General features: G+C 59.8%; 881 protein-coding genes, 16 tRNA genes, 2 other RNA genes and 2 riboswitches. Of the genes, 493 read left to right on the top strand and 406 right to left on the bottom strand.

The annotated features are described in order from the left end of the window. Positions 1-81: 81 nt before the first annotated feature. Complete coding sequence (gene rimO / locus ACR0NT_RS04495) at positions 82-1,470, bottom strand: 30S ribosomal protein S12 methylthiotransferase RimO (RefSeq protein ID WP_170670575.1); 1,389 nt, start codon at positions 1,468-1,470, stop codon at positions 82-84. Between the two features lie 96 nt (positions 1,471-1,566). On the opposite strand from rimO, the gene ACR0NT_RS04490 reads away from it, so the two are divergent. After that, a complete protein-coding gene (locus ACR0NT_RS04490; RefSeq protein WP_170440893.1) occupies positions 1,567-3,525 on the top strand; it encodes an AsmA family protein in 1,959 nt (652 codons plus the stop codon). A 36-nt stretch (positions 3,526-3,561) separates the two neighbouring features. Here the strand turns inward: ACR0NT_RS04490 and ACR0NT_RS04485 are convergent, their stop codons facing one another. Genes ACR0NT_RS04485 through ACR0NT_RS04470 form a run of 4 tightly spaced genes read right to left on the bottom strand, consistent with a single transcriptional unit; the run spans position 3,562 to position 8,123 of the window. Further along, on the bottom strand, positions 3,562-5,058 hold the full coding sequence (locus tag ACR0NT_RS04485; RefSeq protein WP_170670576.1) for a phosphomannomutase/phosphoglucomutase: 1,497 nt from the start codon (positions 5,056-5,058) through the stop codon (positions 3,562-3,564). Between the two features lie 14 nt (positions 5,059-5,072). Continuing rightward, positions 5,073-5,906: a 3-deoxy-8-phosphooctulonate synthase gene (kdsA, locus tag ACR0NT_RS04480; protein ID WP_170670578.1), complete on the bottom strand. Its 834-nt coding sequence runs from the start codon at positions 5,904-5,906 to the stop codon at positions 5,073-5,075. Positions 5,907-5,911: 5 nt separating this feature from the next. Further along, positions 5,912-7,486 carry a capsule biosynthesis protein gene (locus tag ACR0NT_RS04475; protein WP_170440899.1) on the bottom strand — a complete coding sequence of 525 codons (1,575 nt, stop codon included), beginning with the start codon at positions 7,484-7,486 and terminating at the stop codon, positions 5,912-5,914. Next, positions 7,464-8,123 (bottom strand): ATP-binding cassette domain-containing protein, encoded by a 660-nt coding sequence (locus ACR0NT_RS04470; protein WP_170440901.1) that lies wholly within the window; start codon positions 8,121-8,123, stop codon positions 7,464-7,466. Before ACR0NT_RS04470 ends, ACR0NT_RS04475 begins: the two co-directional genes overlap by 23 nt. Before the next feature lie 228 nt (positions 8,124-8,351). Here ACR0NT_RS04470 and ACR0NT_RS04465 point away from each other — a divergent pair, with 228 nt between their 5' ends. Together ACR0NT_RS04465 and ACR0NT_RS04460 are read left to right on the top strand one after the other, a co-directional pair. After that, on the top strand, positions 8,352-8,939 hold the full coding sequence (locus ACR0NT_RS04465; protein ID WP_170440903.1) for a uracil-DNA glycosylase family protein: 588 nt from the start codon (positions 8,352-8,354) through the stop codon (positions 8,937-8,939). Next, positions 8,932-9,720, top strand: a complete 789-nt coding sequence (locus ACR0NT_RS04460) for an SseB family protein (protein ID WP_170440906.1) — start codon at positions 8,932-8,934, stop codon at positions 9,718-9,720. The genes ACR0NT_RS04465 and ACR0NT_RS04460 overlap by 8 nt, the downstream gene beginning before the upstream one ends. A 40-nt stretch (positions 9,721-9,760) precedes the next feature. Here ACR0NT_RS04460 and yghU read toward each other — a convergent pair whose 3' ends face one another. Then, entirely contained in the window at positions 9,761-10,639 is an 879-nt protein-coding gene (gene yghU, locus ACR0NT_RS04455) for a glutathione-dependent disulfide-bond oxidoreductase (protein WP_170440908.1), read from the bottom strand. Positions 10,640-10,869: 230 nt separating this feature from the next. Between yghU and ACR0NT_RS04450 the strand changes: the two genes are divergently transcribed. Further along, positions 10,870-11,388, top strand: coding sequence for a YHS domain-containing (seleno)protein (locus ACR0NT_RS04450; protein WP_170440909.1), 519 nt, complete (start codon positions 10,870-10,872; stop codon positions 11,386-11,388). 54 nt (positions 11,389-11,442) lie between these two features. Here the strand turns inward: ACR0NT_RS04450 and ACR0NT_RS04445 are convergent, their stop codons facing one another. Further along, the gene (locus ACR0NT_RS04445) at positions 11,443-12,096 is read right to left on the bottom strand and encodes a DnaJ domain-containing protein (RefSeq protein WP_170440911.1); all 654 of its coding nucleotides are present in this window, start codon (positions 12,094-12,096) and stop codon (positions 11,443-11,445) included. A 217-nt stretch (positions 12,097-12,313) separates the two neighbouring features. After that, a complete protein-coding gene (gene metF, locus ACR0NT_RS04440) occupies positions 12,314-13,180 on the bottom strand; it encodes a methylenetetrahydrofolate reductase [NAD(P)H] (protein WP_170440913.1) in 867 nt (288 codons plus the stop codon). Positions 13,181-13,274: 94 nt separating this feature from the next. Here metF and ACR0NT_RS04435 point away from each other — a divergent pair, with 94 nt between their 5' ends. Together ACR0NT_RS04435 and ACR0NT_RS04430 are read left to right on the top strand one after the other, a co-directional pair. After that, positions 13,275-14,180, top strand: a complete 906-nt coding sequence (locus ACR0NT_RS04435; protein WP_170440916.1) for a LysR family transcriptional regulator — start codon at positions 13,275-13,277, stop codon at positions 14,178-14,180. 96 nt (positions 14,181-14,276) lie between these two features. Next, positions 14,277-15,062: an inositol monophosphatase family protein gene (locus ACR0NT_RS04430; RefSeq protein WP_170440918.1), complete on the top strand. Its 786-nt coding sequence runs from the start codon at positions 14,277-14,279 to the stop codon at positions 15,060-15,062. Between the two features lie 55 nt (positions 15,063-15,117). Here the strand turns inward: ACR0NT_RS04430 and bhcD are convergent, their stop codons facing one another. From bhcD to bhcA, 4 genes are read right to left on the bottom strand one after another with little or no spacing between them, the layout of a single operon-like run. Continuing rightward, positions 15,118-16,083, bottom strand: coding sequence for an iminosuccinate reductase BhcD (gene bhcD, locus ACR0NT_RS04425; protein ID WP_480442675.1), 966 nt, complete (start codon positions 16,081-16,083; stop codon positions 15,118-15,120). A gap of 39 nt (positions 16,084-16,122) precedes the next feature. After that, the gene (gene bhcC / locus ACR0NT_RS04420; RefSeq protein ID WP_170440922.1) at positions 16,123-17,286 is read right to left on the bottom strand and encodes a 3-hydroxy-D-aspartate aldolase BhcC; all 1,164 of its coding nucleotides are present in this window, start codon (positions 17,284-17,286) and stop codon (positions 16,123-16,125) included. A gap of 10 nt (positions 17,287-17,296) precedes the next feature. Next, positions 17,297-18,271, bottom strand: a complete 975-nt coding sequence (gene bhcB, locus ACR0NT_RS04415) for a beta-hydroxyaspartate dehydratase BhcB (RefSeq protein WP_170670580.1) — start codon at positions 18,269-18,271, stop codon at positions 17,297-17,299. Between the two features lie 10 nt (positions 18,272-18,281). Next, positions 18,282-19,472, bottom strand: a complete 1,191-nt coding sequence (bhcA, locus tag ACR0NT_RS04410; protein WP_170670583.1) for an L-aspartate--glyoxylate aminotransferase BhcA — start codon at positions 19,470-19,472, stop codon at positions 18,282-18,284. Between the two features lie 192 nt (positions 19,473-19,664). Between bhcA and ACR0NT_RS04405 the strand changes: the two genes are divergently transcribed. Next, a complete protein-coding gene (locus tag ACR0NT_RS04405) occupies positions 19,665-20,495 on the top strand; it encodes an IclR family transcriptional regulator (protein ID WP_170670585.1) in 831 nt (276 codons plus the stop codon). Positions 20,496-20,498: 3 nt separating this feature from the next. Here the strand turns inward: ACR0NT_RS04405 and ACR0NT_RS04400 are convergent, their stop codons facing one another. Both ACR0NT_RS04400 and putA read right to left on the bottom strand, forming a co-directional pair. Further along, positions 20,499-21,242 carry a rhomboid family intramembrane serine protease gene (locus tag ACR0NT_RS04400; protein ID WP_170670587.1) on the bottom strand — a complete coding sequence of 248 codons (744 nt, stop codon included), beginning with the start codon at positions 21,240-21,242 and terminating at the stop codon, positions 20,499-20,501. Between the two features lie 42 nt (positions 21,243-21,284). Further along, a complete protein-coding gene (gene putA / locus ACR0NT_RS04395; RefSeq protein WP_170440932.1) occupies positions 21,285-24,686 on the bottom strand; it encodes a bifunctional proline dehydrogenase/L-glutamate gamma-semialdehyde dehydrogenase PutA in 3,402 nt (1,133 codons plus the stop codon). Between the two features lie 102 nt (positions 24,687-24,788). Here putA and ACR0NT_RS04390 point away from each other — a divergent pair, with 102 nt between their 5' ends. Beyond that, positions 24,789-25,277 carry a winged helix-turn-helix transcriptional regulator gene (locus tag ACR0NT_RS04390; protein WP_170670590.1) on the top strand — a complete coding sequence of 163 codons (489 nt, stop codon included), beginning with the start codon at positions 24,789-24,791 and terminating at the stop codon, positions 25,275-25,277. Positions 25,278-25,307: 30 nt separating this feature from the next. Further along, positions 25,308-25,871 carry a tetratricopeptide repeat protein gene (locus ACR0NT_RS04385; protein ID WP_170670592.1) on the top strand — a complete coding sequence of 188 codons (564 nt, stop codon included), beginning with the start codon at positions 25,308-25,310 and terminating at the stop codon, positions 25,869-25,871. Positions 25,872-25,915: 44 nt separating this feature from the next. Here the strand turns inward: ACR0NT_RS04385 and ACR0NT_RS04380 are convergent, their stop codons facing one another. The 7 genes from ACR0NT_RS04380 to ACR0NT_RS04350 all read right to left on the bottom strand — a co-directional run bounded on the left by ACR0NT_RS04380 (position 25,916) and on the right by ACR0NT_RS04350 (position 34,018). Further along, positions 25,916-27,805: a PhoX family protein gene (locus ACR0NT_RS04380; RefSeq protein ID WP_170670594.1), complete on the bottom strand. Its 1,890-nt coding sequence runs from the start codon at positions 27,803-27,805 to the stop codon at positions 25,916-25,918. A 198-nt stretch (positions 27,806-28,003) separates the two neighbouring features. Beyond that, positions 28,004-28,996: an ABC transporter ATP-binding protein gene (locus ACR0NT_RS04375; protein WP_170670596.1), complete on the bottom strand. Its 993-nt coding sequence runs from the start codon at positions 28,994-28,996 to the stop codon at positions 28,004-28,006. Continuing rightward, positions 28,993-30,027 (bottom strand): Gfo/Idh/MocA family protein, encoded by a 1,035-nt coding sequence (locus tag ACR0NT_RS04370; RefSeq protein ID WP_170440942.1) that lies wholly within the window; start codon positions 30,025-30,027, stop codon positions 28,993-28,995. The genes ACR0NT_RS04375 and ACR0NT_RS04370 overlap by 4 nt, the downstream gene beginning before the upstream one ends. Further along, entirely contained in the window at positions 30,024-30,863 is an 840-nt protein-coding gene (locus tag ACR0NT_RS04365; protein ID WP_170440944.1) for a carbohydrate ABC transporter permease, read from the bottom strand. Before ACR0NT_RS04365 ends, ACR0NT_RS04370 begins: the two co-directional genes overlap by 4 nt. Positions 30,864-30,873: 10 nt before the next feature. Further along, positions 30,874-31,788, bottom strand: coding sequence for a carbohydrate ABC transporter permease (locus ACR0NT_RS04360; RefSeq protein WP_170670598.1), 915 nt, complete (start codon positions 31,786-31,788; stop codon positions 30,874-30,876). Positions 31,789-31,853: 65 nt separating this feature from the next. After that, positions 31,854-33,107 (bottom strand): ABC transporter substrate-binding protein, encoded by a 1,254-nt coding sequence (locus ACR0NT_RS04355; protein WP_170440948.1) that lies wholly within the window; start codon positions 33,105-33,107, stop codon positions 31,854-31,856. Positions 33,108-33,133: 26 nt separating this feature from the next. Then, the gene (locus tag ACR0NT_RS04350; protein WP_170670600.1) at positions 33,134-34,018 is read right to left on the bottom strand and encodes an N-acetylmuramic acid 6-phosphate etherase; all 885 of its coding nucleotides are present in this window, start codon (positions 34,016-34,018) and stop codon (positions 33,134-33,136) included. A gap of 171 nt (positions 34,019-34,189) precedes the next feature. Between ACR0NT_RS04350 and ACR0NT_RS04345 the strand changes: the two genes are divergently transcribed. The 8 genes from ACR0NT_RS04345 to ACR0NT_RS04310 all read left to right on the top strand — a co-directional run bounded on the left by ACR0NT_RS04345 (position 34,190) and on the right by ACR0NT_RS04310 (position 43,086). Further along, the gene (locus ACR0NT_RS04345; RefSeq protein WP_170440951.1) at positions 34,190-35,065 is read left to right on the top strand and encodes a BadF/BadG/BcrA/BcrD ATPase family protein; all 876 of its coding nucleotides are present in this window, start codon (positions 34,190-34,192) and stop codon (positions 35,063-35,065) included. After that, entirely contained in the window at positions 35,052-35,801 is a 750-nt protein-coding gene (locus ACR0NT_RS04340; protein ID WP_170440953.1) for a GntR family transcriptional regulator, read from the top strand. Before ACR0NT_RS04345 ends, ACR0NT_RS04340 begins: the two co-directional genes overlap by 14 nt. Positions 35,802-35,820: 19 nt before the next feature. Then, positions 35,821-36,849, top strand: coding sequence for an SIS domain-containing protein (locus ACR0NT_RS04335; protein ID WP_170440955.1), 1,029 nt, complete (start codon positions 35,821-35,823; stop codon positions 36,847-36,849). After that, positions 36,846-37,982, top strand: coding sequence for an N-acetylglucosamine-6-phosphate deacetylase (gene nagA, locus ACR0NT_RS04330; RefSeq protein WP_170440957.1), 1,137 nt, complete (start codon positions 36,846-36,848; stop codon positions 37,980-37,982). Before ACR0NT_RS04335 ends, nagA begins: the two co-directional genes overlap by 4 nt. Positions 37,983-38,078: 96 nt before the next feature. Further along, positions 38,079-38,153 (top strand) — tRNA-Gly (locus ACR0NT_RS04325). A 128-nt stretch (positions 38,154-38,281) separates the two neighbouring features. Continuing rightward, positions 38,282-40,102: an ABC transporter transmembrane domain-containing protein gene (locus ACR0NT_RS04320; protein ID WP_170670610.1), complete on the top strand. Its 1,821-nt coding sequence runs from the start codon at positions 38,282-38,284 to the stop codon at positions 40,100-40,102. A 157-nt stretch (positions 40,103-40,259) separates the two neighbouring features. Then, on the top strand, positions 40,260-42,149 hold the full coding sequence (locus ACR0NT_RS04315) for an acyl-CoA synthetase (protein WP_170440961.1): 1,890 nt from the start codon (positions 40,260-40,262) through the stop codon (positions 42,147-42,149). 13 nt (positions 42,150-42,162) lie between these two features. Then, positions 42,163-43,086 carry an alpha/beta hydrolase gene (locus ACR0NT_RS04310; RefSeq protein ID WP_170670612.1) on the top strand — a complete coding sequence of 308 codons (924 nt, stop codon included), beginning with the start codon at positions 42,163-42,165 and terminating at the stop codon, positions 43,084-43,086. A 4-nt stretch (positions 43,087-43,090) separates the two neighbouring features. On the opposite strand, the gene ACR0NT_RS04305 is transcribed toward ACR0NT_RS04310, so the two are convergent. From ACR0NT_RS04305 to ACR0NT_RS04235, 15 genes are all read right to left on the bottom strand, one after another. Continuing rightward, positions 43,091-43,927 carry an alkaline phosphatase family protein gene (locus ACR0NT_RS04305; protein ID WP_170670620.1) on the bottom strand — a complete coding sequence of 279 codons (837 nt, stop codon included), beginning with the start codon at positions 43,925-43,927 and terminating at the stop codon, positions 43,091-43,093. A 140-nt stretch (positions 43,928-44,067) separates the two neighbouring features. Next, on the bottom strand, positions 44,068-45,705 hold the full coding sequence (locus ACR0NT_RS04300; RefSeq protein ID WP_170440967.1) for an ABC transporter ATP-binding protein: 1,638 nt from the start codon (positions 45,703-45,705) through the stop codon (positions 44,068-44,070). Continuing rightward, positions 45,702-46,517: an ABC transporter permease gene (locus ACR0NT_RS04295; RefSeq protein ID WP_170671558.1), complete on the bottom strand. Its 816-nt coding sequence runs from the start codon at positions 46,515-46,517 to the stop codon at positions 45,702-45,704. The genes ACR0NT_RS04300 and ACR0NT_RS04295 overlap by 4 nt, the downstream gene beginning before the upstream one ends. Then, on the bottom strand, positions 46,517-47,473 hold the full coding sequence (locus ACR0NT_RS04290) for an ABC transporter permease (protein ID WP_170670622.1): 957 nt from the start codon (positions 47,471-47,473) through the stop codon (positions 46,517-46,519). Before ACR0NT_RS04290 ends, ACR0NT_RS04295 begins: the two co-directional genes overlap by 1 nt. 15 nt (positions 47,474-47,488) lie before the next feature. Continuing rightward, positions 47,489-49,072 carry an ABC transporter substrate-binding protein gene (locus ACR0NT_RS04285; protein WP_170670624.1) on the bottom strand — a complete coding sequence of 528 codons (1,584 nt, stop codon included), beginning with the start codon at positions 49,070-49,072 and terminating at the stop codon, positions 47,489-47,491. Positions 49,073-49,192: 120 nt separating this feature from the next. After that, on the bottom strand, positions 49,193-51,184 hold the full coding sequence (locus ACR0NT_RS04280) for a CocE/NonD family hydrolase (protein ID WP_170670626.1): 1,992 nt from the start codon (positions 51,182-51,184) through the stop codon (positions 49,193-49,195). Between the two features lie 51 nt (positions 51,185-51,235). Next, complete coding sequence (locus ACR0NT_RS04275; protein WP_170440977.1) at positions 51,236-52,339, bottom strand: DUF4147 domain-containing protein; 1,104 nt, start codon at positions 52,337-52,339, stop codon at positions 51,236-51,238. Further along, positions 52,339-52,776, bottom strand: a complete 438-nt coding sequence (gene dtd / locus ACR0NT_RS04270; RefSeq protein ID WP_170670628.1) for a D-aminoacyl-tRNA deacylase — start codon at positions 52,774-52,776, stop codon at positions 52,339-52,341. Before dtd ends, ACR0NT_RS04275 begins: the two co-directional genes overlap by 1 nt. Before the next feature lie 25 nt (positions 52,777-52,801). Continuing rightward, positions 52,802-53,470, bottom strand: a complete 669-nt coding sequence (locus ACR0NT_RS04265) for a nitroreductase (protein ID WP_170440981.1) — start codon at positions 53,468-53,470, stop codon at positions 52,802-52,804. A 91-nt stretch (positions 53,471-53,561) separates the two neighbouring features. Then, positions 53,562-54,653: a TFIIB-type zinc finger domain-containing protein gene (locus ACR0NT_RS04260; RefSeq protein ID WP_170670630.1), complete on the bottom strand. Its 1,092-nt coding sequence runs from the start codon at positions 54,651-54,653 to the stop codon at positions 53,562-53,564. Positions 54,654-54,688: 35 nt separating this feature from the next. Then, complete coding sequence (locus ACR0NT_RS04255; protein ID WP_170670632.1) at positions 54,689-55,834, bottom strand: SPFH domain-containing protein; 1,146 nt, start codon at positions 55,832-55,834, stop codon at positions 54,689-54,691. Positions 55,835-55,855: 21 nt separating this feature from the next. Beyond that, on the bottom strand, positions 55,856-56,866 hold the full coding sequence (locus tag ACR0NT_RS04250) for a DUF2927 domain-containing protein (protein WP_480442640.1): 1,011 nt from the start codon (positions 56,864-56,866) through the stop codon (positions 55,856-55,858). Beyond that, the gene (locus ACR0NT_RS04245) at positions 56,826-58,016 is read right to left on the bottom strand and encodes a toxic anion resistance protein (RefSeq protein WP_170670634.1); all 1,191 of its coding nucleotides are present in this window, start codon (positions 58,014-58,016) and stop codon (positions 56,826-56,828) included. The genes ACR0NT_RS04250 and ACR0NT_RS04245 overlap by 41 nt, the downstream gene beginning before the upstream one ends. Before the next feature lie 30 nt (positions 58,017-58,046). Beyond that, entirely contained in the window at positions 58,047-58,961 is a 915-nt protein-coding gene (locus ACR0NT_RS04240) for a 5-bromo-4-chloroindolyl phosphate hydrolysis family protein (protein ID WP_170670636.1), read from the bottom strand. A 174-nt stretch (positions 58,962-59,135) separates the two neighbouring features. Beyond that, positions 59,136-59,945, bottom strand: coding sequence for a pseudouridine synthase (locus tag ACR0NT_RS04235; protein ID WP_480442639.1), 810 nt, complete (start codon positions 59,943-59,945; stop codon positions 59,136-59,138). Positions 59,946-60,006: 61 nt separating this feature from the next. On the opposite strand from ACR0NT_RS04235, the gene ACR0NT_RS04230 reads away from it, so the two are divergent. Continuing rightward, positions 60,007-60,468 carry a nucleoside deaminase gene (locus tag ACR0NT_RS04230; RefSeq protein WP_170670639.1) on the top strand — a complete coding sequence of 154 codons (462 nt, stop codon included), beginning with the start codon at positions 60,007-60,009 and terminating at the stop codon, positions 60,466-60,468. On the opposite strand, the gene ACR0NT_RS04225 is transcribed toward ACR0NT_RS04230, so the two are convergent. Beyond that, positions 60,458-61,150, bottom strand: coding sequence for a metal-dependent hydrolase (locus tag ACR0NT_RS04225; protein ID WP_170670641.1), 693 nt, complete (start codon positions 61,148-61,150; stop codon positions 60,458-60,460). The genes ACR0NT_RS04230 and ACR0NT_RS04225 overlap by 11 nt on opposite strands. A gap of 60 nt (positions 61,151-61,210) precedes the next feature. On the opposite strand from ACR0NT_RS04225, the gene ACR0NT_RS04220 reads away from it, so the two are divergent. Next, positions 61,211-61,867: a ceramidase domain-containing protein gene (locus tag ACR0NT_RS04220; RefSeq protein WP_170670643.1), complete on the top strand. Its 657-nt coding sequence runs from the start codon at positions 61,211-61,213 to the stop codon at positions 61,865-61,867. 3 nt (positions 61,868-61,870) lie between these two features. Here ACR0NT_RS04220 and ACR0NT_RS04215 read toward each other — a convergent pair whose 3' ends face one another. Together ACR0NT_RS04215 and ACR0NT_RS04210 are read right to left on the bottom strand one after the other, a co-directional pair. Further along, on the bottom strand, positions 61,871-62,434 hold the full coding sequence (locus ACR0NT_RS04215; protein ID WP_170670645.1) for a DUF4202 domain-containing protein: 564 nt from the start codon (positions 62,432-62,434) through the stop codon (positions 61,871-61,873). Between the two features lie 144 nt (positions 62,435-62,578). Then, positions 62,579-62,737 carry a hypothetical protein gene (locus tag ACR0NT_RS04210; RefSeq protein ID WP_170670647.1) on the bottom strand — a complete coding sequence of 53 codons (159 nt, stop codon included), beginning with the start codon at positions 62,735-62,737 and terminating at the stop codon, positions 62,579-62,581. Positions 62,738-62,965: 228 nt separating this feature from the next. On the opposite strand from ACR0NT_RS04210, the gene gatC reads away from it, so the two are divergent. From gatC to rnpB, 5 genes are all read left to right on the top strand, one after another. Beyond that, positions 62,966-63,253, top strand: a complete 288-nt coding sequence (gene gatC / locus ACR0NT_RS04205) for an Asp-tRNA(Asn)/Glu-tRNA(Gln) amidotransferase subunit GatC (protein ID WP_170325838.1) — start codon at positions 62,966-62,968, stop codon at positions 63,251-63,253. A gap of 3 nt (positions 63,254-63,256) precedes the next feature. Next, positions 63,257-64,744: an Asp-tRNA(Asn)/Glu-tRNA(Gln) amidotransferase subunit GatA gene (gene gatA / locus ACR0NT_RS04200; protein WP_170670649.1), complete on the top strand. Its 1,488-nt coding sequence runs from the start codon at positions 63,257-63,259 to the stop codon at positions 64,742-64,744. A gap of 40 nt (positions 64,745-64,784) precedes the next feature. Continuing rightward, positions 64,785-65,498 (top strand): hypothetical protein, encoded by a 714-nt coding sequence (locus ACR0NT_RS04195; RefSeq protein ID WP_170670651.1) that lies wholly within the window; start codon positions 64,785-64,787, stop codon positions 65,496-65,498. Next, positions 65,482-66,168 carry an N-acetylmuramoyl-L-alanine amidase gene (locus tag ACR0NT_RS04190; protein ID WP_480442637.1) on the top strand — a complete coding sequence of 229 codons (687 nt, stop codon included), beginning with the start codon at positions 65,482-65,484 and terminating at the stop codon, positions 66,166-66,168. The genes ACR0NT_RS04195 and ACR0NT_RS04190 overlap by 17 nt, the downstream gene beginning before the upstream one ends. Positions 66,169-66,294: 126 nt before the next feature. After that, positions 66,295-66,692, top strand: an RNA gene (gene rnpB / locus ACR0NT_RS04185) — RNase P RNA component class A. Positions 66,693-66,700: 8 nt separating this feature from the next. On the opposite strand, the gene ACR0NT_RS04180 is transcribed toward rnpB, so the two are convergent. Then, complete coding sequence (locus tag ACR0NT_RS04180; RefSeq protein ID WP_170441009.1) at positions 66,701-67,033, bottom strand: GYD domain-containing protein; 333 nt, start codon at positions 67,031-67,033, stop codon at positions 66,701-66,703. Positions 67,034-67,678: 645 nt separating this feature from the next. On the opposite strand from ACR0NT_RS04180, the gene rpmG reads away from it, so the two are divergent. Both rpmG and ACR0NT_RS04170 read left to right on the top strand, forming a co-directional pair. Continuing rightward, positions 67,679-67,846, top strand: coding sequence for a 50S ribosomal protein L33 (rpmG, locus tag ACR0NT_RS04175; protein ID WP_005630270.1), 168 nt, complete (start codon positions 67,679-67,681; stop codon positions 67,844-67,846). A gap of 206 nt (positions 67,847-68,052) precedes the next feature. Beyond that, positions 68,053-68,559: a hypothetical protein gene (locus ACR0NT_RS04170; RefSeq protein ID WP_170441011.1), complete on the top strand. Its 507-nt coding sequence runs from the start codon at positions 68,053-68,055 to the stop codon at positions 68,557-68,559. Positions 68,560-68,706: 147 nt separating this feature from the next. On the opposite strand, the gene ACR0NT_RS04165 is transcribed toward ACR0NT_RS04170, so the two are convergent. Together ACR0NT_RS04165 and ACR0NT_RS04160 are read right to left on the bottom strand one after the other, a co-directional pair. Beyond that, positions 68,707-69,444, bottom strand: coding sequence for a Bax inhibitor-1/YccA family protein (locus ACR0NT_RS04165; RefSeq protein ID WP_170441013.1), 738 nt, complete (start codon positions 69,442-69,444; stop codon positions 68,707-68,709). Positions 69,445-69,627: 183 nt separating this feature from the next. Beyond that, on the bottom strand, positions 69,628-69,837 hold the full coding sequence (locus ACR0NT_RS04160) for a YjiS-like domain-containing protein (protein ID WP_170670657.1): 210 nt from the start codon (positions 69,835-69,837) through the stop codon (positions 69,628-69,630). Between the two features lie 127 nt (positions 69,838-69,964). Here ACR0NT_RS04160 and ACR0NT_RS04155 point away from each other — a divergent pair, with 127 nt between their 5' ends. After that, positions 69,965-70,846, top strand: a complete 882-nt coding sequence (locus ACR0NT_RS04155; RefSeq protein WP_170441017.1) for a LysR family transcriptional regulator — start codon at positions 69,965-69,967, stop codon at positions 70,844-70,846. Here the strand turns inward: ACR0NT_RS04155 and ACR0NT_RS04150 are convergent. After that, on the bottom strand, positions 70,843-71,799 hold the full coding sequence (locus tag ACR0NT_RS04150; protein ID WP_170441019.1) for an NADPH:quinone oxidoreductase family protein: 957 nt from the start codon (positions 71,797-71,799) through the stop codon (positions 70,843-70,845). The genes ACR0NT_RS04155 and ACR0NT_RS04150 overlap by 4 nt on opposite strands. A gap of 328 nt (positions 71,800-72,127) precedes the next feature. Between ACR0NT_RS04150 and ACR0NT_RS04145 the strand changes: the two genes are divergently transcribed. The 3 genes from ACR0NT_RS04145 to ACR0NT_RS04135 all read left to right on the top strand — a co-directional run bounded on the left by ACR0NT_RS04145 (position 72,128) and on the right by ACR0NT_RS04135 (position 74,786). Then, the gene (locus tag ACR0NT_RS04145; protein WP_058280151.1) at positions 72,128-72,499 is read left to right on the top strand and encodes a helix-turn-helix domain-containing protein; all 372 of its coding nucleotides are present in this window, start codon (positions 72,128-72,130) and stop codon (positions 72,497-72,499) included. A gap of 45 nt (positions 72,500-72,544) precedes the next feature. After that, entirely contained in the window at positions 72,545-73,336 is a 792-nt protein-coding gene (hisN, locus tag ACR0NT_RS04140) for a histidinol-phosphatase (RefSeq protein WP_170670659.1), read from the top strand. Positions 73,337-73,451: 115 nt separating this feature from the next. Further along, entirely contained in the window at positions 73,452-74,786 is a 1,335-nt protein-coding gene (locus ACR0NT_RS04135; RefSeq protein WP_170670661.1) for an 8-oxoguanine deaminase, read from the top strand. On the opposite strand, the gene guaD is transcribed toward ACR0NT_RS04135, so the two are convergent. Then, positions 74,783-76,072 carry a guanine deaminase gene (gene guaD / locus ACR0NT_RS04130; RefSeq protein WP_170670663.1) on the bottom strand — a complete coding sequence of 430 codons (1,290 nt, stop codon included), beginning with the start codon at positions 76,070-76,072 and terminating at the stop codon, positions 74,783-74,785. The genes ACR0NT_RS04135 and guaD overlap by 4 nt on opposite strands. 139 nt (positions 76,073-76,211) lie before the next feature. On the opposite strand from guaD, the gene mgtE reads away from it, so the two are divergent. Continuing rightward, positions 76,212-77,606 carry a magnesium transporter gene (gene mgtE, locus ACR0NT_RS04125; protein ID WP_170441028.1) on the top strand — a complete coding sequence of 465 codons (1,395 nt, stop codon included), beginning with the start codon at positions 76,212-76,214 and terminating at the stop codon, positions 77,604-77,606. Then, positions 77,603-78,166: a 5-formyltetrahydrofolate cyclo-ligase gene (locus ACR0NT_RS04120; RefSeq protein ID WP_170670665.1), complete on the top strand. Its 564-nt coding sequence runs from the start codon at positions 77,603-77,605 to the stop codon at positions 78,164-78,166. Before mgtE ends, ACR0NT_RS04120 begins: the two co-directional genes overlap by 4 nt. 5 nt (positions 78,167-78,171) lie before the next feature. Here the strand turns inward: ACR0NT_RS04120 and ACR0NT_RS04115 are convergent, their stop codons facing one another. Beyond that, positions 78,172-78,405 carry a DUF333 domain-containing protein gene (locus ACR0NT_RS04115; RefSeq protein ID WP_170441032.1) on the bottom strand — a complete coding sequence of 78 codons (234 nt, stop codon included), beginning with the start codon at positions 78,403-78,405 and terminating at the stop codon, positions 78,172-78,174. Positions 78,406-78,494: 89 nt separating this feature from the next. Here ACR0NT_RS04115 and ACR0NT_RS04110 point away from each other — a divergent pair, with 89 nt between their 5' ends. The 3 genes from ACR0NT_RS04110 (at position 78,495) to ACR0NT_RS04100 (ending at position 82,012) form a co-directional block, all read left to right on the top strand. Next, entirely contained in the window at positions 78,495-79,310 is an 816-nt protein-coding gene (locus ACR0NT_RS04110) for a TIGR00282 family metallophosphoesterase (protein ID WP_170670667.1), read from the top strand. Positions 79,311-79,390: 80 nt separating this feature from the next. Then, positions 79,391-81,169 carry an SLC13 family permease gene (locus ACR0NT_RS04105; RefSeq protein WP_170441036.1) on the top strand — a complete coding sequence of 593 codons (1,779 nt, stop codon included), beginning with the start codon at positions 79,391-79,393 and terminating at the stop codon, positions 81,167-81,169. A gap of 96 nt (positions 81,170-81,265) precedes the next feature. Then, on the top strand, positions 81,266-82,012 hold the full coding sequence (locus tag ACR0NT_RS04100; protein ID WP_170670669.1) for a YbaY family lipoprotein: 747 nt from the start codon (positions 81,266-81,268) through the stop codon (positions 82,010-82,012). On the opposite strand, the gene ACR0NT_RS04095 is transcribed toward ACR0NT_RS04100, so the two are convergent. The 4 genes from ACR0NT_RS04095 to ACR0NT_RS04080 form a co-directional block, all read right to left on the bottom strand. Beyond that, on the bottom strand, positions 82,013-83,674 hold the full coding sequence (locus ACR0NT_RS04095) for an FAD-binding dehydrogenase (RefSeq protein WP_170441040.1): 1,662 nt from the start codon (positions 83,672-83,674) through the stop codon (positions 82,013-82,015). 11 nt (positions 83,675-83,685) lie between these two features. Then, positions 83,686-84,543: a bile acid:sodium symporter family protein gene (locus ACR0NT_RS04090; protein ID WP_170441042.1), complete on the bottom strand. Its 858-nt coding sequence runs from the start codon at positions 84,541-84,543 to the stop codon at positions 83,686-83,688. Between the two features lie 72 nt (positions 84,544-84,615). Beyond that, positions 84,616-85,350: a glutamine amidotransferase gene (locus ACR0NT_RS04085; protein WP_170441044.1), complete on the bottom strand. Its 735-nt coding sequence runs from the start codon at positions 85,348-85,350 to the stop codon at positions 84,616-84,618. A gap of 16 nt (positions 85,351-85,366) precedes the next feature. After that, positions 85,367-87,139: an SLC13 family permease gene (locus ACR0NT_RS04080; protein ID WP_170441046.1), complete on the bottom strand. Its 1,773-nt coding sequence runs from the start codon at positions 87,137-87,139 to the stop codon at positions 85,367-85,369. Positions 87,140-87,249: 110 nt separating this feature from the next. On the opposite strand from ACR0NT_RS04080, the gene ACR0NT_RS04075 reads away from it, so the two are divergent. Both ACR0NT_RS04075 and ACR0NT_RS04070 read left to right on the top strand, forming a co-directional pair. Beyond that, on the top strand, positions 87,250-87,990 hold the full coding sequence (locus ACR0NT_RS04075; RefSeq protein ID WP_170670671.1) for a YebC/PmpR family DNA-binding transcriptional regulator: 741 nt from the start codon (positions 87,250-87,252) through the stop codon (positions 87,988-87,990). A 142-nt stretch (positions 87,991-88,132) separates the two neighbouring features. Beyond that, positions 88,133-89,398: a permease gene (locus ACR0NT_RS04070; RefSeq protein WP_170670673.1), complete on the top strand. Its 1,266-nt coding sequence runs from the start codon at positions 88,133-88,135 to the stop codon at positions 89,396-89,398. 9 nt (positions 89,399-89,407) lie between these two features. On the opposite strand, the gene ACR0NT_RS04065 is transcribed toward ACR0NT_RS04070, so the two are convergent. Further along, on the bottom strand, positions 89,408-90,298 hold the full coding sequence (locus ACR0NT_RS04065; RefSeq protein ID WP_170670675.1) for a LysR family transcriptional regulator ArgP: 891 nt from the start codon (positions 90,296-90,298) through the stop codon (positions 89,408-89,410). 87 nt (positions 90,299-90,385) lie between these two features. On the opposite strand from ACR0NT_RS04065, the gene ACR0NT_RS04060 reads away from it, so the two are divergent. The 6 genes from ACR0NT_RS04060 to ACR0NT_RS04035 all read left to right on the top strand — a co-directional run bounded on the left by ACR0NT_RS04060 (position 90,386) and on the right by ACR0NT_RS04035 (position 96,150). Continuing rightward, positions 90,386-90,985 (top strand): LysE/ArgO family amino acid transporter, encoded by a 600-nt coding sequence (locus tag ACR0NT_RS04060; protein WP_170670677.1) that lies wholly within the window; start codon positions 90,386-90,388, stop codon positions 90,983-90,985. 40 nt (positions 90,986-91,025) lie between these two features. Further along, the gene (locus ACR0NT_RS04055) at positions 91,026-91,934 is read left to right on the top strand and encodes a DMT family transporter (protein WP_170670679.1); all 909 of its coding nucleotides are present in this window, start codon (positions 91,026-91,028) and stop codon (positions 91,932-91,934) included. Between the two features lie 89 nt (positions 91,935-92,023). Then, positions 92,024-92,596: a choline-binding transcriptional repressor BetI gene (betI, locus tag ACR0NT_RS04050; RefSeq protein ID WP_170441058.1), complete on the top strand. Its 573-nt coding sequence runs from the start codon at positions 92,024-92,026 to the stop codon at positions 92,594-92,596. Continuing rightward, on the top strand, positions 92,593-94,101 hold the full coding sequence (betC, locus tag ACR0NT_RS04045) for a choline-sulfatase (RefSeq protein WP_170670681.1): 1,509 nt from the start codon (positions 92,593-92,595) through the stop codon (positions 94,099-94,101). Before betI ends, betC begins: the two co-directional genes overlap by 4 nt. 73 nt (positions 94,102-94,174) lie before the next feature. Continuing rightward, positions 94,175-95,833, top strand: a complete 1,659-nt coding sequence (betA, locus tag ACR0NT_RS04040) for a choline dehydrogenase (protein WP_170670690.1) — start codon at positions 94,175-94,177, stop codon at positions 95,831-95,833. 77 nt (positions 95,834-95,910) lie between these two features. Further along, positions 95,911-96,150 carry an HP1242/YdcH family protein gene (locus ACR0NT_RS04035; RefSeq protein ID WP_170441064.1) on the top strand — a complete coding sequence of 80 codons (240 nt, stop codon included), beginning with the start codon at positions 95,911-95,913 and terminating at the stop codon, positions 96,148-96,150. Between the two features lie 75 nt (positions 96,151-96,225). On the opposite strand, the gene ACR0NT_RS04030 is transcribed toward ACR0NT_RS04035, so the two are convergent. Together ACR0NT_RS04030 and ACR0NT_RS04025 are read right to left on the bottom strand one after the other, a co-directional pair. Further along, the gene (locus ACR0NT_RS04030; RefSeq protein ID WP_170670693.1) at positions 96,226-97,623 is read right to left on the bottom strand and encodes a helix-turn-helix transcriptional regulator; all 1,398 of its coding nucleotides are present in this window, start codon (positions 97,621-97,623) and stop codon (positions 96,226-96,228) included. Positions 97,624-97,688: 65 nt separating this feature from the next. Beyond that, on the bottom strand, positions 97,689-98,894 hold the full coding sequence (locus tag ACR0NT_RS04025) for a multidrug effflux MFS transporter (RefSeq protein ID WP_170670695.1): 1,206 nt from the start codon (positions 98,892-98,894) through the stop codon (positions 97,689-97,691). A 183-nt stretch (positions 98,895-99,077) separates the two neighbouring features. On the opposite strand from ACR0NT_RS04025, the gene ACR0NT_RS04020 reads away from it, so the two are divergent. The 3 genes from ACR0NT_RS04020 (at position 99,078) to ACR0NT_RS04010 (ending at position 101,680) form a co-directional block, all read left to right on the top strand. After that, a complete protein-coding gene (locus ACR0NT_RS04020; RefSeq protein WP_170441070.1) occupies positions 99,078-100,610 on the top strand; it encodes an acyl-CoA carboxylase subunit beta in 1,533 nt (510 codons plus the stop codon). A 97-nt stretch (positions 100,611-100,707) separates the two neighbouring features. After that, positions 100,708-101,193, top strand: coding sequence for a DUF6497 family protein (locus tag ACR0NT_RS04015; RefSeq protein ID WP_480442630.1), 486 nt, complete (start codon positions 100,708-100,710; stop codon positions 101,191-101,193). 133 nt (positions 101,194-101,326) lie between these two features. Further along, the gene (locus ACR0NT_RS04010) at positions 101,327-101,680 is read left to right on the top strand and encodes a hypothetical protein (RefSeq protein ID WP_170441073.1); all 354 of its coding nucleotides are present in this window, start codon (positions 101,327-101,329) and stop codon (positions 101,678-101,680) included. Between the two features lie 87 nt (positions 101,681-101,767). Here ACR0NT_RS04010 and ACR0NT_RS04005 read toward each other — a convergent pair whose 3' ends face one another. After that, positions 101,768-102,919: a DcaP family trimeric outer membrane transporter gene (locus tag ACR0NT_RS04005; RefSeq protein ID WP_170441075.1), complete on the bottom strand. Its 1,152-nt coding sequence runs from the start codon at positions 102,917-102,919 to the stop codon at positions 101,768-101,770. Positions 102,920-103,569: 650 nt separating this feature from the next. Here ACR0NT_RS04005 and ACR0NT_RS04000 point away from each other — a divergent pair. Both ACR0NT_RS04000 and ACR0NT_RS03995 read left to right on the top strand, forming a co-directional pair. After that, positions 103,570-103,773: a hypothetical protein gene (locus ACR0NT_RS04000; protein ID WP_170441077.1), complete on the top strand. Its 204-nt coding sequence runs from the start codon at positions 103,570-103,572 to the stop codon at positions 103,771-103,773. 114 nt (positions 103,774-103,887) lie between these two features. Continuing rightward, entirely contained in the window at positions 103,888-105,933 is a 2,046-nt protein-coding gene (locus ACR0NT_RS03995; protein ID WP_170670697.1) for an acetyl-CoA carboxylase biotin carboxylase subunit, read from the top strand. Between the two features lie 76 nt (positions 105,934-106,009). On the opposite strand, the gene ACR0NT_RS03990 is transcribed toward ACR0NT_RS03995, so the two are convergent. Next, complete coding sequence (locus tag ACR0NT_RS03990; protein ID WP_170670699.1) at positions 106,010-106,456, bottom strand: DUF4174 domain-containing protein; 447 nt, start codon at positions 106,454-106,456, stop codon at positions 106,010-106,012. Between the two features lie 168 nt (positions 106,457-106,624). Between ACR0NT_RS03990 and scpA the strand changes: the two genes are divergently transcribed. The 6 genes from scpA to ACR0NT_RS03960 all read left to right on the top strand — a co-directional run bounded on the left by scpA (position 106,625) and on the right by ACR0NT_RS03960 (position 112,065). Beyond that, a complete protein-coding gene (gene scpA, locus ACR0NT_RS03985; RefSeq protein WP_170670701.1) occupies positions 106,625-108,751 on the top strand; it encodes a methylmalonyl-CoA mutase in 2,127 nt (708 codons plus the stop codon). Positions 108,752-108,856: 105 nt separating this feature from the next. Continuing rightward, entirely contained in the window at positions 108,857-109,459 is a 603-nt protein-coding gene (locus ACR0NT_RS03980) for a VOC family protein (protein WP_170670703.1), read from the top strand. Then, a complete protein-coding gene (locus tag ACR0NT_RS03975; protein WP_170441088.1) occupies positions 109,456-109,947 on the top strand; it encodes a GNAT family N-acetyltransferase in 492 nt (163 codons plus the stop codon). Before ACR0NT_RS03980 ends, ACR0NT_RS03975 begins: the two co-directional genes overlap by 4 nt. A 42-nt stretch (positions 109,948-109,989) precedes the next feature. Continuing rightward, complete coding sequence (locus ACR0NT_RS03970; RefSeq protein WP_170441090.1) at positions 109,990-110,670, top strand: TerB family tellurite resistance protein; 681 nt, start codon at positions 109,990-109,992, stop codon at positions 110,668-110,670. A gap of 4 nt (positions 110,671-110,674) precedes the next feature. Next, positions 110,675-111,652 carry an endonuclease/exonuclease/phosphatase family protein gene (locus tag ACR0NT_RS03965; protein WP_170670705.1) on the top strand — a complete coding sequence of 326 codons (978 nt, stop codon included), beginning with the start codon at positions 110,675-110,677 and terminating at the stop codon, positions 111,650-111,652. Between the two features lie 38 nt (positions 111,653-111,690). Then, complete coding sequence (locus ACR0NT_RS03960) at positions 111,691-112,065, top strand: hypothetical protein (RefSeq protein WP_170670707.1); 375 nt, start codon at positions 111,691-111,693, stop codon at positions 112,063-112,065. A gap of 3 nt (positions 112,066-112,068) precedes the next feature. Here ACR0NT_RS03960 and ACR0NT_RS03955 read toward each other — a convergent pair whose 3' ends face one another. The 5 genes from ACR0NT_RS03955 to ACR0NT_RS03935 form a co-directional block, all read right to left on the bottom strand. Further along, on the bottom strand, positions 112,069-113,613 hold the full coding sequence (locus ACR0NT_RS03955) for a Ppx/GppA family phosphatase (RefSeq protein ID WP_170671563.1): 1,545 nt from the start codon (positions 113,611-113,613) through the stop codon (positions 112,069-112,071). Positions 113,614-113,662: 49 nt separating this feature from the next. Next, the gene (locus ACR0NT_RS03950; RefSeq protein WP_170441096.1) at positions 113,663-114,352 is read right to left on the bottom strand and encodes an HdaA/DnaA family protein; all 690 of its coding nucleotides are present in this window, start codon (positions 114,350-114,352) and stop codon (positions 113,663-113,665) included. Next, a complete protein-coding gene (locus ACR0NT_RS03945; protein WP_170670710.1) occupies positions 114,353-115,426 on the bottom strand; it encodes an AI-2E family transporter in 1,074 nt (357 codons plus the stop codon). Between the two features lie 90 nt (positions 115,427-115,516). Further along, positions 115,517-116,491 carry an isopenicillin N synthase family oxygenase gene (locus ACR0NT_RS03940; protein WP_170670712.1) on the bottom strand — a complete coding sequence of 325 codons (975 nt, stop codon included), beginning with the start codon at positions 116,489-116,491 and terminating at the stop codon, positions 115,517-115,519. Next, positions 116,491-117,855 (bottom strand): FAD-dependent oxidoreductase, encoded by a 1,365-nt coding sequence (locus ACR0NT_RS03935; protein ID WP_170670714.1) that lies wholly within the window; start codon positions 117,853-117,855, stop codon positions 116,491-116,493. Before ACR0NT_RS03935 ends, ACR0NT_RS03940 begins: the two co-directional genes overlap by 1 nt. A 167-nt stretch (positions 117,856-118,022) precedes the next feature. Here ACR0NT_RS03935 and proS point away from each other — a divergent pair, with 167 nt between their 5' ends. Together proS and ACR0NT_RS03925 are read left to right on the top strand one after the other, a co-directional pair. After that, positions 118,023-119,369 (top strand): proline--tRNA ligase, encoded by a 1,347-nt coding sequence (gene proS / locus ACR0NT_RS03930; RefSeq protein WP_170670715.1) that lies wholly within the window; start codon positions 118,023-118,025, stop codon positions 119,367-119,369. A gap of 1 nt (position 119,370) precedes the next feature. Next, on the top strand, positions 119,371-120,291 hold the full coding sequence (locus ACR0NT_RS03925) for a glycosyltransferase family 2 protein (protein WP_170670717.1): 921 nt from the start codon (positions 119,371-119,373) through the stop codon (positions 120,289-120,291). A gap of 108 nt (positions 120,292-120,399) precedes the next feature. On the opposite strand, the gene ACR0NT_RS03920 is transcribed toward ACR0NT_RS03925, so the two are convergent. Further along, entirely contained in the window at positions 120,400-120,759 is a 360-nt protein-coding gene (locus tag ACR0NT_RS03920; RefSeq protein WP_170670719.1) for a hypothetical protein, read from the bottom strand. Positions 120,760-121,136: 377 nt separating this feature from the next. On the opposite strand from ACR0NT_RS03920, the gene ACR0NT_RS03915 reads away from it, so the two are divergent. After that, positions 121,137-122,432: a lipoprotein-releasing ABC transporter permease subunit gene (locus tag ACR0NT_RS03915; protein ID WP_170670721.1), complete on the top strand. Its 1,296-nt coding sequence runs from the start codon at positions 121,137-121,139 to the stop codon at positions 122,430-122,432. After that, on the top strand, positions 122,425-123,111 hold the full coding sequence (locus tag ACR0NT_RS03910) for an ABC transporter ATP-binding protein (RefSeq protein ID WP_170670723.1): 687 nt from the start codon (positions 122,425-122,427) through the stop codon (positions 123,109-123,111). The genes ACR0NT_RS03915 and ACR0NT_RS03910 overlap by 8 nt, the downstream gene beginning before the upstream one ends. Here ACR0NT_RS03910 and ACR0NT_RS03905 read toward each other — a convergent pair. Continuing rightward, on the bottom strand, positions 123,095-123,532 hold the full coding sequence (locus ACR0NT_RS03905) for a DMT family transporter (RefSeq protein WP_170441113.1): 438 nt from the start codon (positions 123,530-123,532) through the stop codon (positions 123,095-123,097). The genes ACR0NT_RS03910 and ACR0NT_RS03905 overlap by 17 nt on opposite strands. A gap of 92 nt (positions 123,533-123,624) precedes the next feature. Between ACR0NT_RS03905 and ACR0NT_RS03900 the strand changes: the two genes are divergently transcribed. Further along, on the top strand, positions 123,625-124,029 hold the full coding sequence (locus ACR0NT_RS03900; RefSeq protein ID WP_170441115.1) for a c-type cytochrome: 405 nt from the start codon (positions 123,625-123,627) through the stop codon (positions 124,027-124,029). Positions 124,030-124,032: 3 nt separating this feature from the next. Here the strand turns inward: ACR0NT_RS03900 and ACR0NT_RS03895 are convergent, their stop codons facing one another. After that, the gene (locus ACR0NT_RS03895; protein ID WP_480442627.1) at positions 124,033-124,701 is read right to left on the bottom strand and encodes a hypothetical protein; all 669 of its coding nucleotides are present in this window, start codon (positions 124,699-124,701) and stop codon (positions 124,033-124,035) included. 59 nt (positions 124,702-124,760) lie between these two features. Next, positions 124,761-125,423, bottom strand: a complete 663-nt coding sequence (locus tag ACR0NT_RS03890) for a DNA-3-methyladenine glycosylase I (protein ID WP_170670727.1) — start codon at positions 125,421-125,423, stop codon at positions 124,761-124,763. A 150-nt stretch (positions 125,424-125,573) separates the two neighbouring features. Here ACR0NT_RS03890 and ACR0NT_RS03885 point away from each other — a divergent pair, with 150 nt between their 5' ends. The 4 genes from ACR0NT_RS03885 (at position 125,574) to ACR0NT_RS03870 (ending at position 129,281) form a co-directional block, all read left to right on the top strand. Beyond that, the gene (locus ACR0NT_RS03885) at positions 125,574-126,239 is read left to right on the top strand and encodes an NnrU family protein (RefSeq protein ID WP_170670729.1); all 666 of its coding nucleotides are present in this window, start codon (positions 125,574-125,576) and stop codon (positions 126,237-126,239) included. A 70-nt stretch (positions 126,240-126,309) separates the two neighbouring features. Then, positions 126,310-126,831: a DUF2478 domain-containing protein gene (locus tag ACR0NT_RS03880; RefSeq protein ID WP_170671565.1), complete on the top strand. Its 522-nt coding sequence runs from the start codon at positions 126,310-126,312 to the stop codon at positions 126,829-126,831. A gap of 87 nt (positions 126,832-126,918) precedes the next feature. Further along, positions 126,919-128,166, top strand: a complete 1,248-nt coding sequence (locus ACR0NT_RS03875) for a D-arabinono-1,4-lactone oxidase (RefSeq protein WP_170670738.1) — start codon at positions 126,919-126,921, stop codon at positions 128,164-128,166. Then, positions 128,163-129,281, top strand: coding sequence for an alanine racemase (locus tag ACR0NT_RS03870; protein ID WP_170670741.1), 1,119 nt, complete (start codon positions 128,163-128,165; stop codon positions 129,279-129,281). Before ACR0NT_RS03875 ends, ACR0NT_RS03870 begins: the two co-directional genes overlap by 4 nt. 34 nt (positions 129,282-129,315) lie before the next feature. On the opposite strand, the gene ACR0NT_RS03865 is transcribed toward ACR0NT_RS03870, so the two are convergent. Further along, positions 129,316-129,399: transfer RNA gene (locus ACR0NT_RS03865), tRNA-Tyr, on the bottom strand. 116 nt (positions 129,400-129,515) lie between these two features. Between ACR0NT_RS03865 and rlmB the strand changes: the two genes are divergently transcribed. The 4 genes from rlmB to ACR0NT_RS03845 all read left to right on the top strand — a co-directional run bounded on the left by rlmB (position 129,516) and on the right by ACR0NT_RS03845 (position 131,812). Beyond that, positions 129,516-130,289 (top strand): 23S rRNA (guanosine(2251)-2'-O)-methyltransferase RlmB, encoded by a 774-nt coding sequence (rlmB, locus tag ACR0NT_RS03860; protein WP_170670743.1) that lies wholly within the window; start codon positions 129,516-129,518, stop codon positions 130,287-130,289. Beyond that, positions 130,270-130,584 (top strand): hypothetical protein, encoded by a 315-nt coding sequence (locus ACR0NT_RS03855; protein WP_170670745.1) that lies wholly within the window; start codon positions 130,270-130,272, stop codon positions 130,582-130,584. Before rlmB ends, ACR0NT_RS03855 begins: the two co-directional genes overlap by 20 nt. A gap of 106 nt (positions 130,585-130,690) precedes the next feature. Next, complete coding sequence (locus ACR0NT_RS03850) at positions 130,691-131,143, top strand: YHS domain-containing (seleno)protein (RefSeq protein ID WP_170670747.1); 453 nt, start codon at positions 130,691-130,693, stop codon at positions 131,141-131,143. A 198-nt stretch (positions 131,144-131,341) separates the two neighbouring features. Then, on the top strand, positions 131,342-131,812 hold the full coding sequence (locus tag ACR0NT_RS03845; protein ID WP_170670749.1) for a CoA-binding protein: 471 nt from the start codon (positions 131,342-131,344) through the stop codon (positions 131,810-131,812). Here the strand turns inward: ACR0NT_RS03845 and ACR0NT_RS03840 are convergent. The 4 genes from ACR0NT_RS03840 to ACR0NT_RS03825 all read right to left on the bottom strand — a co-directional run bounded on the left by ACR0NT_RS03840 (position 131,809) and on the right by ACR0NT_RS03825 (position 135,844). After that, on the bottom strand, positions 131,809-132,375 hold the full coding sequence (locus tag ACR0NT_RS03840; protein WP_170670750.1) for a hypothetical protein: 567 nt from the start codon (positions 132,373-132,375) through the stop codon (positions 131,809-131,811). The two genes, ACR0NT_RS03845 and ACR0NT_RS03840, sit on opposite strands and share 4 nt — an antisense overlap. 72 nt (positions 132,376-132,447) lie before the next feature. After that, positions 132,448-132,765, bottom strand: coding sequence for a phosphoribosyl-ATP diphosphatase (locus ACR0NT_RS03835; protein ID WP_170441136.1), 318 nt, complete (start codon positions 132,763-132,765; stop codon positions 132,448-132,450). Then, complete coding sequence (gene hisF, locus ACR0NT_RS03830) at positions 132,762-133,523, bottom strand: imidazole glycerol phosphate synthase subunit HisF (protein WP_170441138.1); 762 nt, start codon at positions 133,521-133,523, stop codon at positions 132,762-132,764. Before hisF ends, ACR0NT_RS03835 begins: the two co-directional genes overlap by 4 nt. Positions 133,524-133,627: 104 nt before the next feature. After that, entirely contained in the window at positions 133,628-135,844 is a 2,217-nt protein-coding gene (locus ACR0NT_RS03825) for a fused MFS/spermidine synthase (RefSeq protein ID WP_170670752.1), read from the bottom strand. A 304-nt stretch (positions 135,845-136,148) separates the two neighbouring features. Between ACR0NT_RS03825 and ACR0NT_RS03820 the strand changes: the two genes are divergently transcribed. Both ACR0NT_RS03820 and ACR0NT_RS03815 read left to right on the top strand, forming a co-directional pair. Continuing rightward, the gene (locus ACR0NT_RS03820; RefSeq protein WP_170441142.1) at positions 136,149-136,541 is read left to right on the top strand and encodes a DUF302 domain-containing protein; all 393 of its coding nucleotides are present in this window, start codon (positions 136,149-136,151) and stop codon (positions 136,539-136,541) included. A gap of 115 nt (positions 136,542-136,656) precedes the next feature. Continuing rightward, on the top strand, positions 136,657-137,028 hold the full coding sequence (locus ACR0NT_RS03815) for a hypothetical protein (protein ID WP_170670754.1): 372 nt from the start codon (positions 136,657-136,659) through the stop codon (positions 137,026-137,028). A 17-nt stretch (positions 137,029-137,045) separates the two neighbouring features. Here the strand turns inward: ACR0NT_RS03815 and hisA are convergent, their stop codons facing one another. Beyond that, positions 137,046-137,768, bottom strand: a complete 723-nt coding sequence (gene hisA, locus ACR0NT_RS03810) for a 1-(5-phosphoribosyl)-5-[(5-phosphoribosylamino)methylideneamino]imidazole-4-carboxamide isomerase (RefSeq protein WP_170670756.1) — start codon at positions 137,766-137,768, stop codon at positions 137,046-137,048. Between the two features lie 134 nt (positions 137,769-137,902). On the opposite strand from hisA, the gene ACR0NT_RS03805 reads away from it, so the two are divergent. Then, positions 137,903-138,301, top strand: a complete 399-nt coding sequence (locus tag ACR0NT_RS03805) for a DUF2147 domain-containing protein (protein WP_170441147.1) — start codon at positions 137,903-137,905, stop codon at positions 138,299-138,301. Between the two features lie 3 nt (positions 138,302-138,304). Here ACR0NT_RS03805 and hisH read toward each other — a convergent pair whose 3' ends face one another. Both hisH and hisB read right to left on the bottom strand, forming a co-directional pair. Then, positions 138,305-138,943, bottom strand: coding sequence for an imidazole glycerol phosphate synthase subunit HisH (gene hisH / locus ACR0NT_RS03800; RefSeq protein ID WP_170670759.1), 639 nt, complete (start codon positions 138,941-138,943; stop codon positions 138,305-138,307). Then, positions 138,944-139,531, bottom strand: a complete 588-nt coding sequence (hisB, locus tag ACR0NT_RS03795; RefSeq protein ID WP_170670761.1) for an imidazoleglycerol-phosphate dehydratase HisB — start codon at positions 139,529-139,531, stop codon at positions 138,944-138,946. A gap of 154 nt (positions 139,532-139,685) precedes the next feature. On the opposite strand from hisB, the gene ACR0NT_RS03790 reads away from it, so the two are divergent. Continuing rightward, positions 139,686-139,925 (top strand): Lrp/AsnC family transcriptional regulator, encoded by a 240-nt coding sequence (locus tag ACR0NT_RS03790; protein WP_074735480.1) that lies wholly within the window; start codon positions 139,686-139,688, stop codon positions 139,923-139,925. Here the strand turns inward: ACR0NT_RS03790 and ACR0NT_RS03785 are convergent. From ACR0NT_RS03785 to ACR0NT_RS03775, 3 genes are all read right to left on the bottom strand, one after another. Next, entirely contained in the window at positions 139,922-140,788 is an 867-nt protein-coding gene (locus ACR0NT_RS03785) for a GNAT family N-acetyltransferase (protein ID WP_170670763.1), read from the bottom strand. The two genes, ACR0NT_RS03790 and ACR0NT_RS03785, sit on opposite strands and share 4 nt — an antisense overlap. An 85-nt stretch (positions 140,789-140,873) precedes the next feature. Further along, positions 140,874-140,948 (bottom strand) — tRNA-Gly (locus ACR0NT_RS03780). A 34-nt stretch (positions 140,949-140,982) separates the two neighbouring features. Next, positions 140,983-141,057, bottom strand: a tRNA-Gly gene (locus ACR0NT_RS03775). Positions 141,058-141,205: 148 nt separating this feature from the next. Here ACR0NT_RS03775 and ACR0NT_RS03770 point away from each other — a divergent pair. Further along, positions 141,206-141,358 carry a hypothetical protein gene (locus tag ACR0NT_RS03770; RefSeq protein ID WP_170670765.1) on the top strand — a complete coding sequence of 51 codons (153 nt, stop codon included), beginning with the start codon at positions 141,206-141,208 and terminating at the stop codon, positions 141,356-141,358. Positions 141,359-141,373: 15 nt separating this feature from the next. Here the strand turns inward: ACR0NT_RS03770 and ACR0NT_RS03765 are convergent, their stop codons facing one another. From ACR0NT_RS03765 to ACR0NT_RS03750, 4 genes are all read right to left on the bottom strand, one after another. Then, positions 141,374-141,757, bottom strand: a complete 384-nt coding sequence (locus ACR0NT_RS03765; RefSeq protein WP_170441157.1) for an MAPEG family protein — start codon at positions 141,755-141,757, stop codon at positions 141,374-141,376. A 79-nt stretch (positions 141,758-141,836) separates the two neighbouring features. Continuing rightward, complete coding sequence (locus ACR0NT_RS03760) at positions 141,837-145,274, bottom strand: pyruvate carboxylase (RefSeq protein WP_170670767.1); 3,438 nt, start codon at positions 145,272-145,274, stop codon at positions 141,837-141,839. A 124-nt stretch (positions 145,275-145,398) separates the two neighbouring features. After that, positions 145,399-146,556 (bottom strand): alpha-hydroxy acid oxidase, encoded by a 1,158-nt coding sequence (locus ACR0NT_RS03755; RefSeq protein WP_170670769.1) that lies wholly within the window; start codon positions 146,554-146,556, stop codon positions 145,399-145,401. 39 nt (positions 146,557-146,595) lie between these two features. Next, the gene (locus tag ACR0NT_RS03750) at positions 146,596-148,389 is read right to left on the bottom strand and encodes a sensor domain-containing diguanylate cyclase (protein WP_480442623.1); all 1,794 of its coding nucleotides are present in this window, start codon (positions 148,387-148,389) and stop codon (positions 146,596-146,598) included. A 179-nt stretch (positions 148,390-148,568) separates the two neighbouring features. Between ACR0NT_RS03750 and ACR0NT_RS03745 the strand changes: the two genes are divergently transcribed. Then, on the top strand, positions 148,569-150,965 hold the full coding sequence (locus tag ACR0NT_RS03745; protein WP_170670771.1) for a UvrD-helicase domain-containing protein: 2,397 nt from the start codon (positions 148,569-148,571) through the stop codon (positions 150,963-150,965). A gap of 408 nt (positions 150,966-151,373) precedes the next feature. On the opposite strand, the gene ACR0NT_RS03740 is transcribed toward ACR0NT_RS03745, so the two are convergent. Next, positions 151,374-151,598, bottom strand: coding sequence for a DUF1127 domain-containing protein (locus ACR0NT_RS03740; RefSeq protein ID WP_170441165.1), 225 nt, complete (start codon positions 151,596-151,598; stop codon positions 151,374-151,376). A gap of 906 nt (positions 151,599-152,504) precedes the next feature. Between ACR0NT_RS03740 and mraZ the strand changes: the two genes are divergently transcribed. The 9 genes from mraZ (at position 152,505) to ACR0NT_RS03695 (ending at position 162,186) form a co-directional block, all read left to right on the top strand. Then, on the top strand, positions 152,505-153,008 hold the full coding sequence (gene mraZ, locus ACR0NT_RS03735) for a division/cell wall cluster transcriptional repressor MraZ (RefSeq protein WP_170441167.1): 504 nt from the start codon (positions 152,505-152,507) through the stop codon (positions 153,006-153,008). Positions 153,009-153,012: 4 nt separating this feature from the next. After that, positions 153,013-154,005, top strand: a complete 993-nt coding sequence (rsmH, locus tag ACR0NT_RS03730) for a 16S rRNA (cytosine(1402)-N(4))-methyltransferase RsmH (RefSeq protein WP_170441169.1) — start codon at positions 153,013-153,015, stop codon at positions 154,003-154,005. Further along, positions 154,002-154,370, top strand: coding sequence for a cell division protein FtsL (gene ftsL / locus ACR0NT_RS03725; protein ID WP_170441172.1), 369 nt, complete (start codon positions 154,002-154,004; stop codon positions 154,368-154,370). Before rsmH ends, ftsL begins: the two co-directional genes overlap by 4 nt. Next, the gene (locus ACR0NT_RS03720; RefSeq protein WP_170441173.1) at positions 154,367-156,154 is read left to right on the top strand and encodes a peptidoglycan D,D-transpeptidase FtsI family protein; all 1,788 of its coding nucleotides are present in this window, start codon (positions 154,367-154,369) and stop codon (positions 156,152-156,154) included. Before ftsL ends, ACR0NT_RS03720 begins: the two co-directional genes overlap by 4 nt. Before the next feature lie 22 nt (positions 156,155-156,176). Continuing rightward, positions 156,177-157,658, top strand: a complete 1,482-nt coding sequence (locus ACR0NT_RS03715) for a UDP-N-acetylmuramoyl-L-alanyl-D-glutamate--2,6-diaminopimelate ligase (RefSeq protein ID WP_170670773.1) — start codon at positions 156,177-156,179, stop codon at positions 157,656-157,658. Further along, positions 157,655-159,049 (top strand): UDP-N-acetylmuramoyl-tripeptide--D-alanyl-D-alanine ligase, encoded by a 1,395-nt coding sequence (locus tag ACR0NT_RS03710; protein WP_170441179.1) that lies wholly within the window; start codon positions 157,655-157,657, stop codon positions 159,047-159,049. Before ACR0NT_RS03715 ends, ACR0NT_RS03710 begins: the two co-directional genes overlap by 4 nt. Positions 159,050-159,073: 24 nt before the next feature. Further along, the gene (mraY, locus tag ACR0NT_RS03705) at positions 159,074-160,156 is read left to right on the top strand and encodes a phospho-N-acetylmuramoyl-pentapeptide-transferase (RefSeq protein ID WP_170441181.1); all 1,083 of its coding nucleotides are present in this window, start codon (positions 159,074-159,076) and stop codon (positions 160,154-160,156) included. A gap of 149 nt (positions 160,157-160,305) precedes the next feature. Next, positions 160,306-161,706, top strand: coding sequence for a UDP-N-acetylmuramoyl-L-alanine--D-glutamate ligase (gene murD / locus ACR0NT_RS03700; protein WP_170670775.1), 1,401 nt, complete (start codon positions 160,306-160,308; stop codon positions 161,704-161,706). A gap of 105 nt (positions 161,707-161,811) precedes the next feature. After that, complete coding sequence (locus ACR0NT_RS03695; protein ID WP_480442620.1) at positions 161,812-162,186, top strand: glycine zipper family protein; 375 nt, start codon at positions 161,812-161,814, stop codon at positions 162,184-162,186. On the opposite strand, the gene ACR0NT_RS03690 is transcribed toward ACR0NT_RS03695, so the two are convergent. Next, the gene (locus tag ACR0NT_RS03690) at positions 162,183-163,361 is read right to left on the bottom strand and encodes a BaiN/RdsA family NAD(P)/FAD-dependent oxidoreductase (RefSeq protein ID WP_170441186.1); all 1,179 of its coding nucleotides are present in this window, start codon (positions 163,359-163,361) and stop codon (positions 162,183-162,185) included. The genes ACR0NT_RS03695 and ACR0NT_RS03690 overlap by 4 nt on opposite strands. A gap of 126 nt (positions 163,362-163,487) precedes the next feature. Between ACR0NT_RS03690 and ACR0NT_RS03685 the strand changes: the two genes are divergently transcribed. The 17 genes from ACR0NT_RS03685 (at position 163,488) to ACR0NT_RS03605 (ending at position 180,740) form a co-directional block, all read left to right on the top strand. Next, positions 163,488-163,781, top strand: coding sequence for an antibiotic biosynthesis monooxygenase (locus tag ACR0NT_RS03685; protein ID WP_170442922.1), 294 nt, complete (start codon positions 163,488-163,490; stop codon positions 163,779-163,781). 168 nt (positions 163,782-163,949) lie between these two features. After that, positions 163,950-165,113, top strand: a complete 1,164-nt coding sequence (gene ftsW, locus ACR0NT_RS03680; protein ID WP_170325742.1) for a putative lipid II flippase FtsW — start codon at positions 163,950-163,952, stop codon at positions 165,111-165,113. Further along, positions 165,113-166,210: a UDP-N-acetylglucosamine--N-acetylmuramyl-(pentapeptide) pyrophosphoryl-undecaprenol N-acetylglucosamine transferase gene (locus ACR0NT_RS03675; RefSeq protein ID WP_170670777.1), complete on the top strand. Its 1,098-nt coding sequence runs from the start codon at positions 165,113-165,115 to the stop codon at positions 166,208-166,210. Before ftsW ends, ACR0NT_RS03675 begins: the two co-directional genes overlap by 1 nt. Continuing rightward, complete coding sequence (gene murC, locus ACR0NT_RS03670) at positions 166,207-167,616, top strand: UDP-N-acetylmuramate--L-alanine ligase (RefSeq protein WP_170670779.1); 1,410 nt, start codon at positions 166,207-166,209, stop codon at positions 167,614-167,616. The genes ACR0NT_RS03675 and murC overlap by 4 nt, the downstream gene beginning before the upstream one ends. Positions 167,617-167,694: 78 nt before the next feature. After that, positions 167,695-167,928: a DUF2484 family protein gene (locus ACR0NT_RS03665; RefSeq protein ID WP_480442618.1), complete on the top strand. Its 234-nt coding sequence runs from the start codon at positions 167,695-167,697 to the stop codon at positions 167,926-167,928. Further along, complete coding sequence (locus ACR0NT_RS03660) at positions 167,925-168,191, top strand: DUF2484 family protein (RefSeq protein ID WP_170441196.1); 267 nt, start codon at positions 167,925-167,927, stop codon at positions 168,189-168,191. Before ACR0NT_RS03665 ends, ACR0NT_RS03660 begins: the two co-directional genes overlap by 4 nt. A 24-nt stretch (positions 168,192-168,215) precedes the next feature. Then, the gene (locus ACR0NT_RS03655; RefSeq protein WP_170441198.1) at positions 168,216-168,509 is read left to right on the top strand and encodes a hypothetical protein; all 294 of its coding nucleotides are present in this window, start codon (positions 168,216-168,218) and stop codon (positions 168,507-168,509) included. Then, positions 168,506-169,432 carry a UDP-N-acetylmuramate dehydrogenase gene (gene murB / locus ACR0NT_RS03650; RefSeq protein WP_170441200.1) on the top strand — a complete coding sequence of 309 codons (927 nt, stop codon included), beginning with the start codon at positions 168,506-168,508 and terminating at the stop codon, positions 169,430-169,432. Before ACR0NT_RS03655 ends, murB begins: the two co-directional genes overlap by 4 nt. A 108-nt stretch (positions 169,433-169,540) precedes the next feature. After that, the gene (locus ACR0NT_RS03645; RefSeq protein WP_480442616.1) at positions 169,541-170,458 is read left to right on the top strand and encodes a D-alanine--D-alanine ligase; all 918 of its coding nucleotides are present in this window, start codon (positions 169,541-169,543) and stop codon (positions 170,456-170,458) included. Beyond that, positions 170,446-171,447 carry a cell division protein FtsQ/DivIB gene (locus ACR0NT_RS03640; protein WP_170441204.1) on the top strand — a complete coding sequence of 334 codons (1,002 nt, stop codon included), beginning with the start codon at positions 170,446-170,448 and terminating at the stop codon, positions 171,445-171,447. Before ACR0NT_RS03645 ends, ACR0NT_RS03640 begins: the two co-directional genes overlap by 13 nt. Positions 171,448-171,455: 8 nt before the next feature. Continuing rightward, positions 171,456-172,790, top strand: a complete 1,335-nt coding sequence (gene ftsA / locus ACR0NT_RS03635; RefSeq protein ID WP_170326016.1) for a cell division protein FtsA — start codon at positions 171,456-171,458, stop codon at positions 172,788-172,790. Continuing rightward, on the top strand, positions 172,777-173,193 hold the full coding sequence (locus ACR0NT_RS03630) for a hypothetical protein (RefSeq protein ID WP_480442614.1): 417 nt from the start codon (positions 172,777-172,779) through the stop codon (positions 173,191-173,193). Before ftsA ends, ACR0NT_RS03630 begins: the two co-directional genes overlap by 14 nt. Before the next feature lie 349 nt (positions 173,194-173,542). Continuing rightward, on the top strand, positions 173,543-175,165 hold the full coding sequence (ftsZ, locus tag ACR0NT_RS03625; RefSeq protein ID WP_170670783.1) for a cell division protein FtsZ: 1,623 nt from the start codon (positions 173,543-173,545) through the stop codon (positions 175,163-175,165). A 213-nt stretch (positions 175,166-175,378) separates the two neighbouring features. Then, a complete protein-coding gene (gene lpxC, locus ACR0NT_RS03620) occupies positions 175,379-176,299 on the top strand; it encodes a UDP-3-O-acyl-N-acetylglucosamine deacetylase (RefSeq protein ID WP_170441210.1) in 921 nt (306 codons plus the stop codon). 127 nt (positions 176,300-176,426) lie between these two features. Further along, a complete protein-coding gene (locus ACR0NT_RS03615) occupies positions 176,427-177,269 on the top strand; it encodes an outer membrane protein assembly factor BamD (RefSeq protein ID WP_170441212.1) in 843 nt (280 codons plus the stop codon). A gap of 35 nt (positions 177,270-177,304) precedes the next feature. After that, the gene (gene recN / locus ACR0NT_RS03610; RefSeq protein ID WP_170441214.1) at positions 177,305-178,954 is read left to right on the top strand and encodes a DNA repair protein RecN; all 1,650 of its coding nucleotides are present in this window, start codon (positions 177,305-177,307) and stop codon (positions 178,952-178,954) included. A 100-nt stretch (positions 178,955-179,054) separates the two neighbouring features. Next, positions 179,055-180,740, top strand: a complete 1,686-nt coding sequence (locus ACR0NT_RS03605; protein ID WP_170670785.1) for a chloride channel protein — start codon at positions 179,055-179,057, stop codon at positions 180,738-180,740. Here ACR0NT_RS03605 and ACR0NT_RS03600 read toward each other — a convergent pair. Then, a complete protein-coding gene (locus tag ACR0NT_RS03600) occupies positions 180,737-182,101 on the bottom strand; it encodes a DUF3179 domain-containing protein (protein ID WP_170441218.1) in 1,365 nt (454 codons plus the stop codon). The two genes, ACR0NT_RS03605 and ACR0NT_RS03600, sit on opposite strands and share 4 nt — an antisense overlap. 247 nt (positions 182,102-182,348) lie before the next feature. Here ACR0NT_RS03600 and ACR0NT_RS03595 point away from each other — a divergent pair, with 247 nt between their 5' ends. Further along, on the top strand, positions 182,349-183,974 hold the full coding sequence (locus ACR0NT_RS03595) for a PQQ-dependent sugar dehydrogenase (protein WP_170670787.1): 1,626 nt from the start codon (positions 182,349-182,351) through the stop codon (positions 183,972-183,974). A gap of 97 nt (positions 183,975-184,071) precedes the next feature. On the opposite strand, the gene ACR0NT_RS03590 is transcribed toward ACR0NT_RS03595, so the two are convergent. The 7 genes from ACR0NT_RS03590 to ACR0NT_RS03560 form a co-directional block, all read right to left on the bottom strand. Further along, the gene (locus ACR0NT_RS03590) at positions 184,072-184,413 is read right to left on the bottom strand and encodes a DUF427 domain-containing protein (protein ID WP_170670789.1); all 342 of its coding nucleotides are present in this window, start codon (positions 184,411-184,413) and stop codon (positions 184,072-184,074) included. 59 nt (positions 184,414-184,472) lie between these two features. Beyond that, on the bottom strand, positions 184,473-186,254 hold the full coding sequence (locus ACR0NT_RS03585) for an aminopeptidase P family protein (RefSeq protein WP_170670791.1): 1,782 nt from the start codon (positions 186,252-186,254) through the stop codon (positions 184,473-184,475). A 73-nt stretch (positions 186,255-186,327) separates the two neighbouring features. Then, a complete protein-coding gene (gene cobT, locus ACR0NT_RS03580) occupies positions 186,328-188,205 on the bottom strand; it encodes a cobaltochelatase subunit CobT (RefSeq protein WP_170670793.1) in 1,878 nt (625 codons plus the stop codon). Between the two features lie 194 nt (positions 188,206-188,399). Continuing rightward, entirely contained in the window at positions 188,400-189,104 is a 705-nt protein-coding gene (locus ACR0NT_RS03575) for a sulfotransferase family 2 domain-containing protein (RefSeq protein ID WP_170670795.1), read from the bottom strand. Between the two features lie 27 nt (positions 189,105-189,131). Then, on the bottom strand, positions 189,132-190,118 hold the full coding sequence (gene cobS / locus ACR0NT_RS03570) for a cobaltochelatase subunit CobS (RefSeq protein ID WP_170325720.1): 987 nt from the start codon (positions 190,116-190,118) through the stop codon (positions 189,132-189,134). A gap of 185 nt (positions 190,119-190,303) precedes the next feature. Further along, positions 190,304-190,846, bottom strand: coding sequence for an NYN domain-containing protein (locus ACR0NT_RS03565; protein ID WP_480442672.1), 543 nt, complete (start codon positions 190,844-190,846; stop codon positions 190,304-190,306). 133 nt (positions 190,847-190,979) lie between these two features. Then, positions 190,980-191,606, bottom strand: coding sequence for a J domain-containing protein (locus tag ACR0NT_RS03560; RefSeq protein WP_170441240.1), 627 nt, complete (start codon positions 191,604-191,606; stop codon positions 190,980-190,982). A 108-nt stretch (positions 191,607-191,714) separates the two neighbouring features. Here ACR0NT_RS03560 and ACR0NT_RS03555 point away from each other — a divergent pair, with 108 nt between their 5' ends. Both ACR0NT_RS03555 and ACR0NT_RS03550 read left to right on the top strand, forming a co-directional pair. Continuing rightward, complete coding sequence (locus ACR0NT_RS03555) at positions 191,715-191,969, top strand: BolA family protein (RefSeq protein ID WP_170441242.1); 255 nt, start codon at positions 191,715-191,717, stop codon at positions 191,967-191,969. A gap of 85 nt (positions 191,970-192,054) precedes the next feature. Next, on the top strand, positions 192,055-192,738 hold the full coding sequence (locus ACR0NT_RS03550; RefSeq protein WP_170441244.1) for a M23 family metallopeptidase: 684 nt from the start codon (positions 192,055-192,057) through the stop codon (positions 192,736-192,738). 6 nt (positions 192,739-192,744) lie between these two features. Here ACR0NT_RS03550 and ACR0NT_RS03545 read toward each other — a convergent pair whose 3' ends face one another. The 5 genes from ACR0NT_RS03545 to pepN form a co-directional block, all read right to left on the bottom strand. Continuing rightward, entirely contained in the window at positions 192,745-193,161 is a 417-nt protein-coding gene (locus ACR0NT_RS03545) for a DUF4177 domain-containing protein (protein WP_170441247.1), read from the bottom strand. Positions 193,162-193,302: 141 nt separating this feature from the next. Continuing rightward, complete coding sequence (gene gatB / locus ACR0NT_RS03540) at positions 193,303-194,814, bottom strand: Asp-tRNA(Asn)/Glu-tRNA(Gln) amidotransferase subunit GatB (protein WP_170441250.1); 1,512 nt, start codon at positions 194,812-194,814, stop codon at positions 193,303-193,305. Positions 194,815-194,884: 70 nt separating this feature from the next. Beyond that, entirely contained in the window at positions 194,885-196,078 is a 1,194-nt protein-coding gene (locus ACR0NT_RS03535) for a hypothetical protein (protein ID WP_480442610.1), read from the bottom strand. A 197-nt stretch (positions 196,079-196,275) separates the two neighbouring features. Continuing rightward, positions 196,276-196,704 (bottom strand): hypothetical protein, encoded by a 429-nt coding sequence (locus ACR0NT_RS03530; protein WP_170441256.1) that lies wholly within the window; start codon positions 196,702-196,704, stop codon positions 196,276-196,278. Then, complete coding sequence (gene pepN, locus ACR0NT_RS03525) at positions 196,701-199,253, bottom strand: aminopeptidase N (RefSeq protein ID WP_170670799.1); 2,553 nt, start codon at positions 199,251-199,253, stop codon at positions 196,701-196,703. Before pepN ends, ACR0NT_RS03530 begins: the two co-directional genes overlap by 4 nt. 204 nt (positions 199,254-199,457) lie before the next feature. Between pepN and ACR0NT_RS03520 the strand changes: the two genes are divergently transcribed. The 3 genes from ACR0NT_RS03520 (at position 199,458) to ACR0NT_RS03510 (ending at position 203,068) form a co-directional block, all read left to right on the top strand. Continuing rightward, the gene (locus ACR0NT_RS03520; protein WP_170441262.1) at positions 199,458-201,629 is read left to right on the top strand and encodes a malate synthase G; all 2,172 of its coding nucleotides are present in this window, start codon (positions 199,458-199,460) and stop codon (positions 201,627-201,629) included. A gap of 24 nt (positions 201,630-201,653) precedes the next feature. Then, complete coding sequence (locus ACR0NT_RS03515; protein WP_170441265.1) at positions 201,654-202,079, top strand: heme-binding protein; 426 nt, start codon at positions 201,654-201,656, stop codon at positions 202,077-202,079. A 209-nt stretch (positions 202,080-202,288) separates the two neighbouring features. Continuing rightward, complete coding sequence (locus ACR0NT_RS03510) at positions 202,289-203,068, top strand: gamma-glutamyl-gamma-aminobutyrate hydrolase family protein (RefSeq protein WP_170441268.1); 780 nt, start codon at positions 202,289-202,291, stop codon at positions 203,066-203,068. Between the two features lie 46 nt (positions 203,069-203,114). Here the strand turns inward: ACR0NT_RS03510 and ACR0NT_RS03505 are convergent, their stop codons facing one another. Continuing rightward, on the bottom strand, positions 203,115-205,355 hold the full coding sequence (locus ACR0NT_RS03505) for a molybdopterin cofactor-binding domain-containing protein (RefSeq protein WP_170441272.1): 2,241 nt from the start codon (positions 205,353-205,355) through the stop codon (positions 203,115-203,117). Between the two features lie 3 nt (positions 205,356-205,358). Then, the gene (locus ACR0NT_RS03500) at positions 205,359-205,823 is read right to left on the bottom strand and encodes a (2Fe-2S)-binding protein (RefSeq protein WP_170441275.1); all 465 of its coding nucleotides are present in this window, start codon (positions 205,821-205,823) and stop codon (positions 205,359-205,361) included. A gap of 100 nt (positions 205,824-205,923) precedes the next feature. On the opposite strand from ACR0NT_RS03500, the gene ACR0NT_RS03495 reads away from it, so the two are divergent. Continuing rightward, on the top strand, positions 205,924-206,502 hold the full coding sequence (locus ACR0NT_RS03495; RefSeq protein ID WP_170441279.1) for a TetR/AcrR family transcriptional regulator: 579 nt from the start codon (positions 205,924-205,926) through the stop codon (positions 206,500-206,502). On the opposite strand, the gene kynU is transcribed toward ACR0NT_RS03495, so the two are convergent. After that, positions 206,495-207,688 (bottom strand): kynureninase, encoded by a 1,194-nt coding sequence (gene kynU, locus ACR0NT_RS03490; protein ID WP_170441282.1) that lies wholly within the window; start codon positions 207,686-207,688, stop codon positions 206,495-206,497. The genes ACR0NT_RS03495 and kynU overlap by 8 nt on opposite strands. 172 nt (positions 207,689-207,860) lie before the next feature. On the opposite strand from kynU, the gene ACR0NT_RS03485 reads away from it, so the two are divergent. The 7 genes from ACR0NT_RS03485 to ACR0NT_RS03455 all read left to right on the top strand — a co-directional run bounded on the left by ACR0NT_RS03485 (position 207,861) and on the right by ACR0NT_RS03455 (position 215,846). Beyond that, positions 207,861-208,310 carry a methyltransferase family protein gene (locus tag ACR0NT_RS03485; protein ID WP_170441286.1) on the top strand — a complete coding sequence of 150 codons (450 nt, stop codon included), beginning with the start codon at positions 207,861-207,863 and terminating at the stop codon, positions 208,308-208,310. Between the two features lie 129 nt (positions 208,311-208,439). After that, positions 208,440-210,011 (top strand): Re/Si-specific NAD(P)(+) transhydrogenase subunit alpha, encoded by a 1,572-nt coding sequence (locus ACR0NT_RS03480; protein WP_170441289.1) that lies wholly within the window; start codon positions 208,440-208,442, stop codon positions 210,009-210,011. A 13-nt stretch (positions 210,012-210,024) separates the two neighbouring features. Further along, positions 210,025-211,479, top strand: coding sequence for an NAD(P)(+) transhydrogenase (Re/Si-specific) subunit beta (locus tag ACR0NT_RS03475; RefSeq protein ID WP_170441292.1), 1,455 nt, complete (start codon positions 210,025-210,027; stop codon positions 211,477-211,479). 193 nt (positions 211,480-211,672) lie between these two features. Then, positions 211,673-212,029: a VOC family protein gene (locus ACR0NT_RS03470; RefSeq protein ID WP_170670801.1), complete on the top strand. Its 357-nt coding sequence runs from the start codon at positions 211,673-211,675 to the stop codon at positions 212,027-212,029. Positions 212,030-212,136: 107 nt separating this feature from the next. Next, positions 212,137-213,414, top strand: a complete 1,278-nt coding sequence (locus ACR0NT_RS03465; RefSeq protein ID WP_170670803.1) for a DUF3422 domain-containing protein — start codon at positions 212,137-212,139, stop codon at positions 213,412-213,414. Between the two features lie 69 nt (positions 213,415-213,483). After that, a complete protein-coding gene (locus ACR0NT_RS03460) occupies positions 213,484-214,626 on the top strand; it encodes an MFS transporter (protein WP_480442607.1) in 1,143 nt (380 codons plus the stop codon). A 56-nt stretch (positions 214,627-214,682) separates the two neighbouring features. After that, entirely contained in the window at positions 214,683-215,846 is a 1,164-nt protein-coding gene (locus ACR0NT_RS03455) for a M20 aminoacylase family protein (RefSeq protein ID WP_170441299.1), read from the top strand. Positions 215,847-215,888: 42 nt separating this feature from the next. Here ACR0NT_RS03455 and ACR0NT_RS03450 read toward each other — a convergent pair whose 3' ends face one another. Together ACR0NT_RS03450 and moaA are read right to left on the bottom strand one after the other, a co-directional pair. Then, positions 215,889-217,211, bottom strand: coding sequence for a 3-deoxy-D-manno-octulosonic acid transferase (locus tag ACR0NT_RS03450; RefSeq protein WP_170441301.1), 1,323 nt, complete (start codon positions 217,209-217,211; stop codon positions 215,889-215,891). A gap of 1 nt (position 217,212) precedes the next feature. Next, complete coding sequence (gene moaA / locus ACR0NT_RS03445; RefSeq protein ID WP_170670805.1) at positions 217,213-218,220, bottom strand: GTP 3',8-cyclase MoaA; 1,008 nt, start codon at positions 218,218-218,220, stop codon at positions 217,213-217,215. Between the two features lie 90 nt (positions 218,221-218,310). Between moaA and ACR0NT_RS03440 the strand changes: the two genes are divergently transcribed. Continuing rightward, complete coding sequence (locus ACR0NT_RS03440; RefSeq protein ID WP_170670807.1) at positions 218,311-218,727, top strand: hypothetical protein; 417 nt, start codon at positions 218,311-218,313, stop codon at positions 218,725-218,727. On the opposite strand, the gene ACR0NT_RS03435 is transcribed toward ACR0NT_RS03440, so the two are convergent. Genes ACR0NT_RS03435 through glmU form a run of 4 tightly spaced genes read right to left on the bottom strand, consistent with a single transcriptional unit; the run spans position 218,715 to position 223,125 of the window. Then, on the bottom strand, positions 218,715-219,401 hold the full coding sequence (locus tag ACR0NT_RS03435) for a DNA alkylation repair protein (RefSeq protein ID WP_170670809.1): 687 nt from the start codon (positions 219,399-219,401) through the stop codon (positions 218,715-218,717). The two genes, ACR0NT_RS03440 and ACR0NT_RS03435, sit on opposite strands and share 13 nt — an antisense overlap. A gap of 4 nt (positions 219,402-219,405) precedes the next feature. Further along, positions 219,406-219,945: a pyridoxamine 5'-phosphate oxidase family protein gene (locus tag ACR0NT_RS03430; protein WP_170441309.1), complete on the bottom strand. Its 540-nt coding sequence runs from the start codon at positions 219,943-219,945 to the stop codon at positions 219,406-219,408. A gap of 3 nt (positions 219,946-219,948) precedes the next feature. After that, on the bottom strand, positions 219,949-221,769 hold the full coding sequence (gene glmS / locus ACR0NT_RS03425) for a glutamine--fructose-6-phosphate transaminase (isomerizing) (protein WP_170670811.1): 1,821 nt from the start codon (positions 221,767-221,769) through the stop codon (positions 219,949-219,951). 3 nt (positions 221,770-221,772) lie between these two features. Continuing rightward, positions 221,773-223,125 (bottom strand): bifunctional UDP-N-acetylglucosamine diphosphorylase/glucosamine-1-phosphate N-acetyltransferase GlmU, encoded by a 1,353-nt coding sequence (gene glmU, locus ACR0NT_RS03420; RefSeq protein ID WP_170670813.1) that lies wholly within the window; start codon positions 223,123-223,125, stop codon positions 221,773-221,775. A 134-nt stretch (positions 223,126-223,259) separates the two neighbouring features. Between glmU and ACR0NT_RS03415 the strand changes: the two genes are divergently transcribed. The 3 genes from ACR0NT_RS03415 (at position 223,260) to ACR0NT_RS03405 (ending at position 226,489) form a co-directional block, all read left to right on the top strand. Further along, positions 223,260-223,931: an HAD-IA family hydrolase gene (locus ACR0NT_RS03415; protein ID WP_170670815.1), complete on the top strand. Its 672-nt coding sequence runs from the start codon at positions 223,260-223,262 to the stop codon at positions 223,929-223,931. Between the two features lie 39 nt (positions 223,932-223,970). Continuing rightward, positions 223,971-225,161 carry an aminotransferase class I/II-fold pyridoxal phosphate-dependent enzyme gene (locus tag ACR0NT_RS03410; RefSeq protein ID WP_170670817.1) on the top strand — a complete coding sequence of 397 codons (1,191 nt, stop codon included), beginning with the start codon at positions 223,971-223,973 and terminating at the stop codon, positions 225,159-225,161. Between the two features lie 164 nt (positions 225,162-225,325). Further along, positions 225,326-226,489 carry an isovaleryl-CoA dehydrogenase gene (locus ACR0NT_RS03405; RefSeq protein ID WP_170670819.1) on the top strand — a complete coding sequence of 388 codons (1,164 nt, stop codon included), beginning with the start codon at positions 225,326-225,328 and terminating at the stop codon, positions 226,487-226,489. Positions 226,490-226,539: 50 nt separating this feature from the next. Here the strand turns inward: ACR0NT_RS03405 and ACR0NT_RS03400 are convergent, their stop codons facing one another. Further along, positions 226,540-227,142, bottom strand: coding sequence for an OmpW family outer membrane protein (locus ACR0NT_RS03400; RefSeq protein WP_170441329.1), 603 nt, complete (start codon positions 227,140-227,142; stop codon positions 226,540-226,542). 136 nt (positions 227,143-227,278) lie between these two features. Here ACR0NT_RS03400 and ACR0NT_RS03395 point away from each other — a divergent pair, with 136 nt between their 5' ends. From ACR0NT_RS03395 to ACR0NT_RS03230, 34 genes are all read left to right on the top strand, one after another. Further along, positions 227,279-228,805: an AMP-binding protein gene (locus tag ACR0NT_RS03395; protein WP_170670821.1), complete on the top strand. Its 1,527-nt coding sequence runs from the start codon at positions 227,279-227,281 to the stop codon at positions 228,803-228,805. After that, positions 228,802-229,380, top strand: coding sequence for a hypothetical protein (locus tag ACR0NT_RS03390; RefSeq protein WP_170670822.1), 579 nt, complete (start codon positions 228,802-228,804; stop codon positions 229,378-229,380). The genes ACR0NT_RS03395 and ACR0NT_RS03390 overlap by 4 nt, the downstream gene beginning before the upstream one ends. Then, on the top strand, positions 229,377-230,981 hold the full coding sequence (locus tag ACR0NT_RS03385) for a carboxyl transferase domain-containing protein (protein WP_170670824.1): 1,605 nt from the start codon (positions 229,377-229,379) through the stop codon (positions 230,979-230,981). The genes ACR0NT_RS03390 and ACR0NT_RS03385 overlap by 4 nt, the downstream gene beginning before the upstream one ends. 7 nt (positions 230,982-230,988) lie before the next feature. Then, a complete protein-coding gene (locus ACR0NT_RS03380; protein WP_170441341.1) occupies positions 230,989-231,435 on the top strand; it encodes a hypothetical protein in 447 nt (148 codons plus the stop codon). Position 231,436: 1 nt separating this feature from the next. After that, positions 231,437-233,365: an acetyl-CoA carboxylase biotin carboxylase subunit gene (locus ACR0NT_RS03375; RefSeq protein WP_170670826.1), complete on the top strand. Its 1,929-nt coding sequence runs from the start codon at positions 231,437-231,439 to the stop codon at positions 233,363-233,365. A gap of 72 nt (positions 233,366-233,437) precedes the next feature. Then, the gene (locus ACR0NT_RS03370; RefSeq protein WP_170670828.1) at positions 233,438-234,292 is read left to right on the top strand and encodes a hydroxymethylglutaryl-CoA lyase; all 855 of its coding nucleotides are present in this window, start codon (positions 233,438-233,440) and stop codon (positions 234,290-234,292) included. A gap of 6 nt (positions 234,293-234,298) precedes the next feature. Further along, positions 234,299-235,087 carry a crotonase/enoyl-CoA hydratase family protein gene (locus ACR0NT_RS03365; RefSeq protein ID WP_170670830.1) on the top strand — a complete coding sequence of 263 codons (789 nt, stop codon included), beginning with the start codon at positions 234,299-234,301 and terminating at the stop codon, positions 235,085-235,087. 188 nt (positions 235,088-235,275) lie between these two features. Continuing rightward, positions 235,276-235,641: an NADH-quinone oxidoreductase subunit A gene (locus ACR0NT_RS03360; RefSeq protein ID WP_170325678.1), complete on the top strand. Its 366-nt coding sequence runs from the start codon at positions 235,276-235,278 to the stop codon at positions 235,639-235,641. Further along, a complete protein-coding gene (locus tag ACR0NT_RS03355; protein ID WP_010442777.1) occupies positions 235,632-236,165 on the top strand; it encodes a NuoB/complex I 20 kDa subunit family protein in 534 nt (177 codons plus the stop codon). Before ACR0NT_RS03360 ends, ACR0NT_RS03355 begins: the two co-directional genes overlap by 10 nt. Before the next feature lie 11 nt (positions 236,166-236,176). Beyond that, entirely contained in the window at positions 236,177-236,782 is a 606-nt protein-coding gene (locus ACR0NT_RS03350; protein WP_170441356.1) for an NADH-quinone oxidoreductase subunit C, read from the top strand. Then, a complete protein-coding gene (locus tag ACR0NT_RS03345) occupies positions 236,782-236,955 on the top strand; it encodes a hypothetical protein (protein ID WP_170433422.1) in 174 nt (57 codons plus the stop codon). The genes ACR0NT_RS03350 and ACR0NT_RS03345 overlap by 1 nt, the downstream gene beginning before the upstream one ends. Before the next feature lies 1 nt (position 236,956). Then, positions 236,957-237,085: a hypothetical protein gene (locus ACR0NT_RS03340; RefSeq protein ID WP_480442603.1), complete on the top strand. Its 129-nt coding sequence runs from the start codon at positions 236,957-236,959 to the stop codon at positions 237,083-237,085. Continuing rightward, entirely contained in the window at positions 237,085-238,308 is a 1,224-nt protein-coding gene (locus ACR0NT_RS03335) for an NADH-quinone oxidoreductase subunit D (RefSeq protein WP_170670832.1), read from the top strand. The genes ACR0NT_RS03340 and ACR0NT_RS03335 overlap by 1 nt, the downstream gene beginning before the upstream one ends. After that, positions 238,305-238,592 (top strand): hypothetical protein, encoded by a 288-nt coding sequence (locus tag ACR0NT_RS03330; protein ID WP_170670834.1) that lies wholly within the window; start codon positions 238,305-238,307, stop codon positions 238,590-238,592. Before ACR0NT_RS03335 ends, ACR0NT_RS03330 begins: the two co-directional genes overlap by 4 nt. Next, complete coding sequence (nuoE, locus tag ACR0NT_RS03325; protein ID WP_170670836.1) at positions 238,592-239,710, top strand: NADH-quinone oxidoreductase subunit NuoE; 1,119 nt, start codon at positions 238,592-238,594, stop codon at positions 239,708-239,710. The genes ACR0NT_RS03330 and nuoE overlap by 1 nt, the downstream gene beginning before the upstream one ends. Positions 239,711-239,743: 33 nt before the next feature. Then, a complete protein-coding gene (locus ACR0NT_RS03320; RefSeq protein WP_170441366.1) occupies positions 239,744-239,965 on the top strand; it encodes a DUF5337 domain-containing protein in 222 nt (73 codons plus the stop codon). A gap of 9 nt (positions 239,966-239,974) precedes the next feature. Then, complete coding sequence (gene nuoF, locus ACR0NT_RS03315; protein ID WP_170670838.1) at positions 239,975-241,273, top strand: NADH-quinone oxidoreductase subunit NuoF; 1,299 nt, start codon at positions 239,975-239,977, stop codon at positions 241,271-241,273. A gap of 5 nt (positions 241,274-241,278) precedes the next feature. Then, positions 241,279-241,695: an MAPEG family protein gene (locus ACR0NT_RS03310; RefSeq protein ID WP_170670840.1), complete on the top strand. Its 417-nt coding sequence runs from the start codon at positions 241,279-241,281 to the stop codon at positions 241,693-241,695. Further along, on the top strand, positions 241,695-242,090 hold the full coding sequence (locus ACR0NT_RS03305) for a hypothetical protein (protein WP_480442601.1): 396 nt from the start codon (positions 241,695-241,697) through the stop codon (positions 242,088-242,090). Before ACR0NT_RS03310 ends, ACR0NT_RS03305 begins: the two co-directional genes overlap by 1 nt. Positions 242,091-242,188: 98 nt before the next feature. Next, entirely contained in the window at positions 242,189-242,593 is a 405-nt protein-coding gene (locus tag ACR0NT_RS03300; protein ID WP_480442600.1) for a DUF5333 domain-containing protein, read from the top strand. Positions 242,594-242,596: 3 nt separating this feature from the next. Continuing rightward, positions 242,597-243,034: a DUF5333 family protein gene (locus ACR0NT_RS03295; RefSeq protein ID WP_170670850.1), complete on the top strand. Its 438-nt coding sequence runs from the start codon at positions 242,597-242,599 to the stop codon at positions 243,032-243,034. 7 nt (positions 243,035-243,041) lie between these two features. Then, a complete protein-coding gene (nuoG, locus tag ACR0NT_RS03290) occupies positions 243,042-245,063 on the top strand; it encodes an NADH-quinone oxidoreductase subunit NuoG (protein WP_170670852.1) in 2,022 nt (673 codons plus the stop codon). A 204-nt stretch (positions 245,064-245,267) separates the two neighbouring features. Next, complete coding sequence (nuoH, locus tag ACR0NT_RS03285; RefSeq protein ID WP_170441380.1) at positions 245,268-246,305, top strand: NADH-quinone oxidoreductase subunit NuoH; 1,038 nt, start codon at positions 245,268-245,270, stop codon at positions 246,303-246,305. A 2-nt stretch (positions 246,306-246,307) separates the two neighbouring features. Then, positions 246,308-246,802, top strand: a complete 495-nt coding sequence (gene nuoI / locus ACR0NT_RS03280; protein WP_170400323.1) for an NADH-quinone oxidoreductase subunit NuoI — start codon at positions 246,308-246,310, stop codon at positions 246,800-246,802. Then, a complete protein-coding gene (locus ACR0NT_RS03275; protein WP_170441383.1) occupies positions 246,799-247,209 on the top strand; it encodes a carboxymuconolactone decarboxylase family protein in 411 nt (136 codons plus the stop codon). Before nuoI ends, ACR0NT_RS03275 begins: the two co-directional genes overlap by 4 nt. Next, the gene (locus ACR0NT_RS03270; RefSeq protein WP_170441385.1) at positions 247,206-247,808 is read left to right on the top strand and encodes an NADH-quinone oxidoreductase subunit J; all 603 of its coding nucleotides are present in this window, start codon (positions 247,206-247,208) and stop codon (positions 247,806-247,808) included. The genes ACR0NT_RS03275 and ACR0NT_RS03270 overlap by 4 nt, the downstream gene beginning before the upstream one ends. Before the next feature lie 80 nt (positions 247,809-247,888). Beyond that, complete coding sequence (locus tag ACR0NT_RS03265) at positions 247,889-248,416, top strand: hypothetical protein (RefSeq protein WP_170441388.1); 528 nt, start codon at positions 247,889-247,891, stop codon at positions 248,414-248,416. Next, positions 248,413-248,718: an NADH-quinone oxidoreductase subunit NuoK gene (gene nuoK, locus ACR0NT_RS03260; RefSeq protein ID WP_005984024.1), complete on the top strand. Its 306-nt coding sequence runs from the start codon at positions 248,413-248,415 to the stop codon at positions 248,716-248,718. Before ACR0NT_RS03265 ends, nuoK begins: the two co-directional genes overlap by 4 nt. A gap of 6 nt (positions 248,719-248,724) precedes the next feature. After that, complete coding sequence (nuoL, locus tag ACR0NT_RS03255; protein WP_170441390.1) at positions 248,725-250,905, top strand: NADH-quinone oxidoreductase subunit L; 2,181 nt, start codon at positions 248,725-248,727, stop codon at positions 250,903-250,905. Beyond that, positions 250,905-252,449 (top strand): NADH-quinone oxidoreductase subunit M, encoded by a 1,545-nt coding sequence (locus tag ACR0NT_RS03250; RefSeq protein WP_170441394.1) that lies wholly within the window; start codon positions 250,905-250,907, stop codon positions 252,447-252,449. Before nuoL ends, ACR0NT_RS03250 begins: the two co-directional genes overlap by 1 nt. Before the next feature lie 15 nt (positions 252,450-252,464). Further along, a complete protein-coding gene (gene nuoN, locus ACR0NT_RS03245; RefSeq protein ID WP_170441396.1) occupies positions 252,465-253,907 on the top strand; it encodes an NADH-quinone oxidoreductase subunit NuoN in 1,443 nt (480 codons plus the stop codon). A 54-nt stretch (positions 253,908-253,961) separates the two neighbouring features. Beyond that, positions 253,962-254,711 (top strand): biotin--[acetyl-CoA-carboxylase] ligase, encoded by a 750-nt coding sequence (locus tag ACR0NT_RS03240; protein WP_170670854.1) that lies wholly within the window; start codon positions 253,962-253,964, stop codon positions 254,709-254,711. Positions 254,712-254,722: 11 nt separating this feature from the next. Continuing rightward, a complete protein-coding gene (locus ACR0NT_RS03235; protein WP_170441402.1) occupies positions 254,723-255,502 on the top strand; it encodes a type III pantothenate kinase in 780 nt (259 codons plus the stop codon). Further along, positions 255,499-257,166 carry a ribonuclease J gene (locus ACR0NT_RS03230; RefSeq protein ID WP_170441405.1) on the top strand — a complete coding sequence of 556 codons (1,668 nt, stop codon included), beginning with the start codon at positions 255,499-255,501 and terminating at the stop codon, positions 257,164-257,166. Before ACR0NT_RS03235 ends, ACR0NT_RS03230 begins: the two co-directional genes overlap by 4 nt. A gap of 3 nt (positions 257,167-257,169) precedes the next feature. Here the strand turns inward: ACR0NT_RS03230 and ACR0NT_RS03225 are convergent, their stop codons facing one another. Further along, the gene (locus ACR0NT_RS03225; RefSeq protein WP_170442931.1) at positions 257,170-257,871 is read right to left on the bottom strand and encodes an NUDIX hydrolase; all 702 of its coding nucleotides are present in this window, start codon (positions 257,869-257,871) and stop codon (positions 257,170-257,172) included. A 28-nt stretch (positions 257,872-257,899) separates the two neighbouring features. After that, positions 257,900-258,295: a DUF983 domain-containing protein gene (locus ACR0NT_RS03220; RefSeq protein ID WP_170441408.1), complete on the bottom strand. Its 396-nt coding sequence runs from the start codon at positions 258,293-258,295 to the stop codon at positions 257,900-257,902. Between the two features lie 200 nt (positions 258,296-258,495). On the opposite strand from ACR0NT_RS03220, the gene ACR0NT_RS03215 reads away from it, so the two are divergent. Genes ACR0NT_RS03215 through ACR0NT_RS03200 form a run of 4 tightly spaced genes read left to right on the top strand, consistent with a single transcriptional unit; the run spans position 258,496 to position 260,394 of the window. Beyond that, on the top strand, positions 258,496-258,963 hold the full coding sequence (locus tag ACR0NT_RS03215) for an EF-hand domain-containing protein (protein WP_170441411.1): 468 nt from the start codon (positions 258,496-258,498) through the stop codon (positions 258,961-258,963). A 6-nt stretch (positions 258,964-258,969) separates the two neighbouring features. After that, positions 258,970-259,581 (top strand): RNA polymerase sigma factor, encoded by a 612-nt coding sequence (locus ACR0NT_RS03210; RefSeq protein ID WP_170670856.1) that lies wholly within the window; start codon positions 258,970-258,972, stop codon positions 259,579-259,581. Further along, positions 259,574-259,924 carry a hypothetical protein gene (locus tag ACR0NT_RS03205; protein WP_170441418.1) on the top strand — a complete coding sequence of 117 codons (351 nt, stop codon included), beginning with the start codon at positions 259,574-259,576 and terminating at the stop codon, positions 259,922-259,924. The genes ACR0NT_RS03210 and ACR0NT_RS03205 overlap by 8 nt, the downstream gene beginning before the upstream one ends. Continuing rightward, positions 259,921-260,394 carry a periplasmic heavy metal sensor gene (locus ACR0NT_RS03200; protein ID WP_170441421.1) on the top strand — a complete coding sequence of 158 codons (474 nt, stop codon included), beginning with the start codon at positions 259,921-259,923 and terminating at the stop codon, positions 260,392-260,394. The genes ACR0NT_RS03205 and ACR0NT_RS03200 overlap by 4 nt, the downstream gene beginning before the upstream one ends. Positions 260,395-260,399: 5 nt before the next feature. Here ACR0NT_RS03200 and ACR0NT_RS03195 read toward each other — a convergent pair whose 3' ends face one another. After that, a complete protein-coding gene (locus ACR0NT_RS03195; RefSeq protein ID WP_170441424.1) occupies positions 260,400-261,800 on the bottom strand; it encodes a diguanylate cyclase in 1,401 nt (466 codons plus the stop codon). An 87-nt stretch (positions 261,801-261,887) separates the two neighbouring features. On the opposite strand from ACR0NT_RS03195, the gene ACR0NT_RS03190 reads away from it, so the two are divergent. The 5 genes from ACR0NT_RS03190 (at position 261,888) to ACR0NT_RS03170 (ending at position 266,265) form a co-directional block, all read left to right on the top strand. Then, on the top strand, positions 261,888-262,172 hold the full coding sequence (locus ACR0NT_RS03190) for a DUF3572 domain-containing protein (RefSeq protein WP_170441429.1): 285 nt from the start codon (positions 261,888-261,890) through the stop codon (positions 262,170-262,172). Positions 262,173-262,197: 25 nt separating this feature from the next. Then, positions 262,198-262,890 (top strand): HAD family hydrolase, encoded by a 693-nt coding sequence (locus tag ACR0NT_RS03185; RefSeq protein ID WP_170441432.1) that lies wholly within the window; start codon positions 262,198-262,200, stop codon positions 262,888-262,890. 120 nt (positions 262,891-263,010) lie between these two features. After that, positions 263,011-264,570 (top strand): trimethylamine methyltransferase family protein, encoded by a 1,560-nt coding sequence (locus ACR0NT_RS03180; protein ID WP_170441435.1) that lies wholly within the window; start codon positions 263,011-263,013, stop codon positions 264,568-264,570. Between the two features lie 121 nt (positions 264,571-264,691). Beyond that, the gene (locus tag ACR0NT_RS03175) at positions 264,692-265,279 is read left to right on the top strand and encodes a heme NO-binding domain-containing protein (RefSeq protein WP_170441438.1); all 588 of its coding nucleotides are present in this window, start codon (positions 264,692-264,694) and stop codon (positions 265,277-265,279) included. Further along, positions 265,276-266,265, top strand: a complete 990-nt coding sequence (locus ACR0NT_RS03170) for a diguanylate cyclase domain-containing protein (RefSeq protein ID WP_170441453.1) — start codon at positions 265,276-265,278, stop codon at positions 266,263-266,265. The genes ACR0NT_RS03175 and ACR0NT_RS03170 overlap by 4 nt, the downstream gene beginning before the upstream one ends. Positions 266,266-266,320: 55 nt before the next feature. Here ACR0NT_RS03170 and ACR0NT_RS03165 read toward each other — a convergent pair whose 3' ends face one another. The 8 genes from ACR0NT_RS03165 to ACR0NT_RS03130 all read right to left on the bottom strand — a co-directional run bounded on the left by ACR0NT_RS03165 (position 266,321) and on the right by ACR0NT_RS03130 (position 273,782). Next, a complete protein-coding gene (locus tag ACR0NT_RS03165) occupies positions 266,321-267,019 on the bottom strand; it encodes a CbiX/SirB N-terminal domain-containing protein (protein WP_170441456.1) in 699 nt (232 codons plus the stop codon). 71 nt (positions 267,020-267,090) lie between these two features. Then, positions 267,091-268,023: an AEC family transporter gene (locus ACR0NT_RS03160; protein WP_170441459.1), complete on the bottom strand. Its 933-nt coding sequence runs from the start codon at positions 268,021-268,023 to the stop codon at positions 267,091-267,093. A gap of 42 nt (positions 268,024-268,065) precedes the next feature. After that, on the bottom strand, positions 268,066-268,863 hold the full coding sequence (locus tag ACR0NT_RS03155; RefSeq protein WP_170441462.1) for an MBL fold metallo-hydrolase: 798 nt from the start codon (positions 268,861-268,863) through the stop codon (positions 268,066-268,068). Next, a complete protein-coding gene (locus tag ACR0NT_RS03150) occupies positions 268,860-269,666 on the bottom strand; it encodes a TatD family hydrolase (RefSeq protein ID WP_170441465.1) in 807 nt (268 codons plus the stop codon). The genes ACR0NT_RS03155 and ACR0NT_RS03150 overlap by 4 nt, the downstream gene beginning before the upstream one ends. After that, the gene (locus ACR0NT_RS03145) at positions 269,663-270,781 is read right to left on the bottom strand and encodes a DNA polymerase III subunit delta' (RefSeq protein ID WP_170441468.1); all 1,119 of its coding nucleotides are present in this window, start codon (positions 270,779-270,781) and stop codon (positions 269,663-269,665) included. Before ACR0NT_RS03145 ends, ACR0NT_RS03150 begins: the two co-directional genes overlap by 4 nt. Before the next feature lie 10 nt (positions 270,782-270,791). Continuing rightward, positions 270,792-271,415, bottom strand: a complete 624-nt coding sequence (tmk, locus tag ACR0NT_RS03140) for a dTMP kinase (protein ID WP_170441472.1) — start codon at positions 271,413-271,415, stop codon at positions 270,792-270,794. Beyond that, positions 271,412-272,578: a D-alanyl-D-alanine carboxypeptidase family protein gene (locus ACR0NT_RS03135; protein WP_480442596.1), complete on the bottom strand. Its 1,167-nt coding sequence runs from the start codon at positions 272,576-272,578 to the stop codon at positions 271,412-271,414. The genes tmk and ACR0NT_RS03135 overlap by 4 nt, the downstream gene beginning before the upstream one ends. 16 nt (positions 272,579-272,594) lie before the next feature. Beyond that, complete coding sequence (locus ACR0NT_RS03130; protein ID WP_170670860.1) at positions 272,595-273,782, bottom strand: SPOR domain-containing protein; 1,188 nt, start codon at positions 273,780-273,782, stop codon at positions 272,595-272,597. Between the two features lie 202 nt (positions 273,783-273,984). Between ACR0NT_RS03130 and ACR0NT_RS03125 the strand changes: the two genes are divergently transcribed. Beyond that, a tRNA-Ser gene (locus tag ACR0NT_RS03125) sits at positions 273,985-274,074 on the top strand. Between the two features lie 514 nt (positions 274,075-274,588). Next, positions 274,589-276,001: an SPASM domain-containing protein gene (locus ACR0NT_RS03120; protein WP_170670862.1), complete on the top strand. Its 1,413-nt coding sequence runs from the start codon at positions 274,589-274,591 to the stop codon at positions 275,999-276,001. A 20-nt stretch (positions 276,002-276,021) separates the two neighbouring features. On the opposite strand, the gene ACR0NT_RS03115 is transcribed toward ACR0NT_RS03120, so the two are convergent. Then, on the bottom strand, positions 276,022-276,981 hold the full coding sequence (locus tag ACR0NT_RS03115; protein WP_170441484.1) for a radical SAM protein: 960 nt from the start codon (positions 276,979-276,981) through the stop codon (positions 276,022-276,024). A gap of 341 nt (positions 276,982-277,322) precedes the next feature. Here ACR0NT_RS03115 and ACR0NT_RS03110 point away from each other — a divergent pair, with 341 nt between their 5' ends. The 5 genes from ACR0NT_RS03110 (at position 277,323) to ACR0NT_RS03090 (ending at position 283,119) form a co-directional block, all read left to right on the top strand. Then, entirely contained in the window at positions 277,323-279,128 is a 1,806-nt protein-coding gene (locus tag ACR0NT_RS03110) for a hypothetical protein (protein WP_170670864.1), read from the top strand. 82 nt (positions 279,129-279,210) lie between these two features. Further along, entirely contained in the window at positions 279,211-279,522 is a 312-nt protein-coding gene (locus ACR0NT_RS03105) for a hypothetical protein (protein WP_170441490.1), read from the top strand. Positions 279,523-279,527: 5 nt separating this feature from the next. Next, positions 279,528-280,610, top strand: coding sequence for a glycosyltransferase family protein (locus tag ACR0NT_RS03100; RefSeq protein ID WP_170670866.1), 1,083 nt, complete (start codon positions 279,528-279,530; stop codon positions 280,608-280,610). Further along, positions 280,607-282,670, top strand: coding sequence for a glycosyltransferase (locus ACR0NT_RS03095; protein ID WP_170670868.1), 2,064 nt, complete (start codon positions 280,607-280,609; stop codon positions 282,668-282,670). Before ACR0NT_RS03100 ends, ACR0NT_RS03095 begins: the two co-directional genes overlap by 4 nt. Next, positions 282,667-283,119 (top strand): hypothetical protein, encoded by a 453-nt coding sequence (locus ACR0NT_RS03090; RefSeq protein WP_170670871.1) that lies wholly within the window; start codon positions 282,667-282,669, stop codon positions 283,117-283,119. The genes ACR0NT_RS03095 and ACR0NT_RS03090 overlap by 4 nt, the downstream gene beginning before the upstream one ends. A 139-nt stretch (positions 283,120-283,258) precedes the next feature. Here ACR0NT_RS03090 and ACR0NT_RS03085 read toward each other — a convergent pair whose 3' ends face one another. After that, a complete protein-coding gene (locus tag ACR0NT_RS03085) occupies positions 283,259-283,723 on the bottom strand; it encodes a putative molybdenum carrier protein (RefSeq protein WP_170670873.1) in 465 nt (154 codons plus the stop codon). 226 nt (positions 283,724-283,949) lie between these two features. Here ACR0NT_RS03085 and ACR0NT_RS03080 point away from each other — a divergent pair, with 226 nt between their 5' ends. From ACR0NT_RS03080 to ACR0NT_RS03060, 5 genes are read left to right on the top strand one after another with little or no spacing between them, the layout of a single operon-like run. Next, positions 283,950-284,873, top strand: a complete 924-nt coding sequence (locus tag ACR0NT_RS03080; protein WP_170670875.1) for a hypothetical protein — start codon at positions 283,950-283,952, stop codon at positions 284,871-284,873. Further along, a complete protein-coding gene (locus ACR0NT_RS03075) occupies positions 284,870-285,745 on the top strand; it encodes a ThiF family adenylyltransferase (protein WP_170670877.1) in 876 nt (291 codons plus the stop codon). The genes ACR0NT_RS03080 and ACR0NT_RS03075 overlap by 4 nt, the downstream gene beginning before the upstream one ends. Continuing rightward, positions 285,742-286,926, top strand: a complete 1,185-nt coding sequence (locus ACR0NT_RS03070; RefSeq protein WP_170670879.1) for a hypothetical protein — start codon at positions 285,742-285,744, stop codon at positions 286,924-286,926. The genes ACR0NT_RS03075 and ACR0NT_RS03070 overlap by 4 nt, the downstream gene beginning before the upstream one ends. After that, on the top strand, positions 286,923-288,029 hold the full coding sequence (locus ACR0NT_RS03065) for a GNAT family N-acetyltransferase (RefSeq protein ID WP_170670881.1): 1,107 nt from the start codon (positions 286,923-286,925) through the stop codon (positions 288,027-288,029). Before ACR0NT_RS03070 ends, ACR0NT_RS03065 begins: the two co-directional genes overlap by 4 nt. Then, entirely contained in the window at positions 288,029-289,003 is a 975-nt protein-coding gene (locus ACR0NT_RS03060) for a nitroreductase family protein (protein ID WP_170670883.1), read from the top strand. Before ACR0NT_RS03065 ends, ACR0NT_RS03060 begins: the two co-directional genes overlap by 1 nt. On the opposite strand, the gene ACR0NT_RS03055 is transcribed toward ACR0NT_RS03060, so the two are convergent. Together ACR0NT_RS03055 and ACR0NT_RS03050 are read right to left on the bottom strand one after the other, a co-directional pair. Next, positions 289,000-289,290 (bottom strand): YiaA/YiaB family inner membrane protein, encoded by a 291-nt coding sequence (locus ACR0NT_RS03055; protein WP_170441520.1) that lies wholly within the window; start codon positions 289,288-289,290, stop codon positions 289,000-289,002. The two genes, ACR0NT_RS03060 and ACR0NT_RS03055, sit on opposite strands and share 4 nt — an antisense overlap. A 48-nt stretch (positions 289,291-289,338) precedes the next feature. Further along, positions 289,339-290,040 (bottom strand): PspA/IM30 family protein, encoded by a 702-nt coding sequence (locus tag ACR0NT_RS03050; RefSeq protein ID WP_170441523.1) that lies wholly within the window; start codon positions 290,038-290,040, stop codon positions 289,339-289,341. A 112-nt stretch (positions 290,041-290,152) separates the two neighbouring features. Here ACR0NT_RS03050 and ACR0NT_RS03045 point away from each other — a divergent pair, with 112 nt between their 5' ends. Beyond that, positions 290,153-290,755, top strand: coding sequence for a TetR/AcrR family transcriptional regulator (locus tag ACR0NT_RS03045; RefSeq protein WP_170670885.1), 603 nt, complete (start codon positions 290,153-290,155; stop codon positions 290,753-290,755). 97 nt (positions 290,756-290,852) lie between these two features. Continuing rightward, on the top strand, positions 290,853-292,256 hold the full coding sequence (locus ACR0NT_RS03040; protein ID WP_480442592.1) for an MATE family efflux transporter: 1,404 nt from the start codon (positions 290,853-290,855) through the stop codon (positions 292,254-292,256). A 5-nt stretch (positions 292,257-292,261) separates the two neighbouring features. Here ACR0NT_RS03040 and ACR0NT_RS03035 read toward each other — a convergent pair whose 3' ends face one another. The 8 genes from ACR0NT_RS03035 to ACR0NT_RS03000 all read right to left on the bottom strand — a co-directional run bounded on the left by ACR0NT_RS03035 (position 292,262) and on the right by ACR0NT_RS03000 (position 299,826). Next, on the bottom strand, positions 292,262-293,359 hold the full coding sequence (locus tag ACR0NT_RS03035) for a M56 family metallopeptidase (RefSeq protein WP_170670887.1): 1,098 nt from the start codon (positions 293,357-293,359) through the stop codon (positions 292,262-292,264). Beyond that, positions 293,346-293,741 (bottom strand): BlaI/MecI/CopY family transcriptional regulator, encoded by a 396-nt coding sequence (locus ACR0NT_RS03030; protein WP_170324448.1) that lies wholly within the window; start codon positions 293,739-293,741, stop codon positions 293,346-293,348. Before ACR0NT_RS03030 ends, ACR0NT_RS03035 begins: the two co-directional genes overlap by 14 nt. A 66-nt stretch (positions 293,742-293,807) precedes the next feature. Beyond that, a complete protein-coding gene (locus ACR0NT_RS03025; protein ID WP_170670889.1) occupies positions 293,808-294,212 on the bottom strand; it encodes a DUF2160 domain-containing protein in 405 nt (134 codons plus the stop codon). Positions 294,213-294,220: 8 nt separating this feature from the next. After that, complete coding sequence (locus ACR0NT_RS03020) at positions 294,221-295,018, bottom strand: carbohydrate ABC transporter permease (protein ID WP_170346512.1); 798 nt, start codon at positions 295,016-295,018, stop codon at positions 294,221-294,223. Beyond that, positions 295,015-295,878: a carbohydrate ABC transporter permease gene (locus ACR0NT_RS03015; RefSeq protein ID WP_170670891.1), complete on the bottom strand. Its 864-nt coding sequence runs from the start codon at positions 295,876-295,878 to the stop codon at positions 295,015-295,017. Before ACR0NT_RS03015 ends, ACR0NT_RS03020 begins: the two co-directional genes overlap by 4 nt. Beyond that, a complete protein-coding gene (locus ACR0NT_RS03010) occupies positions 295,878-296,951 on the bottom strand; it encodes an ABC transporter ATP-binding protein (protein ID WP_170670893.1) in 1,074 nt (357 codons plus the stop codon). The genes ACR0NT_RS03015 and ACR0NT_RS03010 overlap by 1 nt, the downstream gene beginning before the upstream one ends. Position 296,952: 1 nt before the next feature. Continuing rightward, a complete protein-coding gene (locus ACR0NT_RS03005; protein ID WP_170441541.1) occupies positions 296,953-298,002 on the bottom strand; it encodes an ABC transporter ATP-binding protein in 1,050 nt (349 codons plus the stop codon). A gap of 84 nt (positions 298,003-298,086) precedes the next feature. Beyond that, the gene (locus ACR0NT_RS03000; protein WP_170441544.1) at positions 298,087-299,826 is read right to left on the bottom strand and encodes an ABC transporter substrate-binding protein; all 1,740 of its coding nucleotides are present in this window, start codon (positions 299,824-299,826) and stop codon (positions 298,087-298,089) included. A gap of 243 nt (positions 299,827-300,069) precedes the next feature. Here ACR0NT_RS03000 and ACR0NT_RS02995 point away from each other — a divergent pair, with 243 nt between their 5' ends. From ACR0NT_RS02995 to ACR0NT_RS02965, 7 genes are read left to right on the top strand one after another with little or no spacing between them, the layout of a single operon-like run. Further along, entirely contained in the window at positions 300,070-301,431 is a 1,362-nt protein-coding gene (locus tag ACR0NT_RS02995) for a V-type ATP synthase subunit B (RefSeq protein WP_170670895.1), read from the top strand. Continuing rightward, positions 301,409-302,014 carry a V-type ATP synthase subunit D gene (locus ACR0NT_RS02990; protein ID WP_170670897.1) on the top strand — a complete coding sequence of 202 codons (606 nt, stop codon included), beginning with the start codon at positions 301,409-301,411 and terminating at the stop codon, positions 302,012-302,014. The genes ACR0NT_RS02995 and ACR0NT_RS02990 overlap by 23 nt, the downstream gene beginning before the upstream one ends. Further along, a complete protein-coding gene (locus tag ACR0NT_RS02985; protein WP_170670899.1) occupies positions 302,011-303,807 on the top strand; it encodes a V-type ATP synthase subunit I domain-containing protein in 1,797 nt (598 codons plus the stop codon). The genes ACR0NT_RS02990 and ACR0NT_RS02985 overlap by 4 nt, the downstream gene beginning before the upstream one ends. Then, positions 303,804-304,247 carry an ATP synthase subunit C gene (locus ACR0NT_RS02980; protein ID WP_170441555.1) on the top strand — a complete coding sequence of 148 codons (444 nt, stop codon included), beginning with the start codon at positions 303,804-303,806 and terminating at the stop codon, positions 304,245-304,247. Before ACR0NT_RS02985 ends, ACR0NT_RS02980 begins: the two co-directional genes overlap by 4 nt. Next, complete coding sequence (locus tag ACR0NT_RS02975; RefSeq protein ID WP_170441558.1) at positions 304,247-304,924, top strand: hypothetical protein; 678 nt, start codon at positions 304,247-304,249, stop codon at positions 304,922-304,924. The genes ACR0NT_RS02980 and ACR0NT_RS02975 overlap by 1 nt, the downstream gene beginning before the upstream one ends. A 1-nt stretch (position 304,925) precedes the next feature. Then, on the top strand, positions 304,926-305,618 hold the full coding sequence (locus ACR0NT_RS02970) for a hypothetical protein (protein WP_170441561.1): 693 nt from the start codon (positions 304,926-304,928) through the stop codon (positions 305,616-305,618). Next, positions 305,615-307,456 (top strand): V-type ATP synthase subunit A, encoded by a 1,842-nt coding sequence (locus ACR0NT_RS02965; RefSeq protein ID WP_170670901.1) that lies wholly within the window; start codon positions 305,615-305,617, stop codon positions 307,454-307,456. Before ACR0NT_RS02970 ends, ACR0NT_RS02965 begins: the two co-directional genes overlap by 4 nt. Before the next feature lie 7 nt (positions 307,457-307,463). Here ACR0NT_RS02965 and ACR0NT_RS02960 read toward each other — a convergent pair. The 6 genes from ACR0NT_RS02960 to ACR0NT_RS02935 form a co-directional block, all read right to left on the bottom strand. Then, positions 307,464-307,538 (bottom strand) — tRNA-Glu (locus ACR0NT_RS02960). A 22-nt stretch (positions 307,539-307,560) separates the two neighbouring features. Then, positions 307,561-307,635 (bottom strand) — tRNA-Glu (locus tag ACR0NT_RS02955). Between the two features lie 98 nt (positions 307,636-307,733). Then, the gene (gene recJ / locus ACR0NT_RS02950) at positions 307,734-309,476 is read right to left on the bottom strand and encodes a single-stranded-DNA-specific exonuclease RecJ (protein WP_170670903.1); all 1,743 of its coding nucleotides are present in this window, start codon (positions 309,474-309,476) and stop codon (positions 307,734-307,736) included. Between the two features lie 94 nt (positions 309,477-309,570). Further along, the gene (glpX, locus tag ACR0NT_RS02945; protein ID WP_170441569.1) at positions 309,571-310,554 is read right to left on the bottom strand and encodes a class II fructose-bisphosphatase; all 984 of its coding nucleotides are present in this window, start codon (positions 310,552-310,554) and stop codon (positions 309,571-309,573) included. 69 nt (positions 310,555-310,623) lie between these two features. Then, on the bottom strand, positions 310,624-311,910 hold the full coding sequence (locus tag ACR0NT_RS02940; RefSeq protein WP_170441572.1) for a homoserine dehydrogenase: 1,287 nt from the start codon (positions 311,908-311,910) through the stop codon (positions 310,624-310,626). Between the two features lie 128 nt (positions 311,911-312,038). Beyond that, a complete protein-coding gene (locus ACR0NT_RS02935) occupies positions 312,039-312,287 on the bottom strand; it encodes a hypothetical protein (protein ID WP_170441576.1) in 249 nt (82 codons plus the stop codon). 99 nt (positions 312,288-312,386) lie between these two features. Here ACR0NT_RS02935 and ACR0NT_RS02930 point away from each other — a divergent pair, with 99 nt between their 5' ends. Further along, complete coding sequence (locus tag ACR0NT_RS02930; protein ID WP_170670905.1) at positions 312,387-312,974, top strand: TetR/AcrR family transcriptional regulator; 588 nt, start codon at positions 312,387-312,389, stop codon at positions 312,972-312,974. Positions 312,975-312,979: 5 nt separating this feature from the next. Here the strand turns inward: ACR0NT_RS02930 and ACR0NT_RS02925 are convergent, their stop codons facing one another. After that, positions 312,980-313,891, bottom strand: a complete 912-nt coding sequence (locus tag ACR0NT_RS02925; RefSeq protein ID WP_170670907.1) for a pirin family protein — start codon at positions 313,889-313,891, stop codon at positions 312,980-312,982. A gap of 156 nt (positions 313,892-314,047) precedes the next feature. Between ACR0NT_RS02925 and ACR0NT_RS02920 the strand changes: the two genes are divergently transcribed. Next, positions 314,048-314,542 carry a hypothetical protein gene (locus tag ACR0NT_RS02920; protein WP_170441585.1) on the top strand — a complete coding sequence of 165 codons (495 nt, stop codon included), beginning with the start codon at positions 314,048-314,050 and terminating at the stop codon, positions 314,540-314,542. On the opposite strand, the gene ACR0NT_RS02915 is transcribed toward ACR0NT_RS02920, so the two are convergent. From ACR0NT_RS02915 to ACR0NT_RS02905, 3 genes are read right to left on the bottom strand one after another with little or no spacing between them, the layout of a single operon-like run. Then, the gene (locus ACR0NT_RS02915; RefSeq protein ID WP_170441588.1) at positions 314,490-315,110 is read right to left on the bottom strand and encodes a hypothetical protein; all 621 of its coding nucleotides are present in this window, start codon (positions 315,108-315,110) and stop codon (positions 314,490-314,492) included. The genes ACR0NT_RS02920 and ACR0NT_RS02915 overlap by 53 nt on opposite strands. Next, positions 315,111-315,641, bottom strand: a complete 531-nt coding sequence (locus ACR0NT_RS02910; RefSeq protein WP_170441591.1) for a TadE family protein — start codon at positions 315,639-315,641, stop codon at positions 315,111-315,113. It lies immediately after the preceding gene. Next, positions 315,638-317,290, bottom strand: a complete 1,653-nt coding sequence (locus ACR0NT_RS02905) for a Tad domain-containing protein (RefSeq protein WP_170670910.1) — start codon at positions 317,288-317,290, stop codon at positions 315,638-315,640. Before ACR0NT_RS02905 ends, ACR0NT_RS02910 begins: the two co-directional genes overlap by 4 nt. Positions 317,291-317,708: 418 nt before the next feature. On the opposite strand from ACR0NT_RS02905, the gene ACR0NT_RS02900 reads away from it, so the two are divergent. The 4 genes from ACR0NT_RS02900 to rpoD all read left to right on the top strand — a co-directional run bounded on the left by ACR0NT_RS02900 (position 317,709) and on the right by rpoD (position 323,701). Next, positions 317,709-319,139, top strand: a complete 1,431-nt coding sequence (locus ACR0NT_RS02900) for a Glu/Leu/Phe/Val family dehydrogenase (RefSeq protein ID WP_170670912.1) — start codon at positions 317,709-317,711, stop codon at positions 319,137-319,139. A gap of 132 nt (positions 319,140-319,271) precedes the next feature. Next, entirely contained in the window at positions 319,272-319,568 is a 297-nt protein-coding gene (locus ACR0NT_RS02895) for a hypothetical protein (protein WP_170670914.1), read from the top strand. An 80-nt stretch (positions 319,569-319,648) separates the two neighbouring features. Beyond that, positions 319,649-321,598 (top strand): DNA primase, encoded by a 1,950-nt coding sequence (gene dnaG, locus ACR0NT_RS02890; RefSeq protein WP_170670916.1) that lies wholly within the window; start codon positions 319,649-319,651, stop codon positions 321,596-321,598. A gap of 114 nt (positions 321,599-321,712) precedes the next feature. Then, positions 321,713-323,701: an RNA polymerase sigma factor RpoD gene (gene rpoD / locus ACR0NT_RS02885; protein WP_170441606.1), complete on the top strand. Its 1,989-nt coding sequence runs from the start codon at positions 321,713-321,715 to the stop codon at positions 323,699-323,701. A gap of 185 nt (positions 323,702-323,886) precedes the next feature. On the opposite strand, the gene ACR0NT_RS02880 is transcribed toward rpoD, so the two are convergent. Further along, on the bottom strand, positions 323,887-324,906 hold the full coding sequence (locus ACR0NT_RS02880; RefSeq protein ID WP_170670918.1) for an AraC family transcriptional regulator: 1,020 nt from the start codon (positions 324,904-324,906) through the stop codon (positions 323,887-323,889). 324 nt (positions 324,907-325,230) lie between these two features. Between ACR0NT_RS02880 and ACR0NT_RS02875 the strand changes: the two genes are divergently transcribed. From ACR0NT_RS02875 to ribD, 6 genes are all read left to right on the top strand, one after another. Continuing rightward, positions 325,231-325,668 (top strand): DCC1-like thiol-disulfide oxidoreductase family protein, encoded by a 438-nt coding sequence (locus tag ACR0NT_RS02875; protein WP_170670920.1) that lies wholly within the window; start codon positions 325,231-325,233, stop codon positions 325,666-325,668. Continuing rightward, positions 325,669-326,217, top strand: coding sequence for a DUF4166 domain-containing protein (locus tag ACR0NT_RS02870; protein ID WP_170670922.1), 549 nt, complete (start codon positions 325,669-325,671; stop codon positions 326,215-326,217). A 90-nt stretch (positions 326,218-326,307) separates the two neighbouring features. Then, a complete protein-coding gene (locus ACR0NT_RS02865) occupies positions 326,308-326,697 on the top strand; it encodes a hypothetical protein (RefSeq protein ID WP_480442588.1) in 390 nt (129 codons plus the stop codon). A gap of 18 nt (positions 326,698-326,715) precedes the next feature. Next, positions 326,716-327,129 (top strand): secondary thiamine-phosphate synthase enzyme YjbQ, encoded by a 414-nt coding sequence (locus ACR0NT_RS02860; protein WP_170670924.1) that lies wholly within the window; start codon positions 326,716-326,718, stop codon positions 327,127-327,129. A 121-nt stretch (positions 327,130-327,250) separates the two neighbouring features. After that, positions 327,251-327,721 carry a transcriptional regulator NrdR gene (gene nrdR / locus ACR0NT_RS02855; RefSeq protein ID WP_170324479.1) on the top strand — a complete coding sequence of 157 codons (471 nt, stop codon included), beginning with the start codon at positions 327,251-327,253 and terminating at the stop codon, positions 327,719-327,721. Then, complete coding sequence (gene ribD, locus ACR0NT_RS02850; protein ID WP_170441620.1) at positions 327,718-328,818, top strand: bifunctional diaminohydroxyphosphoribosylaminopyrimidine deaminase/5-amino-6-(5-phosphoribosylamino)uracil reductase RibD; 1,101 nt, start codon at positions 327,718-327,720, stop codon at positions 328,816-328,818. The genes nrdR and ribD overlap by 4 nt, the downstream gene beginning before the upstream one ends. Here the strand turns inward: ribD and ACR0NT_RS02845 are convergent. From ACR0NT_RS02845 to ACR0NT_RS02835, 3 genes are all read right to left on the bottom strand, one after another. After that, positions 328,815-330,815: a capsular polysaccharide biosynthesis protein gene (locus ACR0NT_RS02845; RefSeq protein WP_170441625.1), complete on the bottom strand. Its 2,001-nt coding sequence runs from the start codon at positions 330,813-330,815 to the stop codon at positions 328,815-328,817. The genes ribD and ACR0NT_RS02845 overlap by 4 nt on opposite strands. Next, entirely contained in the window at positions 330,815-331,912 is a 1,098-nt protein-coding gene (locus ACR0NT_RS02840; protein ID WP_170670926.1) for a polysaccharide biosynthesis/export family protein, read from the bottom strand. The genes ACR0NT_RS02845 and ACR0NT_RS02840 overlap by 1 nt, the downstream gene beginning before the upstream one ends. Positions 331,913-332,036: 124 nt before the next feature. Then, positions 332,037-333,335 carry a capsular biosynthesis protein gene (locus ACR0NT_RS02835; protein ID WP_170670928.1) on the bottom strand — a complete coding sequence of 433 codons (1,299 nt, stop codon included), beginning with the start codon at positions 333,333-333,335 and terminating at the stop codon, positions 332,037-332,039. A gap of 137 nt (positions 333,336-333,472) precedes the next feature. On the opposite strand from ACR0NT_RS02835, the gene ACR0NT_RS02830 reads away from it, so the two are divergent. The 6 genes from ACR0NT_RS02830 to ACR0NT_RS02805 all read left to right on the top strand — a co-directional run bounded on the left by ACR0NT_RS02830 (position 333,473) and on the right by ACR0NT_RS02805 (position 338,251). Further along, entirely contained in the window at positions 333,473-334,060 is a 588-nt protein-coding gene (locus ACR0NT_RS02830) for a riboflavin synthase (protein WP_170441635.1), read from the top strand. A 110-nt stretch (positions 334,061-334,170) separates the two neighbouring features. Beyond that, complete coding sequence (gene ribB / locus ACR0NT_RS02825) at positions 334,171-335,292, top strand: 3,4-dihydroxy-2-butanone-4-phosphate synthase (protein ID WP_170670930.1); 1,122 nt, start codon at positions 334,171-334,173, stop codon at positions 335,290-335,292. Positions 335,293-335,294: 2 nt separating this feature from the next. Next, positions 335,295-335,846: a 6,7-dimethyl-8-ribityllumazine synthase gene (locus ACR0NT_RS02820; protein WP_170670932.1), complete on the top strand. Its 552-nt coding sequence runs from the start codon at positions 335,295-335,297 to the stop codon at positions 335,844-335,846. Next, the gene (gene nusB, locus ACR0NT_RS02815; protein WP_170670934.1) at positions 335,843-336,325 is read left to right on the top strand and encodes a transcription antitermination factor NusB; all 483 of its coding nucleotides are present in this window, start codon (positions 335,843-335,845) and stop codon (positions 336,323-336,325) included. The genes ACR0NT_RS02820 and nusB overlap by 4 nt, the downstream gene beginning before the upstream one ends. Before the next feature lie 59 nt (positions 336,326-336,384). Beyond that, on the top strand, positions 336,385-336,681 hold the full coding sequence (locus ACR0NT_RS02810) for a hypothetical protein (protein WP_170670936.1): 297 nt from the start codon (positions 336,385-336,387) through the stop codon (positions 336,679-336,681). A gap of 145 nt (positions 336,682-336,826) precedes the next feature. Next, on the top strand, positions 336,827-338,251 hold the full coding sequence (locus tag ACR0NT_RS02805) for a PIG-L family deacetylase (RefSeq protein ID WP_170670937.1): 1,425 nt from the start codon (positions 336,827-336,829) through the stop codon (positions 338,249-338,251). Positions 338,252-338,417: 166 nt separating this feature from the next. On the opposite strand, the gene ACR0NT_RS02800 is transcribed toward ACR0NT_RS02805, so the two are convergent. After that, positions 338,418-338,843: an SRPBCC family protein gene (locus ACR0NT_RS02800; RefSeq protein ID WP_170670939.1), complete on the bottom strand. Its 426-nt coding sequence runs from the start codon at positions 338,841-338,843 to the stop codon at positions 338,418-338,420. Continuing rightward, a complete protein-coding gene (locus ACR0NT_RS02795; RefSeq protein WP_170670941.1) occupies positions 338,840-339,160 on the bottom strand; it encodes a metalloregulator ArsR/SmtB family transcription factor in 321 nt (106 codons plus the stop codon). Before ACR0NT_RS02795 ends, ACR0NT_RS02800 begins: the two co-directional genes overlap by 4 nt. A gap of 113 nt (positions 339,161-339,273) precedes the next feature. Between ACR0NT_RS02795 and ACR0NT_RS02790 the strand changes: the two genes are divergently transcribed. Continuing rightward, positions 339,274-339,705: an MmcB family DNA repair protein gene (locus ACR0NT_RS02790; RefSeq protein ID WP_170670943.1), complete on the top strand. Its 432-nt coding sequence runs from the start codon at positions 339,274-339,276 to the stop codon at positions 339,703-339,705. Positions 339,706-339,709: 4 nt separating this feature from the next. On the opposite strand, the gene ACR0NT_RS02785 is transcribed toward ACR0NT_RS02790, so the two are convergent. Beyond that, complete coding sequence (locus ACR0NT_RS02785) at positions 339,710-339,898, bottom strand: DUF6324 family protein (protein WP_170670945.1); 189 nt, start codon at positions 339,896-339,898, stop codon at positions 339,710-339,712. A gap of 77 nt (positions 339,899-339,975) precedes the next feature. Between ACR0NT_RS02785 and ACR0NT_RS02780 the strand changes: the two genes are divergently transcribed. After that, a complete protein-coding gene (locus ACR0NT_RS02780; protein ID WP_170670947.1) occupies positions 339,976-340,458 on the top strand; it encodes a GNAT family N-acetyltransferase in 483 nt (160 codons plus the stop codon). A gap of 47 nt (positions 340,459-340,505) precedes the next feature. After that, positions 340,506-340,582 (top strand) — tRNA-His (locus ACR0NT_RS02775). Between the two features lie 102 nt (positions 340,583-340,684). Here the strand turns inward: ACR0NT_RS02775 and ACR0NT_RS02770 are convergent. From ACR0NT_RS02770 to secG, 10 genes are all read right to left on the bottom strand, one after another. Further along, positions 340,685-341,491: an ABC transporter permease subunit gene (locus ACR0NT_RS02770; protein WP_170670949.1), complete on the bottom strand. Its 807-nt coding sequence runs from the start codon at positions 341,489-341,491 to the stop codon at positions 340,685-340,687. Continuing rightward, positions 341,488-342,375, bottom strand: a complete 888-nt coding sequence (locus ACR0NT_RS02765; RefSeq protein ID WP_170442937.1) for an ABC transporter permease — start codon at positions 342,373-342,375, stop codon at positions 341,488-341,490. The genes ACR0NT_RS02770 and ACR0NT_RS02765 overlap by 4 nt, the downstream gene beginning before the upstream one ends. A 70-nt stretch (positions 342,376-342,445) precedes the next feature. Further along, positions 342,446-343,159 carry a transporter substrate-binding domain-containing protein gene (locus ACR0NT_RS02760; protein ID WP_170670951.1) on the bottom strand — a complete coding sequence of 238 codons (714 nt, stop codon included), beginning with the start codon at positions 343,157-343,159 and terminating at the stop codon, positions 342,446-342,448. Between the two features lie 33 nt (positions 343,160-343,192). Continuing rightward, the gene (locus ACR0NT_RS02755) at positions 343,193-343,969 is read right to left on the bottom strand and encodes an ATP-binding cassette domain-containing protein (RefSeq protein ID WP_170441672.1); all 777 of its coding nucleotides are present in this window, start codon (positions 343,967-343,969) and stop codon (positions 343,193-343,195) included. Positions 343,970-344,115: 146 nt separating this feature from the next. Then, on the bottom strand, positions 344,116-344,838 hold the full coding sequence (locus tag ACR0NT_RS02750; protein WP_480442670.1) for a phosphate/phosphite/phosphonate ABC transporter substrate-binding protein: 723 nt from the start codon (positions 344,836-344,838) through the stop codon (positions 344,116-344,118). Positions 344,839-344,843: 5 nt separating this feature from the next. After that, complete coding sequence (locus ACR0NT_RS02745; protein ID WP_170441677.1) at positions 344,844-345,281, bottom strand: tellurite resistance TerB family protein; 438 nt, start codon at positions 345,279-345,281, stop codon at positions 344,844-344,846. Between the two features lie 20 nt (positions 345,282-345,301). Next, positions 345,302-345,751: a tellurite resistance TerB family protein gene (locus ACR0NT_RS02740; RefSeq protein WP_170442938.1), complete on the bottom strand. Its 450-nt coding sequence runs from the start codon at positions 345,749-345,751 to the stop codon at positions 345,302-345,304. A 122-nt stretch (positions 345,752-345,873) separates the two neighbouring features. Next, complete coding sequence (locus ACR0NT_RS02735) at positions 345,874-346,647, bottom strand: isocitrate lyase/PEP mutase family protein (protein ID WP_170670953.1); 774 nt, start codon at positions 346,645-346,647, stop codon at positions 345,874-345,876. A 103-nt stretch (positions 346,648-346,750) separates the two neighbouring features. Then, positions 346,751-348,394, bottom strand: a complete 1,644-nt coding sequence (locus tag ACR0NT_RS02730; RefSeq protein WP_170670955.1) for a CTP synthase — start codon at positions 348,392-348,394, stop codon at positions 346,751-346,753. Positions 348,395-348,553: 159 nt separating this feature from the next. Further along, positions 348,554-348,919: a preprotein translocase subunit SecG gene (gene secG, locus ACR0NT_RS02725; RefSeq protein WP_170325501.1), complete on the bottom strand. Its 366-nt coding sequence runs from the start codon at positions 348,917-348,919 to the stop codon at positions 348,554-348,556. A 151-nt stretch (positions 348,920-349,070) separates the two neighbouring features. Here secG and nthA point away from each other — a divergent pair, with 151 nt between their 5' ends. The 5 genes from nthA (at position 349,071) to ACR0NT_RS02700 (ending at position 352,445) form a co-directional block, all read left to right on the top strand. Beyond that, positions 349,071-349,685: a nitrile hydratase subunit alpha gene (gene nthA / locus ACR0NT_RS02720; protein WP_170441687.1), complete on the top strand. Its 615-nt coding sequence runs from the start codon at positions 349,071-349,073 to the stop codon at positions 349,683-349,685. Further along, on the top strand, positions 349,682-350,359 hold the full coding sequence (nthB, locus tag ACR0NT_RS02715; RefSeq protein ID WP_170441691.1) for a nitrile hydratase subunit beta: 678 nt from the start codon (positions 349,682-349,684) through the stop codon (positions 350,357-350,359). The genes nthA and nthB overlap by 4 nt, the downstream gene beginning before the upstream one ends. Then, the gene (locus ACR0NT_RS02710; protein ID WP_170670957.1) at positions 350,356-350,694 is read left to right on the top strand and encodes a nitrile hydratase accessory protein; all 339 of its coding nucleotides are present in this window, start codon (positions 350,356-350,358) and stop codon (positions 350,692-350,694) included. Before nthB ends, ACR0NT_RS02710 begins: the two co-directional genes overlap by 4 nt. Positions 350,695-350,907: 213 nt before the next feature. Continuing rightward, positions 350,908-352,203, top strand: coding sequence for an adenylosuccinate synthase (locus ACR0NT_RS02705; RefSeq protein WP_170670959.1), 1,296 nt, complete (start codon positions 350,908-350,910; stop codon positions 352,201-352,203). After that, the gene (locus tag ACR0NT_RS02700; RefSeq protein WP_170397687.1) at positions 352,203-352,445 is read left to right on the top strand and encodes a DUF2842 domain-containing protein; all 243 of its coding nucleotides are present in this window, start codon (positions 352,203-352,205) and stop codon (positions 352,443-352,445) included. The genes ACR0NT_RS02705 and ACR0NT_RS02700 overlap by 1 nt, the downstream gene beginning before the upstream one ends. 27 nt (positions 352,446-352,472) lie before the next feature. Here the strand turns inward: ACR0NT_RS02700 and ACR0NT_RS02695 are convergent, their stop codons facing one another. Both ACR0NT_RS02695 and ACR0NT_RS02690 read right to left on the bottom strand, forming a co-directional pair. Then, positions 352,473-353,033: a GNAT family N-acetyltransferase gene (locus tag ACR0NT_RS02695; RefSeq protein ID WP_170670961.1), complete on the bottom strand. Its 561-nt coding sequence runs from the start codon at positions 353,031-353,033 to the stop codon at positions 352,473-352,475. Positions 353,034-353,210: 177 nt separating this feature from the next. Further along, on the bottom strand, positions 353,211-354,647 hold the full coding sequence (locus ACR0NT_RS02690; RefSeq protein WP_480442582.1) for a hypothetical protein: 1,437 nt from the start codon (positions 354,645-354,647) through the stop codon (positions 353,211-353,213). 268 nt (positions 354,648-354,915) lie between these two features. On the opposite strand from ACR0NT_RS02690, the gene ACR0NT_RS02685 reads away from it, so the two are divergent. Continuing rightward, the gene (locus ACR0NT_RS02685; RefSeq protein WP_480442581.1) at positions 354,916-355,641 is read left to right on the top strand and encodes a thiamine diphosphokinase; all 726 of its coding nucleotides are present in this window, start codon (positions 354,916-354,918) and stop codon (positions 355,639-355,641) included. Here the strand turns inward: ACR0NT_RS02685 and ACR0NT_RS02680 are convergent. From ACR0NT_RS02680 to ACR0NT_RS02670, 3 genes are read right to left on the bottom strand one after another with little or no spacing between them, the layout of a single operon-like run. After that, complete coding sequence (locus ACR0NT_RS02680) at positions 355,638-356,048, bottom strand: GFA family protein (RefSeq protein WP_170670967.1); 411 nt, start codon at positions 356,046-356,048, stop codon at positions 355,638-355,640. The genes ACR0NT_RS02685 and ACR0NT_RS02680 overlap by 4 nt on opposite strands. Positions 356,049-356,070: 22 nt before the next feature. After that, on the bottom strand, positions 356,071-357,444 hold the full coding sequence (locus ACR0NT_RS02675; RefSeq protein ID WP_170670969.1) for an L-serine ammonia-lyase: 1,374 nt from the start codon (positions 357,442-357,444) through the stop codon (positions 356,071-356,073). Position 357,445: 1 nt separating this feature from the next. Then, the gene (locus ACR0NT_RS02670; protein WP_170671585.1) at positions 357,446-358,147 is read right to left on the bottom strand and encodes a glutathione S-transferase family protein; all 702 of its coding nucleotides are present in this window, start codon (positions 358,145-358,147) and stop codon (positions 357,446-357,448) included. A 167-nt stretch (positions 358,148-358,314) separates the two neighbouring features. Here ACR0NT_RS02670 and rpiA point away from each other — a divergent pair, with 167 nt between their 5' ends. From rpiA to ACR0NT_RS02640, 6 genes are all read left to right on the top strand, one after another. Next, positions 358,315-359,100 carry a ribose-5-phosphate isomerase RpiA gene (rpiA, locus tag ACR0NT_RS02665; protein WP_170670971.1) on the top strand — a complete coding sequence of 262 codons (786 nt, stop codon included), beginning with the start codon at positions 358,315-358,317 and terminating at the stop codon, positions 359,098-359,100. A 141-nt stretch (positions 359,101-359,241) separates the two neighbouring features. Beyond that, on the top strand, positions 359,242-360,600 hold the full coding sequence (gene gor, locus ACR0NT_RS02660; protein ID WP_170670973.1) for a glutathione-disulfide reductase: 1,359 nt from the start codon (positions 359,242-359,244) through the stop codon (positions 360,598-360,600). Between the two features lie 72 nt (positions 360,601-360,672). After that, positions 360,673-361,815, top strand: coding sequence for an FtsH protease activity modulator HflK (hflK, locus tag ACR0NT_RS02655; RefSeq protein ID WP_170670975.1), 1,143 nt, complete (start codon positions 360,673-360,675; stop codon positions 361,813-361,815). After that, positions 361,815-362,711 carry a protease modulator HflC gene (gene hflC, locus ACR0NT_RS02650; protein ID WP_170441724.1) on the top strand — a complete coding sequence of 299 codons (897 nt, stop codon included), beginning with the start codon at positions 361,815-361,817 and terminating at the stop codon, positions 362,709-362,711. The genes hflK and hflC overlap by 1 nt, the downstream gene beginning before the upstream one ends. Next, a complete protein-coding gene (locus tag ACR0NT_RS02645) occupies positions 362,711-362,905 on the top strand; it encodes a DUF2065 domain-containing protein (protein WP_170441727.1) in 195 nt (64 codons plus the stop codon). The genes hflC and ACR0NT_RS02645 overlap by 1 nt, the downstream gene beginning before the upstream one ends. Before the next feature lie 185 nt (positions 362,906-363,090). Further along, positions 363,091-364,527: a DegQ family serine endoprotease gene (locus ACR0NT_RS02640; protein ID WP_480442668.1), complete on the top strand. Its 1,437-nt coding sequence runs from the start codon at positions 363,091-363,093 to the stop codon at positions 364,525-364,527. Positions 364,528-364,739: 212 nt separating this feature from the next. Here the strand turns inward: ACR0NT_RS02640 and ACR0NT_RS02635 are convergent, their stop codons facing one another. The 5 genes from ACR0NT_RS02635 to ACR0NT_RS02615 all read right to left on the bottom strand — a co-directional run bounded on the left by ACR0NT_RS02635 (position 364,740) and on the right by ACR0NT_RS02615 (position 369,033). Continuing rightward, positions 364,740-365,408, bottom strand: a complete 669-nt coding sequence (locus tag ACR0NT_RS02635) for a Crp/Fnr family transcriptional regulator (protein ID WP_170670979.1) — start codon at positions 365,406-365,408, stop codon at positions 364,740-364,742. A gap of 153 nt (positions 365,409-365,561) precedes the next feature. Continuing rightward, positions 365,562-366,167, bottom strand: a complete 606-nt coding sequence (locus ACR0NT_RS02630) for an inner membrane-spanning protein YciB (protein ID WP_170670981.1) — start codon at positions 366,165-366,167, stop codon at positions 365,562-365,564. A 17-nt stretch (positions 366,168-366,184) separates the two neighbouring features. After that, a complete protein-coding gene (locus ACR0NT_RS02625; protein ID WP_170397723.1) occupies positions 366,185-367,087 on the bottom strand; it encodes an EamA family transporter in 903 nt (300 codons plus the stop codon). Positions 367,088-367,175: 88 nt separating this feature from the next. Beyond that, a complete protein-coding gene (gene ftsY, locus ACR0NT_RS02620) occupies positions 367,176-368,336 on the bottom strand; it encodes a signal recognition particle-docking protein FtsY (RefSeq protein ID WP_170670983.1) in 1,161 nt (386 codons plus the stop codon). A 58-nt stretch (positions 368,337-368,394) separates the two neighbouring features. Next, positions 368,395-369,033 (bottom strand): lysoplasmalogenase, encoded by a 639-nt coding sequence (locus tag ACR0NT_RS02615; protein ID WP_170670985.1) that lies wholly within the window; start codon positions 369,031-369,033, stop codon positions 368,395-368,397. Between the two features lie 127 nt (positions 369,034-369,160). Here ACR0NT_RS02615 and ACR0NT_RS02610 point away from each other — a divergent pair, with 127 nt between their 5' ends. Further along, positions 369,161-369,556, top strand: coding sequence for a hypothetical protein (locus tag ACR0NT_RS02610; protein ID WP_170441748.1), 396 nt, complete (start codon positions 369,161-369,163; stop codon positions 369,554-369,556). 7 nt (positions 369,557-369,563) lie between these two features. On the opposite strand, the gene xseA is transcribed toward ACR0NT_RS02610, so the two are convergent. Then, positions 369,564-371,057 (bottom strand): exodeoxyribonuclease VII large subunit, encoded by a 1,494-nt coding sequence (gene xseA / locus ACR0NT_RS02605; RefSeq protein WP_170670987.1) that lies wholly within the window; start codon positions 371,055-371,057, stop codon positions 369,564-369,566. A 75-nt stretch (positions 371,058-371,132) separates the two neighbouring features. Between xseA and purD the strand changes: the two genes are divergently transcribed. Beyond that, entirely contained in the window at positions 371,133-372,395 is a 1,263-nt protein-coding gene (gene purD / locus ACR0NT_RS02600; RefSeq protein WP_170670989.1) for a phosphoribosylamine--glycine ligase, read from the top strand. 91 nt (positions 372,396-372,486) lie between these two features. Here the strand turns inward: purD and ACR0NT_RS02595 are convergent, their stop codons facing one another. Together ACR0NT_RS02595 and ACR0NT_RS02590 are read right to left on the bottom strand one after the other, a co-directional pair. After that, the gene (locus tag ACR0NT_RS02595; RefSeq protein WP_170670991.1) at positions 372,487-373,233 is read right to left on the bottom strand and encodes an FG-GAP repeat domain-containing protein; all 747 of its coding nucleotides are present in this window, start codon (positions 373,231-373,233) and stop codon (positions 372,487-372,489) included. After that, positions 373,233-373,556, bottom strand: a complete 324-nt coding sequence (locus tag ACR0NT_RS02590; protein WP_170324526.1) for a 2Fe-2S iron-sulfur cluster-binding protein — start codon at positions 373,554-373,556, stop codon at positions 373,233-373,235. Before ACR0NT_RS02590 ends, ACR0NT_RS02595 begins: the two co-directional genes overlap by 1 nt. 127 nt (positions 373,557-373,683) lie before the next feature. Between ACR0NT_RS02590 and ACR0NT_RS02585 the strand changes: the two genes are divergently transcribed. Beyond that, positions 373,684-374,055: an OB-fold nucleic acid binding domain-containing protein gene (locus ACR0NT_RS02585; RefSeq protein WP_170441757.1), complete on the top strand. Its 372-nt coding sequence runs from the start codon at positions 373,684-373,686 to the stop codon at positions 374,053-374,055. Positions 374,056-374,114: 59 nt separating this feature from the next. On the opposite strand, the gene ACR0NT_RS02580 is transcribed toward ACR0NT_RS02585, so the two are convergent. The 4 genes from ACR0NT_RS02580 to ACR0NT_RS02565 all read right to left on the bottom strand — a co-directional run bounded on the left by ACR0NT_RS02580 (position 374,115) and on the right by ACR0NT_RS02565 (position 376,121). Next, positions 374,115-374,429: a monooxygenase gene (locus ACR0NT_RS02580; protein WP_170441760.1), complete on the bottom strand. Its 315-nt coding sequence runs from the start codon at positions 374,427-374,429 to the stop codon at positions 374,115-374,117. 45 nt (positions 374,430-374,474) lie between these two features. After that, positions 374,475-374,852: a hypothetical protein gene (locus ACR0NT_RS02575; RefSeq protein WP_170441763.1), complete on the bottom strand. Its 378-nt coding sequence runs from the start codon at positions 374,850-374,852 to the stop codon at positions 374,475-374,477. A gap of 2 nt (positions 374,853-374,854) precedes the next feature. Next, positions 374,855-375,316: a MarR family winged helix-turn-helix transcriptional regulator gene (locus tag ACR0NT_RS02570; RefSeq protein ID WP_170670993.1), complete on the bottom strand. Its 462-nt coding sequence runs from the start codon at positions 375,314-375,316 to the stop codon at positions 374,855-374,857. Positions 375,317-375,431: 115 nt separating this feature from the next. Further along, the gene (locus ACR0NT_RS02565) at positions 375,432-376,121 is read right to left on the bottom strand and encodes a glutathione S-transferase N-terminal domain-containing protein (protein WP_170441770.1); all 690 of its coding nucleotides are present in this window, start codon (positions 376,119-376,121) and stop codon (positions 375,432-375,434) included. Between the two features lie 402 nt (positions 376,122-376,523). Next, positions 376,524-376,601, top strand: a riboswitch (SAM riboswitch). 65 nt (positions 376,602-376,666) lie between these two features. Between ACR0NT_RS02565 and metZ the strand changes: the two genes are divergently transcribed. The 5 genes from metZ to ACR0NT_RS02540 all read left to right on the top strand — a co-directional run bounded on the left by metZ (position 376,667) and on the right by ACR0NT_RS02540 (position 383,351). After that, positions 376,667-377,857 (top strand): O-succinylhomoserine sulfhydrylase, encoded by a 1,191-nt coding sequence (metZ, locus tag ACR0NT_RS02560; RefSeq protein ID WP_170441773.1) that lies wholly within the window; start codon positions 376,667-376,669, stop codon positions 377,855-377,857. A gap of 170 nt (positions 377,858-378,027) precedes the next feature. After that, positions 378,028-379,131, top strand: a complete 1,104-nt coding sequence (gene folE2 / locus ACR0NT_RS02555; protein WP_170670995.1) for a GTP cyclohydrolase FolE2 — start codon at positions 378,028-378,030, stop codon at positions 379,129-379,131. Positions 379,132-379,408: 277 nt separating this feature from the next. Further along, complete coding sequence (locus ACR0NT_RS02550; protein ID WP_170670997.1) at positions 379,409-380,278, top strand: hypothetical protein; 870 nt, start codon at positions 379,409-379,411, stop codon at positions 380,276-380,278. A gap of 50 nt (positions 380,279-380,328) precedes the next feature. Beyond that, on the top strand, positions 380,329-381,777 hold the full coding sequence (locus ACR0NT_RS02545; RefSeq protein ID WP_170441781.1) for a TrkH family potassium uptake protein: 1,449 nt from the start codon (positions 380,329-380,331) through the stop codon (positions 381,775-381,777). Then, positions 381,777-383,351 carry a thiamine pyrophosphate-binding protein gene (locus tag ACR0NT_RS02540; protein ID WP_170670999.1) on the top strand — a complete coding sequence of 525 codons (1,575 nt, stop codon included), beginning with the start codon at positions 381,777-381,779 and terminating at the stop codon, positions 383,349-383,351. Before ACR0NT_RS02545 ends, ACR0NT_RS02540 begins: the two co-directional genes overlap by 1 nt. A gap of 51 nt (positions 383,352-383,402) precedes the next feature. On the opposite strand, the gene ACR0NT_RS02535 is transcribed toward ACR0NT_RS02540, so the two are convergent. Beyond that, positions 383,403-385,142: a serine protease gene (locus ACR0NT_RS02535; protein ID WP_170671001.1), complete on the bottom strand. Its 1,740-nt coding sequence runs from the start codon at positions 385,140-385,142 to the stop codon at positions 383,403-383,405. 205 nt (positions 385,143-385,347) lie between these two features. Between ACR0NT_RS02535 and ACR0NT_RS02530 the strand changes: the two genes are divergently transcribed. Continuing rightward, on the top strand, positions 385,348-386,277 hold the full coding sequence (locus ACR0NT_RS02530) for a glycine--tRNA ligase subunit alpha (protein WP_170671003.1): 930 nt from the start codon (positions 385,348-385,350) through the stop codon (positions 386,275-386,277). 8 nt (positions 386,278-386,285) lie between these two features. On the opposite strand, the gene ACR0NT_RS02525 is transcribed toward ACR0NT_RS02530, so the two are convergent. After that, positions 386,286-386,918, bottom strand: a complete 633-nt coding sequence (locus tag ACR0NT_RS02525; RefSeq protein WP_170671005.1) for a MarC family protein — start codon at positions 386,916-386,918, stop codon at positions 386,286-386,288. Positions 386,919-387,009: 91 nt separating this feature from the next. On the opposite strand from ACR0NT_RS02525, the gene ACR0NT_RS02520 reads away from it, so the two are divergent. The 8 genes from ACR0NT_RS02520 (at position 387,010) to glmM (ending at position 398,069) form a co-directional block, all read left to right on the top strand. Continuing rightward, positions 387,010-387,531, top strand: coding sequence for a DUF6446 family protein (locus tag ACR0NT_RS02520; protein WP_170671006.1), 522 nt, complete (start codon positions 387,010-387,012; stop codon positions 387,529-387,531). 7 nt (positions 387,532-387,538) lie between these two features. Beyond that, positions 387,539-388,753, top strand: coding sequence for a sodium/glutamate symporter (gltS, locus tag ACR0NT_RS02515; protein WP_170671009.1), 1,215 nt, complete (start codon positions 387,539-387,541; stop codon positions 388,751-388,753). Between the two features lie 9 nt (positions 388,754-388,762). Next, complete coding sequence (gene glyS / locus ACR0NT_RS02510; protein WP_170671011.1) at positions 388,763-391,084, top strand: glycine--tRNA ligase subunit beta; 2,322 nt, start codon at positions 388,763-388,765, stop codon at positions 391,082-391,084. A 64-nt stretch (positions 391,085-391,148) separates the two neighbouring features. Next, a complete protein-coding gene (locus ACR0NT_RS02505; RefSeq protein ID WP_170441804.1) occupies positions 391,149-393,689 on the top strand; it encodes a pyruvate, phosphate dikinase in 2,541 nt (846 codons plus the stop codon). Positions 393,690-393,875: 186 nt separating this feature from the next. After that, positions 393,876-394,517 carry a cell wall hydrolase gene (locus ACR0NT_RS02500; protein ID WP_480442577.1) on the top strand — a complete coding sequence of 214 codons (642 nt, stop codon included), beginning with the start codon at positions 393,876-393,878 and terminating at the stop codon, positions 394,515-394,517. A gap of 258 nt (positions 394,518-394,775) precedes the next feature. Then, positions 394,776-395,696 carry a dihydroneopterin aldolase gene (locus tag ACR0NT_RS02495; protein WP_170441807.1) on the top strand — a complete coding sequence of 307 codons (921 nt, stop codon included), beginning with the start codon at positions 394,776-394,778 and terminating at the stop codon, positions 395,694-395,696. After that, entirely contained in the window at positions 395,693-396,691 is a 999-nt protein-coding gene (folP, locus tag ACR0NT_RS02490; protein ID WP_170441811.1) for a dihydropteroate synthase, read from the top strand. The genes ACR0NT_RS02495 and folP overlap by 4 nt, the downstream gene beginning before the upstream one ends. A gap of 34 nt (positions 396,692-396,725) precedes the next feature. After that, complete coding sequence (gene glmM / locus ACR0NT_RS02485) at positions 396,726-398,069, top strand: phosphoglucosamine mutase (RefSeq protein WP_170441814.1); 1,344 nt, start codon at positions 396,726-396,728, stop codon at positions 398,067-398,069. Here glmM and ACR0NT_RS02480 read toward each other — a convergent pair. Then, positions 398,066-398,968, bottom strand: coding sequence for a DMT family transporter (locus tag ACR0NT_RS02480; RefSeq protein WP_170671013.1), 903 nt, complete (start codon positions 398,966-398,968; stop codon positions 398,066-398,068). The genes glmM and ACR0NT_RS02480 overlap by 4 nt on opposite strands. 78 nt (positions 398,969-399,046) lie before the next feature. Beyond that, complete coding sequence (gene ilvC, locus ACR0NT_RS02475; RefSeq protein WP_170441820.1) at positions 399,047-400,069, bottom strand: ketol-acid reductoisomerase; 1,023 nt, start codon at positions 400,067-400,069, stop codon at positions 399,047-399,049. 131 nt (positions 400,070-400,200) lie between these two features. Here ilvC and ACR0NT_RS02470 point away from each other — a divergent pair, with 131 nt between their 5' ends. Then, positions 400,201-400,656 (top strand): Lrp/AsnC family transcriptional regulator, encoded by a 456-nt coding sequence (locus ACR0NT_RS02470; RefSeq protein ID WP_170671015.1) that lies wholly within the window; start codon positions 400,201-400,203, stop codon positions 400,654-400,656. Further along, entirely contained in the window at positions 400,653-401,111 is a 459-nt protein-coding gene (locus ACR0NT_RS02465; protein WP_170397816.1) for an Lrp/AsnC family transcriptional regulator, read from the top strand. The genes ACR0NT_RS02470 and ACR0NT_RS02465 overlap by 4 nt, the downstream gene beginning before the upstream one ends. A gap of 6 nt (positions 401,112-401,117) precedes the next feature. On the opposite strand, the gene ACR0NT_RS02460 is transcribed toward ACR0NT_RS02465, so the two are convergent. Then, complete coding sequence (locus tag ACR0NT_RS02460; protein WP_170441825.1) at positions 401,118-401,819, bottom strand: GntR family transcriptional regulator; 702 nt, start codon at positions 401,817-401,819, stop codon at positions 401,118-401,120. 233 nt (positions 401,820-402,052) lie between these two features. On the opposite strand from ACR0NT_RS02460, the gene ACR0NT_RS02455 reads away from it, so the two are divergent. Beyond that, positions 402,053-403,180, top strand: a complete 1,128-nt coding sequence (locus ACR0NT_RS02455; RefSeq protein ID WP_170671017.1) for an aminotransferase class V-fold PLP-dependent enzyme — start codon at positions 402,053-402,055, stop codon at positions 403,178-403,180. Between the two features lie 22 nt (positions 403,181-403,202). Here the strand turns inward: ACR0NT_RS02455 and ACR0NT_RS02450 are convergent, their stop codons facing one another. The 3 genes from ACR0NT_RS02450 to ACR0NT_RS02440 all read right to left on the bottom strand — a co-directional run bounded on the left by ACR0NT_RS02450 (position 403,203) and on the right by ACR0NT_RS02440 (position 405,457). Then, a complete protein-coding gene (locus ACR0NT_RS02450) occupies positions 403,203-404,399 on the bottom strand; it encodes a UbiH/UbiF family hydroxylase (protein ID WP_170441831.1) in 1,197 nt (398 codons plus the stop codon). Positions 404,400-404,475: 76 nt separating this feature from the next. Next, complete coding sequence (locus tag ACR0NT_RS02445; protein ID WP_170441834.1) at positions 404,476-404,724, bottom strand: hypothetical protein; 249 nt, start codon at positions 404,722-404,724, stop codon at positions 404,476-404,478. 88 nt (positions 404,725-404,812) lie between these two features. Then, the gene (locus ACR0NT_RS02440; protein ID WP_170441837.1) at positions 404,813-405,457 is read right to left on the bottom strand and encodes a pyrimidine 5'-nucleotidase; all 645 of its coding nucleotides are present in this window, start codon (positions 405,455-405,457) and stop codon (positions 404,813-404,815) included. A 100-nt stretch (positions 405,458-405,557) separates the two neighbouring features. Between ACR0NT_RS02440 and ACR0NT_RS02435 the strand changes: the two genes are divergently transcribed. Continuing rightward, positions 405,558-406,205 (top strand): GntR family transcriptional regulator, encoded by a 648-nt coding sequence (locus ACR0NT_RS02435; protein WP_170441840.1) that lies wholly within the window; start codon positions 405,558-405,560, stop codon positions 406,203-406,205. A 3-nt stretch (positions 406,206-406,208) separates the two neighbouring features. On the opposite strand, the gene ACR0NT_RS02430 is transcribed toward ACR0NT_RS02435, so the two are convergent. The 3 genes from ACR0NT_RS02430 to carA form a co-directional block, all read right to left on the bottom strand. Then, on the bottom strand, positions 406,209-407,240 hold the full coding sequence (locus ACR0NT_RS02430; RefSeq protein ID WP_480442573.1) for a glycosyltransferase family 2 protein: 1,032 nt from the start codon (positions 407,238-407,240) through the stop codon (positions 406,209-406,211). Positions 407,241-407,275: 35 nt separating this feature from the next. After that, on the bottom strand, positions 407,276-408,085 hold the full coding sequence (locus ACR0NT_RS02425) for a cyclic di-GMP-binding domain-containing protein, MshE-related (RefSeq protein ID WP_480442571.1): 810 nt from the start codon (positions 408,083-408,085) through the stop codon (positions 407,276-407,278). An 84-nt stretch (positions 408,086-408,169) separates the two neighbouring features. Beyond that, positions 408,170-409,336 (bottom strand): glutamine-hydrolyzing carbamoyl-phosphate synthase small subunit, encoded by a 1,167-nt coding sequence (carA, locus tag ACR0NT_RS02420; RefSeq protein ID WP_170671026.1) that lies wholly within the window; start codon positions 409,334-409,336, stop codon positions 408,170-408,172. A gap of 183 nt (positions 409,337-409,519) precedes the next feature. Here carA and ACR0NT_RS02415 point away from each other — a divergent pair, with 183 nt between their 5' ends. Further along, positions 409,520-410,005 carry a GatB/YqeY domain-containing protein gene (locus ACR0NT_RS02415; protein WP_170441849.1) on the top strand — a complete coding sequence of 162 codons (486 nt, stop codon included), beginning with the start codon at positions 409,520-409,522 and terminating at the stop codon, positions 410,003-410,005. A 25-nt stretch (positions 410,006-410,030) separates the two neighbouring features. Here ACR0NT_RS02415 and ACR0NT_RS02410 read toward each other — a convergent pair whose 3' ends face one another. From ACR0NT_RS02410 to ctaD, 3 genes are all read right to left on the bottom strand, one after another. Then, positions 410,031-410,522 (bottom strand): DUF2244 domain-containing protein, encoded by a 492-nt coding sequence (locus ACR0NT_RS02410; RefSeq protein WP_170441852.1) that lies wholly within the window; start codon positions 410,520-410,522, stop codon positions 410,031-410,033. A 44-nt stretch (positions 410,523-410,566) separates the two neighbouring features. Further along, positions 410,567-411,166, bottom strand: coding sequence for a DsbA family protein (locus tag ACR0NT_RS02405; RefSeq protein WP_170671032.1), 600 nt, complete (start codon positions 411,164-411,166; stop codon positions 410,567-410,569). A 142-nt stretch (positions 411,167-411,308) separates the two neighbouring features. Beyond that, positions 411,309-412,967: a cytochrome c oxidase subunit I gene (gene ctaD / locus ACR0NT_RS02400; RefSeq protein ID WP_170441858.1), complete on the bottom strand. Its 1,659-nt coding sequence runs from the start codon at positions 412,965-412,967 to the stop codon at positions 411,309-411,311. Positions 412,968-413,271: 304 nt separating this feature from the next. On the opposite strand from ctaD, the gene ACR0NT_RS02395 reads away from it, so the two are divergent. Further along, a complete protein-coding gene (locus ACR0NT_RS02395; RefSeq protein ID WP_170441861.1) occupies positions 413,272-413,691 on the top strand; it encodes an HIT family protein in 420 nt (139 codons plus the stop codon). Here ACR0NT_RS02395 and ACR0NT_RS02390 read toward each other — a convergent pair whose 3' ends face one another. Then, the gene (locus ACR0NT_RS02390; protein ID WP_170441864.1) at positions 413,692-414,117 is read right to left on the bottom strand and encodes a MerR family transcriptional regulator; all 426 of its coding nucleotides are present in this window, start codon (positions 414,115-414,117) and stop codon (positions 413,692-413,694) included. It lies immediately after the preceding gene. 81 nt (positions 414,118-414,198) lie between these two features. Here ACR0NT_RS02390 and ACR0NT_RS02385 point away from each other — a divergent pair, with 81 nt between their 5' ends. Then, the gene (locus tag ACR0NT_RS02385) at positions 414,199-415,131 is read left to right on the top strand and encodes a cation diffusion facilitator family transporter (RefSeq protein WP_170441867.1); all 933 of its coding nucleotides are present in this window, start codon (positions 414,199-414,201) and stop codon (positions 415,129-415,131) included. A 288-nt stretch (positions 415,132-415,419) separates the two neighbouring features. On the opposite strand, the gene lipB is transcribed toward ACR0NT_RS02385, so the two are convergent. Both lipB and ACR0NT_RS02375 read right to left on the bottom strand, forming a co-directional pair. After that, complete coding sequence (lipB, locus tag ACR0NT_RS02380) at positions 415,420-416,076, bottom strand: lipoyl(octanoyl) transferase LipB (RefSeq protein WP_170671034.1); 657 nt, start codon at positions 416,074-416,076, stop codon at positions 415,420-415,422. 39 nt (positions 416,077-416,115) lie between these two features. Continuing rightward, positions 416,116-416,775: a DsbA family oxidoreductase gene (locus tag ACR0NT_RS02375; RefSeq protein ID WP_170671036.1), complete on the bottom strand. Its 660-nt coding sequence runs from the start codon at positions 416,773-416,775 to the stop codon at positions 416,116-416,118. Positions 416,776-416,917: 142 nt separating this feature from the next. On the opposite strand from ACR0NT_RS02375, the gene ACR0NT_RS02370 reads away from it, so the two are divergent. Next, positions 416,918-417,004, top strand: a tRNA-Leu gene (locus tag ACR0NT_RS02370). Between the two features lie 253 nt (positions 417,005-417,257). On the opposite strand, the gene ACR0NT_RS02365 is transcribed toward ACR0NT_RS02370, so the two are convergent. Together ACR0NT_RS02365 and ACR0NT_RS02360 are read right to left on the bottom strand one after the other, a co-directional pair. Beyond that, positions 417,258-417,758: a hypothetical protein gene (locus tag ACR0NT_RS02365; RefSeq protein WP_170671038.1), complete on the bottom strand. Its 501-nt coding sequence runs from the start codon at positions 417,756-417,758 to the stop codon at positions 417,258-417,260. 138 nt (positions 417,759-417,896) lie between these two features. After that, entirely contained in the window at positions 417,897-418,568 is a 672-nt protein-coding gene (locus tag ACR0NT_RS02360) for a hypothetical protein (protein ID WP_170671040.1), read from the bottom strand. A gap of 485 nt (positions 418,569-419,053) precedes the next feature. Here ACR0NT_RS02360 and ACR0NT_RS02355 point away from each other — a divergent pair, with 485 nt between their 5' ends. The 5 genes from ACR0NT_RS02355 to ACR0NT_RS02335 all read left to right on the top strand — a co-directional run bounded on the left by ACR0NT_RS02355 (position 419,054) and on the right by ACR0NT_RS02335 (position 425,114). After that, positions 419,054-420,037, top strand: coding sequence for a glycosyltransferase family 2 protein (locus tag ACR0NT_RS02355; RefSeq protein WP_170441880.1), 984 nt, complete (start codon positions 419,054-419,056; stop codon positions 420,035-420,037). 5 nt (positions 420,038-420,042) lie between these two features. Beyond that, positions 420,043-420,978, top strand: a complete 936-nt coding sequence (locus ACR0NT_RS02350; RefSeq protein ID WP_170441883.1) for a hypothetical protein — start codon at positions 420,043-420,045, stop codon at positions 420,976-420,978. Then, complete coding sequence (locus ACR0NT_RS02345) at positions 420,975-422,963, top strand: tetratricopeptide repeat protein (protein WP_170671043.1); 1,989 nt, start codon at positions 420,975-420,977, stop codon at positions 422,961-422,963. Before ACR0NT_RS02350 ends, ACR0NT_RS02345 begins: the two co-directional genes overlap by 4 nt. A 137-nt stretch (positions 422,964-423,100) precedes the next feature. Continuing rightward, a complete protein-coding gene (locus tag ACR0NT_RS02340) occupies positions 423,101-424,099 on the top strand; it encodes a glycosyltransferase family 2 protein (RefSeq protein WP_480442567.1) in 999 nt (332 codons plus the stop codon). 31 nt (positions 424,100-424,130) lie between these two features. Beyond that, the gene (locus ACR0NT_RS02335; RefSeq protein WP_170671045.1) at positions 424,131-425,114 is read left to right on the top strand and encodes a hypothetical protein; all 984 of its coding nucleotides are present in this window, start codon (positions 424,131-424,133) and stop codon (positions 425,112-425,114) included. Positions 425,115-425,117: 3 nt separating this feature from the next. Here the strand turns inward: ACR0NT_RS02335 and ACR0NT_RS02330 are convergent, their stop codons facing one another. Continuing rightward, a complete protein-coding gene (locus ACR0NT_RS02330) occupies positions 425,118-425,423 on the bottom strand; it encodes a DUF6476 family protein (protein WP_170671047.1) in 306 nt (101 codons plus the stop codon). Between ACR0NT_RS02330 and ACR0NT_RS02325 the strand changes: the two genes are divergently transcribed. Both ACR0NT_RS02325 and rpoH read left to right on the top strand, forming a co-directional pair. Then, positions 425,422-426,456, top strand: coding sequence for an RluA family pseudouridine synthase (locus tag ACR0NT_RS02325; protein ID WP_170671050.1), 1,035 nt, complete (start codon positions 425,422-425,424; stop codon positions 426,454-426,456). The two genes, ACR0NT_RS02330 and ACR0NT_RS02325, sit on opposite strands and share 2 nt — an antisense overlap. Before the next feature lie 146 nt (positions 426,457-426,602). After that, positions 426,603-427,499, top strand: coding sequence for an RNA polymerase sigma factor RpoH (gene rpoH, locus ACR0NT_RS02320; RefSeq protein ID WP_170441897.1), 897 nt, complete (start codon positions 426,603-426,605; stop codon positions 427,497-427,499). A gap of 48 nt (positions 427,500-427,547) precedes the next feature. Here the strand turns inward: rpoH and ACR0NT_RS02315 are convergent, their stop codons facing one another. Both ACR0NT_RS02315 and ACR0NT_RS02310 read right to left on the bottom strand, forming a co-directional pair. Further along, positions 427,548-428,627 carry a fasciclin domain-containing protein gene (locus ACR0NT_RS02315; protein ID WP_170671051.1) on the bottom strand — a complete coding sequence of 360 codons (1,080 nt, stop codon included), beginning with the start codon at positions 428,625-428,627 and terminating at the stop codon, positions 427,548-427,550. 206 nt (positions 428,628-428,833) lie between these two features. Then, on the bottom strand, positions 428,834-430,012 hold the full coding sequence (locus tag ACR0NT_RS02310; protein WP_170671053.1) for a membrane dipeptidase: 1,179 nt from the start codon (positions 430,010-430,012) through the stop codon (positions 428,834-428,836). Between the two features lie 152 nt (positions 430,013-430,164). Between ACR0NT_RS02310 and ACR0NT_RS02305 the strand changes: the two genes are divergently transcribed. From ACR0NT_RS02305 to ACR0NT_RS02290, 4 genes are all read left to right on the top strand, one after another. Next, the gene (locus ACR0NT_RS02305) at positions 430,165-431,139 is read left to right on the top strand and encodes a Gfo/Idh/MocA family protein (RefSeq protein WP_170671055.1); all 975 of its coding nucleotides are present in this window, start codon (positions 430,165-430,167) and stop codon (positions 431,137-431,139) included. A gap of 59 nt (positions 431,140-431,198) precedes the next feature. After that, entirely contained in the window at positions 431,199-431,468 is a 270-nt protein-coding gene (locus ACR0NT_RS02300; protein WP_170441909.1) for a DksA/TraR family C4-type zinc finger protein, read from the top strand. A gap of 13 nt (positions 431,469-431,481) precedes the next feature. Further along, positions 431,482-432,357 carry a DMT family transporter gene (locus ACR0NT_RS02295; protein ID WP_170671057.1) on the top strand — a complete coding sequence of 292 codons (876 nt, stop codon included), beginning with the start codon at positions 431,482-431,484 and terminating at the stop codon, positions 432,355-432,357. Between the two features lie 552 nt (positions 432,358-432,909). Beyond that, positions 432,910-433,581 carry a Crp/Fnr family transcriptional regulator gene (locus tag ACR0NT_RS02290; RefSeq protein WP_170701528.1) on the top strand — a complete coding sequence of 224 codons (672 nt, stop codon included), beginning with the start codon at positions 432,910-432,912 and terminating at the stop codon, positions 433,579-433,581. 57 nt (positions 433,582-433,638) lie between these two features. On the opposite strand, the gene ACR0NT_RS02285 is transcribed toward ACR0NT_RS02290, so the two are convergent. From ACR0NT_RS02285 to ACR0NT_RS02275, 3 genes are all read right to left on the bottom strand, one after another. Further along, complete coding sequence (locus tag ACR0NT_RS02285; protein ID WP_170671061.1) at positions 433,639-435,459, bottom strand: M3 family oligoendopeptidase; 1,821 nt, start codon at positions 435,457-435,459, stop codon at positions 433,639-433,641. Between the two features lie 82 nt (positions 435,460-435,541). Continuing rightward, on the bottom strand, positions 435,542-436,519 hold the full coding sequence (locus ACR0NT_RS02280) for an alpha/beta hydrolase (protein WP_170671063.1): 978 nt from the start codon (positions 436,517-436,519) through the stop codon (positions 435,542-435,544). Beyond that, entirely contained in the window at positions 436,519-436,809 is a 291-nt protein-coding gene (locus ACR0NT_RS02275; protein ID WP_170441922.1) for an SCP2 sterol-binding domain-containing protein, read from the bottom strand. The genes ACR0NT_RS02280 and ACR0NT_RS02275 overlap by 1 nt, the downstream gene beginning before the upstream one ends. 69 nt (positions 436,810-436,878) lie before the next feature. Between ACR0NT_RS02275 and ACR0NT_RS02270 the strand changes: the two genes are divergently transcribed. The 6 genes from ACR0NT_RS02270 (at position 436,879) to ACR0NT_RS02245 (ending at position 442,702) form a co-directional block, all read left to right on the top strand. Continuing rightward, positions 436,879-437,448, top strand: coding sequence for a tetratricopeptide repeat protein (locus tag ACR0NT_RS02270; RefSeq protein WP_480442566.1), 570 nt, complete (start codon positions 436,879-436,881; stop codon positions 437,446-437,448). Positions 437,449-437,470: 22 nt separating this feature from the next. Beyond that, the gene (locus tag ACR0NT_RS02265; protein WP_170671065.1) at positions 437,471-440,248 is read left to right on the top strand and encodes a DEAD/DEAH box helicase; all 2,778 of its coding nucleotides are present in this window, start codon (positions 437,471-437,473) and stop codon (positions 440,246-440,248) included. A 6-nt stretch (positions 440,249-440,254) separates the two neighbouring features. Continuing rightward, a complete protein-coding gene (locus tag ACR0NT_RS02260; protein ID WP_170671067.1) occupies positions 440,255-440,620 on the top strand; it encodes an RNA-binding S4 domain-containing protein in 366 nt (121 codons plus the stop codon). A 66-nt stretch (positions 440,621-440,686) separates the two neighbouring features. Further along, positions 440,687-441,025 (top strand): ferredoxin FdxA, encoded by a 339-nt coding sequence (gene fdxA / locus ACR0NT_RS02255; protein WP_170324594.1) that lies wholly within the window; start codon positions 440,687-440,689, stop codon positions 441,023-441,025. Between the two features lie 284 nt (positions 441,026-441,309). Beyond that, on the top strand, positions 441,310-441,819 hold the full coding sequence (locus ACR0NT_RS02250) for a CarD family transcriptional regulator (RefSeq protein WP_170381457.1): 510 nt from the start codon (positions 441,310-441,312) through the stop codon (positions 441,817-441,819). Positions 441,820-441,931: 112 nt separating this feature from the next. Continuing rightward, positions 441,932-442,702, top strand: coding sequence for an ion channel (locus tag ACR0NT_RS02245; protein ID WP_170441934.1), 771 nt, complete (start codon positions 441,932-441,934; stop codon positions 442,700-442,702). Here the strand turns inward: ACR0NT_RS02245 and cobS (ACR0NT_RS02240) are convergent. Further along, on the bottom strand, positions 442,699-443,463 hold the full coding sequence (cobS, locus tag ACR0NT_RS02240) for an adenosylcobinamide-GDP ribazoletransferase (RefSeq protein ID WP_170671069.1): 765 nt from the start codon (positions 443,461-443,463) through the stop codon (positions 442,699-442,701). The genes ACR0NT_RS02245 and cobS (ACR0NT_RS02240) overlap by 4 nt on opposite strands. A gap of 79 nt (positions 443,464-443,542) precedes the next feature. Here cobS (ACR0NT_RS02240) and cobT (ACR0NT_RS02235) point away from each other — a divergent pair, with 79 nt between their 5' ends. Continuing rightward, positions 443,543-444,556, top strand: coding sequence for a nicotinate-nucleotide--dimethylbenzimidazole phosphoribosyltransferase (gene cobT / locus ACR0NT_RS02235; protein WP_170671071.1), 1,014 nt, complete (start codon positions 443,543-443,545; stop codon positions 444,554-444,556). Between the two features lie 28 nt (positions 444,557-444,584). Here the strand turns inward: cobT (ACR0NT_RS02235) and ACR0NT_RS02230 are convergent, their stop codons facing one another. Together ACR0NT_RS02230 and ACR0NT_RS02225 are read right to left on the bottom strand one after the other, a co-directional pair. Next, a complete protein-coding gene (locus ACR0NT_RS02230) occupies positions 444,585-446,465 on the bottom strand; it encodes a monovalent cation:proton antiporter-2 (CPA2) family protein (RefSeq protein ID WP_170441943.1) in 1,881 nt (626 codons plus the stop codon). Positions 446,466-446,484: 19 nt separating this feature from the next. Next, positions 446,485-446,940 carry an Lrp/AsnC family transcriptional regulator gene (locus ACR0NT_RS02225; RefSeq protein WP_170441945.1) on the bottom strand — a complete coding sequence of 152 codons (456 nt, stop codon included), beginning with the start codon at positions 446,938-446,940 and terminating at the stop codon, positions 446,485-446,487. A gap of 145 nt (positions 446,941-447,085) precedes the next feature. On the opposite strand from ACR0NT_RS02225, the gene hppD reads away from it, so the two are divergent. Further along, positions 447,086-448,183, top strand: coding sequence for a 4-hydroxyphenylpyruvate dioxygenase (gene hppD, locus ACR0NT_RS02220; RefSeq protein ID WP_170441948.1), 1,098 nt, complete (start codon positions 447,086-447,088; stop codon positions 448,181-448,183). Between the two features lie 33 nt (positions 448,184-448,216). Here hppD and ACR0NT_RS02215 read toward each other — a convergent pair whose 3' ends face one another. Then, positions 448,217-450,052: a hypothetical protein gene (locus tag ACR0NT_RS02215; RefSeq protein WP_170671073.1), complete on the bottom strand. Its 1,836-nt coding sequence runs from the start codon at positions 450,050-450,052 to the stop codon at positions 448,217-448,219. Positions 450,053-450,216: 164 nt separating this feature from the next. Here ACR0NT_RS02215 and ACR0NT_RS02210 point away from each other — a divergent pair, with 164 nt between their 5' ends. Next, entirely contained in the window at positions 450,217-450,912 is a 696-nt protein-coding gene (locus tag ACR0NT_RS02210) for an SIMPL domain-containing protein (protein WP_170441957.1), read from the top strand. On the opposite strand, the gene ACR0NT_RS02205 is transcribed toward ACR0NT_RS02210, so the two are convergent. From ACR0NT_RS02205 to ACR0NT_RS02195, 3 genes are all read right to left on the bottom strand, one after another. Next, complete coding sequence (locus ACR0NT_RS02205) at positions 450,868-451,626, bottom strand: GNAT family N-acetyltransferase (protein ID WP_170441960.1); 759 nt, start codon at positions 451,624-451,626, stop codon at positions 450,868-450,870. The genes ACR0NT_RS02210 and ACR0NT_RS02205 overlap by 45 nt on opposite strands. A gap of 3 nt (positions 451,627-451,629) precedes the next feature. Continuing rightward, positions 451,630-452,922 (bottom strand): O-acetylhomoserine aminocarboxypropyltransferase/cysteine synthase family protein, encoded by a 1,293-nt coding sequence (locus tag ACR0NT_RS02200; protein WP_170441963.1) that lies wholly within the window; start codon positions 452,920-452,922, stop codon positions 451,630-451,632. A gap of 72 nt (positions 452,923-452,994) precedes the next feature. Beyond that, entirely contained in the window at positions 452,995-453,990 is a 996-nt protein-coding gene (locus tag ACR0NT_RS02195) for a hypothetical protein (RefSeq protein WP_170441966.1), read from the bottom strand. Positions 453,991-454,299: 309 nt separating this feature from the next. Here ACR0NT_RS02195 and ACR0NT_RS02190 point away from each other — a divergent pair, with 309 nt between their 5' ends. Together ACR0NT_RS02190 and preA are read left to right on the top strand one after the other, a co-directional pair. After that, positions 454,300-455,634, top strand: coding sequence for an NAD(P)-dependent oxidoreductase (locus ACR0NT_RS02190; RefSeq protein ID WP_170441968.1), 1,335 nt, complete (start codon positions 454,300-454,302; stop codon positions 455,632-455,634). A 45-nt stretch (positions 455,635-455,679) separates the two neighbouring features. Further along, positions 455,680-456,984 (top strand): NAD-dependent dihydropyrimidine dehydrogenase subunit PreA, encoded by a 1,305-nt coding sequence (gene preA / locus ACR0NT_RS02185; protein ID WP_170441971.1) that lies wholly within the window; start codon positions 455,680-455,682, stop codon positions 456,982-456,984. 45 nt (positions 456,985-457,029) lie between these two features. Here the strand turns inward: preA and ACR0NT_RS02180 are convergent, their stop codons facing one another. Further along, positions 457,030-457,638 carry a TetR family transcriptional regulator C-terminal domain-containing protein gene (locus ACR0NT_RS02180; RefSeq protein ID WP_170441974.1) on the bottom strand — a complete coding sequence of 203 codons (609 nt, stop codon included), beginning with the start codon at positions 457,636-457,638 and terminating at the stop codon, positions 457,030-457,032. A gap of 171 nt (positions 457,639-457,809) precedes the next feature. Between ACR0NT_RS02180 and ACR0NT_RS02175 the strand changes: the two genes are divergently transcribed. From ACR0NT_RS02175 to ACR0NT_RS02135, 9 genes are all read left to right on the top strand, one after another. After that, positions 457,810-459,060 carry a Zn-dependent hydrolase gene (locus ACR0NT_RS02175; RefSeq protein WP_170671076.1) on the top strand — a complete coding sequence of 417 codons (1,251 nt, stop codon included), beginning with the start codon at positions 457,810-457,812 and terminating at the stop codon, positions 459,058-459,060. Positions 459,061-459,152: 92 nt separating this feature from the next. Next, the gene (gene hydA, locus ACR0NT_RS02170; protein WP_170671078.1) at positions 459,153-460,607 is read left to right on the top strand and encodes a dihydropyrimidinase; all 1,455 of its coding nucleotides are present in this window, start codon (positions 459,153-459,155) and stop codon (positions 460,605-460,607) included. Between the two features lie 56 nt (positions 460,608-460,663). Then, the gene (locus ACR0NT_RS02165) at positions 460,664-461,458 is read left to right on the top strand and encodes an ABC transporter ATP-binding protein (RefSeq protein ID WP_170671080.1); all 795 of its coding nucleotides are present in this window, start codon (positions 460,664-460,666) and stop codon (positions 461,456-461,458) included. Further along, the gene (locus tag ACR0NT_RS02160; RefSeq protein ID WP_480442563.1) at positions 461,451-462,383 is read left to right on the top strand and encodes an ABC transporter permease; all 933 of its coding nucleotides are present in this window, start codon (positions 461,451-461,453) and stop codon (positions 462,381-462,383) included. Before ACR0NT_RS02165 ends, ACR0NT_RS02160 begins: the two co-directional genes overlap by 8 nt. Then, entirely contained in the window at positions 462,380-463,225 is an 846-nt protein-coding gene (locus ACR0NT_RS02155; RefSeq protein WP_170671082.1) for an ABC transporter permease, read from the top strand. The genes ACR0NT_RS02160 and ACR0NT_RS02155 overlap by 4 nt, the downstream gene beginning before the upstream one ends. Before the next feature lie 55 nt (positions 463,226-463,280). Further along, entirely contained in the window at positions 463,281-464,270 is a 990-nt protein-coding gene (locus ACR0NT_RS02150) for an ABC transporter substrate-binding protein (RefSeq protein WP_170441991.1), read from the top strand. 153 nt (positions 464,271-464,423) lie between these two features. Further along, entirely contained in the window at positions 464,424-465,137 is a 714-nt protein-coding gene (locus ACR0NT_RS02145) for an ABC transporter permease (RefSeq protein WP_170441995.1), read from the top strand. After that, positions 465,130-465,864: an ATP-binding cassette domain-containing protein gene (locus tag ACR0NT_RS02140; RefSeq protein ID WP_170441997.1), complete on the top strand. Its 735-nt coding sequence runs from the start codon at positions 465,130-465,132 to the stop codon at positions 465,862-465,864. Before ACR0NT_RS02145 ends, ACR0NT_RS02140 begins: the two co-directional genes overlap by 8 nt. Before the next feature lie 21 nt (positions 465,865-465,885). Continuing rightward, on the top strand, positions 465,886-466,701 hold the full coding sequence (locus tag ACR0NT_RS02135; RefSeq protein WP_170671084.1) for a substrate-binding domain-containing protein: 816 nt from the start codon (positions 465,886-465,888) through the stop codon (positions 466,699-466,701). A 65-nt stretch (positions 466,702-466,766) separates the two neighbouring features. Here ACR0NT_RS02135 and ACR0NT_RS02130 read toward each other — a convergent pair whose 3' ends face one another. From ACR0NT_RS02130 to ACR0NT_RS02085, 10 genes are all read right to left on the bottom strand, one after another. Further along, entirely contained in the window at positions 466,767-467,639 is an 873-nt protein-coding gene (locus tag ACR0NT_RS02130; protein ID WP_170671086.1) for a helix-turn-helix transcriptional regulator, read from the bottom strand. Further along, complete coding sequence (locus ACR0NT_RS02125) at positions 467,640-467,765, bottom strand: hypothetical protein (protein WP_480442560.1); 126 nt, start codon at positions 467,763-467,765, stop codon at positions 467,640-467,642. Beyond that, entirely contained in the window at positions 467,762-469,039 is a 1,278-nt protein-coding gene (locus tag ACR0NT_RS02120; RefSeq protein WP_170671088.1) for a c-type cytochrome, read from the bottom strand. Before ACR0NT_RS02120 ends, ACR0NT_RS02125 begins: the two co-directional genes overlap by 4 nt. Continuing rightward, positions 469,040-470,242 carry a formate dehydrogenase subunit gamma gene (locus tag ACR0NT_RS02115; RefSeq protein WP_170671090.1) on the bottom strand — a complete coding sequence of 401 codons (1,203 nt, stop codon included), beginning with the start codon at positions 470,240-470,242 and terminating at the stop codon, positions 469,040-469,042. A 69-nt stretch (positions 470,243-470,311) separates the two neighbouring features. Further along, positions 470,312-470,905 carry a formate dehydrogenase FDH3 subunit beta gene (gene fdh3B / locus ACR0NT_RS02110; protein WP_170324620.1) on the bottom strand — a complete coding sequence of 198 codons (594 nt, stop codon included), beginning with the start codon at positions 470,903-470,905 and terminating at the stop codon, positions 470,312-470,314. An 11-nt stretch (positions 470,906-470,916) separates the two neighbouring features. Then, on the bottom strand, positions 470,917-473,811 hold the full coding sequence (locus tag ACR0NT_RS02105) for a formate dehydrogenase subunit alpha (protein ID WP_170671092.1): 2,895 nt from the start codon (positions 473,809-473,811) through the stop codon (positions 470,917-470,919). A 129-nt stretch (positions 473,812-473,940) separates the two neighbouring features. Next, complete coding sequence (locus ACR0NT_RS02100) at positions 473,941-474,129, bottom strand: ubiquinol-cytochrome c reductase iron-sulfur subunit N-terminal domain-containing protein (RefSeq protein ID WP_039535039.1); 189 nt, start codon at positions 474,127-474,129, stop codon at positions 473,941-473,943. A gap of 57 nt (positions 474,130-474,186) precedes the next feature. Beyond that, positions 474,187-474,795: a molecular chaperone TorD family protein gene (locus tag ACR0NT_RS02095; protein WP_170671094.1), complete on the bottom strand. Its 609-nt coding sequence runs from the start codon at positions 474,793-474,795 to the stop codon at positions 474,187-474,189. A 4-nt stretch (positions 474,796-474,799) separates the two neighbouring features. Then, positions 474,800-475,360, bottom strand: coding sequence for a DUF3306 domain-containing protein (locus tag ACR0NT_RS02090; protein ID WP_170671096.1), 561 nt, complete (start codon positions 475,358-475,360; stop codon positions 474,800-474,802). Then, positions 475,357-475,911, bottom strand: a complete 555-nt coding sequence (locus tag ACR0NT_RS02085; RefSeq protein ID WP_170671098.1) for a DUF3305 domain-containing protein — start codon at positions 475,909-475,911, stop codon at positions 475,357-475,359. Before ACR0NT_RS02085 ends, ACR0NT_RS02090 begins: the two co-directional genes overlap by 4 nt. Before the next feature lie 231 nt (positions 475,912-476,142). On the opposite strand from ACR0NT_RS02085, the gene ACR0NT_RS02080 reads away from it, so the two are divergent. Continuing rightward, positions 476,143-478,095, top strand: coding sequence for a 4Fe-4S binding protein (locus ACR0NT_RS02080; protein WP_170671101.1), 1,953 nt, complete (start codon positions 476,143-476,145; stop codon positions 478,093-478,095). Here ACR0NT_RS02080 and ACR0NT_RS02075 read toward each other — a convergent pair. Then, positions 478,089-478,817, bottom strand: coding sequence for a c-type cytochrome (locus ACR0NT_RS02075; RefSeq protein WP_170671103.1), 729 nt, complete (start codon positions 478,815-478,817; stop codon positions 478,089-478,091). The genes ACR0NT_RS02080 and ACR0NT_RS02075 overlap by 7 nt on opposite strands. Before the next feature lie 108 nt (positions 478,818-478,925). Here ACR0NT_RS02075 and ACR0NT_RS02070 point away from each other — a divergent pair, with 108 nt between their 5' ends. Genes ACR0NT_RS02070 through ACR0NT_RS02060 form a run of 3 tightly spaced genes read left to right on the top strand, consistent with a single transcriptional unit; the run spans position 478,926 to position 481,155 of the window. Beyond that, positions 478,926-479,987 carry an Mrp/NBP35 family ATP-binding protein gene (locus ACR0NT_RS02070; RefSeq protein WP_170442032.1) on the top strand — a complete coding sequence of 354 codons (1,062 nt, stop codon included), beginning with the start codon at positions 478,926-478,928 and terminating at the stop codon, positions 479,985-479,987. Next, the gene (locus tag ACR0NT_RS02065) at positions 479,984-480,676 is read left to right on the top strand and encodes a biotin/lipoate--protein ligase family protein (RefSeq protein ID WP_170671105.1); all 693 of its coding nucleotides are present in this window, start codon (positions 479,984-479,986) and stop codon (positions 480,674-480,676) included. Before ACR0NT_RS02070 ends, ACR0NT_RS02065 begins: the two co-directional genes overlap by 4 nt. Then, entirely contained in the window at positions 480,676-481,155 is a 480-nt protein-coding gene (locus tag ACR0NT_RS02060; protein ID WP_170671591.1) for a DUF6505 family protein, read from the top strand. Before ACR0NT_RS02065 ends, ACR0NT_RS02060 begins: the two co-directional genes overlap by 1 nt. Here ACR0NT_RS02060 and ACR0NT_RS02055 read toward each other — a convergent pair. The 8 genes from ACR0NT_RS02055 to acs all read right to left on the bottom strand — a co-directional run bounded on the left by ACR0NT_RS02055 (position 481,152) and on the right by acs (position 490,580). Next, the gene (locus ACR0NT_RS02055) at positions 481,152-481,652 is read right to left on the bottom strand and encodes a flavin reductase family protein (RefSeq protein ID WP_170671107.1); all 501 of its coding nucleotides are present in this window, start codon (positions 481,650-481,652) and stop codon (positions 481,152-481,154) included. The genes ACR0NT_RS02060 and ACR0NT_RS02055 overlap by 4 nt on opposite strands. Positions 481,653-481,740: 88 nt before the next feature. Continuing rightward, on the bottom strand, positions 481,741-483,153 hold the full coding sequence (locus tag ACR0NT_RS02050) for a 3'-5' exonuclease (protein ID WP_170671109.1): 1,413 nt from the start codon (positions 483,151-483,153) through the stop codon (positions 481,741-481,743). Position 483,154: 1 nt separating this feature from the next. Next, a complete protein-coding gene (locus tag ACR0NT_RS02045) occupies positions 483,155-483,673 on the bottom strand; it encodes a hypothetical protein (protein ID WP_170671111.1) in 519 nt (172 codons plus the stop codon). Positions 483,674-483,722: 49 nt separating this feature from the next. After that, on the bottom strand, positions 483,723-485,546 hold the full coding sequence (locus tag ACR0NT_RS02040) for a DUF294 nucleotidyltransferase-like domain-containing protein (RefSeq protein WP_170671593.1): 1,824 nt from the start codon (positions 485,544-485,546) through the stop codon (positions 483,723-483,725). A gap of 109 nt (positions 485,547-485,655) precedes the next feature. Continuing rightward, a complete protein-coding gene (locus ACR0NT_RS02035; RefSeq protein WP_170671113.1) occupies positions 485,656-487,440 on the bottom strand; it encodes a sodium:solute symporter family protein in 1,785 nt (594 codons plus the stop codon). Positions 487,441-487,455: 15 nt separating this feature from the next. After that, the gene (locus ACR0NT_RS02030) at positions 487,456-487,740 is read right to left on the bottom strand and encodes a DUF4212 domain-containing protein (RefSeq protein ID WP_170331222.1); all 285 of its coding nucleotides are present in this window, start codon (positions 487,738-487,740) and stop codon (positions 487,456-487,458) included. 184 nt (positions 487,741-487,924) lie between these two features. Continuing rightward, positions 487,925-488,608 (bottom strand): adenylate kinase, encoded by a 684-nt coding sequence (locus ACR0NT_RS02025; RefSeq protein WP_170671115.1) that lies wholly within the window; start codon positions 488,606-488,608, stop codon positions 487,925-487,927. Between the two features lie 7 nt (positions 488,609-488,615). Next, complete coding sequence (gene acs, locus ACR0NT_RS02020; protein ID WP_170671117.1) at positions 488,616-490,580, bottom strand: acetate--CoA ligase; 1,965 nt, start codon at positions 490,578-490,580, stop codon at positions 488,616-488,618. Between the two features lie 416 nt (positions 490,581-490,996). Here acs and dctP point away from each other — a divergent pair, with 416 nt between their 5' ends. The 3 genes from dctP to ACR0NT_RS02005 all read left to right on the top strand — a co-directional run bounded on the left by dctP (position 490,997) and on the right by ACR0NT_RS02005 (position 494,113). After that, entirely contained in the window at positions 490,997-492,013 is a 1,017-nt protein-coding gene (gene dctP, locus ACR0NT_RS02015) for a TRAP transporter substrate-binding protein DctP (protein ID WP_170442058.1), read from the top strand. A gap of 63 nt (positions 492,014-492,076) precedes the next feature. Continuing rightward, positions 492,077-492,706, top strand: a complete 630-nt coding sequence (locus ACR0NT_RS02010) for a TRAP transporter small permease (RefSeq protein WP_170442061.1) — start codon at positions 492,077-492,079, stop codon at positions 492,704-492,706. A gap of 3 nt (positions 492,707-492,709) precedes the next feature. After that, positions 492,710-494,113 carry a TRAP transporter large permease gene (locus ACR0NT_RS02005; protein WP_170442064.1) on the top strand — a complete coding sequence of 468 codons (1,404 nt, stop codon included), beginning with the start codon at positions 492,710-492,712 and terminating at the stop codon, positions 494,111-494,113. 51 nt (positions 494,114-494,164) lie between these two features. Here ACR0NT_RS02005 and ACR0NT_RS02000 read toward each other — a convergent pair whose 3' ends face one another. From ACR0NT_RS02000 to rocF, 3 genes are read right to left on the bottom strand one after another with little or no spacing between them, the layout of a single operon-like run. Further along, positions 494,165-495,205, bottom strand: a complete 1,041-nt coding sequence (locus ACR0NT_RS02000) for an ornithine cyclodeaminase (protein ID WP_170671119.1) — start codon at positions 495,203-495,205, stop codon at positions 494,165-494,167. A 9-nt stretch (positions 495,206-495,214) separates the two neighbouring features. Further along, positions 495,215-496,132, bottom strand: coding sequence for a citrulline utilization hydrolase CtlX (ctlX, locus tag ACR0NT_RS01995; protein ID WP_170671121.1), 918 nt, complete (start codon positions 496,130-496,132; stop codon positions 495,215-495,217). Next, a complete protein-coding gene (gene rocF, locus ACR0NT_RS01990) occupies positions 496,132-497,052 on the bottom strand; it encodes an arginase (protein WP_170442073.1) in 921 nt (306 codons plus the stop codon). The genes ctlX and rocF overlap by 1 nt, the downstream gene beginning before the upstream one ends. Positions 497,053-497,138: 86 nt before the next feature. Between rocF and ACR0NT_RS01985 the strand changes: the two genes are divergently transcribed. Both ACR0NT_RS01985 and mprF read left to right on the top strand, forming a co-directional pair. Beyond that, a complete protein-coding gene (locus tag ACR0NT_RS01985; protein ID WP_170671123.1) occupies positions 497,139-497,567 on the top strand; it encodes an Lrp/AsnC family transcriptional regulator in 429 nt (142 codons plus the stop codon). A 103-nt stretch (positions 497,568-497,670) separates the two neighbouring features. Further along, positions 497,671-500,280: a bifunctional lysylphosphatidylglycerol flippase/synthetase MprF gene (mprF, locus tag ACR0NT_RS01980; protein ID WP_170671126.1), complete on the top strand. Its 2,610-nt coding sequence runs from the start codon at positions 497,671-497,673 to the stop codon at positions 500,278-500,280. Between the two features lies 1 nt (position 500,281). On the opposite strand, the gene ACR0NT_RS01975 is transcribed toward mprF, so the two are convergent. The 6 genes from ACR0NT_RS01975 to ACR0NT_RS01950 all read right to left on the bottom strand — a co-directional run bounded on the left by ACR0NT_RS01975 (position 500,282) and on the right by ACR0NT_RS01950 (position 505,025). Then, positions 500,282-501,844 (bottom strand): efflux transporter outer membrane subunit, encoded by a 1,563-nt coding sequence (locus ACR0NT_RS01975; RefSeq protein WP_170671128.1) that lies wholly within the window; start codon positions 501,842-501,844, stop codon positions 500,282-500,284. Positions 501,845-501,855: 11 nt separating this feature from the next. After that, the gene (locus ACR0NT_RS01970; RefSeq protein ID WP_170671129.1) at positions 501,856-503,001 is read right to left on the bottom strand and encodes an HlyD family secretion protein; all 1,146 of its coding nucleotides are present in this window, start codon (positions 502,999-503,001) and stop codon (positions 501,856-501,858) included. A 21-nt stretch (positions 503,002-503,022) separates the two neighbouring features. After that, entirely contained in the window at positions 503,023-503,385 is a 363-nt protein-coding gene (locus ACR0NT_RS01965; RefSeq protein ID WP_170442085.1) for a DUF3302 domain-containing protein, read from the bottom strand. A gap of 34 nt (positions 503,386-503,419) precedes the next feature. After that, positions 503,420-503,983 carry a disulfide bond formation protein B gene (locus ACR0NT_RS01960; protein ID WP_170671130.1) on the bottom strand — a complete coding sequence of 188 codons (564 nt, stop codon included), beginning with the start codon at positions 503,981-503,983 and terminating at the stop codon, positions 503,420-503,422. A gap of 10 nt (positions 503,984-503,993) precedes the next feature. Further along, positions 503,994-504,149 carry a DUF5993 family protein gene (locus ACR0NT_RS01955; RefSeq protein ID WP_170442091.1) on the bottom strand — a complete coding sequence of 52 codons (156 nt, stop codon included), beginning with the start codon at positions 504,147-504,149 and terminating at the stop codon, positions 503,994-503,996. 114 nt (positions 504,150-504,263) lie between these two features. After that, on the bottom strand, positions 504,264-505,025 hold the full coding sequence (locus tag ACR0NT_RS01950) for a DeoR/GlpR family DNA-binding transcription regulator (protein ID WP_170671131.1): 762 nt from the start codon (positions 505,023-505,025) through the stop codon (positions 504,264-504,266). A 189-nt stretch (positions 505,026-505,214) separates the two neighbouring features. On the opposite strand from ACR0NT_RS01950, the gene glpD reads away from it, so the two are divergent. Continuing rightward, positions 505,215-506,801, top strand: a complete 1,587-nt coding sequence (gene glpD, locus ACR0NT_RS01945) for a glycerol-3-phosphate dehydrogenase (RefSeq protein WP_170442097.1) — start codon at positions 505,215-505,217, stop codon at positions 506,799-506,801. A 39-nt stretch (positions 506,802-506,840) separates the two neighbouring features. Here the strand turns inward: glpD and ACR0NT_RS01940 are convergent, their stop codons facing one another. From ACR0NT_RS01940 to metG, 3 genes are all read right to left on the bottom strand, one after another. After that, complete coding sequence (locus ACR0NT_RS01940; protein ID WP_170442100.1) at positions 506,841-509,978, bottom strand: efflux RND transporter permease subunit; 3,138 nt, start codon at positions 509,976-509,978, stop codon at positions 506,841-506,843. A gap of 3 nt (positions 509,979-509,981) precedes the next feature. After that, a complete protein-coding gene (locus ACR0NT_RS01935; RefSeq protein WP_170442103.1) occupies positions 509,982-511,142 on the bottom strand; it encodes an efflux RND transporter periplasmic adaptor subunit in 1,161 nt (386 codons plus the stop codon). Positions 511,143-511,411: 269 nt separating this feature from the next. Then, positions 511,412-513,130 (bottom strand): methionine--tRNA ligase, encoded by a 1,719-nt coding sequence (gene metG, locus ACR0NT_RS01930; RefSeq protein ID WP_170442106.1) that lies wholly within the window; start codon positions 513,128-513,130, stop codon positions 511,412-511,414. Positions 513,131-513,305: 175 nt separating this feature from the next. Here metG and ACR0NT_RS01925 point away from each other — a divergent pair, with 175 nt between their 5' ends. Further along, on the top strand, positions 513,306-514,241 hold the full coding sequence (locus tag ACR0NT_RS01925; RefSeq protein ID WP_170671134.1) for a hypothetical protein: 936 nt from the start codon (positions 513,306-513,308) through the stop codon (positions 514,239-514,241). A gap of 11 nt (positions 514,242-514,252) precedes the next feature. Here ACR0NT_RS01925 and ACR0NT_RS01920 read toward each other — a convergent pair whose 3' ends face one another. The 7 genes from ACR0NT_RS01920 to ACR0NT_RS01890 form a co-directional block, all read right to left on the bottom strand. Then, complete coding sequence (locus tag ACR0NT_RS01920) at positions 514,253-515,473, bottom strand: MFS transporter (protein WP_170442112.1); 1,221 nt, start codon at positions 515,471-515,473, stop codon at positions 514,253-514,255. A 70-nt stretch (positions 515,474-515,543) separates the two neighbouring features. Continuing rightward, on the bottom strand, positions 515,544-516,140 hold the full coding sequence (locus tag ACR0NT_RS01915; protein WP_170671136.1) for a YceI family protein: 597 nt from the start codon (positions 516,138-516,140) through the stop codon (positions 515,544-515,546). After that, entirely contained in the window at positions 516,137-517,351 is a 1,215-nt protein-coding gene (locus ACR0NT_RS01910; RefSeq protein ID WP_170671138.1) for an MFS transporter, read from the bottom strand. Before ACR0NT_RS01910 ends, ACR0NT_RS01915 begins: the two co-directional genes overlap by 4 nt. A gap of 64 nt (positions 517,352-517,415) precedes the next feature. Then, the gene (locus ACR0NT_RS01905) at positions 517,416-518,036 is read right to left on the bottom strand and encodes a hypothetical protein (RefSeq protein ID WP_170442121.1); all 621 of its coding nucleotides are present in this window, start codon (positions 518,034-518,036) and stop codon (positions 517,416-517,418) included. Positions 518,037-518,095: 59 nt separating this feature from the next. Then, the gene (locus ACR0NT_RS01900) at positions 518,096-518,677 is read right to left on the bottom strand and encodes a TIGR02281 family clan AA aspartic protease (protein ID WP_170442124.1); all 582 of its coding nucleotides are present in this window, start codon (positions 518,675-518,677) and stop codon (positions 518,096-518,098) included. A gap of 41 nt (positions 518,678-518,718) precedes the next feature. Next, positions 518,719-519,342 carry a MarC family protein gene (locus tag ACR0NT_RS01895; protein WP_170442126.1) on the bottom strand — a complete coding sequence of 208 codons (624 nt, stop codon included), beginning with the start codon at positions 519,340-519,342 and terminating at the stop codon, positions 518,719-518,721. Next, positions 519,339-521,192 (bottom strand): ABC-F family ATP-binding cassette domain-containing protein, encoded by a 1,854-nt coding sequence (locus ACR0NT_RS01890; protein ID WP_170671140.1) that lies wholly within the window; start codon positions 521,190-521,192, stop codon positions 519,339-519,341. Before ACR0NT_RS01890 ends, ACR0NT_RS01895 begins: the two co-directional genes overlap by 4 nt. A gap of 105 nt (positions 521,193-521,297) precedes the next feature. On the opposite strand from ACR0NT_RS01890, the gene ACR0NT_RS01885 reads away from it, so the two are divergent. Further along, positions 521,298-522,500, top strand: coding sequence for a multidrug effflux MFS transporter (locus ACR0NT_RS01885; protein ID WP_170671142.1), 1,203 nt, complete (start codon positions 521,298-521,300; stop codon positions 522,498-522,500). A gap of 102 nt (positions 522,501-522,602) precedes the next feature. Further along, positions 522,603-523,025 (top strand): nucleoside-diphosphate kinase, encoded by a 423-nt coding sequence (ndk, locus tag ACR0NT_RS01880; protein ID WP_170442135.1) that lies wholly within the window; start codon positions 522,603-522,605, stop codon positions 523,023-523,025. Between the two features lie 53 nt (positions 523,026-523,078). On the opposite strand, the gene ACR0NT_RS01875 is transcribed toward ndk, so the two are convergent. Further along, positions 523,079-523,426 carry a TfoX/Sxy family protein gene (locus ACR0NT_RS01875; protein ID WP_170442138.1) on the bottom strand — a complete coding sequence of 116 codons (348 nt, stop codon included), beginning with the start codon at positions 523,424-523,426 and terminating at the stop codon, positions 523,079-523,081. 120 nt (positions 523,427-523,546) lie between these two features. Between ACR0NT_RS01875 and ACR0NT_RS01870 the strand changes: the two genes are divergently transcribed. From ACR0NT_RS01870 to ACR0NT_RS01855, 4 genes are read left to right on the top strand one after another with little or no spacing between them, the layout of a single operon-like run. Next, positions 523,547-523,732: a hypothetical protein gene (locus tag ACR0NT_RS01870; RefSeq protein WP_170671144.1), complete on the top strand. Its 186-nt coding sequence runs from the start codon at positions 523,547-523,549 to the stop codon at positions 523,730-523,732. Further along, positions 523,732-525,243, top strand: coding sequence for a CHAD domain-containing protein (locus ACR0NT_RS01865; RefSeq protein WP_170671146.1), 1,512 nt, complete (start codon positions 523,732-523,734; stop codon positions 525,241-525,243). The genes ACR0NT_RS01870 and ACR0NT_RS01865 overlap by 1 nt, the downstream gene beginning before the upstream one ends. A gap of 3 nt (positions 525,244-525,246) precedes the next feature. Beyond that, on the top strand, positions 525,247-526,002 hold the full coding sequence (locus ACR0NT_RS01860) for an AAA family ATPase (protein ID WP_170442148.1): 756 nt from the start codon (positions 525,247-525,249) through the stop codon (positions 526,000-526,002). Then, positions 525,999-526,466: a CYTH domain-containing protein gene (locus tag ACR0NT_RS01855; protein WP_170671148.1), complete on the top strand. Its 468-nt coding sequence runs from the start codon at positions 525,999-526,001 to the stop codon at positions 526,464-526,466. Before ACR0NT_RS01860 ends, ACR0NT_RS01855 begins: the two co-directional genes overlap by 4 nt. On the opposite strand, the gene ACR0NT_RS01850 is transcribed toward ACR0NT_RS01855, so the two are convergent. The 9 genes from ACR0NT_RS01850 to ACR0NT_RS01810 all read right to left on the bottom strand — a co-directional run bounded on the left by ACR0NT_RS01850 (position 526,463) and on the right by ACR0NT_RS01810 (position 538,001). Then, positions 526,463-527,833: a sensor histidine kinase gene (locus ACR0NT_RS01850; RefSeq protein WP_170671150.1), complete on the bottom strand. Its 1,371-nt coding sequence runs from the start codon at positions 527,831-527,833 to the stop codon at positions 526,463-526,465. The genes ACR0NT_RS01855 and ACR0NT_RS01850 overlap by 4 nt on opposite strands. Then, complete coding sequence (locus tag ACR0NT_RS01845; protein ID WP_170671152.1) at positions 527,826-528,506, bottom strand: response regulator transcription factor; 681 nt, start codon at positions 528,504-528,506, stop codon at positions 527,826-527,828. The genes ACR0NT_RS01850 and ACR0NT_RS01845 overlap by 8 nt, the downstream gene beginning before the upstream one ends. Positions 528,507-528,687: 181 nt before the next feature. Continuing rightward, positions 528,688-530,124, bottom strand: coding sequence for a Do family serine endopeptidase (locus tag ACR0NT_RS01840; protein WP_170442159.1), 1,437 nt, complete (start codon positions 530,122-530,124; stop codon positions 528,688-528,690). A gap of 753 nt (positions 530,125-530,877) precedes the next feature. After that, complete coding sequence (locus ACR0NT_RS01835) at positions 530,878-531,477, bottom strand: nucleotidyltransferase family protein (RefSeq protein WP_170442162.1); 600 nt, start codon at positions 531,475-531,477, stop codon at positions 530,878-530,880. A gap of 31 nt (positions 531,478-531,508) precedes the next feature. Further along, positions 531,509-533,926, bottom strand: coding sequence for a GcvT family protein (locus ACR0NT_RS01830; protein WP_170671154.1), 2,418 nt, complete (start codon positions 533,924-533,926; stop codon positions 531,509-531,511). Positions 533,927-534,011: 85 nt separating this feature from the next. Next, positions 534,012-535,319 (bottom strand): HlyC/CorC family transporter, encoded by a 1,308-nt coding sequence (locus tag ACR0NT_RS01825; protein ID WP_170671156.1) that lies wholly within the window; start codon positions 535,317-535,319, stop codon positions 534,012-534,014. 63 nt (positions 535,320-535,382) lie between these two features. Continuing rightward, positions 535,383-536,336 (bottom strand): site-specific tyrosine recombinase XerD, encoded by a 954-nt coding sequence (locus ACR0NT_RS01820; RefSeq protein WP_170671158.1) that lies wholly within the window; start codon positions 536,334-536,336, stop codon positions 535,383-535,385. A gap of 2 nt (positions 536,337-536,338) precedes the next feature. Continuing rightward, positions 536,339-537,862 (bottom strand): hypothetical protein, encoded by a 1,524-nt coding sequence (locus ACR0NT_RS01815; RefSeq protein ID WP_170442174.1) that lies wholly within the window; start codon positions 537,860-537,862, stop codon positions 536,339-536,341. After that, the gene (locus ACR0NT_RS01810) at positions 537,852-538,001 is read right to left on the bottom strand and encodes a hypothetical protein (protein WP_170671160.1); all 150 of its coding nucleotides are present in this window, start codon (positions 537,999-538,001) and stop codon (positions 537,852-537,854) included. Before ACR0NT_RS01810 ends, ACR0NT_RS01815 begins: the two co-directional genes overlap by 11 nt. Positions 538,002-538,080: 79 nt before the next feature. Here ACR0NT_RS01810 and ACR0NT_RS01805 point away from each other — a divergent pair, with 79 nt between their 5' ends. Both ACR0NT_RS01805 and aroB read left to right on the top strand, forming a co-directional pair. Further along, positions 538,081-538,668 carry a shikimate kinase gene (locus tag ACR0NT_RS01805; RefSeq protein WP_170442177.1) on the top strand — a complete coding sequence of 196 codons (588 nt, stop codon included), beginning with the start codon at positions 538,081-538,083 and terminating at the stop codon, positions 538,666-538,668. After that, positions 538,668-539,780, top strand: a complete 1,113-nt coding sequence (gene aroB / locus ACR0NT_RS01800) for a 3-dehydroquinate synthase (RefSeq protein WP_170442180.1) — start codon at positions 538,668-538,670, stop codon at positions 539,778-539,780. The genes ACR0NT_RS01805 and aroB overlap by 1 nt, the downstream gene beginning before the upstream one ends. Here the strand turns inward: aroB and ACR0NT_RS01795 are convergent, their stop codons facing one another. Both ACR0NT_RS01795 and ssb read right to left on the bottom strand, forming a co-directional pair. Then, complete coding sequence (locus ACR0NT_RS01795; RefSeq protein ID WP_170671162.1) at positions 539,781-540,851, bottom strand: site-2 protease family protein; 1,071 nt, start codon at positions 540,849-540,851, stop codon at positions 539,781-539,783. An 18-nt stretch (positions 540,852-540,869) separates the two neighbouring features. Beyond that, a complete protein-coding gene (gene ssb, locus ACR0NT_RS01790) occupies positions 540,870-541,370 on the bottom strand; it encodes a single-stranded DNA-binding protein (protein ID WP_170671164.1) in 501 nt (166 codons plus the stop codon). A 207-nt stretch (positions 541,371-541,577) separates the two neighbouring features. Between ssb and ACR0NT_RS01785 the strand changes: the two genes are divergently transcribed. Next, the gene (locus tag ACR0NT_RS01785) at positions 541,578-542,162 is read left to right on the top strand and encodes a lytic transglycosylase domain-containing protein (RefSeq protein ID WP_170442190.1); all 585 of its coding nucleotides are present in this window, start codon (positions 541,578-541,580) and stop codon (positions 542,160-542,162) included. A 448-nt stretch (positions 542,163-542,610) separates the two neighbouring features. Here ACR0NT_RS01785 and ACR0NT_RS01780 read toward each other — a convergent pair whose 3' ends face one another. The 5 genes from ACR0NT_RS01780 to miaA all read right to left on the bottom strand — a co-directional run bounded on the left by ACR0NT_RS01780 (position 542,611) and on the right by miaA (position 550,308). Continuing rightward, positions 542,611-544,698: an ABC transporter ATP-binding protein gene (locus tag ACR0NT_RS01780; protein WP_170442193.1), complete on the bottom strand. Its 2,088-nt coding sequence runs from the start codon at positions 544,696-544,698 to the stop codon at positions 542,611-542,613. Positions 544,699-544,789: 91 nt separating this feature from the next. Then, positions 544,790-546,253 (bottom strand): ABC transporter permease, encoded by a 1,464-nt coding sequence (locus ACR0NT_RS01775; protein WP_170442196.1) that lies wholly within the window; start codon positions 546,251-546,253, stop codon positions 544,790-544,792. A 13-nt stretch (positions 546,254-546,266) separates the two neighbouring features. After that, positions 546,267-547,313 carry an ABC transporter permease gene (locus tag ACR0NT_RS01770; RefSeq protein WP_170442199.1) on the bottom strand — a complete coding sequence of 349 codons (1,047 nt, stop codon included), beginning with the start codon at positions 547,311-547,313 and terminating at the stop codon, positions 546,267-546,269. Between the two features lie 121 nt (positions 547,314-547,434). Further along, positions 547,435-549,105: an ABC transporter substrate-binding protein gene (locus ACR0NT_RS01765; protein ID WP_170442202.1), complete on the bottom strand. Its 1,671-nt coding sequence runs from the start codon at positions 549,103-549,105 to the stop codon at positions 547,435-547,437. A 309-nt stretch (positions 549,106-549,414) separates the two neighbouring features. Continuing rightward, positions 549,415-550,308, bottom strand: coding sequence for a tRNA (adenosine(37)-N6)-dimethylallyltransferase MiaA (miaA, locus tag ACR0NT_RS01760; protein ID WP_170671166.1), 894 nt, complete (start codon positions 550,306-550,308; stop codon positions 549,415-549,417). A 97-nt stretch (positions 550,309-550,405) separates the two neighbouring features. On the opposite strand from miaA, the gene pyrH reads away from it, so the two are divergent. From pyrH to ACR0NT_RS01710, 10 genes are all read left to right on the top strand, one after another. Further along, positions 550,406-551,158, top strand: coding sequence for a UMP kinase (gene pyrH, locus ACR0NT_RS01755; protein ID WP_170671168.1), 753 nt, complete (start codon positions 550,406-550,408; stop codon positions 551,156-551,158). 209 nt (positions 551,159-551,367) lie between these two features. Continuing rightward, positions 551,368-552,954, top strand: a complete 1,587-nt coding sequence (locus tag ACR0NT_RS01750; RefSeq protein WP_170671170.1) for a BCCT family transporter — start codon at positions 551,368-551,370, stop codon at positions 552,952-552,954. Between the two features lie 253 nt (positions 552,955-553,207). Next, positions 553,208-554,434 (top strand): aminotransferase class V-fold PLP-dependent enzyme, encoded by a 1,227-nt coding sequence (locus tag ACR0NT_RS01745; RefSeq protein ID WP_170671172.1) that lies wholly within the window; start codon positions 553,208-553,210, stop codon positions 554,432-554,434. A 48-nt stretch (positions 554,435-554,482) separates the two neighbouring features. Next, complete coding sequence (locus ACR0NT_RS01740) at positions 554,483-555,907, top strand: cryptochrome/photolyase family protein (RefSeq protein ID WP_170671174.1); 1,425 nt, start codon at positions 554,483-554,485, stop codon at positions 555,905-555,907. Between the two features lie 69 nt (positions 555,908-555,976). Next, complete coding sequence (locus ACR0NT_RS01735; RefSeq protein ID WP_170442221.1) at positions 555,977-557,185, top strand: SAM-dependent methyltransferase; 1,209 nt, start codon at positions 555,977-555,979, stop codon at positions 557,183-557,185. A gap of 16 nt (positions 557,186-557,201) precedes the next feature. Beyond that, positions 557,202-557,642: a TrgA family protein gene (locus ACR0NT_RS01730; RefSeq protein WP_170442224.1), complete on the top strand. Its 441-nt coding sequence runs from the start codon at positions 557,202-557,204 to the stop codon at positions 557,640-557,642. 31 nt (positions 557,643-557,673) lie between these two features. Further along, positions 557,674-558,789 (top strand): NUDIX domain-containing protein, encoded by a 1,116-nt coding sequence (locus ACR0NT_RS01725; protein WP_170442227.1) that lies wholly within the window; start codon positions 557,674-557,676, stop codon positions 558,787-558,789. Positions 558,790-558,858: 69 nt separating this feature from the next. Next, on the top strand, positions 558,859-559,893 hold the full coding sequence (locus ACR0NT_RS01720) for a cysteine synthase A (protein WP_170442230.1): 1,035 nt from the start codon (positions 558,859-558,861) through the stop codon (positions 559,891-559,893). After that, on the top strand, positions 559,893-562,334 hold the full coding sequence (locus ACR0NT_RS01715) for a DUF3772 domain-containing protein (protein ID WP_170671176.1): 2,442 nt from the start codon (positions 559,893-559,895) through the stop codon (positions 562,332-562,334). The genes ACR0NT_RS01720 and ACR0NT_RS01715 overlap by 1 nt, the downstream gene beginning before the upstream one ends. 90 nt (positions 562,335-562,424) lie before the next feature. Continuing rightward, positions 562,425-562,514 (top strand) — tRNA-Ser (locus ACR0NT_RS01710). Between the two features lie 34 nt (positions 562,515-562,548). On the opposite strand, the gene ACR0NT_RS01705 is transcribed toward ACR0NT_RS01710, so the two are convergent. Continuing rightward, positions 562,549-563,256, bottom strand: coding sequence for an SDR family oxidoreductase (locus ACR0NT_RS01705; RefSeq protein WP_170442237.1), 708 nt, complete (start codon positions 563,254-563,256; stop codon positions 562,549-562,551). A gap of 122 nt (positions 563,257-563,378) precedes the next feature. Here ACR0NT_RS01705 and ACR0NT_RS01700 point away from each other — a divergent pair, with 122 nt between their 5' ends. The 6 genes from ACR0NT_RS01700 (at position 563,379) to ACR0NT_RS01675 (ending at position 568,815) form a co-directional block, all read left to right on the top strand. Beyond that, positions 563,379-564,248 (top strand): LysR substrate-binding domain-containing protein, encoded by an 870-nt coding sequence (locus ACR0NT_RS01700; protein ID WP_170671178.1) that lies wholly within the window; start codon positions 563,379-563,381, stop codon positions 564,246-564,248. Positions 564,249-564,553: 305 nt separating this feature from the next. Beyond that, a complete protein-coding gene (locus ACR0NT_RS01695) occupies positions 564,554-565,513 on the top strand; it encodes a glycosyltransferase family 2 protein (protein ID WP_170671180.1) in 960 nt (319 codons plus the stop codon). Continuing rightward, positions 565,510-565,896, top strand: coding sequence for a GtrA family protein (locus tag ACR0NT_RS01690; protein WP_170671182.1), 387 nt, complete (start codon positions 565,510-565,512; stop codon positions 565,894-565,896). The genes ACR0NT_RS01695 and ACR0NT_RS01690 overlap by 4 nt, the downstream gene beginning before the upstream one ends. Before the next feature lie 9 nt (positions 565,897-565,905). Then, positions 565,906-566,652, top strand: coding sequence for a methyltransferase domain-containing protein (locus tag ACR0NT_RS01685; protein ID WP_170671184.1), 747 nt, complete (start codon positions 565,906-565,908; stop codon positions 566,650-566,652). Further along, positions 566,649-568,058 (top strand): protein-tyrosine phosphatase family protein, encoded by a 1,410-nt coding sequence (locus tag ACR0NT_RS01680; RefSeq protein WP_170671186.1) that lies wholly within the window; start codon positions 566,649-566,651, stop codon positions 568,056-568,058. Before ACR0NT_RS01685 ends, ACR0NT_RS01680 begins: the two co-directional genes overlap by 4 nt. A gap of 145 nt (positions 568,059-568,203) precedes the next feature. After that, a complete protein-coding gene (locus tag ACR0NT_RS01675; protein ID WP_170442254.1) occupies positions 568,204-568,815 on the top strand; it encodes a YrbL family protein in 612 nt (203 codons plus the stop codon). A 13-nt stretch (positions 568,816-568,828) separates the two neighbouring features. Here the strand turns inward: ACR0NT_RS01675 and ACR0NT_RS01670 are convergent, their stop codons facing one another. Continuing rightward, positions 568,829-569,698, bottom strand: a complete 870-nt coding sequence (locus tag ACR0NT_RS01670; protein ID WP_170671188.1) for a LysR family transcriptional regulator — start codon at positions 569,696-569,698, stop codon at positions 568,829-568,831. 104 nt (positions 569,699-569,802) lie between these two features. Here ACR0NT_RS01670 and ACR0NT_RS01665 point away from each other — a divergent pair, with 104 nt between their 5' ends. Genes ACR0NT_RS01665 through ACR0NT_RS01655 form a run of 3 tightly spaced genes read left to right on the top strand, consistent with a single transcriptional unit; the run spans position 569,803 to position 571,945 of the window. Beyond that, entirely contained in the window at positions 569,803-570,645 is an 843-nt protein-coding gene (locus ACR0NT_RS01665; RefSeq protein WP_170671190.1) for an alpha/beta fold hydrolase, read from the top strand. Between the two features lie 3 nt (positions 570,646-570,648). Beyond that, positions 570,649-570,897, top strand: coding sequence for a hypothetical protein (locus ACR0NT_RS01660; protein ID WP_170671193.1), 249 nt, complete (start codon positions 570,649-570,651; stop codon positions 570,895-570,897). A 49-nt stretch (positions 570,898-570,946) separates the two neighbouring features. Beyond that, a complete protein-coding gene (locus tag ACR0NT_RS01655; protein ID WP_170671195.1) occupies positions 570,947-571,945 on the top strand; it encodes a GlxA family transcriptional regulator in 999 nt (332 codons plus the stop codon). 8 nt (positions 571,946-571,953) lie between these two features. Here the strand turns inward: ACR0NT_RS01655 and ACR0NT_RS01650 are convergent, their stop codons facing one another. From ACR0NT_RS01650 to ACR0NT_RS01630, 5 genes are all read right to left on the bottom strand, one after another. Further along, entirely contained in the window at positions 571,954-572,514 is a 561-nt protein-coding gene (locus ACR0NT_RS01650) for an aminomethyltransferase family protein (protein ID WP_170671197.1), read from the bottom strand. Continuing rightward, positions 572,507-575,452 (bottom strand): sarcosine oxidase subunit alpha family protein, encoded by a 2,946-nt coding sequence (locus tag ACR0NT_RS01645; protein WP_170671199.1) that lies wholly within the window; start codon positions 575,450-575,452, stop codon positions 572,507-572,509. The genes ACR0NT_RS01650 and ACR0NT_RS01645 overlap by 8 nt, the downstream gene beginning before the upstream one ends. Continuing rightward, a complete protein-coding gene (locus ACR0NT_RS01640; protein WP_170671201.1) occupies positions 575,449-575,736 on the bottom strand; it encodes a sarcosine oxidase subunit delta in 288 nt (95 codons plus the stop codon). The genes ACR0NT_RS01645 and ACR0NT_RS01640 overlap by 4 nt, the downstream gene beginning before the upstream one ends. Positions 575,737-575,748: 12 nt before the next feature. Continuing rightward, positions 575,749-576,999, bottom strand: a complete 1,251-nt coding sequence (locus ACR0NT_RS01635) for a sarcosine oxidase subunit beta family protein (protein WP_170671203.1) — start codon at positions 576,997-576,999, stop codon at positions 575,749-575,751. A gap of 77 nt (positions 577,000-577,076) precedes the next feature. Continuing rightward, positions 577,077-577,940 carry a LysR family transcriptional regulator gene (locus ACR0NT_RS01630; protein ID WP_170442279.1) on the bottom strand — a complete coding sequence of 288 codons (864 nt, stop codon included), beginning with the start codon at positions 577,938-577,940 and terminating at the stop codon, positions 577,077-577,079. A gap of 108 nt (positions 577,941-578,048) precedes the next feature. Between ACR0NT_RS01630 and ACR0NT_RS01625 the strand changes: the two genes are divergently transcribed. The 6 genes from ACR0NT_RS01625 to ACR0NT_RS01600 are packed head-to-tail and all read left to right on the top strand — an operon-like array spanning position 578,049 to position 583,733. Next, positions 578,049-578,648, top strand: a complete 600-nt coding sequence (locus ACR0NT_RS01625) for an amino acid synthesis family protein (protein ID WP_170671205.1) — start codon at positions 578,049-578,051, stop codon at positions 578,646-578,648. Further along, the gene (locus tag ACR0NT_RS01620; protein ID WP_170671207.1) at positions 578,620-579,399 is read left to right on the top strand and encodes an alpha/beta fold hydrolase; all 780 of its coding nucleotides are present in this window, start codon (positions 578,620-578,622) and stop codon (positions 579,397-579,399) included. The genes ACR0NT_RS01625 and ACR0NT_RS01620 overlap by 29 nt, the downstream gene beginning before the upstream one ends. Continuing rightward, complete coding sequence (locus ACR0NT_RS01615) at positions 579,396-580,304, top strand: flavin reductase family protein (protein WP_170671210.1); 909 nt, start codon at positions 579,396-579,398, stop codon at positions 580,302-580,304. The genes ACR0NT_RS01620 and ACR0NT_RS01615 overlap by 4 nt, the downstream gene beginning before the upstream one ends. Before the next feature lie 12 nt (positions 580,305-580,316). After that, positions 580,317-581,351 (top strand): LLM class flavin-dependent oxidoreductase, encoded by a 1,035-nt coding sequence (locus ACR0NT_RS01610; RefSeq protein WP_170671211.1) that lies wholly within the window; start codon positions 580,317-580,319, stop codon positions 581,349-581,351. Positions 581,352-581,359: 8 nt separating this feature from the next. Next, entirely contained in the window at positions 581,360-582,838 is a 1,479-nt protein-coding gene (locus ACR0NT_RS01605; RefSeq protein WP_170442292.1) for an aldehyde dehydrogenase, read from the top strand. 28 nt (positions 582,839-582,866) lie between these two features. Beyond that, positions 582,867-583,733, top strand: a complete 867-nt coding sequence (locus tag ACR0NT_RS01600; protein WP_170442295.1) for a DUF1989 domain-containing protein — start codon at positions 582,867-582,869, stop codon at positions 583,731-583,733. Here ACR0NT_RS01600 and argE read toward each other — a convergent pair. Both argE and ACR0NT_RS01590 read right to left on the bottom strand, forming a co-directional pair. Next, positions 583,730-584,887: an acetylornithine deacetylase gene (gene argE / locus ACR0NT_RS01595; protein WP_170671213.1), complete on the bottom strand. Its 1,158-nt coding sequence runs from the start codon at positions 584,885-584,887 to the stop codon at positions 583,730-583,732. The genes ACR0NT_RS01600 and argE overlap by 4 nt on opposite strands. Continuing rightward, positions 584,884-586,068: a M24 family metallopeptidase gene (locus tag ACR0NT_RS01590; RefSeq protein WP_170442301.1), complete on the bottom strand. Its 1,185-nt coding sequence runs from the start codon at positions 586,066-586,068 to the stop codon at positions 584,884-584,886. Before ACR0NT_RS01590 ends, argE begins: the two co-directional genes overlap by 4 nt. 86 nt (positions 586,069-586,154) lie before the next feature. On the opposite strand from ACR0NT_RS01590, the gene ACR0NT_RS01585 reads away from it, so the two are divergent. From ACR0NT_RS01585 to ACR0NT_RS01535, 11 genes are all read left to right on the top strand, one after another. Continuing rightward, complete coding sequence (locus ACR0NT_RS01585) at positions 586,155-587,198, top strand: pyridoxal-phosphate dependent enzyme (protein ID WP_170442304.1); 1,044 nt, start codon at positions 586,155-586,157, stop codon at positions 587,196-587,198. After that, positions 587,195-588,340: a M24 family metallopeptidase gene (locus ACR0NT_RS01580; RefSeq protein ID WP_170442307.1), complete on the top strand. Its 1,146-nt coding sequence runs from the start codon at positions 587,195-587,197 to the stop codon at positions 588,338-588,340. Before ACR0NT_RS01585 ends, ACR0NT_RS01580 begins: the two co-directional genes overlap by 4 nt. Beyond that, positions 588,337-589,044 (top strand): aspartate racemase/maleate isomerase family protein, encoded by a 708-nt coding sequence (locus ACR0NT_RS01575; RefSeq protein WP_170442310.1) that lies wholly within the window; start codon positions 588,337-588,339, stop codon positions 589,042-589,044. The genes ACR0NT_RS01580 and ACR0NT_RS01575 overlap by 4 nt, the downstream gene beginning before the upstream one ends. 149 nt (positions 589,045-589,193) lie before the next feature. Then, positions 589,194-590,285 (top strand): ABC transporter ATP-binding protein, encoded by a 1,092-nt coding sequence (locus ACR0NT_RS01570; protein WP_170442313.1) that lies wholly within the window; start codon positions 589,194-589,196, stop codon positions 590,283-590,285. A gap of 111 nt (positions 590,286-590,396) precedes the next feature. Beyond that, entirely contained in the window at positions 590,397-591,488 is a 1,092-nt protein-coding gene (locus tag ACR0NT_RS01565; protein ID WP_170442316.1) for an extracellular solute-binding protein, read from the top strand. A 66-nt stretch (positions 591,489-591,554) separates the two neighbouring features. After that, the gene (locus ACR0NT_RS01560) at positions 591,555-592,826 is read left to right on the top strand and encodes an ABC transporter permease (RefSeq protein ID WP_170442319.1); all 1,272 of its coding nucleotides are present in this window, start codon (positions 591,555-591,557) and stop codon (positions 592,824-592,826) included. A gap of 5 nt (positions 592,827-592,831) precedes the next feature. Beyond that, positions 592,832-594,043, top strand: coding sequence for an ABC transporter permease (locus ACR0NT_RS01555; RefSeq protein ID WP_170442322.1), 1,212 nt, complete (start codon positions 592,832-592,834; stop codon positions 594,041-594,043). A 160-nt stretch (positions 594,044-594,203) separates the two neighbouring features. After that, positions 594,204-595,424, top strand: coding sequence for an aminopeptidase P family protein (locus ACR0NT_RS01550; protein ID WP_170671215.1), 1,221 nt, complete (start codon positions 594,204-594,206; stop codon positions 595,422-595,424). Between the two features lie 110 nt (positions 595,425-595,534). Beyond that, positions 595,535-596,377, top strand: coding sequence for a glycosyltransferase family 25 protein (locus tag ACR0NT_RS01545; RefSeq protein WP_480442548.1), 843 nt, complete (start codon positions 595,535-595,537; stop codon positions 596,375-596,377). A gap of 85 nt (positions 596,378-596,462) precedes the next feature. Continuing rightward, positions 596,463-596,864 carry a group I truncated hemoglobin gene (locus ACR0NT_RS01540; RefSeq protein ID WP_480442547.1) on the top strand — a complete coding sequence of 134 codons (402 nt, stop codon included), beginning with the start codon at positions 596,463-596,465 and terminating at the stop codon, positions 596,862-596,864. Further along, the gene (locus ACR0NT_RS01535) at positions 596,861-597,919 is read left to right on the top strand and encodes an adenylate/guanylate cyclase domain-containing protein (protein ID WP_170671219.1); all 1,059 of its coding nucleotides are present in this window, start codon (positions 596,861-596,863) and stop codon (positions 597,917-597,919) included. Before ACR0NT_RS01540 ends, ACR0NT_RS01535 begins: the two co-directional genes overlap by 4 nt. Before the next feature lie 3 nt (positions 597,920-597,922). Here the strand turns inward: ACR0NT_RS01535 and ACR0NT_RS01530 are convergent, their stop codons facing one another. The 9 genes from ACR0NT_RS01530 to guaA all read right to left on the bottom strand — a co-directional run bounded on the left by ACR0NT_RS01530 (position 597,923) and on the right by guaA (position 607,222). Beyond that, positions 597,923-598,537: a TetR/AcrR family transcriptional regulator gene (locus ACR0NT_RS01530; protein WP_170324732.1), complete on the bottom strand. Its 615-nt coding sequence runs from the start codon at positions 598,535-598,537 to the stop codon at positions 597,923-597,925. 79 nt (positions 598,538-598,616) lie between these two features. Then, complete coding sequence (gene ppk2, locus ACR0NT_RS01525) at positions 598,617-599,486, bottom strand: polyphosphate kinase 2 (RefSeq protein ID WP_170671221.1); 870 nt, start codon at positions 599,484-599,486, stop codon at positions 598,617-598,619. Positions 599,487-599,535: 49 nt separating this feature from the next. Beyond that, positions 599,536-600,486, bottom strand: a complete 951-nt coding sequence (locus tag ACR0NT_RS01520; RefSeq protein WP_170671223.1) for an alpha/beta fold hydrolase — start codon at positions 600,484-600,486, stop codon at positions 599,536-599,538. A gap of 4 nt (positions 600,487-600,490) precedes the next feature. Continuing rightward, positions 600,491-601,429, bottom strand: a complete 939-nt coding sequence (metA, locus tag ACR0NT_RS01515; protein WP_170442343.1) for a homoserine O-acetyltransferase MetA — start codon at positions 601,427-601,429, stop codon at positions 600,491-600,493. A 39-nt stretch (positions 601,430-601,468) separates the two neighbouring features. Beyond that, a complete protein-coding gene (locus tag ACR0NT_RS01510) occupies positions 601,469-602,341 on the bottom strand; it encodes an ATPase (protein ID WP_170671225.1) in 873 nt (290 codons plus the stop codon). A 47-nt stretch (positions 602,342-602,388) separates the two neighbouring features. Continuing rightward, on the bottom strand, positions 602,389-603,285 hold the full coding sequence (locus tag ACR0NT_RS01505) for a DMT family transporter (protein ID WP_170671227.1): 897 nt from the start codon (positions 603,283-603,285) through the stop codon (positions 602,389-602,391). A gap of 100 nt (positions 603,286-603,385) precedes the next feature. After that, on the bottom strand, positions 603,386-604,561 hold the full coding sequence (locus tag ACR0NT_RS01500; protein WP_170671229.1) for an outer membrane protein transport protein: 1,176 nt from the start codon (positions 604,559-604,561) through the stop codon (positions 603,386-603,388). 125 nt (positions 604,562-604,686) lie between these two features. Next, a complete protein-coding gene (locus tag ACR0NT_RS01495) occupies positions 604,687-605,589 on the bottom strand; it encodes a DMT family transporter (RefSeq protein WP_170671231.1) in 903 nt (300 codons plus the stop codon). 73 nt (positions 605,590-605,662) lie between these two features. Then, entirely contained in the window at positions 605,663-607,222 is a 1,560-nt protein-coding gene (gene guaA / locus ACR0NT_RS01490) for a glutamine-hydrolyzing GMP synthase (RefSeq protein ID WP_170671233.1), read from the bottom strand. 81 nt (positions 607,223-607,303) lie between these two features. On the opposite strand from guaA, the gene ACR0NT_RS01485 reads away from it, so the two are divergent. After that, positions 607,304-607,741, top strand: coding sequence for a GNAT family N-acetyltransferase (locus ACR0NT_RS01485; protein WP_170671234.1), 438 nt, complete (start codon positions 607,304-607,306; stop codon positions 607,739-607,741). Between the two features lie 5 nt (positions 607,742-607,746). Here ACR0NT_RS01485 and ACR0NT_RS01480 read toward each other — a convergent pair whose 3' ends face one another. Beyond that, positions 607,747-608,448, bottom strand: coding sequence for a DUF2270 domain-containing protein (locus ACR0NT_RS01480; protein ID WP_170671236.1), 702 nt, complete (start codon positions 608,446-608,448; stop codon positions 607,747-607,749). A gap of 154 nt (positions 608,449-608,602) precedes the next feature. Between ACR0NT_RS01480 and ACR0NT_RS01475 the strand changes: the two genes are divergently transcribed. Further along, the gene (locus ACR0NT_RS01475; RefSeq protein ID WP_170442367.1) at positions 608,603-610,147 is read left to right on the top strand and encodes a trimethylamine methyltransferase family protein; all 1,545 of its coding nucleotides are present in this window, start codon (positions 608,603-608,605) and stop codon (positions 610,145-610,147) included. Here ACR0NT_RS01475 and ACR0NT_RS01470 read toward each other — a convergent pair whose 3' ends face one another. After that, positions 610,148-610,447, bottom strand: coding sequence for a DUF6477 family protein (locus ACR0NT_RS01470; RefSeq protein WP_170442370.1), 300 nt, complete (start codon positions 610,445-610,447; stop codon positions 610,148-610,150). It lies immediately after the preceding gene. A 241-nt stretch (positions 610,448-610,688) separates the two neighbouring features. Between ACR0NT_RS01470 and ACR0NT_RS01465 the strand changes: the two genes are divergently transcribed. Beyond that, positions 610,689-611,798, top strand: a complete 1,110-nt coding sequence (locus tag ACR0NT_RS01465; RefSeq protein ID WP_170671238.1) for a DUF6456 domain-containing protein — start codon at positions 610,689-610,691, stop codon at positions 611,796-611,798. A gap of 44 nt (positions 611,799-611,842) precedes the next feature. Further along, positions 611,843-612,766 carry a hydrogen peroxide-inducible genes activator gene (locus tag ACR0NT_RS01460; protein ID WP_170671240.1) on the top strand — a complete coding sequence of 308 codons (924 nt, stop codon included), beginning with the start codon at positions 611,843-611,845 and terminating at the stop codon, positions 612,764-612,766. 52 nt (positions 612,767-612,818) lie between these two features. Here ACR0NT_RS01460 and ACR0NT_RS01455 read toward each other — a convergent pair whose 3' ends face one another. After that, positions 612,819-613,367: a peroxiredoxin gene (locus ACR0NT_RS01455; RefSeq protein ID WP_170442379.1), complete on the bottom strand. Its 549-nt coding sequence runs from the start codon at positions 613,365-613,367 to the stop codon at positions 612,819-612,821. 264 nt (positions 613,368-613,631) lie between these two features. On the opposite strand from ACR0NT_RS01455, the gene lipA reads away from it, so the two are divergent. Together lipA and ACR0NT_RS01445 are read left to right on the top strand one after the other, a co-directional pair. After that, complete coding sequence (gene lipA, locus ACR0NT_RS01450; RefSeq protein WP_170671242.1) at positions 613,632-614,582, top strand: lipoyl synthase; 951 nt, start codon at positions 613,632-613,634, stop codon at positions 614,580-614,582. Further along, positions 614,579-615,736, top strand: coding sequence for an amidohydrolase (locus ACR0NT_RS01445; RefSeq protein ID WP_170442384.1), 1,158 nt, complete (start codon positions 614,579-614,581; stop codon positions 615,734-615,736). Before lipA ends, ACR0NT_RS01445 begins: the two co-directional genes overlap by 4 nt. On the opposite strand, the gene hpt is transcribed toward ACR0NT_RS01445, so the two are convergent. Continuing rightward, positions 615,723-616,265 carry a hypoxanthine phosphoribosyltransferase gene (gene hpt / locus ACR0NT_RS01440; protein WP_170442387.1) on the bottom strand — a complete coding sequence of 181 codons (543 nt, stop codon included), beginning with the start codon at positions 616,263-616,265 and terminating at the stop codon, positions 615,723-615,725. The two genes, ACR0NT_RS01445 and hpt, sit on opposite strands and share 14 nt — an antisense overlap. 72 nt (positions 616,266-616,337) lie before the next feature. On the opposite strand from hpt, the gene ACR0NT_RS01435 reads away from it, so the two are divergent. Together ACR0NT_RS01435 and ACR0NT_RS01430 are read left to right on the top strand one after the other, a co-directional pair. Further along, positions 616,338-616,784, top strand: a complete 447-nt coding sequence (locus ACR0NT_RS01435) for a type II toxin-antitoxin system RatA family toxin (RefSeq protein ID WP_170442391.1) — start codon at positions 616,338-616,340, stop codon at positions 616,782-616,784. A gap of 37 nt (positions 616,785-616,821) precedes the next feature. Beyond that, positions 616,822-618,117 (top strand): MmgE/PrpD family protein, encoded by a 1,296-nt coding sequence (locus tag ACR0NT_RS01430; RefSeq protein WP_170671244.1) that lies wholly within the window; start codon positions 616,822-616,824, stop codon positions 618,115-618,117. Here ACR0NT_RS01430 and pyrC read toward each other — a convergent pair. Beyond that, complete coding sequence (gene pyrC, locus ACR0NT_RS01425) at positions 618,114-619,151, bottom strand: dihydroorotase (RefSeq protein ID WP_170671246.1); 1,038 nt, start codon at positions 619,149-619,151, stop codon at positions 618,114-618,116. The genes ACR0NT_RS01430 and pyrC overlap by 4 nt on opposite strands. Before the next feature lie 135 nt (positions 619,152-619,286). On the opposite strand from pyrC, the gene ACR0NT_RS01420 reads away from it, so the two are divergent. Further along, positions 619,287-620,195 (top strand): AAA family ATPase, encoded by a 909-nt coding sequence (locus ACR0NT_RS01420; RefSeq protein ID WP_170671248.1) that lies wholly within the window; start codon positions 619,287-619,289, stop codon positions 620,193-620,195. 58 nt (positions 620,196-620,253) lie between these two features. Continuing rightward, the gene (locus ACR0NT_RS01415; RefSeq protein ID WP_170671250.1) at positions 620,254-621,510 is read left to right on the top strand and encodes a vWA domain-containing protein; all 1,257 of its coding nucleotides are present in this window, start codon (positions 620,254-620,256) and stop codon (positions 621,508-621,510) included. On the opposite strand, the gene ACR0NT_RS01410 is transcribed toward ACR0NT_RS01415, so the two are convergent. Then, a complete protein-coding gene (locus ACR0NT_RS01410) occupies positions 621,511-622,014 on the bottom strand; it encodes a hypothetical protein (protein ID WP_170671252.1) in 504 nt (167 codons plus the stop codon). It lies immediately after the preceding gene. Between the two features lie 234 nt (positions 622,015-622,248). Between ACR0NT_RS01410 and ACR0NT_RS01405 the strand changes: the two genes are divergently transcribed. From ACR0NT_RS01405 to ACR0NT_RS01385, 5 genes are all read left to right on the top strand, one after another. Further along, on the top strand, positions 622,249-623,217 hold the full coding sequence (locus tag ACR0NT_RS01405) for an XdhC family protein (protein ID WP_170671254.1): 969 nt from the start codon (positions 622,249-622,251) through the stop codon (positions 623,215-623,217). Next, positions 623,214-624,212: a molybdopterin-binding protein gene (locus tag ACR0NT_RS01400; RefSeq protein ID WP_170671256.1), complete on the top strand. Its 999-nt coding sequence runs from the start codon at positions 623,214-623,216 to the stop codon at positions 624,210-624,212. The genes ACR0NT_RS01405 and ACR0NT_RS01400 overlap by 4 nt, the downstream gene beginning before the upstream one ends. A 139-nt stretch (positions 624,213-624,351) precedes the next feature. Continuing rightward, positions 624,352-624,837, top strand: coding sequence for a (2Fe-2S)-binding protein (locus ACR0NT_RS01395; protein WP_170671258.1), 486 nt, complete (start codon positions 624,352-624,354; stop codon positions 624,835-624,837). An 80-nt stretch (positions 624,838-624,917) separates the two neighbouring features. Next, complete coding sequence (locus tag ACR0NT_RS01390) at positions 624,918-627,278, top strand: xanthine dehydrogenase family protein molybdopterin-binding subunit (RefSeq protein ID WP_170671260.1); 2,361 nt, start codon at positions 624,918-624,920, stop codon at positions 627,276-627,278. A 94-nt stretch (positions 627,279-627,372) separates the two neighbouring features. Continuing rightward, positions 627,373-628,164: an FAD binding domain-containing protein gene (locus ACR0NT_RS01385; protein WP_170671262.1), complete on the top strand. Its 792-nt coding sequence runs from the start codon at positions 627,373-627,375 to the stop codon at positions 628,162-628,164. 43 nt (positions 628,165-628,207) lie between these two features. Here ACR0NT_RS01385 and ACR0NT_RS01380 read toward each other — a convergent pair whose 3' ends face one another. Further along, a complete protein-coding gene (locus ACR0NT_RS01380; RefSeq protein ID WP_170671264.1) occupies positions 628,208-629,107 on the bottom strand; it encodes a MurR/RpiR family transcriptional regulator in 900 nt (299 codons plus the stop codon). A gap of 87 nt (positions 629,108-629,194) precedes the next feature. Here ACR0NT_RS01380 and ACR0NT_RS01375 point away from each other — a divergent pair, with 87 nt between their 5' ends. Continuing rightward, positions 629,195-629,974, top strand: a complete 780-nt coding sequence (locus tag ACR0NT_RS01375) for a beta-keto acid cleavage family enzyme (RefSeq protein ID WP_480442542.1) — start codon at positions 629,195-629,197, stop codon at positions 629,972-629,974. Further along, complete coding sequence (locus tag ACR0NT_RS01370) at positions 629,971-631,287, top strand: aspartate aminotransferase family protein (RefSeq protein WP_170671269.1); 1,317 nt, start codon at positions 629,971-629,973, stop codon at positions 631,285-631,287. Before ACR0NT_RS01375 ends, ACR0NT_RS01370 begins: the two co-directional genes overlap by 4 nt. Positions 631,288-631,350: 63 nt before the next feature. Here ACR0NT_RS01370 and infC read toward each other — a convergent pair whose 3' ends face one another. The 7 genes from infC to cobA all read right to left on the bottom strand — a co-directional run bounded on the left by infC (position 631,351) and on the right by cobA (position 636,976). Beyond that, positions 631,351-631,812 carry a translation initiation factor IF-3 gene (gene infC / locus ACR0NT_RS01365; RefSeq protein WP_480442666.1) on the bottom strand — a complete coding sequence of 154 codons (462 nt, stop codon included), beginning with the start codon at positions 631,810-631,812 and terminating at the stop codon, positions 631,351-631,353. A gap of 246 nt (positions 631,813-632,058) precedes the next feature. Then, positions 632,059-632,892: a ferredoxin--NADP reductase gene (locus ACR0NT_RS01360; RefSeq protein ID WP_170442956.1), complete on the bottom strand. Its 834-nt coding sequence runs from the start codon at positions 632,890-632,892 to the stop codon at positions 632,059-632,061. Between the two features lie 108 nt (positions 632,893-633,000). Further along, complete coding sequence (locus ACR0NT_RS01355) at positions 633,001-633,408, bottom strand: DUF934 domain-containing protein (RefSeq protein ID WP_170671270.1); 408 nt, start codon at positions 633,406-633,408, stop codon at positions 633,001-633,003. Then, the gene (locus ACR0NT_RS01350; RefSeq protein WP_170671272.1) at positions 633,405-634,166 is read right to left on the bottom strand and encodes a phosphoadenylyl-sulfate reductase; all 762 of its coding nucleotides are present in this window, start codon (positions 634,164-634,166) and stop codon (positions 633,405-633,407) included. The genes ACR0NT_RS01355 and ACR0NT_RS01350 overlap by 4 nt, the downstream gene beginning before the upstream one ends. Next, entirely contained in the window at positions 634,156-635,820 is a 1,665-nt protein-coding gene (locus ACR0NT_RS01345; protein ID WP_170671274.1) for a nitrite/sulfite reductase, read from the bottom strand. Before ACR0NT_RS01345 ends, ACR0NT_RS01350 begins: the two co-directional genes overlap by 11 nt. A 65-nt stretch (positions 635,821-635,885) precedes the next feature. Continuing rightward, positions 635,886-636,200: a DUF2849 domain-containing protein gene (locus tag ACR0NT_RS01340; protein WP_170442440.1), complete on the bottom strand. Its 315-nt coding sequence runs from the start codon at positions 636,198-636,200 to the stop codon at positions 635,886-635,888. Further along, on the bottom strand, positions 636,200-636,976 hold the full coding sequence (gene cobA / locus ACR0NT_RS01335; RefSeq protein ID WP_170671276.1) for a uroporphyrinogen-III C-methyltransferase: 777 nt from the start codon (positions 636,974-636,976) through the stop codon (positions 636,200-636,202). Before cobA ends, ACR0NT_RS01340 begins: the two co-directional genes overlap by 1 nt. Before the next feature lie 141 nt (positions 636,977-637,117). Between cobA and ACR0NT_RS01330 the strand changes: the two genes are divergently transcribed. Next, the gene (locus ACR0NT_RS01330) at positions 637,118-637,597 is read left to right on the top strand and encodes an Lrp/AsnC family transcriptional regulator (RefSeq protein WP_170442447.1); all 480 of its coding nucleotides are present in this window, start codon (positions 637,118-637,120) and stop codon (positions 637,595-637,597) included. 6 nt (positions 637,598-637,603) lie between these two features. On the opposite strand, the gene ACR0NT_RS01325 is transcribed toward ACR0NT_RS01330, so the two are convergent. Continuing rightward, positions 637,604-638,776 carry a cytochrome P450 gene (locus ACR0NT_RS01325; protein ID WP_170671595.1) on the bottom strand — a complete coding sequence of 391 codons (1,173 nt, stop codon included), beginning with the start codon at positions 638,774-638,776 and terminating at the stop codon, positions 637,604-637,606. Positions 638,777-638,823: 47 nt separating this feature from the next. Between ACR0NT_RS01325 and ACR0NT_RS01320 the strand changes: the two genes are divergently transcribed. The 6 genes from ACR0NT_RS01320 to ACR0NT_RS01295 all read left to right on the top strand — a co-directional run bounded on the left by ACR0NT_RS01320 (position 638,824) and on the right by ACR0NT_RS01295 (position 645,906). Next, entirely contained in the window at positions 638,824-640,557 is a 1,734-nt protein-coding gene (locus ACR0NT_RS01320) for an ATP-binding protein (RefSeq protein ID WP_170671278.1), read from the top strand. After that, positions 640,554-641,783, top strand: a complete 1,230-nt coding sequence (locus ACR0NT_RS01315; protein ID WP_170671280.1) for a sigma-54-dependent transcriptional regulator — start codon at positions 640,554-640,556, stop codon at positions 641,781-641,783. The genes ACR0NT_RS01320 and ACR0NT_RS01315 overlap by 4 nt, the downstream gene beginning before the upstream one ends. A 372-nt stretch (positions 641,784-642,155) precedes the next feature. After that, positions 642,156-643,157 (top strand): DctP family TRAP transporter solute-binding subunit, encoded by a 1,002-nt coding sequence (locus ACR0NT_RS01310; protein WP_480442541.1) that lies wholly within the window; start codon positions 642,156-642,158, stop codon positions 643,155-643,157. A gap of 112 nt (positions 643,158-643,269) precedes the next feature. Beyond that, positions 643,270-643,947: a TRAP transporter small permease gene (locus ACR0NT_RS01305; protein WP_170442456.1), complete on the top strand. Its 678-nt coding sequence runs from the start codon at positions 643,270-643,272 to the stop codon at positions 643,945-643,947. After that, positions 643,947-645,323, top strand: a complete 1,377-nt coding sequence (locus ACR0NT_RS01300) for a TRAP transporter large permease (RefSeq protein ID WP_170442459.1) — start codon at positions 643,947-643,949, stop codon at positions 645,321-645,323. The genes ACR0NT_RS01305 and ACR0NT_RS01300 overlap by 1 nt, the downstream gene beginning before the upstream one ends. Before the next feature lie 271 nt (positions 645,324-645,594). Beyond that, positions 645,595-645,906 carry a DMT family transporter gene (locus ACR0NT_RS01295; RefSeq protein WP_170671282.1) on the top strand — a complete coding sequence of 104 codons (312 nt, stop codon included), beginning with the start codon at positions 645,595-645,597 and terminating at the stop codon, positions 645,904-645,906. Positions 645,907-645,935: 29 nt separating this feature from the next. Here ACR0NT_RS01295 and ACR0NT_RS01290 read toward each other — a convergent pair whose 3' ends face one another. Together ACR0NT_RS01290 and tpiA are read right to left on the bottom strand one after the other, a co-directional pair. Further along, positions 645,936-646,751 carry an FkbM family methyltransferase gene (locus tag ACR0NT_RS01290; protein ID WP_170671284.1) on the bottom strand — a complete coding sequence of 272 codons (816 nt, stop codon included), beginning with the start codon at positions 646,749-646,751 and terminating at the stop codon, positions 645,936-645,938. Between the two features lie 175 nt (positions 646,752-646,926). Beyond that, the gene (tpiA, locus tag ACR0NT_RS01285; protein WP_170671286.1) at positions 646,927-647,676 is read right to left on the bottom strand and encodes a triose-phosphate isomerase; all 750 of its coding nucleotides are present in this window, start codon (positions 647,674-647,676) and stop codon (positions 646,927-646,929) included. Positions 647,677-647,800: 124 nt separating this feature from the next. On the opposite strand from tpiA, the gene ACR0NT_RS01280 reads away from it, so the two are divergent. Then, entirely contained in the window at positions 647,801-648,712 is a 912-nt protein-coding gene (locus tag ACR0NT_RS01280; protein ID WP_170671289.1) for an isopenicillin N synthase family oxygenase, read from the top strand. On the opposite strand, the gene ACR0NT_RS01275 is transcribed toward ACR0NT_RS01280, so the two are convergent. Continuing rightward, positions 648,709-649,074: a HesB/IscA family protein gene (locus tag ACR0NT_RS01275; RefSeq protein ID WP_170442473.1), complete on the bottom strand. Its 366-nt coding sequence runs from the start codon at positions 649,072-649,074 to the stop codon at positions 648,709-648,711. The genes ACR0NT_RS01280 and ACR0NT_RS01275 overlap by 4 nt on opposite strands. A gap of 242 nt (positions 649,075-649,316) precedes the next feature. Here ACR0NT_RS01275 and ACR0NT_RS01270 point away from each other — a divergent pair, with 242 nt between their 5' ends. After that, positions 649,317-649,571 (top strand): hypothetical protein, encoded by a 255-nt coding sequence (locus ACR0NT_RS01270; protein WP_480442539.1) that lies wholly within the window; start codon positions 649,317-649,319, stop codon positions 649,569-649,571. A 228-nt stretch (positions 649,572-649,799) separates the two neighbouring features. On the opposite strand, the gene ACR0NT_RS01265 is transcribed toward ACR0NT_RS01270, so the two are convergent. The 3 genes from ACR0NT_RS01265 to ACR0NT_RS01255 form a co-directional block, all read right to left on the bottom strand. Next, positions 649,800-650,162 (bottom strand): SUF system Fe-S cluster assembly protein, encoded by a 363-nt coding sequence (locus ACR0NT_RS01265; protein ID WP_170324781.1) that lies wholly within the window; start codon positions 650,160-650,162, stop codon positions 649,800-649,802. 96 nt (positions 650,163-650,258) lie between these two features. Further along, the gene (locus ACR0NT_RS01260; RefSeq protein ID WP_170442477.1) at positions 650,259-650,537 is read right to left on the bottom strand and encodes a hypothetical protein; all 279 of its coding nucleotides are present in this window, start codon (positions 650,535-650,537) and stop codon (positions 650,259-650,261) included. Continuing rightward, positions 650,537-651,427, bottom strand: a complete 891-nt coding sequence (locus ACR0NT_RS01255) for an SPFH domain-containing protein (protein WP_170671597.1) — start codon at positions 651,425-651,427, stop codon at positions 650,537-650,539. The genes ACR0NT_RS01260 and ACR0NT_RS01255 overlap by 1 nt, the downstream gene beginning before the upstream one ends. A 184-nt stretch (positions 651,428-651,611) precedes the next feature. Between ACR0NT_RS01255 and ACR0NT_RS01250 the strand changes: the two genes are divergently transcribed. The 3 genes from ACR0NT_RS01250 to lon all read left to right on the top strand — a co-directional run bounded on the left by ACR0NT_RS01250 (position 651,612) and on the right by lon (position 656,340). After that, complete coding sequence (locus ACR0NT_RS01250; RefSeq protein WP_170671291.1) at positions 651,612-652,523, top strand: nucleoside hydrolase; 912 nt, start codon at positions 651,612-651,614, stop codon at positions 652,521-652,523. 64 nt (positions 652,524-652,587) lie between these two features. Beyond that, on the top strand, positions 652,588-653,718 hold the full coding sequence (gene tgt, locus ACR0NT_RS01245) for a tRNA guanosine(34) transglycosylase Tgt (protein ID WP_170671293.1): 1,131 nt from the start codon (positions 652,588-652,590) through the stop codon (positions 653,716-653,718). 213 nt (positions 653,719-653,931) lie between these two features. Then, a complete protein-coding gene (lon, locus tag ACR0NT_RS01240) occupies positions 653,932-656,340 on the top strand; it encodes an endopeptidase La (protein ID WP_170442483.1) in 2,409 nt (802 codons plus the stop codon). Positions 656,341-656,372: 32 nt separating this feature from the next. Here lon and ACR0NT_RS01235 read toward each other — a convergent pair whose 3' ends face one another. Further along, on the bottom strand, positions 656,373-657,959 hold the full coding sequence (locus ACR0NT_RS01235) for an APC family permease (RefSeq protein WP_170442485.1): 1,587 nt from the start codon (positions 657,957-657,959) through the stop codon (positions 656,373-656,375). Between the two features lie 267 nt (positions 657,960-658,226). Between ACR0NT_RS01235 and ACR0NT_RS01230 the strand changes: the two genes are divergently transcribed. From ACR0NT_RS01230 to ACR0NT_RS01195, 8 genes are all read left to right on the top strand, one after another. Continuing rightward, positions 658,227-659,768, top strand: coding sequence for a site-specific integrase (locus ACR0NT_RS01230; protein WP_170671295.1), 1,542 nt, complete (start codon positions 658,227-658,229; stop codon positions 659,766-659,768). A gap of 64 nt (positions 659,769-659,832) precedes the next feature. Then, positions 659,833-660,822, top strand: coding sequence for a hypothetical protein (locus ACR0NT_RS01225; protein ID WP_170671297.1), 990 nt, complete (start codon positions 659,833-659,835; stop codon positions 660,820-660,822). Between the two features lie 258 nt (positions 660,823-661,080). Continuing rightward, on the top strand, positions 661,081-661,602 hold the full coding sequence (locus tag ACR0NT_RS01220) for a hypothetical protein (RefSeq protein WP_170671299.1): 522 nt from the start codon (positions 661,081-661,083) through the stop codon (positions 661,600-661,602). Beyond that, complete coding sequence (locus tag ACR0NT_RS01215; protein WP_170671302.1) at positions 661,599-662,096, top strand: hypothetical protein; 498 nt, start codon at positions 661,599-661,601, stop codon at positions 662,094-662,096. Before ACR0NT_RS01220 ends, ACR0NT_RS01215 begins: the two co-directional genes overlap by 4 nt. A gap of 2 nt (positions 662,097-662,098) precedes the next feature. Continuing rightward, the gene (locus ACR0NT_RS01210) at positions 662,099-662,464 is read left to right on the top strand and encodes a hypothetical protein (RefSeq protein ID WP_170671304.1); all 366 of its coding nucleotides are present in this window, start codon (positions 662,099-662,101) and stop codon (positions 662,462-662,464) included. Then, complete coding sequence (locus ACR0NT_RS01205) at positions 662,461-662,832, top strand: hypothetical protein (RefSeq protein ID WP_170671306.1); 372 nt, start codon at positions 662,461-662,463, stop codon at positions 662,830-662,832. The genes ACR0NT_RS01210 and ACR0NT_RS01205 overlap by 4 nt, the downstream gene beginning before the upstream one ends. 81 nt (positions 662,833-662,913) lie before the next feature. Continuing rightward, entirely contained in the window at positions 662,914-663,303 is a 390-nt protein-coding gene (locus ACR0NT_RS01200; protein ID WP_170671308.1) for a hypothetical protein, read from the top strand. A 406-nt stretch (positions 663,304-663,709) separates the two neighbouring features. After that, positions 663,710-666,559 (top strand): bifunctional DNA primase/polymerase, encoded by a 2,850-nt coding sequence (locus ACR0NT_RS01195; RefSeq protein WP_170671310.1) that lies wholly within the window; start codon positions 663,710-663,712, stop codon positions 666,557-666,559. 347 nt (positions 666,560-666,906) lie between these two features. Here ACR0NT_RS01195 and ACR0NT_RS01190 read toward each other — a convergent pair whose 3' ends face one another. Next, positions 666,907-667,866, bottom strand: a complete 960-nt coding sequence (locus ACR0NT_RS01190) for a three-Cys-motif partner protein TcmP (protein ID WP_170671312.1) — start codon at positions 667,864-667,866, stop codon at positions 666,907-666,909. Next, entirely contained in the window at positions 667,809-668,564 is a 756-nt protein-coding gene (locus tag ACR0NT_RS01185) for a phage Gp37/Gp68 family protein (RefSeq protein WP_170671314.1), read from the bottom strand. Before ACR0NT_RS01185 ends, ACR0NT_RS01190 begins: the two co-directional genes overlap by 58 nt. Before the next feature lie 232 nt (positions 668,565-668,796). Here ACR0NT_RS01185 and ACR0NT_RS01180 point away from each other — a divergent pair, with 232 nt between their 5' ends. The 3 genes from ACR0NT_RS01180 (at position 668,797) to ACR0NT_RS01170 (ending at position 672,714) form a co-directional block, all read left to right on the top strand. Beyond that, positions 668,797-669,462 (top strand): recombinase family protein, encoded by a 666-nt coding sequence (locus ACR0NT_RS01180; RefSeq protein WP_170671316.1) that lies wholly within the window; start codon positions 668,797-668,799, stop codon positions 669,460-669,462. 1,014 nt (positions 669,463-670,476) lie between these two features. After that, on the top strand, positions 670,477-671,451 hold the full coding sequence (locus ACR0NT_RS01175; RefSeq protein WP_170671318.1) for a DNA-processing protein DprA: 975 nt from the start codon (positions 670,477-670,479) through the stop codon (positions 671,449-671,451). A 9-nt stretch (positions 671,452-671,460) separates the two neighbouring features. Next, entirely contained in the window at positions 671,461-672,714 is a 1,254-nt protein-coding gene (locus ACR0NT_RS01170) for a phosphoribosyltransferase family protein (RefSeq protein WP_170671320.1), read from the top strand. 384 nt (positions 672,715-673,098) lie between these two features. Here ACR0NT_RS01170 and ACR0NT_RS01165 read toward each other — a convergent pair. Both ACR0NT_RS01165 and ACR0NT_RS01160 read right to left on the bottom strand, forming a co-directional pair. Next, a tRNA-Val gene (locus ACR0NT_RS01165) sits at positions 673,099-673,173 on the bottom strand. Between the two features lie 125 nt (positions 673,174-673,298). Continuing rightward, positions 673,299-675,014, bottom strand: a complete 1,716-nt coding sequence (locus ACR0NT_RS01160) for a M10 family metallopeptidase C-terminal domain-containing protein (protein WP_170671322.1) — start codon at positions 675,012-675,014, stop codon at positions 673,299-673,301. A gap of 722 nt (positions 675,015-675,736) precedes the next feature. Between ACR0NT_RS01160 and ACR0NT_RS01155 the strand changes: the two genes are divergently transcribed. The 3 genes from ACR0NT_RS01155 to uvrA all read left to right on the top strand — a co-directional run bounded on the left by ACR0NT_RS01155 (position 675,737) and on the right by uvrA (position 678,970). Continuing rightward, positions 675,737-675,813 (top strand) — tRNA-Asp (locus tag ACR0NT_RS01155). Positions 675,814-675,858: 45 nt separating this feature from the next. Continuing rightward, positions 675,859-675,935: transfer RNA gene (locus ACR0NT_RS01150), tRNA-Asp, on the top strand. Positions 675,936-676,111: 176 nt separating this feature from the next. Then, positions 676,112-678,970: an excinuclease ABC subunit UvrA gene (gene uvrA, locus ACR0NT_RS01145; protein ID WP_170671324.1), complete on the top strand. Its 2,859-nt coding sequence runs from the start codon at positions 676,112-676,114 to the stop codon at positions 678,968-678,970. Positions 678,971-678,982: 12 nt separating this feature from the next. On the opposite strand, the gene ACR0NT_RS01140 is transcribed toward uvrA, so the two are convergent. The 5 genes from ACR0NT_RS01140 to ACR0NT_RS01120 all read right to left on the bottom strand — a co-directional run bounded on the left by ACR0NT_RS01140 (position 678,983) and on the right by ACR0NT_RS01120 (position 683,688). Beyond that, the gene (locus tag ACR0NT_RS01140) at positions 678,983-679,312 is read right to left on the bottom strand and encodes a hypothetical protein (protein WP_170671325.1); all 330 of its coding nucleotides are present in this window, start codon (positions 679,310-679,312) and stop codon (positions 678,983-678,985) included. A gap of 99 nt (positions 679,313-679,411) precedes the next feature. Further along, on the bottom strand, positions 679,412-680,284 hold the full coding sequence (gene mmsB / locus ACR0NT_RS01135; RefSeq protein WP_170442491.1) for a 3-hydroxyisobutyrate dehydrogenase: 873 nt from the start codon (positions 680,282-680,284) through the stop codon (positions 679,412-679,414). 3 nt (positions 680,285-680,287) lie between these two features. Continuing rightward, the gene (locus tag ACR0NT_RS01130) at positions 680,288-681,328 is read right to left on the bottom strand and encodes an enoyl-CoA hydratase/isomerase family protein (RefSeq protein ID WP_170442493.1); all 1,041 of its coding nucleotides are present in this window, start codon (positions 681,326-681,328) and stop codon (positions 680,288-680,290) included. A 7-nt stretch (positions 681,329-681,335) separates the two neighbouring features. Continuing rightward, a complete protein-coding gene (locus ACR0NT_RS01125) occupies positions 681,336-682,478 on the bottom strand; it encodes an acyl-CoA dehydrogenase family protein (RefSeq protein ID WP_170671327.1) in 1,143 nt (380 codons plus the stop codon). Positions 682,479-682,572: 94 nt separating this feature from the next. Continuing rightward, positions 682,573-683,688, bottom strand: a complete 1,116-nt coding sequence (locus ACR0NT_RS01120; protein ID WP_170442497.1) for a carboxylate-amine ligase — start codon at positions 683,686-683,688, stop codon at positions 682,573-682,575. Between the two features lie 132 nt (positions 683,689-683,820). On the opposite strand from ACR0NT_RS01120, the gene ACR0NT_RS01115 reads away from it, so the two are divergent. Continuing rightward, positions 683,821-684,672 (top strand): class I SAM-dependent methyltransferase, encoded by an 852-nt coding sequence (locus tag ACR0NT_RS01115; protein ID WP_170671329.1) that lies wholly within the window; start codon positions 683,821-683,823, stop codon positions 684,670-684,672. A gap of 60 nt (positions 684,673-684,732) precedes the next feature. Then, positions 684,733-685,209: a fasciclin domain-containing protein gene (locus ACR0NT_RS01110; protein WP_170442501.1), complete on the top strand. Its 477-nt coding sequence runs from the start codon at positions 684,733-684,735 to the stop codon at positions 685,207-685,209. 52 nt (positions 685,210-685,261) lie between these two features. Here ACR0NT_RS01110 and ACR0NT_RS01105 read toward each other — a convergent pair whose 3' ends face one another. Then, complete coding sequence (locus tag ACR0NT_RS01105; protein WP_170442503.1) at positions 685,262-685,846, bottom strand: L,D-transpeptidase; 585 nt, start codon at positions 685,844-685,846, stop codon at positions 685,262-685,264. A gap of 196 nt (positions 685,847-686,042) precedes the next feature. Then, positions 686,043-687,542, bottom strand: a complete 1,500-nt coding sequence (locus tag ACR0NT_RS01100; protein WP_170671331.1) for a CoA-acylating methylmalonate-semialdehyde dehydrogenase — start codon at positions 687,540-687,542, stop codon at positions 686,043-686,045. A gap of 103 nt (positions 687,543-687,645) precedes the next feature. Here ACR0NT_RS01100 and ACR0NT_RS01095 point away from each other — a divergent pair, with 103 nt between their 5' ends. The 3 genes from ACR0NT_RS01095 (at position 687,646) to coaD (ending at position 689,622) form a co-directional block, all read left to right on the top strand. Continuing rightward, positions 687,646-688,548: a LysR family transcriptional regulator gene (locus ACR0NT_RS01095; RefSeq protein WP_170442507.1), complete on the top strand. Its 903-nt coding sequence runs from the start codon at positions 687,646-687,648 to the stop codon at positions 688,546-688,548. 59 nt (positions 688,549-688,607) lie between these two features. Then, entirely contained in the window at positions 688,608-689,045 is a 438-nt protein-coding gene (locus ACR0NT_RS01090; RefSeq protein WP_170442509.1) for a CBS domain-containing protein, read from the top strand. 85 nt (positions 689,046-689,130) lie between these two features. Then, positions 689,131-689,622, top strand: coding sequence for a pantetheine-phosphate adenylyltransferase (coaD, locus tag ACR0NT_RS01085; protein ID WP_170671333.1), 492 nt, complete (start codon positions 689,131-689,133; stop codon positions 689,620-689,622). On the opposite strand, the gene gap (ACR0NT_RS01080) is transcribed toward coaD, so the two are convergent. The 3 genes from gap (ACR0NT_RS01080) to gap (ACR0NT_RS01070) form a co-directional block, all read right to left on the bottom strand. Next, positions 689,614-690,618 carry a type I glyceraldehyde-3-phosphate dehydrogenase gene (gene gap / locus ACR0NT_RS01080; protein WP_170442513.1) on the bottom strand — a complete coding sequence of 335 codons (1,005 nt, stop codon included), beginning with the start codon at positions 690,616-690,618 and terminating at the stop codon, positions 689,614-689,616. The genes coaD and gap (ACR0NT_RS01080) overlap by 9 nt on opposite strands. Positions 690,619-690,699: 81 nt before the next feature. Then, positions 690,700-690,843: a hypothetical protein gene (locus ACR0NT_RS01075; protein WP_170442516.1), complete on the bottom strand. Its 144-nt coding sequence runs from the start codon at positions 690,841-690,843 to the stop codon at positions 690,700-690,702. Between the two features lie 71 nt (positions 690,844-690,914). Beyond that, on the bottom strand, positions 690,915-691,916 hold the full coding sequence (gap, locus tag ACR0NT_RS01070) for a type I glyceraldehyde-3-phosphate dehydrogenase (RefSeq protein ID WP_170671334.1): 1,002 nt from the start codon (positions 691,914-691,916) through the stop codon (positions 690,915-690,917). Positions 691,917-692,097: 181 nt separating this feature from the next. Here gap (ACR0NT_RS01070) and ACR0NT_RS01065 point away from each other — a divergent pair, with 181 nt between their 5' ends. Both ACR0NT_RS01065 and ACR0NT_RS01060 read left to right on the top strand, forming a co-directional pair. Next, positions 692,098-693,057, top strand: a complete 960-nt coding sequence (locus tag ACR0NT_RS01065) for a DUF808 domain-containing protein (RefSeq protein ID WP_170671336.1) — start codon at positions 692,098-692,100, stop codon at positions 693,055-693,057. Between the two features lies 1 nt (position 693,058). After that, positions 693,059-693,472 carry a hypothetical protein gene (locus ACR0NT_RS01060; protein ID WP_170671338.1) on the top strand — a complete coding sequence of 138 codons (414 nt, stop codon included), beginning with the start codon at positions 693,059-693,061 and terminating at the stop codon, positions 693,470-693,472. A gap of 45 nt (positions 693,473-693,517) precedes the next feature. Here the strand turns inward: ACR0NT_RS01060 and tkt are convergent, their stop codons facing one another. Next, positions 693,518-695,542, bottom strand: coding sequence for a transketolase (gene tkt / locus ACR0NT_RS01055; RefSeq protein ID WP_170671340.1), 2,025 nt, complete (start codon positions 695,540-695,542; stop codon positions 693,518-693,520). A gap of 234 nt (positions 695,543-695,776) precedes the next feature. Here tkt and ACR0NT_RS01050 point away from each other — a divergent pair, with 234 nt between their 5' ends. The 3 genes from ACR0NT_RS01050 to ACR0NT_RS01040 are packed head-to-tail and all read left to right on the top strand — an operon-like array spanning position 695,777 to position 697,322. Then, positions 695,777-696,574 carry a coiled-coil domain-containing protein gene (locus tag ACR0NT_RS01050; RefSeq protein WP_170442525.1) on the top strand — a complete coding sequence of 266 codons (798 nt, stop codon included), beginning with the start codon at positions 695,777-695,779 and terminating at the stop codon, positions 696,572-696,574. Beyond that, positions 696,574-696,969, top strand: coding sequence for a cell division protein ZapA (locus ACR0NT_RS01045; protein ID WP_170671342.1), 396 nt, complete (start codon positions 696,574-696,576; stop codon positions 696,967-696,969). Before ACR0NT_RS01050 ends, ACR0NT_RS01045 begins: the two co-directional genes overlap by 1 nt. Continuing rightward, positions 696,966-697,322 (top strand): MliC family protein, encoded by a 357-nt coding sequence (locus ACR0NT_RS01040; RefSeq protein ID WP_170671344.1) that lies wholly within the window; start codon positions 696,966-696,968, stop codon positions 697,320-697,322. Before ACR0NT_RS01045 ends, ACR0NT_RS01040 begins: the two co-directional genes overlap by 4 nt. Here ACR0NT_RS01040 and grxD read toward each other — a convergent pair whose 3' ends face one another. The 7 genes from grxD to ACR0NT_RS01005 form a co-directional block, all read right to left on the bottom strand. Further along, a complete protein-coding gene (gene grxD / locus ACR0NT_RS01035; protein ID WP_170442531.1) occupies positions 697,323-697,685 on the bottom strand; it encodes a Grx4 family monothiol glutaredoxin in 363 nt (120 codons plus the stop codon). Beyond that, positions 697,672-697,962 carry a hypothetical protein gene (locus tag ACR0NT_RS01030; protein WP_170671346.1) on the bottom strand — a complete coding sequence of 97 codons (291 nt, stop codon included), beginning with the start codon at positions 697,960-697,962 and terminating at the stop codon, positions 697,672-697,674. Before ACR0NT_RS01030 ends, grxD begins: the two co-directional genes overlap by 14 nt. Then, positions 697,959-698,198 (bottom strand): hypothetical protein, encoded by a 240-nt coding sequence (locus ACR0NT_RS01025; protein WP_170671348.1) that lies wholly within the window; start codon positions 698,196-698,198, stop codon positions 697,959-697,961. Before ACR0NT_RS01025 ends, ACR0NT_RS01030 begins: the two co-directional genes overlap by 4 nt. Continuing rightward, the gene (locus ACR0NT_RS01020) at positions 698,195-698,431 is read right to left on the bottom strand and encodes a BolA/IbaG family iron-sulfur metabolism protein (RefSeq protein WP_170671349.1); all 237 of its coding nucleotides are present in this window, start codon (positions 698,429-698,431) and stop codon (positions 698,195-698,197) included. Before ACR0NT_RS01020 ends, ACR0NT_RS01025 begins: the two co-directional genes overlap by 4 nt. Positions 698,432-698,565: 134 nt before the next feature. Next, entirely contained in the window at positions 698,566-700,725 is a 2,160-nt protein-coding gene (gene purL, locus ACR0NT_RS01015) for a phosphoribosylformylglycinamidine synthase subunit PurL (RefSeq protein ID WP_170671351.1), read from the bottom strand. Between the two features lie 170 nt (positions 700,726-700,895). Further along, complete coding sequence (locus tag ACR0NT_RS01010; RefSeq protein WP_480442532.1) at positions 700,896-703,118, bottom strand: mechanosensitive ion channel family protein; 2,223 nt, start codon at positions 703,116-703,118, stop codon at positions 700,896-700,898. 341 nt (positions 703,119-703,459) lie between these two features. Beyond that, the gene (locus tag ACR0NT_RS01005; protein WP_170671355.1) at positions 703,460-704,368 is read right to left on the bottom strand and encodes a LysR family transcriptional regulator; all 909 of its coding nucleotides are present in this window, start codon (positions 704,366-704,368) and stop codon (positions 703,460-703,462) included. A 169-nt stretch (positions 704,369-704,537) separates the two neighbouring features. Between ACR0NT_RS01005 and ACR0NT_RS01000 the strand changes: the two genes are divergently transcribed. The 10 genes from ACR0NT_RS01000 (at position 704,538) to ACR0NT_RS00955 (ending at position 715,981) form a co-directional block, all read left to right on the top strand. Further along, on the top strand, positions 704,538-707,957 hold the full coding sequence (locus tag ACR0NT_RS01000; protein ID WP_170671357.1) for an indolepyruvate ferredoxin oxidoreductase family protein: 3,420 nt from the start codon (positions 704,538-704,540) through the stop codon (positions 707,955-707,957). Between the two features lie 80 nt (positions 707,958-708,037). Then, on the top strand, positions 708,038-708,916 hold the full coding sequence (locus ACR0NT_RS00995; RefSeq protein WP_170671359.1) for a lysophospholipid acyltransferase family protein: 879 nt from the start codon (positions 708,038-708,040) through the stop codon (positions 708,914-708,916). Between the two features lie 8 nt (positions 708,917-708,924). Beyond that, positions 708,925-709,734 carry an aspartate/glutamate racemase family protein gene (locus ACR0NT_RS00990; protein WP_170442548.1) on the top strand — a complete coding sequence of 270 codons (810 nt, stop codon included), beginning with the start codon at positions 708,925-708,927 and terminating at the stop codon, positions 709,732-709,734. A gap of 94 nt (positions 709,735-709,828) precedes the next feature. Continuing rightward, the gene (gene argC, locus ACR0NT_RS00985) at positions 709,829-710,857 is read left to right on the top strand and encodes an N-acetyl-gamma-glutamyl-phosphate reductase (RefSeq protein ID WP_170442550.1); all 1,029 of its coding nucleotides are present in this window, start codon (positions 709,829-709,831) and stop codon (positions 710,855-710,857) included. A gap of 7 nt (positions 710,858-710,864) precedes the next feature. Then, complete coding sequence (gene ccmE, locus ACR0NT_RS00980) at positions 710,865-711,311, top strand: cytochrome c maturation protein CcmE (protein WP_170329995.1); 447 nt, start codon at positions 710,865-710,867, stop codon at positions 711,309-711,311. Positions 711,312-711,458: 147 nt separating this feature from the next. Then, positions 711,459-712,070 (top strand): holin-associated N-acetylmuramidase, encoded by a 612-nt coding sequence (locus ACR0NT_RS00975; RefSeq protein ID WP_170442552.1) that lies wholly within the window; start codon positions 711,459-711,461, stop codon positions 712,068-712,070. Then, entirely contained in the window at positions 712,061-712,639 is a 579-nt protein-coding gene (locus tag ACR0NT_RS00970; RefSeq protein WP_170671361.1) for a holin family protein, read from the top strand. Before ACR0NT_RS00975 ends, ACR0NT_RS00970 begins: the two co-directional genes overlap by 10 nt. A gap of 75 nt (positions 712,640-712,714) precedes the next feature. Continuing rightward, a complete protein-coding gene (locus tag ACR0NT_RS00965; protein WP_170671363.1) occupies positions 712,715-714,679 on the top strand; it encodes a heme lyase CcmF/NrfE family subunit in 1,965 nt (654 codons plus the stop codon). Next, entirely contained in the window at positions 714,676-715,131 is a 456-nt protein-coding gene (locus ACR0NT_RS00960; protein WP_170442559.1) for a cytochrome c-type biogenesis protein, read from the top strand. Before ACR0NT_RS00965 ends, ACR0NT_RS00960 begins: the two co-directional genes overlap by 4 nt. A 73-nt stretch (positions 715,132-715,204) precedes the next feature. Continuing rightward, positions 715,205-715,981, top strand: coding sequence for an enoyl-CoA hydratase-related protein (locus tag ACR0NT_RS00955; RefSeq protein ID WP_170442560.1), 777 nt, complete (start codon positions 715,205-715,207; stop codon positions 715,979-715,981). Between the two features lie 3 nt (positions 715,982-715,984). Here ACR0NT_RS00955 and bmt read toward each other — a convergent pair whose 3' ends face one another. Continuing rightward, a complete protein-coding gene (gene bmt, locus ACR0NT_RS00950) occupies positions 715,985-716,998 on the bottom strand; it encodes a betaine--homocysteine S-methyltransferase (RefSeq protein ID WP_170442562.1) in 1,014 nt (337 codons plus the stop codon). A gap of 123 nt (positions 716,999-717,121) precedes the next feature. Then, entirely contained in the window at positions 717,122-717,442 is a 321-nt protein-coding gene (locus tag ACR0NT_RS00945) for a DUF1476 domain-containing protein (protein ID WP_170671365.1), read from the bottom strand. A gap of 187 nt (positions 717,443-717,629) precedes the next feature. Between ACR0NT_RS00945 and purC the strand changes: the two genes are divergently transcribed. From purC to ACR0NT_RS00905, 8 genes are all read left to right on the top strand, one after another. Then, positions 717,630-718,385: a phosphoribosylaminoimidazolesuccinocarboxamide synthase gene (gene purC, locus ACR0NT_RS00940; RefSeq protein ID WP_170324827.1), complete on the top strand. Its 756-nt coding sequence runs from the start codon at positions 717,630-717,632 to the stop codon at positions 718,383-718,385. 130 nt (positions 718,386-718,515) lie between these two features. Continuing rightward, entirely contained in the window at positions 718,516-719,178 is a 663-nt protein-coding gene (locus tag ACR0NT_RS00935; RefSeq protein ID WP_170671367.1) for a MarC family protein, read from the top strand. Positions 719,179-719,294: 116 nt separating this feature from the next. Continuing rightward, on the top strand, positions 719,295-719,525 hold the full coding sequence (gene purS / locus ACR0NT_RS00930) for a phosphoribosylformylglycinamidine synthase subunit PurS (protein ID WP_109311572.1): 231 nt from the start codon (positions 719,295-719,297) through the stop codon (positions 719,523-719,525). Between the two features lie 4 nt (positions 719,526-719,529). Further along, on the top strand, positions 719,530-720,573 hold the full coding sequence (locus tag ACR0NT_RS00925; protein WP_170671369.1) for a zinc-dependent alcohol dehydrogenase family protein: 1,044 nt from the start codon (positions 719,530-719,532) through the stop codon (positions 720,571-720,573). Between the two features lie 11 nt (positions 720,574-720,584). Further along, a complete protein-coding gene (gene purQ / locus ACR0NT_RS00920; RefSeq protein ID WP_170671371.1) occupies positions 720,585-721,253 on the top strand; it encodes a phosphoribosylformylglycinamidine synthase subunit PurQ in 669 nt (222 codons plus the stop codon). Between the two features lie 36 nt (positions 721,254-721,289). After that, a complete protein-coding gene (locus ACR0NT_RS00915) occupies positions 721,290-723,056 on the top strand; it encodes an ATP-binding protein (RefSeq protein ID WP_170671373.1) in 1,767 nt (588 codons plus the stop codon). 13 nt (positions 723,057-723,069) lie between these two features. Continuing rightward, positions 723,070-724,404 (top strand): sigma-54-dependent transcriptional regulator, encoded by a 1,335-nt coding sequence (locus tag ACR0NT_RS00910; protein ID WP_170324832.1) that lies wholly within the window; start codon positions 723,070-723,072, stop codon positions 724,402-724,404. A gap of 503 nt (positions 724,405-724,907) precedes the next feature. Next, the gene (locus tag ACR0NT_RS00905; RefSeq protein ID WP_170671375.1) at positions 724,908-727,700 is read left to right on the top strand and encodes a ribonuclease E/G; all 2,793 of its coding nucleotides are present in this window, start codon (positions 724,908-724,910) and stop codon (positions 727,698-727,700) included. A gap of 53 nt (positions 727,701-727,753) precedes the next feature. Here ACR0NT_RS00905 and ACR0NT_RS00900 read toward each other — a convergent pair whose 3' ends face one another. Then, positions 727,754-727,987 carry a sulfurtransferase TusA family protein gene (locus tag ACR0NT_RS00900; protein WP_170442575.1) on the bottom strand — a complete coding sequence of 78 codons (234 nt, stop codon included), beginning with the start codon at positions 727,985-727,987 and terminating at the stop codon, positions 727,754-727,756. Between the two features lie 105 nt (positions 727,988-728,092). Between ACR0NT_RS00900 and ACR0NT_RS00895 the strand changes: the two genes are divergently transcribed. From ACR0NT_RS00895 to ACR0NT_RS00880, 4 genes are all read left to right on the top strand, one after another. Then, positions 728,093-728,845 (top strand): cytochrome c biogenesis CcdA family protein, encoded by a 753-nt coding sequence (locus tag ACR0NT_RS00895; protein WP_170442577.1) that lies wholly within the window; start codon positions 728,093-728,095, stop codon positions 728,843-728,845. Between the two features lie 63 nt (positions 728,846-728,908). Beyond that, positions 728,909-730,123, top strand: a complete 1,215-nt coding sequence (locus tag ACR0NT_RS00890; protein WP_170442579.1) for a hypothetical protein — start codon at positions 728,909-728,911, stop codon at positions 730,121-730,123. Then, positions 730,120-731,469 carry a cytochrome P450 gene (locus ACR0NT_RS00885; RefSeq protein ID WP_170442581.1) on the top strand — a complete coding sequence of 450 codons (1,350 nt, stop codon included), beginning with the start codon at positions 730,120-730,122 and terminating at the stop codon, positions 731,467-731,469. Before ACR0NT_RS00890 ends, ACR0NT_RS00885 begins: the two co-directional genes overlap by 4 nt. A gap of 73 nt (positions 731,470-731,542) precedes the next feature. Continuing rightward, entirely contained in the window at positions 731,543-732,424 is an 882-nt protein-coding gene (locus ACR0NT_RS00880; protein ID WP_170442583.1) for a fructose bisphosphate aldolase, read from the top strand. A 6-nt stretch (positions 732,425-732,430) separates the two neighbouring features. Here ACR0NT_RS00880 and ACR0NT_RS00875 read toward each other — a convergent pair whose 3' ends face one another. From ACR0NT_RS00875 to fumC, 4 genes are read right to left on the bottom strand one after another with little or no spacing between them, the layout of a single operon-like run. Further along, positions 732,431-733,033: a DNA-3-methyladenine glycosylase I gene (locus ACR0NT_RS00875; protein ID WP_170442585.1), complete on the bottom strand. Its 603-nt coding sequence runs from the start codon at positions 733,031-733,033 to the stop codon at positions 732,431-732,433. A gap of 58 nt (positions 733,034-733,091) precedes the next feature. Next, a complete protein-coding gene (locus tag ACR0NT_RS00870; RefSeq protein WP_170442587.1) occupies positions 733,092-733,307 on the bottom strand; it encodes a ribbon-helix-helix domain-containing protein in 216 nt (71 codons plus the stop codon). Then, positions 733,304-733,480: a DUF4169 family protein gene (locus tag ACR0NT_RS00865; protein WP_170442589.1), complete on the bottom strand. Its 177-nt coding sequence runs from the start codon at positions 733,478-733,480 to the stop codon at positions 733,304-733,306. Before ACR0NT_RS00865 ends, ACR0NT_RS00870 begins: the two co-directional genes overlap by 4 nt. After that, positions 733,477-734,874: a class II fumarate hydratase gene (gene fumC, locus ACR0NT_RS00860; RefSeq protein ID WP_170671377.1), complete on the bottom strand. Its 1,398-nt coding sequence runs from the start codon at positions 734,872-734,874 to the stop codon at positions 733,477-733,479. The genes ACR0NT_RS00865 and fumC overlap by 4 nt, the downstream gene beginning before the upstream one ends. Positions 734,875-735,102: 228 nt before the next feature. On the opposite strand from fumC, the gene ACR0NT_RS00855 reads away from it, so the two are divergent. Then, on the top strand, positions 735,103-735,633 hold the full coding sequence (locus ACR0NT_RS00855) for a hypothetical protein (protein ID WP_480442664.1): 531 nt from the start codon (positions 735,103-735,105) through the stop codon (positions 735,631-735,633). Between the two features lie 10 nt (positions 735,634-735,643). On the opposite strand, the gene ACR0NT_RS00850 is transcribed toward ACR0NT_RS00855, so the two are convergent. The 7 genes from ACR0NT_RS00850 to ACR0NT_RS00820 form a co-directional block, all read right to left on the bottom strand. Next, positions 735,644-736,102 carry a ClpXP protease specificity-enhancing factor SspB gene (locus ACR0NT_RS00850; protein ID WP_170442595.1) on the bottom strand — a complete coding sequence of 153 codons (459 nt, stop codon included), beginning with the start codon at positions 736,100-736,102 and terminating at the stop codon, positions 735,644-735,646. A gap of 76 nt (positions 736,103-736,178) precedes the next feature. After that, complete coding sequence (chrA, locus tag ACR0NT_RS00845; protein WP_170671379.1) at positions 736,179-737,432, bottom strand: chromate efflux transporter; 1,254 nt, start codon at positions 737,430-737,432, stop codon at positions 736,179-736,181. Further along, positions 737,429-738,244 (bottom strand): sulfurtransferase/chromate resistance protein, encoded by an 816-nt coding sequence (locus tag ACR0NT_RS00840; protein ID WP_170671381.1) that lies wholly within the window; start codon positions 738,242-738,244, stop codon positions 737,429-737,431. Before ACR0NT_RS00840 ends, chrA begins: the two co-directional genes overlap by 4 nt. A 128-nt stretch (positions 738,245-738,372) precedes the next feature. Further along, complete coding sequence (locus tag ACR0NT_RS00835) at positions 738,373-738,804, bottom strand: ester cyclase (RefSeq protein WP_170671383.1); 432 nt, start codon at positions 738,802-738,804, stop codon at positions 738,373-738,375. Positions 738,805-738,904: 100 nt separating this feature from the next. Continuing rightward, positions 738,905-739,252, bottom strand: a transfer-messenger RNA (tmRNA) gene (gene ssrA, locus ACR0NT_RS00830). A 36-nt stretch (positions 739,253-739,288) separates the two neighbouring features. Continuing rightward, positions 739,289-739,651: a DUF4345 family protein gene (locus ACR0NT_RS00825; RefSeq protein ID WP_170671599.1), complete on the bottom strand. Its 363-nt coding sequence runs from the start codon at positions 739,649-739,651 to the stop codon at positions 739,289-739,291. After that, positions 739,651-740,394: a FadR/GntR family transcriptional regulator gene (locus ACR0NT_RS00820; protein WP_170671385.1), complete on the bottom strand. Its 744-nt coding sequence runs from the start codon at positions 740,392-740,394 to the stop codon at positions 739,651-739,653. Before ACR0NT_RS00820 ends, ACR0NT_RS00825 begins: the two co-directional genes overlap by 1 nt. A gap of 87 nt (positions 740,395-740,481) precedes the next feature. Here ACR0NT_RS00820 and ACR0NT_RS00815 point away from each other — a divergent pair, with 87 nt between their 5' ends. From ACR0NT_RS00815 to ACR0NT_RS00730, 18 genes are all read left to right on the top strand, one after another. Beyond that, positions 740,482-741,273, top strand: coding sequence for a DUF2182 domain-containing protein (locus ACR0NT_RS00815; RefSeq protein WP_480442531.1), 792 nt, complete (start codon positions 740,482-740,484; stop codon positions 741,271-741,273). A 4-nt stretch (positions 741,274-741,277) separates the two neighbouring features. Next, positions 741,278-741,982 carry a DUF1326 domain-containing protein gene (locus tag ACR0NT_RS00810; RefSeq protein WP_170671387.1) on the top strand — a complete coding sequence of 235 codons (705 nt, stop codon included), beginning with the start codon at positions 741,278-741,280 and terminating at the stop codon, positions 741,980-741,982. Continuing rightward, entirely contained in the window at positions 741,982-742,488 is a 507-nt protein-coding gene (locus ACR0NT_RS00805) for a DinB family protein (protein ID WP_170442970.1), read from the top strand. The genes ACR0NT_RS00810 and ACR0NT_RS00805 overlap by 1 nt, the downstream gene beginning before the upstream one ends. Continuing rightward, the gene (locus tag ACR0NT_RS00800) at positions 742,489-743,592 is read left to right on the top strand and encodes a dimethylsulfoniopropionate demethylase (RefSeq protein ID WP_170671389.1); all 1,104 of its coding nucleotides are present in this window, start codon (positions 742,489-742,491) and stop codon (positions 743,590-743,592) included. A gap of 99 nt (positions 743,593-743,691) precedes the next feature. Beyond that, positions 743,692-744,687 carry an acryloyl-CoA reductase gene (acuI, locus tag ACR0NT_RS00795; protein ID WP_170671391.1) on the top strand — a complete coding sequence of 332 codons (996 nt, stop codon included), beginning with the start codon at positions 743,692-743,694 and terminating at the stop codon, positions 744,685-744,687. Between the two features lie 186 nt (positions 744,688-744,873). Next, positions 744,874-745,437: a ribosome recycling factor gene (frr, locus tag ACR0NT_RS00790; protein ID WP_170442610.1), complete on the top strand. Its 564-nt coding sequence runs from the start codon at positions 744,874-744,876 to the stop codon at positions 745,435-745,437. A gap of 9 nt (positions 745,438-745,446) precedes the next feature. Next, entirely contained in the window at positions 745,447-746,178 is a 732-nt protein-coding gene (locus ACR0NT_RS00785) for an isoprenyl transferase (RefSeq protein WP_170671393.1), read from the top strand. Beyond that, the gene (locus ACR0NT_RS00780; RefSeq protein ID WP_170671395.1) at positions 746,175-746,957 is read left to right on the top strand and encodes a phosphatidate cytidylyltransferase; all 783 of its coding nucleotides are present in this window, start codon (positions 746,175-746,177) and stop codon (positions 746,955-746,957) included. Before ACR0NT_RS00785 ends, ACR0NT_RS00780 begins: the two co-directional genes overlap by 4 nt. Then, the gene (gene dxr, locus ACR0NT_RS00775) at positions 746,957-748,129 is read left to right on the top strand and encodes a 1-deoxy-D-xylulose-5-phosphate reductoisomerase (protein ID WP_170671397.1); all 1,173 of its coding nucleotides are present in this window, start codon (positions 746,957-746,959) and stop codon (positions 748,127-748,129) included. The genes ACR0NT_RS00780 and dxr overlap by 1 nt, the downstream gene beginning before the upstream one ends. Before the next feature lie 4 nt (positions 748,130-748,133). Beyond that, the gene (rseP, locus tag ACR0NT_RS00770; protein ID WP_170671398.1) at positions 748,134-749,486 is read left to right on the top strand and encodes an RIP metalloprotease RseP; all 1,353 of its coding nucleotides are present in this window, start codon (positions 748,134-748,136) and stop codon (positions 749,484-749,486) included. A 90-nt stretch (positions 749,487-749,576) separates the two neighbouring features. Next, positions 749,577-749,705: a hypothetical protein gene (locus ACR0NT_RS00765; RefSeq protein ID WP_480442530.1), complete on the top strand. Its 129-nt coding sequence runs from the start codon at positions 749,577-749,579 to the stop codon at positions 749,703-749,705. Between the two features lie 128 nt (positions 749,706-749,833). After that, positions 749,834-752,194 (top strand): outer membrane protein assembly factor BamA, encoded by a 2,361-nt coding sequence (gene bamA, locus ACR0NT_RS00760; RefSeq protein ID WP_170442620.1) that lies wholly within the window; start codon positions 749,834-749,836, stop codon positions 752,192-752,194. 6 nt (positions 752,195-752,200) lie between these two features. After that, positions 752,201-752,785, top strand: coding sequence for an OmpH family outer membrane protein (locus ACR0NT_RS00755; RefSeq protein ID WP_170442622.1), 585 nt, complete (start codon positions 752,201-752,203; stop codon positions 752,783-752,785). Positions 752,786-752,856: 71 nt separating this feature from the next. Next, positions 752,857-753,330 (top strand): 3-hydroxyacyl-ACP dehydratase FabZ, encoded by a 474-nt coding sequence (fabZ, locus tag ACR0NT_RS00750; protein ID WP_170398715.1) that lies wholly within the window; start codon positions 752,857-752,859, stop codon positions 753,328-753,330. Next, complete coding sequence (gene lpxA, locus ACR0NT_RS00745) at positions 753,327-754,112, top strand: acyl-ACP--UDP-N-acetylglucosamine O-acyltransferase (RefSeq protein ID WP_170671400.1); 786 nt, start codon at positions 753,327-753,329, stop codon at positions 754,110-754,112. The genes fabZ and lpxA overlap by 4 nt, the downstream gene beginning before the upstream one ends. A gap of 4 nt (positions 754,113-754,116) precedes the next feature. Then, positions 754,117-754,911: a UDP-2,3-diacylglucosamine diphosphatase LpxI domain-containing protein gene (locus ACR0NT_RS00740; protein ID WP_170671402.1), complete on the top strand. Its 795-nt coding sequence runs from the start codon at positions 754,117-754,119 to the stop codon at positions 754,909-754,911. Beyond that, positions 754,911-756,068 carry a lipid-A-disaccharide synthase gene (lpxB, locus tag ACR0NT_RS00735; RefSeq protein ID WP_170671404.1) on the top strand — a complete coding sequence of 386 codons (1,158 nt, stop codon included), beginning with the start codon at positions 754,911-754,913 and terminating at the stop codon, positions 756,066-756,068. The genes ACR0NT_RS00740 and lpxB overlap by 1 nt, the downstream gene beginning before the upstream one ends. Next, positions 756,068-756,649: a cadmium resistance transporter gene (locus ACR0NT_RS00730; protein ID WP_170671406.1), complete on the top strand. Its 582-nt coding sequence runs from the start codon at positions 756,068-756,070 to the stop codon at positions 756,647-756,649. Before lpxB ends, ACR0NT_RS00730 begins: the two co-directional genes overlap by 1 nt. On the opposite strand, the gene mnmA is transcribed toward ACR0NT_RS00730, so the two are convergent. Next, positions 756,646-757,791, bottom strand: a complete 1,146-nt coding sequence (gene mnmA / locus ACR0NT_RS00725) for a tRNA 2-thiouridine(34) synthase MnmA (RefSeq protein WP_170671408.1) — start codon at positions 757,789-757,791, stop codon at positions 756,646-756,648. The genes ACR0NT_RS00730 and mnmA overlap by 4 nt on opposite strands. A 129-nt stretch (positions 757,792-757,920) precedes the next feature. Between mnmA and sciP the strand changes: the two genes are divergently transcribed. The 5 genes from sciP to ACR0NT_RS00700 all read left to right on the top strand — a co-directional run bounded on the left by sciP (position 757,921) and on the right by ACR0NT_RS00700 (position 763,581). Beyond that, positions 757,921-758,214, top strand: a complete 294-nt coding sequence (gene sciP / locus ACR0NT_RS00720) for a CtrA inhibitor SciP (RefSeq protein ID WP_170442651.1) — start codon at positions 757,921-757,923, stop codon at positions 758,212-758,214. A gap of 83 nt (positions 758,215-758,297) precedes the next feature. Continuing rightward, positions 758,298-759,014, top strand: coding sequence for a response regulator transcription factor CtrA (gene ctrA / locus ACR0NT_RS00715; RefSeq protein ID WP_170671410.1), 717 nt, complete (start codon positions 758,298-758,300; stop codon positions 759,012-759,014). A 119-nt stretch (positions 759,015-759,133) separates the two neighbouring features. Beyond that, positions 759,134-761,260, top strand: coding sequence for an NAD-dependent DNA ligase LigA (gene ligA / locus ACR0NT_RS00710; RefSeq protein ID WP_170671412.1), 2,127 nt, complete (start codon positions 759,134-759,136; stop codon positions 761,258-761,260). Continuing rightward, complete coding sequence (recG, locus tag ACR0NT_RS00705) at positions 761,257-763,347, top strand: ATP-dependent DNA helicase RecG (RefSeq protein WP_170671414.1); 2,091 nt, start codon at positions 761,257-761,259, stop codon at positions 763,345-763,347. Before ligA ends, recG begins: the two co-directional genes overlap by 4 nt. Positions 763,348-763,458: 111 nt before the next feature. Continuing rightward, positions 763,459-763,581, top strand: coding sequence for a hypothetical protein (locus ACR0NT_RS00700; RefSeq protein ID WP_302478167.1), 123 nt, complete (start codon positions 763,459-763,461; stop codon positions 763,579-763,581). Positions 763,582-763,766: 185 nt separating this feature from the next. Here ACR0NT_RS00700 and ACR0NT_RS00695 read toward each other — a convergent pair whose 3' ends face one another. Together ACR0NT_RS00695 and ACR0NT_RS00690 are read right to left on the bottom strand one after the other, a co-directional pair. Further along, complete coding sequence (locus ACR0NT_RS00695) at positions 763,767-764,405, bottom strand: MarC family protein (protein WP_170442659.1); 639 nt, start codon at positions 764,403-764,405, stop codon at positions 763,767-763,769. 59 nt (positions 764,406-764,464) lie between these two features. Then, a complete protein-coding gene (locus tag ACR0NT_RS00690) occupies positions 764,465-764,917 on the bottom strand; it encodes an iron-sulfur cluster assembly scaffold protein (RefSeq protein WP_170442661.1) in 453 nt (150 codons plus the stop codon). A 48-nt stretch (positions 764,918-764,965) separates the two neighbouring features. Here ACR0NT_RS00690 and hisI point away from each other — a divergent pair, with 48 nt between their 5' ends. Then, positions 764,966-765,355: a phosphoribosyl-AMP cyclohydrolase gene (hisI, locus tag ACR0NT_RS00685; protein ID WP_170442663.1), complete on the top strand. Its 390-nt coding sequence runs from the start codon at positions 764,966-764,968 to the stop codon at positions 765,353-765,355. Between the two features lie 5 nt (positions 765,356-765,360). On the opposite strand, the gene gluQRS is transcribed toward hisI, so the two are convergent. The 4 genes from gluQRS to ACR0NT_RS00665 form a co-directional block, all read right to left on the bottom strand. Beyond that, positions 765,361-766,254, bottom strand: a complete 894-nt coding sequence (gene gluQRS / locus ACR0NT_RS00680) for a tRNA glutamyl-Q(34) synthetase GluQRS (RefSeq protein ID WP_170671416.1) — start codon at positions 766,252-766,254, stop codon at positions 765,361-765,363. Further along, positions 766,251-766,865 carry a methyltransferase domain-containing protein gene (locus tag ACR0NT_RS00675; RefSeq protein WP_170671418.1) on the bottom strand — a complete coding sequence of 205 codons (615 nt, stop codon included), beginning with the start codon at positions 766,863-766,865 and terminating at the stop codon, positions 766,251-766,253. Before ACR0NT_RS00675 ends, gluQRS begins: the two co-directional genes overlap by 4 nt. Positions 766,866-766,874: 9 nt before the next feature. After that, complete coding sequence (gene trmFO, locus ACR0NT_RS00670) at positions 766,875-768,242, bottom strand: methylenetetrahydrofolate--tRNA-(uracil(54)-C(5))-methyltransferase (FADH(2)-oxidizing) TrmFO (RefSeq protein WP_170671420.1); 1,368 nt, start codon at positions 768,240-768,242, stop codon at positions 766,875-766,877. Between the two features lie 251 nt (positions 768,243-768,493). Further along, positions 768,494-769,279 (bottom strand): enoyl-CoA hydratase, encoded by a 786-nt coding sequence (locus ACR0NT_RS00665; RefSeq protein WP_170671422.1) that lies wholly within the window; start codon positions 769,277-769,279, stop codon positions 768,494-768,496. Between the two features lie 58 nt (positions 769,280-769,337). Between ACR0NT_RS00665 and ACR0NT_RS00660 the strand changes: the two genes are divergently transcribed. Beyond that, positions 769,338-769,781: a PaaI family thioesterase gene (locus ACR0NT_RS00660; protein ID WP_170442674.1), complete on the top strand. Its 444-nt coding sequence runs from the start codon at positions 769,338-769,340 to the stop codon at positions 769,779-769,781. Positions 769,782-769,837: 56 nt separating this feature from the next. Here the strand turns inward: ACR0NT_RS00660 and ACR0NT_RS00655 are convergent, their stop codons facing one another. Beyond that, positions 769,838-770,065, bottom strand: coding sequence for a YjiS-like domain-containing protein (locus ACR0NT_RS00655; RefSeq protein WP_170442675.1), 228 nt, complete (start codon positions 770,063-770,065; stop codon positions 769,838-769,840). 99 nt (positions 770,066-770,164) lie between these two features. On the opposite strand from ACR0NT_RS00655, the gene ACR0NT_RS00650 reads away from it, so the two are divergent. From ACR0NT_RS00650 to rpsI, 3 genes are all read left to right on the top strand, one after another. Continuing rightward, the gene (locus ACR0NT_RS00650) at positions 770,165-771,568 is read left to right on the top strand and encodes an aminotransferase-like domain-containing protein (RefSeq protein WP_170442678.1); all 1,404 of its coding nucleotides are present in this window, start codon (positions 770,165-770,167) and stop codon (positions 771,566-771,568) included. A 164-nt stretch (positions 771,569-771,732) separates the two neighbouring features. Next, positions 771,733-772,191 carry a 50S ribosomal protein L13 gene (gene rplM / locus ACR0NT_RS00645; protein ID WP_170324880.1) on the top strand — a complete coding sequence of 153 codons (459 nt, stop codon included), beginning with the start codon at positions 771,733-771,735 and terminating at the stop codon, positions 772,189-772,191. A gap of 6 nt (positions 772,192-772,197) precedes the next feature. Continuing rightward, on the top strand, positions 772,198-772,683 hold the full coding sequence (gene rpsI / locus ACR0NT_RS00640) for a 30S ribosomal protein S9 (protein WP_039535473.1): 486 nt from the start codon (positions 772,198-772,200) through the stop codon (positions 772,681-772,683). A 57-nt stretch (positions 772,684-772,740) separates the two neighbouring features. Here rpsI and ACR0NT_RS00635 read toward each other — a convergent pair whose 3' ends face one another. From ACR0NT_RS00635 to ACR0NT_RS00600, 8 genes are all read right to left on the bottom strand, one after another. Next, positions 772,741-773,901 (bottom strand): ABC transporter substrate-binding protein, encoded by a 1,161-nt coding sequence (locus ACR0NT_RS00635; RefSeq protein WP_170442679.1) that lies wholly within the window; start codon positions 773,899-773,901, stop codon positions 772,741-772,743. A gap of 23 nt (positions 773,902-773,924) precedes the next feature. Then, positions 773,925-775,811: an AMP-dependent synthetase/ligase gene (locus ACR0NT_RS00630; protein ID WP_170442681.1), complete on the bottom strand. Its 1,887-nt coding sequence runs from the start codon at positions 775,809-775,811 to the stop codon at positions 773,925-773,927. A gap of 4 nt (positions 775,812-775,815) precedes the next feature. Beyond that, on the bottom strand, positions 775,816-776,589 hold the full coding sequence (locus ACR0NT_RS00625) for an ABC transporter ATP-binding protein (RefSeq protein WP_170442683.1): 774 nt from the start codon (positions 776,587-776,589) through the stop codon (positions 775,816-775,818). Further along, positions 776,586-777,350 (bottom strand): ABC transporter ATP-binding protein, encoded by a 765-nt coding sequence (locus tag ACR0NT_RS00620; RefSeq protein WP_170442685.1) that lies wholly within the window; start codon positions 777,348-777,350, stop codon positions 776,586-776,588. The genes ACR0NT_RS00625 and ACR0NT_RS00620 overlap by 4 nt, the downstream gene beginning before the upstream one ends. After that, positions 777,347-778,444 (bottom strand): branched-chain amino acid ABC transporter permease, encoded by a 1,098-nt coding sequence (locus ACR0NT_RS00615; protein WP_170671424.1) that lies wholly within the window; start codon positions 778,442-778,444, stop codon positions 777,347-777,349. The genes ACR0NT_RS00620 and ACR0NT_RS00615 overlap by 4 nt, the downstream gene beginning before the upstream one ends. Before the next feature lie 4 nt (positions 778,445-778,448). Next, positions 778,449-779,324 carry a branched-chain amino acid ABC transporter permease gene (locus ACR0NT_RS00610; protein ID WP_170671426.1) on the bottom strand — a complete coding sequence of 292 codons (876 nt, stop codon included), beginning with the start codon at positions 779,322-779,324 and terminating at the stop codon, positions 778,449-778,451. A 74-nt stretch (positions 779,325-779,398) separates the two neighbouring features. Then, positions 779,399-780,427 (bottom strand): alcohol dehydrogenase catalytic domain-containing protein, encoded by a 1,029-nt coding sequence (locus tag ACR0NT_RS00605; protein WP_170671428.1) that lies wholly within the window; start codon positions 780,425-780,427, stop codon positions 779,399-779,401. Positions 780,428-780,646: 219 nt separating this feature from the next. Continuing rightward, positions 780,647-781,171 carry a hypothetical protein gene (locus ACR0NT_RS00600; protein ID WP_170671430.1) on the bottom strand — a complete coding sequence of 175 codons (525 nt, stop codon included), beginning with the start codon at positions 781,169-781,171 and terminating at the stop codon, positions 780,647-780,649. Between the two features lie 217 nt (positions 781,172-781,388). Between ACR0NT_RS00600 and ACR0NT_RS00595 the strand changes: the two genes are divergently transcribed. From ACR0NT_RS00595 to ACR0NT_RS00575, 5 genes are all read left to right on the top strand, one after another. Continuing rightward, on the top strand, positions 781,389-781,934 hold the full coding sequence (locus ACR0NT_RS00595) for a hypothetical protein (protein ID WP_170671433.1): 546 nt from the start codon (positions 781,389-781,391) through the stop codon (positions 781,932-781,934). A gap of 112 nt (positions 781,935-782,046) precedes the next feature. Then, positions 782,047-782,255, top strand: a riboswitch (cobalamin riboswitch). A gap of 203 nt (positions 782,256-782,458) precedes the next feature. After that, positions 782,459-782,593: a hypothetical protein gene (locus ACR0NT_RS00590; RefSeq protein ID WP_480442529.1), complete on the top strand. Its 135-nt coding sequence runs from the start codon at positions 782,459-782,461 to the stop codon at positions 782,591-782,593. Continuing rightward, positions 782,593-783,351 (top strand): metal ABC transporter ATP-binding protein, encoded by a 759-nt coding sequence (locus ACR0NT_RS00585; RefSeq protein ID WP_170671435.1) that lies wholly within the window; start codon positions 782,593-782,595, stop codon positions 783,349-783,351. The genes ACR0NT_RS00590 and ACR0NT_RS00585 overlap by 1 nt, the downstream gene beginning before the upstream one ends. Beyond that, positions 783,344-784,246 (top strand): metal ABC transporter permease, encoded by a 903-nt coding sequence (locus ACR0NT_RS00580; RefSeq protein ID WP_480442528.1) that lies wholly within the window; start codon positions 783,344-783,346, stop codon positions 784,244-784,246. The genes ACR0NT_RS00585 and ACR0NT_RS00580 overlap by 8 nt, the downstream gene beginning before the upstream one ends. Continuing rightward, a complete protein-coding gene (locus ACR0NT_RS00575; RefSeq protein ID WP_170671437.1) occupies positions 784,243-785,139 on the top strand; it encodes a metal ABC transporter solute-binding protein, Zn/Mn family in 897 nt (298 codons plus the stop codon). The genes ACR0NT_RS00580 and ACR0NT_RS00575 overlap by 4 nt, the downstream gene beginning before the upstream one ends. A gap of 468 nt (positions 785,140-785,607) precedes the next feature. Here the strand turns inward: ACR0NT_RS00575 and ACR0NT_RS00570 are convergent, their stop codons facing one another. After that, positions 785,608-786,498 (bottom strand): haloalkane dehalogenase, encoded by an 891-nt coding sequence (locus tag ACR0NT_RS00570; protein WP_170671438.1) that lies wholly within the window; start codon positions 786,496-786,498, stop codon positions 785,608-785,610. A 79-nt stretch (positions 786,499-786,577) separates the two neighbouring features. Then, a complete protein-coding gene (locus tag ACR0NT_RS00565) occupies positions 786,578-786,955 on the bottom strand; it encodes a hypothetical protein (RefSeq protein WP_170671440.1) in 378 nt (125 codons plus the stop codon). A gap of 125 nt (positions 786,956-787,080) precedes the next feature. Here ACR0NT_RS00565 and ACR0NT_RS00560 point away from each other — a divergent pair, with 125 nt between their 5' ends. After that, the gene (locus ACR0NT_RS00560; RefSeq protein WP_170671442.1) at positions 787,081-787,674 is read left to right on the top strand and encodes a TetR family transcriptional regulator C-terminal domain-containing protein; all 594 of its coding nucleotides are present in this window, start codon (positions 787,081-787,083) and stop codon (positions 787,672-787,674) included. 60 nt (positions 787,675-787,734) lie between these two features. On the opposite strand, the gene ACR0NT_RS00555 is transcribed toward ACR0NT_RS00560, so the two are convergent. Together ACR0NT_RS00555 and ACR0NT_RS00550 are read right to left on the bottom strand one after the other, a co-directional pair. Next, complete coding sequence (locus tag ACR0NT_RS00555) at positions 787,735-788,124, bottom strand: ectoine synthase (RefSeq protein ID WP_170671444.1); 390 nt, start codon at positions 788,122-788,124, stop codon at positions 787,735-787,737. Between the two features lie 17 nt (positions 788,125-788,141). Continuing rightward, on the bottom strand, positions 788,142-788,891 hold the full coding sequence (locus ACR0NT_RS00550) for an SDR family oxidoreductase (RefSeq protein ID WP_170671447.1): 750 nt from the start codon (positions 788,889-788,891) through the stop codon (positions 788,142-788,144). A gap of 118 nt (positions 788,892-789,009) precedes the next feature. Between ACR0NT_RS00550 and ACR0NT_RS00545 the strand changes: the two genes are divergently transcribed. The 3 genes from ACR0NT_RS00545 to ACR0NT_RS00535 all read left to right on the top strand — a co-directional run bounded on the left by ACR0NT_RS00545 (position 789,010) and on the right by ACR0NT_RS00535 (position 791,095). After that, complete coding sequence (locus ACR0NT_RS00545) at positions 789,010-789,888, top strand: LysR substrate-binding domain-containing protein (RefSeq protein WP_170671449.1); 879 nt, start codon at positions 789,010-789,012, stop codon at positions 789,886-789,888. Further along, positions 789,870-790,136, top strand: a complete 267-nt coding sequence (locus tag ACR0NT_RS00540; RefSeq protein ID WP_480442527.1) for a hypothetical protein — start codon at positions 789,870-789,872, stop codon at positions 790,134-790,136. The genes ACR0NT_RS00545 and ACR0NT_RS00540 overlap by 19 nt, the downstream gene beginning before the upstream one ends. Positions 790,137-790,618: 482 nt before the next feature. Beyond that, the gene (locus ACR0NT_RS00535) at positions 790,619-791,095 is read left to right on the top strand and encodes a DUF411 domain-containing protein (RefSeq protein WP_170671451.1); all 477 of its coding nucleotides are present in this window, start codon (positions 790,619-790,621) and stop codon (positions 791,093-791,095) included. Positions 791,096-791,377: 282 nt separating this feature from the next. On the opposite strand, the gene ACR0NT_RS00530 is transcribed toward ACR0NT_RS00535, so the two are convergent. After that, positions 791,378-791,467 (bottom strand) — tRNA-Ser (locus ACR0NT_RS00530). Between the two features lie 183 nt (positions 791,468-791,650). On the opposite strand from ACR0NT_RS00530, the gene ACR0NT_RS00525 reads away from it, so the two are divergent. From ACR0NT_RS00525 to ACR0NT_RS00490, 8 genes are all read left to right on the top strand, one after another. Continuing rightward, positions 791,651-792,433, top strand: coding sequence for a DUF2059 domain-containing protein (locus ACR0NT_RS00525; protein WP_480442526.1), 783 nt, complete (start codon positions 791,651-791,653; stop codon positions 792,431-792,433). Beyond that, the gene (locus tag ACR0NT_RS00520) at positions 792,433-793,233 is read left to right on the top strand and encodes a DUF2059 domain-containing protein (RefSeq protein ID WP_170671453.1); all 801 of its coding nucleotides are present in this window, start codon (positions 792,433-792,435) and stop codon (positions 793,231-793,233) included. Before ACR0NT_RS00525 ends, ACR0NT_RS00520 begins: the two co-directional genes overlap by 1 nt. A gap of 220 nt (positions 793,234-793,453) precedes the next feature. Then, entirely contained in the window at positions 793,454-794,068 is a 615-nt protein-coding gene (locus tag ACR0NT_RS00515) for a 50S ribosomal protein L21 (RefSeq protein ID WP_170671605.1), read from the top strand. Between the two features lie 11 nt (positions 794,069-794,079). Next, positions 794,080-794,349: a 50S ribosomal protein L27 gene (gene rpmA / locus ACR0NT_RS00510; RefSeq protein ID WP_010440093.1), complete on the top strand. Its 270-nt coding sequence runs from the start codon at positions 794,080-794,082 to the stop codon at positions 794,347-794,349. A 249-nt stretch (positions 794,350-794,598) separates the two neighbouring features. Beyond that, entirely contained in the window at positions 794,599-795,135 is a 537-nt protein-coding gene (locus tag ACR0NT_RS00505; protein WP_170442718.1) for a GNAT family N-acetyltransferase, read from the top strand. A gap of 37 nt (positions 795,136-795,172) precedes the next feature. Then, the gene (gene obgE / locus ACR0NT_RS00500; RefSeq protein ID WP_170671455.1) at positions 795,173-796,207 is read left to right on the top strand and encodes a GTPase ObgE; all 1,035 of its coding nucleotides are present in this window, start codon (positions 795,173-795,175) and stop codon (positions 796,205-796,207) included. Then, complete coding sequence (gene proB, locus ACR0NT_RS00495) at positions 796,195-797,301, top strand: glutamate 5-kinase (RefSeq protein WP_170671457.1); 1,107 nt, start codon at positions 796,195-796,197, stop codon at positions 797,299-797,301. The genes obgE and proB overlap by 13 nt, the downstream gene beginning before the upstream one ends. A gap of 46 nt (positions 797,302-797,347) precedes the next feature. Then, positions 797,348-798,610 carry a glutamate-5-semialdehyde dehydrogenase gene (locus ACR0NT_RS00490; RefSeq protein WP_170671459.1) on the top strand — a complete coding sequence of 421 codons (1,263 nt, stop codon included), beginning with the start codon at positions 797,348-797,350 and terminating at the stop codon, positions 798,608-798,610. On the opposite strand, the gene ACR0NT_RS00485 is transcribed toward ACR0NT_RS00490, so the two are convergent. Then, positions 798,607-799,203: a histidine phosphotransferase family protein gene (locus ACR0NT_RS00485; RefSeq protein ID WP_480442525.1), complete on the bottom strand. Its 597-nt coding sequence runs from the start codon at positions 799,201-799,203 to the stop codon at positions 798,607-798,609. The two genes, ACR0NT_RS00490 and ACR0NT_RS00485, sit on opposite strands and share 4 nt — an antisense overlap. 42 nt (positions 799,204-799,245) lie before the next feature. Between ACR0NT_RS00485 and ACR0NT_RS00480 the strand changes: the two genes are divergently transcribed. The 5 genes from ACR0NT_RS00480 (at position 799,246) to tsf (ending at position 803,034) form a co-directional block, all read left to right on the top strand. Next, complete coding sequence (locus ACR0NT_RS00480; protein ID WP_170324899.1) at positions 799,246-799,428, top strand: DUF3553 domain-containing protein; 183 nt, start codon at positions 799,246-799,248, stop codon at positions 799,426-799,428. A gap of 98 nt (positions 799,429-799,526) precedes the next feature. Further along, on the top strand, positions 799,527-800,282 hold the full coding sequence (olsB, locus tag ACR0NT_RS00475) for an L-ornithine N(alpha)-acyltransferase (RefSeq protein WP_170671463.1): 756 nt from the start codon (positions 799,527-799,529) through the stop codon (positions 800,280-800,282). Continuing rightward, positions 800,269-801,123, top strand: a complete 855-nt coding sequence (olsA, locus tag ACR0NT_RS00470; protein WP_170671465.1) for a lyso-ornithine lipid O-acyltransferase — start codon at positions 800,269-800,271, stop codon at positions 801,121-801,123. The genes olsB and olsA overlap by 14 nt, the downstream gene beginning before the upstream one ends. A gap of 166 nt (positions 801,124-801,289) precedes the next feature. Continuing rightward, on the top strand, positions 801,290-802,081 hold the full coding sequence (rpsB, locus tag ACR0NT_RS00465) for a 30S ribosomal protein S2 (RefSeq protein WP_170442731.1): 792 nt from the start codon (positions 801,290-801,292) through the stop codon (positions 802,079-802,081). A 77-nt stretch (positions 802,082-802,158) separates the two neighbouring features. Continuing rightward, positions 802,159-803,034 (top strand): translation elongation factor Ts, encoded by an 876-nt coding sequence (gene tsf, locus ACR0NT_RS00460; RefSeq protein ID WP_170442733.1) that lies wholly within the window; start codon positions 802,159-802,161, stop codon positions 803,032-803,034. A 376-nt stretch (positions 803,035-803,410) separates the two neighbouring features. Here tsf and ACR0NT_RS00455 read toward each other — a convergent pair whose 3' ends face one another. The 3 genes from ACR0NT_RS00455 to ACR0NT_RS00445 all read right to left on the bottom strand — a co-directional run bounded on the left by ACR0NT_RS00455 (position 803,411) and on the right by ACR0NT_RS00445 (position 805,718). Further along, a complete protein-coding gene (locus ACR0NT_RS00455; protein ID WP_170442735.1) occupies positions 803,411-804,166 on the bottom strand; it encodes a helix-turn-helix transcriptional regulator in 756 nt (251 codons plus the stop codon). After that, on the bottom strand, positions 804,163-804,612 hold the full coding sequence (gene aroQ / locus ACR0NT_RS00450) for a type II 3-dehydroquinate dehydratase (RefSeq protein WP_170442737.1): 450 nt from the start codon (positions 804,610-804,612) through the stop codon (positions 804,163-804,165). The genes ACR0NT_RS00455 and aroQ overlap by 4 nt, the downstream gene beginning before the upstream one ends. Before the next feature lie 92 nt (positions 804,613-804,704). After that, the gene (locus ACR0NT_RS00445; RefSeq protein WP_170671467.1) at positions 804,705-805,718 is read right to left on the bottom strand and encodes an NADPH:quinone oxidoreductase family protein; all 1,014 of its coding nucleotides are present in this window, start codon (positions 805,716-805,718) and stop codon (positions 804,705-804,707) included. Positions 805,719-805,852: 134 nt separating this feature from the next. Here ACR0NT_RS00445 and ACR0NT_RS00440 point away from each other — a divergent pair, with 134 nt between their 5' ends. Continuing rightward, on the top strand, positions 805,853-806,671 hold the full coding sequence (locus ACR0NT_RS00440; protein WP_170671469.1) for an SDR family NAD(P)-dependent oxidoreductase: 819 nt from the start codon (positions 805,853-805,855) through the stop codon (positions 806,669-806,671). 21 nt (positions 806,672-806,692) lie between these two features. Beyond that, positions 806,693-807,715: a phosphotransferase family protein gene (locus tag ACR0NT_RS00435; protein ID WP_170671471.1), complete on the top strand. Its 1,023-nt coding sequence runs from the start codon at positions 806,693-806,695 to the stop codon at positions 807,713-807,715. Here the strand turns inward: ACR0NT_RS00435 and ACR0NT_RS00430 are convergent. Beyond that, positions 807,712-808,317, bottom strand: a complete 606-nt coding sequence (locus ACR0NT_RS00430; protein WP_170671473.1) for a 2-hydroxychromene-2-carboxylate isomerase — start codon at positions 808,315-808,317, stop codon at positions 807,712-807,714. The genes ACR0NT_RS00435 and ACR0NT_RS00430 overlap by 4 nt on opposite strands. A 173-nt stretch (positions 808,318-808,490) precedes the next feature. Here ACR0NT_RS00430 and ACR0NT_RS00425 point away from each other — a divergent pair, with 173 nt between their 5' ends. Together ACR0NT_RS00425 and ACR0NT_RS00420 are read left to right on the top strand one after the other, a co-directional pair. Next, complete coding sequence (locus ACR0NT_RS00425) at positions 808,491-809,711, top strand: serine hydrolase domain-containing protein (RefSeq protein WP_170671475.1); 1,221 nt, start codon at positions 808,491-808,493, stop codon at positions 809,709-809,711. A 51-nt stretch (positions 809,712-809,762) separates the two neighbouring features. Continuing rightward, complete coding sequence (locus tag ACR0NT_RS00420) at positions 809,763-810,632, top strand: acyl-CoA thioesterase (protein ID WP_170442750.1); 870 nt, start codon at positions 809,763-809,765, stop codon at positions 810,630-810,632. Here the strand turns inward: ACR0NT_RS00420 and ACR0NT_RS00415 are convergent. The 12 genes from ACR0NT_RS00415 to ACR0NT_RS00360 form a co-directional block, all read right to left on the bottom strand. Further along, complete coding sequence (locus ACR0NT_RS00415) at positions 810,629-811,396, bottom strand: SDR family oxidoreductase (RefSeq protein ID WP_170442752.1); 768 nt, start codon at positions 811,394-811,396, stop codon at positions 810,629-810,631. The genes ACR0NT_RS00420 and ACR0NT_RS00415 overlap by 4 nt on opposite strands. Positions 811,397-811,508: 112 nt before the next feature. After that, complete coding sequence (locus ACR0NT_RS00410; RefSeq protein WP_170442754.1) at positions 811,509-812,738, bottom strand: acyl-CoA dehydrogenase; 1,230 nt, start codon at positions 812,736-812,738, stop codon at positions 811,509-811,511. 110 nt (positions 812,739-812,848) lie between these two features. Further along, on the bottom strand, positions 812,849-813,538 hold the full coding sequence (phoB, locus tag ACR0NT_RS00405) for a phosphate regulon transcriptional regulator PhoB (protein WP_170442756.1): 690 nt from the start codon (positions 813,536-813,538) through the stop codon (positions 812,849-812,851). A 3-nt stretch (positions 813,539-813,541) separates the two neighbouring features. Next, positions 813,542-814,252 carry a phosphate signaling complex protein PhoU gene (gene phoU, locus ACR0NT_RS00400; RefSeq protein ID WP_170671477.1) on the bottom strand — a complete coding sequence of 237 codons (711 nt, stop codon included), beginning with the start codon at positions 814,250-814,252 and terminating at the stop codon, positions 813,542-813,544. A gap of 16 nt (positions 814,253-814,268) precedes the next feature. Beyond that, complete coding sequence (gene pstB, locus ACR0NT_RS00395) at positions 814,269-815,066, bottom strand: phosphate ABC transporter ATP-binding protein PstB (RefSeq protein WP_170671479.1); 798 nt, start codon at positions 815,064-815,066, stop codon at positions 814,269-814,271. Positions 815,067-815,077: 11 nt separating this feature from the next. Then, positions 815,078-816,439, bottom strand: coding sequence for a phosphate ABC transporter permease PstA (gene pstA / locus ACR0NT_RS00390; RefSeq protein ID WP_170442762.1), 1,362 nt, complete (start codon positions 816,437-816,439; stop codon positions 815,078-815,080). Next, positions 816,436-817,908 (bottom strand): phosphate ABC transporter permease subunit PstC, encoded by a 1,473-nt coding sequence (gene pstC, locus ACR0NT_RS00385; protein ID WP_170442765.1) that lies wholly within the window; start codon positions 817,906-817,908, stop codon positions 816,436-816,438. The genes pstA and pstC overlap by 4 nt, the downstream gene beginning before the upstream one ends. A gap of 83 nt (positions 817,909-817,991) precedes the next feature. Continuing rightward, positions 817,992-819,047, bottom strand: a complete 1,056-nt coding sequence (locus tag ACR0NT_RS00380; RefSeq protein WP_170671481.1) for a substrate-binding domain-containing protein — start codon at positions 819,045-819,047, stop codon at positions 817,992-817,994. 203 nt (positions 819,048-819,250) lie between these two features. Beyond that, complete coding sequence (locus tag ACR0NT_RS00375; protein ID WP_170671483.1) at positions 819,251-820,297, bottom strand: ATP-binding protein; 1,047 nt, start codon at positions 820,295-820,297, stop codon at positions 819,251-819,253. A gap of 18 nt (positions 820,298-820,315) precedes the next feature. Continuing rightward, complete coding sequence (locus ACR0NT_RS00370) at positions 820,316-820,840, bottom strand: gamma carbonic anhydrase family protein (RefSeq protein WP_170671486.1); 525 nt, start codon at positions 820,838-820,840, stop codon at positions 820,316-820,318. Further along, positions 820,837-821,478 carry a guanylate kinase gene (gmk, locus tag ACR0NT_RS00365; protein ID WP_170671488.1) on the bottom strand — a complete coding sequence of 214 codons (642 nt, stop codon included), beginning with the start codon at positions 821,476-821,478 and terminating at the stop codon, positions 820,837-820,839. The genes ACR0NT_RS00370 and gmk overlap by 4 nt, the downstream gene beginning before the upstream one ends. Before the next feature lie 17 nt (positions 821,479-821,495). Beyond that, entirely contained in the window at positions 821,496-822,386 is an 891-nt protein-coding gene (locus tag ACR0NT_RS00360) for a YicC/YloC family endoribonuclease (RefSeq protein WP_170671490.1), read from the bottom strand. Positions 822,387-822,671: 285 nt separating this feature from the next. Here ACR0NT_RS00360 and ACR0NT_RS00355 point away from each other — a divergent pair, with 285 nt between their 5' ends. Further along, positions 822,672-823,292: a PAS domain-containing protein gene (locus tag ACR0NT_RS00355; protein WP_480442524.1), complete on the top strand. Its 621-nt coding sequence runs from the start codon at positions 822,672-822,674 to the stop codon at positions 823,290-823,292. A gap of 58 nt (positions 823,293-823,350) precedes the next feature. On the opposite strand, the gene ACR0NT_RS00350 is transcribed toward ACR0NT_RS00355, so the two are convergent. Beyond that, a complete protein-coding gene (locus tag ACR0NT_RS00350) occupies positions 823,351-824,721 on the bottom strand; it encodes a class II 3-deoxy-7-phosphoheptulonate synthase (protein ID WP_170442778.1) in 1,371 nt (456 codons plus the stop codon). A 169-nt stretch (positions 824,722-824,890) separates the two neighbouring features. Here ACR0NT_RS00350 and ACR0NT_RS00345 point away from each other — a divergent pair, with 169 nt between their 5' ends. Further along, positions 824,891-825,895 (top strand): GlxA family transcriptional regulator, encoded by a 1,005-nt coding sequence (locus ACR0NT_RS00345; protein WP_170442780.1) that lies wholly within the window; start codon positions 824,891-824,893, stop codon positions 825,893-825,895. 7 nt (positions 825,896-825,902) lie between these two features. On the opposite strand, the gene ACR0NT_RS00340 is transcribed toward ACR0NT_RS00345, so the two are convergent. Further along, positions 825,903-827,000, bottom strand: a complete 1,098-nt coding sequence (locus ACR0NT_RS00340; protein WP_170442782.1) for a PQQ-dependent sugar dehydrogenase — start codon at positions 826,998-827,000, stop codon at positions 825,903-825,905. A 167-nt stretch (positions 827,001-827,167) separates the two neighbouring features. Between ACR0NT_RS00340 and ACR0NT_RS00335 the strand changes: the two genes are divergently transcribed. From ACR0NT_RS00335 to ACR0NT_RS00305, 7 genes are all read left to right on the top strand, one after another. Beyond that, positions 827,168-828,349 carry an ABC transporter substrate-binding protein gene (locus ACR0NT_RS00335; RefSeq protein ID WP_170442784.1) on the top strand — a complete coding sequence of 394 codons (1,182 nt, stop codon included), beginning with the start codon at positions 827,168-827,170 and terminating at the stop codon, positions 828,347-828,349. 106 nt (positions 828,350-828,455) lie between these two features. Beyond that, positions 828,456-829,244 (top strand): ABC transporter ATP-binding protein, encoded by a 789-nt coding sequence (locus ACR0NT_RS00330; RefSeq protein WP_170671492.1) that lies wholly within the window; start codon positions 828,456-828,458, stop codon positions 829,242-829,244. Continuing rightward, positions 829,241-830,071 carry an ABC transporter ATP-binding protein gene (locus tag ACR0NT_RS00325; RefSeq protein ID WP_170671494.1) on the top strand — a complete coding sequence of 277 codons (831 nt, stop codon included), beginning with the start codon at positions 829,241-829,243 and terminating at the stop codon, positions 830,069-830,071. Before ACR0NT_RS00330 ends, ACR0NT_RS00325 begins: the two co-directional genes overlap by 4 nt. A 2-nt stretch (positions 830,072-830,073) precedes the next feature. Further along, positions 830,074-830,550 carry a hypothetical protein gene (locus tag ACR0NT_RS00320; RefSeq protein ID WP_170671496.1) on the top strand — a complete coding sequence of 159 codons (477 nt, stop codon included), beginning with the start codon at positions 830,074-830,076 and terminating at the stop codon, positions 830,548-830,550. Next, positions 830,550-831,560, top strand: a complete 1,011-nt coding sequence (locus tag ACR0NT_RS00315) for a branched-chain amino acid ABC transporter permease (RefSeq protein WP_170442791.1) — start codon at positions 830,550-830,552, stop codon at positions 831,558-831,560. The genes ACR0NT_RS00320 and ACR0NT_RS00315 overlap by 1 nt, the downstream gene beginning before the upstream one ends. Next, a complete protein-coding gene (locus ACR0NT_RS00310; RefSeq protein WP_170671498.1) occupies positions 831,557-832,870 on the top strand; it encodes a branched-chain amino acid ABC transporter permease in 1,314 nt (437 codons plus the stop codon). Before ACR0NT_RS00315 ends, ACR0NT_RS00310 begins: the two co-directional genes overlap by 4 nt. 187 nt (positions 832,871-833,057) lie before the next feature. Further along, positions 833,058-833,309: a hypothetical protein gene (locus tag ACR0NT_RS00305; protein WP_170442796.1), complete on the top strand. Its 252-nt coding sequence runs from the start codon at positions 833,058-833,060 to the stop codon at positions 833,307-833,309. Positions 833,310-833,354: 45 nt separating this feature from the next. Here the strand turns inward: ACR0NT_RS00305 and ACR0NT_RS00300 are convergent, their stop codons facing one another. After that, positions 833,355-834,896 carry a helicase HerA-like domain-containing protein gene (locus ACR0NT_RS00300; RefSeq protein WP_170671500.1) on the bottom strand — a complete coding sequence of 514 codons (1,542 nt, stop codon included), beginning with the start codon at positions 834,894-834,896 and terminating at the stop codon, positions 833,355-833,357. A 426-nt stretch (positions 834,897-835,322) separates the two neighbouring features. On the opposite strand from ACR0NT_RS00300, the gene ACR0NT_RS00295 reads away from it, so the two are divergent. After that, positions 835,323-835,931 carry an invasion associated locus B family protein gene (locus tag ACR0NT_RS00295; RefSeq protein WP_170671502.1) on the top strand — a complete coding sequence of 203 codons (609 nt, stop codon included), beginning with the start codon at positions 835,323-835,325 and terminating at the stop codon, positions 835,929-835,931. 60 nt (positions 835,932-835,991) lie between these two features. Here the strand turns inward: ACR0NT_RS00295 and ACR0NT_RS00290 are convergent, their stop codons facing one another. Genes ACR0NT_RS00290 through ACR0NT_RS00275 form a run of 4 tightly spaced genes read right to left on the bottom strand, consistent with a single transcriptional unit; the run spans position 835,992 to position 840,231 of the window. Then, positions 835,992-837,200 (bottom strand): beta-ketoacyl-[acyl-carrier-protein] synthase family protein, encoded by a 1,209-nt coding sequence (locus ACR0NT_RS00290; protein ID WP_170671504.1) that lies wholly within the window; start codon positions 837,198-837,200, stop codon positions 835,992-835,994. Between the two features lie 9 nt (positions 837,201-837,209). Next, complete coding sequence (locus ACR0NT_RS00285) at positions 837,210-837,467, bottom strand: acyl carrier protein (RefSeq protein WP_170324939.1); 258 nt, start codon at positions 837,465-837,467, stop codon at positions 837,210-837,212. 32 nt (positions 837,468-837,499) lie between these two features. Further along, positions 837,500-838,591, bottom strand: coding sequence for a UDP-3-O-(3-hydroxymyristoyl)glucosamine N-acyltransferase (gene lpxD, locus ACR0NT_RS00280; RefSeq protein ID WP_170442805.1), 1,092 nt, complete (start codon positions 838,589-838,591; stop codon positions 837,500-837,502). A gap of 35 nt (positions 838,592-838,626) precedes the next feature. Then, positions 838,627-840,231, bottom strand: coding sequence for a L,D-transpeptidase scaffold domain-containing protein (locus tag ACR0NT_RS00275; RefSeq protein WP_170671506.1), 1,605 nt, complete (start codon positions 840,229-840,231; stop codon positions 838,627-838,629). Positions 840,232-840,586: 355 nt separating this feature from the next. On the opposite strand from ACR0NT_RS00275, the gene mepK reads away from it, so the two are divergent. Then, a complete protein-coding gene (mepK, locus tag ACR0NT_RS00270) occupies positions 840,587-841,156 on the top strand; it encodes a peptidoglycan L,D-endopeptidase MepK (RefSeq protein ID WP_170671508.1) in 570 nt (189 codons plus the stop codon). Positions 841,157-841,642: 486 nt separating this feature from the next. Next, the gene (locus ACR0NT_RS00265; RefSeq protein WP_170442811.1) at positions 841,643-842,644 is read left to right on the top strand and encodes a hypothetical protein; all 1,002 of its coding nucleotides are present in this window, start codon (positions 841,643-841,645) and stop codon (positions 842,642-842,644) included. A gap of 25 nt (positions 842,645-842,669) precedes the next feature. On the opposite strand, the gene ACR0NT_RS00260 is transcribed toward ACR0NT_RS00265, so the two are convergent. The 10 genes from ACR0NT_RS00260 to iscR all read right to left on the bottom strand — a co-directional run bounded on the left by ACR0NT_RS00260 (position 842,670) and on the right by iscR (position 850,920). Continuing rightward, positions 842,670-842,746, bottom strand: a tRNA-Arg gene (locus tag ACR0NT_RS00260). 515 nt (positions 842,747-843,261) lie between these two features. Next, on the bottom strand, positions 843,262-844,482 hold the full coding sequence (locus tag ACR0NT_RS00255; RefSeq protein ID WP_170442814.1) for a cysteine desulfurase: 1,221 nt from the start codon (positions 844,480-844,482) through the stop codon (positions 843,262-843,264). A gap of 12 nt (positions 844,483-844,494) precedes the next feature. After that, positions 844,495-845,052, bottom strand: coding sequence for a Yip1 family protein (locus ACR0NT_RS00250; RefSeq protein WP_170442816.1), 558 nt, complete (start codon positions 845,050-845,052; stop codon positions 844,495-844,497). Next, positions 845,049-845,534, bottom strand: a complete 486-nt coding sequence (locus ACR0NT_RS00245) for a YIP1 family protein (RefSeq protein ID WP_170442818.1) — start codon at positions 845,532-845,534, stop codon at positions 845,049-845,051. Before ACR0NT_RS00245 ends, ACR0NT_RS00250 begins: the two co-directional genes overlap by 4 nt. Then, positions 845,534-846,814: a Fe-S cluster assembly protein SufD gene (gene sufD / locus ACR0NT_RS00240; protein ID WP_170671510.1), complete on the bottom strand. Its 1,281-nt coding sequence runs from the start codon at positions 846,812-846,814 to the stop codon at positions 845,534-845,536. The genes ACR0NT_RS00245 and sufD overlap by 1 nt, the downstream gene beginning before the upstream one ends. Then, positions 846,814-847,569 (bottom strand): Fe-S cluster assembly ATPase SufC, encoded by a 756-nt coding sequence (gene sufC / locus ACR0NT_RS00235; RefSeq protein WP_170671512.1) that lies wholly within the window; start codon positions 847,567-847,569, stop codon positions 846,814-846,816. The genes sufD and sufC overlap by 1 nt, the downstream gene beginning before the upstream one ends. A gap of 49 nt (positions 847,570-847,618) precedes the next feature. Beyond that, positions 847,619-847,822, bottom strand: a complete 204-nt coding sequence (locus ACR0NT_RS00230) for a hypothetical protein (protein WP_170671514.1) — start codon at positions 847,820-847,822, stop codon at positions 847,619-847,621. Continuing rightward, positions 847,822-849,342: a Fe-S cluster assembly protein SufB gene (sufB, locus tag ACR0NT_RS00225; protein ID WP_170671516.1), complete on the bottom strand. Its 1,521-nt coding sequence runs from the start codon at positions 849,340-849,342 to the stop codon at positions 847,822-847,824. The genes ACR0NT_RS00230 and sufB overlap by 1 nt, the downstream gene beginning before the upstream one ends. An 18-nt stretch (positions 849,343-849,360) precedes the next feature. Further along, complete coding sequence (locus tag ACR0NT_RS00220; RefSeq protein WP_170671518.1) at positions 849,361-850,404, bottom strand: cysteine desulfurase family protein; 1,044 nt, start codon at positions 850,402-850,404, stop codon at positions 849,361-849,363. Between the two features lie 57 nt (positions 850,405-850,461). Next, positions 850,462-850,920 carry a Fe-S cluster assembly transcriptional regulator IscR gene (iscR, locus tag ACR0NT_RS00215; protein ID WP_170442830.1) on the bottom strand — a complete coding sequence of 153 codons (459 nt, stop codon included), beginning with the start codon at positions 850,918-850,920 and terminating at the stop codon, positions 850,462-850,464. A gap of 177 nt (positions 850,921-851,097) precedes the next feature. Between iscR and ACR0NT_RS00210 the strand changes: the two genes are divergently transcribed. The 6 genes from ACR0NT_RS00210 to ACR0NT_RS00185 all read left to right on the top strand — a co-directional run bounded on the left by ACR0NT_RS00210 (position 851,098) and on the right by ACR0NT_RS00185 (position 857,027). Continuing rightward, entirely contained in the window at positions 851,098-851,751 is a 654-nt protein-coding gene (locus tag ACR0NT_RS00210; RefSeq protein ID WP_170442832.1) for an alpha/beta hydrolase, read from the top strand. Continuing rightward, on the top strand, positions 851,751-851,996 hold the full coding sequence (locus ACR0NT_RS00205; protein ID WP_170442834.1) for a hypothetical protein: 246 nt from the start codon (positions 851,751-851,753) through the stop codon (positions 851,994-851,996). The genes ACR0NT_RS00210 and ACR0NT_RS00205 overlap by 1 nt, the downstream gene beginning before the upstream one ends. After that, positions 851,993-853,150, top strand: a complete 1,158-nt coding sequence (locus tag ACR0NT_RS00200) for an HD domain-containing protein (protein ID WP_170671520.1) — start codon at positions 851,993-851,995, stop codon at positions 853,148-853,150. Before ACR0NT_RS00205 ends, ACR0NT_RS00200 begins: the two co-directional genes overlap by 4 nt. 391 nt (positions 853,151-853,541) lie before the next feature. Continuing rightward, a complete protein-coding gene (locus tag ACR0NT_RS00195; RefSeq protein WP_170442838.1) occupies positions 853,542-853,877 on the top strand; it encodes an SMR family transporter in 336 nt (111 codons plus the stop codon). Positions 853,878-853,953: 76 nt separating this feature from the next. Beyond that, positions 853,954-855,771: a translational GTPase TypA gene (gene typA / locus ACR0NT_RS00190; protein WP_170671522.1), complete on the top strand. Its 1,818-nt coding sequence runs from the start codon at positions 853,954-853,956 to the stop codon at positions 855,769-855,771. 299 nt (positions 855,772-856,070) lie between these two features. After that, positions 856,071-857,027 carry a hypothetical protein gene (locus ACR0NT_RS00185; RefSeq protein WP_480442523.1) on the top strand — a complete coding sequence of 319 codons (957 nt, stop codon included), beginning with the start codon at positions 856,071-856,073 and terminating at the stop codon, positions 857,025-857,027. Between the two features lie 140 nt (positions 857,028-857,167). Here the strand turns inward: ACR0NT_RS00185 and ACR0NT_RS00180 are convergent, their stop codons facing one another. From ACR0NT_RS00180 to recA, 4 genes are all read right to left on the bottom strand, one after another. Next, a complete protein-coding gene (locus tag ACR0NT_RS00180; protein WP_170671525.1) occupies positions 857,168-857,791 on the bottom strand; it encodes a transglutaminase-like cysteine peptidase in 624 nt (207 codons plus the stop codon). 355 nt (positions 857,792-858,146) lie between these two features. Beyond that, the gene (locus ACR0NT_RS00175) at positions 858,147-858,434 is read right to left on the bottom strand and encodes a DUF1330 domain-containing protein (RefSeq protein ID WP_170442844.1); all 288 of its coding nucleotides are present in this window, start codon (positions 858,432-858,434) and stop codon (positions 858,147-858,149) included. A gap of 1 nt (position 858,435) precedes the next feature. Then, positions 858,436-861,105 (bottom strand): alanine--tRNA ligase, encoded by a 2,670-nt coding sequence (gene alaS / locus ACR0NT_RS00170; protein WP_170442846.1) that lies wholly within the window; start codon positions 861,103-861,105, stop codon positions 858,436-858,438. Positions 861,106-861,328: 223 nt separating this feature from the next. Then, entirely contained in the window at positions 861,329-862,396 is a 1,068-nt protein-coding gene (gene recA / locus ACR0NT_RS00165) for a recombinase RecA (RefSeq protein ID WP_170671527.1), read from the bottom strand. Positions 862,397-862,588: 192 nt separating this feature from the next. Between recA and ACR0NT_RS00160 the strand changes: the two genes are divergently transcribed. Continuing rightward, the gene (locus ACR0NT_RS00160) at positions 862,589-863,182 is read left to right on the top strand and encodes a sulfotransferase family 2 domain-containing protein (RefSeq protein WP_170671529.1); all 594 of its coding nucleotides are present in this window, start codon (positions 862,589-862,591) and stop codon (positions 863,180-863,182) included. Here ACR0NT_RS00160 and ACR0NT_RS00155 read toward each other — a convergent pair. The 3 genes from ACR0NT_RS00155 to guaB all read right to left on the bottom strand — a co-directional run bounded on the left by ACR0NT_RS00155 (position 863,179) and on the right by guaB (position 868,274). Continuing rightward, positions 863,179-865,470, bottom strand: a complete 2,292-nt coding sequence (locus tag ACR0NT_RS00155; RefSeq protein ID WP_170671531.1) for a hybrid sensor histidine kinase/response regulator — start codon at positions 865,468-865,470, stop codon at positions 863,179-863,181. The genes ACR0NT_RS00160 and ACR0NT_RS00155 overlap by 4 nt on opposite strands. Positions 865,471-865,574: 104 nt before the next feature. After that, entirely contained in the window at positions 865,575-866,732 is a 1,158-nt protein-coding gene (locus ACR0NT_RS00150; protein ID WP_170671533.1) for an RsmB/NOP family class I SAM-dependent RNA methyltransferase, read from the bottom strand. Positions 866,733-866,825: 93 nt separating this feature from the next. Further along, positions 866,826-868,274, bottom strand: a complete 1,449-nt coding sequence (guaB, locus tag ACR0NT_RS00145) for an IMP dehydrogenase (protein ID WP_170442855.1) — start codon at positions 868,272-868,274, stop codon at positions 866,826-866,828. 217 nt (positions 868,275-868,491) lie between these two features. Here guaB and ACR0NT_RS00140 point away from each other — a divergent pair, with 217 nt between their 5' ends. Both ACR0NT_RS00140 and ACR0NT_RS00135 read left to right on the top strand, forming a co-directional pair. Next, positions 868,492-870,534, top strand: coding sequence for an ASKHA domain-containing protein (locus ACR0NT_RS00140; protein WP_170442856.1), 2,043 nt, complete (start codon positions 868,492-868,494; stop codon positions 870,532-870,534). Positions 870,535-870,557: 23 nt separating this feature from the next. Further along, a complete protein-coding gene (locus tag ACR0NT_RS00135; protein WP_170442858.1) occupies positions 870,558-871,415 on the top strand; it encodes a class I SAM-dependent methyltransferase in 858 nt (285 codons plus the stop codon). 1 nt (position 871,416) lies between these two features. On the opposite strand, the gene ACR0NT_RS00130 is transcribed toward ACR0NT_RS00135, so the two are convergent. The 5 genes from ACR0NT_RS00130 to ACR0NT_RS00110 all read right to left on the bottom strand — a co-directional run bounded on the left by ACR0NT_RS00130 (position 871,417) and on the right by ACR0NT_RS00110 (position 874,829). Then, positions 871,417-871,490 (bottom strand) — tRNA-Gly (locus ACR0NT_RS00130). Between the two features lie 64 nt (positions 871,491-871,554). Then, positions 871,555-872,382: a polyphosphate kinase gene (locus tag ACR0NT_RS00125; RefSeq protein WP_170442860.1), complete on the bottom strand. Its 828-nt coding sequence runs from the start codon at positions 872,380-872,382 to the stop codon at positions 871,555-871,557. 126 nt (positions 872,383-872,508) lie between these two features. Beyond that, complete coding sequence (locus tag ACR0NT_RS00120; protein ID WP_170671535.1) at positions 872,509-873,570, bottom strand: methyltetrahydrofolate cobalamin methyltransferase; 1,062 nt, start codon at positions 873,568-873,570, stop codon at positions 872,509-872,511. 9 nt (positions 873,571-873,579) lie between these two features. After that, positions 873,580-874,506 carry a methylenetetrahydrofolate reductase gene (locus ACR0NT_RS00115; RefSeq protein ID WP_170442863.1) on the bottom strand — a complete coding sequence of 309 codons (927 nt, stop codon included), beginning with the start codon at positions 874,504-874,506 and terminating at the stop codon, positions 873,580-873,582. Between the two features lie 26 nt (positions 874,507-874,532). Then, the gene (locus ACR0NT_RS00110) at positions 874,533-874,829 is read right to left on the bottom strand and encodes a virulence factor (RefSeq protein ID WP_170324990.1); all 297 of its coding nucleotides are present in this window, start codon (positions 874,827-874,829) and stop codon (positions 874,533-874,535) included. A 241-nt stretch (positions 874,830-875,070) separates the two neighbouring features. On the opposite strand from ACR0NT_RS00110, the gene ACR0NT_RS00105 reads away from it, so the two are divergent. Together ACR0NT_RS00105 and ACR0NT_RS00100 are read left to right on the top strand one after the other, a co-directional pair. Further along, positions 875,071-876,183, top strand: a complete 1,113-nt coding sequence (locus tag ACR0NT_RS00105; protein ID WP_170442864.1) for a Ppx/GppA phosphatase family protein — start codon at positions 875,071-875,073, stop codon at positions 876,181-876,183. Continuing rightward, positions 876,183-876,899, top strand: a complete 717-nt coding sequence (locus tag ACR0NT_RS00100) for an RlmE family RNA methyltransferase (RefSeq protein ID WP_170671537.1) — start codon at positions 876,183-876,185, stop codon at positions 876,897-876,899. Before ACR0NT_RS00105 ends, ACR0NT_RS00100 begins: the two co-directional genes overlap by 1 nt. A 286-nt stretch (positions 876,900-877,185) precedes the next feature. Here ACR0NT_RS00100 and ACR0NT_RS00095 read toward each other — a convergent pair whose 3' ends face one another. Beyond that, positions 877,186-879,084: a multiheme c-type cytochrome gene (locus tag ACR0NT_RS00095; protein ID WP_480442522.1), complete on the bottom strand. Its 1,899-nt coding sequence runs from the start codon at positions 879,082-879,084 to the stop codon at positions 877,186-877,188. Further along, the gene (locus ACR0NT_RS00090; RefSeq protein WP_170442867.1) at positions 879,081-879,947 is read right to left on the bottom strand and encodes a YihY/virulence factor BrkB family protein; all 867 of its coding nucleotides are present in this window, start codon (positions 879,945-879,947) and stop codon (positions 879,081-879,083) included. The genes ACR0NT_RS00095 and ACR0NT_RS00090 overlap by 4 nt, the downstream gene beginning before the upstream one ends. Before the next feature lie 150 nt (positions 879,948-880,097). On the opposite strand from ACR0NT_RS00090, the gene ACR0NT_RS00085 reads away from it, so the two are divergent. From ACR0NT_RS00085 to ACR0NT_RS00050, 8 genes are all read left to right on the top strand, one after another. Then, positions 880,098-881,183 (top strand): AI-2E family transporter, encoded by a 1,086-nt coding sequence (locus ACR0NT_RS00085; protein WP_170442869.1) that lies wholly within the window; start codon positions 880,098-880,100, stop codon positions 881,181-881,183. A 3-nt stretch (positions 881,184-881,186) separates the two neighbouring features. Beyond that, positions 881,187-882,296 carry an acetoin utilization protein AcuC gene (locus ACR0NT_RS00080; protein ID WP_170671539.1) on the top strand — a complete coding sequence of 370 codons (1,110 nt, stop codon included), beginning with the start codon at positions 881,187-881,189 and terminating at the stop codon, positions 882,294-882,296. Between the two features lie 117 nt (positions 882,297-882,413). Next, positions 882,414-883,391 (top strand): AAA family ATPase, encoded by a 978-nt coding sequence (locus ACR0NT_RS00075; RefSeq protein WP_170671542.1) that lies wholly within the window; start codon positions 882,414-882,416, stop codon positions 883,389-883,391. A 20-nt stretch (positions 883,392-883,411) separates the two neighbouring features. Continuing rightward, complete coding sequence (locus ACR0NT_RS00070) at positions 883,412-884,350, top strand: DUF58 domain-containing protein (protein ID WP_170671544.1); 939 nt, start codon at positions 883,412-883,414, stop codon at positions 884,348-884,350. A gap of 2 nt (positions 884,351-884,352) precedes the next feature. Then, entirely contained in the window at positions 884,353-884,826 is a 474-nt protein-coding gene (locus ACR0NT_RS00065) for a DUF4381 domain-containing protein (protein WP_170442877.1), read from the top strand. Continuing rightward, complete coding sequence (locus ACR0NT_RS00060) at positions 884,826-885,809, top strand: vWA domain-containing protein (protein ID WP_170442984.1); 984 nt, start codon at positions 884,826-884,828, stop codon at positions 885,807-885,809. Before ACR0NT_RS00065 ends, ACR0NT_RS00060 begins: the two co-directional genes overlap by 1 nt. Beyond that, positions 885,806-887,311 carry a VWA domain-containing protein gene (locus tag ACR0NT_RS00055; RefSeq protein WP_170442879.1) on the top strand — a complete coding sequence of 502 codons (1,506 nt, stop codon included), beginning with the start codon at positions 885,806-885,808 and terminating at the stop codon, positions 887,309-887,311. Before ACR0NT_RS00060 ends, ACR0NT_RS00055 begins: the two co-directional genes overlap by 4 nt. Next, on the top strand, positions 887,308-888,540 hold the full coding sequence (locus tag ACR0NT_RS00050; protein ID WP_170671546.1) for a BatD family protein: 1,233 nt from the start codon (positions 887,308-887,310) through the stop codon (positions 888,538-888,540). The genes ACR0NT_RS00055 and ACR0NT_RS00050 overlap by 4 nt, the downstream gene beginning before the upstream one ends. A 3-nt stretch (positions 888,541-888,543) precedes the next feature. Here the strand turns inward: ACR0NT_RS00050 and ACR0NT_RS00045 are convergent, their stop codons facing one another. Further along, positions 888,544-889,224: a Crp/Fnr family transcriptional regulator gene (locus ACR0NT_RS00045; protein ID WP_170442883.1), complete on the bottom strand. Its 681-nt coding sequence runs from the start codon at positions 889,222-889,224 to the stop codon at positions 888,544-888,546. 198 nt (positions 889,225-889,422) lie between these two features. On the opposite strand from ACR0NT_RS00045, the gene ACR0NT_RS00040 reads away from it, so the two are divergent. The 3 genes from ACR0NT_RS00040 (at position 889,423) to cls (ending at position 893,513) form a co-directional block, all read left to right on the top strand. Beyond that, the gene (locus ACR0NT_RS00040; protein WP_480442521.1) at positions 889,423-891,033 is read left to right on the top strand and encodes an arylsulfatase; all 1,611 of its coding nucleotides are present in this window, start codon (positions 889,423-889,425) and stop codon (positions 891,031-891,033) included. 69 nt (positions 891,034-891,102) lie between these two features. Beyond that, positions 891,103-892,077: an HAD family hydrolase gene (locus tag ACR0NT_RS00035; RefSeq protein ID WP_170671548.1), complete on the top strand. Its 975-nt coding sequence runs from the start codon at positions 891,103-891,105 to the stop codon at positions 892,075-892,077. A gap of 23 nt (positions 892,078-892,100) precedes the next feature. After that, positions 892,101-893,513 carry a cardiolipin synthase gene (gene cls / locus ACR0NT_RS00030; RefSeq protein WP_170671550.1) on the top strand — a complete coding sequence of 471 codons (1,413 nt, stop codon included), beginning with the start codon at positions 892,101-892,103 and terminating at the stop codon, positions 893,511-893,513. Here cls and ACR0NT_RS00025 read toward each other — a convergent pair. Beyond that, complete coding sequence (locus tag ACR0NT_RS00025) at positions 893,510-893,944, bottom strand: ion channel (protein WP_170442889.1); 435 nt, start codon at positions 893,942-893,944, stop codon at positions 893,510-893,512. The genes cls and ACR0NT_RS00025 overlap by 4 nt on opposite strands. Positions 893,945-894,103: 159 nt before the next feature. On the opposite strand from ACR0NT_RS00025, the gene ACR0NT_RS00020 reads away from it, so the two are divergent. Genes ACR0NT_RS00020 through ACR0NT_RS00010 form a run of 3 tightly spaced genes read left to right on the top strand, consistent with a single transcriptional unit; the run spans position 894,104 to position 898,192 of the window. After that, entirely contained in the window at positions 894,104-894,751 is a 648-nt protein-coding gene (locus ACR0NT_RS00020) for an ABC transporter ATP-binding protein (RefSeq protein ID WP_170671552.1), read from the top strand. Continuing rightward, the gene (locus tag ACR0NT_RS00015) at positions 894,748-897,162 is read left to right on the top strand and encodes an FtsX-like permease family protein (RefSeq protein WP_170671554.1); all 2,415 of its coding nucleotides are present in this window, start codon (positions 894,748-894,750) and stop codon (positions 897,160-897,162) included. The genes ACR0NT_RS00020 and ACR0NT_RS00015 overlap by 4 nt, the downstream gene beginning before the upstream one ends. Beyond that, the gene (locus ACR0NT_RS00010; protein ID WP_170671556.1) at positions 897,152-898,192 is read left to right on the top strand and encodes a lipocalin-like domain-containing protein; all 1,041 of its coding nucleotides are present in this window, start codon (positions 897,152-897,154) and stop codon (positions 898,190-898,192) included. The genes ACR0NT_RS00015 and ACR0NT_RS00010 overlap by 11 nt, the downstream gene beginning before the upstream one ends. Positions 898,193-898,194: 2 nt before the next feature. On the opposite strand, the gene ACR0NT_RS00005 is transcribed toward ACR0NT_RS00010, so the two are convergent. Next, the coding region (locus tag ACR0NT_RS00005) for a universal stress protein (RefSeq protein ID WP_480442520.1) at positions 898,195-898,475 on the bottom strand (281 nt) is incomplete at its 5' end.

The raw sequence follows: 898,475 nt of genomic DNA, 5'->3' as shown, positions 1-898,475 counted from the left end.
GAATGTCCTGTCATGATTCACGAATCGCGCGGCAAAGGCCAATAAACTCGGCTCACGCTTTGCCGAGATCGGGTGACCGGGTCAGACCAGCTTACCCCACAGATCGTATTCGCCAGCCTCGTCGACCTCGACCCGGACGATGTCGCCGGGATTGAGGGCCTCAAAACCTTCGTCGATGAACAGGTTGCCGTCGATCTCGGGGGCGTCCGCCTTGGTACGGCAGGTGGCGGCCTCGTCATCAACCTCGTCTACGATCACGTCGACCGTCTGGCCGACCTTGGCGGCCAGTTTGGCCTCAGAGATCGCCTGCGCCTTTTCCATGAACCGTTCCCAGCGCTCTTGTTTCACTTCCGCCGGAACGTGATCCGGCAGGTCGTTCGACCGCGCACCATCCACGTTTTCGTACTGGAAGCAACCGACGCGATCCAGCCGCGCCTCGTCCATCCAATCCAGCAGGGTCTGGAATTCAGCCTCGGTCTCGCCGGGATAGCCGACGATGAAGGTCGACCGCAGGGTGATGTCGGGGCAGGTCGCACGCCACGCGGCGATCTCGTCCAGAGTTTTGGCAGCCGCAGCCGGGCGGGCCATGCGTTTCAGAACGTCCGGGTGGGCGTGTTGGAACGGGATGTCCAGATAGGGCAGGACATTGCAGCCCGCATCTGCCATCAGCGGGATTAACTCACGCACATGCGGATAGGGATAGACGTAGTGCATGCGCACCCAGGCATCGAGCTGCCCCAGCTCACGCGCCAGATCGGTGATATGGCTGCGCACCTCGCGGTCTTTCCACGGGTTCAGGTCGTATTTGCGATCCAGCCCATAGGCCGAGGTGTCCTGCGAGATCACCAGCAATTCGCGCACACCATTGTCGACCAGCTTTTCGGCTTCACGCAGCACCGCATGGGCGGGACGGCTGGCCAGTTTTCCGCGCATGTCGGGGATGATGCAGAACTTGCACTTGTGGTTACAGCCCTCGGAAATCTTGAGGTAACTGTAGTGACGCGGGGTCAGTTGCACGCTGGCGGCGGGCAGCAGGTCCACAAACGGATCCGGGTCGGGGGGAACGGCGGTGTGTACCGCATCCAGCACCTGCTCGTATTGATGTGGACCCGTGACCGCCATGATGCGCGGATGATGCTCGCGAATGTAATCCGGTTCCGCCCCCAAACAGCCGGTCACGATGACCTTGCCGTTTTCCACCAGCGCCTCTCCGATGGCATCCAAAGATTCAGCCTTGGCGCTGTCGAGGAACCCGCAGGTATTCACAATCACGGCATCGGCCCCGGAATAGTCCGGTGAAATGCCGTACCCTTCAGCCCGCAGGCGGGTCAGAATCCGTTCGCTGTCAACCAGCGCCTTCGGGCAGCCCAATGACACCATCCCAATGGTGGGCTGGTTCGGACGCGGCGTGTCGGTGATCCGGGCAGCGGGTGCCAGGTCGGGGCGGAGGTTTGGCGGGTTCGTGCTCATGGCGCGGCATATAGTGGGGAACGCTTCCCCTTGCAAATGGCGGTCAGGCTTTGAATGATCTTTTCAACGCATGCCCAATAAGCGGAGAGCAGAAAAATGAAGTGGCTGTTGCGCATACTCTTCCTTTTCGTGGTCGCTTTCGGCCTTGTCATCGGCGCGTTGTTGCTGATGCCGGGCGATAAGCTGGCCGCGATCCTGGCCGAACAGGTCAAAAGCGAGACCGGTCGCGAGCTGACCTTGTCCGGAGACGTGAACCTGTCCTTCTGGCCTGTTCTGGGGGTCGAGACTGGTCCGGTCACCTTTGGCAATGCATCTTGGGCGGGCTCAGAACCGATGCTGAGTGCCGAAAGCCTGGCCGTTGGGGTGGATGCCGCAGCTTTGTGGAATGGCGATTTTCGGATACGGCGCGTGGTCGCTGACAAGCCGGTCTTGCGGCTGGAGCTGTCAGACGGGCGTGGGAACTGGGAATTGAGCGCCGCTGACCCTCAGCCGACCTCTGGCGGCGGCACACCTGCCGAGGCGTCGCCGCAGGGGGCGGTGACACTGGATCGTCTGGAGCTGACCAACGCGCGGCTGATCTATATCGAGAATGGCACAACGACCTATGACTTCTCGGATGTCGATCTTTCCGCCAGTTGGCCTGGGCCGACCTCGCCAATGGTGATGCAGGCGCAGATGACGGTTCCTGGTGGCAAGGTGAACGTGGACCTGAAAATCCCGGACCTGCCTGCCTATGCCTCGGGCGCTGTGACGCCGCTGCAACTGGCGCTGACCGCGCCGGGTGGAGAGGTCGGGTTCGAGGGCCGCGTCAACCTTGCGGGTGAGATGGACGGCAATCTGGAGGTTAAGACCAAAAGTACGGAAAAGATGCTGGCCGCATTCGGGCAGGCCGGTGTCGGGGTGCCGCTGGGGCTGGGGCGTGCCGCAGATGTGTCGGGGCATATGACCTATACAAGTGAGGGCCGGATATCTTTGCGCAATCTGGTGGCGCAGCTGGATCACAACCGGTTCACCGGCGAGGCCGATATCGAGATTTCGGACCCGCCCAAAATCACCGCGCGGCTGAAGGGCGGGGATATCGACCTATCCCGCTACAACGATGCGCCCGCCTCGTCCGGGGGTGGTTCCGACACGGCCTCCGCGTCGGCACCTGACAGCGGATGGTCGACAGATCCGATCGATGCTTCGGCCCTTGCATTGGCGAACGGAGAGATCCGTCTGACGGCCTCGTCCATTGCCGTCCCCGAGCTTACACTGGGGCCCAGCGATCTGACGCTCAGCCTTGACCGGTCCCGTGCCGTTTTGCGGATGGACCCCGCCACATTGTTTGCAGGTCAGGTGAACGGGCAGGTGGTTGCCAATAACAGAAACGGCCTGTCCGTTGGCGGTAAGCTGAACGCACAGGGCATTGATCTGCAGCAAGCCCTGTCAACCATGGCCGGGATCAATCGTCTGACAGGTGCCGCTTCGGGCGAGTTCGAGTTTCTGGGTGTCGGCCAGACCGAGGACCAGATCATGCGATCCCTCAGCGGCAAGGGTAATCTGAATGTTGGGCAGGGCGTCATCGCCGGCTTTGACCTCGACCGTCTGATGGGGCGGGGCAAGGGCGCTGGAGGGACGACCGTGTTCAACAGTCTGACGGCCAGTTTCAACATCGACCAGGGGGTTCTGACCAATAGCGACCTGCTGATGTCGCTGGATAATTTCCGTGCGGACGGAACCGGGCAGGTCAACATCGGGGCGCAAACGATTGACTATCTGTTCACGCCCGTCGCGCTGCGTGCCAATTCCGGTCAGGGGCTGTCGGTGCCAGTTCGGATTGTCGGGCCGTGGAGCGATCCGTCTATCAAGCCAGACCTGAGTAAGGTGATCGAAGCCGCTGCCGAAGGGAAGCTCAAAGACTTGGAAGATGACGCCAAGCAAAAGGTTCTGGATAAGGTCAGCGATGAGCTGGGAACTGCGGTAACCGACACTGAAAGCGCTGAGGACGCTTTGAAAAACAAGCTGGAAGAAGAAGCCAAAAAAGGCCTGCTCAAACTGTTGGGCGCAGACTGAAACGGGGCGCCTTAGGCGCCCCAATTTCTAGGCAGATCAGATCGTCTGGTCGTAGTCGCCAACGCCGGGTTCGGTCCGGATCACGGCGTCGATATCCGCGAAAATGGCCCGCATTTCGTCTTCGCTATCGCTGCTTTCGCAAACCACAACAAGGTTCGGCGTGTTCGAGGACGCACGCACCAGGCCCCAGCTGCCATTGTCCAGAATGACCCGCGCGCCGTTGACGGTGACCACCTCTTTGATCGCGCGACCGGCGAACGCCTCGCCCGCATCGGCCTTGGCGACCAGCTTGTCGACCAGACGTTTGAGAATGTCGTATTTCTCGGTGTCGGCGGCATAGGGCGACATGGTCGGGGTCGACCATGTTTTCGGCAGAGCCTTGCGCAGGTCCGACATGCTCTTGTCCGGATTGCGGTCCATCAGTTTGCAGATTTCAACCGCCACCCGCATGCCGCAGTCATAGCCGCGCCCAATCGGTTCAGCCAGAAAGTAGTGGCCCGATTTTTCGAACCCGGCCAGCGCGTTGATCTCTTTGACCCGGCGCTTCATGTGGCTGTGGCCGGTTTTCCAGTAATCCGCCTTGACGCCGTGGGCCTTCAACTCGGGGTCGCTGGCGAACAGGCCGGTCGATTTTACATCGGCCACAAAGGTCGCGTTTGGGTACAGCTTGGCCAGATCGCGGGCCATGATCACACCGACCTTGTCTGCGAAAATCTCCTCACCTTCGTCATCAACAACACCGCAACGGTCGCCGTCACCATCAAACCCCAACGCCATATCCGCACCGCTGGATTTCACGGTGTCGGCCATGTCGTGCAACATTTCCATGGCTTCGGGGTTTGGGTTGTAGTTGGGGAAGGTGTAGTCCAGCCGGTTGTGGCTGGGCACAACTTCCACGCCCATGCGTTCGAAAATCTCGGGCGCAAAGGCCGAGGCCGTGCCATTGCCGGTTGCGCAGACGACCTTGAGCGGACGGGACATTTTGAAGTCGCCGACCAGATCGTCGATATAGGCCTCTTTTACACCATCGACGAACTCGTACGAGCCGCCGTCGTGCGGAACACCTTCGCCGTTCAGAACGATATCGCGCAACTCCGACATCTCGTCCGGGCCGTGGGTCAGCGGGCGGTCAAAGCCCATCTTCACGCCGGTCCAGCCGTTCGGGTTGTGGCTGGCCGTGACCATCGCCACTGCAGGCACGTCCAGATGGAACTGGGCGAAATAGGCCATCGGGCTGAGCGCCGGGCCGATATCCTTGACCTGAATACCTGCCTGCATCAGCCCCAGGATGAGCGCATTTTTGATCGCCAGCGAATAGTCGCGATAGTCGTTGCCGACCGCGATCACAGGCTCGATCCCGCGTTTGCGCATCTGGGTGCCCAGACCCAGACCCAAGGCCGTCATACCGGGCAGGTTGATCTCTTCGGGGTATTTCCAGCGGGCGTCGTATTCGCGAAACCCGGTGGGTTTGATCATCGCGTCGCGCAGAAAGCTCCAGGTGTTCGGGGTCACCTCGGGGATGGGTTTGGTCATACTATCGCTCTTGACTAAATCTGGATGGGATTGGCTTTGGCCAATGCATCAAAGCGCATCAATGTGTCAATCAATTGAGACATTTGATCGAGAGGGATCATGTTTGGCCCGTCAGATGGCGCCGAGTCCGGGTCCTGATGCGTTTCGATGAATACAGCGCCGACACCCAGTGATACTGCGGCACGGGCCATGACCGGAGCAAACTCACGCTGGCCACCAGATGAGCCCCCTTTGCCCCCGGGTTGCTGCACCGAATGGGTCGCGTCCATCACGACAGGGTAGCCCGTTTTTGCCATTTGAGGCAGACCGCGCATATCGGCCACAAGCGTATTGTAACCGAAGGATGTTCCACGTTCGGTCAGCAGGATGTTCTGGTTTCCGGTGCTTTCGATTTTGTCAACGATATTGCCCATTTCCCAAGGGGCAAGAAACTGGCCCTTCTTGACGTTGACGGCTGTACCGGTGTTACCCGCAGCCAGCAGCATGTCGGTCTGGCGGCACAGGAAAGCCGGGATTTGCAACACATCCACCGCATCGGCGGCGACGGCGCATTGCGCTTCGGTGTGCACGTCGGTCAGAACCGGAATGCCCATCGTCTTGCGGATGTCGTCCAGAACCTTCAGCCCGGCGTCTATCCCCATGCCCCTTTTGCCAGACAGGGACGTCCGGTTCGCCTTGTCATACGAGGCCTTGAAGACATACTGCGCACCGGCGGCATCGCAGGCCTCTTTCATTTTTCCGGCGATCATCTGGGCATGATCTGCGGTTTCAAGCTGGCAGGGGCCTGCAATGACCGTCAGAGGCAGATCATTGCCGACCGTGAGATCGGAGATTTTTACATGTTTCATGTGTCTTACGAGGATACCTGTTCACGAAGGACCGACGCGGTAAGCGAGATCATCAGGTAGATACCAGCAAACAACAGGAAAGCCAAAATCGTATTTTCGAACTTGCGCGGATAGGTCGGATCTTCGCTGGCGACCGGGTTCACCGATACCGTCAGATAACGCACTTTGCGGTTGGCCTCGGTCCGCGTGGTTTCCATCTGCTCCATCGCGGTTTGCAGCATCAAATCCCGCGCCACTAGGTCGGCCTGCGCCATCTGAATCCGCACGCTCAACCTTGCCAGCGAGTTTTCGCCCGCCGAGACATCCAGCATTTCTTCGTTCAGCTCTGCCAGTACCACTTCGAGCCTTTGGATGTCAGCGCGCACACCGTCCACCTTGGCCTGGTTCGGGCGCAGGTTGTCCAACAGCGCCGCCAGTTGCAGTTCCTTTTCCTGCAGCTCGATTTCGATTGCGTTGATCCGCGCCCGCAGACCGGCAAGGACGTTCTCGGGATCCAGTACCGCGCCCTGCAATTGCAGTTCGATCAATTCTTCCTGCGCTTTTCTGCGTTCTTCCTGCGCCAGTTCAAACCCGGCCCGGGCATCGCGCATCTGGTCTTCGCGCTTCAGTTCCGTCAGACCGTTGATTGTTTCCTCGGCATAGGAAAGCAGAAGGGTCGACAGCTCGACCGATATTTCCGGGCTTGGGGCCGCAACTTCCATACGAATGATCCCATCACTTGGGTCATACCCGATGGTGATCATCCGCTTGAACAGCTTATGGGTATCCTCAAGGGTCGCGTCCTGAGGCAGGCGCTGGATCGGGTCTATCCACTCCTGCTTGAAGATTTCCGAGAAATTGGTGTCGTTCTCAAGCCGGACCAGTGCGTCTTTCGATTCCAGAAATTCCTGCGTGGCGACCGAATCCTGCGCAGTGGCGTATTGAGTGCCTGCCAGGAACCCGCCAAAGGACGCGCCACCCCCATCTGCCTGCAGGATCGAAAAGGCCGAGTCGCTTGCGTACATCGGTGTCGCAATCCGATAGAAATAAATGCCGACGATCACGGTCGGAAGCAGAACAAACACAGCCAGCCGCGCGAACAGCGCGAACAGTTTGCGCCTGCGACGGCGCGCGATGTTCTTTTGGATTTCACCGATTTCCAGATTGCGCCGCTCCGCAGGGCTCAACTCGGGGCCGGGCAGGGTTTGGGGCGTTTCCTTGACCGTCTGCGGCAGTTGGATGGTGATTTTGTCCTTGGCCTTGTCTTCCGCGTCTTTCTTTTCGGCCGCCAGATCCAGCAGATTGGCTCGCTCAAAGGGATCAATGCCTTTTTGACGCAACAACCGCACAGCATCGTAATCCGATGTCGCAGCCAGACCGTTCTTCTGCGCCAGGCGCCGCGCCATGCGCAGTTGCCGCCCGGTCAGCCCTTCACGTTTGATCGCATCGATATCGGTCGCGGGCTGCGCGTCATTTGCGGCCTCGGACGGTTGCGTTGCCTTTCTGATGCGCGAAATGGCATCGGCCCGTGCGTCTGCCGAGTCCGCGCCCTGACGATTACGTCGCCAGCGATACTTCTTAGCCTTGGGTTTGGTAGTCATATAGCTGTCGTGCCTCTTCCAAGGTGTCGAACATGTAAAGCTGACCGTCCAGAAGAACGGCGGCCTGCTGCGCAAATTTCTCAAGAACGGCGGGGCTGTGCGATACGATGACCAGGGTCGTGGTGCGCAACCGCTCTTTCAGGATGTCGCCCGCCTTCCTGTTGAACTCGACATCCGTTGTCGCCGGCATCCCTTCGTCAATCAGGTACATGTCGAAATCCAGCGCCAACATCAAAGCAAAGGTAAAGCGTGCCCGCATACCGGATGAATAAGTTCCAAGCGGTTGGTCGAAATACTCACCCAAACCACACAGCCATTTGCAATACGCCTCGATATAATCGGGGTCCATGCCATAGATTTTCGCAATGTAGCGGGCGTTTTCCAGTGCGGAAAGCTTCTTTGCCACGCCGCCTGCAAAGCCCATCGGGAACGAGACCCGGCAGGATTTGCGGATCGCACCTTCGTCGGGTTTTTCCAGCCCGGCCATCATGTTGATCAGAGTCGTCTTGCCGGTGCCATTGGGGGCCAGAATGCCGATCGACCGGCCAAGTTCGATCCGGAACGAGACCCGGTCCAGGATCACCTTGCGGCGGGTCCCGGTCCAGAAGGACTTGCTGACATTCTCGAACTCAAGCATTCAAGGCCTGCTGCTCTTGCGTTTGTTGCACCGACCGGGCCGGTGAAGGAACGGAAAACTTACCGGTCCATGTTGGCTACATTATGTCGAATTATGAAACAAATGATCAATGCGCGTGAAAGCGACCATTCGGCATTGTGACTAATGCATCGGTTGGACTGCGGCAACGCGTTGACTATCTTTCACTTCGACCGTCAACCAGTTTGATGCAGGAAACCTTGCGATCTGATGAATTCGCTGCAGAATGAGATTGAAACCTGCCGCATTTGCGCGGACAGATTTCGGGCCACGCATACGGCGCATCAGCCGCGCCCGGTGGTCTGGTTCCGGCAGGGCACACCTCTGCTGATTGCAGGGCAGGCGCCGGGTGCGCGGGTTCATGCCTCGGGCCGTCCCTTCACTGACCCGTCCGGTGACCGTTTGCGCGACTGGCTGGGGATCGATGAAACCGTGTTCTACGACCGCGCGCGTGTGTCGATTGTGCCGATGGCGTTCTGTTTTCCGGGGTATAACGAACGCAAGGCCGACCTGCCGCCGCCGCCGGTCTGCGGGCAGACATGGCACAACAGGGTGATGGACGAACTGGGGCAGGTGCCGCTGACCGTTCTGGTCGGCGGCCATGCGCATAAGTACCACCTTGGCGCGCGCGGTGCGGTCACGGATACGGTGCGGGGTTGGCAAGACCATGCGCCGCAGGTCTTTCCCTTGCCTCATCCGTCCTGGCGCAATACGGCATGGTTGAAGAAAAACCCGTGGTTCGAGGCCGAGCTGCTGCCGGTTCTGCGCGCGCGGGTGCAAGAGGTTCTGAATGACTGACGCAACTGCTCTTGATGCCGCCCATGCCGCGATGGAGGCCAGCCCGCAGGACGATGCGGCGCGGCTACGGTTCTTTGAACGGCTCGCTGACAGCGAGTTGTTCCTGCTGCTGGCCGAAGAGGCACAGGATGAAAACATCACGCCGGAACTGTTCGATGTTGCCGATGGCCGGTTCGTTCTGGCTTTTGACCGTGAGGATCGGCTGGCCCGCTTTGCCGAACGCCCGGTACCCTATGTCGCGCTTTCGGGGCGGGTGCTGTCCGGGATGCTGGCGGGGCAGGGGATCGGTCTGGGGCTGAACCTTGAGGTCGCGTCGTCCTCGATGCTGATCCCGGCCGAGGCGCTGGGCTGGTTGGCCGCCACTTTGGAGCACGCACCGGAAGAGGTGCAGCAACGCTTGGCCGAGTTCCTGCCTCCGACCGGCCTGCCGGATGACTTGCTGAAGGCGTTGGATGCAAAGCTGGCCACAGCCGTAGGCCTAGCCGAGGCCGCGTTTCTGGTCGGAACCAAATCAGAGGATGGGGGCGCGGGGCATCTGCTGGGCTTTGTCGGCGCGGTTGAGGGGGCTGAGCCTGCACTGGCCAAAGCGGCTTCTGAGGCGCTGACCTTTTCCGGTATTGAGGCTGGGGCGATGGATGTCGGTTTTTTCAACCCACATGATGCTGCTGCAGCCGCCTTGGCGCGGGTTGGTCTGAAGTTCGATCTGCCGCAGCCCGAACAAAAGGTTGTTCAACACATCACACCGGGCAGTGACCCGGATAAGCCGCCGGTGCTGAAATAAGCAGACCCCGCAAACCGTCAAGTCGCGGGGCCATGCGTTGCTATTCCGCTGCAGCTTCCAACTTGTCCTGCGTGCGGGTTTCAAAGTCGCTGGCGTCGTGGCGCTCGTGCAGTTGGGTGTGCGGCTCACCAAATGCGCGGTTGACCATGCGACCGCGCTGAACGGCAGGGCGCGCATCGACGGCCTTGGCCCAACGCATCACGTTTTCATAGGATTCGACATCCAGGAACTCGGCCGCGCTGTAGAGACGCCCCAGAACCAACTGACCGTACCAGGGCCAGATTGCCATGTCGGCGATAGTATAGTCCTCACCCGCGACATAGGTGTTCTCGGCCAGTTGGCGGTCCAGTACGTCCAGCTGGCGCTTGGCCTCCATGGCGAAACGGTTGATCGGGTATTCCCATTTCTCGGGCGCGTAAGCATAGAAATGGCCGAACCCGCCTCCCAGATACGGCGCGCTGCCCATCTGCCAAAAGACCCAGTTCATCACCTCGGTCCGCTCGGGGCCGGATTGCGGTAGGAAGGCGTCGAACTTCTCGGCCAGATGGAACAGGATCGAGGCGCTTTCGAACACGCGCACAGGCGCGCCGCCCGAGCGATCCCAAAGCGCGGGGATTTTCGAGTTCGGGTTCGCCTCGACAAAGCCCGAGCCGAACTGGTCACCGTCGCCGATATTGATCAGCCAGGCATTGTATTCGGCGCCCTCGTGACCCAGCGCCAGCAGTTCCTCGAGCATCACGGTGACTTTGACGCCATTGGGGGTCGCCAGCGAATACAGTTGCAGGGGATGGCGGCCGACCGGCAGGTCCTTGTCATGGGTGGCGCCTGCGATGGGGCGGTTGATGTTGGCAAACTGGCCGCCGCTTTCGCTGTCCCAGGTCCAGACTTTGGGGGGCGTGTATGGGGATTGCTCGGTCATCTGTTGTCTTTCTCAGCAAAGTTCGGGTGAATTGTCCGTCCGCCACAACAGCTAATGTTGCAAAGCCCCGAGTCCAACCCCGGATGTCAAAGAGGTTTTGTAACAAACGGGGTCGAACCTCTCACGTTTCTTCATCCGACCTCACAGCGGCGCGAGCGGGACTGCCCATCGGGGCGAAAATACCTATTCTTTCAGCAACGCCAAACCCAAAGGACAAAAGGATTGACCATATGAAACGCTTTGCCCTGACTCTTGTGACTGCTCTGACCCTTGCCGTTCCCGCTTTTGCCGGGGATCAGTATGTGGACGGCACCGGGTTTGCCGTGTCGGGTTATGACGTGGTTGCCTATCGCAATCTGGATCAGGCACCGGTCGGCCAGTCCCAGCCCGAGGCGGTGCGGGGTCATGCGGATATCACGGCAGACTATAACGGCGCGACCTGGGCGTTCTCGACCGAAGAAAACCGCGACAAGTTCCTTGAAAACCCGGCTTACTACGCACCCGCCTATGACGGGCACTGCGCCTACGGTGTGTCGCGGGGCGGCAAGGTTCCGGCGAACCCGAACCTGTGGCGCATCGTTGACGACAAGCTGTATCTGAACATCACCGATGTTGTTGTTGGTTTCTTCGAAGAGGATATCCCCGGCAACATAAATCTGGCCGAAGGTAACTGGCCGGGAATCGAGGCCGATGCCGCATCGACCAGCGTGATCCCCAAATTTACCTCGGAAGGCCCGGTCGCGAACTAAACCGCTACGCGGCAAGAACAAACCCGGCTCTTACCAGGCCGGGTTTTTTCACTGTCAGCCCGCCAGCCAGAAATCGTCGCGCATCTGCTGATCTGCGTCGAACTTGATGCGCACGCTTTTGGCACCGGGGAATTTGCGAGCCGTGATCGTTTCCGGGATCACAACCTCGCCTGCACCGGTATCCTTGGATTGAAAGCTCAGCACTTCAGTTTCCATTCGTCGGGCCGAAGCCAGGAACGAGGTCGGCAGCGCCACCCGGTTTGATCCTTCCTGAACCGGGGTCGGAACGAAATAGGTCAGGTGGCGGCCATAAAACCCAACCGCATCGGGGACATGGTCCGCATCGGAATTGCCCTGAGAATCTGGGTTTGGTCCGTCACCGTCCGGACTGTGCGCCAGTGCGGTGTTCAGCAACATGCGGCAGGCGTCGATATCGTTGGTTTCCAGCTCGATCACACGTCTGCGCAGCTTCGGTCGCCGGGGCGTGCCAGCAGTTTTCCCTTTGGTGGTCAGACCCTCGCGGCGCAAAAAGTCGTATGCCTCTTTGGCGCGGGCAAAATGGGTGCAGTCGCCGTTTCTGTGATCGGGATGAGCATGAAATGCAATGTGGCGCCAGGCATCCCGAATATCGTCGGACCTTGCTGTCTGGTCTAATCCCAGAGCCGCCAGCGCGTCAGCGCGTGCATTTATCTTTTCGACAGGCTCCATTCCCAAATCAACTCATTAAACAAACACAACAACCTCAGTTTGAAGAGGCGCGGGGTTTTGTCAAATTTTAGCGGAAATTTATTGCAGATCAGGGGACAGTTGACCCAAGGGAAGATTATTGTCCACACATATGCTGTGGCCACCAAAACACGCGTCAAACAAACGAAAAAGCCCGGAGCCTTTGCAGGCTCCGGGCGAAAGTGACCAACGGGAAGGTTCAGGCGACGTTCTGCAACTCGGCCCGCGGTGTGATGCCCAGTGCAAAGCACACATCGCGGGTCAGTTCGGGCCGGTTCAGCGTGTAGAAATGCAGCTTGTCCACGCCGCCCTCAATCAGGTCGGAACACAGCTCGGTGCACAGAGCGGTGGCCAGCAGATCCTCCCGATCATCGCGAATCGCCTTTTCAAAGGCGTGTTCGATCCAGTCAGGGATATGTGTCCCGCAGCGGCGGGCGAATTTGCGGGCGCCTTTCCAGTTCTCGATCGGCAGGATGCCGGGCACGATGGGCTTGTCGATACCGGCCTTTTCACAAGCATCGCGGAAGCGGAAAAACGTTTCGGCCTCAAAGAAGAACTGGGTCAGCGCTTCGTCCGCGCCGGCGTCCAGCTTGGCCTTGAGCCAGTCCACATCCGCCGAGAAATCCTGTGCTTCTGGGTGCTTGTCGGGATAAGCGCCGACGCGGATGCTGAACATTTCGGTTTCGGACAAGGCTTCGATCAGTTCGACTGAATTGGCAAACCCGTCGGGGTGGGGCGTGAAGCGGTCGTGACCTTTGGGCGGGTCGCCACGCAAGGCGACGATGTTTTCAACCCCGGCACGTGCGAAAGTGTCGGCGATTTCCAGCGTTTCCTGACGCGAGGCGTCAACGCAGGTCAGATGCGCGGCGACCGGCAGGCCGGACGATTTGTGCAGCGTCGTCACCGCATCGCGCGTCAACTCGCGCGTGGTGCCGCCAGCGCCATAGGTGACTGATACAAAGCGTGGCTCAAGCGGCGCCAGGGTCTGAACCGTATCCCAAAGGCGGAACGACGCCTCGAGCGTTTGCGGCGGGAAGAACTCGAATGAAATCTCAGGTGTCGTCATATCTGCCTCACAGGTCCAATCTGAGCCCCTTGTGCCAGTTCCCGCATTGTGAGACAAACTCATATTACTCAAGAACAACATGAGTCTCATTTCAATGCACATCGAATTCCGGCACCTGCGTACGATCAAGGCCATCCATGAATGCGGCGGGCTGGCCCGTGCGGCGGATCAGCTGAACATCACACAGTCGGCCTTAAGCCATCAGATCAAGGGTTTGGAGGATCAGGCCGGGGTCGAACTGTTCCTGCGCCGGTCCAAGCCGATGAAGCTGTCGGCAGCAGGGCTGCGCCTGTTGCGGTTGGCGGAACAGATCCTGCCGCAGGTCGAGGCGACGCAACAGGAGTTTTCGTCCCTGCGTGACGGGCGCACGGGCCGGATGCATATCGCCATCGAATGCCATGCCTGTTTCGAATGGTTGTTCCCGGTGTTGGAATCGTTCCGCAAATCCTGGGGGGATGTGGATGTCGATATTCGTCCGGGTCTGGCGTTCGACGCCTTGCCCGCGTTGCAGAAGGAAGAGGTCGATCTGGTCGTCTCATCCGACCCTGAGGATCTGCCGGGCGTCGAGTTCATCGAGCTGTTCGACTATGACGCGGTTTTCGTCGCGGCCTCTGCACACCCTTTGGCGCAGAAAGAGTTCATCGAGGCCGAGGATTTCCGGGGCCAGACGCTGATCACCTATCCGGTCGAACGCACCCGTCTGGATATCTTCAGCCAGTTGCTGATCCCTGCACGTGTCGAACCCGCTGCGATCCGGCAGGTCGAACTGACCGCTGTGATCCTTCTGCTGGTGGCGTCGAACCGCGGTGTGTCTGTGTTGCCCGATTGGGTCGTGCGTGAGGTGAAGTATAACTCGGACTACGTCACCCGCCCGCTGACCAAGGATGGGATCACCCGCAGGCTTTACGCTGCTGTCCGCACCGAAGACCTGGAAAAACCCTATGTGCAGGAACTGATCGAACTGGCCGGAACCGAGGCGCGCAAGCTGCAGTCACAATAAGCGCGAAACGCGGGTCTGTTATGCGCATCATTCCTCTTGGCAAGGACGCGTTGCCCCAGTATACGCGCGGTTTGACCGGACAGGAGCCTTTGGACAATGGTTGGCAGTGCAAACCTCAACATCATGATCAAGGCCGCGCGCAAAGCGGGGCGTTCATTGGTCAAGGATTTTCGTGAAGTCGAGAACCTTCAGGTGTCGATGAAAGGCGCGGGCGACTTTGTCTCCAAGGCCGATATTGCAGCCGAGGAGATCCTGAAAGAGGAGCTGCTGGGCGCGCGTCCGACCTATGGCTGGTTGGCCGAAGAGGGCGGCACCATCGCCGGCGAGGACCCGACCCGCCGCTGGATCGTGGACCCGCTGGACGGTACCACCAACTTCCTGCACGGCCTGCCGCACTGGGCAATCTCGATCGCGCTGGAGCACAAGGGCAAGATCGTCGCCGGTGTTATCTATGACGCCGCCAAGGACGAGATGTTCTTTGCCGAAAAGGGCGAAGGCGCGTGGATGAACGATACCCGCATCCGTGTCTCGGGCCGTCACCGCATGATCGAGTCGATCTTTTCGACCGGGCTGCCCTTTGGTGGTCGTTCTGATCTGCCTGCAACGCTGCAGGATTTGGCCCGTCTGATGCCTGCCTGCGCTGGCGTGCGCCGCTGGGGCGCAGCAGCGCTGGACATGGCTTATGTGGCTGCTGGCCGCTACGAAGGGTTCTGGGAACGTCGTTTGAACGCCTGGGATGTGGCTGCCGGGATTATCATCGTGAAAGAGGCGGGTGGCTTTGTGCAGGCCCTGAATCCCGAAGGCAGCGTGCTGGAGGATGGTGAGGTGATCTGTTCGAACGAACCGATCTTTGACCAGTTTGCCAAGGTGATCCGGGGCTAATCACCTGATATACCGATTAAGCAAGCGCGCCCCGTTCGAGGCGCGCTTTTTCGTTTCAGAGGGCGGCGCGTTCAGCCAGGCCGGCTTCGTCCGCGAGTTTCGCGGCGACAGATGCAACGGCGAGGTCTTGCAGGCCAACGCCCGTTCCGTCGAAGAGGGTGATTTCTTCGTCTGATCTCCGCCCCGGATGGTCGCGGTTGATGACGGCGCCGATGGGGGTGATCTGATCTTCGGTCAACCTCCCGTTAGCAACCGCGTGCTGCGCCTCGCCGAGAGAGATGGACTGGGCGACCTCGTCGGTGAAGACAGTCGCGTGGGCCACCAGTGCCGCCTCGACCTCTTGCTTGCCCTTGGTGTCGGTACCCATGCAGGCCAGATGGGTGCCGGGTCTGATCCAATCCTTCATCAGCAGCGGTTCGAAGGCTGAGGTGATGGTGATGATGACATCGGCCTGTGCGCCCAGTTCCTCCTGTGTGACGGCCTCGAAGTCCAGGCCCAGCTCGGCCGCGACCGCGCCCAGACGGGGCAGCATCTCGGGGTGGGGGTTCCAGGCTACCACCTTCTCGAAATCGCGCTGCTCGGCAGCGGCGCGCAGCTGGAAAGTGGATTGATGACCCGCGCCAACCATGCCCAGCACCTTGGCGTCCTTGCGCGCCAGATGGGCGATCGACACCGCCGAGGACGCAGCCGTGCGCACGGCGGTCAGGTAGTTGCCGCCGACCAGCGCCGACAGCCGCCCGGTATCGGGGTCGAACAGAAAAACGGTGGATTGGTGATTGGTCAGCCCTTTCTCTGTGTTCCCCGGCCAGTAACCGCCGGACTTGACGCCCAGCACCTGACCCGCGCGGTCAAAGCCGGACTTGAAGCCGTAAAGCGCATCAGCATAGCCAATGGCTTCGCGGATGACCGGGAAGTTATAGGCGTCGCCGCGCGCCATGGCGGCAAAGACGTCCTGTACCGCGTCGAATGCTTCGGCACGGCCGACCAGTTTCTGGCACAGCTCCTCTCCGACGATCAGCAAAGGTTTGTCCGTCATATCTTTCATGATCCTTTCCCCCGCTCAGAACGCCTTGCCGCGCGCGGAGACGGGCCAGAGAGTTTCAACCTTGCCGTTGCGCACGCCTACATACCAGTCATGCACATTGGCGGTCGGGTCACAGTGGCCGGGCACCAGATGCAGCTTGTCATTGACCTTGAGAGCGCCATCCGGGTCGGCCACGACGCCATGCTCATCCGAACATTTGATATATTCCACATCCGACCGCCCGAAGATCACTGGCAACCCACTATCCACCGACTGCGCCTTAAGACCCGCATCTACAATGGCCTTGTCCGCCTTGGCATGGCTCATGACGCTGGTGAGGATGAAAAAGGCGTTCTCCCACTCACCCCGGTCTATTCGGTTGCCGTTTTCATCAAGGATGCGGCCATAATCGGCATCCATGAAAGCGTAAGAGCCGCATTGCAGTTCGTTATACACGCCCGAGGTGCTTTCGAAGTAATAAGACCCGGTGCCGCCACCGCCGACAATATCACAGACCAGCCCTTCAGCCTTCAAGCCGTCCACGGCGTCTTTCACCTGCGCCACGGCGATGTCGATCTTGGCCTTTCGATCCTCGTACAGGTCCATGTGCTGCATCGCGCCCTGATAGGCCTGGATGCCTGCAAACTTCAGCCCCGGGGCGGCGTCGATGGCCTTGGCGATGGCGATCACTTCGGGGGTGGTGGTCACGCCGCAGCGGCCCGCACCACAATCGATTTCGACCAGACATTCGATCTGGGTGCCGTGGCGTTGTGCGGCCTCGGACAGATCGGCCACATTGTCGATGTCATCGACACAGCAGATCGTCCGTGCGCCCAGCTTGGGCATGCGCGCCAGCCGGTCTATCTTGGCGGGATCGCGCACCTGATTGGATACAAGCACATCCTTGATGCCGCCACGCGCAAAGACCTCGGCCTCAGAGACTTTCTGGCAGCAGATGCCGCATGCTCCACCCTGTTCGACCTGCAGCTTGGCCACATCGACGGATTTGTGCATCTTGCCATGCACCCGGTGGCGCATGCCGTGGGCCTTGGCGTAATCGCCCATCTTCTTGATGTTGCGCTCCAGCGCATCCAGATCCAGCACCAGAGCCGGTGTCTGTATCTCGGACGCGTCCATGCCGATGGCGGCGGGGATGTCGAAGCCGACCTCAAGCTGGTTGATGTTTGCGGGCTTGTTCATGTTTTCCTCCTCAACCCAAAGTCCAGGGCAGTTTGTCCAGATCCACATTGCCGCCGGTGATGATCACGCCGACGCGCTTTCCACTGAACACCTCGGGGTGTTTCAGGATCGTCGCCAGCGGCACCGCGCTGCTGGGTTCCATCACGATGCGTAGGTGCTTCCAGATGGTTTTCATCGCGGCGATGATCTCGTCTTCGCTGGCGGTGTGGATGTCGCTCACGAAGTTTGAGACAAAGTGCCAGGTGTTCTCTTTCAGCGGCACTTTCAGCCCGTCGGCGATGGTGACCGGGGCGTCATCGGCGATGATATGACCGGCCTTGAAGCTGCGATAGGCATCGTCGGCCTGTTCCGGTTCGGCGGCATGGATCTGCACCTCGGGCGCCAGGTTCGACAGGGTCAGGCAGGTGCCCGAGATCATGCCACCGCCGCCGATGGGGGCGACCACCGCGTCCAACCCGCTGGTCTGTTCCAACAGTTCCGCCGAGCAAGTCGCTTGCCCCGCGATCACGCGCGGGTCGTTATAGGGATGCACGAACTCGCCGCCCGTGCTTTCCTGCACCTCGGCAAACACCGCCTCGCGCGAGGTGGTCGAGGGCTCGCATTCTGTGATGATCCCGCCATAGCGGCGCACCGCGTCTTTCTTGGCCTGCGGGGCCGTGCGCGGCATCACCACATTGCAGGGAATGCCCCGGCGACCGGCCGCATACGACAGGCTGAGCGCATGATTGCCACTGGAATGAGTGCAGACCCCGCGCTCGGCGGCCTCGTCATTCAGGCCGAACACAGCGTTGCACGCGCCGCGGACCTTGAAAGCTCCGGCCTCCTGAAAGTTCTCGCATTTGAAGAAAAGCTGCGCGCCGGCCAGATCATCCAGATAATCCGACCGCAGCACCGGGGTACGGTTGATATGCGGTTTGATTCGCTCATGCGCCTCGCGCATGTCGGCAAGGGTCAGGCAATCGGCTGTGATCATGTCGTCAAGCATATTGGCCTCCTTACGCCGCGGATTGCATCGGGTTGGCGTGGCCTGCGCGAAAGTACTCCTGCGCCGCGGCGACACCGCTGCCCAGCTCGATCGGGTAATCCAAGTCGGCCATTGCCATTTCGATCGTGGCGAGGCCGGACAGCACCATGACATCCGTCAGGCTGCCCAGATGGCCGATGCGGAAGGCCTTGCCGTTCATCTCGCCCAGCCCGATGCCAAAGCTGACGCCATAGGCGTTGAAGGCATGATCGGTCAGCGCATTGCTGTCGAAGCCTTCGGGCACATAGATCGCGCTGACCGTATCCGAGTAGAGATCGGGCGACTGCGCCACCAGATCCAACCCCCAGGCGGCGGTGGCTTTGCGCACGCCTTCGGCCAGCCGGAAATGGCGGGCGTAGACATTGTCCAGCCCTTCCTCGAACAGCATCTTAAGGCTTTCGCGCATCCCGTAGATCAGCTGTAGCGGCGGGGTGTAGGGAAAGCCGCCCGAGGCGTTGGCATTCATCATGTCGCGGAAGTCGAAGAAAGTGCGCGGCAGTTTGGCCGCCTCCATCGCCGCCAGCGCCTTGGGACTGACGCACAGGATCGCCATGCCGGTCGCCAGCATGAAGCCCTTTTGCGAGCCCGACACGGCGATATCAACGCCCCAAACATCGAACTCGAACGGCATCGAGGCCAGAGAGCTGACGCAATCCACGAACAGCATCGCCGGGTGGGCGCTGGCATCCATAGCCTTGCGCACCGCCCCAATGTCTGAACGCACCCCGGTGGCCGTCTCGTTGTGAGTGACCAGAACCGCCTTGATCTCGTGGCTTTTGTCAGCGTCCAACGCCTCGGCGAACTTGTCCGCTGGGGCGCCGCTGCCCCACGGGCATTCGATGATACGCACGTCCAGCCCATGCCGCTGACACAGGTCGATCCAGCGATGGCTGAACATGCCATAGCGTGCCACCAGAACCGCATCACCGGGGCTGAGCGTATTGGTCACTGCCGCTTCCCACCCGCCGGTTCCACTGGCGGGAAAGGTGATCACCTGACCCGATGCTGTCCCGAACACCTTTTTGGACTCGTCGAGTACCGGGGCAAAAGTCTCGACAAAATCCGGCGCGCGGTGGTCCTGTGTCTGAACCTGCATCGCCAGTCGCAGGCGATCCGGGATGTTTGTCGGGCCGGGTATGAAAACGGGGTTCTGAGTGGACATCACTAAATTCCTCCAAGATGGAAATCAGTGTCGGGGAAACGGCCTTCATGTGCAATTTTCTTGAAAAATGTTTTCATTATTGCGATTAAATATCTAAGACGCTGAAAAAGTGCGTTTTTCCGTTTTTCATTTTTAAAGCCTGAAAGTGGTGATTTCGAAAAGATCACGCTGGGCAAAAGAAGAGGGCCAGAAATGGACACTCAGAAGAGGCCACGCGGCAGGCCGAAATCGCTGTTCAAAGAAAGCTCGGCCGGGACCATGCAGTCACTGGATCGGGCGCTGGGCGTTCTGACCACGGTGGCGCGGATGGAACGCGCAGCGCTCAGCGATCTGGCGCGCGAAGTGGGCGTGCCGACGGCGACCACGCACCGAATTCTGGCCACCTTGCAGAAGCACGGGTTTGCCACCTTCGACGACGAGAGGCAGGAATGGATGATCGGGATCGAGGCCTACCGGACCGGAGCCTCTTTTCTGCGTCGTAACAGTGTGATTGAGATCGGGCGGCCGATCCTGCGGCGTCTGATGCAGGAGAGTGGCGAGACCGCCAATCTGGCGGTGCCGGATGGCGCCGAGGTGGTTTTTGTCGGTCAGGTCGAAACGCTGAACCCGATCCGGGCCTTCTTTCCGCCCGGTGCGCGCACGCCGATGTATGCGTCCGGCACGGGCAAGGCGATACTGGCTGCGATGAACCCGGATGCGGCCAGAAAAGCCCTCGGTTCTGTCGATCCGGAACGTTTTACGGACCACACGCTGACGCCCGGACCGGACCTGATGGCGGATTTGGACAAGACCCGCGCCCGAGGTTGGTCTTATGACCACGAGGAACGGTACGAAGGCATGTCCTGCATTGGCGCCGCCATCTACAACGACCGCGCCGAACCCTGTGCGGGGGTATCCGTCTCGGGTCCGTCTGTCCGTTTCCACGCGGACAGGGCACGGGCGCTTGGTGCTCTGGTCAGAGATGCCGCGCAGGAAATCACGCGCCTCAGTGGCGGTCGGATGCCGGATCAGACTGAGGGTTGACCTCTATTTGCGCGGGACGCGTGGAATGCGGGATTGCGACAGCTTGTATTTGTGCTCGGGATGGGGCGGATGGCCGTGGGTACGGTTCCAATATGCTGTCCCGCCGCGTTTCAGCCAAAGCGGGATGCACAGGATCAGGCCGACAAGGAACCCGCCCGTATGTGCCCAATAGGCAACGCCACCTTCGTCCGGGTTGCTGGCGAGGCTGCCCATGAACTGTAAGCCCAGCCAGATGCCCAGCATGATGAAGGCCGGAATCGTGAAGACCCGAAAATAGACGATCAGGATCAACAGGACATCCACACGGGCCTTGGGGAACAACAGAAGGTAGCCCCCCATGACCCCGGCGATTGCACCGGATGCACCGATGGTCGGCACAACCGAGTCCGGGGCGGTGACGACATGGATCAGGCCCGCGCCCACGCCAGCGACCAGATAGAACAGCAGGAAGGGCAGGTGGCCCATCTCGTCTTCGAGGTTGTCTCCGAATATCCACAGAAACAGCATGTTGCCCGCCAGATGCATCCAGCCGCCATGCAGGAACATCGAGGTTACAAGCGTTTCCAGCGCAAACCCGTCGGTGATCCGCGCCGGGATGACCGCGTAGTCGAAATAGAACCGGTTCATGAGCTGATCGTTACTCATGATCCCCACATAGCTGAGGAAAATCAGGATATTGGCTGCCATCAGAAGGTAGACGACATATGGCGTGCGCCCCGAGGGGTTATGGTCACGGATCGGAAACATGTGGCGACGCTGGGCTTTTCCAGGCCCAGCGTCAAGGTCCGGTTACGCCGCACCTCCCAACAACGCCGCGTTGCCGCCTGCAGCGGTGGTGTCGACGCAGACGTGACGCTCGCCCAACACGCGCGCGCGGTCTGGCTGGCCGGGGATCAGCGGCAGAATCGGGCCATCGCGGCGGGCCAGGTGGCGTTCGATCTCGCGTGCGGTGTCATCGTTCCCCCACCAGAGCACGCCCGAGAATCCGGCAGCATTTTCCAGCCGGTGCAGGTCAACCATTCCGGTTGCGCAGATAGCCATGCCACCCAGAGCTTTGACAGCCTCGGCCTGTGCTTGCGCCGCGTCCGCCCCTGGCCCCATGCACAGCAGGGGCGCACGAGGAGTTTCGCTCAGCCGGTTGGATTCTCCGGTTGGGCCAGGCAGGGATTGGGTGCGGGTGGCGGCGGGCTGGCCCTGCGGGGTGGGCAGGTCGCCCATAGTGTTGTCCCATTCGGCTTCGCTGGTTTGACGATCCGGCGCACAGAACCGCGCCATATAGTTCGGCCCGCCCGCCTTTGGGCCGGTGCCCGACAGACCTTCGCCACCGAAGGGCTGAGAGCCGACGATGGCTCCGATCTGGTTGCGGTTGACGTAGATGTTGCCCGCATGGACGGCTTCGGTGATGTGCTGCACCCGGTCGTCGATGCGGGTGTGCAGGCCAAAGGTCAGCCCATAGCCGGTTGCGTTGATATCTGCGATGACCTGATCAATCTCGGATGCTTTGAAGCGGGCCACATGCAACACGGGGCCAAAGACCTCGCGTTCCAGCGCCGCAATGCCCGGCAGTTCGATCAGGGTGGGGGCAATGAAGGTGCCCTCGGGCGGTGTGGTCAGTTCCTTCAGAACCCGCCCCTCGCTGCGCGCCTGCGCGACGTGACCCGCAATGCCTTGCCGTGCGTCCTGATCAATCACCGGGCCGCAATCGGTGGTCAGCATCCATGGGTCCCCGACCTGCAACGCCTCCATCGCGCCGGTCAGCATGGTCAGCAGATCGTCGGCGATGTCTTCCTGCACGTATAGGCAGCGCAGGGCAGAACACCGCTGCCCCGCCGACTGAAACGCGCTTTCGATAATGGATTGAACGGCCTGTTCGGGCAGAGCGGTGCTGTCCACGATCATCGCATTCAGCCCGCCGGTTTCCGCGATCAGGGGCGTGCCCGGCCGCAGGTTGTCTGCCATGGCTGCACGGATTTTCAACGCTGTCGCGGTCGAGCCTGTGAAAGCCACCCCCGATACCCGCGGATCCGAGGTCAGCGCGGCCCCAACGGCTGGCCCGCCCGGTAGCAATTGCAGCACGCCGCGGGGTACGCCGGCCTCGTGCAGCAATTGCACGGCCCGATGTGCGATCAGAGGGGTCTGCGGCGCGGGCTTGGCCAGAACGGCGTTGCCGGTGGCCAGGGCCGCGGAAATCTGGCCGGTGAAGATTGCCAGCGGAAAGTTCCACGGGCTGATGCAGGTGAACGTTCCGGCTGGTTCTGCCTGTGGGATGTTGGCCGCATAGTAGCGCAGGAAATCGACCGCCTCGCGCAGCTCGGCCACTGCGTCGGGTATGGACTTGCCAGCCTCGCGGGCCAGCAGGGCGAACAGTTCGCCGAAATGCGCCTCGTACAAATCAGCGGCGGCGTTCAGGATGCGCGCTCGATCTTCAGCGTTTGCCTGCCACGGGCAGGCCGAGGCCAAGGCCAGTTCCACATCCCGCGCGCTTGCTTGGGCAACCGAACCGGGCCGGTCTTGTGGTTGGGCGGGGTTGATGACGGGCTGATCCTCATCCGGCTGTGCCTCTTCGGACAACAGCGGTTGCGCATACCAGTGATGGGCGCGGAATGCGTCCCGGGCCGCGTCGATCTGGTCGAGCGTCGGCGTGTGCTGCAGATCGAATCCTTTCGAATTCGGACGTTCCGGCTGAAACAACTCGGGACCGGTTGGCAGAGGGGATTTCGGCTCGTGAATGGTGGCGAAGGGGTCAGTGGCCACCTCTTCCGGTGGCACGGCTTCATCCACGATCTGGTTCACGAACGAAGAGTTCGCGCCGTTTTCCAGCAGGCGCCGTACGAGATAGGCCAGAAGGTCCCGGTGTGCGCCCACCGGTGCGTAGATTCGGCAGCGCGTCTTGTTTTGATCCTTGACGATCTGGTGCAGGGTTTCGCCCATGCCGTGCAGGCGTTGGAATTCGAACAGCTGATCATCGGCCATATGCAGGATCGCACTGACCGTATGGGCGTTGTGGGTGGCGAATTGCGGGTAAATCCGGTCGGTCATGCCCAGCAGTTTGCGGGCATTGGCGATGTACGAGATATCGGTTGCCGCCTTGCGGGTGAACACGGGAAAGCCATCGACGCCCTCGACCTGCGCGCGCTTGATTTCGGTATCCCAATAAGCCCCCTTGACCAGCCGCACCATCAGCTTCCGATCGTGGCGTTCGGCCATCTCATAGAGCGTATCCAGCACGATCCCGGCGCGCGGGCCGTAAGCCTGCACCACGATCCCGAAACCGTCCCACCCGGCCAGAGCGGGCTCGGCCATCACCTCTTCGATCACTTGTAGGGACAGCGACAGACGGTCGGCTTCTTCGGCGTCCACGTTCAGCCCCATTCCGGCGGCCTTGGCCAGCAGGCACAGGGCGCGCAAGCGGGGCGTAAGTTCCTCCATCACCCGCTGTTCCTGCGCGATTTCATAGCGCGGATGAAGCGCCGACAATTTCACGGAAATTCCGGGATTCGCACGGATGTCGTCATGGGGGCAGGCGTCCGCAATGGCTGCAATGGCGCGGGAATAGGACAGGTGATAGCGCGCGGCGTCGGCTTCGGTGCGGGCGGCCTCACCCAGCATGTCGTAGGAATAGGTGTACCCCTTGGCCTCCATCCCGCTGGCGCGGTCCATGGCGGATTGGATGGTTTCGCCCAGAACGAACTGCCGCCCCATCTCTTTCATCGCGCGGCCCACGGCGGTGCGGATCACCGGCTCACCCAGACGTTTGATCGCGCCACGCAGGGCGCTGACCGGAGAGGTTTTGCCCTCGTCCAGAACCTTGCCCGTCAGCATCAGCGCCCAGGTCGAGGCGTTCACCAGCGACGAGGACGACTGGCCCAGATGTTTGCCCCAATCTGACGGTGCGATCTTGTCCTCGATCAGTGCGTCGATGGTTTCGGCGTCGGGCACCCGCAACAGCGCCTCGGCCAGACACATCAGCGCGACGCCTTCATCGGTGGACAGGCCGTACTCGGCAAGGAAGACTTCCATCATCCCGGGCGAGGTGCTTGATCGGATGTCGCGCACCAACTGAGCCGCAGCGGCGCAGATCGCTGCGCGGTCGGGTTCGCTCAGCTTTGCCTGTGCGATCAGGGTATCCAGAATTTCAGACTGATCGGCATAGGTTTGGCCGTCAATATGGGTGCGCAGGCTGTGTGTCATGTATCCTCCGGGCTTTTGGAGAGTATAACGGCGATTTTTCGGGACAATCGCCTTAATTTGTGATTTCAGAGGGTAAATGATCTGAATTTCAGAGGGATCACGATGCAAACGAACCGCCCTGATCTGGACCGGTTTGACCGGTCGATCCTGACGATTCTGGCCGAGGACGGGCGTATCTCGGTCGCTGACTTGGCGCGGCGCATCGGGCTGTCAAAGTCCCCGACGCAATCCCGTGTGAAAAGGCTTGAGGCCGAAGGGATCATCACCGGATACCGCGCCCTGCTGAATCCGATCCGCCTTGGGCTGGATCATGTCGCCTTTGTCGAAGTGCGTCTGACCGACACGCGCGAGAAGGCCCTGGCCGAGTTCAACGCGGCAGTCCGCAAGGTGGCTGAGATCGAGCAAGCCCATATGATCGCGTCAAATTTCGACTATCTTCTGAAAATCCGCACGGGCTCGATGTCGGAATACCGCGCGGTTCTGGCCGAGAAAATCTCGTCCCTGCCGCATGTGGCGAATACCTCGACCTTCGTTGCGATGGAGGCGGTGAAAGAGACCGGCGTTTCCGGGGCCATCGAAGGGATGGGTTGACGAACGGTCCGGTGGCCTCACCATTGGGTCATGAACCAGATCGCTATTGCTTGCCTCGTACTATTCACGTCCACGGCCGTTCAGGCGGCGGACTGCCCCGTTGCACCGGATCACAGCGCCGATGTCAGCGGGGTGATTGCGCAAATCCAGCTGGCCGAGACCGAACAGGCCGCCCGTGCTTTATCAGGCCAGTTGTGGGAGTTCTGGACAGACGCGCCGGACCAAAGCGCGCAAGCCACGCTGGATCGGGGAATGGCGCGTCTCAGGGCCTCGGATTTGTTGGGTGCGATTGAGGAGTTTGACAAGCTGATTGCTTACTGCCCGTCTTATGCCGAGGGGTACAACCAGCGCGCCTTTGCGTTTTATCTTGGGCAGGATTTCGAAGCCGCCTTGCCCGATCTGGACAGGGCGATAGAGCTGTCGCCAAACCATGTGGCCGCGATCAGCGGGCGCGCATTGACGTTGTTGGGATTGCAAAGATTGGATGAGGCGCGGGAGGCTTTAAATCAAGCCCTGGACCTGAACCCCTGGTTGTCGGAGCGTCATCTTTTGGCTTCGGGAGGGCCACTGGAGCCGCCGGGTCAGGATATCTGACGCAAAACGCCCCCCCGCACCGGCAAGGCCGGGGGGCTTGTGACTTAGCCGATCAGCCCGTTGTCGGCGCGCTTGATCGTGATCACCGAAGACCGTGGCGTTCCGCCATCAGGCCAGTTTCTGCCCGGGTGCTGAATGCCGACAAACATGGTGCGCAGGTCGCTGGACCAGGCCAGACCGGTGACCTCACAGCCGTTCGGGCCGGTCATGAAGCGTGCTATTTCACCAGTAGCCGGGTCACCAACCAACATCTGGTTGTTGCCGTGACCTGCGAAATCTTCCTCGTTGTTGTCATTGCCGTCGGTTTGAATCCAGATCAGACCGGTCGAGTCGGTGACCATGCCGTCGGGCGAGTTGAACAGGTTGCCCGCGTTCACATTCGGCGAACCTGCATAAGCGTCCGTATGCACGGTCGGGTTCCCGGCCATGACATACAAATCCCAGTCGAAGGCTTCGGCGGCGTGGTCGTCATTGGCCGGACGCCAGCGCACGATCTGGCCGTATTTGTTGGCCTCGCGCGGGTTTGGTCCGTTGAGCGAAGTATCGTCACCACCGGCATTCGGCTTGACGCCGCGGTTCTTGTTGTTGGTCAGGCAGCAATAGGCCTCGACCGCGACCGGGCTGGAGGCAACCCATTCCGGGCGATCCATGGTGGTGCCGCCCGCCTTGGACGCCGCCATACGGGTGAAGATGCAGATCTCGGGCTCGTCCATGCCGGTGGTTTCCGGCGTCAGCGGCAGCCATTCACCGGTTGTGTCCTCGTTGAACTTGGCAACAAAAAGCGTGCCGTCATTCAACAGGCTCTCGGTTTCGCCGCCTGGCTGGTAAGTGCCGTTCGAGACGAACTTGTAAAGGTACTCGCCCCGCTCATCATCGCCCATATAGACGACCACGCGACCATCGGGGGCCAGCGTTACTTCGGCGTTTTCGTGCTTGAAGCGGCCCAGACCGGTGTGCTTGACTGGTGTGCTGTCGGGTTTGGTCGGGTCGATTTCCACGATCCAGCCCGCGCGGTGCGGCTCGTTCGGGTTTTTCGAGGTGTCGAAACGTGGATCGAAGAACTCGTAGCCGTTCCAGCTTGCTGTCGAGATGCCATACCGGGCCATGCCATCCGCGACCTTCTGGTCATAGGTCGCGTTTTCGTCGGACGAGCCGAAATAACCGTTAAAGTTTTCCTCGCAGGTCAGGTAAGTGCCCCACGGCGTCTTGCCCGCACCACAGTTGTTCATGGTCCCCAGCGAGGCGGTGCCGGTCGGGTCGGCCCCGGTCTTCAGGAGGTCATGACCGGCTGCGGGGCCGACGATCTTGATGGGCGTATTGTGGTGGATGCGGCGGTTGAAGGGGCTGTCTTTGACAACTGACCAGCCGTCCGGACCTTCGGTGATTTCCATCACGGTGACGCCCTGCAGGTTCTGCATCTTCAGAACGTCGCCGGCATTGACCGGAACGCCGTTCTGCGCGGCGGGCAGGTTGATCCTTCGGTTCGGGAATTCGTGGTTGATCGCGATCAGCTCGTGACCCTGGAACGAAAAGGTCTCCATCCCGTCGGTGTTTTCACCAAACACGCGGTCCGATTTCTCGACCGCTCCACCGTCGGTCAGGTCATAGCCGTCCGCGTCGGAAAACAGCGGGTCGCCCCAGCGCATCAGCATCTTCCATTCATACCCTTCCGGTACGTGCACGGTGCCATCGGTCTGCGCGGCAATCGGAGTGAACACAAAGCGCGAGGCGGTTTGTGCCTGCGCCGAAGTGGACCCCATCAGGCCCGCGCCCATGGCCGCAGCGCCCGAACCAAAAGCCAGCACACCGCCCATGAAACCACGCCGTGAAATGGCGCGTTCGACAATGCGGTCAAAATCGTTTTCCTCGGGGCGGGGGAAGTGCAACTCGTCCCAATCGTCGGCAGACAGAGTGGTAGGGTCAGCGTTTTTCATGAATAGCTCCTGGCCGTCAGAAAAAGTGGATGAAACGCATTTAGAGCTTCATTGTGACAGGGTGCTAACAACAAAGATAAGCTCGATTTCCGAAATTTCACGGTTTTGGACAAGGTGAAAGGCCCCACCGTCAGAAAGTAGGGGAATCCGTGCAGCGATTCAAAGCGACGCGGGCAAAAACCCGGACGCCCGCGACCTTTAACGCAAACGCCGACCGGCCGGGTCGAACCGATAGGCCTTTTCAGTGGCATAGGCAAAGCGCAGCTCCTGCCCCTCGGAAATCGCGTGCTGGCCGAACAGCCGTGCCGTTACCACGTGGTCGTGTATTTTTGCGATGACATTGGTATCTCCGCCCAGTTTTTCCACGTGACTGACCTGTGCGGCCAGTGGGCCGTCATCGGACAGGAACAGGTCTTCGGGGCGGATGCCGATCGTGTTCTGACCATCCCCCAGCAATTTTTCGGGCAGGAAATTCATCGACGGCGATCCAAGGAAGCCCGCAACGAACTGGTTGGCGGGGTTGTTATACAACTCCATCGGTGTGCCGGTCTGTTCCACCCGCCCGTCGCGCAGCACCACGATCTTGTCGGCCAGCGTCATCGCCTCGGTCTGGTCATGGGTGACATAGATCATCGAGGCATCCAGCGCGCGGTGCAGGTTGGCGATTTCGATCCGCGTGTTCATCCGCAAGGCGGCGTCGAGGTTCGAAAGGGGCTCGTCAAACAGGAACAGTTTCGGTTCGCGCACGATGGCCCGCCCGATGGCAACGCGCTGGCGCTGGCCGCCGGACAGCTCGGACGGGTAGCGGTCCAGATAGTCCTCAAGGTTCAACATCCGGCTGGCGGTGGCGACGCGGTCTTCGATCACCGCCTTGGGTTGCTTTTCCTGTTTCAGCGCCAGCGTCATGTTCCCGCGCACGTTCAGATGGGGGTAGAGCGCATAGCTTTGGAACACCATCGCAATCCCGCGTTTCGACGGCGGCACCAGATTGACCTGTTGGCCGTCGATATTGATCTCGCCCGAGGACGCATCCTCCAACCCCGCAATCACGCGCAGCAGGGTGGACTTGCCACAGCCCGAGGGGCCGACGAAGACGACGAACTCACCTTCTTCAACTTCAAGCGTGATGTCTTTCAGGACATGCACATCGCCAAAGGACTTGTTCACATTGGTCAGGGTCAGAGCGGTCATGATGCGGGTTCCTGCAGGGAAACGGGCTGGCCGGAGCGGATGCTTTCATCGGCGGCCAGACAAATGGCAAGGGATTGAACAGCGTCATTCATATGACGCGTCAGGTCGATATCGTCCGCGATGGCGCGCAGCATATAGGCCTGCTCGGCATCACAGAGTTCCTGATGGCCAGGCTCATCGGGCATCACGACCGTGCGGTCGCCGCCCGGCGTGTGGATCAGCAAGCCGCCCACCTTGGTATGCCCGTCAATATCTGCCGACGCGCCCTTGTTGCCGTCCGTGATCGAGACCGAGCCGTTGGGCGAGACGATGTCTTTCACGAAAAACGCGGTCTCGGACATCATCGGGCCCCATCCGGCCTCATACCAGCCGACCGAGCCGTCCTCGAAGATCACCTGAAACTGGCCGTAATTATACATGTCCTCGGCAATTTCATCGGACAGGCGCAGGCCCATGCCATGCACGCGGACGGGCTGCGCGTCGGTGATCTGGCACATCACATCCACATAATGCACGCCGCAATCCACGATGGGGGAGGTGGTCTGCATCAGCGCCTTATGTGTCTCCCACTCAGCGCCTGAGGATTGCTGGTTCAGGTTCAGGCGGAACACGTAAGGCCCGCCCAGATCACGCGCCTCGGCAATCAGGCGCATCCACGAGGGGTGGTGGCGCAGGATATAGCCCACGACCAGTTTGCAGTTCAGGCGGGTGGCGGTTTCCACGACACGCCGCGCGTCTGTCACGTTGGTGGCCAGCGGCTTTTCGACAAAGACATGCGCGCCTGTCTCCATCGCGGCGCAGGCGTAATCGGCGTGGCTGTCGGAATAGGTGGCGACGACCACCAGATCGGGTTTGGTTTCGGCCAAAGCGGTGTGGAAATCCGAATAGGCAGGATATTGGCTCAGCTCGGGGTGGTCTACGCGGCCCGATCGATTCACCAGCCCCACGATCTGTGCATCGGTGTGGTTGTGATGGGCCAGCGCGTGGCTGAGGCCCATGTTCCCAAGGCCAGCGATCAGAACTTTGGTCATTTGACAGCTCCGGATGTAATGCCGCGGATCAGTTGGCGTGAGAAGATGATATACAGCACCAACACCGGCAGGATCGCCATCGACAGTGCCGACAGAACCGCGTTCCAGTCGGTGACGAACTGCCCGATAAAGACCTGACTGCCCAGCGTGAGGGTCTTGGTCTCTTCCGCGGGCGCAAGGATCAGCGGGAACCACAGGTCATTCCAGATCGGGATCATGTTGAACACCGCCACGGTCGCCATCGCGGGCCGGACCAGAGGCAGCACCAGCCGGAAAAAGATCGTGTATTCCGACAGCCCGTCGATGCGGCCTGCGTTTTTCAGATCATCGCTGACCTGCCGCATAAACTCGGACAAGATGAACACCGCCAGCGGCAGCCCTTGCGCCGTGTAGACCAGTATCAGCGCCCATAGCGTGTTCACCAGCCCGGTGGCCACCATCATCTCAAGGATCGCCACGGTGCCAATACGGATCGGGATCATGATCCCCAGCGCCAGATACAGCCCCATCAGCAGGTTGCCCTTGAACTGATATTCCGACAGCGCATAGGCCGCCATGGCTCCGAACAGCAGGATGAAGAACAGCGACGCAACGGTGACGATCATCGAGTTCTGGAAGTAGAGGAAGAAATCCCCCTGCTTCATCACCGTCTCGTAGCCAATCATGGAGAAACTGTCGGCATTTGGCAGGGCCAGCGGCTCGCGAAAGATCGCCCTGCGGGATTTGAAACTGTTGATCAGGATCACAAAGACCGGGAACAGGGCGATCAGCGTGTAAAGGATCAGCGCCCCGTGCATCGCGGCGGTATTCAGCGGGTTTCGGCGTGCCTTGTTCATCGCTGGCCCCTCACAGTTGATACCGGCGCATCCGGGTCTGGATGCCGAACAGGTAAATACAGACGCCCACAAGGATAATCGCGAACATGGCGCCTGCGATGGCTGACCCCATATGCGGGTCGCCCAGTTGCAACTGGAAACCAAAGAAGGTGCGGTACATGAACGTGCCCAGAATGTCGGTCGAGAAATCCGGCCCCGCCAGCGCGCCTTGGGCGGCATAGATCAGGTCGAACGCGTTGAAATTGCCCACGAAGGTCAGGATCGAGATGATCCCGATTGAGGGCAGGATCAGCGGCAGCTTGATCTTCCAGAAGGCCGAGGCACCGGTGATGCCGTCAATCTCTCCGGCCTCAAGGATTTCTTCGGGGATGGTCAGCAGGGCGGCATAGATCAGCATCATCGGGATGCCCACGAACTGCCAGACCGAGATCAGTGCCAGCGCGGTGAGCGCGTATTCCTCTTTCCCCAGCCAGGGTGCGAACAGGGATTTCAATCCGATGGCGTCCAGCATCGAAGGCGCGATGCCCCAGATCGGCGACAGGATCAGCTTCCACGCGAAACCCACGATCACAAAGCTTAGGATCGTTGGAATGAAAATCGCCGAGCGATACAGCGCAGCGAAGCGAAGGCGCGGATGGCTCAGTAGCGCGGCCAAGGCAATGCCGATGGGGTTCTGCACCAGCATGTGGATCAGGAAGAACCAGAAGTTGTTGCCCAGGGCGTTCCAGAACTGCTCGGACCAGATGGGGTCGAAAAACAGGGTTCGAAAGTTCTGCAACCCGACGAACACGCGGCTTTGATCCACCTCGGAATACAGTGCCAGACGCAGTGTATTGAACAGCGGAAAGATCATCACCGCCGTATAGACAAGTACGGCCGGTGCCAGAAACACGACGATATGCCAGCGGAAGCGGGGGCGGTTCATTGGACTGCTTTCAACGGAGTGTCGGGTGTACCCGGGCGGGTGTTGCCGCCCGGGTAGGGATCAGGTTACTGGTGCGGAGCGTACCAGCTGGACAGACCTTCCTGCAGGCGCTGACCGGCGTCGGCAGGGCTCTCGGCGCCCCGAACCACATTGGCCGAAGCGTTCCACGTCTCAAGTTCCAGATTGGGCTCGCCGCGCGACAGGATTTGGTAGGTCGAGCGGATGGTCGATTCACAATCGTCCCGCCAACCTACAAATTCCTTCGCCAGCGGGTCCTGCAATTCGACCGGCGCATTTGACAGCGGGAAGAAGCCGGGCAGAGCATTGCCGAAAATTTCGGCAAATTCAGGGCTTGCGACCCATGAGAGGAATGTGGCTGCGGCGTCTGGGTGAGCCGTTGCTGCGTTCATGCCGATTCCGATATCGGTGTGGTCCGAGATATAACAGGTGTCACCCGCGTTGCGGACCGGAGGCTTGAAAGCGCCCATTTCAAAGTCGGCCAAGTTGTTAAATCCTGAGATCTCCCAACTGCCCGCAGGGTAGATGGCCGCACGGCCAAGGGTGAACAGGTTCTGACTGTCAGGATAGGTCTGCGCCTCGAAACCGTCGCCCAAATAGTCTTTCCACCTCCCCAGCGTTTCATAGGGTTCAACCCATTGGGGGTCGGTCAATTTTTGCGAGCCCTCGATCAGCGCAAGACGACCTTCTTCGCCTTTCCAGTAGTTCGGGCCGATATTGTTATATCCCATGGTGGCCGCTTCCCACTGATCGGTGGTGCCCATCGCCATGGGAATGTAAGTTCCGTCTTCCTTGAACGCATCGAGCGCGGCAAAGAACTCGTCCTCGGTCGTTGGGACGGCAACTCCCAGCTCATCGAAGGCGTCTTTGTTGTAGATGAACCCGTGGATCACCGACGCCATCGGAACGCAGAACGTAGCGGATCCATCATCCGTCTGCCAGGCCGATTTGGCGACGTCCGAGAAGTTCGACATGGCCTCTAGGCCGGACAAGTCGGACAAATGCCCGGCGTCATAGAGCCCAAGTGAGCGATCAAAGGGCCGGCATGTGATGATGTCCCCTGCCGAACCAGCTTCGAGCTTGGCGTTCAGAGCCGCGTCGTATTCTGTTGGAGCAAACGGAGAGAACACCAGTTTGATGCCGGGATGAGCGGCCTCAAATGCCGGAATGATCTGGTCCTGCCACAGGGTCAGGTCGTCGTTACGCCAGCTTTCGATGGTCAGCGTCACGTCCTCGGCAAGGGCGCTTGTGGCCATCAGGGTCGTACCCAGCAAGGCCAGCTTCAGGCTTTTGTGTGTCATTGTTTTCTCCCGTTTGTTTGTCGTTGTCAGTTTTGCGCCAGTGCGGCGGTCAGAATCCCCTTGCAGGCCTGCAACCGCGTGAGGGCCTGCGTCAGAGCCAGGCCCTGCGCGGCGATCAGGATGGCGGGTTTTACCTCGCCGTTTGCTGCATCCAGCGCCTGCTGTGCAGTAATGGCATCCACATCCGCGATCCGGGCGACGATCCCGGTTGCCCGCGCCCGCAGCTTGTCATTGTCGGCGTGCAAATTGACCATCATCCCGGCGTGCACATGGCCTAACTCGACCGCCATCAGCGACGAAAGCATGTTCAGCGCGATCTTCTGAGCCGTTCCCGCACCCATGCGGGTCGAGCCCGAGATCAGCTCGGGCGGTGTGGCCAGAAGGATCGGAATGTCTGCATCCTGCAACAGTGGACTGCCTGCGTTGTTGGCGATGCCGATCACCGTGGCGTTGCGCACGCGGGCGACCTTCACGGCTGCCACCGTGTAAGGCGTGGAGCCGCTGGCCGACACTGCGATCACCGTGTCGCGAGCGGTCACTTCTCCCATCGCCTTCTCCAGACCGTCTGTCGCGTCTTCGGCTCCGCCCGGCATCTGGACGCCGGTCGGCAAGCCTCCGGCCATGTGAATGCGCAGGCGGGCAGGGGGGATTGAGAATGTACCGCCCAACTCTTGTGCGTCGGCCGCTGCCATCAGGCCTGACGATCCGGCAGCCACGAAATGCAGAACCCCGTCGGCGCGGATCGTCGCCGCCATGGCCTCGGCGCCGCGGGCGATGTTGTCCAGTGCGTCCCGGACGGCGGTGGCCGCCGCGATCTGCCCCTCGGCCAGTGCGCGTACGGCACTGACCAGGTTGCCTTGGGTCAGCTGTAAGGCGTCAGGGTGCAATTGTTCGGTCGGCGGCAGCGTCAAGAGAATCCCCTCGTGTGTTCGCTATACGATACCTATCTAATACCACCTGTCCATATTTTTCTTTTGCCGTGAGGAAAATTGGGTGTTTTCAATAAAAAACAGGGCGGGAATTCAAGATTACCGCGGAATTTAGGCTTTTCCAATTTCAAAAGGTATTATAATGGTATTGCTATGACCGAGTCTCGAAATAGCGCCGTGTTGGCGGTGGATGGTGGCGGAACGCGTTGTCGTGTGGCCTGTGAGGTCAATGGCGTGATGCATTGCGTTGAGACGGGTTCCGCCAATGTTTCGACCAATTTTGACGCGGCGCTGGCCCAGATTCGGGCTGGGCTTGAAGCCTTGTCCCGGCGGGCCTGTGTGGAGGTCGCGGACCTGCGCGACTGGCCTGCATTCATCGGTCTTGCGGGCGTTACCGATGCCGTGATTGCGGGGCGCTTGCGCGATGCGCTGGGTTTGACCTGCGCGCGAATCGAGGATGACCGCCCCGCCGCCGTGCGCGGTGCGTTGGGCGCGCAGGATGGTTTGATCGCACATTGCGGCACCGGGTCGTTCCTTGCGGTTCAGGTGGAAGGTGCGATGCGGTTTGCCGGGGGCTGGGGAGCGGTTCTGGGGGATGAGGCCTCGGCCCAGTGGGTCGGGCGCCGGGCCTTGTCTGAGGCACTGTGCGCCTATGACGGCACACAGGTTCAGACCGGCTTGACGCAAAAGCTGCTGGCCGATCTGAACGGTCCGGCGGGCATCGTGGCTTTCGCCGGGGCTGCGACGCCCGCGCAGTTTGGCGCGCTTGCACCTGCGGTGACGTCTGCCGCGCAGGCGGGCGACTCTGTTGCCGCGCAAATCCTGCAGGCCGGGGCGGGCTACATCGCTGAGACCGCGAAGCGGCTGGGCTGGCAGTCGGGCAGGGCGATCTGTCTGACTGGCGGGATCGCGGGGCATTATGCGGCCTACCTTCCGAAAGCGATGCAATCCGCCATTCGCGCCCCGCAAGGCGAACCCCTGGCTGGCGCATTGGCCATGGCGAAGGAGATACGCCATGAGCATCTCTGACTTTCTGCGCGCCGACCGTTGGCTGAGCCCCGAAAAAGGGCCGCGCTATGTCCAATTGCGGCGCAGGCTGCAAGAGGGGATCGACACTGGCGTGCTGGCCCCGAACGCGTCACTGCCCTCGGAACGGGAACTGGTCGAGATCACCGATCTGTCGCGGGTCACCGTGCGCAAGGCGATTCAGGAACTGGTTCAGGAGGGCGTGATCGAACAGCGGCAGGGATCGGGTTCGTTCATTCGCGAACGTGTGCCGAGGGTTGAACAATCGCTGACGCATCTGACATCCTTCACCGAGGACATGTCCAGCCGGGGAATGCGGACGACCTCGAAATGGCTGGAGCGCGGCGTTTTTGCGCCAACCCCGGAAGAGGTCGAAGCGCTGAGCCTGAAAGACGGAGAACAGATTTCCCGCATCTACCGCCTGCGCGAGGCGGATGGTCGCCCGCTGGCGCTGGAACGCGCCGCGTTGCCGCTGGATATCCTGCCGAACCCGATCGAGGTGACGACCTCACTCTATGAAGTGCTGGACAGTCTGGGCCGGCGGCCGGTGCGTGCGGTGCAGAAAATCTCGGCGCTCAATCTGGCGGCGCGTGAGGCCGAGTTGCTGGACGTGCCCGAAGGGGCTGCCGGGTTGAATATCGAACGCATTTCATTCCTCAAGAATGGTCGGGTCGCGGAATTGACCCGGTCGCTTTATCGCGGTGACGCCTATGACTTTGTCGCCGAGTTGCGGTTATAGTTGGAAAGGCCGGAAAAACATGTCTGAACACAGCTCGAAAATGCGTCAGGAGATTCTGGAAATCCCCGATGCGGTTGACCGGCTGCTGAGCCAGGGCGCTACCAACATTAAGGGTGCGGCAGCGCTGGTCAGAGACGCCGATCCCCGCTTCCTGATCACGGTGGCGCGGGGGTCGTCCGATCATGCCTGCCTGTATCTGAAATACGCCGCCGAATTGCTGCTGAACCTGCCTGCGGCGTCGGTCGGGCCGTCGGTCAATTCAATCTATGGTGTGGATCTGCGGGCCAAGGGGGCGTTGTGCGTGTCGGTGTCGCAGTCCGGTCAAAGCCCGGATATCGTTGGAATGACACGGTCGCTGAAATCCGGAGGCGGGGTGACTGTGGCCATCACCAATGACGAAAGTTCGCGATTGGCCGGGGTAACGGATGCGGTGCTGCCCCTTCACGCGGGGCCGGAATTGAGTGTGGCAGCGACCAAGACCTTTGTCACTTCGCTTGTAACCGGGTTGTGGCTGCTGGCAGAGATCAAGGGCGACAGCGAGTTGTCCGGCGCGATCCGATCCCTGCCGCGCCAACTGGCGCAGGCCGCGCACTGCGACTGGTCGGTGGTGGCCGAGGCGATCACCGGCCGGTCGCTGTTCACGCTGGGCCGCGGTCCGTCCTTTGCCATGTCCAATGAGGCCGCGCTGAAGATCAAGGAAACCTGTCAGATTCACGCCGAAAGCTATTCGGCGGCCGAGGTTCTGCATGGACCGGTCTCGATCGTGGAAGAGGGCTTCTCCACCATCGTCTTCGCCGCAGCGGACGCGGCGGAACAGACAACAGCCGAAGCCGCCGATGCTCTGGCTGTCAAAGGGGCTGTGGTGTTCGCGGCGACCGATAAGGTAACCCGCGCACAGAGCCTGCCGGTGACAAGAACCGATCACTGGCTGACCGACCCTATTGCAACCATCACCTCGTTCTACAGTATGGTCGAAGCCCTGGCCTGCGCCCGCGGAATCGACCCGGACGCACCGCGCCATCTGAGAAAGGTGACAGAGACGGTATGACCTCAGGTTCAGTGACATTTCGCAACGGGGCTCTGTTCGATGGTGGGCGCCTGCATTTCGGTCAGGCGGTGGTTTTTCATGATGGCGCGCTGGCCGCGCTTGAGCCTGAAGAGCAGTCGAAAAACCAAGGTCAGATCATCGACCTGAACGGAGATATCCTGTGCCCCGGATATGTTGATCTGCAGGTCAATGGCGGCGATGGGGTGATGTTCAACGATGATCCGTCGGTTGAAACGATCCGACGAATTGCCGATGCGCATCGCCGTTTGGGCGTGGCATCTTTGCTGCCGACCCTGATCACCGACACGCCCGAGAAAACGCAGGCCGCCATTGAGGCCGCAATACAGGCCGTACGCGCCGGTATTCCGGGCGTGGCCGGGCTGCATCTAGAGGGGCCGCACCTGTCCGTTGCCCGCAAGGGGGCCCATGACGGGGCGTTGGTCCGTCCGATGGAGGAGGCTGATCTGACGGCTCTGATCGCGGCGGCGAGTGAATTGCCGTGCCTAAAGGTGACCCTCGCGCCCGAATCTGTTTCCGAGCAACAAGTGAAGGCTTTGTTCGACGCTGGTATTCTGGTGTCACTGGGCCATACCAATGCGGATTTTGCGACGTGCCAGCGCTATGCCGCCGCGGGTGCGCGCTGTGTGACGCATCTGTTCAACGCCATGAGCCAGTTGGGCAGCCGCGAGCCGGGTCTGGTTGGGGCGGCGTTGGCCAATGGTGGTTTGTCAGCGGGGCTGATCGCCGATGGTATCCATGTTCACCCCGAGGTGATGCGCGCCGCATGGGCCGCCAAAACCGCGCCCGGTCAGGTCTTTCTGGTTAGCGATGCCATGGCCGTCGCAGGAACCGACCAGACTGCGTTCGAGCTGGAGGGCCGCCGGATCGCGCGCACCGACGGGCGCCTGACGCTTGCGGATGGAACCCTTGCCGGGGCTGATCTGGACCTGACCACGGCCATCCACAATCTGGTCACTCAGGTCGGTGTGCCGTTGCACGAGGCGCTTGCAGCCGCAACAACCTATCCGGCGTCCTTGATCGGCCAAACAGCCGCGCAGCCGTTGCAATATGCGTCGACGATCCGGATTTCGTCCAGTCTCGACTCATGTAATTGGCTTCCCGCGCAAGGCTAGCGGAGCGGTCACTTGTGGTCGTGGGCAGAAATCGGAATCTACCGCCGAACGGCGCTTGACGGCGTCAGGCGCATCGCTTAAACCGACCTGCGCTGAGCGGGCGTCGTATACTGGCTATTACCTCAGCCTTCCAAGCTGATGAAGCGGGTTCGATTCCCGCCGCCCGCTCCAAGTCAGCCCCGAATTTCTGCGTCAAATGGCCCTGAGAAGGGATCAATTCGCGTTGCGAAGCTTGACCCGGCGGTGCACTGCCGCCAAGAAGCGGGCGAATGAATGCGAACATGAGTTAAGGACCAAGCATGGCAAGAAGAGCCTCAGCCAGTCCGGCACAGCAATCTGCACCCGGTGCCAGCGAAGAGCGCGCCGGATCCAAGAAGATTGGCGTTCTGGCGTCACTCTGGCCGTTCATGCTGCCGTACCGGTTGCTGATGATCGGTGCGACGCTGGCGCTGGTTCTGACCGCCAGCATGACCCTGACGCTGCCGCTGGCCGTGCGCCGCGTGGTCGACAATTTCCGCATTGAAGATGGCGAGTTGCTGGATTGGTACTTTCTGGCCGCGCTGGGCATTGCCGCGGTTTTGGCCGTGGGCACCGGCCTGCGCTATGCGCTGGTGACCCGTCTGGGCGAACGCGTGGTGGCTGATATCCGCAAGGCGGTGTTCGATCGCGTCATCGGCATGAGCCCCGAGTTCTACGAACGCATCATGACCGGAGAGGTCCTGAGCCGGATCACCACCGACACGACATTGATCCAGTCGGTTCTGGGCTCGTCCGTCTCTATCGCCCTGCGCAACGTGCTGTTGTTCCTGGGCGGTTTGGTATTGATGCTGCTGACCTCGGCCAAGCTGACCGGGATGGTAATGTTGCTGATCCCGATCGTGGTGGTGCCGATTCTGCTGTTGGGACGGCGTCTGCGCGTGATCAGTCGTGAAAATCAGGACTGGATCGCGGCGTCGTCCGGTAACGCGGGCGAGGCGCTGAGTGCGGTGCAAACGGTGCAGGCGTTCACCCATGAACAGGCCAGCCGCAAGCAGTTCGATGACATGACCGAGACCTCCTATGTGGTGTCGTTGCGTCGCATTCAGACCCGCGCAGTTCTGACGGTCATCGTGATTTTCCTGGTTTTCACCGGCATTGTCGGCGTGCTGTGGATGGGTGCGAATGACGTCCGCAACGGAGTGATGACCGAAGGTGTGCTGATCCAGTTCGTGATCTATTCGATCATCATGGCGGGATCGGTCGCGGCCCTGTCGGAAATCTGGAGCGAGCTGCAGCGCGCCGCTGGCGCGACCGAGCGTCTGGTCGAGCTGCTGAACGCGCAGGACACAGTCAACGATCCGGCCAAACCGGTCGCGCTGCCGTCATCCGTGCGCGGTGAGATTCGTTTTGACGACGTGACCTTCCGCTATCCCTCGCGCCCTGATGTGGTGGCGCTGGAACACCTGTCGCTGCAGGTCAATCCGGGTGAGACGGTGGCATTTGTCGGTCCTTCTGGGGCGGGCAAGACAACCGTCATCCAGATGATCCAGCGGTTCTATGACCCGGCCTCGGGGCAGGTCATGTTGGACGGCGTTGATTTGCGTGACATCGACCGGGCCGACTTCCGCCGCCACATGGCGTTGGTGCCGCAGGATCCGATCATCTTTGCCACGTCGGCCCGTGAGAACATTCGCTTTGGCCGTCTGGACGCCTCGGATGCCGAAGTTGAGGCCGCCGCCCGGGCCGCTGCTGCACATGATTTCATTTCGGCCTTGCCCGAGGGCTATGACAGTTTCGTCGGCGAGCGCGGCGTGATGCTGTCAGGTGGCCAGAAACAGCGCATCGCCATCGCCCGCGCGATCCTGCGCGACGCGCCGGTTCTGTTGCTGGACGAGGCGACCTCGGCGCTGGATGCGGAAAGCGAACGGGCGGTGCAGGGGGCTGTTGATCAGATGCGCGCTGGCCGTACCACGCTGATCGTGGCGCACCGTTTGGCGACGGTAAAAAAGGCCGACCGGATCGTGGTGATGGAGGCCGGACGCATCGTGGCGCAGGGCACCCATGACGATCTGGTGGCGCAGGACGGCCTCTATGCCCGCCTCGCGCGTCTGCAATTCACCGACGGTATGGCCGCCGAATAAGGTGACGCTGGGGCATTACAACTAAGTCCGCAGCGTCATTCTACCCCTTTGATGCCTTCACAGCTAAGGCCTTTCTTGAACCTGCGCGGTTTTGCTTCCATCTTGGCGGTGGATACAAAACCCGTGCCGGACACGGGAGAGATAAGGGAGGAACCGCATGGCCTTTGTGGGTTTGGAAGACAAGGCAAGGATGGAGCAGGAAATGTCGTGGGAGGACCGCGATGTTCCGGTCACCTTTCACCAGTTGCTGTCACGTACCGCAGAGAAATTCCCCAACAGCAATGCGATGAGCTTTCAGCTGTTGTCCGGGCCGACCGACAAGGCCGAGACGCTGACCTGGTCCGAACTGTTGGGCAAGGTCAATCAGGCCGCCAACCTGTTCCGGTCGCTGGGTATCGGCGAAAAGGACGTGGTGGCCTATGTGCTGCCCAACTGTAACGAGACACTGGTTACCATGATGGGCGGCGCGGTGGCCGGGATCGTCAACCCGATCAACCCGTTGCTGGAGCCCGAACAGATCGCCGCGATCCTGCGCGAAACCGGGGCCAAGGTGGTGGTGACGCTGAAGTCTTTCCCCAAGACCGACGTTGCGCAAAAGGTCGAAGAGGCGGTGCGCCACGCGCCCAAAGTCAACACCATTCTGGAGATTGACCTCAACCGCTATCTGACGCCGCCGAAATCCTGGCTGGTGCCGTTCCTGCGCCCCAAGATGGGGGACAAGGAGCATCTGGCCCACGCAGATTACAAGAACTTCAATCAGGAACTGGCCAAGCAGCCCGCAACCCTGACCTTCGAGGACAGCAAGGAAGATCGCGTCGCCTGCTATTTCCATACCGGCGGCACCACGGGTATGCCCAAGGTGGCACAGCACAAGTATTCCGGCCTGATCTACAACGGCTGGCTGGGCAATACGCTGCTGTTCTCGGATGAAGACGTCATCATGTGCCCGCTGCCGATGTTCCACGTATTCGCTGTGCATGTGATCGTGATGGCCGCCGTGTCGTCCGGCGCGCATGTGGTGTTCCCGACGCCTGCGGGGTATCGCGGCGACGGCGTGTTCGACAATTTCTGGAAGCTGATCGAACGCTGGAAAGTGTCCTTCATCATCACCGTGCCCACCGCCATTGCTGCCAAGATGCAGCGCCCGGTGGACGCGGACATCTCGACAGTGAAAACAGCGTTTTCCGGCTCGGCCCCTCTGCCGGTTGAGCTGTTCCGCCGTTTTGAAGAAGCGACCGGCGTGACCATCGTCGAAGGCTATGGCCTGACCGAAGCGACCTGTCTGGTCTCGTGCAACCCGGTGGATGGCGAAAAGAAAATCGGCTCGATCGGGATTCCGTTCCCCTATACGGATGTGAAAATCCTGCAGGACGGACCGGATGGCCCCAAGGAATGCGGCGCGGATGAGATTGGCGAAATCTGTATCTCGAACCCCGGTGTCTATGCAGGCAACACCTATACCGAGGCTGACAAGAACGTCGATCTTTACCACTTCGACAAGTACCTGCGCACCGGCGATCTGGGGCGGTTTGACGAGGATGGCTATCTGTGGATCACTGGCCGCGCCAAGGACCTGATTATCCGAGGTGGTCACAATATCGACCCGGCCGAGATCGAAGAGGCTCTGCTGGGGCATGACGCCGTCGCTTTTGCCGGCGCTATTGGTCAGCCCGATGCCTATTCGGGCGAGGTGCCTTGCGCCTTTGTCGAACTGGTCGATGGCGCCAGCGTAACCGAGAAAGAGCTGATGGAGTATTGCGGTGTGCATGTTCATGAGCGCGCGGCACAGCCCAAGCACATGACCATTCTGGATGAGCTGCCGAAAACCGCCGTGGGCAAGGTGTTCAAGCCTGAGCTTCGCAAACAGGCGATCACCCGCATCTATAATGGCGCGCTTGAAAAGGCCGGGTTGGATGCACGCGTCGTCTCGGTGATAGACGACAAGAAGCGCGGGCTTGTTGCGCAGCTTGACGCCAACGGTTCCTCGGACGACGATGTCGGTAAGGTGCTGGGATCGTTTACCCGGCCATGGGAGTGGGCTGCCTGACCGCGGAGGGACAATGGATTATGAACGTCTGATCGATGAAGAAACCTGGGCGTTCATAAGAAGAACGGCTGAAAGCTATCCTGACGACGCGGTCGATCTGTCAACCGAGGACCAGCGTCGCGTCTACAACGAGATGTGTCAGGACTTTCGCCAACCCCGGCCTCCGGGTCTGGATGTGCAGGACAGGTCCGCCGATGGCGTGCCTGTCCGCGTTTACACCGCCGGAGATCCAACGCGAACCGTCGTCTATTTTCACGGCGGCGGTTTTGTCGTCGGCGGGCTGGACAGCCACGACGACGTCTGCGCCGAGATTTGCGCACAGACCGGGTATCGGGTGGTTGCCGTGGATTACCGCCTGTGCCCTGAGAAAGTGCATCCCGCGCAGTTCGAGGACAGCTGGACTGCCACCAACTGGGCAGCAACAGAATTCAGCGACCCACTGGTTCTAGCCGGGGACAGCGCGGGGGGGAACCTCGCCGCCGCGGTCGCGCATTATGGCCGTGGGCGGCTTGCGGATGTGCTGGGGCAGGTCCTGGTCTATCCCGGATTGGGCGGAGACATATCAGTTGGCTCCTACATCGAACACGCACATGCGCCGCTTTTGACGCTGGACGAAATCAAGTTCTACGAGAAAGTCCGCTGTGGCGGCACGGTTCCGCAAAACGACCCGACATTTGCACCTCTGCACGATACCGATTTCTCGGGCTTGCCGCCGACCGTGGTCGTGACGGCTGATTGCGATCCGTTGCGCGATGATGGGGCGATCTATTGCGAGCAGATCGCAGCAGCCGGAGGGCGGGCGTATTGGATCAACGAACCCGGTCTTGTGCATGGTTATCTGCGGGCGCGAACCTCGGTAAAGCGCGCCGCAGACAGTTTCGAGCGGATTTCGATCGCCATCGAGGCACTGGGCCAAGAGGTTTGGCCTTACGACTGATCCGCTATTTCAGGAACGGCGCGGCCTTCATCGTTTCCGCAACCGGTGCGCCCATGCGGTTCAGGATCGTGGGGGCCAGCTGTAGCTGGTCGATCACAGCGTCCGCCTCGGGGCCTTCGGCGTCGCCGAAATAATACAGCGCGGTTTCCTGCTGTAACGGACTGCGTCCACCGTGGTGCCCGCGCTCATCCTGGCCGTGGTCGGCGGTGACGATAACCTCGTAGCCCAACTGCCGCCAACGGGGGATGAAGGGCGCCAGCATCTCGTCCATCACGAAACAGGCGTGGTCCATTTCCTCGCAATCGTGGAAGAACCGGTGGCCCATGCTGTCCAGCGTGCAGGTGTGAAGGATACCGTAATCCAGCCCGAACCGCAGGCACAGATTGGTCAGCGAGGCAAACAGGTCTACGTCACATGGCGTCATCTGGTTGGCTTTGCTATAGCCGGTCATGGTGTGAAAGCGACCGTGGTTGATCGTCTTGCTGTCGGGCTCGTCATATTCGACATCGCGGACGTAATCGAACGGGTGGCGGTTGAAGAACTGCGACCAATAGCTGTGGGTGACCGCGCCGGTTACGCCGCCTGCCTCACGTATCTGGCTGAACACGTCCTTGTGGCTCAGGCGGAAGACATTGCCGTTGCCGGTGCAACCATGTTCCTGCGGTGTGACGCCGGTATGGATCGAGGCATAGCAACTGGCCGAGATCGATGGTAGCACCGAACGCAGCTTCCAGACCTGCGCCTCGCCCCTGTCGACCCAGCCTTCGAGGTTGCCGAACAACCGGCGAAAGTTGCGCCATGGGACGCCGTCCAGAATGATGAGAAGGATTTTGCGGTCCATAGTCTGACCCTTTTCTTTAACACTTCAGGCGAGCCTAGGGGATTCGCCGCGCATGGGCCGCCAATTCGCGCCCCGAATAGCAAAATCCCGACACCTGTTTGTAACAAGCGCCGGGATTTCGAAGTTTCTTATGGCAGGGATCAGTTCCCTGCGCTTTCCATTTTGCGATGGGCGACAACCTCTTCCAGCCAGCCCAGATGCATCTCGGGCACCGAGCTGAGCAGCAAGTCGGTATAGTCGTCGAACGGTGGGCTCAGCACCTCGCTCTTCGACCCGTACCGCGCCACACGTCCCTGATACATCACCGCGATGCTGTCGCTGATCGCGCGGACCGTCGCCAGATCGTGAGTGATGAACAGATAGGCCACATCCTCGATCTGTTGCAGATCCAGCAGCAGTTTCAGAATGCCGTCCGCAACCAGCGGGTCCAGCGCCGAGGTGACCTCATCACAGATGATCATCTTGGGCTTTGCCGCCAGCGACCGCGCGATACAGACACGCTGTTTCTGACCACCGGACAGCTCTGCCGGATAGCGGTCGATGAACTTTTCGCCCAGCTCGATCTCATCCAGCAACTCGATGACACGTTTGCGTTTTTCGGACCCTCGCATGTTGAAGTAGAACTCCAACGGACGGCCGATGATCGTGCCAACAGTCTGACGCGGGTTCATTGCCGTGTCAGCCATCTGATAGATCATTTGAAGCTCACGCAGGTCTTCCAGCGAACGGCCTTTCAGATCAGGGCTCAGCTTGCGACCGTTAAAGGTGATCTCACCATCGCGCGGCGGCAGCAGGCCGGTGATCACCCGCGCTAGCGTCGACTTGCCCGAGCCGGACTCACCCACAACCGCCAGTGTCTGCCCCGGATGAAGCTCGACATTGACGTTGTGCAGCACGTCGAAGTTCAGACCCTTGTAGCGCGCGGTGATGCCGTCAACACTCAACACCGGTTCCGGCGTGGGCTTTTTTTCTTCGTGCTCGATCGACCGTACCGAGACCAGCGCCTTGGTGTAGTCTTCCTGCGGGTTGTTGATGATCTGATCGGTGTTGCCGTATTCGACCGTGTTCCCCATCCGCAGAACCATGATGTCGTCGCTCACCTGCGCCACAACCGCCAGGTCGTGGGTGATGTAGAGCGCGGCAACGCCGGTCGCTGCGATGGCTTCCTTGATGGCCATCAGAACATCGATCTGAGTGGTCACGTCCAAGGCCGTCGTGGGTTCGTCAAACACCACCAGATCAGGCTCGGGACACAGCGCCAGCGCTGTCATGCAACGCTGTAGCTGACCGCCGGAAACCTGGTGCGGGTAGCGGCTGCCGATATTGTCGGGGTCAGGCAGACCCAGCTTAGCGAACAGTTCACGCGCGCGGGCTTCGGCCTCTTTGCGGGTGAATTTCTTCTGTTCGACAGCCGCTTCGACCACCTGATCCATGATCTTCTTGGCAGGGTTGAACGACGCGGCGGCGGATTGGGACACATAAGTGACCTCACCCCCGCGCAGCTTGCGGATATCCCCATGAGATGTCTTGAGGATATCGCGCCCGTTGACCCAGACCTCGCCGCCGGTGATTTTCACGCCACCCCGGCCATAGGCCATCGAGGCCAGACCGATTGTGGATTTACCGGCACCGGATTCGCCGATCAGCCCCAGCACCTTGCCGCGTTCGAGGTCAAAGCTGACCCCGTGCACGATTTCGATGTCATGGGGCTTTTCGCCCGGCGGATAGACGGTCGCGCCGATCTTGAGGTCGCGGACCTTGAGAAGGGTATCAGTCATCCCCGGCCTCCTTTCAGCGATGTGGTACGGTTCAAGACCCAGTCAGCCACAAGGTTGACCGAGATGGCCAGCGTAGCGATGGCCACAGCGGGGTACAGCGCCGCGCCGATGCCATAGACGATGCCGTCCTTGTTTTCCTTCACGATGCCACCCCAGTCGGCCAGCGGAGGCTGAACGCCCAGACCAAGGAAGGACAGGGTCGAGATGAACAGAACCATGAAGATGAACCGCAGCCCGAACTCAGCCACCAGCGGTGACAGGGCATTGGGCAGGATTTCCCGGAAGATGATCCATGTCCGACCTTCACCGCGCAGCTTTGCGGCCTCGACATAGTCCATCACGTTGATGTCCACGGCCACCGACCGCGACAGGCGATAGGGGCGCGTGGCGTCCAGCAGGCCCATCACCAGGATCAGGATCGGAACGGTCACCGGAACAATCGCCAGGATAACCAGCGCCAGGATCAGAGTCGGGATCGACATGATCAGGTCAACCGTCCTGCTGAGAACCTGATCGGCCCAACCACCCAGCACGGCTGCCAGCAGGCCCAGCGAGGTGCCGGTGACAAAGCTGAGGATCGTGGCCGCTGCGGCGATGAAGATCGTTGTGCGGCCGCCATAGATCATACGGGTCAACAGATCGCGCCCGATATTGTCAGTGCCCAGCAGATGCTCGGCGCTGGACGGTTCCCACACATCGCCGACCACTTCGGCCATACCGTAGGGGGCGATCAATGGCGCCGCGAACGCGATGAAAAAGTACAGCCCGGTGAAAAACAGACCGATCATTGCCGAAATAGGAATATTCTTCATCATTTCGGATGCCTCAGTCTTGGGTTGGCAAGGATGGACACGATGTCGGCAACCATGTTGAGCCCGATATAGACGGCGGCAAAGACGACGCCGCAGGCCAGAACGACCGGCACGTCACGTTTGGTCACCGAGTCCACCAGATACTGCCCCATGCCGGGGTACACGAACACCACCTCGACAACGACGACGCCCACCACCAGATAGGCCAGGTTCAGCATCACGACGTTGACGATGGGCGAGATTGCGTTGGGAAACGCATGGCGTGCAATGACCTGAAAGTTCGACAGGCCCTTCAGCTCGGCCGTTTCGATATAGGCCGACTGCATCAGGTTCAGGATCGCCGCGCGGGTCATCCGCATCATTTGCGCCAGAACCACCAGCGTCAGCACGAAGGCGGGCAGGGCGATGGTATAGAGCTTTTCTCCGAAAGACATTGAATCATTGATCATAGCGAGCGAAGAAAACCAGCCCAGTTTCACCGAGATGAAGTAGATCACCAGGTAGCCGATCAGGAATTCGGGGATCGAAACAGTTGTAAGCGTGACAGCAGAGATTAATTTATCGGGCCAGCGGTCGCGGTACCGGACGGCCAGCAAACCCAGAAAGATGGCAAGTGGAACCGATACGATGGCTGCAACACAGGCCAGAAACAGTGTGTTCCCCAGCCGTTTTCCAATGCTCTCCGCGATATCGAGTTTGTTGGTCAGGGACTGACCCAGATCACCCTGAAGAATGCCGCCCAGCCACTCGAAGTAACGGGTCAGGGCAGGGCGGTTGAGGCCCATCTCTTCGCGCAGGTTGGCCAAAGATTCGGGGGTTGCGGATTGACCAAGGACAGCTTGGGCAGCGTCCCCGGGAAGAGCTTCGGTGAGGCCGAAAATCAGAGCCGATGCACCAAAGAGCAAGAGGATTCCCAGCGCAAGGCGCTGGGAAACCAGTTTGATGATGGGATGCATTATCCTGGGCCCGTATCAGGCGAACCACATTTTGCGTGAGGCCTGGCCCCCCATCAGTTCATCATACGGATCCGGCTCCCAACCAGCCAGTTGGTCGCTGACACCGTCAATGAACTGGTTGAACATCGGGCAAATCAGGCCGCCTTCTTCGTTAAGCAGTCGACCCATCTGAGAGTAAATCTCTTTCCGCTTGGCGGTGTCGAGCTCACCTTTTGCCTGATTCAGCATATCGTCGAACTCGGGCCGTTTCCAACGTGTGTCGTTCCAGTCGGCGGTCGAGAGGTACGCGGTGGTGTACATCTGATCCTGTACCGGACGGCCCGTCCAGTAAGAGGCGCAGAACGGTTGGACATTCCAGACCTCGGACCAGTAGCCATCACCCGGAACACGTTCGATGACGAGTGGGATACCGGCCTGATTTGCCGTTTGCTGGAAGAGCGCCGCGGCGTCCACCGCACCCGGGAATGCAACATCCGAGGTACGCAGAACGATCGGTGATCCGTCGTGGCCGGACTTCTTGTAGTGCTCGGCTGCCTTTTCAAGATCAAACGGGCGCTGTGGGATTGTATCGTCAAACAGCGGATAGGCCGCATTGACCGGCATGTCGTTGCCAACAGACCCATAACCCTGCAGGATTTTTTCAACCAGCTCTTCGCGGTTGATCGCATATTTCAGAGCCAGCCGCAGATCGAGATTGTCGAACGGGGCGGTATCCGAATGCATGATGAATACGTAGTGCCCGCGACCTGTCGTGGGCTGCACGCTCAGACCCGGCGCGCGGCCCAGAAGATTGGCCACCTTGGGCTCAACCCGGTTGATAAGGTGAACCTGACCGGACTGAAGCGCCGCGGTACGTGCGGTTGCATCGTTGATGGCAATAATTTCGACACTGTCAAAATGGCCGTCATCTGCCCAGTAATTGTCGAACTTCGTGTAAACGTGACGCACGCCCGGCTCGTTTACTTCCATCTTGTATGGCCCTGTGCCGATGCCCGCGCCCGGATTATCGAGGCCACCGTCCGGCTGAATGATCAGGTGATAGTCTGCCATGAGGTAAGGCAAATCGGCATTCGGGCTGTTCAGCGTGACTGAGAACACGTCGCCGTCTGTCTTCATCGACTCGATCTCTTTCATGATGCCCAGGGCACCGGATTTCGAGTTCTCGTCCGAATGGCGCTGCATGGTTTTCAGCACGTCTTCGCTGGTCAGTGTCTTGCCGTTGTGGAATTCGACACCAGGGCGGATTTTAAAGTTCCACACCTTGGCGTCAGCGCTGGCTTCCACGCTTTCGGCCAGACGTGATTCAATCGAGCCGTCCGGCGCTACGACCACCAGGGTGTCACCAAACTGGCGACCGTTGAGAGCAGGCACCTGGCTGGCGTAGGTCGCCGGGTCCAGAGAGTTCGTCGATTCGCCACCGACCGAGCCGATCTTCAGGTCGCCGCCCTTTTTCGGGCCAGCCGCGCGTGCGGCATCTGCAAACATGGTGCTGGCCATGGCCGCAGAAACACCCAAAGCCGCGGCTTTCCCCATGAATTCGCGGCGGGTGAGCTTGCCGGCTGTGACCTGTTTGGTCATGTGAGTGATTTGTTCGTTCATCATGGTCTCCCGGTTGATTGGATTGTTGCCCTTTTGGGCTTTTTATTGACGCGTGAGTCAAGGTAGGCGGAATTCGGTCGGGCGGGCAAGAACAAATGTCTGACACTTGAGCGTCCCGCATCACATTTGATCACGCGGTATGGCATCCTCCAGTTGCTTGGTTGATACCAGTTTGTCGTCTTCAAAGGCATCTATACGAGCCCTGAGGAAAAAGGAATTCTGATCCGCCCACATCTCGCATGAGGTTTCTGTGCGCAGGTCGATACCGTTCCGGCTGATTTCTTGCATCCATTTGCAATATCCCCGGGCCGAGAGGGGATCATCCGGGTGGATCGTCCAGCGTTCATGCGCCATTCCGCCGTGGATCAGGCCGTGGTCATTGTTGGTAACCAGACCAAAGTCATCCTCGATGATCAGGTGGGTTTCGCCCGAGTTCATGTCCGTTTCCACCCGCCGCGAATTGTGCGGTGCGCGCAAGGAGGTCTGCCCCAGCGGCGGGGCCGACTCGGGCGGTGGAAACGCATATTCGTCATCACCGGACGGGCGTTGCGGTATGGTGATGTCACCTTGCGTCAGGTGCAGTTCGGTGCATTCGGGCGACGGCCAGATCAGCGGCCAATAGGCGCTGGAGATTGCGACCCGCAGTCTGTGCCCCTTGGGGACGCGGTAGGCGATGTGGTCCAGATCCAGCGAAACCTCATAAGCGGCGCCCGGCGTCAGCGGTGTTGGCTCGGCGTGGCTGTCGCGATGCGTCAGGTTCAGCACGCCATAGGTAATGCGTGTCGAGGCCCCATCCGGGTGCACATGGTTCAGCCGAACGGCAATCTGCGCCTGCGGGCGGTCGGCACTCAGGCGCAGGCGAATGCGTGGCGCGCCGACGATATCCATGTTCTCAGCCAGCGGTACGCCATCGAAACAGGCCGAAAGTGCATCATCAGTGCGCTGATCTCCGGGCATGTCGGGACCCAGCCAGATGGCGCAGTATTCTCCGCTTTCCATGCCGCAGGTCTGCGGTGACCTCACCCGAACGTCCAGTGTTCCGTTCTGTCCAAGGCCCTCATTCGACAGGCCCAGTGTCAGGGCGGGCAGATGAGACGTGGCCCGCTCGGCCTCGGCAATCCAGCGCCCCGGCCGTTCATTGTACCGGCGCTGTGGTCGCACACCATCCATCAGATAGGCCCGGTAGGCCGGATCTTTGTCTACGCCCGTATCGATGCCTTTCAGCCAGTGATCCCACCAGCGCAGAGCTTCTTGCAAGAATCCGATTCTTGGTTCGGGTACTGCGAAATGAGGGTACTTGTGCACCCAAGGCCCCACGATCCCTTTGACTGGGGCTGTCAGTTGCTCAACCAGCAAAGGAACGGTGTTCTTGTAGGCATCCCCCCAGCCGCCGATCGCCAGAGTCGCCGCCTGAATCGCGTTGAAATCCTCACAAACCGAGCCGTGCTGCCAATACGCGTCCCGCCGCTGATGACGCAGCCAGACCGAGGGCAAAAACGGCTCATGCTCCAGCCGCTCCAGCCACAGTTCGCGCCAGTTCGGACGCAGATCCGGGTCCGGAGGACGGGAGGAGTACGACCATATCGTCGCGCCCCAGCCCAAGTTCTCGTTCAGTAGGCAGCCACCTTTATAGTGGATGTCGTCCGCATAGCGGTCGGCGGTGGAACATAGGGTGATGATCGCCTTCAATGGATCGGGTTGCAGCGCTGCCACTTGCAGCGCGTTGAACCCACCCCAGCTGATCCCCATCATCCCGACCATGCCGGTACACCAGGGTTGCTGCACCAGCCAATGGATCGTCGCGACGGCATCGTCCAGCTCTTGCCGGGTATATTCGTCCTCCATCAGCCCTTCGCTGTCGCCATTGCCGCGCATGTCGACACGAATGCAGGCATAGCCCCGTTCCGCAAACCAAGGGTGGGTCAGCGCATCGCGCACGGTCGTTCCGTCACGCTTGCGATAGGGCAGAAATTCCAGAATGGCAGGGACAGGGTGTTCCGTTGCATCCGTCGGACGCCAGATGCGTGCAGACAAGCGGCAGCCATCGGGCATCTCGATGCCGACGTCGGGGGTGTCTTCGATTGCGCGTAGAGCGTTGGCAGGCGGTGTCATCCGCACACTGTCGGCGGGGACTGCAAACCAATTTCGGTCAAAATCGTCAGATCATTCGCGGATTGCGACAAGCAGATCCATTACATTCGTTCCCGTCGGCCCTGTCACCAGCAATGCACCGACGCGATCAAGATAACTGCCGCTATCCGCCTGCTGCAACGCATGTTCTGCGCCTTCGCCCCAGGTGGTGCCGTCGATGACAGCGCCGGCCGCATCGGTTGGACCGTCCGTGCCATCGGTTCCGCCGACAACAACGGTAATTCCCTCGGATCCCGCAATCTCGCGAGCCAGGGCCAGCGCCAACCCCTGATTACGCCCCCCGCGTCCCGGGTTTTCGGGCAGAACAACCGTAGGCTCTCCGCCGAAAACCATGACGCCGCTGGGCATGGCGCGGATACGTTGGCCCAGCGCTTCGGCGACGTTCAAAAAGTCATCGTGCAGACATTCTTCGTTGGTGAGAACCGTCAGGCCTTCGCCTTTTGCCAAATCCGCAGCGGCCGCGCGGGCATGAGCATTCGAGGCCACGATCTGCGTGCTTGCCTCAAAGCCATAGCTTTCCGGCAGTGCCCCGATCCCCGATCCCACAACATTCAGGTCATCCCCGGGCACATCCGAGATCGCCAGTACGGTCGCCTTTTTTCCTTGAAAATGAGACAGAAGCCCGCCGCCTTTGATCCGCGACAGCTTGCGGCGCTCGGCGTTCATGGCCGTTATGTCCAGCCCCTCGGCCAACAGCTGTTTGTTTAACTGCTCCAGATCGGACAGCGTTTTGCCCGGTAGCAAATCCTCGGCCAGCGAAGACGCCCCGCCGGACACCAGCAACAGCAGATGCGAGCCGGGCTGCATTGCTTCGACCGCTTCGCGCAGGGCCTGACCGCCCTGAAGGCTGCGGCTGTCGGGAACCGGATGAGAGGCCTCGATCACTGTCACATGATCCGGCAGGTCGCGTCCGTGGTCGTCCTTGGTGACAACCAACGTCGGGCGTGGGCCAAAATGCTCCAAAGCGGCGAGGGCCATCGCGGCAGCGGGTTTGCCCACGGCCAGGATTTGATCGGGTGCGGGGATATCGTGCAGCACTTTGCTGGTCGCGGCGTGGCCGCCCACGGCATCAACACCGGCCTGCCAGATACGAATTGCCTGTTCTTTTCTGTCCATCAGCTTTCCACCCAAATCGTTACCGGCCCGTCATTGACCAGTTCTACCGCCATATCCGCCCCGAACTCACCGGTCTCGACCGGCACGCCATGCGCCGCAAGCCGCTGGGCGAACACCTCATACAGATGCTTGCCAAGATCCGGCGCCGCCGCTTCGGAAAAGCCGGGCCTGTTTCCGCGCGACGTATCAGCAGCCAGCGTGAACTGGCTGATCACCAGCGCCGAGCCTTCGATATCCTTCACCGACCGGTTCATTTTCCCGGCGTCATCCTTGAAAATCCGCAGTTTCGAGACCTTGGCGGCCAGTTGATCCGCCTTTGCCTCATCATCGCCCTGCATTGCGCAGACCAGGATCATCAGCCCCGGTCCGGTCTGGCCGATGACCTGACCGCCGACCGATACGCTGGCGCGTGAAACTCGTTGTAGGACTGCGCGCAAATTTACTCTCCGCCTGGTGCGTCTGTTACCCGAGCCATTCGACAATCTCGCTCAGACCGGCGCGGTCGGTTCGAAAGCCATTGGCGGGGTGATCTTTATCCGCATAGCCAAAGGAAATCGCGCATAAAATCATTCGGTCGTCCGGGATGTCGAAATAGCGGCGCAGAAACGGGCTGTACGTGGCGACCGCCGCTTGTGGGATCGTGGCCACGCCAAGTGCTTGTGCGGCCAGTGAAAATGCGGTAACGAACCCGCCGCAATCCAGCGCGCCATAGGCCCCAAGTTCCTTCGGGCTGGTGATGATCGCGCAATGCGGTGCGCCGAACAGTGTGAAATTCTCCATCATCTGCCGGGCCGAGGCTGCGCGGTCGCCGCGTTCCACGCCCACCGCCTCATACAAGGCCCAGCCGCAAGTCCGGCGGCGGTCCTGATAGACCCCGGAATACGAGGTCGGAAAGGGCAGGTCCGGGGCAGGGGTGCCGGTCATGGCCTCATTCTGCAGCGCTTCTCGAAATCGGTCGGTTTCTTCGCCGCTGGTGAGGATCACGTGCCAGGGTTGGGCATTGCACCAACTGGGAACACGGGTGGCACTGGTCAGGATTTTTTCGATCTGCCGCTTCGGCACCGGATCGGGAAGGAAGGCCCTGCAGGAATGCCGTGCTGTCAGTAGTTGAGTCAGATCGGATAGTGTCACACAGGCCTCCCCGCTCGGCGTTGACGCGGCGCAGAATGGCGTCTGATCGCGCGAAGTTCAAGCGCTAACAATTGCGGGCTTGGTAACCGCTTCAGCCCTGCTGTCCGGTCGCCATCAAATACCCGACACCAGCGGCCACAAGCAGGCCCAGAACAACGGCTATGGTGATCTTGATGGCGGACCATGGGCGCTCACCCTGAACGCGGCCGGTACGGCCGTTCACGACAAAGCGATAGGTCTGGCCGCGATATTTGTAGGCCGCCATCCAAACGGGCAGAAGGATATGCTTGAAAGTCACATCCCGCACATCCGTATCGATCGCGTGTATCCGCTGGCGGTCACCGCCGATGTCAAAGCGCACATCCCGCTCAATCACCCGCGCCATGTAACCGCGCGCCTCGGTATAGCCGTCCTGCAATTCGACCGTGTAGGCCTCGGCCCGGAAGCCCGCCAGATATTCGGGCCGATAAGGCTCCAGCGCCGGCAGGTCCCAGGGCTCCAGCGCCTCGGTATAGCTTTTGGGCAAGGACCGCGACGCCAATACTAGCACGTCGTCAAAGAACCGCTTTACCCGCCCGGATTTCGGAGACCACCGCACCTTGGGCACTTGCTGCTGCACACGCTTGCCGTCGCGCATGACGGTCCGGGTTTCATAGTAGACGGTGCCACGCTCGCCGCGATAGCTGGATTGCGTATCCGCATCAAACGTCCAGTACGGCACGTAAATGCCCTGCATCTTGCGACCTTTGCGGGCGTATTCCTGCAACCCGTTCGGCGCAAACCACAGCCGCCCCAGCCAGTCCCCCATCGCCTTGTGCGCGGCTCGTTCGTCTATGGCAAAGGGCAGCACCCCCCGCGGTTTTATATGCCGATTGACACCGGTATCCGTAACCACTGGCGTTGCGCAAAACGGGCATTCAGCGGCGTGGGTGGCGGGGTCGAACTCGACCTGAGCCGCGCAGTTTGGGCAGGACAGAACACGCGTTTCCTCGATCTCGCTGTCGGGCAGGCGGTCCGCAATGGCCGCATCGAAATCCAGCTCCTTCAGGTTGGCACCGCCCCAGGGGCCAGCGCCAATTGCCTCGGAATGCCCGCAATGGTCGCAGGTCAGGCTGCCATCACCTGGGTTGAACCGGTAATCTGCACCACATTGCTCGCAGGGAAATCGATGTTCTTCGGTCATCGTGCGGCCTTATTCTTGCGCGGACGTGTGAAAGGTCAGGCGCCGGGCGGCGGCGGCGGCAGAATGGTGAACAACTGCGCCAGTTCCTGCACGTCTCCGGCCTTTTTCCAGCCGTCTTGACCGGCGGTCCAGACATGGGTGTCGCGGGTAATTTCCCCGTCTGTCGCCATCCGTCCCATCTTGGCCTTCGAAAACGGCCCGCTGGTCTGACCATCCACCGCGATATGCCACACATGCTCGACCGGAGGCGGCGGCGGTGCCGCATGCGCTGCCGGTTGCGGGGCAGCGGGGGCGGAACTGCCCCACGGGCCGCTCGGTTGACCCGCTGCCATGTTCGACATCTGCTGTGCCATCGCCATTCCCATGCCCATGCCAAGACCCGCGCCCATGCCGCCACCCTGACCGGGGTTGTTGGCGGCGGCGGTCATTGCTTCGGCTGCGGAATACTGGGTGAATTTGCCCAGATCTCCCGCCAGCCCCATCGAGGTGCGCTTGTCCAGCGCGGCCTCAACCGCGGGCGGCAGCGAGATATTTTCGATGTAAAACTCGGGCATCTCCAGCCCGTAGCCGTCCAAAACCGGAGACACCTCGGCTGCGATCAGTTTGCCCAGGTCAGCGGTATTGGCAGCCATGTCCAGAACCGGGATACCCGACCCGGCGATCACGCGGCTGAATTCCTGCACGATGATGTTGCGGATCTGAAAGCTGATCTCGTCCATGGTGAACTCACCATCGGTGCCCACGATCTCAACCAGGAATTTCGCCGGGTCCTTCACACGCACAGTATAAGTTCCGAAAGCCCGGATACGGGTCGGGCCGAACTCGGGATCGCGCAGCATGATCGGGTTCTTGGTGCCCCATTTCAGGTCATTGAACCGGGTCGTGTTGACGAAGTAGATCTCGGACTTGAACGGAGACTGAAAGCCGTGATCCCAGTGCTGCAGGGTCGTCATGATCGGCATATTGTTGGTCTCGAGCATATAGAGACCCGGCGTGAACACATCCGCCAGTTGCCCCTCATGCACGAACACGGCCGCCTGGCCTTCGCGCACGGTCAGCTTGGCGCCGTATTTGATCTCGTGCCCCTCACGTTCGAACCGCCAAACCATGGTGTCGCGGGTGTCATCGACCCAGTGAATGACGTCGATAAATTCTCCGGTCAGAAAATCGAAAATACCCATCGGGGTCTCCTTTCCTTGGGCTCAGAGCTGCTGGCCCATCAATTCACGCGCAATGATCCGCACCACAGGGCGGGCGCCCTCGGCCGTCACGCCGGGTGTCAGACGCGGATCATAAAGCATTGTCAGTAGTTTTTCGTCATGGCTGGTCAGCAGCGCAAACTCGTCATCGTCGTTGAAGATCGAGGGCCGCGCGGCAGGGCTGTCATTGGACAGTCCAAGGCCCTGTGCAATCTCTTCGTGGATACAACTGCGGCGCAACAGATCGGGTAGTTCGGTCCGGATCAGTGTCACCGCCCGCACATATCGGTTCGGAGCATTGCTTGTGGCCGAGGCAAACACGAAACAGTCGATATTGGCGCGCGGGTTCGCGACCAGATCCAGCGAGGCCTGGCTGATATTCGGGATCAACTGCTTGAGGCGCATCACCACATAGCTGCTGTCATCCTTGCCCGCAAAGAACACGTGGAAATTGGCCTTGCGATTGACGACCGAGATCGGATGATCGGTCAGCTTGGCCAACCGAGCCGTGAAGGCTTCGACCTGCGCGGCATCCTGTTTGCGCGCTTCGGGCGGAACGGACGGGGCGAATTCGGTCTGCACACGCACTGGACCTGTCCATCGGCTGAGCTGCCCGTCCGTCTTGCGCGAAGATGCAGTCACCGCGTGATCGGGATATTCGCTGTAGAAGGCAATAGCCTCAAAATTGCGCGCCAGATCGTCAGCGTCGTAAGGCGTATCGGGGCCGCCCCCGTCTATGCGCAACAAACCACGGGTCAGCAGATCGCGCTCGACCCGCTTATAGAACCGGGCCAGATCCTGACTGGCCGCGGACGGCGGGACATAGGCATTGGGTGCAGGCGCGGGCGCCGCGGGGCGCGGTTGCGGGACAACAGAAGACGTCAAAGTTTCATCGCAATTGGCCAAAACCAAAAGCGTGACAAAACCCAAAAGGGGCTTCAGATATCCCGATACCCGCACGCGCAGCCCGCCGTCAGCCCGGAACCGCCGTTCCGGCATTGTCGCCGATACCATCCTGCCGCGCCTTGGCCGAGGCCAGCGTGTCGCGCAGTTCGGCTTCCATCTTCTGCAGTTCCTGCTCGGCGGCAGCGCGTTTGGCTTTGCCCTCATCCGCGATGGCAAGGCTTTCGTTGATGGTGCCGATCAGGTCAGCATTGGCCTGTTTGACCGCTTCGATATCGAACACGCCGCGCTCCATCTCTTCGCGGATCATCTTGTTCGACTCGCGCAGGTTCGCCGCGTTCGAGGTCAGCAACTCATTGGTCAGGTCATTGGCATCGCGTACGGCGGCGGCGGCCTCGGCGCTGCGCTGAATGGTAACGGCCTGCGCCAGTTGGGTTTCCCAAAGTGGTACGGTGTTCACCAAGGTCGAGTTGATCTTGGTCACCAGAGACTTGTCATTCTCCTGCACCAGACGGATCGAGGGCAGCGATTGCATCGTCACCTGACGGGTCAGTTTCAGGTCATGGACCCGACGTTCCAGATCGTCGCGCGCGGCGCGCATGTCGCGCAGTTCCTGCGCTTTCATGACCTGCTGGTCCTCGGGCGCGGCCTGAACCTCAGCCTCTTTTTCGGGGATGTCGTGGCTGTCCAACTCGGTCAGCTTTTCCTCGCCCGCCGCGATGTAAAGCGCCAGTTCGTCATAGAACCCCAGCGTCTTTTCATAGAGCAGGTCCAGCGATTTGATGTCTTTCAACAGCGTGTGTTCATGGCCCAGCAGGTCATCGGTGATGCGGTCAATCTGGCCCTGAACATCTTCGTATTGCGCGGTGAACTTGGCAAAAGGCGCGGCGCGGCCCAGCAGTTTCTCCCACCAGCTGCGTTCGCGGCGCACGTCCAACTCGCTGACCGAGAAACCACGGATCGTGGTCACGATGTTGCGCAGGCTGTCCCCGGCGGGTCCCACATCCTTGTTGCGCACATCCGCCAGCATGGCCTGGCTGATTTCCTGCAGTTCGGCCTGCGCGGACGAGCCGAAAGATACGATCGAGTTGGTGTTTTCCATGTCGATCTCGTCCATCCGCTTGCGGATCTCGGCGCTGACGGGTTCGTCGGCCTCTTCCAGCGAAACAACTTCGGCCGTAGGTTCGGGCAGGGCGACGGCGGTGACTTCCTGCACCAGTGTTTCGGCCTCGACCGCCTTGTTCTTGATCGCATCGGACATGGGGTAATCCTTTCTCAAATAACTGTCCGGTCAGTCCAACCGGACGCCTTCGCGTTGCAGACGTTCGCGCAACACGTCAATTTCAACCGTCAGATCACTGCGGTCATCCAAAAGCATCTTGCGGGTGCGGGCCGCGAAATTCTGTTCCAGATCGTCCAGCAGGGCGGTGTAGTCGGCCAGCGCCTGCGCGTCGCGCGTGCGAGCAAAGACGTCGGCGAACTTCACTGTCGCGTCGCGCGCACCCTGCAGATAGACGGTCAGGTATTTACGGGCGCCTGCCAGATCGCGCGGGTCTTCCTCGACCGTGCGGAACAGATCGCGGGCGGTGTCCTGAAACCGTTCGACCCGCGCTTCGACTCGGCGGTCGCCGGCGCGTTTGATGGCATCGGTCATCTCGGACAGATGGGTTTCGGCGTCCTCGACCACCCGGGCCACACGGTCCTGCTGAAAGGTGTCGACCCCCTCCATGCCCTTGTCTTTCATCGGGTCCAGCCCGAACGACACCGAATGCAGCACCGTGGCCACCGCGCCAAACAGGATCGGAGCCACCAGACTGGCCTGCGCGGCAGTCTCGGCGTCCAGATATTCGGACCGATATGCGGCCAACGCGGTACCCAGCCCGGTCAGTACACTTGCGAAAATCTTGCGGGGAAAGGCCGGGCGGCGGGCGGTGCGGCGCGCGTTAAAGGCGGCCTCGGCGCGCAAGCCCTCGCGCAGAAGAAAGGCGGCACCGGTCAGAAGGCCTGCTGCGATCAGCCCGATCGTCATCCCGATCGCACCGTCGTTCAGCGACAGAAACACCAGTGGTATGGCGGGCAAGAACAGAATATTTACCCGCGCGCCTGCCGGTTCGACCCTTGCGCCGTGGAATTGCCCGCGCGGCGGTTTGTCGTCGTCGGACCCACCGCCTTGAGGGCTGAATTTTCCGCCATACCGCTGTGACATGCGCTAAAGGCCCCCCAGTACGCCGGTGCAGACACCGAACAACAGCACCAACAAGGCCGCATAGGCCAGTTTTTGCACTCCGGTCCCTGACATGACGCCCCCCATAAGCAACGCTCACGGAAAATTTAGGCGATACGAGGGCTTGGCGCTAGGGGGAAGGTTGGCAAACCCGCGTCACTTGCGAGTTTTCTTGCCGATTGGCGCCCGTTTTCGTTGCGGTCGTGCGGGGCGTTTCGGCTTGGCTTCGGGTTCCGCATCCAGCCCCAGTTGATCGCGCATCACGCGGCGGCGGATTTCCTCGACCTCGCCTTGTTTCAGGCTGCCCAGTTGGAATGGTCCATAGGACACACGCAGCAGGCGGTTCACGGCATAGCCGATATCTTCCATCGCGCGGCGAATTTCGCGGTTCTTGCCTTCGCGCAGGCCGATGGTCAGCCAGGCATTCGCGCCCTGCTGGCGGTCCAGCGAGACGTCCATGGGCAAAAACCGCTCGCCATCGACCACAAGGCCCTTGCGCAGAGGGGCAAAATCCTCGTCCTTGGGCCGCCCGTTCACACGCACGCGGTATTTCCGCAACCATCCGGTCGAGGGCAATTCGAGCTTGCGCTTGATGCCGCCATCATTGGTCAGCAGCAGCAACCCTTCGGAATTGAGGTCGAGCCGACCAACGCTCATGACGCGGGGCATGTCTTCGGGCAGATTGTCGAAGATGGTCGCGCGGCCCTTTTCGTCGCGCGTCGTCGTCACCAGGCCGGGCGGCTTGTGATACAGCCACAGGCGCGAGGGTTCAGGTTCGGACACCGGCTTGCCGTCAACGGTGATCTTGTCTTTGCCGGTGACGTTCAGGGCAGGGCTATCGATGGTCTTGCCATTCACGGCCACACGGCCAGCTTCGATCATGCGTTCCGCTTCACGGCGCGAGGCAACACCTGCGCGGGCAAGCACTTTGGCGATCCGATCGCCGGGAGGAGGGGTTTTGGTCATCCGCAGCCCATAGCGCATCCCGCCCGCTTGCGAAAGACAGGTTTCTGATGCAGTCAGAGGCATGGAGTTCAGATCGCATATGGACAAGGCGCTGGCCGAGGCGCGCGCAGCGGCAGATCGCGGAGAGGTTCCGGTGGGCGCTGTCATCGTCGCGCCTGACGGTCGCGTTGTAGCCACAGCTGGAAACCGGACGCGTGAGTTGAACGATCCCACGGCACATGCAGAGATTCTGGCCCTGCGCGCCGCCTGCGCCGCGGCCGGGTCTGAACGGTTGCCTGACCATGACCTCTATGTGACGCTGGAACCCTGCGCAATGTGTGCGGCGGCATTGGCCGCGGCGCGTATCCGACGCATTTATTATGGCGCCGCCGATCCGAAATCCGGCGGCGTGACTCACGGCGCGCGGGTGTTCACCCATAAACAGGCACACCATGTCCCCGAGATCTATGACGGCATCGCAGGACAGGAGGCCGCCGACCTGCTGAAAGCCTTCTTTGCCGCGCGGCGTGATCCTAGAGAGTGATCGGTTTCATCAGTTCGGGCTCGATCACATCCACACCCGGTAGCCCGTCGATCAACGCCTGAGCGGACTGTTCCAGAATCGGGAAGGTTTTGTAGTGGCAGGGAATTACGGTCTTGAAGTTGAAGTACCGCTTGGCCGCATAGGCCGTTGCTTTCATGTCCATAGTGAAATGGCCACCCGCTGACAGAATGCCGATATCGGGTTTGTAATAGTCTCCCATCCAGTCCATATCGGCCATGATGTCTGTGTCGCCCGAGACATAGAGCATATGCCCCTCGGACGCGATCATGAACCCGACCTCGCTGCCGCCCGTGCGCAGGCCATCAGGGGTTGAGAAGGTTGAGCTGTGCGAGGCGGGCACCATCGACACCATCACCCCGTTCAGGTTCACCGTGCCACCCTTATTGAAGCCGATGGTTTCGATGCTTTCCGCCTCTGCCCAATACCCCATCAGATCGTATTGGCCGACCACGGGCACTTTCAGGTGCTTGGCCAGCGAAACAACATCAGCCACATGGTCGAAATGCGTGTGGGTCAGCAGAATATGCGTCGCCCCGTTCAACGCAGTGTCGTGATGTTGGTCCTCCAGCACCGGGTTGCCGGTCAGCCAGGGGTCGATCAGCAGAACCTGCCCTTCGGTTTCGATGCGGAAACTGCCGTGCCCCAGCCAAATGATGTTCATGAAAACGTCCTCCCAAAACAAGCTCTTGGCATCAACCTAGCATCGGTTATGTAAAAGTTCATGGACTGGTTTCAGGAAATTGACGGCTATTGCGAGCGCCTGTCGCCCGCCTATTGGGCCGAGCCGATCAACGCCGTGACAAACGCGGCGTTTCTGATCGCGGCTTTTGTCATGTGGCGGCGTGTGCGCGGGCAGGGGATGCCTCTGGCAATGGGCCTGGTGATCATCCTCGCGGTGATCGGAGTGGGCAGTTACCTGTTCCACACCCATGCGCAGGTCTGGGCCGCGATGGCCGATGTCGCGCCGATTCTGCTGTATATTCTGGTCTATATCTTCGCCATCAATCGGGATGTCTGGCACATGCGGCCAGGCTATGCCCTGATCGTCACCCTTCTGTTCGTGCCCTATGCCGCAGCGACGATCCCACTGTTCCAGTTCATTCCGGGTCTGGGTGGATCGTCGGCATATGCTCCGGTGCCGCTGCTGATTCTGATCTACGCATTTTTGCTGCGCAATCGCGTCCCCGAAACAGCGCGTGGCTTGGCGATCGGGGCGGGCATCCTGATCGCCTCGATCATCATCCGGGCTCTGGACGAACCCCTTTGCGCCCAGCTTCCACTGGGCACACATTTCATGTGGCATATCCTGAACGCCACCATGCTGGGCTGGATGATCGAGATCTATCGCAGGCACATGGCCCGCGCGTCTCAGACCTGAAACTCAGGTTTGAAACGCAGCGGCCAGATGTTCGGGCAGGTCAAATTCGGACAGGACCCGCGCCCGACCCTCGGCCGACATCTTGCGGGCAGTCTTTTCAACGATGCTCTGAATCTTCTCGGCTGAGTGCTTCTCGGCGAAGGGCGCGAAGTACCACTTGAGGAAAACGAAGCAGATCACATCTTCCAGCGCCTGCACCTCGTCGTCGCGCTTGATGCCCTGTTTGCGCAGCATCCGTCCAGCGGCTTCGATGTCATCCGCGCCGTAACCGGCCTGTTCCATCATCGCCATGACAGCCTCGGCGTGATGGACGCCCTGCGCCTTGCGCCAGGCCAGATATCCGGCGCGGCCCTCGGGGTATTCGCTGCGTGCCAGTTTCCAGCGCTCGACATGCTGACCCCGAGCCGCAATTTGCAGCACATCTGAGGCGTCCGGGAAAAGCCGGTCCAGCTCAGCGCTCATGCGCTGGCCGTACAGCAGCTCGACCGGCTGGCCGCCATCTAGGTTGGGGTCTTGGGTGTTGGCCGCATCAATTGCGTCCAGAACTGCTTGTTTGCGCGCGCTCATCTACTGCTCCGTTGGCTTGCCGGCCCAGATGTTTGGTCCGGCGGATCACTTTGATCACCCTAGCGGTTGGACGCAATAAGCGCAGCAGTCAATTGCAGTTTTTCCGGGCCAGGCGTCGGATACCCGACCCGGAGAGGGGGGATGTCATTTGCTCAGCTTGGTCTGATCCTGCGTGACGGGCTGCGAGACGGTTTCCGGGAAGGTCAGGTCGCGCGTCAGGGTGTTCATGGTGGGGCCAAAGGCCTGCGCCTGAGCTGCAAGAACAGTGGTCGCCAATACGAATGCGGTCATGAACGTTTTCATTGTCTTTCTCCGGTTAGTGGCTGTGCCATACATCATGAAATGAACCGTTCAGTATAGTTTTTCAATGCCGAAAATGAACTATTCGGTTTACTTTTGCGTATAGGGGATATGCAAAATTGAATGGCAGTAGCCATGCGCAGGCCGAAACGCGGCTGATCGACCCCTCGGCGGTCTTGCGACCCGGCCCCCAGACAGGTAAATGCCCCCTAACGCATATGAGGTTTTCCGATGTCGATTGACCAAAGCACCGCCGCCAAGGTGGCCAAACTGGCCCGGATCAAGGTCGAGGATGACGCGCTGCCCGCGCTGGCGTCCGAGTTCAACACCATCCTTGGGTTCATCGAGCAACTGAACGAAGTGGATGTCGAAGGTGTCGAGCCGATGGTCTCGGTCGAGCCGATGCGCCTGAAGCGGCGCGAGGATGTGGTCACCGACGGCAACCAGCAGGACAAGGTTCTGGCCAACGCCCCCGACGCGCGCGAGGGCTTTTTCGCAGTCCCCAAAGTGGTGGAGTAAGACATGAGCGATCTGAACAAACTGGGCCTGGCCGAGGCCCGCGACGCGCTGCGCAAGGGTGACGTGACCTCGGTCGAGCTGACCGAATCCTGCCTGAAGGCCATCGATGACGCCGATGCGCTGAACGCTTTTGTCCACAAGACGCCCGAGATCGCGCTGGAACGTGCCAAGGCTGCGGATGAGCGGATCAAGGGTGGCGACGCGCCTGCCATGTGTGGTCTGCCGATCGGCATCAAGGATCTGTTCTGCACCAAGGGCGTGCCGTCGCAGGCGGCCTCGAAGATTCTGGAAGGCTTCAAGCCGGAATACGAGTCCACCGTGTCGCAGCAACTGGCCGATGCCGGGGCCGTCATGCTAGGCAAGCTGAACATGGACGAATTCGCCATGGGCTCGTCCAACGAAACCTCCGTTTACGGCAATGCCGTCAGCCCATGGCGTCGCGGTAATGACGATGCGCAGCTGACCCCGGGCGGCTCGTCCGGTGGCTCGGCTTCGGCCGTGGCTGCGGACCTGTGCCTGGCCGCGACCGGCACCGACACCGGCGGCTCGATCCGCCAGCCCGCCGCCTTCACCGGCATCACCGGCATCAAGCCGACCTATGGTCGCTGCTCGCGCTGGGGCATCGTGGCCTTTGCGTCCTCGCTGGATCAGGCCGGTCCGATGACCAAGAATGTGCGCGATGCGGCGATCATGCTGGAAACCATGTGCGGTCACGACCCCAAGGATTCCACCAGCGCCGAGCTGGCCGTGCCGAATTTCGAAGCGATGCTGACTGGCGACATCAAGGGCAAGAAAATTGGTATCCCCAAGGAATACCGCATGGACGGTATGCCCGCCGAGATTGAAAAGCTCTGGGCCGATGGTGCCGAGATGCTGAAAGCCGCGGGTGCCGAGATCGTCGATATCTCGCTGCCGCACACCAAATACGCGCTGCCTGCGTATTACGTGATTGCCCCGGCCGAGGCGTCCTCGAACCTGGCCCGCTATGACGGTGTCCGCTATGGCCGCCGCGCCACGCTGGCGCAGGGGGACGGCATCACCGAGATGTACGAGAAAACCCGCGCCGAGGGCTTCGGTCACGAGGTTCAGCGCCGTGTCATGATCGGCACTTATGTGCTGTCTGCGGGCTTCTACGACGCCTATTACAACCGCGCACGCCGCGTTCGCACGCTGATCAAGAAAGACTTTGAGGATGTCTTCGCCGCAGGAGTTGACGCGATTCTGACCCCGGCCACACCGTCGGCGTCCTTTGCTCTGGGCGAGATGACCGAGGCTGATCCGGTTCAGATGTACCTCAACGACGTCTTCACCGTGACGGTGAACCTTGCCGGCCTGCCGGGTGTTTCGGTGCCTGCCGGTCTGGACAAGCAGGGCCTGCCGCTTGGTCTGCAGCTGATTGGACGTCCGTGGGAAGAGGGCGATCTGCTCAACACGGCTTACGCGCTTGAGAACGCGGCCGGGTTTGTGGCCAAGCCGGGTAAATGGTGGTAAGCCTCGGGTCAGGCAAGACAATACAAGACGGAGCAGCTGGATGCGCTTTACGCTTCTGATCCCCGCAATCGGGTTGGTGGCCGCCTGTGATACGGTGGCACCAGTGGGTGGCCCGGATTTCAACACGCCCACCTACCAGGCGCAGCGCGAGGCGCAGTTGGCAGGGCAGGGATACACTGGAAATCCTCTGCTTGGCCCCGCCGAGGTGACCGAGCAACAATTGGGCGCGCCCGGCGCTGACGCTCCTCTGCCAACCGGCGAAAACGCTGACCTTGCCTCGGCAACCGCAGCTGCCTTGGCCAGCACGTCGGGGCAACCCACATATGTACCGCCCGCGTCACCGGTCGAAGATCCCATCAACAACGGGATCTCGGACGAACAGGACTTCGACGCGGTTTCGGATCGCCGAACCATCGAATCCGATGCAGCGCGGATCGAACAGAACCGTCAGACCTATGAGGTTGTTGCACCAACAGCCGTTCCGGCCCGTGGTTCGGACGGTCAGCCCAATATCGTGCAATACGCGCTGAACACCTCGAACCCGGTGGGAACCCAGCTCTACAGCCGTGCCGGGTTCAACCTGCAGGCCAAGGCACAGCGCAACTGCGCCCGCTACCCGTCGGCCGATCAGGCGCAGATCGATTTCCTGTCCAACGGCGGACCGCAGAAGGATCGCAAAGGCCTGGACCCTGATGGCGACGGTTTCGCCTGCGGTTGGGACCCAAGCACGTTCCGCAGTGCCGTCAACAACTGAACCACAGACACCCATCTGGCACCCGTCCCCGAATTTTGGTGAGCGCAGGGACGGGCTGACTCCGTCTTTGGTGGTCATCCACTATACCGCGATGGACAGCGCGCAGGCGGCGCTGGATCGTTTGTGCAATCCCGAACACGAGGTCTCGGCCCATTACCTGATCGGCAGGGATGGCACGCTTTGGCAGATGGTACACGAGGAACACCGCGCCTGGCATGCGGGGGCAGGGGCATGGCACGGGCAGAAGGATATCAATTCGCGCTCCATCGGGATTGAGCTGGACAATACCGGTACGCACCCTTTCTCAGAACCTCAGATGGCGTTGCTCGAACGGCTGCTGCGTCAGATCATGAAGCGCTGGGCCATAAAGCCAAGCGGTGTGATCGGGCATTCCGACATGGCGCCCGGCCGCAAATACGATCCCGGCCCCCGTTTTGATTGGCTTCGGTTAGAGCGAAACGGATTGGCCGCCCGACGCGGAATTGACGACGGCCCGCAAGACGCGTCGCCTGACCTGTTCCGAACCGTGGCATGCGCGGCAGGGTTCAGCGCTGATGTGGACGATGACACCCTGCTGGCGGCTGTTCGCCTTCGGTATCGTCCCTGGGGCAACGGACCGCTACAGCCTGCTGATTTCACTCCACTTGGTCATTCTGCCCTCTGGACCTGATCCGCAGCTTCATCTGGCCAAAAATATCCCGGGGATGAATTGGCCGCAGGCCAAGAAGGGGCTGGCCCCTTGTCCACCCTCTCCACCCTTGACGCCGCCAGACACAAAGCATACCCACCGCACTGCGCGGAGGACCGGATGGCCGCTGGGGTGCAAGCCCGAGAGGAAAGTCCGGACTCCACAAGACAACGGTGCCGGGTAACGCCCGGGCGGGGCAACCCGACGGAAAGCGCCACAGAAATCAGACCGCCCGCGACTTCGGTCAACGGTAAGGGTGAAACGGTGGGGTAAGAGCCCACCGCGCCGCTGGCAACAGCGGCGGCACGGCAAGCCCCACCGGGAGCAATGCCAAATAGGGTCCCCGCGCGGACAGGTCGGCGTCAGCCGATACCGCCGCTAAGCGTGTCTTGGCCGAGAGGGACCGGGTTGGCAGCTTGAGCCGCGCAGCAATGCACGGCCTAGAGGAATGGTCATCGAAGGGGGCAACCCCGGAACAAGATCCGGCTTACAGGCCCTCCGCGCGTTTTTTCAATCACTTGCCCGGTGGTGCATAGGCGCCGGTCAGTTTCGCGGCTTTCTTGGTGACCGAGACAAAATCCTTCGCCTTCCAAGCGCGTACCGTATGAACTTTTGACACCGCGCCTGATGCCGCAACCGCCATTCCAACTGCCACGGCATCAGTGCCGTCCGGGGCTTCGCTGATGACCACCACATCATTTTCGCCCGTCGTCATATAGAAACCCAAAAGCTTGCCGCCGACCTTTTTCAGCAAAGCCCTGACAGGTGCCGTACGGTCCACAGGCTTTTTCAGCATCCCCTTGACTCCATCCTGTGAATAGGACGCGTAGGTAATGAAAATAGGCATGTCTAACTCCTGTAAAAGTTGATGCAGGACCTTTAATCAGGCTGGTCCTTTAGCCCTCTTGCAAGTATCAGCCGGTCGCGATCTGCTGCGGTCGCGATCAGTCAAGCGTCCGTGGCGTCAGATGCCGATCCGGTACCGGAAGCACGCCATGCTGTTTGGGGGCAAAGGACGGGCTGGCTGTTCTGCCGCCCTTTTCCGCGCGATAGCCTTCAAACGTGTTTGGCAGGAGAAAAGATGTTCGGTGGGCTGCCACGGAAGCGATAGTCGGGACCGGGCACGTTCTGCATGTTCTTCCCGGTTCCAATTCCAACCCATCGGGGAAACCGAAGACATGCCACCTCGCCATCTCGCCGATGCCTTCACCTGTCATGCCCCCCAAGTGATCATAAAAACTCTGCTGGCAGAGCGTCTCGCCTGGACGTGGCGCCTCGGGGTCCGAGCCTGTTATCGGCTTCTTTTGTCGGGTGTAATCGCGCGACCATATCACAGAACCGTGAACCAGCCAAACCAGCCTGTACCCCGACCTCATGATTTATGAGCTTTACGGACGGATTCCGGTTGACTCAGCCGCGCGACCGGGTAAAAGCGCACGCTCATAGGAATTCAACCGAAAGGCCCCTGCCTTTTCGGACGCAGGAGATAACCATGGCGAAGCCGACGACAATCAAGATCCGTCTGAACTCGACCGCGGGCACGGGCCACTTCTACGTGACCAAGAAAAACGCACGCACCATGACCGAGAAAATGACCGTTCGTAAATACGATCCGGTCGCTCGGAAACATGTCGAGTACAAGGAAGGCAAGATCAAGTAATCTGCCGTCCAGCTTGGACAGTTTCAAAGGGTTCTGCCACGGCAGGGCCCTTTTTCTTTGCGGGTCATTCCGGGGGCAGGGCTTCATGGCCCCTCGCGCCGTTGCAACGAAGCATCAGCGGGCAGGGCAATCGGGTCCGCAGTGGGTTGCTTTTTGTCGGGGCTTGCCTCTACGCTTCAACAAATCGTTCCAAAATGTTGGCCGTCATGAAAAAAATCTTGTTATCCACAATGACTGTGCTGGCCCTTGCGGCCTGCGAAGACCCCTATAACCGCGAAGGCGTCGGGTTCACGGGGATCGATGGTGAACCCCGCTCGATCTCGGATGTGCCGGGTGCGGCTGCCTTCCTGCCGCCTGCGACGAATGTACCGGCTGAACTGGCTGTGCTGCCCGCTGTTCCCGTGGTGACCGACCAAACCGAAGCAGAGAAAGTCGCACGTGTCGCAATCGACAACGGTGGACGCAGCGACACCGACTCGGTGGTTCTGACCGGGTCCGACACCAACCTGTTCCTGAGCACGGTCAACGTGAACGGTACTCTGTACGGTGTGCTGCGCACCGCGAACAACAGCACCCGCGTCGATAACAAGGTCGGTGCAACGTTTGGCCGTGATGCCGAGCAGTTCACCGGCTGCCTGCCAGCGGGTGAAGTGTATCGCAAGGGCTCTTCCGAGCGTAGTTCGGGTTTTGCCGTGGCGCTAAACTGTAGCTAAAACCGCTTCACGCGAATTCTGAAATAGCCTCTGCCGAAGTCGGCGGAGGCTTTTCTTTTGCGCGGCCCGTTCGTTGAGAAACACACGCGCAAAGAAAAGGGGCGGAGCCTTTCGGACCCGCCCCAGACGTAAAAGTTCTGAGCGCTGTTATTCGCGGTTACCCAGCAGCTGCAGCAGGAACATGAACATGTTGATGAAGTCCAGATACAGGCTCAGCGCACCCATGATTGCCGCTTTTCCAAGCCATTCCTGATCGCCGGCATGGGCCATCTGCAGGTAGGTTGTCTTGATGTTCTGCGTGTCATATGCGGTCAGGCCAGCAAAGATCAGAACGCCAATGAACGGAATCACAGCACCCAGGCCCGGAATCGGCCAGATCATCTGGATGATGGACGCCACGATCAGGCCGATCACACCCATGATCAGGAACGAGCCCCAACCGGAAATGTCTTTCTTTGTGGTGTAGCCCCACAGTGAGAGCCCGGCAAAGGCGATCGCAGTTACCAGAAAGACCTGAGCGATGGAAAAGCCGGTAAAGGCGGCAAAAATCCAGCTGATCGAAAGTCCCATGACTGCGGCAAAGCCGTAGAAAAAGGTTTGAGCCCCCGCAGCGGACAGCCGGTTGATCATGCCGCTAAACAGAAACACCATTCCCAGCGGCGCGAACATCACGATCCAGCCGAGGATGTTCGGGCTCAATGTAACCGGGTCACGGAACACCGACAGCAGTTGCGGGTTCGAGCCGACGGCCCATGCCACTGCAAATGTAATCAGCATGCCTACGGACATCGTGCCGTAGACTTTGTTCATGTGGGCGCGCAGGCCCTCGTCAATCTGGGCAGCGCGCGCGCCGGCCGCCGTCCGGATCGTGTCAAATTGTGCCATTAAAGGGTCTCCCTTCACATCATCCTTGTCGTGGTCCGAAAAGCGGACCCCGTTCCTCGCAAATATCGGCAACTGCGGGTCACGTTTCAAGGGTTTAGAGGCGGAATCCGGCTAAAACACGAAACAAAAATGGCGACCTGCGGGTACGGGTCGCCATTCATTGCGAAAAGATGAGTGTCGGAGTCATTTTTGCCAGAATTCCGGCGCATCCCAGATTGGGCGGGCCGCCTCGGCCTGGGCCTGCTCGCGCGTGATCCCGATATCTTCCAAAGTCCGGGCGTCCAGCCTTGCCAGGGTGCATCGCTGGCGGCGCAGGGAAAGCGCATCCCACAGCAGGGTCAGGCCAAAGCGGCGGCGGGGCGGGCAGTGTCTGTTAATCGCAATTTGGGTCATGATTGTTGTCCTTTCCGTGATCCTCGATGAGTTTCTGCGGTATCATCAAGTTCCTTGATTTATATGGCGCGATAAGGCACATTTTGAAAATGAATGTTTATGAAGTGACACATAAGGATTCGTGAACATGCGAAATCTGGACATTACGACCTTGCGGTCATTCGTGGCGGTGGCGGATCAGGGCGGCGTGACACGCGCTGCCGGGTTCCTGCACCTGACGCAATCTGCGGTATCGATGCAGCTGAAACGGCTGGAAGAGCTGCTGGGCCTTGAACTGCTGGACCGCAGCGGTCGGACAATCGCGCTGACCGCGTCCGGCGAGCAGCTGTTGGCCTATGCCCGCCGCATGATCGCGCTGAATGATGAGGTGATCTCGAAACTCACCGATCAGGCGTTCGAGGGTGAGGTGGTGCTGGGCGTGCCGCATGACATTGTTTACCCGGCGATTCCCCGGGTGTTGCAGCGGTTCAATGCGGATTTTCCACGGGTGCGGGTGCAGTTGGTGTCTTCCTACTCGCTGCAACTGAAAGACATGCTCAAGCGTGGCGAGTGCGACCTGATTCTGACGACCGAAGCAAACAGGGGTGATGGTGCTGAAACCGTCGCGGAATTGCCGCTGCGCTGGATTGGCGCGCCCGGCGGGTCGGCCTGGCGCAAACGGCCGATTCCCATTGCGGTGGGTCGTCGGTGCATGTTCCGGCCGCAAATGATCGCAGCGCTGGATGAGGCAGGCCTACCGTGGGAGCTGTCGGTGGAAACCGAAAACGACCGCACCATCGAGGCCACCGTGTCCGCCGATCTGGCGATTCACGCCATGCTGGACGGCACCGAGGCGGCGCATCTGGTGCAGATCGACGATGGCGGTGTGCTGCCCGATCTGCCTGCGCATATGATCAACCTGTACGGCGGAGAGCCCGGACGTGGCCCCGTGGTCGAGGCGTTGACCGATCTCGTTCGGCAAAATTTCCGTATGCTCGGCAGTAGCCCCCTGAAGGCGGTTGTCGGCTAAGGGGTGACCACGACCTTGCCGGTCGCCGTACGGTCTCGCAGCAGTTGCAGGCCTTTCTCGGCGTCCGTCAAGGGCAGCAGGTGGCTGATATGGGGTTTGATTTTCCCCTCGGCGTGCCAGCGAAACAGGGTTTCAAAGCTGTTCCGTACGATCTGAGGCCGGAAGGTCAGGTACCCCCCGATATAAAACCCGATCACCGTCAGGTTCTTGATCAGCAGGTGGTTGGCCGGAATCTGCGGAACCTCTCCACCCGCAAAACCGATGGGCAGCAGACGCCCTTCGGGGTTGGTGGCGCGAAAGGCGGCCTTGAACACGTCGCCGCCTATTGCGTCATACACGACATCTGCGCCGCCAAGCTGTTTGACCCGCGTGCGCAGATCCTCGGATGCGTCGATCAGGTGGTCCGCCCCGGCGGCCTGCGCCACGGCCAGCTTGTCCGCGCCCCGGGCCTGAGCGATCACGGTCGCGCCCATCAGTTTGCCGATCTCGACCGCTGTCAGGCCAACACCACCCGCCGCGCCCGTGACCAAAAGGGTCTCGCCGGGTTGCAGGCGGGCGCGGTGGTCCAGTGCGATGTGGCTGGTGCCATAGGCGATCTGAATGGCCGCGGCGTCTTCGAAGCTCATCGAATCGGGCAGGGGAATCGCGCGGTCCGCGTCGAACACTCCGAATTCGGCCAAACCGCCCTGACCGGAATAGACCGCGATCCGGTCTCCCGCTTTCAGATGTGACACACCGGGACCGACTGCATCGACCACTCCGGCGATTTCCATGCCCTGTGTGAAGGGGGCGGGCGGCGTGTCCTGATACGTACCCTTCTGCATCAGCAGGTCGGCAAAGTTCAGACCGCAGGCCTTGATGGCGACCCGCACCTGCCCTTCCAGAGGCTGCGGGATGTCAATATCGCAAAGCCGGGCGGCCGCGCCCTGGGTTGGAATTCGATAGGCCAGCATGAGTGTGCTCCTGTGGTTAGGCGCATAGGTTCGTGCTGTTTGGGGTTTGTCAATCTCTTAGCCGGGAATTGAGTGTGGCAGCCGCGTCAGACTTACCCTGCGGCAGGGACGTGTGCCGGGCTGGCGCGGCACAACTTTAAACATCTGCTCTGCGAAACAGATTCAACCTTCTTGAAAAAATACCGAAAAAGCGCAATATTGTCTGAGGTGCTGATTTGGGGGCATGTTCCTGATTAGGAAGTGGTTAAGGGCGGCTCGCTAGTGTTGCGTTAAAAAGGCATGTCGCGCACTCAAATCGGTTGTGTGTGTAGTTTAGAGGAGAATACCAATGACCCATCACGTCGATGTCCATGTGGGCAAGCGCGTCCGGCATCGCCGCTGGCTGATTGGCATGACCCAGCAGCAGTTGGCGCAGCAAGTTGGTATTAAGTTTCAACAAATTCAGAAATATGAAACGGGTGCCAACCGGATCAGCGCATCCCGCCTGTGGGACATCGCCGAGGCATTGGATGTGCCTGTCAGCTTTTTCTTTGAAGGTTTGGAAGAGGCCGAAAAAGAAGCAACCGGCAAAAAATCGGTTCCGGCTGATCTGATGGGGGACAAGGAAGCTCTGGATTTGGTGCGTTCCTACTATGCGATCCCTGAAAATCAACGCCGGCGTCTGTTTGAACTGGCCCGGGTGCTGAGCGACGTCGCCTGAGCGAACGGGCTTGACTCTGGCACGCGCGGGCCGCACGGGTAGCGCATGCAAGAGACCATTTTGAGCGATCTGGATGTTGCCGAGGAAATGGCCGACGCCGCGCGCGCGGCCATTCTTCCGTTTTTCAGGCAATCCAATCTTGAGACCGACAACAAACTGGCCGAGGGCTTTGATCCGGTAACGGTTGCCGATCGGGCTGCCGAGCAGGCCATGCGCGCGGTTCTGGCAAAACACCGGCCCGATGACGGTATCTTTGGGGAAGAGTTCGGCCAAGTTCAGGGCATCAGCGGCCGGACTTGGGTGCTGGACCCGATCGACGGTACGCGCGGTTTCATCTGCGGAACACCCACTTGGGGCGTGCTGATCGCGCTGAGCACACCGGACGGTCCGGTTCTGGGGGTTATCGACCAGCCCTATATTGGCGAGCGTTTTGTGGGGTCGGCCGATATCGCGCGGATGACCGGCCCAACCGGCACGGTCCCATTGAAGACCCGCCTGACCCCCGGCCTGGACCAGGCGGTACTGTTCACCACATTCCCCGAGGTCGGAACCCCCGAAGACCGCGCTGGGTTCGAGGCCGTGGCGCAACAGGTGCGTCTGACGCGCTATGGCATGGATTGTTATGCCTATGCTCTGCTGGCTGCGGGGCAGGTCGATCTGGTGATCGAGGCTGGCCTGAATGCCTATGACATTCAGGCGCCGATTGCGGTGATCGAAGCGGCTGGCGGTGTTGTCACTGATTGGCAGGGTGGCCCGGTGCATGAGGGCGGGCGCGTGCTGGCGGCCGCGAATGCCACGTTGCACGCGGCGGCGCTGGAGATCTTGCGCCAACACTGAAAGTGATTGCCGGGTCTGAAACGGTCGGCTAGGGTTTGCCCGGCTGGTTCTTGTACCCGTTTTCCGCCAGCCAACGCTCTTCTTGCACGAAACGGGTGTAAAGCAAGGGGGCGGAATGACCGAAATCCTGATCAAGAATGCAGACACCATCCTGACGATGGACGACACGCGCCGTGAGCTTTCTGGCGCGGATATACTGATCCGTGGCGGGCAGATCGAACAGATTGGCCGCGGCCTGAAAACCATCGGTGAGGTTCACGATGCCGCCGGGTGTGTCGTGACACCGGGCTTGGTGAACACCCATCACCACCTTTACCAGACCCTGACCCGCGCGGTGCCCGGCGGGCAGGATGCGCTGCTGTTTGGCTGGTTGAAGACGCTCTATCCCATCTGGTCCCGCTTTGGGCCGGAAGAGATGTTTGTTTCGGCCCAGATCGGCCTGGCCGAACTGGCCTTGTCCGGATGCACGCTCAGTTCTGACCACCTTTATCTGTACCCGAACGGTGCGCGACTGGATGACACGATTGCGGCAGCGGCCGAGATCGGCCTGCGGTTTCACCCCACCCGCGGCGCCATGAGCATTGGCGAAAGCGATGGTGGCCTGCCGCCGGATTCGCTGGTCGAAGCCGAGGCCGCGATTCTCGAGGACATGATCCGGGTCGTAGATGCGTTTCACGACCCTTCCGAGGGCGCGATGTGTCGTGTCGGGCTGGCGCCGTGTTCCCCGTTCTCGGTCAGCCGTGATCTGATGCGGGATGCGGCGATTCTGGCGCGGGACAAGGGCGTGATGCTGCACACCCATCTGGCCGAGAATGACGAAGATATCGCCTATTCACAGGCGCAGTTCGGCTGTCGTCCGGGGCAATATGCCGAGGACCTGGGCTGGACCGGTGCGGATGTCTGGCACGCCCATTGCGTCAAGCTGGACGGGGCAGAGATTGATCTGTTCGCCAGAACCGGGACCGGTGTCGCGCATTGTCCCTGTTCCAATTGCCGTCTGGGTTCGGGCATCGCACCGGTTCGTGCGATGCGTGATCGGGGTGTGTCGGTTGGACTGGGGGCGGATGGGTCAGCCAGCAACGACAATGGCAACCTGATCCTCGAGGCGCGTCAGGCCATGCTGATGCAACGGGTCGCGAACGGTGCGGATGCATTGTCTTCCCGCGAGGCGCTGGAGATCGCGACGCGTGGCGGCGCCGACGTTCTGAACCGCCCCGATTGCGGACGGCTGGAGCCCGGCAAGCGCGCGGACATTGCCATCTGGGACACGCGTGGCATCGAGAGCGCAGGCAGTTGGGACCCGGCGGCGTTGCTGCTGGCCGGGCCGATGAATGTGAAACATCTGTTTGTTGAAGGTCGTCAGATCGTACGCGACGGGCATGTCACCACATTGGACATGCCCCGTGTGATCGCGCGGCAGAACCAGTTGGCGTGCGCGCTGCGGCCCTAGTGGCTGACGCGTTCACCGGCGATCCAGACCTCGGAAATCGCCCGGTCATCGCCCATCATGATGGTGGGGAAGATGGCCTCCCATAGGTCGTCGGCACAGGCTTCGCGCTGGGCGATGGCCGGGGTCGATGCGAGATCAAGGACGATCAGATCGGCCTCCATCCCCGGTGCGACATTGCCGATGCAATCGTCCATCCGTAATGTGCGCGCCGATCCCACGGTGCCCAGCCACAGCAGTTGCGCGGCGTGCAGGGGTGCGCCCCGCAGCTGCCCGATCTCATAGGCGGCGGCCATCGTGCGTAGCATCGAGAAACTGGACCCGCCACCGGTATCCGTCGCAAGCCCGACGCGGTGGCCGTCCCGCATCAGCCCGGTCATGTCGAACAGGCCCGAGCCGATGAACGTGTTCGAGGTCGGGCAATGGATAAGCGCCGCGTCGACCTCGCGCAGCCGGTCGCGTTCGCGCGATTCCAGGTGGATGACGTGGCCGTAGACACCGTGCGCGCCCAGCAGGCCGAACTTCTCATAGGTGTCCAGATAATCGCGCGCCTCGGGGAACAGCTCGCGGACCCAGGCGATCTCGTCGGTCTGTTCGCTCAGGTGGGTTTGCATCAGGCAATGCGGATGCTCGGCCCAAAGAGCGCCCATCGCCTCAAGCTGTTCGGGCGTGGAGGTGGGGGAAAAGCGCGGAGTGATGGCGTAAGACAGCCGGTCGATCCCGTGCCATTTTGCAAGCAGCGCTTCGGACTGGTCATATGCTGTCCGGGCCGTGTCCCGCAGCCTCTCGGGCGCGTTACGGTCCATGCAGGTTTTACCGGCGACCACACGCTGATTGCGCGCTTGCGCGGCGGTAAAGAAGGCATCGACGCTTTCGGGGTGGATGGTGCAGAAACTGCACATCGTCGTGGTGCCGTGCGCGGCGGTCAGGTCCAGATACCGGTTGGCGATCTCGGATGCATAGGCCGGGTCGCTGAACTTCATCTCTTCGGGGAACGTATAGGTGTTCAGCCAGTCGATCAGGCGCTTGCCCCAACTGGCGATCATGGCGGTCTGCGGATAGTGCACATGCGCATCAACGAAACCTGCCATGACGACGCGCTGACCGTAGTCGACTACGGCAGCGTCTGGATGGGCGGCGCGCAGGCTGTCAGCATCCGCCACGGCGGCAATGCGGCCGTCTTCGACCAGAACCGCCTCGCTGATTTTGACGGCGTCGACCGGCTCACCCTCGAACGGGGTGCCGGTGAAACTCAGGACACGTCCTTTCAGCAGCGTTTTTTGCGCCATTTTCCTTCATCTCCGCCTGTATGGGACTGCGAAACAGCATAGGCGGGCGAAACTTGTCGGTAAATCGCCGCATTGTCATTGTTTTCCGGTAGCAGCTTCTTCTAATTAGGGGCCAATGACCGAATGATACGGGGCAGACATGACAACAGGCTTTGATGAACCCGTAAATGACGCGCACAGCGATGAGGATGTCTATGCGCTGGATCGCAAGACCGTAGCGGCCATTTTGTACGCGGTTGATGTGGAAGACCGCGACAAGCTGGTCGAGCTGATGGAGCCGCTGCACCCGGCCGACATCGCCGACCTTCTGGAGCAGATCAATCCGTATGACCGTGCCCGCCTGATCCGTCTGTATGACAAGGAGTTTGACGGCGACATCCTGTCAGAACTCGATGAGGCGGTGCGCGAAGAGATCATCGGCATCCTGAAGCCCGATGTTCTGGCCGACGCCGTGCGCGAGATGGAAAGCGACGACGTTGTCGACCTGCTGGAAGACCTTGAAGAGCCCCAGCAGGAGGCGATCCTTGATGCGCTTGAGGATTCCGAGCGGATCGCGGCGGAACAGGCGCTGTCCTACCCCGAGAACTCGGCCGGTCGTCTCATGCAGCGCGAGGTGGTCATGGCGCCCGAGCATTGGGCAGTGGGGCAAGCAATCGACTTCATGCGCGCCAATGATGATCTGCCCGAGCAGTTCTATCACGTTGTTCTGGTCGATCCGCGGCTGAAGCCCGTGGCGCAGGTCACGCTGGGCAAGTTGATGGCAACCCGGCGCGAGGTGCCGCTGCACGACATCGCTGAGGAAGAGTTTCACACCATCCCCGTTGATCAGGACGAGGAAGACGTGGCCTATGCCTTCAATCAGTACCACCTGATCTCGGCCCCGGTGGTCGATGCGGATGGGCGGCTGGTTGGTGTGATCACCATCGACGACGCCATGGTCGTTCTGGATGAAGAACACGAGGAAGATATCCTGCGTCTGGCAGGGGTTAGCGACGAAAGCTCAATCTCGGACAGCGTGGCGGCGACCAGCCGGCGACGTCTGCCGTGGCTGGCGGTGAACCTGTGTACGGCGATCTGTGCCTCGCTGGTGATTTCACAGTTCGAGGCGGCGATTGATCAGCTGGTGGCGCTGGCGATTCTGATGCCGATCGTGGCGTCTATGGGCGGCAATGCGGGGACGCAATCGCTGACAGTGGCGGTACGGGCGCTGGCAACGCGCGACCTGACCAACGCAAACGTGATGCGTGTGATCCGGCGGGAACTGCTGGTGGGGATGTTGAACGGGCTGTGTTTTGCCATCGTGCTGGGGACGGTGGGGATGATGTGGTTCGATTCTCCGATGTTGGGTGTCGTGATCGGATCGGCCTTGGTCGTGAACATGGTCATCGCGGGCTTTGCAGGTACGGTAGTACCGGTGGTGCTGGACCGCATGGGTGTTGACCCGGCGCTGGCGTCAGGGACCTTTGTGACAACCACAACGGATGTCATGGGGTTCTTTATCTTTCTTGGGCTTGCCAGCGTGGTGCTACTGTGACCGATCTGACTGACATCAAAGCCGCCGCGCGCAAGGCGGCTTTTGCGCGCCGCAAGGCTGCGTTTGACACCCGTCTGCCCGGAGCCGCCGGGCGCCTGTCCGAGGTGCTGGCCGGACACCGGGGCGTGCCTCTGTCGGGTTACATGCCGATCCGCACCGAGATTGATCCGCTGGCTGCAATGGCCGAGGCCTCGGCCTATGGCCCTGTCGGTGTGCCGGTGATTCAGGCTGCCGGGCAACCGCTGAAGTTTTCGCGCTGGACGCCCGAGGGGGCGCTGAAAGACGGACCTTTCGGTGCCAAAGTGCCCGAGCTTGATGATTATTTCGACCCCGAGATTCTGATCGTTCCGCTGGTCGCCTTCGATGCGCAGGGCGGGCGATTGGGCTATGGCGGCGGGTTCTATGACCGCACGTTGGAAGGGTTGCGTGCCAAACGCCCGACGTTGGCCATCGGTTTTGCCTTTGACGCGCAAGAGGCCGAAGGGCTGCCGCTGGAGCCCACCGATCAGCCGCTGGACATGGTGATCACCGAAAGCCGGGTACTGACGTTTCCGGCCTGAGTGTCTCAGGTCGGGCTGTTCTCGCGGAAATATTCCCAGGCATCCACTTCGCGCCCGTCCGGCAGAATGCAGACGCCCGATTGCCCGTTGTCACCGTCGCGGATTTCGTATTTCGCACCGCTTTCCACGCAGAACGTGGCCGCGGGGTTGGCCAGTTCGGTAGAGGAATCCGGTGTAGGCACATCATCACAAGCGGCAAGTGCGATCAGGCCAAGAGCGGCAATAAGGGGGCGAGTCATCACGAATCTCCTGTTGAAAGGGCTTTGGCGGATTATGCAGGCAGCTTAACCACTTGTGCTTGGCCATTACCACACTTAGGACAGGTTGGATGAGGATACTTTTTCTGGGTGACGTCATGGGCCGCGCGGGACGCACGGCCGTACAGCAACATCTGCCACGTCTGCGCGACGAATGGCGGCTGGATTTTGTTGTTGTCAATGGCGAGAACGCCTCGAACGGGATGGGTCTGACCGGGGATCACGCCAAGCTGCTGCTGGACGCGGGTGCGGATTGTCTGACGCTGGGCGACCATGCGTTCGACCAGAAAGACATGCTGCAATTCATTGGAAAAGAGTCGCGCATCGTACGCCCGGTGAACTTTGCCAAAGGCGCGCCGGGGCGGGGGCATCGCCTGTTCAACGCACCCGGAGGCCGCAAGGTGCTGGTCGTGCAGGTGCTGGGGCAGGTGTTCATGAAACGGCCCTTCGATGATCCGTTCTCGGCCGTTGAACCGATCCTGAAATCGCACCCGCGCGGCGGGCAGGCGCAGGCCATCATCGTTGATATGCACTGCGAGGCGACGTCCGAGAAGATGGCAATGGGGCATTACTGCGACAAACGCGCCAGCCTTGTGGTGGGGACGCATACCCATGTGCCCACGGCAGACGCGCAGATTTTGCCGGGTGGCACAGCTTACCTGACCGATGCTGGGATGTGCGGGGACTATGACTCGGTGATCGGCATGGACAAGGTCGAACCGATGCGCCGTTTCATCACCGGGATGCCCAAGGCGCGGTTTACCCCTGCGAATGGCGAGGCAACTCTGAGCGGTGTGTTCGTCGAGACTGATGACCGCGACGGGCACGCAAAATCTGTGCAGATGGTCCGCGTTGGCGGGCGCTTGCAGCAGGCTGGGCCGCAGTAAGGCTTGCTCTGCCGCGCGCAATGCGTGAAACTGCCCGACGGGCGCGCAAGCCAGGCCAAGGTTCGGACACAAAACCAAGAATGCAATTCCTTCAACTGACAGAAACGGGCAGCGCGATATTGGCGCTGATGGTCGTTGCGGGCATGTTCGTCATGTTCCTGCGCGAGGTTTACCCGACCGAAGTGGTCGCCATCGGTGGCGTGGCCATCATGCTGGTCACGGGCATCCTGCCGTATCAGAGCGCGCTGGCCGTGCTGTCCAACCCTGCACCGTGGACGATCGCGGCAATGTTCATCATCATGGGCGCCCTCGTGCGGACGGGGGCGCTGGATGCGTTTACCTCGACCGCGCAAAAGCAGGCGCAGGTGAACCCGCGATTTGCCATCGGTCTGTTGATGGCGTTTGTCGTACTGGCCTCAGCGGTGGTGTCGAACACGCCGGTCGTTGTGGTGATGATCCCGGTCTTTGTGCAGATTGCGCGCACGCTGAATGTTCCGGCCTCGAAACTGCTGATCCCGCTGAGTTACGCGGCAATTCTGGGCGGAACGCTGACCCTGATCGGGACCTCGACCAACTTGCTGGTGGATGGTGTTGCACGGGCGCAGGGGATGAAGGCGTTTTCGATCCTCGAGGTCACGCCGCTGGGCATCGCTCTGGTGATCTATGGCATGGTCTATCTGCGTTTCGTCGCGCCGCGCCTGTTGCCGGACCGCGACAGCATGGCAACGCTGCTGTCCGACCGGTCCAAGATGAAGTTTTTCACCGAAGCCGTCATCCCTCCCGAAAGCAACCTGATCGGGCGCGAAGTGACGGGGGTGCAGCTGTTCAAACGCCCCGGCGTGCGCCTGATCGACGTGATCCGGGGTGACGAGTCGCTGCGGCGCAACCTGAAAGGGGTTGAGCTGAAGCTTGGCGACCGCGTTGTTCTGCGCACCGAGATGACCGAGTTGCTGAGCCTGCAAAGCAACAAGGAACTCAAACGTGTCGATCAGGTTTCGGCGGTTGAGACCAAGACCGTTGAGGTGCTGATCACACCGGGTTGCCGCATGGTCGGCCGAACGCTTGGCGCGCTGCGTCTGCGCCGCCGGTATGGTGTTTATGTGCTGGCAGTGCATCGGCGGAACCAGAACATCGGGCGTCAGTTGGATGATCTGGTGGTGCGGGTCGGCGATACGCTGCTGCTTGAAGGGTCCCCTGCAGATATCCAAAAGCTGGCATCTGACATGGACATGGTCGACGTCACCCAGCCCTCGGCCCGTGCGTTCCGGCGCAGCCATGCGCCGATTGCCATTGGTGCGCTGGTGGGGATCGTCGTTCTAGCCGCGCTGGGTGTGGCACCGATCCTGCTGCTATCGGTTCTGGCCGTCGCGGTGGTGCTGCTGACCCGCTGCATCGACGCCGATGAGGCGTTTTCCTTTGTCGAGGGCCGTCTGCTGGCGCTGATCTTTTCGATGCTGGCCATCGGTGCGGCGCTGGACAAATCCGGGGCCGTTTCGCTGATTGTCGAAGCGATCGCTCCGGGCCTGAGCGTGCTGCCGCCCTTCCTGATCATCTGGGCCGTCTATCTGCTGACCTCGGTGCTGACTGAACTGGTGTCGAACAATGCGGTGGCCGTGGTGGTGACGCCGATTGCCATCGGTCTGGCGCAGGCGGTCGGGATCGACCCGCGTCCGCTGGTGGTGGCGGTCATGGTGGCGGCGTCGGCCTCGTTCGCAACGCCCATCGGATACCAGACCAACATGATGGTCTACGGGCCGGGGGGCTACCGGTTTACCGATTTCCTGAAAGTCGGAGTGCCGCTGAACCTGACGGTCGGATTGCTGGCATCTTTGCTGATCCCATTCATCTGGCCATTGTAAAGGCGGCGCGGAATCGCCGATCTGCGCTTGCTGCTCTTGTAAATGCTGATCCGGCCACGATCTTTTCAACAAAGAAGAATGTGAAAGGATTGGATCATGCCTTTTCCAAAGCTCGGCCAGGCCATTGTCGCCGTCGCAATCGCGCTGACCATTATCGGCGGCCAAAGCCATGCCGGAACGGTCACGGGAACGGCGACCTATCGCGAGCGGATCGCGGTGCCCGAAGATGCAACATTGTATGTCGAGTTGCAGGACATCTCACTGGCCGATGCGCCCGCTGTCACGCTGGCCGCCCAACGATACGCGCTGACCGGTGTGCCGGCCGCGTTCGAACTGACCTTTGACGACGCGCTGATCCGCGACGGGATGACCTATGCGGTTCAAGCCTCGATTCATCGCGACGGGCAATTGTTGTTCACCACCGATACGGTGCATCCGGTGCTGACCAACGGGGGCGGGGAGACGACCGACCTTGTTCTGGTGCAGGTGGGCGGCCAGGGCGCTGCCACGATTGAGAACTCTAACTGGACCGCGATTGGTATCAACGGCGACGTGCTGAACACCGAACGCCCGCCACAGCTTGATTTTGCCCAAGGCGGCGCGTTCAGCGGCACGGGCGGGTGCAACCGTTTTACGGGGCAAGCCGAATTGTCGGGCAACGCGCTTGAGTTTCCGGACAACATTGCTGCCACGCTGATGGCCTGCCCACCCGAACTGGAGTCGGTCGAAGACCAGTTCTTTGCCGCCCTGCAAAGCGTATCCAGCTATGCGATGGCGGGGGACAGCCTGGTACTGTTGGATGCGGCAGGCGAGCCGGTGCTCAAGTTCATGCGCACGCCGTAATCACGCAACGGCCCGTGACCGCCCCGCATTGCGGCCCGAGAAGATGCAGCCGCCCAGGAAGGACCCTTCGAGCGCGTTGTAGCCATGATAGCCACCGCCGCCGAATCCTGCGACCTCTCCGGCCGCGAACAGGCCGGGAACGACCTGACCGTCTGCGCCGATCATCTGGCTGTCGAGATTGGTTTGCAGCCCGCCCAGCGTCTTGCGGGTGAGCACGTGCAGCTTTACCGCGATCAGCGGGCCGTTGGCCGGATCAAGGAATTTGTGCGGCTTGGCGGTGCGGATCAGCTTGTCGCCGCGATAGTTGCGCGCAGCCAGAATGGCCGCCATCTGCGCGTCTTTGGTAAAGGGGTTGTCGACCTGGCTATCCCGCGCCTCGATCTGGGCGCGCAGATGAGATTCTTCGATCAGACCGCCGCCTAACTGGTTCATCCCGCTGACGAGTTCGGTCAGCGTATTGGCGACGATGAAATCCTCACCGTGGTCCTTGAACGCCTCAACCGGCGCGGTGGCCTTTGATCCGGTCAGGACGCGTTGAAACAGCACTTCACGCCAGCCACCATCGGTCATATCGGGGTTCTGTTCCGAGCCGGACAGGGCGAATTCCTTCTTGATCACCTTCTGAGTCAGCACAAACCAGCTGTATTCATACCCAGTTTTCAGGATTTCCTTCAGCGTACCCAGCGTGTCGAACCCCGGCATACAGGGCGGCTTCAGCCGGTTGCCACGCGCGTCGAACCACATGGAGCTTGGGCCGGGCAGGATACGGATACCATGCGAGGGCCAGATCGGGTTCCAGTTGCGCACACCTTCGGTGTAGTGCCACATCCGGTCGCCGTTGATGACGTGGCCGCCGGCCTTTTCGCTGATGCCGATCATGCGGCCATCGACGTGGAACGGGACGCCGGCCACCATGTCCTTAGGCGGATCGCCCAGCCGGTCGCGGGGCCAGTTCTTGCGCACCATCTCGAAGTTTCCACCGATCCCCCCCGAAGTGACGATAACCGAAGGCGCATAGACCTCGAACTCGCCGACCTCATCGCGGTTGGTCTTGGCACCATGAGGGGCCGTGTCATCGGCCAGAACTTCGCCTGACACGCCTTTGGTGCCGCCGTTCTGCATGATGATATGGCTGACCTGATGGCGGAATTTCAGCTCGATCAGCCCGGCGCTGACATGGTCCTGCACACGGCGGACAAAGTGTTTCAGGACGCCCGGACCAGTGCCCCAGGTGATGTGAAACCGGGGAACCGAGTTGCCGTGACCGTCTGCATACGACCCGCCGCGTTCAGCCCAGCCGACGATGGGGAACCAGCGCAGGCCCATCTCGTGCAGCCAGGGGCGCATCTCTCCGGCGGCGAATTCCACATAGGCTTCGGCCCATTTGCGGGGCCAGACGTCTTCGTCGCGGTCGAACTGCGCGCTGCCCATCCAGTCGCGCAAGGCCAGATCGTGGCTGTCTTTGATCCCCATGCGCCGCTGTTCCGGAGTGTCGACCATGAACAGCCCGCCGAGGCTCCAGAACGCTTGCCCGCCCAGAAAATGCCGGGGTTCCTGATCCAGCACGATCACCTTCTTGCCGCGATCCCCCAACTCGGCCGCGGCGGCCAGACCGGCCAGCCCGGCCCCCACGACGATGGCATCAGCAGTGTTGTTGGTCATGTCTTGTCCTTTCAGCGGCTGCGGAGCCAGCCGATATACGGCAGCGCCACGACATACATCATGATACCGTAAACGGCCGAGGGCAGGGCAAGCGGGCTGAACCCGCTATCTGTTCCCGTGATCAGCGCCGCCAGAGTGATCCCCAGTGTCGAGTTCTGGATGCCGGTTTCGATTGAGACCGTCTTGCTTTCATTCCACGACAGTTTCGCGGCACGCGCCAACCCCAGCCCGATGGCCAGCAGAGCGATGTTCAAAGTGACCAGCCCGGCGCCCATGATCTCAAGGTTGTCGATGAACAGCTGCCAGTTCCCGGCCAGCGCTGCGAGGACGATCAGGACAAAAAGGACGGTGGCCACTTTGGACAAGGGGGCGTCAATCCGTTCTGCAAAGGCGGGCGCGAAGTGGCGCAGGCTAACGCCGATGGCTACGGGCAGGGTTGTGATCAGAAACAGGGCAACGGCCAGACCGGTGATCGAAACCTCGGGTGCATCTTCACCCATGAAATGGGCGATCGACCATGCCGCGAGAATTGGAACCGTCACCATCGACAAAAGACTTATAACCGCAGTCAGACTGACCGACAGCGCAACATCGCCTTTTGCCAATTTGGTCAGGATGTTGCTGGTTACACCTCCGGGGCAAAAGCTAAGCAGCATGAAACCCACCGCGATCTCGGGCGGCAGGGCAAACAGTTTGACGGTGATGAAGGCCGCAATCGGCAGCAGTACCACCTGACTCAGCGCACCGATGGCGAACGGGTAGCCCCGGGTCAGAACGCGGCGGAAATCGGCGACGTGCAGCCCAACGCCCAGAGACAGCATGATAATGGCCAGCGACAGTGGCAGGCCGACATTGATAAGCAGATCCAAGAACAACTCCTCCCAAAGCCGTTCCGGGCAGCCTATGCGAGGGTCTAAGTTTCAGGCAACCGCGCCGTTGGGTCACATATAGCGCTGGGCAAAACGGCGCAGGATTTCGCCGGGTTGGGTGACGTCGGCGGCGTGGCAGATATCGATCAGGCGTTGGGCATCTTCGGGCGGGAAATAGCCGTGATGCTTGTAGATATTGATACGCTCTTCAAAGTCCCGCGCGTTGGCCTCGGGGTGGAATTGCGTGGCATAGACGTTTTGGCCCCAGCGGATCATCTGAAACGGGCAGGGGTCCGAGGCCACAAGGTGAACGCACCCGTCGGGCAGGGTCTGCACGGCCTCTTTATGGCCGACGAACGCGTCGAAGGTCTGCTCCAGCCCGGCGGTCAGCGGGTCGCGCGCCCCGTCCTCGGTCAGATGACAGGTCGAGGGGCCGACGGGTTCTCCGTACTGGTTCTTGCTGACATCTCCATCCAGATGCGCGGCCAGGATGCCGAGGCCGTAGCAGCAGCCCATGAATGGATGATCCTTCGCGGTGATCTGCGGCATCAGGCCCATGATGGCCGCTTCGATACGGGCATCCATCGGGGATTTCGTGGCCGGATCGTCACTTACGCAACCGGGGCCGCCGCCAACGATCACTCCGGCATAGTCGGAGACATTCAGCCCTGCGGGCAGGTCCTCGCAGTCCAGACGGATGCGGCGGGTCTGGTTCGGCGGCAGGCCGGTCTTGTCAAGGATCGAGGCGTATTCGGCGTCCGACGCTTCGGTTTCGGGGCGCAGCTGCAGGATCAGAAATCGTTTCATGGCACGCCTTTACCCGTCAAAGCGGCCAGAAGACAAGAATGGCGGGGATGGAAACCGCGACGATGAGGATTTCCAGCGGCAGCCCCATGCGCCAGTAGTCGCCAAAACGATAGCCGCCGGGGCCAAGGACCAGCGTATTGTTCTTGTGCCCGATGGGGGTGAGGAACGCGGCCGAGGCCGCAACGGCGACCGTCATCAGGAACGGGTCGGGCGACACCTCCAGCGTGCGGGCCATCTGGATACCCACTGGGGCCGCAACAATGGCAGTGGCGGTGTTGTTCAGCACATCGGACAGGGTCATGGTGACGATCATCAGCACCGTCAGAATGGCCCAGGCGGGCAGGCCGTCGGTCAGCTGCACCAGAGCGTTGGCAATCAGCTCGGTACCGCCCGAGGTCTCCAACGCGCTGCCCAGCGGGATCATTGACCCCAGAAGAACGACCACCGGCCATTCGATATGATTGTAGAGATCGGCAATCGGCATGATCTTGGTCAGCACATAGGCCACCACGACCAGCCCCAGCGCGATTGGCAGGTAGATCAGCCCGACACTGGCCGCCAGCACGGCGGCGGCGAACAGGCCAATGGCCAGCCATGCCTTGTCATTTGCGGTGACATTCAGCCCCCGCTGCGCCAGCGGCAGACAGTCCAGCCATTCGGTCACATCCGCGCTGCGGTCGCGGGGGCACAGCAGCAGCAGGATGTCGCCCGCCTCAACCTCGGTCTTGCGGACCTGTTCGGTGATGCGGCGGCCTTGGCGCGAAATACCCATCAGCACGGTGCTTTGCCGCCACGCCAGACCCAGCCCTTGCGCGGTGCGCCCGGTAATGCGGGCGCTTTCAGTTGCAACGACTTCGATCACCTCCAGCCCGTCACCTTCGGCGGTCAGCAACTCCTGCCGCCGTGTGTCCGAGAAGTCGAGGTTCAGCGCGGCGCGAAACTCGTCCAGTGCCTCGGGCCGTGCCTCAAGCACCAGCGCGTCGCCCTGTTTCAACGTGGCATGAGCCGAGCGGCCATAGCGCCGCTTGCCGTCCCGGATCAGGCCGATGATGGCGACGTCGGACTTCTCGGCGGCCTCATAAAGCTCACTGACCCGTTTGCCGATATGCGGCGATTCCGGGGGGACGGTCAGTTCGGCGATGTACTCGGCCAGCGCCTCGGACGTTTCTTCCTGCGGGCCCCGGTTCGGGATCAAACGCCACCCGACCAGCGAGACGAAAGCCAGCCCGGCAATGGCCGCCAGCCCTCCGACCGGGGCGAAATCGAACATCTTGAACGGCTCGCCCAAGGTCTCTTGCCGGATTGATGCGATGATGATGTTCGGAGGCGTGCCGATCAGCGTCGCCATGCCGCCCAGAATGGTGGCAAAGCTCAGCGGCATCAGGGTCAGGCCGACCGAGCGCCCCGCCTTGCGTGCGGTCTGGATATCGACCGGCATCAGCAGCGCCAGGGCGGCGACGTTGTTCATGAACGCCGACAGAACGGCGCCGATCCCGCCCATCAGTGCAATATGCGCGCCCAGCCCCCGCGAGGCATCGACCAGAGTGCGGGTGATCAGGAACACAGCGCCGGATCGGACCAACCCGGCCGAGACCACAAGCACCAGCGCCACGATTATGGTTGCGGGGTGCCCGAACCCGGCAAAAGCGTCATCCACCGGGACCACCCCCAGAACAACACCAATCAGCAGCGCGGAAAAGGCCACAAGATCATAGCGGAAGCGCCCCCACAGAAGCATTCCGAATACAGTGGCGAAAAGGGCAAAAAGAATGATCTGGTCTGTCGTCATGCCGTCACCATACCCGCAAGACGGTCTTGGACAAGCCGCTCTCTTGATCCCATGCCCTGCAAACGTCTATATGAGCGCCGAACACGCAATTACTATCATGAGGACGCACCATGGCAGGCCATTCCAAATGGGCCAACATCCAGCACCGCAAGGGACGTCAGGACGCCGCGCGGTCCAAACTGTTTTCCAAGCTGTCGAAAGAGATCACCGTCGCCGCCAAGATGGGCGACCCCGATCCCGACAAGAACCCGCGCCTGCGTCTGGCGGTGAAAGAGGCCAAGTCGAACTCGGTCCCCAAGGACGTGATCGACCGCGCGATCAAGAAATCGGTCGCTGGCGAAGGCGATGAATATGAAGAAATCCGGTATGAGGGCTATGGCCCCAATGGTGTCGCCGTGATCGTTGAGACGATGACTGACAACCGCAACCGGACGGCCTCGACCGTGCGCTCGACCTTTTCCAAGAACGGCGGCAACCTGGGCGAGACCGGCTCGGTCGGGTTCATGTTCGAACGCAAAGGTGAGGTGGTCTACACCGCCGCTGCCGGCGATGCCGACACCGTTTTCGAAGCGGCCATCGAAGCGGGTGCCGAAGACGTCGAAAGCTCGGACGAAGGGCATATCATCTGGTGTGCCGACACCGATCTGAACGACGTGTCGAACGCGCTGGAAGCCGCGCTGGGCGAGACCGAGTCGACCAAGCTGGTCTGGAAACCCACCACCACGACCGAGCTGGGTCTGGACGACATGCAAAAGCTGATGAAGCTGGTCGATGCGCTGGAAGACGACGATGACGTACAGCGCGTCACCACCAATTTCGAAGCCACGGACGAGGTCATGGCACAGCTCTGACCTGTGTCAAACAGCCGCCTTTGAAAACCCGGCCCTTTGGTCGGGTTTTTCTTTTTCCGTTCATGTGCTTCTTGGCCGGTTGCCCGGAACACTATAGGCTGGCAGGCAGTTTTCCCGTGGGGCAGATGAAGCAAGTGATCGTATGACCGACGCCATACCCAATCGGAACATTTCGGTTCTTGCCGGGCAGAGCATTCTGTCTCAGGTCGCGTGGACGCTGGGCAGCCCGTCCGTGGTGCTGCCGTTTTTGGCGGTGTCGCTGGAACTGCCGATGTTCATTGCCGGGGCATTGGTATCGGTCCGGATGGTGGGCAGCATGATCTCGGACGTTTTTCTGGCGCAACCGATTGCGGCCCGCCAGCAGAAGAAACGCGGGATTGCCCTGACTGAAATCGCCATCGGCGCCTGCCTTGTCATGGCGGTGGTCGTCGCGTCGACCGGAGTGGTTCCCGCCATCGGCATGGCCTTTGTCGCGGCGTTTTTCCTGATTGGCCTGATCGAAGAGATCCAGTCATTGATGTATACCGATCTGATCGGCGACCACGTGCAATCCAAGTCGCGGATGGTGTTGCATTACCTGCAGCTTGGCATTGGCGGGTTGGGCGCCATCGGGCTGGCCGTGCTGCTGCATGAGATCACCAAGGAAAACCCGCCCTTTTCGCGCCATACCGCAGTGATTGCTGTTTCGGTCACATTCTTCGTTCTGTCAGGCCTGTGCATTCTGGCCATGTCCGAGATCTCGGGGAAGACAGAGGTCAAGGGGGACGCCCCGCCTGCGCGGAAACGGAAATTCTCGGAAAACTTCACCGACATCATCGCCATGTTCGATCAGGCCTGGTTTCGCCGCTACATGGTCATGCGCATTCCGTTGGTCGTGGTGTCACTGTCGGTGCCGTTCTTTGCCCTGATCGCGGCCGAGGCACATCACGCGTCGGCCAAGGGTCTGACCGCCATGATCATCTCATCGGCGTCGGGGTATCTGGTCTCGGCCCCCTTGTGGCAGTTGGTCAATATGAAATCACACCGGGCCGTGATGGTGGTTGGCAACCTGATGGTGGCCCTGACCGGAGGCGCGCTTTTGGCGGTGCATTTTCTGGGGGTGGATCACGCAGTACATCTTCATGCGGTGGCCTTGTTCATCGTGACTGTGGCCGTGACGGGCATCAGCGGGGCGCGAAAGCTGTACTTCCTCGACGTGGCCCCCAAGGATCAGCGCGTCAAAGGGGCGGCTGCGATCAAGAGTATCTGTCGGATCACAGCGGTCATCCTGTCAGCCGCACTGGCAGCCATCGCGCATATGCACGAGGTCGCTTGGGCCGTTTTCTTCATCGTTCTTGTCAGCCTGTTTGCCGCCATCACCTGCTATCGGGTGGTTTTGCCAAACACAAAGAAGTCCGAGGCGGCATGACACGGCCCATCAGCGCCGAGTGGACAGCAACGCCCGGGCCGCAACCCGTTTGACCGCACCGGTCAGAGGCGCCAGCGCAGGGGACAAGACGCGGCCCACCTGCCATGTCAGCGGTACGTCCAGCGGTGCATCAGGCAGCAACGGAACCAACCGACCGTCCTCCAACGCCTGCCGTGCCAGCCCGATCGGGTTCATGCCCCAGCCCATCCCGGCAATCGCCGCGTCCACGAACCCTTGCGGTGAGGGCAGGAAATGCGAGGGCGGTGCAATCCTCTGGCCGGTCTGTTCGGTGATCCAAGACTTCTGCAGGCCATCCTTGCGGTTGAAGGTCAAGCAGGGTGCCCGGGTCAGCGTGCGCGCGTTCACCCCATCGGCAAACCATTGGCGCACATAGCCTGGGCTTGCGGTTGCAATGTAACGCAGCGCCCCCAGGTCCGAGGCATCGCAGCCCGCCACCAGTTGGCTGCCCACCGTGATGGCAGCGCTGACCTCTCCGCGTCGCAGCCACTCCGCCGAGTGGTCCTGATCATCGACCACCAGATCGAACAGCAACCCATCGGCCTGTGCCATCGCATCGATGAACCACGTCGCCAGAACGTCGGCAGGAACCGCCACCCGAACGCGGGCCGGGCCGCTGGCTTGATCCAGGGTCAGTTCCCGGGCCAGCCTCGCCTCAAGCAGCCCGATATCCTCGGCATGTTGCGCAATCCGCAACCCGGCCGGGGTGCCCGTGCAGGGTGTGCCGCGTTGGATCAGGGCCGCGCCGACGCGATCCTCCAGCGCCTTGATCCGTTGCGATATGGCCGAAGGTGTCACGGCTAGCTCGGCAGCGGCGGCTTCAAAGCTGCCATGGCGCAAAATGGAAGACAGCGCCGATAGGTGATTGGGATCAAGTAGCATTAGACATACTTAATTAGGATCAACATCTTTAATTTGATAGAAGGCGGCAATACCCGTAGTCAATGCCTCGGAACCACAGGAGGTCACATGTCTACATCCCTGATTGCGGGCTTTGCACTGGGCTTCAGCCTGATCCTTGCCATCGGAGCACAGAACGCCTTTGTGCTGCGTCAGGGGCTGCGGCGTGAACATGTGCTGCCCTTGTGCCTGACCTGTGCGGTCTCGGATGCCCTCCTGATCGCCGCCGGTGTTGCAGGCTTCGGCGCGCTGGCCTCGGCAGCGCCCTGGTTCGAAACGGTCATGCGCTATGGCGGGGCGATCTTCCTGACATGGTACGGGCTGCGCAGCCTGCAATCGGCCTGGCGCGGAGGCGCGGTGATGGATGTGTCCGAGGGGCAGCGCGCCAGCTTGAAGTCGGTTCTGCTGACGGTTCTGGCCTTCACCTGGCTGAACCCGCATGTCTATCTGGATACGGTGGTGCTGATCGGGTCGATCTCGGCCCAGTATGACGACCGCCTGGCCTTTGCGCTGGGGGCGATGCTGTCCAGCTTTGTGTTCTTCTTTTCACTGGGGTACGGGGCAGGCATCTTGTCCCCTGTCTTTGCCAGACCACGGGCCTGGCAGGTTCTGGACGTGGTGATTGGCGTGGTCATGCTGGGGATCGCTTACAAACTTGTGGTTATGTGAAGGGTTGCCCCAACCGGGGTTTCGGTGTTCTACCGTTAACATGACAACTCTTGCGCCCACATATCGCCCGTTGGTGGGCATGTTCTGGATGTTCGCCGCCGGGGTGTCCTTTGTGGTCATGACCGCGCTGGTCAAGTCGCTGGGCTCGACGATGGACCCGATTCAGGCGGCGTTTTTTCGGTTTGTCTTTGGTCTGGTCTTTCTGTTGCCGGCCCTGAAACTCGTCCTGACAACGCACCTGACACGGCGGCATCTGACCCTGTTCGGAGTGCGCGGAATCGTACACGCCGTGGCGGTGATGCTGTGGTTTTTCTCGATGACGCAAATTCCCTTGGCCGAGGTTACGGCGATGAACTACATGACGCCCGTCTACGTTACCTTGGGTGCGGCGCTGTTTCTGGGTGAGAAGCTGGCCTTTCGCCGGATTGCCGCGATCTGTGTGGCGGTGATTGGTGTCATCATCATTTTGCGCCCCGGATTTCGCGAGGTTTCTGCAGGCCATCTGACGATGCTGGGCACGTCCCTGGCGCTTGGTGCGTCTTACCTGATTGCCAAAGCGCTTGTGCGGGACCTGCCGCCTTCGGTTGTCGTGGCGCATATGTCTATCTGGGTGACGATTGCCCTGATCCCCTTTGCGGTGGCCGTCTGGACGCCGCCCAGCCTGCGCGATCTGGGCGTTCTGTTTCTGGTCGCCAGCTTTGCCACCGCCGGTCACTATTTCATGACGATTGCGCTGAAAGCCGCGCCGGTGGCTGTGACGCAGCCGGTCACATTCCTGCAGCTGATCTGGGCCACATTGGTCGGCGCGCTGGTCTTTCATGAAAGCGTCGACATCTGGGTTGTCGCGGGTGGTACATTGATCCTGTCAGCGGTCAGCTTCATCGCCTGGCGCGAGGCGGTTCTGAACCGCAGCAACCTGACGACCCCCAGTATTGCGCCAAAGATTTAGCCCAATTCAGCACATGAAATTGGTTATTAATTGACGAGTCAATAAAAACCTCGTAGCGTTTTCCCATGTAACGTTGGGAGGGGACAGCTATGCCAAAACTCGGAATGGAGCCAATCCGTCGCGACGCGATCGTTCGTGCGACAATTGCCGAACTTGGATCGAAAAAGTCCCTTGATGTGACCGTCAGCCAAATCGCCAAGCGGGCCGGGATGTCCAGCGCGCTGGCGCATCACTATTTCGGCGGCAAGGATCAGATATTTCTGGCGGCCATGCGACGCATCCTGTCCGATTTTGGTGCCGAGGCGCGGGGCGAGCTGAAAACAGCCGCGCCGCAGGAGCGGGCGCAGGCTATCATCCGCGCCTGCTTTGCACCTTCGTGCTTTACACCTGACGTCATCGCCGCGTGGATGACGTTTTATGTTCTGGCCCAGACCAACGAAGACGCCCTGCGTCTGTGGCAGATCTATCAGTCGCGCCTTCGGTCCAACCTGATCGAAGCCCTGCGTCCCTTGATAAGCGACCCGGTCGAAGCGGCCGGGAATATGATCGCCCTGATCGATGGGCTGTATATCCACGCTGCGCTCAGCGCGCCGGAAGAACCCCAACTGGCCGTGAACCATGCGATGCGGGTTCTCAATATTCTGCTTGAGGCTGAAAAATGACAAAACCCAACATTCTGATCCTGATGGTGGATCAGCTCAACGGTACCCTCTTTCCCGACGGTCCCGCAGATTGGCTGCATGCTCCGAACCTGAAGAAACTGGCAAAGCGGTCTACGCGGTTTGCCAATGCCTACACGGCCTCGCCGTTATGCGCGCCGGGGCGGGCCAGTTTCATGTCCGGCCAGTTGCCCTCGCGCACCGGGGTCTATGACAACGCGGCCGAGTTCAACAGCGATATCCCCACCTATGCGCACCATCTGCGCCGTGCCGGGTACTACACCTGCCTGTCAGGCAAGATGCATTTTGTCGGCCCGGATCAGTTGCACGGGTTCGAGGATCGCCTGACCACCGACATCTATCCCGCCGATTTCGGCTGGACGCCCGACTACCGCAAGCCGGGTGAGCGCATCGATTGGTGGTATCACAACATGGGGTCGGTGACCGGCGCCGGCGTGGCCGAGATTTCCAACCAGATGGAATACGACGATGAGGTCGCCTACAACGCCAAGGCCAAGCTGTACGATCTGGCGCGTGGCAAGGATGACCGTCCGTGGTGCGTGACCGTCAGCTTTACCCACCCGCACGATCCCTATGTGGCCCGCAGGAAATACTGGGACCTCTACGAGGATTGTGAACACCTGCTGCCCGAGGTCTCTGACCTGGGCTATGACAATCAGGACCCGCATTCCAAGCGTATCTTCGACGCCAACGACTGGCGCAGCTTTGACATCTCCGAGGAAGATATCCGCCGGTCCCGCCGCGCGTATTTCGCCAACATCTCGTATTTGGACGACAAGATCGGTGAGATTCTCGAGGTTCTGGAAACCACGCGGCAAGAGGCGATCATCCTCTTTGTCTCGGACCATGGCGATATGCTGGGTGAACGCGGCCTGTGGTTCAAGATGAACTTCTACGAAGGTTCAGCCCGCGTGCCGCTGATGATCTCAGCGCCGGACATGCCTGCCGGACGGATCGACACGCCGGTTTCGACCATCGACGTCACACCGACTTTGGGCACGTTAGCGGGCGTAGATATGGCCGAGATTGCGTCATGGACTGATGGCGAAGACCTCGTGCCATTGGCACAAGGGACTGAGCGGACCGCGCCGGTAGCAATGGAATACGCAGCCGAGGCGTCCTATGCCCCGCTGGTCTCGCTGCGCTATGGTAAGTGGAAATACAACCGCTGCGCGCTGGACCCCGATCAGCTTTTTGATCTTGAGTCTGACCCGCAGGAGCAGGTCAACCTTGCCGAAGATCCCGCCCATGCCGGAACGCTGGAAACGCTGCGCGCGAAATCCGAGGCGCGCTGGGACCTGGATCAGTTCGACGCTGATGTGCGCGCCAGCCAGGCTCGCCGCTGGGTCGTGTACGAGGCGCTTCGGCAGGGTGGTTACTACCCGTGGGACTACCAGCCGCTGCAGAAAGCGTCCGAACGCTACATGCGCAACCACATGGACCTGAACACCGTCGAGGACAGCCAGCGTTTCCCACGCGGCGAATAACCTCTTCACCTTTTGAAAAATACTCCTGCCGAACGGTTCCAAACGCGGTTCGGCAGATTATGGAGACCTGAATATGGAAGCAGATTTCGTCATCGTTGGCGCAGGGTCCGCAGGCTGCGCGATGGCATATCGTCTGAGCAAGGCCGGGGCTTCGGTTCTGGTGATCGAACATGGCGGAACCGATGCCGGGCCGTTCATCCAGATGCCAGCCGCGCTGAGCTATCCGATGAACATGGCGCGCTATGACTGGGGCTATCAGTCCGAACCCGAGAAACATCTGAACAACCGCCGTCTGGCCTGTCCGCGTGGCAAGGTGATTGGTGGGTCGTCCTCGATCAACGGGATGGTTTATGTGCGTGGCCACGCGTGCGATTTTGACACGTGGTCCGACATGGGTGCGGATGGCTGGTCCTATGCGGATGTGCTGCCCTACTTCAAGCGCATGGAAACATGGCACGACGGCGGCCACGGCGGCGATCCCGAATGGCGGGGCAAGGATGGCCCGCTGCATGTTTCGCGCGGCCCGCGTGAGAACCCTCTGTTCCAGGCCTTTGTCGATGCGGGCCAGCAGGCGGGTTATGAGGTTACCGGCGATTATAACGGAGAGAAACAGGAGGGCTTTGGCCCGATGGAGCAGACCGTCTGGAAGGGACGGCGCTGGTCTGCGGCGAATGCCTATCTGAAACCTGCCCTCAAGGGGGGCAATTGCGAAGTCGTGCGTGGATTGGCGTCGCGCGTGGTCATGGAAAACGGCCGCGCGACCGGCGTTGAGCTGATCCGCGGCGGCAATAAGGACATCATCCGCGCCCGGCGCGAGGTGGTTCTGGCCGCGTCCTCGATCAACTCACCCAAGCTGCTGATGCTGTCGGGGATCGGTCCGGCGGCGCATCTGGCCGAACACGGGATCGAAGTTGTGGCCGACCGGCCCGGTGTGGGCGCGAACCTGCAGGACCATCTGGAGCTGTACATCCAGCAGGCCTCGCTGCAGCCGATCACGCTGTATAAGCACTGGAATCTGGTCAGCAAAGGCCTGATCGGGGCGCAGTGGCTGTTCACGAAAACCGGCCTCGGGGCGTCGAACCAGTTCGAAAGCGCGGCCTTCATCCGTTCGAATCCGGGGGTCGAGTACCCGGACATCCAGTACCACTTCCTGCCCATGGCTGTGCGTTACGATGGGCAGGCCGCGGCGGAAGGGCACGGGTTCCAGGCCCATGTGGGACCGATGCGTTCGCCCTCGCGCGGGGCGGTCACGCTGCGTTCGGACAAACCCGAGGACGCACCGGTGATCCGGTTCAACTACATGAGCCACGAAAAGGACTGGGAGGACTTCCGCAAGTGTATCCGCCTGACACGCGAAATATTCGGGCAGGACGCGTTCAAACCCTTTGCGGGCAAGGAAATCCAGCCGGGTGCGGATGTGCAAAGCGATGAAGAATTGAACGGCTTCATCGCTGAACATGCCGAAAGCGCCTATCACCCCTGTGGCACTTGCCGGATGGGCCGGGCGGACGACAAGAACGCGGTTGTTGACCCCGAAGGGCGTGTCATCGGTGTGGACGGGCTGCGGGTCGCCGATAGTTCGATCTTTCCGCAGATCACCAACGGCAACCTCAACGCGCCGTCGATCATGGTGGGTGAGAAGATGTCCGATCACTTGCTGGGCAAAGAGGCCTTGCCAAAGGCCAATGACCGCCCGTGGATTCACCCGGCATGGGCAACCGCGCAGCGGTGATTTGATCCGCGTCAAAGCGGGGTGTGCGAAATATCTATAGACCTGAATCGTAACAACATGTTTAGGAGCGAACAGGAATGTCCCACACCCCGCATGAACTGGCCGAAGAGTTTCCGGACAAAGTCGAACTGATGAGCCAGCTCAAGCAATCTGATGCGCATTTCGCCCGGCTGGCGGATGAATATCACGAGGTCAACCGCGTCGTACACCGCGCGGAAACCAATATCGAGCCGATGGAAGATCTGGCCGAAGGCGAGTTGCGCAAGAAGCGCGCTGTCCTGAAAGATGAGATCTGGTCGATCTTATCGAAGGCATAAGGCTTAAGGGCGGGGGCTCTGCCCCCGTCGCGGCAGGCCGCGACTCCCCCGAGGTATTTTCAGGCCAGGTGAAGATCAGGTGACTTCATAAGGCAGGGTGCCGCGGGTATGGGCGTCGATGGCTAGGCGACGTTCCAAAGGTGGAACTGACCGCTGGTGGCAGTTTTGCCGCTCGCAGATACGGCAGGAAATGCCGATGGGTTCGTAGGCGCTTGCGTTGTTGATATCGAGGTTGTCGGCATAGACCAACGCCTCGGCATGGCGGACCTCGCACCCAAGGGCGATGGCATAGCGGCGCACAGGCGCACCGAAGGAGCCGCCCGATTTCGATACATCCCGTGCCAGCGAGATATAGCGGACACCATCCGGTGTTTCCGCCAATTGCCGCAGGAAATGGCCGGGGGTTTCAAAGGCGCGGTGAACGTTCCACAGGGGGCAGGCGCCGCCGAACCGGGCGAATTGCAGGCGCGTGGCCGAGTGGCGTTTGGTGATGGTACCAGCCTGATCGACGCGTACGAAGAAAAACGGGATACCCTTGGCACCGGGACGTTGCAGGGTCGAAAGTCTGTGTGCCACCTGTTCGATCGACGCGCCAAACCGGTTGCTGAGCAGTTCCAGATCGTGGCGGTATTCCTGCGCGGCGCCCAAAAAAGCGTCATACGGCATCAGTGAGGCGCCCGCGAAATAGTTGGCCAGACCGATCTTGGCGATGGCGCGGGCCTCTTCGCTTTGGAACTTGGCGAAGTCCAGCGTCGCGTCGAGCAGCTTGTCCTGGCTGATCAGCGCCACCTGCAGCAGCAGTTGAAACACCTGTGTCTGCGGGGCCGTGCGCGACGAGAGTTTCAGCGTTTTGCTGTCGGCGTCGTATTTCCTGGTTTCGGGAATGTCGACGAACTGCACCCGAATGCCGCGCTCGCCCAGGCTGTTGATCGCCGCGGCGCGAATGCCGCCGGCCTCTTCGGCGCGGGGCGAGAAGCGCTCGGCAGCGCGGTCGACCGCGTCGATGTAATTGTCGCAGTAGTGGAAGAAATCCCGCACTTCCTCCCATGGGCTGGCCTGAATCTGCGCGTCTTCACGGCCCAGGGCCTCGTCCAGTGAGGCCAGTCGTTCGTGCGTTTGGCGGTACGTGCGGTGTAATGCAATGAACGCGCGGGCCAGCGCGGGGGCGTTCGAGGCCGTCAGGCGCAGGTCGGCCAGCGGTGGCATGTCGTCGAACACCGGGTCCGCCAGTGCCTCGCGCATGTCCGAGACTAGGCGTTCGCTGTCGCCAGTGCTCAGTTCGGTCACGTCCATGCCGAATTCCTGCGCCAACGCCAGAACAACCGTGGTCGAGATCGGCCGGTTGTTGTTCTCCATCTGGTTCAGGTAGGGCAGCGAAACCCCCAGTTTCGTGGCGAATTCCTTTTGCGTCAGGGTCAGGCGCGTGCGCATTTCGCGCAGTTTCGCACCGGCATAAAGCTTTTGGGTGGCCATGGTGTGCCTTTGCAACTTTTCTATTGTTGCAGGCTAACTTTGCAAACCATCCGGTGCAAGCCGTGTTACAGGCCCAATTGCCGTTCGCGCCGGATTACCGAAGCGATGGCGCAGATTGCCAAGGCTGATGTGGCCAGCATAAGCCATAGCAGTGGCATCGCGCCGGTTTCGCGGGTCAGTAAGGCTCCGGCAAGGGCGCTGAGGCCAGCGCCGCCGCCCAGCATGATTGCACCGCTCAGGCCCGAGGCGGTGGCGGCCAGATGAGGGCGTACGGACAACGCGCCTGAAGTGGCGTTGGGGATCGTCATGCCGTTGCCGATGCCCACGAAGGTCATGAAGCCGAAAAAGCTGAGCGCGGTGCCAAAGCCTGCCAGAAACAGAAGGGCCGAAAGGGCGACGCCGATTGCGTTCAGCCAGCAGCCCCAGAACACCATTCGGTTCACGCCAAACCGGACCGAATAACGCCCGCTGAAGAAATTGCCGAAAAAGTACCCAACGGCTGGCGCGCCGAAATAGATGCCGACCTGCGCCGCGCTGAGGCCAAAGAGTTCGGTGCCGATAAAGGGTGCACCGCCCAGATAGGCGAAGAAGGCTCCCGAGGACAATGCGGAGGACAGCGAATAGCCCCAGAACCGGGGTGAGCGCAGCAGTTCCGGGTATTCGCGGAATTGCTGTATCAGCGTCTTGCCGCTTTTTGCCGAGGTCTCGCCAAAGTCGACATAGGTCAGTGCCAGTGTCATCGCACCCAATGCGAAGGGCAGCCAGAAATTGGCTTTCCAGCCAAAGCTCTCTTCCAGCACGCCGCCTATGGCCGGGCCGATCATGGGGACAACTGCCATGCCCATCGTGACATAGCCGATCATCGAGGCCGCCCGATCCTGATCATACAGATCGCGCACCGCTGCTCGGCTGAGCACCATGCCCACGACCACGATGGCCTGACACATCCGAAAGGCCAGAAACACCTCGATGTTCGGAGCGTAGACACAACCCAGCGTGGCGATCAGGAACAGCGCCAGCCCCCACAGCATGACCGGTCGACGCCCGGCCTTGTCGGCAATCGGGCCGATCAGGATCTGCAGCACTGCATTGACCAGAAGGTACAGCGCAATCGACAACTGCATCACCTTATAGTCGGTCTGAAAATGCAGCGCCATGTTCGGCAGGCTGGGCAAGAACAAGTTCAGGCTGAGCGCGGACAGCCCAGAAAGTAAAACCAACGTGGATATCGTGGGGGGCGAGCGATGCGCCCGGGATGAACTGAACTGCATGGTTCACAGGTATAGTGACCGTTTCAGGGAATGCTATCCAAGACTGCGTCTCACTGTGAATCTTAGCAGATTTACAGTTTTCCATAAGTTTGTTGCGGTAAGTTTGCAAATTTGCCGAAAGATGCTTTGGACCTGAAGCGTATGCGTATAGTGTCGCGCGAAATCTCACAGGGAATGAGCGCCATGAAAGATATCCTTACCGAGCTTGAAGATCGCCGCAACGATGCCCGGCTGGGCGGTGGGCAAAAGCGTATCGACGCGCAGCACGGGCGTGGCAAGCTGACCGCGCGCGAGCGGATCGAGCTGCTGCTGGACGAAGGCAGCTTTGAAGAGTTCGACATGTTCGTCAGCCACCGTTGTACCGATTTCGGGATGGAAAAACAAAAGACTGCGGGCGATGGCGTGGTTACCGGCTGGGGTACGATCAATGGCCGGATGGTCTATGTGTTCAGTCAGGATTTCACCGTGTTTGGTGGTTCGCTGTCAGAAACCCATGCGCAGAAAATCTGCAAGATCATGGATATGGCGATCCAGAACGGCGCGCCGGTGATTGGAATCAACGACTCGGGCGGGGCGCGAATCCAGGAAGGTGTTGCCTCGTTGGCGGGGTATGCCGAAGTGTTCCAGCGCAACATCATGGCCTCGGGCGTGGTGCCGCAGATCAGTGTGATCATGGGGCCTTGTGCTGGTGGCGCTGTTTACAGCCCGGCGATGACCGACTTTATCTTCATGGTCAAAGACACGTCCTACATGTTCGTGACCGGCCCCGACGTTGTGAAAACCGTCACCAACGAGGTTGTCACCGCCGAGGAATTGGGCGGCGCCTCGACCCATACCAAGAAATCCTCGGTCGCGGATGGCGCGTTCGAAAACGATGTTGAGGCGATGGCCGAGGTGCGTCGCCTGGTCGATTTCCTGCCGCTCAACAACCGCGAGAAACCGCCTGTACGCCCGTTTTTTGATGAAACGGACCGGGTGGAGACTTCGCTGGATACATTGATCCCGGACAACCCGAACACGCCCTACGACATGAAGGAACTCATCACCAAAGTGGCGGATGAGGGCGACTTCTACGAAATTCAGGAAGACTACGCCAAGAACATCATCACCGGTTTCATCCGTCTGGAAGGGCAGACCGTGGGCGTTGTGGCCAACCAGCCGATGGTTCTGGCCGGGTGTCTGGACATCGACAGCTCGCGCAAGGCGGCGCGGTTCGTGCGTTTCTGTGACTGTTTCGAGATTCCGATCCTGACGTTGGTCGACGTGCCGGGCTTCCTGCCGGGAACTTCGCAGGAATATGGCGGCGTGATCAAGCATGGCGCAAAGCTGCTGTTCGCATATGGCGAAGCCACCGTTCCGAAAGTCACCGTGATCACCCGCAAGGCCTATGGCGGTGCATATGACGTTATGGCCTCCAAGCACCTGCGCGGCGATTTCAACTATGCGTGGCCAACCGCCGAGATTGCGGTGATGGGCGCCAAGGGCGCAACCGAGATCATCCACCGCGCCGACCTGGGCGATGCGGAAAAGATCGCGCAGCATACGCAGGATTACGAGGACCGGTTTGCCAACCCCTTTGTCGCCGCTGAACGTGGCTTCATCGACGAGGTGATCATGCCGCAATCCACTCGCCGCCGTGTGTCCCGCGCGTTTGCCAGCCTGCGTAACAAGCAGCTGAAAAACCCGTGGAAAAAGCACGACAATATCCCGCTGTAAGGGGTGTCTGAATGACCCGCCCGCCAGGGATTCCCCGGTCGGCGGATCATGGCGCAATTGCCGGATCGAAGTTTGACTTTGAGACTAAAGCTGATAGATGACTGACCGTATCAGAGATAGAAAAGCGCGGGCCACAAGCCATGCGCGCGCGACCCCGGAGAGAGGAGCCCGCGTCAATCGGGGCTGGGGTCGCGCCTTTATTCTGTTGCTTCTGGGATGGTCATCCGCCGCTGTTGCGCAAGCCGAAAACCTGTTGCCGGTTCCGTCGGGACAGCCCGTGCATTTAAGCGACGTGCTGCTGGACAACAACCCGGGCGAGCTGTGGGTCAGGTTCCGTTTTGTCGCGCCCAAGATCGGCTACACTGCTGGCCGCATCGGTTATGACGTCGCCTCGAACGACATGGAACACCTGTGCCAGACCCTCGCGGTTGCCTATGTGGTGCGTCACGAGCTTGATCCGGCGCGTGTCGTGATCTCGCTGTCTGACCGGCCTGTCGAGTTTGGACGATCGGCGCCTGACGCCACGCAGTTTTTTGAAGCCTATCGGCTGGAGCAATCCCAATGTATCTGGGAGGGGCTCTGACCATGAAACCCCGTTTTCACCACCTCAGAGCGTTTCTGAACACCAATGCGGCTTTGGAGGTGCGCGATATGATCCCGTCTGCTTTGAGGGGCGATTCTGTTTCCCCGATACCTGTGAACAGCGAGGTGCCGACATGCTGAAGCACCGCGGATTTCCCGGACGTCTTGCGGGGACGGATTTTCAGTTCACCATTCGCCGGGCCAACCCGAAGGGCGTCACGCCGATTACGCGGCGCGAGCGGTTCCGCGATCGCAAACCGGCCGACCGTCGTGCGGACGCCGCGTTCATGGAAGCGCTGTGGCAGAACTTTGGTGATCAGCCGTTCGAGCGTGGCAATCTGGATGCCGGCCGCCTGAGCTGGCTGTTCGAGCGCGAAGTCATCCCGGCCGAAGACCCGTTTGATCCGGCCAGCTATGACGCATTGCTGGTGATCGATGTGGATGCAGCGCGGGTGTCGTTCCCCGATATCTTCGACGGGGTGCGCTGAACCGTGCAGGCCGTTGTCGCACATATCAATCCGGGGAAAGCTTCGGAAAAAACCCTGCCCGGTCGCGGGCAGGGCGGTTCTGTGCGTTCAGAAATTAAGCTGCGCGGCGACCTGAACACGGTTGCCGTCAAAGGTCCGGCCCGTGGGTTCGTCATTCCGCTCACCATAGATGTACTCGGCGCTCAGCGTCAGGTTCTCGGTGGCCTGATAGAAGGCATTGACGTGGATCGTCTCCAACTCGGTAAAGGACAATGTGCCGGTCGAGGTGGGCAGGTCATAGTCTTCCTTGCCGTAGGCGATGCCGACATTCCACTTTTCCCCAAGGTCCTGCCGGAATTCGATGGTGTAGCCGTCCACGTCGTTGGCCCGACCGCCGACAACCGGATCACCAAGGCCGATCAGGTAGGGGCCAAGGGCCTCGCCGTTGACATAGTTGACCTGAAACAGCCCGCCTTGCCACGGGCGCACCGATCCGGACAGGGTAAAGCCGGTCTGATCCACCTCGACTCCGCCACCTTCGGCCTTGCCATAGAGGGCCGCCGCGCGGGCGATATAGGTGCCGTCATTGTATTCCGCCGAGGCGGTCAGCACCGGGTCATCCGAGTTCGACCCGCTGACGTTTTCTTCGACCGAAACGGCGAAGGACGTGTTGGCCCCGAAACTGTTGGAGTAGCGGACCTGCGGAACACGGGCGAAAGCGATGCCAACGGGGCCGTTGAATTCGACCGAGGTCGGATAGGTGTCCAGCGGCTGGAAGTTGGTCCAGTACTGGCCGATCAGCCAATTGTCTCCGATTCGGATATTGGCATGACGCAGTCGAAATTCGGCAGTGCCGTTCGACGCAAAAAGGTCAACTTCCAGTTGACCGCCGATGTCGCCAATAGCGCTGGGTGTGGTGGTCAGCAAACCGACGCGAGACTGTCGTACGGTGGCGCCGAAGGTACCGTCGGTGGCAGCCGAGGGTTCACCGATGACGTTCACGAAGGCGGTGTCGCCCTGGTCGAAATCGAAGTCGTAGAAGAAGTCGGCTTTGACATAGCCATAGACGTCCAGAGTGGTATTGCCGATTCTGAATTCCCCGGGTGTGGTACCTGGCCCTGTGGATTCCAGCGCCTCGATGCGGGCGCGCAGCGCATCCAGCTCTGCCTGGGTCTCGGCGTCCTGGGCAACGGCCAGCGTGCTGGTCACGCTCAACGCAGAGGCAACAAGCAGAGGTGCCTTTTTTCTCTTTATAATCATGCGGATGATTCCTTGTGTGCAGAAGTGCACGGGCAAGGTTTCACGCAAAATCCAGTGTGGGAAATCACGAGAACGGGACGAAACCGGCCCGATTTCTCAAGCAAAATTGTGCGAAAGCGTCGGAATTTTCACAGTATGGTGAACAGATCGGTTAACTATACGTCTGTGAACGGAGATTCGCAGCGACGGATTGTGTCCCGCCGTGATGATGCACGTGCAGAAATACCCCCCAATAGCGAGCGTTGTAACGTCAATGTGATTGTGCAGACGGATGGAAACGCGCGCCTGATGGGGCAGGGTGTCGGCGCAATTCTGCGCGAGAATTCGCCGTATGGGCGAATTCCAGCCGGAATCTCGCTTGGAAACAATACTTTGTTTGCGACCCTTATTGTGGCGTGCAATGTGAACGGGCCGTGCGGCTCTACTTTGCCTGCGCCGCACAAGCACCTACTATTCCGTACCCCTTCCTTCCGCGGGCAGGTTTGTGAAACTCACAATACCTCGCCCGCGTTTTTCTTTGAGCGATCGTTGCGCTTAAAGCGGCATAATTCTGCGCAAAATGCAGATTTGCGGGGCCTGTTATTGAATAACAGCCCCCGCATACGCCATCTGCGCCCCGACGCATCAAGAAACCAAAAGGGGCAGAGCGTATGCGAATCTCAAAATTCTTCCTTGTCGTGGCTACCTGCGCGGGCTTGGCCGCCTGTGGTGATTCCACTGGTGAACAGGCGCTGCTTGGCGGTGGTGCAGGGGCCGTGGGTGCGGCAGTCGTCAGTGCCGACCCGCTGCTTGGCGCTGTGGTTGGCGCAGCAGGCAACGTGCTTTACTGCAAGACGCAGGGGAACTGCTACTAACGTATACTACGGGGCGCCCGTCGCCCCGACCGCCATCGCGCAACACGCCGTCGTGGGGTTTAAGCCCCGCGGCGGCGTTTTGCGTTTCCAGAACACTAAGACAAAGGACGTTCCATGTTCAACAAGATTCTGATCGCCAACCGGGGCGAGATCGCCTGCCGGGTCATCAAGACCGCCCGCAAAATGGGTATCGGCACCGTTGCCATTTATTCGGATGCGGACAGAAACGCGTTGCACGTGTCGATGGCGGATGAGGCGGTGCACATCGGCCCGCCGCCTGCGAACCAGTCTTACATCGTGATCGACAAGGTGATGGATGCCATCCGTCAAAGCGGCGCGCAGGCGGTGCATCCGGGCTATGGTTTCCTGTCCGAAAACTCGAAATTCGCCGAGGCGCTTGAGGCCGAAGGCGTGGCGTTCGTCGGCCCCCCGGTTGGTGCGATTGAAAGCATGGGTGACAAGATCACCTCGAAGAAGATCGCACAGGATGCGGGCGTTTCGACGGTGCCCGGCTACATGGGGCTGATCGAAGACGCAGACGAGGCGGTCAAGATCAGTCAGCAGATCGGCTATCCCGTCATGATCAAGGCCAGCGCCGGCGGCGGCGGCAAAGGCATGCGGATCGCGTGGAACGACGAAGAAGCGCGCGAGGGCTTCCAGTCCTCGAAAAACGAGGCCGCGAATTCCTTTGGTGATGACCGGATCTTTATCGAGAAATTCGTGACCCAGCCGCGCCATATCGAAATTCAGGTTCTGTGCGACAGCCACGGCAATGGCATCTATCTGGGTGAGCGCGAATGCTCGATCCAGCGCCGCAATCAGAAGGTGGTGGAAGAGGCCCCGTCGCCGTTCCTTGACCCCGAGACCCGCAAGGCGATGGGCGAACAGGCAGTCGCCTTGGCCAAGGCGGTGAACTATGCCAGCGCCGGGACGGTCGAGTTCATCGTGGATGGAGAGAAGAACTTCTACTTCCTCGAAATGAACACCCGCCTGCAGGTGGAGCACCCTGTGACCGAGTTGATCACCGGCGTCGATCTGGTGGAACAGATGATCCGCGTCGCCGCTGGTGAAAAGCTGACCATCACCCAGGACGATGTGACATTGACCGGCTGGGCCATCGAAAACCGCCTATATGCTGAGGACCCGTATCGCGGCTTCCTGCCTTCGATTGGCCGCCTGACCCGCTATCGCCCGCCGCAGGAAACGGCGGCCGGCCCGATGCTGGTCAATGGCAAATGGCAAGGCGATGCGCCCGAAGGGCCTGCGGCCGTGCGCAATGATACCGGCGTCTACGAGGGCGGCGAGATCAGCATGTATTACGACCCGATGATCGCCAAGCTGTGCACCTGGGCCCCGACCCGTGAACAGGCGATCGAGGCGATGCGCGTGGCGCTGGACAGTTTCGAGGTCGAAGGCATCGGACATAACCTGCCCTTCCTGTCGGCAGTGATGGATCACCCCATTTTCATCAAGGGCGACATGACCACCGCCTTCATCGCCGAGGAATACCCGGACGGGTTCGAAGGTGTGGAATTGCCTGAGGGTGACCTGCGCCGCATCGCGGCCTCATGCGCGGCCATGCATCGAGTTGCCGAGATTCGCCGCACCCGCGTATCGGGTCGGATGGACAATCATGAACGCAAGGTTGGCACGGATTGGGTTGTGACCGTGCAGGGGCAGGAGTTCGCCGTTGCCATCGACGCGGACAAGGATGGTTCGACCGTGACCTTCGCGGATGGCACCACCTCGCGCATCGCGTCCGACTGGACACCGGGTGATCAACTGGCTGTTCTGGATGTCGATGGCAGCCCGCTTGTCCTGAAGGTTGGCAAGGTTTCGGGCGGGTTCCGCATCCGCAACCGTGGCGCGGATATCAAGGTGCATGTGCGCACTCCGCGTCAGGCCGAACTGGCCCGCATGATGCCCGAGAAACTGCCGCCCGATACTTCGAAAATGCTGCTTTGCCCGATGCCGGGTCTGATCGTGAAGGTCGACGTCGAAGTGGGTCAGGAAGTGCAGGAAGGGCAGGCGCTGTGCACCATCGAGGCGATGAAGATGGAAAACATCCTGCGCGCCGAGAAGAAGGGCAAGGTCGCCAAGATCAACGCAGGTGCGGGCGACAGCCTTGCCGTTGACGACGTGATCATCGAGTTCGAGTGATCATGGCTGCGCTTTTGTCATATATCCAGTGCTCTCCGGCGCATCGCGCCGGGGGGCGGGGATGTGCCGAAAGCCTTCAGCCGCCCTCGCGCCGTTCGCGGATCTCGCGTTGGCGCAGGGGGGTCTTGTCGATGGACCGGCCGATCTCGCGCACACTCCATGGCGACGGTTTGCGCAGTTTGACGACGCCGTCCTTGTCGACAAACACCATCTGGAACCCACGTGGCCGCAATTGCGACCGGATCGGTGATCGCGCCGCCGGATCGGTGTCGATCAATACAACCACGTCACGGTCGCGCATGGCTGCTTCGCCTTCGACCAGCATGTCGATCTGTTGCTGGAAACGCGGGTCGGCGGGCGTGTCGGCAAAGACAACGATGGGCCGGTTGACCCAGAGAAACTCGGTGAGTTCGCTGTCGCCTGCAGGGCGGACAAATTCGTCCTCTGCCGGTGCAGACCCGTCGGCGGCCATCGCTGCCAGCGGGAATAGTGCCGAGAAAACAAGGGCAAGCGTTCGTGTCATGGGGCCTCCTGTTGAATTGAATATAGCCCCTGTGCCCACGAATGCGACCGGTGAAATGCGCCAGACGTTCAAAATATCGCGTCTGATTGCGCCCGGATCGGCCGCCCGGAACATCACATCGCAGACGGGATGCCCTGTCGCGACCCGAATTGAGAAAAGGAAATCGCTATGACCGATACGAAAGGCTGGCAGGCGCTGGCCGAAAAAGAGCTGCGCGGTCGTCCGCTGGAAGACCTGACCCGTGAAACGCTGGAAGGCATCGACGTCAAACCGCTTTATACGCAGGACGATACCGCCGACCTGCCGCATATGGGCTCTCTGCCCGGGTTCGGACCGTTCACGCGCGGGGTGAAAGCGACGATGTATGCCGGGCGTCCCTGGACGATCCGCCAGTATGCGGGCTTTTCGACGGCTGAGGAATCGAACGCCTTTTACCGCCGCAATCTGGCTGCCGGTCAGCAAGGGGTTTCCGTGGCTTTCGATCTGGCCACGCACCGGGGCTATGACAGCGACCACCCGCGTGTTGTGGGCGATGTGGGCAAGGCCGGTGTGGCCATCGACAGTGTCGAGGATATGAAAATCCTGTTCGACGGTATCCCGCTGGACAAGGTCTCGGTCTCGATGACGATGAACGGCGCGGTGATCCCGATTCTGGCGAATTTCATAGTGGCGGGCGAAGAGCAGGGACATGACAAATCGGTGCTGTCCGGCACCATTCAGAATGACATTCTGAAAGAATTCATGGTGCGCAACACCTATATCTACCCGCCGGAACCATCGATGAAGATCATCTCGGACATCATCGAATACACGTCGAACGAGATGCCCAAGTTCAACTCGATCTCGATCTCGGGCTACCACATGCAAGAGGCCGGGGCGAATCTGGTGCAGGAGTTGGCATATACGCTGGCCGACGGCCGCGAATATGTCCGCGCCGCGACGCAGGCCGGGATGGACGTGGACAAGTTTGCCGGTCGCCTGTCGTTCTTCTTTGCCATCGGGATGAACTTCTTCATGGAGATCGCCAAACTGCGCGCCGCGCGCACGCTGTGGCACCGGGTGATGACGGATTTCGGGGCGAAATCCGAACGGTCGAAGATGCTGCGCACCCACTGCCAGACGTCCGGCGTGTCGCTGCAGGAGCAGGACCCCTATAACAACGTGATCCGCACCGCCTATGAGGCGATGAGCGCGGTTCTGGGCGGCACGCAAAGCCTGCACACCAACGCTCTGGACGAGGCGATTGCGCTGCCCACCGATTTCTCGGCCCGTATCGCGCGGAACACGCAGTTGGTGCTGCAGGAGGAAACCGGCGTGACCGATGTGGTCGATCCGCTGGCGGGATCCTACTATGTCGAGAGCCTGACCAGTGAGTTGATCGAAAAAGCCTGGGCCTTGATGGAAGAGGTCGAGGAGATGGGCGGTATGACCAAGGCCGTGGCCAGCGGAATGCCCAAGCTGCGGATTGAGGAAAGCGCTGCCCGCCGTCAGGCCATGATCGACCGGGGTGACGAGGTGATCGTCGGCGTCAACAAATACCGCAAGGAACAGGAAGACCCGATCGATATTCTGGACGTCGACAACGTCGCCGTGCGCGAGGCTCAGGTTGCGCGACTGGAACGTATCCGCGCCACTCGTGATGAGGCTGCATGCCAACAGGCGCTGGACGCCTTGACCAAAACCGCCCAAGAGGGCGGAAACCTGCTGGCTGCTGCGGTCGAGGCCGCCCGTGCCCGCGCATCCGTAGGAGAGATCAGCATGGCAATGGAAAAAGAGTTCGGCCGTCACCGCGCCGAGGTAAAGACACTGGCTGGTGTCTATGGTGCAGCCTATGAGGGCGATGAAGGGTTTGCCGCCATCCAGAAATCCATCGAAGAATTTGCCGAGGCCGAGGGTCGCCGCCCCCGACTGCTGGTCGTCAAGATGGGCCAGGATGGGCATGACCGGGGCGCCAAGGTGATCGCCACCGCCTTTGCCGATATCGGGTTTGACGTGGACGTTGGCCCTCTGTTCCAGACCCCGGCCGAGGCCGCTCAGGATGCGGTGGATAACGATGTGCACGTGATCGGAATCTCGTCGCAGGCAGCGGGGCACAAGACGCTGGCACCGCAGCTTGTCGAGGAGCTCAAGAAGGCCGGGGCCGAGGATATTATCGTGATCTGTGGTGGGGTGATCCCGCAGCAGGATTACCAGTTCCTCTATGATCACGGCGTCAAGGCAATCTTTGGACCGGGCACCAATATCCCCGAGGCCGCGCAGGATATTCTGCGTCTGATCGGCAAAGCCAAGGGCTGAGCCTGCGGCGATTTTTCGTCGAAAAATCTTGTGATCCAGCGCCTTTGACGGAAACATGCGGCCAGGCCCCTTACGGGTCTGGTCGCAATTCGTAGGAGGCTGAGCATGTTACTGGATCATCTGGCCGTCGCGGGCGAAACGCTCGAGGACGCCTCGGCCCATGTTGAGCAAGCCCTGGGTGTGTCACTGCAGGATGGCGGCAAACACGACGTCTTTGGCACCCATAACCGTCTGCTGGGCCTGCGGGACGGTTTGTATCTGGAGGCCATCGCAATTGATCCTCAGGCCCCGAGGGTGGAGCGCACAAGGTGGTTTGATCTGGATCGCTTCGCTGGCGCGCCGCGCCTGACCAACTGGATTTGCCGGGTTCCGGATATCGAGGCCTCGTTGGCCATGTTCCCCGATGGCGTGGGCCACCCTATCGACCTGACCCGCGGCGCATTGCGGTGGCAAATGGCGGTGCCGCCCAACGGGCGGCTGCCATTCGACAACCTGTTTCCCGCCCTTATCCAATGGCACGGCGATCTGCATCCGGCGCAAATGTTGCAGGATAGCGGGTGCCGCCTGCGGCGTCTTGTGGTTTTCCACCCCGATGCTTTGGATCTGGCCCGGCTGCTGGGCGATTTGGAAACCGTAGTGTTTGACACCGGGCCAGCCGCACTGCGGGCCGAGTTCGAAACACCGCATGGCCCGCGTGTGTTGGAATGATCGTAAGGCGGGCGCGGGCTTCAGACGCCGCTTCAATCGCTGAAATCACCAACGCGATCATTCGCGATACGCTGGTGACCTTCACCACCGATGAACGCAGCGTGGATGCCATTGCTACGGACATTGAAATCCGCGATCCTGCCTATCTGGTGGCCGAAAGGGATGGTCAGGTTCAGGGCTTTGCCACTTACGCCCCATTTCGCAACGGTCCGGGCTATGCCCATTGCCGCGAGCATACCATCCAACTGGCCCCAGAGGCGCGCGGGCAGGGCGCCGGGCGGGCCTTGATGTCCGCGCTTGAAGGCGTGGCGCGGGCAGAGGGCGTGCATGTACTGGTCGCCGGTATTTCCTCGGCCAATCCGGGGGCGGTCGCATTTCACGCTGCGCTTGGGTACACGCAGGTCGGGGTCATGCCAGAGGTCGGGTTCAAATGGGGCAAGCGGCTGGATCTTGTGCTGATGCAGAAAATTCTTGCGTCTGACGAATAGGTTGCACCTGACAGTTTCGATTTGGGGCGCTAGGGTGCGCTCATGTCGATCTGGACCCGCATATCCGACGCGCTGAGCGCACTTGCCCAAGGCGAAAGCCTGACGGCCGTTTTTGAGAAACTGCGCACACCGCCCGAACGCTCGGTCGCGTTTGCGATTGCCGTGGTCGCGCTGGGCGCGAAGATGGCCAAGGCCGACGGGCAGGTGACGCGGGACGAGGTGACAGCCTTTCGCGACGTTTTCCAGATCGCGCGCGAGGATGAGGCCGGCGCGGCCCGTGTGTTCGACATGGCCCGGACGGATGTTGCCGGCTATCAGGATTATGCCCGCAAGATTGCCCGCATGTTTGCCGATGACAGCACCACGCTCTGCGACCTGATGGAGGGGCTGTTTCACATCGCCATGGCCGACGGGTTCTATCACCCCAACGAAAACGAGTTCCTGGAAGAAGTCAGCCGCATTTTCGGCCAGTCCGAGGCGCAGTTTCTGGCGTTGAGGGCGCGCTTTGTGCCCGACGCGCCCAAGGATCCATACACGGTTCTGGGCGTGCCCCGTGATATGCCGCTGCCTGATATCCGCAAGGTCTGGCGGCAACTGGTGCGCGACACGCACCCCGATGCGATGATGGCCCGTGGCGTGCCCGAAGAGGCCATTCGTCTGGCCGAAAAGAAGATGATCGACATCAATCGCGCATGGGATGAGATCAACGGCGCGCGGGCCTGAACCGATGCGACTGGCGACCTACAACATCGAATGGTTCGCCAACCTGTTCGACCGCAACGACAAACTGATCGTGAATGACAGCTGGTCCGGCCGCCACAACGTCACCAAAGCGCAGCAGGTCGAGGCCATTGCCAAGGTTCTGACCGCAATTGACGCGGACGCGATCCTGATTGTCGAGGCGCCGAACTCGGGCAAGTCACAGGACACCATCCGCGCGTTGCAGAGTTTTGCCGAAGCCTTCGATCTGCGCACCTCGCACGCGGTGATGGGATTTGCCAACGACACTCATCAGGAACTTGCCCTGCTTTATGACCCCAAAGCGCTAACCGTGCAGCACGACCCGGTTCCGGGTGACCGGGCGGCGCCGCGTTTTGACGGGGTGTTTCATATCGACCTTGATATCGACGCGACCGAAGATCATGTGCGATTTTCCAAACCTCCGATGGAACTGGCGATGCAAACCAAGGCCGGGGCACAAGTCCGGCTGATCGGAGCGCATCTGAAATCCAAGGCCCCGCACGGCGCCGGGTCGCGGGATGAGGCGATCCGCATTTCGATCGCGAACCGGCGCAAACAATTGGCACAGGCCGTCTGGCTGTCCCGTCGGGTCCGGACACATATCGCGGACGCCGAGCAGGTCATTCTTCTGGGTGATCTGAACGACGGGCCGGGGCTGGATGAGTTCGAGCACCTGTTCGGGCGCTCATCGGTCGAGATTTTGCTGCAGGCCGGGTTGTTCGATCCGCACGCGAAAGGGGCCGACCCGACCCCGTCCACCGCCCGGTTTGTCCGTCAGGGCGGGCGCCACCTTGAGGCGTTGCTGGACTACATCATGATCAGTGAGAACTTGCGCACCCGGCGTCCTGCCTGGCGAATCTGGCACCCGCTCAGGGATACCGGCCTGCGGGCCTTGCCGGACCTGCAACAGGCGCTGCTGACGGCGTCCGATCATTTCCCGGTCACGCTGGATATCGACCTCTGACCTTTCATCATGGGGCGACACCGCCTATAATTTGGGTCATGAAACATCTTTTTCCGATCTGTGCGGTAACAGCGGTTCTGGCGTTGCCTGCCCATGCCGAGGAAGACACGGGAAAATCCCTGATTGAGCAGGGTGCCGAGTTGTTCTTTGAGGGGTTGCGCCAGGAAATGGAGCCCGCGCTTGAGGATCTGCAGGGCCTGGTCACCCAGTTCGGTCCGGCGATGCAGTCGTTCTTTGAACAGATGGGGCCCGCTCTGGCGGATCTGGCAGGCGAGATCGAGGATTGGAGCGCTTATGAACCGCCCGAGATTCTGCCCAACGGGGATATCATCATCCGCAAAAAGCCCCAGCAGGACCAACCCGACACCCCGGAAAACACCGAAGAGGAAATGGACGAGGGAACAGAAATCTGACCCTTAGTCCCGGATGATGATGCGGGTGTCCGAACTCAGTGCATTTGCCAGAGACGTCAGTCGCGCTTCGGCCACTTCGTTGAACAGGGGGCCTGCCGATTTCGGCAGCAGCAGGTCAAGCTGGTGTTTTTTGGGGTAGAGGCGCAGGGTGCCCATGGGGGCGTCATTCTGCATCCAGAGCATGGCGCCAAAGCGCATGGCCTTGCCCAGAATCTCTGCCTGTTTCTGATCCTTCTCGTCCAGCAGCTTGTAAAGCGGCTCGAACCTGTTGCCCTCGCGCTTGTTGCGATACCGGTGCTGCAGGGCGAGACCGATAAAGACCCGTTCCGAGTGCTTCAGCCCACCCAGATTGGCGCGGGTGACATAGTCAAAGCAGACCTCGGCCCGATAATCGGGATGGGCGCGCCAGCTGACGTCATGCAACAGGCAGGCGGCCTTGACCAGACGCACGCGGGCCTCGGGGGCTGATTTGAACAGCGGCATCACAAAGTCATAAAGGTGTTTGCCAAACCCCGGCAGGCGGGCGTCCTTGGCCTCGGAAAACCGGCTGGCCTCGATCAGTGGGTCGCGGTCGCGCAGGGCTTGCGGCATCTGTTCATACAGCAACCCTTCGCGGATGCCATAGCTTGAGATCGCAATGTCCTTGGGTTTGAACGTTCGGATCAGGCGCGCCAGCACATCCATCGCATAGGGGATCAGCGCCATACGGGAACTGGAAACGCCAGCCAGGCTGCGCATTTCGTCCGGATCGCCCTTTTCAATGAACTTGATGGTCTGATGAACCTGCTTGGTGGTCATGCGGTATTCATGCAGAACGTTCAGCGGGTAACCCCGGCGCAGCATATCCAGCCGTGCAAAGGCGCGCCAACTGCCGCCGACAAGGAACAGACGGTCACGTTGCTTGCCCATCTGGTCGCGAAGCTCTTCTATGGTGGCCTTGATATGGGCCTTGCGCGCCCGACGTCCGCCCTTGATGTCACGCAGTTTCAGCGGGCCTAGGGGCGATGTCACACGGCGTCCCACGTCACCATCACCGATCTCGGCCAGTTCCATGGAGGAGCCACCGATATCGCAGATCAGACCATAGGCGCCGGGCCAGCCCAGCAGCACACCCTGCGCGGACAGCCGCGCCTCTTCCCCGCCATCAATGACCGCAACGGTCAAGCCGGTTTCGGATTTGACCTCATCGCAGAAGTCCGGCCCGTCTTTCGCCTCACGCACGGCGGCAGTGGCGACGACATGTAGACCCGGCAGCCCCAGATCATCGGCCAGACGCCGGAACCGGCGCAGCGCGGCCAACGCGCGCACCCTTCCGCGCGGGTTCAGACGACCGGTCTCGGACAGACCCGCCCCCAATTCGCACATGACCTTTTCGTTGTAGAAATAGGCCGGAGACCGCGCGGCCCCGTCAAAAATCACCATCCGGACCGAGTTCGACCCAACATCGACAACACCCACACGCGACAGGGCGCGGGCCTCGGGGTTGTCAAACAATGGCTTTCCGAAAGGCCCCCAGTCCGGAATGTCGGTTTCGACGGTCTGATCCATGTCTGTTCCAGATGCTCCGGTCACAGTTTGCGAAATCACCGGGTGTGGGTCAATTGTCTGGTTCGACATCGTTTCCGTCCGAATTCAATACTCTGACTGCCAGAGTGCGCGTTATTTCGCGCTTTTCCGAGAGGGCAATTTGATCCAGTCGCGCCACAACCTCGGCGGCTGTTTCAAAGCGACGGTCCATGTGTTTGACCAGATAGGCGATGACCTCGGGGCCGGGGTTCAGCTGCCGATCAATGAACAGCTTGGCAAGAACGGCCCCCAGCAGCGCATCGTCGGGCGGGTCAAGCGCGACGTGATGCGCGCCTTCGATGCGGCTTTGCAGATCGGGCAGCGGTAATTGCCACAGTTTTGGGGGCAGCCGCCCGGTCATCAGCAGGGCATGGCCCTCGGCCAGAACCAGATTGTGCAGGTGGAACAGGGTCTTTTGTTGCTCGGGATCATCCGCGATCATCGGCACGTCTTCGACCGCAACCGGGGTTTGGGCTAGGGCAGGCACGTCGTCATACCGCAAGTCACGGGCGTGAATGATCCGGCCCCCGGTTTCGGCCGCCCAGACATGGGCCAGATGGGTCTTGCCAGCCCCGGCCGGGCCGCTGAGTACCAGCTTGTTTCCGGGCCAGGACGTCGCCGAAATCATCGCAACGGCCAGCGCATTGGCGGGCGAGACAAAGAAATCCTCGCGGCCCAAGGCAGTTTTGGCCGGTAGATCAAAGCTCAGTTGTCGGGGCATTTATTCGTCTTCCTGCTTCAGCCCTTCAAGGCCGGTATACAAGCGGCTTTCCAGATAGAGCGAGGTCAGGAACCGGGCCACGACCCCCAGCGCCGCAGCGACCGGTACTGCGACCAGCATGCCCACAAAGCCGAACAGGGCGCCAAACACCGACAAGGCCAGCAGCAGCCAGACGGGATGCAGACCCACCGAGCTGCCGACCAGTTTGGGGGTCAGGAAGTTGCCTTCGGTCACCTGGCCCAAGGCAAATATTCCAGCGACCAGCCCGATATGGACCCAATCCCCCCAGAACTGGAACAGCGCGAGGCCAATGGCCAGCGTGCCGCCGATCAGGGCGCCCAAATAAGGGATGAAGGTGACCAGCCCGGCAATGAAGCCAACGATCAGGCCGAATTGCAGGCCTACGATCATCAGTGCCACCGCGTAATAGGTTCCAAGGATCAGGCAGACGGTCCCCATGCCGCGCACGAAAGACGCCAGCACGGCGTCGATTTCACCGGCCAGACGTTTGATCGTGGGGGCGTGATCGCGGGGCAGCAGCTCTCCGATGCGGGCGATCATACGGTCCCAGTCCATCAGCAGGTAAACCGCCACAACAGGCGCGATCACCAGCAGGACGGCGACGTTGATGGCAGAGCCAAGCGATGCGACGACCGATTGCAGCAAATCACCGGTTTTCGACTGCAGGGTTTCACCCAGCGAGACCAGTGCCTGATGCGAGCTGGAATTGCTGTCCAGCAGAGACGGGAAGCGTTTTTCGATAAAGCCGCGCAGCTCTTTGAACAGGCTGGGCAGGACTTCGACCAGATCGATCAACTGAGTGATCAAAGCCGGGACCACCATCAGGATCATCAGGACAAAGCCCAGAACGCCGACAATGGTGATGATCCCGGTGGCCGCCATGCGCGACAGGCCCAGGTTTTCCAGCCGGTCCGCGATCGGATCAAGGAAATAGGCAATCGCTCCACCGATGACGAAGGGCAGCAAGACGTCGCCAAGTGCCCACATCAGCAGCACAAAAACCGCGGCCGCAATCCCCCAATACCTGAGCTGATCCTTCACCGGCAAAGCCATGGCTGTCCCCTTGTTGTCGGCTCTTGCTGGTGTTCTTCGCTTATGCAGCGTCTTGATGCAAGCGCTTCATGCCTCGGGGAAACCGGCGTTTCAATCGCTGAGCGTACCCAGCTCCGGAGTTGCCTCGTCTGCCGTTTCGTCGGGCCAGTTGGTGCGCCAGATTTCGGCCGACCAGTGACCGCAATGCACAGGCGGGCGGTCAAAGCCGGGCAGAGGGGGCAGCAATGGCGCAACCACCACATCATGACGGGGCACGGCGAAATAGGGAAAGGAATAACGTTCCCGGCCCGAGCGGTTGACCACCCGATGTGGCGTGGATTTCAAACGGCCACCCGACCATAGTTCCAGCATGTCGCCGATATTGACGATGAACCCGCCCGGCGGGCAGGCGGGGGTTATCCAGCCTCCGCTGCGGGTCTGAACCTCAAGCCCGCCCACGGGATCAGGGGCAATGATGGTCAGCGCGTCGGTGTCCTTGTGCGGATGGATACCGTATCCGCCTTCATCCGGTGCCTGCGGCGGGTAGTGCAGCAACGTCATGTTGGTCATCGGATCACGGAACGCATCGCGCAACTGGCCGGAAGGCAGGCTCAACCCGACTTCCAGTGCGCCCAACAGCATGTCCGCCACGCGATCCAGCTGTGCCCAATAGTCAAGGATCACGGCGCCAGCTTCGGGCATCTCGCGCGGCCAGATATTCGGACCGTAGAGCGCGCAATCCTCACGAATGGCCGCGTCTGCGGCGGTCTCGCAGTGCAGCTTATAGCCTTCGTATTTGTCGGCCTTGCCCGAGCCGTCATTGGGCGTGAAGAACCCCATTGGGATATACCCGCGATAGTTTTCGCGGGTGATCGCCTGATCCCATTTGGCGCTTTTGTCGATCCCAAAGATAGCCTGCACGCAGTTGCGGACCTCAGTGACCGTTTCCTGGGGAATGCCTGTCCCGGTGATCGATAGAAAGCCGATCTCGGTGCAGGCCTCCATCACCTGCTGAACGGTCCGGTCATAGTCGACATGAGCAGGATCATGCAGCGGGGCGATGTCGATTGTGGGGATGTGGTCCATCAGTGAATCCTCACACCCTGACGGTCCAATTCGGCGTGAACCGGGGCAAGGTTCAACTCGTGCACATCCTGATTGCTTTTCAGCGACAGTGCCGCCGCGATCCCGGCGCCCTGACCCATGACCGCACAGCACGCCATGTTGCGGGTCGCGGCATGGGCCACCTTGTCCGCCCCGTGTGACCGCCCGGCGACCAGCAGCCCTTTGATCCCTTTGGGCAGCATTGAGCGGTAGGGCACCTGCATATACCGTCCGGTTGTGGGCAGGATCAGGATGCCATAGCCGTCGATGAACTCGGGGTAGATGCCGATCGTATCCTCGAACCGGCCCTGATGGCGGGCGTCGTTCTCGGACATGTTATACACCGCGTCGATCTTGCGGGTGTCGCGGATACCGATGGTCATGCCAAAATTCCGCAGTCGGGCGTTTTCGCAACCGGGCATGAAGCGACGCAGCGCCTCGATGGCCAGCATGGTCTGACGGCGGCCCTCGATCTCACCCATCGTCAGGCTGTCGGGGTCGGTGCCGTCGATCTCGGCCAGATGGATGAGGTTCAGATAGGTCAGTTCACCCGTGTCATGCATCGCCCCCCATGTGCCCGCGATTGTGTTCAGATGCGGCGGGATCAGGCCCTGATCGATGGCCTGCTGGAACGGCTTGTGTACGAAGGGCGAGAACATGTCGTCCTCTTTGCCCGAGGTCTCGATGTTCCATTCGCCACCACCTCCCCAGTCCTTGTAGGTCTGCGGGTCAGCCTTAACGCCTTCCATAAAGGCGCGCTTGTCGACACCGGCCAGATGGAACATGACAGAGGCGGCCATCATATCCTCGCGAGCGGTTTTGTGGGTTGGTGCGCCCGCGCGATGGGCCACATCTGCATCACCGGTGGCGTCGATCACGACCTTGGCCAGGATTGCCTCGCGTCCGGCTTTCGACTCGGTAATGATGCCGGTGATCCGGTCGCCCTCCATGATCGGAGCGACGAACTGACGGTGCAGCATGGGATGCACACCGGCCTCTTCGACCAGCTTGTCGGCCACCAGCTTGAACCCTTCGCTATCCAGCTCATAACTCAGCGACTGGCTTTCCGGCACCGCCGCGCCCATGTCCTTGGCGCGGGTCTCGAACTCCAAGCCGATGCCGCCTGCCTCGACCGTCTGTTCGTGGCGGTACCAAGCGAAACCCTCGACGCCCACGGCGGTGATGTTGCCGCCCATACAGCCGAAGCGGTCGACCAGAGATACCTCGGCCCCGGCACGCGCTGCGGCCAAGGCGGCGGCCAGCCCGGCGGGGCCAGAGCCAACGACCAGAACGTCAGTCTGGTGGACAACGGGGATCTGACGGGCGGGTTCCTGAATGGTCTGCATCGGCACCTCGTGGATTTTACCTTCCTGTCACAATTGAAAACGCCAACTGGCGGGTCAATCAGAAAACAGCAGATCCGGATTGGCCGATTGTCTAATAGTTTGATTGCTCGTGGCTCAGGATTGGCATAATAGCCAATTGTCGAATTCACACCTTTAAAGGTTCACCAATGCGCCTCAGCCGTTACTTTCTGCCCGTTCTCAAGGAAAACCCGTCCGAGGCTCAGATCGTCAGCCACCGGCTGATGCTGCGCGCCGGGATGATCAAACAGGCGTCTGCCGGGATTTATTCGTGGCTGCCGCTGGGCTTCAAAGTCCTGCGCAAGCTGGAAAACATCATCCATGAGGAGCAAGCGCGCGCTGGCCATATTGCGATTCAGATGCCGATCATCCAATCGGCGGACCTGTGGCGCGAATCCGGGCGCTATGATGATTACGGTCAGGAAATGCTGCGCATGAAAGACCGGCACGACCGGGATATGCTGTTTACACCGACCGCCGAAGAACTGGTCACCGACATCTTCCGCGGTCACGTCAACAGCTACAAAGACCTGCCGCTGACGCTCTATCAAATACAGTGGAAGTTCCGCGACGAAATCCGCCCGCGTTTCGGCGTGATGCGGGGGCGCGAGTTCTACATGAAGGACGGCTACAATTTCGACCTGACCAAAGAGGACGCGCTGCACGCCTACAACCGCCATCTTGTCACCTATCTGCGCACCTATGAGCGGATGGGCCTGCAGGCGATTCCGATGCGCGCCGATTCCGGCCCCATCGGCGGCGATAACACGCATGAATTCCTGGTGCTGGCCGATACCGGTGAATCCGAGGTTTTCTATGACAGCGCCGTCACCGATCTGACCTTTGGTGACCGTCAGATCGACTATGACAACCGCGAACAGTGTCAGGCCATTCTGGAAGAGTTCACTTCGAAATACGCCCGCACGGACGAGACCCATGATGAGGCGCTGTTCAACCAAATCCCCGAAGAGCGCCGCCGCGTGGCCCGCGGGATCGAGGTCGGCCAGATATTCTACTTTGGCACCAAGTATTCCGAGGCAATGGGCGCGACCGTGCAAGGCCCCGATGGCAAGCCGACGCCGGTCCACATGGGCAGCCACGGCATCGGCGTCAGCCGCCTGATCGGCGCCATCATCGAGGCCAGCCATGACGACAAGGGCATCATCTGGCCCGAAGGCGTGACGCCGTTCCATTGCGGTATCGTCAACCTCAAGCAAGGCGACGACGAAGCGGATGCGGCGTGCGAGAAACTCTATGGCGCGCTGACCGCGCTGGGGCTGGAGCCGCTGTATGACGACCGCAACGAACGGGCAGGGGGCAAGTTCGCCACCATGGACCTGATCGGCCTGCCATGGCGCATCACCGTCGGTCCACGCGGTCTGAAAAACGGCGTGGTCGAACTGACCAGCCGTCGCACCGGAGAAAGCGAAGAGCTGAGCCCCGAGGCCGCAGTGAACAAGATCGCTGAAATCTACCAGCTGGCACACAGCGCCTGATATGGCTGGGTCGGACACAGCTCTGCCTACGGTTTCCGTCATTACCGTAACGCGCAACCTCATTGATGAGGGGCGCGTCGAGGCGATACGAGCGGCGCTGGAGGCCGCCCAGGATCAGGGCGACGCGATTGTCGAGCATGTCATTTGGGACGGCGCGTCCACCGATGGAACGGTTGACCTGTTGAAAGAGTTGATCGCCGAGATCGAGGCGCGCCCAAGCTTTGTCCCCATCCGCTTTCAAAGCTTGCCGGATAAAAGTCTCTACGACGCCATGAATCGGGCGGTTGAGATTGCCCAGGGCGAGTACGTGGTGTTCCTCAATTCAGATGATCTGCTGACCGCGCCGGATTGTCTGCAAAAGGCGCGCGAAGAGATTGGTTCGGGGCGTCCCGACTTCTGTTTTGGACGAACCATCTTTGTCGAAAAGGATGGAAGCAAGCGTCTGTCGCGAGAGCGCAAGGTCCATTCGATTTTGCAACGCATTCCGTTTTGCCACAATTCCATGCTGATCCGGCGCGACGTGTTTGAGCGTTTCGGCGGTCACGATCTGGATCTTAGAATTGTGGCTGACTATGACCTCGTGCTTCGCATGTTGTTTGCCGGGTGCGAATACCAGATGCTGTCGGTTCCAATCGCGGTTTTCCATCCCGGCGGCGTTTCTGCGGATCAGATGAAAACGGCGCTGGAAATGACAAAGAGCTGGCGCAAGAACTACGCTCCGTTCTTTGGCGGGCGGACGTATTCCGAAGACGAAATGCTGAATTGGTTCCGGATCGGCCAGTTGCCGCTTGGGTTCTGCGTGAACCTGCTGCGCCAGTCCCGGAACCGGCCGCAATTGCGCGATGCTGCACTGCATAGTCTGAAAGTGACGTTGAGGCGCAGACTTCAGCCATGGCGCAAATGGGACTACTTTGCGGACTGATCCCGAGGGACGTCCGTAGACATCCGCGTCAAGGATTGCGCAATAGGCATGGACGTAAAACCGCTGGGCACCCGGGCTGTGAAAACCCTTGTGCCGCCCGGTCGGGTTCTAGGTGCGTTGCGGTCCCGGCCGTTCGGCCAGAACGTCTCCGTCCGCGCTGTTGCCGCGTGGCACAACGATCGGACGGCCCAGACGTCTTACCAGGTCCCTGAAATCAAAGCCAAGAAAGTTCAGCCCGCAGACCTTTTCGTCGGTAGTGCTATCCGTGATGCACAAGCGCCCTTGACGAAATACCAGGCGATAGCCTTTGTTTTTCAGGATATCCGTCAGACTTGCCCAACTTGGTGCAGTATCGAATAGTGGGCGCATCGTGGCGCGCAACAGCGCCGCGGTTTCACAATCCAGTTCTGATGATGCGTTTCGGACCAAAATAGGGTCCAACAATTCCGCGTTACTCTTTACAAACATGAGCGACCCCCGCTCTTTAAAATGGTATCCCCGTACTCTCAGGGTGACAAAGTTTCTCAAAATAAGCAAAAGACGAAATAATATTGCTTAATAAATGTTGCATTTTGAGATCAGTAACTCACGCAACAGTCGTATTGACTTCATATCTGAAACAATCAGGGTTTGTCTGTGAACGGCGTCACAACCAAGGGTGTAGCCTTCGGCGCTGCCATCTCCTTTTGCCAGAGCAGGCGATCCGGTTTCAGAGATGATTCGCCCCGCGCCTCGGTCCGAATTGGTCGCAAGGCCGCCCATCCCGATGTAGGGCGCGCATAACCAGCTTGACCATCCGGTGAAATGCCGAAAGGGTCGCGCCGAGCAATAAAACCGGAGCAGACATGGCCAAGACGCCCCCGCCCTTTGCCCCATTCGAATGGAAGATCGCCTGGCGGTACCTGCGCGCGCGCAAGGCCGAGGGCGGCGTCAGCGTGATGACGTGGATCTCGCTGATCGGGATCACTCTGGCCGTGTTCGCTCTGATCGCCACGCTCGCCGTGCGGTCGGGCTTCCGGTCCGAATTCGTGGGCACCATTCTGGGGGCCAACGCTCATGTCACGGTCTATTCGGCAGGCAGCCTGGATGCGCAGGGGCGGCTGGATCGCACGATCGAGGATTTTGATGGGGTCGCCGACCGCATCGCGCAGGTGCCGGGTGTGGTGCGTGCGGCGCCGCTGGTCAAAGGCCAGGTGCTGATCACCAATCGCGAGCGCAGCAGCGGGGTCGAGGTATTCGGCATCCAGCCTGACGATCTGTTGGACCTGCCGGGCATCGCGGAAAGCGAGCAGGCGACGGGTGATCTGTCCGAGTTCCGCAATGACGAGTTTGTCGTTGCCATCGGTTCCGGCGTGGCGCGCAGCATTGGCGCAACGGTAGGGGATACCGTCAAGCTGACCTCGCCCAATGGGGTAAAGACCGCCTTTGGCACCTCGCCGCGCATCAGTACCTATCGGGTGGTCTATGTGTTCTCAGCCGGGCGCTATGACATCGACCGCACGCGGGTCTACATGCCGTTCGAGCAGGCGCAGAGTTTTTTCAACCGCGAAGGCGTCGCCGATGAGATCGAAGTGATGGTCGAACGCCCCGAAGAACTGACCCCGATCCTGGTCCCGATCCTTGAGGCGGCGGGCGAGCGCAGCCAGATCTGGACATGGCAGGATGCCTCGGGCGGGTTCCTGCGCGCGCTGGAGGTCGAAGACAACGTGATGTTCATTATCCTGTCGATCCTCGTGCTTATAGCGGCGATGAATATCGTCTCGGGCCTGATCATGCTGGTGAAGAACAAGGGCCGCGATATCGGCATCCTGCGCACTATTGGTCTGAGCGAAGGGTCCATCCTGCGGGTTTTCTTCATCTGCGGTGCGTTCACCGGGATCATCGGTACCGTCTTGGGGGTCATTCTGGGGTGTCTGTTTGCGATCTATATCGATCCGATTTTCAGCTTTGTGAACTTCGTCATGGGCGGCGGTGTCTGGGACCCGTCCATTCGCGGTATCTATTCCCTGCCGGCCGAGCTGCACCTGTCGGATGTGCTCAAGGCCATCGGGCTGTCGCTGGGCCTGTCCTTCCTTGTCACCTATTTTCCCGCCCGCCGCGCGGCGCGGCTGAACCCGGTTGAGGCGCTGCGCTATGAATGATGTGACGATGCGGCTGAGCGGTCTGACCAAGACCTATCTGAAGGGCACGCCGGGCGAGGTTCAGGTGCTGCGCGGTGCCGATCTGGAATTGCGCGCGGGTGAGGCGGTGGCGCTGGTTGCGCCCTCTGGCGCGGGTAAGTCGACCCTGCTGCATATCGCTGGTCTGCTGGACACGCCCGATGAGGGCTCGGTCGAGATCGCTGGCCAGAGCGCAACGGGCAAGGGCGACCGGACCCGCACTGCTCTGCGGCGTCGGGATGTGGGCTTTGTCTATCAGTTCCACCATCTGCTGCCGGAATTCACCGCGCTGGAGAACATTACCCTGCCGCAACTGGCCAACGGTGTGTCCGAAAAGGCGGCGCAGGACAGGGCGATTTCGCTGCTGGACCGCGTCGGCGTCGCGCCGCGCGCGGATCACCGCCCGGCCGCGCTGTCGGGGGGGGAGCAGCAGCGCGTGGCTTTCTGCCGGGCGCTGGCCAACAAACCGCGCGTCCTGCTGGCGGATGAGCCGACAGGCAATCTGGACCCCGAGACCTCGGATCAGGTGTTCGACGCGCTGATGGCGCTGGTCCGGGACGAGGGGCTCTCGGCGCTGATCGCAACGCACAACATGGACCTTGCTGCGCGGATGGATCGCAAGCTGCGGCTGGACGGGGGCGTGCTTAAGCCAGTTGAGTGATGGCGACCCCTGCAGCCATCACGGCGATCCCGCCTGCGCGTATCCATGTCAGCGGAGTGACCTGTGCCCCGAACAGGCCGTAGTGATCGATGGCGGCGGTGCTGATCAACTGCCCCAGCAGCACGAAAAACACCGCGTTACCGACGCCGAAATGCGGCGCGACATGGGTGATGGACAGCACGTAGAAGGCAATCAAGACGCCAGCCAGCAACAGGTGTTTCGGCGCCTGCGCAACTTTGGACAGCGCTCCGAACCCCGGAAACAGCAGCATCAACACCGCGGATGCGCCGAAGGCGATGGCAAACAGGACCACGGCGGCGGTGGTTGGTGACCCGATGATACGACCCAAGGCCGCGTTCAATGCCGCAAGGATCGGCACGCCAATCCCGGCGGCCAGCATGATGGCTGCGTATTGTGTCATTGCCCGTATCCTCTTGCTGCGTTGATCTGGATCATTGCGGCAAGCCGACCATCGGGCAAGCCTGTAAATGTCAATCGGGGCAGGAGGATGCGATGATCGGACCGATACGGAATGCAGTTTCAATAGGCCTGCTGGCACTGGCAACACAAGCTGGCGCTCAGGATGCCGAGATGGGGGCCGAGCTTTATCAGCATTACTGCGCGACGTGTCATGGGATCGACGCCACCGGACACGGCCCAATGGCCGGGGTGCTGGTCATTCAACCGGCCGACCTGACCAAACTGGCCGGAGAAGACGGCGTGTTTCCAACCGCCCGCGTCGTGGCGCGGATCGACGGGCGCGACCCGCTGGTCAGCCATGGCAGCCCGATGCCGGTCTACGGGCCTTATTTCGATGGTCAGGACACCTCGATGAAAACGCCCGAGGGGCAACCGATCCTGACCAGCCAGCCGATTGTGGATCTGGTCGCCTATCTGCAGACTTTGCAGGGTCAATAGGCGCTACCGGCAGATACCTTCGATTTTGGCACCGCCCCAGGGGATTACGATATCGCGCTCGCGCGGTTGGTCCGGCAAGGGTGACAGATCGAAATGCACCCCAAGCATGTCGTGCAGGCGCTCGGTGCGGGGCGCCATCGGGTCCAGCGCCCGGCAGCAGACATATTCTTCGACAATCGCGCCCTGTTGTTCAAACCCGTAGGATAGGAAATCGGACGAGGTTTCGATATCGAACAGGTACGGGTCGCTATTGCCGCCATGTTCGGCCGCGGCCCGCAGCGGATGATAGCCGGTGGTTTCCCGGTTCTGCCATTGCCAGACATGGGTAAGCTCATGCGCCAGCAGCATCGCCGCGATCAGGTTCATCTGTTCGGGAAAGTCGGACATATAGTCCTCAAGATACCAGTCGCGCGTGAAGTAGACCTTGTTGAAAATGGCCACCGCGGCGGGTTTGGCGGTCACGATACCTTCGGCCGGGGGCGGCAGGATACGTTCGCGGCAGGCGAGGCGCGGGCGTTCCTTGCGGTAGAAGGTGATCGGCGCGACGGGGGCGCCTTCGACCAGACGCACGCGGTCCAGATTCAATGTCTCGCCCTGAACGGCACCGGCGAATGCGCGCTCCTGATCCGTCAGCGGGCGACCGCAGGAGGCGAGCAGAAAGAGAAACGTCATCAAAATGCGCCAGGCCATATTCAAAGCCTAATGTGAAGCGCCCTCGCTGCAACCGGTTTTCACAGGCTCATCGCCAATACGCGGCTTATTTCCGTCAGTGACCGTCCGGATTGGTCCATCCATGTGTTGAAGGCGTCCTGCACGGCCACCATTGCCTTTTTCGATCCGGGGGCTTTGTCGACCACGCCTTCGGCAATCAACCGTGCGGTGACATCGCGCGACAGGATGAAACTGTCCCGCCCGGCAAAGCGCATGGCGTATTGGGCCGAGGCCCCGCCAAGCCGTGATCCGCGTTTGCCCAGCATCGCCAGCAGGCCGATATAGTCGGTCGAGGGCCAGCCGCCCAGAACCTGACCGACCCCGCCTTCCTGCCGCAGTTCCAGCAGAAAAGCCGCGTTGTCCCGGACGGTGGCAATCTTGGTGCCATTGCGCACGATGCGGGTGTCCTGCAGCAGGGCGTCGAACTTCTCATCATCCATGAAAGCGCAGCGGCCCACATCGAAGCCGTCAAAGGCGGTCTCGAACCCGTCCCACTTGTTTTCGATGACCTTCCAGTTGAACCCAGCCTGAAAGATGCATTTGGTGATGATCGAAAGCCAGCGGTCATCCGGCAGGGCGGCCAATTCGGCCAAGCTTTTGGGTTTGCTCAGTTTCGCCTCTAAGGCGTCAGGCCCGCCGTGGCGGTCGGCGGCCATGGAGTATATGTCGTCGAAATCGTGCATCGGGGTCCTCCGACGGCAGGGTCGCGTGTTCGCTGCCGGGTTGCAAGTACTGGTTCTGAGTGGAGTGGCGCTTGTGCGTTCAACTTGACTTCGGACAAAGACCGCCGTGCAGCCGGGGCCTAAACCGGGGCACCACTTACGGAGACTACAATGCTGGGTTGGGGCTTTTTCCTTGCTGCACTTGTCACATTTCTGCTGACGCACATGATTCCGGCGCGGCCCGCAATGCGCGGCCGGTTGATCGAGGTGATGGGGCGCAGGACGTATTTCGCCGCCTATTCGGTTCTGTCCTTATTGGTCCTCGGCTGGCTGATCGTCGCTGCCGCGCAGGCACCCTATGTCGAGGTTATCCCGCCGTTCCCCGTTCTGCGCTGGGTGCCGCTGCTGGTGATGCCGATGGTGTGCTGGCTGGCCTTGGCCGGCATGTCGATCCAGAACCCGTTTTCATTCGGGGGCTTGGGGCACCGCCCGTTCGATCCGGAAAATCCCGGCATTCTGCGCACAACGCGTCATCCTTTGCTGGCGGCGCTGATGCTTTGGGCACTGGCGCATTTGCTGGCCAATGGCAGCCTGTCCCATGTCATCCTGTTTGGTCTGTTCGCGGGATTTGCCGCGCTGGGCATGGCCCTGATCGACCGCCGCAAGACGCGTGAGATGGGGATCGAATGGACACGCCTGTCCCGCAATACAGCGCGGTTTTCGCTGCGGGCTCCGCGCCCCTGGCCCAGCCTGTGGGTTGGGCTGGTTTCACTTGCCGCCTTTGCGGTTCTTCTTCACCTGCACGCACCTGTGATCGGCCTGTCTCCGCTACCGTAACGCGGGGAGTGGCCGGGCAGGGTCATGCGTGCTATCTGGAATGTCACAGTTTAAATACGAGGGTCTCAGAATGTATCTGGCCTATGTCACCACCACTGAACGCGGCGCCACCGACCGCCTGCTAAGCGCCGTTGCCGAGCATCTGCAGGCCGCTGGAGCCCATCTGGCCGGTGTGGTTCAAACCAACACCGAGTGCGCCGACAGCAGCAAATGCGACATGGACGTGCGCGTGCTGCCGGACGGAGAGGTCATACGTATCTCGCAGTCCTTGGGTGAACACGCGCGCGGCTGCCGGTTGGACCCGGCGGCGCTGGAACAGGCGGTGGGATATGTCACCAACTCGCTTGAAGACGCGCCGCAACTGCTGATCATCAACAAGTTCGGCAAGCACGAGGCTGATGGGCGCGGTTTCCGCCCGGTGATCGCCGAGGCGCTGGCGCAGGAAATTCCGGTTCTGGTGGGTGTGAACGGTCTGAACACTGAAAAGTTCCAGGAATTCACTGGGGATGCGGCCGAACAAATTGCCCCCAGCGTCGAGGCCGTTACCGAATGGTTCGACCGCGTCACAGCGCAGCGCGCGACCGCAGCCTGACGTAAGTTTCGTTGGGTAACACGCTGTAAACCTGACTTGTTTCGACCTGCATGTGCTGCAATCCTCCGACCCAGGAGGAGACAGTACATGTGGACCAACTGGGCCGGAAACCAACGCGCAGAGACAGCGATCACGCGCCCCAGCACGATTGCCGAACTGCAGCAGGTGATGGCGGAATCGTCCAGCCTGCGCGTTGTGGGGGCAGGGCATTCGTTTACGCCCATCGTTGCGGGTGGGGACCGGATTCTGGACCTGTCCGAACTGGACGTGCCGACACTGGGCGACAGGGAAGGTAACCGGATTTGGGTAAGCGCAAATGCGCGTTTGCGGGATCTGTCTCCGGCGCTGGCCGCGCAGGGGCTGGCTTTTCGCAATCTCGGCGACATTGATGCGCAATCGCTGGCCGGGGCGGCCTCGACCGCGACACATGGGACCGGGCGCACGCTGCCATGTCTTGCCGCTGAAATCACTGCCGCGAAACTGGTCACCGCGGGCGGAAACGTCCTGTCCACCGACGACATCCCGGTTGAGATGGCGCAGGTCACGCTGGGGATGCTGGGTGTTCTGACCGAGGCGCAAATCTCAGGCGTGCCGAAATACAATCTGCGCCGCCGGGTGCGATTGGCCGATCTGCAATACAGCCTCGCCAACATGCACCGGAACTGGGCCGAGAACCGGAATTTCGAGTTCTTTTATATTCCCTTCACCGGCAAAGCCGTCGAAATCCGCCATGACCTGTCCGACGCCCCCGAAGGGACGGCGCCGCGTGATCTGGACATGATCGCCGTCAAGGTTCTGAAGCTCGCTCGGAATGCCGGCAAGTTGAGTGGCGGGTTGCGCAGTATGCTGCTGAAGCTACTGACCTTGGCGCAATCGGACGAAGACTATGTGGGCGAAAGCTGGCGGGTGTTATGCAGCGACCGGCATATTCGCTTCAACGAGATGGAGTATCACCTGCCGCCCGATGTGGCCGGAGACGTGCTGCAAGAGGTCATCACCCGCCTGCACCGCGATCACAAGGATATCTATTTCCCGATCGAGGTGCGCCAGACCGCAGGGGACACGGCCTGCCTGTCTCCGTTTCAGGGTGGGCCGCGGATTTCGATTGCTGTGCACTCGGATGCGAATGAAGACCATCGCCGGTACTTCGACGCGCTGGAGCCTGTGTTCGTCGAAGCTGGAGGGCGCCCGCACTGGGGCAAGATGCACAGTCTGACCTACAAGGAACTGTCGGGCATGTACCCGGATTTCGACCGCTTCTGTGCGCTACGGGAACAGCTTGATCCCGGCGGCAAGTTCCTGACACCCGCTTTGGCCAAACTGTTTCGGCCATGACTGAATACCTGCAAACCCTGTCCGACACGCTGCGGGCCTACGGTGTGGACAAACCTGTCACCGTGGTCGATCTGGATCGTTTGGAGGCGAACTGCGCCCATGCCGTCAGCGGGGTCGATGCCGGGTTGGATCGCCGGCTGGTCGCCAAGTCTCTGCCCTGTCTGCCGCTGCTGGACCACATACGGGGGCGGATTTCGACCTCGGGCCTGATGACTTTTTCCGAGCCGATGCTGTTGGCACTATTGCGGACCGAGCCCAAGACGGACCACCTGATCGGTAAGCCGCTGCCTGTCAGTTCGGCCGCGCGGGTTCTGGCTGCGTGCCCGGATGCCGCAGCGCGCGTTCAGTGGCTGATCGACACGCCGGAGCGGTTGCGGGACTATATGGCGCTTGCAGCGGATAGGCAGTCCGCCCTCCGCTTGGCGCTTGAGGTGGATATAGGCCTGCATCGCGGAGGGTTTCAGCCGGGACACATCGCGGACATTGCGCGGGAAATCGACGCCAACCCCAGCGCGCGCCTGTCGGGCATGATGGGGTACGAGGCGCATCTGGCCAAGCTGCCGGGATTTTTGAGAAAACGCGCGGCTCGATCCAGCGCGGGTGCTTTCCGGCGCGCGGTTTCCAGCTTGCCCAAGGGTGGGGAAAGGCTGTGCCTGAACATCGGCGGCAGCCTGACCTTTCAGTCTTATACGGCTAACAGCGGCGCCACCGAGGTTGCCTTTGGATCGGTTCTGGTCAAGCCAAGCGATTTCGATCACCCCACAACACATGAGTTCCAGCCTGCGGCTTTCATTGCCACGCCGGTTCTTAAGGCGATGCCGGGTAATCCGCTGCCCGGTTTGGATTTTCTAGGGCGAACCAAAACGGATATCGCCGTGTTCGGCGGGCACTTTCTGGCACAACCCGTCTTTCCCAAGGGGTTCCACTATTCCACCATCTTCGGCCGCTCCAGCAATCAGGAAGTCTGGACCGGACCTCGTTCGGCCACAATCGCGCCCGGCGAAATTGCCCTGCTGCGCCCGACGCAAAGCGAGGCGGTGCTGAACCAGTTCGGAACCATGCTGGCGGTTCGGGGCAATCACGTGGTTGATGAATGGGAATGCCTGCCGAATTAACGACCCGTTGCACTTTGTCACCATCTGAGGAAGATGGTGGGCGACCCTGGAATCGAACCAGGCGTGCGTCTCCGCGAGGGAGTTACAGTCCCCTGCCACACCTTGCGGCCTGTCGCCCACTGTCAGGCGTTGCACCTGACGTGGAGGCGTGATTACTAGCGCCTTAAAGGAGCGTCAACAGGAAAATACCGCTTTGACGCAGGAAACCGAATTCCCGGCCCGGAGGCCCAAGAAATGAAGAAACCCAAGTGGGTCGTTGAAAAAGAACAGGCGCGCAAAGCCGCCGCTGCGGAAACCGTCTGGCTGTTCGGTCTGCACGCCGTGCGTGATGCGCTGATGAACCCCAAACGGCAGAAACTGCGCCTGATCGTAACGCGAAATGCACAAGATAAACTGGCCGAAGCGATTGAATTTGCAGGGATCGAGGCCGAAATGGTCGACCCGCGCAAATTCTCGGCCCCCATTGATCCGGGGTCCGTCCATCAGGGTGCGGCACTTGAGGTCAAGCCGCTGGACTGGGGCGGTCTGGCCGAGAATTGCATCGGGCGCGAACATCCCCGCGTGATTCTTCTGGATCGCGTGACCGACCCGCACAATGTCGGGGCGATTCTGCGCTCGGCCGAGGTTCTTGGGGCGAGTGCGGTGATCGGCACGCGGCACCACTCGGCTCCGGAAACCGGTGCGTTGGCCAAGACAGCCAGCGGTGCGCTGGAACGGCAACCCTATCTGCGGGTTCGTAACCTGGCGGACGCGATTGTCGAATTGCAGAATATGGGTTTTCTGGTGCTGGGCTTGGATGGTGAGGCCGACGACACCATCGAAGCGGCTTTGGGTGGAAAACTGGACCAGCCTGTTGCGTTGGTCTTGGGGGCCGAGGGGCCGGGTTTGCGGCAGAAAACCAAGGAAACCGTTGACCGGTTGGTGAAAATCGACGCAGCGGGCGGATTTGGTTCGCTCAACGTCTCAAATGCGGCGGCAATCGCCCTATATGCCTCAAGGCACAGATAGACAGGAGAGTCCCATTTCCGGCCCGTCCAAAATCGCCACCTGCTGCTATTGCGGGACCCGCGCCGCGCTGGTTCTGAAGGGCAAGCAGCGTCACGAGCTGAGCTGCTCAAGCTGCGGTGCGCCGTTGCATGACCTCAAAATGGTGCCCAAGCGCAAACTGTCCGAGGGCAAGGCAAAGCGCGACGCCGCACACGCGGCGGGATACCACAGAAAAAAGAAGCCGAAAAAGAAGAAGACTATGTTCTCGCGCGTGTTCGATGAGGCATGGGACGTCATCGAGGATATCTTCGACTGACGTGACGTGTGGGCGACACAGGTGATCACAACCCCGTTAAATGGGGTTTCACTGGGCCGTAAAAATTGCATCTTGAGACCCTGATGTCTGAAATCCGAATACCGCTATGCTGACCCGACGTTTCCTTTTTGGCGCGATGACCGCCGCTATGATTGCTCCTGCTGCGATGGCGCAAGAGATGCCCGTGTACTATGAGGCCAATGGTGCGGCCATGGCTGGATATGATCCGGTGTCCTATTTCGCAGGCGGCACTCCGGTTCGCGGTCAGCCGGAATACGCGGTGATGTGGAAAGGGGCCGAATGGCACTTTGCCTCGGATGAGAACCGTGAGGCATTCGAACGTGATCCGCGCGCCTTTGCCCCTCAGTTTGGGGGCTATTGTGCATATGCCATGGCCAATGGGGCACTGGTCGGTACGGACCCGATGGCTTGGCAGGTGGTTGATGGCCGTCTGTACCTGACCCACTCGCCTAAGATCGAAGAGATGTGGCGTGAAGCGACGGCCGAATACATCCGCATGGCCGAGGCGCACTGGCCCGTTGTTCTGTACGAGCAATAGGCGGAGTTCCGCTTTTTGTGACGTGTCATCACAAAAATGCGCGCACCCTCTTTTTTTCTCTCAACTTATGCCTAAATGTCACAGTGACCGCGGAACGGAACTGCCGCGGGTCATTTCACTGTCCCTCGTTCCAACAACTGGCGCTCAGGTTCGACCTGGGCGCTTTTTTCTTTGCGGCACCCGGATTAGGGTGCCCGCATGAGCGACCATTCCGACGATTTTCTGAAAGACATCCTGCAGCGTACAAAGGTGATCGCTGTTGTCGGCGTTTCCATGAATCCGGTGCGGCCCAGCTATTACGTGGCGCGGTATCTGTCGTTGAAGGGATACACGGTCATTCCGGTCAATCCGGGCCATGCCGGGGCCGAACTGTTTGGTCAGACCGTCCGGGCCGCATTGTCTGAGATTTCCGAGCCGGTGGACATGGTCGATATCTTCCGCCGCTCCGAAGCGGTACCGCCGATTGTCGATGAGGCACTGGCCGCGCTTCCGAACCTGCGCACGGTCTGGATGCAAATCGGGGTCCAGCATCCAGACGCCGCCGCCAAAGCGCAGGCGCGCGGCGTGGATGTGATCATGAACCGCTGCCCCAAGATCGAATATCAGCGCCTGTTCGGAGAGCTGCGCATGGGCGGGTTCGCTACCGGCGTGATCTCGTCCAAAATCTAGCCGCCGGCATAGGGTAAAAGCTCACCGTATTGTTCCACCCGGCGCTTTTCCAGAACGACCTCGCGCGGCACCCATTCGTATTTCGTGTCTTCAACCAAGGGTGACCAGAACAACACCCCGCCATAGCGCCACGGGTCCAGCACCACGCCGTCATACATCGTCTCACCCTTGCGGCTGATGATGGCGGTGCTGTGGTCGATTCTGAACGGGTTGTCCGCATTGGCAATGGCGCGATGCAGGTCCAGCGTCTGGAAGTTTTCTTGCTTCAACCGGCGCTCGATATCCTCGGCCCAGTGCCAGCACAGCCCGCGCGGGCGCAGGCCCTTGTTGACCTTGGCGTTATGGATCAGCGGAGGGTCGGTGATTTCATATTCCTGCACCAGCTGCGCGGTATAAGAATAGGCGATACGGGCGGCGCGGTCGGCCTCTTCCGGGTCGATATCTGGGCCCAGACTGCGGATTTCAGTCGCCAACCGCTGCACCTCATCCCCGGTGGAGGGCGGAGGCGTCGAACACGCGCCCAGCGTCACAAAAGCCAGAACAATGGCCAAAGCTCGGATCATCATTTGCCCTTCGATCTGTGGACCGTGAGGCCCGATCATAAAGGGTAGGGCGGGGGGACGAAACCCCGTGGCTTACCCCTTGGGGCGCGCGGCTTTTTCAGCAATGCCGCTGATGCCCTGGCGGCGTGCCAGTTCGGTCAGAACATCGTCCAGCGCCACGTCCCGTGCGGCCAGCATCACCAGCAGGTGATAGAGCACATCCGCAGCCTCGGACGTCAGCCCGTCCTTGTCGTTCTTGACGGCTTCGATGATGGCTTCAACGGCCTCTTCGCCGAATTTCTCGGCGCATTTCTCGGGGCCTTTGGCCAGCAGCTTGGCGGTCCAACTTGAATCCGGATCAACTCCCTTGCGAGCCTCGATGGTGGCGGCCAGATCGTGCAGAATGCTCATGTCAGCCTCATAGGGATGCCTGCGGCGGCCATATGTTCCTTGGCCTCGCGGATGGTGTATTCGCCGAAATGGAAGATCGAGGCGGCAAGCACCGCGCTGGCGCCGCCTTCGGTCACGCCCTCGACCAGATGGTCCAGGTTGCCGACGCCGCCCGAGGCGATGACCGGCACGTCCACCGCATCGGAAATCGCACGAGTCAGAGGCAGGTTGAACCCCGCCTTGGTGCCGTCGCGATCCATCGAGGTCAGCAGAATTTCTCCCGCGCCTTTGGCGACAACGGTTTTGGCGAACTCCACCGCGTCGATGCCGGTGGGTTTGCGGCCGCCATGGGTGAAAATCTCCCACTTGCCCGGGCTGACGGTTTTGGCGTCGATGGCGCAGACGATGCACTGGCTGCCGAACTGATCTGCCGAGTCCGCAATCACATCCGGGTTGGCCACGGCGGCCGAGTTGAAGCTGACCTTGTCGGCGCCCGCCAGCAGCAGGGCGCGCACGTCGTCCTTGGTGCGCACGCCGCCACCGACCGTCAGGGGGACAAAACACTGCTCGGCCGTGCGCTGGACCACATCGAACATGGTGCCGCGGTTTTCATGGGTGGCGTGGATGTCGAGAAAGCAAATCTCATCAGCACCGGCGGCGTCATAGGCCTTGGCCGATTCCACCGGGTCGCCCGCATCGCGCAGGCCAACGAAATTCACGCCCTTGACCACGCGGCCATCGGCGACATCCAGACAGGGAATGATGCGGGTTTTCAGCATGTCGGCGTCCTTTGTTGCCGCACCTCTACCGGCAAAGCCCCGCCGATGCCAGTGCCGAGGGATTTGAATTTGCCACGCCACAACGCCTGTGGCGCAGCCTGCCCCTAGTTCTGAGCCAACATCCTGAGCGCCGACAGCAGATTGGCCTTGTCGTCAGTCCAGGCGTTCTGACCATCAGCGATCATGGGATGCCAGGTTCCGGTGTCGGTGAACCCAGCGATGCGGTTTTCATCACGGCTCAGGATGGCGACAAGCGAGTTTGCGGCACCCTGTTTCTGGGCCTCTTCGTTGACCGTACCCCACTTGATCGCCGCGTGCAGACCAAGCGTTTCAGAGGCCCGTGCAAGTTGTGGGGCCAGATCGTAGTATTTGTTGGAGATGTGGAAGACCAAAGTTCCGTCCGGGTTCAACTGGCTCATGTAGGTCTGGATCGCTTCCAGAGTGATCAGGTGCAGGGGAATCGCGTCCGAACTATAGGCGTCCAGCACCATGATATCGAAGGCAAATTTCTGATGTGCCAATACGATCCGCGCATCCCCCAAATGGGTGGTCGACCCCGGGGCGCAGTCTGACATGTAGGTGAACAACTCCGGATCGCGGGCGATCCGATCGACGGTCTCATCGATCTCGAAGAATTCCCATGTTTGGTGTGGCTGTCGATAACAAGCCAGCGCACCGGTCCCGAGGCCGACGATGCCAACCTTGTCGGCGGTCCGCCCGTATTCCGAGGTCAGAACTTCGGCCATCGGCCCGTCCGGATGATAGTAAGATGACCCAACAGGGCGGATACCGGGGGCGGTCAGCCTTTGCCCGCCATGAATCGTAGTGCCGTTCTTGTAGACCCGAAAACCGTCACGATCATAAACCGCGTGTGTTCCGAAAAAGCTGCGGTCGCGGAAGTGCACATCGGTCGTGGGCATCAAGGTCGGGGCCAGGAAGATCAGAAGAGCCGCTGCCATCTGCGCCGGTCTTTTTCTGAAGCAAAGCAGCACTCCAGCGACCAAAATAGCTGAAATAGCCGTGGGCAGCGTATTTGCGCCCGTCGCGTCACCTTGGTTCAGTTTCCAGATCACGAAAGCAAGCGGAGCGACCGCCGCAGCGCCAAGCAGAGCCTGACGAAGGTTGAAACTGCCGGACTGGATCAGGAACAGCCCCCCGGCGGCAAGCAGGGTCAGGGCGAACTCGATCTCTCGGTCAAACACGGCGGGCGCGATGATCGAGTTGAACAACCCGCCACAGGCACCGCCGACCGAGAGGGCAAGGTAGAACGTCGTCAGGTGCTCGGCTGGTGGCCGCATTTCATAGAGCAGCCGGTGTGCAAACATTGCGACCAGATAAAGAAGCGGTATATAGACCAGCATCGCAGCCAGAGGCAGTTGTGCGGACCCTAGCCTGAATAGCAGGGCCACACCGATTGCCATGGCGAACAGAACCGGGATTTTCAGGCTCTCCAACGTGTTCGGTTGCCGTTTTGCGAAGGCCAGAATGAAGGTCAGGATATAGGTGGCCAGCGGCACGACCCAGATCAAAGGGATGGACCCCAGGTCAATGCTGAGCTTGGTTGTGGTGGCCAGCATCAGCGACGATGGGACAAAGGCAATGAAAACCCAGGTGGCAATTGTCTTTGCGTTGAGATAGCCGCTGATCCCGCGTGGTTCTTGCGGAAGGACGGTGCATGACGGGCCGCGCAGCGCAATCGCTCCACTGATGGCCAGCAGAACGCCAAAAACGACAAAGCCTGCGGACCAGAACAGGCTGATATCCCGCGCGCCATAAAAAGGATCGGCAATCAGCGGAAAGGCCAACAGGGCCAATAGCGAGCCGACATTGCTGGCCGCATAAAGGAAATAGGGGTCATTGGCTGATGGCCCGCCGGACCGGGAATACCACGCCTGCAGCAATGGAGCGTTTGCGGACAGCACCGCAAATGGAACCCCAACGCCCGCCGCAAACAGCAATAGCGTTTGCAGTGCAATGGATTGCGAGGAATCGAACCTCCAGCCTTCTTGTGTGGCTAGGGGCAGAAAGCCAAGCGCCAGCAGCCACAGGGCCAGATGTGTCACAAGTTGCCACCGCAGGGTAAACCAGCGGGTCAGCATATGGGCATACAGATATCCGAGGATCAGCATCAGCTGGAAAAACAGCATGGCGGTGGTCCAGACCGCCGGAGTCCCGCCGATTTTGGGTAACACAAGCTTGGCAAACAGCGGTTGAACAAAGAACAGCAAGCTGGCGCTGACGAAAATTGACGCGCAAAAACTGATGACCGGAGCGTAATAGCGCCAATTCTCTGTCGGCTGCGATGCGTTCGAAAAGGACACAGGGGAGACTCCGGTATAAGATAGCGGTCCAGCCGTATTGACTAATCTTGACCATTTTGCGGCTGATCAGTGCAAACTCGCCGCGTTTGTGTGGAATTGTTCACGATTTGAGATCGATTGACGGGTGCGCAGGCTGCGGCAGTTATGGCGAAGGCCGGAACCGGCAAAGCCCCGCCGATGCCGGAGATGTGATTGCCACATCTCTCAAACCTGTGGACACTGTCCCCAAATTCATCAGGAGATCAATGAGATGCGCAAACTCTTTTTGACAACCGTTTTTGTAATTGGAGGAACTGTCACCGCAATGGCAGACGACATCATCAAGGTAAACACCGCCAAATCGGTGTCCGAGGCGTTGGACGCGCTTGAGGCCGCCGTTGGCAATGCGGGCGCAACGGTCTTTGCGCGTATCGACCACGCGGCGGGGGCCGAGAAGGTCGGGCTGACCATTCCGGCCAATCAGGTTCTGATTTTCGGCAACCCGGCGCTGGGCACACCGGCCATGCAGATCGACCCGCGTGCCGGCCTGTTCCTGCCGCTGAAAGTGCAAGCCTACGAGGATGAGAACGGTCAGGTCTGGCTGGCTTACGAGGACCCGAAAGAGACGATGGACGAGCTGGACGCCGTCGAAAACTCCCCCGTCATCGAAAAGATGCGCGGTGCGTTGGCCAAGCTGACTGCGGTTGCGGCCGAGTAGGCACCGGTGCGTCGCCGGAACGGATTACCGAAGCACCAACTCCTTCAAAATTTGTTTGATCGGGGGGATTATGGTAAATACCCCCATTTCAAACAGTATTTGGGAGGAGTTTTCCATGAAATCGTCATTGAAAACGATAGGGATTGCTGGTGCTGCTTTTCTGGCCCTGACCGGCGCAGCGCAAGCTCAGGATTTCATGACACAAAAAGAAATATTGGCGACCATTCCGGGTTCGACGATTTACGGTATTTCGAACCAGGATAACAAAACCCAATGGGCGCAAGCCTACAGCAAAGGCCGTAAAAAGGGAAAGCTTGCCGGTAACTCTGGTGGCAATAAGTATGAAGGCAAATGGTATGTCGATGGCGACATGTGGTGTGAAGAGACCGGCGATTGGGTGGGGTGCTTTCAATTCGTTCGCATAAGCGAAAAGGAACTGCAGCCGTACAAAGACGGGCAGCCCAGGAACAAATGGACAATACAGTAACCCGCTGCTGAGCGGCTCTATTTGCTCAGAGTGGACAAGGCCTCTTTCAGGTCAATCGCGCCATCATACAGCGCCCGACCGGAAATCGCGCCGTTCAGGTCCACACCGCAATCGCGCAGCGCTATCAGATCGTCCAATGAGCTGACGCCACCCGAAGCGATCACCGGGATCGATACGGCGCGGGCCAGGTCGGCGGTGGCTTCTATATTCGGACCCTGCATCGCGCCGTCGCGGTTGATGTCGGTATAGATGATGGCGGCAACGCCTGCATCCTCGAAGCTGCGGGCCAGATCGGTGACCTGCACATCGGTTTCCTCGGCCCAGCCCTTGGTGGCGACCATACCGTTACGGGCGTCGATGCCCACCGCGACCTTGCCGGGGAATTCTCGCGCGGCCTCGCGCACCAGATCGGGGTTTTCCACCGCGACGGTGCCCAGAATCACGCGGGCCAGTCCCTTGCCGATCCAGGTCTCGATCGTGGCCATATCGCGGATTCCGCCACCCAACTGGGCGGGGACGTCGCAGACTTTCAGGATGGCTTCGACCGGGGCTGCGTTCACCGGCTCACCCGCGAAAGCTCCATTCAGGTCGACAAGGTGCAGCCATTCGCAGCCCGCCTCGACGAATGCGCGAGCTTGCGCGGTAGGGTCTTCGTTGAACACGGTTGCCTTGTCCATTTCTCCGCGCAGCAGGCGCACGGCCTGGCCGTCTTTGAGGTCGATGGCGGGGTAAAGGATCATGATCGGCGGCCCTATATCAGTGTTACACGCGCGGGATATCGCACAGGCGGGGCAGGGGATGCAACGCGACGCTAAGTCATTCTTGCCCAGTTGGGTTCCGCCCGTCAGACTGACGGCAAAACAGGGAGGAAATCATGAAGAAAATTACTCTTGCGGCAGGCTTTGCAGTACTGGCAACGGCGTCTTTCGCTGATCCGGTCGATGGCCTGTGGAAGACGCAGCCGGGCGACGAAGGCGGTTACCTGCATGTCACGATTGCTCCGTGCGGCAGCGCGATCTGTGGCACCATCGACAGCGCCTTTGACAAATCCGGCAATCAGCAGCTGGCCTATGAGAATCTTGGCAAGCAGATCATCTGGGACATGGAGCCCGAGGGTGACGGCAGCTATGCCAATGGCAAGATCTGGGCGCCGGACCGGGACAAGACCTACAACTCGAAAATGACCCTCGACAGCCAGAACGAGCTGACCGTCAAGGGGTGTGTCGCGGGTGGTCTGGTCTGTCGCGGACAGACCTGGACGCGCATTCAGTAGGCTTTACGGAGCCCAGGTCAGGAAGTTCCCGATCATGCGCAGGCCCACGTCCTGGCTTTTTTCCGGGTGGAACTGCATCCCAACCATCGTGTCGCGGCCGATCACGGCCGTGACCTCTTGCCCATAATCCACATAGGCCAGCCGCTGCGCAGGATCGCTGACGCGGAAATGGTAGGAGTGGACGAAATAGGTGTGGTCACCCGATTTCACCCCGTCGAAAACGGGATGCTCGCATTCCAAAACCAGATCGTTCCAGCCCATATGCGGGACTTTCAGCGCCCGGTCCGAAGGTTCGATCCGCACCACGTCACCCGCAATCCAGCCCAGACCGTCCGTGTCGGTATATTCGTGACCCTTTGAGGCCATCAGCTGCATCCCGACGCAGATACCCAGAAACGGCCGGCCTTTCTGTTCGACCGCCTCGACCATCGCGTCATAGATGCCTTTGTGGCCACGTAGCTCGGCGGCGCAGGCCGGAAAGGCACCGTCGCCGGGCAGCACCAACCGGTCCGCCCGTGCGACGACATCTGCGTCCGAGGTCACGACAACCTCGCCCGTGCCCACCTCGCGCGCCATGCGTTGAAATGCCTTTTCGGCCGAGTGCAGGTTACCGCTCTCGTAATCAATGATGGCGGTCAGCATTTACAGCGCGCCTTTGGTCGACGGAATCGCATCCGCCTTGCGCGGGTCGGTTTCGACCGCCAGCCGCAGGGCGCGGGCGACGGCCTTGAAGGCAGCCTCGGCAATGTGGTGGCTGTTGAAGCCGTGCAGCTGGTCGATATGCAGGGTGATGCCGCCATGGGTGGACAGCGCCTGAAAGAACTCGCGCACCAGTTCGGTGTCGAATGTGCCGATCTTCTGGGTCGGCAGGTCCACGTTCCAGATCAGGAACGGGCGCGCCGACAGATCCAGAGCACAACGCACCTGCGCGTCGTCCATGGGCAGGTGGCATTCGCCATAGCGACGGATGCCTTTCTTGTCGCCCAGGGCCTGCGTCAGCGCCTGACCCAGCGCAATCCCCGTATCCTCGACGGTGTGGTGGTCGTCGATGTGATAATCGCCCTTGGCGCTGATCGTCATGTCGATCAGCGAATGGCGCGCAAGCTGGTCCAGCATGTGGTCAAAGAAGCCAACGCCGGTCTGGTTGTCATAGGTGCCGGTGCCGTCCAGATTGACCTCGACCGAGATCTCGGTCTCGGCGGTCTGACGGCTGATCTTTGCGCTGCGCATGGGCGAATTCCTTTTGCTACAGGCGCGCTTATAGACGGGGAAGGGCGGGGTTTTCCAGACCGCCCGTCGCATTCGCCGCAAACTGTTGCAGGGGATTGCGCCCGGTCGCGGCCCGTGCCAGCCTGCAGGCAACTCAATCAACAAGGCCCGGCCCATGTCCACCTGCGTTTTCATCCAAATCCGCTGCAAACCCGGCACCACCTACAAGGTAGCCGAGGAAATCGCCCTGCGCGAAATCCATTCCGAACTGTATTCGACCAGTGGTGAATATGACCTGCTGCTGAAGCTCTACATCCCCGAAACCGATGATGTTGGGCATTTCATCAACGAAAACCTGCTGGTGATTCCCAATATCGAGCGGTCGCTGACCACGATGACGTTCAAGGCGTTCTAACCCAGTTCAAACGTCGTGACGCCGAAAATACGGTTCAGGTCGATGTCCGGCTCGTGATCGGAATACATCCGCGCCGTTTCAAACACCTTGTCCAGCCCCAGCTCCTTGGCCAATGCGAAGGCCGCGGGGTTGGGTTGCGGCATGTCCACAAAAATCTCGTGTTCGTTGTGATCCTCGGGGATCGCAGCCAAAAGCGCGCCCAGCAAAGCCCGCGCAATATCTGGCGTATCGGCGAACAGCGGCCCAACCTTGTACCCGGTGAGGCAGGGGCGCAGGGTTGCATATCCCCGGATCCTGCCGTTTTCGGTATAGAGCTTTGACACATGGCTATAGGCGCTCAGCCAGCTGTCCAGAAACAGATCACGCGGCGCAGGAAACAGGTGGCGGTCGTAGGCCTTCAAATCGTCTGACGCGTTGGTCAAATCGGTAACGTGATCGTTTTGTCCAGTGTCTAACTTGGCCAGCATCCGGGTTTTCGTTCCCGCAAAGCGATAATTGTTATAGGCAAAGGTAAAGCCGGACTTTCGGTAATTGTCCTGCTGCTCGACCACGCCATCCAGCCCCATGTTGCGCCCCGTGCAATGGGCCAGCGCGTGGCCCGCGATCTCAAGCCCGTGGCCGTGGTGCCGAAACTCGGGCTTCACGATGTAGAACCCCAGGAATGAAAACGCGTCGTCGTAGTTCACCGCTGAAACAGACGCGATCATCTCACCATCCAGAAACCCGCCCAGAAACCCATCCGGGTCCGTCGGGCGGAAGCACGCGGCGTCATGTACGCCCGGATTCCACCCCTCGCGGCCCGCCCAGTCCACGGCGTGTTCAACCTCGGCGGCGGTGAGGGGGCGAATGACATAGTCCGACATGGGCCAATTCCGTGCATGATTGAAATCACGGCCAGAATGGCGCAACGGTGGCAAAAGAACCAGAGTGTTGAGGGAGGTTGGTATCTGGAGCGGGCGAGGCGATTCGAACGCCCGACCCTAACCTTGGCAAGGTTATGCTCTACCCCTGAGCTACGCCCGCATCAGATACATATGCTGGTCCGAAGACCTCTCAATGGAGCGGGCGAGGCGATTCGAACGCCCGACCCTAACCTTGGCAAGGTTATGCTCTACCCCTGAGCTACGCCCGCGCCGTTGAGTGAGGAGGGATGTATAAATTCCCACGCGGGGCTGCAAGCGGAAAAACACAAAAAGGCGGAAAAATCTTTCGACGGAATCCCGCGCGCGCGCCGTTCAACACTTAGAGCAGCATAAAACAAGAGGGTTCGAGGAGAGGACATGACACGGATAGCAGATATGAAGATGGCCCTGCTGGCGGCACTAATCGTGCTGACATCGGCGCTTTGTATACCGGAGAAGGACAGGCTGGGTGAGGTTGAGCCTGTCCTGAGGGATGCGCCGCAGGTCGAAACGCGGGTACTGGCGGGGTAGACCCCGCCGACCAGATCACAGCGCCAGAACGATATTCGCGATAGCGGCCACCAGAATCGCTGTGAAAGTCAGGAGCATCCCGATCTGGCGCAGAATGACGATCTGCGGGCTGCGTCCGAATCCATAGGCGTGCAACAGGCGGCCGCTCAGCAATGTCAGGCCTAGCAAGTTCAGCAGCAGCCCACCTGCGCCTTGTAGTTCGACCATCGCGATCAACAGCAGGGCAAAGGGGGTGTATTCGACAAAGTTGGAATGCGTTCGCATCACCTTGAGCATCGCTGTATTCCCGCCGTCGCCGTAGGAAATCTTGTCGCTGCGCCGCTGGCTGATGACCTTGACGCTGAGCGCGACAAACAAGATTGCCAGCAATGCGGCATAGACAGGTGTGATTGACAGCATGAGCGTTTATCCTTCTCGGGTCGAAAAAAGGCCGCCCGGTTCCCCGAGCGGCCCCTGTTAGCCCAGAAAGCTAAACCGGTTATTCCAGTTCGACCAGCAGGTCCTTTGCGTCAATCTGCCCACCGGGTTGAATGTGAACAGCTTTGACCGTGGCATCGCGTTCCGCGTGGATGCCGGTTTCCATCTTCATCGCTTCGATGGTCAGCAGCAGATCGCCCTCTTTGACCTCTTGACCCGCCGCGACAGCGACCGTCGCGACTACACCGGGCATGGGCGCGCCAACGTGGTTGGGGTTGCCCGCCTCGGCCTTGGGCCGGGCCTGCGTGGACGATGTCACCAAGCGGTTCGGCACCCGGATCACGCGCGGTTGGCCGTTGAGTTCAAAGAACACTTTGACCTCGCCCTTTTCATCGGTCTCACCGATGGCCTGGCAGCGGATTTCCAGCGTCTTGCCTGGATCGATCTCGGCGGTGATCTCTTCGCCCGGCTCCATCCCGTAGAAGAAGGTGCGGGTGGGCAGGGTGCGAACCGGACCATAGGTGCGGTGGCGGCCCATGTAATCCAGAAACACCTTGGGATACATGAGGTAGCCGTTCAGGTCCTCGTCATCGACCTCTTTGCCTTCCAACTGCTTGGACAGGTCGGCGCGGGTGGCCTCCAGGTCGACCGCAGGAACATCCTTGCCGGGGCGTTCGGTGTTGGGCGCTTCGTCTTTCAACACCTTCTTGATGATGGTGTCTGGGAAGCCGCCCGGAGGCTGACCCAGGTTGCCGCGCATCATATCGACCACCGAGTCGGGGAAGGCCACATCGGTCGAGGGGCTTTCCACGTCTTCGCGGGTCAGGCCCTGGCTGACCATCATCAGCGCCATGTCACCGACCACTTTGGACGACGGCGTCACCTTGACGATGTCACCGAACATCTGGTTCACGTCGGCATACATCTGCGCGACCTCGTGCCAGCGTTCCTCCAAACCCAAGGAACGCGCCTGCGCCTTGAGGTTGGTGAACTGACCGCCGGGCATCTCGTGCAAGTAAACCTCGGACGCCGGAGCTTGCAGGCTGGATTCGAAGGCCGCGTACTGTCCGCGGACGGCCTCGAAGTAATCGCTGATCTCGCGGATCGCCTTGATGTCCAGACCGGTATCACGCTCGGTATGGCGCAGGGCCTCGACCACGGTGCCCAGCGTCGCCTGCGAGGTGTTGCCCGAGAAGCTGTCCATCGCGCAGTCCACTGCGTCCACGCCCGCCTCGGATGCGGCCAGAATGGTGGCGCTGGCGATGCCGGCGGTGTCGTGGGTGTGGAAATGGATCGGCAGGCCAACCTCTTCCTTCAGCGCCCGGATCAGGATGCGGGCCGAGGCCGGTTTCAGCAGGCCCGCCATATCTTTCAGGCCCAGCACATGGGCGCCTGCGTCGCGCAGCTCTTTCGCCATGCCGACATAATACTTCAGGTCATATTTAGAGCGATCCGGGTCCAGAATGTCGCCGGTATAGCAGACGGTGCCCTCACAGATCTTGCCGTTTTCAACAACCGCATCCATGGCCACGCGCATGTTTTCAACCCAGTTCAACGAGTCGAACACGCGGAACACGTCGATGTTTTGCGATGCCTGACGCACGAATTCACGCACCACGTTGTCGGGGTAGTTGGTATAGCCAACGCCGTTTGCCCCGCGCAGCAGCATCTGGGTCATCAGGTTCGGCATCGCTTCGCGCAGGTCGCGCAGACGCTGCCACGGGCATTCCTGCAAGAAGCGATAGGCCACGTCGAAAGTCGCACCGCCCCAGCATTCGACCGAGAACAGCTGCGGCAGGTTGGCCGCATAGCTGGGCGCCACTTTGATCATGTCGATCGAACGCATCCGGGTCGCCAGCAACGACTGGTGCCCGTCGCGCATGGTGGTGTCGGTGATCAGCAACTGCCGCTGGGCTTTCATCCAGTCTGCGACAGCCTGCGGGCCTTTCTGCTCCAGCAGGTTGCGAGTACCCATTTTGGGTTCACCCTTCAGTGCGGGGGGCTTGGCCTCTTTCAGATCGGCGCGCGGTTCCGGGCGGTCCTTGGTTTCAGGGTGACCGTTCACGGTGATATCCGCGATATAGGTCAGAACCTTGGTACCCCGGTCGCGGCGGCGCTTGAAGGTGAACAGGTCCGGTGTCGTGTCGATGAACTTGGTTGTGTATTCGTTCGACAGGAAGGTCGGGTGCTTCAGCAAATTAATGACAAAGTCGATATTGGTGCTGACGCCGCGAATACGGAACTCGCGCAGGGCGCGGTCCATCCGGGCAATCGCCGCATCGGGCGTTGGCGCTTTGGCGGTCACTTTGGTCAGCAACGAGTCATAATACCGCGTGATCACCCCGCCCGCATAGGCCGTGCCGCCATCCAGACGGATGCCCATGCCGGTGGCCGAGCGATAGGCGGTGATGCGGCCATAGTCGGGGATGAAGTTGTTCTGCGGGTCCTCGGTGGTGATCCGGGTCTGCAGGGCGTGGCCGTTCAGGCGCACATCGGCCTGGCTCGCGGCACCGGTGGCCTCTGCCAGCGTTTTGCCCTCGGCGATCAGGATCTGCGCCTGAACGATGTCGATGCCGGTGACCTCTTCGGTGACGGTGTGTTCCACCTGTACGCGGGGGTTCACCTCAATGAAGTAGAACTTTCCGGTCTCCATATCCATCAGGAACTCGACGGTACCGGCGCATTCATAGTTCACGTGGGCGCAGATTTTGCGGCCCAACTCACAAATCTCGGCGCGCTGTTCTTCGGACAGATACGGGGCAGGCGCGCGCTCGACGACCTTCTGGTTCCGGCGCTGGACCGAGCAGTCGCGTTCAAAGAGGTGATAGATCTCACCATGCTTGTCGCCGAGGATCTGAACCTCAACGTGGCGGGCACGGGTGATCATCTTTTCCAGATAGCCCTCGCCGTTGCCGAATGCGGCCTCGGCCTCGCGGCGGCCTTCCAGAACCTTTTCTTCCAGCTCATCTTCCGAGTGGATCGGGCGCATACCGCGCCCGCCGCCGCCCCAACTGGCCTTCAGCATCAGCGGATAGCCGATCTCTTTGGCTTCGGCCCGGATCGCGTCCATGTCATCGCCCAGCACTTCGGTCGCCGGGATGACCGGCACGTCTGCCTGAACGGCGACGCGGCGTGCACTGGCTTTGTCGCCCAGGGCGCGCATGGTTTCCGCCTTGGGGCCGATGAAAGTGATGCCGTTCTGCACACAGGCATCGACGAAATCGGGGTTTTCGGACAGCAGGCCATAGCCGGGGTGGATCGCATCCGCACCGCATTCCTTGGCCACGCGGATGATTTCATCAATGCTGAGATATGCCGCAACCGGGCCCATGCCTTCGCCAATGCGATATGCCTCATCCGCCTTGAAACGATGCAAGCCCAGCTTGTCTTCTTCGGCGAACACAGCGACGGTGCGTTTGCCCATCTCATTGGCTGCACGCATCACGCGAATGGCAATCTCGCCCCTGTTGGCGATCAGGATCTTTTTGAAGTCGGTCATTTTCGGTCCCGGTCTTTATGGTTTGGCCGTGTTAGTAGGCGGACAATACGCGCTCGTATATCAGTCCTTCTGGGTAGAACCGGCATGTTATCGCTCGCAAACGCCGCCTTTTGGCGTGATTGTCTTACACTCGCTGCACTGCAGCATCAATGTTTGCGATTGCCGTCGGGATTTCCTGCAGGTTTGAAAGACCCATTTGGCCCATATTGGCGAGCATGTCCTGACGCAGGATGTCGATGACATGCGCGGGCCCTTTTGCGCCCAAGGCGCTGATACCATACAGGAATCCGCGCCCGAGCATGACAAAGTCCGCGCCCAGTGCCAGCGCGCGCAGAATGTCCAGGCCGCCTTCGACACCGCTGTCGAAGATCAGGGGCAGGTTTGTCGCCTCACGGATCAAAGGTAGCACATTGATACTTGCAGGCGCTCCGTCAAACTGCCGTCCACCGTGATTCGAGACCCAAATGGCATCAACACCGGCCTTTTGCAGCCGTTCGGCATCTTCGGGGCGCATCACGCCCTTTATGATGAACGGTCCGTCCCATGCGTCCCGCAACCAATTGACATACTCCATGTCTGGTGAAGTGCGCAGCAGGTAGCCAGCATGGGCGGTCGGCGGCAGGGCACTGTCTCCGTCGATATACTTGTCCAGTGTCCGCATCCGGGGCATCCCGTTTTGCGCCATGCCCAAGGCCCAGGCCGGACGCAGGGCGATCTGGGCCAGCAGGCGCGGGCTCAGTCGCGGAGGATTGGTCAGACCGGACCGCGTTTGCCGTTCCCGCCGCGAGGCGACCGGGACGTCGACAGTCAGCACAAGGTTCGAGAACCCGGCGGATCTGGCGCGATTCAGCATGTCGGTGCGAATGTCCGGGTCTTTCGGCGGGTACAGCTGAAACCAGGCGTGCCGCCCAAGATGAGGGGCCAGATCCTCGGGGCTCTGGCTGGCGACCGTCGAGAGCGTGTAGGGCAGTCCCGCCTCGGCGGCGGCACGTGCCAGCAGCCCTTCCGCGTCCGGCCAGATCAGACCGGCCATTCCGATGGGTGCGATGCCGAAGGGCAGGGGAAAATCCTGCCCCAGAAAACGCGTGCCGGTATTAAATTCGATGGGGCCATGCAGGATCGAGGGCAGAAACTGCACCTGATCCAGCGCGGCCCGGTTGCGGTGCAATGTGGTCTCGGAACCTGTGCCGCTTGCCAGATATTCCCAGACGAAGAAAGGAATCCTGCGCTTTGCGTGGCGCTTCAGGTCGGCAAGGCCGGGGAATGAGCTGTGCAGGTCCATATGAATTGATCCAACCTGCGCAGCGATTCTGCAAGGTTTTCAAGCGGCTGAGGACGGTGGCGCGGATTTGGACGCCCGTTTGTGCATTGCATCTGCCACCGGCGAAGGGACCGAGGCTGCACCTTTGGCGACCTGCACCTGATTCCGGCCCTTGTCTTTGGCCATATACAGCGCGTCATCCGCTGCACGCATCAGGTCCTGTGGCATGGTGCCATGCGCCGGGTAGTGGGCGACGCCCACGGAAATCGTTATGCGCGGCAGGGATTTCTCCCCATACCGGACCGAGACAGCTTCGACAGCCTGCCGCAATTGTTCGGCGCGGGTGATGGCATCGTCGGGCGTGTTGTCCGGCAGGATCAGCATGAACTCCTCTCCGCCGATGCGGCAGGCGACCTCATCCCGGTCGCAGCCCTGTTCCAGGGCCGACCCCACCGCGCGCAGCACCATGTCGCCCGCATCATGCCCATGGGTGTCGTTGAACTTTTTGAAATGGTCGACATCCACCGCAATCAGGCTCAGCGAGGCCCCTGTCTGTTGGCTGCGGCTGATGGATTTGCGCAGCGTTTCGGTCATGTGCCGACGGTTGAACAATCCGGTTAGCGGGTCGCGCACCGACTGGTCATGCAGTTGATCGCGCATCCGGACATTCGCGATCGCCATGCTGATCTGTTCGGCGCAAAGCTGGGCCAGCTTCTTGCTGGAATGAAAAACCTCATCGCAGCCCTCATGTGCCCGCAGATGTAAAAGACCAACCGTTTCCCCGTGGGCCAGAATGGGAAAGCAGAAATAGGGCCGACCATCATGCGGTTCGGCATGTTCGCAGACAAAGTCGATCTCGGACGCGCCATATTCATAGGTGCGCCCCCGCCGCAGACCCCAGCACCCTTCCGGATGGATATGCGATTTGTGAGTGCCGCCATTCCAGCTGGCACAGCCATCCAGCACATCGCGCGAATTGGAATAGACATACACACTGCCCTCGGCCTCGGGCAGGATATGGGTCATGAAACGCGACACCATGTCGAACAGCTCATCTAGCGAGCGGCTGGATTGCAGCCATTCGTTCAACTCGCCCAGCAAGCGGACCTCGCGCGCAAGGCGCAGTTGGTCGTCCATCAGTTCACGCTCTTTTGCGGCGCGGCCCCGCAGGCTGCGCACCTGCCGCCGGTTGGCGCGGAAAATGACCAGTGTCACCGCCGACAGGGCAAGCAGGGCAATGCCGCTGAGCACGGTCAGCAACAGGCGAACCCGATTGATGAACAGATTCCGCACCTGCGTGATGTCCGAATAAAACTCGATTGCACCGACAAAGCGGCCTTCGCGGATGACGGGGGTATAGATTTCGGCCACGTGGCGGGTCTGCGGCCCGGTGAACTCCAGCAGGTTGCCGTCGAAATCGTCGACTTCGGTCAGGGGTTTTTCTTCATGTTTGTATACGATGTTTCCCCGGCCCAGCACGTCGCTGAAATAGGAGTCGCTGTTGACCGAACCCACGTCCGTGGCGCGGGTCGACCAGATCACCCGCCCTGCGTCGTTGAAGAGTTTGAAGCGGTAGATGTCCGAGGTTGCGGGCAGCAATTCCAGAAACTCTTCATCATGGGCGTCCAGCTTGCCGGTGCGAAAGGTGGCGTCAACATCCTCGAGATGAGAAACCACTTGCCGGTTCATCTGCGCTGCGGCGTGGCGCAGGTCGGATTCCAGCATCCGGTCGACCACCGGCGCGGGAATCGCGTAAATTCCCCAACCTGACAGGGCCGTGAGGCCTCCCATCGTCAGAATGATGCCAGCAAGTTTCAGACGGGACACCATGCCCGATCCGTCAGTGTTTTTCATGATCCGCGCTCCCACAGCTTTGACCTCAGCATCGGATGCAAGCTTTGACAGTGGGTTAACGCGAGCGTGGCGCAGCGAAGCGTATTGGTTAGAATTGGTGGTAAAGGAGGTGAAAAACTGTGCGAACAAGGGGTGAACAAACTCTTTCCCTCGGCGCGCATCCGGCGTAGTTTGGGGGGATGAGCAGTAACGACGAAATGGACGCCTTTGAGGGCGCATCACTGTCCGCGCGGGCTATGGCCACGCGTCCGAAGGATCATTTGAAGTGGTTGAACGATCCACAGATGAAAGCAGCCACTACTCTTGATGGTCCATTATTGGTTTTAGCCGGAGCTGGAACAGGTAAAACTAGGTGTTTGATTTCTCGCATTGCAGAAATCTTGGATGACGGCCGCGCCAGATCGGATCAGATCCTCGCTGTTACGTTTACGAACAAAGCGGCAAAGGAGATGAAAAAACGTGTAGAACAATATCCCGTCAACGTTAGCAGCGGATTGCAATGGATGGGGACTTTCCACGCCATCTGTGTCAAGCTCTTGCGTCGCCACGCGGAACTGGTCGATCTGAAATCGAACTTCACCATTCTGGATACGGACGATCAATTGCGTCTGCTCAAGCAAGTGATTCAGGCGGCGAATATCGATGAAAAGCGATGGCCCCCTCGGATGCTGGCAGGGATCATTGACGACTGGAAAAACCGGGCATTGACACCGGATAAGGTGCCTGCTGCTGATGCGGGCGCATACAATAACAAGGGTATTGAGCTTTATTCCCAATACCAAACCCGCCTGCGCGAACTGAACGCGGTGGATTTCGGTGACCTGCTGCTGCACATGGTCACGATTTTCCAGACCCGTCCGGGCGTTCTGGAAAATTACCAGCACCGCTTCCGCTACATTCTCGTCGACGAGTATCAGGATACCAACGTTGCCCAATATCTCTGGTTGCGCCTGCTGGCCGGAGGGCACAAGAATATCTGCTGCGTCGGAGACGACGACCAGTCGATCTATGGCTGGCGCGGGGCCGAGGTGGGCAACATCCTGCGGTTCGAAAAGGATTTTCCCGGTGCATATGTGGTGCGGCTGGAGCAGAACTATCGCTCGACCCCGCATATTCTGGCTGCCGCGTCGAATGTGATCCGCGGCAATGAAAGCCGTTTGGGCAAAGAGCTGTGGACCGACGCGAAAGAGGGCGAAAAGGTTCGGCTGATCGGCCATTGGGATGGCGAGGAAGAGGCCCGCTGGATCGGTGAGGAAATTGACGCGATGCAGGGCGGCACGCGCGGCGCGAGGCCGATGAACCTCGATGAGATTGCGATTCTGGTCCGTGCCTCGCATCAGATGCGGGCGTTTGAGGATCGGTTTCTGACCATCGGTCTACCTTACAAGGTGATCGGCGGACCTCGGTTCTATGAGCGGATGGAGATTCGCGATGCCATGGCCTATTTCCGGCTGGTGGTCAGCCCCGAGGATGATCTGGCCTTCGAGCGGATCGTGAACACGCCAAAACGCGGCCTTGGAGACAAGGCGCAGCAAACGATTCAGGTGGTGGCGCGGGAAAACGGCGTGTCTCTGGTCGAGGGTGCGCGGATTGCGGTTGAGAATGGGCTGATCAAGGGCAAGGGCGGCAAGGCGCTGCGCGAGTTGATCGACGGGCTGGCACGTTGGAATGCGATGACGCGGGGACCTCGGATCGAGGTGGATGATGACACGGTGATCGATGATGGGGTCTCGCCCATCCGCTATGGTGCGCCGGAACACACCCATATCGAACTGGCGCAGATCGTTTTGGACGAATCCGGCTACACCGGCCATTGGCAGAACGAAAAGACGCCCGAAGCGCCGGGGCGGCTGGAAAACCTCAAGGAATTGGTCAATCAGCTGGACAATTTCGAGAACCTTCAAGGGTTTCTGGAACATGTCAGCCTGGTGATGGACAACGAGCAGGACGGCGACGGGGCCAAGGTCTCGATCATGACCCTGCATGCGGCGAAGGGGCTGGAGTTTCCAGCTGTATTCCTGCCGGGGTGGGAGGATGGCTTGTTCCCCTCACAGCGGTCAATGGACGAGCAGGGGATCAAGGGCCTCGAAGAGGAACGGCGGCTGGCTTATGTGGGAATCACCCGCGCAGAAGAGGTCTGTACGATTTCCTTTGCCGCCAACCGGCGGGTGTTCGGGCAGTGGCAGAATTCCATGCCGTCGCGATTCATCGACGAATTGCCCGAGGATCATGTGGAGGTGCTGACGCCTCCGGGTCTCTATGGAGGAGGTCAGCCGACGGCCAGCATCGAAACGCGCGCGGCTGAGGCGAATGTCTACAACTCACCCGGCTGGAAGCGGATGCAGGCGCGGCAGGGGCAATATGGTACATCGCAACCGCGGGAGAGCCGAAACACGGTGATCGACGCCACGGCGGTGGCCAGTTTCACTTTGGGTGAGCGCGTGTTTCACCAGAAATTTGGCTATGGCGCGGTGATCGGCATCGAAGGGGACAAGGTCGAAGTTGATTTCGACAAGGCGGGCACAAAAAAGGTGGTCTCGCGATTCCTGTCGGCCAAGGACGACGTGCCGTTTTAGCCAAATGGAATGTGCCTGACGGCACATGCTCGATTCTTTTGAGGGGCGCCCGGCTTTGGCCGTGGCGTCTTTTCCTGTCTGAAAACGTAAAAACGGCGGTTCCCAGGGAGGAGGAGGGGAACCGCCGTTCTTTTCAACATCAGGGCAGGGAGGAGGAGAGCCCCGATGTATCCGAACCCGGGTTTGATCCCGGTATGAGGAAGACGCGGCGACGTCAGGGAGGAGGAGAGACGTCGCCGCGCGCTTTCAACACCGGGAAAGGGAGGAGGAATACCCGGTGTGTCAGTTTCCGGCGTTCAGGGCCGGTATAGGGTGCGGCGACATCAGGGAGGAGGAGAGATGTCGCCGCTGTAATACAGGTCCTAAAGGGAGGAGGAAGGACCTGATCCTGGTTATTTCGGTGCGCGCTTAATGCGCGACGTGTTCTTCGGCCGCTTGCAGTGCCAGGCGGCGGATCATCGAACGGTGCAGGCCCAGATCGGCCAGTTCGCGATTTGACAGCTCGGACAGTTCGTTAACTGTCTGGCGGTACACGCGATACCGGACGAACCGGGTCTTTGCAGCCTCGACCAATGAAGCCAGGCCAGTTGCTGGTGCGCCTTTCAGCGCGGTCTGATGTGTTACTGCGGCCATTTGCGTACCCGATAGTTCTTGTCATTGCCGGTGTGTCCCGGCGCTTGCTTGAGACTGAAAATAGGCAAATGCTGCAATTGCACAATAGCTCACGTCGTCAATGCTGCTATGCGGCAATTGCATAGATATCAACGTGTTGGGCGTTGGGATGCCTAAAGAGCTTTAAAGTAAGGGTTTTACCATCGCGTCAACGGCCTTCGCTTGGGTCTGAACGGTGGGGTGGGTTTGCGGCTGCTGCTTCTTTGTGCGCCCTCTTGTGAAATTTGTGCGTTCTGAAATCGCTATGTGACGGCAAGCCCTTTCGGTGGATGTCGCGGGCCTATGGGAATTCATGGGCGGAGATCGAGAGGCTTTGGGTCAGACGTCGGATAGTGCGTTGTCCTGGGTGATTCGCGGAGAGATTGGCGTTTGGGCCGGTGGTCGGATGCGAGAGCCTCAAGAACTTTGAAAATTTCTGGGAAAGCATGGGACAAAATGGGCGCTAGTCTGATTGTACCATATGTAGTGTTTAATCTTTGCGTAGCGCGTATTTGTGGTGCAAGTTGCATGGTTTTCATTTGATTTCAGCTTGGCTATGTTGTGAGTTCGTCGGTGAATCGATGAATTTTGTTGTTGCTTTCCATGAATTCCCATGTCATCCCTTGTATATCCGATGAGGACGAGGCACATGGGGCGCCAAACGACCCCGAACCAACAAAAACAGGTTTCATACAGGCATCTCGCTTTCATCAATCAAGAGATCCGGCGCGCGGGCGAGCAGACATCCCCCCCAGGTGGCGCGCGCAGCTGGACATCCCGCAAAGCGGGTCAATGCGGCGGGTTGATCAGTGGCAGCAGATCAACCCGCCGTTTTACATCCGGGGGGCGTGAAATTTAGGTGGGGCGCAAGCGAAAGGGACAGTCGTCTTGGCGCGCAGGTTTAGAGGCGAAAGCCAGCATAAGGTTGATACGAAGGGCAGGGTCTCAATCCCGGCCTCGTTTCGCCGTGTGCTTGAGGCCTCTGACCCCAATTGGCAGCCCGGAGACACGCCTGAACTGGTGATTGTCTACGGTGACCACCGCCGCAAGTTCCTTGAATGCTATACCATGCAGGCAATCGAAGAGGTCGACGACAAGATTGACGCTTTGCCGCGTGGCTCGATGCAGCGGAAGATGCTGCAGCGCATGTTCCACGGTCAGTCCTTCCCGACCACGGTGGACGAAACCGGGCGCTTGGTGCTGCCCGCCAAGCTGCGCAACAAGATCGGGCTTGAGGGTGAGGCGTTCTTTATCGCCGCCGGCGACACGTTCCAGATCTGGAAGCCAGAGACATACGAATCCGAAGAGTTGGCAGCCGCCGAGGATTGGCTGGACGAACAGCCCGAGGACTTTGATCCTCTGGTGTATCTAGATGGCGTCGGGGACGCGTAGCGGCATGGCCGGCGCTGAAACCCCTTCCGACAAACCTCATATCCCTGTTCTGTTGCGCCCGTTGCTGGCCGCCGTGGCACCGGTCACGGGTGTCTGGCTGGACGGGACGTTTGGGGCGGGCGGTTACACCCGAGGCTTGTTGGACGCCGGTGCCGACAAGGTCATCGGCGTGGATCGTGATCCGCTGGCATTTGAGATGGTTTCAGAATGGGCTGGTGACTATGGTGACCGGCTGGTGATGCAGCCGGGTGTGTTCTCGCGCATGGATGAATATGCGCAGGGCTTGGACGGGGTGGTGCTGGACCTCGGTGTATCGTCGATGCAGTTGGATCAGGCCGAACGCGGGTTTTCCTTTATGAAGGACGGCCCGCTGGACATGCGGATGAGCCAGGAGGGGGAAAGTGCCGCCGATCTGGTCAACACCGCGACCGAGACACAGTTGGCCGATATCCTGTTTCATTACGGTGAGGAACGCGCCAGCCGCCGCATCGCCAAGGCCATCGTGAAGGCGCGGACTGAAGAGCCGATCACCACGACTCTGCGGCTGGTCGAGATCATCGAATCCTGCCTGCCGCGTCCAAAGCCGGGGCAGTCGCACCCCGCAACGCGCAGCTTTCAGGGGCTGCGGATCGCGGTGAATGCGGAATATGAAGAGCTTTTCCAGGGGCTTATGGCCGCCGAGCGGGCACTGAAGCCAGGCGGTCAGCTGGCGGTTGTGACGTTCCATTCCATCGAAGACCGCATGGTCAAACGGTTCTTTCAGTCCCGTGCGGGTAAAACTGGGCGTGCCAACCGTTACGCGCCCGAAATGGAACAGGAACTGCCGCAATTCACGCTCAAGACCCGCAAGGCCGTGGGTCCGGACGAACAGGAATTGCAGGAAAACCCGCGCGCGCGCTCGGCCAAGCTGCGCGTGGCGGTACGGACCGAGGCTCCGGCGGGGGAAATTGAATCTCGCGCCATTGGGATGCCGCAACTTGGGGGAAGGGCGAAATGAAGAGTGTTTTGTATGTGTTGACCGCTCTGGCCGTGTTTGGACTGGCGCTTTGGGCGTATCAGGAGAACTACCGGACCCAGCAGGTTGTAAAGGAAACGCAGAAGCTGCAGCGCCAGATTGGCATGGCGCAGGTGCGGCTGGCCGTGCTGAACGCGGAATGGGCTTATCTGAACCGCCCCGACCGGCTGCGTGAATTGGCCGACCTGAACTTTGAGCGTCTCGGCCTGTTGCCGTTGCGGGCCGAGCAATTCGGCCGCGCCGATCAGATTTCTTACGCCGAAGACCCGGATCTGCCGATCGTTGACCCGATCGAGCTGCAGGCCATCACCAACATTCAGGCGCTGGGCGAGGTGCAGATTCCATGACCCGCACGCCCCTGCGCCCTCTGGCCCGAATCCTCGACGCCCGCGCCCGGGGCGAGAACCCCAAGGCGATTGAGCGCGAAAATATCCGGCAACGCCACGAAGACATGAAAGACCGCGCCCGCGCCCGCGCCGAAGGGCGTTTGCTGGTGCTGGGGCTGTTCTTCTTCTGCGCTTTCTCAGTAGTGGGTTTCCGCATGGGCATGCTGGCCACGTCTGAGGCGCAGGAGCCGCTGGCCAGCGCGCCCGGAGCCGCGATTGCGATGCAGCGGGCCAATATTGTCGACCGGGAAGGGCGCATTCTGGCGACCAATCTGGACACATATTCGGTCTACGCGCAGCCGCCTTTGATGATTGATCCGGTCGCCGCTGCCGAACAACTGGTGGCGATTTTCCCTGATCTGGAGAAAGAACGTCTGGTCAAGGACTTCACCGGCAATCGCAAGTTCCTGTGGATCAAGAAACGCATCTCGCCGGAACAAAAGCAGGCCGTGCATGACATCGGCGATCCGGGCATTCTGTTTGGCCCGCGTGAGATGCGGTTGTACCCGAATGGCCGTCTGGCTGCGCATATTCTGGGTGGCTCGGGGTTCGGTCGTGAGGGTGTCAGTGCCGCCGAGGTGATCGGCGTGGCTGGTGTTGAAAAACAGTTCGATGACTATCTGCGTGATCCGGCCAATGGCAACAAGCCCCTGCAACTTTCGCTGGACCTGACTGTTCAGGCGGCGGTCGAGCAGGTTCTGTATGGCGGCATGAAGATCATGAACGCCAAGGGGGCCTCGGCGGTACTGATGAACGCGCATACGGGCGAGGTGGTCTCGGCCGCATCGCTGCCGTCTTTTGATCCGAATGATCGCCCGCGTCCGCCGACTTCGGGGTTTGATCCGTCGGACAGCCCGCTGTTCAACCGCTATGTGCAGGGTGTGTACGAGCTGGGCTCGGTGTTCAAAATCTTCACCGCCGCGCAGGCCGTGCAGCTGGGATTGGTGAATTCCGAGACGATTATCGACACCTCCGGCCCGATGCGGATCGGGCGGTTCCCGATTGGTGAGTTCAATGGCAAGAACTACGGCAAGATCAGCGTGGCGGACGTGATCGTCCACAGCTCGAACCGGGGCACCGGCCGGCTGGCGCTGCAGATCGGTGCGAAACGGCAGCAGAACTTCCTGAAATCGCTGGGCATGTTCGACCCGACGCCGTTCGAGATTGTCGAAGCCGCGGGCGGTGAACCGCTCAAGCCCAAGAAATGGGGTGAGCTCAGCACAGTGACCATTTCCTATGGCCACGGGCTGTCGACCAGCCCGATGCATCTGGCTGCTGGATATGCGGCGATTGCCAATGGCGGGCACTATGTCAGCCCGACTATCCTGCGCAAGAATGGCCCCCAGTACGGCCCGCGCGTCTTGTCGGACAGCGCAGCCACACAGGCGCAAAAAATGCTGCGCAAAGTGGTCACGGACGGCACGGCCAGCTTTGGCGATGTCGCGGGCTATGATGTGGCTGGCAAGACCGGCACGGCGGATAAGCCAAAGCCGCGCGGAGGCTATTACGACGACAAGGTGATCGCGACCTTTGCGACGATCTTCCCGGCTTATGATCCCAAATATGTGCTGATCGTCACGCTGGATGAACCCTCTATCGTAGCCTACGGCGAAAAACGCCGCACGGCGGGGTGGACGGCGGTTCCTGTAGCCGCGGAACTGATCGGTCGCATTGCCCCTTTGCTGGGCCTGCGACCCCGGCTTGAGCCTGAGGCACGCGCTGCTATAACCCTGACCTCAAATTAGGCTATCCAACAAAAGGTGGGTCATGGGCACAAGGACGAAAGCACTCAGCCAACTGGCCCTGACCGCACGGGGTGGTGCAAACCCCGAGATCACCGGGCTGGCCGTCGACAGCCGTGAGGTCAAGGACGGTTACCTCTTTGCAGCCCTTCCCGGCACCCGCGTTCATGGCGCAGAGTTCATCCAGTTCGCCCTGCGTATGGGCGCTGCGGCGATTCTGACCGATGCCGAGGGGGCCGAGATCGCCGCCGAAGAATTGGCGGCGTCGGACGCGGCATTGATCGTGGTTGAAGACCCGCGTCAGGCATTGGCGGGATGCGCTGCGCTGTGGTTCGGCGCTCAGCCGCAGACGATTGTGGCTGTAACCGGAACCAACGGAAAAACCTCGGTCTCGACCTTCGTGCGCCAGATCTGGATGGAGCTTGGGCACGCGGCGGTAAACCTCGGTACCACAGGTGTTGAGGGCGCATGGACCGCACCGCTGGCACACACCACGCCCGAGCCGATCACCTTACACCGCTGCCTGGCCGAAGCGGCTGAGAACGGCGTGACGCATGCAGCGATGGAGGCGTCCTCGCACGGTTTGGAACAGCGCCGCTTGGATGGTGTGCATCTGGCCGCCGCGGGGTTTTCGAACTTCACGCAGGATCATCTGGATTACCACGAAACCTTCGAGGCCTATTTCGCCGCCAAGGCCGGGCTGTTCGATCGAGTTCTGCCGCAGGACGGGACCGTGGTCATCAACATGGACGACCCCAAGGGCGCTGAGGTCCGCAAGATCGCCGAGGCGCGCGGTCAGTCGGTTCTGACCGTCGGATCGGGTGATGTTGACTTGTGTCTGATGAACCAGCGTTTCGACTCGACCGGACAGGACTTGCGCTTTTCATGGCAGGGCAAGGTGTTCCAGAGCCGTCTGAATCTGATCGGAGGGTTTCAGGCCGAGAATATTCTGCTGGCCTGTGGTCTGGTCATCGCTGCCGGTGAGGAACCCGAGCGGGTGTTCGAAACTCTGCCGCATCTGACAACTGTGCGGGGGCGTATGCAACTGGCCGCCACGCGTGAAAATGGTGCGGCGGTGTTTGTCGATTACGCCCATACCCCGGATGCGGTGGCGACGGCGCTCAACGCGATGCGGCCGCATGTCATGGGCCGCCTGATTGCCATCGTCGGTGCGGGCGGGGATCGGGACGCAACCAAGCGCCCGTTGATGGGTCAGGCCGCCGCTGAAAATGCAGACGTTGTATTCGTCACAGATGACAACCCGCGCAGCGAAGATCCAGCCTCCATCCGCGCCGCTGTTTTGCTGGGCGCGCCCGAGGCCACCGAGGTCGGTGACCGGGCCGAGGCCATCTTGCGCGGCATTGATGCTTTGCAGCCGGGCGATGCCTTGTTGATCGCAGGGAAAGGGCATGAGACCGGCCAGATTGTCGGTGATCAGGTTCTGCCCTTCGATGACGTGGAGCAGGCCAGCATCAGCGTTGCGGCGCTGGATGGGAGGGTGGCATGACGCTTTGGACTGCGGCCGAGGCCGCCGAGGCCACCGGTGGACACGCTACCACCGATTGGGCGGTGAACGGCGTGTCAATCGACACCAGAACCCTCCAGCCCGGAGACCTGTTCGTGGCGCTCACGGCCGCGCGGGACGGACACGACTTTGTGGCGCAGGCCTTGGAAAAGGGCGCGGGCGCAGCACTGGTGTCCCGTATCCCTGAGGGCGTATCTGAAGACGCGCCTTTGCTGATCGTCGATGACGTGCAGACCGGGCTTGAGGCGCTTGGACAGGCGGGTCGCGCCCGTACGGACGCGCGCGTGATCGGTGTGACCGGCAGTGTTGGCAAAACCTCGACCAAGGAAATGCTGGCCTGCATTCTGGAGGCGCAGGGAAAAACCCATGCCAGCGTGGCCAGCTACAACAATCATTGGGGTGTGCCCCTGACGCTGGCGCGGATGCCGCGGGACACCGAATTCGCGGTGATCGAGATCGGCATGAACCATCCGGGCGAGATTGCCCCGCTGGCGCGGCAGGCTCGCCCGCATGTGGCATTGGTGACGACCGTTGCGGCGGTGCATCTTGAGGCTTTCGAGTCGGTTGCCGGCATCGCCCATGAAAAGGCCGCGATCTTCGAAGGGCTTGAGGCCGGCGGCGCGGCCATCGTGAATGCCGATATTAATCACGCCGACATCCTGCGCCAGACCGCGCAGGAACATGGGGCCGGGATCGTGGATTTTGGCCGCAAAGCTGCGGACTACAATCTGACAGAGGTGACGCAAAGTGCGGACTCGGTCCATGCCGGGGCGGCTGTCGGCGACACGGTCATCGCCTATGACGTGCAATCCGCTGGCACGCATTTTGCCATGAACGCGCTGGGGGCTTTGGCGGCCTGTGTTGAGATGGGCGTCGATCTGGACGACGCCATAGCCGGGTTGCGCCAATGGTCTCCGGTCAAAGGGCGGGGCGTGCGGGAAACGCTGCCTTTGGCAAGCGGTGGGAAGATCGAGCTGCTGGACGACAGCTACAATGCCAATCCCACCTCGATGGAGGCCGCGCTGGATGTGCTGGCGGCATCGCACGGCGTGCGCCGGATCGCGTTTCTGGGTGATATGAAAGAGTTGGGTGCGCAGGAAGTTCCCATGCATGCCGGAATGGCCGATGTCGCGGCGATGATGCATGTGGATCAGGTTCACTGCATCGGCCCCTTGATGAGGGCACTTCACGACGCCTTGCCCCAGGAAAAACGCGGGCTCTGGTTCGAAACCAGCGCCGAGATGGCCGAACGCCTGCCGGATTTGATCCGTGCGGGGGATACGGTGCTGGCCAAGGGGTCGCTCAGCATGGCTCTGGCCCAGATTGTTGACGGTTTGCGGAAAATGGGGCAAGGGAGCGCGCTTGAACCATGATTGCCGCCTAGGAAAGGTATTGTAATGCTCTATTGGTTGACCGCCCTGTCGGATGGAGGGGATTTCTTTAACCTCTTCCGCTATATCACCTTCCGTGCGGGCGGAGCCTTTTTGACGGCGCTGATCTTCGGGTTCATCTTCGGCAAGCCGCTGATCAACGTGCTGCGCCGCAAGCAGGGTAAGGGACAGCCGATCCGGGATGACGGTCCCGAGGGGCATTTCTCGAAAGCGGGCACGCCGACCATGGGCGGTTTGTTGATCGTGGGGGCGCTGGTGACATCGACGCTGATCTGGGCACGGTGGGACAATCCCTATGTCTGGATGGTGCTGTTCGTGACGCTGGCCTATGCGGCGATTGGCTTTGCGGACGATTACGCCAAGGTCTCGAAACAGAATACCAAGGGGGTGTCCGGCAAAATGCGGCTGGCGCTGGGGGTAATTATTGCGGTTCTGGCCTCGCTCTGGGCGACATTGCACCATCCCGAGGCGCTGCAGTACCAGTTGGCCGTGCCGGTGCTCAAGGATACGCTGGTCAATCTGGGTGTGTTCTACATTCCGTTTGCGATTGTTGTAATCGTTGGGGCGGCCAATGCGGTGAACCTGACCGATGGTCTGGATGGGCTGGCAATCATGCCAGCGATGATCGCGGCCTCGACCCTTGGGGTGATCGCATATGCGGTTGGCCGGGTCGACTTTACCGAGTATCTGGACGTGCACTATGTGCCGGGAACCGGAGAAATCCTGATCTTTACTGCGGCGTTGTTCGGGGGCGGGTTGGGCTTTCTGTGGTACAATGCTCCGCCTGCCGCCGTGTTCATGGGCGATACCGGATCGCTGGCCCTGGGCGGTGCGCTGGGCGCGATTGCGGTGGCCACCAAGCACGAGCTGGTTCTGGCCGTTGTCGGTGGTCTGTTTGTGGTTGAGGCGCTGAGTGTGATCATTCAGGTGCTCTATTTCAAACGTACCGGACGCCGGGTGTTCCTGATGGCGCCGATCCATCACCATTATGAGAAAAAGGGTTGGGCCGAGCCGACCATCGTGATCCGGTTCTGGATCATCTCGCTGATCCTCGCGATGATCGGTTTGGCGACTTTGAAGGTCCGGTAACGCTCCCGCCAGGTTCGGCGGACCTGCGGTCCACCTGCCACCTGTTGGGCCCGGCTCGCGCTGACGCGCGAGCCTTTTGCCGCTCTTGCCATCGGTGATTTCTTCTGCGCAGTGTGACGCCAATTGGACGTCAGAAGAAGGTACGCGGAATGATCCCGGTCAAAGGGTTTTCAGGGCAGAGGGTTGCGGTTCTGGGGCTTGGCCGGTCGGGTCTGGCCACAGCGCGTGCGTTGCGGGCGGGCAAGGTCGAACCCGTCTGTTGGGATGACAACCCGGCGGCGCGTGAAACGGCCGAGGCCGAGGGGTTTACCTGCCTTGATCTGCATCGGCACGGGGCGTTTGACGATATCGCGTCGCTGATCGTTTCGCCGGGAATCCCGCATCTCTATCCCGAGCCGAACCCGGTTGTTGCCGCAGCGCTTGCGGCGGGGGTGCCGGTGGACAATGATATCGGGCTGTTCTTCCGGTCCTTTGCCGGCCCGGAATGGAGCAACTATGACACCCCGCCGCGCGTGATCGCGGTGACCGGTTCGAACGGCAAGTCGACCACTGCTGCCTTGATCCACCATATCTTGACTGAAGCCGGGCGCGAGGCGCAGTTGGCGGGGAATATCGGGCGTGGCGTGCTGGATATCGATCCGGGTGGCGATGGCTCGGTCGTGGTGCTGGAGTTGAGCAGCTATCAGACCGAATTGGCCCGGTCGCTGACGCCCGATGTGGCGGTGTTCACCAACCTGTCGCCGGATCATCTGGACCGACATGGCGGAATGGGTGGCTATTTCGCGGCTAAACGCCGCCTGTTCGCCGAGGGTGGTCCGGACCGCGCGGTAGTCGGTATAGACGAAATCGAAGGCGCGTTTCTGGCAGGGCAACTGTCCGAGGGGCCGGCGGATGACCGGGTGATCCGTGTCTCGGTGGCGCGCAAACTGACCGGGCCGGGTTGGCAGGTCTTTGCGCGCAAGGGGTTTCTATCGGAATATCGCAAGGGGCGGCAGGCCGGATCGATCGACCTGCGCCAGATCAAGGGGCTGCCCGGCACGCATAACCATCAGAACGCCTGTGCGGCCTACGCCGCCTGTCGTGCGCTTGGTCTGGCGCCGCGGGTGATAGCGGATGCGCTGCACAGTTATCCCGGACTGCCGCACCGCAGCCAGATCATCGCCGAAGCTGATGGTGTGACCTATGTGAACGATTCCAAGGCCACCAACGTGGATAGCGCGCTGAAGGCGCTGACGGCGTTCGACAAGATCCGCTGGATTTGCGGAGGGCTTGAGAAAGAAGGAGGTCTGGCTGCACTGAACGGCGCGGCGGATCAGGTGCTCAAGGCCTATGTGATCGGGCGCGAAGCCGCGAATTTCGCGCTGCAACTTGAGGCCGAGGCGCAAGTTTGCACCACAATGGCAGAGGCCGTCACGCAGGCGATGGCAGATGCACAGCCGGGTGAGACCGTATTGTTGGCTCCGGCTGCGGCCAGTTTCGACCAGTACGACAACTTTGAACAGCGCGGAGACGATTTCACGCAAGAGGTTCTGACGCGGCTCGCGGGGTAGTCATTTGCAATAGACCGCCGGTTGGGCCAAGCTGCGGTGCTATCAGCTTGACGCGCCATGACAATTACGTTTGGCTCCGGGCAAATTCAACACGAGGTCATGACTATGCCATTTCGTAAGTTTTCTCTGATCCTGCCTGCTGTTTTGGTTGCGGGTGCCTGCACCAATACCGGCGCCAATTATCAGCCGGTTGTCGACGGTCCGGTCGGTCCGAACTACAACTTTGATCTGCAGCAATGTCAGCAGCTTGCTGCGTCACAGGCCAGCGTGGATGGAACCACTGCCGGCAATGCGGCAATTGGTGCTGCGGGTGCTGCTGCGACAACGGCGATTATTCAGGACAGCAGTGACAATCTGGGCCGCGCGGCGGCGGCAGGTGCGCTTATCGGCGCTGGTGCAGATGTCTATGCGAAGAACCAGAACAAAGAAGTCATCGTGCGCAACTGTATGCGCGGCCGTGGCTATAACGTCGTAGGCTAACGGGTCGCGATGGCCGTTCCGGCGGCGTGGCCCGAGGACCACGCCCACTGGAAATTGTAGCCGCCCAGCCAGCCGGTGACATCCACCGCTTCACCAATCGCATAGAGGCCGGGGACATCCCTGGCCTCCATCGTTTTTGACGACAGGCCATCCGTGTCGATCCCGCCCAGCGTGACCTCGGCGGTGCGATAGCCTTCGGTGCCCGAGGGCGTCAGCTGCCAGTTGGACAGCGCCGAGATCAGCTCGGTCAGCGCGGTGTCGGACTGGTCGGCCAGATTTCCCTGCATCGGGAAGTGTTCGCTCAGATAGTCCACCAGCCGCGCGGGCAGGTGGCGAGAGAGTTCGGTGGTCAACGCTTTGCGACCGCTGCTTTGCCGCTGATCGCGCAGCAGATCGAACAGGGGCAGTTCGGGGATCAGGTTGACGCGGATCGCTTCGCCCTCATGCCAGTAGGACGAGAGTTGCAGCGCCGACGGCCCGCTGAGGCCGCGATGGGTGAACAGCAGCGCCTCGTCAAAGCTGGTGTGGTCGTTCGACAGGCGCGCAGGCAGGGAGACGCCGGAGAGGTCCTTGAACTTCCCATCTGAAAAGGTGAACGGTACCAGCGCCGCGCGTGTCCGGGTCATTCGCAGGCCAAATTGTTTTGCGATATCATAAGCCAGCCCGGTTGCGCCCATCTTTGGGATCGACTTACCACCCGTGGCCAGAACCAGATTGGCGCAGGTCAGGCTGAAGCGTTGGCCTTCGCGGTCAACGTCCAGCGCGAAACCCACTTCGGTCTTTCGCAGGTCCTTAATTGCGGTCCGCACCCACAGCTCGGACCCGGCGCGTTCCATCTCGTCCAGCAGCATCTGGATGATCTGTTTCGAGGACCCATCGCAGAACAACTGCCCTAGCGTTTTCTCATGCCACGCGATGCCGTGGCGCCCGACCAGATCGACGAAATCCCATTGCGTGTAGCGTGCCAGCGCGGATTTGCAGAAATGCGGGTTTTGCGACAGGAAGTTGCCCGGACCTGCATACATGTTGGTGAAATTGCAGCGCCCACCGCCTGAGATGCGGATTTTCTCACCCGCAGCCTTGGCGTGGTCGATCACCAAAACGCGCCCGCCGCAATGGGCGGCGCACATCATGCCGGCCGCACCGGCGCCAAGGATGATCGTGTCGTAGGTCATGGGCAGCGCATGGCGTGAAATGGCGAGGATGGCAAGTGGAAGCCTGCTCAAAGGACGTTTGAGCTATGTGGTAAACTCCTATCGTCAAAGAACCGAAATATGCCCATTGCAGAGGAGGGCGCCCCGATGATCATGCGCATATTCCAAGTCACCGTTCGGCCCGGCAAAGAGGCTGAATTCTCGAAGTTCTTCCACGAAACCGCGATCCCATTGATGCAAAACACCGATGGCATTGTTCAGGTTCTGCCGGGTGCCGCGCGGCCCGACACCCCGCGCGAGTTTAGCTTTGTAATGATTTGGCGCAGTTTGGATGCGCTGAAGGCCTTCGTTGGTGATGACTATGAAAGCCCGCACATAGATCCAGCTGAGGCTGAATTGGTCGAATCAAGAACGATCAAACACTATGATCTTGTTGCCTAGGCGATCTGAAAACGCGCGAGCGGGACCTCGAGTCCAAGCCGTTGCCCGCAGGGCGCTAATTTCCGCAACCGGCCCGTCATTCTGCTAGCCCAATCGCCAAAATGCCTGTAGAGTCTCAATCAGACCCCGAAAACGGGGCGTTAACGAGGCAGAGAGTGGCGGTATCTCATGACTGAGATGGTGTATGGCGCGGTCCAGGACCAGCGCGGCGAACCGATTCTACCAAAGTGGTGGCGGACAATTGATCGCTGGACGATGTCCTGCGTGCTGATCCTGTTTGTCATCGGGCTGTTGCTGGGGCTGGCCTCATCGCCGCCGCTGGCAGGTCGCAACGGGTTCGATCCGTTCCACTATGTCGAGCGTCAGGCGCTGTTCGGCGGGCTGGCGTTGATTGCGATGCTGCTGACCTCGATGATGTCGCCGACGCTGGTGCGGCGTCTGGCGGTGCTGGGCTTTCTGGGTGCCTTCGTGGCGCTGGCCTTTCTGCCGGTCTTCGGCACCGATTTCGGCAAGGGTGCGGTGCGCTGGTACTCGCTGGGCTTTGCATCGCTGCAGCCGTCCGAGTTTCTGAAGCCCGGCTTTGTGGTCGTGGCCGCATGGCTGCTGGCCGCGTCGCAAGAGATCAATGGTCCTCCGGGGCGGTTGTGGTCCTTTGCGCTGTGTATGGCTATCGTAGGGATGCTGGTGCTGCAGCCCGATTTCGGTCAGGCTTGTCTGATCCTGTTCGGCTGGGGCGTGATGTATTTCGTCGCCGGCGCGCCGATGCTGCTGCTGGTGGGCATGGCCGGTGCGGTGGTGCTGGGCGGTATGTTTGCCTATTCCAATTCGGAACACTTCGCTCGCCGGATTGATGGGTTCCTGAACCAGGAGGTCGATCCGACGACACAGATCGGTTACGCGACGAACGCCATCCGCGAGGGTGGCCTGTTCGGCGTTGGCGTGGGTGAAGGGCAGGTCAAGTGGTCTCTGCCCGATGCGCATACGGATTTCATCATCGCCGTCGCGGCCGAGGAGTTCGGCCTGATCCTGGTGCTGATCATCATCGCGCTGTATTCGATCATCGTGGTACGCTCTTTGCTGCGGCTGATGAAGGAACGTGACATGTTCATCCGTCTGGCGGGCACCGGTCTGGCCTGTATGTTCGGCGTTCAGGCGATGATCAACATGGGCGTCGCCGTGCGCCTGCTGCCCGCCAAGGGCATGACGCTGCCGTTCGTCAGCTATGGTGGCTCGTCACTGATTGCGGGCGGTATTGCGGTTGGGATGCTATTGGCGTTTACCCGCACCCGCCCACAGGGCGAGCTTGGCGATATTCTGCGCGGACGAGGTTGATGACCAAACCCTATCTACTGATTGCGGCGGGCGGCACCGGGGGCCACATGTTCCCGGCGCAAGCCCTGACCGAGGCAATGCTGCAAAAAGGTTGGCGTGTGCGCCTGTCCACTGACGCGCGCGGTGCGCGTTATACCAGCGGCTTTCCGCATTCGACCGAGATTGTCGAGGCCTCGTCGGCCACTTTTGCCCGCGGCGGTTTGGCGGCAAAAGCTCTGGTTGGGCCGAAGATTGCCGCGGGTGTGACTGGCATGGCCGTCCAGATGATGCGCGACCGCCCGGATGTGGTGGTGGGCTTTGGCGGCTACCCCTCGATCCCGGCGCTGGGCGCGGCGACGATGCTGAAAATCCCGCGCATGATCCACGAGCAGAACGGCATTCTGGGTCGGGTGAACCAGCTGTTCGCAACCCGCGTGTCACAGGTGGCCTGCGGTATCTGGCCGACTGACCTGCCCGAGGGGGCCAAGGGCGTCCATACCGGCAACCCCGTTCGCGCGGCAGTGTTGGAACGTGCGGCGGCCGGGTATATCCCGCCCGGCGACTACCCGATGTCGATCCTGGTGATGGGCGGCTCGCAAGGTGCGCGCATTCTCAGCGATATGGTGCCGGGTGCGATTGCTGCCTTGCCCGAAGCGCTGCGCGATCATATCCGTGTCGCCCATCAGGCCCGCGACGAGGACGGAGAGCGGGTCACCGCCTTTTACGCCGATCACGGCATCCGGGCCGAGGTCAAACCGTTCTTTCAGGACGTTCCCCGGCGCATGTCCGACGCGCAGCTGGTCATTTCACGTTCGGGTGCGTCCAGCGTGGCCGATATCTCGGTGATCGGGCGTCCGTCGATCCTGATCCCGTTTGCCGCCGCTGCTGGCGACCACCAAACCGCCAACGCGCGTGGGCTGGTGCAGGCCGGTGGGGCGATCATGATCCCGGAAAACCTGCTTGACGTTTCCGCGCTGACCGAGCAAATCACCGCAGTTCTGACAAACCCCGAAGCCGCGCAAAAGATGGCCCATGCCGCCCTCTCGACCGGCGCGCCGGATGCGACCGAGCGTCTGGTGCACCTTGTCGAAGACCTGGCGCAGAAGGAGACCGCATGAATCCCGCAACCAAACTGCCGCAAGACGTAGGGCCGATCCATTTTGTCGGGATCGGTGGGATCGGGATGTCCGGGATTGCCGAGGTGCTTTTGAACCTGGGTTACCGGGTGCAGGGGTCTGACTTGAAGGCCTCGAAGATCACTGATCGTCTGGCTGGTTTGGGCGCCGAAACTTTTGTTGGTCAGCGGGCCGAAAATCTGGAAAACGCCGCCGTTGTTGTGGTGTCGACCGCGATCAAGCCAGGCAACCCGGAACTGGACGGCGCCCGCGCGCAAGGCCTGCCGGTGGTGCGCCGTGCCGACATGCTGGCGGAACTGATGCGCCTGAAATCCAACATCGCCATCGCCGGAACCCACGGTAAGACCACCACCACCACGATGATGGCCGAGCTGATGGTGGCGGGCGATTTCGACCCGACCGTGATCAACGGCGGTATCATTCACGCCTATGGTTCGAACGCGCGGATGGGGCAGGGCGAATGGATGGTGGTCGAGGCCGACGAATCCGATGGCTCATTCAACCGCCTGCCCGCGACGATTGCTATCGTCACCAACATCGACCCCGAGCATATGGAGCATTGGGGCGATTTCGACAAACTGCGGGACGGGTTCTTTGAGTTCCTCTCGAATCTGCCTTTTTATGGTCTGGCCGTGTGCTGCACCGACCATGCCGAAGTGCAGACGCTGGTGGGCCGCATCACCGACCGCCGTGTGCGCACTTATGGTTTCAACGCACAGGCCGATGTGCGGGCGGTGAACCTGACCTACAAGGGCGGCGTTGCGCATTTCGACATTCACCTGCAATACGAAGACACGGTGATCGAGGGCTGTACCCTGCCGATGCCAGGGGATCACAACGTCTCGAACGCGCTGTCGGCCGCAGCCGTGGCCCGTCATCTGGGCATGAAAGCCTCGGAAATTCGCGATGCGCTGGCCAATTTCGGCGGCGTCAATCGCCGGTTTACCAAGGTGGGCGAAGTCGATGGTGTCACCATCATCGACGATTACGGCCACCACCCGGTTGAAATCAACGCTGTGCTAAAAGCCGCGCGTCAGGCGACCGAGGGTCGCGTCATCGCGGTGCACCAGCCGCACCGTTACTCTCGCCTGTCCAATTTGTTTGACGACTTCTGCACCTGTTTTAACGATGCAGATGTTGTGGCCATCGCCGACATCTTCGCCGCCGGGGAAGACCCGATCGAGGGCGCATCCCGCGATGATCTGGTGCAGGGCCTGATCCGCCACGGCCACCGCCACGCCCGCGCGCTGTTGGACGAGAACGATCTTGAGCGCCTGGTGCGCGAACAGGCCCGCCCCGGCGACATGGTCGTGTGCCTAGGCGCTGGCACGATCAGCACCTGGGCCAATGGTTTGCCGGCGCGGTTGCAGCAAAAACAGGCCGTGTGACGTAATGGACTTTCGGGCGGCGCAACTTTAAAGTGTAGCGTCGCAACGTCCTCGGAGGGCCAACAGGTGTATTCAGTTGTGTTCGCATCCCTATGGGTCGTGGCTGCGACAGCCGTGGCCATGCTGCCGATGCGATTGCAATTTCCTCCGGGCATCGTGCTTCTGATCTCTGCGCCCGTGCTGATTGTCTGGTTGGGCCATGATTACGGCTGGCACCTCTCGGTACTGGCGTTCGCCGGTTTTGCGTCTATGTTCCGCAAACCGATCCAATACTACTGGCGTCGCTGGACGGGTAGGGAGGCGCAGGAATGAACTGGTCCATTGCTCTTGCCGCGCTGTGGGGGATTGCCGCGAATGTGCTGGCGATGCTGCCCAGCAAAGACAATCACTGGACGCGCGCCTATATCCTGATTGCGGTCGGTATCCCGATATTGGGCTATGTCACCTTGCAGAATGGCCCGTGGATCGGGTTGCTGGTTCTGGCAATGGGCATGTCGGTGCTGCGCTGGCCGATAATTTACCTGACCCGTTGGACAAAGGCGAAAATGCAGGGCATGAAGGCGGCCAACAAGTAACGACCGCATTCAGGAGTCTTCGCCATGGTCGACGTCGCCACATTCGCTTATTTGCCGCTGATCGCGCTGGTCCTCGGGGCCGCGGCGGGCTTTGTTGCCGGGCGCTGGATTGGCCTCAAGGGGCTACTGTGGCTGATCGGGCTGACCGCTGCTGTCTCGCTGGGTCTGATCGTGATGCTGGCAGGCGTCAACACCGGCGAAGAGGAACGGGCCTTTGGCCCCTTCATCTGGTTGACCGGAGCGGTCCTGCCGTTCCTTTTGGCGGTCATAATGGGCGGCGTCGGAGGGCGCAGCCTGGCGGCACGGGCAAACACATGATCAATCTGACTGACGTCCGGGGGCGTCTGACGCAGGCCCGACCGTTGAACGACCTGACCTGGCTGCGTGTCGGCGGTCCGGCGGATTACCTGTTTCAGCCAGCCGATATTGAAGACCTGCAAGGTTTTCTACGCGACCTGCCTGCAGAGGTTCCGGTCTTCCCCATGGGCGTTGGATCGAACCTGATCGTACGCGATGGCGGTCTGCGCGCTGTGGTGATCCGGCTGGGGCGCGGGTTCAACGGAATCTCGGTCGAGGGCAACACCGTCACCGCTGGTGCCGCCGCGCTGGACGCGCATGTGGCGCGCAAGGCGGCGGATGCAGGTGTGGACCTGACTTTTCTGCGCACCATTCCCGGCTCGGTCGGTGGCGCGGTGCGGATGAACGCAGGCTGTTACGGCAGCTACACCGCAGACGTGCTGCGCAAGGCCACCATTGTCACCCGGCAGGGAGAGGTCGTGGACCTGACGCCCGAGGACCTGAATTTTCACTACCGTCAATCCGATCTGCCCGAAGGCGCTGTGCTGGTTTCGGCCACGTTCGAAGGCCGCTCGGGTGATCCGCAGGACCTGCACGACCGCATGGCGGCGCAATTGCAGAAGCGTGACGAAACCCAGCCCACCAAGGACCGCAGCGCCGGGTCGACCTTTCGCAACCCCGCCGGGTTTTCGTCGACCGGCAGGGCGGACGATGTGCATGACCTCAAGGCGTGGAAGGTGATCGACGACGCCGGGATGCGCGGTGCCACGCGCGGTGGCGCGCAGATGAGCCCCAAGCACTCGAATTTCCTGATCAATACCGGCACCGCCACGGCCGCCGACCTCGAGGGTCTGGGTGAAGAGGTGCGAAAAAAGGTTTACGAAACAAGCGGCATAACGTTAGAGTGGGAAATCATGCGGGTCGGTGATCCGCTGAAAGAATAAAGCCACATCCGTCAGACCATAACAGGCAATTTCAGGCGACGGATCAAAGGCATAAACGCAGTACGGACCACTACATAAGGTCCGGGGACATTGAGGCGCACATTGGGTATGTCGAGCAGGACAAACCCCAAAGTGGCGGTATTGATGGGCGGCCCCTCGGCGGAGCGCGAGGTGTCTCTCAGCAGCGGGCGCGAATGCGCAGCCGCCCTACGGGGAGAAGGCTTTGAAGTGGTCGAGCTGGACGCAGGTCCCGACCTCTATGCGCGCCTTTTGGACATCAAACCGGATGTGGTTTTCAACGCCCTGCATGGCCGCTGGGGCGAAGACGGCTGCGTGCAGGGCCTGCTGGAATGGATGCGCATTCCGTACACGCATTCCGGCGTGCTGGCCTCGGCTTTGGCGATGGACAAGCAGCGCAGCAAAGAGATTTACCAGACCGAGGGTCTGCCCATCGTGCCCAGCGTGATCGTGCCCAAGGTCGAGGTGGTCGAGGTTCACGTGATGGAGCCGCCCTATGTGGCCAAGCCGAACAACGAAGGCTCCAGTGTCGGCATCTATATCGTGCATGAGGGCGCCAACGGCCCGCCGAAACTGTCCGAGGACATGCCCGACCAAATCATGGTCGAGAAATATGTCGCAGGCCGCGAACTGACCGTGACCGTGATGGCCGACCGCGCCCTGACCGTGACCGAGATCATGACCGATGGCGGATGGTACGATTACGACGCCAAGTACAAGCCCGGCGGCTCGTGGCATGTTCTGCCTGCTGATATCCCGCAGGACATCTTTGATCTGTGTATGGACTATGCGCTGCGCGCCCATGATGCGCTGGGGTGCAAGGGCGTTTCCCGCACAGATTTCCGCTGGGATGACAGCATGGGCGCCGAAGGGCTGTTCCTGCTGGAAACCAATACGCAGCCCGGCATGACGCCGACCTCGCTGGTGCCGGAACAGGCCGAGCATCGCGGTATGACGTTTGGCCAGCTCTGCGCGTGGATGGTGGAGGACGCCTCATGCAACCGCTGAGAGCCACCCGCGCGCCGGTGATCCACCGCTCGAAACCTCTGGCCGGGCCGGATGCCGATTTCGCGTCGGGTGACCGCCACGAGGCAGAGCCGAAACTGCGCTTGCGCGGTGCAAAGCTGTTCGGGCGCAAATCACAGCGGTTCGATCCGGCCCCGTCGCGGATGAGCTATCGCCTGCAGCGCTGGATGCTGACGCCGGGCGTTCGGCGCGGGCTGAAGGTCGGGCTGCCGATTGCGGCGGTCTGCGCTGCCGTCGGGCTGTACTTCAGCGCCGAAGACCGGCGCGAGGCCGTGGTGGCCTATGTCAACGACATCAAGACCTCGATCCAGCAGCGCCCTGAATTCATGGTCAACCTGATGGCCATTGATGGCGCAGGAACCAACCTGTCTGAAGATATCCGCGAGGTTGTGCCGCTGGATTTCCCGATGAGTTCCTGGGATCTGGATGTCGAGCAAATCCGGGACACGATCACCGGATTGGATCCGGTCAAGTCCGCCTCGGTCCGTGTTCGCCCCGGCGGCATCCTGCAGGTCGATGTGGTGGAACGGAAACCGGTCATCGTCTGGCGCACACGCAGCGGGATCGAATTGCTGGATGAAACCGGCGCGCATGTTGAGCGGATCGCGTCGCGCAAGGATCACTCTCACCTGCCGCTGATCGCGGGCAAGGGGGCCGATGCGCATGTGGGCGAAGCGCTGCAACTGGTGACAACCGCGCGCAGTCTGGGCACCCGGGTGCGTGGCCTGGTGCGGATCGGTGAGCGCCGCTGGGACCTGGTTCTGGATCGCGGTCAGCGCATCATGCTGCCGACCGAACGCCCCGTACGGGCGCTTGAACGCGTGCTGGCGGTGAACGAGGTGCAGGATTTGTTGGAGCGCGACGTGGCGGTGGTGGACATGCGTCTGGGCCAGCGTCCGACCATCAGAATGACCAAAGCCGCCAGCGAAGACTGGTGGAATGCAAAAGTGACAGTGGGTAACGGGCAGTAACGACCATGATGACCGATCTTTATCAGTCCCAACGGGCCATGCGACAGATGCGCAGACAGGCGATGCAACGCGGTGTTGTCGCCATTCTGGATGTCGGCAGTTCCAAGATTGCCTGCCTGGTGCTGCGGTTCGACGGCACCGGTCGGCTGAGCGAAGATAACAGCATCGGGTCCCTGGCAGGGCAAACCGGGTTCCGGGTGATCGGCGCAGCGACCACGCGGTCGCGCGGCGTACAGTTTGGCGAAGTCACCGCCATGCAAGAGACCGAACGCGCGATCCGAACAGCTCTGCAAGCGGCGCAGAAGATGGCTGATATCCGGGTGGACCACGTGATTGCCAGCTTCTCAGGCGCGAACCCGCGTTCGTACGGTCTGGATGCGCAGGTCGATCTGGAAGGCCAGGTGGTTTCCGAGGCCGAGGTCGGCCGGGTGCTGAATGCCTGCGACGTGCCGGACTATGGGGTCGGGCGCGAGGTGCTGCACGCCCAGCCGGTGAATTTTGCGCTGGACAACCGCTCGGGCCTGATCGATCCGCGCGGGCAGATGGGGCAGAGCCTTGCGGTCGATATGCACATGCTGACCGTCGATGCGGTCGCGATCCAGAACATCGTGCGCTGCATCAAACGGTGTGATCTGGAATTGGCGGGGATTGCAAACTCGGCTTACGTGTCCGGGATTTCTGCGCTGGTTGAGGATGAGCAGGAGCTGGGCGCGGCTTGTATCGATATGGGCGGCGGCACGACCAGCGTGTCGATCTTCATGAAGAAACACATGATCTACGCCGATTGCGTCCGTATGGGTGGGGATCACGTGACCGCTGATATCTCGATGGGGCTGGGCGTTCCGGCTGCGGTGGCCGAGCGGATCAAGACTTTCAACGGCGGTGTTCACGCCACGGGTGCCGATGACCGCGACCTGATCGACATTGGTGGCGATACCGGCGATTGGGAACATGACCGCCGTACCGTCAGCCGGGCCGAGCTGATCGGCATCATGCGCCCGCGTGTGGAAGAAATTCTCGAAGAGGTGCGCGTGCGCCTGGATGCCGCCGGGTTCGAGCATATGCCCAGCCAGCAGATCGTACTGACCGGTGGCGGCAGTCAGATCATGGGGCTGGACGGCCTCGCGACCCGTATTCTGGGCCAACGGGTCCGTCTGGGCCGTCCGCTACGCGTTCACGGCCTGCCGCAATCGGCGACCGGGCCGGGATTCTCGTCTGCCGTGGGGCTCAGCCTGTTTGCGGCGCATCCGCAGGACGAATGGTGGGATTTCGAAATTCCGGTCGATACCTATGCCGCACGGCCCTTCAAACGCGCGATGCGCTGGTTCCGTGACAATTGGTAAGCAGGCAGGGGTTGCGGCGCTGGTCGCTTTGGCCCCGTTTGCCGCGCACGCCCAGACCTGGATCACACCCGAAGCTTTTCTGACCGCAGTGCAAGGCAAGACGGTCACATTCCATGACTACCCCAGCGGCTTTCTGGTGGGCACCGAGGAATTCCTGAGCCCCACTTTGTCCGTTTGGCGGATGGAGGGGCGGGGCTGCGTTTATGGGCAAATTACTACGCCGAATGGCCAGATTTGCTTTTTGTACGATGACGATCCGGATGGCGTGCCGGTTTGCTGGTGGCCCTTTTTGCACGAAGACCGCCTGATGGTGCGCCTGGCCAGTTTCAGCCGCCGTGAAATTCAAGAGGTGCGCAGCATCACCGAGGACGGTCTGAATTGCCCAAGTACCCCAATTAGCTAAAGAAATGGGTTGCGGCCCGGTGTTTTATCCCGCAAGATATCCACAAGGCCCGTCAGAGGCCCTGCGGCAGGACCTGAGCAGTTTTCCGCATCTTGAAAACCGGTAGAAACCCCAAGTGACGTGCATGTCGGCTGCGGCGCATGTGTTGCTTGCTTTGTGGTGGATTGAGTTCATTCCGCAACATCTGGCGTTCAATGCGAAATACCGCTGATAGCTGCCTTATTTCCTCCATATTTTGTGGAATTTGACGATTTTTGGCGTGACCTTTGCGGTTTGGGTCGATAGAATTGTAAGCGGATAGGTAAGAAAAACACCGCTTTGGCGGGTCAATAAAACAGGCGGACAGAGCATGACATTGAATCTTTCGATGCCCGGGCACGACGAACTGAAGCCTCGGATTACAGTATTTGGCGTTGGCGGTGCAGGCGGCAACGCTGTCAACAACATGATTGAAAAACAGCTGGACGGCGTCGATTTCGTGGTCGCGAACACCGACGCGCAGGCGCTACAGCAAAGCCAGTCCTCGGCGCGGGTGCAACTGGGCGTGAAGGTCACCGAAGGTCTGGGTGCCGGTGCACGGCCCGCCGTGGGGGCTGCTGCCGCCGAAGAAAGCATCGAGCAGATTGTCGATCATCTGGCCGGCGCACATATGTGCTTTATCACCGCCGGCATGGGCGGCGGCACCGGTACCGGTGCGGCTCCGATCATCGCTCAGGCGGCCCGTGAGTTGGGCGTGCTGACCGTTGGTGTTGTCACCAAGCCCTTCCAGTTCGAAGGTGCCAAGCGGATGCGTCAGGCCGAAGACGGCGTTGAATCGCTGCAAAAGGTCGTTGACACGCTGATCATCATCCCGAACCAGAACCTGTTCCGTCTGGCCAATGAGAAAACCACGTTCACCGAGGCGTTCTCGATGGCAGATGACGTTCTGTATCAGGGCGTTAAAGGCGTGACCGACCTGATGGTTCGTCCGGGCCTGATCAACCTCGACTTTGCCGACGTTCGCGCCGTGATGGACGAGATGGGCAAGGCGATGATGGGTACCGGTGAGGCCACCGGTGAGGATCGCGCGGTCCAGGCCGCCGAGAAGGCAATTGCAAACCCGCTGCTGGACGAAATCAGCCTCAAGGGCGCCAAGGGCGTGCTGATCAACATCACCGGTTCGCACGATCTGACCCTGTTCGAACTGGACGAAGCCGCCAACCGCATCCGCGAGGAAGTGGACCCCGAGGCCAACATCATCGTTGGTTCGACCCTGGATACGGCAATGGAAGGTGGTATGCGCGTGTCGGTGGTGGCCACCGGCATCGACGCCAGCGAAAAAACCGAAGACGTACCGGTTGCGCGCCGGTCCATGTCGACGCCGCTGACCCGCACCGTTTCAGCAGAAGAGCCGCTGCAGGAAGAGACCCCCGCTGCAGCGGCTGAGGTGGCCGAGCCCGCGCCGCAGCCCGAAGTGAACCGCGAACCCTCGCTGTTCGAAACTGCCGAGGAACCGGTTCAGCCGCAATTCCAGCCGCGCGCAGAGCGGGACGATGACGGCCTGCCGCCCCCGGCCTATCAGCCGCGTGTAGCCGAATTCGAGCCGACCCCGGAACCGGTTGAACCCGCGCCCGAGAGCTTTGTTGCGCCGCAACCTCAGGCCGCAGCAGGCACACCGTCGCCCGAGGCGCTGCAGCGTCTGCAGGCTGCGGTTCAGAACATCCCGGCAGCTGAACGTGGCCATCCCGCGCCCCGTCCGCAGGCCCAGCAACCGGCCTCGGCGCCGCAGGCAGATGCGCAGGATCGTCCCCGGTTTGGCTTTAACCGCCTGATCGACCGGATGACCGGCCACGCCGCAGATACCCCGGCCCAGCCGATGCGTCAGCAGCCTCCGATGCGCCAAGCTGACGCTACGGCACCTGCGCATGACGAGGCCGACCCCGAGCAGGACCGGATCGAAATCCCCGCCTTCCTGCGCCGTCAGGCCAACTGAAGTCGGTAACAAAATAACTAAAAAGGGTCGCCATTTGGCGGCCCTTTTCTTTTTGAATACATGGGTTTGACCATATGTAAGCAGGCTTTTGCCGATCTGTTACATTCATGTTTCATTCAGTTGCAAAGAGTGAGTTGAGCCTTGACGCGACCTTCCTTAGTTGAGTGTCCAACACGGACCGAAAAGGCCGGAAACCACTCACCGAGGTTCACCTTGCAACATACGCTCAAATCTCCGATCACGTTTACAGGCGTCGGGCTGCACAGCGGCAAGCCTGCGACGATGGTCCTGAAACCGGCAGCCGCCGGTCACGGCATCTGGTTCAAACGGACGGATATCGAGCTGGGCAATGCGCTGATCCCCGCGATCTATGACGTGGTCGAGCGGACGCCGCTCTGCACCCGTCTGGTGAACGAGGCCAGCGTCTCGGTGTCGACTGTCGAGCATATCATGGCTGCGCTGGCCGGATGTGGCGTGCATAACGCGCTGATCGAGATTGATGGCCCCGAGGTTCCGATCATGGACGGCTCGTCGATCGATTTCGTGCGCGGCATCATGGCCAAGGGCGTGCGCCGTCAGGCCAGCCCGGTTCTGGCGTTTGAAGTTCTCAAACCTGTGACCGCGTCGCGCGAAGGCGCCAGCGCGTCGATTGCACCGGCGGACGGGCTGATTATCGACTTTCACATCGATTTCGAAGACGGCGCGATTGGCAGCCAGGCCAAGCGACTGGACATGCGCAACGGTTCGTTCGCGCGTGAGCTCAGCGATTGCCGCACCTTCTGCCGTCGTACCGATGTTGAAGCGATGCGTGAAAATGGCCTTGCCTTGGGCGGAACGCTGGAAAACGCCGTTGTCGTACAGGGTGACGAAGTGTTGACCCCGGGCGGGTTCCGCCACGCGGATGAGGCGGTGCGTCACAAGATGCTGGACGCTCTGGGTGACCTCTATCTGGCGGGCGGTCCGATTCTGGGCCATTTCACCGGTGATAAATCCGGCCATGCCATGACCAACACACTGTTGCGCAAACTGTTCGAAACACCCGGCGCGGTGCGCCCGGTGCTGTGCACCCCGGAACAGGCCGCGCGCTTGCCGGGGCAGGGCCTTGTCTGGGATGAAATCCCCGAAGTTGCCTGATTAATTCACCTCGGTCGACAATTCCGCCAGCGGGCGTACTAAGGCGTTTTGCCCCGGAATTATATGTGCTAAACCGAAGCCCAATCCGGGGCTTACCCCGATAAGCAATACGACAAGGATAGGCGGAATGGTTGGCACCAAAGCGGCAGTCAGAATCGCGGGCGCGATACTTCTGACAGCAGTTTTGACGGCTTGCGGCGACACCGGCGCAGACCGCAATCAGAACCTGGAAGGCTTTACGCCGGAACAGATTTTCACGCGTGGCGAATATGAGCTGTCGCAGAATCGCTCGGATGATGCGGCATGGTATTTTTCGGAAGTGGAGCGCCTGTATCCTTATTCCGATTGGGCAAAACGCGCGCTGATTATGCAGGCGTTTTCGTTCCACACGGATAAGAATTACGAAGAGAGCCGTGCTGCCGCGCAGCGCTATATCGACTTCTACCCGACGGACGAAGACGCAGCTTACGCACAGTATCTTCTGGCGCTCAGCTACTATGACCAGATCGATGAAGTGGGCCGCGATCAGGGCCTGACCTTTCAGGCGCTGCAATCGCTGCGGACGGTGATCGAGGTTTATCCTGACAGTGAATACGCCACCTCGGCGGTTCTGAAATTCGATCTGGCCTTTGACCATCTGGCGGGCAAAGAGATGGAGATCGGGCGTTATTACCTGCGTCAGGATCACTATACGGCGGCCATCAACCGGTTCCGCGTCGTGGTCGAGGATTTCCAGACCACCACCCACACTGCCGAGGCACTATATCGTCTGATCGAAGCGTATCTGTCGCTGGGTCTGGTGGACGAGGCACAGTCGGCCGGTGCAATTCTGGGTTACAACTATCAGTCGTCCGAGTGGTACGATGCGGGCTACAAGCTGCTGACCTCGCGCGGGTTGGAACTGAAGAGCCGTGGCAACAACTGGCTCAGCCAGATCTACCGCCAGACGATCAAAGGTGAGTGGTTGTAATCGCCATGGCTACAGGCGTGGGACGCTGAGACCCGATGCTGCGCGCCCTTGATATCCGCGATATGCTGATCATTGACCGGCTGGAACTGACGTTTCAGCCGGGCCTGAATGCGTTGACGGGGGAAACCGGTGCGGGCAAATCGATCCTGCTGGATTCGTTGGGTTTCGTGCTGGGGTGGCGCGGGCGGGCCGAACTGGTCCGTCAGGGGGCGGCCCAGGGCGAGGTGGTCGCCGAGTTCGAACTCGGTCCCGATCACGCCGCCCATGCGGTTCTGGCCGAAGCTGGCCTGCCCGGCGGCGAGGAACTGATCCTGCGCCGTGTCAACACGGCCGAGGGGCGCAAGACCGCTTGGGTCAACGACCGGCGGTGTTCCGGCGAGGTGCTGCGGGCGCTGTCCGAAACTTTGATCGAACTGCACGGCCAGCATGATGATCGTGGGTTGCTGAACCCGCGCGGCCACCGGGCGATGCTGGATGATTTTGCCGGAGTAGGGGATCATCTTGCCGCTGTACGTGCTGCGTGGACCGAGATGTCCCGCCTACGCAAGTCTCTGGCCGAGACCGAGGCGACGCTCGCTGCCATGCGCGCCGAAGAGGAATTCCTGCGTCACGCTGTTGCGGAACTGGACAAGCTGGACCCGCAGCCGGGCGAGGATGCCGAATTGGACGCCCGCCGCCGGATGATGCAGGGGGCTGAGCGCATCCGTGATGACGTGGCCCGTGCTTTTGATCTGCTGGGCGGGGACGGAGCCGAAGGGTCGATGTCCGACGCCGTGCGTTGGTTGGAAGGTGTGTCGGACAATGCGGGCGGGCGGCTTGAGGAGCCCATCGCCGCGCTTGGCCGTGCCCTGATCGAGTTAGGTGAGGCGCAGGACGGCGTGAATTCTTGCCTTCAGGCGCTGGATTTCAACCCGGCAGAGCTTGAGGCCGCTGAAGAGCGCCTGTTCGCCATCCGCGCGCTGGCGCGGAAGCATGATGTGGCCCCGGACGATCTGGGGGCGTTTGCCGATACTCTGCGTGACCGGTTGAACCGGCTGGACGCGGGCGATGCGGATCTGGCGGATCAACGGGCCGCGGTTGAGGCCACTCAGGCCGCTTATGACAGCGCCGCCGCCACGCTCCGCGCCACGCGGCAGCAGGCTGCCGGGCAGTTGGACGCTGCGGTGATGGCGGAACTCGCACCGTTGAAAATGGAACGCGCGGTGTTTCAGACCGAAATCACTGCCGCTGATCCCGGCCCTGAAGGCACCGACGCGGTGGCCTTTACCGTCGCCACCAACCCCGGCGCACCGTCCGGGCCGCTTAACAAGATCGCCTCGGGCGGTGAACTCAGCCGGTTCCTGCTGGCGCTCAAGGTCTGTCTGACCGGCGACGACAGCGCCCGGACGATGATCTTTGACGAAATTGACCGCGGCGTTGGCGGCGCCACCGCTGATGCGGTGGGGCGCCGTCTGGCGTCTTTGGCGCAAGGCGGGCAGGTGCTGGTGGTGACGCACTCGCCACAGGTTGCGGCCCGCGCGGCGCATCACTGGCGGGTGCAGAAACAGGTCGCCAATGGGCAGACATTGTCCACCGTGATCCCGCTGGCCGATCCCGACCGTGTGGACGAAATCGCCCGCATGGTGGCAGGCGATACCATCACGGATGAGGCCCGCGCCGCCGCCCGCGCCCTGCTGGACGCCTGAGACAATTCTGCCGCTTTCCGGTTCCCAAACCGTCGCGATCCCACTTTTATCAAAACGCTCCGTGGCTTAGTAAGGGATAAGACTTGATCCCCGAGGGCCAATGACCCAATCGACCCGCACCGTTCTGCGCAACCAGCTCAATCAGGCCTTGGCCGCGATGAAGGATGCGTGGCGGGTGATGCGGCGGCGCGGCCCCAGCCAGATCCAGTTCTGGTTCATTGCGCTGGCCATCGGGGTCGCAGCAGGGTTCATGGCGCTGGGATTCCGCAAGGCGATCCGGGCGCTGCAGGCCTATGTCTATGATACCGAAGACATCCTGCTGCTGCACAGCCATGCCGAGAAACTGCCCTGGTTTCTGATCCTGATCATCCCGATCATAGGCGGCCTGATTGTGGGGGTAATCCTGCACAAATTCACGGATGACGGGCGCGTGCGCTCGGTCGCGGACGTGATCGAGGGCGCCGCACTGACAAATGGCCGGGTCGAGGGCAAGGCGGGGATTGCCTCGTTCTTTGCCTCGCTGATCACGCTCAGCACCGGCGGGTCGTCTGGCCGAGAGGGGCCGGTGGTGCATATGGCCGGGGTGATCTCGACCTGGGTCAGCGACCGTATCCACGCCGACGGCATCACTGGGCGGGATTTGCTGGGCTGTGCGGTGGCAGCTGCGGTTTCGGCCAGCTTCAACTCTCCCATCGCAGGCGCATTGTTCGCGCTTGAGGTCGTGCTGCGCCATTTTGCCGTGCATGCCTTTGCGCCCATTGTCATCGCCTCGGTCGCGGGCACGGTGATCAACCGGCTGGAATACGGCGACGTGACCGAGTTCATTCTGGAGACGCCCGGATCACTGCAGTTCTATGTGGAACTGCCCGCGTTCCTGATCCTGGGCCTGATCTGTGGGCTGGTGTCACTGTTGTTGATGCGCTCGATCTTCTTTGCCGAGGATATCGGCAGCCATATCCAAAGCCGCCTGTCCCTGCCGCGCTGGCTGCGTCCGGCAGTGTCCGGCGCGATGCTGGGCCTGCTGGCGATCTGGTTCCCCCACATCATCGGCGTCGGGTACGAAACCACCATCCGGGCTTTGACCGGCGACCTGACCCTGACGGTCGCGATCCTGTTTGCGGTGATCAAGACTGTGGCGCTGGCAATCACCATGGGTGGACGTATGGGGGGCGGTGTGTTTTCGCCTTCGCTGATGATCGGGGCGCTGACCGGGTTGGCCTTTGGCCTGATCGCCACCGGGCTGCTGCCGGATGTGTCAGGGACACATACGCTGTATGCGTTTGCCGGGATGGGTGCCGTGGCCGCCGCCGTGCTGGGCGCGCCTATATCAACCACAATGATCGTCTTTGAACTGACCGGAGACTGGCAAATCGGTCTCGCCGTGATGGTCTCGGTCTCGATGTCCACGGCGCTGGCCTCGCGCCTTGTTGACCGGTCATTCTTCCTGACCCAGCTGGAACGCCGCGATGTGCATCTGGCCGCCGGGCCGCAAGCCTATCTGCTGGCGATGCTGCGCGCCGGGGCGGTGATGCGGCCCATTGGAGATGCGACGTCAATTACCAGGGAAAAGGCGCTGGAGCTGATCGACCAGGGTCTTTGCGTACAGGCCAATGCCACGCTGGAGGCGGCAATGCCCTATTTCGACCGCGACGACGTTCCCTGCATTCCGGTTGTGACCGTGGAAGAGGATGGCAGTGAAAACCCGGTGGGGGCGCTCTATCATATTGATGCGCTGAAGGCCTATAACCGCGCGTTGGCGGCCACGGCGGCCGAAGAGCATTCCTAGCCGCGATACACGCTTGCCGCATCGCCCAGGTAATTGTCCCAGGCGAACCAGTACGACACATGCCCTGCGACACGCGGCAGCCGGGTGTCGTCCGGTCCGATCAGGGCCTCTTCGGTCAGGGTCCACTTCTGGCCATTCTGATCCACAAGCCCGCCATCCGAGGCTTTGAACTGGTGCGATTTCCGCTCATAGGCGCGGACGGTGCGCTTGTCGGAATTGCCGATCAGAACCAGAGGCCGGTTGCCAATTGCGTCATTGATCACGCGGGTTCTACTGAACGCCTGCAGCGGCCAGGCCCGCGCTGCGCCAAACTGGCGGATGGCAAAGACGTAGTCCTTCTGCCGATGCGCGGATTGATCAACCAGCGCGGGGAACATCAGCTCGGGTGAGGCGAAATACTCGCGATACACCACCCCCGAGCCATAGTTGCGCCGATGCCCGGTGTTCAGCGACAGGACTTGCGTACCGGGGTGCGAGGCTTTCCAGCTTTGCCATGTGGTGATCACCACCGGGCGCTGTTTCAGTTCTATCCCGCTGCCCACCAGCGGCCCCACGACAGGTTTGCCGGTATACTGGTTCCACAGCGAATGCGTCTCGCGGTCAAACATCAGCTTGTTTGACCGATACAGGAACCCTGATGAGCCGAAGATCAACGGTTTGCGCCGCCCTGCGACCTGCGTTTCGAACAGAATGCCCGAGCCGCACAGCGTGCAATAGGCCAGCGCCACCGGCACGCCGCCGATCACTTCGTTGAACATCTCGTGCCAGCCCATGATGCGCAGCGGATAGGCGCGCTCATCCCCGTTGATCGAGACGCCAAAGACCAGATCGTCCTCTTTCAGGTAATCGGCCTGCGCGGCCGGTATCAGCGTCGGGTTGTCCAGTGACGGGATGCCGTCCTTACGCACGCCACCCCAGGCGATCTCTTCCAGCCGGATTTTCATCTTGTCCCGCTGCAGGTATTCCGGGCGCAAGAAGTCGTCGAAATTCGGGTCGATGCCTAGCAGCACCTCGCGTTTGAACGGGATAAGAGAGGGGTGGGGGACCAGTTGCGGATTTTGTTCCTGCCACAACATCCAGTCGAACCAGTCGATGCCGATGCTTTCGCCAGTCAGGGTTTGCATGACCTTGGCGATCTCGTCACTGCGTCGCCGGCCAAAGCGCATCCCGGTCATCAGGGCGGGAACAACGTCGGGGTTGCCACGTTGCACCAGAAAGGCCATGCCTTGTTCGAATTCCGCGTTGCTGCCGAAAAGCGTGGTCCTGACGGCCCCTAGCACCGGGTCCTGCTGGGCCCAAAGCGCGCTGGGCAACGCGGCAGCTCCTAACAATCCTGCGAAATGGCGGCGTGTGATCGACATGGCATCCTCCGGCGGTGGCTGCGCGTATTCTGCACGGTCCGCTGCTCACATGCACTCAACAGCCGCGTGAGCTGGCATGACCATTTCCGGCATCTGCAGTTGCCAAAAGGACCCGTGAACCACATTCGCCGATCTCGGCAGTTGGAAACGGTCAGCCGGGTTGATACTGCCTGAAAATCCAGTTTCTATGTGCAAGAGCAGCACCTTTTCGCGCATCAGCCAACGAAAAAAAACATGAGGTCAGGGAATGAAATTTGTGAAACGGCTTATGACCAGCCCGGTCCTCATGGTGGCCTTGGCTGCAGCGGTTGTCCTGCTGGTTCTTGAGGTTGAGAAGCTGCGCAAACGCCCCGTGGGCGTGACCCATACCGCGCCAGTCTGGTCCGACGATCAGACCACCCAGGTCGAGACCATTTTCACCGCGCTGAATATGCGCGCGCTGGACGTTCCGGTGGAACGCGCCGGAGGTGGAGGCGCCCTGGCCAGCCTGGGCAACGACTTGCTTTTGATGACGCATGAAGGCAGTTTTTTCGAAGTAGGCGGGGATGAGGCCCGCAAACTGGACATTGCCCCTCCGCCCAACGGGTGGAAGGCCATGCTGGATTTCGAGGCCGCGAATCCGAACTACAACTTCGCCCATTTTTTCTTTCGCTATAACGATGTGGACGTTGTGGACGATGAGTTGCTCGTTTCGTTCACCGAATGGGTCGAGGGTGAAAACTGCTATCGCACCTCGATCGCACGGGCGGATCTGGATGGCGCTGCCGCAGCGGATGCGTCGATCGGCGCGGATGACTGGAGCCTTGTGTTTTCAACTGAGCCTTGCCTAGCGCCCAACCCGAACGGTCGCGCCATTCAGGGACACATGGCCGGGGGACGTTTTCGTGTAGATGCAGACGGTACGCTTTATCTTGCGGCCGGTGACTATGCGCAGGATGGGATTTATGCGCCGGTGCCACTGTCTCAGGACCCCGAGCAGATGTATGGCAAGGTGATCGCGATTGACCTTGAAACCGGCGAGAACCGCATTGTCAGCCAGGGGCATTCGAACATGCAGGGCATCGCATTTGACGCCGAGGGTAAGCTGTGGGCGGTTGAACATGGCCGGCGCGGCGGGGATGAGTTGAACCTTATCCGCGAAGGCAATGATTACGGCTGGCCGAAGGTGTCGCTGGGCACACGGTATAACCGGCTGCCGCTGCCCGACACTCTGGACTACGGGCGCCACCCTGAGTTCGAATTGCCAGCTTATTCCTGGTTGCCATCGGTCGCCATCAGCTCGCTGGCCCCAATTGACGATTTCCATCCCGCCTGGGATGGCGATCTGATCGCCGGTTCACTGGCAGGCAACAGCCTATTCCGCATCCGCACGAAAGGCGACAGCATCCTGTTTAACGAACACATCCCGCTGGGTTTTCGTATTCGATATGTGCATCAACATGGTGACGCGATGGTTCTGTGGACGGATCAGAAAAAGGTACTGCGCCTGACTGTTGGCGAGTTTGATCCCAGCTATCAGTTCGCCGTTTCGAAAATCGGGAACCTCGACCTGTCCAAACACACGGCCGAGGCGGTCGAAACTGCGCTGGAAGGCTGCGCTGAATGCCATGGTTTCGGTGTGCTGCCCAGTGCCGGAGCCCCGTCTTTGGGTGAAGTCTATGGGCGCAAGGTCGCGGGTCTGGCGGATTTCGACTACTCGCAATCTCTTTCTGCCGTCGGCGGAGAGTGGGACCGCAGCCAGCTTGTTGCCTTCCTCGGCAATCCGCAATCCGTGGCGGGGGAAACGTCCATGCCGGACCCAGCCTTGGATGACTCCGAGGTGATCGACGCGATCGTGGACATCCTGATCTCGCTGCGTCGGCAGGCCGAGTGAAAAGCGGGTTCCATATCCGGAAACAAAAAAAGCACAGGCGTCCGGGCCTGTGCTTTTTTGCTTTTGGAAGCAGGCTGTGTGGCCAGAACCGGATGACCTAAATTTGCTCAACCTTCACCGACTCGACCGGATAAAAGGCGACATAGCCCTTGATTTCGGCCATGGCAGGCAGCGGGTTCTCATAGCTCCACGCCGCGTTCTCGGTCACCGAGGATTTGTTGACGATCGAGAAATGCGTCGCATCGCCTTTATGCGGGCAATGCGCGATCTTGTCGGTCATATCCAGAAACGCCATCGCGATGTCCGAGCGGGGAAAATAGATCACCGGGGTCAGGTCCCCCTCCGACAATTCCAGGGCACCAGTGCTTTCACCCAGTACAGCGCCGCCCGAACGAACGCTCCATTTGCCCGGTGCCTTGCGGATCGTGATCTCAACCATTTTGCATTCCTCGTCTCTTCTGGGCCACTCCTCTGCCCGGTATATGTAACAGTCCGGTGTCAAACCGGCGCGGTTGCGGCATCCAACCACAGTTGAGCGTCATCGCCCAGCCTTGGCCGGATCTTTTCCGCAACGTCGCGGTGATAGGCGTTCAGCCAGTCGCGCTCTGCCGTTGTCAGCATGTCGACCACAATCAGCCGCCTGTCGATGGGCACATAGGTCAACGTACGCCAGTTCAGCATGGCGCGTTCGTCGTCTCCACCGGGGAGGGCCGGGGCCTCTTGCACGACGACAAGGTTTTCGATGCGGATGCCGAAGGCGCCTTCACGGTAATATCCCGGCTCATTCGACAGGATCATGCCCGGTTGCAGCGGAACATGGCTGACCTTCGACAGGCGCTGAGGGCCCTCGTGAACGCTCAGATACGCGCCAACGCCATGGCCGACACCGTGGTTGAAATCTTGCCCCGCAGCCCAAAGCGGTGCACGCGCGATGCCTTCGATGTCGCGCCCGGCCAGCCCAACGGGCCAGCGCAGCATGGACAGATTAATCATGCCCTTCAACACGCGGGTGAAACAGGATTTCTCCTCGTCGCCCGCATCACCGATGGCGATGGTGCGGGTGATGTCCGTGGTGCCGTCCAGATATTGCCCGCCGCTGTCGAGAACCAGTATCTGCCCGTCTTCAAGGCGGCTGTCGGTCTCTTCGGTCACGCGGTAATGCATGATCGCGCCATTGGGTCCGGTGCCCGCGATGGTATCGAATGAGATATCCTGTAGCGCATTATCCTTGCGGCGGTTTTCCTCAAGCCGCGTGACGACCTGAGTTTCGGTCAGCGTGCCCGGGGGCTGGGCATCCAGCCAGCACAGAGTTTCGATCACCGCCACCGCGTCCCGCAAGTGCGCCTCGGCGCTGCCAGCGATTTCGGCGGTGTTCTTGCAGGCCTTGGGCAGAGCGCAAGGATCGCCGTTATCCACCATCCGCTCCTGCAACACATCCGCAACCGCCTGAGGCAAAGTACCCAAGTCGACCTGAACCTGCCCGTCCAGCGCTTTGATAGCGCTCAGAAACCTGTCCGGCGCATGAATCCGCACCTGTTCGCCCAAAGCCACCGTCAACTTCTTGTCGGCCATGAACAGATCCACCATCCCGTCGGCGTTCAAAATGGCAAAGCCGTGCGCCACCGGGTTATACCCGATATCCGAGCCGCGAATGTTCAGCAGCCACATGATCGAATCCGGCAATGTGATTACAGCCGCGGTGCAGTCGGCGTCGCGCAGCGCTTCGGCCAGGCGGGTGATCTTGCTGTTCGCCGATTCACCGGCAAACTCAATCGGGTGCGCCTTGACTGGGTTCATCGGCGGGGCGGGTTGATTGTCCCACACCCGGTCCACCAGATTGTCACACCGCAGCAGTTCGATCCCGGTGCCTGCCAGTTCTTTCTGGGCGCTCTCGATCTGACCAGCGGCATGAAGCCAGGGATCAAAGCCCACCTTGCCGCCGTCTGGCAACTGCTCTTTCAGCCACGCGCTGAGACTGACTTCGGGCCACGGCACGGGCGTATATTCCGCGGCAACCTGCGCCTTCACCTGCGTCCGATAGCGACCATCCACGAATACACCCGCGATGTCGGTCAAAACGGCGCAAAACCCCGCCGATCCGGTGAAGCCGGTCAGCCAGGCCAGCCGCTCGTCCCGAGGGGCCACATATTCGCCCTGATGCGCATCCGCGCGTGGGATCAGGAACCCGTCCAGCCCCTCTCGCGCAATCTCTTGGCGCAGCGCAGCCAACCGTGGCGGCCCCTGTTCCGGACGCGCGGTCACCTCAAAGGACTGAAACATGTCATAAATCTCCCAAACAGGGCTTGCCCCTTCATCTTTTTGGAAAATACTCCCGCCGGAGGCAAGGCCAGCCTCAGCTGGCCTTCTTCATTCCCATCACCCGCGCCCGTGCCCGCGGGTCGCTGTCAAACAGTGCCGCCAGCTGCTCGGTCATCGCGCCTGCCAACTGTTCCACATCCGTGATCGTCACCGCACGGTCATAATAGCGAGTCACATCGTGGCCGATCCCAATAGCCAGCAGTTCAACCATCTTACGCTTTTCGACCATGGCAATCACATCGCGCAGGTGTTTCTCAAGATAATTCGCGGGGTTGACGCTGAGCGTTGAATCGTCAACTGGAGCGCCGTCCGAGATCACCATCAGGATTTTGCGTTGTTCGCGCCGGGCCAGCATTCTGCGATGCGCCCATTCCAGGGCCTCACCGTCAATATTTTCCTTCAGCAGGCCCTCTTTCATCATCAAGCCCAGATTGGGCCGCGCCCGCCGCCACGGAGCATCCGCGCCCTTATAGATAATGTGCCGCAGATCGTTCAGACGTCCGGGCTGCTGCGGGCGGCCATCGTTCAGCCACGCCTCACGCGCCTGACCGCCTTTCCACGCGCGGGTGGTAAAGCCCAGAATCTCGACTTTCACATTGCAGCGTTCCAGCGTCCGCGCCAGAACGTCGGCACAGATTGCCGCGATCGAGATCGGACGACCCCGCATCGACCCCGAGTTGTCCAGCAGAAGCGTCACCACGGTATCGCGGAACTCGGTGTCCTTCTCGACCTTGAAGCTCAGCGGAGTGGTCGGGTTCGCCACCACACGTGCCAGACGGCCGGCATCCAGAATACCTTCCTCGCGGTCGAACTCCCAACTGCGGTTCTGTTGCGCCTGCAGGCGGCGCTGCAGCTTGTTGGCCAAGCGGCTGACCGCACCCTTCAGTGGCTCCAGCTGCTGATCCAGATAAGCGCGCAACCGTTCCAACTCGGCCGGTTCGGCCAGATCCTCGGCGGCGATTTCTTCGTCATAGGCGTTCAGGTACACCTTGTATTCCGGATCGGCCTCGGACGCGGGGGCCGGGGCAGGCGGCTCCAGCGGTGCTTCGCCTTCGGGCATCTCGGCCTCTTCGCCCATCTCTTCATCGGCCATCTCGTCCATCGAGACCTGAGCCTGAGACTGGTCCTGCTGTTCTTCCTGCGTCTGTTCCGGGTTGGCGTCAGCGTCCTGTTCGTCCTGATCGTCCTGACCGGTGCTGTCGGGATCGGGCTGTTCTTCGGCGTCGTCCTCGGCCTGATCTTCCTGCTCGTCGTCCAGCTCATCGGGGTCGTCGCCCAACTGGTCGCCATAGCCCAGATCCTTGATCATCTGCCGCGCGAACTTGGCAAATTCGGCCTGGTCCGCGAGGATGTCATCCAGGTTTTCCAGCGTCCCGCCGGCCTGTTCCTCGATAAACCCGCGCCACAGATTCATGATGTTCTCGGCGGCAGGCGGCAGGTCACGTCCGGTGGCCAGATGGCGGATCAGATAGCCCGCCGCAACCGCCAGCGGTGCATCCGCAGGCTGTTTGCACTGATCATAGCCCCGGCGCAGCGCCTCATGCCCGATCTTGACGTCAATATTGCTGGCCGTGCCGGGCATGTCCCGCGCGCCCATCGCCTCGCACCGGGCAACCTCCATCGCTTCATAGAGGTCCCGCGCCATATCGCCCGGGGGCGCATAGCGCGCATGGGTCGCGTCATCATGATACCGGCGCTGCAACGCCAGCGCATCCGCCGTCCCGCGCGCCAGCAGAACCTCTTCGCGGGTCATCCGGCGGCTGACCTGTGGCAGGCGCATTGACTCACCCGTCAGTCCCGACGGATCGACCGTATAAGAGACGTTCAGTTCCGGGTCGTCGGCCATCACCTTGGTGGCCTCGGCCAGGGCCTTCTTGAACGGATCGGCGGGGTTGTCGTTGGGTTTGCTCATCGGCGGCAGGTCCGGACTTGTTCTGTTCGGGCAACCTAGAGCCATTCCGGGGCCTTGGCCATAGGTCCACCCCCGTTTTCCCATGAAACCAGCGCGGTGCTTACGGCAGAACCTCGGTGCATTCGGAAATCCAGCGCGCAAGCCGCCGTTCCGTCCCGGCGGCGGCCCGTTCGTTCATCTGAACGCGTTTGCGCCTACGCGTACAGGTTGAACCACCTGGAAACCCCGTCCAACGCACCTTTCAGACCCGTCGCAGGAAAGAACTCCTGATCCTTGCCGTGGTGCGAATCCAGAACGGTTTCCGCCAAACGGTCCATTTGTCCGGCATTCAGTGCAACCGGATTGTTGACGGCGCTGGAGTTTACCTTTTTGGCGGGTATGTCGGACAGATCGAACCCGTTTTTCCGCCCAAACTTTTTCAACCCGCTTTGCAGTTTCGCAAAATCCAGCAGTGAAACACGGGCTCCGGACGCATGCAGGGCGCTGGTGTTGAGCATCAATCGGGCGGGGATATTCTGGGTGTCCAGCAGATTCGAGATGGAATGGTTGGTCGACACAAGCGCCTCGAATTCCTGCAAGTCGATGGGTTCGTTGCGGGCGTCTAGGCCAAAGCCTCCGTCTTCCTGTTCACGCATCCAGCGGTGGGGCGAGTAGTACAGTGAGATCATCCGCTCGATCGGAGGGCGGGCAAAAGCATAAGCTGTATAGCCGGAAAAGGCCGAGCCAATCAGGTCGCTGTATTCTGCCAGGGTCTGGTGCTTGGACTTGGTCGCTTCGCCATTCAGTTCAAACCGGTCGGTGCCGTCCTGATGCCCGCTGGTTACGATCGCGTCGTCGGAAAACCGAAGGAAGCATCGGGTAAAGAAGTTCCCTCCGGTTTTCGGAACGTGAATGAACACGCACTTTTGCTTGGCGAAATGCACGTCTTAGCCCAGACTTGCACTTGCTGCGCTTTCGGGCAGTTCCTCGTCAAAGCAACGCTGGTAGAACTCAGCTACCGTCTGGCGCTCCAGCTCATCACATTTGTTCAGGAAGGACAGGCGGAAGGCGTAACCCACGTCGCGGAAAATCTCGGCGTTTTGGGCCCAGTTGATCACGGTCCGGGGGCTCATCACCGTGGACAAGTCACCATTCATGAAGGCGGTCCGGGTCAGGTCTGCAACGGTGACCATCTGGCTGACGGTCTTGCGGCCCTTTTCGGTGTTGTAGTGCGGCGCCTTGGACAGAACGATCATCGTCTCGGCATCATGGCTGAGGTAGTTCAGCGTCGAGACCAGCGACCACCGGTCCATCTGTGCCTGGTTGATCTGTTGCGTGCCGTGATATAGGCCGGTCGTGTCACCCAGACCCACGGTGTTTGCGGTGGCGAACAGGCGGAAGTTCGGGTTCGGCGTGATGATCTCGTTCTGGTCAAGCAGGGTCAGCTTGCCGTCATGCTCCAGCACGCGCTGGATCACGAACATCACGTCGGCGCGGCCCGCGTCATATTCGTCGAATACGATGGCGACAGGGTTGCGCAGCGCCCAGGGCAGGATGCCTTCGTGGAATTCGGTGACCTGCTTGCCGTCGCGCAGCTTGATGGCGTCCTTGCCAATCAGGTCAATCCGGCTGATGTGGCTGTCCAGGTTCACGCGGACGGCAGGCCAGTTCAGACGGGCGGCAACCTGTTCGATATGGGTCGATTTACCGGTGCCGTGATACCCCTGAATCATCACACGACGGTTGTGGGCAAAGCCCGCCAGAATCGCCAGCGTGGTTTCGGGGTCGAACTTGTAGGTGTGGTCGATGGCGGGAACGCGATCGCTTGCTTCGGCAAAGCCTTTGACCGCCATGTCGGTATCAATGCCGAACACGTCACGAACCGAGATGTCCTCGGTGGGTTTTGCGTTGATGTCGATCGATCCGTCAGCCATTCGCCTGGTCCTTATCCTTTGGCCCGTATTGCCGGGTTTGAACCCGTGTGTGGTGCAACATATTGCGGGCAAGGGCAAGGGAAAGAGACGCAGGCTAGAAGCGGATCAGATGTTTCATTGAAACTAAATCTGAGATGACATCGGTTCGAATGACTTCAGCCTTTAACCAGACCAACAACCGCCCCTTACAGTGACAACCACAGTTCACCCCTTTCAAAGCCACCCTGGATCAGACTATCTTGCTTTAATTCGGCACGGTCAGTGGCCCAATCCCGATAGCGATCATTTGTGACCACACGTGCGTTGAGATCCACCGCTGCACGCAAGATCAAAGGATCGGCCGGGGAGTCCTTTGGCGCAATCATTACGCGATTGACCGGCAGGTCGAGTGATCGGGCGAAATCGCGATCACTCATATAGCGATTTGCGATCTTGTACCCTGCGTTGGCGTCAAATACGACCGCAGGCCGCAAGCCAGCGGTTTTCAATGTCGAAAGAACCTCGCGCAGCGTTTCAAGACTGGGCTCGCCATTTCTCCAGTGCATCACATTAGAGCCGTCAAGGATGATCCAGTCGCCGGTATCGCGAGACTCCCACCAACTCCGCAGCAGCAATATCAGACTTGCAAACGCACAGGATGAGGCCAGCAAAAGCCACTCAGGCCGCGTGGGGTGGACAATGGCGGCGGCCAATCCGCAGAGCGAAAGCACAAACAGGCTAAGGGGCACGCGCAAGGTCGGACCTCGGTGAATTCAGATATCCAATCGCCGCAAATATGGATGACCCTTTCCGGGGATTCCAGGCAGAACTCATCGCAGGATATTGAATTTGCAGGTGGTTCTGAGCTGAAAGGCCGAAACCTTATTTGAAATTCCGGCTGTCCTTGATCTGATCCCAGGCCCAGACGACCTCTTGCAGCTGTTCTTCCTGAGACCGGTCGCCGCCGTTCATGTCCGGATGCAGCACCTTAATCAGCTTTTTGTAGGCCTTGCGCACTTCGGCTTTGGTCCAGCTGTCATTGGCCTCGAGAATTTCGATCGCGCGGCGTTCGGTAGGGGGCAGGCGGCGGCCGCCGCCACCCGAGGTGCGCCCCTTGTTCTGCGTGCTGTTTGCACCCAGCACCTGATGCGGGTCCTCGATGCCCAGGCGTGCCCAGGCGCGCGCCTCGGGGTCACCCATGGGTTTGGTCTCACGCTCCCACACTTTGTCCTTGGAACGCTGCGCGTTCAACTCGGCCTCGGTGGTGCCGTCAAAGAAGTTCCATTTCTGGTTATATTCACGCACGTGCTGCTGGCAGAACCAGAAGAAATCATCCAGAACATCCGGTGCTTTGGGCGCGCGGAACTTGCCCGCCTCTTCGCAGCCTTCATGGTCGCAGATACGCACCGAGGTCTCAGACGCACCCGACATCCCCCGACGCCCGCGCGGGTTCTTTTTCTTGGCGCTGGAGACGGACATATCGAATCCGAAAGGGTCTGATTTCGTCATGCTGTGATCCTTAAGAACGCATCTTCTCGACTCGGAGGCAGCAGTTTAATCTAAGCAGCCGAAAGTAGAAGAGGGGGGGCGGTAAAATTTTTACCGCTGAGCGAAAAAATGACTGTGACCGACGAAATCCGAGCCCGCCTGCAGGCGGCATTTGATCCGCGTGAGCTTGAAGTCATCGACGACAGCGAAAGCCACCGCGGCCATGCGGGGTATCAGGATGGCGGTGAAAGCCATTTCAACGTCCGCATCCGCGCCAGCGCGTTCGCAGGCCAATCCCGCGTTGTCCGCCACCGCGCGGTCCACAAGGCGTTGGGCGATATCGTGCCGCGTATTCACGCCTTGGCGCTGGATATCGGGGAATAAGCTACAGAAATTCGTTGGTTTATGCTGCGAAGCACCAAATCAGAAAACCGTTGACAGAAGACTGCGTCGCTTTTCAAGTTAAGGAATGCGACGTTTTGTAGAAAGATCTTTTGCGTTCAGGGTTCTGCTGGCAGTTTGCCTATTGCTTCAGCTTCCATCTTCGTCTGCATCGCAGGAGCTTGTTCTGGTCTCACCGGATGGCAAACCGGTCGTTCACGGCGTGTCCAGCCGATTTCGGCGGACGGGGGGGCTGTGCCTGGACTATGGTAAGACGCGTTTGCGCAATGGGCAAAAATACAAGGTCGTCGAGCCCAGCCGCACAATTACCAGTCATGAGGGGATGGATTTTTGCAAACGTGCCGGCTCACCGGTGATTTCGCCCGTCAACGGGCGGATCAAGTATATCGAGCAAGACAACGCGGTATATGGCGGAGTTGTTGGGATTAGCATGGATGTCTCGGTTCGGCCCAGACCGGGGCAGGCCAAACAGAAAATGTTCCTTGAGATGGTTCATGTGGTGCCGGTCTCTGGGCTAAGGCGCGGCCAGCGCGTCCAGGCGGGCCAAGTGGTGGCTTACGTCCAGAAGGCGAACCGTCCAAGCATCGGAAAAACGCCCCACGTTCACTTCGCGGTCAGGCGTTGCGATCACTGGCCAACGTGCCACGTAGATCCGAACCTGTTCTGGCGAGACGGGCCGGGGCGCTTGTCCTGCTACGACCCCGCAAAGCCGCTTCCAAAGGGGCGGATTGTTGCGCCGGTCCCGTGTTGACGCCAGTTAGCTCTGAGGTTCTTCCCCGGATTCCGTCTTTCTCTCGGCCCCTTTCAGCGATAACGGGGGTTCCTTGGCCTCTTCCGCAATAGGGGCGGGGGCCTCAACGGCATCTGGTCCTGGAATTGGCTTTGCTTGCGACACGCTTTCATCGGCCTCGGGCGGGATCCGGGATGATGCATTAGTGTCCTCGGCCTCCCGGCGGAAAACCAGAACATTGCGCCAGTTCACGGTCGAACCGGTCAGGCCCACGCGTTCCTCACTGGGCAGCAATTCGGCGCGCTGGTACTCCCAGCCGTCCTGACCCATCTGGTTCAGCACCTGTTCGACCGATGCGGCAAACCGGCCTTCTGCGGTTTTCTCACCTTTGGCCTTGATGCCTTTTTGCGGGGCGGGGACAACTTTGTATTCGTAGCGCTGCATCGGATTTTCCTGCTGTCGGGTCCCGGCAATCTAACATGCTGGAGATTTTGGGAAAGTCATCATCGTGCGGAAAGAGGCGGAAAAGAAAAACGGCGGGGTTTTGCGCAAACCCCGCCGCCAACAATTCAATCTCTGATCGGTTTACGAACCCAGCTTTTGGCTGACCAGTTCGTTGACCGCCTTGGGGTTGGCCTTGCCGCCGGTGGCTTTCATCACCTGACCAACGAACCAGCCGGCCAGTTTCGGGTTCACCTTGGCTTTTTCGACCTGTGCCGGGTTGGCGGCGATGATCTGGTCCAGGGCGGCCTCAATGGCGCCGGTGTCGGTGACCTGCTTCATACCGCGCTCTTCAACGATCTGTGCCGGGTCACCGCCTTCGGTGTAGACGATCTCGAACAGGTCCTTGGCGATTTTGCCCGAGATGGCGTCCGAGGAAATCAGATCGATGATCCCGCCCAACTGCGCCGGAGACACTGGGCTGTCGGTGATGTCGTGGTCTTCTTTCTTCAGGCGGCCGAACAGTTCGTTGATCACCCAGTTCGCGGCCAGTTTGCCGTTGCGGCCCTTGGCAACCTCTTCGAAGTACGCAGCCGATTCCACCTCGGCAGTCAGCACCGAGGCATCATAATCGGTCAGACCGAATTCGCTGATGAACCGCGCCTTCTTGTCGTCGGGCAGTTCGGGCAGCTTGGCGGCGATGTCATCCACCCATGCCTGTTCGATTTCCAGCGGCAGCAGGTCGGGGTCGGGGAAGTAGCGGTAGTCATGCGCCTCTTCCTTGGACCGCATCGAGCGGGTCTCACCCTTGTCCGGGTCATACAGGCGGGTTTCCTGATCGACCTTGCCGCCACCTTCGACGATGGCGATCTGGCGACGGGCTTCGACTTCGATCGCTTGCTGGATGAACCGCATCGAGTTCATGTTCTTGATCTCGCAGCGGGTGCCCAGGTGCGAGAAGTCCTGCGTTTCCTGGTATTTCTCATACGCGCCCGGCAAGCAGATCGAGACGTTCACGTCCGCCCGCAGGTTGCCGTTCTGCATGTTGCCGTCGCAGGTGCCCAGATAACGCATGATCTGACGCAGTTTTGCGATATAGGCGGCAGCCTCTTCCGGGCCACGGATATCGGGGCGGCTGACGATCTCCATCAGGCAGACGCCGGTCCGGTTCAGGTCGACGAAGGACATATGCGGGTCCATGTCGTGAATCGATTTGCCCGCGTCCTGCTCCATGTGGATGCGTTCAATGCGGACCATGCGCGCGGTACCATCGCCCATCTCGACCAGCACTTCGCCTTCGCCCACGATGGGGTGATACAGCTGGGAAATCTGATAGCCCTGCGGCAGGTCAGGGTAGAAGTAGTTCTTGCGGTCAAAGGCCGATTTCAGGTTGATATCCGCCTTCAGGCCCAGCCCGGTGCGCACCGCCTGTTCCACGCAGTATTCGTTGATCACCGGCAGCATGCCTGGCATCGCCGCGTCCACAAAGGCCACGTTCGAGTTCGGCTCGGCCCCGAATTTGGTCGACGCACCGGAAAACAGCTTGGCGTTGGATGAGACCTGAGCGTGCACCTCCATCCCGATTACCAGTTCCCAATCGTGCTTGGCCCCGGCAATGGTTTTGGGTTTGGGCATTTCGTATGTCAGGTCGAGCATGGCGCGCCTCATTTCCGCAGAAGTCTAAGCCTGCGTATTAGGCCCGGCAGGGGCTAGGGGCAAGGGGGAATCAGTGCTGAGACAGGCGCAGACCCGACGGTGTAAAGGTCACGTCCATGCCGCTGCGCAGTTCCTCGCGGAACAGATCGCCAATGGCACGCAGGGCCTGACGCTGGCCGCGGGCTGCAAACCGTTCCGCCGAGTTGATACGGACCGAGTTGTTGAACCCGCTCGCGGCATGCGCCCAGATCAGCGGGTGCAGTTCGGTCATGTGGTCGCGGATCAGCCAGTTGGCGGCCTCGTGAATCTGCGCGCGCACCAGATCGGCCTTGTCGTTAAGGCCCAGCCCGCCCTGGATCGTGGTGGCGCAATAGGCCGACAGCATGTTCACGGTTTGCTGATCCGGGCGGCGATGCAGAATGTCGTGCAGGCCTTCCAGGAAATACTCGACGTCCAGCCGTGCGCAGGCCTCTGCGTCCAGTGCGATGGCGTCAAACTGTACCCATGTGTACCCGCCAGCGCCCCAGATATCGCAGGTGCGGGCCGCGTTGCGCAGGGCCTGGATTTCAAGCTCTTCGTAGCTGCCGAACCAGCGCGGCAGAAGATGGGTACCCATTGCCCGCATGTGGCGTTGGTTGTGTGGGTCCAGCGTGATCAGCCGTTCGTATTCTTCGGCTACGCGCAGGTCGGTTTTCCGCTGACCGGCCATCAGGGCGCAACCGGCTGCGGCCACCAATGGGCTGTCCGGCGCCGCTGCGCGGCATGTCGGCAAAAGGGCCGCGGCGCGGTCGAAATGCGCGGCACAGCGCGACTGGTGCAGCGGAGGCAACGTGGCATCCGTCGCCGTCCCGCGCCAAGCCCAGGCCAGGTCGATATGCGCCAGGGCGACCACCAGAATGATCATCGGATCATCGGGATGCGCGCGCATTTCGTCTTCCAGTTCAGAGATACCGCCCAGCAGGTCATACTCGGACAGGGCGGCCCCGTCGGACAGGGCGTGTTCGACTGCCAGAACCACGTCGGACCGGGCGCCAAAGGCCAGCAAATCTGCAATCGGCATTCCGTCGGGCGCGGTGTCGCGGGAGTCGTCTGCGGCGCGCATCTGTCGGGACAGTTCGGCCCAGCGGTCCTGTCTGGCCAGCGTGCGCCCAAGTTCAATGGTTTCGCGACCGATCAGGTCCTCGGCGCGGGCGCGTGCCAGCGGAATATTCAGTTGGCCCGTGTCCGGCAGACCAGCCGTTTCGGCGCAATCTGCCACGCGCATGTCCTGTGTGATATGACGGGAAGGTAAAGAAGAACGGGCCTGACGTGCCCTGAAAAACCGAAACATGGTAAAACTCGAAACCAAAACAAAAAGGGTAGGCTGGCTTGAAATTTTGACTGAAATTCACCTCAAATTCAAGCTTTTTGCGGGGCGTGGGGTCTGCCCCGGTGGAATGGTTCCCTTTAGGGCACAATGTTTCAGAAAACGTTGAAATGATGCCGCACGACCCGGAAACCGGCCTGTTGCAGGGTGATTTCGAGGTCTTTGTGGGGCGGTGTGGATTCGTCGGGCAGCCGAATCCGCTTGCCCGATGCCAAAACCAGAGAGACACGAACCGAGAAATCCCATCGGGTGTCGAACCGGATATGATCGATATCCGCCAGAAGGGCCTCGCCCTCGCGGTTGCCCGTGAACCACTTTATCCGGTCGCGATCCAGCGTCATGCCTGCGCGTGTACCCCGCACGACGTCCCAAACGGCGGGCAGGGTGGACAGGGCCAGTAACCCGACCAGCCACCATGCCGCATCGAACAGGATCAGCAAGGCTGCCAGCGCCGCGTAGACGCAGATCAGGATCAAAGTCGTACGCGGCGTCCGGTTGTGGCGCGTGAAGGTAAACGGAGTCATGCGCCGAGGATACGGGTCACCATTTCCGTCGTATCCCGCGACAGGTCCGGCGTGTCGGCGATACGGGTCAGCTGGGCTCGGATCAGGGTCTGACGGTCGGCATCATAGCGTTTCCAAGTCTGGAAAGCCGTGCACATCCGCGCCGTAGTTTGCGGGTTCACCGGGTCGAGCCGGATCAACCAGTCCGCCAGCAACGCATACCCGGCCCCGTCTGAATAGTGGAAACCGGCGTGGTTCATGGCCAATGCCCCCATGACCGCGCGGAAGCGGTTGGGGTTCTTCCAGTTGAAATCGGCGTGCTCGGTCAGCGCGCGCGCAATGCCGGCTGTGGTCTCGGGGGCGGCTGTGGTCACCTGAAGGCCGAACCACTTGTCCATCACCAGCCGATCATGCTGCCACTGGTCATAGAACGCCGCCAGCTCCTGCTGGCCCGTTCCGGCCCGCAACAGGCACGACAGGGCGGTCAACTGGTACGTCATGTTGTTGGCGGTGGCATATTCCTCGGTGGCTTTTGCGCCACCATCCAGCCGCGATGTCAGATACAGTGCAGCCCCACCAAGCGCGCGTTTGCCTGCCTGATCGGCGTCGGGGCTGAACGGCGCGTCGATCAGGGTTTCGCTGTGCAGCCGGGGCAGCAGGTCCTGCACATGTTGCGCTGTCGCCTGCCGCAGGGTTTCCACGGCCCGCCAGATTGCCATCGGGTCGGGGGTTTCTCCGGCTTCGAACAGCGCCGCGGCCAGTTCGGATTGTGTTGGCAAGCCCAGCATCAGCGCGCGATAGGCCGGTTCCAGATCACCGTCGCGCAGCACGGCCAGAATGCCGTCCAGATAGTCGGTGCCGGGCGCGCTGTCTTCGCGGATCATGCGCAGCAGCGTGTCCTCTGCCAGCGACCGTCCGGCCTGCCAGCGGTTGAACGGGTCGGTGTCGTGGGCCAGCAGAAAGGCGCGCTCGGCATCCGTGTGGTCGTGCTCCAGAATAACCGGCGCGGAAAAATCGCGCAGGATCGACGCCACCGGCATGGCGGCCAGACCGGAGAACTCAAAGCTCTGTTCGGCCTCGGTCAGTTCCAGAACCTCGGTCGCGCGGACCTCATCCCCGTTGGGGCCCAGCAGGCCGACGGCGACCGGAATCACTTGCGGCAGTTTTTCGGACTGACCGGGGGTCGGCTCGGTGCGCTGCGACAGGGTCAGGGTGTAAGTGCCGTCCGCGTACTCCTCGGCCACGGCCACGCGCGGCGTGCCTGACTGACTGTACCATCGTTTGAACTGAGTCAGATCGCGGCCCGTCGTATCCTCGAACACCTTGATCCAGTCTTCGATGGTGCAGGCCTGCCCGTCATGGCGGTCGAAGTAAAGGTCCAGTGCCTGCGCATAGGCCGCATCCCCCACCAACCGTTTCAGCATCCCGATCAACTCGGCGCCTTTTTCATATACGGTGGCGGTATAGAAGTTGTTGATCTCCTGAAAGCTTTCCGGTCGAACAGGATGAGAGAGCGGCCCGTTATCCTCGGGGAATTGCCGGGCGCGCAGGTCGATGGCGTCCTGGATGCGTTTCACCGAGGCCGAGCGCATGTCGGATGTAAACTGCGCGTCGCGGAACACGGTCAGGCCCTCTTTCAGGCACAGCTGGAACCAGTCGCGGCAGGTGATACGGTTGCCGGTCCAGTTGTGGAAATACTCATGCGCGATGATTGCCTCGATCCGTTCGAAATTGGCATCGGTCGAGGTCTCGGGGCTGGCCAGCACGGCGGAGGAGTTGAAGATGTTCAGCCCCTTATTCTCCATCGCGCCCATATTGAAATCGTCCACGGCCACGATGTTGAACACGTCCAGATCGTACTCACGGCCATAAACGTCCTCATCCCATTTCATAGACTTCTTCAGGGCTTCCATGCCAAAGGCGCATTTGTCCTCGTCACCGGGGCGAACCCAGAGGTTCAGCTCCACGTCACGGCCGGACATGGTGGTGAACCGGCCGGGGTGGGCGATGAGGTCTCCGGCGACCAGCGCAAACAGATAGGCCGGTTTGGGCCACGGGTCTGTCCATTCGGCCCATCCTTCGCCCCTGCCCGTGGGGTTGCCGTTGGACAGCAGCACCGGAAGGTCCCCATTGATGCGCACTGTGAAGGTCGACATCACATCAGGGCGGTCGGGGTAATAGGTGATCTTGCGGAATCCCTCGGCCTCACACTGGGTGCAATACATGCCGTTCGACATATACAGCCCCTCAAGCGCAGTGTTGTTGGCGGGATCGATCTCGACCACGGCCTCCCAGACAAAGGGCGCGTCGGGGGCGTTTGCTGTCAGGCCCTTGTCGGTGACCTCGGGCGAGATTTCTTTACCGTCAATGGCCGCGCGGATCAGGGTCACGTCTTCGCCATGCAGGAAAAAGGTACGGTCGGTCGCCTCGGGGTTCGGCCGGAAGGCAATGCGCGAGGTGACACGGGTGGCGTTTGCGGCCAGATCGAAGGTCAGGTGTACGCTGTCCACCAGATAGCCGAACGGCGTGTAGTCTTTCAGGTAGATCGTCGTGGGGGCAGCGTCGCGCATTGGGGGCCTCGCATCAGTTGGTTCGGGCGCGACGTTAGGGGCTTCGCCATTGGGCTGCAACCGCGGCTTCACTGCCTTGTCGTTTTTGAAGCACCTTCGCGCAGGGCCGAAGGGTTCGAACGTGGCGTCGAAAGTTGCCTGTCGGGAACATTCGGCTTAAATGCAGGCGGCATACAATGGCGCACAATGGCGGAGAGACACCAAATGAGCAGCAGACAGGCACGCAGCGGACTTCAGGTTGATACGGTTCTGGCCGAGTTTATCGAAGGCAAGGCCCTGCCGGGAACCGGTGTCACGGCTGAAACGTTCTGGGATGGTCTGTCGCGGATGGTCGCCGAGTTGGGCCCCAAGAACCGCGCCTTGCTGGCCAAGCGGGAAAAGATCCAGGGGCAGGTCGATGGCTGGCATCTGGGACGCAAGGGGCAGGCGCATGACCCCGCCGCCTATCAGGCTTTCCTGCGCGAAATCGGGTACCTGGTCGATGAGGGCGCGGATTTTCAGATCGAGACCTCCGGCGTCGACCCCGAGATTGCATTGATCCCCGGTCCGCAATTGGTTGTGCCGATCACCAACGCCCGTTTCGCCCTGAACGCAGCCAACGCGCGCTGGGGCAGCCTATATGATGCGCTTTACGGTACCGATGCGATGGGCGACCTGCCCGCCAGCAAAGGCTATGACGCAGAACGTGGCGCACGCGTGATTGCGTGGGCCAAACACCATCTTGGCTTCTTCTGCACACCAGCGATTGACGATTGGACAAGTGTTGTAGGTTTTTCCGTCGAGAAGGGGAACCTGGTCGTCACAATGGACGATGGTGAAAGAGCGTACATATATGGATCGCAAATGCATGGGGCGGGGCGTTTTGTAGGTTATAAAGGCGATCCGGCTTCGCCGTCTTCGATCTTGTTAGAGAAGAATGGCCTTCATGCTGAAATTGTGATCGACAGATCGACACCCATCGGTGCGACCGACCCGGCGGGAATCGCAGATGTCAGACTGGAGTCGGCCCTGTCCACAATTATGGATTGCGAGGATTCGGTCGCCTGTGTCGATGCCGAGGACAAGGTTGTGGCCTATGGCAACTGGCTGGGGTTGATGAAGGGCGATTTGACCGAAGAGGTCACCAAGGGCGGCAACACCTTCACCCGCAAATTGGCGGGCGATGTGGGCTACACAACTCCCAGCGGCGACCAGGCCGTGCTGAAAGGCCGCTCGCTGATGCTGGTGCGGAATGTGGGTCACCTCATGACCAACCCGGCCGTTCTGGATGTCGATGGCATTGAGATCGGTGAGGGCTTGATGGATGCGCTTTGCACCACGCTGATCGCCATGCACGATCTGCAGCGCGAGGGTGGCAATTCGGTCACCGGTTCGGTCTATGTGGTGAAGCCCAAGATGCACGGCCCGGAAGAAGTGGCGTTCTCGGTCGAGATTTTCGACATTGTCGAAGACATCCTCGGCCTGCCGCGTAACACTGTTAAGCTCGGCATCATGGATGAGGAGCGCCGCACTTCGGTCAACCTCAAAGAATGTATCCGCGCCGCAAAATCCCGCGTGGCCTTCATCAACACAGGTTTCCTTGATCGGACGGGGGATGAGATTCATACCTCGATGGAAGCAGGCCCGATGCTGCCCAAGGGCGATATCAAGAACACGCCGTGGATTGCGTCTTATGAGGATCGTAACGTCGATATCGGTCTGGCCTGCGGTCTGAAAGGCAAGGCGCAGATCGGCAAAGGCATGTGGGCAATGCCCGACCGGATGGGGGATATGCTGGACGCCAAGATCGGCCACCCGCAATCGGGTGCCACCTGCGCCTGGGTGCCGTCGCCGACCGCCGCGACTCTGCACGCGACGCACTACCACAAGGTCGACGTTCTGGCCCGTCAGGACGAATTGGCCGCCGGTGGTGCCCGTGGCACGCTGGAGGACCTGCTGACGATACCGCTGCTGGGCGGACGCAACCTTGGCGATGATGAGATCACGCGGGAGATCGAGAACAACGCGCAAGGCATTCTTGGCTATGTCGTGCGGTGGGTCGATCAGGGGGTGGGGTGTTCGAAAGTGCCTGATATCAATGATATCGGCCTGATGGAAGACCGCGCGACCTGCCGGATTTCGTCTCAGGCGCTGGCCAACTGGTTGCATCATGATGTTGTCTCGGAAGAACAGGTCATGGCTGCAATGCGCAAAATGGCCGTTGTGGTGGATCGCCAGAATGAAAACGATTCCGACTATTCTCCGATGGCACCCGGCTTCGACGGCATCGCCTTTCAGGCCGCCTGCGATCTGGTGTTCAAGGGCCGTATCCAGCCCTCGGGTTATACCGAGCCGGTCCTGCATGCCCGCCGTCTGGAGCTGAAAGCCAGCCTTTAATCTCAACGAACGAGAGGACACATCATGGCAATTTCTTTGCGCAAAGCCCGCACGATCATTCGAAAAACACTGGAAAAAGGCCGCGAGATGGAATTGAAACCTCTGTCCGTCGTCGTTCTGGACGCAGGCGGCCACGTCATCGCGTTTGAGCGCGAAGACGGCGCGGCCCCCGGCCGGTTCTCGATCGCTCATGGTAAGGCCTATGGCTCGGTCATGCTGGGCATGGCGGGTACGGCGCAAATGCAGCGGGCCGAGGCGCAGGCCTATTTCATGGCCGCTGTGAACGGCGTTTACGGCGGCCAGGTCGTGCCGGTTCCGGGCGGTATTCTTCTGCGGGATCGCAAAGGCGCAATCGTCGGTGCGGTCGGCGTGACAGGCGATACCTCGGACAATGATGCGACCGCAGGAATGACCGGAATTGAGGCAGCGGGTCTGATCGGAGAAATCTGATCTCGACCGCTGGTCGCTGGCGGTTTGCGTAAAAACTCCCCGTAAAGCCATCAAAAGCACAGCTGTGGGCTGAACTTACTGTATCAATCAGAACACTGCGTGCGTGATTGAACACGTCCTTGCGCTGTCATGCAGGGCGTGTTCTGTTGCACGATTTCATTGCTGCGGATAGCTTTCCTGTTAATCAAATAAACAGCAAGGAATACGGAATGTCTCGGCCTGTCGTCGGTATCATCGGCAACTCTTACCTCATGAACGATGAATACCCGACACACGCGGGCGGAACGATGAATTCCGAAGCCGTGGCCAACGTTTCGCACTGCTTGCCGCTGCTGATCCCGTCTGATCCGCGATATGTCACGGTCGAGGAACTGCTTGAGGTCTGCGACGGTTTTCTGCTGACCGGCGGGCGGCCGAATGTGCATCCCGAGGAGTATGGCGAAGACGCCACCGACGCGCATGGTGAGTTCGACCGGGCGCGGGACGCGATCACCTTGCCATTGGTCCGGGCCTGCGTGGAACGTGGCCAGCCTTTCATGGGCATCTGCCGGGGCTTTCAAGAGGTTAACGTGGCGATGGGCGGCACGCTCTACCCCGAAATCCGCGACCTACCGGGCCGTATGAACCACCGGATGCCGCCGGACGGGACGCTGGAGGAAAAATTCGCCCTGCGCCATGTGGTGTCCTTGAACGACGGTGGCGTGTTTCACCAACTGTTCGGCGCCCCCGAGGTGATGACCAACACGCTGCACGGTCAGGGCATCAAAACCGTCGGGCAGCGCGTCGTGATCGACGGGCACGCGCCTGATGGCACGCCCGAGGCGATCTATATCAAGGATGCGCCCGGGTTTACCCTATCGGTACAATGGCACCCTGAATGGGATGCCATCAACGATCCGGTTTCCCGCCCCCTGTTCGAGGCGTTCGGTGCAGCCGTACGTGCCTGGGCAACGGGATCGGACGCTGGGTTGATGCAGCAAACGGCGTGAATTTCGCGCCGGCCCGTAAGAGAGGGACCGGACCGGCGCAGCGTGATCAGACCAGCAGGTTGAACTGATTGATCAGCGGTAAGGTGCGGGCGCGTTTCCCTGTCAGGTCGAACAGAGCATTGCCAAGGGCAGGCATGGACGGTGGTGTACCCGGCTCACCCGCGCCACCCATGTGGCGGTTTGTTTCCAGTAAACGCACTTCGACCTGTGGCGCGGTGTGCATACGCAGCGCGTCATAGTCGGGGAAGTTGAATTGCTCGACCTCGCCCTCGGCAAAGGTGATCTCGCCGTAGCAGGCCGCAGACAGACCGTACATCATGCCGCCGAACATCTGCGCCTGGACGTTTTCGGGATCCAGAGCCAGCCCCATGTCACAGGCAATCCACGCCTTGTTGATACGGATGGTGCCGTCTTCGTCGACCACTTCGATCACCTGAGCGACCGGGGTGCCGAAGCTGTAGGTGAAGGCCACGCCGCGCCCGACGCCATCTGGTGTCTGACCCGTCCAGCCCGACATCTCTTTGACAGCTTGCAAGCAGCCGGCCGAAGGCGCGTGCTCGGATTTCATCAGTTCCAGCCGAAATTCCAGCGGGTCCTGACCGGCGGCATGGGCCATCTCGTCCATGAAGGTTTCATGGAAGAACCCGTTGTGGCTGTTTCCGACCGAACGCCAGAACCCGACGGGCACGTCCAGCTTGGCGATGTGACCGCTCATCCGGTAATTCGGCACGGCGTAGGGTTGGTTGAAAAAGCCTTCGACCAGCACCTTGTCCGGGCCCGCGCCGGGCATGCCGGTGTACCGCGTCACCGCTTGCTGGGTGCAGGATTGCGCCGCCACCTTGCCGTCGATCAGAACCGCCTTGCCGTCCTGCACCGCGCCGCGCATCCGGGCGATGGCGCCGGGGCGGAAATAGTCGTGGCGCATGTCCTCTTCGCGGCTCCATGTGGTCTGGACCGGAGTGCCGGGCATTGCCATGGCGACCTTGGTGGCGATCTCGCCAAAGTCCAACTCACCCCGGCGACCAAAGCCGCCACCCAGATAGGTGGTGTGGATTTGAACGGCTTCGGTGTCGAGGCCAGCAGTATTGGCAACGCGAAAGCGGATCAGGGTCGGGGCCTGGTTGCCGCACCAAAGTTCCAGCGCGTTGCCGGTGTAAAGCGCGGTGGCGTTCATCGGCTCCATCGTGGCATGGGCCAGATAGGGCAGACGATACTCTGCCGTGATTTCGGTCGCGCCTTCGGGCGTCACGTCGACATCGCCGTCATCGCGCATGGTCGAGTTCGGGGCGTCGTCAAACGCTTCGGCAATCTTGGCAAAGATACCGTCCGTGTCGGGCGGGTAGGAGGCGTCACCCCAATCCACGTCGATGGCTTCAACCGCCTGATTGGCCAGCCATGTGTTGTTGGCGATCACCGCAACGCCGGTGCCCAGATCGACAATCTTCTCGACCCCCGGCATGGACTGTGCAGTGCTGTCGTCGAAACCGTTCATTGCGCCGCCCAGCTTGGGGTTCATGCGGACGGCGGCGAATTTCATGCCGGGCAGGCGGACATCGACGCCGAACTCAGCCGTCCCGGTCACCTTTTCGACCATATCCAGACGCGGCTGGGTCTGGCCCAGATAGCGCCACTCGGACGGATCACGCAGAGGCGCTTCGATCGGCTCAAGCTTTGCAACGTCAATGGCCAGCTCGGTATAGGGAATCTGGTCCCCGTTCGGTGCAATGACGCGGCCCGAGGCGGTTTTCAGCTCACTGCGGTCAACACCCAACCGGTCTGCCGCGGCCTGTTTCAGCGTCTCGCGGGCCGAAGCTCCGGCTTGGCGCATCCGCTCGAACCCGTCTTTCATCGAGGTCGATCCACCGGTGACCTGAAGGCTCAGCGCTTTGCCGAGCACACCCAGCGCCTCGCCCAGATTGTGCTGGAAGTCCGAGATGTCATACCCTTTGTTGGGCAGGCTTTCCCCCATCAGGGCCGAGTTGTAGTAGGCCGCTGCCGCCGGGCCGTGCAGAACGGTGATCTGGTCCAGATCGACGTCCAGTTCCTCGGCAATCAGCGCGGCCCATGTGGTTTTGACGCCCTGGCCCATCTCGGCGCGGGGGGCAAAGAGCGTCACGCCGTTCTGGTCTATCAGGACAAACGGGCTCAGCGCCGCCTGACCTTCACCGGGTTTCAACGGGTTTGCAGCGGGGCGGCTGACGTAATAGGCGCCGAACGCCACGCCGCCGACAATCGCGGCGGACCCTATCAGGAAGGTGCGACGCAGGATTTTTCCAACAGAAGCCATCGGTTACGCCTCCTTCAACTTGCCGGCCGCGTCATGGATCGCGGCGCGGATACGGGGGTAGGTGCCACAGCGGCACAGATTGCCTTGCATGGCTTCGTCAATCTCGCCATCCGAGGGGGCAGGGTTTTCCGCCAACAGCGCGGCGGCCTGCATGATCTGGCCTGACTGGCAGTAGCCGCATTGTGCCACCTGATGATCGACCCAGGCTTGTTGGAGCGTGGTCATCGCGTCGGGCGAACCAATCCCCTCAATGGTGGTCACATCGCCCCAGACATCCGACAGCGTCACCTGGCAGGACCGTACGGCCTCGCCATCGATATGTACGGTGCAAGCCCCGCAGGCGGCCACGCCGCAGCCAAACTTGGTTCCGGTCAGGCCGACCTCATCCCGCAGCACCCAAAGCAGGGGGACGTCATCGGGCAGGTCAACCTGATGTTGCTTTCCGTTGATTTTTAGCGCGGTCGCCATGGCGCACCTCATCTAGCTGTTGCTGGTTCCATGACATAATTGGCGTAAAGTGTCAGTGTGTCAATTGACAAAATGAATAAAAAGTGTCACCAGTTCATACATGACGGAAACAGTTGACGATTCACGGCAAAAGGCGATCCTGAATTCTGCTTTTCAGGCCTTTGCCACTTATGGGTTTCGAAAAACCTCGATGGATGACATAGCGCGTGGCGCGGGAATGTCCCGACCAGCCGTGTATCTGCACTTCAAGAACAAAGAGGCAATCGTCAGCAAATTGACCGAGGTTTACTATGCCGAGAAAAGCGCGGCGGTGGCCGAGGCTCTGGCGACTCCGGGGGCGGTGCCGGATGTCCTGACACGGGCGATACGCGCGCAGACTGCCGGGATGGCGGCGATACTGGCGTCGCCTCACGGGCTTGAGATGCTGGACAATACCAAATCCATGGCGGCCGAGGTCATCTCGGAAGGAGAGGCTAGGATGGCGGGCCTTTACGCCGAATGGTTGACGCAACAGGCGCAAGCCGGGCGGGTGCGCCTGCTGACCGATGCGGCCGAGACTGGCAGGACGATTGCCGCAACGCTCAAGGGGCTCAAGCTGATCGGGGCCGGGGCCGAGGTCTATGAACAGCAGGTGGCGCAGGTTGCGGCGCTGATCGGCGCGGGGCTTGAGGTCAGGTAACCCGCTGCCGTACCTTGTACTCCGGGGTATCCCACAAACGGTTCTGCATGATGTCGGTCAGGATTTCGACCGCACCTTCCACATCCTGTTCGTCGATGTAAAGCGGCGTGAAGCCGAACCGCATGATATCGGGCGAACGGAAATCTCCGATCACGCCGCGGGCGATCAGGGCCTGCATCGCGGCATATCCGTCGGAAAACCGGAACGAGACCTGACTGCCGCGCTGGTTCGGATCACGCGGGCTGGCCAGTTGCAGCTCGGGGCAGGTGGCCTCGACGCGGGCGATGAACAGCTCGGTCAGGTCGATAGACTTGGCGCGCACATCCGCCATGTCTGCCATGTCCCAGATATCCATCGCTGCCGACAAAGCGGTCATCTGGATGATCGGAGGGGTTCCGACCCGCATCCTCTCGATTCCGCTGCCGGGGCGGTAGTCCAGATCAAAGGCAAAGGGGGCTTCATGCCCCAGCCAGCCGGACAGGGCAGGGCGCACGAGGTCGGCCAGACGAGGCGCGACATAGATGAAGGCAGGCGCGCCGGGGCCGCCATTGAGGTACTTGTACGTGCAGCCCACCGCGAAATCGGCATTGCAACCGGACAGGTCCACCGGGATAGCGCCTGCGGAATGGGCCAGATCCCAGACAGTCACCGCCCCATTGGCATGGGCCAGTTCGGTCAGCGCCTTCATGTCGTGCATCCGTCCGCTGCGGTAGTCGACCTCGGTCAGCATCAGAGCGGCGACGTCTTCGGTGATGTGGGCGGCCACGTCCTCGGGCGCGACAACACGCAAGTCGTAATCCGGCCCAAGCGAGCGCAACAGGCCATCCACCATATACAGGTCCGAGGGGAAGTTGCCGCTGTCCGACAGCACAACCTTGCGGTCCGGGCTCAGTTCAAGGGCCGAGGCTACGGCCTGATACACCTTGATCGACAGCGTGTCGCCGGTCACCACCGTGCCGGGTTCGGCGCCGATCAACCGACCGATGCGGTCGCCCAGCCCGGTCGGCAGCGCCATCCACCCGGCCTTGTTCCAGCCGGTGATCAGCATCTGACCCCATTCGTTGACCAGCATGTCATTCACCCGATCGCTGGCGGCACGCGGCAGCGGACCCAGCGAGTTGCCGTCAAGGTAAATGACGCCCTCGGGCAGATCGAACATGGCTTTGGTCGCGGCGAAATCTGTCATTTGAGGCTCATCATTTTGTGTCACGGTTCGGCAGTTGTCTTCGGCCTATCCGATCCGCAATTGCCTGTCCATTGATGCGACATACTGAGCTTTTGCCAATCTGTTCCGAAAGCGATAGGAAAGCGCTCAGAAGCGACACATCTTTACGCTTCGTCAATTGCGGGGAATGAACATGCGCCGGATCGACATACCGCCTGTCTGGCTTGTTGGGTTTGCTGTGCTGGCCTGGCTGCAGGCGCGCCATTTGTCGCTGGGGCTGTCCCTGGACAGCGGCCTGACAGACCTGCTGAGCGGCATCCTGATCGGAGGCGGTATCCTGTTCGCGGTTCTGGCAATTGTCGAATTCCGCCGACACAAGACAACGGTCATTCCGCATGAAACGCCCTCGTCTTTGGTGCAAACGGGCATCTACACCCGCAGCCGCAATCCGATCTACGTGGGTGATGTCCTGATCCTTGCCGGTCTGGTTCTGCGGTTCGATGCGGTGCTGTCTCTGGTTTTGGTTCCTGTCTTCGTATGGGTGCTGGAACGCCGCTTTATACTGCCTGAAGAAGATCGCCTGCGCCGTACGTTTCGCGCGGACTTCGCCCGGTATGAACGTAAGACCCGCCGGTGGATTTAGAATGACCAGGGTCATGACACCACGTAACGATTGCTGCGCTTGCGAAACAATGTTGCGCAAGATACATGTTTGCTTAACAAACATAACCGACCACACGCTCGGATCGAGTGAGAATTAGGGGGACTGCCAGTGAAAATAGGCACACCAAAAGAAATACTGGACGGTGAAAACCGGGTTGCGATGACCCCGGATTCTGCTGTGCAGTTGCAGAAACTGGGCTATGACTGCGCCATCGAAAAAGGGGCGGGTGCCGCTGCCGGTTTTTCGGATGAGGCCTATGAGGCCGCAGGCGTCGAGATCGTAAAAACCGCCGCTTCGCTGTGGAAAAACTCTGACATTATCGCCAAAGTTCGGATCCCGACTGAGACCGAGCTAAAGCGTCTGACCAAAGGCAAGACGCTGATTTCCTTCTTCAACCCGGCGGGGAACGAAGAAGGGATGGAACTGGCCAAGTCCAAAGGCGCCAACGTGATCGCGATGGAGATGGTGCCGCGTATTTCTCGCGCCCAGAAGATGGACGCGCTGTCTTCGATGGCCAATATCGCCGGTTACCGCGCGGTGATCGAGGCGGGCAACAACTTTGGCCGTTTCTTTACCGGTCAGGTCACGGCGGCCGGCAAGGTGCCGCCTGCGAAGGTTCTGATTGTTGGCGCGGGTGTGGCCGGTCTGGCGGCCATCGGGACGTCGACCTCGCTGGGTGCAATCACCTACGCGTTTGACGTGCGTCCGGAGGTGGCCGAGCAGGTCGAATCCATGGGGGCCGAGTTCGTCTATCTGGATTTCGAAGAAGAACAGCAGGACGGTGCGGCCACCGGCGGTTATGCCTCGGTCCAGTCCGAGGAATTCCGCGAGGCACAGCTTGCCAAGTTCCGCGAACTGGCGCCCGAGATGGACATCGTCATCACCACTGCCCTGATCCCCAACCGCCCGGCGCCGAAGCTGTGGCTTGAGGATATGGTCAAGGCGATGAAGCCGGGCTCGGTCATCGTTGACTTGGCCGCCGAACGCGGCGGCAACGTCGAAGGCACCGTGCCGGACGAAAAGGTCGTCACCGACAATGGCGTGACCATCATCGGCTATACCGATTTCCCCAGCCGGATGGCGGCGCAGTCTTCGTCTTTGTACGCGACCAATATCCGTCACATGATGACAGATCTGACGCCCGAGAAGGACGGTCAGATCAACCACGACATGGAAGATGACGTGATCCGCGGCTCGACCGTGACCCATGAGGGCGAGATCACCTTCCCGCCGCCACCGCCCAAGGTGCAGGCGATTGCGGCGCAGCCCAAGGCCGAGGTCAAGGAACTTACCCCGGAAGAGAAAAAGGCGCAGGAGATCGCGGCCTTCAAGGCGCAGACCAAGCAGCAGTTCACGCTGCTGGGGGTTGGCGGTGCGCTGATGCTGCTGGTGGGGCTGGTTGCTCCGGCCAGCTTCATGCAGCATTTCATCGTCTTCGTGCTGGCGATCTTTGTGGGCTTCCAGGTGATCTGGAACGTCTCGCATTCGCTGCATACACCGCTGATGGCGATCACCAACGCGATCTCGTCGATCATCATTGTTGGGGCGCTGATGCAGATCGGATCGGGCTCGTTCCTGGTTATTCTGCTGGCGGCGCTGTCCGTCTTCATGGCCGGGATCAACATCTTCGGCGGCTTCCTCGTAACCCGGCGCATGCTTGCCATGTTCCAGAAATCTTAAGGAGGCCGGGCACATGGAATTTGGCTTCACTACTGCCGCCTATGTCGTTGCGGCTGTTCTGTTCATCCTTTCGCTCGGCGGTCTGTCGAACCAGGAAAGCGCCAAGCGCGCGGTCTGGTACGGCATTGTCGGCATGGCGCTGGCGGTCTTTGCCACGCTGGTCGGTCCGGGTTCGGGCCTGTGGCTGCTGTCACTGCTGCTGATCGCTGGCGGTGGCTTTATCGGTCAATATGTGGCGCAGCGCGTCCAGATGACCGAGATGCCGCAGCTGGTGGCCGCGATGCACTCGCTGGTCGGTCTGGCGGCTGTGTTTGTTGGCTACAACGCGCATTTCGAAGTTCTGAACGTCGCCGAAGTGATGGCGGTCGACGATGCATCGAAAGAGGTGCTGTACACCGGTCTTGGAGGGTTTGCCCAACTGATTGCCAAGAAAACCCCTGCGGAACTCTCGATCCTGCATGTCGAACTGTTCCTGGGCGTCTTCATCGGTGCGATCACCTTTACTGGCTCGGTCGTGGCCTACGGCAAGTTGGCGGGCAAGGTGACCTCGGCGGCGACCAAGCTGCCCGGCGGTCATGCGTTGAACGCGGCGGCGGCGGGTCTCTCGCTGATCTGTCTGATCTGGTACACCGCATCGGGTGGCTTCTTCCCGCTGTTCCTGATGACGCTGGCGGCGCTGTTCATCGGCTATCACCTGATCATGGGCATCGGCGGCGCCGACATGCCGGTGGTTGTGTCGATGCTGAACTCGTATTCGGGTTGGGCTGCTGCCGCTATCGGCTTCTCGCTGGGCAACGACCTGTTGATCGTGGTTGGTGCGCTGGTGGGTTCGTCGGGTGCGATCCTGTCCTACATCATGTGTAAGGCGATGAACCGTCACTTTGTCAGCGTGATCCTTGGCGGCTTTGGCGGCCCACAGGGAGAGCAGATGGCGGTTGAGGGTGAGCAGGTGGCCATCGATGCCGATGGTGTTGCGGCTGCCTTGAACGACGCCGACAGCGTGATCATCATCCCCGGCTACGGCATGGCGGTGGCGCAGGCGCAGCAATCGGTCAGCGAACTGGTCCGTAAGCTGCGCGCCAAGGGCAAAGAGGTGCGCTTTGCCATCCACCCTGTCGCCGGTCGTCTGCCAGGTCACATGAACGTGCTGCTGGCCGAGGCGAAGGTGCCGTATGACATCGTGCTTGAGATGGATGAGATCAACGACGACTTCCCGGACACGGATGTGGCCATCGTGATCGGTTCGAATGACATCGTGAACCCTGCGGCGCAGGAAGACCCCAACAGCCCCATCGCCGGCATGCCGGTTCTGGAATGCTGGAAGGCCAAGCAGGTCTTCGTGTCGAAACGCGGTCAGGGCACCGGATATTCGGGCATCGAAAATCCGCTGTTCTTCAAGGAAAACACCCGCATGTTCTACGGTGACGCCAAGCAGTCGCTGGACAAACTGCTGCCGATGATCGACTGATCAACAGGGTTAACCAAATTGCAAAGGGCGCCTGCGGGCGCCCTTTTCTGTTTTCTTATGCAGGGGGGCTTTGCCCCCCGCCGCCATTGGATGCTCGAACCAATGGCGCAACCAAAGGCGGCCCCCCAGGATATTTTTGGCCAGATGAAGCAAGCGGGGTATTATTGGGAAACGCAATCCACGGAGGCTGGTGATGCAGAAGGTGAATGGAATAGGCGGCGTGTTCTTTCGCGCGCGTGATCCCGAAGCCCTGAGTGCCTGGTACGAAAAGCACCTTGGCGTCAATCACTACGATCCGGTGCCCTGGAAGCAGCGCGAGGGCTACACGGTGTTTGCCCCTTTCGCGCAGGATACCGAGTATTTCGGGCGGGCCGAACAGCAATGGATGATCAATTTCCGTGTCGATGATCTGGCTGCGATGATCACGCAGTTGCAAGCCGCCGGGATCACGGTTGAAACCCGTGCCGAGTGGGACAGCGAGGTCGGAAAGTTTGCCCGCATTCATGACCCTGAGGGCAATTCGATCGAGCTGTGGCAGCCAAATCAATGACATAGCGGGATATGTATACTGTCGTATCCATGTAAGTGCATGAAATAAAAAGAGAATTGATGTATTTTCGATGTCTCGTATAGTGCCCGGATGAATCGGAGCCCTGTATGACGCCCATCGACGACCATCCGCTGCGCTATGCGCTGGCCAATGAGCTGCACGCGCGCCCTTTTCCGGTCGCGGGGACGCCGTGCACCGTGGCTTTTCTTGCGATCAAAAAGCCCGAGGCTGCGGCAGCGCGGGATCGGGATGAGGATCTGGCCCATCTGATCAACCTGTTGGATCGGCATGGCGCACAGCACCCGCAGCCGCAGGCCACCCATTATGCGGGGCAGATCGGTCGTCACTGGCTGAAGTGGGAACAGCATACCGAGTTCGTCACCTATACCGCGATCACGCAGAACGTCAGTGACCGCGCCTTTAACCCGGCTGATTTTGAGGTCTTCCCGCCTGATTGGTTGATGGCCAGCCCGGGACAGCGGGTGACTTCGGCGATGATCCGGGTGGTCGGACGGCAGCAGGATGAAGCGGTTCAGGCGGCTCTGGCGGATTGGTTCGAGCCCGAAAGCCTGGCCGTGGCGCGGGTGCTGGATGATGCTGCCATTTGTGCCAGCGATTTTCGTATCGACCCGGCCGGTCACATGCGCTTTGCGCTGTTTGTGACCAAGGGCACCGGGCGGCGCAGGACCGGTCGTATCATCCAGCGCCTGTGTGAGATCGAGACCTACAAAGCGATGTCGATGCTGGGTTTCGCCCGGGTCAAACAACTGACGCACCGTATCGGCGAGTTGGACAGCAGGCTGACCGGGTTGATGGGGCAGATGACCGACAACTCGGCCCATCCCGACGAATTGCTGCCTGATCTGCTGTCTACCTCGACCGAGCTTGAAACCCTCTCGGCCCAGTGTTCGTTCCGGTTCGGGGCAACGGGCGCTTATGAGGCGATCGTGAACCAGCGGATTGAAGTTCTGCGGGAAGAGCGGTTCGAGGGCCGCCAGAGCTTTGCCGATTTCATGATGCGTCGCTACGACCCTGCCATACGTACCGTGAAGTCCACGGAACGTCGTTTGCAGGCGCTGTCCGACCGGGCTATTCGGGCCGGGGAACTGTTGCGCACGCGGGTGGATGTGGAGCGCAGTGCGCAGAACCAGGCGCTGTTGGAAAGCATGGATCGCCGCGCCGATCTGGCCCTGCGGCTGCAGCACACGGTCGAGGGGCTCTCGGTCGTGGCCATCAGCTACTACGCCGTCTCGCTGGTCAGCTATGTGCTGTACCCGTTGACCAAGGCGGGGATGAGCAAGGGGATGCTGACAGCAGCCGTGACGATCCCGGTGGTGCTGGCGGTCTGGTTCTTTATCCGGCGGGTTCGCAAGCGGCTGGAATGAACGGCATTTGCCAATCCGCCCTCAGCCTGTAGAACAGGGGCGAGTGACGCTGTCTGCGAAGGAAACCCGGTGATCGGACTTGTGGCCGCGTGGCGGGCCGTGGCTGCCATGTTCATCCTGAACGGTGCGCTGTTCGGCATCTGGGCGTCTCGTATCCCCGCCGTACGCGATCGGCTCGACCTGACGCATGAGGCGCTGGGCTATGGCCTTTTGTTCATGGCGGCGGGGGCGGTGTGTTCCTTTCCGGTGACCGGACGATTGACCGACCGGTTCGGAGCGGTGGCCCTGACGCGGATTGTCGCGGTTCTCTACACGCTGTCACTGATCCTGCTGGCTATGGCGGGTGGTTTCTGGGCGCTGGCGGCGTTCCTGTTTGTGTTCGGGGCCTTCCACGGCTCGATGGATGTGGCGATGAACGCTTGGGCGGCCGAGGTGGAACAGGCTTATCGCAAGCCAGTCATGTCCTCGTTTCACGCGATGTGGAGTCTTGGGGCCGGGCTGGGTGCGCTCAGCGGGTATGGGGCAGTGCAGATGGGGCTGACGGTGATGCAGCATTTTTTGCTGGCCGGCGGTGTCGTTGTGGCGCTGGCACTGGCTTTGTCCTGGGTGCACTGGTCGTCCCGCAAGGCCGCGGCGCATGGAGGGGCGGTTTTTGCATTACCCTCGGGCGCGCTGATCCTCGTGGGTTTCACCGCCCTGTGCGGTGCATTGGGCGAAGGTGCCGTAGCGGACTGGAGCGCGATATTCCTGCGCGACGTGACCGGAGCGGCAGAAAGCATCGCGGCCCTCGGCTACGCCGTGTTTTCGGTGACAATGGTCGCTATCCGGTTGGCCGGCGGCTTTGTAATTGCGCGCTTTGGCCCCGTTGCCACTGCCCGTTTCGGCGGCGTTTGCGCGGCGTTGGGCGTGCTGGGTGTTGTCTCGGCAGGCGAGGCTGGGTTGGCGCTGGCAGGCTTTGCCTTGATGGGGGTCGGCTATGCCGTGATCATGCCGTTGGCCTTCAGCCGGGCCGCCAATGATCCGCACGTCCCACCGGGGCGGGCCATCGCAAGTGTGGCGACGCTCGGCTATGGAGGGCTGTTGATCGGCCCGCCGCTTATTGGGTTTCTGGCCGAGATGCTTACATTACGACTGGCGTTCACGGCCTTGCTGCCTTTGGCCGTTCTGATTGCCCTGTTGTCCGGCGCGCTGCGGCCTGCGCCTTTGGATTGACGCCACGATTAAACCGGGATGTACCCCGGTCAAAAAAAACAAGTTGGGAGATGACCATGCCGATCAAGAACCGCTTTGCCGAACTGCAGGGGGAAATCACCGAATGGCGCCGCGACATTCATGAACATCCCGAGATCCTGTTTGAAACCCATCGCACCAGCGCCCTGGTCGCGGACAAGCTGAAAGAGTTCGGCTGTGATGAGGTCGTGACCGGCATTGGCCGCACAGGGGTTGTCGGTGTCATCAAGGGGAAGGTCGATACCGGCGGCAAGGTCATCGGCCTGCGGGCGGATATGGATGCGCTGCCCATCCTTGAGGCAACAGGGCTGGACTATGCCTCCAAAACCGAGGGGGCGATGCACGCTTGTGGCCATGATGGGCACACGGCGATGTTGCTGGGGGCGGCGAAATACCTGTCGGAAACCCGGAACTTCGACGGCACTGTTGTTGTGATCTTTCAGCCGGCGGAAGAGGGCGGCGGTGGCGGCCGCGAGATGTGCGAAGACGGTATGATGGACCGCTGGGGCATTCAGGAGGTTTACGGGATGCACAATTGGCCCGGCCGCCCCGTGGGCAGCTTTGCCATTCGTCCCGGCGCGTTTTTTGCGGCCACCGATCAGTTCGACATCACATTCGAAGGCAAGGGCGGACACGCCGCCAAACCGCATGAGACGATCGATAGCACCGTGATGGCCGCGCAGGCGGTGCTGGCCTTGCAGACGGTCGCCGCGCGCAATGCCGATCCGGTGGATCAGGTGGTGGTTTCGGTGACATCATTTGAGACCTCGTCCACGGCCTTCAACGTGATCCCGCAGACTGTTCAATTGAAAGGGACCGTTCGCACGATGAGTTCGGAGATGCGGGATATGGCAGAGAAACGTATAAAGGAAATCTGCAGCGGTGTGGCCGCGACCTTTGGCGGGGTCGCCGAAGTGACGTATTACCGGGGCTATCCGGTGATGGTGAACAGCGACGAGCAGACCGGTTTCGCCGCAGATGTCGCACGATCCATTTCCGGCAGCTGTGACGAGGCGCCGTTGATCATGGGCGGCGAGGATTTTGCCTTCATGCTCGAGGAACGTCCGGGCGCGTATATTCTGGTCGGCAATGGCGATACGGCGGCGGTGCACCATCCCGAATACAATTTCAATGATGAGGCCATCCCTGCCGGGTGCAGTTGGTGGGCCGGAATCGTGGAACAGCGAATGCCTGCGGCCTGAGGGTCAGCGCGGGGGCTCTGCCCCCGCACCCCCGGGATATTTTTAGACAGATGAAGATGGATCCCGGTCAGACAGGCTGAGTTGGGTGCAGAGCGTTTCGACGATGGCATCCAGCGCGGTTTTTTGGGTGTTCACACAGGATTTTGCAGCCTCGCGCGCCGTGTCCAGAGCGTTTTGATCCGACAGCCAGGTTGCGACGGCTGCGGCTAGGTCGGTGGCGGATTGGACTTGCAGCGCTCCACCTGTTGCGATCAGCGGGGCAAAGGTTTCGGCAAAGTTGAAATAGCCCGGACCGGTGATCACGGCGGCTCCGGCCTGTGCGGGTTCGAACGGGTTGTGGCCGCCGATCTCTTTCAGGGACCCGCCCAGAAACACGATGGGGCAGAGGGCGTACCATGTGCCGGTCTCACCCAGAGTGTCCGCCACGTAGATTTGTGTTTCCTCGGTGATCTGATCTCCGGCTGACCGGAGTGCCGCGTTTTGCCCAGCTTGCTCAATCAGCGTGGCGACTTCGTTGCGGCGCTCGGGGTGGCGGGGGATCAGAAACAAAAGCAGATCGGGCCAGCGTTCGAGCAGCGCCGCATGGGCGGCCAGAACGATTTCCTCTTCGCCCGCATGGGTGGAACTGGCGATCCAGACGGGGCGGTTTCCGATCTGGGTGCGAATGTCGGACAGCGTGGTTTGGTCCACGGGCAGCGGGTCGGACATCGCCTTGAGGTTCGTACCGGGCTGTACGCGTTCCGCGCGTGCGCCCATGTCGATCAGGTTTGCCGCCGTCTTGTCGTTCTGCGTCAGGAACAGGCGGAAGTGGTCGAGAATGAAGCGTGCCGTTTCGGTGCGTTTTTTCCAGCCTTTGACGGATTTATCCGACAGGCGGGCGTTGAGCAGCGCCAGAGGGATGCCACGGGCCGCGCCTTCGACAATAAGGCGGGGCCAGATTTCGCTTTCGACAAAGATACCGGCGTCGGGGCGCCAGTGATCCAGAAAGCGTCGGACGGGGCCGGGTATGTCGAGGGGGGGGTATTGGTGGCGCGTGCGTGGTGGCATGCGTTTCTCGATCAGCGCAGCCGAGGTGGGGGTGCCCGAGGTGATCAGAAACGCGGCATCGGGTAGACGCTCGCCCAGCCGTTTGATCAGGCTGATCACCGACAGGGTTTCACCGACGCTGGCCGCGTGGAACCAGATCAGGCGCCCGTCGGGGCGGAGCTGACCGGCATGGCCCAGACGTTCTTGTTGGCGGACTACGGGAACGTCGGCCGCCTGTAGCTTTTTCCGCACCGTGCGCCAGACCAGAGGGCCTGCAACTGAGGTCAGGCCGCAATACAGGTGATAGAGCAGCGTCGGCCGACCCGGTTGATCCGGCATGTCAGCCGCCCGTGTGGCTCATGTGACGGCTCATCTGGCCGTCAATCGCCTGACGGGAATAGTCGAAATCATGCCCCTTGGGCTTGAGGTTGATCGCGGCGCGGATCGCATCCTCGAGCGGTTGCTCGGTGTCGGGATGGTCGCGCAGGGCGCCGTGCAGATCGGCCATGTCCTCTTGGCCGAGGCACATGAAAAGCTCACCGGTGCAGGTCAGGCGCACGCGGTTGCAGCTTTCGCAGAAGTTATGCGACAGCGGCGTGATGAAGCCGATCTTTTGCCCGGTCTCCTCCAGCCGTACATAGCGCGCAGGCCCACCGGTCCGTTCGGCCAGATCGGTCACCGAATAGTGGTTTTCATATTCCTTGCGCACGTCCTTCAGCGACCAGTACTGGTCCAGTCGATCCTCGTTTCCGATGTCGCCCATGGGCATGACCTCGATCCAGGTCAGGTCCATGTCGCGCTCGGCACACCATTTCGTGATGGTGGGCAGTTCTTCTTCGTTGAAGCCTTTCAGGGCCACCGCGTTGATCTTGATCCGCAGTCCAGCCTTTTGCGCCGCGTCGATGCCGTTCAGCACCTGCTTCAGGCGGCCCCAGCGCGTGATCTGCGCGAACTTGTCCTCGTCCAGCGTATCCAGCGAGATATTCACCCGCCGCACGCCCGCCGCATAAAGGTCATCCGCAAAGCGATGCAGCTGAGACCCATTGGTGGTCAGCGTCAGCTCTTTCAACGCGCCGCTGTCCAGATGCCGGGTCATGCTGTTGAAAAACGTCATGATATTGCGGCGCACAAGCGGTTCACCGCCGGTGATGCGCAGTTTCTCGACCCCCATCTTCACGAAGGTGGTGCACATCCGGTCCAGCTCTTCCAGCGTCAGCAGGTCTTTCTTCGGCAGGAACTTCATGTCCTCGGACATGCAGTACACGCAGCGGAAATCGCAGCGGTCCGTGACGGAGACGCGGAGGTAAGTAATCGCGCGTGCGAACGGGTCGATAAGCGGAGCAGTCATGCGACATAGGTAAAGCCGGGACATGCCTGCGACAAGGGCGAAGTTTCCTTTGCGCTGGTACAGATGCGCGCAGGGCGGTAGGCTGTTGGTATGAGATATACGCTTTTGACTTTGTGCGTTCTGGTTGCGGGATGCGACACCGTGCGATCAACAACAGACCGCGTTTTCGGGGGTGATGAAAAGCCCGCCGAGGTCGAAGAGGTTGTGGTCGAAACGCCGGTTGAGCCGGAGCCCTTGCCAGCCACTGCCGCCGGCTGGGTCGGGGCAAAGACCACCATTGCCGGGCTGGGCGACCCGACGACGCCGGGCCGTTGGCTGCAGACGCCGCTGGTCGATACCGAATTCACCGGTCGCGTGGTTGTGCCGAAAACCGGATCGCAGGCCTATATCACTCTGGTTCCGGCACCAGGGCCCGAGGGTGGCGGAAGCCGATTGTCGTTGGATGCAATGCGAGCCTTGTTGTTGCCGTTCGACGAGTTGGTTGAGCTTGAGGTCTATTCCAACTGATCTTTCAGGAACTTTCCGGCCTCGCGGCGGGCAAAGGGTTTCATTGCCTCGCCATGTGAGACCAGAAAGGCAATCACGCGGTCCGGGTCGTGTTTCGACAGATCACGCAGCCACCAGGCGATGGCCTTCTGGATGAACCAGTCGCGGTCAGGGACGTAACTCGCCGCCCAGCCGAGGATACGGTCGCGCCGCGCCAGATCGTCGGGTTTGGGGTGGTTCTGTTTGGTCCAGGGCAGCGTCGCCACCAGCGCCGCGCGCCGGGTCCACATGTGATCGGACGTCGTCCAGTCTTCGACCTGATCCAACCGGGACGGGTCGGCCGACAAGCGTTTTTGCATTGCCATGCAGGCGTGATCTGCCACTGCCCAGGCATCGAAATCGGGCAGCCAGCTTTGCAAAAGCTCCCAGACCGCGTCATCGGGGCGAATGCGCGCCTGCGTCAGCAGTTTGGCGGCGGCCAGACGGCCTTCGTGGATGTTGGTCTGCCAGAGCGCATCTGCCAGTTCGACGCGCGCGGGCACGTCCAGTTCCTGACGCCATGCCTTTGTCAGGTCATTCAGCACCGGGTTTCCGACGCCCAGATAAGGACGATCGGCCTTGTGATAAGACGCCATCTGCTCGGCGCGTTCGGCATCCGCATGGGCTTTGATCTGATCCAGATAGGTGTCCAGCATCGGATCAGTCGGCGCGGGTTGGTTTGCCGTCGATGGTCTGCTGGTTCTTTTCCACCCAATAGGCGCGGATGTCGTCGTCGGACTTGCCGTCCACCCATTTCTGCATGGTGTCCCGGTCGGACTGATACTCCATGAACGGCACCGCATAGCCGCAGGAGGTCTGAACCAGATCGATATCGAGATCATAAATCTGCCGCGCGCTGCGGTGATCGGGGAACAGGCCGGCCAGTTCGTCCCAGCCAGCGTCGCCTACATGCAAGGTGCGCGCGGTCCCATAGGTGCGCAGGATCAGAGGGCGGGTGGTGAAGGAACACCACATCAGCGTCATGCGATTGGTTTCCAGCAAATGCCCGGCGGTTTCATTGCCGCTGCCTGTCAGGTTCATCCAGACAATCCGGTTCGGCCCCAGAACGCGCAGCGAGTCCATCCCCTTGGGCGAGATATTCACCCGCCCGTCAGGCGCAGCGGTGCCGACGAAAAAGAGGTGCTGATCTGCGATGAACTTCTGCTGGGCGTCGTCCAGCTCCGGAAATTTTTTGGCCATGTTTCACTCCACCGTGACGGATTTCGCCAGATTGCGCGGCTGGTCCACGTCCGTGCCTTTTGCCACCGCCGTATGATAGGCCAGCAGCTGCGCCGGAACCGAATACAGGATCGGGGCGAGGCTGGTGTGGATGTGGGGCATGCGAATGGTGCTCCAGACGCCGTCCTTGGCCTCGGCAATGCCGTCATCGTCCGAGACCAGAATGACCTTGCCCTTGCGCGCCATCACCTCTTGCATGTTCGAGACGGTCTTGTCGAACACCGCATCGCGCGGGGCCATGACGACCACCGGCATGTGTTTGTCGATCAGGGCGATGGGGCCGTGTTTCAGTTCGCCTGACGCATAACCTTCGGCGTGGATATAGCTGATTTCCTTGAGCTTCAGCGCGCCTTCCATCGCCAGCGGATACATCAGGCCACGGCCCAGAAACAGCACGTCGCGGGCCTCGGAAAGACGCTGAGCGGATTTCCTGATGGCCTGGTTCTGATCCAGCGCGGTGTTGAGCGCCGTGGGCAGCCCGCGCAGTGCGGCGGCGTGATCGGCCAGTTCCTCGTCGCTCAGCGTTCCCCGGTCTGCAGCGGCCTTCAGCGCCAGCATCAGCAACACGCTGAGCTGACAGGTGAACGCCTTGGTCGAGGCCACACCAATCTCGACCCCCGCGTGGATGGGCAGGGCAAGATCGCTTTCCCGCGCGATCGAGCTTTCGGGAACATTGACCACCGACACGATCTTGTCGGCCTTGCCCTCGCAATAGCGCAGCGCGGCCAGCGTGTCGGCGGTTTCCCCCGACTGGCTGACGAACAGTGCCGCAGTCCGGCCAGGGATCGGCGGTTCGCGATAGCGGAACTCGCTGGCGATATCGACCTCGACCGGCATCTTGGCCAGTTGTTCGAACCAGTATTTCGCAGTCAGACAGGCATAGAAGGCGGTGCCGCAGGCGACCATGGTCAGGCGGTCGAGCTTGGTGAAGTCCAGATCACCCGGCAGAACGACCTCATTCCCGCCGGTGGGCAGGTATGACCGGATCGCTTCGGCCACCACCACGGGTTGCTCGGCGATTTCCTTGGCCATAAAGTGCTTGTGACCCGCCTTATCGGCCCGCGTCTGGTCCAGTTTGATCTGGCGGGTTTCGCGGTTTGCCAGCTCTCCGGCCTCGTTGCGGATCTCAAGCGAGGTGCGGGTCAGGACCGCGCGGTCGCCTTCCTCAAGATAGGTGATGCGGTCGGTCAGCGGTGCCAGCGCAATCGCGTCCGAGCCCACGAACATCTCACCAACTCCATGCCCGATGGCCAGAGGTGAGCCCTTGCGGGCCGCAACGATCAGGTCGTCCTGTCCGTCGAACAGGAAGGCCAGCGCAAAAGCGCCCTTGAGGCGGTTGATGGTCTTGAAAGCAGCCTCAACCGGGGGCAGGCCGGTGTTCAGGTAATGCTCTGCCATCAGGGCCACGGTTTCGGTGTCGGTTTCGGTCACGAAATCCACGCCATGTTCGGCCAGTTCCGCTCGTAGCTCGCGATAGTTTTCGACGATGCCGTTGTGTACCACGGCGACCGGACCGGCCTTGTGGGGGTGCGCGTTGGTAACCGAGGGCGCGCCGTGCGTGGCCCAGCGGGTATGCCCGATGCCGGATTTGCCCGGCAACGGGTCGTGCACCAGCAGATCGCTGAGATTGACCAGCTTGCCCACCGCACGGCGTCGCCCAAGCACGCCATTATTGACCGTGGCGATGCCCGCACTGTCATAGCCGCGATATTCCAGCCGCTTCAGGGCTTCGACCAGAATGGGGGCGGCTTCGTGTTCGCCCAGAACACCTACGATTCCACACATGGATCAGGCTCCTTTGTCGCGGCGAGCCTTCTTCGCCTTCAACATGTCAAACAATTTACGTGCATAACCCGGCTTGTTGTCCTGCTTGGCGCGGGCCACGGCCAGCGCGTCGGGTTCTACGTCGCGGGTTACCACGGTTCCGGTTGCCGTCATCGCGCCATCCCCCAGCGTGACCGGGGCCACCAGCATGGTGTTCGAGCCGATAAAGACATTCTCGCCAATCGTGGTGCGGTGCTTCATCACACCGTCATAGTTGCAGGTGATTGTGCCTGCGCCGATATTGGTTACCGCCCCAACCAAGGCGTCGCCGATATAGCTGAGGTGGTTGACCTTGGCGCCTTCCGCGATTTCAGCGTTCTTGATCTCGACAAAATTGCCGATGCGGGTGTTTTCCGCCAGTTCCGCGCCGGGGCGCAGGCGGGCATAGGGGCCGACGACGGCGCCACGGCTGACATGGCAGCCTTCCAGATGTGAAAACGCCCGGATCGTTGCGCCGCTTTCGACGGTGACTCCGGGGCCGAAGACCACGTTTGGTTCGATCACCGTATCGCGGCCGATGATGGTGTCGGCGGCCAGATAGACGGTTTCGGGGGCCATCAGGGTGACGCCCAATTCCGACAGGGTGGTACGGGCATTGGCCTGAAACACAGCATCCGCAGCGGCCAGGTCAACGCGCGAATTCACGCCCAGCGTCTGCGCCTCGTCACAGGCGACGGCCGTGACCTTCAGGCCGCGATTGCGGGCGATTTCAACCACGTCGGGCAGATAGTATTCACCTGCTGCGTTGTCATTGCCCACCGCGTCGATCAGGGAAAACAGTGTCTCGGCGTCACACGCCAAAAGGCCTGAGTTACACAAGGTTATGGCGCGTTCCTGATCTGAGGCGTCTTTGAATTCGACGATCCGTTCCAGGCTGTCGCCCTTCATCACCAGACGGCCATAGCGCGCCGGATCGGCGGCCTCGAACCCCAGAATGACCAGATCATTATCCGCCCGCGCCGCGATCATGCGTTCCAGCGTGTCGGGCTGCAGGAACGGCGTGTCGCCATACAGAACCACCACATCGCCCTCGAACTCCTGCAGCGCGTCGCGAGCCTGTGCGACGGCATGGGCGGTACCCAATTGTTCTTCCTGTACCGCGATCTGCGCGGTGTCGTCCTCGTTCGCGGCGACCTTTGCCACGGCCTCGGCTCCATGGCCGGTGACGATCACGGTGCGCTCGGGCGAAAGCACTGCACCGGCGCGCATGGCGTGGACCAGCATCGGGACTTGGGCGATGGGGTGCAGAACTTTGGGGATATCCGAATGCATCCTGGTGCCTTTTCCGGCGGCAAGGATGACAAGGGCAGTGCTCATGAAATCGATTTCTCTTTGTGTTTTGTTGCCGTCCGTTTTATCCGCTGAGGTCAAAGGCGCAAGCGGTTCAGCCATCAAACAAGATTGCCGTTTGCAACACGACACGGCAAAAACCCGCCGAGGCAGGAGGCACAATGCGCACAGTTATCTTCGATCTGGACGGAACTCTGGCCGATACATCCGGTGATTTGCTGGCCGCGGCGAACCACTGTTTCCGACAGATGGGGCATGGCGATGTGCTGGTGCACGGACAGGACGCGGCGGTTGCGTTGCGGGGTGGGCGGATGATGCTGACGCATGGGCTCAAGCGGGTCGGGGCCTATGACGAAGATACGGTTCACGCCTATTACCCAACGTTGCTCGAGGCGTATTCGCAGGCCATCGACACCCACACCCAGTTCTATCCCGGTGCGCTGGACGCGGTCGAGGTTTTGCGGTCCGCCGGTTATGGCGTGGGCATCTGCACCAACAAGCCCGAGGCTTTGGCGCATCAGTTGCTGACCCAGATGGGCGTGCGGGATGCGTTTGCCTCTTTGGTCGGCGCGGACACGTTGCCGGTGCGCAAGCCGGACCCGGAACCCCTGCGCGAGGCCGCGCGTCGGGCCGGCGGGCACCCGGATCTGTGTGTGCTGATCGGAGATTCCGATACCGACCGCAACACCGCACGTGCTGCTGGTGTGCCCTCGGTTCTTGTCACGTTCGGCCCGTCCGGCGATGACATGGCTGCGCTGGAGCCCGAAGCCTTGCTGCATCACTTCGACGATCTGCATGCGGTGGTCGAAGGGCTGATCGGTGCGGCGGCGTGATCTCTTGACCCTCAGCCCGTGCGGCATCAGAAAAAGCCTATGACTGAGATTTTCACTGGCAGCTTTACCCAGCAGGAACCCATCCCCGAAGAGGCGATCGAGGCCGCGATGACCGTCCTGCGCCACGGACGCCTGCACCGTTACAACGTCGTGCCCGGAGAACTGGGCGAGACCGCCCTGCTGGAGCAGGAATTCGCGGCGCAAATGGGGGCGAAGTACTGTCTGGCGGTGTCCTCGGGCGGCTATGCTCTGGCGACGGCGCTGCGGGCAGTTGGCGTTCAGCCCGGTGATCCGGTTCTGACCAATGCCTTTACGCTGGCGCCGGTGCCGGGGGCGATTGCCTCGGTCGGGGCGCGGCCGGTCTTTGTGGGCGTGACTGAGAGCCTGACCATTGATCTGGATGACCTTGAGGCAAAGCTGGATCAGGCGAAGGTCCTGATGCTCAGCCATATGCGCGGGCATTTGTGCGACATGGATCGGCTGATGCAGATCTGCGATGCGGCTGGCGTTATCGTGATCGAGGATTGCGCCCACACGATGGGTGCGGCGTGGCGCCGGCAGCTTTCGGGTCGCCAGGGGGCAATCGGGTGCTATTCCTGCCAGACCTATAAGCATGTCAATTCCGGTGAAGGCGGGTTGCTGATCACCGATGACGAAGAGCTGGCGGCCAAGGCGACGATGCTGTCGGGGTCCTATATGCTCTATGAACGCCACCTGGCCGCGCCGGGGCCGGAGGTGTTTGAGCGGATCAAGTACACCACGCCGAATGTATCCGGCCGTATGGACAACCTGCGTGCCGCCATTCTGCGCCCGCAGCTGCGGGATCTGGGCCGTCAGGTGCAGCGTTGGAATGAACGGTATGACGAGATCGCGGCGGGGCTGCGCGGAACGCCGGGCCTGACCATCGTCGAGCGTCCCGAAGAGGAAGCATATGTCGGGTCGTCGATCCAGTTCCTGTTGCTCGACTGGTCGCCGGAGCGCATTGCCGAGGTGATCCGGCGCTGTGCCACGCGTGGGGTGGAGCTTAAGTGGTTCGGCGGGGCGGAGCCGGCGGGGTTTACGTCCCGCTATGACAGCTGGCGGTATGCGGACAGCGTGCCTTTGCCGGCGAGTGACCGCATTCTGGCAGGCATCATGGACATGCGTGTGCCACTGACCTTTTCGCTGGAGGATTGTCGTTTGATCGCGCGCATCATCCGATCCGAGGTTGGTGCGGTCCACCAATCCTGATCCAATCGAGTGCACCTGCGGTGCACGCTCTTTTTGGCAGCCGCCTTTTGGGGCGGCTGTCTGCGTTTTGGGGATCGCGCCGATCAGGGTCGTTGACCAGATGCAATTCGGCTGCTATCAGTTTATTGAACATGTGTTCATTTGTGCGAAGGAGGAGATCGCGTATGTTCTCGGCCACAATGCAATTTGATCTGGGTGAAGACGTGAATGCCCTGCGCGAGATGGTGCATCGCTGGGCGCAGGATCGGGTTAAGCCGATCGCGGCTGAGGTCGACAAATCCAATGCTTTTCCCAACGAGTTGTGGAAAGAGATGGGCGATTTGGGGATGCTCGGGATCACGGTCCCCGAAGAGTATGGCGGGGCAGGGATGTCGTACCTGGCCCATACCGTTGCGGTGGAGGAAGTCGCGCGGGCCTCGGCCTCGGTTTCGCTGTCTTACGGGGCGCATTCAAATCTGTGCGTCAACCAGATCAAGCTGAATGGAACCGACGAGCAGAAGGCGAAGTATCTGCCGCGTCTGATTTCAGGAGAGCATGTGGGCGCATTGGCGATGTCCGAGGCCTCGGCAGGGTCTGACGTGGTGTCGATGAAACTGCGTGCGGAAAAGCGCAACGATCATTACCGGCTGAACGGCACCAAGTATTGGATCACCAACGGGCCGGACGCGGATACTCTGGTCGTCTATGCCAAGACGGACCCGGAGGCGGGATCAAAGGGGATCACGGCCTTTCTGATCGAGAAAGAGATGAAGGGGTTTTCGACCTCACCCCATTTCGACAAGCTGGGGATGCGCGGTTCGAACACGGCTGAATTGATTTTCGAAGATGTCGAAGTGCCGTTCGAAAACGTTCTGGGCGAAGAGGGCAAAGGGGTCGCGGTGCTGATGTCGGGGCTGGATTACGAACGCGTGGTTCTGGCTGGGATCGGTACGGGTATCATGGCAGCCTGTCTGGACGAGATCATGCCCTATCTGGCCGAGCGCAAGCAGTTCGGCAAACCGATCGGCAGCTTTCAACTGATGCAGGGCAAGATCGCCGACATGTATACTGCGATGAATTCGGCGCGGGCCTATGTCTATGAGGTTGCGAAGGCTTGTGACCGGGGCGACGTGACCCGTCAGGACGCGGCGGCGTGCTGCCTCTATGCCTCGGAGCAGGCGATGGTACAGGCGCATCAGGCGGTGCAGGCGATGGGTGGGGCCGGGTTTCTGGCGGATTCGGCGGTCAGCCGGATTTTCCGCGACGCCAAGCTGATGGAGATCGGCGCAGGGACCAGTGAAATCCGCCGGATGCTGATCGGGCGGGAATTGATGAGCGAAATGCTGTGATGGAAAAACGCCCCGCAGACGAGGGAGCTGCGGGGCGTTCTTTCAAAGGATCAGAAGCTATGGACGTAGGATACGCCGACCAGCCAGGGATCGATTTCGGCGGTGCCGATGTCGGTGCCACCCAGCGAGACATCCGAGTCAATGTCGAACCAGCGGACGTTCAGGCGTACGGCACCCTTTTCGGTGACCATGTAGTCCAGACCGGCCTGCAGTGCGATGCCAAAGGAGTTGTCAAGCTCGAGCCCGGGCAGTTCTTCGTCGAAGAAGATCGTGTAGTTCAGACCTGCGCCGACATAGGGTTTCCAAACGCTGTTGGTCGGGAAGTGGTAGTTCAGCGACAGGGTGGGCGGCAGGTGCTTGACGCTGCCTGCATCGATGCTGCCGTTCAGAGTGATGTCGTGTTTGAACGGAGTGGCAGCCAGAAGTTCGATACCCAAATTGTCGCGGACGAAGTATTCCACGGTGAAGATCGGGCGCGTGTCCGAATCTACTTCGACGTCGAGGCCACCGGACAGGGTGCCGTTGTCGGATTTCGGGTCAAGGTAGCCAACACCGACACCAACGGTCCAGTCACCTTGGTTCTGGGCCATTGCGGGGGCGGCAAGCGCGACAAGCGCGGTGGAGAGTGTCAAAGCGGCGAGTGTTTTGGTCATTTTATGGCCTTTGGATTTGCTGATGGATCGGTTTTGCCGGACAACGACACCGCCAACTCTGATCTGCATCAAATTACTGAGAGCCTGACACAGTGCGGGTGGTCGAAAAATGTCATGAAAACAACGGGTTTTATGCATGTGTCCCGCTAGCGTCATACCGGGTATGCGGCAATCGGGGGGCTGGGAGATTCCCGCCAGCCTCAATATGGCGCGGCAATGTCTGGCGCATCCCGGCGACAGTGTCGCCATCCTTGATCTGACGGCGGGTGGGTGCGTCGCCGTCTCTTATGGTCAGCTCGGGCGCATGACCGACGGGATCGCAGGGGTGTTGCGGAACCAGGTGCAGCCCGGTGACCGCGTGGGCGTGCTGCTCAGCCAGTCGCCTTGGTGCGCTGCGGCCCATCTGGCGATCTGGAAGCTCGGGGCGATTTCGGTGCCTCTGTTCAAGCTGTTCAAGCATGACGCACTGGCCTCTCGTGTTGGGGATGCAGGGGCGCAGGTGGTGCTGACAGATGAGGACGGCGCCGCATTGCTGGGCGATCTGGCGCAGCCAATCCGGGTTGATCAGATTGCGCCGTCCGATGATCCGCTGCCCTTTGCCGAGACCGGCCCCGAGGACCCGGCGGTGTTGATCTATACCTCAGGTACCACCGGCAGCCCGAAGGGGGCACTGCACGGGCATCGGGTTCTGACCGGTCACCTGCCGGGCGTTTCGATCAGCCACAACCACCTACGCGAGGGCGACTGTCTTTGGACGCCCGCCGACTGGGCCTGGATCGGAGGGCTGTTCGACGTGCTGATGCCCGGGTTGGCGCTGGGCATCCCGGTGGTCGCGGCGCGGCTTGAGAAATTCACCCCTGAAGCCTGCGCCGATGTGATTGCGCGCGGCGGCGTGCGCAACGTGTTCTTTCCGCCCACGGCTCTGCGGATGCTGAAGGCGGCGGATCAGAGCATACCCGGCCTGCGCTCGGTTGCGTCGGGTGGTGAACCACTGGGGGCCGAAATGCTGACCTGGGGGCAAAAGGCGTTTGGTTTGACGATCAACGAATTCTACGGCCAGACCGAATGCAACATGGTCGTGTCCTCCTGCGCCGAGGATTTCCCGGTGCGGCCCGGCTGCATCGGCAAGCCGGTGCCGGGGCACGTCGTTGCGGTGATTGATGAAAGCGGCCAGCCAACCGACGAAGAGGGCGACGTCGCCATCCGGCGCGGCTCGGCCTCGATGCTGTTGGAATACTGGAACCAGCCTGATGCGACCGCTAAAAAGTTCCACGGCGATTGGCTGATCACCGGCGACCGCGGCGTGTGGGAGGGCGACTATCTGCGGTTCGTCGGTCGCGATGACGACGTGATTACCTCGGCCGGCTACCGCATCGGCCCCGCCGAGATCGAGGATTGCCTGCTGACCCACCCTGCAGTGGCGACGGTCGGCGTGGTCGGCAAGCCCGACCCGCTGCGGACCGAGATCGTGAAGGCCTATGTGGTGTTAAAACCGGGGGCCGAGGCGACGGGCGCGGAACTGCAGGATTGGGTCAAGGACCGTCTGGCGCAGTATTCCTATCCGCGCGAGGTGGCGTTTTTGGAGGAGTTGCCGATGACGGTGACGGGCAAGGTGATCCGCAAGGAATTGAAGGCGCGGGCGGCGGGGGAGGTGGGACAATGATATCCTCCTTTGATTTCGAATGCGATACTGCAAACTTCCCAAAGACCGTGGCAATCGAATGCCCGAACTGCCAACAGCCTGCGCGATTTGTACCTGCACAGTTAGAAGTCAGGGCAAAGAACTCTGTTGGCGAAACGCTTGGGAAGGACGTAATGGTTGTAAAATCTGACCAGCCCAAGCGTAACTATTCGAACTGGCATCGTGAACACACCTTGGCCTATATCGGCCTCGGTGGTTCGGATATTCATTCGTCGAATGCTCTGTATCCGATAGGCATGTATCGGAATCTCCTCAATTCTTTGTTTGGAACGTCTATCTGCGACAACTGCCATACGCCTCGAAAAACCAAGATCCGTTGGCCTCAGGACGCATATTTCCAACTAAGTTATTCTGGGCGCCTGCTATGGTTTTATGACCGAGAACATGTTGCTGCGATGCTTGAGCTTCTGGGCGAAAAGACCCCAGTAAACCACCCTTGGCGCTATTGGTTCGACAGAAAGCTGCCGACGATCTTCAAAACCGGTCGAGCACGCCGACAATTGCCCGCGAAACTAAAAAGGATGCTGCGCGCATGAAACTCACATCCAAAGCCATGCCCGCCTCTGAGGGCTTCAAAGCAAATCGAACCGCCCATCTGGACGCGCTGGCGCAAATCTCTGCCGCTGCAGAGGCGGCCCGTATGGGCGGGGGTGAGAAATCCCGCGCGCGGCATGAATCTCGGGGCAAGATGCTGCCGCGTCGGCGGGTGGCGAACCTGCTAGATTCGGGGTCTCCGTTCCTTGAGATTGGCGCGACGGCGGCGCATGGAATGTATGGCGATGCGGCCCCGGCGGCGGGAGTGATCGCGGGCATTGGCCGGGTGCAGGGACGCGAGGTCATGGTGGTGTGCAACGACGCCACCGTGAAGGGCGGCACCTATTATCCGATGACCGTCAAGAAACACCTCCGCGCGCAGGAGATCGCCGAGGAAAACCATCTGCCCTGCATCTATCTGGTCGATAGCGGCGGTGCGAACCTGCCCAACCAGGATGAGGTGTTCCCCGACCGCGACCACTTTGGCCGCATCTTCTATAACCAAGCGCGGATGAGCGCGAAGGGCATCCCTCAGATCGCGGTGGTCATGGGGTCGTGCACCGCGGGCGGGGCCTATGTGCCTGCGATGTCCGATGTGACCATTATCGTGAAGGAACAGGGCACGATCTTTCTGGCCGGGCCGCCCTTGGTCAAGGCCGCGACCGGAGAGGTTGTCAGCGCCGAGGACTTGGGCGGTGGCGACGTCCATACCCGCCTGTCCGGCGTGGCGGATTACCTGGCCGAGGATGATGCCCATGCGCTCGCCTTGGCCCGTCGCGCCGTCGGGTCGCTGAACCTGCGCCAGCCACAGACCGTGGATTGGGCCAGCCCCGAAGACCCGGCCTATGACCCCGAGGAAATCCTCGGAGTGGTCCCGGCTGATCTGCGCACGCCGTATGACATTCGTGAGGTGATTGCGCGGCTCGTCGATGGCTCTCGGTTCGACGAATTCAAGCCCCGGTTCGGTGAGACGCTGGTGACCGGCTTCGCCCATGTCAAAGGCTGCCCCGTCGGGATCATCGCCAATAACGGCGTGCTGTTTTCCGAGTCGGCGCAGAAGGGCGCGCATTTCGTGGAACTTTGTTCTCAGCGCCGCATCCCGCTGGTCTTTTTGCAGAACATCACCGGTTTCATGGTGGGCCGGAAATATGAAAACGAAGGCATCGCGCGGCATGGGGCCAAGATGGTGACTGCGGTTGCCACGACGAATGTACCGAAAATCACCATGCTGGTTGGCGGGTCCTTCGGGGCTGGCAACTATGGCATGGCCGGTCGCGCCTATCAGCCCCGGTTCCTGTGGACATGGCCAAACTCTCGGATATCGGTGATGGGCGGTGAGCAGGCGGCGGGCGTGTTGGCCACCGTCAAGCGCGACGGGATCGAACGGCAGGGCGGCACCTGGTCGGCCACCGAAGAGGCCGAGTTCAAGCGCCCGACGCTGGATATGTTCGAGGAACAATCCCATCCGCTCTATGCTTCGGCCCGGTTGTGGGATGACGGTATCATCGATCCGCGCAAAAGCCGCGATGTGCTGGCACTGTCGCTGAACGCCGCGCTGAACGCCCCGATTGAGGAGACACGTTTCGGCGTGTTCAGAATGTGATCGCCCAATGGATACGCATTTCACCAAACTGAATGAGGATTGGAACGCCGATCCAAATGCGCCAATGCCTGCCACGGCGCAGGAAGGCGATGACCTTTGGCTGCGTTTTCGCCCAAACGAGTGGTTGAACCCATCACATTTGGCGCAAGGTCACCTGTTTATGAGGTTCGTTGGGTGCCAGCGGTTTCGCTTCACAAGGATCAATGATCATGGGTGGTACGGTGGGCAGTGCCGCTTCAGCAAGTTGGCCCCAGCTTGGGGGGAGTTTTACGAAGTGGATGGCGATTTTCTGGAAGGTGGAGACACGACACCTTGGAATTCAGTTTCGGCCGGGGCCGATTCCGCCAGTAACTTTCTATTCTATTTCCGCGATGAAGCTTTCGAGTGCACTGCGTTGTCTTGGAGCCTAAGCGCCGAATGTTCGTCTGGTTTGACCTTCGAGGGGGCGATTTGACATGTTTAATAAAATTCTGATTGCCAACCGGGGTGAGATCGCCTGCCGCGTGATGGAAACCGCCCAGAAAATGGGGGTGTCCTGCGTCGCGGTCTATTCGGACGCAGATGCCTCGGCCAAACATGTGCAGATGGCGGATGAGGCGGTGCAAATTGGTGGCGCCGCTCCGGCGGAGAGTTACCTGAAAGGTGATGTGATCATTCAGGCTGCCTTGGATACCGGCGCGCAGGCGATCCATCCGGGGTATGGGTTTCTCTCAGAGAACCCTGAATTTGTGGATGCGGTTGATGCTGCAGGGCTGGTCTTTATCGGCCCCTCGGCGGATGCGATCCGGAAGATGGGTCTGAAAGACGCCGCGAAAGTGCTGATGGAGCAAGCGGGCGTGCCCGCCGTTCCCGGTTATCACGGAGATAATCAAGACCCCGAGCATCTGGCCGGGGCAGCGGACACCATTGGCTATCCGGTGCTGATCAAGGCCGTGGCCGGTGGCGGTGGCAAGGGGATGCGGCTGGTCGAACGCCCCGAGGACTTTGCGTCGGCATTGGACAGCGCACGCGGCGAGGCGCGCACTGCCTTTGGCAATGACGCCGTGCTGGTCGAGAAATTCGTCGCCAAACCCCGCCATATCGAAGTGCAGGTGTTCGGAGACGGCACCCATGCCGTGCATCTGTTTGAACGCGACTGCTCACTGCAACGGCGGCACCAGAAAGTGATCGAAGAGGCTCCGGCCCCCGGCATGACGGCTGAGATGCGCGAGGCGATGGGGCAGGCGGGTGTCCGCGCCGCTGAGGCTATTGGCTACAAGGGCGCAGGGACGGTTGAGTTCATCGTCGATGCCTCGGACGGGCTGCGCCCGGATCGGTTCTGGTTCATGGAAATGAACACCCGCCTGCAGGTCGAACATCCGGTGACCGAGGCAATCACCGGAGTCGATCTGGTCGAATGGCAGTTGCGGGTCGCCTCGGGTGAGACACTGCCCAAGCAGCAGGACGACTTGTCCATCAATGGCCATGCCTTCGAAGCGCGGCTGTACGCCGAAGACGTGCCGAAAGGGTTCCTGCCCGCAACCGGCACCCTGACGCATCTGCAATTCCCCACCGCCTGTCGGGCCGACAGCGGCGTGCGTACGGGTGACACGATCAGCCCGTGGTATGACCCGATGATCGCAAAAGTCATCGTTCACGGCCCAACCCGCGCGGTCGCGTTGGAGCAACTTCATCGTGCCCTGCAGCAGACCGAAGTGGCCGGGACCGTGACCAATCTGGCCTTTCTGGGCGCGCTGACCCGGCATCAGGGATTTGCCGAGGGCGATGTGGATACTGGGTTGATCGGTCGGGACTTGCAAGCGTTAACGCAGGATGCACCGGCCACTGCAGCGACATGTGTAGCCGCTGCGATGACGGCGCTGGGGTTGGCCGAGACCTCTGATGAGACTGGATTTTCCCTGTGGGCACCGTTGCATCGTGCCGTGCAGTTGATGGCCGACGAGCTGATTGATCTGGATGTTCAGGTCGAAGGTCCAAACCGTCAGATATGGCAGGTGGATGAGGAAACCCTCATCGTGGAACGCAGCGGTGAGGGTTGGTCGATTGGCGGTGCGTCCATGCCGCGCGTGTCGGTGTCGGGATCACGGATCACCGTGTTTGAAAACTATGGGCGGGCTTTTGAAATCGTCGACCCGCTGGACCGTGACAGCAGCGCTGCTGGCGATACCAATGTGATTGAGGCCCCGATGCCCGGGTTGGTGAAAGCCGTGTTTGCCTCGGTCGGGCAGGCGGTGAAAGAAGGGGATCGGCTGGCCATTCTGGAGGCCATGAAGATGGAGCATTCGCTGCTGGCCGCTCGGGATGGGATCGTTGCCGAAGTGCTGGCCGAAGACGGTTCGCAGGTTGAGGCCGGAGCCGCCCTGGTCCGGTTGGAAGAGGAGTAGCCTGTTCCTGCGCCGCATCGCGTGGCACAGTCAGGTCAACATGTTGGAAACGAAACCGGGAGGAGCGCTGCAATGGATGAGCGGGTCGAGATTTTCGAGGTAGGTCCACGCGATGGTCTGCAAAACGAACAGCGTGAAATTCCTGTGGCCGATAAGGTGGCCTTGATCGACAGCCTCAGCCGCGCCGGGTTCAATCGGATCGAAGTGGCCAGTTTCGTCTCGCCCAAATGGGTGCCGCAGATGGCGGGCAGTGCCGATGTGCTGGCCGGTATCCAACGGGCGGACGGGGTGCGCTATGCCGCGCTGACGCCGAATATGCGTGGCTACGAGGACGCGTTGGCGGCCAAGGCGGATGAGATCGCGGTGTTTGCCTCGGCCTCCGAGGGATTCTCGAAAGCCAACATTAATGCCACGATTGCCGAGTCCATTGAACGGTTCACTCCGATCCTCGAGGCTGCGCGTCACATTGATCTGCCGGTGCGCGGGTATGTGTCGTGCGTGACCGACTGCCCCTATGACGGGCCAACCCCGCCCGAGAAGGTGGCCGAGGTCGCGGATCGGCTGTTCGCGCTGGGCTGTTATGAGGTCTCGTTGGGCGACACGATCGGGCAGGGGACGCCGGATACCATCGCGCATATGCTGCTGGCCGTGCGCGAGCGGGTGCCGGTCACCCGGTTGGCGGGCCATTTTCATGACACCAATGGACGCGCAATCGACAATATCGACGCCGCGCTGGCGCTGGGCGTTCGAACCTTCGACTCGGCAGTTGGTGGGTTGGGCGGGTGCCCCTATGCGCCGGGTGCGTCCGGCAACGTCGCGACCGAAGCCGTCGTCGCGCATCTGGAGCGGCTGGGATATCAGGCCGGGATTGATCAGGCTGCAGTCGAAGAGGCTGCCCAGATGGCCCGAGCAATGCGAGCGGAGTAAAGGGTGATGTTCGAAACGATCTCGGTCACGCAGGACGCGCGGGGGGTAGCGACTCTGACGCTCGACCGTCCGGAAAAGCACAACGCGATGTCGGCGCTGATGATTTCCGAGCTGACGCAGGCGGCGGCGCAGTTGGGGGCGGACGACACGGTACGGGTCGTGGTCCTGACCGGCGCAGGGAAAAGCTTTTGTGCCGGTGGGGATCTGGGTTGGATGCAGGACCAGATGGCCGCCGACCCCGAGACGCGCTTTGCCGAGGCGCGTAAGCTGGCCGAGATGCTGCAGGCGCTGAACACGATGCCCAAACCTCTGATCGGGGCGCTTCAGGGCAACGCTTTTGGTGGTGGCATCGGACTGGCTGCGGTTTGTGACGTGGCCGTGGGTGTGGACGGGACAAAGATGGCGTTGACCGAAACCCGGCTGGGCCTGATCCCGGCAACCATTGGCCCCTATGTCATCGCTCGCATGGGCGCGGCTCGGGCGCGGCGCGTGTTCATGTCGGCCCGGGTGTTCGACGCGGCTGAGGCCGTGGATCTTGGCCTTTTGGCCAAAATCGTTCCCGCCGCCGATCTTGGTGATGCCGTTGAGGCCGAAGTTCAGCCCTACCTGTCCTGCGCGCCGGGGGCCGTGGCCTCGGCCAAGGATCTTGTGCAAGCGCTGGGTCCACGCATCGACGACGACGTGATCGATCAGACGATCCGGTCGCTGGTCGAACGGTGGGAAACCGACGAGGCGCGCGAAGGCATCAGCGCCTTTTTCGACAAACGGAAACCTGCATGGAATACTCAGGTTTAGCGCCCCGTCAGTGCAAAAACGGATTCGCTTAAAGGCCGGGTTTTCCAATTGTGAGGGCAAGTGGAATATTAGGCCCCTGCGCGTTTCTGTTCGGTTGACCCTCTGACCCCACAGGGATAGAGAATGTCCAGTCAACACGCCAATTGACGGCGCGTCCCTGGGGGGTATGCGCAGGAAAGGAGCTATTCGTGGAAGACCTGCTGCGGGAGTACCTCCCGATTCTGGTGTTTCTGGCCGTTGCCGTGGGCCTTGGAATCGTACTGATTCTGGCCGCTGTGGTACTGGCCGTCCGCAATCCCGACCCCGAAAAGGTCAGCGCATATGAGTGCGGTTTCAACGCCTTCGACGATGCGCGGATGAAATTCGACGTCCGATTCTATCTGGTTTCGATTCTCTTCATCATCTTCGATCTGGAAATCGCCTTCCTGTTCCCGTGGGCCGTGGGCTTCAAGGACATCAGCGATGTGGGCTTCTGGTCCATGATGGTGTTCCTGGCGGTGCTGACCATCGGCTTTGCCTATGAATGGAAGAAAGGGGCCCTGGAATGGGAGTGATGACGGGTGCAAACACCGCTGGCGTCGATAAAGAAGTCGCCACCCAGGCCCTGAATGCCGAGCTGCAGGACAAAGGGTTTCTGCTGACCTCGACCGAGGACATCATCAACTGGGCGCGCACCGGCTCGCTGCACTGGATGACATTCGGTCTGGCCTGCTGCGCGGTTGAGATGATGCACACCTCGATGCCGCGTTATGATGCGGAACGGTTTGGTATCGCGCCGCGCGCCTCTCCGCGTCAGTCGGACGTGATGATCGTGGCCGGCACTCTGACAAACAAGATGGCCCCGGCGCTGCGCAAGGTCTATGACCAGATGCCCGAGCCGCGCTATGTGATCTCGATGGGATCCTGTGCGAATGGCGGTGGCTATTACCACTATTCTTATTCTGTCGTGCGCGGCTGTGACCGGGTTGTTCCGGTGGACATCTACGTACCCGGCTGCCCCCCGACGGCTGAGGCACTGCTGTACGGTCTGATGCAGCTGCAACGCAAAATCCGCCGCACCGGCACCATCGTACGCTGAGGAGAGGGCAGATGAGCGAAGCACTCAAGGAACTCGGCGCCCAGCTGGAACTGAAACGGGCTGATTGCGTTCTGTCCTGGGATGTGACCTATGGTGAGCTGAACGTCGATGTGGCTCCGTCGAATATCGTGGAGTTCGTGGAATTCCTGCGGTCCGACCAGAATTGCAAGTTCTCGACCCTGGTGGATATCACCGGTGTCGACTACCCCGAACGTGCCAAGCGGTTCGACGTGGTTTACCACTTCCTGTCGATGTACCAGAACCAGCGTATCCGCCTGCGGGTCTCGATCCGCGAGGAAGACATGGTGCCGTCGATCGTGGATGTTCACCCCTCGGCCAACTGGTTCGAGCGTGAGGTGTTCGACATGTTCGGCATCCTGTTCTCGGGTCACCCGGACCTGCGGCGTATCCTGACCGACTATGGTTTCCGCGGTCATCCGCTGCGCAAGGATTTCCCGACCACTGGTTACACCGAAGTGCGTTATGACGAGGCGCAGAAACGCGTGGTCTACGAACCGGTCAGCCTAGTGCAGGAATACCGGCAATTCGATTTCATGTCCCCATGGGAAGGCGCGAATTACATTCTGCCGGGGGATGAGAAACAGGAGAGTGAGTAATGGGTGGCATCTGGTGGTTGATCCTTTCGGCACTAACCATCATCCCGATGGTGAAGATTTTGCCGTTTTTCGGGATCAACAAATACTGGTGCCTTCTTTGTCTGATCCCTTTCGGCACGATTGCGTTGCTTTGGTGGGTTGGGCTGAAATTACAGGAACTGGAGCGCCGCTGAGATGATGCTGCTGGGGGAACTGATCGCGTTGGGTGCGTTGGGGGTCCTGCTGGCGGGGGCCGCAGTCAAGGCGGCCGAGGCGGAAAAGGTCCGGGTTCGGGCCGAAGCGAAGAAGAAACGAGGGCGTTGATGGACGGCTCAAGATACGATGACGGCAGCACGGACGCGCTGAGCGGAGAACAGAAGATCCGCAATTTCAACATCAACTTCGGCCCGCAACACCCTGCGGCGCACGGCGTTTTGCGTCTTGTGCTTGAGTTGGACGGCGAGATTGTCGAGCGTTGCGACCCGCATATCGGCCTGCTGCACCGTGGCACCGAAAAGCTGATGGAAAGCCGGACGTACCTGCAGAATCTTCCGTATTTCGACCGTCTGGATTACGTGGCGCCGATGAACCAGGAACATGCCTGGTGTCTGGCCATCGAAAAGCTGACCGGGGTCGAGGTGCCGCGCCGGGGCTCTCTGATCCGGGTTCTGTATTCCGAGATCGGCCGCATCCTGAACCACCTGCTGAACGTGACCACACAGGCGATGGACGTTGGCGCTCTGACCCCGCCGCTCTGGGGCTTTGAAGAACGCGAAAAGCTGATGGTGTTCTATGAGCGTGCCTGCGGTGCCCGCCTGCACGCCGCCTATTTCCGCCCCGGTGGTGTGCATCAGGACCTGCCGCCAGAACTGCTGGACGATATCGAGGCGTGGAGCCACGAGTTCCCCGCCGTTCTGGATGATATCGACGGCCTGCTGACCGAAAACCGCATCTTCAAACAGCGTAACGCCGATATTGGCATCGTGACCGAGGATGACATCCAGAAATACGGATTCTCGGGCGTGATGGTGCGCGGATCGGGTCTGGCCTGGGATTTGCGGCGCGCGCAGCCCTATGAATGCTATGACGAGTTCGACTTCCAGATCCCCGTTGGCAAGAACGGCGACTGCTACGACCGTTATCTGGTGCGGATGGAAGAGATGCGCCAATCGCTGCTGATCATCCGTCAGGCCATCGCCAAAATCCGCGAATGCCCCGGCGACGTTCTGGCCCGCGGTAAGATCACCCCGCCGAAACGCTCGGACATGAAAACCTCGATGGAAAGTCTGATCCATCACTTCAAGCTGTACACCGAAGGCTTCCACGTCCCCGCAGGCGAAGTTTACGCCGCCGTCGAGGCCCCCAAGGGCGAGTTCGGCGTCTATCTGGTCGCCGACGGCACCAACAAACCCTACCGCGCCAAACTACGCGCGCCGGGTTTCCTGCACCTGCAAGCCATGGACCACGTTGCCGGAGGGCACCAACTGGCCGACGTCGCCGCCATCATCGGCACCATGGACGTCGTGTTCGGGGAGATTGACAGGTGAGCGTCTCGAAAACCGTCGAATGCGCCGTGCATGGGCAGGCGCCCCGGGCCTATGCCTGCGGCCATCTGGTGTCCAGTTTGAATGACTGCGTAGTTAGAGGCATAAACTGGGTGAGGGATGGCGACGGCCACGTGAACGCTTGGTGTGATGCCTGCAATGACTTTCTCGACCAACACGGTGGAGAATGGAACGACCAAACTGAAGCCCATGCAGATATCAAGCTGATTTGCGAGAACTGCTTTGACCGGCTGCGCGAAACAAATCCGATTAGGGACTGGAACTAATGCTCCGCCGTCTTCACCCAGAACAACCCGAAAGCTTCGCGTTTACCGCTGCTAACCAGCAATGGGCCGAAGCGCAGATCACCAAGTATCCCGAAGGCCGTCAGGCCAGCGCGGTTATTCCGCTGCTGTGGCGGGCGCAAGAGCAGGAGGGCTGGCTGAGCCGTCCGGCGATTGAATCTGTCGCCGACATGCTGGGCATGGCTTATATCCGCGTGCTTGAGGTTGCGTCTTTCTACTTCATGTTCCAGCTGCAACCGGTTGGCTCGGTGGCGCATATTCAAGTTTGTGGCACGACCTCCTGCATGATCTGCGGGGCCGAGGACCTGATCGCGGTCTGCAAGGAAAAGATTGCGGCCAAGCCGCATGAGCTGTCCGCCGACGGCAAGCTGAGCTGGGAAGAGGTGGAATGCCTCGGGTCTTGCACCAATGCGCCGATGGCGCAGATCGGCAAGGACTATTACGAAGATCTGACCGCCGAAAGCTTTGGCAAGATCGTCGACGATCTGGCGGCGGGCAAGGTGCCGACCCCCGGTCCGCAGAACGGTCGCTATGCGGCGGAACCGTTGAAAGGCCTCAGCAGCCTGACCGAATATGAAGCGAGCAAGCCTCAGTACAATGCAAGCGTGGAACTGGCGACGGATCTGAGTGACACGGTCAAGCGCATCGACGGGACCGAGGTTCCGATCCTGACCCCTTGGCTGGGCAAGGATGGCAAGCAGGCCGGCGCCTCGGCGTCGGCGAAACCTCCGAAGGTGCCTGAAACGCCGAAGCCGGCCGTGAAACAGGCCGCGGAGGCGAAAGCCAAGCCTGAACCGGAAGGGGCCAAGGAAGACCAGCCCGAGACGCTGACCGAGGCGCGGGATGGCAAGGCGGATGACCTCAAGATGCTGAAAGGCGTCGGGCCAAAGCTGGAAGAGACGCTGAACGAGCTGGGTTTCTACCACTATGACCAGATCGCAGCCTGGACGCCCGAGCATGTGGCCTGGGTGGATGCGCGTCTGAAGTTCAAAGGCCGGATCGAACGCGATGGCTGGATTGAACAGGCGGCCAAGCTTGCGGCGGGTGAGGAAACCGAATTCGCCAAACGTGCCAAGGAAGACGGCACTTACGAAGACTAAACGACGGTGCCCATCCGGGGCGCCTTAGGTGAGATGGACAAGGACAAGGAACAGGCCATAGCCCGTAAGGGCCGACATATCGGCATAGTCATCGCGGTGACTATGGTGATCTGGCTTGCCATGAACATGTTCATCGGCCCCGCATTGGAACTGACGGCGCGACACGCGCTGCTGTTCGATCTCGCCGCTCTGGCAGGATTTATCTATGCGGGCGTCAACATATTTCAACTCTGGCGAATGCGTCAGGAGAGCTGAGGGTAAGCGATGCTGAAGGATCAGGACCGGATCTTTACCAACATCTACGGGATGCATGAACGCAGCTTGCGGGGAGCGCAGGCTCGCGGGCATTGGGACGGCACTGCTGGCCTGATCGGCAACGGGCGCGACTGGATCATTCAGACGATGAAGGACTCGGGCCTGCGTGGTCGTGGCGGTGCGGGGTTCCCGACCGGGCTGAAATGGTCGTTCATGCCCAAGGAAAGCGATGGGCGCCCGGCTTATCTGGTTGTGAACGCAGACGAATCCGAGCCCGGCACCTGTAAGGACCGCGAGATCATGCGCCATGATCCGCACACGCTGATCGAAGGGTGCCTGATCGCCTCTTTCGCGATGAATGCGCATACCTGCTATATCTACCTGCGCGGTGAGTACATCCGTGAGCGCGAGGCGCTGCAGGCCGCGATTGATGAGGCGTATGACGCCGGTCTGTTGGGCAAGAACGCCGCTGGCTCGGGCTGGGATTTCGACCTGTTCCTGCATCATGGGGCAGGCGCCTATATCTGCGGCGAAGAAACCGCCCTGATCGAAAGCCTTGAAGGCAAGAAGGGTATGCCGCGGATGAAGCCTCCGTTCCCGGCGGGTGCGGGGCTTTATGGTTGCCCGACCACGGTGAACAATGTGGAATCCATCGCCGTTGTGCCGACCATCCTGCGCCGGGGCGCGGATTGGTTCGCGGGCTTTGGCCGTCAGAACAACGCGGGCACCAAGCTGTTTGCGATCTCGGGTCACGTCAACAACCCCTGCGTCGTTGAAGAGGCGATGTCGATTTCCTTTGAAGAGCTGATCGAAACCCATTGCGGCGGCATTCGCGGCGGTTGGGACAATCTGCTGGCGGTGATCCCGGGTGGCTCGTCTGTTCCTTGTGTGCGCGGCGAGAACATGCGCGACGCGATCATGGATTTCGATTACCTGCGCAACGATCTGGGCTCGGGCCTGGGGACGGCGGCGGTGATCGTGATGGACAAGTCCACCGATATCATCAAGGCAATCTGGCGGCTGTCGAAGTTCTACAAACACGAAAGCTGCGGCCAGTGTACGCCTTGCCGGGAAGGCACCGGCTGGATGATGCGCGTCATGGATCGTTTGGTGCGTGGCGAGGCGGAACTGGAAGAGATCGACATGCTGTTCGACGTCACCAAACAGGTCGAAGGCCATACGATCTGCGCCCTTGGCGACGCGGCGGCCTGGCCGATCCAGGGTCTGATCCGCAATTTCCGCGAGGAAATCGAAGATCGTATCAAGGCGCAGAAATCGGGCCGCATGGGCGCGATGGCGGCGGAGTGAACCAGATGGACGTTTTCGCAGAATACGGTCATGCAGTCGCGTCGCTGGTGATATTCACCCTCGTTGTTCTGTTTCTTTCCCCGTTCTCGGCCTTGGCCAAGCAGGGCAAGGGGCTCGCCCCAGGGGCGACGCCCGAGCAGGACTATGCCGACAAGGCGTACCGCCTGAACCGCGCGTACCTGAACGGGACCGAGACGCTGCCTGCCTATCTGACGGTTACAATTGCAGCGATCCTGATGGGGGTCAGCCCGGTTTGGGTGAACCTGCTTGCCTCGGTCGCGCTGTTGGCGCGTCTGGCGATGCTGGTCGTGCATATGCGCGGAATCGGCAAACCTCACAGCGGCTTGCGATCGGTTCTTTATGTCGTCGGATGGGCCTGCATGTTCGTCATGGGTCTCATGGCGTTGGTGGCTGCGTTCTGATGGTGGGGCTGGAGGAACATCGGATGTTCGGACTAAGGCATCTCAAAAGTAACGGCATCATGCTGGGTATGGTTGCCGCGCTGACGTTTGTTTCAGCCTGCGGAGTCGTCACGCCTTCTGAAAATCAGGTCCGGTTCGATGGTCACGCATTCCGGGCCAAGGTAAAACCCGTCAACAAGAAAGTGTCACCGGCTGACTTTACGGTAGTGGTCAACGGCGTCTCTGCCTCGCTTGACGGCGCGCGCGAGGCCGGTCGGTTTGAAGGGACCAAGTTCTGTATCAAGAATTTCGGCTCTTCCAAAATCGCGTGGAAGGTTGGGCCGGATACCGAGCCGCAGAACCTGCGCATCAGTGATGACAAACTGACATTTGCAGGAACCTGCCAGCGACCATGACGCGTGTTTTTGCATATCAGGCCATGATGCGGCGGGTGTTATTGCATAGCGCCCCGATCGCCCTTCGTCTTGGGAAACCCAAGACGAAAGGAATTGTCATGTCTGGTATCAGAACGCTTGCATTGATCTCGGTGCTGACCCTGCCGACCCTTGCCGAAGCAAAACCGCCCTTGCGCGAAGTCAAAGAGATCGACAACGAACTCTACTACATCGCTATTGCAAACGAGATTTCAGAGTATTGCCCCTCGATCAGCGGGCGGCGACTGAAGGCGATTGGTGTGATGTGGGGGTTAAAATCCAAGGCCAACAGTCTGGGGTACTCGGACGATGAAATCCGGGCCTATGTGGATTCCGATGCCGAAAAGGACCGGATGCGCGCCAAGGGCGAGGCGTATCTGGCTCAGAACGGCGTCACGTATGAAAATCCGAATTCCTTCTGCACGTTGGGTCGGAAGGAAATCGAAAGAAACAGCGCCATTGGCGTGTACTTGAGGGCAAATTGACGGATGGGTATTGAAACTCTGAAAACTGGCGCAATCGGTGTCGGGTTGCTGTTGGCACTTAGTGCCTGTGCGACCACGACCGACAGCTCTTCCGTTTCCCGAGCCGAGTTTCGTGGCGAGCTGCCATCAGATGTTTACGACTTCGCTTTTGCGAATGCGATGGCGGATCAATTAGCAAGCGAATGTCGTTCTCTGACCCTCGACCGTTCGAAGGTTTACAAAACGAGCGAGGCGCTGGCCGAGAAATACGAGGCAGAAGGATACCGTGCGAGCGATTTTAAGTATCTCGCTCGAAACCTGCCGCGTAAGCGGGTTCAGGATGATGCAATCGCGTACATACAAAAACGCGGGATCGTAATTGGAGAGCCTGAGACTTTCTGCGCAGCCGGTCGGCTCGAAATTTCCAATGAAACCTCGATTGGCGCTTTTCTGAAAGGGTAACGTCACTATGTCTGACCTCCGCAAAGTGAATATCGACGGGCAGGAAATCGAAGTCGATGGTGCGATGACCCTGATCCAGGCCTGTGAAGAGGCCGGGGTCGAAGTGCCGCGTTTCTGCTATCACGAACGTCTGTCGATCGCCGGGAACTGCCGGATGTGTCTGGTTGAGGTCGTGGGCGGACCGCCGAAACCCGCTGCCTCGTGCGCCATGCAGGTGCGTGACTTGCGCCCGGGGCCGGAAGGTCAGCCGCCGGTGGTCAAGACGAACTCGCCCATGGTCAAGAAGGCCCGCGAAGGGGTGATGGAGTTTCTGCTGATCAATCACCCGCTGGATTGCCCGATTTGCGATCAGGGCGGCGAGTGCGACCTGCAGGATCAGGCGATGGCCTATGGTCTGTCGGGCTCGCGCTTCAAGGAAGCCAAGCGGGCGGTGGACGATCTGGATCTGGGGCCGCTGGTCGGAACCGCGATGACCCGTTGCATCAGCTGTACCCGTTGTGTGCGCTTTACCACCGAGGTCGCCGGGATCTCCCAGATGGGTCAGACCGGGCGGGGCGAGGATGCCGAGATCACCTCGTATCTGAACCAGACGCTCGATTCGAACATGCAGGGCAACATCATCGACCTGTGCCCGGTTGGCGCGCTGACCTCGAAGCCCTACGCCTTTACCGCGCGCCCGTGGGAACTGACCAAGACCGAGAGCATCGATGTGATGGATGCTCTGGGCTCGAACATCCGCGTGGATACCAAGGGCCGTGAAGTGATGCGCTTCCTGCCGCGGAACCATGACGGCGTGAACGAGGAATGGATCAGCGACAAGACCCGCTTTGTCTGGGACGGCCTGCGCCGTCAGCGACTGGACAAGCCTTACGTGCGCGAAAACGGCAAACTGCGCCCGGCTACGTGGCCCGAGGCGCTGACGAAGGCCGCCGAGGCGCTGAAAGGTGCCGAGAAACCAGCGGGGATCGTCGGTGATCTGGCCCCGGTCGAGGCGGTCTTTGCGCTGAAGCAGATGATCGAAGGGCAGGGCGGTGTTGTCGAATGCCGTACCGATGGCGCCAAGCTGCCTGCGGGCAATCGGGGTGCCTATGTCGGGACCGCAGCCATTGAGGACATCGACAGCGCCGAGCGCATTCTGCTGATCGGAACCAACCCGCGTGACGAGGCTCCGGTACTGAACGCCCGTATCCGCAAGGCTTGGGCGCATGGGGCCGAAGTGGCTCTGGTCGGTCCGGCGGTGGACCTGACTTATGAGTATCACCACATGGGTGACGACCGCGCGGCGCTTCAGAAAGTCGTCGACATGGGCGGCGATGATGCAATCAAGGGCAAGCGCTCGTTGGTCATCGTCGGGCAGGGCGCATTGCAAGAGGCGGACGGCGCTGCCGTTCTGGCCGCTGCGCAAGCCATTGCAACCAATACAGAAAGTGGTCTGATTGTCCTGCACACCGCCGCTTCGCGTGTCGGCGCAATGGATGTGGATGCCACCAACGAAGGCGGCATGGATGCGGTCAGTGCGGCCGATGTCATCTATAACCTCGGCGCGGATGAGGTCGAAATCGGTGACGGTGCCTTTGTGATCTATCAGGGCAGCCATGGTGACCGGGGCGCGCACCGCGCCGACGTGATCCTGCCGGGCGCGGCCTATACCGAGGAAAACGGCCTGTTCGCGAATACCGAAGGCCGCCCGCAACTGGCGATGCGCGCCGGGTTTGCACCGGGTGAGGCCAAGGAAAACTGGGCCATTCTGCGTGCCCTGTCAGCCGAGCTGGGTGCAACGCTGCCTTTCGACTCGCTGGCGCAACTGCGCACCGCGCTGATCGAAGCGGTTCCGCATCTGGCCCGTATCGACGAAGTGGCCGAGAACGAGGTTCAAGCGCTGGATGCAGGCCCTCTGGGCAAAGCAACCTTCCGTTTGGCGGTCAAGGATTTCTACCTGACCAACCCGATCGCACGGGCTTCGCAGTTGATGGCCGAGCTTTCGGCGCAGGCACAGGCCCGCAAATCCGAGAAGATCGCAGCGGAATGAACCAAACCTGTTTCATATCACATTCAAGCGCGACTGCCGGGTGGCAGTACGCCGCGCCTGATTTGTGTGTGAAACCCAAGATTAAGGGTGGCGCAATGGCGGCAGATGCTGTTTACACCAACGCGCCGACCCAGCCGCAGTTTGCGCAGGCACATGGCCTTTGCATCGCTCGCGGAAAACGGAATACCCACGGTGTGAGGACCAATGGCTGAATTCTTTAACACCCCAGGCGGAATAGCCATCATCATTCTGGCGCAAGTGCTTGCTGTTGTTGCGTTCGTGATGATCTCGCTGTTGTTCCTTGTCTATGGCGACCGCAAGATCTGGGCGGCTGTTCAGATGCGTCGCGGACCCAACGTGGTTGGCGTCTATGGCATTCTGCAATCGGTGGCCGACGCGCTGAAATACGTCGTGAAAGAGGTCGTGATCCCCGCCGGGGCAGATCGCGCCGTGTTCATTTTGGCCCCGATGACCAGCTTTGTTCTGTCGCTGATCGCCTGGGCGGTGATCCCGTTCAACGACGGCTGGGTTCTGTCAGACCTGAACGTGGCGATTCTGTATGTTTTTGCCGTGTCCTCGCTTGAGGTTTATGGCGTGATTATGGGCGGTTGGGCATCGAACTCGAAGTACCCGTTCCTTGGGTCTCTGCGGTCTGCGGCGCAGATGATCTCATACGAAGTGTCCATTGGTCTGATCATCATCGGTGTGATCATCTCGACTGGATCAATGAATTTTGGCTCGATCGTGGGCGCGCAGGATACCGGCTATGGCTTCTTTGGCTGGTACTGGCTGCCGCATTTCCCGATGGTCTTCCTGTTCTTCATCTCGGCGCTGGCCGAAACCAACCGGCCTCCCTTCGACCTGCCCGAGGCGGAATCGGAACTGGTGGCCGGGTATCAGGTGGAATACTCCGCCACGATGTTCCTGCTGTTCATGGCCGGCGAATATATCGCGATCTTCCTGATGTGCGCCCTGATTTCGCTGCTGTTCTTCGGCGGCTGGCTGTCCCCGATTCCGGGTCTGCCGGATGGGGTACTGTGGATGGTCGCCAAGATGGCGTTCTTCTTCTTCATCTTCTCGATGGTCAAGGCGATCACGCCCCGCTACCGCTATGACCAGCTGATGCGGCTGGGTTGGAAAGTGTTCCTGCCGTTCTCTTTGGCTTGGGTGGTGTTCGTGGCCTTTGCAGCGAAATTCGAATGGTTCTGGGGCATCTTCGCCCGGTGGAGCGTAGGAGGCTGATCATGACGCAAATCGACTATACCCGCGCCGCCAAGTACTTTCTTCTGCAGGACTTCTGGGTCGGCTTTAAACTGGGAATGAAGTACTTCTTCGCCCCCAAGGCCACCATCAACTATCCGCATGAAAAGGGCCCGCTGTCGCCGCGTTTCCGGGGCGAACATGCCCTGCGCCGGTATCCGAACGGTGAGGAACGCTGCATCGCCTGCAAACTGTGCGAGGCGGTTTGCCCTGCGCAGGCCATCACCATCGACGCCGAACCGCGCGAAGACGGCAGCCGCCGCACCACGCGTTATGACATCGACATGACCAAGTGCATCTATTGCGGTTTCTGCCAAGAGGCTTGCCCGGTCGATGCCATCGTCGAAGGCCCCAACTTCGAATTCGCCACCGAAACCCGCGAAGAGCTGTTCTACGACAAGCAGAAACTGCTGGATAACGGCGAACGCTGGGAAGCCGAGATTGCCCGTAATCTGGAAATGGACGCACCATACCGATGACTGACAGCCCGACAAATCCGTTCGAGCTGATGATGAAGCAGGCTCAGGACATGGCCAAGGCGATGAACCCGGCGATGGAAAGCTTCTCGCCCAAAGGGTTCGAGGCGCTGTGGCCGACCATGCCGAAAGAGGTCATGGAGATGATGTTCGGCAACACCGTCAACAAGGATGGGCTGGATGCCAAGACGCGCCTGTTGCTGACGCTGGCCGGGCTGACCTGTCAGGGTGCTCAGGCGGATGCAGCGGTGCGCCAGACCGTGCGTCATGCGCTGGAAGCTGGCGCCAAGAAACAAGAGATCGTGGAAACGATCGGTCAGATGTCGGTCTTTGCCGGCATCCCGGCCATGACCCGCGCGCTGGATCTGGCGCAAGAGGTCATGGGCGACAACGAGGATGAGGATCAATGACCGTCTTTGCCTTCTATCTGTTTGCCATCAGCGCCATCACCGGCGGGCTTTTCACGGTGATCAGCCGCCAGCCGGTGCACTCGGTACTGTGGCTGATTTTGGCGTTCCTGTCCTCGGCAGGGCTGTTCGTGTTGCTGGGGGCCGAGTTCGTGGCGATGCTGCTGATCATCGTCTATGTCGGTGCGGTCGCGGTTCTGTTCCTGTTTGTTGTGATGATGCTGGACGTGGATTTTGCCGAGCTCAAGGCCGAGATGGCGCGCTATATGCCGCTGGCCCTGCTGATCGGTCTGGTCATCCTGATGCAGTTCGTCATGGCCTTCGGCGCATGGGACAGCGCGCAGGGTGCGGCGGCCAATCTGGCGCAGCCGGTTCCGGCGGACCGCCACAACACCGAGGCGCTCGGCGTCATTCTTTATGATCAATACTTCCTTCTGTTCCAACTGGCGGGCCTGATCCTGCTGGTGGCCATGATCGGTGCCATCGTGCTGACCCTGCGCCATCGCAAAGACATCAAGCGTCAGGACATCGTCGGCCAGATGATGCGCGACCCGGCCAAAGCGATGGAGTTGAAGGACGTGAAACCGGGGCAGGGGTTGTGAGGTTATCTTTAACCACATTCTGGGCTGTACTGGTCGGGTGTGCTTTACTTAGCGCACAGGTATCTGAGGCCTGTTCGATCGTGGAACCTTCCAATGCCGAGAAACGGAAAGAGAACCGCCAAGCTCGAGCTTCAAGTGAACCTGTTGTAATTGGTCAACGCTGCGAAATGTCGAATGTTGGAATACGGGACCGCGTAAAGACTGGGGCGGCAATGGCTCTTGGCGGGTCACGTTTTTACCAAGTGATTGACCATGGCGAAGGCCAAGTCATCGACGTGATCGTCGGAGACTGCGCTTCGCGTGAAGTAATTCGCGTTTTCAGTTTTGAAGAATGGTCAATCGAGAAGTTGGACTCAGCGTGCAACTTAGTTGGACGAGAACCCGTTTCCTTGTTGGAGCCCAACGGCCCGTTTTCGCTCACAGAGGGCTCAACTATTGCTGAGTTGAAAACCCATTTGTCGGCGTATTCAGATCAGGTCACCATCGACGAAAACCTAGAACCACTATTGTTGGATGACCTCGGCAAAAAGGTACCCAAAAAGGATCGTTTTGATCCTCTTTGCGGCTGCAAACTCTACTACCCCGACTCGCCAGGAGCGAAGCTATGATCGGACTTGAACATTATCTTACGGTCGCGGCGACGCTGTTCGTCATCGGCATCTTCGGTCTCTTCCTGAACCGCAAGAACGTCATCATCCTGCTGATGAGCATCGAACTGATGCTGCTGGCGGTGAATATCAACCTTGTGGCGTTCTCCAGTTTCCTAGGCGATCTGGTCGGGCAGGTGTTCACGCTGTTCGTGCTGACCGTTGCGGCGGCCGAGGCGGCGATTGGTCTGGCCATTCTGGTCTGCTTCTTCCGCAACCGCGGCACCATCGCGGTTGAAGACGTCAACATGATGAAGGGGTAAGGGAACATGGAAACCACCATCCTCTTTGCCCCGCTGGTGGGCGCACTGATCTGCGGCTTTGGCTGGCGCTTCATTGGCGAGAAAGCCGCCATGTGGACCGCCACCGGCCTGCTGTTTCTGGCCTGTCTGCTGTCGTGGATCGTGTTCTTTACCTTTGACGGGGTGACGCAACAGATCGAGGTCATGCGTTGGATCGAGAGCGGCTCGCTGTCGACAAGCTGGGCCGTGCGGCTGGACCGGCTGACCGCGATCATGCTGATCGTGGTGACGACCGTCTCGTCGCTCGTGCACCTCTATTCCTTCGGCTACATGGATCACGATCCGCAGTGGCGTGAAGGCGAAAGCTACAAGCCGCGCTTCTTTGCCTATCTGTCCTTCTTCACCTTCGCCATGTTGATGCTGGTGACGGCGGATAACCTAGTGCAGATGTTCTTTGGCTGGGAAGGTGTGGGTGTCGCGTCCTACCTGCTGATCGGGTTCTACTATCGCAAGCCCTCGGCCAATGCGGCGGCGATGAAGGCGTTTATCGTCAACCGCGTCGGTGACTTTGGCTTTGCTTTGGGCATCTTTGCGCTGTTCTTCCTGACCGATAGCATCAACTTCTCGGACATCTTTGCGTCGGCGCCGGAGCTGGCGGAAACACAGCTGCACTTCCTGTGGGGTGAGTGGACCGCAATCGAGGTGATCTGTGTGCTGCTGTTCATCGGCGCGATGGGTAAATCGGCGCAGTTGATCCTGCACACATGGCTGCCGGACGCGATGGAAGGCCCGACGCCTGTGTCGGCGCTGATCCACGCCGCGACCATGGTGACCGCCGGTGTATTCTTGGTCTGCCGTATGTCGCCGCTGATGGAGTTCGCACCGGGTGCGACCGGTTTTATCACCGTGCTGGGTGCCTCGACCGCGTTCTTTGCCGCAACGGTGGGTCTGGTTCAAACCGACATCAAACGCGTCATCGCCTATTCGACCTGTTCGCAGCTGGGCTACATGTTCGTGGCGGCAGGTGTTGGCATGTATTCGGCCGCGATGTTCCACCTGTTCACGCACGCGTTCTTCAAGGCCCTGCTGTTCCTTGGCGCCGGTTCGGTGATCCACGCTATGCATCACGAGCAGGAGATGACCGAATACGGTGGTCTGCGGAAGAAAATTCCCTATACCTTCTGGGCGATGATGATCGGGACGCTGGCCATCACCGGTGTGGGTATTCCGCTGACGACCATCGGGTTCGCCGGGTTCCTGTCCAAGGATGCCATCATCGAGAGTGCCTATGCAGGCGGTTCGGCCTATGGCTTCTGGCTGTTGGTGGTCGCGGCTGCGTTCACTTCGTTCTACAGCTGGCGTCTGATCTTCCTGACCTTCTACGGTACGCCGCGAGGCGATCAGCATACGCATGATCACGCGCATGAAAGCCCGTTGAGCATGCTGGTGCCTTTGGGTGTGCTGTCTTTGGGTGCGGTCTTTGCCGGCATGATCTGGTACGGCAACTTCTTTGGTCACGCGGACAAGGTCGGCAAGTTCTATGGCATTCCGGTGGCCGAAGCGTCCGAGCACGCCGAAGCTGGCGATCACGGTCAGGCGGATGCGCATGCCGATACGTCTCATGCCGAGGACGACCACGCGTCGGATACTCATGCGGATGACGGCCACGAGGATGAGGCCGCGTATGGTGAGGCTGACCACGGCGACGAGGCTGCGCATGGTGGGGATCACCACTATGCCTTTGCGGGCAAGCCGGGCGAAGGTGCGCTTTATATCGGGCCGGAGAACCACATTCTGGACGACGCGCACGCGGCCCCAAAATGGGTCAAGGTTTCGCCCTTTGTTGCGATGGTGCTGGGTTTTGTCATGGCCTACTGGTTCTATATCGTGAACCCGTCGCTGCCGGGGCGTCTGGCTCAGAACCAGCGACCGCTGTACCTGTTCCTGCTGAACAAGTGGTACTTTGACGAAATCTACGATGCGATCTTCGTCAAACCCACCGTGGCGCTTGGCCGGTTCCTGTGGAAACGCGGCGATGGTAACACCATCGACGGCTTCCTGAACGGTGTCGCCATGGGCGTTGTTCCCTTCTTCACCCGCCTCGCAGGCAAGGCGCAGACGGGCTACATCTTTACTTACGCCTTCTGGATGGTTCTGGGCATTGCCGCCCTGGTCACCTGGATGTCGATCGGCGGAGGCGCACACTAATGGATAATATCCTCTCCATCGTCACCTTCATCCCCGCAGTGGCGGCAGGCATTCTGGCCCTGTTCCTGCATGGCGATGATGTGGCTGCGCAGCGCAATGCGAAATGGGTTGCGCTGGTGGCGACCACGGTGACCTTCCTGGTCTCGATCGGCATCTATACGGGCTTCGACCCCTCCAACACCGGCTTTCAGATGGTGGAAGAGGGTGAGTGGTTGCTGGGTTTGAAATACAAGATGGGTGTGGATGGCATCAGCGTTCTGTTCGTGCTGCTGACCACCTTCATCATGCCGCTGACGATTCTGGCCAGCTGGCAGGTCACCGATCGCGTCAAGGAATACATGATCGCCTTCCTGCTCTTGGAAACGCTGATGCTGGGCGTGTTCATGGCGCTGGATCTGGTGCTGTTCTACCTGTTCTTCGAGGCGGGCCTGATCCCGATGTTCCTGATCATCGGCATCTGGGGTGGCAAGGATCGCATCTACGCCAGCTTCAAGTTCTTCCTCTATACCTTCCTCGGCTCGGTGCTGATGCTGGTGGCGATGGTGGCGATGTATGCGGATGCAGGCACCACGGATATCGAGGCGTTGATGAGCCATCAGTTCTCGTCGGAAAGCTTCAGCGTTCTTGGCGTCTATGTCGTTGGCGGCATGCAGACACTGATGTTCTTGGCCTTCTTCGCCTCGTTCGCGGTGAAAATGCCGATGTGGCCGGTGCACACCTGGTTGCCAGACGCGCACGTGCAAGCGCCGACGGCGGGCTCGGTCGTGCTGGCGGCGATCCTGCTGAAGATGGGCGGCTATGGCTTCCTGCGGTTCAGCTTGCCGATGTTCCCTGTCGGCTCGGCGGTGATGACCGATCTGGTGCTTTGGATGTCGGCCATCGCCGTAGTCTACACCTCGCTGGTGGCGCTGGTGCAGGAGGATATGAAAAAGCTGATCGCCTATTCCTCGGTCGCGCATATGGGTTTTGTGACCATGGGCATCTTTGCGGCGAACCAGCAGGGTATCGACGGCGCGATCTTTCAGATGCTCAGCCACGGGTTTATCTCGGCGGCGCTGTTCCTGTGTGTCGGTGTGATCTATGACCGGATGCACACCCGCGACATCGACGCTTACGGAGGCCTGGTCATCCGCATGCCCGCCTATGCGCTGGTCTTCATGCTGTTCACCATGGCCAATGTCGGCCTGCCGGGCACTTCTGGCTTTATCGGTGAGTTCCTGACCCTGATGGGCGCGTTCCAGGTCAACACCTGGGTAACCGCAGTCGCGGCGACCGGTGTGATCTTCTCGGCGGCTTACGCGCTGTGGCTATACCGCCGCGTGGTCTTTGGCGACCTGATCAAGGAAAGCCTCAAGGCGATGACGGACATGAGCTCGCGCGAGCGGCTGATCTTTGCGCCGCTGATCGTGATGACGATCCTGCTGGGCGTTTACCCGTCGCTGGTGACCGATGTGATCGGCCACTCGACCGCCGCCCTGATTTCGAACTATGACACGGCACTGGCCGCGGCTGAGGCCGTGACCCAGTCGGCCGCATCGCATTAAGGAGGCTTTGGAGACATGATCCAGGCTGATCTGACAATAATCCTGCCAGAGATCGTTCTGGCCGTATATGCGATGGCCGCTCTGATCGGGGCTGTCTACACTGCGAAAGACGCGCTGGCGCCAGTTCTGGTTTGGTCAACGGCCGGCCTGATGGCGCTGCTGGCCATTTGGATTGCCACCAATGGCGATGGCGTCAACGTGGCCTTCAACGGCATGTTCATCGACGACGGGTTCTCGCGTTTTGCCAAGGTTGCGGTCCTGCTGTCCGCCGCCGCTGTTCTGGTGATGAGCCAGGATTACATGTCGCGCCGCGGGTTGCTGCGGTTCGAATACCCGCTGCTGGTGGCCTTGGCCGCTGTGGGCATGATGATGATGGTCAGCGCCGGCGACCTGATGTCCCTGTATATGGGGCTGGAGCTGCAGTCGCTTTCCCTTTACGTCGTGGCCGCCCTGCGCCGCGACAGCGCGAAGTCGACCGAAGCGGGTCTGAAGTATTTCGTGCTTGGCGCGCTCAGCTCGGGCCTGCTGCTGTATGGCGCGTCGCTGGTCTATGGCTTTACTGGAACCACCCTGTTCTCGGGCATCATCCAGACCGTTCATCACGGCGACATCTCGGTCGGCCTGCTGTTCGGCCTGATCTTCCTGATCTCGGGCCTGGCCTTCAAGGTCTCGGCCGTGCCGTTCCACATGTGGACACCGGACGTGTACGAAGGCTCGCCCACGCCGATCACCGCCTTCTTTGCCACCGCGCCGAAAGTGGCGGCGATGGCGCTGTTTGCCCGTCTGATGCACGACGCCTTTGGCGGCGTGGTCAAGGATTGGCAGCAGGTGATCGTGCTGCTGTCTGTCCTGTCGATGCTGCTGGGTGCAGTTGCCGCGATTGGGCAGCGTAACATCAAGCGGCTGATGGCGTTCTCGTCGATTGCCCATATGGGCTATGCGCTGATCGGTCTGGCGGCAGGTACGGAAATGGGCATCAAGGCGATGCTGATGTATCTGGCGATCTACGTGACCATGAATATCGGCACCTTTGCCTTCATTCTGATGATGGAGCGTGATGGCAAACCCGTCACTGATATCGATGCGCTGCGTCAGTATTCCAAGCGCGATCCCGGCAAGGCTCTGGCCGTGCTGATCCTGATGTTCAGCCTTGCGGGCGTGCCGCCGATGCTGGGTTTTTTCGCCAAGTTCGGCGTCTGGCAGGCGGGCATCAGTGCAGGGCTGACCGGGCTGGTCATCGTCTCGGCCATCGCGTCCGTGATCGGTGCGTTCTATTACCTGCGGATCGTGTTCTACATGTATTTCGGGGAAGAGAACGAAGATCCAATCGAAACACGGTCCACTCCAGTTCTGTGGGTGGCGCTTATGGGCTCAGCTGCGCTGATGCTGGTAGGTGTGTTCTATCAGTTCGGAATTGAAGGCGCGGCAGCGGCTGCGGCGGCAACGCTTGTCAACTGACGTGTCAGACATCCAATTGCAGGAGGCTCGGTCAACGGACCGGGCCTTTTTGCCATGACCGATTGGCCACAAGGATACGGCCTGCACATCGTGCAGGAGGTCGACAGCACCCTGAACGAGGCTGCCCGGCTTGCCCCAACGGCGCCGGGTCCGGTCTGGATCATGGCGCATCACCAGACCGCTGCACGCGGGCGGCGGGGCCGCACCTGGGCCAACCCCAAAGGCAATCTGGCAGCGACCTTGTTGATGCGCCCGCAGGGTAATCCGGAACAGGCTGCGTTGCGCAGCTTTGTGGCAGCGCTGGCTTTGTTCGACGCTTGTGTTGCGGTGACTGGCCGGGCGGCAGGGCTGTCATTGAAATGGCCCAATGACGTGCTGCTGAACGGCGGCAAGCTGGCGGGTATCCTGCTGGAAAGCACTGGACAGGGGCGTGAGCTGTCTCATCTGGCCATCGGCATCGGAGTGAACCTCTCTGAGGCGCCCCCGGCCTATGCCGTCGAACAAAGCGCCGTTCGTCCCGTCTCGTTGCTGTCAGAGACCGGTGCTGCTGTTATCCCTGAGGATTTTCTGACCGAACTGGCCTCGGCCTATGCGCGGTATGAAACCCAGTTCGCGACCTACGGGTTCGAACCGATCCGCACCGCCTGGCTGTCCCGCGCCGCCAAGTTGGGCGAGGTGATCACCGCACGCACCTCGACCTCGGAAACGGTGGGAACCTTTGAAACCGTGGACTCGAACGGCAACCTTGTCCTAAAGACCGCCAAGGGCCGCGTCAGCATTCCGGCGGCGGATGTGTTTTTCTGAAGGAGACGCAGATGCTTCTGGCGATTGACTGCGGCAACACCAACACCGTTTTCTCGATCTGGGATGGCGAGAAGTTTCTGTGCACCCTGCGCACCTCGACCCACCATTCCCGCACGGCGGACGCCTATTTCACCTGGTATTCGACGCTGGTAAAACACTATGGGATCGACGCGGACATCACCGATGTGGTGATCGCCTCGACCGTGCCGCGCGTGGTTTTCAACCTGCGCATCTTTGCCGATCGTTTCTTTGGCTGCCGCCCGCTGGTTGTGGGCAAGCCGGAATGCCTGCTGCCCGTGGCACCGCGCATCGACGAGGGCACGATACCCGGACCCGACCGTCTGGCCAATGCGGTTGGCGCGTTTGACCGTCACGGCGGCGACGTGGTGGTTGTCGATTTTGGCACCGCCACCAACTTTGACGTGGTCGCGTCGGACGGGGCCTATCTCGGCGGCATCATTGCGCCCGGCGTGAACCTCAGCCTTGAGGCGCTGCACCAGGGGGCGGCGGCCTTGCCGCATATCGACATCACCCGGCCTGAAAAGGTGATTGGTACAAATACGGTTGGCTGCATTCAGTCTGGCGTGTATTGGGGCTATTCCGGCTTGATCGAGGGGCTGATTGCCCGGATCAAAGAGGAATACGGGATGCCGATGAAAGTGGTCGGCACCGGCGGGCTTGCGCCTTTGTTCGATCAGGCGGATGTCGGGTTTGACGCGATCGAAGACGATCTGACGATGCACGGTCTGACCGTGATCCATCGCTACAACAAGGATAATGGCTCGACATGAGCAGTGAACGACTGATCTATCTGCCGCTGGGCGGTGCCGGCGAAATTGGCATGAACGCCTATGTCTATGGCTATGGCAAACCGGGGCAAGAGCGGCTGATCCTCGTCGATCTGGGGGTGACCTTTCCGGACATGGACACGACGCCGGGGGTTGATCTGATCCATGCGGATATCTCGTGGCTGCAGGAACGTGCCGACCGGCTGGATGCCGTGTTCGTCACCCACGCGCATGAGGATCACGTGGGCGCGGTTGCGCATTGCTATGAAGCACTGGGCGCGCCGGTTTATGCGCGCGCGTTCACAGCCAATATAGCGCGCCGCAAGATGGAGGAACACGGCCATCCCGAAGATGCTGTGCAAACGGCCTCGGCCTGGCCTGAGCAGATTGTGGTTGGTCCGTTCAAGGTCGGGTTCCTGCCGGTTTCGCACTCCATTCCCGAAAGCGCCGCGCTGGTGATCGACACGCCCGAAGGCCGGATCGTGCATTCCGGGGATTTCAAGCTGGATACACAGCCCGTGGTCGGTGAACCGTTTGACCCCGATCTGTGGGCTGAGGTTGCCAAATCTGGCGTCAAGGCGCTGGTCTGTGACAGCACCAATGTGTTCTCGCCCCATGCGGGCCGCTCGGAATCTGAAGTTGGCCCCGAGATCACCAAGCTGGTGGAAAGCGCCGAAGGCATGGTGGTTGCGACCACCTTTGCCTCGAACGTGGCGCGGGTGAAAACGCTGGCCGAGGCGGGTGCGCGGGCCGGACGCTCGGTCGTGTTGCTGGGCCGTGCCATGCGTCGGATGATCGAAGCGGCCACTGAAACCGGCATCCTGTCGGATTTCCCCAAGGTCGTCAGCGCCGAAGAGGCGGTGGACCTGCCGCGCCAAAACCTGATGCTGATCGTGACCGGCAGCCAGGGTGAACGCCGCGCCGCCAGCGCGCAACTGGCGCGTGGCAAGTATCGCGGGATCGAGCTGAAAGAGGGCGACTTGTTCCTGTTTTCATCCAAGACCATCCCCGGCAACGAACGCGGCGTGATCTTCATCATCAACCAGCTTAGCGAAAAGGGCGTTGACGTGGTGGATGACAGCTCGGGTCTGTACCACGTGTCCGGCCACGCCAACCGCCCCGATCTTGAAAGGGTGCACGCACTGATCGACCCGCAGATGGTGATCCCGATGCATGGCGAACACCGTCATCTGCGCGAACATGCCAAACTGGCAGAAACTGGCGGACGCACTGGCATTCTGGCCGTGAACGGCACGATGCTGGACCTGACCGGCAATGAACCCAAGGTGGCCGACTATATCGAAACCGGCCGCACCTATCTGGACGGCACCGTCAAGGTCGGTGCGCTGGACGGGATCGTGCGCGATCGTATCCGCATGGCTCTGAACGGGCATGTGACGGTGACGGTCATTCTGGATGAAGAGGACGAACCCCTGGGTGAGCCGTGGTGCGACACGATGGGCCTGCCCGAAATCGGAACCTCGAAGGCCGCGCTGGTCGAGGTGCTGGAAGAGGATCTGAACCAGTTCCTGATGCGCGCCGATGCCAAAACCCTGCGCGACGATGACAAGCTGGAAGAAGCCATGCGCCGCATCGTACGTCAGACGGCGAAAGCCGAGATCGGTAAAAAGCCCGAAGTGACCACGGTGATCAGCCGGATGAAGTGACGCCTAATCCGCGTCAGGCATCGGATAGCCTTTGAGCTGCAGGAACAGGCTCTGTTCCTCGGTATGCAGGTAGAGGGGCACGGTCGCAGGCGGCTCGGGGTTTGAAACCCGGGCCGCGATTTCGGCCAGGACCACCTCGGTGATGAACGGCAGGTCCAGATCGCGCGCGCGGTCGAGCGGAACCCATTGCAGGTGGGATAACTCATCCGAGGCGCGGCTGAAATCGTCCAGATCGCCCTGAATCGCGTGGGCATCGACCAGAAAGAACCGCGCGTCGAAGCGGCGGGGGCGGCCCGGCGGTGTCACCGCCCGGAACACGAATTGCAGGGCGTCAGCCGAGGGGCGGAAGCCCATGGAGGCAAAGCCCTGCCAATCCTCGGGCACCGCGTCGTTCCAACTGCCGGGCTCACCGAGTATCAACCCGGTTTCTTCCCACAGCTCGCGGATCGCCGCCGCGGCCAGCGCAGTCTGCAGCCCCGGTTCGGATTTTTCGTCCAACCGTTCGCGGCAGAGTGCGGGCATAGAGGCCGCCAGCGGAATGTCTCTATCCGCCGCATCAACCGCTCCACCGGGAAACACGAACTTGTTGGGCATGAAGACGGCTTTTGCGCCGCGCTGCCCCATCAGGATCGATGGTTCGGTCAAGCGGTCCCGCAGGACGATGACCGTCGCCGCGTTCCGTATCGCTGACTTGTCTTCTGTCATCCGCTGATCGACCTGTCCACGCGGGTCATTACGCTTTTTCAAACCCGTGCATCCGGCGCGCCCATTGATAGGCGACCACAGCGCCTTTCAGCCGGGGCAGCAGGAACAGCGACAGCGCAGTGCATCCGATGGCAAAGATCAGGAACATGGTCATGGGTTCGGGGCGGAACTCGACATAGGTCACGTGCAGCGCCGGAGCCAGCAGGTGACCGACCAGCAGAATGGTCAGATAGGCCGGGCCGTCATCCGCGCGGTGGTGAAACAGCTCCTGCCCGCAATTGCTGCAGCTATCGTTGACCTTCAGGTAGCCGCGTAGCAGCTTGCCTTCGCCGCATTTCGGGCAACGGCCACGAAAGCCCTTGATCAATGCGGGCCGTGTGGGGCGGTCATCCTCGGTAGTGGTGTCGATCGTCTGATCTGTCATTTTGAAACTCGCGCGTTCGAATGCGCAGGATAATGCGCTTGTTTTGTCCCGCAGAAAAGGGGGGTGCGGCGCTTTGTGACTTAGGTCGGCTGTAACTGGCTGTCAAAAAAAATCTGATTTTTGCGACGGAACCCGCGCGCCGACCCGTTTGAACATATGTGAGCAGCGGCGATGGGGCCGCAAAGCAAAGGGAAAACGATATGAAAAGCGCGAAATTCATTCCGGCCATCCTGATCTCGGCCGTTGCAGTCACAGGCACCTCGGTTCTGGCGGCAGGGCCGAAGGATCGCGTACCCGCGAGCTTTCAGGAACTGGACGCCAATGGTGATGGCCAACTGACCCAGGAAGAGATGGAGGCCCACCGGGCGCAACGATTCACCGAGGCCGACACGAATGGCGATGGTCAGTTGAGCGTCGAGGAAATGCAGGCTGCGGCGCAAAAGAAAGCCGATGACCGCGTGACCAAGATGTTCGAAAGACACGACGCCAACCAGGACGGTTTTCTGAGCGAGGACGAGTTGCCCAAACCGCGCCGCGCTGGCAAGATGTTTGACCGTATCGACGCGGATAACAGCGGAACGATTTCGGAACAGGAATATGCCGATGCAAAAGAGCGGATGGGCCGGAAGCACAAGAAGCACGGCAAGGCGGGCTCTGACGACAATTGATGAAGGATGGAGGATCTGACCTCCCCCCTGCACGAAGTTCGTGGCGCGCCGTGCGCCGCGGACACGTCGGACGATGCGTTGCTGCGGCAGTTCGCCAAGGGCGATGCCGCAGCCGCACGCGCGTTGACGGATCGGCTGGCACCGCGGTGTTTGTCGGTGGCTATGCGGATGCTGAGCAACCGGGCCGAGGCGGAAGACGTGACGCAGGATGCGATGATGCGGCTGTGGCAGATGGCACCGAACTGGGTGTCCGGGCAGGCCAAGGTGTCAACCTGGCTGTACCGTGTAACGCTGAACCTGTGTGTGGACATACAGCGCAAGAAACGGCCGGACCGTCTGGACGATGTGCCGGAACCCGAGGACGGCGACCTCAGTGCAGCGGATCGGATGCAGGACGCGGCGCGCAAGGACGCCTTGCAGGCAGCGTTATCGCAATTGCCGGACCGCCAGAGGCAGGCGGTGATCTTGCGGCATATCGAGGAGTTACCCAACCCGGAAATCGCCGGGATCATGGGTGTTTCGACGGAAGCGGTGGAAAGTCTGACCGCGCGCGGAAAACGCGCCTTGGCCGCGATACTGGCCGGGCGGCAAGATGAACTGGGGTACGAAGATGGCTGAGAACGACACGGAACTTGACCAGTTGTTTGCCCAAGCACGGCAGACCCGACCCGAATTACCCGATGATCTGGCGGTCCGTATCCTGACGGATGCTGAAACGGTGCGTCTCGATCGGCTGAAACCCGCTGTACAGTCGCGCCCGGTCTGGGCGCGGATACTGGACGGGATCGGTGGTTGGCAGAGCATGGGCGGTCTAGTTGCGGCCAGCGCGGCGGGTGTCTGGATCGGACTGTCAGCGCCAGAGTTTCTGCCCGACCCCGCGACGATAATCTACCCGCAGGAGACCAGCTTTGTGGTCGCTGATCTTGGCCTGGACACAACATTTCTGGAGGATGCCGAATGAGCGATAATGCCAAGCCCAAAAGACGGTGGGTAACGGTTCTGCTGACCGTGTCGCTGGCGCTGAACCTGTTGATCGTCGGGGTTGCCCTGGGCACGATTTACCGCGTCAAGGGCGGGGATCGCGGCAAGCCGCCTCCCGGGTTTGGACCCGCGATCTATCGGGCGCTGCCGAAAGAGGATCGGAAAGCCCTGCGCGGAGAACTGTCCGAGCGGCATGTCAAAGGGGCGAAACTCCGGTCTCAGGATTTTGCTGCGCTGGAGGCCGCCTTGCGGGCAGAGCCATTTGACCCATCGGTTGTGCAGGCTTTGCTGCAGCAACAGGCGCAGGCCATGGCCGAGTTGCAAGGCGCATTGCAGGAGGAATGGCTGGTGCGGGTCACCGCGATGACGGATGCCGAACGTCAGGTCTACGCGGACCGGCTGCAAGAGGTGGTGCAGCGCAAACGTCACGGGCGTAAGCACAAGGACTGACCACGTTAGGCCGCGCTTTGCCGGACCCGAACCTGATCGCGCCCGGCTGTTTTGGCGGCGTATAGCGCGATGTCGGCCGATTTGATCAATCCCTCCAGCCCCGCAGGCTGATGCGACGGCGAGGTCACCTTGGCATGGGTTGCGATCAGCCCGATGCTGATCGTAACCGGGATGGGGGCAGGGGTGTCCGGCAGGTAGAAAGGTTCCTGGCGGATGCAGTCACACAGGCTGCGGGCCAGTTTAAGGGCCTGGGCCTGCGTGGTTTCTGACAGGCCGATCATGAACTCCTCTCCGCCGATCCGGGCAATGAAACCGGCCGAACCGACGGCCTGCTTCAACCGTTTGGCCGCCTCGGTCAGAACCAAATCCCCTCCGGTATGGCCAAACTTGTCGTTGATGGCCTTGAAGTGGTCCAGATCGGCCAGCATCACCGCAAAACCCTTTCCGGTGCGGCTGGACTGATGGGCGATCTGATCCATTGCACGCATCGCATAGCGGCGATTGTGCAACCCGGTCAGAGGGTCCACCCAAGACTCGACCAGCCCACGTCGTAGCGAGGCACGCATCTGGTCCAGCCGCGTCTTGCGCTTGATCTGGCTGTCCAGACGCAACAGCGCTTCTTCCGCGCAGAACCCGTCCATGCAGATCGCGTCGGCGCCCCGGTCCAGCGCCTCTGACGCCAGCGCGGCATTCTCTTCCCCGAGAACCCCGATCAGAACCGTATGCCGGGTGGTGCTGCGGGATTTCAGATCGGCCAACAGGTTCAGGCCCGAGGGGTTTGCGCTGATTTCAAAGATGATCGCGTCCGGCACCGGCCCGGACAAAACGCCGTGCAGGTTTGTTGATGTGTGCGTCGACAAGCTGTGCCGCGTGCGTTTCGACAGGGCGTTCTGCCACAACGTTCCGGTCCGTGCTGATTGCGTCAGAATGGCCACGCGCGCCGCTTTGGGGGGCATGAAGGGGGCAGTGCCGGGCTCAGCAAAGCCCATGGGGTGCGAACCGGATTCGACGTGCAGATCCTGTGTTTCGGCCCGAGCACGCAACAGGCTGCGCACTCTTGCCAACAGGAATGTGTCTTTGAACGGGTGCACCAGAACATCGTCCAACCCATCCGCCAAGGCTTGCAACCGGGCGACCTTGTCGTTTTGCGGCGCGATCGCCACCACCGGCACCCCGATCAGGTCCGGATCAGCCTGAACCAACCTTTTGACATCCGTCGCGGTGCCATCCGGCAAGGTCTGAGACGTCAGCACCAGATCGGGTTTGGCGCGCCGCAACAGCCCGGCGAGGCCCTGAAGCCGTTCGCCTTGTACGACGTGGTACCATGCTGCCGTCAGTTGAACTTTCAGCATGATGCGATTGGTTGAGGTCCCGTCGAGGACAAGGATGGTTCCCTGCACGGACATATCAGTCACCATTGATTGCATGCGTTGTTAAAGTGTTTATGAGTCTGGTTAACAAACCCTTTCCACGACCTGATCGGGGGCAATTTTATGTCAATCTCCGCCCAATCTGCAGAAACGCTGGCGCTCAATGTCTTGGGCTGGCTGGTCGGTAACGACGAATTGCTGCCGATTTTTCTGGGGTCTACCGGTGCATCGGCGCAGGATCTGCGTGACCGGGCGGGCGAATCGGAGTTCCTGGGATCGGTTCTGGAGTTTCTTATGCTTGACGATTCGTGGGTGATCGCTTTCTGTGACGCCAACTCCGTGCCTTATGATCATCCCGGTCAGGCGCGGGCGGTTTTGTCAGGTGGTGCCGACGTCCACTGGACCTGATCCAACAACCTTGCAGGAGCATTCAATGCCCATCGACGCGATCCTGTTCGACAAGGACGGAACCCTGTTTGATTTTGCCAATACCTGGGGCGCGTTTGGACGCAACATGGTGCTGCGTCTGGCCGGTGGCGATCATACGCGCGCCGCCGAACTGGGTAGGATCATCGGATTTGATCTTGAGACGGCCACATATTCAGAAGACAGCATCGTTATAGCAGCTACTGTCGAAGAGATAGCCGATCTGCTCGCCCAGCATATTCAGGACACTTCTAGAGAGGAACTGATCGACGTGTTGAATGCCGAAGCCGCCGCAGCGCCGCAGGCTCAGGCCATTCCGTTGGTGCCTTTTCTGGAAGGGTTGCGGCAGGCCGGGTTCAAGTTGGGAGTGGCGACCAATGACAGCGAAGCACCGGCACTGCAGCACTTGGCCTCGGTTGGAATTCACGAGCATTTCGATTTTGTTGCTGGGTATGACAGTGGCCACGGGTTCAAGCCCGGTCCCGGGCAGTTGCTGGCCTTTGCGGCTCATGTCGGCGTGGAGCCGGAACAAGTCGCCATGGTTGGGGACAGCCTGCATGATTTGCAAGCCGGGCGCGCTGCCGGGATGACCACGATTGGTGTTCTCACGGGGCTGGCTCCGGCCGAAGCACTGGCGCCGATGGCGGATGTTGTGTTGCCGGATATCGGGCATATTCCGGACTGGCTGTCTAAAATCTGATCGCGCCGCAGTCAATTTCGGCGTTTCGGGACAAGAAACCGACATAGACTGTCGCAGACAGAGCGGCCAGACACCCGCCTTCGGGGCTTGCATGGGGGTACGCAAGTTCCGGAGGATCAAATGGCTGACACGAAAAGGCGTAGGCGTCGTAGTGGGGGACGGGCCGGTGCTGCCGAACGCAGGGGCAGCGCGGTCATCGACCAGATGCCGTGGAACCCTCCGGTCAATATCGACAATCCGACCGAGCCGCTGGATCAGGCCGGGATTGAGGCGATCCACGAAGGGGCCATGCGTATCCTCGAAGAGATCGGGATCGAGTTCTACAACGAAGAGGCCATCGGCATTCTTCGCGAGGCCGGATGTACCATCGATGGCGACAATGTCCGCATGGGTCGGGATTTTGTGATGGAGATGGTGGCCAAGGCGCCATCGCGCTTTACCATCACGCCGCGCAACCCCGACCGGAGGATTGAAATCGGTGGCCGGACCATGGTGTTCGGCAACGTGTCGTCTCCGCCAAACTACTGGGATATGGAGATCGGCACCAAGGTTCCCGGCAATCGTGAGATGTGTCGGAATTTGCTGAAACTGACGCAGTATTTCAATTGCATCCACTTTGCTGGGGGCTACCCGGTCGAGCCGGTCGATATCCACGCCAGCATCCGGCATCTGGACGTCCTTTATGACAAGCTGACTCTGACGGACAAAGCGATGCACGCCTATTCACTGGGCAAGGAGCGCGTCGAAGACGTGATGGAGATGGTCAGAATCGCGGGCGGCCTGAGCCATGAAGAGTTCGAAGCATCACCGCGGATGTACACCAACATCAACTCGACCTCGCCGCTGAAGCATGATCATCCGATGATTGACGGCTGCCTAAGATTGGCGCGGCGGGGGCAGGCGATTGTGGTGACACCGTTCACCTTGGCAGGGGCGATGGCGCCTGTGACGATGGCCGGGGCCGTGGCGCAATCGCTGGCCGAGGCGTTGTGTGCGATTGCCCTGTTCCAATATGTCCGTCCGGGGATACCCTGCGTGATCGGGACGTTCACGTCGAATGTGGACATGAAGTCGGGGGCTCCGGCCTTTGGCACGCCGGAATATATGCGCTCGACCCAGATGACCGGGCAGATGGCGCGGTATTACGGCTTGCCGATGCGGTCGTCAGGGGTCTGTGCGGCCAACGTTCCCGACGGGCAGTCGGTGTGGGAGACATCGAACTCTCTGTGGGCCGCTGTCCAGTCGGGCACCAACATGGTTTACCATGCGGCGGGATGGCTTGAGGGTGGGTTGATCGCCAGCCCCGAGAAATTCATCATGGACTGCGAAATCCTGCAGCAGATCCAACGCTATATGCAGCCCGAGGTTACCGCGACAGGGCCAGACGAAATCGCGCTGGAGGCGATCCGTGCAGTTGGCAATGACGGCCATTTCTTTGGCGTTCAGCACACGCAGGATCGTTACACCACGGCGTTTTACCAGCCGTTCCTCAGCGACTGGAGAAACTATGAAGGCTGGAACGTTGCGGGTGGTATCTGGACGGCCGAACGGGCGCATCACATGTTCAAGGAAATCGTCACCAGCTTTGAGCCTCCGCCGATGGATGAAGGTATCCGCGAAGAACTGGCCGAATTTGTCACCCGCCGGAAGGCCGAAGGCGGGGCGCCGACGGATTTCTAGTTTTCTGTCAATGGTTTCGATCATTAGACTTGATCAGATTGTTGGTATCTCGCCAGTCATCTTGGGGTTTTGTTAAGGATTGTCAGGCCAGATTGGTGCAGAAACCAATCTGGGGCATCTCATGCATGGTCTGATCAATCGGGCGGTACAGTCTTTTGTATGCGCGACTTACGGACAATCGTGCTGGCTGCGCGTAACCGAGGCCGCCGAACTGGGCTTTGTCGAGTTCGAGGCCATGCTGGTCTATGACGATGACATGACCGTTCGGGTTCTGGATGCGCTCTGTGTCGACCTGAACCGCCCGCGCGCCGAAATCCTCGAGGATCTGGGAACCTACCTGGTTTCTCATCCCAAAATGGAGGATTTACGGCGGCTGCTGCGCTTTGGCGGTGTCAGTTATGTCGAGTTCCTGCATTCGCTTGACGATCTGTCCGACAGGGTGCGGTTGGCCGTTTCCGACCTCAACCTGCCAGCGCTGGAGCTGAGAGAGATGGCGCCAACGGAATATCAGTTGTTCTGCCATACGGGTCTGCCCGGCTATTCCAGCGTGATGGTCGGGGTCCTGCGCGCCATGGCCGATGATTACGGCGCCTTGGCGATGCTGTCTCATGACGGGCAGGAGGGCGAGGCTGAGGTCATTTCAATTGTTCTTGTGGAAAGCGCATTTGCCGAAGGGCGGCATTTCGATCTGGGGGCGCGGAAATCATGATGGACTCGCGTGATCTGGCAACCCTACTGGAGACGCTGTGCCCGATGTTTGTTCTTGTGGACGAAGACGGGCAGATCATTCGTGTGGGGCCGACATTGCAAAAACTGCGTCCCGATCAACCGATGGTCGGGAAAGGTTTCCTGGACGTCTTCGAGCTGGTGCGGCCGCGTGCTGTGACAACGCTGTCGGCGCTGATGTCCCTGGCTGGGGCCAAGCTGCACCTCAAGCTTCATGATACGCCGCGCACGGCCCTCAAAGGGTTGATCGCCCCTTTGCCCCAAGGAAAAGGGGCGGTCATCAATCTGTCCTTTGGCATTTCGATTCTGGATGCGGTGCGCGATTATGCCCTGACCAGTGCGGATTTCTCGGGCACCGACCTTGCCATCGAACTGCTGTATCTGGTCGAGGCCAAATCCGCGGCGATGGAGGCCTCGCGGTCACTGAACCTGCGGCTGCAAGGGGCGATGCTGGCGGCTGAGGAGCAAGCCTTTACCGACATGCTGACCGGGCTAAAGAACCGGCGGGCGATGGATGTGTTGCTGGGTCACCTGATTTCCGGGAATTCACCGTTCGCCCTGATGCATCTGGATCTGGATTTCTTCAAGTCGGTCAACGATCAATACGGGCACGCTGCGGGGGATTATGTGCTGCAGCAGGCCGCCCGGATCATGGTGGAAGAGACCCGCAATGACGACACGGTCGCGCGAATCGGTGGAGACGAGTTCGTCATTATATTCAAGGGCCTGTCCGACGAAGCTATTCTTTCGGCAATTGCAGCGCGCCTGATCGACCGGTTGCAAACGCCGATGGCGTTCGAGAAGAACATCTGCCGGATTTCCGCTAGCATTGGAACCGCGTTGTCCACTCAGTTCAAGCCCCCCAAAGCCGCCGAAATTCTGAATGCGGCGGACTTAGCCCTGTACGAAGCCAAGAGGAAAGGCAGGTCCCGCCATTGCCTTTATTCTGCGCTTGTAGGGCAGCAGTAGGAAGTATCGCCTCGGGTCGATCCAGTCTGTGTCAGACCCTCGGTTGTTCGGTCAGTCAGGCCTTGTGGAGCAGGCGGGACAGAGTGGCTGCAATATGGTGCTTGATCCGGGGCAGTTCACCAACTACGGGCGTTACCTGGCCTTTGAAGGCTGCCGCGTTCAATTCTTGCGGGACATCGTCAAGCACATGGCCGCCGTTGCAGGCGAAATACGGCAAGCACAACGCCTGAGTGGACAGGCCAGCTGCAGCCTCGGCAATTGAGGGCGGTTCTTCGACGAACCCCAGACGCATCGACTTGAACGGCAGGTGCTGCGCCAGATCGTTGGCAAAGGTGCGGGCCACGGCAGATGGATTGCGGCTGCGGCCGGAGCCGTGGGCGGCCAGCACCAGATCGGTCTCTTCTGCGGCCCAATGGTTTTCGTTCAGCGTGTCACGCAGTGCTGCCGCAACCAGGTCCGGCAGCTCGGGGTCCACCCCCAACGGATCGAGAATGCGCAGGTTTCGCCCGGCCAGACGTTTGGGCAGGGCGCTGGTGACAAACCAGCCCTTGGCCATGAAAAGCGGATAGATCACGGCGTCATCGGTCAGCTCTGCCACGCGCTGTTCGAAAACGCCCGGTGCGGCCAGAGTGGCAGAATGCACAGTCACGCCATCACACAAGGCATTCACCTCGGCGGCATAGGCGGCCAACGCCTGTTCTGCCGGGATTGGGTCAGACGGCTGGCCATGGGCGACGATAAGGGCGTGGGGCATTTACTTGTTCCTGTCCGCTTTCCCGATAGGTGTTCCCTGCCGCATCAAAGTCAATCCAAACCGTTCCAATGTCAGCCCAAAACTGTCAGCCAAAACCAGACTGACAGGATGGAAACCGCTGTCCCGACCAGTACGGACGAGGCCGCGACCCGTTTGGCCCGGCCATACATATTGGCGAAGATATAGGCGTTAAACCCCGGAGCCATTGCCGCGTTCAGCACGCCCGAGCGGAAAAGGTCCTGCGGCAGGCCAGCCGATGTTCCGAACAGCCACATGAGGCTGGGGTGCAGCATCAATGAAATGGCGCAGACATAGGCAATCGTGCGCAGGTCGCCTTCGGGCCTGTATTTGACCAGTACACCACCCAATGCAAACAGCGCACCGGGCAGGGCAGCGCGGGTAATGAGGCCAAGCGCCTCGTCTACAACAGAGGGCACGCCCACCCCGGACAGGTTGACAACAAATCCCAGCGCGATGCCAAGGATCAGGGCGTTGCGGAACATCGCTGTCAGGACCGAGCGCACCATAAGCGTGCCGCCGTTGCCGCGATTGCGGACCACCTCCATCACGGTGATGCCGACGGCATAGCAAAACGGGGCGTGGAAGGCGATGATCGCATAGTTGCCGGACAGGTTTCCGGGCCCGTAGGCGCGCTCGGTGATCGGCAGGCCCAGTAGGACCGAGTTCGAGAACAGGCAGCAAAACCCGATGGCGACGCAGTCCTCCCACTCGCGGCGAAAGATCAGGCGGGCGCCGAACAGGCCCGCGGTGAAACACAGCGCCGCCGCTGTATAAAAGCTGGCCAATAACCGGGGATCGAAGCTGGCGCTCAGGTCCAGATGCGCGATGGCCAGAAACAGCAGGCAGGGAATTGCGAAGCCCTGGGTGAACTTCATCAACCCGTCCACATGGGCCTCTTTGAAATACCCCGAGGATGTCGCGGCGTATCCCGCTCCGATCACCAAAAACACCGGCAGAATGACGTCGATCAGGTTTTGCAGCATCTTGCCACCCCGAGGGATATCGCAGGCCGCAACAGCAGCGCTTTACAGGGCCTGACGGATCACCATGCCGTCATAGGCCGGGGTGATGTGATCGGCGGTCTCAGATTCAACCGTGGCATAATCGAGATCGATATGCATGTTGGTCAAAACCGCGCGTTTGGGTTTCAACTGGTCGATCCAGCCCAGCGTTTTTTCCAGATGCGCGTGGGTGGGGTGCGGCGACCGGCGCAAGGCGTCGATGATCAGACAGTCCAAATCCTCTAGCAAGGGCCAGGAGTCGTCGTAGAATTCGGCCACGTCCGGCAGGTAGACAAGCTTGCCCATTTTGAACCCCAGCGAGTCGATCGAGCCGTGGTTGACCTTGAACGGGTGAAACGGGATCGCTCCGCCCGGACCGTCGATTTCGAACGGGCCATCAATGGCCTTCAGGTCCAAAATCGGCGGGTACGGAGAGGTTTCGGGTTGAATGAACGCGTAGCCGAACCGCCCCAACAGGTCGTTTTGGGTGTCGCCATCTGCCCAAACGGGAACGCGCGTCTTCATGTTGAACACGATCATGCGCAGATCGTCGATGCCGTGCACGTGGTCCGCGTGGCTGTGTGTATAGACCACGCCATCCAGCCGCCCGGTTCCGGTGCTGAGCAACTGGCTGCGCATGTCCGGCGTGGTGTCGATCAAGACGGATGTGGTGCCCTCGGGCCCGTCGCGTTCCACCAGCATGGAGCATCGGCGGCGGATGTTTCTGGGGTTGTCGGGGTCACACTCGCCCCAATGCCCACCCAGCCGGGGCACGCCACCGGAAGAGCCGCAACCGAGGATGGTGCAGCGCAGCTCGGTCATGCGGCTGCCTTGTAGGTTGCGGCTTTGGTGAACAGCCGGTCGAAATTGGCCTGCGTTTGGGTCGCGAAATCGGCATAGTCCATGCCGAACACTTCGGCTCCTTTGCGGGCGGTGTGCGCGGTATAGGCCGGTTCGTTGCGTTTGCCGCGGTATGGCGGTGGGGCCAGATAGGGTGCGTCGGTCTCCATCAGCACGCGGTCGACCGGAGCGGCGGCGAAGATATCGCGTAGTTCCTGGCTTTTGGGGAAAGCGGCGATGCCGGACATCGACAAGTAGAAGCCCAGATTCAGTGCGGCCTTGGCCAGTTCTGCTGAGGACGAAAAACAGTGCATGACGCAGGAATAGGGCGCGTTGCGGTGTTCCTCAGCCAGAATGCGCGCCATGTCATCGTCGGCGGCGCGGGCGTGAATGATCAGCGGAAGGCCGGTGCGTTGAGCGGCCTCGATATGGACGCGCAGTGATTGTTTCTGCACATCGGCGCTGTCAGCGGTGTAGTGGTAATCCAGACCGGTTTCGCCAATGCCCACGAATTTGGGGTGCCGCGCCAGAGCAACCAGTTCGTCCACGGTTGCCATCGGTTCATCCGCCGCGCTCATGGGGTGCGTGCCGGCGGCATAGAAGACGGGCGCGTGGGCCTCTGCAATAGCGCGGACGGTGGGTTCGTTGCGCAGGCGCGTGCAGATCGTGACCATGCGGGTCACGCCTGCCTCGGCGGCGTTGGCGATGATCTGGTCCAGTTGCCCCTCGAAGTCGGGGAAGTCTAGATGGCAATGGCTGTCGGTGATCTGGGGGGTGTCGCTCATCTGCTCTGACCGGCGGTTTCCTGTATCTTGAACACCGTATCTAGGACCAGAGCGGCAGGGTCAAGGTTCACCGCCTGACCATGTCGCGCGCGGGCTGTGATTGTCGCCGAGACCTCGGCCCATTGGCGGGCCTGATGTGGAGAGGTGGACAGGCGCGACAACGTTTCAGCCTCATTCGGGGCAGCCTCGGGGCTGGGTGGCGCACCGGTTGCACCGGTCAGTGCAAGGCGCGACAAGGCGACGTCAATCAGGGTCAGCAGCAGTTCGAACCGGTCTGCCGCGCCGCGCTGAGCGGCGGCTTCGGCCAAGGCCAGTGCGCGTTGGCGATCCATCCGGGGCAGGGTGCCCAGAATGGCGATCAGCTCGGCGTAAATCTCCATCCCACCCAGATTGATCAGCCGCACCGCATCACCCACAGACCCTGCGGCCAGTGCGGCCAGGTGATCTGTTTGGGCGGGCAGTTCGGAACCGGTTTGAGAGAGCGCAGCCTGCATGTCCTCGGCCCCCAACGGCGACAGACGCAGGGTGCGACAGCGCGACCGGATCGTTGGCAACAGGCGCGACGGCTGGTGCGAGATCAGCAGCAGTGTCGTGCGCGCGGGCGGTTCTTCGAGCATCTTCAGCAAGGCATTGGCCGCGCTGACATTCATCTCATCCGCCGAATCCACGATCACGACGCGCCGTCCACCATCGGCAGAGGACAGGCCGAAGAATTTCCCCAGCTTACGGATGTCATCCACCACGATCTCATTCCGTAGACGCCCCTGATCGTTCACCGAACGGGTGATGGCGGCCAGTCCCGGCTCGGCGCCGGCCAGAATGCGGTGCGCGACGGGGTGTTCGGGGTCAATCGCCAGCGACTCGGGCGGCGGTGGGGCGCCAAACAGCCCATCCTCAGCCGGAGGCGTCGCCAACAGAAACCGGGCGATCCGCCAGGCCAGCGTTGCCTTGCCCACCCCGCGCGGGCCGGTCAGAAGCCAGCCGTGGTGCAACCGGTCCGAGGTGTAGGCGCTCAGAAACGCCTGCTCGGCCTCGGTCTGGCCAAACAGGTGCTGGGTTTCACGCGGGTGCGGGGCGCCGGGGGCCTGATCCGGGGTAGGGGTGTCGTCGCTCATCTATCGTCTATCACAGTGTTTGCAGGACGATTTCTGTCACATCCTGGGCAACGCTGTCCATGTCCCGGTTGCCGTCGATTACCCGAAAACGGTCTTGGAACTCTTCCGCCAGTGCCAGAAAGCCTGCGCGCATCTTTTCCTGCAGGTCGATGCCGAAATCTTCGAACCGTTCCTCGGTGCCCTGGCGGCCTTTGGCGCGGGTCAGGCCGGTTTGCGGGTCCATGTCGATCAGCAGGGTCAGGTCAGGTTCGCGCCCGATCATCAGGCTGTGCAACTGGTCAACCACCGCGCGCAGGTTGCCGCGCGACAGGCCCTGATACATGCGGGTGCTGTCGGCAAAGCGATCGCAGATCACCACTTTACCCGCGGCAAGTGCCGGTTCGATGGTGCGTTCCAGATGATCCCGGCGGGCAGCGGTGAAAAGCAGCAGTTCCGTTTCGGCCGACCAGCGGTCGGGGTCGCCCTCCAGAACAAGTCGCCGGATTTCCTCGGCCCCGGGTGATCCGCCGGGCTCGCGCGTCAGCACAACTTCATGGCCCAGATCGCGCAGGTGATCCGCAAGCACTCGCGCCTGCGAGGATTTGCCTGATCCGTCAATGCCTTCGAAGGTCAGAAACAATCCGGATCCCGTCACAATGCGTCCAGAGGATTGCCGATTACATCGGTCAGGACGATCCCGCCCACGGTCAGTATACGCACCACGAACCCACCGGTCGCGACGCTTTCAGCCGCCACCAGCGGACGCCGAATTTCCGGCAGGCCTTCGGGTTTGATCACCAGCTCGGCCAGTTGCTGACCCTTTTCTACCGGAGCGTTTACGGGGCCGTTATAGACCACTTCGGCCTCGATATTCTTGTCGCCCAGCACCGGGAACAACAGCGACAGGTCCTCTTCGGGAACCAGATCGACGGTCTTTTTCGCCCCCATCCAGATCTTGGCCTGGGCTATCGGCGTGTCCGCGTTGGCAACTGTCCTCTCGACAAAATTTCGAAACGACCAGTTAACCACGGCCTCAGCCTCCTCTGCCCGCTTGCCGGTGCTGTCGAGGCCGGTGAGAACGAAGATCACCCGGCGGTCCCCCTGCTTGGCCGAGCCGACAAGGCCATACCCGGCCTCTTGCGTGTGGCCGGTTTTCAGGCCGTCGGCACCGATCCCCAGTTTCAGCAGCGGGTTGCGGTTGCGCTTGTTCGACGGCGCGCGGCCATCGAATTCAAACACTTCCTCGGCGAACAGAGGGTAGTATTCCGGGAAATCCGAGATCAGCCGGTCCGCCAGTACTGCAAGGTCATGAACCGACATCATGTGACCCGCTGCGGGCCAGCCGTTCGAGTTGGAGAAGTTCGAGTTGTCCATGCCCATCTGCTTTGCGCGCTGGGTCATGTAGCGGGCAAACCCGGCTTCGGTCCCATCGGGGCTGAGCGCTTCGGCGATCACCACGCAGGCGTCGTTGCCCGACAGCACGATGATGCCGCGCAACAGATCCTCGACCCGGACCCGGTCCTGCGTGTTCAGGAACATGGTCGAGCCGCCATAGCTCATCGCGTGTTCGGAAACCGGCAGGGTTTCGTCCAGCGTCAGCCGGCCATCGCGCAGCGCCTCGAACGCGACATAGAGTGTCATCAGTTTGGACATCGACGCCGGCGGAAGCGGTTGATCCGCCTCTTTGGACAGAAGCACGGTGCCCGTTGTCTGGTCCATCACATAGGCCGCGCGGGCCTGTGTGTCGAAAGCATGGGCGGGCAGCGCAAACAGCGCCAGCCCGAGGGTCAAAACAGATGATCGCAGTGAGGACAGCACGGGGGCCTCCTTTGTTTCAGTTTTTGACGTTAAACGCGTCGGTAAAGCCAAGATCCTTGACGTCGCGCTGGATCGCGTTGCGTTCCGCGCGGGTATTCGCGGGGCCAACCAGCACGCGCCAGACCGTTTTGTCATCGGTCTTCAACTCGCGAATATCCGCAGACATGCCGTTGCGCTCAATCTTTGAAACCGCGCTTTTGGCGTTGGCCTCGACATTGAAGGTTCCGACCTGAACATACGGTTTGGGCAGCGAGCGCGGGATCTTTTTCTGAGCCGTTGCTACGGCGGCGGTTGTGCTGGCCGGGGTCGGCTCTGCGGCCTCAATAGCAGCGGCAGCGCCTGCGATGGGGTCCAGCGGCGTTTCGGTGATCGTGTCGGTTTTTTTCTTCTGCCACCACTTCCGTTTGGCGGGCTTTTCTTCGGGCGCGGTAATTTCAGGGTCCGACAGGGTGGGGGTCGGGGTCGCCTCGGCGGCTGTTTCCACCACTTGTTCCGCTGCCTCGGTCGTTGCCTCGGCTGCAGTGTCGGCTGCCGCCGCGGCGGCTGCTCCGGTCGCGCCAGCCGCGGCAACCGTTTCCTTCTTTTGCCACCACTTGCGCTTGGCGGGCTTTTCAGTTTCAGCCGCTGCGGTGTCGATTGCTTCGTCCTGGGGCTTGGCGTCTTCGGCAGCAGGCGTGTTTTCAGCCGCTTCGATTTCCGGGGCCTCTTCCGCTTCGGGTTCTTTTTCCTCGACCGGTTTGCGCCGTAGGGCGACGACCTCGACCTTGGTCGGCGCCCCGGCAAGGATGCCCAGCTTTTCAGCCGCCGCCGAGGACAACTGCAACGTTGGTCCGGGCTGGCTTCTTTCCCGCCGGAACAGGGCGCCGGTGATGGATTTGTTGTTAGTCGTGTTTTTGATCACCACGCGCTCAGGCTGGTTGACGTCAGGGTGGGCCACCCAGATACCGCCCAGCGACGGGCGACCATCCCAAAGACCGGCCTCAACCACGTTGAACACGTCCGGCGCCTCAACGGTTTCACCAGTGGTTTTCGAGTAGTCCGGGAACAGCTCGACCTTTTGCTCGGTCTGGGCGTCATCCGCAGGGGCTTCCGTCGAGGCCCCCTCCGGAGACAAACCCTCTTCACACCCGGCCAGAACTGCCAATGCCACGCCAAGTGCCGCCAGCGATCGCGGTTTTGCGCGTGTCTCACTCGCTCGTTTCATTTTGTCATCCCTTGCCTGAAGGGGCCTCGTTTCCTGAGCCCCGCCGCCGATCGCCGGTTCTGTTTTGCCGGACTGCTACGGTCTTTCCCGCAAAGCATAACGTGGGCAAAGTGTCATGGAAAGACCACTGCACGCGCTTCGGCGAGATTTCCCTATTTGCTCTTGCCACCGTTTCAACTTGGCCTTAGACCCGGCCTCACGCGGGGAGGTGGCAGAGTGGTCGAATGCGGCGGTCTTGAAAACCGTTGGGCGTGAGAGCGTCCCCAGGGTTCGAATCCCTGTCTCCCCGCCACTTATCAACGACTTACAGGTCGGCCACATCCCTTTCAGTTTGTCACCATTTGCATTGCAGCGGTGAATCACGGACCGCAGCGGCTGCCTTGCGTCAATCTGGTGCCGGCATGACCGGTCCGTGCCCGGATCGATCCTGCAATTCTGGTCACGATTTCCTTTACCGGAATCTCACCGGTGGGAATGCAGGAAACGAACCCGTTGCCAGCTCAGTGCAAACCGGCCTTGAAGATACCATGCAATGATCGGCTTTTACCGGGCATGTCGTAGATCGGCTGTTGGTTCCATCATGGTGAGACTGCGGATGCCCGCGTCGCTTGTGGGTGCTTTCAGATAGACGGCCCGGCCCTTCGGTTGGGCAGCTCCGGGGGATCTCCACGTTCAAACCGGAACTGCATAAGTTCGGTGGCTTGCGGGCTTTGGGAGTGGAAATCCATATGGTCGACCGCGTGGCGGTTGCGGCATTCAAGCGCGTACTTGATTTGGTGTCGCGGTATGTCACTATGGCAGGCGCAATGCCTACAACGCGCAACAACACCGAATTGCTTAACGACACAGACGATGCCGACTGTGCAGCGATCATCGAGACGCTGTCGGAAAAGAACGCGACCTATCTTAGGCGGCGCAGGCTTCTTGAAGGTCCCGGTGCACATGCATCAGACCTAGTGACCGAATGTGCAGAAGCCATACAACAAGACAACAGTCAGGCCCGGATCGATCGGTTCGTCGCACAGGTTTCGGAAAACGCGACAGAGCATGAGATTTTGACGCTGTTGGTTGCCGGGTTGCTCGAGCTTCGGCAGGGACGGTGGCAGGCAACCGAAATGCTTGGGCGCGAGGTCGTCAGCCGCGATCACCATGACCTTATGGCGCAACGGCTTATTGATGCTGCCCGCGAAACGTCGGCGGATCTTGAAACCGAAGCCGACCGCTGGCTGCGGACGCGCACATGTGTCGCACCATTTCGGGAAATGGAAACGCGGGTCAACGGTGAGGTTCATTTTTGCTGCTCGGCATGGCAGCCGGTTCCAATTGGCCGTCTTGAAACCGCAGATGAGGGCGGATTCTGGAATTCAGACCGGGCCCGCGAAATCAGACGGTCCGTCCGTGACGGTGATTTTTCACATTGCAGCCGTTGGCATTGTCCGCAGATCGCCGGTCGTAGGCTTCCGGCCCGCACCCCGGAAACGCAAAGCCTGAAGCTTGAACTGGAAGAAGGCCCGGACCGGGTCATCCTGTCTCATGACCGGTCCTGCAACATCTCCTGCCCCAGTTGCAGGACGCAGTTGATCAACCTGCCGCACAAAGAAACAGAGCGCTTGAACAAGGTGTTTGAAGACCACCTTTTGCCGCTGGTCAGCAAGGCCACGAAAATCAAGGTGACCGGATCGGGCGATCCGTTTGGCAGCAGGCACTTTCGTCATCTTCTGGGGCGGCTGACGCAGTCGGGTCCGCCCGGGCGGCGTATCCAGCTTCATACCAACGGGTTGCTGGCCAATGAAAGGGCCTGGAACGATCTGGGACTATGGAACAAGGTTTCGTCGGTCTGGGTGTCGATAGATGCGGCGCAGGCCGACACGTACAGTGTGCTCCGCCGTGGTGGCGATTTCACCGCGTTGAGGAAGAACCTGCGCTTCCTCGGTGAACTGAATGCGCGCGGAGACATCGATACATTGCGTCTGGACTTTGTCGTGCAAACCGCAAATTACAAAGAGATGCCCGCCTTCGTGGATCTTGCCAACGAAATGAACGCTGATGGTGTTTATTTCCTGCGGCTGCGCAATTGGGGGCATGTCACCCCGCAGGAGTTCAAAACCCAGGATGTGTGCTCGTCCGATCACCCCGAGCACAAAGACCTGCTTGATGTGCTGGCCGATCCGCGCATGGCGTGGGGCGGTGTGGATCTCGGTAGCCTCAACTCGATCTGACAGGTTGCCCCGGTGCGGGCTTACAGCTCTTTTCGGATCAGGATGTCAGCCAGACAGGAACAGGAGTCGTTTGTGCATCGGATCGGGTCGCGGGGCAGGTCAACGTCCTCGCCCAGATATCCGATTACTCCGCCGACGCCGCAGACACCCCGATAGACTTCGCCATTCCCTCGGACCCGCAGGGATTCGAGCCCGACATTGCAGTTGTACCCACGCCATCGGTTCTTGCCCCTGAGAATGAACTCATTCGGGGGCAATGTCTCGCACTGCCCGGACCGTGTGGTTGCGCGCATCAGAGAGCGTGGCTTTTCACCGACCGGAGCGTATTTCGAGGGCAGCCCTTTCGAAAGCACCCGCATCTGGTCATCGGTGTAATCGTACAGCTTTGCCCCGAATTCCTGCCGTAAGGGTTTTAACGAGATCGAAGCCGCCGGCAGCGCCGCGCGCAGTTCCTGGGCGTCTTCAAAGGTCTGGTCAAAGCGGTCCGGGTGCATCGTGACGTTGATATGGACGCTGATGCGGTCCTCCATCATTTTCGCCACACGGATGAAATGATCCAACTCCGCGAACTCGGCGTGATAGGTCAGGATGACGCTGTTCAGACACCCGCTTATCTTTTCCCAGAACCGGGGTGTCCGCGACGCATTGCTGATCAGGCTGACTTTGAAATCAATTTCTGACGCCTGCTGCAGCAAATCAATGATGCGGGGATGCATCGTGGGTTCGCCGCCGGTGAACTGAAGCCAGACAATCTTGTCCCGCTCGTCCACATAGTGGCGTTTCATCTGGTGATATAAATGCAGGACGTCCTTGGTCTTTTGCCACCGGACCGTGCCGTCATGCAACGCTTTGGGGCAATAGCTGCACGCATAGCTGCACGCGTTCCCCAGCATCCAGTCCACCACGACGATTTTGGCATGAACGGGATCGGAATGATCGATCAGGGTAAATGCGTCGAGTTCGTTTTGAATATCTTCCATCTAAATCCAAGTGTTTTCATTCAGGTTACCCAAACAGCCACCAAAAACTCAGCAACAGCGTTCATGTGGCGCTTGGCAATCGCCTCAGCGTAGCTTGAAATTGACGATGGGACAAAAAATATTGCTGAAACCCCGGTTCAGCGGAGCATGTGTCAGCGTTCCTGTCCTTAACGCGAAAGTGTTCACAATCGACCCGACGGTGTCGGCTGACTTGTCAGCAAGTGGTCAATTTTTTATACTCTAAACTATATTTTTTTGCATTTTTGACGCGCCGGCCTGTGTTCTGTTTGACCGGGCTACAACAGCCTAGAGGTTATTCTACCGGCCAGTCGGGGGTAATCATGACGAAGGCGAGCGGCCGGAAGGCTCGACCAGAAGTTGCCAAGAAACGCGTTGCTCAGGCGCCGGGTATCTATGATTTTGTTCAATCCCCTGAATGGCAGAAGGTCCTTGAAAAAGCGCGGATAGAGCAAGAGACCGAGCGCGCCGCGCAGGATCAGCAGGGTAAAAAGACAGAAGCACCCAAAGCGACCGACCGCAGCCAGGCGCAATCAACCACAGGTGAACCTTCTCCGGTTGGGCTAATGCCGTGGTCGGACCAGCTTGAAGAAGCCAGAAAGAAGAGAATTACGGTAAGTGTGAAGTACACGGGTGAGTCGGAGGAAGCCGGGCCCGAGGCGCCTGATGGCAGTAAAACAGCCGACGCTGGCGAAATAACCGAGGTTTTTTTCAAATCCCGCAGAAGTAAAAGCAGTTCCGCCGATCCAGATGCAGGGCTGAGTTTGCGGCTTTCACATGAAGAGATCGACTATCGCCTGTCCAAAAAGGTTCTTCAAAAACTAGAAGATCAGCAACGCGCGCGCCGCAAGGTCAGGCTGGGGTTTATCGCCGTTGGCTGCGCCATTGGTGCAATCGCATCATCTTCGGTGTTTTGGGTTCTTTCGGGATCAGGTCCGGATGAAACGGCAGGGCCGGTCACTGCTGACGTCGAGATAGCCTCTCCGCTACAGGGTGAGGTTTTTGTTCCATCGCAACCTGATCTGCCGACGGCCGCGCTGGGTGAGACCGTCATTTCAACAGATCTCGTCGGCCTCGCGCCGGGGGCAGATACCCCGGACAGCAGTTTGACAGAGGTGGAAGATCTGGACAGTTTCGCTTCGGTGACGCCCCCGGTGCCGGATTTGCCAGAGGCGGCACAGCCCCCCGAACTGACAACACCAAGTGTCGCTCCAAGCGTTTTGGCCTACGTTCCGGCGCTAGAGCAGCCATTCCTACCGGTGGGCGGTCCCGGCTATCTGCCAGCACGAGAGGCGAACCCGAGTTTCCTGCCATATGAAATCGCACCAGAGTTTTTTGACCCCGCAATCGCTCTGGCGGCGGTCGCGGCGACTGGATTTGATCCTTTGGACATTGCGGCGGATGTGTTCACTCCACCGGCGCGGTCACCTGAACTTGCGGCTCAGCCTGTCTTATACAGACAACCTGCGCTGTTGCCGCCTGCGGCCGAGGCAAGATCATTGTCGGAACAGGTTCGGGCCATCCTGCCGGATTTGCCCGTATCGATCGATCCGATTGAAAACGCTTTGACGACTGTCGCATTGGACCCCTCGGCGCACCTTGAAGGCCCCGGAGTTGGCCCGGAGGCGCTGCAGACTCCCAAGTTGACGCGGCGGGCAGGGCCAACAGGTACAGTGAGGCTCGTGACGCTGCCCAGTGCTGACGTCGAACCACCGCAAGCAAGTTCCATCGCAGGAGGGGCGGCGTTCAGGCTGTATGCACCCAACAGGCTGCCGCAGGATGCCGTGGATTCGGTTGTCGCCGACCTGACAACCACGGGTCATGAACTCAATGCGACGGCGCGTGTAGGCTTCCGGGTGTCGCAGTCCAACGTTCGGTTCTACCACAGGCAGGACGCCGCCAAAGCCGCAGCCCTGGCAAAAGACGCGGGTGCTTTGCTGCGCGACTTCACCGGGGCAAAAACAAAAACACCAAGCGGGGTGGTTGAGTTATATCTGGCCGGAGACGGCTTTAGCAGTTCCCCGGTCAAGCGCACGACCAAAAGAAACAGCCTCCGTGCGACGGCAAACAACCCGGTCAATCAACTTAGAAGTCAGGTTCTGAAAAAACTTCGGGCAACAACGAACTAAAGACGCTATTCTTGGAATTAAGTGCAAAACACTGAATCAAAGGGTGAGTATGGTTAACTAGTATTGATAAGGTTTTTTTTAAATGACTGATAGCAGACTCGTCGGCATTGTAACTGCGCTACTATTTCTAGCGTCAACCGAGGGCGCGCGTGCTGAGATCACGCTTGAACATCTGATCGCTATTGATCAGCTATTATCAACCAACGACACAAGGGCGCTCAGGTCATACCTTGAGAGAAATCCCGAGTTGCTGACCGGCGAAGACGAACTGTCGCGAGAATTGCGCGACTTTTATGATGCGGCATCCGCCGGCGGCCTGGACTTCGGCTATACCGCTTCTTCGCCTGACGCCCGGACGGGGACGAACTCGCGCGCAAGTTCGCTGCAGCACTAGGCCCAATGCCCGTGTTCGACGCCCTCAGTTGTCCTTCGCGCCCGAAGATCGCCTATATCATTGAACCACGGTTTTCCGGCGGCACGTCAGCGGCCGTCGCTGCCGAGCTTCGTGTGGCCGAGCAGTTCGGAGAGCTTGAGGTTCATGCGGTAACCTCAAGGACGTTTGGCGAGGATCAGTATATTGCACCGGTGCTGCGATGTGTGCTTGACGAGCTGAACATTCCACTGATTTGGGATGCGCCTCGGGTTAGTGCGGATTATGTGATCCTGCACAATCCGGCATTCTTAAAGTTTCAGGATGCATTAAACACAAGGGTCTTTGCGCGGAACCTGATCGTGGTCACGCATGAGAACTTTCTGCGTCCGGGCGGCGAAGAGGGGTTCGATGTTCTATCCTGCCTGAACCAGATTGAGGCCTCGGCGCTTTCGCTCAGGAAAACGCTTGCGCCGATTTCGCCGTACAATCGGAAAACCGTAACCGATTGGTTGACCGGGTCCCGTGTAGCCCGGCAATGGGAAGTTCTGGATGCTGACTGGTTCAACATCTGCGAAACCGAGATAGCGGACCCCTGCGACATGCCCGTTGACCGTCGCGGAAGGCATTCCCGGCCCGGTTTTGAGAAATTTCCGGTTCTTGCCGATCTCGACAGGTGTTTTCCCGAACATGCGCAAAGCAACGTGATCCTGGGTGCCGACGCGTTGCTGGATGCGCGTGTTCTGCGCCCGCATTGGACCTTGCTGCCCTTCAACGCCATTCGCGTAGACGAGTTTTTTGAAATGATTGATTTTTTTGTCTATTTCACAGCGCCGACCTGGCAAGAAAGTTTCGGCCGCGTCATTGCCGAGGCGCTGGCTGCGGGCAAAGTGGTTCTTACGAATCCCGACATAGGGGAAACCTTTGGTGACGCAGTGCTCAGTTGCCGCCCGGCAGAGGTGGACGGGATCATTTCCGACCTTATCGCGCAGCCGCACCGGTATCATGAACAGGTTGCAAGGTCGCAATCGGCGCTGGCGCGCTATTCCGCCGAGAATTTCAAGGCGCAGCTGGCCAATGTCATTTCCGCAGACAGCGAGGTATCGGGATGATTTTCATTGAGGCCGGTTCGCGTTCCTTACGATCCTTCGATGCGCAATTGATCTTTGCCGAACAACTTGCCGCGCGCGGGTTCACCGCCTGCATCGATGCCGAGTATCTGCCGGAAAACGCAGGACGGGGCAGAGTTTACGAGGCGGCCAGATTTCTTGTCGACCCGGCAGAACATAAGGCCGAGACCATATTCGTGCTTGGTGCCGAAGATATCGATGATCTGCTTCTTGCATCCCTTCGGCACAAGCAGCTTGGCCCGGATGTGCCAGTGATCGCGACGGGACGGTTCCTGACCCAGCAAAGCTATGTCGGTGCAAAGGCGCGTCTGGCCTATGCCCTCGGTCGCGAAGCCACGGTGATCGACCTGACGGATTTTCAGCCGCGTTCGGTTTTGCCCTCGGCGATCAGCCCTCTGGTGGCCGAGGTTCGGACAACGCCCCGGCCCGCGCGTGAGATGCCGAATGTCACGGTCGTTTTGGGCTCCATGGAACTGGACAACCCCGAGACGTTGCCCTGCTTATCCCGGATGAGTAACCGGGGCGGCTACAATCTGCGGCTGGTTGTCAGCGGGGCGCAGAACGAGGCGATCAACGCCTCGCCGTTTCATGATTTGCCGACCAACCTGTATACCGATCTTTCTTCGCTGACTCTGGCAAACTCGACGGACATCCTAGTGATGTTCGGCCACGGCATTGCCGGTGTTCGTATGGCGGCTTTTGCGGTCGAGTTGATCGCGGCCGGGGGTGTTGCAATAGACTGCACTGATGACGAAGCTCTGGTGTCTTCTGGTGCGCCCGTCTTGCTTGGACCCAAAACACCGTTTTCGCTGGATGGGTATCTGACGGGAAAGGTACTTGGCAACACCTCGCAAATTGCTGAACAGGCCAGAATGTCCCAGTGGCTTCATACGGTGGACATTTCCCGTCTGGAAAGCGCCGCAGGTCTGACCCCCGAAACACGCGAACCTGTTCGAAGCGCGCAGAGAACCTTGTTCTTCCCAACAAACGGCGTTGGATTGGGGCACGCCCAGCGGTGCGCCGTGATTGCAAACGCGCTGCCCGACGACATGTCATCGGTTTTTGCAGCCTTTCCCAGTTGCGTGCCGCTTGTCCGCCGCGAAGGTATCGATTGCATTCCGCTGGTTTCGCGGATCGACATGACAGACAATCCCGACGGCAATGATATCCTGACATACCGCCGGCTTGGCGCCGCGTTGCAGGAAAATGACAGCCTAGTCTTTGACGGCGGCCATGTCTTCGATTCCGTCTATCGTGTGATCCTCGAGCGGAACTTGTCAGCGGTTTGGGTTCGGCGGGGCCTTTGGCCGGACGGGCGATCCCGGCAGACCATGCTGCGCCGAGAAGGGGTGTTCGACCGGGTCATCGTCCCTTCGGAAGCCTTTGAAGAACTGAACGACGCCTACAGCTATGGCGATCACGTCCACTATGTCGGCCCGATCTTTCGTCAGGTGGTTCAGTCCCCCGATGAACGCGACGGGCTGAGAGAGCGATTGGCAGAACGGTTCGGACGGGACTTCAAGCAACTGGTCGTCAGCATGTTGGGCGGCGGTGTGGCGTCTGACCGGTCGGCGCAGCTGCAGGCGATATCGGGGATGCTCGAGGATCGGACGGACTGTCTGCATCTTGTCGTGACATGGCCCGGCAGCAAGGTTCAGCCCGCCACGTTCGGGTGGACGAATACCCGCGTGGTCCAGACATTCGAGGCCACATCCCTGTGTCTGGCTGCGGATCTGGTCATTTCGGCGGCAGGGTATAATTCCGTCCTTGAGATTCTTTACCACAAAATCCCCGCGGTCCTGATCCCGCAATCAGCCCCTTATCTGGACAATCAGGAGCGGCGCGCCCGGGCATTGGCCGACCGCGACCTTTGCGCGATCATTACCGAAAAAGACCTCATGAAACTGGAACGGACAGTGTCGGACTGTCTGGATCACGATGAGGTGGAACTCTACCGGTCTGCATTGGACAGGATTGAATTGCCCCAAGCAGGAGCGTCGAAAGCAGCTGAAATCATTGCAGAGGTCAGGCACGGAAAATGACAGACATCTCTTGGTTCGAAATTCTTGGCAGGACGTCGCCAAAGCGGCCGGTTCAACTGGATGCGTTGATCACCGACAACCGCAAATCCAAGCCGTATGGGAAAGTTGTGTTCCCCGAAATGGACCTGACACCATCCACTGCCCTGTGGGAGCGCGATAAGGGCGGCCCCACGTATATCGGTATTCGGGTTCTGAAACCTCTGGAGGCTGCGCACAACGTCGCAAGACATCTTGCCGCCGCCGCATTGGAGCGGGAGGTTTTTCCGGTCATTCTAAGTCGCGTCGAATACAGCGGGTTCGAACAATTCGGTTTCCGTGTCGAGCGCGTGCCGGACGAACCGGCGGCGGCGCTGGCCGCCGAGGCGGAAATCAGAAAGTTCTGGGACCTTGCGATCATCATAGACGGGGACGAAATCGGTCTGTGGTCTCGTCAGAATAACGGGAGTTGAAGCGGGCAGGGCAGTGCGGGCTTTACGGTGCATCGCCCCGGCCACTGGGTGCCGTCGGTTACTCAGTTGGGGTATGGTAGTCGGCTTGCCTTTTGCCGCCGGGGATGGATGGGGCCGCGCCTACTACGGTAATCGCGGGTTAGGCTCCAAACAGATCCAGATTTTGGTCCAGTATCGCGCGGGCCTGTGGTCCGATCTGCGGCGCCTCGGATGCTCGGGGACCCGCGATATTCAGAACCGAGGCGGGGGTGGATTGCAGCCATTCCCGCACCTTCCGTGCGCAGGTCACCGTTCCATCCCTGACATCGACCACCAAATGCGGTTTTCCGGCGTCTTCCGCGAAAACGATGGTTTGCTGTGTTCCCGGGCTTGTCGATCCATCAACAAAGATAAGCGTGGCATCGCTTGAGGCGACGTTGCACCGGGTTCTTTCAACAACCTTCTCTGAGTCCGTCTCGGAAAGCCCGGTGAAATGTTCCGGAATCCGGCCCGCTTCATTCGTGCGGCCCTTTGGAACCCAACCGCCATAATCCAGCCCGTTGTGCCGGGCGAATTCCAATGCCGCCATATCCGCGCCGGTTTGCCCACCCGATACGATTTTCATTGCTGATGCCTTTTTCTGAGCAGAGCTTAACCGGCCTTTGCGTCACGGGAAACTGGTGGAATTCAGGACTTGCGTCTCATGGACGTTCCCTCGTTCATAAGTGACGTGAAATAGCACGCCCCAAACCTTAGTTTTGTCACAATAAAACTCGTATCTGAAAAAGAGCAGAAAAAACCGGGAACAGGATTTGTTAAGCGCCATCATCAGGGCTGCGTCGCAGCGATATATGGATGTTCGTCTGAACGCCTCGGGCGGGTATCGGGTTCGTATTGTCGAACGTCCGGGCCTGTGGATGTCTCCGGATGAGTTGGACAAGCTGGTCGCGGACCTGCGGCAGGTGGCCTCGAAAACGCTGCCTGCCGGAGAGTTGACCTATGGGGTCTTTGCGGGCGACCGCGACAGGCTGGGACAGTCGGTGATCACGCTGGTTTCGCGCCGGGACGATCAGACGCCGGTGGCCTTTAACGCTCTGGCGCTGATGGAGGTCGATCTGGGGCACCGGTCCGAGGAAGTGCTGCATCTGGGATTGGTGATGGTCGATCCCGATCTGCGCAGTCAGGGGTTCAGTTGGGTGCTGTATGGGCTGACCTGCGTCTTGATGCTGTTTCGCAATGGGATGCGGCCGCTGTGGATTTCGAACGTGACGCAGGTGCCTGCGGTTGTGGGGCTGGTCGGCAGCGGGTTCGCGCGGGTCTTTCCGGCGCCCGAGGGCGGCGCGCAAAACCGGCGCAGCCTTCTGCATCTGCTGCTGGCGCGGGACATCATGCGGCATCATCGTCATGTCTTTGGTGTCGGCTCCGAGGCCGGGTTCGACGAAGACCGTTTCGTCATTTCCAACGCCTATACGGGCGGTTCGGATCATCTCAAGAAGACCTTCGCCGACGCGCCCAAACACAGGGATCAGGTCGTGAACGACTATTGCCGGGATCAGCTGGACTACAACCGGGGCGACGACGTTTTGCAATTGGGGCAGATGGATACGCCAACTGCGCTGTCTTATGTCGGGCGCGAGGTTCCGCGTGGGTCCTTCGCAGCCGTTGCGCTGGCTGTTTTCGCGGCCGTGTTGCAGCGTCTGGCCATGCCGCTGTGGCAATGGGCGGACACGCAGCGGGATTTCGGCATTCTGCGCGCTAGGGAACAGGGTAAATGAGCACGTTTTCGTATCAGGAATTCACCACGCGCAATCTGGGCTTTGTTTCGCAAGGCGAACAGGATGTGCTGCGCAACGCCTGCGTTTTTGTCTGTGGCACCGGCGGGATGGGGGGCAGTGCGATCATGACCCTGATCCGTGCCGGGGTAGGTCGTTTGATCCTTGCCGATCTGGACAGTTTCGAGGTGTCGAACCTGAACCGGCAATTGTTCGCGACGCTGGGAACGGTCGACCAGGACAAGGCGATGGCGACCCGTGACCAGTGTTTGCAAATCAACCCCGAGGCCGAAATCGAAGTGCTGGGTGCCGACTGGTCGGACCACGTTGACCGTTTGGTCCAGACCGCAGATGTGGTCATTAATGGCACGGACGATCTGGGTGCCAGCCTGCTGCTGTATCGCACCGCGCGGATCAACAGGCGGAAGGTAATCGACGCCTATGCCTCGCCCTTGCCATCGGTTTACGTCACCGGACCGGGTGACCCGATGCCGGAAGAACGTCTGGACTACCCCACGCAAGGCACCCTCTGGAACGCATTGACGCCGGAAATGCGTGATGCGGCGGCTGCTGCCGAGGCTGAATACGTGCTGACCCATTCCTCGTCCCGGCATCACGTGGATCTGGCCCTGGCGGGTGAGGTCATTGTCGGCACCCGCAGCCGGATGTCCTTTGCGCCCATGGTGATCATGGCAGGGACGCTGATGGGCGGGGAGGCGTTGCAGGCCGTTCTGGGGCGCCCGCAGGGCGCCGATTATCGCGGCTGGTTCCTGAACCCTCATGCCGGCAAGGTCGAGCGTCCCTTGCCGGGTTTTCTGGCAGCCCTGATGCGGCCGCTGGTCCGGAGACAGATGAACAGGTTGCTGGCCTCATGACCGATACGGCGGCATTTCTGGCAGACACGTGGATGTCAGTCTGCGCCGCGCTGGGCGCAATGGTTGTATTGCTGCATCTGGACGACCTCGTGCAAAGGTCGGAAATCGCCAGACGATTTCGGTTTTGCCTGTGGGTGCTGGTGGTATTGATGCTGTCCCGGATCGGCCATTGGGGGGGATGGGGCTGGCTTTTCTCTGCGACTGCGGCGTGTTGCGCGGCGTTGTTACCCTTGGCTGCCTTGGTTCTCGCCGAGGGCTTGCTGCGCCGACATGCGCCTCCGATCCTGAAGCTGACCTGCGCCTGGGGTGCGGTCATTCTTGGGCTGTTGGGGCTGTTGCAATTCAGCAGCCTCGAGGTCTGGCGACTGACCGGGTTGCTGTTGTTCCAGTTGCTGGGTTTAAGCGGGGTTGCCATTTTCGTGCTGCGCCGCGACAGGGACAGCCTGTCCCCGACCGAGAACAGAACCGTCAACAGAATAAGCCTGTCCTTCCTGTTAATCCTGCCGTTTCTGGCAACGGATTACATGCGCGAGGCAGTGGTCGATGCCCCGGTCAGGCTGGGCGGCGTGGCCGTTCTAGTGCTGTGCTGGCTGTCGATCGGGATGAACCGTTCGGGGCTGAGGGCCCGGGATATCCTGCGCAGTTTCGGGATCGTGTTTTTGGTAACCGGACTGTTGACCCTGACCTTATCCGGACTTGTGTCGCTGGACATGCGTGCCGGGGTGCAGGTCATGGCGGTCGTCGTGTCCTCGCTGATCTTGCTGGCGATTTGGCAGGCCGCGATTGCCCTGCGTATCGAGGACCGCCAACTGGTCGCCCTTCGTGAGATCGCCGAGGCCAGAGGGCAGGGGCCGCAGGCCAGCCTGGCCTTGCTGCGCCGCGCTGCGGGCGCTCCGGATGCGGTGCTGGTGGAAGAGGTCGATTTGTCGGGCATGAACCTTGGCGACCTGCGGTCCCGGTTCAGCGAAGCGCCGGTGCAACAGTTGGGAAGCACAGGGGACGAACAGATCAATTGGCTGTTCTCACGATTTGATGCCACACACGCCGTATTGCTGTCGGCTGATCCCCTGCGGCTGGTGATGCTCAGCAGCCCTGACATTGCCGGGCTGGACAGCACGGGCACGGCCCTGCACGCGGTGCAGCGGATGGCGTCAGTTCTGGTGACCGAGGGGCAATCATGATCGAACTTCTTGAGCGGGATTTCCCGAGCTTCTTTGCCGCTCCGTTTCACGCTTACGGACCGGATGCCCCATACGTGTCGCCTATGAAGGCGGATCTGAAGCGGTTTCTCTCGGTCGGCAATCCGTTGTTTTCGGACGCCTCCGAATTCACCTATTTCACCGCTTTACGGCAAGGCAAACCGGTCGGTCGGATCACGGCGCATCTGCACAGGGCGTCGAATGATCTGCATCACGAGGCCCGGGGATGCTTTGGCTTCTTCGATTGCGCAAACGCTGCCGAGGCTGCAACTGCCCTGCTGCAGGCCGCGGAAAACTGGGCCCGCGGAAAAGGCATGACGCGGCTGACCGGCAACTTCAACCTGACCGCGATGCAACAGGCCGGGATCATGACCAGCGGGTTCGATGAGGCGCCCTTCACCGATCAGATATGGGGGCCACCACACCTGCCGGGATTGTTGAAGGCGAACGGGTATGAGCCACATTTTCCCATGACAACGTTCGAGCGCCGTCTGGATGTGACGCCTGCGCCGCAGGTGTTGCCCGACGCTCAGCGCGCGCACTTGTTGGATCAGGGGTTTTCCTTCGCCCCCGTCAACCGCACGACCATTGCCGAACGGCTTGAGGATGCCCGCGCGATCCTGAACCGCAGCTTCAAAGACAACCCGATGTTTGTTCCGGTCACGGCCGAAGAGTTCCATTTTCAGGCCAAAGACCTGAAATGGATCATGGACCCGCGTATTTCCAAGGTGGTGCACTATCAGGGCAAACCCGCCGGAGCGGTGATCGCGATCCCAGACCTCAACCCGTTGCTGCGCCGGATCAGGTCCCGGATGCGCCTGTCGCTGCCATGGCATTACCTGCGGTACAAAGCCCGCAGGAACCGCGCCGTGGTGATCTTTCAGGGCGTGATGCCAGAATTTCAGGGCCGTTCGGTCAATCCATTGATGCTCAGCGAGATGACGCGCGACATGATTGCGGCAGGGTATAAGACGGTCGGCGGCACATGGATAGCCGATGAAAACACTGCCAGCCTGCGGCAAACCGAAAAGGCCGGGGCGGTGCCGTTGCATCGGTTGCACCTGTTTTCCAAGGAGTTGTTGTGATGGACCGGGCGGAATTCGAAGCCGTTGTGGCGCAGGCGATGCTGGCGCCGTCGGCCCATAACACGCAACCGGCGCGCTGGGCGCTACGCGACGGAGGCATCGACATTCTGGCCGACCTGTCCCGGCGTCTGCCCGTTGGTGATCCGACGGATCGTGACCTGGAGGTTTCGTGTGGAGCGGCGGTCGAAGGCACGGTTCTGGCTCTGGCCGCGCGTGGGATGGGTGCCAGCGTGACTCTGATCGAAGGCACAGGGGGTACCCGCTTACGCCCAATCGCCCGGGTCGTTCCCGAAGGCGTGGCTGCCCCCGATGATGCCGCGCTGGCGGCAGAAATGCCCAGGCGTTTGACCCATCGGGCGGGTTTTTTACCTGCTCCGAATACTGCCCTCGATAATTGGGCAGACGCGCATACGACGCTGGTGACGGCTGCGGCGCAGATCGACTGGTTGGCCAAACAGATCGATATCGCCTCGGCCCGGATCATGCGGCCAAAACCCTTCCGTGCTGAGTTGCTGCAATGGATGCGGTTGCGACAGGACGATCCGAAATACGATGCCGATGGTCTGAACCGGGATGTTTTGGTCATGGATGCAGTTACCGCCAGGCTGGTGCCGGTCGTACTTGGCGGCAAGGTCTATGACCTGTTCTCTGCTCTGGGCCTTGGTCCGCAGCTTTCGGGCGAGGCCGCGCGCAGCAGGACCGCAAGCGCGATTGCCTTGTTTCACTGGCCTGTGGGCGGGTCGATGGTCGATGCCGGGCGAGCGTTTTACCGGACATGGTTGCAGGCCACGGCCCGAGGGTTGGTTGGCTGGCCAGCGGCGGCGCTGGCGGATGATCCTGATACGCGCGCGGCGGTTTCGGATCGGTTCGGCATCCCCGGTGACCGGGTGCTTTTCAACGCATTGCGGCTGGGGGTCGCCAACAAAGCCACCCCCAGCCGCACGCGCCTTTCCCTGCGCGATGTGATCGTTTAGGCGGCGATATTGTCGCCCACTTCCTTCAGAAGTTTCTCGGTCTTGGCCTCTTCGATCCGGTTGTGCAGGCGCTGGGATTCTTCGCGGTCGCGCAGTGTTTTGGTGATCGAGACGGTGGTGTGTACCAGCATCAGCGCGGACATCGAGTAGAACCCTTTCGCGGCAAAGCTGGCCTCGAGGAAATAGATGCCGCCCGCCATCATCGCCGCCGCAACGATAAATGAGGCGATGGTGAACATGTTCCATGCGTTCGACTGGGGCAGGTTCAGGTTTTCTTCGGTGTTCATTGGACTATTCCTTTCAGTTTTTCAGTGCGTTAAATTTGGTGTTTGATGTTAGCTCGATTTCGACTTTGCGGATTTCTGGGCCTTCTTTTTCAGCCGCTCCAGAACCTCATCCGCGTTGGAACGCAGGGGTTTGCCGCAGCCTGCCTCGGCCAGTCGATCACGTACGTTTTCGGCGGATCCGGTGGTTTCCAACTCGGTCATGGCACGGGCGGTGGCGTCCATTTCGCTTTGCCGTTCCTGCAGGCGTTGCAGGGTGTCTTCGGCCTCGCGCAATGTGGACAGACCGCTGTCGGGGGCCACCTGCTGCAGGCGCTGCGTTTTGTCCGTCGCCGTAGCCAGCCGCTGACCACGCTGCAGTTGCCGCAGCCGGGTTTCGGCCTCACGCAGGACAGTGCGCAGCCGGGCGATTTCCGTATCGAACCGGGCCTGTGCCTGGGTGGACACGTCGCGCTCGGCTTCAAGGTGGGCGATGGCGTCGGCGGCGTCACGGGCCAGGTCGTCGCGGTTCTGTTGCAGGGCATCCAGCGTGCGGACCTCAAGGTCGGCGATTTGCTGGGTCAGCCGGTCATGCTGTTTCTTTTCCTGCTCGTTCTGAGCCATCGCGACGGCGACCGCCTTGCGAGACATCTGAACGGCATGGGCGCAATCCCGGATTTGCTGGCGCAGAATGGGTAGGGCGTGGCGGTCCGCGACAACGGTTGCCGCCTCATAGGCTTGGCCTCGTAACAAAGTGGCAAACAGTTTGAACATCTTGGGCTCCTCGTTTATGAACATTGTTCATGAGGTGACTATGCGTTGATTCTGAACATTGTTCAACACCGAAAATGAACGATGTTCAATTTTTGATGAAGCGGGGGATTAAGTGGCTAAAAATAAAAGAGAAACTCTGAAGGAAAATCTTCTGAATGCAGCAGAGAAAAGGATAAAGGCGCACGGGTTGGCGGCATTGCGGGCCAGAGATGTCACCAAAGATGCGGGATGCGCGCTGGGTAGCCTGTATAACGCCTACGAGGATCTGGACCTTTTGATTCTGGCGGTGAATTCGCGCACGCTGGCGCGTTTGCATACGTCTCTGCAGGACGCTTCGGCCTCAAAAGAGGCGCCTGAGGAAAAGCTGTTGGCGCTTGCGGTGGCCTATCTTGAATTCGGCACCGAGAACCCGAACCTCTGGGCTGCTCTGTTTGATCACAGGATGCCGCCAGACGTACCGGTGCCCGAGTGGCATCTGGAGGAACACGCAGGTCTGATTGCCGAGGTGATGCACCCACTGTCGCAGTTAAGCCCGGGGCTGGATGACACCACAATGGGCTTGCGCGCGCGTACCGTGTTCTCGGCGGTTCATGGCATTGTCAAGCTATCGCTTGAAGGTCGGTTTGTCGCGTTGGATACCGATGCCGTTCGGACGGAGCTGTCTGGATTTGTCCAGCAGTTCCTGCGCGGGTATCAGGCGGACCACCAATACTAGAGCCTCAACCGCATCAAAAAACCGCCCCGAGATTGCCGTTGCATCACCGGCGGAAACGCGGGCAAATTGGCCTTAGGGGTAGGGGCTGAACTAATACATGGCAACACAATCCGAAGGTAGAGCAGTCTTTCTGACGGGCAGCCTGATGGGCCACGTCACCCGCATGTCACTGACCACCAGCATTGGCCTGATGGCGATTTTCGCGGTGGATTTCGTCGACATGATCTTCATTTCGATGCTGGGTAACGATGCATTGGCCGCGGCGGTCGGCTATGCCGGGACGCTGTTGTTCTTCACCAACTCGATCAATGTCGGCCTGTCGATCGCAGCGGGCGCTTTGGTGGCGCGAGAGTTGGGGGCCGGGCGGCACGAGCAGGCCCGTCACTTCGGAACCAGCGTGGCGGTTCTGGGCGCTTTGGTCGGGTTGGTCGTCTCTGTGGCCGTTCTGTTCAACCTGACATTTTGCCTGTCTCTGCTTGGCGCCGAGGGCGAGGTGCTGCGATTGGCCGCCCGATATGTCTCGATCATTCTGCCGACAATGTGGGTGATGGCGGTTGCGATGACCGGCATGGCGGTGTTGCGTGCCTATGGGGATGCGCGGCGCTCGATGCAGGCTACGATTTACGGTGGAGTGGTCAACGCTGTGCTGGACCCGGTCCTGATCTTTGCCGTCGGGCTGGGGCTGGACGGGGCGGCTATCGCTTCGGTCATTGCGCGGGTTTGCATGCTGATTGCGGCGGTCAGACCGGCGGTGCGCGTGCATCGTGGTTTCGGGCGACCTTCGCTGCGACAGTTGGCGGAGGATGTCCGACCCGTAAGGGCGATTGCCGTGCCCGCAGTGCTGACCAATATCGCCACGCCCATCGGCAACGCCATTATCATCCGTGAAATTGCGCAGTTCGGAACGGATGCCGTTGCCGGTATGGCGGTGATCGGGCGGCTGATGCCGGTGGCGTTTTCGGTTGTGTTTGCCCTGTCCGGGGCCATTGGCCCAATTGTCGGGCAGAACTTCGGCGCGGCGCAGTATGACCGCGTGAAAGCGACCTTTCTGGCCGGTGTTAAATTCACAGCCGTGTATGTCTGCCTGATGGCGGCCACTCTGTTCCTGCTGCGCGCGCCGATTGCCGACCTGTTTCAGGCGCAGGGGCAGACACGGGCGCTGATCTATCTGTTCTGCGGGCCGCTTGCGCTGGCCTCGTTCTTCAACGGCGTGATCTTTGTCGCGAATGCCAGTTTCAACAATCTTGGCTACCCGATTTATTCGACATTGGTGAATTGGGGGCGGCATACGCTGGGCACCTGGCCCTTTGCTGTTGCCGGGGCCTATATCGCAGGCGCCCCCGGCGTACTGCTGGGGCAGGCATTGGGAGGGGTCATCTTTGCCTTGATCTGCTGGGTTCTGGTTCGGCGGGTTGTTGCGAACCTGGCGGCACCACAACCTGCCGACCCGTTCGCCGGGCAGACCCGGTTGCAGGCCTTGTTCGGGCGTCGTGGCTGGTAAGCGGGTCAGTTGCCCTGATTGCGCGCTTCCAACCGTTCCAGATTGACTACGGTCGACAGCATCAGGCGGTCATGGCTCCAATCCTCAGTCTGCTGTACGGACGCGGCGGCCAGCCCAAGGATAAGTGCAAACAGGATGATCAGGCCGAGGAACATCAGCGGCATCGATGTTTGCATCGCAGGCGCATCCGCCAGCGCAATCACCCGTTGGCGCAGAACACGTTTTGCCTTGCCGCCAGTGACCAGAGCCACGTTGAGAACACGCGGGCTGCCGCGCGTGACGGTACGGGCGCAGTAGTCCAGCAGGCATTTGGTATAGTCATGGGCATCGATGTTCTTTCGGGCCACGACCGACTGATCACAGGCCAGTTCACGCAGGCGGTCGAACTGATACTTGAGCACCAGATAGGCTGGGTTCCAGAACAGCAGGGGCCGCAGCAATTCGAACCCAAGCTCCCACTCAACATCCCCGGCGCGCACGTGCTGAAGCTCATGCGCAAGGGCAAAGCGCAGCTCACGCGGGGTGTCCAGCAAGTGGCTGGGCAACACGACGTGACGCCGGCGCAGACCCCGGACCGCGAAGGGGACGGAGATGCGGTCGGACAGGCGGATATCCACCTTTGCGGACCGGCGCCACAAAAAGCTGGTGTTGACCGTCTCGCGGATCGCCAGACCGTCGCGGAACACGCGCAGGGCATAGATCAGCGATACAAGCGCCATCATCACAAGGATTGCGGACACAATCGAATGCTCACCACTGAATAACACCTCGACCCAGCGTTGCCGCGTGTTCAGCAGCGCCTCGAACTGGGTGGCGGGCATGGCGATGTCACCGCGCAGATAGGCCGCCACGGCGATGTCTCCGATCGCCACGGTGCCTTTGGCCTGAGTGAAAGTGGCCAGCGCAGATATGCCAAGCGCCAGCAATGGGCTGACCACGATACACATGCATAGCGCCTTGAGCGCCCGCAACTGCGCCACAAACCCGTGGCTGAGTGACGTCCGGGACAGAAGCCCCCGCGCAGCCAGCCAGAGTATTGCAGCCAGGCCGAGGACAAGATTCCATTCCAGATACGCGTCGAGAACCGGTTTAACCGCTGTCATTTTGCAGTCTCCTCTCTACCAGTGCCCGAATTTCCTCCAGATCGGCTTCGCTGAGACCCGCATCGTCAACCAGACGCGCGACCAGCGTGGCAGGTGTGTCGTCGAACAGGGTCCGCGACAGGTTCTGCAGCGACCGTGCCTGATATCTGTCCTTTTCCAGAAGCGGCGTATAGATCAGCGTCTTTCCGTCCTTGTGGCTTTCGACAAACCCTTTGTCGTCGAGAATCCGCAGGATGGTTGCACCAGACGTATAAGCCAGGTTGCGCTCTGGCGGCAGGCGATCAAGCACGTCACGGACCGAGCCCCGACCCAGCGCCCAGAGCTCGTTCATGAACTCAAGTTCCACTTCGGTCAGCAGGTTTGTTGTTTTCTTTTTTCGCATCGGTCTTTCGTGTCGCATTTTTTAGTATGCCTGACAGACAAGCATCCTTTCGCTGTTTCGCAAAGCTCAAACTTTCCAGAAGACGAAGATGCCCCAGCCGATCGACAGGAATAGGGGGATCCAGACGGGCTGGCCCACCAGTCCAAGCCAGGCAAGAAAGATATAGGCCGAGCCCAGCAGGGTGATGAAAAGGCGGTCGCCCAGCGTGGTCGTCAGGCCCAGGACGCCGCGCCGTTCGATCCCGTCGCGATATTTGAAGCCTTCGAGCACGCCGATCAGGGCGATGGCCGAAAAGATGCCAACGAACACGGCCAGTGTCGCCGGGGTCCAAGCCATCCAGAAATCCGGCCACAGGGGATCGGTCCAGGAGAACCCCTTTTCCTCTTGCTTGCCGACACTGCCCCATCCGGCCTGCGCCTGAGCAAAGGCAGTCGAGGGCAGGAAGGGGAGGGTGAGAAGGAATTTACGCATATCGAACCTCACACGCGACCCATCGCGAAACCACGCGCGATGTAGTTGCGGACAAACCAGATGACGATGGCGCCGGGGATGATGGTCAGGGTTCCGGCGGCGGCCAGCAGGCCCAACTCATACCCCGCGCTGGACGCGGTGCGGGTCATCACGGCGGCGATAGGTTTGGCCTCGACCGCAGTGAGCGTTTTGGCCAGCAGCATTTCCACCCATGAGAACATGAAGCAGAAGAAGGCCGCGACGCCGACGCCCGCTTTGATGTTGGGCAGGAAGATCGTCACGAAAAAGCGCGGAAAGGAGTAGCCGTCGACATAGGCGGTTTCATCCAGTTCCTTGGGAATGCCGCGCATGAAGCCTTCCAAAATCCACACCGCCAGCGGCACGTTGAACAGCGTGTGCGCCAGCGCCACGGCCAGATAGGTGTCGAACAGACCGATCGAGGAATAAAGCTGGAAGAACGGCAGGGCAAATACCGCAGCCGGGGCCATCCGGTTGGTCAGCAGCCAGAAGAACAACTGCTTGTCGCCCAGAAACCGATAGCGCGAGAACGCATAGGCGGCGGGCAGGGCGACACAGACCGAAAGCACCGTGTTCAGCGTCACATAGGTGATCGAGTTGATATAGCCCCAGTACCATGTCGGGTCGGTGAAGATGGTGATGTAGTTCTCCAGCGTAAAGGTCTGGGGGAACAGGGAAAAGCCCGACAGGATCTCGTTCGTGGTCTTGAAGGACATCGCCACCAGCCAATAGATCGGCAGCATCAGGAACGCGATATAGAGGATCGGGATAAGGGACCGCTTCTTCATTGCGCGTCATCCTTTGTCATCAGAGTGTAAAAGACCCAGCTAACCAGCAGCGTGATGGCGAAGTAGATCAGGCTCATCGCGGCCGCAGGGCCAAGGTCGAACTGTCCCAGCGCGATCTTCACAAGGTCGATCGACAGCAGGGTGGTTGAGTTGCCGGGGCCGCCACCCGTCAGAACGAAGGGCTCAGTATAGATGTTGAAACTGTCCATGAACCGCAGCAGAACGGCGATGGTCAGAACGGTTTTCATCTTGGGCAGCTGGATATAACGAAACACCGACCAGGGGCTGGCACCGTCGATCTTGGCGGCCTGATAATAGGCATCCGGGATCGACACGAGGCCCGCATAGCACAGCAGCACCACCAGCGAGGTCCAGTGCCAGACATCCATCACGATGACGGTGATCCAGGCGGACAGAGGCTGTTGCGTCATGTCATAGTTGATGCCCAGAACGTCATTCAGGAAATATCCCATCAGGCCGATTTTTGGCAGGGTGAAGATGTTCCACATCGAGCCGACCACGTTCCACGGGATCAGCATCGGCAGGGCCATCAGCACCAGACAGACCGGCACCCAGAAGCCTTTGCGCGGCATGGACAGGGCGACGATAATGCCCAGCGGCACCTCGATTAGCAGGATCAGGAAGGTGAACAGGAATTGCCGACCCAGAGCGGCCTGAAAACGATCCGAGCGCAGGATTTGTTCAAACCAGCCAAGCCCTTCCCAGAAGAACTGGTTGTTGCCGAAGGTTTCCTGCACCGAGTAGTTGACCACCGTCATCATCGGCACCAACGCGTTGAACGCGACCAGTGCCAACACAGGCAGGACAAAGAACCATGCCTTTTGGTTTTCGGTTCTCATCAGCTGCGCTCCTTGGTTGCGATCCAGCCGTCGCGGTAGACGCGGGATTGTTCTGGTTTGAACTGTAGGAAGACCTGCGATCCCGGTTCGGGTACGCTGTGTTCAGTCACCGCCTTGAGGGCGGTGTTGCCGACCATCGCGCTGACCACAAAATGACGGCCAATATCGGACACCTTAGTCACATGCGCCGGGATGCCGGTGTCGCCAAAGCCCACATATTCAGGGCGGATGCCCAGATCAGTGCGGCCTCCGTCGCCATGGGTGGGGCCTTCCAGCATAACCTCGTGGCCTTCGAACACCGCGCGGTCGCCTTTGGCCTCACACGGCAGGACATTCATGCCGGGTGACCCGATGAAATGACCGACGAAAGTGTGCTGAGGGCGTTCGAACAACTCAACTGGAGTACCGATTTGAACCACTTCACCTTCCTGCATCACTACGACTTCGTCCGCGAAGGTCAGCGCCTCCGTCTGGTCGTGGGTCACGTAGATCATCGTGGCTTTAACGCGCTGGTGCAGCTCTTTCAGCTTCGACCGCAGTTTCCACTTCAGGTGCGGATCAATCACGGTAAGCGGTTCATCGAACATCACCGCGTTCACGTCATCGCGGACCAGACCGCGCCCCATCGAGATCTTCTGCTTGTTGTCCGGGCTGAGGCCGCTGGCGCGGGTGCTCAGCATATCCGTGACGTCCAGCATCTCGGCGATCTCACCGACGCGGCGTTCGATCGTTGCGGGATCAACGTCCCGGTTTTTCAGCGGAAACGCCAGGTTCTCGCCCACGGTCATCGTGTCGTAGATCACCGGGAACTGGAACACCTGTGCGATGTTGCGTTGGTCCGGGGGCAGGGTGGTGACGTCCTGACCGTCGAACAAGATCTGCCCTTCTGACGGCGTCAGCAGACCCGAGATGATGTTCAGCAGAGTGGATTTACCGCAACCTGACGGGCCTAGCAGCGCGTAAGCACCACCATCGCGCCAAGTCACGTCGATTTCCTTCAGCGCATAATCCTCGGGGCCTTTCGGCATAGGCATGTAGCTGTGTCGCAGGTTTGAAAGCTTGATTTGTGCCATGTCAGGCCACCCTTTGGCCGTCTTGGCCGAAGTACCGGCAATGTGCCGGGTTCATGTAAAAGCTGTGGTCCTCGCCCACCTGATAGGGATGCACACCTGCAGCCAGCGATACCCATGCGTCCTCGCCATGCTGGAAATGCGCGCTGGAATCCGAGCCCGACAGCTCGGTCACGATCACCCGCCCGGTCAGTTCTACGTCGGCATCCGTGGTGCGGAACGGCGTCACCCGATGGGGTCGCACGGCAACCATGTAATCTCCGTCGGCCATGTCGCTGACCGCCCAGCCGCCTCCGCCAGCAAGTTGCGCCTGAGCGCCAGAAACGGTGATGCGGGCGACGTTGATCGGCGGGTCCGAGAACACACGCGCTGCGGCGATGTTTTCCGGGTTGCGATAGATGTCGGCGGTAGGTCCGAACTGAGTGACACGGCCGTCTTCCATCAGCGCGGTGTAACCACCCAGCAGCAGGGCCTCTTCCGGTTCCGACGTGGCATAGACTACGACGGCGCCGCGGCCTGCGAACAGGTCCGGCAGCTGCTCACGCAGTTCCTCGCGCAGTTTGTAGTCGAGGTTCGCCAGCGGTTCGTCCAGAAACACCGCGCGGCTTTCCTTGGCAATCGCGCGGGCCAACGCGGTGCGTTGTTGTTGACCACCCGACAGCTCATGCGGGCGGCGGTGCAACATCGGGCGCAGTTGCAGAAGGTCAGCGGCCTCTTCGACGCGGCCTTCGATCTCGGATTGCGCCATGCCGGCAACGCGCAGCGGCGAGGCGATGTTGTCGAATACGGTCATATGTGGGTAGTTCACAAAGAACTGGTGTACCAGGCTGATCTGCCGCTTTTGCGTGTTCAGCCGGGTCACGTCCTGCCCATCCATCAGAACCTTGCCCGAGGCGATCGGGTCCAGCCCGGCCATCATCTTGATCAGAGAGGTCTTGCCCGATCCCGTCGCGCCCAGCAGCACATTGAAGTGGCCGGTCTGCAGCGTCAGGTTCGTGGGCTTGATATGGATGACATTGCCAACCCGTTTGGTGGCGTTTTGTAGTTCGATCATGTCCGTGGGTTCCGGTCCTTCAGTGCATCGCACTGGTCTTTTGGGGTGGGGATGCCGCAAACGGCACCCCCGGTTTTCACAGCGTTACTGAGACTGCCAGCGCTGAACCAGTTCGTCATAGTTGACGGTTTGGCCCTGCGGCTTTTCGTTCTCCAGCTTGGCCTTGGGCGAACCCGCTTTTTCCAGCCAGAAGGCAGGATCCTGCGGTTCGTTCAGACGCGGGCCACAGCCACCGTAGACACCGGCGCTTTCATCCGCGGCCTGCATACGGGCCATGGTGATGTCCATCTCTTCGGCCAGACGGTCCATCGCCTCTTGCGGGGTAAAGGCGCCCGAGTTCACGTCGCCGATCTGCTGCCACCAGATCTGGGCCAGCTTCGGATAATCCGGCACGTTGATGCCGGTCGGCGACCATGCCACACGGTCAGGCGAGCGGTAGAACTCGACCAGACCACCCAGCTTGGGTGCGCGTTCGGTGAACGACTCGTGGTTGACCGAGCTGTCGCGGATGAAGGTCAGACCCACGTGGGACTTCTTCACGTCGACAGTCTTGGAGGTCACGAACTGGGCATAGAGCCAGGCCGCCTGAGCACGATCCGCAGGGGTCGATTTCAAGAAGGTCCAGGAGCCCACGTCCTGATAACCGACTTTCTGACCTTCTTCCCAATAGGGGCCATGCGGGCTGGGCGCCATCCGCCACAGCGGCGTGCCTTCGTCATCCACGGTGTTGTTGCCTTCGGACTTCGGCTTGACCATGTCGGCGGTAAAGGCGGTGTACCAGAAGATCTGCTGGGCCACGTTGCCCTGGCTGAGCGCCGGCAGCGACTGGTAGAAGTCATAAGACGCCGCACCCGGAGGCGCATAGTTGCGCAGCCACTCATCCCATTTGCGGATCGCATAGACCGCAGCCGGGCCGTTTGCCGCACCACCGCGTGATACCGACGCACCAACAGGGTTACAGGTGCCCGCTTCCATGCGGATGCCCCATTCGTCGACCGGAACACCGTTCGGCTCACCCACGTCTCCTGCACCGGCCATCGACAGCCATGCGTCAGTCATACGCCAGCCAAGGTCGGGTGCGCGCTTGCCATAGTCCATGTGGCCATAGATCGCCACACCGTCAATTTCCTTCACGTCGTTGGTGAAGAATTCGGCGATGTCCTCATAGGCTGACCAGTTGACCGGAACCCCCAAGTCATAGCCGTATTTTTCTTTGAACGCGGCCTTGTTGGCTTCGTCATCGAACCAGTCCTTGCGGAACCAGTAGAGGTTCGCGAACTGCTGATCCGGCAGCTGGTACAGCTTGCCGTCCGGGCCGGTGGTGAACTGGATACCCATGAAGTCATCCAGATCCAGCGTCGGCGAGGTTGTCGCCGCCCAGTCACCCCCCATCATGTCGGTCAGCGGATAGGCCAGTTGCAGCCGCGAGTGCGTGCCGATCAGGTCGCTGTCATTGACATAGCCGTCATACAGGTTCCGGCCGGTCTGCAGCTGCGTCTGAACGGCCTGAACCACTTCGCCTTCGCCAAGAATCTGGTGGTTGACCTTGATGCCGGTGATTTCCTCGAACGCCTTGGTCAGAACCTCGGATTCGTACGAGTGGGTCGGGATGCCTTCGGACAGGACGTTGATTTCCATGCCAGCGTAAGGTTGTGCAGCTTCGATGAACCACTGCATTTCGGCCATCTGTTCGTCTTTCGACAGGGTCGATGGCTGGAATTCGTCGTCGATCCAGCGTTGTGCTGCGGCTTCGTCGGCCCAAGCGGACCCGTGCCCCGCAATGACGGCAGCCGCCGCCACTGCGGAAAGTAGATGTCTCCGCATCTGTCTCCTCCCAAAGATTATGGTTTCCGGTGCGAACCGGATGCCGGACAGCATCAGCGATTTCTTGCGTATGTGTCAAACTAAATTTTTAGTAATTGAGTTTCTGCAGGGGGCCGCGACGGCAATGTATCCTCGGTTGTCAATTTGTGAATTCGTTGTAAGCTGCACTCGCGATTACAAAAAATGCCGCTGATTGACGTGGCGCCGATTGGCGAAATTCACTTGGACGTATGAGGATAGGTAATGTCCCAGAGTCTGCTGAAATACACGCGTGTACTGGAAATTGTCGGGGATACGATCAAGGTCAGGGTGCCGTTGGACGGGTCTGCTGATGCAGCAGTTCGGTTCAATGACCTGGCGGTGATCGAGACGGTCGATGGGCATAAAACCCTGGCGCAGGCGATCTTCATCGACCACGACGTGGTGACCTTGCAGGTGTTTTCCGGCACCAAGGGAATCTCGACCGAAGCCACCGCAACCTTCCTTGGTCACCCGATGCAGACGCCTTATTCGTCCAACATTCTGGGCCGCGTTTTTGATGGGGCGGGGGTGGCGATTGATGGTGGGCCGGACCTGTCGGCCGAGCCTCGAATCGATATCGGCGGGCCGACCGTAAACCCTGCCGAACGCGCGGTGCCCAACAAGATGATCCGTACTGATGTGCCGATGATCGACGTGTTCAACACGCTGGTCGAAAGCCAGAAAATCCCGATCTTTTCGGTGTCGGGTGAGCCATTCAACGCCTTCCTCAGCCGAATCGGCATTCAGGCCGACGCCGACATCGTAGTGTTTGGCGGGCTGGGGCTGATCTTTGACGACTACCACACGTTCCGGACGTCTTTCGAGGATGCGGGCGTGTTCTCGCGCACGGTGATGTTCGTCAATCAGGCGATGGACCCCTTGGTCGAACGCCTGCTGGTGCCGGACATGGCGCTGGCCGTGGCCGAGAAATTCGCGGTGGAAGAGGGCAAGCGCGTGCTGGTCCTGATGACTGACATGACGGCCTTTGCAGACGCGATGAAAGAGGTGGGTATCAGCCAGGAACGGGTGCCCTCGCAGCGCGGCTATATGGGCGATCTCTATTCACAGCTGGCGCGTCGATACGAGAAAGCCTGTGATTACGCCAAGGGCGGATCGGTGACCGTTCTGACCGTGACGACGATGCCCGGCAATGACGTGACCCATCCGGTTCCAGACAACACGGGGTATATCACCGAAGGGCAGTTCTATTTGCACTCGGGCGTGATCGACCCATTCGGCAGCCTGTCGCGCCTCAAGCAGAACGTGATCGGCAAGACGACCCGCGAAGATCACGGGCAGATCATGAACACGATGATCCGGTTTTATTCCGAAAGCCGTGATGCTGCACAGAAACAGGCGATGGCGTTTGATTTGTCGGATTATGATCACCAGTTACTGAAATTCGGCGCGCTGTTCCGCAAGCGGTTCATGGACATCAACGTCTCGATCCCGCTGGAGGACGCGCTGGATCTGGGATGGAAAACGCTGGCGGAGTGCTTCCAGCCTGAACAACTGCTGATGAAGCAAGCTCTGGTCGACAAGTATTTCCCGAAGGATGCAAATGGCGCGGTTGCAGCTGAATAAATCGTCGCTGGCCCGCCAGCAGACTCAGCTGAAAAGCTATGAGCGGTTCCTGCCGTCGCTGGACCTGAAGCGCCAGCAGTTGATGGCGGAACGTGCCAAAGCGCGCGAGGATGTGCGGCGGCTTGAGGAAGAGGTGAAGGAACTGGCCCAGCAGGTCGGGGCCAAGCTGCCGATGCTGGCGCAGCAGGGTGTCGATCTGGACGGGTTGGTCGAGTTGAGGGACTACAAGGTCAAAGAGGTCAACGTCGTGGGTGTGAAAATGCCCGCGCTCGACCGGATCGAGGTTGCTGTCCGGCCCTATTCACTGCTGGCCAAACCGCATTGGGTCGATGCCGCGGCGCAGTTGTTGCATGATATGATCGAGGCTCGGCTGCGGGTCAAAGTGGCAGAGGAGCGGGTGAAGATTTTCGACAAGGCCGTCGCCACGATCACCCAGCGCGTCAACCTGTTCGAAAAGGTTCTGATCCCGCGCGCCAAGGCCAATATCAAGAAAATCCGCATTTATCTGAGCGATGAGCAAATGCAGGCCGTTGTGCGCTCGAAAATATCCAAGCGCAAACACGCACAGGAGGCCGCGTCATGAGTGTTGCGCGTCTCAAGAAACTGTCGCTAGTCGGGCGTGCGGGGCAGAAGACCGAGACGCTGGAGGCGTTGCAGGAGCTGGGATGTATGCACGTGCTGCCGCTGGCACCACCGCCGGCCGAGCCCGAAAAGATCAGCGAACGTGGTGCAAGAGACGCCTATAAGGCATTGCGGTTCCTGACAGATGTGCCCGAACCACGCCGCCAGATACAGCGTGACCCGGATTTTGACATGGACCAGTTCGTCAAGGACGTTCTGGACCTGATGCAGCGCACGCGGGATATGACTGACCGGCGGGATTTTCTGGCCCATCGGATCGTTCAGGTGCGGCCGTGGGGGGATCTGGATTTCCCGCCCGATGACGTGTTGGCGGGCAATCGGCTGTGGTTCTACCAGTTGCCGGTAAAGCACCGCGATGCGCTGTCGGACCTGACGCTGCCTTGGGCCATTCTGGAGCAGAACCACCGGTTCATCTACGCCGTCCTGATTGCTCCGGAAGAACCCGTTGACGACATCCTGCCGGTTGCGCGCACTCACACGGGCTCACTGCCCATTCATGAGTTGGAGGCGCAACTGGAAGAAGCCGAGATCGCCATCGAAGCGCTTGAGGCTGAACGTGTTGCTCAGACCCGGTATCTGGCGCTGATGCGGCGCAACCTTTCGGTGGCCGAAAGCGCGGCAGAGCTGGCACATGCGACCCAGAAGGTCCGCGACGAAGAGGCGATGTTCGCCCTGCAAGGCTGGGTGCCCGAGGACCGCATTGAGGCTGTGCTTGAGATGGCGCAGGCCAAGGATGCCGCCGTTCTGATCGAAAATCCCGGTCCGGATGACACGCCGCCCACATTGTTGGAGCAACCGGAAAAGCGCAGTGCTGCCGCGGACTTGGCGCTGTTTTATCAAGTGCCCGGCTACAAGGATTGGGACCCAAGCATCATCGTCGCCGCGTCGTTTGCGTTTTTCTTCGCGATGATCGTGGCCGACGCGGGCTATGGGGCTGTCATACTGCTGGGCCTGCTGCTGTTCTGGAAGCGGATGGGCAGAACGGTCGGGCAAAGATCGTGGCGGCTGTATGGTCTGATCATCGCGGGCGCGACGATCATCTACGGCATTCTGGTCGGCAGCTATTTTGGAGTGTCGCCACCCGATGGCTCGATCTGGGCCAGGCTAAAGCTGCTGGATATGAACAATTTCGGGGCCATGATGATGGTGTCGATTGTCGTCGGCGTTCTGCATCTGGTGCTGGCCAACGCGCTGGCCGCGCGGGCGGCGTGGGGGCAAAGGAAAGCCATCGCTAATCTGGGCTGGATCGCGGCGCTGGTTGGTGGGTTTGTCCTGTGGCTCAGCTATATGAAGGGGGATTCCCCGACACCGGGGGCGGTAATTCTGATTGTGGGCGCGGTGGCGATCCTGCTTTTCTCCAGCGAGCGGGTGATCAAGAAGCCCACCGACTGGATTTGGCGCTTGATCGACGGGGTTCAGGGCCTCGCCGGGGCTATGGGCGCATTCGGAGACGTGCTGAGTTACATGCGCCTGTTCGCGCTGGGTCTGGCCTCGGCCTCACTTGCGATCACCTTCAACGATCTGGCCATGTCGGTGATCCACACACTGAAAGGGCCGGGCATTCTGCTTGGTTTGTTGATCCTGATCATCGGCCACATCCTGAACTTCGCCCTCGCATTGATGAGCGGCGTCGTCCACGGATTGCGTCTCAATTACATCGAATTCTTTAAATGGGGTCTGCCGGACGAAGGCATCGTCTTTCGCCCGTTCGCCCGCAAGGAGGTTCAGGAATGAATGAGCTTGTTCTGACATTGGGTTGGCTGGGGATTTACGCGCCCATGGCGCTGGGCGCGGCCGCGAGCGCCATCGGCTGCTCGATTGCGGGGATGGCCAGTATCGGCGCCATGACCGAAACCGAGGGCGGCTATGGTCGGTTCGTCGGTGTTTCCGCCTTTCCCTCGACCATGGTGATCTACGGCATCGTCATCATGTTCACGCTGAACCGCGACGTGACGCCGGACAACGCGGGCGGGCTCTTCGGGATCGGTATCCTGTCGGGCATCGCGCTGATGTATTGCGGCATCTGGCAGGGCCGGGCCTGTGCGGCAGCGATCAACGCGACCAAGGAGAAGCCTGAAATCTTCGGTCTGTCGCTGGCACCCGCCGCGATCATCGAAGGCTTTGGCGTGTTTGCCTTTGTCTTCGCTCTGGTCATCAGTGCGGGGATCAGCTGATGGCACAGGATGGCATGATTTCGCATGGTGTTGACGCGCTGATCGACAAGCTGCGCAACGATGGGGTGGCCGTCGGTCAGGCCGATGCGGAAAAGCTGCGCGCCGAGGCCAAGGCAGAGGCCACCAAAATTCTGGCCGACGCCAAGCGCGAGGCGGATGAGTATCAGAAAAAGGCCCGCAGCGACTCCGACAGCTATCGCGCGGCGGGTGAAGAGGCGCTGAACACCGCCATGCGCGATGCGGTTCTGACCATGAAGGCCGGTCTGACGGATCGGTTTCGTCAGGATGTAGAACGGCTGGTGACCAAGGACATGGCGGACCCGAACCTGCTGAAACAGATGATCCTTGAGGTGGTCGGCCGTGCCGCCGCCGAGGCAAATCTGGACGGTTCCGTGCAGGTCATCCTGCCCGCCAAGGTCGCCACGCAGGAAGAGATCAAGCAGAACGCTGATGACATACAGTCCGGCAAGCTGACGAAATACGTTCTGGGCCTGACCGCCGATATGCTGCGCGAACAGGTTGAACTGCACGCGGCAGACGATGCGCAAGATGGCATCCGCGTCCGGGCCGAGGATCAGGGCGTGATGCTGGACCTGACCGACAAGGCCGTCGCCTCGCTGTTGATGGAGCATCTGCAGCCTCGTTTCCGCGCGGTGCTGGAAGGGGTGATCCGGTAACATGTCGGACCCCGACGCCTATATCGCGCTGATCAGCAGCCTGCCGGGCTCGGAGCGGTTGTTTGTTGCCAAGCAGCCACCGCTGTCGCGGTTGCGTCTGAATCGCAGGTTGACCGCGCTGACATCTGAAGATGCGCGTGTTTTGAAGGTGTTGGAGCACGCTTTGAACTGGAGCGATTATGACATGGACGTTACGGACGCTCAGGCCATTGAACGGTGCAAAGAGGCATTGGGCGACATTCCGCAGCCTACCTTGCGAAAGGTATTTGCGGAACGGCTGGACCTTCGCACGGCTGTCGCTGCGCTGCGTCTGCGCCAGCAAGGGGGTAGCCCGCCCACGGCTACCTTTGGAATGGGGCGATGGAGCCGCCACATCCCCGCCAACTGGAGCGACCCGATCTTCAAGCTGGACGGGCCGATGCCCTGGATCAAAGAGGCCAAACAGTTGCTGGATGCGGAAGATCCGCTGGGGCTGGAGCGTTTGCTCTTGTCGGTCAGCCATACGCAGCTGAAAAAGCACGCCGCCCGCCACCTGTTCGATTTCGAAGCCGTGGCGATTTACGTGCTGATCTGGAACATTTTCGATCGCTGGGCGCAAAGCAATGCGCAGGACGCGGCCACGCGATTTGAACATCTGGCACAACAGGCGATGGCCGGTGTTGCCGGGATAGACTTTGATGGAGCAAGCGCATGACAGCCCCAACCCCCACCACGCAGACCGCCACCGCCAGCGTCGTCTCGGTGCAGGAGGGGCTGGTGCAGATTCAGGCCAATCACGATGCTTCGGGGCGGCCTGGGCAGTTGGTCAAGAACGAGGTTGTGTTTATCCTTCCGACACGTCCCGGTCCTGGTGGCCGTCAGGAGCGTTTGAAGGCCGAAGTGCTGCGGGTACGCGGCGACATCGCCGACGTGCAAGTATACGAAAGTACCGACGGTGTGGCTGTGGGCGACCCGGTCGAACAATCGGGGCAGTTGCTGTCGGTTGAGCTGGCACCGGGTTTGCTGGGGCAGGTGTTCGACGGTCTGCAATCGCCGCTGCCCAAGGTGGCAGCCGAATTCGGTACCTTTCTGCCGCGGGGGGCGGACGTGGCCCCGCTGGACACGCAGGCCAAATGGTCGTTCACGCCTTCGGTCAAGGTCGGCGATACGGTCACGGCGGGCGACAGTATCGGAACCGTGCCCGAGGGTCATTTCAACCATAAAATCATGCTGCCGTTTAACTGGGTGGGCGATTACAAGGTGGTTTGGGTGCAAAAGGGCGCCGCCACGATCCACGATATCGTGGCGCGGCTTGAGGATGAGCAGGGCGGCGAACACACACTGACCCTCTCACAGAAATGGCCGGTGCGGCGTCCGCTGCCGGAAAGCATCCTGAAACGCGCGTTGTCCGAGCGACTCTATCCGACTGAACCGGTTCTCACCTCTCAGCGCCTGATCGACACGTTCTTTCCGATCGCACGCGGGGGGACGGCCTGTATTCCGGGGCCGTTCGGGGCGGGTAAGACAGTGTTGCAAAACCTGATCGCGCGGAACGCCAAGGTGGATATCGTGATCGTCGTGGCCTGCGGTGAACGCGCGGGTGAGGTGGTCGAGACGATTCACGAATTCCCCAAAATGACCGACCCGACCACCGGCGGCAGCCTGATGGACCGGACCATCATCATCTGTAACACGTCCTCGATGCCGGTTGCCGCGCGCGAGGCGTCGATCTTCACCGGTATCACGCTGGGTGAGTATTACCGCCAGATGGGCTATGATGTTCTGTTGATCGCCGACAGCACCAGCCGCTGGGCGCAGGCGATGCGTGAAACCTCTGGCAAACTTGAGGAAATCCCCGGTGAGGAAGGTTTTCCCGCCTATCTGGAAAGCTCGATCAAGGGCCTGTACGAGCGCGCCGGTGCGATGAAAACCAACGATGGCGATCTGGGCAGCCTGACCCTGATCGGCACGGTCTCGCCTGCGGGTGGTAACTTTGATGAGCCGGTCACGCAGTCGACGCTGTCCACGGTGAAATGCTTCCTCGGTCTGTCTTCGGAACGTGCCTACAAACGGTTCTATCCTGCGGTCGATCCGATGCTCAGCTGGTCGCGCTACACCGATCAGCTTTCGGACTGGTACGACAAAAACGCCGAACCCGGCTGGACCGGCAAGGTGCGCGATCTGCTGGATTTGATCGAAAAAGGTGAGCAGGTTGATCAGATGATGCAGGTGACCGGTGAAGAGGGTGTCACCATCGAAGATTTTGTCACTCAGCAAAAGGCGCTGTTCGTGGACATGGTCTATCTGCAGCAGGACGCCTTCGACAAGGTCGATGCCACGGTTCCGCTAGAGCGTCAGAAGATGACCTTCAAGCTGGTCTATGACGTGACCCAATCGACGGCATCATTCGCGGACAAGGCAGAGGTGCGGCAGGTGTTCACACAGCTGACCGGTCTGATGAAGAACTTCCACTATGCAGCGGAAAACACGCCGGAATTCAAATCGACTTGGGGGCAGATCACGAATCTGTGCCGCGACAAGTTCGGGGTGTAAGCAGAAATGGCAGCCCGTAGGGGAATCGAACCCCTCTTTCCAGGTTGAAAACCTGGCGTCCTAACCGATAGACGAACGGGCCATTTGGTCCAAACAAGCACAAGTGGCAGCCCGTAGGGGAATCGAACCCCTCTTTCCAGGTTGAAAACCTGGCGTCCTAACCGATAGACGAACGGGCCACGCTGGCTTGTGGAGGGCCTTTTACGGTTTACCTTGCACCCCCGCAAGCCGAAAAACGCAAGCGTGGGAAAGTTTTTTCACGGGCCTGAAATCGGGTTCAATTTGCTTGCGCCGCATCCTCGAGCCTGAGCTGCACGCTCTGCCGTCCGCCCCATGTGTTCACCTCAAGCCGCCCGGCGAAATGGAACCGTGCGCCGCCGTGGTTGGACAGCTTTTCACCCATCGGCCCGTCAAACGCCCCAAAGGCGATGGCGTCCAGACCGCCGCCAACACCGTCGGCCAGAGACAGTTTCAGATGAGACTCGCCAACACGTTTGGCAAAGCGCACTTGCAGGTCGGGCAAGGCGTAGCGCGGGGCAGGGGCGCTGGCCCCGAACGGACCCGCCTTTTCGATCTGTTCGATCAGATCAATCGTGGCCGCGCCCGGCATCAAGGCGCCGTCCAGTTTCAGGTCGGCTGGTCCGCCTTCGCCTGCGCCTTGTTTGGCCAGCAACTCGGACAACCGCTCCATTGCCGGTTCCAACTGATCCCGCATCACTGTCAGACCCGCCGCCATCTTGTGGCCTCCGCCTTTGACCAGTAGCCCCTCGGACGCCAGCCGCTGGATTGACGCTCCGAGATCAACGCCGGAGATCGATCGGCCCGAGCCTTTGCCCTCATCCCCGTCAAAGCCAATGACAATCGCTGGACGGTTCGCGCTTTCCTTCAACCGCGATGCGACGATGCCCACAACGCCCGGATGCCAGCCTTCGCCCGCAGCCCAAACCAGGGGCGCGTCCAGCCCACGTTCCTCGGCCTGTTCCAAGGCAGCCGCACGTACTGCGTTTTCGATGTCGCGGCGCTCGGTGTTCAGTTCATCCAGCCGCTGCGACAGGGCCTCGGCCTCGGTCATCGACTCTGTGCTGAGCAGCCGCGCGCCCAGATCGGCCTGACCAATTCGTCCACCTGCATTCACGCGTGGGCCAAGCAGAAAACCCAGATGGTAACTGTTGGGGGCGGAGTCCATGCGTGCCACATCCGACAACGCCACCAAGCCCGGTCGTTGCCGTTGCGCCATGACCTTCAACCCCTGACGCACCAGCGCCCGGTTCGCGCCGATCAGTGGGGCGACGTCGGCAACCGTCGCCAGCGCCACAAGGTCCAGCAGGCCGATAAGGTCCGGACCCTTCACACCTGCCTCGCGCAGTTGTCGCCCGGCCTCAACCAGCATCAGAAACACAACGCCGGCCGCACAAAGATACCCCAGATCGCCGCTTTCGTCCTGCCGGTTCGGGTTCACCACGGCCACGCAACCGGGCAGGGTTTCGCCGCCCAGATGGTGGTCCAACACGATCACATCCGCACCCTTGGCGGCCGCGATCGGTTCGTGGCTGAGCGTCCCGCAATCGACGCAGATGATCAGGTCATGGTTGGCCGCCAATTCCTGCATGGCCGGGACATTGGGGCCATAACCTTCATCAATCCGGTCGGGCACATAAAGCGTTGCCTGCAGGCCCATCTGACGCAGCCAGACCAGCAACAAGGCGGCAGAGCTGCCTCCGTCGACGTCATAATCCGCAAAGACTGCGATCCGTTGCTTGTTCCGAACTGCTGCCAGAAACCGCGTTGCGGCGGTTTCCATGTCTTTCATCGACCGCGGGTCGGGCAGCAGCTCTTTCAACTTGGGCTCAAGAAACCCGTCGGCTTCCATCGCGGGAACGCCGCGCCGTGCCAGAACCTGACATACGGCACGAGGCAGACCGGCCTGCTGCACCAGCATCTCGGTGGCCCGTTCGGTCTCGGCTGAAGGGCCAACCCAACGCCGTCCGTTCAGGGACTGCTCAACCCCCAGAAAACTCAAATCCCTGCCTCCATAGGTCAAGGCCGGACACCAACTGGGCCCGGCCTCTTCATCTTTTTACAAATACTCTCGCCGAAGGCGGCGACGCAAGCGGTTAGGCGTTGTCGTGCGACCACATCGGCGTGCGGTAGGTCATGCGACGCACCGACCCGGTTTTCGAGCGCATCAGCAGAGTGGTGGTTTCCACCCAACCGGGCTCGCGCTTGATACGCGGCAGCAGCGAGCCACCGGTCACGCCGGTTGCGGCAAAGATCACGTCCGCGGTGACCATCTCGTCGCGTGCATAGACGCGGTCCAGATCGGTGATGCCAGCTTTGGCGGCGCGGCCACGTTCGTCATCGTTGCGGAACAGCAGGCGGCCAAAGATCTGACCACCCATGCATTTCAGCGCAGCCGCAGCCAGAACGCCCTCGGGCGCGCCACCCTGGCCCATATACATGTCGATGCCGGTCTCTTCGCTTTCGGCGCAGTGCATGACGCCAGCCACGTCACCATCGGTGATCAGACGGATCGAGGCACCGGTTTCGCGCACCTCGGCAATCATCGCCTCATGACGTGGGCGTTCCAGAATGCAAACGGTGATGTCGGCAGGTTCACAGCCCTTGGCTTTGGCCAGCGCTTCGACACGCTCACGGGGGCTCATGTCCAGATTGACGACACCTTCAGGAAAGCCCGGACCAACGGCCAGCTTGTCCATGTAGACGTCCGGCGCGTGCAGCATCGAGCCGCGCGGGCCCATGGCAATCACGGTCAGCGCGTTGGGCATGTCCTTGGCGGTCAGCGTGGTTCCTTCCAGCGGGTCCAGCGCGATGTCCACGCCGGGGCCTTCCCCGGTGCCGACCTCTTCGCCGATATACAGCATCGGCGCTTCGTCGCGCTCACCTTCACCGATGACGACGACGCCCGCGATATCCAGCAGGTTCAGCTGTTCGCGCATCGCGTTCACGGCGGCCTGATCGGCGGCTTTTTCGTCACCGCGACCGACCAGAGAGGCCGACGCCAGTGCAGCCTGTTCTGCCACCCGCGCAAGGCCCAGAGACAGCAGTCGGTCGTTGAAATCTACTTTGGCAGCACTCATGTTCGGTATCCTCAGGTCAGTAAAGGCGTTTTGTTCGGGATAGCCTGCGTTTCATGCAGGCCGCAAGGGTCAAACCTCTTCAATCCGCAATGCAACGGGTTCTCCGGCCACCACGTCGGTCTCGCGCAGCCCTTCCAGGGCCACGTCCAGCGTGGCGCGCGTGGTCTTGTGGGTCACGATCAGAACTGGCGCGGTGCTTTCGGAATGGCCGTATTGGCGCATCCGGTCGATCGAAACGCCCGCATCGCCCAGAATGGCCGCCACCTTGGCCAGCGCACCGGGTTTGTCGAACAGCGCAAGGCGCAGATAGTAGGGGGCGGGCAGGCCGGTCACGGCAGGTTGCGCGTCTTGCAGCGAGGTCGCGGGGCGGCCAAAGGTCGGGATTTGCAGTCCGCGCGCCAGATCGCAGACATCGCCCATCACGGCGCTGGCCGTGGGGCCTTCGCCCGCACCGGGGCCGCGCAGAACAACCTGCTCGACCGCGTCACCTTCGATCACCACCATGTTGGTTCCGCCTTCCAGTTGCCCAAGGGGCGAACTGCTGGGCACCAGACACGGCTGCATCCGCTGTTCCAGACCACGGGCCGAGCGTTGCGCAACACCCAGCAGTTTGATGCGATAGCCCATGTCGTCGGCCTGATGGATGTCATCCAGGCTGATCTGCTGAATGCCTTCGATCTGGATGCCGTCAAAATTCGGCTTGGTCCCGAACGCGATCGAGGACAGCAGCGCCAGTTTGTGTGCAGCATCAATGCCGCCGACGTCGAGGTTCGGGTCAGCCTCCAGATATCCAAGTTGCGCGCATTCCTCGAACAGGGCGTTATAGCCCAGTTCCTGCGATTGCATCCGGGTCAGGATGTAATTGCAGGTGCCGTTCATTACGCCCATGACGCGGGTGATCTCGTTTCCGGCCAGCCCTTCGGTCAGAGATTTGATGACCGGGATACCGCCTGCCACAGCAGCCTCGAACCGGATCACGCGGCCTGCGGCCTCGGCCTTTTCGGCGAGGTCCTGGCCGTGGATCGCCAGCAACGCCTTGTTCGCGGTGACAACGTCTTTTCCGGTGGCCAGTGCTGCCTCGACTGAGGCTTTGGCGGGGCCGTTCTCGCCGCCGATCAACTCGACAAACACGTCGATATCATCACGTTTTGCCAGTGCCACCGGATCGGTTTCCCAGGCATAGTCGGAAAGGTTCACACCGCGGTCTTTGCTGGCATCGCGCGCCGACACGGCGACGATTTCCACAGACCGCCCCGTACGCGCCTGCAACAGGTCTGCATGGCGGCGGACGATCTTCACGACACCCACGCCAACCGTTCCCAAGCCCGCAATTCCAAGCCGCAGCGCCTGTGTCATCCCGTGGGTTCCTTTCCGCTCGAAAACTTCATCGTATCGGGCCTGCCGCCCGTTCAGCGCTGCCTTAGCGGGTTCGGCGCTAGGGTGCAATGCGTCGCGGCCCGGGGCGGGCCCTGAATCGCCGGAGGTCAGTTGATTTCCGCAGCCTGAAGGTCTTGTGCCTTTTTCTCCAGGGCTTCACGCCGGGCAACAAGATCCTCTTCGACCTCGGCGGCCTCGTTCACCGGGTCAACTGGCGGGCCGAGGTTTTCCTGAATGGGGATAAGCGTAGGATAGCGGGCCGATCTGACGTCGGGCTGCTCACGCCCCTCCAGTTCCGGAAAATCGGCGCATCCGGCACAGGCGAGCAGCAGGATCAGCAAAGGCAGGGGCTTCATTCAGAACCCTTTCAAGATCGATTGCAAACGTGATGCACCTTTTACGGCGTTGGTTCAAGCGGGGTTCTATCTGAACAAACGTTCAGATACGCTGCGGGAATGGCACGTACGCAAGGTTCACATTCCGATATCACCGGCCCACGTATCCGAAAGGCAGCGCTGGGGCTGTTTGCCCGTCACGGCTATGCCGCCGTCTCAATGCGTCAGATCGCGGGTGAGGTCGGTGTGCAGGCGGGGGCGTTGTATAACTACACACCCGACAAGCAGAGCCTGCTGTTCCGTTTGATGCACGAACACATGCAGGACTTGCTGGCAGCCTATGACGCGTTGGATCAGCCGGGCAATGCGTCCGAGGCTTTGCGGCAGTTTGTCGGGTTCCACATCCGCTTTCACCTTCAGCGCCCGGATGAGGTGTTCATCGCCTATATGGAACTGCGCAACCTGACGCCCGAGAATTTTACAGAGATCGAAGCGCTGCGCCGCCGCTATGAAGACGCGCTTGAGGCGATCCTGCGCGCGGGGCAGGCGGCCGGGGTGTTTGATATCGCCGACACCAAGATCGCGACATTGGCGGTGATCGCGATGCTGAACGGTGTGATGACGTGGTATCGCGTCGGCGGACGTCTGTCGCTGGATGAGGTCGAACAAGTCTATTGGGACATGGTCCGCCGGTCGGTTTCGGCCTGATTGGCTTAATGCGCAGGGCGAATGAAGGTGCCGTTGCGCAGCTCTCGAAAGGCTTGCTCAAGCTCGGTTCGCGTATTCATAACGATGGGCCCATGCCAGGCGACCGGCTCGTCAATCGGCGCGCCTGAGATCAGCAGGAACCGCACACCTTCCGGCCCGGCCTGAACCGTGATTTCATCCCCGGTGCCAAACCGGACCAGCGTCCGGTCGCCGGACATGTCGCGGATATTGACCTCTTGCCCGGCGACTTCCTTTTCCAGCAGGATGCCAGAGGGTTGCGAGGCATCGGCAAAGGCAGCCTGACCTTCGAATACATAGGCAAAGGCGCGGCGGTACGTGTCGATTTTAATGGTCTTTTGGACCCCCGCCGGGACATAGACGTCCAGATATTGCGGATCGGCGGCGATCCCGTCCACCGGACCGGTCTTGCCCCAGAACTGACCTACGATCACGCGCACGGTGGTGCCGTCGTCATCGGTGATCTCCGGGATGTCCTTGCTCTGGACGTCTTGATAGCGCGGCGCGGTCATCTTTTGCGCTTGGGGCAGGTTGCCCCACAGCTGAAAGCCATGCATCTGGCCTGACGGGTTTCCGGTTGGCATTTCCTGATGCAGAATTCCGGACCCTGCGGTCATCCACTGAACGTCTCCGGCGCCAAGCGTGCCGGTGTTGCCCAGCGAATCTGAGTGTTCGACCGATCCGGCCAGCACATAGGTGATCGTCTCGATCCCGCGATGAGGGTGCCACGGAAACCCGGCCTGATAGTCCTGGGGACGCTCGTTCCGGAAGTCATCGAACAGCAGAAACGGGTCAAGCTCGGACGGGTCCTGGAACCCGAACGCGCGGTGTAACTTTACGCCAGCGCCCTCGATTGCTGAGATGGCTTTCCGGGTTTCCAGAACGGGTCGTAGGGACATAGTGGCCTCCTGAAGCTCTGGTCACCATGTATTTTCGGCCACGACAGCGTCAATCGTCAGAAAAGAACGGGAAATGTGCAAAAATCAGCAGTAGCCGCCCCCCTGTTTTTCCCCGCCAAAAGCCGCTAAACCGACAGGAAAACGACAGGGGTTCATATGCAACAAGACATTCTGGCCACTATTAAGCCGTCACCCGCCAGACGTTGGCTTGGCGTCGGGATGCTGAGCATCGTCGGCATTCTGGTCCTGTCGGTGGCACTGGTGCAGCCACCCGAACCCCTTTGGCTGGTTTTTCTGCTGGTTGTTGGCGGCGCTGCGTTCTGGCTGGCATATCGCATGTGGCACGCAACAAATGACTGGATCGAGCTGACGCAATCCGAACTCCGCACCGGGGCAGGGCACCTGATCGCGAAAGTAGAGGATATCGAGGCAGTTGACCGAGGGGTCTTTGCGTTTAAACCTTCGAACGGGTTTCTGTTGAAAACACGCGTTGGCGGAGAAAACAGCTGGGCGCCCGGACTATGGTGGCGTGTGGGGCGCCGGGTGGGTGTCGGCGGCATGACTGCTGCCGCCGAAACCAAATTCATGACGGATGTGCTTAGCTCGTTGTTGCTACATCCACAGGCCCTGCATCCCCTTGACAGAAAATAGGCGAAATATCGGGCGCAGCCACCAGATCAGTAAAGCGTGGGCGAGTGAAAACGAAGTTGGTGAATTCATAATCTTTGGTCAACCAACCGGTTTTGAACAACGGGTCATAGTCGTTCAACGTTTCAACAAGGATCAAAGTGTCCAGGTCCGACATCGGCGGCAGATTTTCTTTTATCCTGTTGATGTTGGCGTTGTTCCATGTGCCAACAAACCCGCAGGTTGTGGACCACTGCACGTAGTGGCGGTCATCGTCCTCTTGATACATGATGAATGACAAACGCATCTTCAGCGTCGAATTGTTGTTCACCATCCGCTGCATCAGGGTGTACATGGAAACCGCATAGGCGTCGGTCAACTCGTCCGTTTCACGCGAAATAAGGTCACCAACAGTGTACGCAGCTTTCAGGTTGGCGGTATTTTGGCGGAACCCGTCAAAGAACGTATACCCGAGCGTGATCGACCAGACAAAAATTGGGAAAACCACAATTCCCTCGAATGCGAGGCCGCCATGTTCGCTGCGGGCGAACCGGGCCAGAAATTGCCGGAAACTTAAAAAATAACGTGTCATTTAAGGCTCCTGAACAAAGGCGGTGATCGCCGTTAGCGTGACCAAGCCATCGTCGCTTTGCAACGCGCGCCCCATCGCGGTGGTCGGGAAAATTGGATCAACTTTGGCACAGGCGCGAAGTATCATCAGTGCGTTTGACGCACCCGCTTCGAAGTTCCGGGCCGGTTTGGCCTCTTCCTCTCTGTTGACGCAATCCGGTGCCACTGGGAAATCCAAGCCGGTAAAGGCGTCCTGAAGGATCATTTCCAGCCTGAGGTTGCGGGAACAGCTTGGGATAATTCCCGCTCTGTCGCAGATATCTTCCTTGATCGTGTCGTGAGTGATCACGGAATCGGTTCCCAGGCGAATATCGCGTACGACGATATCTATTGAGCGTTCCAGCAACGACTGCTGAATCGTGACCATCGAGTATTCGACAGCACCCATGATGAAGAAGAGATAGGCCGGAAAGATCAAGACAAACTCAACGGTCAACGACCCGTTTTCAGACCGCTTGAACCGAACGAGTTTCTTTAGAAGCTTGCGGATCATTGTGTCAGCCTCAGTCGTTTGATCGACGAGGCAATGGAGCGGAATGCCTCTTCGAGCGTAAGGTTCTCATCACCCAGATTGCCGGTACTGTTGACCTCATAAACCATGCTGGGCTTGGTGGCGCAGTTTTCGATCGTGGTCAGACCTGCGTCAGGCGCCTCGAAAGCAATGCCGTAAACCAGCACCCCTTTGTTTTTGATGGCAGAGCAAATGTCATTTGTACGCGTGTTCTTGGTACTTCTTGAAACCGACGAATAGGCATTTGAATACCAGTCGCTGAGTGCGCTGCTATCCCATGGATAAAAGTTGTTCAGTGCGTTCCAGCGGAGCGATGTGAGAGCGAAAAGCTCTGGGTAAGTCAGGCGAACGGCGGTACCGTCCTCACTGTCCATGTCCCCAAAGCGGTGATCCATGTTCCACCGTTCCTGACGAGACCAGTAGTACCGGTTCGGATTTGTTGACATGCGGACGCTGTACTCGCCTTGAACCGTCACCGTTTCCCATCTGCGAGTGTCCCAGTTGTACCTGGATTCCTCTTGCGAATAGTTGGGATTGTACCAAACAGGGGAATCCCCGCTGCGCAACGAACTTCTCAGTTTCCACTGACTGGTGTTGTATCCGTCGGTCATGACGATGATGACCTTCTGAACATCAGACGTGTATTCCTTGGGGCGGTTTGCGAATTCTTTCGGGACGACCGTCGGTGCATCCTCTGCTTCCGAGTCCGGGTCTTTTTTCTGATTTGCCAACTTGGAAATGATGGGCTGGAAAGCGGGATCCATCAGCGCCGCAGCCCATTTCATTCCAATGTCAATTGACGTGTTGCCGCTCGCAGTCAGCGCGTCAATCTGGCCATGAAGTTCCGAAATGTCGTTCGTCACCGGAGTGATCTCACTGCCGGCTCGGGTGGGGCAGGTTGGTCTGCGGTTGTGTTCCCACTGGTAGGCAGCGCTGTTCGATCTGTACCGGTCGAAATGCGCCGTACGTTCAAGCACAGTTGAGGGCTTCACGTTGTGTTCTTTGAATTGACTACCCGTGAAGTTCACGCAGTGAGAGTAGTTATGTTCATTGGATACACCGGTGAAATTGCCCAGAATGTTCTCGCCGGCATTTACTTGTGTGGCATAAGGAATAATCGAGATCGAAATCTTCTCGGGATTTTCCTTTTCGTACATTGTCGTCACAAATTCCTTGGCCGCTTCCCGCAGAACCTGAATCTTGTCTTTCCCGGCCTCGGCAGACGGATCGTCCATCGACCCGGACATGTCGAGAACCAGCGAAATCTCGATCGCGCCCACGGATTCTTCCGCCGTGCTGGTAACCGAAGCCCTAAGTTCGGGGATGCCCGCAAAATACATGAAGGCCGTTTTGACGACAGTTTCCGCCTCGGCCGTCACCCGTCTTGAGCCGAAACCCGGTGTAACGGCAGGTTCTTTCGTCAACCGGCCTCTGACGCCGGACTTTTTGAAATAGTCTTTGACGACTTCCGCCGGGGGCAATTCCTGATCCAGGTCGGCGGCCGCCAGAACCGCACGGTCCAGTGTCGCCTGCAGGTTCGCCCTGTCGCGCTCAAAGTGCATCATGTCGACGCCCATGCCGGTCAGCGTGATGATTATGATGAAGCCGGTCAGCACGAAGATCGTGAACACCCCACCATCTTCGTCCCGGGCGAAACGACGAGCCGAAGGAGTGAGGCTCTTAAATCTCTTAGAGCCGTTTCTAAAAACGCGCATTATCATTTTGACGACCTCGCTGAGCAGACATCCAAACTGCCAAGGAAATATTAACTTTCAAAAATTAACGCCGAAACGTGGCGGGATTTAGGCGAAAAAGCCGCCGTCTTGACCGGTTTGCCGGAAAAAGCGGGATAATTTGAGTGCGTTAGGTGCTTCTGTTGTCGTATGGGCGACAATTCCGGCAGGGCGATCCGGGGTTGGCGACTCAGGGGGGGCTCGGAAAACGTCCCTCGGGATTTGTCGGTTTTATTTTCGCTTAAATATTGATCGTTTACGTAGTGGGTGCGACAAAACGTCAGAACGTAAGTCGTTCGCTGGCACGGAGGATTATATGACGGCCATCAAAGAACCCAGCTTTCGAGAGAGTGTGGATCTCATGTTCAACAGGGCAGCGTCCCTGATGGATCTGCCTCCGGGGCTGGAGGAAAAGATCCGGGTTTGCAATGCCACCTACACCGTGCGCTTCGGTGTGCGCCTGCGGGGTGAAATTCATACCTTTACCGGGTATCGCTCGGTTCATTCCGAACACATGGAGCCGGTGAAGGGCGGTATTCGCTACGCCCTTGCAGTGAACCAGGACGAGGTCGAGGCGCTGGCGGCGCTGATGACTTACAAATGTGCTCTGGTCGAAACGCCGTTTGGCGGCTCGAAGGGGGGTCTGTGCATCGATCCCCGCCAATATGAAGAGCATGAGCTTGAGCAGATCACCCGGCGGTTCGCCTATGAACTGGCCAAGCGCGACCTGATCAACCCGTCTCAGAACGTGCCCGCGCCGGATATGGGCACGGGCGAGCGTGAGATGGCCTGGATGGCAGACCAATACGCCCGCATGAACACGACCGATATCAACGCGCGCGCCAGTGTGACGGGCAAGCCGCTGAATGCGGGGGGTATCTCGGGACGGGTCGAGGCGACCGGGCGGGGCATCCAATACGCGCTGCGCGAGTTTTTCCGCCACCCCGAGGATGTGCAGAAGGCGGGCCTGTCGGGCAAGCTGGATGGCAAACGCATCATCGTTCAAGGGTTGGGCAACGTGGGCTACCACGCGGCCAAGTTCCTGAGCGAGGAGGACGGCTCGCGGATCGTTGGCATCATTGAATGGGACGGTGCGCTGTACAATCCCGACGGGATCGACGTTGAATCCGTCCGGCAGTGGATCGTGAAGCATGGCGGCGTCAGCAATTACCCGGATGCCACGCATTCGGCCGAGGGGACCGAGGTTCTTGAGGCGGAATGCGATATCCTCATCCCGGCGGCGCTTGAGGGTGTGATCAACCTGTCCAATGCCGAGCGGATCAAGGCGCCGCTGATCATCGAGGCGGCGAATGGTCCTGTGACAGCGGGCGCGGATGAGATTCTGCGCAAAAAAGGCACAGTGATCATCCCGGACATGTACGCGAATGCGGGCGGTGTGACGGTGTCCTACTTCGAATGGGTCAAAAACCTGAGCCATATCCGCTTTGGCCGGATGCAGCGCCGTCAGGAAGAGGCGCGGCACGAGTTGATCGTCAGCGAACTGGAGCGGCTGGACCGTTACCTGGGCGATGCGTGGTCGATGTCTCCGGACTTCAAGGCCAAGTACCTTCGCGGTGCGGATGAACTGGAGCTGGTGCGTTCGGGTCTGGATGACACCATGCGCATTGCTTACCAGTCCATGCGTGAGGTGTGGCACAGCCGCGACGATGTCGAGGACTTGCGGACGGCGGCCTATATCGTGGCCATTGACCGCGTTTCGAAAAGCTATCGCGCCAAGGGGCTCTGAGTTCTAGCTGGGGCGGGCGGGTCTGTTCGGTCGCCCCAGCGCAACACGATAGCGAGAGGTGCAAAACGACAATGGCGGGCAAGCCTTGCCAAGGGTAAGCTGCCGCGAAAGAAACGATTCCGGGAGACCCCCATGTTGCGTACCGCCATCGCGGCCCTGTTGCTGGCCACACCTGTGGCTGCTCAGGAAACCAAAGAACAAAGCTGCCGGCATCAGGCCGATGTCGTTGCGGCGATTCAGCAAGCGCGCCTGGATAAGGTAAAGGAACGCGACGTTCCGCAGGCGGTGGCTGATACCAGCCCGACATGGCCCGATAACTATAACAACGCGATTCCTCTGATCACGCCCTGGGTCTATGAACAAAAGATGCGTGACGTCCGCAAAAAAGACCTTGGCGCCGCGTGGCTGGAACTATGCCTGCAGCAATAATCCACAGGACCGACATTTCCCTGTGGACAACCGCGCGTCATCCCCTTGGCGCGCGTTTTCATTTCTGTCAGGTTTGACCCATGTCCCTGCCCCCCGGTTTCCTTGATGAGCTGCGCACCCGGCTGAGCCTGTCTCAGGTCGTTGGGCGCAAAGTCATGTGGGATGCGCGCAAGTCCAATCAGGGCAAGGGCGACATGTGGGCGCCGTGCCCGTTTCACCATGAAAAGACGGCCTCGTTCCATGTGGATGACCACAAGGGGTTTTATTACTGCTTCGGCTGCCACGCCAAAGGCGACGCGATCAGCTTTGTGAAAGAGACCGAGAACGTCTCGTTCATAGAAGCGGTTGAGATTCTGGCCCGTGAGGCCGGAATGCCGATGCCTGCACGTGACCCAAAAGCGCAGGAGAAGCAGGACCGACGCTCGCAATTGGCCGAAGTGATGGAGCAGGCGGTGCAGTTCTTCCGTCTGCAGCTCAAGACTGGGGCAGGGGGCGCTGCTCGCGACTATCTGACCCGCCGCGGGTTGGACGCACAGGCGTTGGAACGGTGGGAGATTGGATTCGCTCCCGACGGCTGGCAGGCTCTTTGGGATCATCTGCGCGGCAAGAACGTGGCCGAGGATTTGATCCTCGGAGCCGGGTTGGCGAAACCTTCGAACAAGGGCAAAAAGCCCTATGACACGTTCCGCAATCGGATCATGTTCCCGATCCGCGACCCGCGCGGGCGGTGCATCGCTTTTGGCGGCCGGGCGATGGACCCCAACGACAACGCGAAATACCTGAACTCACCCGAGACCGATCTTTTTGATAAAGGTCGCAGCCTCTACAATCATGGCCCTGCGCGGCAGGCGGCGGGGAAGGGGCAGCCTCTGATCGTGGCCGAAGGATATATGGACGTGATCGCGCTGGCCGAGGCCGGGTTTGGGGCTTCGGTCGCGCCGTTGGGCACCGCGATTACCGAGCATCAGTTGCAACTGCTCTGGCGTATCTCGGACGAGCCGATCATTGCGTTGGATGGCGACACGGCGGGCCTGCGCGCCGCGATGCGCGCCGTCGATCTGGCCTTGCCGCTGCTGGAGGCAGGAAAATCCCTTCGCTTTGCTCTGATGCCCGAGGGCAAGGACCCGGATGATCTGTTGCGGGCCGAAGGGGCGGGCGCGGTGCAGGCCGTGCTGGACGGGGCCATCCCAATGGTCAAGCTGCTGTGGCAGCGCGAAACCGAGGGCAAGGTGTTCGACAGCCCCGAGCGCAAGGCGGCACTGGACAAGGTGCTACGCGACAAGATCAAGCTGATCCGTGATCCCTCGATCCGCTCGCATTACGGGCAGGAAATCAAAGACCTGCGCTGGCAACTGTTCCGCCCGCAGCGGCAAGCTCAGAACCGCCCATGGCAGCCGCGCGGCAAGTGGCAACCGCAGAAACAGCCTGCAACGCCCGGCGCGCGGGCCTCATTCCTGGCGTCATCCGAGGGGGCGGAAATTCAACTGCGTGAAGCGGCGATTCTGGCAATCGCGGCGTTGAACCCGCAGGTCGTCGTGCAATTCGAGCACCAGTTGGAAGAGATGGAGTGCCGTGACCCCGATCACGCGTCCCTGCGCCATGCCATTCTGCGCCATGCGATTGATGACCCGGATCACCTGCAGGACCACATTGCTGAAACTTTGGGGCCGGAAGCCCTTGAAAACCTGCTGGCCCTTCGCCATGTCGCAGTAATCCCCTGTGTGCACAAACCGGGCGACGTTGAAAAGGCCGAGATGACGCTGGCCGAGGAACTCGCAAAGATCAAAGCTCTCAGGGGGTTGGATGCTGAGATTGCCGAAGCTGCAGAGGAACTGTCCGATCTGGCCGATGAGGCGCTGACATACCGGCTGGCCCAGGCCGCCGAAGAGCGCAACCGCACAAGCCGCAGCCAGAACGAGGACAGGGCCGTTTTCGACATCGCCGACAATGGCGCGCGAATCAACCGCGACGAGAAAGACGCGTTCAAGGCAATCACGTCCGGGATCAATTTTGAACGGAAACGCCGCTAAACTGGTGTTTTCGTAAGGCACTGGAAAAGAAAAACAGGTAAACGGGTGGCCGAATCACTTCTACGCGCTAATGATTCGGTACAGACGAATCACCCATCCCTGCAGGAGCATTGAATGGCCGCCAAAGACACGACCGAAGATCGCAAATCCGACGAGCAGGAACAGGAAATCTCGCTGGACATGAGCCAGGCCCAGGTCAAGAAGATGATCGCCGAGGCCCGTGAGAAAGGGTACATCACCTACGACCAGCTTAATCAGGTTCTGCCGCCGGATCAGGTCAGCTCGGAACAGATCGAAGACGTTATGTCGATGCTGTCCGAGATGGGCATCAACATCATCGAAGATGAAGAGGCCGAAGAGGAAGAGAATAAAGGCTCGACCGAACTGACCACCACCGATAGCAACCGCGAGGTTGCGCTGGCCGGGGCCGCCACCGAAAAGCTGGATCGCACCGACGACCCCGTCCGCATGTATCTGCGCGAGATGGGTTCGGTTGAACTGCTGAGCCGCGAGGGCGAGATCGCCATCGCAAAGCGGATCGAGGCCGGTCGTAACACCATGATCGCCGGTCTGTGCGAAAGCCCGCTGACCTTCCAGGCGATCACCATCTGGCACGACGAATTGCTGTCCGAAGATATTCTGCTGCGCGACGTCATCGATCTGGAGGCCACCTTTGGCAACCAGATGGACGAAGACGGCGATGTCGAAGAACCTGTCGTCGACACTTCGGCGGTGCAGGCGTCCAAGCCTGCTAAGGAAACCGGCCCGGAGCTGGATGCCGATGGCAATCCGATTGCCAACGACGATGATGATGACGACGACGATCAGGCCAACATGTCGCTGGCTGCGATGGAAGCGGCCCTGAAAGATCAGGTTCTGACCACGCTGGAACGCATCTCGACCGACTTCTCGATGTTGTCGGAAATGCAGGACAGCCGGATCTCGGCCACGCTGAACGAGGATGGATCGTTCAGCGAAAAGGACGAAGAGACCTATCAGAAGCTGCGCGCTGAGATTGTCGAACTGGTGAACGGGCTGCACCTGCACAACAACAGGATCGAGGCGTTGATCGACCAGTTGTATGGCATCAACCGTCGCATCATGTCGCTGGACAGCGCGATGGTGAAACTGGCCGACCAGGCCCGTATCAACCGTCGTGAGTTCATCGACGCCTATCGTGGCCGCGAACTGGATCCAAACTGGCTGGCCGAAATGGCCGAAAAGCCGGGCCGGGGCTGGCAGATGTTCATCGAACGCTCGACCGCCAAGGTCGAGGAACTGCGCAACGACATGGCTCAGGTCGGTCAATATGTCGGTCTGGACATCAGCGAATTCCGCCGCATCGTTCAGCAGGTTCAGAAGGGTGAGAAAGAAGCCCGTCAGGCCAAGAAGGAAATGGTCGAAGCCAACCTGCGTCTGGTGATCTCGATCGCCAAAAAGTACACGAACCGTGGCCTGCAATTCCTTGATCTTATTCAGGAAGGTAACATCGGCCTGATGAAGGCGGTGGATAAGTTCGAATACCGCCGCGGCTACAAGTTCTCGACCTATGCAACGTGGTGGATCCGTCAGGCGATCACGCGCTCGATCGCGGATCAGGCGCGCACGATCCGTATTCCGGTTCACATGATCGAAACGATCAACAAGCTGGTCCGGACCGGTCGCCAGATGCTGCATGAAATCGGTCGCGAGCCGACGCCGGAAGAACTGGCCGAAAAGCTGCAGATGCCGCTTGAGAAGGTTCGCAAGGTGATGAAAATCGCCAAAGAGCCGATCTCTCTGGAAACGCCGATTGGCGACGAGGAAGACAGCCAGCTGGGCGATTTCATCGAGGACAAGAATGCCGTGCTGCCGCTTGACAGTGCCATTCAGGAAAACCTCAAGGAAACCACGACGCGCGTTCTGGCTTCGCTCACCCCGCGTGAGGAACGGGTTCTGCGGATGCGGTTCGGCATTGGCATGAATACCGACCATACGCTGGAGGAGGTCGGCCAGCAGTTCAGCGTGACCCGCGAACGTATCCGCCAGATCGAGGCGAAGGCGCTGCGCAAGCTCAAGCACCCAAGCCGATCGCGAAAGCTGCGATCTTTCCTGGATCAGTAAAGTTAAAGGCGCCTCAGTTGAGGCGCCTTTTTTCTTGCGACAGGTCCTTTCAGGTTGACCAGTTCAACGATCAATTTGGCGGCAACTCACAAGTCTCAGCCCCAAGACGTCTTTATATCCTTTGTGTCCACTCATGGGACAGGCCGGGGCGAGGTGGCAACGCCGATGACCCCCGGCCACTCGCTTCAGGGGCTTTTCGGAAAATCCAGACGGCCGCGAAAGGTGCTGGGGGCCTGGCCGGTCCAGCGCTTGAAGGCGGTTGAAAATGCGGGCTGATCCGAATAGCCCAGCGAAAAGGCAATCTCGGACAGGGGCATCCCGTTGGTGATGAAGGTCTGCGCCAGATCGCAGCGCAGATCATCGACGATATCGCGATAGCTCACCCCCTCATCCTTGAGTCGCCGGGCAAAGGTGCGTGGGCTCATCCCCAGATTGGCAGCGGCTTCGTCGGCATTGATGACTGTGCCGGGCAGGGACCGGGTGATCAGCCCTTCGACCTGCGCGCGCAGCTTTTGCTTGGGTGAACGCCGCTCGGCCAATACGCGTTCTCCGTATTCCAGAAGATGCGCCCGCAGGTTCGGGTCATAGGTTGGAACCGGCAAATCCAGCGCCGAAGGTGCGACCGCGATCTCAAGCCGTTCGGCACCGAAAACAACGGGACACCCCGCAAGCTTTTGAAAGTTGTCCTTTTTTTCGCCAACCTCGTGCTGAAACCTGATTTCGATGGGAAAGAAATTTGTTTGCGTCAAGGCGCGCATCCGGGCCAACCCGGTGAACAGCAGGAACTCGGTCCTGCGGTGGTACCGGGCAAAACTGGCGTCTTTCCAATCGGCCTCGATGGTGGCGAAATTGCCGGCAAGCCGAAGGCTGAACATCAACGCAGGGTCAATGATCTTGTGAAACCGGGATGTATTCTCCATCACCTGCCGCAGGTCGCGCGAGTATTTGCTGATATAGGCAGTCAGGCTTGAGGCGGATCTGAACTGAAGCCCGGTCTGAGCTGCAAAGGTGATGTCCCCCAACGCGTCGCAGGCATAGCGTACGAACATGGCTTCCTGCTGGGCGGTATAGGCGGTTGCCGGCGGAGCGATGGTTTCCCGGGTCAGGTTGCATTTTTCAAGGATGTGGTCTGACACTTCGGTGCCATTCGTTCTTTGATCAAGCGCTTGGGTTAGCAACTGGATGCGGGCGATATCAACTTCCATGACATTTTCCACCGTATTTCAATGCACTCACGCGCCAAAGCAACGGGATGCGCGGCCTCTGTCCAAAGCAAATGTCTGTTGTCTGGAATTCGAAAGGTTTTGGCGCATGAAAACAAGACCCTTGGGTGGATATTCATTATTTTTGGTTCGTTGTCGGGTCAGCGCCTTGCCGGGGATGGGAGGCAGAGCCCTGGACCGCCCCCCGACCGGTGGCTCCCCGGCACGTTCTTTCGATCTGCGATTGGCCGGATGTCCTCTTGTCGCATTGTCCGGCCAGGGTCGGGGTGAAAGGGTTGAGCCCGAGAGCCATCGGACCCGAAAGACATGCCGACCCCTGTTTTTGCAAACTTCAAGGACATGCAGGATACCATTGTATTTGATGGGGAATGTGTCCTGTGCTCGGGATTCTTTCACTTTATGCTGGCGCGGGACAAAGCGCAGCGCTTCAGGTTCGCAACGGCGCAATCGCCACTAGGCCAACGGCTATACCGCGAGCTTGGCCTGCCAACGCAGGATTTCGAAACCAATCTGGTCATCGTGAATGGCAGAGTGCATCAACGTCTGGATGCTTTTGCCGCCGCGATGAAAAACTTGCCGGGGGGCTGGCCGGTTCTGTCCCTGTGCCGGTTCCTGCCCGGATGGATCAAGGACCCGCTCTATCACTCGATTGCGCGCAACAGATACAAGATCTTCGGGCGCACGCAGACCTGTATGGTCCCGGACCCCGCGCTGCGTGCGCGGTTCCTGCCCGAGGGGTTCTGAGTGCATCCCGATCCCTTCCTGCAATCCCTGCCTGCCGGGGCTGAAGTACCTGCGGCCATACGGCGCCTGCACGAGGCGCCGGGCCAGTACGCTGGACGGTGCAGCATTGTTGGGGGCAGGGGGTGGCTGGTTGCGCTGGCCTTGCGTCTTGGGCGTTTTCCCCGCGATGCCGAAGACATTCCGGTGCAGATCAGAATCGAACGGGACGGGCATGAGTGGCGATGGGCACGGGATTTTGACGGTCACATCACGCGGTCCCGTCTGACTTTTGATCACGGTGATGCATGTGTTCGTGAACAAATGGGGTGGTTGTCCTTTTGGCTGGTGCCCGAAATCTCTGACGGTTGCCTGCTGATCCACATCCGACGTCTCAGCGTGTTGGGTCTGCGCTGTCCCGCCTTTTTGCTGCCGCGCTCTTCAACCGTGGAATGGCAGGACGAAACAGGGCATTTTTGTTTTGACGTGTCGGCTGATATGCCGGTGTTGGGACTGCTGATCCGGTATCGCGGCTGGCTGGCGCCGGTTCACGAACCGCAGCGTCCGGACTGAATTCATCGTGAAGCGGCTTTGTCTGATTTTAAAGTAAGCTAGGTCAATACCTACCTCGAAACAGGAAAGAGTATGATTATGAAAAAGGTCATGACTTACGCAGTATTTGCAGCGCTTGTACTGAGTACTCCGGCCTCGGCCTTCAACGGTCGCCTGGGGTACCAGACGGTTGCGCTAAGCAGCACGGAATTTGAAGTGATCCCCAGAGGGCGCACCGACGTGGACGGGTATTGGTGTGCCGCGGCTGATTTTGCGCGCAGAACTTTAGGGGCAGGCTGGCAGCAGCGTATCTATGTCAAACGCGGATACGGCCCCAGCGAGGCGACGGGCCGCAAAACGGCGGTGCAGTTCTCGCTCACTCCGCCCGGCGGGGCTTCGCAGCAAAGCAGTGGTATCTTCTCGGCAGGGTTCCAGCCGGGGTACAGCATGTCCGTTTCGGCTGCCAATGGCCGGTGCAACGTGCGCCCCTTCGATCGCTGATAGAGGGCCGGCCGCCTGATGCAGACCGAGTTTACGATTTCGACGCGGGGTCCGGGCCTGTACGAATTCACCCCGGACATACATCGGTGGCTGGGTTCGGTTGGGTGTGATGGGTTACTGACCCTGTTCGTGCGGCACACCTCTTGTTCTCTGGTCATTCAGGAAAACGCAGACCCCGAAGTGCAGACGGATTTACACGCCTTTTTCGACCGGCTTGTACCGCCGTCGGATCATCCGGCGATGGCGTATCTGCGCCACACTTATGAAGGCCCGGACGATATGCCTGCCCATATCAAGGCCGCGCTTTTGCCGGTGTCGCTGACGATCCCGGTTGCGTCCGGGCGACCGGTTTTGGGTACGTGGCAGGGGGTTTACCTGTTCGAACATCGCGCCGCGCCGCACCATCGAAAGGTTGCGGCGCATTTCGCGTAGATTCACGATATAGCGGTGAAAAATTCCGACTACCCAAATCCTAGCGGCTACCCTATAGTTGTGGATAAGTAAGCGGCATTGCTTACAAAAAGAGGCCGAACAAGGGACGAGGAGACGGCGGATGCGCTGCCCGTTTTGCGGAAATATCGACACTCAGGTCAAAGATTCACGCCCGGCAGAGGATCACGTTGCGATCCGCCGACGCCGGTTTTGTCCCGCATGTGGGGGGCGGTTCACTACCTATGAACGCGTGCAGCTGCGCGATCTGGTGGTGATCAAAACCAATGGAAAACGCGAGGATTTCGACCGGGACAAGCTGGAACGCTCGATCCGGATTTCGATGCAGAAACGCCCGATTGAGCCGGATCGGATCGACCAGATGATCTCGGGCATCGTTCGGCGTCTGGAAAGCATGGGTGAGACCGACATCCCCTCCAGCAAGATCGGCGAGATCGTCATGGAAGCTCTGGCGCGGATCGACACCGTGGCTTATGTTCGCTTTGCAAGCGTATACAAGAATTTCCAGGCGGCCGATGATTTCGAGGAGTTTGTCCACGAACTGCGACCGCCGCAGCCTTCGACGGACGAGTGAGCGAAACTGATAAGCGATATATGGCGCTGGCCTTGTCATTGGGTCAGCGCGGTCAGGGTACGTGTTGGCCCAACCCGGCTGTGGGCTGCGTAATCGTGCGCGACGGCCGGATTGTGGGGCGCGGCTGGACACAGCCCGGTGGCCGCCCGCATGGCGAAACGCAGGCGCTGGCACAGGCTGGTGAAGCTGCGCGCGGAGCGACCGCTTATGTCTCGTTAGAGCCATGTTCCCATCACGGCCAGACCCCCCCTTGCGCCGAGGCGCTGATCAAGGCCGGAGTGTCGCGGGTGGTTTCGGCAATCGAAGACAGTGATCCACGCGTGGCCGGGCAGGGGTTTGCCATGCTGCGCGAGGCTGGGATCGAGGTCACCACCGGCGTTTTGGCCGAGCAGGCGGCGCGGGACCACGCCGGGTTCTTTCTGAAGACGGAACAGGGTCGGCCATTTGTGACGCTCAAACTGGCCAGCAGTTTCGACGGGCGTATCGCGACTTCGAGCGGTCACAGCCAGTGGATCACCGGACCAAAGGCGCGACGGGCGGTCCACGCGATGCGTGCACGTCATGATGCAGTGATGGTTGGGGCCGGGACAGCGCGGGCGGATGACCCGTCGCTGACGGTCCGCGATCTGGGGATTGAGGCGCAGCCGGTACGGGTCGTCGTTTCACGCCACCTGGACATCCCGCTGATGGGGCACTTGGCCCGCACGGCGTCGCAGATACCGGTCTGGCTGTGTCATGGCCCGTCCCCGGATCCCGAGCGCGCCCGCGCCTGGCAAGGGTTGGGCGCACGTCTGATCCCTTGCGCCCTGCAGGAACATCATATCGATGCTGCCGACTTGTTGCAGCAACTGGGACAGGCGGGGCTGACGCGGGTGTTCTGCGAAGGTGGATCGGCGCTCGCCGCGTCCTTGTTGGTCGATGATCTTGTGGATGAACTGGTAGGCTTCAGCGCAGGCCTGACAATCGGGGCCGAGGGGCTGTCGGCCATCGGATCGCTGGGGCTGGAAACACTGGACGCGGCGCCGCGGTTCGAGTTGATCGAAGCCCGCGCCATCGGGCCGGACGTTCTGCACCGTTGGGTGCGGTCGCTGCGCTAGCGGCGGCGCCATAGATGCGCCTGCGTGGCAAGCGCACCCTGTAGTTTAGATAACAGCCTTAAGGACGGGCCGCCTTTACGCTCATACCCTTCGGTCAGGCGTTGCACTGCGACCTCGACGGGGCATGGTAGTCCGGTAACCGGGTCCAGATAGCGCGGATAGTCGATCAGGGCGGCATGAGCCAATCCCAGCATCGAAGGGCGCGCACCCCGCCGCACCGGAACCGTTCCCAGATCCTGCGTCAAACCCCAGCCAGCATAGAAAGGCGCGCCAAGCGTGGTTACCCGGACCCCGCGCAACAGCCCCTCGAACCCTAGCAGAGAGGTCATGGTCCAGACCTCCTGCACGTGCAGCAGCAGGGCAGCCGGATCGGTGTTGCTGGCGATCACGTCGGCAAGGCCTTCGTCTTCGATCTCTCCGTCGCGCAACCCGGCTTCGACATCGGGATGAGGCTTGTAGATCAGGATCGCATTCGGGTTCGCCTCGCGCGCTGCGCGCAGCAGGTCGGTATTGGTGCGCACCGTGGTGGTGCCCAACAGGATCGAGGCATCGTCGTGCACCTGACCCGGTACCAGAATGCGGTGCCCCTCGGGCAGATCGGGGGCCGCGCCCCCGGTGTTGTACTTGCTGAGCTGACCTGCAAGGATCTGCGCCACCAGACGTTCGACTCGCATTTCCTGATCCGGACGCAGGGTCTCGCGCGTGGCGATCAGCTCTTCCAGCCTGCTGGGATGTGTCGGGTCGTAATAGATGCCCAGATCATCAGTTGCCAGAGACAGGGGCGGCACCAGACTGGCGCCCAACCCTCGAGACCGCAGAAACCCGTCCTCGATCCTGATGGCGTCTTCGGCCCCACGAGAATGGCTGGCCCAGACCATATGCGGGCGGTCGGGCGCCTCTGGCGGTTCAGACGTGAACCTGATCTTTTTTTCGCGCCCGAACATCTGCTGCAGGTGCTTGCGTTTCCACAGGCGCATTCCGGACGCGGTCCAGCCCTTATGATCCTGCCGCCATGCACGCGTTTGTGCCTCGAACGTGTCCAGAACGGTTTCCAGTTCGCACAGCCGGTCGCCGAACGGGTCATACCATGTGGGATAGAGGATCATCGCCGCCGCAAACAATTGCGGCCGGGTCAGATTGCGCTGGCGGCGTGGAAAGTGTTCTTCGTCCTGTGTCAGGCCCCAGCCAGCATAAAAGGGCTGGCCAAAGACACGCGGTTTGTGTCCGGCCATGATGGCCTCGAACCCGAATTGCGAGGACAGGGTGTAGACGCCTGTCGCACCCTCAAGCAAGGTCCAGGGACTGACGGGCGTGTCGATGATCGAGACCCTGTCGGACAGGTCCTGTTCCGAGAAATATCCGCCTCGGTGCCCGGCGACGGTTTCCGGATGCGTCTTGATCAGAATGCGGGCGCCGGGGTTTTCCTCTTGCGCCATGACCAGCATCTCGCGAAACCGCGCGTGGTTGCCCTTGCTGGCGATCACCGAGGCGTCGTCATGCGCCTGATCGACCACCAGAACATAGCCGGGGTCGGGGGGCGGCAGGGTAGGGTCGACGGCTGAATACTTGCTCAGGTGCAGTTCGCGCACCCGTTCGATGCCATATCTGGCCCGGTTCAGCAGCGCGGTATCGTCCAGCGGATGGGTGGCCAGCAAAGTCTCAAGATCGGAGGGCCGCGCCGGGTCGAAATGCATGCCTGACCGGTCGAGCAGCAGGCCCAGCGGGGGCTCTCCAGCCCGCCCCGGATGAAGCGAACGCAAAAAAGCATCCTCGACCCGCAGGATTGGGGCATTGCGTCTGGTGGCGATGTTTTCGCCGCGATGGGCCGTCGGGCTGTTGCCCCAAACGCCGACGACATCGCCTTCGCTGGGAAGGCCAAGACGAATGTCATAACCAGAGAGGTTGAGGATGCGCCGGACACGGCGTTGGGTCAGAAATCCGCCATTATAGACATACAGCCGGGTACGCTGAATCCCGGCTGTTGCGTCGGATTGCATCAGCCGCCCGTCAGTGTGGTGACATTTGCAAGCGGCGTCAGGCCACCCGCGATCAGAGAGATCGACTTGCTCCACTGTGCATACGGCGCTTCGGTGACGTAAATTGTGTCATCGTCCCGAATGACGAAATCGCGGGCAATAAACAACCCGTTGGGGGCGGTGAGGTTCAGCAGGTAGATCATGCGTTGGTCGCCCTGCAAGTCCTGACGGCCCATGACCGAGCGGGCGATGTCCTGCCGTTCCCTGCGCAGAATGAAGATACCGGTCGGGTCCGAAGACAGCGATTGCAGCCCGCCCACCTGCGCCAGAGCCTCAAGCGCGGAAAGGTCTTGGGTGTCGAATGCCACGCGGGATTGGCCGGTTGCGCCCAGAGCGATGTAGGATCTGCTGTCCGCCTCGACCAGAATGCGATCACCGCCGCGCAGCGCGACGTCCAGCTTGGGGTTTTGGAACAGGTCGTCATACCAGACGGTTCCGCGATCGTTGCCGCGGATCAGTGTCACAAGCGCGATGTCCGAGCCAACGGCGACTCCTCCAGCTTGAGAAAGCATTCCAAGCAAGGTTCTGCTGGGTCGTTCGATCGGATAAACGCCGGGCGCACCGATTTCCCCAGACAGCGAAACAGTTGACCCATTGCCTGCGGTGCGGCGCACTTCGACTTGTGGGTCGGGGGTCTGGTCCTGCAATTTGCTGGTGATCAACTGGCGCAGTTGCTCGGGAGTGTTGCCAGCGGCACGGATGCGTCCGGCATAAGGCACAAAGATGAAACCGTCGCTGTCCACCTGTACCTGCTCAAGCGCGGTGGCTGCGCTGAGTTCGCCTGACAGCAGGCCATCATCGACGTTTTCCCAGATCGTCAGGCCCAGAACATCGCCGGCCCGTACCGTATCGGCGGTCAGGTTCGGCGCGCTGCTGAAGGCGGCAGAAAACCCGTATTTTGGGACAGCTGACGTCGCGCGTGCAACCCGGTCATCGACCTCGACCACAAAGGCATTGCCGCCATTTGCGGTCGAACCCGACAGAATTTCGGATTTGTTGGGACCCGCTTTGGGAAGTTGGCACGCGGCCAACAGGCCAATTGCGGCCACAAGGGACATCTCCCTTATCCATCGGATTGGAAAGCGCTGCACTGCCGGTTATCCTCAGTCGTCTTTGTATAGTCTTTTGTTTGGCGCAGGCTACCCGGTTCGCACGACAACTTCTAGCGCCAAGCGGTCGATTTCACTCAACCACGTTCAACTGTGGCGTCAGCGCCTCTTTGTGGGACAGGACCGATTGATAGGGGTCCTTGGCATCAAGCATCATGTCCGCCACGCCCCGCAACAATTGTCGCCGGCCGCGATGCGAATAGAAGCCACCGGGCACCTGGCTGGTTTTCAACAGGAACCGGCGATAGCTTTGATAGGCCGCCCGATCCGGGGGCATTGGATCGGCAAAGAACGCGGCCAGCGGCTGCCGTGACACAAACTCGGGCTTGTCATAAACCGACCGGCCGAAAATGCGCAGCGGAATGCCGCGCCACAGAACCTGCTGCCCGGCGGTCGAGTTGACCGTGACAGCCGAATTGGCCCCATCCAGCAGTTTCGCAAGCTTTCCGCCGGGTACATAGTGGACACGATCCGCGATCCCATGCGCCTTTGCCATTTGGCGCACGCGGCGGTGTAGAGGCTCGCGGTGGTTTTCAAGCGGGTGTTCCTTCACCACCAGCCGGTGATGCGCCGGGGCGCCGTCGGCAAAGCCCCGAAAAACGTCCTCAAGGAAATCGGACATGCAGGAATAGTCCGAATGCGCCTGAACCGAACTGTCATGCCCCAACTGCAGCAGGACCAGATGGTAAGGGTGAGCGTTGCCCACCACCCGCGCCGTTGCCCACCGACGCTGTATCCGGTGAAACGGCATCAAGGCCAGACGTTTGAAATACAGCCTGAACTCCTTTGAGACGGGCAGGTCCCGGTGTCGCCGGAAATTGCGATAGCTCTGGTTCAGGAACAACACGAACCAGTGATACAGTGCCCCATAGAAGATGTGTTGCCGCATATCCCCCCAATGCGACGGTGGTGGTGGGACCTGCAGCACCGACTGATCCAATGCCCGCTGCATCTGCCCGACGGCCAGCGACATCAGGCGTGAGTTGCCGTTCGAGCCGAACCGCTCATACGTCACCCACCAAGGGCGCAAATAGCCTTCCTCGAAGACATGGACAGTGACGCCCTTGGTCTGCGCAGCCTTTACTGCCTGGGCATGAACCGGGCGTGTGTCGCCATAAAGGACAATATCCGTGATGCCCCGGTCGTCGATCAGGTCCGACAGCCGGTCCGGCCAGTGCTCGGGTGCGTCGCGAAAGGGGATGTAGGATGATTTGTCGAACCAAAATACCTGATCGCCAGCGTTGAAGCCAACGCGCCAGACCTCAGCCCCGGTGGATCGCAGCATCCTGGCAAGCCCGCTGAAGAACGGGCCATGCGGCCCCTGCAGAAACAGGAAGACACGGCGTTTCAGGTCTGTTTCGGGGGATGACATCAATTCTGCTCTGGCCGCTTGTTGATGAATTTATGCCCGTTTCGGTCATTTGCGGCAAGGTGGGGCTTGCCCGTAAGGCTGGTTGGGCTTACCTCGGCGGGGAACATTGGACCAGGTCAGGAATAAGGGTTAGCGGAATGTTTACAGGGATCGTCACCGATGTGGGCACCGTCACCGAACTGGATCAACAGGGCGACCTGCGGGCGCGGATCAAGACGGAGTATGACACGGCGGGTATCGATATCGGGGCCTCGATTGCCAGCGACGGTGTCTGCCTGACCGTCATTGCACTGGGCGATGACTGGTATGACGTTCAGATCAGCGCCGAGACGGTATCGAAAACCAATCTGAACAGCTGGCAGGTCGGCAAACGTTTAAACCTTGAACGCGCCCTGAAGGTTGGTGACGAACTGGGCGGGCATATCGTGTCGGGTCACGTGGACGGCGTGGCCGAAGTGGTCGCCGTTCAGGACGAAGGCGACAGCACGCGCGTTACCCTGCGCGCGCCCAAAGAACTGGCCCGGTTCATTGCGCCCAAGGGATCGGTTGCGCTGAACGGCACCTCTCTGACCGTCAACGATGTGGATGGTTGTGACTTCGGGATCAACTTTATCCCGCATACCAAAGAGGTCACTACTTGGGGTGATGTCTCGGTCGGCGACAAGGTGAACCTCGAGATCGACACGCTGGCCCGCTATGTCGCGCGTCTGGCCGAGATGTCCTGAAGCGCCAGAGCAACGTCGCGTCCTGACCGGGCCTTGCCGTCTGCGGGCTGGCCTTTGGGCGCGTCGTGGTCTATCCACCCGTTCAAACATGCTCTGCGAAAGGCTGCCTCATGAGCTTTGAAACCCCCGGACCCGTCGAAGCGCAACTGCGCGCCGCGATCAGCCCGATCGAGGATATCATCGAAGAGGCGCGCAAAGGCCGGATGTATATTCTGGTCGACCACGAAGATCGCGAGAATGAGGGCGATCTGGTGATTGCCGCGGAATTCGCCGATGCCGAGGCGATCAATTTCATGGCCACCCATGGGCGTGGGCTGATCTGTCTGCCGATGACCGCTGAGCGTGTGGAAACTTTGGGCCTGCCGATGATGGCGGTGAACAACTCGTCCCGCCACGAAACCGCGTTCACCGTGTCGATTGAGGCGCGTGAGGGCGTGTCGACCGGTATCTCAGCCGCCGACCGTGCGCTGACCGTCGCGACTGCGATCAACGAACAAAACACGATGGCCCATATCGCCACTCCCGGCCATATCTTCCCTCTGCGTGCCAAGCGGGGTGGGGTTCTGGTGCGCGCGGGACATACCGAGGCCGCCGTAGATATCTCGCGTCTGGCCGGGCTGAACCCCTCGGGCGTGATCTGTGAGATCATGAAACCCGACGGCACCATGGCGCGTCTGCCCGATCTGGTGGAGTTCGCGAAAGAGCACGACATGAAGATCGGCACGATCAGCGACCTGATCACCTACCGCTCGCGCAACGACAATCTGGTGGTCGAAACCTCGCGTGAAACCGTGACGTCGGAATATGGTGGCGAGTGGGAGATGCGCCTGTTCACCGACCAGACCCACGGCATCGAGCACGTCGTCATGATCAAGGGCGACATCACCACGCCCGAGCCGGTCCTGACCCGCACCCACGCCCTGCATGAAGCGCCGGACATTCTGGGCCTTGGTCCGAAATCCTCGCGCGAATTGCCCCGCGCGATGGAAAAGATCGCCGAGGAAGGCCGCGGCGTTGTCTGCCTGTTCCGCCAGCCGCGCAACTCGCTTTATGCGGCTGAGGACGAAGGCCCCCGCACCATCAAGCAAACTGGCCTGGGCGCGCAGATCCTGTCCAAGATGGGTATTCAGGAACTGGTGCTGCTGACCGACTCGCCTGAAACCGTATATCTGGGGCTCGACGCGTTTGGACTGTCCATCGTCGGCACCCGCTCAATCCTCAAGGAAGACTGATCGTGGCTGAACAAGACAAGCATGGCGCCCTGCCGACCCCGACATTCGATAAACCGGTGAAACTGCTGCTGGTGGTGGCCCCGTTCTATCGCGCCATCGCCGACAACATGGTGGCTGGGGCCAAGGCCGAAATCGAGGCCGCAGGCGGCTCCTGCGACGTGGTCGAGGTTCCCGGCGCGCTGGAAATCCCAACTGCCATCGCCATGGCAGACCGCCAGTGCAACTACGACGGCTATGTGGCGCTGGGCTGCGTGATCCGGGGTGAGACCACGCATTATGAAACCGTTTGCAACGACTCCAGCCGTGCCATTCAGCTGATGGGTCTGCAGGGACTGCTGATCGGCAACGGTATCCTGACCGTGGAAAATGACGATCAGGCTGAAGTCCGCGCAAATCCCGAAAAGATGAATAAAGGCGGCGGAGCAGCCGCTGCGGCCTTGCATCTGATCGCGCTCAGCCGTAAGTGGGGCGCCTCACAAAAGGGCGTCGGCTTCAAGCCCCCGTCCGAGTCCATCCTTGTGGCGGGCGACAGCAACGGACCCACGACAGCATGACCCAGACAGACGCGCCGAAACCGGCCAACCAGAAACGCCTGATGAAATCCGCCGCCCGGCTTTACGCCGTGCAGGCGCTGTTCCAGATGGAGCAGTCGGGCCAGACGACCGAACAGGTTGTGAACGAGTTTCTGGATCACCGGTTTGGCGCCGTCTATGAGGGCGAGGAAATGCTGGACGGCGATACCAGCGTCTTCCGCAAGCTGGTTGAGGATGCCGTGAATTATCAGGCCCCGATTGATCAGATGACCGACCGCGCGCTGGTGGCCAAATGGCCCATCGCACGCATCGACCCGACCCTGCGCGCCACCTTCCGTGCGGCGGGGGCGGAACTGACCCAGAGCGACACGCCGCCCAAGGTGGTCATCACCGAATTCGTTGACGTGGCCCGCGCTTTCTTTCCCGAAGGCAAGGAACCGAAATTCGTCAACGCAGTTCTGGATCACATGGCGCGCGAGGCTCAGCCCGAGGCGTTCTGACGCCTTTACGCGTGACTTATATGCGCTAAACTGAATGTCAGAGCGCAAGGAGAGTCGCCATGCCCAAACTGATCCGGCTGTATATCACTCAGGTTGCCTGGGGATTTGTGATTTCCGCAGTGTTTGTCGGAGTCCTTTTGGCCCTGAATGTCGCCAATCTGCGCCATCTGATTACAAGTTCGGAAATGGGCCTGATCGCGCTTGGCATGATCTGGTTCATGAACGGGATCGTATTCGCCGGGGTGCAGTTTGCCTATGCGATCATGAGCATGGCCGAAAAGCCACAGGGTCCGCGCCGCGGCACGCCGGTAGCCGTCAAATTCCAGCCCGCGACGGTCAAGGTGGAAAATCGCTGATACAGGTTTCAGCGCAGCCGGGTTGAGGATCAGTTCGCGTTACCGGCCTTTTCGCACCGATCGCGTGCAAACCGCTTGAATGTCAGAACATGTTGCCATCTGATGTCGGTCAAACACGTCAACCGGCAGCAAAAGAGCATACACTGTGAACACCAGTTCTTACGAAGAGGTCATCGCCTCTCGGGCCTTTCGCGAGGATCTTGAGAACCTTAACCTTGCAATTGCTGATGGGTTAAAGCGGGCAGGTGAAACTGTCGCTATCAATGGAAACGTTTGCTACGGTCACATGCAGCAAGATTTCCATCTGGGCGATCTGGTGCCCGGGATGGAACCCAAGCGGCGGGCTCTGCACCTGTTGGCGCAGGAGAGTTCCTGTTTTGTCGAGGTCGGCGTTGCCGGGGGGCATGCAGCCTTGCTGGCGCTGCACTCCAATCCTGCGCTCAAGTTCATCGGGATTGATCTTGGGCAGCGGCTAAGGGCGTCCTGGCCGCCGGTGGACATCTATGTTCCGATTGTCTTCAAGTGGCTGGAAGGCAGGTTTCCTGGGCGTGTCAAACTATACATGTCAGATGCCATCGAAGGTTTACGCCAAGCCGCAGCGGAGCAGCCATTTGGTCCGATTGACCTGGTGCACCTGGATGCCCTGAAGAAAACCAGAAGCGCAGAGGTCGAAGCCATTTGGCCAGGGCTGGCGAGGCGGTGCTATCTGTTGCAGGGCGATAATAAGAACGGCCATGTCCAGGCCAGTTCCGAGAAAATGATCACAGAGGGGCGGGCCCGCCGGGTTACCTCTTCGCGGTTTCAGGATATCCAGAGCGCCAACTACGATGTGTTGACGATCGGGGCGGATATTGTCACGGGCAATGCCAGCCTCGAAAGCCTGATGGGCCAACGGATATTGCTTTGCGTGTGCCATCAGGATGACGAGACATTGTTTTGCGGCTCGACCCTGTCACGCCTGAAGGGCAAGGCGGATGTAACGGTCGCCAGCTTCTTTCGACCTGCGCCCAACCGCCGTGATACCAACACGCGCGAGGCGGCCATGCAGCGTGTATGCGATGCGGTCGGGGCCCGGAGAATTCAGTTTCCCTTTGCTGTCGAAAACGACCACAGGAGGTTGCGGCGCTTTATCAAGATGCCGTCGCAGCCGGCGGACAACCCTCCTGAAGTACTGCGCCCTTTGGGCCGCCACCCTCTGTTCGGGCTGCTGAGTGGATCGGCTTTCGGCCTGATGCAGCAGGTCAAGCCGTCAACCATTATCACCCACAACAACGTGGGAGAATACGGTCATATCGAACATGTCTTGCTGCATCATGCGGTCCTGCAGGCGGCACGACGGTTTCAGGACGCAGATGTTCTAAGCTTTGGTGTCGGGCTTGCCGGTGCCGACCTCGTTGTACCGTCCTGGCCCGAGCAGAAGAACCGGCTGTTCGACGAATACTTGCCGCAGTGGAAGGGGCGGAACCTGTATGATTTCGCTCTGTCGGACGAGGTGTTCGTCAAACAGGATCTTTCGGACGACGATCAGCGGGGGGATGTGGCGGGACCACCAGTCAACCGTGCGGTGTGATTCCCGAGGACCTGTATGTACAGGTGGGCGCCAGGTAATCAGGCCAGGACCTGAACAGAGCCAGCCCCCTCGGAATTGCTTAAGGCCACCAGAATGCTACCAGTCACAAGAAGGGCAGAACCCGCCACGCGCCTACCTAGGGGTTGCGGCGGGTTTGCACAAGGGGTCAGGCATCAACAGTTTCGTGCAAAGCGGTGCGCATCTGGCCAAAGTGTTCGTCCCAGCCCTTGTCCAGTGACAGGATCAGGCCAAAAGCATCAGCACCTTGCGGCAGGCCCTCGTGTTGCAGGGCCAGTCGGGTGCCCCCGGCGACCGGTTCCAGTGTCCATTTAACTACGCTGACGGCCTCGCCCATGGGTTTTACGGTGAATGTGTACTCCAGATATTCCGGCGGGCGGGCAACGCGCACTTCGCCCCAGATCAGCAGATCGCCACTGGTGGTCCCGAACATCTCGAGCTTTTGCCCCGCTGCCAGAGGACGTTCGGGTTTGTGAAACCACTCGGCCAGCCGGTCGGGGTCGGTCAGATAGGCCCAGACGATTTCCGGTTCGGCCCGCAGAAAGATTGTTTTTTGCAGAATGGCTTTAGTCATCTGTCTTTCCTTTCAATGGCTTCTTTCAGGTTGTTCAAGCGTTCGTCCCAGAACTGGTCGAAAAAGCTGAGCCAGTCCAGGACAGGGGCCATTCCCTTGGGTTCCAATCGATTTATCCGTTCTCGCCCGCGCGCTTCGACCGTGATCAACCCACCATCCGACAAAACGGTCAGGTGCTTTTTGACGGCTGCGCGGGTCATGTCGAACCGCTCGGTCAGCTGCGCGATGGTCATATCCTGCGCGGCCAGCAGCTGCACGATGTCCCGGCGGGTCGGGTCGGCAAGTGCGCGAAATGTGTTTTGAGTTTTTGAGTGCATGTGCATCGCCCTAAAGAGTACCGTTTGGTATCATATAATGGGAAGCCAAAAGGTATCATGTCAAGCGCGAAGTCGCCCTTGATTTTTGTTCACCAATTGTTCACATTTTTCAAATGACACTTGATCTTCAACCCGGACAACGATTGGCGCGTGGCGTCGCTCGCCATCTTCTGACGCATGGCTTTGTTTCGGTTGAAGAATTCGTGCCGGCCCGGGGAATGCGCGTCGATGTCATGGGGCTGGGCCCCAAGGGTGAACTGTGGGTAGTCGAATGTAAATCCAGCCGTGCGGATTATCAGTCGGATTCCAAATGGCAGGGCTATCTTGAGTGGTGCGATCGGTTTTTCTGGGCTGTCGACACCGACTTTCCGACCGAGCTGTTGCCTGCGGAAACCGGCCTGATCATCGCTGACGCCTATGATGCCGAGATTGTGCGTATGGCGCCGGAAGACAAGCTTGCTCCGGCGCGGCGCAAGAAGATGGTTCAGAAATTTGCCCGTGACGCTGCCCGCAGGTTGCAGACACTGCGGGATCCCCGAATCTGAAGGATCAGCTTTTGACCGCCCGGGCGGCCTGCACGGCCGCGCGGATTTCGTCCGCGATTTCCTCGGCTTCTTCGGGATCAAAATCCATCGGAATCTCGATGCCATCTGCCTCGATGAACAGCCGTATCATGCCCTGATCGGTGGGACCGATCTGCAGGTTGGCCTGAATGTCGCGTTCGGTGTTGATGCCCATGTTCGCCTCCGGGACTGAGCGTTCGTGCTAGCGCGCAAAGGGTTGAGAATCAAGCTGCCTTTGCGGTCAGATACGTCATGGAGAATGTCCGGATCAGACCTTTTCACGCCACAGATGCGCCATGGCTGATAGAGCAGCACCACAGGCTTTACACGCGGGATGAAGGGTTCGACGCCTCGTTTGGGGCTCTGGTTCGGCGCGTTCTGGACGATTTTACCGCCGATCACGATTCGACGCGCGAGCGGGGCTGGGTTGCTGAGCGCACAGGACAAAGACTGGGCAGTATCTTTTGCGTCGCGCTGGATGATCAAACCGCAAAACTGCGGCTTTTCCTGCTGCTGCCCGAAGTTCGGGGGCAGGGGTTGGGAAAGCGGATGTTGAACACCTGCACGGGCTTTGCACGCAGTGTCGGCTACACGGAAATGCGGCTGTGGACTCATGAAAGCCACAGGGCGGCCTGTGCGTTGTATAGGGCGAACGGGTGGCAGTTGTTGGACAGCAAACCGGTGCATTCCTTTGGGGTCGATCTTGTCGAACAAAGCTGGAGAATTCGGCTTTAATCCTCTTGCATTCCCCCGGTACGTTCGGTACATCGCCCCTCACGAGTGCCGCCTTAGCTCAGTTGGTTAGAGCGCTGGATTGTGGATCCAGAGGTCCCCTGTTCAAGCCAGGGAGGCGGTACCATCTCTCTCAAACAGCATCAGATACAACGCGAACAACGCGCATTTGTCAGCTGTTTCGTTTTTCGGATTTCGTAGGTCGAATGGACGGCTGGCGCGCCTGTGATCAGCGCGCCAGATTCAGCCTCAGCCTCATTTTGCTCCGCTTTGCTACGGGCAAGTGCCGGTTCAGCCGCTTGTTGACCATGCCAAATCCCCAAATGACCACCAAAGTCAGCAGGATGAAGTAGAAGGCCAGAATCGGGTAGGGGATGAACGGGTTGAACGTCTTGTCCGCGAAATAGCCCGCGTAATACAGCGCGTCTCCGCGCTGCTGCCAGACCGGGAAGGCCGAGAAGAAGACCAGCGTGGTGGCGTGGAACAGGAAGATCGCCTCGTTCGTGTATGCGGGCCATGCCAGCCGCAGCATGGTCGGCCAGATGATGCGACGGAACCGGGACCAGCCGGTCATGCCATAGGCATCCGCAGCCTCGATATCGCCTTTCGGGATCGACCGCAGCGCGCCATAGAAGATCTCACCCGAATAGGCTGCGGTATTGAAGAACAGCACGATCAGCGCACCCAGCCAGGCGGAGGTGAGCGCGCCGAGGAACGGAAAGCTCTGCTTCAGCGACAGGAACAGGAAGTAGGCAAAGAAGAACTGGATGAACAGTGGTGAGCCCCGGAACAGGAAGATGAACCATTCCGACGGTTTGCGCAGCCATTTGTTCGTGGATGCCTTGCCCAATGCCAGCGCCGTGGCCAGAAAGAACCCGGTCATCAGCGCCATGACACCGAAATAGATGTTCCAGATCATCCCCGAGCCGATCAGAGTGAAATGCTCGCACAGGGTGAAATCGCTTCGGGGCAGAATACGCTCACCAATACCGATCGAGCGCAGGCCGTAGTCTTGAATCGTTTGCAAGCAGCTCATGCGGTGGTCTCCTTGCGCAGCAGCTCTCCGCCCGAGGTCGCCTGACCGTGAGACAGGCGGCGCATCAGGCGTTCAAGGCCAATCTCTGATACGCGGGTCATGCCCAGGTAGAACACCAACAGGGCGAGGAAGTACCACATGCGCCAGTCGCCATGCGGGTATTGGGTGAATTTCGGGTTCTTGTAGCCACCCAGTTCGCGCGCCCAATAGACGATGTCTTCGATGCCCAGCAGGAACAGCAGCGGCGTGGCCTTGATCAGCACCATCCACAGGTTTGACAGGCCGGGCAGGGCATAGACCCACATTTGCGGCACCAGGATGCGCCAAAACGTCTGGCGGCGGGTCATACCGTAGGCCTCGGCCGTTTCCAGCTGGGCGTGCGGCACGGCGCGCATCCCGCCGAACAGGACGTTGGCCGCGAAGGCGCCGAAAACGATAGAGAATGTGACAACAGCCAGAAAGAAACCGTAGGTTTCGTGCACCCATTCCGGTGCGCTTCCCAGCGGCAGCTTGGCGGCCTGACAGACGATAAAGTCATTGCCTTGCCGGATAGGATCAGTCCATTCCGGGCAGAGGATTTTGTGCCGCGTCCATTCGAACGCCTGATCCAGCGCGATCACGAAGAACATGAAGAAGGCGATGTCCGGCACGCCACGTACGATGGCGATATAGCCCTTGCCCAGCAGGCTGAGCGGTGGGAAATGCGACCGGGCCGCCATGGCTCCTAAAAAGCCAAAGCCCAATGCAACCGGAGCGGTGATTGCAAGCAGCAGCAGGACCTTGAAGAAGGACAGGTAGAACACCCAATGCACACCGTTGGTCAGATAGCAGGAAAACCAACGGAACGTGCCGAGCGTTTCGGGATCAGTACAGAACGAGAAAATGGCGGGCCTCTTTGACTGGCAAGGGCTCAGGAGGCGGCGCGCCCTAGGGGCAGGCACGCCGCAGAGTTTATCAGAAGGTCGAGGACACTTCCCACTTGGTGATCAGCTCGTTCAGGCTGCCGTCGTCCTTCATGGACTGGATGGCTGCGTTGAACTTTTCTTTCAGCTCACCGTCGGATTCACGGATACCCATGCCGACGCCACCGCCCAGCGGTACTTCGTCGCCAACAAAGAGCAGGCCCGAACCGTCTTCGGAGAAGGGTGCAAGGAAGGACTTGTCCGCCAGAACCGCATCCGCTTCGCCATTGCGCACGGCTGCGAGGGTTTCCTCGGGGTTTGCGAACTCGACCAAAGTCGCGCCGGAATCTGCGACATAGCCCGCCTGAATGGTGCCGGTCTGAGCCGCGATCACGCCACCGGCAAGATCAACGTCATCGGACATAGCCAGATAGGCCGACGGATCCGGCGGCGTGTAGTTCTGAGTGAAGTCGATGACTTCGTCACGCTCGTCGGTGATCGACATGCCCGCGATGATGGCGTCGTAGTTGCCCGATACCAGGTTAGGAATGATCGAATCCCAGTCGTTCTTGACCCATTCGCAGTCCAGATTGGCGCGCTTGCACAGCTCATCGCCCAGTTCGCGCTCGAACCCGTCGATTTCGCCTGCGTCGTTGACGAAGTTCCACGGCGCATAGGCTCCTTCGGTGCCTAGACGGATGGTGTCTGCCATGGCCATGCCGGCGGTCAAAGCCAGAGCCGCAGTAGTCAGAATCAGTTTTTTCATTGGATACTCCCCTGTTTGTTTTCTGATCTGAAGTTAAGCCGCCTTTGTGGCGGATAGGAAGCCCCGAAGTCGCTCGGATTCGGGGGAGGTAAAGATATCTTCCGGCAGGCCCTCTTCTTCGATCAGGCCCTGATGCAGGAACACGACGTGGCTGGAGATATCAGCAGCCATTTTCATGTCGTGGGTCACGATGATCATGGTACGGCCTTCGGCAGCCAGATCCTTGATCACCTTGATGACTTCCTGCTCAAGCTCGGGGTCCAGCGCCGAGGTCGGTTCGTCGAACAGCAGCGCCTCGGGCTCCATGCACAGGCCGCGGGCGATGGCGGCGCGCTGTTGCTGACCACCGGAGAGCTGCGCCGGATAGACGTCACATTTGTCGCCAATGCCAACTTTTTCCAGGTATTTGCGGGCGCTGTCTTCAACCTCTTTCGGGTCGCGGCCCAGTACGGTGACGGGGGCCTCCATCACGTTTTGCAGAATGGTCATGTGGGACCAAAGGTTGAACTGCTGAAACACCATCGACAGATTGGTGCGGATACGCATCACCTGTTTCGGGTCGGCAGGACGGCGGTGGTGTGCGTTGCCGGACCAGCGCACCGGCTCGCCCTTGAACAGAATCTCGCCCTGTTGGCTGTCTTCCAGCAGGTTGCAGCAACGCAGCAGGGTGGACTTGCCTGAACCGGACGACCCGATCAGCGAAACAACGTCCCCGCGTCTTGCTGTGATATCGACGCCCTTCAGCACTTCCAGATTGCCGAAACTTTTGTGGAGATTGGTGATTTCGATGACGGGAGTGGAATCTGTCACGGATGGCCCATGTGTTGTCGGTGTTGGTGCGGTACTAGGGCTTAAAAATCGGGGCAATGCAATGCGCAATTGACATCATCGGGGGCTGAAACGGCCAAATTGACCATAGGTATTGACCAAATCGGTCAGCAAGCAAGCCCGGTTGTCTAAACCTGAGACGGATTAGGGACCGACAGGTAGTCACCCGCCGGGATGTCGATCAGGCCGCGAAGGTGCAGCAATTCGCGATCCGGCTGTGTTAGGTCGCCAATCGCGGCGCGAACGGCACGGGCGATTGCGGCGGCGTCCTGGTCCGTGGCGGTGATATAGGGCAGGGCGGGTGTCGGAAGTGTAGTGGCGACCTCGCGCAGTACTGCCCCAAGGCTGGTGTGTGCTTTGAGCAGCTCCCAAGTCAGCGCGTCCAGAGCCGCGAAATCTGCCTTACCTTCTGCGACTGCGTTTGCCGATTGCGCGTGGCCGCCGGTTGCGATGATGGCATTGGGCTGCTGGTCGTGCGCTTCAAGATGAACCATCGGTGCCGCCCAGCCCGATTGTGACAGCTTTTCGTTATAGGCAAAGGTGCCCTTCGTCAGCTGACCAAGATCGCGGGGGTCATCCCGACGGGAAACAAAAATGGATCGGTAATAGCCCGGCGGGCAGCCTGCCAACCCGTAGTCGGGCGTTCCGACCAGTTGCACTTTGCCATGCAGCTGGGTGCGATAGGGCATCCCGCAGGTTTGAGCAAATGTCAGTTCGGGATTCAGCCAGACATCCCAGACATCCGCATCGCGGGTCAGGTGATCGGGACCATAGCCAAGGTGGCCCCGAATCAATGTCCAGAACCGGTCATTCACCGGTTGCAGCGCGGGCATGTCATACATGCCCAGCATCGCAATCACGATTTGGCAGCCTTTTGGCGGGCCAGAGCGGAATCGACGTCGCTAACGCCCAGCAGGCTGACCACCAGCCGCAAAAGCGAATCCTCCTCGCCGGTGCGTTGCCCGTCGGCCAGCGCAACCGACCACATCGCCTGCACAACGGCGAGCCGGTCGTCATAGGCAATGGCTTCCTTGATCGCGCGGGTAAAACGGACAGTGTCAGGCGCCTCGGCCTCAAGATCCTCGGCCCGGGCGCGCAGGGCGGCGGCCTCGAACGGGGACAGGCCATAGCGTTCGGCCGAAATCTTGTCGATTCGGGCCATTTCGGTATCGGCATAATCGTTGTCAGACCGCGCAATGCGCACCAGCAGGGCCGTCAGGGCAAGGCGGGCGTCGTCATCGGCAAGCGGGTCGGGGGCGGGCTGTGTCAGCCGGGCCAGAAAATCACTGAACATGTGTTAGATATAGAGGGGGTCTAACGCTCTTCCAAGCGCCTTTGCACCCGTTCGCGCGCGGTCTGGCTGTCGTTGAAACTCAGCCCCATGGCAATGCGCGCCTCTTCCACGATATTCATCTCGCCTTCGTCGGAATTGCCATCGGCCAGCACGACCTCCCACAAAGCGTCCAGCGCGGCCAGACGTTCGTGCAGATCGGTGGTTTCGCGGATCAGCTTGCCGAACGTGTCGGTTTCCGGTGCGGCGGCGTGCAGCCTTTCACAGGTGGCGCGGACCTTGGCGGCCTCGATCGCGTTATGCTGATACAGCCGGGCAAGGATGCGGTCGATCAGGCTGATTTCCTCAAGCTTGTAATCCCGATCCGCCTGCGCCACGCGCACCATCAGCGCACCCAGCGCCAGTTCGGCGTCCGGGTCGGGCAGGTTGTCGTGTTGCGGTGGGCGAAAAGCCTGTAAGAACTTCTTCAACATGCCGCGAGGATATTCCATATTTTGTAGCCCGCCAAGCACCGACTACCGGCTATTGCTGCGAATACCGGGCGGTTTCCCCAAAGCGGCAAAAACACGCTGAGCGCGATACTTAGGTGAAGGGATCAACCGGTCTGAATGGCCTGTTTTGCCTGCTCCTGAAGCCATCCCAGCATCTGCCGATAGGGGACCGGACCATAGCTGATCCGCGCCACGCCCAACCCGGCCAGTGTGGCCGTGTCAGGGGTGCCGGGCAGGGCGATGATATTGACCGGCAGGGCGGTCGATTCGCATAGACGAGCGATCATGGCTTCGTCTTTCAGGCCTGGCGCAAAGAACCCGCTGGCTCCGGCATCGGCATAGGCTTTGGCCCGGGCAATCGCCTCGTCCAGCATAGCGTCAGAGTGGGTTTCAGGCTTGGCTTTCAGAAAAATATCCGTGCGGGCGTTGATGAAGGCCGGGATACCGGCTGCATCGCAGCCTTCGCGCATGGCGCTAACCCGCGCTTCCTGCGTTTCAATGGCATACAGGTCGCTGGTGCCTACGATCTGATCTTCGAAGTTGAAGCCGACAACGCCGGTCTCCAGCGCGCGTTGGACGTTGGCGGCGACGCCCAGTACATCCTCGGCATAGGCCCCTTCGAAATCCAGTGTTACCGGCAGATCGACCGCTGCGACGATCCGACGGGCGTTATCCAACGCGGCCTCCATCGGGATGTTCTGACCATCGCCAAACCCCTGTGCCATCGCGACCGGAGCACTGCCGGTGGCAATCGCCTTGGCCCCCGCATCGCGCACGGCCCCGGCGCTGCCTGCGTCCCAGATGTTGTAAAGAATGACCGGTTCGCCCTTTTTGTGTAGGGCTGCGAATGCTTCCGCTTTGGTGGTCTGATTGGTCATAGCCGGCCTCCTGTCATTGGGTCGAGGACAGTTAACCGTGGAAAGGGCGGGCGCGTATAGGTTTTTTTGCGCCCGCCGTCACAATGCGGTGTCCGGTCCGCGATCAGACCAGACGCGAGCTTTCTTTCGCAGCACGCACAAAGTCACGGAACAGCGGGTGCGGGTCAAACGGTTTGGATTTGAGTTCGGGGTGATATTGCACGCCAATGAACCACGGATGATCCGACCATTCGACGATTTCCGGCAGACGGCCGTCGGGCGACATGCCCGAGAAGTTCAGGCCGGCTTTCTCAAGCTTTTCGCGGTACTTGATGTCCACCTCATAGCGGTGACGGTGGCGTTCCTCGATCTGAGTTCCGCCGTACACCTCAGCCACTTTCGAGCCCTCGGCCAGTACCGCGTCATAGGCGCCCAGGCGCATGGTGCCGCCCTTGTCGTCGCCCACTTTACGCTCAACCCGGTGATTGCCCTGCACCCATTCCTTGAGGTGGTAAACCACGGGTTCAAAACGTTTTTTACCGGCTTCGTGGTCGAATTCCTCGGATCCGGCCTCGGCAATGCCTGCTGTATTGCGGGCGGCTTCGATCACCGCCATCTGCATGCCCAGACAGATGCCCAGATAGGGCACCTTGTGCTCGCGCGCGTATTGCGCTGCCTTGATCTTGCCTTCGGTGCCGCGCTCGCCGAACCCGCCGGGGACGAGGATGGCGTGGAAGCCCTCCAGATAGGGAGCGGCGTCCTCGGTATCGAAGACCTCGGCATCGACCCATTCGATCTTGACCTTGACCCGGTTGGCCATGCCGCCATGGGTCAAGGCCTCGGCAATCGACTTATAGGCGTCTTCCAGCTGGGTGTATTTGCCGACGATGGCGACCTTTACCTCGCCCTCGGCATTGTGGATGCGGTCGCTGACGTCTTCCCATTTGGCCAGATCGGGCTTCGGCGCAGGACTGATCTGGAACGCGTCCAGAACCGCCTGATCCAGACCTTCGCGGTGATAGGCCAGCGGGGCGTCGTAAATGGTGCTAAGGTCCTGTGCGGCGATCACGCTGTCGGGGCGCACATTACAGAACAGGGCCAGCTTTTCGCGCTCTTTCTTCGGGATCGGGCCTTCGGAACGACAGACCAGAATATCGGGGGCCAGACCGATCGAGCGCAGCTCTTTCACCGAGTGCTGGGTCGGCTTGGTTTTCAGCTCACCGGACGCCTTGATGTAGGGCAGCAGCGTCAGGTGCATGAACATGCACTGACCGCGCGGCTTGTCCTGGCTGAACTGGCGGATGGCCTCAAAAAAGGGCAGGCCCTCGATATCGCCGACGGTGCCGCCGATTTCACACAGCATGAAATCGACCTCATCCTCGCCAATGGCGATGAAATCCTTGATCTCGTTGGTGACGTGCGGGATTACCTGAATGGTCTTGCCGAGGTAGTCTCCGCGGCGTTCTTTCTCCAGCACATTGGAATAGATCCGCCCCGAGCTGACCGAGTCGGTCTTGCGCGCGGCAACACCGGTGAAACGCTCATAGTGGCCCAGGTCCAGATCGGTCTCGGCGCCGTCATCGGTGACGAACACTTCGCCATGTTCAAATGGTGACATCGTGCCCGGATCGACGTTCAGGTAGGGGTCAAGCTTACGCAGACGCACCGAATATCCCCGGGCCTGCAACAGCGCGCCCAGAGCCGCCGAAGCCAGTCCTTTACCCAAGGACGAAACCACACCACCAGTGATGAAAATAAAACGCGCCATGTTTTTCGGCTGCTCCCGTGAGACGTCAAAATCAGCTGCCCGACGGCTTGAAAAAACCGCAGCATCACGGGACTTCACGTATAAAGGATTCGCGCGCATAGCGCAAGAGAACCGCAAGATGCTGTTGCAGCTCTCTTTTAGATTTCTAAGTGTAGTGGATCAGTCGGCCTGCGGGATCAGCGGCGCGTTGTCACCTTGAGCCGGAGGCAGAAGATCGTCGGTCGACGGAACGGCCGGAGTGCTTTCCTCGGTCGCCGCAGGGGCCGGAACGCCCAGACGATCGATTACCGAGCTGCCCGAAGATTTCTGGGCGGCCAGAATGGTCAGCGTGATCGAGGTCACGATAAAGCACGCCGCCAGAATCCAGGTCACCTTGCCCAATGCCGTCGCTGCTGCGCGGCCGGTCATGGCGCCACCGCCACCACCGCCCATACCCAGGCCACCGCCTTCGGACCGCTGCATCAGGACAACGGCGATCAGGCCCAGAGCCAAGAGAAGATGGATGATGAGAACGACGTTTTCCATGGTGGTCCTGTACAGCGTGGCGTGTATCGCGTGGTACTTATGCAAGTTTGATCTCGGGGGCAAGGGAGGAGTTGCCATCATGATCCCTGATATGCGGCATCACGGCAAAGAGACTGGACAGGTGGGCAAAAGGTGACGCAGGCTGCGTCCCATGCCGCATGATGATCCCGACCACCCGCACGCCTTGTTACCGCCCGATCCCGCGCTGCGGGTCAAGGCGCTTGAAACGATTCTGACCCGCAAGGGGCTGATCGATCCGGCCGCTTTGGATGAAATCATCGACACCTATCAGAACAGGATCGGCCCTCAGAACGGTGCGCGTGTGGTTGCAAAGGCGTGGATCGATCCGGATTTCAAGGCCGCTCTGCTCAAAGATGCCACGCCAGTTGTCGCTGATCTGGGCTATTATGGGCGCCAGGGCGAACACATGGTAGTGGTCGAGAATACGCCCGAACAGCACAATATGGTCGTGTGCACCTTGTGTAGCTGCTACCCATGGCCGCTGCTCGGTATTCCACCAGGTTGGTACAAATCCGACGCCTACCGCGCCAGGGCCGTGCGTGAGCCGCGCAAAGTGCTGGCAGACTTCGGGGTGAGCTTGCCTGAAACGACTTCGGTTCGTGTGTGGGATTCGACTGCCGAGGTGCGGTACCTTGTTCTCCCGATGCGCCCACAGGCGACGGGTGGCCTCAGCGAAGAGGATTTGGCCGCTCTGGTCACCCGCGATAGCATGATCGGCACCGGATTGCCAAAGGTGACGACATGACCCGCGTACATGATATGGGCGGACGTTTCGGTGATGGACCTGTTTACCCCGAATCCGATGACGTTCCGATCTTTTCAGAAGATTGGCACGCTCGAGCGCTGGCAGTGACGGTGGCTGCGGACTCTTTGGGTCAGTGGAATATCGATGTAAAACGTCACGCACGCGAACGATTGTCCCCCCAGGATTACACGCGGTTTTCATATTACGAGAAGTGGATTTCAGCTCTGGCCGATCTGTTGGTCGAAACCGGCGTGCTGACCGAAAAGGATTTGCGCGGCCAAGCGAGTAACGACACGCACCCGCTGGCAAGCCGCGCATTGAAGGCTGAAGCCGTTGCTGGTGTTTTGGCCAGCGGGGGGGCGGCAGATCGTCCGTCAGATATCCCCGCACGGTACAAGGTAGGGCAGACTGTACGTACCGTGCATCCGGCCGCCAATCGACTGGTTGACGGCGGCCACACGCGCCTGCCGATTTACGCATCCGGTGCCACGGGCAAGGTCATGCGGCTGCATGGCACACATGTGCTGCCGGACTCAAACGCGCATGGGTTTGGCGAGGCTCCAGAGCCGCTCTATACGGTGGTTTTTCCTGCTTCGGAATTGTGGGCGGACCCGGAAAACCCCAAGGACGAGGTCGTTCTGGACCTCTGGCAGAGCTATCTGGTGCCAGCATGAGCGATTGCCCCGCCTATTCTGCGCCCGAACCGGTTTTTGCCGAACCCTGGCACGCTCAGGTGTTCGCGGTGACTGTGGCTTTGAACGAGGCTGGGCGTTTCGATTGGGCTGACTGGGCCCTGCGGTTTTCGCAGACGCTGAAGCGCCACGGGCTGGATCGCGACCTCGATGGTGGCAACGATTATTTCCACGCGTGGCTGGAAACTCTCGAGCAGTTGCTGGACGAGCAAGGCTCGGCGGTCTCTGGCGAAGTCACCCAGTATAGGAATGCGTGGGAAAAGGCTTATCTGACGACGCCTCATGGTCAGCCAGTGCGTTTGGCTGCAAGCGAGTAGGGGGCGCTGCCCCCGCCGCCCGTTCCGGGCGACCCCCCCCGGGATATTTGGAGACAGATGAACAAGGGATCCGCGCTTCATCTGGCCAAAAGTATCCCCGCCGGAGGCACCGCGCGCAGCGCGGTTCCTATCTGCGGCGAATTACCGGTTTCCCTGTCGCTTTGTCCTCGTTATACGAGCCGAGTTTGATAATTCAGCGCAAAAGGACCGGATATGGCCAATGTGGTTGTTGTCGGCGCCCAGTGGGGTGACGAAGGAAAAGGCAAGATCGTCGACTGGCTCAGCGAGCGGGCAGACGTGATCGCGCGTTTTCAGGGCGGGCATAATGCCGGTCATACGCTGGTCATTGATGGCGAAGTCTACAAGCTGCACGCGCTGCCTTCGGGCGTGGTCCGCGGTGGCAAGCTGAGCGTCATCGGCAACGGCGTTGTGTTGGACCCGTGGCACCTGATCAAGGAAATCGCGACCATCCGTGCGCAGGGCGTCGATATCTCGCCCGAGACGCTGATGATCGCCGAGAACACGCCGCTGATCCTGCCGATTCATGGCGAACTGGACCGCGCACGCGAAGAGGCTGCCAGCAAAGGCACCAAGATCGGAACCACAGGTCGCGGTATTGGCCCGGCTTACGAGGACAAGGTTGGTCGCCGTTCCGTGCGCGTTGCCGATCTGGCTGACGAGGCAACGCTTGAGGCCCGTGTGGATCGTGCGCTGCAGCACCATGACCCGCTGCGCAAGGGCCTGGGGATCGAGCCAGTAGACCGGGATGCGCTGATTGCGCAACTGAAAGAGATCGCATCGGTAATCCTGCCCTTCGCCGCGCCTGTCTGGAAAGTGCTGAACGAAAAGCGCAAGGCGGGCAAACGCATCCTGTTCGAAGGGGCGCAGGGCGCGTTGCTGGATATCGATTTCGGCACCTATCCCTTTGTGACCTCGTCCAACGTGATTGCCGGTCAGGCGGCAACGGGTGTCGGCATCGGTCCGGGGTCGATCGATTTTGTTCTGGGCATTGTCAAAGCCTACACCACCCGTGTCGGTGAGGGTCCGTTCCCGACCGAGCTGGACGATGCGGACGGCCAACGCCTTGGTGAGCGTGGGCATGAGTTCGGCACCACCACCGGACGCAAGCGCCGCTGCGGTTGGTTCGACGCCTGCCTGGTGCGCCAGACATGTGCAACCAGCGGCGTGAACGGCATCTCTCTGACCAAGCTGGACGTTCTGGACGGGTTCGAGACGCTGAAGATCTGCACGGGCTATGAACTGGACGGTGAACGTCTGGACTATCTGCCCACCGCGGCCGACCAACAGGCGCGCTGCACACCGATTTACGAAGAAATGCCGGGATGGAGCGAATCCACCGAAGGCGCACGCAGCTGGGCCGATCTGCCGGCCAACGCAATCAAATATGTGCGCCGCGTTGAAGAACTGATCGAATGCCCCGTGGCCCTTCTGTCCACCAGCCCGGAGCGGGACGACACCATTCTGGTGACCGACCCGTTTGCTGACTGATGAGCGACGACGGAAAGACTGGCCTCAGCTACAAGGCCCGGCGCCGCTGGTCGCTGGTGCTGCTGTTGATTGGGTTGCCGGTCTATATCGTGGCGGTGGTGACAATCGTGAACTGGCTCGACCGCCCGCCAATCTGGCTGGAGCTGCTGGTCTATGTCGCTTTGGGCATTGTCTGGGCGCTGCCGTTCAAGTTCGTGTTCAAAGGCGTTGGCAAGGAAGACCCGGATCAGCCGTCGGAATAACAGGGCGGCGCAACTGTTTGGGGCAATTTACCCCGGAGTCCGGTCCGGCCCGGGCCAACTGAGGATGGCGCGGGCCATTGCGTGGTACTCGCCGGAAATCTCTTCAGCAACGCTGAGCGGGGTGGGCCAGGGCGCGTTCAAAGTGGCCTGAATCTGCCCCGTGACCAGATTCAGATCAGCGTCGTGTTTTTCGGCCAGACGGCGCATTTTCTGGTTGGTGGCCAGGCACAGCATGTGCACTTCGCGAATTCCACGGTTCCTGGCCGCAGTAATGATCCGCGACAGCAAGGCATCCCCTATACCGCGATCCTGCCACGCGGATTCGACCGTAAAGGCGGCCTCGGCCACATGCGTCTGACTGTCTGGCAACACACGCAGTTCGCCAACGCCGCGCAAACAGGAATCCGGAAAGGCTCCGAAGATCAAAGCGGCATTGTCAAACATCCCGGACAGATAGGTCTGAACATATGCGGCACTGACCGGAGCACCAAATCGCGACGTCAGAGCTTCGATGTCCAGGCTGTTGAAATGGCTTTCTATTTTGGATTTGTCATATACCCGAAGGCGTCGAATTGGCAGTTCATACACGGCGGGGCCTTTGTTTGAACGGGATCGGAAAGAACGGTCACCTTACGCCCGACCTTACCATTTTTCTGCGCCGCAGCATAGTGAGCCAACCTGCAAAAGGAGAGTGGCGATGCCTGTGTGCATAAAAAATGGGCCGAAGAAACCTTCGGCCCATCGTCAACTGATTTGCAAGAGGGGTTACCCGGCGGCGCGCTCGTCATCCGGGCGGAAGCCGATCTGGGTCGAAGCAGCGAACCGCCCGCCGCCTGCTTTTTCGATCTTGCCGTCCCGCAGCAACTGACCGAACGAACGCAGGCTTTCCTCACGATTGAATTCATCCTGCTTGAGCGAGCGGATCTTGTTCATCAACTGCGGACGCGAGAACTGCTCCTGACCTTCGATGAAGGACAGATAGGCCGCTGCTGCCTCAAGCAGGTCCGGCAGCGATTGCGCGCCTTGTTCCTGAGCGAACAGGGCAAATCCACTTTCTTCCGTGGCAGCCTCTTCACCCTCGGTCTCGGATGTTACACGGCGGGGGGTCACCGGTCCGGCATCTTCGCTCTGGTTGTCGATACGCTGCTCGGCCACCAGTTTGAGCGGCGCCGCCTCGTCACTGGCAGGGCGGGCGCTGGTCACCTGAACTTCCGGGCGGCGCGGGCTGACAACCGAGGAGAGATCGCCACGGTAGTCCTGATCATCGTCGTACTGATCGGCGTCACCTTTTTCGCTGCGTTCGGCTTCGGTGACGGCAACCGCCGCGCGCAACTGGGTATAAGCTTCGCGCCTGTTGCTTGTGTCCGGGTCGTCCAGATGTTCGCCGACCTTGTCCATCAGGCGCGACACATCGTGGTCCAGGTCCGATGCTTTGGCCTCTGTCGTTTCGGCGCGACCGGCTAGGATGGATTCCAGGCTGGCGATCTCATCCAGCAGGTGAATCTCGTCATCTTCTGTCATGATGCCTTCAGGAACTGTCGTGCTGGCGTCTTCGTCCGCACCGGCATCGCTGAGGATGTTGGTGACCTCATCGCCTTCGGGCTCGTTCTCACCAGTTTCGTCGATATCCGAGAACAGGATATCGATTGAGGCGACCTCGTCTTCGGCCTCTTCCTCGATTTCGGTGACCTGGATCTCGGCTTCCTGATCCTGGGCTTCGTGTTCGATATCCAGGGCCGGAGCGGCGAATTCCTCGACCTCTCCGATCTGAGGCATTTCCGGTTCAGCCTCGGACGTTTCGTCCACCGCGTCCGCCTCTTCGAGAGTTTCAAAGTCCGCCGGGTTCAGAGAACCGGCCGCAAAAGCCGCCGCGACCGCATCTGACGGACCGGCTGTGCTTTTCATCAGGGTCGTCTCTTCATCCTCGGTGTAGATGACCGAGTTCTCCTCGGAATGGGAAACAACCGCCCGGATGCGTTGCAGTTTGGCAGCAATGCTGTCTTCAGCGGGGGCTGGCGTGTCTTCGACGGCTTCGGCTTTGGCATCGACGAAAACGGGGGGCCGGGGGGGAGGTGTGTTGATAACGTTCAAATCCGGCGCGCTGGGGGCGGGTTCGTCCGTGGCGCGGATCAACAGGCCAGCGTCGCTTTGACGAGCTTCGACCTTGCGGCGCTCGTCACGCTGCGCGATTTTTGTCAGCATTTCTGTATCAGGCTGCGGAGGTTCAGAACCGAAATAACGATCGTCGGTGGCAAGATCGCGAAAGTACTCGGTAATCGCTTTCATCGTCTCAAAGGAATCGTCAAATCCTTCCAAAGTGCACGAGAAGGTTCCATAAGAGACGGTTAAAACCTTGTTATTCTGTACCATCAGACGCACGTCCTTTACAAACTACAAGAGCCATTCACCCGACGGCGGGCACACCTATGGCTCGAAACTCTCAGCATGAACCTATCATTTTGTGGTCTCAATGTGTCCAAATCCGGAAAAAATGTCCAATCTTCGAAAAAATAATCAAATTGTGCGGTCTGAGGCGCCAATTGCGCTGGTTGGGGGCGGTGAAATCGGCCCTGATGACCTGAATCAGACGCTGATTCGCGTCAATACGGTCGTGGCCGCTGATGGTGGAGCGATTCCCATGATGGATTCGGGGCGGATGCCGGACGCGGTGATCGGTGACTTTGATTCGCTGAGTGGCGCCTATCTTGACCGAATTCCCACGGACCGTTTGTTTCCGATACGAGAACAAGACAGCACGGATTTCGACAAGGCTCTGCGCAGCATTGATGCGCCCCTGGTATTGGGGGTCGGGTTTCTCGGCGGTCGGCTGGATCACCAGATGGCGGTGCTTAACGCGCTGGTGCGGCTGCAGGATCGGCCATGCGTCCTGATGGGTGAGCACGAAGTCGTTTTCCATGCGCCGCCGCGGATCGGACTGAACCTCACCCCCGGGGATGTGGTTTCATTGTTTCCATTTCAGCACGTAACCGGCCGCAGCAAGGGGCTGGAATGGCCGATTGACGATCTGGTGCTGGAACCGAACGGCCGCGTTGGCACGTCCAACCGGGCGTTGTCTGATGTGGAATTGACTGTAGATGGACCCGGCCTGTTGGTGATGGTGCCCCGCGACGCTTTGGATCATGTCATGCAGGCGTTTCTGTCAGATCGGACCGAGGGGTGGCCCGCCCGCGCCTAGGGCAGGGGCTGGACCTTGGTGTAGTCGGGCCCGATGCAGGTGGGCAGGCCGTCGCCCAATTTCAGCCACTGCAGTTTTTCCTCATGCGCCACGTGCAGCGTCGGTTCCAATTGGTTCGGATCTTCCAGCGTCGCCACGTAACGATGCATTACGTCCGACATGGATTGCGACCGGAACGAGATCGGCGTACCGCAGTTCGGGCAAAAGCTGCGTTCGACCCCGGGCGAAGAGTTGAAGGTTTTCGGCGCATCACCGGTCCAGCGCCACTGGCCATCGCGCACGCCGAAATAGGTGGTCATCGGTGCCGCACATTGCCGTCTGCAACTGTCGCAATGGCAGGCGACGCAGGACAGGACCGGAGGGTCGACCTCGTACCGGATGGTGCCGCACAGACAATGACCCCGCATGGTATCCCCTTCGGTTGTGGCGTCAGCAGTTGGGTACGTTCACCGCCAGACCGCCCAGAGACGTTTCCTTGTACCTTTCGTGCATATCATGCCCGGTCTGGCGCATGGTTTCGATGGCCGCATCCAGCGGCACGAAATGCTGGCCGTCGCCGCGCAGCGCCAGCGACGCAGCCGACACCGCTTTGATTGCCGCCAGCCCGTTGCGTTCGATGCAGGGTACCTGAACCAATCCTTTGACCGGGTCGCAGGTCATGCCCAGGTGATGCTCCAGTGCGATCTCGGCGGCGTTTTCCACCTGTTCAGGCGTGCCGCCCATCACGGCGCACAAACCGGCTGCGGCCATCGCCGAGGCGCTGCCGACCTCGGCCTGACACCCTGCCTCGGCGCCCGAGATCGAAGCGTTGTACTTGACCAGACCGCCGATGGCTGCAGCGGTCAGCAGGAAATCTTCGACATGGCTTTCCGAGGCCCCCGGCACGTGGTCGAGGTAATAGCGCAGCACCGCAGGCAGCGTGCCCGCCGCGCCATTGGTTGGCGCAGTGACGACCTGACCTCCGGCGGCGTTTTCCTCGTTTACCGCCATGGCGTAGACGCTCATCCAGTCGTTGATGGTGTGCGGTGCGTTCAGGTTCATGCCCCGCTCGGCCAGCAGAGCTTCGTGAATGCCTTTGGCGCGACGGCGCACGTTCAAACCGCCGGGCAGGATGCCGTCGGTCTTCAGGCCGCGTTCGATGCAATTGTTCATGACTTCCCAAAGGCGCGCAGTACCCTTCGCGAAACTGATGGGGCAGCCGCGTGCGACTTCGTTCTCGCGCTTCATCTGGGCGATGCTTTTGCCGCTGGCATTCGCCATTTCCAACATTTCCGCCGCCGAGTGGAACGGGTAGGGCACGGGTGGGCCGTCATTGGTGTCCTTGCCCTCGGCCAGTTCCTCTTCGGTCAGGACAAAGCCGCCGCCGACCGAGTAATAGACCTGCCGCAGGATCACGTCGCCCTGCGCATCGGTTGCCATCAGGATCATGCCGTTGGCGTGGCCGGGCAGATTGTGATCGTAGTCAAAGATCAGGTCGGTCTTGGGGTCGAAATTCAGTGTCGGCAGGCCTTCGGGCGTGACTGAGTGCGTTTCGGCGATCGCGGCCAGTGCGGCCTCGGCCTTGTCGTTGTCATAGGTGTCGGGCACGAAACCGGCCAGCCCCAGGATGGTGGCGCGGTCGGTCGCATGGCCAACTCCGGTGAAGGCCAGTGAGCCGTGCAGTGATCCACGCAGCCCCGCGAATTCGAACGGCGAGGCGCGCATCAGGTCCAGAAACCGGGCGGCCGCAACCATCGGCCCCATGGTATGAGACGAAGACGGGCCGATGCCCACTTTGAACATATCGAAGACAGATAGAAACATGTCAGGTAGCTGAGCCTTCTTGAGGAGTAGCGTAACTCGGGGATGTGAATGGTGTAACCCCCAACCCTTCGGCCGCGATGGCGGACTGGGTTGCGGGGCGGGTTTCAAGCTGCGTAAGGATCGCTTGCAGATTAGGGGTGTCCGACAGCTGATACCAGCTGCGATCGGCGCTGGCCGGGTACAGCGCCATCCACCGCATCTGACAGGCCAGATAGTAGGTCAGAACCGAGGGCTGTTCAGGATGCAGCCAGGTTGGCGCGTTTTTTGCCTCGGCTTCCAATACCTGCAGATGTCGGCGCAGGCGCGGGCGGATGCCGTCGCGCAGGGTCTCGGCCTGTGCGGCGTTGATGTATTTCTCGGCGTAGAACAGAATGCGCAGATCGGCGTGCAGCGTGTTCGATGCAAAGAACAGCCACTTCAGAAATGCCGCCCGATCAGGGGCTTCGGGGGACGGGCCCAGTTGCCCATGCGTGTCGGCCAGCCACAACAGGATGGCCGCCGTTTCAAAGATCGGCCCCTGCGGTGTGTCCAGTACAGGAATCAGTCCGTTTGGGTTCAACTGCCGGTAGGCCGCACTGTCCTGCTCGTTCTGGCGGCGGTCCACCAGAACGGTTTCATAGGGCAGGCCCATCTCTTCCAGCGCCAGTCTGATCACCAGAGAGGCGTTGTCGGGGGCATAATGCAGGCGATAGGGCGCGGTCATGAAATCTATGTATATCGCCGGGGCCACCGCGAAAGCCTCGATTGCGACGTTTCCAATCGGAAACGCGTATTTTCGATAGATGTTTGCGCTGCGGTGGGGCGAATTGGCTCTCGCAGTCGGCGGTTGCATTCCGTATAAACCCTGAAGCAATACAGGGAAACGCTGCCATGACCCGAGATATGTCCCCCATTAACAAGGCCAAATATGTCGCCGCGCGCCGTGCCGCCGATATGGTGCAGGACGGGATGCGCGTTGGGTTGGGTACTGGGTCCACTGCCGCCTGGATGGTGCGCCGTCTGGGTGAAAGGGTGCAGACCGAGGGGCTGCGGGTCAAAGGGGTGCCGACCTCAATCCGCACCGCGCAGCTGGCTCGCGAGGTCGGGATCGAGGTGGTCTCGCTGGATCAGGCCGGATGGCTGGACCTGACCATTGACGGCGCGGACGAGTTCGACGGCGAGCTGAACCTGATCAAGGGCGGCGGTGGTGCGCATCTGCAGGAAAAGATCGTCGCCACGGCCAGCGACCAGATGGTGGTAATTGCAGACGCGGGCAAAGAGGTTGAAACGCTGGGCGCCTTCCCCTTGCCGGTCGAGGTGATCCCCTTTGGCTGGCAGACCACGCGGACCCTGATCGAAGAGGCGCTGGACACGATGGATGTTCTGGGCAACTCGGCAATGCTGCGGATGAACGGCGAAGCGCCTTTTGTGACCGATGAAGGCAACCACATTCTTGACCTGCATCTGCAGCGTATCGGTAACGTGCGCCAACTGACTCTGGTGCTCAATCAGGTGCCGGGCGTGGTGGAAAACGGACTGTTCATCGACATCTGTGACAAGGTTGTGATCGGCCACGGTGATGGCCGGGTCGAGCTGCGCGACATTAATGCGGGTACCACCGAGCTGGACCAACTGGTCGAGGGTGGAGACAACCTTTTCTCGGATCTGGCAGATTGAGACCGGCGCAAGAGCAGAAGTGGGAAACAGACTTGCAGGCAGTGCTTTAGGTGAAGTTTACACACCGACAAGGGTTGGCAGCGCGTCTTTCGACCCCAGATAATCATCGAATTTTGGCCTGACGGTATAAAGGAACTCAGGATGAGCTTTGACTATGATCTGTTCGTCATCGGAGGCGGCTCGGGCGGGGTTCGCGCGGCGCGTGTGGCGGCTGGTGAAAACGGCGCCAAGGTGGCGCTGGCGGAAGAGGACCGCTATGGCGGGACCTGCGTCATCCGGGGATGTGTGCCGAAAAAGTTGATGGTGTTTGCCAGCGAATTCTCAGGCATGGTCGGTGATGCGCAGGCTTATGGATGGGACATACAGCCCGGTGCGTTGGATTGGAAAACGTTTCACGGCAAACTGGTGACGGAACTGGACCGGCTGGAAGGCATCTATCGCAATATCCTGAAGAACAACGGCGTCGAGAACTTTGATCAGCGTGCGCATATTGTGGACGCGCATACGGTCGAGCTGGCCGATGGCACCCGCAAGACGGCCAAGCACATTCTGGTTGCGACCGGTGGCCGTCCGGTTGTGCCCGAGTTTCCGGGCTCGGACTTGGCAATCACGTCGAACGAGATTTTCCATCTGGAGAAGCTGCCGGAAAGCATCCTGATCGTGGGTGGCGGTTATATCGCCAGCGAATTCGCCGGGATCATGAACGGGATGGGTGTGAAGACCACTCAGTTCTATCGTGGGGCGCAGATTTTGCGCGGATTCGATGAAGAAGCACGCGGCCTGATCAGCGAAGAGATGTGCCAGAACGGCATCGATCTGCACCTTGGTACAAACGTGCTTGAGATGAAAAAGCTGGGCGACAAGATTTGGGTCAAAGCGACCAACGGAACCGAACGGGTTTTCGATGTGGTCATGTATGCCACCGGGCGCGCGCCGAACGCCGACAATCTGGGTCTTGAGGCCGTCGGTGTCGAACGTGGTCGCAAGGGCGAGATCGTGGTGGACGAATACAGCCAGACCGGTGTGCCCTCGATCTATGCCATCGGCGACGTGACTGACCGAGTGAACCTGACTCCGGTTGCGATCCGCGAGGGCATGGCGTTCGTTGAGACAGTCTTCAAAGGCAACCCGACGCCGGTGGATCATGAACTGATCCCGACCGCGATTTTCACGCAGCCGGAGTTCGGCACCGTGGGTCTCAGTGAGGAAGACGCTGCGGCACAGGAACCGATTGAGGTCTATGCGACCTCGTTCAAGCCGATGCAGAAGGCGTTTGCCGGTGGTACGCAGCGCGTACTGATGAAGCTGATCGTCAGCCAGGCGACCCGCAAAGTGCTGGGCTGTCACATCGTGGCGCCGGGCGCGGGTGAGATGATCCAGCTGGCCGGGATTGCCGTCAAAATGGGCGCGACCAAGGAAGATTTCGACCGCACTGTTGCCGTTCACCCGGTCATGGCCGAGGAACTGGTAACACTGCGGCAACCTGTGCGCACTGCTTGATTTGCAACTGCGCGCACACAAGTTACAAGGGAAACCGTGATCACACGGTCCAACACAAGGGAATAGATACATATGGCGGGCAACAGCGGTGGCCCCTGGGGGGGCGGAGGCTCTTCTGGTGGTGGAGGAAATCGGGGTAACAACGGGGACGGGCGCAAGCCCCCCGAAGGCGACGGCCCGCAGATCCCCGAGATCGATGAACTGATGAAGAAAGGCCAGGAACAGCTGCGCGTCCTGATGGGCGGCCGTGGCGGTTCGGGCCGTGGCGGCGGTCAGGGTGCAGGTGGGGGTGGTCCCATCTTTACCAAAGGCACCTTGCTGATCGGTGTGGTTGTTGCCGCCGTGCTCTGGGGTGCGGCCAGCTTCTATACAGTCAAGCCCGAAGAACAGTCGGTTGAGCTGTTCCTGGGTGAGTTCTCGGCCGTCGGCAATCCGGGTCTGAACTTTGCTCCGTGGCCGTTCGTGACGGCTGAGGTTATCCCGGTCACCCGTGAACAGACCGAAGACATGGGCGGCACGCGCGGCAGCGACGATGGCCTGATGCTGACTGGTGACGAAAACGTGGTCGATATCGACTATCAGGTCGTGTGGAACATCAACGATCCGGCCAAGTTCCTGTTTAACCTGCGCGACCCGCGCCAGACGATCCGCGCCGTGTCGGAATCGGCCATGCGTGAGATCATTGCGCAAAGCGAACTGGCCCCGATCCTGAACCGGGATCGTGGCATCATCGCGGATCGCCTTCAGGAATTGATCCAGTCCACAATGGATAGCTATGATTCCGGGATCAACATCGTCCGTGTGAACTTTGACAAGGCCGACCCGCCGCAGGATGTGATCGCCGCGTTCCGTGACGTTCAGGCCGCCGCGCAGGAGCGTGACCGTCTGCAGAACGTGGCCGACGCCTATGCCAACCGCGTTCTCGCGGAAGCTCGTGGTGAAGCCGCGCAGGTTCTGGAAGAGGCCGAAGCCTATCGCGCCCAGCAGATCAACAGTGCGCAGGGTGAAGCCAGCCGTTTCAGCGCGGTTCTGGAAGAATACGCCAAAGCGCCTGACGTGACCCGCAAACGCCTGTATCTGGAACGGATGGAGCAGGTTCTGGGTGACGTGGACAAGATCATTCTGGACGAGAACTCGACCGGTTCAGGGCAGGGCGTCGTGCCCTATCTGCCGCTGAACGAGCTGCGGCGCAATCAGGCCGAGGAGAGCAACTGATGCGTAAGTCACCCCTTATCCTCATCTTCGTCGTGATTCTCGGCGTGGTTGGCCTGTCCTCGATCTTTATCGTGGACGAGCGTGAGCGTGCGCTGGTTCTGCAATTCGGCCGTGTGGTTGCGGTGAAGGAAGAGCCAGGTCTGGCCTTCAAAATCCCGGTGATCCAGGAAGTTGTACGCTATGATGACCGCATTCTGTCGATTGACGTTCAACCGCTTGAGGTGACGCCTCTGGACGACCGTCGTCTGGTGGTCGACGCCTTCGCGCGCTATCGGATTTCTGATCTGAACCGCTTCCGTCAGGCGGTTGGTGTCGGCGGTATTCCGGTGGCCGAGGATCGTCTGGACCGCATCCTGCGCGCGGAAACCCGCGAAGTGCTGGGTTCAGTGTCGTCGCGTGATATCCTCAGCTCGGACCGTGCCGCGCTCATGCTGCGTATCCGTAACAGCGCGATTGCCGAAGCGCAGGCGCTGGGCGTCAACGTGATCGACGTGCGTTTGAAGGCGACCGACCTGCCGCAAGCGAACCTTGAGGCGACCTTTGACCGGATGAAAGCCGAACGGGAACGTGAGGCCACCGACGAACGTGCACGCGGTAACGAGGCTGCGCAGCGTGTGCGCGCGCAGGCCGACCGGACCGTGGTTGAACTGGTGTCAGACGCCAACCGCGAGGCCGAGATCATTCGCGGTGAGGCTGATGCCGAACGCAACGCAATCTTTGCTGAAGCCTACGGTGCGGACCCGGAGTTCTTTGAGTTTTATCGCTCTCTGACAGCGTATGAGAATGCCTTGCAGGGTAGTAACAGCTCGTTGATCCTGAGCCCGGATTCCGAGTTCTTCAACTACCTCGGCTCTCCTACCGGACGGTCAGCCCCGGTTGCTGCGCCTTCTGAATAATGGGTATGATTCTTCTGGCCCTTGGGCTGGTATTGATTGTCGAGGGGCTGGCGTACGCGCTGGCCCCTTCGCTTATTGAACGTATGCTCGAGGCGCTGCGGTCACTGCCGGAACAGGCGCGACGGCTGGTGGGGCTGCTTTGCGTGGTCAGCGGGCTGGTGCTGCTGTGGGGCGCGTATCAGGTCGGGTTTTAAGACGACGATTTCACTTGCCGGTGATTTCCCCGCGATCCCGAGTTGCGGGTCTGAACAAACTGACTACATTGGTTGCTAAGAAAGGTTGCCGAGGGGCGGCCACAGAAGAATTGTCGACAAGGAGTTCCCAAGTGCAGGCACAAGCACGAAGTATTTCCGTCCGGCAGGACGATAGTGTTGGTTTCATGCGGCTGATGTGGCTGGCTTTTGCGGGGATGTTGCTTGTTCTGGCCCAGACCGTCGCCGCGCAGGCGCGGGGTGAAAGTCTTGCACCGTTGGCCGAACAGATCAGCCCGGCGGTGGTCAACATCACCACCACAACTCTGATTGAAGGACAGACCGGCCCGCAGGGGATCGTACCCGAGGGCTCTCCGTTCGAGGATTTCTTTCGTGAGTTTCAGGACCGCAACGGCGATGACGACAACCGTCCACGTCGCAGCAATGCGCTGGGATCGGGCTTCGTGATCTCCGAGGACGGTTATATCGTCACCAACAATCACGTCATCGCTGAAGCCGATGAAATCCTTGTGGAATTTTTTCCGGGCGACGGGCAGCCCAAAAAGGAATTGCCAGCCAAAGTGATCGGCACGGATGAGAAAACCGATATCGCGCTACTGAAGGTCGAAGCGACAGGCCCGCTGCAATATGTGAAGTTTGGCGATAGCGACATTGCGCGCGTGGGTGATTGGGTGATTGCCATGGGCAACCCGCTGGGGCAGGGCTTCTCGGTCTCGGCTGGGATCGTTTCGGCCCGCAATCGGGCGCTCAGCGGATCGTATGACGATTACATCCAGACTGACGCGGCGATTAACCGGGGCAACTCTGGTGGTCCGCTGTTCAATATGGATGGCGAAGTGATCGGCGTGAACACCGCGATCCTGTCGCCCAATGGCGGCTCGATCGGGATTGGCTTCTCAATGGCGTCGAACGTGGTGGTCAAGGTTGTCGATCAACTGCGTGAATTCGGCGAAACCCGCCGCGGCTGGCTGGGCGTGCGCATTCAGGACGTGACCGAGGACATGGCTGAGGCAATGGGGCTGGACAAACCCGGCGGCGCTCTGATCAGTGACGTGCCGGACGGTCCTGCCAAAGAAGCGGGCCTGCTGGCCGGTGACGTGATCCTCAGCTTTGACGGTGTCGAGGTCGAAGACACTCGTGGTCTGGTCCGTCAGGTTGGCGAAACCACCGTCGGTAAATCGGTTCGCGTTGTGGTCCACCGCGAAGGCGGTACCCAGACCGTTCTGGTGACGCTGGGCCGCCGTGAGGACGCAGAGCGCGCCGAGGACGGTGACGAGGACACGCCGGAGGTTCCGGCCGAGGAAAACGCCGACATTCTGGGCCTGACCATATCGCCGCTGACCGATGCGTTGCGCACGGATATGGGTCTGGATGCAGATTCTGATGGGCTGGTGGTGACCGCCGTTGACGAAGCATCTGAAGCCTTTTCCAAGGGTTTGCGTGCTGGTGACCTGATCACCGAGGCCGGTCAGCAGAAGGTCAGCTCGATCGAAGACCTTGAGGCGCGCATGGACGAGGCGCGCGAGGCGGGGCGTAAATCTCTGCTGTTGCTGGTGCGCCGCGGCGGCGAACCCCGCTTTGTGGCGCTGAGCTTGGGCGAATAACCCACAGCATGAAAACAATCAAAAAGGCCGGAGCAGATGCTCCGGCCTTATTTGTGCTGGGAGGTATGAGCCACGCACCGGGGAAGGCGCGTGGCCCTGATACAGGGAGAGGTCAGTGGACAGATATCGGGGATGATTCTCTGACCTCCTACGGTAACAATTACGACGATAGGCTTAATGCTACCCATGGTCTGTGAAGCAGGTCACAGGGGTCAGATCAGGTCGGATTCGGCCAATTCCCGCAGGGCTGCGAAGTCTTGAATCATCAGCCCGCCGCGCGACGCCTCAACCACGTTGTCGCGCTTCCAGGTAGAGATGGTCTTGGACACCGCTTCCCGCGTGGCGCCAACGAACTCGGCCAGTTCGCTTTGTGACAGGGTGATCCGGGTGGACGGGTCATCCTGCAGTTCGGACAGGTGCAGCAGTTTGCGGGCCAGACGGATCGGCATCGGCAGAAAAACCTGCTCGTTCAGTTGTGATCCCATCCACCGCATCCGCAGGCCGGCCAGACGGATCAGGTCCACGGCCAGGTCGGGGTGTTGCCGGATCTGGGCCATCACATCGCCGTGCCGTACCCGCAACACGCGGGACTGTTCAGCGGCCGCGATTGTGGCGGTGCGGGGGCCGCTGTCGAACAGGGCGATCTCTCCAAAAATCTCTCCGGGCCGCATCAGGGTCAGGGACAGTTTGCGACCGCTCATGGCCAGAAAGGACACTTCGAGCGTACCTTCGAGGATGGCATAAAGGGCGTCGCCTTCATCGCCTTGCTCGAACAGAACCTCGCCACGCTCCAGAGAAATTTCGGTCGCCTGCGCGGAGAGCATGGCTTTGAGTCTGTCTGATGCCTCGGACAGAAAGCCGCTGTCTGGAAAAGCCGTCATGAGTTTCAGGTGCTCCGGCTGTGAGTGGTGTCACAACTTTCCACAGCTTTGCCGTTTAGCCAAGGATTTTTGTCGGTTTGGTCCGGCGTTACGTCCGGGAACAGCGCAGAATTGCGTTACCGTCTGAGGCGAAAAGGCATCGTCCCTGTTCCCCTATTGGTGGTCAGGACCATCCATGTAGCTTTGCAGCAGATTGAATTGCAGCATCAGAAACACCATCAGCGCGATGGGGAAGCCGAAGGTTTCAATCTTGACCCAGAGGTCGGTCGACATCGTGCGCCAGACGAATTCGTTGGCCACGGCCAGTACCGCGAAGCAGCCGCACAGGCGCCGGGTCAGGATCATCCACCCCTCGTGTTGCATCGGCAGCATCTCGTCCAGGACATAGGCGAGGTAGGATTTGCCCTGCAGCAGGCCGATGCCCAGCATGATCGAAAAGAAGCCGTAGACCAGCGTGGTCTTCATCTTGAAGAACCGCTCGTCATTGAACCAGGCGGTCAGGCCGCCGAAGAAAATGACCATGAAAGCGGTGAAAATCTGAATCCGGCTGAGCTTGCCCGTCAGGTACCAGAGAACGCCCATAGCGCCCAGCATGAGCGGCACAAACAGGATGGTGGCAACGATAAAGCCGGAATATTCAATGCCGCCGATCAGAAAACTGTCATCGCGCAGACGCAGGTAGATGAAGAAGAAGGCCAGCGGGGGGCCAAGCTCCAGCACCTGTTTCAGAAACGGGTTGATCTCTTTTTTGTCTGTCATGGCCTGCGTCCTGCTGCTTACCCGCCCATTTCAACTATTACGGCGCCGAGTGCAATCAATGCCATCAGCGCGATCCGTCTTGGCCCCACGGTTTCTTTCAGAACCAGCCAGCCGATCAGGGCCGCGAAAACGGTCGAGGTTTCCCGTAGGACGGCGGCCTCGCCGACCTTGTCGAGCCTTGTGGCCAGCATGATCGCCCCGAAAGACAGGGGGGCGATTATACCGCCCGCCAAGCCGCGCAACATCAGCGGGCCGATTGCCGGGCGGTTGATCATCGCGCGCCATCTGAGAAAGGCGTAGATCGGCATTGCCGCCCCGTCGATCATGAAGAACCAGGCCAGAAAGGTGAACGGGTCTGCGGTGGCGCGGATGCCATAGGCGTCGTAGGTGGTATAGAGCGCCACGAACAGGCCGGTTGCGACGGCAAGTACCAGTGCGATGCCCAGTGTTTCGCGGTTGGTTTCGAGAAACCGGAAATTATAGGCGGCCAATCCGAAAATACCGGCCAACAAGACGGCCACGCCGAACCATTGGGTGCCAGTGAAGGTCTCTCCGAACAGCAGATAGGCGCCGATGACGGTGAACAGCGGGCCGGTGCCGCGGACAACCGGGTAGACGACCGTGTATGAGCCCTTGGTATAGGCCATGGCTTGCAGGATTTTATAGGCGATGTGGATCACCCAGACGGTTGCAAAGATCGGCCACATATAGGGTTCTGGCCAGGGAACGACGAAAAACGCGAAGGGTGCGGCCAGCAGGCAATAGCTGGCGTCAATGGCACCGCGCGACATCCACGGATCGTGGCGGCCTTTTTGCAGGGCACCGAAGACCGCGTGCAGGAAGGCCGCCATCAGGGCCAGTCCCAGCGCAAGCTGGTGGCCTGCTTCGGTGCCTTCGAGTGAGATCAGCCAGTCGCTCAAGTGTCAGGTCTTTGTGCTGGGTGGAGAGGCCGGGGGTTTTCCACCCCCGGACCCCCGGAGGATATTTTTAGACAGATGAAGTTTCGGATCAGTTTTGCAAGCCAGTGAGGGCGGCGGCGAATTCTTCGGGGTCGAACGGGGCGAGGTCGTCAATTTGCTCTCCGACGCCGATGGCGTGAATGGGCAGGCCGAATTTGTCGGCGAGCGCGACCAACACGCCGCCCTTGGCGGTGCCGTCGAGCTTGGTCATGACCAGACCCGAGACATCGGCCAGATTGCGGAAAGTTTCCACCTGACTCAGCGCGTTTTGGCCCGTAGTGGCGTCCAGCACCAAAAGGGTGTTGTGAGGCGCGGTGTCGTCGACCTTGCGGATGACGCGGACGATCTTGGCCAGTTCCTCCATCAAGTCGGCGCGGTTCTGCAGGCGGCCTGCGGTGTCGATCATCAAAAGGTCAGCGCCATCTTGCTGCGCCTTGGTCAGGGCGTCGAAGGCGAGGCTGGCTGGATCCGATCCCTCGGGCGCGGTCAGGACGGGTACGCCTGCGCGTTCGCCCCAGACTTGCAACTGTTCGACAGCGGCAGCGCGGAAGGTGTCACCGGCGGCGATCACGACCTTTTTGCCAGCCGATTTGAACTGACTGGCCAGCTTGCCGATTGTGGTCGTCTTGCCCGATCCGTTGACGCCGACAACCAGCACCACCTGTGGACGTTTGGGGTAGATGGGCAGGGGCTTGGCAACGGGTTCCATCACGCGGGCGACTTCCTGCGCTAGCAGTTGTTTGATTTCCTGGGTCGAGAGTTTGCGGCCATAGCGCCCCTCGGCCATGTTTGCGGTGACGCGCAGGGCGGTGTCGACGCCCATGTCCGAGGCGATTAGCAGCTCTTCGAGCTGTTCCAGCATGTCGTCGTCCAGAGTGCGGCGTATGGCGGTTTTGGCCTCGCTGCGACCGAACAGGCGGCCCAACACGCCTTTGGACGGCGCCGCCTCGGGTGGAGGCGGGGCAGGGGTCGGGTCGACGGGCGCGGGTTCAGGGACCTCGACCGGTTGCGGTGCTGGTGCGGGGTCCGGCACTTCGGGAACCGGTTGCGGGACTTCCGGCACGGGTTCGGGCTGCGGCTCGGGCTCGGGGATGATCGGATCGGGGGCGGTTGTTTCCTCGCCGCCATCTTCGACGATGGCCTCAAGCCCCTGTTCGAGGCGGGACGAGGATTTGAACAGCTTGTCCTTGAGCTTTGAGAAAAACGCCATTTTTGGTCTCCGCAGGTGTTCCCCTCACCTAATGCGGATTTGCGGTAGTTGCAAAGGGTCAGAGAAACGCGACCAGCAATCCGGCCTGCGCACCCCAATAAAGCGGCCAGACCAGATAGGGCGTGATCTTCAGCGCCGGGTGGTCTGCGGGCAGGAGGAACTTCTCCGTGGCCAGAATCAGGTCGGACGCGATGAAAGCCAGGGCAGCGGGCAGCGCCCACCGCAGGGCGCCGGTGTCGGGCAGGGCCAGAACGGTTATGCCCATCCCCAGAATGATCGGGATATAACCCAGCACCGGTCCCTTGAGGTCTCCGGCACGCGGGGCCAACAAGGTGGCGACAACGATCCCAAGGATGATGAGCGACCAGAAAAAGCCGGGCCTGTCGAAAATCAAGGCAGGGTCGCTGGCGGGGCGGGTCAGAAACAGGGCGATATAGGCCAGATGCCCTGCAGCGAAAGCTCCGATGCCGGCCATGAAGGTGCTGTCAGTCTCGCGCGACAAAAGCGCGTCGCCAAGGGCGCACAAGCTCAGCGCCAGAACCAGTAGAAGTGGTGCTGCGCCCAGTAATGCGATCACGGCCAGCAGAGCGACGGACAGGGTTTTGATTAGCGACCGCAAGGCGGTGGCTGGACGTGGCGACAGGGGCAGATAGGTCAGAGCACAGATAGCTGCGAGCCAGAACAATGCGGTTGTCATGAATTTCTCCCCCGATTTTTCGCAGCATGTTATGGGTTGTCGGGTCACCTCAACCGGTGACGTTGAGGCAGGTGGTTGCGCGGAAATGGCAATGGCACCGGGCAACCGCATCTGACACAATGCGACCATGTTCAGATACCTAGCGATTCTTCTGCTGTTGCCCGCGTTTTCAGCCTCGGCCCAACCGGCCCTGACGGCGTCAGATTTCGATGAGTATACGCGCGGAAAAACCCTGTTTTATGGCTTTCAGGGAAAGGTTTACGGGGTCGAGCGTTATCTGCCCAATCGCCGCGTCATCTGGTCGTTCCTGGATGGCAATTGCAAAGAGGGCGTCTGGTATGAGCAGGACGAACAGATTTGTTTCATCTACGAAGATCGTCTGGCCCCGCAATGCTGGGTCTTCACCCGTTCAGGGAGTGGTCTGATCGCGCAGTTCGAGGGTGATCCGGCGGAGACCGAACTCTATGAAGCGGAAGATATCGGAGAAGAGATGCTCTGCTACGGGCCGGAAGTTGGCGTGTAGGGCGCACTCAGAAGAGTGAGCCCTGATCTGGTGCGTCCTTTTTCGGGGTTTTCTTGGGGGCTGGTCGCGGGCCTGCGGGTTGGCCGGTGGTCAGCACGCCATCAGCGAACTCGATCTGGAGTGAGCTGTGATTCTCGGCCTGTTTTTTCGTCGTCAGCACCTGATCATCGGCGCGCACAACTGCATAGCCGCGCTGCAAAGTGGCCTTGTAGCTGAGCGTTTCGCGCAGCCGGTCAGTTGCGGTCAGCTGTTGCCGCATCCGATCCAGTCGCGTTGACTGCGCGGCGTTCATTCGCTCGGCCAGTCGGGTGAGGGTCTGGTGTTGCACCTCGATTTCGCGCTGAATTGGGCGCAGGGACAGGCGCGACGAGAGGTTTCGGACGGCCTCCTGACGGCTTGAAACGAGATTGCGCAGCGTTGAAGGGCGCAAATGGGCGGACAGCTTCACAACTTGCAGGTGGCGGTTCTGAACGCCGCGCTCCAGCGCGGGGGTCAGGCGGTCTGCAATCAAATCAAGGCGTTGACGCGGGCTGTTCAACAAGCTGTCGGGCCGTGGCAATGCGCGGGAGATGTCGCGTAGACGCTGCGACCGTCGTTGAACTGCATCTGTCGCAGCGCGGGACAGGCGCGCGCCTTGTTCGCCGGTCCAGGCCAGCAGTTCCATCCGCACGGGTACGGCCAGTTCGGCGGCGGCGGTTGGCGTCGGTGCGCGGCGGTCTGAGACATAGTCGATCAGTGTCGTATCGGTTTCATGGCCTACGGCCGAGATCAGCGGAATATCCGAGGATGCCGCGGCGCGCGCGACAATTTCTTCATTGAAGCCCCACAGGTCTTCTATCGAGCCACCACCCCGTGCGACGATGATCAGGTCCGGGTGGGGCAGGGCTCCGCCGGGGGACAGTTGATTGAAGCCCTGGATGGCATTGGCGACCTCGGAGGCGCAGTTCGATCCCTGAACGGCCACCGGCCAGATCAGAACCTTACGCGGAAAGCGGTCGCGCAGGCGGTGCAAAATGTCCCGGATTACTGCCCCCGAAGGCGAGGTCACAACGCCGATAATCTGCGGCAGATAAGGCAGCGATTTTTTGCGTTCAGGTGCAAACAGCCCTTCGGCCTCCAGCTGCTTCTTGCGTTTCTCCAGCAGCGCCATCAGCGCGCCTTGTCCGGCAACCGCCACCTCATCGACGTTCAGGTTATATTTTGATTGCGCGCCGAAAGCAGTGAGCCGACCGGTGACGACGACCTCAAGCCCTTCTTCCGGCACAACGGAGAGGCCCGAGATCTGACCCTTCCACGTGGTGCAGGCCAGCACGTTCCGGTCGTCCTTGATGTCATAATACAAATGCCCCGAGCGCGCCTTGAACACGCGCCCGACCTCTCCACGCACACGGATTCGCCCGAACGTGCCTTCGAGTGTGCGTTTCACCTCGCCCGAGATGTCCGAAACTGTGTATTCAGGGGTGTTTTGGCCGGGAATGGGGTCGTCAAGCAGGTCGGACATTTCAGCGCCTTGTGTCAAATGCCTGCCCAGCTTAGAACGCCCGCAAGGCAAGGCCAAGCAGATCGGAGAGCAGTCATGAATATCCTCATTCTCGGCAGTGGTGGGCGCGAACACAGCCTGGCCTGGGCGGTGATGCAGAACCCCAAATGTGACCGTCTGATCGTGGCTCCGGGTAATGCCGGGATCGCGCAGATTGCGGAGTGTGCCGCGCTGGATATCGAGAATGGCGGGGCGGTTGTCAGCTTTGCCGAGGCAAACGCGATTGATTTCGTGATCGTTGGCCCCGAGGCCCCTCTGGCCGCCGGTGTGGCGGATCGTCTGCGCGAGGCGGGTGTGCTGGTGTTCGGTCCCTCGGCAGCAGCGGCACAGTTGGAGGCCTCGAAAAGCTTCACCAAAGAGATTTGCGATGCGTCCGGTGCGCCAACGGCGGCTTACGCGCGGTTCACCGAGGCTGAGCCGGCGAAAGACTACATCCGTGCTCAGGGCGCGCCGATTGTGGTCAAGGCCGACGGTTTGGCTGCGGGCAAAGGCGTGATCGTAGCAATGGACGAGCAAACCGCGCTGGAGGCCATCGACGATATGTTCGGCGGTGCGTTTGGCGGGGCCGGGGCCGAAGTGGTCATCGAAGAGTTTATGGAGGGTGAGGAGGCTTCACTTTTCGTATTGTGCGACGGTGAGGACATCCTGTCCGTCGGCACTGCGCAGGATCACAAGCGTGTGGGCGAGGGCGATACCGGCCTCAACACTGGCGGCATGGGCGCCTATTCCCCGGCGCCGGTTCTGAGCGCCGAGATTGAAGCTCGTGCGATGGAAGAGATCATCAAGCCAACCGTAGCCGAGATGAAACGGCGCGGGATGCCGTTTCAGGGCGTTCTCTATGCCGGTCTGATGATCAAGGACGGCCAGCCGCGTCTGGTGGAATACAACGTACGCTTCGGCGATCCGGAGTGTCAGGTTTTGATGATGCGCCTAGGCGCGCAGGCGATGGACCTGATGCACGCGGCCGCCGAAGGCCGACTGGGCGAAGCACAAGTGAACTGGGCGGACGATCACGCCCTGACCGTTGTGATGGCGGCGAACGGGTATCCGGGGTCGTATAAAAAGGGCAGCGTGATCAATGGGCTGGCGGATTTGCCTGAGGATAGCGGGAACATGGTATTCCACGCCGGAACCAAAGCCTCTGACGGGCAGGTATTGGCCTCGGGTGGTCGTGTCCTGAACGTCACCGCGCGGGGTGGTACGCTGCAGGAAGCGCGGGATCGCGCCTATGCAATGGTGGACGGTGTCGATTGGCCGGACGGGTTCTTCCGTCGCGATATCGGCTGGCGGGCGCTCTGATTCCAAAGGCTCCCGCGCCCTGACGCTGCATCAAAGATGCAACGCCAAAGGCCTTGGGCCGGGCAGCCCGCTGGTGCGGGCTGCGGGCGGGCTAATGTGAGCAGTTCAAGGCTTGTTTCATTGCCTTGCCGCTATACAGGGACAAGGTCCGTGTTTTCCAACCCTTATCGTGGCTGACGCTGACGATCTGTCGCCAGTCGGCGCTGACCACGATCATTTCAGGGCCAGAGCCGCAATCTCTGATCCCGCCAGTGATGAAGTCTTCGCCGATGCGATGGTTGGTCATGCCGGGCAGGGAGGCGACCTCGACCAGATCACCATCTCTGAAACGCCAAATGCGCAGGGTCTTGGCCAGATGAGGCCGATCAATATAGGCGATTTCCACGTGACCGTCGCCGTCCAGATCGTCCGCGCCAATCGGGGCCAGCCAGCGAAAGCGGGTGCCGATATGAGGTGTGGCGGCGATTTTCTTCCCGCCTCTGTCATAGATCGCCAGTTGAGCGCCTGTCTGATTGTGGGATTCGACGACGATGACCTCTAGCGTGCCATCCAGGTCGATATCTACCAGCCTTGGCGCCAGGTCTTCAAACACTCGATCCGAGGGCAGCCGGATGGTGAGCGTGCTGCCTTGGATCGTCAGTTCCAGCGCGCCGTACTCGATGTTATCGCCCAAGACCCCGTGCGCATAGCGTGTGGTGGGTTCTGTAAAGCGGGCGCTTGTGACTGTTTCGGCAATCGCTAGTGCTCCTCCCGCCAGCCACAAGCTCAACGCTAGCAGTGCGCCGCGTGCCTGACATTGCCACAGGCGGGCGGGCAGGCGCGGCGCTTTGGGGGTCATCAGATCTGTTTTTCGGGCATCTGTACGACCAGACCGTCCAGTTCATCCGTGACCTTGATCTGGCAGGTCAAGCGCGAGCGGGCAGGGTCGGGCTCGTAGGCAAAGTCCAGCATGTCCTCTTCCATGTCGTCCTTGGCCGGAACTTTCTCGACCCAGTCGGGGTGGAGGTAGACATGGCAGGTCGAGCACGCACAGGCGCCGCCGCAATCGGCCTCGATGCCGGGGATGTTGTTGTCACGGGCGCCTTCCATGACGGTCAGCCCATTGGCGACCTCGACTGTGTGTTCGGTACCGCTGTGCTCGACATAGGTGATCTTTGCCATTGCGTGCGTCTTCCTTTTTCGATTGTCGAATTCTTCCTTAGTGAAGGCATTTAGGTCTTTCCAGCCTCATTTGCGACTCATCACGCCGCGACTGGACTTTCCTGCCGTTTGTTCTATTTTTGTTCTCATGCTTATTGCCCCTGTTCGCCCCGCGGTTTCAAACCGGGACTGGCCGCGCCCGCCTGCCTGCCTGCCCGCCGAGCGGCTGGACGACCCGCCCGAGGGCGCGCGCGTTACCGTGGCCGGGCTGGTGATCCTGCGGCAGAGGCCGGGGACGGCCAAAGGGGTGATCTTTGTCACGCTTGAGGATGAGACCGGCATCGTCAACGTGGTGGTCTGGCGTAAAATCTATGAGCAATTCCGGCGCGCGGTGATCTCGGGGCGGTTGCTGCGCGTGACGGGGCGGATGCAGAAAGCCGACGCGGTCATCCATGTGATCGCGGAAGAGATCGAGGATATCTCGGGGATGCTGGATGTGCTGGTGCGGGGAGAGGGATAGGTTCGCTATGCGGGCGAACCGGACATCTACGCTCGTTGCTTTGATGTCCGGTTACCTTGCTAGCCCACAAGCGGGGCGTTGTTGATCGCGCTGACATCTTCCATGATGTCAAAGATATGGTCAGCGGTCACCGTGATCCCGATCGCTTCTAAGCGCTTCACATGCATCGCTTTGTAGGTCTCAAGATACTCGCGGTTCCGGAACAGATAGGTGGATCCGTAGTGGGTGGTGCCCTCTTCGGTGGTCCAGATTTTCCAGATGATGCCGGGCTCTTCGGCAATACTCTCGGCAAGTTGCTTTGTTCCCGCGAGAAACTCGTCGGTGATGGGACCGTCATACACCATATGCAGATCCCAGATTTTCAGCGTGCTCATGGTTTGGCTCTCCTAGGCGTGGTGGTTGAGGTTGTTAACGTGCGTTCAGTGGTTCTTGCCAAGCTGCGCAAAGCTCAGGATGGCAAGCAGTGCAAAGAAGATTGGATCGGACCATCCAAACCCGGTGAATATCCCTGTCAAACAGGCATAAAGCGTGATGATGACGCCAAGCACGTTGGTCCACATCAGGCCGATCAGGATTTTTTGGGCGGTGTCGCTGCCGTCGTCAGCGTCCCGAAACAGAAAGCTGATGATCCCGACGCCGCCCAGAAAGATCGAGTTATGCTGGGACAGGAACACCGCGTATTGGTCGTTAAGCTGTAGGCCATAGTTCGGCCAGAGAACAGCCGGGGCAAAGAACAGCGCTAGGGCGAAGAAAATGTATATAACGCCATGCGCGGTCAAGAAGGTTCTGTTTGACATGTTCAGTCTTTCTGGGGTTGGGGCAGTTTTTTGCGGAGCTGATTGAGTGTCTTGATAATCTCGCGTTTGTTTTGTGCGCTGAGACGTCCGAATATTTGTTCCAAAGCGCAATTGTGGATCGGCAGGAAATCCGCCACCTTTTGGCGCCCCGCGGGTGTCAGGCGCAGCACCCGCGCCCGCTTGTCATTTTCATCCACCGTCTTCTCTACAAAACCGGCTTGGATCAGATTCCTGACCACGACGTCCAGATTGCCAGAGGTGGACAGCGTTAGCCGCATCAGGTCATTGATCGACAACGCCCCCTTGTTGCTGAGCGTTTCCAGCGCATCCCATTGGGATGCTGTCAAACTTGCTGAACGAAAAACCGGCCCCATCGCGCGCAAGAACAATTGCTGACTGCGCAGCAGGGAGAGCACGATGGCCTGGTTTTCTCGGTTGTGATTTTCGTGTTTCATTGCACCCATATATCCCTAGTTAGGGATAAATCAAGGCGAAACGAAATTTCCCAGAAAACAGCCATTCACTCGTTGCGAAGAATCCGTGGCAAAGGACTCGGAACTGACATTGGATCAACGAGCCTTACCGCTTAAACAAAACCCCTTGCGATTGCTTGTCCCGGTGATCCCCACGCAATTCCGCATGTAGCGCGCGTCCGGCCTGAACACCCGGGCGGGCGCTGACGGCCTCAAGCCAGCGGGTGAAATGGGGTTTGTCGTCCAGTACCTGCTGCTGGCCCTCCCACAGGCTGGCCCAGCCCCAGATCGATATGTCGGCGATGGAATAGAAATCACCCGCGACGTATTCGTTTTCGGCCAGCCGCCGGTCGAGCACGCCGTATAGACGCCCGACCTCGGCGCGATAGCGGTCTTGTGCGTAGGGCAGGTCCTGCGGCGGGTCCAGTTGTGGGGCGTATTTCAGGAAGTGATGCGCCTGACCGGCCATCGGGCCAACGCCGCCCATCTGCCACATCAGCCATTCTTCGACAGCGATCCGGTCGCGCTCGGTTTTGCCGTAAAACCGCCCGGTCTTGCGGGCCAGATACATCAGGATCGCGCCGCTTTCGAACACCGAGACCGGCGCGCCATCCGGGCCATCGGGGTCAATGATGGCGGGCATCCGGTTGTTCGGGGAAATTCGCAGGAATTCGGGGTCGAACTGATCGCCCTTGCCGATGTTGATCAGATGGGTGGTGTAGGGCAGCTCCATCTCTTCCAGCGCGATGGATGCCTTCCAGCCGTTTGGCGTGGGCCAGAAATACAGGTCGATCATGATGCCTCCTCAGCTTGAAGGGATCATGAGGCTTTCTGTGCAAACGGCAAGAGAGCTTTGGATTGGGGCAGCGCAAAAAGCCGTGACCAGCGGCGCGTGGGTGCCTTTGGCAATGCCAGAGCATCTGCCTGGGGTGTTTGGCATCGTCGGGGCGATATTTGTACCCGTGGGTCATGATGATGCCCGCCCCCCGGATGTCGGGCGTTTGCTGCGAGGTGCCTAGTGGAGATCGCGGGCTGCGGTGCAGGGCGAACGTGTCGCCGATGGCATTGCTCTGCCTCGCACAAGATGTTGTGGTGCCGATGTGACGCAACGCTATGATGCTTTGGTGAATGGACGGTTACAGAACCGTGACGATGCCGTTGCAAGGGTTGACGCATCCGCAACCGCGGCGTAATGGCAACCACACCACGTGGCGATTTGTTACCGGATTGCGGGCCACGCTAAACAACACCGCTAAAAGGTCAGGATGAAAGGCCCCTTTCGCTTGACCGCGTCTGGGGTTTTTTTGATGCCCTTGCCAGACAAGGGTCGAGAGGAATGACATGAGCGAGAGCTGGAACAAACGCACCCAAGCCGTCCATGGCGGTATCCGTCGCAGCCAATACAATGAAGTGTCCGAGGCGATCTTTCTGACGCAGGGCTTCGTCTATGAAAACGCCGAACAGGCCGAAGCACGGTTTATCGAGACCGGCCCGGATGAGTTCATCTATGCCCGTTACGGCAACCCGACCGTGTCGATGTTCGAACAGCGCATTGCCGCGCTGGAAGGGGGCGAGGACGCTTTTGCCGCCGCGTCCGGCATGGCGGCGGTCAACGGTGCGCTGACCTCGATCCTGAAGGCGGGTGATCACGTCGTGTCCGCCAAGGCCCTGTTCGGGTCATGCCTCTATATTCTGGAAAACATCCTGGCCCGCTATGGCGTTGAGGTCACCTTTGTCGACGGCACCGATCTGGACGCGTGGAAGGCGGCAATCCGGCCGGACACCAAGGCGGTGTTCTTTGAATCCATGTCTAACCCGACGCTTGAGGTGATCGACATTGCCGCCGTTTCCAAGCTGGCCCATGCGGTCGGGGCGCTGGTGGTGGTGGACAACGTCTTTTCCACCCCGGTCTTTTCGCGCGCGATTGAGCAGGGGGCCGATGTGGTCGTCTATTCCGCGACCAAGCATATCGACGGGCAGGGGCGTGCTCTTGGCGGGGTCATCATCGGCACCAAAGAGTTCATCCGCGGCACAGTTGAACCCTATATGAAACATACCGGCGGCGCGCTCAGCCCGTTCAGCGCGTGGATCATGCTGAAGGGTCTGGAAACCATGGCCCTGCGGGTCAACGCGCAAGCCGAGACCGCGCAGACCGTGGCCGAGGCACTGGAGGGTCACGCCGCGCTGGAGCGGACGCTGTATCCGGGGCTGAAAACCCACGCGCAGAATGCGCTGGTTCAGACCCAGCTTGGCGGCAAGGGCGGTACGGTGCTGTCGCTGGACATCAAGGGCGGCAAGGACGCGGCATTTGCGTTCCTGAACGCGCTGACTATTCCGGTGATCTCGAACAACCTTGGCGATGCCAAGTCGATTGCGACGCACCCGGCCACCACGACGCATCAGCGGCTGAGCGATGAGCAGAAGGATGAGCTGGGCATCACGCCGGGTCTGATCCGCCTGTCCATCGGTCTTGAGGACGCAGGCGACCTGCTTGCCGATATCAGCCGCGCATTGGACGTTTCTCAACAATAACGGCGCCCATTTGCCTGTTACAGCCGTTTCGAACTTGACGATGAGGGGCACAAATAGCGTGTCCCTCACGTAAATTCGATCCGGGCTGTGTTTCGACGCGTATACAGTTACACTGGAAAACGCGCCGAAGCTGTATATAGTCCGGCGACCAACCCGAGGAGCCCCGATCGATGAACGTGCACCCCCGCAGCATTGATGACGCACCTGACCATGATGAGGCCGCCGCCGCGCTTAAAACGCTGCGCAAATGGGCCGAAACCGCGACCGAGGCCGAGATCAGCCAGCTTGATCCCGCCATTGCGCGTCTTGTGCCGGGGCTGGTTCCGACGAATTACCCGTCGCTGTCGCGGGAATATCCCGAAGGGTTTGAGGTCGATGACGCCTATCGCGCGACATTGCCCGATCTTCAAAACGGCCCGTCCAGCCTGATCCGCGGGGCGAAACAGCAGATTCAGCATGTGGGGATATCGAATTTCCGCCTGCCGATCCGGTTCCACCGCAAGCACGGTGACGACCTGACGTTGGAGACATCCGTGACCGGCACGGTCAGCCTTGAGGCTGAAAAGAAGGGCATCAACATGTCCCGGATCATGCGCTCGTTCTACAAACATGCCGAGCGCACGTTCAGCTTTGAGGTCATGGAGGCCGCGCTGAACGACTATATGACCGATCTGGACAGTTTTGATGCGCGTATCCAGATGCGGTTTTCCTATCCGGATCGGGTGAAAAGCCTGCGTTCGGGTCTGGAAGGATACCAGTATTACGACATCGCGCTGGAACTGGTCGAACAGAACGGCGTGCGCCAGAAGATCATGCATCTGGACTATGTCTATTCCTCGACCTGCCCATGCTCGTTGGAGCTGAGCGAACATGCGCGGTCCACGCGCGGTCAACTGGCGACGCCGCATTCGCAGCGGTCCGTCGCGCGGATTTCGGTCGTTGTTGATTGTGAGGCCGATTGCCTGTGGTTCGAGGACCTGATCGCGCTTTGCCGTCGCGCGGTGCCGACAGAAACGCAGGTTATGGTCAAGCGTGAGGATGAACAGGCATTTGCCGAGCTGAACGCAGCCAATCCGATCTTCGTCGAGGACGCCGCCCGCCTGTTCTGCGCCGAGCTTCTGGCCGATCACCATATCGGGGATTTCCGCGTTGTGGCCAGCCATCAGGAAAGTCTGCACAGCCATGATGCGGTATCGGTTCTGACCGAAGGTCCGACCTTTGTGTCGGCCAGCCTGGACCCGCGCCTGTTCTCGACCCTTTTTCACATCGGATGACTAAAAAAGGCGCATCTGAAGTCTCGAAATTAGACAAAATGGCGAACTTTCGCCGCACCGCAGCGAAAAAAGCTGCGGCCGCATTTTCTTTGACGTAAAGTAAAGGGGATTGCAGCCGTGGTTTGCGCGCTTGTCAGCCGTATTGCCGCACTGAGAGGAAGCCGAGACGTGAGACGCCCCGGGACTTCGAGCCTTGGCAATCCGCCCCAGACATCAGGGCGGAGCAGGGTGCTTCTTCCCTTTGAAGGTTGCATCGCTTTCACAGGAGAAACGACTAATGAATCCGATTACCCAGCCGCTGGAATTTCAGGCGGCGGCCATCCGCATGGCCGGCTACGCGGTTAGCAACCAACTGAAGATTATGCAAATTCTGGCCACTTCGGCCATGGAGTTGCCGTTTGCGCCGGTACACGCTCTGCACGCGTCATCCGCACGTCCGGCGCCAGCTGCTGCAAAGCCCGAGTTCAAGTCCAAAGCGACCGCAGCCAAGCCCAAACCGGCGGCGGCGCCGAAGGCCAAGCCGGTCGCACGTGCCAAAGCGGCGGTGAAGCCAAAGGCCGAATCGCCTAAACCTGACGCAGCCAAAAAGGCGGCCGCTCCGGCCAAGAAGACGGCTGCCCCTGCCAAGGCAACGGCTGCTCCCGCGGCATCAAAGCCCGCAAACGCAGCAAAACCGCAAGAGGCCAAACCGGCAGTTGCCGCGCCCAAGCCCGCAAGTCTTGCGGCGACGGCAAAGCCTGCGGTTGCCAAGCCGGCACCCAAGGCACAGGCGCCCAAGCTCGTTGCGGCAAAAACAGCCGCCAAACCTGCGGCGCCCAAGGCCACGGCAAAAGCTGCATCGCCTAAACCGGCGGCCCCCACGACCGTAAAGAAGACTGCGGCACCTAAGGCTCCGGCAAAACCTGCCGCCGCCAAGCCTGCCGCGCCCAAGGTACAAGCAGCGAACATCGCAGCCCCGAAGGCTGAGGTCGCCAAGCCGGTTGCACCTGCGGCCAAACCTGCGGCACCGGTGGCCAAAACGGTGGCCCCTAAGGTAGAGGCCAAGCAGGTCGCACCCAAGGTAGAAACCGCGGCGTCTCAACGCCGGACGCGTGCGCCTTCGAAGCCGCCCGCAATGCCCACACCTGCCAGCAAAACGGACGAGTAAACGGGACATCCGCTTGACACCGTCGTGCAGGCGCGACAACGCTGCGCCTCATGACGGACATGCGCCCGGTTGGATATGTGATTGGCCTGTTGGTCGCCATTCTTGGGGCGACCATGATGCTGCCCATGCTTGCGGATCTCATCGAAGGTCGGGGCGAGTGGCACGTATTTCTGGAAAGCGGTGTTATCACCATGCTGACGGGCGTTGTCCTGTCCATCAGCTGCTCGAACGGGGTGGGCGAAGGTCTGACGATCCGTCAGACCTTTTTACTGACCACCGGCGTCTGGGTGGCGCTGCCGCTTTTCGGCGCTATCCCGTTCTTGTTCGGTGAGACCGAACTGCGCTTTGTCGATGCCTATTTCGAGGCCATGTCAGGGCTGACCACCACCGGTTCCACCGTTATTTCCGGTCTCGATGACCTGCCACAGGGTCTGCTGCTGTGGCGTGGCGTGCTGCAATGGCTGGGCGGGATCGGCATCATTGTTGTCGCCATGGTGTTCCTGCCTGAGCTTCGGGTTGGAGGCATGCAAATCTTCCGCTCGGAAGGATTTGAAACCATGGGGAAAATCCTGCCGCGCGCGCAGGAAATCGCGGGCCAGATCTCCCTGATCTATGTCTTCCTGACCTTTGTTTGTGCACTGGTCTATGCTGGTCTGGGGATGGGATTCTTTGATGCCGTCGTTCACGCGTTGACGACAATTTCGACCGGCGGGTTTTCCAACTATGACGCGTCCTTTGGCACATTTTCTGGCCCGGCGGAATACGCGGCCTCGGTGTTCATGATCCTCGCTGCGCTGCCGTTCGTGCGCTATGTCCAGTTCGCCAATGGCAATACAAGTTCTTTGTGGCAGGACAGCCAGATACGCACCTTTCTGGCTACGATTCTGGTGCTGGTCGTGATCATGGCCGTGTTTCTGCTGAGGGTCTTTCCGCACCATTGGGAACAGGCCTTCCGCGAGTCACTGTTCAACGTCACCTCGATCATCTCGGGCACCGGCTATGCCAGCGTTGATTACATGTTGTGGGGAAGTTTCCCGGTCATGCTATTCTTTCTGATCGGTCTGATCGGAGGTTGCGCGGGCTCGACCGCCTGTTCGATCAAGGTGTTCCGCTATCAGCTGTTGTTTGCCTCGATCAAAACCCAGATTCAGCGTATCCGCTCGCCGCATGGCGTATTTGCGCCGCGTTATGACGGGCGAACGATCGGGCCGGATGTTCTGACTTCGGTCATGAGCTTCTTCATGTTCTTCGTGGTGTCGTTGGGCGTGCTGGCCTGGGCGCTGGCGCTGACGGGGCTGGACTTCATAACGTCGGTCTCAGGCGCGGCGACAGCGCTGGCCAATGTGGGGCCGGGGCTGGGCGATCAGATCGGCCCGGCGGGCAATTTCGCCAATCTCAACGACACGGCCAAGTGGTTGCTGTCCATTGGTATGCTGGTCGGGCGGCTGGAACTGCTGGCCGTCTACGCGCTGTTTACTGCCCAATTCTGGAGAAGTTGATGAGAAGACCTCTGGGCGCCCAGATTTCACATATGTTGAAGGACCGGGGCGTTGACGTGATTTTCGGCATCCCCGGCGTTCACAACCAGGAAATGTATCGGGGCATCGAAGAGGCGGGTATCACGCATGTTCTGGCCCGTCATGAACAGGGGGCAGGGTTTATGGCCGACGGCTATGCCCGTGCAACCGGCAGGCCGGGCGTGGCGTATGTGATCACCGGGCCGGGGCTGTGCAACATCATGACGCCAATGGGGCAGGCCTATTCGGATTCAGTGCCGATGCTGGTGATGTCATCCTGTCTGGACGAGACTGACGCCGTACAGGGCCAGTTGCACCAGATGAAGGATCAACGCGGTGCCGCCGAAACCGTGACGGATTGGTCCCGTCAGGCCAATACGGCTCAAGCGGCTTATGGGCTGGTCGAGCGTGCCTTTGAGGAATTCGAACTCTGCCGCCCGCGCCCCAAGCATATTCAGGTGCCAATTGCCCAGCTTGAGGCCGGGGCCGATCCGGCGCCATTTCCCAATCAGCCCGGTTTGCGGTCCAAGGTGGTGCCGCCTGATCTGGCGCCGCTCATGTCCTTGCTGAATATCTCGCGCCGACCGCTGTTCATTCTGGGCGGAGGGGCGCGGTCAAACTTATGGCGGCAAATTCTGACGCAGTTGGGGGCCGCATGTTTCACCACCTATACCGGTCGAGGGATGGCAGGGCTTGGCTATGCGCTGGATTTCGGCGCCACGCTGCCGCGTCCAGACAGTGCCGATGTCATAGGGTCCGCCGATCTGGTGGTTGCGGTGGGGGCAGAGCTGGGTGAGGTTGACCTGTGGCGCGACACGCTGGGGCACACCTCTCATCTGGTGCGGGTCGATCTGGATCCGCAGGTTCTGTCCGACCATCACCGCGCGGGGATCAAGCTGCAGTTAGATGGTGAGAGCTTTGCCCATGCCCTGTGGGCGTCGATTGGCGCCGTTAAACCGGCAACGGGCTGGACGTTGGAAGAGGTCGCCGAGGCCCGCAAACGCTGGCGGGCGGAATCCGATGCCGAACGTCCTGGGATCGTGCCGGTGCTGGACGCCTTGCGCGACGCAATGCCGGCCGACACGATGATCTATTCCGACATGACCCAGTTCGCCTATGTCGCGAAAGAGGTCTGGGACATGGCTTACCCCTATCATTGGCACCATCCGACCGGGTTCGGTACGCTGGGCTATGCGCTGCCTGCCGGGATCGGGGGCGCGGTCGCGCGCCGGGGCAAACCCACCGCCGTGATCGCGGGGGATTACGGGTTTCACTACACGATGATGGAGCTGGGCGCAGCGGTTGAGCTGGGCCTGTCTCTGCCGATCATCCTGTGGGACAACGGCAAGCTGAAAGAGATCGAAGACAGCATGGTCCTTGGCCAGATTGCCCCCAGCGCTGTGGTGGCGCGCAACCCTGATTTCTGCAAACTGGCCGAGGCCTTTGGGGCCTTGTCCGCCGCTCCGGGTAGTCTGGAAGAGATGCAGGCAGCTGTACGAGCCGCGTTTCATGCCCCGGTTCCGACACTGATCCGGGTGACCCCGGACATCGCCTAGCAAGAAAAAACGCCGCCCGAAGGGGCAGCGTCTTTCGTTTTGTAGATCAGTTTAGTCCCAGCAATGCACCAGCACGGTCATTCCGTTGGCCCGTCTGCTGAGCTCATTGGGTGAAACCTCGGCGGTTGATTGGCTGGGCTGACCAGATACACCGGCCTTTTCCAAAGCTTCATTCAAGCGGTCTGCAGTTGCCGCCAGACTGACCGAAGCGGGCAGGGTGCGCCCCTCGGACGGGGTGGGCAGCAGCATGCCGACAACTTGTCCATTGTCGTCGAAGACCGGGCCGCCCGCGTCGCCGGGTTGCGCCGCCAATGCAAGGCGTTTCACGCCGTCCTCACCATCCAGGCCCCGCACATCGGTGATCTGGCCGTAGGTCAGCGTTGGTGCACCCAGCGCGCCTTCATATGAGAAACCCGACACCGCGACCTCGGACTGAATGCGCGGTTTGTCGGCGCTGAACTCGGCGATGCCGATCGGCACAAGACTGCGTCGAGGGCGCAGCACGGCCACGCCAAGATCGGTATCTGCCCAGGCCACTTGAACCTCCTGATCGTCGTTCAAGGTGATGCGGGTACAGCTGTCCGTGGCCTCTGACACGGTCAGAACCGTGCCGTTTGCATCGGTGAAGAAACCGGACCGGGACAAGCGGGGCTTGCGCACTTGCAGGCCCGAGACCAGATCGATCCGCTGATCGGCATCCGCTCCGGCATCGGCGTCAAGTACGGCGTCATTTGTGGTGAAGCTGGCCTTAATCGCGGCCAGAACCCGCGCGCGGCGGGCCTCATCACCTTCGGGCCAGACCAACGTAAAGCCCTTGATCTGGTCGCCTTTCAGCGCTGCTTCAGTGTAGGACACGATCCCGTTGCCACGACCCTCCAGCGTGAAACGGTCACCGCGCAGTTGCCGCGGACCGTCCAGAGGCACAATCTCCAGCGATTGCATCACCTCAAAAAGTGCGCGCAGGGTGGATTTGTTGCCCTGTTGGCTGATCAACAGCGCCTTGGCGTTCAGATCGCTGGTGCCTTTGAAATGCGCAAAGGGGGCCTCGTAGCGGTCAAAACCGATGACGCCCAGGGGCAGGTCCAGATCGATGCCGGCCTGCGTGTCGGAATGGCGCTCCATGCCGACACTGATCAGCGGGGCGTTATAGTCGTCCATCAGAGCCGTGCGCTGCGCCGTGGTCAGAACTCCGGTGGGCTCATAGCCGCTGAACCGCTGCCAGTCCCCCATCGAACGGCGGGTGCCCGCACCAAACGCGCCATCGATGGTCGAGTTATAGAACCCTGCGGCCTGCAGGGCGGTTTGCAGATCCTTGCGCTCCTGCGCTGTCAAAACGCGTTCGGATTGCAGCGCCTGCGACCGCGTCTCATCCGAAGGCTGAGGGGTCAGCCCGGCGGTGGATTGGTCGGGCTGCGGTGTGGGCTCGACCGGCGGGGTCACCGCGCCTTGGCCCTGAGAGCTTGAACCAACGGGCCAGAATTGCTGAGCCAGAGAATTCGAGAATGCGATGTAGCTGTCTGCCGGAATCTGCCCCTCGGCCCGGTAAACGCGCAGAACCTGCTCAGCGTCACTGCGCAAATAAGGCCCGATAACAATGGCATACCAGCCAGAGTTCAGGCGGAACCCGTTCACGTCTGGCAGAACGTTTGCATAGGCTTGCGCGCGTTCCTGCGCCTGTCTCAGCGTCGGTCGGGCTTCGACCTGTACCCAGACGCCTGCCTCCTGCTGTGCAAAAACGGCGCGCGTGCCGAAGAGAAATAGAAACAAAATTGCAGTGATTACTCGTGTCATTGTCTGCCCGTATCCGCAGTGTTTTGGCTTTGCCGCAGACTAAGCGATTTGACCCGCGGAAAGCCATGCCCGGAGAACGGGGAATTTCCAGTGTGGCTGTGCAGTGACAGCCGGGGCCCATTGGCCCGTTGACGCCCCTTGGCCCCTTGCATAGGAAGGACAAAACCGACCGGAACCGGGCGCGGATGTGCCCAAAGGGAATGTCATGACCGAACCGTCCAGAGCACCACGTTCTTTTCAGGAAATTATCCTGCGTCTCCAGACCTATTGGGCCTCGAAGGGCTGCGCAATCCTACAGCCCTACGACATGGAGGTTGGTGCGGGTACGTTCCACCCGGCGACCACTCTGCGCGCTTTGGGGTCCAAGGCATGGGCTGCGGCTTATGTGCAGCCGTCGCGTCGCCCGACTGATGGCCGCTATGGTGAGAACCCTAACCGGTTGCAGCACTATTATCAGTATCAGGTGCTGATCAAACCCAGCCCGCCGGATCTGCAGGAACTGTATCTGGGTTCGTTGCAGGCCATCGGCATCGACATGAATCTGCACGACATTCGGTTTGTCGAGGATGACTGGGAAAGCCCAACGCTGGGCGCCTGGGGCCTGGGTTGGGAGGTTTGGTGTGACGGAATGGAAGTCAGCCAGTTTACATATTTCCAGCAAGTCGGTGGCCATGACTGCGCGCCGGTTTCGGGCGAACTGACTTATGGTCTAGAACGGTTGGCGATGTATGTGCTGGGCATCGATCATGTGATGGACATGCCCTTCAACGACCCTCAGTCACCGAGCCCGCTGAGCTATGGCGACATCTTCAAACAAACCGAAGAGGAATACGCCCGCTGGAACTTTGACGTGGCCAACACCGAAGTTCTGCTGCGCCATTTCGAAGAGGCCGAGGCCGAATGCGCCGCCATTCTGGCGCAGGAACATGACGACCCCAAAACCGGCAAACGTATCGTCATGGCGCACCCCGCCTATGACCAGTGCATCAAGGCCAGCCATGTGTTCAACCTGCTGGACGCGCGCGGCGTGATCTCGGTGACCGAGCGGCAAGCTTATATCGGTCGGGTTCGGGCGCTGGCCAAGCAATGTGCCGATGCGTTCCTGCTGACCGAGGCCGCCGGGTTTGAGGCCTGATGGGGCGCTCAGGCCAATCCGGGCAAAAGCACTTTCAGGCCATCCGCGATCATGCTGATTGCGATGGCCGACAGGATCATGCCCATGAAGCGGCTCATGATCACGCGGGCATTGGCCGACAATCGCTTGGCCAAGGCAGACGCGTTCCAGAATGTGATGAACAACAAGAACAGCACAGCCAGAAAGACGCCTGCGTAGATAACGGTGTCCATCGGCTTGGAAATGTGGTGCGCGTACAGGATCAGTGTCGTGATCGTGCCGGGCCCAACCAGAATTGGGAAAGCCAGCGGGTAGAAGGCAACCGTGGCGGGTTCGGGGTAGGCTTGCTTTTCCCCCTCGGTTCCGTGATGCGTGGTGCTTTCTTTACCGCTCAGCATGTTCAAGCCGATCATCAGAACGACCAGACCACCCGCGACACGCAGATCATCCACGCTGATCCCGAACAGACCCAGCGTCTGGTTGCCAATGGCCGCGAAAGCACCGCCGAGGATCAGGCAGTACGTCGCCGTCTTTGCAGCCACCTTGCGCTGGTCGGCAGGGGTCAGGCCGTCGGTGACGCTCAGGAAAACGGGCAGGTTGGTGATCGGGTTCATGATCGCAAACAGCGCGCCGAAGAACCCAACGGCAAGGGTCATGTCCATTCCAAAAACCTCGTTCCGGCCTGTATCAATCTGGAAACTGGCTCATTTCCCATAAAGTTGAAAGAGGTCGCGTGATCAGGATGTCGAAAAGATGACCGGAAAACTGCTTGCACTCATCCTCGTCTTGTCTGCGGCCGTGGCCGGTGTTGGCATGTATTACCTTCAGGTCTATGGGTTCTATTACGATGTCGAACCTCAGCCGGGTGCGGATGTGTCCCTGTGGGTCGAAGGAACAGAAGACCCGCAGCCGATCCCGTATTCGGCGTTTCAGGCGATTGACGCCGACAGCTCTCCGATCCGGTACCGGGCGTGTTTTGAAACCGATTTGACGGCCCAGGATCTGGCGACATTCCAGCGGGTGGAAAACCCCGAACCGTTGACCGCGCCGGGTTGGTTTGGCTGCTACGATGCTGTGGCCATCGCCGAGGCCCTTAAGTCGGGGCAGGCCCAGGCGTTCATGGGGGCCAAGAACATTCATTACGGGGTCGACCGCATCGTTGCGATCACCACGGATGGTAGGGGCTATGTCTGGCACGCGCTGAACAATTGCGGCGAAAAGGCCTATGACGGAACGGTTGTCGGCGAGGAATGTCCGCCCCGGCCCGAAAGCTGAGAGTGTCATGACCGATGCAGCGATCCACATTCCCGGTTTTCTGACCGCCACGCTTGGCATTGCGGTCTACCTGATTGGGGCTGAGATCAACGCGCGGATCGCTCTGCTGCGTCAGTTCAATATCCCGGAGCCTGTCACTGGCGGGTTGCTGGCTTCTTTTGTTTTGCTGTTTCTCTATCTCATGGCGGGGCTTGAGCTGGTTTTCGACCTCGCCTCGCGCGATTTCCTGCTGATCGTGTTCTTTGCCGGGATCGGATTGAACGCGCGGCTGGCCGATCTGATTTCCGGCGGCAAGCCATTGTTGCTGCTTCTCATTTTGACCCTGGTGACAATCGTTGCGCAGAATGCCGTTGGGGCTGTCGGGGCTATTGCCTTTGGATATCCGGCTCAGGCAGGGGTTCTCTTTGGTTCTGCCTCTTTGATCGGCGGGCACGGTACAGCTATCGCCTGGGCCCCCGACGTCGGCGCGGTCACCGGGCTTGAGGGCGCGACCGAGTTGGGCGTGGCTGTGGCGACGCTTGGTCTTGTTCTGGCTGCGCTGGTGGGTGGGCCGATTGCCCGCTTGCTGGTCGAGGGCAGGAACCTGACGCCGGATCGCCCGGACGAAGAGCACACGGTCGGGTTGCCGGATGATGCGGCCGAGGCCGAAACCAGGATCGATCACCTGACCATCATGCGCGTGTTGCTTTACCTGAATCTGGCGATCATCTTCGGTGTTCTTCTGAACGAGGCAATCGTCGCCACCGGGCTGAAACTTCCTTTGTTCGTACCTTGCCTCATCATGGGTATCGTCATCGCCAACCTGCGCGCAGTATTGGCCCCCAAAGCGCGGCCGGTTTCGCGAACGCCCTCACTGGCGCTGATCTCCGAGTTTTCGCTGGGCGCGTTTCTGGCTATGTCGCTGATGAGCCTGCAGCTTTGGACCATTGCAGAGCTTGGCCTGGCCATCGTTGTCATCATGGCCGCCCAGACACTGTTTGCCGTGGCATTTGTGATCTGGGTGCTGTTCCCGGTGATGGGTGGGAACTACCGCGCCGCCGTTCTGTCTGCCGGGTTCGGCGGCTTTGCCCTGGGTGCGACGCCGACCGCAATTGCCAATATGACCGCAGTTACCAAGCGATATGGTCCGTCACCTATTGCCTTTATCGTGCTGCCCCTTGTATCCGCCTTCTTTGTGGACATCGCCAATGCCATCGTCATTCAGACGATCGTCAATTTCTAAGGACCGAGTATGCCCGACCTGTTGATCGAACTGTTTTCCGAAGAAATCCCCGCCCGTATGCAAACCCGCGCGGGCGAGGACCTGAAAAAGCGGATCACCGATGGTCTGGTCGAGGCTGGCCTGACCTATGCCGGGGCTGCCGCCCTGACGACGCCGCGCCGCCTGACCCTGGCGATCGAAGGCCTGCTGTCCGAGAGCCCCACTATCCGCGAGGAACGCAAAGGCCCCAAGGTCGGCGCGCCGGACAAGGCCATCGAAGGGTTCCTGCGTGGCGCTGGCCTGACCCGCGATCAATTGGAAGAGCGCGACACGCCCAAGGGCGCGGTCTACTTTGCCACCATCGAGAAAGCCGGGCGCCCGGCGGCCGAAATCGTGGCCGAAGTGCTTGAGGCCACCATCCGCAACTTCCCGTGGCCCAAGTCCATGCGCTGGGGCAGTGGCCCGCTGCGCTGGGTTCGCCCGCTGCACTCGATCCTGTGTATCCTGACCGATGAGGCGGGCGCGCAAGTCGTGCCGCTCGAGGTTGATGGCATCACATCTGGCGACACCACCGCAGGGCACCGTTTCATGGCGCCCGACCGGTTTGCGGTCACGTCGTTCGATGATTACGCCGCCAAGCTGAAGCGCGCCTTTGTGGTGTTGAACCCCGCCGACCGGGCTGAACACATCTGGAACGACGCGCAGAACATGGCCTTCGCCGCCGGGCTGGAAGTGGTTGAGGACAAAGGCCTGCTGGCCGAGGTCGCTGGTCTGGTCGAATGGCCCGTGGTGCTGATGGGGCAGATCGACGACGAATTCCTGAACCTGCCGCCCGAGGTGCTGCAGACCTCGATGAAAGAGCACCAGAAATTCTTCTCGGTCCACAATCCCAAGACCGGCCGGATTGAACGTTTCATCACCGTCGCCAACCGCGAGACCGCCGACAATGGCGTGACCATTCTGGCGGGGAACCAAAAGGTTCTGTCGGCGCGTCTGGCCGATGCGAAGTTCTTCTGGGAGAACGACCTGCGCACCGTCAAATCCGACGGGTTCGAGCCATGGGTGGAAAAGCTGGACACGGTGACCTTCCATGCCAAGCTGGGCTCGCAGGGTGAGCGGGTGAACCGCATCGCGACGCTTGCGCATGAACTGGCCCCGGCGGTGGGGGCCGATCCGGCGCTGGCGATGATGGCCGCGCAGGCATGCAAGGCGGATTTGTCGTCCGAGATGGTGTTCGAATTCCCCGAGCTGCAGGGGCTCATGGGCCGCTACTACGCCGAGGCCGCTGAAATGCCTGCTGAAGTGGGGCAGGCGAGTGAGGAGCATTACTCGCCGCTGGGTCCGTCCGACGACGTGCCGACCGCGCCGGTTTCCGTGGCTGTGGCGCTAGCGGACAAGCTGGATACGCTGACCGGATTCTGGGCGATTGATGAGAAACCCACCGGGTCGAAAGACCCGTTTGCCCTTCGCAGGGCGGCGTTGGGGGTTATTCGGTTGATTTTGGAGCGGAACATTGCGTTCTCACTGAAGCGGTTGATCGAAACCTCTCTTCGGGGGGTTCTTGGGGATTGGGCGGTTGACCGTAAATTCGCACTCATGGACAGTCTAGTTCCAAGTATCAAGGGTAGCGATCCGGCTGGCGTTTATACGTTTGATAACTACTCTGGATGGGAACATGATGATCTAGCTGTTGTTTGGGAACGGTATATTGGACTTGGTGTTGTCGCCCGCAAGGACTTCGGAGAAATTTGGAACGGGGAAGTTCACGGGTTCATCTGTGAATATGATGAACGTGAGCATCATGTGTTTAAGCTCGGAGACTTGATAGACAATCTCCTCTCTTTCTTCCACGACCGCCTCAAAGTCTTCCTACGCGACGAGGGTATCCGTCACGACATCATCGACGCCTGTATCGCGATGGAGGGGAATGACGACCTCAACCTGCTGGTCAAACGCGCCCGCGCTCTGAACGCGGTGATTGCGACTGAGGACGGGGAAAACCTCGTGCAAGGGTTCAAGCGGGCCAATAACATCCTGACACAGGCCGAAGAGAAGGACGGCGTCGAATACTCCTATGGGGCGGATGTGAAGTTTGCTGAGACGGACAGCGAAAAGGCGCTGTTTGCCGCTTTGGATGGGGCGCAAAAAGAGATCGACACTGCCTTAAAGGCCGAAGATTTTCCGTCGGCCATGTCCGCAATGGCTGTGCTGCGTGGTCCGGTGGATGCGTTTTTCGAAGATGTTCAGGTCAATACCGACAACGACATCCTGCGCCGCAACCGCCTGAACCTGCTGAGCCAAATCCGTCAGGTCTGCTCCAGCGTCGCCGACCTCAGCAAGATCGAAGGCTAAGCCAGAACGCCCTTGCGCCATTGGTGCAGGGGCTTATGCTGCGTGCAAATCAAAAGGTGCCGCAGTGCAGAATAATCCGCATACCACTCTGATCACGTCAACAGCGCCCGTGACCACCGTCTCGCACGGGGGGCGGGCGAAATGTCTGCAACGCCTGGTCCGTCTGGACCTGCCGGTGCCTCGGACGGTGGCGCTGTCCTTTGATGCGGTCCAACGGATTGCTGAAGGGCATGTGCCCGACATCGCGGCCATTCTTGAACAGTTCGATCAGGCCGCGCTGCTTTGTGTGCGGCCCAGTTCCGAGGACCCTGATTGGGGTGGCCCCGGCGCGATTCTGAATATCGGCATGAACGACGCGCGCTATGTGGACCTGTCGGATTCGATGGGGGCCGAGGCCGCTGCCGCGCTGTATCTGCGTTTTGTGCAAAGCTTTGCCATCCATGTGGCCCGCCTGGACGCGGATGTGTTCGATGATATCGACGCGGATGGCAGCGAAGGGCTGCGCCTGTCTCTGCGGGCCTATGAGGATGAAACCGACGAGGCGTTCCCGCAGGACCGGGGCGAGCAGTTGATTGCCGTGCTGCGATCGATGGCGCGGGCGTGGGATGGAACATCGGCCCGTTTGCTGCGCCAGGCCAAGGGCGCGCCTGCAGATGCGGGGCTGGGGCTGGTGATTCAGGAAATGATCCCCGGTGTCGGTCAGGGCGAATGCGGATCGGGTGTTCTGCAACTGATCGACTCGACCACAGGATTGCCGCAGATCACAGGCCGATACCTGAGCCAGAGTCAGGGGCGGGATGCGCTGGGTGAGGGCGTGGCGGCGCTCTATCTGGAAAAGGACCCGCGCGGCAAGTCGCTGGAAGAAGTGGCGCCCGAGGCCTTTGCCAACCTCAAGTCCCATGCCGCTTTGATGCGCACCAAGCTGCGCGAGGAAATGCAGGTCGAGTTCGTGATCGAAAACGGCCATGTCCACATCTTGGACGGCGTGCGGGTACAGCGCAGTGCGCGGGCCGCGCTGCGGATCGCGGTCCGGCTGGCCGAAGATGGCATCATTCTGCCGCAAGAGGCGGTGATGCGGGTCGATCCGCATTCTCTGAACGAAATGCTGCACCGGCAGGTTCACCCCGAAGCGCGTCGGGACGTTCTGACCACCGGTATCGCCGCCAGCCCCGGGGCTGCGACCGGCAAGATCGTGTTCACCGCTGCCGAGGCGCAAGCCAGTGCCGCGCGCGGTGAGCCCTGTATTCTGGTGCGTCGCGAGACCTCTCCGGAAGACGTGCGCGGGATGCACGCGGCCGTAGCGGTGCTGACTGAAAAGGGCGGCATGACCAGCCACGCCGCCGTGATTGGCCGCGGATTGGGTTTGCCTTGTATCGTTGGCGCGTCCGAGATGCGGTTCCAGACCAAGAAAAGGTTGCTGACCGCGCCGGATGGTCGTGTGTTCAAAACCGGCGACACGCTGACGATTGACGGAAGCTCGGGGCAGGTACTGGCGGGGCAGCCCGCCATGCTTGAGGCCGCGCTGGATGACTGTTTTCAGACGCTGATGGGCTGGGCTGATGATGAGCGTGACATTGCCATCCGTGCCAATGCCGACACGCCCGCCGATGCGCAGACGGCGCGGAACTTTCTGGCGCAGGGGATTGGTCTGTGCCGAACCGAGCATATGTTCTTTGACCCCGGCCGCCTGATCGTGATGCGCGAGATGATTTTCGCACAAACATCCTCGGGCCGCGCGGCGGTGCTGGAGCGGCTGCTGCCGATGCAGCGTGAGGATTTTGTACAGCTGTTCCGGATCATGGAGGGGCAGCCGGTCTGCATCCGCCTGTTCGACCCGCCGTTGCACGAATTCCTGCCGACCACGCGCAGCGGACAGCGCGAACTGGCAGAGGCTCTGGACCTACCGGTTTCAGACGTTGAGCGGCGCGTGGCGGCGATGACCGAATACAACCCAATGCTGGGTCTGCGTGGGGTGCGTCTGGGCGTGACTGTGCCCGAAATCTACGACATGCAGGCCCGCGCCATCTTTGAGGCAACACTTGAGGCCAGCAAGGACGGTGCCCCCGTGGTGCCCGAGGTGATGATCCCTCTGGTTTCCGCCAAGCGTGAGGTGGAACTGGTCAAATCCCGCATCGACTCGGTCGCGGCCGCAGTGGCGAACGAACGCGGGCAGGAGTTCGAGTACAGGTTGGGCGTCATGGTCGAAACCCCGCGTGCCTGTCTTCGGGCGGATGAGATCGCACCGCAGACCTCGTTCCTGAGTTTCGGTACCAACGACCTGACCCAGATGACCTATGGCCTGTCCCGAGACGATGCGGGCCGGTTCATGTCGGCCTATGTGCGTCAGGGCGTGTTTGTCGAGGATCCGTTCCATGTACTCGACCCGGACGGGGTGGGGGAATTGCTGAAACTCGGGGCCGAACGGGGGCGGCAGGCGCAGCCGGATGTCACCCTGTCCGTATGCGGCGAACACGGTGGTAACCCCGAATCAATCGCCATTTGCCGCGATCTGGGGTTTGACTATGTGTCATGCTCTCCGTTTCGGGTGCCTGTCGCTCGGCTGGCTTCCGCTCAACTGGCGATTTCGTCCAGACTTGGGGGTTGACACTCGTCTTTTGCCCTAGGATTAGTGGTTTTCAGGCAACCTTGTGCTGGAATTAATTTTCCTCACGGGCGATTTTCCACTTGCGTTTTCTTCTGATCTGGACGTCTCGGCCGGACTGCGCTAAATGCCTCGTCGCGCCCGCCGGGGGAGGGTACGGCGCGATTTGTGCCTGTGCGAGGTTATCTGATGCTACGATACATACTGGCTGCTGCCACAATGGCGGCAACCCTGTTGCCGAGTGTGTCTTTCGCTGAAAGGGAAGCCACCGATACTGCCAAACGCGAACTTGTCACCCGGAGCGAACTGCCCGGGCAGAACTTTCGCGACTATCTGAATCTGTTCAAGCCCCGCAAAGAGCTTGAGCCAGTAAAAGTCTCTTATTCGAAGGCTTGGCTGGATCAACAGCCCAAGGCCACCGGGGATGAAGGCTTTAAATGCCTGGCCGAGGCGCTGTACTTTGAAGCGCGCGGCGAAAGCGTGCGCGGTCAGTTCGCCGTGGCCGAGGTCATTCTGAACCGTGTCAAAAGCAGCCGGTTTCCGGACTCGTTGTGCGGCGTGATCAAGCAGGGAACCGGCAAGAAATATCAGTGCCAGTTCACCTATACCTGTGACGGCCACAAGGAAGTCATCCGCGAGAAAAAGGCATATGAGCGTGTTTCCAAGGTCGCGCGGGCCGCAATTGACGGTGTCGCCAAGGAACTGACCGAAGGCGCCACGCATTACCACACCACCGCTGTGAACCCGTCGTGGTCGCGCGTCTACAAGGAAACAGCGCGGATTGGTGTGCATATCTTCTACAGGCACAACTACCGAACAGCGAGCAACTAAAGGGCGCCCCGCGCTGCCAGAAAAGTGGCGCGGGGTGTCGTACTTGGCCGATTGTGGGTCCAAGGGCCGGGCCCGCCGGTGTTCGATCAGACCGACCAAATGTCAATTGCCGGGACAGGGCGTATTGGGTTGAATGATCCGGGTCGCTTTCCCTGACGCCGCATTCGGTATCTGGAATGGCGTTTGAGGCGGTGTTATACGCCCGCGCATCCTATAGTGTTGGCTGATCAGCCCACCAAGCCCGAAAAGGTCCTTTGCATGAGCTCTGAAATCCGTCTTGCCTTTGCGCATCCGTCCGAGCGGTCCGAAGCGACCGCCACGCGCGGTCCGCTGGATCGCATCTCGCTCAGGGACCATATTGTCGAGGTCGAGATCGGCGCCTTTCAGGCCGAGCGCGGTACGACACAGCGCATCTGCTTCAACATTGTGGTCGAGGTGCGGCCGCTGACCGATCCGATTGACGACGACGTGGATCGCATCCTGTCCTACGACCGCGTGACCGAGGCGATTGCCCACGAACTGGCGGCCGAGCGCCTGAACCTGCTGGAAACTCTGGCGGATCGTGTGGCCGAGCGCATCTTGCTGGAACCTCAGGCCGTAAGAGCCTTTGTTCGCATTGAAAAGCTGGACCGTGGCCCCGGTGCTCTGGGCGTCGAGATCGTGCGTGGCAAGGACACGATCCACCACGATTTGGTTGAGGAAGAACGCCCCCATCCGCGGCTGGTATTCCTGTCGAATGAGGCGATTGCCTCGTCCAATCTGACCGGATGGATTGACCAGTTGGAGAACCGCCAGCGTCCTCTGATCCTGTGCGTGGGGGCTGCGGATATGGATATGCCGCAGACCGGCCATGCGATGACGCAGCGCCGGATCGACCTGTTGGCGATTGAACAGAACGCCTGGGTTCTGGCCGCGCGGGATCATCGCTGTGTGGTGGTGTCGACGCGGACCGAATTGGATTGGGCGATGAAGAACGGTCAGATCTGTGTCTGGGCCCCGTCCAAGATCGTGCTGGATGCGGTTGACGGCCCCTCTGCCGCGCCTTCGGACGCCGTTGCCCTGGCGGCGTGGTTCGCAGCCACGTTTGAAGCCAGCGAAATGATGGTGATCGGCGGTGCCTTGCCGACCGCGCCGAAGACGCCTCTGCGCGCCATTCCCGTGGACCAGGCGCAACTGTGACCGAATACTTCAGACCGCTGGTGCAACATGGCCCGGCCCGCCCAGCGGGCGCGGTGCCTCTTGCCGGTCAGACTCTGTGGTTCACGCATGCCGAACGGCTATCCCGAACCGAAACCCCGGCGGTTGTTTCCGCACAGGACATCCCCGACGACGTGCTTGCACGCCTGACCGGGCCGCGCGCCGAGATCGCCGGGCTTGCGATGGACCGGCCGCAGATCATGGGTATCCTGAACGCGACACCGGACAGCTTTTCCGATGGCGGCGTGCATAACTCGGTCGAGGCAGCCGCAGCCGCGGCCGAACAGATGGTGGCGCATGGGGCCAGCATTCTGGATATCGGTGGCGAGTCGACGCGTCCGGGGGCCTCGTACGTGCCGGAAGACGAAGAAATCGCGCGAACCCAACCTGTTATCGAGGCCATCCGCGCCAATACGCAGGCGCTGATCTCCATCGACACCCGTAAGGCCAGCGTTGCGCGGGCGGCGTGGAATGCGGGGGCGGGGCTGATCAATGACGTCTCAGGCTTTACCTTTGATCCGCAGCTTGCGCCGTTTTGCGCCGAGGTTGATGCCCCGGTCTGCGTGATGCACATGCAGGGCGATCCGGCCACGATGCAGGACGATCCGCAATATGATGACGTGCTGTTGGATGTGTACGATTTCCTTGACGGGATGGTGGCGCAGTTAGAGCAACTGGGCCTGAACCGCGCCCGGATCGTGATTGATCCGGGCATTGGATTTGGCAAGACGCAGGCGCACAATCTGACCCTTCTGCAAAATCTCAGCCTGTTCCACGGGATCGGCTGTCCGATCCTGCTGGGCGTGTCGCGCAAGGGGCTCATTGGGCAAATCGGCCAGGAACCGCGCAAGGACGCCCGCGCGCCGGGATCAATCGCCGTTGCTTTGGCAGGATTGTCCCAAGGCGTGCAAATCCTGCGCGTTCATGACGTGCCCGAGACCGCTCAGGCCTTGCGTCTGTGGGCTGCCGTCCGGTAATCCGGTCGCAGGCAAGAAATAACGGAGTGACACGATGCGCAAGCTGTTCGGAACCGACGGAGTGCGGGGCACCGCCAATACCCATCCGATAACGGCCGAGATGGCCCTGCGCATTGGGGCTGCTGTCGGGCGGTATTTCCGGAAGGATCATTCTGAAGCACACCGGGTGGTGATCGGCAAGGACACGCGCCTGTCCGGATATATGCTGGAAAACGCGCTGACGGCGGGGCTGACCTCGACCGGGATGAACGTGCTGTTGCTGGGTCCGGTGCCGACGCCGGCGGTGGGTTTGATGACCCGGTCGATGCGGGCTGATCTGGGTGTGATGATTTCGGCCAGTCACAATCCGGCCGAGGATAACGGCATCAAGTTCTTTGGCCCCGACGGCTACAAGCTGTCCGATCAGGCAGAGCTGGAAATCGAACGTCTGATCGAAGAGGGCGTCAGCCCTGCGCAGGCGCAAAATATCGGTCGCGCGCGCCGGGTGGATGATGCGCGGTTCCGCTATGGTGAGCGGGTCAAGTCTTCGCTGTCCCGCGACCTGCGTCTGGACGGGCTGAAAGTGGTGGTGGATTGCGCCAATGGCGCCGCACACCGCACCGCGCCCGAGGTTCTGTGGGAGCTTGGCGCCGACGTTATTCCGGTCGGGATTGCGCCGGACGGCAAGAATATCAACCTGAATTGCGGGTCGACCAAACCTCAGTTGGCGGCCGAGACGGTCGTGGCCCATGGCGCGGACGTTGGGATTTGCCTGGACGGCGATGCCGACCGCGTCGTGATGGTCGACGAACACGGGCAGGTGGCTGACGGTGACCAGCTTATGGCGCTGCTTGCTACCAGTTGGGCCAAGGCAGAGCGTCTGCAGGGCGATGCGCTGGTTGCGACGGTCATGTCCAACCTGGGGTTGGAACGCCACCTTGGCGCGCAGGGGCTGCGGCTGGAGCGGACGGCGGTTGGCGACCGCTATGTCGTTGAACGGATGCGCGAAGGCGGGTTCAATCTGGGCGGTGAGCAGTCGGGTCACATTGTCATGAGCGATTATGCCACCACCGGTGACGGGTTGATGGCTGGTCTGCATTTCCTGGCCGAGATGGTGCATTCGGGCCGCAAGGCATCCGAACTGTCGGTTCAGTTCGAAACCGTTCCACAGCTTCTTAAGAACGTGCGTTACGGTGAGGGGCAGACACCTTTGGAAACTGCCAGCGTACAGGCTGCCATCGCCGATGCAGAGGCGCGCCTTAACGGACACGGACGTCTTCTGATCCGCAAGTCGGGAACAGAACCCCTGATCCGTGTGATGGCGGAATGTGAGGACGATGCCCTGTTGACGCAGGTTGTGGATGGCATCGTGGCCGAGGTCGAAGCTGTCGCGGGTTAACGCCCGATCAGCATCTTGCGCAGGCTGAACCACTGGCTGATGGCCAGCCCGGTCAGGATCATGATCAGCGCGATGTAGAACCGCAGGGGCAGGGCTTCGGACAGAATCCAGGCGCCAAAGATCATCGACCAGATCGGTACCTGATAATTGACCAGCGTCAGGAAAACGGACCCGGCGCTGCGTATGATCGAAACGCGCAGCAAAGTGGCAAAGGCGGTGGGCAAAAGACCCAGCGCTATGATCGCCAGACCGGGGCGTGCGCCCTCCCAGCGGGGAAGGCCCTCGGTCACCAGCATGATCGGCAGCAAAAGCGCCGCGCCAACGACCAGTGACAGCGCAGCCAGCACCACCGGATCAATCGGCGGGCAGCGCCGGGTAAAGATCGACGCGCAGGAATAGCACAGGGCCGCCCCGATACAGGCAAGTTGGGCCACGGGTTCCGCACCTTGTCCGATCTGAGCCAGCCCTGGACCGATCAGCACCAATGCTCCGCAAAATCCCAGCGAGACCCCAACGAGTCTACGCAGGTTCAACGGCTCATCGGAAAAGAAATGTGCCAGCGGCAATACCATCAGCGGAATGGCGGCCATCGACAGTCCCGCAAAGGCCGAGGCCACATATTGCTGCCCCCAGCTGAGCAGCAAGAAGGGCAGCGCCGTGGACAACAGGCCGATGATCGCGATGTAACCCCAAAGCTTCGGGTCGCCCGACGGCAGCTTGCGCCCGGTCAGCGCCATCATCCCCAGCAAGGTCAGCGCCCCCAACGTGGTGCGTGCGGTGGCAACGGTGACCGGCCCGTATCCCTCTAGCGCCATGGCGACAACCATGAACGTCCCGCCCCAGATGAGGCCCAGAGTAATAACGCCGCTCCAATCGCGGGATGTGGGTTGGTCAATCATGTTGCGCCTTGGGGCCGAAAGCGGTTGTGACGAAAAAGGGCGGCCGTTTGGCCGCCCTTTCGCTTTGAACAGTCAGGATCAGTTCTTTTCCTGATCGACCAGCTTGCCAGCAGAAATCCACGGCATCATGTCGCGCAGTTTCTTACCAACCTGCTCGATCTGATGCTCGTCGTTGTGGCGGCGGGCCGCTTTGATGGTCGGCTGACCAACGGCGTTCTCCAGCATGAAGTCACGCACGAACTTGCCGGTTTGGATGTCCGAAAGGGTCTCTTTCATCGCCTTCTTAGTCTGCTCATAGGGCAGAATGCGCGGGCCGGTGACGTACTGGCCATATTCCGCAGTGTTCGAGATCGAGTAGTCCATGTTGGCGATGCCGCCTTCATAGATCAGATCAACGATCAGCTTGGTCTCGTGCAGACACTCGAAATAGGCCATTTCAGGTGCATAGCCTGCCTCGACCAGCGTTTCGAAGCCGCAGCGGATCAGCTCAACGATACCGCCGCACAGAACGGCCTGCTCGCCGAACAGGTCGGTTTCGCATTCTTCGCGGAAATTGGTCTCGATGATGCCCGAACGGCCGCCACCGATGGCCGAGCAATAGGACAGGCCGATTTCAAGCGCTTTGCCAGTTGCGTCGCTGTCGACAGCGACCAGACAGGGCACGCCGCCGCCTTTGACATATTCGCCACGCACGGTGTGGCCGGGGCCTTTGGGGGCCATCATGATGACGTCGACGCCTTCTTTCGGCTCGATCAGGCCAAAGTGGACGTTCAGACCGTGGGCGAAGGCAATGGCCGAGCCGGGCTTGATGTTGTCATGCACGTATTTCTTGTAGGTCTCTGCCTGCAGTTCGTCGGGCATGGTGAACATGATGACGTCGCACCAAGCCGCCGCTTCGGCGATACCCATGACCTGCAGACCTTCGGCTTCGGCTTTCTTGGCGGATGCCGAGCCTTCGCGCAGAGCGACAACGAGGTTTTTCGCACCCGAGTCGCGCAGGTTCAGCGCGTGGGCGTGGCCTTGCGAGCCATAGCCCAGGATGGCCACTTTTTTGTCTTTGATCAGGTTGATGTCGCAATCGCGATCGTAATAGACGCGCATGATTCCGGTCCTTTCTGTTACGGTTGCTGTGCTTTTAGTTCGGAGCGACTTGGTTGGCGAGCGTTGAGGTATTGAGTATTTGTGAAAAAGATGAAAAATTATTCGTCATAAGTTAGAATAGTGAAGAATTCATGCTTGATGACATGGACCGGCGCATTTTGCGCCATTTGCAGGCCGAGCCGACCCTTTCGATGGCCGAACTGGCAGAACGATGCGGGATCAGCCAGGGCGTGTGCTGGCGCCGCGTCGAGAAGATGCAGGCCTCGGGCGTCATTCAGGGGCAGGAGGCCGTGATTGACTGGGCTGCGCTTGGATATGCCGTTGAGGTCTCGCTGCGCGTGACGCTGGACAAGACCCAGCCGCGTGCCTTCGATGAGTTCACGGTCGCCGCGCGGGAGGTGTCCGAAGTGATTGAGATTCAGACCTTTCTGGGACGTGTAGATGTGCGTCTTTCGGTTTTGGCCCGCGACATGTCTCATTATCAGAAGATTTACCGTGACCGCATTCTGACCCTGCCGCATATCGCCGATATCGAGGCGTTGATGCATATCGCGCGGTTAAAGCGAAACGAGGTTCTGCCCGTATGATTGAGCTTGATGAAACCGACCGCCAGATCCTGCGTGCGCTGGTGCAGGATGCCACACAAAGTGCCGGAGCTTTGGGGCGTAAGCTGGGATTGTCCCAGCCTGCGACCTGGAGGCGTATCAGGCGGCTGGAAACGGCTGGGGTCATCAGGGGCCGCCGCCTGCGTCTGAATGCCGAGGCGCTGGGGTTCGGCGTGACGGTTTTTCTGGGTGTCAAGCTGGCACGCAAGGGCCAGATCAGTCTGGAAGACTTCGAGCGCGCGGTCAGCGCCATCCCCGAGGTTCAGACGGTCGAGCATGTTCTTGGCCTGTACGACTATCGCCTGCGGGTTGTTGCCCGCGACCTGTCCGACTTTGAACGCGTCCTGCGGCGACGGATCATGACCCTGCCCGGCGCCGGGGACGTCGAAGCCAACGTCCTTCTCAGCGAAGAGCGGCTGCCAGGTCCGATCGGTTAGCCGGGATTAGTATCTGGTGCGAATGCAATATCCGGGATGGTGGGTCATGCGCGCGAAGGTCATCGGCTCACCATCTTTCCAGGTCGTACGCTCAAGCTGAATCATCGAGGTGCCGGCAGTGGTGCCCATGAATTCGGCCAGACGCCCGTCGGCGGAAATCGCGCAAAAGGCAATCTCGGCCTCGGTGAAGGGCGCGACATTCAGCAGCCATTCATGTGGGCCCTGCGAATTGAGGTCGGCATGTTCGACTTCAGGCACGGTGTTGATGTTGATCCAGCGCTCTTCCAGTTGAAAGGGGCGGTTGTCGGCGTAGTGCATACAGATCACGTGCAGCACACGCGCATCCGGAGAAACGCTGAGCTGTGACGCCAGCCACCCGGGGCTGGGTACGACTTTCCGCTCGACCAGCGCATAGCGATAGGTTGAATTCTGGTTTTCGACGACCTGCCGCGCCAGCGAGAGCTCCAGTTTCGCGTGTTTGCTGGGTTCTTTTTTGACCCGTGTTCCGCTTTTGCGCTTACGCTCCACGAACCCCTGATCGGCTAATTCCCGCAAAGCGCGGTTTACGGTCGCGCGCGCGCAATTGAATTCTTCGGCAAGCTGCGTTTCCGTTGGCAGCAATGATCCCTGGGGCCAGATCCGGCTTTCAATGCGGCGTTTAACTTCGTCCCGTACAACCTGAAAACTGATCCGCTTTTGAGCATTCACGAGAAGCAATACCTTTCTTCTTCAAAGTGTGTGTATCTGTTCAGAAACACCTCTGGGTGTAAAGAGGGGCTGACACTATTTGGCGTCAAGTAGGGGGGCTAATGGTGCAGTTTCCGTTGTTTTTTTCACGGGGAAATAAGGTTCCGTCGCGTCAATTGTCGGCGCAAGAAAACTGCTTTACCAATTTCGGCAGAAGATTCACTTTGCCCCAGTACTGTTTGAAAGGACAAATCATGCCGGCGCTTTTGGATAGCATTGACCCCAATGGGCTCGAGGAATTCTCGGTTGTATTCACCGACCGTTCCCTGAACCACATGTCAGCCCGGTTTCAGACCGTCATGCGCGATATTTCAACGATGCTGAAAGATGTCTACGGTGCTGAAGGCATTGCCATAATTCCGGGCGGTGGGACCTATGCAATGGAGGCTGTGGCCCGCCAGTTCGCGCGCAATGCCAACGTTCTGGTGGTGCGGAACGGGTGGTTTTCCTACCGTTGGACCCAGATCATTGAATCCGCAGATTTGACGGCGTCGGCTACAGTGCTCAAGGCGCGGCAAACTGGCAACTCCAACCCGTCCCCGTTTGCGCCAGCACCGATCGAAGAGGTGGTATCAACTATTCGTGAGCAGCGCCCGGATGTGGTGTTCGCGCCGCATGTCGAAACCGCGGCGGGTCTGATTCTGCCGGATGACTACGTGACGGCCATGGCGGACGCTGCGCATGAGGTTGGCGCGCTGATGGTGCTGGACTGCATCGCCTCGGGCTGCGCCTGGGTCGATATGAAGGCAACGGGCGTGGACGTCCTGATCTCGGCCCCGCAGAAAGGGTGGAGCGCGTCGCCCTGTGCTGGATTGGTTATGCTGTCCGAACGGGCTGAGGCACGGTTGGAAGAGACCACATCCGACAGTTTTGCCGTGGACTTGAAGAAATGGCGTCAGATCATGCAAGCCTATGAGAATGGCGGTCATGCCTATCATGCCACCATGCCGACCGACGCGCTGCAAGCGTTCCGGGACACAATGGCCGAGACCCGCGATTACGGCTTCGAAAAGCTGCATGAAGCGCAATGGGCTTTGGGCAACGGCGTGCGGGCAATGCTGAAGGACAAGGGCATTGTGTCAGTGGCCGCCGATGGGTTCGGAGCGCCGGGCGTTGTGGTCAGCTATACCTCGGATCCCGAGGTTCAGAACGGTAAGAAATTCGCCGCGCTGGGAATGCAGATCGCCGCTGGCGTACCGCTGCAATGTGACGAACCCGAAGGATTCAGCACTTTCCGACTGGGCCTGTTCGGGCTGGACAAGCTGTACGATGTGGATGGCACAATTGCGCGGCTCAAGCGTGTGCTGGATCAGGTGCTGTGATCGTCTGAGTGATCTGGGGGCCTCAGCGCACGCCGAGGCCCATCTGCATCAACGTCTTGCGCACGGGCGGTAGGGAATAGAGCGCGTTCAGCCCCATCGCCCGCGCATCGCGCAGCGGTCGCGCCTCGATCATCGAGGCGCGGTTCAGAAGGTCGATGCCTTTGACGCGCATTTCGATCTCGGTGTGACGGGCCTTGTGGTAGGCATCCAGCATCTGGGCGTCACCCAGACCTTCGGGGCGGGCCTGCGCCAGATCCAGCAGGCTGCGCAGATCTCCCAATGACATGTTCAGCCCTTGGGCGCCGATAGGGGGCACCACGTGGGCGGCTTCGGCCATCAGGGCGATACGCTCGCCCGACAACCGTTCCGCCGATTGGCTGATGATCGGCCAGATGGTCCGGCGCGAGGCCAGTTTCAACGGCCCGAAAAGCCCGCAGGAACGCTCAGTCATCAGTGCCTCGAAGGCCTCGGGTTCGGTGTTCAGCAGTTCAATTGCACGCGGGCCGCGTTCCATCCAGACAATCGCCGACGACGGCTGACCCTGCCAATCGGGCAGGGGGACCAGAGTGAACGGTCCGCCCGAACGGTGAGTCTCGGTCGAGACATTGTCATGCGGAACCGGATGCGTCACGGCAAAGGCCAGCGCCTTTTGACCATACCGCGTGGTGTGCACGTTGATCCCCGCCGCCTCGCGCATAGGTGAATTGCGGCCATCTGCGGCGACCACCAGTTTGCAGCGGATACGGCTGCCATCACTCAGGCCCACACGCGCTTCGGCGGTGCGGGTGAACAGGCTGACGGTGGCAGTACCGGGGCGGAAATCGACATTGGGCAACTCGGCCAGACGGGCCACCATCTCGCGCCTCAAAAGCCAGTTAGGCAGGTTCCAGCCAAAGGGCTGTTCCGAAATATCGGCGGCGTTGAAGTCACGCACCACGCGGGGTTCTGGGACGTCTCCGCCCGCATCGACGATGCGCATGATCTGCAGGGGGGTGGCGTGTTCATCCAGCCGTCGCCACAGCCCGCATTGCTCCAAGAGCCCATGCGCCGGCTGCAGAAACGCAGTCGTCCGCAGGTCCGACCCGTCCACGTCACGCTCGGTGATGGGCGGAGTGGGGTCGACGCAGATAACGTCGAACCCGGCAGTTCCAAAAGCCGCCGCAGCGGTCAGTCCGGCGATACCTCCGCCGGAAATCAGGATGTCACAGCTGTTTGTCATGGCCTTGGTCTCCGAGTCTTGGGCAGAAACTAGTTCGGTTCCAAGGCGGGTGCCAAGTGACATCCTGTCCCGTATGTCAGCCGCGTGAGATCAGGATGAGGATGAAGAACATCACCGGCACCATCATCACGGCCGGAATATAAAGCCCCGGCAGGCCAAACAGCAGGGCCGAGCAACCCCACATGCTGACGATCGCGGCAGCTGTGTAGTACCAGTCTTCGGCCTCACCATTGGCCGCATCCTTTGCCAGCCAGCCGAAAACGGGGATTGCAAACAACAGGCGCTGCCAAATGGGCAGGCGCCGAGGCATCTCGATCGCGCTCATGGGAATCTCCAGTTCTGTTCGTCGCTGAGGCGCATATAGGGGGCGATGCTGCACCTGCAAAATGTGCAGATCGTCGCAGTGTGACGGCCTATCGCAGGCGGGCCAGAAACGCGGTCAGATCGTCGGTGTGGTGGTGTATATGGTCAGCTTCGTGCGGCTCGGGCGCGACGTGAACCGTGCGCATTCCCATCGCGTGAGGGGCGGCCAGATTGCGCGGGTCATCTTCGAACATCGCGGCCTTGGCCGTGTCGATTCCATCCTGGGCGAAGATCTTCTCGAATGCGGCGTTTTCCGGCTTTGGCCTATAACCTGCGTGTTCGACGCCATAGATCGCGTCGAACAGGCCGCTAAGTCCGCGCGCGTCCAGAACGCGTTCGGCATAGGGCGCGCTGCCGTTGGTATAGACGATGCGGCGGCCGGGCAAGGACCGGATATGATCGGCCAGTTCTGCGTCGGGGTCCATATGGCTCATGTCCACCTGATGAACCGCGTGCAGATAGGGATCGGGGTCAAGGTCGTGCTCGGCCATCAGCCCAGCCAATGTGGTGCCGTATTGCCGCCAATAGTGCGAGCGTAGCCGATCCGCCTCGGCCCGGTCGACGCCGATGGCCTGGACTACGTAATCCGTCATCAGCACCTCGATCTGGTCGAACAGGCGCATGTGAGGCGGATAAAGCGTATTGTCCAGATCGAACACCCATTGGGTGATGTGGGAAAAGGCAGGTTTGACCATGGTTTTGGTTTAGGGCGCGGGGCATCGGTTTTCAATGCTGCTCTTGATCCGGGGGGCAACTGACGGATAGACATGTTCGAACGAGGAGACATACCACCCAATGCCCCAATCCAGACAGCCCAACAAAGACGCCTACAGCCTAATTCTCGAAGCGATCGACTTGGGCGTTTACAAGCCCGGCGACCGTCTGGTCGAAAGCGAGTTGGCTGAGCGGTTCGGAGTGTCGCGCACGCCGATCCGCGAGGCGCTGCAACGGCTGGAAACGCAATCCCTGCTGGAACGCGACGGGCGGTCATTAATCGTCGCCTCGCTGGATCACAACCAGATGGCCGAGCTTTACGTGGTGCGGCGTGAGCTGGAGGGGCTTGCCGCGAAACTGGCGGCCAAGCACGCCACCGAAGAAGAAGTCAAGGTGTTGCAGGATATGGTTGCCGCTGATGACGCGCTTGTCGATGACCCGGTGGCCTTGTCACGGGCGAACCGGCGGTTCCACGAACAGATTCATCTGGCTTCGCACAACCGTTACCTGGTGCAGCAATTGGACCTTGTGCATCGTACAATGGCGCTGATGGCCACGACGTCGCTGGCGGCGCAGGGCCGGGGCGAAATCGCGCAGAGCGAACACAAAGGGATCGTCGAGGCGATCGCAGCCCGCGATGAAGAGGCGGCTGGACGAGCCCTCAAGGATCACATTTCGGTCGCCTTCACAACGCGCCTGAAACAGGATGCCATCCGTCGCGAGAGCTGACCGTCAGTGCGGCGGGCCCTCTTCGCTGGCCTGGCCGTGTTGTGTTTTGTCCCAGAAGAATGGGTCCAATAGCAGTTCCCACAGAGCCTTGTACGCAGCCAGAACGCCCAGCGGAAAATACAGCGGCATTGTCGGCACCCAAGGGAGCAGAAAACGCCGTTCGCGCGCGGACACTGCGATTACTCCGATCAGAGTATTGACGGCCTCTGCAAGTAGGAACAGGCCGAACAACGCGGTAAGTCCGGCTCCGGAGAGGATCGGATCAAGCGGGCTGGGCAGGCCAAAGGTCGTCAACCAGAACAGCCACAGGACCGGAGCCAGCAGGAACTGCCCGACGGTCCCAAGAAAGAACGCTTGCAGGCCGAGAAATCGCCAGGGGCCGAGATCGCTCAGCAATCGCAATGGTGACCGCATGTGAACAAGGTAAGTGACCATGAATCCCTTGAGCCAGCGAGAGCGCTGCCGCACCCAGGGCCAGGCGCGAAAATTCGCCTCTTCAAACGTGGCGGTATCGACCATTTCCGTACGGTAGCCGGCCCGGCTGAGCCGCACGCCCAGATCGGCATCTTCGGTGACGTTGTGGGCATCCCACCCGCCCAGCTCCAGCAGCTTGTCACGGCGGAAAAAGAACGTGGTTCCACCCAAGGGCACAACCAGCCCAAGTCGCGCGATGCCTTGCAGGATCACGCGAAACCAGCTGTTGTATTCGATGGTAAAGCAGCGCGATCGCCAGTTGGTGCGGGGGTTGTAATAGTCCAGAACGCCCTGCAGGCAGACCACATCCTCGTCCGCCCGTGCAAAGTGCCGGACAACCCGTTCGATCTGGTCTGGTTGCGGTGCGTCTTCGGCATCCCAGACGCCCAGAATGTCGCCCCGGCAGAAATCCAGTGCATAGTTCATCGCGCGCGGCTTGGTGGTCAGACCGTTCAGGGCGGGCACCTCGACGGTTCTGATCCAGCTGGGCAAATGGACTTGCGCCAATGTGGACCGCGTCACTTCGTCGGTTTCTTCCAGCACCAGAATGACATCCAGCAACGCCTTGGGGTAAGTCAGCCGCCGCAGCCGCCGGATCAGGGCGCCGGCGATCTCTCTCTCTCTTTATAGAGCGGCACCATGATGGAGACACAGGGTAATGCCAATGGCGGGCTGGGGGGTGGTGTTTTGCTACGGCGTGTCCGGTGATGCCAGATGTAGTTCAGCAGGCCAGCTAGGCGGAGACACAGAAACAGGATCAGGCTGACCACGGCAACCGCGACCAGAACGGCAAACCCGGTCATTGGAAAGGCGGCAAACAATGTAATAAGGCCCACAAGCGTGACTGCGGGGCCGACGCGGGATCGCGGCGTCCAGGACCGGCAGCTCTGGTCAAGGTCCACCCGGGCTTCGGCCGCCTCAGCAAGAGGGGAAGAGAACACGCGCGCGATTGCGTCGTCGATCTGATCTGCGACGGCGAGCACGGGGATGATTGTGTAGCCGGTATCCTCCAGTTCGGTTTGCACGTCCGGGAACAGATCGGGCCGCGCCGTGCAGACCAATAGAATGGGCCCCAGCTGCCGCCACGGGATGGCATTATGTGCCAGCCAGAAGTCAACAGGCTTGATCCGGCACAGATCGGAGGGTGGGGGTAAGCTGTCCAGATCGGCGATCTGCAGGCCGGTTTGCTCGGATAGGGCGATAAGCACGTCCTGACGGCTGACCCAGCCCTCGGCCACCAGGATTTCACCCAGTGGCGCTTGTTGCCAGGATTGCAGAAACAGTGCCTCGTCCAGCTGTGCTTTTGTGATCAGGCCACGGTCGACAAGACAAGCCCCCAAAGGCTTGCGTTCCTGAGCAGGTATCGGCGCGGCGTGCGCGAAATGCTGCAGGTTCAGTTCGACCATAACGAAACAACCCTGACGCGATTAGCAGGCGTCAGGGTTGCTCAATTAAGGTTAACAGCGGGTTAACTCTGATCAAAACGCTGTTTATGCAGTGGCTTTCTTGTCCGCCATCGCGTCGGCAAAGCGTTCGAACAGGTAGAAACTGTCCTGCGGGCCGGGCGAGGCCTCGGGGTGGTGCTGCACCGAATAGACCGGTCGGTCGGTCATGCGGATGCCGCAGTTCGAGCCGTCAAACAGCGACCGGTGGGTCTCAACCACGCCCTCAGGCAAAGACTGCGCATCCACCGCAAAACCATGGTTCATCGAGGTGATCTCGACCTTGCCTGTCTCCATATCCTTGACCGGGTGGTTGGCGCCGTGGTGGCCGTGGTTCATCTTGACGGTCTGACCGCCCAAGGCCAGCGCCAGCATCTGGTGGCCAAGGCAGATGCCAAAGACGGGCAGGTCGGTTGTGTCCAGAACCTCTTTGATCATTGGTACGGCGTATTCACCAGTGGCCGCCGGGTCGCCGGGACCGTTGGACAGAAAGACGCCATCTGGATTGTGAGCCAGCACTTCCGCCGCTGTCGCGGTGGCGGGCAGCACGGTTACATCACAGCCAGCCGAGGCGAGGCAGCGCAGAATGTTCCGCTTGGCGCCAAAATCCACGGCAACAACCTTGTGTGCGGGGGCGTCCTGACGGGTATAGCCATCGGGCCAGGCCCAACGCATCTCGTCCCAGCGATAGCTTTGTGCGCAGGTGACCTCTTTGGCGAGATCCATTCCTTCCAGCCCCGCAAAGCCGCGTGCGGCGGCGACCAGAGCCTCAATGTCGAAATTACCCTCGGGGTCATGGGCCAGCGCCACATGCGGCGCGCCTTGCTGACGGATGGCGCGGGTCAGGCGGCGGGTATCCACACCGCCGATGGCGATGCGGCCACGACGGGTCAGCCAGGTCTTCAGCTCTTCGGCCGAGCGCCAGTTCGACGGCTCGGTCGGGTCCCATTTGACCACCATCCCGGCGGCAACAGGATCACCGGTTTCGTCATCCTCGGGGTTCACGCCGACATTGCCGATATGCGGGAAGGTGAAGGTGACGATCTGCCCGGCATACGAGGGATCGGTCATGATCTCCTGATATCCGGTCATGGCGGTGTTAAAGCACAGCTCGGCCACAGTCTGACCGGTGGCGCCGAAACCCATCCCGTAGAACAGTGTACCGTCGGCCAATGCCAGACATGCGGTGGGCTTGGACGGGGCGTTCTGGGCCATCGGGCGACTCTCCTGCTGGGTAAATCGGCGCATAACTAAGGGGGTTGCGGCGCTGGGTCAAGTCTGTTGAAATTTTGCGCTATTGTGGAAAATCAAGAGGTTAGCAATATTCACTTCTGGTTGTATCGCGCTTTTTGTTTCGATATGGTCGGGGTTCCTTTTCCATGGGGATGGACAGATCATATGGATATGCGATCACGGGTGAACTCTGCCCTGAAGCAAGCAATGAAAGACAAAGATGCCGAGCGTTTGTCGACGCTGCGGTTGATTAACGCTGCAATCAAAGACCGCGATATCGCTTCGCGCGCCTCCGACAATGAAGAGGCCAAGGGTTGCGGCGACGCCGAGGTTCTTGAAATCCTTGGAAAAATGACCAAGCAGCGCAAGGAAAGCGCCCGCGCCTATGAAGAGGGCGGACGGCTGGACCTGGCCGAGCGGGAACTGCGCGAGGTCGAGGTTATCGAGGAATTCCTGCCCAAGCAGTTGGATGACGACGAGGTCTCCAAAGCCATTCAGACGGCGATTACCGCCACCGGAGCGGGATCGATCCGCGACATGGGCAAGGTCATGGGCGAACTCAAGACCCGCTACACCGGCCAGATGGATTTCGGCAAGGTCGGCCCGATGGTCAAGGACCACCTGTGCGCCGCGTCGAACGGCGGCTGCTGAAAACATTCAAATGTTGTGACTGCATTTACTGCGCGACCGGTTCGCGCAGTTTTTGTATCAGGTCGTCGTATAGCGCGATACGCTCGTCCTCGGACAGGAACGCTCCGATTTCCACTTCGCGCCCGTCTCCGGTCAGCGTGACATAGTTTGGAACAGGTCCGCCGTGTTTGTGCATCTCGGGCCGGGCCCAATAGCGGTTGCAGGTCCATTCTTGCTGGCCCGAACGTGGGTCATGGTGGATCAGATGCGCCTTGGTGCCGGTCAGGGTCAGAATCTCGAACACGCTGCGGGCGCGATAGTTGGTCAGGATGGCCAGCCACAGGCCCAGAACGGTCAGCAACAGGAAGGGCAGCAGGCCCCACAGGATCACCGATCCCAGCACCGCCAGCAGCGGAATCAGCCCAAACAGAAACACCGACAGGATCACGATCATCGCCCCACGCCGCGGCAACGAGTTATGCGGCCAAAGGCGCAGCTCCTGTTCGGTTTCAGAGGTCTGATTCCATCGGTATGGCATGGTTGAAAGCTAGCGCAACAAGGGTGCGGGTCGAAGGGAAATGATCAGGTCACATGGCCGACGCGCGACCATGACAGCGCGTCGTCCAGCCGATCATCACCCCAGAAAACTTCACCGTTGACGACAAGGCTGGGGGCTCCGAAAACCCCGAGTTTCGCGGCATGTTCCGTTTCGGCCTCAAGTGCTGCGACGGTATCGGGGCTGCGGGCGCGGGCCAGCACCAGACGCGGGTCCTGCTGGCACCTGTGCAGTGCTTCGGTGATGGCGGATTCGCTACCAGCTTCGTTGTTTTCCTCGAACCAGATGCGATACAGCGTCTGGGTGAAATTCTTGCCCCAGCCATCGCCCATGCCCAGCAAGGCGACCTGATTGGCCAGCGCCAGGTCCGAGATCGGGTAGGGCGCGGGCAAGTTGGCGTGGATGCGGTACTTTGCAGCCCGGCGCTCGATATCCCGCCACATATATGCGGATTTCACCGGCTTGCCGGCAAACGGGATATTCTGCTGGTCCTTCATCACGCTGCGCACATTGAACGGCCGCCATTTCACCGAGACGCTGTGTTCCGCGCACCAGTCGTCCAGACGCATGATCGTCAGGAAGCTGTATGTACTGCCTATAGAATACCAAAAATCAATTTCGGGCATGTGATACCCCCGAGTTGCCGGATGTCTAAACTCTGACAGGATAGCCGATTTTGGCGGTTCTGGCGACTTTTGGGCTGCGGTCCGGAGCGGTAACGAAAAAACCCCGCCGAATTGGCGGGGTTTTCTTTGGGTTTGGCAGGGATCAGTGCGCGTGGCCCTTGTCCCAGTCTTCCTGCTTGGGCAGCTGCTCGAACGTGTGCTCGGGCGGCGGCGAGGGCAGGGTCCATTCCAGCGTATCCGCGTATTCGTTCCACGGGTTCGGACGGGTCTCTTTCGCGCCGCGCAGCAGGGCGTAGATCACGATGCCGAAGAACAGCAGGAACGAGGCAAACGAGATGAACGCACCAATCGACGACACAAAGTTCCACTGGGCGAATGCCTCGGGGTAATCGATGTAGCGGCGCGGCATGCCCTGACGACCCAGGAAGTGCTGGGGGAAGAAGGTCAGGTTGGCGCCGATAAAGAACAGCCAGAAGTGAACCTTGCCCCAGAATTCCGAGTACTGACGACCGGTCATCTTCGAGAAGTAGAAGTACACACCCGCAAAGATCGCAAAGACGGCACCCAGCGACATCACATAGTGGAAGTGAGCAACCACGTAGTAGGTGTCGTGATAGGCGCGGTCGATACCGGCCTGCGACAGAACCACACCGGTCACACCGCCAACGGTGAACAGGAACAGGAAGCCGAAGGCGAACAGCATCGGTGTCTTGAACTCGATGGACCCGCCCCACATGGTCGCGATCCACGAGAACACCTTAACGCCTGTGGGCACCGCGATGACCATCGTGGCCAGCATGAAGTAGGCCTGCTGACGCAGCGACATACCAACGGTATACATGTGGTGCGCCCACACGACGAAGCCCAGAACACCGATTGCGATGATCGCCCAGACCATTGGCAGATACCCGAAGATCGGCTTGCGCGAGAAGGTCGCAATGACGTGGCTGATGATGCCGAAGCCGGGCAGGATCACGATATACACTTCCGGGTGGCCGAAGAACCACAGGATGTGCTGATACAGGATCGGGTCACCGCCACCGGCCGGATCAAAGAAGGTGAACCCAAAGTTGCGGTCCATCAGCAGCATGGTGATCGCGCCCGCCAGAACCGGCAGCGACAGCAGAATCAGCCACGAAGTGACGAAGATCGACCAGCTGAACAGCGGCACCTTGAACAGGGTCATGCCTGGGGCACGCATGTTCAGGAAGGTGGTGATCATGTTGATCGCGCCGAGGATCGAGGAGGCGCCCGATACGTGTACGGCAAAGATCGCAAGGTCCATGGACATGCCGCCCTCGGTCGTGGACAGCGGCGGGTACAGAACCCAACCAACGCCCGAGCCGAGCTGGTCATTCCCACCGGGGCTAAGCAGCGACGCCACGCCCAGCGAGGTACCGGCGACGTACAGCCAGAAGGACAGGTTGTTCATCCGCGGGAACGCCATATCCGGCGCGCCGATCTGCAACGGCATGAAATAGTTGCCAAATCCGCCGAACAGGGCGGGAATGACAACGAAGAACATCATCAGAACACCGTGATAGGTGATCATCACGTTCCACAGATGCCCGTTGGGGGTACATGGGTCGGCCATGAAGCCTTCCAGGCACATGTACTGAACACCGGGGTGCATCAGCTCGAGCCGCATGTAAACGGTCATCAGAACCGAGATCAGACCGGCCAATGCCGAAACGATCAGGTAGAGAATCCCGATGTCCTTGTGGTTGGTCGACATGAACCAGCGCTGGAAAAAGCTGCGCTGGTCTTCATGGTCGTGACCATGAATGGCTGCGTCTGCCATTATAGGTGCCTCCTGTTGCAACTGACCGCGCAGCCAGACCTCTCCGGCGCGCGGTATTATTGCTGGTTTTAGAATGCGAAAGAGGCGCCTTCAATGGCCGAGTTTGATCTGGATCAAGATTAATTGTCGCGGGTCGGAGGAAAACCCGCGAAATCCTGGCCATGAACAGGGCATATCTGGCGATTGCTTCTGTTATTTCAAGGGGCGGCAAAAGATCATTCGCGCGGCTTGGCAGAGTTCCGCCTTGACCCAGGAGGGTGGGGGCCGCAGAACTACGCACAATACCCGAAATCGGAGACTTGATATGGCCGCCTACGATCCCGACAACATCTTCGCCAAGATCCTGCGCGGAGAGATCCCCTCGACCCGCGTGTACGAGGATGAAGATACGCTGGCCTTCATGGATATCATGCCGCGGTCGGACGGGCATCTGCTGGTGATCCCCAAAACACCCTGCCGAAACCTGCTGGATGCGTCGCCCGAACAGTTGGCCGCAGTGGTTTCAACAACGCAGAAACTGGCGAATGCAGTGGTCAAGGCCTTTGACGCCGACGGAGTCACCGTCCAGCAATTCAACGAGGCCGCGGGCGGGCAAGAGGTCTTCCATCTGCATTTCCACATCCTGCCTCGTTACGAGGGCGTGTCGCTGCGAGCGCCCGGCCAGATGGGCGACTTCGATCTGATCGCGCAGCACGCGGAAAGGATCAAAGCGGCGCTGGTCTGATCAGTCTTTGCTATCATGCGGCCCCAGACATGCGCCGTGGTCACCAAACGCGTGGAGTACGGCGCAAACATGGTCGTGCCCACCATCGCAGGCTGCGGCAATACGGGTCAATTCGGCCTCGAGCTTGCGCAGTTGCGTGATCCGGTCCCGCAGGTCAATCAACTGCCGTTCAGCGATTTCGTGCGCCCGATCCAGATCGGAGCCACGCGCGCCCTCTAAAGACAGCAACGCTTCGACATCGGCCAACGGCAGGCCGAGATCGCGCCCGTGGCGAATGAACCTTAGGCGGTTCAGGGCGGCATCATCATATCGCCTCTGGTTCCCGGCTGTTCGGTGCGGTTTGGGCAGCAGGCCCTTGTCCTCGTAAAACCGAATTGTGGGCACCTTGACACCCGTGCGGCGGGACAGCTCTCCGATCGAGTACATTTTTCCTATTTCGCCTCTTGAACCTCTAGTGGCTAGAGGAATTACATGGGGTGGGCAACCGAAACAAGGAACACCGGTAAGATGCCACACGATCACCACGGGCACACTCACATTGACCCCACGACAGGCGACAAGCGCGTTGCCGGCGCGATAGCGGTCAACATGCTGCTGACCTTTGCGCAGGTCATTGGCGGAATACTCTCGGGGTCTTTGGCGCTGATCGCCGATGCGCTGCACAATTTCTCGGACGCCATCGCGCTGATCATCGCGTTCTTTGCCCGCAAGATCGCCCGCCGCCCCGCCGATCCGCGCATGAGCTTTGGATATGGGCGCGCCGAGGTGGTCGCGGCGCAGATCAACTACACGACGCTGGTCATGCTGTCGGTCTACCTGATGTACGAAGGCATCATGCGGTTTTTCCAGCCCGAACCCGTCAATGGATGGATGGTGGTCTGGATCGCAGCCCTTGCTTTGATCGTCGACCTGATAACCGCCGCGCTGACCTATACGATGGCGAAGGACAGCATGAACATTCGCGCAGCCTTCATTCACAACGTGGCCGACGCGTTGGGGTCGGTGGCGGTCATCATCGCGGGCGCCGCCGTGATCCTGTTCGGCTGGACCTGGGTCGATCCAGCGGTCACGATCCTGATCGCGGTCTACATCCTGTGGCACGTCAAATCCGAGATCGGAGAAACCATCCGGGTTCTGATGCTGGGTGCGCCGTCCGATCTGATCCCCGAAGATGTTGCCGCCGCCATCGAGGCGACAGACGGCGTTGCTGGCGTTCACCACATCCACCTCTGGAGCATGCAGGAGCGCGAGCCAGCCCTGACCGCGCATCTCGAGATCGCTGCCCTGCACTGGACGGATGCGGATGACATACGGCTGGCTGTGAAGGAAGCGCTGAAATCCGGGTTCGGGATTGGCCACGTGACGCTGGAGCTGGAACGGGCGGAACAGGCCTGCACGGCACCGCCCCGATTTGGGCATCACGATTTGCGTCAGGTCTGAAAAGGAATTGCCGTTCCGATTTGGGGTCGGAACGGCAGACTCGTAACCAAACACTTTTCCGAAAACCCGGATTGCCCGGGATCACCGGTTTAACACACCACTCACTCTAGAACGGTAAGAATAGAGTACCCGTTAACGCGCGATTTGTATTCTTCGGAGTGAGCTTTCACCGAATAAAACCCAAAACTTTTGGGCAAAATGGTGGATTGCGTTCAGGTTCGGAAACAAAAATCCCAGCGGGAAGGGATTGTTACTCGCGATTTTGGCTGTCAGCGATTCGTTGCCGGGTCAGGCTTTGACCGGCTGGAAGCAATCCGAGAAGGTTTTTTTCAAGGCGACATCGACATCCGCCATTGTCACAGGCAAGCCCAGATCGACCAGTGACGTGACGCCGTGTTCGGTGATACCGCATGGGACGATGCCCGAGAAATGCTCGAGATCCGGTTCGACATTGATCGAGATGCCGTGAAAGCTGATCCATTTGCGCAGGCGCAGACCGATGGCGGCGATCTTGTCTTCGGCGGGCTGGCCGGTGACGGTCAGAGGCTTGTCATCCCGGCGCACCCAGACACCGACGCGGCCGTCGCGAATTTCACCCTGCACGTTGAATTCCGCCAACGCAGCGATGACCCAGTTTTCCAGCTGTTTGACAAAACCCCGCACGTCCTTGCCGCGCTTGTTCAGGTCCAGCATGACATAGGCCACGCGCTGGCCGGGGCCGTGATAGGTGTATTCCCCGCCACGTTTGGCCTCATAAACCGGGAAGCGGTCAGGGTCCGTCAGGTCCTCGGTCCGAGCCGATGTTCCGGCGGTATAGAGCGGCGGATGTTCCAGCAGCCAAACGCATTCGTCCGCTTCGCCTGCAGCGATCGCAGCCACCCGCGCCTCCATGAAGGCGACGGCCTCTGTATAGTCGGTTAACCCGTCGGTAATCTTCCATTCCATGACGGTTCCATATCGCGTGGATGTGCTAAGGAAAAGGGGTCAGGCGGCCTCGGTCAGGCAGCGTTGCAGAATCTGGGCATAGGTGTCTGTACCCTGCGCTCCGGTCACAAGATATTTGCCACCAAACACCATTGACGGAACGCCCGAGATGCCCCGACTGGTCCAGAACTCCTGCTTTTGGCGCACTTTGGCGGTATATGCACCGGATTCGAGCGCCGATCGCGCGGCGTCGGCGTCCAGTCCGGCGGCCGTAACCGCATCAAGCAGGACATCAGTCTGCGAGACGTCCTTTTGGTCGGTGAAATGCGCCAGGAACAGAGCCAGTTTCAGCGGATGTTGACGGCCCTGAGTTTCCGCCCAGTCCAGCAATTGGTGCGCCGCAAAGGTGTTTACCATTCTGCTGTCATCGTCGAAGTTGAATGCGAACCCCAGTTCTGCGCCCAACTGCGTCAGTCGATCCCGGGCCTGCTGGCTCTGTTCGGCGGTCGTTCCATATTTCTCCATGATATGCGCGCGCAGGTTCTGACCTTCGGGCGGCATGGTGGGGTTCAGTTCGAACGGATGCCACCTGAGATGCGCCAGCACGTTTTCCTGCTTTAGCGCCAGGTCAAGCTGTCTAAATCCAACAATGCACCAGGGGCAGACGATGTCCGAAACAATGTCGATCTGAACGACGGGGCGAGGATCGGGGGTGGTCATGTCCGGACTCCTGACAAGGTGATGGGGGTGATGTGCAGCTATAGATATGGGCGCGGGCGGGGAATTCAAACCGGCGTGTTTTTTGCCTCTTCACATCCCGATCATCAGCGTCTATACGCCCCTCTACCAAGTCACTGGCAGTGCGGTCGTGGCGGAATTGGTAGACGCGCAGCGTTGAGGTCGCTGTGGGGTAACTCCCGTGGAAGTTCGAGTCTTCTCGACCGCACCAAATAATTGATTTTCAACAAGTTTCTCCGCCGAATGTTACGGTAAATTGAGCCTTTTGAGGTGGGTGTGCGGGCGCCAAGGGGCCTCTTTAGGAGGGGCAAGGGTTACGCGGTCAGCATCGCAGTTCCCAACGAATATCAAGCTATCATTGAAAAAAAGAGATCGTGCGGGATATCGGAACGCAGAACTTAGCTGAGGCTTTGTTCAGGCGAAAAGAGGTCTTGCCGGAAATTTTAGCCTCTTTCGGTGGGGGTTCAATGCCTGAGCCTGTGATCAAACAAGTTGAACGACAAAACCCGCAAGAAGGGAATACCGTTAGGGATACGGCTCACCGCTGGATGACCGAAGCAGACGGTATCCAAGAGTCCCCAAGGCAAATGCCGCTTCTCCGCGTCAGTCTTAGAGCAAGGGTAAACCAGCCCGACAATGTTCTGGTCCATGTGCCGCGCTCTACTCTTCTCGTCGCGGTAGAAGAACCGCATGTATCCGTCAGTGGCGTTGACAAGCGTTCCAGAGCGGTTGTTGGCTTCTCGACTCTGTGGACGTTGGCTCAGTTCCTTATTTGCCTGATCAAAGAGTTCGGGGCCAAGGATCGACAAAGCGTCGTCTGGCAGCGTGTCCAGAGAATCCCCGAGAGACTCGCTGAGTGGAGTTAAGAGTTTGGTGATAGGGTCGGGCTCTGAGGTATCTTTGAGGGCCCCTGTCGTCTCAGCGCCTTTTTGGAAGGCATTTGGCATTGCGGTTTCAAGTTTCAATTCATATCCAACAATTTAAATAATTTACATCTTACTTAAGCTTTTTGCAGCCGAATAGTGGTGTCTGATCTTCCTCGATTGGGGATTCATCTGATGCACGAAAAGTTTGATACACTCATTGACCGCACACAAAAAAATTCAATCGCGTTTAACAATTAGCCTCATTTCTGGGGTCACTTTTCCGCTCACTAGTTTAACAATCTTAGCACGGCTGAGTTTGGTCGAAATTGCACAAATCCTCTCCATTGTGATCTCGGAACTAGTGCTTCTCCGAATTATTTCGTTTGTGGATTCCAGCAACAATTCCTCTTTAACTGGTTTTCTTCCATTCCGCTCATACAAGTTCCAAAGCGCGACAAAGTAACAGCCTTCGTCAAATTCAAGCTTGGTCTGCGCCGCGGAGGATACATTGATAGCAAGACCAAGCACCCCCGCCACAATCAGCACGCCTCCTTTACTGGTCACTATTGCAGGCAAAGCGAGCGCGAACCCGGCTAGCTTCACGAGGTCTAAAACCAAGTAGGATTTGACCTTGACCTGCCCAGTTCCAGGATCATGAATTACAGGGAGCTTCATAGTTAGGTCCATTGTCCTATCCATGTCGGTAAGAAACGGATGTTTTTGCGGAACAGACTCATACTTAAAAATTGATTTCAGAAATTCGTTACCGGAGGTGCTTCTTTGAAGGTTAGTAATTTCCTCTCTTTCATCAGGCGAAACATCCAATTCATCCATATCTAGTTTTGTGATGTTTTCTTCGTAAATTCTCTCCACATCCTCTAACGGTAGTGCCATCTCTTTACGCGCCATACTAAAATCTCCCACGCTAGAAAACTCATCTTTTAATTTTCGCGCCACTAAAATAGCACACTATTGAAAAGCTCGAAACATTTGAAAAATATAGGTTTTTACTTGCGCTTCCGTTCATGTTTTGAGCATAGAGTTTTAGGCGCTGTATTCCTTAAATGTTTACATCTATTGGATAATCCAATCGCTCAGCCGGTAACTGATGATGATAGGACGTAGCTGGAACCCTAGGATCAATCGGTTGGACCTTAAACTCCTTCATAAGCTTAGCTGCTGTTGAAAGGTCGGTACGACTCTTTAAATGGATTTTCCGAGTGTGTCCGCGTCAGCGGAACTTGCTTCTGTTGTCCTATTCATAAGGTCCGGGGGGACCCAAGGCGGGTAGACGCGCACCAGTTTACGTCGGATTATCGATATCGCGATTTCCTGTCTCGCCCATGTCTGCCGGGTTGTGTATGACGAACATCAATACAGATCGGGAAGTGTTGATGTCGCAGGCCATTACCGTATTCACCACGATGAAGAACGAAGGCCCTTATATGCTGGAATGGGTCGCGTTCCACAAAACGCTGGGGGTCGATCACTTTGTGATCTTTACCAATAACTGCGACGACGGCACCGATGATATTGCCCGCCGATTGCAGGAATTGGGGCTGGCCACCCATGTCCCGAACGAGGTGAAAGAGGGCGGTAACCCGCAACATCAGATGTTGCGGCGGGCGCGGCGTCAGCCCAAGGTCAAGGAAGCCGATTGGCTGCTGTGTCTGGACGTGGATGAGTTCTGGAACATCCGTCATGGCGACAACAGCTTTGACGCTCTGATTTCTGAGGTCGAAACCCGCGCGGGTCAGCCGGTGGATGCGATCTCATTCGCGTGGAAGCTGTTTGGAAGCTCGGGCAATATCAGCTTTGAAGACCGGCCGGTGACCGAAGCCTTCGAGATGGGGGATCAGGAGTTTCCTTATCACTCGGGCCGGGCCTACGGTCTGAAAACCCTGTTCCGCAACAACGGCAAGTTCACCCGCTTTGGGCCGCATCGTCCGAAGGGCATAGAAGAGGGCAAGGAAGGTGAGGTTGCCTGGTCCGACGCCGGCGGTAATCTGTTCCCGGCGGAAAAGGTGGGGTGGCGGGCCTGGCGTGGGTTCGACCATTCGCTTGGGCGGCTTCACCACTATTCGGTCCGGTCGCTGGATGGCTTTCTGATCAAGCGTGACCGGGGCCGAACCAACCATATCAAGGTGGATCAGGGGCAATCCTATTGGCAGGACATGAATGCCAACAAAGAAACCGACCCATCCATTCAACCGATTGCGCGTCGGGCAGCACCGCTGCTGGAAGAGTTGAAGGCAGATCCGGTGCTGAGCGACTTGCACAGGCAGGCCTGCGACTGGCACCGCGCCAAGATCGCCGAAATCAAAATGCGCCCGGATTGGGTGGATTTCCGGATGTGGCTGGCGGATAATCTCATCTGAGGATCATGGCAGACGACCTTTCGAAAGAGCAGCTGAAACCAGAACACCCCGATCGCAAGACGGGGTACGAGCGTATTCTGACCGATCCCGCGCCGCCGTGGTTCGTCGAGCTGTACCCCGGCGGGGACGGCGCTGGTTTCCTGCAAAAGCTCGAACGTCATTCGGTGCTTTTCCATCAACGCTCTGCGTCGCAACTGGTCGTCAGTTTCGACAATATCGCCAATGCCAACGACCTGTCCTTTGCGCGCGAACCCTGGGGCTGGAAGTTCTTCCGCGATGAGGGCTGGTCCCACATGGGGGTCTTTGCGCGTACCAAGGCGTGGTACCGCGACCCCGAGATCATCTCGTATTTCCAGAACCGCGCGGCCGAGGGGTTTTTCGACCAGTTCGATCAGGTCGTCTTTGCTGGCGCCTCGATGGGCGGGTTCGGGGCGCTGGCCTTTTCCGAGTTGGTTCCTGGTGCAAACGTGATCGCGTTTAACCCGCAGACCACGCTGGATGAACGTCTGGTCCCGTGGGAGACCCGGTATCGCTTTGGTCAGGTTCAGGACTGGGACCTGCCTTTGGCCGACGCGGCGCAGACGGTGAAAAAGGCGGGCAAGGTCTATGTGTTCTATGATCCGTTTTTCGACCTCGACCGGCAGCAGGTCACGCGGCTGCAGGGCGAAAACGTGGTATTGCTCAAGACGTGGTTTTCGAACCACTTTGCGGCCCCGATGCTGCGCAAGCTGGATATCCTCAAGCCGGTGATGCTGAAGGCGATGGACGGTTCGCTGCAGCCAGAGGAGTTTTATCGGATGATGCGCGCGCGCCGCGGCCTGCCGATGGTCATGCGCGCCATCGCGGCGCAGGCAGGTGAGCGTCACCCCCAACTGGTCCGACAGGCCCGCCAGAGGTTCCGGGCGTTGCGACGCGCTGCTTTGGCCGAAAGCTCTCAATGATGCCTGCAAAAGGGGTGTTCATCGGACAGCGCAAAGACCGCATGGGCGCGCGCCTGCTGATGATGCTGACCTGCATCCGTCTGGCCGAGGATTTCAGCACTACCTACAAGGTAAACTGGTTTCCGCAAGGATCGGACGCGCCCGAGCTGGATCAGCCGCAGGAGTTGTTCGCGCGGAACTGGATGGATGCGCGCTTTCTCAGCGGCAAGGAATTCGATCGTCTTGCCCAAAAGGCCCTGCCGATCTGGGCCTTTCAGGGAGACAAGACCCCGGATCGTCTAATTGCGCATCTCAACGCGGGCCGCTCGGTCCTGGTCGAGGAGGGATTCGAGGTGCTGGCCTTCCCTTGGGAGGACATCGAGGCGATCCGCCCGCGATACCGGGAGTTCATCCATCAGATCGGTTTCACGGACGAGATCCGCGCCATTATGGCCCGCGCGGATGAAAAGTTGTCGGGGCAAGGCGTGTCGGCCTATCACATCCGCCGCGGAGATATTCTGAACGGATTGCCCTGGAAGCACACGACCTGGCCCGCAAAGATCGAACCGGAAGAGTTGTACGAGGCGCATCTGAGTAAAACCACCGGGCAAACGGCCATCATGTTCTCGGATCAACCCGAACTGATCGCCCGGTTCCAGAAGCGTTACCCTGAATTGTTGCAGATGTCGGACATCGCGGATGTTTCGGACATGACGCGGGCGCAGCGCGACTTTCTCGAGCTGTATACGATGTCACGGGCCGGGCAGGTGGTGGCGCCGTACATATCGGCGTTCTCAATGGCCGCTGCGCGAATATCGGGGCGGCAACGTTTGGTGTTCAAGGATGTCTTGGCTGAAGAAGAAATCTCTGTAGCCAATCGTTGTGTTGTTGACCGCGTTTCCAAAGGTCCCACTGCCTTTCTGAACCCGTCTGAGGCGGCCCATATCTATGCTAAGGCCGCGCAGTACCTGTCCGCGCAGGATGAAATTGAAACTGCCTACGATCTGGCCAAACCCATTCTTGAGGCAGATGCCGACAACGCATTCATGCCGCTTTTGCAGGCGATAAATTGTTTCTACCTGTCCAAGTGGAAGGAATGCGAAAAGCTAGCCGCACGCGGGTTGGACAACAAAAACCTGTGGTCCGAGGACTATGCGGTTTTGCTTGCGTTGCGCGCGGCCACGCTGGGGGCGCAAAAGAAGCGGTGGTCGGCCAGCCGGTACTTGGCGCGGGCGTTCTGGGGCAAGCCGTTGCGCCCCGATGTGGCGGTGCTGGCGTCCAGAATGTTGTACCGCGATCAGATTTCCGCCCGCCTGTTTCCACCGACGGACTGGCCGGTACAGAGACAGGTTCGGCGGCGGCGCTTCCCACCGTTCAACAACCTGTATCTGGTGCAGCACAAGGTTCTGGTCCGGCAGCCCTGCAATTTCGATTTCGTCTTGATGGATTGGGCTGATCTGGCCCTGGATCAAAAAGCCCGCAGAATTCTTGACGATCGCGCCCGTTTGGAGCGTTTGAGCGAAGGGTTCGACACCCTCGACGGTATCACCTCTGATGATCCGGGTGTTCTGGGGGGCAGAACTATGCTGCATTGGCATTTGGGCGCCGTCACCCTGTCGCAGGCCATTGATGAAATGCGAAAAATCACATCGGGCTGGCCGGAAAAACCGCTTTATCACAAAAGGTTGTCGACGCTTTATGAGGCGGATGGCGATTTGCCCCGCGCCCGGATGACACTGGCCGAGGCCTTGGCCTGCGATCCCGGAAACCCGTTTCTGGTCTTTGCGATGGGGAAGTTTCTGGAACGGAATGAGGCCGTCGAGCAAGGGCAAAACCAGATCATTCAGGCGGCTGACCTCGATGACAATTCGGCGGTCATTCAGGGTGAAGCCGGGCAGATATACCTGCGGCGCGGCAAAAAGGGCAAGGCGCGGCCCTATCTGCAAAAGGCGAATGACCTGTTTCCGCCGTTCAAGCGTTTTGCAAACCAGTTGGCCCGGACCTGATGAGAATGGCACAGGCGTTCAAAACGATGCTGGATACCTCTTGGCTGTTGCGCCGGGTAAGCCTAGTCTGTGGCCCGAGCGAAAACCGCAGGATTTTGGGCGCAAGTTCAATAAGCGGTAAAACACGAGGCGAGTAAGTGTCCGACCACGATCCCCGATACATCAGCGTGACCCCGATGAAAAACGAGGGTCCCTTTGTGCTGGAGTGGGTGGCCCATTGCCGTGCGATCGGTATCGACCAGATTGTCGTGATGACCAATGACTGCACCGATGGCACGGATGCGCTGCTAAAGCGGCTGGATGAAAGGGGCATCCTGACCCATGTCGACAACAATGCACGCCGCCAGAGCAACCCGCAGAAACGGGCCTATAGAAAATTCCTGAAGATGGAGATCGCGCGGCCCCAAGACTGGGTGGTTGTGATCGATGCCGACGAACACATCAACGTCAAGACCGGGGACAGCACGCTGCGGGCGCTGACTGATGCAGTGCCGGATGCCAAAATGATATCGATGACATGGCGTCTGTTCGGGAATGCGGGTGTCGTGCGGTACGAAGACCGGTTCCTGTCGGATCAGTTCCGGCGCGCGGCGCCGCAGCAAAAATCTCGCCCGCCGCAGGCTTGGGGTTTCAAGACGATGTTCCGGCGCGAGCTTTGGGACACGCTGGGGGTTCACCGGCCAAAGCGACCCACGGTCGAGTCCATGGAGGAATGCCATTGGTACAACGGATCGGGGCAGTTGATGCCGGACCGGTACTTTACCGGCAGTTGGCGTTCTGCGCGGGATTCCATTGGCTATGATCTGGTGCAGATCAACCACTATGCGCTGAAATCCTGCGAAAGCTATCTGGTCAAGAAACTGCGCGGTCGTGCCCACCATACGGGGGAAAGCCTTGGCATGGAGTATTGGGACATGATGAACCACAACGCCGAGGAAGACGGTTCAATCGATGCCATCCTCGACCGCAAGCGTGAGCAGTACTACGAATTGCTCGCGGACCCCGAGACAGCCCGGCTGCACCACATGTCCTGTGACCTGCACAGACAGAAGATTGCGCAACTTCGCGAACAGCCCGACATGCAGGAGCTGATGCAGCGGATGACGGCGGATTTTGCGGCCAGTCTAAACGAATGAGCGGGACCACATCTGAAACAGGAGGCATCTGATGCTCTGGCTGCATTTGGGTATGCCCAAGACCGGCACGACCGCGCTTCAGGGCTTTGTGCAGCAGAACAGGGCTCTGCTTGCCGATGTGGGGCTGCGCTATATGGAAACCGGACGGCGGCGCCATGAAGGGCAGGGGCGTCTTGCGATAAGCCACAACATCATTGCCTTCCACATGAACCAGACCAATCAGCCGATGGACATGTTTCGCGAGGCTATGGCTATCGAATACGAGGCGCACAGAGATCAGGCCTGTCTGGTTTCGTCCGAGATGTTCTATAACTGTGATCTGACCAAGCTGGCGCAGGTCTTTGCGGAAATCCCATCGCGCGAGTTGCGGATCACCTATTATTGCCGCAGGTATTCTGATTTTCTTGAGGCGGATTACAAGCAACGCGCCAAGAACGGCCGGTTGGGGGGCAGCGCAACCGACTATGTCCGCAACTTGTTGGACAGGATCAAGGCTGACCCCGGTATCTACAGTTTCTCGGCAAAATTGGATCGAATCCGTCAGGCGTTTCCGGGGGTCGCCGTTTCGCCGCTCCTGTATGATCGTTCTCAGATGGTGCAGGGGAATGTCGTTGATGATTTCATGTCGCATATCGGCGTGTCTTTGCCCGATGGCGGGGTGGCTGACCGGCCCTCGAACCCGTCTCAGTCACGGGCCGCCAGCGAGGCCTTTGGCATTGTGACACGGGCGCTGGGCCGACAGGCAAGCCGCCGTCTGCGTAGGCGCGTAGTCGAAGAACCGGTCATGATCCGGCGGTTCGACGTTTTGGAACCGGATGAACGGGCCTGGCTGGACGAATTCGTTGCCCGCCACGATATGCCATTCCAGCAGGAGTTTTTCCCCGAGCGGCCTCAGTTGTTCGACCCTGTTGAGCTGAGCGAAGACGATCAGAAATTCCGCCGTGACACGGCGCAGGAATATGACGCGCTGCGCCGCGCGTCCGAAATCGTGTTCCGCATGGCGTTGGAAAACTGAGCGTCAGGGCTGGACGGTAATTTCCTGACGCTGGCGGCCGGTTGTCTTGTCAAAGATCAGAATGCGGTTGTCGTCCGTCACCACCGCGTACCAGTTGTTGCCGATGGTCACGGCCTGCGCCGTGGCGCCGTCGGGCAGTTCGACCTGATCGGGCAGGGTGGGGGTCCTGTCCGATAGCCGGATGACAATCAGTGCGAATGTCACTAGAACCCCGCCAATCATCACCGCGGTCAGCAGCATGACCATCCTCCGCAGCAGGCGAAGCTGTGGCGTTTCCTGCGGTTCTTGGGGTTCGGAAGGGACAGTCATGGGCACCCGTCAGATTGAGTTTCAGATTGCGGCCGATCCGCCGCCACGCCTTGATAAGGCGCTTTCGCGCGATGTGCCAGCCGAGGAAAACCTGTCGCGTACGCGGCTGACCAGGTTGATTGACGAAGGCGCGGTGCTGATTAACGGGGCGCAGGCGCGCGATCCCAAGGCCAAAGTTGCCGAAGGCGCCACAGTGACGATCACCGTGGGTGAAGCTGAAGACAGCCATATCGGCCCTGAAGACATCCCGCTGGAGGTCGTCTTCGAGGACGCCGACCTGATCGTCATCAACAAACCGGCGGGCATGGTTGTGCATCCCGCGCCAGGTTCGCCGAACGGGACGCTGGTAAACGCGCTGCTGCATCATTGCGGCGATGACCTGTCCGGCGTCGGTGGGGTGAAACGCCCCGGCATCGTGCATCGCATCGACAAGGAAACCAGCGGCCTGCTGGTCGTTGCCAAATCGGATGCAGCGCATCACGGGCTTGCGGCCCAGTTCGAGGCGCACACAGTCGAGCGGTATTACCGGGCCATCTGCTATGGCGTGCCCGACGCCAATGACCCCCGTCTGCGCGGGGTAAAAGGCGTCAGCTTTGAGCCCGGCAACATCATGCGCCTGACCACTCAGCTTGCGCGTCACAAGACCGACCGGCAACGTCAAGCGGTGCTGTTTCACGGTGGCCGCCATGCCGTGACGCGAGAACGCGTGGTTGAGGCGTTTGGCAACCCGGCCGGGCTGGCGTTGATCGAATGCTGGCTGGAAACCGGCCGCACGCACCAGATTCGTGTTCACATGGCCCATGCGGGGCATGGTCTGGTGGGAGACCCGGTTTATGGGGGGAAGCGAAAATTGGCGGCCAAAGCGTTCAGTGTTGCAACCGCCGAGGCTGTCCGTACCTTTCCGCGCCAAGCGCTTCATGCTGCCGTTTTGGGCTTTGAACACCCGGTAACGGGAGAAAACCTGCGTTTTGAGGCTGAGTTGCCAGACGACATGCAAAAACTGATTGAACAGTTGCGCGTGCCGCTGACATAATGCGCAAAGTTGCGTGAATAAGGCTTTCTTAGATTTCCTTTATCTAACGTTAATTCCAAACTGTTAACGGTACCTCTTGAACGAGTCGGTACGGATTCCCATATCCTATGTTAACGACTTAAACATTTGTCGGAGGGACATGAAACATGGCAAATTACGCAAATCTCCCCGCACCGACGCCGGAAGGCGGTCTGAACCGCTATATGCAGGAAATTCGCAAGTTCCCGCTGCTGGAACCGGAAGAAGAGTACATGCTCGCCAAGCGTTGGGTGGAAGAGCAAGATACTGAAGCCGCGCATAAAATGGTCACTTCGCATCTGCGATTGGCTGCCAAGATCGCCATGGGCTATCGCGGCTATGGTTTGCCTCAGGCCGAGGTGATTTCCGAGGCCAATGTGGGGCTGATGCAGGCGGTCAAAAAGTTCGACCCGGAAAAGGGCTTCCGGTTGGCGACCTATGCAATGTGGTGGATTCGTGCCTCGATCCAGGAGTACGTCCTGCGGTCATGGTCGATGGTGAAACTGGGCACGACATCGGCGCAGAAAAAGCTGTTCTTTAACCTGCGCAAAGCCAAGGCCCGCATTGGTGCTCTGGAAGAGGGTGATCTGCGCCCAGAGAACGTCAAACAGATTGCCGAAGATCTGGGCGTGACCGAAGAAGAAGTCATCAGCATGAACCGCCGGATGTCCGGCGGCGATGCCTCGCTGAACGCGACCGTTGGGTCCGAGGGCGAAGGCACGATGCAGTGGCAGGACTGGCTTGAGGATGAAGATGCCGACCAGGCCGGCGATTACGAGGCGCGCGACGAACTGGACGCGCGGCGCGAGTTGCTGGCGGCCGCGCTGGACGTGCTGAATGATCGGGAAAAAGACATCCTGACTCAGCGCCGTCTGATGGATCAGCCCGTCACGCTGGAAGAGCTGAGCACGCAGTACAATGTAAGCCGCGAGCGCATTCGCCAGATCGAGGTGCGTGCCTTCGAGAAGCTGCAGAAAAAGATGCGTGAACTGGCGCGTGAAAAAGGAATGCTGGGCACGGTCTGAGACCTGCCCAAGCTGAGACAGCCCGCCTTGAATAGCGGGCTTTTTTCGTTAGGCGAAGATGAAATCGCTTTCGGACAACTGCCCTGCCCGAACGCCGATCAGGTCTATGCTGTCGCCATCCGCCAACTCGATCGTTGTGCTGTAGAACCCGCCCGAGATGTGGTCTTCGATGTCCTCGAAGCTGTGAATGCCGTCATAGGCGCTGAGGTCGATCTTGTCCTTGCCGACCTTGAAGTCGAGGATGAGGTCCTCTCCGTCGCCATCGTCAAAGAAGAAGATGTCATGCCCGCGTCCGCCGATCAGAAAATCATCTCCGGCTCCGCCATCGATCAAATCCTTGCCGCGACCGCCAAAGATGGAGTCATCGCCTTCGTCACCGCGCAGGATATCCTTGCCGCGACCGCCGAACATGATGTCATGTCCGCTGCCGCCCAAGGCAACATCGTTGCCGCGCCCGGCGATGATGAAGTCATTGCCACCACCGCCATGGACAAAGTCCTGACCGCGTCCGGTAAAGTGAAACTCGTCCGAGTCGTCGCCAATGATGAAATCCGTGTTCTTCTGCCCCAGAATGCCGGTTACCGAGACTGGCAGCAGCACGCCGTCAAGGACGTGGATGATCCCGTTCGAGGCCTCGACGTCGAAGGCAATCAGCCCCGGGTCCGCAATGCCGGGGTCCGCGTCTTCGAGGCTTGGAGGGTTGCTCAGCAGGTTCAGTTCCAGACTTGTTCCCAATAAGGTTTCGATCTGGGCGCCGTCCCCAAGACCGACAACGGCTTCTTTGGTAAATGATCCGTCGACGACGTGATATTTGAGGATGTTGGTCAACAAGGGCAGGGGATCACCGCCGCCCAGCAGTGTCAGTGCCTTCACGATGTGCCCAAGCGCTCCGGCCTCATCCGAGCCGCCATAGCCCAAGGCCTGAGCCAAGGCTACGAAGGCTGCGTCGGTCGGCGCAAACACGGTCAGATCGACCGCGTCGCTGTCCAATGTTCCAGCAAGTCCTGCCGCGATAACGGCTTCGCGGAGGATGTCGAAATCGCCTCCGTTGTTGTCGAATGTCCCCGGGTCCCCGCTGATTTGAATAACGCGTTCCGTGATCGTTGGTCCGTCTGTCATGTCTGGCATTTCGGTTCATCTCCCACCCTGTTTGTCGCCATTGGTTGGGGAAGGGCCTGCAAGGGCACAACTTCCCACCGGCGATACAATTGGTACGGGGGTGGTCGGAAAACGGATCACGAAATTCGGATGTCGCGATTTGAATCGGGCGTGAAGCCGCCCAATAAAGCGGTAAACCCAACAGTGAAATCATGCGGTTATGGTGCAGGTTTCACTTAGTGCAATTGTTGCCTGAAGACGCGCACCATATTCTCACCCATCACCTTGCGAACCTGCGTTTCGGTCAGACCCTGCGCCAGCAAGGCCGATGTCAAAGCGGCCAGCTCCGAGGTATCAAATGCTGTCTCGACCGAGCCGTCATAGTCCGACCCCAGCGATACGTGATCCTCGCCCACGGTCTTGATCGCGGCCTTGATCATCTTGGCGATACCCGTCGGAGTGAAATCGCCGCAGGTCACATCCGCCCAATAGCCCATGCCGATGACGCCTCCGGTTGCGGCGATATCCTGCATCAGATCGTCCGGAAAGTTACGCTTGACGGGGCAGAACCCGCGCAGGCCGCCGTGGCTGACAATCAGGGGAACGTCGGTCATGGCAATCACTTCCCGGGCGACCTGTGGGCTGGAATGCGCAAGGTCGATGACCACAGGGCGCTGAGCCAGTTCGGTGACGACCTGACGGCCGAAATCGGTCAAGCCAGTGTCGCCAAACCCATGCAGCGACCCGCCCAATTCATTGTCGAAAAAGTGGTGTAGTCCAAAGACGCGGTGCCCGGCATCGAACAGCGTGTCCAGATTGCTCAGGTCGCCTTCCAGCGCGTGTGCGCCTTCGATGCCAAGAATGCCACCGACAACCGGTTGACCTGTTGCACGTGCGGACAAAACAGCGTCCAGATCGGCCTGAGTTTTGACAACCTTCAAGCGCCCATCCGAGGCTGCCTCGAATTGGTGCAACTTTTCGGCTTGATAGACGGCGCGCTCTTTCAGGCTGTCCCAGGTGCGCAGGGGCCAAAGCTGCCCGATTGCCAAAAGGGTGATGTTGTCGAACGCCTCAGCCGAGTTTGCCTCATAGTTATGCCCGGCCGGGGATTTGGTTACGGCGGTAAAGACTTGCAGAGCAACGTTGCCTTCGATCAGGCGGGGGATATCGACCTGACCCCGTGTGCCGCGTTCGGTCAGATCACGGCTCCACAACAGCGGGTCTGCGTGCAGGTCGCCGACAATCAGGGTCTCGTGCAATGCGGCGGCGTCACCGGATACGTCAAAGGGGGTATGATCGATCACATTGTTGCGCTTTGCTTCGATGTAGGGCGGTAGAAACCCAAAAAACACCACCGCACCGATGATCACGGCAAGCACAAGCAGCCCGCCTATCCATTTGAAGACCCTCTTCATTCTCACTCCCTCTCGACTGATGAGAGCAGATTAGGGCGGTTCGGTGCAGATAAAAGCCTGACTTAACGTCGGCGGGTTGCTAGAAGGGCGAAAAAGGGTTGTTAGCGATAACCGTCGAATTACACCCTTATTCACCCATGTCGGAGGGACATATGCAAAAACCAGTTCAATGGGGTGTTCTGGGCGCCGCCAAATTTGCGCGCCAATTCATGGCGCCGGCGATCCATGCGGCCAATGGCGCACGTCTGGCAGGGCTGGCGACGTCAAGCGCAGACAAGGCCGAACCGTTCCAAGCTTTTTGCCCCGACCTGACGATCTATGACAGCTATGAGGCTTTGCTGGCCGATCCTCAGATCGAAGCCGTCTACATCCCGCTGCCCAATCACCTGCATGTGGAATGGGCCCTCAAGGCGATGGACGCGGGCAAGCATGTGCTGTGCGAAAAGCCCATGGCCATGACGGCGGCCGAGTTCGCGTCACTGATCCAAAAGCGGGATGAGACCGGGCTACTGGCGGCCGAGGCCTATATGATTGTGCATCACCCGCAGTGGCAGTTGGTGCGAAAGCTGATCGAAGACGGGGCCATCGGTAAGCTGGTGCATGTGACCGGTGCGTTCAGTTTTGACAATCGCGCAGATACCACGAACATCCGCAACCGTGCAGAAACCGGCGGCGGAGGGTTGCGGGATATCGGCGTATACGTGATTGGCGGCGCGCGGTTTGCGACCGGGCAGGAACCGGTGCAGGTCGACTCAGCGATCCGGTGGGAGGACGGGATCGACACATTCACCGAAATTCGCGCGCAGTTTCCGGGTTTTACGTATTCCAGCTATGTCTCGATCCGGATGCACCCGCATCAGGAAATGGTGTTCCACGGCGAAGGCGGTGTGATCCGCCTGACCGCGCCGTTCAACGCGCGGGTCTTTGGCGAAGCACGGGTCGAGTTGCACCGCCCGGGGCTTGAGCTTCAGGTCACACGCTTTCCGGGCGACGATCACTACAAGCTGCAGGTCGAAGCATTCGGCCGTTCGGTACGTGAAGGGGCAGAGTATCCGTGCCCCTTGGAATTCTCGCGCGGGACGCAGGAAATGATTGATCGGGTTCTGGACGGGGCTTTGCCCCTCTGACTTGCCACGTCCTGCGCCGTCGCGCTAACCTGTCGGGCACCTGATCAGGAGAGAGGCCCATGGCAGGCGGTTGGGCGCGCGATGGCGCGGTGAGTGAACAGATTGAGGCGTCTATATCGGACGAACTGGCCCGGATGCAGGCGCAAAAGCGCCCCGTCGGGGACAGCCTGACCCATTGCGCCGAGTGTGAAGAGCCGATCCCCGAAAAACGGCGGCTGGCCTTGCCGGGCGTCAAGCTGTGCCTCGATTGCCAGCAAGAGCGCGATGGGACCTACAAAAATCGTGCAGGTATCAATCGGCGCGGCTCCAAAGACAGTCAGTTGAAATAACCGGGGCAGAGGGATGCCGAAAGCCAACCTGCTGCAAAACGGTCTGGTTCTTGGGTTTCTCGCTGCATTCCTGTGGGGTACGCACAGTGTCATTGTCCGGTATCTGACCAGCGATCTGGGTGGGCTGCAAATCGCCGTTACGCGCCTGTTTATCGCGGCTCTGGCGATCTATTGCATGCTGCGGGTGATGCGGGTTTCCGTGTCGATCCGGCTGGGGGACTGGAACTTTCGACTGGCTGTTTTGTCCACCGTAGTCAATTATATTCTGTTCCATATCGGGCTCGAGCATACCGGTGCCGCAAATGCGATGGTGCTAGAGAACACAGCACCGTTTTTTGTTCTGGTGTTCTTGTATTTCTTTGCAGACACGCCGGTCACTCGCACTGACGTTCTGGCCACCGGCTTGGCCATTCTGGGTGTTTTTCTGACCGTCTACCAAGATTTTCAGGGGGGCGGAGAACCCTTGTTCGGCGATCTTCTGGAAATCGGCGCGGGGCTCAGCTGGGCGGTGTTTCTGATCTCCAGCAGCCGGGCGATGCGCAATTCGGAATCGACGGGGGAACGGTTGAATTTCCTGTTTGGCATCTTCACATGCTCAGGCGTGTTGTTGCTGCCTCTGGCCCTGTTCTCAATGCAGGTGCCAACGGTCGATGACATGGTTTTCCTGCTTTTGCTGGGGGTGCTGCCAACCGCGCTGGCCTACTATCTTTGGTATGAGGCCGCCGCGCGGGTGTCGACGCTGACCGCGACGTTGATGTTTGCTGCATCCGTCGTGTTCACCTTCATCAACTCGGCCCTGTTTCTGGGGGCGGCCATCACACCGATTGCAGCGCTCGGAGCCGTGTTGATCGTGGCCGCCGTATTCCTGACGACCAAAAGCCAAAAGTGATCCCCTTTGCACTACACCCAGCCCGTCGATGATGCCCGATATCATCGAGGGGCCCTGGCCCGGAATTTGGGATCGCTTGTGTTCAGCTCGATCGGCGCTAGCAGTTTCTTGTGATGCTTCGAGCTCAGAAGAGTAGCCCATGGCCAGCGGGTGGGTGGGTTACGTGAACAGGCACAGGCGTCCATGTCCGGGGAACAGCTCCGGTGCAGTCACAAAACGCCTCATAGGGGAAACTCTGACCCATTGCACCGAGTGTGAAATGCCGATTCCCGATAAGCGGCGACTAGTCTTATTGGGCGTTATGTTGTGCCCGGACGGTCCACAGAAACGTGATGGCGTAGCACGATTCCGGGGTTGAAAAACCGGCAACGATCAAAGGGTAGCCAACTGAAATAGCTGTTTTTTTGGGTTCACTTTCTGCTCAATTTTTATGCGGTTATATTCCGGATTGTGAATTTATCTTAAGATTACAATTGGTTAAAAATTGATCCATATCAAACTAATGTTTTTTTGTTTCCGCTAGCACGGTTTTGTTCTCAGCCGGAAGCCGCCATGTTTGACTTTAGCCACGACTACCAACAGTCCAGCCCCTTGTTAGAGCAACTGTCGCCGAAAGTGCGCAAATGCCTGTTATCTCGTGCTCAAAAGAAGTCTTTTACTCGAGGCCAGACGATCTGTTTGCAGGATGAACCGTGTCGAACTTTGAAGATCGTTTTGGAGGGGTGGGTCAAGCTTTACCGGGTTTCGCCGTCGGGCCACGAGGCAATGTTGGCGATGCTTACAAGCGGGCAGAGCTTTGATGAAATCTGGGCGCTGCGTGGTGCGCCAAGTGCAGCCAATGTCGAGGCCGTCTCGGATTGCGAAATTCTGTTTCTTGATATCTCGGCTGTGTGCGCCTGTCACAACGCAATGCATGAGATCGCCGTGGCTGTGCTGTCGGCGGCGTCATCCCATTTGCACGAGATGATGCATGAGGTGGAAGAGCTGAAGGTTCTGACCGGCTATGAACGCTTGTGCAATTTTCTGGTTCGGTTGTCCGGCAAACAGGGCGGTCAAAGCAGGCTTGAGTTGCCGTTCGACAAGGTCGTTCTGGCCTCGATGCTTGGGATGAAGCCAGAGAGCCTGTCACGTGCGTTTGGCAAGCTGCGCCATATCGGCGTTGAGAGTGAATACAAATCCGTCATCATTCATGATCTCGAGCGGCTCAGAAGCGTTGTCGCATAACAAAACGCGCCCGAAGCGTATCCGGGCGCGTCGTAGATTTGCTTGAGAATCTGGGGTTTATTCTTCCATCGCTTCCAACTGGTCGATGAAGCCCGAGATCATCGACAGGCCCTTGTCCCAGAACTTGGGATCACTTGCGTCCAGCCCGAACGGTGCCAGCAGCTCCTTGTGATGCTTCGACCCACCTGCGCGCAGCATCTCGAAATACTTGTCCTCGAACCCTTCCGATCCGCTTGCGTAGACCGAATACAACGCGTTCACCAAGCCGTCTCCAAACGCATAGGCATAGACGTAGAAGGGCGAGTGGACGAAGTGTGGGATATAGGCCCAGAAGGTCTCATACCCTTCCATGAATTCGAATGCCGGGCCAAGGCTTTCGGCCTGAACGCTCATCCACAGGGCGTTGATGTCGTCCGGGGTCAGTTCCCCTTCGCGGCGGGCGGCGTGCAGTTTGCATTCAAAGTCGTAAAAGGCGATCTGGCGGACCACCGTGTTGATCATGTCCTCGACTTTACCGGCCAGCAGAACCTTGCGCTGTTCCGGGGTTTCGGCCTGATCCAGCATCTTGCGGAAGGTCAGCATCTCGCCAAAAACCGAGGCGGTTTCGGCCAGTGTCAGCGGGGTTGAGGACAGCATCTCGCCCTGATCGGCGGCCAGTACCTGGTGAACGCCGTGGCCCAGCTCATGCGCCAGGGTCATCACGTCGCGCGGTTTGCCCAGATAGTTGAGCATCACGTAGGGGTGCACGTCGGTCACGGTCGGATGCGCGAACGCGCCCGGAGCCTTGCCCGGTTTCACCGCAGCATCGATCCAGCCTTTCGAAAAGAACGGTGCAGCGATCTCACCCATGCGAGGATCAAAGGCGTTATAGGCATCCATCACGGTTTTTTCGGCCTCGTCCCAACCGACGACGCGGGTGTCTTCCATCGGCAGGGGGGCGTTGCGGTCCCAGACCTGCATCACGTCCAGCCCCAGCCATTTGCGTTTCAGCTCGTAATAACGATGGCTGAGCTTGGGGTAGGCGGCCACGACGGCCTCGCGCAGGGCTTCGACCACCTCGGGTTCGACGTCGTTCGACAGGTGGCGACCGGTTTGCGCAGTCGGCATGTTGCGCCAGCGGTCGACGATTTCCTTTTCCTTGGCTTGGGTGTTGTGGACACGGGCGAAGGTCTTGATGTTGTCCTGAAACACAGCAGCCAACTCGCGCGAGGCAGCTTCACGTTTGCTGCGATCCTGTTCCGTCAGCAGGTTCAGGGTGCCTTCGATGTTCAGCTCTTCGCCGTCGACCTCAAAGGTCAGCCCGGCAATGGTTTCGTCGAACAAACGTTCCCACGCGTCGCCGACAACACCCAGATCATGCAGGAATTTTTCCAACTCATCGGACAGTTGATAAGGCTTCATCGCGCGAATGCGGCGGAACACAGGCTCGTACCGCGCCAAATCTGCATTGGTGTCGAAATGGGCTTTCAGCGCGTCATCGTCGATGCAGTTGATTTCCAGTGTGAAGAACACCAGCGGCGTGGTGAAGACCGTGATCTTTTCCTGCATGTCCGACAGGAACTTGGCGCGCTCGGCATCGGTGGTCAGCTGGTAATAGCGCAGGCCCGCGAACGACATGATGCGCCCGGCAATAGAGTTGATCTTTTCGTTGCGCTGGACGCAGGTCAGAAGGCCAACAGCATCCAGATCAGCCAGCTTGCCTTCGTAATCGGCGGCGAAGGCGGCGCATTCGCCCTCAAGCCAGTCCAGATCGCGGTCCAGTTCTGGCGCTTCTTCCGAGCTGTAAAGATCGGTCAGATCCCATTCCGGCAGGTTGCCAAGATTGCCGGCGCCTCCGGCTGCGTTTGCGTCACGGACGGGAAAGGGAAGGTCGCGCATGGATCACCTCGGAATATCTGCTTTCGCAAACATCTAGGCGCGGGCGGCCCGGATCACAAGCCGCCTTTGCGTGAGGTTTTCTTCAGCTCGACAGAGCAGGTGCGGGTGCAGCGTCCGATTGCGCGGCCAAAAAATGCGCTGCCAACTGGTCATAGACGGGGCCGCGCACCTCGGGCGCTTCCATCAGCACCTCGTGTTCGCCGTCGGGGATTTCGACCAGCGTTCCGTCGGGCCAGTCCGCCATCCGCGCGCGAATGGCTTTACGGTCAACGATTTGTTCGTGACTGCCGAGGAAGGTCAGCGCGGGTGTGGCAGGGGCGGTCTGCTCCATCAGCCAGGCGCATTCGTCCAGCGCCTCGCGCAGCCAGATCGTGGATGGCGCGCCAAGCGCCAGATCGGGGTGCGCCGTAAGTTGATCCTTCATCATCTGATACATCGCCGGATCACGCGTCAGCACATTGCCGTCAAAGGGTTGCGAGGCAACATAGCTTTCCAGCGAAGTGGTCGGGGGCGTCTTTTCCCCCAAGCCGATGCGCGGCCCCCAATAGGCGGTCAACCGGCTGAGCGGTTTCATGATCGGAGTGAAGAAAATGCCCCACATCGGGCCGGTAAAGGCGCAGGCGGCAAAGCAATCCCGTTCCAGAACCGCGCGCAGACCGATTGCGCCGCCCATCGAGTGGCCAACCACATACCAGGGTTTCGGCAGCTCCAGCTTTTCGGCAAGGTCAAGCGTGGCCTTCACATCGTGCTGATAGTCGGTGAACTGTTCGACATGCCCGACGCGCGGGTCATCCAGCAGGCGGTCCGCCAGCCCCTGACCGCGCCAGTCAACGGCCAGACACGCAAAGCCTCGACCAACGAATTCAGCGGCAGCATCGCCGTATTTCTCGATATATTCCGTACGGCCCGGGAATATCATCACCGTGCCGTTTGTCTCGCCTTCGGGGCGCCAGTGACCCACGCGGATGCGGATATTGTCCGTAGTTGTCACCCAATGGGCAGCACCACCGGCGGGTCCGCCGGCCACGTCTTCATAGAAAGGGGCCGGCGAGACCTGCATCAGGCCAGCACCGACGCGAGTTTCATGGCAACACCCATGTCTCCGTCTACACTCAGCTTGCCCGACATGAACGCACCGGTGGGGTTCAGGTCGCCGCTGAGGATCTGTTCAAATGTGTCCGCATCGGCGCTCAGGGTAACGTCGGCCTCTTCATCGCTGACGCGCGCGCCGTTTGCATCCAGAACGATAGCGCCAAGATCGGCGATGGCAAACTTGGCCGAAGCGTCAAAATCGCCGCCGGTCAGTTTTTCGTTCAGCGCCGCTGCGGCTTTTTCAAGAGTTTCGCTCATGGTGTTCCTCATATTGTTTCTGCGCCGTGAATGGACATCCCCGGTCGCAACGCTACACTGAACATTGTTATGGGCATTGCAAACATCAATCTCAAACGTACCGTCGCGGCACTTTTTGTCACGGTCATGTTTTCCACCAGTTCCGCCGCGCAACAGGCGGACCTGCGGGATGAGGCGGCGCTGCTGCAACAACTGGCGCTGGCGACACCGGAACAGGCGATTGGATTGGACCGGCAGCTCAAGGCGCTGTGGGCGCAATCCGGCTCGGCCTCTGCGGATTTGCTGTTGGAACGCGGGCGCGAGGCGCTTGAGGACGGCGATACTCTGGCCGCCATCGAACATCTGACCGCGCTGACCGACCACGCGCCCGGCTTTGCCGAAGGCTGGCATCTGCGGGCGTCGGCGTTTTTCGGGGTGGATCGCTTTGGCATGGCCGCAGCCGATCTGGAACACGCGCTGACGCTGAACCCGAATAATTACGAGGCGATCTATGGACTTGGCCTGATATTCGAGATTATCGAACAGCCCGACAAGGCGCTGGACGCTTATGAGCGCGCGCTGTCTATACATCCGCATCATGAAGAAGTAACCAATGCGGTGAATCGACTGAAGCCTCAGGTCGAGGGTTCGGCCCTCTAAAGAGCCGGGGCAGGGGGCAAAGGTGAGCGGGTCATCCCGAATTGTGGCCGTACTCGGCCCGACCAACACAGGTAAAACCCATTACGCGATCGAGCGGATGCTCGGGTATCGGACCGGTGTGATCGGCCTGCCGCTGCGTCTTCTTGCGCGCGAGGTGTATGACAAGATCGTCGCAATTCGCGGCCCGTCCGTTGTGGCGCTGGTCACGGGGGAAGAGCGGATCGTGCCGCCGCGTACCCAATATTGGGTCTGCACGGTTGAAGCGATGCCCGAAGGTATGGGCGCGGATTTCGTGGCCATCGACGAAATTCAGCTTTGCGCCGATCCCGAACGCGGTCATGTCTTCACTGACCGGCTGTTGCGGTCACGCGGCACAAGTGAAACGCTGTTCCTTGGCGCGGACACGATGCGTGGCCCCATCGCCGCGCTGGTGCCCGGGGCACAGTTCGTCCGGCGCGAACGCATGTCTCAGCTGGTTTATGCTGGGTCGAAAAAGATCAGTCGGATGCCACCGCGCAGTGCGATTGTCGGTTTCTCGGTCGATAGTGTCTATGCCATCGCCGAGCTGCTGCGCCGCCAAAAGGGTGGGGCGGCCGTGGTCATGGGGGCGCTCAGCCCGCGCACGCGGAATGCACAGGTCGAACTGTATCAAAACGGTGAAGTTGACTATCTGGTGGCCACCGATGCCATCGGTATGGGGCTGAATCTGGACGTGAACCACGTGGCGTTCTCGTCGCTGACCAAGTTCGACGGTCGCCGGATGCGCCCTCTGGCCCCGAACGAACTGGCCCAGATCGCCGGGCGTGCAGGGCGTGGGATGTCTGACGGCACCTTCGGCGTGACCGGAGAAGCCCCGCCACTGGAGGACGGCGTGGCGCAGGCCATCATGGACAGCCGGTTCACGCCGATGAAAAAGCTGAACTGGCGGAATGCTGCCCTGCGGTTTGGCACGGTTGAGGCGCTGCTCGACTCGCTTGAAGTCAGCCCGAATGATGAACATCTGATCAAGGCCCGGCCTGCGGATGATCTGAACGTGCTGAAATCGCTCTCGCAAGTGACCGAGGTCGCAGCCCGTGCCAGCGACCCGCAATCCGTCCGTTTGCTCTGGGATGTGTGCAGAATCCCCGATTTTCGCGGTATCAGCCATGCCGAACACGCCAGCCTGCTCGAAGTGATCTATGGCCACCTGCATGAACGCGGCTCGATCCCGGATGATTTCATGGCGCGGCAAATCCGGCGGATTGACCGCACCGATGGGGATATTGATGCACTCTCCAAAAGGTTGGCATATATTCGCACTTGGACATATGTTGCGCAGCGAAACGGCTGGGTGCGTGACGAATCACATTGGCGTGACGAAACGCGCACTGTAGAAGACAGGCTGTCGGACGCATTACATGACCGACTGACGCAAAGATTTGTGGACCGGCGCACATCCGTGTTGCTGCGCCGGCTCAAACAGAAGGAGGCCCTTTTGGCCGAAGTAAATGACAAGGGTGAAGTGACCGTCGAAGGCGAATTCGTCGGTCGTCTGGAAGGGTTCCGGTTCATTCCGGACAAAAGCGCGCAAGGAACCGAGGCGAAAGCTCTGAAAACGGCCTCCCTGCAAGCGCTCGCGCCGCAATTCCATCTGCGCGCCGATCGCTTCTACAACGCGCCCGATACCGAAATTGATTTCACCGATCAGGGGGGCCTGATGTGGGGCGAATACGCTGTCGGCAAACTGGTTGCCGGGGAAGAGCCTCTCAAGCCGATGGTTGAGGTTTTTGTGGACGAGGCCGCAGGGCCGGATGTCGAACAGAAAGTGCAGCGCCGCCTGCAGCATTTCATCGACCGCAAGGTTGCCGCGCTGTTCGAGCCGCTGCTGAACCTGTCGCGCGACGAAGAGCTGTCCGGCCTCGCCAAAGGGTTTGCCTTCCGCATGGTCGAGGCGCTGGGCGTTCTGCCCCGTGCTGGCGTCGCGCAAGAGGTCAAGGATCTGGATCAGGACGCCCGAGGCGCGCTGCGCAAGCATGGTATTCGGTTCGGTCAGTTCACCATCTTCATGCCGTTGCTGCTGAAACCCGCTCCGACGCGTCTGCGTCTTGTTCTGTGGGCGCTGGCCAACGGCCTGCAGGAATTCCCCGACGCGCCGCCTCCGGGTCTGGTCACCATACCGGTCGCCAAGGGCGCGCCCGAGGGGTACGACACCATGTGCGGGTACCGCGATGCGGGCGACCGTTCGATCCGGATCGACATGCTGGAACGTCTGGCCGACATGCTGCGTGCCGAAGACAGCCGCGGCGGGTTCGAAGCCAAGCCGGATATGCTCTCGATCACCGGCATGACGCTGGAACAGTTCGCCGACCTGATGAAAGGTCTGGGCTACAACGCCGAGCGCGGCGAGCGTGAAAAGGTAAAATCTGCCCCGGCAGAACAACCAATCGCCGACGCGACCGAGCAGCCCGCCGCCGAAGAAACCCCGGTGACTGAGGCGGTAACCGAAGAGGTCCCCACACCCGCCGAGGCGCCAGCCGAGGCTCCGGCATCGGAAGAACCCGAAGTTGAGGTTTTCTACACCTTTACCTGGGGGCGTCAGCGTCAAGCCAACCGTGGCCCGCGCCGTGAACAACGGCAGGGGCAGGGCAAGGGCAAACCGCGTGGCAAGCCTCAGGACGGTCGCGGTAAGCCGCAGGGCAAAAAGGGCGGCAAACCGCAAGGTGCCAAGTCCTTCTCCTCGCGTCCGCCCAAGAAGGAAAAGGCGATCGATCCCGATAACCCGTTCGCAGCTGCGCTGATGGGTTTGAAAGACGGTAACTGATCGCCGATGGCCGAGGCCAAGCTGCGGATCGACAAATGGCTGTGGCAGGCGCGGTTCTTCAAGACCCGCAGCCTGGCCGCCAAACAGGTCAGCGGCGGCCATGTCCGGCTTAACGGAAACCGGGTTCTGAAACCGGCGCAGGCGGTAGGACCCGGAGACGTTCTGACCTTCCCGCAAGGTCGTATCGTGCGGGTGGTTCGGATCGAAAAGCTTGGCGAGCGCCGCGGCCCGGCCCCCGAGGCGCAGACGTTGTATGTTGATTTGACGGAAAAACGGGACGCACCGCCCAAAAATCCGGGTTTCGAGGGAAAAGGTCGTCCGACCAAGAAAGATCGGCGCGCGCTTGATCTTTCTCGTACCAAAGAGGGCTGATCTTCCCTTGAAGACAGTGCAATACTGGATTAGCTAATCGCCCAAAGCGCAAACGGGAATCCGACCATGACATACGTCGTCACTGAAAACTGCATCGCCTGCAAATACACCGACTGTGTCGAGGTGTGCCCGGTCGACTGTTTCTACGAAGGTGAGAACACGCTGGTCATTCACCCCGACGAATGCATCGACTGCGGTGTATGCGAACCCGAATGCCCCGCCGACGCCATCCGCCCCGACACCGAGCCGGGCATGGATCAGTGGGTCGAGTTCAACCGGAAATACTCGGAACAATGGCCGGTGATCGTGACCAAGAAAGACCCGCTGCCCGAGGCCGAGGAACGCGACGGTGAAGAGGGCAAGATGGAGAAGTATTTCTCGGAAGCGCCCGGCGAAGGTGGTTGAGCGATTCGCTCTCTGAACTCGTTCGTTCAGGTGTAGAAGTAGCGTGCATCGCCTTGAAAAACATAGGGTTTCAAGGTGAAAAAAGGGCGTGACCTTTCAGATGCCGTAATTTTGTGATATAATCGTAAGCTGAACGTTGAATGAGATGGGGATGTGCTCCGTAAGTATGACTGCTTTGGAGTTCTGATTTTATGACAAACCAGCCGCCTGGCGGAGCTGAAAAAGGCTCCGGCGTGGGTGTTTTGTCGTTCCGTATCTCGCTCTGTAACCAAGGATGAACCTGTATGTCTAAGTCGAAAAAGCTTGAGTTCCGCCCGAACGACTATGTTGTTTACCCCGCGCATGGCGTGGGCCAGATCATCTCGATCGAAGAGCAGGAAGTCGCGGGATATTCGCTCGAGCTGTTCGTCATCTCTTTTGAAAAGGACAAGATGACCCTGCGGGTGCCGACCAACAAGGTCACCGAGTCCGGTCTGCGGTCGCTCAGCTCGCCCGATGTTATCAGCCAGGCGATGAAGACCCTGAAGGGCAAGGCCAAGGTCAAGCGCGCCATGTGGTCCCGCCGGGCGCAGGAGTATGAGCAAAAGATCAACTCGGGCGATCTGATTTCGATTGCCGAAGTGGTCCGCGACCTGCACCGCACCGACGATCAGCGCGAGCAGAGCTATTCCGAGCGTCAGCTGTACGAAGCCGCGCTTGAACGGCTGACCCGCGAAGTGGCCGCCGTATCCGGCGCTGGTGAGGTTTCGGCCGCCAAGCAGGTGGATGAGGTTCTGACCTCGCGCGCTGCCTGACCGCTGCCAACCTTGAGTTTCGGGCCGCTCCTGCCGGGGGCGGCCTTTTTCGTCTCTGGTCTTGGTGAATTCCGCGTTTGCCGCTAATTTTCCTGTAACCAGAGGCGGATACATGGCCGGGATAAAGCAAACCGTTAAGTTTCTGTACGTGGCGCATGAGCCGGTTTCGGTCTGGTTCCGCTATGGTCTGATCCTGTTCGATGCAGCGTCCATCGTGTTCTTTGTGGCCACGGCGAACATCCCGCATGGTCCGGGGATCACCATCGCCAGCCTGTGCGTCGGTTTTTTGATCCTGCTGGATTTTCTGGCCCGGATGTGGATCGCAAAGGACCGCTGGAAACTGCTGCGCAAGGTCTACACGCTGGCCGATATTGTCGTGATCGCCTCGTTGCTGCTGGAGCCGTTCTTGCCCGGAAATCTGGCCTTCGTGCGGATTCTGCGCGCCTTGCGGCTGATACACTCGTACCACCTGCTGCGCGACCTGCGGCGCGACAGTCAGTTTTTCCGGACACATGAAGACGCGGTCATCGCGGCAATCAACCTGATGGTGTTCGTGTTCGCGACGTCTACGGCGGTTTTGGTGTTCTTCATCCCCGACAACAGCCAGACCGCCTATATCGATGCGCTCTATTTCACTATGGCAACGCTGACGACCACCGGGTTCGGCGATATCACTTTGTCGACTCCGGGCGGTAAATTGTTTTCGGTGTTCATCATGGTGGTTGGCGTGGCGCTGTTCGTGCGATTGGCGCAGGCGATCTTCATGCCGCAGAAAGTGCGCCACAAATGTCCAAGTTGCGGGCTTTACAGGCACGATCCGGATGCAGTGCATTGCAAGCATTGCGGTGCGACCCTGAGGATCGAGACAGGTGGTACAACCTAAAGGGTCGCTGCGGCTGTGGCCAGAAAGGCCAGTTCGGCCAGTTGTTGCGTCGCGCCCAGAATGTCACCGGTCTGACCACCGATCTTGGCCTTTGCCACCAGCGCGAGTGCCGAGATACTCAGTGCCGCAAGGATAATGGGCAAGACGGCACCTGACCCGATCAAGATCACCGCGCAGACAATGGCCAACGCAAGCCCGACCGCTACTGTTGCACTGCGTGGTCCGCCGACCGAATGGCTCAGGCCGCTATTGCGGGCATTGGGCAGGGCGTTCATCAGAACGGGCATGAACGCACGGGACACGATGCAGGCGGCGAGGACCGCACCGTAGGCTCCGGCCGTCAGTAGAGCGGCGATCAGGGCGACGCGCACCAATTGGGTGAAGATCAGCGTCAGAACCCCGTAAGCCCCGATGTGGCTGTCCTTCATAATCTCCAACCGGCGCTCCTGTGTGAATCCGCCCCAAAGCCCGTCTGCGGTGTCAGCCAGCCCGTCTTCGTGCATGGCGCCGGTGGAAACGACCAGAGTGATGGTGACCAGCACGGCTGCGACCATCGTGGGCAGACCCAACGCCATCGAAACCCAGCCAACGGCGCAAGCCAGCAGGCCCACCACCAGTCCGACCACAGGGAACGCCCAGGCGGAATCGGCCTGACGGGCAAAGACCTTCTCGGGCAGGCGCGGCATTGGCAGGCGCGTCAGTAGCACCAGCGCCAGCGGAATATCCCATGCGGAAATCAGGGTGTTGTCGTTTTTATGCACTCCCGCGCCTTTCGGGGTCTTGTTGGATCGGACGCTTCGGTTAAACACACAGCACCACTCTGATGCAACGAGGCTTTCGATGCTGCCTGAACTTAATGACCTGAAAACACTCCGTGATACCCTGAGCCAGGCGCCGGGTCCTGACGAGACCGCGCTGCATGGGGCGGCTGAACGCAATGGACAACTGACCAAGCCGCCGGGGGCGCTGGGTCGGCTTGAGGATTTGGCGATCTGGTATGCGGGATGGCGCGGGGATGCCCGTCCGCAGATTGGCGCTCCGCAGGTGATTGTGTTCGCGGGCAATCATGGTGTCACGGCGCAGGGCGTCTCGGCCTTTCCGCCGGAAGTGACCGTGCAGATGGTGATGAACTTTGAACATGGTGGCGCGGCGATCAACCAGCTGGCCAAGGCCGCTGGCGCGACGATGGATGTGCACGCGCTGGATCTGGACACGCCCACCGCCGATTTCACCGCAGGCCCGGCCATGTCCGAGGACGAGCTGCTGCAGGCGCTGCGCACCGGGTGGAACGCAGTGGACCCCAAAGCCGACCTGCTGGTTGTCGGAGAGATGGGGATCGGAAACACAACTCCGGCCGCAGCAATCGCCTGTGCGCTGTTTGGCGGAGACGCTGCCGACTGGACCGGGCGCGGTACGGGTGTGGATGACGCCGGGCTGACCAACAAAACCCGGGTGGTGGCCGAAGGCGTGGCTTTGCACGCAGGCTCAGGCGACGGGCTGGACATCCTGCGTTGCCTCGGTGGGCGCGAGATTGCCGCCATGGCCGGTGCCATCGCTGCGGCGCGTGTTCTGCGCATTCCGGTCATTCTGGACGGTTTCATCTGTTCGGCGGCTGCGGCCTGTTTGGCGGATGTTGTGGACGGCGCGCTTGATCACACCGTTGCCGGGCACCAAAGCGCAGAAGGCGCGCATGGCGCCGTGCTGGCAAAGCTTGGCAAGGAACCGTTGCTGAGCCTCGGCTTGCGTTTGGGCGAGGGTTCGGGCGGGGCGCTTGCGATCAACATTCTGAAAAGTGCGGTGGCGTGCCATTCAGGCATGGCCACCTTTGCCGAGGCCGGCGTTTCGGACGGGTAATCCAAACGGCCTGACCCGCATCACCGGGTCAGGCCGATTTCTGGGCGTGCTTTTCGGCCAGCTCCAGAAGCTCGGTTTCCAGGTCTTTTTCGAACTGCTGTGCGCGTTCGATGTATTTCTTGTTTTCCGCCGTTGGCATCCCGGGAATCCACAGCTCGGCCAGTTCGCGGATCGATGCGCGGTCGTGGTGATAGAAGGTCTGCTCGGCCTGCGCGGCCTCATATTCGCTGAGGCCGATATTCTCGAGCACATAGCGCCCGGCCCGCAGGGAACTGTCGAACATCTCGCGCACGATGTCGTTCGCGCCTGCCTGATACAGCTCGTACACATGGGTACGGTCATGGGCGCGCGCGATGATGTGCAGGTCCGGGCGTTGACGCCGGGCAAAGCTGACGATCCGTGTCACCTGTTTGCGGTCATCCATAGCAGCGACAAGCACGGTCGCTTTTTCCAGACCAGCGGCGCGCAGCAACTCGGGTCGGGTTGGATCGCCCAGAAACCCTTTGACGCCAAAGCGGCGCATTAGCTGGATCGTTTCGATATCGTGGTCCAGAACGATGGTTTTGAATCCGCTGGCACGGACCAGACGATTCACGATCTGACCAAAGCGGCCGATACCTGCGATGATTACCGGGCCTTGTTCGTCAATCGTATCCGGTTCCGGCTGCGGGCCACTGTCCCGAATCCGGCGGGACAACAGATCATAGATGATGAACAGCAGCGGTGTGATCAGCATGGTCAGGGCGATGATCATCAGCAGTTTCTGCGACAGGTCGGACGGAATGACGTTCTGCTGGGTCGAGAACGCCAGCAGGACAAAGCCGAACTCACCCGCTTGTGCCAAGCCTAACGTGAACAGCCAGTGATCCCGACCACGCAAATTGAAGGCGCGTCCGACCAGAAACAGAATGATCCCTTTGAACAGAATAACCAGAAGGGCCAATCCAATCAGTTCGAGCGGGTCATTGAAGAAATAGGCGACGTCGATCCCGGCACCGACCGTGATGAAGAACAGGCCTAGGAACAGGCCCTTGAACGGTTCAAGGTCGCTTTCCATTTCATGGCGGAATTCCGAGCTGGCCAAAACTACACCCGCCAGAAACGCGCCCAGGGCAGGGGACAGGCCGACAAGTGTCATCAGGAAGGAGATGCCGACAACGATCATCAGCGCCAAAGCGGTATACATCTCGCGCAGGCGCGTCGCGTGGATAAAGCGAAACAGGGGCCGCGTCAGGTAGACGCCGGCAAGGATCACGAAGGCAATCGCACCGATGGTGACCAGTGTCACGGCCCAGCCCGGCAGGCCTTCGACCAGCGACAGGCTGTGATGGCCAGCGTCGTGAAGGTCTTTCACGCCCCGGTCGATTGATCCGTCGCTTTTCAGATGCGGTATGGAAGGCAGCGCCAGCAACGGAAGTAGCGCCAGAATGGGGATCACCGCGATGTCCTGCGTCAGCAGCACCGAGAACGTGGCGCGGCCGCCATTGGTCTGCATCAGCCCCTTTTCGGAAAGCGTTTGCAGCACGATTGCGGTCGAGGACAACGACAGTGTCAACCCAACCGCCAATGCAACCGACCAAGGGTGGTTTGCGTACATGGCGACGCAGGCGATAGCGACGGTAGACAAGCCGACCTGCAGGCCCCCCAGGCCCAGCAACCTGTCTCGCATATCCCACAGCGCGCGGGGCTCAAGCTCTAGCCCGATCAGGAACAGCATCATGACCACACCGAACTCGGCCACATGCTGCAGGCTTTCGGTTTCCGCACCGACAAGCCCGAACACGGGGCCGATGACGATGCCTGCGGCCAGATACCCCAGCACGGACCCCAGCCCCAGACGCGCCGATAGGGGCACGGCGATCACGGCGGCTGCCAGATAGATCGAGGCCTGGTAGAGGAAATCGTCCATGTCGGTCCTTTCGGTCAGGTCAGGTGGGCAAAGGGGCGTCGCGCTTGAGCTGGTCCATCACGATCTGACTTTGCACCCGAGCCACGGCAGGATGCGGCAGTATCACCTGATGAAGCAAGCGGTTGAGCGCAGATAGATCGTCGCAATAGACGCGCAAGAGGTAATCTGCTTCACCGGTCATCGTCCAGGCGCTGGTGATCTCGGGGAGCGAATGAACCATGCGGGCAAAACTCTCCGATTGCTCGGGGCCGTGGGTGCCCAGATGCACCTGAACGAACCCCTGCACGTGCAGCCCCAGCTTAAGCGGGTCCAGCCGTGCTGTATATCCGGTGATGTAGCCTTCGGCCTCCAGCCTTTGTCGCCGCCGCCCGGCCTGACTGGGGGACAGGTTCAGCATTTCGCCCAGTTGGTGCGCGGTCAGATGGGCGTCCTTCTGCAAGGCAGACAGCAGGCGCGTGTCGGTGGTATCCAGCATGTGCGGGCTTTCTTCAATGATGCTCGAAATAATGCGGGCTTTGCGCGTTTTTTATCAGGTTACACGAAAACAATGCGCAGAAACAGCGCCGATTAAGGCGTATTTTGGAATCAGCAAAGAAATTCCTGTTTTAAGGAGGCACGCCATGGGTCCTTTCCCTCACAACACCCCGAAATCTGTCATCAGCAAGGAAAATCCGGTCGGCACCGACGGGTTTGAGTTTGTGGAATTTGCGCATCCTGAGCCGCAGGAACTGCGTGATCTGTTCGCCAAAATGGGCTTTGAACAGGTTGGCTATCATACGGACAGGCCCGCGGTTGAACTGTGGCAGCAGGGCGACGTGACTTACATTCTGAACGCCGACCCCGAAAGCTTTGCCGCGCGGTTTGTTGCCGAGCACGGCCCCTGCGCATCGGCGATGGGCTGGCGCGTGGCAGACGCGAAAAAGGCCTATGACCATGCGGTGTCCAAAGGCGCCGAACCCTATGACGCGGCAGACAAGACCATGGATGTTCCGGCAATCCAGGGCATCGGCGGGTCGCTGATCTATTTCATCGACCAATACCATGACACATCGCCCTATAACCATGAGTTTACCTGGACCAAACAATCCAAGCCGCGCGGTGATGGGTTCTATTACCTCGATCACCTGACGCACAACGTCTATACCGGGAATATGGACAAGTGGTTTAAGTTCTACGAGACCCTGTTCAATTTCCGCGAAATCCGCTTTTTTGACATTCAGGGTAAGTATACCGGCCTCTACAGCCGTGCCCTGACATCGCCCTGTGGCCGTATTCGCATTCCGATCAATGAAGATCGGGGTGAGACCGGGCAGATCGTGTCTTACCTGAACAAATACAAGGGCGAGGGCATTCAGCATATCGCCGTGGGCAGTGAGGATATCTATGCCTCGACTGATGCGATTGCCGAGAAAGGGCTGAAATTCATGCCCGGGCCAAACGAGGCCTATTACGAGATGTCCAAGGATCGCGTCACCGACCACGAAGAGCCGCTGGACCGGATGATGAAACACGGCATCCTGATCGATGGTGAAGGCGTTCTGGATGGAGGCGAGACCAGAATTCTGCTGCAGATCTTCTCGAAAACCGTGATTGGCCCGATCTTTTTCGAGTTCATTCAGCGCAAGGGCGATGATGGGTTTGGCGAGGGGAACTTCCAGGCCTTGTTCGAATCCATTGAGCGAGAGCAGATCGAAAGCGGCGAAATTTCAGCGGCTTGAGGTTGCAAGTTAAAGCGGGCGTTCTCGCCCGCTTTAGCCACGCGGCATCTTCAGTGTTACGTTCCGGCCTTTTTTCTGATAGCGCAGTTCGCTGTCACCGATGGCGATGACCTTGCCGCCGTCCAGCCTGTCACCGACTTTTAGTTTCTTGTAGCGACCGCTGGGCATGCGCACCAGCGCCCGGCGGTTGGCGGGCGTGCCGTAGACGCCGATCAGGTTCAGTTTGCGCAGGTTCAACGCATTATCGAGCGTCGCTTGCCGCGCCACCGAGGCTGATGACGGAATCTTCGGCGCCACGGCTTTGGGCTGGAACGACCCGGCTTCGAACTGATCAATGCCGGCTGCCGAACCCAAGCTGGCAGTTTGGCTGCTGGATGACGGAACAAGACCCGCAGGACGCGTCTTGGGGCGTGGAACGCGCAGTCCTCCTATTACAGTGGGTGTTTCTTCAACCTCTTGCCGTTCCAGGGACGCAGGACGAACTTTGGGGCGCAGCGCCGCCAGTTCCGCGCGGGACCGTCCACCCAACTGCTGACGCTCGAACCGTTCGGCCAGATCACCGGGGCGCGGTTTGGGGCGCAATCCGGCCAGCCGGTCAGGCTGGGTTTCAGGGCTCGGCTCCTGCTCGAACCGCACAGGAGGTTCAGGCGGTGCCTTCGACGGGCGTCCGAGGTGAACGACAATCCCGTCCGGGTTCAACGTACCTTCGGCGCTTGGGGCAACCAGCCCGCGGTCATCCAGATCGAACCGCGACCCGGCAACGCTGGGCAGCGCGACCTGATCAAAAGGCGCGTCGGTGGCAAAGCTGTCGACCGACGGCAGGGCAATCGCGTCATTGGACAGGTTGGAATTGTCGACCGAGGCCAGATACAGCTCCTCCTGCGGGGGTAGAACCGGGGGTGTCAGCGGTTCAGGTTCGGTGATCTCGATGCCGGGCTGTGCCGGGATGTCCTGCGGTTCGGGATCACGATCGATCTCTTCGACCTGCGTTGGCGCCACGTTCAGCGCTTCGAGGATTGCGGAATCTGTGGGCGAAAGCTCGGGCTCATCGACGGCATCATCCGGTGCTATCTCGGCCGTCTCGGCGGGCGGTTCCGGGGCTTCCGGTGTGGTGTCACTGACCTGAGTATTAGGTGCGGGCAGGGTGGTTTCGACCCGCGCCGTTTCCGGCTCTTCGTCGCCATCCGGTGCGATCAGAGCCCATGCCCCCAGCGCCACCGCGATAGCCAGCGCAGCCGCTGCCGGTACAACGTATCGTTTGGCGCGTGCATCAAAGCTTGGCTTAAGGGCTGCGCCGTCGGACGGTGCGCGAAACACATCCGGAGCCGTCGTGTCCGCGATAGCGTGAACGTTTGGCGCGGGGGTATCCGTGCCTTTCGCCACTGCCGCGACTTCGCTTTTCTGGTCCGAAAACAGCGGCTCGGACGGGAATTGGGACTGATCGGTGTCTGCCGTGAACTGAACAGGAATGAACCCGTGCTCGGTCGCAAAGTCACGTGCTTCGCCAAGCGTCTGTTTGGTGATGGCCGCAACATAGGTGATGGTGCCGACCGTCGCGGTCTCAAAAACCAGCTCCTCGACCGAATAGGGCGTTGCATCGGCCAGCTTGGATTGGACCTGTTTGGCGCCTTGTTCCGGTGTTTCACCGCCGGTCTCCGCCGACAGGAACCGAACTTGGTCCGCCGGAATCACGACCTTGCAGTTCAAGTTGTTTTCCAGCGCAAAGGCCTTGTCCCGCAAGGCATGAAGCTGCGCGTTCAGGTCCGGTGCATCCAGCGCAACCTCACCAATGCAGAACCAGTCGCCGTCCGACTGGTGGTGCACAGATATTCCGGTCGCAGAAAAAGACAGCGCAAATGCGGGTTTCATATTCCCGAGGAACCATAATTGTCAGCATCAATGCAAACGACATCTCGTCCGCAGGATGACATTAAAGCAGGTTCCCGCCGAGGGAAAGAAAAAGCCAGACATTCCCCTTGTTTGACCACGCCCCGCATCCCCATGTTGGTGCTGTAGAAATTGGAGGGAAGACCTTGAAGAAAATCGCTTTTCTGGCCGCCATACTGGCCGTGACAGCCGCAGGTATTGCCCATGCGGAAGAACGTCGCATCACGGTGGATGCGGCCGGAACCGTTCAGGCCGCACCCGATATGGCGACCATTACCCTGGGCGTGACGAACGAAGATGCCGAGGCGTCGAATGCCATGCAGGCGACCTCTGACGCCGTTGCGCAGATTCTGAAGCGGCTGGAGGATATGGGTATCGAATCCCGCGACGTACAAACCCGTGACCTGTCGCTGTCGCCGGTCTGGTCCGGCCGCAATAGCCCCAGCGGCGAACGGCCCGAGATTTCCGGGTTTGTCGCTTCGAACAATGTCCAGGTGCGTGTGCGTGATCTGACCAAGCTGGGCGCGATCATGGATGCGGTCATTCAGGATGGTGCCAATGATTTTGGCGGGCTGAGCTTTGGTGTGCAGGACCCCGCGCCGCTGCAGGCAGAGGCACGCGCCAAGGCCGTGGCCGAAGCCACAGCAAAGGCCGAGCAGCTGGCGCAGGCGGCCAATGTGTCTCTGGGGCAGGTTCAGACGATCAGCGAGCAGGTTGGCGGTATTCGTCCCGCGCCGCAGATGCGCGCGATGAGCATGGCCGAGGCAGGCGGCGTTCCGGTCGCGGGCGGCGAGATTTCAGTCTCGGTCAACGTGATGATGGAATTCGGGATTGCCGACTGATCCAGAGGTTTTGGCGCGGGCTTGCAGCGACTGTCGCTGCTGGCCCGTCTGGTCGAAATTGTCCGGCGAAAGCCAGACTTCGAACGCGGTCTTGATGCGCGGCCATTCGCTGTCAAGGATCGAATACCACGCCGTATCCCGGTTGCGGCCCTTGTAGTGGGTCGCCTGCCGGAAAATGCCCTCGAAGGTAAAGCCCAGCCGCTCGGCGGCGGTGCGGGACACCTCGTTCAGCGCATCGCATTTCCACTCGTACCGGCGATAGCCCAACTCGTCGAAAACGCGGCGCATCATCAGGTACATGGTCTCGGTCGATTGCTGGCTGCGCTGCAACAGGGGTGAGAAGTGGATATGGCCCACTTCGATTGCCCCTGCCGCAGGTTCAATGCGAAGGAACGAGGCCATGCCGACCGGCGTCTCGCTTTCGTCGAGCACCGTGTGGAACATCGGATCGGCGTCCATGCAGGTCGCGCGGGCCCATTCCACAAAGTCATGCTCCGAGCTGAATGGCCCATAGGGCAGGTAAGTCCAGTTGCGGCCATCCGTGTCGTTGGCAAACGCCCGGTACAGTCCGGGCGCGTGCCGGTTCACATCCAGCGGCACGACTGAGCAATACTGGCCCTCCATCGGCGTATAGGGCGGGGTCGGGCGCGGGAAGTCGCCCGAAACCGGCTGGCCGATGGGTTGGCCCAGATCGTTGGTGTCGTGCCCGCTCATCCGTCAGGCCGAAGCTTTGGCCAGCGCCTGATCCAGATCGGCGATCAGGTCGTCGGCGTCTTCGATGCCGATGGACACACGCACGACGCCAGGGCCAGCACCTGCGGCCTCTTGCTGTTCGGGGGTCAGTTGCCGGTGGGTGGTCGAGGCCGAGTGGATGATCAGCGACCGTGCATCGCCAAGGTTGGCGACATGGCTGAATATCTCAAGCGAGTTCACCAGTTTGACGCAGGCGTCATAGCCGCCCTTGACCGCAAAGGTGAACAGCGCGCCAGCGCCTTTCTTGTACTGCGCCTGAACCCGGTCGTGATAAGGCGAAGAAGGCAGGCCGGCATAGGTCACATAGTCCACGCGGTCGTCAGCCTCGAGCCAAGCGGCGATCTTCTGGGCGTTTTCGACGTGACGCTCCATCCGCAGGGACAGGGTCTCGATCCCCAGCAGCGTGTAATGCGCGGCTTGCGGGTTCATGGTCATGCCCAGATCACGCAGGCCGATGGCGATGCCGTGGAAGGTAAAGGCCAGCGGGCCAAAGGTCTCATGGAATTTCAGTCCGTGATAGGCCGCCTCCGGCTCGCTGAGCGAGGGGAACTTGTCATTCGCCGACCAGTCGAACTTGCCCGAATCCACGATGCAGCCGCCGGTGACGGTGCCGTTACCGGTCAGGTACTTGGTGGTCGAATGCACGACCAGAGTCGCACCCTGTTCGATCGGGCGGCACAGGTACGGCGTGGCCGAGGTGTTGTCGACGATCAGCGGGATGCCCGCCGCGTCGGCCACGTCGGCCAGCGCGCGGATATCGGTGACATAGCCGCCGGGGTTGGCGATGGATTCGCAGAACACCGCGCGGGTGTTTTCGTCGATCGCGTCCTTGACGGCGTCCAGATCGTCGGTGTCCACAAACTTGGCCGACCAGCCAAAGCGTTTGATGGTCTGGCTGAACTGCGTGACCGTGCCACCATACAGACGGGTCGAGGCAACCACATTGCAGCCCGGCCCCATCAGCGGGAACAGCGCCATGATCTGCGCCGCGTGACCCGAAGAACAGCACACCGCGCCTACGCCGCCCTCAAGCGTGGCGATACGTTCCTGCAGAACGGCCACGGTCGGGTTGGTCAGGCGGGAATAGATGAAGCCAACCTCTTGCAGGTTGAACAGGGCGGCCGCGTGATCGGCATCGCGGAACACGTAAGCCGTGGTCTGGTAGATCGGAGTCTGACGCGCACCAGTCGCCGGGTCGGGCCGTGCGCCCGCGTGAATCTGCAATGTGTCGAAACCGTAGGTGGGGCCGTCAGACATCGTCGAAATCTCCTGTTGGAATGTGTGTTGCTGAATCTCTAGGCGATCCGGCGCGCGCGCACAACAATCCTGTCAGCGCATCCAAAGGCCCTTACTGCGGATCGTGTTGCGAATAACCTGCTCGCGCTGGGGCAGGTTTTCGCGGTCGAACAGGTCGCGTATCCTGTGGCCCTTGCGTTGCAGAACCAGCTTTTTGATTGGCTCATAGCCCTTGAGTACCTTCTTGATCCGGTTGGGGGCCGCGACGGTTTCCAGAACTTCGACCACGTGGTCGCTTTCCCGTGCATAGAGCAGAGGGAACAGGCGATAGTGGCAGCTGACCGATCCGTCCAGCAGGCCCGGGGGCAGGGCATCACGGCCGCCGCCAAACGAATGAATGACCAGCGGCAGAGCGGCCTGATCCAGCCAGGGGGCAAGGTTCTGCCCGGCCAGTTCTGGGATTTCCTCATCCCGGATCGTGCGGGCATAGTCCAGAAACCGCTCTCCGAACTTGCGCGGACAGGAATAGAAGAAATAGCCTGCGTTGAAATACAGATACCGCCGCCAGTAATCCATAGGCTGGCTGGTATCCTGAGAGCTTTCGAAATCCAGCCCAAAGCGGCGGTACAATGCGTGCCAGATGCCATCGAAGCCGGGGCCATAGAGCGTCGGCTTGGGCCAAGTGCCCTCGACCTTTTGCGAGGCTCCGGGGCGGTTGAAATCAAACGGCACCGAGGTCAAGTCGCTGGTGATCAGCGTGTCGCTATCGAAGAACACGAAAGGCTCGCCCTCGGGCAGCGCCAACAGGGCCTCGATCTTGTTGCCATAGGGATAGCTGTCGCCGAAGACGTGAGTGTCGAAAGGCAGTATCTCGGCATCCAATTGTCGCAGGGCTTTCAGTACGTCCTCGTTTCGGATACTCGGGTCCTGACGCCAGCGCGGTCCGGGCTGTGGCACGGCCACAAACAGCCGCCCCTGAAAATTTGGTGAGCTGTGGCGCAGAGAGGCCGCGAACAACAAAGCCTCGTATTGCAGCCGGTTGTTTTGCCCGATGATGACGATGTTGAACTTCGAAGGGCTGGCCTGCATCAGGTGACTTTCAGGTATCTGGCCGCTGTCCGGCGCTGCTCGTTGTGTTTGACCTACAGCACGCAGCAAGGCCCGTCAAAACCAGATGCCGGAAATCTTTTGTTTCCATGCAACCAGAGGCCGGATCGGCACATCTCATGTGTTGCGCGTTTTCGGCATGCAAGAGAAACAGGCGGTTTTGCTCGGGAAATCGGGGGAATCCAGCCCGTTTTTGCGGTTTTTGACGATTTTGTAAATTTTACCAATTGATAAAAAATCAGATTGTGGCAAGCTGAGAGCATAACAAACATATCTACAGGGAGTAGAGCGATGGCACAGGGCCAGATTGCCCCCGGCATTGTCTCCGGGCGGCTTTCCAGCGATGAGCTGACCTCGAATTTTACCGATCTTCATCCGCCTTTGGCTGCGCATGAGGCCGCCGTGGCCGCGGATCGGTGCTATTTCTGCTATGACGCGCCATGTGTGGCGGCCTGTCCGACGGATATCGATATTCCGTTGTTCATGCGTCAGATTCAGGCCGGGCAACCCGAGGCGGCGGGTGAGACTATTCTGGCGCAGAATATCTTGGGCGGCATGTGCGCTCGCGTGTGTCCGACCGAGACACTGTGCGAAGAAGCCTGCGTGCGTGAAACCGCTGAGGGCGCCCCGGTCGAGATCGGTCGCTTGCAGCGCTATGCGACGGACAGTGTTATGGCTTCAGGGGGGCACCCGTTCGAGCGTGCCGCGCCGACCGGCAAAACCGTTGCCGTGATCGGGGCAGGGCCTGCGGGTCTGGCCTGCGCGCATCGTCTGGCGATGTTTGGGCATGACGTGGTGATCCACGAAAGCAAACCCAAGCCCGGCGGTCTGAATGAATACGGCATCGCCGCCTATAAATCGACCAATGACTTTGCGCAGGCCGAGGTGGATTGGCTGCTGAACATTGGCGGCATCACGATTGAGACCGGTTCGGTGCTGGGTGAGAACGTCTCGCTGGACGGGCTGGTCGAAAACTACGACGCTGTTTTCTTGTCCATCGGTCTGGCTGGGGTGAATGCCTTGCGCGCAGAAGGTGCCGATAAGGACGGCGTGCGCTTTGCCGTCGACTTTATCTCGGACGTGCGTCAGGCATCCGATCTGGCGGATCTGCCGGTGGGTCGCAATGTCGTCGTCATCGGTGGCGGCATGACCGCCGTGGACGCGGCGGTGAAATCGAAACTGCTGGGCGCCGAGCACGTGACCATCGCCTATCGGCGAGGCCGCGACGCGATGGGCGCCAGCCGGTACGAGCAGGATCTGGCGTCCTCGCATGGTGTGAAAATCATGACCAATGTGCAGCCTGTGGCCGTGCACGGAAACGGGGCGGCGGCTGAGATCGAATTGGAGTATACTTCCAGCGACAACGGTCAGCTTTCGGGCACTGGAGAGATGATCCGCCTGCCTGCGGATCAGGTCCTCAAGGCGATTGGTCAGAAACTGGACGGCGCGCCCGAGGGGCTGAAGCTGGACGGCAACAAGATCGCGGTGACTGAGGCTGGCCGTACCTCGCTGGCCGGTGTCTGGGCTGGGGGGGACTGCGCCGCTGGGGGCGAAGACCTGACCGTGACTGCCGTGGCCGAAGGCCGTGACGCCGCGATGGATATCCACGCGAGCCTGACTGCGTAAAACTCAAAGACAAAGATGCTGAACTGCATCAGGGAGGCCGGATAAATGGCTGATTTGAAAACGAACTTTCTGGGTATCGAAAGCCCGAACCCGTACTGGCTGGCCTCGGCGCCGCCGACCGACAAGGAATATAACGTCCGCCGCGCCTTCGAGGCCGGATGGGGCGGTGTTGTGTGGAAGACGCTGGGGGCCGAGGGGCCTCCGGTCGTGAACGTGAACGGCCCGCGCTATGGCGCGATCTATGGTGCTGATCGCCGGTTGCTGGGCCTGAACAACATCGAACTGATCACCGACCGCCCGCTTGAGGTGAACCTTGAGGAGATGGCGCGGGTCAAGGCCGACTATCCGGACCGCGCGCTGATCGCCTCGATCATGGTCCCGTGTGAGGAGGAGGCGTGGAAAGCCATCCTGCCGCGCGTGGCCGAGACCGGCGCGGACGGGATCGAGCTGAACTTCGGCTGCCCACATGGGATGAGCGAGCGCGGCATGGGCTCGGCCGTGGGGCAGGTGCCGGAATATATCGAGATGGTCACCCGCTGGTGTAAGAAATACTATGACCGCCCGGTTATCGTGAAGCTGACGCCGAACATCACCGATATCCGTAAGCCTGCCGAAGCTGCCAGGAACGGCGGTGCGGATGCGGTGTCGCTGATCAACACCATCAACTCGATCACCAGTGTCAATCTGGATACGTTCAGCCCCGAGCCGTCGATTGACGGTAAGGGCAGCCACGGTGGCTATTGCGGCCCGGCGGTGAAGCCGATCGCGCTGTCGATGGTATCCGAAATCGCACGGGCGCAGGCCACGCACGGGCTGCCGATCTCGGGCATCGGCGGAGTGACCACTTGGCGCGATGCGGCAGAGTTCATGGCCTTGGGCTGCGGCACCGTTCAGGTCTGCACCGCGGCCATGACCTATGGGTTCAAGATCATCGACGAGCTGACCGCGGGCCTGTCCAAGTGGATGGATGAAAAGGGCTACAAGGATGTCTCGGAAATCGTCGGTCTGGCCGTTCCGAACGTGACCGACTGGCAATATCTGAACCTGAACTATGTGGCCAAGGCCAAGATCGATCAGGACCAGTGCATCAAATGCGGTCGTTGCTACGCCGCCTGCGAGGACACCAGCCATCAGGCGATCTCGATGTCCGAGGATCGGGTGTTCGAGGTCATGGATGACGAATGCGTCGCCTGCAATCTGTGCGTGGATGTCTGTCCGGTGGATGGATGCATTTCGATGGTGCCGATGGCGGCCGGAGAGGTCGATCCGCGCACCGGTTTGGAGGTGCAGCCCGACTATGCCAACTGGACGACACATCCGAACAATCCGATGGTGAAGGCCGCCGAGTAACACGGCTGGTAAGAACAAGAAGGGGCCGATAAACGGCCCCTTTTTCTATGGTGTCAGCAATTTTCGATAAAGCGTGTCGATAAACGGCTCTGCGCCATCATAGGGATCCTCATCACCCAGAATGGCCCTTACCTGAACATCAAAATCCGCATAGTGTTGCGTCAGCGCCCAGATCGAAAAGATCAGGTGATAGGGGTGAACCTGCGCGATTTTGCCATCGTCCATCCATTGTTTCAGAATCGCGGTTTTCTCATCCACCAACTGTTTCAGATCCTGCGACAGCGCTTCGTGAATGCGCGGCGCGCCCTGAACCAGCTCATTGGCAAACAGGCGGCTTTCGCGCGGCAATTCGCGGCTCATCTGCAGCTTGCGGTGGATGTAGGAAAGGATTTCCTGCATCGGATCGCCGTTCTCATCCAGATCGTGCAGCGGGGCAAGCCAGACATCCAGCAAGCCGGACAGCAGGGCGGTGTGAATCGCCTCTTTCGATGGAAAGTAATACAGCAGGTTCGGTTTGCTCAGCCCGGCTTCGGTTGCGATCTGGTCGACGGTCGAGCCGCGAAACCCGTGGGCCGAAAACACATTCAGGGCGGCGTCCAGAATCGCCGCTCGGTTCTTTTTCTGAATTCTGGTTGGTGCGCGGTCTTTGGGCATGTTTTCAGGTCGTCTCTTTTTCCGGCAAGCAGGCGCCGTTTATGCCAAAATTATTGACGGCGTCTCGCAATTTCTTGACTGATGACCAACCCGTGATAGCGTGAGTTTGACCAGATGGTCAAATCAAGACACCAAAAGCGAGCCAAATCGCAAGCAACAGGGAAGTAGAAAATGGCAGCTCCGGCGCAGAACCTCAGGATCAATGGCGACAGGTTGTGGGACAGTCTGATGGAGATGGCCAGGATCGGCCCCGGTGTGGCAGGTGGCAACAATCGCCAGACCCTGACGGATGAGGATGCCGAGGGGCGCGCCCTGTTTCAGAAATGGTGTGAAGATGCGGGCTGTACCATGGGTTTGGACCAGATGGGTAACATGTTTGCCAGCCGCGAGGGCGCCGACCCCGCGGCGTTGCCGGTCTATGTCGGCTCGCATCTGGACACGCAGCCGACGGGCGGAAAGTATGATGGTGTGTTGGGCGTTCTGGGCGGTTTGGAAATTCTCCGCACTCTGAACGATCTGGGCATCAAGACCAAACATCCGATTGTGGCCACGAATTGGACCAACGAAGAGGGCACGCGCTATGCGCCGGCGATGTTGTCTTCGGGTGTTTTTGCAGGGGTTCACACGCAGGATTGGGCCTATGACCGCGAGGATGCCGAGGGCAAGAAATTCGGCGACGAGTTACAGCGCATCGGCTGGCGGGGTGACGAAGAGGTCGGCGCCCGCAAGATGCACGCTTTCTTTGAATTGCACATTGAACAGGGGCCGATCCTTGAGGCCGAGGGCAAGGATATTGGCGTCGTCACCCACGGCCAGGGCCTGAGCTGGACGCAAGTTACGGTGACGGGCAAGGACGCCCATACCGGCTCGACCCCAATGCCGATGCGCAAGAATGCGGGTCTGGCGATGGCGCGGATTCTTGAGAAAGTGGATGAGATCGCGTGGTCTCATGCGCCTCATGCTGTGGGTGCGGCGGGGCATATCGATGTCTATCCGAACTCGCGCAACGTGATCCCGGGCAAGGTGGTGTTCACGGTCGATTTCCGTTCACCTGATCTGAACGTGATCACGGATATGGAAAACCGCTTGCGTGCCGCGGCAGAGGGTATTGTCGAAGAAATGGGCCTGCAGATCGAATTCGAGAAGGTCGGCGGTTTTGATCCTGTGCAATTCGACGATGGCTGCGTGGCAGCCGTGCGGGATGCGGCCGAGCGGCTGGGCTATTCGCATACCGACATCATTTCGGGCGCGGGGCATGATGCGTGCTGGATCAACCGCGTGGCACCCACCGCAATGGTCATGTGTCCGTGTGTGGACGGGCTGAGCCACAACGAGGCCGAGGAGATCAGCAAGGAATGGGCTGCGGCCGGGGCGGATGTTCTGTTTCATGCGGTCGTCGAGACGGCGGAAATCGTGGAATAGGGGGCGCTGCCCCCGTCGCCCACAGGGCGACTCCCCCGGGATATTTTTGGACAGATGAAGCAAGCGGCGCAGACCGCAACAGGGAGATTAAAATGAGCACTGTTATCAAGAACGGGACCGTCGTGACCGCTGATTTGTCTTACAAGGCGGATGTGATGGTCGAAGGCGGGGTGATCACCGAGATCGGAATGGACCTGAAAGGGGACAAGGAGCTGGACGCGACGGGCTGTTTTGTCATGCCAGGCGGGATCGACCCGCATACCCATCTGGAAATGCCGTTCATGGGTACTTACTCCAGCGATGATTTCGAAAGCGGCACGCGCGCGGCATTGGCTGGGGGCACCACGATGGTGGTGGATTTCGCGCTGCCGAACCCCGGTGAGGGCCTGTTGGACGCGCTGAAACGCTGGGACAACAAATCAACGCGGGCGAATTGCGACTACTCCTTCCACATGGCAGTGACATGGTGGGGCGAGCAGGTGTTCGACGACATCAAGACGGTGATCGAGACACGCGGCATCAACACGTTCAAGCACTTCATGGCCTACAAAGGCGCATTGATGGTGAACGATGACGAGCTTTTCGCCTCGTTCAAGCGCCTGGCAGAGCTGGGCGGCATTGCCATGGTCCATGCCGAGAATGGCGACGTCGTCGCCGAGCTGCAGGCCAAGCTGATGGCCGAAGGCAACACCGGCCCCGAAGCGCATGCCTATTCGCGTCCGCCGCAGGTGGAAGGTGAGGCCACCAACCGCGCCATCATGATTGCCGATATGGCCGGTGTGCCGCTGTACGTTGTGCATACCTCCTGTGAAGAGGCACATGAGGCCATTCGCCGGGCCAAGATGAACGGCAAACGGGTGTGGGGAGAGCCTCTGATCCAGCATCTGACGCTGGATGAGAGCGAGTATTTCCACCAGGATTGGGATCACGCGGCGCGGCGGGTCATGAGCCCTCCGTTCCGGAACAAGCAGCACCAGGACAGTCTGTGGAACGGTCTGCACTCGGGTACTCTGAGCGTAGTGGCGACCGATCATTGTGCCTTTACGACCGAGCAGAAGCGCTATGGCGTGGGGGATTTCACCAAGATTCCGAATGGCACCGGCGGTTTGGAAGATCGGATGCCGATGCTGTGGACGCATGGGGTGAACACCGGACGGTTGACGATGAACGAGTTCGTTGCGGTGACGTCGACCAACATCGCCAAGATCATGAATTGCTATCCGAAAAAAGGCGCGATCCTTGTGGGCGCGGATGCGGATATCGTGGTTTGGGACCCCGAAAAGACCAAAACGATCAGCACCGACACGCAGCAATCCTCGATCGATTACAACGTGTTCGAGGGTAAAGAGGTCAAAGGTCTGCCGCGCTTTACCCTGACACGCGGCCAGGTGGCGGTGCATGACGGTGAAATTCGCACTCAGGAAGGGCATGGCGAGTTTGTCGCGCGCGAACCTAACGGTCACGTGAACAAAGCGCTGAGCACCTGGAAAGAGCTGACCGCACCGCGGCCGGTCGAGCGGACGGGTATCCCGGCGACGGGCGTCTGATTGTGCGCGGGTCGTCATCAGGGCGGCCCAAAGCCAAACCTTTTCAAGGCAATGGAATGAACACTGAAAGCACTACCCAGCCCGTGATCGAGGCAAGGCAACTGGACCTTACTTTCCAAACCAATGATGGGCCGGTTCACGCGCTGAAAGACGTGAACCTGACCATCGACAAAGGCGAGTTCGTCAGCTTCATCGGCCCCTCGGGGTGCGGCAAGACCACCTTTCTGCGTTGTATCGCGGCGCTGGAAAAGCCGACCGCAGGAGCTCTGACCGTCAACGGCATGACCCCGGACGAGGCGCGGCGGAAACGGGCCTATGGCTATGTGTTTCAGGCCGCGGGATTGTATCCGTGGCGCACCATTGCCAAGAACATCAAGCTGCCGCTTGAGATCATGGGCTATTCGTCTGCCGAGCAGGAAGAACGCGTAAGCAAGGTTCTGGAACTCGTTGATCTTTCGGGGTTTGGTGGCAAATTTCCATGGCAGCTGTCGGGCGGGATGCAACAGCGCGCCAGCATTGCGCGGGCGCTGGCGTTCGATGCCGATATACTGTTGATGGACGAACCCTTCGGCGCTCTGGACGAAATCGTGCGCGATCACCTGAACGAACAGCTTTTGGCGTTGTGGGCGCGGACGGGCAAGACCATAGGCTTCGTCACCCACTCGATCCCCGAGGCGGTGTATCTGAGCACCAAGATCGTGGTGATGAGCCCTCGACCCGGGCGGATTACAGACGTGATCGACAGTCCTCTTCCGAAAGAGCGGCCCTTGGATATCCGTGACACCCCGGAGTTCATCGAAATCGCCCATCGCGTGCGCGAGGGCCTACGGGCGGGGCATTCGGATGACTAGTGCCAGTATCAGAGCTGTTTGCGCGGTCCTGACTGTTGTCGGCGTCATTATTCTGTTCTGGTACGCCGCCAGCGTGCCAATGAACATCAAAGGCGTTCTGAACGAATTCGAACGGGCAGGCGAGCAGGTCGATCCGCCCAAGGCGGTGGACCGGCGCGACATGAGCGAGATTGAGCTGGTCATCGACAACCCTTACGCCATCGACGAAACATGGGAGCAGGAGCGACCGCGTCTGCCTGCTCCGCATCAGGTGGCCGAGGAGTTGTGGGACACAACGGTTGAGAAGAAGATTACCTCAAAGAGGTCGTTGATCTATCACTCTTGGGTAACACTCAGCGCGACGATGCTGGGCTTTGCGATTGGCACCGGGCTGGGCATTTTGCTGGCCGTTGGGATCGTTCACAGCCGTGTCATGGACCTGTCGGTCATGCCCTGGGCCATTGTCAGCCAGACCATTCCGATCATCGCGCTGGCGCCGATGATCATCGTGGTGCTGTATTCGGTGGGGATTCAAGGGATTATACCAAAGGCAATCATTTCGGCCTATCTCAGCTTTTTCCCGGTCGTCGTTGGCATGGTCAAAGGCCTGCGCAGCCCGGACGCTATGCAGCTGGATCTGTTGCGGACCTACAATGCCAGCCGGTCTCAGGGGTTCTGGAAGCTGCGCTTGCCTGCGTCGATGCCGTATCTGTTCACCTCGCTGAAGATCGGTATCGCGGCGTCCCTCGTTGGGGCCATTGTCGGCGAATTGCCGACAGGGGCGGTCGCTGGTCTGGGCGCGCGCCTGCTTGCGGGCAGCTATTACGGCCAGACGGTGCAAATCTGGTCGGCCTTGTTTGCCGCAGCCATTCTGGCGGCCTGCCTAGTCGGGTTGCTGGGATTGGTGGAACGGACGGTGCTCAAGCGGATGGGGATGGCGCAATGATCCTTGTTTTCTGTGCAATCCTTCTGTGGCTGTTTGGCTGGTGGCTGAACGGGCGTCTGGCCAGCGGTCCTTATGCCGATACCCGGATGGTGCGGTTTGTGGCGCCGCTGGTGTTTGGCCTGACCGTGATTGGCATCTGGGAGCTGGTGGTGCGGGGCCTCGAAGTGCCCTTGGTCATCCTGCCGGCACCCTCAGTGATTGCGGTGCGCTTTGGCGGCAGCCTGCCGGTCCTGTGGGCCGATTTCGTGCAGACCATCATCAAGGGCGCGCTGAGCGGCTATATCATCGGCTGCGGGTCGGCCTTTCTGATGGCGATCGCGGTGGACCGCTGGGATTTCCTGCGCCTTGGTCTGTTGCCGGTCGGGAACTTCGTGGCGGCGCTGCCGATTGTGGGCACCGCGCCCATTTTGGTGATGTGGTTCGGGTTCGACTGGCACTCCAAGGCGGCCGTTGTCGTGGTGATGGTGTTCTTCCCGATGCTGGTAAACACCGTGGCCGGTTTGCGAGAGGCTACGGCCATGCAACGCGACCTGATGGAGACCTATGCGGCGACATACTGGCAGAGCTTCCTGAAATTGCGCTTGCCAGCGGCGATGCCGTTTATTTTCAACGGCCTAAAGATTTCTACCACTCTGGCGCTGATCGGCGCTATCGTGGCCGAGTTCTTTGGTTCGCCGACCCTGGGCATGGGGTTCCGGATCTCGACCAGCGTCGGGCAACTCTCGCTGGATATGGTCTGGGCCGAGATCGTCGTGGCCGCATTGGCCGGGACGGCATTCTACGGGGTTGTCGCCATGATCGAAAAGGCGGTGACATTCTGGCACCCGTCGCAACGCGGATAACAAGATTTCAACAGACCCCGGAAAGGGGCAGCAACAGCAACTAGGAGATATGAAGATGAACAAGCTACTCAGCGGGGCGGTTGCCGCCTTCAGCCTCGCAGCCAGCGCGGCGCTGGCGGCGGATGAGGTGACATTGCAGCTGAAATGGGTCACCCAGGCGCAGTTCGCGGGCTATTACGTGGCCAAGGATAAGGGGTTCTACGAGGAAGAGGGGCTGGACGTCACCATTCTGCCCGGCGGCCCGGACATTGCCCCGACGCAGGTGATCGCGGGTGGCGGTGCCGACGTGACCGTCGAATGGATGCCTGCCGCACTGGCCGCGCGGGAAAAGGGTCTGCCGCTGGTGAACATCGCGCAGCCGTTCAAAAGCTCGGGCATGATGCTGACCTGCTGGAAGGATGCCGGAATCTCCTCGCCCGAGGATCTGAAAAACCGCACGCTGGGTGTCTGGTTCTTTGGCAACGAATTCCCGTTCATGAGCTGGATGAGCCAGCTGGGCATCGACACCGGTGGCAAGAGCGAAAGCGGCGTCGAGGTTCTGAAGCAAGGCTTCAACGTCGATCCTCTGCTGCAGCGTCAGGCCGATTGCATCAGCACCATGACCTATAACGAATACTGGCAGGTCATCGACGCAGGCGTAAACCCCGATGAACTGGTGACCTTCAAGTACGAAGATCAGGGCGTCGCCACGCTGGAAGACGGCCTGTACGTTCTGGAAGAAAATCTCAGCGATGCGGCCTTCACCGATAAGATGGAGCGTTTCGTCCGTGCCTCGATGAAAGGCTGGAAATACGCGGAGGAAAACCCGGACGAGGCGGCAGATATCGTGCTGGAGAACGATGCCACCGGTGCCCAGACCGAAGAGCATCAGAAGCGCATGATGGGTGAAATCGCCAAGTTGACCGCCGGTTCGAACGGCGCGCTGGACCCGGCGGATTTTGAACGCACGGTTGGGACTCTGCTGGCTGGTGGGTCTGATCCGGTGATCACCAAACAGCCCGAAGGCGCCTGGACGCATCAGATCACGGATGCGGCTCTGAACTGATCCCTTCGCAATCCTTGAACACGCGCGGTCCCATTCGGGGCCGCGTTTTCTTTTGCAAATGTCGGAAACGTGTCTGTACTTGGTGCGCCGTCAAGTTAGTATTATCCTGTAACCAGGCGCATTTCATACGAAATGCCGATCATCAGGAAGAAAATGCAGGGATTTGCATCAGAATTCAGTTCAGCCTTATCTCTGATCCTTCAAGGGGATGCAGAGCTGTGGGCAATTGTGCTGTTGTCCCTGAAAGTCTCCATCTTCGCCGTTCTGATTTCCGCTGTGATCGGGATGCCGGTCGGGGCCGCGCTCGCGGTTGCACGGTTTCCGGGGCGGCGGGCCGTGATCGTGCTGATGAACGCCCTGATGGGGTTCCCACCGGTTGTTGTGGGGCTGCTGGTCTATCTGATGCTGTCGCGCTCGGGGCCGTTGGGTGTTCTTGAATTGCTCTATACACCGACGGCGATGATCATCGCGCAGGTCGTGCTGGTCACACCCATTGTTGCGGCGCTGACCCGTCAAGTGGTCGAGATGCTGGCCGAGGAATACTCGGAACAGCTGCGGTCACTGGGTGTGTCGCGGCTGGCTTCGGTGCCGGTGCTGCTGTGGGACGCGCGGCTGGCGTTGGTGACCGCGTTGCTGGCCGGGTTTGGCAGGGCAATTGCCGAGGTTGGGGCCGTGATCATTGTTGGCGGCAATATCAACCACGTGACCCGGGTGATGACGACGACCATCGCGCTTGAGACGTCAAAGGGAAATCTGGCGCTGGCCTTGGCGCTTGGGGCTATCCTGATCGGCATCGCCGTGGCCGTGAACGCCATGGTCAGCACGCTCAGCCTGCGGGCCGAGCAGGAGGGGTTACGACATGCGTGATCTGGTCCATGAAATGGCAAGCTGCCTGTCGGTGGATGGGGTGCGGATCACCCGCAAGGGCAAGGCATTGCTGGATGTGCGGCATCTCGCGCTCGATGGGCCGGGGCCAAGCTTGATCCTTGGGCCGAATGGCTCGGGCAAGAGCCTGCTGCTGCGCTGTCTGCACGGGCTGATCATGCCCGATCGCGGGCAGGTCCGGCAGGACGGGGTGGTCCTGAACGCCGAACACAAGGCACGGCAGGCGATGGTGTTTCAGCAGCCCGTGCTGCTGCGCCGGTCGGTCGCGGCCAATCTGGACTTTGTGCTGAAGCGGCAGGGTCTGCCCCGCAGCACCCGCAAAGCCCGTATCGAGGAGCTGCTGGCCGAAGGCGGGCTGGACGGCAAGGCCCGGCAATCCGCGCGGTCCCTGTCCGGCGGCGAAGCACAACGGCTGGCCATCCTGCGCGCGCTCGCGTTGGACCCCGAAACGCTGTTTCTGGACGAACCCACCAGCGCGCTGGACCCAGGCGCGACGCAGATGATCGAACGGATGATCCTGCGCGCCTCGACCCGTGGAGTGCGCATCGTCATGGTCACGCATGATATCGGGCAGGCTCGGCGGTTGGCCGCCGATATCGTGATGATGCAGGGTGGCCATGTGGTTGAACATGGGGCCGCCAAACAGATACTGGATGCCCCCGAAAGTGATGCCTCGCGTCGGTATTTGGCCGGTGGGCTGGTGACTTAATCAAAAAATACGGAGATCGAAATGATCCGGAATATTGTTCGGGCAGCATTGATTACTCTTGGCTTGACGGCAACGTCGGTCAGCGCCGAAGAGCCGTTCATCGTCGTGCAATCGACCACATCAACCCAGAACTCGGGCCTGTTGGATTACATCCTTCCCGGGTTCGAGGCCGAGACGGGCATCGACGTACGTGTCGTTGCGGTCGGCACCGGACAGGCGATCCGCAATGCGATCAACGGAGATGGTGACGTGTTGCTGGTGCACGCCAAGGACGCCGAAGAGCAGTTCGTCGCGGATGGTTGGGGCGTTGAGCGGTTTGACGTAATGTATAACGATTTTGTACTGGTCGGGCCGAAATCGGACCCGGCCAAAATTAAGGGCGGTGCGGATATCGTAGCGGCCCTGAGCGCCGTGGCCGAGGCCGAAGTGCCGTTTGCCTCGCGCGGGGATGACAGTGGCACCCATAAGGCCGAGATGCGCCTGTGGGGCGCCGCAAGTGCCGATCCAACCACGGCGTCCGGCGAGTGGTATCGTGAAACGGGATCAGGTATGGGGGCAACGCTGAACGTGGCCAGCGGGATGGGGGCCTATGTGTTGACCGATCGCGCCACGTGGCAGTCCTTTGGAAATAAAGATAGTCTCGAGGTTCTGGTCGAAGGCGATCCGCGTTTGTTCAACCAATACGGCGTCATCCTTGTGAACCCCGAAAAACATCCGCGTGTGCGGGCTGCTGCGGGGCAAAGGTTCGTCGATTGGCTAATTGGGCCCGACGGGCAGGCGGCGATTGAGTCCTACAAGCTGGAAGGCCAGCAGCTGTTCTTTCCCAACGCGGACTGAATTGGCCTGCGGCCAATGCCTTCGGCGAGAGTATTTTTGAAAAGATGAAGGAGTTTGATTGAATATCAGCCACTTGCACCGTTGTGGTGGATCGTGCCCAGACCGGACAGATCATAACCTCCGAATTCGGCGGCGCGGGTGGCAAAACGGTCCGATTGCACGAATCCAAGCAGTTTGAGCATTGGGTCATCGAAATAGGCCCGACGCCAGATTGCTAGGTCCAGGCGTTCGGAATGGGTTGGGGCAAAACCCAAATCATAAAGCCCCGCCAAAGCGCCCAATCCGAACCCGGCCTCGGCCTTGCTGTCATGCAAGGCAATGGCCAGTTCTTCCTCGGTGCGGGCGCAGGTGGGCAGGGTGTCCAGATCCTCGCGCGTCAGGTCGTGGGCTTCGAGTTGCATGTCGAACAGCCGTTGGCTGGCGGCGCTGTCCTGACGCAGGATCACCCGCCGGCCTTTCAAGTCGGCAAAGCCAAAAATACCGGTGATACCGGGGGCCAGCAGGAGCCCGCGCCGCCTTTGTGCGATTTCGTACAGGACAACCGGCGCCTCGCCCAGCTTGTCGTGAAGGGCCTGCGTGTTGAACCCATCGTCTTCGTGAATATGCAACGCAGCGGCTTGCGCACTGCGATCCTTCAGGCGATTCAGACCATCGAACGAACCGTCATAGTAGGTAGCCAGACCCGAGCCGCTTTCGCGCAAGGCCCAGTCCAGCAGCGGATCGTGGCTGCCGGCGACAATCGGGGGCAGGGGTGGTTCCGCCACCTGTGGCCCCGTACGAGAGGCGTTCAGCCACGCGATGACCTCGGCCCGGGGAAACAACAGCTTGCCCATGGCACGCACGCAGGGAACTTCGCCTGAGGAAGCTAGGTCATAGGCCTTGCGCTCGCCAATGCGTAGCAGGTCGGCCAGCTCTTTGGTCGTCAGGTATTCGGACATTCAGTCGAGCCGCACCGCCGAACCAGAGCCCGCATCCGCAGCGCTGAACCCGATCTGTTGCAATGTGAAGGGTGCCGCAACAGTGATAACGACCATTGCGGCCACAGCGGCAAGAAAGGCTTTCATTGGTCTCCTCCGGTTTCGTTTTCCGGTGCTGTCGCACGGCGTAGAAAGGCGATCATGTCGTCGCGGTCTTGGGCCTGTGTGATCCGCTGCATTGGCATCTTTGATCCCGGAATGTAGTGGTCAGGCCCCTGATCGAAAAGAGCATTTATCGTTTCGTCATTCCAAACGATATCAGAGTCTTGCAGCGTGTCCGAGTAGAAATATCCCGGCAATGTACCCGCCTTGCGTCCAAAGATACCAAACAGGGTCGGGCCCGCGCGCCGTTGCCCGTCGGGCGTCAGGCTATGGCAGATCGAGCATTTGCGGGCGAACTGGCGTTCTCCGTTGCTCATCTCGTCGGGGTTCTTCAGAAAGCTGGGTTCGGCGGCGGCCATCTGCGCCTGATCGCCAAGCGTGGTGACGGGCCAGCTGTACATCGCCTCATCAAGGCCGCCAGCGTGGAGATTCTGGCCGTCGGCGGAAAAGGCCAATGCCCAGACGGGCCCGCGCAGGGTGGCGCGGAAATCCTGTGCGATACGCCATTCGACGGTGTCGATCACCATGATGTACCCCTGACCATCGCCTACTGCCAACAGGTTACGATCCGGGTTCAGCGCCAACGCCAGAATCGGGCGGCGGTCGAGGGTAAAGTCGCGCACCTCGCCGGTGGCCAGATTCAGAATGCGCGTGACGCCATCCACCGCGCCATAGGCGATCCAGTTGTCGGAGGCGTTCAGAACCAGTTCGTTGATGCCGAAGCCGTGTTCGACCAGTCGTCGGGCTTCCTGCCCGCTGGCCACATCCCAAACCCGCAACGTTCCGTCCATGCCCGCCGAATACAACGCGGCGCCATCCGGGGAAAACGTCACCGCGTTCACGCCGCTGCCCGCTTCAAGCACTTGCGGGGCCGAGCCATCTTCGGGCCACAGTCCGATGGTGCCGTCCCAGCTGGCGGTGGCCACATGGGTTTTCGAGGCCGCAAGTCCCACGATTTTGCCCTTGTGCTGACCGACTACCTCTCCGCCCGGCCATCGGCGCAGGGTGAAATCATCCCCTGCCGAATAGATTGCGCGTCCGTTGAAGGTGACAGAGTTGACGGCGGCCTCGTGCCCTTGCAGCCATTCCGGCTTGCGGTCCGACCACAGGCCAACCGAATTGTCGAAACTGGCCGTCGCAATCCGCCCGTCGGGCGCAGCGGCGATCCCCATGATCGGCCCGCCGTGACCTTTGAGCGTGAAGAACTCGGCCAAAGCGGGCAGGGGAACCAGCGCCAGCGCCAGAACCAGCCGGCGCATCTATTCAGCGGGAGAGGCCGCAGCCTTGCCGGCCTCTTTTTCCTGAACCTCTTCCAGCCACAGCGAGTGATGTTCGCGCGCCCATTGCTCTTCGACCTCACCCGATCCCATTGCATCGAGGGCGCCTTCCATCCCGACCGAGCCGAGGTAAATATGGGCGATGATGATGGCGATGAACACATAGGCGACCATCACGTGCCAGACTTGGGCGTATTGCATTTCCTCCTGCGGTGACATTTGCGTCGGCAGGTTCAAACCCAGCATCTGTGGAATGCCCGTGGCGTTTGCGACCTCGAAAGTCTTGGCAAACATAGGCAGCTCAAACGGGAACAGCAGGGACAGGCCCGACAGGCTGATTGACACGCCCAGCAGGATGCAGGCCCAGAAGATCACCTTTTGGCCCGCGTTGAATTTCTTGGCGGGCGGGTGGCTGCCTTTGGTGAACAGCCCCCCTCCGGCAGCCAGCCATTTCAGGTCGGTGCGGTTCGGGAAGTTGTGGGCGATCCAGTTCACGGTGACGATGATCAGCCCCAGGATGAAGGACCAGGCGAGGTTGTTGTGCAGCCACTTGCAGCCCTGCGCGATGGTCGCAAACCCTTCTTTTCCGAAAATCGGGATCAGGAAATCACGGCCATAGAGGGTCAACAGCCCTGTTACCCCCAGCACCAGAAAAGACCCGGCGAACAGCCAATGGCCGAAACGTTCAAAGCCGCTGAAACGGGTGACAGTGCGGCCGGTTTTTTCTCCGTCAATGCGGATTTTCCCGCGGATCAGGAAGAACAGAACGATGATGGCGACCATCCCGCCCAAGATGTAAGTGCCATATTCGCGCAGCGGCCCGGTGCGGAAGTTCAGCCACCACATGCCGCCGTCTTGGATCAGAACGCCCGCTGCGGGGCCTTTGGAGGAAACGGTGGTGTCCGCCGAGCCATATCGTATCGCGCGATAAACGTCGCTGTCCGAGGCAACGCCGCGTGTCCCCAACTGACCCAACAACCCTTCGGCATTGCCCTGTCCGGTGTTGTCCGAGCGATAGCTGTTGTCCACATTCTCCCCGCGTTGTCGGGCAAGAATATCCTCAAGTGTGGTCGCTCCGCCGGTTTGGGCGCGTTCTTCGGTCGTGGCTTCGGCCTCGGTGGACTGCGCCAAGGCGGCGCCGGTTAACCCCAGGGCGAACAGGAATGCGATGAATAAGCGGAACATCTGAACCTCGGTCAAAATTCCAAAGCAGGCGACCCACCTAGGCGGGTCACCTGTTTTCATGCAGACGGATCAGCCGTCTTTTTGGTCGTAGGCCGTGCCCCAACCCCACGCGCCCGAGCCAAACCCGCGCGCGACGACACGCTCGCGGTAGATGGCCGAGACCACGTCGCCGTCACCGGCAAGCAGGGCCTTGGTGGAACACATCTCGGCGCAGAGGGGCAGTTTGCCCTCGGCGATCCGGTTGCGACCGTATTTGGCGAACTCTGCGGTCGAGTGCGTTTCCTCGGGGCCGCCGGCGCAGAAGGTACATTTGTCCATCTTGCCGCGCGATCCGAAGTTGCCAGCCTGCGGGTATTGCGGCGCGCCGAACGGGCACGCATAGAAGCAATAGCCGCAGCCGATGCACAGGTCCTTGGAGTGCAGGACGACCCCTTCTTCGTTCTGATAGAAGCAGTCGACCGGGCACACCGCCATGCAGGGCGCATCCGAACAATGCATACAGGCCACCGATATCGAGCGTTCGCCCGGGTTGCCGTCATTGATCGTCACTACCCTGCGGCGGTTGATGCCCCATGGGACCTCGTGCTCGTTCTTGCACGCGGTGACGCAGGCGTTGCACTCGATGCAGCGTTCAGCGTCGCAGAGAAACTTTGCTCTAGCCATTATCGTCCTCCTTACGCTGCCGAGATTTTGCAGAGAGTCGCTTTGGTCTCCTGCATCTGGGTCACTGAATCGTAGCCATAGGTCTGGGCGGTGTTGGAACTTTCACCCAAGACATAAGGATCGGCGCCTGCGGGGTATTTGTGCCGCAGGTCTTCACCCTGGAAATGGCCGCCGAAGTGGAATGGCATGAAGGCCACGCCGGCACCGACCCTGTTGGTCAGCATCGCCATCACCTTGACCTTGCCGCCTTCGGGACCTTCGACCCAGACCTGTTGCCCGTCACGGATACCAAGGTTGTTGGCATCGCGCGGGTTGATCTCGACGAACATGTCCTGCTGCAGCTCGGCCAGCCACGGGTTCGACCGGGTTTCCTCGCCTCCACCTTCATATTCGACCAGACGACCAGACGTGAGGATTATCGGGTAATCCTTTGAAAAGTCGTTCTTCTGGATCGAGGCATAAAGGGTGGGCAGGCGATAAGCCTGACGGTCCTCGTAGGTTGGATAATCCTCCACCAGATCGCGCCGGTTGGTATAAAGCGGCTCGCGATGCAGCGGGATCGGATCCGGGAAGGTCCAGACGACCGCGCGTGCCTTTGCGTTCCCGAAGGGCGCGCAGCCATGCTCGATCGCGACCCGCTGTATGCCGCCCGACAGGTCGGTTTTCCAGTTGGTCTCTGGACCCGCAACGGCGTCGATGGCCGCGCGTTCCTCGGCCGTCAGATCGCCGTCCCAACCAAGGTCCATCAGCATCTGCATCGTGAATTCGGGATAACCATCCTGAATTTCCGACCCGGCGCTATAGACCCCTTCGGCCAGCAGATTGTCGCCATCGCGCTCCACACCGAAACGGGCGCGGAAGGTCAGGCCGCCTTCGGCCACCGGTTTGGACATGTCATAGAGGTTTGGTGTCCCCGTATGACCCATCTCAGGCGTTCCCCAGCAGGGCCAGGGCAGGCCGTAGTACTCACCGTCGTTTGGTCCACCAATGGCTTGCAGCGTGGTTCTGTCGAACGTGTGTTGGTTGGCCATATGGCTTTTCAGACGTTCCGGCGACTGACCGGTATAGCCGATGGTCCAGAGGCCCTTGTTGAACTCACGCGTGATGCTTTCAACATTTGGGGTTTCCGGGTCGTCCATTTCGATGTTGCGGAAGAGCCGATCCGCCCAGCCGAATTTGTTGGCGAACTTGGCCATGATGACCTCGTCCGGCAGGCTTTCGAACAGCGGGTCGACCACCTTGTCACGCCACTGCAGCGAACGGTTCGACGCCGTGACCGAGCCACGGGTTTCGAACTGCGTACAGGCGGGCAACAGGTAGACGCCATCGGTGCGGTCATGCAGTACGGCCGAGACGGTGGGATACGGGTCAATCACGACCAGCATGTCCAGCTTCTCCATCGCGGTCTTCATCTCCGGGCCCCGCGTTTGCGAGTTCGGAGCGTGACCCCACAGAACCATGGCGCGGACGTTGTTGTCCTGATCCATGTTGGCCGGGTCTTCCAGAACACCGTCGATCCAGCGCGAGACCGGGATGCCGCGCTCGTTCTGCAGCGACTTGTCCTTGCCGTCCTTGTCCTTGATCGTGGCGAACTGACCGGCCAGCCATTCGGAGTCTTCGCCCCAGACACGGCCCCAGTGGCCCCATGCCCCTTTGGACAGGCCGTAATAGCCGGGCAGGGTGTGGGACAAAACACCAAGGTCCGTCGCGCCCTGCACGTTGTCATGGCCGCGGAAGATGTTGGTGCCGCCACCCGAGGTGCCCATGTTGCCAAGCGCAAGCTGAAGCACGCAGTAGGCGCGGGTGTTGTTGTTGCCGTTGGTGTGTTGCGTGCCACCCATGCACCAGATCACCGTGCCGGGACGGTTGTTGGCCATCGTGCGGGCAACGCGGCGCAGTTGCGAGCCGGGCGTACCGGTGACGCGCTCAACCTCATCCGGGTTCCACTTGGCAACCTCTTCGCGGATCTGGTCCATACCCCAGACACGGGTGCGGATGAACTCTTTGTCTTCCCAACCATTGTCGAAGATGTGCCACAGGATACCCCAGATCAGCGCGACGTCAGTGCCGGGGCGGAAACGGACATATTCATCCGCATGGGCCGCGGTGCGCGTAAAGCGCGGGTCGCAGACGATCAGAGGGGCGTTGTTCTGCTCTTTCGCACGCAGGATATGCAACAGCGAGACGGGGTGCGCCTCGGCCGGGTTGCCACCGATGATAAAGATGGCCCGGCTGTTGTGCATGTCGTTGTACGAATTGGTCATGGCGCCGTAGCCCCATGTGTTCGCAACGCCCGCAACAGTGGTCGAGTGGCAGATACGGGCCTGATGATCCACGTTGTTCGTGCCCCAGTAGGCGGCGAACTTGCGGAACAGATAGGCCTGTTCGTTATTGTGTTTCGCAGAACCCAGCCAGTACACGCTGTCCGGCCCGGATTCCTGACGGATATTCATCATGCCATCGCCGATCTCGTCGATCGCCTGTTCCCAGCTGATGCGCTTCCACTCTCCGCCTTCCTTTTTCATCGGGTACTTCAGACGGCGCTCACCATGGGCGTGTTCGCGGACCGAGGCCCCCTTGGCGCAGTGCGCACCCAGGTTGAACGGGCTGTCCCAGCCGGGTTCCTGCCCGACCCAGACGCCGTTCTGCACTTCGGCAACGACGGTACAGCCGACCGAGCAGTGGGTGCATACGGATTTGATATTTTCGACGGCCTGATTGGCCGCTGTCTGGGCGCTGGCTGGCGTCACGGTTCCACCCGTGGCGCTGATCGCGGCAAGGCCGCCGATCGTCAGGCCCGAGCCACGCAGGAATGCGCGGCGATCGACGGTTTTCTCGCCGACCTGGGACAGGATACTTGTCCGCTGGGGGCGTCTCGCAACCCCGTTGGTCTTTTTCCTAAGCATTTCTTTCCTCCCTTGCGCGCCGTGTTAGCCACGGCTGGCTTGGTACTTCGAAAAACCGACGTCAGGGCCAATCGCAACCGTCAGTCGGGTGGTGAAAACGTCCGATTAGAACCGGGTGCTTTCGTCGTGCTAGAAGCGCGTGCTTTCTATGTATGCGCGGGTATGCGCAGTATCCTGCATCCGGGTTTCATCCGTCGGCAGCTCGGCTGCTTCGGCTTTCCCGGTCAGGCTGGCAGCGGCGACGGCAGCAGGCGCTGCGGTTCCGGCCAGTTTGAGGAAGTCGCGGCGGGTTGCGCCTTCTTCCTTGGTCTTGCTCATGGGCTCCTCCTGTCCCAATTGCGGTTTGATGCCCAAGGGGCACCGGCGAGTGGCGGGTTACGCCGTCATTCGGAACGCCTCGCGCTCGATCTCCATGAACACCCGACCGGCGGTGCCGACGGACGCATAGAGAACCGAGTTCTCGGCGGCTTCCAAATCTGAATAGAAATGTGCGGCCCAAGGGCCGATATGTTTGCTCCAGAACGCTTTCTGATCTTGCAAAGAGGCAGGTGCCCCAAAGCGGCCGACGATCATGCCCGCCATCATCTCCATCAACGAGGCGATGTTGTCTTCGGGCTCATAGACGTTCTGCGCCCGCGTGATGCCACGGGCGGCCATGTCGTTGCGCAACTGGGCCAAGGGTTTTTCGTTCAGGAACCCAGTCAGGTAGAAACTGGCATAGGGCAGCAACTCTCCACGGCCCAGCCCGATGAACAAAGCGTTGAACTCCCGTTCCGCCGCAGCGGGTTTGGTCACCTTGGCCACCCGCGCCATGGCCCGAATGGCCTGACCCAGATCGGTGTCGTCCCCGGTCAGACCGGCGACCTGGTTCAACAGCATCTGATCCGGCGGAGCTGCCAGCAGCAACCCGAGAAAATTGTAGAAATCCGCACGCAGGCGATCCTCGGTTGAGACATCCATTTTTTGCGCTTCGCTTGCGGTCATGTGGTTATCCTTCAAACTCAAATTTCATGCGGCGCGGGGTGGGGGGCAGGTCAACCTCTTCGGGGTCTTCCACCTCTGCCATGATAACCGGTTCAGGCATTGGCTCATCCACCGCCTCTGGCTCTGGTTCCTCAGTGACGGGTTCTGGCTCGATCTCTTCGGCTTCTGCCGCCAGCGCCTCGATATGGGCCAACATGCCCTTGCCGACCTGATAGGCGGTGGGGATGTTTTCAATCACGCAGGCGGCGTCGGTATAATCCTCACCGTAATCGACCAGCCCGTCCACATTGGCCAACACCGGATTCAGCCGCCACAAACGCCGCAGTGCACGCCGGCGCAGACGGTCGGGCACCGCCTTGGCCATAAAGCCCGAGACATCATCCCCGGCTTGCAACTGATCGGGATCGGGCAGGTCGAACTCGGCCAGTATCTCGGCGTCCGACTTTTCGTCCAGCTCGGCCCGCTGCGCGGCGACGGCCTGTTCTTCGGCAGCGATAACTTCGGCCTCGGCTTCGGCTTGAACAGCGGCTTTGCGGCGGGACCAGAAATCGCGGGCTTGTGTCATTGCACGATCCTCCGCGGCGCGCGGTAGACGTCCGAGGCCTGACGGATACGGGCATCGCCCTTGCCGTCCTCGACCAGATCGGTGCGCTTCTTGTCGCGGCGGCGTTTGACGAAAACCTCATCGCGGTGGTGTTTCAAAGCAAAATCCCGAACCCATGCGATCAGCCCTTCGGTCATCGGAATTTTTTCGACGATCTCTTCACCGGTATCCGCATAATCCTGCCCCTCGAACGGAGACGCCGTGACCAGCACCGCATCCATCGGCCGTTCGCCATCCAGCGCGTCGCGCAGAACCAGGTAGATCGAGGGCTGACCGTCTGAGAGGTTGACCATGTAGGCTTCGGTCTCATCGGCCCACAAGGTCAGGGGAAGGGTGGCGGCGTGATACTCCACAGCTTCACCCTCGCGGCGCAGTTCCTGCCAGTCGGCAGGCCCGGCACCGGGCAACACGGCAACAGCGCGCCAGTTCCACTTCGCCCAGCGGGTTACACCGGGTGTTTTGCGCACGATGACGCCGATTGGCATTTCAATCTGGCTTGCGGCCTTCGCCACTTAGTCCTCCCCGGAAAGCTCTCCCCTGCCTTCCATTGCGTCCACTATGGTACACAATCTGGCTTTGTGCCAAGTGTGAACTGTTCCCAAAGAACGCGATCACCATTTGTTTATGGGGCCAAGCCATTTCACCGGCCCCGTACGCAGGTAGTTTGACTTGCAGGGATTGCCACTTTTTGCAGACACCCTAATCTGAACCCAACAAGGGAAGGACGTCGGGGAGGGGAGGCCATGGGCACAAAATTTCTGTTATGCGACTGCGCGGGGACGCAGGAACTGGATGCCGAGAAAATTGCATCCGCCTGCGGTACGGCGTGTTCGCGGGTTCATTCGGCCCTGTGTACCTCTGAGTTGGAGGCCGCGGCTTCGTTGATGCGGGAGGGGGACACCGTGATCGCCTGCGGGCAAGAGCAGGAGGTGTTCAGCGCGCTTGCCGAAGAGCTGAATATAGAAACGCCGGGCTTTGTGGATCTGCGCGACCGTGCTGGTTGGTCCGACCAGGGGGCGGATGCCGCGCCCAAGATGGCCGCTTTGGCTGCTGAGGCGATGTTACCGCAGCCGATCACACCCAGCGTCGACGTGTTCAGCGAGGGCACCTGTTTCATCATTGGACCAGGTGAGCCGTGTTTCGAACTGGCCGAGCGTCTGGCGATCTCGCTTGCGGTTACGGTGCTGGTCACCGATGATGCCAAGCCGATCTCTCGGGCCTTTGATGTGGTGCGCGGGCGGGTACGCTCTTTGACCGGCGCGCTCGGAGGGTTCTCGCTGCGCCTGGATGGTTTGCAGCAAATCGAGCCAGGCGGGCGCGGCGCTTTTGCTTGGTCCACGCCGCGCGACGGGGCCAAATCAGCCTGTGATATCGTGATCGACCTGACCGGGGGAACACCGATTGTGCAGGCTCCGGCCAAGCGCGAGGGGTACTTGCGCGCCGATCCCAAGGATGCGGTCGCCGTGGAACGTCTGGCCTTTGAAGCGGTGCAACTGGTCGGGACCTTCGAAAAACCGCTCTACGTGCGGATGGAAGAAACGCTCTGCGCTCATTCCCGCGCCGAACAGGTGGCCTGCACCAATTGTCTGGATATCTGTCCGACGGGCGCGATCACCCCGGCGGGCGAGCATGTGACCATTGACCCGATGATCTGCGCCGGGTGTGGAGAATGCGCGGCGGTGTGCCCGTCGACTGCGATCACCTACGAAGACCCGCCGGTCTCAGCCCTGTTGTCTCGGATGCACATTCTGGCGCGCACCTATCGGCGTGCGGGGGGCAGTGCGCCCCGGCTGTTGGTGCATGACGCCCACGGGGCCGAGATGATCCGACTGGCCGCCCGGTTCGGTCGCGGCCTTCCTGCAGATGTCATTCCGTTGGAATTGAACGTGATCTCGGGCTTTGGCCATGCCGAGATGTTGGCCGCTCTGGCGCACGGCTTTGCCCGGGTCGATGTGCTGCTGGCTCCGACCACCGAACGCGACGCACTGGTCCGGGAACTGGCACTGGCGCAGGCGATTGGTGGGCCGGGCAAGGTGGGGCTGATGGATGAGGCTGACCCGGACGTGATGGCGGATCTGCTATACGCGCAGGATGTCCCGGCACCTCTGGCCGATCCGGTACTGCCGTTGGGCAACCGCAGACAAATCGCCCGGCTGTCGGCACAGGCGCTGAACCCGCAGGCAGAATCTCCGTTGCCCTTGCCCGAGAACGCGCCCTATGGGGCCGTAGCGGTGGATACGGATGCCTGTACGCTGTGCCTCAGCTGCGTGTCGCTCTGCCCGTCGGGCGCTTTGGTTGATAACCCGGACAAGCCGCAGTTGAACTTTCAGCAGGATGCTTGCCTGCAATGTGGGCTGTGTAGGGGTATTTGTCCCGAGAACGCGATTACGCTGGTTCCGCAGCTTGACCTCGGCGATACAGCCCTGTCGCAGCAGGTGCTGAACGAAGAGGAACCGTTCGCCTGTGTCGAATGCGGCGCGCTGTTCGGCGTGAAATCCACGGTCGAGCGGATCATGGAGAAACTCGCGGGCACACATCCGATGTTTGCCACGTCGGACAAGGCCCGGATGATCCAGATGTGCGACAATTGCCGTGTGAACGCGCAGTTTCAACTGCAGGACAACCCGTTCCAATCCAATCCCAAGCCCAAGGTGGTTACGACCGAGGACTATTTCTCAAAACGAAGGGATCACTGAAGCTGTAGTGGCGCACCCAGATTGGCCGCCTTGATGACCGAGACAAAAGCCAGAATGGCGTCCAATTCTTCCACGGTCATCTCGACCGGATGAATGGGCGAGGGGCGCGCGGGGTCGAAAGGTGGGGTCACCCCGTCAATCTGGGTGAAGGCGGGATGAGGGTTCAACGCAAAGAAGGCCTCGAACCGTTCCGACCAATCCGGCATCGCCCGCAACACGGCGAACGAGGGTGTCGAGCCCAACCCGTTCATGCGGTTCTTTGGCCCGATCACGTGGCAGCGCCCGCAATGGGTCATCGACAGCTCTTCGCCACGGGCGGTGTCGCCATCAATCACCGTGTCGGTTTGCGTTGTTGTGACCTCGAAACGGGCAGAGAAAGGTGGGCCTTGTTCCGGGGTAAAGCTCTCAACCGTGTTCTTGCCGATATCGGACAGCAGCCAGTCGCGGAACCGTTCGTGTCTGGCGCCTTCTCCGACCCGCAGGTGATAAACAACCCCGTTGCGGGTAAAGACGGGATCGCCGGGCGGCGCGGTTTCCAGCACCAAAACGCCCGCATCATCCGCAATAACGCGTATCCCGGTCTTGAGAGAGAAGCGCGGAAGGATATGTTGCAACAGACCAGAGTCTGTAATCTCGGCTGGGGCCGCAAGGCCCAGCGTCTCCTGCGACCAAGTGGGGGTGGCAGAGAGCGTCAGGCTCAGGCACAAGAGGACAAAGCGCATGGCCCAACCTAACGACCCGGCCCCGATTGCGTCAAATGAACTGAATGAGACGGAGACACATGCAATGAAACGCAACCTCATGGTGGGGCAAGTCAAAGGGGTAATGGCATGAGTGTCCGTGACGCGGTTCTGGCGAACCTGAAGAAGATCACCGACCCTGTGTCCGGTCAGGATATCGTCAGTGCGGGTGTTGTGCGCGCGTTGAACGTCGAAGGCGACACGGTACGTTTTGTGCTGGAGATTGACCCCAAACACGCCGAACAGATGGAGCCGGTCCGCGAGACCGCCGAAAAAGCGGCGCAGATGGTGGACGGGGTGGCCAAGGTCTCGGCCATGTTGACCGCGCATTCCGACAAGGCGCCGCCGGATTTGAAGCCCAAGCCGAAGCCCTCGCAAACCGGGCCGCAGGCCGTTCCGGGCGTGGATCGGATCATTGCCGTGGCTTCCGGCAAGGGGGGGGTCGGTAAATCGACCGTTTCGGCGAACCTTGCCTGTGCCTTGGCGGCTGAAGGCCGTCGTGTGGGTCTGTTGGACGCCGATGTTTATGGCCCGTCGCAGCCCCGGATGCTGGGTGTCTCGGGCCGTCCGGCCAGCCCGGATGGCAAGACGATCCTGCCGCTGCGCAATCACGGCGTGACCATGATGTCGATGGGATTGATGACCAACGAAGGGCAGGCGGTTGTCTGGCGTGGCCCGATGCTGATGGGCGCACTGCAACAGATGATGAGCCAGGTGCAATGGGGCGCGCTGGACGTGCTGATCGTCGATCTGCCACCCGGAACTGGGGATGTGCAACTGACGTTAAGCCAGAAGTTTCAGGTGGACGGCGCCATTGTTGTTTCCACTCCGCAGGACGTAGCCCTGATTGATGCCCGCAAGGGGATCGACATGTTCAACCAGCTCAAGACGCCGATCGTCGGGATGATCGAGAACATGTCCACTCATATCTGTTCCAATTGCGGGCATGAGGAGCATGTGTTCGGCCATGGCGGTGTCGTGTCCGAGGCCGAGGCGCTGGGCGTTCCGGTGCTGGGTGAAATTCCGCTGCATCTGGATATCCGAGTGGCTGCGGATGGCGGTGCCCCCATCGTCGTCAGCAAGCCAGACAGTCCGCAAGCCGACGCGTTCCGCAAGATCGCCCGCGACATGATCGCCAAGGGCAACGCATGAACCAGCCGGTCTTTCCCCCCTTACTGTCGGGCCACCCGGTGCAGGGTGGGGAAGACCCGTTCGAGCGTGCGCAAGCTATGGCGGCCTTGGGTTGTGACGCCGGGTCGGTCGTCTACAACATTCAGGCCGATCGGCTGCGGGTGGCGATCATCTTCGCGCCCGAGGTTCCCTTGCAGGATGCCATGGCGATGTTGCCTCTGTGTGCCGTCGGGTTTCAAAATGCGCTGGGCGCGCTGGCCCCGCCAGAGGTCGCGGTGCATCTGGGTTGGGATGGGCTGATCTGCGTGAACGGTGCGAAATGCGGTGAGTTCCGCGTTGCGTCGTCGTCCGGTGACCCTGAGACCGAACCGGACTGGCTGGTGGTCGGTTGGGACTTGGCTCTGCTGCAAACCAGCGCGGCACCGGGAGAAACACCGGATGTCACGGCGCTGTATGACGAGGGCTGCGCAGAGGTTTCTTCGGTGCAACTGGTCGAAAGCTGGTCGCGGCACATGCTGACCTGGCTCAACCGCTGGCAGGAGGACGGCAATGCGCCCCTGCACGGCGAATGGATGGGATTGCTGCGCGGTGTTGGAGAACCCTGCGAGACCGGCGTATTTCTGGGCACGGATGAGCGGTTCGGAATGCTGACCCGCGATGGCGCCGAAACCCGCCTGCGCCCCCTGACCGAACTGTTGGAGAACGGATGATGAAACTGGCCCGCGCGATCCATTTCGACGAAAGCGACATCAATGTCTTTCATTCCCCGGCCCGGACCGGAGAGTGGTGCATCTCGGGTGGGTTTGAGTTTTCAAACTGGGGGCCGGCCGATCTGGAAGGCAAGGCGCGGCAGGCCTTTTCAAACGGCTGGCTGGGGGTCGAGACATTCGGACGGGTGACCTTTGTCGCCGTCACCCAGATCGAACCGTCGGAACTGGACCAAATCGCGCAAAACCTGGCTGAGCATTTCGTACAATTCTACGGCGCACCTTCGGTAGAGGCTGCGTCAGGTGTTGCGCAGACCGAGCTCGCCCATATGGCCGAGCTGTGCGAGGAACACGCGCCGAATACGTTGTTGACCGTTGCGCGCGAGTTGTCCGACAGCGGCGTGCATGAGGCGTTTCGCATCATCACACCGCAGGAAACGCAGCTTGAGGCGCTAGCCGTTCACGGCTCGTTGGATGATTAAAGCAGGTCCGCGAAGCCGCCGAATTGCCCGCGCTTGAAGATCAGGCCCTTGCCGGTGCGGTACATCACCTGTTCAACCTCACCAACCAGGATCAGGTGATCCCCGGCCTCGTGTTTGGCATGAAGCTGGCAGTCGAACCGCGCCAGACAATTGGCCAATTGAGGTCGGCCCTTGTGATCGGTTTCCCAAACGGCATGTGAGAAATCCAGCCCGTCGCGTGCAAAGCGCAACGCCTGATCCTGCTGTTCTTCGGCCATCACGTGAATCGAGTAGTGCTGGCAGGCCTTGAAGGAATCGAACCGGTGGGAATCCTTGGCCAGGCACCACAGTACCAGCGGCGGGTCCAGCGACACCGACGAAAACGAATTGACAGTGATCGCACGTGGCCCGTTGACCGATCCCGTCGTGACAACGGTGACTCCGGTTCCAAAACACCCCAGTGCTTCGCGAAACGCGGGGCTTTGATCCGGGGTGGGGGTGAAGGTCTTTTCCGTCATGACGCGCTCGTGCAGTGGTCGGGCATCAGGTGCCACGGCCAACCGGGATTGTCCATGAAAAGCTGAATTCTATCTGAATATTTTGCGTTTAGTTCAGATCTTCCAGCAGGCGGCCATGCTGCCGTGTGGCCTCGATGACGGCGCCAAAGGTCGTCATGCCGCGTGCCTGCAGCATCGGCAGCATCTTGACCAGTGCCTGTGCGGTAGCAACCGCATCCCCAAGCGCCGTGTGGCGCAGCTCGTGCGGGATGGTGATCTCCAACCGGTCGCACAGAGCATCCAGCGTGTGTTTGTCGCTGGCGCCGAACAGAACGGCGGACAACAGAACCGTGTCCAGAATGGGGTGATCCCATTCGACATCCATACGTTTGGCGTGGCGCCGCAGAAAGGCCATGTCGAAGGGCGCGTTATGCGCGACGATCACCGCATCCCGTGCGAACTGGTGAAAGGTGCGCCCGGCCTCGGCAATATCCGGCGCGCCTTCAACCATGCGGTCGCTGACCTTGTGAACCTTGGTCGAGGCCGGTGGGATCGGCATTCCGGGATTGACCAGCGTGTCCAGTTTCTCGCCCTCGACAATCCTGCCGTTCACCACCCGAACTGCGCCGATCTGGACGATTTCGTCCTTGTGCGGCAGCAAGCCGGTGGTTTCGGTGTCAAAGACGACAAAGCACAGATCCTGCAGGGCAAGAGTTTCGAATTGCCCTCCGGTCGCGCTGTTCAACAGGTCGAAATCATAGACCAGAGGCCGCGCGGCCTCGGGTTCGATATTGGCGGCGCTTTCGTCGAAAATCAGCAGGTAACCGGGCGCGTCGCCCAGCGGTTTCATCCGGGCGGAATAGGTTTGCGCGCCGTCGATGCTGGTCAGGGTGCAGGTGACTTCCAGCCCTGTTTTGCTCAGTTTTTCATAGGCGTCTTGCAGGGCTGTGGGCTGCAGATATTCGAAGAGCGAGGCATTCAGGCGGGGATGTGCGATCTGGGCCAGAACCCCGGCAGCCTGACCGTCGTAGAGAACGATCTTATGGGTCGGACTGGCCAGAACCATCGCCACCGGGATCTCGGTCAACAGTGCCGTCAGCCTTTGCTTTTCGGCGGCCAGATGCGCGGTTTCCGCCGCCACGGCCTCGGCAACGTCCATCGTCTTGCCTGACAATTGATCGGCCAACCCTGCTGCGGCCGGGGCCAGATCGCCCAGATAGCGTGCGGCCTGCATGTCGACATCGGTGCTGACACCGGCATGAGCGCGGGCGCGCAACTGGGCCGACAAACGTTCGATCGGTTTGGCGACATTATCGTCAAACAGAAGCCACACGCCAACGATCAAACCGACCATGCCGAAGGCCATGAGGATTTCGGCAAATATGAAGGCATTTGCCAGGGCCGGATCCGCCGCGCGCCTGTAGCTGATCCACAGCGCCAGAGAGCTGACCGCGACGCCGCCCAAGGCCAGCAGGCAGAAGAACAGGAAAATACGTATGCGCAGGCTTAGCCGGGTCAGCATGTTACACTCCGCAGGTTGCCTCGATTACTGGGTCGCCGTCATCGGCATTCACCCAATCGACGTTCAGCAAATGGCCGTCATCGCCGAACTCAACACCATCGGCCAGGCTGGCGCGGCTGTTCGCGTCGCAATCGACGGCCACGGGAAGCTTCGAAATTGGGGCCCAGCGACCAAAGAAATACAGGTCCACAAGACGTTGTTGGGGAACCTGTTCATTGGTGCGGACCGAGACCGTATCGATTGCCGCGAACCGGTCGACGAAAGGCACCGCATAGGTCCACGGGCGATAGAAAGCGCGGCTTTCGACCTCTTGCACGATTTCCATGCCCTCGGGCAGGGTTTCGACGGTGCGGTCATACCAGGAATACTCGCTGGCGATGGTCATGCCGATCATGCCCAGCCCGGCGGCGACCGGAGCCGCCCAGCGGGGCAGGCGGCCGCCTGACAGTTTGTTCAATACCATCACCACACCTGCAAAGGCGAAGCCTGCAAAGATGGTGCCGATCAGTTCCAGAAACATGTGTCTCTCCGAATTTCAGACGTTTGCGTCCGTTTAGTTTTTTTCTGGCTTAGCCCAGCATACCTTTGCCATGACCCACCGCCGATTGCATTGTTTTTACGACAACGAAGGCGTCGCGCAGGTGGCTTCGCTCAAAGTCCGACAAGGCGGATGGAGGAAGGTAATTGTCGGGCTTTTCGCCGGACTTAACCAGCCTCACCTGATGTTCCAGCCGGGTTTCGGCAATCAGGTCATAGGCGTCCAGAATGTCCCGCGCGCCTGCGGGGCTGAGCACTCCGGCGGCTTCGGCGGCTTTCAGGCGGGCGCGGGTGTTGGCCTCGGTCAACTGGCCCTGCAGGCTGTAGACGCGGGCCAGATCGACCACCGGCACCACGCCGTTGTGCTTCAGGTCCAATGTGTTGCGATGTTCACCCGAGCGGATGGTGGCAAAGCCCCGCAACAGGCCAAGCGGCGGTGTGTGTTTCAGCGAGTTCGAGATCATGTGCGCCACGAAGATCGAATTCGCATTGGCGGCGGCCAGCGTATCGGCCTGAAGATCGGTAAACAGCTCGAATGCGCCGCCGATCGGGCGCAGATCGAACATGACCGAGGCCAGCATCTGCGCCTCGGGGTTCGGTTTCGCGATCCAGCCCTTGAAATAGTCGCGCCAGACGCGCACCGGCTGACACCAACGGGGATTGGTCGCCATCATGTCGCCGGGGCAGTAGAAATATCCACAGGTATCCAGCCCGTCTGACACGAATTTCGCCAGCTTTGTGAAATAGCCCATATCCGCGTCGGTTACTTTGTCATCCAGCACCAGACAGTTGTCCTGATCCGACACGCCGGTCTGTTCCTGACGCCCTTGCGAGCCACAGGCCAGCCATAAATAGGGCACCGGCGGCGGGCCGAGTTTCTTTTCGGCCAGTATCAACAGCCGCCGGGTCGCGGTGTCGGCAATGTCGGTGATCAGGCGGGTGACGATTTCGTGCCGGTTGCCGGCCGCAACCAGTTGCACCAGCAATTGCGGGATTTCAGCGGTGACCTTTGCCATTTCAGCCGCCGAATTGGCGAGGGCGATCTGACGGACCAACTCGGCCGAGCTGACGGCCTGATAATGGGTCAGGTCGGTTTGTGTCACGATGCCGACAAGCTTGCCGCCTTCGGCGACCGGGATGTGGCCAATCCCGCGCTCCATCATCACATGCAGCACGTCCGAACCGATGTCAGACGGAGACAGAGTGATCGGATCAGCGGTCATGATTGCCGACACGGGCGTGGCCTCGGGCATGGCGTCCGCCACGTACTTGCCTGAGATATCGCGCAACGTGACAATACCCTGCAAGGTCTCGCCCTCGGCCACGCACAGGCACGAGATATGCCGGTCACGCATCAGCCGCGCGGCTTCCTGAACAGGCATCGCCGCGGGGCAGGTGGCCGGGTTGCGGGCCATCAGGACATCGATCGAACTGGTGGCCAGGCTTTGCGGGCCGGGACGCTCGCCGCGCGTGCGGTCAAAGAACTTGGCGACGAAGTGATGGCTGTCGATCAGTTTGCGCACCACAGCCGGAGGCAGAACAAACAGAACCGCCGGAGTACCGGCATGCGCATGCGTTGCGGCTATTCCATCTTTCAGCAGGCCGCGCTCGCCAAAAGAGTTTCTGAGCCCTAGATGAGAGACCACTGCGCCATTTTCATCGGTGATCTCGACCTGACCTTCGTAGATCAGGAAAACGCCGGGCAGGGTGTGGCCAAGCTCGTAAACGGCAGAACCCTCGTCCACCTCCCACACCTCGATCTGTTTGGCCAGATCGTCCAGCGCTTCGGGGGGCAGGGCGTCATAGGGATGTACGGATTTCAGAAACCGGGTGATTTGGTCATGTGAGAGCGGCATCATGAAATCCTGGTTCCTTGGTTGAAAAATCCCGCCCGGTGGTGTGCCGGGCGGGAGTAGTAGATCGAAAAACGCGGCACATGGAAGTTAACCATATGCCGCATCATGCTCATTTACTCTGAGCTGCGCCCGCACCACGGGGAATGCGTACGCTTTCGACCAGATCTTTGATCTCCTGCGGAGTCTCTTTGGTCATACCGGCGACAACAAATGCGACTGCAAAGTTGATCATCGCACCGATGGCGCCGAACGAGGTCGACTTGATCGGACCCAGAAGCGGATCAGCATCGGTGAACGAGTTGGTGCCCGGAATGAACAGCCAGCCCTTGTGCAGGAAGATGTAGATCAGCGTGACGGTCAGACCAGCCAGCATACCAGCAACCGCGCCGGTGTTGTTGATGCGGGTCGAGAAGATCCCCATCATCAGCGCCGGGAAGATCGAGGCAGCCGCCAGACCGAAGGCCAGAGCAACCGTCTGAGCCGCAAAGCCCGGTGGGTTCAGACCCAGATAGGTTGCAACAACGATGGCCACGGCCATCGCGACCCGTGCCGCCATCAGCTCTCCTTTTTCAGAGATCGACGGGTTGATCGCGCCTTTGACAAGGTCGTGGGACACAGCCGACGAAATCGCCAGCAACAGACCCGCAGCGGTTGACAGAGCAGCCGCAAGACCACCGGCCGCAACCAGACCGATCACCCAACCCGGCAGGTTGGCAATCTCGGGGTTGGCCAGAACCAGGATGTCGCGGTTGAACTTGGTCAACTCGTTGCCAACCCAGCCTTTTTCTTCCGCAATCACCTGCATGTCGGCGTTCTGGTCGTTGTAGTACTGGATCTTGCCGTCGCCGTTCTTGTCTTCCCAATCCAGAAGACCGGTTTTCTGCCAGGTTTGCATCCAGTCATAGCGCGGATCGGTGTCGATTTCCTCGACCGAGACTGCGCCACCTTCGATGCCACCGTTGGGCCACATCATGTCGGTGATGTTCAGACGCGCCATTGCGCCAACCGCAGGGGCGGTCAGGTACAGCAGAGCGATGAAGACCAGCGTCCAGCCAGCCGACCAACGTGCGTCAGACACTTTCGGCACGGTGAAGAAGCGCATGATCACGTGCGGCAGACCGGCGGTACCGATCATCAGCGACAGCGTGAACAGCACCATGTTCAGCGTGTTCGAGTGGTGCGCCGTATAGTCAGCAAAGCCCAGCTCGGTGACGATCGCGTCCAGCTTGGTCAGCAGGGGTTCACCGCTGGCGGTGTCACCAAACAGACCCAGGGCCGGGATCGGCGTGCCGGTCAGCTGCAGCGAGATGAAGATCGCCGGGATGGTGTAGGCTGTGATCAGCACGCAGTACTGAGCAACCTGGGTGTAGGTCACACCCTTCATCCCGCCGAACACCGCGTAGGCAAACACGACACAGGCACCGATCAGCAGACCGGATGTGTTCGAGACCTCGAGGAAGCGGCCAAAGGCCACGCCCACGCCGGTCATCTGACCGATAACGTAGGTCACCGACGCGACGATCAGACAGATCACCGCAACGATACGTGCGGTCTGGCTGTAGAAACGGTCGCCGATGAATTCCGAGACGGTGTATTTGCCGAACTTACGCAGGTAAGGCGCAAGCAGCAGAGCCAGCAGCACGTAGCCACCGGTCCAACCCATCAGGAAGGTCGAGTTGTCATAGCCAGTAAAGGCAATCAGGCCCGCCATCGAGATGAACGAGGCCGCGGACATCCAGTCCGCTGCTGTCGCCATACCGTTGGTGACCGGGTGAACGCCGCGACCGGCGGCGTAGAATTCCGATGTGGAACCCGCGCGGGCCCAGATCGCGATGCCGATGTATAGCGCGAAGGATGCGCCAACAAACAGCAGGTTGATGGTAAACTGATCCATTGTCCCCGCTCTCCCTTATTCTTCGTCCACGCCGTGTTCGGCGTCCAGCTTGTTCATGCGCCAGGCGTAGTTGAAGATCAGCACCAGAAAGACCAGAATCGATCCCTGCTGAGCGAACCAAAAGCCCAGATCGGTCCCGCCTACGGCGATACCCGACAGTAGCGGACGCAGCAGAATGCCGAATCCAAATGACACCAGCGCCCAGATCGCGAGGCTGATGTAGATGAGGCGCAGGTTGGCCTGCCAATAGCCCTTGTCGGCTTCGGCAGTCTGCGCGGAGTTTGTAGAATTATCCGCCATTGCGGGTTCCTCCTTGCTTCCTCGTTGGGCGGCCCGTCACCCAACTCCTCCAGTGCGTCAGGCCGCTTCTCGATTGTGCCGAACACCGGATTGGCGTCAGGCAAAACTCCACCGGTCCGCCAAGGCGGGTCCTTTGAAGTATTCCGTTGTAGGATCAAAGCCCTGGGGGGCTTATCTCCTCCCCTTAGTTCATGACCTCACGAACGAGCCCTTGCAGGTCGTTGGCGATGTCATCGATCTGGCCCATGGCGTCGATGCCTTTCAGCACACCCTGAGCCTGATAGTAGTCAATCAGCGGCGCCGTCTGCGCGTGATACGCGGCAAGGCGCGAGGCCACGGTTTCCGCATTGTCATCCGCGCGGCGCTTGAACTCGGTGTGACCACACTTGTCACACTTGCCGTCCTCGGCAGGCTGCTTGAACTGATCGTGATATCCTTCACCGCATCCGGCGCAGGTGTAACGGCCCGAGATGCGGATCACCATTTCGGTATCCTGAACCTCGAGACTGATCGCGGCGCTGATCTTTTGATCGGCAGAGGCCAGCAGACCGTCCAGCGCCTCGGCCTGAACCGTGGTGCGGGGGAAGCCGTCCAGAATGACGCCCTTGGCGCAATCCGGTTGGGCCATGCGGTCCCGCAGGATGGCGATGACGATCTCGTCACTGACCAGATCACCGGCCTCCATGACGGCCTTGGCGGCCAGACCAGCGTCGGTGCCTGCAGCGACGGCGTCGCGCAGCAGGTCACCAGTGCTGAGCTGAACCAGCCCGAACTGGTCTTCCAGCATACGCGCTTGTGTGCCCTTCCCAGCGCCCGGAGGGCCGAGAAGGATCAGAACGGCGGGAGTAGTGGTAGCGGTAGCGTCCATCACTTCCTCACTTGTTCGCGCGGTTTGCGATCAGGTCATCGACCACCGATGGATCGGCCAGGGTCGAGGTATCACCGAGCGAGCCAAAGTCGTTCTCGGCGATCTTGCGCAGGATACGGCGCATGATCTTGCCCGAGCGGGTCTTGGGCAGGCCCGGGGACCATTGGATCACATCCGGGGACGCAATCGGGCCAATCTCGGTCCGAACCCAAGTGCGCAGCTCTTTCAGCAGTTCATCGCTGGGCTCACGGTCATTCATCAGAGTGACATAGCAATAGATGCCTTGTCCTTTGATTTCATGGGGATAGCCCACCACGGCGGCCTCGGCCACGGCGGCGTGCGCCACAAGTGCGCTTTCCACCTCGGCGGTGCCCATGCGGTGGCCCGAGACGTTAATCACGTCATCGACGCGGCCAGTGATCCAGTAGTCACCGTCTTCGTCGCGACGGCAGCCGTCACCGGTGAAGTAGTAGCCTTTGTAGTCCGAGAAATAGGTCTTTTCGAACCGCTCATGATCGCCCCAGACGGTGCGCATCTGACCGGGCCAGCTGTCTTTGATGCACAGAACACCTTCGACGCCGTTGCCATTAATTTCGACGCCCGATTGCGGGTCCAGAACCACGGGCTGAACACCAAAGAAGGGTTTCTGGGCCGAACCCGGCTTGAGCGCATGGGCGCCGGGCAGGGGAGTCATCATGTGGCCACCGGTTTCGGTCTGCCACCATGTGTCGACGATGGGGCATTTGCCCTTGCCAACCACGTCATTGTACCAGTTCCAGGCTTCGGGGTTGATCGGCTCACCGACTGTACCCAGCAGGCGCAGATCACTCAGATCGTGCTTTTCGACCCATTCGTTGCCCTGACCCATCAGGGCGCGAATGGCGGTCGGAGCGGTGTAGAACTGGTTGACCTTGTGCTTGGCGCACACTTCCCAGAAACGGCCCGCATCCGGATAGGTCGGGACGCCTTCGAACATGACCGAAGTCGCACCATTGGCCAGCGGGCCATAGACGATATAGCTGTGTCCGGTGACCCAGCCCACATCCGCAGTACACCAGTAGACGTCACCTTCGTGGTAGTCGAACGTGATTTCGTGGGTCAGCGCGGCATAAACCAGATAACCGCCGGTGGAGTGAACAACACCTTTCGGCTGACCGGTCGAGCCCGAGGTGTAGAGGATGAACAGAGGGTCTTCGGCATTCATCTCAGCGGGTGCGCAATAGTCATCCGCTTCCAGCGCCATTTCGTTGTAGTCGTAGTCCCGGCCGGAAACCCAGGTGGTTTGACCGCCCGTCCGTTTGACGACCAGACATTTCACCGTGTCCTTGCAGTGCAGCAGAGCGGCGTCCGCATTGGATTTCAACGGCGTTTTGCGGCCACCACGCGGCGCTTCGTCGGCGGTGATGATAACTTTGGCGTCGCTTCCGTTTACACGTGCGGCCAGAGCATCAGGAGAGAAACCGGCGAACACGATCGAATGGATCGCACCAATGCGGGCACAGGCCAGCATCGCATAAGCGGCTTCGGGGATCATCGGCAGGTAGATGACGACACGGTCACCTTTGCGCACGCCCATTGATTCCAGAATGTTGGCCATCCGGCAGGTGCGGCGGTGCAGTTCGGCATAGGAGATGTACTGCGCTGCGTCAGACGGATCATCCGGTTCCCAGATGATGGCGGTCTGATCGCCGCGTGTTTTCAGATGCCGGTCCAGACAGTTGGCGGAAACGTTCAGCGTGCCGTCGGCGTACCAGTTGATATTGACCGACCCGAAGTCATAGTTGACATCTTTGACCTGGGAAAACGGCTTGATCCAGTCGACCCGCTTGCCTTGCTCACCCCAGAACGCGACGGGATCTTCGATCGAGGCCTTGTACATTTCGTTGTACTTGTCGGCATCGACATGTGCGCGCGCAACGGTTTCGGCGGACGGCGGATAAACGTTGGCATCTGCCTGGGCAGCGGTTGTCATACTGAGGCTCCTCCCTCTGGACTGAAATTTTTGGACCATTACTTGCTCGCGGTACGAGCACCGTTGATCCTCTTCCTCCCCAAGCCGGATAATACGGAGAACTGAAAACAATGAAATAAATTACCGAAATCTCAGCATTTGTTTGTAAATAAATTTCACCAACCGGAGTAAATTAGTAAAATATTTTGACAGCAAATGAGGAAAATGAAGATATAACAAGCATATAAATGTCACAGAATTTGCAGATACTACGGCAGGGTGGTTTTGCAATTCTCCGCACTTTCGATTCACCTTTCGGTTGTTAGCGCTGGCGGGCGGCGACGCGGCGGCCTGTCCGGGGTTGGCACATTTCGATGTTGGCGCTAGCTTGAATCCCAAGCGCTTGGACAAGAAGCGCAGCAAAGGGAGAACTCATCATGAAAAAGATATTGAGCGGCGCTGCTGTCGCCGCCTTGGGTGTTGCCTTCGTCTCAGAGGCCGCCGCAACCGAATGGAACGCGTCTGTCTGGGGCAAGCGGCGCGCCTTTACCGAACATGTGGAAAAGCTGGCTGAACTGGTCAGTGAGAAGACCGGTGGCGAGTTCACTATCAATGTCAGCTATGGCGGCCTGTCCAAGCCCAAGGAGAATCTGGACGGGATCGAGATCGGCGCATTTGAGATGGCCCAGTTCTGCGCCGGCTACCACCGCGACAAGAATCGCGCCATCACCGTGCTTGAGCTGCCGTTTCTGGGTGTGAACACTCTGGAAGAAGAGGTGGCCGTCAGCCACGCTGTCTATGATCACCCGGCAGTCAAGGATGAGATGGCGCAGTGGAACGCGCGCATCATCATGACTTCGCCCATGCCGCAGTACAATATCGTTGGAACCGGTGAACCGCGTGACGAACTGGCCGAGTTCGACGGTATGCGCGTCCGAGCCACGGGTGGGCTGGGGCAGGCGTTCGAAGCGGTCGGCGGGGTGCCTACTTCGGTTCCTGCGACCGAAGCCTTCAACGCGATGGAGTCCGGTGTTGTCGATACGGTCGCCTTTGCCCAGCACGCCCACCTGTCGTTTGGCACCATCAACGAGGCCGACTGGTGGACCGCCAACCTGAACCCCGGCACCGTAAACTGCCCGGTTGTGGTCAATATCGAAGCCTATGAGGCATTGCCCGCCGAACATCGCGAGGCGCTGAACAGCTCGATCAGCGAAGCGATTGACCACTACCTCGCCAATTACGGCGGGCTGCTTGAGAAATGGGACAGCGTTCTGGACGAAAAGGGTGTTCAGAAAGTTGAGATCGATGACGCCGTGATCGAAGAGTTCCGCACCAAGGCTGCCGATCCGATCCGCGAACAGTGGATTGCGGACATGTCTGCCCAGGGTCTTCCGGCTCAGGATCTCTATGATCTGGTCCAGATGACGCTGAAGCAGCAGCGCGGCGGCAACTGATTGCCCGATCCGGGTGCCTGACCGGGCACCCGGACACCAATCAATTCACAGGGGATCACCGGAATGGCAGCACAGGCCACGGTGCTTGAGGACGGCAGCCGTCTCAGTCGGCTGGACCGCCATCTATTGAAGTTAGAGCAGTTTCTGGCGCTAATCAGCGGTCTGGCAGTTTTCGGGCTGATGGTGCTGGCCGTGGTCTCGGTCAGCGGGCGCAACGCAATCAATGCGCCGCTGCCGGGTTATGTAGACTGGATCGAACAGGCCATGCCTTTGATCGCCTTTCTGGGCATTTCCTACGTGCAGCGAAGTGGTGGTCATATTCGCATGGACATTGTCATTTCGCGCCTGCACGGACGGGCGCTTTGGTTGTTCGAACTGATCTCGGTCGTCCTGGTCCTTGTGCTGATGCTGGCGCTGGTCTGGGGCAGTTGGTCCCATTTCGACCGCTCCTTCGATTTTGGTGCACCGCTATGGAGCCGCGACAGTTCGATTGACATCGGCATTCCACTCTGGCCCGCCAAGCTGCTGGCGCCGGTGGCGTTTTCGGTGCTGTGCTTACGGCTGGTGCTGCAGATCTGGGGCTATGGCCGCGCTTTCGTGTTGGGGCTGGAACGCCCGGTGGCGGTACCTCTGATTCAGGACGCTGCGGCTCAGGCCGCAGCCGAGGCCGAGCAATTCGAAGGGCAGGACTAGCGCATGGACACGATAGACATCGGCCTGTGGGTCACTGGTGGCCTGCTGCTTTTGGTTGTCACGGGAATGCGCGTGGCTTTCGCGGCGGGCCTTGCGGGGTTGGTGGGGCTGGTCTGGATATTCTGGGCCAAGTTCGGATACGACCCGGACCGCTTTGGCAAGGCGTTGACGGTTGCGGTCAAAACGGCGGGGCAGGTGCCGCATTCCAAAGTGGCCGCCCATACGCTCAGCCTGATCCCGACTTTTATCCTGATCGGTTATCTTGCCTATTATGCGGGCCTTACCCGCGCGCTGTTCGAAGCCGCCAAACGCTGGGTGGCCTGGGTGCCGGGGGGGCTGGCGGTCTCGACCGTGTTTGCAACCGCCGGGTTTGCCGCGGTGTCGGGCGCGTCGGTCGCCACCTCTGCCGTTTTCGCCCGCATCGCCATCCCCGAGATGCTGAGCGTCGGCTACAACAAGCAATTCGCTGCCGGGGTGGTCGCCGCCGGAGGCACGCTGGCTTCGCTGATCCCGCCATCGGCCATCCTTGTGATCTACGCCATCATTGTTGAACAGGACGTGGGCAAGTTGCTGTTGGCTGGTTTCATTCCGGGCGCATTCTCGGCGGTGATCTATGGTTTGCTGATCGTCGGCATCGCGGTGTTCTTCAAATCCGTCGGCCCTCCGGTCACGGGCTTTACATGGAAACAGCGCTTTGCGTCGCTGCCCGGAGCCTTCCCGATTGTCGCCGTGATCCTGATCATCATCTGCTTTGTCTATAACCCGTTCGGTGAAAAGGCTTGGGGCACGCCGACCGAAGGCGGCGCCATCGGAGCCTTCATCGTGTTCTGCTTTGCCCTGTTTCACGGAATGCGGTGGACCGAATTGAAATCCGCGCTGCTAGAAACCGCCAAGCTGACGGCCATGATCTTCACGATCATTTGGGGCGTGCTGATCTATGTCCGATTTCTGGGTTTTGCGGACTTGCCGGGGGCGTTTTCGGATTGGATCACCTCATTGGAAATGTCACCGATGCTGATCCTGATCTGCATCCTGCTGGCCTATGCCGTTTTGGGCATGTTCATGGACGCGATTGGTATGCTGTTGCTGACTTTGCCCGTGGTCTACCCGGCGGTGATGGCACTGAATGGTGGAGAGGCGGTCAGCGCCGCAGAGAGCACCTTTGGCATGTCCGGCCCGATGTGCGCGATCTGGTTCGGTATTTTGGTGGTCAAAATGGCCGAGTTCTGTCTGATCACACCACCCATCGGCCTGAACTGCTTTGTGGTCGCTGGCGTGCGCCCGGACCTGAGCGTTCAGGATGTGTTCAAGGGCGTGACCCCGTTCTTCATCGCGGACGGCGTCACCATTGCGCTGCTTGTGGCGTTCCCAGGCATCGTTCTCTACCTGCCGTCCCTGGCCGGATAGAAAAAGCCCCCGGGGTTAACCGGGGGCGAGGTACTGCTATTTGCGAGTTCTTTAGCTTGCCCGCATCAGCATCCCATACAGATCGCGCGGGTCATCCGGGTCTGCCAGCATGTCCAAAGGCTCAAAGAAGTCAGTGCCTTCGATGGCGGTCTTTATATAGCGCAGAGCCGAGAAGTCCTCGATCGCAAAGCCCACGCTGTCGAACAAGGTGATCTGCCGATCATCGCGGCGACCCTCGGCCTGTCCGGTCATGACCTGCCACATTTCGGTCACTGGGTGATCGTCTTCCAGCGCCTGAATCTCACCTTCGATCCGCGTTTGTTCGGGGTATTCGACGAAGATTTCCGAGCGCAGAAGGATATCGCGGTGCAGTTCCGTCTTGCCCGGGCAGTCGCCGCCGATGGCGTTGATGTGCACGCCGGGGCCGACCATGTTGTCTGTCAGGATCGTGGCGTATTTCTTATCGGCCGTGCAGGTTGTTATGATATGCGCGCCCTCGATGGCCTCTTCGGGGGTCGAGCAGGGCACGACGGTCAGGCCAGTTCCTTGCAGGTTGGCGGCACATTTCCTGGTGGCGTTGCTGTCGGTGTCATAGAGGCGCACGGTGGTGATCCCGCACATTGCCTTGAACGCCAGACATTGGAATTCAGACTGTGCGCCATTGCCGATCATGGCCATGACCGAGGACGATTTCGGTGCCAGATAACTGCCGACCAGCGCCGAGGTTGCTGCTGTTCGCAGTGCGGTCAGCATCGTCATCTCGGTCAGTAGAGTGGGGTAGCCGGTGTAGACATCCGCCAGCAGACCAAAGGCGGTCACCGTCTGTAATCCTTCGGAAGTGTTCTTGGGGTGGCCGTTGACGTATTTGAACCCGTAAGCCTCTCCGTCTGAGGTCGGCATCAGTTCGATCACGCCGTGCGGTGAGTGTGCAGGAATGCGCGGGGTCTTATCAAAGCTTTCCCAGCGTTTGAAATCGGATTCGATCTGGGCTGCGATCTGGGTGATCATCCGTTCGACCCCGACATGGTGCATCAGACGCATCATGTTGTCGACGGACACGAAGGGCACAAGCGCCTTGTCAGAAGGTTGCATCGGGGTCTCCTATCGGCGGGACAGGTGGATGCCTGCAATCATGCAGCGCACGGATCCACCGGCAGTTTCGATTGTCGGAACCGAGAGCGGCAGCGGCGTTGCGCTGGCCTCGATTGTGGCGATTTGTTCAGGGGTAAGCGCGGCGAGCGCCCGGCTGGACAGGGCCAGTACCAGACCGTCGCGACCGCTGAGTTCGATGGCGTTGCCGGCGAACTCGGCGATCTGCTCATGGCTCAGATCAATCACGGTACGACCGCTTTCCTCAAGCCGCGCCTTGACCGTCGCGCGCCGCTCCGGGTCGGTGATCATGTCCAGGCAAATCAGCGCGTAGTTGGTGCCGATGCCCATCAGGACGTTGGTGTGATAGACATCGCGCCCCTCTGCATCCTTTGCCTCGAACACGATGGGTTCATAGTTGAAGTGGGTGCAGAACCGCTCTAGCAGCACGGGATCGGCGCGGTTGGATTTTACCGTATAGGCCACGCGGCCGATGTGGTCCAAAACCATCGCGCCGGTGCCTTCCAGCGCCAGCTTGTCCTGTTCCAGGCCGGAATAGTCGATCACGTCCTGAACCCGGTATTCCTGTTTCAACAGTTCGATGACATCCGCCCGGCGCTCGCGTCTGCGCGATGGGACATACATTGGATAAATCGCGATATGCCCGCCGGGATGGGTCGAGAACCAGTTGTTCGGGAATACACTGTCGGGGGTGTCCAGCTCACCGTGATCGTCGAAGACGTGAACCCTTACTCCGGCATCGCGCAGCTGAGCGACCGCTGTGTCATGTTCCGCGCGCGCCGCGACCGACGGCGCCGCCGTGGGAGTGGCGAGTGTCTGAAATGCATTGTCACCATGCGTCTCGGGATTCGAGGAAAACGCATGAGGCCGGATCATCACAACGGCCGAGGGGGCTTGCAGAGACTGCATCAGAAACTCCGGGTTGGGCGGTCGAAGATGCGGCGGCCCAGCAATGAAGCGGCCAGATCGACCATGAGTTTTGCGGTGCGCCCGCGCTCGTCGAGGAACGGGTTCAACTCGACCAGATCCAGCGAACAGACCAAACCGCTTTCGTGCAGCAGTTCCATCACCAGATGCGCCTCGCGCTCGGTCGCGCCACCGGGGACGGTGGTGCCGACAGCGGGGGCGATGGAAGGGTCAAGGAAATCGACATCCAGCGAGACATGCAGAATGCCGTTGACCGCCCGAACCCGATCCAGAAATGCCATCAGCGGCGCTTTGATCCCGTGTTCGTCGATGCTGCGCATATCGGCCAGCATGGCGTCGTCCTGTTCCAGCCGCGCGCGTTCCGCCGGATCGACCGAGCGCAAGCCGATCATGCCAACGCGGTCGGTTGGTACTGGGGCGGGCACAGGTGGAAAGGCGTCGAATCCGGGTTGACCGGTGAAATAGGCGACAGGTGTGCCATGCAGGTTGCCGCTGCCGGTGCTATCCGGGGTGTGGAAATCGCTATGGGCATCCAGCCAGAGCACGAACAGGGGGCGCCCGATCTGCTCAGCATGGGCGGCCATTCCCGCGACAGTGCCCATAGAAAGGGCATGATCGCCGCCCATGAAGATCGGCAAACCTTGCGGCGCTGTGTCCTGTGCCGTGCGGCTCAGGGCGCTGGTCCAGCCGACCACCTCGGGCAGGGCGAACAGGTGTGTGTGTGCGGGTGTGTCCGTATCGTCCGGGCCGATATTACCAAGGTCGGATACCCGATACCCCAGATTCGCCAACGCCTGATCCAGACCTGCCACGCGGTATGCGTCAGGCCCCATCCGGCAGCCCTGACGCCGTTTGCCTGCGTCCATCGGAACGCCGACCAATATTACGTGTTTGTTGTCCATATGTCTGTTTAGGGCTGCGGGTCGGGTTGCGAGAAGAGGGCAAATTGTTCAAAATGAAACTTAGATACGCAAAGTGAGAAATCATCATGGACGATTTGGACAGCAGACTGTTGAATGCCTTGCACCGGGACGCGCGGGCCTCACTGTCCGAGCTGGCCGAAACGCTTGGGGTCACCCGCACGACGGTGCGGAGTCGGCTGCAGCGTCTGAAGCAATCGGGCGAGATCGTGGGCTTTACCGTCCTGACCCGGCTGGACGTGGCCGAAAGCCCGGTCCGCGGGTTGATGATGCTTGAGATCGAAGGACGTGGCACTGAACGCACGATGGCCCGCATCGCCGCCCTGCGTCAGGTACGCGCCGTGCACACGACCAATGGCAGCTGGGACCTGATCGCCGAAATCGGGACCGAGACCCTGGCCGAACTGGACGAGGTCCTGTTCCAGATCCGGCGGATGGAGGGGATCACCAAGTCCGAGACCAATCTGTTGTTGTCCACGCGCAAGGGCCGCGTCTGATCCGCCCATAGCGCTTTGAGGTTCAAGGAAAATGTGCAAGAGTTCCCCCGCGCGACCCGTGCGCGCGCGGGATCATTGCAGCACCTCAGAGCAGGGAAAAAACATGACCACGCAGGAGACAGGCGAAGAACTCTGGGCCGTACGCTGGGCCGGGCGGGTCACCGGTTTTCTCGAAAAGCCCTTGGTCAGGATTGCGGTGCCGATCCTGGTCACGCTGATCGCGCTGGTGGTGCTGCACGAGCTGTCTCATCACGTGAAATGGGGGGATGTGCAGACGGACGTGGCGAATACCTCGTGGACGTTGCTGTTCGTTGCCTTCTGCTGGACTTGCTTCAGCTTTTTGTCGCTGTCCATGTACGACGTGCTGGCCGTGCAAAGCGTGGCGGATGGAGAGGTGCCTTTGCCTGTCGCAGGCATGGCCGGGGCCAGCGGTTACGCCGTGTCCAACTGCCTTGGGTTTTCTTACATCACCGGCACGGCGATCCGGTATCGCATCTACGCCTCGCTTGGGCTGGACCTGAGCCGGGTCGCGGGCGTCATCGCGACCTCGTGGATCGCGTTCTGGTCAGGGCTGGTTCTGTTGCTGGGCATACTGCTGACCCTGCATCCCGACGGGATTTCAAACGTTCTGCCCATCAGTGACACCGCCGAAACCGTGATCGGTCTGTGCTTGTTGGCGGCGCTTGTGTTCCTGTTCCTCTGGCTTGCAAAAGGGGGGCGCAGGCTGGCCTATGGCGGGATCGGGTTCAATTTGCCCGGTGGCAAGCTGGCTGGCTTGCTGACCCTGGCCGCGATCGGAGACCTGTTTGGCGCCTCGATGGTGCTGTATACACTGATGCCCGATGACCTTGGGGTCGGTTACCCCTATTTCTTCACGATCTTTATCGGGGCGATTGCCGTTGGCATTGTCAGCCACGCACCGGGTGGGATCGGAGCGTTCGAGGCGACGCTGATCGCCGGGTTGGGCGCGTCGGGCCGGTCGGATGTGATCGCTGCCCTGCTGTTGTATCGGTTGGTCTACACCTTCTTGCCCTTCGTTATCGCCAGCCTGTCGATTGCGGTCGCCTCGGCGCTGACGCACCGCCACCATATCAGCGGCGCGGCGACTTGGGCCTATCGCGCGATCCGTCCGGTTGTGCCGATGGTGGCAGCGGGCGTGACCGCGGTTGCAGGGATCATCCTGCTGGTCTCAGGTGCGTTGCCGTCCAGCAGCCAGAACCTCGGCGTGTTGCGGGACTTCCTGCCGTTGTCGTTTGTCGAGGCCTCGCATTTGGCGGGCAGCGCGGTTGGCGTGCTGTTGATCCTTGTATCGCGCGGGCTGTTCCGCAAGCTCTATCGCGCGTGGATCGTGGCGATGTTGCTCATGGTGGCCGGGTTTGTCGCGTCGCTGACCAAGGGGCTGGACACACATGAGGCCATCGGCATGTTGGCCTCGATCGCCGTTCTGGCCACGTTCCGCGGGGCGTTCTACCGCGTCAGCGGGGCCTCGATCTTTCGCCTGAATATCCCGTGGTTGGTCAGCGTCATCGCCTTGCTGGCGGTCATCTTCTGGATTGGGCTGTTCGCCTATTCCCATGTCGAATACCAGAATGCGCTGTGGTGGGAGTTCGCGTGGAACGGCGACGCCTCGCGTTTTTTGCGGTCCAGCCTGGTGGTGGCGGTCATCCTTGGTGTTGTGGCAGTGAACTCGCTGTTCGGGCGGGAAATTCCTCAGTTGCAGCGCACTGAAATCCCTGCGGCCGTGGAACGCTTGGCGCTGGAAAGCGAAGATACCGAGGCGCAGATTTCACTGACCGGAGACAAGCAGTTCCTGATCGCACCGGATGAAAGCGCGTTTCTGGCCTATGCCGATACCGGCAACGCGCTGATCACCAAGGGCGAGCCGGTTGGCGATGAAAAAGCCGGTCAGCAACTGATCTGGCAACTGCGCGAAATGGCGGATCGCGAGGGTAAGCTGTGTGCGTTTTACAGCGTGTCCACCAAATACCTGCCGACCTTCCTGGACCTCGGCCTGTCGATCCTGAAAATCGGTGAGGTCGCGCGGGTGCCGCTGAAAGACTTCTCGCTGGATGGCAAGTCCCGCAAGCGGTTTCGGCAGGCCAAGAACCGGGCCGAGCGTGAAGGCTATGTGTTTGAGGTCATCCCCAAAGAGAAACTGGCCCCGGTCTTGCCCGAACTGCGCAAAATATCCGATGACTGGCTGGCGCAAAAGGCGGGCGAAGAGAAGGGCTTTGCCCTTGGCGGTTTTGATGAAAAATACCTGTCGTACTTTGATCACGCGGTATTGCGGGCAGGCGATACGGGCGAGATCGTCGCCTTCGCCAATCTGTTCCAGGGCGGAAACAAATCCGAACTGTCTCTGGACCTGATGCGGTATGAGCCGGACGGCTCGAATTTCATCATGGACGCTTTGTTTGCCGAGATGATGTCATGGGGTGCCGAGCAGGGGTTCCACTGGTTCTCGCTGGGGGCCGCGCCGTTTTCAGGGATCGAGAACCGCCAGTTGGCCTCATTCTGGAACCGCGTCGGCGGGTTCGTTTATGAGCATGGTGAACAGTTCTACCACTTCGAGGGGCTGCGGTCGTTCAAACAGAAATTCGATCCGGAATGGAGCCCGAACTATCTGGCCAGCCCCGGCGGTCTGGCTGCGCCGCGCGTCCTGTATGAAGTGAACATCCTGATATCCGGTGGGCTGCGCGGCCTGACAAAATAGCTTAGTTCAGGCTCGCCCGCGTCGGTGTTTCCTGCAGCAGATCGCCCCAATCGGTGCGATAGGCCATTTCGGCCAGAACGGTTTCGGGCAGGAATTCCTGATCCTGGCGGATCTGCCAGCCACCACCAAGGCCCTTGTAGACCGCCACGAGGTTGCTGGACACTTGCTGACGCGCCTCGATCAGATTGGCCTGAGACCGCAACAGCGCAGTTTGTGTGTTCAGGATACGGGAATAGTCGGCGATGCCGTCGCGATACTGGTCCACGGCGATCTCGGCAGCTTTGCGCGATGCGGTCACGCTGTTTTCATAGAACCCGACCTGCTTGCGCGACTGGGCATAGGCAACCATCGCGCTCTCGACCTCGGAATAGGCGGTCAAAACGGTGTTCTGGTAATTCGCGATCAGCGCCTGATAGGCCGCGTCCTGTGCACGGACGTTGTTTTTGATCCGGCCATAGTTCAGCACGTTCCAGACCACTCCGGTATTCGCCAGGCTGGTAGTGCTGGCCGAAGAAAACAAATCCCGCCCCCCCGAGGCTTGCAGGCCAATGGACCCCGACAGAATGAACTGCGGGTAAAGATCGGCCATCGCGATCCCCACCTGCGCCGATTGCGTGGCCGCTGCCAGCTCGGCCGCGCGCACGTCCGGGCGGCGGCGCAACAATTCGGCCGGAACACCAACGGCCACGTTGGAGCGGGCCGAGGGGATGCGACCGGAATTGCCCAGCAGGCTGGTCATCCGCGATGGGGTGGTGCCCAGCAACACGGCCAGCGCATTCTTGGCCTGCTGAATGTCGCTTTCGATCTCGGGCACCAGGGCCTTGGTGTTGTTCAGCAGGGCGGTGGATTCCTGCACGTCCAACTCGGTTGTTACACCGTTGTTGAACCGCAATTCTGTCAGCTCCGCAGAAGCTTGTTGCAGCTGAATGTTCTCACGCGCGACCCTCAAAGTTTCCTGCAGCGCGCGGATATTCACATACAGCGCCGCAACATCCCCGGTCAGTGTTACAAGTGCGTCGTCGTAATTAGCCACCTGAAGCGCCAGATTGGACCGCGCCGCCTGAACGCCGCGGCGCTGCTGGCCCCAAACATCCAACTCCCATTGCGCATCGAACCCGACCTGCGAGGTCGAAAACTCGGTATCCAGAGGGATGATCCGTTGGATATCGGAAACTGGCCGAAGATTATCGCTGATCTGCCGCCGCTCGATCGACCCGCCGATGGCCTGCGACTGCGGGTACAGCTCTCCGAACGCGATGCCCAACTGCGCGCGGGCTTGCAGAACGCGGGCACCGGCAACCTGCAGATCAAGGTTCTGGGCATAGGCTTCGGCGATCAGCTTGTTCAGGGTGGGGTCATTGAACGTCTCCCACCATTTTACCACGGGCGCGCTGCGCGAGGTCAGACCGCTGGGCCCGGCGTTGGGGCTGTTGACCTCGATCCATTCCTTCACGACTGGAGAATTCGGGCGCACGAAGTCCGGGCCAACTGGCGTACAGCCGACCAGCAGAGCCGCGCATAGGGCGGTGCCGATCAGTCTGCGGTGAAGCTTGGCCCGGGTCATGTCATGCGTCCTCAGATATCCAGTGGTCGGATGAAGTTGGCGAAGGAGTAAAGGCGGATATTGATGCGCCGCAGGAACTCAAAACTTTTGCCCTGACCGGTGTAGATCGCCACCGCCGCGTGGCCACCGGCAGGGAAGGTGTGACCGTCCGGAATATCGACCGAGATTTGCACAGCGATACGCCCCGGCAGTTTTGGCAGCTCGAACCCGGGCAGGCGACCCGAGGGCAGGTACTGGCCCTGACGTGTCGCCCACCAGATCGCCTCGACCTTGCCGGTGAGAATCTCACCGGGATAGAGGTCCAACGCGACCTCAACCGGTTGACCGACTTCGACGAATTTCAGGTTCTGCTGGCGATAGGTGGCCAGAATGTAGGGGTTATCCTTGGTGACAAAGCTGGCGATTGCCCCCAGACGGATATCCCCTACAACCAGACCCGGTCGGGCCTGTTGCGATACGATCATGCCGTCTTCGGGCGCGTAAATCGTCGTGTTATCAAGGAAGTACCGGGCTTTCTCCAGCTGCGCCTGCGCCTGCAGGATGCCCGTGTTCACGCCGTCAATCTGAGAATCCAGTGCCAGTTGCGCCTTTTCCAGATTGGCTTCGGCCTCTTTGATCTGCGCCTGATCCTCGGTGACCTGTTCGTTCCAGCGGTCCAACTCATCCTGACGTGCACCGCCTGCAGGCACCAGATTTTCATAGCGCGCCTGTTGCGTCAGCGCATAGGCCAGTTGCGCGTTTGCGCGTTCTACGTTTTCCGCGGCGACGATGACATCCTGCTCCAGGATTTTGGCGTTCTGCTCGGCTGCCACCAGTTGCGCGGTGGCCTCCTCGACCTCGAGCGAGAATACGGTGTCGTCAAAGCGGTAGAGCGGGTCGCCCTTTTTGACTTCGGTATTCGGCTCGACCAGCACCTCGGTCAGGATGGTCGGTTCGGTCAGACGCGGCACGATCTGAATGGTCGAGCGGACAACGTGGCTGTCGATTGAAAAGGGTTGAAAGAAGCGCAGTGCCACCAGAAACACCAGCAACAGGTGGGCGCCAATCCAAAAGGTGACGATCCCCCAGGTGATGTTGAATTTCAGCCATTGGACTTTGAAAAAAATGAACCAGACAAAAATGATGTAGAACAGCGTAATGCCGAGGGCGACGAACATAGTCTGAAAATTCCTTTGGCCTTAGCTCTTCTGGGTTCCGTCCGGGTCCAGCGGATCGCGGTATTCTTCGTTTACCGAACCACCCAACCGCTTGATTTCCTTGCGAATGGCGTCTTTTTCGTCATCAGGCGTACGGCGAATATCGACCGTGACGCCATCGTGGAACGCCCACATGAAGGCATGAACCCAAGGGACAACGGCCAGAAACCCCATCCAGCCCATGATCTTGACGGCTTCGGCATGGGGATGGTTGCGTTTGATCGCGATGCGCCCCGGCAGCCCCATGATGAACAGAAACAGCGCCATCACCGCCGCCAGCAGCAATATCAGTGCCACGAATGTCAGATAGTCGTAAAAGCCAAGCGGCTGTCCCAGTAGTCCCATGCTCGTGCCTCCTTTTGGGAAGGTTGTCCCATCCTCAGCCGTTGCCACCCACTTCGTCAATCAATTTGTAGCTGGTGGGAGGGTCCGCGCAAATGCCCGGTCCGCATTCCACTAAGGTCGAGACCGCATTCAGGGCGGCCAGACCAAACATGATGAAAAACGCGGTTTTCGCCAGTGCACTGCCGCCAAAGCGGGGCTGAGGCTCGCTGTCATACTGACGGTCAAACATCAGCATCAGTGCCGTGCCCAGCAGGATCAGGAAAAAGCAGATCGCCGCCCAGGTGTAATAGTGCAGCCCCAGCACGGGCGAGCCGTAATGTCCGGTGCCCGGAACGATGTGCAGCAAGATCTGCCGTACGGCGACGCTGCCGCCAAACAACGCGCCAAGCAGCATTACGCCGTAGTGCCGGGGGCGGGCTCCATATAGCAGGTTCAGCCCCAGACCCACGCCCACGGCAACAAAACCAACCCGCTGCAACAGGCACAAAGGGCAGGGCAGTTCGTAGAGTTTCAATTGATAGAAAAAGGCCAGCAACAGCACCAGACTTACCGCCAACATGCCAAGCGCGTTCAGGGTGCGTGAGAGTTCAGGTGTCATCCGGGCTCTCCTACAACTGGATCGTCAATTGGCTGGTGGCGTGAAATTTCAGCCAATACACACTCAACGCCAGCGTGAAAAAGAACAGCGCATTGGCGGCCGTGGTGCGATTGAAATAGTTCAGGCCCATCGTGGCTGTAAGTAACGCAAATAAAAGCGCTATCATGGCCCGGATCTCCCCTCCCGTGCGACGATTGCAATATGCGCGAGTGTGTCAGGCGACGGCCAATCTGGCAAGAACCCGTGTCAGGGATTCACCTTTAGTGCGAATTATTTAACGTCAACTGCAGAGCTTTATCTGCGTGGTCCATTCATTGCATTTGCGGGCCAGACCGTTGGGCAAGGCGTGATCGGTATAGAACACGTCCACCTCGGACAGTGAAGCAATCCGCGCCGGGGCGGTACGCTGAAACTTGGACTGGTCGGCAACAAGGCAGGTCTTGCGCGCTTGTGAGATGATGGTCTGGCTGACGCGCACTTCCTGAAAATCGAAGTCCAGCAGGTCTCCGTTTATGTCCAGCGCCGAGCAGCCGATGATCGCATAGTCAAACTTGAACTGCTCGATGGTCGAGATCGTCAGGTTGCCGATCAGCCCCCCATCCGAGCGACGCAGCACGCCGCCGGCCATGACGATTTGACAATCCGGGTTTTCGACCAGGATGTTTGCGACGTTCATGTTGTTGGTCACCACCATCAGGTCCTTGTGGCCCAGCAGCTGCCGGGCAACGGCCTCGGTCGAGGTGCCGATGTTCAGAAACACGGACGCTCCGTCCGGTATATCCTGCGCGCAGTGTTGCGCGATGCGCGCCTTTGTATCGGCGTTCAGGGCGCGGCGGTCCTCATACCCGATATTGGACACGCCCGAGCGCAGAACAGCGCCTCCGTGGACACGGTCGAGCTTGCCCATGTCGGCCAGTTCGGACAGGTCGCGGCGGATGGTTTGAACCGTGACCTCGAAGCGCGCGGCCAGGTCTTCGACCATCACGCGGCCGTCCTGTCTGGCGATGTTCAGGATGTCTGACTGGCGAAAGGATAGGGACACGGTTGGCTCCAAGTTGGGTGTGTTCGTTTTTGTTCTGTTTGCCTGAACATTCAACAGCGTGACATCTGAAGACGCAGTAATTGGTGTATTCTGTGACAAAACGAACATAAACGAAAACAAACATTGACGAAACGAGTGACCCCAATATTAATGAGCGCGCGTTTTCCACCAATGGGGAATCATCCGGATATGAAACAGGCACAGGATCAGGTCACCGATCTTTTCATCATCGGCGGCGGCATCAACGGCTGCGGCATTGCGCGTGACGCGGCGGGGCGCGGGCTGTCGGTGACATTGGCCGAGATGAACGATCTGGCTTCGGCGACGTCTTCGGCCTCGACAAAGCTGTTTCATGGTGGGTTGCGGTATCTGGAGTACTTTGAATTCCGCCTTGTGCGTGAGGCGCTGATCGAACGCGAAACCTTGCTGCGTGCCATGCCGCATATCAGTTGGCCGATGCGGTTTGTACTGCCGTATCACGAGGATATGCGGTTCGACTCGGAAACCCCAACCTCGCGTCTGCTCAGCACGGTGATGCCGTGGATGAAGGGGCGCCGCCCTGCGTGGCTGATCCGATTGGGGTTGTTCATGTATGACCATCTGGGCGGGCGTAAAATCCTGCCGGGTACGGATGCGCTGGACCTGAAAACCGCACCCGAGGGACGGCCGCTGCAGGATAAGTTCGAGACGGCCTATGAATACTCGGATTGCTGGATCGAGGATTCCCGTCTGGTTGTCCTAAACGCCCGCGATGCCGAGGCGCGCGGAGCGAATATTTTGGTGCGCACCGAGGTTCTTTCCGCGGAACGTGTGGATGATCTATGGCAAGTGACGCTCCGGGATCGTGACAGCGACGAGACACGTGTGGTTCGTGCCAGAATGCTGATCAACGCCGGCGGCCCGTGGGTCGGCGACATCATCCAGACCAAAATCCACGTGAACTCGCGCGAAGGCGTTCGGCTGGTGCGCGGCAGCCATATCGTGACCCGCAGGGTGTTCGATCACGACAAATGCTATTTCTTTCAGGGTGAGGATGGCCGCATCATTTTTGCCATTCCTTATGAGCGCGACTTCACCCTGATCGGCACCACGGATCAGGACCATTCGAACCCGTCCGAACCTCCGGTCTGTACTGAGGCTGAGCAGGATTATCTGTGTACCTTTGCGACGAAATACTTCAAGAAACCGGTAACTCGCGAGGATATCGTCTGGACCTACTCCGGCGTGCGGCCTCTGTACGATGACGGGGCCAGCAGCGCGACCGCTGCTACGCGGGACTACACGCTGAAGGTCGACGCACAGGGCGGAGCGCCCGTTCTGAATGTCTTTGGCGGCAAGATCACGACCTACAGGCGGCTGGCCGAGAGTGCGCTGGAAAAAGTGGCCGAGCATTTCGCCGACTTGCCCGGCCCTTGGACTGCGGGTGTTGCTTTGCCCGGTGGGGATTTCCCTGTCGATGGGGTGCAGGATCTTGTGGCCGGACTTGAAGCTGATTTCAATTTTCTGGACCGCGCCTGGGCTGAACGTCTTGTGCGCGCCTATGGTACCGAAGCCCGTGCTATTCTGGGGGATGCGAAATCCGCGGACGAATTGGGCGAGGATTTTGGCGCCACGCTGACCGCGCGAGAGCTGGAATGGCTGATGGACAAGGAATACGCCCGCAAAGCCGAGGACGTGATCTGGCGCCGCAACAAGCTGGGCCTGCGGCTGACTGCCGGTCAGATTGCCCGGATCGAAGACTGGATGTCGCAGCGCAGCGCGCAAGCTGCTGCCTAAGATAAAAGCCCCGCCGGTCTGGCGGGGCTTTTCTTTGATTTATGCCGCTTCCTCGGAAGGGCCGGGATCGTTCTTGGTACCCTTGATCCACTCCCTGAGGCTTTGCATCAGAGCATAGAGAACCGGTACCAGAATGACGCCGACCAGCGTGGCCGCCAGCATGCCTCCGAACACGGCGACGCCGATGGCTTTCTGGCTGGCCGCACCCGCACCGCTGGCCGCCAGCAACGGCACAACACCAAGCAGGAAGGACAGCGCGGTCATCATCACCGCGCGGAAACGCTGGTAAGCAGCCTCTGCTGCGGCGTCCTTGATCGACAGGCCATTGGCCCGCTGCTCCATCGCGAACTCAACGATCAGAATGCCGTTTTTCGAAGCCAGCCCCACAAGCATGATCATCCCGATCTGCGTATAGAGGTTGATGTCGCTGCCCACGATGGCCACGGCGGCCACCGCCCCGAACAGGGCGACGATCACCGATAGCAGGATCGAAACCGGCATCGTCCAGCTTTCATATTGACCGACAAGGAACAGATAACCGAACAGGATCGCCAGCCCCAGAATGACGATCACGAGGCTGCCAGAGGCCAGCTGCTGCTGCGCCGTCCCGGTCCATTCGAACGCATAGCCCGGGGGCAGGGCGGTGGCCGATTCCTCGGTCATGACGTTGATCGCATCGCCGGTGGACAGCCCCGGTGCAGGAACCGCCGTCACGGTTGCCGAGCGGAACAGGTTGTGGCGTTTCAGCAGGACCGGACCCAGCACATTTTCAACATCGACCAGCGTGCCCAGTGGAACCATTTCCCCCTTTGTCGAACGCACGTAAAGGTTCGAGATATCTTCGACGTTATCGCGATAGCTGCCGTCCGCCTGGATCATTACGCGATAGACCCGACCGAATAGGTTGAAGTCGTTCACGTAGTACGATCCCAACTGCGCCTGCATGGTCTGGAACACCTCGGCCACGGACACTTGCAGTGTCTTGGCTTTTTCGCGGTCCAGATCGACGAAGAGCTGCGGCACGTTTGCGCGGAAGGTGGTATAGGCCTGCCCGATCTCGGGCCGCTGGTTCGCCGCATAGACGAACGATCCGACGGCTGACGCCAGATCCTGAGGTGATCCGCCCCCGGTTTGCTGGACCTCCATCTCGACACCGGCAGACATGCCCAAGCCCTGAATGGGCGGTGGGTTGAAGGCCACGATCGAGGCTGCGGACTCGCCATAAGCGATGGCCAGGACCTTTTGCAGGATCGCGTCGGCGCTCAGGTCGTCTTCCTGACGCTCATCCCAGTTGTCGAGGTTCACAAAGATCGCAGCGCCGTTGGTCGTGGTGCCGTTCAGGATCGAGAAGCCATTGACCAGAACGGTACTGGCCACGCCGGGAATTTGCTGAATCTGCTCGTCGACCCGGGCCGAGACGACCTCGGTACGTTCGAGTGTCGCCGCGTCGGGCAGCTGAATATCGACAAACAGATAGCCGTTATCCTCCAGTGGCAGGAACCCGCTGGAGGTGTTGGACATGATGGTCCCGGTGCCCATCGCCAGCGCGGCGATGACCCCAAGGCCAATGACCGGCAGGATCAGCAGTTTGCGTACGATGGCCACATACCCGCCGCGGATGGTGCCGATGAAATTCTCAAACACCGCCAACAGCCCCTTTGGCGGACCCGAGCGGGCACGCAGAACCAGCCCGCACAAGGCCGGTGACAGGGTCAGCGCGTTGATCGACGAGATCACAACAGCGGTCGAGATTGTCACCGCGAATTGCGAATACAGACGCCCCGAGATGCCCGGCATGAAGGTCACCGGCACGAACACGGCCAGCAGAACCAGCGTGGTCGCAATGACGGGGCCGGTGATCTGACCCATGGCCTTGCGGGTGGCCTCGGCAGGGGGCAGCCCCTCGTCGGCAATGATCCGTTCGACGTTTTCAACCACGACAATGGCGTCATCCACCACGATCCCGATAGCCAGAACCAGCGCAAACAATGAGATCGTGTTCAGCGACATGCCGAAGAGCAGCAGGAATGCGAACGTTCCGATCAGAGAAACCGGGATCGCAACTGCTGGAATGATCGTTGCACGCCAACTGCCAAGGAAGATGAATACAACCGTTATCACCAGGGTGAAGGTCATGATCAGGGTCGTGACCACGTCATTCAGGGATTGTTCCACAAAGTCGGTGGTGTTGAAGGGGACGGCAAATTCCACATCCGTGGGGAAGCTGCGCGACAGGCGGTCAAGTTCCGCCTGGACCCGTTCTGACACAGCCAGCGCGTTGGCGCCGGGGGCCTGATAGATGCCGATGACAGTAGCCGGAACACTGTCAAAGAAACCGGAGGCCGCATAATACTCCGCACCCAGTTCCACCCGAGCGATATCCTTGACCCGTACGATTGAACCGGCCTCACCGGTCCGAATGACGATCTCACCGAATTCATCGGCCGAGGTCAGGCGACCCTTGGTTTTGATAGTGTACTGAAACGTCTGCCCCTCGGGTACCGGGGGCGCACCGATCGAGCCGGCTGATACTTCGACGTTCTGCTCGCGAATGGCGTTGATCACGTCGCCGGGGGTGATAGACAGGGCAGCCATCTGATCCGGGTCCATCCAGATCCGCATGGCGTATTCCAGATTGGTCAGAACGTCCGCGCGACCGACACCCTGAATCCGCGCCAGCGCGTCTTTCAGGTTGATCGAGGCATAGTTCGACAGAAACACACTGTCATAGGTGCCGTTTGGTGAGGTCAGCGTGACCAGCAACAGCATGTTGGTCGACGCCTTCTGCGTGACCACGCCCGAGGATGTCACCTCGGTCGGCAGCGAGGACATCGCCTGCGCCACGCGGTTCTGCACGTTGACCGAGGCGATATCGGGATCGGTGCCAACCTCGAACGTGATGTTCAGCGAGTAGGAACCGTTATCCGACGAGGTGGACGTCATATAGATCATGTCGTCCACACCGTTCACCTGCGCCTCGATCGGGGCGGCGACGGTGTTTTCCACGGTCTCGGCGTTGGCGCCGGTATATGTGGTGGTTACACTGACCACCGGTGGCGTGATGTCCGGGAACTGGGCGACCGGCAAGACCAGATACCCGATCCCGCCCATGATTGTCAGGACAAGCGAAATAACAAGCGCCAGCTTGGGCCGGCTGATGAACAGGGCAGAGAACATCTGTTACTCTCCCGGCTGCTCAGAGGCCACGACCGCATCCACGGCCACGCCCGGACGAACCCTTTGCAGGCCTTCTACGATGACGCTTTCGCCCTCGCGCAATCCTTCCTTGACGATGATCGCAGAGTCGACGGTGTCGCCGGTGGTGATATAACGCTGTTCGACCATCTGCTTGTCATTCACAACCAGCACAAATTCGCCTCTCTGGTCACGTTGCAAAGCTGCCTGAGGGATCAGGACCTCGAGCGTGGGTTCCAGCGCTTCGATACGCACGTTCAGAAAGGCTCCGTCGACGATCAGCCTGTTGGCGTTGTCGAATTCGGCCCGCATCGTGATGGCGCCGGTCAGAGGGTCGATCCGGTTGTCGACAAAGACGATCTTGCCGGTCTCACCCAGTTCCGTTCCGTTCGGCAGGGTCACGCGGACATTCGGGCTTTTTTCGCTTTCAGCCAGGGATGAAGCGTTTTCACCAACAGTTTGAAGAACCGTCGTAAACTGCTTTTCGTTCAGGGAAAAATTGACATAGATCGGGGCCTCGCTGACGATATTGACCAGCGGAGGATTGGTTGGCCCGACCACGTCGCCGACACTGATTGCAACCCGGCCGATGCGGCCCGAAAAAGGCGCGTGGATCTTGGTGTAGCTCAGGTCCAGCTGTGCTTGCTGGATGGCGGCCTTGGCGGCTTTGACCTCGGCCTCGGCAACCAGTTCGTTGGCGCGGGCGATGTCGCGTTCGGACTCGGGCGTGGCGTCGCGTTGGTATAGTTCTTCCTTCCGGGCCAGTTCGACCTTGGCGAGTTCCAGACTGGCTTCGGCCCGGTCCAGATCGGCATTGCGGGCTTCCAGCGTTGCCTCATAAAGGTCTGGCTCAATGGTGAACAGGATGTCACCTTGCTGGACCAGCGCACCGTCTTCGACGTCCTGGCTTTCCAGAAAGCCGCTGACGCGCGCCACGATGTCGGCTTTGTCCAGCGCTTCGGCCCGCCCGATGAATACGGCCTCATCGGTGATTTCCTGCGTATAGGCCGCAGCGATCGACACTTTGGGCGGTGGCGCGTCGCCTTGATCCTGTGCGAGGGCCGCATGCGCCATGCCCATATAGACCAAGGCCGCAACGGCTGGCCCGAAGAGGCGGGATGTAGAATTCTTCAATGCAAGGGACATGGCAGGCGCCTCGTTAAAATTGCGGATTTTGCGCCAAGGCAGACTAACCGCCCCGACGAGTCGACTGAATTCTTGGTCAGGATGGCGGTTTTGCGCGTATATCTCAAGCTTCTTGAATGCGAATTAACAGTTCTGCTCTGGAGAATTTTTCGCGCCATAAGGCGAACTTAGGCCGATTTTCTTAAGTTCGCTTCACCAGAATTTGGCCGCGGCAACGAAAACGGGGGCCGCGCTGGCCCCCGTTTCCTTGTTCCATTTTCAGCGTTCGATCAGTCGCGCGTTCCGGCAAATCGGGTCTGCCAGTCTTCGCGCTGCTCGTCAGTGATTTTCGCGAACAGGACATCCGGCACCGAGAATTCATGACCGGCGGGCAGGGCATTGAGTGCGGCCGCAACATCCTCGGGCCAGCTTGTATCCATCGTGTTCATCGCGCTCAGCATTTTGGCCGAGGTTTCGGGGATGAACGGGGCGCTGAGAACGGCATAGAGACGGATCAGGTTCAGGCCCAGACGCACCTGTGCCGCGGCTTGTTCCGGGTCGGTCTTGAAGGTCGACCACGGGGCCGCGGCCTGCAGGTATTCGTTGCCAGCCACCCAGATCGCCCGCAATTCCTGCGCGGATTTGCGGACCTCCATCGCCTCCATATGCCCTTCATAGGCGCGGACGCGTTTGGTGAGTTCTTCGATCAGCGCCTGTTCGCGTTCGCCATAGCTACCGCCTTCGGGTACGGCTTCGCCGAATTTCGAGCGGCAGAACTTGGTGATCCGGCTGACAAAGTTGCCCAGCACGTCGGCGAGGTCCTTGTTCACCGATTGTTGGAAGTTCTCCCACGTGAACTCGCTGTCGCTGCTTTCGGGCGCATGGCTCAGCAGCCACCAGCGCCAGAAGTCGGCGGGCAGGATGTCCAGCGCCTGATCCATGAACACGCCACGGCCCTGAGAGGTCGAAAACTGACCGCCGTCATAGTTCAGGTAGTTGAACGATTTCAGGTGATCGACCATCTTCCACGGCTCACCCGAGCCCAGAATGGTGGCCGGGAAGGACAGGGTGTGGAACGGCACGTTATCCTTGCCCATGAACTGGACATAGCGCACATCGTCGGCGCCCTTGTCGGTGCGCCACCAGCGTTCCCAATCTGCGTCGGTCTTGCCGTTTGCGTCGGCCCACTCCTTGGCGCAGGCAATGTATTCGATGGGTGCGTCAAACCAGACGTAGAAGACCTTGCCTTCCATGCCGGGCCAGTCCTGATCGCCTTTCTTGACCGGCACACCCCAATCCAGATCGCGGGTGATGCCACGGTCCTGCAAGCCGTCGCCGTCATGCAACCATTTCTTGGCGATTGAGGTGGTCAGGATCGGCCAGTCGGTCTTGCTGTCGATCCAGGCGTCCAGTTGATCCTTCATTGCGGATTGGCGCAGATACAGGTGCTTGGTCTCGCGCACCTCAAGATCGGTCGATCCGCTGATCGCGCTGCGGGGTTCGATCAGATCGGTCGGGTCCAATTGCTTGGTGCAATTCTCGCACTGGTCGCCACGCGCACGTTCGTAACCGCAGTTGGGGCAGGTGCCCTCGATATAGCGATCCGGCAGGAACCGGCCATCGGCATTGGAATAGACCTGTTTCTCGCTGACCTCGCGGATCAATCCGGCATCGTCCAGCTTGCCCGCAAAATGCTGGGTCAGTTTCTTGTTCTGTTCGCTGGACGACCGACCAAAGTGATCAAAGCTCAGCCCGAACCGGTTGGCGATGTCGGACTGAACGCCGTGCATCTCGGCACAATACTCGGCCACCGGTTTGTCAGCCTTGGCGGCAGCCAGTTCCGCAGGGGTGCCGTGTTCGTCGGTGGCACACAGGAACATGACCTCATTCCCCCGGCCACGCTGATAGCGCGCATACAGGTCGGCAGGCAATTGCGAGCCGATCAGGTTGCCGAGGTGCTTGATCCCGTTGATGTAAGGGATCGCCGAGGTGATGAGAATCCGAGCCATTTTGCGTTTCCACGTATCTATCTGCGCGCCCGTCTACCTTATGTCACCGGCCAGCAAAACCCCGCTTTCGCCGGTAAACGCCCGAAACGACGGATAAGTGTAGGGCCGACGTGATCTTCGCGTGATGGTCCCTGAGCGTGTATGATGGGAGTGCATATTTTTGAGGGGGGATAAAATGAAGCTATTCTTGGTTCATCGCCTGATGCAGGTGTCCGCAATTTTCTGTCTGACCATGGTCCTGACGCCGCGCCTTCAGGCAGATCAGGGCGACGCCATGGATGCGATTGGCAGCTTTGACAAAGCGATGCTTTCGATTTTTCACCGGGGGCAGGACGCACTGACTTTGCAAACACGCCCGGTCATGGTGATCGCTCGGGATGTGACGGTCCTGTCCGAGGATGGTCAGGTGTCGTTTCCAAGGGACGCGCCAAACTATCTGATTTTCAAATCCACATCCCATGTTCTTCTGGGGATCATCGGCGCCGTTACACCGTGGCCCCAAGAAGATGCTGATGGTGCAAGATGGAAAAAGGATTTTGCATCCATCGCACAGGAAATCGATACGCTTTTGCCGTGGTTAGAGAAGCTCGATCTGCCTAAAGAGCAGATTGCCCGGCAAAGACAGATGCTTGAGGCCGCGCGAAGCTTTACCAGTACGGCGGTGCAGCGCGGGACCCTTACGCGGCAGGACGTCTCAAACGCGATCAATGACATGCGCCCCATCTGGGCGGCCAACATGCGCCACGCGGCGCGGGCCGAGCTTGCCGCGTTACACAAGGCCGTATCTGGCGCGCGTGCAGCAGTCAGCGAAGAGGTGTGGGACGAAATGTATGTCGTTCACCACGGCGGGTCCAATGTGACCGGGGTCAATGTCGTCGAACTGTATCTGGAGCGCGTGATGCCGCAGAAAGTCGCGGCAGGTCAGGTCATGTTTGCCGAAAATGCGCATGGCAACAAGGCGATGGCCGATTTCGTCGGTTATGAGAGGATGCAACGTCTTGTTGGCGCTTGGGCGTTCGGAGATGCGGGGCGTATGGAAGTTGACCTTCTGGGTTATGAAGCGGGCGCACTCCTTGATGAAATGATCCCGTCCTCTCCGCCGCCAGAATAGTCTTTGGGTCTCTATTCCTCGCGCGATCGTTTCAGCAGCCGCCCAATGGTGAACGAGGTGCGTGGCGCATAGACGTAGTTGGTCCGCTCGTCCGGCGTTGGGCGCGAGCGCATTCGGGCCACACCGAATACGATCAGCCCCAGATGCCCGACGGCCACAAAGGCAAACAGGGCGCCCGGACCAAATTGCTGGATCAACGTAGAGGACACATAAGGCGAGGCGATTGCCCCCAGTGCGTACCAGAACATCAGTGCTGCCGACAGTTCGACGCGCTGTTCGGTGGTGGCAAAGTCATTTGCGTGCGCCGACGACAGGGAAAAGATCGGAAAGGTCGTCAGTCCAAAGAGCCCGGCAGCCAGCATCACGCCCAGCGTACCCGCACCGCTGGCGGCCATGGTCACACCACAGCTCAGCACTGCGGCTGCAGAAAGCCAGATCAGCACCCAGCGCCGGTCATATTTGTCGGCCAGCCACCCCAGCGGGTATTGCGCCAAGGCACCACCCAGAACAAATGATGCCAGGAAGAACGCGATCTGATCCACGCCCAGACCGACCTCTTGCCCGTAGACCGGCCCGACCATTCGAAAAGACGCGGAACTGAGCGCCGCGACAATCACCCCGGCCACGGCCAGGGGTGAACACTGCCATGCCAGCCGGGGGCGCAGCCTCGGCGCGTTTGGGGTTTTGGGTTGGCTGGCACGGGTCAGTGTCAGCGGCAATAACGAGGCGCAACATAGGATTGCCAACAGGTTGTAGGACACGTACGAGGCGGGCGGCAGCACTGCGATGATCAACTGCGCCCCCAGTGATGCCCCCATATCTACGAACCGATATGTCCCCATGGCCCGCCCGCGGTTTTCGTTGGTGACTTTGGCGTTCAGCCAGGCCTCGATCACGGTATAGCTGCCGGCAACGCATGTGCCCGACGCGATCCGCAAAAGGGCCCATAGATAGGGGTTGTCGGTCAGCGTGTGACCGATCAGCCCCATCGCCCCCAGGGCTGTACAGACGGCAAAGGCCCGCGAGTGGCCAACATTCCCCATCAACCGTGGGGCCCACCAGCAGCCGATGAAAAAGCCAAGGAAATGCGATGATCCCAACAGACCGATCTGCTCGGTCGTGAATTCCAGTGTAAAGCCTGAAATGGCATCCAGCGGTCCAACGCCGCCGGTGGAAAGCTGCAGTAGAATGACGGAAAGAAAAAGGGCGGCAAAGGAAATGATCGTGCGCATGATGGGCTTAGCTTTACCCAATATGCCGGTAATGCGCGCGCCTTATCGACGCCGTGGCGTCGTTTTTTGGCTATTCGGCCCGTTTGATTTCTGCTCGGATGTCCAGCCTGACGGTATCCTGCACCAGATCAGCAAATCCCGAGGCGCCGAAATCGTGACGGTTCAGCGCGCCGGTCAGGCGGATGGACAGCATGTCCAAATTGTCCGAGGCGCTGCCGGAGGGGCGGAAGAGGTCGGCTTGCAGAGCAATCGGTTTCGTGACGTCGCGCAGGGTCAGATCGCCGGTGATTTTCGCCCCGCGCGAGATCCGCCCGCCTTCACCCAGCTGCACCCCGGTCGATACGAAATGAATGGTTGGAAATCGCGCGACATCCAGAACACCAGCGCTCAGCATCGCGTTTCGGGCAAACGGCAATCTGGTGCGAGCTTCGGCGGCGTTCAGGGTGACGCTGACGCGGCTGTTGGTCAGATTGCTCAGATCGATCCGGATATCCGCGGACTGGATCGGCATAGTGCCGGATTGGGCAAGGCCCGACAGGTCGAAGGTAAAGTCAACGGATGTGCCCTTGGGTACCAGCACGTAAGGGCTTAGGTCCGCATGGGCCGGGCGGGTCAGGGGCAGGGCGGCCAACCCGGCCAGAAGCGTGCGCCGGGTCAGGTGTGTCATGCTGCGGCCTCCTGCCTGCGGGGGCGCGAACGGCTCAGCAACACCAGCAGGATGGCAATGTTCAGGCCGTTCCAGAGGATGCCGTTGATGAAGGCCAGTTGGTAATTGCCGGTCACATCGTAAATCCAGCCGGACATCCAGCCGCCCAAGGCCATACCCATGATGGTCATCATCATGACAAAGCCCACGCGGGCGCCGGCCTCTTGCGGGGGCATGTATTCGCGGACCACCAGCGCATAGCTGGGCACGATCCCGCCCTGTGCCAGTCCGAACAGCAGGCTGATGACATAAAGCGAGACCATCCCGTCATAGGGGAGGAACAGGAACAGGGCGATACATTGCAGGACCGAACCGATCAGCAGGGTCATCACCCCGCCCAGCTTGTCGGCCACAAGGCCCGAAATCACTCGGCTGACCACCCCGCCCAGCAGCATCAGCGACAACATCTCGGCGCCGACCGCCGGGCCGTATCCCAGACCAACGCAATAAGACACGATATGAACCTGCGGCATCGACATGGCCACGCAGCAGCCGATCCCGGCCAGGCCTAGAATGTATTGCAGGGCGCGCGGTGATATGCCGACGCTGCGGGCGTTGATCTGAGCACTGGCGGCGGCGGTGCTGTGCGCCTCGACCGGGACCTGACGGCGCAGAAGAAGGGACAGGGGAATGACGACCACCAAGGTTATCACGGCCAGCGTCAGATAGACCTGCTGCCACCCATCGCGGGCCAGAATGCCGGACAAGAGGGTGGGCCAGATCGCCCCGGACAGGTAATTCCCGCTGGCCACCAGCGCCACTGCAATCCCGCGCCGCCGCATGAACCAATGTGAGATATCGGCGATCAGCGGCCCGAACCCGATGGACGTCCCCAGCCCCAGCAACAGATGCGCCACCGACAGCAGCAGAATGTTTGGCGCCCATGTTGCCAGCAGGTAGCTGACCGCGCTCAGCATGGCGGCGCCGATCAGCGCTTTGGTTACGCCCAGCCGGTCGACCATCTGCCCCAGCCACATGTTCCCCAGCGCAAAGCCGATCATCGCCAGCACATAGGGCAGAGAAGCCTCGGCCCGTCCGGCCCCGAACTGAGCCTCAACCGCGGGCATTACTACGATCACCGCCCACATGCCCACATTCGCCACCGTAGCGATGGCGAGCGTGATCAGAAGGCGAAGCCAGGAATAGCGGCTGTCATGGATCGGGTGGCTCATTCGGAAACGCTAGGGCCGGGGCGGGGCTTTGGCCAGTCACATGTTTTGTGATCGGCGTGAGGTGTCACACCAAAACATCTTCCACCTCGGTCCGTTGCAGGTTCAGCCCGGCGCGCGGTTTGGTTTGGGTTGCCTGCCAACTGATCGGGGGCAGGGCGCGGGCGCGGCGGCGGGTCAGGGTCCAGCGGCGGACCTCTGCCTGATGGGTCGCGGCCATGTGCCAGCGGGTCTCAACCCCTTGCGCGCCGCCATCGCCGGGCGTCAGCAACAATCCCAGCGGAGCCCGCCCCAGCGCGCCGCCCTGTTCGGCGGCCAGATGCATCCGCCGCACCGGCGTCAGGCCGGGTGCGCCGGGCAGGTCGCCGATGATCAGTGGAATCGCGCCGCTACGCAGCGCCTCTTCCATGCACCACAGCAGATCCTCGGCGCGGGTGGGGCGGACGAACAGGAAGCGGGCCGGATCGGCAAAGGGCATCATCCCGTCGGGGTTCAACTGGCCGGGCTCCCACGCGGGCGAAATCCACAGCACCGGCCCTTGTGCCTGACCCGCCAGCCACATGGCAAAGCTGCGCCGGGCAGGGCCGCAGGCCTCGTGCAGGCGGCCCAGTTGCAGGGTGATCTGCGGATGCAGGGCCAGCCCCGGCACCTTACGTGCGGGTTTGCGGCCAAGAAGGTTTGTAGACATGCGGCCAGCCTAGCATGTTCTCACTTTGTTCTCAATGCGGGAATGCCGTTGCGAACCCTTTATCGAGACAGGATCAGGCGGCCGTCTGTAAACTGGATGCTCGAGAACCGGTGCAGGTAGTCCATGCCCAGCAAAGACTGACGCAAATCGCCTTCGTTGACCCAGGCTGCAACGCCGCGGTCGGTGATCGGGCCCAGCTCAAGAGTGTCCAGCCGGATAGGTGCGGTGCGGACCTCTCCGTTCGCGGTCGACGCGCGACCGAGGTAATTCAGCTGGTCGGGGTCGACCCCAATACGCCGGGCATCCTGTTCGCTGAACACAATCTGGCTGGCACCGGTATCGACGAGGAAGGTGATCGGCTCTCCGTTCACCAGAACGGACAGGTAGTAGTGGCCGTCATAGGCGCGGGGAACTTCGATGGTCTCGCCGGTGACGGTCATCTGCGGGACGGGACCCATGGTCGAGCGGATGTCTCCCCACAGGCCGACAGCCGCGATGGCGCCAATGAAGATGAACACCCAGGCCATGGCCTGTTGCAGAGTTTTGTTCAGGGATTGGCGGTTTTGCGAGATAAACCATGCAACAACAGCCGTGCCAAGCACGACCAGATAAACCATCCGTCCAATGTTGTCGCCGTCCATACCATTACCCTTACCGAATTCACTTTAAGGTATATGGGGATTTACGAAGCAAAGCCAAAGGCTTTGAGGCCATCCAAAATGAACTGAACGGAAAGCGCGGCCAGAAGCATACCCAATAGCCGCGTCAGCACGTTCAAGCCAGTCTTGCCCAGAATGCGCGCAATCAGGCCACCGGACAGGAAGAAGATCAGAACCACGGCCATCACCGCCAGCATCACAAAAATGGCCTCGGCAATGCCAAGAATGCCCGGGTGTTGACCGGCCAGCAGGATGATCGTCGCAATCGAACCCGGCCCGGCCACCAGCGGAATTGCCAGAGGGAACACAGACGGGTCCGGGTGTTCTTCTTCCTCTTCGACCCGGTCTTCGCGGCGTTTGGTGCGACGTTCGAACAGCATGTCGAGTGCGGTCAGAAACAGCAGCGCTCCGCCGGCGACTTTGAATGCCTCCATCGAGATACCGACAAAGCCGAGCACGGCCTCGCCAAAGGCCGCAAAGGCGATCAGGATTCCCGAAGCCACGGCGCAGGTGCGCAATGCCACCTTGCGGCGCGCGCGGGAATCCATGTCCTGCGTCAGCGCCACGAAGATCGGGGCGGTGCCGAACGGGTCGATCACCACGAACAAGGTGGTGAAGGCGGTAATGAAAAAGGCTAGATCCATCACGCTGCGTTCTCTGCGTTTTCAAGACGTTCGGCGGCGGCGACCCAAAGGGCCTCGGCTTTTTGCATGGCCTCGACGACCTCGGTGAATTTGCGGTTCCAGGTTTCCAGATCGCTGATCTTGTCGTCCTCGTAAAGCGCCGGGTCCGCCAGTTTGGCCGAGAGCTTGTCGTGCATGTCCGTCAGCTTTTCGATCCGGTCTTCGCATTTGCGCAGGTCGGCGCGCAGGGCCAGCATCGCCTCGCGCGAGGGGCGTTTTGGTTTGGATGCCTGCGGTTTCTCTTTGACCGGTTTTTCACGGGCCAGCAGCATGGCTCGATAGGCCTCGAGATCGCCGTCAAACGGTTTGACCGTGCTGTCCGAGACCAGCCACAGCCGGTCCGCGACCAATGACAGCAGGTGCATGTCGTGGCTGACCAGAACCACCGCGCCGGAATAGGCGGTCAGTGCCTCGACCAGTGCCTCGCGGCTTTCGATATCCAGGTGGTTGGTCGGCTCATCAAGGATCAGCATATGCGGTGCATCGATGGTGGCGATCAGCAGCGACAGGCGTGCTTTCTGGCCACCGGACAGGCGCCCGACCAGCGTTTCCGCCTGATCCGCGTTCAGCCCGAACCCGGCCAGACGCGAGCGCCACTTGCCCGGCGCCTCATCCGGGCGCAGGCGGCGCAGGTGGTCCAGGGGCGTCTCGTCCACATGCAGTTCATCCACCTGATGCTGCGCGAAATAGCCGATACGCAGCTTGTTGCTGCGGGTCATCTTGCCAGCCATCAGGGGCAGGCGGTCGGACAGCAGCTTTGACAGGGTCGATTTGCCCTGACCGTTCTTGCCCAGCAAAGCGATACGGTCGTCCTGATCAATGCGCAGGTTCAGTCGGCGCAAAACCTCGGTCTCACCATAACCCGTCACGCCTCCTTCGATCTGGATGATCGGAGGGGACAGTTCTTCGGGCTCGGGGAAAGAGAAGGCGCGGAGCGCGGCCTCTTGCGGGGTCGAAACCAACTGGATGCGTTCGATCATCTTCAGGCGTGATTGGGCCTGCACTGCCTTGGAGGCCTTGTAACGGAACCGGTCCACAAAACTCTGCAGGTGGGCAATGCGGGCCTTGGCCTTGGCATTTTCCGATTCCGCCTGTGCCAGTCGTTCCGCGCGGCGTTCGGCAAACTTGTCGTAGGGGACCGCGTAATAGGTCAGCTTGCGGTCTTCCAGATGCAGGATCGACCCTACCGCACGGTTCAGCAACCCGCGGTCGTGGCTGATGATGATGACTGTATGTGGATACTTGGCCAGATAGCTTTCCAACCACAGCGCGCCTTCGAGGTCCAGGTAGTTGGTCGGTTCGTCCAGCAGCAACAGGTCGGGCTGGGAAAACAGCACCGCCGCCAGCGCCACGCGCATCCGCCAACCGCCGGAGAAATCGGAACAGGGGCGCAGCTGGTCCTCGTCATCAAACCCAAGCCCCTTGAGGATCGAGGCTGCCCGCGCCTCAGCTGACCATGCGTCGATATCGGCAAGACGGGTCTGGATCTCGGCAATTCGGGTAGGGTCCTGGGTGCTATCGGCCTCGGCCATCAGGGCGCTGCGCTCGGTGTCGGCGGCCAGAACGGTGTCGATCAGTGAGACATCAGAGGAGGGCACCTCTTGCGCCACGCCCCCGATGCGCGCGCGTTTCGGCAACACGATATTGCCCGATTCCAGTGCCAGTTCACCCCGGATCAAACGGAACAGAGTGGTCTTGCCGGTGCCGTTGCGCCCTACAAGACCAACCTTGTGTCCGTCGGGAATGGTGGCGCTGGCGCCGTCAAACAGGGGGCGGCCCTCGACCGCATAGGTGATGTCTTCGATCCGTAGCATGGGCCGCTCATAACAGAGCATCCCAGACGCCGCCAGCGGGTTGGCATGTTCAATTTGCGGCCGGTGTGTTAGCGCTGGTTCGATTGGTTTTCGACGGCTTTCATCATGCGCGCGGCTTCTTCGCCCCCATCTCTGGTCACACTTGTGTTCGCCACGGCTTTGTCCGTGCTGACGCTGAACATGTTCCTGCCTTCGCTTGCCCGGATGGCGGACGATTTTCAGGTCGACTACGCGTTGGCGAACCTGTCTGTGGCGGGATACCTTGCAGTGTCTGCCGCACTGCAACTGATCATGGGGCCGCTGTCCGACCGGTTTGGCCGCAGACCTGTTCTTCTGATCTGTATGGCGATGTTCGTCGCCGCGTCGGTCGGCTGCGTACTGGCCGAGTCGATTTGGGTGTTTCTGGGCTTTCGCCTGCTGCAGGCCGCTGTGGTGGCCGGACCGGTTCTGTCCAGCGCCGCCATCCGAGACATGTATTCATCAAACGAGGCCGCCAGCAAGCTGGGTTACGTGGCGATGGCGATGGCGCTTGCCCCGATGTTGGGACCGATGCTGGGCGGTGCGCTCGACGGCCTGTTCGGCTGGCGCGCCGGGTTTGTTCTGTACTCCGTATTGGGGGCAGGGCTGTTGTTGTTGCTCTGGGCCGATATGGGGGAAACAAACACCAACCGGTCTTCAACCTTTGCCGCACAGTTGAGGGAGTACCCACACCTGCTCCGCGCACGGCGGTTTTGGGGTTATGCTCTGTGCGCGGCCTTTTCGATCGGAGGGTTCTTCAGCTTTATCACCGGCGCCCCCTTGGTGGCTGCGGCTTGGTTTGATCTGAGCCCCGCGATGCTGGGGCTTGGGATCGGCATCATCACGGGCGGCTTCATGGTCGGCAACTTCATCACCGGCCGGATCGCGGCGCGCACGCGGTTGACCACCATGATTCTGATCGGGCGCATCATTGCATCGACGGGGCCGCTGGGCGGTTTGCTTTTGTTTCTTGGTGATCTGGGGTCGGTCTGGGTGTTTTTCGGATCGGCCATCTTTGTTGGCTTTGGCAACGGCCTGACCAATGCCAACGCAACCGCAGGGTTGATGTCCGTCCGCCCCAAACTGGCGGGTAGTGCCGCCGGACTGTCCGGCGCGATGATCGTGGCCTTGGGCGCGGTTCTGACCTCGCTGACCGGGCTTTGGGTCAGCCCCGAAAATGGCCCGTATTTGGTATTGGGGATGATGTGGGCATGCAGTTTCGCCGGGCTGCTGGCGGTGCTGTATGTGCGCTGGGTTGATCAGCAAGACCCATTGCCGGAAACGATCTGAGCCCGCGCGCATCATAGTGCTTTTCATATGAGACAGACCGTGCTACGCGGCGCGCGATGGATTTCGGCGCGACACCGCGCCTTATGTTAAGGAGAGGCCGACATGGCACTGGAACGCACATTCTCGATCATCAAACCCGATGCAACCCGCCGCAACCTGACTGGTAAGATCAACGCCAAGTTCGAAGAAGCCGGCCTGCGCATCGTTGCGCAAAAGCGCATCCACATGACCAAAGCGCAGGCAGGCAAGTTCTACGAAGTGCACGCCGAGCGTCCGTTCTATGACGAACTGTGCGAATTCATGTCGTCGGCTCCGGTCGTTGTTCAGGTTCTGGAAGGCGAAGGCGCCATTGCAAAGAACCGCGAAGTGATGGGCGCAACCAACCCCGCAGACGCAGCACCCGGCACCATCCGCGCCGAGTTCGCTGAATCGGTTGGTGAAAACTCGGTCCACGGTTCGGACGCTCCGGAAACCGCAGCTGTCGAGATCGCCTACTTCTTCTCGGGCATCGAACTGGTCGGCTAATCCGCCACCAGATCGGATTTCAGGGCCGCTCCCGGAAACGGGTGCGGCCTATTTCATACCGGCTTGAGGTCGTCCGCCGACACCCGCACGCCGACCGCGTCCAGATCCGAGATCATCTGAGTTTCAGGCGCGGCGCCGACACTGGCCTTGATCGCGTCAAACCGCTGACGCAGGGCTTTTTTCTCATCGCCCTTACAGTCGTTCCACGGACGTCCCTGCAATCCCATCACCAGCACATAATAGCCGATGAAATGCGGCCGGGTCCCGGCACGCACCACGCGGGCATATGCCTCGTCCGGACCCAATTCACGCAACTGCTGTGCCGAGTGGATTCCGGCGCGGGCGCAGGCCTGTTCGAAAGCGGGGCCTAGGTTGCGGATCGATGAGACGGGATCGGACATGCTCAACTTCTAGCCCTGGGTTGCAGTGATGTCGACCTGATGCGGGGTTCGTGCAACATCGGGCTTGCCAGATGAGTTGCCCTGCGATTTCATGACGTCATGCCCGTCATGAGGTTGCCCATGTCCAAAAACAAGGAAACCGGGGAAAAGCCCGACTCGAGCGAAAAGAACACCTCGGAAAGGCTGGACGGCAAGACGTTGAAGGCCCTCTATATCCGGGCAATCGTAAAAGGAGCCAGCGTCAGGAATATCCTTATACCGCTGATGACGGACTGCCATGAAGCGCCGAAAAAGGGGCGTTCGTGATGGGGCAGGCAAGCGGGTTTTTCATCATTCCGGGCAGGTTGGATCGGGTTGAACTTTCTGGCGCGCTCAACGGACTGACGCCCGAGTTCGCGACGCTGACCGCCGCGCGGCCTTTCGACCTTTTGGACTGTTATGATCAGTCTCTTCGGGCAGAAGAACGGCTGCTGATTGAGGTCAATGGTGGGGTGCAGCTGCTTCAGGGCGATGGCGAAGCTTTGGCTCAGGCCTGCACCGGTAAAGGGAAATTTGTTCAGGATCTGCCGGCCGGCCCTGTGAAAGCCGCGGTGAAGGGGTTTCCCAAACTGCGCGCTTTGATGAGCGTCGGCTCGGGCCTGATCGAAACCGGCAGTTTTGCGATGCTGGATGACCTGCAAAAGACGCAGGTTCGGGGCAGTGTCGTGACGTTGTCCACCGATGAGGGGCAGGCGACCCTTCTGACCGTTCAGCCGATGCGTGGCTATGACCGCGCTTATCACGCCGTTTGCGCGGCGCTAGGCGGCATGGCGGCTTCTGGATTTGAGGCGGTGTTTTCCAACCTGTTTCCCGGTGCCACGCCCTATGACGCCAAGCCCGAGGTCATTCTGGGCAAGCAAGAACCCTCGATCGAAGTGGCGGCGGATATCATTCGCACCTATCTGGCCGTCGCGCGCCAGAACGAGGCAGGCGTGATCGCCGATATCGATACCGAGTTCCTGCACGACTACCGCGTCTCGTTGCGCAGGGTCCGATCAGTGCTGAGCCTGTTCAAAGGCGTGTTTTCCCCTGAACAGACCAAAGTGCTGAAACGCGAATTCTCGGACCTGATGGCCCCGACTGGGCGGGTGCGGGATCTGGATGTTTATCTTCTGGAAAAAGATATTTATTTCAGCTTGATACCGCGTAATCTTCATCAGGGTGCTGAGGCCATGTTCGCCCAATTCGCCAAGGAACGCACCCGCGCGCTGACCGCGTTGTCCCGGCGTTTTCACAGCGCGGCTTACGGCAAGAAGATGGATGACTTGGCGGCTTTGTTCGCTGATGCGAAAGGGTTGGAACCCGGTCCAAATGGGGATCGCGGCGCCTACGGCTATGCCTGCGCGCTGATCTGGAAACGGTACCGCAAAGTCTGTAAACTGGCGCGCGGCATCACCTCGGAAACGCCGGATCAGGTCGTGCATGACCTGCGGATCGACTGCAAGAAGCTGCGCTATCTGATGGAGTTTTTCGGCCCTCTGTTCGACAAGGGTGATTTCAAGACGCTCATCAAGCCATTGAAAAAGCTTCAGGATAGTCTGGGCTTGTTCAACGACTACTCGGTCCAGCAAGAGGCGCTGCTGGACTTTGTGGCGACCCAAAGCAACGCGCAAGGCCGGGCAAACGCCCAGCTTGCCATGTCTGTCGGCGGGCTGATCGCCGTGCTTGACCAGCGCCAAAAGGCCGAACGCGACCGCGTGATCGCCAGTTTCCAACATTTCGACAGCCCGGACATCCAGAACCTGTTCCGAACCCTGTTTCACCACAAGGAGGATTGAGGAGTGAAGATCATTGCCTGCTACAGCAACAAGGGCGGAGTGGGGAAAACCGCGACCTCGGTGAACCTGGCCTATGCCTATGCGCAAGCGGGGTACACGGTGTTGCTGTGCGATCTCGATCCGCAGGGGGCGTCGGGGTTCTATTTCCGGGTGAAACCGTCGAAAAAACTGACGGATGCTCGTTTCTTTGAAGACGTTGCGCGGTTCACCAAGTCGATCCGGGCCAGTGATTTTGACGGGCTGGACGTGCTGCCCGCTAACCTGACCTTTCGCGATTTCGACGTGTTCCTCTCGCGGATGCGGAACAAACGGTCGCGGTTGAAAAAGGCCTTGGCCACCGCAGGCAGTGATTATGACGTGATCATTCTGGATTGCCCGCCGAATTTCTCGACCCTGTCCGAGAATATTTTCAAGGCCGCCGACCAGATCCTGGTGCCTGTTATCCCGACGACCTTGTCGGAGCGGACGCTTGAGCAATTGGTGCGTTTTTTTGACGATCACAACTTACCCAAGAAAAAGCTCAAGGCGTTCTTTTCGATGGTGCAGCGGCGCAAAATCCTGCATCTGGAAACGATGGAGAAGATGCGCAAGGCGTATAAAAAGCGGTTCCTGCAGTCTGAGATTCCCTTTGCTGCGGATATCGAACGCATGGGCCAGAACCGCGCTCCGGTCAGCATCTTTGCCGGGCGCAGTGCCGCAACTGCTGCCTATCAGGCGCTGTTCGATGAACTGGAAAACGGAGTGATTTCAACAAAATGAGCACCGAGATTGAACGCAAGTTTCTGGTCGCGGACCTGCCGGACCTGAGCGGCACGGAAAAGGCAGTTGTGCGTCAGGGTTATCTGACGGCGCCTGACGACTCTACCGAATTGCGTCTGCGTCAGAAAAACGACAGGTACTTCCTGACCCTGAAAGGTAGCGGCGTCTTGGTGCGGGTTGAGCGCGAGGCTGAAATCTCGGCCGAACAATTCAACACCTTCTGGCCCGAGACGGACGGGCGCCGGGTGGAAAAGGAACGCTTTACCGGGCAGTTGCCGGATGGCCGGGTGTTCGAACTGGACGTGTTTCAGGGCGATCTGGCACCGTTGCGTCTGGTTGAGGTCGAGTTTCAGACCGAAGCCGAGGCCGAAGCCTATGCCCCGCCCGAATGGTTCGGCGCCGACGTGACAGCAGATAAACGCTATAAAAACAAGACGATGGCGACCAAAGGTATCCCGGCTTAGGGCTTGTGTGCCAGCTTGATCACCACCTCAAGCCCCGGATCGCAGTTATGCGCCTCAAACGCGCCGCCGTGCATTCGGGATATTGCGGCAACCAAGGCCAGCCCCAGCCCGGCGTTGCGCTCGGTCCGGGCTGGGTCGAGCGTGACAAACGGCATCTGCAGACGCGGCAGGTCCTCTTGTGGCACGCCGGGGCCTCGGTCGCGGACGCTGAGGCTGGTAAAGGGGCCATCCTCGGACAGGTTGACCGTGACTGTTGTATCTTGCGGGGCATACCGCATTGCGTTTTCCAGCAGGTTGGACAGCGCCTGCGACAACAACGGCCGGTGCCCGGGAATAGAGCCCGCGCTGCCGGTGACCTCAAGCCGGATGCCCTGATCGTCGGCGACGGGGTCGTATAGCTCAGCCACATCCGCCACCAGTTGCTGCAGGTCCACCGGTTCGAACTGTTCCCGGCCCACACCGGCCTCGGCACGTGAGATTTCGGTCAACTGCCCCAGCACGCGCAGCACGTGGTCGATCTCGGCGCTGGCCCGTGCAACGTCGATCTCACGCTCCTGATCTGTTTTGCCGGGATCAGACAGAGCCTCGACCCGCTGTTTCAGCCGCGACAGGGGGGAGCGCAGGTCATGCGCGATGGAATTCGAAGTGGTGCGCAGGTTGCTGACCAACTCTTCGATCCTGTCCAACATCGTGTTAAGCGTACCGGCCACCTGATCGAACTCATCGCCCGTGCCGCGCAGAGGCATTCGGCGGGACAAATCACCCGAGACGATGTTTTCGGCGGTGCTGGCGATGTCGGACAGGCGGGAAAAGACCAGACGGGTGAATAGCCAGCCAGTCAGCACGCTCAGCGCCAGTGCAATCGCCAGCGCGATGCCGACCGACCGCAGCAGCACCCGGTCGAACTGCTGCCGTGCCAACGCATCGCGGCCGACCAGCAGCCGTTCGCCACCGGGCAGGCGGATCGAGGCGGCTGAGATGGGCACCAATTGGTCATTGTCGGCGCGGCGCAGCTCAAGATCGACCCAGCCGCTGCCTGCGGTGATCCCTTCGGGCCATTGTTTGAGGTTGCCCGCCAGTTTGGCGCCGAACCGGTCCGTCAGCAGATACAGTGCATCCCGTTCCGAGGCCGTTGGAATACGCCGTTCAATTGCAGTCAGCAGCCCGATCAGGCCGCGGCGTTCATATTCGTCCGCCAGCCCGGTCAGTTCCGCCGACACGACCGAACGGGTCTCGCCCTCGATGCTGCGGTTGGCGGTGACATAGACCAAAGCCAACACGGTGGCCGTCAGCAAGGTGCTGAGAACCATGCTGGCCAATACAAGGCGTGTGCGCGAATTGTTGAAGGAAAGTCGCAGGTTATCCATCAGAGATCATGTAGCCCGCGCCCCGGACGGTTTCGATCATCGGCGGTTCACCACCTTCGTCCAATTGCCGCCGCAGCTTGGAAATATGGACATCGACCACATTGGTGTTCGGGTCGAAATGATAATCCCAAACCCCTTCCAGCAGCATGGTGCGCGACACCACGCGGTTCTTGCGGCGCAGGAAGAACTCAAGGATTTGGAACTCGCGCGGGGTTAGGGTGATCTCACGCCCGTTGCGGGTGACCTTGCGGGTCAGCAGGTCCATCTCAAGGTCACGGCAGGCCAGGGTCGGGCTTTCCTCGGCCTCTTGCGGGCGGCGCAGAAGGGCCTCGATCCGGGCGTGCAGTTCCTGGAACGAAAACGGTTTGACCAGATAGTCATCCGCTCCGGCACGCAGCCCTTTGACACGCTCGTCCACGGCGCTCATCGCGGTCAGCATCAGAACCGGCGTTTTCACACCCGCCGCGCGCATCGACTTGATCAAGGACAGCCCGTCCAGCCCCGGCAGCATCCGATCCAGAACCACGGCGTCAAACCCTCCGTCGGTGGCATGGTACAGGCCCTCGCGGCCGTCTTCGGTTGCTTCGACAACATACCCTTCCTCGCCAAATCCCTTGGCGATGAAGTCCCGGGTGTCTTCATCATCTTCGACGATCAGCAGGCGACGGCTCATGATCCGAGTTCCTTTCTACCAGGATTTAAACACAGTTTTCGGGCAAAGCACATGGTTTTGCTAAATAATCTGCCGGGTGCGGGGATACGCACCCGGCAGCCCCGGCGGTTTGCGGACAATTCAAACCCGCCAGGGAGGCGCCCGCCAGATTCCCCATCACGTGGCGCGCGCTGGTGTCAGATCAGGCGATTTCCACCGCCACGAAGATCTGGTTTCCGCCGCGATTGATCAGCACAAGCGCGGGATCGGTCTTTTCGCTGTCCAGCGCGGCTTTCAACGCGTCTGGAGTCGCAGTTTCCTGACCGCCCAGCTTCACGATCACATCACCGCGCTGCAGTCCGGCCTTGGCCGCCGGGCTGTCGGGCTTCAGGTCAGTGACGATCACGCCGTCGACATTTTCACCCACACCCATATCGGCGCGGTTGCTATCGGTCAGCGGGGCGACGGTCACGCCCAATGCGGTGCCCGAGACGGTTTCGTCCACAGATTTGTCGATCTCGGCCGAGGCGCTTTGATGCTGGCCGATGGTCAATTCGATCTGTTGTTCCGCGCCATCGCGCAGAACGGTCATAACGCTGTCCGTGCCCACCTTGGTAGTGCCGACAAGGATCGGCAGATCGCTGCTGGAGTCGACGGCCTCATCGTTGAAGGTCAGGATGACGTCACCCTGTTTCAGCACACCATCCGCAGGGCTGCCATCAACGACGTCCGCAACAAGTGCGCCGTGCGAGGCATCGATGCCCATGGCCGCGGCGATCTCGGGGCTGACATTCTGGATGGATACACCCAGCCAGCCGCGGCTGACCTGACCGTCATCGCGCAGGTCGGCGGCAATATGCTCCACGATGTTCGATGTCACCGCAAAGCCCAGACCCACAGAGCCGCCGGTGGGCGAATAGATGGCCGAGTTCACGCCAACCACTTCGCCTGCCATGTTGAACAGCGGACCGCCCGAGTTACCCTTGTTGATGGCTGCGTCGGTCTGAATGAATTCAGCGTAGGGCCCAGCCGAGATATTGCGGCCTTTGGCCGAGACGATCCCGGTGGTCACGGTGGAATGCAGCCCGAACGGGTTGCCGATGGCCACGACGTCTTCGCCCACGCGGATCACGTCGCTGTCGCCCAGGTTGACGGCCTGCAGCGCCTCGTCCGCTTCGATCTTAAGAACCGCGATATCGGTCAGAGGGTCGGTGCCGATGATTTCGGCGTCATAGCTACGGTCGTCGGACATGCGCACCGTGACGGACTCGGCATTGTCGACGACATGATGATTGGTGACGATGTATCCGGCCTCATCCAGAACAAACCCAGAGCCCAGCCCCTGTGCCGGCCCGCGCTGAGGGGCGTTGAACCCATCTGGCGTGCCGAAGCGTTTAAAGAATTCCCCAAACGGGTGCTGGTCAAAGTCGAGGTCCTGACCCTGCGCCGGAACGGGCGCTGCGCCTTGTTCCGCGATAATGGTGACGACCGAAGGCGAAACGTTTTCCACCAGATCGGCCAGTGCTTCGTCGGCCATCGAGGGCAGGGCAGTGGTTGTCAGCATGGCGGCGCTCAGTGCGCCAGCGCCAATCCAACTGGCTGTCCCGGGCAAAAGAAGAGAGGATTTGCGGATGCTCATTTTTGTCTCCTGTTTATGTCACGCGGTTGTGGCCGCGCGTTGAAACAGGAGATGCGCGTTCAGTCTGAGTGTTTCCTGAGCGAAATGTTAAGAAATCTTAATTTTGCCACAAACGGACGGTTCTATGCCGGCATGCCGATGGATGGAATCGGAGGATTTGCGCGAATCATCAGGGGCGAATCGGTGGATTGTTGCCGGTTCGGACGCCAAGTCGCAAAAAGGGTTGAATTGAATCAAATTTGTTAACAAAGCAGCCGACAAATTTTCTCGATTTTCAGCAATCTTCTCTGAGTTGTGGTCATGTTCGAACTTGGCTGAAGATAATGGAAGCAATTGATGGCAAAATCATCAGATACCTTATTAGGTTTGCGCTTAATACTGAATGACGCAACGTTAATCAAATGCGCGACTCTTCCTTAGGTTGATTATCGCCAAGGAAATGTTGCGTAAAAACCATTCTGAGAGACGCAAAATTAACCGTTCTTTCCAATTTTACGTTGTTTGATCGCACCGGATCGGTGACGATGAAAGAGCCCAAGCGAGGGGGAGCCGATGGCACTAGGGGGTGCCTCAGGCTTGTCACAGTCACTGGAAACGCTGAGCGGCATGTTAACGAGGGGGTCTTGTTTAGGTTCGGCGGCGGAATAGCCAGGATGTCATTAGGCATTGTTGGCCGCGTTTCCGGGATTGATGAAAAGTGGTAGTCCTGTTTTGGGTACCGGCCCGGTCGATATCGACCGGGCCGCGTTACTTTCAGGAGCCGCGTTTTGCGTGCCACTTCGCCCAATCCTGAGGCGTATCCAGATCCAGCAGAGCGTTTTGACCGGGTAGGCTGCGCAGATGCACTTTGTCTGCATTGGCGCGGACGACGGACTGTGCGCCTTCGTCGCCCGACAGTTGGCGGAGATGGTCAAACAATCTACGATCAAACACGACCGGGTGGCCCGGTTTGCCGTCAGCGGTTGCGCCACGCCAGATCAATTTGTCCGGGTGGGATTGAACCGAACCAAGCACAGCCGCCAGATCCTCGGAGGTGATCTCGGGCAAATCCGCCAGCAAGACCATTGCGGCGTGTGACTCGGCTGATACATGCGCGAGGGCCCCGCGCAGGCTGGCATTCATGCCTTCGTGCGCATCCCGGACATCGATCCGTTGCAGGTCCAACCCGTCCAGCACGTCATGCCGCGCGTGCGGGGCCGGGGGCAACGCAACGATCACGGGGGCCGCGCGCAGTGCAATCATTGCTGCGCGCCGCAGCAATGGCACGCCGTCCACGACCTGCAGCAGCTTATCCTTGCCGCCCATGCGGCTGGATTGCCCGGCGGCCAGCAATAGAATGGGTATGTCCGTCATGTCGCCACCATGCCGCCCTATCCCAGCGGTGTCATCCCCGCATACGCGCCCCGTCCGCGTCAAACAGAGGCTCCGAGATCACCTTGGCTTTGCGCAGTTGGCCCAGGATTTCGATCTCAACTTCCAAGCCGTCCGTTGCCTGGTCCATCGGCAGGAACCCGAGTGCTATGGACTTGTTGGCATAATGCGAATACCCGCCCGATGTGCAGAAGCCAACGACCCTGCCGTCCAGCCAGATCGGCTCATACGCGTTGACATCGGCGTCCTCCGCTTCGACCTCGAAGGCCACAAGTTTGCGTGTCGGTCCTTGGGCACGCTCCTGTTCGGCGGCAGACCGGCCAATGAAATCGGCGGGTTTCGAAAATGCAATAAACCGGTCCAGCCCGGTTTCGGCGGCGGTGTAATCGGGTGAAAATTCCCGCATCCACGAGCCAAAGAACTTGTCCAGACGCAGGCTCATCATCGCGCGCATCCCGAAGGGCACCATGCCGTGTGGCTGCCCGGCCCGCCACAGCGCCCACCAGAGCTGTCTCTGCGCCATCGGATCGCAGTAAATCTCATACCCCAGATCGCCGGTATAGCTGACGCGCTGCACGATGCAGTCGGTCATGCCAACCGTCATGCGCCGCACGTTGAGGAACCGCAGGTCCGAGAGGTCGTCGCGGGTACAAGCCGCCAGCACGTCAGCCGCCTTTGGCCCGGCGATCTGAAACCCGTTCAGCTGGTCGCTGACGTTTTCGACGGTCACGCCGTCTTGCTGATGTTGCAGGAACCAACGCATGTGGAACGCCTGCGCGCCGTAGGATGCCGTCAGTTGGAATTCGGTCTCACTCAGGCAGGAAACGGTGAAGTCTCCGATCAGCTTGCCCTTTGGCGACAGCATCGGTGTCAGGGAGAGACGCCCCGGTTGCGGGATGCATCCGGCCATGATCCGGTCCAGCCATGCACGGGCCGTGGGGCCGGTAATGCGGTATTTGCCGAAGTTGTGGACCTCGTTAATGCCGACACCGCCGCGAACCGCGCGCACCTCGCGGCCCGTCGCGTCGAACGCGTTCGAGCGGCGGAACGATGGTGTTTCGCAATCCGGCTCGCCGCCTTGCGCGAAATAGTTCGGTACTTCCAGCCCGTATTGTTGGCCCCAGACTGCACCCAGATCGCTGAAAATATCGTACATCGGGGTCGTGCGATTGGGTCGTGCGGCGGGCAGTTCCTCATTCGGGTAGGCGACGCTGAACCGTTTCTGATAGTTCTCGATCACCTTGGGGCGGGTGTAGCCGGGGCTGATCCAGTTACCGAACCGGGCCACGTCCATAGCAAAGACGTCGCGCTCGGGTTCGCCTTCGATCATCCATTGCGCCAGCGTCAGGCCGACCCCGCCACCTTGGCTGAACCCGGCCATCACACCGCAGGCCGACCAATAGTTACGCATCCCCGGCACCGGTCCGACCAGAGGGTTCCCGTCTGGCGCAAAGGTGAATGGCCCGTGGATCACCGATTTCACTCCGGCCTCGGCCAGAACGGGAAAGCGCTTATAGGCGAATTCGATGCTGTCGGTGATCTTGTCGTAATCGTCGGGCAGCAGCTCGTGACCGAACTCCCACGGGGTCCCATCCACCGCCCAAGGCTTGCAGGGCTGTTCGTAAAACCCGATACACAGACCGCGCCCTTCCTGCCGCAGATAGCTTTCTCCGGCAGGGTCCATCACATGCGGGTGCTCGCCACCGGCGTCGATGATTGCCTCGATCTGAGGGATCGAGTCCGTGACCAGATATTGATGCTCCATCGGGTGAAGCGGGAAATAGACGCCCGCCATGACACCGACCTCACGTGCCCAGAGCCCCCCCGCGTTAACCACATGTTCGGCGTGAACGGTGCCCTTGTCAGTGACCACGTCCCAGGTGCCATCGGGGCGCTGGTTTGTTTCGCGCACCATGCAATGGGTTTCGATGGTTGCCCCGCCCATCCGGGCCGCCCTAGCATAGGCGTGGGTGGTGCCCGACGGATCAAGGTGCCCATCCAGCGGATCATAGAGCGCGCCGATGATCCCATCGGTATTGGTGATCGGAGCGATCTTCTTTATCTCCTCCGGCCCGACAATCTCGGTCTCCAACCCCATGAACCGGTGCTTTGCGCGCTCGGCCAGCAGCATGTCGAACCGGTCCTGATTGTCAGCCAGAGTCACGCCGCCCACGTGATGCAGGCCACAGGACATGCCGGTGATCTCTTCCAGCTCTTTATAGAGGCGGATGGTATAGCCCTGCAGCGCAGCCATGTTGGTGTCGCCGTTCAGGGTGTGAAACCCTCCGGCTGCGTGCCAAGTGGACCCGCTGGTCAGTTCCGACCGTTCCAGCAGCATGACATCGGACCAACCCAGCTTGGTCAGGTGATAGAGTACCGAACACCCGACAACACCGCCCCCGATCACGGCTACCTGAGTTGTGGTCTTCATGTCGTGGCCTCCCATGCGTTTTGGTCAAAGACTGCAGGCGCGCGGCACGGCAGGCTGTTCCGTTCACGACATCGCTTGTCGCGGATCAGAGCGGGCGGATCTTCAGCTCGGTAATCCGGTTGCCTTCGCGTGCAGTGACTTCGAAACGGAACCCGTGGAACGAGAATACCTGACCGGTCACGGGGATCATCTGTGCCTCGTGTATGACCAACCCGGCGATTGTGTTGGCCTCGTCATCAGGCAGAGACCAGTCCATCGCCCGGTTGGCGTCTCGGATGGTCATCGCGCCCTCGACAAGGAATTGGCCATCGTCAGTTCGGGTCACGGGGACGTCCTCCTCGATGTCGAACTCGTCGGCGATTTCGCCAACGATTTCCTCAAGGATATCCTCCAGCGTGATCAGGCCGCGGAGAGAGCCATATTCGTCCACCACCAGCGCAAAGTGGCTGTGCATCCGCAGGAACTCTCGCATCTGATCGTCCAGCGTGGTGGTTTCGGGCACGAAATAAGGGTCGTTCGCCACCTTCGAGATGTCGAAGGATTTCAGCCGGTCGCTTTCCTCTTCGCTGGCGCCTGCATGGGCATACATGGCGCGGAACAGGTCCTTGGCGTGAACAACGCCCACGATGTTCTCGGGCTCATCCCGGAATACGGGCAGGCGAGTGTGCGGGCTTTTCAGACATTGCTGAAGAATGGCCTCGGGTGTGTCGTCGGCATCGATCATCTCAATGTTCGAGCGGTGCAGCATGATCTCTTCGACCGTGCGGTCGCCCAGATCAAGTGCACCCAGAATACGGTCGCGGTCTTCCTTTTCGACCACACCTTCCGAGTGACCCAGATGCAGCGCACCGGCGATTTCCTCGCGTACGGCAAGGATGTTGCTGTCGGGGTCGATCTGCACGCCGAACAGGCGCAGAACCCCGCGTACCAGCAGGCGCACTGCCGCAACCATGGGCGAGAACACGGTGACAACAACGCTGATGATCGGCGCCACAAGGGCGGCTGCTTTTTCCGCGTTGGTGATGGCGTAGGTTTTGGGCAGAACCTCGGCAAAGATCAGAACCAGCAGGGTCATCACCAGCGTCGCCAGCGCCACGCCGCTTTCGCCGAACAGACGGGTGAACAGCGCCGTCGCCAGCGAGGCGGCGAGGATGTTCACCAGGTTGTTGCCCAGCAGGACCGAGCCGATCAGCCGTTCATTGTCATCGGTGATATCCAGCGCCTTCTGCGCCCCGCGCGAGCCCTTGTCGGCCTGCGCCCGCAACTTGCCGCGCGACGAGGCAGTCAATGCCGTTTCAGAACCCGAGAAAAAGCCCGACAGGACAAGCAAAAGAAGAATAGCGCCTGTGGTAAACCAGAATGCGCCGTCGATCAGAGAAGAAGAGGGTTCCATCGGTCCTTGATTATTGGTGTTGCTGCATCCGTTATGGGGGCGCGACCCCCGCGGATCAAGGGGTTAGCCCTTGTCTTCCGGGTCTTTGGCCAGCGGGTGATGCTCCAGCACCAGCTCGGCCAGACGTTCGTCCAGAACATGAGTGTAGATTTCGGTGGTCGCCACATCGGCATGGCCCAGCAGTGTTTGGATTGACCGCAGGTCGGCCCCATTGGCCAGCAGGTGCGTGGCGAAAGCATGGCGCAGCGTGTGCGGTGTGACCTTTTCCGGCGAAACACCCCCCTGAACCGCCAGTTCCTTGACCAGCAGAAAGAACATGTGACGTGTCAGGTGTCCTGATTTCCCGCGCGACGGAAACAGGAACTTGGACCGTTGGCCGCCATCGGCGACCAGTTGATCCTCGGCCTCGTCCCGGACCATGAGCCACGCGGCCAGCGCCTCTCGGGCAGGGGAAGAGAGCGGCACCATCCGTTCCTTGCCGCCTTTGCCCAGAACCAGCAGCATTCGCGGATCGCCCCGCGCGGAAGAGACCGGCAGCGAAACCAGTTCGGTCACGCGCATACCGGTGGCATAAAGCACTTCCATCAGGCAGGTGTTGCGCACCCGGTCGCCCTTGGTGCGCCCGGTTTGGCGGGCGGCCTGCAACAGCCGATCAACCTCGGGCACGTCCAGCGTTTTGGGCAGGCGTTTTTGCCGTCCGGGGCCTTTGATCTGGATGGCGGGGTTGGTGTCGCGCCAGCCCTCCTCGAAAGCGAAACGATAGATTTGTTTGATCGCCGACAGCCGTCGCGCGCGGGTGGATTGCGCCAGCCCCTGGGCGTCACAGTCGATCAGATAGGCCTCGATCCGATCGCGTTCGGCTTCGGCGAACCCGATTTTCCGGCGCTGCAGCCAGGCGGCAAAGTCCTTCAGGTCACGGCCATAGGCCAGCAGAGTGTTGTTGGCCGCCCCAAGCTCGGCCGCTTGCGCCTGCAGGAAGGTGGAGATCCACAGATCCGAGGTTGCCGGGGCCACCATGCTCAGGTGTCCTGCAGGATCAGAAGGTTCAGGGCGGCGCGGCGTGCGGTGTCCTCAAGACCCACACGGCGCAAGGTTGCGACGGCGGCGGTCAGATCGACAAGATTGCCGCGTGCACCATGGGCGAAAACCTCCATCGTTTCCAAAATGGCCTCACCCAGCTGCCCGTTGGCCAACATGGCATCAATGTCCGATGGGATAGGCGCGGCCCAGGCAAACCCTTCAGCCACAGCATCGGCCCACGGGGAAGGCGATTTGGCCCGCCCCGGATCGCCCTGTGCCAGCGCGGCCAGAAACTGCGTCTCCACCGACTCGTCCGGAGGCGACAGGGCGGCGGTTTCATAAAGTTCGGACAAGAGCAGAATCCGCCACCGCAGGTTTTCCGCGGCCGGATCGGGCAGGGCCATCTGCGACAGTCGGCCTGCGAACAACTCGGCAAAGGGAACCTCCAGCCCGACGCTGCGCATTTGTTCCCAGACTTTGGGCAGTGTCTTGGCAACCGCGCCCGGCTTGCCTGTTTCCAACGCGCTTTCGAATTTTTGCACCGCCGCGACCCGGTCCCAGACCGCGCCAGAGGCTGCAGGCGACCGCTCGGTATACAGGCCCAGCAATTGGTTGGGGGTCAGTGCTCCGATCCGTGTCAGGCGCTCGGCGGCCTCGATCTGCGCCTTCCATCCGGCCACATCTCGCAGGTCGGCATTTGCGAATGCGCGCGGCAGCGGGGTTGAGGGCAAACGCTCACCAATAGCTTCGAACAGCCGAAAACTCAGCGGGTCGGGGTCGTCGGGTTGCGGCAGGTACTCGGCATCTTCGTAAAGCTCGGGGCTGAGGAACCGGTCCAGTACGTCCAGATCCTCGGGCGGCAGAACCTGCAGCGCATGTGCGGCCTCAAGCGTCAGCGCGGCGGACCCCCAGTCGCCCCGGCGGGCCTTGCAGAAGATTTGTGCCGCATAGTCCTGGGATAGATGCGGCTGCGCGATCAGTGCGGTGCAGCTGCGATCCTCATCCCCGGTCAACAGCGTCGCATCGAACCAGCGTTGGAACCGCTCGCGGTTGTCGGTAGGGCCGGCCAGTTGCACCAGCGATTGTACCGGATCAGCCGCACCCAATTGCATCAGACGGTCCAGCCGCGCCAGCAGCAGAGGTTCCTGCGCGTTCGGCCCCGCAGGCGCACGGGCTTCGGTCAGCAGCAGGGTGAACAGCAGGCGTTGCATCGCCGGGTTGTACTTGACCGGCACGCGGGCGATCAGCTGTGCCAGACGGGCAGGATCGCTGTTCTGCCACAGATCCACGGGCAGCCCGGTCACCGATGATGACACCAGCCCAAGCGGCGGTGACAGCGCCTCAAGCGGCGTGACCTCGACATCCGGCTGAACGCCGGTCTCGGTCACAGAAGGTTCCAGCAACACGGTCCCCGGCAGGTTTTCCGGCGGGTCGTTTAGCCATTCGATGACGGAAAGAGGTTCCTGCTGCGCCTGGGCCGATCCGGCCAATAACAGCGCAAACAGTGCGGCCTTATTCGACATTCAGGATTACCGGCTCTCGTATCTCATCCTTCGGCGCCGAAAAGTCGGCGCCGAAGAACGGACCCAGGTAGGCATATGCCACCAGCCCGATGAAACCCAGGCAAATCAGATATAACAGGAACTTGATCAGACGGCCCATTGCTCAACGCTGCCCCAATTTTCTCTTTTGTCATAGTTATAGCTAGCATTTTTCCTAAGATCACGTCATTCACGGTGAAATGAGCGAAATTAAGCATAACTCTTCGGGCGTGAACCCGGATACGGGCTTTGAACTGCACAAAACGGTGGTTCTTGTCGGCATGATGGGGGCGGGAAAGACGGCTGTGGGCCGTGCATTGGCCGCACGGCTGGGCGTTCCCTTCCTCGACAGCGATGCCGAGATCGAATCGGCAGCCAACATGACCATCCCCGAGATTTTTGCGCGCGACGGAGAGCCGTTTTTTCGTGCCAAGGAAAGCCAGGTCATCGGGCGTCTTCTGGATGAGGAAAAAGGCATCCTGTCCACCGGCGGCGGTGCCTTTCTGGCCGCACAGAACCGCACCATGATCACCGAGCGCGGTGTGTCCGTCTGGTTGCGGGCGGACCTTGAGGTTCTGTGGAACCGGGTCAAACACAAGGACACGCGCCCCTTGCTGCGCACCGCCGACCCGTATGCGACCTTGCGCGCCTTGTACGAGGACCGAGTGCCGGTTTACGCGCAGGCCGACCTGATCGCTGAATCGGACGGCCATACCTCGATCGAGAATATGGTGAACCGGGTGGTGGATGCGCTGGCCACACGCCCCGATGTTTTGGAACGGAAGTGATGCACCAAACCGTATATGTAGAGCTGGGCGAACGCTCGTATGATGTGGAAATTGGTCCGGACCTGCTCGCGCAGGCCGGCACGCGGATCGCCCCATTGCTGCCCCGGCCCAAGGTGACCGTTGTCACCGATGAGAACGTGGGCGCGCTGCATCTGGACGCTCTGCGGGATGGGTTGGCTTCTGCCGGGATCGAGATGACGTCCCTGACCTTGCCTGCAGGCGAAGCCACCAAAAGCTGGCCGCATTTCGAACGTACCGTGGAATGGCTGCTTGCGGAAAAGGTTGAACGTCGGGACGTGGTTATTGCCTTTGGTGGTGGTGTCATCGGCGATCTGGTCGGTTTTGCCGCTGCGGTCCTGCGGCGTGGTGTGCGGTTCGTGCAGATACCGACGTCGCTGCTGGCGCAGGTCGACAGTTCGGTGGGCGGCAAGACCGGGATCAACGCGCCGCAGGGCAAGAACCTGATCGGGGCGTTCCATCAGCCGTCACTGGTGCTGGCCGATACCTCGGTTCTGGGCACAATGACCCCGCGCGATTTCCTGTCGGGCTATGGCGAGGTGGTGAAATACGGCCTGCTGGGCGATGCGGCTTTTTTCGAATGGCTTGAGCAGAACGGAACGGATGTGTCCGGCGGTGACATGGCCGCGCGGGTGCGGGCGGTGACACGCTCGGTCCAAATGAAGGCCGACATCGTGGCGCGGGACGAGACCGAGCAGGGCGACCGCGCGCTGCTGAATCTTGGTCACACGTTCTGTCATGCGCTTGAAGCTGCGACCGGCTATTCCGACCGCCTGCTGCATGGCGAAGGCGTGGCCATCGGTTGTGCGCTGGCGTTCGAGTTGTCCTCGCGTCTGGGTCTGTGCTCGCAAGAAGATCCAAGTCGCGTTCGCGCCCATTTGCGGGCGATGGGGATGAAAACCGATCTGGCTGACATCCCCGGCGATCTGCCAAGCGCCGAAGCGTTGGTTGATCTGATGGCGCAGGACAAGAAGGTTATCGACGGTCAGCTTCGGTTCATTCTGGCGCGCGGAATCGGCGAGGCCTTTGTTACCTCGGACGTCCCGCCTGAGGCGGTGATTTCCGTGCTGGAAGATGCTCTGGCGACGGTCTGATCACCGCCCTTGGATCACCATCAACTCGCCGATATTTTCGCGGGTGATGTAGCCGACCATGATCCCGGCCTGCGTACAGACCGCGATGGCCGGGGCACCCTTGTGCAGCCCGTCCAGAACCGTTTCGAGCCCGCTGGTCAGTTGAACCTGCGGGATATCCGTCACCATGACCGAGGTTGCCGGGTCCGAACGTGGGGTGTCTCCGGTCAAGGCGGTGAACAGCCGATCTCGGGTGACGAACCCCAGCAGGGCACCCGCTGAATCCAGCACCGGGAATTCATGCTGGGTGGTGTGAATGACGGCCTGTGCCGCTGTGGCCAGCGTGTCGGTGGGGGACAGGGCGTGGAATTCGGTGATCATCGCATCACGTGCCAGAACCCGCCGCACGACTGAGCGCATGGCGACGTCGTGGCTTTCGGAATTGGCAGCGACAAAGACGAACACCGCGATCAGAACCAGGATCGGGTTGCCCACGCTCAGCCCCCAGAAACCAAACGCCACGGCGACGATCTGCCCGGCCAGGGCGGCGACTCTGGTGGCTTTGACCCGGTCCATTTTCAGGCACAGCAGGGCGCGGAATACGCGCCCGCCATCCATTGGAAAGGCCGGGATCATGTTGAACGCGGCCAGTAACAGATTCACATAGGCCAGCCGGTTCATCAGCCCGGGGCCAGTCGAGTCGATCTGCGCCATGGTCTCAAGCGGCATTCCGGCCCCCAGCGCGACGAGTATCACCCAGATCACGATGTTAACGGCGGGGCCTGCAAGGGCGACCCAGACCTCTTGCATCGGTTTTTCCGGCATCCGTTCCAGCCGGGCCAGCCCACCGATGGGCAGCAGAGTAATGTCGGGGGTCTTGATCCCGTACCGCCGCGCCATCAGCGCGTGGCCGAATTCATGCGCGACGACGCAGGCAAACAGCGCCAGCACGAAGATCAGATTTTCGATGGCGGCCGTAATCCCTCCGCTGGAGTAGGCGGCGAATCCGACCCAGGCCAGCAGCAGGAAAAAGGTGACATGGACCCTCAGTTCCGACCCCAATATCCGGCCGAGTGAGAAGGACCATGTCATGATATGTCTCCGTTTCGCTTAGAACGGGATCTCGTCGTCGTCGATGCCGCCGGATGCCGGGGCAGGGGCGCTGGATGGGCCGCCATAGGGGTCGCCATAGCCGCCACCGGCCTGACCGCCGCCGTAGCTGCCCGATTGGCCGCCATAGCCACCGCCGCCGCCTTCACCGCGGGCGTCCAGCATTGTCAGTTCGCTGCGATAGGGCCGCAGGACCACTTCGGTCGTGTATCTGTCTTGGCCGGATTGGTCCTGCCACTTACGGGTTTCCAGCTGCCCTTCGATATAGACCTTGCTGCCCTTGCGCAGATATTGCTCGGCGACCCGCACCAGAGGCTCCGAGAATATAGCGACCGAGTGCCATTGAGTCCGATCCTTGCGCTCTCCGGTATTGCGGTCTTTCCAGGTCTCGGATGTCGCGATGCGCAGGTTGCATACCTTTCCACCATTCTGAAACGACCGTACCTCAGGGTCCGCACCGAGATTGCCGATAAGAATGACCTTGTTGACTGAACCCGCCATGTATTTCCCCGTTCTGAATTGACGTTTGCGCGCCCGAATCTGGCGCAGAGTTTCCAAGCGACCCTATACGGCCTGCGTCGTGGTTGAAACACGGTTGATGCAGGTAACACTCCGCAAGAAAATACCAGGGCTCGGTTTACCAAGCTTTCATTATTAACTGAAATATTTATACTCCTCAGAGTTCCTGAACGAGCGAGATTGGCGTTAATGCGATTTCTGGTTAGTTGTTTTTTGGTTGCTTGCTTTGCTCTGGTCTCGGCCCCGGTGACCGCGCAGACGTTGTCGACAAAAAGCCGGAAGGATATTTTTCTCAAGCAATCCAAGGTGTTGGACTCGCGTGCGGCAACCCAGTACCGCGATTCCGAGCGGCTTAAGCCGAAAAGGGCAAAGCCCAGTGACAGTTTCAACAAACGCTACACGGGCAAGTACCGGGGGGAGTATATGACTCTGGCCCGGCAAGCCGCGCGCAAGCACAACGTCCCGGAAGAGCTGTTCTTGCGTCTGGTGCAGCAGGAAAGCGGCTGGAACCCGCATGCGAAATCGCACAAGGGTGCTTTGGGGCTGGCGCAGTTGATGCCCGGTACGGCGCGGCTTTTGGGCGTTAACCCGCATGACCCGAAACAGAACCTGGAAGGCGGGGCGCGGTATCTGTCCTGGCAATACCGCAAGTTCAAATCCTGGCGTCTGGCGCTTGCGGCCTATAACGCCGGGCCGCAGGCTGTTGAAAAACACGGCGGCGTTCCACCTTACAATGAAACCCAGAACTACGTGAAAGTGATCTGGGGCGGCTAAGCGGTCGTTTCGGTCATATGGCATCGACTTCGGCACGCTTGCAGAGTCCGGCCGTGATCGGCAGCATCGTCGCGCACAGAACATGAGCATGCTGGCCTCACGCACATAAAACATGGGCGCTGCTGCACGGTACATGCGCCGCCGAAAAGAACAGGCAAGCGGTCACCGCCAGCGACAATGCGCGGCATCTTTTGCCCATACAAAGCCGCCCAGATCGCGGTCACACCTAGCGCAAATATGAATTTCCGATCCGCATCCCATTATCCGGCGACAAAAAAGCGCCAGCACCGGATCCATTACTCAACCCAATGAGGTCATCGCCCGCAGGCTCGCGTTGAATGTGGGTATGCCAAACCCGTAACGCCCGGCGCTGATTCTGCCCAAGCTGGACATCGTCGATAAGGGGCACCGGTATGACTCCTGCGCCCTTGATCTTTTGTGGCCGGATTTATTCAGCCGCGACCTTGATGACCGGCTCCATGCGGGCCAGAATCTCTTCGGACAGGTGGCATTTGACCTGATGACCTTCGGCCAAAGTTTTCACCGGTGGCACGTCGCGTTCGCACATCCCGCCCGGCACTTCGGATTTCCAGCGGCACCGGGTCTGGAACGGACATCCCGGAGGTGGGTTCATCGCAGACGGGATATCCCCCTCCAAGACGATATGTTGCTTTTCGATTGACGTATCGGCAATTGGAACAGCGCTCAGCAACGCTTCGGTGTAGGGGTGATAGGGTGGGGCAAAGACTTGGTCCGTCGTGCCAAGTTCGACCACATGGCCCAGATACATCACCATCACCCGGTCGCTGAGATACCGCACGATGGACAGATCGTGGCTGATGAACAACAGCGTGGTTTTGTGCTCGCGCTGAATTTCCATCAGCAGATCGGTCACCGCCGCCTGCACGGACACGTCCAGCGCCGAGACCGGTTCGTCCGCGACCACGATCCGTGCATCCCCGGCAAAGGCGCGGGCGATGCCAACGCGCTGTTTCTGCCCGCCCGACAACTGCCGCGGCATCCGTTCCGCAAAGGCGCGGGGCAGTTTCACTAGGTCCAATAGCTCCAGCATCCGCTTCTTGCGCTCGGCTTCGGAGTTGCCTACGCCAAAGATCTCCAGCGCGCGGATGATCTGACGACCCACGGTCATCGATGGGTTCAGCGTGTCAAACGGGTTCTGGAACACCATCTGCACTTCGCCTACGGTCTTGGCGTCACGTTCCTCGATCGGGACGGCCTCGATGTTGCGATTGTCCAGCAGAATCTGGCCATCTGTGGCCGTCTCCAGCCCCATCAGGACCTTGGCGAAGGTCGATTTGCCGCAGCCGGATTCGCCGACGATGGCCAGCGTCTCGGATTCATGTGCTTCAAAGCTGAGCGTTTCGTTGGCTTTCACAACCTTGGTCTCGCCACCTCCGAACAGGGCATTCGCAGCCACCTCATAGTATTTCTTGAGGTTGTCCATCTTGAGGACGGTCCGGCCGATCTCGGCCTTTTCCTTCTGTTCGCCCACGGTGATCGGTGCGTTCCAGTCGATCTCTTTGAACTTCAGGCAGCGCGTGTGGTGGCGATCATTGCCCGGCACCGGCTCCATCAGAATGTTCTGCGCGTCACAGCGGCCTTCCTCGAAATAGTCGCAGCGCGGGCCAAAGTTACAGCCCGGCGGGCGTTCGTGGGGCAGGGGGAAGTTGCCCGGAATGGCGACCAGCGGGCGCGCATTCTTGTCGGCCCCCGGCAACGGGATCGAGCGGAACAGCGCCTGCGTATAGGGGTGCTGCATCTCGTCGAACACATCGTGGATCGAGCCGCGCTCGACCGCCTCGCCGGAATACATCACGCACAGGCGGTCGCAGGTTTCCAGAACCAGCCCGAGGTTGTGCGAGATAAACAGCATCGAGGTGCCGTATTTCTTACCCAGATCCCTGACCAGTTCCACCACGGCGGCTTCGACCGTCACATCCAGAGCGGTGGTTGGTTCGTCCAGGATCAACAGCGCCGGTTTCGACATTAGCGCCATCGCGATGACGATCCGCTGCTGCTGGCCACCTGACAACTGGTGCGGGAACGAATTCAGCATCCGCTCGGGGTCGGGCAGACGCACGTCGGTGACCACTTCCAGCGCACGTGCATAGGCCTCGTCCTTACTGACACCCTCGTGGATCATCGGCACTTCCATCAACTGTTTGCCAATCTTCATCGCTGGGTTCAACGAGGCCATCGGCTCCTGATAGATCATCGCGATTTCGTTGCCGCGAATGTCGCGCAACTCTTCGGTGGTCATCTCAGAAAGGTCGCGGCCCTTGAATTTGATCGAGCCACCAACGATCCGCCCGTTCTTGCCAAGGTCCTGCATGACGCCCAGTGCCACGGTGGACTTGCCGCAACCGGACTCGCCCACCAGACCAACGGCTTCGCCGGGTTGCACGCTGACCGAGAAATCCATCACCGCAGGAATTTCCCGCAGGCGGGTAAAGAAGGAAATCGACAGCTTGTCGATCTCCAGAATTGGACCGTCATAATCCGCCAGTTTGTTCATCTGTGTTCTCCTCGCCAAACGCGGGGGATCCCCTTCATCTGGCTAATAATATCTCGGGGGTCCGGGGGCAGAGCCCCCGGCCTCGATCACATCAGTCCTTCAGACTTTCTTCGCGCAGACCGTCCGCCAGCAGGTTCAAACCAAGAACCAGTGACAACAGCGCCAGCGCGGGCGGCAGGGCCGGGTGCAGATAGATCGACAGCAGCTTGCGCCCTTCGTTGATCGTAGACCCCCAATCCGGGCTTTCCGGCGGCAGTCCAAGGCCAAAGAAGCCCAAGGTTCCCAGAAGGATGGTGGTGTAGCCAATCCGCAGACAGAAATCGACGATCAGCGGACCTCGGGCGTTGGGCAGAATTTCCCACAGCATGATGTACCAAGGACCCTCGCCACGGGTCTGCGCCGCAGCCACGTAGTCCCGCGTTTTGATGTCCAGCGCCAGGCCCCGGACGATCCGGAACACGGTGGGTGAGTTCACGAAGACCACAGAGACGAACACCACAAGGATACCGCCGGGGATGTCGAACAGGTCCAGATAGGTCGGCAATCCCCAGATCCCGTAGCTGTCGGTGTTGATGATGTAACCATCAGTCGTGATCAGCGACAGGTAGAGCCACAGCGCGATGCCCAGCACTCCGATCAACAGCGGGGTGCGGAAGCTCGGCCTTGTGTAAAAGCGCGAGTTCAGCAGAACCGCAAGGAACAGGATCGGGAAAACGAACAGCACGGCCGCCATATAATTCGGCACCCCGGTCGCCACGATTTCCGGCGTGACCAGCAGATAGAACAGCAGGATCACCGGGAAGGCGAGGATCAGGTTGGCGAGGAACGACAGGAACGTGTCCAGACGACCGCCATAGAACCCCGCGGGCAGGCCCAGGGTAATCCCGACCATGAAGGCAAACATGGTCGCCAGCGGCGCGATCTGCACCACGATCCACGCGCCTTTGACCATGCGGCTGAAGACATCGCGGGCCAGGTTGTCGCCGCCCAGCAGATACCAGGCATACGCGCCTTCTTCCGTTGAGGGCAGGGGCGTGCCGGGGACCTTATTCTTCATACCCGACACCTGATCCAGCGGATCGTGGGTTATGATCAGGTCCATGGCGCCGAAGATGCCGGTGAACACCCAGAACATCACAAGGCCAAATCCAATCATGCCGATAGGGCTGTCGAACAGTTTGCCGTAGAGGCCCAGCTTGCGTTTGAATGCAATCGACATGGCAAACAGGATGACCAGCGATAGCCAAACCGGCAGGAACTGCTGTGAGATTGCGCCGACAATACCCGCGCTGGTGCCCATGAGGATGCCCAGAACGATATAGGCCAGTACTAGTGCAACACAGGCCGCAAAGCTGTATCGCAGTGCTTTCTGCGTCAACCCTCTCAGGCCCGAGCCTGAACTGATCGTACCATCGATATTCACGCTGACCGGGGTTTCCGGCAGCACGATACTGCCAAGGATCCAGACGACGATCGACACCAGAAGGGCTGCTATCGCGATCATCAGCAACGGGTTCAGGAGGGCGATAGAGCCGGTCCAGGTAAGTGGTTCCATGATCTATCCCTCCTTACGAAATACGGATGCGCGGGTTGAGGTAGACATAGCCGATATCCGAGATCAGCTGCGTCACCAGCACCACAAAGACCGACACGACCGAAATCGCCAGCAGCAGCTGAATGTCGTTGTTGCCCGCCGCCTGAACCAGTGCCCAGCCAAAGCCCTTGTAGTTGAACAGGGTCTCGACGATCACGACGCCGTTCAGCAACCACGGGAATTGCAGCATGATCACGGTAAAGGGCGCGATCAGCGCGTTGCGCAGCGCGTGTTTCATCACGATGTTCGAGAAGGACACGCCTTTCAGACGCGCGGTCCGGATGTACTGCGCCGTCATCACCTCGGTCATCGAGGCGCGGGTCATCCGGGCGATATAACCCATCCCGTAAAGTGCAATCGTCAGCACCGGTAAGAAGAAATTCTCGAAGGTTGGGTTCTCCATCGCCTGTGTTGCCGTGCCCTTGAACCATTTCAGGCCCACTGCGGATGAGGTGAAGATGGCGATGAAAATCACGCCCGACACGTATTCCGGTGTCGCCGTGGTGGTGATCGCGAAGGTTGACAGGGTCCGGTCGGTGGCAGATCCTTCTTTCATTCCGGCCAGAACGCCAAGGATCAGCGCCGAAGGGACCATCAGCAGCATAACCCAGAACATCAGCCTGCCGGTCAGGCCCAGACGGGTTCCGACAACGGTCGACACTTCCTCTTTGAAGACAGTGGAATAGCCCCAATATCCTTGCAGGATACCGCAGAACTTGGGGGCGTCCTCGGCGGATTCACCCGGCAGAATGCATCTGCCCTGAACCGAGCCGTCCTCATTCGTATGCCGATAGGACGGCAGAACACCCAGCCATTCGCCGTATTTGACCGGCGTCGGCTGAAGATATCCGTTCTTTTCAAGAAAGCTTGCAACCTGTTCATCCGACATCCGGAAATTGCCCTGCGTTTTCGCGAGCTTTTCGAGGTTGGGATAAAGGTTGGTGAGGAAAAAGACCAAGAATGTCAGGCATAATGCTGTCATGAGCATGATGCCGACACGCTTTAGAATGAAAAGTCCCATATTGGCCCCTGTTGGTAGGCTAGCGTGAAGATTATCTGGTTTCACGCATTGCTGTTTTTTGTGTCGCCGCTGTCAGGACGAAAAGGCCGCGCCTTTGCGGCGCGGCCCGTTTGGTTTCAGCTTAACCAATCAAGCCGAATTTATAGAGCTGGGGCAGGTCAGCGATGTGCTTTTCGACACCGACCATATTGTCGCGGTGGTGACGCATTGCCGTCCGCCAGTAGGGTTGGATGACAACGCCTTCGTCGATCATGATCGCCTGAAGCTTGGCCATCACTTCGCGACGCATGTCCACATCCGCAATCGAGTTTGCCTCGGCCAGAAGTTTGTCGAACTCTTCGTTGGCAAATCCGGATTCGTTCCACGCAACGCCCGACTTGTAGGCCAGCGCCAGAACCTGTGTGCCCAGCGGGCGGTGGTTCCAGTTGGTCGATGAATACGGGTACTTGGTCCAGTCGTTCCAGAAGGTCGAACCCGGCAGAACCGTGTGCTTAGCCTTGATGCCCGCGTCGTTGAGCTGAGCAACAACCGCCGCAGTGGTGTTGCGGCGCCAGTCATCGTCGATGGACTGCACTTCGTGCTCAAAATCGCCCATGCCCGCTTCGTCCATCAGCGCTTTGGCTGCGGCCGGGTCATACGGAATACGCGTCACTTCCGAGTCATATTCAGGGTGCATCGGGCCAACATGGCTGTTTTCGGCGACAATGCCGTAGCCGGACATACCAAGTTCCAGGCACACAGCGTTGTCGACGGCCATCGCCAGGGCCTGACGCACACGTTTGTCACCGTAGATTTTGTTACCGTTTGCATCTTCCGCCAACTGGTTGGGACGGATGACGATGGTGAAGCCCGACGGGATTTCCGAACGAACCAGGCCGATGCCGTCAAAGATGTCGACGAATTCGCCAACCGACTCCCAGTTCATGTCGATCTCTTCGGCTTCGTAGGCAGCCAGGAAAGCAGCTGGGTCGGTGCCGTAGTCGATAAACTCGATCCGGTCGATATAACCGCCTTTTCCGGCTTCGTATCCCCACCAGTCAAAGCCTTCGTTGCGAACCAGAACGCCTTTGACGCCAACTTCGTGGCTTTCCGGGATCATGAAGCCAGTGCCGATCGGGTTTTCCAGCATATTGTTGGCGTCATGACTGCTGTGCACGATCGCGCCCGGATAGTCGGCCATACCAGGAATAATCGTGATATCAGGCGCGTTACACTTCAGCTTGACGGTGTGGCTGTCTACAACAGTGATAGCGCCCTCTGCGGCCTGCTGGGTGTTCTCGTCGATCAGCGACGCCATACGGGACGCCATCGAGTTACCCTCGAGCGTGGTGTCGCACCAGCCGGTGATGTTGCGCGCAACGTCTTCGGCGGTGAAATCATCACCGTTGTTCCACTTCACGCCTTTACGGACGTTCAAGGTATACTCGGTCGCGTCATCGTTCGTTTCCCAGCTTTCCAGCAGCATGGGCTTGAACGAGCCGTCATTGTTGTACTCGACCAGATATTCCAGCCAGCCGGCCGTGAAAGTGGCAATCTGGGTCCAGTCATAAGTCCGCGGGTCTTTCAGCGCGCGCACTTCCATCTGATAGCGGATGGTGCCGCCGCGCTGGGGCTCTTGCGCCGCAGCAGGTGATTGCAGGCCGATCATCCCGTAGGCCGCTGGCACGGCAACACCCAGCGCAGTGGCGCGGGCCATGAATTCTCGCCGGGTCAGTTTACCGTCCCGGTATTCCTGAGCGTGCATTTCTGCGGCCCAGTGAATCGGTGCTCCGGTGATGGTTTGGTTTCTCATTGATGTCTCTCCCTGATGAGATGTCTTGTTTTTGAAGAAGATTGGAACCGCTCGAACCGGTCAGTTTCCGGCAGCTGGTTCACGGATTGTTTGAGTTCTGATTGTCCCCATGGGCCCATTCGGCCCCAGAATCCGGATCAGGTCAATGTTCGAAATCGTCATTCATGATACAAAAGCGACATGGTCAGAGATTGTTAGATCATGCCCCACGCCCGGAAACGGGTGAATCCGTCATGTATACTGTGGTGAACCGGCGGATTCTCTCTTTGCAGGGAATCGCTTAGAAGGTTCTCTCAAGAAATCGACGTATCATTTTGAGAAGTCTATCCGATTCCATTTCTTCATTCGTGCCCTGAACCAGGTGCGCTGACGCTTGGCAAACTGACGGGTAGCGATCGTCGCACGCTCGCGGGCGGCATCCAGGGTCATCTTGCCGTCCAGATACGCGATCAGCTCGGGCACGCCGATGGCCTTGAAGGCGGGCAGGGACGGATCATAGAGGTCGCGCATCGTCTCGACCTCTTGCAGCGCGCCCGTATCCAGCATCTGATCGAACCGCCGGGTGATGCGTTCCAGCAGCCATTCCTTGTCCACGTCAAAGACGATCGGCACCGTGTCAGACAGGTCCAGAACCGGAGGGGGCGTATCGGTCTGCCAGTCGCTCAGGCTGCGCCCGGTGGCTTGCTGAACCTCCCAGGCGCGCTGAACGCGGGCGCGGTTCCGGGTGTCGATCCGGTTCAGCGTATCCGCATCGACGCCAGCAATCAGTGAGGGCAGATTCATCTGGTCGGCCTCAGCCCGCACCTCGATCGGCGTGGGGGGGATGTCGGCCATACCTTCGGTCAGGGCCGAGAAATACAGGCCGGTGCCACCAACAATGATCGGGCGCTGGCCCCTGGACAGAAGCGGCGTCACCTCGCGCAGCCAGTGGCCGGTGGAATAGTCCTGATCATAGGCGATGTGACCATACAGCAGATGCGGCGCGCGGGCCTCCTCTTCTGCTGACGGACGCGCCGAAATCACCCGCCAGCAATCGTAAACCTGACTGGCATCCGCATTCACGATCACGCCGCCAAAGGTTTCGGCGATCTGCAAGGCCAGCGCAGATTTCCCCGAGGCCGTCGGCCCCGCGATAAGCACGGGCTTGCCGTCGTCAATCGGGGGCAGGCGGTCCCAAATCTGCGATCTGACGTTGTTGGCCATCCGGGTGTGCCCCAATCCTCACCATCCGCATTGAACCTGCGGAGTTTTTGCTTCATTTTGCGCCGGAAATTAACCCCGTGCCAGCCCGGAGCGCAACATGAGCCATTCCCAATCAGTCGAAACCGCCGAGAACACCAAAACAAAGTACAGCCGCGTAATGCTGAAGATATCCGGCGAGGCGCTGATGGGGGATCAGGGGTTCGGTCTGCACCCGCCGACAGTTCAACGCATCGCGCAGGAGGTCAAGTCGGTGCACGATCTGGGTGTCGAGATCTGCATGGTGATTGGCGGCGGCAACATTTTCCGCGGTCTCAGCGGCTCGGCGCAGGGGATGGAGCGTACAACGGCCGATTACATGGGTATGCTGGCAACGGTCATGAACGCGCTGGGGATGCAGTCGGCACTGGAAGAGATCGGCGTCTTCACCCGTGTCATCTCGGCCATTCGCATGGATGAGGTCTGCGAGCCCTACATCCGCCGCCGCGCTGTCCGGCACCTGGAAAAGAAACGGGTCTGCATCTTTGCCGCCGGAACGGGCAACCCGTATTTCACCACAGATACCGCTGCGACCCTGCGCGCCAACGAAATGGCGTGCGAGGCGATCTTCATGGGCAAGAACGGCGTTGATGGTGTCTATGACAAGGACCCGAAGGTTCACGCCGACGCGGTTCGCTATGACACGGTCACCTATGATGACGTTCTGGCCAAGCGGCTGCGTGTCATGGATGCCTCGGCCATTGCGCTGGCGCGGGACAACAACTTGCCGCTGATTGTCTTTGGCCTTGACGAGCCCGGCGGCTTCCGCGGCATTTTGGCGGGTGAGGGCACCTATACCAAAGTTCAGGGCTAACTTGAACAAACCGAATCCACGGGCCGGGGTCACACCCCGGCCTTTTTTGTCCGGGGATACGATTTCCACCGGCGCGCAACCTGCTCATTACTCATGTCGTTTTTTGCAGGTTATGTCGTTTTCTTGTTATATGTGGTCTTCTCAGCCAAGCCTTTTCGGTGCGGGATATTGAAAGTTCTGGGCACCGAATAAGGGAAGGAAGAGAATCTATGTCCGAAAATACGGATACCGACTATGAAGTCGGTCAGGACAACGTCCAGATCTTGGGGCTGGACGTTCACAATCCGGTTTTTGCCGTTTCGGGGCTCACCATTATTGCATTCGTGTTTTTCTCGCTCGTGTTTCGCGAGCAGGCGGCCGAATTCTTTGGTTGGCTTCGTCCGGCACTGACCAGCCAGTTCGACTGGGTGTTCATGATCGCGGCCAACATCTTTGTGGTGTTTTCGCTGCTGCTGATCGTCACGCCCTATGGTTCGATCCGGTTGGGTGGAGATGACGCCAAACCGGATTACAGCTATGCTGGTTGGTTCGCGATGCTGTTTGCCGCAGGCATGGGCATCGGTCTGGTGTTCTGGGGCGTGGCCGAGCCGATTTCGCACTATGGATCGTCGCTGGGCGGCGTTGCCGTCGGAGAAGACGGTATCCGCACCGACTGGGCGCCGCTGGGCGCAGGGCTGGAAGACCCGGAAGCTTCAAAAAAGCTGGCGATGGCGGCGACCATTTTCCATTGGGGTATGCACCCTTGGGCCGTCTATGCGGTCGTGGCACTGGCACTGGCCTTTTTCAGCTTTAACCGGGGTCTGCCGCTGACCATGCGGTCGGTATTCTATCCGCTGTTTGGCGAGGCGACATGGGGCCCTCTGGGGCACATCATCGACGTTCTGGCCGTGTTTGCCACCATCTTTGGTCTGGCGACATCGCTGGGTCTGGGCGCGACGCAGGCGCTGGCCGGTCTGAACTACCTGTTCGATGTTCCGATCACGGATGGCATGAAAGTGCTGCTGATCGGTTTGATCACGGTGTTTGCGTTGATCTCAGTTGTTGCCGGCCTCGACAAAGGGGTAAAGCGTCTGTCCGAGGCCAATATGATCCTGGCTGCGGCTCTGCTGTTGCTGGTGCTGATCGTTGGTCCGACCGCCGCTATTCTGACCGGCTTTTTCGACAGCATGATCGAGTACTTCATTGCGCTGCCCGCGCTGTCCAACTGGGTTGGTCGTGAAGACACCAACTTCATGCAGGGTTGGACCGCCTTTTACTGGGCCTGGTGGATTTCCTGGTCACCCTTCGTCGGCATGTTCATCGCCCGCATTTCGCGTGGTCGCACCGTGCGTGAATTCGTGACCTGCGTGATCCTGATCCCGACGGTTGTCGGCGCGCTGTGGATGAGCGTTTTCGGTGGCGCGGCGCTGGATCAGGTCATGTCCGGTTCGGGGCAGGCCCTGTCGGACGCAGCGCTTGAGCTGAAGATGTTCAAGATGTTCGAAGCCTTCCCGATGACCGGCCTGCTGTCCTTTGTCGGCATCGTCCTGGTTGTCGTGTTCTTCGTGACCAGCTCGGACTCGGGCTCGCTGGTGATCGATACGATCACGGCGGGCGGCAAAACCGATGCCCCCACGGCGCAGCGCGTATTCTGGTGCGTTCTGGAAGGTGCGATTGCTGTCGTGCTGTTGCTGGGTGGCGGGCTTGGCGCCTTGCAGGCCGCCGCGATTGCAACCGGCTTTCCGTTTGCGATCGTGCTTGTACTGATGTGCGTATCGGTCTTCATCGGTCTGGCGAACGAAAAACGCCGCCGCTGAGTTCGGCCTTATCAAGAAAAGCCCCGGCCATGCGTCGGGGCTTTTTTCTTTTGGGTCGGGTTGACCGATGTCCTCGCCCTTGTCTAAGTATCCGCGTCCTTCGGGTGGCATGTTCCGCCCGGAAAGACTGCCCATGCCTCTATCTAAAAGGGGCTGTGGTTGGGCTGGAAGACCTGCCGTGATTTCCGAGTTGTCCGAAATCATGCGCGGGCATCGTATCGGAACAAGCTGCATGAATGAGGAGAGGCGTGCCATGAGCACTCTGGATATCAATTTCGTTCGGGCTCAGTTCCCGGCTTTTTCCGAGCCCAGCCTGCAAGGACAGGCGTTCTTTGAAAACGCGGGCGGGTCATACACCTGTAAACCGGTGCTGGACCGGCTGACGCGTTATTACACGCAACGCAAGGTGCAGCCCTATGGCCCCTATGACGCCAGCCGTCTGGCGGGCGAAGAGATGGACGAGGCCCGCGCACGCATGGCCGCGATACTGGGCGTGGACACCGACGAACTCAGCTTTGGGCCATCGACCACGCAAAACACCTATGTCCTTGCGCAGGCGTTTCGCCAATGGATGAAACCGGGCGAGGCCATCGTGGTGACCAATCAGGATCACGAGGCCAATTCGGGCCCGTGGCGGCGCCTGGCCGAGGATGGCATCGAAATCCGCGAATGGCAGATCGATCCGGAAACCGGGTCGCTGAACCCGCAGGATCTGGAAAACTTGCTGGACGAAAAGGTCCGTCTGGTGTGCTTTCCCCACTGCTCCAACGTGATCGGCGAGATCAACCCGGTGACCGAAATCACCTCTATCGCTCATGCGGCCGGTGCGTTCGTCTGTGTTGACGGTGTTTCATACGCGCCGCACGGGTTTCCGAATGTTGGCCATCTGGGCCCGGATATCTATCTGTTCTCGGCCTATAAAACCTATGGCCCTCATCAGGGCTGCATGGTGATCCGGCGCGCGTTGGGAGAGTTGCTGCCCAATCAGGCGCATTTTTTCAACGGCGACGTGTTGCACAAGCGTTTTACACCCGCCGGGCCCGATCATGCGCAGATCGCGGCCAGTGCGGGCATGGCGGATTATGTCGACCTGCTGTGCGACCACCACAATGGCCCCGAAGGGGATGCGACCCAACGCGGAGCCTTCGTGCATGACCTGATGCGCCGGCAAGAGGTGGCTTTGTTGCAGCCGGTGCTGGATGCGGTCAAGGATCGCAATGCCGTGCGCCTGATCGGCACATCTGATGCGACGCGCCGCGCGCCGACTGTTGCGCTGGCCCTGAACCGAAACGCCGAGGCTGTCGCCGCCGATCTTGCAAATCACGGAATCATGGCGGGCGGCGGTGATTTCTACGCCGTGCGACCGTTACAGGCGATGGGTGTGGATATGGCGCAGGGCGTGCTGCGGGTCAGCTTTACGCACTACACCTCGCAACAGGAAATTGATCAGTTATTGAACGCACTTGACGTCGTTTTGTGATCCGGTTTCCGTTCGGCTTCGTAATGCGAAGAAAACAACCGGGCGGACATGGAAAACTCTCAATCTCCGATCATCTTGTGGTTCCGGCGGGACTTGCGCCTGTCGGACCATCCCGCGCTAAGCGCGGCGGCCCGGTCCGGGCGGCCCATCATCCCGGTCTTTATTCTGGACGACCTTGGCCAGGCGTTGGGGGCGGCACCAAAATGGCGACTTGGTCTTGGGCTGAAGGTCTTTGCGCAGTCCCTTGAAAAGCTCGGTAGCCGTTTGATCCTGCGGCGCGGGGACGCCTTAACTGTTTTGCAGAAGCTGATCGCAGAAACCGGTGCCACCGCGGTCTATTGGTCTCGCGCCTATGATCCGAACGCAATTGCAAGAGACACCCGTATCAAGTCAGCGCTGACCGGGCAGGGGGTCGAGGCCATCTCTTTCGAAGGGCACTTATTGTTCGAGCCGTGGACCGTGACCACAAAGGCCGGTCAGCCGTTCCGCGTTTTCACTCCGATGTGGCGCGCCGTTCAGGGGCGGGATGTTCCTGCGCCCGAGGCCGCGCCTTTGGCGATTCCAGCGCCCCGGAATTGGCCGGGCGCCGATGATTTGGCGGCGTGGAAACTGGGCCGGGCAATGAACCGCGGGGCGGCAATTGTTGCGCCATATGTGCGGCCCGGTGAAAGCGCGGCATTCGAGGCTCTGCACGGGTTTTTCGACCGAATCTCAGACTATTCGACGGATCGGGATCGTCTGGATCGGGATGGCACATCGAATTTGGCCGAATACCTATCGTTGGGCGAGATCGGGCCGCGCACCGTCTGGCACGCGGTCCAGCGCGCCGCATTGACGGGCGCGCAGGGCACCGAGGCGTATTTGCGCCAACTGGTCTGGCGCGAGTTTGCATATCACCTGATGTTTCATACGCCGCACTTGCTGACCAAAAACTGGAAGCCGGAATGGGATGCGTTCCCGTGGAACACCGATGCCAGCCATCCCGACGTTGTCGCGTGGCAGCAGGGCCGCACCGGTATTCCGGCAGTGGATGCCGGTTTGCGTCAGATGTACGTAACCGGCCGCATGCACAACCGGGCCCGCATGATCGTGGCCAGCTATCTGACCAAGCATCTGATGACACACTGGAAAATCGGCATGGATTGGTTTGCCGAGTGCCTGACCGATTGGGACCCGGCGGCAAATGCGATGGGCTGGCAATGGGTTGCAGGCTCGGGGCCGGATGCCGCACCGTTCTTCAGGATATTTAACCCGCAGACACAGCAGCAAAAATTCGACCCTCAAGGGACCTACCTGAAACAGTGGATCGCCGAAGGGCAGGCCGCACCTTCGGCCAGCGCGCTGTCGTACTTTGATGCGGTGCCGCGCTCGTGGGCGTTGGATTCTGCTTCTGCCTATCCGAAGCCGGTGGTCGATCTTGCCTCTGGTCGGACGCGGGCCTTGGCGGCTTATGAAGACCGAAAAACCGGGTAAGGAACTGAAAACTTGCCACAAACACAAACTCGGCCTAGCTTTTACTTAAGGCCGCAAAGGGGAGAGCGGATGATCTTAACGACAACAGAAGGGCAGAAAGAACTGCCCAGATATTTTGTTCAAGTCTTCAAGATGCTGAACCGGATGGAGTCTGGCCGGATGGACATCGCCTTGCCCGATGGTCGGATTTTTCGGTCCGAAGGGGGCAAGCCCGGACCGGTCGCTCGGGTTGATATCCATGACCCGGACGTCTTTGCGCGACTGATCCGCGAGGGCGAGCTGGGCTTTTCCGACGCCTATCTGGAGGGCGATTGGAGCACGCCCGACCTGCGGTCCTTTATGGATCTTGTGCATCTGGGTACCGAGACTGTTTATGACGATTTCACCGGCATGTTCCTGGTGCAGGCCTATGAACGCTTGCGGTTTTGGTTGCACCGGAACCATCGGCGGCAGGCCAAGAAGAACATCTCGTACCACTACGACCTAGGGAATGATTTCTATGGTTTGTGGCTAGACGATACGATGACTTATTCCAGCGCGCTGTTCGAGACGGGGCAGGAAAGTCTGGAAAACGCACAAACCGCGAAATACGCGAGTCTGGTCGATGAAATGGGCGCTAAGCCCGGAGACCACATCCTGGAGATCGGCTGCGGCTGGGGTGGTTTCGCAGAATATGCCGCGAAAGAGCGTGGCCTAAGGGTCACAGGTTTGACGATCAGTCAGGAGCAGTTGAGCTTTGCGCGTCAACGAATTGAAAAAGCAGGACTTTCAAGCTTGGTTGAGTTCAAGTTACAGGATTACCGCGACGAACAGGGCCAGTATGACGGGATCGCCTCGATCGAGATGTTCGAAGCCGTCGGACAGAAATACTGGCCGGTCTACTTCGAGACCGTGCGCGAGCGCCTGAAACCCGGTGCGCAGGCGACGTTGCAGATCATCACCGTCGCGGATCACCGGTGGGACATTTACAAGAACGGCGTTGATTTCATTCAGAAATATATTTTTCCGGGCGGAATGCTTCCGACGCCTACGATCCTGAAAGAACAGGTTTCCGAGGCGGGGTTGGACGTGGTGAAATCCCGGGAATTCGGCAAAAGCTATGACCTGACCCTGCGCCGCTGGTACGACACGTTCAACGAGAAATGGGACGAAATTGCCGAAATGGGGTTTGATGAGCGTTTCCGCCGCATGTGGAACTATTATTTGACCGCATGTGGCGCAGCCTTTGACACTGGCAACTGCGATGTGACACAGATCACTATAGCAAAACCCAGTTAACAAACGGAAATACCGAATGCCCAGTGCTCCGCGTCTCGTTGCTGCAATCTGTCTGTTGATGGTGGCCTTCGTCGTTTCAGGTATGATCATCGACAACGGCGAAGACGGTAAGGATTACGGCGCGTTCACGACGGTCAACATGATCATTGGATTGGTGTGTGGCTGGATGATCATGGGCAAGAGGGTTGGCCGGGGCTGGACCGGAGCGGTCAACAACGGGTTGACAGGTATTGCCGCGCTTGTGTTCTGGGGTCTTTTTGTTCAGGGCTGCAATCAAATGATCCAACTGGCCATGCGCCATCGGTATGATGGGCCGTTCGAGGCGCTAATCTCTATTTTCAAGATCGGTGTCGATTACAGCAGACTTCTGCTGGCACCGGAAATTCTGTGGACTTTGGTGATCGGAGCACTTATCGCCGGTCTTGCAACCGAAGAAGCCAGCCGCCGCTGGCGGTAACCCTCTGGAATTCAGCGCGAGTTTCTCTTTAGTGTCCGATTTGTTCTTTTACGGCACGCTCAGGCACCAGCCTCTGCTTGAGCTTGTGCTGGGCCGCCCCTTGTCGAAACTGAGAGTTTCGCAGGCCAGCCTGCCGGATCACGCGGTTTATGGTGTTGCCGGGCAGGCCTTTCCGATGATCGTGCCGGAAAAAGGCAGTAAGGCCGAAGGTTTGCTGGTACAGGGCTTTGGGCCCGAGGAACTCAGGCGTCTGATCTACTATGAAGGTGGGTTTGAATACGACCTCAGCCCTCGCTATGTGGAACTGGCTGATGGGGCAGAAGCGGAAGCCAGCGTATTCTACCCTGAGCCTGACCTTTGGTTCCCCGATCAGCCGTGGTCGCTGCAGGAATGGGTTGATGAGTGGGCCGAAGTGACCTTGCTGGCCGCACAGGAAGAGCTTGCCTACTATGGCAGGGTCGATGCGACCACGATTGCCCGCAACTTCGCGCCGATCCGCACCCGTGCCTGGGCCCGTCTGGCCGCGCGCAAGCGCCGGACCGGCGATCCGCGCGACACGGCCAAAGACGTCATCGTCCAAAGCCACAAGCGTGCCTATGTAAACTATTTCGGCGTGGAAGAACTGGAGGTGCAGCACCGGCAGCATGACGGGACGATGGGGCCTGTTTTGCAGCGCAGCGGGCTGATGCAGGGGGCCGCCGTGGTCGTTCTGCCCTATGACCCGGTCCGCGACACGGTTCTGCTGGTCGAACAGTTCCGCGCGCCGGTGTTTCTGATCGACGATCCCGAGCCGTGGATTTGGGAGCCGGTCGCCGGCATGATCGACCCCGGAGAAACTCCGGAACAGTCCGCTTATCGTGAAGCACAGGAAGAGGCTCAGGTGACGCTGGACGCATTGGAATATGCGGGCGGGGCCTATTCCTCGAGCGGGTCGTCAACCGAGTTTGTTTACCTCTATGTCGGGCTGGGTGATCTGACCCGGACGATCGACAATGGCGGGCTGGCCTCGGAAGGTGAGGATATCCGCACGCAAATCCTGCCCTATGACACCTTTATGCAAAAGGTGGACAATAACGAATTCAAGGATTTGCCCCTGTTGTCGCTGGCCAACTGGTTGGCCCGGCATCGTGACCGTCTGCGAGGGTGAGGATCGCCGCTTGTGGTTGTCGCACGGCATCTGTAAATCTTCGTTGATACGTAATGATATGAGGGCGCCATGCGCATTGCACGAGACCTTGCCGACGCAGTCGGGAAAACACCGCTGATCCGGCTGAAGCGCATCAGTGAAGAGACCGGGTGCGAAATTCTGGGCAAGGCCGAGTTCATGAATCCGGGTCAATCGGTCAAGGATCGCGCGGCGCTTTACATCATCCGCGATGCCGTTGCGCGGGGCGAACTGAAGCCAGGCGGAACAATTGTCGAGGGCACGGCGGGCAATACCGGCATCGGTCTGGCGCTGGTTGGTGCGTCGATGGGGTTCAAGACGGTGATCGTGATTCCGGAAACCCAGTCGGAAGAAAAGAAGGACATGCTGCGTCTGGCGGGCGCGCAATTGGTGCAGGTTCCGGCCGCACCATACCGCAATCCGAACAACTTTGTGCATTACTCGCGCCGTCTGGCCGAGGAACTGGCGCAGACCGAACCCAACGGCGCGATCTGGGCGAACCAGTTCGACAACGTGGCCAATCGTCAGGCCCATGTCGAAACCACCGGCCCGGAAATCTGGGAGCAAACCGGCGGCAAGGTCGATGGCTTTGTCAGCGCAGTGGGCTCGGGTGGGACGCTGGCCGGTGTGGCCGATGCGCTGCAGCCCAAAGGGGTCAAGATCGCTCTGGTCGATCCGATGGGGGCTGGGCTTTATTCGTACTACACCACCGGTGAGATCGCGATGGAGGGCAGCTCGATCGCCGAAGGTATCGGGCAGGTGCGCATCACCAAGAACCTCGAAGGGTTCAAGCCGGACTACGCGTATCAGATGACCGACAACGAAGCGCTGCCTTACATCTTTGACCTGCTGCGCGACGAAGGCCTGGTCATGGGCGGTTCAACCGCGATCAACATGGCCGGTGCCGTGCGTCTGGCCAAGGATTTGGGGCCGGGCCATACCATCGTGACGATCCTGTGCGACTATGGCACGCGCTATCAATCCAAGCTGTTCAATCCCGAATTCCTGCGTGAAAAGGAACTGCCGGTGCCGGATTGGATGACCGAAGCCCCGCGCAGCATTCCCGGCGTGTTCGAGGACGTATGATGCTGCGGCAGGTCCGCCTGTTTCTTGCGCTCTTTCTGGTTTGCTTTGCCATGCTGGGCGGCCCCCTTGCCGCCGAGCTATCCGATCAGCAAAGCGAGTACTACCAGAAGTGGCTTGCAACGGCGGACCGCGCCGAGACCGAAATCGAAGCCGACCGGACTTCGAACGCGGCGCTCGAGAATTTGCGGTCCGAAATCCACACCTACCGTGAAGATTTCAACCGCGCGCGCAGCGCCAACACAGATCGCATCCAGACTCTAGATGCTCAGATCAAGGCCCTTGGACCGGCGCCCGAAGGTGACGCGACCGAGCCCGAGGAAATTGCCCGATTGCGGACTCATCTGGAGGACCAACTGACCAGCCTGCAGGTTCCGCGGATCATCTCGGAGGAAGCTTTCAGTCGCGCCAATGGCCTGATCAGCGAGATCGATCAGTTGCTTCGCGACAGGCAGAAGAAAGAGCTGCTGGAACGCGGGCCATCCCCGATGAACCCGACATATTGGGGCCCGGCCTGGACCGACCTTGTCGACTCCGTGCGCGGCCTGATCGGTGAATCTGCGCAAAACCTGCAGGCCAATATAGTTCAGGACCGTCTGAGAGATCGCGGCCTTGGCATCCTGTTCCTGACCCTCGCCGCGGGTGTATTGCTGTATTACGGGCGCTATTGGTCCGAGGCTGCGGGCGAATACCTGCGCAGCCTTGGCGGGCGCGGCATTGGTGTCTGGTCGTTTCTGGTATCGCTGCTGCGCATCCTGCTGCCCTGGCTGGGGGTCTGGCTGATGGTGCAGGCGGTCATCATGACCGGTCTTCTGGGGCTGCGTGGCACATTGCTGATCCAGAACGTACCGTATTGGGCCGCCCTTATCTTTTACTACGACTGGATCGGACGTCAGCTGTATCTGACGCAGGCGGCACAGGGCTTCAATCGCCTGTCCCGTAAGAATGTTACCGAGTTGCGGGTGTATCTGGACATTCTGGCGATCTTTCTGATCGCGTATGAATTCGGGCTGCTGTTCGATCAGATCGAGAATATCTCGGACGCGACCCGGGCAGTCATCAGCTTTCCGGTGGTTTTTGGCACCGCTATGATCCTGCTGCGTATCCGCCGCATCCGGGCCAGCAAGCCGGTGGTGGATGACGTCGAGGCAAGTGAAACGCCCCGCAGTGCCGGCCTAACGCAGATCGTGGAATTCCTGCGCCGGGCTCTGTTCCTGCTGGGGATTGCCAGCCCGATCCTGGCGCTCGTCGGCTATACCAATGCAGCCGAAGCGATTGTCTTCCCCGCAGTGAAAACGCTGGTTCTGTTTGCGGCTTTGGCGATCTTCCATCGCTTCCTGACCTCGGTCTACGGCTGGCTGAGCGGGCAGGGCGAGTCTGCGCGGGATTCGCTGTTTTCCGTACTGGCCGGTTTTGTCCTTGCCATCCTGACCCTGCCAGTTCTGGCGCTGTACTGGGGCGCGCGGCAAACCGACCTGCTTGAGGTCTGGTCGCGGCTGCTGCTGGGGTTCGATATCGGTGGCGTCACGATTTCGCCCAGCAATTTCTTTACCTTCCTGGTTGTGTTCGCAATCGGCTATGGCCTTACACGCTTGCTGCAAAGCGGGCTGCGCAATTCGTTGCTGCCGAAAACCAGCATCGATCCGGGTGGGCAGAACGCGATTGCGGCCGGCACCGGATATGTCGGGATATTTCTGGCGGCGCTTATTGCCATCATGGTGGCCGGGTTCGACCTGTCGTCGCTGGCTATCGTCGCGGGTGCGCTGTCGGTTGGTATCGGTTTCGGCCTGCAGACCATCGTGTCGAACTTCGTCTCGGGCATCATCTTGCTGGTCGAACGCCCGATCTCGAAAGGGGACTGGATCGATGTGAACGGGATGATGGGCTATGTGCGTGACATCTCGGTGCGGTCCACGCGGATTGAGACGTTTGACCGGACTGATGTGATCGTTCCGAACTCGGACCTGATCAGCGGTGTGGTCACGAATTATACCCGCGGCAACACTATCGGGCGGGTCATCGTGCCTGTGGGTGTGGCCTATGGCACTGACACCCGCGTGGTCGAGAAAATCTTGGGCGAAGTGGCGAACTCGCACCCGATGGTGCTAGCGCATCCGGCCCCCAGCGTGGTGTTTCAGGGCTTTGGCGCGGATTCTCTGGATTTCGAGATTCGCGCCATTCTGCGCGATGTGAACTGGGTGCTGTCGGTGAAATCCGACATGAACCACGAGATCAACCGCCGTTTTGTCGAGGAAGGTATCGAGATTCCCTTCGCACAGCGTGATGTCTGGCTGCGCAACCCCGAGGCGTTGCAGGGGCAGCCCTCAGCGCCGCAGCAGAAACCTGAGGTCGAGACCACAAAACCGGCGTCAAATCCGCCGTCCTCTGCTCCTGTTGACATGACCGAGGCTGATCTGGGTGACGGGGGCGGCGACGAGATTTAACCGCGTCTGCAGCGGAACTGCGGAAGGTTGAATTTTCGCTTTAATCGCCCCTTGCAAATCCCCCGGCGATGGTCCAAATATCGCGCCCACGGAGAGGTGGCCGAGTGGTCGAAGGCGCACGCCTGGAAAGTGTGTAGGCGGGAAACCGTCTCCAGGGTTCGAATCCCTGTCTCTCCGCCATACCCCACATTTTTTTGCAGCAGCACGACCGATATCAGACCGAGCGTGTGATGCCCCCGTCGACGCGGATGTTCTGGCCGGTGATGTATGCGCCACCGTCCGAGGCAAGAAAGGCCACGGTGGCGGCGATCTCGTCATAGGCCTTGCCATAGCGTTCCATCGGAATGCGCGCTTTCCATTCCGGGTTTTCCGGCAGGCTGTCGATGAACCCCGGCAGCACATTGTTCATGCGCACATTGTCGGGGGCGTATTTGTCGGCGAACAGCTTGCTATAGGCTGCAAGCCCGGCCCGCATGACGCCCGAAGTTGGAAACACCGGGTCCGGCTCGAACGCGGCAAAGGTCGAGATGTTGATGATCGCGCCGGATTTCTGTTCGATCATGATGGGTGCAAAAATCCGCGTGGCGCGTACGGCGTTCAGGAAATAGACCTCCATCCCTTCGTGCCAGTCTGCGTCGCTGATCTCCAGAACCGGCGCGCGCGGGCCGTGGCCGGCCGAATTCACCAGCACATCCACGCGCCCCCATTTGTCCATGACTGCATCCATCAGATGCTGCATATCCGCGCTGGACCGGTTTGTGCCGGTCATACCAATACCGCCAAGCTCGGCCGCCAGAGCTTCGCCCTTGCCCGAAGACGACAGAATGGCGACGTTGAACCCATCGGCGGCCAGTCGGCGCGCGCTTTCTGCGCCCATGCCGCTGCCACCGCCCATGATGATCGCAACTTTCTTATCAGCCATGTTTGCCCCCATTCAGTTGGTGTCCCTAATCTGTCGTCAAAATGGGGCAGGACGCGGCGTTTGACCAATCAGTAATTCTGCCTTAACCCTGTAGAATAACTATTGAGTAGGGCGCGTGAACTATGCGCAAACTGCCGCCTTTGAACGCGCTCAAGGCTTTTGAGGCCTCGGGGCGCCATCTGAATTTCAGCCGGGCCGCCGAGGAGCTTGGCGTGACGCAGGGTGCCGTCGCTCAACATGTGAGATCGCTTGAAGAGTTGTTGAATATCAAACTATTCGACCGAAAACACAGAGGCTTGTCCTTGACAGATGAGGGTCGGAAATACCTTACTCCGATCCGCCGTGCCTTTGACATGATGGCTGAGGCAACGGCCAACCTGTCGCCGCAGGACGTCGTTGCTACAATCAGTACGACACCGTCTTTTGCTACACGCTGGCTGGTGCCAAGGTTGGGGGCATTCGCGCGGGATCATCCGGAAATCCGGCTGCGTTTGGACGCGTCGAACGCGCTGGCGAACTTTCAGACGGATGGGGTGGATATCGCGGTGCGGCAAGGGAAGCCGCCATTTGGGCCGGGGCTGATCGCCGAGCCATTGTTTGCCGCCGACCTGATCGCGGTGTGTCATCCCGATTTGGCTTTGGAGGGCAGGATCCGGTCACCCGCAGATTTGCTTGGCCATACCCTGCTGGAAGACACACATGGGCAGTGGCCCCTGTTTCTTGAGGCGGCATTGGGAAAGGCACCGCCAGCCGGATTGAAGACGATGGCGTTCAGCCAGACTTCTCTGGCCATCGATGCCGCGATTGCCGGGCAGGGCGTGGCGCTGGCCAACCGTGAATTTGTCGAGGACGATCTTCGGGCAAAGCGTCTGTGCCAGCCGGTCTTGTTTTCGACCGCAGTGCAGGAGGGGTATCATGTCGTCGCCCCACGCGCGCCCAGAAATCCCCGGATCGTTGCCGACGTACGTGCGTGGCTGCTTGCGCAGGTCTGAGAAAACCGGCGCCACGATGGGCGAGCAACCCGATCAATGCCGCAGGAAGGGCGTATTGCTGCCATATCCCGGGTGCAAAATTGCGGCAGAATTAAGCGCGGCCATCCTCATCGCGGGTTTTCGGGTCGGGTTATGTGTCGCAACGGTAACGACCCCCCGAAATTTCGCGTCGGCCAATTAGCGAAAGCCGATTGTTGAGATATCAAGAGCCGCAACCATAAGTGAAACAAAAAAGCACGAGCAGCCAGTTCCGAAAACCGCGACCTGATCGCGGGGGTCGGACACAAATCTCGGTCGGAGGTTCAATGTTATTGTCCGTTGTCGTTCCCTGCATGAACGAGGAGGCCTCGATCCCCATGCTGGTCGAGCGCTTGATCGCTGCAACCGACGCTTGGAAGGGCGACTCCGAGATTGTGCTGGTCGATGACGGTTCGACCGATGACACATGGAACGCGATTTGCGCGCAGTGCCGGGAGCATTCCGCGATCCGTGGTCTGAAACTGTCAATGAACCGCGGGCATCAGGTGGCCCTGACGGCCGGGCTGATGGCGGCCAAGGGCGAGCGGATTTTCATGCTCGACGCCGATTTGCAGGACCCGCCCGAGTTGTTGTCGGACATGATGGCAATGATGGATCGCGGCTATGACGTGGTTTACGGGCGCCGCAGCGAGCGCAAGGGGGAAAGCTGGTTCAAGAAGGTCACCGCGCACGGGTTCTATCGCGTGCTAAACCGGCTGTCCGATGTGCCGATTCCCAACGATACCGGCGATTTTCGTCTGGTGACCCGGCGAGCGCTGGACGCGGTGCTGCAAATGCCCGAACGCGCGCGGTTCATCCGTGGGATGTTCGCCTGGGCCGGGTTCCGGCAGATCGGTATCGAATATATCCGCGATCCGCGTGTGGCGGGCGAAACCAAGTACCCGCTGTCCAAGATGATCCGGTTTGCCTTTGATGCGCTGGCCAGTTTCTCGATCAAGCCGCTGCAGATCGCGACGCGGATGGCCTTTCTGACCCTGATCGTTGCCGCCTTGATGGGCGTCTACGTGTTCGGGTCGCTGATCCTTTACAACACGGTCGCAGGTTGGGCCTCGACCGTTCTGATCATCAGCTTTTTCTCGGGTATTCAGTTGCTGACGCTTGGCATCATGGGGGAATATCTGGGCCGTCTTTACGTAGAGGCCAAGGGCCGGCCGCTGTTCTTCGTGGACGAGCAGGCCGGGGACGCGGTTGAGCCCGTCGTTGAGCATATTGCCAGACAGCAATGACCGAACGCCGCCGCATATTCCGTTTTGCGGTCGTCGGGACCGGGGTGGCCGCCTATTACATGGCGACGTATCTGGGCCTGCTGCACCTGCTGGGTTCGCCCTGGATTGCCAACCTGCTGGCCTTTGGCTCGGCAATCCTGATCCAGTATGTCGGCCAGACCGCATGGACTTTTGGCAAACCTCTGGCGGCCCCGGCGCAGTTCGGGCGCTTTCTTTGCATGATCGGGGTCGGGCTGGTTGTGTCTTCGGCCCTTACCGGGATCGTCGGGCCGCGCCTTGGGCTGCCCGAGACCGTCTCGGCCGCTTCGGTCGTCGTGGTCCTGCCGATCCTCAACTTTGTGATCCTTCGTCTTTGGGTCTATCGCGAGCGAAATTCAATCTAGAGATCAGTCATGTCGCACATCTATTCCAATGAGTTCTTTGACTATATCGACCAGGGCGCGCGGCGTTCGGCCAACAGCCTGATCCGGTGTCTGCAGTCGTGGATCAAACCGGAAAGCGTGGTCGATTTCGGATGCGGCCGGGGGGTCTGGCTGTCGGAATGGTCGGCGGCTGGCAGTACGGATATCGCAGGCGTAGACGGCGATTATGTAGACCGCGAACGGCTGGCCATCCCGGCGGATGCGTTTTACGGAAAGGACCTTGTCCAGCCGATTGATCTGGGCCGGCGCTTCGATCTGGCCCAATCGCTGGAAGTCGGAGAGCACCTGCCGCATGAGGCCTCGGTTAGCCTAGTCCAAAGCCTTACGACCCATGCGGATCTGGTCCTGTTTTCGGCGGCGGTGCCGGGGCAGGGTGGCGAATTCCACATCAACGAACAGCCGCTTTCGTTCTGGCAAAATCTGTTCGCCGAACGCGGTTACTCCGCCTATGACTGCCTGCGTCCCGAGTTGTTCGACGACACCAGCATCGAGCCCTGGTATCGCTACAACTCGGTTCTCTACGCCAATGACGCAGGCGCCGCGAAACTGCCGCCCGAAGTGCTGAAGACCAAAGTTACCGGTGCGCTGAAAGAGGTGGGCTCTTTCGGCTGGAACCTGCGGAAGATGGTCGTGCGCCGTTTGCCGCGCACAACCGTCACGGCGATCGCGCAGGCGCGGGCATCGATCATTGCGCGTTCATACGGGGGGAAGGAATGAGTACCCGACCGCTGGGGCACGAGTTTGCACGTCTGTTCGTGCTGTGCTTTTCGGTGATGATCCTGGCGTATCTGCCGTTGATCGAAGACCCGTTTGTCCGGCACGACGATTTTCCGGCGCTGCTGGGCACGCGTACGGCGGCCTTGCTGAAGACGCTGGATGAGGGGCGCTGGCTGAACTACTGGTGGCAGTTCCGGCCGTTTTTCCTGCCATCACCGGTGCATCTAGTCCTCTACCTGACAGGATGGTCGCTTTTCTCAGCTGCTACGGCGTTGAGCCTTTTGGATCGCGACGTTGATGGCTGGTACAAGGGGTTTCTTGCCATTTTCGTGGCCCTCTCGATCCCCGCGTATCTGATGTCCTTCTGGTTCAATACCCTGCTGCCGGGTGTCTGGGTGGTCGCGCTATTTGCCGTGGCGGTCGTGTTTCTGCGGCATCGCACGGTGCTTGCTCTTTTGGTCGTGGCGGTGCCGTTGTCCTTTATGGCCTATACGACCTATCCGTTTCTGCTGCTTACGCTGGTTCTGTTGTCCCGCAAGGCGCCCAAAACCTACAAAAGCATGGCGATCACTCTGGGTTTATTCGTTGTCAGCCTCGCTCTGGGTGTGCTGGCGGTCTACTCGCTGAACTACATCTATCACGGGGTTTTCGGCATTCCGGTTGCCCAATGGCGCAACCCGACCGAGGTGCATTCCTTTGCCGATCTGATGGCGAATATCGAAAAGCAGAAGGTTTTCCTGCACAAGTCCCTCGACCAGATGGGTGGGGGTGTTGCCAAGCACGGTGTCGTCATTCCGCTTATGTTCCTGGCAGCCTGGGTGGCCTTGTTCGTTTGGAACAGGTTTGTTGCCGTCGCCGTTCTTGCGGCCGCTCTGGCCGGGCTGGCACCGCTTGCGGGCAAGGCCCTGATGTCCGGTGTTCAGGTGCCGCTTCGGACTCTGGGTTGGGTTTGGATCTTGTTTGGATTCTGCATTGTCTCGGTTGCCGTCCACTTGTCGAAGTCCAGCGACAGATGGATGAGTCTTTCCCGCATCGCGATCGTGTGCGTGTTGTTGTTCAACATCCTGGCAATCGCCAAAACCTCGTACCTGGCCTTCCCGCCGTGGCAGGACACGACCCGAGAGATGGCCGGTTCTGTGCCGGAAGGGACTGAAACCATTTATGTCTACGGCGACTATATGGCGGTTCACGGCGCGCAGAAGGCGGCGATTCAGCAAACCCGGGGTTTGCGTCTCAGGCTGGCCTATCTGACAGGGGCCACGGTGTTTATCTGCGATGACAAGCCAAAGGGTTGCATGGATGTAGAACCGCCTTTCGACTTGAAAGGTCAAGAAGATGATCCGGTCGTCAAACCTGTGGGGCAAGATGTTTTCATTCTGCTGCCCGCACCCGACGCCGTTTCCTGAGACGGTTTGACGCCTGCCCCTTCCGACAATGCGGGGCGGGCAAAAGGTCAATTGTAACGGAAATAAGAACGTTTTATGAAGGGGGCTGATTTCAGAACCATCGCCCTGACAGGCGTGTGTTTTTCGTGAACAGGACCCGGTAAGTATGATTGACCTGAGTGGCCTCACGCCCTTGCGGGAAAGCCGCAATTACAAGATTTTCCAGCACCCAGAACTTGAGGGTGAGCTTTTGAAGGTCCGCATTGATGAGCCGGAACGCAAGCACGTGCTGCCGCGCTATTCGGAATGGCGCTATGGCAACCTTCGGCAGTGGAATCGCGAGGCGAACGAATACCTTGCCGCGCTGAATCGCGGATGTCCGGAAATCGAACGTCTGGCGCGGTTCGCAGGCTATGCTCCGACCTCATTGGGGCCGGCGATCGTGGTGGAAAAGCTGACCGGCCCGGACGGCGGGCTGGCGCCGACTATGCAATCTGAACTGGTGGCGTTTAAAAACGACCAGTCAGCGCGGAAGCGGCTGCACCAAGAGTTCATGGAACTGCTGGACGATCTGGAGCGGGGCCAGATCATTGTCGGTGACATGGGGTTCGAAAACATCGTTCGCGCGCATGAACGAGGAGGAAAGCTGGTCATCATCGACGGTCTGGGCGAAAGGGTGATGTTCCCGCTGGCCCTGTTCAGCAAATGGGCTTTCCACAAATCGATCCAACGTCGCCGAGAGCGGATGACAAAGGGGTTCAGGCTGGACGTCCCCTGACAAAGCGCCGGGCTCAGCCTGCGATGCGCAGGGGTACGGCGTTTTCGACCTCTTTGCGGATTTCTTCGATCAATGCCATCGCCGCAGGGTTCCGGCGTTTCAGGTGCGTTCGCGCGACATAGGCAATGCCGGGCGGGTCGGGGAACAGATCGGCGATGATCTCCATATCCGGGGTGACATGCAGGCCGTTCAGCAGGGCCACACCCAGCCCCGAACGCACCGCCGACTGGATACCGGCGGCACTTGGGCATTCCAGAACACTGTCGATCCGATGCGGCCCGTGGCGCAAGCCCCATTGCCGAAAAAAACACTGGCTGTCGAAGGCCAGGAACGGCACCGGGGCGGTGAGGTCGATGCGATACTCCGGCGATTTGACCCAATGCAGATCATCCTCGAACAGGATCAGGTCGTCGGGTGACACGTCCTGGCGAAAGATCTGCATGACCGCAACGTCCAGTTCTCCGGCCTTGAGCCAGGCCTGAACGTTCAGGCTTTGGCTGGTGCGAGTCCGAACCTTAACGTCGGGGTAGAGTCGCGTGAACCGTCCCAGTATTCGGGCGATGCCGCTGGTGGTGGTGTCTTCGGTCATGCCCAGCCGGATGGTGCCGGACAGGGGTTTCTTGCCCAGGGCCGCCAGGGCCTCGTCATGCAATTCAGTGATCCTGCGGGCGTATTCGCACAGCCGCTGACCGGCATCGGTGAAAAGTGGGCCTCCGGCGCGGCGGGCCAGAAGATCGCAGTCCAGCGCCTGCTCCAACCGCCGGATCTTGTGGCTGACCGCCGATTGCGACAGCGCCAGATGTTCCGCCGCCCGCGTCACGCCGCCATGGGCCGCGATGGCAAGCAAGGCCCGAAGGGCATCAATCTCCAGACGTTCGTTCATTGGTGCCTATGACAAAATAAGATGGTGGAATGAAAATCATTCATTTGAGTCACATTCTAGCGGCGGTTTAGTCATGTGAAAAGACAAATCACCGGAGACCAACCATGTCACATCTCGTCACCGACCATGCCCTGATCAACAATTCCCGCATCGCTTATGGCGTTCATGGCGCAGGCGAGCCCGTCGTGCTGATCCACGGCACGCCGTCCTCGTCCCATATCTGGCGCAACGTGCTGCCGGAACTGGTCGAGGCCGGCTACAAGGTTCATGTCTATGACCTGTTGGGCTTTGGCCTGTCCGAGCGTCCATGGGACCCGTCAGTTGATACATCGGTCACCGCACAGGTTCCGATCCTTGAGGGGTTGCTGGACTTTTGGGGGCTGAATGACCTGCACGTGATCTCGCACGACATCGGCGGCGCGATAGCCCCGCGGTTCGCGGTTCAGTCGCCTGACCGGGTGCGGTCACTGACCATGATCGACGTCGTCAGCTTTGACAGCTGGCCCTCGAAGCGGACCAAAGAGCAGATGCAATTGGGCTTGCAGCCTTTGATCGACGCACCGCACACCCAGCACCGAGAGCATTTTCGCGAGTGGTTATTCTCGGCCGTGGCAAACAAACAGCGCTTGGCCGATACCGCGCTGGAAACATATCTGGATTTTATCAGCGGACCCATCGGGCAAGGCAGCTTGTTCCAGCACCAGGTCCGTCACTACGACCCCAAGCACACCAACTGCATCGAATATGCCAAACTCGGCGCATTGCCGGTTCAACTGATCTGGGGGGCGGATGACGCGTGGCAGGTGGTCGATTGGGCGCATAAGCTGCACGACACCATTTCGGGGTCGGAGTTGCACATTCTGAAAGACTGCGGTCACTTCGCGATGGAGGACCAGCCGGAACAGATTTCGGCCCTGCTGGTCGACTTTCTCAAGCGGAAAGGGTGAGGCATGGCACAGATCGATACCTCTCGCCGCGGCCTGACGAATGTGTTTGAGGTCACCGGATCGGTGCTGGCCATGGCTTACGCTCTGCTGATCGCGTCGAATACCGGGGCGGAGCTGCTGGGCTTTGCACTGCTGCTGTTGTCCGCAGGTCTGTTCGCCGCTTGGGCGCTGATTGACCGGCGCTGGACCTTTCTGTTGCTGCAGGGGTTCTATGCGACCTCGGCCGTTATTGGGCTGATCCGCTGGGCGTAAACTTCGCATAGGGCTGGTGCAGATTTCCTGCTAGGACAGCCCTATGCGCATGGATGACAGAATCGAGATCGGCTTTCTGCTGTTTGACGGCTTTCCCATGGCCTGTCTGACTTCGGTGATCGAGCCATTGCGGGCGGCCAACGAAATCGCCGGGCAACAGGCGTTCTGCTGGTCGCTGATCTCGGAGCACGGTCAAAAGGTTCAATCCAGCGCCGGTGTCGGGTTCGAGGCTGAACGGTCGCTGGCCGACTGCAAGAACATCGATGTTCTGTTTCTGCTCAGCAGTCCGACCTCGGTCTTTGACAATCCGACGGCCGGGAATGGAGTGCTGCGCAGTCTTGGGCGGCACGGCACTGTACTTGGTGGGATCAGCGCCGGGGTTTTTCCCTTGGTGAGGTCCGGGGTGATGCAGGGTCATCCGGTTTCAGTCCATTGGTGCTATGAGGCCGCGTTCGAGGCCGAATTCCCCGGCATGGATGCCCGCAGCGAAGTGATCGTCCGGAACGCCAACCGATACACCGTGTCCGGGGCTGCGGCAGGTTTCGATCTGGCGCTGCATCTGATTCAGGACCGGTTGGGTGGCGACGTGGCGCATGAGGTCGCCTGTTGGTTCCAGCATCCGATGATGCGCGGGGCAGGGGTTCGACAGCAGGTGCCCAGCGCCAATGCGCCGGGTACTGGCGACAGCCTGCCGCCACTGGTGTCGCGTTGCGTCGCGCTGTTCGCGGCGCATTTGAGCCAGACGATTTCGATCGCGGACGTGGCGCAGCGGACGGGTGTCACGCCTCGCCAGATCGAGCGCGCCTTCAAGCAGGCAACGGGCCAAAGCCCCAGCCACTATTACCGCGCCATGCGCATGAAGGCGGCACGGCAGATGGTGGTCTATACCAAGGACCCGATCCCCGAGATTGCCGAGGCCGTCGGATACAGCTCGGTCTCACCTCTGGTTACCCATTACCGCGCGGCCTTCGGGCTTAGCCCCAGCGAGGATAGACGCCGCATCAACCGTTTTCGGGTCGAGGACAACGCGCCCTTACCGTCGGTCTGAGGGCTGTTTTACAGCGCCGCGCGCATTGCCGTGACGATGGCGTGGTGCAGCGACCCTGCCGAGGATCGCGGGCCGTATATGCTGACCATCTCGGGCGTTCGGCACAGCACGAAACAGCCCAGATGATGGATCGCACACCGCGCGGCGCTGCCCTCATCAAACTTGCGCAGATCAAGTTGGCACAGCAGTTCCAACACCGCTTTGATGTCTTCACCGCTCAGATCGAACCGCGCCCACGCGTCCGTCTGTTCCGTCACCGAAGCCGCATCCCCGACAACCGCCTTGACCTGATCCGCGAGGTCTTGGTGGCTATCATAGGGGGCTTCGATCATCCATTGATCCGGCCCGGACCAAAACGCGTTGACCGCCGCGCCAGCCCAACGGCCAGCTTCCGGCGGGCGCGCGTCAATCAGCTGGGCCAGCGCCTCGGCAGCTTTGGTTTCCAGCCCTGCGCGCGCAGCGACCGACGCTAGCGCAACTTGGGGGACTTCGGTGCATGTGACGCCCCCAACAGAGTCCACACGCGGCTCAGACCCACCCAGGGCGGTTATCGCAACAAGATCATGCACGCAGACGCTCTCCTTCAGGGTCGACGAAATGGGCCGAGACGAGTTCCACCTCAACCGTCAGATTGGTCAGGGGAGAGACCAGCCGCATTTTCTCACCCAGCCTTGCCGCCCCGTTTTTGACCAGACCCAGCCCGATATTGCTGTTCAGTATGGGCGAATAAACGGCCGAGGTGACATAGCCCTGATCATGAACCGCATCGACAGGGCCATCGGCATTCATCAGATGTCCACCCGCGGTGATCTTGTCCTCGGCCTGCAGAGGTTTGATCCCCACAAGCCGCAGCCCATCCGGTTCGACCAGTGCTTCACGTTCCGAGAGGACCGAGCCGATGCTGTCTTTTTTCTTCGACACCATCTTACCCAGCCCAAGGTTCAGCGCCGTGGTGGTGCCGTTCAACTCGTTGCCTGCCGCGTGGCCTTTTTCGACCCGCATCACGCCCAGTGCCTCGGTGCCGTAGGGGACAACGTCAAACTCCTCGCCCTCATCCATCAGACGCCGCATCAACGCATCGCCATAGCGCGAGGGGACGGCGATCTCATAAGCCAGCTCGCCCGAGAACGAGATCCGGAACAGCCGCGCCCGCAACCCGCCGCAGACGGTGATGTTGCCACAGGCCATGAAGGGGAATGCCTCGTTCGAGATGTCGAACTCGGGGTCGACGATCTTTTGCAGCAGCTTGCGCGCGTTCGGTCCGGCCACGGCGTATTGCGCCCAGGCCTCGGTGGTCGAGATCAGCTGAACGTCCATGTCCGGGCACAGGCATTGGCGCACGAATTCCATGTGGCGATAGACACTCACGGCATTGGCTGTGGTCGTGGTGACGACGAAATGATCCTCGGCCAGCCGCGCCGCGGTACCGTCATCCATGACCATTCCGTCTTCGCGCAGCATCAGGCCATATCGGGTTTTACCCACGGCCAGTTTTGCAAAGCCGTTGGCATAGATGCGGTTCAGGAACTCGGCTGCATCTGTGCCCTGCACGTCGATTTTGCCCAGCGTGGTGCAGTCACACACCCCGACAGAGGCGCGGGTCTGGCGCACCTCACGGTCCACCGATTGCCGCCAATGCGTCTCACCGGGTTGGGGAAACCACTGCGCGCGCAGCCAGTTGCCAACCTCGACAAACACCGCGCCGCGCTCTTTGGCCCAATAGTGCGAAGGCGTCAGGCGGGTCGGGTGGAAGTCCTGCCCCTTCATACGACCCGCGAAGGTGGCGATTGGAACCGGAGTGTAAGGCGGGCGGAAAATCGTGGTGCCGACCTCGGGGATCGACTTACCGGCCACTTCCGCCATGATCGCCAGCCCGGTGATATTCGAAGTTTTGCCCTGATCGGTCGCCATGCCCAGCGTGGTGTAGCGCTTCAGGTGCTCGACCGAACGGAAACCCTCCTGATAGCTCAGCTTGACGTCCTTAACGGTCACGTCATTCTGCTGATCCACCCAGGCGCGTTTGCAGCCCTGCACGTACCAGAAAGGTGTTTGCGTGACCGGAGCGTCCTCGGCCTCGGGCAAATCGGGCAGGGCGCCTATCAAGCCCAGTGCCTGGGCCGCCCCTTCGGCACCGGATTGCAGGGCACCGTGGGTTGACATGATCCCGTTCGCGGCGCCTGCGACGGACATGCCCACGGGCAGGTCGGAGCCGGGGACAAAGGCGGCCAGAGCTTCGTTCCAAACCGGGCGTCCGCGTTGGTGGCAGGTCAGGTGGACGTTCGGGTTCCAGCCGCCGGACACGCCCAGTGCGCCGCAGTCCAGCGTGCGGGTTGATCCGTCCGGCATCGCAACTTCGACAAAGGCCAGCCCAAGGCGCCCTTTGGTGTCGACGACTTGCGCGCCTTTCAGAACTTCATAGTCATAGCTGGTAGGAGCGTCCTCTCGTACATCCACAACGGCGGCGATCTTGACGCCCTTGGAGTGCAGATCGGCGGCGGTGTGGTGGCCGTCGTCGTTGTTGGTAAAGATCGCCACGCGGTGCGACGCCGTGGCTGCGAACCGGTTGGCATAGGTCCGCAAGGCGCTTGCCATCATGATGCCAGGCCGGTCGTTGTTTTCGAAAGCGATCGGGCGCTCGGTGGCCCCGGCGCAAAGCAGCGCCCTTTGCGTATAGATACGCCACAGGATCTGGCGCGGCTTGCCTGCGGGCAGGGTGGGCAGGTGGTCCCCGGTCCGTTCCACCGCGCCGTAGATACCGTGGTCGAATGCGCCGATCACGGTTGTGCGCGGCATCAGGCGGACGTTGGGCATCGAAGACAGTTCCGCCACCGCCTGCGCGGCCCAGTCAGAGGCGCTGCGGTCGCCGACCGCAAAGGTCTCGCTGTTCAAACGCCCACCAAGAGCGAAGTCCTCATCGGCCAGGATGACATCGGCGCCAGCACGACCCGCGGTCAAGGCCGCCATCAGGCCGGCTGGCCCGGCCCCGATGATCAGTAAATCGCAGTGACGGAAGCCCTTGTCGTACTCGTCCGGGTCGGCCTCCATCGACAGAGAACCCAAGCCAGCAGCGCGACGGATTATTGGCTCGTAGAGCTTTTCCCAAAACGCCGCAGGCCACATGAAGGTCTTGTAGTAGAACCCTGCCGACAGGAAGTTTGAGAACATATCGTTCACCGCCAGCGTATCGAATTTGAGGCTGGGCCAGCGGTTCTGTGAATAGGCCTCCAGCCCGTCGAACATCTCAATCGTCGTGGCACGCGTGTTGGGTTCCTTGCGGGCACCGGTGCGTAACTCGACCATGCCGTTGGGTTCCTCTGACCCTGCGGTCAACAACCCACGCGGACGGTGATATTTGAACGACCGCCCGATCAGACGCACATCGTTGGCCAGCAGGGCCGAAGCCAGAGTGTCACCGGGGTGGGCGGTTAAGTTGCGCCCGTCAAAACGGAAGGTCAGTGAAGTGCTACGGTCGATCTGGCCGCCATCAAGCCTGTTGCTCTGCGTCATTTGGATCGCCCCCGCGCGCGGGCCACATCACGGGCCAGTTCCACCTTTGAAATCTCGTGCGTCAGCGTGTTGCGCGTAACGACCAGCCACGAACGGTCTCCGGCCTCGTGATACCACAGCTCTTGATGCTCACCGGCGGGGTTGTCGCGCAGATAGCCGTATTCATAGAACGCATCGGCCGCGTTTTCGGCCTGCCAATCAGGGCGGTCGATCATGGATGCGTCGCCCAGATAGGTGAATTCCGAGGCGTCGCGCGGGCCTAGAAGGGGATGGTTGATAATCATGGAACAGTCCCCTCAGTGCAGGTTGGGCTGGTTGCCCACACCTTTTTCGTCGATCATCCGGCCCGTCTTGAACCGGTCGAGGCGATAGGCGGTGGCGACCGGGTGCGGTTCGTCCTTCGCCAGAAGATGTGCAAAGCAATGGCCCGAGGCCGGGGTCGCCTTGAACCCGCCGTAACACCAGCCGCCGTTGAAATAGAGCCCCTCGACCGGGGTGCGGTCGATGATGGGCGAACCGTCCATCGACATGTCCATAACGCCGCCCCACATCCGCAGCAGGCGGGCACGACCGATCATCGGCATCAGGGCCATGCCGCCTTCGCAAACATCCTCGACCACCGGCAGATTGCCGCGTTGGGCATACGTGTTGTAGCCGTCGATATCGCCGCCAAAGACCAGCCCGCCCTTGTCAGACTGGCTGACATAGAAGTGGCCCGCGCCAAAGGTGATGACGCTGGGCAGGACCGGTTTCAGGCCCTCGGATACAAAGGCCTGCAGGACGTGGCTTTCGATGGGCAGGCGCATCCCAGCCATTCCCATCACACGGCTGGAACTGCCGGCAACCGCGCAACCCACTTTGGTCGCGCCGATGAAGCCCTTGGTGGTCTCGACGCCCAGGCATTTACCGTTCTCGATCCGTAGACCGGTCACCTCGCAGTTCTGGATGATATCCACGCCGTGCATATCTGCCGACCGGGCAAAGCCCCAGGCCACCGCGTCGTGGCGGGCCGTACCTGCACGTCGCTGCACTAGGCCACCCTTGATCGGAAAGCGGGCGTCGTCGAAGTTCAGATAGGGGTGTTCCTTGCGCACCTGCTCGGCATCCAAAAGCTCGGCATCCGCGCCGTTCAGGATCATCGCGTTGCCGCGCCTTGTATAGGCGTCGCGCTGGCCGTCGGTGTGGAACAGGTTGATGATCCCGCGCTGGCTCATCATGGCGTTGTAGTTCAGGTCTTGCTCAAGCCCTTCCCACAGTTTCATCGAGAACTCGTAGAACGGTTCGTTCCCGTCCAGCATGTAATTCGAGCGGACAATGGTAGTGTTCCGCCCGACATTGCCGCCACCGATCCAGCCCTTTTCGACCACGGCCACATTGCGCTGACCGTAAACCTTGGACAGGTAATGCGCCGTGGCCAGCCCATGACCACCGCCACCGATGACGACGATGTCGTAATGCGCCTTGGGCTCGGGCTCGCGCCAGACCGGTTTCCACCCTTTGTGGCCGGTAAGCGCCTCTTTGATGACTCGAAAGCCGGAGTATCGCATGAATCGGACCTTTTTTGCCAGAATTCACTATTATGAGCGGTTTGAACATCCTCAGATGCGACATCAGTTTGATTGAATCAGACTTGGTGATGCGTCTCTTTGCGTTGAATATCGGCAAACCACTGCACAAAGGCATCGACCTCGGGCGAGCGGCGCTGCACCGCCAGAAAATACCCTTCGCTGGCCGGGGCAGAGGCATCTGATGCAAGTACGACCTGACCGGTCTGCAGGGCGTGATCGGCGATCAGAGCGTTGACCAACGCGACGCCGTTGCCTGTCGTGGCAAGGTGCAGAGCAAGGCCGTAGGAATCGACATAGAACGCAGGGGCGCCGACCGGCAGATCGGTCGCTTCGGCCCACGACCCCCAATTGTCCGACGTACCAACGGTTCCGATAAGGGGAAGGTCTGGCAGGCCACCCGAAAGGTGCGGTGCTTTCACCGCGATCAGGTGATTTGGTTGCAATGCCGTTGCATCCCGCCCAACCTGCTTTTCCGAACCGAACCGTATTTCGACATCTGCGCGTGAGGCCGCGAACTCATCCGGCCAGATTGTACTGACGAACCGTACGGACGTATCAGGGTTCTGTTGTTGAAACCGGGGCAAGGCCGGGGAAATCACCCATTCCAGCACACTGACCGAGGCCGCAACGGTAATATGCCGCGCCCGTTCCTCGGCCAGATAGGGCGAGGCGGCAGAGTGCAGCATCTCAAGCGCGGCTTCGACCTGCGGCAGCAGCTTGCGGCCTTCGTCGGTCAGGGACAGCCCGCGCGCATGGCGGTGAAACAGAACCACCCCCAACCGCGTTTCCAGCGATCTGATCTGCTGGCTGACGGCGGATTGCGTCAGCCCGATCTCCTCGGCGGCGGCGGTCGAACTGAGCCGTCGGGCCGCTGCTTCGAACGATCTGAACCACGTCAGCGGGGGCAGGGATTTCGACATTGGTAACCTACATATTAGAGTCACTAATACCTAAGACCGAAGTTCTTTCGTTTGTCAAAGCGACCCCTGGGCGAGGATAGTTTGTCAACGACAGAAAAGGGGGCGCTCGTGGAGCCAAGTATTCGGAAAATCGTGACCTATGACGAAGAGGTTCTGGTCGAAGGATTTCGCAAGGCCGAGCGCCCGTGGCGGATGTTTGCGGTTGCGGCTGTGGTTTCGAACCCCTGGGCGGGTCGCTATGTCGAAGATCTGCGGCCCGAAATTCTGAGCTTTGCGCCGATTCTGGGCGAAGAGCTGACCAGCCGGATGATCGCGTTGGCGGGCAGCGGCGACGCCATCGAAGCGTATGGCAAGGCCGCGGTGGTGGGGCTGGACGGCGAAGTCGAGCACGCCTCGGGCCTGATCCACACGCTACATTTTGGCAATCATTTCCGGCAGGCGGTGGCGGCGAAATCCTATCTGTCTTTCACCAACACGCGTGGCCCTGCAAACGCGCCGATCATGGTCCCGTTGATGGACAAGAACGATGCGGGTCGCCGGTCTCACTACCTGACGCTGCAGTTCGCCATTCCCGATGCACCGCGCGCGGATGAGGTGGTGATCGTGCTGGGTGGCGCAACCTCGGGTCGGCCCCACCATCGCATTGGGGACCGGTATCAGGATTTGAAGGATCTGGGTCATGACGTGGACAACCCGGCCTCGGTCTGAATACGGCGAACTGGCCGCGATTGACGCGGGTACAGGGCCGCTGGTCGTTCTGCTGCATGGCGTTGGCTTACGGGCCGAGGCGTGGGGCGCACAGATCGAGCCGTTGGTGTCCGCCGGGTTTCGCGTGCTGTGTCCGGATATGCCCGGGCATGGCGACACACCGTTCTCTGCAGTCGATGGGCTAGACAGTTATGCCGCGCCGGTTGCTGCGTTGATACAGGAACCCGCGGTACTGATCGGGCATTCGATGGGGGCTCTGATTGCGACCTACATTGGGGCCTCGGGAAACCTCAACATCAAAGGCGTTGCAGCCCTAAATGCGGTTTTTCAGCGGCCGGAAGCAGCCCGAAAAGCGGTCCTGTCGCGCGCGCATGCGCTGGACGAGAAACATCCAAACGATCCGACGGTCACTCTGCAACGGTGGTTTGCCGAGGATGCATCGGCGGAACGCGAAACCTGCGCGCGTTGGCTGCAAGAGGTCGATCCGCGCGCCTACAAGGCGGCCTACACGGTGTTCGCCGAAAGCGATGGTCCGACCAAGGCGCAATTGGCCGCAATAAAATGCCCGGCCTTGTTTCTGACTGGCGCGGATGAGCCGAATTCAACCCCTCGAATGTCGCGCGACATGGCCGGGCTGGCACCCAAGGGACGGGCCGAGATCATCCCGAACGCCGCGCATATGATGCCGATGACCCATGCGGATGCGGTCAACGCCAGCCTGTTGCGCTTTCTGCAGGAGTGCTTGCCATGACGACGCTTGACCCACGCGCCCTGCGCGATGCCTTCGGCAGCTTTATGACCGGTGTAACGGTGGTGACAACACGCGATGCGACCGGTGCTCCGGTCGGGTTCACGGCCAATTCCTTTTCCTCCGTGTCCCTTGATCCGCCGCTGTTGCTGGTCTGTCCGGGCAAGTTCCTGTCCAGCTACGAAGTCTTCACCGGTTGTCGGCACTTCGCCGTCAACATTCTGGCTGAGGGTCAGCAGGAGGTGTCGAACACCTTTGCCGGATACAAGGGGGATCGGTTCGCGAAAGTGGCCCACCGAAACGGAGTGCACGGCCTGCCACTGATCGACGGAGCACTGGCGCAGTTCAGTTGCGAAACCCATCAGGCCATCGCGGCGGGCGACCACACTATTCTGATGGGGCAGGTGCTTGAGTTCACGCACGCCGCGGGTGACGGCCTTGGTTATGTAAGCGGCTCGTATTTCAGCCTGGGTCTGGAACGCGAGATGGACTCGAAAGTGCCGACGCTTTGCGGGGCCATCATCACGTCCGGTGACAAGGTTCTGCTGGAACAACATGACGGTCGCTTCCGCCCGGTTCAGGTCGCCGGTGCAGAACCCGGTGGCCAGCGAAACAGGCTGGCACAAGGACTGGCCGAGCGTGGTATCCCTGTGCGGATCGATCAGGTTTACTCCGCGTTCAACGATGCCGACACCAAGCTGCACTACACGTTCTTTCTGGCCTCGGCCGAACAGGCCGCGCCGACCGAAAATACCCGTTGGGTCGCGGTCGAGGACCTGCCCAACCTGACCTATGCCACCCCCGGCATTCACCACATGATGACCCGCTTTGCGCGCGAGGCTCAGACCGGCGATTTCGCCCTGTATCTGGGTGACGCCGAACGGGGCGACATTCACAGTTTTCGCTAAAGGAGCCGGATGATGGAGTTTTCTCTGTTTGCCCATATGGAGCGTCTGACGCCCGACCAGCCGCATGACGTTCTCTATGATGAATTCGTCGGTCTGGCGAAAATGGCCGACGACGGCGGGATGCGCGCGGTCTGGACGGGTGAGCATCACGGGATGGAGTTCACCATTGCACCCAACCCGTTCCTGCCTCTGGTCGATCTCGCGCATCACACCAAGAATGTCCGTTTGGGCACGGGGACGGTGATCGCGCCATTCTGGCATCCGATCAAACTGGCGGGCGAGGCCGCAGCGGCGGACCAGATCACAAAGGGCCGCATCGAATTGGGGGTCGCACGCGGCGCCTATTCTTTTGAATACGAGCGTTTGGCACCCGGCATGGATGCGTGGGAGGCCGGGCAAAAAATGCGCGAATCCACCCCTTTGCTGCCGAAGATCTGGGAAGGCGATTGCGCGCATGAGGGCGAGTTCTATTCCTTCCCGGCGACGACTTCTGCCCCGAAACCGCTGCAGGATGGTGGACCTCCGATCTGGATCGCGGCGCGTGATCCCAACAGCCACGAATTCGGCGTCCATAACGGGTTCAACATTCAGGTCACACCGCTGTGGCAGGGAATGGAAGAGATCGAAACGCTGATGGGCCGTTTCAACGATGCCTGCGCCAGCTATGCCGGGCCGCGCCCCAAGATCATGCTGCTGCACCACACCTATGTCGGCAAGGATGATGCTGATGTAGCGCAGGGGATCGAGGATTTGCGGCGTTATTACAATTATTTCGGCGCGTGGTTCCTGAACAAACGACCCATTCAGCAGGGGCTGATCGAACCGATCTCACCCGAGGAAATGGACGCGAACCCGATGTACACAACCGAGAAACTGGGCCGTGACCTGACCGTCGGCACCGCGCAGCAAGTGATCGACCGGATCAAACGTTACGAGGATCTGGGCTATGATGAGTTTTCGTTCTGGGTCGACAGCGGCATGACCAACGACCGCAAACGCGCCTCGCTGGCGCGGTTCATCGACGACGTCATGCCAGCTTTTCAGTGAGGAAAACCATGGAAAACCTTCCGCATTTTCAGCTGTTCATTGATGGCGAATGGACCGAGGGGGCAGACGCTCAGGTCATGACCTCGGAAAACCCGGCGACCGGGCAGGGGTGGGCGACATTTGCCTGCGCCTCGACCGGTGATGTTGATCGCGCTATTGCTGCGGCCAAACGGGTTCTGGACGATCCGGCGTGGCGGGACATGACGCAAACTGCGCGGGGAAAGCTGCTGTATCGCCTGGCTGATCTGGTAGCCGAAAACGCCAAACGTCTCGGAGAGTTGGAGACCACCGACAGCGGCAAACTGCTGGCGGAAACCTCGGCGCAAACGGGATATGTGGCGGACTATTACCGCTATTTCGCGGGGCTTGCGGATAAGGTCGAGGGCACGGTGCTGCCCATCGACAAGCCCGACATGCATGTCTTCACAACGCGAGAACCGATTGGCGTTGTGGCGGCCATCGTGCCGTGGAACGCGCAGATGTTCCTGACAGCCACCAAGCTGGGCCCGGCCTTGGCTGCGGGGTGTTCGGTGGTGCTGAAAGCCTCAGAAATCGCGCCAGCGCCGATGCTGGAGTTTGCGCGTCTGATCGAACAGGCCGGGTTCCCGCCCGGGGTCGTCTCGGTCATCACCGGCGACGCCGAGAATTGCGCCATTCCGCTGACCCGTCATCCCGATGTCGACCGGATTGCCTTTACTGGTGGGCCGGAAACCGCGCGGCATGTGGTGCGCAACTCGGCAGAAAACTTTGCGGTGACCTCGCTGGAACTGGGTGGCAAGTCCCCAATTCTCGTGTTTGACGACGCCGATCTGGACGGTGCTGCGAATGGGCTGATCGCGGGGAATTTTGGTGCGTCCGGTCAAAGCTGTGTGGCAGGGACGCGCGGTCTGGTGCATCGGTCCATTCTGGAGCCGTTGATCGAACGGATCAAACAGAAGGCCAGCGCCATTCGCTTGGGCGATCCGCTGCACTCTGATACTCATGTTGGCCCGCTCTGCACCGCCGCTCAGGTGCGCAAGATCGAGGCGACATTGGCCTCGGCGCAAGGGCAGGGCGCGGTGATCCGATTTGGCGGTGCGCCTGCGGATCGTCCGGGCAACTACATGACGCCAACGCTGGTTCAATGCACCTCACCCGAGACCGAAACGCTGAAGGTTGAGATGTTCGGGCCTGTCATGTCTCTGCTTCCTTTCGACACCGAAGACGAGGCCATCGCGCTGGCGAACAGCACGCCCTACGGGCTGGGTTCGGGGGTTTTCACAAAGAACCTGGCGCGGGCGCATCGGGTATCTAAACGGATCAGGGCGGGGATTTGCTGGGTGAATACCTACCGCGCGATCTCACCGATTGCGCCGTTTGGCGGGTTCAATCAGTCAGGCTATGGGCGCGAGGCCGGGGTCGAGGCGATCCTCGACTATACCCGGACCAAGACAACCTGGATCAGCACCGCGCAAGAGCCGATGGCGAACCCGTTTGTAATGCGCTAAGCCTGTGGAAACGCACGGGAGGGCGCTTATGAAACTGGAGAAACCGAATTTCGCGGCACCAGCGGACGCGAATGAGCGCAAGGCCATTCCTCCGGTCATCTGCTACCCCCCTGAGACGCTGGAGCAGCCGGATTTGGCTGCGCTAACCACGCTGCGGGCAGGGGCCAGCAAAACGGCCGAGGCCACCGCCGCGCCTCGGGATGCCACCTGCATCGACGTGCCTGCTGGCGCGTTTGTTCGGGTGTTGTCGGTCGATGGCCCTCAGGTCGGTGACTTGAATATGTGGAACAAGCACGACCTGACTGAGAGGTTCTATTCCGGCAAGACCCGCGCGTTGCACGGCACCCACCTGTCGACCGGAGACCGTATGTGGTCGAGCTTTCCCAATATGCGCCCGATGGCGACCATCGTGGATGATACGCTGGACTGGTATGGGTTTGACGCCTTTGGTGGCTCGGTTCATGACGTGATTGGCACCCGCTGTGATCCCTATACCGGACGGTTGCTGTCGGGCGATGACTATCACTATTGCTGCCATTCCAACCTGACCCGCGCGCTGGCCAGCCATTGCGATCTGCCGCTGCACGAGGCCGAGATGCTGGTCCATGATGTGCTCAATGTCTTCATGTGCACCGGCTTCACACGCGACACCGGCCAGTACTTCATGAAGGCCAGTCCGGTGCGTCCGGGGGACTATCTGGAATTCTACGCCGAGATTGATCTAATCGTCGGTCTTTCGGCCTGTCCCGGCGGCGACTGTTCGTCCGAGCATTCTTCGGACGCAGCGGCCTGTTTCCCCTTGGTGATGGAGGTCTATGATCCTGGCGAAGACGCACGCGCGGCGCATGTTCAGCCGCCGCGATCCGCCTATGACCGGACCCATGGGACCGGTTAAGAAGTCAGGCGGCGCCCCAAACGAGTCAGCATCCGGCAGCACAGATCAAGTTGTTCAATCTCGACATACTCATCCGCCTTGTGCGCCTGTGTGATCGAACCGGGCCCGCAGACAATTGCGTGCACGCCGAGTTGCTGGAACAGCCCGGCTTCGGTGGCGAAGGCGACGACGCCGGTGCCGTTCGCGCCGGTCAGTTCGGCGACCAGTTCGCGGGCGGCGTTTTCGTCCATGGGTTCAAGTCCCTGAACCTCGGCGATGGCCTCCTGCGTGATGCTGGCCTCGGGGTGAACCGCCTGCATGTCGGGCAGCAGAGTGTGTTGCACATAGTCCGACAGGGTTTTGCGCACCAGTTCCGCATCGCTGGACTGCACGGGGCGCATTTCCCACGCGACTTCGGCCTTGCTGGCGATGACGTTATGGGCAACGCCGCCCGAGATGCGCCCGACATTGACCGTGGTCCAAGGCGGTTCGAACGGGCTGCCCTTCGGGGCGCGAGATTTCAGGATGTAGCGTAATTCCAGCAGCTTGCCGATATAGCGCGCCGCGTATTCTGCGGCATTCACACCGTCATCTGGGGCCGAGCTGTGGCCTTCTAGTCCGACAAAGCTGGTGGTGTATTCGAAGCAACCCTTGTGCCCCTCGATCACTCGCATCTCGGTGGGTTCACCGATGATGGCGATGTCCGGAACGATGCCACGTTTGGACAGGTCGTCCACAAGGTTCTGCGCGCCCAGACAGCCGGTTTCCTCGTCGTAGGTAAAGGCAAAATGAAGCGGTTGGGTCAGTTTGCTGGTGTCCACTGTCTCAGCAAAAGCAAGGGCAGCGGCAATGAACGCCTTCATGTCGCAGGTGCCGCGACCATAAAGTCGACCGTCCTTCTCGGTCATCTGAAACGGGTCGGTGGTCCAGTCCTGATCCGCCACCGGAACCACATCCGTGTGGCCGGAAAGCAGGATACCTCCGGGCATGTCCGGCCCCAGCGTGGCAAAGACATTGGCCTTGGCACCGGTCGCATCGCGCGTTTCGATGCAGCGCGCGCCCAGTGCCTCAAGCCGTTCGGTCAGGTAGCGGATGATCTCAAGATTGCTGTCGGCAGAGACCGTTTCAAAGGCAATCAGGTCAGCCAGGATTTCGGTGGTTCTGAGCAGGGTCATGGTTTCACAAACATCTTGCGGGGCCGATCGCAGAAACACTCGGCAGGTCCGGTTTCGGTGATCAGGATCGACTCGGTGATCTCAAGGCCCCAATCGTCCATCCAGAGGCCGGGCATGAAGTGGAAGGTCATGCCGGGTTCCAGAACGGTCTCATCTTCGGGGCGCAGGGAGATGGTGCGTTCACCCCAATCGGGCGGATAGCTGAGACCCACCGGATAGCCGCAGCGTGCACCGCGCTCGATCCCGGCGCGTTCTAAGGGGGCGGCCAGCGCCAGTGCAATATCACGCGCTTGGTTGCCCGCACGGGCGGCGTCCAATCCGGCCTCTAGCCCTTCGACCAGTGCTGCCTCGGCTCGCAACAGGTGGTCGGGTGGCTGGCCCAGAAAGACGGACCGGCAGAAGGGTGTGTGATAACGGCGGTAACAGCCGGACAGCTCGAAGAACGTGCACTCGCCGGATTTGAAGGTCGCGCCGTCCCATGTCAGATGAGGCGCCGCGGCATCCGGACCCGAAGGCAGCAGGGGAACGATGGCGGCGTAGTCCCCCCAATCGTTGCCCACGCCCGAGATCGCATCATGGTAAATCTGCGCGACCAACTCGTTCTTGCGTAGTCCCGGTTCAACCCGCTCCAGCACGCCGTCGATCACGTGTTCCGAAATCCGGGCAGCCTTGCGCATCAAGGCAATTTCTTCACCGGACTTCACCGCGCGCTGCCAGTTCACCAGCGCGTTCGCGTCGATCAGTTCGGCCTGTGACAGCTCTGACAGCAAGGTCAGATGCGCCTTGGCCGAGTAGTAATAGTTGTCCAACTCGACCCCAATCCGGCCCGCAGTCAGCCCGCAGTCGCGGATCAGCGCTGCAAGGTCCTGCATCGGGTGTCGGAGCGTCGATTGCACGTAGTGGTCCGCATAGCCGTATATCCGGTTATCCGGCATCCAGACTGTGCGCCGTGCGCCGTTGGCATCCTGATTGCGGCCCCACCAGATCGGATCGCGGTCATGCAGGACCAGAACGCCCTGATGCACGTAGAAGGACCAACCCTCATACCCCGTCAGCCACGCCATGTTCGATGGATCCTCGACAAACAGCGCGTCCAGTCCTGCGGCTGCCATGGCCGCGCGCGTCTTTTTCAGCCGACGATCATATTCAGCCTGGCTGAAAGCCGGATCGGCATGGGCCATGAGATGCTCCGTGCGGTGTCTGAGTTTTGTTGACAGAACTAGACGAATCCGATCACGTCAATGGGCAACACAGGGAAGACGTTCAGTTGAAAATCACATCCAACCCGTATCGCGCCGGTCAGAAACTGATCGAGGGCGCACCGTTTCCGTCTACGAATGTGGCCCGCGCCTCGGAATTGATCGCGCGTTGCCTGTCCGCTGACGAGACCCCATTGACCGAAGTTCCGGGGCTGGCGGATGTCGCGCACCTCTGGGTCAAGGATGAACGTGGACGGATGGGGCTGGGGTCGTTCAAGGCCTTGGGCGCGGCCTATGTTATCGCGCGCCATGCGGCAGAGATTGCCGAAACGCCGGACAACACAACGCTGTCCGGCCGCACTTATGTCACGGCGAGTGCGGGTAATCACGGCCTAAGCGTGGCGTCGGGTGCGCGCAGGTTCGGGGCCGACGCGGTGGTCTATATCGCCGAGACCGTACCCGAGAGTTTTGCCGAACGCTTGCGTGAACAAGGCGCGAAAGTTGTGCGCGAGGGCGCGGATTACGCGGCCAGTATGGACGCCGCCAGCAATGCGGCGCGGGAAAACAACTGGATTCTGCTGTCGGACAGTTCGTGGGAGGGATACTACGACCTGCCGCATACCCTGATGGAAGGGTACTTGCAGATGGCGGCCGAGGCCGCCCGGCAATGCCCGCAAGTGCCGACTCATATCATGTTGCAGGCCGGTGTCGGTGGAATGGCGGGTGCGGTTGCGGCCTATGCGCGAACCGTCTGGGGGGACGCACCGCAGATCATCGTGGTCGAACCTGATGCGGCCCCGGCGTTGCAGGCCAGTATCGAGGCCGGCGCCTGCGTTTTCGCCGATGGCCCCGACAGCGTGATGGGGCGGCTTGATTGCAAGGAACCGTCACTGATCGCTCTGAACGGGTTGGCCCGCGATGCAGACAGGTTCCTGACCCTTTCCGATGCGCAAGTGACCGGGCATCTTCCGGCAATGGCCGCAGCGGGCATCGCCACCACTGCGTCAGGCGGGGCAGGGGTTGCGGCCGTCATGAATTCCGAAGTGCGCGAGGCTTTGGGCATCGGATCTGATGCCCGTGTCTTGTGCTTCCTGTCCGAGATCGCTGAATGAGGGGCTTTGAGGCGTCCGAATTCCACGCGCGAACGGACCGCGCACAGCGCATGATGAAGCAGGCGGGCCTGTCGGCGCTGTTGCTGACGACCGAGCCAGAGATACGCTATTTCACCGGCTACCTCACCCGCTTTTGGGAAAGTCCGACGCGCCCTTGGTTTCTGGTCCTTCCCGCAGCGGGCAAACCGATTGCCGTGATCCCGTCGATCGGGGAGGCGCTGATGGCGCAGTCATGGGTGGATGATATCCGCACCTGGAGCGCCCCGGACCTGAGCGACGACGGTGTCAGCCTGCTGGCCGATACTCTGTGCGAGGTATGTCCGGCGGATGCAGCCATCGGCCTGCCGGACGGGCACGAGACCCATGTTCGTATGCCGCGCGCCGACCTGAACCGGTTGCAGCAGGCGCTTGGTGCACGCCGTTTGGACAGTGATGGGGGAATTCTCCGCGCTCTTCGGATGGTTAAAACCCCAGCCGAGATTGCCAAGATCGAAACCGCTTGCGCCATTGCCGGTCGGGCCTTCCAGCGCGTGCCCGAGATTGCCGGTGAGGGCGCTGCACTGGACGAGGTCTTCCGCCGATTTCAGATGCTGTGTCTGGATGAGGGCGCAGATTGGGTGCCGTACCTTGCTGGCGGGGCCGAGCAGGGCGGGTATACGGATGTGATCTCACCGGCCCGCGCCACGGCGCTGCAACCCGGTGACGTATTGATGCTGGATACTGGGTTGGTCTGGGACGGGTATTTCTGCGACTTCGACCGCAACTGGTCGGTCGGAGCAGCTAGCACTCAGGTACGCGATGCCTATGCAACGCTGATCGAAGCCTCTGACGCCGCATTCGACGCTGCGCGCCCAGGTGCAACAGCGTCAGATCTGTTTCACGTCATGAACAAGGTGCTGTCCCGCACCTCGGGTGAGACTGGCGCGGGGCGGCTGGGGCATGGGTTGGGGATGTCGCTGACGGAATGGCCCTCTCTGATCCCCACCGATCATACGGTTCTTGAACCGGGCATGGTTCTGACGCTGGAACCCGGCATTGCGGTCGGCGACAAAATCCTCGTGCACGAGGAGAACATAGTTATCACCGAAGGGGCACCGCGGTTCATCAGCCCCAGAATCGGCCCGGAGTTGCCCGAGATATGAGTTATCTGCCCTACACGCTGGACAAGGACGATCCAGACGCCACGCCGATGGGGTTGATCGTCTTGCAAACCGACGAGACGATCGAGCCCGAGTTCAACGCCTATTTCGCCGACCAGCGTGCGCCGGTGTATGTGTCGCGCATTCCCAGCGGGGCAGAGGTGACGAAAGACACTCTGGCGGAAATGGAGAAAGCCCTGCCTGCCGCCGCGGACCTGTTGCCCAAGATTCGCCCCTACAAGGTGGTCGGATACGGGTGCACATCGGCCAGTTCGGTTATCGGGTCCGACCAGATCGAACGGATGGTTCGGAAAACCTGCAATACGGCTGTGGTCACGAACCCTCTGCGCGCGGCATCCGCCTGTGCGGCGCATTTGGGTGTTTCGAAATTCGCACTGCTGTCACCCTATATCGAAGAAGTGAACGAACCGCTGCGCCGGGCGTTTGCTGAAAATGGGGTTGTTATGGATGTGTTCGGCTCGTTCGGAGAGGCGGAAGAATCGAAAGTTGTGCGCATTTCGCAGCGCTCCGTGGTGGATGCTGCGCTGAAACTCGGGGCTGATGCATCGGTTGAAGCAGTCTTCATAAGCTGTACGAATTTAAGAACTTTTGATGCAATCCCGGAAGTCGAAAGCCGCCTGAAAAAGCCGGTTTTGTCCAGCAATCAAAGCCTTGCATGGCACATGCGGGACCTGAATTCAGTCTAGTGGTGATGCAGGCGCAACCGAAAATGTCTGACCTTTGTCACATTTTGGTTGCGCGCTGCGTCTCGCATGTCCTTTAATGAGGCCAATAGGTCTTTGAGATCCGGATAAACCGGGCAAACAACAGACCGCACAGGGAGCCAAGTCGGTATATGTCCAATGACGCAGCGTTCGTCGAGTTTCAGCGTGTCCAGAAGTCTTATGATGGTGAAGTACTCGTTGTAAAAGATCTAAACCTCTCAATGCCAAAAGGTGAGTTTCTGACAATGTTGGGCCCGTCGGGGTCCGGCAAGACAACTTGCCTGATGATGCTGGCCGGGTTTGAAACCGCCACGCATGGCGAAATCATGTTGGACGGGAAGCCGATCAATAACATCCCGCCGCATAAGCGTGGCATCGGGATGGTGTTCCAGAACTATGCCCTGTTTCCGCATATGACCGTGGCCGAAAACCTCTCGTTCCCGCTGGAAGTGCGGAAGATGGGCAAGGATCAGCGCGAGGAAAAGGTAAAGCGGGCACTGGACATGGTGCAGATGGGGGCCTTTGGCAGCCGCCGCCCGGCACAACTCTCCGGTGGTCAGCAGCAGCGGATCGCCCTGGCGCGTGCGCTGGTGTTCGAACCAGAGCTGGTTCTGATGGACGAACCGCTGGGCGCGCTGGACAAACAACTGCGCGAGCATATGCAGTTCGAAATCACCCGTCTGGCACACGAACTGGGGATCACCACCGTTTATGTGACCCACGACCAAACCGAAGCGCTGACGATGTCGGACCGTGTCGCCGTGTTCGATGACGGCCGTATTCAGCAGCTTGCTCCGCCGGACCTGTTGTATGAAGAGCCCGAGAACAGCTTTGTTGCGCAATTCATTGGCGAAAACAACACTTTGGAAGGTGTTGTTAAGTCAATCGACGGCGATTCGTGCGTGGTTGTCCTGGATGACGGGTCCGAAATTGATGCCAAGCCGGTGAACGTCCACAACGCTGGCGAACGCACCAAGGTTTCAATCCGCCCCGAACGCGTCGAGTTCAACAAGGACCGTTTGCACGCCGATGCGCATACGCTGAAGGCCACGGTGAAAGAGTTCATCTACATGGGCGACGTGTTCCGCTTCCGTCTGTCCGTGGCTGGCAATGATGACTTCATCATCAAAACTCGGAACGCGCCGGATGCGGTCAGATTGCGCCCCGGCCAGGAGGTCGAGATCGGCTGGCTGGCTCAGGATTGCCGGGCGCTGGACGCCTGATACTGGAATTCCCCGTGTGATCCGCCCGGGTGCGCGGGACATCAGATGATCGGGTTGCCCCGTGATCCGATCTTCAAAGCTAAAATTAACGGGTATAACAGGGAGTTAACAATGAAAGTTACCAAAACCACTCTGATGGCGAGTGCACTTGCCGCAGTTGCCGGTGGCGCGATGGCCGAAGAGATGACGATCGTTTCGTGGGGTGGCGCATACTCCAAATCGCAGCTGAAAGCTTATCACGAGCCCTATTCGGAAAAGACCGGCGTCACCATCCTGAATGATGACAGCTCGAACGAAGCGGTCGCCAAGCTGCGTGCGATGAACGAAGCGGGCAACATCACCTGGGATGTGGTTGACGTTGTGGCCTCGGACGCGATCCGCCTGTGCGACGAAGGCCTGGCGATGGAAATCGATCACGACGCGATGCTGGAGCCAGCGCCCGATGGTTCGCCGGCTTCCGAGGACTTCGGTGAACTGATTGTCAGCGATTGCTACATCCCCAGCATCGTGTACTCGACCACCTTCGGCTACCGCACCGATCTGGTCGGCGACACCCCGCCCACCGAAATCTGCGCTGTATTTGATCTGGAGACCTATCCGGGCAAACGCTCGCTGGAGAAACGTCCAATCAACAACATGGAATGGGCGCTGCTGTGTGACGGCGTTGCCAAGGACGACGTCTATGACGTGCTGGCAACCCCGGAAGGGCAGGACCAGGCGCTGGCCAAGCTGGACACCATCAAGGACAGCGTCGTCTGGTGGTCTGCGGGTGCCGACACACCGCAGCTGCTGGCCGATGGCGAGGTTGTTATGGGCTCGACCTACAACGGTCGTCTGTTCAGCGTGATCGAAGAGCAGAACCAGCCGGTTGCGATGCTGTGGGATGCGCAGGTGTTTGACATTGACGGTTGGATCATTCCCGCCGGTCTGGATGAAGAGCGCAAGCAGCGCGCGCTGGATTACCTGCGCTTCGCGACCGACACGCAGCGTCTGGCGGATCAGGCCAAGTACATCTCGTACGGTCCGGCCCGTGCTTCGTCGGCACCGCTGGTTGGTCAGCACGCTGAACTGGGCATCGACATGGCACCGCACATGCCGACCGATCCGGAAAACGCCAAGAACACGTTCCTGTACAACTACGAGTTCTGGGCTGACTACCGCGACGATATCGACGCGAAATTCCAGGCATGGCTGGCACAATAAGCCTGTCTTGATACGCAAGGCCGGGGCCGCCAATGGCCCCGACCCACCAAAGACCAAGGGACGCAGATGACTGACGCTACTCAATCCGGTCCGATGCTGGCCGCAGATGGCACGCCACTGAAGAAATCGCTGGCGCGATCCCTGCGCCGCCGCAAACTTCGGGCGCTGGCCCTTGTTGCGCCCTTGTTGCTGTTTGTAATGCTCTCGTTCGTGATCCCGATCGTGTCGATGTTGTTACGGTCGGTTGAAAACGGCATCGTTGCAGAAACGCTCCCACTGACTGTGGTCGAGCTGAAGAATTGGGATGCCGAGAGCGGTGAGCTGCCCGACGAAGCCCTTTACGCTGCCTTTACTAAGGACATGGTCGCAGCTGTTGAGGCGAAGACGCATACGAGACTCGGAACGCGTCTGAACTATGAACAGACCGGCATGTCTTCGATGTTTCGTAAATCAGGTCGCAGTATCAAGCGCCTGGATCCCGAAGCTGATGCGCCTTTCAAGGAAAAGCTGATCGAGATTCACGACGGCTGGGGCGATGTCGAGACCTGGCGCACGATCAAGACCCATGCGGTCCCGATCACCAATGGCTATTTCCTGAACGCTGTTGACATGCGTCGTACGCCCGAAGGCGCGCAGGCGCAGCCCGAGGACAAACAGATTCTGATCAAACTGTTCGGCCGCACGCTGATGATGTCGCTGATCATCACCGCATCCTGCATCTTGCTGGCGTATCCGGTCTCGTATCTGCTGGCGACGTTGCCGATGCGGGTTTCCAACCTGCTGATGATCCTTGTGTTGCTTCCGTTCTGGACGTCGCTGCTGGTGCGAACATCTGCATGGAAGGTCATGTTGCAACAGCAGGGCGTGATCAACGAAACCCTGGTCTGGCTGGGATTGGTCGCGGACGATGCGCGGCTTGTGATCATCAACAACCAGTTCGGCACGATTATCGCGATGACCCACATTCTGCTGCCGTTCATGATCCTGCCGATGTATTCGGTAATGCAGACGATCCCGCCATCCTACACCCGCGCGGCCAAGTCGATGGGCGCGACCAACTGGACGACCTTTTGGCGGATCTATTTCCCGCAATCCATTCCGGGCATCGGAGCGGGGTCCATCCTCGTATTCATTCTGGCCATCGGTTACTACATCACCCCCGAGATCGTGGGCGGCACCAAAGGTGTCTTCATCTCGAACCGGATTGCCTACCACATCTCGTCCTCGCTGAACTGGGGTCTGGCGGCGGCGTTGGGGACGATCCTGCTGGCGGTCGTTCTGTTGCTCTACTGGTGCTACGACAAGATCGTGGGCATCGATAACGTGAAACTGGGATAAAGATCATGGCTGCACTTACACCTATATCCCGCAAACCGTTGTCGGTCGTCCTGCCGGCGGTCGCCATCGCCGGAGGTTTCCTCGGTATGTTCGTCGGAGCCGGGCAGGGCAATGTCCTGTTGGGTATCCTGATCGGTGCCGCACTGATGGCAGGGCTTGCCTGGATCTATATCACCGTGCTCGACAATGAACGTGTCGCGCGCTGGATTACCGTTCTAGGGCTTGCCGCGATCGGTTTTTTCTTTGCCGGAATTACCGGCCTGATCGTCGGGCTGCTGGCTGGGTGGTTCTTTGCTTTCTTCATCTTCTGGCTGTACGAGGGGCGCTATCGGCAGAAGCTGTTGCCCTATCTGACGGGTCGGCAGGTGTTCGAGCATTACCTGTTCCGCGTGATTTGCGGGGCCATCTTTGTCTTCCTGATCACGCCGATCCTTGTGGTGCTGCCGCTTTCGTTCAATGCACAGGACTTTTTCACCTTCACGCCTGAAATGCTGCGTCTGGACCCCGAGGGGTATTCGCTGAAGCATTACCGCGATTTCTTCACCAACAATGAATGGCAGCGCAGCTTCAAGAACTCGCTGATCATTGCGCCGATTGCGACGTTCATCTCGGTGTCGCTGGGGACGCTGGCGGCCATCGGCCTCAGTCAATCGCATGTTCCTGGGCGCCGGGCCATCATGGGTATCCTGATTTCGCCCATGATCGTTCCGCTGATCATCTCGGCGACGGGGATGTTCTTTTTCTACAGTGACATCGGGCGATTCCTTGAGGGCACGCTGGGCATGGACAAGAACTTTGTGGGCTATGTGAAGGTCATTCTGGCGCACGCCGTTCTGGGCATTCCTTTCGTGATCATCACGGTGACCGCGACATTGGTCGGGTTCGATCAATCGCTGACGCGGGCTGCGGCGAATATGGGGGCAGGGCCGGTGCGGACCTTCTTCAAGATCCAGATGCCGCTGATCCTACCGGGCGTGATCTCGGGCGGGTTGTTCGCCTTCATCACCTCGTTCGACGAGGTTGTGGTGGTGCTGTTCGTCGGTTCGGCCAGTCAGAAAACGCTGCCATGGCAGATGTTTACCGGTCTTCGCGAGCAGATCAGCCCGACCATTCTGGCGGTGGCGACGATCCTTGTGGTCATCTCGATTGCGCTGCTGACCACGGTTGAACTGCTGCGGCGGCGGTCCGAACGTCTGCGGGGCCTCAGCCCGGCTTGACGCGACTCGAAAGCTGATTTAGCGATTTCACCATGCACTCCGGTCACGATGGCGTCGTGACGTTAGGCGGGGTGCATGGCTCTCGGTTCCCGAGGCCGCTTGTCCTGAACGCCGGGGCTTGTGGCCGGGCTGTGCCTGTCCGGCATTGAGGAGAGACCAAATGACTGATCTGCAAAATCGCCCCGAGTTCTTCACCTGCCACAATGGCGATAAGGCTCCGCTGCCTTTCAGCAAGGCAGAGTACGCCCGGCGTCTGGCGAGCCTGCGCGCGACGATGGCGGCGCGCGATATCCCGGCGGTGCTGCTGACGTCAATGCACAACATCGCCTATTACTCGGGCTTTCTGTATTGCGCGTTCGGCCGTCCTTATGGCTGCGTGGTGACTCAAGACGCATGCACGACCGTGTCGGCGAATATCGACGCGGGCCAGCCGTGGCGGCGCTCGGTCGAGGAAAACGTGATCTACACCGATTGGAAGCGGAACAACTACTGGCGCGCTGTGGCCAACCTGATCGGCTCGGTAGGGCGGATTGGTATCGAAGGCGATCACATGACGCTGGCCATGCGCGACACCGCGTTGGACATGCTGGGTGGGCCGGAACTGGTGGATATCGCCCCCGATACGATGGCCGCACGCATGGTGAAATCCGCCGAAGAGATCGAACTGATCAAGGGCGGTGCCTGCACCGCTGATGTAGGTGGCGCGGCCATCCATGCCGCGATCCGTGAAGGTGCGACCGAGATCGAAATTGCAATGGCCGGACGTGACGCGATGGAGGCAGAGATCGCGCGTGCCTATCCAGATGCCGAATACCGTGACACATGGGTTTGGTTCCAGTCTGGCCTGAATACCGATGGCGCCCATAACCCGGTTACCAAACGGGCGCTGCAAAAGGGCGATATCCTGTCGCTGAACACGTTCCCGATGATCTCGGGTTACTACACCGCTTTGGAGCGCACCCTGTTCCTTGGCGAACCCGATGCCGAAAGCCTGCGTATCTGGAAGGCCAACGTTGCCGCACATGAGCTTGGTCTGAGCCTGATCAAACCCGGCGCGACGTGCTCGGGTATCACGGCCGAGATCAACCGCTTTTTTGCAGATGAAGGGCTGCTGCAATACCGGTCCTTTGGTTATGGCCACTCCTTCGGCATTCTCAGCCACTACTATGGCCGTGAGGCCGGGTTGGAACTGCGTGAGGATATCGACACGGTGCTGGAGCCGGGCATGGTTGTGTCGATCGAACCGATGCTGTGGATACCCGAGGGCCAGAAGGGCGCAGGCGGGTACCGTGAGCATGACATTCTGGTCGTTGAAGAAACCGGCGCCGAGAATATCACCGGCTTCCCTTATGGACCGGAACATAACACGATCAGCGCCTGATAGCGTTGCAGGGAAGGGTCGCCGACCCTTCCCGACATCCAACCCGAGGGCGGGGTTGATTGTCCGGTTCAGCGGTGTGTATCTGACGATACTGCTGGAAAGGATATGCCGTGGGACAATTCGAACTGCCATCGGGAACGGGTGTGTGCTTTATCAACCTCGATCGGGTGCCCGAGAGGGCCTCTTTCATGGAAGCTCAGTTCGCTCACACAGGTCTGGTCGGCGCGCAACGATTCAGTGCGGTTGACGGGCAACTCCCCGGAGCGCTTGCAGGTAATGGCTATGCCCCCGGAACCGGCAGCCGCTGGGGCCTGAAGCAAAGCGAAATCGCCTGTTTCGAAAGTCACCGGGCCGTTTGGCAGGCCGCTGTGGATCAGGGCATGAAGGCGGTTGCCGTCTTTGAAGATGACGTTGAAATGTCTGCCCAAGCCGGGAAGGTCATTACTGCGCTGCTGGATGGCGGAGACGGGTTTGACCTCATCAAGCTGGACTACTCTCCGCGTTCCATGCGGTTTGGTCCGTTGCAGAAGGTCGCGGATGTCCCGGTCAGACCGATGCTGGAAATGGCCCCCAGCGCGGCCGCCTATGTCGTCACCCAGGCGGCCTGTCGAAAACTGTTGTCTTGGTCCGAGAGGTATTCGGACCACCTTGATGATTTCATTTCGATTCCGCGCCCTGATTGGCGCATGTATCAGTGCTTTCCGGCCGTCGGGGTCCAGATGATCTGGTCCAAGCAACAGGATCAGACCGCAGAAACCGTCAAGGTCAGTGAGCGGTCGCAGGACCACAAAACCAACAGTGGTCTGGACAAGGGGCCTTTGTGGTTCCGCGCCCGGCGCGAGCTGCAAGCCGCTGGGCGCAAACTGTATTGGCGCGCGGGCGCTCAGCGGCGTTTGCTGGCGGATGGCGGGTACGTGGGGTTCATTCCCTGCGCCGATGACCTGAGCGTTTGACCACAAATTAGGCCCGGATATCCCTTGGTATCAGCGCCACAACGTATTAGCGTTAACAAAACTGTCAATTTGATATAACCTTGCAGTGTTGTTTGTGGTTAACGTTTGGGTGTTTGGTGTGGGGCAGACAATTTACGAAAGATACGGCGGGTTCAAAACCATCAGTCGGATCGTGATGACATTCTACGAAATGGCCTTGGAATCAGATCAGATCGGCGGCCATTTCGAAGACATTGATATGCCGCGCCTGATCGACCACCAAACCAAGTTCGTGTCTTCCTTGGTGGGCGGGCCTGCATCCTTCAGTGATGATCGGATCGAAGCGGTTCACCGGCACCTCAATATCTCTCATGCGGACTTTGACGAGATGGCTGAGCTTTTCGGCGAGGCGCTGGCCATGCATGGTATGGAGGAAAACCATATCAAGATCGCCCTGAGTGCCATCGAGGCCAAACGCGCGATCATTGTGGCGCGCGACGCCGCATGAGTATTCTGGCCATCAACGAACAGCTGCTTCGGGCGATCGGAGTTGGTGTTGCGGTCGTGCGCGCCTCGGATCTGAGTTTTGTGTTCCACAACGGGCCATTTGCGGAATGGTTTGGGAAGCCAGAGGACGGGCAGACGCTGCTGGATTTGATTCCGTCGCTTGATCCGCGCGAGTTGGAGGACGTAAAGCAATCCGGCCTGCGGTATTCGGTTGAACTTCAGATCAAGCCAAAGCGCAGAACGCTTATTTTCGCGACGACCGTTTCGCTGGCAAATGGCCTGTCTGAACAGGTTCTGGTTGTCGAATGCCAGAACATCACCCGCATCCGCGAATTGGAAAGCATGATTGACAGCTACTCGACCATGGTCGAGCGCAACACGCGCGAGCTGGAGCGCGAAAAAGAGCGGGTGGAACGGCTGCTGCTGAACCTGATGCCACGCGCGGTGTACGAAGAGTTCAAGACGTTTGGCGTGGTCACGCCGCAGCTATACGATCAGGTGTCGGTGGTGATGCTGGACTTCGTGGGCTTCACGGATTTCGCGGCCAAGACCGACCCGACCGTGACCCTAAGCGAGTTGAACGATATTTTCACCGCCTTCGACCGCATCGTCGAACAGTTCGGGTGTGAGCGGATCAAGACCATCGGTGATGCCTATCTTGCGGTGTCGGGTATGCCCGATGCGACGCCGGATCATGCGACCGCCGTGGCGCATTGCGCGGTGCGGTTCCTGCGATATCTCGAGCGACGCAATGAAAGCCATCCGCATAAATGGCAGGCCCGGATTGGTTTGGGCATGGGGGCCGCTGTGGGCTCGGTCGTGGGAATACAGAAATACGTCTATGACGTGTTCGGCCCGGCGGTGAATATTGCCGCGCGCCTGCAAGTCTTTGCAAACCCAATGAATATCGTTGCTCCGGAAGAGATGAAATACGCGCTGATCGACGAGTTTCAGGTCTCGGACATTGGGCGCGTGGACATCAAGGGTATGGGCGAGATGGACCTGATCAACGTGACCTCGGGCCTTAGCGTGCCGCAACCGTTGTCGCGTTTCTGACCCTTAATCGTCCTGCGGAACCAGCCCCAGACCGCGCAGATAGATGCCGATTCCGGACTCCAGCAAATCCTCGGGCGGGAAGGGAGAGCTTGCGCCGGTATTGCGGGCGAACAGTTCGACAACGCCGTGGCTCATGGCCCAGATATGGGCGCTGAACATCGATGCGGGCGGGCGTTTTTCAGGCGGGATGTGTTGTGACAGATCCGAGGCCGCCTTCTCCAGCACTGCTTTCGCCCGGTTCGCCGCCAGCGCCAGTTCGGGCGTGCGGTTAATTGAGATGCCACTTTCAAACATGGCGATGTAATGACCCGGATGCTTGCGCGCAAAGGCCAGATAGGCGCGGCCCGTCGCCTCGAACGCGGCCAGCGCCGAGGGCTGGCCCTTGTCATAGGCGTATTGCATCAGATCCGCGAACATCTCAAACCCCTGACGGGCGGCTTCCGCGATCAGGTCCTCGCGCCCGTGGAAATGCCGATACACCGCAGCCGGGGTGACACCGGCGGTTTTGGCAGCCTCGGACAGGGTAAAGCCCGTCGGGCCTTTTTCCTCGATCAAAGACAGCGCAGCCTCGATCAGAGCTTGTTTCAGGTTCCCGTGGTGATACCCGCGTTTCGTCATCCCTGTTTCAGGTGCCTTTGCTGTTTAAGCTGTCGGAATACATGACATAATCCGCGTTGTGGTCTTCGTCCACTCTTGGTCACGCATCCCAGATTTCCGGCCCGCCGCAGATATTGGGATCATTAGGCCCGATGGCGTCCTCGTCCTTTTCATCATAGTCCAGCGCGTGCAGCACCGTGCGAATGGCCGCCAGCCGCGCGCGTTTCTTGTCGTCGGACCGAACGATGGTCCACGGGCAATGCTCGGAATGGCTGCGGGTCAGGGTTTCCGAGATCGACTGGCTGTATTCGTCCCATTTGTTCAGACCGGCCACGTCGATCGGGCTGAGTTTCCACTGCTTCAGCGGGTCCGTTTCGCGTGCCAGAAACCGGTTCAGCTGCTCGGCGCGGCCGACGTTCAGCCAGAATTTGAACAGGGTGATCCCATCATTCACCAACCCGGTTTCCAGCGGCAGGACCTGCCGGAAAAACCGTTCACGCTGTTCTGCGGTACAGAAACCAAACACGTTTTCTACAACACCGCGGTTGTACCAGCTGCGGTCAAAAAACACGATTTCACCGGCCGACGGCAGATGCTGAATGTACCGCTGGAAGTACCATTGGCTTTGCTCGGTGTCCGAAGGTTTGCTGAGCGCAACGTTGCGCGCGCCGCGCGGGTTGAGGTTTTCGCGGAACCGCTTGATCGTGCCGCCTTTGCCAGCCGCGTCCCGGCCCTCGAATATGAGGGCAATCCGTTGATCGGTTTCCTTGACCCATGACTGCATCTTGACCAGTTCAATCTGCAGCTTTTCCATCTCTTTTTCGTACTCCTTACGCTTCATGCGTTCGTCGTAAGGGTAGGTCGGGTTCAGAATATCGTCCTTTTCGGACTTTTCGATGGCTGAACGCACCTCTTTCGGGGCGTCCTTTTCGAAGTACTTTTCAATGGAACCTTTCTCGGAACGGGCCATGTGCTACCTCGCCATAAAATCCATATCCTACTATGGATTAGCCGTGAGCTTAACGCAAACCCGCACGTTGCGCGGCGCGGTCGATAGCGGCGGCAACCTCGGGCGCTGCCACGACCTGCGGCATATGCCCGATGCCTTGAAGTTCAATCAGTTCGGCACCGGGGATTTCGTCGATCAAGCGGTGTGAATGCCATTCAAGACCAACGGTGTCATCGGCGGTGCCGTGAACGATTTCGGTGGGGACGTTAATCTCGCCATACCGGGGTTGCAGAGCCGTCACCTCTTCCAACAAGTTGGCGCGCTGCTTGGCATTGGCGTGCATCGAGGCGCGGCGCATGGTCAGGCCGGGGCCGAAGTGATCGGCATAACCCTCGGGAGCTGTCTGCGGCGCGAACACCCGGTCCAGCGCCTGTTCGACATACCAATCGGGTGCAAAAGCGGTGATCAGCGGCAGGGTTGCCGCGCTGCCGACTGAGGTGGAAGCCAGTCGGTTGAAACCGTCCAAGGGCGTCTCCCACGGGATCGCCGCAGGTGCGATCAAGACCAGCGCGGAAATGTTGTCAGGCCGCGTTACCGCCCAGGCAAGCGATACCGATCCGCCATAGCTTTGACCTGCAACAATAGGTTTTTCGGCCCCAAGTTGAGCCGCGGCCTTCTGCAGTATTTTCGCTTGCTCTTCAATGGTTTCTCCGTCCGGGTTGAAGCTGTTGCTGTAGCCCAATCCGGGGCGGTCGAACACGATGACGCGGTAGTTTTCGGCCAATATTGGGGCCAGCGCAAAGGTCATGTCGCGTGTATTGCCACTGGAGCCGTGGAGCAGCACCACGTCCGGCCCTTCGCCCATCACAACGGCATGGACGGGAATGCCATCGACCTCGACAATCTGGCCTTCGGGGGGAAAGGCCGCCTCGGCGCGGGCCTCGTTCCGGACCGCGCGCCAGGTTGCGACGACCCACAGCATGACCATCACGGCCAGAACTATGATGCCGACGCGTAGCATTGGCTCAGGCCCTCAGATCAGTTTGATCGACGCCAATCCGGTTGATGTCGTAGGGGGTTGTGCCGTAAATCTCGCTGATCCAGTTGCCATAAAGCAAATGTGCGTGGCTGCGCCATCTGTTCTGCGGTGTCTGGGTCGGGTCGTCATCCGGGTAATAGTTCATCGGCACGTTGATCGGCGTTCCATTTGCAACGTCGCGGTCATATTCCTGCTTGAGCGTATCGCTGTCATATTCGAAGTGGTTGAAGATATAGAGCGCCCGGTGCGCCCGATCCTCGACTAGACACGGCCCTACATCATCACTGCCCAGCAAGGTCACCAACCCGCTTGCGGCATCGATCTCATTCTGCTTCATCTCGGTCCAGCGGCTGACCGGGATCACGCAATCATCCGAGAACCCGCGCAGGAACGGCGAGGCCGGGTTGAGGTTCGAATGGCGGAAACAGCCGAAAGCCTTGGCGTCCAACATATGTTTCTGCACGCCGTGGAAATGGTTGATCATTGCCATCCCGCCCCAGCAGACGCCAAAGGTTGAATGCACGTTGGTCTGCGTCCACTCGAACACCTCGCGCATCTCGTTCCAATAGGTGACGTCGGTGAAGTCCAGATGCTCGATCGGAGCGCCAGTGATGATCAGGCCATCAAACTTCTCGTCCTTGACGTCCCGAAAGGGGCGGTAGAACTCGGCCATATGCTCGGCCGCGGTGTTTCTGGTGCGATGCTCGGTCATGCGGATCAATGATAGGTCGATCTGCAGCGGAGTCGCCCCGATCAGGCGCGCGAACTGGTTTTCGGTCTGGATTTTCTTGGGCATCAGGTTCAGCAACCCGATCCGAAGGGGGCGGATGTCCTGACGCATCGCCTGATCCTCGGCCATGACCGAGACGCCCTCTTTTGTGAGGACGTCAAAAGCAGGAAGGTCGGCGGGAATCTTGATCGGCATCAGGTGCAAGCCTTTGGAGTTAAACTGTAGAAGCGGAAATTAAGCGCGGTTCGCGCGGGTCTCAAGGGTGCGTTCGATCAACTCATCGAAATCAGCGGCGTCGCGCACCTTGTGCATGTCGTCGGCGGTAACGGCGACCCCCCAATTCTCGGCCATAGCCTGATAGCGCGGCTGACGATGCGCCAGCGCCTTCGCATAGGTCCAGCGGATAAAGGCGTCGGGATCCACGTCCTCGGCCTGGCAATCGTTCAGGGTTAGGTAGTCGCCCCAGACGCGGGTCAGAAATTCGGGCTGATAGGACATCGGCTTGGGCGCTTTATCAAAGCGGCGGATCAGTTCGGCGGTGTGGTCCTCATCGCCTTGTATCCAGATCATCAGGGTCTGACGGGACAAATCTGACAGAACATGGTCGGCCGGATCATTGGGGTCCACCCATTCACAAATCGATCCACCCGTGTCGCAGATGAAGTTCGGGTATTGATACAGACGCCGCGCACGGTCGATGAAATATTCAGTGTCCAGCAGGGCATGGATTTCAGCCAGACGGAATTGTTCCTGCCGGCGGCGGTATTCGTGCAGCTCCATCCCGCCGAGATCGGGATTGCCGGGCTTGCCCAGATAGGCGGCCACCGGAGTCAGGTTCTCGAATGTTATATTCGATCCGATATAGATCGAATCCGACAGCAGGAGATCGCGCAGGAACGGGACCTTCATCGCCTCTGCCTTGGCGTTGTCGGCGATGTATTCACCCATGTAACGCGTGCCGATGCGGTAATCGATCGAGTAATGGAACCAGTCGCCTGAATCGCGCAGGACGTTGGACACATAGGTCTTGCCCAGCCCCGACATGCCGAAAAACAGCACCTTTTTCCGCGCCGCGCCGCGCCAGTCCTCTGCCGAGCTGTAGATCATCGTCTGCTGTCCCTTTTTGACCTAGCTAAAACGGGCAGCGGGCGGCGTCAATCGCGCGCGCCTGCGCGATTGAGGATCAGCAACCCCAGCGCAAGGATCGCGAAGCCCAGAAAGGCTTGTGGGGGCAGCGCCTCATCCCGCAGAACGGCACCCAGCACGATCGCGACCGGAGGGATGACAAGTGTGACCAGCAACAGGTTGCCCGCACCCGCCATGGCCAGAACGCGATAGTACAGCAGATAGGCTCCGGCGGTGGCAATCAGGGCGTAATAGCCAACCGCTGCCCATGTGATCAGGGGTAAGTCCAGGTTTGGTACGCCGTCGACGACCAGCGTGATCGGCAGGATCAGCAAGGTCGATCCGGTCAGCATACCGGCCGCGGCGACGACGGGCGGCAGGTCGGACAAGGTGACCCGCGCCCAGGCACCGGCCAGCGCGTAGGATACCGTGCCTGCGATTATGGCCAGTTGCGCCATGCTCTGCAGATCGAAACTGGCAAAGTTGCGTATCCCGATGGCAATCGTGACCCCAAGAAACCCAAGCCCAACTCCAACCGCGCGTCCCCGGGTGAGGCGTTCGTCCTTGAAAAACAGTGCCGCGACGATGACCCCGAAAATGGCCGTCATTGCGTTCAGAATCGAGGTCAGGCCGGTCTCGATATAGAGCTGCCCCCAGGCCATCAGGGAAAACGGAATTGCGTTATTCAGTAGCCCCATGACCAGAAATGCCAGCCAAACGCGGGGGCTGCGGGGAACGGCCAGCCGCCGAAATCTCACCACAAGCCAAAGCACCAGCATGGCCCAGAAAACCCGATGAAACACCGAGGTCATCACCGGAATCGTGTCCAGCGCGATGCGGATTGATAGGAACGATGCGCCCCAGATCAGGCCCAGCAACAGAAGCTCGGCCCATGCTTTCGGTGTGAGGTGTTTTTGTGCAGCCATGCGATCTTTTCGCATCCCCTGCGCAACCGTTCGACCCGAAACTTGCGCAAAGAAAAACCCCGCCGGAAAAGCGGGGTTTGTCTGTTCTTGGTGCGTTGGATCAGCCCAGCGAGTAGGTGATCTGGAAACCGACACTCCACGCGCTGTTGCCGCTGAAGTCGGCTGTCTGGCCAAATCCGCCATCCGCAGTCGCATCACCGATGTCGGTGTAGCGAACACCACCGGAGATCTGCGCGTTTTCAAGCGTATATGTGCCGCCCAGACCGATGCTCCAGAACCCGTCCGTGGGCCCGAGGTTGGACACCGGTTCGCCCTCGTCGGTTTCGTACCCCAGCGTCACAGCGCCGGCGAATTGATCGGTGAACTGGTAGCCGAGGCCGAGCGAGTAGGTGAATGTCGCGTCGTCGTAGTCAACCAGCGGTCTGCCGACGATACCAATATACGCTGGCGGAGAGTAGTTCAGCTGCGGCCAGTCCACCCAGCGGATCGAACCAAACAGCAGGGTCTTGGGTGCAACGCCGGTCTGGAAGTCCAGGTTGATGGACTGGGGCGTTTCGATTTCGCTGGATGTGTCAACCGACGCAACGGTTCCCGGCGGGACCGGCGGGATCGGGAGCGGGTTGAACGACTCGTTCTGCGACAGGTCGTGTGAGATTTTCGAGTTGTAGGTGAGTGCCACACGGGCCGCGATCTCGGGCTTTTCCCATGCCACGCCGACAACGTAGCCGAAAGCGATGTCCCGATCCGAAGACACCTCGTACCCCGCAGCAGCAGGGACCGTGACCGAGGCTTTTACGCGCTGCGCCCGCACGCCGCCGATTGCACTGAACCCGTTGTCGAACTTATAGCGCAGCAGGGCGGTAATCGCTTCGGTGTCCGCCTTGGCTTTCAGAGTATTACCGGTGCGGCCGAACGGAACGGGGTTGATGGACAGCGGATAGTCATCCGCGTATTCGATGTCAGCCCCAAACGGTTCGTCATACATGATTGCGAAATCAAGTTGTTCCGTGAGTGCGGTCTTGTAACCGAGATGCGGGGTGAAGAAATCATTCGCCACGCTGCCCGAGTCCACAACTTGTCCATTTGTCGGGCTGCCGGGGTTTGCATCAAGTAAGCTGCCGCTAACGCTTGGGTTGGTGTATCCAAGCCGGAACTGAGCGACCGATCCTTCTTCGAAGATCAGGTTGATGCCCTGGCCGCTGCGATCCAGGCCGCCTGCATAGGCCGCAGTCGCCCCAACGCTGAGTGCGCACGCCTGTAATAGCGCTTTTTTCATCATGTCCTCCCTTAAGGTCTCCTGTAGGTCAGGCACGGGTTATTGAGTGGTTACGATCGACCTGACTTGTGGTGCTCGATACTTTCTTAAGGCCTATTGAACCGTCAACTGGTGACGGTGCGTTATTACTGCTGATTGTGGTGTGAATCTGTTGCTAAACTGTTACGATTCTCAGCCTGAACGTTCATAAAGATGCCGGAAAAGATCACGGCGGCCCCTAGCAGGGTCCAGTGATCCAATGGCTCGTGATACAGAATCATGCCGATTACCGCGATTGTCGGCAGGCGGGCAAAGTCGAATGGCACCACCACGGTTGCAGGGGCGATGGCCAGCGCGTTGGTGATGCAGTAATGCGCCAAAAGGCCGGCCAGGCCCACGAGTAATAAAAAAGGCGCGGTGGCGGGCGTGGGCAGGGCAATCTGCCCGTCGATCCCCGCCGCGATCAGACCCAAAACCGCCTGCATGACGGTCAGCCAGAACATGATGCAGCCGATGCTGGCAAACCGCGTCAGGGTCTTGGTGGAAATGGTTGTCAGGGCGAAGAAAACCGCTGACAGAGCGGCCGTCAGTACGCCTGCGCTCAGGGGGACGGCGCCGGGGCGGGCGACGATCAGGATGCCGGCAAAACCAATCAGGGCGGACATCACCCGAACCGGCGTCAGCCGTTCTTTCAACAGCAGCGGCGACAGCAGGATGACCCAGATGGGCTGGGTGAACTCCAACGCAAAGACCTGTGCCAGAGGGATGACCGTCACCGCATAGAACCACAGGTTCTGGCCGGTGAAGTGCATCAGGTTCCGGATACCGTGCAGACCCAGTCTGTATGCCGAGACCTGATGCCATTTGCCGGTCAGCGACAGAATCAGTGTCACGACGCAGATGCCGACCAGGCTGCGGTAGAACATGATCTCAAAAGTGTCATGGGTGACGCTCAGCTCTCGACCGGCAACGGCCATGGACGAGAACGAGGCAATTGCCCCGGTCATCCAAAGCGCGGCCTTGCCGATCTGCGGTTTGCTGCTGTCCATTCACCTGCCTGCGGGAATCGCTGGTTTCTGACTGAACTTAAACAAAAAAGCCGGGACGATGCCCGGCTTTTCGTTATTCCCACTCGATCGTTCCCGGAGGTTTCGAGGTGATGTCATAGGTGCATCGGTTGATGCCCTTGACCTCGTTGATGATCCGCGTGGCGGTCTCGCCAAGGAATTCGTGGGTGAACGGGTAATAGTCAGCAGTCATGCCATCGACCGAGGTCACCGCCCGCATGGTGCAGGCATAGTCATAGGTTCGCCCGTCGCCCATCACGCCTACCGTTCGGACGGGGAGGATGGCCACGAAGGCCTGCCAGATTTCGTCATAGAGCCCATGCTTGCGAATTTGGTCGATATAGACCGCATCCGCCTCGCGCAGGATTTCCAGTTTCTCTCGGGTGATCTCGCCGGGACAGCGGATTGCCAGACCCGGTCCGGGGAAGGGGTGACGGCCGATAAAGCTGGCCGGCAGGCCGAGTTCACGACCCAGGGCGCGGACCTCGTCCTTGAACAGCTCGCGCAGGGGCTCAACAAGTTTCAGGCCCATCTTCTCCGGCAGGCCGCCGACGTTGTGGTGCGATTTGATGGTGACCGACGGTCCGCCCGAGAACGAGACCGATTCGATGACGTCAGGGTACAGCGTACCTTGCGCGAGGAACTCGGCGCCTTCGATGGTGTCGGCATGTTTCTGGAAAACGTCGATGAACAGCTTACCGATGATCTTGCGCTTGGTCTCGGGGTCGGACTGGCCGTCCAACTCGCCCAGAAACAGATCGCTTTCATCCGCGTGGATCAGTTGGATGTTGTAGTTATCGCGGAACATGCCGACGACTTCTTCGGCTTCGTTCTTGCGCAGCAACCCGTGGTCAACAAACACACAGGTCAGCTGATCGCCAATCGCCTCATGGATCAGGATCGCCGCGACCGAGCTGTCGACGCCGCCGGACAGGCCGCAAATGACCTTTTTGTCGCCGACCTGTTCGCGGATCTTGCGGATCATTTCATCGCGATAGGCGCCCATGGTCCAGTCGCCATCGAACCCGGCCAGCTTGACGAAATTCTCATACAGCTTCGCGCCCTTCGGGGTGTGGTGCACCTCGGGGTGGAACTGAACGGCATAGAAGTGGCGGTTGGTGTCGGCGGTGATCGCAAAAGGCGCGTTGGGCGAGGTGCCAAAAACCTCAAACCCCGGGGCGATTTCGCTGACGTGGTCGCCGTGGCTCATCCAGACTTGTTCGTCACCGTCAGCGAACCAGCCACCCAGAATGTCCAGCTGACTTTTCGGGGTGACGAAGGCACGTCCAAACTCGGCGGTGCCGTGGCCGCTTTCGACCTTGCCGCCAAGTTGGTGCATCATCACCTGCTGGCCATAGCAGATGCCAAGGATCGGCACGCCATAGTCAAAAATCTCTTGCGGGGCGCGGGGCGAACCCTCGCGCGTCACGCTGTCGGGCCCACCCGAGAAGATCACGGCCTTTGGCGCCATTTCGCGCACAAAGTCCATCGTGACATTCTGGTAGGGGTGGATTTCACAATAGACATTCAACTCGCGCAGGCGGCGTGCGATCAGCTGCGTCACCTGGCTGCCGAAGTCGATGATCAGAAGGCGGTCATGGGATGTCTGGCTCATGACTGGCTCTTAGGTCGCGCGGCGTCTATGTGCAAGCGTTATGAAGGCGTTTCCAGCCAGATACAGTGGGAGACCGGATCAATGACCGCAATTCGTTTCGAGAACGCGACACAGGAAGACGCCGGGGCGATCATTGACTGCATCGCGGCGGCTTATTCGAAAGCGCGCGAGATCATTGCCGATTTACCGGATGTGACTGCGGGTATTGAGCGGGATATCTCGGATCATCGGGTGGTGTTGGCCCTGATGGATGAAGAGTTGGCCGGAGTGATCATCTTCGCGCGACAAGGTGACGAGATGAAGGTTTTTAACTTGGCCGTTTCGCCAAAGGCCCAGGGGCAGGGCGTCGCCGGAAGACTGCTTGCGCTGGCTGAGGCCGAAGCGTGCGAGGCGGATTGTTCGCGTATGGTATTGCGTACTCACCGTCTTATGCGGGATACGCGCGCGGTTTATGCGCATCTGGGTTGGGTGGAAACCGAAGTCACCGGCAATTCCGTCGCCCTGAATAAAGCAATCTGAACAGATCAGCCCATTGATTCCGACTTTTCACTACCGCGGTGGGAGGCGCGGCTGACATCCGCCCGGTAGCTCCAGATCGCGATGACGGACCAGCACAATATGTAGAATATGCCCGTAATGATGAGCGCCTCGCCGGGAATGGGGCCGACGTCGGCACGGTCGATGGCCTGCGAAAAATTCTCGACCGGGCTGGGGTGGACCGAGATCTTCACGCAGAAGGCCAGGCTCTGGATCAATAGAATCCACAGGTAGTTCCTGCGAATTCGCCGCCCGATCGCGACCATCAGGCTGACGTGGTAGCGCGGGTGCAGATAGTCCTGCGCCAAAACCTTTTGCCAGTTCTCCTCCATGTGCAGATCGCCGTCATACAGCAGCGGCGCGTAGAAATGGGTCTCAAGCCATCTGGCGCGGGCGCGCCACACGTTGAAATACCGGTAGCGCCGCGCTTCGAGCATCAGGAACAGGATGATCAGAACGCCCACAAGAACCAGCGGCAGCGGAGAGGCCTCGGGCGAGGAAAAGGAGATCGACAGCGCAACACCCAGCGTGACGACCGCCCAGTTCGTCGTCGTATCCAATCTCGTGCGCCAGATGGTGCTGCGGTAAACTTCGCCCCGATACAGGTGTGCAACGGCGCCAATTTCAGCCGCATCAAGGGATTTTCGTTCAGCTTCAGGAGAGGGGGTTTTTTGCGTTTCCGATTCCATGTCCCTATCATGAACATCAGGGGAAATGGGTCAAAACAAAATAGAAGTGGCCCACATGTCGCTTTTACCCCTATTGCGCCGCAATCCACTTCTGGTGTGATTGGCGGTTCCGGTAACACGATTTGCAACGTGAACATACTAACGGGATTATCTCATGGCAGAGGCAAACACCCGACGCAGAGCCAGAGGCGGTGGCGGAGCCGCCCGCCGGGCCGAGCGCACCGCGGTTCGTATCGAAACGGCGAAGTACATCGAACGGAATATTCCGAATTTCGAGGTTCTCAACGAAGAGGCGTTGGAGATCATCGAAGCCAACGCGGAAACCATTCTGGCCGAGGTTGGCGTCAACTTTGTTGACAATCCGGCCGCGCTGCAGCGTTGGAAAGACGCTGGCGCCGATGTTGACGGTGAGCGCGTACGCATTCCGCGCGGTTTGGCGCGTGAACTGATCAAGACAGCGCCCAGCCAGTTTACCCAGCACGCCCGCAATCCCGAGAAATCGGTTGTCATCGGCGGTCGCAATCTGGTTCTGGCGCCGGTCTATGGACCTCCGTTCGTGCGCGACAGTCACGGCGGTCGTCGCTATGCGACCATGGACGATTTCAATAAGTTCGTGAAACTGGCCTATATGTCCAAGTGGCTGCACCACTCGGGCGGGACCGTGTGTGAACCGACCGACGTTCCGGTGAACAAGCGTCACCTGGACATGCTGATGGCGCACATGACCCTGTCGGACAAGCCGTTCATGGGCTCGGTCACCGATCCCAGCCGCGCGCAGGATTCGATTGATATGTGTGGAATCCTGTTCGGCAAAGAGTTCGTGCAGGAAAACACTGTCATGACCTCGTTGACCAACATCAACTCGCCGATGACTTTCGACGATGTGATGATGGGCTCGCTTGAGGTCTATGCGAAGAACAATCAGGCCTGCATCATCTCGCCCTTTATCGTGGGTGGGGCGATGGCACCGGTTTCGGTTGCCGGTACGCTGACGCAGGTTCTGGCCGAGGTCATGGCCGGCGTGGCGTACAGCCAGATCATCCGCCCGGGTGCTCCTGCGATCTTTGGTGCCTTTGTGTCGTCGATCGACATGAACTCGGGCGCGCCGACCTTTGGGACGCCCGAGGCGTCTATGGTCACCTATGGCGCGGGTCAGCTGGCGCGGCGTCTGAACCTGCCGTTCCGCTCGGCCGGATCGTTCTGCGGCTCGAAACTGCCGGATGCGCAGGCTGCGTATGAAACCGCGAACTCGCTGAACATGGGTCTGATGGCCGGTGTGAACTTCATGCTGCACTCGTGTGGCTGGCTGGAAGGCGGCTTGGTTGCGGACTTTGAGAAGTTCGTCATGGATGCCGATCAGTTGGGCGTTCTGCACGGTCTGGCCAAAGGCGTTGCCTATGACGAGAACGCGCAGGCCATGGAAGCAATTCGCGAAGTTGGCCCCGGTGGCCACTATCTGGGTTGCGCCCATACTCAGGCCAACTTCAAAGATGCGTTCTGGAAAAGCGAATTGCTGGACTACAAGCCCTTCGAGACCTGGGAAGACGAAGGCGCGCGCGACACGCGGACATTGGCCGCCACGCGGGTCGAGCATCTGCTGGCGAACTACCAGCAGCCGCAACTCGACCCGGAAATCAACGCCGCGCTGAACGAATACGTGGCGGAAAAGAAAGCATCCATGCCGGATGCCTTCACCTGATCACTGATATTGCGAGGCGCGGCTGGCTTGATACAGCTGCGCCTCGCCCAGCAATGCGATCAGCAAGTCCAGATGACGCACCAGCGAATAGGCTGCGTCTTCTTCCAAGCGCTGCGCGTTAACCTCTCGCTCCATTTCCATCAGCCGAACCAGTGCCGCACCGGTGCCGGGCAGCGCGCCGTATCCCAGAATACGTTGCAGATGACGTTCCCGGTCATAGTCCTGCGCCCCGAATTTCGCGGCCCGTGCCAACAGGCGAGGGCGGCGGAGGGTGGTAATCATGGTCATCAGGTCCTGCATCTCGGGGGTTCCTTGTTCGAGTAGAAGTTGCCCTGTTTGTCACACAACCTAAGCGGGTGTTGCCTTGATTGGGTTCGCGCCGAACTCTGACTTCATGAGTGTTTATGTTTTTGAATCAAATCTGGTTCTTGTCCCCGCGGGTTAACGAACGAGTAACGAAAGCAACTCTAGTTAGAATTGGTTAACGAACTCATCGGGGGCGATTGAGAACAGACTGGTGTTTCGACGAGGGCAAGGAACTATGGAAAACAACATGGCTTTCACCATTCCGGCTTGGGTACCTGAGGGGGCGCAGAGATATCTTGCCCACACAGAGACCGGCCAGTCGATCCGCGATATCGCGCGATCTGCGGGGTGCCATGCTTCGACCATTCTCAGACAGATCAGACGGATCGAAATGCGGCGAGACGATCCTTTGGTGGATGCTGTGCTGCAATCGCTGGCCGAGACGCATTTTGCCGATCCGGAAACCGGCGCAGGCGACACGTTTGCAGCGACACAAGAGGACACCGCAGCCGCCAGGGACGAGGAATTCAACCGTGAAGCCCTGCGGATTCTACGTCGGTTGTGTGAAACGGGGTCGGTTCTGGCGGTGGCCGAGGAAATGGACAAGGCCGTTGTGGTCCGCGACACCGGCGACACCGGGGCCACCAGAACCGCCGTGGTTGAGTGCAGGATCGCGCAGGCACTGGCCCTGAAGGACTGGATTTCCTGTGACAATCCGGGCCGGATTTCGCGCTATCGCATTTCGTCGGCGGGCCGAACCGCGCTGAGCCGTCTGATTGCCGAGGCCGAAAACAAGGCGCGTGAACGCAATGAATTTGGCATGGCCGAAGCACCCGCTTCTTTCCAGGCGCAAATGGTTCCGGGGCAGGGCGCGGCTGCGAAACCCGACCGACCAAGGCGCATTCGGTACAGCGCGGCGGAAAGTCCTTTGATTGCATTGGCACGCAGGCGGGACCGGGATGGCAAACCATTTCTGGATGAAACGCTGGTCGCTGCGGGCGAGCGTCTGCGTGAGGATTTCGAACTGGCGCAAATCGGCCCGCAGGTCGCGCAGAACTGGGATCATTTTCTCACCGCCGGAGGGCGCGGCAGTTTCAAAAGCGAGGCCCATGGCGGGCGGGGTTCGTCCGACGCGCGGGATCGTGTGGAACATGCCTTGTCGGATCTCGGGCCGGGGCTGAGTGACGTGGCGCTGCGCTGCTGCTGCTATCTTGAGGGGCTGGAGCTGGCTGAAAAACGCATGGGCTGGTCGGCGCGGTCGGGCAAGATCGTGCTGCGGATCGCGCTGCAGCGACTCAAGCGGCATTACGAATGCCAGTCAGAGCGCAATCGTATGATCGGGTGATATGTTTTGGTTGCGCTTGTGCGGTCAAGTGATAGTCACAGGTTATGAATTTCACTCTCAGACAATTGCAGTATTTCAGCGCCGTCGCCGAACAGCGAAATTTCGGTCGGGCGGCGCAGACCTGCCATGTGTCTCAGCCCGCCTTGTCGGTGCAGATCAAGGCGCTGGAGGAAAGTCTGGGCGGGCCGCTATTCGAACGCCAGGCCCGCGACATCCTGCTGACTCCGTTGGGGCGCGACGTGCTGGACCATGCGCGTCAGGTTCTGGGGGCCGCCGACAGGCTGGATCAATTCGCCAGGGACCGGTCTGGCGGGCATAGGTCGCTGGCGATTGGGATCATTCCCACAATAGCGCCGTATCTGCTGCCCGGCGTATTGGCCGGATTGCGTGCCTCGGACGTGTCGCTGCGCGTGCAGGTACGTGAGGCCAGAACCGAGCGCCTGCTGACCATGCTGCGCGCCGGGGAAATCGACGCCGGCGTCGTGGCCCTGCCAGTTGGGGGAAATGAACTGTTCGAACTGCCCCTGTTTCAGGATCGGTTCCTTCTGGCCGGAAGCACGGCGCGTCTGCAGGGGATGGCAACAAATCCCGAGGCCCTGCGACCGCTGGACCTGCAAACCGCACAATTGATGTTGTTGGACGATGGCCACTGCCTGACGGATCAGGCGCTTGATGTCTGCGGGCAAGACCGCAGCAGCGGGCTGATCAATATGGGTGCGTCCTCACTGGCAACCCTGTCGCGACTGGTTGCCGAAGGCTTTGGTCTGACCCTGATGCCCGAGCTTGCCGCGCGGTCGGAATCCGAGGCTGTGCCCGGGTTGAAACTGATGCGCTTCAGCACGCCTCAACCGGCGCGGACCGTTGGCTTGGTGCGGCGTGCGTCGACAGGAGGAGAGGACTGGTTCGACGGACTGGCCCAGGTCATCCAACGGGTCGGCGAAGACATCGTGACCGCGACCCGCACCTGAAAACGAAAAGACCCGCCGATGGCGGGTCTTTTGTATTGGATCGCTGAAAAGCTTAGGCCAGAGCCGGTTCTTTGGCTTCGTCCAGGTGCTTTTTTAGGTTTTCCGGCGAGGACACGCCATAGGGATCTTCGGGGCAGTTGTCCATCAGGCCGGGCTCTTCGAACCATGCCTCGACCACGCCGTTGTTGACGATGGCAGCATAGCGCCACGAGCGCATGCCAAAGCCCAGATTGTCCTTGTCGACCAGCATACCCATTTTGCGGGTGAACTCGCCCGAGCCATCCGGGATGACCTTGACGTTTTTCAGGCCTTGATCCTGCGCCCATTTGTTCATGACAAAGCTGTCATTCACCGACATGCAGTAAATCTCGTCGATGCCTTTTTCCTTGAATTCGGCATAGCCGTTTTCAAAACCGGGCAGCTGGTAGGTCGAACAGGTGGGGGTGAACGCACCGGGCAGCGAGAACAGGATCACCCGTTTGCCAGCAAAGTAATCTGCGGTGGTCTTGTCTTCCCAACGAAACGGGTTGGGGCCTTCGACGGCCTCGTCACGGACGCGGGTGTGAAAGGTTACGTCAGGCAGGTTGGTACCGGATTTCATGCTCAATTTCCTGTGATTCATCTGTGAACTGCCGAAGATTTAAAACAGTTCTAAATTGGCTTCAACGTGATTGTTGACGCGAACGCGAATTCTGGCGAAAACCGCAAAGCGTGCTGTTTTTAATAGAATTTTGCCGGGATTTCCCCGGTGTTTTTCTGCAAGCGCATAGTGCGCTGTTATGGCAGCTATGCACGGGTGGCGTAGCTAAGCGCTGCAGTTTATATTATGTCGAAGCAAAGTGACCCAAAGTCAGGAAAGCCGACCGTGCGTGATCTGAAGATCCCCGAACAACGTCATCCCGAAAAGGCGCATCGCCAGGACAATGCGCAGCCGAAAAAACCCAAGTGGATTCGGGTGAGGGCCCCAGGTGGGAAAGGGTATGCCGATACCCACAAGATCATGCGCGAGAACAACCTCGTGACGGTCTGCGAAGAGGCCGGGTGCCCGAATGTCGGCGAGTGTTGGAGCCAGGGCCACGCCACCATGATGATCATGGGCGAGATTTGTACCCGTGGCTGCACATTCTGCAACATCGCGACCGGTCGCCCTGACGATCTGGATGCGTTCGAACCCGGTCGGGTGGCTCATGCGGTGCAAAAACTGGGGCTGAACCACGTCGTCATCACCTCGGTGGACCGGGATGACCTGACAGATGGCGGGGCAGAACATTTTGCGCAGACCATCCGTGCGGTGCGTCACCGCTCGCCGAAGACGACGATCGAAATTCTGACGCCGGACTTTCTGAAATGTGACCCGTCTGTTCTGGAAGTTTTGGTCGAGGCGAAGCCGGATGTGTTCAACCACAATCTTGAAACCGTCCCCGGCCTGTATCCCGAAGTGCGCCCCGGTGCGCGCTATTTCCATTCGCTGCGGCTGTTGCAGCGGGTAAAGGAGATGGACCCGTCGATCTTTACCAAATCCGGCATCATGGTCGGCTTGGGAGAGGACGAGCAACGGGTCCGACAGGTCATGGACGATATGCGTGCGGCCGATATCGATTTCCTGACCATCGGCCAGTATCTGCAGCCGACACCCAAGCACCACGGCGTTGATCGTTTTGTCACGCCCGAGGAATTCGCGTCGTACGAGAAGGCCGCTTTTGGCAAGGGATTCCTGATGGTATCTGCGACGCCTCTGACCCGGTCGTCCTATCACGCCGGGGATGACTTTGCCCGCCTGCGCGATGCCCGTCAGAAAAAGCTGGAGCAAGGGTGACACCCGATACATTTGCTTGGCTGACCTGGCTGCGCCACGAACTGCATCAATACCCCGAGATTTCCGGGCAGGAGGAACAAACCGCTGCCCGGATTGCGGATGAACTGCGCGCCCGAGGTGCTGATCAGGTGCTGACAGGTATCGGCGGACATGGTGTGGCGGGCGTTTTCGACAGCGGTCAAGCCGGGACAACCGTTGCCATTCGGTGCGAGTTGGACGGGTTGCCGATTCAGGAAATCTCTGACGCGGATTATATCTCGCGTGTTCCGGGCAAGGGGCATCTGTGCGGGCATGATGGCCATATGACGATGGTTCTGGGCGTGGCCGAGCATCTGGCCCAAACCCGCCCGCAAACGGGCCGCGTGGTTTTGATTTTCCAACCGGCCGAGGAAACCGGGCAGGGTGCCATCGCCTTTCGGGCCGACCCAACGTTTGCCGAAATCGCGCCCGACTTTGTGTTTGCACTGCATAACCTGCCGGGCGTGGCGCAGGGGGATGTGTTGCTGTGCGAAGGGCCTGCCAATTGTGCTTCGCGTGGTATGAAAGTTGTTCTGACCGGCAAGACCTCACACGCAGCGGCGCCGCAGGATGGGATTTCACCGGCTGAGGCGCTGGCCACTCTGATGCCGCAACTGGCGGAGATGGGGAAGGGTGGGCCTCTGGATGCCGAGTTTGCCCTGACGACCGTGACCCATGCCAGCCTGGGCGAACCGACCTTTGGCGTTGCTCCTGGGCAAGCCGAGCTGTGGGTGACCCTGCGCACTGTCGCTGACGCACGGATGCAGGACCTGATGAACGAGGCCGAGGCGTTGGTGGCGCGGGTTGCCTCGGATCAAGGGCTGGGGTGCAAAATCGTTTATGAAGACGTGTTCGAGGCCTGCGTAAACGCGCCCGAGGCCGTTGATGTTCTCAGCCGATCTTGCAACGAAATGGGGGTGCCCTGCACCTTGACACCCAGCCCGCAAAAGTTCTCGGAAGATTTCGGACAGTTCGGCAAGGGCGCCAAATCTGCGATGTTCTGGCTTGGCTCAGGCGTGGATCACCCGCAACTGCACAACCCCGATTACGATTTCCCGGATGCGCTGATTCCGGTGGGAACCGGGGTTTTCCTTGCTGCGATTCAACAGGTTCTGGGGCCGCTTAGCCCTCGGTAAAGCGAACCTTGCCGATGAATGGCAGGTTGCGATTGCGCTGCGCGTAGTCGATTCCGTAACCCACGACGAACTCGTCCGGTATTTCGAATCCAATCCAATCGGACCGGAAATCAACCTCGCGCCGGCTGGGTTTGTCCAGCAGGGCGATGGATCTCAGCCGCGCGGGTTTGCGACTGCGCAGCAGGTTGGTCACGTGGTTCAGCGTGTGACCGGTATCGACGATATCCTCGACGACCAGAACGTCGCGGCCTTCAATTGCGCCGCGCAAGTCCTTGAGAATGCGAACTTCCCGGCTGCTTTCCATCGAATCGCCATAAGAAGAGGCTTCAAGAAAATCCACCTCGATCGGCAAGTCCAGTTCCCGCACCAGATCAGCAATGAAGACGAAACTGCCGCGCAGCAGGCCAACAACAACCAGCTTGTCAGTATTGCCGAACTCGGCGGTGATCTCGCGGCACAGCTCCTCGATCCGGGCGGCGATGGCCTTGGCCGAGATCATCTCATCTATCACATATGCGCGGTCGCTCATCGCTGCCCCCTTGATCTTTGGCGCGCAACATACGAAATCACGCGGCATTGTCACCAGTTAATACCGGACGCCATGCCTACCCATTCGGAAACCCGCCACCTGCCGTATACGGCGCAACAGATGTACGATCTGATTGCGGATGTGGCGAAATACCCCGAGTTTTTGCCCTGGTGTGCCGCCGCCCGCATCCGACGGACCTATGCCGCAGGTGAGGCGCAGGTGATGGAGGCGGATCTGGTCATCTCGTTCAAGGTGTTCCGTGAAAGGTTCGGCAGCCGGGTGACGCTGTTCCCCGACCAGATGAAGATCGACACTGAATACCTGGACGGCCCCTTCAAATACATGAAGTCCGACTGGCAGTTCGCGGACGCGCCCGAGGGTGGGTGCAACGTGTCCTTCCACGTGGATTTCGAATTCAAGAACGCCATCCTGCAGGGCATCATTGGCGTCGTATTCAACGAAGCCATGCACCGGATCGTTCAGGCGTTCGAGACCCGCGCCGCGGATTTGTACCACTAGGTCTTTACCCGCAAACGGCGCACGCTAGACTGCGCCCATGAGCGATTTTTCCACTTCTCTGGCTGCGTTCGCGGCAGGTCCTGTCGAGACGACTTTGCAGACACGGGTCGTTACCTCTCTGTCCGTTCTGGACTGGGTTGCCGTGGGGCGCGCCGGGGCTGCTGAGACGGTCTCAAAGTCTGTGCGTGATCTGGTGCTGGGCGAAGAGGGCGCGGCGCAAGCGCATCTGTTCGGCGGCGGCGCGGCTCCGATGCGCGGGGCGGCCTTGGTCAATGGCACCGCGTCGCACGCGCTGGACTATGACGACACGCATTTTGCCCATATCGGGCACCCTTCTGTTGCAGTTTTACCCGCCGCTTTGGTGCTGACCGAATGGGATGACCGCATTCTTGTCGACTTCCTCGAGGCCGCGCTGGTGGGGATGGAAGTTTCGATCCGCATGGGTCTGTGGTTGGGCCGCGACCATTATCAGGCAGGATTCCATCAGACTGCGACAGCAGGCGCGTTTGGTGCAGCCGTTGCAGCGGGCCGCATCCTGGGCTTTGAGGTTGCACAAATGCGCAAAGTGCTGGGTCTGACGGCGACCCGCGCCGCTGGCCTCAAGGCGCAGTTTGGTACGATGGGAAAACCTTATAACGCTGGTCTCGCGGCCTCGGCCGGTGTTGAAGCCGCCTTGCTGGTCGCAAAAGGCTTTGAACCCAACACGGATGCGTTGGAGGGGCAGTATGGTTTTGGCGCGACGCATAGCGGTGAGGGGGATGCCCCAACCGCTTTGGACGGGTTGGGCGAGGAATGGTTGTTCGAGAGCATCAGCCACAAGTTCCACGCTTGCTGTCACGGCCTGCACGCCGCACTTGAGGCCGCGCGCGATCTGGACATTGCTGAACCCGAAGTGGCCAAGATCAAGGTCAAGACCCATCCGCGCTGGATGAGCGTTTGCAACCAGATATCTCCGACCACGGGTCTGGGGGCCAAGTTTTCGTACCGGACGGTGATCGCCATGCAGGCGCTTGGCTATGACACGGCGTTGCCCGCCAGCTATACGGACAAGGTCTGCGCGGACCCACGCCTGAAGTCCCTGCGGGATCGGGTGTCGGTCGAAGCGGATGAAACGCTGTCAGAAACGCAGGCGCATCTGACCTTGTTGCGCCGCGACGGTGCACGGCTTGAGGCAACCCATGATTTGTTGGCGCCGATGAGCTTATCGGACCGCGAAGACCGGGTGCGCGGCAAGGCCGCCAAGCTGATCGGAAGCGAAGAGGCGGACGCGATCTGGTCGATGCTGCGCACCGGTGGCCGCGCCCGCGATCTGGCAAAAAGACTGGCGGATTAGATCACGCGCCAATGCAGCGGAAAGCCCGGATCAAAGACGGTTACCGGACCCTCGCCGGATTCGATCTTGTCCGGGTAAACGACGGGCTCCCCTTTGGTCACGGTGATGGTGCCCTCGTTCACCGGCAGGCCGTAGAACGAAGGCCCGTTCAGCGAAACAAACCCTTCAAGCTTGTCCAAAGCGTTTTCGCGTTCGAACATCTCGGCCACCAGAGACATGGTGTTCGTCGCCGTGAAGCACCCGGCGCACCCACAGGCCATTTCCTTGTTCGCATCCGTATGCGGCGCGCTGTCAGTACCCAGGAAAAACCGCGCATCGCCCGAGGTCGCAGCGGCCAGCAACGCCAGCCGGTGCTCTTCCCGCTTGGCGACGGGCAGGCAGTAGTAGTGGGGCTTGATGCCACCCACCAGAATGTGGTTGCGGTTGATGATCAGGTGGTGCGCGGTGATGGTCGCGCCCAGATCGGTCTCGTTGGCCTTAACGTAGTCCACGCCGTTGGCGGTGGTGATATGCTCCATCACCACGCGCAGGCCCGGGGTGGCCTTGCGGATCGGGTCCAGAACACGGTCGATGAACACGGCCTCACGGTCAAAGATGTCGATTTCTGCATCGGTAACTTCACCGTGGACGCACATGGGCAGACCGATCTCAGCCATCTTCTCCAGCACCGGTCGCACCTTGTCGAAATCCCGCACGCCCGAGGCCGAGTTTGTCGTGGCCCCCGCCGGATACAGCTTCACCGCCTTGACCAGCCCGCTGGCATGGGCCGCGGCCACATCGTCCGCATCGGTGTCCTCGGTCAGGTACAAGGTCATCAGCGGCTCGAACGTCATGCCTTCGGGCAGGGCGGCCATGATGCGGTCGCGATAAGCGGCGGCCTGATCGCCGCGCACGACCGGCGGCACAAGATTGGGCATGATGATCGCGCGGGCAAAATGGCGCGCGGTTTCGGGCAGGACGGCCTGCAACATCGCGCCATCGCGCAGGTGCAGATGCCAGTCGTCGGGGCGGCGGATCGTGATGCTATCGGTCATGGCGCCTCCGCTATCACACAGGCCGCGCGCGGGAAAGGCCTTGTCAACGCACCCGATCGCCGTAAGTCCCGGAATGACCACGGCCTTGACGCGCGCGCGCCGCCGTGACCTGTTGTGCCGAGGGAGAGACATGACATGATGCAACCAAATTCCATCGACGCCGTTCAGAACATGCTGGGCGCGCAGGGCTATGTCTGCGGCCGGGCACTGGCCACGGTTGTGTTCCTGTCGCTGAAGCTGGGCCGTCCGCTGTTTCTGGAAGGCGAGGCCGGGGTGGGCAAGACCGAGATCGCCAAAGCGCTGGCGGCAGGCCTGAACCGGCGCCTGATCCGGTTGCAATGCTACGAGGGGTTGGATGCTTCGTCCGCCGTCTACGAATGGAACTTCCCGGCGCAGATGGTGGCAATCCGAACCGCCGAGGCATCGGGCGGTGCGGATCGTGGCGCGTTGCAAGATGAGCTGTTTTCAGACGAGTACTTGATCGAACGCCCTCTGCTGCAGGCGATGCGCCCGGATGAAAATGGCGCCCCGGTCCTGCTGATCGACGAACTGGACCGCACCGACGAACCTTTCGAGGCCTTCCTGCTGGAGGCGCTCAGCGATTTTCAGGTCACCATCCCTGAACTGGGCACCGTGAAAGCCCCGGAACCGCCCATCGTCATCCTCACCTCGAACCGCACGCGCGAGGTGCATGACGCGCTGAAGCGCCGCTGTCTTTATCACTGGGTCGATTACCCCGATTTCGACCGCGAAATCGAAATCCTGCACGCCCGCGCCCCCGAGGCCGCCGAGGCGCTCAGCCGTGAAGTAGTCGCCTTTGTCCAGCATCTGCGCACCGAGGATCTGTTCAAGAAACCCGGCGTGGCCGAGACCATCGACTGGGCCAAATGCCTGCTGGCTTTGGACGTGATCAACCTCAGCCCCGAGGTGATCGGCGACACGCTGGGCGCGATCCTGAAGTACCAGGACGACATCCAGAAACTGCAGGGGTCCGAGGCGAAACGGATTCTGGACGAGGCCAAAGCCACGTTGGAACCGACCTGATGCTTCATCTTTTCCCAAATACTCCGGGGGTATGGGGGCAGCGCCCCCATGACGCCTGATGGCAGAACAACTCCTCCTCGATATTCCCGACAACCCGAAACTGGCGCAGAACATCACCCATTTCGCGCGGGCCTTGCGCAAGGCTGGATTGCCGATTGGAACGGGGCGGGTGGTCGACGCGATCCGCGCCGTGCAGGCGGCCGGGTTCACGGCAAAGCAGGATTTCTACTGGACTCTGCACGCCTGTTTCGTCAGTCGACCTGAGCATCGGACGGTGTTCGCACAGGTTTTTCGCCTGTACTGGCGCGACCCGCGTTACATGGAACACATGATGGCCATGATGCTGCCCGCCATCCGTGGCGTGCAAGAGGAACGCAAAGCCGATCCGGCCGAAAAACGCGCGGCCGAAGCGCTGCTGGACGGCGTTGAACGCGACTTGTCCGAGGCGGTCGAGCAGGAAGAAGAGACCGAGCTGGAGATTGACGCCTCGCAAACCGCGTCCTCCGAGGAACGGCTGCGCAGTCTGGATTTCGAACAGATGAGCACGAGCGAGATCGCACAGGCCAAACGTATGCTGGCGCGGTTGACGTTGCCGGTGAAACCCATCGACTCCCGGCGGGGTCAGGCCAGCCATACCGGCCATCGCATCGACCGCGCCCGCACCTTGCGCGCAGCGATGCGTCAGGGCGGAGAGCTGCGCAATATCGCGCGCCTGAAGCCCAAACCGCGCTGGCCGAACCTTGTAGTGTTGTGTGATATCTCGGGATCAATGAGTCAGTACAGCCGGATCATCCTGCATTTCCTGCACTCGGTTTCGAACGCCAAAGGCGCCGGTTGGGCCAGGGTCCATGCCTTCACTTTTGGCACACGGCTGACCAATATCACTCGCCACCTGCAGCAGCGCGACGTGGATGCCGCGTTGGCCGCTGCCGGGGCCGAGGCGCAGGACTGGGAAGGCGGTACGCGGATCGGAGAATGCCTGCACGCGTTCAACCGTGACTGGTCGCGCCGGGTCATGGGGCAGGGGGCGGTGGTGTTGCTGATCTCGGACGGGTTGGACCGTGGTAACCCCGAGGCATTGGGAAAGGAAATGGATCGGCTGCATTTGTCTGCACGCCGTCTGATCTGGCTGAATCCGCTGCTACGCTGGGATGGGTTCGCCCCCAAGGCGCAGGGCGTTGCTGCGATGCTGCCGCATGTGGACAGCTTCCGCGCGGGGCATTCGATTGTGTCGCTGGAAGACCTTGCCGCCGTCATCTCACAACCCGACGACGTCGGTGAGAAAGCGCGGCTGATGACCGCGCTTTCGGGGTGATTAGCCGCCCACCTGTTCTTCGTTGCACTTCCGCGCCATTTCCATGGCCTTGTAAGTGCCGGTCAGATCGACGGTGAAGGCAAATTCTTTCTCGGGAAACACGACCATAACCTTCTGCTTGGCAATGTCTTCCGCGAACTGAGGGTCATCGGACAGGACATATCCGCCGGAATACCCTTTGGTGATATTGCCCTTTATGCCGGTGGCTTCACCCAGATAGATGCTGTCACCCAGAAGGATGGCCACGGCTTCTTTCTCGCCGCGCTTGATGTCGGTCTTGGCCTTGGTAAACACACCCACATAACCGACGCTGCGGTCTTCGGTCAGCCCCATCTGAACCACGTTTTCCGAGTCATCTACAGCTTCGATCAGGCAGGACTTCTTGTCCTGATCGATGAAGATTTTCCATCCCTCGACTTCACCATAACGCAGGAAAGTATCCGCGCTGACCGCAGTCGACGCCAGCAGACCGATTGCCATTCCGAGTGTAAAAATGCGTTTCAACTCTCTGTCTCCTTTGTGAAAAATTAATATGCGCATACTGGAATGCACCAGCCGCGCGTGTAGGCTAGAATCAGGCCTGCTGACAATCAATCCTTTGCGTAAACCGAGGGTTCCTGGGCTTTATCGTGCCGAAGGTCCGATAAATTGGAACCCAGCAACACCCCGCGGGGCATGGGTTCCTTTTCATCGCGTCAAACCTGCCTATGTTGGGGCTGAACACTCCGGGAGGGTGCAATGGACAGATTCGACAATAGCCCTGAAACGGCCCTGTGCTGGTACAGCGACGGAAGACCTGTTGCATTGGCCACGGTGGTCGAGACCTGGGGCAGTGCGCCGCGGCGCGTGGGCGCTCAGCTGGTCATCGGCGGGGACGGTCGTATCGAAGGATCGGTCTCGGGCGGCTGTGTCGAAGGCGCGGTTGTGGTCGAGGCGCTTGAGGCGATCGACGAGGGCGAGGCGCGGCTGTTGGAATTCGGCGTCAGCGACGAGGATGCCTTTGCCGTCGGGTTGGCCTGTGGCGGAACCATCCGTGTGTTGGTCGAACCGGTGGGCAAGGTGCTGCCCGAACCGATGCTGCGCGAACTGGTCGACGCCCGCGCCCGGCGTGAACCCCTGGCCTATGAGGTGAATATCGAAACCGGTCATCGCGCTCTGCGGCGCAACGCCTATGCGAACCGGCTGCGCATGGATCGGTCGGGGTTCGAGGAAGACGGCCAGACCTTTGTGGCGGTGCATAACCCGCCACTGCGGCTGATCATCGTTGGCGCGGTGCATATCGCGCAGGCATTGGTGCCGATGGCGCGGATCGCCGGTTACGATCCGGTCATTATCGACCCGCGTGATGCCTTTGCATCCAGCGCGCGCTTTCCCGGTGAGACGATCCTGACCGACTGGCCGGACGAGGCGGTTGCCAAGCTGGGGATGGATGCGCGGACGGCCGTGGTGCTGCTGACCCATGACCCCAAGCTGGATGATCCGGCGCTGCAATCTGCGCTTCGGGCAGGGGTGTTCTATATTGGCGCTCTGGGCTCGACCCGGACCCATGCCAAACGGGTGGCGCGGATGAAAGAGGCCGGTTTCACCGACGCACAGATCGCGGGCATCCACGGCCCGATTGGTCTTGACATCGGTGCTGCGGACCCGTCGGAAATCGCGGTGTCCATACTGGCGCAAATGACAGCCGTCTTGCGGGGCAAAGCGTGAAGTTCGGCCCCGTTCCCGTCGATCAGGCTGCCGGAGCAATCCTGGCTCATTCCGTTAAGGTCGGTGATACAAAACTGCGCAAGGGCCTTCTGTTGACCACCGAGCACCAGACGGCATTGGCCGCAGCCGGACATAGTTCAGTCACGGTCGCCCAACTGGATCCCGGAGACTGTCACGAAGACAAAGCGGCCGGGAGGCTGGCCGACGCACTGGTCCCCGATCCCAGCGCTGCAGCGTTGCGGGTGACACAACCATTCACCGGCCGGGTGAACCTGTTGGCAGATGGGCCGGGGGTTGCGGTTCTGGATGTCGCGGCGCTCGAGGCGTTCAATCAGGTCAACCCGATGATCACCGTGGCCACTGTACCGCAATACCAGCAGATGAGCGCGGGCGGCATGGTTGCGACGATCAAGGTGATTTCCTACGCCGTTCCGGGCGGAGACGTTCTAGAGGTGTCGCGACTGGCGAAGGGTGCGATCCGTCTTGCCACGCCGGTCTACCGAAACGCCGGGCTGGTGGTAACCGACATTCCCGGCGGGCCACCGAACGAGAAAGGCATTGCTGCGATTCAGGGGCGGGTGGAGGCCCTTGGGTTGGAACTGGCCGATATCCGTATTGTCCCGCACCAGACAGAGGCGCTGTCGAGGGCCATCATGGAAACGCAGGGCGATGTTGTGATGATCCTGACCGGCTCGGCCACCTCGGATGTGTCCGACGTGGCGCCTCAGGCACTTCGTGCTGCGGGCGGGCAGGTGGACCGTTTCGGAATGCCGGTCGATCCGGGGAACCTGTTGTTTCTGGGGGGGCTCGGCGAACGCCCGGTGATCGGGTTGCCGGGATGTGCGCGGTCTCCGGCGTTGAACGGGGCGGATTGGGTCCTGTCGCGGGTCGCCTGCGGGATCGCGACGACCGGCGCGGATATTGCGGCGATGGGCGTTGGCGGGCTGCTCAAGGAAATCCCGACACGACCGCAGCCGCGTGCGTCGCGGCGATAATTTGCCTTCTCAAGACCGCGCTTTACCTGTGATGACTGGCCAAGTGGCTGACCAAAACAGTCGCTAAATATTTTTGTTCTCAAACAAAAATTCCCGTGTTTAACTCGGCGCAGGGAGAGTTTCATTTTGGGAGGAACATATGACACAGGTCTCAATGACCGTGAACGGTAAATCCGTGAGCGGTGATGTCGAGGGCCGGACGCTGCTGTCCAGCTTTCTGCGTGATCACCTGTCGCTGACCGGGACCCATGTGGGCTGCGATACTGCGCAATGCGGCGCCTGTGTGGTCCACGTGAACGGTGAGGCAGTCAAATCCTGCAATATGCTGGCGCTCGAGGCAGATGGGGCCGATGTCGGCACGATCGAGGGACAAGCGAACGCGGATGGCTCGCTGAATGTCATCCAGCAGGCGTTTCAGGATCACCACGGGCTTCAATGCGGGTTCTGCACGCCGGGCATGGTGATGAGCGCTGCGGCGCTGTTGAAAGACAACCCGCGCCCGTCTGAGGCTGAGATACGGAAGTATCTGGAAGGCAACCTGTGTCGTTGCACCGGCTATCACAACATCGTCAAGGCGATCATGGCCGCATCCGGTCAGGACGTCAGCAAAATCGCTGCCGAATGATGCCGCTGCGGGCGTCGGGGGAGACGCCCGTGGGATGAGACAGGGTGCACCAGCATCCGTTTATGGGAGGAGAACAAGCAATGCCCAAAGACAGTGGCATCGGAGCCAGTTCCAAGCGGCGCGAGGACGTGCGCTTTCTGACCGGAGCAGGCAATTACACCGACGACATCAACGTGGCCGGACAGGCCTACGTGCATTTTCTGCGGTCCGACATCGCGCATGGTCGGATCAAATTCGTGGACATTTCGGCCGCCGAGGGTATGCCGGGCGTGGTCAAGGTGTTCACCGGCAAGGACTTCGAAGGCGTGGGCGGGATGCCCTGCGGCTGGGAGGTGACCGACAAGCACGGCGCGCCGATGCAGGAACCGCCGCACCCGATCCTGGCCCAAGGCAAGGTGCGCCATGTGGGCGACCCCATCGCAGCCGTTGTGGCCGATAGCCTCGAGCAGGCCCGCGATGCGGCCGAGGCGATTGACGTCGACATCGAAGAACTGCCCGCAGTGATCGATATGAAGGCTGCCGCGCAAGAGGGCGCGACGCTGGTCCATGACGATCTGAAGAACAACATCTGCTATGACTGGCAGCTGGGTGAGGCCGATGACGCCAAGGTCAATGAAGTCTTCGCCAATGCGGCCCATGTGACCACGCTGGATCTGGTGAACAACCGCCTGGTCGCCAACCCGATGGAGCCGCGCGTGGCCGTGGGCGAATACAAGCGTGGGACGGATGAGTACACGCTTTATACCACCTCGCAGAACCCGCATGTGATCCGCTTGCTGATGTGCGCCTTTGTGCTGGGTCTGCCCGAACACAAGGTCCGTGTGGTGGCCCCGGATGTGGGCGGCGGCTTTGGCACCAAGATTTTCCACTATGCGGAAGAGGCGTTCTGTACCTTCGCCGCCAAGGCCTGCAACCGGCCTGTGAAGTGGACCTCGAGCCGATCCGAGGCGTTCATGTCGGACGCCCATGGCCGCGACCATGTCAGCACGATTGAGCTGGCGTTGGATGCGGACAACAACTTTGTCGGTCTGCGCACCAATACCTTCGCCAATCTGGGAGCGTATCTGTCGACCTTCTCCAGTTCCGTGCCAACATGGCTGCACGGCACGCTGATGGCCGGCAATTACAAGACGCCGGTCATTCAGGTGAACGTGAAGGCGATGTTCACCAACACGGTGCCGGTGGATGCCTATCGCGGCGCGGGCCGGCCCGAGGCGACGTTCCAGTTGGAACGCGTGGTGGACAAGGCTGCGCGCGAGCTGGGAGTCGATCCGATTGCCCTGCGCCGTCAGAACTTTATCACCCAGTTCCCCTATGACACGCCGGTGGCGCTGACCTATGACACCGGGGATTATAACGGGACGATGGACAAGCTGGAGGCCGCTGCTGATCTGGCAGGCTTTGCCGCCCGCCGGGCGCAGAGCGAGGCCAATGGCAAACTGCGGGGCTTAGGCATCAACTGCTATATCGAGGCGTGTGGCATTGCGCCCTCGAACATCGTTGGCATGCTGGGCGCGCGGGCGGGTCTTTATGATGCGGCGACCGTGCGGGTGAATGCCACTGGTTCGATCAGCGTCATGGTAGGTGCGCATAGCCACGGGCAGGGGCATGAGACCGCCTTCCCGCAGGTTGTGGCCGACATGATCGGCATCGACGAGTCGATGGTCGAGATCGTGCATGGCGATACCTCGAAGATCCCGTTTGGCATGGGGACATATGGCTCGCGCTCGCTAGCGGTCTGCGGTTCGGCCATGGTCAAGGCCACTGAGAAGGTGATCGAGAAGGCCAAGAAGATTGCCGCCCACCTGCTGGAAGCGTCCGAGGCGGATATCGAGCTGAAGGACGGCCAGTTCAGCGTTGCGGGTACCGACAAATCGGTGGCTTGGGGCGATGTGACCCTCACCGCCTATGTGCCGCACAACTATCCGCTTGAGGTTGAGCCGGGGCTGGAGGAGACCGCGTTTTACGACCCGGCCAACTTTACCTTCCCCGCTGGCGCCTATGCCTGTGAGGTCGAGGTCGACCCCGAGACCGGTCAGGTCAGCATCGAGGCCTTCACGGCCGCCGATGACTTTGGCAATATCGTCAATCCGATGATCGTGGATGGTCAGGTGCATGGCGGTATCGGTCAGGGCATTGGGCAGGCGCTGCTTGAGAACTGTGCCTATGACGAAAACGGACAGCTACTGAGCGCCTCTTACATGGATTACGCCATGCCGCGTGCCGATGATGTGCCGTTTTATGGCGTCGATCATTCCAGCCAGACGCCCTGTACCCACAATCCTTTGGGTGTGAAGGGCTGTGGTGAGGCCGGGGCCATTGGCTCGCCGCCAGCGGTGGTCAATGCCGTGTTGGATGCGCTGCATTCGGGTGGCAAGGCGGTCGATCATATCGACATGCCGGTCAGCCCGTCGCGCGTCTGGGCGGCGATGAACAGCTGAGAGGTTGGGGTGCGAGGGGCCAGCCCCTCGCGCTCCCCGGAGTATTTCCAAAAAGATGAAGGGCAGCGGAGTGCCTTTCGGAAAGGAAGACGAAATGTACAATTTCGAGTTTGAGAAACCCTCGACCATTGCTGATGCGGTCGCTGCATTGGGTGCTGAGGAGGCGCAGGCGTTGGGGGGTGGGCAGACCCTGATCCCGACGCTGAAACAGCGGCTGGCGGCACCATCCAAGCTGGTGTCGGTCAACGGAATCGCCGAGATGAAGGGTGTTTGCGTTGAAGATGACGGATCGGTGGCTGTTGGCGGGGCGACTACCCATGCCACGGTCGCGTCCGAGGCCGTGGGCAGCTATCCGGCCCTTGCTGCGTTGGCGGGCCAGATCGGTGATCCGGCAGTGCGCAATCGTGGTACCATTGGCGGATCGATTGCGAATAACGATCCGGCGGCCTGTTATCCCGCTGCTGTTTTGGGATCGGGCGCGACAATCGTCACCAATGCGCGGCAAATCGCGGCGGATGACTTCTTTGAAGGAATGTTCACCACCGCGCTGGACGAGGGTGAGATTGTCACCTCGATCCGGTTCCCGGTGCCGCAGGCGGCGAGTTACCAGAAGTTCCTGCAACCGGCCTCGCGGTTTGCTCTGGTGGGTGTTTACGTCGCGCGGTTTGCCGATGGCGTACGTGTCGCTGTAACGGGTGCAAGCGAAGACGGTGTGTTCCGTTGGTCCGAGGCCGAGGAGGCACTGAACAAAGAGTTCCGTGCGGATGCGTTGACGGATTTGCGTATCAACCCGGCCAACATGATCGCCGATTTGCATGGCAGCAAGGAATATCGTGCGCATCTGGTCGGCGTCATGACCAAACGGGCTGTCGAAGCCTGCATGTAAGACGCAGTGAATGAGCAAAGCCCCGGCGAAAGGCCGGGGCTTTTTATGTGCGGCGCAGTCTTGGTGGTTTGGCAGGTTGCCAATAGGCCCCGGTATCTTCGCGTGCCTTTTGATAGGCGTCTATGCGCTGCCGGGCCGCGTCGCCTCCGGCATCGAAGAGGTGGCCCAACAGGCATTCCAGCACCGCCATTGCTCCGGTGAAACAGGAAAACGGGTACAGGGCGCGGGTGCTGACTGTGAAGGCGATGTCGGGCTCGACCCCGGGGGCGATCACGTCGCTGTCCGAGATCAGGATCAGGCGCAGCCCCCGTTGTTTTGCGAACCGCATCGATTGGATGGTGTCTGCGGAATAGGGGTGGACGGTGACGGCGACTAGGCAATCGTTTTGGTCGGCATCCAGCAGGTCATCGGCGGCGGACCCGATATGGCGCGGCACCAGTTGGATTCCCGGATGCGCCATTCGGCCCGTATAGGAAAAGTAATAGGCCAGCGCGTAGCTTGCGCGCGTCGCCGTGACGAAACACCTGCGGGATGCCTTGATGTGCCGGACCGCCTCGCGCGTCTTTTCGGGTTTCATCAGGCGTAGGGATCGGGCGACGACATTCTGTTCGTTCTGCGCCAGTTTGGCCTGCGTGTTGCTGAAGGCGTCTTGGGTTTGCAGGGTGGTTAACCAATCCTGCCCCAATTCGCCTTCGCGGTCCGTGACCAAGGCGTTGCGGAAAGGGGCGCGGAAGGCTTCGAAACTGTCAAATCCCATGCGTTGCGCCAGCCGGACCAAAACATTCGAGCTGACGCCGATCTTGGTCGCCGTAGTCCGGATCGGGTCCAGCCCGAAATCTCCGGGATGGTCGATGACGTACTTAGCGGCGGCTTGCAGGGCCGAGGGCATTTGCCCGATATCATGACGCAAGCGGTCGGTGATCTGGTTTGGCGTGTTTTCCATCAGGGAAGAAAAACAAATGTTATGAAAATAACAAGTAAAAAACGCCACGCACTGGATTAGATGGCAAATGCTACCCGAGGTATGAGCATGTCAGACACGCAAATAAAAACTGAAACTGCCCGTCGTCCCTATGTGCTCGTCGCTCCGAATGGTGCGCGGCGGGGGCATTCGGATCATCCGGAATTGCCCGTTTCCATTGATCAGATTGTTGAGACCGCGCGTACTTGTTTTGGAGCTGGCGCGCATGGGCTGCATTTGCACATTCGGGACATGCGGGGGCAGCACTCTCTGGACGCCGGTCATTATCTGGAAACGATGGCTGAACTGCGCCGGGTTGTTCCGGAGATGGACGTTCAGATCACGACCGAGGCTGCGGGCTTGTTCGATGTGCCTACCCAGTTGGCCTGTCTGGAGCGGGTGCGGCCCGGTTGGGCCTCGGTGTCCGTGCGGGAAATTGCGCGGGCGCCCGAACTGGCCCCGCGTGTCTATGGGCTGTGCGCCGAGCAGGGAACGCGGGTGCAGCATATTCTCTACGATGCCGAAGACGCCGCGCTGCTGGTGCAGTGGCTCGAAGCCGGGGTTGTGCGGGACGGTCAGGTGGACCGTCTTTTGGTTCTGGGGCGGTATACGTCCGGTCAGCAATCCTCGCCGCAGGATCTGGACCAGTTTCCCCAAGCCGCGTCGCCCTGGATGGTTTGCGCTTTTGGCGCGCAGGAACATGCGTGTCTGGCGCACGCGGCCCGGCACGGCGGAGACGTTCGGGTGGGCTTTGAAAACAGCCTGACCGATCAGGACGGAAACCTTTGGAAAGACAATGCCGCGTCGGTGACGGCGCTTGTTGCCATGTTGGAAAGGGCAGTCGAATGAGTCACGTATTTCCACGCCACACGAAATCGGACCTGCCGGTCGCTGCGGGCGGAGACGGGTGCTATCTGATCGACGCACAGGGTCGCCGGTATCTGGATTGCGGTGACGCTGCCGTGTCCTGTCTGGGCCATTCCGATCCGGCGGTGATCCGGGCCGTGCAGGAGCAGGTGGAAAAGATCGCCTTTGCACACACTGGTTTTATGACCTCGGAACCGGCCGAGGCGCTGGCGGATTTGCTGGTTGAAAAGGCGCCGGGCGATCTGGATCGTGTGTATTTCGTTTCGGGCGGGTCCGAGGCGACCGAGGCGGCGATCAAATTGGCGCGGCAGTATTATCTGGAGATCGGCCAGCCCGAGCGGCGGCATGTGATTGCCCGGCGGCAAAGTTATCATGGCAATACTCTGGGTGCTTTGTCGGCCGGAGGGAACGCGTGGCGACGTGCGCAATTTGCGCCGATGCTGATCGACATGACTCATATCGCGCCGTGCTATGAATACGTGGAAAAGCCAGACAATGAGAGCAGCCATGACTACGGTCAGCGGGTGGCCAATGAATTGGAGGCTGAAATCCTGCGGCTGGGTCCCGAGACCGTGATGGCCTTTATGGCGGAACCGGTCGTCGGAGCGACTTTGGGTGCCGTGCCTGCGGTCGAGGGGTATTTCAAGCGCATCCGTGAAATCTGCGAGCAGTACGGCGTGCTGCTGATTCTGGATGAGGTGATGTGCGGCATGGGCCGGACGGGGCATCTGTTTGCCTGCGATCATGACGAGGTGGCGCCGGACATCCTGTGCATCGCCAAAGGGTTGGGGGCCGGATATCAGCCGATCGGGGCGATGATGTGTACCGGCAGGATTTACGATGCGATCCGCGATGGGTCCGGATTTTTTCAGCACGGTCACACTTATATTGGCCACCCGGTCGCGACTGCGGCGGCACTGGCCGTTGTCCGCGAACTGACCGGGCGTGATTTGCCTGCGAGGGCGGGCGTCATGGGCGACACGCTGCAATCGGCGCTTGAGGCTGCATTGGGACAACATCCCAATGTCGGGAACATTCGGGGCCGTGGTTTGTTTCGGGGGATTGAACTGGTCGCTGATCGCGACACCAAAACGCCGCTCGACCCTGCGCTCGGAGTGGCGGGTAAGATCAAAAAGGCGGCTTTGGCCGAAGGTCTGATTTGTTATCCGATGTCCGGCACTCGCGACGGGCGGATGGGCGATCACATCCTTCTGGCGCCACCGTTCATCATCGAAGAGGCGCAGATTGACGAGTTGGTCGGAAAGCTGAGCAAAGCGATATCAGAGGTGATCTGACGGTCCGGAAAAGAAAAGCCCCCTCGCATGAGGGGGCTTTGAAACGTGGGTCGGATTACGACTTTATTTCTGCGGCAGAGGCCCAATCATCATGATCATCTGACGGCCTTCCATCTTGGGCATGTTCTCGATCTTACCCAGATCCTTGACGTCTTCGGCTACACGTTCCAGCAGCTCGCGGCCCAGATTTTGGTGCGCCATCTCACGACCACGGAAGCGCAGGGTCACTTTGACCTTGTCACCGTTTTCCAAAAACTTGAACACGTTCCGCATTTTGACGTCATAGTCATGGGTGTCGGTGTTGGGCCGGAACTTGACCTCTTTCACCTCGATGACTTTTTGCTTTTTGCGGGCTTCGCTTTCGCGTTTCTGCTGTTCATATTTGAACTTGCCGAAGTCCATGATCTTGCAGACCGGCGGGTTCGCGTTGGGCGAAATCTCAACCAGATCAAGGCCGGCATCGGCCGCAAGTTGCATGGCTTTGGCGGGATGAACCACCCCGACATTGTCACCATCAGCGCCAATCAGGCGAATTTCGGGGGCACGGATCTTTTCATTGACGCGCGGGCCAGTGTCTCGTTGCGGCGGCGCGTTGTGAGGTCTGCGGGCTATGGGTTCATTCCTTTGATGATTGCAGAATTTCGAGCCCGGAATTTAGACTGCTGCGCGTCTTGATTCAAGCGCCAACCTTGCCGAATGGGCTGAATAAATCAGGTTTAACAGCAGGTTTATGCGCGGGCCACGACCATTCCAGCGGCCCGCGTGAGTGGATCAGCCGACAAAGGCCTTTTCGATCACGAATTCCTTGGGCTCGGAATTGGCACCTTCGCGCAGGCCGAACTCTTCAAGGATGGCCTTGATGTCCAGGTTGAAGGCCAGCGAACCGCAAACCATGGCGCGGTCGGTTTCCGGCTGGATGCCGCCCTCAATGCCCAGATCGGCAAATACGGTGCCGTCTTTCAGCAGGTTGGTGATACGGCCCATCTTGGGGCTCTCTTCCCGCGTGGTGGTCGGGTAGTAGCGGATCTTGTCCGCAAAACCTTCGCCAATCAGCTCGGCCAGCATTTCGTCCTGACGGATGCTTTCGATCAACTGACGGCCATATTCCAACTCTGCTACTTCGCGGCAGGTATGGGTGATGATAACCTCGTCATAGTCCTCATAGGTTTGCGGCTCGCGCAGCAGCGAGGCGAAGGGCGCAAAGCCGGTGCCGGTGGCAAAGAACCACAGGCGTTTGCCGGGCAGCAGAGCGTCGTGGACCAGCGTGCCAACGGGTTTGGGTCGCAGGATGATCTGGTCACCCGCCTTGATGTGCTGCAGTTTCGAGGTCAGCGGACCGTCCTGCACCTTGATCGAGTAGAACTCCAGCTCTTCGTCCCACGACGGCGAGGCGATCGAATAGGCGCGCAGCAGGGGTTTGCCGTTGTCGCCCAACAGGCCGATCATCACGAACTCGCCCGAGCGGAACCGCAGCGAGGCAGGGCGCGACACCTTGAACGAGAACAGACTGTCGGTCCAGTGTTTCACTTCTTTAACGGTCTGCGCGTCCGGCAGAACGGGGGCTTTCACGGCGGTTGCTTCGGTCACGGGCTTCATCTCTGTCATCGTTTCACTGTCGGTGAGGTAAACCGACATCTCCGTTTAATCTTTGATCCAAGTCAGGAAAAGGGGGCAGTTGCCCCCACGTCCTTTCTCAAGCTGGCGATGGCGGGCTTAGCCGCGCAGGCGGGCCTGATAGCTGTGATCTTTCCAGTTGGCGCGGGCCAGCCACTGATCCTCGGGTTGACGGGCGGCCAGCGCGTCGTCGATCTCGACCTCGTCAAAGCCGCTGCGGCGGGCCATGGCGTACTGGTCAGCCAGCACGTGCCCTTTGGCGCGCAGGCGGCCGGTAAAGCCCTTCAGGCGCAGAACGCGGGCGATGGTAAAGCCGCGACCGTCCGCCGAAGACGGAAAGTCCACGCGAACCATCTGCGCGCTGCCCAGACGGTCAATCAGCTCATCCGGGTCGGTGTCCGAGGCCACATCCAGCGCGACCACATCATTGGCCGCGTCTTCCAGCGTGACAAAGCCGTCGGTCCAGTCATCGGGGGCGAACCCCGTATCCGATACGATTACGTTCATGTTTTCTCTCCGGCGCGCACCATCTTGCCATCGACAAAATGGATGCCGCATTCTTCCTTGTTCTGGTCGCGCCAGCGTCCGGCGCGGGGGTCTTCGCCCTCTTTGACCGGCGAGGTGCAGGGCGCACAGCCGATCGAGGGGTATCCTTTGGCCACCAGCGGATGCCGGGGCAGGTTGTTTTCATCCATATAGGCACGCACATCCTCGGGCGCCCAATGGGCCAGCGGGTTGACCTTGATCCGGCCGGTCCCGTCCTCGACCTCAAAGAAATCAAGCGCGGCGCGGGTGCCCGACTGGAACCGTTTGCGTCCGGTGATCCAGCCGTCATAGCCCGCCAAGGCCTGCTGCAGCGGGAAAGTCTTGCGCAGGTTGCAGCACGCATCCGTATCCCGCAGGCGCAGCGCGCCATAGGGGTCTTCGCGCTGCACATCCTCGTCCTGAGCGCGGATGACATGGACGTTTTTCAGGCCCAGACGTTCGCTCACCTCCTGCTGGTATTCCAGCGTTTCGGTGAACAGCATCTGGGTGTCCACGAACAGCACCGGGGTCATCTTGTCGACCACGGCGGCCATATGCAGCAATACCACCGATTCCGCGCCAAAGCTTGAGACCAGAGCAAGCTCGTCGATCTCTTCAATGGCGCCGTGCATCACGTCATGCGCACTGTGGTGGCGGAACTGGGCGTTCAGCGCATTGACCGTTTCGGTCAGTTCAGCGCGATCCTTACCCAGTTCCGTCTGGATCAGGTCAAGCGGCATTGGCCTGCGCCTCGGGGTAGAGGGCCGCTTTGAACGGCGCCATGCCTACCCGACGATAGGTCTGCAGGAATGTTTCCTCGCTGCTTTCGCGTTGTTCCAGATACGTGTCGACGATACGCTCAACGGCGGGCACGATCTCGTCATAGGCAAAGCCCGGACCGGTGCGGTCGCCAATGGCAGCGTTCTCGGTGCCGTCACCGCCCAGAGTGATCTGGTAGTTTTCGACGCCTGCACGATCCAGACCCAGGATACCGATATGGCCCACGTGGTGGTGACCGCACGCGTTGATGCAGCCCGAGATCTTGATCTTCAGGTGACCGATATCATGCTCCAGCTTCAGGTCTTCGAAGCGCGTCGCGATTTCCTGCGCAACCGGGATCGAGCGGGCCGTCGCCAGCGCGCAATAGTCCATGCCGGGGCAGGCGATGATGTCGCTGATCAGGCCGATATTGGCGGTCGCCAGCTCGTATTCCTTCAGCTTGGCGTGGATCGCGGGCAGGTCCGACTTGTGGACATGAGGCAGGATCACGTTCTGCTCATGGCTGATGCGCAGCTCGTCATAGGCAAACTCTTCGGCCAGATCGGCCATTACGCGCATCTGTTCAGCCGTCGCATCACCCGGTGTCGCGCCGTGCTTTTTGATCGAGATCGTGATGATCGCGTGGTCCGCATTCTTGTGCGGTGCGATGTTGGTGTCGACCCACGAGCGGAAGACCGGATCGTTGGTGTAAGCGCTTTCGAACGACGCAACCGAGCCTTCGCGGAAGGCCGGGGCCGCAAAGTGGCCTTTGATCTCGTCCAGCAGGGCCATGTCGGCCCCTTTGAACTGCGGGCGGACCTGCAGAAAACGCTCGTTGACCTTGGCGCGGATGGTGTCGATGCCGTTTTCGTGCACGGTGATCTTGATGCGCGCTTTGTACTTGTTGTCGCGGCGGCCGATCTGGTTCCACACGGAAACGGTGGCTTCCAGGTAGGCCAGCAGGTCGTCAAAGGCGACGAATTCGGACAGTTCCTTGCCGATCATGGGCGTACGGCCCAGACCGCCACCGACGATGACGCGGGCGCCCAGAACGCCGTCACGCTCGACCAGTTGCAGGCCGATGTCATGCGCCTTGATCACGGCGCGGTCGTTTTCCGAGCCGGTGATGGCGATCTTGAACTTACGCGGCATGAACTGGAATTCCGGGTGGTCGGTCGACCACTGGCGCAGCAATTCAGCATAGGGGCGCGGATCGGCGACCTCATCGGCGGCGGCACCGGCGAAGTGGTCGGCGGTCACGTTACGGATGGTGTTGCCCGAGGTCTGGATGGCGTGCATGCCAACCTCGGCCAGCGCGTCCAGCATATCCGGCACGTCGTTCAGTTTCGGCCAGTTGTACTGGATATTCTGGCGGGTGGTGAAATGGCCATAGCCCTTGTCCCACTTTTCAGCCAGCAGGGCCAGTTGGCGCATCTGCGCGCTGTTTAGCGTGCCATAGGGGATGGCGACCCGCAGCATGTAGGCGTGCAGCTGCAGATACAGGCCGTTCATCAGGCGCAGGGGTTTGAATTCGTCTTCGGTCAGCGAGCCGTCAATGCGGCGCTCGACCTGCGCGCGGAATTGCGCGTTACGTTCTGCCAAAAATGCTGTGTCGAACTCGGAGTAGCGATACATGATTAGCTGTCCTTGGTTGCAGCCCCGAACCTTGGGGCCTTGAAGGGGAGAGAGAGGGCCGAGGGTCAGGCCCGGGGCTGCGTTGCTGTTTCCTGCTTGCCGTGGGCATAGTTCGAGGGTCCGGTGCGGCGGAATTCCTCGCGGAAATGAGTGGGTTCGGGGCCGTTGTCGCCTGCGACGGCGTCGGCCAGATAGGCGCCAACGATCTTGTTGGCCTGACGGGTGGCGTCCAGCAGACGGACCTGCGCGTGGGCTTCGTCCGTGATCAACTCGGCATCGGACAACTCACGCGACCACCGGTCGTCTTCGGTCAAGTAGATAACGTCGCCTTCCAACAGGTCGTTGGCGGTGATGACTTTGGGGGTAAAAGCGCGGGCCATCAGGCGTGCTCCTTCTTGAATTCGGTCAGGGCCTTGGCCGCTTGGCGCGGGGCGAGGCCGTAAAAGGTCAGGGTGGGGCCGTCCATTTCGGCGGCGTTCAGATCGGTGGGCAGCTGGTCCAGCGTGGTGGCCAGAACGCGTTGATCGGGGCGTGAGGCGTTTTCGACCAGAGTCACGGGCGTGTCGCGGTCGGCGCCGTGCATGATCAGGCGGCCCTGAATGAAGCGGGCGGATTTCTTGCCCATATAGATTGCCGCCACCGAACCGGGACGCGCTAGTGCGGTCCAGTCGTGATCGGCGAACCCTTTCATGTCGTGCCCGGTCAGGAACCGTACCGAGGAGTTGCGGCCCCGGCGCGTCAGGCTTTGACCGATCCCCGCGACCGCAGCCGATGCTGCGGTGATGCCGGGAACAATCTGCCAAGAGATACTGGCAGCCTCGACCGCTTCGATCTCTTCATCCAGACGGCCGAACACGGTGGGGTCCCCGGATTTCAGACGCACCACGCGCTGACCTTTCACGGCGTAATCGACCAGCAGCGCGTCGATGTCTTCCTGTTTCCACGAGGGGCCAAAACCCGCTTTGCCAACGTCAACGAGAACAGCGGACTTGCCCGCTAGTTTCAGAACTTCGGCGCTGATCAGGCGGTCATGCAGAACGACGTCAGCGCGCTCAAAGGCATTCAGCGCCTTGAGCGTCAGCAATTCCGGATCGCCCGGACCCGCGCCGACAAAGTCGACGTGCCCTGTGCCATCATATGAATGCGTAAGCTGCATGTGTGGTTCCGCTTGGTTTGACTTGACCTGCAATATAGGAAATATTCCCGGTATTGCGCTATATGGGCGCTTAAATAAGAACAAACGTTCCGTCAATGCCTCGATCTGGGACGTGAGTTTTGAAACGAAGGGGAAATTGGAATGTCGGTGCGGATTGATGACACGGATCGGAAAATTCTGGTCGAGCTACAGCGCGACGCCAGCCAATCGCTGGACGAAATAGCAGCCCGTGTCGGCAGTTCCAAGACCCCGGTTTGGAATCGCATTCGCAAGCTGAAAGGGGCCGGTGTCATCGGCCAGCAGACCGTTCTGCTGGACGCCGAAGCGCTGGGTTTCGAGGCGACTTTTTTTGTTCTGATCCGAACCTCGGAACATGAGGCCGACTGGCAGCGCAAGTTCCTCAAAGCCCTGCGGGATCGCCCCGAAGTGCAAGAGGCGCACCGGTTGGCGGGCGACATCGACTATATCCTCAAGGTTCGGGTCAAGAACGCACGGGCCTATGACGAATTCTATCAGACCCTGATTTCCGAGGTGCGCGTCCACAACGTGACCGCGCTGCTGTCGATGGAGGAGATCAAATCCACCACCATGCTGCCGCTGAACGCGCTGATCGAAAGCTAAGGATAATCAGGCCCGAACCATCAGCCGGGTCAGGCCGTGGAAGTGGTAGGTGTTGGAATACTCCGGATCGGCGCACAGGCGCAGGTTTGGGCAGTGGTCGAACAGGGTTGTCAGGGCAATCCGCATCTCCAGCCGCGCCAGCGGGGCGCCGACGCAAAAATGCAACCCGCCGCCGAAGCTGCTATTGGTCACGATCGATCGGGTGGGGTCGAAACGGTGCGGATCGGCCCAGACCGACGGGTCCCGGTTTGCGGCCCCCAGCAATAGCGCAACCTCATCGCCACGGTTGAAGGTATGGCCAAATAGCTCGGCCTCTTCATAGGCATATCGGGTGAACATGTGCAGTGGCGGGTCGTAGCGTAGAATTTCTTCGACCAATCCGTCTATCGCATGGGCGCGTGGATCGATTCCCAGTTGCAGCAGAGTTTTCACGCCATTTCCCAGCGAATGAACCGTTGCTTCATGCCCGGCGTTCAGCAGCAGGATGCAGGTGGCGATAAGCTCGTCATGTGAGAGCTTCTCGCCGTCTTCCTCGGCGGCGATAAGGCGGGTGATCAGGTCGTCGCGCGGGTCAGTGCGGCGTTGTTCGATGTAGTCGCTTAGGAAAACGGTGAAATCCCGGGCGGCCTTCTCTGCAGAGTCTTCGGTCTGACGCGTGCGACCGGCCTGATACATTGCCACCATGGCATGAGACCAGCGCAACAGGCTGGGCGACATGTCTTCGGGTACGCCCAGAAGGCGACAAATCGTGATCACCGGAACCTGTGTGCAGTAGGCGTCAAGCAGATCAAAAGGCGCATCGGGAAATCGATCCATCAGCCTGTGGCTGAGATCTTGAATCAACGGCTCCAGAGCTATTATCGCCCGCGACGTGAAGGCCCGCGTGACCAGAGACCGGATGCGCGTGTGCCGGGGCGGTTCGACTTCCAGCAGAGAGTTTTCTTCTGTGACCCACCACGCCGCAAGGTGAGAAGGAGCGGGAGATTTCAACTCGGCAGGCGCTTCACGGCCAAAACGACGGTCCTTCAGCAAAGTCTGAACCGACCTGTGTGAAACCGCTGCAACTTTGTCATATTCGCCCCAGAAGAAAAAATCGCCCTCGGCTCGGGCTCTATCGTAAAACGGATAGGGATTTTGCACGAAATCCGGATCAAGTGGGGACTGGGACAATGTCTTCATGCGGCGCAGACTTGCCATGCGGCGCGCTGAATGCAAGACCCTATACCATGCAAAGGCTTTGGGTGATCCTTGGATTTCTGTGTGCCGTCGGGCTGTTGTCCGCCGGAGTGTGGTCTTACGGCTATCGGCAGGCGCTGTTGCAGCTGAGCGAAAAGGCCGAGGCCGATCTTGAACTGGCCGCCGACCGGCTAAGCACGCAGATGCAGGTCTATCAGGAACTGGCCGTGCTGATGGCAAATCATCCCGCCCTGCGAACGCTTGAAACACCAGCGCAGCAACAGGTTGCCCGATCGATATTGCTGGATGTCGCCGACAAGACTGCGGCCGTGAACATGATGTATCTGGACCGGAACGGTCAGGTTCTGGTCTCGGCGCAGCCCGTCCAGCAAGGCAACATGGCCGGGCACTCTGCCTTTCAGCGCGCGCTGCAGGGGGCGTTGGGCAGCGCACATGGTGTACTGCCGATCGGCGGCGACCGGATCTATTCCTATGCGGCCCCCGCCTTTGATGCCTCGGGCCGGGTAGAAGGCGCGTTGATGGTCGTGGCGGACGTGCAGGATGTGGAACAGACTTGGCGGGGCAGTACCGAGGCGGTGTTCTTTACCGATGGCGACGGAGTGGTCTTTATCTCGAACCGGTCCGATCTGTTGTTCTGGCATCGTGCCGACGGGCAGCAGGGGCTGACGCCGCCAGACGGCGGAGAAGTTGCTTTCGCTTCGACCTGGGTCGGGCCGCATGAACTGTGGAGGCTCAACTGGGGTCGTTACCTGCCAAACCGCGCGTTGCATCTGATGCTTGATCTGCCGGTGATAGACATGACGGCAGAGGTGCTGGTCGATGTTGCCCCCGCCCGCCGTCTGGCCGGGTTGCAGGCGGCGACTGTTGCGGCGATCTGTCTGGCCTTCGGCGCGTTGCTGTTTCTGGCGACGGAACGCAGGCGAACTCTGGCCGAAGCCAACGCGGTTCTGGAAAGCCGCGTTGCGCAGCGTACCCGCGCCTTGACCGCAGCCAACACAGCTTTGCGGCGTGAGGTGCACGAGCGGCAGGAAGCGGAAACAGCGCTGAAACACGCGCAGGAAGAGCTTATTCAGGCCGGGAAGCTCAGCGCCCTTGGGCAGATGTCGGCGGGTATCAGTCATGAGCTGAACCAACCTCTGATGGCGATCCGGCAGTTCGCCGACAACGGGACGGCTTTCCTGACGCGGGGGCGCGAGGAAAAGGCTGCCGAGAATCTGACGCGCATTTCCGACATGGCTGCTCGGATGGCCCGGATCATCAAGAACCTGCGCGCTTTTGCCCGCAACGAAAGCGAACCGATGGGCAAGGTCGATCTGGTGCAGGTGATCGACACGGCTGTGGAACTGACCGAGGCGCGGTTGCGCGCCGAAGGGGTGACGATGGACTGGCAGCCGCCCGACGGGCCGGTTCATGCGTGGGGCGGCGAGGTGCGGTTGGTGCAGGTGTTTGTCAACCTGATCAACAACGCCGCGGATGCGATGAGCCAGCAGGACGAGCGCCTTATCCGTATCGCGATCGAGGCCGGAGACAGGCTGACTGTTACGGTGCGCGATATCGGTCCGGGCATTGAAAACACCGAGAAACTCTTCGAACCCTTCTACTCGACCAAGGCGGTTGGGTCGTCCGAGGGGATGGGGCTGGGCCTTTCGATCTCGTATGGTCTGGTCCAGAGTTTCGGGGGGAATATTCGCGGTTCGAACGCGCGGACCGGCGCGGTGTTCACCGTTGAGCTTGAGTATTACCGGGAAGACGAGGTGGCATGACCCGCAAGGTTTTATTGGTCGATGACGACCCGGCCGTGCGCGAAGCGCTGGCGCAGACGCTGGAACTGGCCGATTACGCCCCGATCACGGCGGGGTCATTTGTGGCCGCCAAGGATCACATCCGTGCCGATTTTCCCGGTGTGATCGTGTCGGACATCCGGATGCCGGGCCGGGACGGGTTTCATCTGCTGACCTATGCACACGATGTTGATCCGGATCTGCCGGTTATCCTGTTGACCGGTGAGGGGGATATTCCGATGGCGGTGCGCGCCATGGGGCAGGGGGCGTATGATTTTCTGGAAAAACCCTGTGCTGCGGCGGATCTTCTTGAAGTTTTGGGTAAGGCTTTTGCCTCGCGTGCGGAGGTTCTGGAACAGCGCGCGCTGAAACACGAGCTGGAACGCGGCGACCCCGCTGCGCGCCTGTTGTTTGGCCTGTCCGCGCAGGCCGAAGCGTTGAGAGAGCGCGTACGGACCGTCGCACCCACCGGCGCCGAGGTTCTGGTCACCGGTCCTGCGGGCAGTGGGATTTCCAAAGTGGCCGAGGTCGTGCATCTGATGTCGCCGCAGGGGCAAGGGCCGTTTGTAAAGCGACCGTCGTCCGGCCTGACTCCCGATGCGTTGGTTCAGGTCTGCGAGGATGCGGCCGGAGGGTCGCTGTTCCTGGATGAAATCTCGGCAATGCCCGAGGCGACGCAATACGCTGCGCTGGAAGCGGTCGAGCAGGGGGTCGGCGCGCGTATTTTGGCTGGCACGACGGCGGATCTGGCTGCCTTGTCGGCAGAGGGGCGATTTCATGCGGACCTGTTCTATCGGCTGGATGTGATGAGGGTGCGTATCCCTTCCTTGGCCGAGCGGCCCGAGGACATTCCGGTGATCTTTCGCCACTATGTAGCGCAGGCGGCCGAGCAGGCAGGCATTGCGGAGCCTGAGATTTCTTCGGAACATCTGGCCTCATTGATGGCCAGCGACTGGCCGGGGAACGCGCGTTCTCTGATGTCGGCGGCCATGCGGTTTGTGCTGGGGATGCCGGAAGAGGTTGCTCAGGCCAATGATCTGGGGTTGAGCGAGCAGATGGCGCGCGTGGAGCGTTCATTGCTGATCGCGGCATTGGGTCGGCACAATGGCAAGGCCTCGGATGCGGCAAAGGCGCTGCAGCTGCCGCGCAAGACGTTCTATGACAAGCTGGCCCGGTACCAGATTCGCCCAGAAGATTACCGCAGGTAATCAGAATGTCTCCCGCCCCCTTTGACCGCATTAACATGCGGTTAAAGGCGTTGGGCCGAGCAGCCCGCTGGCGCGGGCTGCTCGTGGTGTTGTCTGTCAACGGTATGATTCTGCGGAACTGATTCGATAAGAGTGCGGATTTCCGCACAAGAGGTGTGGGGTTTGTGCGAAAATTCGCACAATGGATGATGGGGTTTAAAAGGGAAGTCTGATTTGTTCCTTTTAGTGCGCTGTTTTAATAAGATAAATTCTGCAATTGCGCGACGGAAAACAAAACGTTGAGCCATAACCTCCGATTCGGTTCACTTCGCTTCATACGGCACCAAGCAGGTGCCAATGGGACGAATGAGGAAGTCTGGGAGGAAAAGACTGATGAAATTCCTGACAACGGCTGCAACGGCAATTGCACTGACCGTAACTGCAACAGCAGGCATGGCGGCCTGCGAGGACGGCGAGATTGTCGTGAAGTTCGCGCATGTGACGAACTCGGACAAGCACCCCAAGGGCATCGCGGCATCGCTGCTGGAACAGCGCGTGAATGACGAGATGAACGGCGTGATGTGTATTGAGGTCTATCCGAACTCGACGCTGTATAACGACGACAAGGTGCTGGAGGCGATGCTGCAGGGCGACGTGCAACTGGCCGCGCCCTCGCTGTCGAAATTCGAGAAGTTCACCAAGCAGTTCCGTCTGTTCGACCTGCCGTTTATGTTCAAGAACATCGAAGCCGTGGATGCGTTCCAGGCCTCGGCCGACGGTCAGGCGATGAAGGACAGCATGCAGCGCCGCGGCCTGCAAGGGCTGGCCTTCTGGCACAACGGTATGAAGCAGATGTCCGCGAACAAACCTCTGGAGGCCCCGTCCGATGCTGAGGGCCTGAAGTTCCGCGTGCAGTCCTCGGACGTGCTGGTTGCGCAGATGGAAGCCATTGGTGGCAGTCCGCAGAAGATGGCCTTCTCGGAAGTGTACGGCGCACTGCAGCAGGGCGTGGTGGACGGGCAGGAGAACACCTGGTCGAACATCTACGGCAAGAAGTTCTTTGAAGTGCAGGACGGCATCACCGAGACCAACCACGGTATCATCGACTATCTGGTCGTGACCTCGGTCGACTGGCTGGACAGCCTGGATCCGGAAGTCCGTGACCAGTTCCTGACCATTCTGGCCGAAGTGACCGAAACCCGGAACAAAGAAGCTTTTGCAGTGAACGAAGCGGCCAAAGCCTCGATCACCGATGCGGGCGGTATCATTCGTGAGCTGAACCCCGAACAGCGTCAGGCCTGGGTCGATGCGATGAAACCGGTTTGGGACAAGTTCGCCGACGACGTGGGTCAGGACAAGATCGACGCCGCTCAGGCAATCAACGCCGGGTTCTGATCCCGGTTCAGGCCACGCGTCAGGGACTGGGGAGTTATTGACGCGCAGGCTGGGCGGGCCATGAAAGGCCCGCCCCAAACACTCTCATCACAAAAAATGCGGGGACAGAAAGATGTCTGGTGCGAAACCCGGCCAAGGCGGGCTGGTCGACCATATCGAAGAAACCCTGATCGCGTTGCTGCTGGGCCTGATGACGGCCGTGACCTTTGCCAACGTGATCGCGCGGTTCGTATTTAATTCCAACATCCTGTGGGCGCTTGAGCTGACGGTATTCACCTTTGGCTGGCTGGTGCTGCTGGGCGCGTCTTATGCGGTGAAAAAGCACGCGCATTTGGGTGTGGATGCCATTCTGAACATGCTGGCCCCGGCGCCGCGCCGGATTCTGGCACTGATCGCGGTTGGTTGCTGCCTGGTGTTCTCGCTGCTGATGCTGAAGGGCGCCTATGACTATTGGGCGGTGTTCGCCGACCTGCCGCCCACCTCGGGCCGCTGGTTCCCGACGGGGTTCAATTTCGATGCCCGCAGTCAGAGTTTCTACGAGGTTGACGACATCCCCATGGTCGCCCCTCTGCGGTTTCTGGAAGACATGATCAACTACGGCGATTCGTACGAGAAACTGCCCAAGGTTGTTCCTTATTTCATCCTGCCACTGTCGATGCTGCTGCTGGTGATCCGCTTTGCGCAGGTCGCCGTGCAGATCTGGCGTGGCGAGACCGACCGCATTGTCGCCAGCCACGAAGTCGAGGACGAGATCGAAGAAGTCCGCGCCCTGCAAGGAGAACATGACTGATGGACGTCGTACTTCTTTTCTCGATGGTCATCGGCCTGCTGCTGATCGGTGTGCCGATCGCGGTGGCTCTGGGCCTCAGCTCGACCCTGTTCCTGCTGATCTATTCGGACAGTTCACTGGCCTCGGTCGCGGGTACGCTGTTTGAAGCGTTCGAAGGGCACTTTACCCTGCTGGCGATCCCGTTCTTCATTCTGGCCTCGTCCTTCATGACGACAGGTGGCGTGGCACGGAGGATCATCCGGTTCTCGATTGCGTGCGTGGGGCATCTGCCGGGCGGTCTGGCGATTGCGGGTGTATTTGCCTGTATGCTGTTTGCCGCGCTTTCGGGCTCATCTCCGGCAACCGTGGTGGCTATCGGTTCGATCGTCATCGCCGGGATGCGTCAGGTTGGATACTCCAAGGAATTCGCCGCCGGTGTGATCTGTAACGCGGGTACGCTGGGTATCCTGATCCCTCCGTCGATCGTGATGGTTGTGTATGCCGCCGCGGTCGAGGTCTCAGTCGGCCGCATGTTTCTGGCGGGTGTCATTCCGGGCCTGATGGCGGGTCTGATGCTGATGATCACCATCTACGTTATGGCCAAGGTCAAGAACCTGCCCAAGGGCGACTGGAAAGGCTGGGGAGAGATCTTCACCTCGGCCCGCGAGGCCGGATGGGGCCTGTTCCTGATCGTGATCATTCTGGGCGGTATCTACGGCGGTATCTTCACCCCAACCGAGGCCGCAGCGGTGGCCGCTGTCTATGCCTTCCTGATCGCCTGCTTTGTCTACAAGGACATGGGCCCGCTCAGCACGGAAGAGGGCACGCCGAACCTGCCGCTGATGAAGAAACCCTATGCGCTGGTGACGGCCTTCTTCCACCCCGATACCAAGCACACGCTGTTTGAGGCCGGCAAGCTGACCGTCACTCTGCTGTTCGTGATCGCCAACGCGCTGATCCTCAAGCACGTGCTGACGGACGAACAGGTACCGCAGCACATCGCCAGCGCCATGCTGTCGGCGGGTCTGGGGCCGGTGACCTTCCTGATCGTTGTCAACGTGATCCTGCTGATCGGTGGTCAGTTCATGGAACCCTCGGGCCTGCTGGTGATCGTGGCACCGCTGGTGTTCCCGATTGCGATCGAACTGGGTATCGACCCGATCCATCTGGGTATCATCATGGTGGTCAATATGGAGATCGGGATGATTACGCCTCCGGTTGGTCTGAACCTGTTCGTGACATCTGGCGTGGCCGGGATGCCGATGATGAAAGTCGTAAAGGCGGCGTTGCCGTTCCTGGCGGTGCTGTTCGTCTTCCTGATTATGGTGACGTATATCCCGTGGATATCGACCTTCCTGCCCAACACCTTCATGGGGCCGGAAATCGTGACCAACTGACGGGTTCTGACAAACAAGAGTTAAGCCGGGTCCGCGCAAGGACCCGGCTTTATTCGTTCAGGTGCTGTATTTGGGCAGGTATTGCTGACCCCAAACGCGCAGCGACGGAATGGGCGCACATAACCGGAGCATTACGGTTTTGTAATTGTTTTGGTTCAACAGACCTTGCGCCCTTGAACACCGGGCGCGACGTCTTACCTGAGGGTCAGAGGACGACCTCCCCGCATTGGGTGATCATTCGGGACGACCCGAACCGGATTGAGGTATCCTGATGTCCTGGATTTTTCTGCTCTTCGCTGGTCTGCTTGAAATCGTGTGGGCCGTGGCCATGAAGCAATCGGCCGGTTTCACCCGGTTGTGGCCAACGGCCGTCATGGGCGTGTCCATGATCGGCTCTTTCGGGTTGCTGGCCCTTGCCATGCGTACGCTGCCGCTTGGAACGGCTTACGTCATCTGGACCGGTATCGGCGCGGTGGGTGCGTTTCTGGTCGGCGCGACGTTTCTGGGTGAGGCCCTGACCCCTTTGCGCATCGGCGCCGCGGTCCTGATCGTATCCGGCCTGATCGCCATGAAATTCGCGTAAGAGGCCCGGATCTTCGGTCAACCAGATTGTTATTCGCGCCTCCGGAACAAACGGGATAGTCCACGCTTTTTCCTGGGTTTGATCCCGTCTGTTCGTGTCACTTCAGATGGCTTGGTGCATTCCGGGGGAGACGGCTCTTTGGGTGCCGGATTGTAGTTGTGCCATTTATCGATGGAAAACCCACCTTTGAGGATGTCTACATAGTCAGCAGGCGCGTATTTTGGGTTGATGAACACAAGGTCTACTTGAACCAGATAGCCGCTATAGTAGCACAGGTCGATTATCTCCAAGAGCTCAAAACCGGCGGCCATCGCCAGTTGCATTCGCTCGAACAATCTTTCCCGCGGAGATTCAAGGATCAGGACTGAACACTGCTTCAGCGCTTCTTGAGCACCTTCCAGAATCATTTCTTCGGCCCCGTCGACATCGATTTTCAACAGGAAAGGGGCAGCCGGCGCCTGTTCCACGACAAAGGTATCGAGCTTTAGCGTCGGCACCGTGCGTAGTGTTTCGGTCGGTGCTTCGCCCTGTGCGAACCTTGCATGAGTGACGTCTTGCCCCTGCATGACCGTGGAGACCGTCAGTTGCGCAGTCCCGTCAGCATTGGATACCGCGACTTTGTTGAGCTCGTAGTCTATTTTTGCGTCGCTGTAGACTTTTTCGATGGAGTCGAAATGCTCCTCAATAGGCTCAAACAGATAGTGCTTCTTTTCGGGAAATGCGGCCATCAATTCATATGTGCCAAAGTGGATGCCGACATCCATCACGCATTCGATGGGAAATTCGGCGTCGCGAAGCTGTTGAAGAAGCGAAATCTTGCTGGGGTGGCGCTGACTGCTTTTCATAATGTTCCTTAAATCGGCGAGAGTGCTCGGTATCTGGTTGGTGTGCCGGGAAGCAAAACTGCTGCAGATCAAATTTGATTCTGGTCCGGGTCATGTTCCTCATGCGGGAGTTTGGCGATGAGGCGAGCGAATTCAACTAGTTCTTTTCCCGCAGGATAAAATCGATGAGTCGCGCTCAGGCTTTCTCCAATGCCTCGACAATTGCGGAAAAGTCCGTGGCCTTCAGGCTGGCACCGCCGACCAGCGCTCCATCCACGTTTGACACGTCAAAGATCTCGGTCGCGTTGGATGGTTTGACCGAGCCGCCGTAAAGCAGACGCACCGAGCGGCCGACGCCTTCACCGAAACGCCGTTCTAGGCGGGCACGAATAAAGTCGTGAACCTCTCCGATTTCGTCCAGCGTGGGGACCTTGCCGGTGCCAATGGCCCAGATCGGTTCATAGGCGACGATCAGGTTTTCACCCGTCGATTGGTCAGGGATCGAGCCCGACATCTGGCCTCCGATGATGTCCAGCGTATTGGCGGCCTCGCGCTGCTCCAGGCTTTCGCCGACGCAGATGATCGCCTTCAGCCCGGCATCCATGGCGGCGCGGGCCTTGGCGCGCACGTCTTCGTTCTGCTCGTCGTGATCCTCACGGCGCTCGGAATGGCCCAGAATGACCGCGCTCGCCCCGGCATCCCCCAGCATGTCCGCGCTGATATCGCCGGTATGCGCGCCGGACGTCGCCGCATGGCAGTCCTGTCCGCCGACGGTGATTCCCGTTTCCTGCACAGTCTGGGCCGCGCGGTGCAGCAAGGTGGCGGGTGGGCAGATCAATACGTCCACGGTCGGAGAAGGGAAGGCACGGGCCAGAGCCCCCAATTCGCTCAGCGCTGCCGTGGTTCCGTTCATTTTCCAATTGCCAGCCGCCAGCTTACGCCGCATGTCCCAATCTCCCTTAAGTATCGGTGTTCTGCAAACCGGATAGCACCGCCAGTCCGGACTGACAATTCCGGTTGCAGAGCGAACCGCAAAACGGCAGTGTCCGCGCGCAGAATGGAGCGGGCCAATGATCGACAACCTTGATCTGAGAAAACTGGACCAACGCGACCTTGCCGAGCTTGGCAAGCTGCTGCGTGCCGTGGGTGAGGTGGGGTTCTTAACTGTCTCGAATACCGGGCTGGACGGCGACCGAGTGCGTCAGGTTCTGGGCGCGTATCGTGCATTCTTTCACCTGCCAGAGGCCGAGAAGAAACGGGTCGATATGGCGCTGACCGGGTCCAATCGGGGCTGGGGCGCATCGCGGTCCGAGCAGGTTGACCCGGAGGCGAACCCCGATTTCAAAGAAGTGTTCGATTGCGGCTATGAACTGCCTGCGAACAGCCCATATGCCAACGCGAAGCTTGGCGTGTATGCGCCCAACCAATGGCCAGATCATCCGCCCGCGTTCAAGCAAACGATCCAGACCTACTACACGGATGCCTGCTCGGTTGCGATGCGCGTTCTGCGGGCGATCGCCGTGGCGTTGGGGCGCGCGGAAAACAGTTTTGACACTGCGTTTGATACGCCGATGGCGTTGCTGCGCGGCAATTACTATCCTCAACGCCCGAACTGGGCCGGAGATCGCGACTTTGGCATCGGCGCGCATACGGATTACGGGTGCCTGACCCTATTGGCGACCGACGGCACCTCGGGGCTTGAGGTGCGGATGCCCGACCAAAGCTGGGCAAAGGTCGAGGCCGCGCCAGGGACCTTCATCATCAATTTCGGTGAGATGTTGGAGTTCTGGACGGCGGGGCAGGTCAGGGCAACGCTGCATCGTGTGGTCGGCGGTGCGCAGGAGCGGCTGTCGGTGCCGCTGTTTTTCAACCCGTCCTATGACACCAACGTGGCACCGCCAAACTCAGGCCAGATCATTCGCGCCGGCGAGCACCTGACACGCCGGTTCAATGAAACCTACGTCCACCTTCAGGCGTCTTAGGATTGGGGCGTCAGCCCTTCGTCGAACTTGATCGACTCGCCACACCCGCAGGCATCGACGACGTTCGGGTTGCGAAACTTGAAACCGGCCTCCAGCAGCGAGACCTCATAGTCGATCTCGGTCCCGAACAGGAACATCTGCGCCATCGGAGCAATCATGACCCGCGCGCCGCCCTGTTCCACGACCTCATCATTCGCGTCAGCCTGATCGACATAGTCCATGGTGTATTCCATGCCGGCGCAACCGCCTTTCTTGACGCCAATACGCAGACCAGCATGACCACCTGATTTCATCAGGCGGACAATCTGCTCTGCCGCTTTGGGCGTCATGGTCACGGCCTGTTTGCCGGGAATGCCGAACATTGTGATCTCCGTTGTCGCGCGTAGACTCCAATCTAGTGCTGAGAGGGCAACGGCTCAAGACATAGCAGCGCTGCTTACCTAACTTTTCTACCGCCCCAGGAATGGTGCTTGCCTTTTCAGATCAGGTGACCTTAGCTGAGCGTAAGCGTTTTGAGATAAGGTGAGATGGGATGGCTGACTGTAAAATTATTTGCAAAAACATGGCGTTGGTATCAATTTTTGCGGTGACCGCAGGTGTTGCCGTGGCCGAGACCGCGCAAGAAACACATCCGGTCAATTGCGCCACCGCCGAGGGCGATTTGCGCGCGATTGCGGCCGAGAAGAAGCACGCACAGGACCAGCAACTTGAAAGTGTGGCCGCTCTTACGCCAGCCGGTGCATTGCTGGGGCTGGTGACCGGCACAGAGAACAAAAGACTGTCCATGTTATCTGGAGATTACGTCAAGGCATTGGATGAAAGAGCCGCCGAGATCAAAACCAAGTGCGGTGTTCAGTAGCCCGTTAAGTTGCCTGAGAAAAAGACCGCTCTCGGGCAAGAGCGGTCTCTTATTCAGGTCGTCCGGCCGGGTAAAGCGGGGGACGATTGCTTCTCCCGGCTGAAGTTGTGCTCTCAACGGGATGCGAGCATCAGCACACCGGGACTATTCTTGGCCTCGGTAACAGTTTTTTGACGGATCGGTGACAGAAAAATAAATCTTTTTTGACAAAGACTTATTTTGTCCGGCTTACATGAAGCCAAGTTCCAGCCGCGCCTCGTCCGACATCATCTCCATGCCCCAGGGCGGTTCCCATGTCAGTTCCACGTCAACTTCCTTGACGCCTGCGACCGGTTCGATCGCTTCAACGATCCAGCCGGGCATGTCTCCGGCGACCGGACAGCCGGGTGCGGTCAGTGTCATAATGACTTTCACCGCGTTTTCCTGAGTGATGTCGATCGTGTAGATCAAACCCAGATCGTAAATATTCACCGGGATTTCCGGGTCAAAGACCGTACGGCAGGCTTCTACCACTGCGTCGTACAGGGGGTGCTCGATGGATGAAGGCGCAATCAGGGGCGTGCCTTCCAACTGTTCACTCGGATGAGTCATTCGTGCCTCGGGTCTGGTTCCTGACCAATTATATAGGGAAAGCCTGTGGCAGCGTCCAGAGGTGCAATGACGCCCCCTGAGGGGCGCCCGCAGATCTTAGTCGTTGATGTCATGCCGGAAGGTCTTCACCTGACCATGGGGCAGGGAGTAGACACGCCGCAGCACCAGCCACGCGCCCAGGGACAATGCCGCGAAGATCAGCAGCAAAACCGGCAGCGAGGGAGCCATTCCGGGGATAACCAGCATCAACCCGGTGATTGCTGCCCCGATCGCAAAGCCCAGAAAGATAAATCCGGGCAGCACGATCTCGAGGATTCCAAGCGCCAGCGCTGCGGCCAGCCAGATCCACCAGGTCAGCCAGAAGGGATCAGCCATTATTTTCCTCCTCTCAGCATCTTGAAGGCATCGCCAAAGGCCTCAAGCGCGTTGGCGGGCACAACGATGGTTTGCGAGCCGCTACCATTGCCTAGGGCGTTCAACGCCTCGACCTGTTTCAGGGCAACCTGATACTGCGCGGCCTCAATGCCGTTGTCCTGAATGGCCTTGGCAACCACGCCGGTTGCGTAAGCCTCGGCCTCGGCCTGAATCCGGCGGGCCTTTGCCGTTTGTTCGGCGGCGTATAGCTCGGCATCGGCGCTCAGTTCGACTGCGCGCTTCTGGCCTTCGGCCTCGGTCACTTGTGCGCGGCGGGCGCGCTCGGCGTTCAACTGTTGCAGCATCGCGTCGCGGGTTGCCTGATCCAGATTCACGTCCAGAATTTCGGCACGGGTCACTTCGATGCCCCAGTCGTCAACAGCGGTTTCGACGCTTTCTTGTATACGCTCGATCAGTTGCGCACGGTTCGATTGGACCTCATCCAGGTCCATTTTGCCGATTTCCGCCCGCACGATACCGGCGACGGTTGTTGCAATCGCGCCGTCGACGTCCCGAATACGATATACCGTCTTTTCCGGTTCGAGAATGCGGTAAAACACCGAGGTGTCGATCTGCACCAGCACGTTGTCCTTGGTGATCGCGTCCTGCGTTGCGTTTGGCAGCTGGCGTTCAAGAATGGATATCTTGTGGCGGGCAACATCCAGAAAAGGAACAATAAAGTTGATGCCGGGGCCAAGCACCGAATGCAAGCGCCCGAACCGTTCGACCACATATTTCTCAGATTGCGGAACGATTTTGATGCCTTTGAAAATGACAACGACGATCAGCACCGCCGCCAACACGTAAATGATGTTCGACGTCAACAATCCAACGATCTGGTCTTCGTTCATGCCTATCATTTCTGTCCTCTTTTATTGTGTACTATAGTATACATGTGGGGATTGAGTCGCCCGATTTCAACTCTGGTATGGGGTGAACAGGCGTGGATGCAAATCAATGAAGTTGTGGATGCGGGGTGGAAAATTCGGATTGTGACCGCTTTGCATCCCAAGGTGTTTGCGGTATCGGGCAGGGATGAAACTAATCATCGACACAGACCCCGGCATCGACGATGCCATGGCAATCGCCTATGCCGCAGCCGCGCCCGAAATCGACCTGATCGGGCTGACCACGGTGTTCGGCAACACGCATGTGCACCAATCCAGCCGCAACGCGCGGTTTTTGCTGGATAAACTGGGTCTGGCCGCACCGGTTGCCGAGGGGGCCTCATACGGGCTGGGGCAGAGCCATCATACCCCGTCCGAGCACGTGCATGGCCCGGAAGGCTTTGGCGACATTACTGAAATCTCTGATATCGGCACAAACCACGATTTGTCGGCGGCCGAGTTCCTTGTCGATACGGCGCGTCGTCACAAGGGCGAACTGGTCGTCTGTGCGGTTGGCCCGCTGACCAATATCGCCTTGGCGATGCAGTTGGACCCCGAGTTCTCGCACAATATCAGCCGTTTGGTCGTGATGGGTGGTGCGGTGTATTGCCCCGGCAATGTGAACCTCCATGCCGAAGCCAACATCTATCACGACGCCCGGGCCGCGGATATCGTCTTTGCCGCGCCGCCGGAAACCGTTCTGGTGGGGTTGGATGTGACGCTGAAAACCCTCTACGAAACCGCCGATTTCGCAGCGTTGGCCGAGCGATCCAGGGATATGGGTGGGTTTCTGCGCGATATCTCCAAGTTTTATCTGAAGTTCTACAAAGAGGTTGGCGGGCTCGAAGGGTGCGGCCTGCACGATTCAACTGCGGTGATTGCCTGCACGCACGAGCCGATGTTCGACATGGTCGAAACCGGGCTGAGCGTGGTGACCGAAGGGCCGGAGATCGGCGCTACCCGTCCTGATCCTTCACGGCCTGCGGTTCGCGTGTGTCGCGATGTTGACGGGGCAGGGGTTGTGCGCCTGTTTACCGAGCGCGTCGCCTTACTGCCCTGACGGGTTGCAATGGCCCGGCAGATCGGGCACATCCCACCCGGTTCAGCGACCCCGAGGCAACCCCATGACCGAGCGTTTTTCTTTTGACCTGAAAGCCACCGATGGCAAGGCCAGAACCGGCGTGATCAACACGCCGCGCGGCGAGGTGCGGACGCCTGCCTTCATGCCCGTCGGCACGGCGGCAACAGTCAAGGCGATGATGCCTGAAAGCGTGCGCGCAACCGGAGCAGATATCCTGCTGGGCAACACCTATCACCTGATGCTGCGCCCCACGGCTGAACGTATCGACCGGTTAGGTGGCTTGCACAAGTTTATGAATTGGGAGCGTCCGATCCTCACGGACTCGGGCGGGTTTCAGGTCATGTCGCTGGCCGGACTGCGTAAGCTGACCGAAAAGGGCGTGACGTTCAAATCCCATGTCGACGGGTCCAAGCATGAGTTGACACCGGAACGGTCGATGGAGATCCAGCGGCTGCTGGGCTCTGACATTGTCATGTGTTTCGACGAATGCCCGGCCTTGCCTGCGGACCGGGATCGCATCGCCGAGTCGATGCGCCTGTCGATGCGGTGGGCCGAGCGGTCGCGCGAGGCGTTCGGAGATCGTCCGGGTCACGCGCTGTTCGGCATTATGCAGGGCGGTTTGGAGAAGGACCTGCGCGAAGAAAGCGCCGAGGCGCTCAAACAGATCGGATTCGAAGGTTATGCTGTTGGCGGTCTGGCCGTGGGCGAGGGGCAGGAGGCCATGTTCGACTGTCTCGACTATGCCCCCGATTTCCTTCCGACCGACAGGCCGCGCTACCTGATGGGGGTTGGAAAACCGGACGACATTGTTGGCGCCGTTGCACGCGGTATCGACATGATGGACTGTGTGTTGCCCTCACGTTCGGGCCGCACCGGGCAGGTGTTTACCCGGCATGGTGTCGTGAACATCAAGAACGCCCGCCACGCCGACGACCCGCGCCCGCTGGACGAGCAGTGCACATGCCCGGCCTGTTCGAATTACTCTCGCGCCTATCTGCACCATGTGTTCCGCTCGAACGAGATGATCTCGGGCATGCTGCTGACCTGGCACAACCTGCATTATTTCCAGGAAATCATGCAGGGTATGCGCGACGCCATCGCGGCGGGCACGTTCGAGGCATGGCAGGCCGAGTTCCACGCGCAACGGGCGCAGGGCGACATCGAGCCGCTCTAATCACGCTGCGATAGCGCCATTTTGCAAAAATGGTGGATATGTCGGCGCGATACCTTGCAGTCCGGAAAACCTCGGGTCATTCTGAATCGTGATACACGACGGTAAGGTTGAAAAAGGGCGATGAGGCCCCACCTTTATCGTCCAAGACAGGAGATGGCCGAGCGTTGCCTTATTCAGGGACCGGAGCCATCTTGCCAACGATAAGGATTGAGCATGCAAGAGCCTCTGAATTCCTCGTACCCCGTACTTCCGCTGCGCGATATTGTGGTGTTCCCGCACATGATCGTGCCGCTGTTCGTGGGTCGGGAAAAATCCGTCCGCGCTTTGGAAGAAGTGATGCAGGACGACAAGCAGATTCTGTTGTCCAGTCAGATTGATCCGGGTGATGACGATCCGACTGTGGACGGCATCTATCGGTCGGGCGTCCTGGCAAATGTATTGCAATTGCTGAAACTTCCGGACGGCACCGTCAAAGTGCTGGTCGAAGGGCAGGCACGTGTGCAGATCACGGATTTCCTTGAAAACGAAGAGTTTTTCGAAGCCCGCGCCGAGTATCTGACCGAGATTCCGGGCGATGTCACCACGACCGAAGCGCTGTTGCGCACCGTCGCGGATGAGTTCGAGCGCTATGCCAAAGTGCGCAAGAACATCCCCGAGGAAGCCCTGACCGCCGTCGGTGAGACCACCGAACCTGCCAAGCTGGCCGATCTCGTGTCGGGCCATCTGGGCATCGAGGTTGAACAAAAGCAGGAACTGCTTGAGACGCTCAGTGTCAGCGAGCGGCTTGAGAAAGTCTATGGCCTGATGCAGGGCGAAATGTCGGTTCTGCAGGTCGAGAAAAAGATCAAGACCCGCGTCAAAACCCAGATGGAGAAGACGCAGCGCGAGTACTATCTGAATGAGCAAATGAAGGCCATTCAGAAGGAGCTTGGCGATGGCGAGGACGGCAGCAATGAAGTTGCCGAATTGGAAGCCAAGATCGAAGAGACCAAGCTGTCGAAAGAAGCGCGCGAAAAGGCCGAGGGCGAGCTGAAAAAGCTGCGCAATATGAGCCCGATGTCGGCTGAGGCCACCGTCGTGCGCAACTATCTGGACTGGATTCTGGCGCTGCCGTGGGGCACCAAATCCCGCGTCAAAAAGGATCTGGGCCGGGCGCAGGATATTTTGGACGCCGATCACTATGGCCTTGAGAAGGTCAAGGAACGGATCGTCGAGTATCTGGCGGTGCAGCAGCGTTCGAAAAAGCTAAAAGGTCCGATCCTGTGCCTCGTTGGCCCTCCGGGTGTAGGTAAGACCTCGCTGGGTAAATCCGTTGCTAAAGCCACGGGACGCGAATTCATTCGCATCTCACTGGGTGGTGTACGCGACGAATCCGAAATTCGCGGTCACCGTCGGACGTATATCGGTTCGATGCCCGGTAAGATCATTCAGGCGCTGAAAAAGGCGAAAACCACGAACCCGCTTATCCTGCTCGACGAAATCGACAAGATGGGACAGGACTTCCGTGGTGATCCGGCTTCGGCAATGCTCGAGGTGTTGGACCCGGAGCAGAACAGCACGTTCATGGACCACTATCTTGAGGTCGAATATGACCTGTCCAACGTGATGTTCCTGACCACGTCGAACAGCTACAACATGCCTGGGCCTTTGCTGGACCGGATGGAGATCATCCCGCTGGCCGGTTACACCGAGGAAGAAAAGAGCGAGATCGCCAAGCAGCACCTGATCAGCAAGCAGGTCAAGAACCATGGCCTGAAGGCCAAGGAGTTTGAACTGACGGACGAGGCGCTGCAAAAGATCATCCGCACCTACACCCGCGAAGCGGGCGTGCGGAACCTCGAACGTGAAATCGCCAAAGTGGCGCGGAAATCGCTGACCAAGATCATCAAGAAAGAGGCGGAAGAGGTCACCGTGACGCCCGACAATCTGGATGATTTCCTCGGCGTGCCCAAGTTCCGCTATGGTCTGGCCGAACAGGACGATCAGGTCGGTGTTGTCACCGGTCTGGCATGGACGTCCGTAGGTGGCGACTTGCTGCATATCGAAGCGCTGAAGCTGCCCGGTAAGGGGCGGATGAAGACCACCGGTAAGCTGGGCGATGTGATGAAGGAATCCATCGATGCGGCCTCGTCCTATGTACGGTCAATCTCGCCTCAGATCGGGGTGAAGCCGCCGAAGTTCGACACGCTGGATATCCACGTCCACGTGCCGGATGGGGCGACGCCCAAAGACGGCCCAAGTGCCGGTCTGGCGATGGTGACCTCGATCGTGTCGGTGCTGACCGGCATTCCGGTGCGCAAGGATATCGCGATGACTGGTGAGGTTTCGCTGCGTGGCAACGCGATGCCGATTGGTGGTTTGAAAGAAAAACTGCTGGCGGCCCTGCGGGGCGGCATCAAGACCGTTCTGATCCCGGAAGAGAACGAAAAGGATCTGGCCGAGATTCCGGACAACGTGAAAGAAGGGCTGGAGATCATCCCGGTCACGCATGTCTCAGAAGTGCTGAAACACGCGCTGATCAGCGAGCCGGAGCCGGTTGAATGGGATGAGGCGGCGGAAGAGGCCGCAGCAGCGGCGGCCAAGGCGGCCGAAGATGCCGGGCGATCCGCAACAGCACATTAAACAGATCAAAGGCGGGGGCACCCCCGCCTTTTTTACAACCCGACAATGGGTTTTTTTGGGTCCAGAATCTCTTCCTCGGCGATGTATTCCCGAAACTTTTCTGCGGGCAGAGCCGAGCGTACCGCGAGCCCAAAGATCACAGCGGAAAACAGCACGCAAAGCGCGATGTCCCACCCAAACGGGATTTGCTTCAGCGCGCCGTCTCCGAACTGGCCAAGATAGGAAATCAACCCGATCCCGATCAGGTACGGCAACAGCCACAGGGCTTCGGTCACGTCCATCTCATCCAGCCGGTTGCGGAACCGTGCCAGCAGCAGGGTCATTCCGATGATCAGCGCGATGCCAAGGCGCCAGACAGTGTCCCAACCGCTCCAATAGACGACGAGCGTTGCGATGGCGAAGGCCGACACCGCGACAAGTTTCACCGCCGGGATGCGGATCGATCTTGGGTGATCCGGCATCAGATGGCGCAGGCACACGACGGCAATCGGGCCAACCGCAAAGGACAACACAATTGCGGCACCGTTGAGCGCGATGACAGTGGTGAACGGAACCGTCAGCAGAAACAGCACCCCGATCAGAAAGTTCAGTGCCAGCGCCCACAAAGGCACACCGAATGAAGAAAGCGTCATCAATCGTTCCGGCAGAAATCCGTTTTTCGACAAGGCCATTGCGATCCGGGCATTTGATCCCGTTGCAACCAGCCCGTTGCCAAATGGCCCGATCACCGACCCGATGTTCAAAACGCTCAGAAACCAGACAAACCCGACCGAGATGATAACCCCGTCCAGCGGACCTTGGCCGCCGAAACTCAGGTCGGCCCAGCCGTTTTTCAGCATGTTGGCATCCAGTGCCCCGACAAAGGCGATTTGCAGCCCCAGGTAAATGGCAGCGCACAGTACAATGGACAGGACCAGTGCGGCGGGGATGGCGAATTTGGGGTTTCGAACCTCTCCGGCCATGTCGACCACATGGCGGAACCCGATAAAGGAAAAAATGACCCCTCCGGTTGAAACGGCAGCCATGATGCCTTGCAACCCGTAGGGCGCGAAGCCGTCTGGCTGGGTGAAGTTCTGCGCGTCGAAACGATTGACGATCAGCAAGGTAGTCAAAACGACCGGGATCGCGATTTTGGCCCATGTCAGCATGGCGTTCACCTGAGTGAAGAACTTGACGCCCAACGCGTTGACCGCGACGAAAAGCAACATGAAGAACAGGGCGACGGTGATGCCGGCTCCGGTCAGGTCTCCGGTTTCGGCCGTATGCAGCCACGGAGCATAGGGGGAGAGGTATTTCAGCATAGCCTCAACCTCGATCGGGGCGGTGGTGTTATAGCCGATCCAGGCCGTCCACCCCATCGCCATCGAGACGATATTGCCATGCGAGAACTGCGGCACCCGCGCAATGCCGCCGGGGATCGGCAGCATGGCCGAGATCTCGGCAAAGGTGATCGCCAGCACGAACATGGCAACGGCACCGATGATCCACGAGATCACGGCAGCCGGACCTGCGTGCTGAACGGCGAGAAGAGGGCCAAACAACCACCCGGACCCGATGATGCCGCCGACCGAAATGAAGGTCAGGCCGAGCAGGCCGATATCCCGTTTCAATCTGGCCACGACCGTACCCCATCCATCATCGCCGCATGGTGATGCGGCCGTTCAGGGCAGGATACGCAGTTGCGACAATTTCTGGCAAGCGCCTGTCAGGACAGGGCAAAACCAGCGCAGCCGTACAAGTAGGGGAATGGTGGGTGATAAGAGATTTGAAAAAGTGACTTTCGCCGCGACGCCCTTTATTAGTTGATTTTAAGGCGTTTCGGCTTGCATTGAGGTCTAAAAGTGTCCCACATGAGCGGATGCAGTGTCCCACATGGAGCCTTTTGGATGCCAAAGAAGAAAGCCATTCCGTACCTTAAGGTTTCCGAAGCGGGCCTTTGCAAGTACATCCGGCGTGTCCCCGAAAACTTGCAGCAGGCGGTGGGTCGAAAGGTCTGGGAAAAGCGGCTTGGTTCCGACTATGAGAAGGCCCTTCGTAAGTGCTTGGAGCTTACCGACGAGCACAACGAACTTATTCAGGCTCTATCAGTCCCCGAAGCCGCAAACGCGCAAATCAAACGGAATGAAACGGAAGCATTTGCTAAGGCGCTGGACTTGAGTCTAGCCCTCGCATCGAGTCCTTCTCCAAATTTCAGTGATCCAGAAGTGATGTCGAAGGAGCGCTGGCGCAACGCAGAAACGGTAATGCAGTCAGCAGCAAGAGAGAGTCCCCCGCGTGAGCGGGAGTTGCTGGCAGGATTCATGGCGCATGCCTTCGGTGATCGCAGCTACATTGAGGCCCAGCCTATTGATGATCCGGTAGGGTTGACTTTGGTGCGCCATATGCGCCCTCAGCGTCCGACAGACACGACTGGCGCAATGATGTTCGATGCTTTAAAAGGGATGGTCGCAACTCGCTTGCGTCAGCTTCAAAAGATGGCCCCGAGCAATTCGGAAAACACCCTTTTGAAGTTGCTGGATCGCTACAAGGGTCTGCAATCCTTATCCGACAACACAGAGCGCGCATATCGGAACGGGATTCAGAGATTCATTGATCGGGAGGGGGACTTAGATGCCCGCGACCTTACCTCTAGAATGCTCAAAGATCACAGGGACCACCTAATTGCGTCTGGCCTTGAGCCAACTTCTATACGGACTCTGTTTGCCGGTATCGGCTCAGTTCTTTCCTTCGCGCACGAAGAAGAGGTGATTGAGGTCAATCCCGCACTTGGCCTCAAATTCCCCCGCGACACAAAGTCGATAGAAGAGCGGAAGCAAATTCCGTTCAGGCCTGATGACGTTGCGAAGATTTGGATCGAGGCGCAGGCGCGTTTCGCCCCGGATGGTAAATCTCGGCTGAGTAAGGAGCGCCGTCGCGCATACCTCATGTGCATCAAGACGTTGTTTCTGACGGGCATGCGTCCCCACGAATTTTACAGGCTGCGGGACGATGATGTTTGCGATGTATCCCAAATCGACGCCTATCAGGATGAATGGCAGGGCATCGGAATAAACATTTGCTTTAGCAAGAGCGGCAATCGGCTGATCCCGCTACCTGATGGGCTGGCGGACCTTCCCGAATTTATCAACGGGGGCGGGTTAGCGTGTGTACGTCATGCGGATGGCAAGCTGATAAAAGATGTTGTGAAGAATTTCTCGGAGAAGCAGTTTGATCTGATCCTGACGGAATTGAAGCTCAAACGACCCCGCGTGTCCCTTTACTCGACGCGCGGCACGTTCAATATGGCAATGAAGCGTCAGGGCGTCTCAAAAGAGATACGACAGCAGATCATAGGGCATAAACCAGATGGTAAGATGATGCGCCACTATACGGACCCTGAGACGATGGACGCTATGGCAAACGCCATGAATAAGGTATCATTCTGGTAAGGTTAAAGTAATTTGGTGGAAGCCAACAGCATTTGAGAAGTCCTAGTAGAAGTGCATAGAGAAAATGGATTCACTACTTGAACTCGTAGGTGTCCCAGCCGTCATAGTGATTATTGTTGCAGTATTCTGGAAAGCTGACGACGCGTTGTCGGATGAAGTTCGATCTGATCTTGCAAAATGGATTAGATCGCTGAATCCGCCGTCCGCTAACAACCCGGTCGTCCCATCAATTTATTATATGTTTAAGTGGGTTTTCGGAGAGAAGCACCTAAGCAAACGGTGCATCCTAGTCTCCTTCCTTTACTCAACTGCCATACTGTTAATCTTATCGGCCACTTTAGCGCCCATTCTTGACACAGGAATCTGCCAACCAGTAGGTGGAGATGTTGTGGTAGAGCCAAATGTCTGTGAGCGCGATTTTGTCGCAACGCCGAGCTATGTTCAGATCAAGGCTCCAATGACCGCGTTTGAATTCGTCATGTCGGCGATTCACCAATGGCCCTTTTTTTTGTTCGCTTTCTTGGTGAACCCCATTAGTGACTATGCCTCTCTAGCAGTTACGCGCTTACATTTGAAATATGCTGTTTCTAGGATAACCAACCTTCCTCTTCTTGTTCTAAGCGACTTTGTGATTTCCGCTTTAGTATTTCTTTTGATCCTTCACCTTCTGTATGCAATTTTCATTGCGATTTTTTCAGTGTTTCTCGGTGAAATTACCGTTTCTCTAATTTACGAAGGTGTTATTCAAAGTGTGCTCACGCTAATTCCTGATGCAATCAACTCTGAATTTGGGTTCTTCGAATTTACGTCAATGGATGCACTCGTTCCCGGTATAGCAGTGAGTGCTATGGTTGGTAGTATATGGATATGGGTGGCGTTGTTTTCGACGATAATGCTGCGAGCACTGTCGAGAACTGGTCCCATTCTCGCGTTTCTTCAATACGCACTCAATTTGGACAAGAAACCACTCTTCTCCATTGGCTGGGTTTCGGCGGTTATTCTCTTCCTAGTCTATTTTGGCTTCTTTTTGATAGGTTGGCTTTCGGGGGGATAGGTGTGTCTTAACAGGCCTAAGTAGATCAGTTGCCAAGCTGCGTCCTAGCGCATCTGATAAAGCTGCCGACTAGGTACGCTTTCAACTTGTTGATTTGTCCGAAGGCCCGCGTCAGCGGGCCTTTTTTCTTAGTGCAAAAACCGTGACCCGTTTTGACCAGATTCTTGACTGGTAGCGAATCATAGGGCAGTATTCTGACAGCGAGATCAGATTAATCTGATTTGTCAATAATAAAATCCCCTACTTTGAGAGGTAATTGTGCTGACTGTCAGCCATGATGACATTTGTAATGCTCTGGGCATTGCCCGAGGTACGTCGCTGAGCCGGACGCGTGACCTGCCGTTCACCAGCGGCGCATACGGTGCGAAGCGCTTCCAGCTTACTGACGTATTGCCCACGGTTAAGGATCGCGAGCGAGCCGGTGTGCCGCAGCTATTCGAACTCGCCAATTTCGATGGCGAGGAATTGTTTGTTGGTGACGATGCCGTGCGCCGCGCACGCCGCCTTGAGCGGTGGCTTCGGGGTCCAGCGGTCGAACGCCTCTTTGGCGCGCGTGTGATGTTTACCAACGCTCTGGCGGGCTCTGTGCAGTCGTCGGTCCTTTTCCAGCACCTCGAACCCTTGCGTCTCAACTTGGTTCTGACGGATGCCGTACTGCGTTGGACGGTCCTTGCTGATCCTGATGCACTGCCGCCTTTCGAACACTGGGCGGTGCCGTACGCCATCACCAACGCCCGTCCCAATATCGAAATTGAAGATCAACTAAAGGAAGCCGCATGACGGATCATTCGAATTTTCTTGCAATCGTAAACAGTAGTGAGGCGGTCAGTGGCCGTTGGGCTGAGGCTGTTCAGAAGGTGGTCAGCATCGCTCAAGCGCAAGGTGCCACGATTGATGAGACCGATATTTTGGAGTGTACCGCTGCACGGATGATGGCGCTCGGGGCGGACGTTTCCGCCGATGAACTGGAGTCTGGGGTGGAGGCGCTAGCGCACATGATCGCAGCACGTCAGGAAGAAGCTGAACTTCGGATGATTGCTGAAGGCAACCCCGCCGCGCTTGAGCGCCTCAATGAGATGCCCCCGGCCACTCGAATTACGATGGCAAGGCGTGCGCAGGCGGGCGTCCCTGAGCATGCCGAGAACAGTAAGGAACTGAGCGAGGCGCAGAAGTTGGAGATTGTACTTCAGGTCGACTCACCTCACGCGCGGTTGCGCCTCGCTGACAAGCTTGGGATCGGGCGGAGTCCTCTGTCCAATAATAAGGGACGCTGACGATGCAGATGGACAAGCTCATTGAAGAAGTGCGCCAATTCGGAGGCAACGTGTGGACCCAGTTTACGGCAGTTGGTCATGGTTGGGAGGCGATCATGTTGAAGAACGTGACGATCTCTGACGACGAGTTCATTGCGCTGTCCAAGTCCTTTCCTGATGCGCCCCCGCCGCCGCCTGCTGTCATGAATGAACTGAAGGCGCGGGGCATGGTTGATGAGCCGGAAGAGATTGCTGCGCAACCGGAACAAGAACAAAGTGCCGAGCCAACGCCGTCGCGCCCGCTTACCGAAGCGGAAATGCTTCGTAATCGACTACACGCCCACGCGGATCGAACCGCTGAACGCGGCGAGCGGAGGCGTCGGCGATGAGCGTACTTGATTTTCAGAATTTCGGCGGCGGAGACCCCGATCTTGATAAGGCGGCTCGTCGACGAAAGGCGCTGCGTGATGAGCGTTGGCGACGCGCAATTGAAAAGCGATCCGAGTGGCCCCGGAGCGGTTCCAGCAAGAGGAAGAGCGCATTGCAAAAGAGATTGAAGACTGGACTGACCGCAAAGCAGCGTAGAACATGGCTCACGCGGGCGCATCAAAGGGCCAATATGCGCGCCGCACTCTGGCATCGCGCACGTTTGGCAATGTCAGAAACGGAGTTTCGGGCGCGGTTGCATGAAATTGCGACAAAGGTTGCGCGAGAGCTGGATGAGCTATTTCCCGAGCTTGCGCAGGGTCGCTCCTAGCCCTGCGCAGCACCGCCCCCGGCGTGGTCGTTGCCAGACCACGCCGGGGCGCACCAAACATCCCAACAAGAAGGACAAGTAATGAGTATCGAGCTAACCCCCGTTGAAAAGTCACGTGTATATCTCGCGCAAATTGATGCACTCGGCATCGAGAATGACCCCAAGACTATCCGTGACCGCATGCTTGAGCGCCGCGCGTGGCTTTCGGCGCATCTTGATCCTCAAGACTACGCTGACGCGCTCCTTCTGGCGGAGGCCATTGATACCAAGCTGGTCGAAATGGGCCACGGGCGTAGTTTTGCGCTGTCTCTGCGCGCGGTCCGGGAGGCGGCAGAGACCGACCTGACGGAATGCGTGAGGGCGCTGGAATTGCTAGGCGCTTACGAGGTCCGGCCCGGCGTCTACGGCAATACTGATTCGCTTCCGGTTGTAGAAATCGGCAGTCTCGCGGACTGGCGTCTGTCCGGCTAAGCGACTCTTGGAAGAGAACAGTTCACTTGAAGTTAAATGGGTACGTCAAACAAAGGTTTTTGCACGGCAAAACTTAACTTCAATTCAATAAAATACTTCAAAAACATATACTTACATCAACTTCAATCCCGTGATAGTTAATCTGACATCGGCGGAACAGTTCCGCACGACCTCAATTAGAAGGAGATTATGGGTGTACGAAATTGAGCAGAAATTGGTGCAGGTAACTGACGCAATCCGGGCGGCGGGACTTCGTCCGCTAACGCGGGACAACTCCGCAGAACTGGGCAGATTGACCGACGAACTTATTGACCTTCGGAAACAGGCAGCGGCCTTGTCGGCAGCATAGTGAAAAGAGGTAGAGCGTGTCCCCGCGCTCTGCCCAACCAAAAAATAGGAGACGAGCATGAGCAGGCCTGAGGCCAATTTGGAAGAAGACAACCCGTTCTTGAGGGCGGGTGAAGATGTACCCAAGATTGAAAATGTTATTCAGTTGGAAGATCGCCGAAACACCGAACCGCATGATAGGTTGCCCACCAACCGTTTCTTCGGCAGTCCACCCTTAAAGAGTTTGTATCACACTGAACGGGCTGAGGCCGCGCGTCAGCGCGCGCAAAGTGAAGTGCCTGATGAGCTTGCGGAAGCCGGTCAAACGCTTCTCGACGCCGGGTTGCTGCGATCCAATCCCGATTATGCGGATGTAGCAGACCACAACGCAATGACCCTCGCATATGCGCTTCGTTACCAGACGTGCGGCCTGCACGTAGTCGATAGTCATGCAATTGACCCGGCTACCGGCGAAGGAACGGGTAAGCAGGCAGGAACGACCACGGCAAAGACCCCGCGCGGGGCGGCGTGGCAGGATCGCGCAAGCAATAACCGTGAAGAGATTATCCAGTTCTGGACTGGCGACGGTGAATATCCGCCGAATAAGCAGGGTGAAACTTACCCTTATGCGCGGGTGAACGCTCCTCGAAATGTTTCGATTTCCTTCCCTGAGGGCTGTGGCCTCTTTGTACTCGACATTGACGGCGAAGAAGGCAAGGCCGCTTTGGCTGCGCTTGAGGCTAAACATGGCGTTTTGCCCCGCACTGCGAAGAGTGTGAGTGGTTCCGGAGGCTGGCACTTCATCTTCAAGGGTAGACCTGCGATCTATAATACGGCGTCAGCGATTGCTACGGGCGTTGATATTCGTGGTGAGGGTGGGCAGATCATCGCCGCACCGTCGATTCACAAGAGCGGCAACTTCTACCAGTGGGAAGTGACGCCGTGGGATTGCATCGCGGACGCGCCGGAATGGCTCGACGAACTGGCTTTCAATGCAACCAAGTCGCGTCAGGATAAGCCGAAGCGGGAGTCTTCCAACAAGTCCAAGTCTGGGCGGCGTTCTGAGTCGAAAAAGGCTCGCGTCAGTGAGACTGCCGGTTTTGACAATTTCCTCTCCGAGATTGGTGATCACGAAGGTGGCGGGGGATTCGACACGCCTATCTACCGCGCAGCCTGTTCGTGGTTTTCCACTCATGGGATCGACGACGACTCTTCTGAGTTGTTTAACGCATTGCGCGACCGAATTGGGACTGCATACCGCGATCCTGAACGTGACCGCTCAAAGTATGATACCGATGAATACCTTGATCGGCGGATTGAGCAGGCAAGCGAATTCATCAGCGCTCAGCGGTCCGATGACTCGACGCATGAGGGTCGGGGTGAGGTTGCCGATCCTTCAGGTATCGTTACGGCCAATCCGCTGGATAGTGTCTATGACGAACGGCTGGTGGATAGCCTTGGGTTCTTGCGCCGCCCGGAAGACGCGCCCAGCCTATACAAGGAAATGGGTGTTGCGCCGTCTAAGCCGGGACCGGAAGCCGCTGACCGTGCATACGCTCGCATGGTTGGCGTCGTACGCGGACAGATTGTGGATTCAATGCGCATGCGTTTCTCGTACGTTGTGACGCCCGATGGTGCAAAGGCTGCGATCCTTACGGCGAAGGGTGCATCGCCTGTGTTTTATAGTGAAGCAGCCCTTGATCGACTTTTTCGCAATCGCGAGGTCAGTTATGTCAACGAAGAGGGCAAGCTTAAGAAGCTACAGCCTCACGTACTTTTTTTCTATGACCGTGAACGGGCTACGTTCGATGGAACGTGCTTCGAGCCGAACGCGTCAGCGGCCCCGGCTCATAAGTTCAATATCTGGACGGGTTTTGCTGTCGAACCTGTAAAGGGTGATTGGTCGCTGCTCAGGAATCACGTTCGTGATGTTCTGTGCGAAGGTGACGACGATCTGTTTCACTGGTTTATGACTTGGATCGCATCGCCGTTTGCCCGTCCTGGCGTCAAGGTGCCTTCATCAGTAGCGATCCGGGGTGAGCAGGGTACAGGTAAGAGTAAACTATTTGATTGGCTGCGTGATGGGATGGGGTGCGCTGCTCTTAAGGTTTCTCAGGGGAAGCACCTGACCGGGAGTTTTAACGCGCATCTAGACGGCAAGTTGCTTTTGGTTTGTGAAGAGGCATTCTGGGCTGGCGACAGGGCTGCAGCGGGCGTGATCAAGGACTTGATTACCGCTGATGAACTGACCGTTGAAGCCAAGTTCGAGAATGCTGTGACCCGTCCAAACCGGCTTGCGGTGGCATTCATTTCCAATAACGACTGGATCATTCCGACGGATGGCAAGGACGCGCGACGGTTTCTTGTTCTCGAAGCCAGCAACGCGCACAAGGAAGACGCCGCGTATTTTAAGGCTATCGACAAGCAAATGCGCGAAGGCGGACTTGAGGCAATGGTCTATGATTTGGTGAACTGGGACCCCGCAGAGATTGGCGGGTGGGACGTATTGCGTAGACCGCCGAAGACCGATGGCCTGCGTCAGCAGGCGCGCATGGGGCTTAATGGTCCAATGGCCGAGCTGATCGGAATTATCGAAGAAGGCATTCTGTCTGGAAAGACCGCAGATGGCGATGCGTTCTACTATGACCTGAGCGATGACGAACCCACGCGTGTCGCACGGTCTCATGTCAACGCGGTTTTGGGTATTAAGAAGGGGCGCGGAAACGAGACGGTAGCAGGTCGCGAGGCGCTGGAAAAGCTGATTGGTGATGAGGCCAATCACCGGAACAAGGACGTGATCCACTATCGCGGCGAAATGTCGGACGGGTCGCGAGTGGCGAAGCAGACCGACTCGCGAGTCCTCTATGTCGAGTTCCCGCCGCTAGACGAACTTAGGGTGGAACTGGCTGAATTTGGTGAAGACCGCTAACGCGGTCTGACCCTATTGCGGGCGGTTAAACGGGGTCACAAGTAGCACACCTCAAACTACTGCAAATAAAAGGAAAATACCCCTCTGACCCCATTACCCCATTTGCCCCATTTCCCCCAAGTTCGGCGAAGTTAGGCAGCGGGGTGGTGCCGATGCTTCTTCCTCTTCACCGATCTCTTTTAAATGAGGTCAAATAGGGTAATGGGGTCAGAGAATCAAAAACCTTTGTAAATCAACCGCTTGTCCTGACCCTATATGGTCAGTTGAATTGGGGCGAATAAAGGGTCACCCAACGCGATGGTAGAAGCCGCGTTAGCGGCCTCAAGAGAGTTTCAAACCCGGTTTGGTCACTTCTTTCCGCGTTGGCCTTTGAGGCCTGAAACCTTGTTGTAGCGTTTAAAGATGTCATTCGCGATCCTGTAACCCTGAGCATTTGGTCCTGCCCAAAGCAAGTAATACAGCCCGACGCCGCGAGTGTTACAGATCAGCCTTGGAGCTGCCACGTATGGAAACACATCTTTAAGGCGTCCGAGGTAAAGGTCCAAAAGCTTCTCTGGTAAGCCGCTTTGTTTGCTGATTTTCATATCACCAAACAAATCCTCTTCGATAACGTATGCGATATCTCGCCATGCATTAGTACCAAAGCAAGCGTCCAACTGCGCCACCCAGTTTTCAGGTATGTCTCCATTGCGCTTGATCTGCCGGTTGATAGCCATCGCGGCTGGAAAATTGATTATGACCTCGATCTTGTCAGTTTCAGCCAGCGCAACCAGTGTGTCCCAATGCAAGTGTGCACCGTAGGGATCAAGAAAAGCCACACCGCGCAGGTCCCATGCATCAAAGCCCTGTGCGAGGCTCTGCAAGGCCGGGTTGCAGTCGCCAGTTCTGACCTTAATTCTGGGGTCGTTTTTGGCGAGATCAGCTAAAGTCGCACTGCGACTCTCATCCAAGTCAATGAACCTGATGATGTGAAAGCCCGGTTCACAACCAATAGCCCGAAGAGGTGAACCTGCGATGAAACGCTCTTGAGCCTCGGTTGCCTCAATGTCATCTAGGAACGCGCTGGGAGTGTTGTCGTTTGCGTTCTTGTTTCGAAGTTTACAAACCGGAGCTCCAGCGAAACCGTCGATGTAGACCCGCCTGAACGGCTTGTTCTTCAGGGCGACATTGTATGCTTTCAAATATTTTTCTAATAAATCAAGTTTCTCTTCGGCCCACGGCCCAACAACGTTTTCGTTATGATCTTTCTTCATATCAAAGTTTCTAAAATCCTCTGAGGAACAACATGTGTCGGGAAGCCGTTCCATTCTTCCCCGTCCAGAGTTCGCCCTCCGGACTTTGGCCTCGGTCCTCCCCACTGCTTGAAGAAAAATGCGGTGCCGGACTGATCGCAAAGATTGCGGATTTCAGTTGCCCAAGCCCCTTCCATGGGCCGCGCCTTTGGGCCGCTTTCACCGCCCACAATAGCCCAAGCTATTCCATCCAAGCTCGCGCTTCCGACGGGTCCAAGAAGTGGTTCGAAGGATACAAATCGCGCCTGTGAATTCACCTGTCGCAAGTGATCAATTCGGCATGTGTGAGCATCGTCTTCCACAGAGACCCCAAGCCAAATATGAGGCGGAACACCCTTATCCCCGTATCGTCCGCGAACATAATTTCGCATCAGCGAGCTGCGCTTAGTCAGGACTTGATAGACATGCCAGTCTACTGACTCCATTGCTTCAAAAACCCGATCAATGTACGCGCGCGTTACCTTCTTGTGGAACAGGTCGCTCATACTGTTCACGAAAATCATGCGCGGCTTCTTCCAAAGAGCTGGCTGCGCCAATCGGTTAGGCCAAAGCCTCAGGTCGAATCCTTGCTCATAAGGGTGGTCGGGAATCCCTCGCCAGCGTTCAGCAAATCGCTCTGCATAGCAATTGTCACAACCCGGCCCAATCTTTGTGCATCCGGTGACTGGATTCCATGTCGCATCCGTCCATTCGATTTGAGTCTTTTGTGCCATCGCGCTCGCGCCTGTTTTTGTTTTTTTCACAGGATATCAACAGGTGACTCATCCTCCAAGGGTTGAATTGGCCGCCGACGACATCTTAGATCGCAACCTTTGGGTGGCAGTTGTATTAGCTTTTGCTAAACTGACAAAAAATGACTCTAAGGTATTGAAAAGACTCGCGAATCATGTTTGTGGCAAGATATAAAAAGCTCAACCAACGTGGACGATTTTTACGAGGCCCGGTATGAGCGAAAAATATGTGATCTATCGCAGAGTAAGCACCGCCCAGCAGGGCAAATCCGGGCTGGGTCTGGAAGCGCAGGATCGGGATATTGCCCTGTTTCTGGACAACTACTCAGACGTACCGTTTGAGGTTCTGGGAACCTTCACCGACGTTCAAAGCGGCAAATATGCTGACCGCCCAGAGCTAGAAAAGGCGATGGAAATGGCCCGGAGAAATCGGGCAGAACTGCTTGTCAGCAAGCTGGATCGCCTCAGCCGTGATGTAGAGTTCATTGCGAAAACCCTTAAAGATAAGGGCCTTACGCTTCGGGTCGCGTCTATGCCGTCCGCTGACAAGTTCCAGCTTCATATCTACGCAGCGTTGGCGGAACAGGAACGCGACTTCATTAGCCTTCGCACCAAACAGGCGCTTGCGGCAGCGAAGGAAAGAGGCGTCAAATTGGGTGGTATGCGGGACGCCACCATGAAGCGCAATGAAGCGGCTAAACAGGCGGCTGACGCCGCCGCTCAGCGTGTCGCATCCATCATCATTCCTATGCGCGAAGCCAAAGCATCATTGCAGTCCATTGCGGACGCCCTGAACGCTGCCAACGTACCAACGCCCCGTGGGCGCAAGTGGGCTGCGATGAGCGTCAGAAACGCCCTGAAACGGCTGGATGCAGCATAATCCTATTAACAGGACATAGCGATGTATCCGGGTCGGTACTGGCCGCGTAAGCGGCTTGAAATCAACGCATTTCCTTTGACTCTAATTAACCACTCAAGGTTAAATAATATAGCAAAAACAATAGCATGGGACCCGTGGCCGGTATACCATCTTTCTCGCGGAGGCGCGTAGGTGCTGCCCACATACCCAGTGTAAACCACTGAAAACCCTGATTAAGTACTTCGAGCTGTCAACGGTTCTCATCTGCCCCGTTTCGGTTGCTTTTTTCCGAACTGGGAAGCCCTTTTATGCAACATCGGGGACCCATCTGAGCGACCCACCCCCCTTAGTTCAGATTGCAATTCCGCCTCAAAAAATTTCCAAATCCAGCAAAAAAATGTTGCATAGGCGACGTTCGAAAACATCCCGATCCGGATGAACCGTTTTGTCGGTTTGCTAGGGCGAGCCCGTCACCTGTGATTCACTGCACTTGCTTGGCGGGGCTGTGTCCCGTGGCAATTCTATTTGCTCTCTCAGTCGCGGACATTTCGCGCGTATGGGGTGCGATTTGTCCGCCGACTTTTCCCATATAAGGGATACAATAGCCATTTATGGACGATACTCATGAATTCCGTTTGAAGACTAATGCGGTTGCTGCAAAGAGCGGCGCGCATGTAGTCACTGGTGCCATCTAGGCTGTCCAGAAGGCCGCCCACGATCTGGACCGCGACGCTAGCGAAGCGCTTCTGACCTTCGCTGCAGGCGGGTGAACTAGCGGGAAGTCCGCCTTAGCTGCCACTCGCACCACATGCTTCACCGTTTGCGGCTAACGGCAGCTAAGCCTAGAAATTAGCCAATGCAAAGCTTCGGGTTCGGCCCAAGCCCGCGCCTTGTAGGGAATTACCCATTCTGCGGTGCAGACCGCCGATATGGACCTCGACAAAGCTCGTAGGAGAGCAAGCGCCAAACCGATTGATCCTTACCAATAATTCGGGTTAGCTATACTTTGACAACGCGAATTCTTGGGCGGTTTCATTGGAAGTTTCGGAAGATCATTTTGACGCAGAGCGCGTAGCATTTCTTGCGCTCAGTGCAATCAAAGGCGTTGGTATCGAAACTCTGAGACGAATATCGGCATCGGAGACGTCTTTTCAAAGCGTTATCGAACTTGAGGATGCTAGCGAAGTGCGCAGCCTTTTGGGCCGGTCGGAACTAGAGGAACGAGGTGACGGTACACAGGCTTGGCGAGAAACTCGCGCACGGGCAGTGGATAATGCGAAACGTAGGGCTCAAGAATTGTCTCTGTCGAACGTATCAATCGTCTTTCAGGGTGACAGAGATTTTCCTCCGCAGCTGAACGATCTGAGTAACACCCCAAGGTGGCTTTTCGTTCAGGGGGGAATCGGCGTTCTGTCCCGGCGTTCAATCTCAGTGGTCGGATCGCGAAGGGCGTCGCAAGAAGGTGTGTGGCTCACGCGATATGTAGGGCATTGGTTATCAGAGTTTGGCGCTCCAACTGTAAGCGGGTTGGCCGATGGAATTGACCAAGAAATCCACTCCGCCAGCATAGACGCTGGTGTTCCAACGATTGCGTTTCTGGGAACAGGAATTTTCACTGAGTATCCAAAAGGTTCAGATAGACTGAGGCGCACAATAATAGATAGTGGCGGTGCAATCGCCACGGAGTACTTGATCAAAGAAGGATACAGCGCCGCTAACTTTGTGCGTCGAAACAGACTGCAGGCGGCATTGAGTAAACTCCTAATTCCGACAGAATGGGCCGTAAAAAGTGGAACAGCGCACACAGTGCGATACGCGCATGATCTCGCACGCCCGATTGCATTCCTGAGGACGCCTAATCAACGTGACCTCGACTGGGTTCCACGCGAATACGTCCCACATAATGGCTTTTTTACAATCCCCTCAGATCAAGATAGCTTTGTAGATTTTGTGTTTAAGCATTTGAACTCTGACCCAAAACCCAAGACCACTCAGCTCAAGTTATTGTAAGGACCAGTTATGCACACACTACGTGGCGCGATTTTTTCCCTTAGCAATGTGTTGGCCAAAGAAGGCAAAGCTGACCAAGCCATTGCACTGGAAACAGTCAAGCTCATCAAATATTTGATCTCGGTTGGTGTGCAGCCTGTATTGGTCAGCAACTCAACGTGGAAGATGGTGGACAGTGAAGAGCCGTTCAATGATTTTTTTTCACGGCTGGTAGGTAGACAACTGCCCTACTATCAGGGTGGCAGAGACATGCCGTACAAACAGTATGCCGCAGCCATGCAGCATGTGTTAGAAGATCAAGGTTGGGCGCCTCAGGAAGTTGTCTATATCGGCAATACTCAGGAAGACATTCAAGCGGCATCGAATGGTGGACTGCTTTTCTTGAACGCAAAGTGGCATGAGCAGAACAGTCCGTTCGGCTTTGAGTTCGATTCACCAAAAGACATTGCGAAATTCGTAGACTGCTGTTGTCTGACACCGAAGGATTGGTTTTGGAGTATTGAGCAAGGTAACTTGAGGGTCTACACCATCGCTCCGTTGGGGGAGTACTCGAGAGCATACCCGGATGCGGCAATTTACTCTACAGACGCTAAGAACGCGGTAAAGTTTGGTGTTGGCGATCTACGTTTTTGGGGTCTCTTAATGGCTGCGAGAATGCATCTCTCCGGCATTGGGGCAGAGGCATCGTATGTAGCCCCTTACCCCGGCCACAAAACTACTTCGGAAAAGGCCGAACTCTTGCAAGCTGTAAGAATAGCTTCGGGTTCCTTGCGAGCGAGGTACCTAGAAGACTATATTTTGAGGCACCAAGACGCACCAAAGTCACAGACGCTTCGGAACAGTGGTCAGCAACCGTCAGCCCTCAATCAACTTGGTTCAATTCGTCTGAGACCTGATCCACTCAAAACGGGCGACGTCGGTGGGCGCTACAAGAATCGCCCAAACGTCAAAGGTAAGACTTTGCTGGTTGTGGATGACATCTGCACACAGGGTCATTCTCTTGAAACGGCCAGAGCGTTTGCCGAGGCTGCGGGTGCCAATGTCATCTGTTTGTGTTGGCTCAAAACTCCGGGCGCAAACGATTACCACGAAATTGTCAGACTCATCCCAAATATCAAACGGCCCTATTTGAGTTATGAGCCAGAAAGCCATGAAGTCGCTGTCCATTCAAATTCTGGCAACGTAATCAATCACAATGCGGCAAACGAGATCGCTGACGCCTTCACGCGCTTCAATGGATGGGATTGGCCTATTGAAATCTGAATTTTCGCGGGGCGAAAGTCTGCTATTCTCTGTAACTTGGTCAGTCGCGACGAGAGTGGCGAACGCCCGCGTTCCGCCGCACTTGATGAGACGGTTTGCCCACTTTGGGCTAGAAAGCTGTCAAATGAATCCACAAAAATGCCAGTAAGGACTCTATGAATAGCCTTTCCTATTCAGCATGAACTTGAACCAAAGCAGGACCAGTCGGGGAAGTCCGAGACCTTCTGAGTCTGGAAATCACCGCTTTCTCGGCCCGTCAAACGACCCAACTCCCTCTTCTGAGTTTCGCAAGAATGTCCCACAAGGGACGCATTGGTGTCCCACATGGAAGATCAACTCGCTATAATTATTATTTAATAACAACACTTTATAGGGCGTATTGATTGGTGGGTGATAAGAGATTTGAACTCCTGACATCTTCGATGTGAACGAAGCGCTCTACCACTGAGCTAATCACCCGTGAGGACGCGTAATACAGAGAGTTCTACAGGCTTGCAAGAGTACCAAACGCGCAATTCTTGAAATTGCGAACACAAAAAAAACAGGCAGCAGAAGCCTGCTGCCTGTTACCTTTCGGCAGGTCTTTACAGGATGAAATCGTCTGCAGTCAGGTCGTGCAGTCCCACGAGTTTGATCATCATCTCAGGTTCTTCGTCGCCATCAGTATCTACATAGACGAAAGTCCTGTCATACAGGGTGCCTTCGAGGTCACTGTGCACGAAATAAATCTCGCCCTGATCAGAGTTCGTCGCCGGGGTTTCTCCGTTGAAGACAAAGGCGTCGTTGCCGGCCAGTACCGTGCTGGCATCAATGGCGCTCAGGTCGATCTTGTCCTCTCCACGGGTGAAGTCACGGATCAGATCGGCGGTCTGACGGATGGCAGACCCCTCGTCGATCGAGTTGAAGACGAAGGTGTCGCTATCGGCGCCACCGGTCATGTCGTCCCGCCCGACGCCACCGACCAGGATGTCATCACCTTTGCCGCCGTATAGCGTATCCCAGCCTCGGCCGCCAAGCACGGCATCGTTGCCGGCACCACCTCTCAGGACGTCATTTTTAATGCCGCCGTCCAGAAAGTCGTTGCCTGCATTGCCCACCAAATAATTGGTCAGCTCGTCGCCGGTGATGCTGTCGTTCTGCGCGGAACCGATCACGTGTCCGATGTTCTGGATGGTGTCGATGCCATAGCCGGTGTTCTGAGCGCCATCGTTCGACAGGTCCACGGTGGCTCCGTTGGAGCCTGTATACTGCAACCAGTCCGAACCCTGACCGCCGTCGATCGTGTCGTTGCCGTCGCCGTCTTTGTTTACAAACCAGTCGTTTCCATTGTCACCCGACAAGGTGTCATCGCCAATGCCGCCGGTAATTGTGTCATTGCCTGCGCCGCCGAAAATCCAGTCGTTGCCACCCGCCCCGGAAAGGGTGTCGTTGCCAACCGCGCCGGCCAGGTAGTTGTTGACTTCGTTACCGACCAACCAGTCATTTCCGTTACCGCCGAACGCGTTTTCGATGACTACGGTGTTGGCGATGGTGAACCCGCCAGCAACGCCAGCCGCAGATGAAATCTGCCCGCCTGCGTCGCTGCCTTCAAGATCGGCATCGTTGAGGTTGATGTAGACATCGCCCCATACGCCAATCGCAGAAATCGAGTCATTTCCACCGGTGTCCCAAATGGCCTTCCAGAACGTTCCCGCGCCATTCGTACCCTTGATTTGGTAGACGTCGTTGCCTGTGGCATGCGCGACCGTACCGTAAATGGCCTGCAAAGCGGCGATATCCAGGGCCATCGGTCCCGCTGCCTGACCATAAGTGTAGTCCGTGACCGGAACATTCGATGCATAGCCCGAATTATAGGACATGATCGTGTAGACACCCTGGTTTTGGCCATCGGTGCCATAATCGCCGAAGGGCTCCGTCACGCCGTCGAAAATGGTCGAGCTTCCGCCTTCGTCATGCGGGTGGGCCAGGCCGAGGCCGTGCAGGATTTCGTGCACGATGGTTGCGAACCCTTCACCGCCCATGGCCAGCGCTTCCTGGCTGAACAGGGGGGTGTTATAGGAGAACATCCCGAACAATGTCGGAATGTTGAAGTCTGGTTCAAAGATGCCCTCGTCGCCAGGAACCTGGTGAAAGCCCAGGCCTCCGCCAAGGATGTCTGAGTGCACAAGACCCCAAGAGATATTCTCGTAATAAGGTGTGCCCTGAGGCGCGAGGAACCCAACTTCGACAAATTTAATCGGGATGAAGGTTTCGATGATGGCCAGGGCTTGGCGGAAGGCTTGCTTTTCGTATTCGTGCATATTCGCGAAACCCTGTATGGAACTGTCCGCAAAGGAATACGTGATCGTGCCGGGGGGGCCTCCGGCCGAAGTGCCCAAGTTCCAAGACGTCCCCCAAATCAATCCGTCGACATATTCATGACCGGTTGGGCTGGCGCCGGGGTAAAACTCATTTACAGCTGACATTTCCTACTTCCATTTTACACAACACAACCAGAGGGCAGCTACAATGCACTGTCTTGGATTGTGTTAACCTTCCATTTCACCCCGGAAAATCGAGGCCTGCTTTTTTCCTCGGATACTTTCACTTCGAAACTTGCCGGTGCAAGCCGATAGTCCGAGATTTTTTTGTTTTGATACACTGTGTCGTCTCATGCACACGCAATGTGGCCGAAAAATGACGACAGAAAAGAGAGTGCAGGATGACGTCGCGAACAGGAGTGGTTCTATTGATCCTTATGTCCGGGTTAATGCAAAGATGCACATCTTATGCGTGTTTGACGTGGAACCGTGCAGGGTCGAATCCATGGGATTTCGGCAGGTGTTTGGGGTAAATGATTCCAGCCCTTAGCTGCGGCATATCCCAATGCACGATGAATGCGTGAATGGTGCGGTTGGCAGGGGATGTGCGCCCGCGGCGGGGAACAAATTTTGCGATCTGGAAAAAAACTTCAAAACGCCGCTTGACGCTGCCCGACCGTAGCCATAATACACCCCAACGTTCAGCAACGAACGGGCAGCGGGCGGTTGTAGCTCAGTTGGTTAGAGTACCGGCCTGTCACGCCGGGGGTCGCGGGTTCGAGCCCCGTCAACCGCGCCATCGCTGCCATCCTTGGTCCAGGTTAAAGGCCACGAAAATAGATGCGCGGTTGTAGCTCAGTTGGTTAGAGTACCGGCCTGTCACGCCGGGGGTCGCGGGTTCGAGCCCCGTCAACCGCGCCATTTTCCCCTCAAACTGACATGAATTCACTCCCTTTTAGGGGGCGTGTGCCGAATTGCCCGTCATCTGTCAGGAGATGTCGGCAATAATCCTGTAGTTCACACTTTGTTCTAACTTTTCTGTTGGAGACTCGGTGCCGCTCGCCTATTTCTAGGACACTTGTGTGTTGGGGGCCAAAATGGCTGAGCTGAAGAATATCGAGGTGCGCGGCGCGCGTGAACATAACCTCAAGGGCATCGATGTAGACATCCCGCGGGATCAGCTGGTGGTGATCACCGGTCTGTCCGGCTCGGGCAAGTCGTCTTTGGCGTTTGACACGATCTATGCCGAAGGTCAGCGCCGCTATGTCGAAAGCCTGTCGGCCTATGCGCGCCAGTTCCTGGACATGATGGAAAAGCCTGATGTGGATCACATCAGCGGCCTGTCCCCGGCGATTTCCATCGAACAGAAAACCACGTCGAAGAACCCGCGCTCGACCGTTGGCACGGTCACCGAGATTTACGACTATTTGCGCCTTCTGTTTGCCCGCGCAGGCACGCCCTACAGCCCCGCGACGGGTCAACCGATTGAGGCGCAGCAGGTTCAGGACATGGTCGACCGCATCATGACGATGGAGGAGGGCACGCGCGGCTACCTTCTGGCGCCCATCGTGCGGGACCGTAAGGGCGAATACAAAAAGGAATTCCTCGAGCTGCGTAAGCAGGGTTTCCAGCGCGTAAAGGTGGATGGCGAGTTCTACGAGCTTGATGAGCCGCCCACGCTGGACAAGAAGTTCCGGCACGATATCGATGTCGTGGTCGACCGTCTTGTCGTGCGCGACGGGATGGAGACGCGACTAGCCGACAGCTTGCGCACAGCTCTGGATCTGGCGGACGGCATTGCGGTTCTGGAAACCGCGCCGCGCGAAGGTGATCCGGAACGCATTACATTCAGTGAGAATTTTGCCTGTCCGGTCAGCGGCTTCACCATCCCCGAGATCGAACCCCGCTTGTTTTCGTTCAACGCACCTTTCGGGGCCTGCCCGGATTGCGATGGTTTGGGGATCGAGCTGTTCTTTGATGAACGCCTCGTGGTGCCGGACCAGACATTGAAACTCTATGACGGTGCCTTGGCTCCGTGGCGCAAAGGCAAATCGCCTTATTTCTTGCAAACCATCGAGGCCATCGCGCGCCACTACGAGTTTGACAAGAACACGCAGTGGAAGGATCTGCCTGCCAAGGTGCAACAGGTGTTCCTGCGCGGGTCTGGCGATGAGGAAATCCAGTTCCGCTACGACGAAGGCGGGCGGGTCTATCAGGTCACCCGCAGCTTTGAGGGTGTGATTCCCAATATGGAGCGGCGCTATCGCGAAACTGATAGCGCCTGGATTCGGGAAGAGTTTGAACGCTACCAGAACAACCGCCCGTGTGGCTCCTGCGAAGGGTATCGCCTGCGCCCCGAGGCTCTGGCGGTCAAGATCGCTGGCCTGCATGTGGGGCAGGTGGTGCAGATGTCGATCAAAGAGGCGTTGGCTTGGGTCGAGGATGCTCCGAACCATCTGAGCGTTCAGAAGAACGAGATTGCACGGGCGATTCTGAAGGAAATTCGTGAACGGTTGGGTTTTCTGAATAACGTGGGTTTGGAATACCTTACGCTGTCCCGCTCAAGTGGCACATTGTCTGGCGGTGAAAGTCAGCGGATTCGCCTGGCCAGCCAGATCGGCTCGGGCCTGACCGGGGTTCTGTATGTGTTGGACGAGCCTTCGATAGGTTTGCATCAACGCGACAACGATCGGCTACTGGGTACGCTCAAGAACCTGCGCGATCAGGGGAATACCGTGATTGTCGTCGAACATGACGAGGAAGCCATCCGTGAGGCGGACTACGTCTTCGATATCGGTCCCGGCGCCGGTGTGCATGGCGGGCAGGTGGTCAGCGAGGGCACGCCGGATCAGATCGCATCCGATGCGGCCTCGATGACCGGACAATATCTGGCCGGTACGCGCGAGATTCCGGTTCCGTCGAAACGGCGCAAGGGGAACAAGAAAAAGGTCTCGGTGGTCAAGGCGACCGGGAACAACCTTAAGAAAGTCACCGCTGACTTCCCGTTGGGCAAGTTCGTCTGCGTGACCGGTGTGTCCGGCGGCGGCAAGTCGACGCTGACCATCGAGACGCTGTTCAAGACCGCCTCGATGCGTCTGAATGGCGCGCGCCAGACACCTGCGCCCTGTGAGACGATCAAAGGGTTGGAGCATCTGGACAAGGTCATCGATATTGACCAGCGCCCGATCGGGCGGACTCCGCGTTCGAATCCAGCGACTTACACCGGGGCCTTCACCCCGATCCGGGACTGGTTCGCCGGTCTGCCCGAGGCAAAGGCGCGCGGTTACAAACCCGGTCGGTTCAGCTTTAACGTCAAGGGCGGCCGGTGTGAGGCCTGTCAGGGTGACGGTGTCATCAAGATCGAGATGCACTTCCTGCCCGACGTCTACGTGACCTGCGAAACCTGCAAGGGCGCGCGCTATAACCGCGAGACTTTGGAGATCAAGTTCAAGGGCAAGTCCATCGCCGATGTCCTTGATATGACAGTGGAAGACGCGCAGGAGTTCTTTAAGGCCGTGCCGTCGATCCGTGACAAGATGGATGCTCTGGCGCGGGTTGGGCTGGGCTATATCAAGGTTGGCCAGCAGGCGACCACCCTGTCTGGCGGTGAGGCGCAGCGGGTGAAGCTGTCCAAGGAATTGTCCAAACGCTCAACCGGGCGGACGCTGTATATCCTGGACGAACCGACCACCGGTCTGCATTTCGAAGATGTGCGTAAGCTTTTGGAAGTGCTGCACGAATTGGTGGATCAGGGAAACACGGTTGTTGTGATCGAACACAATCTGGACGTCGTGAAAACCGCCGACCATATCATCGACATAGGCCCCGAAGGCGGTGACGGCGGGGGTGAGATCGTGGCAACCGGAACGCCCGAGGACGTGGCCGCAGTCGAGCGCAGCCATACCGGTCGGTATCTGAAGCAGATGTTGGATGGCGCGCGGGTCGCGGCGGAGTAAAGGGGCTGATCCTCAGTTGAGGATATCAACCACCGCACCGATCAGGTTCAGCACCTTTCGCGTGTCGGGGTCGACACGATAGACATAGTCACCGGCGCGGATGTAGCTGCCGCGATTCAGCCCATAGCGGTACGGATCATTGATCCAGCGATAATCGCTGTTGATATAGTCACCCGTGCGATACAGGTTTTTGACCTGTCCCGGCGGCACGCAAGGCACGGCTTTCTTCGCCAGACCCGGCGGGCAGTGCCCGGCCTTGCCTTTACCGTTCCCAGCCATGGCCATGCCCGAGCTAAGCGCCAGCGCCAGGATTGCCGTTGAAATGGTCAAAACGCGCGACATCTTACTTCCTTTCGCGTGAACACTGGGGCTAAGAATAGATGGCGGTGGCTGGTCCAGGGGTCAACCCCATGGGCAGGAAGCCGCCCACGGGGCCCGCTCTTAACCTCGTCCGCGTTTTTCGAACCGTGGCAGCATGGCCGAGAAGTCCAATCCCAGACCGCCCTCAGCCTCGACAAACTGCTCATAAAGTGCGGTTGCGGCCTGACCCATCGGCGTGTCGGCATCCGCGCTTTCCGCAGCCTGTTGGCTGAGCCGCAGGTCCTTCAGCATCAGTTCGGCGGCAAAGCCGGGCTGGTACTGGTTATCCGCCGGGCTGGTCGGGCCGACGCCGGGGGCAGGGCAATAGGCGTTCATCGTCCAGCTATAGCCCGAAGAGGTGCTGACCACGTCAAACATCTTTTGCCGGTCCAGCCCCAGTTTGTCGGCAAGGGCAAAGGCCTCGCAGGTGGCGATCATGGTGACGCCCAGGATCATGTTGTTGCAGATTTTCGCGGCCTGACCTGCGCCCGACTCGCCACAATGAACCGCTTTCTGACCCATGATGTCGAACAGGGGATCGGCCTTGGCAAAGGCGTCGTCGCTGCCGCCGGCCATGAAGGTCAGCGTGCCAGCGGCCGCTCCACCGATCCCGCCCGAGACCGGAGCATCAACCGCGAGGACATCGGCCTCTTTCGCCTGATCCGCCACGGCGCGGGCGCTGTCGACGTCAACGGTCGAGCAATCGATCCACACAGACCCCGACTGCATCGCGGGAATGATCTCATCCGCAACTGCGCGCAGAATCTGACCGTTCGGAAGCATTGTGATAACGATTTCGGCACCGGCGGCGGCATCGGCGCCTGAACCGGCCATGGTGACGCCGGCAACCTCGACATCGGCCATGTCAAAGCCCGTCACCTGATGCCCGGCCTTGGCCAGGTTGGCGGCCATTGGATTGCCCATGTTGCCCAAGCCGATAAACCCGATTTTCATCTCTTATGTCTCCTCAAAAGTCAGCATGTCTGCGCCCAGCGGCTGCAACATCTTGGACACTGCGACCGCAGGCACGGCCTGATCGCCAAACTGCCAGTGCGGCGTCCGGTCCTTGTCGATGATCTGGGCGCGAATACCTTCCAGAAAATCCCCGTGTTCCATCGCGCGGAAGGTATAGCGGTACTCCAGTTCCAGCGCTTTGCGCTGTGTCAGACTGGGAGTACGCAATCGGTGCAGCATCTCGACTGTGCAGGCCATGGAAAGCGGCGAATTGCGGTTCATGAGTTTGCGCGCCTCGGTGGCCACAGCGTGTTGCGAATGGGTCAGGGTGTTCAGGATGTCCCCAAGACTTTCACCGTCAAAACAGGCGTCGATCTCGGGTTGCTGACGCTCCAATTCGCTGATCGGTGGCTCTGCCGCATGTTTCTGCAACATTTCGGTGTCACCCGACGCCTCGAGCATCTCGATCAGATCGGACCACTCGGCGAGGGGGATGTAGTGATCGGCAAAACCGGCAAAGATCGCATCACCGGGTCCCATGCGGTGGCCGGTGGTGCCCAGATACTCGCCCAACCGACCGGGGGCCAGCGCCAGCATCAGGGTGCTGCCGACATCCGGCACCAGCCCAATGGAACACTCCGGCAGGGCAATTTTCGAGCTTTCACCAACAATGCGGTGGCTACCGTGGCAACCGATGCCAACGCCGCCGCCCATGGTGAAGCCCTGAAGGAAGCTGACGACCGGTTTGGGGTATTCGAAGATCAGCGCGTTCAGCCGGTATTCGTCTTGCCAAAAGGTGCGGCCGAAATCGTAGTCACCCTTGATACCGGTTGCGTAGAGGTCGGCAATGTCTCCGCCTGCGCAAAAGGCCTTGTCGCCCTCGGCATCCAGAATGACCAGATCCACGGCGTCATCTTCGCGCCAGTTCCGCAGCGCGGTGTCGATCGCCATACACATGTCATAGGTCAGTGCGTTCAGTGCTTTGGGGCGGGTCAGCGTGATACGCCCGGCGCGGCCAGTGATGCGGATGTCGATGTCAGGCATGGGCCCCTCAGCGTTCGGCAAGCATTTGTCGGGCGACAATGACCCGCATGATTTCATTCGTGCCTTCCAGAATCTGATGCACGCGGAGATCGCGGACCAGTTTCTCGATTCCATAATCCGCCAGATACCCGTAGCCACCATGCAGTTGCAGGCATTGGTCCACAACCTTGGACCCGGTCTCGGTTACGAATTTCTTGGCCATGGCGCAGAACTTGGTGGCATCGGGTGCGCCCTGATCCAGCTTCCACGCGGCCTGCCGCAGAAAGGTGCGGGCGGCCTGCAGTTCGATCTCCATGTCGGCCAGCCGGAATTGCAGCGCCTGAAACTGGTCGATGGATTGGCCAAAGGCCTTGCGTTCCGACATGTATTGCAGCGTCATGTCCAACCCGGTCTGCGCGGCCCCCAACGAGCAGGAGGCGATGTTCAACCGGCCACCATCCAGGCCCATCATCGCGTATTTGAAGCCGTCACCTTCGGTGCCCACGAGGTTGCCTGCCGGGATTTTGCAATCGTCGAACTGCACCTGCGCCGTTGGCTGGCTTTTCCAGCCCATCTTCTGTTCCAGTGCGCCAAAGCTGAGACCGGGCGCGCCGTCCTCGACATAGACCGTCGAAATCCCCTTGGGGCCGTCCTGCCCGGTGCGCACCATGCAGATATAGGCGTCGGAATAGCCGCCGCCCGAGATAAACGCCTTGGTGCCGTTCAGTGTGTAGCCTTCGTTGGTGCGATCGGCGCGGGTTTTCAGCGCAGCGGCGTCCGAGCCGGAACCGGGTTCGGTCAGGCAATAGCTAAGCACGGTGTTCAGGCTCAGCACATCAGGCATGATGCGGGATTTCAGGTCGTCGCTGGCGAAATTGTCCAGCATCTTGGCGCACATGTTGTGGATCGACAGGAACGCCGCGACTGATGGGCATGCCATCGAAAGCGCCTCGAACACCAGCGTCGCGTCCAGGCGTGTCAGGCCAGACCCGCCGCTGTCTTCGGAAACATAAAGCCCACCAAACCCCAGCTCTCCGATCTGCGGCCAGAGGTCCTTGGGGATGGTTCCATCAGCCTCCCATTGGCGGGCGTTGAGTGCGATGTTGTCCTGCCCAAAACCATAGGCCATATCGAAGATCGCGGTCTGCTCTTCTGTCAGTGCAAAATCCAAGGCTTGCCTCCCACGCTGCCAAACGAATTGAACGACTGTTTATTTCTGAATTCTTACAGAAGTTTTGCAGGGCCAGCAATCACGTGCGGATATGTCAAAGGTCCAGGTGATACTCTTCGATCAGATGCCGAACCACGGCCTTGCCGGGATCATCGCCCATTGCCTCGGCCTCGGCATGGATGCGGCGCTGTCGGGTGGCCGAGGTGCCGGTCTGCGCGATCTGCTGCAGGCGGGCCAGTTCCGTCATGGTGCCCAGCGCCTCGGCATCTTCGGCCAGCAGGCCCATCAGTTCGCCCATCAACTCGGGCATGGGTTTGATCGAGCGATCTCCGAAATCGATCAACCCTTCGCCGACGCCGTATCGCTGCGCGCGCCAGCGGTTTTCGCTGATCAAAAACTGGTCGTAATGCCGCCAGCGCAAGTTCCGGTCCTTCAAACGGCACAGCATGCGGGTCAGGGCCTGCACCAGAGCGGCCAGCGAAAGCGTATGTTCCAGCCGCGGCTGCACATCCATGATCCGGGTTTCCAGCGTCGGGAACCGGTGAGACGGGCGCAGGTCCCACCAGATTTTCGTCGTATCTTCGATCACGCCGAGTTCGACCAGAATGCCCGTGGTGCGTTCGTAATCCGACCAACTGGCCAGAACCGGAGGCAGCCCGGTGCGCGGCAGGTTGTCAAACACGGTCAGGCGATAGGACGACAGCCCCGTATCCTCTCCGTTCCAATAGGGCGAGGAGGTCGAGAGTGCCAGCAGATGCGGCAGGAAATACGAAAGCTGCGGCATCAGGTCGGCACGCAGGGCCGAGTCCTCGACCCCGACATGAACGTGCATCCCGCAGATCAGCATCCTCCGCGCGACGCCGCCCAGCGCGTGCTGTAGCGCGTCATAGCGATCCTTGCGGGTGTGGTGCTGTTTCTTCCAGTCGGCAAACGGGTGGCAGGATACCGCAATCGGAGCGAGGTTGTATTCGGCGGCCCGTTCGGCCACGCACGAGCGCAGGCGTTTCAGATCCTCGCGGGCCGACTTGACTGTTGTGTGGGGCCGGGTGCCGACTTCGATCTGGCATTGCAAAAATTCGGGGCTGACCTGCCCTTCGAAATCGGCTTGGCAGGCCTCCATCAATGCGGCGGGTGCTTCGGCAAGTTCAAGGCTGTCGCGATCGACCAGCAAATACTCTTCTTCGATGCCCAGCGTGTATTCTTGCTGCATAGTGGCCCTCGTATAACTATTCCAACCAGTGAATACGGAAATTCCTGTTTTGCCAAGCGTTTGACGCAGCCCGTCTTGCAGAGGCCCGGCAAGCAGCGGTAAGGAACAGGCGAGACGAAAGTGGAGCCGCCCGTGAAACTCAGAAAATTCCCCAAGATCAATGAGGCCCTGGATGAGTTGGGGGTGAAGCTGATCGACAAGGCCGCTGAAAACGACGAGCGCGCCCGGCTTGAGGCGTTCGAGCGGGCAGGCGGGTTAACCCGTGCTGCCTATGCCTTGTCACCGGGGATGGACGGGTTCGATATCGGCCAGCTGGTTGCCGAGTACGGCCAACATGCCGAGGCGCTGGAGGCCCTGAAGGACCCGGCGCGCAATCAGACCGGTTATCGGATCGGCAATGGCTATTACGACAGCCCCGACGCCGACGCGCTGTATCTGATGATCCGCCGGTTTGCACCGAAGCGGGTGATCGAGGTCGGCTGTGGCAATTCGACCCGCGTGACCCGTCAGGCGATCATCGACGGCGGGTTGGACACGAAGATCACCGCAATCGATCCGTACCCCCGCGCAGATATTGAGCATGTCGTGGATCACTTCGAACAGAAACGGCTCGAAGAAGTTGATCCGGCGCTGTTCGATCAGCTTGAGGCGGGCGATGTGTTGTTCATCGACTCCAGCCATGTGGTCCGGATGAGCAACGACGTGGCGCATCTGTTCTGCCGCATCATCCCGGCACTGAAAGCGGGCGTGGTGATCCATGTCCACGATGTTTTTCTGCCTTATGAATACCCCAAGCGGTTCTTTTACGACTGTCCGGGCTGGGGTGAGCAGTACATGCTGCACGCCTTGCTGCAATCCGGTTCCTTTTCAATGCTTTGGCCCGGATACTACCTGCAACAGGACCGTCCGGATGCGGTCGAGGCCTTACCATTCCTGAAGGATGGCCGCGCGCAGAGCATTTGGGTGCAGATCAAAGAAAAGTGATCCGGGCCGGCTGAGGCTCCGTACCCCTTTCCATAACAAGCTGGAGAGGAGACAACAGCCATGTTTCGCCGTACATTCATGGGCGCCGCCGCCGCACTTGCCCTTGCTCTGCCTGTAAAGGCGCAGGCCGCTGATATCGTGGACACCGCCGTTTCGGCCGGATCGTTCAACACGCTGGTTGCTGCCGTGCAGGCCGCCGGGCTGGTCGATACGCTGAAGGGGGATGGGCCGTTCACCGTATTCGCGCCGACCGATGAGGCGTTTGCTGCGCTGCCCGAAGGAACGGTGGAAACATTGCTACTGCCGGAAAACAAGGATCAACTGGTCGAAATACTGACCTATCACGTGGTTCCGGCCAAGGTGATGTCGGGTGATATCGCGGGCAAGCGCGCCAAGGTTCTGACCGTTCAGGGTGACCGTCTGAGCGTGAATGCTCGGAACGGCGTAAAGGTCAATGACGCCGAAGTGGTGCAGGCCGATATCGAGGCCACCAATGGCGTGATCCACGTGATCGACGCGGTGATCCTGCCGGAATAACGCCACCCGGATAAGAAATAAGCCCCGGTCCTTATGGCCGGGGCTTTTTGTGTCAGGTCAGCCTGACCTGCGTTCCGATCTGGACCAGAGGATACAGGTCCTCGACATGTTGGTTGTAAAGGCCGATGCAGCCGGACGAGCTTTGACGCCCGATCTTGCGCGTGTCGTGGGTGCCATGCACCAAGTAAGCTGGCCAGCCCAGATACATGGCGCGCGTACCCAGCGGGTTGCCGGGATCGCCACCTTCCATTCGAACGGGCAGGGACGGGTCACGCTCGCGCATGGATGCGGTCGGGGTCCAGCTTGGGAATTCTGTCTTTCGAACGACTTTGGTGTAACCGCGCTTGGTCAGCTCTTCGCTCATCGGGACCGAGCTTGGGTACAGCTTATAGGTGCCGTCCTGCCCCCAGTAATGCACCGCGCGGCTGGTGATGTCGGCCAACAGACAGCCAACGCCCAGCTCGTCGAAATGGTCCTGCCAGTTCTGCTGCGAGAACGACGACACGTTGCGGCGTACCGGCAACTGCGTGCTGATGGCTTCTTCATCGGATGGGAAAGCGTCGCTGCTTTGCGCACGTACGATGGCGGGCGTCGCCAGAAGAGACGCAGCGCCCAGCAATGCAGAGCGGCGAGTCATGCGGGGATTTGACAAATTGGCCTCCGGTTCAGGAACTGCTCGAGCAATAATCTGCCTTAAAATATTGGCCATCGCCTCGATTTTCTAGGGTGCGCAAGCTGAATTTATCGTGAAAATGACTGTTTTGGCGGTGCTTTGCCGAAAAAACCCGGCCTGCGAAAGGCCGGGTTCGGGTGTTTCCGAGTTCAGCAGTGGATCAGTCCATTGCCTTGAAGTTGAACTCGCCACCTTCCTTGATGCCCGAGGGCCAGCGCGCGGTGACGGTCTTGGTGCGGGTGTAGAACTTGAAGCTGTCCGGACCGTGCTGGTTCAAGTCGCCGAACATGGATTTCTTCCAGCCGCCAAAGGTGTGGTATGCCAGCGGAACCGGGATCGGAACGTTGATGCCGACCATGCCGATGTTGATCCGGCTGGCAAAGTCGCGCGCGGTGTCGCCGTCACGGGTGAAGATCGCGGTGCCGTTGCCGTATTCGTGATCCATCGCCAGGCCAATCGCCTCTTCGTACGAACCTGCGCGGACGGTCGACAAAACAGGGCCGAAGATTTCCTGCTTGTAGATATCCATCTCGGGCGTGACGTGGTCGAACAGGTGCGGGCCGACAAAGAAGCCATCCTCATAGCCCTGAAGGCTGAAGTCGCGGTTGTCGACAACCAGTTTTGCGCCTTGCTCGACGCCCGAGTTGATCAGGCCGAGGATACGTTCTTTGGCGGCGCCGGTCACAACGGGGCCCATGTCCACATCGTCGCCTGCGGTGTAGGGGCCGACTTTCAGTTTCTCGATGCGCGGGATCAGCTTTTCGATCAGCGCGTCGGCGGTCTCTTCCCCGACCGGAACAGCGACCGACACGGCCATGCAGCGTTCGCCCGCAGCGCCAAAGCCTGCACCGACCAGCGCGTCAGCCGCCTGATCCAGATCGGCGTCGGGCATGACGATCATGTGGTTCTTGGCACCACCGAAGCACTGCGCGCGTTTGCCGTTGGCGGTTGCGCGGCTGTAGATGTATTGCGCGATCGGGGTCGAACCCACAAAGCTGACGCCCTGGATAATCTCGCTGTCGAGGATGGTGTCCACGGCCTCTTTGTCACCGTTTACAACCTGGAAGACGCCCTTGGGCAGACCCGCCTCGACGAACAGTTCGGCCAGCATCAGCGGCACCGACGGGTCACGCTCGGACGGTTTCAGAACCACGGCATTGCCGCAGGCCAGAGCCGGACCAACGTGCCACAGCGGCATCATGGCGGGGAAGTTGAACGGCATGATCGAACCGACAACACCCAGCGGCTGACGCATGGAATACATGTCGATCCCGGGGCCTGCGCTGTCGGTGAATTCACCCTTCAGCATCTGCGGAGCACCGATGCAGTATTCGATCACTTCCAGACCACGCTGCAGGTCGCCTTTGGCGTCGGGGATGGTTTTGCCGTGTTCGCGGCTCAGCGCTTCGGCCAGCTTGTCCATGTCACGGTTCATCAGGCCGACCATGGCCATCATCACGCGTGCACGCTTTTGCGGGTTGGTGGCGCCCCAGGCGGGTTGAGCCGCAGCGGCGGCCTCAATTGCAGCTGTGGTTTCCGCAACACTGGCCATCGGGCAGCGATACTGAACCTCACCGGTGGCCGGGTTGAATACGTCGTCGAAACGACCAGAGGTTCCGGCGGTCATCTCGCCATTCAGGAAGTGGGTCAGGTCTTGCATCGATAGCTCCTCCGATAGATTTGAGCGCACAATAGGCTTGCAGAAATTGTGCGAACAGAGGCAATATCTCAAAAGAGCTTTGCAAAAATGCAAAAGGTGACACATGAACCCGAACTGGGACGACATGCGGGTTTTTCTGGCCGTGGCGCGCGAGGAAAGCCTGTCTTCGGCCGGGCGTATACTTAAGATCGACCCCGCCACGGTCGGGCGGCGCATTGCCCGGCTTGAGGCGACATTGGACGCGACACTGTTCACGAAGTCCCAGCAGGGTTATCTGCTGACCGCTGCAGGGGAGCGCCTGTTGGATCACGGTCTGCAGGCCGAGGAAGCGATGCGCGCAGCGGCGGGGGCCGTGGTGGGCTCGACCAAATCGCTGAGCGGTCAGATCCGGATCGGTGCGCCCGATGGCAGCGCGAATTATCTGCTGCCGCAGGTCTGCGCGAAAATCAGCGATGCCAACCCCGATCTGGATATCCAGATTCTGGCCTTGCCACGGATCATCAATCTGTCCCGGCGTGAAGCGGACATGGCGTTGACCGTCAGTGCGCCAACGGCAGGAAAGCTGCTGGTCAAAAGGGTCAGCGATTACAAACTGCATCTGGTGGCGACCCATGATTATCTGGAACGCCACGACCCCATTCGCACCGCCGCAGACCTGAAGGGGCACCGGTTGATTGGTTACATCCCGGACATGATCTTCGACCGCGAATTGGACTATCTCAACGATATCGGCATTGACCGTGTCGCGCTTGCATCGAATTCCGTCTCTGTTCAACTGCGTCAGGTGACGCTTGGCACCGGGGTGTGTGTGGCCCATGACTTTACGCTGCCGTTCCACCGGAACCTGCGGAAAATCCTGACGGATCAAGTGAGTTTGACCCGCAGTTTCTATCTTGTCCGGCACCAGGGCGATCAGCGCAACGAACGGTTGAACCGCTTTGCCGACGCTCTGACTCAGGGCATCCGTGACGAAGTTGCGCGGCTAGAAGCCGATGCCGACGCTTGACAGGTCGGCTCAATCGCGCAACGCTTTGGAATAAGATTATTATTTCGGAGGTGTTCTTCATGCTCGTTCAGGCCATTCTGAAATCCAAGGCAACAGAAGGCGTGGTGACGGTCGAACCTTCAGCGACGGTCTCGGAAGCTTCGAAGATACTGGCGGAAAAACGCATCGGTACCGTTGTCGTGTCCGAAGATGGCGGGCAGACGGCATCCGGCATCCTGTCCGAACGGGATATCGTGCGCGAACTGGCCGCCAGCGGCAGCGGGTGCCTGAACCAGCCGGTCAGCGCTTATATGACGCAAGACCTGATCACGACGACGCGGCAAGCCACTGTTCAGGATATCATGGCCAGTATGACCGAAGGCCGCTTTCGCCACATGCCGGTGGTTGAAGAGGGCAAGCTGGTTGGAATTGTAACGCTTGGCGACGTGGTCAAGGCCCAGCTGGCGGAACTGGCGATGGAAAAAGACGCGCTGCAAGGCATGATTATGGGCCACTGACGGCCCGGACCTCTGAACAGTTCGCTTGCACCTGCAACTCGTTTATGGTTGCTTGCGCAGAAATTTTGTTGCGCAGGAGGGCGTGATGCGGGTGGGGTTATATCCTGGAACCTTTGATCCGATCACCTTGGGTCATATCGATATTATCCGCCGCGCCTCGGCGTTGGTGGACAAGTTGGTGATCGGCGTTGCCATCAATCGGGACAAGGGGCCGATGTTCTCTCTGGAAGAGCGTGTCGCCATGATCGAGGCGGAATGTGCGCATTTGTCCGATCAAACCGGGACCGAGATCGTTGCCCATCCCTTCGAAAACCTGCTGATTGACTGTGCCCGCGATGTGGGCGCTCAGATCATCGTGCGTGGTCTGCGGGCTGTGGCGGATTTCGAGTATGAATTCCAGATGGTTGGTATGAACCGCGTGCTGGACAACTCGATCGAGACCGTGTTCCTGATGGCCGAGGCCCGGCATCAGGCGATTGCCTCGAAACTGGTGAAAGAAATCGCGCGGCTGAACGGGGACGTGTCGAAATTCGTCACGCCCCGGGTCAATGATGCCTTGCGCGAAAGGTTAGGCTAGGGCGCCCATAGCGGCGGCTGTGTCCAGCATCCGGTTCGAGAAGCCCCATTCGTTGTCATACCATGCCAGCACGCGGACCAGCGTGCCGTCAGTGACTTTGGTTTCCGCCAGAGACACGGTCGAGCTGTGGGCGTCGTGGTTGAAATCCATCGATACCAGCGGACGGCTTTCCGCCGCCAAGACACCGGGGATCTTGGCAGCGGCCTCAATGAACAGCGCGTTGACCTCTTCCTCGGTGGTGGGGCGCGAGACCTCGGCCACCAGATCAACAACCGATACGTTCGGAGTGGGGACTCGGATCGCCTGGCCGGTCAGTTTCCCGGACAGTTGCGGCAGAACCAGACCCACGGCAGCCGCTGCACCGGTCGTGGTTGGGATCATCGACAACGCGGCCGCCCGCGACAGGTATGGGTCCTTGCCCGCAGTATCGTGAACCGGCTGGCTGGCGGTATAGGCGTGAACGGTGGTCATGTTGCCATGCACGATGCCCAGTCCGGCATCCAGCGCGGCGGCCACCGGAGACAGGCAGTTCGTGGTGCAGGAAGCATTCGAGACCACGGTGTCCTCGGCGGTCAGTTCGTGTTCATTCACGCCGAACACGACTGTCTTAACCGCGCCATCGCCGCGCGCTGGCGCCGAGATCAGTACTTTCTTCGAACCGTTTTTCAGATGACGTTCAGCGGCCTCGCGCGTGCGGAACACGCCAGTGCATTCCAGAACCACGTCGATATCCGACCAGTTCAGCGCTTCGGGATCACGCTCGCTGGTCAGGCGGATGGGGCCGGCGCCGACATCCAGGCCTGCGTCGGTCAGGGTGACCGTTTTGGGATAACGACCGTGCACGCTGTCAAATTCGAACAGATGCGCGTTCATTTCGGGCTTAGCCAGATCGTTGATCGCGACGATCTCCACATCGGTGCGCCCGGTCTCCATCACCGCGCGTAGAACGCCGCGTCCGATCCGCCCGAATCCGTTGATTGCCAGCTTGAGTGTCATTTTCTGCTCCGTCCGAATATCGGCTAAATAAGGTTAGCGCTAACATCGCCGGATAAGCGGAAATGTCAAGCAAAACCTCAGTCAGCGCCAGACGGCGACCCAGTCCAGAAAGGCATACAGCTTTTTGCCGAGGAAGATCAGATGTTCCGGGCCAACGAATGCGTAGTCGATTATGACCGCACCCAAGATCAAGAGGCCGAGCCAGATAGCGATTTGGTTGGTCATTGCGGCCCCGAACGAAAATGCCCGCCCAGATAACCTGAGCGGGCAAAAAGGTTCAAGATTTCAAACCGGTCTTAGTTAAGGTGACCCATGGCAACGGCGACGTCGGCCATACGGACCGAGAAGCCCCATTCGTTGTCATACCAGGCCAGAACGCGAACCAGACGGCCATCCACAACGCGGGTCTGATCCGGTGCGAAGATCGAGCTTTCTTCGGTGTGGTTGAAATCGGTCGAAACCAGCGGTGCGGGCTCATAGCCCAGAACGCGCTGCATCGGGCCTTGTGCGGCTTCGCGCACGATTTCGTTAACCTCTTCTACCGTCACCTCGCGCGAGGCACGGAAGGTCAGGTCCACAGCCGAGACGTTCGGGGTGGGAACGCGGATGGCCGAGCCGTCCAGACGGCCCTTGAGGTTCGGCAGAACCTCACCCAGAGCCTTGGCGGCACCGGTCGAGGTCGGGATCATCGACATCGCCGCAGCGCGGGCGCGGTACAGGTCGCTGTGACGACGGTCCAGCGTCGGCTGGTCGCCGGTGTAGGCGTGGATCGTGGTCATGATGCCGTTTTCGATGCCGACACCTTCGTCCAGAACCTTGGCAAGCGGAGCAAGGCAGTTCGTGGTGCAGGACCCGTTCGAAACCATATTATCGTTTGCGGTCAGAGTGTTGTGGTTCACTCCGAACACGATGGTCTTGTCGACATTCTTGCCCGGTGCGGACAGCAGAACCTTGGCAGCGCCACGCTCAAGGTGAGTTTTGGCCTTCAGTCCGTCATTGAACTTGCCGGTGCATTCCAGAACGACGTCGCAGCCTTCCCAGTCCAGCTCGTTCATGTCGTAGGTCGAGAACATCTCCATCGGGCCGCGGCCCAGATCCATGGTGTTGCCATTGATCGCGATATCACGGGGGAAACGGCCATGAACGCTGTCATATTTCAGCAGGTGCGCGGTTGTTTCCAGCGGGCCGGTCGCGTTGACCTTGATCACTTCGATGTCGTTACGGCCTGACGCGGCGATGTGCGACAGGGTGCAGCGGCCGATGCGGCCAAAACCATTGATACCGACCTTGATGGTCATATGACGTCTCCAAATGCGCTTGCGTTGCAGGCCATATAGCGGCGATTTCTGAATCTCAAAAGAGTAAAAGCGGCATATTTTTAAGGTGTTAGCGCAAACCTCGCGCGATTGCGCTAACGCTTGCGCTAGCTGAGGGATCGGGTAGGGTCCGTTTGCGGCAGGAGACAGGAAAGGATGCGCGATGAGCGGTCTGTTGGCCCTTTTGGATGATGTGGCGGGGATCGCCAAGGTCGCGGCGTCCTCAGTGGACGACGTGGTGGCGGCAGCGGGCAAGGCTGGCGCCAAGACGGCGGGTGTGATCATCGACGATGCGGCGGTCACTCCGAAATACGTTCAGGGCTTTGCTCCGGCGCGCGAGTTGCCGATCATCTGGCGCATCGCGCGTGGGTCGATTTTCAACAAGATCGTGCTGTTGCTGCCGGTCGCTTTGTTGCTGGCCAATTTTGCACCGTGGCTGATCACGCCTTTGCTGATGCTGGGCGGGTCTTATTTGTGTTTTGAAGGGGCCGAGAAGATATTCCACGTCCTGTTCCCGCATGGCAGCCACGCCACAGACGAAGACATGAACGTGCGCGACCCGGGTCATCTGGAAGAACAGAAGGTCAGGGGGGCAATCAAGACTGATTTCATTCTTTCGGCTGAGATCATGACCATTGCACTGGCCGCAATCGAGGCTCCGAACCTGTGGATGCAAGCGGCGACGCTGGCGGTTGTGGGTATTGGTGTGACTGTAGCCGTTTATGGTTCGGTGGCGCTGATCGTGAAGATGGATGACGTGGGCCTGTACCTGGCACAGAACGCGCCGACGCCTATCGGGCGCGGGTTGGGACGTGGCCTGGTCAAGGCGATGCCGGGCGTGATGAAGACCCTGTCGATCGTCGGGACAGCCGCAATGCTGTGGGTCGGCGGGTCGATTGTCATTCATGGGATGGAAGTGCTGGGGTTTGGCTGGCTGGGCCATCACATCCACGATTGGGCCTATGCCATCGGGCATTCGGTCTCTGCGCAGTGGGTGGGCGCCGTGGAATGGATTTCCAAAGCCGCGATGGACGGTGTCTTCGGTCTGGCATGGGGACTTGTTTTGATCCCGATTGCAACCAAGGTCATCGGGCCTTTGTTCAACAGGAAAGCTGACCACTAAGATGAAGCACTTCCGCTTAGAAACCTTAATTGATGGGCCTATCATCCGAAAGATCGGATCACGTGGGTCGTCTAGGAGCGGTGCATCTTCGCTTCTCTCTGCGCTGAGCATTGCAGCCGACGAAGTGCCGTTCGACGAAGGCGAACTCTATGGTTTTTTGCATTTTCGTATTGATACGGCCCTCAAGGCGCAGAAGCGTAGTCATTGGTCGGGCGGACGAGTATACAACACTTTGACCGGGCAATCGGCAACCTACGTTCCCCTATCAGGCACCCATCTTCGTCAAGCGCTGTCTTGTATTGGCTTGCAACCACCCGAGAAAGTGGTGGTGCAGGGACGGTATGAGCTGCGATTGGACTACGCTCTGAAAGCCTATGACGCGTTAAAGTTGAAGGTTGAAGCTAAAGCCAAATGAAAAGGGCGGCCAAGGCCGCCCTTTGCTCGATTAGCTGGGTCTGTTTTACAGCCCCAGCAGTTCCTTGACCTTGGCAACCGTTGCCTCGGCGGTGATGCCGAAATGCTTGTAAAGCTCACCAGCCGGAGCAGACGCGCCAAAGCCCGACATGCCGATGAAACCGGCCTTGGCTTCGCGGCCACGCTCGCCCAGCAGCCAGCGGTCCCAGCCACCGGCGCGGACTGCGGCCTCGATACCGACGCGGACGGCACCTGCGGGCAGAACGCGCTTGCGGTAGGCTTCGTCCTGCTCGGCGAAGAGTTCCATACAGGGCATGGAAACGACGCGGGTGCCGATGCCTTCGGCTTCGAGCATCGCCTTAGCTTCCATCGCCAGCGAGACTTCGGATCCGGTGGCGATCAGGATGGCCTGACGCTTGCCTTCGGCTTCGGCCAGAACATAGGCGCCCTGGGCAACAAGGTTCTTGGCCTTGTGCTGGGTGCGAACGGTCGGCACGCCCTGACGGGTCAGCGACAGGACCGAGGGGCTGTCCTTGAAGGTCAGCGCCAGCTCCCAGGCTTCGGCGGTCTCAACCGTGTCGGCGGGGCGGAACACATAGGTGTTCGGCGTCGCACGCGAGATGGCCAGATGTTCGACCGGTTGGTGGGTCGGGCCGTCTTCGCCCAAACCGATCGAGTCGTGGGTCATCACGAAGACTGATGGCACCTTCATCAGCGCCGCCAGGCGCATCGACGGGCGGGCATAGTCGGTGAAGGCCATGAACGTGCCGCCATAGGGGCGGATGCCACCATGCAAAGCCATGCCGTTCATCGCGGCGGCCATGCCGTGTTCACGGATACCGTAGTGGATGTAACGGCCCTTGCGGTTTTCCGGCAGGAACACGCCCATATCGGCCGATTTGGTGTTGTTCGAACCGGTCAGGTCAGCCGAGCCGCCAACGGTCTCGGTCATGATCGGGTTGACGACGTTCAGAACCTTTTCCGACGAGGCGCGGGTGGCCAGTTTTGGCTGGTCTTCCGCGGCCTGTTTCTTAAAGGCGCGGATCGCACCGGCCAATTTCTTGGGTGCTTCAAACGCATAGGCGCGATTGAACTCGGCCTGCTTGCGCTCGGACAGTTGCGCGAAACGCTCTTGCCATGCGGCGTGCTCGGCGGCGCCACGGGCGCCGATGGCTTCCCATGCGGATTTCACATTGGCGGGGATTTCGAACGCGTTGTGCGGCCAGCCGTAACCTTCCTTGGCCGCTTTCAGCTGGTCCTGATCGGTCAGCGCGCCATGCCCTTTCGAGGTGTCCTGTGCGGCGTGACCAAGCGCGATATGGCTTTCACACGCGATCATGGTCGGCTTGTTCGACTTTTTGGCGTCGATGATGGCGGCGTCGATGGCCTTGGGGTCATGACCGTCGATTTCAATCACATGCCAGCCCGAGGCCGCGAAACGGCGCACCTGATCGGTGCGGTCGGCAATGTCGACCGTGCCGTCGATGGTGATGTTGTTGTTGTCCCAGAAAACGATCAGCTTGCTCAGCTCATGACGGCCCGCGAGCGTAATCGCTTCTTGACTGACGCCTTCCATCAGGCAGCCGTCTCCCGCAATCACATAGGTATAGTGATCTACGACCTTCTTGCCGTAATGTGCGCGCTGGATTTCCTCGGCCATGGCAAAGCCAACCGCGTTCGAGATGCCCTGACCCAGCGGGCCGGTTGTGGTCTCGATCCCGTCGACCAGGAAATTCTCGGGGTGGCCGGCGGTTTTCGCGCCCAGCTGGCGGAAGTTCTTGATCTCATCCAGCGTGACGTCGGCATGACCCGTGAGATAGAGCAGCGAATAGATCAGCATCGAGCCGTGACCCGCCGACAGGATGAACCGGTCGCGATCAGGCCAATTCGGGGCCGCAGCGTCGAATTTCAGGTGCTTTTCGAACAGCACAGTCGCAACATCGGCCATGCCCATCGGCATACCGGAATGGCCGGAATTGGCGGCGGCGACGGCGTCAAGGGTCAGAGTGCGGATTGCCGCAGCTTTGTCCCAGTGTTCGGGGTTTGCATTGCGCAGCGCAGTCAGGTCCACGGGCGTTGTTCCTTTGGATTACAGGCAGATGGGCGCTCAATACCATCCGCCCTCCAAAGTGCAAGCAGAACCGGGCGTTCTGACCAAGGTGTGGTTCAAGAAAGCGGCCCAAGTTGTTGAAAGCAAACAGTGGGTATTTTCCGTCCCGTTAGGTTAGACTAGGGCAAGACGCGGTGAATGTTGATTCGGATACAGCCGCGACACAAGGAACCTTGATAAAGAGGTGGCAGGGGCATGAGCCAGATCGAAGAATTACAGCGCCGTATCATTGCCGCAATGGATCGGATCGGAACCGGCGTTGACGCGCTGCGGGATACCGCACCGGCCGGCGGCGGTGCCGATGACGCCATGCGCGTGGCACTGGATGATGAACGCGTTGCAAATGCGCAGTTGGAAGAGCGTCTGAAAACACTGAAGGATCGCCACGAACAGGAAGTCGACGCCATGCGCGCCGACATGGAAAGCCTGCGGACGGCACCGGTGGAAGATCCTGAAAACGGCGCGCTGCGGGAACAGTTGGCCGCGGCGACGGCAAAGCTGGCCTCGGTCGAGGCCGCGCGCGCCGAACTGGCAGCGGCCAAGGCGGCGCTGGAAAACCAGGATGAGCTTGAGGCGCTCAAGGCTGAAAACGCAAAACTGGCAGCTGCTGTCAGCGCGGCACAACAGGTCGAGGCTGAAAATGCTCGCCTTCGGTCGGAACTGGCCGACAGCGAGCGCATGGCCGAGTTGAGCGCCGAGTTGGATATGTTGCGCGCGGAACGCGCCAGCCATGGGGCGGCGATGTCGCGGCTGGACGACGATCTGCAGCGGATGCGCAAAGCGAACGAGCAACTGCGCCAGTCAGTGGATGAATTGCGGGCTGCGGCCGAAGATGGCTTGCCCGATGCCGATCTGCTCAACCGTGCGACGGTGGCCGAGCTTGAAGCCACGCGTGCCGCGCAGGCGACAGACGCGGCCGAGGCGCACGCGGTACTGGCCCGACTTGAACCGCTGCTGTCGCAGGCGAAACTGGCGGAAGGAGAGGTTGAATAATGCCCGAAGTGACCATTCAAATCGGTGGGCGCGGCTTTGAGGTCTCGTGCCAGGAAGGCGAAGAGGCATTTCTGCATTCCGCCGCCAAGATGCTGGACGATGAGGCGCAGGTTCTGTCCGATCAGATCGGTCGGATGCCTGAATCGCGGATGTTGTTGATGGCTGGCCTGATGCTGGCGGACAAGACAGCCGGGACGGAAGAAAAGATACATGCGCTTGAGGCGAAGCTGGCCGCAGTCGAGGCAGAGATGCAAGCGCTCAGAAACATGCCGCAGCCGGAACCCGAGCGGATCGAGGTTGCCGTGGTACCGCCTTCGGTGACGGACACGCTGGCGGAACTGGCCGCGCGGGCCGAGGCTCTGGCCTCGGTGGTCGAAGAAAGGTCGGGGGGATGAATTCGGCCCGAAGAACCCTCGCCTGCGTCGCAGTTCTGGCGCTGCCGGGCGGTTTGGCCTGGGCTGAGATCGACATTCTGCCGGTCACATTCACCTGCGAGGGTGGGGTCCCTCTGCAAGTCGCCTATTTCAACGCGCCCGACGGATCCAGTGCGGCCGCGATGATGGTGGACGATCAACTAGTCACGTTGCGGCAAGTCGTAAGCGGGTCGGGTATTCGCTATGAATCCGAGGGCGGAGCAGGAACCTATGTCCTGCGCTCCAAGGGCTGGGATGCCAATGTGGGCTTTCTGGCGGCAGGCTCAGATGCCGCCAGTGAGCAAGTTCTTCTACAAAACTGCAGTAGCCGCTGATCAGGCGTTCGCTTCGCGGATTTTGTCCGCGGCTTCTTTGTTGTAGCCAACGCCGTTGTCGTCAAACAGCGTATCCAACTCACCCGACAGGGTCATCTCGGTGATGATGTCGCAACCGCCGACAAATTCGCCTTTGACGTAAAGCTGCGGCACGGTCGGCCAATCAGAATAGTCCTTGATGCCCTGACGCACGTCTTCATCGGCCAGAACGTTCACGTCGGTGTAATCCACACCCATGTAATTCAGCACACCGGCCACACGGGAAGAAAACCCACATTGCGGCATTTCCTTGGTGCCTTTCATGTAAAGCACCACGTCGTTGGCTTTGACGGTTTCGTCGATCTGAGTTTTAACGTCGCTCATCTTGCTTGTCCTCTTCACCCGCATCCGGGGCGGTCGTTTCATTCTGTGACGGGTCAGAGGACCATCCTTCTTCCTCTAACCGCCGGTGTTCGGCTTGCGCCAGGGCCAGCGGATCCAGCCCGTATCTTTCGATGCCGCCAACCTTGCTAATTTTGTCCGGGTCCGGACGCATGTCAGCGAGGTTACGTTTTCTGTTCCGCTTCACATAGGCCTCGATCAGAGCGGCGGCAACTATCAATGTTGCGATTGTGCCTATCCAGAACACCCAGCCACTCATTCTTTTGGAGCCATGGCTTTGGCGTATTCATGGGGGTCTCTAGGTATTAGCCCAGCTTGTCCTTGATCCCCATTCAGACCGTTAAAGCTTGAAGCAACCAGTGTAGCGTTCTGGCTGGGTGTTGTTCCGCGTTTGGTTAAATAGCGCATTTTGCCAAACGTCGATTTGATGATGAATACGATACCGATGAACGTAATCAACCCGGAAATCGTATACACCCAAGCCGTGAACGTCATTCAGGCGCTTTCGTCGTCAACGCCAGCGCGTGCAGCTCTCCGTCCGGGCCGTCCATCTTGCCCTTCAGCGCAGCATAAACGGCGCGTTGCTGTTGCACCCGGTTTTTCCCGCGAAAGCTTTCGTCCACGACCATGGCGGACATATGCATGCCGTCATGCCCGCCGACCTGAATCTCCGCATTGGGAAAGGCTTCGCGCAGCAGGTGTTCGATTTCGTGGGCGCTCATCGGCATGTAGGTAACTCCTGAAGGTCTTTCCCAAGATGTAGAGCGCCAGGCCGGGGCGCGCAAGGGTGTGAAAGGGGGCTGAAAACGACAAAACCTGCGCCCATGGGGACGCAGGTTTTGCGATCAAAACTGATCAATGATCAGGCCACGGCTTCGGCAAAGCTGCTGCGGAAGGTGGCGGTCAGGTCCTCAAGCGCGGCCTCGGAGTTGCCGATGCGCACGCTGTCGCCGGTGAAACGGCCAACGGAAACCAGCGGAACACCGGTCTGACCGGCCGCGATCATCAGCGCCTCGGCTTGATCGAAGTTGCAGGCCACCAGATAGCGGGCCTGGTCTTCGCCGAACAGGAACTCGGTCGAAGCCTCATCAAGGTGGACGCCCACGCCTGCGGCCTCGGCCAGTTCGAAGGCCGCCAGCGCCAGACCTCCATCGCCTAGGTCGGTGCAGGCCTTGATCATCTCGCGGTTGGCGCGGATGAAGTCACCGTTGCGCTTTTCTGCATCCAGATCGACATGCGGCGCGTCGCCGTCTTCGCGGTTGAAGACCTCGGCCAGCAGGGCGGATTGACCCAGATGGCCGTTGGTTTCGCCGATGACAAGGGCAACGTGGCCTTCGCGGACTTCGTTGCCGATGATCTCATCGGTGTGGGACAGTAGGCCGACCGCGCCAATGGTGGGCGTCGGCAGGATCGCCTGACCATCGGTCTCGTTATACAGCGACACGTTGCCCGAAACGATTGGCATATCCAGCGCGGCGACGGCCTCACCAATACCCTGAATGGCACCAACGAACTGGCCCATGATTTCGGGCTTTTCAGGGTTGCCGAAGTTCAGGTTGTCGGTGGTGGCCAGCGGTTTGGCACCCACAGCGGTCAGGTTGCGGTAGGCTTCGGCCACCGCCTGCTTGCCGCCCTCGACCGGGTTGGCGCGCACATAGCGCGGGGTCACGTCACTGGTGAAAGCCAGCGCCTTGTCAGTGCCGTACACGCGGACCATGCCAGCCCCCAGGCCCGGCGTGCGGGCGGTGTCGGCCATGACCATGGTGTCATACTGTTCGTAGACCCACTGTTTGCCCGCGTAGTTGGGCGAGGCGAGCAGGGCGCGCAGACCGTCGATCGGGTCGATCTGAGGCACCTCGGCCAGTTCTTCGGCCTCGGGCGTCGCCACCCACGGGCGGTCATATTCCGGTGCGGTCGATGACAGTTTCGACAGCACCAGATCGGCTTTGACTTCACCATTGTGGACGATCAGGAAGCGGTCCTCGGCAATGGTTTCGCCGACGATGGCAAAGTCCAGATCCCATTTCTCGAACACGGCGCGGGCTTCGGCTTCAAGCTCGGGCTTGAGGACCATCAACATGCGTTCCTGAGACTCAGACAGCATCATCTCGTAGGCTGTCATGTCCTCTTCGCGCTGGGGAACGTTCTCAAGGTCCAGACGCACGCCCAGACCACCCTTGTCGCCCATCTCAACGGCGGAGCAGGTCAGGCCCGCGGCGCCCATGTCCTGGATCGAGATCACGGCGCCGGTCTGCATCAGCTCCAGCGTCGCCTCCATCAGGCGTTTTTCGGTGAAGGGATCGCCAACCTGAACAGTGGGGCGTTTTTCCTCAATGGTGTCATCAAACTCGGCCGAGGCCATGGTTGCACCACCCACGCCGTCGCGGCCGGTTTTGGCGCCCAGATAGACCACGGGCATCCCAACGCCCGAAGCTGCCGAGTAGAAAATCTTGTCGCTGTCGGCCAGACCGGCCGCAAATGCATTCACCAGACAGTTGCCATTATAGGCCGGGTGGAACCGGACCTCGCCACCCACGCAGGGAACGCCGAAGCAGTTGCCATAGCCGCCGATACCTTCGACTACGCCGTTGACCAGCCGACGGGTCTTGTGGTGGCCAGGCTCACCGAAAGACAAGGCATTCATCGAGGCAATAGGACGTGCGCCCATGGTGAAGACGTCGCGCAGAATGCCACCCACGCCGGTTGCCGCACCCTGATAGGGTTCGATGTAGGACGGGTGGTTGTGGCTTTCCATTTTGAACACCACGGCCTGACCGTCGCCAATGTCGACCACGCCCGCGTTCTCACCCGGTCCGCAGATCACCTGAGGCCCCGAGGTGGGCAGGGTACGCAGCCACTTCTTGGATGACTTGTAAGAACAGTGTTCATTCCACATCGCCGAAAAGATGCCCAGTTCGGTGAAGGTCGGCTCACGCCCGATGATCTCAAGGATCATGTCGTATTCGTCGGGCTTGAGCCCGTGTGCGGCGATCAGATCGGGTGTGATTGCGGGCTCTTGCATCTTCTGTCCTGTGTCCAAGTGGGCCGAGATTGCGCGCCTTTTAAGGCAAGGGCGCGCCCGTGGAAAGGGTTAAGACCCGCAAGGCATAGTTTGACGCGGCCTATGGATAAAAAAATGGCCGCCCGGCTGGTTCGGCAGGGCGGCCATTATGGTTTCGGAAGGTCCGGGATTTATTCCGGAGCGCCGTGCGCAGAACCAGATTTCTGGGCCTGTTGCTCGGCTTGCTGGTTGGCGGCCTCTCCGGCGGCTGCGCCGATGGCGGCCTTTTGTTCCTCGGACAGGTGATCTGCGTCATCCAGACCTGGGATCGCAACGCGTACCTCGCGGCGGGCAAAGTCGATGCCGTTTTCTTTGAACGCGGCTTTGACACGGTTGAAGATTTCTTTGCGCAGCGTGAACTGCTTGCCCGGTTTGGCCATGAATTTACCGCGGATGATCATACCCACATCGTCAAAGTCGAACACACCCTGAGATTTAAATGGCTGCAGGAACCCATCCTTATGCGTCTCGTCCTCTATCATCTCGGCGCCGATCTTCTTGAAGATCTTCTTCACCTTGTTGGGGTCGGTGTCGAAGGGCACGGTGAATTTCAGCTTCATGATGACCCAGTCGCGGCTGTAATTGGTCAGCTTCTGAATTTCGCCGTAGGGAATGGTGTGAACCGGGCCGCGGTGGTGGCGCAGCTGCATCGACCGGATCGAGATTTTCTCGACCGTGCCGGTGGTGCCGCCCACATCTACGTATTCACCCACCCTGAACGCATCGTCGATCAGGAAGAAAACCCCGCCGACGATGTCAGCCACCAGTTTTTGAGCACCAAAGCCGATGGCCAGGCCCAGAACGCCGGCACCGGCCAGCAGCGGCGTGATGTTGATCCCCAGCGCCCCGAGGGCGAGCAGGACAAAGATCACCGCAATGGCAGCCTGCGCGGTCACACGCAGCAGGGGCAGAACCGTCGCCAGTCGCGACCCGCCCGAGCCACCGCCTTCGCCGGCTTCTTCATCCGGGCTTTGTTCTGCAGCGGTTTGCTCTTTCGCCAAGCGGCGGTTGATCCAGAGCGAGACGACCTCGTTCAGGATGTAACCGACGGCGATGATGATGAAGAACTGGATCAGCTTGCTGCCGGATTCGGCGCCACCACCTGCGATTTCCCGAAGGTCGAGATCCCAGGCCCTTGCAATCATCAGAATGACCAGGATACCGGCCAAAACCCGACCGATGCGAATATAGCTGCGCTTGGTGGATTTATAGGCTTTCTCCGCCACCGGGCCTTCGCCCATCATCGGCGGCTGAAGATGGCGCACCAGACCGCGGATCAACGTATCCAGCGCCGGTGCGATCAGCAGCCAGAACATCGTCGTGAAATGCGCCCCCTGAACCAGCAACGCCAGGGATGAGGGGTTACGTTGTGCCACCAGAAACTCAACCAGCAGCCATATCGCGGCAGAAACACCAATGGCGAAGTATGGATAATAATGCGCCACTTCCTCGTCGAACTTGGTGTGATCGGGGTCGGTGCCCAGCATCATCTGCGACAGGCCTTCGCGGGCTTTCCAAGCGATAACGCCGATATAGATGTGGATTGCCGCGTTCAGCCAGAACCCGATACGCGTTTCGCCACCGGTAACCCCGTTCAGTTCATTGAAATGGATGATGAACAGTGTAAACCCGATCAACAGCAACAGGCCGATCAGATTTCGGTGCAGGTATTTCGCCCAGTGATCGTCTATGTTCACAAGGCGGAAATGAGGCTTGTTCGGCGCCAGGACAAACCGCGAGGCGGCAGCGCCCAGTCGCGGAATCCAGATCAGATAGAACACGAATGGCGCGGCATAGGTCACTTGTTCCGGCGTCAGAAGACCGCGTCCGAGGGCGCGGATGACAACATAGAAAACCACCAAGCCCGCGATTTCGTGACAGAAACGGCGGAACAGATAGCTGACAGCCCCCCACAGATCATTCTCATCGGCGGCCTCGGTCTGGCTGTGCCATTTTCTTGTCAGGAAACCGAACAGCTTTTCGGCGATGTAACCAACGACTAGTACGCTCAGCACCAGCCCCATAAGGACAAACACGCCGTTGGTCCCGAACGTGCCGACGAAATTGTCGACTGCATGTACCTGCGCGCTGAAAAGGTTAGGCACGGTGACGGCGACATGCGTCCACGACGCCACCATTTCCGCCCAGATTTCGTTTATTTCCGTGATCGGATCTTCGCGGTCCGCGGCTTCGGCTGCCTTTTGCTCGGCGACCGCATCCAGACGTTCGAGAAGAATGGCGCGAACCTGATCGTCCGACATCCGCGCGACCAGATCGTCCACCTGGTCGGGTGTCAGGTCTTCGGGAATGCTGACAGGGGCTGTGGAACCTGTGGTGCCGCTGCTTTGGGCCAAAACGGGCCCAGTCAGGCAAATGACGGAGATTATCGCCAACAATAGGCGAAAGGGGTGAAACATAGAATCTGTCCTCGAACGCAAGTCTTCATGATTTTTTTGCGATCATAGGTCTAAGTGCCCGAATTTCACAGATGTTTTACCAATCGAACCTGCTTGCGTTGCCCGAAAGCAAAAAAAAGGCCGAGCACTAAGCTCGGCCGTAGTCCAACAGGGAGGTATGAAGATGATGAGCGTTTCAGCATCATCGCCTTCGAGTGCTCATTTAGGGATCAGTTTATGAACGATCAAGATTTTTCAGACTGATTGCTGATCATGTCCGCTATGCTAAATGCGCATAGCTAGAGTTTTCCCATCTGCTTCAATTGTTTGCGTTGCGCGATGATCTCATCCTGAACAAAGTCGCGGAAGGCGGCGACGCGCTTGGAGTGGCGCAATTCCTCGGGGTAGGCGAGGTAGACGGGAACGTCTGCGGTTTCGATATCCGACAGAACCGGCACAAGATGCGGGAAATCCTGCGTGACGTAGTCCGGCAGCACACCGATTCCCAGATTGTGCAACACGCCCTGCAGAACGCCGAAATAGTTGTTCACCGTCAGCAGTGAGCCGGGATTGTAGGTCATCAGGTGCCGCACCATCGACGCGCTTGCGCCAACCTGCGGGGCCGATGGTGTCTGGCAGATCAGCCGGTGGTCTGTAATCTCGTCCAGGGTTTTCAGCATCCCACCATGGGTTTCGATGTATTCCTGAGTGGCATAGAGCGTCATCTGCACGGTCATCAGCCGCTTGCGGACCAAGTCGGCTTGGCTGGGCTCTTTCATGCGGATGGCCACGTCGGCCTCGCGCATGGGCAGGTCCAGGACACGTTCTTCCAGCATCAGGTCGATGTTGAGGTCGGGGTACTGCTCGTACAGTTTCGGCAGGCGCGGGGCCAGCCAGAGCGTGCCGAAGCCGAAGGTGGTGGTGACGCGCAACACACCAAAGACTTCTTCTTCGCTGTCACGGATGCGCGCGGCGGCGGCGTCCAGGCGTTTGGACATGGCCGAGGTCGCATCAAACAGCAACTCTCCTTGTTCGGTCAGAATCAGCCCGCGAGCGTGGCGGTGAAACAGAGTCGAATCAAGCGACTCCTCCAGCGCCCTTATCTGTCGGCTGACGGCCGATTGCGACAGGTTCAGCTTGTCACCTGCATGAGTCAGGCTGCCCGCATCCGCCACCGCGTGAAATATCCTAAGCTTGTCCCAATCCATCGCCGCAACTTTCGTTATCTTTCGGAACGCCTATATGAAATAGGTAACAACTTCCACAATCAAAGGCTGAAATCCTTAGGATTCAGAGTATAAACCCTATGCAGGTCAGAAATTATGACCTAAAATGGGTGGAAAAGTAGCACACTGATCTGACGAGGGGAGGCGTCTGATGAGTCAGCCACAAATATCACTGAATGACCGCTTCGATCTGAAAAAGAACCCGATCCTTTTGAATGGCACGCAAGCGCTTGTGCGCCTGATGTTGATCCAAAAGGCGCGGGACATGCAGGCGGGGCTGAATACCGCCGGTCTGGTAACCGGATATCGCGGATCGCCGCTTGGTGCCGTGGACCAGCAGATGACGCGGGCCCAAAAGCAACTGTCCGAAAGCGACGTCACTTTTCAATACGGCTTGAACGAAGATTTGGCCGCCACAGCGCTGTGGGGCAGCCAGCAAGCTGGGCTGCGCGGGGACGGGCGGTTCGATGGTGTATTCGGTCTGTGGTACGGCAAGGGACCCGGAGTAGACCGGTCCGGCGACGTGATGCGCCACGCCAACATGGCGGGCACGGCCAAACATGGCGGGGTGCTGATGGCGATGGGCGACGACCACACCGGCGAAAGCTCGACCGTTCTGCACCAATCCGAATGGTCGCTGGTCGACATGTATATGCCGATCGTCAGCCCGGCCGGGGTGCAGGAAATTCTGGATTATGGTGTTTACGGGTTTGCGCTCAGCCGGTTTTCGGGGCTTTGGGTCGGCCTGAAGACGATGAAGGATACGATCGAGGTGACTTCGGTTGTGGATGGCAGCATCGACCGGATGAACCTGATGTTGCCTAAGTTCGACATGCCCGAGGGTGGGCTGAACATCCGCTTGGGCGACACGCCGCACTTGCAGGAAGGGCGGATTATCGATTTCAAGCGGTTTGCCGCTGAAACGTTTTCGCACGCCAACAAGATGGACCGCAGGGTTTGGGGTAAGCCCGGAGCGAAGATCGGCTTTGTCGCCGCAGGGAAGAACTGGCTGGACCTGACCCATGCGATGTCTCTGTTGAATCTCGACGAGGATGAAGCCGAACGTTTGGGCATCACCACCTACAAGATCGGACAGACCTTTCCTTTGGATATGGCCGGGTTCCACGACTGGGCTGAAGGGTTGGACCTAATTGTTATCGTTGAAGAAAAACGAAAACTGATCGAGGTTCAGGTCAAAGAGGCCATCTTTGACGACCGCCGGGGCCGCCGCGTATATGGCTGGTACAAGGGCGGGGCCGGGACTCTGCACCGCGAGGAACTGTTCCCGACACGGGGCGCGCTGGATCCGATCATGATCGCCGAGAAACTGGGTGAGATTCTGATTGAAGAGGGCCGTGAGACAGACGGTATCCGCGCCGGTCTGAACAGCTTGTCCGAAGCCCGCCGCGCCGATAATGCCGAGGAAATTGCGACGCGCCTGCCATATTTCTGTTCAGGCTGTCCGCATAACAGCTCGACCCGACTGCCCGACGGTAGTCGCGCCTATGCCGGCATCGGCTGTCACTACATGGTGCAGTGGATGGACCGTGACACCACAGGCTTTACCCAAATGGGGGGTGAGGGCGTAAACTGGATTGGTGAGGCTCCATTCTCGACCACCAAACACGTTTTCCAGAACCTTGGTGACGGGACCTACAACCACTCGGGCGTGCAAGCGATCCGGGCGGCTTTGGCGGCGGGTACGAATATCACCTTCAAGATCCTTTACAACGATGCTGTCGCAATGACTGGCGGGCAGGAAAACGAAGGTGACCTGACAGCCGAACGGATCGTGGCTGAGGTCAAGGCTATGGGCGTTCAGCATGTCGCAGTGGTCTATGATGAAAAAGAAGACTTTAACTTCAAGGCCTTGCCTGCCGGAGTTGAAACATTTGAACGCGCCGAATTGATGCAGGTTCAGGAACGGTTCCGCGAGATCGAGGGCGTCTCGGTTATCGTCTACGTCCAGACCTGTGCAGCCGAGAAACGACGTCGGCGCAAAAAGGGTGCGTTCCCGGATCCGGACAAGCGGGTCTTTATCAACACCGATATCTGCGAAGGCTGCGGCGATTGCGGCGTGCAATCGAACTGCGTCTCGATTGTTCCGAAAGAGACCGAACTGGGTCGGAAACGGGCCATCGACCAATCCAGCTGCAACAAGGATTTCTCTTGCCTCAACGGATTTTGCCCATCGTTCGTAACATTGGAAGGCGCGCAAATTCGGAAAGAAGCCACCACCGAAATTGACTTGCCGGATCTGCCGGACCCGGTGCTGCCTGAAATCAAAGGCACGCATAACGTGGTAATCACCGGAGTTGGGGGCACGGGTGTTGTGACCTTGGGCGCAATTCTGGCTCAGGCAGCGCAGATCGACGGCAAAGGTGCGGGAATGATGGAGATGGCAGGCCTCGCCCAAAAGGGCGGAGCCGTGCACATCAACTGCCGTCTGGCCAACCGTCCCGAGGATATCAGCGCCATTCGCGTGGCCACGGGCGAGGCGCACGCGTTGATCGGTGGCGATCTGGTTGTTTCCGCCGGGGCCAAGACCTTGGGACTGACACGGGCGGGTCAAACCGGGGCTGTCGTGAACTCTCATGAAACCGTCACCGGTGATTTCACCCGCGATACCGAGTTCCGAATTCCCGGCGACCGGCTCAAACTGTCGCTACAGGCGCGGTTGAAAGAGGATGTTTCACTGTTCGATGCCACCGAACTGGCGCGTGCGGTGATGGGGGATTCGATCTATTCCAACATGATGATCTTCGGCGCGGCGTGGCAGCGTGGTCTGTTGCCGGTCAGCCACGAGGCCATCTTGTCCGCCATCGAACTGAATGGCACGGCGGTCGAGCGTAACAAACGCGCCTTCGATATCGGTCGCTGGGCCGTCCTGCACCCGCAGGATGTTACCGGGATTCTCGAGCCTAACACGGCGGAATTGCCGAAAACTCTGGACCAGATGATTGATTTCCGCGTGCAGCACCTGACCGCCTATCAAAGTGGTCGTCTGGCCAATCGGTATCTCAAGCTGGTCAATGGGTTTGAGGATGAGGGTATCCGAAAAGCGGTGGCAAAAGGGTATCATAAGCTGTTGTCTTATAAGGATGAATACGAGGTTGCCCGATTGATGCTGGACAGCCGCGAAAAAGCGGCTGCCGAGTTCGATGGGGATTTCAAAATGACCTTCTATCTGGCCCCGCCCATTCTGGGTGGCACCGGGTCGGATGGTCGAGCGAAGAAACGGGCCTACGGGGAATGGTTGCTGAAGCCGATGAAGCTTTTGACCAAGCTGAAAGCCCTGCGCGGGACGCCGCTGGACATTTTCGGCTATAATGCCGAACGCCAGATGGAGCGACAGCTAATCAAGCAATATGAGCGTGATATCAAAGAGATAACACCACTTGTCACGCCGCAGACGCGGGATGCGGTTATTGCCCTTGCGCAATTGCCGTTGGACATTCGCGGGTTCGGGCCAGTGTTGCGCGCCAACGAGGCCAAAGCCGCCAAACGGCGCGAGGAACTGCTGGCCGTGATCCGTGGCGGAGGGCCCGAACTGCGCGAGGCTGCCGAGTAAATCGTCACCGGTTTGTCACGAAGCCTAGGCAAAGTTGTTGCTTAAACCTATCTTGCAGGCAGCAAACCTCGGAGACTCGAATGCCCTCGCGCCGGCACGTCGCTCGTGACATTTCCTATGCCCATTCCGCCGAAACCAGAGGCGGGAAGATGGTGATCAAGCTGATGGAAAACACCACGGGTCGCTTGCGTCTGATCAAGCGTGCGGACGGGTATGAGCAAGAGGTCGCCAAGGGACGCGATTTCTGGTCGGTGATGGTGGATCGCTATGGTCTGTCGCTGGATGTAGTTGGCGGGGCGCTGTCGAACATTCCAAAGGGCGGCCCGCTCATCCTGATCGCCAACCATCCGTATGGGATCTTGGATGGGCTCATGATGGGTCACATGCTTTCTCAGACCCGCGGGGATTTCCGTATTCTGGCCAACCGCGTGTTCCGCAAGGCCGAGGATATTGACCGCATCATCCTGCCGATTTCGTTTGACGAGACCAAAGAGGCGATGAAGCTGAACCTTGAAACCCGGAAAACGGCGCTGAGTTATCTGGGTGAGGGCGGCGCCATCGGGATTTTCCCGGGCGGCACGGTCAGCACCGGGGTCAAACCGTTCTCACATCCGATGGATCCGGGCTGGCGCGGTTTCACGGCGCGGATGGTGGCCAAGTCGAACGCCACAGTCATTCCGGTTTTCTTTGACGGACACACCTCGCGCCTGTTCCAGATTGCTAGCCATCTGCACAATACCTTGCGCATGGGTCTGCTGATCAAAGAGTTCAAAAAGCGCGTCGATACTCCGGTCAAAGTTGTGATCGGAGAGCCCATAGGGCGCGACGTTCTGAATCCATTGGCAAAGGACACGCGCAAGATGATGGATTTCTTGCGCAAAGCCACGTATGAGCTTTCCCCAACGCCGCTGAAGTCGTACGACTATGGCTATGAGTTTGAGGAACGGCATCGCGCCTAAAGGGGCAAATGGCAGTAGGCATCTTTGATTCTGGATTGGGCGGTTTGACCGTTCTGGACGCCGCGCAGAAACGTCTGCCGGACGTGGATTTCCTGTATTTTGCGGACAGCGCCCATGCGCCTTATGGCGTGCGCGATGCCGAGAATATCTATGACCTGACGCGCCGCGCTGTTTACGATCTGTGGAACCGCGGTTGTGATCTGGTGATTCTGGCCTGCAACACTGCCAGCGCCGCCGCGTTGCGCCGGATGCAGGAAGAGGGCGTGCCTGAAGGCAAACGCGTTCTCGGCGTCTTTGTGCCGCTGATCGAAGCGCTGACTGAACGGCAATGGGGTGACAACAGCCCTCCGCGTGAGGTGGCTGTGAAACATGTGGCGCTGTTTGCTACACCAGCGACGGTCTCCAGCCGCGCTTTCCAGCGTGAACTCGCATTTCGCGCGATTGGTGTGGATGTCGAAGCACAGGCTTGTGGCGGTGTGGTCGATGCCATCGAAGACGGCGACATGATCCTGGCCGAGGCCCTGGTGCGCAGCCATGTGGATGCGTTGAAACGTAAAATGCCAGAGCCGCAGGCCGCGATTCTGGGCTGCACCCACTATCCGCTGATGGCCGAGGCCTTTCAGGCCGCCTTGGGCTCGGATGTGCAGGTGTTCAGCCAGGGTGCTCTGGTGGCTGAAAGCCTTGCGGATTACCTGCAGCGGCACCCGAAGATGCAGGGTGAGGGCAAGGGCGGATTTCTGACCACTGGCAAGCCCGGCACTGTCAGCGACCGGGCCACGCAGTTCCTCCGACGACAAATCACGTTCGAGGCCGCGTGACTTAGGTCAAGGACGGCTCAGCGCAATCTCCTTTATTCGAAGGCCGTCGCATCGGCGGTCGTGATATGTGACACCATGAAACAAGAGGTCTGACATGACCCATAAAATCGCAATTCTGGGTGCCTCCGGCTATACCGGCGCTGAACTGGTGCGGTTGATCGCCGAGCACCCGAACATGGAAATCACGGCTTTGGCTGCCGAGCGCAAGGCCGGGATGTCGATGGCGCAGGTTTTCCCGCATTTGCGCCACATGGACCTGCCGGACCTGTGCAAAATCTCAGAGATTGATTTTTCGCAAATCGACCTGTGCTTCTGCGCTTTGCCCCATAAAACCAGCCAAGAGGTCATTCGCGACCTGCCGAAAGACCTCAAGATCATCGACCTGTCTGCGGATTTCCGTCTGCGGGACGCGGAAGAGTATGAAAAGTGGTATGGTAACCCGCACGTGGCTTTGGAGCAGCAGGAAGAGGCGGTTTACGGCCTGACCGAGTTCTATCGTAATGACATCCGCAACGCGCGGCTGGTGGCCGGCACGGGCTGTAACGCGGCGACGGGTCAGTATGTGCTGCGGCCACTGATCATGGCGGGCGTGATTGATCTGGATGATATCGTTCTGGACCTGAAATGCGCCGTGTCGGGGGCAGGGCGGTCGCTGAAAGAAAACCTGCTTCATGCAGAACTCAGCGAGGGCTACAATGCCTATGCTGTGGGTGGCACGCACCGACATCTGGGTGAGTTCGATCAGGAATTCTCGGCCTTGGCCGGTCGCACCGTACATGTGCAGTTCACGCCACATCTGATCCCGGCCAACCGGGGTATTCTGGCGACCACTTATGTAAAGGGTGATCCGGCCAGCGTGTATGAGGCTCTGGCTAAAGCCTATGAAAATGAACCGTTTATCCGGATACTGCCGTTTGGCGAGACGCCCTCGACCCACCATGTGCGGGGCTCGAACTTTTGCCATATCGGTGTGGTTGGTGACCGGATCGAACGTCGCGCCATCGTGATCGGCGCATTGGATAATCTGACAAAAGGTAGCAGTGGCCAAGCCTTGCAGAATGCCAACCTGATGTTAGGTGAGGATGAAACCGCGGGCCTGATGATGGCCCCGTTGTTCCCGTGAGGACGAAATGAAAACGCTCAAGAAACGCCGTCGAGTCCAAGTCATTCTGCTGGCCGTCGTGGCCCTTGTTGTGGCCACGGGGTTGATTGGATATGCGTTGCAGGATGGCATCAACTTCTTCCGGTCGCCCAGCCAGGTGATCGCAGAACCTCCGAAACCAACCGAAGTGTTCCGCATCGGTGGTCTGGTTGAGGAGGGCTCGATCATACGCGGTCAGGGCGAGACGGTGCATTTTGTTGTGACCGATGGGGGCGAGAGCGTGCCGGTGGCGTTTACTGGCGTGCTGCCTGATCTGTTTGCCGAAAATCAGGGCATGGTGGGCACAGGCTCCTATGTGAACGGTGTGTTCGAAGCTACTGAAATTCTTGCCAAACACGACGAAACCTATATGCCGAAAGAGGTTGTGGACGCGCTGAAAGAGCAAGGCGTTTATCAGGAGGCTGACGAAAGCTGAACGCAGCTGCGCTGCGTGCCTCCGGCGGGAGTATTTCGGAAAAGGTGAAATAGGGCGTTGCGCGCAACAGGCGGGCAGCGCCCTGTTTCATTGTTGGAATTTAACCGGGTTGGGAAACCGTGTGTCGCACCAAATGCGGAGGGTGCAATGCAGACGGTACGACAGATTGCAACTGAGATCGTGGCGCGTGAAGGCGGGTTTGTAGACGATCCGGACGATCCCGGCGGGGCGACCAAATTCGGTGTAACCATTCACACCATGCGGCGCCTCGGGCTTGACCTGTCGGACGATGGGGTGATCAACGGCGCCGATGTGCGGTTGCTCAGTAAATCGCAGGCCGTCGATATTTTTGTGAAGCATTACTTTGAGTTGCCCCGGTTAAGCCTGCTGCCGAAGGTTCTGCACCCATCGGTTTTTGACATGTACGTCAACGCGGGCGGTCATGCGGTCAAGATCCTTCAACGGCTGCTGCGGGAAATGGGATTCGGGGTCGCGGTGGACGGTGTCGTTGGGCCGAAAACTGCGCGGGCCTGTCAGAACGCGGCAGACCCTGATCCGGTTACCTTGCGCGATGCCTATGGGGTTGCGCGGCGCAATTTTTATTTCCGCTTGGCCGACCACCGGCCGGCCTCTCGCAAATACGCTCGGAATCGGGCGGGTGGTAAAGGCGGATGGATTAAGCGGGCCGAGGAGTTCGTTTCGCCAGCTTATCACCTGAGCGATGCAGATTTTCAAAGGAGGGTTGCGGGATGGGATTGATCTCGAATGTCTTGACGTTTCTGTTTGGAGGCGGGCGGAATGTTGTTCGCGAAACTGCTGAAATGTTTCGCGAAAATGCCGAAAAGGGGGCCGAGCGCGGCCAGGTGTTGCAGCAACAGGCGATGGTTCAGTTTGGTCAGGAATTTCAGGCGTTGCAAAAAGGGGCGTTTGATCGGTTCATGGACGGGCTCAACCGGTTGCCGCGCCCGGCGATGGCGCTGGGGACGTTGGGTTTGTTCGTTGCTGCCATGGTTGATCCGTTGTGGTTCGCGGCGCGGATGCAGGGGATCGCCTTGGTGCCCGAGCCGTTGTGGTGGCTGCTTGGAGTGATTGTGTCGTTCTATTTCGGTGCCCGTCATCAGGCCAAGGTTCAGGATATGCAGCGAGAGATCACGGCCACGATGAAGCGCACCCCACAGGTGCTGGACAATCTCCGGGCGTTGAAAGCCCTGCGCAGTGATGGAATTGGGGCTGCCGATCCGGGGACCGATGTTGCTCTGGCCGAAAACGCGAGCCATACCGGTGATAACCCTGCGCTGGAGGACTGGCGGCGCAAACGCGCGGCCTGACCCGCGACACTATGCTCGCCCCAAAGGGGCGAAAGTGATTGGTGCTTGCCGGGCAACAGGATTATATCCGGGGCCATGATTACAGAACTTGGCCATTTTGCCCTGATCCTCGCCTTTCTGGTTGCTATCGTGCAGTCAGTTGTCCCGCTGATAGGTGCCGCCAAACGGTGGCCCGGATGGATGTCCTTTGCTGAACCTGCAGCCATTTTGCAGTTTCTGCTGGTAGGATTCTCGTTCATGGCGCTGGTCTGGGCGTTTGTGGCCTCGGATTTTTCATTGCGGGTGGTGGTTGAAAACAGCCATTCTGCCAAGCCGATGCTATACAAGATCAGCGGCACATGGGGGAACCACGAAGGCTCGATGCTGTTGTGGGTGCTGATCGTGTCGTTGTTCGGCGCCATGGCCGCTTTTTTCGGAGGCGGCCTGCCGCCCACACTGAAAGCGCGGGTTTTGGCGGTTCAGTCCGCGATTGCTGTGGCGTTCTTTGCCTTCATCCTGTTTACCTCGAACCCGTTTGACCGGCTAATAGTGGCGCCATTTGACGGGCGCGATCTGAACCCGCTGTTGCAGGACCCCGGTTTGGCCTTCCACCCGCCGTTCCTGTATCTGGGCTATGTGGGCTTGAGCATGGCGTTCAGCTTTGCCGTCGCCGCCCTGATCGAAGGTCGCGTGGATGCTGCATGGGGCCGCTGGGTGCGTCCCTGGACGTTGGCGGCGTGGGTGTTCCTGACCATCGGCATCGCGCTTGGGTCCTGGTGGGCCTATTACGAGCTTGGTTGGGGTGGGTTCTGGTTCTGGGACCCGGTTGAAAATGCCTCGTTCATGCCGTGGTTGCTGGCTGCCGCGCTGCTGCACTCGGCCATCGTGGTGGAAAAGCGCGAGGCGTTGAAAAGCTGGACCATTCTGCTGGCAATCATTGCCTTTGGTTTCTCGCTGATCGGTACGTTCATCGTGCGGTCGGGGCTGCTGACTTCCGTTCATGCGTTTGCCAATGACCCCGAGCGCGGTGTGTTCATCCTGTTCATTCTGGTGATCTTCATCGGTGGCTCGCTGACCTTGTTTGCTGCGCGTGCGCAGGCGATGGAGGCCAAGGGCGTCTTTGGCATGGTCAGCCGTGAAAGCGCGCTGGTTCTGAACAACATTCTGCTGGCCGTCAGCTGTTTCGTCGTGTTCGTCGGGACGATGTGGCCGATGGTGGCCGAGATGGCCTTTGACCGTAAACTTTCGGTCGGTGCGCCGTTCTTCAATGCAGCATTCACGCCGTTCATGGTTGCTTTGGGCATTGCATTGCCTGTGGGTGCGATGCTGCCGTGGAAGCGCGGCAAGCTTGGCAAAACCGCCTATTCCCTGCGCTACGCCTTCCTGCTGGCGTTGGCTCTGGCCTTGCTGGTCTGGGCGATGCAGACAGGGCGCAGCGCACTGGGGCCGGTTGGGCTGTTCCTAGGCGCATGGATCACCTTCGGCGCCGCCGTCGATTTGTGGAGCCGCACGGGCCGCAAAGGCAGCCTCAAACGCCTGTTCCGTCTGCCGGGCGCAGACTGGGGTAAGGCTGTGGCGCATACGGGGCTGGGCGTGACCATGTTTGCCATCGCCGGCCTGACGGCGTGGGAGGTCGAAGACATCCGCGTCGCACAACCCGGTCAGCCGTTTGAGGTTGGGCAGTTCACCCTGACCCTGACAGATGTGCAGCGCGTGCAGGGGCCGAACTATTTCTCGACCATGGCAGATGTTCGGGTTGAAAAGAACGGGCGGCCTATGGGCACGCTTCATCCTGAAAAACGCGACTATCCGGTTGCACGGATGCCCACCACCGAGGCGGCGATCGACTATCGGTTCCTTGGTGACCTTTATGTGGTGATAGGTGACCAGCAGGCCGATGGCGGCTGGGTCATGCGGACCTATATCAAACCGCTGGCGAACTGGATCTGGGGTGGGTGTATCCTGATGGCTCTGGGCGGGTTGCTCAGCCTGTCGGACCGCCGGTTCCGGGTTGCAGCCGGTGCGCGCAAGGCCCCAACGGGCGGAGTACCTGCGGAATGAAACGTCTGATCCTGATCCTGACGCTGATTGCGTCACCCCTGTTCGCCGTGCAGCCCGACGAGGTGCTGGACGATCCGGTTCTGGAACAACGGGCCCGGGACCTCAGCACCGGACTGCGCTGTCTGGTCTGCCGAAACGAGAGCATCGATGAAAGCAACGCTGAACTGGCGCGCGACCTTCGCCTGCTGCTGCGGGAACGACTGGTGGCCGGTGACACGGACCAGGAGGCGATTGCCTTCATCGTGGATCGTTACGGCGAGTACGTATTGCTGAAACCGACCACGTCGGGCTCGAACCTGATGCTGTGGCTGGCAGGTCCGATCATGTTGCTGATCGCCGCCGCGATGGGATGGAATTTTTTGCGCAAGCGATCTCAGGTTCAGATCAGCGGTGAAAAGGACAAGCTGACCGACGCTGAAAAAGAGCGTTTGCGACAAATTCTTGAAGACTGACCCAGGGTTCCGCTTTTCCTTCCCCTGCATTTCGGTCAGGGTTTCGAAAAGACGGAATTTTGGGGAGGGGTTCATGGAATACGAAACGATCCTGTTGGACATCACGGATGATTTGGCGGTTGTGACCCTGAACCGTCCCGACAAGATGAATGCGATGACGGCGCAGATGCGGGCCGAGGTCACGCATGCGATGAAACACGCCGCCCGGCACGCGCGGGCGGTTGTTCTGACCGGATCTGGCGGCGCGTTTTGCTCGGGTCAGGATCTTGGGGATGCGTCCAGCACCGGTAAGATTGATCTGGAACGGACGCTGCGCGATGAATACGAGCCGATGCTCGAGACGATCTATGATTGCCCGGTTCCCACCATTGCAGCCGTCAACGGCCCGGCCGCTGGGGCAGGGGCGAACCTTGCGCTGAGCGCCGATGTGGTGATCGCAACCGAAAGCGCCTATTTCCTGCAGGCCTTTGCACGGATTGGACTGTTGCCGGACGCGGGCGGTACGTGGTTCATGCCGCGCCAGATGGGGTTCGCCAAAGCCATGGGGGCCGCCTTGTTCGCCGACAAGATCAGCGCGCGGCAGGCGGATGACTGGGGCCTGATCTGGGAGGCCGTGCCAGACGACGCGTTCGACGCCCATTGGCGCAAGCGCGCAGCTTATCTGGCCAACGGCCCCACAGCCGGATTCGGAGCGATCAAAAAGGCGATCCGCGGAACTTATGAGAAAACGCTGCCGCAGCAATTGGCGATTGAGGCGCATCTGCAGGGCGATTGCGGTCGCAGCCGCGATTTTGCCGAAGGCGTCGTGGCCTTCATGGAAAAACGCCCCCCGAAATTCGAGGGGCGGTGAAGCTTAGGCGCGGCGGCGGCGGCGTGTGCGCCGCTCGGGCGCGGCATCGTCGCCAGTTCCATCCGATGCCGAAGAGAACGGCCCAAGAGCATCGGTGATCTGATCCAGCGTCGGACGCGAGCCGCGCGGTCTGGTATCCAGTGCTTCGCGCATTTTGCGCAAATGGTCGGGCATGGTGCCGCAGCAACCGCCAATGATCGTGGCTCCGGCATCGCGCGCCATGGCCGCATAGTCTCCCATCAGATCCGGCGTGCCGTCATAGTGGATGTGGCCGTCCACATATTTCGGGATACCTGCATTGCCTTTCGAGATCACGGGACGCTCGGTTCCTTGTGCGACAAAGCCCAGCACAGTGCGCAGAATGTCCGAGGCGCCGGTGCCGCAATTGGCGCCGAAGGCAATCGGCGGGTTCGGCAGGGTTTCAACCAGCTGTGCCAGATCGGCCGAAGTGACGCCCATCATGGTGCGCCCGGCAGTGTCAAAGCTCATGGTGCCGCACCAGGGCATGTCGGCCAGGGCAAAGGCCTCGGCTGCGGCGCGAAACTCTTCCGGGGCGCTGATGGTTTCCAACCACAGAACGTCGGCACCACCGGCCTTGAGCGCGTCTGCCTGTTCGTGGAACATCTCGACCGCTGCGGCGTGGGACAGGCTGCCGACGGGTTCCATGATCTCACCTGTAGGGCCGACCGAGCCAGCCACCACGACCGGACGTCCGGCCTTGTCGGCGACCTCGCGGCCCAGCTCTGCGCCGATACGGTTCAGCTCGGCCACACGGTTCTGCGCGTCGTGCAGTTTCAGGCGCGCCGAAGTGCCACCGAAAGTGTTGGTCAGGAACAGATCGCTGCCCGCATCGACCGAGCCCTGATACAGCGCGCGGATCTTGTCCGGTGCGTCCACGTTCCACAACTCGGGCGCATCACCGGACTGAAGGCCCATGTTGAACAGGTTGGTGCCCGTCGCGCCATCCGCCAGAATGGCATCGGTGGTTTCAAGAAGCTTGCTCAGTGCATTTGTCATTGGGGTGTTCCGAAAAAAGGCACAACAGGCCTGATAAGTATCGAGACGCCCCGTGTCTCATGACCGGGGCGTCAAATCAAACTCATAAATCTCATGAAGATCATGAGCCTTGCATTTCAGGTTTTAGATTTCGGACTCTGCCATAACCTGCTCTTTGGCTTCGATCAGCAATTCCGACATCTTCTCGCGGATTTTTGCCTCATCAGCCAGATCGCCCAGATACCCCTTCACAGCCTCCACGACATCATCTTCGCTGACGTTCTGCAAATCGGTGCGAACCAGTTCCTGACCGTAAGCCCGAGCTTTTTCAACGGTCTCACCTTTCAGGGTCGAGGCCCAAACGGCCATAAACCGGTTTCTGCGCATACGGGCAATAAATTGCATCTTTTCGTCATGCGCGAACATGTTTTCAAACGCGACTTCACGCTCGTCAAATGTGGTCATTGGTTGGGGACCTCTTGGATTACAACTTCTTTCCTGATGATATGACTATACGTGCGCCCGTTCGCAAGGGATTTGCGCTGCGTCAAAGCCTCTCGGGTCAGTAAACTTGCGGGAAAGGGGGGCTTGCACTATGAGAACGCCAACGTGAGGGGACTCATTCCCTCTGTGCAGAGTGGAAAGGTCGCTTATGGCGCGTCGCAAGAAAATCTATGAAGGTAAAGCCAAGATTCTGTACGAAGGACCCGAGCCGGGTACAATCGTGCAGTATTTCAAGGACGACGCCACCGCGTTCAACGCCGAAAAAAAGGACGTGATCGACGGCAAGGGCGTGCTGAACAACCGCCTGAGCGAGTTCTTCATGAATGGTCTGGCCCAGATCGGCGTGCCGACCCATTTTATCCGCCGCCTGAACATGCGCGAACAGCTGGTGCGCAGCTGCGAGATCGTGCCGCTGGAAGTGATCGTGCGCAACTATGCCGCCGGGTCGATGTCGAAACGTCTGGGCATTGCCGAGGGCACGCAACTGCCGCGCCCGATCGTGGAATACTGCTACAAGGACGATGCACTGGGTGATCCTCTGGTCACCGAGGAACACATTGCTGCCTTTGGCTGGGCCAGCCAGCAGGACATGGAAGATATCCTCAGCCTTGCACTGCGTGTGAATGATTTCATGAGCGGTGTGATGCTGGCCGTGGGCATCCGTCTGGTCGACTTCAAGATCGAGATCGGGCGCGTCTATGACGGCGACTATCAGCGTCTGATCATCGCGGATGAGATCAGCCCCGACAGCTGCCGCCTGTGGGATATCGAGACCGGCCAGAAGCTGGACAAGGACGTGTTCCGCCGCGACCTGGGCAGCCTGACCGACGCCTATTCCGAGGTTGCGCGCCGTCTGGGCGTTTTGCCGAAAAGCAACGTGACCAAGCCGACGTTGATCAACTAAGTGTTTCGGTGCAGTGAATATTGAAAGCGCTGTCTGCAAAGGCGGCGCTTTTTTCTTTTTCCTCTGGTGGTTTGACAGCGCGCCCGGTCCTTCGCATTGTCGGGGCAGGTGCAACCAGGGTGGTCCCGACATGGCCGAATTGTTCGATCAGGCTGTCTTTTTGAAATTCCTCGCGGCACTGCTGGCGATTTTCAACCCGCTTTACGGCATCCCGATCTTCCTGAGCATGACCGAGGGCTATTCGACGTCCGAGCGCAAGCGCGTGGCGTTAATCGTGACAGGGACCGTTGTGATCGTGGCCCTGATTGCTGTGCTGGTGGGCGAAGAGGTGCTGGCGATCTTTGGCATCGATATCCCCTCGTTCCGCATTGCGGGTGGGTTGATCATTCTTGGGGTCGGCATGTCGATGCTGAACGCGTCTGATCGGCCGCAGGGCGATCAGCAGGCGGTGGAAGAAGGCGCGCGGAAGAAAAGCAACATCGCCGTTGTGCCGTTGGCAATTCCGCTGACCATCGGGCCGGGGACTATTGCGACCACGATTGTCTTTGCCCACACGCTGTCGGACGGGGCCGAGATTGTGACACTGGGGTCCGCTGTGCTGATCGCCTGCGCGATTGTGGGGCTGGGGTTGCTGTTCGCGGACCCGATCTCAAGGTTTTTCGGGCCGACCATGATCAATGTCATCACCCGTGTCATGGCGATCATCCTTGTCGCCGTGGCGGTTGAAATGGTGCTGACCGGCACGTTCAACGCCATAGATGCGCGTTACCCGGGGCTGACCGGTGGAGGCTGATCGGTCAACCTGCGTCAAACTGTGTGCGGACAAGGGTTGTCGAACGCCGCTTCACACGCTATCCCCCGCGCAACGGAACGGGCCCGGAACCACGGCCCTCAGCTGGAGTTGCAGGAATGAAAGCACGGGTGCATGTGATGCTGAAGAACGGGGTCCTCGACCCGCAGGGTGAGGCCGTCCGGCACGCTTTGGGCGCCATGGGCTTTGATCAGGTCGAAGGCGTGCGTCAGGGCAAGGTGATCGACCTTGAACTGGCCGAGGGCGCGACCGAGGCCGACATCACCGAGATGTGCGAAAAGCTGTTGGCCAACACCGTCATCGAGCGTTACGAGATCGAACTGGTCTGACTTGATGCGGGCTGCCCGTCTGATCACCTATCGTCAGCCGCTTGAGCTGACGACCATTCCTGACCCGGAACCGACCGAGGACGGTGTTGTCGTCCGGGTGCTGGCCTGCGGCGTTTGCCGGTCGGATTGGCACGCGTGGTCGGGGTCGGACCCGGATGTAATTTTGCCGATAACACCTGGGCACGAATACTGCGGCGAGGTTGTCGCGGTTGGTGCGCGGGTGACCCGGTGGAAGGTCGGAGATCGGGTGATAGCGCCATTCATTCTGGCCTGCGGTCACTGCCCGGACTGTGCGCAAGGTCATCAGACAATCTGCGCGGATCAGGTGGTGCCCGGTTTCACATGTGATGGCGCTTTTGCCGAATACATTGCCGTGGCTCATGCCGATGCCAACCTGACGGCTTTGCCTGACACGCTGGCACCTGAAATCGCAGCTGCCCTAGGCTGCCGGGTGACGACCGCCTGGCAGGCGCTGGTCGGTCGGGCGCAGATACAGGGCGGCGAGTGGCTGGCCATCTTTGGTGGCGGCGGCGTCGGCGTGTCGACGCTCTTGCTGGGCAAGGCACTTGGGGCGCGCGTCGTCGTGGTCGATATCGCCGACGACAAGCTGGCCTATGCCAAAAGCCTTGGTGCTGATGCTGTTGTTAATGCGGCCACCAGTGATGCGCCAGAGGCCGTAAAAGAGATCACCGGCGGCGGGGCGCATGTCGCGATTGAGGCGCTGGGGATCGAAACCACCACCGTTGCTGCCGTGAAATCCCTGCAAAAGCTGGGCCGCATGGTGCAGATCGGAATGCCGGCCGGGCAGCACTCGACTATGTCTCTGCCGATGGACGTGCTGTATTCCGGCCAGTTGGCTGTTTACGGCACCCGCGGGATGCCAAGCTGGCGCTATCCATCGCTGTTATCGCTGATTTCCGGGGGCAGCGTTGATCTCAGCCCGCTGGTTACGCGAAAAATATCTCTGAACCAGGTAAGTGATGAACTTGCCGCCTTTGACCATCCAACGCCGCCGGGTGTTGCCGTGGTCACCGATTTTGTCTGTTAGGAGGGTCCGCAATGCGCGCAGCCGTCATCGTTTTCCCCGGTTCGAATTGTGATCGGGACCTTGCAGTGGCCTTTGAGCAGGCTGGTTTTCAGGTCGATATGGTCTGGCACAAGGACGCCGCGTTGCCCGAGGGCATCGACATCGTGGGCGTGCCCGGCGGTTTCTCGTACGGTGACTACCTGCGGTGTGGTGCCATCGCCGCGCAATCGCCGATCTGCAAGGCCGTGGTCGATCACACCAACCGGGGCGGTTACGCTGTAGGGGTTTGCAACGGTTTCCAGATTCTGACTGAAACCGGCATTCTGCCGGGCGCGCTGCTGCGCAACGCGGGTCTGAAATACATCTGCAAGACCGTTGGCCTGAAGGTAGAGACCAGCGACAGCGCCTTCACCCAAGGCTATAACGCAGGCGATGTGATCGGAATTCCGATTGCGCACCATGACGGAAACTATTTCGCCGATGACGCCACATTGTCCGCGCTTCAGGATCAGGACCGGATCGCATTCACCTATACCGAGAATCCAAACGGCTCGGTCGGGGATATCGCCGGTATCCTGTCGGAAAACCGCAGGGTACTTGGGATGATGCCGCACCCGGAACGTGCGGCGGATGATGGGCATGGCGGCACCGACGGTACGGCATTGTTCCGCGCATTGTCGGGTGTCCTCGCGCCTGCGTGACTTGAGGTTGCGCTGAAGCCCGCGTAATTTCCCGGGATGAGTTTCGGCTGGTCCAATCTGACAAAACCTTTCCGCGGCGCGCCCCTTGGGTGGCGCCTGCGGTTTGCTGTGATCGCTGTGCTGATCGCCGCCGTCGCGACGATCTGGATCACGAACCGTCTGCTGACCGACAGGTTCACCGAGTCGACGCGCAACCGGGCCGAGGTGCGCCTAGCGCTGTATTCCGGCAACCTGCTGAGCGAGCTGCGCAGAAACGCAATTGTGCCGCAGCTGCTGTCCCGCGATCCTACGCTGATCTCGGCGCTGCAATCGGGTGACTTTTCGCTGTCCACCCAGCGCCTGATCTCTTTCGTCGAAGAGATCGGGGCTGCGTCCCTGATGTTGCTGGACGGGGACGGGCGTCTGGTTGCATCCACCGATCGCAACCGATTGGGTGAGGCGCATCGCAGTTCGCCTTATTTTATTGATGCTGTCCGCTCGAATGCCACAATCTTCACCGTGATCCCGAAAGAATCCGGTGGTTACAGCTTTGTCTATTCTCGCCGCATCGATGCCAACGCCGATATACTTGGTGTGATTGTTGTTGAGGTCGATCTGCACAAGTTCGAACTTGCCTGGGCTGGTATTTCCGATGCGGTGATGGTGACCGATAGCACCGGTACGATCATCCTGTCGACCGAACCGCAGTGGCGGGGGCTCGACGAAAACGCAGCCATGCTGCGGCAGCCTCCGGAAGGCGCGATCCAACGAGCGATCAGGGCCACAGCGGATTGGACGGCGCTGCCGCCGGATGCCTATCTGCAGGGCGAGGCCGTGATGCGGATGGAAACGCGCATTCCGTTCCGCGGTTGGCAGATGACATCCTTCACGACCTATGCCTCGATCCGGGAAAAGGTGAACAGCGTTCTCGCGCTTGAGATTATGGGCTTTGCGATTCTGCTGGCGCTGGCCTTCTACGCGCTCAGCCGGAGGGCGACGCTGCGGATGGCCTTGTTCCAGCGTGAGTCGGCAGAGCTTCGCGCATTGAATGCAAGGCTACAGCGGGAAATTGCTGAGCGGGAACGGGTTGAAAAGACGCTGGAAGTTGCCGAGCAGACGCTTGCCCAAAGCTCGAAACTGGCCGCCTTGGGCGAGATGTCCGCCGCTGTCAGCCACGAGTTGAATCAACCGCTGGCTGCAATGAAAACCTATCTGGCGGGGGCGCGCCTATTGCTGCGCCGAAACCGCCCCGAAGAGGCGCTGGCAAGCTTTGGCCGCATCGACGGTCTGATTGAACGGATGGGCGCGATTACGCGGCAGCTCAAATCCTATGCACGCAAGGGCGCGGATGCGTTTTCCCCTGTGAATCTTGGCGAAGCGCTGGCCTCATCCCTGTCGATGATGGAACCGCAGCTGCGTCAGAGGCATGTGAAGATCACTCAGATTTTGCCCGAAGAACCTGTTATCGTGATGGGGGACCGGATGCGGATCGAACAGGTGATGGTGAACCTCTTGCGCAATGCGCTGGACGCCACCAAATCTGTATCAGAGCCGGATGTGGAAATCATTCTGGCAGCGGGCGATATGGCGGTGCTGACCGTCCGCGACAACGGCTATGGGATCGAGGATATCGAGAACCTGTTCGAGCCGTTCTACACCACCAAGCAGCCCGGAGACGGCGTCGGTTTGGGACTTGCCATCTCTTCGGGTATCGTAAACGACCATGGGGGGCGTTTGACCGCCCGCAACAGCCAGCACGGTGGCGCGGTGTTTGAAATGCAGCTGCCGATACTGGGAAGCGACGGCCTCGAGGCCGCTGAATAACAAAGGAAGTACTATGGCACAGGCCATGAAAATTGCCATTGTGGATGACGAACAGGACATGCGCCAGTCGATCAGCCAGTGGCTGGCACTGTCGGGCTATGACACCGAAACCTTTTCGAGCGCCGAGGACGCGCTGAAGGTGCTGGGGCCAGACTATCCGGGCATTGTCATCTCGGACATCAAAATGCCCGGCATGGACGGTATTCAGCTACTGAAGAAACTGATGGGGGCCGACAGCACCTTGCCGGTCATCATGATCACCGGTCACGGTGACGTGCCGATGGCGGTTGAGGCAATGCGCGTCGGTGCGTTCGATTTCCTTGAAAAACCCTTCAACCCGGACCGGATGTCGGAACTGGCCAAACGCGCCAGCAATGCCCGCCGTCTGACGCTGGACAACCGGGCCCTGCGGCGCGAGCTGTCGGGTGGCACTCAGATCATGAACAAGCTGATCGGCGCCAGCCCGGTTATGGAACGTCTGCGCGAGGACATTCTGGATCTGGGGCAGGCGGACGGTCACGTTCTGATCGATGGTGAGACGGGCACCGGGAAAACTCTGGTCGCGCACGCGTTGCACGCGGTTGGCAGCCGGGCCGGCAAGAAATTTGTTCTGGTGTCCTGTGCGGCGCTTGAGGAAGACGTTCTTTCGAAACGCCTCTTTGGCCCGATGATGCCCGAGGATACCCAACTGCCCGCCATTGAAGAGGCGCGCGGAGGGACGCTGGTTCTGGAAGATGTCGAGGCGCTGAGCGACACGCTTCAGGCCCGTTTGTTGAGCGTCATGAATGATCAGGGCACGCCGGCGGAGACCCGGATCGTGGCGATTTCCAACCTGCAAGAGGCCGGAAAGACCAGCGAAGATGTGCTGCGCCCCGACCTGTTCTATCGCCTGGCGGCACTGCGGATCACCATGCCGCCCCTGCGCCAGCGTGGCGAGGACATCCTGACGCTGTTCACCCGGCTCAGTGAGCAGTTTGCCGAGGAATACGGCTGTGATGCGCCGCAGGTCAGCGCTCAGGAGGCGGCGCAGCTGCTGCAAGCGCCGTGGCCGGGCAACGTGCGGCAGCTGATCAACATCGCCGAACGCGCCGTGCTGCAGTCGCGCCGCGGGTCCGGGACGATTGCGTCGCTGCTGATGTCGGATCACGAGGAAATGCAGCCTGTGATGACGACCGAGGGTAAACCGCTCAAGGAATATGTCGAAGCGTTCGAACGGATGCTGATCGACAACACGATGCGCCGTCATAAGGGCTCGATTGCGTCGGTCATGGAAGAGCTGTGTCTGCCGCGGCGGACACTGAACGAGAAGATGGCCAAATACGGCCTGCAGCGTTCGGATTACCTGTAGTTGGGCAGGGGGCTCTGCCCCCGCCACCTTTCAGGCGACTCCCCCGAGGTATTTTTGGTCAGATGAAGGGATCCTGAGCGGAGTTCAGGACCCATGATGCAGTTTGCCCATTGTCTTTTCCACAGGACTGCTTTTATTGTGTCCGGACGGGCTGGGCCTTTTTGTGCCCCTAAGCCCCGAATCTTTGAGTTTCGCTGCTATGCCGCGGATGGTGACAATCCCACGAGGCAAAGCAGACCGATTGTGCCCCAGATTGGGGCAGATGAACGCCTGAGCCCGTTTATGCGGGCGAAAGGAACAAATGGGCAGGACGCGGCGAACCGCGCCTGTCGGAGAAGAACCGCGATGACGCGCGCGCAACGATCGAGAGTACGGGCAGGGGGCCACAGCGCCAGACCCTGCCGCGCGCCGTCCGATATCGCCCTGACAAGACACCACCCCAAAAGCGCCTGTCCGCCCGGACGGGTCAGGACAACGCGTTTGGCGCGGTGCACCAAGGACAAATGGCTAAGAAAATGCTTATCGATGCCACCCACGCGGAGGAAACCCGCGTTGTGGTGGTCGACGGAAACAAGGTTGAGGAGTTCGACTTTGAATCCGAAAACAAACGCCAGCTTGCTGGCAACATCTATCTCGCAAAGGTAACACGGGTCGAACCGTCGCTGCAGGCGGCTTTTGTGGACTATGGCGGGAACCGGCATGGTTTCCTCGCGTTTTCGGAAATTCACCCGGATTATTACCAGATCCCGGTCGCTGACCGCGAAGCGCTCATGGAAGAAGAGCGCGCCTATGCCGAGGCGATGAAAGCGCGGGATGAGGCCGAAGAAGCCAAGCCCAAAAAGCGCCGTTCACGGTCGCGCACCAAGGCAGCGGATGTGAAATCGGACGATCCGGTCGAAACGATCGAGGTTTCCTCCGAGCCTTCGGGCATGGAAACGATCGATCTGGATGAAGGCGAAGAGGGGGCTGATCTGTCGGTTCCCGAAGGCACCTCTCCGATGGACCACGTTGCTGAGACCCCGGTCGAAGAGCCCTCGGACGAGGCGCCGGAGGAGGGTGAAACCCCCGCTGAGGAAGCTGTGGCTGCGGAAGAACCCGCCGCTGAGGCCGAAGAAGGCGTGACTGAACCGTCGGAGGAGGCTTCTGCGGAAACGGAAGAGCCCGAGGGTGAAGCGGTTGAGGCATCTTCCGCAGATGACGCGGGCGCTGCCGAGGACGCACCGGCGGAAGAGGCCGCAGCAGACGAGAACAAAACTGAGGCCGACGACGAGGCCGAGGAAGAGCCCCGCCCGGATGCGTCCGCCAAGGATGACAGCATTGAGTCGGTCGCCGACGAAGATGACAGCGAGGACATTCGTCCGCCGCGCAAGCCGCGCCCGCGTCGCTACAAGATTCAGGAAGTCATCAAGGTTCGTCAGGTCCTGCTGGTGCAGGTTGTCAAGGAAGAGCGCGGCAACAAGGGTGCAGCGCTGACCACTTACCTGTCGCTGGCCGGTCGCTACTGCGTTCTGATGCCCAACACCGCGCGTGGCGGCGGGATCAGCCGCAAGATCACCAACGCGCCGGATCGTAAGAAACTGAAAGAAATCGCCTCGGAAATCGACGTTCCCACCGGTGCGGGCCTGATCATCCGGACCGCGGGTGCAAAGCGCACGAAATCCGAGATCAAGCGCGACTATGAATACCTGCAGCGCATGTGGGAGCAGATTCGCGAACTGACGCTGCAATCCATCGCGCCTGCGAAAATCTATGAAGAAGGCGACCTGATCAAACGCTCGATCCGCGACTTGTATAATCGCGACATCGACGAGGTTCTGGTTGAGGGCGAGGGCGGCTACCGCATTGCCAAGGACTTCATGAAGATGATCATGCCGTCCCACGCCAAGAACGTGAAACGGTATGAGGACGCGCTGCCGCTGTTCGCGCGCTATCAGGTGGAAAGCTACCTGACCGGCATGTTCAACCCGACCGTGCAGCTGAAATCCGGCGGGTACATCGTGATTGGTGTGACCGAAGCGCTGGTGGCGATCGACGTGAACTCGGGCCGGGCCACCAAGGAAGGGTCGATCGAGGAAACCGCGCTCAAGACCAACCTTGAGGCCGCCGAAGAAGTGGCGCGTCAGTTACGTCTGCGCGACCTCGCTGGTCTGATCGTCATCGACTTCATCGATATGGACGAGCGCAAGAACAACGCGGCCGTCGAAAAGCGCTTGAAGGAAAAGCTGAAGACCGACCGGGCACGCATTCAGGTTGGCCGCATTTCCGGCTTTGGCCTGATGGAGATGAGCCGCCAGCGTTTGCGCCCCGGTATGCTTGAGGCGACGACGCAGCCTTGCCCGTCTTGTCACGGCACCGGTCTGATCCGTTCGGATGACAACATGGCGCTGACCATTCTGCGTCAGATCGAAGAGGAAGGCACCCGCCGCCGCTCGCGCGAGGTTCTGGTGCGCTGCCCGGTCAGCATTGCCAATTTCCTGATGAACCAGAAACGCGAGCATATCGCGCAGATCGAAGCCCGCTATGGCCTGTCGGTTCGGGTTGAGGGTGATGTGCATCTGGTCAGCCCTGATTTCTCGATGGAGAAATTCAAGACCGCCAGCCGTTCCGTGCCCGAGGCCAGCGCGCCGGTTGTGTCGGTGGATGCCTCGCTGATGGATTTGGTGGACGCTGACGAAGAAGAAGCCGTCGTCGAAGAAGCCGTTCAGGCCGAAGAAGAGACCAAACCCAAGCGCAAGCGTCGCCGCCGCCGCCGCAAGAAGGGCGGTGCTGTTGGTGATGCGCCTGAGGCCACGACTGAGGAAGAGGCGTCTGCTGAGGCGGATGAAGAACCCGCGTCCGAGCCCGAGGCGGAAGAAGCTGCTTCGGAAGAGAAGATCGAAAAGCCCAAGCGTCGCCGCGCCCCACGCCGCAAGAAGAAGGACGTGGAACCTGTCGAGGCGGCCGAAGAAAGCCCGGTTGAGGCCGTGGCTGAGGCGACAGAGGAAACTGCTGCCGCGGAAGCTGAGTCCGAGGCAGAGCAGGTAGGCGAACAGCCCGAACCTGTTGAGGCTGCGGCAGAGACCTCTGAGCCTGAAGCGCAAGAGACCAGCGAACCAGCACCCGAAGAGGTGGCTGAACCCGTTGCTGAAACTGCGGACGCGGTTGAGGTTGTGGAAACGGTCGAGGTTGAAGCCACCGTGGAAGAGGTGGTCGAGGAGACCCCCGAACCGGTGCTTGAGGTTGTGGCGGAAGAGCCCGAACAGCCCAGCGAACCCGACAAGCCGAAACGGCGTGGCTGGTGGTCATTGGGACAATAAATGGAAAAGGCGGGCTTCGGACCCGCCTTTTTTGATACGGATGCGTTTCCGCCTCAGCCTGCTTTTTGGATGAGGTAGACTTGATGCCCGTCCGCGTCCTGTTGCGACAACAACTGGTGTCCGCTTTCGGCGCAGAAATGCGGAACGTCGATAACGGCAGCGGGATCGTCGGCCAATACGCGCAAAACCGCCCCTGCGGGCATGGATTTAAGGCGTTTTCTGGCTTTCAGGACGGGCAAAGGGCACAACAGACCCAGCGCGTCGAGCGTTTCGGTGGGATTTGACATGAGGTTGAGATATTTCCACTTTGCCTGACTGTCCAGCGCCTACGCACGGGGATGTGACCGAATGGCCCCGTGACGCGGCTGATGTGATACCCTATGTGCTGATCCATGTTCGGAATTGATATCATCGACGCGGGCCTGCTGCCCGCCATGTTCATCGCGATGCTGGGCGGGCTGATCAGCTTTCTGTCGCCCTGCGTGCTGCCCATCGTGCCGCCTTATCTGGCGTATATGAGTGGCGTGACGATCAACGAGATGCAGGATGAGGCCGCGGCGCGGCGCAAGGCGACTCTGTCCGCACTGTTCTTTGTGCTGGGCCTGTCGACGGTGTTCCTGCTGCTGGGGTTCACGGCTTCGGCCTTCGGGGCTTTTGTACTGCAGAATCAGGTCCTGTTTGCTAAACTGTCCGGTGCGGTGGTGATCGTCTTTGGCCTGCATTTCCTGAACGTGTTCCGCATCCCCTTCCTGGACCGCGAAGCGCGGATCGACGCGGGCGATTCCGGTGGTTCGGTCTTTGGTGCCTATATCCTGGGTCTGGCCTTCGCATTCGGCTGGACGCCGTGCATCGGCCCGCAGCTTGGCGCAATTCTGTCGCTTGCGGCGTCCGAGGCCTCGGTCGCGCGTGGCACCTTGTTGCTGGGCGTGTACGCCGCAGGCCTGGGTATTCCTTTCCTGCTGGCGGCGATGTTCCTGAATCGGTCGATGTCGGTGATGAACCGGATCAAGCCTCACATGGGAACGATCGAAAAGGTCATGGGCGGTTTGCTGCTGTTCGTCGGCATCATGCTGATCACCGGCCTGTTCACCGAATTCAGCTGGTGGCTGCTAGAGACCTTCCCGGCGCTTGCCAATTTCGGATGATGTGCTGATCCGACTTACCTTGACGGTAATGCTGCGCTAATCTGCGCCGCAGAAGGTAAGGGCATGAGCAGTCATACAAATCAGCCTCGGGTGCGCCGGCGCCGGGTGTTTTACATCCCCGGCTATGATCCGATTCATCCGCGCCGATATCGCGAGCTGTATCGCAAGGAAAGCCGGGCGCAGGCCGGTGTTTCCGGGTATGAGATCTCGATTTCGCCAAAATCGGCTGAGGGACCTTATGGCTGGCGCGTCCGTTCGCATCAGGACGGTGCCGACATCGAGGTGGATATCGACGTTCTGGTTTGGTCGGATATCGTCCGCGACAGCATGTCGAATTCGATCCCCGCGACCTATCTGCAACTGTTGCGGACGGCATGGACCTATATCGGGTCCGGTGCATTGTGGCGTCTGATGCGGCTGCGCAAGGGGCCGGTGATCGCCGCGCTTTACCCCGTTGGAATGCTCATTACGCAATTGGCAGTGGCGCTTTTGGTAGCCTGGGCCGTGGCCGCGCTGCTTTGGTCCATAGCGGGGTGGCTGGCCGTGGTGCCCGCGATTGCCGCCGCATTTACCCTGCTGCATTGGTTCCGCAAAATCGACAACCGTCTGTTTGTCTATTACCTGATGCACGATTACGCCTATTCCGCCGCGCAGAAGGGCGCTGTTCCGGTGGAACTGAAGACCCGGTTGCAGGTGTTCACCTCCCATATTCGGCACGCGCTTGCGGCCGATGTGGATGAGGTTCTGGTCGTCGGCCATTCCTCGGGCGCGCATCTCGGGGTGACGGTTCTGGCCGACCTGGGCCGCGAAGGCGGGCTGGCCCATGCCCGCCCGGCGCTGTCTTTTCTGACTTTGGGGCAGGTGGTGCCCATGGTTTCGTTTCTGCCCGAGGCCGAGGACCTGCGTACCGATCTGCAATTCCTGTCCGAGCAATCTGACATCACCTGGGTGGACGTGTCGGCGCCGGGTGATGGCTGCGCGTTTGCCCTATGTGATCCGGTGGGTGTCAGCGGTGTTGCGACCGACCAGAAACGCTGGCCACTGATCCTGTCAGCCGCTTTCACGCAAACCCTGTCACCGGAGCGCTGGCAAGAGCTGCGCTGGCGCTTTTTCCGGCTGCACTTCCAGTATCTCTGCGCGTTTGATCGCCCCAGAGATTATGATTATTTCCGTATCACCGCAGGCCCTTTGACTCTGGGCCAACGGTTTAACGGGCGCGCACCTTCGAAATCACGGATCGAGCAGCCAATCTCAAAATACAGGTCGGTGCGAAAATGAAGCCGCCAAAGCCAACGCCCCGTCCGGACAAGGTTTCGTTGTGGCGCTACCTGAAACTGTTCCGCAAGGATTTGTTGTCGGCGCAACCGCAGCGGCTCTACCGCGCGTGGATGGCCGAGTTTCGTACGCCGTTCTTCCGATCCTACATGATGAACCAGCCAGAGCTTGTGGACACGGTTCTCAAGAAACGCCCCGACGATTTTCCCAAGTCCGGCCGCATCAGCGAGGGGTTGCGCCCGTTGCTGGGTGACTCGGTCTTTCTGACCAACGGAGACACGTGGAAACGGCAGCGCCGGATCATCGACCCGGCCTTTGAGGGCGGGCGGCTGAAAGACACCTTTCCGGCGATGCTGCAGGCTGCAGAAGCCTGCGTTGCGCGGGTGCGAGGGCAAGCGGGCACGGTGATCGAATGCGAGGAACTTACCAGCCACGCCGCCGCGGATGTTATTTTCCGCACCCTGTTTTCGGTCCCGATAGAGCATGAGGTGGCCGCTCAGGTGTTCGAAAAGTTTCGAGCCTATCAGCGGCAACAACCTTTGCTGAATCTGGCGGCGTTTGTCCCGGTGCCGCGCTGGATGCCGCGCTTGCACGCGCGGAGTACGCGCCGGAACGCAAGGGATATCCGGGCGCTGATCAAGCGGCTGACGGCGGAAAGGGCAGAACTGATCGCACTGGGGCAGGCACCCGACGATCTTGCCACCAAGATCATGACCACGCCCGATCCCGAAACCGGGCAGTGTTTCAATACGCAAGAGATGGTTGATCAGGTGGCCATCTTCTTTCTTGCGGGGCACGAAACCAGCGCCTCGGCGCTGGCGTGGGCCCTGTACCTGATGGCGCTTTACCCTGATTGGCAGGAAAAGCTGAGCGCCGAGGCGTGCGCTCTGGACGATCCCAGCTTTGCCACTGTGTCAAGACTGCGCCTCAGCCGGGATGTTTTCCGCGAGGCCCTGCGCCTGTATCCACCGGTGCCGATGATGGTGCGCGAGGCGACCTGTCCGGAACAGTTCCGGGGCAGGGAGGTCACCAAAGGGTCGCAGATCGTCATCAGCCCCTGGCATCTGCATCGGCAAGAGCGTCTTTGGGACCGCCCGGACGATTTTGACCCCACCCGCTGGAGCACCGAAAACGGCAAGACCTGCCAGCGGCAAGCCTATATCCCGTTCTCTGCCGGCCCCCGCGTCTGCACCGGGGCCGGGTTCGCCATGGTCGAGGGGCCGCTGTTGTTGTCGATGTTGCTGCGGCACTTTCGGTTTGAGCTGGTAGCAGGCCGCACGCCCGTTCCCGTGGCACATCTGACGGTGCGGTCAAAAGACGGCATTTGGGTGCGCGTGGTTGAGCGCTAACAACCTACCATCACCCCGCGCCTTGCTGTATGCGATGGGCAAACGCGGAATCATCATTGAACGGGAAAGTCATATGTCCAAAGCAGAACAGCGCGAGCAGATGTCCAACGGCGCAGGTTTCATTGCAGCCCTGGATCAAAGTGGCGGCTCGACACCCAAGGCGCTGGCGCTTTACGGGGTTGAGGCTTCGGAATACAGCTCGGACGAGGAAATGTTCGGCGAGATCCAGAAAATGCGCGCTCGTATCATTCTGGCCAACGACTTTACCAATGAAAAAGTGATCGGCGCGATCCTGTTCGAACGCACGTTGGGCGAAGAGATCGACGGCCGCAAGGTTGCCGAATACCTGTGGTCGCAGAAGGGCATCGTGCCGTTCCTGAAGATCGACAAAGGGCTGGAGGATCAAGCCAACGGCGTCCAGATGATGAAACCGATCCCGGGTCTGGCGGATACTCTGGCCAAGGCGAATGGCGTCTTTGGCACCAAAGAGCGTTCGGTGATCCACGAAGCCAACGCCGAGGGCATTGCCGCTGTTGTGGCTCAGCAGTTCGACGTGGCCCGCGAAGTTGTCGCGGCGGGCATGGTCCCGATTGTCGAGCCCGAAGTGAACATCAACTCAGCCACCAAAGCCGAGGCCGAGGATATCCTGAAGGCCGAAATCCTGAAGAACCTCGACCAACTGGCCGAAGGTCAGGACATCATGCTGAAGCTGACCATCCCCAGCCAGGCGAACCTGTATGACGAACTGGCCGATCATCCGCGCGTCGTGCGCGTGGTGGCGCTGTCGGGCGGCTATTCCACCGAGCAAGCCTGCGATCTGTTGAACCAGAACGGCAAGATGATCGCCTCGTTCTCGCGCGCCCTGACCGAGGGGCTGTCGAAACAGCAATCGGATGCCGAGTTCAATGCCGCGCTTGGCGGCAATATCGACAAAATCTTCCGCGCCTCGGTCTAAGGGGCGCTAAACCGGTTTGGTGAATTCGCGGCGCATTTGCGCCGCTTTTTCACGCATGGAACACCCGATGGCGTGATCGTTCACCAACCCCATAGCCTGCATGAAGGCAAACACTGTGGTCGGCCCGACGAATTTCCAGCCGCGTTTCTTTAAATCTTTCGACATTGCGATGGACTCGGGTGAGGTCGACGCGGTTTGTGGCTCGGGCGGGTTGTCAGCTTCGTATCGCCAGACATAAGCGGCGATGGACCCTTCGGCTGCAATTAGCTCTTGCGCGCGACGGGCGTTGTTGATGACGGCTTCGATCTTGCCCCGATGGCGGATGATGCCCGCGTCCTGTAGCAGGTGTTCGACATCCGATTCATCAAATTCGGCTACCGCGTTGAAATCGAAGTGATTAAACGCTTTACGGAAATTCTCGCGCTTGGCGAGAATTGTGCGCCAACTGAGGCCCGACTGAAAGCTTTCCAGACACAGTTTCTCGAACAGGCGCCGATCGTCAGCCACCGGGTAACCCCATTCATTGTCGTGGTATTCAAAGAACTCGGGTGCCGCCTGACACCATGCACAGCGTGGCTGGCCATCCGGGCCGAGGACAGTCTGGTTCATGAGTGTACCCCTTTTGTTCTAAATCACTCTAGGCGCATCGCCTTAATGGACGCAAGGGTTAGGCGCGATACCAGTGCAGGATAAAAACACGGATGGCAGAGGCCAGACCAATCTCAGGGTCGCGATTTACATCAATCTCAGCGGCCAAGGCGTTGATTGGCATGCCCTTCTCTTTGGCAATGTCGCGAAAGGCCTGCCAGAACTCGTCTTCCAGAGACACCGATGTACGATGCCCCTTCAGGGTCAGAGATCGCTTGACCGGGCGGCCGCTCATTCGTCCAACTCGTGATTGTCGATGTCGCGGCGCTGTTTGTCTTGGTTGAATTTATCTTCTATCTTTTCAGCCTTGTTGCGGCCGAATTTGACAGCGTTCTGGTCCGCGCGGGCCTTTTTCTCGGCCCGCGCTTTTTCTTTTCGATACCGGTTCAGATTGACCGGTTTGCTCATTTGTCTTTCGGGCCGATCATCTGCTCGGGGCGGACAACGGCGTCAAAGGTTTCTTCATCGACAAAGCCCAGCGCGATGGCTTCTTCCTTGAGGGTCGTGCCGTTCTTGTGCGCCGTCTTGGCGACGGTAGTGGCGTTGTCATAGCCGATGGTCGGCGCCAGTGCGGTCACCAGCATCAGCGACTCCTTCATCAGTTTGTCGATGCGCGGCTCATTTGCCTTGATGCCCAGCAGCATCCGCTCGGTAAAGCTGTCGGTGGCGTCGCCCAGCAGTTGGATCGACTGCAGCAGGTTGTAGGACATCATCGGGTTGTAGACGTTCAACTGGAAGTGCCCCTGCGAGCCGGCGAATTTCATCGCCGCGTCGTTGCCCATCACATGCGCGGCGACTTGCGTCAGCGCCTCGGCCTGGGTCGGGTTCACCTTGCCTGGCATGATCGAAGAGCCAGGCTCATTCTCCGGCAGGATCAGCTCACCCAGACCCGAGCGGGGGCCAGAACCCAGCAGGCGAATGTCGTTGGCGATCTTGTAGCAAGATCCCGCGATGGTCGCCAAAGCCCCCGACAGGAAGACCATGGCGTCATGGGCTGCCAGCGCTTCGAACTTGTTCGGTGCGGTGACGAAGGGCAGGCCAGTGATGTCTGCCATGTTCTTGGCCACGGCCTCATCCCAGCCGTTGTGGGTGTTCAGACCGGTGCCAACGGCTGTACCGCCTTGGGCCAGCTCGTAAATTCCGGGCATTGAGGCGTGGACGCGGGCAATACCTTGGCGAATCTGATGCGCATAGCCGCCAAATTCCTGCTCCAGCGTCAGCGGCGTTGCGTCCTGAGTGTGCGTCCGGCCGATCTTGATGATGCCTGTGAACTCTTTCGCCTTGGCCTCCAGCGCCGCGGCGAACTTCTCAAGGCCAGGCAGCAGCACGTCACGCACGCTCATGGCGGTGGCGATGTGCATGGCGGTGGGGAAGGTGTCGTTCGAGGACTGACCCATGTTGCAGTGATCATTCGGGTGTACCGGGTCTTTCGATCCGATCACGCCGCCCAGAATCTCAATCGCGCGGTTGGCGATCACCTCGTTCGAATTCATGTTCGACTGGGTGCCCGACCCGGTCTGCCAAACGACCAGCGGGAAGTTGTCGTCAAACTTGCCTTCGATGACCTCTCCGGCGGCCTGAATGACGGCGTCCGCGATTTTCGCATCCAGCTTGCCGATGGCCTTGTTTTCCATCGCGCAGGCCTTCTTGATCACACCCAGCGCGCGCACGATGGCGACGGGCTGTTTTTCCCAGCCAATGGGAAAGTTCAAGATCGAACGCTGCGTTTGGGCGCCCCAATACTTGTCGGCGGGGACTTCCAGCGGGCCAAAGCTGTCGGATTCGGTGCGGGTTTGGGACATCTGTCACTCCGGTCTGTATGCAGTCGTATGCCGTTTACCCGTAACAAAGTCATCGTGCAATCGGCCAGTTGCGCGCACCATAAACTCAAGGGCGCCAGAGGTATAGCCGGAAGGGATTGGTAAATTCGGTCCGAAACGCATTGTGCGCGCTATCGGGTCAGCTACAATAGACGGATCAACTTGATGGAGGCTAAGGTGGGCACATTGGTTCGAGCTTATCCCCTGAAAATCATTGCCTTTTCATTGGGCATATTGTTTTCGTTCGCTCTGACGGGGTTAAAAGCCCACGCTGCGGATATTGCGCCCTTTGTGGGCAGCTATGTCGGGTCCGCCAATGTTGTGGATGAAGACGGAACCGAAACGCCACGTGACATGAGCGTGTCGATTAAAGAGTTGAAAAATGGCTTCAACGTCAGCTGGACGACCACAACCTACAAGGCGGACGGACGGGTCAAGGATCAGAAATTCTCGATAGACTTCAAGCAGTCAGACCGGAGTGACGTCTTCTCGGCGGCCATGAAGCGCAACGTGTTCGGGCATGAAGTCCCGCTGGACCCGATGCAGGGCGAGCCGTTTGTCTGGGGCCGGATCGAAGGTGACACTCTGACCGTGTTCTCGTTGTTTATCGGCGAGACCGGGGATTATGAGCTGCAGCAATTTGACCGCACCCTCGCCGAGGGCGGCCTAAACCTGTCGTTTTCGCGGTTCCGCAACGGGGTGAAATCACGCTCGGTCGAGACGTTTCTGAAAAAGCAGTAGCGCCGGGCGGTTACTTTCGGAAACTGTCCAGCGAGACCACCTCGGCGTCGTGGTGCATGGGTTCTTCTTCAACCTCAATCGAGTCCTCGACGATCGATTCAATCTCATCCTCGTCGTCGGGGCTTTCGAACCGAAGCCCGAATTCGACCGAGGGGTCGACGAAGGTTTTGATCGACGCATAGGGGATATACAGCGGTTCCGGCGCATCGCCAAAGTTCAGCGTGATCGCAAAGCCGTCATCGCCAACCTCAAGGTTTTCGAACCAGTGCTGCATAACGATGGTCATTTCCTCGGGGTACCGTTCACGCAGCCAATCGGCCAGTTCGACGCCGTCCTGACGGGTGTCGAAAGTGATGAAAAAATGGTGCGCCCCAGGCAGGCCATTATCGGAAACGCTGGTCAGAACGGTCTTGATGAGCCCGCGCATGGCGGTGTGCATCAGGTTCCCATAATCGATGTCTTGCGACATGTGTCATCCTCAAAAGTGGTTACCCTCAGCATAGGGGATTTCATCGGAAACGAAAGACCGCCTGTGTGAGGATTGTTTAAACGAAATACAGTCCCGTTCCTATCGCGGCCATGATCGCCAATGTTGTTGCCATTCCAAATTTAAACTTAAAAATCAATAGGCCAGCAAGCAATGTCAGGGCCAGGGCTGCTAGGTTTAGGCTTGTCAGGTCGGGCCAGGGTAATGTCACTGGTCCCCATGATGCTTGTGGGATTTTCTGGAACAGAACGTTCAGACTGAACCATACGGACAGGTTGAGAATCACACCCACGACAGCGGCGGTAATCCCGTGCAGAGCGGCGGACAATCTGGGACGAGTGGCCAGTTGGTCCAGATACGGTGCCGCAAGAAAAATCCAGAGAAAACAGGGAACAAAGGTCGCCCATAAGGCAACAGCTCCGGCGGCAATGGCCAGTGGCGCGCCGCCATTGATCTGGCCGGTCAGCATGGCGACGAACTGTGTCACCAAAATCAACGGCCCCGGAGTTGTTTCAGCCAAACCCAGCGCATCAATCATCTGGTCCGTGCTGACCCAGTGGTACTTGTCCACGACGGTCTGGGTCATGTAGGCCAGCACCGCATAGGCTCCGCCAAAGGTGACAACGGCGAGACGGGCAAAGAACCAGCCCAGATCGCTCAGCAGTTTTTGCCCTGTGACGCTCAGCGCGACCAGCGGCCCCAGCCACAAAACCAGCCAGAACGCAGCGGTTCGGAACGTACCAGAGGCTTTCGGGGCGGGTGGCTTTTCTACGGTTGATGCCTGACCTTGGAATGTGACGTACCCCCAAATCGCGGCGGCCAGAATGATCAGCGGAAAGGGCAGGTTCAGCGCGAAGATGGCGAGGAATCCAAGCCCTGCGATGGCGCGGTGCTGTGTATCCGTCAGCGCCTTGCGCGACAGGTTCCGAAGCGCCTGCAGGACGATCACGATCACCGTGGCTTTCACCCCCAGAAACCCGGCCTGAACCAAAGGCAGATCACCGAAGGCGGCGTACAGCCCCACCAGAATCGCGATGACACAGGCTCCGGGCAGCACGAACAAGGCCCCGGCGATCAAACCACCGGTCACTCCGCGCAGACGCCAGCCCGCATAGGTCGCCAGCTGCATTGCCTCGGGGCCGGGCAGCAACATGCACAGCGACAAGGCCCGCAGATAGGTTTGCTCATCCAGCCACGGGCGGTTTTCGACCAGTTCCTGGTGCATCAGCGAAATCTGCGCCGCAGGGCCGCCGAAGGATAGCAGGCCGATACGACCGAACACGCGGACAAGCTCCGCAACAGATGGAGTCATGATTTGCGATCCGTCGGCCAATCGTGGTGTTCCTCGAAACCGTCCCGCGCCCAACGATACAGGGCATCATATAGGTGCAGGCCTGCCTCAAGGTTCTGGTGGTCGTTCCGGTATTGGCGCGAGAGGCCCACTGAAACCGCCAGTAAACCGGCCGCCTCGGGTGCAAGGTCATGACGATTGGTATCGGCGGCGCGGATCACCGTGGCAAGCCGGTCGAGGGCAGGGCTGTGCAACTGAAACTCGTCCAGCATGGTGTCGAAGGTGCAGCGGTCGTTTCGGTGGGACCAGAACGTATCCTTGATATCAAATGAGGTCGCATCGAAGGCCTGAGCGGTGGCGTCGACCTCGGACGGGGCCACGAACAGGAACTGCGCGTCGGGGTCCACGAAACGGCGGATCAGCCAAGGGCAGGCGATCCGGTCGATCTTGGGCCGGTGGCGCGTTACCCAAACGGTTCGGCCATCGGCACGCTTCGGCAAGGCCGAGACGGGTATCCGCGGCGCATCCGTCGTGTCACGCCAACCATACATTCCACCTTCCAGAAATTCGGCCTTACACCCATTGCTGCGCAGCCAGGATACGACCCCTTGGCTGAGCTTCTTGCCCTTCTGGCAAATGATGACGGCGTTCTGGTCACAAACTTTGCGGGCAATGCCATCGATATCCATGGCAGGATGGCGAACGGAACCGGGGATCAGAAAGGGATCGGCTTCAAAATCCGGATCCAGGCAAATGTCGATCAAGACCGGCGCCTGCGGAGTTCCGATCAGGCGCAGCAACTGTTTCGGTGTGATTGAATTGGGCGCAGGCATGGCATGTCTCCTGATGCAAACGGATACATGCGAAACTTGGGCTGGCGCCTCACGGGGCGTTCGCAATCTTACCCCATGACCTTTGCTTACGATCAAGCGCCAAAGGGGTCAAGATTGCGTTGTGTGCGTCACGCCCAATCCAGCCTCTGCCCGGTCATGCAGACGGGCAGGGTGTCCTGCGGAAATTGCCCGAGCTGTTCGAACAGAGAGATAAAGTCGAACTGATTATACGCCTCGACCATGCGGCCATCCTTGATGCGCGCGATGACGCTGCCAGTAGCCTGCAATGGCGCCCCGTTATCTGCCCGGGTGGTGCTGACGTGGAGAATACCGGACACCCAATCACCGTCTTCGATGATCTTCGGAAGATCGACCTTGATATCCCCCAGCACATGCCGAAAGGCCATGACCAGATCGCGAAAGTCATCCGCGCCGACCTGCATTTCTGGGATCAACCCCTCGGCCATGGTGTCGGGGGCAAAGTACTGGTCGATGGCATCGGTGTTCCCGTTTTCCCAAACCTCGGCATACCAGTTTCTGAGTATATCGGCGTGTGACATCCCAGCTCTCCTTTTCCTGTTGGGCCGAGAATGAAACGAAAGGGTGAAGAAACCCTGAACGTGAACAAGAACAGAGATAAACCGCAGACAATAAGGGGGAAATGCAGGTTTCTGTTGCCAGGTACCTGCGAACCCCGCCTTACGCGGCTAGGCGCAAGGGCTTAAGTTTCGGTCTTGTTACTGCTTACGCAGCAACTGCAACCGGAGCACGATTGTCGTTTGCAATTGTACTAGTTTCGCCGATAACGGTGGCAGACAGCCGAGACAAAGCTAACCCCTTTAGACGTTCGTCGATCCTATTTCGGCCCCAAAATCCTCAAACGAAGGATGGTTGGTGGAGCCGCCGGGTACCGCCCCCGGGTCCGATCCGCTTATTACGAGCGCGTTTATGTCCATAGTCCCGAAGGACATATCCTATATAGGTGAGCAGGCGTTCGGATGCAAACCGGGATTTATGAAGTTCGGTTCTATTAAAAACAAATCCTTAGGCGGTTCTATTGAAGTTCGCCAGGATCAGCCACAGCGCCAGGGCCAGCTCGATTCCTCCGAATGTCACCGCCTTGACCATGGGGGGATTGTCCAGAACGACCGAGACGAAACGACCCAGCGCTGCCCCCGCGTACACGACGCCAAGCATGGCATAGGCCATCGGGTTGTTCAGCCACAGCACCGCCGCGCCGGTCACCACGAACAAGCCGCCAACCGAAGCGCGCATCTCGCTGAGACCCATATTGCTGTCGGTCGGAGCCAGATCCAAGGATGCGGCGGTGAACGCCGGGGCCAGGAACCCGAACAGGCCAAAGCCAATCGTCAACAAAGCGGCGATTACGTTCAGCGCTGTTACCATCATTCCTCCGCCACCACTGGCTTGCTATGTTGCTGGGCCACATCCCGCGCCAGTTTGCGCGTATAGTTTTCAAGTTCAACCAATGCGGCGTCAACGTTTCCGGCGTCGCGAGCCTCCAACGCGTCGGCAATGCGATTGTGCAGGCCGATGATCTCTTCGCGGGACCGCGCTGTAAAGGTGATCATGTTCATCAAGGGTTGCATCGCCTCAACAGCCCCGGCCAGTTGATAGGACAGAACCGGGTTGCCGGCCCCATCAACCAGAGCACGGTGGAAGGCGACGTCCGAAGAACAGAATGCCTCATCCGTCAGGCCGGGTTGCGCCTGCCGGAAAATCTCGGCCCGCATGGTGGCCAGTTGATCGGCGGTTCGGCGCTGCGCCGACAGCGGGGCGCAGGCGCGTTCCAGCGCAAAGCGGGCTTCGCAGGCCGTGTCGAAGCTGATCGCGTTCATCGACAGCAACAAGGTCGAGGTGGTAATTTGCTGCGAATAGGCGTCTTCAAAGCTGATCCGGTTCACGAAGGCACCACCGCTGGCGCCGCGCTGGGTGCGGATCAACGATTGTGCCGCAAGACGCTTGAGAGCCTCGCGTACAGTTGGGCGCGAAACTTGAAACTGGTCGGATAGCTCAGCTTCGGATGGCAAGCGTTCGTCGACGATCAACTCTCCCGATATGATAGCATCGCGTATGGCCTGAGCGATCTGGGCTGATAAATCCGCAGGTTTCTGAGGGTCGATTTTCATATTCCGGAGCCCGTCGGTGAAATTTTTATTTGTCTGACATTTAAAAGTCTGACATTTGAAAAGCAAGGACTGAGTCGGGAGGGAAGCGTGAGTCGCGCAGTTCTACGCAGCGGATTGTGGCTGGGGTTCTTCATTCTGATCCTGTGGGCGTGGTGGATGATGCTCACCATGAGCCGCGACATGGATTTGGACTGGATCGGCCGGCCCGGCCCGATGGGGCAAGCGATGGCCGCCATGGACCCCCGCATGGACATGTATATGCCCATGGCCGAATTCGGCCCGCTGTTCTGGATGTGGGCGATCATGATGGCGGCCATGATGCTGCCGACGCTGGTGCCAACCCTGCGCAGCTACGAAGACCTGATCCGCAGCGCCAATGGCACGCGCGCAGGATGGATCGGCGTGCTGGCTGGTTACTTCATCGTATGGGTTGGGTTCGCCGCATTGATCACCGGAGTACAACTGGGACTGCTGTTTGGCGGTGTCGTTGACATGTTGGGCATTGCCAAGTCCGGCTGGTTTGCCAGCGGCCTGATGATTGCGGTCGGCGCGTTCCAGTTCACCCGCGCGAAAGAGGTCTGCCACGGCGTCTGTCACGCACCGATGACCTATTTCCTCGGCCATTGGAAAACCGGGTTCGCTGGCGGTTTGCGCATGGGGCTGGGGCTGGGCGCGTTTTGCGTCGGATGCTGCTGGGGCTTCATGGCGCTGGGGTTTGTTGGAGGTGTCATGAGCCTGTTGTGGATGGGCCTCGCGACACTGTTCATGGTTTTGGAAAAACTGCCTCAAATCGGTCACGCAGTCACGCGGCCAATGGGGTTTGCACTGATCGCAGGGGGGCTTGCCCTGCTGGTCTATCCCTTTACTTACGGAGGATAAGTATATGGCTAAAAACCGAAAACCCAAGGCCGACAGGCTGCCGATCAGCCAACGCATTGACAGCCGCATGCCCAATCCCAAACGGCGTGAAATGAGTCCGACAGACTGGGCCATCAAGGGTGAACTGATCCTGAACTGTTCATGCGACGTATTCTGTCCCTGCGTTGTATCGCTGGGCGCGCACCCTCCGACCGAGGGGCATTGCCACGCATGGATGGGCGTCATTATCGACGAAGGCCATTATGAGGGCGAGGACCTGTCCGGCCTGAACGTGGGTCTGCTGGTAGATATTCCGGGCCGTATGGGAGAAGGCCAGTGGAAAGTTGCCGCCTATGTGGACGAGCGCGCCAGCGGCAAGGCCTATAACGGTCTGCTGCAAATCTTCAGCGGGCAGGCGGGTGGCACCACTGGTTTGTTCACCATGCTGGTGAGCGAGATCATCGGGGCCGAGCGGGCTCCGGTCCAGATCGAGCGTGACGGCAACAAGCGTCGGATCGTGATTGGCCGCAAGATTCAGGGCGAGATCGAAATGTTGGCTGGCAAGGACCCTGAACACCCGGTGATGGTCTCGAACTCGAAATACTGGATGGGTCCCGACATTATTGTGGCGCGCGGCACCAAGTCCAAGGTGCGCGACTATGGTCGCGTTTGGGATTTCGGGGGCAAGTCTGCGGAAATCTGCCCGATCGACTGGCACGGTCCAAAATGATGATCACCGGCGCCTACGCACAAGAAATGGCGCGGTATAACCGATGGCAAAACAACCAGTTATCGGGGTTTCTGCAAGCGTTGTCGCCTGAGAACCTGACCAAGGAGCGCGGTGCGTTCTTTGGCTCGATCATGGGGACGGCGAACCATCTGTTGTGGGGCAACTGGATCTGGGTATCCCGCTTTGACAAGGGTGAAGGTCCGGGCGGTGGTATCCCCGAAAGTGTCTCGCTGTGTACCGATCTGACCGATTGGCTGCCCCTGTGTGAAATCGTCGATGCCCGTATCTCGGACTGGGCTGGCTCCCTGGAAGACGCGCCGCTGACCGGGGAATTCACCTGGTTCTCAGCGGCAAAAGAGACTGATGTTACATTGCCTTACGCGCAGTGTGTGATCCACATGTTCAACCACCAGACCCATCATCGGGGACAGTTACACCAGATGCTGACCGAAACCGGATCGGCCGCGCCTGTCAGTGATCTGGTCTTTATGCCCAAGGAGGCTTGAATGCCGCAGATTTCCATGTCTCGCCGGTTGCGGCGTACACCGTTTTCCGATGGGGTCGAGGCCGCCGGGGTCAAAGGGTACACCGTTTACAACCGTATGCTGTTGCCGACGGTTTTTGAAAGCGTCGAGGCTGACTATCGCCATCTGAAGTCCCATGTTCAGGTGTGGGATGTCTCATGCGAGCGGCAGGTCGAGCTGCGCGGCCCGGATGCGGCGCGGCTGATGCAGATGCTGACACCGCGCGATCTGCGGGGGATGTTGCCGGGGCAGTGTTTCTATGTACCCATCGTCGATGAAACCGGCGGGATGCTGAACGACCCGGTGGCGGTGAAACTGACCGATGACCGCTGGTGGATATCCATTGCGGACAGTGACCTGTTGCTGTGGGTTAAGGGTATCGCCAACGGCTATCGGCTGGACGTTCTGGTCGATGAGCCGGATGTATCGCCGTTGGCCATTCAGGGACCCAAGGCAGATGAGCTGATGGCGCGGGTCTTTGGCGACCGCGTACGCGATATTCGGTTCTTCAAGTTCGACATGTTCGAGTTTCAGGGCCGCGATCTGGCGGTGGCGCGGTCGGGCTATTCCAAACAGGGCGGTTTCGAGATTTATGTCGAAGGCTCTGACATCGGGATGCCGCTGTGGAATACGCTGTTCGCTGCGGGGGAGGACCTGCAGGTGCGTGCAGGCTGCCCCAATCTGATCGAACGGATCGAAGGCGGATTGCTGTCTTATGGCAATGACATGACCGACGACAACACGCCGCATGAATGTGGTCTGGGCAAGTTCTGCAACACGCACACGGCCATCGGCTGCATTGGCCGTGACGCCTTGTTGCGTGTGGCCAAGGAAGGCCCCGTGCAACAGATTCGCCCGATTGCCATCGAGGGCGATGCCGTACCACCCTGTGACCGTCCGTGGTCGGTTTTTGCGGATGGTAAACGGGTGGGGCAGGTGACGTCGGCGGCGTGGTCTCCGGACTTTTCGACAAATGTGTCAATTGGAATGCTGCGGCTGAGCCATTGGGATGCCGGAACGGTCGTCGAGGTCGAAACGCCGGACGGCATGCGCCGCGCAATGGTTCAGGAGCGGTTTTGGAATTGAGCGCGGCGGGGGCTGCCCCCGTCGCTGCGCGTCTCCCCCGAGGTATTTTTAGCCAGGTGAAGATCGCGATCTGGCCTTGAAGAAACGAAAGGAAATAAGATGTTCAACGCATTGGTCATGGAAAAGGACGAGGAAAGCGGGCTGGCCAGCCCAGTGGTGAAACAGCTTTCGTTGGATGATCTACCTCAGGGTGAGGTCACGGTAGCCGTCGAGTACTCGACCGTGAATTACAAAGACGGTTTGTGCACCTCTCCCAGGGGGGGTGGTCTGGTGCGCTCGTACCCGCATGTTCCGGGGATTGACTATGCCGGTACGGTCGAGGCGTCCTCGGATGATCGCTATAAGCCCGGCGACAAGGTGGTTCTGACCGGCTGGCGTGTGGGCGAGGCCCATTGGGGCGGTTACTCGCAAAAGGCAAACGCTCGGGCCGATTGGCTGGTGCCTCTGCCCGAGGGGCTGGATGCGCGGCAGGCGATGGCGGTGGGTACGGCCGGTTTCACGGCGATGCTGGCGGTGATGGCGCTGGAAGATCACGGTATGCAGCCCGGCCATGGCCCGGTTCTGGTGACTGGGGCCGCGGGTGGTGTGGGCTCGGTGGCAACTGCCATTCTGGCCAATCTGGGCTATGAGGTTGCGGCTGTCACTGGGCGCCCGGAAACGGGTGATTACCTGAAATCTCTGGGTGCGACCACGATCGTTCCGCGTGAAGAACTGAACGAGACCACCAAACGCCCGCTGGAAAGCGAAACTTGGGCGGGTTGTATTGACGCGGTGGGGGGCGAGATGCTGGCGCGCGTGCTGGGTCAGATGAAATACGGCGCTTCGGTTGCCGCGGTGGGTCTGGCCGGCGGTGCGGGCCTGCCTGCAACGGTGATTCCGTTCCTGCTGCGCGGGGTCAATCTGCTGGGTATCGACAGCGTCATGCAGCCCTATGAAAACCGGGTGCGCGCCTGGCAGCGCATTGCAACGGACCTGCCCATGGGCAAGCTGGAAGCGATGGTTCACCCCGCAACCCTGGGTGACCTGCCGCAATTGGGTGCCGATATCCTGAAAGGTCAGGTCAAGGGCCGCGTCGTTGTTGACGTAAACGCCTGATCGGCAAGACGAACCTCGAGACCGGTCGGCCTATGTGCCGATCGGTCTTTTTGTCTCTGAAACGCCCGGAAAATGCCGGAAACACCTCTGGCCATTGGCGCATTTCCGCATCATGATTGCTATACATCCCACCTGCGATGGCTTATGAGCCATGCAAACAGCACCTGAAGACGGGGAGTGAGCAGCATGTCTGACGATTTCGAACTGGATACCGATGATTTGAAACGGCGCATGGAAGGCGCCATGTCCAATCTCAGAACCGAATTTGCCTCGCTTCGGACCGGGCGGGCGTCGGCCTCGATGCTGGAACCGGTCATGGTCGATGCGTATGGATCGATGACGCCGATCAATCAGGTCGGAACAGTCAACGTGCCCGAGCCGCGCATGGTCACCGTCAATGTCTGGGACAAGGGTCTTGTCGGCAAGGTCGAAAAAGCCATTCGTGAAAGCGGTCTGGGGATCAACCCTCAGTTGAACGGCACCATCATCATGCTGCCGATTCCCGAACTGAACGAAGAGCGCCGCCGCGAACTGGGCAAGGTTGCCGGTCAATATGCCGAGCACGCCCGGGTTTCGATTCGCAACGTCCGCCGCGACGGGATGGATCAAATCAAGAAAGCCAAGGCCGACGGCATGTCCGAGGACGATCAGAAGTTCTGGGAAACCGAAGTTCAGGACCTGACCGACGAGATGATCAAATCCGTTGATGCCGCGCTTGAGACCAAGCAGGCCGAGATCATGCAGGTCTGAGACCGGGATATGCTCAACGCCCCACATACTGAGCCCGCGAACGGGCCGCGCCATGTCGCTATTATCATGGACGGGAACGGTCGCTGGGCGCAGGCGCGTGGCCGGCCAAGGCTGTTCGGGCACCACGCCGGTGCGCGGCGGGTGCGCGAAGTGGTCGAGGCCTGCCCGGGGCTTGGGATCAAATACCTGACGGTTTTTGCCTTTTCGACCGAGAACTGGAAACGCACACAGGCCGAGGTTGCAGGGCTGATGAGCCTGTTCCGGCGCTACATCATCAAAGAGACCCGGACCCTGAAGAAAAACGGGATTCGGGTGCGCTTTATCGGGGATCGGGTGCGGCTGGATAAGAAGCTGACCGAGTTGATGGATACGCTGGAAGAGGAAACCAAGGACAACGATTTGGTTCATCTGACGGTGGCCCTGAACTATGGCGGGCGGGATGAGGTTGCGCGCGCCACCAAACGACTGGCACGGGACGTGGCCGAGGGGCGTCTGCGGCCCGAAGACGTGGATGAGGAAACTTTGCCCAAGTATCTGGATACGCACGTTGTTCCTGATCCGGATCTGGTCATTCGAACCAGTGGTGAGGCGCGGATTTCAAACTTTCTTTTGTGGCAGTCAGCCTATTCGGAATATGAATTCATCGACACGCTGTGGCCCGATTTCACCGCAGCGGAACTGGAACGGTTGTGCCGCAACTTCGGGTCCCGTGAACGCCGCTTTGGGGCAGTTCCAGCATGAGTGACGGCCGATGGTCTGACCTGACCGCAAGGGTTCTGTCTGCGGCTGTGCTGGTTCTTGTCGGCTCTGTCGAAGTCTGGCTGGGCGGTTTGTGGTTCGAAGCCTTCATCGGGATTGCCTGTGGTCTGATGACCTGGGAACTGGTGCGGATGATCGACCCGGACAAAACCGGGGCAGCCATACAGCTTGGCATTCTGACCGGGGTGGCGGTTGTGCTGAGTTATCATCTGCCGCCGCTTTACAAGCTGCCGGTTCTGATTGCGCCAGCCTTGGTTGGGGCAGGGCAGATTAGCCGGTCCAAGACGACCTATGCGCTATTTGCGATCTGGATTGCAGCGGCTGGTCTGGGGTTCATCTCGATCCGCGAGAATATGGGCTTTGGCTGGATGGTCTGGCTGATCTCGGTGGTGGTCGCGACGGATGTAGCCGGGTATTTCGTTGGTAAAACCCTTGGCGGCCCGAAATTCTGGCCCAGGGTCAGCCCCAAAAAGACATGGTCCGGCACCGCCGGCGGATGGGCGGCCGCGGCTATCGTTGGGGGCATGTTCGCCATCCATGCCGGGTTCGGATTCATGTTCGTCCTGATCTCGATGATGGCGTCGATGGCCAGTCAGGCCGGTGACATCGTCGAAAGTGCAACCAAGCGGAAGTTCGGAGTAAAGGACAGCTCGAACCTGATCCCGGGCCATGGCGGCTTTCTGGACCGGTTCGACGGTATGATGGGTGCAGCCCTGTTTGTTCTGATCGCGGGCCTGATCTATTCCCCCGGGGGCATGTGATGCGCAAAGTCTCGATTTTTGGCGCGACCGGATCAATCGGGCAGAACACCATTGATTTGATCGACCGGAATCCGTCGGATTATGACGTTGTGGCGCTGACCGGCGGGGCGAATATCGAAAAACTGGCCGAAGATGCGCGCCGCCTGAATGCTGATGTAGCCGTGACCGCGCATGAGGATCGGCTTGAGGATCTGCGCGCCGCATTGTCCGGCAGCGGTGTTGAAGCCGCTGCGGGGCAGGCGGCCCTGATCGAAGCTGCGGCGCGCCCGGTTGCTTGGGTCATGTCCGCCATTGTCGGGGCCGCCGGACTGCCGCCGGGGCTTGAGGCGTTGAAACAGGGCGCGACGCTGGCGCTGGCCAACAAGGAAACGCTGGTCTGTGCCGGGGCGCTGGTGCTGGAAACCGCGCGGGCGCATAACGCGCGCCTACTACCCGTGGACAGCGAACATTCGGCGGTGTTTCAGGCTCTGGTCGGTGAGGATATGGACGCTGTCGAGCGGATCATCATCACCGCCAGCGGTGGCGCCTTCCGCGACTGGCCGCTGAGCGATCTGGCCAGTGCGACGGTCGAACAGGCCTCGAACCATCCCAACTGGAACATGGGGCAGCGGATCACAATCGACAGCGCTTCGATGTTTAACAAGGCGCTGGAGCTGATTGAAACCAAAGAGTTCTTTGGCGTCTCACCAGGTCAGATCGAAGTGCTTGTCCATCCCGAATCCATCGTACATTCGCTGGTCGGGTTCAATGACGGGGCGGTCATGGCACATATGGGCGCGCCGGACATGCGCCACGCGATCGGCTATGCTTTGCACTGGCCCGAACGGCGCGACCTGCCGGTCGAACGCCTGAACCTTGCCAAACTGGGCCAGTTGCGGTTTCAGGAACCGGACGAAGCACGCTATCCGGCCTTGCGTCTGGCCCGCAATGTGATGCAGCGGGGCGGCCTGTCCGGCGCGGTTTTCAACGCCGCCAAGGAACGCGCGCTGGATCACTTTATCGCGCGTCGCGTCGGCTTTCTTGAGATGGCTGATATTGTCGAGGCCGTTCTGAACAGGTTCGAGTCGTCAGACGGCCTTTTTGATGCCCCATTAAACCTTGATAACGTGCTGCAAACGGACCATCTGGCACGTAAGTGGGCCGACGAGGCCGCCATCCAGTCAGCAGGATAAAAACTTGGACTTAATCTCTCTGATCCCTCAATTCGGCAACCTGCTGTATACCATCTTTGCCTTTGTGATTGCTCTGTCCGTCATCGTCGCGGTGCATGAATACGGCCACTATATCGTGGGTCGGTGGTCCGGTATCCATGCCGAGGTGTTTTCAATCGGGTTTGGTCCGGTGTTGTGGAGCCGCGTCGACAAGCGCGACACCCGCTGGCAGATCGCCGCGCTGCCATTTGGCGGATATGTCAAGTTTCTGGGCGACTCAAACGCCGCGTCCGGCAAGGACAAAGAGGCGATTCAGGAAATCACCGAACAAAGCCCCGAAGAGCTGCGTCGTACCATGCATGGCGCGCCCCTGTGGGCGCGGGCAGCCACGGTTGCCGCAGGCCCGGCGTTCAACTTTGTGATGTCCATACTGGTGTTCGGCCTGATCTTCTTTTCTCAGGGTGTGACCCGGGAACCTTTGACTGTTGGCAAGCTGTATCCTTTGCCCGGGACGGCACAGCAATTGCAGGACGGTGATGAGATCGTGGCCATTGCGGGCATCACGGTGCCTGATTTTGATCAGCAGGGGGCCTGGTCCGATTTCACCGACGCTCTGCCGGTTGAGCCCGCCCTGGATTACACGGTGATCCGTGACGGACAGACGATGGATGTGTCCGGTCCCTGGCTGTTTCCACCGCTGATCCAGCAGGTTGCTCCGCGCAGCGCCGCGATGGATATCGACCTCAAATCCGGCGATGTTATCACGGCGATCAACGGTGAGCCGGTCTTTGCCTTCGGACAGCTCAAGGAACATGTGGAAGGCTCGGACGGTAAGGTCCTGCTGCTGGATGTCTGGCGCGACGGGGCCGAGCTTGAATTCGCGCTGGCTCCGCGCCGCACCGATGAACCGCAACCCGAAGGCGGATTCGTGACCCATTGGCGGATCGGAATCGTCGGCGGCATGGCTCTGGAACCGGCGACGGAACCGGCGGGCCTTATGGACTCGCTGTCCGGAGGCGTAAGGCAGACCTGGCGCATCATTGACGGGTCGCTGTCAGGCGTCTGGCACATGATTACCGGCGCGATCAGTACCTGCAACATGTCCGGCCCTATCGGTATTGCCGAAACTTCGGGCGCAATGGCCAGTCAAGGGGCGCAGAGCTTTATCTTCTTCATCGCGGTTCTGTCGACTGCCGTTGGGCTTCTAAACCTGTTTCCGATTCCGGCGCTGGATGGCGGTCATCTGGTCTTCTACGCTTATGAAGCCGTTACGGGCAAACCGCCCAGCGACAAGGTTCTGGGTGTTCTGATGGGGGTCGGTGTATCACTGATTTTGGGGCTAATGATCTTTTCGGTGACAAACGATCTGTTCTGCTGAATGTGGCGGGGAGTGCATGAAAAAGCCGCAATTCCGCCTCAATTCACGCGTAGGTTTCAGACCCGAATGTTAACCGTGTCAGAGGTTGTTATGTCCAGAGCCTTGCGTAAATCAGCCGAAAGTGTTCGATACCTGTTCGTGTTGAACTGGGACATGCTGCTGTTTTTTGGCGCGACCGCAGTCGCGATGGGCGGTTGGGCCTACCTGATCACCATGTGATTCTCATCACCTGTTGTGAAAACCCCACGAGGCGGCCCAAGTGGCCGCTTTCTTTTTTGGTCTTTTGACAAGAATTAATAATCTCGCTACTCAGCTATAAAGTCCAAAAAAATTGGGTAGTGAAAAATATGACTGAAAGGCGAGGCGCGGGCACATCCTGCGGGGGGCAAAAGCCGGAAAACAAGATTTTGTGGCGGTCACTAACGTTTTTTTTCCTTCTGACATTGGTAAGTTTCCTGCCTGCACCGCAGGCTGCATGGGCGCAGACCTTTGTCATCAATTCCTTCGACGTCGAAGGCAACCGGCGCATCGAAACTTCGACCATTATCGCCCGGACCGGCATCGAACCGGGCCAGTCGGTAACCGCCGGTCAGTTGAACGATGCCTATCAGCGTTTGCTTGACAGTGGTGTTTTTGAGACAGTCGAACTGACCCCGCGCGGCAATACGCTGCTGATCGAGGTTGAGGAATATCCGACCATCAACCAGATCAGCATCGAGGGGAACCAGCGGGTCAAGGACGACGTGCTGCTCGAGGCGATCACCTCGCAGCCGCGGCGTGTCTTTACGCCTCAGGTCGCGGAAACGGATGCGGATCTGATTGCAGAGATCTACTCGTCGCAAGGGCGGGTGTCCGCAACGGTCATTCCGCGCATCATCCGCCGCAGCGACAACCGGGTCGACCTGGTTTTCGAAGTCGCCGAAGGCACCACGATTGAGGTGGAGCGCGTCAGCTTTGTTGGCAACCGTGCCTATTCAGATCGCCGCCTGCGCCGGGTTCTGGAAACCAAGCAGGCCAACGTTCTGCGGACTTTCCTGCGCGGCGATACTTTCATCGCTGACCGGATCGAATTCGACAAACAGGTCATTCGGGATTTCTATCTGTCCCGCGGCTATGTGGACTTCCGAATCAACAGCGCGAACGTCGAGTTCACCCGCGAACGAGACGCGTTTTTCCTGGTGATGAACATCACCGAAGGTCAGAAGTTCTCGTTCGGTCAAATCAGCACGGTCAGCGAAATTCCGGGCGTGGACCCGGCTCCGTATCAGGATGCGCTGAAAATCCGGCCGGGCGTGACCTACACGCCCTCTCTGGTTGAAAACTCGATTGCCCGGATGGAGCGTTTGGGGATCAAGCAGGGTGTCGATTTCCTACGGGTCGAACCGCGCGTCAGCCGCAATGCGCGTGATCTGACGTTGGATGTTCAGTTTGTCCTGACCCGCGGACCGCGTATTTTTGTCGAGCGGATTGATATCGAAGGCAACACTACGACGCTGGACCGTGTGATCCGCCGTCAGTTCGACACGGTAGAAGGCGATCCCTTCAACCCGCGCGAAATCCGTCAGGCTGCCGAACGTATTCGTGCGCTGGGGTTCTTTGCGGTGGCGGATGTCGAGCCGCGTGAAGGGTCTACGCCCAGCCAGGTGATCGTGGACGTGGACGTCGAAGAGCAACCGACCGGCTCGCTGAGCCTGGGTGGTAGCTACTCGGTTTCCGACGGTTTCGGGATTGCGATCGGGCTGCGGGAAACCAACTTCCTTGGGCGCGGTCAGACGGTTGGACTGACTCTGTCGACTGCGCAGGATGCCGAGCAATATACGCTCAACTTCACCGAACCCTATCTTCTGGGGCGCAAACTGCGCTTTGATCTGGGGCTTGGCCTGTCGTCGACCAACTCGAGCTTTGCCAGCTATGACACCGAGACACTGTTCTTCCGGCCTCAGCTGAGCTACGCCATTGGCGAGTTGTCGTCGCTGCGGTTGCGTTACGGTTGGGAAAACAGCGAAATGACCCAGCAGGATGATGAGGTCAACGGCGCTGTCATTTCCTCGGAAATCGATCAGGGCGAGCGTTCGACCAGTTCCCTGGGCGTGTCCTACGTATATGACAGCCGTCTTGGCGGTCTGAACCCGAACGCAGGTGTGCTGTTCGAAGCCGGTATCGATGCGGCCGGTTTGGGCGGAGACAATGAGTTCTACAAGACCACCGCCCGTGGTATCGCCCAGACCCGCGTCTGGAATGAAGAGGTTGTACTGCGTGCATCGCTCGAAGTGGGTGCGCTGCACTGGCGCGGCGATGACTTCAGCCGCACACTCGACCGCTTTGTTCTGGGGCCGAGCGTCTTCCGCGGGTTCGAGCCTGCGGGTATCGGTCCGCGCGATCTGTCGAACGGTCAGGATGACGCGATCGGGGGCAATTACTATTGGGTTGCGCGGTTGGAATCGGACTTCCCGTTGGGCCTGCCCGAAGAACTGGGTCTGCGCGGTGGTGTGTTCTATGACTTTGGTAACCTCTACAACCTCAATGACGTGAACACCGCGGGCGCGGACATCGTTGGCGAAGACGGCTCGATCCGTCACGTGATCGGTGTATCGGTTCTGTGGGAAACACCGTTCGGTCCGCTGCGCTTCAACTTCTCGAAAGCGTTGAAGAAAGAGGACTTCGACAAGGAGCAGAACTTTGACCTGACGGTTCAGGCCCGGTTCTGATCCTGAATGGTGAAGCGTATGTTCATGAAGCTGCAGGGCCCTTTTGGGGCCCTGTGTGTTTTTCTGGCCCTTGCCTGCGCAGCCCCGACCGTGGCGCAGCAATTGGGCGTGCCGCAAAGCAGCGTTGTGACCCTGTCCAGCGAGCGGTTGTTTTCTGACTCGGCCTTTGGTCAGCGTATCCTGAGCGAGATCGAGGCCGAAGGTATCCTGCTGGGTGAGGAAAACGAACGGATCGTGGCCGAGCTGAGCCGGGAAGAAAAGCTTTTGACTGAACGCCGCGCCACCATGACAGCAGATGAATTCCGCCCGCTGGCCGATGCGTTCGACGAAAAGGTCCAGTCCCACCGCGAGGGGCAACGTGCCAAGCTGGACGCCTTGGCAAGACGCAGTGAAGAGGCGCGTCAAAGGTTCTTTGAACTGGTACAGCCGGTTCTGATTGATCTGCTGCGCGAATCCGGCGCGTCGATTATCATCGAACGATCCAGCGTCTTTCTCAGCTCGGACCGTACCGACATCACCGATGCGGCCATCAGCCGGATCGACGCGGTGATTGGCGACGGCAGCACTGCCGAAAACGAGGCCGGCGAATAGGTTTGCTTGCCCTTACGGCGCGGTATTGCTACCACGCCGCAAACAGAAATCCATTACGGGACGACGACACTATGAGCACGGAAACCAAAAGCGCAGATATTCAGCTGATCCAGCGGATCTTGCCGCATCGCTATCCGTTTCTGCTGGTCGACAAGGTGGTTGATATCTCGGGCTATCAGTCGGCGGTTGGCATCAAGAACGTCACCATGAACGAGCCGCATTTCCAGGGCCATTTCCCGGGCACTCCTATCATGCCGGGCGTCACCATTGTCGAGGCGATGGCGCAAACCGCAGGCGTGATGCTGGGCGTGGGTATGGATGTGATCGACAGCGAATTGCTGATCTATTTCATGAATATCGACAAATGCAAATTCCGCCGCAAGGTGATCCCGGGCGACGTGCTTGAGATGCATGTCGAAACCGTGCGCGGCAAGAAGGGCGGCAAGATTTTCAAGTTCAGCGGCAAAGCGACCGTTGAAGGCGAGATCGCGGCCGAGGCCGAATTCTCGGCCTATGTCGACTGGGACATGGAAAAAACAACATGAGCGGCATCCACCCAAGCGCAATTATCGAAGACGGTGCGCAGATCGGTGAAGGCTGCATCATCGGGCCATTCTGCTATGTCGGTGCGCAGGTCAAGCTGGGCGGGCGGGTTGAGCTGAAATCGCATGTTGTCGTGACCGGTGATACCTCGGTTGGTGATGAAACCGTGATCTTCAACTTCTCGGTGATCGGAGAGATTCCGCAGGACCTGAAGTTCGGTGGCGAAGACACGCGGCTGGAGATCGGCAAGCGCAACCGCATCCGCGAGCATGTCACGGTGAATACCGGCACCGAAGGCGGCGGTGGTGTGACCCGGATCGGCGATGATTGCCTGCTGATGGCCGGTGTGCATGTGGCGCATGATGTGCAGATCGGCAACCGGGTGATCATGGTCAACCATGCAGGCGCAGCGGGGCATTGCGTCATCGAGGACGACGTGATCGTCGGCGGTATCTCGGGCCTGCACCAATGGGTGCGCGTGGGTCGTGGTGCGATCATCGGCGCGCTGACGATGGTGGCCAATGACGTGATCCCCTACGGCCTGGTTCAGGCCCCTCGGGGCGAGCTGGACGGCCTGAATCTGGTGGGCCTCAAGCGGCGCGGTGTTTCGCGCGAGGATATCGCGGCCCTGCGGGCTGCGTTCCGCGAATTGTCATCGGGTGAGGGCACGTTCATGGAGCGCGCTCATCGGGTAGGGGCAGAAAACGAAAGCGAATACGTGCAGCGGATCGTGGATTTCGTGACCGGAGAGTCGGATCGTTCTTTCCTGACACCGAGGAAGTAAACCGATGCTGGCGCTGATTGCTGGAACGGGTGCCTTGCCGGGCGAAGTGGTGCAACACCTTGCCGATCGCCCGGTGGTCTGTGCGATGGAGGGGTTCACGCCCGACACTCTGACGGCAGATATCGTGTTTCCGCTGGAACAGCTGGGCAGTTTCATTGGTGATCTGAAAGCGCGCGGTGTAACCGACATCTGCCTGGCAGGCGCTGTCCGGCGACCGGCGATTGATCCTTCACGCATTGACGCGGCGACGATGCCGCTGGTGCCGGTGCTGCAACAGGCGCTGATGTCCGGCGATGACGGCGCCCTGCGTGCCGTGATCGGCATTTTCGAAGAATCCGGCCTGACCGTGCGCGCGGCCCATGAGATTGCGCCCACGTTGCTGCCGCAGCTTGGATGCCTGACCGAAACGCAACCGTCTGAGGCTGATCTGGCTGATGCAGATCGGGCCGCCGGTATCCTGCGGGCCATGGGTGCAGCGGATATCGGGCAGGCCTGCGCCGTGTCCAAGGGGCAGGCACTGGCGGTTGAAAGTATCTTTGGCACAGACTGGATGTTGCAGTCTTTGACCCAACGCCCCGATGCCGGTGGCGGGGTTCTGTTCAAAGCCCCGAAACCCGATCAGGATCGTCGGGCGGACTTGCCGACCATTGGGCCGGGTACCGTGTCCTCTGCCGTGGCCGCCGGGCTTGCGGGGATCGTCATCGAAAAGGGCGGCGTCATCGTTTTGCAACAGGATCGTGTTCTCGACGAATGCAACCGCCTTGGTCTGTTCCTCTACGTACGCGAGCGGGCCAGCTGATGCGGGTGTTCCTGGTCGCCGGAGAACCGTCGGGCGACCGTTTGGGCGGCGCGCTGATGGAGGGGCTTCGAACCCTCGTTCCCGATGTGCAGTTTGACGGCGTTGGCGGGCCGTTGATGCACGCACAGGGCTTGGAAAGCCGCTTTCCGATGTCCGAACTTTCAGTGATGGGGCTGGTCGAGGTTCTGCCCAAGTTCTTCCACCTCAAACGCCGGATTGCCGAGACCGCGCAAGCGGTTCTGGACACGCAGCCGGATGTGCTGATCACCATCGACAGCCCCGATTTCTCATTGCGCGTGGCCAAGATAGTCAAGGCCCAAAGCGATATCCGAACCGTGCATTACGTCGCCCCCAGTGTCTGGGCGTGGCGTCCGGGCCGGGCCGACAAGATGGCCAAGGTGATCGATCACGTTCTGGCGCTGCTGCCCTTCGAGCCGCCCTATATGGAGCGCGCCGGTATGGAATGTGATTTCGTCGGCCACCCGGTTGCCACTGAACCGGTGGCGACCGAAGACGATATCCGCATGTTCCGCACTACCCATGATCTCGGCGACGCACCGATTTTATTGGCGCTGCCCGGTTCGCGCGGTGGCGAGGTCGAACGTCTGGCCCCGATCTTTGGTGCAGCGTTGCAGCGTTACCTGCAAGACCGGCCGGACGTGCGGGTCGTGGTGCCAGCGGTGGCGCATATGGTCGATACCGTTGCGCAGCATGTGCAAAGCTGGCCGGGCAAACCGGTGGTGGTCGATCCGCGCAACATGCCCTCGGACCAAGCGGTTGCGCAAAAGCGGGCCGCCTTTGCAACGGCTGAGCTGGCGCTGGCGGCGTCGGGCACCGTCTCACTGGAACTGGCCGCGCAGGCCACGCCGATGGTGATTGCCTATAACCTCAACTGGCTTACGACCCGGATCGCCAAGCGCATGGTCAAGCTGGATACGGTGACGCTGGTCAATCTGGTGTCAGAGACCCGCACCGTTCCCGAATGCCTGTTGGACGACTGTCAGCCGGACAGGATCGCTGACGCCCTGTCACAGGTAGCTGCGAACCCGAATGCGCAGTGCGAGGCCATGGTGACAACGATGGAGCGTCTGGGACGCGGCGGCGAAGCGCCCGGACTGCGCGCGGCCAAAGCGGTTCTGTCCCGGATGACCAAGTGATGCTGGACTTTGCGCTTTTTGGACTGTCGGCCTTTATGGCTCAGATCATGACCAATCTGGACAATCTGGCGGCGCTTCTGGCGCTGACGGTGGTCTCGGGGGCAAAGCGGTCGATCTTCGGGTTCCTGATGGCACAGATGATCGTGATCGGTGCGGCGCTTTTGCTGGCGATGGGGGTCGAAGATGTGGTGCCGCACTGGGCCGGGTATCTGGGGGTGATCCCGCTGAGCCTTGGCATTCTGGCTCTGATCCGGAGGAAAAGCGGGAAAGAAACCGCGGCAAACCCCAACCTGGATACCGGAGCGTCGGTGATCATGGTCACGTTGCTGTTCATCAGCCTGTCAATGGACACCTTCGCGGTTCTGGCGCCGCTGTTGGCGGATTCCGCCCCCAGCTTCCGAACTGCTGGCGTGATTGGTGCTGTGATAGCCGCAGCTTGTCTGGCCACGGTCGCTTTGCTTGGATCAAAAGCCCCGTTCATGAGCGGCGCTTTGGCCCGGCGGTTAGAACGTCTCGTGCCCTACGTAATGATCTGCGCCGGGCTTTACATCCTCAGCAACTCGTGGACGGACGCGATTTAGTAGCCGCGCCAGATCCAGCCACCGCCAAAGATGCGGCTGCCTTCCGAAGCATAGAATACGCAGGCCTGACCCGGCGAAACACCTTCCTCGGGTGTCAGCAGTTCAACCTCGGCCGTGGTGTCGGACAGCGGGCGAATGATCGCCTCGCGCGGCGGACGGGTCGAGCGGACCTTGACCAATACATGCCATTCATCGCGCGAGGTGAACGGCTCGTCACCCAGCCAGTTTATCTCACGTACCGGAATGGTGCGCGTTGCCAGCATCTCTTTGGGCCCAACGACGACCTGTTTCTTGTCGACGTCCAGCTTAACCACATAGAGCGGCTCGCTGAGGCCGCCGATGCCCAGACCTCGGCGCTGACCGATCGTGTAATGGATGACGCCGTTGTGCTGCGCCAGGACACGGCCATCGGCGTGCACGATCTCACCGGGTTCCGCAGCACCAGGGCGCAGTTTCTCGATCACGCTGGCATAGTTGCCATCGGGCACGAAACAGATGTCCTGACTGTCGGGCTTGTCGGCCACGGCCAGCCCGTATTGCGCAGCCATTTCGCGTGTTGCGTCCTTCGAGGGCAGGTGACCCAGAGGAAAGCGCAGGAAGTCCAACTGCTCGGGCGTGGTCGAGAACAGGAAGTAGGACTGATCCCGGTTCGCATCTTCGGCGCTGTGCAGTTCCGGGCCATTGGGACCCATCTTGCGCTGAATATAGTGACCGGTGGCCATGCAGTCGGCCTCAAGGTCCTTTGCGGTTTCCAGCAAGTCCTTGAACTTCACCCTTTCGTTGCAGCGGATGCAGGGGACAGGAGTCGCGCCTGCCAGATAGCTGTCGGCGAACTCGTCAATCACCGCATCCTTGAAGATATTCTCGTAGTCCAGAACATAGTGCGGAAAGCCACGTTCCTCGGCCACGCGACGCGCATCATGAATGTCGATTCCGGCACAGCACGCGCCTTTCTTGGCCAGCGCGGCGCCGTGGTCATACAGCTGCAACGTCACACCAACGACGTCATAACCCTGATCGGCCAGATGGGCGGCCACAACCGAACTGTCCACGCCACCGGACATGGCCACAACCACCCGCGTTTCCGACGGGGGTTTGGCAAAGCCAAGCGAGTTCAGCGGTGTCTCGGTATCGAGGGCCATGACGATTCCAGTGCGGGTTAAGAAAGACCGGCAGAATATAGGAAAATTCTACACACTCTCAAGGGGCGGTTTCACTCTGCATTAAGTAGGCTGATGTCAGCTTTGTCGCAGCACGAAGAGGACCGAGAGATGTATTTGCACAAAGTAGAAGGACCAAGGTCCGTAACCCTACCGGATGGAACGGTTTTATCGCGCGCCGACCTGCCGCCAGAGGATACGACGCGGTGGGTGGCCTCGCGCAAGGTGATTGTCGTTCGGGGCGTGATTTACGGGCTGATCACGCTGTCGGACGCCAAAAAACGCTATGGGCTGAGTGATGAGGAGTTCAACGCGTGGGTTTCGGCGGTTGCAGAACACGGAACGGACGCTCTGAAAGTCACTGCGCTAAAAAAATATCGACAACCTAAAGATGAAAGTGAATAAATGATTCAACGGTAACGTCAGATTAACCATTTTTGAGCAGGCTCAATTTGAAATTGGTAAATTGACCCGAATTGGAGCAGTAAATGCGTATACTTCTTGTCGAGGATGATCCGACCACGTCGAAAAGCATCGAGCTGATGCTGACGCACGCCAACCTCAACGTCTATGCAACGGACCTCGGCGAGGAAGGCATCGATCTGGCGAAACTTTACGATTACGATCTGATCCTGCTGGACCTGAACCTGCCGGACATGAACGGGCATGAAGTGCTGCGCCAACTGCGCATTGCGCGGGTGGAAACGCCGATCCTGATCCTGTCGGGCGCGGATGATACGGAAAGCAAGATCAAGGGCTTCGGTTTCGGTGCCGATGACTACATGACCAAGCCGTTTCATCGCGAGGAACTGGTGGCCCGTATCCACGCCATCATCCGCCGCTCGAAAGGGCACTCGCAATCGATCATCCACACCGGACAGGTGGCGGTGAATCTGGATGCCAAAACGGTTGAGGTCGAAGGCAAGGCGGTGCATCTGACCGGTAAGGAATACCAGATGCTGGAACTGCTGAGCCTGCGCAAGGGCACGACGCTGACCAAAGAGATGTTTCTGAACCACCTCTATGGCGGAATGGATGAGCCCGAGTTGAAGATCATCGACGTATTCATCTGCAAACTGCGCAAAAAGCTCAGCAATGCGACCGGCGGCGATAATTATATCGAAACCGTTTGGGGCAGGGGCTACGTCCTGCGCGATCCGCAAAGCACCAGCGTCGACGAAACACGGATGGCCGTCGGCGCTTGAATTGAACACGGTCGCCTGCGGTCCGGGGCAGCCTCCCTCACTCACTGAACAGCACATCTGGACCTGACCATGACCTCGCCCTATCACTGAGATTCAAGAATACGTGACAGGGCGAGGCCATGAGCAAATTGATTCCGGTATCTGACCTCACAGAGGACGCGGCGCGGGCAGAATTGGCGCAACTTGCGGAACAGCTTGCGCGGGCAAATACGCTGTATCACGCAGAAGACGCACCAGAGATTTCCGATGCCGACTACGATGCGCTCAAACTCCGCAATGCCGAGATTGAAGCGCGTTTCCCGCAGCTGAAACGGGCCGACAGCCCCTCGGATCAGGTGGGTGCGCGCCCGGCTGACGGGTTTTCCAAAGTCACCCACGCCGTGCGCATGATGTCGCTGGGCAATGCGTTTGATGACGATGATGTCCAGGACTTTGATCGTTCGATCCGGAAGTACCTTGGGTTGAATGAGGCAGAGCCGTTGTCCTTCACCGCAGAGCCCAAGATTGACGGCCTGTCGCTGTCATTGCGATATGAGAACGGAACTTTGGTTCAGGCCGCCACCCGCGGCGATGGCGATGTCGGAGAGAACGTCACCGCCAATGCCCGGACAATTTCGGACATTCCTCAATCCATCGCGGATGCGCCTGAGGTTCTGGAAGTGCGCGGGGAAGTTTACATGTCGCATGAAGACTTCGACGCATTGAACGCGCGGCAGGAAGAGGCCGGGGAAAAGCCCTTTGCCAATCCGCGAAACGCGGCGGCGGGGTCTTTGCGGCAGTTGGATTCGAAGGTTACGCGTTCGCGTCCGCTAAAGTTCTTCGCCTACGCGTGGGGCGAGGTGTCCGAGCCGCTGTCCGACACCCAAATGGGCGCAATTGACCGGTTGCGCACCTTTGGATTTTCCACCAACCCGCTGACCCGGCTTTGCGAAGACACCGGGCAGATGTTGGACCACTATCGGGATATCGAGGTTCAGCGGTCTACGCTTGGCTATGACATCGACGGTGTTGTTTACAAGGTGAATGACCTGTCCCTGCAAGCGCGGCTGGGGTTCCGGTCCACGACCCCTCGCTGGGCCATCGCACATAAATTTCCGGCTGAACTGGCCTGGACCCGGCTGGAAGCGATTGACATTCAGGTTGGCCGGACCGGCGCGCTCAGCCCTGTTGCCCGTCTGCACCCGGTGACCGTGGGCGGTGTGGTCGTGTCGAACGCCACGCTGCACAACGAGGACTACATCGCAGGCCGCGATGCCAAGGGCGGTACAATTCGCGACGGCAAGGACATCCGCGTCGGCGACTGGGTGCAGGTCTATCGCGCCGGCGACGTGATCCCTAAACTGGCCGATGTGGATATTTCAAAGCGCCCCGATGGCGCCGAGCCTTTCGACTTTCCCACGACTTGCCCCGAATGCAACAGCGATGCGGTGCGCGAAGAGGGTGACGCCGTCCGGCGCTGCACCGGAGGCGTGATCTGTCCGGCGCAGGCGGTGGAAAAGCTCAAGCATTTTGTCTCACGCAAGGCTTTCGACATCGAAGGCTTGGGGGCAAAACAGATCGAGATGTTCTATGACGATCCCGATCTGCCGGTCAGAACTCCGGTTGATATTTTTACCTTGCAAGAGCGCGATGCATCGAACCTGAGCAAACTGGCCAACCGCAAAGGGTGGGGAGCGCAAAGTGCCGGCAACCTGTGGGCGGCGATTGATGAAAAGCGCAAGATACCGTTTGGCCGGTTGCTGTTTGCGTTGGGCATCCGACATATGGGCGAGGCGGCCTCGAACCTGATCGCCAATCACTATGGCACTTGGCCCGACTTTGAGAGCGCTGTGACGGCAGCGGTGAATTTCGAAGGTCCCGAATGGGAGGATCTACTGAGCGTCGATGGCGTTGGTGAAATCATGGCCCGCGCCCTCGTGTCCGCCTTTGCGCAAGAGGCTGAACGCGCCAGCATCGACGCGCTTGTTGCGCAACTGGACGTGCAAGAAGCGAAACGCCCCGACACCACCGGCAGCCCTGTTGCGGGCAAGACCGTTGTCTTCACGGGCACGCTGGAAAAGATGACCCGCGCCGAAGCCAAGGCCCGGGCCGAGGCGTTGGGGGCCAAAGTCTCGGGTTCAGTAAGCAAGAAAACCGATATTTTGGTGGCTGGTCCGGGGGCTGGGTCCAAGGCGAAAAAGGCCGCTGAGCTGGGGGTTGAAACACTGGACGAGGATGGCTGGTTGCAGCTGATCGGAACCGCATGAGCGGACGTCCCGAACAGCTGTTCCCGTTATTCGCGGGTCTTGAAACGCTGGATGGCGTTGGGCCGAAGACGGCTCAGGTTCTGGCGCAGGCCGGTACGGACTCGCCGCGCGACGTTTTGTTCAGCTTGCCCTACGCCGTCATCGACCGCAGGCGCCGTGACACCATTCAGGGTGCCGACCTGCCGAGGACTCTGACGGTTGAGGTGACCGTTGGCACACACCGACCGCCCCGTAACAAGGGCGGCGCCTACCGCGTGCATGTCGAGGACAGTCAGGCAGATTTCCAGTTGGTGTTCTTCCGTGCACGTGGCGACTATTTGAAACGGGTTCTGCCACAGGGGTCACGGCGGGTGATATCGGGCAAGCTCGAACTGTTCGATGGCATGGCGCAGATGGTTCACCCGGATCATATGCTGCCAGTGGAAGAGGCGCGGGACATTCCGGACTTTGAGCCGGTGTATCATCTCACACAGGGGGTCACGCAAAAGACGGCCTACAAGGCTGCGCGCAGTGCTTTGGCCCGTGCGCCGGATCTAAAGGAATGGATCGACCCGGCTTTGATGTCGAAACAAGGATGGTCAAGCTGGTCCGATGCAATTGCGGCTGCGCACAATCCACAAGGGGCGGATGATGTTGCTGCTCATGCGCCCGCGCGGGAACGTCTGGCTTATGATGAGCTTTTTGCGCACCAACTGACATTGGCTTTGGCGCGGCAACGAGAACGAAAGGCCCGCGGCATCGTCAGTGTCGGAACCGGAACGTTGCAGGCCAAGGTACTGGCCAACCTTCCGTACAAGCCCACCGGCGCGCAGATGCGGGCGATTGATGACATTGCCGCCGACATGGCTTCGGAGGCGCGGATGAACCGGTTGCTGCAGGGTGACGTCGGCGCGGGAAAAACACTGGTGGCGTTCATGGCGCTGCTCGTCGCGGTCGAAGCGGGCGGGCAGGGGGTTATGATGGCCCCGACCGAAATTCTGGCCCGGCAACATTTGGAAGGGCTGCGGCCTTTGGCAGAAGAAGCCGGCGTTGTTCTGGATATCCTCACCGGTCGCGACAAAGGGGCTGAGCGCCGCGCCAAGCTGGCGGCGCTGAAGAACGGCGATATTCATATTCTGGTCGGCACCCATGCCGTGTTCCAAAGCGATGTGGAATTCAAAGCGCTCCGTCTTGCCATCGTTGATGAACAGCACCGGTTTGGCGTCCGGCAGCGGATGGAACTGTCTGAAAAAGGGCAGGGAGCGGATGTTCTGGTCATGACAGCCACGCCAATCCCCCGCAGCCTGGCGCTGGCACAGTATGGCGACATGGATGTCTCGGTGCTTGACGAAAAACCGCCCGGTCGGAAACCGATCAAAACGGCCATTGTCAGCACTGAACGCATGGAAGAGGTCGTATCCCATCTGCGCCGTGCCATCGACGAAGGGCGCCAGTGCTATTGGGTCTGTCCTCTGGTCGATGAGTCCGAGGTCTCGGACCTGACGGCGGCTGAGGAACGGTTCAAACGCCTGCGCGCGATACTGGGCGAAGGAACGGTCGGGTTGGTGCATGGCCAAATGCCGTCGGCTGACAAAGACGCCGCGATGAAAGCGTTTCAGGAGGGGCAGACCAAGGTTCTGGTTGCCACGACGGTGATTGAGGTTGGGGTCAATGTTCCCAATGCCTCGATCATGGTGATCGAACGGGCAGAGATTTTCGGCCTGGCGCAACTGCACCAACTTCGCGGCCGTGTTGGACGGGGTGAGGCGGATTCCACCTGTCTGCTGATGTACCAACCGCCGCTCAGCGAAGGCGGGCGGAAACGGCTAGAGGTGCTGCGCGAAACCGAAGACGGTTTCAGAATCTCGGAAACCGATCTGCAAATGCGCGGGGCGGGTGACCTGATCGGCACGGCCCAGTCCGGTCTGCCAAAATTCCGAATTGCAGACCTTGAGCGACAGGCCGGATTGATGGCCATTGCTCAAACCGACGCCCGCTCGCTGCTGTCGGCTGATCCGCAACTGAAATCGGACCGGGGTCAGGCGGCACGTGTTCTTTTATGGTTGATGAAACAGGATCAGGCAATCCGTTTGATTTCAGTGGGTTAGGGATTTTGTTCCCGTAAGTTCACAAATGTTCTCAAAAAGTTCTTTACCGACTCGGCAAAATATGAGAACAAAAGGTCAACAAAGGATTAAATCTCGACCGGAGGTGAGACCATGCTGACCCAGATCAAGACCGCCATTAGCCGCTCGCAATCGACATTGTTGCAGGATGCTGTGGGGGCCGTGTCTCTGGTGGTCATGCTGATGGTGGCGCTTCACCTGCCCGGAACGTTCTGACCCTTTCTGCCTGCGATCTCGTGCCGATCATACCGCGCTGTCATCCCCATTTCAGTCAAGGGTGACCTGCCTGTCCCATTTCCCTTGAAGGGCCTGCCTCGGCCCTGCGCGGCTATCCGGACCCCACACGAGAAACGCACAACCTACCGCCGCCCTTTCCGCCCGGAAGGCGCGGCGGTTTTTTCTTACAGCTCACCTGTCTTGATGATTTCAAGCATTGCCGACAGCACAGAGTTCACAGCGACCGAGGCCAGGATCATCCCCATGACACGGCTGATGATGGCCGCACCCGAATACCGAATAAGACGAATGATCGGATCAGCCAACAGCATCAAAAAGAACGAGATCAGAATGACGGACAGCATCACCAACGCCGTAATGCCCTGATCTGCGGCGCTGTAGCGATGGTTGTCGGTCAGGATGACAATGGCCAGCATCGCGCCCGGGGACGCGAGTGAGGGAACCGCCAGAGGAAAGATTGCCGGATTGGGCCGGTGCGACGGCCTTTCCAGCTCTTCCTCGGCCTCGTGTTGTTCGACGACCTGTTTGCTTTCGCCAAAGATCATCGTCAGCGCAAAAAGAAACAGAATGATGCCGCCCGCGACCTGGAACGAGTTCAGGCCGATATCCAGCGCCTCGATCAGCAATTGACCAAAAATCAGAAAGAACAGCAGAACGCCAGCGCTGACCAGTGCGGCCAACAGGGCGGTTTTGCGACGCGCGGACGCGGTCAGGGTGGCCGTGACCGCGATGAAAACGGGGATCGTGCCAATGGGATCGATAACGACCCAAAGGGTAACGAAATGCTCAAGCAGATTGTTCAAACCAGTCTCTCCCCCAAATTTCTGCTGAGGTTAGACGGGTTTGCGGCAGAAAGCTACGTTCAGGCGCAATTGGCCTGTTCAGCCTGTTCCATGGCCTCGGCCGCGGCCTCCAGCGCCAGCAGGATCGAGGCATGGCGGTTCTTGTAATCCCGCGCGGGCATCAGCACTTCGAGCCCGTCAAAGGGGGCAACGGGCGCCGGGCCGTCTTTTTTCAGCATGGCCGACAACTGGTCGCGTGCGGTTTCCACCTGCGCCCGTGTCGCTCCGACAATGGCATTACCGACAACCGAGGCCGAGGCTTGACCCAGCGCGCAGGCTTTCACGTCCTGCCCGTATTCCGTGACCTTACCGCCCTGCATTTTCACATCCACGGTCACCGTCGAGCCGCACAGGGGCGAACGCTTTTTCACGGTGGCGTCGGGGGCGTCAAGCCGATCCAGATGCGGGATATCCGCGGCCAGCGCCAGAATGCGGCCGGAATAGAGCTTTATCAGATCGTTCTCGCCGGACATGGCTTTCCCTCGTTGTCTGTTCCCCATACATAGTGAGCATCCACCGGGATGCAAAAGGTTTTTCTTATGTCCGCTACTGTCACGTTTGACCCCTCTGCGCTGAAGTTCAACGAGGCCGGTCTGATCCCGGCCATCGCTCAGGATGAAAGCTCGGGCGAGGTGTTGATGATGGCTTGGATGAATGTCCAAGCCATTGAGAAAACGCTGGAAACCGGACGCGTCACTTATTGGTCGCGGTCTCGCCAGTCGTTCTGGATCAAAGGTGAAACCTCGGGCCATGTGCAGGAATTGGTTGATTTCCGCTTTGATTGCGACCGCGATTGTCTGCTGATTCAAGTGCGCCAGACCGGGGCCGCGTGCCACACCAACCGACGCACCTGCTTTTACACTGCTGTTCGCGGCGGGACCGAGGTTGAGCTGATGTCACCGATGGAGTGACCCGGTCACAAGCCAACCATTGCCCGGATATCCGCAGCTGAGGCCCCCTCGGCCCGGTATTTCGAGATCGCCCGCGCGTCGTCTCGTTTTGCCAGGCGTTTACCTGCGTCATCCCGGATCAGCCGGTGATGCAGGTAATGTGGTGCCTGCAGACCAAGCAGGGCCTGCAACACCACGTGAATGCGTGTTGCCTCGAACAGGTCCTGACCGCGTATCACGTGGGTGATGCCTTGCGCGGCATCGTCCAAAACCACCGACAGATGATAGGACGTCCCCATATCGCGCCGGGACAACACCACATCGCCAATGGTTTTCGTCAGTTCATCCAGAGTGAACGTGATGGTACCCGTCTCACCACCGGGTCCAGCGCCGTCTTCCCGAAACGATCCCACGACGGTGTCTGATTGCCCGCGGGTCAGAAGCAGTTGGCCAGCCGCAGCCACATCCAGACGCAGCGGTATGTCTTTGGGGCGCGGGTCATGTGCCAAGCTCGGCTGCCATTTCGCCCGACATGTACCGGGATAGATAATCCCGTCTGGCCCGTGCAGCAGCGTGCCTTCCTGCGGCGCACTGGCGGCAGCGGCGATATCCTTGCGGTTGCAGGTGCAAGGATAGAGCAACCCGCGCGCCCATAGATCATCCAGCGCCTCGTGATACACGGCCAAACGATCAGACTGCCGCATCACGGGTTCTGGCCAGCAAAGGCCCAACCACTGCAAATCGTCATAGATTTGATTTTCCCAATGTGACCGCGACCGGGAACGGTCGATATCCTCGATCCTCAGCAGGAACTGTCCGCTCTTAACCTTGGCTAGATCATGGGCCAGCATTGCCGAATAGGCATGACCTAAATGCAAAGGGCCAGTGGGCGATGGCGCGAAACGGGTTTTGAATGTCACGCTTTTTCAACTACATATACGTCAGATTTCAGGTCCATGCCCGGTAGGTGAGGACCATATTCCCGGAACAGAAGCCGCGCGGCCCCCATATCCAGCCAGTCGTTCAACCGAACGGTATAGGACTTATCCGCAAGCGTATGATCGTTAAAGGAAAAAGCCAGTAAGCCATTTTGGGGCAGGGCGCGCATCAGCATGTCAAACACCTCGGGCGGTGCCGTGCCAACACTGATCACGCCGATGGCGGCGATGGCCTTGTAGGCCCCTTCCTCCAACGGGTCCGGGTCCGTTATGTCGAACGTAGAGAGCTTGCGATAGATACCCTTGGCCTCGGCCCCCTCCAACATTTGGGGGGTCGGATCGACACCGTCTATCACCTGAAAACCGGCGGCGTGCAGGGCTTCTCCTGACAGGCCGGTTCCGCATCCATAGTCCAGAACGGGCGTCTGGGCTTCGGGCATTTTGGACCAGAGCGCCTCGGCCACGCGTCCGGGGGTGGCATAACCGTGCGCACCGACTTCGGCGTCATAGGAAGAGGCCCATTTCTGATAATGCGCGCGTGAGGCCTCGGGCGTTTCTAAACCATAGCTTTCTTTGATTTTATTGTCGCTCATACGCGGATGTTAGGACGTCAGGCCGGGGTGCGTCCAGTCAGCATGCGCCAGCCAGTTTGTCCATTCGGCCTTGGCCCGATCGGTATAGGCCTTGTAACGGTCCTTTCGGCCCCGGCGTCCGCCTTTTAATCCGTCAACGGGGCGGAACAGGCCGAAATTGACGTTCATGGGCTGAAAGGTCTTGGCCTCGGCCCCGCCGGTGATGTGGTGGATCAGGGCGCCCATTGCGCTGTCCTGCGGTACTTCGGGCAACACACGGCCCAGAATTTCGGCTGCGGCCAGACGACCGGCCAGAAGCCCCATGGCCGCGCTTTCGACATAGCCCTCGACCCCTGTAATCTGTCCGGCGAAACGGATGTTCGGCTTGGATTTCAGACGCATCTGCGAATCCAGCAGGGTGGGCGAGTTGATGAACGTGTTGCGATGAATGCCGCCCAGACGTGCGAAGCTTGCGTTTTCCAGCCCCGGAATCATACGGAACACCGCGGTCTGCGCGCCGTATTTCATCTTGGTCTGAAAGCCCACGATGTTGAACAACGTGCCCAGGGCATTGTCCCGGCGCAACTGAACCACCGCATGAGGTTTCACGTCCGGCTGATGCGGGTTGGTCAGGCCAACGGGTTTCATCGGACCGTGGCGCAAGGTTTCACGTCCGCGTTCCGACATCACCTCGATCGGCAGGCAGCCATCGAAATAGCCGGCGGTTTCGCCCTCGTGGAACTCGGTTTTGTCGGCGGCCAGCAGGGCATCGATGAACGCCTCATACTGATCGCGGTCCATCGGACAGTTCAGATAGGCGGTGCGTTCTTCCTCGGTCTCGCCCTTGTCATAGCGCGACTGCATCCAGGCTTTGCTCATGTCGATGCTGTCGGCGTACACAATGGGCGCAATGGCGTCGAAGAAAGCCAGCGACTCGGCGCCGGTCTCGATCCGAATAGCCTCACCCAGCGTGGCCGAGGTCAGGGGACCGGTGGCAAAGATCCAGTGCCCGTCCTCGGGTAGGGCCGTCACTTCTTCGCCGGTGACCTCGACCCGAGGATGGGCGCGCAGTTTTTCGGTGACCGCTTCGGCAAAGGGATCGCGGTCCACGGCCAGCGCGCCACCGGCGGGCAGACGGTGCGCGTCCGCCGTCGTCATGATCAGGCCGTTTGCTTGGCGCATTTCCCAATGCAGCAGGCCCACCGCGTTCTGTTCGTCGTCGTCCGACCGGAACGAGTTCGAACACACCATCTCGGCCAGGTTGCCGGTCTGGTGCGCGAAAGTGCCCACCTTGGGCCGCATTTCGTGGATCACAACATCCACGCCGATCTCCGCCGCCTGCCACGCGGCCTCGGACCCGGCCATGCCGCCGCCCACGATATGCAATTTCTGTGTCATGCGCTGCCACATAGGGCACAGCACCGCGCAACGCAACACGGGGCGCATCGTTTATGATTTAAAGGGATTTTGGGGTCACCGCTGCGGGAATGTCGACGCCGGTGAGAGAAACCAGCTTGGAGGGACCTTCCGCCCACGGCGACCCAAAAGTGTCTCCAGAGCATACGCTCTGTCCCAGCTTTGCCACAGTGTCGCCTTTTTGAAAAGTGCAAAAATGAGGACAGTCTTTAAAAATGTTGACAACAATCGCCTTATTGATGCCAATTTGGCGGTCTTTTTTCTATAAACGCGGATATCCCTTCTTCGGTGTCCCGGTGCAGCATATTCTGTGCCATTACCTCGCCGGTATAGGCGTAGGCCTCTTCAATCGACATATCCAATTGCGTGTAGAACGCCTGTTTGCCGATCTTCACGGCCGATCCCAGCTTGTCCGCAAGCTGATCTGCAAGGGTTGCCGTTTCGTGTTCCAGCAACATTTCAGGCACCACACGGTTGATCAGCCCCAGTTCAACCGCTTTTTCCGCCGAAATGAAATCGCCGGTCGTCAACATCTCGAACGCGCGCTTGCGCGGGATGTTCCGGCTAAGCGCAACCATCGGCGTCGAGCAGAACAGCCCGATATTCACCCCGTTGACGCCAAACCGGGTGCCCTCGGCCGCAACCGCCAGATCGCAGGTGGCGACCAATTGGCACCCCGCCGCCGTGGCAATTCCATGAACCTGCGCGATGACGGGTTGGGGCAGGGACTGAATCGACAGCATCATCTGAGCGCATCTTGAGAATAGATCCTGGAAATAGGCCTTGCCGCCATCCTCGGACTGACGCCCGGCCGTCATCTGTTTCAGATCATGACCCGCGCAAAACGCCTTACCTTCCCCCGACAGGATCACCGCGCGAATCGAGCTGTCATCCCGCAGGGCGTCGAACTCGGATTGTAACGCGGCCAGCATCTCATCGCTCAGGGCATTCAGGCGCTCGGGCGCGTTCATTTTAAGGGTCGCGACCGCGCCAGTGTCGTTACGTTCCAGAATTGCCATCTTGCCCTCCGATCTGATGTCGGGCCAACTCTAGGTCGGCAAGCCGAGGAGGGGAAGCATGGCGTTGGCAATGGGTCGGGACGACCTGATGGAGTATATGAGGCAGATCTTTCCTCAGGTGCATCGGGATTTTGTGGTCGAGGACCTGACCGAAGATTCGATTGTCATGCGGCTGGTGGTCGAAGACAGGCATTTGCGCCCCGGCGGAACCGTATCCGGGCCATCCATGTTCGGACTTGCGGATGTAAGCGTTTACGCGTTGGTGCTGGCCCGCAAGGGGCGTCAGTCACTGGCGGTGACCACCAACAGTTCGTTGGATTTTCTGCGCAAACCCGAGGGCGGAAAGGACATGATCGCCCATTGTCGCTTATTGAAGCTGGGTCGCAGCCTGGCGGTCGGAGATGTTCTGATGTTCTCGGAGGGGTCCGACAAGCCCGTTGCGCGGGCCACAATGACCTATTCACTGCCGCCCGAGGGGTCCGCTGCTGCGGCTTTCGGCTAAAAAAGGCCGGGCAAAGCCCGGCCAGGAAGAGGTCCCGTCAAGGGACTGGGGAATACTTAATCCTGCCAGAAATAGCGGGTGTATTCATTGCGGGCCTGAATTTTGGTCAGACCGACATCCTTCAGAAGCCTGTCGTCCAGATTGGACAAATTGACTCGGCTGCGGCGTTGACGTTCCCACTTTGTCACTGTCGCCGCAAACCGCACGGCCAGCGCGGCGATCAGCGGCAGCCGGGGACTGTCGTTCAGCAGCATGAGGGCGGGGTTGTGCATTGCGCGTGTCATAGTGGGTATCCTTTCCAATTGTATTGACACAAAATGTTATTGTTCGGTATATGTGATTGATACATTCAGGATTGTGTCAAAATCAAAGGAAGAATTGTAATGGATACAATTTGGCCAGAGGCGCTGCCGAAATCCAAGGGACCGAAGTACACTCTGGTCGCGGATACGATCCGAAAAGCCATTGATAACAACCTGCTCGAGGTTGGTGCAAAGCTGCCTCCGGTGCGGGAACTGGCGTATCGATTACAAATCACACCGGGTACCGTCGCACGGGCCTACACGATTCTGACTGATGAGGGTTTGTTACAAGCCGAGGTCGGGCGTGGTACATTTGTGGCCCCTCCGAAATCACCCATACTGGACGATGTGTGGGCCAGGCAGTTGCATCTGCGCGACGACAAGTACAACGCCAATGTCAGCCTGTTCAGCCCGCGTTTGCCAGATGTGGGGCAGGTGTCTCTGATCCGAGAATGCCTGCAGAAGGTGTCACAAGCTGATCCGGGGCTGTTTCTGAACTATCCGACCCGGGACGTCTATCAACCCATGCGCCAAGCGGTGGTCGAGTGGCTGTCGGACTTGCCGCTGGGCGCGCTGACCCATGACGACATTGTACTGACACATGGCGGTCAGAACGGGTTGTGTCTGGTGTTTCAAACCATTCTGCGCGGAGCCAAGCCTGTGGTGCTGGTCGAAGACCTGTCTTACGCCGGGTTCCGTCGCGCCGGGGAACTGATGCGCGCCGATGTGATTGGCGTGAAGATGGATAAATGGGGGATCGACCCCAAGGCGATGGAACATCTGTTGCGCCAGACCGCAGCGCAGGCTGTCTGCGTTTCGCCTGAGGTGCAAAATCCCACTGGCTCACACACGCCTTTGGAACGCCGGAAAGAAGTTGTTGAGGTTGCCCGACGCTTTGACCTGCAGATCATCGAGGACGACTGCTATCGTATGGGCGACGCGCGTGAGCCCAGCTATCGGGCGCTGGCCCCTGAGCGGGGGTGGCACGTGTCCTCGATCTCAAAAATCCTGACGCCTTCGCTGCGTGTCGGGTTTGCCATCGCCCCCCGAGAAAGAAGTGTCGATTTGCGGCGCTCGGCTGAATACGGGTACTTCGGGCTGGCGCAGCCTCTGGCGGAGCTGACCCGGCTGCTGCTGTCCGATCCCCGAACCCGCCAGATCGCCAGGGACGTGCGCGTTCGAATGGGGGACTATGTCCGTGTCGCCGTGAATGCGCTGGGTGGGTTCGATCTGAACTGGGCGCCTGACGTGCCTTTTGTCTGGCTTAACCTGCCATCCGGCTGGCGTGCCGGTTCGTTCTCACGCGCGGCCGAGCGGGAGGGGATACAACTCCGGTCCGCGGACGAGTTTGCCTTGCGTGACGGACGGGCGCCGAATGCTGTGCGCATTGCGATGAATGGCCATGTGTCGCTGGAGCGGTTCGAGGATGCAATGCAACGGTTGCGCAGGTTGCTGGACAATCCACCCGAACAAATCAGCGTTTGAATGTGGGGTAAAATAATACCTATTTTATAAGCCATTGTTATTAATTTGTAATTTGCAAATTGCAAGTATTGACGCAATAACGTCACGCGTCTAGAACCCCATCCATCGAATTCGGGCCGCTCTGTCTTGGGGCGGTCTTTCACATCAAACAGGACTATCCTGCCATGAAAACCTTTTCTGCAACACCTGCAGACATCGACAAGAAATGGATCCTGATCGACGCCGAGGGCGTTGTTCTGGGCCGTCTTGCCTCGATCGTCGCCATGCGCCTGCGTGGCAAGCACAAAGCGTCGTTCACCCCGAACATGGACATGGGCGACAACGTCATCGTGATCAACGCTGACAAAATCCAGATGACCGGCAAGAAGCGCGAAGAGAACTTCTACTGGCACACTGGCCACCCGGGCGGCATCAAGTCGCGCACCAAGCAGCAGATTCTGGAAGGTGCACACCCCGAGCGCGTCGTGACCCAAGCGGTCAAGCGCATGCTGCCGGGCAACCGCCTGTCGCGTCAGCAAATGACCAACCTGCGCGTTTATGCCGGTGCCGAGCACCCGCACGAAGCCCAGGCCCCCGAAGTTCTGGACGTTAAGTCCATGAACAAGAAAAACACCCGGAGCTAATGACCGATGGCTGATCAGATCAATACTCTCGAAGAGCTGAGCGCCGTCGCAGGCGTTGAAACCGTGGCCGAAGAAGTCATCGTGCGTGAACCCGTGCGTGACGAACTGGGCCGTTCCTACGCCACCGGCAAACGTAAAGACGCTGTTGCCCGCGTTTGGATCAAGCCGGGTTCCGGCAAGGTCACCGTGAACGGCAAGGATCAGGACAAGTACTTTGCCCGTCCGGTTCTGCAGCTGATCCTGCGCCAGCCGTTCCAGGTTGCTGGTGTCGAAGGCGAATTCGACGTCGTTGCAACCGTCAAAGGCGGCGGCCTGACCGGTCAGGCCGGTGCGGTCAAGCACGGCATCTCGAAAGCCCTGCAACTGTACGATCCGTCGCTGCGTGGCGCTCTGAAAGCCGCTGGCTTCCTGACCCGCGACAGCCGCGTTGTGGAACGTAAGAAATACGGTAAGCGCAAAGCGCGTCGTTCGTTCCAGTTCTCCAAGCGTTAATCGCTGCGGAATACGAATTTCAAAGGGCTCGCTTATGCGGGCCCTTTTTCTGTTTGGTTACTCTTCGAAGACCAGCTTCCAGGCCCCGTTTTCCACCACGTTGATGAAAACGATGTCGGCCCCCTGATGATCGTCCGGGCCATAGGTCAGGCGGTTTCCAACCAGTGCGTCTTCGTAATCCAGGCTTTCCATGGCCGCGATAAAGCTTTGATGGGTCAGGTCGGGTCCTGCGGCCTCCAGCGCCCTGACCATCATTTCAGCGGCGGAATAGCCCAGCATTGAAAACCCGACGGGGTCTTCGCCGGTTGCGGCCTTGTATTCCGCGATAAACGCGGCGGGGGCGGGGTCTTCGGCGCGCGCCCACAGATCCTGCCATGAGGCGGCGGCGTAGAACCCATCCGTTACTCCGCCCGGAACCTGTGCGACGACGGTCAGAAAGCTTGCTGCGGTGCCCATGAACTTCATATCGGTCAGGCCCATCTTTTTGGCCGTACCCACAACCGTGATCGCCTGACGCACACCCAGCGCTATCGTGACGATATCGCAGCCTTCTTCCTTGAGCTTGCTCAGCGAGCCGACAAAATCCGTCTCATCAGGTTTGTGCGTCGTCTCGGCCGCGAAGGTGATACCGGCCTCTTCGGCGCCGGCCTTGCTGCCGTCCAGAATCTCCTCTCCGAAATCCGTCGGCAGGTACATGGTGCAGACGTTTTGCGCCCCGAACTGACCGGCCAGATATTTCACGCCGACACGGCTTTGGTCAAAATAGGTGGAAAACGAGGTAAACTTGTTCTTCATCGGCTCCTGCAGCATCTGGCTTGATGCCGTCAGAGGGGCAACGTTCGGAATGCCCTTGGGATCGAGCAGCTTGAACCCGGCTAGGTTCATCGGGGTGCCCAGCGATTGCAGCATGGCGAACACCTTGTCGCGGTTCAACAGCTTGTTATAGCCCTGCATCGCGCGCGGCATCTGGTAGCCGTTGTCTTCGACCACATAGCGGATGGTCCGGCCATGCACGCCACCCGCGGCGTTGACCCGGTCAAACACCACGTTTGCGCCCTTTGTCGCCGGAACGCCAACAGCGGCGAAGATACCGCTCAGATCGTTGACCGAGCCGATGACGATCTCATCATCCGTGACGCCCTGTGTCTGCGCCGAGGCCAAGGACGCGGACACCGTCAAAGCGGCTGCGGCGGCGAGGCCTTTGATCCCTTTGGTCATAACTTCTCCTCCCTGTGAATTCCTTATTTATACATGTCTTCAATAAGATGGGCGTGTTTCTGTTCCACGAAGCTGCGCTTCAGCTTCATCGTCGCGGTCAATTCGTCGTCATCAGCGGTCAGCAACACGTCGATCAGGCGGAAATCCTTGATCTGTTCTACGCGGGCGAATTCCTTGTTGACCGCAGCGATTTCGACCTCGATCTGATCCCTGACTTCGGGCGCTGCGCACAGCGAGGCGAAATTCGAGAACGGGATTTTCTGATCCTGCGCATATTTCTCGACGTTTTCCTGATCGATCATGATCAGGGCGGTCAGGTATTTCCGCGCATCGCCAATGATCACCGCATCCGCAATATAGGGGCTGAACTTCAAACGGCTTTCGATCTCGGCCGGGGTGATGTTCTTGCCGCCTGCGGTGATGATGACGTCTTTCAGCCGTCCTGTGATGGTGACAAAACCCTGATCATCGATATGCCCCAGATCGCCGGTCCGCAGCCAGCCATCGGCGGTGAAGGTCTCGGCCGTCTTGGCGTTGTTGCGCCAATAGCCCTGAAAGATGTTCAGCCCCTTCAGTTGGATTTCACCTTCGTCCGAGATGCGGATGTCATTGCTGGCAATAGCTGGGCCAACGGTGCCGATCTTGTTGGTCTCAATGCTGTTTATGGTCGCCAGCCCAGAGGTTTCGGTCATCCCGAACCCTTCGATCAGCGGCACGCCGATGGCCCAGTACCATCTTAGCAACTCGGGCGAGATCGGTGCCGCGCCGGTGCCGCCGCAGCGCATTTTGTCCAACCCAAGCATTCGCCGCAGGTTGCGCAGCACCAGACGATCCCACAACCAGAACCGCGCCGAAACGCTTGCTGGAATGGGCCGGCTTGCGCATAAGTACTCAGCCCGCGCGTGCCCGGCTTTCAGCGCCATCCGATACGCGGCCCGACCTGCAGGGGTCGCGTCCTGCGCCATGATCTGGACGTGAGAGTAAATCTTCTCCCACACGCGCGGCACGGCAACGAATGTGGTAGGGGAAACCTCTTGCAGATTGGCGAAAACGGTCTCGGGGCTTTCAGCGAAATTGACAACGCACTTGGCGGCCAGCGGGAAATAGATCGAGACCGCGCGTTCCAGGATATGGCAGAGCGGCAGGAAACACAGCTGTTCGTCGGTTTCAAAGGCGGGCAGGGCGCGGGCCCCGCTTTCGATGGCGGCCAGAATGTTTTCATGGCTCAGCATAGCCCCCTTGGGCTTGCCGGTGGTGCCAGAGGTGTAGATCAGCAGCGCCGTGTCTTGAGGCGATACCAGCGCCAGTTCAGCCTCGAACCGTGTCGGGTCCTCGGACTCGACGTGTTGTCCCAGCGCGTACAATTCGTCGATCATCATGCAGCGGGGATGGGTCAGGTCGTGCAGACCCTCATCCTCAAGAATGATGACGTTCAGCAGATTTGGCACCTCGACCTCAACCTCAAGATACTTGTCCAGCTGCTCTTCGTTTTCGACGATCAGAAAGCGGCTGTCGCTGTCATTGACCAGGTATTTCAACTGGTTGGCCGAGTCCGTTGTGTAGACGCCCGATGCAATTCCACCAACGGCCTGAATGCCCATGTCGAACCAAGCCCATTCCTTACGGTCTTCGGACAGGATCGAGACGACCTCACCGCGTTTCAGACCCAACTTCCGCAGCGCCAGCCCGATCCATTTGGCGTGCTGCCAATAGTCAGACCACGAATAGGATTTCCAGATCCCAAGGTCCTTTTCACGATGGGCGGTGCGGTCCCCCAGCGCGGCGCAACGTTTCTGGAACAGCTGAGTGACGGTGGTGCATTCATCCACATGCACCGGACGCTGTCCGGCAGTGGCGTTGAACCAGACGCCGTTGATATTGGTCTGAGGGGGCAGGGTGCTGATATTCAACCGCTCACCTCCACGTCTTTTTGCGCTTCCAACGGCGGGTTTCCCGCGCGCCTTCCTCTTGCACGCCCAGATAGAAGTTCTGGATGTCCTCGGACTGCATCAACACATCTGCGGCGCCATCCATGACGATGCGTCCGACCTCCATCACATAACCGTGCTGGGCCAGTTCAAGGGCAGCCTTGGCGTTCTGCTCAACCAGCATCATGGTCATGTTCTGCTCGTCATTCAGGCGCTTGAGGATGCCAAAGATCTCCTGCACCAGCAGCGGGGACAGGCCCAGAGACGGTTCATCCAGCAGCATGATCTTCGGGTTCGCCATCAGGCCGCGCCCGATGGCCAGCATCTGTTGCTGACCGCCCGACAGGGTGCCGGCTTCTTGGGTGCGCCGCTCCTTCAGGATGGGAAAGTAGGTAAACACTAGTTCCCGGTTGTGATCGATCCGGGATTTGTCGGCCAACGTATAAGCACCGAGATTGAGGTTTTCATCGACCGTCATCAGGGGAAAGACCTCGCGCCCTTCGGGGACGTGAATGATGCCCATCTCGACAACCTTATGCGGCTCGGACCCCTGTATTTCGATGCCGTCAAAGGTGATCTTACCCTTTTCCGGGTCCATCACGCCCGAGACGGTCTTCATCAGCGTCGTCTTCCCCGCGCCATTGGCCCCTAGGATCGAGACGATCTGACCGCGATGCACATCCAGCGACACACCCCGGATAGCCATGATGGGACCATAGAAGCTTTCGACATTGCGGATGCTCAGGACAGGATCGCTCATGAGGCTTTCCCCAGATAGGCCTCGACCACGGCGGGATGGGATTGCACCTGCGCAGGCGTGCCAAGCGCCAGTTTTGCGCCGTCGGCCATGGCCAGAACCCTGTCGGACACGCCCGACACCAGCCCCATGTCATGCTCGACCATCAGCACAGTGATACCCATCTGCCGCCGGATGTCATCGATCCACCAGCGCATGTCCGTGGTCTCTTCGACCGACAGGCCCGAGGCCGGTTCGTCCAGCAACAGCAGCTTGGGATCGGTGGCCAATGCACGCGCAACCTCGACCACCTTACGCACGCCATAAGGCAGGCCCGCGATCATCTTGTCGCGATACGCCTGCAGGTCGAGAAAATCGATGATCTCTTCGACCTTTTCGCGGTTTTCAATCTCCTGCCGTCGGGCAGAGGGCAGGAACAGCATCTCGGACAACAGGTTGGTGTGGCGATGCCGGTGCCGTCCGACCAGAAGGTTTTGCAGAACAGTTGCGTGCTCGAACAGCTCGATATTCTGGAACGTCCGGGCCACGCCATAGGCGGCCACGGCCGAGGGTTTGACCTGCAGCAGATCGTGGCCGTCAAAACGGATCGCGCCGGCAAATGGATCATAGAACCGCGATATCAGGTTGAAGACGGTGGACTTGCCCGCACCGTTCGGACCGACGATGGCAAAGACCTCGCCTTGTTCAACCGAGAAGGACAGATCGTTGACCGCAATCAGGCCGCCGAATTTCAGGGTGACGTTTTCGAACTCCAACAGGCTCATCGCAGGCGTTCCGTCTTGAGGTAGGATTTCTGCCGCTTGAACATGTCCTTTCGGTAGAAGGGGAATAGCTCGAACCATGTGCGGATTTTCAGCCAGCGACCATAGAGGCCCATCGGTTCGAACAGGATGAAGGCGATCAGGATCATCCCGAAGATGCCGAACTCCAGCCCCGGAATGGCGACCGTGTTGCCACCGAACAGCGCACCCACGTATTCTTTTAAGATCGACAGGAACTGCGGCAGGAACCCGATCACGATGGCGCCAAGGAACGCGCCGTGGATCGAGCCCAACCCGCCGATGACGATCATCATCAGCAATTGGATCGAAATCAGAACGCTGAAGGTCTCGTTGTTGAAGGCACCTGCATACATGCCCATCAGCGCGCCGGCCCAGCCCGTCACGGCGCAGGACAGGGCGAACGAGATCATCTTGGTGCGGGCAATATCGATCCCCATCGCCTGCGCCGAAATCTCGGAGTCGCGCACCGCGATAAAGGCCCGCCCCAATGGTGCGCGCAGCAGGTTGATATAGCCGAGGGTGACCAGAACGGCCACACCAAGAACCAACCAGAAGAACTGATCAGGCGTGGCCCATCGATCAACCAGATGGCCGGAAACCTCGACCCCGCCCAGATATTTACCCGCCACGCCGCCGGTGATCGGCTCGGCCAGAACGATCACGTCATCCATCAGGATCGACAAGGCCATGGTGAAGATCGCCAGGTAGATACCGTGCAAGCGCAGGGCAGGGATGGCGACCGTCACTCCGGCAATTCCCGTCAGGACACCGGCCAGCGGGAAGGCGACCAGAAAGGGCACGCCAGCCTCGATCAGGATGACGTTGGCATAACACCCAAAGGCCAGAAAGGCGGCATGACCCAGACTGACCTGTCCGGTATGACCGGTCAGTACCATCAGGCCGAGCCCGGCGGTGGCCCAGATCAGGACGTTCGTCAGCTCTCCCAGATAGAAATCATCCAGCCACCACGGTGCAGCGGCGACAATTGCCAGAAGGATCATGTAGAGGCTGAGCTGATAGCGATCCTTCCAGGGGCGGATATCCTGCAGATAGTCGGTTTTGAACACGATCCGCATGGCCCTAGACCTTCTTGACCCGAACCTGGCTGAACAGACCGTTGGGGCGGAAGATCAGCACCGCCAGCAACAGCGCGTAAGGCGCGATCTGACTGTAGCCCGCAGCGATGTAACGGCTGGCAAAGGGTTCGATGACGCCGACGATCAACCCTCCGGCCAGTGCGCCCGGCAAGCTGCCTAACCCGCCAATTACAGCGGCAGCAAAGGCTTTGATCCCCAAAAGGCCGGTTGTTGGATCAACAGCGCCTTTGGCGGCGAACAACACGCCTGCGATACCGGCGACCACTCCGGCCAAAGCCCAGATGAAACCCTGAACGCGTTTGACCGGAATGCCCATGTAATAGGCCGCCAACTGGTTCTGCGACGCGCCCTGCATCGCCAACCCAAGTTTTGTCCGGTTGAAGAACACATACATCCCCCACGTCAGCAAAACGGTGACGACGATGACGGCTACATCCTCCATGCCCAGAACAATGCCTCCAAACCGGAATTCCTTTCCGGCCAGAGGGCTCTGCAAGGTTTGCGGCTCGTGCCCCCAGATCAGCCCGGCCACAAAACGGATCACAAAGCCCAGAGCGATCGTCAGGATCACCACCGCAGTCTGGCTTTCCCCAAACAGACGGCGGATGATCAGCCGGTTCAGCAAATACCCAAGCACCCCCATGATCCCCAACGAGATCGGCAGAGCGAGCCAGAAAGGCAGCCCCATGTATTCGGTATTGGTAAGCCCGATGGTGACAAAGGCGCCCAGCATCATGAAGTCGCCCTGCGCGAAATTCACCGCCTCGGTCGCTTTGTAGATCAACACAAAACCAAGCGCGATCAGGCCATAGACACAGCCATTTGCCAGCCCGCTGATCAGCAGCTGCGCATTGTCCAATTTCACCCTCCCAGCCGGTGGGCCCGGCGTTTTAAACGCCCCGGAGATCCTCCGTCACCCGGGGCTTTGTTCTACTATGGCGTGATAATCACCTTTCCGTCACTCTTTTTCAGGGCTTCGGCCAGATTTGGCACCAACTCCCTCAGTGCAAGCCGTTCGGAAACATCGGTTTTCCAGCGGCCATCGGCAAAGCGGGCCTGAACCTCGGCCACGACACGCGCCTGATCCTGCGGTGGGGTCGAGGTCACCCAATTGGTCAGCCAGAAGCCCTCGATCTGCTTGCCCATAAAGATCAGCTGGCCCATCTGCGTCAGTTTCGGCAGTTCGGCGCTCAGCTTGCCATAGCAGACCCAGCGCGCCTGATTGGGCATGGCGCAGAACACCTGCTCGGACAGTTGATCGGCCACAGCGTCCAAAAACACGCGGGGCTTCAGAGCCTGACTGACTTTGGCAAATTTCTGGGCGACCTCCGGCTCGGTGGTCACCAGAACCTCTGCCGCCCCGTGGTCTTTCAACATGTCGACCGTTTCGCCGCGCCGGACCAGAGCGATCGGTTTCAGGCCAAGGTCGCGCCCGAGGCCGCACATCAGTTTACCCAACTGGCTGGTGGCCGCCGAAACCACGAACGCGTCCCCGGCGCCTCGGGCGATATCAACCATCGCCATGGCGGTCAGAGGGTTCACGATCTGCGCCGCGCCGTCTTCGTCGGAAATCTCGGGGCGCAGGGGGATGCACATCATCGCCGGTGCCAGCACGTAATCGGCCCAGGCACCGGAACCGGCGGTGATGAAGGCAACGCGCTGACCCATCAGCGCCTCGGAACCTTGACCGGTCGCGACGACGTCGCCACAGCCCTCAAACCCGGCGGCCGCGCCTTTGAGGCGGGGCTGCCCGTATTCACCCTTGATGAAATGGATATCGGACGGGTTCACCGAGGCTGCGCGCAACTTGACCAGAACCTGCCCGGGGCCGGGTTCAGGAACCGGCAGTTCGGCTTCGGCCAGCCAATCTCCGGCGTTTTCGATATATGGACCGGTGGCTTCACCGGAATAGCCGTCGTGCAAAAGAACGGTTGCACACATGGTCTGGGGCAGGGTGGTCATGGTCGTTCCTTGTTTTTGAACCGCGTGTATCGTTGCCAAAACCCAGTCACTGGCGGCACTATAAGGACGCCCCGTGTAACAGATGAATTTGGGTTTATTTCCAACTCGATGACAGCCAAACAAATGCGCCTGTGCGCGTCAATCGACCGACGCCCTGACGTGGATGGAACCTACGCCACGCCCAATAGGGGGCCGCCCGATCCGGGCGACCCGTTTGCTTCACTGTCCCGACAGCAGGTCGCGGAGTTCCTGGAACTTAACCGCGATCGTTTCTGGTGAAGCCTTGATGTCATCCAGAATCTGAATGGCCTGTGTTTTCAGGTCCTGCGCCAGATCGCTTTCCTGAATTGAAGCGACCATCGTGTCATAGTCGAAATTCTCAAGGCTCAGCGCGCCGTTCTCGACCCACGAGTTCAGCAGATCCTGACCCTGGCTCGCCAAGGCGGCGACTTCCTCACCGGCCTGATTGGCTAGGTCCGTGGCCGCTTCTCCGGCCTGCTCGGCCGCGTCAGTGGCCTGTGCCGCAATGGACGAGGCGCCTTCGGCTGCCTGTTCCGTGACCGAGCTTGCAGCCTCGCTGACCGCATCGGTTGCGTCCTGGGCTGCCTCGCTGACCGCGTCGCCGGCATCTTGCGCCGCCGATTGCAATTGTTCGGCGGGCGTGGGTTCGGGTTGAGTAAGGTAATAATACGCGCCGGCGCCAATGGCGGCGATGGCTACAGCTAATACGATAGTGCGCGACATGTGTCTCTCCTTTGGAAAATGTGTCGCCGAGATGGGTCAAATCTAACCGGATGCAAAGGGGAAAACCCGGAAGTTCTTTTCAAATCCGGGGATTGAGCCATGCTACGCCTATCCGCCGAAACGCAATGGCAATAACATGCCACCACACAATCGAAGTAACATTTGATGCGTGACACCCACCCGTTGAGCCTATCGCAACAAGATTGGATAGCCCGTTTTGACTGAACGAACACAGAATCTGGTCCGAACCCAGCCTGCCTATTTCCTAGATTTCGAAGCCAGTTCTCTCAGCGCGATCAGTTGGCCGATCGAGATCGGGATTTCGCGCGTGGTCCAGAGCAAGGTGATCACCGCATCACGCCTTATCAAACCCCATCCGGACTGGGATGCGGCGGGCTGGTCGGATGTCAGTGCCGGAATCCACGGGTTAAGCCGCGCATATCTTGAAGCAGAGGGCGATGATCCCAAAGCAGTCGCACAATGGTTCAAGGCAGAAAACACAGGAATTGCCGTGACGGACAATCCAGAGTTTGAGCGGCGATGGCTGATACGGCTGCTGGAAACGGACATGCCATTTCCCAAAGTCCAACTTCTGGATTTTGACAGCTATATCCGGATGAGCCTGACCGACCATGCAGCAATTGAATGCGTCTATCACACGTTGGAAAGTGCGGGGCCGCCGCCGCACCGGGCGGGGCCGGATGCGGCGCGTTTGGCCAAAGCATGGCTGCGCGGTTTCGAATGCCTTCAGAACTCTGCATAGGATAGGGCTGGCGGTCGTATGGCGGCGGCCATAAAACCACTCAAACGCCCTGTGAAGTTCAAGCGATCGACCGCTGTAGCTAGCGCGCTCTATTGTCGAATCAATTCGATTTGTGTTTTGTGGCCGGGATGGTTCCCGACCGTGTTCTGCGGTTTGGGATAAAAGGGAATACGGTGCGGCCCTGAAAAGGCCAATTCCGTGACTGCCCCCGCAACTGTAGGCGGTGAGCGACCCGAGATCGGCCACTGGGCAAACGCCTGGGAAGGATCGGGATAGCGTTGACCCGCAAGTCAGGAGACCTGCCATCCGAATTATTACTAACCTGGGCGGGGTGTCCCAGAGGGAGATGACAATGTTTCACACGGCCTTTGCCGTTCAGAACCTTGCACTCGCTTTGCCCTCGTCCAAGCTGAGGAGGCGAAGTCATTGTTATTGCGGAATTCTGAATCCCGACCCTGCAAAACGCGTGGGGTGAATGTCACCTCGGCCCAGTCTGGCATTTCTGTATCTAGCGAGGCAGCCCGATGACGCGCCGTTCGACCGACTTTGACGTTGCGCACCGCGGCCGCTGCCTGACGGAATACAGCATACCGGTGCTGGTTGCGGGCGCTCTGGCTCTGTCGGCGCTTCTGTGGCTTGCGATTTACGCGGTGATCTGATGTCAGCTGTTCTGCAAATCCGCGATCTGACCCTTGGCTACCGCGACCTGACCCTATTCCGCCGCTTGTCCATGGATGTCGAAGTTGGCACGACTTTGGCCGTATTGGGGGCCAACGGTTCGGGCAAGAGCACATTCGTGAAGATGCTGTTGGGTCTGATCGACCCGCTTTCGGGCAGCGTTGACTGGCCGCAAGGCCGCCCCCGTGAAATCGGCTATCTGGCGCAGATGACCGAGTTTGACCGGCGTTTCCCCATCCGCGTGCGGGATCTGGCTGCAATGGGCGCATGGCGCGGCTTTGGCCTCCGTTCCGGGCTGGACAATGCCGCGCGTGACCGGATGACCGCTGCGCTGGATGAGGCCGGCGTTCTGGATATCGCGGACCGGCCCCTGCACATGCTGTCCGGCGGCCAATTACAGCGCGCACTGTTTGCCCGAGTGATCATGCAGGACGCTCCGCTTGTCCTACTGGATGAACCCTTTGCGGCCGTCGATCAACACACCGAGGCGCATCTGCTGTCGATCATCGAACGCTGGCGCGGCGAAGGTCGCGCCGTTGTGCTGGTGGTACATGATCTGTCGTCCGTGCTGGATCATTGCAGCCACGCCCTGCTTTTGGGCGGGCAAGAGGCAACCTATGGCAAGGTCAGCGACGTGCTGACCCCCGACCGGCTGGTAGCCCAGGGATATCTGTCGGAAAGCCAGGCCTCCTGGATGTTCCGGGGCAACCGTTCAACATCGGAGCACGCTCATGTTTGACCTCCTCAGCGAAATGTGGAGCTTTGCCTTCATGCGGCGTGCCTTTGTGGCGACCACGGTCCTGTCGGCCTCGGTTGCGCCGGTGGGCGCGTTCCTTGTCCTGCGCCGCTTGTCACTGGCGGGCGAGGCCATGGCCCATGCCATCACGCCCGGCATCGTCATCGGGTTTGTCACGGCGGGCCTGTCGGTCATGTCGCTGCTGGTTGGCGGTCTGATCGCAGGCGTGGGGGTTGCCATTCTGACGGCCTTTCTGGCGCGTCGGACGATCCTGCGCAGCGATGCCAGCCTGGCCTCGCTTTACCTGATCGCACTTGCTGTCGGTATCTTCATCCTGTCGGCCGCAGGGTCTGCGGTTCCGTTGAAGAGCTTCCTGTTCGGATCGATCCTCGGCATAGACGACGCTTCAATGCTGCTGGTGGGAGGGGTCGCCACCGTCACGCTGGTTGCTTTTGCCTTCTTGCTGCGGCCTTTGATCGTCAGCACCTGTGACCCCGTTTTCTTTGAAACCCAGACGCGCCGTCCGTGGCTGATCGATCAGGGCTTTATGCTGCTTCTGGTGCTGAACCTGCTGGCGGCCTTCAAGACGCTGGGCACGCTGATGGCTGTTGGCCTTATGATCCTGCCCGCAACCGCAGCACGCTATTGGGCCAGTACGATCACCGTGCAACTGGTCCTGGGCTTTATCTTCGCCCTGTCCAGTTGCTGGATCGGCCTGACCCTGTCGTATCTGTTCCCGGACACCCCATCCGGTCCGGCAATTGTGCTGGTCGCGGGCGGGTTCTTCTTCGTTTCGGCCATTTTTGGCCCCCTTGGTTTTGGCAGACGGCTGCGCAGACCGTCCGTTTCAAAAGACCTCACCGTTGCGCAAATCCATCAAGAAGAGAGAGCCAAATGACTCTTGTGAAATCCATCTATGCCGGTATTGCAACGGCATCCTTTGCTCTGGCCGCACTGCCAGCCGCTGCTGAAGACGACGTCAAGATCGTTGCCAGCTTTTCGATCCTGGGCGACATGGTCGAAGAGGTTGTGGGCGATCTGGCCACTGTGACGACCATCGTGGGTCCCGACGCGGACGCGCATGTCTACCAGCCCTCGGTCGCCGATGCGCGCGCCGTGGCTCAGGCGGACATCATTTTCGTCAACGGCCTGGGTTTCGAGACGTGGTCCGACACTTTGATTTCGGAATCCGGAACCGAAGCAACCGTCCACGTGGCCACCGCCGGCATCACGCCGGTCAAGGTTGACGGAATAACCGACCCGCACGCGTGGAACTCTTTGTCAAACGGCGTGATCTACGTGACCAACGTGGCCGCCGCGATGAAAGAGGCCATGCCCGAGCACGCAGACGAGATCGCCGCCAACGCCGACGCCTACATCGCCGAACTGGAAGCGCTGGATGCCGAAACCAAGTCAAAACTGGCCGACCTGCCCGCGAACCGTCGCACCGTTGTGACAGCGCATGATGCGTTCGGCTATCTGGCGGACGCCTACGGCCTGACCTTTCTGGCTCCGGTCGGCATCGACACCGAGGCCGAGCCGTCAGCCAAGGACCTTGCTGTCCTGATCGACCAGTTGAAGGCAGAAGGCGCGGCGGCGCTGTTTGTCGAGAACATCACCAGCCCGGCCCTGGTGCAGCAAATCTCGGAAGAGACCGGAATTGTGATCGGCGGTCGTCTGTTCTCGGATGCTCTGTCCGAACGCGGTGGCCCTGCGACCAGCTATCTTGCGATGTTCCAGCACAACCTCGGCACGCTGATGGACGCGCTGGCACACGAAACCGCCAGCTAATCTTAAGCTTCTGTGCGAGGCGGTGATTGATTTACCGCCTCAAGCACCCCACTATAGCTTGATGTCCGGGAATTCGTTTTCTTCCCTTGTCCTGAACGCTGTTTCTGCTTTGGTCCGCCAGCATCAGTGCAGCCCTTCGCACTCATGAAGGCGGTCACAAGCTTAGCACTCAAAACAACGCACACTGCATCCGGTGATATGCTGCGATCAACGAAACCGGGGCTTTATCGTGGCAAAATGGGCAGGTATGGCGCGCACAGCGGCTAGGGATGTCACCGGAGTGCATCATAGTGGTTTGAGATGAGTGAATTTTGTCAGCGGCACCAAAAGCTCATTGATGTTCCGAAGGATGGGGAGGATCACTCTCCGGTGCTTGGCGTTTGAATGCGTTGGGCGATCGTCAAAGCATACAAACAGGAAATCTGATTTATGTGTAGGGTTCAGCCGTTAAACACGGCTGAACAGAGCTCAATTGGGCAGGCGTGCCAGCCAGTCCTCCAGCTTTTGTCCGATCAGATGGGGGTTATCTTCCTGCAAGAAATGAATGCCTTTCCCGATATCTACGACCTCGAGGTTCCGGATAGTCTGACGGCACCAGGCGACCTCTTTTGGCCCGATGGTGCCTCCGGGTGAGCCGTGAAACATCAGCATCGGGGTCTGGGTTTCACCCAGCCAAAGGCTGTAGCCACTGACGATGTCATGAACATCCGCTGGCGTACCGTCGATCGGAATCTCGCAGGGCCAGACCCGAACCGGTTTACGGCTGCGTGCTGTGGGGTAGGGCGCGCGGTAGTGCGCCATCTCTTCCGGGGTCAGGTCGCGCAGAATGGCGCTTGGCAGGATTTTCTCGACGAACATGTTCAGGCCCGAGATCATCGCCCACCCCAGACCCGGTGTCCGCATCATCCGAAACCCGGTACGGAAGTCGGGCGGGAACCCGGCCCAGGTCATTGGACGGACAACGCCTTCCATGAATGCGATGCCGCGTATGTTCTTGGGATGCCGATGCGCATAGTGGAACCCCAAAGCCGAGCCCCAGTCATGGATGACAAGCGTCACGTTCTGCAGCCCCAGCGCCTGGATAAAGCCGTCCACAAAGGGAACGTGATCGACAAAGCGATACGGAATGTCGGGCTTGTCCGATTTCCCCATGCCGATCAGGTCCAGGGCGATGGCGCGGCCCTGCCTGGCAGCATATGGGATGATGTTGCGCCACAGATAGGACGAGGTCGGATTGCCGTGCAGAAACAGAACCGGCGCGCCTTCGCCTTCGTCGACATAGTGGATGCGCTGGCCGTTCACCTCGATATATTTCGAGTCAAACGGGAAGTCGGTTGAAATCCCCGGTTCGGTGGTCATCGAGCCGTCCTTTCTGCGTTGCCTGTTTGTTCGATCAAACCCAGCGCCTCGTCATGCCGCGCGGGGCGGGATGCGCATCTTAACCACGATACGCGAAATACGCGCGGACAGGGGCAGTGAAGGTCAGGCCCATACTGATGATCGCGATGATAAAGCCGATGACCGCGGTCGCCGGGATCGAGACCAGAAAATCAACGGCTATCGCGGCGCGGATGCCAATCATGCTGCGCTTGAGGATGGAGGCGATGATGCAGGTAAAAGTCACCATGTACCCCAGCATCGTATAGAGCATCAGGTTGGCGGCTTGCGTTCCGGCCAGCTCTCCGACCTGCAACCCGTAGAACTTGAAGGTGGCAAAGAAGCCAAAGGCCAACAGGATTTTCAGCGCATTCAGAATGAAGAGCACGCGCAGGGTGACGGGCTTTGATGCACCGGGTGTCGGGTCGATGGCGGTCATTTTATCTCCCTTTCGGGTTGGGAATTTGCGGCAACGCGGTGTTTGCTGCCGCGTAGCCGGAATGCTATCCATATGGATAGAAATTAATTACTATCCGAGTGGATAGAAAAGGCAAGGAGGAATCCGTGGCACGAAAACGCAAGACGGATCACGACAGTGCTGTGGCGGGTGCGCTGGACCTGTTTTGGCGGCGGGGATATCACGGGGCCAGCACCCGGGATCTGGAGCAGGAGACAGGGTTGACCCGCTTTACGCTGCAGACCACCTATGGCGGGAAAGAGAAGTTTTTCCTAAAGACCCTGGACACTTACCTGGACAATGCCGAGGCCCGGCACTTTCCCGATGCAGATACCTGCACGCTGGATGATCTGGGGGATTGGTTCAAAGGCATCGCCTCAATCGACCGCATGCCGAAGATCGAGGATGCAGGGTGTCTTGCCTTCAATTCGATCAGTGCATTTGCCCGCTCTGACCCTGAGGTCAATGCCCGAATCGAACGCTACCTGACCGCGCTGGAAGGGCGGTTCGCGGCGATTCTAAGCCTGGCAAAGAAAGACGGGGCCATCCGTTCCGAGGTCGATCCACCTGAGGCCGCCCGGGTGCTGATCAGCCTTTTGTTGGGCCTGCATACGATCATGAAAGCCCGAACCTCGGACCAGTTCCCGCAGACCTATGCAGACGCAGCCGCCGGGCTGATCGACGGGTGGAAGGCACGATAAAGACCGCTTTTTTCGATGAACGTAAAGAGCCATAGGCACCGATGAACATCCGCTCGGCTATTAGGTGTCAGCCGGTGCATAGCTTCCGTCTTTGCAGTGCGTTTCGCGACCGCTAAGCGGTGGCGTAAAAACGCAGACAAGCCTTAAATCGGCGTCTGTGGCTTGCACCACGTGCCGGTCATGCTGATCCAATGCGTAAAGAGTGAATGGTTCAAGGAGGTGCCAGATTTTATCATCAGCCGCCCTGATCCGGCCCTTACCCTCGATACAATAACACGCCTCCAGATGATGGGTGTATTCAAGTTCGAGCACTGCGCCCTTTTTGATGATCGTATCCGTCAGCGAAAACCCCATACCATCGGAGGCAAGCAGCAGACGCCTACTGTTCCAGCCCGGACCGGAAACGTCCCGATCTGTCCCAAGGATTTCTTTGAGCGCCGTAACGATCATCTTTCACCGTCTCTTTCCTACCGAACCGCGCGGTTCATCCCACCGTCGGACAGTATACTCTGACCGTTAATATAGCGGGCCGCATCACTGGCGAGAAACACGCAGGTTTGTCCGATTTCCTCGAACGTAGCTGGTCGTTGCGCCGGAATTTCCCGACGGGCTTGTTCGGACAGGTTCACATTCTCGCAGAACCCGGGAAGCAGGTTGTTCATACGGATGTTGTGCCGCGCATAGCGATCCCCGTAGAGCTTTGAGAAACTGTGCAGAGCGCCGCGCAGCATGCTCATGGGGTAGGGCGCGCGTGGCTCGATTGTGTTCATGGACGAGATGTTTACGAATGCACCGCCGCCTTGTTCGATCAAAATGGGCGTGACGATACGGGCGATCTTCACGACATTCAGAACGTACATATCCAGACTTTCGTGCCACAATTCGTCGCTAAGCTCCAATAGCGGCCCGTCAAAATCAGGATCGAAGCCTACCGTTTTGATGGCCTCGGGTACCGACCCCCCGTGCCCCATGTTGCTGACGATTGCATCAATCCGCCCGTATTTGCTCATGGTGTCATCGATCATCGCCTGTAAGTCGTCGACATCCAGAACAGAACCGCGGCGGCCAATGCCCCCAAGCTCCTCGGCCAGTTCAACCGAGCGATTGGACGGCGACATCAGTGAGACTTTGTAACCTGCCTTTGCCATCTCAACGGCGCAGCCCCGGCCAATGCCTTGTCCGGTACCTGTCATCAACGCAACTTTGGTTTCGGGCATGGTATGTCCTTTCAATGGGCGCAAAGCTTGTGAGAATATTCAGTCTGCGTTCAGTGTATCCCCTTGAAACCAGACAGACCTATCGAGTTTTCAGAGCATTGCTGTTAGATTTTCTCACATGACAGAAAACCTCAGGCACCTTCGCGCCCTTCAGGCCTTTGACGAAACCGCAACCCAGTCCAGCCTCACCAAAGCGGCGGATGTGTTGAACGTCACCCACGGGGCGATCAGTCGGCAAATCAAATTGCTGGAACTGCACCTTGGCGTGACACTCTTTCATCGCCGCCCCAATGGCGTTGAACTGACCAGAGCCGGGGAACGTCTGTATCAGTCAACACGGGGGGCGTTTTCGGCGTTGCAGTTGGGTGTGATGGAGGTGAAGCGATTGCATCACCGCCAGTCGATTACCGTGTCCTTGTCCACGTCGCTGGCGCTCAAATGGCTTGTGCCGTTGCTTACCTCGTTTCAGCAAGACCATCCGGGGATCGCATTGTTGCTGGACACAAATGATGCCTTTGCGGATTTCGATGCGTCCGAGGTCGATGTCGCTCTGCGGTTTGGCGAGCCCGGCTGGGGCGGGCTGTATCATGAGCAGATCAAAAAAGAGGAATTGATTGTCGTGGCCGCGCCGTCGCTTGTCGAGAAAACGCGGCTGCCAATGCGGGCCGAGGACGTGGCTGATCTGCCATTGTTGCACGACGCTTTCAACGTCGGATGGGAAAGCTGGGCTGCACAAGTTGGGCTGGACGCCGATCGGATCAACTCGCAAAGCATCAAATACGTGGATAGCGCTGTTCTGTTGGAGGCGGCGATTGACGGACAGGGCGTGGCACTGGCAAGACATCTCTTGGCGGCAAGAGACTTGGAACTTGGTCGGCTGATCCGTCTCGATGATAGCAGCGTCCCGTTGGATCGTGGGCTCTACTTCGTCTGCCGCCCCGGCGATCAGGAGCGGGTCACGGTGAGAATTTTCAAGAAATGGCTCATGTCGATTTGAATGGCAGTGTTTTTGTGAGGAGTTTCTACTCTGACCAGCCGCAACTTGGCATCGCAGTCTGTCCGCCTAAGACTGATGTTGCCATCTTAACGCAGGATCAAAAATTCGAGCTATCGGTCAGCCGCAAGAAACCTGTTCAGCGCATTGCGGGTGATACGCTCCACTTGTTGATCCTTGCAAATCAACCCCATGACCCATTCGCAGGTCCCGGCAGTGAAGACTTCGCCTTTGCCACGCCGCCAAAATAAAATGACGCCATTCCCGCGCGAACTGCGGTCCAGTGTTTCGGCTTAGATCGTACTGAGTTGGGCCTTTGCTTTGAACTTCGCATCATCCTCGCCGATGTAAACAGTCTCACCCCATATCCCGTAATCCGGCTCGATGTTCGTCGCCGTCGCCATGAGCGCTTCGTCGGTTTCAGTGGTGTAGAATGCGCTACGCCTGAGGGGGCGAAAATAGGAATTCAACTTACCCACTCGTGGTTTACTGAAGGCTTCGCCTGCACCTTGCGATTTTGGCCTTAAGATCTAATGGCTACTTTGTCTGAAATCATGAAAGTCGCGCTGACCCCATCCAAGCGGTTGCGACATGCAGGCGGTGTGCACCGAAAGCGAACAGATGCAAGGCAGCTTATGCTCGTCCGCTTGACACATATCATGACACTTGCCAGCGATTTCAGCCACAAGACCCAATATCACACCGCAGGCGCGAACACGGAAAGGAAATTGACATGACTGCCCCGACACTTGACCGCCGCCTCTTCCTGGCCGGCCTCGGTGCCTCAGGCATCGCTCTGGCCTCGCCGACAGTGGCAACGACCAAGCCGCTGGTGCAGGTCCTCAAGGACCCCGAATGCGGGTGCTGCAACGCCTGGATTAGCATTATGCAGCGCGAAGGGTTCGAGATGGAGGTGCAGAACGCCTCGTGGGAGGCTTTGTCTCAATATAAAATCACCATGGGTGTCCCGGAGCAGATGGCGTCCTGTCATACCGGCCTGGTCGAGGGCTACGTCATCGAAGGCCATGTCCCACCAACCGATATCCGGCGCTTGTTGGCCAAGCGCCCAGATGCGGTCGGGCTGACAGTGCCAGGCATGCCCTATGGCTCACCCGGTATGGGGCCGGAGAGTGAGCGAGAGGCCTATTCGGTCTTCCTGATCCGCAAGGATGGCGCCACAGAAGTGTTCAACCATTACGAGGCGGCTTGATCCGCGACTTTTGTGCCAACCGGAATCGGAATTGGCGTGTGTTTAGGGTGACTTTAGGGTCGAAGCGAACGGCAACAATTGAAGAGCGGGTTTAATGTCCGGTTTGGACCTAAAATAGCCTTTGGGAAGGAGGGTGCTGGGCTCTGTAGAATTTAGAAAAGAAAATAAGCAACTATTCTGATCTATCTGAAGGCAGACCCATCTGTTGTTCGACGACAAGTGCACTCGGTCGTGAGTAGGGCTACGGGACTATATTCGGGGATTGTAATGGTCGCGCAATAGTGGCGGAGAGACAGGGATTCGAACCCTGGGTGGGCTTGCACCCACAACGGTTTTCGAGACCGCCCCGTTCGACCACTCCGGCACCTCTCCGCGGGGGTCTGTGAGGGGGGGATTTAGTGAGGAACGCGCGGGGGTGCAAGCAGAAAATTCCCGAAATTCACCAAGACGGGATTTTCCATTGCCAGACGGCGCAAAACACCTAGGCTTCTGGGTATGACTTGTCACCTACGCCGCCTCGCTTTGCTCTTTGTTCCGTTGCTTTTGGCACTAGCCATGTTGCCCGCGCCTTCGTGGGCTGCCGGGCGCGACCGGATTGAGGCTTTTCTGACCACAACCGGATTCGATGTGGCGCTGGAAAGCATCGCGCTTTCCTCGGCCTCAGCCCCCCGGATGCTGGGAATCGATCCCGAAGGGTTCGGCTCGGACTGGGCCCGCCTGACCGAAGAGGTGTTCGACACCGAAGACATGCACGAAACCGCAGTCGCCATTCTGGAACAAACGTTGAGTGATGAGGCCCTGAACCACGCCGTCGAATTCTATGCCTCGGATCTGGGGCAGCGGTTGGTCGAAGCGGAGAATGCGTCTCATATGATCGAAGATGACGACGCCATGCAGCAGCAGGGTCAGGAGATTGTCGCCGGTCTGATCAAAGACGGGTCCAAGCGGGTCGAGAACCTCAAACGCATGAACGCCGCCATTGATTCCAGCGGAACGGCGTTGCGGGCGCTGCAAGAGATACAACTGCGCTTTCTGCTGGCCGCCAGCGCATCCGGAGTGATCGACCTGGACCTGGGCGCGGATGAGCTGCGGCAGATGATGAAGCAAAACGAAACCGGCATGAGACAGGCGTTGCAATTGTCCGCGCTTGCGGGGGCGGCCTATACCTATCGGGATTTCTCGGATGCCGATGTCATCGCCTATGCCGAGGCGTTGGAACAGCCGCTGATGCAGGAGGTCTATGAGCTTCTCAACGCGGTTCAATACGAAATCATGGCCATGAAGTTCGAGGTTCTGGCCTCACGGATGGCGGAATTGCACCCGGCACAGGACATCTGATGCGACTGTTTCTGGCGTTTGCCGCCCTATTTTTGTGGACCATGCCGCTGCAGGCCGAGGAAAAGGTCGAACGTCTGCTGCAAGCCCTGCATCTGGATGAAGTCATCGAGATCCTGCAGGATGAGGGTGGCACGATGGGGCAAACCCTGCAGGAGAGCTTTCTGGACAATAAAGGCGGCCAGGTTTTTCAAAACCAGGTCGGCCGGATTTACGATGCCGACAGAATGCGCCGCCAGGTCGTGGATGTGTTCGATCAATCCCTTACCGACAGGGAACTGGACCGCGCCATCCTGTTTTACGAAAGCGATCTAGGTCAGACTATCGTTTCGCTTGAGATCACGGCCCGTATCGCGCTTGCCGATGAAGCCATCGAGGAAATGGCACAGGACGCGTATGAGAACGGCGACAAGGATTCCGAGCTTTACCGTCTGGTCGATGAATACATCCGGATCAACAACCTGATCGAGGAAAACGTTCAGAACTCCATCAGCGCCGATTACAATTTTTTCCGCGGGATGGATCCGGGCGGTGAAGTGGATGACGCCGAGCTTTTGGCCCAGCTTCTGGCGCAAAAGGACAGTATGACAGAAGAGACGCAGACATGGCTGTATTCTTTCTTTCTGCTGGCCTATCAACCGCTGAGCGATGCGCAGATTCGCGAGAATATCGCGTTTTCACGAACCGAGACGGGCAGGGCGATCAACAACGCCCTGTTTGAAAGTTTCGATCAGATGTTCGACGTGATCTATTTTCAATTGGGTCAGGCGGTCGCGCAGGTGCTGCAGGGGTCAGACCTTTAAGCCTGCATTTGATGTTGACTTTCCTCTGCAATCTATGGATAAGCGCGCATCCCGGCCGGTTTTCCGCGCCGGGTCTCGTTATTATTGACCCATAGGGCATATGCCACGGGTCGTCACACAGCCCGAAAAGGGCGCGCTGTTCGAGGTGGCTTTCAAGTTTCTTGGGGCCGAAAACGCCCGAAAGGGGACCACAGAACGCGGGTATGAAAAGGAAAGACGCATGTTTGCGGTCCTCAAGACTGGCGGCAAGCAGTACAAGGTTCAGGCGGGCGACGTGCTCCGCGTTGAAAAACTGGCTGCCGACGCAGGTGAAAAAGTTCAATTCAACGATGTTCTGATGCTGGGCGGCGACGCTCCGGTTGTTGGCGCACCTTTCGTTGAAGGCGCGGGCGTACAGGCCGAAGTGATCGAACAGGTCAAAGGTGACAAGGTCATCAAGTTCGTCAAGCGCCGTCGTAAGCACAGCTCGAAGCGTACCGTTGGCCACCGTCAGAAACTGACCCTGGTCAAAATCACCGACATCCTGTCGTCGGGCGCTGACAAGTCGGGCATCAAAGCTGCAACCGGTTCGGCTCCGGCTGGCGAAGCTGCTCCGGCGGCAAAAAAGCCTGCCAAGAAAGCAGAAGCCAAAGCAGAGGCACCCGCCGCTGTTGCCGCTGACGATCTGACCAAGCTGAACGGTGTCGGCCCCGCCGCTGCCAAGAAGCTGAACGACGCAGGTATCGAGAGCTTTGCCGCTCTGGCCGCCTTGTCGGACGAGCAGATTGCTGCTATCGACACCATCAAAGTGAAACCCGAATGGGTTGAGCAAGCCAAAGAGCTGGCTCAAGGCTAAGGAGAGAGAGAATGGCACATAAAAAAGCTGGCGGTTCCTCCCGTAACGGTCGCGACTCAGCTGGTCGCCGCCTTGGCGTGAAACTGTATGGTGGCCAGGCAGCCATCGCAGGCAACATCATCGTGCGTCAGCGCGGCACCAAGTTCTGGCCGGGCGAAGGCGTAGGCATGGGCAAAGATCACACCATCTTTGCAACTGTTGATGGCGCCGTGAAGTTCCACAAGGGACTGAAGAACCGCACCTTTATTTCGGTCCTGCCAGTGGCGGAGGCCGCAGAGTAAGCCGAAACCCATAAGGTTTGAAAAATTCATGGGGGACCGGCAGAAAATGCCGGTCCCCTTTCTCGTTTTAACGCAGTTTTGATCAATGGCCCCGATGACACACGCAGCAAGCATTATCCCGTCCCCGGTTCAGGGCCGGATCGCCCCTGCGGTTGAAGATCGGATGGGGCGGAAATATCTGATTGGGACGTTAATTGGTTTCACCGTTGCGTCCGCGATTTACGTGTTGTTCGGAGGAGGAACGAACTCATGAAACTTGAGACGATAATAAACCAGCCGGTCATAGAAACCGAGCGGTTCGACCTGCGCCCGCTGCGTCGGTCGGATATGGGTCTCATTGAACATTACGCAGGCGATGAGCGCGTGGCGCGCATGACCACGTCGATCCCGCACCCTTTACCGCCCGGCTCGATCGAGGCCTTTGTGACCCGTTCCATGGCCGAGGATCGCGAAGAGGACGTTTGGGTGATGGATGCCACCAAAGATGGCGGACCCGAGCTGATCGGCCTGATCTCATTGACGCGGCTGGATCGCAACCAGACCGAAGTCGGCTATTGGGTCGCGCCAGTCTATTGGAACACCGGCATCGCATCGATGGCCGTCGAGGCGCTGGTCAATGCAAATCCGCTGGAGAACGCCACCATGTTCGCCAGCGTGTTTCAGGATAATCCGGCCTCGGCCCGGGTGCTGACTCATTGCGGGTTCCAGTACCTTGGTGATGCCGAGAATTATTCGGTGGCGCGTGATGCAAACGTGCCCACCTGGACATACAGTAAAAAACTCTGACTTGTGGCCGATGGGGCCTTTGCAGTAGGGGACAGCCATGAAATTTCTCGATCTTGCAAAGGTCTACATCCGGTCCGGGGCCGGCGGTGGCGGCTGCGTCAGCTTTCGGCGCGAAAAATACATCGAATACGGTGGACCCGATGGCGGGGACGGCGGTAAAGGCGGGTCCGTCTGGGCCGAGGTCGTGGACGGGCTGAACACCCTGATCGACTTCCGCTATCAGCAGCATTTCTTTGCTAAGAACGGCCAACCCGGTCGTGGCCAGCAACGCACCGGCAAGGATGGAGACGACATCGTGCTGCGTGTGCCTGTCGGCACCGAGATTCTGGACGAAGACGAAGAGACCGTCATTTGTGACCTGACCGAAGTCGGACAACGCGTCTTGCTGGCCAAGGGCGGCAATGGCGGCTTTGGCAACCTGCACTTCAAATCGGCCACCAACCAGGCCCCGCGCCGCGCCAATCCGGGGCAGGCGGGGATCGACCGCACCATCTGGCTGCGGCTGAAACTGATCGCTGATGTGGGTCTGTTGGGGATGCCCAACGCGGGCAAGTCAACCTTTCTGGCGGCGACATCGAACGCGCGCCCGAAGATCGCGGATTACCCCTTTACGACGCTGCATCCCAATCTGGGCGTTGTCGGCGTCGATAATGTCGAATTCGTCGTGGCTGATATCCCCGGCCTGATCGAAGGCGCGCATGAAGGCCGCGGGATCGGTGACCGGTTTCTCGGACACGTCGAACGTTGCGCGGTGTTGCTGCATCTGGTCGATGGCACATCTGAGACGGTGGCCGATGATTATCGAACCATCATCCATGAGCTCGAAGCGTATGGTGGTGAGCTGGCTGAAAAGCCCCGCATCACGGTGCTGAACAAGGTCGACGCGCTGGATGACGAAGAGCGCGATCTGGCCAAGGCCGAGTTGGAAGAGGCCGTCGGTGGCCCCGTTATGACCATGTCTGGCGTGGCTCATCTGGGTGTGACCGAGGTTCTGCGGGCCCTACGCGCTCAGATCGACGAAAACCGGCTGCGGCAGAAGCCCGCTGAGGAGGCGAAGACGTGGCAACCCTGACCTCGGCGAAACGTCTGGTGGTCAAGATCGGGTCCGCTTTGCTGGTGGACCGGAATACGGGGTTGTTACGGTCGGACTGGCTGCATTCACTGGCGCAAGATGTGGCGTGGCTCAAGGGGCAGGGGACGGATGTCATTCTGGTGTCGTCCGGGTCAATCGCCTTGGGGCGGGGCGTGCTGAACCTGCCGATCGAGACCTTGGCGCTGGAACAGTCTCAAGCCGCCGCTGCCGTTGGCCAAATTAGGCTGGCCCGTGCGTACGAAGAGGCTCTGACCCCGCACAAGATCACAACTGCGCAGGTGCTGGTGACACTGGAAGACAGCGCTGACCGCCGCCGTTACCTAAACTCACGTGCAACGCTTGAGACATTGCTGAGCCTCGGTGTCGTTCCGATCGTCAACGAAAACGACACCGTTGCGACGGATGAGATCCGCTACGGCGACAATGACCGACTGGCCGCCCAGATCGCGGTGACCATCGGCGCCGACCAGCTGATCCTGTTGTCGGACGTGGATGGGTTCTATACCGGCAACCCGAACGAGGACGCCTCGGCCACGCGCTATGACTTGATCGACGACATCACCCCCGAGATCGAAGAAATGGCGGGCGATGCCGGATCGGGCCTGTCCAAGGGCGGCATGAAGACCAAGCTGCTGGCGGCCAAGATGGCAATAGCAGCGGGTTGCGATATGGCGATCACCGAAGGATCACCCCTGAACCCATTGAAGACGCTTGAGAATGGCGCAAATTGCACCTGGTTCACGGCCACTCTGGATCCGCACGCCGCCCGGAAACGCTGGATTTCGGCGATGAAACCGCGGGGTGAGATCGTGGTGGATGCTGGCGCGGCACGGGCGCTCGGCAATGGCAAAAGCCTGTTGCCTGCGGGCATTGTCGAAGTGACCGGGGATTTCGGCCGAGGTGATCCTGTGGCGATCCTTGACCCAACCTCGCGCCGACTGGCGCAAGGCCTCAGCCGTTACACCGCGCAAGAGGCGGACGCGATCAAGGGGCGCAAGTCCTCGGAAATCGAGGCGACCTTGGGCTATCCGGGACGGGCCGTTCTGATCCACCGGGACGATTTGGCGCTGTAGGCGCGCGATGATAAAACACCAGAATACCGACCGAAAGGCACATGAGATGAAGGATTTCGACAGCATTCCCACCCTGATGGCCGATCTTGGAAAACGCGCCAAGGCGGCCTCGGCCGATCTGGCCTGTGCCAGCGCAGAACGCAAGCACGCCGCGCTGATTGCCGCGGCAGATGCGGTTTGGGCAAACCGGGCCGACATCATCGAGGCAAACAAGAAAGACCTGGAGTTCGGTCGCGAAAAAGGCCTGAGCCCGGCCATGATGGACCGCCTGATGCTGGACGAGGACCGCATTCAAGGCATGGTTGACGGTCTGCGCACCGTGGCTGATCAGGCCGATCCGGTTGGCGAAGTTCTAACCGAATGGGACATGCCCTCGGGTCTGAACATCCAACGCGTCCGCACGCCTTTGGGCGTTATCGGCGTGATCTATGAAAGCCGCCCGAACGTGACCGCGGATGCCGGCGCACTGTGTCTGAAATCCGGCAATGCAGTGATCCTGCGCGGCGGCTCCGAGAGTTTTCACTCCTCGGGCGCGATCCATGCCTGTCTGGTCGAAGGGTTAAAGGCTGCAAACCTGCCCGAAGATGCGATTCAGCTGATCCCCACACGCGACCGTGCGGCGGTTCAGGAATTGCTGACCATGACTGATTACGTGGACGTCATCGTACCGCGCGGCGGCAAGGGGCTGGTGGGGCTGGTTCAACGCGAGGCCCGCGTTCCCGTTTTCGCGCATCTCGAAGGCATCGTGCACATCTATATCGACAAAGCAGCCGACCCGCAGAAAACGCTGGATGTGGTGCTGAACGCCAAGACCCGCCGTACCGGAATTTGCGGTGCCGCCGAGTGCTTGCTGATCCATCAGGACGTTGCCGAAACGCTGGGCCGGGACGTCATCGCGGCTCTGCTGGCGGCGGGTGTCGAGGTTCACGCCGAAGGCACGCTGGCCACCGAAGGCACGGTTACCGCGACCGCCGACGATTGGGGCAAAGAGTTCCTCGACAGCATCATCGCTGCAAAACCTGTCGCCGACATCGACGCCGCCATTGCGCATATCCGTCAGTATGGCTCGAACCACACCGACTGTATCATGACCGAGGATGCGGGCGCCGCCGCGCAGTTCTTTGAACGGCTCGACAGCGCGATCCTGATGCACAATGCCTCGACCCAATTCGCCGATGGGGGCGAGTTCGGCATGGGCGCCGAGATCGGTATCGCCACCGGCAAGATGCATGCGCGCGGGCCTGTGGGCGCCGCGCAGCTGACCAGCTTTAAATATCTGGTGCGCGGGAACGGAACGACCCGGTACTAGAACCGGATAACAATGCGGGTTGAGGTGGTTTCTGCCGCAACCCGCCGCCCCATCGACGCAACGGTTTCGGGCAGCAGCGCAAACTGTACCTGCGCGGGGGTGACCTTGTTGGCAAACCGGCCCAGAGGCAGGTTCTTCCACAGATCATTATCCAGATTCAGCTTGTCGGCGGAACCGGTCACCGACCAAGTGTCCCCGGTATTGGTAATTGTGACTTCACCGCCAAAGGGCATCGCGCTTTCGCAGCACATCAATGCCAGAAACGCCAGTTTCACCTGATTGCGCGGTACCGCTTCGGTCAGGTGCCAGTTGACGCGCACACGGCCAGCCCGTTCAACATCCTTCAGCAGCTCAGACACCTCAGCCCGACCCAGGGGCTGGTCACTGGCCGATCCGAACGCAACGCGGAAGAACCGTATCCGCGCTCCGGCACTGCCGACACTGCCCGAGATCAGCTCCATCTCGGGGCCCTGGGTGGCACCGACCATCTCAAGCAGCTCCAGACCGTTGGTGATCGCGCCAATGGGGCTGATCAGATCGTGACAGATCCGAGAGCCGATCAGCTCGGCCAGGTTGACTGTGGTGTCGCTCATGCGTACCTCCTGCTGCATCTGCTGCCGGACCGGAGCCCAGACATGTCAGACCTCAATGCCATTCTCGCACCGGGCATGTATGTCCGCCACCCCGATTTCCCCGATTGGGGCGTTGGACAGGTGCAGTCCAACATCGGAGGCAAGATCACCGTCAACTTTCGCGAGCAGGGGAAAGTGGTGATTGACGGAACACGCATCGCCCTGATGCCAGTCTTTGATCCGTGAAACTGGTTTAGGAAAGGTTAACAACCCCGCAAATCCGCTCTTGTTGCCATCCCCCTGGAATCTGCGGTATCAGCGCCAAAACAAGAACGGAACCACAAATGCCGGATGCAGGTCCTTCCTTTACCGTCAAACTCGCCGAGACCGAGAACGAATTGCGCGCAGCCCAACGGCTGCGCTATGACGTGTTTGTCCGCGAACTGGGCGGTGGCGGAGAGATGGTCGATCACGAGGCTGGGCTGGAGCGCGACAGGTTCGATCCGTATTTTGACCACATGCTGGCAATCGACAACGTCACCGGCGAAACTGTGGGCGTTTACAGGCTGTTACCGGGCGAACGTGCAACAGAATTGGGACAGTTCTATTCCGAGGACGAATATGACCTGACCATTTTGAAACAAAGTGGCCGCAAGCTGTTGGAACTGGGCCGATCCTGCCTGCATCCCGACTATCGCGGTGGCACGGCGATGTATCACCTGTGGAACGGTCTGGCGGCTTATGTCACCGAGCGCGAGATCGAGGTTCTGTTCGGCGTCGCCAGTTTTCACGGCACCGATGTGCAGGAGCTGGCGCAACCCTTGTCGATGCTACATCACAACCATCTGGCCCCGCCCGATCTGAGGGTGCGGGCACAGCCGGACGTGTTTCAAACCATGAACCTCGTGGCGCCAGATGATTTGGACCGACGCGCGGCGATGGTGCAGGTTCCGGCGCTGATCAAAGCCTATCTGCGGTTGGGCGGTTTCGTGGGCGAGGGGGCCTTCATCGACCGCGCCTTTAACACAACCGACGTGTGCCTGATCCTCGACACCGCCCGCATGAACGAGCGACAGAAACGTATCTATGGCGGAGCGTAACCCGGTGAACGACGTGCTGTGGAACAGTAAGGATGCGCCGGACCCGATCAATCTGGGGCTGGTGGGCTGGGTTCTGGTTATCCTGCGCGGGGTGCCTCTGGCCCTTTTGGTGTTTGGGGGGCTGGTCGTCCTTCTGACCATTCGCCTGATCGAACTCCCGCTATTCGGCGTGCGCCGTCCGGTCACGCCGTTTATCACGCAATTTGTGTGCCGCAACGCATTTCGCATCCTCGGGATGGGCCTTCGAACCTCAGGGGAGTTGATGCGGCAACGCGGGGCGGTGGTTGCAAACCATACGTCCTGGCTGGACATTTTCGCGCTGAATGCACGCAAGCGGGTCTATTTCGTGTCCAAGGCCGAAGTTGCGAAGTGGCCCGGCATCGGTTGGTTGGCCCGCGCGACAGGAACCGTGTTCATCGAGCGGGACCGCAAGAAAGCCAAAGAACAGACCGAAGTGTTCGAGACCCGCCTTAAAGCCGGCCACAAGCTGCTATTTTTTCCCGAAGGCACCTCGACCGACGGCCTGCGAGTTTTGCCATTCAAAACAACGCTCTTTGCCGCGTTCTTCGCGGACGAACTGCGTGACTTTATGTATGTGCAGCCGGTTTCGGCGGTCTTTCACGCGCCCGAAGGTCAGCCGGGCCGGTTCTACGGCTGGTGGGGAGACATGGAGTTCGGACCGCATCTGCTGAAGACACTTGGCGCGCGCAGGCAGGGATGGGTCGAGTTGATCTATCATGCCCCGGCCAAGGTCAGCGACTTTGAAAACCGCAAGGCGCTGGCTGCGCATTGTGAAGAGGCCGTGCGACATGCGCATAGCTTAGCGCGGCTTGAAAAATAGGGACAAAAGGCCCTTGCGCTACATCCCAACCTGCCGTATACGCGCGCCATTCAAACCCGCAGGCGGGGTTTGGCCTTTTTGAGGGAGACATCCTCATCAAGACCGCCGGTTGGAGCATCCGCTTCTTTCACCCCCGCCCAGGCGTAAACCGGAAAAGGAAAATAGCATGGCTCTTCCCGAGTTCACCATGCGTCAGCTGCTGGAAGCTGGCGTTCACTTTGGTCACCAGACACAGCGTTGGAATCCCCGCATGGGCCCGTTCATCTACGGCTCGCGCAATGGCATCCACATCATGGACCTGACCCAGACCGTTCCGATGCTGGACCAGGCGCTGCAGGCCGTTCGTGACACCGTTGCAAAAGGCGGCCGCGTTCTGTTCGTTGGCACCAAGCGTCAGGCCGCCGGCCCGATCGCCGAAGCGGCTGAAAAGTCGGCTCAGTACTTCATGAACCACCGCTGGCTGGGCGGCACGCTGACCAACTGGAAAACCGTTTCCCAGTCGATCAACCGTCTGAACCAGATCGACGAAGCGATGGAATCGGGCGCCGAAGGCCTGACCAAGAAAGAGCGCCTGGGCATGGAGCGTGACCAGGCCAAGCTGCAGGCTTCGCTGGGCGGCATCCGTGAGATGGGCGGCGTTCCAGACCTGCTGTTCGTCATCGACGTCAAGAAAGAAGCACTGGCCATCGCCGAAGCCAACAAGCTGGGTATCCCGGTTGTGGCTGTTGTCGACACCAACTGCTCGCCCGACGGCGTTGACTACATCATCCCCGGCAACGACGACGCAGCCCGTGCGATCGCTCTGTACTGTGACCTGGCCGCACGTGCCGCTCTGGACGGCATGACCGCTCAGATGGGTGCAGCAGGCGTTGACCTGGGTGCTTTCGAAGAAGCGCCGGTTGAAGAAGCCGTTGCAGAAGAAGCGCCGGCCGAAGCAGAAGCATCTGCCGAAGCGTAAGCTGCCCGTCACGTAAATGACATATGGGGCAGGGTATGACCTGCCCCAATTCCGTTTGAATTGAGGAGAGCCAAGAGATGGCAATCACAGCAGCAATGGTTAAAGAACTGCGCGACCAGACCGGCGCAGGCATGATGGACGCGAAAAAAGCGCTGACCGAAACTGGCGGCAACATGGACGAAGCCGTTGACTGGCTGCGCACCAAAGGCCTGGCCAAAGCGGCCAAGAAATCGGGCCGTACCGCAGCAGAAGGTCTGGTTGCAGTTCACGTCAACGGTGGCAACGGTGTTGCTGTCGAAGTGAACTCGGAAACCGACTTCGTTGCGAAAAACGCCGAGTTCCAGGAAATGGTCGGCAAGATCGCTTACGCAGCCGAAGGCGTTGCAGATGTCGACGCTCTGCTGGCGGCTGACCTGGGTGGCAAGAACGTGGCTGACACTCTGACCGACAAGATCGCCACCATCGGCGAGAACATGTCGGTGCGCCGCATGGCCAAACTGTCGGGCGACACCGTTGTGTCCTACGTCCACAACGCAGCCACCAACGGCATGGGCAAAATCGGCGTTCTGGTTGCTCTGACCGGTGGTGACGAAGCGATCGGCAAGCAGGTTGCGATGCACATCGCAGCTGTGAACCCGGCGGCTCTGTCCGAAGCGGACATGGACCCGGCTGTTGTCGAGAAAGAAAAGCAGGTTCAGATGGACATCGCCCGCGAATCCGGCAAGCCGGAGCAGGTGATCGAAAAGATGATCGAAGGCCGTATGAAGAAATTCGTCGCGGAATCGACTCTGCTGAACCAGCAGTTCGTTGTGAACCCGGACCTGACCGTTGAAGCAGCGGCCAAAGAAGCGGGCGCAACCATCACCGGCTTCATCCGTCTGGAAGTTGGCGAAGGCATCGTGGTCGAAAAAGAAGACTTCGCAGCCGAAGTTGCCAAGGCCGCTCAGGGCTAAGGACTATCTCCGGGCCTCGCAAGGGATCCGGACACACAAATGTCGAAACCGGTTGCGCAAAACGTGACCGGTTTTTTCGTGCGGGAATAAAAAAAGACGCCGAAGCGTCCTGGTGTTCGTTGAATTGATTGAGGGGCCCCGCATGATGGGGATGGTCGAGGCCCCCCAAAATTCCGGCAATCGGACGCGGCAAATAGGCGCCTTCTTGTCAGAGCGGTTGGAGAGCCCTGGTATTGCAAAGATCCAACCAAATGTTCCCTGGCTAAAGCCACCACTCACGGAACCATCTCACTTTGCAACTCCGCCTCAGGAATGGAAAGTCATGTTTTCCTTACCTAGGGTAAATTGACGCAATTTGGCGTCAGATTTCGGAGTGCTAAGCCTCCATCACGAACATCTGATTCTGCAATGACGCCTTCAGAACTGCCTGCGCTGTGGTTTCCACGGAAAGGGCCTCACGCGCCAGGCGCAGGTGCTTTTCAACCGTTGCCGAAGTCAGTCCCATCAGCAACGCGATGTCCTGCGTGGTCTTGCCGTCTCCGACCCATTGCAACGCCTCGCGCTGGCGTTTGGTCAAAGCCCGATTGGGGGCGTTGTAGGGCAGGGTGAGGATTTTCAGATGCGCGACGTTGTTCATCAGCAGGATGTCATCGCCGTGCTCGGCCCACATCGCATCCACTTCGGCCTGACTGGCCGCGCCTCCGGACGACAGGGAAATTGCCCCTTTCGACCGCATCGAGACCGAGGTGAAGCTGATCGTGTATCCGAAGGTCACGCCCTGCGACCGGTTGAATTCCAGAACGTCCAGCTCTTGCGCCGTCAGCTTGCCGTTGGCCACCATGTCCTGCGCGATGTTCCAGCTGGCTGCGCCTTCATTGTGCAACGCCCATTTCAGCATCGGAGCATGGAAATACATCCCATCCCGCAGGAATCCATCCAGATAAGACTTTTCATGATTGGTCAGAATCACGAAATCCTCGGGGTCACCAAGTGAGGTCGCCGTTCGGTATTGGGTGTACCCATAGATCAGGCGGTCAAAACCGAAACTTGCCATCTGGCGACAATGGGCATCCCAAAGCTCTTCCAGAGTTTTGGTGTAGCTGAGGAAATGCAGATATTCACTCAGCGTCATGCAGAAGACCCGCTTTTCAGATGCGTGGCCAACGCGTCCAGCGCCAGCACATATCCCTGTGCGCCAAAGCCGCAAATCTGGCCGATAGCGACCTTTGAAATATACGACAGGTGCCGGAACGTCTCACGCGCGTGGATGTTGGACAGATGCACCTCGATCACCGGAAGCTCGACCGACGCGATTGCATCCATCAGAGCGATGGAGGTGTGGGTAAAGGCGCCGGCGTTCAGCACGATCCCGTCCTGATCCCCCTTGGCCTCATGAATGGCGTCAATCAGCGCCCCTTCGTGATTGGACTGAAAGCACGAAACCTCAACCCCGATGGAGGCCCCGTGGTTCAGGCACAAGTCCTCAACCATTTCCAACGTGGTGCCGCCATAAACCTCGGGCTGCCTTGTGCCCAGAAGGTTCAGGTTCGGACCATTCAAAATCAAAGCTTTGTGCATTACTTCACTGTTCCCATGGGAAATTCATAGACGCTAAAGGGTGTCAATGTCCACCAGCCAACGCGCGCATAGGGCGAGTGGGGGAAGTGACGTCACTCATCTTCGGCGTGAACCGGCATTGTCACTACGGTCTTACCCAAAGCAGAGCGGCTTGTCATATGCGACAGCGCCTCGGATGCGCGGTCCAGCGGATACCGTGCGTTGATCTTTGGTTTGATTTTTCCTTCGCTGTATAACTGGAACAAATTCCTCACATTTTTCGAATGCCCGACGGGATTGCGCATCACCGAGGCGCCCCAGAACACGCCCATGATCTGACAGCCTTTGAGCAACGGCAGGTTCAGTGGAATTTTTGGAATGCCCGCCGGAAAACCGACCACCAGAAAGCGGCCGTTCCAAGCCATGCTGCGCAGTGCGGGTTCGGCATAGTCTCCACCCACCGCGTCATAGACGACATTTACTCCCAAAGGCGCAGACAAATCTTTGATTTCACTGATGAACTTCTTCTGCGAGTCCCGATCCATGTCATGCGCATACAAAACCGTCTCATCCGCGCCCAGACTTCGGCAGAAATCCGCTTTGTCTTGCGAGGATACGGCGGCAATCACCCGTGCGCCCATGGCCTTGCCCAGCTCGATCGCAGCAGACCCGACACCGCCTGCGGCACCAAGCACCAGCAGTGTTTCACCGGGCTGCAAATCAGCCCGATCCTTCAACGCGTGATAAGAGGTGCCATAGGTGAAAATGAAACAGGCCGCATCCTCGAACGGCATCGTGTCAGGGAACTTGACAGCGGTGGCCGACGGGATGCTCAGATGCGTGGCGAACCCACCGTGGCCGGTCAGTGCCAGTACCCGGTCGCCGATTTTAAAGCCGCTGACGCCTTCACCGAGGGCCAGCACTTCACCTGCGATTTCACCGCCCGGCGCAAAGGGGCGAGGCGGTCTGATCTGGTAACGGTCCTGGATGATCAGCGTGTCCGGGAAATTGACGCCCGCCGCCCTGATTCCGATCAGCAACTCGCCCCGTGCCGGTGATGGATCGGGGAGGGTGGTCAGTTCCAATGTTTCCGGCCCGCCCGGCGCGACGCTGAGTAAAGCTTGCATATCAGACCCGTTATCCTTGTTATTCAGTAGATAAGAGCTTTGGCGCAGCAACAGGTCTTGTCAAGAAACCTCCTGTTTCGCTCATCGACGTCCATTCCGGGGAAGCACCCGGCACAGAACAACAGGAGCAGACCATGACCCCCGAAACGCTTTTCTCTTTGCAAGGCAAGACTGCGCTTGTCACCGGTGGCGCCACCGGGATTGGGCGAATGGCGGCCGAGGCGCTGGTGCGGGCCGGGGCGCGCGTCCTGATCGCTTCGCGCAAGGCCGAGGCCTGCGAAGCCGTCGCGGCAGAGCTGAATGCGCTGGATGCCTCCGGTCAGGCCGAAGGCTTCGGCGGCGACGTTGCCACCATGGAAGGGGTCGAAGCGCTTGCGTCCGAAGTCAGGAACCGCACAGATCGCCTTGATATCCTTATGAATAACGCAGGCATAAGCTGGGGCGCGCCGATGGGTCAATTTCCCCATGAAGCCTGGGAAAAGATCATGTCGGTCAATGTCGCGGGCCTGTTCGACCTGACCCAAAAGCTGTTGCCTGTGTTGATGGCATCTGGTTCTACCGACGATCCGGCGCGGGTGATCAACGTGGGGTCGGTTATGGGCGAGGTGCCGATGGGTGACGGCGCCTACAGCTATTCGGCGTCGAAGGCGGCTGTCCTGCACCTGACAAAGATCATGGCCAAGGAATTCTCACCCTACCACATCACGGTCAACGCGCTGGCGCCTGGGCCTTTTGTTTCACGCATGACGGCCTTTGCCACGGGCGACGAAGCGACACGGGCAAAAGTTGGCAAATCCGTCCCTTTGGGGCGCGTTGGGCGCGATGAGGACATCGCTGGCTGTATGCTGTTTCTGTGCGGGCGCGGCGGGAGTTACGTGACCGGCGCGGTGATCCCGGTATCCGGCGGCATAAATGTGGTGACGGCCGGAAACATCTTTGCCGAAGCCTTTTAAGCTGTGATCCGGAGGAGCAGGATGAGTAGCACGCAATTGGACATCGCAGCCGTCGACGCCTATCTCAGCGCCCATCTTCCGGGGTATCAAGGCCCGCTGGAGGCAACCAAGTTTGCGGTTGGCCAGTCCAACCCGACCTTTCTTCTGCAAACCCCTGAGAAGACGTATGTTTTACGCCGCAAACCCCCTGGGATATTGTTGAAATCCGCGCACGCGGTGGACCGGGAATTCCGCGTGCAGTCCGCTCTGGCCGACAGTGTGGTGCCGGTCCCCCGGATGTATCTGCTGTGTCGAGATGACAGCGTCATCGGCTCAGATTTCTACGTCATGGAACATCTTGACGGGCGCATATTTCTGGATCCCACCATGAGCGGCGAAAGCAACGATACCCGCAGCGCCGTTCTGGATGAAATGAACCGGGTTCTGGCCGCGCTGCACATGGTTGATATCGAATCCGCCGGGCTGTCCGATTACGGACCGCCCGGAAATTACTTCGAACGGCAGATTGCGCGCTGGACCAAACAGTACCGCGCCTCGGAGACTGCGGAAATTCCCGAGATGGACGCCCTGATTGAAGCTCTGGAACATGCCATTCCAAAGGATGACGGGCAAAGGACGCTGGTGCATGGCGACTACCGCATCGACAATCTGATGTTCGAGAAACACGGTACTCAGTGCATCGGTGTGCTGGATTGGGAACTGTCGACCATCGGGCACCCCTATGCGGATCTGGCGGCTGTGATCATGCAATGGCGGATGCCACCCGGTACCGAGGGCCGGGGGCTGGCAGGTATCGACCGGGACAGTCTGGGGTTGCCGTCCGATCAGGCCTTTGTCGACCGGTATTGCCAACGTCGCGGCCTGTCCGGCATCGACAATTTCGGCTTCTATCTGGCGTTCAATTTCTTCCGCATGGCGGGAATTCTGCAGGGTGTCTACAAACGCGCGCAGGATGGCAACGCATCGGATCCGAAGCGCGCCGTGGTTCTGGGCTCGTATGTCCCGATGTTCGCGCAACATGGACTGGCCGCGCTAAAGGCCTAGGCCCCCTTTGAAAGCTCCAGTTCCAGATTTCCCAGGCTGTTCTTGCCAAAGAACATCTCGGACCCTGCAAAAAGGCTTGGAACGCCAAAGACACCACGCTTTACGGTGGCTTTGGTTTGCTCCTTGAGCTGCTGCTTAACCTCGACACTGGTCATCGCCTCGCGGAGCTTGCGTACAGGCAATTCGTTCTCGTGCAGGATTTCGGTGAGAACGCCGATCTCGTCGACCTTTTGACCATGCACCCAGATGGCATCAAATATGGCATCTATGTATTTGGCTTCCCACGATTTCCCGGATGCAAACACCGCGCCACGCATGGGAAATTTGGTATTGACCGGAAAGTGCGGACTCATGTGAAAACTTATGCCCCGAGCACGCGCAAACCGGTGCAGATCATGGGTCAGGTATGCCGTTTTCTGGCGGTTTTCCGAGAAGGCCTTAAACGGGTTTTGGTTGTTGGTGGCCTTGAACACTGCAGTCAGCAGAACAGGAACATGTTTTATCCTGACGCGATGTTTATCAGCCAGAGCGGGCAGGGCCTTGTACGCGAGAAAAGCATTCGGGCTGCAGAAATCGTACACAAATTCAATATCTTGTGTCATATTTCTCCTCCGATAGGGTAGGTGGTGAAATGTCTCCAACTCGTGACAGCGAATCCTCTATCTACTCAGTGTAGCAGCCCGCTGGGTCAAACGTACCGTTCTGGTCGATTTCCCTGTCAATTCAGCGTGTAAGGCCGCAAGATCGCGGTAATGAGACGGAAGGCAGGTTGCAGATGACAGCGTTCGATCCCAGGCGCCTGACCCGTATCACCGACTGGATGCAACGCTATGTCGATGAACGGAAATACGCGGGCAGTTCTTTGCTGGTAAAACACGAAGGGGCCGAGGTGTTTTTCAACGCCTGCGGTCAAAGGAGCGTCGAAAACGGTCTGCCGTTTCAGCGCGACACGATCGTACGCATCTATTCGATGACCAAGCCGGTGACCACTGTCGCGCTGATGATGCTGGCCGAGCGCGGACTGTTTCATCTGGACGCCCAACTATCAGATTTCGTTCCGGAATTCCGCAACATGCAGGCCTTGATTCCGGGTGCCGACCGGCTGGACCAAACGGAATACGCCCCGACGCCCACATTGCACCAGTTGTTGACTCACACAAGCGGCCTCAGCTACCCGTTCAACCCCGGAGTGCTGCCTCGGGCGATGGATGAACAGGACCTGATGTTCAAGCCAAATCAAGGCCTTCTGGCGGATCGTGTGACCGATCTGGCCGATTTTCCACTGGCGTTTCAGCCGGGCACCCGGTGGGAGTATTCTGTCGGTATAGACGTTCTGGGGCGCGTGATCGAAGTGGTTTCGGGTCAGCCGCTGGACCAGTTCTTTGCGCAGGAGATCTTTGAACCGCTGGGAATGCAGGATACAGGATTCCATGTGCCGCCGGGGGCAGGGGAGCGGTTTGCCTCGCTCTATACCCCTTTGGCCGGAGACGCGATGGCGCTGAATTCAGCTGAAACCGGCACTGACACCCTTCGGCTTGTCGATCAGGCCGGAGAATCTCCGTTTGAACGCACTACAACCTTTTCGGGCGGCGGTGGTCTGGTTGGGACAATCGACGACTATTCCCGTTTTACCGAAATGCTGCGGAACCGGGGGCAGGGTATCGGACACCGTCCATTGGGATCGAAAACGGTAGATTACATGCTGCGCAATCACTTACCGGGCGATATAGCCTCGATGGGACCACAGAGCTTTGCCGAGCAACCCATGGAAGGCACCGGTTTTGGCCTTGGTGGCGCAGTGATGCTGAACCCTGGCAGGACCCGTGTTCCGGGCTCGGTGGGTGATTTCAGCTGGGGCGGCATGGCTTCCACCTTTTTCTGGATCGACCGGATAAACGATCTGACGACCGTCTTCTTCACGCAGCTGTCACCGTCCAGTTCATACCCGTCGCGGGCTGAGTTAAAGGCGCTTGTCCTCGGGGCAATGATTGAATGACCTTTCCGGCGCTGATACCCAAGCCCGAGACGACAAACCGGAGACCTTGGCATGACCGAAGCAGAACGTATCCTCTTGGACCTTTTGAACATTGAAAGGCTTGAGGTCGACCTGTTTCGCGGCACCGGTTCCGGCGGCGAAACTCCGACCCGTATATTTGGTGGTCAGGTTATTGCGCAGGCTCTGGCGGCCGCATACCGAACCGTAGATGATCGCCTGTGCCATTCTCTGCACGCCTATTTCATTCGCGCCGGAGACCCATCCATTCCCGTTATTTATCAAGTTGATAGAGCGCGAGATGGAGGTTCAATGACCACACGGCGCGTTGTCGCAGTTCAAAACGGCAAGCAAATCCTCAACATGTCGGCCTCTTTCCATGTTCAGGATGAAGGCTGGGACCATCAACATGCCATGCCGCACTCTGAGGCTCCGGAAAGCTATCCGGAACGGTCCGAGTTGCGTCAGCGATACGTCGATCTGGTGCCCGAGAAACTGCGCGGCGAGCTGTTGCGCGAGCGGCCAATCCAGGTGCGTGAAGTGAACCACCAGAATCCCTTTAGCCCCGAAAAATCTGACGATCACAATCAGATCTGGTTCCGCATGAACGCCGCTGCGGATGCCGATCCGGTAACTCAGCATCTTCTTTTGGCTTACGCGTCAGACATGTACCTGATGACATCAGGATTGCGGCCGCATGGGCTGAGTTTGTTCAGTAGTGAGGTCAATTTTGCCAGCCTGGATCATGCATTGTGGTTTCACGCGCCGGTTCGCTTTGAAAACTGGCATCTCTACGCGATGGAGTCACCGTGGAGCGGGCAGGGACGCAACTTCAACCGCGGCTCGATTTACGCGCAGGACGGCACCCTGGTCGCCTCGGTCGCACAGGAAGGCCTGATGCGTAAAGCGCGCAAAAAGCCTTAGCTGTCTTCGATAAACTGCTGATTTAACTTACGCATCCCGCCCAGCCAACGATCATAATCCCCAGCTTTGTGGCGGATGTAATCCAAAACCTGAGGATGTGGCAGCACCAGAAACTGCTCGGAACGGATGGCTTCGACACAGGCCTGCGCCACGTCTTCAGGTTCCAACATTCCATCAATCGACGCGACCGAAACCTCGTGTCCGCGTGTCATCTCGGACCGAACGGCCTGCGGGCACAGGACCGACACACGCAGACCTTTGTGTCCGTAGGTCAAAGACAGCCACTCGGCAAAGCCAACGGCCGCGTGTTTCGTCACGCCATACGGCGCAGCGCCTGGCTGGTTCAGCAATCCCGCAGCCGAAGCCGTGATCATGATATAGCCGCTGCCACGCTTGATCATCCCCGGCACCAAATGGCGTGCGGTCCAGACATGGGACATGACATTGATCTTCCAGATCCGGTTCCAATCTTCGTCAGGGACCTCCGGGCCGCCAAGCGTGAGAATACCGGCATTGGCACAGAACAGGTCAATCGGACCGATCGTATTTTCGACGGTCTCGATCAACGTCTGAGTGTCAGCTTCTTTCGAAACATCGCAAACCAGCGCGTGGCCGCCAATATCCTTGGCCACGCAATGTACACCATCCGCGTCGATATCCGCGCAGGCCACCTTGGCACCGTCGCGGGCGAACCGTTCAGCCAAGCCTTTGCCAATGCCCTGAGCGGCTCCGGTTACAACCACAGTCTTTCCGCTCAGTTCCATGTCACATTCCCGAATACTGGTTCGGGTTCGCACCGTAACTTATTTGATTTGCTGTGCAATCTGGTATTTGGCAGCAACAGCTTTTAACCATAATACCAATTACACGACAACCTCAGTAGAACGCCTGCAGCCCGGTCTGCGCCCGCCCCAGGATCAGCGCGTGAACATCATGCGTGCCTTCATAGGTGTTCACGGTTTCAAGGTTAACCATGTGTCGAATGACCTGGAACTCCAGAGAAATCCCATTGCCCCCGTGCATGTCCCGCGCCATCCGCGAAATATCCAGCGCCTTGCCGCAGTTGTTGCGTTTGATAATCGAGATCATTTCAGGCGCGGCTTCGGCCTCATCCATCAGACGACCGACGCGCAGGCTTGCTTGCAGCCCCAAGGCGATCTCGGTCTGCATGTCCGCCAGCTTGCGTTGATACAACTGCGTCTGCGCCAGCGGTCGATTGAACTGTTTCCGATCCAGACCGTATTGACGCGCGTTGTGCCAACAGGATTCGGCGGCCCCCATGACTCCCCAGCTGATGCCGTACCGCGCGCGGTTCAGACAGCCGAACGGTCCCTTGAGGCCCTGAACATGCGGCAGCAGAGCGCTTTCATCGACCTCGACACCATCCAGAACAATCTCGCCAGTAATCGAGGCGCGCAGGCTCAGTTTGTTCTGAATTTTCGGGGCGCTTAGACCTTTCAGCCCCTTGTCCAAAACGAAGCCCCGGATTTTGCCATCATGTGCATCGGACTTTGCCCAAACCACGAACACATCAGCAATCGGCGCGTTCGAGATCCACATCTTGCTGCCGGTCAGACGATACCCACCGTCGATCTTCTCGGCCTTTGTTTTCATACCGGCCGGGTCCGAACCTGCATCTGCCTCAGTCAGACCGAAACAGCCGATCCATTCGCCACTGGCCAGTTTCGGCAGGTATTTCCGTCGCTGCTCCTCGCTGCCATAGGCATAGATCGGATACATCACCAAAGAGCTTTGCACCGACATCATCGAGCGATAACCGGAATCCACACGCTCGACCTCGCGTGCGACAAGACCGTAAGAGACGTACCCTGCCCCAACGCCACCGTATTCCTCGGGGATCGTGGTGCCCAGCAGGCCCATCTCGCCCATCTCGCGGAAAATCTCGGGGTCGGTTTCTTCGTTCTGGAACGCTTCGGTCACGCGCGGCTGCAGCTTTTCCTGCGCGTAAGCCTGCGCGCTGGCCGCGATCATGCGTTCATCTTCGTTCAACTGGTCGGACAGACGAAACGGGTCATCCCATGCGAACTTGCCCATGTCGGGCGCGTCTTTGGCACGCAATGCGGGCTTGGTGTCGGGGGCGTTCATGGTGCTTCTCCGCTTTGTCAGCTTCGACGCAACCTAACCCGGCCCCGGACCAAAAGACAGTAAGAGTTTCGCATCCGACCATGAGCAAAACTCATACCCCTGCCCCGGTTTTACCCCAGCGCGTATCCGGCACCGCGAACCGTGCGCACCGGGTCATCGCCGCCATGTTGCGTCAGTGCCTTGCGCAGGCGACCGATATGGACGTCAACCGTGCGCGTATCGACATAGATATCACGGCCCCAGACCCGATCCAGCAATTGCTCGCGGCTCCAGACGCGGCCCGGTTTTTCCATGAAAGTGCTCAGCAGGCGGAATTCGGTCGGACCCAGTTTCAAAGGCTTGCTGTCACGGCTGACCTTGTGCGTTTCGGAATCCAGAACGATATCGTCAAACTCCAGCCGGATACCGACCGTGGCGGGACGCACGCGGCGCAGTTGCGTCCGCACCCGCGCCATCAGCTCGACAACCGAATACGGCTTGACCACATAGTCATCCGCGCCTGTTTCAAGGCCGCGCACCTTGTCGACCTCTTCGGTGCGGGCCGAGAGCATGATGATCGGAATCGATCGCGTATCCGGGCGGGATTTCAGGCGACGGCAGACCTCGATGCCGCTGAGGTTGGGCATCATCCAGTCCAGCACGATGATGTCCGGGTGTTCCTCGTCAACCAACAGCATGGCTTCGTCGCCGCTGGCGGCCCGGGACACGCGGAAACCTTCAGCTTCGAGGTTATAGGCCAGAACTTCACGCTGCGCCGGTTCATCCTCGACAACCAGAACGGTGGGCTGATCCGCAGACATTTGTCAGATCTCCTGAGGGGTATGCGAAGTTACATCAGCTTTCGGGCGCGCCTCGGCCGGGCGTTCCCCGGTCACGAGATAGACAACCTGCTCGGCAATTGCGGTCACGTGGTCGCCCATGCGCTCGATGTTTTTTGCGATGAAATGCAGGTGCATACAGGACGAGATGTTGCGCGGATCCTCGGCCATGAAGGTCAGGAACTCGCGGAACAAGCCGTTGTACATCTGGTCCACCTCTTCGTCGCGGTTGATGACATCGGTCGCCAATTCGGCATCGCGTTGAATATAAGCGTCCAGCGCGTCGCGCAGCATCCGTTCAACCTCGCGCGCCATTCGGCGCAAGGCGGCAGCGCTGCCGTTGATTTCGCCCGCATTGACCAAAACCGTGGTCCGCTTGGCGATGTTCTTCGAATAGTCACCAATGCGCTCAAGGTTGCCGGACACTTTGAGCACCGACAAAACCAAACGCAAATCACTGGCCGTCGGAGCCCGCAACGCAATCAGACGCGCGGTTTCTTCGTCGATCAACTCTTCCAAAGCGTCGATGGCCTTGTCGCCCTGACGGACCTGTTGCGCGAGTTCCTCGTCGCGGGTTTCCAAGGATCGAGCGGCGCCCATGATGGCGGCTTCGACAAGGCCGCCCATCTTCATGATATGGGCCTGAATTGCCTCAAGGTCCCGGTCGAAAGCGGATGCAATATGTTGTTCGGTCATACCTGTATACCTGTGCTCAGCCGATCCGGCCGGTGATGTAGCTTTCGGTGCGGGGATCTTCGGGGTTGGTGAAGATCTGACCCGTCTCGCCGAATTCGACGAGGTTGCCGAGGTGGAAGAACGCGGTTTTCTGGCTGACGCGTGCCGCCTGTTGCATCGAGTGGGTCACAATCACCACCGAATAGCGCGAGCGCAGTTCGTCGATCAGTTCCTCGACCTGCGCAGTAGCGATCGGGTCCAGGGCCGAGCACGGCTCGTCCATCAGCAGGACCTCGGGGGCAGTGGCGATGGCACGGGCAATGCACAAACGCTGCTGCTGACCACCGGACAAGCCGGTGCCAGGCGCGTCCAGACGATCCTTGACTTCATCCCAGATCGCGCCACGACGCAGGGATTTTTCAACGATTTCATCCAGTTCCGCCTTGTTCTTTGCCAGGCCGTGGATACGCGGGCCATAGGCCACGTTGTCATAGATCGACTTGGGGAACGGGTTTGGCTTCTGAAACACCATGCCCACCTTGGCGCGCAACTGCACCGGATCGACGCGCTTGTCATAGATATCTTCACCGTCCAGCAGGATATCGCCTTCAACCCGGCAGATATCGATCGTGTCGTTCATCCGGTTCAGGCAGCGCAGGAACGTGGACTTGCCGCAGCCCGACGGGCCGATGAACGCGGTGACGGTCTTGTCCTCGATCTGAACATCCACGTCTTTGATGGCATGGGTGTCACCGTAGTAGACCTGAACCTTGTTCGCGGCGATCTTGATGGCTTTGGAGTCCACGGTTCTCTCCACTCGTTTCATGTCGTTCATAATAAGCCCCTTTACCAGCGGCGTTCAAAGCGGCGGCGCAGGATGACCGCGATGGTGTTCATTGTCACGAGGAAGATCAACAGGATGATGATGCCCCCCCATGCGCGTTCATAAAAGGCCGGATCGGCGCGCTTGGACCATTCGTAGATCTGCGCCGGCATGGCCGAGTTCGGCGACAGGAAGCCCGCGACAATACCGTCCGGTGGGTTCGAGGCGATAAAGCCCACCATCCCGATCAGCAGCAGCGGTGCAGTTTCCCCCAGCGCCTGCGCCAGACCGATGATGGTGCCGGTCAGAATGCCGGGCGCGGCCAGCGGCAGAACATGGTGGAACACCGCCTGCATTTTCGAGGCCCCTACCCCAAGTGCAGCATCCCGGATCGACGGCGGCACTGATTTCAGCGATGCGCGGGTCGAGATGATGATCGTCGGCAGGGTCATCAGCGTCAGCACAAGGCCACCCACCAGCGGCGCCGAGGTCGGCAGGTGCATGTAGTTGATGAACACGGCCAGACCTAGGATACCGAACACGATGGACGGAACGGCGGCCAGATTCGAGATATTCACCTCGATGATATCGGTCAGCCGGTTCTGCGGCGCAAATTCCTCAAGATAGATCGAGGCCGCAACGCCGATAGGTAGCGCCAGCGCCAGCACGACAAACATCATGAACAGCGAACCCAGCATCGACACACCGATCCCTGCCGCCTCAGGCCGTTGGTCGGATGCGTCCGCGCCAAAGATGAAGTCCGGGTTGAAGGCCTTGTACAGCACGCCCGCGTCGCGCAGCTGATCCACGACATCCAGTTGCGCGACCGAGATGCTCTTGTCATTAGCGATCGAATCCCGGGTCACGCGGCCTTTCATATAACCATCAACCCGGCTGTTGGTCAGAAAACGGAAGCTAACCGTCTTGCCGATCTCATCGGGGTTGGCGATGACATAGTTCCGCAGATCAGCCTGCGCCGCCTTGGACAGGATTTTTCCCAGCTCTTTGGGCTTCAGGTCCGTCTGAATGCCCAGCTTTTGCACTTCGCTTTCCAGCGCCGATGCAATCAGAGGCGCATAGCCAAAGGTCGAGACCTTCTTGATATCCTCAATATTGCGATTGCCCTTCTTGTCCAGCTTGTCTTCTTTCAGTTCGACATTCAGCTCAACAAAACTCTGCTGGAACGCGCCTGTACCGGCGGTGACGATGTTGGTCACCAGAACGATCAGCATCAGAAGGCCGATACCGATGGCCGCGATGCCATACAGTTTGAACCGGCCTTCGGCAGCATTCCGACGTTTGGTGCGCGCGTCCTTTTCGAACAGCGACCCGCCTTTGCGCTTCGCAGCAGGAGCAGCGCCAGGGGTTTGGGAAATATCGGTCATTCGTACTGCTCCCGGTATTTGCGTACGATGTAGAGGGCAAAGATGTTCAGCCCCAACGTGATGATGAACAGCGTCAGACCCAGCGCAAAAGCCACCAGCGTTTCGGGGCTGGCAAAATCGGTGTCGCCGGTCAACTGGCTGACAATACGTGTGGTGATGGTGGTCATCGCCTCAAACGGGTTGCCCGAGAATTTGGCGATTGCACCTGCGGCCATCACAACGATCATGGTCTCACCGATGGCACGGCTCGCAGCCAGCAGGATCGCACCCACGATCCCCGGCAACGCGGCTGGCAGCACCACCTGACGCACGGTCTCGGATTTGGTTGCGCCCAGACCCAGTGAGCCATCGCGCATCGACTGCGGCACCGCGTTGATGATGTCGTCGGACAGCGACGAGACAAACGGGATCAGCATGACGCCCATGACCAAGCCGGCCGTCAGAACCGCGTTGGAACTGGCCATCCAGCCCAGACCCAGCGCACCTCCGTCACCGAACATCGACACCAGCGCCGGACCCACGGTCAGCAGAGCAAACAGGCCGTAAACGATGGTCGGGATACCGGCGAGGATCTCAAGCAGCGGCTTGGCAAGCGCGCGGGTCGCGCCCGAGGCATATTCCGAAAGGTAAATCGCGGCGAACAGGCCGATCGGCACGGCCACCAGCAGCGCAATCAGCGAGATATAGAGCGTGCCCCACAGCAGCGGCAGGATCGATAGCTCACTGCCTCCGCGAAAGTTCGGGGCCCAGGTGCTGCCGAAGAAGAAGTCTTTCCACGAATGCAGCTGGAAGAAGTTCATGGTTTCGAACAGCATCGACAGCACGATGCCGACGGTGGTCAGAATCGCAATCGATGCGGCCAGCAGCAGCAGCGCCAGAATACCCTGCTCGACCACGTTGCGCGCGCGGAATTCCTTGTGTGTCCGCACATAGGCAAAGGCAGCGCCTATGAGGGCCAGCGCCAGCACGACGACCTGCATCGCCACCGACCCGGTTCCGGTCATGCTGCGGTATTTCTGCGCAGCAACCAGAATGGGCTGGGTGATATCCTGCGTCAGAACCTGACCCGCGTCTTTCAGAGCTGACGTCAGCGCGTCAATATCCGCGTTCGCATCCTGCGCCTGGGTTCCGGTCAATGCGCCTGAAGCAACAGCGCCATCCAGGCCGTAGGCCACGCGGCGCACTTCGCTCATGATCAGGCCGCGATCCGATCCTTCGGGAATCGCCTGATCGGGGATGAGACCGGATACCGTGCTGTTCACGATCATCGGCTGTACCAGAAGCCAGACAATCAATACGCCCAAAGCTGGAACAAGCGCCGACATGGCGACGTTGTAGCCATAGTAGGACGGCAAAGAGTGCAATTCGCGGGCGTCACCTCCCGCACTTGCCAGGGCACGGGACCGACCCGTGAAGTATCCGATCACTGCAAGCGCAAGCAGGATAAGCAACAGCCAGGATAACGCCATGATAACTCCGTGGGGATGGCAGAGTTGGAGTCAAAACGAACCGGGGCGCGTATAAAACGCCCCGGTTCCATTCACAAATGTACTTAGGAGCCGCCGCCCAGAACGGTTTCGTTGGCAACAGTTTCCTGTACCTTGACCAGTTCCGGATCGGAAACCAGACCGTATTCGGCCAGCGGGCCGTCGGGACCTGCGATCTCGTCTGCGACGAAGAACTCAGCATATTCTTTCAGACCGGGGATCACACCGATATGGGCCTTCTTCACGTAGAAGAACAGCGGGCGCGATACAGGGTACTCGCCGGATGCGATCGACTCGGTCGAAGGAACGATGTCGGACATGGTCGCAACTTGCAGCTTGTCGGTGTTGTTCTCGTAGAACGCCAGACCAAAGACGCCGATGCCGTCCTTGTTGCTGTCGATACGGGCCAGAGTTTCGGTATAGTCGCCGTCGATGTCGACCGACACGCCGTCGGTGCGCAGAGCGATACAGGCTTTCTCGGCCGCCTTCTTCTTGGCCTTGTCGCTGTCGCCTTCTGCGGCGGCCAGATAGGCGTCAAAGTCGCCCAGATGCTCACAGCCAGCCAGGATCACTTTGTCTTCGAACACTTCACGGGTACCGTGCTTGGTGCCCGGAATGAAGGCCGCGATCGGCTGCGCCGGGAACGCTGGGTTCACGTCGGCCCAGGTTTTGTTCGGGTTGTCGACCAGCTGGCCGTCCACAACGATCTGGGCGGACAGGGCCTTGTACCAGTCTTCCGGCGTGAACTCGAACGAGTTGCCGTTGATGTCGGATGCGAAAACGATGCCGTCATAACCGATCTGAACTTCGATGATGTCGGTCACGCCGTTTTCAGCACAGGCTTTGATTTCTTTTTCACGGATGGCGCGCGATGCGTTTGCAACGTCGATGGTGTTTTCGCCAACACCTTCACAGAAACGCTTCAGGCCTGCCGAGGAACCACCCGATTCAACAACCGGTGTCGGGAAGTCAAAGTTTTCACCGAAGGCTTCTGCAACGATCGAAGCGTAAGGCAGGACGGTCGACGAACCGGCAACCTGTACCTGATCACGAGCGGCGGCCGCAGTGGCCGAGACAGCAGCAATAGCAAGAGCCGAAGCCGACAGTTTTACAAAGGACATCTCAGTCTCCTTGAGAATGTAGTTGGTGATCACCCCCATGATGATCTTGCCGGCACCTCTACGGCCCGCGCGTAAGCCTTTTGTGACAGGTATGTAACAGCTATATGACAGTCCGCAGAAATTCTTACCGACGCGACGCATTGCAGACATGCAGCGTTCACATAGCTTCACGAAACCGCTCTGATTGCTGTGAATTTAGCGGCTCACCGCGGCAGAATAACTGTGAACGTCGTGCCTTTGCCCAGATCGCTTTCCACCCGCAGCCGCCCGCGATGGCGGTTGATGATGTGCTTCACGATGGCAAGACCCAGCCCCGTCCCGCCCAATTGCCGCGATCTGTGACTGTCGGCGCGATAGAATCGCTCGGTCAGACGGGGCAAATGCACCGCATCGATACCCGGCCCCTTGTCGATCACCTGCACACGAACCGCCGGGCCCCGCATTGCGGAATCGCGTTCAGACGGAGCCACGCGAATCTCGACGCTGCCACCGCTGCCGCCGTATTTGATGCCGTTCTCGACTAGGTTGGTGAAGACCTGGCGAAGCTGGTCGTTGTCCCCGGTCAGCGAAACAGGTTCTTCCGGCGCCGTCAGGGTCAGTTGCACCTCGGCGTCCTCGGCCAAAGGCCGAAGAGAGTTCAGCGTCGATTGCAAGAGGCCCGTCAGCTCCAGCTGTTCTTTCGGCCGCACACGCTCTTCGCTTTCGACGCGGTTCAAAGACAGCAGATCCCCTACCAGCCGGTTCATCCGGTTGGCTTCATCGTTCATTATGTGAAGAAAGCGCTCACGCGCGACCGCATCGTCACGGGCCGGTCCGCGCAAGGTTTCGATGAACCCCATCACGGCTGTCAGAGGTGTGCGCAGCTCATGGCTGACATTGGCGACAAAATCGCGGCGCATCTGGCTGGCCTGCTCAACATGCGTGATGTCCTGAAAGATCGCCAGCACCGCCCCGCCAGACACCGCGCCGACCCCGTTCAGATAACGGCATTCGACCTCGAACGTAGTGTCCTGCGCACCATCGTTGGACAGGTGGCGCGTTTTGGCCGGGCCTTTGGTATGCAGGGCCTGTTCAATCGCATCAATCACCTGCGGTTGCCGCAGGATCGTTGCGAAATGCCGTCCGACGATATTCTGCGTCAACAGGGTTTTCGCATCCGTATTCGCGGCAATGATCCGCTCTGTCTGGTCGACCATCAGGGCGGGCATCGGAATGGCCGAAACAAATTCGGCAAGCAGGTCGTCTGACATTTTCTCGATCTTTCCAGACTAGACCACAGGCTTCATCTCATCGCGGAACCGGCGCATGTTCTGCTGATAATGCAACGCGCTGAGGGTGATTTTCTGCGCCGCTGCCTCATCCAGCTGCCGCACGACCTTGCCGGGCGACCCCATGACCAGCGAGTTGTCGGGGATTTCCTTGCCCTCGGTGATCAGGGCCCCTGCCCCGATCAGGCAGTTCTTACCGATCTTCGCGCCGTTCAGAACAATCGCCGCCATCCCGATCAGCGTGTTTTCCCCGATCGTGCAGCCATGCAGCATCACCTTATGCCCGATCGTGCAATTCTTGCCGATGGTCAGAGGGAAGCCGGCGTCGATGTGCATGATGCAGTCTTCCTGCACGTTGCTACCTTCGCCCACACGAATCTCTTCATGATCCGCGCGGATGGTGCAGCCGAACCAGACCGATGCGCCCTGCTCCAGCACCACTTTGCCGATCAGGTTGGCGTCGGGCGCAACCCATGTGTCCTCGTGGATTTGCGGAACGTGATCCCCCAAGGCGTAGATGGTCATGACAGCCCCTCGAATTCGTTTTGCAGGGTACGCACGTGGTTTTGCAGTTTGGGTTGCTGGATGCGGCGCATCCGCTCGGCGCTGACGATGGTTTTCAGTTTGTCCTCGGTCGAGTCCAGATCGTCATTGACCAGCACATAGTCGTAATAGCCCCAGTGGCTGATCTCATCCCAGCTTTTCAGCATCCGCTTGGCAATCACATCCTCGCTGTCCTGCCCGCGCGTTTCCAGACGGCGGCGCAGTTCGGGGATCGAGGGCGGCAGGATGAAGATCGACAGCGCATGCTTGCCCAGATCCGAATTGCGGATCTGCACCTCGCCCTGCCAGTCCACGTCAAACAGCACATCCCTGCCGGAATTGATGGAATCCCGCACCGGACCGGCGGGCGAGCCGTAAAAGTTCCCGAAAACGTGCGCATGTTCCAGCATCTGCCCATCGGCAACCTGCTGCTTGAACTCGTCTTCCGACAGGAAGTAATATTCGCGCCCATGCTCCTCACCCGGACGGGGCGCGCGGGTTGTGGCCGAGACCGAAAACTCCAGACCTTCGTCCCAAGCCATCAGCCGGCGGGCCAGAGTGGATTTTCCCGCGCCCGAGGGCGAAGACAGGATGATAAGTAGGCCGCGGCGATCTGCCATGTCAGTCGTTCCCATAATCATTCAACATTTTGCACTTGTTCGCGCATCTGGTCTATTACCGCCTTCAACTCAAGCCCGACCGAGGTCAGATCAGCGCTCTGCGCTTTCGAACACAGCGTGTTGGCCTCGCGGTTGAACTCCTGCATCAGGAAGTCCAGCTTGCGCCCGACGGCTGTGTCCTGAGACAACAAATCCCGCGCGGCGATGACATGGGCTTTCAGGCGGTCGATTTCCTCGGTGATATCGGATTTGACGGCGATCAACGCCAGTTCCTGTGCAACCCGGTCTGGGTCGGCGCCCTGCGCATTGTCCAGTACTCGCGCCAGGTTTTCCCGCAGCGCCTCGGCGGCCTTGTCCTTGCGTTGCTCGGCAAGGTCCGCAGCCTGTTCGGTTAGTTGAGCCACCTGTGCCAATTGCCCGTCCAGAACGTCGGCCAGTGCCTTGCCCTCGGTCTGGCGCATATCAACAAACGCAGCCAAAAGCGGGGCAAACTCCTTGGTCAGCTGTTCCACCAGCGGCGCGGGGTCATCGACGTCGCTGCCGGCCTCCAACATGCCCTTGATGCCGATCAGATCAGCCGCAGTGGACGGAGCCAGCTCAACACCGCTGGCGGCGGCCATTTCCTGTGTGCGCGCCAGCGCGGTGAGCGCGGCGGCCATGGCGGTTTCGTTCACGGCAAGATCGGGCGCCGTTTCATCACGGCTCAGCTTTAGCGAAAGGGTGACGCTGCCCCGGCTCAGAGCTTTCGAGGTTTGCGCCCGCAAGCCAGCTTCGAGCCCGGTCAGCCAGTCGGGCACGCGCAGGCGCATGTCCAGCCCCTTGCCGTTCACACTGCGCAACTCCCACGTCCAGCTATGGGGCCCATATGCCCCCTTGCCCGAGGCGAAAGCGGTCATGGATTTGATCATTTTAGCTGCCCCTGTCTGCTCGCTTGGTGCACCTAATGCCATCGGCAGGCGCAGGGCAAGAGTTTGCTCACTTTGAACCGATCTCCAGAAGTTAACCATTCGTTAAAGAATTCCTCCAAAATTGACTTAACCCGTGTCAATCTGACCTGAGCCAGCGCAGGTCGGGCGCAAATGGTCCCGGTATCTGGCATTTTAGGAAAATGACGGTCAATCGACGCTAGGGTGATGAAAATGAAAACCTTTTTCGGAAACGGTTCCGGGTCAAGTTTTGGAAAGATCGTCGCAATGGATCGTTTTGACAGCGGGCGCAGCCTCTCGCCCATCAGACAGGTCGAAGCGTACTGGACCGCGCTTCTGACAGGTGACGGCGTGCCCAAGCGGTCGCAGGTCGATCCGCGTGGTCTTGAGAACGTTCTGGAATACACGTTCATTCTGGAACGCATTGCACCGGGACTGGCGCGGTTCCGTCTGGCAGGCAGCCATCTGAACAAACTGGCGGGCATGGAAGTACGCGGTATGCCGCTGACCGCGTTTTTCGAACCCAGCGACCGCGGCCAGATTTCGGACGTTCTTGAGCAGGTCTTTGCCCGGCCCGCGATTGCCGAATTGGGACTGATCTCTGCCGGCAAACTGGGGCGGGTCCAATTGCAGGCCCGCATGATCCTGTTGCCGCTGAAAAGTGACCTTGGTGATGTCAGCCGCGTGCTGGGCGTGATGGTCTGTGACGGCGCAATCGGCGCAACGCCGCGTCGGTTCACCATTCCGGACACCCGCGTTCGGGCGGTCTCCGACGTGCAAGCGCCACAGCAGCAGGTGGAACGCGAACTTGCCGGTTTCGCCGAGGATCAAGATGCGTTCAAACGCCCCGGATCACATCTGCGGCTGGTGTCGTCCCGCGACGACTGACACCGACGAAAAAAAACGGACCAAATGGCCCGCCTTTCTTTTGCAATTTGCCCGAAACTCAGCTGACCGCGCGTTTGTTGCCATTGCGGCGCAGGTTGGTCAGTTCCTCAGCAACAAGGAATGCCAGTTCCAGCGATTGCGACGCGTTCAGACGCGGATCGCAAGCGGTGTGGTAACGATCCGAGAGGTCCTCTTCGGTCACAGCCCGCACGCCGCCGGTGCATTCGGTGACGTCCAGACCGGTCATCTCGAAATGCACGCCGCCGGGGATGGTGCCCTCGGCCTGATGCACGCCAAAGAAGTCGCGGACCTCGCGCAGCACGGAATCGAACGGACGGGTTTTGTAGCCGGTCGCTGATTTGATCGTGTTGCCGTGCATCGGGTCACAGACCCAGGTCACCTTGGCGCCCTCTTCCTTGACGGCCTGAATCAGACGCGGCAGGTGCTCACCCGCTTTGCCCGCACCAAACCGTGCGATCAGGGTCAGGCGGCCTTCTTCATTCTCGGGGTTCAGCTTGGACATCAGAACCTTGAGGTCTTCGGCGGTGGTCGTCGGACCACATTTCAGACCGATCGGGTTCAGCACGCCGCGGCAGAACTCTACATGTGCGCCGTCCGGCTGACGCGTGCGATCACCGATCCAGATCATGTGGCCGGAACCGGCCAGCCAGTTTCCGGATGTCGAATCAAGACGGGTCAGCGCCTCTTCGTATTCCAGCAGCAGGCTTTCGTGGCTGGTGTAGAATTCAACGGTCGAGAACTCATGCGTGGTGTCCGCCGTGATCCCGGCAGCGTTCATGAAATCGATCGTATCCTGAATACGGTCGGCGATTTCCGAGTATTTGCTGACATCCTGTTCGTCGGTAAAGCCCAGCGTCCAGGAATGCACCATGCTCATATCCGCGAAACCACCGGTCGAGAACGCACGCAGCAGATTCAGCGTCGCGGCGGCCTGAGTGTAGGCCTGCAGCATCTTGCCGGGATTCGGAATGCGTGCTTCGGGCGTGAAGGCCAGCTCGTTGATGATGTCACCACGGTAGCTGGGCAGCTCCATACCATCCACAACTTCGGTGGGGGCGCTGCGCGGCTTGGCGAACTGGCCGGCCATACGGCCAACTTTCACCACCGGCACCTTGGCGCCGTAGGTCAACACCATTGCCATTTGCAGCATCACCTTGAAGGTGTCACGGATCGCGTCCGCACTGAATTGTTCAAAGCTTTCGGCGCAATCCCCGCCCTGCAACAGGAAGGCCTCGCCGCGACCGGCGGCACCCAGATGTTGCTTGAGACGCCGCGCCTCACCGGCAAAGACCAGCGGGGGATACTGTGAAAGCTGGGCCTCGACCTTGGCCAAAGCGGCCTCGTCGGTATAGTCTGGCATCTGAACCCGGGGCTTGTTGCGCCAGTTCGTTTTTTGCCATTCGGTCATAGCTTTGATCTCCGCTGAAGTAGTCAGGTCGTCTCTATACAAAATGCATTGAAGACTGACCATATCCGATTTGGGCCTCTTGACGCGGGAAACAAGCTTTGATCATGGTGGCTGTCAAATCTGTCGCCGGACGTAACGTCTCGAAGCGCCGAATCAAGGACACCTCGCCATGCAAGAGCAACGCCAAGTTGTCACGGTGGAAGACACTGCGGCCAACCCGCGCAATTTCGTATTTGTCCTGCTGGACAAATTCTCGCTGCTGTCATTCGCATCGGCGTTGGACAGCCTGCGGATTGCCAACCGTATGGCGGATAGGACGCTGTATACTTGGACCCTAATGGGCGAAGGCGGCGAAACGGTCAATTGTTCGGCTGGTACGACGTTCGCGTTGAACGAGGACCTGACCGAACTTCAGCGCGACGATGTCGTGTTGATCTGCGGCGGCGTGGACGTGCAGGCAGCGACCACCAAGAAGGTGCTGAACTGGGTGCGGCGCGAGGCACGGCGCGGCCTACGCATCGGAGGCCTGTGCACCGCGGCCTATACGCTGGCCAAAGCCGGCCTGCTGGACGGAAAGCGCGCCACGATCCACTGGGAAAACGCCGACAGCTTTGTCGAGGAATTCGACGAGGTCGAACTGACCAAGTCTGTCTTTATTGTCGATGCGAACCGCATGACCACGGCGGGTGGCACCTCGTCCATCGACCTGATGCTGAAGATCATCGCCGACGATTATGGCGAAGACCTGGCCAACGCGGTGGCGGATCAGATGATCTATTCCTCGATCCGTACCGATCAGGACACGCAACGCCTGTCGACCCCGACCCGCATCGGCGTGCGCCACCCCAAGCTGAGCCAAGTCATCCTGATGATGGAAAAGAACATCGAAGAGCCGATCTCGCCTTCGATTCTGGCCAAGGATGTCGGCATGTCCACGCGGCAGCTTGAACGGCTGTTCCGCCGCTATCTCAGCCGGTCGCCCAAGCGCTATTATATGGAACTGCGGCTGCACAAAGCGCGCAACCTGCTGATGCAGACGGATATGAGCGTGATCAACGTGGCGCTGGCCTGTGGGTTTGCCAGCCCGTCGCATTTCTCGAAATGCTACCGGGCGCATTACAACACTACGCCCTACCGTGAGCGCGGCGCACAGGGTGACCGGCTGTCCGGTTAACCCGGCCCTACGTGCCCGGCGTCATGCGATAGACCGCCCCCTGACCGACCGAAATGAACCAGATCGACCCATCCGGGGCCTCGACGATGTCGCGCACGCGTTCGGTCTCGGGGCCTTTGATCTGCTCGACCTCTTGCAGCGGCGACCCCGCCAGCCGCGCGATATAGTCGAATTTCAGCGAGCCTACAAAGATGTTCCCTTTCCACTCGGGCCACAGCTTGCCGGAATAGACCATCAACCCGGAAGGAGCCATGGACGGGTCCCAATAGAATTCGGGCTGTTCCATGCCTGGTTTCGCAGTGCCCTCTCCGATCTTCTTGCCGGAGTAATGCACGCCGTAAGAGATCACCGGCCAACCATAGTTCCGACCAGGTCGGACCAGATTGACCTCATCCCCGCCTCTGGCGCCATGTTCGGAAATCCAAAGCCGCCCGCGCGCGTCCAGCCCGGCCCCTTGCGGATTGCGGTGGCCGTAAGACCATATCTCGGGCCTCGCGCCGTCTTCCCGAACAAAAGGGTTGTCCGCAGGCACCGAACCGTCGCGGTTCACGCGAATGACCGTGCCATTATAGTTGGAGCGGTCCTGAGCCTTGGGGCGCTCGCCCCGGTCGCCGATCGTGACGAACAGGGTCCCATCTTCCGCCTCAACCACCCGCGAGCCATAGTGCCGCCCGGCCGAACCACCCGGGACCGCCACGAAGATCACGCGCAGGTTGGTCAGTTGATCACCCGCATTTGACAATTGGGCCACCGCAAGGGCGGTTCCGGCACCGCCCTGCTGCGGTTTCGAAAAGGTCAGGAAAACCTCTCGGGTGCGAGAGAAATCGCGGGCGACGGTCACGTCCAGCAAACCGCCCTGCCCCTCGGCCAAAACGTCGGGCACACCCGAAACGCGCTGGGTATTGCCACCCTTGATGTGCAACAGCTCTCCGTCTCGTTCGGTTACCAGAAACGCGCCACCTGGCAACAGCCCGACAGCCCAAGGTGTATCCAGGCCCTCAATCATCGGACTGACCTGCATGGAACCGGCTGAGGTCTCAAGGGTGTCTGCACTGACCCAGCTGGCCGGAAACCACAGCGCCAGAATCGCAAATACTCTTAACATTCAGCTCTCCATCCATGGACCGCCTGCCGCCAAATCACGGGATACACCCAAAAAAACTAGCAGAACTATAGGTGGCAATGACACATCTTCGTGAGGACTTTTCTTTTCCGGACAGCTTGCCTAGGGTCATGCGCAGAACGAACACGTTCCAACTTGGGAGTAACCACATGAAAAAGCTGCTTACTGCAACCGCAGCAACCGCATTGCTGGCCGGCACCGCCATGGCCGAAGACGTCAAACTGGGCATTATGTTCGGTTTCACCGGCCCGATTGAATCGCTGTCGCCTGCAATGGCCGCCGGTGCGGAATTGGCCATGAAAGAAGTCTCGGAGTCGGGCAAGCTGCTGGACGGATCGACCGTGACCCCGGTACGTGCCGACACCGGCTGCGCCGACAACGCGCTGGCCACTGCCAACGCTGAACGCCTGGTTGCCGAAGGCATCAACGGCCTTGTCGGCGGGGACTGCTCGGGCGTGACCGGCGCGATCCTGCAGAACGTTGCCGTTCCGAACGGCATGGTGATGATTTCACCGTCGGCGACCTCGCCCGGTCTGTCTGTCATGGAAGACAACGACCTGTTCTTCCGCACCTCGCCGTCTGACGCGCGCGAAGGTGAGATCATGGCCGACATCCTGAAAGAGCGTGGCGTCAACTCGATCGCTCTAACCTATACCAACAACGACTACGGCAAGGGTCTGTCCGAAGCGATCAAATCCTCGTTCGAGTCGCTGGGCGGTGAAGTCACCATCGTAGCGGCGCACGAAGACGGCAAGGCCGACTACTCGGCCGAAGTTGGCGCCCTGGCATCGGCTGGCGGCGACATTCTGGTCGTGGCCGGTTATCTGGACCAGGGTGGTCTGGGCATCATCCAATCCTCGCTGGACAGCGGCGCGTTCGACACGTTCGGCCTGCCGGGCGGCATGATCGGTGACTCGCTGCCCGAAAACGTCGGCCCGGATCTGAATGGTTCCTACGGTCAGGCGCCGGGTTCGAAAAGCGAGGCTGCGGATTCGTTCTTTGCAATGGCCGAGGGCGAGGGCTTTGACGGCTCGTCGATCTTTGTTCCCGAATCCTACGACGCCGCAGCGCTGTTCCTGCTGGCCATGCAGGCCGCGGGTTCCAGCAACCCCGCCGACTACGGCAGCAAGATCATGGACGTCGCCAACGAACCGGGTGAGAAAATCTATCCGGGCGAACTGGCCAAAGGTCTGGAACTGCTCGCCGCCGGTCAGGACATCGACTATGTCGGTGCGTCGGGCGTTGAGCTGATCGGCCCCGGTGAAAGCGCCGGCGCCTATCGTGAGATCGAGGTTATCGACGGTGAGATGAAGACGGTTAATTACCGTTAATCAAGCGTCAATTCAGACCGAACGGAACAGCCCGGGCCTTGTGTCCGGGCTGTTTCAGTGACAAAAGGCGGCACCTCTGTTTTCGGGGAAAAGACAAGGGAAAACCATGATCGTCGTAGAAGACGTGCACAAGCATTTTAGCGGCTTCCACGCGGTGGATGGCGCTTCGTTAAAGATTGAAAAGGGCTCGATCACCGGCCTTATCGGACCAAACGGTGCAGGCAAAACCACCCTGTTCAACGTGATCGCGGGCGTTCTGCCTCCGACCAGCGGCAAGGTCCATATGGATGGTGAGGATATCACCGGCCTGCCCCCGCATGAGCTGTTTCACAAGGGCTTGCTGCGCACGTTCCAGATCGCGCATGAGTTCTCGTCGATGACCTGCCGCGAGAACCTGATGATGGTCCCTGGCGCTCAATCGGGCGAGGCATTGTGGAACACGTGGTTCGGCCGCAAGCGCATCGCCGACGAAGAACGCGCCCTGCGCGCCAAGGCCGACGAGGTGCTTGAGTTCCTGACCATCGAACATCTGGCCGATCACAAGGCCGGTCAGGTCTCGGGCGGGCAGAAGAAACTGCTGGAGCTTGGCCGCACCATGATGGTCGACGCCAAGATCGTATTTCTGGATGAGGTTGGCGCGGGCGTGAACCGCACCCTGCTGATGACCATCGGCGACACGATCCTGCGTCTGAACAAAGAGCGCGGCTATACTTTCGTGGTCATCGAGCACGACATGGATTTCATCGGCAAGATTTGCGACCCGGTCATCTGCATGGCCGAGGGCAAGGTTCTGGCCGAGGGCACTCTGGACGAGATCAAGGCCAACGAGCACGTGATCGAGGCTTATCTGGGCACCGGCCTGAAGAACAAAGACAAGCTGGAGGCCGGAGCGTGAGCGACAATCCTTATCAGGACGACAAGGGCAACAAGGACGCCTCGATTACAAATCCGCATGGTGCGGGCACCATGGTTCCGGCCCACCAGACCAGCGGTGAAACGCACTATGTCGGCGGCGGTCCGTTCCTGATCGGCGACACTATGACCGGTGGTTATGGCAAGGGACCGGATATCCTGCACGACTGCACCATTGCCGTCGACAAGGGTGAAATTGCGGTGATCGTCGGCCCCAACGGTGCCGGTAAATCCACGGCGATGAAGGCCGTGTTTGGAATGCTGGACGTTCGCGCCGGATCGGTGCGGCTGGATGGCGAGGATATCACCAAACTCTCGCCGCAGGACCGGGTGATCAGGGGGATGGGCTTTGTGCCGCAGACCTCGAACATCTTCACCTCGATGACGGTGGAGGAGAACCTGGAAATGGGCGCCTTCATCCGCCGCGACGACATCAGCCAGACGATGGAGCAGGTCTATGACCTGTTCCCAATCCTGCGCGACAAGCGCAACCAAGCCGCCGGAGAGCTGTCGGGCGGTCAACGCCAACAGGTCGCCGTGGGCCGGGCGCTGATGACCCAGCCCAAGGTGCTGATGCTGGACGAACCCACCGCCGGTGTCTCGCCCATCGTGATGGATGAGCTGTTCGACCGGATCATCGAAGTCTCGCGCACCGGCCTACCGATCCTGATGGTTGAACAGAACGCCCGTCAGGCGCTGGAGATTGCGGACAAGGGATATGTGCTGGTTCAGGGGCGGAACGCCTATACCGGCACGGGCAAGGAACTGCTGGCCGATCCCGAAGTGCGTAAAAGTTTCTTGGGGGGGTGAAGATGCGAAAAGCAGTTATTATCCTGTTATCACTTATTTTTCTTCCATGCGTTTCCAGTGCAGAAGGCGGACTGAAGGACTTCTACTCCGAAAAACTGCGCCCAAAGCTGTTGAAAGCGGGCGCGATCGAACTCCAATGCGAAATGCCAACCAAATGTCTGGACGATTCCTGCGAAGCAGTAAGCATCGAAGGTGAGCTTATCGTCTACGCGACCGCATTAGACCAAAAGCTTAACGAGGTTTCATCTGGCGAAATTGTTGCTTCAAACGCGTTGCTTTTCTTGGACGGAAATCTCTACGATCTCGAAGGTGTAGGTAATACGGACCATTTCTGGGGTATTGGAGCTTCCGGCGAAGGCTCTGAGTGGCGTTCATCGTTTGTTGTCTCGCTTAATGGTGGGCCAGCATCGCTGACAACTCAGAATGTCAGAACTTTCCTGACAACAACCCACTTTGGCACTTGTGAGGTCATAGAGTAATGGACTTCCTCAACGCCCTTGTGGCGCTCTCCAACTTCGTTCTTGTTCCCGCAATCGCCTATGGCAGCCAGTTGGCGCTGGGCGCTCTGGGGGTGACGCTGATCTATGGCATCCTGCGGTTCTCGAACTTTGCCCATGGCGATACGATGGCCTTTGGCGCGATGATCGCTGTGCTGGTCACGTGGGGCCTGCAGGCCGCCGGGGTTAGTTTTGGGCCGTTGCCGACCGCTCTGCTGGCCCTGCCCTTTGCCATTCTGGGCTGCATCGTTCTGGTGCTGATCACCGACCGGCTGGTTTATCGCTTCTATCGGGAACAAAAGGCCAAACCGGTCATTCTTGTGATTGTCTCGATGGGTGTAATGTTCATCATGAACGGCCTCGTGCGGTTCATCATCGGGCCGGATGACCAAAGGTTCTCGGACGGAGCGCGGTTCATCGTGTCCGCGCGGGATTTCCGCGAGATGACCGGGCTGCGTGAAGGGCTGGCGATCAAGACCTCACAGGGCATTACCGTCATCGTGGCCGTTGTCGCCGTGGCGCTACTGTTCTGGTTCCTGAACAAGACCCGCACCGGCAAGTCGATGCGCGCCTATTCGGATAACGAGGATCTGGCGTTGCTGTCGGGGATCAACCCTGAACGCGTGGTGATGATCACCTGGATCATTGTCGCCGCTTTGGCGACCACGGCGGGCGTTCTGTACGGGCTGGACAAAAGCTTCAAGCCTTTCGTCTATTTCCAGCTTCTGCTGCCGATCTTTGCCTCGGCCATCGTGGGTGGCCTCGGCAGCCCTCTGGGTGCCATCGCCGGCGGCTTCATCATCGCCTTTTCCGAGGTGACGATCACCTATGCCTGGAAAAAAGTGCTGACCTATCTGGCGCCGGAAAGCCTGGAGCCATCGGGGTTGGTGCAGTTCCTGTCCACCGACTACAAATTCGCGGTCAGCTTTGTGATCCTGCTGATCGTGCTGCTGTTCAAACCTACGGGTCTGTTTAAGGGGAAAGCGGTATGACCGAGCCTGTCAAAAACACGCTGCTTTTCGCCGTGGTCGGCGGCCTGATTCTGCTGACCGGGTTCACGCAAAGCTGGAACGCCGCGATCCTGATCATGAATATGGGGCTGATCTCGGCCGTCATGGCGTTGGGGGTGAACCTGCAATGGGGCTTTGCCGGGCTGTTCAACGTCGGCGTCATGGGCTTTGTCGCGCTGGGCGGGCTTGCGGTCGTTTTGGTTTCCACCCCGACAACGCCCGGAGCGTGGTCCGCGGGCGGGTACGGCATCGTTCTGGCCTTGCTGCTGGGGGCCGCAACAGTCGTGGCCACCGTGCTGGTGGCGCAGAAGATGCCGAAAGGCCGGGTACGAACTCTGTCGATCATCGCCATTCTGATAGCGGGGTTCTTTATCTACCGCGCCGTGCTTGATCCCAACACCGCAGCGGTCGAGGCGATTGAACCTGCGGTCGCAGGCAACCTCGGCGGCCTGAACCTACCGGTGCTGCTGGCCTGGCCCGCCGGAGGTCTGCTGGCTGCGGGTGCCGCCTGGCTGATCGGTAAGACCGCTCTGGGTCTGCGCTCGGACTATCTGGCGATTGCAACGCTGGGTATTGCCGAGATTATCATCGCGATCTTGAAGAACGAGGATTGGTTGGCCCGTGGCGTCAAGAACGTCTACGGAATCCCGCGTCCTGCCCCGGTGGTGGGCTACGAGGTCGATCTGCAAAACGATCCCGGCTTTGTTGCACGGGCTGATTGGCTGGGGCTGGATCCGGTAACGGCGTCGACCCTGTCGGTCAAGCTGGGCTATTCGTTGCTGTTTCTGATCGTGTTGCTGGTGCTGCTGTGGATGGCTCAGAAAGCTCTGAACAGCCCGTGGGGCCGCATGATGCGTGCCATTCGCGACAACGAGGTCGCGGCCGAGGCGATGGGCAAGGACGTCACCCGCCGCCATTTGCAGATCTTCGTTCTGGGCTCGGCCATATGCGGCATCGCGGGTGCCATGATGACCACTCTGGACGGTCAGCTGACCCCCAGCGCCTATCAGCCGCTGCGGTTTACCTTCCTTGTCTGGGTGATGGTGATCGTCGGTGGTTCGGGCAACAATTTCGGAGCGGTTCTGGGCGCCTTCGTCATCTGGTTCCTCTGGGTTCAGGTCGAACCTATCGGCCTGTGGCTTATGAACCTGATCACTTCGGGTATGCCTGATGGCAGTGCGCTCAAGGCACATCTGATTGAAAGCGCCGCGCATATGCGCCTGCTGACCATGGGGCTGATCCTGCTGATTGTTCTCAGATTCAGCCCAAGGGGCCTGATTCCCGAGAAATAGATCGTACCTGTGGGAAAATTCGAAACCGTGCCGCATAATCGGCGCGGTTTCTTGATTCATGAACCGAACATGAATAGACGAAATCATCGTTGAGCACGTTCCGGACCTTCGCCGGATCGCCTTCACGTTTAATTAGTCAATCGAGGCTGAAACTACAGGCCACCTCTCGAGAGTAAGAAGACGACACATGAAAACTTCGTTTATCCCCAAGATCCTCATGCTGCCGGTAGTCGCCAGTCTGGCCGCATGTATCCCATCGCCCGAAGATCTGGAGACTGAGCCGGTCAAGGTTCAAACCCCGAAGGGCGTGGTCACCTGTCAGCTGTACCGTCATGACCGGGTCACCTGGGACCGCGCCATCGATTTCCCGGCCAACAAGATGTCGGTGCCCGAGGCGGACGCTTATTGCCGACAAGAAGGCCAGCGTCGTCTGAAGTAACGGGATCGGCGCCGCGCGGCAGACACACCGCACGGCGCGACGCGCTTATCGGCCTCGAAACAGCCCGCCCAGAATACCGCGGACGATGCGGCGCCCGGTGGTGCCTTTGAGTTCCTTGATGACGGCCTCACCCATGGCGGTGGCAAAGGTATCCTTCTTCCGCGTCACCCGGGAAGAAGACCGCCCGACGCGGCCACCGGAATACCGGCGGGCCGTGGCGAATTCGCGTTCTGCTACGGTCTGGGTCTCTTCCTTCTCTTCCGCTTTGGCAGCAGCTTTGGCTGCCTCATCAGCGCGGCTCTGAAGGATCTCGAACGCCGACCTGCGATCCCTCAGCACGCCGTATTTCGACTGCATCGGAGAGGCTGTAAGGACCTCCTGACGTTCGGCCTCAGTGATTGGCCCAAGCTGCGACCCGGGCGGGCGGATCAGGGTACGTTCAACGATACCCGGCACCCCTTTTTTCTGCAGCATCGAGGTCACTGCTTCGCCCACACCGACCTCGCGAATTGCAGCTTCGGTGTCGAAGGCCGGGTTCTCACGATAAGTTTCGGCGGCCAGACGCAGGTTCTTGCGATCCCTGGCGGTGAACGCGCGCAACGCGTGCTGTACACGGTTTCCAAGCTGCCCCAGAATATCCTCGGGTATGTCCGCCGGATTCTGCGAGATAAAGTAGACCCCAACCCCTTTGGACCGGATCAGACGCGCGACCTGCTCGACCTTGTCGACCAGAACCTTGGGCGCGTCTTCGAACAGCAGATGCGCTTCGTCAAAGAAGAAGACCAGCTTGGGTTTGTCCGGGTCGCCGACCTCGGGCAGTTCTTCAAACAGCTCGCTCAGCAACCACAGCAGAAAGGTCGCATATAGGCGCGGAGATCCCATCAGCTTGTCCGAGGCCAGAATGTTCACCATCCCCTGCCCGTTCTCGTCCGTGCGCATCAGATCGGCAAGCTCCAGCGCGGGTTCGCCGAACAGGTTGGTGCCGCCCTGATTTTCCAATACCAGAAGACGCCGTTGAATGGCCCCGATTGACGCTGTCGAGACGTTGCCGTAACGCAGGGACAATTGAGTCCGGTTTTCGCCTATCCATACCAGCAAGGCCTGCAGGTCCTTGAGATCCAGCAACGGCATTCCCTCTTCATCCGCCACGCGGAACGCGATGTTCAGGATGCCTTCCTGCGCCTCGCTCAGGTCCATAAGGCGCGACAGCAGCAGCGGGCCCATCTCGGTCACGGTCGTGCGCACCGGATGGCCTTGCTGACCGAACAAGTCCCAGAACGTCACCGGGCACGCGGCATAGGCGTAATCCTGAAACCCGATGCGCGTGGCGCGATCCTGAAACGCCTGATGCAATTTGTGGGTTTCGCTTCCCGCCATGGCCAGACCGGACAGATCCCCTTTTACGTCGGAAAGGAACACCGGAACGCCCGCTGCGGAAAACCCCTCGGCCAGAATTTGCAACGTTACGGTTTTGCCCGTGCCCGTCGCACCGGCGATCAACCCGTGCCGGTTGGCATATTTCAGCGTCAGGGATTGAGGCTGGCTGTAATCGTCACCCGCGCCGCCCAGAAAGATGTTTTTTTCCATGTATGTAAGGCCTTAATTTCCACCGATCTGCCCCCAGCATACAAAGTTAACCTTTGACTGCGATAGTCAATTCGCTGCCTTCATCGCGAATGGTGCACGGCGGCAAACTTCCTCCCTGTCGACTGACCGCGCCTTCGGGCGCGGTTTTTTTTAAAGGAAAGCTGTCTCTGCCGTTAAAATTTCAGGTTTGCAGTTGACCGCTGCGCCCGCCTTTCGTAACGTCTGCGCATAACTAAGTCGGCCAGTCCGACGGGGAGAACATTTTTGAAAGGGAGCCGCTCCACCGGCTCCCTTTTGCATTGGCTGGAAATGCCGCGGAATGGCGAAAAACCGATCATATCCGACCGTTTACACAGCTTAGAGCCTGACACCATGATCCAAGGGTGGTAAGACGCAAAAAAACTCAATCACTCTGCCGAGGCATTCATGATCAAGAAACTTCTCTCTTTCAACGTAGTGGCCGCCGTGCTGTGCTGCGGGGCTGTTTACGCTCAGGAAACGACGCAGGAAAACCAGCCCGCAGCCGAAACGCCGCAGACAAGTACGGGGACCGAACTGGACCTCGGTGAAAGCGGCCCTCGTGTTGGCCAACAATACGTCAAGGAGAAGGCCGGAGACTGGTCCGTCACCTGCATCAATACAGACACGGACAATGACCCCTGCGCCCTGCGGCAAATTCTGCTGGGCCCGCAGCGTCAGCCCATCGCGGAAATCACCATTGAAAAGCTTGCCGAGGGCACCACGGCCGTTGCAGGCGCAACTGTCATCGTGCCTCTGGAAATTCTTTTGCAGGCACAGCTGGCCTTCTCGATCGATGGGGCACCGGGCAAACGCTATGACTATCAAACCTGCACCCCGGTCGGCTGTATCGCCCAACTGGGTTTCACCCAAGGCGACGTGGATGCGATGAAAGCTGGCAGCAAGGCACAGTTGTCCATGGTCTCGGTCCATGCGCCCAATCAACTGGTGGAACTGGAAATGTCCCTGTCGGGCTTCACGGCCGGGTTTGATGGGCTGAACGCGAACCAGAACTAAGCCAAGACAAAAAACGCCGCCGTTCTGTTACGGCGGCGTTTCTATTGCTTTGCTCCGGCCTTATGCCTTCTTCAATGCCAGTACCGCGTTGAGCCCCCCAAAGGCAAACGCATTACTCAGCGCCACCTCGACCTTTGCCTCGCGGGCGGTATTGGGCACCACGTCCAGCGCGCATTCCGGGTCGGGCTCTTCGTAGCCGATGGTCGGGGCGATCACGCCATCGCGCAATGCCATGATACAGGCCAGCAGTTCGACCGCGCCGGTTCCACCGATCAGGTGACCGTGCATGGATTTCGTGGATGAGATCATCAGATCATCCGCGTGCGGGCCGAACACATCCGCAACCGCCGCGCATTCGGTTTTGTCATTCGCGGCCGTGCCGGTGCCATGCGCGTTAATATAGCTCACCTGATCCGCACTCAGACGCGCATCCGCCAAAGCACCCGCCATCGCCCGTGCCGCGCCCTGTTTGCTGGGCATCACGATATCTGACGCGTCCGAGGACATGGCAAATCCTACGATCTCGCACAGGATATCGGCCCCCCGGGCACGGGCGTGTTCATATTCCTCAAAGACAAAGATACCGGCACCTTCGCCCTGAACCATGCCGTTACGGTTGGCGCTGAATGGGCGGCAGGCGTCCCGGGACATGACCCGAAGCCCCTCCCAGGCCTTCACGCCGCCAAAACACAGCATCGATTCCGACCCGCCGGTGACCATCGCAGGTGCTGCCCCGCTGCGCACCATCTGGAACGCCAGCGCCATCGCGTGGTTTGACGACGCACAGGCGGTCGAGACGGTAAAGCTCGGGCCTTTGAGGTTGTGCTCCATTGATACATGGCTGGCAGCGGCGTTGTTCATCAGCTTGGGCACGACAAACGGGTGAACCCGATTCTTTCCGTCTTCGTAGACCGACCGGTAATTGTCATCCCAGGTCGAAACGCCACCTCCGGCGGTGCCCAGAACAACACCGGACCGGGCGGCAAGCTCACCGTTGAATTTGATCCCGGACTGATCGATCGCCTCTTTCGCGGCCGTAAGGGTGAATTGAGTGAACCGATCATACAGGCTCATCTGTTGGCGGTTGAACCGCCCTTCGGCCTCGAACCCTCGGACCTGACCGCCGATCTTGATGGAAAGACGCTCGACGTCGCGGAATTCAAGCTCTGAGATGCCACAACGTCCTTCGCGCATGGCTTCAAGCGTATCGGATACGGAATGGCCCAGCGAGTTGATCGTCCCGGCGCCGGTAATGACAACGCGTTTCATGAGGCTTTGTCAGACCTTTTCCGACACGAGCTTTTCGATACCGGCAATGATGGCCGCCACATTCGAGATATCAAAGTCGCTGGCCTCGGGTTCGTTGGCGTTGAACGGGACTGAGATGTCAAACTCTTCCTCGATGGCAAAGATGCTCTCGACCAGACCCAGACTGTCGATTCCCAGATCCTCAAGCGTGCTTTCGGGTGTGACGTCCGAAGGCTCCAGCACGGCCTGCTCAGCAATGATTGCGATGACGCGGTCGGTGATGCTCATGTCGGTCCTCTGATTATCCCGTTGCGGATGATTTAATCACTCGGAGGCTGTTTGAAAACAGCCTTTTTCAACGCCTCGACGTCACGCGCCATTCGGGGCAGACGACGTTGTGCTTTGTAGATATCGGTATGGGTTTCCATCTTGATGCCCGGATAGCCCATGATCACGCGGCCTGCAGGCACGTTGGACAGAATCTTGGTGCCGCCACCCGCAATCACGCCGTTGCCGATAAAGATGTTGTCGACCACACCGGTCTGGCCGCCCAGAACCACGTTGTTACCAATCTCGACCGAACCGGACACCCCGGTTTGACCGCACAGCAGACAATCCTGCCCAACGCGGGTGTTGTGGCCGACATGCACGAGGTTATCCAGCTTTGAGCCATTGCCGATGCGGGTATTGCGGATTGTGCCATTGTCGACGGTGCAATTGGCGCCAACCTCAACGTCGTCACCAATCTCAACCGCACCCAGAGAATGAATACGCAGCCAGCTTTGCGCCCGTGCATCGCCCTGATCACCCATCGTCTTGCGCGCGTTTTCAGCGCCGGACACTTCGGGTGTGACAAAGCTGAACCCGTCACCGCCGATCCGCGCGCCGGGTTGGGCAACGAAACGGTCCCCGATTTGCGCCCGCGCCCCGATGCTGACCATCTCGCGCAGCATAGCTTGGTCACCCAGAACCGCATCCATCCCGATTACACAATGGGGGCCAATCACCGCAGCTTTGCCAATTTTCACCCGCGCGCCGACAACAGCCAGCGGTCCGATTGAGGCACCCTCACCGATTTCAGCCGTCGGATCGATCACAGCCGAGGGGTGAATCCCCGGCTCAACCCCCTGCCCGCGATCCAGCATCGCGGTCACCCCCGCCATCGCCATACGTGGACGAGGCACAAAGATCGCGGCTTTCAGACCCAACGCCTGCCAGTCGGCCCCTTCCCACAAGACAGCAGCCTGCGCGGCCCCACCGCTCAGCGCCTCGGCATATTTCGGAGACATCGCCATCGCCAGATCGGACGCCCCGGCATCCGCCGGTTCGGCGGCGCGCTCGATAATCAGGCTGGTGTCACCCTGGCTTTCCGCCCCAAGGGCGTCAGCGATTTGCTGGATGGTGTAGTGCATGTCGGGCTTCCCGGTTTAAGGACCTGCCCCGCTGATTACCCCTGAACGTCCGGCAGGGCCACCCCTGCTTTCTGCAGAGCCTCCCAGATTTTCCGGTCACGCTCGTAGACATCCCGACGATACTGAACCTTTCCCTTTGGTCCGATAAAGGCCGTACGATAGATGATATGGACCGGAACGTGTTCCTCAAGCCGCACTGTGGTTTCCTTGCCGGTGTTCAGCACCCGGTGGAAAAACGCCTTTGGATTTTCTTCCTGTTTGGCCAGCAGCGCATAGGCGAACTCAAATGGTTGCGCCAGACGGATACAGCCATGCGAGAACGCCCGCACCTCCCGCGCGAACAGGCTTTTCTGAGGCGTATCATGCAGATAGATGTTGTACTTGTTAGGGAACATGAACTTCACCAACCCCAGAGCATTGCTTGTTCCGGGTGCCTGACGCATCGCAAACGGAAAGTTGCGCGCATTGAACTGGGTGAAATCCACCGCACCGCGATTGACCTGACGGCCGCTGCGGTCGGTAATCTGGATGTGCCCGACCGCGTGCGGATTGGACTTGAGCTTGGGCAGGTATTCCTTGGTGATGATCGAGCGCGGAACATACCAACTGGGGTTGATGACCATATGCTCCATCTCGTCCGAGAATTCGGGGCTGCGGCGGTCATGAGTGTTCTTGCCGATCACGGCGCGGGTCTCAAAAGTGATCGAACCGTCATCCACGATCTTGGCCGAGAAATCGGTCTGGTTGACCAGAATATGACGCTCGCCCCGTTCGCGCGGCAACCAGCGTTCGCGCTCAAGTGCGACATAGACGGCCTTGAGCCGGTCCGAGGCGCTGCGGTTAAGCTCGGTGATCGTGCCCTGACCGGCAACGCCGTCGGCCGCAAGGCCATGATCGGTCTGAAACGCCTGCACCGCGCCCAACAGGGCGTCATCGAATTCCGGGCTGGCCGTTGGTCGCATATAACCCATTGAAACCAAACGGTTGCGCAGCTTGATCACATCAGGCCCCGTGTCACCGTATTCCAGCTTGGACACCGGAACCGTTGGTCCCCAGCCCCCTTGATGGACGAGACTTTCCAGCGCCAGTTTCTGTTTCATCAACGCCCGGTATTGCGCCGATTGCGGGGCAAGCTGATCGAAATAGCTGCCGTTTTCCGCCGCGATAAGGCCCTGAAGGTGTTCCTTGGCCGGCGTCCGTTCGACCTTGCGTACCAGGCCATCGTCAATCGCAGAAGGCCGCAACGCGCCGGATTGCAGGTTTCGGGCGTATTCTACAAAAGCGCGGGTCAACTGGATCTCGACCGCGCCAAGATCGCGTGTCGTGCGGGCGTTCCGCATCTGATCCAAGAGCGCCTGAGCGCTGAAAGAGCCCTGCGGCAGCCCATGCATGTCGGTACCCGACAAAGCTCGGATCAACCGCGCCCGCCGCGCCATGTGTTCAGGTGATTCCCCCACCCAAACCGGTGCAAATCCGTTTTCGCGATAGAATTCCGCAATCCCTGATCCCGAGGGGGCAAATTCTGCGACAGCCATCTGATAAGCCGTTGCCGGCCGGGTTTCTGCGCCTGCGATCGATGCTGAAGCCAGAAAACATGCCGTTAAAATAAAACCAGTACGCGTCCGAAAACCTGAGAACATGGGATGGCCTTGATTATTCATTATTTTACGCCGCTGGGGAGCGTGCCGATCAACTATGATTGTGTCCCGCGCAGCTTGTCTATTCACAAATGTATCACCGCGGCGCATCTGTCAGAGCGTGATGCGTGTTTGCATCGCCCGGCGGAATAGCGCCGCCAAATGCCTCTGGATTATACATAATTGTGCCACCTGCGCAAAAAACTGCCGAAAATTCCCCCTTGAAAAGGTGATTTTGAAAGACTTCTTGGCTGTTTTTCGCGGCTGTGTCATAAATCCCGCATCTGGGATGGGAAAAAAATTAAGAACGCGCGCGTAACATCGTGTGCAGGCAGGAACAGTACGGGACGAAACTGAAATGACGATGAGCAGTACATCGGGCTTGACCCGGCGTGCCCTTCTGGGCGCATTCGCAGCTACGGCAGTTGTGGCGGCACCGACTTATTCCGATGCAGCAGGGTTTCTTCGCGGTGGCGGCGACATCCGACGCATCCGCATGTATTCCGGTCGCACCGGTGAACGCATCGACATGATCTATTGGGTCGATGGCAAGTACATCAAAGATGCCGTGAAAGAGATCAACCATTTCATGCGCGACTGGCGGACCGATCAGGTCAAGGACATGGACCTGCGCACCATCGACATCATGGCGGCCTCGCACAACCTTCTGGATGTGAACGAACCGTACATGCTGCTTTCGGGTTACCGCTCGCCGCAGACCAACGCGATGCTGCGGTCGCGTTCGCGCCGGGTTGCCAAGAACTCGCTGCATATGAAAGGCCAGGCCGCCGACTTGCGTCTGTCGTCGCGTTCAGTCTCGCAGATGGCCAGGGCTGCCATGTCCTGCCGCGCAGGTGGCGTGGGCAAATACTCCCGCTCGAATTTCGTGCATATGGATTGCGGTGAAGTCCGCAGCTGGGGCGGCTAAACACCCTACACAGTTTCGAAACGACGAGCGCCCTTGGGCGCTCTTTGTTTTTTAGGGCACCGGAAAAGGCGGGGATTGCTGAAAACAACTTTCACAGCGGGCACTGCGCGGAGCCGAACAAAAAACGGAAAATGGCGCACCTGAGAGGATTCGAACCTCTGGCCTCTGCCTTCGGAGGGCTGTTCTTTTGTGTTTTTTATCAATGCCTTACGTGTATTTTCTTGGTTTTTTGACGGAATTTTGACGAGTTTTTGCGGCAATTTCCTCCTTGGGGAACTGAAAACAAATAACTTAACAGATCTGAGACACCCTAAATTGCTGTAGTTTAAGGATAATCGTGTACGAATTCAGCCCTCGACACGCCGACTGATCAGAAATTTTAGAATAGAGCACTGCCCTATAAGCTGCCTTGAAAAGCAAAACTTGAGGCAAACTTAACGCTCTGTCCAAGTGAACCCCGGGCCATAACTAATTGTAGTTGGACAAATGATTGAATTTGAAAATTTGACTGATTGGCACCCAGCAGATAATGACCACTGCTTTCTATGTGGCGTGAATCTTCACAGCGAGAATAGAACCGCCGAGCATGTCTTCCCCACTTGGCTTCAGTCCCGCTTGAATCTTTGGGACAAGAAACTGACGCTCGTAAACCAAACACTGCTACCCTATCGACAATTGAAAATCCCTGCATGCCGAAGCTGCAACGGCACTCATCTTTCAAAGCTTGAAAGCGATTTTCAGAATATTGCATTGGACCCAAGTCGAGAACTGAATGATATCCCAGAGTGGCTTGTCTATTTGTGGTGTGCGAAGGTCTTCTTCGGCATTCTTTACAAAGAAAAAGAACTACTTCGTAAAAGAAGTGATCCCAGCGCTGGCACGATTTGGCCTCGCTCAATCCTTGACGGATTCGACCTATTGCACTTCTCGCTGCAGAAGGTCCGGCATCGCTTGGAGTTTCTGGGTGAGCAATCTGAAACTCCAGGAACAGTGTACTCGTTTAACACCAAATACAACGAACAGGAGAACTTCGACCTCATAACAAGCGTTAACGGCGCCGGCCTGGCGGTCCGTATTCAAAACAGAGGGTTTGTCGTTGTATTCGACGGGGGAATGCAAGAGATGCACAAAGATACTTCCCCTCAAATTCATTCGGAGCATGTGCTACACCCCGTTCAATTCATAGAACTAGCCGGTCACATTCTCTATAAAGAGAAGCGCAGATGTGCGTCATTCGGATATCTGCTCTCGCAGTTTGATGGGGACCCACCAATATTTGGAATGACCCAGACTGGAATACGCTCTGAGAACGAAATGGTGTATTTGCCAGACGGTTCACTCAAGGTGTATGAAGACTTCGATCCTGTCATCTTCGGGAAGTACCTCTCCATGTTGTGGCGTCATTGGAGTATACCCGATGGAGCACCTGAAGGGCATTACATCTCGTATATAGGCGAAGGAGAATTTCCCAATATCCCATTGGACTAAAAGGGGAGATTCATAAATGTGGGTATGGCGCTCGCGACAGGATTCGAACCTGTGACCTTCGCCTTCGGAGGGCGACACTCTATCCAGCTGAGCTACGCGAGCACGATGGCGTTAGTATCACGTTGTAGGTCAATGACAAGCCGTTTCTGCGCATCTCCCTCACGGAAAATTAGTGTGCTGCTTAGACGCCATAGCAACAAGCTTGGAGACGACAAAGCTCTTATTGATAGGTCAAAAAGATCAAAAACTCAGCTAGTCGCAACTTTCAATAGGGTGTTCGTTCAGACACCCAAAGTTGTGCTAAATTTTCAGGTTGGCCATAAAGTAGGGGTATACTTGTTGACGAGATTTTGCGGAACAGTGTGCAGTGGGGACACCTGAGGGTGTCTTATTGTGCAATTTTAGATACCCCTAAAACACCCAGAATAGCGCCCCGCACTGCCGATTTTACTTTTATTTTCAAAAAGTTAGAGATTACTTAGGTCACTCAGGCGCTTTATGCACTAATGACCTTCGGAGGGCAGCGCTCTATCCAGCTGAGCTACAGGTGCCTTGGCCGTTAGCTAACCTTGTTCCGATCCGGGTGCAACTGCAAATCTGCGCGGATCGGTCAGGTTTCAGGCGAACAGATCATGCGCCAGTTCCAGCGCATCGATCAGCGTGTCGACCTCGTCCTGGGTGTTATACAGACCAAAGCTGGCGCGGCAGGTTGCGGTCACACCGTAGAAATCCATCAACGGTCCGGCACAATGGTGGCCTGCACGCACGGCGACGCCTTTCTTGTCCAGAATCGTCGACACGTCATGCGCATGCCCTGCCCCGTCCAGCGTAAAGCTGAAGATGGCCGCCTTGTCGGCACGAGTGCCCTGCACCTGCACCCAGTTCAGACCCGTCAGGCGCTGCATCGCATAGTCACGAATCCCGGCCTCGTGCGCGGCGATGTTCTCCATTCCCAAATCCATCATGTAATCCAGTGCCACGCCAAGACCGATGGTCTGAACAATCCCCGGCGTCCCGGCCTCGAATTTCATCGGCGGGTCGTTGTAGATCACCTGATCCTTGCTGACCTCTTTGATCATGTCGCCGCCACCGATAAAGGGGCGCATCTCGGCCATACGTTCGGATTTGATATAGATCGCACCCGAGCCGGACGGACCATACAGCTTATGCCCGGTGATCGCATAGAAATCGCAGCCGATATCCTGCACGTTGACCGGCATATGCACGGCGCCCTGGCTGCCGTCGACCAGAACGGGAACGCCTTTGGCATGGGCGCCTTGCGTGATGGCCTTTACATCAACCACGGTGCCCAGGACGTTTGAACATTGGGTCACAGCGACCAGCTTGGTCTTAGGACCAATCGCGTCGATCACGGCCTGCGGATCCAGACCGCCCTCGGCATCCACGTCGACCCATTTCAGGACAACGCCCTGACGTTCACGCAGGAAATGCCAAGGTACGATGTTGGCGTGATGCTCCATGACGCTGAGGACGATCTCATCCCCCGCCTGCAGGCGGGGCATCGCCCAACCGTAAGCAACCAGATTGATCCCCTCGGTTGTGCCCGAGTTCAGGACGATCTCATCCTCATCCGCCGCACCCAGAAAGCGGGCGATGGTGCCGCGGACAGCCTCGTATTTCTCGGTCGCCAGGTTCGACAGGAAATGCAGGCCACGGTGAACGTTCGAGTATTCCTCGGAATAAGCCCGCGTCACCGCATCGATAACAACCTGAGGTTTTTGCGCCGAGGCCCCGTTATCCAGATAGGTCAGCGGCTTGCCGTTCACCTCGCGCGACAGGATCGGAAAGTCTGCGCGGATTTTTTGTACGTCATACATGGTCTTCTTTCCCTATACCGGAGCGTTGGGCATCAATGCGAGGACAAAGGGCACTGCAACCACACCAGCCAGCAAAATGACCCCGAAGGATTTCCAGAGCGATCCGAATTTATGGGCTTCATTCAGGAAATGGAGCGTGACGTAAAGGCTCAGAACAAATGTTGCGAGCGAAAACATCAGCATCAAGAAAGGAAGGACCATCGCCAGAACGAGAGTGATGAGCATCGCAACGATCTGAAGGTATTGCAGCCAGACAATCAGTGTCATGATGCCATTAAACGTCGCGACGCCGCCAAGTAAGCGCCCCGCAAACAAAAACGCCAGAATGCTGAGAAGTAAAAAGGCAGCCGAACGTATCAGGTAAAGAGCAACTGACTCTGATACTGGCGCCAGCTCCCCCTCTTGGAGCGGCAGAAACTGAAGCATCCCGACCTGCACCAGGCAACTCAGAACAACAGCCAGGAAAAACGCCAACCAAAGAACTTCGCGTCCGAGGCGGATATCCAGCAACTGCCGGGCGACCACGGCCGGATTGATCACAGTTTGAACAGCAAGATTCACAACATTCATTCTGCCTGCCTTTGCGCTTGTCTGAGACCGGCTAGCCAGAACCAGAAAAACACCCCGAGCCAGATTAAGCCGACCAGAGTCAATGCCGGGCCCGGTCCGATGAACCCGGCGACCAGACCATTCAACAGAACCAGAGGGGTCGATGACAGCAGCGCCCAGAACAATGCAAGACGGGCTCCGTAAGCTGTTCCGCGACCTCCGACCAAACGGGCAGCGCCATAAGACACAAAAGCCAGCGCGTAGAAGAACAGCGGCAGGATGATGACAGTGCCCAGCAAGGCCCCGCCCATCAGCATGTTCAGCTCAAGCCCTTCCAAATGCGCGCGCCGGGCAAGACTGGGAAGCTGCGCGATAAAAGCCACCACGCAGAACCCCATGACAAAGATCAGCGCCCTGTCCTCACGCTCACCCAAATCCAGAAGTCGGCGCACCACGCGCCCCGGCCCCCGGTACGTGGCCACGATATCCGATGTGACAGGCATCAGCTGCGCCGCGCCAGCCAGCCTTCCAAACGGGTCACGATCGCATCGGCCAGCTCGCTGTCTTCAATCTCGTCCACCGCCTCGGCCAGAAAGGCCAGCGTCAGCATGTTGGTGGCGTCCTTGACCGGAACCCCGCGCGAGCGCAGGTAGAACAGGGCAGTCTCGTCAATCGCGCCCGAGGTCGACCCGTGCGAACACGCAACGTCATCGGCATAGATCTCAAGCTCGGGCTTGGCGAGGAATTGGCTGTCGTCGTCCAGCAGCAGCGACTGGCTGATCTGATACCCGTCGGTTTTCTGTGCGCCTTCCTTCACAAGAATCTTGCCCTGGAATACGCCGGTCGCGCCGTTGCGCAGAACCTTCTTGAACACCTGGCGGCTTTCACAATTCACCGCGTCGTGGGTGATGAAGACGGTATCGTCATGGTGAAAATCACCGTCGCCAACACAGGCACCCGCCACATGGGCCACCGCATCGTCACCGGTCAGTTCGACAACCTGCTCGTTGCGGGTCAGAACGCCATTTGCGGTCAGGGTAAACGACTTGTAGGTCGATTCCTGCCCCAGACGGGTAAACATATGAGTCATCGCCCGGCGCTCGTGATCGCGACCCTGCGCACGCACGTGATGCAGCGTGCCGTTGTCGGCGATGTCGATCTCCATGCACTTGTTGAACCGAGACGCCGCCGGGCCGTTTTCCAGAATCGTCACCTCGGCCCCGCTTTCGACACGGACAATGTGATGCAGCATGGCATCCGACGTTTCCGATGCATGGCGATAGATCAGGCTGATCGGCTTTGACGGTTTGCCGGTGACGTGAATCGCGACGCCATCTTCTGCAAAGGCCGTGTTCAGCGCTGCCAGAGGCCGTTGCACCGGCGATTGCCCGCGCGCCTCAAGAACGCCGTACAGTTCCTTGGCCCAGTGAATATCCTTGCAGCAGATATCCTCGATCCGCTCGATATTGACGCCTTCCAGCTCCAGATCATCCGATTCTTCGGCGCTGAACACACCGTCGATGAAGACGATTTTCAACCGGTCGATCTCGCCGAACAATATCGCCTCATCCGAGTGGAACAGCGCGGCATGTGGTGCTTCCGGCGAAATCAGAGTGTCGGGGCGCGTGTATTTCCAATACTCGTCGCGCCGTCCGGGCAGGCCCATCTCCAACACACGCGCCAGAGCATCTTCACGCGCGGCACGCGTGCATCCGGCATCGGGCATGGTCAGCGCGGCCAACCGTTCCTCGGTAGCGGTCTGTTTTGCTTGCGGCAAAGCCATCAGTTCACCTCGGCCAGAATGTCGGCGTAACCGTTATGTTCAACCTCCAGCGCCAGTTCGGGGCCGCCGGATTTCACGATACGACCATCCGCCATGATGTGGACGACGTCGGGTTTGATGTGGTCCAGCAGGCGCTGATAGTGGGTAATCACCAGGAAGCCCCGGCCCTCGTCGCGCAGCGCGTTGACGCCTTCGGACACCAGCTTCATCGCATCCACGTCGAGGCCCGAGTCGGTCTCGTCCAGGATGCACATCTTTGGCTCAAGCATGGCCATCTGCAGGATTTCGTTGCGCTTTTTCTCACCGCCCGAGAAACCGACATTGACCGGGCGCTTGAGCATGTCCGCGTCGATTTTCAGCGATTTGGCTTTTTCGCGCACGACTTTCAGGAATTCAGCGGCGGACAGTTCCTCTTGCCCGCGTGCTTTGCGCTGCGCATTCACGGCGGTCCGCAGGAAGGTCATGTTGCCGACGCCCGGAATTTCGACCGGGTATTGGAACGCCAGAAAGACGCCTGCAGCGGCGCGCTCTTCCGGCTCCATCTCCAGCAGGTCTTCGCCGTCCAGAGTGGCCGAACCTTCGGTGACCTCATAGCCATCCCGACCCGACAGCACATAGCTGAGCGTCGACTTGCCCGAGCCATTCGGCCCCATGATCGCGTGTACCTTGCCAGCCTCAACCGTCAGGTCCACACCTTTCAGGATCTGCTTGTCTTCTTCTTCAAGTTGTACGTGCAGGTTCTTGATTTCCAGCATGTTTTGTCCTTTTGCGTATCGCAAGGGGCGCCCCGGCCCCGATAAATTCCTATCCCAGCACTTTGCGGATCAGACGTGCAGCAACCCACCCAAGGATTGCCCCGATGCCGACCGCCCAGACCGGGTTGATGAAGTCCATGTAGAAGATGTTGACGTAGGCCACCCCAAGCAGGCCGCCCAAAACCGGCAATGCATATCCAAGCCAGGTCAGCACATCATCCCTTTGGATGCCTTTCCGGGGTGTCCGCGCCATCAACCGACAGAGCCTTCCAGCGAGATTGCCACCAGTTGCTGCGCTTCCATGGCGAACTCCATCGGCAGCGCCTGCAGTACGTCCTTGCAGAACCCGTTGACGACCAGCGCCACGGCCTCTTCCTCGTCCATGCCGCGCTGACGGCAGTAGAACAGCTGATCGTCGTCCACCTTGGAGGTCGTCGCCTCATGTTCCACGCGCGATGAGTTGTTCTTGACCTCGATATACGGAACAGTGTGCGCCCCGCATTTGTCACCGATCAGCAAGCTGTCACACTGGGTATAGTTGCGGCTGTCCTTGGCTTTCGGATGCATCGAGACCAGACCGCGATAGGTGTTCTGTGCCTTGCCCGCGCTGATCCCCTTGGACACGATGCGCGACTTGGTGTTTTTGCCCAGGTGAACCATCTTGGTGCCGGTGTCAGCCTGCTGCATGTTGTTTGTGATCGCGATCGAGTAGAACTCACCCTGGCTTTCATTGCCGCGCAGGATGCAGGACGGGTATTTCCAGGTTACGGCCGAACCGGTTTCCACCTGCGTCCACATCACCTTGGACCGGTCGCCCCGGCAATCGGCGCGCTTGGTCACAAAGTTGTAGATGCCGCCCTTGCCGTTCTCATCCCCGGGGAACCAGTTCTGAACGGTCGAGTATTTCACCTCGGCGTCTTCCTCGACGATGATCTCAACCACGGCGGCGTGCAACTGCGCGGTGTCGCGCTGAGGCGCGGTACAGCCTTCCAGATAGGACACGTACGAGCCCTTGTCGGCGATGATCAGCGTGCGCTCGAACTGGCCGGTGTTTTCCGCGTTGATGCGGAAATAGGTGCTCAGTTCCATCGGGCAGCGGACACCCGGCGGGATGTAGACGAAGGACCCGTCCGAGAACACGGCCGAATTCAGCGTGGCGTAAAAGTTATCCGATACCGGAACCACGGTGCCCAGATACTTCTTCACCAGCTCGGGGTGATCCTTGATCGCCTCGGAGATCGAGCAGAAGATCACGCCATGCTTGGCCAGTTCGTCCTTGAAGGTCGTACCCACGGATACCGAGTCGAAAACCGCGTCCACAGCAACCTTGCGGCCTTCTGCGGGCATGTCTTCGGCCCCTTCGACGCCTGCCAGAATCATCTGTTCTTTCAGTGGGATACCCAGCTTTTCGTAAGTGGCCAGAAGCTTGGGGTCGACTTCGTCCAGCGACTTCGGCTTCTCCTCCATCGATTTCGGGCGGGCATAGTAATACTGGTCCTGAAAGTCGATCGGCGGGTAATGCACCATCGCCCATGTCGGCTCTTCCATCTTGGTCCAGCGCTCAAAGGCCGACAGGCGCCATTCGGTCATCCACTCGGGCTCTTCGTTTTTCTCAGAGATCAGGCGAACGATATCCGGGTTCACGCCCTTGGGCGCATATTCCATCTCGATATCGGTATCCCAGCCGTATTTGTAGGTGCCAACCTCGCGCACCGCATCCACGGTTTCCTGATCGACACCTTCTTTTACCTGGGTCTGGTCCAAAGCGGCCATATCCTTCACTCCGTCAGATCACGCGGCACGCGCGCGATGCTTTTTCTCTTTTTCAAGCCACGCTTCGGCGAAGCGCAGCACATCTTCTTGCGTGGTCAAAGGGCCAAGCGACACGCGTATCGCGCTGGCTGCTGTGACCTCGTCATAACCCATTGCCGTAAGAACCGCGCTGGCGCGGACTTTGCCGCTGGAACAGGCTGATCCCGCACTCACCGCAAAACCCGCCAGGTCCATCTGCATTACCTGCGTTTCGCCCTTCCAGCCGGGAGTAGCGAAACACAAGGTATTGGGCAGGCGATCCTGATCTTTCCCGACAAAAATAGTAGATTTAGAACCAGCCTCAAGGGCCTTTTCTAGAATATTTCTAAATTCTTGGACCTGCTCCCAAACGCCATTGGCCAGATCCCGAGCCGCTGCCTCAGCTGCAGCCCCGAACCCCGCGATTCCAATGACATTTTCCGTGCCCGAGCGGCGGCCCATCTCCTGACCTCCGCCCTTGATCTGGGCAGGCAAGTCCGTGCCGCGCTTCATCACGACAGCGCCGATGCCCTTTGGGCCGCCCAACTTATGGGCCGAGATCAGCGCCATCTGGGTGTCCAGCCAGTTGAACGCGACCGGCAGTTTACCAAAAGCCTGTGTTGCATCGGTCACAGCCAATCCCTTGGGTAGTTTCTGAACGATCCCGGTTTCCGAATTGGCCAGTTGTAGGGTCGAGCTCTCTGGTCCTGACACCTGCACCAGACCGGATATCGCAGTAGGTAAATCCTCGGCAATCCAAGCCCTTACAGCATCATGCTCAATCGCAGAGCCGTGCAGGTTACGGCCACCCAACGCCAGCGCTGCCCCCTCGGTCGAGCCCGAGGTGAACACGATATCCGCTCCATCGGCCCCAAAAGCGGATGCAATTTGCGCCCGCGCGCGCTCTACCACTGCTTTGGCCGCGCGCCCTTCGGCATGGACCGAGGACGGGTTACCGCACAGATCCATCGCCGCAATCATCGCGTCGCGCGCCTCAGGTCGCAGAGGCGTTGTTGCGTTGTAATCAAGATAAACGCGAGTCATGGATTCACCTTTTCCCAAACGCGAAACCCCTGGCTGCCGGGTACTTGGTGCATCACATCACTCATCCACGACGGCAAACAGGCTGGGCACCGCAGGACATGGGGCCAGATCGTTCTTGATCACGTCCGACAACCGAGTCTGGTGCAGGAAGACATAAACATGCGCGCTGAGACTTTCCCACAGCCGGTTGGTCAGCGATTGCGCCCGACTTCCCGATGACGCGCCGGACGCCCCTGCGCCTTTTTGCAGCGCATCAACCGTTTCATCTACGGCCGCCAGAACCTCGACCACACGAATTTCCGATGCGGGGCGCGCCAGACGATAGCCGCCACCCGGTCCCCGAACCGAGGCCACAAGATCAGCGCGGCGCAGTTTGACGAACAGTTGTTCCAGATAGGGCAGCGAAATATCCTGCCGTTCCGAGATTTCCCCCAACGTCACAAGGGTATCTTGAGGCTGAGTAGCAATATCGGCCAATGCAACCATTGCGTAACGACCCTTGGTCGAAAGCTTCATTGTCTACTCCTTCAGGCTAGTACCGCGCGAAAACATTGACGCCGCCGCTAGCAGTGCGTATCTCCGACAGGCAGCAACTTGCGTAAAGCAACACAATTAGAACCGTTCTAAGGTGCCTGACGATAACCGTCAAGTATATCCCGGCACCAAGAAGAAAAAGACAGGACCAAAGCACACATGCCCGAGGTGATTTTTCCCGGACCCGAAGGCCGCCTGGAAGGCCGTTACCACCCGCAAAAGGAAAAAGACGCACCGATCGCCATCGTGCTGCACCCGCACCCACAATTCGGCGGGACCATGAACAACAAGGTCGTCTACAACCTGCATTATGCGTTCTACAACATGGGCTTCACCGTGTTGCGCTTTAACTTCCGCGGCGTGGGCCGCAGCCAGGGCGAATATGACCAAGGCGTGGGCGAGTTGAGCGATGCAGCCTCGGCGCTGGATTACCTGCAGTCGATGAACAACAACTCGAAACACTGCTGGGTTGCCGGTTTCTCGTTCGGCGCGTGGATCGGAATGCAACTGCTGATGCGCCGCCCTGAAATCACGGGCTTTATCAGCGTCTCTCCACCTGCGAACATGTATGACTTTTCGTTCCTGGCGCCCTGCCCCTCGTCCGGCCTGATCATCAACGGCTCGGCCGACCGCGTGGCGCCTCCGACAGACACCACCTCGCTGGTGAACAAGTTGCACGAACAAAAAGGCATAACCATTACTCATAACGAGGTGGAAGGCGCTGACCACTTCTTCCAGGATCGTCACATGGACACGCTGATCACCGATGTCAGCGATTATGTGAAACGCCGCCTGACCGAGAACACGCGCTGATGTCTGACACCATCACCACCCTCGCCTCGAAACTGGCCGAGGACACGATGAAAGTGATGGACGAAACCGGGGACGACCGCTTTTTTGTCGAAGTGGGCGATCTTCTGGGGGCGTCCTCACAGACCTTGGAAGAGGCGTTCCTGACCGAAGTCCGCGTGCGGTTGGCCGAACGCAAGGCCCGTCAATTTGTGATCAAGAAACTGACGGATCACCGCGCCAAGACTAAAGCGATCGAGAAACAATGACCGAAAGACTGTCCGCGCAGATCGAATTCCTGAAACGCGCGGACGGCCTGAAATCGGTTGATCGCGCCAACTTTCTTCTGGATCAGTCCCGCCCGGAGAACGCCGCCGAGCATAGCTGGCAATTGGCCCTGTGGGCGCTGGTGATGCAGCCGCTGGCCAGTGCGGACGTCAATATCGATCGGGTCATCCGAATGCTGTTGTTGCATGATCTGGTCGAGATCATCGTCGGCGACCATCCGATTCACCTGCAAACCGACTGGCGGGCCGTCGACCGGCTTGAAAACGCTGCAGCAGCCGAGTTGTTCGGCCTGTTGCCTGCAGATCAGGCTGCGGATTGTCTTGCCCTGTGGCAGGAGTTCGAGGCCGACCAGAGCCCGGACGCGAAGTTCGCCAAGTATTTGGATCGGTGCCAGCCGATGTTTCAGGTTCTTTGCGCACCCGCCCCACAGCCCGAACACCGGGCTATCGTGCAGGACAATCTGAACGGGGGGCGTGCCGCTTATTTAAGGACCGAATTCCCCGAGGCCTACGCCGCCGCCAAAAGCCTGCTGGAAGGCGACCAACCCACTGAAACCAGCTTCGCGACCCGCCTTGCCTTTCTGGCCGAGACCGACCAGTTGAAATCGGTCTACCGCGCTTCGCGCCTGCTCAGCGATGAACGTTTCGAAAACTCGGCTGAACATTCCTGGCATATCATGCTGTATGCGTGGATTCTGGCCGAACACGCGGCCCCCGGCGTTTCGATCGACCGCGCGCTGAAAATGCTTTTGCTGCATGATATCGTCGAGATCGACGCCGGAGACCACCCCATCCACGGTCAGGTCGACCACGCCGCGCAAGAGGCCGAGGAGCAGGCCGCCGCCGAACGCCTGTTCGGGTTGCTGCCGGATGATCAGAAATCAGACTTTAGATCCTTGTGGTACGAATTCGAAGCCGCAGAAAGCGCGGACGCCCGCTTCGCCAAGGCCATAGATCGCTTTCAGGCCCCGGTCGGCAACCTGGCTACGGGTGGCGGATCATGGACAGATTACAATGTCACCTATGCCCAGATCGAACAGCGGGTCGGCACTCCGATTCAGCGCGGTGCGCCGGGTCTGTGGACATGGCTTCAGCCGCAGCTTACCGCCTTTTTCGCTGCAGCGGCCAGTTCATAGGCAAAAGAAAAAGAGGCCCAAAGGCCTCTTTTCCCCGTGTTTCGGCAGGCGCTCAAACCTGATCACTATCTAACCGTTCAACAAACTTGGCCGCGTTTTTGTCGACGGACCCCCCGCCAGCAAGCCACCCAAGCGCCACAATCAACGCCGAAACAAAGACGATATAACGTGCGAATTTCGTCATAAGAATACACTCACAAAACAAAAACCTTTAAAAACAGAGACTTTATATCACAGAGCTTCACGCAAAGACAGTCTGGTTATCCTGACCTTACGACAGGCAGATCGGCTTGATACGGCGTCTTTGGTCGGGCGATCGGGCCGAGATTTCTCTTGCCCGCCCGGCTGATTTCGTGCTCAACCTCGCAAAACTTCTGTCGAGAACCCCACCGTGCCCCATGCTTATCTGATCCTGTTTCTGGCGGTTATCGCCGAGACCATCGGTACGACGGCCCTGCAGGCCAGCCATCAGTTCAGCCGCCTCTGGCCGTCCGTTCTGGTCGTGGTCAGCTATGGTATTGCCTTCTATCTTCTGGGGCTGACGCTGAAATTCATGCCCGTCGGGATCGTCTATGCGATCTGGTCCGGCCTTGGCATCGTTTTCATCGCGATCATCGGCTTTATCGTCTTTGGACAGCGGCTGGACTGGCCGGCGGTCCTTGGCCTTACGATGATTCTGGCCGGAATTCTGATCATTCACCTGTTTTCCAAGACCGCTGGCCACTGATCACCGGTTAGGGCTGGCCTATTTGGTCAAACCGCGCTATGCGCGCGGCAACTTCCCGTTCAAAGGCTGACCTCTCATGGACCTGCGCAATATCGCAATCATCGCTCACGTGGACCACGGCAAGACGACCCTGGTGGATGAGCTGCTCAAACAATCCGGCGCGTTCCGGGAAAATCAGGCCGTCGCTGAGCGTGCGATGGACAGCAACGATCTAGAACGCGAGCGCGGGATCACCATCCTTGCCAAGGCCACCTCGGTCGAGTGGAAGGGCACGCGCATCAACATCGTCGACACGCCCGGCCACGCCGACTTCGGCGGTGAGGTCGAACGGATTCTCAGCATGGTCGACGGCGTTGTGCTACTGGTCGATGCCGCCGAAGGCCCGATGCCGCAGACCAAGTTCGTGACCTCCAAGGCGCTGGCACTGGGCCTGCGTCCGATCGTAGTGCTGAACAAGGTCGACAAGCCCGACGCCGAACCCGACCGCGCGCTGGACGAGTGTTTCGACCTGTTCGCCAACCTGGGCGCTGACGACGACCAGTTGGACTTTCCAGCCATGTATGCCTCGGGCCGCTCAGGCTGGGCCGACATGGAGCTGGATGGCCCCCGCAAGGACCTGAGCGCCCTGTTCGACCTGGTCGTTGACCACGTTCCCGCGCCGAAGCAGGCGGACAAGAAAGACGAACCCTTTCGCATGCTGGCCACCACGCTGGGCAGCGACCCGTTCATCGGCCGCATCCTGACCGGTCGGGTGGAAAGCGGAACACTGAAGGCGGGCGATACGCTCAAGGCGCTGTCGCGCGACGGTACGCTGATCGAGAACTTCCGTGCCTCGAAAATCCTCGCCTTCCGCGGTTTGGGTCAACAACCCATCGACGTGGCCGAGGCCGGTGACATCGTCACCATCGCAGGCATGAGCAAAGCCACCGTGGCTGACTCGCTGGTGGCGCCGCAGGTCGAAGAGGCCCTGCCCGCCCAACCCATCGACCCGCCCACCATCACCGTAACCTTTGGCATCAACGACTCGCCCCTGGCCGGTCGTGACGGCAAGAAGGTGCAGTCGCGCGTGATCCGCGACCGCCTGATGAAAGAAGCCGAATCCAACGTCGCGATCCGCATTACCGACACCCCCGGCGGCGAGGCTTTTGAGGTCGCCGGTCGTGGCGAATTGCAGATGGGCGTTCTGATCGAGAACATGCGCCGCGAAGGGTTTGAACTCAGTATCTCGCGCCCGCAGGTTCTGTTCCGGGACGAGGACGGCCAGCGTATGGAACCCATCGAAGAGGTTACCATCGATGTGGACGACGAATTCTCGGGTGCGGTGATCGAAAAGGTCACCGGCGCGCGCAAAGGCGAACTGGCCGAGATGCGCCCCGCCGGTGCTGGCAAGACTCGGATCATTGCGCATGTGCCGTCACGCGGACTGATCGGCTATCACGGCGAATTTCTGACCGACACCCGCGGCACCGGCGTTCTGAACCGCGTGTTCCACGGCTGGGCGGCCCACAAAGGTCCGATTCCGGGCCGTCGCGCGGGCGTTCTGATCTCGATGGAGAATGGTCAGGCCGTCGCCTACGCCCTGTGGAACCTCGAAGAGCGTGGCCGCATGTTCGTTGGCCCTCAGGCCGATGTCTATCAGGGCATGGTGATCGGAGAGCATTCACGCGATAACGATCTGGAAGTGAACCCGCTCAAGGGCAAAAAGCTTACCAACGTACGCGCCAGCGGTTCGGACGACGCGGTCCGGCTGACACCGCATATTCAGTTTTCGCTGGAGGAAGCCATCGCGTATATTGACGATGACGAGCTGGTCGAAGTCACTCCGAACGCCGTGCGCCTGCGCAAGCGCTTTCTGGATCCGCATGAGCGCAAACGCATGGCAAAGTCTGCCTAAGGTTGACAACACCATCGTTCACAATTGTGAAACAATGCTTCAACAGTGGCAGTTTTGCATCCGTAATGGGCCTATAAAGCTCCCGATAGCCCGCCAACTTGGCGGGCTTACTTTTTGTTTTTTGGTTAATTTCTACTTTAACGGGTATCGCCGAATCCAGCTCCACTCATGCTCCCCTTGAAATTGTGTCCAAAAACGGATGTAATCAAGGAATAAGTGTGGCACGATAGTATTACCAAATTATGTGTCTCCGCAGTTAGTGCGGCAAAGTGTGTAACGAGTTTTGAAGGAGTGGCGCCATGTGCGTGAAGTCTCGACTATTGTCTATTGTATTTGTTTCAGCGACATTCCCACTGATCACAGCCAGTGCGGCGCTAGCAGAAAGATGTAACATCAAAACGGCTCGACAATCGGTGTCGACCGATACCTTGTGTGCGTGCACGGTCGTCGATACCCGGATGTTACGCTACATTCAGCGGCGGGCTGATTTCGAAGATATTCTGGCGCGGACATTGGAAAGCTGCCCGGCATTTGCAGCCGTTCTAACCGACCCGCCAACAGCCACTACAGCCGCATCTGCGCGCGATGGCGAGGGTGAAGACTCTGGCTTCAGCAACGACGGTGGTGACAACGGCAGCGACGGTGGTGACAACGGCGACGACGGTGGTGACAACGGCGACGACGGTGGTGACAACGGCGACGACGGTGGTGACGACGGCGACGACGGTGGTGACAACGGCAACGACGGCGGCAACAACGGCGATGGCAACGGCGGTAACAACGGCGGCGGCGGCAGCAACGGCGATGGCAACGGTGGTAACAACGGCGGCGGTGGCAACGACGGCAACGGCAACGGCGGAAATAACGGCGATGGCGGTAACACCGGCGATGGCAACGGCGGCAATAACGGCGGCGGTGGCAACGACGGCAACGGCAACGGCGGCAATAACGGCGATGGCGGCAACACCGGCGATGGCAACGGCGGAAATAATGGCAGCGGTGGCAACGACGGCAACGGCAACGGCGGCAATAACGGCGATGGCGGCAACACCGGCGATGGCAATGGCGGCAATAATGGCAGCGGTGGCAACGACGGTAGCGGCAACGGCGGCAATAACGGCGATAGCGGCAACACCGGCGATGGCAACGGTGGCAGCAATGACAGTGGCAGCGGCGGCAATTCCGGCGGTGCTGGCACCGGTGGCGGTGACGGCGGCGGTAATTCCGGTGGTGCCGGCAGTGGCGGTGTTTTCTAAATGACAAACTGCGGGCCTGCGCCGCAAAACGATGTGCGGCGCAGCCGGGTCACACAGAAAACACCTTGAATACGGAAAGGGCGACGCTTGCGTCGCCCTTGCTCATGCCTAAATAACCCGATTGTTCATCAGGGGTACTATCAGCTGCGGCTGTAAACCCCAACCCAACCACTGGGTTTCCGCGGGTTTTGCATCCGAAGGAAAAGATATTGCGTGGCCGACCATGGCTTAATTTGGTTTGTCAGGTTGTCCAAAACCAGATCACCAGCTGCCGAGCGGTAGACCAGCACAGCATGCGCATTCCGCTGCTTATCCAGAACCGTTGCGATCAGCAATTTGCTGGGATCGACTCCGGCGCGAATGAGATCTCGTTTCTTCAGCAGAGCGAAATCTTCACAATCCCCGCCTCGGGACGTCGGCAGCGCCCATCTTTCCGCGATGCGGTACTGCGACTGATCCGTCACCGAGCGCGTCGTTGCATTGACCTGCAGATTGACCCGCTGGATTATCTGCATTTCCTGCTGGCTGGACATGGAAACCGAAGCCTTGGTTGAACAGGCCCAGTTGTATTGACGGCACAATTGACGGGCGCCCGAAGGCGGCGGCGATGCCGATACGACTTGGAGATAGCTTCCTTCGCTTGCCTCTGCAGCGGTACCCGCACCCCAAGCGCCCACCGCCAGCGCGGCAGCTGCGAAAAGTCGACCCAAAGTTGAGGTCAACCGCGAAAAAACGGCTCTGAATTCAGTACTCAACGGTTTCATGCCTGTTCCTCGATCCAAATTCATCCACGCGATTGCAGAGAACGGGACCGTAGATTATTTTGCTAACTATCAGTGGACGGGGCCGTTTGCGCAATCTGCGGTGAGGTTGCAATCAAAAAGAGGCGGAAATTCGTTCCGCAATTTGACCATTTCAGGCAAGAATTGAGAGAATCCGGCCACAATTTAAAGGTGACCTAACGTAATCTTTTCACCCGGCATCCGTGATAAGCGTTTGAAAAAATTAGCTGCAATCCGAAAAGAAAAAGGTCAGGCAACCGCTCGGGCCACCTGACACGTTCATGCGCTGAAATCCGCTCAGCTTGTCAGAATCTGGCGTAAGTTTGCCAGAGTGATTCTAGTCGGTGATCTCAACAACGACCAATTCACGCTCGCTGGCGCCGCGCGCGTGGTCCAGCGCCTGCTGGTATTCAGGGGATTCGTAGCACTCCACCGCGGCTTCAACCGAGGGGAACCGGGCAACCACATTGCGGGGCCGCTCTTTGCCTTCAAGCTGCACATAGCGCGCGGCGCGGGCGATGAACTCACCCCCATGCTTGGCAATCGCGGGGCCCGCCAGCTCGGCATATTTTCCATAGGCCTCGGCGTCGGTCACAGTAACATGGGCGATCCAGAGTGCAGGCATGTTATCCTCCCAATACTTGCTCTGCGGCTTTGATCGCCGCGTCCGAATTCGAGGCATCACGGCCGCCGCCCTGCGCCATGTCGGGGCGTCCACCGCCGCCTTTGCCACCCAGTTCGACCACTGCGGCCCGAACCAGATCAACAGCCGAAACCTTGTCCGTCAGGTCCGAGGTCACCCCGGCCGCTACGGCGGCCTTGCCACCGGCATCCGCAATCAACAGCACTGCGCCCGAGCCCAGCCGGCTTTTGTGTTCGTCGATCAAAGCGGGCAAGTCCTTGCCAGAAACACCGTTCAGCGCCTGGGCTAGGAAAGGTACACCATTCACCTCGCGCGCCTCGGCGCCGCCCTGCCCCGAGCCGCCCGCCATCGCCAGGTCGCGACGCAGCTGGGCAACTTCGTTTTGCAAGGCCTTGCGTTCATCCAACAGTGACTTGACCCGGCTGACCACATCATCCGGCTGCGCCTTCAACTCTGATGCGATCTGCCCAAGCCGTTGATCTTGTGTCGAAAGATGGCGGAAAGCCTCATCCCCGGTCAGCGCTTCGATCCGGCGCACACCGGCACTGCTGGCACTGTCACCCAGCACGACAAACGTACCGATATCCCCGGTCTGACGCACATGCGTTCCGCCGCACAGCTCGATCGACCACGTGTCGCCGTCATGCCCTTTGCCTGTCGGGGCCTTACCCATCGAGACAACGCGAACCTCGTCGCCGTATTTCTCACCAAACAACGCCTGAGCACCCAGTTCCCGCGCATCGTCCGGCGTCATGATCCGGGTTTCAACGGTCGAGTTCTGGCGTATGAACTCGTTCACCTCGCGCTCGACCTTCTGGATTTCCTCGGGGCTCAGCGCCTTGGAATGGCTGAAGTCGAACCGCAGCCGGTCCGATGCATTCAGCGACCCGCGCTGTGCTACGTGATCGCCCAGCGTTTCACGCAGCGCCTCATGCAGCAGGTGCGTGGCCGAGTGGTTGGCCCGGATCGCGGTGCGGCGCGCGTGATCGACCGCAAGCTCAACCGAGTCGCCCGTCGACAACGTGCCCTGGCTGACCGTCACCCGATGCGCATAGACCTTGCCTTCGGCAAACTTGCGGGTGTCTTCAACCCGCGACACATCCTGCATGTTCTCGAGACGCCGGATTTCACCAGTGTCGCCGACCTGGCCACCGGCTTCGCCATAAAAAGGTGTCTGATTGACGATAACCCATCCTGTGCCACCCTGTTCGATCTTGTCGACCAGAGCACCATCCACGATCAGCGCGGCCACCTGCCCCTCGGCTTTCTCGGTATCGTAGCCAAGGAAATCCGTGGCCCCAGTCTGATCCAGAACGTCGAACCAAATGGCCTGATCTGCGGCCTCTCCGGACCCAGCCCACGCGGCGCGGGCCTTGGCTTTTTGTTCAGCCATGGCGGCATCGAAACCATCCGTATCCACCGTCAGGCCCTTTTCGCGCAGCGCATCCTGCGTCAGGTCCAGCGGAAAACCGTATGTGTCGTAAAGCTTGAACGCCGCATCACCAGACAATGCCGCACCTTCGGACAGGCCCGCGACCTCGTCATCCAGCAGCTTCAGACCGCGATCCAGGGTCTGCTTGAAGCGTGTTTCTTCCAGCAAAAGCGTCTCTTCGATCAACGGCTGCGCTTGACCCAGTTCGGAATACTGCGCACCCATCAGCTGCACCAGTGAAGGCACTAGACGGTGCATGACCGGATCTTTCGCACCCAGCAAATGGGCATGTCGCATCGCCCGGCGCATGATCCGGCGCAGAACATAGCCACGCCCGTCATTGCTTGGCATCACGCCATCCGCAATCAGGAACGACGTCGAACGCAGGTGATCCGCGATGACGCGGTGATGAACGTTTTGGTCCCCGTAAGGATCAACGCCGGTTGCATCTGCCGACGCCTCGATCAGCGTTTTAAAAAGATCGGTGTCATAGTTGTCATGGCTGCCCTGTAGAAGCGCGCCAATCCGCTCCAGCCCCATGCCGGTGTCGATCGATTGCATGTCGAGTTCGACCATCGAGCCGTCTTCGAACTGCTCGTTCTGCATGAAAACGATGTTCCAGATTTCGATGAACCGGTCACCATCTTCCTCGGCCGAGCCCGGAGGACCGCCCCAGATATGATCACCATGGTCATAGAAAATCTCGGTGCAAGGTCCACAAGGACCAGTTGGGCCCATCTGCCAGAAATTGTCATTGGTGGCGATGCGGATGATCCGGTCTTCGGGAACGCCGACCTTTTTCCAGATCTCGAAAGCCTCGTCATCGGTGTGATAAACCGTTGTCAACAGGCGGTTTTTGTCGATGCCGAATTCCTTGGTGATCAACTCCCACGCAAAGGGGATTGCCTCGGGCTTGAAGTAGTCGCCGAACGAGAAGTTGCCCAACATCTCAAAAAAAGTGTGGTGCCGCGCGGTGTAACCCACGTTGTCCAAGTCATTATGCTTGCCGCCCGCGCGCACACATTTCTGCGCCGTGGTCGCACGCTGGTAATCGCGCGTTTCCACTCCGGTGAACAGGTTCTTGAACTGCACCATCCCCGAGTTCACGAACATCAGCGTAGGGTCATTGCGTGGAACCAGAGGGCTGGATGCCACCACCTCATGCCCCTGCTTGGCAAAGTAGTTCAGAAAGGTCGATCGGATATCGTTCAGCGTGGGCATTTGGGCTCTCTCAGCGCTCAATCATCTTGTTCGCTCATGGGTTTATCCCTGTCCCAGAGGATAGTCCACAGGATAGACAGATAGCCTTAAGGATAAGCAGGTATCTAACAGCATCGTGCGTGCCCAAAACGAAACAAGGCGGCCACGGTGGACCGCCCTGTTCCGGGTATTCTCAGCACCAGTGGGGTGCCGGGGGATTTCTGCTGTTCCCGTCAGCGACTGTTTAAGCTTCGAGGATATCGTCATCCTCGGCAGCACCCGGCGGCATGTCGAACTCCAGACCGTGCGCGGCACGAATCTTGTCTTCGATCTCAAGCGCGGCACGACCGTTGTCACGCAGGTACTGTTTGGCATTCTCACGCCCCTGCCCGATCCGCTCGTCACCGTAGCTGAACCACGAGCCCGACTTCTCGACCACACCGGCCTTGACGCCCAGATCCAGCAGTTCGCCCATTTTACTGATACCTTCGCCATACATGATGTCGAATTCCACCTGCTTGAACGGCGGCGCCACCTTGTTCTTGACGACCTTGACGCGGGTCTGGTTGCCGACCACCTCATCGCGGTCCTTGATCGCGCCGATCCGGCGAATGTCCAAACGGACCGAGCTGTAGAATTTCAGAGCATTGCCACCGGTCGTCGTTTCCGGGCTACCGAACATCACGCCGATCTTCATCCGGATCTGGTTGATGAAGATCACCATGCAGTTCGAGCGGTTGATCGACCCGGTCAGTTTCCGCATCGCCTGACTCATCAGCCGGGCCTGTACGCCCACGCTGCTGTCGCCCATGTCGCCCTCCAACTCGGACTTCGGCGTCAGCGCCGCCACCGAGTCGACCACGACCATGTTCACCGCCCCGGATCGCACCAGCGTATCGGTGATCTCCAAAGCCTGTTCGCCAGTGTCGGGCTGAGAAATCAGCAGCTCATCCAGATCCACACCCAGCTTGCGGGCATATTGCGGATCCAGCGCGTGTTCCGCATCGACGAACGCACAAACACCGCCACGCTTCTGCTGTTCTGCAATGCAATGCAGCGTCAGCGTTGTCTTACCCGAGCTTTCAGGCCCGTAAATCTCAACAATCCGGCCCATCGGCAGGCCGCCGATCCCCAACGCGATATCCAGCCCCAATGACCCGGTCGAGCTGGCATCGATGTCCTGCTTGGAATCTTCGCCCAGCTTCATGATCGAGCCCTTGCCGAACTGCCGTTCGATCTGAGCCAGCGCGCTGTCGAGCGCCTTTTGCTTGTCTGCGTTTTTCTTGTCGCTCATCGTCAGAAGATCCGCCATTGTCCTGTCGCCTTACCTTTTGTCACACCCTTGAACGGGCGGCAATCGCTGCTTTGTTCGCCTCTTGTTCCTTATGAGACCAAAAAGAGAACATTTCAACTAAAACTTACAATACTTACTGTTCAGCAATTGTGTTAAAGAGTCGTTTACGCCAATCTGCGACAGTAATAAAGATTGGCAAAGGGCGACTAAATGCTTGTTTTCTATAAGGAACGCCTTGCGTTTCTGGCCGTTCCCAAAACAGGCAGCACGGCATATCACACCGCCCTGCGCGACCGCGCCGACTTTGTCGTGACTGGCCCGCCAGAATTGAAACACGCCCCCGTGCGGCGCTATGACCGATTTTTTCAGAACATCTTTCGGAAAATGTACGACACCGAGATGGAAATCATGGCGGTCGTGCGCGAACCCGTCGATTGGCTGGGCAGCTGGTACAAGTTCCGCAGCCGGGAGGATCGGATCGGGCATCCGCATTCCACCCGCGATCTTAGCTTTGATGAGTTTGTGCAAGCCTATATGCAAAGCCCCCGCCCCGAGTATGCCGATGTCGGCAGCCAGAGCCAGTTCTTCCGCACCCGGAGCAACGGTTTTGGCGCCAGCCATATCTTCAAATATGAAAATCAGGACAAGATCCTGGATTTCCTGCAAGACCGGCTGAACATGCAGATCGACCTGAAACAGGAAAACGTCTCACCCCACCGTGAGCTGTTCCTGACGCCCGGTACGGAACGCAAGTTCCGCAAACGGCACGCGGCCGAGTTCGCCTGCCATGACGCTGCGCTCTAGTTGATCTGCTGAAACACAGCCTCGGTCAGTTGGTTCAGCGAGAACGGCTTGGGTAGGAAGGTGGAATTCGCGATCTCAGGCCCGGAATCGCCGAAGGCGCCCTCGGTATAGCCAGACATGAAGATCACCCTTGTATCTGGGCGGGTTTCCATCGCCTTGCGCACCCAGGTCGGCCCGTCCATGCCGGGCATGACCACATCGGTGACAAAGACATCGACATTCAAAGCGCCGTCCTCAAGCAGGCGCAGCGCCTCTTCCGCCGACTCGGCCTCGAGCACGGTATACCCCTTCAACCGCAGCGCACGTGTTGCGAAAGCGCGTACTGGCGCTTCGTCTTCGACCAACAGAACAACCCCTTCGCCCTGACGGGCGGTTTGCGTGTCGGCGGCGGGTATCGCGTCGGGTTGCGCTTCCGGTGAAGCGACGGACACCGGCAGATAGACAATGAATTCCGTCCCGTGCCCCTGAACGCTGTCGACAAAAATGAAACCACCCGTCTGCTTGACGATGCCATACACCGTCGACAATCCCAGACCGGTGCCTTCCCCGGTGCGTTTTGTGGTGTAAAAGGGTTCGAACACCTTCTGCAGCTTGTCCGCCGGGATGCCAACACCACTGTCAATCACCTTGACGGTGACATATTCGCCGGGCTGAACCGTGGCCCGATCGCGCGTGAAGGGGTCGCTCAGCACCACAACCTCGGTCTCAATCCGCACCTCACCGCCATCGGGCATGGCATCACGGGCATTCACGACGAGGTTCATAAGCACCTGTTCTAATTGCCGTTTATCAGCACGCACAGGTTTCAACACCGGATCGTGACTGAGGATCAGGCGAACTTTCTCACCGACCAGCCGGTTCAGCAAGTGGATCAGGTCCGAGATCGTATCCCGAAGGTCCAGCACCTCGGGCTGCAGCGTCTGTTTGCGCGAAAACGCCAGCAATTGGCTGACCAGCGCGGCCGCCCGGTTGGCGTTTTGGTTGATCTGTACGAGATCCCCATAGTTCGGGTCATTCTGGTCATGCCGCAGCAACAGCAGGTCGCAATGCCCCGATATCGCCGTCAGCAGGTTGTTGAAATCATGGGCAACGCCACCGGCCAATTGCCCGACCGCCTGCATCTTTTGCCCTTGCACGAACTGTGCCTCAAGCGTCTTGAGCTCGGTGGCATCGTTAAGCACTGCAATCAGCTGAACCTGCCCGTCATTCACAACGCGGTTCAACGTGACCTGAACAAACACCTCTTTGTCCTGCCGGGACAGGCGCAGGAATTCGGACCGCATTGCTGGTTCCTGAGCCGCCGTGCGCGCCAGCCAGTCCAAAATCGGATAGCCGAGCCCGTGCATGATTTGATCAGCATTGGTTTCGCCGGGCTCGATCTCGCCGATCAGCTTCACCGCCAGCCGATTGGCTTCGAGAATCCTGCCATCCGGCGCAAGGCGCACGATGGGCACCGGCAAATCCGCAAAGGACGCTCCGCTGCTGGCATGGCCTGCAACCTCTGTCGGCAACACAATCAGGTCGCGTACCGTACCGGAGCGGTTGAGCTCACACACAGCGGCAGAGACGGTTCCATTTGCCGTGTGAACTTGAACGATATCGCCCTGTGCCCCCGGATCAGTAGAAAGGACCTGCTGCAGTTTATCTGGCCTGTGCCCCAGAAAATGGGCCGCCGCGACGTTGACCCGCAGTAACGTGCCGTTGCGACCTTCGGTCAGGACCGGAACCGCAACCTCATCCCACTGCCCTGGGGTATCCAGATGAAACCGCCAGCAAAACTGACCGTTGCCGACATCGAAAACCGATACCGGGACGGTCGATCCGACAGTTATGATGTCCTCGCGTGCCTTGCCGTGAATCTCTGCCTTCGACTGAAGACGCAGCAGAACAGGCGCCGGATTCGCAAATATCGACTTCAGGCAAAGCTCTAACCGCGCGCCCGGAAAGGCCTGGAACTTGTTTCGCGCTTCGGGATTGGCGGTCAGAATGTCACCCTGAGCGTTTGCAATCATGCAGGGAAACAGGTCCTGTTCCGCAAAAACCGCCATGGTCTTCACCGCCTGCCGCGCCAGGTGATCCACGATCTTTCCCCGCAGCGCCACGAGGAAACTTGCCGCCAGCAGTGAGACGCCCGCCACGACAAAACCGGTGTGCCAAAGCTGCGGCACGGGTCCAACAACGGGTGCAAGACTCAGCAGCGCGCCGATCACAACCAGAGGAGCAAGTCGCAAACCGGTCGGGGCATTTTGAAAGGACGGATCAGAGAAAACTTCTGTAGTATCAGTCATAAACAACTCAGGTCGGTGGGCTTTCACGCAGTCAGCCCAAATAAGGTTAATGCCCGCTTAATAAAAACCGGGGACTCTCCTTTAGGTTGCTATGTTTTGACGCACTATCGCGTCAAGTGTGACGTAAAGAAACCGTCCGTACCGTGGGAGACAAGCCACGTTTTCCGAAAAACCTCGGACCAATCCCGATGATTTCGCAGGAATCCATCGACAACATCGCCGTTTTCGGCGTCCAGCATCGAACAGGTCGCATAGGCCAGAACGCCGCCGGGCGCGATCATTGGCGCCAGCTTGCCCAGAATAGAGGCCTGAATACCCGTCAGCTCTTGCAAACGGCTTTCGGTCAGCGCCCATTTCCCTGCCGGAGCCCGCCGCCACGACCCGCTACCCGAACACGGCGCGTCGGCGAGGATGACATCGAACGGGGCCTGTTGCGGGATGTCATCCGCACTCAGAATCTTCACCCGCGCGCCAGCCCGTTCCGCCCGCGCCGGAAGGTCCCGCATCCTTGCAGAATTCACATCATGGGCAAAAACCGAGACCCCTTTTTGCGCGGCCAGGGACAGTGACTTTCCCCCGCCGCCCGCGCAATAGTCCAGCACGCGCATTCCCGGACGCAGGTCCAACGCCGCGACAACCGCCTGGCTGGCCGCGTCCTGAAGCTCGACCAACCCGTCTGCATATGCCCGGCTTTGCGCAATCTTGCGCGCGCCCTTGGTGACTTCCAACGCCGTTTCGCAGGCCGAAGACGCGGCGGCGTTGATCCCCTCGGCGGCCAGTGCAGCGATTGCCCTAGGGACATCCGATTTGATCAGATTGACCCGTAGATGCACCGGCGCCCGGCTTTGAAGAGCCTGCGCGACCGAAACCGTCTGATCCCCCAACGAGGTTTCGAAGCGGGACCAGAGCCAATCGGGGATGTCATACTGTTCAGCCTCAGAGGCGAAATCGCGTCCGACCTCAGTGCCGGCCAACACCTCTGGCGCGTGGCGGGCGCCCGAGAACAGATCCTCCAACGGCTCACCGTTTTTACGCACGGCGCCGATCATCAGGCCACGCCCGGTCTCGGCCCCTCCGAGCGCTGCGAAGGATCGCTTGCACCGCAATGCTGCAAACACATGATCGCGGACCGCAGCCCGATCCTTGGACCCGGCAAACCGGCTGCGGCGCGCCCAGTTGGTCAGGGATTTCTCGACAGGTGTGCCTGCAAGAATCTCATCGAGGATTTCAATCGAAGCCTGAATGCGCGCGGCCGGTGTCATACTGTCTTCCGAAGCTGTTGATGTGACTGCTGCCAAAACCACCAATGCAAAACGGCGCCCTGCTGCGGGCGCCGTGAACCTTGAAAACCGAGGTTACATCACCCGGTAGTTCGGGCTTTCACGGGTGATCTGCACGTCATGCACGTGGCTTTCCTTCAGACCTGCACCGGTGATTTTGACGAAGTTGCAGTTCTTGCGCATTTCTTCGACCGTTGCACAACCGGTGTAGCCCATCGCCGCGCGCAGACCGCCGACCAACTGGTGCACCACGGCGCTGGCCGAGCCCTTGTAAGGCACCTGCCCCTCAATCCCTTCGGGCACCAGCTTGTCATTGGCCGCGTCCTTCTGGAAGTAGCGATCAGCCGAGCCGCGCGCCATCGCGCCCAGGCTGCCCATGCCGCGATAGGATTTAAAGGAACGGCCCTGGTACAGGATCACCTCGCCCGGGCTTTCATCGGTGCCCGCGATCATCGAGCCAACCATCGCACAGGACGCGCCCGCCGCGATTGCCTTGGCGAAATCGCCCGAGAATTTGATACCGCCGTCTGCAATTACCGGCACATCTCCGGCGGCCGAAGCGCAATCCATAATGGCCGTCAACTGAGGCACACCCACACCGGCCACCATCCGGGTTGTACAGATCGAACCCGGCCCGATGCCAACCTTGATAGCATCTGCACCAGCATCAATCAGGGCCTTGGTGGCCTCGCCTGTTGCAACGTTACCGGCGATGATCTGAACCTCGTTCGACAGGCTCTTGACCCGCCGCACCGCATCCAGAACGCCCTGAGAGTGACCATGCGCGGTATCAACGACAATGATATCGACGCCGGAATCTACCAATTGCTCGGACCGCTCAAACCCGGCATCGCCGACCGAGGTCGCCGCCGCCACACGCAGACGGCCCAGCGGGTCCTTGCAGGCGGTCGGGTTCAACACGGCCTGTTCGGTATCTTTCAGCGTCAGCAGGCCAGTCAGCTTGCCCGCGCCGTCAACAACCAGCAGCTTTTCGATCCGGCGGGCCTTCATCAGGCTCTTGGCTTCTTCTAGATCGGCCGGCTCTTGCAACATCGCCAGATTATCAGCTGTCATCATCGCGTGGATCGGCGTGTCATCCGACGTCGCAAAGCGCATATCCCGGTTGGTCACGATACCAACCACGCGGCCTGCGTCGTCAATGACGGGGAAGCCAGTGAAGTTGTAACGTTCGACCAAAGCCTTGGCATCCGCCAACGTCTGATTCGCGCGCAGTGTGACCGGGTTGTAGACGATCCCCGATTCAAACCGTTTGACCCGCCGCACTTCGCGGGCCTGTTCTTCGGTCGTCAGGTTTTTGTGGATAACGCCGATGCCGCCCGCCTGCGCCATCGCAATGGCCATACGCGCCTCGGTCACTGTGTCCATCGCTGAACTCAGCAACGGGATGTTCATGCTGATCGCCCGCGTCACACGCGTGCTTGTATCCGCCGTCGCCGGCAGCACCGACGAGGACGCCGGAACCAAGAGAACATCGTCAAAGGTAAGTGCCTCACGAATCTGCATCTGCTAACCCCATGCAAAAGCCCGTTTGGCGGTGACCCTATTACATGGATTTATGCGAAGGAAAAGCCCCAGAGCCCAACTAGTTTTCCCCCACGGGCCGTTACCGCAATAAAAAACGACGCAACCTGTACAAAACGTGCCGCGGAATGCCCTTTCCCTTTGCGCGCAAACCCATATCTTGCCCGGCATACGCGCGAATACAAAAGGCAGGCCAGATATGACCACCGATCCCCTTGTTGTCTTTACTCCATCAGGCAAACGCGGACATTTTCCCGTTGGCACCCCGGTTCTGACCGCTGCTCGGCAGTTGGGCGTCGATCTGGATTCGGTCTGCGGCGGGCGCGGGATCTGTTCGAAATGCCAGATCACCCCCAGCTATGGCGAGTTTCCAAAGCACGGCGTGACCGTCTCTGACGGCGCGCTAAGCGAATGGAATGCGGTCGAGCAGCGCTATGATGACAAACGTGGGTTGAAACCGGGCCGCCGTCTGGGCTGTCAGGCCACCGTTCAGGGCGATATCGTGATCGACGTGCCACCGGAAAGCCAGGTCCACCGTCAGGTCGTTCGCAAGGCCGCAACCGCGCGTGCGATCATCATGGACCCGGCAACACGGCTGTACTTTGTCGTGGTGGAAGAGCCCGACATGCACTCACCCACGGGTGATCTGGAACGGCTTGAGCGCGCCCTGCGCCAGCAGTGGAACATCGAGGCCGTCACCGCCGACCTGTCGCTGATGTCCAAGCTGCAGCCGGTGCTGCGCAAAGGTAAATGGGAGGTCACCGTGGCCGTCCACCAGGGCCACAATGACACCGTTGCCCGCATCGTCGAAATCTGGCCTGGTCTGCACGAAAGCGGGCTGTATGGTCTGGCCATCGACCTCGGCTCGACGACCATCGCGGCCCACCTGACCGATCTGGAAACCGGCGAGGTCAAGGCGTCCTCGGGACTGATGAACCCGCAGATCCGCTTTGGCGAGGATCTGATGAGCCGTGTCTCTTACGCCATGATGAACCCCGGCGGTGATCAGGAGATGACCAAGGCCGTACGCGAAGCAATCAACGATCTGACCGTCTCAATCGCCGAAGAGGCCGGTATTGATCCCGAGTTGATCGTTGAGACGGTTTTCGTCTGCAACCCGGTCATGCACCACCTGCTGCTGGGGCTGGACCCGGTGGAACTGGGCCAGGCACCGTTTGCGCTGGCAACTTCGGAAAGCGTGTCCCTGCCCGCGCGTGAGATGGACCTGACCAGGATGAACCCGCGCGCGCAAATCTATATCCTGCCCTGTATCGCAGGGCACGTGGGCGCGGACTGCGCCGCTGTTGCGCTGTCGGAAGAGCCGGGCAAGTCCGAAGACCTCGTGCTGATCGTTGACGTCGGCACCAACGCGGAAATCCTGCTGGGCAACACCACCCGCGTTCTGGCCTGTTCCTCGCCCACAGGCCCGGCATTCGAGGGTGCGCAGATCAGTTCCGGCCAGCGCGCCGCGCCCGGTGCGATTGAGCGGATCGAGATTGATCCTGTGACCAAGGAACCCCGCTTCCGCGTCATCGGGTCCGACAAATGGTCCGACGAGGAAGGGTTCGATCAGGATGTCGCCACAACCGGCATCACCGGTATTTGTGGCTCGGGCATTATCGAGGCCGTGGCCGAAATGCGCATCGCCGGTCTGCTGGACGAAAGCGGTCTGATCGGCTCGGCCGCGCAAACCGGCACCGAACGCTGCGTCCCCGAAGGGCGCACCCACGCCTATCTGATCCACGATGCCAGCGCCGAAGGTGGTCCGCGCATCACCGTGACACAGGGCGACATTCGCGCCATCCAGCTGGCCAAATCCGCGCTTTACGCCGGTGCGCGTCTGCTAATGGACGTGATGGAGGTCGACACCGTCGACCGCGTCGTTCTGGCCGGGGCGTTCGGAGCACATATCTCGACCAAACACGCAATGGTTCTGGGCATGATCCCCGACGCACCGCTGGACAAGGTCTCCAGCGCGGGCAACGCTGCGGGCACCGGCGCGCGGATCGCGTTGTGCAACATCGGCGCCCGGACCGAGATTGAACGCGTCGTGCGCGAGATCACCAAGGTCGAAACCGCCATCGAGCCCAAATTTCAAGATCATTTCGTCGCCGCCAATGCGATCCCGCATAAAACCGATCCGTTCCCGGAACTGGCGCAGGTGGTCACCCTGCCCGCGCCGTCCTTCAACACCGGTGGAGATGAGGAAAAGTCTGGCCGCCGTCGCCGCAGGAGGTCATAGTCACCCCAACCACAGGGGGACAGATGACGTCAGCAAACGAAGAACAGGCAGAATACTGGGGCCAGTCTGAAAGCGGCACCAAGTGGTTGACCTACGAAGATCAGTTGGACCATGCCTTTGCGCCTGTTCTGGATCTGGTTCTAAGCCGGGCTGACCTGTCTGCCGGAACGCAGGTCCTGGATATCGGTTGCGGCACGGGTGTCAGCACCCTTGCCGCAGCCCGTCGCGTTGGGCCGGACGGGCGTGTTCTGGCCGCCGATATCTCACAACCCTTTCTGGATCGCGCGGCTTCACGCGCTGCGGAGAACGGGTTGAACAACATTCAGTTCCAATACGCTGACGCGCAGACCTTTGCCTTTGAACCCAGCCTTATGGATGCTGCGATCTCGCGGTTCGGGGTAATGTTCTTCGGCGATTCCGTTGCCGCTTTTGTCAATATTGCCAAAGCGTTAAAGCCCGGCGCTCAGATGACATTCGCAGCATGGGGACCTCTGGCCGTGAACCCATGGTTCCGGGTTCCGCACATTGCTGCTGTCCAGCGGCTGGGGCAGCCACCACGCGTGGATCGTTATGCGCCCGGTCCCTTGGCATTTCACGACCTTGATCATGTCAAAGGAATGATGGTTCAGGCCGGGTTGTCCAATATAAAGGCCGAGGCCGTGCCTTTGAACCTTCAAGGCGTCAACGGTGTTGAGGGTACAGCAGCGCTGTGTACGCGCGTGGGACCGGCTGCTCGGGTCATTTCACATTTCGCCGGGAACGAGCAGGACGTTGAGGCCATCCAGAAAGATGTTGCCGCCGAGTTTCAGCACCTGCAATCCGGGGCGGAACCCCAAATCCCTGCCGTCATCAACCTGTTTCAGGCCCGTCGATCCGTGTGATTGGAGCGGGTAGCGGGAATCGAACCCGCGCGTTCAGCTTGGGAAGCTGACAGGCTACCATTACATCATACCCGCCGCGTAGCGCTGGATAACACCGCCCGCTGAACGACTTCAAGCGCCTTTCCAAGGCGCAGGGCAATTACTCGGTCCGGGCGCGCAGGCTGTCGATAAGGGACTGATCCACGTCCAGTGCCTCGCAAGCTGCATCAAGGGTTCGCCTGTCCAGATGCTGCGGGCTCAGGTCGATGTCCTTGGAGAATGCATCAACAATCGCGCGCATCGCACTTATTCTGGCGTATTTCTTGTTATTTGCCGGAATGACATGCCAAGGCGCAATTTCGGTCGAGGTTCGCGCCAGCATTTCTTCCACAGCCACTTCTGCCTCTGCCCAACGTTCACGGTTTCGGAAATCCTCATAGGTCAGTTTCCACCGTTTCATCGGATTGCGCAGGCGTTCCGTGAAACGCGCCATCTGTTCGTCCGGGGAGATATGGAAAAACAGTTTCACGATCCGGGTACCGTCATCGACCAACATGCGTTCGAAATCGTTGATTTCGCGATATCCGGCCCGCCAACGCTCTTCCGGTGTGAACTTTTCAAGCCGCTCGACCAGAACGCGGCCGTACCAGCTGCGGTCGAAGGCCGAGATGGCGCCTTCGGGGGGCAGCCTTTCCCAGAACCGCAGCAGGTAATGGCGGTTCAGGTAATAGTTGCGCGGCGCGCCAATCGGCCAGACCTTGAAACTGCGCGGATCCAACGCCTGACTGATCCGACGGATCGTGCCGCCCTTGCCTGCCGCGTCCCAGCCTTCGAAAACAAGCACGCCTTTCACGCCATGAAACAGGAATGCTTGCTGGATCAACGCAAGTTGGGCCTGAAGCTCGACGAGCTCTTCGAAATAATCCCTCTTGCTCAGGCGCTTGCTCAGATCGGCGTCCGCCAATTTCGGAGGGTAATGTTTGGTCATAAAAACACCTGATTTTGTTGCGGGGGTCGTACCATTGTCGCAAGCCCGTCGATACCGGGCATTGATCAGGGTCAAACGAAAAAGGCCGGGCGCAATGCCCGGCCTTTGATCATACTGTTGCTGAAATCAAGCGCGACGGCGACGGCCACCGCCGCGACGACCGCCTGCGGCACCGGCAGCACCGGCCTCTTCAGGCGATTTGTTGAACTTGATCCACGCACCACCATGCGGGTCATTGTTGGTCAGCAGGTTGGCCGCACGGATGGCTTCCATTTCCTTGCCTGCGCGCGGCAGGGTCGAGCCCAGACCGAACAGCTGGCAGAAGGTTTCATCATCCATATCCGCAGGCAGAACGATGCCTTTTGCTTCCACTTCAGCCTTCTTTTCGGCCAGTTTCTTGGGGCCAACAGGCAGAGCCACCGGGTTCATGATCGCCGAGGTCATACCTGCGCCCATTGCCATCGGCAGGAAGGCGTTGTTGATGCCGTGACGGTTCGGCAGACCGAACGAGATGTTGGACGCACCGCAGGTGGTGTTCACGCCCAGTTCCTCGCGCAGACGACGGACCAGAGCAAACACTTGCTGGCCAGCAGTTGCCATCGCGCCAATCGGCATCACCAGCGGGTCGACCACGATGTCATGCGCAGGGATGCCAAAGTCAGCTGCGCGCTCAACGATCTTCTTGGCCACGTCGAAACGGACATCGGGGTCTTCCGAAATGCCGGTGTCGTCGTTCGAGATCGCAACAACAGGAACGTTGTATTTCTTGACCAGCGGCAGAACCATCTCCAGCCGCTCTTCTTCGCCCGTGACCGAATTCAGCAGCGGACGGCCTTCGGCTGCTGCCAGACCGGCCTCCAGAGCACCCGGAACCGACGAGTCGATGCACAGCGGCACGTCGACCAGACCCTGAACCAGCTCGACGATCTTGGTCATCAGCGGCGGCTCGGTCTCGTTCGGGTTGGGGTTCGAGTTGTAGACAACGCCCGCGTTGATATCCAGAACGGTCGCGCCTGCTGCGACCTGCGCGATGGCGTCTTTCTCGACGGTCGAGAAATCGCCTGCTTCCAGTTCAGCGGCCAGTTTCTTGCGGCCGGTGGGGTTGATCCGTTCACCGATCACGCAGAACGGTTCGTCAAAGCCCAGAACGGCGGTTTTTGTTTTTGATTCTACGACTGTACGGGTCATGTCCGTTCCTTAGGAGTTTGCAGGCTTTGCCGAGGCGCCGCCGTTTTCGATTGCCCAGTTGGCGTTGGTCTTGATACCGCCAAGCGGGAAGAAATGCACGTTGGTGATGTTGAAATCCGGGTTGGCCGCTTTGTGGTTGGCCAGTTCGGTCAGAACATCGGTCGGCTCGTAGGGCAGCAATAGCTTGGACACATCCATAGCGCGCTTCTGCAGAACCTTCAGCGACGGGCCAACGCCACAGGCGATGGCGAATTTGATCAGGGTCTGCAGCTTGGCCGGACCCGCGATACCGATATGGATCGGCAGATCGACGCCCGCTTCTTTCAAACTGTCCGCCCATGCGATGATCGGCTTGGCGTCAAACGCGAACTGGGTTGCCAGCGCCATTTCCGCATCGGTGGTTTCCGAGAATTTCTGTTTCCAGCGCAGCGCGTCGTCAACATTTTTGGTCGAACCGTCCGGGTCGATGTCCTTGTTGCCCTCGGGGTGGCCGGCAACGTGCAGACGCTTGAAGCCCGCCTTGTCGAACAGACCGCTTTCCAGCAACTGCATCGAGCTGTCGAAATCACCGTGCGGCTTGGCAACACCACCGGCCAGCAGCAGTGCCTGATCAACGCCTGCTTCGCCCTGATACATCGAGATCCAGTTTTCCAGGGTGGCGGCATCCTTGATGATCCGTGCCGGGAAGTGCGGCATGACCGGGTACCCTTCGGCCGCGATCCGCTTGGCGGTGCTGACCATGTCCTCGATCGGGGTGCCCTCGATGTGAGCGATGTAGACGCGAGTGCCTTCGGGCAGCAGCGCGCGGAAATCCTCGACCTTTTCGGCGGTGCGCGGCATCACCTCGATCGAATAACCCTGCAGGAAGGCTTCGACAGTCGGGTTCACCGGGGCCTTTTCGGCCGCATCACGTTTCTTGAAGTTCAGCAAAGCCATAGCGGCCTCCCATAAAGATTTAGAGCTCATGCCCAACCGTCATTTGCGATCAACGCCTTGATGCGGTCCTGATCGTATTCAGTTTCCAGACGCACGGCTTCGGCCTCGGCAATCTCGGACGGGTCGCCCTCAACCGCGAAAGGCTCAGCCTTGCGCCATTCGGCCAGGTAGGCATCACTGTCCTTGGCGTTCACCTTCATGGCAGCACGGTCGATCGCTTGTTCGAACCGCTCCTCCAACTGCCGCTTTGCGCCACGACGGCCCTTGCCGACGATAACTTGGGCGGGAATGTCGCGCCAATATACGATGGTGACGTCAGGCATTGCCTTTGATTCCTCCTAACCAGATGGGCAGTTTCTAAACTTCTATACGGGCTCAGGTCGGTCGGTTTTCGACACACGGCGTATTTCAAGCGACCTTTTTGCCTACGACGGGATACAGGGCTTGTACTGAATTCTAACGCAAACGCGCACATCAAAATACTCATCACTTTAATGAGCGTCTTGCACGAAACAATTGCCCGACCTATGGTCAGGGTAACTCGAAAATCGGAGGGCGTTTAAGATGGCGCCCAAGCGTCCCAAAGGTGCGGGCGCGTTCCCGAAGGCGGTCGAAAGCCCCGCGCCGGCAAGACCCGATCCAGATGCATTATATGCGGCGCTGGATTTGGGTACAAATAGCTGCCGCATGTTGATAGCCCAGCCCAAGGGCAGCGGGTTTCATGTGGTGGACAGCTTCTCCAAATCCGTGCAGTTGGGCGCGGGTCTGGAACGGACCGGGCGGCTGTCGCGGTCCTCTATGGCGCGTACCATTCAGGCATTGCGCATCTGCCAGCAAAAGCTGAAACGCAACAAGGTCAGACGGATGCGGCTGGTCGCGACCGAGGCCTGTCGGCGCGCTAAGAACTCACGCGATTTCATCCGGCAGGTGAAACGGGAAACCGGCCTGACGCTTGAGATCATCCAGCCCGAGGAAGAGGCGCGTCTGGCCGTTATCTCGTGCGCGCCACTGGTATCGACCAAGACCGAACAGTTGCTGGTCGTGGATATCGGTGGTGGCTCGACCGAGTTGGTGTGGATCGACATCTCGTCGGTGCCGCGCCGTGACCGCCCTGCCGCGATCATGCGTCTGCACAACGGGTTTCACACCGCCGAGAGCCCTTTTCCCGCAGCCAAGGTGGTGGATTGGATCAGCGTGCCGCTGGGCGTTGCGACCTTGCGCGACCAATTCCACGATGTCGAAGACGACTCGGCCCGATTTGCGCTTATGAGCTGGTTTTTCGAAGAAAACCTGGCTGATTTCGCCCCCTACAAGGACGAACAGGCCCGCGAAGGATTTCAGATCGTGGGGACCAGCGGCACAGTGACAACCGTTGCCGCCTCGCATCTGGGGCTGAAACGCTATGACCGGACCAAAGTGGACGGTCTGCGCATGACCAGCGATCAGATTGACAAAGTCATACGAGGATACTTAGAACTCGGCCCACTGGGGCGGCGGCGCGATCCGCGGATCGGCGATGACCGGCAAGCCCTGATCATGTCCGGCTCAGCCATTTTGCAGGCATTGCTCCGCTGCTGGCCCACCGACCGCCTTTCCGTGGCGGACCGGGGGCTACGCGAAGGTCTGCTTTATGCGCAGATGAGCGCGGACGGGGTATTGGAAGACGGACCGTTCTGATGGCGAAGACACCGAGTGGAAAAAACAATTCAGGCCGTGGACAACGCGACCTGAAGGTCAAGGTCAAGACAGCGCGCGGGCGCAAGCTCAGCTCGACCCGCTGGCTTGAGCGTCAGTTGAACGACCCCTATGTGAAACGTGCGCAGGCCGAAGGGTATCGCGGGCGCGCAGCGTTTAAGATTCTGGAACTGGACGATAAATTCCGCTTCCTCGTTCCCGGTGCGCGTGTGGTTGATCTAGGCTGTGCGCCGGGTGGCTGGCTGCAGGTGGCCGTGAAACGCGTCAATGCTCTGGGTGAGAAGTCGGGCAAACGGGTCGGCACGGTTCTGGGTGTGGACCTGCAAGAGGTTGAACCCGTCGCCGGTGCCGAAGCGCATGTGCTGGACTTCATGGAAGACGACGCCGATGTGAAGGTCAAAGACTGGCTGGGCGGCAAGGCTGACGTGGTTATGTCCGACATGGCGGCGGCCTCATCGGGGCATAAACAGACCGACCATTTGCGGATCATGGCCCTGTGCGAAACGGCGGCCTATTTCGCCTTTGATGTGTTGGAGGAAGGCGGTACCTTTGTCGCCAAGGTTTTGGCCGGAGGCGCCGAGGGCGATTTGCAAAAACTGTTGAAGCAGAAATTCGATAAGGTGGCCAACGTCAAACCGCCTGCGTCCCGCTCCGACAGTTCCGAGAAATTTGTGGTCGCCACGGGGTTTCGGGGCTGACCTAATCCTTGATCCAGATTCGGTCGCCTGTAAGAAACTGCTCGCGCAGTGACGCGGCAGCGGTTTGTTGTAGCAACAACGCCTGACCGTGATTGATATATTCCGGTTTTCTGGCTTGCAGATCAGCGACCCTTTGGTCCGGGGACACAGGGTTTTGCAACTGAGATGTATGGACCGGTTTTTCCGGCATGGGTCACCTTTGGGCATGGCGAGGTTTCTGCGTTGCTCATGGTTAACGCCCAAATTTGCCGGGATCGTGGCCTAAACCGGGCCAAGCGGTGCCGACTCACGGGGCCAACTGCGTCCTGAGTTGCAGCAGCCCCGGATCGTCCGGCAGCACCTTCAACCCCTCTTGCAGCACGCCCCGCGCGGCATCCGGACCATTGTTGATCTGTGCCAGTTGCACCAACATGGGCCACGCCTCGGCCCGTTGCGGGTCCAGGGTAACAACCTCTCGAAAGGCGCGCTCAGCGGCCGGGGCGTTGCGGAAGGTCAGGGCCATGCCGCCCAGAACAAGGTGGGTTTCAGGAAAGTCCAGACGGTTCGCAATCGCGCCCTGCCATTCCTCCATTCCCTGCGCCACCTTCGCCTGCTGTTCCGGGTTCAGGGCCTGGCCGGGTATATTCAGGAACTCCTTGGCGGCCGAGATGCGGACGTTGCGCAATGGGTCAGACAGCAAGGGCTCCAGCCGCTGCATCTGATCCGGCAAGGCTGCCTGACGTTGCAATACCACCGCGTTCGCGCGCACCAGCGGGTCTGTGTCAGACAACAACGAGGCCGTTTGTTCCGCAACGTCTGCCGAGCCGAAAGGTTGCAGCAAATAAGCTGCCGTAGCGCGGATGATACCCGGTTGGGAAGGATTCGTCGCAATCCCAAGCAGAGCGTCCGGCCCGCCAGCGCGCCCGTCCAGAGCCGCCTGAAACGTGGTCCCATAGTGCGGGGCACGGTGGGCAGAGGCTGGAAACCACTCCTCAATCTGCTGCGCGGCCCAGGCCTGATCCTCGGCCTGATGGCAATCGGTGCACGCATCTTCGCCCAAGCCCAGATCGGGGCGCGGAATACGGAAGCTGTGATCGCGCCGCCCGTCGACACCCATATAGACACGTTCGATCATATGGCAGGACTTGCACTGCGCGCCCGCGCTGTCTTCCGGATGATGGTGGTGCGCGGGCGTGTCGTAGTCCTTGGCGGTCAGGGTCGGAAAGTCAGGATTGCCAGCTGGCGAATGGCATTGCGTGCAAACGCCGTTTCCGTCCGCCTTCAGCTCTGCACTGTGCGGGTCATGACAATTCATGCACCCAACACCCTGCGCATACATCTTGGATTGCAGGAACGAGCCATAGACATAGACCTCGTCCAAAATCTGCCCGTCCGGGTGATAGAGACCGGGGCGCAGCACCGCCAGATTATAGGCGTCGTGATAAGGCGTTCCGGGGACCGGGTTGCCGTCGCCATGCGCCTCGCGCCGGGAATGGCATCCGGCGCATTGCTGGATTTCGGCCTCGGTCCGGCCCCTGCCCCAACTCATGGTGAAACCGTATTCGTTCAGATCAGCAGCAAGTGTCTGGCCCTGCGTCCAGTCGATATGTGCCGATCCGGGACCGTGGCAGGCCTCGCACCCGACCCCGATCTCGGACTGCGTCGAGGCATAGCTGCGGGTCTGCACCTCGTAGTTCTTTTCATAGCCCGTTGCGTGGCATTCCGCGCAGCGGGCGTTCCAATTCTTGTAGGGGCCGTTCCAGTGCAGCCCATCATCGGGCGGCAGGTCCTGATCGGGATAGAGGTGGAACCAATGCCGGTTTTCGGTATCCCAGACGACATCGAAACTCTGTAACCGGCCGGGTTCGGTTTCGAACAGGTATTGCTGCAAGGGCGCAATCCCCACGACCGAATGCACGCCGTACTCAGTTGTGACGCCGTCCTTTTCGGTCACGTTGGCCCGCAATCCATCGCTGCTTATGCTGAATTCGACCGCCATGCCGTCATGGTCAAACCGGGCTCCGTCAAAATCTGCCGCCACATGCCCGGCCTCAACCTCAGTCCAGGCCAGCGCGTGATGGGAGGTCGCCCACGCCTCGGCCTCGGCGGTGTGGCATTCGATGCATTGATCCGAGCCAACATATTCGGGCACCTGGCCAAAAGCGACTGCAGGCAGAAACATCCAGACAAGAAAAAAGGCCCTCACGCTTCAGGTCCGTCAGCATCGTTCTGCAGGTCCATCAGCGCCCCGTTGTATTCGGCCCCAAGGATCAGGATCGCCGCGCAGAGATACAGAAAGATCAGGGCCGCCATCGCTCCGGCCAAACCTGCATAGGTGGCGCTGTACGAGGCAAACTGCGCAATATAGACAGAAAAACCCCATCCTCCTGCTGCCCACAACGCCAACGTCAACAGTACGCCGGGCAGGATTTGCCGCAGCTTATGGCGCCCGGTTGGCAGGATCAGATGCGCCAGGATGACGGCTCCGGCCGGAACGGCCACCGTGAAGGTCCAGCGCAAGCGATCCACCGACAACCATTCTGACACCTTCACGTCCGTCTTTTCGGAAACCAGATTCGTGTAGACGGGCAGGATGACCTCGACTGCGGCAATGATCATGATAGTGATGCCACCCGCGATCACCAGACCTAGACACAGCAGCCGTGTTTTCCAGAACGGCCAGCTGTCAAAATCATGGTAAGCTTGGTTCATCGCCTTGCGCACCGCCATCACCCCGTTCGAGGCAAAAAACACTGCCAGCAAACCGCCCAACGTGATCACGCCCGACCCGGACTCGGCCAGAACCGAACGCAGCTCGGCCACGATCGGCCCGGCCACATCCTTGGGCCATGCGCCAAAAATCAACTCGATCAATTCGTTGGTGACGTAGTCCTGGGACAGTGATCCCGCCAGCGCCACGGTGAACAGGGCAAAGGGAAACAGCGCCAGCATCAGGGACATGGCGACGTGGCTGCTCATGACAAAGCCGTTCTTGGCATCGAAACGGGTCACGGCCACCCAGAGCGCCTGAACGGGCCGGCCAAAGAAGGGAATCACGCGGGCATTCATCCCCAAAGCCTAACCCGCCTGCCCCAGCCACTGAACCGGCAAATCCATATGCTGCGCAAATAATCTCTGACAAACATCTGGGCGCATTGCATAATCCGGCCCTGCTGTGCAGGATCAGACACAAGCGCAATTCTCAGGATGAGCCAACGCATGACACCGGGCCAAGACGATATCGTGACGCCGACAAAGCTCAAGCTGTCCGTTGTTCGGGATGTGTCGATTGTGACGACACTTGTGGTTCTGGGCCTATACGCCGGGGCCGCGTTTCTGATCCCATTGACGATGGCCTTGCTGATCAATGTCCTGATCATCGCGCTTAGCGACAGGATCATCGCCCTGACCCGGATGCCGGTGTGGCTGGCGAATGTTGCGGGTGTCACGGTGGTTTTGGCTGGCTTGTTCGTGATCATGTATATTCTGGGCAGTCAGGCAACCCAGTTTGCCCGCACGATCGGCACCTACGAAAGCCAGTTCGATGCCGCAGTCAATCGCGTCACCGGTTTGGTGGGCAATGACGTGACCAAGTTCATCCGCGATAACCTGATCAATATCGACATGTCCTATGTCGCACGCATCCTTCTGGGCAGCGCCACGTCATTGCTGAACCAGTTCTTTCTGATCAGCCTCTATGTCGCCTTTCTGATGGCCGAACGGCTGGCCTTTCGCAAAAAGATCCAGCTGGCCGCCGGTGACCCGAAAACAGGCATCGAGTTCGCCTCGATCCTGGATGCCATCACGTTCAGCCTGCAACGCTATGTCGGGGTGAAGACCATGATCAGCCTGATCACGGCGGGCATCAGCTATTCGGTGTTCAAGCTGCTGGGTCTGGAGTTTGCCGAAACCTGGGCCGTGCTGACCTTTGCGCTGAACTTCATTCCGTCCATCGGGTCGATCATCGCGGTCATCTTCCCGTCGATGATTGCGCTGGTTCAATTCGACAGCATCGGCCCGTTCCTGATCATCGTGCTGGGTTGTGGCACCATCCAATTCCTGATCGGCAATTTTCTGGACCCTGCCCTGCTGGGCCGATCGCTGAACATGTCGACCTTTCTGGTTATTCTGGCGCTGATGTTCTGGACCACGATCTGGGGCCTGATCGGAGCTTTCCTGAGCGTCCCCCTGACCGTCTGCATCCTGATCGTCTTCAGCCATATTCCGGCCCTGCGCCCGGTTGCAATCCTGATGTCGCTGGACGGCCGGTTAGGCGAGGAAAACACACCACGCACAGTACGCTAGACGATGCAGCGCCCCCTGTTCATCGGATCGGAAATCTATCGCAACTCGACCTATGGCTCGAAGCACCCTCTGGCCATTCCGCGCGTATCTACCGTCATTGATCTGTGCAGGGCGCAGGGGTGGTTGTCGTCATCGAACTACCGGGTCAGCCCCTGCGCGAAACCTTCAGCATTGGCGGCGTTTCACACAGCGGACTATATCGCGGCCCTGCAACAGGCCGAGAGGGATCAGGCGGTGTCCGACGAGACACGGGAAAAATACGCGCTGGGCACCCTGTCGAACCCCGTATTCCCCGAGATGTACCGCCGCCCGGCCACGGCCGCCGGTGGATCGATGTTGGGGGCAGAGTTGATCCGGGATGGCGGAATTGTCTTTAACCCCGCAGGTGGCACGCATCATGGGCTTGCCAACCGGGCAAACGGCTTTTGCTATCTGAACGATCCGGTGTTGGCGATCCTGACCCTGCTGAATGCCGGCCTCGACCGGATCGTTTATGTGGATATCGACGCCCATCACTGCGATGGTGTCGAGACCGCCTTCCGAGGGTCAACAAAGGTGCGGATGATCTCGATGCACGAAGGGTCCCGGTGGCCGTTCAGTGGCACTCTGGACGACGATGCGGGCGGGGCGGCATTCAACCTTCCTGTTGCGCGCAACCTCAATGATGAGGAGTTCAACGCCATCCTAGACCAGTTGATCCTGCCCGCGACCGCCTCCTTTGACCCGCAGGCCATTGTTTTGCAATGCGGCGCGGATGCGGTGGCCGAAGACCCGCTGTCCCGGCTGACCCTGTCCAACAACGCGCATTGGCGTGCGGTTGCCTCTCTGCGCGATATGGCCCCTCGTCTGCTGGTTCTGGGAGGTGGTGGTTATAACCCTTGGTCCGTCGCGCGGCTATGGACCGGCGTTTGGGCGACTTTGAACAAGACCGCCATACCCGACCTGTTGAATGACAAGGCGCAATCGGTGCTTGGTGACCTGACATGGAACCGCGCGGCCGGAAAACAACCGCCCCGTCACTGGCTCGTAACGCTGCGCGATACGCCGAACCAGGGGGAAATTCGCCCCGAACTGCGCGCCGATCTGCACCATATCGCGGAACGGATTTCATAGTGGATCGGACACGGCAAGGCTGTTAACGTCCGATCATTACTGCACATTCCATCTCATCTCGCCCCGGCGCACCCCGCCATGTCCTTCCCGACGTCCGGCCACGATTGGACCAAATAGATGAATGCACTTAATCAGATACTTGATCTTAAAGCCCGCATGGGTCAGGCGATTATCGGCCAGACCGAGGTGATCGACCGGCTGCTCATCGGATTGTTGGCTAACGGCAATCTGCTGATCGAGGGCCTGCCCGGTCTGGCAAAAACCCGTGCCGTCAAGGTCATGGCGCGCAATTTGGACGCCAGTTTCAGCAGGATACAGTTCACGCCGGACCTGCTGCCCTCGGACGTCACCGGAACCGAAGTGTTCCAGCAAACCGGCAACGGCGGCACCTTTCGCTTCAACTCCGGCCCGATCTTTGCCAACCTCGTTCTGGCCGACGAGATCAACCGCGCACCGGCCAAGGTTCAGGCTGCATTGCTGGAAGCGATGGAGGAACGGCAGGTCACCGTTTCAGGCACAACGCATAAGATGGAGCCGCTGTTTATCGTAATGGCCACCCAGAACCCGATCGAGCAGGAAGGCACCTACCCCTTGCCCGAGGCGCAGATGGACCGGTTTCTGATGCATGTGCAGATCACCTATCCCCCGGTCGAAGATGAGGTTGAAGTGATCCGTTTGGTGCGCGGTGAAGAGATCGCCGCCGGGTCCGGCGCGACGGGCGGTATGCCGACGCCAATCCCGCAGGACGCCGTGTTTCAGGCCCGATCAGAGATCGGCCAGATCCACGTGTCCGACGCTATGGACCGATATATGGCAGACCTCGTGCAAGCCACCAGAACGCCCGAGAAATACAGCGAAGAGCTTGCAAGGTGGATCGAAATTGGTGCCAGCCCGCGCGCATCACTGGCGCTGGACAAATGCGGGCGGACCCACGCCTGGATGAATGAACGCGATTACGTTGACCCGGCTGATATACGCGCCATCGCCCATGACGTCTTTCGCCACCGCATCACGCTCAGCTTTGAGGCGCAGGGCAGCGCCAAATCTTCGGATGATGTGATTGCGGAAATCCTGCGCCTTGTTGCGCTGCCCTGATTGCTAGGAAAGAGAGCCTCGTGGCCCAAACCGCCACATATCCCAGCGACCCGCGCATCCATGTAGATGCGGATCATCTGCTGCGGCTGGGCGCCCGGTCGCGCATCAGCCTGTTGCCGCGTCAACCGGCGCGCTCGATCCTCAACGGTCGCCACGCCTCGCGCCTGCGTGGGCGCGGTTTGAACTTTGAGGAACTGCGAACCTATCTGCCCGGCGATGACATCCGGACAATCGACTGGAAAGTGACCGCACGCACCACGAAACCCCATGTTAGGGTCTATACCGAGGAAAGGGACCGCCCTGCCCTCTTGCTGGTCGATCAGCGCATTTCGATGTTTTTCGGCACCGAAGTTTACATGAAATCCGTCGTTGCTGCCGAAGCCGCAGCAATCGCCGCCCACCGTGTTCTGGGCCAAGGCGACCGCGTTGGCGGGATTGTCTTTGGCGACACCGATCTGGCCGAACATCGCCCCCAACGCCGCCCCGCCGCTCTGAAACGGTTTCTGTCCTCGGTCGCTACGCTCAATTGCAAGCTGAACGCCGCGCTACGTCCCGAGCCGACCGTTTTACTGAACGACGTCCTGAAACAGGCGGCCCGGATCGCGCATACCAACGCCCTTATATGCGTGTTCTCGGACTTTGACGGTTTGGATGAGACCTCGGAAAGCCTGCTGAGACGCCTTGCGCAGTCAAACGATCTGATTTTGTTCAACATTTCCGACCCCAGTTCACGCGAACTGATCCCAGGGCTGCGTATGACCGTCTCGGACGGTGACGCGCAAATCGAACTCGACAGCTCCGAACCGGATTTGTCGAAACGCATCCGAGCGGAGTTGGAAAACAGGCTGGCGCAGCTCGGACAATGGTCGCACCGCTATGGCTTCCCGATCGTACCGCTGACCACCGAGGAACCGGCCCTGGATCAATTACTTCGCCAATTCGGTCATGGCGGAGGGTGAAGATGAGCGTCGATGTCGAAGGGAAATCGCTTGTCGAATTGCTGGATATGCTCGAACCCGCCCCAGCGCCAACGCCGATACCTATGACGCCGCAGACTTGGGGGTGGGCAGTGTTGGCTTTGCTGCTGTTGGCAGTGGTTTGTTACGGAGTTTATATGTACCGACGGCACCGCAAAGCGAATGCGTACCGCCGTTGCGCGCTTGCTGACCTGCAAGCCGCCGACAATGATGTCGCCAAGATCGCGGAAATCCTACGACGCACTGCGCTGGCTGCTTTTCCACGTGATCAGGTGGCCAGCCTTCATGGCTCTGCCTGGGTTATCTTTCTCACACAATCCTCTGAAAATATTTCAATTTCTCCACCTGAGGCACGGGCATTGCTTGAGGCACCCTACAGGTCCAACACGCGCAACCCCGCTGTTGCCAAGCTCGCGCGGGACTGGATCAGAACTCACAAAGCTCAGAGGAGGCAATGATGATCTCCTTCGCTGCACCCTGGGCCTTTTTGCTTCTGCCGCTGCCAGTACCGGTCTACAGGTTCGCACCACCGCATCGCGAAAAATCCAGCTCGATCCGCATTCCTTTCTTCCGGCATGTCGCCAGGGCAGCAGGCATTGAACCCAAATCCGGCTCGGTCATCACGCACCGACCAAAGTTGCAAACCGTTGTGGTTGTTTTGATCTGGCTGATGCTGGTGACCGCGCTGGCCCGCCCGGAAAAGCTGGCAGACCCGATCGTGATCGAGAAATCCGCCCGAGATGTGGTGTTGGCGCTCGATATCTCAGGGTCGATGGATCAACGCGATTTTCAATCCACCGACGGCGCACCCAAACAACGGTTGGCGGCGGTCAAAGACGTGATGCGCACCTTCATTGCTGAACGTCAGGGTGACAGAATGGCATTGATCATCTTTGGCACCCGCGCCTTTGTCCAGGCACCTTTCACAGAAGACTTCAATAGTTTAAATGGGTTCCTGGACCAAACTCAAGTTGGAATGGCAGGTCCGAACACCGCCTTGGGCGACGCAATCGGCCTTGGCATCCGCAGTTTCGAGTCCAGCGAAGTGGATCAACGTCTGATGATCGTCCTCAGCGACGGCGCCGATACCTCCAGCCGCATGACACCCGTAAACGCTGCCGCTATTGCGGCAGAGAAAGGCGTTGCCATCTACACTATCGGGGTCGGCGATCCCAATGCATCAGGCGAGGATCGCGTGGATCTGGACGCCTTAAAGGCCATCGCAGAACGTACCGGTGGGCAGTATTTCTTTGCCAGCGACGAAACCGCGCTGGCCCAGACCTATCAGCACATTGATGAGCAAAATCCCAGAATTGTTGAGACCCAAAGCTACCGGCCGCGAGAAAGCCTTGCGCACTATCCATTGTTGGCCGCCCTGTTGCTGATGTTGGGCAGCTCTTCCGGTCTATACATCGCGCGGCGTCGGAGGGGGCATTCATGATCGGCGCCTTGGCGGAATTTCATTTCTGGAGAGTGACTTATCTGCTTTTCCTGATACCGATTGCAGGCCTCTGGTGGGTCACGCGTCCAAAACGTTTGGGACGTTCCGATCTGCCATCCGGAGTGGCACCGCACCTCGCTGCTGCTCTGCTATTGGACGCTCAGGAAAAGCGGCGCATTTATCTCATTGACGTTGCCATGATCGCCTCGGCCTTGGTCGCTGTCGCCGCAGCCGGGCCAACGTGGTCACGGGCCCAGAACCCGCTTGTGGCGGACACTGCCCCTCTGGTGATTGCCCTGAAGGTCACCAAGAGCATGGAGAACCCAGACTTGGCGCCGTCACGGCTGGAGCGTGCAAAGTTCAAGATCACCGACCTTATCAACGCCCGGTCCGGCGCACGAACGGCGCTGATTGCTTATGCCGGCTCCCCGCACCGCGTGACCCCCCTGACCGAAGACGCAAATATCCTGCGCCCGCTGCTTGAGGGGCTGACCCCGGCCGTGATGCCCAAACAAGGGGATGCCGCCGGTGATGCGCTGACGCTCGCGCATAGCATTTTAAGCGAAAGTGACACTCCGGGGGCTGTCCTGTTTGTGCTGGACGATCTCGACCCATCGCAGCTTGCAGAGTTTCAGACCGCCAAGACGCAGGTTTTCTTTCTGACCATGCTCCCCGACGGTGGCGAGATTGTGCAGTTGCGTAATCTGAAGAACGCCGTCGTGGTTCCATTTTCCACTGGTGACAGGGATATCGCTCGGCTGCAGCGGCAAATCCAAACAGCTTATGTGGATGCCTTGGATGAAGATGATCGTCTGGATTGGCAGGACCGAGGCTGGGTGTTGGCATGGCCTGCGGCGCTGCTAACGCTGCTCTGGTTCCGGCGGGGCTGGGTGATCCGTTGGGCCTTGTTGGGATTGTTCCTGATACAGCCTGCAGGCCCCGCGCGTGCAGAAGGTTGGCACGATTGGTTCCTTACCCCGGATCAACAGGGTCAAATTGCAATGAACCAAAAACGCAATGCGGACGCCGCCGAGTTGTTTGAGGATTCCTATTACGAAGGCTACGCGAGATTGAAAGCAGGCCAATACCCCGAGGCCGCAGCCATTTTCGCCGAACTGACCACGGCTGAAGCCGCTTTTGCCGAGGGCATGGCTCGTATTCGCAACCGGGAATACCGTCCCGCTATTTCGGCTTTTGAAACTGCATTAGAACGTCACCCTAACTGGCCGGAAGCAAGCCATAATCTTGAGGTCGCCACCGCCATTCTCGACTATGTCGAAACCACACGGGAACAATCCGATACCGGAGAAGAAGCCGGGATCGGGGCGGATGACACAGTGTTCGACAACGAGGCTGGCCGCGGGGAGAATACTACCCTTCAGGCCTCGACCGAAGACGCCAAACCCCTGTCAGCGGATCAGTGGATCAGCGCAATTGATACGGACATGCAGGATTTCTTGCGAAACCGGTTCTTGCTGGAAAATCAGGAGCAGGAACAATGAGATATCTATCCTTCTTCATGTTCTTTCTTCTCCCGGGCTTGGCTTTCCCCCAAACCCCGACCACGCCCCAACCACAGGTCACGATCGAGGCGCCACATGAGGACGTGATTGTCGGACAACCGGCGATCCTGCGGATCAAGATCCTGGTGCCGACCTTTATGCCTTCCCCTCCGGTCTTTCCTGCGCTGGAACAGGAAAATCTGCTGGTGCGACTGCCCGAGCGCGCCTCGGGTCCTATCAGCGAGCCTGTGAACGGCGAGACATGGTCCGGTGTTCAGCGGAGCTATCGTATTTACCCGTTGGTGCCAGGAGTGATCGAGTTTCACGCCCAGGACATGACGGTCACTTTTGCAGACCCGGAAACGAACAATCCGACCCAGATTTCCGTTCCGCTGCCGCCGATCAAGATGAACTCTGTGATCCCTGATGGCGCACGCGATTTGAATCCGCTGATCATCGCGACAGGCTTTGACCTAGAACAAGAGATCGAAGGCCCAACCGAAATGCAAGCTGGCGATGCCGTCACACGGCGGTTGACGGCGCGTATTTCAGGCACAACCCCAATCCTAATACCGCAATTAATCTCAGAAAATCAGAATCCTTTGCTGCGATCTTATACCAAAGAGCCACGAATCTCGGAAACCGAGGATCGGGGTATCCTGTCAGGCAAACGTATTGATGAAACAGTTTACCTCGCGCAAGACGGAGGTGAAACTCAGCTGCCGTCGGTTTCGTTGCAATGGTTCAACCTGACGACGAACAGCGTAGAAACCGTGAATGTCGACGCCGTGGACCTGAAGCTTACCGCCCCGAAATCCGGGCCTCCGTCCGCGGAGACCCTGATCAGGTATCTGTTTTGGGCTGCTGCGACCGTCGTCGTTGTTTGGGCCGTTATGCGGTGGTTGATGCCGCGATATCGAAGCTGGAAGGACGCACGTAACCAAGCCTACCATGCGTCAGCAAAATATGCCCTCGTGCAATTGCGCGAGGCGCTGCTTGATCAGGACCTGCCCGCTGCGTATTCCGCGCTGGAAATCTGGAAGCGGCGCTGTGAAGTCCCGCAAGGGTACGGCGAACTTGAAGCGTGTCTACTTCAGATTGGCTCCGCACAGTATGCGTTTGTTAAAGATAAGAAAAAAGCAGATTGGGGCAGAGCCGTTTCCGCGCTCGACGCTCTGATGGCCGCCCCAGGAAAACATGCAAAGACGCTTCCGCCGCTGAATCCCTGACCCTCAGGTCTGGCAACTGGCAATCAAGGCCTGCCGGTCCTTCAACCGCACACGCCCGTAGCCGAGTTCGATCAGGTCCAGATCTGCAAGACGGTGCAGGCTGCGGTGCAATGTGGGTTGCGACACGGCGATCATCTCGGCCAGCTCGTCTTGCGACACCACGATCCAACCATCGGATTTTGACGTCCCCTCATCCAGATGAAGCAGCCGCAGAACCAGCCGTTTTTCACTGCCGGTCACCGCGAGGTTGGCCATTATTCGCAGCGCGGTCTGCATATTCTCCTGCGTCAGCGCATAAAACTCGTGGATATAAGCCGGATTGGCCTGAACCAGCTTGGCGATACGCGAGTGCGGAAAGAACAAGGCTTGTGTCTCTTGCGTGGTGACGACACTGATCAGCCGAGGGGTGTCCGCGAAAAGAGCCAGATCCCCGATCCAGAACCCGGCACCCTCGCGGTGAATGACGAATTCCTGCCCATCATCCGCCGGCGCGGTGATCTGAACACCGCCGCTGAGGACGGCAAATATTCCGTTTGCCGGGTCTCCGTGGTGATACAGCGCTTCCCACGGCTCATAGGTTTTTGCCGACCCGCATACCATCAAATCGCGCTGAAACGCGTCCGAGCGTTTGCTGAACCACCCGGCCTCCTGCAAGAGTTTCAGAGTATGTGCTTTGTCAAACATTAGAATTTTTCAATATCATCATATGATGAGTTTTCAATCCCACAGATCGCCTAACCTGACCGCATTCGAATCCCGGATAGATGGAGCTTGGGCGTTCAGATTTCGACATTTTTCCGAACCGCATTGGCTTAATTCTCCAGCCATCAAGCTAATACACACCTGCCGGATCCACAGACCCTTACAGATCAGGAGCTTACAATGTCACCACCACCTTCGATTGCATACAGGTGGCGCACCGAGTTGCGTCGTATTGCTGTGGCTACCGTCGCCGTTGCGTTGGCACTTCCCGCCTGGGCGCAAGACCAGAAACCCAACATTCTGGTCATCTGGGGTGACGATATCGGACAGTCCAACATCTCGGCCTATACGATGGGCCTGATGGGCTATCAGACGCCAAATATCGACCGCGTCGCCAAGGAAGGCATGATTTTCACCGATTACTATGGCGAACAATCCTGTACCGCCGGCCGTTCGTCCTACATCATGGGGCAATCGGTGTTCCGGACCGGCCTGTCCAAGGTGGGTCTGCCCGGCGCCGATCTGGGGATGCAGGTCGAAGACCCGACCATCGCCGGTCTGCTGAAGGACCACGGCTATGTCACCGGTCAATTCGGCAAGAACCACTTGGGCGACAAAGATGAGCATCTACCGACAAACCACGGTTTTGATGAGTTTTTTGGAAACCTCTATCACCTGAACGCCGAGGAAGAACCTGAAAACGAAGATTATCCCGGAGATGCGGTTCTGCCTGACGGGCGCACCTTCCGCGAGGCCTATGGTCCGCGCGGCGTGATCAAGTCCAAGGCCGACGGCACCATCGAAGATACCGGCCCCCTGACCCGCAAACGCATGGAGACGGTAGACGAAGAAACCGTCGCCGCGGCCATCGACTTCATCAAGCGTGCCCATGAACAAGGCCAGCCCTTCTATGTCTGGTGGAACGGCACCCGGATGCACTTCCGCACCCACGTCAAGGATGAGATGCGCGCTCAGGCGAACGAGATATTCGGTGGCAGTGCGGACGAATACACCGCAGGCATGATCGAACATGACATGCATGTGGGCCAGTTGCTGAACCTGCTGGATGAGCTTGGCATTGCAGACAATACCATCGTTCACTACTCCACCGACAACGGACCGCATATGAACACGTGGCCGGACGCCGCGGCGACGCCGTTCTGGGGTGAAAAGAACACCAACTGGGAAGGCGGCTGGCGCGTTCCGTCGATGGTACGCTGGCCGGGCCAGATCGAGGCCGGATCGGTCACCAACGAGATCGTGCACCATATGGACTGGCTGCCGACTTACCTTGCTGTTGCCGGTGACCCGGACATCAAGGAAAAGCTGAAGGCCGGTTACAACTCGTCAGGCATGGGCCGCGACTACAAGGTGCATCTGGACGGCTACAACATCCTGCCCCTGCTGACCGGCGAAACTACGGAAAGCCCGCGTCGCGAGATCTTCTATTTCTCGGATGACGGTGACCTGACTGCTTTGCGCTTTGATGACTGGAAGCTGATTTTCCTCGAGCAGAAGGCATGGGCCACCCTGCGGGCCTGGATCGAACCCTGGACCGAGCTGCGCATACCGCTGATCGTGAACCTGCGCCGCGACCCCTATGAGCGGGCCTACCGGACGTCCAACACCTATTACGACTGGCTGTTGGACCGGGCCTATTTCCTGGTACCCGCGCAGCAATATGTCGGCAGCTTCCTGGAAACCTTCCAGGAATTCCCGCCCCGCCAAAAGGCTGCCAGCTTCAACCTGGACCAGGTGATGGAGAAACTGTCCTCGCCGACCAACAACTGACCCCCTCAGAAAGCGAAGGGCCGCTCGTCAAACGGCGGCCCTTTACCGATTGAAAACAGGGAATTTATCATGAGGAATTCAGTTCTTTCAGCCGCACTTGTCATGGCTCCCATTGCCGTGTTCGCGGACCCTCTGCCCAGTTGGAGCACGTCCGCGTCCAAGGACAGGATCATTGAGTTTGTCGAGGCCGTCACTGATCCGCACGGAGCCGACTACGTCACTCCGGCCGCGCGGGTGGCGGTGTTCGACAATGATGGGACACTGTGGGCAGAACAACCCGTCTATTTCCAACTGACTTTCGCCATGGACCGGCTTGCCGAACTGGCCAAGGCTGACCCCTCGGTCCTAACCACACCGACGCTGGAAGCCGCGGCACAAGGTGATCTGCAGGCTGTCGTCGAGGGCGGCCACGATGCCTTGATCGAGGTTCTGAACGCCTCGCATTCCGGCATCAGCGTCGAAGAATTCCAGGCGTCCGTTGCCGAGTGGCTGGATACCGCACGTCACCCCGATACCGGTCTGCCCTACGATCAGATGACCTATCAGCCGATGGTGGAACTTTTGCGCTATCTCAGGGATGAAGGGTTCCGCACCTATATCGTCTCGGGCGGTGGTCTGCATTTCATGCGCGTTTTTGCCGAAGATGCCTATGGCATTCCGCCCGAGCAAATTCTGGGCACCTATGCCGACACGACCTATGAAACGGCCGAAGGCACGCCCACGATCACCAAGGCCCCCGGCATCGCCTTTGTCGATGACAAAGAGGGCAAGCCGGTCAACATTGAACGCACAATCGGCAGGCGCCCCATTCTGGCCGGCGGCAACTCGGACGGAGATTTCGCAATGTTGGAATGGACCACCGCAGGTGATGGCCCGCGTCTGGGCGTTCTGATCCATCACACCGATGCCGAGCGCGAATGGGCCTATGACCGCGAAAGCCCGATTGGAAAACTGGTCGACGGGTTGGACAAAGGCCCCGACATGGGCTGGGTCATTGTTGATATGGCGCAAGACTGGGATCGCATCTACACTGGGGCAGAATAAGGCACTCAGAGACCGATAACCCCATGTGGACACTGCTTGTTTCCGCGTTCGTCTTCTTTCTGTATGTGACGGCCGCGGTGTTTTCGATACGGGCGGCCCAAACCGCCCGCACGCCGCAGGGGGCCGTCGGGTGGGTGGTCCTTTTGATCTCGGTTCCGTTTGTGGGGGTGCCGCTGTATCTGTTTCTGGGACACCACCGCTTCCGGGGCTATCGCATCGCTCGCAAGCACAGCGAGCGGGTTGTCGAAGGCATCAAGACATTCGCGGATTTCTCGCAACCTGACCCCGAGTTGATGCCCATCAACCCTCGCCCGTTCGAGGCACTGGCGCATCTGCCGGTCTCGCGCGGGAACGGGGCGGAACTGCTGATCGACGGGCAGGCAACGTTCGACGCCATCTTCGATGCCATCGACGCCGCGCAGAATTATGTTCTGATCCAGTTCTACATCGTGCGGGATGACGCGCTGGGAAAACAGCTCAAGGAAAAGCTGATCGCCGCCACCAAACGCGGTGTGTCGGTGCGCTTCATGACCGATGCGGTAGGCAGCTATGGCCTGCCGACAGCCTATCTGGACGAACTGCGCGCCGCCGGGATCGAGATCGCCAATCCGCGCGACCGTCGCGGGCCGCAATACCGCTTTCAGCTGAATTATCGCAATCACCGCAAGACCGTGATCATTGACGGTGAGACGGGCTTTATCGGCGGGCACAACGTAGGTGTGGAATACCTCGGCCAAGACGCGCATTTCGGCCATTGGCGTGACACGCATATCAGGATGACCGGCCACATCGTCCGTCAGTTGCAGCTGATTTTCACCGAAGACTGGCACTGGGCGCATGGAGAGGACCTGATCGAACAACTGGACTGGGCCGGATCAGAATCAGAGCAGGACATGAACGCCCTGATCGTTGCGACAGGCCCCGGCGACGACACCGAAACCGGAGCGATGATGTTCTTTGCCGCCATTACCGAAGCGAAGGAAAGGCTGTGGATCGCCTCTCCCTACTTCGTGCCTGACATTGACATCATGACCGCGTTGCAACACGCCGCGCTGCGTGGCGTGGATGTGCGCATTCTGGTGCCGGACGTGATTGACCACCGTCTGCCCTGGCTGGCTGCCTTCGCCTATTTTGACGAGGTCAGGGAGTGCGGCGCGCGGGTGTTCCGCTACACCGACGGCTTCATGCACCAGAAGGTCTTTGTGGTCGACGACACGTTGGCGGCGGTGGGGACCACCAATCTGGACAACCGCTCTTTCCGTCTGAATTTCGAAGCGATGGCCCTGTTCTTTGACCAAAACGCCGCGCAGGCGGTGGACAAGATGCTGCGGGCCGATTTCGAAAAATGCTATGAGCTGACCAAAAAACTGCCCGACCAACCGGCCTATATCCGGTTTGGATCACCGCTTGCACGGCTGTTCGCGCCAATCCTCTAGGACATCAGTTCTTCTTTGAAAACCTGCGTCATCAGCGCGACCATAAAGGCGGTGGATAGCCCGAAGGCCAACAGGCCTGTGACCGAAGCAAAGGCCCCGAATATGCGCAGCGGCTCCCCCAGAACGATGTCGCCGTAGCCCAGTGTCGTGAAGGTCACCAGCGAGAAATACAGCGCCGAGTTCCAGTCAGGCAGCACGTCCCCCAGCACCCAGACAATCGCCCAGAGCCAGACCTGAAATGTGTGGATCGTGACGATAAAAACGAGGGCGATACAGATCGGGGCCGCGATCGACACGAACCTTTTGCTGTTTTCCAATCGCAGAGACGCAACCCGTACAACCTGTGTGCACCACGTCAGAAGTATGATCTCGATCAGAAAGCAGATGCCCAGATAGATACTGCCCCAAAGGATCTGCTGCGTTAACGTCATCAATTCGCTTATCATGTTTCGGCCTGAAGAAGTTCCACCACAATGGCGACTTAACCAAAAAAGGACAAGGCTGCGGCGAATGGAAACGAATGCGGTTGGGTGCTGGACTCTGCCGCATGGCGGCGCACATTGTTGCAGGCACAGTCCGAGGTTTTTTGCATGTTGCTGACGATCGACAAGGTCCAGAAATCCTATCCGGGTGGACGACCGGTTTTGCGGGACGTGTCGCTGACCCTCGATCAGGGACAGACGCTGGCCCTGACCGGAGAAAGCGGCAGCGGCAAGAGCACGCTGCTCAATCTGGCGGCGGCATTGGACAGTTTCGACGACGGAGAGATCACGCTGGACGGCACCGCCCTGTCACCGCTGGATGACGCGGGGCGCGCCGCGCTGCGCCGCCAAAGCGTTTCGCTGGTGTTTCAGCAATTCAACCTGATCCCCTCACTGACCGTCGCGCAGAACCTATCGTTCCACGCCCGGCTGTCTGGCCGCGAGGACGTCGATTGGACCGCGCAGCTGACGGAAAGGCTGGGCCTGTCCGGCTTGCTCAACCGCTTCCCCGAGAGCCTTTCGGGCGGGCAGCAGCAGCGCGTCGCCATTGGGCGCGCCATGGCGGCGCGGCCGAAACTGCTGCTGGCGGATGAGCCCACCGGCAATCTGGACGAAACCGCCAGCGCCAATGTGCTGGACCTTATGCTTGCGCTGGTGGCCGATACCGGGGCCGCGTTGCTGTTGGTCACACATTCGCAGGACATCGCCGGGCGGCTGGACCGGCACGCGCATCTGGCGGGTGGTCACATCACATGACCGGCGCAGTCATACAGGCCCTGCTGTCGCATTGGCGGCGTCACAAGCTGCAACTGGCGACTCTGCTGGTCGGAATTGCGCTGGCCACGGGTCTGTGGTCCGCCGTACAGGCGATCAACGCCGAGGCACGCGCCAGCTATCAGCGCGCCAGTGACCAGCTTGCGCTGGGTCTGCATGACGAATTGCGTAGCCCGTCCGGCCCGATCCCGATTGCGCGCTATGTTGCGCTGCGCCGTGCCGGGTGGCAAGTGGCGGCGGTTCTGGAAGGCCCCCTGCGCCTGAACGGACGCACCGTGCAGGTGATGGGCGTCGATATGGTGTCCTACCCCGCCCTGCCCGCCGTGACGCAGATCGAACGTTCCCAATCCCCCCCCGATCCGGCCGACATGCTGACCGCACCCGGTCGTCTCGTGACAACTCCCGAACTGGCCGAGATGCTGAAGGCACTAGACGGCCTGCCCCCAATCCTTCAATCCGACTCTGTTCCGCCCAACCTGATCCTTACCGATATCGGCGTGGCTGAGACACTGTTGGAAAAATCCGGCCAGATTTCCCGCCTGCTGGTGTTACCAGATCAGCCGCGCGGCATTCCTTCGCTATCTGAGATCGCACCTGAACTGGAGCGCGTTGAGGCCTCCTCCCGGCTGGATGCAGCCCAGTTGACGGACAGTTTTCACCTGAACCTGACGGCCTTTGGCCTGCTATCCTTTGCGGTCGGGCTGTTCATCGTCCACGGGACTGTCGGATTGGCCTTTGCGCAACGGCGGGCGATGATCCGGACCTTGCGGGCGCTGGGTGTTTCGATGCGGCGGCTGGTCTGGATGATCACGGCTGAACTGACCCTGCTGGCCTTGATTGGCGGCCTGTTGGGATTGATCCTTGGCTTCTTTCTGGCCGGAGCCTTGCTGCCAGACGTCGCCGCGACCCTGCGCGGTCTATACGGCGCGCCGGTCGACGGGCAGATCACTTTGCAACCGCAATGGGTTCTGGCTGGGCTGGCGATGGCCTTGGCAGGTACGCTGCTGGCCAGCGGTCAGGCCCTGTTTCGCCTGTCGCGTATGCCCTTGCTGGCAGGGGCTGGCCTGCAATCCTGGCGAGGCTCGCAAGACGGGCACCGCACAGCCGGGCTAATCGGGCTGGTCCTGATCGCGGGAGGCATTGCTATCGGATATACGGTCGACGGGCTGATCGCAGGGTTTGCGATGGTAGGCGGCATCCTGACCGGAGCCGCCCTGATCCTTCCCTATGTTATGTCGCTTGCCTTGTCGGCCTTCCAGCGCAGCGCAAACGGGCCAGTCGCGCAATGGGTCTGGGCCGATATGCGGGCACAGTTGCCCGGCCTGTCGCTGGCTCTGATGGCGCTGTTACTGGCCCTGGCGGCGAATATCGGCGTCGGCACCATGGTATCCAGCTTTCGACTGACCTTCACCGGCTGGCTGGATCAACGCCTGACCTCCGAGCTTTACGTGACCGCCACCGACAACCAGCAAGGCCAGCAGATCGCGCGGTGGCTCGACCCGCAGGTAGTTGCGGTGCTGCCGATCCGCAGCATTGAACTGGCACACGAAACGGGGCCGCTGTTCCTGTACGGGATCGTTGATCACCAAACCTATCGCGACCACTGGCCAATCATCGCATCCTCGGACGGCACGTGGGACCGGGTCCATGCAGGCGAGGCCGTGCTGATCAACGAACAACTCGCCCGACGCGCAAACTTGTGGCCCGGCGATACGCTGACCCTCAAAGAAGGCCATACCCTGACCATTGCGGGCGTCTATTCGGATTACGGAAACCCGACCGGACAGGCCATCGTCTCGATGTCCCAACTGGACCGGATCGCGCCGGGGGCTGACACGCGCAGGTTCGGTATTCGTATCGCCCCGGAGCGTGCCACAGAGATGGCTCAAGCCCTGCGGGATCAGTTCGAATTGCCACGCCAGGCGGTCGTTCAGCAAGCAGCGATGAAGGCGCAATCGTTGGCGATCTTTGACAAGACCTTTGTGGTGACATCAGCGCTGAACGTTCTGACGCTGGGCGTCGCCGGGTTCGCCATCCTGACCAGCCTACTGACCCTGTGGACCCAGCGCCTGCCGCAGATTGCGCCGGTCTGGGCGCTGGGCTTAACGCGGGCAAAGCTGGCGCGGCTGGAGCTGTTGCGCAGCGTATTGCTGGCTGCGCTGACGGCGGCGCTCGCCCTGCCTCTGGGTCTGGTTCTGGCATGGGCCTTGCTGGCGGTGATCAACGTGCAGGCCTTTGGCTGGCGGTTGCCGATGTATCTGTTCCCGACCGACTGGGCCTATCTATTCGCTCTGACCTTGCTGGCCGCCTTTATCGCCGCCGCCCTGCCCGCACTGCGTTTGCTTCGTCTGCCGCCTGCCGATTTGTTAAGGGTGTTTGCCAATGAACGTTAAAACATGGCTCTGTATCCTGTTCCTGCTGCTCCCCTCTGCCCTGCACGCACAGGGTTATGCCGGGCTGGGCGGCTCGGCCGAGGGGTTCGACATCCCGCAACCCGGCTATACGTTCGAATTCCCCCGCGATCACGGCCCACATCCCGGCTTTCGGATCGAATGGTGGTACCTGACCGCAAACCTGACCGATGAAGACGGGCGCGATTATGGCATTCAATGGACGCTGTTCCGATCCGCCCTGAAACCGTTTGAGGCCGAAGGCTGGCAGAGCCCGCAGCTCTGGATGGGTCACGCCGCAGTCACAACGCCTGAAACGCACTATTTCGCCGAACGGCTGTCGCGCGGCGGGATTGGTCAGGCCGGGGTGACCGCCGCCCCATTCGAGGCTTGGATCGACGAGTGGCACATGCGCGGAGCGGACCCTGGCGCGCTGACCCTTTCCGCCAGCGGCGCCGAGTTTGCCTATGATCTGACCTTGAACGCCCAAGGCCCGTTGGTGTTCCACGGAGACGCCGGATACTCGGTCAAATCCGCGGATAGGCAAGCCAGCTATTACTATTCTCAGCCCTTCTACACGGTCGAAGGCGTGCTACACTTGCCCGAGGGCGATGTTGCGGTCACCGGCAACGGCTGGCTGGACCGCGAATGGTCTTCGCAACCTCTGGCGGCGGATCAAAGCGGCTGGGACTGGTTCTCGCTCAGCTTTGACGACGGAGACAAGCTGATGGCCTTCCGCCTGCGCGGCGGGCGCGGAGACTTTACGGCCGCCACATGGATTACGCCCGACGGAACAGCGACCCCGGTGCCGGATGGCTCTGTCTCGTTCACGCCAATGGACACTGCGCGCGTGGCGGGCCGGGACGTCCCCATCCAATGGCACGTCACTCTGCCCGACCGCGATTTGGACGTCGAGGTCTCGGCCATCACCCGCGATGCCTGGATGGGCACAAGCTTCGAGTATTGGGAAGGTCCCGTCATCGTTTCGGGCAGCCACCAAGGGCGCGGATACCTTGAGATGACGGGGTACTGACGCTACCTGACCACGTAGACCGAGACGGTTGAGTGTCTGACGACGCGGGCTGCGTTTGGGCCTAGGAGGTAGTCTTTGAGGTCTGGTTTGTGGGCGCCGATGACGATGAGGTCGCTGCCCGCTTCCTTGGCGGTGTGCAGAATCTCCTGATAGGCGGTGCCGGTGGCGACGACGTGGCGGATCCTGGCGTTCCGCTCGTCCCCCAGGGCTGCAATGCACAGTTCGGACAGCTTGGCCTGCGCCTGTTCCAGCGCCTTGTCGTGGAACCCGGAGTCGAAGAACC

Source organism: Ruegeria sp. AB10, from assembly GCF_056542745.1.
The sequence above is the reverse complement of the archived record's forward strand: the minus strand, read 5'-3'. Positions and strand labels throughout refer to the sequence as shown.

Excerpts from the sequence above, each read along its gene's own strand:
- ACR0NT_RS04010 (WP_170441073.1), top strand. The coding sequence starts at position 101,327 with ATGCTGAAGCACCGCGGATTTCCCGGACGTCTTGCGGGGACGGATTTT.
- mepK (WP_170671508.1), top strand. The coding sequence starts at position 840,587 with ATGACGATGAGCAGTACATCGGGCTTGACCCGGCGTGCCCTTCTGGGC.
- ACR0NT_RS02520 (WP_170671006.1), top strand. The coding sequence starts at position 387,010 with ATGACCGGAAAACTGCTTGCACTCATCCTCGTCTTGTCTGCGGCCGTG.
- ACR0NT_RS03615 (WP_170441212.1), top strand. The coding sequence starts at position 176,427 with ATGGTTGGCACCAAAGCGGCAGTCAGAATCGCGGGCGCGATACTTCTG.
- ACR0NT_RS00675 (WP_170671418.1), bottom strand. The coding sequence starts at position 766,865 with ATGAGCGACAATAAAATCAAAGAAAGCTATGGTTTAGAAACGCCCGAG.
- ACR0NT_RS04305 (WP_170670620.1), bottom strand. The coding sequence starts at position 43,927 with ATGGACCGCAAAATCCTTCTCATCATTCTGGACGGCGTCCCATGGCGC.
- ACR0NT_RS01530 (WP_170324732.1), bottom strand. The coding sequence starts at position 598,537 with ATGACGAAACGCGGGTATCACCACGGGAACCTGAAACAAGCTCTGATC.
- ACR0NT_RS00820 (WP_170671385.1), bottom strand. The coding sequence starts at position 740,394 with ATGAAAATCGACCCTCAGAAACCTGCGGATTTATCAGCCCAGATCGCT.
- ACR0NT_RS03235 (WP_170441402.1), top strand. The coding sequence starts at position 254,723 with ATGCTTCTGGCGATTGACTGCGGCAACACCAACACCGTTTTCTCGATC.
- ACR0NT_RS01205 (WP_170671306.1), top strand. The coding sequence starts at position 662,461 with ATGAGCGTACTTGATTTTCAGAATTTCGGCGGCGGAGACCCCGATCTT.
- ACR0NT_RS04465 (WP_170440903.1), top strand. The coding sequence starts at position 8,352 with ATGAATTCGCTGCAGAATGAGATTGAAACCTGCCGCATTTGCGCGGAC.
- gltS (WP_170671009.1), top strand. The coding sequence starts at position 387,539 with ATGACCGATGCAGCGATCCACATTCCCGGTTTTCTGACCGCCACGCTT.
- ACR0NT_RS03065 (WP_170670881.1), top strand. The coding sequence starts at position 286,923 with ATGATCGAACTTCTTGAGCGGGATTTCCCGAGCTTCTTTGCCGCTCCG.
- ACR0NT_RS02090 (WP_170671096.1), bottom strand. The coding sequence starts at position 475,360 with ATGACACAAGCCCGCGATTTCTGGTCCCGCCGCAAAGCCGCTGTTCAA.
- ACR0NT_RS02230 (WP_170441943.1), bottom strand. The coding sequence starts at position 446,465 with ATGGACGATTTCCTCTACCAGGCCTCGATCTATCTGGCAGCCGCCGTG.
- ACR0NT_RS01575 (WP_170442310.1), top strand. The coding sequence starts at position 588,337 with ATGAGTTATCTGCCCTACACGCTGGACAAGGACGATCCAGACGCCACG.
- ACR0NT_RS00435 (WP_170671471.1), top strand. The coding sequence starts at position 806,693 with ATGAGTAGCACGCAATTGGACATCGCAGCCGTCGACGCCTATCTCAGC.
- ACR0NT_RS01465 (WP_170671238.1), top strand. The coding sequence starts at position 610,689 with ATGGAAAACAACATGGCTTTCACCATTCCGGCTTGGGTACCTGAGGGG.
- ACR0NT_RS01355 (WP_170671270.1), bottom strand. The coding sequence starts at position 633,408 with ATGAACGTAATCGTATCGGATACGGGGTTCGCCCCCGATGACTGGACC.
- ACR0NT_RS03910 (WP_170670723.1), top strand. The coding sequence starts at position 122,425 with ATGAATGATGTGACGATGCGGCTGAGCGGTCTGACCAAGACCTATCTG.
- gor (WP_170670973.1), top strand. The coding sequence starts at position 359,242 with ATGAGCTTTGACTATGATCTGTTCGTCATCGGAGGCGGCTCGGGCGGG.
- hpt (WP_170442387.1), bottom strand. The coding sequence starts at position 616,265 with ATGAGCGACCGCGCATATGTGATAGATGAGATGATCTCGGCCAAGGCC.
- ACR0NT_RS00690 (WP_170442661.1), bottom strand. The coding sequence starts at position 764,917 with ATGTCCGGCGAGAACGATCTGATAAAGCTCTATTCCGGCCGCATTCTG.
- ACR0NT_RS02545 (WP_170441781.1), top strand. The coding sequence starts at position 380,329 with ATGACGGACATGCGCCCGGTTGGATATGTGATTGGCCTGTTGGTCGCC.
- ACR0NT_RS01765 (WP_170442202.1), bottom strand. The coding sequence starts at position 549,105 with ATGAGAAACCAAACCATCACCGGAGCACCGATTCACTGGGCCGCAGAA.
- ACR0NT_RS02205 (WP_170441960.1), bottom strand. The coding sequence starts at position 451,626 with ATGAGCGGGCACGACACCAACGATCTGGGCCAACCCATCGGCCAGCCG.
- ACR0NT_RS03175 (WP_170441438.1), top strand. The coding sequence starts at position 264,692 with ATGCATGGTCTGATCAATCGGGCGGTACAGTCTTTTGTATGCGCGACT.
- ACR0NT_RS02575 (WP_170441763.1), bottom strand. The coding sequence starts at position 374,852 with ATGTCAAACAGAACCTTCTTGACCGCGCATGGCGTTATATACATTTTC.
- pyrH (WP_170671168.1), top strand. The coding sequence starts at position 550,406 with ATGAGCCATTCCCAATCAGTCGAAACCGCCGAGAACACCAAAACAAAG.
- ACR0NT_RS01775 (WP_170442196.1), bottom strand. The coding sequence starts at position 546,253 with ATGGAACCACTTACCTGGACCGGCTCTATCGCCCTCCTGAACCCGTTG.
- mnmA (WP_170671408.1), bottom strand. The coding sequence starts at position 757,791 with ATGGCCCTCGATACCGAGACACCGCTGAACTCGCTTGGCTTTGCCAAA.
- ACR0NT_RS02845 (WP_170441625.1), bottom strand. The coding sequence starts at position 330,815 with ATGCAATCCGACGCAACAGCCGGGATTCAGCGTACCCGGCTGTATGTC.
- ACR0NT_RS04365 (WP_170440944.1), bottom strand. The coding sequence starts at position 30,863 with ATGAACAAGGCACGCCGAAACCCGCTGAATACCGCCGCGATGCACGGG.
- ACR0NT_RS01290 (WP_170671284.1), bottom strand. The coding sequence starts at position 646,751 with ATGAAAAGCAGTCAGCGCCACCCCAGCAAGATTTCGCTTCTTCAACAG.
- ACR0NT_RS01825 (WP_170671156.1), bottom strand. The coding sequence starts at position 535,319 with ATGGAACCCTCTTCTTCTCTGATCGACGGCGCATTCTGGTTTACCACA.
- ACR0NT_RS04110 (WP_170670667.1), top strand. The coding sequence starts at position 78,495 with ATGAGGATACTTTTTCTGGGTGACGTCATGGGCCGCGCGGGACGCACG.
- ACR0NT_RS03035 (WP_170670887.1), bottom strand. The coding sequence starts at position 293,359 with ATGACAGCGGTTAAACCGGTTCTCGACGCGTATCTGGAATGGAATCTT.
- ACR0NT_RS02040 (WP_170671593.1), bottom strand. The coding sequence starts at position 485,546 with ATGCCGCTCTCACATGACCAAATCACCCGGTTTCTGAAATCCGTACAT.
- ACR0NT_RS02470 (WP_170671015.1), top strand. The coding sequence starts at position 400,201 with ATGCTTGATGACATGGACCGGCGCATTTTGCGCCATTTGCAGGCCGAG.
- ACR0NT_RS03015 (WP_170670891.1), bottom strand. The coding sequence starts at position 295,878 with ATGAGAACCGAAAACCAAAAGGCATGGTTCTTTGTCCTGCCTGTGTTG.
- mmsB (WP_170442491.1), bottom strand. The coding sequence starts at position 680,284 with ATGAAAATCGGGTTTATCGGCTTGGGCAACATGGGCAATCCAATGGCC.
- ACR0NT_RS02335 (WP_170671045.1), top strand. The coding sequence starts at position 424,131 with ATGCTCTGGCTGCATTTGGGTATGCCCAAGACCGGCACGACCGCGCTT.
- ACR0NT_RS01510 (WP_170671225.1), bottom strand. The coding sequence starts at position 602,341 with ATGATCTACAGCTCGGCAGAGGACTGGCGCGGCGCGGCGCGGAAAAAG.
- ACR0NT_RS01190 (WP_170671312.1), bottom strand. The coding sequence starts at position 667,866 with ATGGAACGGCTTCCCGACACATGTTGTTCCTCAGAGGATTTTAGAAAC.
- ACR0NT_RS02585 (WP_170441757.1), top strand. The coding sequence starts at position 373,684 with ATGCTTATTGCCCCTGTTCGCCCCGCGGTTTCAAACCGGGACTGGCCG.
- ACR0NT_RS04165 (WP_170441013.1), bottom strand. The coding sequence starts at position 69,444 with ATGGCACAATTTGACACGATCCGGACGGCGGCCGGCGCGCGCGCTGCC.
- ACR0NT_RS04100 (WP_170670669.1), top strand. The coding sequence starts at position 81,266 with ATGCCTTTTCCAAAGCTCGGCCAGGCCATTGTCGCCGTCGCAATCGCG.
- ACR0NT_RS00025 (WP_170442889.1), bottom strand. The coding sequence starts at position 893,944 with ATGACGTTAACGCAGCAGATCCTTTGGGGCAGTATCTATCTGGGCATC.
- ACR0NT_RS03555 (WP_170441242.1), top strand. The coding sequence starts at position 191,715 with ATGACTGTGACCGACGAAATCCGAGCCCGCCTGCAGGCGGCATTTGAT.
- ACR0NT_RS00885 (WP_170442581.1), top strand. The coding sequence starts at position 730,120 with ATGAAGCCGCCAAAGCCAACGCCCCGTCCGGACAAGGTTTCGTTGTGG.
- ACR0NT_RS00430 (WP_170671473.1), bottom strand. The coding sequence starts at position 808,317 with ATGACACAAGATATTGAATTTGTGTACGATTTCTGCAGCCCGAATGCT.
- ACR0NT_RS00020 (WP_170671552.1), top strand. The coding sequence starts at position 894,104 with ATGTTGCTGACGATCGACAAGGTCCAGAAATCCTATCCGGGTGGACGA.
- ACR0NT_RS01615 (WP_170671210.1), top strand. The coding sequence starts at position 579,396 with ATGACGACGCTTGACCCACGCGCCCTGCGCGATGCCTTCGGCAGCTTT.
- ACR0NT_RS03720 (WP_170441173.1), top strand. The coding sequence starts at position 154,367 with ATGACCCGCACGCCCCTGCGCCCTCTGGCCCGAATCCTCGACGCCCGC.
- ACR0NT_RS00350 (WP_170442778.1), bottom strand. The coding sequence starts at position 824,721 with ATGACCGAATGGCAAAAAACGAACTGGCGCAACAAGCCCCGGGTTCAG.
- ACR0NT_RS01715 (WP_170671176.1), top strand. The coding sequence starts at position 559,893 with ATGCTGCGGCAGGTCCGCCTGTTTCTTGCGCTCTTTCTGGTTTGCTTT.
- ACR0NT_RS04370 (WP_170440942.1), bottom strand. The coding sequence starts at position 30,027 with ATGACCAAAGTTCTGATCGCTGGCCTTGGGAACATGGGCCTCAGCCAC.
- ACR0NT_RS01770 (WP_170442199.1), bottom strand. The coding sequence starts at position 547,313 with ATGGGACTTTTCATTCTAAAGCGTGTCGGCATCATGCTCATGACAGCA.
- metF (WP_170440913.1), bottom strand. The coding sequence starts at position 13,180 with ATGACGACACCTGAGATTTCATTCGAGTTCTTCCCGCCGCAAACGCTC.
- ACR0NT_RS03410 (WP_170670817.1), top strand. The coding sequence starts at position 223,971 with ATGACTGAGATTTTCACTGGCAGCTTTACCCAGCAGGAACCCATCCCC.
- murD (WP_170670775.1), top strand. The coding sequence starts at position 160,306 with ATGATCCCGGTCAAAGGGTTTTCAGGGCAGAGGGTTGCGGTTCTGGGG.
- rocF (WP_170442073.1), bottom strand. The coding sequence starts at position 497,052 with ATGGACAACAAACACGTAATATTGGTCGGCGTTCCGATGGACGCAGGC.
- ACR0NT_RS00455 (WP_170442735.1), bottom strand. The coding sequence starts at position 804,166 with ATGACGCTGAGTGAATATCTGCATTTCCTCAGCTACACCAAAACTCTG.
- folE2 (WP_170670995.1), top strand. The coding sequence starts at position 378,028 with ATGAACGTGCACCCCCGCAGCATTGATGACGCACCTGACCATGATGAG.
- ACR0NT_RS03505 (WP_170441272.1), bottom strand. The coding sequence starts at position 205,355 with ATGGCTTCTGTTGGAAAAATCCTGCGTCGCACCTTCCTGATAGGGTCC.
- ACR0NT_RS00890 (WP_170442579.1), top strand. The coding sequence starts at position 728,909 with ATGAGCAGTCATACAAATCAGCCTCGGGTGCGCCGGCGCCGGGTGTTT.
- bhcA (WP_170670583.1), bottom strand. The coding sequence starts at position 19,472 with ATGTCCACTCAGAACCCCGTTTTCATACCCGGCCCGACAAACATCCCG.
- ACR0NT_RS02310 (WP_170671053.1), bottom strand. The coding sequence starts at position 430,012 with ATGAAGAGGGTCTTCAAATGGATAGGCGGGCTGCTTGTGCTTGCCGTG.
- ACR0NT_RS03095 (WP_170670868.1), top strand. The coding sequence starts at position 280,607 with ATGATTTTCATTGAGGCCGGTTCGCGTTCCTTACGATCCTTCGATGCG.
- ACR0NT_RS01960 (WP_170671130.1), bottom strand. The coding sequence starts at position 503,983 with ATGACACCTGAACTCTCACGCACCCTGAACGCGCTTGGCATGTTGGCG.
- rsmH (WP_170441169.1), top strand. The coding sequence starts at position 153,013 with ATGGCCGGCGCTGAAACCCCTTCCGACAAACCTCATATCCCTGTTCTG.
- ACR0NT_RS03435 (WP_170670809.1), bottom strand. The coding sequence starts at position 219,401 with ATGCTGGACACCTATCTGGATCAGATCAAAGCCCATGCGGATGCCGAA.
- ACR0NT_RS03270 (WP_170441385.1), top strand. The coding sequence starts at position 247,206 with ATGACCGTCTTTGCCTTCTATCTGTTTGCCATCAGCGCCATCACCGGC.
- ACR0NT_RS01580 (WP_170442307.1), top strand. The coding sequence starts at position 587,195 with ATGAGGGGCTTTGAGGCGTCCGAATTCCACGCGCGAACGGACCGCGCA.
- ACR0NT_RS03745 (WP_170670771.1), top strand. The coding sequence starts at position 148,569 with ATGAGCAGTAACGACGAAATGGACGCCTTTGAGGGCGCATCACTGTCC.
- ACR0NT_RS01830 (WP_170671154.1), bottom strand. The coding sequence starts at position 533,926 with ATGAAGACCACAACTCAGGTAGCCGTGATCGGGGGCGGTGTTGTCGGG.
- ACR0NT_RS02280 (WP_170671063.1), bottom strand. The coding sequence starts at position 436,519 with ATGCAGGTCTCGCCGGCCCCTTTCTATGAAGACGTGGCCGGCGGACCC.
- ACR0NT_RS03155 (WP_170441462.1), bottom strand. The coding sequence starts at position 268,863 with ATGACCGAGCTGCGCTGCACCATCCTCGGTTGCGGCTCTTCCGGTGGC.
- ACR0NT_RS01295 (WP_170671282.1), top strand. The coding sequence starts at position 645,595 with ATGTCCTGGATTTTTCTGCTCTTCGCTGGTCTGCTTGAAATCGTGTGG.
- ACR0NT_RS02345 (WP_170671043.1), top strand. The coding sequence starts at position 420,975 with ATGATGCCTGCAAAAGGGGTGTTCATCGGACAGCGCAAAGACCGCATG.
- ACR0NT_RS01005 (WP_170671355.1), bottom strand. The coding sequence starts at position 704,368 with ATGGATTGGGACAAGCTTAGGATATTTCACGCGGTGGCGGATGCGGGC.
- ACR0NT_RS03820 (WP_170441142.1), top strand. The coding sequence starts at position 136,149 with ATGGCAGACGACATCATCAAGGTAAACACCGCCAAATCGGTGTCCGAG.
- ACR0NT_RS01360 (WP_170442956.1), bottom strand. The coding sequence starts at position 632,892 with ATGACAGAGATGAAGCCCGTGACCGAAGCAACCGCCGTGAAAGCCCCC.
- ACR0NT_RS02395 (WP_170441861.1), top strand. The coding sequence starts at position 413,272 with ATGGCCGCCTACGATCCCGACAACATCTTCGCCAAGATCCTGCGCGGA.
- ACR0NT_RS03465 (WP_170670803.1), top strand. The coding sequence starts at position 212,137 with ATGACGCCCATCGACGACCATCCGCTGCGCTATGCGCTGGCCAATGAG.
- ACR0NT_RS03165 (WP_170441456.1), bottom strand. The coding sequence starts at position 267,019 with ATGCCCCACGCCCTTATCGTCGCCCATGGCCAGCCGTCTGACCCAATC.
- ACR0NT_RS04360 (WP_170670598.1), bottom strand. The coding sequence starts at position 31,788 with ATGAACCGCCCCCGCTTCCGCTGGCATATCGTCGTGTTTCTGGCACCG.
- ACR0NT_RS03195 (WP_170441424.1), bottom strand. The coding sequence starts at position 261,800 with ATGTCCGTGCAGGGAACCATCCTTGTCCTCGACGGGACCTCAACCAAT.
- ACR0NT_RS01395 (WP_170671258.1), top strand. The coding sequence starts at position 624,352 with ATGACACAGGTCTCAATGACCGTGAACGGTAAATCCGTGAGCGGTGAT.
- ACR0NT_RS03170 (WP_170441453.1), top strand. The coding sequence starts at position 265,276 with ATGATGGACTCGCGTGATCTGGCAACCCTACTGGAGACGCTGTGCCCG.
- ACR0NT_RS01120 (WP_170442497.1), bottom strand. The coding sequence starts at position 683,688 with ATGCAGCAAGAATACACGCTGGGCATCGAAGAAGAGTATTTGCTGGTC.
- ACR0NT_RS02030 (WP_170331222.1), bottom strand. The coding sequence starts at position 487,740 with ATGGCGGATAATTCTACAAACTCCGCGCAGACTGCCGAAGCCGACAAG.
- ACR0NT_RS02105 (WP_170671092.1), bottom strand. The coding sequence starts at position 473,811 with ATGCTTAGGAAAAAGACCAACGGGGTTGCGAGACGCCCCCAGCGGACA.
- ACR0NT_RS03040 (WP_480442592.1), top strand. The coding sequence starts at position 290,853 with ATGGCAACACAATCCGAAGGTAGAGCAGTCTTTCTGACGGGCAGCCTG.
- ACR0NT_RS01250 (WP_170671291.1), top strand. The coding sequence starts at position 651,612 with ATGAAACTAATCATCGACACAGACCCCGGCATCGACGATGCCATGGCA.
- ACR0NT_RS02790 (WP_170670943.1), top strand. The coding sequence starts at position 339,274 with ATGACACTTGATCTTCAACCCGGACAACGATTGGCGCGTGGCGTCGCT.
- ACR0NT_RS01470 (WP_170442370.1), bottom strand. The coding sequence starts at position 610,447 with ATGCAGGACCTGATGACCATGATTACCACCCTCCGCCGCCCTCGCCTG.
- grxD (WP_170442531.1), bottom strand. The coding sequence starts at position 697,685 with ATGAGCGACGTTAAAACTCAGATCGACGAAACCGTCAAAGCCAACGAC.
- ACR0NT_RS03370 (WP_170670828.1), top strand. The coding sequence starts at position 233,438 with ATGGATGAGCGGGTCGAGATTTTCGAGGTAGGTCCACGCGATGGTCTG.
- ACR0NT_RS02680 (WP_170670967.1), bottom strand. The coding sequence starts at position 356,048 with ATGCGGGGTCATTGTCTGTGCGGCACCATCCGGTACGAGGTCGACCCT.
- ACR0NT_RS00945 (WP_170671365.1), bottom strand. The coding sequence starts at position 717,442 with ATGACCACATTTGACGAGCGTGAAGTCGCGTTTGAAAACATGTTCGCG.
- ACR0NT_RS00955 (WP_170442560.1), top strand. The coding sequence starts at position 715,205 with ATGGAATACGAAACGATCCTGTTGGACATCACGGATGATTTGGCGGTT.
- ACR0NT_RS01305 (WP_170442456.1), top strand. The coding sequence starts at position 643,270 with ATGTCTGGTGCGAAACCCGGCCAAGGCGGGCTGGTCGACCATATCGAA.
- ACR0NT_RS03510 (WP_170441268.1), top strand. The coding sequence starts at position 202,289 with ATGTCTCGGCCTGTCGTCGGTATCATCGGCAACTCTTACCTCATGAAC.
- ACR0NT_RS01920 (WP_170442112.1), bottom strand. The coding sequence starts at position 515,473 with ATGCGCACGATCATTTCCTTTGCCGCCCTTTTTCTTTCCGTCATTCTA.
- ACR0NT_RS00055 (WP_170442879.1), top strand. The coding sequence starts at position 885,806 with ATGATCGGCGCCTTGGCGGAATTTCATTTCTGGAGAGTGACTTATCTG.
- ACR0NT_RS00805 (WP_170442970.1), top strand. The coding sequence starts at position 741,982 with ATGATCACCGGCGCCTACGCACAAGAAATGGCGCGGTATAACCGATGG.
- ACR0NT_RS04490 (WP_170440893.1), top strand. The coding sequence starts at position 1,567 with ATGAAGTGGCTGTTGCGCATACTCTTCCTTTTCGTGGTCGCTTTCGGC.
- tpiA (WP_170671286.1), bottom strand. The coding sequence starts at position 647,676 with ATGCGGCGTAAGCTGGCGGCTGGCAATTGGAAAATGAACGGAACCACG.
- ACR0NT_RS00180 (WP_170671525.1), bottom strand. The coding sequence starts at position 857,791 with ATGAAACCGTTGAGTACTGAATTCAGAGCCGTTTTTTCGCGGTTGACC.
- ACR0NT_RS00900 (WP_170442575.1), bottom strand. The coding sequence starts at position 727,987 with ATGTCAAATCCCACCGAAACGCTCGACGCGCTGGGTCTGTTGTGCCCT.
- nuoF (WP_170670838.1), top strand. The coding sequence starts at position 239,975 with ATGCTGAAGGATCAGGACCGGATCTTTACCAACATCTACGGGATGCAT.
- ACR0NT_RS00915 (WP_170671373.1), top strand. The coding sequence starts at position 721,290 with ATGAGTTTCGGCTGGTCCAATCTGACAAAACCTTTCCGCGGCGCGCCC.
- ACR0NT_RS03755 (WP_170670769.1), bottom strand. The coding sequence starts at position 146,556 with ATGGACCTGCACAGCTCATTCCCCGGCCTTGCCGACCTGAAGCGCCAC.
- ACR0NT_RS01745 (WP_170671172.1), top strand. The coding sequence starts at position 553,208 with ATGAGCACTCTGGATATCAATTTCGTTCGGGCTCAGTTCCCGGCTTTT.
- ACR0NT_RS04240 (WP_170670636.1), bottom strand. The coding sequence starts at position 58,961 with ATGTCACAGCGGTATGGCGGAAAATTCAGCCCTCAAGGCGGTGGGTCC.
- ACR0NT_RS02860 (WP_170670924.1), top strand. The coding sequence starts at position 326,716 with ATGCAGACCGAGTTTACGATTTCGACGCGGGGTCCGGGCCTGTACGAA.
- typA (WP_170671522.1), top strand. The coding sequence starts at position 853,954 with ATGGACCTGCGCAATATCGCAATCATCGCTCACGTGGACCACGGCAAG.
- ACR0NT_RS02055 (WP_170671107.1), bottom strand. The coding sequence starts at position 481,652 with ATGACGGAAAAGACCTTCACCCCCACCCCGGATCAAAGCCCCGCGTTT.
- ACR0NT_RS03690 (WP_170441186.1), bottom strand. The coding sequence starts at position 163,361 with ATGACCTACGACACGATCATCCTTGGCGCCGGTGCGGCCGGCATGATG.
- ACR0NT_RS03215 (WP_170441411.1), top strand. The coding sequence starts at position 258,496 with ATGAAAAGCGCGAAATTCATTCCGGCCATCCTGATCTCGGCCGTTGCA.
- ACR0NT_RS01320 (WP_170671278.1), top strand. The coding sequence starts at position 638,824 with ATGCAAAGGCTTTGGGTGATCCTTGGATTTCTGTGTGCCGTCGGGCTG.
- ACR0NT_RS00275 (WP_170671506.1), bottom strand. The coding sequence starts at position 840,231 with ATGTTCTCAGGTTTTCGGACGCGTACTGGTTTTATTTTAACGGCATGT.
- ACR0NT_RS04095 (WP_170441040.1), bottom strand. The coding sequence starts at position 83,674 with ATGACCAACAACACTGCTGATGCCATCGTCGTGGGGGCCGGGCTGGCC.
- ACR0NT_RS01315 (WP_170671280.1), top strand. The coding sequence starts at position 640,554 with ATGACCCGCAAGGTTTTATTGGTCGATGACGACCCGGCCGTGCGCGAA.
- ACR0NT_RS03870 (WP_170670741.1), top strand. The coding sequence starts at position 128,163 with ATGACTGAATACCTGCAAACCCTGTCCGACACGCTGCGGGCCTACGGT.
- ACR0NT_RS02200 (WP_170441963.1), bottom strand. The coding sequence starts at position 452,922 with ATGTCTGACGGCCCCACCTACGGTTTCGACACATTGCAGATTCACGCG.
- ACR0NT_RS03875 (WP_170670738.1), top strand. The coding sequence starts at position 126,919 with ATGTGGACCAACTGGGCCGGAAACCAACGCGCAGAGACAGCGATCACG.
- ACR0NT_RS04285 (WP_170670624.1), bottom strand. The coding sequence starts at position 49,072 with ATGAACGAACAAATCACTCACATGACCAAACAGGTCACAGCCGGCAAG.
- bhcC (WP_170440922.1), bottom strand. The coding sequence starts at position 17,286 with ATGAACAAGCCCGCAAACATCAACCAGCTTGAGGTCGGCTTCGACATC.
- ACR0NT_RS02120 (WP_170671088.1), bottom strand. The coding sequence starts at position 469,039 with ATGCGCCGGCTGGTTCTGGCGCTGGCGCTGGTTCCCCTGCCCGCTTTG.
- ACR0NT_RS00210 (WP_170442832.1), top strand. The coding sequence starts at position 851,098 with ATGCCCGAGGTGATTTTTCCCGGACCCGAAGGCCGCCTGGAAGGCCGT.
- glpX (WP_170441569.1), bottom strand. The coding sequence starts at position 310,554 with ATGAGTGCTGCCAAAGTAGATTTCAACGACCGACTGCTGTCTCTGGGC.
- ACR0NT_RS02980 (WP_170441555.1), top strand. The coding sequence starts at position 303,804 with ATGAATGAGCTTGTTCTGACATTGGGTTGGCTGGGGATTTACGCGCCC.
- ACR0NT_RS03550 (WP_170441244.1), top strand. The coding sequence starts at position 192,055 with ATGCGACGTTTTGTAGAAAGATCTTTTGCGTTCAGGGTTCTGCTGGCA.
- ACR0NT_RS01730 (WP_170442224.1), top strand. The coding sequence starts at position 557,202 with ATGCCCAGTGCTCCGCGTCTCGTTGCTGCAATCTGTCTGTTGATGGTG.
- ACR0NT_RS00910 (WP_170324832.1), top strand. The coding sequence starts at position 723,070 with ATGGCACAGGCCATGAAAATTGCCATTGTGGATGACGAACAGGACATG.
- murB (WP_170441200.1), top strand. The coding sequence starts at position 168,506 with ATGATCAATCTGACTGACGTCCGGGGGCGTCTGACGCAGGCCCGACCG.
- ACR0NT_RS03685 (WP_170442922.1), top strand. The coding sequence starts at position 163,488 with ATGATCATGCGCATATTCCAAGTCACCGTTCGGCCCGGCAAAGAGGCT.
- purS (WP_109311572.1), top strand. The coding sequence starts at position 719,295 with ATGAAAGCACGGGTGCATGTGATGCTGAAGAACGGGGTCCTCGACCCG.
- ACR0NT_RS01500 (WP_170671229.1), bottom strand. The coding sequence starts at position 604,561 with ATGAAAAAAGCGCTATTACAGGCGTGCGCACTCAGCGTTGGGGCGACT.
- ACR0NT_RS01535 (WP_170671219.1), top strand. The coding sequence starts at position 596,861 with ATGAGTATTCTGGCCATCAACGAACAGCTGCTTCGGGCGATCGGAGTT.
- ACR0NT_RS02445 (WP_170441834.1), bottom strand. The coding sequence starts at position 404,724 with ATGAGCGCGATCGAGATGCCTCGGCGCCTGCCCATTTGGCAGCGCCTG.
- cobT (WP_170670793.1), bottom strand. The coding sequence starts at position 188,205 with ATGAGCAAACCCAACGACAACCCCGCCGATCCGTTCAAGAAGGCCCTG.
- ACR0NT_RS02035 (WP_170671113.1), bottom strand. The coding sequence starts at position 487,440 with ATGGATCAGTTTACCATCAACCTGCTGTTTGTTGGCGCATCCTTCGCG.
- ACR0NT_RS03645 (WP_480442616.1), top strand. The coding sequence starts at position 169,541 with ATGTCGAGCAGGACAAACCCCAAAGTGGCGGTATTGATGGGCGGCCCC.
- ACR0NT_RS03945 (WP_170670710.1), bottom strand. The coding sequence starts at position 115,426 with ATGGCTTTGCCGGTGAAGGATCAGCTCAGGTATTGGGGGATTGCGGCC.
- ACR0NT_RS00740 (WP_170671402.1), top strand. The coding sequence starts at position 754,117 with ATGCTGGCGCTGATTGCTGGAACGGGTGCCTTGCCGGGCGAAGTGGTG.
- ACR0NT_RS04445 (WP_170440911.1), bottom strand. The coding sequence starts at position 12,096 with ATGGAGCCTGTCGAAAAGATAAATGCACGCGCTGACGCGCTGGCGGCT.
- ACR0NT_RS03395 (WP_170670821.1), top strand. The coding sequence starts at position 227,279 with ATGTGTCCCGCTAGCGTCATACCGGGTATGCGGCAATCGGGGGGCTGG.
- ACR0NT_RS02935 (WP_170441576.1), bottom strand. The coding sequence starts at position 312,287 with ATGAAGCCCCTGCCTTTGCTGATCCTGCTGCTCGCCTGTGCCGGATGC.
- ACR0NT_RS02125 (WP_480442560.1), bottom strand. The coding sequence starts at position 467,765 with ATGAAAGCCTTTCTTGCCGCTGTGGCCGCAATGGTCGTTATCACTGTT.
- ACR0NT_RS01670 (WP_170671188.1), bottom strand. The coding sequence starts at position 569,698 with ATGAACGAACGTCTGGAGATTGATGCCCTTCGGGCCTTGCTTGCCATC.
- ACR0NT_RS01105 (WP_170442503.1), bottom strand. The coding sequence starts at position 685,846 with ATGACTCGCCGCTCTGCATTGCTGGGCGCTGCGTCTCTTCTGGCGACG.
- ACR0NT_RS03845 (WP_170670749.1), top strand. The coding sequence starts at position 131,342 with ATGAGCGACCATTCCGACGATTTTCTGAAAGACATCCTGCAGCGTACA.
- ACR0NT_RS03530 (WP_170441256.1), bottom strand. The coding sequence starts at position 196,704 with ATGACTCCGTTTACCTTCACGCGCCACAACCGGACGCCGCGTACGACT.
- ACR0NT_RS01665 (WP_170671190.1), top strand. The coding sequence starts at position 569,803 with ATGTCACATCTCGTCACCGACCATGCCCTGATCAACAATTCCCGCATC.
- argC (WP_170442550.1), top strand. The coding sequence starts at position 709,829 with ATGACCCATAAAATCGCAATTCTGGGTGCCTCCGGCTATACCGGCGCT.
- ACR0NT_RS01495 (WP_170671231.1), bottom strand. The coding sequence starts at position 605,589 with ATGGACAGCAGCAAACCGCAGATCGGCAAGGCCGCGCTTTGGATGACC.
- ACR0NT_RS00410 (WP_170442754.1), bottom strand. The coding sequence starts at position 812,738 with ATGAACGCCCCCGACACCAAGCCCGCATTGCGTGCCAAAGACGCGCCC.
- ACR0NT_RS04115 (WP_170441032.1), bottom strand. The coding sequence starts at position 78,405 with ATGACTCGCCCCCTTATTGCCGCTCTTGGCCTGATCGCACTTGCCGCT.
- ACR0NT_RS00440 (WP_170671469.1), top strand. The coding sequence starts at position 805,853 with ATGACCCCCGAAACGCTTTTCTCTTTGCAAGGCAAGACTGCGCTTGTC.
- ACR0NT_RS01855 (WP_170671148.1), top strand. The coding sequence starts at position 525,999 with ATGAGCACCGAGATTGAACGCAAGTTTCTGGTCGCGGACCTGCCGGAC.
- ACR0NT_RS03960 (WP_170670707.1), top strand. The coding sequence starts at position 111,691 with ATGAAACATCTTTTTCCGATCTGTGCGGTAACAGCGGTTCTGGCGTTG.
- ACR0NT_RS00620 (WP_170442685.1), bottom strand. The coding sequence starts at position 777,350 with ATGAGCCTGTTGGAGTTCGAAAACGTCACCCTGAAATTCGGCGGCCTG.
- ACR0NT_RS03920 (WP_170670719.1), bottom strand. The coding sequence starts at position 120,759 with ATGTTTGTAAAGAGTAACGCGGAATTGTTGGACCCTATTTTGGTCCGA.
- ACR0NT_RS01740 (WP_170671174.1), top strand. The coding sequence starts at position 554,483 with ATGGAAAACTCTCAATCTCCGATCATCTTGTGGTTCCGGCGGGACTTG.
- ACR0NT_RS00520 (WP_170671453.1), top strand. The coding sequence starts at position 792,433 with ATGCGACTGTTTCTGGCGTTTGCCGCCCTATTTTTGTGGACCATGCCG.
- ACR0NT_RS02615 (WP_170670985.1), bottom strand. The coding sequence starts at position 369,033 with ATGACAACCGCATTGTTCTGGCTCGCAGCTATCTGTGCTCTGACCTAT.
- ACR0NT_RS03400 (WP_170441329.1), bottom strand. The coding sequence starts at position 227,142 with ATGACCAAAACACTCGCCGCTTTGACACTCTCCACCGCGCTTGTCGCG.
- nuoL (WP_170441390.1), top strand. The coding sequence starts at position 248,725 with ATGGAAACCACCATCCTCTTTGCCCCGCTGGTGGGCGCACTGATCTGC.
- ACR0NT_RS04060 (WP_170670677.1), top strand. The coding sequence starts at position 90,386 with ATGTCTACATCCCTGATTGCGGGCTTTGCACTGGGCTTCAGCCTGATC.
- ACR0NT_RS02745 (WP_170441677.1), bottom strand. The coding sequence starts at position 345,281 with ATGTTCAGTGATTTTCTGGCCCGGCTGACACAGCCCGCCCCCGACCCG.
- ACR0NT_RS00525 (WP_480442526.1), top strand. The coding sequence starts at position 791,651 with ATGTTGCCCGCGCCTTCGTGGGCTGCCGGGCGCGACCGGATTGAGGCT.
- carA (WP_170671026.1), bottom strand. The coding sequence starts at position 409,336 with ATGGCCCAGAACGCCCCGTCCAAGCCCACCGCATGTCTGGCATTGGCC.
- ACR0NT_RS01600 (WP_170442295.1), top strand. The coding sequence starts at position 582,867 with ATGAAACTGGAGAAACCGAATTTCGCGGCACCAGCGGACGCGAATGAG.
- betI (WP_170441058.1), top strand. The coding sequence starts at position 92,024 with ATGCCAAAACTCGGAATGGAGCCAATCCGTCGCGACGCGATCGTTCGT.
- dctP (WP_170442058.1), top strand. The coding sequence starts at position 490,997 with ATGAAAAAGATATTGAGCGGCGCTGCTGTCGCCGCCTTGGGTGTTGCC.
- ACR0NT_RS03935 (WP_170670714.1), bottom strand. The coding sequence starts at position 117,855 with ATGCAGACCATTCAGGAACCCGCCCGTCAGATCCCCGTTGTCCACCAG.
- mprF (WP_170671126.1), top strand. The coding sequence starts at position 497,671 with ATGACCACGCAGGAGACAGGCGAAGAACTCTGGGCCGTACGCTGGGCC.
- ACR0NT_RS03070 (WP_170670879.1), top strand. The coding sequence starts at position 285,742 with ATGACCGATACGGCGGCATTTCTGGCAGACACGTGGATGTCAGTCTGC.
- ACR0NT_RS01680 (WP_170671186.1), top strand. The coding sequence starts at position 566,649 with ATGAGTACCCGACCGCTGGGGCACGAGTTTGCACGTCTGTTCGTGCTG.
- ACR0NT_RS00255 (WP_170442814.1), bottom strand. The coding sequence starts at position 844,482 with ATGTATGACGTACAAAAAATCCGCGCAGACTTTCCGATCCTGTCGCGC.
- olsA (WP_170671465.1), top strand. The coding sequence starts at position 800,269 with ATGGCGGAGCGTAACCCGGTGAACGACGTGCTGTGGAACAGTAAGGAT.
- ACR0NT_RS02700 (WP_170397687.1), top strand. The coding sequence starts at position 352,203 with ATGAGCGACGACGGAAAGACTGGCCTCAGCTACAAGGCCCGGCGCCGC.
- ACR0NT_RS02865 (WP_480442588.1), top strand. The coding sequence starts at position 326,308 with ATGACTTACGCAGTATTTGCAGCGCTTGTACTGAGTACTCCGGCCTCG.
- ACR0NT_RS03600 (WP_170441218.1), bottom strand. The coding sequence starts at position 182,101 with ATGTCGATCACACGCCGCCATTTCGCAGGATTGTTAGGAGCTGCCGCG.
- nuoG (WP_170670852.1), top strand. The coding sequence starts at position 243,042 with ATGTCTGACCTCCGCAAAGTGAATATCGACGGGCAGGAAATCGAAGTC.
- ACR0NT_RS02145 (WP_170441995.1), top strand. The coding sequence starts at position 464,424 with ATGCAGGGATTTGCATCAGAATTCAGTTCAGCCTTATCTCTGATCCTT.
- ACR0NT_RS04230 (WP_170670639.1), top strand. The coding sequence starts at position 60,007 with ATGGAGTTCAGATCGCATATGGACAAGGCGCTGGCCGAGGCGCGCGCA.
- ACR0NT_RS03475 (WP_170441292.1), top strand. The coding sequence starts at position 210,025 with ATGGAATTTGGCTTCACTACTGCCGCCTATGTCGTTGCGGCTGTTCTG.
- ACR0NT_RS02100 (WP_039535039.1), bottom strand. The coding sequence starts at position 474,129 with ATGAGCAAGACCAAGGAAGAAGGCGCAACCCGCCGCGACTTCCTCAAA.
- ACR0NT_RS03895 (WP_480442627.1), bottom strand. The coding sequence starts at position 124,701 with ATGACGTTTCTCTTTCTGCTCGCCTCCTGCGGTCGCCCGCTGACGGAT.
- ACR0NT_RS02425 (WP_480442571.1), bottom strand. The coding sequence starts at position 408,085 with ATGGTCGAACTGAACCTGCAGCATTTCGCGCACGCCGCGCCGATACCT.
- ACR0NT_RS02130 (WP_170671086.1), bottom strand. The coding sequence starts at position 467,639 with ATGTCCGAATACCTGACGACCAAAGAGCTGGCCGACCTGCTACGCATT.
- nuoH (WP_170441380.1), top strand. The coding sequence starts at position 245,268 with ATGGCTGAATTCTTTAACACCCCAGGCGGAATAGCCATCATCATTCTG.
- rimO (WP_170670575.1), bottom strand. The coding sequence starts at position 1,470 with ATGAGCACGAACCCGCCAAACCTCCGCCCCGACCTGGCACCCGCTGCC.
- ACR0NT_RS02165 (WP_170671080.1), top strand. The coding sequence starts at position 460,664 with ATGAACACTGAAAGCACTACCCAGCCCGTGATCGAGGCAAGGCAACTG.
- ACR0NT_RS01225 (WP_170671297.1), top strand. The coding sequence starts at position 659,833 with ATGGATTCACTACTTGAACTCGTAGGTGTCCCAGCCGTCATAGTGATT.
- ACR0NT_RS04105 (WP_170441036.1), top strand. The coding sequence starts at position 79,391 with ATGCAATTCCTTCAACTGACAGAAACGGGCAGCGCGATATTGGCGCTG.
- trmFO (WP_170671420.1), bottom strand. The coding sequence starts at position 768,242 with ATGACACAGAAATTGCATATCGTGGGCGGCGGCATGGCCGGGTCCGAG.
- rpoD (WP_170441606.1), top strand. The coding sequence starts at position 321,713 with ATGGCCGCCAAAGACACGACCGAAGATCGCAAATCCGACGAGCAGGAA.
- ACR0NT_RS02180 (WP_170441974.1), bottom strand. The coding sequence starts at position 457,638 with ATGCCCAAAGACCGCGCACCAACCAGAATTCAGAAAAAGAACCGAGCG.
- ftsL (WP_170441172.1), top strand. The coding sequence starts at position 154,002 with ATGAAGAGTGTTTTGTATGTGTTGACCGCTCTGGCCGTGTTTGGACTG.
- ftsA (WP_170326016.1), top strand. The coding sequence starts at position 171,456 with ATGACCGATCTTTATCAGTCCCAACGGGCCATGCGACAGATGCGCAGA.
- ACR0NT_RS00960 (WP_170442559.1), top strand. The coding sequence starts at position 714,676 with ATGAAACGTCTGATCCTGATCCTGACGCTGATTGCGTCACCCCTGTTC.
- ACR0NT_RS01385 (WP_170671262.1), top strand. The coding sequence starts at position 627,373 with ATGTACAATTTCGAGTTTGAGAAACCCTCGACCATTGCTGATGCGGTC.
- nuoN (WP_170441396.1), top strand. The coding sequence starts at position 252,465 with ATGATCCAGGCTGATCTGACAATAATCCTGCCAGAGATCGTTCTGGCC.
- ACR0NT_RS00045 (WP_170442883.1), bottom strand. The coding sequence starts at position 889,224 with ATGTTTGACAAAGCACATACTCTGAAACTCTTGCAGGAGGCCGGGTGG.
- ACR0NT_RS01260 (WP_170442477.1), bottom strand. The coding sequence starts at position 650,537 with ATGGCTGATCCCTTCTGGCTGACCTGGTGGATCTGGCTGGCCGCAGCG.
- ACR0NT_RS02155 (WP_170671082.1), top strand. The coding sequence starts at position 462,380 with ATGATCCTTGTTTTCTGTGCAATCCTTCTGTGGCTGTTTGGCTGGTGG.
- ACR0NT_RS02355 (WP_170441880.1), top strand. The coding sequence starts at position 419,054 with ATGTCGCAGGCCATTACCGTATTCACCACGATGAAGAACGAAGGCCCT.
- ACR0NT_RS03660 (WP_170441196.1), top strand. The coding sequence starts at position 167,925 with ATGAACTGGTCCATTGCTCTTGCCGCGCTGTGGGGGATTGCCGCGAAT.
- ACR0NT_RS02405 (WP_170671032.1), bottom strand. The coding sequence starts at position 411,166 with ATGCCCGAAATTGATTTTTGGTATTCTATAGGCAGTACATACAGCTTC.
- frr (WP_170442610.1), top strand. The coding sequence starts at position 744,874 with ATGTCTGACGATTTCGAACTGGATACCGATGATTTGAAACGGCGCATG.
- nuoK (WP_005984024.1), top strand. The coding sequence starts at position 248,413 with ATGATCGGACTTGAACATTATCTTACGGTCGCGGCGACGCTGTTCGTC.
- ACR0NT_RS03515 (WP_170441265.1), top strand. The coding sequence starts at position 201,654 with ATGGCAATTTCTTTGCGCAAAGCCCGCACGATCATTCGAAAAACACTG.
- olsB (WP_170671463.1), top strand. The coding sequence starts at position 799,527 with ATGCCGGATGCAGGTCCTTCCTTTACCGTCAAACTCGCCGAGACCGAG.
- ACR0NT_RS04055 (WP_170670679.1), top strand. The coding sequence starts at position 91,026 with ATGACAACTCTTGCGCCCACATATCGCCCGTTGGTGGGCATGTTCTGG.
- ACR0NT_RS03695 (WP_480442620.1), top strand. The coding sequence starts at position 161,812 with ATGCCATTTCGTAAGTTTTCTCTGATCCTGCCTGCTGTTTTGGTTGCG.
- ACR0NT_RS00010 (WP_170671556.1), top strand. The coding sequence starts at position 897,152 with ATGAACGTTAAAACATGGCTCTGTATCCTGTTCCTGCTGCTCCCCTCT.
- ACR0NT_RS03970 (WP_170441090.1), top strand. The coding sequence starts at position 109,990 with ATGTCGATCTGGACCCGCATATCCGACGCGCTGAGCGCACTTGCCCAA.
- ACR0NT_RS04300 (WP_170440967.1), bottom strand. The coding sequence starts at position 45,705 with ATGACTGATACCCTTCTCAAGGTCCGCGACCTCAAGATCGGCGCGACC.
- ACR0NT_RS01060 (WP_170671338.1), top strand. The coding sequence starts at position 693,059 with ATGAAGCACTTCCGCTTAGAAACCTTAATTGATGGGCCTATCATCCGA.
- ACR0NT_RS01110 (WP_170442501.1), top strand. The coding sequence starts at position 684,733 with ATGTTTCGCCGTACATTCATGGGCGCCGCCGCCGCACTTGCCCTTGCT.
- ACR0NT_RS03495 (WP_170441279.1), top strand. The coding sequence starts at position 205,924 with ATGACGGAAACAGTTGACGATTCACGGCAAAAGGCGATCCTGAATTCT.
- tgt (WP_170671293.1), top strand. The coding sequence starts at position 652,588 with ATGACCGAGCGTTTTTCTTTTGACCTGAAAGCCACCGATGGCAAGGCC.
- ACR0NT_RS04275 (WP_170440977.1), bottom strand. The coding sequence starts at position 52,339 with ATGGACAGAAAAGAACAGGCAATTCGTATCTGGCAGGCCGGTGTTGAT.
- ACR0NT_RS01620 (WP_170671207.1), top strand. The coding sequence starts at position 578,620 with ATGACGTGGACAACCCGGCCTCGGTCTGAATACGGCGAACTGGCCGCG.
- ACR0NT_RS01020 (WP_170671349.1), bottom strand. The coding sequence starts at position 698,431 with ATGCCGATGAGCGCCCACGAAATCGAACACCTGCTGCGCGAAGCCTTT.
- ACR0NT_RS03440 (WP_170670807.1), top strand. The coding sequence starts at position 218,311 with ATGAGATATACGCTTTTGACTTTGTGCGTTCTGGTTGCGGGATGCGAC.
- ACR0NT_RS03230 (WP_170441405.1), top strand. The coding sequence starts at position 255,499 with ATGAGCAGTGAACGACTGATCTATCTGCCGCTGGGCGGTGCCGGCGAA.
- ACR0NT_RS03380 (WP_170441341.1), top strand. The coding sequence starts at position 230,989 with ATGGATACGCATTTCACCAAACTGAATGAGGATTGGAACGCCGATCCA.
- ACR0NT_RS03160 (WP_170441459.1), bottom strand. The coding sequence starts at position 268,023 with ATGCTGCAAAACCTGATCGACGTCATTCTGCCGGTGTTTTTGGTGATC.
- ACR0NT_RS01185 (WP_170671314.1), bottom strand. The coding sequence starts at position 668,564 with ATGGCACAAAAGACTCAAATCGAATGGACGGATGCGACATGGAATCCA.
- kynU (WP_170441282.1), bottom strand. The coding sequence starts at position 207,688 with ATGACAGATTTCGCCGCGACCAAAGCCATGTTCGATCTGCCCGAGGGC.
- ACR0NT_RS04085 (WP_170441044.1), bottom strand. The coding sequence starts at position 85,350 with ATGAAACGATTTCTGATCCTGCAGCTGCGCCCCGAAACCGAAGCGTCG.
- ACR0NT_RS03995 (WP_170670697.1), top strand. The coding sequence starts at position 103,888 with ATGTTCAACAAGATTCTGATCGCCAACCGGGGCGAGATCGCCTGCCGG.
- ACR0NT_RS02580 (WP_170441760.1), bottom strand. The coding sequence starts at position 374,429 with ATGAGCACGCTGAAAATCTGGGATCTGCATATGGTGTATGACGGTCCC.
- ACR0NT_RS00140 (WP_170442856.1), top strand. The coding sequence starts at position 868,492 with ATGACCACCGATCCCCTTGTTGTCTTTACTCCATCAGGCAAACGCGGA.
- ACR0NT_RS02910 (WP_170441591.1), bottom strand. The coding sequence starts at position 315,641 with ATGATCCGCAAGCTTCTAAAGAAACTCGTTCGGTTCAAGCGGTCTGAA.
- fdh3B (WP_170324620.1), bottom strand. The coding sequence starts at position 470,905 with ATGGCTAGAGCAAAGTTTCTCTGCGACGCTGAACGCTGCATCGAGTGC.
- ACR0NT_RS04260 (WP_170670630.1), bottom strand. The coding sequence starts at position 54,653 with ATGACCGAAGAACATCGATTTCCCTGCGAGCAATGTGGTGCAGATTAC.
- ACR0NT_RS01405 (WP_170671254.1), top strand. The coding sequence starts at position 622,249 with ATGGACAGATTCGACAATAGCCCTGAAACGGCCCTGTGCTGGTACAGC.
- ACR0NT_RS02390 (WP_170441864.1), bottom strand. The coding sequence starts at position 414,117 with ATGTACTCGATCGGAGAGCTGTCCCGCCGCACGGGTGTCAAGGTGCCC.
- ACR0NT_RS02730 (WP_170670955.1), bottom strand. The coding sequence starts at position 348,394 with ATGGCGCGTTTTATTTTCATCACTGGTGGTGTGGTTTCGTCCTTGGGT.
- ACR0NT_RS02435 (WP_170441840.1), top strand. The coding sequence starts at position 405,558 with ATGCCCCAATCCAGACAGCCCAACAAAGACGCCTACAGCCTAATTCTC.
- ACR0NT_RS03765 (WP_170441157.1), bottom strand. The coding sequence starts at position 141,757 with ATGCTGTCAATCACACCTGTCTATGCCGCATTGCTGGCAATCTTGTTT.
- ACR0NT_RS02455 (WP_170671017.1), top strand. The coding sequence starts at position 402,053 with ATGCCGGCGCTTTTGGATAGCATTGACCCCAATGGGCTCGAGGAATTC.
- ACR0NT_RS02900 (WP_170670912.1), top strand. The coding sequence starts at position 317,709 with ATGACGGCCATCAAAGAACCCAGCTTTCGAGAGAGTGTGGATCTCATG.
- ACR0NT_RS03470 (WP_170670801.1), top strand. The coding sequence starts at position 211,673 with ATGCAGAAGGTGAATGGAATAGGCGGCGTGTTCTTTCGCGCGCGTGAT.
- ACR0NT_RS02880 (WP_170670918.1), bottom strand. The coding sequence starts at position 324,906 with ATGGAAGTTGATATCGCCCGCATCCAGTTGCTAACCCAAGCGCTTGAT.
- ACR0NT_RS01700 (WP_170671178.1), top strand. The coding sequence starts at position 563,379 with ATGCGCAAACTGCCGCCTTTGAACGCGCTCAAGGCTTTTGAGGCCTCG.
- ACR0NT_RS04155 (WP_170441017.1), top strand. The coding sequence starts at position 69,965 with ATGCGAAATCTGGACATTACGACCTTGCGGTCATTCGTGGCGGTGGCG.
- hflK (WP_170670975.1), top strand. The coding sequence starts at position 360,673 with ATGGCGGGCAACAGCGGTGGCCCCTGGGGGGGCGGAGGCTCTTCTGGT.
- ACR0NT_RS01345 (WP_170671274.1), bottom strand. The coding sequence starts at position 635,820 with ATGTATCGCTACTCCGAGTTCGACACAGCATTTTTGGCAGAACGTAAC.
- ligA (WP_170671412.1), top strand. The coding sequence starts at position 759,134 with ATGAGCAAATTGATTCCGGTATCTGACCTCACAGAGGACGCGGCGCGG.
- ACR0NT_RS03535 (WP_480442610.1), bottom strand. The coding sequence starts at position 196,078 with ATGCGCGTGGCAGATTGCGCCGAAACGGCTGGTCTGCCGGACACGGGC.
- ACR0NT_RS02305 (WP_170671055.1), top strand. The coding sequence starts at position 430,165 with ATGCAAAAACCAGTTCAATGGGGTGTTCTGGGCGCCGCCAAATTTGCG.
- ACR0NT_RS02705 (WP_170670959.1), top strand. The coding sequence starts at position 350,908 with ATGGCCAATGTGGTTGTTGTCGGCGCCCAGTGGGGTGACGAAGGAAAA.
- ACR0NT_RS01985 (WP_170671123.1), top strand. The coding sequence starts at position 497,139 with ATGGACGATTTGGACAGCAGACTGTTGAATGCCTTGCACCGGGACGCG.
- ACR0NT_RS03770 (WP_170670765.1), top strand. The coding sequence starts at position 141,206 with ATGACACGGATAGCAGATATGAAGATGGCCCTGCTGGCGGCACTAATC.
- ACR0NT_RS00975 (WP_170442552.1), top strand. The coding sequence starts at position 711,459 with ATGCAGACGGTACGACAGATTGCAACTGAGATCGTGGCGCGTGAAGGC.
- obgE (WP_170671455.1), top strand. The coding sequence starts at position 795,173 with ATGAAATTTCTCGATCTTGCAAAGGTCTACATCCGGTCCGGGGCCGGC.
- ACR0NT_RS03350 (WP_170441356.1), top strand. The coding sequence starts at position 236,177 with ATGAGCGAAGCACTCAAGGAACTCGGCGCCCAGCTGGAACTGAAACGG.
- ACR0NT_RS04035 (WP_170441064.1), top strand. The coding sequence starts at position 95,911 with ATGTCCCACACCCCGCATGAACTGGCCGAAGAGTTTCCGGACAAAGTC.
- ACR0NT_RS02480 (WP_170671013.1), bottom strand. The coding sequence starts at position 398,968 with ATGATTGACCAACCCACATCCCGCGATTGGAGCGGCGTTATTACTCTG.
- ACR0NT_RS02875 (WP_170670920.1), top strand. The coding sequence starts at position 325,231 with ATGCCGACCCCTGTTTTTGCAAACTTCAAGGACATGCAGGATACCATT.
- ACR0NT_RS01940 (WP_170442100.1), bottom strand. The coding sequence starts at position 509,978 with ATGTTCTCTGCCCTGTTCATCAGCCGGCCCAAGCTGGCGCTTGTTATT.
- ACR0NT_RS02450 (WP_170441831.1), bottom strand. The coding sequence starts at position 404,399 with ATGACAAACAGCTGTGACATCCTGATTTCCGGCGGAGGTATCGCCGGA.
- ACR0NT_RS04220 (WP_170670643.1), top strand. The coding sequence starts at position 61,211 with ATGGACTGGTTTCAGGAAATTGACGGCTATTGCGAGCGCCTGTCGCCC.
- fumC (WP_170671377.1), bottom strand. The coding sequence starts at position 734,874 with ATGTCCCAAACCCGCACCGAATCCGACAGCTTTGGCCCGCTGGAAGTC.
- hisB (WP_170670761.1), bottom strand. The coding sequence starts at position 139,531 with ATGCGCAGCGCAAAGATCAGCCGTCAGACCGCCGAGACCGAGATCTCG.
- ACR0NT_RS02095 (WP_170671094.1), bottom strand. The coding sequence starts at position 474,795 with ATGACCGCAAGCGAAGCGCAAAAAATGGATGTCTCAACCGAGGATCGC.
- ACR0NT_RS00650 (WP_170442678.1), top strand. The coding sequence starts at position 770,165 with ATGGATACAATTTGGCCAGAGGCGCTGCCGAAATCCAAGGGACCGAAG.
- phoU (WP_170671477.1), bottom strand. The coding sequence starts at position 814,252 with ATGACCGAACAACATATTGCATCCGCTTTCGACCGGGACCTTGAGGCA.
- rpsB (WP_170442731.1), top strand. The coding sequence starts at position 801,290 with ATGGCTCTTCCCGAGTTCACCATGCGTCAGCTGCTGGAAGCTGGCGTT.
- ACR0NT_RS02970 (WP_170441561.1), top strand. The coding sequence starts at position 304,926 with ATGTCGGACCCCGACGCCTATATCGCGCTGATCAGCAGCCTGCCGGGC.
- ACR0NT_RS01910 (WP_170671138.1), bottom strand. The coding sequence starts at position 517,351 with ATGAGCCACCCGATCCATGACAGCCGCTATTCCTGGCTTCGCCTTCTG.
- ACR0NT_RS03560 (WP_170441240.1), bottom strand. The coding sequence starts at position 191,606 with ATGACGAAATCAGACCCTTTCGGATTCGATATGTCCGTCTCCAGCGCC.
- ACR0NT_RS00320 (WP_170671496.1), top strand. The coding sequence starts at position 830,074 with ATGCGAAAAGCAGTTATTATCCTGTTATCACTTATTTTTCTTCCATGC.
- ACR0NT_RS00755 (WP_170442622.1), top strand. The coding sequence starts at position 752,201 with ATGGTGAAGCGTATGTTCATGAAGCTGCAGGGCCCTTTTGGGGCCCTG.
- ACR0NT_RS02010 (WP_170442061.1), top strand. The coding sequence starts at position 492,077 with ATGGCAGCACAGGCCACGGTGCTTGAGGACGGCAGCCGTCTCAGTCGG.
- ACR0NT_RS02610 (WP_170441748.1), top strand. The coding sequence starts at position 369,161 with ATGTTCAGATACCTAGCGATTCTTCTGCTGTTGCCCGCGTTTTCAGCC.
- ACR0NT_RS03790 (WP_074735480.1), top strand. The coding sequence starts at position 139,686 with ATGTCCACCTGCGTTTTCATCCAAATCCGCTGCAAACCCGGCACCACC.
- ACR0NT_RS02135 (WP_170671084.1), top strand. The coding sequence starts at position 465,886 with ATGATCCGGAATATTGTTCGGGCAGCATTGATTACTCTTGGCTTGACG.
- ACR0NT_RS02810 (WP_170670936.1), top strand. The coding sequence starts at position 336,385 with ATGCCCAAACTGATCCGGCTGTATATCACTCAGGTTGCCTGGGGATTT.
- ACR0NT_RS00585 (WP_170671435.1), top strand. The coding sequence starts at position 782,593 with ATGTCAGCTGTTCTGCAAATCCGCGATCTGACCCTTGGCTACCGCGAC.
- lpxA (WP_170671400.1), top strand. The coding sequence starts at position 753,327 with ATGAGCGGCATCCACCCAAGCGCAATTATCGAAGACGGTGCGCAGATC.
- dxr (WP_170671397.1), top strand. The coding sequence starts at position 746,957 with ATGCGCAAAGTCTCGATTTTTGGCGCGACCGGATCAATCGGGCAGAAC.
- ACR0NT_RS03990 (WP_170670699.1), bottom strand. The coding sequence starts at position 106,456 with ATGACACGAACGCTTGCCCTTGTTTTCTCGGCACTATTCCCGCTGGCA.
- ACR0NT_RS03185 (WP_170441432.1), top strand. The coding sequence starts at position 262,198 with ATGCCCATCGACGCGATCCTGTTCGACAAGGACGGAACCCTGTTTGAT.
- ACR0NT_RS00925 (WP_170671369.1), top strand. The coding sequence starts at position 719,530 with ATGCGGGCTGCCCGTCTGATCACCTATCGTCAGCCGCTTGAGCTGACG.
- ACR0NT_RS03240 (WP_170670854.1), top strand. The coding sequence starts at position 253,962 with ATGACCGATTGGCCACAAGGATACGGCCTGCACATCGTGCAGGAGGTC.
- ACR0NT_RS03310 (WP_170670840.1), top strand. The coding sequence starts at position 241,279 with ATGGACGTTTTCGCAGAATACGGTCATGCAGTCGCGTCGCTGGTGATA.
- lipB (WP_170671034.1), bottom strand. The coding sequence starts at position 416,076 with ATGGAATGGAAGATTACCGACGGGTTAACCGACTATACAGAGGCCGTC.
- ACR0NT_RS03060 (WP_170670883.1), top strand. The coding sequence starts at position 288,029 with ATGGACCGGGCGGAATTCGAAGCCGTTGTGGCGCAGGCGATGCTGGCG.
- hisN (WP_170670659.1), top strand. The coding sequence starts at position 72,545 with ATGCAAGAGACCATTTTGAGCGATCTGGATGTTGCCGAGGAAATGGCC.
- ACR0NT_RS01845 (WP_170671152.1), bottom strand. The coding sequence starts at position 528,506 with ATGAGCCGTCGCCTGCTGATCGTCGAAGATGATGAAGACACCCGGGAC.
- ACR0NT_RS03430 (WP_170441309.1), bottom strand. The coding sequence starts at position 219,945 with ATGGCCAAAAAATTTCCGGAGCTGGACGACGCCCAGCAGAAGTTCATC.
- ACR0NT_RS00505 (WP_170442718.1), top strand. The coding sequence starts at position 794,599 with ATGAAACTTGAGACGATAATAAACCAGCCGGTCATAGAAACCGAGCGG.
- ACR0NT_RS03835 (WP_170441136.1), bottom strand. The coding sequence starts at position 132,765 with ATGAGCATTCTGCACGATCTGGCCGCCACCATCGAGGCTCGCAAGGGA.
- ACR0NT_RS01890 (WP_170671140.1), bottom strand. The coding sequence starts at position 521,192 with ATGCTACGGATCGAAGACATCACCTATGCGGTCGAGGGCCGCCCCCTG.
- ACR0NT_RS04235 (WP_480442639.1), bottom strand. The coding sequence starts at position 59,945 with ATGACCAAAACCCCTCCTCCCGGCGATCGGATCGCCAAAGTGCTTGCC.
- moaA (WP_170670805.1), bottom strand. The coding sequence starts at position 218,220 with ATGACTGCTCCGCTTATCGACCCGTTCGCACGCGCGATTACTTACCTC.
- ACR0NT_RS03300 (WP_480442600.1), top strand. The coding sequence starts at position 242,189 with ATGTCTGGTATCAGAACGCTTGCATTGATCTCGGTGCTGACCCTGCCG.
- gap (WP_170442513.1), bottom strand. The coding sequence starts at position 690,618 with ATGACACTCAAGCTGGCAATCAACGGATTCGGGCGGATCGGACGCGGC.
- ACR0NT_RS00200 (WP_170671520.1), top strand. The coding sequence starts at position 851,993 with ATGACCGAAAGACTGTCCGCGCAGATCGAATTCCTGAAACGCGCGGAC.
- ACR0NT_RS01820 (WP_170671158.1), bottom strand. The coding sequence starts at position 536,336 with ATGGTGGCCCCGGCAACCTCGGATCTGTGGATCTCCACCTTCCTGCAG.
- scpA (WP_170670701.1), top strand. The coding sequence starts at position 106,625 with ATGACCGATACGAAAGGCTGGCAGGCGCTGGCCGAAAAAGAGCTGCGC.
- ACR0NT_RS00480 (WP_170324899.1), top strand. The coding sequence starts at position 799,246 with ATGTCAGACCTCAATGCCATTCTCGCACCGGGCATGTATGTCCGCCAC.
- ACR0NT_RS00175 (WP_170442844.1), bottom strand. The coding sequence starts at position 858,434 with ATGCCTGCACTCTGGATCGCCCATGTTACTGTGACCGACGCCGAGGCC.
- ACR0NT_RS03305 (WP_480442601.1), top strand. The coding sequence starts at position 241,695 with ATGGTGGGGCTGGAGGAACATCGGATGTTCGGACTAAGGCATCTCAAA.
- ACR0NT_RS00840 (WP_170671381.1), bottom strand. The coding sequence starts at position 738,244 with ATGCCTGCGCCCAATTCAATCACACCGAAACAGTTGCTGCGCCTGATC.
- ACR0NT_RS02410 (WP_170441852.1), bottom strand. The coding sequence starts at position 410,522 with ATGCCATACCGATGGAATCAGACCTCTGAAACCGAACAGGAGCTGCGC.
- lon (WP_170442483.1), top strand. The coding sequence starts at position 653,932 with ATGCAAGAGCCTCTGAATTCCTCGTACCCCGTACTTCCGCTGCGCGAT.
- ACR0NT_RS02640 (WP_480442668.1), top strand. The coding sequence starts at position 363,091 with ATGCGGCTGATGTGGCTGGCTTTTGCGGGGATGTTGCTTGTTCTGGCC.
- ACR0NT_RS04180 (WP_170441009.1), bottom strand. The coding sequence starts at position 67,033 with ATGCCTATTTTCATTACCTACGCGTCCTATTCACAGGATGGAGTCAAG.
- nuoE (WP_170670836.1), top strand. The coding sequence starts at position 238,592 with ATGCTCCGCCGTCTTCACCCAGAACAACCCGAAAGCTTCGCGTTTACC.
- ACR0NT_RS02075 (WP_170671103.1), bottom strand. The coding sequence starts at position 478,817 with ATGCGCTTTGTCCTCTTGTGCCTGAGCCTGACGCTCTCTGCCACCCCC.
- acs (WP_170671117.1), bottom strand. The coding sequence starts at position 490,580 with ATGACAACCGCTGCCCAGGCAGATGCCAACGTTTATCCGCCGTCCGCC.
- ACR0NT_RS01835 (WP_170442162.1), bottom strand. The coding sequence starts at position 531,477 with ATGACGGACATACCCATTCTATTGCTGGCCGCCGGGCAATCCAGCCGC.
- ACR0NT_RS00040 (WP_480442521.1), top strand. The coding sequence starts at position 889,423 with ATGTCACCACCACCTTCGATTGCATACAGGTGGCGCACCGAGTTGCGT.
- ACR0NT_RS01100 (WP_170671331.1), bottom strand. The coding sequence starts at position 687,542 with ATGCAAGACCTGACCCACTTCCTGAATGGCGAGATGACCGCCGGAACC.
- argE (WP_170671213.1), bottom strand. The coding sequence starts at position 584,887 with ATGACCCTGCTCAGAACCACCGAAATCCTGGCTGACCTGATTGCCTTT.
- ACR0NT_RS00160 (WP_170671529.1), top strand. The coding sequence starts at position 862,589 with ATGCTTGTTTTCTATAAGGAACGCCTTGCGTTTCTGGCCGTTCCCAAA.
- ACR0NT_RS01090 (WP_170442509.1), top strand. The coding sequence starts at position 688,608 with ATGCTCGTTCAGGCCATTCTGAAATCCAAGGCAACAGAAGGCGTGGTG.
- ACR0NT_RS02565 (WP_170441770.1), bottom strand. The coding sequence starts at position 376,121 with ATGATCGACCTGTATTTCTGGCCCACGCCAAACGGCTGGAAGGCATCC.
- ACR0NT_RS04075 (WP_170670671.1), top strand. The coding sequence starts at position 87,250 with ATGGCAGGCCATTCCAAATGGGCCAACATCCAGCACCGCAAGGGACGT.
- ACR0NT_RS00515 (WP_170671605.1), top strand. The coding sequence starts at position 793,454 with ATGTTTGCGGTCCTCAAGACTGGCGGCAAGCAGTACAAGGTTCAGGCG.
- ACR0NT_RS00865 (WP_170442589.1), bottom strand. The coding sequence starts at position 733,480 with ATGAGCAAACCGGTCAATCTGAACCGGTATCGAAAAGAAAAAGCGCGG.
- ACR0NT_RS03955 (WP_170671563.1), bottom strand. The coding sequence starts at position 113,613 with ATGGATCAGACCGTCGAAACCGACATTCCGGACTGGGGGCCTTTCGGA.
- ACR0NT_RS04380 (WP_170670594.1), bottom strand. The coding sequence starts at position 27,805 with ATGAAAAACGCTGACCCTACCACTCTGTCTGCCGACGATTGGGACGAG.
- ACR0NT_RS02005 (WP_170442064.1), top strand. The coding sequence starts at position 492,710 with ATGGACACGATAGACATCGGCCTGTGGGTCACTGGTGGCCTGCTGCTT.
- ACR0NT_RS00445 (WP_170671467.1), bottom strand. The coding sequence starts at position 805,718 with ATGCAAGCTTTACTCAGCGTCGCGCCGGGCGGGCCGGAAACATTGGAA.
- ACR0NT_RS00265 (WP_170442811.1), top strand. The coding sequence starts at position 841,643 with ATGATTGAATTTGAAAATTTGACTGATTGGCACCCAGCAGATAATGAC.
- ACR0NT_RS01925 (WP_170671134.1), top strand. The coding sequence starts at position 513,306 with ATGAAGCTATTCTTGGTTCATCGCCTGATGCAGGTGTCCGCAATTTTC.
- ACR0NT_RS01955 (WP_170442091.1), bottom strand. The coding sequence starts at position 504,149 with ATGATAGCGCTTTTATTTGCGTTACTTACAGCCACGATGGGCCTGAAC.
- lpxB (WP_170671404.1), top strand. The coding sequence starts at position 754,911 with ATGCGGGTGTTCCTGGTCGCCGGAGAACCGTCGGGCGACCGTTTGGGC.
- cobS (WP_170325720.1), bottom strand. The coding sequence starts at position 190,118 with ATGGCTGACGGATCGATCGACATCAACGCAAAACCCACCGAGGACATC.
- ACR0NT_RS04390 (WP_170670590.1), top strand. The coding sequence starts at position 24,789 with ATGCAAACGAACCGCCCTGATCTGGACCGGTTTGACCGGTCGATCCTG.
- ACR0NT_RS02990 (WP_170670897.1), top strand. The coding sequence starts at position 301,409 with ATGGCGCGGTTGCAGCTGAATAAATCGTCGCTGGCCCGCCAGCAGACT.
- ACR0NT_RS00665 (WP_170671422.1), bottom strand. The coding sequence starts at position 769,279 with ATGGCAATTCTGGAACGTAACGACACTGGCGCGGTCGCGACCCTTAAA.
- ACR0NT_RS00370 (WP_170671486.1), bottom strand. The coding sequence starts at position 820,840 with ATGACCATCTACGCCTTGGGGGATCACGTTCCGCAAATCCACGAGGAC.
- ACR0NT_RS03120 (WP_170670862.1), top strand. The coding sequence starts at position 274,589 with ATGCCTACAACGCGCAACAACACCGAATTGCTTAACGACACAGACGAT.
- ACR0NT_RS02080 (WP_170671101.1), top strand. The coding sequence starts at position 476,143 with ATGGGCACAAAATTTCTGTTATGCGACTGCGCGGGGACGCAGGAACTG.
- purL (WP_170671351.1), bottom strand. The coding sequence starts at position 700,725 with ATGCAAGAGCCCGCAATCACACCCGATCTGATCGCCGCACACGGGCTC.
- ACR0NT_RS01875 (WP_170442138.1), bottom strand. The coding sequence starts at position 523,426 with ATGTCCGATCCCGTCTCATCGATCCGCAACCTAGGCCCCGCTTTCGAA.
- ACR0NT_RS02025 (WP_170671115.1), bottom strand. The coding sequence starts at position 488,608 with ATGGACGCTACCGCTACCACTACTCCCGCCGTTCTGATCCTTCTCGGC.
- ACR0NT_RS04000 (WP_170441077.1), top strand. The coding sequence starts at position 103,570 with ATGCGAATCTCAAAATTCTTCCTTGTCGTGGCTACCTGCGCGGGCTTG.
- ACR0NT_RS04320 (WP_170670610.1), top strand. The coding sequence starts at position 38,282 with ATGGCAAGAAGAGCCTCAGCCAGTCCGGCACAGCAATCTGCACCCGGT.
- ACR0NT_RS01370 (WP_170671269.1), top strand. The coding sequence starts at position 629,971 with ATGAGTCACGTATTTCCACGCCACACGAAATCGGACCTGCCGGTCGCT.
- ACR0NT_RS04150 (WP_170441019.1), bottom strand. The coding sequence starts at position 71,799 with ATGCTGGCCTATCGAATTCCAACCCAGGGCGCGGCCGCCCGGCTTTGC.
- ACR0NT_RS02315 (WP_170671051.1), bottom strand. The coding sequence starts at position 428,627 with ATGCCAGACATGACAGACGGACCAACGATCACGGAACGCGTTATTCAA.
- xseA (WP_170670987.1), bottom strand. The coding sequence starts at position 371,057 with ATGTCCGACCTGCTTGACGACCCCATTCCCGGCCAAAACACCCCTGAA.
- ACR0NT_RS01045 (WP_170671342.1), top strand. The coding sequence starts at position 696,574 with ATGCCCGAAGTGACCATTCAAATCGGTGGGCGCGGCTTTGAGGTCTCG.
- ACR0NT_RS00220 (WP_170671518.1), bottom strand. The coding sequence starts at position 850,404 with ATGACTCGCGTTTATCTTGATTACAACGCAACAACGCCTCTGCGACCT.
- ACR0NT_RS01140 (WP_170671325.1), bottom strand. The coding sequence starts at position 679,312 with ATGTCGCGCGTTTTGACCATTTCAACGGCAATCCTGGCGCTGGCGCTT.
- ACR0NT_RS04280 (WP_170670626.1), bottom strand. The coding sequence starts at position 51,184 with ATGACACCGCCTGCCAACGCTCTACGCGCAATCGAAGACACCCCCGAC.
- ACR0NT_RS00115 (WP_170442863.1), bottom strand. The coding sequence starts at position 874,506 with ATGGCTTTGCTGAACTTCAAGAAACGTGATGCGGCCGAAAAGGCCCCG.
- dnaG (WP_170670916.1), top strand. The coding sequence starts at position 319,649 with ATGTCCCTGCCCCCCGGTTTCCTTGATGAGCTGCGCACCCGGCTGAGC.
- bamA (WP_170442620.1), top strand. The coding sequence starts at position 749,834 with ATGACTGAAAGGCGAGGCGCGGGCACATCCTGCGGGGGGCAAAAGCCG.
- ACR0NT_RS02690 (WP_480442582.1), bottom strand. The coding sequence starts at position 354,647 with ATGCTGACAAAAATCGCGCAGCGTGACGAGCGCCGCAAGGTCGAAGCT.
- secG (WP_170325501.1), bottom strand. The coding sequence starts at position 348,919 with ATGGAAAACGTCGTTCTCATCATCCATCTTCTCTTGGCTCTGGGCCTG.
- ACR0NT_RS00150 (WP_170671533.1), bottom strand. The coding sequence starts at position 866,732 with ATGACACCGGCCGCGCGCATTCAGGCTTCGATTGAAATCCTCGATGAG.
- ACR0NT_RS02750 (WP_480442670.1), bottom strand. The coding sequence starts at position 344,838 with ATGCTGGGCATGTATGACATGCCCGCGCTGCAACCGGTGAATGACCGG.
- ACR0NT_RS03025 (WP_170670889.1), bottom strand. The coding sequence starts at position 294,212 with ATGCGTAAATTCCTTCTCACCCTCCCCTTCCTGCCCTCGACTGCCTTT.
- pstC (WP_170442765.1), bottom strand. The coding sequence starts at position 817,908 with ATGGCGTTATCCTGGCTGTTGCTTATCCTGCTTGCGCTTGCAGTGATC.
- guaB (WP_170442855.1), bottom strand. The coding sequence starts at position 868,274 with ATGCAGATTCGTGAGGCACTTACCTTTGACGATGTTCTCTTGGTTCCG.
- ACR0NT_RS01695 (WP_170671180.1), top strand. The coding sequence starts at position 564,554 with ATGTTATTGTCCGTTGTCGTTCCCTGCATGAACGAGGAGGCCTCGATC.
- ACR0NT_RS01460 (WP_170671240.1), top strand. The coding sequence starts at position 611,843 with ATGAATTTCACTCTCAGACAATTGCAGTATTTCAGCGCCGTCGCCGAA.
- ACR0NT_RS00965 (WP_170671363.1), top strand. The coding sequence starts at position 712,715 with ATGATTACAGAACTTGGCCATTTTGCCCTGATCCTCGCCTTTCTGGTT.
- ACR0NT_RS00060 (WP_170442984.1), top strand. The coding sequence starts at position 884,826 with ATGATCTCCTTCGCTGCACCCTGGGCCTTTTTGCTTCTGCCGCTGCCA.
- ACR0NT_RS02965 (WP_170670901.1), top strand. The coding sequence starts at position 305,615 with ATGACAGCCCCAACCCCCACCACGCAGACCGCCACCGCCAGCGTCGTC.
- nrdR (WP_170324479.1), top strand. The coding sequence starts at position 327,251 with ATGCGCTGCCCGTTTTGCGGAAATATCGACACTCAGGTCAAAGATTCA.
- ACR0NT_RS00870 (WP_170442587.1), bottom strand. The coding sequence starts at position 733,307 with ATGAGCGGCCGCCCGGTCAAGCGATCTCTGACCCTGAAGGGGCATCGT.
- ACR0NT_RS01640 (WP_170671201.1), bottom strand. The coding sequence starts at position 575,736 with ATGATTATCAACCATCCCCTTCTAGGCCCGCGCGACGCCTCGGAATTC.
- ACR0NT_RS00300 (WP_170671500.1), bottom strand. The coding sequence starts at position 834,896 with ATGGAAAAAAACATCTTTCTGGGCGGCGCGGGTGACGATTACAGCCAG.
- ACR0NT_RS03415 (WP_170670815.1), top strand. The coding sequence starts at position 223,260 with ATGCGCACAGTTATCTTCGATCTGGACGGAACTCTGGCCGATACATCC.
- ACR0NT_RS00330 (WP_170671492.1), top strand. The coding sequence starts at position 828,456 with ATGATCGTCGTAGAAGACGTGCACAAGCATTTTAGCGGCTTCCACGCG.
- ACR0NT_RS01095 (WP_170442507.1), top strand. The coding sequence starts at position 687,646 with ATGAACCCGAACTGGGACGACATGCGGGTTTTTCTGGCCGTGGCGCGC.
- ACR0NT_RS02925 (WP_170670907.1), bottom strand. The coding sequence starts at position 313,891 with ATGTCCCTACGACCCGTTCTGGAAACCCGGAAAGCCATCTCAGCAATC.
- ACR0NT_RS01350 (WP_170671272.1), bottom strand. The coding sequence starts at position 634,166 with ATGCCGCTTGACCTGATCCAGACGGAACTGGGTAAGGATCGCGCTGAA.
- ACR0NT_RS04020 (WP_170441070.1), top strand. The coding sequence starts at position 99,078 with ATGAAAGATATCCTTACCGAGCTTGAAGATCGCCGCAACGATGCCCGG.
- nthA (WP_170441687.1), top strand. The coding sequence starts at position 349,071 with ATGCCGCATGATGATCCCGACCACCCGCACGCCTTGTTACCGCCCGAT.
- ACR0NT_RS00250 (WP_170442816.1), bottom strand. The coding sequence starts at position 845,052 with ATGAATGTTGTGAATCTTGCTGTTCAAACTGTGATCAATCCGGCCGTG.
- ACR0NT_RS01735 (WP_170442221.1), top strand. The coding sequence starts at position 555,977 with ATGATCTTAACGACAACAGAAGGGCAGAAAGAACTGCCCAGATATTTT.
- ACR0NT_RS04400 (WP_170670587.1), bottom strand. The coding sequence starts at position 21,242 with ATGTTTCCGATCCGTGACCATAACCCCTCGGGGCGCACGCCATATGTC.
- glmS (WP_170670811.1), bottom strand. The coding sequence starts at position 221,769 with ATGTGTGGAATCGTAGGTGTTCTGGGCGAACACGAAGCCGCCCCCATT.
- ACR0NT_RS01590 (WP_170442301.1), bottom strand. The coding sequence starts at position 586,068 with ATGGCCCATGCCGATCCGGCTTTCAGCCAGGCTGAATATGATCGTCGG.
- ACR0NT_RS02465 (WP_170397816.1), top strand. The coding sequence starts at position 400,653 with ATGATTGAGCTTGATGAAACCGACCGCCAGATCCTGCGTGCGCTGGTG.
- yghU (WP_170440908.1), bottom strand. The coding sequence starts at position 10,639 with ATGACCGAGCAATCCCCATACACGCCCCCCAAAGTCTGGACCTGGGAC.
- ACR0NT_RS02045 (WP_170671111.1), bottom strand. The coding sequence starts at position 483,673 with ATGTTTCTGGAACTGATCGGCACCATCTTTGCAGGCTTCGCCTTTGCA.
- ACR0NT_RS00110 (WP_170324990.1), bottom strand. The coding sequence starts at position 874,829 with ATGCCTGACGTCACCATCGTATATTGGCGCGACATTCCCGCCCAAGTT.
- ACR0NT_RS01280 (WP_170671289.1), top strand. The coding sequence starts at position 647,801 with ATGATCGACAACCTTGATCTGAGAAAACTGGACCAACGCGACCTTGCC.
- ftsZ (WP_170670783.1), top strand. The coding sequence starts at position 173,543 with ATGACATTGAATCTTTCGATGCCCGGGCACGACGAACTGAAGCCTCGG.
- fabZ (WP_170398715.1), top strand. The coding sequence starts at position 752,857 with ATGAGCACGGAAACCAAAAGCGCAGATATTCAGCTGATCCAGCGGATC.
- ACR0NT_RS00285 (WP_170324939.1), bottom strand. The coding sequence starts at position 837,467 with ATGAGCATCACCGACCGCGTCATCGCAATCATTGCTGAGCAGGCCGTG.
- ACR0NT_RS04145 (WP_058280151.1), top strand. The coding sequence starts at position 72,128 with ATGACCCATCACGTCGATGTCCATGTGGGCAAGCGCGTCCGGCATCGC.
- ACR0NT_RS03715 (WP_170670773.1), top strand. The coding sequence starts at position 156,177 with ATGGGCACAAGGACGAAAGCACTCAGCCAACTGGCCCTGACCGCACGG.
- ACR0NT_RS02780 (WP_170670947.1), top strand. The coding sequence starts at position 339,976 with ATGGAGAATGTCCGGATCAGACCTTTTCACGCCACAGATGCGCCATGG.
- ACR0NT_RS00700 (WP_302478167.1), top strand. The coding sequence starts at position 763,459 with ATGCTGACCCAGATCAAGACCGCCATTAGCCGCTCGCAATCGACATTG.
- ACR0NT_RS04460 (WP_170440906.1), top strand. The coding sequence starts at position 8,932 with ATGACTGACGCAACTGCTCTTGATGCCGCCCATGCCGCGATGGAGGCC.
- ACR0NT_RS01000 (WP_170671357.1), top strand. The coding sequence starts at position 704,538 with ATGAGTCAGCCACAAATATCACTGAATGACCGCTTCGATCTGAAAAAG.
- ACR0NT_RS02300 (WP_170441909.1), top strand. The coding sequence starts at position 431,199 with ATGGCAGGCGGTTGGGCGCGCGATGGCGCGGTGAGTGAACAGATTGAG.
- putA (WP_170440932.1), bottom strand. The coding sequence starts at position 24,686 with ATGACACACAGCCTGCGCACCCATATTGACGGCCAAACCTATGCCGAT.
- ACR0NT_RS00305 (WP_170442796.1), top strand. The coding sequence starts at position 833,058 with ATGAAAACTTCGTTTATCCCCAAGATCCTCATGCTGCCGGTAGTCGCC.
- ACR0NT_RS03740 (WP_170441165.1), bottom strand. The coding sequence starts at position 151,598 with ATGGCCGCAGTAACACATCAGACCGCGCTGAAAGGCGCACCAGCAACT.
- ACR0NT_RS01520 (WP_170671223.1), bottom strand. The coding sequence starts at position 600,486 with ATGCTACGCGTCGGCATCATAGTTCTGGCCGTGATGGTCATGCTGTGG.
- ACR0NT_RS00105 (WP_170442864.1), top strand. The coding sequence starts at position 875,071 with ATGGCGCCCAAGCGTCCCAAAGGTGCGGGCGCGTTCCCGAAGGCGGTC.
- ACR0NT_RS00730 (WP_170671406.1), top strand. The coding sequence starts at position 756,068 with ATGCTGGACTTTGCGCTTTTTGGACTGTCGGCCTTTATGGCTCAGATC.
- ACR0NT_RS02800 (WP_170670939.1), bottom strand. The coding sequence starts at position 338,843 with ATGACTAAAGCCATTCTGCAAAAAACAATCTTTCTGCGGGCCGAACCG.
- ACR0NT_RS01660 (WP_170671193.1), top strand. The coding sequence starts at position 570,649 with ATGGCACAGATCGATACCTCTCGCCGCGGCCTGACGAATGTGTTTGAG.
- ACR0NT_RS03485 (WP_170441286.1), top strand. The coding sequence starts at position 207,861 with ATGCGCCGGATCGACATACCGCCTGTCTGGCTTGTTGGGTTTGCTGTG.
- ACR0NT_RS03130 (WP_170670860.1), bottom strand. The coding sequence starts at position 273,782 with ATGAAACGAGCGAGTGAGACACGCGCAAAACCGCGATCGCTGGCGGCA.
- ACR0NT_RS01560 (WP_170442319.1), top strand. The coding sequence starts at position 591,555 with ATGACTGACGCTACTCAATCCGGTCCGATGCTGGCCGCAGATGGCACG.
- ACR0NT_RS02175 (WP_170671076.1), top strand. The coding sequence starts at position 457,810 with ATGGCAGCTCCGGCGCAGAACCTCAGGATCAATGGCGACAGGTTGTGG.
- ACR0NT_RS00230 (WP_170671514.1), bottom strand. The coding sequence starts at position 847,822 with ATGGCGCGGACACCCCGGAAAGGCATCCAAAGGGATGATGTGCTGACC.
- ACR0NT_RS00315 (WP_170442791.1), top strand. The coding sequence starts at position 830,550 with ATGGACTTCCTCAACGCCCTTGTGGCGCTCTCCAACTTCGTTCTTGTT.
- ACR0NT_RS01635 (WP_170671203.1), bottom strand. The coding sequence starts at position 576,999 with ATGCGATACTCCGGCTTTCGAGTCATCAAAGAGGCGCTTACCGGCCAC.
- ACR0NT_RS00995 (WP_170671359.1), top strand. The coding sequence starts at position 708,038 with ATGCCCTCGCGCCGGCACGTCGCTCGTGACATTTCCTATGCCCATTCC.
- gatB (WP_170441250.1), bottom strand. The coding sequence starts at position 194,814 with ATGCTCGACCTGACATACGAAATGCCCAAACCCAAAACCATTGCCGGG.
- rpiA (WP_170670971.1), top strand. The coding sequence starts at position 358,315 with ATGACCCGAGATATGTCCCCCATTAACAAGGCCAAATATGTCGCCGCG.
- ACR0NT_RS02895 (WP_170670914.1), top strand. The coding sequence starts at position 319,272 with ATGTTGCGTACCGCCATCGCGGCCCTGTTGCTGGCCACACCTGTGGCT.
- ACR0NT_RS00590 (WP_480442529.1), top strand. The coding sequence starts at position 782,459 with ATGACGCGCCGTTCGACCGACTTTGACGTTGCGCACCGCGGCCGCTGC.
- ACR0NT_RS00850 (WP_170442595.1), bottom strand. The coding sequence starts at position 736,102 with ATGTCGCAAGACATCGATTATGGGAACCTGATGCACACCGCCATGCGC.
- bhcB (WP_170670580.1), bottom strand. The coding sequence starts at position 18,271 with ATGCTTGACGACATGATCACAGCCGATTGCCTGACCCTTGCCGACATG.
- ACR0NT_RS02140 (WP_170441997.1), top strand. The coding sequence starts at position 465,130 with ATGCGTGATCTGGTCCATGAAATGGCAAGCTGCCTGTCGGTGGATGGG.
- ACR0NT_RS03940 (WP_170670712.1), bottom strand. The coding sequence starts at position 116,491 with ATGGACCACATCCCCACAATCGACATCGCCCCGCTGCATGATCCTGCT.
- ACR0NT_RS01935 (WP_170442103.1), bottom strand. The coding sequence starts at position 511,142 with ATGTCCCTTGCATTGAAGAATTCTACATCCCGCCTCTTCGGGCCAGCC.
- ACR0NT_RS00625 (WP_170442683.1), bottom strand. The coding sequence starts at position 776,589 with ATGAGCGATCCTGTCCTGAGCATCCGCAATGTCGAAAGCTTCTATGGT.
- glpD (WP_170442097.1), top strand. The coding sequence starts at position 505,215 with ATGAAACAGGCACAGGATCAGGTCACCGATCTTTTCATCATCGGCGGC.
- miaA (WP_170671166.1), bottom strand. The coding sequence starts at position 550,308 with ATGGCCAACAACGTCAGATCGCAGATTTGGGACCGCCTGCCCCCGATT.
- ACR0NT_RS01025 (WP_170671348.1), bottom strand. The coding sequence starts at position 698,198 with ATGACGTTCACGGCTTGGGTGTATACGATTTCCGGGTTGATTACGTTC.
- phoB (WP_170442756.1), bottom strand. The coding sequence starts at position 813,538 with ATGTCTGCGGATCAGCCCACCGTTCTGGTTGTCGAGGATGAACCGGCG.
- chrA (WP_170671379.1), bottom strand. The coding sequence starts at position 737,432 with ATGACTCCATCTGTTGCGGAGCTTGTCCGCGTGTTCGGTCGTATCGGC.
- ACR0NT_RS02000 (WP_170671119.1), bottom strand. The coding sequence starts at position 495,205 with ATGCAACCTTCTGACAAGGCGCTTGTGCCCTTCGTGTCCGTCGACAAC.
- ACR0NT_RS02760 (WP_170670951.1), bottom strand. The coding sequence starts at position 343,159 with ATGAAAAAACTGATTCTGACTACTGCGGCTCTGGCTTTGACCGCCGGC.
- cobA (WP_170671276.1), bottom strand. The coding sequence starts at position 636,976 with ATGCAGCTTACGCATTCATATGATGGCACAGGGCACGTCGACTTTGTC.
- pepN (WP_170670799.1), bottom strand. The coding sequence starts at position 199,253 with ATGCGCGACGCTGCCCCCACGACGATCTACCTGAAAGACTACACGCCG.
- ACR0NT_RS02350 (WP_170441883.1), top strand. The coding sequence starts at position 420,043 with ATGGCAGACGACCTTTCGAAAGAGCAGCTGAAACCAGAACACCCCGAT.
- ACR0NT_RS00780 (WP_170671395.1), top strand. The coding sequence starts at position 746,175 with ATGAGTGACGGCCGATGGTCTGACCTGACCGCAAGGGTTCTGTCTGCG.
- ACR0NT_RS03905 (WP_170441113.1), bottom strand. The coding sequence starts at position 123,532 with ATGACACAATACGCAGCCATCATGCTGGCCGCCGGGATTGGCGTGCCG.
- ACR0NT_RS03855 (WP_170670745.1), top strand. The coding sequence starts at position 130,270 with ATGCCTCAAGGCACAGATAGACAGGAGAGTCCCATTTCCGGCCCGTCC.
- ACR0NT_RS01485 (WP_170671234.1), top strand. The coding sequence starts at position 607,304 with ATGACCGCAATTCGTTTCGAGAACGCGACACAGGAAGACGCCGGGGCG.
- ACR0NT_RS02495 (WP_170441807.1), top strand. The coding sequence starts at position 394,776 with ATGAGCTCTGAAATCCGTCTTGCCTTTGCGCATCCGTCCGAGCGGTCC.
- ACR0NT_RS01655 (WP_170671195.1), top strand. The coding sequence starts at position 570,947 with ATGGATGACAGAATCGAGATCGGCTTTCTGCTGTTTGACGGCTTTCCC.
- ilvC (WP_170441820.1), bottom strand. The coding sequence starts at position 400,069 with ATGCGCGTCTATTACGATCGCGATTGCGACATCAACCTGATCAAAGAC.
- coaD (WP_170671333.1), top strand. The coding sequence starts at position 689,131 with ATGCGGGTGGGGTTATATCCTGGAACCTTTGATCCGATCACCTTGGGT.
- ACR0NT_RS01885 (WP_170671142.1), top strand. The coding sequence starts at position 521,298 with ATGCGCGCGGCTTCTTCGCCCCCATCTCTGGTCACACTTGTGTTCGCC.
- guaD (WP_170670663.1), bottom strand. The coding sequence starts at position 76,072 with ATGGCGCAAAAAACGCTGCTGAAAGGACGTGTCCTGAGTTTCACCGGC.
- ACR0NT_RS03915 (WP_170670721.1), top strand. The coding sequence starts at position 121,137 with ATGGCCAAGACGCCCCCGCCCTTTGCCCCATTCGAATGGAAGATCGCC.
- ACR0NT_RS00065 (WP_170442877.1), top strand. The coding sequence starts at position 884,353 with ATGAGCGTCGATGTCGAAGGGAAATCGCTTGTCGAATTGCTGGATATG.
- ACR0NT_RS01915 (WP_170671136.1), bottom strand. The coding sequence starts at position 516,140 with ATGACACACCTGACCCGGCGCACGCTTCTGGCCGGGTTGGCCGCCCTG.
- ACR0NT_RS02735 (WP_170670953.1), bottom strand. The coding sequence starts at position 346,647 with ATGACCAATCAGACCACCAAAGCGGAAGCATTCGCAGCCCTACACAAA.
- ACR0NT_RS02330 (WP_170671047.1), bottom strand. The coding sequence starts at position 425,423 with ATGACTGTCCCTTCCGAACCCCAAGAACCGCAGGAAACGCCACAGCTT.
- ACR0NT_RS00970 (WP_170671361.1), top strand. The coding sequence starts at position 712,061 with ATGGGATTGATCTCGAATGTCTTGACGTTTCTGTTTGGAGGCGGGCGG.
- ACR0NT_RS03750 (WP_480442623.1), bottom strand. The coding sequence starts at position 148,389 with ATGAAAAACACTGACGGATCGGGCATGGTGTCCCGTCTGAAACTTGCT.
- gap (WP_170671334.1), bottom strand. The coding sequence starts at position 691,916 with ATGACCATCAAGGTCGGTATCAATGGTTTTGGCCGCATCGGCCGCTGC.
- ACR0NT_RS03890 (WP_170670727.1), bottom strand. The coding sequence starts at position 125,423 with ATGCACGATTTCGACGACATATACTCCATGGCCGCCGACCGCCACGGC.
- ACR0NT_RS00580 (WP_480442528.1), top strand. The coding sequence starts at position 783,344 with ATGTTTGACCTCCTCAGCGAAATGTGGAGCTTTGCCTTCATGCGGCGT.
- ACR0NT_RS02050 (WP_170671109.1), bottom strand. The coding sequence starts at position 483,153 with ATGCTGACCCGGCTAAGCCTGCGCATACGTATTTTCCTGTTCTTCTGC.
- ACR0NT_RS03205 (WP_170441418.1), top strand. The coding sequence starts at position 259,574 with ATGGCTGAGAACGACACGGAACTTGACCAGTTGTTTGCCCAAGCACGG.
- ACR0NT_RS01310 (WP_480442541.1), top strand. The coding sequence starts at position 642,156 with ATGAAATTCCTGACAACGGCTGCAACGGCAATTGCACTGACCGTAACT.
- ACR0NT_RS00575 (WP_170671437.1), top strand. The coding sequence starts at position 784,243 with ATGACTCTTGTGAAATCCATCTATGCCGGTATTGCAACGGCATCCTTT.
- ACR0NT_RS03785 (WP_170670763.1), bottom strand. The coding sequence starts at position 140,788 with ATGTCGGACTATGTCATTCGCCCCCTCACCGCCGCCGAGGTTGAACAC.
- recG (WP_170671414.1), top strand. The coding sequence starts at position 761,257 with ATGAGCGGACGTCCCGAACAGCTGTTCCCGTTATTCGCGGGTCTTGAA.
- sciP (WP_170442651.1), top strand. The coding sequence starts at position 757,921 with ATGTATTTGCACAAAGTAGAAGGACCAAGGTCCGTAACCCTACCGGAT.
- ftsY (WP_170670983.1), bottom strand. The coding sequence starts at position 368,336 with ATGGCGTTTTTCTCAAAGCTCAAGGACAAGCTGTTCAAATCCTCGTCC.
- ACR0NT_RS01325 (WP_170671595.1), bottom strand. The coding sequence starts at position 638,776 with ATGAAGACATTGTCCCAGTCCCCACTTGATCCGGATTTCGTGCAAAAT.
- ACR0NT_RS00555 (WP_170671444.1), bottom strand. The coding sequence starts at position 788,124 with ATGATCGTTACGGCGCTCAAAGAAATCCTTGGGACAGATCGGGACGTT.
- ACR0NT_RS03335 (WP_170670832.1), top strand. The coding sequence starts at position 237,085 with ATGGACGGCTCAAGATACGATGACGGCAGCACGGACGCGCTGAGCGGA.
- ACR0NT_RS04375 (WP_170670596.1), bottom strand. The coding sequence starts at position 28,996 with ATGACCGCTCTGACCCTGACCAATGTGAACAAGTCCTTTGGCGATGTG.
- ACR0NT_RS02995 (WP_170670895.1), top strand. The coding sequence starts at position 300,070 with ATGTCCCAGAGTCTGCTGAAATACACGCGTGTACTGGAAATTGTCGGG.
- ACR0NT_RS03980 (WP_170670703.1), top strand. The coding sequence starts at position 108,857 with ATGTTACTGGATCATCTGGCCGTCGCGGGCGAAACGCTCGAGGACGCC.
- ACR0NT_RS04450 (WP_170440909.1), top strand. The coding sequence starts at position 10,870 with ATGAAACGCTTTGCCCTGACTCTTGTGACTGCTCTGACCCTTGCCGTT.
- ACR0NT_RS02215 (WP_170671073.1), bottom strand. The coding sequence starts at position 450,052 with ATGAAACCCGCATTTGCGCTGTCTTTTTCTGCGACCGGAATATCTGTG.
- ACR0NT_RS03390 (WP_170670822.1), top strand. The coding sequence starts at position 228,802 with ATGATATCCTCCTTTGATTTCGAATGCGATACTGCAAACTTCCCAAAG.
- mraY (WP_170441181.1), top strand. The coding sequence starts at position 159,074 with ATGCTCTATTGGTTGACCGCCCTGTCGGATGGAGGGGATTTCTTTAAC.
- ACR0NT_RS02375 (WP_170671036.1), bottom strand. The coding sequence starts at position 416,775 with ATGACCACCCCCGATCCTCGCCCCGTCGTTCAGATCGACATTGTTTCG.
- ACR0NT_RS03760 (WP_170670767.1), bottom strand. The coding sequence starts at position 145,274 with ATGACCGACTTCAAAAAGATCCTGATCGCCAACAGGGGCGAGATTGCC.
- ACR0NT_RS04070 (WP_170670673.1), top strand. The coding sequence starts at position 88,133 with ATGACCGACGCCATACCCAATCGGAACATTTCGGTTCTTGCCGGGCAG.
- recN (WP_170441214.1), top strand. The coding sequence starts at position 177,305 with ATGCTGCGCGCCCTTGATATCCGCGATATGCTGATCATTGACCGGCTG.
- ACR0NT_RS00050 (WP_170671546.1), top strand. The coding sequence starts at position 887,308 with ATGAGATATCTATCCTTCTTCATGTTCTTTCTTCTCCCGGGCTTGGCT.
- ACR0NT_RS02260 (WP_170671067.1), top strand. The coding sequence starts at position 440,255 with ATGGCCGAGGCCAAGCTGCGGATCGACAAATGGCTGTGGCAGGCGCGG.
- ACR0NT_RS02645 (WP_170441727.1), top strand. The coding sequence starts at position 362,711 with ATGGGTATGATTCTTCTGGCCCTTGGGCTGGTATTGATTGTCGAGGGG.
- proS (WP_170670715.1), top strand. The coding sequence starts at position 118,023 with ATGCGCCTCAGCCGTTACTTTCTGCCCGTTCTCAAGGAAAACCCGTCC.
- ACR0NT_RS04430 (WP_170440918.1), top strand. The coding sequence starts at position 14,277 with ATGGTTGGCAGTGCAAACCTCAACATCATGATCAAGGCCGCGCGCAAA.
- ACR0NT_RS04345 (WP_170440951.1), top strand. The coding sequence starts at position 34,190 with ATGACCGAGTCTCGAAATAGCGCCGTGTTGGCGGTGGATGGTGGCGGA.
- fdxA (WP_170324594.1), top strand. The coding sequence starts at position 440,687 with ATGACATACGTCGTCACTGAAAACTGCATCGCCTGCAAATACACCGAC.
- ACR0NT_RS02795 (WP_170670941.1), bottom strand. The coding sequence starts at position 339,160 with ATGCACTCAAAAACTCAAAACACATTTCGCGCACTTGCCGACCCGACC.
- ACR0NT_RS03850 (WP_170670747.1), top strand. The coding sequence starts at position 130,691 with ATGCTGACCCGACGTTTCCTTTTTGGCGCGATGACCGCCGCTATGATT.
- ACR0NT_RS03950 (WP_170441096.1), bottom strand. The coding sequence starts at position 114,352 with ATGCCCCGACAACTGAGCTTTGATCTACCGGCCAAAACTGCCTTGGGC.
- ACR0NT_RS01690 (WP_170671182.1), top strand. The coding sequence starts at position 565,510 with ATGACCGAACGCCGCCGCATATTCCGTTTTGCGGTCGTCGGGACCGGG.
- ACR0NT_RS01130 (WP_170442493.1), bottom strand. The coding sequence starts at position 681,328 with ATGCCTGACATCGACATCCGCATCACTGGCCGCGCCGGGCGTATCACG.
- ACR0NT_RS03250 (WP_170441394.1), top strand. The coding sequence starts at position 250,905 with ATGGATAATATCCTCTCCATCGTCACCTTCATCCCCGCAGTGGCGGCA.
- iscR (WP_170442830.1), bottom strand. The coding sequence starts at position 850,920 with ATGAAGCTTTCGACCAAGGGTCGTTACGCAATGGTTGCATTGGCCGAT.
- ACR0NT_RS00485 (WP_480442525.1), bottom strand. The coding sequence starts at position 799,203 with ATGAGCGACACCACAGTCAACCTGGCCGAGCTGATCGGCTCTCGGATC.
- ACR0NT_RS03055 (WP_170441520.1), bottom strand. The coding sequence starts at position 289,290 with ATGAACACCGAAGAAAACCTGAACCTGCCCCAGTCGAACGCATGGAAC.
- rpmA (WP_010440093.1), top strand. The coding sequence starts at position 794,080 with ATGGCACATAAAAAAGCTGGCGGTTCCTCCCGTAACGGTCGCGACTCA.
- ACR0NT_RS03225 (WP_170442931.1), bottom strand. The coding sequence starts at position 257,871 with ATGACAGAAGACAAGTCAGCGATACGGAACGCGGCGACGGTCATCGTC.
- ACR0NT_RS04340 (WP_170440953.1), top strand. The coding sequence starts at position 35,052 with ATGAGCATCTCTGACTTTCTGCGCGCCGACCGTTGGCTGAGCCCCGAA.
- ACR0NT_RS02290 (WP_170701528.1), top strand. The coding sequence starts at position 432,910 with ATGTTTGACTTTAGCCACGACTACCAACAGTCCAGCCCCTTGTTAGAG.
- ACR0NT_RS00895 (WP_170442577.1), top strand. The coding sequence starts at position 728,093 with ATGTTCGGAATTGATATCATCGACGCGGGCCTGCTGCCCGCCATGTTC.
- ACR0NT_RS00935 (WP_170671367.1), top strand. The coding sequence starts at position 718,516 with ATGGCCGAATTGTTCGATCAGGCTGTCTTTTTGAAATTCCTCGCGGCA.
- ACR0NT_RS02915 (WP_170441588.1), bottom strand. The coding sequence starts at position 315,110 with ATGACACGTTATTTTTTAAGTTTCCGGCAATTTCTGGCCCGGTTCGCC.
- ACR0NT_RS00380 (WP_170671481.1), bottom strand. The coding sequence starts at position 819,047 with ATGTCCTTTGTAAAACTGTCGGCTTCGGCTCTTGCTATTGCTGCTGTC.
- ACR0NT_RS00375 (WP_170671483.1), bottom strand. The coding sequence starts at position 820,297 with ATGTCAGACGACCTGCTTGCCGAATTTGTTTCGGCCATTCCGATGCCC.
- ACR0NT_RS02675 (WP_170670969.1), bottom strand. The coding sequence starts at position 357,444 with ATGTTTCTATCTGTCTTCGATATGTTCAAAGTGGGCATCGGCCCGTCT.
- ACR0NT_RS04015 (WP_480442630.1), top strand. The coding sequence starts at position 100,708 with ATGACTGACCGTATCAGAGATAGAAAAGCGCGGGCCACAAGCCATGCG.
- ACR0NT_RS01390 (WP_170671260.1), top strand. The coding sequence starts at position 624,918 with ATGCCCAAAGACAGTGGCATCGGAGCCAGTTCCAAGCGGCGCGAGGAC.
- ACR0NT_RS03345 (WP_170433422.1), top strand. The coding sequence starts at position 236,782 with ATGGGTGGCATCTGGTGGTTGATCCTTTCGGCACTAACCATCATCCCG.
- ACR0NT_RS02540 (WP_170670999.1), top strand. The coding sequence starts at position 381,777 with ATGAGAAGACCTCTGGGCGCCCAGATTTCACATATGTTGAAGGACCGG.
- ACR0NT_RS03925 (WP_170670717.1), top strand. The coding sequence starts at position 119,371 with ATGGCTGGGTCGGACACAGCTCTGCCTACGGTTTCCGTCATTACCGTA.
- ACR0NT_RS00290 (WP_170671504.1), bottom strand. The coding sequence starts at position 837,200 with ATGAAACGCGTTGTCATTACCGGCGCCGGGACGATCAACTCGCTGGGC.
- ACR0NT_RS01455 (WP_170442379.1), bottom strand. The coding sequence starts at position 613,367 with ATGAAATCCGGTACCAACCTGCCTGACGTAACCTTTCACACCCGCGTC.
- ACR0NT_RS04315 (WP_170440961.1), top strand. The coding sequence starts at position 40,260 with ATGGCCTTTGTGGGTTTGGAAGACAAGGCAAGGATGGAGCAGGAAATG.
- ACR0NT_RS03595 (WP_170670787.1), top strand. The coding sequence starts at position 182,349 with ATGAAATTTGTGAAACGGCTTATGACCAGCCCGGTCCTCATGGTGGCC.
- ACR0NT_RS00015 (WP_170671554.1), top strand. The coding sequence starts at position 894,748 with ATGACCGGCGCAGTCATACAGGCCCTGCTGTCGCATTGGCGGCGTCAC.
- ACR0NT_RS02630 (WP_170670981.1), bottom strand. The coding sequence starts at position 366,167 with ATGACAGACAAAAAAGAGATCAACCCGTTTCTGAAACAGGTGCTGGAG.
- ACR0NT_RS03275 (WP_170441383.1), top strand. The coding sequence starts at position 246,799 with ATGACTGACAGCCCGACAAATCCGTTCGAGCTGATGATGAAGCAGGCT.
- ACR0NT_RS03110 (WP_170670864.1), top strand. The coding sequence starts at position 277,323 with ATGACGAAGGCGAGCGGCCGGAAGGCTCGACCAGAAGTTGCCAAGAAA.
- ACR0NT_RS01550 (WP_170671215.1), top strand. The coding sequence starts at position 594,204 with ATGACTGATCTGCAAAATCGCCCCGAGTTCTTCACCTGCCACAATGGC.
- ACR0NT_RS03675 (WP_170670777.1), top strand. The coding sequence starts at position 165,113 with ATGACCAAACCCTATCTACTGATTGCGGCGGGCGGCACCGGGGGCCAC.
- ACR0NT_RS01475 (WP_170442367.1), top strand. The coding sequence starts at position 608,603 with ATGGCAGAGGCAAACACCCGACGCAGAGCCAGAGGCGGTGGCGGAGCC.
- ACR0NT_RS02985 (WP_170670899.1), top strand. The coding sequence starts at position 302,011 with ATGAGTGTTGCGCGTCTCAAGAAACTGTCGCTAGTCGGGCGTGCGGGG.
- ACR0NT_RS00875 (WP_170442585.1), bottom strand. The coding sequence starts at position 733,033 with ATGAACCAGACTGTCCTCGGCCCGGATGGCCAGCCACGCTGTGCATGG.
- ACR0NT_RS03075 (WP_170670877.1), top strand. The coding sequence starts at position 284,870 with ATGAGCACGTTTTCGTATCAGGAATTCACCACGCGCAATCTGGGCTTT.
- ACR0NT_RS00785 (WP_170671393.1), top strand. The coding sequence starts at position 745,447 with ATGCTCAACGCCCCACATACTGAGCCCGCGAACGGGCCGCGCCATGTC.
- ACR0NT_RS01300 (WP_170442459.1), top strand. The coding sequence starts at position 643,947 with ATGGACGTCGTACTTCTTTTCTCGATGGTCATCGGCCTGCTGCTGATC.
- ACR0NT_RS02160 (WP_480442563.1), top strand. The coding sequence starts at position 461,451 with ATGACTAGTGCCAGTATCAGAGCTGTTTGCGCGGTCCTGACTGTTGTC.
- ACR0NT_RS02245 (WP_170441934.1), top strand. The coding sequence starts at position 441,932 with ATGGCCGGGATAAAGCAAACCGTTAAGTTTCTGTACGTGGCGCATGAG.
- ACR0NT_RS02770 (WP_170670949.1), bottom strand. The coding sequence starts at position 341,491 with ATGAGCTGCTTGCAAACGATTCAAGACTACGGCCTGCGCTCGATCGGT.
- ACR0NT_RS02250 (WP_170381457.1), top strand. The coding sequence starts at position 441,310 with ATGTCTAAGTCGAAAAAGCTTGAGTTCCGCCCGAACGACTATGTTGTT.
- purC (WP_170324827.1), top strand. The coding sequence starts at position 717,630 with ATGGCGCGTCGCAAGAAAATCTATGAAGGTAAAGCCAAGATTCTGTAC.
- ACR0NT_RS03115 (WP_170441484.1), bottom strand. The coding sequence starts at position 276,981 with ATGGAAGATATTCAAAACGAACTCGACGCATTTACCCTGATCGATCAT.
- ACR0NT_RS03100 (WP_170670866.1), top strand. The coding sequence starts at position 279,528 with ATGCCCGTGTTCGACGCCCTCAGTTGTCCTTCGCGCCCGAAGATCGCC.
- ACR0NT_RS03655 (WP_170441198.1), top strand. The coding sequence starts at position 168,216 with ATGGTCGACGTCGCCACATTCGCTTATTTGCCGCTGATCGCGCTGGTC.
- ACR0NT_RS03150 (WP_170441465.1), bottom strand. The coding sequence starts at position 269,666 with ATGAGCGACACCCCCCAGATCACCGACAGCCATTGCCATCTAGACTTC.
- ACR0NT_RS00420 (WP_170442750.1), top strand. The coding sequence starts at position 809,763 with ATGACCGAAGCAGAACGTATCCTCTTGGACCTTTTGAACATTGAAAGG.
- ACR0NT_RS00605 (WP_170671428.1), bottom strand. The coding sequence starts at position 780,427 with ATGACCACCCTGCCCCAGACCATGTGTGCAACCGTTCTTTTGCACGAC.
- ACR0NT_RS01900 (WP_170442124.1), bottom strand. The coding sequence starts at position 518,677 with ATGGACGGCGACAACATTGGACGGATGGTTTATCTGGTCGTGCTTGGC.
- ACR0NT_RS02740 (WP_170442938.1), bottom strand. The coding sequence starts at position 345,751 with ATGTTGAAGAAGTTCTTACAGGCTTTTCGCCCACCGCAACACGACAAC.
- ACR0NT_RS00540 (WP_480442527.1), top strand. The coding sequence starts at position 789,870 with ATGGCTCATGTCGATTTGAATGGCAGTGTTTTTGTGAGGAGTTTCTAC.
- ACR0NT_RS02940 (WP_170441572.1), bottom strand. The coding sequence starts at position 311,910 with ATGACACAGGCGCTGCGGCTTGGAATTGCGGGCTTGGGAACGGTTGGC.
- ACR0NT_RS04475 (WP_170440899.1), bottom strand. The coding sequence starts at position 7,486 with ATGACTACCAAACCCAAGGCTAAGAAGTATCGCTGGCGACGTAATCGT.
- ACR0NT_RS00345 (WP_170442780.1), top strand. The coding sequence starts at position 824,891 with ATGCAAGAGCAACGCCAAGTTGTCACGGTGGAAGACACTGCGGCCAAC.
- ACR0NT_RS01200 (WP_170671308.1), top strand. The coding sequence starts at position 662,914 with ATGAGTATCGAGCTAACCCCCGTTGAAAAGTCACGTGTATATCTCGCG.
- ACR0NT_RS01720 (WP_170442230.1), top strand. The coding sequence starts at position 558,859 with ATGCGCATTGCACGAGACCTTGCCGACGCAGTCGGGAAAACACCGCTG.
- ACR0NT_RS03815 (WP_170670754.1), top strand. The coding sequence starts at position 136,657 with ATGAAATCGTCATTGAAAACGATAGGGATTGCTGGTGCTGCTTTTCTG.
- ACR0NT_RS01435 (WP_170442391.1), top strand. The coding sequence starts at position 616,338 with ATGCCTACCCATTCGGAAACCCGCCACCTGCCGTATACGGCGCAACAG.
- ACR0NT_RS00085 (WP_170442869.1), top strand. The coding sequence starts at position 880,098 with ATGACACCGGGCCAAGACGATATCGTGACGCCGACAAAGCTCAAGCTG.
- ACR0NT_RS00355 (WP_480442524.1), top strand. The coding sequence starts at position 822,672 with ATGGATCGTTTTGACAGCGGGCGCAGCCTCTCGCCCATCAGACAGGTC.
- ACR0NT_RS01805 (WP_170442177.1), top strand. The coding sequence starts at position 538,081 with ATGAGCGAAATTAAGCATAACTCTTCGGGCGTGAACCCGGATACGGGC.
- ACR0NT_RS03085 (WP_170670873.1), bottom strand. The coding sequence starts at position 283,723 with ATGAAAATCGTATCGGGTGGGCAAACCGGCGCGGATATGGCGGCATTG.
- ACR0NT_RS03295 (WP_170670850.1), top strand. The coding sequence starts at position 242,597 with ATGGGTATTGAAACTCTGAAAACTGGCGCAATCGGTGTCGGGTTGCTG.
- ACR0NT_RS03590 (WP_170670789.1), bottom strand. The coding sequence starts at position 184,413 with ATGGTTGAGATCACGATCCGCAAGGCACCGGGCAAATGGAGCGTTCGT.
- ACR0NT_RS00880 (WP_170442583.1), top strand. The coding sequence starts at position 731,543 with ATGTCCAAAGCAGAACAGCGCGAGCAGATGTCCAACGGCGCAGGTTTC.
- ACR0NT_RS01255 (WP_170671597.1), bottom strand. The coding sequence starts at position 651,427 with ATGAACGAAGACCAGATCGTTGGATTGTTGACGTCGAACATCATTTAC.
- murC (WP_170670779.1), top strand. The coding sequence starts at position 166,207 with ATGAATCCCGCAACCAAACTGCCGCAAGACGTAGGGCCGATCCATTTT.
- ACR0NT_RS00660 (WP_170442674.1), top strand. The coding sequence starts at position 769,338 with ATGGCGTTGGCAATGGGTCGGGACGACCTGATGGAGTATATGAGGCAG.
- ACR0NT_RS03355 (WP_010442777.1), top strand. The coding sequence starts at position 235,632 with ATGGGAGTGATGACGGGTGCAAACACCGCTGGCGTCGATAAAGAAGTC.
- aroQ (WP_170442737.1), bottom strand. The coding sequence starts at position 804,612 with ATGCACAAAGCTTTGATTTTGAATGGTCCGAACCTGAACCTTCTGGGC.
- ACR0NT_RS00080 (WP_170671539.1), top strand. The coding sequence starts at position 881,187 with ATGCAGCGCCCCCTGTTCATCGGATCGGAAATCTATCGCAACTCGACC.
- ACR0NT_RS04080 (WP_170441046.1), bottom strand. The coding sequence starts at position 87,139 with ATGACGACAGACCAGATCATTCTTTTTGCCCTTTTCGCCACTGTATTC.
- gatC (WP_170325838.1), top strand. The coding sequence starts at position 62,966 with ATGTCGATTGACCAAAGCACCGCCGCCAAGGTGGCCAAACTGGCCCGG.
- ACR0NT_RS00615 (WP_170671424.1), bottom strand. The coding sequence starts at position 778,444 with ATGCGGATCGTGTTCAAAACCGACTATCTGCAGGATATCCGCCCCTGG.
- hydA (WP_170671078.1), top strand. The coding sequence starts at position 459,153 with ATGAGCACTGTTATCAAGAACGGGACCGTCGTGACCGCTGATTTGTCT.
- ACR0NT_RS01040 (WP_170671344.1), top strand. The coding sequence starts at position 696,966 with ATGAATTCGGCCCGAAGAACCCTCGCCTGCGTCGCAGTTCTGGCGCTG.
- ACR0NT_RS01265 (WP_170324781.1), bottom strand. The coding sequence starts at position 650,162 with ATGACTCATCCGAGTGAACAGTTGGAAGGCACGCCCCTGATTGCGCCT.
- ACR0NT_RS02385 (WP_170441867.1), top strand. The coding sequence starts at position 414,199 with ATGCCACACGATCACCACGGGCACACTCACATTGACCCCACGACAGGC.
- ACR0NT_RS01975 (WP_170671128.1), bottom strand. The coding sequence starts at position 501,844 with ATGACCCGGGCCAAGCTTCACCGCAGACTGATCGGCACCGCCCTATGC.
- ctrA (WP_170671410.1), top strand. The coding sequence starts at position 758,298 with ATGCGTATACTTCTTGTCGAGGATGATCCGACCACGTCGAAAAGCATC.
- ACR0NT_RS02500 (WP_480442577.1), top strand. The coding sequence starts at position 393,876 with ATGCTACGATACATACTGGCTGCTGCCACAATGGCGGCAACCCTGTTG.
- kdsA (WP_170670578.1), bottom strand. The coding sequence starts at position 5,906 with ATGAAACATGTAAAAATCTCCGATCTCACGGTCGGCAATGATCTGCCT.
- ACR0NT_RS03320 (WP_170441366.1), top strand. The coding sequence starts at position 239,744 with ATGGACAAGGACAAGGAACAGGCCATAGCCCGTAAGGGCCGACATATC.
- nthB (WP_170441691.1), top strand. The coding sequence starts at position 349,682 with ATGACCCGCGTACATGATATGGGCGGACGTTTCGGTGATGGACCTGTT.
- ACR0NT_RS03880 (WP_170671565.1), top strand. The coding sequence starts at position 126,310 with ATGTATCTGGCCTATGTCACCACCACTGAACGCGGCGCCACCGACCGC.
- ccmE (WP_170329995.1), top strand. The coding sequence starts at position 710,865 with ATGAAAACGCTCAAGAAACGCCGTCGAGTCCAAGTCATTCTGCTGGCC.
- ACR0NT_RS04135 (WP_170670661.1), top strand. The coding sequence starts at position 73,452 with ATGACCGAAATCCTGATCAAGAATGCAGACACCATCCTGACGATGGAC.
- ACR0NT_RS03500 (WP_170441275.1), bottom strand. The coding sequence starts at position 205,823 with ATGGCGACCGCGCTAAAAATCAACGGAAAGCAACATCAGGTTGACCTG.
- ACR0NT_RS00335 (WP_170442784.1), top strand. The coding sequence starts at position 827,168 with ATGAAAAAGCTGCTTACTGCAACCGCAGCAACCGCATTGCTGGCCGGC.
- ACR0NT_RS03965 (WP_170670705.1), top strand. The coding sequence starts at position 110,675 with ATGCGACTGGCGACCTACAACATCGAATGGTTCGCCAACCTGTTCGAC.
- ACR0NT_RS00125 (WP_170442860.1), bottom strand. The coding sequence starts at position 872,382 with ATGACCAAACATTACCCTCCGAAATTGGCGGACGCCGATCTGAGCAAG.
- ACR0NT_RS01505 (WP_170671227.1), bottom strand. The coding sequence starts at position 603,285 with ATGGCTGCACAAAAACACCTCACACCGAAAGCATGGGCCGAGCTTCTG.
- ACR0NT_RS02270 (WP_480442566.1), top strand. The coding sequence starts at position 436,879 with ATGGGCATTGCAAACATCAATCTCAAACGTACCGTCGCGGCACTTTTT.
- ACR0NT_RS04335 (WP_170440955.1), top strand. The coding sequence starts at position 35,821 with ATGTCTGAACACAGCTCGAAAATGCGTCAGGAGATTCTGGAAATCCCC.
- ACR0NT_RS01170 (WP_170671320.1), top strand. The coding sequence starts at position 671,461 with ATGCACACACTACGTGGCGCGATTTTTTCCCTTAGCAATGTGTTGGCC.
- ACR0NT_RS02060 (WP_170671591.1), top strand. The coding sequence starts at position 480,676 with ATGAAACTGGCCCGCGCGATCCATTTCGACGAAAGCGACATCAATGTC.
- ACR0NT_RS01050 (WP_170442525.1), top strand. The coding sequence starts at position 695,777 with ATGAGCCAGATCGAAGAATTACAGCGCCGTATCATTGCCGCAATGGAT.
- ACR0NT_RS01340 (WP_170442440.1), bottom strand. The coding sequence starts at position 636,200 with ATGGCCCGCGCTTTTACCCCCAAAGTCATCACCGCCAACGACCTGTTG.
- ACR0NT_RS03975 (WP_170441088.1), top strand. The coding sequence starts at position 109,456 with ATGATCGTAAGGCGGGCGCGGGCTTCAGACGCCGCTTCAATCGCTGAA.
- sufB (WP_170671516.1), bottom strand. The coding sequence starts at position 849,342 with ATGGCCGCTTTGGACCAGACCCAGGTAAAAGAAGGTGTCGATCAGGAA.
- ACR0NT_RS00545 (WP_170671449.1), top strand. The coding sequence starts at position 789,010 with ATGACAGAAAACCTCAGGCACCTTCGCGCCCTTCAGGCCTTTGACGAA.
- rplM (WP_170324880.1), top strand. The coding sequence starts at position 771,733 with ATGAAAACCTTTTCTGCAACACCTGCAGACATCGACAAGAAATGGATC.
- sufC (WP_170671512.1), bottom strand. The coding sequence starts at position 847,569 with ATGCTGGAAATCAAGAACCTGCACGTACAACTTGAAGAAGAAGACAAG.
- ACR0NT_RS01685 (WP_170671184.1), top strand. The coding sequence starts at position 565,906 with ATGTCGCACATCTATTCCAATGAGTTCTTTGACTATATCGACCAGGGC.
- sufD (WP_170671510.1), bottom strand. The coding sequence starts at position 846,814 with ATGGCTTTGCCGCAAGCAAAACAGACCGCTACCGAGGAACGGTTGGCC.
- ACR0NT_RS01065 (WP_170671336.1), top strand. The coding sequence starts at position 692,098 with ATGAGCGGTCTGTTGGCCCTTTTGGATGATGTGGCGGGGATCGCCAAG.
- ACR0NT_RS01075 (WP_170442516.1), bottom strand. The coding sequence starts at position 690,843 with ATGACCAACCAAATCGCTATCTGGCTCGGCCTCTTGATCTTGGGTGCG.
- ACR0NT_RS03375 (WP_170670826.1), top strand. The coding sequence starts at position 231,437 with ATGTTTAATAAAATTCTGATTGCCAACCGGGGTGAGATCGCCTGCCGC.
- ACR0NT_RS04405 (WP_170670585.1), top strand. The coding sequence starts at position 19,665 with ATGGACACTCAGAAGAGGCCACGCGGCAGGCCGAAATCGCTGTTCAAA.
- ACR0NT_RS01795 (WP_170671162.1), bottom strand. The coding sequence starts at position 540,851 with ATGACATGGTCCTTCTCACTCGGCCGGATATTGGGGTCGGAACTGAGG.
- ACR0NT_RS00570 (WP_170671438.1), bottom strand. The coding sequence starts at position 786,498 with ATGACCACCGAACCGGGGATTTCAACCGACTTCCCGTTTGACTCGAAA.
- ACR0NT_RS01375 (WP_480442542.1), top strand. The coding sequence starts at position 629,195 with ATGTCAGACACGCAAATAAAAACTGAAACTGCCCGTCGTCCCTATGTG.
- ACR0NT_RS03805 (WP_170441147.1), top strand. The coding sequence starts at position 137,903 with ATGAAGAAAATTACTCTTGCGGCAGGCTTTGCAGTACTGGCAACGGCG.
- ACR0NT_RS03545 (WP_170441247.1), bottom strand. The coding sequence starts at position 193,161 with ATGCAGCGCTACGAATACAAAGTTGTCCCCGCCCCGCAAAAAGGCATC.
- hisA (WP_170670756.1), bottom strand. The coding sequence starts at position 137,768 with ATGATCCTTTACCCCGCCATCGACCTCAAAGACGGCCAGGCCGTGCGC.
- nusB (WP_170670934.1), top strand. The coding sequence starts at position 335,843 with ATGACCCAGACAGACGCGCCGAAACCGGCCAACCAGAAACGCCTGATG.
- ACR0NT_RS01180 (WP_170671316.1), top strand. The coding sequence starts at position 668,797 with ATGAGCGAAAAATATGTGATCTATCGCAGAGTAAGCACCGCCCAGCAG.
- gmk (WP_170671488.1), bottom strand. The coding sequence starts at position 821,478 with ATGGCAGATCGCCGCGGCCTACTTATCATCCTGTCTTCGCCCTCGGGC.
- ACR0NT_RS01480 (WP_170671236.1), bottom strand. The coding sequence starts at position 608,448 with ATGGAATCGGAAACGCAAAAAACCCCCTCTCCTGAAGCTGAACGAAAA.
- ACR0NT_RS01780 (WP_170442193.1), bottom strand. The coding sequence starts at position 544,698 with ATGAACAAACTGGCGGATTATGACGGTCCAATTCTGGAGATCGACAAG.
- ACR0NT_RS00035 (WP_170671548.1), top strand. The coding sequence starts at position 891,103 with ATGAGGAATTCAGTTCTTTCAGCCGCACTTGTCATGGCTCCCATTGCC.
- ACR0NT_RS04005 (WP_170441075.1), bottom strand. The coding sequence starts at position 102,919 with ATGATTATAAAGAGAAAAAAGGCACCTCTGCTTGTTGCCTCTGCGTTG.
- ACR0NT_RS01380 (WP_170671264.1), bottom strand. The coding sequence starts at position 629,107 with ATGGAAAACACGCCAAACCAGATCACCGACCGCTTGCGTCATGATATC.
- ACR0NT_RS03030 (WP_170324448.1), bottom strand. The coding sequence starts at position 293,741 with ATGCGAAAAAAGAAAACAACAAACCTGCTGACCGAAGTGGAACTTGAG.
- ACR0NT_RS00100 (WP_170671537.1), top strand. The coding sequence starts at position 876,183 with ATGGCGAAGACACCGAGTGGAAAAAACAATTCAGGCCGTGGACAACGC.
- ACR0NT_RS01275 (WP_170442473.1), bottom strand. The coding sequence starts at position 649,074 with ATGTTCGGCATTCCCGGCAAACAGGCCGTGACCATGACGCCCAAAGCG.
- ACR0NT_RS01195 (WP_170671310.1), top strand. The coding sequence starts at position 663,710 with ATGAGCAGGCCTGAGGCCAATTTGGAAGAAGACAACCCGTTCTTGAGG.
- ACR0NT_RS01630 (WP_170442279.1), bottom strand. The coding sequence starts at position 577,940 with ATGTCGAAATCCCTGCCCCCGCTGACGTGGTTCAGATCGTTCGAAGCA.
- ACR0NT_RS01330 (WP_170442447.1), top strand. The coding sequence starts at position 637,118 with ATGTCGGTGCGGATTGATGACACGGATCGGAAAATTCTGGTCGAGCTA.
- hisF (WP_170441138.1), bottom strand. The coding sequence starts at position 133,523 with ATGCTGAAAACCCGCATCATTCCCTGTCTGGATGTCGCCGATGGCCGC.
- ACR0NT_RS02830 (WP_170441635.1), top strand. The coding sequence starts at position 333,473 with ATGTTTACAGGGATCGTCACCGATGTGGGCACCGTCACCGAACTGGAT.
- ftsW (WP_170325742.1), top strand. The coding sequence starts at position 163,950 with ATGACTGAGATGGTGTATGGCGCGGTCCAGGACCAGCGCGGCGAACCG.
- ACR0NT_RS04195 (WP_170670651.1), top strand. The coding sequence starts at position 64,785 with ATGCGCTTTACGCTTCTGATCCCCGCAATCGGGTTGGTGGCCGCCTGT.
- ACR0NT_RS00075 (WP_170671542.1), top strand. The coding sequence starts at position 882,414 with ATGAATGCACTTAATCAGATACTTGATCTTAAAGCCCGCATGGGTCAG.
- ACR0NT_RS02360 (WP_170671040.1), bottom strand. The coding sequence starts at position 418,568 with ATGGCGCGTAAAGAGATGGCACTACCGTTAGAGGATGTGGAGAGAATT.
- preA (WP_170441971.1), top strand. The coding sequence starts at position 455,680 with ATGGCTGATTTGAAAACGAACTTTCTGGGTATCGAAAGCCCGAACCCG.
- ACR0NT_RS02285 (WP_170671061.1), bottom strand. The coding sequence starts at position 435,459 with ATGCGCGACCTTCCCTTTCCCGTCCGTGACGCAAACGCAGCCGGAGGC.
- ACR0NT_RS02920 (WP_170441585.1), top strand. The coding sequence starts at position 314,048 with ATGCAACAAGACATTCTGGCCACTATTAAGCCGTCACCCGCCAGACGT.
- ACR0NT_RS01215 (WP_170671302.1), top strand. The coding sequence starts at position 661,599 with ATGACGGATCATTCGAATTTTCTTGCAATCGTAAACAGTAGTGAGGCG.
- ACR0NT_RS01905 (WP_170442121.1), bottom strand. The coding sequence starts at position 518,036 with ATGTCTACAAACCTTCTTGGCCGCAAACCCGCACGTAAGGTGCCGGGG.
- ACR0NT_RS00655 (WP_170442675.1), bottom strand. The coding sequence starts at position 770,065 with ATGACACGCGCAATGCACAACCCCGCCCTCATGCTGCTGAACGACAGT.
- ACR0NT_RS02415 (WP_170441849.1), top strand. The coding sequence starts at position 409,520 with ATGGATATGCGATCACGGGTGAACTCTGCCCTGAAGCAAGCAATGAAA.
- ACR0NT_RS00550 (WP_170671447.1), bottom strand. The coding sequence starts at position 788,891 with ATGCCCGAAACCAAAGTTGCGTTGATGACAGGTACCGGACAAGGCATT.
- ACR0NT_RS03640 (WP_170441204.1), top strand. The coding sequence starts at position 170,446 with ATGCAACCGCTGAGAGCCACCCGCGCGCCGGTGATCCACCGCTCGAAA.
- ACR0NT_RS02840 (WP_170670926.1), bottom strand. The coding sequence starts at position 331,912 with ATGTCCCTTGTGGCCGCAATTGGCCTGTTGGCCGCGTGCCAACTTCCC.
- ACR0NT_RS00490 (WP_170671459.1), top strand. The coding sequence starts at position 797,348 with ATGAAGGATTTCGACAGCATTCCCACCCTGATGGCCGATCTTGGAAAA.
- ACR0NT_RS03105 (WP_170441490.1), top strand. The coding sequence starts at position 279,211 with ATGACTGATAGCAGACTCGTCGGCATTGTAACTGCGCTACTATTTCTA.
- ACR0NT_RS00155 (WP_170671531.1), bottom strand. The coding sequence starts at position 865,470 with ATGACTGATACTACAGAAGTTTTCTCTGATCCGTCCTTTCAAAATGCC.
- ribB (WP_170670930.1), top strand. The coding sequence starts at position 334,171 with ATGAGCTTTGAAACCCCCGGACCCGTCGAAGCGCAACTGCGCGCCGCG.
- lpxD (WP_170442805.1), bottom strand. The coding sequence starts at position 838,591 with ATGCACTACACCATCCAGCAAATCGCTGACGCCCTTGGGGCGGAAAGC.
- ACR0NT_RS02195 (WP_170441966.1), bottom strand. The coding sequence starts at position 453,990 with ATGCAGGCCAGCCCTTCGAAGTTCAACATCGTCATCATCGGGCAAAAC.
- ACR0NT_RS03605 (WP_170670785.1), top strand. The coding sequence starts at position 179,055 with ATGACCCAATCGACCCGCACCGTTCTGCGCAACCAGCTCAATCAGGCC.
- ACR0NT_RS02685 (WP_480442581.1), top strand. The coding sequence starts at position 354,916 with ATGTGTCCAAATCCGGAAAAAATGTCCAATCTTCGAAAAAATAATCAA.
- ACR0NT_RS00360 (WP_170671490.1), bottom strand. The coding sequence starts at position 822,386 with ATGATCAAATCCATGACCGCTTTCGCCTCGGGCAAGGGGGCATATGGG.
- ACR0NT_RS02670 (WP_170671585.1), bottom strand. The coding sequence starts at position 358,147 with ATGACCGCGCCCTATCGCCTGCATTATGCCCCCGACAACGCCTCTCTG.
- ACR0NT_RS00600 (WP_170671430.1), bottom strand. The coding sequence starts at position 781,171 with ATGTCGCGCACTATCGTATTAGCTGTAGCCATCGCCGCCATTGGCGCC.
- tsf (WP_170442733.1), top strand. The coding sequence starts at position 802,159 with ATGGCAATCACAGCAGCAATGGTTAAAGAACTGCGCGACCAGACCGGC.
- ACR0NT_RS00135 (WP_170442858.1), top strand. The coding sequence starts at position 870,558 with ATGACGTCAGCAAACGAAGAACAGGCAGAATACTGGGGCCAGTCTGAA.
- ACR0NT_RS01965 (WP_170442085.1), bottom strand. The coding sequence starts at position 503,385 with ATGGGACTACTGGGACAGCCGCTTGGCTTTTACGACTATCTGACATTC.
- ACR0NT_RS00905 (WP_170671375.1), top strand. The coding sequence starts at position 724,908 with ATGGCTAAGAAAATGCTTATCGATGCCACCCACGCGGAGGAAACCCGC.
- ACR0NT_RS03200 (WP_170441421.1), top strand. The coding sequence starts at position 259,921 with ATGAGCGATAATGCCAAGCCCAAAAGACGGTGGGTAACGGTTCTGCTG.
- ACR0NT_RS04290 (WP_170670622.1), bottom strand. The coding sequence starts at position 47,473 with ATGCATCCCATCATCAAACTGGTTTCCCAGCGCCTTGCGCTGGGAATC.
- ACR0NT_RS03840 (WP_170670750.1), bottom strand. The coding sequence starts at position 132,375 with ATGATCCGAGCTTTGGCCATTGTTCTGGCTTTTGTGACGCTGGGCGCG.
- ctlX (WP_170671121.1), bottom strand. The coding sequence starts at position 496,132 with ATGCAGTCTCTGCAAGCCCCCTCGGCCGTTGTGATGATCCGGCCTCAT.
- guaA (WP_170671233.1), bottom strand. The coding sequence starts at position 607,222 with ATGAGCCAGACATCCCATGACCGCCTTCTGATCATCGACTTCGGCAGC.
- glmM (WP_170441814.1), top strand. The coding sequence starts at position 396,726 with ATGCGCAAGCTGTTCGGAACCGACGGAGTGCGGGGCACCGCCAATACC.
- ACR0NT_RS03180 (WP_170441435.1), top strand. The coding sequence starts at position 263,011 with ATGGCTGACACGAAAAGGCGTAGGCGTCGTAGTGGGGGACGGGCCGGT.
- metA (WP_170442343.1), bottom strand. The coding sequence starts at position 601,429 with ATGCCGATCAAGATTCCCGCCGACCTTCCTGCTTTTGACGTCCTCACA.
- mgtE (WP_170441028.1), top strand. The coding sequence starts at position 76,212 with ATGACAACAGGCTTTGATGAACCCGTAAATGACGCGCACAGCGATGAG.
- ACR0NT_RS00295 (WP_170671502.1), top strand. The coding sequence starts at position 835,323 with ATGATCAAGAAACTTCTCTCTTTCAACGTAGTGGCCGCCGTGCTGTGC.
- ACR0NT_RS03090 (WP_170670871.1), top strand. The coding sequence starts at position 282,667 with ATGACAGACATCTCTTGGTTCGAAATTCTTGGCAGGACGTCGCCAAAG.
- ACR0NT_RS02530 (WP_170671003.1), top strand. The coding sequence starts at position 385,348 with ATGACCGAACCGTCCAGAGCACCACGTTCTTTTCAGGAAATTATCCTG.
- ACR0NT_RS01865 (WP_170671146.1), top strand. The coding sequence starts at position 523,732 with ATGGGGCAGGCAAGCGGGTTTTTCATCATTCCGGGCAGGTTGGATCGG.
- ACR0NT_RS00340 (WP_170442782.1), bottom strand. The coding sequence starts at position 827,000 with ATGTTAAGAGTATTTGCGATTCTGGCGCTGTGGTTTCCGGCCAGCTGG.
- ACR0NT_RS01030 (WP_170671346.1), bottom strand. The coding sequence starts at position 697,962 with ATGAGTGGCTGGGTGTTCTGGATAGGCACAATCGCAACATTGATAGTT.
- ACR0NT_RS03885 (WP_170670729.1), top strand. The coding sequence starts at position 125,574 with ATGCTGGGTTGGGGCTTTTTCCTTGCTGCACTTGTCACATTTCTGCTG.
- ACR0NT_RS01970 (WP_170671129.1), bottom strand. The coding sequence starts at position 503,001 with ATGTTCGTCGCCCTCGGCATTACGCTGTTCTACATCATTTTTGTCTGG.
- ACR0NT_RS03365 (WP_170670830.1), top strand. The coding sequence starts at position 234,299 with ATGTTCGAAACGATCTCGGTCACGCAGGACGCGCGGGGGGTAGCGACT.
- ACR0NT_RS04485 (WP_170670576.1), bottom strand. The coding sequence starts at position 5,058 with ATGACCAAACCCATCCCCGAGGTGACCCCGAACACCTGGAGCTTTCTG.
- ACR0NT_RS04210 (WP_170670647.1), bottom strand. The coding sequence starts at position 62,737 with ATGAAAACGTTCATGACCGCATTCGTATTGGCGACCACTGTTCTTGCA.
- ACR0NT_RS03385 (WP_170670824.1), top strand. The coding sequence starts at position 229,377 with ATGAAACTCACATCCAAAGCCATGCCCGCCTCTGAGGGCTTCAAAGCA.
- ACR0NT_RS02225 (WP_170441945.1), bottom strand. The coding sequence starts at position 446,940 with ATGCTGGATACCACCGACACGCGCCTGCTGTCTGCCTTGCAGAAGGAC.
- ACR0NT_RS04295 (WP_170671558.1), bottom strand. The coding sequence starts at position 46,517 with ATGAAGAATATTCCTATTTCGGCAATGATCGGTCTGTTTTTCACCGGG.
- ACR0NT_RS03050 (WP_170441523.1), bottom strand. The coding sequence starts at position 290,040 with ATGTTCAAACTGTTTGCCACTTTGTTACGAGGCCAAGCCTATGAGGCG.
- ACR0NT_RS02325 (WP_170671050.1), top strand. The coding sequence starts at position 425,422 with ATGGGCACCCGTCAGATTGAGTTTCAGATTGCGGCCGATCCGCCGCCA.
- nagA (WP_170440957.1), top strand. The coding sequence starts at position 36,846 with ATGACCTCAGGTTCAGTGACATTTCGCAACGGGGCTCTGTTCGATGGT.
- ACR0NT_RS03000 (WP_170441544.1), bottom strand. The coding sequence starts at position 299,826 with ATGCGGAGACATCTACTTTCCGCAGTGGCGGCGGCTGCCGTCATTGCG.
- bmt (WP_170442562.1), bottom strand. The coding sequence starts at position 716,998 with ATGACAAATGCACTGAGCAAGCTTCTTGAAACCACCGATGCCATTCTG.
- pstA (WP_170442762.1), bottom strand. The coding sequence starts at position 816,439 with ATGACCGATATTTCCCAAACCCCTGGCGCTGCTCCTGCTGCGAAGCGC.
- betC (WP_170670681.1), top strand. The coding sequence starts at position 92,593 with ATGACAAAACCCAACATTCTGATCCTGATGGTGGATCAGCTCAACGGT.
- ACR0NT_RS00185 (WP_480442523.1), top strand. The coding sequence starts at position 856,071 with ATGTGCGTGAAGTCTCGACTATTGTCTATTGTATTTGTTTCAGCGACA.
- pyrC (WP_170671246.1), bottom strand. The coding sequence starts at position 619,151 with ATGACCGATAGCATCACGATCCGCCGCCCCGACGACTGGCATCTGCAC.
- ACR0NT_RS03020 (WP_170346512.1), bottom strand. The coding sequence starts at position 295,018 with ATGAAGAAGCGGTCCCTTATCCCGATCCTCTATATCGCGTTCCTGATG.
- ACR0NT_RS00245 (WP_170442818.1), bottom strand. The coding sequence starts at position 845,534 with ATGCCTGTCACATCGGATATCGTGGCCACGTACCGGGGGCCGGGGCGC.
- ACR0NT_RS00565 (WP_170671440.1), bottom strand. The coding sequence starts at position 786,955 with ATGACCGCCATCGACCCGACACCCGGTGCATCAAAGCCCGTCACCCTG.
- ACR0NT_RS00425 (WP_170671475.1), top strand. The coding sequence starts at position 808,491 with ATGACAGCGTTCGATCCCAGGCGCCTGACCCGTATCACCGACTGGATG.
- betA (WP_170670690.1), top strand. The coding sequence starts at position 94,175 with ATGGAAGCAGATTTCGTCATCGTTGGCGCAGGGTCCGCAGGCTGCGCG.
- gatA (WP_170670649.1), top strand. The coding sequence starts at position 63,257 with ATGAGCGATCTGAACAAACTGGGCCTGGCCGAGGCCCGCGACGCGCTG.
- ACR0NT_RS03340 (WP_480442603.1), top strand. The coding sequence starts at position 236,957 with ATGATGCTGCTGGGGGAACTGATCGCGTTGGGTGCGTTGGGGGTCCTG.
- ACR0NT_RS00415 (WP_170442752.1), bottom strand. The coding sequence starts at position 811,396 with ATGGAACTGAGCGGAAAGACTGTGGTTGTAACCGGAGCCGCTCAGGGC.
- ACR0NT_RS04160 (WP_170670657.1), bottom strand. The coding sequence starts at position 69,837 with ATGACCCAAATTGCGATTAACAGACACTGCCCGCCCCGCCGCCGCTTT.
- recA (WP_170671527.1), bottom strand. The coding sequence starts at position 862,396 with ATGGCGGATCTTCTGACGATGAGCGACAAGAAAAACGCAGACAAGCAA.
- ACR0NT_RS03220 (WP_170441408.1), bottom strand. The coding sequence starts at position 258,295 with ATGACAGATCAGACGATCGACACCACTACCGAGGATGACCGCCCCACA.
- ACR0NT_RS03005 (WP_170441541.1), bottom strand. The coding sequence starts at position 298,002 with ATGATCGAACTACAAAACGCCACCAAACGGGTTGGCAATGTCATCCAT.
- ACR0NT_RS01555 (WP_170442322.1), top strand. The coding sequence starts at position 592,832 with ATGGCTGCACTTACACCTATATCCCGCAAACCGTTGTCGGTCGTCCTG.
- ACR0NT_RS01230 (WP_170671295.1), top strand. The coding sequence starts at position 658,227 with ATGCCAAAGAAGAAAGCCATTCCGTACCTTAAGGTTTCCGAAGCGGGC.
- rpoH (WP_170441897.1), top strand. The coding sequence starts at position 426,603 with ATGGCAAATTACGCAAATCTCCCCGCACCGACGCCGGAAGGCGGTCTG.
- ACR0NT_RS00310 (WP_170671498.1), top strand. The coding sequence starts at position 831,557 with ATGACCGAGCCTGTCAAAAACACGCTGCTTTTCGCCGTGGTCGGCGGC.
- ACR0NT_RS03450 (WP_170441301.1), bottom strand. The coding sequence starts at position 217,211 with ATGCCGGATCAACCGGGTCGGCCGACGCTGCTCTATCACCTGTATTGC.
- ACR0NT_RS02710 (WP_170670957.1), top strand. The coding sequence starts at position 350,356 with ATGAGCGATTGCCCCGCCTATTCTGCGCCCGAACCGGTTTTTGCCGAA.
- ACR0NT_RS00825 (WP_170671599.1), bottom strand. The coding sequence starts at position 739,651 with ATGGTAACAGCGCTGAACGTAATCGCCGCTTTGTTGACGATTGGCTTT.
- ACR0NT_RS01850 (WP_170671150.1), bottom strand. The coding sequence starts at position 527,833 with ATGGATAACCTGCGACTTTCCTTCAACAATTCGCGCACACGCCTTGTA.
- ACR0NT_RS02115 (WP_170671090.1), bottom strand. The coding sequence starts at position 470,242 with ATGTTCCGCTTATTCATCGCATTCCTGTTCGCCCTGGGGTTAACCGGC.
- ACR0NT_RS04225 (WP_170670641.1), bottom strand. The coding sequence starts at position 61,150 with ATGAACATCATTTGGCTGGGGCACGGCAGTTTCCGCATCGAAACCGAA.
- ACR0NT_RS04355 (WP_170440948.1), bottom strand. The coding sequence starts at position 33,107 with ATGACACACAAAAGCCTGAAGCTGGCCTTGCTGGGTACGACCCTGATG.
- ACR0NT_RS02635 (WP_170670979.1), bottom strand. The coding sequence starts at position 365,408 with ATGACGGCTTTTCCAGACAGCGGCTTTCTGTCCGAGGCATCAGACAGA.
- ACR0NT_RS00990 (WP_170442548.1), top strand. The coding sequence starts at position 708,925 with ATGGCAGTAGGCATCTTTGATTCTGGATTGGGCGGTTTGACCGTTCTG.
- ACR0NT_RS01610 (WP_170671211.1), top strand. The coding sequence starts at position 580,317 with ATGGAGTTTTCTCTGTTTGCCCATATGGAGCGTCTGACGCCCGACCAG.
- ACR0NT_RS03010 (WP_170670893.1), bottom strand. The coding sequence starts at position 296,951 with ATGGCACAAATCAAGCTTTCAAACCTGCGACACAGCTACATGCCTATG.
- metZ (WP_170441773.1), top strand. The coding sequence starts at position 376,667 with ATGAGCGAGAGCTGGAACAAACGCACCCAAGCCGTCCATGGCGGTATC.
- ACR0NT_RS01415 (WP_170671250.1), top strand. The coding sequence starts at position 620,254 with ATGGCAGAACAACTCCTCCTCGATATTCCCGACAACCCGAAACTGGCG.
- ppk2 (WP_170671221.1), bottom strand. The coding sequence starts at position 599,486 with ATGGCCCGTTCCGAGAAAGGTTCCATTGAAAAGTACTTCGAAAAGGAC.
- ACR0NT_RS01605 (WP_170442292.1), top strand. The coding sequence starts at position 581,360 with ATGGAAAACCTTCCGCATTTTCAGCTGTTCATTGATGGCGAATGGACC.
- ACR0NT_RS03145 (WP_170441468.1), bottom strand. The coding sequence starts at position 270,781 with ATGAGCGACGACACCCCTACCCCGGATCAGGCCCCCGGCGCCCCGCAC.
- glyS (WP_170671011.1), top strand. The coding sequence starts at position 388,763 with ATGCCCGACCTGTTGATCGAACTGTTTTCCGAAGAAATCCCCGCCCGT.
- ACR0NT_RS02150 (WP_170441991.1), top strand. The coding sequence starts at position 463,281 with ATGAACAAGCTACTCAGCGGGGCGGTTGCCGCCTTCAGCCTCGCAGCC.
- ACR0NT_RS02190 (WP_170441968.1), top strand. The coding sequence starts at position 454,300 with ATGGCACAGGGCCAGATTGCCCCCGGCATTGTCTCCGGGCGGCTTTCC.
- ACR0NT_RS02835 (WP_170670928.1), bottom strand. The coding sequence starts at position 333,335 with ATGTCATCCCCCGAAACAGACCTGAAACGCCGTGTCTTCCTGTTTCTG.
- ACR0NT_RS02570 (WP_170670993.1), bottom strand. The coding sequence starts at position 375,316 with ATGGGTGCAATGAAACACGAAAATCACAACCGAGAAAACCAGGCCATC.
- ACR0NT_RS04385 (WP_170670592.1), top strand. The coding sequence starts at position 25,308 with ATGAACCAGATCGCTATTGCTTGCCTCGTACTATTCACGTCCACGGCC.
- ACR0NT_RS01705 (WP_170442237.1), bottom strand. The coding sequence starts at position 563,256 with ATGGCTGATAAGAAAGTTGCGATCATCATGGGCGGTGGCAGCGGCATG.
- ACR0NT_RS03405 (WP_170670819.1), top strand. The coding sequence starts at position 225,326 with ATGTTCTCGGCCACAATGCAATTTGATCTGGGTGAAGACGTGAATGCC.
- glmU (WP_170670813.1), bottom strand. The coding sequence starts at position 223,125 with ATGAGCACTGCCCTTGTCATCCTTGCCGCCGGAAAAGGCACCAGGATG.
- ACR0NT_RS00635 (WP_170442679.1), bottom strand. The coding sequence starts at position 773,901 with ATGACCAAAGGGATCAAAGGCCTCGCCGCCGCAGCCGCTTTGACGGTG.
- ACR0NT_RS04245 (WP_170670634.1), bottom strand. The coding sequence starts at position 58,016 with ATGTCCGATGCGATCAAGAACAAGGCGGTCGAGGCCGAAACACTGGTG.
- ACR0NT_RS02065 (WP_170671105.1), top strand. The coding sequence starts at position 479,984 with ATGAACCAGCCGGTCTTTCCCCCCTTACTGTCGGGCCACCCGGTGCAG.
- ACR0NT_RS01750 (WP_170671170.1), top strand. The coding sequence starts at position 551,368 with ATGTCCGAAAATACGGATACCGACTATGAAGTCGGTCAGGACAACGTC.
- ACR0NT_RS03455 (WP_170441299.1), top strand. The coding sequence starts at position 214,683 with ATGCCGATCAAGAACCGCTTTGCCGAACTGCAGGGGGAAATCACCGAA.
- ACR0NT_RS02930 (WP_170670905.1), top strand. The coding sequence starts at position 312,387 with ATGGCACGTACGCAAGGTTCACATTCCGATATCACCGGCCCACGTATC.
- ACR0NT_RS00205 (WP_170442834.1), top strand. The coding sequence starts at position 851,751 with ATGTCTGACACCATCACCACCCTCGCCTCGAAACTGGCCGAGGACACG.
- ACR0NT_RS02295 (WP_170671057.1), top strand. The coding sequence starts at position 431,482 with ATGCCGAAAGCCAACCTGCTGCAAAACGGTCTGGTTCTTGGGTTTCTC.
- ACR0NT_RS01645 (WP_170671199.1), bottom strand. The coding sequence starts at position 575,452 with ATGACGCAGAGCAACAGGCTTGATGGCGGCCAGATCGACCGTAGCACT.
- rpsI (WP_039535473.1), top strand. The coding sequence starts at position 772,198 with ATGGCTGATCAGATCAATACTCTCGAAGAGCTGAGCGCCGTCGCAGGC.
- hisH (WP_170670759.1), bottom strand. The coding sequence starts at position 138,943 with ATGCTGACCGCCATCATTGATTACGAGAGCGGTAACCTGCACTCGGCC.
- nuoI (WP_170400323.1), top strand. The coding sequence starts at position 246,308 with ATGACGCAAATCGACTATACCCGCGCCGCCAAGTACTTTCTTCTGCAG.
- ACR0NT_RS01570 (WP_170442313.1), top strand. The coding sequence starts at position 589,194 with ATGTCCAATGACGCAGCGTTCGTCGAGTTTCAGCGTGTCCAGAAGTCT.
- purD (WP_170670989.1), top strand. The coding sequence starts at position 371,133 with ATGAATATCCTCATTCTCGGCAGTGGTGGGCGCGAACACAGCCTGGCC.
- purQ (WP_170671371.1), top strand. The coding sequence starts at position 720,585 with ATGCGCGCAGCCGTCATCGTTTTCCCCGGTTCGAATTGTGATCGGGAC.
- ssb (WP_170671164.1), bottom strand. The coding sequence starts at position 541,370 with ATGGCGGGTTCAGTCAACAAGGTCATTCTTATCGGCAATCTCGGTGCG.
- ACR0NT_RS02785 (WP_170670945.1), bottom strand. The coding sequence starts at position 339,898 with ATGGGCATCAACACCGAACGCGACATTCAGGCCAACCTGCAGATCGGT.
- hisI (WP_170442663.1), top strand. The coding sequence starts at position 764,966 with ATGCAAAAGGTTTTTCTTATGTCCGCTACTGTCACGTTTGACCCCTCT.
- aroB (WP_170442180.1), top strand. The coding sequence starts at position 538,668 with ATGCACCAAACCGTATATGTAGAGCTGGGCGAACGCTCGTATGATGTG.
- uvrA (WP_170671324.1), top strand. The coding sequence starts at position 676,112 with ATGGCTGAGCTGAAGAATATCGAGGTGCGCGGCGCGCGTGAACATAAC.
- ACR0NT_RS01210 (WP_170671304.1), top strand. The coding sequence starts at position 662,099 with ATGCAGATGGACAAGCTCATTGAAGAAGTGCGCCAATTCGGAGGCAAC.
- ACR0NT_RS02275 (WP_170441922.1), bottom strand. The coding sequence starts at position 436,809 with ATGAGCGAAACTCTTGAAAAAGCCGCAGCGGCGCTGAACGAAAAACTG.
- rlmB (WP_170670743.1), top strand. The coding sequence starts at position 129,516 with ATGAAGAAACCCAAGTGGGTCGTTGAAAAAGAACAGGCGCGCAAAGCC.
- ACR0NT_RS02975 (WP_170441558.1), top strand. The coding sequence starts at position 304,247 with ATGGCACAGGATGGCATGATTTCGCATGGTGTTGACGCGCTGATCGAC.
- alaS (WP_170442846.1), bottom strand. The coding sequence starts at position 861,105 with ATGCCCACGCTGAACGATATCCGATCGACCTTTCTGAACTACTTTGCC.
- ndk (WP_170442135.1), top strand. The coding sequence starts at position 522,603 with ATGGCACTGGAACGCACATTCTCGATCATCAAACCCGATGCAACCCGC.
- metG (WP_170442106.1), bottom strand. The coding sequence starts at position 513,130 with ATGGCTCGGATTCTCATCACCTCGGCGATCCCTTACATCAACGGGATC.
- ACR0NT_RS00800 (WP_170671389.1), top strand. The coding sequence starts at position 742,489 with ATGCCGCAGATTTCCATGTCTCGCCGGTTGCGGCGTACACCGTTTTCC.
- ACR0NT_RS01840 (WP_170442159.1), bottom strand. The coding sequence starts at position 530,124 with ATGAGCATCCGCAAATCCTCTCTTCTTTTGCCCGGGACAGCCAGTTGG.
- ACR0NT_RS04170 (WP_170441011.1), top strand. The coding sequence starts at position 68,053 with ATGAAAAAAATCTTGTTATCCACAATGACTGTGCTGGCCCTTGCGGCC.
- ACR0NT_RS04215 (WP_170670645.1), bottom strand. The coding sequence starts at position 62,434 with ATGAGCGCGCGCAAACAAGCAGTTCTGGACGCAATTGATGCGGCCAAC.
- ACR0NT_RS03080 (WP_170670875.1), top strand. The coding sequence starts at position 283,950 with ATGGATGTTCGTCTGAACGCCTCGGGCGGGTATCGGGTTCGTATTGTC.
- ACR0NT_RS01420 (WP_170671248.1), top strand. The coding sequence starts at position 619,287 with ATGATGCAACCAAATTCCATCGACGCCGTTCAGAACATGCTGGGCGCG.
- ACR0NT_RS02440 (WP_170441837.1), bottom strand. The coding sequence starts at position 405,457 with ATGGTCAAACCTGCCTTTTCCCACATCACCCAATGGGTGTTCGATCTG.
- ACR0NT_RS03190 (WP_170441429.1), top strand. The coding sequence starts at position 261,888 with ATGTCAATCTCCGCCCAATCTGCAGAAACGCTGGCGCTCAATGTCTTG.
- ACR0NT_RS01870 (WP_170671144.1), top strand. The coding sequence starts at position 523,547 with ATGTCCAAAAACAAGGAAACCGGGGAAAAGCCCGACTCGAGCGAAAAG.
- ACR0NT_RS01565 (WP_170442316.1), top strand. The coding sequence starts at position 590,397 with ATGAAAGTTACCAAAACCACTCTGATGGCGAGTGCACTTGCCGCAGTT.
- ACR0NT_RS04255 (WP_170670632.1), bottom strand. The coding sequence starts at position 55,834 with ATGGGTATTTTCGATTTTCTGACCGGAGAATTTATCGACGTCATTCAC.
- ctaD (WP_170441858.1), bottom strand. The coding sequence starts at position 412,967 with ATGGCAGACGCAGCCATTCATGGTCACGACCATGAAGACCAGCGCAGC.
- ACR0NT_RS00765 (WP_480442530.1), top strand. The coding sequence starts at position 749,577 with ATGTCCAGAGCCTTGCGTAAATCAGCCGAAAGTGTTCGATACCTGTTC.
- cls (WP_170671550.1), top strand. The coding sequence starts at position 892,101 with ATGTGGACACTGCTTGTTTCCGCGTTCGTCTTCTTTCTGTATGTGACG.
- ACR0NT_RS01430 (WP_170671244.1), top strand. The coding sequence starts at position 616,822 with ATGAGCGATTTTTCCACTTCTCTGGCTGCGTTCGCGGCAGGTCCTGTC.
- hppD (WP_170441948.1), top strand. The coding sequence starts at position 447,086 with ATGGGTCCTTTCCCTCACAACACCCCGAAATCTGTCATCAGCAAGGAA.
- ACR0NT_RS00120 (WP_170671535.1), bottom strand. The coding sequence starts at position 873,570 with ATGACCCGTACAGTCGTAGAATCAAAAACAAAAACCGCCGTTCTGGGC.
- ACR0NT_RS02535 (WP_170671001.1), bottom strand. The coding sequence starts at position 385,142 with ATGACACGAGTAATCACTGCAATTTTGTTTCTATTTCTCTTCGGCACG.
- ACR0NT_RS00090 (WP_170442867.1), bottom strand. The coding sequence starts at position 879,947 with ATGAATGCCCGCGTGATTCCCTTCTTTGGCCGGCCCGTTCAGGCGCTC.
- ACR0NT_RS04065 (WP_170670675.1), bottom strand. The coding sequence starts at position 90,298 with ATGCTACTTGATCCCAATCACCTATCGGCGCTGTCTTCCATTTTGCGC.
- ACR0NT_RS01675 (WP_170442254.1), top strand. The coding sequence starts at position 568,204 with ATGATTGACCTGAGTGGCCTCACGCCCTTGCGGGAAAGCCGCAATTAC.
- ACR0NT_RS04030 (WP_170670693.1), bottom strand. The coding sequence starts at position 97,623 with ATGGCCACCCAAAAGCTTTATGCCGGTGCGAAACTGCGCGAAATGCGC.
- ACR0NT_RS04470 (WP_170440901.1), bottom strand. The coding sequence starts at position 8,123 with ATGCTTGAGTTCGAGAATGTCAGCAAGTCCTTCTGGACCGGGACCCGC.
- hflC (WP_170441724.1), top strand. The coding sequence starts at position 361,815 with ATGCGTAAGTCACCCCTTATCCTCATCTTCGTCGTGATTCTCGGCGTG.
- cobT (WP_170671071.1), top strand. The coding sequence starts at position 443,543 with ATGCTGCCTGAACTTAATGACCTGAAAACACTCCGTGATACCCTGAGC.
- ACR0NT_RS00535 (WP_170671451.1), top strand. The coding sequence starts at position 790,619 with ATGACTGCCCCGACACTTGACCGCCGCCTCTTCCTGGCCGGCCTCGGT.
- ACR0NT_RS04435 (WP_170440916.1), top strand. The coding sequence starts at position 13,275 with ATGCACATCGAATTCCGGCACCTGCGTACGATCAAGGCCATCCATGAA.
- ACR0NT_RS03900 (WP_170441115.1), top strand. The coding sequence starts at position 123,625 with ATGATCGGACCGATACGGAATGCAGTTTCAATAGGCCTGCTGGCACTG.
- ACR0NT_RS00835 (WP_170671383.1), bottom strand. The coding sequence starts at position 738,804 with ATGTCACACGCCGATATACTCAGAAACTGGTATGCCGAGGTTTGGGAA.
- ACR0NT_RS03520 (WP_170441262.1), top strand. The coding sequence starts at position 199,458 with ATGAGCAGCAGACAGGCACGCAGCGGACTTCAGGTTGATACGGTTCTG.
- ACR0NT_RS02595 (WP_170670991.1), bottom strand. The coding sequence starts at position 373,233 with ATGACCCCCAAAGCGCCGCGCCTGCCCGCCCGCCTGTGGCAATGTCAG.
- ACR0NT_RS01160 (WP_170671322.1), bottom strand. The coding sequence starts at position 675,014 with ATGCACGAATACGAAAAGCAAGCCTTCCGCCAAGCCCTGGCCATCATC.
- ACR0NT_RS03710 (WP_170441179.1), top strand. The coding sequence starts at position 157,655 with ATGACGCTTTGGACTGCGGCCGAGGCCGCCGAGGCCACCGGTGGACAC.
- acuI (WP_170671391.1), top strand. The coding sequence starts at position 743,692 with ATGTTCAACGCATTGGTCATGGAAAAGGACGAGGAAAGCGGGCTGGCC.
- ACR0NT_RS04310 (WP_170670612.1), top strand. The coding sequence starts at position 42,163 with ATGGATTATGAACGTCTGATCGATGAAGAAACCTGGGCGTTCATAAGA.
- ACR0NT_RS04025 (WP_170670695.1), bottom strand. The coding sequence starts at position 98,894 with ATGCAGTTCAGTTCATCCCGGGCGCATCGCTCGCCCCCCACGATATCC.
- ACR0NT_RS04250 (WP_480442640.1), bottom strand. The coding sequence starts at position 56,866 with ATGGTATCGGCGACAATGCCGGAACGGCGGTTCCGGGCTGACGGCGGG.
- ACR0NT_RS01810 (WP_170671160.1), bottom strand. The coding sequence starts at position 538,001 with ATGGGCCGTCTGATCAAGTTCCTGTTATATCTGATTTGCCTGGGTTTC.
- rpmG (WP_005630270.1), top strand. The coding sequence starts at position 67,679 with ATGGCGAAGCCGACGACAATCAAGATCCGTCTGAACTCGACCGCGGGC.
- ACR0NT_RS01815 (WP_170442174.1), bottom strand. The coding sequence starts at position 537,862 with ATGTCGAATAAGGCCGCACTGTTTGCGCTGTTATTGGCCGGATCGGCC.
- ACR0NT_RS02590 (WP_170324526.1), bottom strand. The coding sequence starts at position 373,556 with ATGGCAAAGATCACCTATGTCGAGCACAGCGGTACCGAACACACAGTC.
- ACR0NT_RS03585 (WP_170670791.1), bottom strand. The coding sequence starts at position 186,254 with ATGTTTCAGTCCTTTGAGGTGACCGCGCGTCCGGAACAGGGGCCGCCA.
- ACR0NT_RS02525 (WP_170671005.1), bottom strand. The coding sequence starts at position 386,918 with ATGGACATGACCCTTGCCGTTGGGTTCTTCGGCGCGCTGTTTGCGATC.
- ACR0NT_RS02070 (WP_170442032.1), top strand. The coding sequence starts at position 478,926 with ATGAGTGTCCGTGACGCGGTTCTGGCGAACCTGAAGAAGATCACCGAC.
- ACR0NT_RS02550 (WP_170670997.1), top strand. The coding sequence starts at position 379,409 with ATGAATCCGATTACCCAGCCGCTGGAATTTCAGGCGGCGGCCATCCGC.
- ACR0NT_RS00810 (WP_170671387.1), top strand. The coding sequence starts at position 741,278 with ATGGCTAAAAACCGAAAACCCAAGGCCGACAGGCTGCCGATCAGCCAA.
- ACR0NT_RS01785 (WP_170442190.1), top strand. The coding sequence starts at position 541,578 with ATGCGATTTCTGGTTAGTTGTTTTTTGGTTGCTTGCTTTGCTCTGGTC.
- ACR0NT_RS03210 (WP_170670856.1), top strand. The coding sequence starts at position 258,970 with ATGGAGGATCTGACCTCCCCCCTGCACGAAGTTCGTGGCGCGCCGTGC.
- pstB (WP_170671479.1), bottom strand. The coding sequence starts at position 815,066 with ATGAACGACATGAAACGAGTGGAGAGAACCGTGGACTCCAAAGCCATC.